This window comes from Paenibacillus sp. FSL K6-4396 (genome assembly GCF_038002525.1).
GTDB classification, from domain to species: domain Bacteria; phylum Bacillota; class Bacilli; order Paenibacillales; family Paenibacillaceae; genus Paenibacillus; species Paenibacillus amylolyticus_B.
In genome coordinates, this window is the sequence record NZ_JBBOCR010000001.1 from 6,228,530 (window position 1) to 7,151,275 (window position 922,746).

Sequence of the window (922,746 nt, forward strand, 5' to 3'; positions counted from 1 at the left end):
TTTTCCCTTATACGCTTTCCGATATCCTTCACTCATTTACATACAGATTACAAACGCGAACGGACAATGATTTCGCTTCGCGTAATAAGCACCTTCATCGAGCGAATTGTTGCTTCTTGGCATACCATTTTGTGAGTTGTTGAAAGATGTACCAGTCATGTTTAGTCATGTGCAGTCATCTTTCTTTATTGTTCAGATGATCTTTTAGTGGTGGATTTTCGTTCAATGAATGACCGCAATTTACAATGCACAAACACAAAAAAGATGGTTCTAATATTCAGAACCACCCTCCTGAAACATCAAAAAAGTCCTGATGACTTAGAGTCATCAGGACCATTATTTTGTTCATACTGTATTAGTTTACTGAATCTATTGATCAACCCGTTATCCATGTCATTTGGCAATAGTTCGTGTAGTTCCATACTTTTGTTAGTGGTTCTACACTTATTTATCACTAGACAATAAAGTAATTAATACAGAATCCCTTACCTTACTCAACCGTTACACTTTTCGCCAGGTTACGTGGTTTATCCACATCATGACCCAGTGCAAGGGAAGCATAGTATGCCAGCAATTGCAGCGCAACTACAGACAAAGCAGGGCTAAGCAGTGGTAGTGTCTTAGGAATCGCAAACGCTTGGTCTACGGATTTCAGCAATGGTGCTACGTGCTCTTCGTACGTAATTGCCAATACATCTGCGCCACGTGCTTTTACTTCCTTAATGTTGCTCACTGTTTTCTCAAGTACGTTCTCCTGCGTTGCCAGGGCAATAACAGGGATACCATCTTCGATCAATGCAAGCGTACCATGTTTCAACTCACCCGCAGCATACGCCTCAGAGTGAATATAAGAGATTTCTTTCAGTTTCAACGATCCTTCTTGAGCTACTGCATAGTCAAGACCACGACCGATGAAAAAGAGATGTTCATGTTTGGAGATTTGCTCTGCATATCCTTTGATTGCTTCCGCTTGCTCCAACATGGATTCCACTTGTTCAGGCAATGCTTGCATCGCTGCCAGCGTGTGTGCAATCTCTTCTGCAGATTGAGTACCACGAACTTGTGCAAGGTACAGACCAAGCAAGTTGAAAGCAATCAACTGCGAAGTATACGCTTTGGTAGAAGCTACTGCAATTTCAGGACCTGCCAATGTTGCGATAACATCATCTGCATCACGTGCAATGGAGCTGCCCACTACGTTTGTGATTGCCAGTACATGTGCACCATTGGATTGTGCTTCACGCAAAGCAGCAAGTGTATCGGCAGTTTCACCGGATTGGCTCACTACGATTACAAGTGTATCTTTGTGCACGATTGGGGAACGGTAACGGTACTCGGAAGCCACATCTGTTTCAACCGGAATACGTACCAATTGCTCAATCACTGTACGTCCAACCAGACCTGCATGGTACGCTGTACCACATGCAATGATTTGAACGTTACGGATATTTTTAATTTGTTCTTCAGTCATTTTCAACTCAGGAAGTTGAACTTTTTTGCCTTCATTATCGATGCGACCCAGCATTGTATCACGATATGCTTTTGGTTGCTCATGAATTTCTTTCAGCATGAAGTGCTCAAATCCGCCTTTTTCTGCGGTTACAGCATCCCAATCGACACGAATCATTTCCCGAGAAATAAAGTTGCCTTCAATCGTCATCAATTCGACAGCATCATGTGTCAACACAGCCATTTCACCATCATTCAGAATGTACACGTTACGTGTATGTTCCAGAATTGCAGGGATGTCGGAACCAATGAAGTTCTCGCCTTCACCAATACCAATAATCAATGGGCTTGCTTGACGCACAGCTACGAGTTTCTCAGGCTCATGCTCTGTCAATACACCCAGTGCAAATGCGCCACGCAACAACGTGATCACTTTTTGTACTGTTTTGACGATATCACCATTATATTCACGTGCGATCAGGTGAGAGATAACCTCAGTATCTGTCTCGGAAGTGAACGTGTGACCTTGAGCCATCAATTCGTCCTTCAGATCCAGATAGTTCTCAATAATACCATTATGCACAACAGAGAACTTCTGGCTTCCATCCGTGTGTGGATGAGAGTTCTCATCCGATGGTTTACCATGAGTTGCCCAACGTGTATGTCCGATTCCGGCATTACCTACCAGTGGTGCACCATCCAGCTTGGCTTCAAGGTTCGCAAGACGACCGAGAGCTTTTGTGATTTGCAGACCTTCCGGTGTGAATACCGCGATACCTGCAGAATCATAACCACGATACTCAAGTTTCTTCAATCCTTCGACCAATACCGATTGAGTGTTCTTATTACCAATATATCCAACAATACCGCACATAATTTATTTCCTCCGTTTGTATATGAATACTGTGTCACGAAGAGAAACAGGCAGAGGCGGCATATCGGAAAAATGAGTGATTGCCTAGCGTTTCATGAATACTTGGTACTTATTCAATTATCAATGATCAGAGCGACCTCTTGTCGCCCCGCTGTCATCATAAGCTGTTATGAATGCAATCATGAATGTACATCATTTTCCCGTCCGCGTACTGTTTACGCTCTTCACGCACATTCATTTGAATTTTAGTTTAACTCTTGCACCTGCACCGGCGCGTTGTGTGGACAGTCACCTATCCATTTTCCGCAATCCGGTTTACGGCTCTGGTGCTTCACCGGGAGGTCCCCGCCGAACAATCCGAACACCTCCACCTCGTCAGCTTGATTGCCGTTGATCTTAATCAGCCGTTCTTCAACCTAGAAGAAATCCTGATCAACATCATCCCGCGCAACTCCAAGCTCTGGCGCTTGTATAACTTTAACCTTACGTTCCTCACTTTCTGTGTCTGAATGACGACTCCACTCATTATATGCACGTCAGGTCCATTTTGCAATGGAGCAAAGTACCTGTGACAATTTTAGCATATTTACCTACAATCCCGACCGGATAAACGGACCTATGGTCTCATCAGGCCGGGAAGCAGGAATATCCATGCATAAGTCCTAAATCATGTTATATTAAGCCTCGTTCTACACAACAATCCCCTTAAGAAAACCGTATGCAGAAGGTATCTCTTACATCTTCCAGTCCTATACCAGCTCTTTTTGCACTACATCTGCGATTTGAGACACAAAATGTTCAAGTTCGTCTTTGTCTGGTCCTTCCGCCATAACACGGATCAGAGATTCAGTACCTGAAGCACGAACGAGTACACGTCCATTATCGCCGAGTTGTTGTTCAACTGTAGCGATAGCTTGCTCGATTGCAGCATTACCCTCGTATTTGCTCTTATCTTCAACACGCACATTCACCAATACTTGTGGGTACTGGGTCATGAGCGCTTTTAGTTCACTCAGTTTTTTACCGGAAGCCTTGAGCGTATCCACGAGTTGAATCGCAGTCAGCATACCGTCTCCAGTTGTATTGTAATCCAGGAAAATAACATGGCCAGATTGTTCTCCACCCAAGTTGTAACCGCCGCGACGCATTTCCTCCATCACATAACGATCACCTACTGCCGTTTTAGCTGTTTTCAGTGCAAGTTTCTCCGTTGCTTTGTAGAATCCGATGTTACTCATAACCGTTGATACAACGGTACTGTCCTTCAACTTGCCTGCACGATTCATCGCATCTCCACAGATACACAGAATGAAGTCTCCATCCACCTCAGCGCCTGTCTCATCAATAGCAATCAGTCGATCTGCATCCCCGTCAAAAGCAAGGCCCAGATCCGCTTTATGTTTGAGCACTTCTTGTTTCAGGTTCTCTGGATGAGTTGATCCGCATTGCTCATTAATATTCAGGCCGTTAGGCTCAGCGCCAATGGCAATGACTTCTGCACCTAGTTCACTGAACAATTTCGGTGCCAGTTCATAAGCTGCTCCGTTTGCACAGTCCAAAACAATTTTAAGTCCAGAGAACGATTCATTTACAGTCGTTTTCAGGAAATCAAGGTAACGATAACGGGATTCTTCATCTGTCGTTACAGTACCCAGCCCGCCACCAACTGGCCGTGGCAATTGATCTGTCTTCGCATCCATCAGTTCTTCAATCCGGTTCTCTGTTTCATCAGACAGCTTGAAGCCATCTCCACCAAAGAACTTGATTCCGTTATCCTCAACCGGATTGTGGGAAGCCGAGATCATCACGCCGGCGTCAGCTTTCAACAAACGTGCAATATACGCCACTCCCGGAGTGGATACCACGCCCAGACGGATCACATCAGCGCCAATGGACAACAGACCTGCAACCAGTGCGGATTCCAACATCAATCCCGAGATACGAGTATCCATGCCGATAACCACTTTTGGTCTTTCCACACCACCTGCAAGCACGTAACCACCACAACGTCCAATGCTGTAAGCCAGCTCTGCCGTTAACTCTTTATTGGCAACCCCTCTTACACCGTCTGTACCAAAATATTTCCCCATGATTTAACTCCTTCTATTCGCATCATATACGAGCACTATTATTATTTTTTGAGAATTTTAAAATTAGAACGTTTACGGATTAGCGCCACTTTTACTGCCAGTACCGCTGTTATTATTATTATTTAAATTACCTCGACTGCTTGTGCTCCCCTGTTGGCCCTGATCCTGAGTATCCGTATTCGATTCCGTTTCTTCTTCATCAGGAACAGGCTCTGTTTCCCCATTTTCAACCTCGGCTGGTGTTGGGTCAGGTACTACCGTTCCCTCGTCTGTCGGTTCTTCGCCAGGAGTGGTCGTAGTCTCTTCAGCCTTTTCGCTAATTTTGACCGTCGCACTCAATGCAGTGGATGATTCATCCAGTTTGGCATAACGGGGCAGGTCGGCTTCAAGCTTGATCTCATGCGTTCCGACCGCAAGTCCAGCAAGATCCCCGGTTAACGTGAGATCATCACTACTCAGACCCTCAAGCATACTTGCTGAGCCTGTAAGTGTGAGGTTCAGACCCCCGCTTCGAGGCGTAACCAGCGTCCCTTCCAGTCCATTCCCCGCACCGGTAAGTGTGATGGGGACGTTCGGAAAGACTTTGGTTGTCTCCTCTGCCTCGTCAAATGGTGATATGGTTACCTTGATCTGAATCGAACTAGGCTCGATTTTCTCAAAACCGGAAGGCGGCGTCAAGTCCACGTTAACTGTCGATGTACCCGACTGATCAAACTGTGTAAGATCAAGGGTTACTTGGTCGTAGGACTGTATACCCGCAAGCGCATCCTCTGATCCATAAACCGAGACTTCTTTCACGCTTGGCTCTACCGTGGAGAGTACCAGGCCTTCCGGAAGCTGTCCCGAATATTTGATTCTTAAGGGTACAGATGTATAGGGCTGATTGACCGGAACTCGTACTTCAACTGTTTGAGGCGTTATAATCGCATTTTCAAGGACCTTGCCCTCAGCATCGTATGCTTGAAGTTTCACTTTTTTCTGTATGACATCTTCCTTGGCATCTTTCACGCTCACACTGCCCTGGACCTTCGCTACAGCCTCGAGTTGCCCTTCGGGCAGAGTTACCTTAACCGGCGTCGAAGGTTCAGTTACGGGCGTTCCAGCACTGTATCCGGCCGATGGTTGCCCTTCGGGTACAATATTCACATTGAAGGATTTGGTGCCCAATTTTTCTACATTCACCGTAACCATGGAAGGTTCCATGCTGACTACTTCTACTCCGGAAGGCAAATCAGGTACAAGTGGCAGTGTATTGGACCCATCTTTCACCTGACTCAGATCAACCAGTACCTTGTAATCGTCATTTGTAAAAATCGATGTTAGCATCGAGCGCTGTCCTTTGATCTCCAGTCGGACCTCATCCGTACTTAATGAAGTAAGCACATAGCTGTTACTGTCTAATCCATAAGGTTGAACAGGCACCGTACGTTCCACAACCTTGTTGGTCGTCCCTGTTGTAATCGTAGGGGTGGTTGGTACTTCATCCAGATGAATCATGAACCAGAGCAGCAGGCTCACCGCAAGCGCAAGTATTTTGGCAAAGTTATTATTGTTAAACCACTTATCCATTGTTACGTCCTCCCTTCCGTTTCCAGAAGGTTGTCCAGCCATTCTTTTTCAGATTGGATGTAGGGCGCAACTCCTCATACAGTTTGGCAATCAGCGATTCTTCCTTAATATCACGAACGACCTGTCCATTCATTGCCAGTGACACTTGTCCTGTCTCCTCGGAGACAACCAGACAGATCGCATCTGCAACTTCGGTAATCCCGATTGCTGCACGGTGACGTGTTCCCAATTCCTTACTGATAAAAGGATTCTCTGATAATGGCAAATAACAAGCTGCCGCCGAAATCTGTTTTCCCTGTATAATAACGGCTCCATCATGGAGCGGTGTATTTGGAATAAAGATGTTAATCATCAGCTCCGAGCTGACCAGAGAGTGCATCTTAATGCCCGATTCCGTGTAATCGTTCAGACCCGTTTCACGTTCAAATACGACCAAAGCGCCAATTTTACGCCGTGACAAATAATTAACTGACTTGATAATCTCACCAATTAACACCGTTAATTCTTCATCACTCGCTGCCGCTGAACGTCCAAACAGCTTACCTCGTCCCAATTGCTCCAGACCACGACGCAGTTCAGGCTGAAAGATAATGAATACCGCAACAACACCAAACGTAAACATCTGGTTCATTAACCATTTGAGCGTATACAGGTTTAACCACGTACTTAATGCCCAGATCAATACAAGGAACAGAATCCCTTTTAGGAGCTGAACCGCACGTGTCCCCCGCACAAGCAAAATCAGTTTGTACATAATATAGGTAACGATCAATATATCGATAACGTCCTTAATGGACTCTGTCCACGTTAAGTCAGCAAAATAATTCATAAGCCAGCCCCCGCTATCCCCATTGATGAGTAAACCCTGATCTCATATTAACCCATTAGGATTTTATATAATCCTTTGTCTCCGCATTTTTGCATCATTTGATTTGTGCAAAATGCTTATCTATATGTAGTAGTATGTTCTCTTTAGTATCTAGGTTATAACGTTAACGTTCAGGTTGCAAGTTACGGCAGTCTCAAACTGCACATAAACATCACATTTACCATGAATTACAAAGTTTGCGTATAAAAAAAGAGTACCCCATGCAATCTGGAGGTACCCTGCTTGGTATATACCATTGAAGATTTTACCCTGTTCTAGCGATAAGCCACTTCATTTACCATATTGGTTATTTTGTACCAGAACCAGTCCAGCGCCTGATCAATACTTTTCACCTGACCTGAAATATGCGCCGTTGAAGCCTGAAACAGTTGTCCGTCGATAACCGTCAGATTGCCGTTCACATCACCATATACTTGTGCGGTTCCATTTTCTATCGTAAGATCGCCAGCAATTGACTTACCTTCAGGAACAATAACCGTGTTACCCTGAATCACGATCTGGTCCAGATTATTTCCCTTAACAACCATTTCGTTATTCTGATTCCAGAAATTCAAGGCGCTAAAGAGCATCACGACCAAAAAGAAGGCTGCCGCCGTCAGCGCGGGATGTCCTTTGACCCATTTGAGCCATGCTTGCTGTCTCTTGGGCTGGGGCAGAGCATTCATAATTCGATTGGTCAGCTCATCAGAGGCAGACGGTGAATAGTGTTTCATGGCAAAGAGTAACATTTCCGTCTGTTCCAACTCTTTAAAGCGCATGCGACAATCCGGACAGATCACAAGGTGACTTTTCAATTCAACCTTCTGGGCCGGGGACAACGACTCATCCAAACATTCATGCATTAAAGAGACGGCCGAGTTGCAATCCATATGAGAGCCAATCCTTTCTTAAATCACTTAGTCCATGTGCCATTAAAAAGCACGCATAAGACTTGCATACATTACATACGCATCCGTTTCGGATATGTTTCAAATAATTTCGCCCATATTTAAAGGCGTTTAATATTTATAACTTATACTCCAATTTTTTACGTAGAAAATCACGGCCCCGATGAACGCGTGTCTTGATCGTTGTTACGGGCATACCTGTCACGTCACTGATTTCCTGTAGCGACAAGTCCTGTAAATATCTCAGAATCATAACGGACTTATACTTGGCTGGCAAACTGTCAATGGCCTCACGAATGAGTGTCTGCGTTTCTGACAGGAGTGCTTCACTCTCCGGTGTACGATCATCACTCGGGAGCATCGCATAACCATCAGATCCTTCCTGGTCATTCAGTTCAGCATCCAAAGAGTATGAAGGTTTCTTTCTGCGCAGTCGGTCAATACACAGATTCGTTGCGATCCGGTAGATCCAGGTTGAGAACTTCTGGTTCGGATCGTACTTCTCCATATTACGAAACACACGCAAAAACGTCTCCTGCACAACGTCTTCAGCTTCATGACGATTGTTCAGCATCCGGTATGCCAAATGAAATAGCTTGTCCTTATATAGTTCAACGATTTCTGCGAAGGCTCTCTGGTCGCCCTTGAGCACCAGTTTCACAAGCCTGTTCTCCAAATTGTCCACCCTTATTCCCCCAGACATGCTGATGGGTCTTCCGTCTTCTGATACCCGTCCACACTTGTAATTCACCAATCAAATCGTAAATCAACTTTGGTCAAAAATCAAGACTGTATGACAAATATCCGCCAAAAACAGTAAAAACGGGAACTCCCGCAGGAGTCCCGTTTCATCTCTCACTCCGTAGAGCAGAGAATGGAGCTTTTATTCAACAAAGTAATGGGTACTTTGTTATATATAATTATTCAAAATGCAGCAGTTCAATCATCAACCTGTGTTACGGAGTCCTGCAGCAATGCCATTGATTGTCAGCAACACTTCTCTGAGCAGTTCCGTATCATCCTCACCACGTTCACGCATATCTCTGAGCTCGCTCAGAAGTTGAACCTGCATGTAGGACAACGGATCTACATAAGGGTTACGAAGACGAATGGATTCTTGAATAACCGGTACATCATCCAGAATTTCAGCTTCTCCGGTAATTTTAAGAATCAGCTCTTTTGTGAGCTTGAATTCGGCTTCGATCTGACCGTAGATGCGATCACGGGCTTCTTTGTTCGAAGTCATGGCTGAATATTCTTTAGCAATCACCAGATCTGCCTTGGCTACGGCCATCTGTACCGTATCAATTAATGTACGGAAGAATGGGAAGCTTGCATACATTTCTTTCAGGACAACCAGATTTTCCTCTTTATCCTGATAGTAACTTTGCAATCCTGTTCCTGCCGCATACCATGCCGGAAGCAGATAACGGCTTTGCGTCCATGCAAATACCCAAGGAATTGCTCTCAGATCTTCGAACTTGTCGCTACCTTTCCGCTTGGACGGACGTGAACCAATATTCAGTTCACCCACCTCTGGAAGCGGTGTGGATTCCTTGAAGAAGGTAAAGAAGTCCGGATCACGGAAAATCAGATCCTGATATTTCGTCAGGGATACTTCCGAAATCTCTTTGATGATGCTGTCCCAATGACGTTCGGATGCTGACTCTTGCGGCTCAAGCCCATTCAGTGCTGCTGTGATTAGAGCCGAAGTTGCCTGCTCCAGACTGCGGTATGCAATCCCCTGTAGAGAATAACGGGAAGAAATAACCTCTCCCTGCTCCGTAATCTTGATGCCCCCACCAATGGTATGCGGTGGTTGAGCAAGAATACTGCGGTTAAGCGGCATGCCGCCACGTCCAAGAGCCCCACCACGTCCATGGAAGAACTTCAGCTTAACGCCGTGTTCATTCCCTACAGCCGTAATAGCATTCATCGCTACACGCAGTTCCCAGTTGGCAGTAACCACGCCGCCATCCTTGTTACTGTCTGAATAACCAAGCATGATTTCATGAAGTTCATTCCGTCCTTTTACGCTTGCGCGGTATACAGGAAGGTTGAACAGCTTCTGCATAATGTCCGAAGCCGCATGTAGATCATCAATCGTTTCAAACAGTGGTACCGCTTGAAGTGTAGATACAACGTCACCGTTGTGACCTTTGGTGAATAAGCCCACTTCCTTGGCAAATACCATAACCTCCAGCAAGTCACTTGCGCCCTGCGTCATACTGATCAGGTAACTTGTGATACAGCCGGTCCCAAATTCGTTCTGGGCACGCTTAATGGTACGGAAGACATCCAGACACTCTTTGGTTCCCTCCGTGTATTGGTGATAAGGAGAAGTAAGAGGACGCGGATCATCCAGCAAACGAGCAAGCAGATCGATTTTACCGTCTTCAGTTAGACGCGCATAATCTTCTACAATGTTCATTTTCGCCAAAATCTCCGACATCGCATTTTCATGTTCCTGACTGTGCTGACGCACATCCAATGCTGCGGTATGGAAACCAAACAACTCGACTTGACGAATCATTTTGCGAATAGTTGTATCCGCTACGTAATCGGCAAAATGATGGCGCAGACTTCGATCAATAATCATCAGATCATCAATCAAATCCTGAGCACTATGATAACGGTCAGCCTGACCTAATTTGTTCTCATCCAGTACATTGTTCAACTTAGCAATCATATAGGCCAATTTGATGCGATATGGCTCTTTTTCATTTCGCCACATATCCACTTTTTTCAACGTTACACAACTACGGTCCTGCTCAATAGACTGCACCAGCTCATCCGATACGTGGATGATGTTCGTGCTGAAGCTGAGATGGCCCATAAGTTCAATCATAATCCGTTGGTATTCACGCAAAGCGAGCTTGCGTTGCATCAACAACGTCTGCCATGTTACATCTGAAGTTACCGAAGGATTTCCATCCCGGTCTCCACCGATCCAGGAACCGAACCGCAAATACGTCGGCACATGCCAGTCATGGTCAGGATAAAATTTGTTCAGGCAGCGTTCCAGCTCCTGATATACATCCGGAAGTACATGGAACAACGTTTCATGAAAGTAATACATCCCGTTCCGCACTTCATCGAGTACAGTCGGTTTGCGGTCGCGGAGTTCATCTGTCTGCCAAAGTGTAATAACCTCATTCAGCAGTTTCTCACGCAACTGTTCACGTTCACGCAACGTCAGCGTAGGATTATCAAGTAGCATGACATCTTCGGATATCCGTTTATGGATGTCCAGAATAACCCGGCGCATGGCTTCAGTTGGGTGAGCTGTCATAACGAGTTCCAACGACAAATCGTCGAGAATCTCTTCCACCTCTGTATGAGACAGTCCACGTTCCTTAAGATCCTGTACTGCTTTCTCAATCGATCCTGGCTGCACAGCGTCCCCAGCAGAACGTTCATAATCCCGTTTACGCCGGATCCGATGGTTTTGTTCAGCAATATTAACTAATTGAAAATAAATAGCGAAAGCCCGAATAACCTGGTGACGATTGTCCGAGTCTAATTCCTGGATCATCGTTTTGAACTCTGCATAGAGTTCTGGCAGAAATTCTGCACGCAACGATTTGCTCGTTTCCCGAATCTTCTCAACGATATCTAGAAGCTCCGTGCCGCCTTGATGGACAAGAACTTCTCCGAGTATATTGCCCAGGAACCGCACGTCTCGCCGAAGCAGGTTGTTGGATTGGCTTTTGCTGGCGGTTACCATAGTTTCAGTCATGCTTATCCTCCCATCTGATCGTTCCATTCGTACACGTAAATTTGACACCTTCATAACATCATACAATAAAATGGTACGAAAATCTTTATTTTTCTATTAGAAAAAATGGGGATTATCCCCGATTTACAGCACAAAAACACGCTTTTTTATTCATTTTCTTGTTCTGCTTCAATTAATGGTCATATACTGTCGCATGATACCTTTTTCACGTACTTTAGATAAATCAAAAGTCTCATACCTATTCTTAAAAACTCATAAATATACAGTTCTTTTAGATATGATCCCATGTACCTGATATTAAGGTTAAACTGCATAATTTCATTATTTGAGAACAGATGATATACAAAGAAACATGACCGGCAAAGCAAGCTTTTGTATACTTTACCACAGTGACGCAATAAATTAAAGATGTAATTATAAATTTCCTCCCACGACAAGTCTGCTTATTAGGGGAGGTTCTTATGTATGTACCTACCTACTGTAAACTTAGGGATATCTTAACAGACCATTTCTACATAATGTTCTTAGCTTTTTGGGCAGATTAATCTGTAGCTCTTACTAAAAAGGAGGAATCCAAATGATGAAAAAAGGTACAACAATTATTGCTTCCGTGCTTCTGGTGGCCGCGATGGCCGGCCCTGCTGCTGCTGATGGTCAAATGTCCAAAGGAATGGATACCAACACTAATGGATCACGTGTCCGGTCATATCAGGACACCAACTACATGGATCGCACAAACACTAATTCCAACATGAATATGAACATGGATGGAAACTACCGCAACAATGGTGACTATCGTACCAACAGTGTTCGTGCTAACGCCACAACAACCAACCGTGACAACGGCATGGATTGGGGCTGGCTTGGTTTGCTAGGGTTGCTTGGATTAGCGGGCATGCGTAAAAGAGTGACGGATCACAACGAACGTTAAATTGTACTCACGTCACTATACAATAGCTGCTATGTCTTAGAAGCAGCTCATCCACAGAGATAAACAGAAGAGCCAAGACCCCTTCAACATTGAAATAGGGAGGTCTTGGCTCCTTTTTTAAACAAACCTGTACTGTTTCTTACATAAAATATTATATAAAATAACTGCTAATTCTTACGTTAATAAAAATGAAAGAGCCTCTGCATCTGCAAAGGCTCTTTCATTGTATCCTGTAAGCGGGTGATGGGAATCGAACCCACGCTATTAGCTTGGAAGGCTAAAGTTCTACCATTGAACTACACCCGCATAAGCAAAAATCGGGATGACACGATTTGAACATGCGACCCCCTGGTCCCAAACCAGGTGCTCTACCAAGCTGAGCTACATCCCGATACTAAAAAAATAATGGCGCGCCCTGAGAGATTCGAACTCCCGGCCTTTTGATTCGTAGTCAAACGCTCTATCCAGCTGAGCTAAGGGCGCAAAATATTGGAGCGGAAGACGGGAATCGAACCCGCGACCCTCGCCTTGGCAAGGCGATGCTCTACCGCTGAGCCACTTCCGCAAATAAGGGATGCGCGTGGAGGGACTTGAACCCCCACGTCAAAGACGCTAGATCCTAAGTCTAGTGCGTCTGCCAATTCCGCCACACGCGCATATGATGGTGAGTCATGAAGGGCTCGAACCTTCGACACCCTGATTAAAAGTCAGGTGCTCTACCAACTGAGCTAATGACTCATACTAAAATGGCTGGGGATATAGGATTTGAACCTATGCATGACGGAGTCAAAGTCCGTTGCCTTACCGCTTGGCTAATCCCCAATAAAAAATATGGTGGAGGCTGAGGGGATCGAACCCCCGACCCTCTGCTTGTAAGGCAGATGCTCTCCCAGCTGAGCTAAGCCTCCAACTATATGACCCGTAGGGGATTCGAACCCCTGTTACCTCCGTGAAAGGGAGGTGTCTTAACCCCTTGACCAACGGGCCCCATTTCCAAAGCTCTCAACCGGGATCGAACCGGTGACCTCATCCTTACCATGGATGCACTCTACCTACTGAGCTATGAGAGCAAATGGCTCCCCGAACAGGGCTCGAACCTGTGACAACTCGATTAACAGTCGAGTGCTCTACCAACTGAGCTATCAGGGAATAATATGCATTTGCAGGGCAAATGCAATTCATCGTACAACGTCCACATGCAGAGCCTGTTTTCTATGTATGATGAAAGAGTTCGCTTGGCGGCGTCCTACTCTCCCAGGACCCTGCGGTCCAAGTACCATCGGCGCTAGAGGGCTTAACGGTCGTGTTCGGGATGGGTACGTGTGGAACCCCTCCGCCATCGCCACCAAACGCATAGCTGTGCTTACATTTCAGAGATCGTTCTCTGAAAACTAGATTCGAAACGAAACATGCGAATTATCACTTGCTATTGGATAAGCCCTCGACCGATTAGTACTGGTCAGCTCCATGCATTGCTGCACTTCCACCCCCAGCCTATCTACCTCGTCGTCTTCAAGGGGTCTTACATACTGGGAAATCTCATCTTGAGGGGGGCTTCACGCTTAGATGCTTTCAGCGTTTATCCCGTCCGTACATAGCTACCCAGCGGTGCTCCTGGCGGAACAACTGGTACACCAGCGGTACGTCCATCCCGGTCCTCTCGTACTAAGGACAGCTCCTCTCAAATTTCCTACGCCCACGACAGATAGGGACCGAACTGTCTCACGACGTTCTGAACCCAGCTCGCGTACCGCTTTAATGGGCGAACAGCCCAACCCTTGGGACCTACTTCAGCCCCAGGATGCGATGAGCCGACATCGAGGTGCCAAACCTCCCCGTCGATGTGGACTCTTGGGGGAGATAAGCCTGTTATCCCCAGGGTAGCTTTTATCCGTTGAGCGATGGCCCTTCCATGCGGTACCACCGGATCACTAAGCCCGACTTTCGTCCCTGCTCGACTTGTAGGTCTCGCAGTCAAGCTCCCTTATGCCTTTGCACTCTTCGAATGATTTCCAACCATTCTGAGGGAACCTTTGGGCGCCTCCGTTACTCTTTAGGAGGCGACCGCCCCAGTCAAACTGCCCACCTGACACTGTCCCCGCACCGGATTACGGTACCAGGTTAGAACCTAGATACGATCAGGGTGGTATCCCAACGTTGCCTCCACACAAGCTGGCGCTCATGCTTCAAAGGCTCCCACCTATCCTGTACAGATCGTACCCAAATTCAATATCAAGCTGCAGTAAAGCTCCATGGGGTCTTTCCGTCTTGTCGCGGGTAACCTGCATCTTCACAGGTATTAAAATTTCACCGGATCTCTCGTTGAGACAGCGCCCAAGTCGTTACGCCATTCGTGCGGGTCAGAATTTACCTGACAAGGAATTTCGCTACCTTAGGACCGTTATAGTTACGGCCGCCGTTTACTGGGGCTTCGGTTCACAGCTTCGGGATTACTCCCTAACCACTCCCCTTAACCTTCCAGCACCGGGCAGGCGTCAGCCCGTATACTTCGCCTTACGGCTTCGCACAGACCTGTGTTTTTGCTAAACAGTCGCTTGGGCCTTTTCACTGCGGCCCCCTCGTGCTATTCACACTACCGGGGCACCCCTTCTCCCGAAGTTACGGGGTCATTTTGCCGAGTTCCTTAACGAGAGTTCTTCCGCGCGCCTTAGAATACTCTTCTCGCCTACCTGTGTCGGTTTGCGGTACGGGCACCTTCACCTGGCTAGAGGCTTTTCTTGGCAGTGTGAGATCATGACCTTCGCTACTACAATTTTCGCTCCCCATCACAGCTCAGCCTTACAATGTGCGGATTTGCCTACACATCAGCCTTACTGCTTAGACGGACATCCATCAGTCCGCGTCACTACCCTACTGCGTCCCCCCATTGCTCATAACGGCTTACGGTGGTACAGGAATTTCGACCTGTTGTCCTTCGACTACGCCTTTCGGCCTCGCCTTAGGTCCCGACTTACCCTGAGCGGACGAGCCTTCCTCAGGAACCCTTAGGCTTTCGGCGGATCAGATTCTCACTGATCTTTTCGTTACTCATACCGGCATTCTCACTTGTATAATGTCCAGCGCTCCTTACGGTACACCTTCAACCCTTATACAACGCTCCCCTACCCCTGATGCAAAGCATCAAGCCATAGCTTCGGTGGTGTGTTTAGCCCCGTTACATTTTCGGCGCAGAGTCACTCGACCAGTGAGCTATTACGCACTCTTTCAATGGTGGCTGCTTCTAAGCCAACATCCTGGTTGTCTGTGCAACTCCACATCCTTTCCCACTTAACACACACTTGGGGACCTTAGCTGATGGTCTGGGCTGTTTCCCTTTTGACAATGGATCTTAGCACTCACTGTCTGACTCCCGGAAGTAAGTCTATGGCATTCGGAGTTTGACTGAGCTTGGTAACCCTTGCGGGCCCCGCACCCAATCAGTGCTCTACCTCCACGACTCTGTTTTCCGAGGCTAGCCCTAAAGCTATTTCGGGGAGAACCAGCTATCTCCGAGTTCGATTGGAATTTCTCCGCTACCCCCACCTCATCCCCGCATTTTTCAACATGCGTGGGTTCGGGCCTCCAGTGCGTGTTACCGCACCTTCACCCTGGACAGGGGTAGATCACCCGGTTTCGGGTCTACGTCCACGTACTAAGTCGCCCTATTCAGACTCGCTTTCGCTGCGGCTCCGGCTCTTCACCTTAACCTTGCACGGGAACGTAACTCGCCGGTTCATTCTACAAAAGGCACGCCATCACCCCTAAAACGGGCTCTGACTTTTTGTAAGCACACGGTTTCAGGTTCTATTTCACTCCCCTTCCGGGGTGCTTTTCACCTTTCCCTCACGGTACTGCTTCACTATCGGTCGCTAGGAAGTATTTAGCCTTGGCAGATGGTCCTGCCGGATTCATACGGGGTTTCACGTGCCCCGCACTACTCGGGATCCGTCTCGGAGGGAACAGACTTTCAATTACAGGGCTTTTACCTTCTTTGGCGGGCCTTTCCAGACCTCTTCGCTTAACCGGTTCCTTTGTAACTCCATGTGAGACGTCCCACAACCCCAAAGAGCAAGCTCCTTGGTTTGGGCTTCTCCGCGTTCGCTCGCCGCTACTGACGGAATCACTATTGTTTTCTCTTCCTCAGGGTACTTAGATGTTTCAGTTCCCCTGGTATGCCTCTGCACAACCTATGTATTCAGTTGTGAGTAACTGGAAATTACCCCAGCTGGGTTTCCCCATTCGGACACCCCCGGATCAAAGCTTGCTTACAGCTCCCCGAGGCAGTTTCGTTGTTCGCCACGTCCTTCATCGGCTCCTAGCGCCTAGGCATCCTCCGTGTGCTCTTAGTAGCTTAACCATTGCGCTTGTGTTCGAGCTGTCGCTTCCCTTGTTTTGGACTACGTCCAAAGCCAAAAGTCACTCCATTTCGATCACTCGCTCCAGCAATCTACCTTATAAACACTTCACTTGTTTACACAAGATCAGCTTAAAGGAATGTTCTAATTCGCGTTTGTTTCGTTTCGATATCTAGTTTTCAAAGAACAAACTTGTAATCATTTTTGGTGGAGCCAAGCGGGATCGAACCGCTGACCTCCTGCTTGCAAGGCAGGCGCTCTCCCAGCTGAGCTATGGCCCCATATAAAGTTTAAAGGTATAGATGGTGGGCCCTGGTGGACTCGAACCACCGGCCTCACCCTTATCAGAGGTGCGCTCTAACCAACTGAGCTAAGGGCCCACATTATATATACTATTTGAACCCAAAATGGGTTACGCTTGGCGGCGTTCTACTCTCCCAGGACCCTGCGGTCCAAGTACCATTGACGCTGAAGGGCTTAACGGTCGTGTTCGGGATGGGAACGTGTGGAACCCCTTCGCTATCGCCACCAAACGTTTGAGAGTTTGAGCTCTCAAAACTGAGCAACGAGTGAGTTGCTTGTGCTCTTCATTTCATCCACACCGAAGTGATGGACCAAAATGAATCGCTGTCGCAGGTTCTAAGAACCTGCTTATTTGAATGTTTCCGTTGCAGGAAACGATTCTCCATAGAAAGGAGGTGATCCAGCCGCACCTTCCGATACGGCTACCTTGTTACGACTTCACCCCAATCATCTATCCCACCTTCGGCGGCTGGCTCCTTGCGGTTACCCCACCGACTTCGGGTGTTATAAACTCTCGTGGTGTGACGGGCGGTGTGTACAAGACCCGGGAACGTATTCACCGCGGCATGCTGATCCGCGATTACTAGCAATTCCGACTTCATGCAGGCGAGTTGCAGCCTGCAATCCGAACTGAGACCGGCTTTGTTGGGATTGGCTCCATCTCGCGATTTCGCAGCCCGTTGTACCGGCCATTGTAGTACGTGTGTAGCCCAGGTCATAAGGGGCATGATGATTTGACGTCATCCCCACCTTCCTCCGGTTTGTCACCGGCAGTCTATCTAGAGTGCCCACCCGAAGTGCTGGCAACTAAATATAAGGGTTGCGCTCGTTGCGGGACTTAACCCAACATCTCACGACACGAGCTGACGACAACCATGCACCACCTGTCTCCTCTGTCCCGAAGGAAAGATACATCTCTGTATCGGTCAGAGGGATGTCAAGACCTGGTAAGGTTCTTCGCGTTGCTTCGAATTAAACCACATACTCCACTGCTTGTGCGGGTCCCCGTCAATTCCTTTGAGTTTCAGTCTTGCGACCGTACTCCCCAGGCGGAGTGCTTAATGTGTTAACTTCGGCACCAAGGGTATCGAAACCCCTAACACCTAGCACTCATCGTTTACGGCGTGGACTACCAGGGTATCTAATCCTGTTTGCTCCCCACGCTTTCGCGCCTCAGCGTCAGTTACAGCCCAGAGAGTCGCCTTCGCCACTGGTGTTCCTCCACATATCTACGCATTTCACCGCTACACGTGGAATTCCACTCTCCTCTTCTGCACTCAAGTCACCCAGTTTCCAGTGCGATCCGGGGTTGAGCCCCGGGATTAAACACCAGACTTAAATGACCGCCTGCGCGCGCTTTACGCCCAATAATTCCGGACAACGCTTGCCCCCTACGTATTACCGCGGCTGCTGGCACGTAGTTAGCCGGGGCTTTCTTCTCAGGTACCGTCACCTTGAGAGCAGTTACTCTCCCAAGCGTTCTTCCCTGGCAACAGAGCTTTACGATCCGAAAACCTTCATCACTCACGCGGCATTGCTCCGTCAGGCTTTCGCCCATTGCGGAAGATTCCCTACTGCTGCCTCCCGTAGGAGTCTGGGCCGTGTCTCAGTCCCAGTGTGGCCGATCACCCTCTCAGGTCGGCTACGCATCGTCGCCTTGGTGAGCCGTTACCTCACCAACTAGCTAATGCGCCGCAGGCCCATCCCCAAGTGACAGATTGCTCCGTCTTTCCAGTTCTCTTCAGGCGAAGAAAACAATTATTCGGTATTAGCTACCGTTTCCGGTAGTTGTCCCAAACTTGAGGGCAGGTTGCCTACGTGTTACTCACCCGTCCGCCGCTAACCATCAGAGAAGCAAGCTTCTCATCAAGTCCGCTCGACTTGCATGTATTAGGCATGCCGCCAGCGTTCGTCCTGAGCCAGGATCAAACTCTCCAATAAAGTATTGAAAAGAGCGATAAGCTCATTTTGAATCTGACGAGATTAAAAATCTCATTTGTGCTCCAGTCGATTTAAGCCAAGGCTTGTCTCAAACTTTCGCGTTCATTCTGCAAGCAGAATGTTTACTCACTCGTTGTTCAGTTTTCAAAGATCAAACATTCAATTTAGTGCTGTTTTTCATGTTGTCGTCGTTTCAGCGGCGACTTTTATAATATATCATGTTGAAGTTCTCTTTGCAAGCATTATTTTTTCGATTATTTTCAATCGCATTATTTTCATGCTCGTTTCGGTGAACCGCTCCTAAAAAAGGAACGAAAATTAATTTACCATATGAAATTAGAAAGGTCAACCCTTTTTCGACAAAAAGTATGATCCCCTTAACAATTTCACATTCGCATGGTTCAGAGGTACAGCACCCGATATTAAGAGCCGCACCTCACTTCCACTACTGTAAAACGAATATATGACCAGCTTCAGCATTATGGCTTCGACTTTTTCAGCTTCCCACCTCTTGCATACTTGGACAACTCTTTGGGCGGGGCAAAGCGTGCATACATGCGGAACACAGTCTTATATCGGCTCGCGATAGCATATTTGATCTCTTGGTCAAGACGATTATCACTCAGATCGAACAGCATTTCATCTAATTCTTTACGCAGCACATAGTCTAGTTCCTTGCATTCCTTCTCGTTAAACAACATACCCAGCATTAGAGTTCTCCTTTTTGTGCATAGCCTCTTTATCACACTTACACAAGTTTCATGCAACACCCCGTTCATTCGCTTTTGTGAGTGCTGCTGGAACCCGTTTTATTGTTATGGTCAACTTTCTGAAAATTTATGAATGCCAACCAGCACAAAATTTTATCCTCTCACCAGAGTATACGTAAGTGTGCTTTCGATGATGGCTGCAACAAGAAGCAAGATGACAACCCAGAAGGATGCCGTTAACGTCCTATTCATGAATGCTCTCCACCGGGTACCCATCGTATTTCTCTTATCACTTCCAAGTTGCCCAAGGCTTTTGATAACCAGACCACCAAACTTCAGTCCGAAGGCGCAAGCAATAATAATGACCGGAATCTCAATAATGCCATGCGGAAGTAAACCTTTAACCACAATGTCATAGAAGCTTGCTCCATAATTCATCGTGGTGTGCACAACAAATCCAAGGACCATCCCATTGATCAGCAGGAAGATGACAGGCAGGATTCCGAAGAATATACCGGCATAGATGACAAGTACACTTTTGATAGCATTATTGAAAAAGATAAACAGGAAGAAGTTCCACTGCACATTCCCCCCCTGTTCCAGCCGTTCACTGACTTCACGTAATCCTCCGATTTGGTTCAATAACAGTTCTTCCAGTGGCCCTGTACTCACCCATCCCGCCCCTATTCCTGCGGCAAACAAAACTATGGACCAGATTAATGCACTGCGAATGGCACCAAGATCTCTAAGAAATGTACTGAATTTTAACATAATAACCTCCTGTAGAATCTAAAATGATGGACAAACAAGGTTCCGTTACGAATAACTGGGCAGTACGAGCATACATTGGAGAGTAAACAAGCATTTCTTATGGGAGAGGGGCGCTTATTGAAATGAACTCGTTCTATGTATTTAGCGGCAAAAAGATTAAACGGTACCTGATTGTCCTCGTTGCTGCAATCTTTGCGATCGGTATTATCTATCTGGAGAGAGGCAATGTCTCCGTATTCTCGGAGGAAGCACCATCAGCCGTCTACAGCGTTCCAACCGAGAAGAAGGTAATCGCACTTACCTTTGACATTAGCTGGGGGGATAAACGGACAGAGCCGATTCTGAAAGTTCTTCAGGAGAATAAAGTGCAGAAGGCAACCTTTTTCCTTTCCTCCCCCTGGAGCAAGACACACCCCGAAATTGTTACTGCCATCAAAGAGGCAGGATATGAAATTGGTAGCCATGGTCATAGACATGAGAACTACAGCAGCCTGACTGAGGAAGAAATTCGCAAAGAAATTTCGACAGCTCATAGCATTTTAACCGATTTAACGGGAAAAGAACCGAAATTACTACGTCTGCCCAACGGGGACTTTGACAAGCGAGTGCTTCAGGTAGCCAATAGTCTGAATTATCAGGTTGTGCAGTGGGATACCGACTCCTTGGATTGGAAAAACCCTGGTGTACAGACCATTGTTGATCGTGTGGTAAGCAAGGCCCATCCAGGGGACATCGTACTGCTGCATGCAAGCGATTCTTCCAAACAAACGCATGAAGCACTCCCTGTCATTATCGACAAATTGAAAAACCAGGGCTATGAATTCGTAACTGTGTCTGAGTTGCTTAACCATTCCAGTGTGGAAGGTAAGGAAGTTCGTGATCAAGCCAGCGGTCAATAATTGATAGATTGCTTGGGCTACAGCTCAAATACGAGTGTAAAAGTTGAAAAGAGCTAACCAGGTTAGCTCTTTTTGGTATGTTTTTTATACAAAATGAATTCTATGCTCGGCTTTCTTTCAACTGTTCTGCCTTTCCACTTACATTCCGGTTCGTAGATACATCCACCAGCCTGTGCAATATCAGCATTTGGTATGCATTACATAGGAGCAAGGGAACCACAATAAATATGGTTGCCGCATTCACATCAATACGTAATACGCCGATCGTCTCCACTATGGTGACGGCAATCATGAAAAAGAGTGTAGGTACAAGCGCGGAGATATGAGTCAGCTTTACTTTAACGTAAGCGGTAACAATTGCAGCTGCCAAAATAATGATTCCCAACACAATATCCGATATACGCTCCCGGTCTCCCCCAACAAACAAACGTAAAAACATCACGTCAAGCAGGGCTAACACCGTCAGTACAATCTGCACGATCTGCCAACCGCGCTTTGGAAATACACCTTTACCCATATAATTCAATATCAGATATGCAAAGAAACCCATTTGTGAATACACGCTGATCATAACCCCTGATCCAAATAGGATCAAAAGATACAGAAGAAAATCATTCAATCCATTTGTTTTCTCCCCGTTCACCAGCATCATAATCAATCCTGTACCCAATGCTCCCGCGGCCCCAATAAGCAAGGCTGTCCAAAACAGGAAAAACCATCTACGTAAATTCAAAAGTTTTCCACCCCCGAGTGTTTATTTTACCAACCTTCTCAGCAAAAAACCATCATTGCTCAACATATTTCCCCCTTTCCCATCACATACTACATCCAGTATCTAATCAAGGAGGGATTGTACACATGAAACGGCCTTTGTGGCAGCTATGCTGTGTCGTACTGGGGCTATCCGTCATGCTTGCCGGCTGCGGTTCAGATCAGAGTTCTTCGCCTCCTCAGGGCAGTTATAAAGAGATGAAAACAATGGTTGTAGATATTTTGAAAAGTGACGAAGGCAAGAAAGCGGTGGAGGAAGCTCTTACAGGTCAAAGCTCATCCAGCGGAAGCAGCGGTTCTGAAGAAGGTGGCGGTTCGGGTGGTGCTTCGGGATCCATTGGTATGAAAATGTTAATGCCTGTGCAATCTTCGGAACAAATACGTATTGCAGTAAAAGATACCATCACAGCTCCCGAATATAAGAAGGAATTCGAAAAGATCATGACTGATCCGCAGTTTGCGGGTGAATTTGCCAAAGCGATCAACGCACAAAGTAAACAACTTCATATGCAATTGATTAAAGATCCCACATATCAAAAGTCTGTTGAAGACATCATGAAGTCACCTGAGGTATCCAAGATGTTCATGGATTTGACGAAGACTCCGGATTATCGCAAACAGACGATGACTGTCATGCAGGAAGTGATGCAAAATCCGTTGTTCCGCATGGAAGTACTCACTTTGCTCAAGAAGGTAGTGCAGGACGAATTGCAACCCAAAGTAGAAAGTGGCGGACAAAAAGGGCAAGAGCAAGGTGGACAGCAAGACGGTCAGGGCGAAGGTGGTGGTGGTGGTGATGGCGGAGATGGTGGAAGCAGTGGAGATTCGGGCGGCGGATCATAAACAGTAGGTGTTAATACGCACCAAAGATACTGAAAAGCCTGCATCCAAATGGACGCAGGCTTTTATTGTATTTATAACACTCATACCATTAGAATTTGGATTCAATGGACCGGGCAACTTCATCGTAGATAGCCCCTATACGGGAATCTGCTTTGTAAACCGAAGGTGAGAAATCAGGCTCGGAAGGATGATTATCCGGCGTGCCTAATGGAATCTGGGCAAGCAGGCTTGTATGCAGACTTTCCGCAAGTCTCCCCCCGCCACCACGACCAAAGACATAATCTTTCTCTCCGCAACTGCCACACTCATAATAAGCCATATTCTCAACAACACCGAGCAACTCATGATCGGTCTGAATGGCCATCGCACCCGCTCGGGCTGCGACAAAAGCTGCCGTTGCATGCGGCGTGGTAACGATGATTTCCTTACTCTGTGGCAACATCTGATGCACATCCAAAGCAACATCTCCCGTACCTGGTGGCAAATCCAGTAATACATAATCCAATTCGCCCCACTGGACATCCGTAAAGAATTGACGCAGCATCCGACCTAGCATGGGTCCACGCCAGATTACCGGGTTGTTCTCCCGAATAAAGAAGCCCATCGACATGACTTTGACGCCAAAACGTTCAACTGGTTGAATAACACCATCTTCAACGACCGGATATTCTTCAATCCCCATCATGTCGGGTACACTGAAGCCATAGATATCCGCATCAATTAAGCCTACTTTTTTACCTTGACGTGCCAAGGCTACAGCGAGATTAACGGTTACCGTTGATTTACCAACGCCACCTTTACCACTGGCCACAGCAATAAAACGAACACCTGATTCAGGACTTAACAGCTCATGTCCATCCAGACCCGCTGCGTGACCTTTTACGAGCACTTCGTCCCGATCTGGCTCATTATCGGGTTGTCCCATATTCAGGCTCTCACGATCATGCTCAGAAGCTGCACGTACACGAATATGTACATCCTTCATTCCGTGCTGGGACAACAGATTACGCGCTGCATCACTCAAGGCTGTTGTATCCTCAGGTCGATTTTCCAGTGTCACTATGGTCAGAGCCACATGATTTTCTTTCACCATAATATCTCGAACCCATTCCAGTTCGGTCAGACTTACTCCCAATTGCGGTTCTTGTAATGGCTGTAATAGTTCAAGTATCTGTTCTTTTGATAACATCAGACAGCACCTCAGCTTTATCTATTGGCATGTAATTAGGTATGCTGATCCAATTATATCATTACCTTTCTTGTTCTGACTAACTTTTAGGCCGTTCTCCTGAGGAATATCTGAGAATTCCATTATAGATTGAAGCAGCTACCTTGCGCTGATAAGCTTCGTCGGCAAGCATACGTGCCTCTTCCGGATGAGAAAGGAAACCCACTTCTACCAGCGCTGAAGGGATCTTCAGAGCCTGTAACAGATAAACCGTATTCACCGTTTTGGCGATTCGATCTGTATTCTCCAGATTACGAACCATCTCTTGTTGAAGCAGATTAGCCAAACCTTCGTTATCCGGATGGTTAGTTGTATAGAAAACCTGAGCTCCACTCCATCGGTTGGAAGGGACACTGTTCATGTGAATGCTAATAAAGAGATCTGCTTGCTTATCCTCTATCCGCCGTACTCTTTGTTTCAGATCTTCCGTCTTGCGTTTGGAGTACCCCTTGGTGTCCGATTCCGCCAAATCAGTGTCTATTTCTCGTGTCATCACCACTAAGGCCCCTGCCTGTTGCAAATAATCTCTCACATACAGGGCGATAGACAGGTTGATATCTTTTTCAATAACCCCCTGTTTACTTACCGCTCCTCCATCTGGACCTCCGTGTCCTGCATCAATGGCAATGACTTTACCCGCCATCGGCAAACTCCAATAACCTGAAGTCTTAGCGGACGGCAGTTCATAGGACATTACCGCCACTAACATGGCCAGCAGACAGAGACTCAGCATGACCCTTTTGATTGTTTTTAGCCTAACCCAGACTACAAAGTGTTTCCCCATATTTTTACGCATAAAAAAACCACCTCGTCCCTATAAATGACTCTAATCATCTATATGGGACAAGATGGACAAATATACCGCTAGGACCGGACTTGCTCCGCCATTCCTTCAATCAGCACCTCAGCTACTTCAGGACGTGTAAATTCAGGTGGAGGGCACTGGCCGTCACGGAGCAACCCGCGTACTTTGGTGCCGGAAAGCGCCATATGATGTTCTTTATCATGTGGGCAAGTTTTGCTGGATGCCATGTTTCCACATTTAGTACAGAAGAAACTATGTTCGAAGAACAACGGAGTGATCCCCAGTTCCTCTGCTGTAAAGTTAGTAAAGATCTCCTGTGCTTCATATGTTCCATAATAATCACCAACACCCGCATGGTCACGACCAACAATAAAGTGGGTACACCCATAATTTTTACGAACCATCGCATGAAAAATAGCTTCACGTGGACCGGCATACCGCATGGCTGCGGGGAACACACCAAGAAACGCACGATCAGCCGGGTAATAGTTCTCCAGTAATACCAGATAACTCTTCATCCGAACATCTGCGGGAACATCGTCCGACTTCGTCTCTCCAACAAGTGGATTCAGGAAGAGTGCGTCTACAATCTCCATAGCGCTCTTCTGGATGTACTCATGTGCCCGATGGACCGGATTACGTGTCTGAAAACCAACTACCGTCTTCCAACCCTTCTCCTGAAAAATCTTCCGGGTATCTGCAGGATCATAATAAAATTCTTCGAATTTCGCAGGTTTTGGACGGTTCAACACTTGGATTGGACCTCCTACGTATGTTGCAGGACGCTCCAACAGTTTTTTAACACCCGGGTGCTCGGGATCATCTGTTTTGAATACACGCCGGGCTTCTTCACCCTGATCCACCTGGTATATACTTTGGACTTCGAGCAGTCCATAAGTGACTCCATCTTGATCACCAACAAGTTTCACACGTTCACCAATTTGGAGGGATGCGGCTTGTTTATCGTCAACAGCAAGTGTGATTGGTATACTCCAGACTGTTCCATCCGCGAGACGCATGCGAGACACCACCGAAAGGTAATCTTCCTCATTCAAGAAACCTTCAAGTGGTGAGAACGCACCTACACCAATTAGATCCAAATCTGATATCGTCCAGGTATTAATAAGCAAAGTAGATAAGTTTTTACTGTCTTGCAGCAATTGCTCCCGTTCTTCTCCTTGTACGATACGCTGAACCAACGTACCTCCATGAGGCAGAATCGATGTCATCTTGTCAGCTCCTTGTATATCTATTATTTATGAAGGCCACATTCCGTTTTATCATTACCAGACCAGCGTCCGGCACGTGGGTCCTCTCCAGGCATAACTTGACGTGTGCAATGCTCACAACCAATACTTGGGTAGTTCTGATCATGAAGAGGGTTATATACAACGTTATTGTCACGAATATATTGCCATACATCCTCCGTCGTCCAGTGCGCAATTGGATTAAACTTCATCAGACCGAATTTAGAATCATATTCAACCTTTTTCGAGTTGGCACGAGTTGGTGCTTGATCTCTACGAATACCTGTAATCCATGCATCATACTGAGAAAGAATACGTGTTAACGGTTCGACTTTGCGAATGTTACAGCACCCGTTGGGATCAGACTTCCACAACTCTTCACCGTGTTGTGCTGCCTGTTCTTCCGGAGTAATCTTAGGTGACACGCGTACAAATTCAAGATTGTAGTTCTCCTGCATCTTATCACGTGTTTCGTATGTTTCTTTAAAGTGAAAATCTGTATCCAGATAAAAAATATCCGTGGATGGGCTGATCTTCTGCAACATATCTACAAGTACAACATCTTCTGCACCAAAGCTGCATGCAAAAGTGATATTTGGGAATGTTTCAATAGCATACCGAATAATATCCTCTGGACTCGCGTGTTCCAGTTCCTCTGCCTTCGTCCGTGCCAAATCTTCTTTCTCCAACAAGTTCATCTGTGAATTTCCCCCATTCTGCATTTCAATACACCTTAAAGCCGACTAATCTAATATGAATTATGTTTAGTATAAATCTTTCATTGCGGATGTCAATGCCTGCCATATGGTAAAATAAATCATTTTTTGATCATTTTTTATCGTCGCACTTACACAATATTTTGGTTCAATTTATCCATTCCTCTGTTAATGAGATAAAAACAATGATGTTGGCCCAGGTCATTAGGATGGTGAAAAAACATCTCTTAGCCTTGGAAACCTTTGCTGTTACTGTGTTTGGACAGCAAAGAACAGCATCAAAAAATCACTGGGCGACTGAAGATGAAGGAAGAAAAGCTAAAGTTTTAAGAGGAGCAGCATTGCGACTTTTAGCGGTTGATATGTAAGGGACTTTTATCGTTTCCATAAGAAATACTGATGAGACTTACAGTAAAGAATAAAGTGCAAAAACAGTAAGCCGAGTACATTCAAGAAATCCCGCGTGAGTTCGAAGCGATGATTTTATAGGAGCTGTTATAGAATGTGTGGTGAGCGATGGGTATGAGCATATTCAAAGATCTAAACGATCAGAGGGTTTCAGTATGATGTAGATGTATTAACGTACATATTATAGGACTGTATTGAGGGAAATTAAGAGAACATTGAAATGGCATTGAAGGAAATAAGCAAGCATGGGGAGAGACATCAGAGCTACCACACAAACTAATATAATATATGGCGTAATAGTCATGAATATATAAAAAAGCCTTTGACCGAGGCCAAAGGCTTTTAATATTAACGTTTGGAGAACTGAGGTGCGCGACGAGCCGCTTTAAGACCGTATTTTTTACGCTCTTTCATACGTGGGTCACGAGTCAGGAATCCTGCTTTTTTCAGGGATGCACGGTATTCCGGATCTGCTTTGAGCAAAGCGCGGGAGATACCATGACGGATTGCACCGGCTTGACCGGAGATTCCGCCACCATGAGCAATAACAAGAACGTCATAGTTGTTGAGCGTTTCTGTCAAGTTCAGTGGTTGTTTTACGATCAGTTTGAGTGTTTCCAAACCGAAGTATTCATTAATATCACGTTTATTGATGACAATGCGTCCTTCACCCGGTACAAGGCGAACACGTGCTACCGAATGTTTACGACGACCTGTCCCATAGTATTGTACTTGTGCCATGAAACTGTCCTCCTTTTAATTAACCGCGAAGTTCGTAAACTTCTGGTTTTTGTGCTGCATGTGGATGCTCAGTGCCTCTGTACGCTTTAAGTCTCAACTTCATTTTCTCGCCCATGCGAGTTTTAGGAAGCATACCGCGAACAGCCAATTCCAACATACGCTCAGGTTTGTTTTTAACCATCTCTTCAGCTGTAGTTACTTTCAAACCACCTGGGTGCATTGAGTGACGGTAGTATTTTTTACCTTGCATTTTCTTACCAGTCAATACGATTTTCTCAGCATTGATGATAACAACGAAATCGCCAGTGTCCACATGTGGAGTGAATTGTGGCTTGTGTTTGCCGCGAATCAAAGCTGCTGCTTCGCTCGCCAAACGTCCGAGGGTTTTGCCTTCAGCATCAATGATGTGCCATTGGCGCTCAACTTCGTTAGGCTTCGCCATGTACGTAGTACGCATGAAAAGTTCCTCCTTAAAATGTTCAAAATCATCATTTTCATTTATCTTCGTTCGTTAAGTTATAACTTTAGGTGTTGATGGATTGTAAATTTGATGTGAACCTCTTAATTGGGGCTGTGGGAAAGCCATTAAGAAAACACAACTTTTATATTACATGATAGGCGATTAAATCGCAAGTGTTAATTAAGCTTTTCACTCACCAAATTTAATCTTTTTTGTATTCAAGATCCCAGAGCATTAAACCGCAGCTAACTGCAGTAGGTCCTGCAGCAGATCGATTACATGCAGCAATCATATTTGGTACATCAGAGGCTTTCCGTTTGCCCTCTCCGATCTCCAGCAGTGTCCCTACAATGATACGAACCATATGCTGCAAGAAGCCGTTACCACTCACATAAATGTGAATGACACCCTGATCGCGCGGATGGTCTCTGCACATTGATCGGTCCACTTCCATCCATGCTTCATACACCGAACGGACATGATTCTCTTTCTGAGACTTGCGTGAAGCAAAAGAGGTGAAATCATACGTCCCTATGAAATGTCGTAAGCCCTCCTGCATTGCCATAATATCAAGCTTCGCATGATGATGATATTGCAGTCTTCTGTTGAATACATCCGGAAATTGATTCGCATTGACTGTATAACGATACGTTTTCTTTTTCGCTGCATAGCGAGAATGAAAATCAGCCGAAACTTCAATCGCATCAATAACAACAATATCGGAGGGTAATCTGGAGTTGAGTGCAATACACCAACGTTCAATCGGGATCTGGGACTCCGTAGGAAAATTGAAGATTTGTCTGCGGGCGTGAACACCTGCATCTGTTCGGCCTGAACCTGTAATTTTAACCTTCTCACCGGTTAAAGCACGAATCGCATCTTCAAGATGATCCTGAATGGTATTCCCACCCGGCTGTACTTGGAAGCCGAAATAGGCAGTGCCATCATAAGTTAATGTCATACATAAGTTCCGCATTATTACCACACCTTTGTTCCATACTATACATATCCCTATCCCGAACAGCAAAAGAAGCCCCTTACGGAGCTTCTATTACAGCACGAATTCCGAAATGAAGAGAAAAAAAGGGTTAATCCAGAATCGTTGATTCTGTCCCCTTTCCTCATCTCATCTGTTTTACGCGCGGTCTACCAGTTCCAAGTAAACCATTGGCGCTGCGTCACCACGACGAGGTCCCAGTTTCAAGATACGAGTGTATCCACCTGGACGCTCAGCGTAACGACCGGACAATTCGCTAAACAGTTTTTGGATTGCATCTTGCTCACCATCGATAGTTTCGCGGCGAACATAAGCTGCCACTTGGCGACGGGCATGAAGATCTCCCTTTTTCGCTTTAGTGATCAGTTTTTCAGCAATAGAGCGAACCTCTTTTGCTTTCGCTTCAGTTGTCTGAATGCGTTCGTATAAGAACAGGTCGGTTACCAGGTCACGGAACAAAGCTTTACGTGCGCTGGAATTACGGCCCAACTTTTGGTATGCCATTGTTTTCCCTCCTTCACTTCAAGCACTCGGCTGTCTATTCTTCTGTACGTAGTCCCAAACCAAGTTCCTCAAGCTTCTCTTGAACTTCTTCCAAAGACTTGCGTCCGAGGTTGCGGACTTTCATCATGTCTTCTTCCGTTTTCGTAGTCAGCTCTTGCACGGTATTAATACCAGCACGTTTGAGGCAGTTGTAGGAACGAACAGAGAGATCCAGCTCTTCGATCGTCATTTCGAGTACTTTTTCTTTTTTGTCTTCTTCTTTTTCGACCATGATCTCTGCATCTTTCGCTTCGTCTGTAAGACCCACGAAGAGCATCAAATGCTCAGTCAAAATTTTAGCGCCGAGGCTTACAGCCTCTTCAGGACGAATACTTCCATCAGTCCAAACTTCCAACGTGAGCTTGTCATAGTTGGTCACTTGACCGACACGCGTATTTTCCACAGCGTAGTTAACGCGACTGATCGGGGTGAAGATGGAATCGACTGGGATGACGCCGATCGGCTGGTCATCGCGTTTATTCCGATCTGCCTGGACGTAGCCGCGACCGCGATTGGCAAAAATACGCATGTGAAGTCTCGAACCTGGTCCGAGCGTAGCAATGTGCAAATCCGGATTAAGGATTTCAACATCGGAGTCAGCACGGATATCTCCAGCCGTAATTGCTCCTTCGCCTTCAGCATCAATCTCGAGCACTTTCTCCTCGTCTGAATGAATCTTAAGCGACAAAGCTTTCAGGTTAAGAATAACCTCCGTTACATCTTCCATTACGCCAGGAACTGTAGCAAATTCATGCAGAACGCCATCGATTTGAACCGAAGACACTGCCGCACCCGGCAGTGACGAGAGCAAGATTCGGCGAAGCGAGTTTCCAAGCGTCGTACCGTATCCGCGCTCAAGCGGTTCTACTACGAATTTCCCATAGGTGCCATCATCGTTGACGTCTACCGTCTCAATTTTCGGCTTTTCGATTTCAATCACTGCAATACCCCTCCTTCAAAACGTCGGTCCTCTATGAAACATTTACCTTCTCTTGCGAAAACATGTAGTAGTATGCCTAAACAACCATTATTAGCAGATTGTGCCGGAAATATACCACACGCAGGGGCAAATCTCATTAGACACGACGACGTTTTGGAGGACGGCATCCGTTATGCGGGACTGGAGTTACGTCTTTGATCAGGTTAACTTCAAGACCAGCAGCTTGCAAAGATCGGATCGCTGCTTCACGGCCTGCGCCTGGTCCTTTAACCATAACCTCAACGGCTTTCATCCCATGTTCCATTGCAGCTTTGGCAGCAGTCTCAGCAGCCATTTGTGCAGCAAACGGAGTCGATTTACGGGAACCTCTGAATCCGAGGCCGCCGGAGCTTGCCCACGAAATTGCATTACCGTGAGGATCCGTAATAGTAACGATAGTGTTATTGAAAGTGGAACGGATATGTGCCACGCCAGATTCAATATTCTTACGGTCACGACGTTTAGTACGTACGACTTTTTTCGGTTTAGCCATTTTCTCTTATCCCCCCTTATTATTTCTTCTTGTTCGCTACTGTACGACGAGGACCTTTACGAGTACGAGCATTCGTTTTCGTACGTTGTCCACGAACAGGCAGACCACGACGATGACGAACTCCACGGTAACAACCGATCTCCGTCAAACGTTTAATATTCAAAGAGATTTCTCGACGCAGGTCACCTTCTACTTTGACCTCTTTATCGATACTTTCACGCAATTTGCTGACTTCATCTTCCGTCAAATCACGAACACGAGTGTCCGGATTGATGCCTGTTGTGCTCAGAATTTTCTGGGAAGTCGTTTTACCGATTCCGAAAATATAAGTCAAGGCGATCTCAACGCGCTTATCACGTGGCAAATCCACACCAGATATACGTGCCATTTTACGCTACACCCCCTTCTTTAACCTTGTTTTTGTTTGTGTTTCGGATTTTCACAGATAACCATAACATTCCCTTTGCGGCGAATGACTTTGCACTTTTCGCAAATCGGCTTGACCGAAGGTCTTACCTTCATGTGAATTACCTCCTCAAAGTTTTGCTAAGCAAAACCCTCTTCGTAAGCATTGACCTTGTTCTACTATTGTAAAACCGGCTTCGAAGCTTTCGCAAGTTTTGCCGGGCAAAACCCGCTACATAAGCTTCACAGTTCATTGCAACTGTCTACTACTATTTACGGTAAGTTATGCGACCTTTTGTTAAATCATAAGGCGACAACTGAACAACTACTTTGTCTCCAGTCAGGATACGGATAAAGTGCATCCGCAGTTTTCCGGAAACGTGAGCGAGAATTTGATGACCGTTCTCAAGCTCAACCTTGAATGTTGCATTCGGTAGCGGTTCGAGAACCGTACCTTCCACTTCAATGACATCTTCCTTAGCCATTAGTCAGTCTCCTTTCTCTTCAGCTTGAATGTTGGTGGATTCCAGAAATGAATGAACCGCGTAACGGAGCTTTCCATTTGTCACCCGACCACTCTCGTTTAAACTGTTCACAACCTCGCTGCTAATCATGGGCTGGAGCTCAAGATGAAGAAGATTCTTCTTCTTTGGTTGATCAAACTTACGTTTGTCTCCATCCGCAATATATACGAACTTACCGTCCGCTATAGCAACAATTACTGCGGCTTGGTCCGCATTGCGGCCTTTACGGATCTTCACAAGTTGACCGAGCTGCGGATTAGACTGACTGTTCATGCCTCATCACCTACGCATTCAGTTTCGTGAAAATTTCCATACCATCTGGTGTAACTGCTACGGTGTGTTCAAAGTGTGCACATAACTTACCATCAACCGTGACGACAGTCCAGTTATCTTCCAACGTTTTCACATACCGTCTACCTACGTTAACCATCGGCTCTATGGCCAGCACCATGCCCGCTTTAAGCCGTGGTCCCCGATCGGGAAGACCATAGTTCGGAATCTGTGGTTCTTCGTGCAGATCTGCGCCTATGCCGTGACCGACATATTCACGAACTACGGAGAACCCTTCATCTTCAATATATTTCTGAATCGCATGAGATATTGTAAACAAGCGAACGTCCGGTTTTACCAGCGCCAGACCTGCGTATAACGAAGCCTCAGTAACGTCCAGAAGACGACGGGCTTCTTCGGAAATACGGCCGACTGGATAAGTCCAGGCGGAATCTCCATGATACTCCTGGTACTGCGCGCCAATGTCAAACGTAACGATATCGCCCTCGTTCAACTTGCGTTTGCCGGGAAATCCATGTACCAACTCTTCATTGACTGAAGCGCACACACTGGCAGGGAAACCGTTATAACCTTTGAAAGACGGCACAGCCCCTTGACTGCGGATATATTGATCAGCCATATGGTCAAGTTCTCCAGTCGTAATACCGGGAGCGATATGCTCTGCCAAGAGACGATGCGTTTCCGCAACAATTCTCCCTGCTTCCCTCATCAAGCCCAGTTCCGTTTCGGACTTACCAATGATCATCAATTAACCTCTCAGTAAGGACACGATTTCTTGAGAAACTTGATCGATATCCTGTTCTCCGTTCATTTGACGAAGAAGACCTTTAGTCTCATAGAACGTGAGGAGTGGTGCTGTTTTGTTGATATACTCGTCCAGTCGTGTACCTACACTCTCTTCATTATCATCAGAGCGTTGATACAACTCACCAGCGCATCTATCACAAATACCTTCCTGCTTAGGCGGATTGAATACCACATGATAAGTGGAACCACAGTTTTTACAAATTCGACGACCCGTCAAACGAGCGAGCAATTTGTTGCGATCCACTTTCAGGTTGATTACATGATCGAGACCTGAGTTCAATCGATCCAGAATGCCATCGAGCGCTTCTGCTTGGGAAAGGGTTCTTGGAAATCCGTCCAAGAGGAAACCTTCTCTGCAGTCAGGCTGCTGCAAACGTTCTTCAACGATGCCAATGGTTACATCATCTGGTACAAGCAATCCTTGATCCATATATTCCTTGGCTTTCATGCCAATGGGAGTTCCCTGTTTGATCGCGAGACGAAATGCATCGCCTGTTGAAATATGGGGAATACCGAACTCTTTCACGATGACGTCTGCTTGCGTTCCTTTTCCTGCCCCCGGAGGGCCCATGAATAGGATGTTCACGTTATGTCACTCCCTCCAAGACTACCCTACATCAACAAACAGCACAATAGGTGCCGGCAAGTAAATCTTCACTCGACCGGTACCTATTGCCTATTTATTGATAAAACCTTTGTAGTGGCGTTTGATCAATTGGCTTTCGATTTGCTTCATCGTATCTAGCGCAACACCGATAACGATCAGGAGGGATGTTCCTCCAATTTGCGCAGATTGAGGCAAACCAGAAAGTGCCCCTAAGAATACAGGCAGAACGGAAATGACTGCCAAGAAGATGGCTCCGGCCATTGTCAAACGAGTCATGACACGGGTCAGATATTTCTCGGTTGCTTTACCCGGGCGAATGCCTGGGATGTAACCGCCGTTCTTTTTCATATTGTCAGCCATCTGCTGTGGATTCATCTGTACAAAAGTATAGAAGAATGTGAAACCGAAAATCATCACGACATACAGCAACATACCAAGAGGTTTGTGTGTAGTCAGATTCTGTCCGATCCACTGTGCCCAGAGGCGATCTGCCCAGAAGTTGGCGATGATCGTTGGGAACATCAACAGCGATGAAGCAAAGATGACAGGGATAACACCTGCTGCATTAATTTTCAGCGGGATATGTGTATTCTGTCCACCGTACATTTTGTTACCTACGACACGTTTAGCGTACTGTACCGGAATCTTCCGAATTGCCTGCTGAATGTAAATGACCCCTATGATGATCAACACAATAACAATTGCGATGATAACACCTTTAAGAATATTCATAAACAGTTGGTCAGGTTGAATGAAGTCAGATTCGATCGTTTGTTTGATAATGTTAGGCACCGTAGATAGGATACCCGCAAAGATCAAGATCGAAATCCCGTTTCCTATGCCCTTCTCGGTGATCTGCTCACCAAGCCACATCAGGAATGAAGTACCGGCCGTAAGTACAATCGCAATCAAGATATAATCTGCAAATGTAGCGTTAGGCACCATCTCTGTATTGTACAAGCGGTTGAATCCGATCGACGTACCAAACGCTTGAATCAATGCCAGCCCGATGGTTAAATAACGTGTCAACTGTGCAGATTTCTTCTTACCTTGTTCACCTTGCTTTGCCCACTCCGCTAATTTAGGAATAACGTCCATGGAAAGCAACTGTACTATGATAGACGCAGTGATGTAAGGCACGATCCCGAGCGCAAATATCGAGAACTGGAAGAGCGCTCCACCCGAGAACGTATTGAGAAGTCCAAAAACTTCTTTACCCGCAGAATTTGTCGCTTCGAACACATCTTTGTTAACTCCCGGTACGGGGACAAAGGAGCCGATGCGGTAAATGATCAGTACAAAAAGGGTAAATAATACCCTTTTGCGCAGATCTTCAACCCGCCAGATATTCTTTAGGGTCTTGAACATTAAATCACCTCAGTTGTACCGCCGGCAGCTTCAATTTTCTCAATAGCAGATTGAGAAAACTTGTTAGCTTTAACAGTCAGCTTCACAGTGACATCACCGTTACCCAGGATTTTGATTCCGGATTTAGCGTTTTTAACTACGCCGTTCGTCATCAAGAATTCTGGAGTTACTTCAGTACCCGCAGCAAAACTGTTCAGGTCTTCAGTATTCACAACTGCATATTCTTTGCGAGTTGGGTTTACAAAACCACGTTTTGGCAAGCGACGATACAATGGATTTTGTCCACCTTCGAAGCCTGGACGTACTCCACCGCCAGAACGAGAATTTTGTCCTTTGTGACCGCGACCTGATGTTTTACCTGTACCACTACTTGGACCGCGACCAACACGTTTGCGTTCTTTGCGGGATCCAGGAGATGGTGAAAGCTCATGTAACTTCATCGTTCGTTGCACCTCCTTAAAGATTTGTGGGATTAACCCGTTATTAAGCTTCTACTTCTTTAACAGCAACCAAGTGGCTTACTTTGTTAATCATACCACGGATGGCAGGATTATCGTTTTGTACCACTTTGCTATTGATTTTGCGCAAACCCAATGTTTTCACAGTTGTTCTTTGCGTCTCCGGACGTCCGATCAAGCTGCGGACGAGGGTAATTTCTAATTTAGCCATGAGAATTCCCTCCTTAACCCAGAAGCTCTTCGACGGATTTTCCGCGCAGTTTAGCCACGTCTTCAGCACGCTTCAAACGGGACAAACCTTCCAAAGTCGCATTGACCATGTTCATGGAATTCGAAGAACCCAGAGATTTTGTCAAAATGTCACCTACACCAGCAAGTTCGAGAACCGCACGTACAGGACCACCAGCGATAACACCAGTACCTTCAGATGCTGGTTTCAACAGCACGCGTCCTGCGCCGAACTTACCTGTTACCAAGTGAGGAATCGATGTTCCTACGAGTGGAACGTGTACAAGGTTTTTCTTAGCGTCTTCAATACCTTTGCGAATTGCATCAGGTACTTCGCCCGCTTTACCGATACCAGCTCCAACCCAGCCGTTGCCGTCGCCGACTACAACCAGTGCGCTAAAGCTGAAACGGCGTCCGCCTTTTACTACTTTAGCTACGCGATTAATATTTACAACTCTTTCAGTCAGTTCCAAAGTATTCGGATCTACACGCAAGTCGTTAACCTCCTTTTGAAAAATATCTTAAAACTCAAGTCCTGCTTCACGAGCCGCTTCAGCCAATGCTGCGATACGACCATGGTACAGATAACCGCTACGGTCAAATACGATGTTGGAAACACCTTTGTCTTTAGCACGTTTAGCAACGAGTTCGCCAACTTTACGAGCTGATTCAACAGATGCACCATTTTTGATGTCAGTGCTCAATTCTTTGTCTACGGTAGACGCGGAAGCGATTGTTACACCAGCAACATCATCGATGATTTGAGCATACATATGTTTACCAGAACGGAATACGTTCAAACGAGGACGTGCTGCCGTTCCTTGGATTTTCTTACGAACACGAAGGTGTCTTTTCAGACGAGCCTTATTTTTATCTGGTTTCGTAATCATCTCAAAGATTCACTCCTTTCAGGTTACCTCGCTGGCTTCAAAGCAGAAGCCACGGGGTATATTAGAAACACACGAAGCAAGCAAGCCGAAAGCCGCGCAAAGGCGGTAAGAGAAATCTTATTTCTTCTTACCGGCTTTACCTTCCTTACGGATGATACGCTCGCCTTCATATTTAATACCTTTACCTTTGTACGGCTCAGGTTCACGTACGGAACGGATTTTAGCAGCGTAAGCACCTACACGCTCTTTGTCAATTCCGCGAACGATGATTTTTGTATTCGAAGGTACTTCGAATTCGATTCCCGCTTCCGGTGTAATTTCAACCGGGTGAGAGTAACCAACGTTCAGAACGATTTTATCTCCGGATTTGCTTGCACGATATCCGACCCCAACCAATTCCAGAGATTTCGCGAATCCTTCAGTAACGCCGCTCACCATATTGTTTACAACGCTACGCGTTGTGCCGTGCAAAGAACGGTGAGTTTTGTTATCGGAAGGACGCACAACTGTGATTTCGTTATTTTCAACTGTAACCTTCATGTCTTTATGAAGCTCACGAGTCAAAGTTCCTTTAGGTCCTTTTACCGTAATAACGGTGTTGTCCAGGGTGATGTCTACACCACTTGGTACTGTGATTGGTTTGCGACCAATACGAGACATATGTTGCACCTCCTATCTTGTGACGTTATATTACCAAACGTAGCAAACGACTTCTCCGCCGGATTTCGATTGACGAGCTTCTTTGTCCGTCATGATACCTTTAGATGTCGAGATGATCGCGATTCCCAGGCCACCAAGTACACGAGGTACTTCGTTGCTTTTCGTGTAAACACGAAGACCAGGTTTACTGATTCTTTTCAGACCAGTGATAACGCGCTCGTTATTTTGACCGTATTTCAGGAAAACACGGATAATCCCTTGTTTGTTATCATCGATAACTTCAGCGTCACGGATGAAACCTTCACGCTTCAGGATATCGGCGATTTGTTTTTTCATTGTCGAAGCAGGCATTTCTACCGTTTCGTGACGAACAGTGTTCGCGTTACGAATACGAGTAAGCATATCTGCAATTGGATCAGACATAGTCATTGTGAGTTAACCTCCTTCCCGTTCAGGACTTTTTACCAGCTTGCTTTTTTCACGCCAGGGATCTGGCCTTTATAAGCTAATTCACGGAAACAAATTCTGCAAATTTTGAACTTTTGCAGGACCGAATGTGGACGTCCGCAACGCTCACAGCGTGTATATGCACGTACTTTAAACTTAGGTGTACGTTGTTGTTTAACTTTCATCGAAGTTTTTGCCACTTAGCCTGACACCTCCTAAATAATTTCGGAGAAAAGGGAGTCTTTCCAGACACCCGGAAACGTTATGCCAACATTACTTAACGAAAGGCATTCCCATTTGCGTGAGCAATTCGCGGGACTCTTCGTCTGTTTTCGCCGTTGTTACGATGACAATATCCATACCGCGGACTTTATCAACTTTATCATACTCGATCTCTGGGAAGATCAGTTGCTCTTTCAGACCCAGTGTGTAGTTACCACGTCCATCGAAAGCTTTACTCGATACACCGCGGAAGTCGCGGACACGAGGAAGTGTTACGTTGAGCAATTTATCTAGGAAGTAGTACATACGCTCACCGCGTAATGTTACTTTCACACCGATAGGCATATTCTCACGCAGTTTGAAACCTGCGATAGATTTTTTAGCACGAGTGATTACAGGTTTTTGACCTGCGATCAGTTGCAAATCGCTTACTGCGGAATCCAACACTTTAGAGTTTTGGACAGCGTCGCCCACACCCATGTTGATAACGATTTTCTCGATTTTCGGCACTTGCATTACCGTTGTATAGTTAAACTTCTGCATCAAAGCAGGAGCGATTTCTTGCAGGTAACGTTCTTTCATTCTTGATGCCATGAATCATAGCCCTCCTTTCTCATTCGGTTCAATTAGTCGATAATTTCTCCGGAACGTTTAGCAACGCGCACTTTCTTACCGTTATCCAAAACTTTGTAACCTACACGGGTTACTTTTCCGCTCTTCGGATCGATGTGCATTACGTTGGAAACGTGAATCGGAGCTTCCTTCTCGATAATGCCGCCTTGCGGGTTTTGCTGGTTAGGTTTCTGGTGTTTTTTCACCATGTTAACACCTTCCACAAGGACGCGGTTCTCACGAGGATAAGCAGCGATGACACGGCCTTTTTTACCTTTGTCTTTACCGCTGATCACCATAACCGTATCTTCCTTTTTAACGTGAAGTTTGTTGTTATGGGATTCCAGAACTTTTTTCACTCTTGGCATTTCGTACACCTCCTGTTTCTAACATCACGAGATTAAGCTTTAGATAACTTCTGGAGCCAAGGAAACGATTTTCATGAAGTCTTTATCGCGAAGTTCGCGAGCAACTGGTCCGAAAATACGTGTTCCACGTGGGCTTCTGTCGTCTTTTACAACAACCGCTGCATTTTCATCAAAACCGATGTAGGAACCGTCTTTACGACGTACAGAACGTTTCGTACGAACGACAACCGCTCTAACTACATCACCTTTTTTGACAACGCCGCCTGGTGTTGCTTGTTTAACAGAACAAACGATCAGATCACCGATTTGAGCTGTACGACGTCCCGTACCGCCGAGTACGCGGATACACATCAGTTCCTTCGCACCGGAGTTGTCGGCCACAGTCAAACGTGTAAATGGTTGAATCATTTAGTATTCCTCCTTTCAGCAATGCTGCTGATGCATTAGATGATAACCGCTTTTTCTACGATTTCAGTAAGTCTCCAGCGTTTATCTTTCGAAAGCGGACGAGTCTCCATGATTTTCACCGTGTCACCGATTTTCGCAGTGTTTTCTTCGTCATGCGCTTTGAATTTTTTAGTAACCTTAATGCGTTTATGGTACAAGTTGTGTTTTTTGTAAGTTTCTACAGCAACAACAATCGTTTTGTCCATTTTATCGCTGACCACTTTACCAGTTTGCACTTTACGTGCGTTACGTTCTTCGCTCATTGTTGGCCTCCTTCCTGATTACGGACGGATTGTCCATCCTATCCCTAATTAACCGATTCCCAATTCTCTCTCACGGATAATGGTTTTAGCACGAGCTATTTCTTTCCGCACATCACGGATGCGAGTCGGGTTATCCAGCTGACCGGTAGCTAATTGAAAGCGGAGGTTAAAGAGTTCTTCTTTAAATCCGGCAATCTTTTGCTCGATTTCAGCAGAGGTTAGGTTGCGAAATTCACTAGCTTTCATTTGCTTCACCACCCAATTCTTCACGTTTCACGAACTTCGTTTTGATTGGCAGTTTGTGAGCGGCAAGACGCATTGCTTCGCGTGCAATTTCCTCCGGTACACCAGCAAGTTCAAACATGATCTTACCTGGTTTCACTACTGCAACCCATTTTTCTACGTTACCTTTACCGCTACCCATCCGAACCTCGAGAGGCTTTTGAGTGATTGGTTTGTCTGGGAAAATTTTGATCCAAACTTTACCACCACGTTTGATGTAACGAGTCATCGCAATACGAGCCGCTTCGATCTGACGGTTCGTAATCCAAGCCGGTTCCGTAGCTTGCAGACCGTATTCGCCAAAGTTCAGAGTCGTTCCGCCTTTAGCTTGGCCTTTCATATGTCCACGTTGTTGCTTACGGTGTTTTACGCGTTTTGGTACCAACATGATTAGTTGCCTCCTTCCTTAGCAGCTTGTTTCTTAGCCGTAGGAAGAACCTCTCCACGATAGATCCATACTTTTACGCCGATAAGTCCGTAAGTAGTATGAGCCTCTGCTGTACCATAGTCAATGTCAGCACGCAGTGTGTGCAGTGGAACAGTTCCTTCGCTGTAGCCTTCAGAACGTGCGATCTCAGCACCGCCAAGACGTCCGCCTACTTGAGTTTTGATACCTTTAGCACCGGAGCGCATAGTTCTTTGAATTGCTTGTTTCAGAGCACGACGGAAAGAAACACGACGTTCCAATTGTTGTGCAATGCTTTCAGCTACAAGAACAGCGTCCAAGTCTTGGTTCTTAATTTCAGAAATGTTGATGTGTACTTTTTTACCGCCAGCAATTTTCGTAATTTGGTTACGAAGATTTTCAACTTCCGAACCACCCTTACCAATAACCATACCTGGTTTAGCAGTGTGAATCGTTACGTTTACGCGGTTAGCCGCTCTCTCAATTTCTACACGAGATAAAGCGGAGTCTTTCAATTTATTTTTCAGGAATTCACGAATTCTCACGTCTTCCATCAAAAGATCACCGAAGTCTTTGCCTGCATACCACTTAGATTCCCAGTCACGGATAATTCCGACACGGAGTCCGACTGGATTTACCTTTTGGCCCACACATTTCCCCTCCTTCTACTTCTCAGATACCACCAAAGTAATGTGGCTAGTACGTTTGTTAATACGACTTGCACGTCCCATTGCACGAGGGCGGAAACGCTTCATAGTCGGTCCTTGGTTCACGTAAGCTTGCGAGATAACCAAGTTGTTAACATCCAAAGAATAGTTATGTTCCGCATTCGCAATAGCGGAGTTAAGCAACTTCTCAACGATTGGAGAAGCAGATTTCGGAGTGTGACGGAGAATGGCAACCGCCTCACCTACTTGCTTGCCGCGAATCAAGTCAACAACGAGTTGAGCTTTACGAGGAGCAATCCGGATAAACTTAGCATGTGCTTTTGCTTCCATTGTGTAACCTCCTTTCAAACATTAAAGATATTCATTTATCTTCTTGTTTTCTTATCATCAGCAGTATGGCCTTTGTACGTACGGGTTGGAGCGAACTCACCCAGTTTGTGTCCGACCATGTCCTCAGTTACATACACTGGCACGTGTTTACGACCATCGTAAACGCCAAATGTGTGTCCGATGAATTGCGGGAAAATTGTAGAACGACGGGACCAGGTTTTGATCACATTCTTCTTACCTGAAGCATCCATCTCTTCTACCTTTTTAAGCATGTAGCCATCAATGAATGGCCCTTTTTTCAAACTGCGACCCATGTGGAGATCCTCCCTTCAAACATAGCTATTATGCATCCGCAGATGCCTCACGAAGTTATGCACAGTGTGTATTACTTCGTGCGGCGGCGAATGATGTATTTATCAGAAGCTTTATTTTTCTTACGCGTTTTGTAACCAAGTGTAGGTTTACCCCATGGTGACATTGGCGATTTACGTCCGATTGGAGCACGACCTTCACCACCACCGTGTGGGTGATCGTTAGGGTTCATTACTACACCACGAACCTCAGGACGTTTACCCAACCAACGGCTACGACCGGCTTTACCGATTTTGATAAGCTCGTGGTCTTGGTTACCTACAGATCCGATTGTCGCGCGGCAAACTTTCAAAATACGACGAACTTCTCCGGAAGAGAGACGAACGGAAACGTATTTTTCTTCTTTACCAAGCAATTGAGCTTCTGTACCAGCAGCACGAACCAATTGTCCGCCTTTACCTGGTTTCAACTCAATGTTGTGGATAACGGTACCTACTGGAATGTTTTCGAGTGGCAGTGCGTTACCGATTTTGATGTCTGATTCAGGTCCGGAGAATACTTGATCTCCAACTTTCAAACCTTTAGGAGCGATGATATAACGCTTTTCACCATCAGCATAGTGAATCAGAGCGATGTTGGATGTACGGTTCGGGTCATACTCAATCGTAGCAACGCGGCCCGGTATTCCATCTTTAGTACGTTTGAAGTCAATGATACGGTATTTACGTTTGTGTCCACCACCATGGTGACGAACTGTAATTTTACCTTGGTTGTTGCGGCCTGCTTGTTTGCTCAACGGGGCCAACAACGATTTCTCCGGCTGATTTGTGGTGATTTCCTCAAATGTAGAAACGGACATGTTCCGTCTTGCCGGGGATGTTGGTTTATACTTTTTGATTGGCACTGGGTTTCCCTCCTTACTTCAAAAATTCAATTATACAGTTTCAAAGAACTCAAGCGTTTTGCTGTCTTTTGTCAACGTTACAAACGCTTTTTTCCATTCGCTAGTATATCCGGAATAACGTCCGTACCGTTTCGGCTTAGCTGGAACACGAAGCGTGTTCACGTTTTTCACTTTTACATTGAAAATAGCTTCTACTGCCTTTTTGATCTCGGTTTTGTTTGCACGGATATCGACTTCAAATACATATTTCAAGTCGTTCATCATGTCAGCAGTACGTTCCGTAATAATCGGACGTTTTACAATATCACGAGGATCCTTCATTACGCGAGCACCTCCTCTACCTTCTGAACTGCTTCTTTCGTAATGATCAATTTGTCGTGCGAGAGCACGTCAAGAACATTAATACCGTCAGCAGCTACGAATTTCACGCCTGGAATATTCCGTGCGGAAAGAGCTACATTATCATCATAGCTAGGAGCTACGATCAAAGCTTTACGTCCCACTTTGAGGTTACTCAAGATGGCTGCAAACTCTTTAGTTTTAGGCGTACTCAACGTGAGAGCGTCCAAAACGATAATGTCATTGTCAAGCACTTTGGATGAAAGGGCTGATTTGATCGCCAAGCGGCGAACTTTCTTAGGCAGTTTATACGCATAGCTCCGTGGTGTTGGACCAAATACGATACCGCCGCCTTTCCATTGTGGTGAACGAATTGAACCTTGACGAGCGCGACCTGTACCTTTTTGTTTCCAAGGCTTACGTCCACCGCCACGAACTTCAGAACGTCCTTTTACTTTGTGGGTACCTTGACGAAGGGAAGCGCGTTGCATAAGAACTGCATCGTACAGAACGTGTTGGTTCGGCTCAATTCCGAAAACCGCATCGTTCAATTCAACTTCGCCTACTTGGCTACCATCTACATTGTAAACTGATACTTTTGGCATTTTGTGTTCCTCCTTTCTTCAGTGGTTATTTTTTCACCGTTTCTTTAACTCTAATGAGACTGTTTTTCGGTCCAGGAATGGAACCTTTCACGAGCAATACGTTCCGCTCAGCGTCTACTTTAACTACTTCAAGACGTTGGATTGTAATAGTATCATGTCCCATGTGTCCTGGCAGGCGTTTGCCTTTAGGAACGCGGTTAGCTTGGATCGAACCCATTGAACCAGGGCCACGGTGGTAACGCGAACCGTGTGACATAGGTCCAGTGCTTTGTCCCCAACGTTTGATAACGCCGGCAAAACCTTTACCTTTAGAAATACCCGTTACGTCAACGAATTCGCCTTCAGCGAAAATGTCAGCTTTCAGTTCTTGGCCAACTTCATATTCTGCGATGTTGATACCGCGAACTTCACGAACGTAGCGCTTAGGGGCAGTGTTCGCTTTTTTAGCGTGACCTGCTTCTGGCTTGTTAGCATTTTTCTCTTTCTTATCGGAGTAACCGATTTGAATTGCTTCGTAGCCATCGTTCTCAATGTCTTTCTTTTGCAAAACAACACAAGGGCCTGCTTCGATAACCGTTACCGGAACGACGTTACCTTCAGGAGTAAATACTTGAGTCATTCCGAGTTTTTTTCCTAAGATTGCTTTCATGTTGACACCTCTTTTCCTTTATACATGGTCTTTGTTGTAGCTTGTATTACAATTTAATTTCGATATCTACACCGGACGGCAGATCCAAGCGCATCAAGGCATCCACAGTTTGTGGAGTCGGGTTAACGATGTCGATCAAACGTTTATGTGTACGTTGTTCGAATTGTTCCCGAGAATCCTTGTACTTGTGCACCGCACGAAGAATAGTAATGATTTGTTTTTCAGTAGGAAGCGGAATCGGACCGGATACACCAGCACCCGAACGTTTTGCTGTTTCAACAATTTTCTCCGCGGATTGATCAAGAATTCTGTGGTCGTAAGCTTTCAAACGAATACGAATTTTTTGCTTTGCCATTTTAGTCCCTCCTTCTATCGCCCAATTTTTTATCGGACATACTCCGTGAAAATTTTCTAGCCACTCTCCCATGGCAAAGGGGCCGGGTGTGCCAGTAACCTCTCACATCATCGCAACGTCACAGAACAACATTCATTATTATATAGAAAAGATAGGCGTATTGCAAGCATATTTAAGAAAAACATTTAAACTTATCTTTTCTGATGAAATGACTTCGTTTATTGCATTGTTAATCTTCAATATCCAGGCTGCCTTGCCAATCCTTCTAAACTCGTAAATGATGTTCATTTCGTATGACGCAGGTTCCGAACTTTAAACATAATAAAAGAGTTCTCTATCCGATGTCGGATAAAGAACTCTTCCGAAGCTTCGTTACAATACAATGTTACTCGTTCCAGTACACTGTTACATATGCTTTATTCAGCGTTAAGCCGAATTATTTTTGGATAGATGCTACGGAACCGGCACCTACTGTACGTCCGCCTTCACGAATGGAGAATTTAGTTCCTTCTTCAATCGCGATTGGGGAGATCAGGGAAACAGTAACAGTGATGTTATCACCAGGCATTACCATTTCAGTACCTTCAGGCAAGTTGATGATGCCTGTTACGTCAGTTGTACGGAAGTAGAACTGTGGACGGTAACCAGTGAAGAATGGTTTGTGACGTCCGCCCTCTTCTTTAGTCAGAACGTAGATTTGAGCTGTGAATTCTGTGTGTGGCTTAACAGAACCTGGTTTTGCAAGTACTTGACCACGCTCGATTTGAGTACGGTCAACACCACGCAACAATGCACCGATGTTGTCACCCGCTTGAGCGGAATCCAACAATTTACGGAACATCTCAACGCCTGTTACAACGGATTTTTTAGTTTCTTCAGTGATACCAACGATTTCAATCTCTTCGCCGACTTTAACCGTACCACGCTCCACACGGCCAGTAGCAACAGTACCACGACCAGTGATGGAGAATACGTCCTCGACAGGCATCAAGAAAGGCTTGTCAGTTTGACGCTCAGGCAGTGGGATGTAAGTGTCGATCTCTTTGAACATCTCAACGATTTTTTGAGCCCATTCGCCATCTGGGTTTGCCAGAGCTTCACGAGCGGATCCACGAGTGATTGGAGTATCGTCACCTGGGAACTCATATTCGTTAAGAAGGTCGCGAACTTCCATCTCAACCAATTCCAACAACTCTTCGTCTTCAACCATGTCACATTTGTTCAAGAATACAACAATGTAAGGTACGCCTACTTGACGAGAGAGCAAGATGTGCTCACGAGTTTGTGGCATTGGGCCGTCTGCTGCGGATACTACCAAGATAGCTCCATCCATTTGAGCCGCGCCAGTGATCATGTTTTTAACATAGTCGGCGTGACCTGGGCAGTCAACGTGAGCGTAGTGACGAGTGTCAGTTTCGTACTCAACGTGTGATGTAGAGATTGTGATACCGCGTTCGCGCTCTTCTGGAGCTTTGTCGATTTGATCGAATGCAATTGCAGCACCACCGTAAGTTTTGGACAATACAGTTGTGATTGCAGCAGTCAGAGTTGTTTTACCGTGATCGACGTGACCAATAGTACCGATGTTAACGTGGGGTTTATTACGTTCGTATTTAGCCTTTGCCATTTGAACGTGGCCTCCTTAAAATTATAATTTTATGTTTTCACTGAATGAAGTGCTCCGAATTGAATTCTTATGCACTTGCATCCAGTGTGAGAAAACTACTCGGTGCCTTTTGTTTTGGCAACGATTTCTTCAGCGATGCTCTTAGGAACTTCTTCATAGTGAGAGAGTTCCATGGAGAATACGCCGCGTCCTTGAGTACCGGAACGAAGAGTTGTAGAGTAACCAAACATTTCAGACAGAGGTACCTTAGCACGGATGATTTGAGCTCCACTACGGGAATCCATACCTTCGATGCGGCCACGACGGGAGTTCAACATACCCATTACGTCACCCATGTACTCTTCTGGAACAGTTACTTCTACTTTCATGATAGGCTCAAGCAGAACTGGTTTACACTTGTCTTTAGCCGCTTTAAGCGCCATAGATCCGGCAATTTTAAATGCCATCTCATTGGAATCGACATCATGGTAAGATCCGTCTACGATTGTAGCCTTAACGTCAACAAGCGGGAAGCCTGCAATAACGCCGTTTTTCATTTGCTCTTCAATCCCTGACAGTGCAGGTTGAATGTATTCTCTTGGTACGGAACCACCGACAACCTTACTTTCGAACTGGCTGCCTGTACCCGGCTCGAGAGGTTCGAATTCAACCCATACGTGACCGTATTGACCACGACCACCGGATTGACGTACGAATTTACCTTCAACGCGCGCTGGAGCACGGAATGTTTCACGGTAAGCTACTTGTGGTTTACCCACAGTAGTTTCAACCTTGAACTCACGACGCATACGGTCGATGATGATATCAAGGTGAAGCTCACCCATACCTGCCAAGATCGTTTGGCCTGTTTCTTCGTCAGTATGAGCACGAAGAGTTGGATCCTCTTCAGTCAACTTACCGAGAGCAACACCCAGTTTATCTTGGTCAGCTTTGGTTTTAGGTTCAACAGCGATTTCGATAACCGGATCAGGGAAGTTCATTGACTCCAGGATAACCGGATTTTTCTCATCACATAGTGTATCACCTGTACCTGTATCTTTCAAACCTACGGCAGCTGCAATATCACCGGAGTATACTACAGTGATCTCTTGACGGCTGTTCGCATGCATTTGAAGGATACGACCGATACGCTCACGTTTGTTTTTAGTGGCATTCAATACATATGATCCGGATTGAAGAACACCAGAGTATACGCGGAAGAATGTCAATTTACCAACGTAAGGGTCAGTCATAATTTTGAATGCCAATGCGGAGAATGGCTCTTCATCGGATGACTTACGAATTGCTTCAGTTCCATCTTCAAGATGTCCCGTGATCGATGCAACATCTGTTGGAGCTGGCAAGTAGTCGACAACAGCATCCAACATCAGTTGAACACCTTTGTTACGATATGAGGATCCACAGATAACTGGGAATATCTTAACATCTACAACACCTTTACGGAGTACGGTTTTGATCTCATCAATTGTGATCTCTTCGCCTTCCAGGTATTTCATTGTCAATTCTTCATCCAGTTCAGCAACGCGCTCAATCAACTCGTTGCGAAGTTCTTCAACTTGATCTGCAAATTCTGCAGGAATATCGGTTTCTTCGATATCTTGCCCGAGGTCATCTTTGTACATATGAGCTCTTTGTGCAACGATATCAATGATACCTTTGAAATCATTTTCAGCGCCGATTGGAAGTTGAATCGCAACAGCGTTCGCTTGAAGGCGATCACGCATGTCAGATACAACGTTCAGGAAGTCAGCACCGATGATATCCATTTTGTTTACATATGCGATACGAGGTACGCCGTACTTGTCAGCCTGTCTCCATACGGTTTCGGACTGAGGCTCAACGCCTTCTTTCGCACTGAATACACCAACTGCTCCGTCCAATACACGAAGGGAACGTTCAACTTCAACAGTGAAGTCAACGTGTCCCGGGGTATCAATAATATTAACGCGGTGGCCTTTCCAAGCAGCGGTAGTTGCAGCGGAAGTAATCGTAATTCCGCGCTCCTGTTCCTGTTCCATCCAGTCCATTGTCGCAGCGCCTTCGTGTACTTCACCGATTTTGTGCGTACGTCCTGTGTAAAACAGGATCCGCTCAGTTGTCGTGGTTTTACCCGCATCAATATGAGCCATGATCCCGATATTACGTGTATTTTTCAAGGAGAACTCTCTAGCCATGTAATGGGTCTCCCTTCAAAATTGAAGTTTTTTTTATTGTGAACTGAATCCTACCAACGGTAGTGAGCAAACGCTTTGTTCGCTTCAGCCATTTTGTGCGTATCTTCACGTTTTTTAACGGAAGCGCCTGTGTTGTTGGAAGCGTCGATGATCTCAGCCGCCAAACGCTCTTCCATTGTTTTCTCACCGCGGTTGCGGGAGTAGTTCACGAGCCAACGTAATCCCAGAGCAGTACGTCTCTCTGGTTTCACCTCGATTGGTACTTGGTAGTTGGCACCGCCGACACGGCGAGCTTTAACTTCCAGGACTGGCATGATGTTCTTGATTGCTGCTTCAAATACTTCCATAGGGTCATTACCCGTACGTTCTTGAATCAACTTGAACGCATTATACAGAATGCTTTGAGCAACACCGCGTTTTCCGCCGATCATAATGCGGTTGATTAAACGAGTAACCAACTTGCTGTTATATAACGGATCAGGCAGAACGTCTCTTTTCGTAACTGGACCTTTGCGTGGCATGGATATCCCCCTTTCTTTCTTGTTCAGCAGATCCTGTACCCTCCAGACTTAGACCAGAAGGTTTTCAGGCTATCTGCCTATAATAGTTTAGGCTTTTTTAGCTTTTGGACGTTTAGCGCCGTATTTCGAACGAGCTTGCATACGGTTGTTTACACCAGCAGTATCGAGAGCTCCACGAACGATGTGATAACGAACTCCTGCAAGGTCTTTAACTTTACCTCCGCGGATCAATACCACACTGTGCTCTTGAAGGTTATGTCCGATTCCCGGGATATAAGCAGTAACCTCGAGACGGTTCGTCAAACGAACACGGGCATACTTACGAAGTGCAGAGTTTGGTTTACGTGGAGTCATTGTACCTACACGAGTGCAGACACCACGTTTTTGTGGGGCACTGATGTTAGTAGATTCACGTTTCAAAGCGTTGAATCCTTTTTGCAAAGCTGGAGATTTTGACTTCTCAACTTTTGCTTGACGTCCTTTACGAACCAGTTGGTTAATAGTTGGCATGTGATTGCCACCCCCTTCCTCAAATATTCATGTTTCTTTATAAACCTCTTTGCACTAAGCCCACAGACCCAGGCGGTTCATAAAAAGACAAATGAAAAGTTTTTGCCTTGGAGAATCCTTAAAAGTTCTCGGACAAAAACGTTCCTTACCCTATGATTTTACGACAGCAGCCATAGCTGCTCCTACTCCAATCCCGCAAGCCTTGCCGAGATTTTTCATTGTATCCACTTTCGTGCATTTCACATTGTGTTGTTCACACAAAGCAATGATTTTGGAAGTAAGCTGCGGATCACTATCTTCTGCGACATAGACTTCAGAAGCCATACCTGTCTGCACCATCCGCATGGTCTGTTTGGTACCTATTTTGACATGAGCATCTTGCAAGGCTTTTTCATTAGACATTGTGTATTCCTCCGAATAGAACCATGTACAATCAGCTGCCCACGCACCTTTGATATATTAGCATCTAGCGCAAGCATTGTCAATGCTAATCCTAAAACATTTTTTAAAAGTTTACGTACATCAGGATTCGTCCGCCTGTATTATACAAACGTCCGTCTCCTGACGCACAAAACTTTCACTCTCCTCTAATAAGGAGAAATATATTTAATCAACCGAAACTGGCTCAAGTTCTTCTACTGAAGATTGGCCATCTTCTGGCTCAGCAAATTTGATGCTGCGGTAACGGTGCATACCTGTACCTGCAGGAATCAATTTACCGATAATTACATTTTCCTTCAGACCGAGCAACTGATCGACTTTACCTTTGATTGCTGCATCTGTCAATACACGTGTAGTTTCTTGGAACGAAGCCGCTGAGAGGAAGGAGTCTGTTTCCAGGGATGCTTTCGTAATACCGAGCAGGATTGGTTTAGCAACCGCCGGCTCTTTATCACTAAGAATCGCAATTTTGTTAGCTCTTTCGTACTCATGCATATCCACGAATGATCCTGGCAACAGCGTTGTATCTCCTGCATCTACGATACGGATTTTACGCAGCATTTGACGGATCATAACTTCAACGTGCTTATCGTTAATTTCTACGCCTTGGTTACGATATACGCGTTGTACTTCCTGCAGAATGTAGTTCTGTACACCACGTATGCCTTTAATCCGTAACATCTCTTTTGGATCAATGGAACCGTCTGTCAACTCGTCACCCGCTTCAACTTCCATGCCTTCGCTTACGCGTACACGGGAACCGTAGGTAACGGAGTAAACTTTGGATTCCGCCTCACCTTGAATTTCGATTTCACGACGATCTTTCGCTTCGCGAATCTCTTTAACTACACCATCAATCTCACTGATCGTTGCTTGACCCTTAGGATTACGAGCTTCAAACAACTCCTGGATACGCGGCAAACCTTGCGTAATATCGTCTCCGGCTACACCACCGGTATGGAACGTACGCATTGTAAGCTGTGTTCCTGGCTCACCAATGGACTGTGCTGCGATAATACCAACTGCTTCACCAATCTCCACGTGTTTACCAGTCGCGAGGTTGCGACCATAACACTTCTTGCAGACACCATGACTTGCACGGCAGCTGAGGACGGAGCGGATTTGCAATTTAGTAATACCTGCTTTGATAATCGCTTCTGCTTTATCGGAGTCAATCAATTCATTGCGACCTACAATGATTTCTTTCGTTTCCGGATGACGAAGAGTCTCGAAGCAGTATCTGCCTTCAATACGGTCGTAGAGGTCTTCGATAACCTCTTTACCATCCTGGATACGACTTACCGTAAAGCCTTTATCTGTACCACAATCATCATCACGCACGATTACGTCTTGGGCTACGTCTACGAGACGACGAGTCAGGTAACCTGAATCGGCTGTACGCAGGGCTGTATCCGCCAAACCTTTACGCGCTCCGTGAGTGGAGATAAAGTACTCGAGTACTGTCAGACCTTCACGGAAGTTAGATTTAATTGGGAGTTCGATAATTCGACCGGATGGGTTGGCCATCAGACCACGCATACCGCCCAATTGGGTGATTTGCGATTTGTTACCCCGTGCTTTGGAGTCTACCATCATCATGATCGAGTTGTAACGATCCATGGACTTCATCAGAATCTCAGTTATGTCATCTTTGGATTTTGACCAGATATCAATGATACGGTCATAGCGCTCTTCATTCGTAATCAGACCACGACGGTACTGATTCGTAACGATTTGTGCTTTTTCCTCAGATTGTCTAAGAATTTCAAACTTCTCAGGCGGAACGATAACATCAGATACCGCAACCGTAATACCGGCACGTGTAGAGTATGTGAAACCAAGTTGTTTGATTTTATCCAAAATAACGGCTGTTTCCGTTGTGTGATAAATTTCAAAACAACGTGCGATGATGGAGCCGAGGTATTCTTTACCGACACCGCCAGCCAGAGGAGCATTCATAATAGCTTCTCTGAGATCAGCACCTTTTTCATATACAAATGAGTGATCTGCAGTACCTTGGTAAAGGTTAGCACGAGTCGCATCATTGATATACGGGAAGCTTGCCGGGAAAATTTCATTGAAGATAATTTTACCGATAGTTGTCAGCAACATTCCTTCTTGCTGCTCTTCCGTGAAGCTTGTTTTACCAAGCGCCTTAACCGGAATAGCTACACGAGCATGCAGACCAGCAGTACCACGTTGGTATGCCGATACAGCTTCGTTAACTGTACGCAAGATCATACCTGTGCCCTTTTCTTCCTTGTTGTCCATAGTGAGGTAGTAAGAACCAAGCACCATATCCTGGGAAGGAGTAACAACCGGTTTACCGTCTTTCGGGTTCAAAATGTTACCCGATGCAAGCATCAGGATACGTGCTTCCGCTTGAGCTTCAGCGGACAACGGAACGTGCACGGCCATTTGGTCACCGTCAAAGTCGGCATTGTATGCCGTACATACGAGCGGGTGAAGACGAATTGCTTTACCTTCAACGAGAATCGGTTCAAATGCTTGAATACCGAGTCTGTGAAGCGTAGGGGCACGGTTCAACAGAACCGGATGCTCCTTGATTACTTCTTCAAGAACATCCCATACTTCAGGACTTACACGCTCAACTTTACGTTTTGCGCTCTTGATGTTGTGGGCAAGCCCTTTATTTACAAGCTCTTTCATAACAAAAGGCTTGAACAATTCAAGTGCCATATCTTTCGGCAGACCACACTGATACATTTTCAGGTAAGGTCCAACAACGATAACGGAACGACCAGAATAGTCAACCCGTTTACCGAGCAAGTTTTGACGGAAACGTCCTTGTTTACCTTTCAGCATGTGGCTGAGAGATTTCAATGGACGGTTACCAGGACCCGTTACCGGGCGTCCACGACGACCATTATCGATCAATGCGTCAACAGCTTCCTGCAACATCCGTTTTTCATTTTGCACGATAATATCTGGCGCGCCCAGATCAAGCAGACGTTTCAGACGGTTGTTCCGGTTGATTACACGGCGATACAAGTCATTCAAGTCAGACGTTGCAAAACGTCCACCATCCAACTGTACCATTGGACGAAGTTCCGGCGGGATAACAGGAAGTACATCCATGATCATCCACTCTGGCTTGTTGCCGGAGTTGCGGAATGCTTCGATAACTTCCAAACGTTTGATTGCACGATTACGACGTTGTCCTTGCGCAGTCCGGAGCTCTTCTTTCAGGAACTCGAGCTCTTTGTCTATGTCAAGATCTTGAAGCAATTTTTTAACCGCTTCTGCGCCCATGCCAGCATGGAAACCATAACCGTATTTTTCACGGTAGCTGCGGTATTCTTTCTCGGACAACAGCTGTTTTTTCTCCAGTGGAGTTTCTCCTGGATCAGTTACAACATATGATGCAAAATAAATAATCTCTTCAAGAGATCTTGGAGACATATCCAGAGCAAGACCCATACGGCTCGGAATACCTTTGAAGTACCAGATATGCGATACCGGAGCAGCGAGCTCAATATGGCCCATCCGTTCGCGGCGTACTTTCGCACGTGTTACTTCAACGCCACAACGATCACAGACAACGCCTTTATAACGGACGCGTTTGTATTTACCGCAATGACATTCCCAGTCTTTTGTAGGGCCAAAAATCTTTTCGCAGAATAGCCCTTCTTTTTCCGGTTTCAACGTACGATAGTTGATCGTTTCCGGTTTTTTCACTTCTCCGCGGGACCAAGAACGAATTTTCTCTGGGGAAGCAAGCCCGATCTTCATGTATTCGAAATTGTTGACGTCCAACAAGGAGCAACCCTCCTTAACCAATTCCTGTAATCTAGGTTACGCCCACTCCGGCCGAAGCCGGAGCAAGACGTGAGCCTGATGAAAAACGCCGGTCATCATGCGCTCGAAGCGGTTTATTCCGCTCCGACCTCTGTACCCTCAAGGTTGAGGCTGAGCTTATCGCTCGCAGCGTCATCTTCATCGTCCATTTCTCTCATTTCAATCTCTTGCTCATCTTCACTCAAAATCTTAACGTCCATACCCAAGCTTTGCAGCTCTTTGATCAATACTTTGAATGATTCAGGAACGCCTGGTTCCGGAACATTCTCACCTTTGACAATGGATTCATACGTTTTAACCCGACCAACAACGTCATCGGATTTAACAGTCAAGATTTCTTGCAGTGTATAAGCTGCACCGTATGCCTCAAGCGCCCATACTTCCATCTCCCCGAAACGCTGTCCACCAAATTGGGCTTTACCACCCAATGGCTGTTGCGTAACAAGTGAGTAAGGACCCGTGGAACGGGCATGGATTTTATCATCAACCATGTGTGCCAATTTGATCATGTGCATGACACCTACGGTAACTTCACGTTCAAACTCTTCACCTGTACGACCATCATACAGGACAGTTTTACCATTACGTTGCATACCTGCTTCTTCCATCGTATCGAAGACGTCATACTCCTTCGCTCCGTCGAATACAGGAGTTGCAACGTGAATACCCAGTTGCATCGCCGCCATACCCAAGTGAACCTCGAGTACTTGACCGATATTCATCCGGGAAGGTACGCCCAGTGGGTTAAGAACGATCTGAACCGGTGTACCGTCTGGCAGGAAAGGCATATCTTCTTCCGGCAAGATGCGGGCCACGACCCCTTTGTTACCGTGACGTCCGGCCATTTTATCACCCTCGGAAATTTTCCGTTTTTGAGCAATATATACACGAACGAGTTGGTTAACACCTGGAGGCAGCTCATCACCGTTTTCACGGGTAAATACTTTCACGTCTACTACGATACCGTCAGTACCATGTGGTACACGCAAGGAAGTATCACGTACTTCACGTGCTTTCTCACCAAAGATCGCATGCAAGAGACGTTCTTCTGCTGTCAGCTCTGTTACACCCTTAGGTGTTACTTTACCAACCAGAATGTCGCCAGCACTGATCTCAGCACCGATGCGGATAATACCGCGCTCATCCAAGTTACGCAACGCTTCTTCCCCAACGTTAGGGATGTCACGTGTGATCTCTTCAGGTCCGAGCTTGGTATCACGTGCTTCTGACTCATACTCCTCGATATGGATGGATGTGTATACATCTTCCTTAACGAGTTTTTCACTGAGCAAGATCGCATCCTCGTAGTTGTAACCTTCCCAAGTCATGAAGGCAACAACAACGTTACGTCCCAGAGCCAATTCACCCATTTCCGTTGAAGGACCATCAGCGAGGATATCACCAGCTTTGACAGCGGCACCTCTTTTGACAATCGGACGCTGGTTAATGCATGTTCCTTGGTTCGAACGCATAAATTTGTGTAATTTATATTTAACGATATCGCCTTTAACTTCCTGACCGTCCACTTCTTCAACACGACGGACCCAAATCTCGTTCGCAGAAGAACGTTCGATAATTCCGTCATAATCGGAGACAATACATACACCAGAATCTTTTGCAGCTTTGTGCTCCATACCTGTACCTACAAGTGGTGCTTTAGGGATCAAGAGTGGAACCGCCTGCCGCTGCATGTTAGATCCCATGAGTGCACGGTTGGAGTCATCGTTCTCAAGGAACGGGATCAGCGCTGTCGCGACGGATACAACCTGTTTAGGAGATACGTCCATGTAGTCAACTCGTTCACTCGGCATCGTAAGGATGTTATCCGACTGTTTGTTGTAACGTACAATGATCGCTTCTTCTTCAAATGTACCGTCTTCGTTCAACTTCGCATTCGCTTGCGCGATAACATAGTTGTCCTCTTCGTCCGCTGTCAGGTAATCAATTTGCTCGGTTACAATACCTGTCTTCGGATCAACCCAACGATATGGAGCTTCAATGAAGCCATATTCATTCACACGAGCGAATGTAGACAAGGAGTTGATCAAACCAATGTTTGGTCCCTCTGGAGTCTCGATTGGACACATACGGCCATAGTGGGATGGATGGACGTCACGCACTTCCATACCTGCGCGCTCACGCGTCAAACCACCGGGTCCGAGTGCGGACAAACGACGTTTATGTGTCAGCTCACCCAGCGGGTTTGTTTGATCCATAAACTGTGACAACTGAGAGCTACCAAAGAACTCTTTAATCGACGCAATAACAGGACGTATGTTAATCAAAGCCTGTGGTGTAATTACGTTAGCATCCTGAATGGACATTCTCTCACGAACCACACGCTCCATACGGGACAAACCGATACGGAACTGGTTCTGCAGGAGTTCACCCACCGAACGCAAACGACGGTTACCCAGATGATCGATATCATCCGTGCTACCAATTCCCTGCAGAAGGTTAAGGAAATAACTGATGGACGAAATGATATCCGCCGGTGTCACGTTTTTAACGGACTTGTCAATGTTTGCATTGGCAATCAGTTTGACCACTTTACCATCTTCAGTTGGTGAGAACACATCAATCGTTTGCATAGGGATATCATTGGCATCCAAAACGCCGTTACCCACGTGATACGTGCGGAATCCAACGCTTTTCTCCAGATACGGCATGATTTCATCCAACAAACGACGATCAACCATTTGACCTGCTTCAGCAATGATTTCACCAGTCTCAGCGTCAACAAGTGACTCAGCCAAGCGCTGGTTAAACAAACGGTTTTTGATGTGCAGTTTTTTATTCATTTTGTAACGACCTACATTAGCCAGGTCATAACGTTTTGGATCAAAGAAACGTGCTACGAGCAAGCTTTTCGCATTATCCAGCGTTGGCGGCTCGCCCGGACGAAGACGCTCATAGATCTCAATGAGTGCTTTCTCCGTGGAATCCGTGTTGTCTTTGTCCAGAGTGTTGCGGATATATTCGTCATTACCGAGCAGATCCAGAATCTCAGCATCTGTGCCAAAACCAAGTGAACGCAGGAGAACCGTAACCGGTATTTTACGTGTACGGTCGATCCGGACGTAAACAACATCCTTCGCGTCCATCTCCAGTTCCAACCAAGCGCCGCGGTTAGGAATAACTGTAGCGGTATACGTTTTTTTGGCGTTTTTATCTACTTTGGTACTGAAGTAAACGCTAGGAGAGCGAACCAACTGGCTGACAATAACCCGTTCCGCACCATTAATAATAAATGTGCCCGTGTTGGTCATCAGCGGGAAATCTCCCATGAATACTTCCTGCTCTTTGACTTCGCCGGTTTCCTTATTAATGAGCCGGACTTTGACCCGAAGCGGTGCTGCATACGTAACGTCACGCTCTTTCGCATCGTCTACTGTATACTTCGGTTCACCGAGACTATAATCGATAAATTCCAAAATCAAGTTACCTGTAAAATCCTGGATCGGCGAGATATCCTGGAACATTTCGCGCAACCCTTCCTCCAAAAACCAATCATAGGATTTTTGTTGGATTTCAATCAGGTTTGGAACTTCGAGTATCTCGTTAATTCGTGCATAACTGCGCCGAGTGCGTCGACCATATTGAACAAGATGTCCTGCCAACTTAAACTCACCCCTCAATGTCTACTCACTTTAAAAATTTCGTTGCGAACCTCTGTTTGTAACCTTATAATGGTACACATACAGAGCAAAGCAATGCATCCACAAATAAAGAAAAGCCCTTACTCGAAATGTCGTTCGAAAAAAGAGCAACTTTGATCGGCGGATGTCTTTCCAAATCATTCTTATCCCCAGTTTGCCCAAAATGTACATATTATACGCCAAACGTAGGCATAATAAGCCCGTTCGGCGTAAAAAAAGGTTGACATTTTCAGTTAGCTAAAGCCAAGTAGGGCATCTTAATACTGACATTTTACAACTATACCACGACCTAAATTTCAAGTCAATAGTCCTATTGCAAAAAAAATGATCCCCTGCTTACTTTACAAACTCGGATTCAGCTTATATAGATACCTCTTCCGTTTTCACCGCTTTGAAAATCCGATAGCCTTTATCCTTCGTCACTTCTTCCACTCTTCCAAACAAAGATTCCAATTTCGCTTTCGCTGATGGGGCCCCTTGTTTTTTCTGAATGACAATCCACAACGAACCGCCTACCTTCAGATGGCGATGTGCCTGTTCGAAAATAGTATGAACCGTCTCTTTCCCAGCCCGTATAGGCGGGTTGGTTAGGATAACGTCAAAATCTTGCTTTTTCACTTCAGCCAGTAGATTACTTTGCAATACCGTAACATTGTTAATTCCGTTCGCTTTTGCATTTTCCTTGGAAAGTTCAACAGCTCTCTCGTTGATATCGATCATGGTGACATGCCCATCCGGTACAAGTTTGGCTGCTGTAAGACCCATTGGCCCGTATCCACAGCCCACATCGAGAACATGAGCCCCAGATGGCAACTCTATCGCATCAATCAATACTCTGCTGCCATAATCGATTCCGTTTTTGGAAAAAACACCGGCATCCGTCGCGAATCGCAGACTGAATCCGCGAAGAACCGCTTCAGTTGCTCTGCGATCATGCGCCACTTGCGGTTTGTCCGAAAAATAATGATTGGACATGCCCTCACTCACTTTCCATTTACAATTACAGCAACAAACCCCTTGATATAAGTCAAGGGGTTTGTTGTTTTGTTCATTTAGCTTGTAATAGCTAAATTATTTAACTTCAACTGAAGCGCCTGCTTCTTCAAGCTTAGCTTTAACCGCTTCTGCTTCTTCTTTAGCAACTTTTTCTTTCAATGCTTTTGGAGCGTTGTCAACCAATTCTTTTGCTTCTTTCAGGCCAAGACCTGTGATTTCGCGAACTGCTTTGATAACGTTGATTTTGGAAGCACCAGCGCTAGTCAAGATTACGTCGAACTCGGATTGCTCAGCTTCAGCAGAAGCTACTGCACCTGCAGCAGCTACTGGAGCTGCAGCAGTTACGCCGAATTCTTCTTCGATTGCTTTAACAAGATCGTTCAATTCCAGTACAGTCATGCCTTTGATTGCTTCCAAGATTTGCTCTTTACTCATGAGTGAACCTCCATATATAATATTATTTTTTTAAATTCATTTGCCGCCTAAGCAGCATTCAGATCAAGTTGCTTACGCGCCTTGTTCTTCTTTTTCTGCAACTGCTTTAACCGCAAGCGCGAAGTTGCGCACTGGCGCTTGAAGCACGCTGAGGAGCATGGAGAGGAGTCCATCGCGGGATGGCAGTTCTGCCAATGCCTTAACTTCTTCTACTCCGATTACGCGACCTTCTACGACTGCACCTTTCAATTCCAGTGCATCGTTCTTTTTCGCGAAGTCGTTCAGAATTTTAGCTGGAGCCACAACGTCATTTACGCTGAATGCAATTGCAGTAGGACCTGTAAGAACACTATCGAGTTCTGTCAGTTCTGCTGCTGCAGCTGCACGGCGAAGCAACGAGTTTTTCAGCACTTGGAATTCGATGCCTGCTTCACGAAGTTGCTTACGCAACTCAGTTACTTGGGCAACGTTCAATCCGCGATAGTCAACAACAACAGTTGTAACGCTCTCGCGCAATTTAGCTGTTACTGCATCAACGGATTCTTGTTTTGCTTGAATCACTTTTGCGTTTGCCAATCTGTACACCTCCTGATCAAATTTATCCCATTAAGAAAAGCCTCCGTAGAATCACGAAGGCTTGATATATACTCATCATCGATTTACATCGTTCTAAGTTCTATAATCACACCTCGGCAGGAAATTAAGCCAAATGGCACCTACTGTCTACGGCAAGCATATTCAAATGTCAACGGTCAGTCACTCGGACTCACAACTTTTACATCTTATCAAAAACAGGACAAGCCTGTCAAGAGATATTATCTAAAAGCTGCTGCGTTCACGCGTGCGCCAGGTCCCATCGTGGAAGAAAGACTAACATTCTTCAGATAAACACCTTTTGCTGCCGCTGGTTTAGCACGATTCAGAGCTTCCATGAGAGCTTTGAAGTTCTCATTAAGTTGCTCAGAAGAGAAAGAAGCTTTACCAATCGGTGCATGAATTTGACCTGCACGATCCAGACGATATTCGATTTTACCGGCTTTAATTTCTTGAACAGCCTTAGTTACATCGAAAGTTACCGTTCCGGCTTTAGGGTTAGGCATCAGACCTTTACCGCCGAGCAGTCGGCCCAATTTACCTACTTCACTCATCATATCCGGTGTCGCTACGCAGACGTCGAATTCGAACCAGCCTTGTTGGATTTTGTTGATCATGTCTGCATCACCAACATAGTCCGCGCCAGCCGCTTCCGCTTCTTTCGCTTTGTCACCTTTTGCAAATACCAATACGCGTTGTGTTTTACCTGTGCCGTGTGGCAAGACAACAACACCACGTACAGCCTGGTCTTGCTTACGAGGGTCTACACCCAAACGAACTGCTGCTTCGATTGTTTCATCGAATTTTGCAGTAGCTGCCTTTTTCACAAGCTCTACAGCTTCTGAAGGCTCGTAAGTTGCTTCGCTGTCAATCAGCTTAGCAGCTTCCAGGTATTTTTTACCGTGTTTAGCCATGTTTTATTCCTCCTTTGTGGTGTTAGCGGATATACCTCCCACATCAACCGGTCGCGAATCGACCGGTTTTACGAAGCCATGTTTCTTATGAAAATTAGTCTTCGATGGTGATACCCATGCTGCGGGCAGTACCTTCGACCATACGCATTGCGGACTCAACGTCTGCTGCATTCAGGTCAGGCATTTTTGTTTCTGCGATTTGACGTACCGCATCACGTTTAACTGTAGCAACTTTTTTCTTGTTCGGTTCGCCGGATCCTTTTTCAACTTTAGCTGCCACTTTCAACAGAACTGCTGCTGGTGGAGTTTTAGTGATGAAAGTAAAGGAACGGTCCTCGAATACAGAAATTTCAACTGGAATAATCAATCCCGCTTGATCAGCTGTACGAGCGTTGAATTCTTTACAGAATGCCATGATGTTGACACCTGCTTGACCCAAAGCCGGACCTACTGGTGGTGCTGGGTTTGCTTTACCTGCTGGAATCTGCAGTTTTACCATTTTAATAACTTTTTTCGCCATGATTGACACCTCCTTGCAAAATAGTGGTTAACGGGTTTTTCAACCCTCCCACAAGAAACTTGAAGAGACTATATCTTCTCCACTTGTGTGTATTCCAACTCAAGCGGTGTTTCCCGTCCAAACATGTTCACGTGCACTTTCAACTTGCTTTTGTCTACCAAAATTTCTTCCACGGAGCCTACGAAATTCGCAAAAGGGCCGACTTTAATACGTACGGATTCCTTAATATCGAACTCAATTTTCGGCTTAGGTTCAACCATACCCATGTGCTTCAGAATTTGTTCCACTTCTTCAGGCAACAATGCAGTTGGTTTGGACCCAGAACCTGTCGAACCGACAAATCCTGTAACACCTGGTGTGTTGCGAACAACATACCAAGAATCATCCGTCTGTACCATTTCCACCAAGACATAACCGGGGTAAACTTTACGCATAACGGTTTTTTTCTTACCGTCCTTGTTTACCACTTCTTCTTCCATAGGAACAAGAACGCGGAATATCTTGTCTTCCATGCCCATAGACTCTACGCGTTTTTCCAAATTGGCTTTGACCTTGTTCTCATACCCTGAATAGGTATGAACGACGTACCATCTTTTTTCCATATCAAGCCACCGGAACCCTTCTTAAATAATCGCTTCGATCACAAAGGAGATGCCAATGTCAATGACCCAAAAAAACAGCGTCATAACCACAACAGTACCAAGTACGATCAATGTGTAGTTGGTCAGCTCTTTACGATTAGGCCAGCGAACTTTTTTAAGTTCAGCCCAGCTTTCTGAGAAAAAGGAAATCAGAGATTTGAAACTTCGTTTCACGCCGACACCTCCAAAAACTATCTGGTTTCGCGATGAGAAGTCTGCTCGTTACAAAACTTGCAAAATTTCTTCATCTCCATGCGGTCGGGGTGATTACGCTTGTTTTTTGTCGTAGTGTAATTTCTTTGTTTGCAGTTAGTACAAGCCAAAGTAATAATTACCCGCATGATGTACACCTCCCGAAGACTTCCACATTCAAGCAGAGTCTCTAAATTGATCCTGAAAAAAAGCCATAAATTTAGGCCTACCTAAAACACTTTATCACAAGGGTATAACCATGTCAATGAAAGAATAGCCTTTCATTCATTGGGTATTACTTCCGTACATCGTACATTCGTTTCTCATCTCTGTTTTTTCTCTTCTCCTGCATGGACCGAGCGATTACTAGTATAAACATTCTTAGATTTTATAAACTTGAGACACTAAAAAAAGACTCAAACACCGAGCCTTTTCCGTCAACGACAACATGTGTTTAATTATCTCGAACTTCCAGGTACTTTTCAAGTTTGCGCTTGACGCGCTGAAGTGCATTATCAATGGACTTCACATGTCTGTCCAAATCTACTGCAATCTCTTGATAAGATCTCCCGTCCAGATACAACATCAATACTTTACGTTCCAGATCACTCAGAATCTCGGACATTTTATCTTCCAGGCCCACAAACTCTTCCTGATTGATGATAAGTTCTTCCGGATCACTGACCTGGGTTCCACAAATCACATCGAGTAACGTACGATCAGACTCTTCGTCATAAATAGGCTTGTCCAGAGATACATAAGAATTAAGCGGAATATGCTTCTGACGTGTTGCTGTCTTAATCGCCGTGATGATCTGTCTTGTAATACACAGTTCGGCAAAAGCCTTGAACGAAGCCAGCTTGTCCCCTTTAAAATCTCGAATGGATTTGTAGAGGCCAATCATTCCTTCTTGAATAATATCTTCCCGGTCTGCCCCAATCAGAAAATAAGATCTTGCCTTGGCGCGTACAAAGTTACGATATTTGTTAATTAGAAACTCTAACGCTTCGCTTTCGCCTTCACGGAAAGCTTCGACAATGTCTTCGTCACTTTGGTAATCATACTTGGATAACATGATATCTTTGAGGTCGACACTCACAGACAATCCCTCCGGCTGCAACGCAAGGTACCCCGTTACTCTACTCTATGAAATATAGGATCAGTATATATGATGGTACCTCACACCGTCAACCACGCTCTGCCTAAAAAAGAACATCAATAACATAAATGTCAAGAGTTTCAATATTCTAAATTCTGTAAAAACGTGCTGTTATTCCCGGCGCCATCGCTCAAACTCTTTTAATACATCGGGACTCAACTTGCCACCGAGTGTGTTACGCGTGGTCCTCGCCTGATCTTCTTCCAGTCGTTTTTTTAAATCTTTTTCGTTCTGCTCAACTTCAATTAGCAACTCCCTCGCAGATACACGTAGCGCTCCCTGTCCAAATATAACATGTTGCTCTACCATATCGCTCGTAGCCACATAGATTTGGCGTCTTCGCATGCTTAGTTCCCGAACGAGTCTCTCAATGCATTCGTCTGCCGTCTCTTTTTCCTTTGTAAAATAGATCTGCACTTTGCTCTGAGTAAAGGATTTACCGAGTCCAGGCACGAGGTAGGCGTCAAACACAACAATGACTCGCCGGCCGGAGAAAGCCTGGTAGTCTGCTAGACGAAAGAGAAGCCTGTTACGTGCCTCTTCGAGCCCACTTTCCGCCAGTTTGGTTAATTCCGGCCAGTCGCCAATCATGTTGTACCCGTCTACAAGAAGCACATCACGGGAATCAGCCATACCTTCTATTCCTGCGCTTGACGCGAACGGAGCACTTCATACATGACAACCCCGGCTGCCACGGAAGCATTCAGGGAATTAATCTGACCTTGCATTGGTAATTTGATCAGCACATCGCATTTCTCACGAATAAGTCGTCCCATTCCCTTGTTCTCATTTCCGATTACCAATGCCACAGGGCCAGTAAAGACTCCATTACCAAAGACACCTTCATGAGCCGTGACATCTGTCCCTACAACCCATACACCTTCCTCTTTGAGGCGATCAATGGTCTGTCCAAGATTACTTACCCGAGCCACTGGCACGTACTCCACAGCGCCTGCTGATGTTTTGGATACTGTCACGGTTACCGCTGCCGAGCGACGTTTGGGTACAATGACGCCATGCGCACCCGTGCAATCTGCTGTCCGCAAAATTGACCCCAGGTTATGAGGATCTTCAATCTCATCCAGCAGAATCAGGAAAGGATGCTCATTCTTCGCTTTTGCTGCGGCAAGAATGTCTTCTACCTCCACATAAGCGTAAGGTGCCGCTTGAGCAACTACACCCTGATGCTGAATGCCTGGTACCGTTTGATCCAGCTTACGCTTGTCCACGTGTTGAATGACAATACCTAGCTTTTTAGCTTCCGAGATAATAGGTTGAGTCAGATGTTTCTGTGCTGTATCGGCAATCCATATTTTATTAATGGTCCGGCCTGAACGCAGCGCCTCCGTCACGGAGTGTTTACCGGCGATCCATTCTTCTTCCATCGTTGTTCGATCCTCTCTGTAATGCGTTGTTTTGTTGAAATTTCTATTTTTGTGTCGGTGATTGTTGCTCCGCGTGCTCAATGCCAAGCCCGATCAGTTCAATCATGCGGTCGTGATGACCACTGCTGTAGAGGTAACCAATGAGACATTCAAAAGCCGTGGCATGTCTGTATTCCAACACATCTGCATTTTTAGGTACACTACCCGACTTGGCATTCCGCCCTTGCCGGACGATATCACGTTCTTCCTCTGTCAGTTCAGCCTCAATCGTTGTAAGTATGCGGCTCTGTGCCTTCGCTGATACCAACCCGGTTGCACTACGGTGCAAATGATTGGGACGCATGTTGGCCTTCGACAACAGATATTGACGAACAGCTACCTCATATACCGCATCACCAATATAGGCCAGTGCAATAGGTGGAATCAACCTCGCAGGTCTGGAAGGAGGATATGGGAACCATCCTCCGTCTGTGACCTGCTCCTGTTGTTTTGGTGTATTTGGATGTCCTTCGCTCATTTGCGCCGCCATCTCATGCCCTGCGCCGTATCTTCAAGCAGAATGCCACGTGCAGACAATTCATCACGAATTTCATCCGCTCTTGCCCAGTTTTTCGACTTACGCGCTTCTACACGCTCTTCAATCAGACGTTCCACTTCCTCATCCAGAAGTTCCGGCTCTGCGTCAGTATAGATGCGCAGCACAGCATTCAATTCACTGAACAACTCGAGGAGCGCGCGAATGTCTGCCGCATTAACTACTTCTTGCTGCAACAGTTGGTTGGCTTCCCCTGCCCACTCAAACATCGCAGTAATTGCATCAGGAGTATTGAAATCATCCTGCATCTTCTCGTGATACTGCTGACGAATTTGGTCGAGTCTTGCCGCAAACTCTGCTGTGATATCCTGATCAACAGTTACTGCATTCAGACGATGGTTCAAGTTACCTACCGCATTCGCAATCCGGTCCACACTGTTCTGTGCCTGCTCCATCGTATCATCCGTGAAGTTCAATGGGTTACGATAGTGGGTAGACAACATGAAATAACGAATCGCTTCGCGTTTATATTGATTCCGCAAGTCTTTAACCAAAACACCATTACCGAGTGATTTTGACATCTTCTCGTTATCAATCCGGATGAATCCATTATGCATCCAGTAGTTCGCAAGTGGTTTACCTGTTAATACTTCGGATTGGGCGCATTCGCACTCATGGTGCGGGAACTGCAAATCCTGTCCACCCCCGTGAATGTCCAGTGTATCCCCAAGGTACTCCCTAGCCATGGCGGAGCACTCAATATGCCAGCCTGGTCGACCATCGCCCCAAGGACTGGACCAATAGATCTCACCTGGTTTGGCAGCCTTCCAGAGCACAAAATCTTCGGGATGCTCTTTGCGCTCATCCACACCCACACGGATTCCAAATTGCAGCTCCTGCAGGTTTTGTTTTGAAAGTTTGCCATATTCGCTGAATTTGTCTGTGCGATAATAGACGTCACCGCCATTTTCATACGCAAAGCCTTTTTCAACGAGCTCACGGATAAAATCAATGATCAGCGGCATGTTTTCCGTTACTCTCGGATTGCTGCTTGCCTTGGGAATACCCAGTCCCTCAAGGTCTTCATAATAGGCTGCAATAAATTTCTCAGCCACGTGAGGAACATCTGTTCCAAGTTGTTCTGCTTTGCGAATCAACTTATCGTCCACATCCGTGAAGTTCACCACATAGTTCACATCATGCCCTGTCTGTTCCAGGTATCCGCGAACTGTGTCGAAAAAGATAACCGGGCGTGCATTCCCGATATGAATGTAGTCATATACCGTTGGTCCGCAAACATACATTTTCACTTTCCCTGGCTCTTGGGGAACAAATTCCTCTTTGGTACGACTCATCGTATTATAAATCTGAAGCGTCATGGTCACTTATCCTTTCATCCTATACTGCCTTATTTTATTGTATCACGTATCACGCACAGTCTCATTTTCACGGGCATTCTGTAGTGTACGTACTTCTTTCTGCAATCGTTCAAGTTCTTTTTGCATACTGCGCAAGGAATCAACGACCGGATCGGGCAATTGCTGACTGAGGCGATCTACCCGTCGGCCATCCTGTTTAACAATTCTGCCCGGTATACCTACCACGGTGCTATTGGAAGGGACCTCCTTAAGCACAACGGAGTTTGCCCCAATGTTGCTTTGATCCCCCACGCTAAATGAACCCAGCACTTTGGCTCCGGATGAGATAACCACATTATTGCCAATGGTCGGATGTCTCTTTCCTTTTTCTTTCCCTGTTCCGCCGAGTGTAACCCCCTGATAGATAACAACATCATCGCCAATCTCACATGTTTCCCCAATAACGACGCCCATTCCATGGTCAATAAACAACCGATTTCCGATCGTAGCTCCAGGATGTATCTCAATTCCTGTCATGAATCGACTTACCTGTGAAATGAACCTGGCGAACGAGAACCATCTTCGTTTGTATAAAAAATGTGCAATCCGGTGTGCCCATATCGCGTGCAGCCCTGAGTAGGTAAATACCACTTCAAACCATCCCCGGGCTGCCGGATCGTTCTCAAACACCGCCTGGATATCTGATCTGATCTTCTTGAACATGCTCGTTCCCCTCTTGTTCAGGTTCCCGTCCTCCGGCTTACCGGACGGCGCGTTCCTTGGTAGTGTACTGCACACTCGCCTAAACAAAAAACGCCCCTGCAGCATTTAGCTGCAGAGGCGTTTATCGCGGTCCCACTCTGCTCGGTCCATTCTTAAATAGAATGAGCCCTCAAGCGGTTTGGTAACGGAAACCAATCGTCACAACCTATCCTAACGTTTTCCCATGTCATGATCGACAAAGGCGGGGCTGGATTCGGCTATGCAGCTCACGGGTGCATTTCGACTGATGGACAGTGGATGGCTCACAGCCACCGCAACCAAAGAAATCTTTCTTTGCCACGGGACCATCCTCTCTGAATCTGTCCGGGTCAGTCTACTTCTCCCAATCTTTGCTGTTCTATTAGATAAATCATATCAATTATTCGTTGTGTTGTTATTATAGCGAAAAGGCCTCAGACTGACAACAGCCTCCTACGTAATCTATACTTCATAGACTGCGTTCAGATTCCAAATAAATGGAATGTCCTCAACTAAGATTATTTTACTTGTGCAAGCAAACGTTCGATCACCGTATCCCGACCCAGAAGTACGATCGTTTGGTTCAGATCCCGTCCATGTGTCTGTCCAGTCAAGGCTACACGAATTGGCATAAAGAGCTGTTTGCCCTTAAAGCCGGTTTCTTTCTGTACTTCCTTGATCAATGCAGCCATTTTGCTCGGAGTAAACTCTTCGCTTGCCTGTACTTTATCCGCAAATGCCTTCAGTACGGTTGGCACCTGCTCCTCCGCAAGCACTGCTTCTCCTTCACTTTCAAGCTCCAGATTGGAACGGAAGAATACTTCCGACAATTCGACAATATCAGAGGCAGAATTCATTTGCTCCTGGTACAGGTGTACCAGAGTATAAGCCCATTCTTTTTGTTCAGCAGACAGCTCGGAAGAAATACGTCCAGCCTTTTGCAGATGCGGAATGGCCATTTCGGCAATCCGTTCCGGGTCAGCATGTTTGATATAGTGGTTGTTCAAGTGAGCCAGCTTGTGGGTATCAAATACCGCAGGGCTCTTGGACAGGCGTTTCGTATCAAAAATGGAGATCAGCTGCTCTTGCGAGAAGATCTCTTCTTCCCCTTCCGGCGACCAGCCAAGCAGGGAAATGAAGTTAAACATCGCTTCAGGCAAATAGCCGAGCTGATCATACTGCTCAATAAACTGAATAACGGATTCATCCCGTTTACTCAGCTTCTTGTGATTTTCATTCACGATCAGCGTCATATGGCCGAATTGCGGCGGCTCCCAGCCAAGCGCTTCATAGATCATCAGTTGACGCGGCGTGTTCGAGATGTGATCTTCCCCACGCAGGACGTGGGAGATCTTCATCAAGTGATCATCCACAGCAACGGCATAGTTGTATGTGGGAATGCCGTCTTTTTTCACAATGACGAAGTCACCGGATTCCTTGCTGTTGAACGAGATTGTGCCTTTAACCATATCATCAAACGTATATGTGCGCTCTTCCGGCACACGGAAACGAATACTCGCTACACGGCCTTCCGCTTCAAACGCACTAATTTGCTCTGGAGTCAGGTCACGGTGTTTGCCAGAATAACGCGGTGTTTCTCCACGTGCTGACTGTTCCTCGCGCTCTTGCTCCAATTCTTCTTCCGTGCAGAAGCAACGGTAAGCCAGACCTTTATCCAGCAATTCCTGCGTATATTTACGATAGAGGTCCAGACGTTCCGTTTGACGGTATGGTCCGTATTCTCCGCCCACGTCAATACTTTCGTCCCACTCAATTCCGAGCCATTTCAGGTATTTCAGTTGGCTTTCTTCACCACCGGCAATATTCCGTTTCACGTCCGTATCTTCAATACGAATAATGAATTTACCGTTATTATGTTTGGCATATAAATAGTTAAACAGCGCCGTACGGGCATTCCCGATATGCAGGTGTCCCGTTGGGCTCGGCGCGTAACGCACACGAATATCCGTGCTCATATGATCCCCTCCGTCACTAATTTATTGATGATATCACACACGTACAAGGCAAACAACGGACTGAGCGGCAATGCCCTCTCCCCGTCCAGGGAATCCCAGTTGCTCTGTTGTGGTTGCTTTCACGTTCACCTGTGTTACATCCGCTTCCAGTGCCTTGGCAATAACCTCAGCCATCTGTGGGATGTAAGGAGCCATCTTCGGCTTTTGGGCAATAATCGTTGAGTCAATATTCCCCAACTTATAACCGCGATCCTTCACAAGCTGCCATACATGCTCCAGCAATTTCAGGCTGTCGGCATCTTTGAATTCCGGATCGGTATCCGGGAAATGCTTGCCAATATCCCCGAGTGCCAGCGCACCCAAAATAGCATCACTAATCGCGTGCAACAGCACGTCTGCGTCCGAGTGACCCAGCAGTCCTTTTTCATAAGGAATCGTTACTCCGCCAATAATACACGGGCGTCCCTCTACCAGCTGATGTACATCAAATCCCTGTCCTACACGTATCATCGCTTCTTCTCTCCCCCCAGCAAAAACGCAGCATATTGCAAATCTTCCGGCGTTGTTAATTTGATATTGGTATAATTGCCTTCCACAACCTTGACCGACATTCCCTGACGTTCAGCCAGCATGGCATCATCTGTCCCCAGAAATCCGTCCTGCTCGGCTGATTCGTAGGCGGAGAGCAGGGAAGAAAGACGAAAAGCCTGCGGGGTTTGAATGCTCCACAGACTGCTGCGGTCTGGCGTCGCCGTAACGACTCCTTCCGCATTCACTTGTTTGATCGTATCCTTCACGGGAACCGCAAGTACAGCTGCTCCACCACCGGCTATGGCGGCCGCCATGCATCCCTTGATCTGCTCATGGTTTACAAAAGGACGTACCCCGTCGTGAACGAGAACCCAATCCGTCCCAAGTGCCTCAAGGCCTTTATGGACAGAATGTTGTCTCTCTTTCCCTCCCGGGATAACACGGACACGTGAATCCAGTTGGTATTCTTTTACCCAATCCTGGCAACGTTCAACATCTACGGTTCCTGTGACCAGCACCATCTCGCGGATCTCGTCCAGCGCAGCAAATACCTCAAGCGTATGTATGAAAACGGGCTTGTCCTGCAGCAACAGAAACTGTTTGCTCTCGGTCGTCCCCATCCGGGTTCCGCGACCTGCTGCCACAATGACAACGCCCCACCCTTTATCCATGCTGCAATCCCTGCCTTGTCTGTCAGTTTATCGTCCAAAGATATACAATATCATTCAACGATACACTACCCATCATACCGCTTTATTGGGCTTTTTCCAACAGTTTCGGCTTGGCAAAAATCATTCGTCCTGCTGAAGTCTGCAACACACTGGTCACCAGCACTTCCATCATCATGCCGATATACTCGCGTCCGCCTTCCACAACGATCATTGTGCCATCATCCAGATAAGCTACACCTTGACCATGCTCCTTGCCATCCTTGATGATCTGCACCATGATCTCCTCACCTGGCAGAACAACCGGCTTAACCGCATTGGCGAGATCATTAATGTTCAACACAGATACACCCTGGAGTTCGCACACTTTGTTCAGGTTAAAGTCATTGGTGACCACTTTTCCCTGAAGCACTTTTGCCAGTTTAACCAGTTTGCTGTCCACCTCGGAGATTTCCTCGAAATCCCCCTCGTAGATCAGGACTTTTACATCAAGTTCCTTCTGGATTTTGTTCAAAATGTCCAGTCCACGCCGTCCTCTGTTCCGCTTGAGCAGATCCGATGAATCAGCAATATGCTGTAACTCCTCCAGAACAAATTCCGGAATTACGATCGTGCCTTCAATAAATCCGGTTTTGCATATATCAGCGATACGCCCATCGATAATAACACTGGTATCCAGAATTTTATGTTCTTCCATCCGTCTGTCCTCGTCCACCTCGGGATGACCCCATCGTCCAGACATCCAGAAGGCCCCCAGATCGTCTTTCTTCGCCATGGCAAGGGTATAACCGGAATAAGCACTAATCACCGTCAGCGCCACTTGCAGCACTTCTCCTGCCGTCCCCATCCATCCCACAACAGGGTAAAGTAACAAGGCCACGAGCAATCCTGCAACTGTACCTGCGGCACCTGCAGCCAATTCGTTCATAGGTACTTTTGCCAATGAGTCAATTCCACTATGCAACCTGTCTGCCATCAATGTTCCACCAATATTACATACAGCCATAAACATTACAGCTCCCAGCAGCGTTGATATACCAGCTCCCAGTAATCCTGCTGACTGAATCCACTCCGCCATCCATGGGACCGATTTTCCTGCCAGATGATATGCCGTGTAGCCGAACCATGCACCGCACAATCCTGTAAAAGTTAAAATGCCTTTTTTCCACATTAGTCCCTGCACCTCCTTCAATGTATCTTGATCTTTATATCCAGTATGATCCAATTCCTGAATTGCTAATCCCATCTGGAAGAACTTTTTGGAAATGTTGCAATCGTCAGTTGAAAGTAGGTAAATTATTGGCATATAATGAATTCAATTCATATCCCGAGGTGAGTGGCAAAATGAGTACGCTAAGTTTACAGGCTTTCCAGGATCAAGTTTCTGAACTGTTGTTGCGTCATCGCAGCCTGATTGATGTACTGTCCAAAACGGGACAAGCCGGAGCGTCTGTTAACCGTGCCGTGTCCAAAGCCATTACCGAATGCGGCTGCATTGAGCTGCACGCCACCAAGCAGAAATATGCCCCGGAGAGCGATATCGCTCAAACCAAGGGCCTGCTGGAAACGCATGTGGAAGGTGAGTTGTGTGAGAACTGCAGAGAGGTCATCAGCTCTGAGCTAGGGCGGAACCTGTTCTACATGTCGGCTCTCTGCAATCTGCTGGACATTAACATGGAAGAGGTCGTAAATCACGAATCACAGAAGTGTTCAACGTTAGGGATGTTTAATCTGTCGTAAGAAGATATGTATGTCGTTCGCAAGGGTTTCTTTTACCGTAAATAGATCTGAATAAACAAAAAGCACGCATTCTCCAGTTCAGGAGAGTACGTGCTTTCTTTATATAGTGTCTGTCCCCGAGGCGACTTAACGATCGGAAGGACGGGAAGATTTCTCATCCTTGCGCTTTTTCGCCCGACTACGTGAGGCCGCTGTTCGCACATTATGCTTCATTCCATACAGGGCGTATAACACCAACGGAATAAAGATCAATTTGGATAACTGCTCCGGGAAAATAACGGCTACGGCTATGGCAAATAACACAACCCATGGTGCAATCCAGATTGCCTTTCGTGGCAAACCGACCTTTTTGAAATTGGGATATTTAAGCGAACTCACCATCAGATACGATAACAGCAATGTAGCAATCATCATGCTAACCGGGCCAATATCCTTATTGAACAAGGACAGTGTGGCCAGTACCCCGCCGGCTGCCGGTATCGGCAGACCTGTGAAGTATCCAGGAATACCCGGACGAACGTTAAACCGTGCAAGACGAATGGCTCCACAGATCGGAAAAGCCGCTGTTGCAATCCAGGCGAGGATCGGCATCGACTCTTGAAACGACACCATAAATATGATCAGAGCTGGTGCTGCACCAAAGGAAACCATGTCAGACAAGGAATCAAGTTCCTTACCGAATTCACTTTGGGCATTAAGTGCACGTGCCACTCGGCCATCCAGACCATCAAGCAGCATCGCTACAATGACCATAATGGCAGCCAAACTGTAATTTCCATCAATCGCAAGCAAAATTGCCATCATTCCAAGAAACAGATTACCCAGGGTAAAGAGATTCGGAATGAATCTGGTTAGCATCGTTGTTTCACCTCATCCATTTCAAGCCTTTATATAGGCAAACCCTTACATCTGTCTGTCGATAAACATTTGCTCCTGCAAACGTTTGAGGCCTTCCTTAATGGTCCGGGCACGAACTTCACCAATACCATCCACTTCGTCCAGTTCTTCAATTGTAGCCATAATAACATGAGGCAATTGTTCGAATTGATCCACCAGGTTATGGATAATGACATTGGGCAGGCGGGGGATCTTATTTAATACCCGGTATCCGCGAGGTGCAACCGAATCCTCTGAAGTGGCCGCCGATGAAGGATAACCGAGCAGACGGACAATATGATGTGCATCCAACAACTCATCGTCCGACAATCTTTTCAGTCCCACAATAATTTCACGGATTTTGTCATCACTGTCGTCACGGGCATAGTCTTTATACAATAACCAGGCTTCTTCTTCCGTTGTACCCACGAGCTCTTCCATTTGCATGGAGATGAGTCGTCCCTCATTCCCGAGTTCATGAATATATCGTTTGATCTCCGTTTTGATCCGCATCACCATTTCGGTACGCTGAATCACATTAACCACTTCAGGAATCGTCACCAGTTCCTCAAATTCAGAGGCACTCAGATTCGTAAGAGACTGTGTTAATACCGCTTTGTATTTCTCCAGGGTTTGAATCGCTTGATTCGCTTTGGTCAAAATAACCCCAATTTCCTTGAGGGAATAACGAAGTGTTCCCTGATACAAGGTAATGATATTCCGACGCTGTGATATGGATACGACCAATTTACCCGTTTGCTTTGCTACACGCTCTGCCGTCCGGTGACGAATCCCCGTCTCTGATGAAGAGATAGATGAATCCGGGATTAACTGGGTATTGGCGTAAAGAATACGCTTCAAATCTTCGCTAAGAATAATGGCACCATCCATCTTGGCGAGTTCGTACAGGTAGTTTGGGGAGAAATCACAGTTAATCGAGAATCCCCCGTCCACCACTTCCATGACTTCAGGGCTGTATCCTACAACAAGCAGTGCGCCCGTCTTGGCGCGCAGCACATTTTCCAGACCTTCGCGGAAAGGTGTACCTGGTGCGATCAGCCTTAACAACTCATTCATATTATCCAGTTGGCTCATATCTTTCATCTTGTTATGCCCCCTAATCTAAAGCAACCGCTAGTGCATCTGCCACGGTATTCACACCGATCAGTTGTATCCCGCGAGGATGTTTCCAGCCCTTTAAGCTTTTTTCCGGTAAAATGACTCGTTTGAAGCCCAACTTTGCGGCTTCCTTCACTCGTTGTTCGGCCCGTGATACGGCTCGAACTTCACCTGTCAGACCGATCTCGCCAAAGATGACGTCGTCCGGCTTGGTCGGTACATCTCTCAAACTGGATGCAATGCTGACGGCAACCGCCAAATCTACAGCGGGCTCATCCAATCGTACTCCACCAGCCACGTTCAGATACGCATCCTGGGTCTGTAAGAACATACCCATCCGTTTCTCCAGCACTGCGATGATCAGATTTAATCGATGCAGATCTACCCCTGTTGCCATACGGCGGGGAGAAGGGAAATGGGTGGTTGAGATCAACGCCTGCAATTCCACGAGCAGAGGGCGTGTACCCTCCATACTGGCAACTACCGTTGAACCTGCTACACCCAGTGGACGTTCTGACAAAAAGAGTTCGGACGGATTGCCCACCTCACGAAGTCCATCCTCACCCATTTCAAAAATACCAATCTCATTGGTGGAACCAAAACGGTTCTTCACCGCACGCAGCAGGCGATACGTATGATGCCGTTCTCCTTCAAAATAAAGCACGCAATCCACCATATGTTCTAACATACGTGGACCGGCAATGGCACCTTCTTTGGTAACATGCCCCACAAGAACCGTTGCAATGCCTCTGCCTTTAGCAATCCGCATGAACCTTGACGTACATTCCCTTACCTGTGCTACACTACCCGGCGCACTGGTAACTTCGGGAAGATATACCGTCTGAATGGAGTCGATGACCAGAAAATGCGGCTGGATCTGATCCACCGCTTCCTCTACGCGTTCCATATTGGTTTCACACAATACATACAACTCGGCAGAGAGTGCCCCGAGGCGGTCTGCCCGCAATTTAGTCTGCTTGACTGATTCCTCACCGGAAACATATAACACACGCAAACCCGAATGCGTCAAAGCATGGGACGTCTGCAACATCAACGTTGATTTACCGATACCCGGATCTCCGCCCACCAGAACGAGTGAACCCGGAACAATTCCGCCACCCAATACCCGGTTCAACTCTCCGATTCCAGTCTGTACACGCGGTTCCTGACCGCTATCTATATCTATGATAGGAAGCGGTTTATCTTTACTGTCAAACAGAGGAGAATTTCTCCCTTGTGTTTTGACCACCGTCTCTGTTTCTTCCACCATTGAATTCCATGACTGACAACCCGGACACTTACCGTACCACTTGGGGGCTTCATAGCCGCATTCCGTACATTGAAACTTGGTTTTAACTTTGGCCACTTCAGCACTCCTATAATTTAGTTTTATAACAGCATTTTGCATTATTCGACGAATTTCACCCAAACTCCCTGACGTGCAGGGTTACTAAAAGTTTACCATTGTTTGAGATTTTTCGTAAAGGATTATCGCAAACTTTACACATGTTCCTGACATAATCATGTCCGTCTTCTGTCCAAAGTGCAAAAAATCCTCCCCGGCCGAAGCCGAGAAGGATTTGATTATGGAATAAGGATTAATACAAGCTGAAGCTCACTCCAAAGCTTGATGTATATTATTTGGTTTCGATTTCCTCATTGGACGGAACGACCACGTCTTTTTTCGTAACAGACAGTGCACCGTTCTCTTCGTCGATGAGCAATGAATCCCCTTTGGTTACGTTACCTGTGAGCAACTCTTCGGACAATTTGTCCTCAATATGCTTTTGGATCGCCCGACGAAGCGGACGCGCACCGTAAGCTGGATCAAAGCCTGACTTCGCAAGGAAAGACTTGGCATTATCAGTGAGTTCGAAATCGACCTCATGTTCGAGCAGTCGTTTACGAAGTTCTTCACTCATAAGCGTAACAATTTCAGCGATGTGTTTTTCTTCGAGTGAGTGGAACACGATAATTTCATCAATCCGGTTAAGGAACTCTGGACGGAAGCTTTTCTTCAGCTCATCCATCACTTTCCCCTTCATGTTGTCATAATCCGCTCCTGCATCTACAACTGCAGTGAAGCCCAGTGTAGAGTTACGTTTGATCGCTTCGGCACCCACGTTGGATGTTAGAATGATCAGCGTATTGCGGAAGTCAACGACGCGACCTTTGGAATCCGTCAGTCGACCATCCTCAAGCACTTGTAACAAGATATTGAATACTTCTGGATGTGCTTTCTCGATTTCATCGAGCAGGACTACGGAATATGGTTTGCGACGAACTTTCTCTGTCAGCTGGCCACCTTCTTCGTACCCAACATATCCTGGAGGCGCTCCGACAAGTCGGGAAGTCGAGTGCTTCTCACCATACTCGGACATATCAATCCGGATTACTGCATTTTCATCGCCGAACATCGCTTCAGCCAGAGCACGAGCAAGTTCTGTTTTACCTACCCCTGTAGGACCGAGGAAAATGAATGAACCCATCGGACGTTTCGGATCTTTAAGTCCTGCACGAGCACGACGAACCGCACGGCTGACAGACTTCACTGCCTCATCCTGACCGATGACACGTTCATGTAGAATAGACTCCAGATTCATCAGACGCTGTGTCTCTTCTTCTTTCAGTTGGTTCACAGGGATTCCTGTCCAGCTGGCTACCACTTGTGCGATATCCTCAGGAGTAACCTCGGAATCGGTGCGACCTTGTTTCTCTTTCCACTGGTTCTTCGTTACATCCAGCTCTTCACGAATTTTTTGTTCCGTATCACGCAGAGCTGCTGCTTTTTCGAACTCCTGACTTTGAACTGCAGCGTCTTTTTCCTTACGGATATCTTCCAGACGGCTTTCCAGTTGTTTCAGGTTTGGTGGGATCGTGTAAGAGTTCAATCTTACTTTGGAACCCGCTTCATCAATCAGATCAATCGCTTTGTCTGGCAAGAAACGGTCTGTAATGTAACGGTCAGACAGTTTAACCGCCTGCACAATTGCTTCGTCCGTAATTTTCACACGGTGATGCGCCTCATAACGGTCACGCAAGCCATGTAAGATTTGAATCGCTTCTTCCGGAGAAGGCTGATCTACAGTAATCGGTTGGAATCGACGCTCAAGCGCTGCATCCTTCTCGATGTATTTACGATATTCATCCAGTGTTGTCGCACCGATACATTGCAATTCTCCACGAGCCAGAGCCGGTTTCAAAATGTTAGAAGCATCGATGGCACCTTCAGCTCCGCCTGCGCCAATCAAGGTATGCAATTCGTCGATAAACAGGACAATGTTACCTGCTTGGCGAATCTCATCCATGATTTTTTTCAGACGATCTTCGAACTCACCACGATATTTGGTTCCAGCGACTACAGAACCCATATCTAGGGTCATTACACGTTTGTCGCGCAATGTTTCCGGAATCTCATTTGCAATGATTTTTTGTGCAAGGCCTTCAGCAATCGCTGTTTTACCTACACCTGGCTCACCGATCAATACCGGGTTGTTCTTGGTACGACGGCTGAGCACCTGGATGACACGTTCAATTTCTTTACTACGCCCAATGACTGGGTCCAGGTTGTTCTCTCTCGCATAAGCCGTGAGGTCACGTGCCAGACTGTCTAGCGTTGGTGTGCTTACATTGGCAGGTGTGCCATTATGGCTGGATACAGCTTCACTGCTGCCAAGCAATTGCAGCACTTGTTGACGTGCTTTGTTCAGGCTAATTCCCAGGTTATTGAGCACACGTGCTGCAACACCCTCGCCTTCACGAATCAATCCGAGCAGGATATGCTCTGTGCCTACATAGGTATGGCCCAATTTTCGAGCTTCATCCATAGATAGTTCAATTACTTTTTTCGCACGTGGCGTATATGCAATGTTGGTAGGTTGCTCTTGGCCACGGCCAATCAGCGTTTCTACTTCATCCTGAATTTTTTCCAATCCGAGTCCCAGGCCGATCAGTGCTTTGGCTGCGATACCTTCGCCTTCACGAATGAGGCCGAGCAAAATATGCTCAGTACCGATGTTATTATGACCGAGACGGACAGCTTCTTCCTGCGCGAGTGCGAGCACCTTTTGGGCCCGTTCCGTAAATCTTCCAAACATCATATCTCCTGCACCTCCATGGTTTTGGATAAAACGAGGTCATGTAATGAAATAACCGTCGTATTCTTCATATCATTTTTGTTTGCAGCCGTGCTGCGAATAAAGTCATTTGGCATTTGTACATGCCTTATTATATAAAAGCCGCAATGCGGCATGAAACCATATTTCAATACAAAATCAGGCTAAACTAGGACTGCTTCGCTGCATTGATCGTATCACGAATCAACTGAGCTCGGTAGATATCTCGCTCATCTGTGCGCATATCTTCCCCGAATGTTTTCTGCAAAAATCCCGGCTGTGTCATCACATTCAACTCATTCATTACCGTGATGGACAGTCCATCCAACAAGCCGAGATCCACGCCAAGGCGTACATCCGATAAGCGCTGTGCAGCTTCCTTGGAATCAACAATAGCTGCATGAGACAATATGCCGTAAGAACGCATGACCCGATCCGTAATCCGAAGTCTGGAGTCGGTCATTAACCGTTCTCTGGCTGTACGCTCATGACCTATCATCTGTAACACAACACCATGCAGGTTCTCGATGACTTCCTGTTCGGTCTGTCCCAATGTAATCTGGTTCGAGATCTGGAACAGGTTACCCATCGCCTCGCTACCTTCACCGTATATCCCCCTTACAGTTAATCCTACTTGGGAAACTGCGGTTAAAATGCGGCCAATCTGCTGTGTCATCACCAGGGCAGGCAAGTGCATCATAACCGATGCTCTTACACCTGTACCTACATTAGTAGGACAGCTGGTTAAGTATCCTCTGCGGTCATCAAAAGCATAATCCACGTGCGCTTCAAAAGCATCATCTATTGCGGAAGCTTTCTCCCAGGCTTCCTTCACCTGGAACCCCGGATAGAGGCACTGGATACGAAGATGATCCTCTTCGTTAATCATAATACTGACAGACTCATCCTCACTGAGAATAACCGCACCATTCCTGGATTCATTCGCAAGACTTGGACTGATGAGGTGTTTCTCCACCAGCACCCGTTTGTCGAGTTCGTCAATATCGATCAGATCCAACGTATGAAAATCCCCAAAGGCATGAACGTCATCGTATTGAAGTACTTCGCTCAGCTTATTCAGCACCTCTTCCGATTGCTCATTGGAAGCCAGCATCGGAAACGGAACATGCTGAAGGTTGCGTGCAATCCGGACACGGCTGCTAATGACGATTTCGGAATCAGCCGCATCACTGCGCATCCAGTCGCTGAGCGCCTTCTCTGTAAAGCGCAGATTAGGCATTACGCATCCCTCCTACTCATGACAAACTTTACTCCTGAGCTATTCCTTTTTCAAGTCCTCTGATCTGGTCACGGATCTGGGCCGCCTCTTCAAATTCCTCTTGCGCGATACTCTCCTGGAGCTCCCGCTTCAGATCAGCGATTTGCCGTTTCACCTTGATGCGACCACCAGCTCGTGCAGGCACTTTGCCTACATGGGACGTATTACCGTGAACCCGCTTGAACAAAGGATCCAGACGGCTGTCAAAATATTTATAACATGAACTGCAGCCGAACCGGCCTATCTTGCTAAATTGTGCGTACGTCATACCACACTCTTCACATTGAAGTGCTTTTGCAGGTGGTGTTCCTGCCGATCCACTTTTGCTGGCTGGATCAAAATCAAGCAATCCGGACAACAAGTTGTGAATGGAAAACCCACCTGCTGTTCCAGGGATCATTTCCCCTTTTTCACGGGCACATGACTCACAAATATGGAATTCCGTCTTCTCCCCATTTACGATTTTCGTGAAATGAAGTGTCGCCGGACGTTTATTGCATTCTTGGCACAGCATATTGATGTACCTCCTTTGACCCCGATAGTTTTCATTTACCGAGCAAAGATATTAACATCGCCTTCAACATTCTGGCACGAATTTGATCCCGGTAAGGAAGTTTGACTAATATAACCTCTCTAGATACAGCAGCTCGCATCAACCCGGCTTCCCGCTTGCTCAAGAAGCGCGCTTCTTCCAATTGATAGATCAGACCTTCGGCAGCTGTCTGCCCGATCTCTTCACCAATACTATGGTGCAAATGATTATGCAGAGCTGATTGGGCCGGTAATTCAATACGCTGTATGCGAACATAACCACCACCGCCGCGTTTACTCTCTACCAGGTATCCCTTCTCGAGTGTAAAACGTGTGCTGATGACATAATTGATCTGGGAAGGTACACATGAGAATTGATCTGCCAGATCATTACGCTGAATTTCAACCATTCCTTCGGGACTTTCATGCAAAATACTCTTCAGATATCGTTCGATAATATCAGAGATATTACGCATCCAATCATCCTCCACTGTCTGAAACGTTAAGTCAATAAGGACCCACACGCCCCCACAGAGTACACCTTCTCTACCCATTTAACCAATCAGGGAAACAGCGAATCTTGCTTCCACAGGTGTCAATAGGAGAGCGAAGGAAGCACGAAGGTCCTTTAATATTCCCTTGATCCTCCGATGAGATGAATCCCGTATATTGGCGATCATGCATCAGATTGTAGAAAGAAAGCTACTTAAGTATTAAACCTTTAGTTGACTTTGACTTTCTTTGACTTTATAACCATTATAGCATATTTTGTGGTTTTGCCAAGTGGGGTCACTATTCATTTTTTACGATTTTACACGAAATATTCCCCAGACACAAAAAAACCTCCCCAAAATTGCTGGAGAAGTCCATTTGTCTTTCAATCACGCCGTATTTCTATATAAGCTAATCAAGTTAAATGGAGCAGTGGGAATAGTCATCAGAAGAAATCGAGCAAATAGGTTTCCCGTTCAGGAATCACTTGTTCCAAAGCCTTGATTGCTGCTTCTGGTCCGTGAATTCTTCCGATCCGTGCCATTTCCGTTGGTCTGCGATACCCCATCAGCACTGCGGTAAGGGATTGAATATCCACCTTAATGGTCTGATCATCAGTAATTGGTTCCGAAGTTTTCCATATGGACGCTGTTCCGTTCATTGCCACGTTTAATTGCCATACCCCTTCATTCCATGGAGCGTGTGCATCTTCTACCTGAAGAACAATCTGCAACGGTGAGTCCTGATTTGCAAAGGGATACTGGGATATAAACTGCTCCACACTAACGATACGCGCCATAAAATAAGGTACAATCTCCTGCTGAATCCTCGGGTTATCCAATTGGAAGGCAAGTGTATCACTGGCAGGTGCCTGCAACGTAACTTCCTCGATCATGGAATCATGGTTAGCAATGAAGGTCCACAGTCCTTGCCTAGCCTCTTCGTTCAGATAGATGATCTCTTTAATAGTAAACTTATTTTCCTTAACCTCATATAAAAGATAACCTTGTGCTGCATCAGCTTCATCGTAATATACAGCCTTCTGGCTGCTTCCATTAACCAGAACTGAATTCTCCCACCTTGCATCATCCCGAACCAGAGTTCCGTTATAACGCTCAGCATAAGCACTGTATACTTCCTTTAATATGCTGAGGCCCGGATCCCCACGCCGAATTGTTCCAGGTGTCGCTTTTTTCATAGGCAAATGAGCTGTAGGTACTTTATAACGTTTAAATTCAACATACGTCTCCCATCCATACTTCCGATAGAAACCAAAAGAGAATGGATGCAAGAATGATATGCTCTGTTTGTTGCGATTCATTTCTTCCAACGCATGCTTCAGTAGACCCGCTACCCAGCCTTTGCGTCTATACTCTGGCCAGGTGGCTACACCCGCAATACCGCCCATCTCGAACGCTCTGCCATGAATATAGGTGTGAAAAGGAATGATGTGAAGTTTGGCTCCTAGCTGCCCGTCCTCATATACACCCCATATATCTTGTGACGAAAACTGACTCCGCCGCTTTTCTTTTTGTTCATCATTCATTACCACCTGAAAAGCATATTCGGAGAGTGCCATCGCTGGTTCAAAATCATCTACCGTCAATTTCTGAATTTCCATGTTGTCCTACACCCCATTCGCTAGAGTTATTATCAATCCAAATCATAGCCTGATATGTGATATATGTACCCCTTAGAGTGTGTCAGAGGATTCTTACAAAGTCAAATAAGAGATGCTTTCGCATCCCCTTAAATAAACAAATAAAAACCACCACCGAATAACATCGGCAGTGGTTCTTCGCTTGGCGGCGTCCTACTCTCCCAGGACCCTGCGGTCCAAGTACCATCGGCGCTAGAGGGCTTAACGGTCGTGTTCGGGATGGGTACGTGTGGAACCCCTCCGCCATCGCCACCAAACGCGATTTGTCGAAGCATAGCTTCTTGAAATCAGATATGGAACTGAAAATCATACACACGTTCTGTGATGTACCCATTTTCATTTCAGAGATCATTCTCTGAAAACTAGATTCGAAACGAAACACGCGAATTATCACTTGCTATTGGATAAGCCCTCGACCGATTAGTACTGGTCAGCTCCATGCATTGCTGCACTTCCACCCCCAGCCTATCTACCTCGTCGTCTTCAAGGGGTCTTACATACTGGGAAATCTCATCTTGAGGGGGGCTTCACGCTTAGATGCTTTCAGCGTTTATCCCGTCCGTACATAGCTACCCAGCGGTGCTCCTGGCGGAACAACTGGTACACCAGCGGTACGTCCATCCCGGTCCTCTCGTACTAAGGACAGCTCCTCTCAAATTTCCTACGCCCACGACAGATAGGGACCGAACTGTCTCACGACGTTCTGAACCCAGCTCGCGTACCGCTTTAATGGGCGAACAGCCCAACCCTTGGGACCTACTTCAGCCCCAGGATGCGATGAGCCGACATCGAGGTGCCAAACCTCCCCGTCGATGTGGACTCTTGGGGGAGATAAGCCTGTTATCCCCAGGGTAGCTTTTATCCGTTGAGCGATGGCCCTTCCATGCGGTACCACCGGATCACTAAGCCCGACTTTCGTCCCTGCTCGACTTGTAGGTCTCGCAGTCAAGCTCCCTTATGCCTTTGCACTCTTCGAATGATTTCCAACCATTCTGAGGGAACCTTTGGGCGCCTCCGTTACTCTTTAGGAGGCGACCGCCCCAGTCAAACTGCCCACCTGACACTGTCCCCGCACCGGATTACGGTACCAGGTTAGAACCTAGATACGATCAGGGTGGTATCCCAACGTTGCCTCCACAGAAGCTTGCGCTCCTGCTTCAAAGGCTCCCACCTATCCTGTACAGATCGTACCCAAATTCAATATCAAGCTGCAGTAAAGCTCCATGGGGTCTTTCCGTCTTGTCGCGGGTAACCTGCATCTTCACAGGTATTAAAATTTCACCGGATCTCTCGTTGAGACAGCGCCCAAGTCGTTACGCCATTCGTGCGGGTCAGAATTTACCTGACAAGGAATTTCGCTACCTTAGGACCGTTATAGTTACGGCCGCCGTTTACTGGGGCTTCGGTTCACAGCTTCGGGATTACTCCCTAACCACTCCCCTTAACCTTCCAGCACCGGGCAGGCGTCAGCCCGTATACTTCGCCTTACGGCTTCGCACAGACCTGTGTTTTTGCTAAACAGTCGCTTGGGCCTTTTCACTGCGGCCCCCTCGTGCTATTCACACTACCGGGGCACCCCTTCTCCCGAAGTTACGGGGTCATTTTGCCGAGTTCCTTAACGAGAGTTCTTCCGCGCGCCTTAGAATACTCTTCTCGCCTACCTGTGTCGGTTTGCGGTACGGGCACCTTCACCTGGCTAGAGGCTTTTCTTGGCAGTGTGAGATCATGACCTTCGCTACTACAATTTTCGCTCCCCATCACAGCTCAGCCTTACAATGTGCGGATTTGCCTACACATCAGCCTTACTGCTTAGACGGACATCCATCAGTCCGCGTCACTACCCTACTGCGTCCCCCCATTGCTCATAACGGCTTACGGTGGTACAGGAATTTCGACCTGTTGTCCTTCGACTACGCCTTTCGGCCTCGCCTTAGGTCCCGACTTACCCTGAGCGGACGAGCCTTCCTCAGGAACCCTTAGGCTTTCGGCGGATCAGATTCTCACTGATCTTTTCGTTACTCATACCGGCATTCTCACTTGTATAATGTCCAGCGCTCCTTACGGTACACCTTCAACCCTTATACAACGCTCCCCTACCCCTGATGCATTGCATCAAGCCATAGCTTCGGTGGTGTGTTTAGCCCCGTTACATTTTCGGCGCAGAGTCACTCGACCAGTGAGCTATTACGCACTCTTTCAATGGTGGCTGCTTCTAAGCCAACATCCTGGTTGTCTGTGCAACTCCACATCCTTTCCCACTTAACACACACTTGGGGACCTTAGCTGATGGTCTGGGCTGTTTCCCTTTTGACAATGGATCTTAGCACTCACTGTCTGACTCCCGGAAGTAAGTCTATGGCATTCGGAGTTTGACTGAGCTTGGTAACCCTTGCGGGCCCCGCACCCAATCAGTGCTCTACCTCCACGACTCTGTTTTCCGAGGCTAGCCCTAAAGCTATTTCGGGGAGAACCAGCTATCTCCGAGTTCGATTGGAATTTCTCCGCTACCCCCACCTCATCCCCGCATTTTTCAACATGCGTGGGTTCGGGCCTCCAGTGCGTGTTACCGCACCTTCACCCTGGACAGGGGTAGATCACCCGGTTTCGGGTCTACGTCCACGTACTAAGTCGCCCTATTCAGACTCGCTTTCGCTGCGGCTCCGGCTCTTCACCTTAACCTTGCACGGGAACGTAACTCGCCGGTTCATTCTACAAAAGGCACGCCATCACCCCTAAAACGGGCTCTGACTTTTTGTAAGCACACGGTTTCAGGTTCTATTTCACTCCCCTTCCGGGGTGCTTTTCACCTTTCCCTCACGGTACTGCTTCACTATCGGTCGCTAGGAAGTATTTAGCCTTGGCAGATGGTCCTGCCGGATTCATACGGGGTTTCACGTGCCCCGCACTACTCGGGATCCGTCTCGGAGGGAACCAACTTTCAATTACAGGGCTTTTACCTTCTTTGGCGGGCCTTTCCAGACCTCTTCGCTTAACCGGTTCCTTTGTAACTCCATGTGAGACGTCCCACAACCCCAAAGAGCAAGCTCCTTGGTTTGGGCTTCTCCGCGTTCGCTCGCCGCTACTGACGGAATCACTATTGTTTTCTCTTCCTCAGGGTACTTAGATGTTTCAGTTCCCCTGGTATGCCTCTGCACAACCTATGTATTCAGTTGTGAGTAACTGGAAATTACCCCAGCTGGGTTTCCCCATTCGGACACCCCCGGATCAAAGCTTGCTTACAGCTCCCCGAGGCAGTTTCGTTGTTCGCCACGTCCTTCATCGGCTCCTAGCGCCTAGGCATCCTCCGTGTGCTCTTAGTAGCTTAACCAGTTTGCTCCGGTTTTGGCTGCTCGCTTCCCTTGTTTTGGACTACGTCCAAAGCCAAAAGTCACTCCCATCCAATACCATCGCAAAAGCAATTAAGTACCAATTTATTAAACTTGTTTAACACAAGTTCAGCTAAAAAGGAATGTTCTAATTCGCGTTTGTTTCGTTTCGATATCTAGTTTTCAAAGAACAAGCCAAATAGATGAAATTGTTTGGTGGAGCCAAGCGGGATCGAACCGCTGACCTCCTGCTTGCAAGGCAGGCGCTCTCCCAGCTGAGCTATGGCCCCTCAAATTCCATCAAAACTGAACAAATGGATAAGTAACTGTGTTGCTGGTGCAGGTTCTAAGAACCTGCGTATTTGAATGTTTCCGTTGCAGGAAACGATTCTCCATAGAAAGGAGGTGATCCAGCCGCACCTTCCGATACGGCTACCTTGTTACGACTTCACCCCAATCATCTATCCCACCTTCGGCGGCTGGCTCCTTGCGGTTACCCCACCGACTTCGGGTGTTATAAACTCTCGTGGTGTGACGGGCGGTGTGTACAAGACCCGGGAACGTATTCACCGCGGCATGCTGATCCGCGATTACTAGCAATTCCGACTTCATGCAGGCGAGTTGCAGCCTGCAATCCGAACTGAGACCGGCTTTGTTGGGATTGGCTCCATCTCGCGATTTCGCAGCCCGTTGTACCGGCCATTGTAGTACGTGTGTAGCCCAGGTCATAAGGGGCATGATGATTTGACGTCATCCCCACCTTCCTCCGGTTTGTCACCGGCAGTCTATCTAGAGTGCCCACCCGAAGTGCTGGCAACTAAATATAAGGGTTGCGCTCGTTGCGGGACTTAACCCAACATCTCACGACACGAGCTGACGACAACCATGCACCACCTGTCTCCTCTGTCCCGAAGGAAAGATACATCTCTGTATCGGTCAGAGGGATGTCAAGACCTGGTAAGGTTCTTCGCGTTGCTTCGAATTAAACCACATACTCCACTGCTTGTGCGGGTCCCCGTCAATTCCTTTGAGTTTCAGTCTTGCGACCGTACTCCCCAGGCGGAGTGCTTAATGTGTTAACTTCGGCACCAAGGGTATCGAAACCCCTAACACCTAGCACTCATCGTTTACGGCGTGGACTACCAGGGTATCTAATCCTGTTTGCTCCCCACGCTTTCGCGCCTCAGCGTCAGTTACAGCCCAGAGAGTCGCCTTCGCCACTGGTGTTCCTCCACATATCTACGCATTTCACCGCTACACGTGGAATTCCACTCTCCTCTTCTGCACTCAAGTCACCCAGTTTCCAGTGCGATCCGGGGTTGAGCCCCGGGATTAAACACCAGACTTAAATGACCGCCTGCGCGCGCTTTACGCCCAATAATTCCGGACAACGCTTGCCCCCTACGTATTACCGCGGCTGCTGGCACGTAGTTAGCCGGGGCTTTCTTCTCAGGTACCGTCACCTTGAGAGCAGTTACTCTCCCAAGCGTTCTTCCCTGGCAACAGAGCTTTACGATCCGAAAACCTTCATCACTCACGCGGCATTGCTCCGTCAGGCTTTCGCCCATTGCGGAAGATTCCCTACTGCTGCCTCCCGTAGGAGTCTGGGCCGTGTCTCAGTCCCAGTGTGGCCGATCACCCTCTCAGGTCGGCTACGCATCGTCGCCTTGGTGAGCCGTTACCTCACCAACTAGCTAATGCGCCGCAGGCCCATCCCCAAGTGACAGATTGCTCCGTCTTTCCAGTTCCCTTCAGGCGAAGAAAACAATTATTCGGTATTAGCTACCGTTTCCGGTAGTTGTCCCAAACTTGAGGGCAGGTTGCCTACGTGTTACTCACCCGTCCGCCGCTAACTATCAGAGAAGCAAGCTTCTCATCAAGTCCGCTCGACTTGCATGTATTAGGCATGCCGCCAGCGTTCGTCCTGAGCCAGGATCAAACTCTCCAATAAAGTATTGAAAAGAGCGATAAGCTCATTTTGAATCTGACGATTCATTGTGAATCAAAAGTTACTATCCATTTGTTCAGTTTTCAAGGAACTTGTATGTCCGTTTATGTTGATGTTTGTCAACCGGACAGGAATCTTATCATATCATGTTAACTAACTTACTGTCAACACTTTGTTTTCGTCATCTTTCAAATGATTATGACAATCATTCGTTTGAAGCGACAAGAAATAATATATCACGTAGTGATTTATTTAGCAAGCATTTTTAATCAACCTTTTGATATCATGATATCTTCATCTACGGTGTCTTGTCTCCAACCTGAATTCGACAGATTAGCACATTCTCTGAACCCAAGATGGGATAACGATCCCCTCCCTTCTGTTCGTTTGAAGAAAGTGATCCAAAAACTCTATAATAAGGTATATAGATATAGAGATAAGGTTAAGCAGTCACGTGTACTACTTTCATAAGTAGCCCATGAACAATCGTATAACCATCTCGCATTGCACCTTTACACAGATCACGTACTCCATTCACAGCTAGCTATTACATATTAAAGTTCTGAATAAACTCATTACTAACCTATATGGGGTGATCGCACTTGAAGCAATGGTTAAAGAACAGACGCAAAGGTTACGGCAAAAAGTTGGTTTCCATCCATGCTTGGAATGCCTGGATTGTTGTGATCCTTGCTATAACAGGTCTTATGCTGGTAGGCGGCTTTTGGCGCGAGATACTCGGAATTGGACGTGTCTGGTTAAAATGGCTACATATCATCGTTGGGCTAGCTATGCTGGCACCCGTAGTATATTACTTGATTTTGGCCGGAAAGCACTGGAAACAGCTTCGTAACAGACCATGGCAGAGGGTGAACACCATCTTTGTTCTTGCTCTGCTGGTAGGCTGGCTCCTCTCGGGTATTGTATTATGGCAGTTCAAGCTGGCTGGACCTCGATGGTCGAATGCTGCACTTTTGTTCCATGACCTGCTGACTTGGGTGGGCTTACCTTATATTATCTATCACTCCATCACTCGGACCAAATGGTTAAAGGACCCTGCACGTCGTGCGGTTAAAACCACTACAGCTTCAACACGAACTCAAAATACAGCTGATCCATCTGATTCAATATCGGATGAAAAAGAAACTCCAGCTGCTATATCTTCTTCCCAGTTTGATCGCAGTTCCGAGAGAGATCCCCTCAAATCTGTGGAGCGACCTCAACCGTTGTATACACGACGAGCTTTTATCCGCTCTGCTGTGGGGGTTGGTCTCGCCGTGACTCTTGGTCCTACTTTTATATCCTGGGTAGGACGAAATCTCAAGATCGATAATAGTATTGATAGCATGCTGGAGAACGATCCTAACCGTATGGTTCCTCTGCCACAACCGCTGTCCGCCTCTTCACCTCCCCTTGGAGGCGGGGCTGAAGGTCATTTCCGCGTATATACGGTTACGCCCATACCGTCCTTCTCCAATGCTAACTGGTCTTTCCGTATTGATGGATTGGTTGAACGGGCACAGGTCTGGAACTGGGAACAGTTCGTGAAGCTCGCGCGTACCGTACAGGTTAGTGATTTCCACTGTGTAACGGGCTGGTCTGTATATAAAAATACTTGGGAAGGCATTTCTCTTGCACAGCTTTTGAAACAAGCCGGGGTCAAACCGGAAGCTCATAGTGTGAAGTTTTATTCCGGTGATGGTGTATACACAGATGCGATTACGATGGATCAAGCACAAATGGAAGATATTATGGTCGCTGTCATGCATGATGGCAAACCCATCCCGGCTGATCTTGGCGGTCCGGTACGGCTCGTCATTCCTCAGATGTATGCCTATAAATCAGTAAAATGGCTAAATCGCATTGAACTCATCGACAGCGAACATATTGGTTACTGGGAAGAGCGAGGATATGATAAGGATGCATGGCTTACAGGCGCATCTCAGCGCATCCCTAACAATTTAAGTGGATCATGATCAGATAAGATTGATGAGCGTTCATTCGTTGTATCAAATAATTCAATAAACAGCAAAAGCCCCCGATCACATATTCGTGTCTTCGGGGGCCTTTTTCTTTTTCCTCATTATGAACTCTCTGATTACACTTTAACCCTGTGGGTTCAAAAGACGTACAAGTTCGTCCTCATCCTCAATCGTACGAATACCGAGATCATGGGCTTTGGTTAGTTTACTACCTGCCTTCTCTCCGGCAATAACCAAATCTGTCTTTTTCGACACACTGCCAGTCACCTTCGCTCCGAGCGCTTCCAGTCTTTGCGTTGCTTCTTCCCGCGTCAATTGGTGCAGCGTTCCGGTCAAGACGACCGTTTTACCACTGAAGAAGGAATCTTCCACAACAGCAACGGTTGGTGCCTCAGGTGCCTGTGCTTTCACACCCAAGTTAAGCATTTTCTCAATCGCAGCCTGTGTAAACGGATCTGCAAAGAAAGTTACGATGCTCTCTGCCACAATACCACCGACATCGGGTAGTTCAACCAGTTCTTCCACGGTTGCATTCATAATGGCGTGCAGATCTCGATAATGATCAGCGAGCATGCGCGTTGTCGATTTACCTGTGTTCGGAATACCCAGTGAGTATAAGAAGGAAGCCAAGTCTCTATCTTTACTAAGCTCCAGCGCAGCGATAAGGTTGTTCGCTTTCTTTTCCCCAAACCGCTCCAGCTTCACCAGATCATCAAACTGTAACGTATACAGGTCGGCAGGCTCACGTACGTTCAATTCATCATACAACTGAATCGCCGTTTTCTCACTGAACGTCTCGATGTCCATGGCATCACGGGAAGCAAAATGGGAAATACGTGCCACCGTTTGCGGTTTACACGCAAGTCTATTGTTACAGAACAGATGCGCTCCACGTTGCTCCAGTGGGAATCCACATGCAGGACACTGCTCAGGGAAGACGATCTCCTCGCCATCACTCTCCTCTGTCACTTTACCCAGAATTTCTGGAATGACATCATTGGAGCGACGGATAAAGACCCGAGTGCCCAGAGCAAACTTCAGATTTTTGCGCTCAATATCGCCGACATTGTTCAGCGTACAGTTCTGTACCGTTACCCCGGCAAGTTCAACCGGTTCTACGCGTGCCAGCGGAGTGACTTTGCCAGTACGGCCCACATTCCATACCACAGCGTTAAGAACCGTTGTGGTCTCTTCAGCCTCGAATTTATATGCCACCGCCCAGCGAGGGAATTTATCGGTATAACCCAGCACTTCGCGGGTGCGCATGTCCGTAATTTTGATAACAGCTCCATCGATCAGATAGTCCAGCTGACCCCGGTTCTCCTGAATCGCGGCCAGTTGTTCCATCACATCATCAAACTCATGGAAATAAGTAATCGACGGATTAACTTTGAAGCGGTTCTCACGCAGGAAGTCCATCATCTGCTGATGATTGGCAAACTGAATGTCATCCGAGTAACCTACATTATAAAAATAAGCATTCAGCCGACGCTCAGCCGTTGCCTTCGGATTAAGATTGCGCAGTGCTCCTGCTGCTGCATTACGCGCATTCTTGAGTGGTTCTGCCGCTGTCTCGTTGTATCGCTCCAGGACAGACAGGTTCATGATACCTTCACCCTGTACTTCAATCGTGCCGCTTGTGTAAGGAATTTTGAGCGGTACAGATCTGATCGTTCTCACCTGTGCCAAAATACCTTCGCCTACAGTACCGTTCCCTCGTGTGGAGGCTTGCACCAACTCACCGTTGGTGTACGTCAGGTTCAGCGTCAATCCGTCAAATTTCAACTCAATGACGTAACCTGGTTCCGGTAAAGGTGTATCGGGATTTTTGCTGTTATAGTCGTTGATCAGTTTCAGTACACGGGTATTCCAGCTGCGCAACTGCTCAATATTTTGCGCTTTGTCCAGACTCCATAATGAAGATAAATGGCGATGTGGGGTAAACCCTTTGAGCAGTTCGCCGCCCACACGCTGTGTTGGAGAATCAGGCAGAACCATGCCGCTTTCCTGTTCCAGCGTAACCAGTTCGTCGTACAGAAGATCATACTCCTTGTCGCTTATCTGTGGCTGATCCATCGTGTAGTACTGATAATTATGCTGGTTCAGCTCGGTAACGAGTTGCTCCATCCGGTGCATCGGGTCCATACAGGGCCATCCCTCCGTTAATTTGATCTATATATGTAAACGAACATTCCTCTTGCACTTAACCTCCGATAACAGAATAACTTTCCGATCGCTGTTATCCCCAGATTTCTTTTAATTCATTTTAAAAGGTAGACATCCGGGGATAAAGGCGAACGCTTTGCTTCTTCAAGTTATTTCTGTTCTCTCCGTTATCATGCAAAAGGAAGTTTCGTTCTTATTCTACTTTCGTAATTGGGGCAAAGCCGGCAAGCAAACGTTTCACACCCACCGGAGCCGGGAAGGCAATCTGCAGTTCGGTATCATTACCTGTCCCTTTGACCGCAACAATGGTGCCTGTCCCCCATTTGCCATGCTGTACTTTATCTCCTGCCTTGAATCCTGTTTCACCATCAGAAGCTACCGGCTTGGAAGCAGACGATGGCGTAGAGTATGTTGGGCGGTAGGTACTTGTGGTCACACGCGAAGTTGGCGTGGATGAGGTAGCAGATGAACCGCTCTTGCTTTGGTGATCAAAGAGCTTGGTGCCACCACCGAAGTTACTTCCTCCACTGGAACCTAGTCCACGTCCACCATATGAGCCGCCTCCGCTACTTCCGCGACGGTAACGATCACGAGCCATAGAGGTGTCTTCCTTCAGCTCATCAGGAATTTCATCCAGGAAGCGGGAAGGCGGGTTCGCTGTGGTACGTCCAAACAACGTCCGCATCTGTGCACAAGACAGGAAAAGTTGCTCTTCCGCACGGGTGATCCCTACATAAGCAAGTCGGCGTTCTTCCTCCAGCTCTTCATTGTCCATAAAGGCACGGCTATGCGGGAAGACTCCTTCCTCCATACCCACGATAAAGACAACCGGGAACTCCAGACCTTTGGCGCTATGCATGGTCATCAGGGTAACAGCGTCGCTCTGATCCTCCTCATCATCGTTCATGCTGTCGATGTCCGCAATCAATGCCAGATCGGTGAGGAACGAAACGAGAGTTTTGTCTTCATTATTTTTCTCAAATTCCATCGTTACCGACAGGAACTCTTCAATGTTCTCCAGCCGTGCACGAGATTCGAGTGTATTTTCATTTTGCATCTCAAGACGATATTGGCTCATCTCAAGGATCTTCTCGGTCAGTTCAGTTACAGACAGATATTCTACCATCTGATGCAGAGCAGCGATCATGTCATAGAACTCCACCAACGCATTACGCGTACGACCAGCAAAACCAAGATCATCCACGACCTGAAGTACTCGGAAAATGGAAATTCCACGCTCTCCTGCAGCAGCCGCTAGCTTCCCTACTGTTGTATCCCCGATGCTACGTTTCGGTACATTAATGATCCGGGTAAGGCTGATATCATCGTCGGGGTTGGATAACAGGCGCAGATACGCCAGAATGTCCTTGATCTCTTTGCGATCATAGAACTTGATGCCGCCGACAATCTGATACGGAATATCAGACTTGATCAGAATTTCCTCTATAACCCGGGACTGGGCATTGGTACGGTACAAAATGGCATGGTTCTGATAGGATTTGCCGTTCTTCACATTTTTACTAATCTCGGAGGTTACAAAATACCCCTCATCATGTTCGGAATCCGCACGGTACACCTTGATTTTTGAACCACCCTCTTTGTCCGTCCACAGTTTCTTCGGTTTACGCCCTGTATTCAGGCCGATCACTTCGTTCGCTGCATTCAGGATATTGGAAGTAGAACGGTAGTTCTGCTCCAGCAAAATCGTATTTGCTTCAGGGTAATCTTTCTCAAAGTTCAGGATATTACTGATATCCGCCCCACGCCAGCGATAGATCGACTGGTCACTATCCCCTACAACGCAGATGTGGTGGTGACTGTCCGCGAGCATGCGGCACAACATGTACTGTGCACGGTTCGTATCCTGATACTCGTCCACGTGAATGTACTGGAATTTCTTTTGGTAAAAGTCGAGGACTTCCGGCACTTCCTTGAACAGTTGAATGGTCTGCATAATGAGATCGTCGAAATCAAGTGAGTTGTTGGCTCTTAACCGTTTCTGGTACATCTTATATACCTTCGCCACAATACCTTCGAAATAATCTCCCGACTGCTTCTCATATTGCTCCGGACTGATCAGTTCATTCTTGGCCGTGCTCATCATCGATTGAACTGCTTTGGGCTCAAATTTCTTGGTATCAATATTCTGATCTTTCATACAGCTACGAATTACAGATAATTGGTCCGATGAGTCCAAAATACTGAAGTTGGAGGTAAAGCCAATACGTTCAATGTCACGGCGCAAAATACGCACACACATGGAGTGGAATGTGGATACCCAAATGTCGCGGCCCTGAGATCCACCTACGAGTTGGGATACACGATCTTGCATCTCACGCGCGGCTTTGTTCGTAAATGTAATCGCTAAAATGCCCCACGGGGGTGCCTTCCGTGTTGCAATGAGATAGGCAATCCGGTGTGTCAGCACCCGCGTCTTGCCAGAGCCCGCTCCGGCCATAATCAGCAGCGGGCCATCCGTCGCCTCGACGGCTTGCCGTTGAGGGGTGTTAAGCCGTGCAACGGCATCATGTATATTTACAGGTTGCATGCATGCATGCTCCTTTCGTTGGTTGGTCTATAAAGCAAAATTAATAGGTTACACTCGCCACTCCGATGACAGAATAATCTTCCGATCGCTGTTATTCCCGGATTTTTCGATCTACTTTTTCAAAGGTAACAATCCGGTAATAAAGGCGAACGCTCCGCTTCTCCAGCTTATTTCTGTCCTCTGCGTTCTCGTTCTCGTGTAAAAATTAGTTTAGCTTATATTTAAGGGTAGTTGAATTCACAAGAGAGAACACTTCGTTTCTTCAGATTGCTTCTGGGACTCTCCGTTTTTGTGGAAACATAGTTCCTGTATACGAATTGCTTAGTAAAAGAACAATATCGGATAATAAGAGATTGCTTAGAATTTAGCTTTTGTACAGAAAGCTTATAACGAATGCTTCGCTTCTCTAGCTTATTTCGATCCTATTCGTACTCGTGTAAACGACATTACGCTCATATAACTTCTTTACTTAGTAAGGGCAAAGTTCTATTTTAACAGATCATAAGGGGAAAATGGGGGAATGGTAAACTAAACCGATTAAATGGTTTCTTTTACGGCCAACACCGTCTCAAGTGCTTTGTTCAGATCACTATACACAATGTTGCCTACCACGATGGTATCTGCAACCTGGGCAGCTTGCGTGGCTTTCTCCAGATCATCAATTCCGCCGCCGTAGATGAGATGTGCCCGCTCCAATTGTCTGTGTGTCTCACCAACAAGCTCCATATCTCCGAACGTTCCGCTGTACTCCATGTATACAATTGGAAGATTGAGCAGACGCTCCGCAGCCTGGGCATATGCCACCGCAGCTCCTGTCGTCAGATCCGTATCTGCCCCAGTCAACCGCGCTACCGTGGAGTTTGCATTAAGCACAATATAACCCTCGGCAATCAGGAGATCCCAAGGGATAAGATAACCGTAACGCTCTATAGCTTGCTGGTGGTGCCCAATCACCCATTTGCTGTCCGTTGCATTCAGGACCATTGGGATCAGATATCCATCAAAGCCGGGAACAACAGCCTCCAGATCGGATACTTCAAGCACACATGGCAACTCATAACGACGCACACGGGACATCAGGTCTACCGTGTTCTCGTAAGTAATTCCCGAAGATCCACCGACGATAATTGCATCGGTCCCCGACATGCAGACCAGATCGAGTTCTTCGTCTGTAATCTCCCGGTCCGGGTCAAGCTTAAACACATGTCTCCACTGCTTAATCATGTCTATCAACGAACATTCCTCCAGAGGTTCTTCTGCATCCTAGAAAGCTTGTAAACTAAGTCTAAGTCAGCAGGCAGTGAGTGTCAATGTTCGTATAAAAAGGGGAACAGAAAATCACAGACATTTCCCGGTCCTGGTAGGGAAAAGCCTATGATTTGGAATTTGCATAATTATAATTACGACATTTTACGGTCTCCAGGCAAACCGTGTATTCATCTCATCCAACTCTTGCTCCGTCAGCACGTCTGAGTATACTCCGTACACGCCCCACTTCTCATAGTTAGCCACCTGTTCAGTATCGTTGATGGTATGCACGTAGGTGACTGAGCCTGCACTATTCAGCTTGGCGACGAAATTCTGGTTTACTTTATATTCCGGCATAGTCACGGCATCAATATCATTCTTTTGCACAAAATCAACGACCTGATCTTCTGTATCCTGTGTGGCATATAACGTATAGATAATGGAAGGGAATGCATAGACTTCTTTCACCGTTTCGAGCATCGGTTCGTTATAGATTTGTACAACCACTCGATCCAGCACGGATGGATCATGTTCTTTGGCTGCATCCACGAGGGACCTTAACACCTGCTGAATATCCTCATCCTTCTGTTCCTTGGTGTCGGTTACGATATACATATCCGGGTACTGAGCCAGTACATCTATAATGCCGTCGGCATCCATGGGTTGATACATGCCCAGAATGGGCGTATTCATGAACTCATCATGTGTCAGCGCCCCGGCTTGTTTTTCCTCGGGAAGCTCTTGGTCCTGTTCTAGCATTTTGCTCATATTAGCGGTCCATTCATGTCTGGCTACAGCTATGCGATCCGAGGTCAGCATAAAGTCGATCTCAAAGACACGTGTGCCTTTCTCGTAATTGGCAATCATCGCTTCATAGGCGTTGGTATATGGTTGATCCCTGATGCTGCCCATCGCATGGGCGATTAATCTATAAGCGGTAAATCCGTCCCGTTGTTCCTCACTCTCGCTTTCATAGGCGAAAAAGAGTGTGCCCACGGTGACGATCAGTAGTATTAACACGGCGGCAATGCGTTTCATATCACATTCACATCCTCAGTACCTTTTTGTTAGCTAACTACCCGAATTAATTAGGTGTAAAACAAAATAGCCGCCCGGAGGCGGCTGTTAAATGGTGGATAGACTTTTAGGATAAAGCGCGGACCATCAAGATGCTCAGTTCTTTTGCTGTACACTTAACTCTTTCAAAAATGCAATCAGCGCCTCACGCCAAGGTCTCAGAGGTTCCAGACCGTTCGTTCGAATCGCCATATGATCCATCACCGAGTATGCAGGACGAGGGGCTGGACGCGGAAACTGATCGGTTGTGCATGGTGTAAGTTCGGCTGTCGGCTCGAACCCACTCTGCTTACCGGCCTCCTCTCTTATTGCCTCTGCAAACTCGTACCATGTGCAAGTTCCTGAATTGGAAGCATGATAGATGCCATACTTTTCACTTACGGAAAGGAGATAGATGAATCGTGCAAGATCCACCGTATAGGTAGGCGAACCTTGTTGGTCATGAACAACTTGCAGTTGTGGACGCTTCGCCATAAGTTCCAGTATGGTTTTGACAAAATTACTGCCATGCACGCCAAACACCCATGATGTTCGAATGATGAACCATTGCGTACACAAACTTTGAACCAGCCTTTCCCCGGCAAGCTTCGACTTGCCATAAACACTCTGCGGATTCGTTACATCGTACTCTCGGTATGGTGCACTCCCGCTCCCATCAAATACATAATCGGTGCTGATATATACCAGTTTTGCTTTCACTTTCTCGGCGGCAACAGCGATATTTCTAGTACCTGATGCATTGATTGCGTATGCTGTATCTTCATCTACCTCAGCTTGATCGACCGCCGTGTAAGCAGCGCAGTGAATAATGATGTGAGGTCGGAACGTTGTAATCCTATCTGTGCACTGCTGTTGATCGGTAATATCCATCTGGTTCTTGTCACAGGCCAATACCTGATGACCCTCTGCTTCGAAGGTCTTCACCACATCATAACCCAGCTGTCCGGCTGCACCAGTCACCATAACTCTATATTTCATTTGGACGAATCACCCATCCGCTTACCGTACTGAAGCTGAACATAGTCCTGATATGTGCCTGATTGAATTCTCGTCCACCAATCTTGATGTTTCAGATACCATTGGATCGTCTCCTTGATCCCTGTCTCAAAATTGTGTGCAGGTTGCCAGCCAAGCTCTGTACGTATCTTGGTAGGATCTATACCGTAACGTCGGTCATGTCCCAACCGATCTTGTACATATTGTATCAAACTCGCTGGCTTACCCAGTTGCTCCAATACGCTCTCCACAATGTATATATTAGTACGTTCATTATTACCACCAATGTTGTATACCTCTCCAGATTGTCCATTATGAATCACCAGATCAATCGCGCTGCAGTGATCCTCGACATAAAGCCAGTCACGAATATTGAGCCCGTCACCATATACCGGGATGGCTTCATCATTCAATGCACGGGATATAATCAGCGGAATCAGTTTCTCCGGGAATTGAAAAGGCCCGTAGTTATTGGAGCAACGTGTAATATTTACGGGAAGTCCATAGGTTTCATGATAGGCTCTTACAAGCAGATCCCCGCCAGCTTTACTTGCAGAGTAAGGACTGTTTGGCATCAGAGGTGTATCTTCAGTAAATAAACCCGTTGTACCTAGAGATCCATATACCTCATCCGTCGATACCTGAACAAATTTGGTGACTTGATACTTCTTTGCCGCATCCAGCAGAACCTGAGTACCCATCACATTGGTACGTACAAAGATATCCGGGGACAGAATACTTCGATCCACATGAGACTCGGCAGCGAAATTCACAACCACATCGATGCCTTCGGAAAAAACAGCTTCCATCTGCTGTACATCTGCAATATCTGCTTGGATGAAGGTATATCGGGGATTGGACTCTACCGTATGCAAGTTCTCCAAGTTCCCCGCATACGTTAATGCATCCACATTGATAATCTCATAACTCGGATGTTCACGAAGCATATATAGCACAAAGTTGCTGCCTATAAATCCGGCCCCACCCGTAACCAGTAGTTTCATGCTGTCACTCTCCCTCTACCTCCAGATACAGAAGTATCTGAATAGTCTGATTAATTAGTCGAAGTTCAGTTCAGCATCTTTCAGTAAAGGATGCTTCTGATCCTTCTCCGATAATATAGGTTTCGTCACAGGCCAATCAATGGCGAGCGCCGGATCGTTCCACAGAATTCCACGGTCATGTTCAGGAGAATAATAGGCGTCTACCTTATAAGTTACCTGAGAATGAGGCACCAAGGTACAGAATCCATGAGCAAATCCTTGAGGAACAAGCAGCTGCCGCTGGTTATACTCACTTAGAATGACACTTTTCCATTGACCAAAAGTCGGGGATGAAGTGCGGACGTCCACGATCACATCATATATAGCCCCTGATATAACCCTCACCAATTTAGTCTGTGCTTTGGGGTGAAGCTGGTAATGAAGCCCACGCACAACACCTGCTTCAGCCGACAAGGATTGATTGTCCTGAATAAAGATGTGCTTTATCCCCTGTTCATGAAGAACCTGCTCATTATAACTCTCCATAAAATATCCACGGTGATCACCATAAACCTGGGGTTCCAAGATGGCAGCGCCATCCATAAACAGCGGAAGTACCTTCATGACATCCCTCCGTTTTGCTGTTGACATTATTTCTTCATATTGACTATGTATATGTAAAGTGTCGAGTATGTGTTTGTTCATTGGCCTGTATAACACTCATATTTACTCTTCCATAAAATAAATTAAAGCCCAGCCGCGATATCATTCTTCGGCTGGACTTCAAGGCATGCGAGAAACCATTTATTGATCCTTTACGACCTGTTCCAAATACTTTAAGAGATCTTTCCGTAGATCCGGGCGCTGCAATGCGTAGTGAATCGATGTCTCAATAAAACCCAACTTCTCACCAACATCATGACGCAATCCATCAAAGTGATAGGCGAGAATCTGACGTTGCTCATTCAATCGGGACAAGGCATCCGTAAGTTGAATTTCTCCTCCGACGCCAGCCGATTGCTGACCCAGGATCTCAAAGATATCCGGCGTAAGAATATAACGTCCCATAATGGCCAAGTTTGAAGGCGAATCCTCGGTCTTCGGTTTCTCAATTAAGCGGCGGGCACGAAAGACACGATCATCGGTAGGGGTCAGCAACTCTCCGTCCACAATCCCGTAGCGGTACACCTCGCTCCAATCAACAGGCTGTACACCAACGATTGGAGACTGCAGCTCATCGTAGACTTCGATCATCTGCTTCAGGCAGGGATGGTCCGCTTCCACAATATCATCCCCTAACAGGACGGCAAAAGGCTCATTACCGATAAACTTGCGTGCGCACCAGATGGCGTGACCAAGTCCCTTCGGTTCCTTTTGACGGATATAATGGATATCTGCCATCTCGGAGGGTTTGCGAACCTCATTCAGCAAGTCCCACTTCTGTTTATCCGCTAGATTCTGCTCCAGCTCAAAAGAGTAGTCGAAGTGATCTTCAATGGCGCGCTTCCCTTTACCTGTCACAATAATGATATCTTCAATTCCTGAAGCTACGGCTTCTTCAATAATGTACTGAATCGTTGGCTTGTCCACGATCGGCAGCATTTCCTTAGGCATTGCCTTGGTCGCAGGCAAAAACCGGGTACCCAGCCCCGCAGCTGGAATAATCGCTTTGCGAATACGCACACGAACCCACTCCTTTTGTTAAACAAGTTGAACTAAAGCATATTTACACTTACCACTCCGGGTGACAGAACAACCTTCCGATCGCTGTTATCCCCAGATTTTTAATTCACTTTTACAAAGGTGAAAATCTGGGGATAGCGTATGCTTCCGATGCAGCTTTCTTTCAGAAAGCTTTTAGGCGAGCGCTCCGCTTCTCCAGTTTTTTTCTGTCCTTTACGTTTCTCGTGTAAATGATTAGTCCAACTTGTATAGATTCATATATTTAATGATTCTTATTGCTACGATGCTTGGACTCCATTATACCATCAACAATTCGCGGATATCCTGTTCCGATAAGGTCGTTGATCCTCCGTCTCCCGGTTCGATCACTTCGGCAATCAAGTCCTTTTTCCTCTGCTGGAGTTCCAGAATCTTCTCTTCGATCGTACCTTCGGTAACCAAGCGAATGACTTGTACCACTTGTTTCTGTCCCATGCGATGGGCACGGCCAATCGCCTGTTCTTCCACCGCGGGATTCCACCACAGATCATATAATATAACGGTATCTGCCCCTGTTAAGTTGAGTCCGGTCCCGCCAGCTTTCAGGGAGATTAAGAACAGTTCAGCTTCACCTTCGTTAAATCTGTGGCACATCTCGACCCGGCTCTGTGCAGGGGTCTGACCATCGAGGTAAAACAGGTTTCTTCCCTTTGCCGCAAGGGTCTGACGAATCAGGTTCAACATGCTCGCAAATTGGGAGAAGATGAGAATTCGTTTGCCTGCAGCCAAACAATCCTCGACCGTTTCAAGCAACTGTTCCATTTTCCCGGAATCGCCTTGATATCCTTCGACAAAGAGGGCCGGATGACAACACAACTGACGCAAACGCGTGATGCCAGCCAGAATTTTGATACGATTCTTCTGGAATCCGTTATCCTCCATGTCCTTCGATGCTTCATCCTGAAGCTGGGAAAGGTATGCGGCGTACAGTTTCTTCTGTTCAACCGTAAGCTCTGAGCGCTGTACCGTTTCAATTCGATCAGGCAATTCTTCCAACACATCCTTCTTCAGGCGGCGCAGAATAAACGGACGCACCATCCGCGAGATCCGTTCCGGAGGAAGGTCGCGGAATCTTCTGTAACTTGGAAATAACCCAGGGAATACGGCTTCAAAAATGGACCACAATTCATCCAGCGAGTTCTCTACAGGCGTTCCTGTAAGTGCAAAACGACGCGGGGCCTGAATTTGTTTCACTGCCTGGGCGGTCTGGGAAGAAGCATTTTTGATTGCCTGAGCTTCATCCAGAATGAGCGTATGGAAGGTTCGGCCCAGGTAGGTGTCCAAATCCCGGCGCAACAGAGGATAAGACGTCACAATCACATCTGCCTCATCCATTCCAGAAAGCATGCTGGCTCGTTCTTCTTTCTGACCGGCTGCGATCAGGACTTTCAGATGCGGGGCGAACCGCGCAAACTCATTAGCCCAGTTGTAGGTCAGCGAGGCAGGCGCCACGACAAGTACCGGGGGATGAATGACCCTCGTTCGGATTGTCAGTCCATCCTGCTGCATCGTGGACCATAAACCATCCTTATTCTCTGAAGTCATCTTATTCAATGGGAGTCCAGTTTCTAGATCGATGTCGGAAGTCACCAGCGTTTCAACGTCCCATAATGATCCGCTCTCCCGGTATTTATCAACGCCCGTATGGTCGATGTTGTACTCGGGTTTCTCCTGAAGAACCGCTGTGATATAGGCGATGCTTTGCAACGTTTTGCCAAGTCCCATATCATCCGCGAGAATGCCGCCAAAACGATAATAAGCGAGGGTACGCAGCCACTGATATCCGCTGTTTTGATAATCCCGCAGGATGGGGGTCAATGCTTTTGGTAATGCAAAATCCATCCGTTCAGGATCGCGCAGATCATCAAGGAAACGTTTCAGGGAGCCTCCCCACTTCACATGACCGGAAACTTCATCCCTGCCCGGCAACTGTAACGCCCGAACAGCTGGCAGCCGGATATGGCTGCTCTTGATGTCATCTGCTCCAAGTCCAAGCGAATCAGCCATGTGAGCGAAGCTGTCTGCACCTTCATTTTCAAGCGAAAGAAAGACACCGCTCTTGAGACGGAAATATGGTTTCTTTTCCACAATGCGGCGCATGAGTTCCTGAAGTTCCTGCTCGTCCACACCTTCCATCTCAAATGAAATCTCCAGCCAGTCCAAACCCCTTCCCAAATCTGCTCGTACTTTCGGCGGTGTTGGATAGGATTGCACCATCGCCTTCACGGCGTTTGGCATATAAATATCTGCCTGTTTCTCAAGCTCAGGCAACAGATGATACATGACATCATAGATGGCATCTTCGCGTTCGCTCGCCCAAACACTACCGTCTCTTTCGAGAAAGGATCGATCAAGCCGTTCAATCAAGTTTCGCTCTTTGTATCGATCACGCACCAAAATAACCTTTTTCTCTTCTTCATCAATCAAGTACTCTGCCAGCGGATTAATAACCATGACCTCATAGTCGAATTCCAGACGTGCTGTAATGCGTTCACGATAGAAGTCGATGTATAGTTTCGGTGAAAGTTCCGGTTCCGCAATCTGTTCACGCACCTGCGAATCAATGGACAGATGTCCAAGCGTACGCAGTTCTGGCACCACATGTTGTACAAACTCGTCCACCTGCTGGGGCGAAATATCGATGCTTTCCTTGATTCCATATGAAGTGAGTGCACCACTCAAGTCCTCCAGACTTCGCATCTGCATCGGCTCCAACATATGCAACTGTCCTTCCACCACAGCGGCATCATAAGCAGGGAGAAGAATCAGTTCACGCAGTCCCGAAATTTCAAGCTGATACCCTTCATTCGTTCCCTGGGCAATCCGGTAAAACAAAGGCAATACTCCCTCACCGAGCGTGAGTGGTCCATTGGCAAATCCTGTACCCTCCATCCGACTGTCGGCCTGTAGTAGCAATTCCAGCAATGGCTTCCATACGAGCGGAGCAATCAGTATATCCCGTCCGTCCGACGCTCCCAAATAACCGGAGATGGATTCGCGGTATGCCTCTTCACTCTGTCTCATTCGAATAAGCATCGAGAGAATGGCCTGATCCTGCGGAGTGAAAACATGCATCAATGGATCATAGTGGAACAGCTTGGTAAATGACATTGGCTCGCCCTTCTCGATACAGTTCAGGAATTGTTTCACTTTCTGCACCACATACAGACGTTTGTTACCCACTTTCAATTCAAGAGCAAGTTTCCCACCACCCTTGTGAACCTGTGTCAGCTTACATATAAACTGAACCTGCAATTCTTCCCGCAGGAAGGAACGGCTGACAGGGGCAGTGTATTTACGATCATTTCCATGCAGCGGTCTCCGATCCTTGGCAAACATGGACAGAATCTGATCCGCCGTACGGTAAGAAGGTTTATCTGCCGAGCGGCCCCACCCCGAAGCTGAGCTTGGCCGACCTGCTTGGGCAAAATGAACCGGAGGACGCTCTGGAACATCATTCGGTTGCTCTCGTTGTGAATCAGACTGTGGTCGCTCCCACCTGCTCTCTTCCACTAACGTCCCGACCCTGGACTTGGAACCTATGCTGGAACTGGTACTGGCTCCTTGGCCTGTAGCAGGTTGAGGAGGCTTCCCAGAGGCAACTGTGGCATTCCGTTCCTGCTGCTCACCCCATTCATGAATAGCCAACAGGACAGCAGCAACATGTTTACAGTAGTCATAGTGTCTGCCGTCACCCGGACAACTGCAGCCTGCCACAACCTCTCCAGCTTCATCTATATCCACCGTCACCTGATAGCGCTCCGATCCACGCACCTGTGCTTCATAATGAAGCTGATCGTTACTGACCACCAGATTGGTCACCCTGCCAGATTGGTTATAATCTTCTCCGCGCTTGAATGCCGTGACCCCGCACAGCAATTTGATATCCATAATTGTGAATGGCGCCACGCTTCTTCGCCTCCTGTATCATGATGTAAAAAAACCCCAAGAGCTCCTTGAAGCAGAGATTGGGGTTCCTTCATACTTGTAACTGTTGTTGTACCATACAATCTAATTATTTCACCAATTGACCACGTGTAACGCCCAGTTGGTTCGTTGCTTTGAGTGTTTTCCACACTTGTGTACCACTGATCTCGCCGCGCAATGCACGGTTGTACAGATCAATGACTTCGCGTACCTGCTCCGTTGTCTCTTCCAGGAATTCCACACGGTAACGGGATACACCCAGATCCATGAAGTTGGTCAGATACTCGGCACCTGACTGCTCCACTGCGTTGTATACCGTATTACGGCAGCCTTCATCCACACGTACTGGGTGGGACATGCCGATCCGGTCTTGCAGTGATGCACGCTGTTCCTCACAAGGACGACCACAGTTCGTATAGTCCGTTCCTTCACTCATAAACGTACAATACACACAGTGCTCGGTGTGGAACATTGGCAGATGCTGATGGATAACCACTTCGGTCTGACTTGTACGGGAGTGGCCCAGCAAATCAACCATTTGTTGAATGTTCAGGTCATAGGATGGCGTAATCCAGTCACATCCGGCTTCCAGGAACAATTCAACGGCTTTGTGATTGGCGATGTTCAATGAGAAGTCGCCGATCAGTTCCGGGTGCGTTGCATCCGGGTTTTCCATCCGGTGGCGAAGGTAGAAGTACAGTGCGCCTGTATTACGTACCAATACCGCATCCGGCTTCAGACGCAGGATGTTGTTATGATATCCGTTCTCCCCAGGCATGTGAATACGCGGTGTTGCCAGCGCGATCTTGCGACCAGCGGCATGCACAGCTTCCACGGCTGCCGGGAACTGCTTGATAAACTCGAAGTCGGCATAGATCATGCCGATGCCCGCTTCAATCGCTGCCTCCACTTGTGGCAGGCTGCGACAGAGCGCAGTCAGCTCTGCTTGACCGCGAGCGACTGGCGATGCCGGTTTAACCGAATCGCCGTACACATCGACCGCCCGTTTCACGTAGACAGGTGGTTTAGGACGTTCGCCCGCAAGTTGTTCTACCGCCTGACGGCGAATGTTATTCAACTCGCGCATCGGGATGATGACGTCACCGTGAAGATTGACGTCCATTCCCTCCAACTGGAACACGGTGCCTCCCAGACGTCCGAACTGCTCTTCGAGCAATTCATGCGTCATTGGACGCTTCTGCGCAATGTCCAGTTCCATCTCGGAATCAATACGGACGGTTGTGCCCTTCTGCACGTCTGTCCACCATGTGCTAAGCGGCTGGCCTGGGCTGCCGATGACCTTCACCTTCACCGGGAATACACGGTACGGTTTCTCGGTTTCGAAGCTTTGACGCAGACGTTTGTCCAGCGCCGGATCATTCGTTTTCCACACTTTGTCGCCAACTTTCACGCGTCGCAGATCCACATCACTGCGGCCTGGTACGACATCAACGATCCAACCCTCTTCGGCTTCGCCTTCGAGTTTTACGCCTTTGCGACGTACATCGTATACACGTCCGCCCTCTTCCTTCTGAGTCGGGTCTCCGGCGTCAAATACAATTCCGTCTCCACGTTTCACGGGTGCATCCAGCTTCAGGACCACACCATCGCGCAACACTTGATCTACACGACCAAGGTAGACGCCACGGCTTTTCGGGAACGTTCCATCCACCAGTTCTTTGTTGTTCGTACCACTGAGGAATCCATGCGTGAATCCACGGGAGAAGCTTTGCTGCAATTCGCGAACTTCTTCCTTGCTTGGCGGTGTGTTATCTCCATCAAAATAACGGTCAATCGCTTTACGATATTTGCTTACCACGTTCGCTACGTATTCCGGCGTTTTGAGACGTCCTTCTATTTTGAAAGAAGTCACTCCTGCTTCGATCAGTTCCGGCATCAGATCAATCGCTGCCAGATCCTTCGGAGACAACAGATAGGCTACATCACCCATCGGTTTGTGCACTCCATCCACCATTAGATCGTATGGAAGACGACAAGCTTGTGCGCACTCCCCGCGGTTCGCCGAACGTCCTCCCCACATTTCAGAAGTCAGACACTGCCCCGAGTAGGATACACACAACGCACCGTGAACGAACACTTCCATTGGAAGCTTCGCCTGTTCACCGATCTTCTGGATCTGCTTCAGGTTGTTCTCCCGTCCCAGAACGACACGTTCCATATCAAACGGCTTCGTGAACTCGACCGCTTCCGGTGACGTAATCGTCATCTGTGTTGAACCGTGAATCGGGAAATCCGGCGAGATCTCGCGGATCATCTTCACCAAACCCAAATCCTGAACAATTACAGCGTCCACACCTGCATCGACACATGCATCAATCAGTTCTTTGGCATCCGTCAATTCATTTTCAAAAATCAATATATTAAAGGTCAAGAAACCTTTTACGCCATAACTGTGCAAAAACGCCATAATCTCCGGCAGCTCGTCCATGCGGAAATTGTTCGCTCGTGCCCGTGCATTAAACTTTTCGACTCCGAAGAAAATTGCATCTGCGCCATTGGCTACCGCCGAACGCATACAATCCCAGTCACCAGCAGGTGCCAGAAGTTCAACGTCTTCTCTTCGTATTGTTGCTGTTTTCATGTAGATCCTCCCCATAACCGGCTATCCGCCGGATTTCATCCCTATATCCTTAAACGCCTGAACATACCAAGCCTAAGACTGCACCTTATCGGGTACACCTGCATTGTCACGGTATTACAATATCTATCTATTATGTCTGTATTGCCTGAACTCCAAGCTTACAGTCATTCATATTCACCAGATCAGCAGTCATAACTCCTGAACTAGTATAGTGTACCACTTCTGCACCGACTCTTCTACGTTTTCCTGAAAAAACCGTTTACCATTTTCATTTCCAGCACAACGAAAAAACCGGAAGGTCCTCTGACCCTCCGGCATGCATCACTATTATTTAATAAATGTAAATGAGTTCACTGCTTTTTCCAAGGCTGCCGCCTGAACTTCTGTCTTGTTGGCATCATTCAACCCACTTGTGATCGTATAGGTTGTTCCATCCTTTTCAAACACGATCTGGCGACCCGCATATGGCACGCCTTTGTCCAGTTCATGATACGTAAAGGAAAATGCAGGCACACCCGCAAACGTCAGCTCCTCACTGCCAAGCAATTTGAAGTTCTTACGGGTTTTGGTGGCTTCGGCATAAGCTTCTCTCAGTTGGCTGACCGTCATTTCGATCGACTTGTCTTCACTCGCCGCAATGGAGAATTCTCCGCCGGTAAAGGTGTACACCACAGGTGAATATTCGAATCGATCACTGTAAGGTGTCCAGTAACGCGGAATATCTACACTGTATTTATAACGTTTGGACGTACGTGTAAGTGTCTTCGTTTTGTCTGTCAGATAAGGATCTTCATCCAGCTGACCGAAATTATCGGCAACCGTATCAAAATCAATCTCCACACTCTTCATAATCCGTTCAAACCATGCCCGATCTGCAATCTGCTCCTCAGGAAACGTATACTCTGCATAATATCGATACCCATTCTTCTGCAAAAGAACATCGAACTCCGTCTGCCAGCCTCCGCCAAAGTTATAACGGAATTCATTCACCTCAGCAGTCTCTCCCGAGATATCCATCGTATATGAACCAATTGGCTCGTAACTCTCTGGTGTAAATGTCTCACGCATCCACTTATCCAGTTGGCCGCTCCAGTCTTTTACCGTAGTACCTGCCTTCGCCGATGTGACACGCCATTGCAGATATGCACCATCCTTGGCTTCATAGATCATCTGATTGTTGTCAATCGACCAGCCGGCAGGAATCATCAACTCAATACCATAGTCATCGTTCCACGCGGAGCGCATGCCATGATCTACGGTAGACAGATCCTTGATCGTTCGATCCGATTCCGCATAGGTTGGCTGGAATGAATTGAGTAGAGCTGCACGTTTGCCCAGATCTTTATAATTCAATGCTTCGTAATCCGCGAGATACACATCATATTGACGACCTTCGCTCAGATACTGACGCATCTCCCATAACATACCGTCTACATCTTTCACGATAATCCGTGCATAAGGCGTTTTGCCTTTCGACACCGCTTCACGATCCAGCACCGTATCTCCCGATTGTTTGGCCTCCTGGACGAGTTGCTGCAACAAATCATCCGCATCCAGAGCCACATCCTGATCGCTGACGTACACCTCAAGATAATAACTGTTGTCTGCAGCGCCGAAAGTCATCATGCGCTCCTGCTCACCGGTCTGGAAAACCATAAGGTCTGCCGGGTAGTTAATGGACCAGCCGTAAAAACTGTTGCCGATTCTGGTTTTGCCTTCATCCGGATGAATGCCATCCTCGTCATCCACCGAATCATCGGTTTGCAACAGACGAATGACCATTTCTCCGGAGCTGGTTGGAGCTAGCGTCGCTCCGATACCGGCAGCAACCGGACGAAGTGGGACCATGAGTACGCCATTCACCATCTTGGGAGCGGCACCCATCTCATGTTTCACACCATCCACCCAGGCAATTGGACTTCCAATCGTTAGGGTAACCGTGTGCGGACCTTCCTTGATTTTGACGACATCATTTTTCTCCAGCCGGATTTCACTGCCAAATGCTTTCTTGAACACACCAACAGGCACCATCGTAACACCCTTGAATTTGTAAGGTTTGGCTATGGCCTGCTTATCACCGTTAATGTAGGCGCTCGTGCTACCCGCTTTGACCCGTAGTTCACTTGTCGTCAGATCAGATGCCCATACAGGCAATGCCGCGCCAATGGTCAGCATCCCGGTTAATACACCTGTGCTTAGCACACGTATCCATGACTTTTTCATTCCGTTCTTTCGTCCTCTCTCCATCCGGGCTGATCGCCGGGCTTTATTGTTCTTCATCTGCAAGGAACGCTTCATCTTCCTCGTCTACGATGTCTGCGCGATCAGCAAGCACCAACGTGCGGGTGACGATATCACCATCCGTTTGCATTAACAGCTTTACCTTTTGTCCAGGCAGATACTTTTTGAGTAACTCATTGATATCCACTACTGAAGAGACACGTGTGCCCGCGACACTGTAAAGGACATCGCCCTCTTTGATTTTGGCTTTCTTGGCTTCAGAAGACAGTACGCCCGTAATCGTTAAGGGATCATCTGTAGGCAGGCCCACAATCGCAGACCAACTTTCTTCCAGCTGTAGCCCCAAACTTGCACGTTTTATTTTGCCATATTTAAAAAACTGATCGATGATATATTGAACGGTATCCACCGGAATCGAAAACCCCAAACTCTCTACGCCTACCGCAGAGAATTTCATGGAATTGATACCAACCACTTCACCTTTCAGGTTGACCAGTGGTCCTCCGCTATTTCCTGGGTTAATGGCAGTGTCGGTCTGAATCAACCGGTAGGTCGCCTCAACACCACGATTCAAGCCGCTAATTACCCCTACCGTTGCCGAGTTGCGCAAAGAAAAGGAAATCGGCGTACCCAAGGCGATCACCGTTTCTCCAACAGTAGTTTGTGAGGCTTTGGCAAAGCTCGCCGGTTTGAGTGATTTGGCATTGATTTTGATTAGCGCCAGATCACTGAGTGCATCACTGTATGTTTTCGTAATTTTGTATGTATTGCCATCCGTCGTTACGACAACCGGATTCGTTAATCCGTCGACCACATGTGCATTTGTTACGATCCATCCGTTCGACCGGATAATGACACCTGTACCATGTGCAAGATTATAACGGTCGTCTGATGTTGCACCGTCCTGCACTTCGGTAGATTTCCCAATAATGCCTACGACCGAAGGAGATACCTTTTCGATCACTTTGGGAATGGCTTCACTTCCCTTGTACGTGTACGTTCCGGATTTTGCATCATATTGTCCACTTCCACCAACTGCCTTGAGCAAATCTTTAGTGTTCACATAGACTTGACCGTCTACCACTTTCGCTTGCATTGCCGCTTTGGATTCAGCTGCACCGGCCGTTGCCGCTACACTAATCGAGAGTACAGCAGCCATCAGTATGGCTATCCCCTTTTTACCCAACACGCTCATATTCTCACCTGACCCTCTCTATACATCCTTCTTGCGCGACTCGACATCGGATTCATCGCTGAATCTATTCGCTCTTTCTCTCATCTGCAATTCCGGTATCCCTCAATGTATCATACAGAATCTGGATATACAATTGTTTTAAGTCCTATTTTAGTAGAGAAGGTAGAATCTTGTTCAATCGTTTCAGTATAAATGAAAAAAACACCCTCCATGTCTCTCTGGAAAGTGTTCGTCTGTACCTCTTTTGGCTTAAATTCCATTCACTTCAGTGGCATTCCTACTGAGCAAACCAACCCGTTATCATCGCATAGTCTGTCATCAGAAATACCAGTAGGCTGACTACTGCAAATCCGATCGCAAACAGATTCTTTTTCGGTGCCCGAAGAAGCCGAACAACTCCGATGAAAATCAGGATCGTAAATAAGATGACAAAAATATCAAATGCATTAAAATTCGACGTACTCGCCGTGGCAGCTTCTGCAAACAGCATGGATAGACAGACCTCCTTACCATAGTTGAACAGCTAACGCATACCCTAATATCTTCCTCTATGTTATCTGTACCCTGCTTGTAATGCAAGCCCTATCATCCATAAAAATGAAAAAAATCCAATTTGGCCGAATATTCCTGTAACGCTCGTCATAATGCATATGTAAACACTTTCACGAAATAACCTTAGTCCGAAAGAAACACCGTGCATAATTCATAATGAAAAGCCCTTCTTCTCGGAAGCAGAGCACATCAGATCATAATCCAACGTCTCAACCTTTTCGAAAGGAAGGGCCTATATTGCCACTTCATATTGATATAACTACTGGTTTAGAGGATCTTAGTCCACTAATTGCAGTGCCTTGCTACGCTCGGTATCCCGCTCCAGAACCGGCTTCAAGTACTTGCCGGTATAGGAAGCTTCCACTTTAACGATATCCTCAGGTGTCCCGGTTGCAACAATGGTACCTCCACCGCTACCACCTTCTGGACCCAGATCAACAACATAGTCTGCCGTTTTGATCACATCCAGGTTATGCTCAATCACTAACACCGACTCCCCAGAATCAACCAGACGGTGTAATACGTTCAGCAAACGGTCGATATCATCGACATGCAAACCGGTAGTCGGCTCATCGAGGATGTAGATGGTCTTCCCTGTACTGCGGCGATACAGCTCGGAAGCAAGCTTCACACGCTGGGCTTCACCACCAGACAATGTGGTTGCAGGTTGTCCCAGATTGATATAACCCAGACCCACATCCATCAGTGTCTGCATTTTACGATGGATCTTCGGAATGTTCTCGAAGAATTGGGTAGCATCTTCAACCGTCATTTCCAGCACATCGGAAATATTTCTGTTTTTATATTTCACTTCAAGCGTTTCCCGGTTGTATCGTTTGCCTTTGCAGACTTCACAAGGAACATAAACGTCCGGCAAGAAGTGCATCTCGATTTTGATAATACCGTCTCCACGGCAGGCTTCACAACGTCCACCTTTGATATTAAAGCTGAACCGGCCTTTCTTGTATCCACGGACTTTGGCTTCATTCGTCTGAGCAAACAGATCCCGGATATCATCAAAGACTCCTGTATACGTAGCCGGGTTGGAACGTGGTGTCCGCCCGATCGGTGATTGGTCAATATCGATAACTTTATCGATATGCTCCAGACCACGAATTTCTTTATGCTGACCCGGACGTACCCGAGCACGGTTCAGATCACGAGCCAGCGTTTTGTACAGGATCTCATTGATCAATGTGGATTTACCTGATCCGGACACGCCCGTTACCGCAGTAAATACACCTACAGGGATCTTCACATTGAGATTCTTCAGGTTATTTTCTTTGGCTCCACGTACTTCCAACCAACGGTCTCCTACACTTCTACGTTCTGTACGAATCGGAATGAATTTTCGTCCACTCAGATATTGACCGGTTAAGGAGTTCTCATCGTTCATGATCTCCTCCGGTGTACCCTGTGACATGATGGTACCTCCGTGGATACCTGCACCTGGGCCAATATCAATAATATAGTCGGCAGCCATCATGGTATCCTCATCATGTTCAACCACGATCAACGTGTTACCAATATCTCGCATATGCGCAAGTGTTGAGATCAGACGGTCATTATCCCGTTGATGCAGACCGATACTCGGCTCATCCAGAATATACAGCACACCCATCAGGCTGGAACCGATCTGTGTAGCCAGTCTGATCCGCTGCGCTTCCCCACCGGACAATGTTCCGGCAGCACGACTCAGTGTAAGGTAATCCAGACCAACATTCACCAGGAAGCCGAGGCGGCTGTTGATTTCTTTCAAAATCAGTTTGGCAATCGTCTGCTCCTTCTCCGACAATTCCAATGTATCGAAGAACCGGCCAGCTTCACCAATGGACAAACTAGTCACATAGGCCATGTTGTGATCATTAATCGTAACCGCAAGACTCTCGCGTTTCAGACGCTGACCTTTGCATGTACCACAAGGCTTCGCACTCATGTAACCCTCAATAAATTCACGGATACCTTCAGATGCTGTATCACGATATCTACGCTCTAAGTTATTCACGATACCTTCAAAGGTAACCAGTGCTTCCTTACGTTGTCCAAAATCGTTCTCATAGCGGAAACGGATTTTCTCCGTACCTGTACCCTGCAACAACTTGTTCATCTGCTCAGCTGGCAGATCTTCGACAGGTACATTTTGCGGAATGTTGAAGTGCTCACATACTGACTTCAGGAACTGTGGATAATAGGTGGATGTGCCACCTGTCCAGGCATCAAAAGCTCCATCTTCGATGGTCTTAGTCCGATCCGGTACGAGCAGATCAGGGTCAACGATCATTTTGACACCTAACCCATCACAATCCGGGCAAGCGCCGAAGGGACTGTTAAATGAGAACATCCGTGGTGCAAGCTCTTCAATACTGAATCCACACACCGGGCAGGCAAAGTTGGAACTGAAGCGCAGCTCTTCTTCACCCATAATGTCCACCAGGAGTTGTCCACCGGACAAATTAAGTGCTGTTTCAATAGAGTCGGCCAGACGTGCCTGTACATCATCCTTAACAACGATCCGGTCAACAACGACTTCAATCGTATGCTTTTTATTTTTCTCCAGTTGAATATCTTCTGAGAGGTCACGAAGTTCCCCGTTCACCCGTACACGGACAAAGCCCTGCTTGGACACATCAGCAAACACACTCTTGTGCTCACCCTTACGACCCGAGATAATGGGTGCCAAAATCTGCAACCGGGTACGCTCTTGATATTGCATAATGCGGTCAACCATTTGTTCTACGGTCTGGGAGCTGATCTCCACGCCATGATCCGGACAATGCGGATGGCCCACACGTGCAAATAACAGACGCAGATAATCATAGATTTCGGTCACGGTTCCAACCGTGGAACGTGGGTTACGGCTTGTTGTTTTCTGATCTATTGAAATGGCAGGAGATAATCCTTCGATCGAATCCACATCGGGTTTCTCCATCTGTCCAAGAAACTGCCTTGCGTAAGCTGACAATGATTCTACATACCGGCGCTGTCCTTCGGCATAGATCGTGTCAAAAGCCAGCGAGGACTTGCCTGAGCCACTCAGGCCGGTCAATACAACAAAGCGGTCACGCGGGATGGTAATGTCGATATTTTTCAGGTTATGTGCTCGTGCGCCTTTAATGACAATGTTATCGCTCGCCAATAGTATTCATCCTCTCAAATTTACTATCCAACCTTTTAAAAGGCTTTTCGATCCCTCCCAAACCCTCCCTTCCAAGGGAGGGCCCCAGAGGGCGCAGCCCTCTGGACACCCGAAACAAGCGGTGCAACGGTGAGGGGTCGGGTCTTGCTATGTGAAGGGTTGTCGTGTGCCCGCGGTTTCTGATAAGGTTCCAGCCTATTGCCGGAACCTTATCAGACCACTCTACTGCGAGGGGACGCTCTCCGCTTCGCCTTGGTCGCGGCAAAGTCGCCATTGCCTTTGGCTCGGCTCCAAGGTCAAGAGCGGGACGCTCTCGGCTTCGCCTTGATCGCGACAAGGTCGCCATTGCCTTTGGCTCGGCTCCAAGATCAAGAGCGGGACGCTCTCGGCTTCGCCTTGGTCGCGACAAGGTCGTCATTGCCTTTGGCTCGGCTCCAAGATCAAGAGCGGGACGCTCTCGGCTTCGCCTTGGTCGCGACAGGTCGCCATTGCCTTTGGGCTCGGCTCCAAGGTCTACCAGGCGCTTCTTGGCTCTCAGGGGGACACGACTCCCAATTGCTTTCCTATAAACCTTTTAACCAATTTCAACATTTCTATCAGTATAGACTTGATTTCAAGATTTCAACATCTCTTATTATCGGTAGATATCAACGATTTCCTTACTCAACAAGAGAACGGCCAATTGGCCGTTCTCTTGTTACAGATCCATCTTTACTGGAGCATATGAATGAGCAGTATCTTATTCAGCGCGAAGTTCCAGCAACGCATCACGAAGCTCGGCGGCACGCTCGAACTGCAGGTTTTTGGCTGCATCTTTCATCTCTACCTCTAAGCGCTGAATAAGCGCCTGGCGATCTTTCTTCGACATCTTCTCGGCTGCGCCTGTGAGATAGTCTTTCTTGGATTCGGCAACTTTGGTTGCCTCAATCACATCACGCACTTTTTTGCGAATTGTCTGTGGTGTAATTCCATGCTTCTCGTTGTACTCGATCTGAATTGCACGACGGCGTTCTGTTTCCTTTATCGCCTTATCCATCGAATCCGTCACTTTGTCACCGTATAGAATAACACGACCCTCGCTGTTCCGTGCTGCACGACCAATCGTTTGGATCAGTGAGCGTTCGGAACGCAGGAATCCTTCCTTATCGGCATCCAATATGGCTACCAAGGATACTTCGGGCAAATCGAGACCTTCCCGGAGCAAGTTGATTCCGATCAGGACATGGAAAACGCCCAACCTTAAATCACGTAAAATCGCCATCCGTTCCAATGTTTTGATCTCGGAGTGCAGATAACGAACCTTGATTCCAACTTCCTTCAGATAATCCGTCAGGTCCTCAGACATCTTCTTCGTTAATGTTGTAATCAATACACGCTCGTCTTTGGCAATCCGGTCGTTAATCTCACCGATCAAGTCATCAATCTGCCCCTTGGTTGGACGCAGTTCAATAATTGGATCAAGCAGACCGGTTGGACGGATAATCTGTTGCACCATCGTATCGGTATGCTCAATCTCATACGGACCCGGTGTGGCTGATACATAAATAATCTGATCCATCTTGCCTTCGAACTCTTCGAATTTGAGCGGACGATTATCCAGCGCTGACGGCAGGCGGAAACCATGCTCAACCAATACCGTCTTCCGTGCTTGGTCACCATTGTACATCGCACGGATCTGTGGGAGTGTCACGTGAGACTCATCGACCACAATCAACATATCATCCGGGAAGTAATCCATCAGTGTATATGGGGTATCGCCGCGTTCGCGGAAAGTCAGCGGACCGGAATAGTTCTCAATTCCCGAACAGAATCCAACTTCCTTCATCATCTCGATATCGTACCGTGTGCGCTGCTCCAGTCGCTGAGCCTCCAGCAGTTTTCCCTGTTCACGCAACACTTCTAGACGCTCCTCCAGTTCACGCTCAATGTTCACCAGCGCAACCTTCATTGTCTCTTCTTGCGTTACGAAGTGAGACGCCGGGAAGATGGCAATATGTTCACGTTCGCCAATCAGTTCTCCGGTTAACACATCAATCTCCGTAATTTTCTCGATCTCATCACCGAACAATTCAACCCGAATTGCATGTTCACCCTTGGAAGCTGGGAAAATCTCAACAACATCCCCACGAACACGGAACGTCCCCCGCACAAAGTTAATATCGTTCCGCTGATACTGGATCTCTACCAGACGGGACAAAATCTGATTGCGGGGTTTCTCCATGCCTACCCGAAGTGACAGCAACATGCTTGAATACGAGTGCGGTGAACCCAAGCCATAAATGCAGGAAACACTCGCTACAATGATAACGTCCCTGCGCTCAAACAACGAACTTGTCGCTGCGTGCCGCAGTTTGTCGATCTCTTCATTAATACTTGAATCCTTCTCGATATACGTATCGGAGGACGGGATATATGCTTCTGGCTGAAAATAATCGTAATAACTGACGAAATACTCAACCATGTTATTCGGAAAAAAATCTTTGAACTCACTTGCAAGCTGCGCTGCCAACGTTTTGTTGTGTGCAATAATCAGCGTCGGACGTTGCAGTTGGGCTATCGTCTGGGCGATCGTAAACGTCTTACCCGTACCCGTTGCACCCAGCAGTGTCTGGTACCTCTTCCCCTCCTGAACACCCTTCACCAATTCTTTAATGGCTGCAGGCTGATCACCTTGGGGAGAAAACTCTGACTCGATTTCGAACGTTTTGTCGCTCATTATAATATCGCTCATTGCCGTATCTCACCCTATCGTCTAAAATAATAGTCACTATATATTGTCGAAGTTCCCCGAATTTTCATATGGGAAAACTTATAGTAATAGGAATATTTGTTCCCGTTTAATTATACCTCGTTCGTTTTAGTGATGCAAACGTGAAATGAAGATAGGAGTGGGTTAATTTATGGATATTGCGACACTTATCGGTATTATTGCCGGAATTGCCGCAGTCATTAGCGGTTTTTTGTGGGAAGGCGGTCAATTGTCTGGTCTCCTGCAAAAAACGGCTGCTTTAATTGTATTCGGTGGAACGATTGCTGCTGTGGTTGCCAGTTTCCCGGCGCATCGCCTTCGTACGATTCCAGCTGCCCTGCGTATGGCTTTTGGACGTAACAATAACGAATCAGGCTTGTGGGTTGAAGAATTGGTGGAGATGTCTTCTATCGCACGCCGCTCAGGTGTACTTGCATTGGAACGCAAGGTTATGGATCATCCGCATCCATTTTTGCAAGACGGTATTCAGATGGTTGTTGATGGTACCGATCAGGATGTGGTTCGCCAGATCCTGGAGATGGAGATTGATTCAATTGAACAAAAACATGAGGGCTACGCCAAAATATTCGAATCTGCTGGTGGTTACGCCCCAACCATGGGCATTATCGGAACCGTGATGGGACTTATTCAGGTACTTGGCAGTTTAACCGATCCAACCGGACTCGGACCTGCCATTGCTGTTGCCTTTACCGCAACCCTGTATGGGGTCGCCAGTGCCAATCTTATCTTTTTGCCCATTGCCTCCAAGATCAAATCCAGAGGTGCCGACGAAGTGCAGACCATGGAAATGCTTCTTGAAGGTGTACTTGCCATTCAGAACGGTGAGAATCCCCAGCTTGTACGCAAAAGACTGGAGTCCTTCACCCTTACGCATCGTCAGTCTATACGCCCCCTAGCAAAGGAGGGATTGGATGAGTCGGCGCAGTAAACGGCGCGGAAAACGTGAAACAATCGATCATCGGGATCGCTGGATGATTACTTATGCCGATCTCATAACGCTGCTTTTGATCTTTTTTGTCATCATGTATGCCATGAGCAATCTGGATTCCGGTAAATATGACGTCGTTACTCAATCGTTACAAAATACATTTAATGCGTCCGACTCTGTCCTTGAGCTTGGTGAGGGACTCGGTGAGAAACCCGGTCAAACGATTACAGAGACTCCACCATCCGAGGTGCAGGGTGAAGACTCCGGGACTGTAACACCAGATGATGACAACAAGCCCCTCACAGAACGGGAAGAACAGTTCAGATCGCAGGAGCAGGAATTGCAAAATCTGTTCAATGTGATTACCCAATATATCGAGGATAATAAACTGGAAAATCAGATTTTTGTTGCGGACAAGCCACAGGGCCTATCCATTACACTTAGTGACCGCTTCCTGTTTGACCAGGGACAGGCCGCTCTAAAGGACGGTGCAGCACCAACACTCAGTAAGCTTGCCAGCTTGTTCCGTGATCTAAATACCGTTGTCAGCATTGAGGGTCATACCGATAACGTTCCTGTCGGAGCAAACTCCGCCTATACCGATAACTGGCAGCTTTCTGGGGAACGTGCACTGTCTGTATTACGATTTTTTCTGGATACAGAGAAGCTTAACCCGGACGGCTTCCAGTATGCCGGATATGCGGATACTCGCCCAACGGGTGACAACACCACAGCGGCCGGAAGACAAAAGAACCGTCGGGTCGAAATAACTGTCTTGCGTCAACTCCAACCTTAATCTTCACTTCTTAAAATGGTCTAATGTTATCTCATCTTTTATAACTATCGAAAAAGCACGATCTCTGTTCCTCTTCGAACAAGACCGTGCTTTTCGTTATGATGTTACACTTCTCACCATAATCGGTGACTGTTTTCAATCTCATCCAACGTCACTTTCAATTTTTCTGCTTCCTTCTTAATTTCACGATCTTCTTGCTGTTTTAACTTCTCTTCAAACTTCAACATGGCATCTAAGATTACCAAACGTTTCTCTGCCAGAGATTCTTCGTATAAGCGTTCTCCACGCGCCACTAAATGCCGGTTTTCCATCCGCTCACGAGGATGTATTTTGATAGACTCCAACTCTTTGAAACGTTGGGCAATCTCTTCGTGGGACAAACCGCTTTCTTTCTCTTCTATGATCGCCACTTTCTTTTCACCCGTATCCACGGAAGACACTTCCACTTCCAAGATGCCATTAATATCGTAAGTAAAGCGAACATCTATAGCCTGTTCCCCCTCCGGTGCAGGTGGTACATTAATCGTCAGTTCACCAAGTTTAATATTGTTTTCGACCAGGCGACTTTCGCCTTGATACACATCAGCTGTAATTTTAGTTTGATTGTGCCTTAATGTACAGTAACGTTGAACCCTGCTTACCGGAACAACCGTATTCCGTTCGATGATTGGGTCAAAAATACCCGATTCATATCGACCTTCACCTAAAGGTTTCGAGATGGAAATCCCTAAAGTATATGGACATACATCTGTCAGAATAACTTCCTGCACATCCGCATGGCGAGCTTTCATAGCAGCTTGAATTCCCACGCCAATGGCGATGGCTTCATCCGGATGCAAGTAATTTGCTGGCAGTCTGCCAAATAATTTACCCGTAAACGAGTAGATTACAGGCATGCGGGTTGCTCCTCCAACAAGAATAACGGCATCCAATTCATCGAGTTGCACGGCAGCATCACGGAGCGCACGTTCCACAGGCTTTTGCAACCTGGCAAGCAGCGGCTTCGCTAACTGTTCAAATTGGGTGCGATCAATGCTCACCTCTTTCACACCATCTTCAAGTGTCAAGGTTATCGTTCCTTCACGCCCTTCGCTCAATGCCTGCTTGCATAGCTCTGCCTGTTTCCAAAGCGCCATCTGTGTCTTGTCAGACAGATCATTCTGCTGAATTTGGTGATGATTCAAAAACCAATGCGTAATCAGTTCGGTAAAATCCTCCCCTCCCAGAAAGTTATCCCCTGCTACTGACTTCACTTCCATAATTCCGTCAAACAATTCCAGGATGGATACATCAAAGGTTCCACCTCCAAGGTCAATAATGAGGAATTTTGTCTCTGGTTTCTGTTGATGCAGGCCATACGCAATCGCTGCGGCGGTTGGTTCACTGAGCAGTCGATCCACTTTAATTCCTGCCAGTTGTCCAGCACGTTTGGTCGATTTTCGCTGAGTATCATTGAAATATGCTGGCACACTGATAACAGCCTCTGTTACTTCAACACCTAAATAGGCTTCGGCATCCGCTTTCAAAGATTTCAAGACAAAGGAGGATAACTCTTCAGGCAAAAATTGATATGTACCCAAACTAAACGTTCTGTTTGTTCCCATGTATCTTTTAAATACAGATGCTGTTTTTTCTGGATGCGTGATTAATCGCTCTTTGGCAATCTCCCCTACTAAAATTTCCCCATTGTCGTCCACACTCACCACTGAAGGTGTCAAACGATTCCCAAGAGCATTCGGGATAATAACGGATTCCCCGTTGACCCAGCATGATACCAAACTATTTGTTGTTCCAAGATCTATTCCTATTATTGTCATAAAGCTTCTAACCCTCTTTCTGTTTAACATCTACACTTGCTATAGAAGAGACCACGCGCTGTTATGCGCCGACTGCAACATATCATACGTGACAGATCGTAACCTGTCTAGTTCAGCCCTACACAAATAATCTACCATAGATTTAAAGCAACAGAACATAGGTATAACTCCATACAATGAAGTACAAGTCTAGTGTATAAATAAATTCAGTCAAATCATCTGTTTCACTGAGCCCTTAATATAAAAGAACCGAATGCCCCCTTATGCATTCGGCTTCTTCAAAATTAGTATTTACCCTATGCCTCTACTCCTGGCTGGCTAGGGCGCAGAATCGCAGAGCCAACAGTCAGCAAAATGGCAGCCATGCCAAACAAAATCAATAGTGGCAATGTGATATCCGACAATGTACCACCAGCAGAGATCGTTTCCACCGCCCGAATTGCCCATTTCTGTGGAACAAAGTTGGCGAGCTTTTGCATATAATCCGGCATCAACGAGATCGGCCAGAAACAACCACCTATCATGCAAGTTGGCATAATGACAAGTGAATTCAGCATGTTGGCATTTTTGGGATTACGGATTAATCCGGCCACGGTACTTGCGATCCCCATGGAGACCAGCATGAATGCGGCCAAGATGATGAAATGAATGCCAAAAGGAATACCGGCATCATAATGCAGCAGCCACCTGCTGACTCCCAAAACCATAACAATCTGAATCATGCCAATGACAAAGCTTCCGAGGAAATTACCAAGCGCAATCTCATATGCACGGACGGGTGCCGTATATACTCTGGCCATCGTACGTTTCCTGCGATCTTCCATGATCACAGCCACTGCACTGGTCAGCAGTCCCATCATAAACATGATTGTAAATCCAGTCACATTGTTCAGGCCTGGCTTGGGATAGATCTGCAGATCGGTGACTTCACCAGCAACCTGATGTTCTCCTATCTCCTGTAAAAGCTGTTCAAAGGGCTTCTGTATACTCGATAGTATGTCAGTCTCACTTGAGACAGGACCTGCCGCCACCTTAACAGCTGAAGCAGATTGTAACAATCCGCTCGTCAAACCTTCAACTGCTGCTCGCAGTGTGTAGGAAGCTTCGCTTATCCGCAGCTCCACCAATTGGATCTCGGTTGGCTTTCCTTTTAACAGATCTTCCGTATAATGTGCCGGAATAATGATGCCAGAACTTCCTTTTTGCTGAGCGATGGATTCCTTCACTTCTGCTTCATTTGTCATCGGCTTGAGCAGGTACTGCTCGTTGCCAGCAAGTTCTTGAATCATCCATGCTCCTGCTACCCCTGTATCCTCATTGACGTAGGGAATGACCGTCCGTGTACTCTGCTCGCTTCCAAAGAGAGCAACCGCTCCTGTAACCACCAGGCAAGGCAGAAGCAGAAACGTAATGAAGCCCATTTTACGGCCAAGTGTACGTCTAATCATCAACCAGGCGATGTGTAGACTATTCATATCGGTATCCTGCCTTTCTATAGATCATTCCTGAGATAAGCAGTAATACAGCGCATACTGCGCCTAGCATTAGAATGTTATACACAATCTCTGCTACAGGTGCGGCCAGCATCATTCTCAGAAAACTTTGGAGCGCCCAGTGGTTAACCGTAAATTGGCTAAGCCGTTGTACAAAATCAATCGGAATAGGCATGAACCCACCGCTGATGAATGTCATGGCAACGATGATACCTTGTAAGGTTGCGCTGGCCGATGCCGTGCTTTTGCATACCAATGCCACGATTACGCCAAGAGTCATGGATGCCAATGTGATGCATACACAAGTCAGCACAATATACCAAGGATGGGTTCCCCAATCCACACCGTAGAGCCAATATGTCATAAGGATAATCGTTGTTGCTTGTAAAAAAGCGAGCAGACTATTGCCTGCAATTTTGCCAGCGAAAATGACTCCGTTACCTATCGGCGCAGCCTGAAGGCGGATTAACGTTCGGTTATCCCGTTCTCCAAAAAGGCTGGTGCTGGTTGTCATGCCTGAGTACAACATGAACATCGCCAGCATGGAAGCTGCATAGTATTGGGAGGCACTATACGCCGTACCTGTCTTACCGGGATTAGTGACAGTAATGGAGGTAGAATTCGCCGTACCAGACTCCGAAACAGAGGCCATGGCAGCAATGACTTGCGGACCGAACACTTTGGTAATCGCCATCTGTCGGTTCCATTCATCCGTAAAACGTGTAAACAAAGTTTCACCCAAGGTATTAAGTGTGTTGTCCTTTCCTCGTATCCACTGTAACCTGGCCTCTTTCCCCATCATCACGTTTTGCTCAAAATCCGAAGGAATCATTACAGCAAAGTCCAGCTTACCGGTACGCAGCGCATGAACGGCCTCTTCTTCAGTCGTAAAGTTCTGCACCTTGACCATCTCAGCCACTTCCGGGGATGCAACGAATGTATCTAGCGCTTGATTAACCGTACTTGATCCTCCACCAGATTCAGTGCTCAAATGGATGATTCCCACACGTACAGTATTCGGAATAACATCCTCCGCCGTACCCATCGTACTGGAAAGTGCCGTGCCCAATATAAAAATCAGTAACAACGGCAGAATGAACAGGTTCAACACTACAGATCGAATCTTAAGAATACGCCTTAATTCAAAGATGCAAATATGCCATATATTCATCTCTTGCTCCCCCCTAGTCCCGAAGCGTACGCCCGGTCAGATTGAGGAACAACGTTTCCAGATCCGGCTCTTCGACCTTGAGCGACTGAATGGATACTTCATGTTTGCTGCAAATGAAGAGCATATCCTGGAGATCCTGCTGTGCCGAAGGCAGCGTAATGGTCAGTGTATTCTCTGAAACGTCTACCATCCGCACACGGGGGTGAAGTTTCAGTTCTTCCACGACGTCGGGACCGATACCGGAAGTGGAGAGCACTACTTTTTCCTCCGATGCTACTCGTTCTCTCAGCTCTGCTTCAGTCCCACAGGCAATAATTCGCCCCTGATCCATAATCGCAACCCGGTGACTAATCGCCGCCACTTCCTCCATGTAATGACTTGTATATATGATCGTTGAACCCATCTTGTTAAGTGTCCGTACCGATTCAAGAATATGATTTCGAGATTGCGGATCAATGCCAACTGTCGGTTCATCCATGATAATGAGATCCGGGCGATGTGTAATCGCACATGCGATGTTTAACCTGCGTTTCATACCGCCAGAGAAGGTCGAGGGGGCATCCTTTGCTTTATCCTGCAACCCTACAAATTCAAGAGACTCCTGCACTCTTTCCTTAAGCAATTTTCCACGCAGTCCATACAGTCTGGCAAAAAAAGTCACATTCTCCGCAGCAGACATGGTTTCGTATAAAGCCAGATCCTGCGGAACGAGTCCGATCTTGCGCTTTACTTCAAGCGGTCGCTCCTTGACCGATATCCCATCTAATCTGATTTCACCCTGATCCATATTCAGGAGCCCTGCAATCATGCTGATGGTGGTACTTTTTCCTGCTCCATTGGGACCAAGCAATCCAAAAATTTCGCCTTTGCCAACACTAAGGTTCAAATGATCCACGGACAGCTTGCTGCCGTATCGTTTTACTACATGATCTACTTCAAGTATGCCCATCCCTTTTACGCCCCTTTTCCGTTTCGGCCTTCGCCGCTGGATTTCATAATTTTATTGTAACGGATCGCACTCTGTAGCGAAGGTACGAAAAGTCATGAATCGAAGGTGACTTAAGTCATCTCCTGATTCGAATGCTGCTTATGGTATAATCAAGGGCGCATTACCGAGAGATTTTCTAACTCCATTTTTTTATATAAAGGATGTCATTTACATATGCCAATGCGGTTTCTGCAATACGGATTAATTATCGTTCCAGCAGTACTGTACCTGTTGATGCTGCCCTTGGAAAACGAAGCCGTCTACACCCTGTATATCATCATCGCGCTTGGACTCTCCGTGTGGAAAGATTTCAACCGTTCAAGTACACAGCAATGGCTGTTGCTTCTGGCCAAAATACTCTGGAGCTGCTGGCTGATTGCTTCATATGGACCATTTATGTTTTTCCTCTCTCTCTCCGTGCTCTACGTGTATATATACAGACTGGAGGGAAATCGGAGATGGTTGATGTTTGCCATTCAGCTTGTCGCTAACAATGTCGCTTTGCATTGGCATTATTCTGACTCACAGGCGCCACAGCCAGGGTTAACCACACTAAATACAACCGACATTACCTTACTCTCCACAGAGACAACTGCGATGGTTCTTGGCAACCTGCTTCTACTTATCACAGCGGCTCTGTCCTGGCAGGGATCAAGAACGGCGAGCAGCCGCGGACAACTGGAACAAGTCTATGACGAACTTCGCAGCAAACATTACGAGCTCCAAGAAGCGCGTGCGCAGCTGCTGTTATTTACAAAGCAACTTGAAGGAGTGGCTCAGGCAGAGGAACGTACCCGTATCTCCAGACAGCTTCATGACGATATCGGGCATCGACTGATTCGCACCAAAATGATGTCGGATGCCGCCCTGCTGACCCTCCCTCTCGATATGGAACAAGGAACGGAAATGGTGAGACAGATTCGCGATCAATTGGCCGATAGTATGGATGATATGCGCAACACACTACACAAACTGCAACCGAATTCCTATGCATCCGAAGCCTACGCCCTGGATCGTCTTCTCGAGGAAGTGGGTAGAGATACTGGCGTGAAGACAAATTATGAAGTTCATGGCCCATCCCATGTGCTGTATCCCAGCATACAAATCGTTCTGTTCAAAAATGCCAAAGAAGCCTTGACCAATGCCCTGCGACACGGAAATGCTTCTTCGATCACTGTGGAGTTGGTATTCGGGGATCAGGAAGTCTGTATGAGTGTAAGTAATGATGGCAAAATCAATCCCCATTCTTCCAAGCGAAATGGCATAGGACAGGAAGGCATGCTTCTGCGCACACAAATGGTGGGAGGAGTCTTGGAGATTCAATATGCTTATCCGTATACAGTGATTACACGCATTCCATTAACGAACCAGATGGATATACTCTGAAAAAAGGAAGTGAATGTTCTCATGTCCGAACGTAATGATGTGAACAACAAGAATGATTCAGGCCAGCTCCCACTTATTCGGCTGATTCTCGCAGACGATGATTACTTCATTCGTGAGAGCCTGAAAGTGCTGCTCGGACTGGACTCCGGCATTCGCGTTACAGGTACAGCCTCAAATGGACAGGAAGCGTTGGAATTGCTTGAAGCAGGGACGCCTGCGGACGTGGTTTTAATGGATATTCGGATGCCGGAATGTGATGGAGTTGAAGGTACCAAACGCATCAAGTCACGTTTTCCTGAAATCCAGGTGCTCATGCTGACTACGTTTGACGACGATGAGTATATTATTCAGGCATTACAGGATGGAGCAAGCGGTTATTTGCTCAAAAATGTTCCACCCGAGCGGATCATTCAAGGCATCAAGACCGTACATAATGGTGATATGTTAATTCATCCAGATATTGCTCGCAAGCTAACAGGACTTCTTCGTCCTGCTACGACTCCCCTGACACAGAATCCAATCGAAGCCTATGGACTGACACGTATGGAGCTGGCGATTGCCGAAGCCATATCGGAGGGGCTATCCAATAAGGAAATTGCCGCCAAACTGTTTCTCAGTGAAGGCACGATCAAGAACTATGTCACGGATATTCTCGGTAAGCTGAGCTTGCGTGATCGGACTCAAATCGCCATCTTTATGCTAAAACAATAACAAAAAAGGTATTTCCCTTGCCTGCGACGGCGCTCGGAAATACCTTTTTCATTGCTTGATGTATGCAACATACTTCATCACGTATGCTTAGTTACATCTCTATGGATCCTTTATCACTGGCCACAGGGGCTGGCGGTAACGCCAATGGGGCTTCGTCCCTTTGTGGTTTTTTCAGACGGGCAAACAATTTGAGATTAATGACATGGAACAGCGTCAGTGGACGTAACCGAATCGCCCAGACCTCGTGATTGTCCGGTGCCATAATGACCCCAAGCTGATGATGCTCCCCTTCATAGATCGCTCGTTGCATGAACTTGCTTTCTCCTTGGTGATTGCGCACCTCAAGTTTGCAAAAAGCCGGGTTCATCCGCAGGGCACGATGTAACTCTTCTGGTGAATGAACCAACTTACCATTCACCTTGTACAATGTCTCTCCTGCTTCAATCCCCAAATCTGCAGCAGGACTTTCCGGAATAACAGCGAGTACCTTCAATCCATGCTGCGGATGGACAAATACCGGACTCCGGTTTTGCTCTTCAAACGCGCTGTACCATACCAGAAATTCATGTCCAATAAATGCAATTAGCGCAGCAACCACCATGAGTGGAGACCACCATGCAGCAAGCAAGCTGAACACGAGCAAAGTTGCCCCGTATATCATCAACCGCTTTGATGAGATCTGCACCTTTTGTCCCGGAAGCATACTCTGCGTTATCTCACCAAATCCGAGCATGATGGGCAATGCAACCAGCATATAACTATGTCCTGCATTCATCAGTGGATTCCATGCCAGCTCCGCGCCACCTCCTGTGACGGGAACAAGAATCAGTAGAGGAATGGCCCAGAACTGTTGCAGTTGATATCCACCAACCAGTTTCCCACGTTTCCCCTCGAAGAGAAGTGGTGATGCCATCGATACCCCCTGCATGCGTACCAACAGGGCTTCACCCATATGTAGAAGCGCCGCTAGGACAAGCAGTGCAGGCATATCCAGGGCACGAAGCGTTTCCGTGATAGTGCCCATCCAACCGGATGGTTGCCAGCCTGAAGCCAGATTCAAACCAAATTGCACCACACCCAGCAACCCGGCCGCGTAGGCAAAGCACAGATACCGGATACGGAACAAGGATAGAATTAATGTTGCAGCCCATATGCATATGAGACTTCCCAGTGTAAGATGTGCACCAAGGAATAGGGACAAGATCGAGACAATGGTACCGATGAGTATGCCTCCGAGCACCGCACGAATCGTCTGTGTTATCGAGCTTTGCAAACGGACATGAAACAATTTACGCTCCTGCAGTAACTGACGATGATAGATCAGCGCAATCAGGATCACCGCAATATAATAAAACGGCTGAATAAACAACTGCAACAAAGCTTCCCCTAATGTAGTTAACCACGGCCATACCCATTCCATTGTGGTCGGTCACCCCTCTCTTTCAGCCGGTTCAGAAAAAAAGAAGGCTGAAAATCAGCCTTCTTTATGGCTTCGACACAGCGGACGAAATATCCTTTGAGACATTTTCGATCGCGCGTTTCAGCTGTGCATCATATTGAGGATTGGCAATACGTTCAATCAGAGCCGCTTCCAGTGATTCAGCGGTTTTCTCGTCAATCTGGCCTGTAGCCTGAATGCCTTTTTGCTTCTGGAATGCCTTGACCGCTTCTTCTGTCTTCTGGTCGTAGTATCCATCCACACGATCCGGTTTGAAATCGAGTCCTCTCAGCATCGTCTGCGCACTTTTCACATCCGTGCTATTGCTGTCATATTTAAGTGGTAACTTCTCTTTGTTAATCGGTGCCACCGAGAAATAATCCGGCTGGTCTACCGCAATATCCGGTTTGATTCCTTTTTCATGAATCCAGTCTCCGTTCGGAGTGAGCCATTTGGCAATGGTGATCTTCAGCAAGCTGCCGTCACCCATTTGCTTGTCATAACTCGTCTGCACGGTTCCTTTACCAAAGGAGTTCTCACCAATCAACTTCGCACCTGCTGACTGTTGTAATGCACCGGCCAGAATCTCCGACGCGCTCGCGCTACCTTTGTTCATCAGGACTGTGACTGGATAAGCTTTAGCTGATCCATTGGATTTACTTTGTTCCTTTTTGCCGTTCTTGTCTTCAACTTGCACAATAACCTTGCCTTTAGGAACAAACTGTTCAGCAATATCAATAACGACTTGCAATACACCGCCTGGGTCATTCCGTACATCGATGACCAGACCTTTCATGTTCTGCTTCTCGAGCTTCGCCAACTCTTCCTTGAAGCGATCGCCTGTATTCAAAGAGAATTGAGTAATGGCAATAACGCCAATTCCGCCATCTTCCATGTGAGCATATACGGTTTCCAGATCAATGTCATCCCGTACAATCACAAATTCAATCAGCTCGGAAGATCCGGCACGTTTGACCTGTACCTTCGCTTCACTGCCCTTGGGACCTCTGATTTTGTTGACAGCCTTGTTCAGTTCCAAACCTTGCAGGGATTCGCCGTTGACTGACATAATCATGTCTTTGGCACGAATACCCGCTTTCTCGGCAGGTGATCCTTTGATTGGGGAAACAACAACAACGTTTCCATCCTGTGAGGATACCTCTGCACCAATACCGGTAAATGAACCTTCGATCGACTCTTCAAACTGAGCAGCCGTTTCCTGCCCCATATAGTTGGAGTACGGATCACCAAGCGATTCCATCATGCCGTTGATCGCACCGTCAATCAATTTGGTCTGATCCACGTCTTTATAATAGTTGCTTGAGATCAAATCCATCGCAGTTTCAATCTTTTTCAAATCGTTCTTCTGCTGTGTATTGCCGGTTACACTAGCCAGCAAACCTTCGCCAGCTGTGGTTTGGTTTGCTATTCCCGGGTAAGTCATTAGTACCAGGGTTAGCAAACTACCACCCAGGAGACCCACAATGACAAGCAGTAGCGCCGATCTTTTCTTCATCATCCGTTTGTCACCGCCTTTAGTTTTGAAGCGTGTCCGATTCCATTGTTGCCAGAATCCATTCCCTGAACATGCCAGCTTATTATATGTCTAGCTTGTACGGAATATGTTTTTTCCATTCGAACGATGGAGCAATAATTACAAATAGTTCATCGGATTTACAGCGGTACCGTTATCTCTCACTTCAAAGTGCAAGTGAGGTCCAGTAGAGTTCCCTGTATTTCCTGACTCAGCAATGGTATCCCCTTTGCTTACTGTGTCTCCCTTGCTGACTTTGAATCCACCTTCGCGCAAGTGACCATATAACGTCCATAGTCCACCGCCGTGGTCCACAATAACCGTATAGCCATAACCGCTATACCATTCAGCCATGATCACGATTCCGCCAGAAGCAGCGTGAACCGAAGTTCCCTGAGGAACAGCAAAATCGACACCTGCATGCATCTTACCCACTACGCCCGTAATTGGATGGGTACGGGGGCCGAATCCAGAAGAAATACGTCCTCCAGATACTGGTTTTGAGAAGATACCATTACCGGATGAATAGGTAACCTCACTGCTGCTATCCGAGCTTACTCTGGTTGGTGCCTTGGCTGCAGCTTTCGCCCGGGCAGCAGCTGCGGCTTTTGCTTTAGCCGCTGCGGCTGCCTGCTGTTCACGCAATTTATTTTTCTCTTGAAGAAGGGCCGAACGTTTGCTGGCAATCTGCATTAACACATCTTCCTGCTCTTGTGTCAGCTCTTCTGACTCTTCAATTTTAGCATCATATGAAGCGAGAAGCACTTGCTTTTCCGCTTCTTTTTCATTCAATTGGGACTTGCGCTGTTTCTTCTGTGCATACAGGCTCTTGGCTTCCGCATATTGCACATCCAATTCTGCCTTTTTGTCCACGACCAGTTGCTTGTCCGCTTTGTGCTCATCCAGCAGATGCTGATCCTGATCCACAATCGTTTTGAGTGAATCCGCACGGGTCAGGAAGTCAGTGAAGCTAGTAGAGGACAACAATACATCCAGATAGGATACAGCACCGTCCGTATACATCAGGCGCACGCGTGACTCCAACAATTTTTCCCTTGCAACAATGCGTTCTTCTGCCGCTTGCAGATCTTTTTTCGTTGTACGGAGATCTTCCTCCGTGTTCTCGATCTGCAAGGATACACTCGCCAGTTCATCACTAACGACATTGATCTGTTCCATGACAACCTTCAGATAAGCGTTGGTTTTGTTCTTGTAATGCTGTGCTTCCTTTTTGTTGGAAGCCGCTTTTTTTTGCTCCTGCTTGGCAGAAGCCGCCTTGCTCTCCAGTTGCTGAATCTGTTGGTCAATATCGCTGATGCTACTCTTGGCATATCCGTCAGAAGGTTGAAGCGTCAAACTGGCCAATAACGTAAAGGCCAGCAGCGAAGCGGTTTTTTTCAAAATGATGATCCCCCATCCTATGATTTCACAAGAAAGCAACCTGCACAGGTGGTGAACAGCATGTTCTTTGCTTTCTTCAATCTTAAAAGACTCCGTCTTTCCTACATATCGTCAAACAGCGTCCATTAATGAACCTGCTTTACCATTCTTTTCGACATATTCTGCAATTCGACCGTTGAAACAAAATTAAACATTGAGTGATTTCCGAATGGACAGTGTACTTCCCAAAATACCTACCAGCACACCGAGTCCAATCAACAGTGTTCCAAACAGCAACCAGATTTCGCCGAGCGGAATCAAGTTAAGCATCTGCATGAAGACATCCTGACCAATCGTCTTCATCAACTGGCTGTATCCAACAAACAGCACCCCAACCGTAATGACCGATCCAATAAATCCAATGAGTGCACCTTCAATAAAGAAAGGCCAGCGAATAAAGGTATTGGTTGCGCCAACAAGCTTCATAATTCCGATCTCCCGGCGACGTGCCAGAATCGTTACGCGAATCGTATTCGAGATCAGGAACATGGACATGAGACCCAGTCCCCCGACAAAAATAAATCCGATGTTACGAACAAGTTTCGTAAATTTGAACAACACTTCCACCGTTTCCTTGCCGTAGTTCACTTTCATGATCGGCTTCTCAGGGTGTTTTTCGTTCAAAGCTTCGATTTTTTGCGCCACAAAAGTGACGGTTTCCGGTTCAATGACCTCAACTTCAATGGTCTCCGGCAGTGGGTTGTTATCCACATCGAAACCGCTAAGCACGTTATCTGCACTCTCTCCAAGACGCTCACGGAACTCCTTGAGTCCTTCTTCCTTGGAAACAAAACGAATCTCACTTACTTCAGGCATCGCGCTGATTTCTTGCTCCAGTGTGTTACGCAGGTTCTCGTCCACATTCAGCTCGAGGAACGTGCTGATCTCCACTTGGCTATCAACCTGATTCGCCATGGAGTTCACATTGAGCACCAGTAGCATAAACACACCAAGAATCAATAGCGACACAATGATGGACATGATGGAGGCCACAGACATCCAGCCGTTGCGGAATACGTTTTTGAATCCCTCCCGCAGATGGCGCAAGAGAGTACTAAAATTCATAACCGTATTCCCCTCTCATCTGATCCCGTACAATCTGTCCACGTTCAATGGCGATTACCCGTTTACGCATCGTGTTTACGATATCTTTGTTGTGGGTCGCCATAACAATGGTTGTCCCACGGAAATTAATCTCATCCAGCAGTTGCATAATCCCCCATGACGTCTCCGGATCGAGGTTCCCTGTAGGCTCGTCCGCGATAATAACCGACGGGTTATTGACGATAGCCCGTGCAATGGCAATACGTTGCTGTTCTCCACCCGAGAGCTGTGAAGGTTCACGATTCGCCTTACTGCGCAGTCCCACCAAGTCGAGCACTTCCATCACCCGTTTTTTGATATGACGCTTCGGCGCTTCAATAACTTCCATCGCAAATGCCACATTCTCAAATGCTGTCATCCGTGGCAGCAGACGAAAATCCTGGAACACCACGCCGATGTTACGACGCACATAAGGAATCTTTCTTGGCTTCAACTTACCAATATTAAATCCGTTAATGGATATTTGTCCTTTTGTCGGAACTTCTTCTCTGTACATCAATTTCATAAATGTCGATTTACCTGCGCCGGACGGACCGACGATATAGACAAATTCATTGCGGTCGATCTTCACCGACACCCCTTGTAATGCGTGGGTCCCATTGGCGTAGGTCTTCCACACGTCCTGCATTTCTATCACATCATCACTTCCTGCTCGCATAGTTAGCCATTATCATTTCGACACAATCCCGGCATTTCCTTTAAAAAGACCTGAATTTCATCAGGGAAAAATCCACTTCGTTCCTGTTTCAATGGTGAAGCATGGATTCATATGAAGTTTATTGTAACAAATTTGTTACCTATTGAGTACCCGAAAGTTTTCCTGCATTGGATCATATATATAGAAAGTGTTACAAAGTCGGGAACAACCGAAGTATAAAGGAGCGTACGGTTATGAAAAAAATACATTTGACGGTCATTGTTCTATTCTCCATCCTCTTGATCGGCTCCGCGTCTTATGGATTGCTGTATATGTACGTGAATCAACCTGCCCTGCCCAAAGATGTCCATGTTGGCGGCATGCTGGTAGAGGGGAAGAATCGCAAGGACGTATTGCATGAATTGGATGAACAGATCCAAAAGCTGGAGGACTGGCCTGTCACCTTTGAAGTGACTGAACCCAACCCCCAGACGATGTCGTATACCGCAGCTCAGGTGGGGGTGAGTTACAACGTTAACAGCTTGGAGTCCGCAATACAGCAGCTGGAGGAAGGTAACCTGTGGGAACGCGCTTATGCACGTTATCATTTTCCGAAAGAGTTCTCTCTCGATATGACCTATAACTCAAGACCACTCCAAGAACATCTCAGCCCTGCCTGGGAAAAAGAAACCTTCGGTACACCTGCGGACGCTGTTCGCCGCATTACCACAAGTGACAAAGTCCAGTATATCCCGGAAAAGGGCGTCCGCCGGATTGATTGGAATACACTCACAAGTCTCATTCAGACGAAGCTGCACCGAGATTTCAGTGTACTCAACCCGGATGAGAAACCCGCCCCATTGCTGATCCAGGTACCACTTTACACACTGAAACCTGAAGTAACTCTTGATTCGCTGCGCCAGGAAGGCATTGACCGAAAGATCATCCAGTTCTCCACGGGTCTGGGCAATAGTAGTGAAGGCCGGATACATAATGTCAGCGCAGCGGCGGAAGCGATTAACGGCATGATTTTACCACCGGATGCTACATTCGATTATGAGAAGGTCGTCCGTCAAGCTGAAAAGGAGTATGGGTTTCGTGAGGCCCCGGTCATTGTTAATGGAAGACTCACCCCCGGAATTGGCGGGGGAATCTGCCAGGTATCCAGTACGGTGTATAATGCAGCACTGTTGACGGGTCTTGATATTATTGAGCGTCGCAACCATTCCCTGCCGGTCAAATATTTGCCCAAAGGACTGGATGCCACCTTTGCCTCGGGAGCCATCAATTTTCGCTTCAAGAACAATACAGGAAAATCCTTACTCATTCATGCAGAGGTGAAGAACCATCAATTGATGGTGAAATTTTTCGGCACATTCCCGGAGAATGTCAGCTATGCACTTGAATCTCGCACCATTGAAACATTAAGTGTTCCGGTAAAGTATGTGTCCAGTACTGTACTGCCTGATGGTGCACAGCAGGTGCTGCAAGACGGACAGCCTGGATATATTGTGGAGACGGTAAGAACCAAGAGGCTGGACGGCAAAGTGGTCGAATCCAAAACGATTACACGGGACACGTACAAAGCTCAGAATCGTCTAATTGCCCGCTCAGGTCATAGCAGCTTGCCAGATCCACAAGAACCTTCTGTGGTCGAGGACGGGATTAGCGATACGAAACAGCCTTAGGCTCCTTTTCTGAAGCAGCCAAAAGAGTTCAATCCGTAATTCATGCATTCTAGGATAAACTGATCCTACGAAAACAAAAAGACACACTTCCCGTCCCTTTTAAGGATACGCGAGAAGTGTGTCTTTTCATGGTTTAAGATATGTTATTCGAGTTTTACCAAGCTTCAGCTGTACTACCTTAACTTATAGTTAGTTTACTGCATTACGGTTTAGTGACCGCCGGTGTATTCGCCTTGCTCTTCGCCTACAACCATCTTCTCTTTTCCCATGAAGAAGGAAGCGACCAACGCGAGTGCAGCCGGAATTACAGCCCAGGCAAATAACTGCACGATGGAAGAGGACAGGGCATGTGTGATGGTATCCAGCACCTGAGGCGGAATCGCCTGTCTGAGTTCTGGTGAGAGCAGCGCATGTGGATCGGTCAGATCCACTCCCTGCGGCACGCCACCCGCAGAAGCACCGCCTGCTTCCGCAGCTGAACCAGCGAGAGCATCATTCATTTTACGCGTAAATACCTGGCTCTGTACGATACCAAAGATCGTAATGCCCATCGTCATACCGAGGGACCGCAAAAAGTTAAGTGTGGAGCTTGCTGCTCCGCGTCTTTGCGGTTCAAATGCGTTCATGGCTGCATTGCTAAGTACGGAGAACGAAGCACCGACACCCAGACCAACCATCACCATGTAGATACGTATCGTCCAAAGGGATGAATTCTCATCCAGTGTAGTCAACAATCCAAGTCCAATGACAAGCAAGGCTAACGTAGGAATCATGATATTACGATACTTGATTTTGGTCATCAACACCCCGCCTAGGGACGCCGTCACAACGGACCCAAGCATCATGGGCAGAAGCACAAGACCGGAGTTGGTCGCTTTACCACCGAGTACCCCCTGTATGAAGATCGGAATGTACACGGATGCTGTAATGAACGCCGCACCACTGAACATACCAATAACGTTACTGGACCAGTAGACCCGGTTGCGGAACATGCTGAAGGAGATGATTGGTTCTTTGGCTTTGGTTTCTGCAAAAAGGAAGAGCAGGGCTAATGCTACAAATCCGGCAAACAAGCCAAGAATCTGCCACGAACCCCAGGCAAATGTTTTGCCACCAAGTTCCAGACCAAAGATCAGGCACACAACAGCACCGATCAGTGTTACAGCACCCAGCCAGTCGATCTGTTGGGATTGATGCTGATGGGATTCTTTATAGAAGAACGCAATAAACACAAATGCAATCAAGCCTAGCGGCAGGTTGATATAGAATACCCATTCCCATGTCGCATACTGGGTAATGTAAGCACCGAGCAGAGGTCCGAATACGCTGGAGAGGCCAAAGACGGCTCCAAACAATCCACCCAATTTACCACGAGATTCTGGTGCAACGACATCAAACATGATCGTAAAAGCAATCGGCACCAGGGCCCCCGCTCCAATACCTTGAATCGCTCTGTACATCGTCAATTCCACAATAGACGTTGCCGTTCCGCACAGCGCTGAGCCAAGCATAAACACAATAATACCAAATACAAAAAACTTCTTCCGTCCATACATATCGGATAGCTTACCAAAGATCGGCATCCCTGCCATCTCAGCCACCATGTACGCGGAGGTAACCCAGACGAACTTGTCGAGCCCACCCAGCTTCCCGACAATATCCCCCATAGCTGTTGCCACGATGGTATTATCCATCGAAGCCATTAATATGCTGAGCAGTAACCCTGCCAGCACCAATCCAATACTGTTTTTACGTGCAACCATTGTACTCAATCTCTCCATTCACGCTCTATTCATATGACTGCATTAGTATATCCGAAAAGAAGTCTGCGTTAATCAGTCCAAGGACCGATTGCTTTGCAGCAAAACTTCCGATTGCGGATGAATTTGCAGAGATGAACGGTATTCCACTGTACCAATCCGGCAGCCAGGACCGTTTTTTATTTTATCGCCACGGACAATCTCGGCCTCCGTATTCTCTAATTCAATATCATCACCTTCGATAATCTGTGCCTTGAGAATTGATTTATTCCCCGTAAACAAGTCATTCAACCGGCCACTCTTCACCGAGATGATGGAACCACCCATTTCCTTGACCTCGGATGGACCCATGATTTTGAGCGTCATGTGTTCAGCGCTGAGCATCCCCGCTATCGTCAAACGCCCGTTCAGCTTGATATTTTCTGCCTGACAATCCCCTGACAGATGAAGTTCACCTACCACTTTTATATGCTCAGCTTTGGCATGCAGGCCAGATGCCTGGATTCCATCCTTAACATCGTTGCTGGCCTCTTGCTCTGCGAGAGTAAGGGTTCCGGTAATTTTAATATCTGTGGATTCAAGTGATCCGTATATGACCGATGTACCCGTACATTTGAATCGATCACAAGATAGATTGTCGTTAAAGGACGCGTCCCCTACAACCTTGATCTTGCCGTACACGCCACCAGAAGAACTGCCATCACCAACGATGCTGATATCCATTTTTTTGTCCAATGAACGCCCATGATTGTTATTCATGTCGATCCCATCCCTTTCTCTCCATATCCAAACTTTAAATTCGCTGACTGCTGCCCACCTTGGCATCCTGATCTACCTCAAGTTCACCTGAATACTCAACCAGTCTGATGTTACAGCCGCGACCGATAAAAATGTTACTCCCCCGAACAATGTCAGCTTCGGTATCTTCCAGCACAATCTCATCACCCTCAATTAAGGATGTCTTAAATGAAGGGGTCCCGCCCAGACCAATACTTTTCCAAAAGCCATTCTGTTGTTCCTTGCGACGAATATCGATACGCTCTCCGCCAATCTCTTTAGCCGAAGAAGATGTATGCAGCCTGATCTCCACTGTTCCCGCATTCAGTAAGCCGCTGATCTTAATATTGCCCCGTACATTCAGGGTCTCACATTGGACATCCCCTTCAATATCGATCACACCGCCAATATCAATTCGTTCCCCATCTACTCTTCCACGTACGGTACACTTTCCGTTCACTTCAAGTTCAGGGCTATGGAGATCTCCGTTAATCGTCGTCATGCCATCCACCCGGACACGAGAACTGGTCAGAGGTCCATTCAACGTGCACATGCCGTTAATCGCTACACTCTCGGAGGTCAAAGCGCCGTGCATCTTCAATGTTCCATTCACTTCCATAGAGGTGCAGTCCAGGTTGCCGTTCACCTTAGCCATGCCATCGATAGATACACGGTGAAAATTCCCGCCTGCCGTTTGACTTATGCCCGCCACATTCAGATCATTCCGCTTATTCCGCTCTTCCATAGATGATCCTCTCCTTATCCCAATTTGAGTTTTAATTCTTCCATAAATGTTCCCATCGGCTGCCTAAGAACCACTTTCACACCATTGTCAAAATAAAACTCCGTTCCTGCTGTTACCAGCATGAATGAAGGAACACCCATCTTACGAATAAGCACGAGTTCGCTGGGTTTGCCAGTAAAACGATAATAATGTTCGGACATCACTTCGATCAGCAACGCACCCTCTTGCCGAGTAATATCTCCGCTCATTAACAGCTTATCAAGGACGTAGAGCATCATAATCTGCTCCAAAGCATACAGCGGTTGTTCTCGACCTGCTTCTTTTAACAGATCCAGCGAGATCTGTGAAACAATGTTTCGCTCTAATAGTTGCTGTGCAGACATCTCTACTTCACCCAACGTAGGTGAAAACACGTCTGCCAGCTCATCCAGCGATAATCCGTCTTTCATATTGAGAATCTTGTCAATGCGCAGTAAAATCTGTTGTTTGGGAAAAAAGGTTTCTTGTCCGGTGTAGGACGACTTCCGAATGAACCATTCTTCCGGAATGAGATTTTTCCGCTTCCAACGGTATAACTGGCCGTATGAGATTCCTGTCAGGTCCAACAATTCTTTCTTGGAGATCAAATCATCCGTCATATATGGTCCCCCTTTTTATTGAAATGAGTGTAACATAACATTGTTACGTTGTAAACTATACTTAAAAATCGATGATCTGATTACATACTCCCATTTTAACCACTGGTGTGAAATTCTTTGTTTTCTACTGTAGATATTGTTATTGCAATGGAGGAGTAATGCGTATAACCTGTTACATATAAACACTTTGGAGGCTCAGGCATCCGATTTTCATCCCATCGTCTCATGTCAGAACACGTGGTTAACGAACTTATGAAAGGGGTTTCTTATACTCATGGCACTTATTAAATGTGATTTTTACTCGGATACGCTCGGGCTTAGCACCAGCATGCATGTCATTCTGCCGCAACAAACCCACAATCAGATCGGTATGGAGAATGTGACTGGCAAAGGACTGCACCCAACCCTGTACCTGTTGCACGGTCTGTCTGATGATGATTCCATCTGGCTGCGCCGGACTTCCATCGAACGTTATGTGGCCAACCTCGGGATCGCCGTTGTTATGCCACAGGTACACCGCAGCTTCTATACAGATATGGTAGAAGGCGGACGTTATTGGAGCTTTATCAGTGAAGAACTCCCGGCACTTGCTCGTTCTTTCTTCCCGCTCTCAGACCAACGGGAGGACAATTTCGTTGCCGGATTATCCATGGGTGGCTATGGGGCGTTCAAGCTGGCCCTTCGTAAACCAGATCAATATGCGGCTGCTGCCAGTTTGTCTGGAGCACTCGATATGTCTGCACATATGGATAGAAACGCGTCCTCAGCATTGCAACAGACGGAGTTACAACGTATTTTCGGACCACAGGTGGCAGGTACAGAGAACGATCTGATCCATCTGTTAAAAGAAAGCCAATCTAGCGAAAGTCCTCGACCTTTGCTCTACCAATGCTGCGGAACGGAAGATTTCCTGTATGAGGATAATCAAACCTTCCGTCAAGCCTGTGAACAGACGAACTTCGAACTGACGTACGAGGAAGAGCCTGGTGAACATGAGTGGGGCTACTGGGATGCCAAGATTCAGGATGTATTGAAATGGTTGCCTTTACAAAAGCGCGATTAGTGGAGAATTACAATGGAGCTACCGTGAGTAACTAAACTGGTACTACGATAGTAGAACAACCTACCTTCCGTTCGCGGTTGAGTTCAATATATCTAGAGCACATCGCTGTAAAACACAAAGAAGCAGGCCGTTGAGAACAAGTTCTCTGGCCTGCTTCTTTGTTGTACTGTTGTATCTGTAAGGGTACCTCTTATAGTAGGAGTGGTATTAACCGCGGTTCGTAATCCATTGCTCGGTGATCTCCAGTACCTTCTCACTGCGTCCAATCGCTTCAGCAACTTGACCCGAAGCTGTTCCGCCGTAAACATTACGAGCGTTCACAACCGCTTCCGGTTGCAGCACATCATAGATCCGGTCATCAAACAGTGGTGAGAACTGACGGAATTCATCAAGTGTCAGATCCAGCAAATACTTGCTGTTCTGGATGCAGTACAGCACCGTTTTACCAATCACTTCATGCGCCTGACGGAAAGGCAAGCCTTCGCCCACGAGGAAGTCAGCAATATCTGTAGCGTTGGAGAAATCCTGGTTGACCGCTTGACGCATCCGATCCTTGTTCACTGTCATTGTCGCGATCATTGGAGCAAACAGTTGCAGTGCACCCTCCAGCGTCGCTACTGTATCAAACATGCCTTCTTTGTCTTCCTGCATGTCTTTGTTGTATGCCAGTGGAAGAGATTTCAGTACCGTCAGTAAACCGATCAGGTTGCCGTACACACGTCCTGTTTTACCACGAACAAGTTCAGGAACGTCTGGGTTTTTCTTCTGAGGCATAATGCTGCTGCCTGTGCAGAACGCATCATCCAGCTCAACGAACCCAAACTCCGTGCTGCTCCACAGTACCAACTCTTCGCTCAGACGGGACAAGTGAGTCATGATCAGCGAAGCCGCCGCCAAGAACTCAACGATAAAGTCACGGTCACTTACTGCGTCCAGACTGTTCTCGTACACGCCATCAAAGCCCAGTTGTTCCGCGACAAAATGACGGTCAATCGGGAATGTTGTGCCCGCGAGCGCACCTGCGCCCAGTGGCAGGATGTTAATGCGTTTGTAGCTGTCCATCAGACGCTCCGCATCCCGTTGGAACATGGATACATATGCCATCAGGTGATGTGCGAACAGAATCGGCTGTGCCCGTTGAAGATGCGTATAACCCGGTACAATTGTATCGAGGTTATCTTTCGCTTGTCCGATCAGTGCTTCCTGCAAGGAATGCAGCATGCCTACAAATCCAACGACGCGCTCACGCAGGTACAAGTGCATATCCGTTGCAACTTGATCGTTCCGGCTACGGCCTGTATGTAATTTTCCGCCTACAGGGCCGATCGTTTCGATCAGGTTTTTCTCAATATTCATGTGGATGTCTTCGTCCGATACGGAGAATTCCACTTCGCCCGCACGGATTTTGTGCAGAACGGTGATCAGACCTTCTTTGATGGTCTCCACATCTTCCGCTGGCAGAATGCCGCATTTGCCCAGCATCGTTACATGAGCCAGACTTCCTTGAATATCTTCCTCAGCCAAAGCTTTGTCAAAATTGATCGATGCCGTATATTCCTCAACCAAATGATTGGTTTGTTTTGTAAAACGTCCTCCCCACAGCTTGCTCACGGTGAGTACTCCCCTTTCGCTCATGGACAAAGCCGCTCCTGCCAGATGTGCAAGAACGGCCTGCCTTGTCATTTATATTGATGTAGCTCTAGTATGCAGGTTGAAATTAGTTTTTGTTTTGCTCCACGCCGGAGTTTACTTTCAAACGAAGTGCATTCAGGCGGATAAAGCCTGTTGCATCACCTTGATCGTAGGCTTGCGTTGGATCAGCTTCCATCGTTGCGATGTCCGGATTGTAGAGACTGACAGGACTTTTAACACCTGCGCCGATGATGTTGCCTTTGTAGAGTTTCACACGAACTGTACCTGTAACGTTCTTCTGGCTTTCAGTCACCAGTGCTTGCAGCGCCAGACGTTCCGGTGCGAACCAGAAGCCGTTGTAAACGAGTGTGCTGTAACGTGTGATCAGGCTATCACGCAGGTTCATCACTTCACGGTCCATCGTGATGGATTCCATTTTGCGATGTGCTGTGAACAAGATTGTTCCACCTGGTGTTTCGTATACGCCACGGCTCTTCATACCAACAAAACGGTTTTCAACCATATCTACACGGCCAATACCATGTTTGCCACCCAGCTCGTTCAGTTGCTCCATCACTTGCAGCGGGCTCAGGCGCTCACCGTTCAGTGCAACACAGTCACCTTGTTCGAATTCCAGTTCAACATATTCCGCTTGATCTGGTGCATCTTCAGGTGCACTGCTCAGCAGGAACATGTCTTTGTTCTCGTCCGCGCTTGGATCGAACCAAGGATCTTCGAGCACACCGCTCTCATAGCTGATATGCAGCAAGTTACGGTCTGTGGAGTATGGTTTAGCCGCAGATGCGGTTACCGGAATGCCATGTTTTTCAGCGTAAGCAATCATCTCGGCGCGTCCCGGGAACTGGTTGCGGAATTCTTCCAGACGCCAAGGTGCAATGACGTTAATGTCGGGTGTCAGCGCAGCCGCGTTCAGCTCAAAACGAACTTGGTCATTTCCTTTACCCGTAGCGCCGTGAGCGATGGCTGTAGCGCCTTCTGCACGAGCGATATCCACCATACGTTTAGCGATCAGTGGACGAGCAATACTTGTGCCAAGCAGGTATTGTCCTTCATAGAGGGCACCTGCCTGGAACATCGGATAGATGAAATCTTTTGCGAATTCATCGCGTAGATCGTCAATGTATACTTTGGAAGCGCCTGTTGCCAGTGCTTTTTCCTCCAAGCCATCCAATTCATCCTTTTGTCCGATATCCGCAGTGAAAGCGATAATCTCAGCATCATATGTTTCTTTCAACCATTTCAAAATTACAGATGTGTCCAACCCGCCTGAATACGCGAGTACGATTTTTTCCTTAGCCATGTTCAATGGTCCTCCCCAAGATCAGTTAAGTTAAACAGAGCCTTCATACACTGAATCCTACGAACTTCTTGTTTAACTAACTTTTTAAAGTACATTATAGATGAATCTATCATCGCGAAATCTGCGCCTAAAATCAACCCATAAAGGCAAACAGCATCTATTCGCTCATTAACGCAGCCATTAACGCTTTCTGTGCATGCAAGCGATTCTCCGCCTGATCAAAGATCAGGGAGTTTGGCCCGTCAATTACACCGGCACTCACTTCTTCGCCGCGGTGTGCTGGCAGACAATGCAAGAACATGTAGTCCGGCTTCGCGCCTTTCATCAGTTCCTCGTCCACTTGATATGCCGCAAATGCCTGCTCACGAATCTTCTGCTCTTCCTCAAAGCCCATGCTAGCCCATACATCCGTATACACGATATCTGCATCTTTGGCTGCTTCTTGTGCACTGTAGGTTACAGTCACTTCAGAACCGCTCTCTTGTGCGATAATGCGTGCCTGCTCCACAACTGCGCTATCCGGCTCATAACCTTCTGGCGTTGCTACAGCAACATGCATACCCATCTTCGCTGCTCCGAGCATCAGGGAATGTGCCATGTTGTTGCCATCTCCGATGTAAGCCATTTTCAGACCTGCGAGCTTGCCTTTGTGTTCCAGCACCGTTTGGAAGTCTGCCAGAACCTGACAAGGATGCGCTGCATCGCTCAGGCCGTTAATAACCGGAACATCCGCATGCTCTGCCAGTTCAGTTACATTATGGTGTCCAAAGGTACGGATCATGATGCCGTCCAGGTAACGGGACAACACTTTGGCTGTATCATGTGTTGTTTCCCCGCGACCCAGCTGGATATCATTTTTGCTCAGGAAGAGTGCGTGTCCGCCCAATTGGAACATGCCCACTTCAAAGGATACACGCGTACGTGTGGATGATTTTTCAAAAATAAGTCCGATCGTTTTACCCTTCAACGGTTGAAAAGGTACACCGTTTTTTTGCTTGCCTTTAATCTCGATCGCGAGATCAAGCAGATAACGAATCTCCTCTGCCGTGTAGTCCGTGAATTCGATAAAATCCCGGCCTCTCAGATCAATCTTCTGAATCTTTTCCGTCTGTTGTGCTGTCATCTATAATGTCCTCCTTATTTCCGGTTCCCTGCACCCGCATGGGCAGAAGAGAGAGCAACATTGACACTTTGGCTTCGTGCTTCTCAAATGTATTCATTTCCACCTTCTGCGAGTTCACCGCGCGGCTACAGGGATTCATCATCTCGTTCTGCTTCGAGGCCGGTAATGGCCCCGAGACAGAAAGGTTCTCATTTTTATGTTAGGCTTTCGCCGCTACGTGCTCTTCGATCAATGTGGCTACCAGCGATACGGCCTCGTCGATCTCTTCTTTGCTCACATACAGGTTCGGAAGCAAACGGATCACATTCGGTCCTGCAGAGACAAACAAAATCCCGCGTTTTTGCCCAGCAAGTACAATATCACCTACCGACTCAGCACATTCGATGCCGACCAACAATCCCAAGCCACGAACTTCCTTCACAAAGGAATTACCCACCAAACGATTCCGCAGGGAGCTCATCAGGTATTCGCCCATCTCCGCTGCGCGCTCTGGCAAGCGATCTTCCAGCATTGTTTCGATTGTTGCTATCACAACGGATGAAGCAAGTGGTGTTCCGCCAAATGTTGTCGCATGGCTACCTGGCGTGAACGCATCCCGCAGGAAACCTTTACCCAGCATTGCGCCTACAGGGAAACCACTGCCGATACCTTTGGCAACGGTGAACACGTCTGGCTCAATGCCATAATGTTCGTGCGCAAACAGTTTCCCCGTACGTCCCATTCCTGTTTGTACTTCATCAACAATCAACAGCAACCCATGCTCGTCACACAATTTCCGTACATGTTGGACGAATTCAGGTTCGACCGGATATACACCACCCTCGGCCTGAACCATTTCCAGCATAATAGCTGCTGTGTTGGGTCCAATTGCCGCTTCAAGGGCAGGGATATCATGCAAAGGTACAGTTACAAATCCGGCTGGCAATGGCAAAAATCCTTCTTTCACCTTATCCTGTCCGGTTGCTGTCAGTGTAGCGAGTGTCCGTCCATGGAAGGACTGGGCAAATGTGATCACTTCATAGCGATCTGTACCCTTCACCTTTTGGTGATAACGACGTGCTACTTTAATAGCTGCTTCGTTCGCTTCGGCACCACTGTTACAGAAAAACACTGCGTCAGCACATGTATTGGCTGTCAGCAATGCTGCTGCCTTCTCCTGGCCTGGAATCTGGAACAGGTTGGATACATGCCACAGCTCATCAATCTGAGCTTTCAGCTTGGCTCCAACTTTCTCCGGTGCATGGCCCAGGCTAGTTACAGCGAGTCCGCACATAAAATCGAGATAACGGTTGCCCTGGTCATCCCACAACCAGCTGCCTTTACCTTTGACCAGACTGATTGGATAACGCGCATACGTTTGGAAAAGCGAGCTTTCCGTCTGTGCGGCTGCACCTGTTGCTGTTGCGCCCGCTACCGCTGTGCCAGAACCTGGCTGTTCGTTGCCTTTTGCCATGACCATATCACTCCTTATTGGTTGGTGCACGAGCAATTATATAAGAAACCTGATTTACACTAGACCACCCGATTGCAGAACTATCTTTCGAACGTATGCATACTTCCACTTCGATGACAGAACAACCTTCCGATCGCTGTTATCCCCGGATTTTTTTTATTCCCCTTCAATGGGGTAAATCCTGTGATAAAGGCGAGATGATGCTTACGAAGTAGCTTTCTTTCAGAAAGCTTTTAGCTCCGCTTCTTCAGGTTATTTCTGTCCTCTCCGTTATGCATTTTTATTCTTCAGATTGGTTCTGCACCCTACGATATGTGAGTGTAATATTAGATTTCTTATATTAAAAAGCCGTGCACATATTTTTTTATTTAAATAAGACTATTAAGACCCTAGCGTATCGAGCAAATTATTGCATACGGATGATTCTTGTTCCGATGATTTCTCCGCTGAGCACTCGGCTCAGGATTTGAGGTTCGCTGCCGTCTACGATGACGACCTCACGTACTTGGCCATGGATACATGCGATAGCTGCACGCACTTTGGGAATCATGCCGCCATAGATTTCTCCGGTCTGGATCATGTCCTCAATCTCTTGTACAGATACGGATGGCAATACTTTTTTCTCGCCGCCTACGTTCTTCATGATGCCTGGAACGTCGGTCACGACAATCATCCGACTTACGCCGAGATGAGACGCCACTGCACCCGCAGCTGTATCTGCGTTGATGTTGTAGCGTTGTCCAGTTGCATCTACGCCAACTGGTGCAATAACTGGCATGTAACCCATGTTCACGATGCCTTGGATAATCTCTGCGTTCACACCAGTGACATCGCCTACCCAACCGATCTCTGCGTGGTTCGATACGGACTTCGCCTGAATCAGACCTCCATCGACGCCGGACAAGCCTAGTGCACGGCCGCCCACACGTTGAATCAGACGCACGATCTGTTTGTTGATACTGCCTGCAAGCACCATCTCCACTACGTCCAGCACAGGTTCAGTCGTTTTGCGCAGGCCGTTAACAAATTCGGTTTCGATACCAAGCTTCGCCAGGTTATCTGAGATCGCAGGACCTCCACCATGCACGATTACCGGCTGTGTGCCCTGAGACTGCAAATCACGCAGATCCGCAAAGAAAGACTCGGGCAATGCCGCCAGCGTGCTACCTCCACATTTCATGACAAACATCTGTTTCTCTGTGCTCGCTTCCGTTGCGGTACTCTCGTTTGGCATTGTTGAATTCATGAGGGCAAGCTCCTTTCGTTCAAATATTCTAAAAGGCTTAACACTTATATTGAAGAGATATTCGGTGGCTGACCGTTTCGAATCCGGATCGTTCTTTTGATCGCTGTTGTCTCCAGGTTTTTTGATTCCCTTTATAAAGGGGAAACCCGGAGACAAAGGCGAACGCTTCGCTTCTACAGAATCGATTCCGTCTTCTCCACTGCCTTCGCCAGTTATCTCAAAGACCAAATAAAGTTCAATCCTTATAGATTTTCTATATATTTACCATACAGCTTCTCATAGGGAAGCTGTTAGCTTCAATAGAATAAATGCTAAGGCTTATTACGTTCGGTATGCGGCGTTAATTCGGACGTAGTCATACGTCAGGTCACAGCCCCAGGCTGTTGCTGTTCCTTCGCCGTGGTGCAGATCTACCACAATGCGAACTGTATCGGTCTGCAAATACGCTAATGCTGCTTCTTCGTCAAACACGACTGGGCGGGACTGCGCAAGTACCGAAATATCTCCCAAACGAATATCCACCGTATCCGGGTTCACTGGCTGTCCTGCACGCCCTACGGCTGCAATAATCCGTCCCCAGTTGGCGTCTGCGCCAAACATGGCTGATTTCACAAGACTCGAACCGATGACAGTTTTGGCGATTGCTTGCGCGGACTCATCACTTACTGCTCCTGTAACTTCTACCTCGACCAGTTTGGTTGCTCCTTCGCCATCGCGAGCAATGGCTTTGGCCAGTACTTGGCATACATAGGTGAATCCAGCTGCAAAAGCGTCCCAATCCGGGTGCTCTGTGGTCAGCTCTTCATTGCCTGCATATCCGCTGGACATAGCTACCAGCATGTCGTTTGTACTTGTATCGCCATCGACGGTAATCATGTTAAATGTGTGATTGGTTGCCTGGCGCAGCAGGCGCTGCAACGCTTCTGCACCAATGACCGCGTCAGAGGTCATAAAAGCGAGCATCGTCGCCATATTCGGATGAATCATCCCCGAGCCTTTGGCGGCACCCGCAATCGTAACCGTTTTGCCGTTAACCAGAACGGAGACGCAAGCTTCCTTTTTCACCAAATCCGTTGTCAGAATCGCTTGTGAAAATTGTTCCGCCTCATTCGACTCCTTGCCCATATGCGCTGGAAGTCCGGTGATGCCTGAATGTACAGCATCCATTTTGAGCAATTCCCCAATGACACCTGTGGAGGCCACTGCAACGTCCTCTTCTGCCACACCCAACTCACGCGCAGCGGCCGAGCGCATCGCATAAGCATCTTCTTCCCCTTGTTGCCCTGTACATGCATTTGCATTACCACTGTTAACGATAACAGCCTGAAGGCGTCCATTGCTCAAGCTTTCGCGCGTTACTTTGAGTGGTGCCGCCTGAAACACGTTCGTTGTGTATACAGCAGCAGCTGTAGCCGGTACATCACAGCGGATCGCTCCGATGTCATTGCGAGATGTCTTTTTCAATCCGCAGTGAAGTCCACCAGCAGTGAATCCCCCAGGGGTTACAATTGTTCCGTTCTCAACCACGGTAAAAGTCTGTTGCTCCACATTCGTTCCCATATCATATCCCCCGTATGCGTTCAGCTATATGCTGATGATTCCGCCTGCTTAACCCGATCCGTTCTCCCTAAGTGACTCCGAGAAAACACTTTACACTGAATGTCCCAGTGCTCCTCCTGAATTCCAATCCCTTATGGATATACCGGTGTCATGTTCAGCCCGAGGTTCTCCTCCCATCCCATCATCAGGTTCATATTTTGAATCGCTTGCCCGGAAGCACCCTTCACCAGGTTGTCGATAACCGAAATAATCGTCAAACGCCCTGTGCGAGGATCCACCGCAAATCCGATATCACAATAGTTGGATCCGTACACTTCTTTGGTAGAAGGCCAGATGCCCGGTTCACGTACACGTACGAAAGGTCGGTTCTCATAATATTTGCGGTACAAATCCACGATCTCCCGGTCGCTGTGTTCCCCAACGAGGTTTGCATACATCGTACTCATAATTCCACGTGTCATTGGCACCAGATGTGTTGTAAAGGTAACCGTTACAGGCGTTCCCGTTATACTGCCAAGCACTTGTTCGATCTCGGGAATATGTTGATGTTTATTCAGTTTATAGGCTTTGAGATTCTCATTCATCTCTGCATAATGATTTGTCAGACTTGTTCCGCGTCCTGCTCCAGATACGCCCGATTTGGCATCAATAATAATAGTTGAAGGATCAATCCAGCCTGCCTCTACTGCAGGGACCAGTCCAAGAAGTGTAGCCGTTGGATAACAACCTGGGTTGGATATAAAATTCTGTCCCTTCACTTCTTCGCCATACACCTCAGCCATGCCGTATACCGCTTGTTCCAGCAAATCAGCTGGAGGCGCCGGATGTTTGTACCACTCTTCGTACACTGTTCCATCCTTAAGTCTGAAATCGCCAGACAGGTCAATCACCTTAAGTCCTGCTGCCAGCAGGCTTGGTACGAGCTTAGCACTTACGCCGGACGGGGTCGCTGTGAATACCAGATCCGCACGACTCGCAATTTCAGCCGGATCTACACCGTCGAGTGGCCTGTGAATCACGCCTGTCAAATGCGGAAATCCATCTGCGATGGACTCACCACTGCTCGATGATGAGATCACCGATGTGATTTCAACCAAGGGATGGTTCTGGAAAAAACGAATCAGCTCCACCCCGCCGTAGCCGGTGGAACCGACGATTGCTACTTTTAATTTGTTATTCACTCTCGCTCCCCCAATCTCGATGTATGCGCTACTTGTGCTATGTCCTTGCCTGAAGGATACTTGAACACAGCAATTCCGTCGCTTATATGCATATTTGTGTATTATTATACGACTCTGGTTATATAAATACAACACTCTATCATCAATTTCACATGGATTTCCATCCAATCCGAACATATCTTTTTTAACATCCGAGACGAATAGGTATACATCTGTTAAAATACGTATTAGTAGGAAACATTACAATCAGGGTCTCATTCATAACTAACCTGCTAATCAAGGACATATGAATAGATTCATGATGGTCATAATGAGACGTGGGGGACTATAGTGCATATCGAATCCATTTTACTTATTGTACTCCTTGGCCTGAATATTATTTTTGCGGCAGCAGTCGTTTTCTTCGAACGGAAGGATGCCAGCGCTTCATGGGCTTGGCTGCTCGTCTTGAACTTTATTCCGGTGTTTGGGTTTGTACTTTATCTTTTAACCGGTCAGAACCTGACCCGATACCGGCTTTTCCAGTGGAAAGAACGTAAGAAGCTCGGGCTAGAGGAACGTATTGAAGCCCAGCTCACGCAGTTGCACGATAACCGCACACCTTTCCGGAACCAAGCAACCGAGACTAGCCAGGACATGATCTATATGAACCTGAAGCAGAACGGTGCTCTGGTGACGGAAGATAATGCGGTCGAGATCATTACGGATGGAACAGATAAATTCCAGCGGCTCTTGGATGACATCGAAGCGGCCAAGGATCACGTGCACGTACAATACTACATTTATAGAGGCGACCGTCTGGGCAAAAGAATTCGGGATGCACTTATCCGCAAAGCGCGGGAAGGCATCAAAGTTCGTTTGCTGTATGACGCGCTCGGATCGCGGCGGGTATCCAAACGCTTTTTCAAAGAATTGCGCGAAGCAGGCGGTTTGGTTGAAGTCTTTTTCCCCTCCAAATTCAGTCTGATCAACTTGCGTATGAACTACCGGAACCACCGTAAGATTGTCATCATTGATGGTAACCTGGGGTACACAGGCGGGTTTAACGTTGGAGATGAGTATCTTGGCTTGAACTCGAAATTCGGTTACTGGCGTGACACACATCTGCGTATTCAGGGGAATGCCGTTCATGCGTTGCAGACCCGGTTCCTCCTGGATTGGAATGAAGCGTCCAAACAACACGACACACCCTACGTTCCAGCGCATTTCCCTCATATTGAGGGCACAGGAAAGATTGCCATGCAGATTGTCTCCAGTGGACCTGATGCAGAGACCGAGCATATCAAGAACAGTTACCTTAAGATGATTAACGGGGCCAAACATTCGATTCTGATTCAAACTCCTTATTTTATCCCGGATGCCAGTGTATTCGAAGCTATTCGTCTCGCGTGTCTGTCCGGCATTGATGTTCGCATCATGATTCCAAATAAACCCGACCATGCCTTTGTATATTGGGCTACGTTATCTTATATTGGTGAGTTGTTGAAGGTGGGCGCCAAAGTATTTATATATGATAATGGCTTCATTCATGCCAAAACACTTATCATTGACAGTTTGGTTGCATCCGTGGGAACCGCCAATATTGACTACCGCAGTTTCCGGTTAAACTTTGAGGTTAACGCCTTTATGTATGATGAAGCGATTGCGACAGCACTTGTACAAACCTTTGAGCACGACCTGCATGTATCGCGGGAAATGACGCTCGATGAATACCAAAAACGCAGTTTCATTATCCGCTTCAAAGAAGCCATTTCCCGTCTGCTATCTCCGATTTTGTAGCGGTCAATATTTATAGTAAAAAAACAGGCACATCCTCTCCCGTCATTTCGGAGAAAAGATGTACCTGTTTTTTTCTTGTCTTGAACTTCCAAACGTATGAGCATACGCGGCTCACTCATTAGTTTTCAACCCGTTCACACATGTTCTCCCCGCTTAAAGCCTTCGCCGAGCACTTCGTGCGCGTTACTGATAATGACAAATGCTCCCGGGTCCACAGACCGGATCAACGCTTTAAGTCTTGGTACCTCATTCTGTCCAACCACGACCATCAGTACCGTTCGTTGATCATCGGTGTAACCGCCTTTGGCTTCCAGCTTTGTTAATCCGCGATCCAAGTCATCCAGAATCACTTTGCTAATCGCTTCCGTCTGGTTGGAGATAATATAAGCCACCTTTGAAAAGCCCAGCCCCATCTCAACAGCATCGATCACTTTACCAGTAACATACAACCCAATCAGCGCATAGAGGGACTGCTCCAACGACAATACAAAAGCAGCCATAATAATAACCGTAGCATCCATGATGACTACACACAGCGAGTAACTCAATCCACTGTATTTCTGTACGATTCTGGCAAGAATGCTCATGCCACCTGTTGATCCTCTACCTCGGTATACAATTCCAATCCCTAAACCAACACCAATCCCACCATACAGTGAACCAAGGAGTGGATTCGTTGTTGGAATGGCCCAATCCTTCGTGAGATAAACTAACAGTGGCAGGACAATACTGCCCAATACCGAGCGAACACCATACTGCTTGCCAATGAGCAGGAAACCCGCAATCAAAAGTGGGATATTAATTGCCCATTGGGTATATGCCGGCTCCCAATTAAGCCATTCCTTGCCCAGAATTGATAACCCGGACACCCCACCCGAAGCGATCTGATTTGGTAATAAAAATAAATTAAAGGCCACGGCAATTAAAAACGAACCTACAATGATAGATACCGTATCCACGACGTTTCTCCATGGACCATTGAGTGGAATGAGGCTAGTTATCCTCTTTTTGCGATTATTGTGAAGTTGTGATCGTTGTTGCATGTTCTCGTGCTCTCCTTTTATGTGACTGATCAGTTGTTCGCTCATTTTTTCTATCCTATAAAATTATTCAAAAAAAAGCTCCCGTATACACCAGCATACGCCTACACGTATGGGTCCATACAGGAACTTATATTAATCGGTTTCTACTTTAATCTGGCTACGCAAATAACCATCGATGAATGCATCGAGGTCGCCGTCCATTACTGCCCCTGTATTTCCAGTCTCTACGCTTGTACGGTGATCCTTTACCATACTATAGGGATGGAACACATAGGAGCGAATCTGGCTACCCCATGAAATATCCGACTGATCTCCTCGGATTTCATCCAGCTGTTGTTTTTGCTCTTCAATTTTACGCTCATACAATTTCGAACGAAGCATCTTCATCGCCCGCTCACGGTTCTTGATCTGTGAACGTTCATTCTGACACGTTACAACTACACCTGTCGGAAGGTGGGTAATCCGCACGGCTGAGTCGGTGGTATTGATATGCTGTCCACCCGCGCCACTCGCACGGTAGGTATCAATCTTGAGATCCTCTGTTCGAATGTCCAATTCAATCGTATCATCAATCTCAGGAACCACATCACATGATACGAAGGAAGTATGTCTACGGCCCGATGAGTCAAAAGGAGAGATCCGCACCAGTCGGTGTACACCCTTCTCGGCTTTCAGATAACCATAAGCATTGTGCCCCTTGATCGATAGCGTGACGCTCTTGATCCCCGCCTCATCTCCTGGCAGATAATCCAGCACCTCAACCTTGAAGCCACGCTTCTCGGACCAACGTGTGTACATCCGCAGTAACATTTGTCCCCAGTCCTGTGACTCGGTACCACCTGCGCCCGGATGAAGCTCTAGAATGGCATCCATCTTATCATACGGCTGGTTCAGGAGTAGCTGAAGTTCGAACTCTGCCACCTTGCTCACGATCGCTGTGACGCTTCTGCCGATCTCTGCAGCGAGGTCTTCGTCGCCTTCCTCGTCAGCCAGTTCTACCATCATCACCGCATCATCATAATCCTGTTGGAGTTTGGTGTATTGATCCACAGATCCCTTCACCGCATTTAGCTCAGCGATTACGGATTGCGCCTTGTCACTATCATCCCAGAAATCCGGGGCAGACATCTTCACTTCGAAGTTGCCGATCATCTCTTGCTTCAGATCTAAGTCAAAGAGACCCCCTAAGGTTTGTTAGTTTCTTGCCTATTTCACGCAGGTCATGCTTCACGTTTGGATCGATCATGTGCAATTCCTCTTTTCATTAAGATAAGCTCCCCGCATCCAGGGCATTCCTCCAGATCAAGTATCCGATGCGTTACCCTGGTGTTGAGACTACTGTTGTATCAGTATATCTCTTCCCCGTGATCATGGTCATATTATTATAACTATGCACCATTAATCGGTTTTGCATCCTTCACTTCATCCTATGGAATACCCGGCTGCAAGGAGCCGTTCATGTCATTCGTGTATAAATGAACCCTTTAACTACTCTTGACCGTGGCAGTGTTTGAACTTCTTGCCACTACCGCATGGGCATGGATCGTTACGTCCGATTTGGTCAGAAACCTTCACTGGACGTTTCTCAGCAGGTTCACCGCTTGTCGAGATCTGACTTTCCTCAACAACCGCTTGACGCTCCTGATTGCTCTCGATCTGTGCTCTCATCACATAAGTCGCTACTTCTTCCTGGATCGAAGCAATCATCTGATGGAACATCTCGAAGCCTTCGAACTGGTATTCACGCAGTGGATCTGTACCACCGTAGGCGCGAAGGTGGATACCTTGACGCAATTGATCCATTGCATCGATATGATCCATCCACTTGCTGTCTACTGCACGGAGCACAACCACTTTCTCGAACTCACGAACCATCTCTTCGCCAATTCGCTCTTCACGTGCATTGTACTTGTTCTGAACTTTCGTGAACAGGAACTCGATGATCTCTTCTGCTTCCTTACCCCACAGATCATCTTTAGTTATGGAACCATCGTCCAGCAGTTTGCTGTTCATGTAATCAGCAACTTCCTGAAGCTCCCAGTTTTCCGGGATATCGTCACTACAATGTGCTTCAACGATACGTTCAATGGAAGGCTTGATCATATCCATAACGATTTGTTTGATATTTTCGGACTCCAGTACCTCGCGGCGCTGTTTATATATAATTTCACGTTGTTGGTTCATTACATCATCATATTGGAGAACGACTTTACGCACGTCAAAGTTGTTACCTTCAACACGCTTCTGCGCTGATTCTACTGCACGGGTAATCATCCGGCTCTCGATCGGTTGGTCTTCTTCAAAACCAAGACGCTCCATCATGTTCAATACATTGTCTGCACCGAAACGTCTCATCAATTCATCACCCAGTGACAGGTAGAATTGTGTTGAACCCGGGTCACCTTGACGTCCCGCACGGCCACGTAGCTGATTATCAATCCGGCGTGATTCGTGACGCTCTGTACCGATGATATGAAGGCCGCCTACTTCAGCTACACCATCACCCAAGATAATATCTGTACCCCGTCCTGCCATGTTGGTTGCAATCGTTACTGCACCCGCTTGACCAGCTCCTGAGATGATCTCTGCTTCTTCCGCGTGGTACTTGGCGTTCAGTACCTGGTGTTTGACACCACGGCGTTTAAGCATGTCAGACAGGCGTTCAGAGTTCTCAATGGACACTGTACCTACCAGAATCGGTTGATTCTTACTGTGGCGTGCCACGATCTCTTCTACAACGGCATTGAACTTGCCATCGATGCTCTTATACACGACATCTGCCATGTCATCGCGTTTATTCGGACGGTTGGTTGGAATTTGCAGTACTTCGAGACCGTAGATTTTTTTGAACTCTTCTTCCTCGGTTTTCGCTGTACCCGTCATACCCGCAAGTTTACGGTACATCCGGAAATAGTTCTGGAAGGTAATCGTAGCAAGCGTCATGCTCTCGTTTTGTACTTCAATGCCTTCTTTGGCTTCAATCGCCTGGTGCAATCCATCACTGTAACGACGTCCGGACATCAGACGACCTGTGAATTCATCGACGATCATGACTTCCTCATCACTGACAACATAATCCACGTCACGACGCATGATTGCATTAGCTTTCAAGCCCTGTACAATGTGATGGTTGAGAGTTACATTGGCATGATCATACAAGTTCTCGATACCAAATGCTTTCTCTGCTTTTGCCACGCCCGCCTCAGTCAACGCTACGGATTTCACCTTAATGTCTACCGTAAAGTCTTCTTCCGGCACCAAACGTTTCACAAAACGATCTGCTGCATAGTACATATCCGTCGACTTCTGAGCTTGTCCAGAGATAATGAGTGGCGTACGCGCCTCATCGACCAGGATGGAGTCTACTTCATCAATGATACAGAAGAACAATGGACGTTGTACCATTTGCTCTTTGTAAAGCACCATGTTGTCACGCAGATAGTCAAAACCAAACTCATTGTTCGTTCCGTACGTAATATCACATGCATATGCATGTTGTTTCAACGCATGGTCCATACCGCTGAGGTTAACCCCAACCGTCATGCCCATGAACTCATAGATTTGTCCCATTTCCTGGCTATCCCGTTGTGCCAAATAGTCATTGACTGTGACCACGTGTACACCTTTGGACATTAACGCGTTCAGATATACTGGAAGTGTTCCTACCAGCGTTTTACCTTCACCCGTTTTCATCTCGGAAATACGGCCTTCATGCAGAGCGATACCGCCCAGCATCTGTACATCGTAGTGACGTTTGCCCAGTACACGACGTGATGCCTCACGTACGGTTGCAAATGCCTCTGGAAGAAGTTCATCTGTCGTTTCTCCCTTTTCAATACGAGCACGGTATTCGTCCGTTTTACCTTTCAGTTGTTCATCAGACAACGCCTGAAATTGTGGTTCAAGTTTATTGATCACATCGACCGTCTTCATCAGACGTTTAACATCACGTTCATTCATGTCGCCGAAGATCTTTTTGACAAGTCCTAGCATGGTATACCCCTTTCGTGCAAAACAGAATAGACCCCCTGTTGCCGCCACGCGACACCATCGGATGGATGTTGCATCCACTTGCCCGGGGGTGACAAACAATATAAAAAGTAATATAGATGAATCAACTCCAGGCTTGCCAAGGGTTCCTCATGAAGCTGATTCGGTATTCAAACGGGTTCGGTTATTAAAAACTAGCCGAAGCCCGAGCCTTGCGAATCATGTTCATGGTGCTGTGCCTGTCATTGATTGTGATTAGCGATCATTCGTTGACAATTCCTCATCAGGACAATGATTCTCTTTGCATAAATTGTAACAGTTTGTAAGGGCCGCCGCAACACGCCACGGCACACTTCTTTGAACTTATGAGACATATCAAATGGAGTTTAAGTGCAAAAAATCATAGTCGTTAGCGGAAGCGTCCGATTGTCATGTTTCGTTTTGCAGGCTAGACAGCTCTGTCAACGAATTTTGATGGTGAATTTGGATGGAAATCTCATATCCAGTTCTCGAATGTAGGCGTACGAATATTTTCGTAAACATCCGAATCTGGTGATAAACTTGTACCAATTATGATTATTCTTACTATCTATTAGACGCAGCAGCATAGGGAATAGTTTCACCATTTTATTTCCAAAGGTTATTTCCCAGCTCCTCTACGCACAAAAGAGCCCCATCCCTAAGGGATGGAAGCTCTTGTTAAGTCTAATCCAGGAAACTACAGTCCCTGTCTTCATTATTATTAGATATTCATATGCAAGTTCGATCCGATGATCCTGTACGTTAAGATTAACCTTGTTCGATCAATCCGTACTTACCATCGTTCCGTTTGTAAACAACGCTAACTTCTTCACTGTCAATGTTGGAGAATACGAAGAAATTGTGACCAACCATGTTCATTTGGAGGATGGCCTCTTCCACGTCCATTGGTTTCAACATAAAGCGTTTCGTCCGTACAACTTCCAGATCATCGTCATCCGTGTCCGCATCCAGTTCAGCTGTAGCTACAGTACCTGTTGGATCTTCAACGAAGAGTGTCTTCAGGCTGCCTTCCTGGCGGAACTTACGGTTAATTTTTGTTTTGTGTTTGCGGATCTGACGTTCCAGCTTGTCCACCACGGAGTCAATCGATGCGTACATATCGTCGCTCTCATCCTCGGCGCGGAGCACAATGCCTTTCAAAGGGATCGTCACCTCTACCGTATGCAAACCTCTCGTCGTGCTCAATGTAACAGCACCGTCAGAGTTAAGGGGTGCATCGAAATACTTCTCGAGTCTACTCAACTTTTTGTCGACATAATCCTTCAAAGCATCAGTAACCTCGATTTGTTGACCTCGAATACTTAAATTCATAGGGCACTCCTCCTTTTTCCTTTGCCACTTCATTATAACACGAATGTAAGCGCCATGTAAAAACTCCCGGTGACCGAATAATGACATCTGTTCAAGCCACATCTGCCAACGTAGGCATAACGCCATATTTCGCGATATTTCATCATATTCAGCCATAATCGAATATTTACTTGGTATGAATTATTAGGCGCTTGATGATGTATTTAACCGTTTTTGGGCCAGCTCAATCTAATATGTAAAATGAACTTCAATCTATCTTTTAAATCTATTAAATTCAATAGAAAAATGTTCCTCGGATGATTCTCAAATCTCTCATCTATTGAAACAAAAAAAGACCCCGGAAAGTACCGGAGTCTGATGCTAGCGATAATTCAATTTGGTAACCATCTAACCATATATGTAGGTCGGATTGTCCGGATGATTATAATTTGATTACGTTAGCTGCTTGCGGTCCACGCGCGCCTTCGACGATGTCGAATTCTACGGATTGACCTTCTTCCAAAGTTTTGAATCCTTCGGATTGAATTGCGGAGAAATGTACGAATACGTCGCCGCCATCTTCAGTCTCAATGAAACCGTAACCTTTTTCTGCGTTGAACCATTTTACTTTACCTTGCATGCACTAACATTCCCTTCGTCATCAAATGAAGTGAAGCTTTCGGCCTTAACCTCTGCCCACAATTCAGATAATACCATCCAAAGTTATCCATTGTCAATTGGAAAAGTAAATGTTTTCTTGGAATTTTTTGTAGATTAATTGGGGATTGTGTTGAAAGGTGGGATATCTTGAATATATCAGGTAAATGGCGGGTTGATAAGTCTATTTTTAGCCATTTTAAGATCAGATTGGTCTTTAATAGTTTCAATATATAACCGCACTCTTTGTGTCTCCGTTGAAATAATTTCTCCAAGATAGTAATGGTAAAGGATGTTTCAACATATCAACCAGACTACTAATCAAATTAGGAAAAGGTTGTTATTCATGAACTTTTACCCACTTTAAAAGCCTAAATTGGACTCCTATGTTATACCGTCAATCTTTTAATTTTGTGATTGGAGATTTACTCCAACCGATCATGTAGATGCTCAAGAGAATCAATTACCTGTAGGGGAACTGAAAGAAAAAGAAATTAGTTGGCTGTCATCCACACTTCGTTGTGGATACCAGACGCCAAATACGGTCTTTATTTTACTCAAGATGAAGAAAACCTTACACCATAGTATATGAAGACTACTGACAAACAACATGATCGCGCCGTTATTCCAGCATGTATTATACTTCACATTACAATTCATGACTATAAAACATTAATTTATCGTTTTTTTCTCAATTGTAGAATTAAATTAATTGTTTAATTTGGTTACAATCAATACGATTCATCCAAAAATCCTGATTGTCAGAAATAAAACCCTTCTGTGTAGTAAATGCACCATTGATACCGTTACTAATCAAGATCGAAGTTAACTGATTTCTCATATCATGAAAGTTCTTACCTCCACCGAATGGAGGTGTATACCAACGAGGTTCTATACCGATTGAATATAGCCATTTTTTACATGTATCAATTTCTTCTCGATAAAACGTCTGCGGATCGAGATTATATGGTAAATGTCGATTGCCGTGTATTCCAATTTCCATACCGGCATTATGCATTTCTTTAATTTCTGCAGCATTTAAATAAAAATCCTTAATAAACTCTTCCTTACTAAGAAAGTGAATATTAAATATATCTTTAAGAAACATTCCGACCTCTGTCTCAGATAATTTGAAATTAAGCATATATTTGTTATATCTACGAAGAATATTTTTTTCATAGCTGTAAATCTGACTTTCTCCTTCTACTCCTCGGGTATCGAACTTATTATTTATTCTTTCCCACATTTCTTCATCCGATATGAATGACAGAACTGAGTGAACAAGATGCACAAGCGGAATATCTTGACTTATTGCAGGCCCTGACATAACTGTAAAATATGCAGAAATCCCCTTGCGTTTTAAAATATCAAATGCGAATGTATATTGATCTTTTGTCCCATCATCAAATGTTAGTACGCACCATGGTTTGGTATGCTTCCTTCTAATATCATTTACAGAAATAATGTTATGAGTTCTACTTATATAATCGATTTGATCCTCAAAATGTTTAGGAGATAAAGGTACTATACCATTCCAATGATCCGGCTCACGAACATAATGATACATAACGGCCACATTATTCAAGCTTAGCACCTCTTTCAGGTAAGGGCCATATATTAGGCCGATCCATATCGCCATCCGATTTAACTAAATAAGTATCATTAATATCTATGGAATTCTCCGTGTCATTGTTACATTTCCAAACAAGATTAATAGGATTCACAAGATTTCTAAATGGCTGAAATAGTCCGGCTATCCCACACTCAGTTGGAGTATAATCAGCATTTTGTAATCGAAATCCTACTTTTAATAGTATATGTTCCAGTCGATTTGAGCTAAGTTGGTAATCAGCAGCCACACACCCCTTACCCTCAGCCCAAATTAATACTCCCTTTATCAATTTAATTAATTTTTCGTCAATATATCCATTCCACACAGTATTTAAAGAAGGAATTATTTCAATAACTCTCAATACTTTCAAATCATCCAGTTTTGGATTTTCAGGGGCATATACACTTTCTAAACGAGTTACAATAAGACCTTCCTGTGTAGGATCTCCAAACATGATATAGCTATATCCCTCATTTTCCAAGTATCTCCATTTCCAAAATAAAGCATCACGTACCTGAGATAAAGAAAATTTTTTTGCAATACTATTTAAATATAGATTTTCAAGCTCCTTCAGATCATTAAACTCATTGGGTTCGACCATTTCGGATTGGGTCAGAAGATTCTCCTGAATCCATTCATAAATGACTGAATTGTCTATTTTTTTCGGCAGCAGACTGACATAACCTTCAAGTTTAAGAGGGTACACATATCTATTTAAATTCGGAGAGTAAGAGTAGCCCATTCTTTGATACATAGGCGCTACTTGTAGATTACAACCCAAAGTCAGCGTTAATAAGCTGTTTTTCTCTACTTCCTTTAGTAATAAAATTCCTATACCGCTATTTCTATATTTTTCATCTACAATCCACATCGCAAGCCCTGCTCCATTAACGTAGCGTTGATTAACTGCATATAAACTTGGAATAACACCGAGGAATCCAACGATCATTCCATTATTCACAAGGAGTAATGATGATGATTCTTCAGTATTTCGAATTTTATATTGCCAATTAAATAACTCCTGATTGTATATAACATGTTTTTCTGACCAGTTCACCTTAAGAAAAGAAACCAATTTTTCATACCACGCATCGTTATAATTTATAATTTCCATTCCAGTCACTTCTTCCTTAAATTATAATTAGTCCTAGTCAGAATGATAATAAACACTTGTTACATGCTTATATAACACCTAATATTGCTTTTAAAGAATTAATATTTGCAATTTCCTCCATCGGTATTGACACTGCAAATTCTGCTTCTAATTCCATTATTAAATTCAATTGGTTCAAGGAGTCCCATTTTTCAAAATCTTCTTTTTTAGAATCTATATTTATTTCAGAAATAGGAACCTCCAGTATTTTGGAAACAATTTCACGTACACGATTAAATTTATCCATCTATATTTACTCCTTCTATTAATGCTATATAATTTGGCATTTTCAATTCGGCAAGTAACAATTTTTGTTCTTCTTCATTAATCTCTAGCCAATTAGAAATAAAAATGTTAAACGGTTGATTTTTAGGCGTTTCTATATAGTTTGCTATTATGTTTGAAGTGTTGAAGTACTTACAAATGTATGCCAACATTGCCTCTTCTATGTTTTTCCCCATCACTCTACAGCTCATTACAAAATCCTGAAGTTCCACTTTATTATAGGGTTGTAGTTTAACAGAGATAAGGCCTGTAGAGCCAGAACTTCCAAATTTATCATTCACATCAAAAATAAAAACAAAATTCCCAGGTATCAGACTCCAAGTCCAGAACTCTTTCTCAGAATACCTATGAGTTGCCATATTAAATTGGTTCGTTTTGTTTAACAGCTGAACCGCTCTTTTGAGTGATGTTTCATCAAGCTTATGAACGGTTAAATTGATTTCTAAGGAATGCAACCATTCATTCAAAGAATCTACTTTTAATCTATTTAAATCTCTTTCTTTTTCTTGGCCGTACCACTCAGTCCTAATGAGATCCTCCTTGGTGACCACTTGAGATTCGAAACAATCTAAACGTTGGATAAACTCTGGATAACGAGTGAATTCTATCGGAAGTTCAGGTACTAGCACCTCAGGGAAAATTTGCTTTATTCGTTCACGTTCTGTGGGATTATCATCCAGGAAAACAACCGATTGTAAGCCTAAATTGAGTTCCTTCACTATTTCTAAAATGTTTCCCGCCTTATCTTCCCAATTTATTTTCAGAGCTGCAAAGTCCTCTTTCCTAAGTATCATTTCAGGATGTGTCTCTATCATTTCCATAGCAATTTCCTGACTATTTTTGCTGCATATAGCCAAGATAATTCCACGTCTTTTTAAAAATAGTAATTCTTTTTGAAATAGTTGGAAGCTTTCTCCAACAGGGTCTATCCCTCCCAACTTAATGTTTGATATACCGTCGTCTCCTATTATCCCTCCCCATAGAGTATTATCCAAGTCACATATAATGAGCTTTCTAGATTGTCCGTATAAACCAGAAATAATACTACGAATTTCTTTTCCAGCCAATTCAAAGTAATCTCTAGAATAGCGAATTTTTCCTAAAGCATACATTTTAGCATCATAACTCTTTTTTTGAAGTGAGGCATACCAATATTGGGTATCTAATATGATGATATGATCACTATCACCCAATCTTTCTGCTAAACGTAAGTTCATTTGCATTAGTATATTGCTTAACCCTCTATTATGTTTACAAGTAAGTGTTTGGATCCATCTTAAATCCGGTAGAATGGACCAAGAGGAAATAAATATATGCTTATATTTGTTTTTCTGCTTCAAAACGAGCTCGCAAAAAAAATCTACCTCTTTTAAAATATCATTTATATTAAACTCACTTCTAAAATCAATTAATTTATTAAAAGAAGGAATTGCTTTTTCAGGAACGGTCCATAAAAATAACATGTTTGCAGGTTTATTCCAAACAGAATGAGATGTGTCCATGAGGGATTGGTAAACTTGATCATAGGGTCCTTCTGTCACTTCTAAAGACAAACCTTGGAAACTTCCTGATAAAAACCGAATAAGTGGATTTACGTTCGTATCAGAAAGTATAATCATATTCTGTTTATTCATGACTTTTCTCCCCTCCATCGAGCCTATGAATTATTTTACTATAACAGCACTACCACACAGGTCACTTATTGGTACGAATCTCGCCCCATTTTCTAGACAAAACTCTCTAACAGCTTGTTTAGCTCCAAAAAAACGAGTGCTGTTATAATCGTGTACAAATATATATCCACCCACTTCTAAACGTGGATAAAAATATTTTAACCCTTCTAGGATAGGCATGTATAAATCAACATCTATACTTACAAACACAAATTTTTCTTCAATACCAATTGCGGATTCAGGAAAGTATCCTTTCTTAAAGATACAATTCTCTTTTACTGTCATTTTTTTTAATATGATTTCAATGTCAGAGTTTATAAATTCACCAGTCTGGGAATTAGAAAACCCTTTAGTTTTTTCAACAACTATATCTCTCTCATCAAAACCACTAAATGTATCAAACAAAAAAAGCTTACGATCAGGAAAAGTTTTATTAATATATTTAGCAAACTCCCCTTGAAAAACACCAAGCTCCGCTACGTTTCCAGAAATGTTATTATAATAAATTTCATCCGCTACCTGCCGTAAAACGGCTAATCTTGAATCAAATATTTGATTATTATAATAATCTATGATCTTACTTGCTTTAACTCCCAAATCCATGGTCAGCTGTTCATAGATAGCATCACCATGAATATTAGCAATTATAATAAAATCATAGTCAATTTCCGATAATTTTTCCGGACTTAATACCGGTTTTCCTAGCAGAGTCTCTCCTTGTTTATTAGAGTCGTTATCCACAAAAGCTATAACTTCAAAATCCCCAATTAAGGAGTAGCTGACACGTAGGCCCCCATCTCCCGCTCCGAATAAAACAACTTTTTTCATCTCCATCAATGCCCCTCACTTCAAGTAAACTTTTTTTGTGCGTTTCAAAAGTTATTAAATTATTATCTCTTTTAATTGATCTATAACAAAGTGTTGATTTTCCTCTCCCATATTGGTATCTGAGGGCAGACAAATCCCATAGTTAAATAACATTTTACTCACATCTTCATTATCGTAATGACAATAATAATCGGTACCCTCAAAAATCGGCTGCAAATGAAGCGGCTTCCATACAGGACGGGACTCAATATTGTTTTTTTCCAAATGATTAATAAGTGACTCGATAATATCATTTTTTTTATGGTTACGGACTATAGCTGTTGTTAACCAACGAGTTGAGCTTCCATAACTAGCTTCTGGCATAAAATTAAAAGTACCAATATCAGAGAGTTCTCTAAAGTATCGGTCAAAAATTGCTCTTTTCTGTTCAATTCGCTCGTTTAGCACTTGAAGCTGCCCACGTCCAATACCTGCGAGCACATTGCTCAACCGATAATTGTAACCAATCAGACTGTGTTGATAATGCTTTGCTATGTCCCTTGCTTGAGTAGCATAAAATCTTGCTTTATTCAAGCTCTGAACATCATCTGAAACAAGCATGCCACCACCTGAGGTGGTTATGATTTTATTACCATTAAACGAGTACACACCAAACTTACCAATGGTTCCGCTCATTTGCCCCTTATATGTAGCACCAAGAGATTCCGCAGCATCTTCAATAATGGGTACTTCGTACTCATCGCATATTCTTTTCAGTGAATCATAGTCTGCGCTCTGCCCATACAAGTTCACTATAATGACCGCTTTAGGTTTCTGACCTTTGTATGCATAAGCCTTCATGGCACGCTCCAGAGCAAGTGGAGACATATTCCAGCTATCAGGTTCAGAATCAATAAATACAGGTTTTGCTTTTTGGTATAAGATTGGATTGGCACTAGCGATAAAGGTCAAAGAAGAACAAAAAACAATGTCTCCTGCTTGTACATCAAGTAGAACTAAAGCCAGGTGGATAGCAGCCGTTCCGGAACTTAAAGCAACGGCTCCTGCACTACCAACATAATCAGCCAGTTCCTGTTCAAAAGCATCTACGTTGGGTCCGAGCGGTGCAACCCAGTTACTCGTAAATGCTTCATTGATATATCGTTGTTCCAACCCGCTCATATGGGGAGAGGCCAAATAAATACGATTACGCTCTGACATGTGCTTTTCATCCCTTGCTTTTGAAATATTTATTGATTTTCGCTGGGCACCCTACAGCCAATACTTGCTCAGGAAGACTTTGAATAACAGCAGCTCCTGCACCCACAATAGTCCCTCTACCAACCTTAACTTGTGGAACTATACTCGCACCAACCCCAACATGAGCAGAATAACCGATCTCCACACCACCAGCCAGATGAACACCAGGTGACAAGTGGACGAAATCACCTATAAGACAATCGTGATCAACCGTAGCAGCCGTATTCACAATAACATGTCTACCTATGTGAGCATCAGCATTAATTACTGTATTAGCCATAATAACGGCTCCATCGCCTATGACAACATTAGATCCTATAATCGCAGTTGAGTGTATCGCTTTTCCAAATTGAACATTGCTCTGTTCAAAAATGTTAGCTAGTTTGACTCTTGTAGCATTATGCCCAATTGCTATGATATAGAGGCTTTGTGGATACTTAAGGTTAATCTTTTCTAGCCGGTCTAATCCACCGAGCAACGGGATTCCCCTCCAATCAGTCCCTCTCATATGATCATCCATAACTCCAATGATTTTTTCACCACATGAATGTAGGTTATCCAACACTACCTTTCCGTGACCACCCGCACCAAAGATAATATAGCCCAGAAAAAGACCTCCTTATTCATGCTAAAATACAAATACCACGGAGTGCCATTCACAATTAATACGTAATTGTTTTCTGAATCAGTTGTTCAGACCAACTAATATTCTTGAGAATATTGACGATGAGACTGCTTGTATTCTCTTTAGCATATACATTTTTTGTTTCAGAGATATCCTTCTGAAAGTCTGGTGATATTGCTTTTTCCAGTGCCATTTGAAGCTCAATATCGTCCTCTTGAATGTCAATCACGTTAGAAGAACGTTCTCTGTGCCCTTGTCGAACACCAATGTTAATAACTGGTTTATTAAATGAGGCGGCTTCAATGATTCCTGAGGATGAGTTCCCTACTAAAATCTCTGCATGCTTCAGCATCACCAGATAATCCAACGGCTCAAAATTGGTTATAAGATGCACACCAAGATTTCCAACAAACTGATTATAAATATCAACTAGTGCATCTGATCCTGCATCTGAGTTGGGCATAATACATATAATCTCGTATCCCTGGTTCAACAACACCTGCAGCATCCTAGCCAACATCTGCAAATTTGTTGATTGGGTAGTGACAGGATGATATGCAAATAAAACATATTTACTTTTTAGGTGAATATTGTATTTATTTGCGGTTTGCTCATAGTTAGGAAGTACAGTATTCATTATCGTTTCGATTCTGGGGGCGCCTACGACTTGAATTCTCCATGGATCCTCACCGAGTCTAATTAATCTTTCTTCACTCTTTTCGGTAGCGACCAGATGTATATGTGCCAATTTACTGATCGCGTGGCGAACGGATTCATCAATAGTGCCTGTCACTTCCCCCCCGTGCAGGTGGACGAGGGGAATATTAGTATGAGAAGCCACGATAGCTGCTGCAAGCATTTCTCCCCGATCTCCCAGCACTACAACCACATCTGGCTGAATGGTTTCCAACGCTTGAGTCATTCCGATAATAGCCAATCCTATAGAACGAGACATGTTGGCATGTGAGGAGCCTTGCAGCAGACAATCCACCTGTGCTGAGATTTGAAATCCATCTTGTCTTATCTGTTCCACGGTATTACCAAACTGTGGAGACAAATGCATGCCCGTTACTAAAAGATGCAGATCAAGGGTTTCTTCTGCATTAATCGCTTTTAAAACAGGATAATAAATGCCATAGTCGGCTCGAGTTCCGGTAACCACTACAATTTTTTTCATCGAAAATCTTCCCATGATAATAATTGATCTTCAACAATATCCCTGGTGAGTTTCTTACCAATAAATTCAGTATAAAATTTAGGTTCAATTCCTGTTCCAGGACGCTTAATATGAATATCTTTTTCTTGAAGTGTATCACCCGCTTGTAATGATCGGCCTGCAACAAGACTTTTCCTTGCAACTGCCTTAGTGTTTTCTTCAGATGGCATACAACGCTTAATTCCATTACCCAGTACCTTTTCCACTCTTCGAATGGCCTCGATCATAGTAGAGAACTCTGATGGTTCCAAAGATGCTAGGTGATCCGGGCCAGGAAGGCTACGATCCAATGTAAAGTGCTTTTCTATAATCTTTGCACCCATTGCTACAGCAGCAACAGCCACTTCAATACCATCTGTATGGTCGGAGTAACCAATGATTCTGCCAAATTCATCCGCCATTGCTTTCATTGCAAGTAGGTTAACGTCCTCTAAAGGAGCAGGGTAATCTGATGTACAATGGAGCAAAGAAACATTACTTTTTGTAAAAATTTTTATTGATTCCCTTATCTCATTCATATCAGACATACCAGTAGAAAGTATAATTGGTCGGCCATACTGATTAAGTTGCTGGAGAAAGGGAGTATTATTTAAATCGCCAGAGCTGACTTTAAAAGCATCCACTTCAATAGAATCTAAAAATTGAGCACTTTCCTCATCAAAAGGGGTTGAAAGAAAATCAATTCCTTTCTTGTCACAGTAATTTTTGATATCTATAAATTCGGAATGACTTAACTCCAATTTTTGTAGCATCTCCAATTGGCTGCCTGAAATCCCTGTGTTTTCAGCTTGGTATTCTGCCTTTTGAGCATGCCTAGTTACTAGTTTTTTGCTGTCAAACGTTTGGAACTTAACTGCGTCTGCCCCACATATCGCAGCTTGATCCACACACTGAAGCGCACGTTCCAAAGTTCCGTTGTGATTCACCCCTACTTCTGCAATAATATACACCGAACCAGCGTTAATTTTTGATAAATATTTGCCCATTCATGTATACTTCCTCTCTATCAAATTGATACATCGTTATATGAATTATATTACACTCGATTTTGCATAAGAAATTCTGCCCACTTTAAATCCATTTCATCATCAATATCTACAGATCGTTCTTTTGGCATGACATAGCCGATATTCTTTGGACCTATCATCAAGTTTTCAATCATCAGCAGATCTCTTTTAATTATATATATTGCTCCATTTAACATGTAAAGGTCAGGCAACTCCTGCCTTCTAAGGTTTTCGACTTGATCTTTCAAATAAGGTTGAATTATTCCCTGATTCCATTCCCTTAAAAGATAGGGATGGGTATCGGCTAACGTAACACTTTGTAATGAATCCGCCTTTTGGGTTATAAATAAATTATAGGCCTCACGGATATCGTAATCATTTCGTAACGGAGAGGTAGGCTGAAGCAACATAATATATTGGAAATGAAGATTCAGTTTAAGCTCATAAAAATGAACTGCATGTTGTAAAACATCAATACTCGCTGCTTGGTCAGTAGCCAGCTCTTCCGGACGAAGAAAAGGAACATCAGCCCCAGCCAACTTCGCTATGCTCGCTATTTCATTGTTATCTGTGGATACAACTACTCCATCCATACATCTGCTTTTAAGAGCAGCTTCAATGGTATATTTGATTAACGGATTTCCGCCAAGAATTCTTATATTTTTTCGAAGCAATCCTTTCGATCCCCCCCGTGCAGGGATCACTGCCAGACATTTAGCTGTTTTATTCATAGCACAACTTTTGAGAAACCTAGACCACTAGCTTCAATAAGTTCTCTAATTTCTGCTGTATAAATTTGTTTGGCTGTTTTGGAAGAATATTCTTGATGCTCTGCTTTTCTAAAACCTTCATAGTGATATTCGTTCGCCAGGAATAGAGACGGAATAATAAACATTTGTTCATTCTCTAAAGCTCTTTCCGATTCTTCCAGGGTCATAAGCTCTTCATATAATTTTTCTCCAGGTCGAATACCCGTTTCAATCATCTCACCGGAATAACTTAGAGTTCCCGCTTGTTCATATGAATCAATCAGACACTTTGCCAGATCCGTAATTTTAAGGATTGGCATTTTGAGTACAAATACCTCACCGCCTTGAGAATATTTTGCAGCATCGATGACCAATTGAGCAGCTTGTGGAATGGACATCATAAACCGCGTCATTTCCGCGTGCGTAACCGTTAGAGGTCTACCCTCAACAATCTGATTCCTGAACAAAGGAATCACCGACCCTCTCGAACCCATTACATTTCCAAAACGAACACATGCAAATATGGTTCGTTTGCTACCCTTGTAGAAACTCGCAGCCGAGATCAGTTTTTCAGACAATAGTTTGGTCGCACCCATTGTACTTGTCGGGTTTACAACTTTATCTGTACTTATAGCAATGACCTTCTCAACATTGTGCTCAATAGCTGTTTCGATTATATTTTGTACACCTATAACATTCGTTTTGATGGCTTCCATCGGATTATACTCACAAGAAGGAACATGTTTTAAGGCAGCTGCATGAAAAATAAGATCAACATCTTCCATCGCATACCCAAGCCTTTGTTTATCCCTAATATCACCAATTAAATATCTTATATTATCAAATTCTTTAAGCTCCTGTTGTAAGTCAAATTGCTTACTTTCATCTCTACTGAAAATCCGTATTGCTTTTGGACGATAGGTCAATAAACTCCGCACAATTTCGCTACCTATTGATCCAGTTCCCCCAGTAATTAATATTATTTTGTTATTAAACATACTATTAACCTCCAGTCCAATTCACATTCTATTCATCAATCTGTTTTTATGAATTTTGGTACTCATATATATTCCCACCACTTTTTAAGAATTCCTTTACTACAATTTTGAAGAAGTTCAATTATTAAATACTAAATATTAAATTTATAGATAAATCAACCTTTTAATATCTCCTAGGCTGATTCTCATATATTAAAGTGTTGTGAATATTCTAGTCTACACACAAACTTTTTTTCACAACAAGGGGCCCGACTTCGTATTATCAGATTAAATACTTTACTATCATATATCGGTTTAAAACAATCTTCTATGAATCCTTAGAGCAAAAAAACCCACTCAGTGTATAACTGAGTGGGTTTCTTTTAATAACATTTCTATCATTTTCTACGGTCCATAAGTATGCTACCCGGAGAGAGATTAGATTCATACGCACTACGTTGAGTTGCAGCTTGCCTACGATTGTACAACCATTCCTGAGCTTCAAGACGCAGTGAGTCCATTCTCCGCAGTATAACCGGATCCAATCCCAGTATTCTTTTAATCCTGTCTTTTTGATCGTCAGTGGAAACTTCTTTATTTTGCAATTCGAAATTAATCAAATCCACAATGGATTGTCTCTTTGTAATAAATTCTTCAAATTCCTCATAAGAACATGTCTTAATACTATCCATAAAGGAATTAGTTAACTCTTCTAATTGTTCGATATAATTATCCATTAGCAGTTTCCGTTTGACCTAATGCTATTTTATTAGCTTGGACCCAGGTCTCACGCAATTCAACTAGATAACTTAAAGCTTCTTCTATCTTTTGATCATCTTTACGCACATTAGCTTCGATAAGGAGATAGTTAGTATATTCATAAAGAGAATACAAATTCTTTGATATCTCATAATCAAAATTAAGCGTACCCATCAATTCACTGACAATAGATTGGGCCTTACCAAGATTTGTACTTGTCTTCTCATGATCATGTTGCTGTAGGCCTTGAAGCGCAGTTTTGATAAACCTTATTGCTCCATCATACAGCATAACAACAAGTTGGGCTGGAGTTGAAGTTTGGACTGCTGATTGCTTGTATTTATTGTAAGGAGAATTAATCAATTCGCTCACCTCTAACTATGAATTCAAGCCCAGACTTGATAACAAACTGGAAGACTGGGAATTTAATTTGCTCATGGCCTGTTCCATTGCAGTAAATTGTTTGTAGTATCTGTTTTCAGCAATAGTAAGATTTTTCAGCATTGTATCCATACGACTATCATATGATTTCAGTTCACGCCCCATAACACTTTCAGGTTTATAAGCTCCTGTGATTGAGCCGGAAAAACGGTCAGTACCCGCCCGGTCAGAAATCATGTTGATTGAATTACCAACTTTCTCAGCTAGCTTATCAAAAATTCCCGTAGAAGGAGAACTTGCCGACCCTTGAAATAAATCCAATATTTTTTGAGGATTATCAGAGATAGCACTCTTCAATTTAGACTCATCCAGTATAAGTTTACCTTCATCATAGTACTTACCTGTAGTTATCCCCATAGCACTAAGATCACTTAAATTTGCGGTGATAATCATCCGCATCTGCGAAACCGTGGATGTCAATATATCATCATTTTTCAATAAACCACTTTGTGATTTTTCTGTCCAGGCTTTAATATCCGCCTCTTTCATTTCCTTCTTTTGCTCATCTGTAAGTGGTGAAAAACTACGATATTTGGCTTCACTCGTTTTGGTATTCAATGTACTGAGTAAAGAATTATAATCTTCAATAAATCCCTTAATAGTTTCCAGAACATTATCGGGATTTCTTTGAGTTGTGATATTAACGGTCTCCCCAGGGGGGGTTGTTGAAAGTAAATTGAATGTAATTCCATTTAAAATAAAGTTGTTACTATCTTTCTCAACATCTACTCCGTTAATATTTAATTTTGCATTTTCACCAGATTTGAAATTTTGCTCTCCTTTAAATAAAGCCAGCAAGGTATTATCTCCTGTATCGGTTCCAAGTTTAATTGGATCTCCACTTTTGGAAGTGAAGACCAACCTACCAGTCTCCTTATCAAAACTTGCTGTTGTATTCGCACCTGCACGAGCTGACACCTCTGCTATAACATCATCAATAGAAGCAGAACCAGCGAAGCTAAAAGTTTCATTGTTAATCTTGAGAGAAAAAGGTTCAGCGGCCCCAGTAAGTGCAGACAACTTGGTACTTCCTAAAAAACCTGAACCTGTGCCGTTGGTCTCGATAACTGTTTTATCAGGTGTACCACCAAATAAATTAATAACAGAATTTGTACCAGTGTTCCCTCCGATATCTACCTTACCAGCAGGGCCACTTGTCTTAGAACGAATGATCAGCTGGCCTGTTAATTCGTCATAACTTGCATTGACATTCGCCTTGGTATTTGAGTTGATTGTAGAAATCATACTTGAAATTGATGTAAGACCATTGAACAATGGCTTACCACTATCATCTTTGAAACTTACACCATTGATGACTAGATCGAAGCCTTTATCAAGATAATCCTTACGGTCAGTTTCACTCATCCCCGCCAAATTAACACCATCAACTTCTGCAAGAGTAGAAGTACCTTTGTAAACCTTATCCGTACCTGTAGTTTGAACGGTAGCACTTGTTGCAAGTTTTGATATTTGAACTTTCATATCAATTCCATTAGCATCAGCAGTGGCATCTGCTTTAAGTGCATCCTTATTCCCCGTAATAATAGCTTTATTAGCATTTAATGCTGAATCTTTACCATACTTGTCCGTAAGTTTATTAAAACGGAAATCATAGAGCTTGCTATTTATCTCCCGATAGCTGTCACGCTTCCATTCTACCAATTGTTTATTTTGGGTAATTTTATCGTATGAAGCACGTTTTGCAGTCATCATACTTTTCACAAGACTATCTATATCCATACCTGAAAAACCATTAATACGAGTTACCATAATTACTTTGCCCCCTTAGATTCAGATTTTCTCATCAATAAGAATTCCAGCAATTTCCATCATTTTAGCTACTAAGTCTAGCGTTTTTTCAGGTGGGATCTCACGAATCAACTCTCCAGTTTCTCTGTTCAATACTTTCACCATAATATCATGCGTCTTTTCGTGAACACTAATTTCCAACGAAGTTTGTGGCCCTTCTAAAGACTTAATTGCCCGTTCTATTGTTTTAACAAGTTGTTCATTCACTACAGAATTCTGAACCACTGAGGTCTTCAATTCTTTAGGGTTAGAGACCAAAGGACTCGATTGTGCAGTCAACGAATGCTGATCGTTGTATTCAGAGTTATGCTGTCTGCTTATAGTAGTATTTGCCGTTAATGATAATTCTATATTCATGAATGCCCGCCTCCACAATAATTAATGTTATTATGTTTATCGGTATATTCTCAAAGTTACATTAGGTAATTTTTGTATACTCCCGTTTATTCAATCTCCAATTGGTTTTCTAACACTGTTATAATTTCCGAGAGAACAAGTAGGCTTGTTTTCACAAATTCGATTTGAATTTCCCTGTTCTTGCTTAAATTATCTGCTGATAAAAATTGCTCTATCTCAAACAATCTCCAAACACTAGTAATCAAAACGGCTTGTAAATTATGACGTAAGAGCCAGTTACTCATTAGCTCTCCAAAGAGAACATCGGTCTTTTCTAATATTTTTAACGACTTCAAAAGTTGAGATTGAGAACGTTGTTTGTGAATGACTAGTTGTTGGAGATTTCTAAGTTGTTTTTTTAATTTCATTTCTTTTTCTTTGAAATTTCCCAATTCTCCCTTTAGGCTATTTTTAATTTGGTTAATATCTACAGAATAATTATTAATTTTCTTTAACTCCTGAGAAACGTTCAATAAGTAAGAACTAGGGCCACAATATTGGTCATACACTTCTTTCAAACTCATCTGCGATGTATGATTGATCAAAGCCCCACCTTCTGTTGCATTAATAACATTTAGCTGTTTTTTATATATTTCTGCTTCGAACCAATTACGGAATGCATTCCATGTGTCAGTTGTCGCGACTTCGCCGCCACTATATCCTTTCGTATACACTCTCTTGGCCACATTATCAGCATTTATAGGTTTCTGATCATAGATAGTATTACTGGCATGAGTTTCCGCTAGAGTGTTACCATATGCAAGATCTTGTCCAACAAGAACAATAGGTGAAGCTCCTAAATGTTCAGCAAATCCAAAAGCAATATGAGCACAAGATAAACCAATGCTTATTGAATTATTTTGTGTTAGATTTAATATTTCTTTAAGCCAGTTATACTCTCCAACGTTTTCACGAATTGGAATAATAACTTCTCCTTGGAATTCTTCGAATATTTCCGGATAAACTAACAGGGGTGCCACTAATGTAACCTCAGATGGATACGACTTATCTTTATAAAAATAGGAATAGGTTAATTCTCCTCTTTCAATTGAGCAAATAAAATCTGGCACAATCCCTTCCTGACACAGCCTCTCAGCAATCGTATCCACTGCAATAATAACGGCTTTACCTTTAGTTTTTTTCAATTCTTTTATATTTTTATTAAGTGATGGGCCAGCTGCTACAACAATAGCAGGCAAGTCTTTAAACAAATCTCTTAATTGAGAAACATCCTTCGAACGTGCGACACTTTTAATGTTCAGCATATTCTGTCTGAACCCTATTAAACTATCGTCTACAGAGTTTCCATACAATGTTGTTTTATATTGAGCTACTTCTTTAATTTGTTTAACAACAGAAATACAAGAATCAACATCAAAATCCCGGTAATACGTGGTGAAATAGAATTTAATATTTTTAACGTAAAAAATCAGGTTAGTAGAGAACAAATGTTCCAAAAACATAGGCATATTGCTCAAATCATCAGCAAAAAGAATCACGTTCGAAGATCGGATAAAAGAAAGCTCTTCTTCATTCAGAACGTGATTAAAAAATGAGAAACTCGGTTCTATAATGATCAGAAAAGACTCTTTGCTCATACTTTGAATTAATTGCTTAAGTTCTGAAACTGAGTATAGACCTATGGCAAAAATGAGTTCTTTCTTCAACACATTAGGTAAAACAGTAGCATCATAGCTATTCTTCAAATATATGATTTGATTATTTACTTTAATTAAATCCCCCTTATCCGGATCCTTCTCATAGAGGCTAAACGAAATATCTTCGTTTTTGGGCTCACCAATCCAATGCAAAGTATTCATAGACAAAATATTAATATTCTCATCAATTAATTTCACTACATTTTCTCCTTAAATACATATTTAAAAAACTCATTGTAAATCAAACTATAAAAATAAAGCCCCACAGAAAGTGGGGCACATGTATTAAGCTTAAACAAATTATCTGAGCAGTTGAAGCACGCCTTGCGGTTGTTGGTTAGCTTGAGCCAACATAGCTTGGGAAGCCTGTGCCAGAATATTGTTTTTGGTTTGTTGCATCATTTCTTTAGCCATGTCAACGTCACGGATACGGGATTCAGCTGCTGTCAGGTTCTCAGAAGCAGTTCCCAAGTTGTTGATTGTATGCTCCAGACGGTTTTGAACAGCACCCAGTTTAGAACGTTCACTGGATACTTTTTGAGTAGCTACATCAATAACTTTGATTGCTACAGTCGCTTGGGATTGAGTGGAAATTTGCAGTCCTTTCACGCCCAGAGCGGAAGATCCCATATCTTCAATAGACAAGTTCATTGTTTGGCCTGTATTTGCACCAATTTGGAATGTTGCAGTTCCATCCGTACGGACATTAGCTGCAGCCGTTGTTTCGTTAAACGAGGACAATGCGTTAGTAGCAGATGTACGAATATTACCGCTAGAGTCTTTTACAGAAATTGTCAAACCATTGATTGCTCCTGTTGCTCCGTTATTAGCTGCGGTAACTAGAACATTGCCAGTAGAAACAGTGAGCGCCAAGTTAGCATCCGCACCACCACTTGATGTGTTAGCCAGACCAGTCAAAGCAGTTGTAGAAGTTACAGTGATTGTGTTAGTTACTGTAGTTCCATCTTTTACATAAGAAACAGTAATTTGGTCACCTTTGGTGATTCCAAGATTATTACCATTTTTATCTGTAGCACTAACCAAAGTTGTTGTCCCAGCAGTAAGTGCCGCACCAGTACTATTTTTCAAAGCATTGTTAGTATTAACATTCGCAACAGCAGTGTTAACAGCTTTACCCATAGAACCGTCAAGAAGGTTCTTGGTATTGAATTGCGTAGTAGATTGAATACGATCAATCTCTTCATTCAATTGGTTCATTTCATCTTGCAGGTTTTTACGGTCGCCAGCAGTATTCGTATCATTACCGGATTGAACTGCGAGTTCACGCATACGTTGCAGGATGGAGTGAGTTTCGTTTAATGCACCCTCAGCAGTTTGGATCAAAGAGATACCATCTTGCGAGTTACGGGATGCTTGATCCAAACCACGGATTTGACCGCGCATTTTTTCGGAAATTGCCAGACCTGCAGCATCGTCACCAGCACGGTTGATGCGAAGACCGGAAGACAGTTTCTCGATATTTTTGTTAGTGTTAGCAGTGTTTGCAGACAGTTGACGGTGAGTGTTCAACGCCGCGATATTGTGGTTAATAATCATTTGATATTTCCTCCCTGAAAATAAGTTAGTTCCACATCCTTGTGGTAAACGCCGCGACATTAAGGTCGGCCGCCCTGCCGAAGCAGCGTCTAAATAATATATCGACAGAAGAGGAGCAACTGTTTATAGCAAATTGGAATTTTTTTATTCTTTTTTAGTACTATCATTCCGCAAGCGTTCCATAAATGCTTCAACATTGGCTGCTATAGGTGTTGCAGACTCACGGTTTGCTTCCTGGATCGATGCATATATCTCCTGTCGAAATATATCAATATGCTTGGGTGCAGTGATACCTATTCGAACCGTATCACCTTCTACAGCAAGTACAGTCACCTCAATATGATCCTGAATGACGATGGACTCTCCCTTTTTTCGTGATAGTACCAGCATGTCAAACGCCACCTTTCTCTGATTTCGCTTCATCTTCTGCCCAGATAAGATGACGTGTATCGTAGCTGGTTTGATGGAGTATAACCTGCTTACCCATACGATTTTCGGGATTAAGGACAACAGGTGCAAGAAGGTTCATGGTAGATTTATTCGTTTGTGAATGAATCGTAACCATGGAGTACGCCGATACTTGGTCAATGATTCCCATCTCTTCCTTGTCTATCTCGCTCAGCTCAAAACTATAATCGGACACAAACGTAAATGGACTTACCAACAAGAACGATAAATTTGGCTCTCGTACAGACTGTAAATAAATAAACGGCGTTTCCTCCCATGGGATTAACGCAAACTCTGTCTCTTCTTCAAATCCAGGCAAACCTTTGGGAAACTTATAAACGTCTTCCCCACTAATCTCTAATTCTCCCCACGTACTTGTATGAATAATAATAACGAACGCCTCCTTGGCGAATAATAAATTATACAAAAAGAGCCATAGAGGGCTGCATCCGAGACCGTCTATAGCTCTACATTATAACTCACAACCCCACATCTATGGCAGGTGGGGTGTATTGAACTGATGCATATTGTTTCACATAGATATCCAACTTACCTCGTTGATACTCAATTTCTGGTTTATTCACAATAACATTCATTTCGGAGACAGCTGGTTCATAGCTAATGTCTGGCGGTCTCGTATCAATTTGAATATCTACGTTATCAAATGAAGCAGGAGTCCTTGTTTCTGGAAAAGTCTTTGGTTGCCAGTCCATACCAATAATATTAGCTATCGTATTGCTCGGTTTATGAATAGCAGCCAACTGATTTCCCTGTTGAACGCGTTCAGCCATGTTTTGCAAAAACTGTTGTTCAATGCCTGAGTAAATCCGGGCATTCATGTCAATCATATTGCCACCATTGTAGGCAGAGAATGCCTTGCTCTGATCTACATGAAGAGTGATTGGATGACTCTCCACTGTAAGCTTGGCAGGTCTGGTGTTTAGCTGAACTTCTGCCTTAGGCTGACGAATAGAGTACTGACCAGGACTAGTCTCCATATTTAGGATAGAAGGTGTAGTTCTAATCTGAACTACAGGAAGAGACCTCATGATTTAGATCCCCCTTTATCTAAGGAAATCCACCAAAGATGGAGAGATAATTTTTGCACCTGCAGACAAAGAAGCATTGTAGATATTTTCCTGAATTTTAGATTGAATGGATAACTCTGCATAATCTGCATCTTCCACCTTAGATTGAAGATCAGTTAAGTTAATGCCTAGATCATCCAATCTTCCCATCATCAGATCAACACGATTTGTCTTCGCACCAATCTCAGAGCGAATTGCCAGCATTTTGTCCATCCGACTGTCAATGTTGTCAAGTTGATTTGAAAGTTCCTTTTGGTCACCATCCGACAAGGCTTTCATAATTGTATTCATAATAACAAATAAATTGTCATCTTCTGTACCTGTACCAAACACTTCATTACCATCCACGTTAATTGGTAATTGTACACTCTCACCAACAATAAAATTAACCTTACCTTTATCCGTTACAACAGAAGCAGCATTGGTTGTGTCGAAAGAGCCATCTGGATTAGAAGGGAAATCATAAGGCTTAATATCATAGGTCTCGCCATTAAAAATATATTTTCCGTTCAGTTTACTGTTGGATATATCCACAAGCTGTTCCTTAAGTTGTTGTACTTCTTCATTGATACTATCCAATGCCGATTGAGGATTTGTTCCCGTCGAAGCTTGCACCGTTAACTCACGAAGACGTTGCATTACGTTTCCAGCCTGGTTCAAAACAGTGTCATTGAATTCCAGCCAAGAAACTGCACTGTCCACGTTTTTCTGATATTGCTCATTAGAGGACAATTCTGCACGATAGCGAAGGGAATAGGTGATCCCTACAGGGTCATCAGAAGGCTTGTTTATTTTCCTGCCTGTCGCTAACTGAGTCTGAGTATTATTCATCTGTTGCGCATTACGGTTCAAGTTCAAAAGCAGTTGCGAACTCAACATATTATTTGTAATTCTCATAATAGATGCTTACTCCTTCCTTAACTATCTGCCTACTACGCCAGTAGAGTTAATCAATTTATCAAGCAGTTGATCAAATGTGGTCATAAAACGCGCCGATGCACTATAGGCATGCTGGAACTTAATCATGTTCGCCATCTCTTCATCCAGCGATACACCACTCACGGATTGACGACGGGTGTCCACTTGCTCTACTAGGAACTCAGAGTTAGATGTCTGACGTGCTGCTTCTTGTGACTGAACTCCGAGTTGTCCCACAATAGCACTAAACTGTGCACCAATCGTTGCATTGCGAAGACCATCAGCGGACTTCATTGGTGTATCTTTCAAATTGGCAAGCAAAATGGCGAGTGTATTATTCCCTTTAATTACAGTCTCTGTACCAGAAGCATCCGAAGTACGAAGGGAAGTCGCAATCTTATTCGGATCAGCCAAAATCTCGGCATTCAATGAAATATTGCCAGCTGTAATGGCTGTTCCACCACCCGCTGCTGTAAAGAATGGGACTCCTCCAGAATTAGTTCCATCCATGCTGTATCCAAGCTGATGCAGTCCGTTCAGACCTTTGACCGTAACCTTGAGATCTGTAGCTAATGTCCGCGCTGCACCTGTGTATGTAACTCCATCCAGTACAGTATTATCTGGCAAGACAGAACCCGCAGGTAGGGTAATCTCAATATCACCGTTGGCAAGCGTGTTAGCTAAGTCGTCCATTTGCTTCTGATAATCAGTCACCAAAGTGTCTCTGGACTTAATCATGCCGTGGACCTCGCCGTTGGTGAGCGTGCCTGCTGTATATGCAGCATTCAGAAAAGCAGGATCAACCGCGACTTGTACCGCCCCGCCAGTGACGAGTGCCTGTCCATTCATCTGAACCTGGTATCCTTGCGGAGAATCCGTAACGGTAACATTCATGATTTTGGAAAGCTTGTCTGTCATCAGATCACGTTGGTCACGTAAATCGTTGGCATTGTCGCCAAGAGACTCGACTTTTACAATAGCGCTATTAAGGTTCGCAATGTTACCGAGGTAGCCCTGAATTTCATTGCTTTTCACAGCAATGTTACTATCAAGATCCTCGCTAAGTGCATCCAGTTGCCGGCTAATCTGATTCATCGCATCGGTCAGAGCCAACGTCGTTTCTTTTACGATCCGCCGTGCTGTGACATCCTCAGGATTTTTACTCAGATCTGACCATGATTTGTAGAAATTATCCATAACGGTTCGAAAACCAGTGTTTGATGGTTCATTTACAATAGCTTCAAGTTTCTCAAGAGTATCTCGTTGAATGGACCAACTCCCGAAGTTGGTATTTTCATTGCGATACTGGTCATCCAGAAATTTCTCACGCACACGTGTAATGGAGTCGAATTCTACCCCTGTACCGAGCTGTCCTGGTGTTGTACTATGCAGAAATGCGAACGGCTCCATCGGAATAGATGCCTGCATGTTTACCTTTTGGCGTGAGTAACCTTCCGTGTTGGCATTGGCTATGTTATGGCCTGTTGTGCTAAGAGCTGTCGTCTGTGTGAACAAACTGCGTTTAGCCGTTTCGATTGAATGAAATGTAGATGTCACCTGGTTTCCCCCTAATTAATCAGGCACGCGTGTCAAACAGACCGATTCGCCCTGGATTACCGTTCTTATCAGCAGGATGCTGATACGTGGCATCCTGTTCTGGTCGAGAAGCAAAGATGTCCATGGATAAGTCAATAAACATCAGCGATTGCTCGATCAACTTTTGATTCAGTTGATTAATTTCTTTTAACTCCTGCAGTGTTCCCGCCAGCTTCTTCTGGACTTCAAGCAATCGCAGTTTGTCAGCCGGATCAAAAATCAGCTTCGAGATCTCAGTAATATTCAAGTTCAGCATAGATTTGATTCCACGCTCCTGTAGCAGTTCGTGTACTGCACTCTGCCGTTCGATCTCCAATGGCTCCTGTTGTTTCATGAAACGAGATTCTTTGTTGAGGAGGGCAATGAGTTCATCTACATCATTTTTGACAATGACCTGTCTCTTGACCTCACTGAGTGCCAGCATATCGCGGTGACTTTGTTCCATTTGCTGCAAAACTGCAATCAATCTGTCCAGTGCTGCCATTACGTAATCACCTATTCCTTATCAAAAGACTTAAAATACGGTAGCAACTTGTCAGCAAGCTTGCTACTATCTACCTGATACGTTCCCGAACTCACCTGTTCTTTGAGTTCCTGTATCCGTTGTATGCGTCCTGCATCCTGTGTACGACTTTGTTCTTCAAGCATCTTCATCGCCTCCGGAGAAATGGATACCTCGTCCTTACGGCGGCTCTTCTTGGCATCAGCCTGCTGATTGGATTCAACGTTCCTTTGATATGAATTGATTGCTCCAATTCTACTCGGTTCATTGATTTTCATTTAAAATGCACTTCCTTCCATGATTAGGAATTTATGTTGATATACGTTTTTCTCACTTCAATCTTTATGTTTTCAAAATGATTAGGATAATAAAAAAAACCGATAATCTTTAATAAGTTTATCGGTACGTTTCAAAACATTTGTTATAGCAAAACATGTATTTGAGCCCTCGCTCCTATGAATCGCGTAGTTTGTCGACAGCATTGTAGGTTCGTCCGCCTAAATTGTTGTTATCCTTCTGACCTACTTCACGAGCAGCTCCTGCCAGGTCTTTCGTTAAACGATTACGGCAAGAGTCGCACATATGACCTTCACGAATCAATGTTCCGCATACTTCACAAGGATACATCATATTCGGGGCATTCTCGATGGAAATTCGTCCCTCACGGATGAACTTGGTAATGTTTTTTATTGAAACTTCCGTTGCATCGGATAGCTCCTGTATGTTGGTGCCCTTGTTTTCGCGTAAATAATCTACACAGATCTGATATTCCTTCTCTATTTCCTTAATACAGTTTGAACATACATCTCGAAAATTCAACGCATATAATTTACCACAGCGAGGACAATTACCTAGATTCATCGCTAAAACGCCCCTCTCAAACTTCCATTTCCGAATAGATAATAACTATACATTACCTTATTTTCTCTGATGAAGCCATAGTCTATTTGCAAAACAAAAGAGGGGAACAGGATGCACATATACGCAATCCTGCTCCCCATTATATATCACTAATTCAATGTTCTAATACTTAGTACAGAAGACCATGCACTTGTGTTCTGATCGTTGAATGCCCGAATACGATATTTATGCGAACTGGACGGTAACAGATCAGACTGAATAAACGTTGTGTCATTGACAGTCGCCACAATTTGCCCATCTGCTTCAATTTCGTAAGACGAAGCACCCATAGCCGCCTCCCATGTCAGAATAACATTTGTTTTGTCCGAAGTTCCCTTCAGCACAGGTGTAGTTAATTGAGTCATTCCCGTTATGATCTCACTCCAAGCTCCCGCACCAGAAGCATTTTTGGCACGAATCCGGAAAGTATGCTCCGTATTTGGTGCAAGTCCGCTCTTCGTATAAGCTACTCCACTCACGGCAACCACCGTACCATCAATCTCCAGATCATACCCGGTAGCTCCAGTTACAGCACTCCATCTCAGCGCAATAGCCGCTGTGGTTGCAGAGTTAATACTTAAACCGGAGACACTGGCAGGTAACGTAGTTTGCGACAATATTGCTGTCCATGCACTCACATTGGTGTCGGTCAGGGCACGAATACGATATTTATGAATGGTTCCACCAAGTACTCCATTATGGACATACAAGAGATCACTTACAGTAGCAACCACTATGCCATCTGCCTCAATCTCATATTTTGTTGCACCAACAACTTCATTCCATGTCAGCGTAACTGCGGTTTCTTCAGGTACAGCTTTCAGCGTTGTTGGTACATTTAATTGGGTCGAGGCGGTTACAATCTCACTCCAGCTACCAATGCCAGCAGCATTTTTGGCACGAATGCGGAAGGTATGCTCTGTATTGGCTAGAAGTGCTGTTTTGGTATAAGCCAAAGCGGTTACTGCGACTATTTTACCGTCAATTTCCAGATCATATCCTGTTGCTCCCGTAACTGCATTCCACTTCATAGCAATGGCTACTGTTGTTGCAGAATTCATACTCAATCCGGTCACACTGCCTGGTATAGTGCTTTGAGTCAAGACCGTAGACCAAGCGCTGCTGTTCTTATCCGTTAATGCACGCACACGATAGGTGTGCGATGTTCCTGCAAGCAAATCACTATGAACATATGAGGGATCGGTTACTTTAGAAACAATTGCTCCATCTGCCTCAATTTCATAACTGGTTGCATCTTTGATATCAAGCCAATTCAAAGTAATAGCTGTTTCCTCTGATGTTGCTTTCAGAGCAGGTGTGTTTAACTGGGTTGTAACATCTGTTACATCTCCCCAAGCCCCAGCCCCAGCAGTATTCTTGGAACGAATACGGAATGTATGATCCGTATTGGCGATAAGTCCCGTTTTGGTGTAAACCACTCCACTAACAGGTACCACCGTGCCATCAATTTCAAGGTCATATCCCGTCGCTCCTGAGACTGCGTTCCACTTCAGAGCAACAGCTGTGTTCGTTACACTTGTTACCGTTAGCCCGGTCACAGAACCAGGCAACGTATTTTGTGTCAAGACCGCAGTCCAAGCTCCAACATTGGTTTCGGTCAGAGCGCGTACGCGGTATTTATGTGCTGTTCCAGCTATCAGATTATTGTGAGTATAAGTAGGCACCTTAACAGTACCCACTAAGACTCCATCCGCTTCAATCTCATATTTGGTTGCATCTTTAACTTCAGGCCATGTCAAGGTGACCGCTTGTTCCTCAGAAGAAGCCTTTAGCACAGGTGTGTTAAGTAAAGTTGTGCCATCTACAATCTCACTCCATATACTTGCACCTGCTGTATTTTTAGAACGAATACGGAACGTGTGATCCGTATTTGTCACAAGCCCACTCTTCGTATAAGCTACTCCCGTTACTGGTACAACTGTACCATCGATCTCAAGATCATATCCTGTTGCTCCCGTTACTGCCGTCCATTTCAATGCAATGGCTACGTTCGTAGCCGAGCTAATACTTAAACCAGTAACTGAAGCAGGTATCGTACTTTGCGTCACCACTGCAGTCCAGGCACCTGTATTAGAGTCCGTCAGTGCACGTACACGATATTTATGCGCCGTTCCTGGAAGCAAACTAGTGTGCACATATTTCGGTTCGCTAATTGTACCAGTAACGACTCCATCTGCTTCAATCTCATACTTGGTTGCATCTGTTACATCTGCCCATGTCAATGTAATCGCAGTGTCTTCCGAGGAAGCTTTTAGAACAGGGGTATTTAATAATGTTGTACCACTTACCTCATCACTCCATGCTCCGGCACCTGCCGCATTTTTGGAGCGAACGCGAAACGTATGATCCGTATTAGCCGCAAGTCCGGTCTTGTTGTAGCTTAATCCAGTAGCAGCTACAACTGTGCCATCAATTTCAAGTTCATAACCTGTTGCTCCGGTTACAGCATTCCATTTCAAAGCCATTGTTGTGTTCGTTACAGAGGTAATGCCCAATCCAGTAACTGAACCTGGTAGTGTATTTTGATTTAAGACAGCAGTCCAAGCCCCGTTGTTTGTATCTGCCAGTGCTCGTACACGATACTTATGCGCTGTTCCTGGCTGAAGACTTGAATGCACATATTTCGGCTCATTAACTGTTGCAACAATTGAGCCATCTGCTTCAATCTCATACTTGATCGCATCTGATACATCTGCCCATGTTACTGTAATAGCAGTCTCTTCCGAGGAAGCTTTTAAAACAGGGGTATTCAACAATGTCGTACCGTCAATGATATCACTCCATACTCCGGCACCTGCCGTATTTTTGGAGCGAACCCGGAACGTATGATTCGTATTGGCTGCAAGACCTGTCTTGTTGTATGTTAATCCACTTACAGCTACTACCGTGCCATCAATCTCTAAGTCGTAACCCGTTGCTCCAATTACGGCATTCCACTTAAGCGCGATAGCGACATTGGTTGCAGAGGTTACACTCAATCCTGTGACTGAACCCGGTAAAGTATTCTGAGTGAGAAGTGCAGTCCAAGGGCTAACGTTCATCTCCGTCAGGGCTCGTACACGATACTTATGCGTTGTTCCTGGAGTCAAACTCTCGTGCGTATAGACTGGCGCCGTAACCGTAGCTACAACAATACCATCTGCCTCCACTTCATATTTGGTTGCATCAGTAACATCTGCCCAAGTTACTGTAATTGCATCTTCTTGGGAAGATGCTTTCAGAACAGGCGTATTGAGTTGAGTCATGCCACTTACTACGTCACTCCACACACCCACACCTGCAGTATTCTTGGAACGGATACGGAACGTATGGTCCGTATTCGCTGTAAGACCACTCTTCGTATATGTTAAACCAGTAACTGGAACTACCACTCCATCAATCTCCAAGTCATATCCAGAGCTACCGGTCACTGCACTCCATTTCAAGGCAATTGTGGTGTTTGTTGTGGATGTTAAACTGAGACCTGATACTATTGCAGGCAATGTACTCTGCGTCAGGATTGCTGTCCATGCACTTGTATTGGTATCCGTCAACGCACGAATGCGATACTTATGGGCTGTTCCTGGCAGCAATGCTGTATGGCTATAACTAGGTTCTTCTACTGTTGACACTACTGCTCCATCAGCCTCAATTTCATATTTCGTTGCGTCCGCTACATCATCCCATGTCAGATTGATTGCATTTTCTTCTGATGTTGCTTTCAAGATAGGTGTGTTCAACTGCGTTATTCCGCTGATCAGATCACTCCATGCCCCTGCACCAGCGGCATTCTTTGAGCGAATACGGAAGGTATGATCTGTATTTGCTGCGAGACCATTCTTCGTGTAGGTTACTCCTGTTACAGGGACAACTGTTCCATCGATCTCGAGATCATAACCTGTGGCTCCGGTTACTGCTGTCCATTTCACAGTTACAGCTGCATTGGTCGCTGCACTGACCACCAATCCATTAACGGAATCAGGCAACGTATTCTGTGATTTTACTGCCGACCATGCGCTAACGTTATTGTCACTTATAGCTCGTACACGATACTTATGGGCCGTTCCAGATTTGAGCCCTGTGTGCGTATAGATTGAATCTGATATATCTCCAACGACAACGCCATCTGCCTCAACTTCATATGACGTTGCACCATCAACTGGTGACCAGATGAGAACAACTTCTTCTTGTGAAGGGTTGGACTGAATAACGGGTGTACTCATCTGGGTGATTCCTGTAGTTACATCACTCCAGCTTCCTGCACCACCAGCATTTTTAGGTCTGATTCTAAAAGTGTACTCTGTATTAGCTACAAGGCCAGTTTTACTATAAGTGGTGCCTGTTACAGCAACATTAGTGCCATCAATCTCCAAATCATATCCTGTAGCACCCTTTACCGCAGTCCAAGCTACCGTTAATTTATTGAATGTGGCATCAGTAACCGTCAGCCCGTTGGTACGATCAGGTACTGTTAACTGACTCACCATTTTACTCCACGCACTCTCATTGTTAGCCGAGAAGGCTTTTAGCACATAGGTATGCGTTGAATTAGCTTCAAGCCCTTCATGTACATAGGAAGTTACGTTTCCTAATTCAAATGGTGTACCACCATCAATCTGCAACTGGTAGCGATCTGCAGACTCAACCGCCATCCACTGAATCGTATTCTTGCCTTCCTCTGGCGTTACGGCCAAAACAGGTTTCTCAAGCAAGGTTGTTATTGCAACCGGCTCACTCCACTCACTAGCTCCTAGTCTGTTAATTCCACGTACTCTATAGGTGTATGTAGTATTGGGTGTAAGTGAAGAACGTGTATAATTGATTCCGTAAAAAGGCCCTTTGACTACGCCATTCTCTTCAATCTCATATTGAACAGCTTGTGGAGCAGCAGACCAATTGAGATTAATAGCTACATCACTGGCATCAGCCGCCAAATTAGCTGGAACAGCAGGATTTGTAGTAATAGGCTGTGTTGTCCCCGGCTCTTTTACAAAACTGAATGATTCTGCTTTCCGTATGTAATACGGATTCAGGTTAGATACAAAATCTACTACCGCTCCTGTATCGGCATTAATCACAAGACTTAACTGTGTAGCCTCATAGCTTTGCACATATCTTGGCGTAGTCATTCCAAATTCATCAACGGAGGAATTATTCCATACTCCAACATTGGTTCCGGATTGTCTGTATTCCATAGTCGTGTAATACTCCCATACCTCAGCAAAGTCGATGATAAAGGCATTGGTAACTTTACCGGCATAAGTAGATGTATAGGAGCCAAATGAAATCTTGGTTATGTCCTCAACTGCTCCATTAATCGATTGGCTTCTCCTAAAAGAATATCCTGATGTTGAAATCTCATATGATCTCACCCAACCCAGCTTAACTGATTTTTGATTCACCTGTAATTGGCCGTTGTTGTTGGTCAACACATATTGGTAATCATTACTTGATGAGACTATCCCGCTTCCTACTGCTGCATGTGCCCGGTTCCCCCCGTACACGCCAAACTGTCCGAATACCAGCATGAATACTAGTAGACGGACGGTCCATAAGTAAAATCCATTTTTTCTTTTTCCTGCGACCACTTTTGTTCTCCCCTTCAACAGATATGTTGTGCCACTCCCTATGCTGTCACCTGTGGTGAACGGCAAAACTATCTATTCTGCGCGAGAAAACCAATTCCTCTTTTTTACATGTAAAAGATTTCTTATTACGCTTTCATTTATAATTTCATCAAACAACTATATTTCAAACGGAATAAATGGAATGGAGACACGCATTAACGTACCAATGATTAATAAAGGAACATATTTTCCTGTCTACTATTAATTATACAGTATAGATCACCCACCTAAAGTGGCTGAAGAATGTTGCACGTCATTTATTACTTGGATTTACTGTCTAGGATCTTGCCAGTGTCAGCGTGTAAACATTGACCGGAATCTCCATGTAGAAGCCAGCATTTAGAATAATCCGCCCACAAGCGTCCAAGGTGCTACCTGTTGTGTATATATCATCGATCAGCAGTAGCTGTATGGGTTTGGCATGCGATATGCCCATATATGTTGGCAGATTAGATGCCCTGTATAGCTCTTCAATTAACTTCATGCCATCCGGGTTGATGCTAAAAGCATTCTTCATCGTTTCGATACGCTCACCGCGTGATTTGAAGCTTTGTTTGGTGGTGTTGATCTGGCGCTGCAACAGATCAACGATAGGTAGGCGGCAGGCGGTGGCGAGCCCAGCAGCCAGCCGCTCCGCCTGATTGAAGCCACGCTCGGCCAGACGCTCGCTGCTCACCGGGACATAGGTGACCGCGTCAGGCCGCCATTGTGGCTTCATTTGTTGAGCATGTGTGGCGGAATGAGCCACGGGGGCTGGGGGTTCTTTTGCCAAAGTAGAATTTCGTTCTTCGCTCATCGCTTGAAAGGCTTGAATCAACAGCGCGGTTAAGAGCGGCGCGTATCTTTCATGGCCTCGAAATTTGTACATGCCTATCCATTCTTTCATAAGAGGGTTGTATTGTACGGCGCTGCGGTTGGAGATAAAAGAACGGTTTTGCATATGTGGACGAGCACAGTCCGGGCATCCAACACCCCGACCACAACGCAGGCAACGGATGGAACGGATCCATGGAATCTGCTTCACACAACGTGGGCATATGCCTGGATAGGTAGAAGACAGAATCGCTCGAGTCCCACATGTCAGACAAGTCGCTCCCGGCGGGGCGAGCAAGTGATGAAGACGCTGGGTCAGGTGCTGAGCATGATCGGTTATGTTGCTGAGCCAGTTGAGCATAGGGGGACACCTCCAGTATTGAGAATGTATTGTGATATGTGGATACGAACTGGGCAGATGACAATTATGTCTGGGATGGTAGATGCAGGTAGCCTTTGCGACGAGCGATGGTGTTCATTTTCCGAATCTGGGCAACGGCCTTCACCTGGGATCGTGTCCGACGAGATGATGCAAAAACCACTCTACCCGCCGGGTCATCCATGGAACGCCCTGCTCTACCCGCCATCTGGACCAGCGATGCCTCATCAAAGAGACCATTGTCTGCATCCAATATAAAAACATCACTGCGCGGAATGGTCACGCCACGCTCCAGAATTGTGGTGGTTACGAGCAAACGAATTTTACGTTCACGAAAGGCTATAACTTTGCTAGCGCGGTCTGGATCCTGAGATGAAGTTCCTTCGATATGGATTCCGGGAAAAGTACGACGCATTAGATTCACAAACGCCTCAATCTGGGCAATGCGTGTCACAAAGACAAATACCTGGGCGTCACGCTTCAATGAAATTTGGATGTTAGTCCTCAAGGCAGAAGGAAAATTTCGTTTCTTAATACATTCAGCAACGGTAACCATCTTGACCAATCTTGGCACGGGCAAAGGATGACGGTGGAAACGTACTGGAACTTTGGCATGATTAAGTTTCCCCCGTGCTGCTTCCCTCTGGAGCCGAGCAGGTGGTGTGGCAGATAGATAGACAAAATTCCCGTCCGACTTACAGGAGGATGCTGCCGCGTGAGCGAGCATGGGATCGTTGTGATAAGGGAAAGCATCTAGTTCGTCGATGATGACGAGATCAAACCCCTGGTAAAAACGCATCAGTTGATGTGTGGTCGCAAGCGTGAGCTGAGCGTCTTTCCAACGTTCATCACTGCCTCCGTAAAGGGTAGCGAGCGAGGTGTCCGGAAAAGCTTTGGCCAGACGCGGGGCTAGCTCCAGCACCACGTCCCTGCGCGGCGTAGCGACCAAAGCTCGTCCGCCACGATCCAATGTATGTTGGAGCAGGGGGAAAATCATCTCGGTCTTGCCGGCCCCGGTCACGGCCCACAGCAAGAACCGCCCCGGCCCATCCCCTGCGGGTGGCCGGGCCAAAAACGCAAGCGCCGCGGCTGCTGCCGCGCTCTGCGCTGCGCTAAGCCCCCACCGGGCGAGCCCGCCGCCGGTGGGGGCCAAGGCCGTGCCACGCGGTGCTTCGCCGCGTCGTGGCACGGCCCCTTGCGCTGCACTGCGTAGCAGCAGCGCACAAGCACGGCTGCGCCCCAGCGCGAGGCAAGCCTCGCAGTAGGCGCACGCCGCCAGGCCGCAGGCAGCGCAGGGCACGCGCTGCCTGGCTTCGCTGCCACAACGGTGGCAGCGGGGCGCGCTCCGCGCGCGTCCAAGCCACGCGTGCCGACGGCGCGTGGCAGGCCCTTCGAGGGCGGCTGTGATACTCAGCCGCCCGTGCAAGCGCGCGAGCTGCGCAGCCGCGCGCCACTCCCTTGGCGGCTGGGCGGTATCCGCCAGCAACGCCTCCGCCTCGGCCGCCAGTAATTGGCGGCCGCTGATCCGCTCAGCCAGCAGGGCCGCGTCCCGTTCCAGCTGAGCCCACTGCACGGCGGGATACGGCTCTGGCACCCCGCCTACCAACGCACCACGCACAGCGGAACTCCCCGCTTTGCCCGCTATACCTTTTCTGGCCTCTGTTTCCCCCGAGGCCAATTCATACACATCCAGCTTCCGCGCAAGATAGTTCTGCCATTCGCGCTGGCCCCACTGATCCATACCTCGCTCCATCTCATAATGTTCAACCAACCAGGATGCCTGACTTAACGGTAACGCCTTGTCTAACAGCAACCAGCGCAGCACATGTCGCCCACTTCCTCCCTCCAGCCACCAAGCCACATCCACTCGAATGTCGAGTGATAACATCATGTTCCACCCTTCCCCTACACGGCACATATACAAAGCAACCTTCATTTACTCTCCTCCCCCCATCGTACTTTCTCCTGAACGCAAAAAAAGCACATGCCAATCCGGCTGTTCGCCGGCGCATGTGCTTCATGTCCATATTATGATTAATCTACTTATTACTATACCAATTGAATCTTTACATCACAAGGTTAGTCACACAACATGATTCCATCATACAATTCTGCTAATAACCAGAATCTTTCTATAAAATTGCGAAACTTTTTCCAATCTGAATCGTCTATACTTTTAAATTAAGAGTTCTGACTTCGAAAAGTTTATTTTAATACTCATAAACTCGTCAAAACCCAGACAATAACCATAGATTGCATAAAAACCCATTTTTAATTTAAAAGCAGACTTGGCTACAATTACAAAAAAAGACTACAGCTTCTGCTGTAATCTTTTCACTGTAGATCTGCGAAATGTTAATCCCATTTCCGTTTACATGATGATTTATTGCTCTGACTCACGCAAATCAATCAGGCGAAACGTGTGATTGGTCTGTGCTACCCGTTCAATATCAGCAGGGACAGCAGGCAGATAAGATGTCTCCATTCCTTGCCTTTGCATAAGCTTTTCAATAATCGTAATCGTTTCCGCTTCAGTACGATCAGCAACAACGGTTAATCTGAAGCTCTTACCACGGTATAATAATTCCCGGCAAAGTTCTCTTACAATGCCTTCGATCCGCCCTGCCTGATTGGAAGGGATGAGCAGGATCTGCTCGAAACCTTCAGATTCCGGACGGGAAAGATGGCGCTGGTGCATGGCATGAACGGCCATTGCCGCCAGGAAGTATATGAGCAGAATCATAGTCAGATGAGCAACCATGGCAACTGCACCTCCTCGGAAGGTCATGCTCACCCATGGCGAACATCCCTGTATACAACAAGTATATGCTGTACTTCCTGAAGGGTTACACTTGCATTTCCTATCACTCATATTCCACGCTGATCGACACCGGACGAAGAAAGACAGGCCAGGTCATTCATTCACGCCTAAGCTTGAACATATGTTCCGCACAGCCTTACACTTTGCTCATTTGCAGTGATAAAGTCCATTAACCCGCAGACCAATCCAACATTCTGGAAAGGGCGCGAGTGAACACCAATCTATACTTCGTCTAGGTTGAATCAACCAATGGACTGACTTACCATAAGAATACTGCTTTACGAAAAACATAAGGTATTAGAGCGTAACCCAACCATATTTGATCGAATTGATAACAGCTTGAGTACGGTCGTCCACTTCCATCTTCTGCAGAATGCTGCTGACATGGTTTTTTACTGTTTTTTCACTGATGAACAGGAATTCACCAATCATTTTGTTGCTCTTACCTTCTGCCATCAAGCGAAGCACTTCAGCCTCACGTCGTGTGAGCGGGTTATTGTCGCCAGCAACAAATTTAACACCTGCTTCCTTCGAAGCTCCTTCACTCATTGCCCCTGTTTCATTAAGATACGTCATACGACGCAGCTGCATGATCAGTTTGCCTGTTACTTTCGGATGTATGAACGCATGTCCCTCATGCACGGAACGAATCGCATTGATCAGAGACTCTGCCTCCATATCCTTCAGCAAGTATCCGTTAGCCCCTTTACGAAGCGTCTCGAATACATAACTTTCATCATCATGAATGGACAAGATAATCACTTTGACATCAGGGAACAGCTCACGCAATTTCTCCGTTGCTTCAACCCCATTTTCGATTGGCATGTTGATATCCATCAATACGATATCAGGTTTATCCTGATTGCAGAATTCAAGCACTTGAATACCATCGCCGCATTCGCCGATGACCTCAATGTCGTCCTCCATATTTAAAATGCGTTTCAGTCCCTCACGGAACAGCTGATGATCATCAGCCAAAAGAACTTTAATCGATGCTTTACCAGTATCACGGTTTTCCATCATCCTGCTACTCCTTTCCCTTATCCACGTTTGTCGGGATATGAATCACTATTTTGGTTCCTTGATTTTCTCCGGATTCAATCTCTATTCTTCCTTCTAACAGTTCAACCCGTTCTCTCATCCCAATCAGACCGAAGTGGGTATGATCCTTGCTTTTCTTGGCAAGAAGCTCCGGTTTGAACCCAAGCCCATTGTCCTGAACGACAATTTTGACGAGCTGAGCCTGGTACGTAATTTCCACTACAACATATGTGGGATAAGCATGCTTTGCAGCATTCGACAGACCTTCCTGCACGAGGCGGTAGATTGCAGCCTCCATGGCTGAAGATAAACGATGTTCCTTACCTCTTGTTTCAAAAAGCGACCGGATTTTCGTTTTTACCTCAAAATCCTGCACATACTTCCGAAGCGTTGGAATCAGTCCCAGATCATCCAGTGCCATAGGACGCAGATTGAAAATAACTTTTCTCATTTCTTCAAGACTGGAACGAACCTGGCCTTTCAAATCTACTATTTCGGCCTGGACCATCTTAAAATCCTGCTTAATGAGCATTCTTTCTACAATTTCCGTCCTAAGCACTAGATTGGCGAGCATCTGCGCAGGCCCGTCATGAATCTCACGAGCAATACGTTTCCGCTCTTCTTCCTGGGCCAAAATTATTTTCAAACCAATCATTTGTCGATTTTTGGCAGATTCGATGATCCGGGTCACTTGACCCAGTTCACCTGACAGGTATTCGAGTACAACACCCATCTGCGAACCGATGGTCTCGGCACGCTCCACAGAAGCTTCCACATTTTTGGCACGCTTCTGCAGATCATCCCGACGGGCCTTCAGATACATTTCCTTCTCACGATAAATCATCAGATCCAGCTGCAGCTGTGTTGCTTTCTCATACGCCTGCTTGATATCATGCTCGGAATAACGGACAAAGTCGCGGCTAACCTCAGTCAGCCGGATCCGGGAACGGCGGTAGTTCAGCTCCAATTGATCTACTTTCTCGATCGTTTCCGCCGTTTCCTTCAGCACCGACTTTAACTCCTCGTTGAGTGTTTTCAGCTCATCGCGAGTTGCGTCCATAATTTCGAACATTTGATATTTGCTGTTTTCCATGACTTGTATGGCGTTTTTAATGACGCGGTCTATGGCATCGGCTTGTAAATCCACGTTTGTTCGACTCCATTTCTATCGTTTCCGGTATATATCATACCATATCACGATGAGATGGTAACGGTCTTCGTTTTCTGTTCCCATTTTACAGTCAGACCAAGTTGCTCGGAAACGAGTCTAAGTGGGACTAAAGTCCTACCACCCGTTACGTATGGTGCAACAGTTGCGCTCTGTCTTTTACCATTCAGAATGAATTCTTTCTGCCCTACAACCAGATCAATCAGCTTGCCACCACGTAATACCGTGATCCGCTGATTTTTGCTATCCCAGCTTGCCTGACCACCAAAAGCGTCCAAAACATGTTTGATTGGCACATACGTTGTACCATTTTTCAGGACCGGTGCTGCATCAATCACTTTTTTCGTTCCGTTCACCGTCATCGATTTCTGTCCAAGCACAAGCGAAGCTGTACCCGTAGGCAATCCGACTTCACTGGACTTGGAAGGCATCGTGAATGCGATATTGTCAAAAGCAACCGTACCTGATTTCGCACGCTCATCCTGACCTTCCTCCACGTTCACCACATAGACCCGCTTCAGCTTCGCCGGATAGGAGATGTTCAGTCCGTTCAGGTCCACACTCAGCTTCTTCCACCCGTTCCAGTCAATTGCCTTGGCGAGATCGGCATATACCGTTTTGCCATTGGCATCCGTAAATTCGGCACGTAACCAGTTCAGGCTTTTATCTCCCATAACATCCATTGACATCGATGTAGCTGCAGCAGATACCTCTCTACCGGTAGAGCCATTCAGTTGTGCATAAGCGTACATTTTGCCTGTTCCAGCAGTCATATCATAACCGAGTTGCAGTACATTGGAGCCGGCTTTTTCACCAGTTCCTGCTGTGACTGTTGCCGTACCAGTTACACCCGCTGCGTTCGTCGTGAAGTTAATCGGATAATTCACGTTTTCGAAGTTCTCCCAGATCGTTTCACTTGCAGAAGCCGAGAGTACTACGACTGTGCTGTAACCATCATAACGACCAATCGCATATCCTACTTGTGCACCAGAATTAACGGAAGATACCGTTAATTGGTCAGCAGTAACTTTACCTTTGAACCCGATAAATTCCCATGTCAGCGAGTCTGCCGGAACCGTAACACTTTGTCCGCTCTTCGTTGTTGCCGTTACAGGAATGGACATCGTTGTGCCTGCTTGGAGCGAACCGAGACCTGATCCTGCTGTCAGAGAAGCCAGTTCACTTCCACCCAGTACCGATACTTTAATCGAGGATGAAGCTCCATTGCTCGTTGCCGTCAGCGTTGCTGTGCCTGGCTTCACGCCTTTGATTGTACCGTTGCTGACACTCACGATGCTGTTGTTGCTGGACTTCCAGGACATGCTGATATCGCCTGTTGCGATCGGGTTGTAGTAGGTGTCATATCCTTTGGCTGTGTACTTGCCCTCTTGACCCACCAGCAACGTTTGGCTACCACTCACGGCAAAGCCCTTCAGTTTACCTACAGGAGCCGTAGAGAACACACCTAGCGTGTTTACAACCTGACGTTGCTCGGTGCCATACTCTGTGTTGAACGTCAGACCAGCGGTTTGCTCACCCAACGGACGTGTTACCATTGTTGTGGAGCCGCCTCCATCCAGGTTCATGCCTTTCCAGACACCCACACTGGTCATAAAGGATTGCAGTTCCGTCAGCGACATCCCGCTGCTGTTACTGTTTTTCTCCGCTGCGATGATGTAGACATACCGACCATCCTGGGAGTATCCTACTGCCGTTCTGGCACGAATGCCACCAATGCCGGAAGATGCGATATCACGGGAAAAGGAAGCTGCCTTTCCACCGTTCACCAAAATGGTATGACCGCCAATCATCATCTCCAGGTTACTAGGATCAACCGATTGCCCGGTTGTTTTGGCTTTTAGCTTGTAATCCGCATCCAAGGTTTGCCCAACGGATAGATGGCTCATGATCCATGTCGCCGCTGTTCCATGCGCACGCAAAATGTACCCATCCTTCGGCACCGTCATGTTTAGCGCTTTTTTATCCGAGATTTGGGTGATTACTCCGTTCTGCACGAGAACCTCTGTTGGAGTTGTGGAAGGATCATTTGGTCGTTTGCTCGATGTCCATGCCGGTGTATAAATATACATCGAGTTGGCATGACTATACTTCACCGCACCCGACTCTACCGTATAATCCTCTTTATTTATCCCACGCAAAGCAAAGGTTGAACCATCCTGTGCCTTCACAGTTCCGTCAAAAGAATACTCGTCGATCATCGGTTTGCCATCCTTGGTCACCGTGAGGGCATACATGCCTGACAGTTCGGAAGGTGTGGAGACCAGCACGCCATCGGAGACCTGTCCACCAATTGGCGAGAGTTCCCCGGATACATTGAAGTAATCGCCATTTACAGCAGCTACTGCACCGTTTTCCTTGGCCATGGCACCTGTGCTCTGTTTACTGTTCAGATTACCGCCCTTGCCTGTCATTACATCCAGCTTCACATACGGGTTCAGCAGATCCACCTGGACTACATCCGCCAGTACGTTGACCTTGGAACCGGAACGTGTTGTTGTATATCTGTATTTCATGAGCTTCGCACCCGAAGTCAGGATTTCTTCACTCAACTTGCTTGTATTTGTAGATGCTGCAGCGGCCACCGATTGCCACGAAGTGCCTGACCACATCTGCCCACCTGCGCTCATCACCGGTGCAATCCAGATCACACCCGCCAGCGTCACAATCGCCCATTTCTTCACCTTACTGCCCTTAACGTCTTCCAGCTGTTTCTCATGTTTCCCCAGCATGTCTGAAACGTCTCTCCCATCTTGTATATCAATCTTAGACATCACGAACACTGCCAAGTGGGCAGCCGATAGCGAGATCTCTAGTATACTCTTCTATTAATAGACTGCTTTTTGTGGAAAAAGTTACGCCCCCAGCTAACTTTGAGGGTATTCTTGGCAAAAAGAAACCCAGGCGCGGCATTAACTGCACACCTGAGTTCTAGAACAATATTGATTTATGTTGAATCCTATTATAATTCTGGAAAAAATATTTCAGGTAACTCTCTATTGGTTTCTTCATAGTTAGCATCAATGTTAAATTCATCACTATAATTCCAGTGCCCATTGGCATAATCAAGATAGATTAGTGCGTTATATTCAGAACTATGTTGCTCTATCTTCTCTGAAACACTACTCCATTGCATCGTAGCATGGACAACAGCTTGCTTCTCCCCAAGAAACACGACTCGTTCATTAGACATATGATACGTAGTGTCTCCATACTCAAAGGAAGCTCTTGTAATGTGCTCCCATGTTCTCCATTCATCAACTGCATTTGCGTTCATTCGTCCAATATCAAATGGCGAAGTGTATTTATACGTTAAATCAAAGTCTTTCTGATTAAACGCTCTATAATATTGCCTGAGGTCAGATAGGACATTTTGTTGCTTCTCATTAAAATTCTCTTTTATCGTATGTACAGATTTATCGATATCTTCTGGAAGCGTAGTATTACTGGAAAGATATCGATCCTGAAGTATTTTCCACATATTATTTTCTTTCTTAATTCTGAATACGATCTCATGCTGGTCGTCCATTACCTGATTATTATGAATATAAGTAACGTACAATAATGCCTGGTTCGCAGATTCATATGTAATGCTTGTGATATCGACATTGTAGATTCGATCAGGGATTTCGCTCACTTGGGGTGCTATCTTACTATCCGTCAAATAAGATCTCTGCATATGATCTGAAGCTAGTAGTTCTACAGTGAAAGCTCTATCATATGTTGTTATCAAATCAAGTATCTCTTTCTCTTGACCATACCCATACTGCACCATCCACGCCGTATTCGACTTTTTATCATACTTAACCGCATGCTTGGTTAACCAGGCGGCATAACGGATAGGTAAAAAGAATTTTCCATCAATCTGAATACCTGGCCTTTGTAATTCGTAGTAATCTCCCGATCCACTAATGTAACCATCGTCCGGTAGAAAGATAAATTTTGATTTCCCGATCTTAACTGAGATCTCTCGATCTACCACTGAGTAATCCGCTTGGTACCCCATTAGTTGAATAAACTCTCGAAACGGAACATACACCGTTCCTGATTTTGTCATCAGTTTAATATTTGTTGGCTTTTCATTTACGTACAGTTGTATGGATTCTTTATTATCTTGAGCATACGCCAGTGATGGTATAGATATTAACCCCAGAACGAGGACAAAAACTAGCATTTTTTAAAGCAAATTTACACCCTCTATCCATGAAATTTATGACTTTATAATATAAAGAAGCGAAACCAACCAGTTGAACTTATTCCCCTGATCGATTTCGCTTCATTAAGATAAAGAGCTAATTACTATTATAGATATCCTAATTTGTCCAAAACCCGCTTCAACATCACTGCTGCCTGTGCACGAGTTGCATTTCCCTGAGGTTCAAATGTTCTGGCTGTCATGCCTTGAATGATTCCCTCCTGCACAGCTTTGGCAACAGAATCCTTGGACTGGATTTTGTTGCTGTCCTTGAACTTGGATAGAGTGGTAGCAGCCGAAGATTGAAGAGAGACTGTTTTCCCACCGTAGTTCATCGCACGTACCATCATAAGTGCCATCTGCTCACGCGTAATGGGGCGATCTGGCTTAAACGTACCATCGGTATTTCCTGTAATGATTCCCGCTTCAGCAGCAGCACCGATATAGGCACTTGTCACACTACCGCTACGAACATCCTGGAAACGACTTGCTGCAGTAGGTTCTCCATTCAGTCCTAGACCTCTAGCGACCAATTCAGCAAATTCCGCACGTGTTATGTTCTCATTTGGTCGGTAGAAGGAACCACCCGGTGTGTTAATTATCCATTTGGCAGAGAGCTCCTTAATGACCTCACTAGCCCAGTGTGACGCCGTATCCGGATAACTAACGATGTTGTTAACAGGGACTACTGACTGATTGCCATTCAGCTGTCCTTGAACAACTACACCACCTGTCGTATTTTTAAAGGAACTAGGTACATTGGATAACCTAAACGTAACTGGATCGATATACGTAAATCCAGATGTTACACTTGGGGTATTGGCAGCCAATTGCATGGCCAGTTGGCTTTTGATATTCTGATCTACACGTTGATCGCTTGTTCCATTACCGGCATACAAATATACGTCCGTATAGTTGCCAAGCTTCTGCGCTCCTGCACCTGCAATCAAGCCTTCCATCGTCCCCGATGAAGAGACAGGTACCGTCTCTAACTGAACGTATAAGGATGGAACCGTTGCTCCTGTCGTTGTACTTGTGTTTGACGTTCCTACACTCCGACTCATAGCCGCCATATCTAAATTAGACAGCGGCACCGTCCAGAGAAGATCGCCATACTTCACACCAATAGTGCCTGTGCGATAACTTGCAGCAATCTGAGTCAGTGCATTTAATGGGAATCCAACATACGCAGCCGATTCACTGTCCGGAATCTCAAATACCACCGGCTGAGTCAATTTCCCGATTGCTCCAGCGTATTCAAAGGACTGAATCAACTTGGTTGCATCCACGTTGAATTGACGAGTCGGCCGATTATAGTGGGACATCGCAGATACAGCAGAAGCCGTAGTATTATTCATCACAAGTAAAGACTGACCATAGCTCGTTGCATCCAATTCCGACAACCAGGAAGGACGGTTTCCCGACTGATTATTGTTCGAACTATTATTCGTCTGTTGTAACGTAAGTGGACCAAATGCTGTTATCGTGACATTCGACGCATCCCGTAACGGCACTGCCCCAGGTACATAACTCACCGTTCCCGTCTGAGTAGCTGTCGATGTTACTGCTGAAGTATCCACTTTCAACGTCACCACAGAGCCAGAAGCTGAAGCAGACAATACAGTTGTGGTTGAATTACCAATCACTACACTGAACTGAGATGCTGTTAGTGCAGCCTGGGACTGGATTGAATCACGGAAATTAATCTGAACCGTGTCTCCCTGAAGCGTAGCCGAAAGGATTTTGCCATTTCCATATGTGTACGTTACTGGAGTCAGATTGAGATATCCTGCTGGGTTATTGTTCAGATCCGTTAATCGCAATGCCCCAGGTACATATGATAGAGATATATTTTGTGTATCCTTCACCGCTGAAGCCAGCGTTAACGTAACCAGATCATTTTCGATCTCGGAATCATTAACGAAGACTGGCTTACCATCGACCAGAACAGAATATTGGCTGTTGAGCGGTTTATTCGTCGTGTTCAGTGGTTCATTGTAACGCATCCATAACTTGTTACCACTCACCTCAGCACTCTTAAACTCAGGTGGTTTGGTATCAATTGAATTACGGACATAGAAGCCGCTGAATCCAGCAAGAGCCTGTCCACGTGTATCTTTTACAGGCCATGAACCTGGCGTGTATGCAACACGAACGACTTCACCATCTGTAACGGATCGACTGAGATTCAACGTCACAACCGAGCTATTGTTAACCGAGATGCTATTAATGCCTACAGCCGACTGATCCGCAGTTACACTGAATTGTCTTGCCGCATCACTTGAAGTGATATATACCGTCTCAGGGTAGTACAACGTCATTGTACTGTAATACACGTTACCTTCTCGCGGCTTGGACATGACAGAGTCTAAACCGTTCTCCACATCTCTTGCGCCAAAAGCAGCCGCAGCGTTGGAAGACTGGTCTGTAAGACGATTACCTGTAGTCCCCGGCGCATAAGTGATACGCACAATTTGTCCTACGGCTACACCCGTATCCAAGACAACATATACACTGTCGCCTGAGATATAAGTGGAGCTGACATTCCTCTTTTCACCATTTACAGTTACAGCATAAGTACTACTCAGCGAATTAGTGCTGTACAGCCACTCATCATAAGTCAGGCGAATGGTGTTATTGCTATGCATCTTAGCATTCTTCAACACAGGTGCAGTTGTATCTGCACTTAATGTTTTAAAGGCCCATGATGTAGACCCATTAAGGCCTGTAAATGTATTTCCTGCTTTATCACGAAACGTATTGGCTGGGATGTCTACCACATAATTCGTGTTGCTGTCCAATGCGTTCGCAGGTGTAATCAGCAATTGTCTATTATTTGAACTATTAATGGCTGTCTTGGATGCAACGGTTGCTCCATTTGATTTTTTGAGCGTTACATTCTGAATGTAATTCGGATCAAGTTCTTTGTTGAACGTAACTGTTAAATTTCCCGTTAATGGTGCATTGGTAGTACCGTTTGCTGGAGATACAGTAGATACCATGAGGGACGTCGGATCGGATATGATATTGAATCCCCAAACATTCCCACTAATTGCACTGATATCATTCTCATTGCTATCCCTCAAATAACCTTCTGGCATTACGATGTAATATGTAGTGTTGTTGTTCCAGTTATTCGTGGGAACGATCGTAATCGTATTGGTTCCAAAACCTGTAATTCGAGGTGTTCCTGCGTTTACTGGAATCTGCTCAAATACAGTACCACCAACTCTTCCCTGATAAATAATGAGATTCCCTCTACCTGCGGTTACGGGCTTATCGAATGTCATCACTACCTTAGTTGAAGGAGATACCATTGCTGCGTTATCAGGAACTCTACTCACAAGAGAAGTTGAGCCTAGCCCCAGAGCACTGAAGGTCCACTCTTTGTTAGTCAGTCCTGGAAATGGAGTATTGTCTGCGTAAACAAATGATTTATTATCTATCTCTACGTAGTATGTTGCTCCCGGTAAAGTCTTGCCCAGTGTAATCGTCACTCGTAGGCCAGTAGCTGGTACAGGTGTGTTGTCTCCCGCATCCGGTGTCGTAGGATCTGTAATCGGTGGTGTGGGATCAATCACGACTTGTTCACTGGATACCAGCACCGAACCCATCGTTGTATTGTCATCCAAACGTTTAATCAAGATTGAACTTTGTGTACCCGGTGCCTTCTGAACAGGTTTATCAAAATCAATAACGAATGGTACTGAACTATCGACATTCGTTCCTTTCACCGCAGGAACAGTATTCGTTATTCCATTTGCACTTAATGCGTGTGCAGCATATGCTTCCTGCTCGACTCCACTCCAACCCGTAAGCCATCCTTGAGCCGTCAGCATAACAATTAAGATTCCGAGCATGCCTTTTCTTGCAATTCTCTTCAATTCCACTGATCTTCCCCCTTATCTGCATTTCTTCTCCTGTCTGATGTACAGACCTCATTATGTATTTCGGTTAGAGAAGGGATTTCATTTAGTTATTTGGGGATTTATTCCATAATTTTTCCCTTTGTCCATGACAAGCAGTGAAATCGATGGAAGCACAAAAAAGCCCTTAATTCCTTAACGGAATCAAGGGCTCCATTACTATTGCACCTAACTTACAGACCTGCTTGAGTTTTCAAAAGGTCTACTTTATCCACTTGCTCCCAAGGTACATCCAGGTCTGTACGGCCGAAGTGACCGTAAGCAGCGGTTTGTTTGTAAATTGGGCGACGCAGATCCAGCATACGAATGATGCCAGCCGGACGAAGATCAAAGTTGTTGCGCACAAGCTCAACCAATTTCTCTTCGCTGACTTTGCCTGTTCCGTATGTATCCACATTGATCGATACCGGGTTGGCTACACCAATCGCGTAAGCGAGCTGGATTTCAACTTTGTCTGCAAGACCTGCAGCTACAAGGTTTTTCGCTACGTAACGTGCCGCATATGCTGCGGAGCGGTCTACTTTTGTTGGATCTTTACCAGAGAACGCACCACCGCCGTGACGTGCATAACCGCCATAGGTATCTACGATGATTTTACGTCCAGTAAGGCCTGCATCTCCCTGAGGTCCGCCAATAACGAAGCGTCCTGTTGGGTTGATGAAATATTTAGTCTGCTCATCCAGCAATCCAGCTGGAACAACAGGCAAGATTACATGTTCTTTGATATCTTTTTGGATCTGCTCCAGCGTAGTCTCTTCAGCATGCTGAGTAGACACAACGATTGTATCCACACGTACCGGTTTGTCACCGTCGTATTCAATCGTTACTTGCGTTTTACCATCCGGACGAAGATATTCCAATGTACCGTTCTTACGCACTTCCGCCAGACGACGCGCGATACGGTGGGACAGAGCGATTGGCAAAGGCATGAGTTCAGGTGTTTCGTTCGTTGCAAAACCGAACATCAAACCTTGGTCACCTGCACCAATGTTTTCTGTTTCACGAGCGACTTGTTCCGGGTCACGGTTCTCAAGCGCTGCGTTAACGCCTTGGGCAATATCAGCGGACTGCTCATTCAGAGAAGTCAGAACTGCACAAGTGTTATAATCAAAACCGAACTTGGCACGTGTGTAGCCTATATCCTTAATTGTATTACGAACGATGGACGGAATGTCCACGTATTCAGAAGCTGAACTGATTTCACCGATGACAAGCACTAAGCCTGTGGCTACGGAAACTTCGCAAGCTACGCGAGCATTGGGGTCGTTTGCAAGAAACGCGTCCAATACGGCGTCTGAGATCTGATCGCAGATTTTATCCGGATGTCCTTCAGTTACAGACTCCGATGTAAATAGATGCCGGCCTTTAACAGACATGAAGTTTCAACCTCCCATAACTAGTAGTATGGCGATTGCCCGAACAAAACATGACAGCGATTCGTTCACTGTACCCTCGAAGCTTTCCAAAATGGAATAAGGACGCAGGGTCCGCAGTACCGAAGATAAGGATTTTTCAGGTAATTGCCTCAAACGAAAATCAACCTTTCCCTAGTGGAAAAGGTTGCATACCTCAAGTGCCATCTTAACGTATTTGTCAAGACGTGTCAAACGAAACGGGGTAAGGAAAATGCCCTATAAGTGCTGTTCTGCCTGGCGAATTAGCCTTTTCGTGATCTCTCCACCAACCGATCCATTCTCGCGGGAAGTCAGATGTCCCCACCCTTTGTATTGCCCATAGGAGTGATCACTCACTTCACCCAGTTCAGATCCAAATTCTGTATCCGCACCAGCTAAACCTCTGCCACCATAACCTACATTGAGACCAAACTCTGCAGCAATCTCATACTTCATCTGATCCAGCATTTGACGACTTTCGGGTACCACTTTGCGATTGCTTCTAGCCATGATTCCTGCACCTCCATTAATTGATTGTCAACAGTTATAGAGTGAGCAGGAACAAGGCTGGCTAGCCGTATTAATGTTTGTTAGAACTGGGTAATCTGAGCAAATGAAATGTATAACTAATGAATAATTCCTTTAACAGCTACAAATCCTATTTCAGAGTATATCCACCACGAACCATTACAGTTAAGCTGTATTTGTTTCCTTCCAATACCGTGATCCCCCGTCCATCCCTTGGAAAAGAGAGCAGGTGATTGGTCGGCGCTGCCTGTCCATTCGTCAGGTCAATCCCGTCCGTCAGATCAGCTACACCATTCGTACCTTCACTGACGATCACAGCTTTGCCGCTCCGTACAATGAACTCCGCGCCAGACTTACCGATCAGCTGTTGACCGGGCTTCACCGTTACGATCTCAACGGCTTCAGAAGCGCCCGAGACCAGTGGAGGAAGAGATGTGTCTCCACCTGCGCTACCGGAGTTCCCGGTTCCTGTAGAGCCGGCGTTGTTACCATTTCCTGCATTGCTATCTGTTCCCGTATTGGTACTACCTCCTCCAGTCGGGATTTTACCACCCAAAGCCTGTTGGATCTGCTGATCTACATAACTCTTGGTTACAACCGGATCATCTGCTGTTCCTGGCTGGCTTGTACCTGCACCGATGGCTGTATTACTGTATACCGACCCAACCCAGACGCCAACACCAATGGCGAGCGCAGCGAGGGATACTTTCATATAAGGTTTCATGTGAATCATTTTCCTCCTCTGGTAATCTATTAACTTTAACTATAGAGAAAAAATAGACATGCGACAAGCAAAACCTCGCTTCCGTAGATATGGAAGCGAGGTCTTAGCTTTAAAATATCTTAATTTGCGTACAAATTACCGATTATTATTGGGATTATTAGAACCCTCTTCCGGGAACTCCGGGATGATCGGTTCTTCTTTAGGCAGTTTGGATACATCGTAACTATAGCCTTGTTCTGCAAGACGAATTCGTTGACCTTCGAAAACATCATACAAGGCTACGCGATATGAGCCACCACGTATTTTATCAAATACCGTATCATCAATACTCCAGTTCAGCGTCTGGTTAATGCCTGTTTTCAGATCAGTTCCTGGTGTGATCTCTTTATCAAACACTTTACCTGACCCATCGGTTAGAGACAGAATCAGCTTGTGTCCATACTCTCCACTATCCACAGCTTCCTCCTGTGTTAAGGAGTAGATCATCTCAATCTGTACTGCCGTTCCACCTGTAAGGTAAGCTTTAATATTGCTGCCCGAGAATTTGAACGGATACAAGTCGATATCATTCAGAGAAGATAGAACAGATAATGATTTCGGCTGTACTTCAAATGACATGGCATTAACATAAGCCGTTGCATCACCTTCACCGGTTACAAATTTGTTTTCAGCAACCCCTTCACCTACAATCAGACGCATATCAGATAATGTTTTCACACTCTTCGGCACTTTGGCCCAGAACGTAACGATACTCTTCTGACCTGGTCCCGGTACACGGTTTGCCTGCTTAGCTGTTGCTTTGTAGTATTGACCATCTGCTGTTTTGTAGTATCCTACCAACTTTGCAAGGCCACTCTGACGCAGAGACTTATTCGTCATCTCGAATTCAGTGTATACAATATCGGACGAAGATCCCGGATACACATATGTTCTGCGTATGCCCAGCTCTGTTTCTTTATCTGCAGTTCCTTGAGTATAGGTTTTCCCTTCGCCTACATAAGAGAGGGGCTGAATTAAACCGGACGTACTAAGAGTAATCCAATCGTTCTTTTCTTCCTCACTTACTTTCTCCTGCAAAGTTAATTCCAGACGGCTCATATTGAGTTCAGATGGAATCTTCGTCAGGAGATAAGCTTCGGTGACCATACCAGAACCTAGTAACTTGCCGCCTTCTGCACGAATCAGCTTCGTATCTCCATCAATACGTGCAGAATCGATTGTGAACATTGCCTCCAGTTCAGGCAATTGGACCGTTTTGGCCGATGCATTACGGATGGTGACCTTGGCAGCAATAATATCACTGTCTGTCCATGGGAGCCGTTGCAAGGAGCCTACAGATACACCGAATGTACCTTTACTATTCTTAATTACCGTTTCTGTCGTAAGTCCATCTCCACTTGTTACGGATTCAGGAATAGCATAGATGCCAACCGGATAGGAGAACTCAAAGCCACTCGTGCCTCCGCCAGACGTCTCCCCTTCTTTGCTCTCATCTTTGGTTGTAGGTGTCATCGCATATAATTTGATTTTGCTGGTATCCCCATTCCCTTGGATCGTAGAGTTCAGTTTGATCGTTTTAGTCGCACCTGGCTTCAACTTCAGATCATCCAGTGCCTTCGTCTCGATCGGATAGGAAGTACCATCTTCTGTACGGATCTCTAATGCGTATTTGGGAACCTTAACTTCTTTTTTCCCTTGGTTCTTAATGACCCACTGCATCGTTAGATCGAACTCTTCATCCTCGCCACGGACACGAGCAGATTCCAGAAGAGTCGATACAGGTTGTCCATCAATCGAGATAATGTTCGGTTGATTCGCTACTACGTTTACATTCGTTTGGCTAGCTTCAGGAAGCTGTAATGCAGCCACTGGCAGAGCAGTCTTCTCTTCACCTTGTTCTTCCACAAGAAGTAATTCGGACTTTTCCAGTTTCAATGCTGTAGGCAATGAAGCCATTAAATTTAACGTTTTGTTGGCCTGTGCCTGAATGTTGACACCTGTACTATCCTTATCCGGGGTCAACGGATAATTCGTACCACCTGGTGTACGTAGAATCCACTTGATGTTTGGATTATCCAACAGCTTGTAACTGATATTATTCAGGTTTACGCCGACTTTGACGTATTGCTTCTTATTCTCACCCGGATAAACTTTAATACCAGAGACTTTAACCTTGACGGCTGAATCACTCAAACGAACCGTCTTCGTTTTGCCTACAGGTGTAGTGATGCTATATGAAGCAGGAACATTGAATTTCCCCAACGTGCTTTCATAATTTGGTTTACTGAAATCCCACTTTACAATCAGGAAGTTCAGATCACTTAATTTCACTTCACGTCCAACCTTCATAACGTATGTGAGATCCACCGTGGAACCCGGTGATACCGTCTTTTTCTCCTGATCCTTAGCGATCAGCTTTGGAGAGAAGCTTGTTCCACCTTTTGTTTTCACTTTGCTCCAATAATCGAGCATCATCATCGGTGTGCTGTCATTATTTTTATACGTCAGTGTATACGTCACTGTATTCCCATCGTCTTGAGACAAAATATTGACGTCGGTTAATTTCACGGTACTCCGTGCGGTCACTTTAACCGCAGGTACCTTATCCAGGGTATGTACGACTTTGTTCGTGGTTGTTGTCTGTTGCTTCTTAGTTGTTGCGCTGTTATTTGTAGCAGGTTTACCTGAGTTAGCTGGTGTACTTGCTGCAGCTACTAAACCTCCACTTGAACTGATGAATAACATACTAGTTATCAAAGTCGTTATGACCTTTTTATGATCCACTTCCAAACCTCCCATAAGTTGCTTGTTGCTTTATAGTATAAACGTTTGGGAATGCGAGAAAGTTACGATGTTGTTGGATTTATTACAAAGCAATAGTTGCTTTTCTATTACTCTATTACCTGAACATTTCTAGTTGTTGTGAAGACTTCTGACTGTGAAGCTGGGATTCCATTGGCACGAATGAAACTAGAGTCCTTAACTTGAACCGCATATTCATCCGTGTAATCTGCTAAAAAAGTGACAATAATACTATTACCCTCAACTACTGTAGTGTAATCGATCATTGGAATTAATGTAGGAACGTTCACTTGAGACAGTTGCCTGATAATCAAGTCACTTGCATAAAACTCTTGATTAGTTGTATCAAGGTCTTGTGTAAATGGAATTTCGATCTGTTTGTTAATTTGGGGAATTTTCGTTCCAACTTCGAGACTTACTATAGGAGCCCATACATTAAAACCTTCTGCAATTGATTCATAATTGGGTGAAATCTTACTCACAAAATATGTTCTTGCCATGCCTTCAGAGTTCTTCAGGATTATATAATCATCGTTATTGATAATTAATGAATCACTCGATGCATTATCTGTATTCGCAGCAGCTGCAATTCCTCCACTTGAACTGATCAACGACATGCTTGCCAACAAAGTCATCATGACCTTTTTATGATCCACTTCCAAACCTCCCATAAGTTGCTTGTTGCTTTATAGTATAAACGTTTAAGAGGGAGAGAAGGTCACGATATTGTTAATTTCAAACAAAAAAAACACATCAGGAGAGGAATCTCTCCTGATGTGTTTTTTAACATAAGTTATTAGTTAGTAACAACTTTAGTAATAGTAACGAATTGACCTTTTGTATCTGTTGCTTTAACCGATACAGTTTTACCAACTACAGCTTCTTTGTTAACATTAATTGTCAATGTTTTATTGTCAGTACCAAGTTTTGCAACATCAGCTGCATATGGTTTACCATCAACAGTAACATTTTCAACTTTAGTAACATCATTGTTGAATACTACAACTACATTACCAACTGAATCAACGCCATCAGCCAGTTTGAAGTCACCTGTAGTAACAGCAGCAGTTCCATCTGCAGGAGCAACAAGTTTTACATCATAACCAAAGTCAGCATCAACGAGGAAATCAATAACATCTTGATTAGTTACAGTGTTATCTTTAACGAAGATAGAAGACCCGTTAATAACTACCTTGTTTGTTTGAGTAGGACGAACGTCGATTTTGAATTCAGTATCATTCGCTGCAGTACCTACGTTTTTAGCAGAGATCACCAATCCACCGACAGTATCTGTAGCAACCGCTCCTGGAGTAGTCGCAGTGTACTTCGCTGTAGAGATATCTACCGGTGTAGCGTTCTCCCAGTTGTTTGTAGATGTAGTGTAAGTGTCTGACTCAGCAGCAACTTTTTCAGCATCGCTGAAGGCACGGATGTAGCTAGGATCTTTTTTGATTTTGATTGAATACTCGTCGTTGTAATTTGTATTCAAGAATTTCACAAGAACTGTTCTACCAGAAGTGTCAGCTGTATCAACCACAGTAGTATAGTCTACTTTAGCAACCAACGGACTAGCAGCATTTTCTCCAATTCTTGTAACGATCAAATCACTTGCAATATCTCCCTCAATGTTAGCACCTTTGTATAGAGTAGCAAGTTTCACAGTGAAAGGAATTTTCACAGATTGATCAACTTGTGGAAGTGGTGCACTGTTACTTACTGCAACTTTTGGAGCAACAGCATTAGTAGTATTAGTGCTGAATTCAGTTGCGAGCACGTTCTCAGAGTAAGACTGAGCACGGTTAGCAAGTACTGTTACAGAAGTTCCTGTGGAGAACTCAGTAGTTGTTTTCAATGTAACTTTAGTTCCATCAATTGAAACTGAAGAAGGAATTGAGTTACCTACTCTGAAGTCAGAAGTAGTTGCATTTGCAACAACTTTATTGAACTCAACTTCGAAAGTTTTAGTATCTTTTTGTGTAACAGTTTTCACAGCAAGAGGGTTAACTACTGTTGCGAAATCTTGGATCGCTACATTTTGGCCATTTCTAGACTGTAATCCTGTAACAGTAACGCTGGATACAGAACCAGTTGATCCAAATGTAACTCTTGTTCCATCAATGAATTCAGGGAACAACAATGTAACTGATTTACCACCATTTACAGCATTTACTCTAACATCAGCTGGCAACGAACGTTGTTCAGTAACATTAGAACCTTCTTTAGTGAACTTGATGTAGTAGTTGTTAGCATTGTTCAATCTTGCAAGGTCCATATCTCTGTCAAAGTTCAGTGTTACTTTGCGGCTACTATTGTTAGCATCTACTTCACCTTTAAGTACAGGTGCATTGTAGTCACTAGCAATGAAAGTGCCATTGTATTCAACTACAGTATTTGCAAGAGCAGTAGTATCTTTAACTCCAGCTACTTTAATTGAGTATGTGCCGTATTCAAGGTTGTTGTAGAATTCCAGGTTGAAGATTTTACCATCAACATTTTCAATGGATCTTACTGGAATTGTGTCGTTACCTTTTTTAATTGTGAAGAATTCTCTGTCAGTTGATTTGATTTCAACAGCTTTATCAAAACGAACTGTCAGTTTGTTAGAAACACGGCTTCCGTATGCAACTTCAACTACTTGTGGACGAACCAAGTCAACAGTTGCGTTGATTTTGTGTTCTTTCACAGCATTAGCATTACCGGAATAGTCTTTTACTTCTACAAACAAAGTGGACTCATATCCAGGCAAGCGATTATCGGAAGTAAATTGAACTTCATAAACGTTAGAAGAAACTTGAGTTACTGTACCAGTTTTCTTAGTATCGCCAGACTTCCAGTAGAAGCTGTCGTTAGTTACGGAATCTGGATCAATTTCTTCGTCGAAAGTAACTGTTACTTTTTCCAATGTTGCAGAAACTTCAGTCACTTTAGGACCTTCAGTATCAGCTGCTACAGTGAAATCAGTTGTTGCAGACAGAGATTTCAAACCAGCAAAGTCTTCAACCAAAGAAGTAGTCAGTTTGTGTGCACCTTCAGAAATAGTTCCTGTGTAGTCACGCAAGATCACTTCACGTTGGTTAGCTCCCAAAGTTACAGCACCCACATAAGCTTTGTCATCCAATTGGAAGTTGCTGCTTGTCGGAGCTACGATTGGCTCAGAGAAAGTTACTTTGATAACTTTAGTTCCCAGAGCTTTTACTTCAGTTACTGTAGGCAGAGTGTTGTCAGCAGATGTGAAGGAAACTTCACCTTGTGGCAATACAGTACCAGTAGAAGATTTCACGTTTTTAACAACTACTTTGTAAGTAGTACCTTGCGTGAGTTTGCTGGATTCGTTCAACAACAGGCGTGCTGTTTTACCGTCAGCCAACAAAGTGATGGATTTGATTCCTTTAGAATTGCTGTCCACTGTGTAGTTGTTTTTGTCAGTTGCAGTAGCTTTGTCTACTTTACCGTCAAAAGCAACGTCTACTTCTTTCAGGTTAACAGAAGAAGCGGATTGTACTTTAGTTGCAGCTTCTACAACATAAGTAACTTTTTCAGTGAAAGATTTTTCTTTGTAAGTAAATTTCACTTCAGTTTCTTTGTTAGCTTCAAGAGCTTTATCCAAAGTAACTTTTACAGTTTCGCCGTCGCTGATTTTGAATTCAACAACTTTTCCACCTTCAGTTACTGTGTAAGAAGATACTTTCAAGCTTTGTGCTTCGTCAATTGCGTAAGCAGCGCCTACAAGCAATTCACGGGAAGCGTTAGCTGTGAAGTTAGTGTTTGCATCAACCAAACCAGCGTTGATTGCTGCTTGAACATAACCTTTAGCCCAAGCTGGAGCAGTGTTGTTTGTTTCAGCTGGGATTTCAAGATCCAATGCACGAGTCAGGATTGTAGCCATCTCGGACACAGTCACTTTACCGTTGAAGTCGAAGATTTTCTTCTCAACGTTTTTACCTTCCATGATACCAGCAGCAGTTACTGCTTCGATGTAAGGTACAGCCCAGTTTTTAGCTGTGTAGTTTTTGTCAGTGTAAGAAAGAGTTCCAGTGATCTCTTTCAGACCCAGCAATTTAGTGATAACTTTTGCAAACTCAGCGCGAGTCATGTCTTTGTCAAGACCTGCTGTACCATCCGGATAACCGTTAAAGATACCTTTTGCTTTCAATGCATCAAACTGTTGTTGCGGGGAAACTGCTGTGTCACCGAATGCTACAGATGCAAACATTGAGAATGCCATTGCTGTAGACAATGCTACGGATAAAATTTTCTTCATAACCTTTTTTTCTCCTCCTTGGGCGTTCATAACATTTGAATTTTCTTTTTTAATAGGGTCGCTCGTATTCCTCATATATTGTTGCACCCCCTTTCCAGAGTTGTGAGCAAGTTAATATAAATGATGTCTGTGAGCATATCACAGAAACTTGTAAACTAGTTTGTAAATCAGAATCACACGTAAATAGAGTAGTTTCCTAATCCTACCTTACGTATTATACAATGGGTCTCTCGTGCCGTAAAGCAATTTTTTCTAAAAAATAGACAAGATTCTTCACGAGGTCATTCTTGGTAACAGGCCCAATGTTTTCGACTCTACACTTTAAACGCAGTAGATTTCAAAAAGTTGCGGATTGCACAAAAAAAGTTTTGATTTTTTTTATGTATAGGTACAGTGCGGGTATTAAAGTCATTCAAAACCTTTTCAAACCGTTGATACAGCAGTGAATCTGGAATTGTGATCTCTGGTTTGTCTGTGCTACCAACGTTTATTTATACCCGCAACTTCAACCTATGAAGCGACAAAATTCACAAAAAATAAAATAAAAAAGCACCCCTAATGGGATGCTTCTGGTGCAGTTCTGGAAATATAAGTTATTTAATCTTCATCGCGAGTTCAATAATTTGAGCACGCATATTTGGATCGCTGTTCAATCTCAGATACATATCGTCAATTGGTTGTCTGTTCTCACGGTACGTTTTCTCATGCTTCATCGTTGTGTGAGACCATTCAATCAACTCATTCTCAGCCAGAACCAGATTGTTATACGCATCATGGAAGCCAGTGGACTGTACAAGCCCTTCCATAACTTCCTGAGAGATCTCCTGAGTCTTGCGTGTATCTTCCAACTTTTTCTCCAGAATGACTGCCTGCTTCTCAAACTGTGTCTTTGCCTTCATGTAGCCCAGCTGGGCTTTCGAATAAATCGGTTTCATTAGCTAACTTCACCCTCTAGATCATTGTGTATTTACCGTTATTGTATCTTAAACTCTAGCAAATTACAAAAATAGTTATTGGTAAAAATTCTGTTTCTTCTATTATAAAAGTACTCTATGTCAATTCATTGACATCCATGAAAAGGACCTGCCCCTTTAGAGTAAGGGACAGGTCCTTCCTAAATTGATTCGATATATCAAATGAACTAACTCAAGGTTTTAGGGAATAGACCTGTACTTTTCTTAAGTAGCTCTACAGCAATTTTAGCAGCTTCAGCACGAGTCATATTGCCTTTTGGATTGAATTGGAATTGTGCTTTCTTAGATCCAGCTACTGTAACCGGACTTCCATCCATAATTTTGGCTTTGGTTACGGCTTGTATAGCTGGTCGTGCATAATATTCGATTGAACCAGAATCCATAAATGACTTACCTAATGCTTGCGACAGTTTGTCGTCATTAGCAGCCAGTTTAGCATTCATGGCGCGGGCAATCATTACCGCCGCATCTTCTCTTGATATTGGTAACTGCGGCTGGAAGAAGCCGTCACTGCGTCCCGTAATGATACCTACACGTGCTGCAGTTTCAATAGCTTCATAGTTCCAAATCTCCGCTCCCGTACCTTTTCCTACATCACTGAAGGTCTGCTGTGTTGGCGTTGTAATTGGAATATTCATGCCTTTTACCAGCAACGTTGCGAACTCTCCACGAGTTATACGATCATCTGCACCGAATGAGTTACTTTTCAAAGGCTTCATCAGCCCTTTAGAGTACATCGCATTAAGATAGTTTCTTGCCCAAGGGTGATTAGTAATGTCCGCATAGCTTTTGCTCTGTTTCATTACTTTATAATATCCAAATTCATCGAATGGGACTGTAATGGTATGTTTCTTCGTATCAACCTTGCCGCCAATAGGAACCCATGTCCCTGTTTTGGTTCTATCGGAAAGACGGAATACCGTAATTGTAGCACCAACATCATCCACAATAGACGGATCATAGTTCAAAATTAATGATCCTCGACTAGACGGCGTGAGAATACGCTCAGGAGCGAATGTAGAGAAAATCCCTTCCATACTGTAAGGAGTGAGACCATCCGTCCCTGGTTTATAGCTGCTATCACTCTTGCTACCCTGTTCACCGACTCCACCGTTAATCCAGTAAATATCTGAGATTAGGGTAAAGTCACCTGTATCCAGTGAAGATGCGAAATTCCCTGAGACAGCAAGCGGTATTTCAATTTTCGGCTTATTCTCTCCACCAATCTCGGTGTCATAACCATAATCATTGATCTTCTCAACAATCCCTTTTTTCGGTTCCGCAATACCAAACAACAGTTTGTTATTTGGATAAAACTTTGTTACACCGATTGAGTTTTGAGACTGTAACACAGTGCCTTTCGGGAAAGACAACTGCAGGTTTTTATTAAACGCCGTATATTTATTGGCAACCTTCGGAGCCATATACTCCGAATTTGTCGTTACTGCACTAGTGTAGTAAATAGATATCGTATCATTAATTTTCCCGCCTGGACGGGTAATTTCAATCTTCACTTTATTCTCTTTATCCGCCTTCAAATCTACATAATCAAGCACAAAACGATTGTTTAAGTCTGTACGTTTCTCAGCTATGTCTTTACCAATCTTCACTTGAGTTGCGCCTTCTGCTTCAATATCGAAGCGGACAAAGTTTTTATTAACAACGATCTGATCACCCACTGTAGGTTGTGGAGCTAAAATCCGATAAGATGCTGGCTCACGTACAATCTCGATTCTTTGAGTAGAACGAGCCCCTGTGCTGTTAATTAACTCAAGTGTATACACTTGTGTTCCAGGCGCATCAAATTTCAAGCCGCGAATCCGGCCAATAAATGCATCTTGATTACCCGCAAAGTCTGACCCGGTATAATCAGCCGTATCGCCAGTATCTTTACTCTGAAGCACATTATCATTATTCAATGTTTGGCTGAAAATGACTTTTGATCCAAAGCTCAGATTTACATTCTGGGCCCCAGCACCTCTGAATACCAAGTCAAACTCTTTTTCACTCGTTACATATTTTTCATCTTTAAAGATAAAATCAGGAGTCACCGCAAAAATTCTGCTTAGCTTCTCTTGTGTGTAATTGCTAATTACCGAATTATCAAAAGACTCTCTGCTTGTTGGAATACGCGTTGGCATAAATGTAGATATGGTTGAATGATAAGTATCGATCACATTGATTTTCAGCAAGGTTGTAATTGTTTTGGGCCTTCCGCCCCCATCATCAACTACGGCACGAAGTTCAATCGTATTTTCTCCATAGTATATTGGACCATTCCGCTTGATCGGTAAGCTGAATTTGAATTTCTGAGTTTTTGGAAATTCGATTACAGGAATAGGTGTTGGAGGCTCAACATCTAAAGTAGGCCCCGTCACCAGTCCTGTGGCAGTCGTTGCAGTCAATTGACCATTCACAATCATCTCTGCTTTCAAAGCAGTCAGATCTTTGAAGCCAAGCAATTCTCCCTCTACATTAACGTATTGCTTCCCTGCAGAGGAGTCAAACTCATAAGTTTCTCCTGTTTGCAAGCTTCCAACATAGATCGAACTGATCGTTGCATAGGTAACTTCAACGAATTTAGACAACTCAGGCTCTGGTGTATCACTGAAGGAGAAGCGAAGTTGCTGCTTACCACTTGCAAGACCATTAATTTCATATACTTGTTGTTTATCAGTTAATCCTAAGACAGTCGTAACTTTTGTCATATCCACCGTCTTAAGCCCTGATGGCAGATAAGCCCCTTTGAGAACAGGCTCTGGCGTCTTATCAAGTGAGCTACTCGATTCTACGAGAATATACAGTTTATCCTCTTGTAATGTCGCGCCGTTAAGCGGTACTTTGGACGTAATTGCAGTTCCTGGTTTGAAGTTAGGCAGGTAGTACAGGTTCGTGATGTCTTGTGAACCAGGCGAGTATAAATAACTGGTTGTATATTCTGCACTGAATTCACCCTGAGCTACCTTTACAGTAAGAGATTGATTCTTGCCTGCAGTCAAATCGTATACATCATTAGACGTAAATGATACTATTCGATATTTTACAGTTCTTCCGTCAGGCCCTGTAATCAACTTTTCATCATTAGCATTAATAATAACGTTGTAGGTTTGTCCTTGAACGGTCACTACACCTTCATCAGCGAATTTACCACTGCCTTCGGCATAAGGAATTAACACTTGTCCAGACAACTTTGCTGTGGTTTGGTTCGCTTCCGTAAATGTCACCTTTTCGTTTCTACTCAGTACTGATTTTTTTTCAGTACCAATCTCTACCTGAAGATCTATAAATGGTTTTGTTTTATCAAAGTAATAAACGATCCGTTCTGTTTCAATGCCGTTAGGCTGACCTTCAATTTTAAACTTCAGGATGTTTTTGCCCGGCAGCAACTTAATTTGTGATGCAAAAAAACTGCCATCTGAAGTAACTGGTGGATCAACAGGCTCTGCACCATTCACTGAAAGCGAAACCTGTGTTGCATTTTTAACCGTTCCTTGGAAATCGACACGTTCGGTATCAACTACCGTCTCAGTTCCCTCATTCAAGTTGTAGCTTACACCACCACCTGGAACAGTTCGATCTGTATATAGCACAAAATTCTCAATATAAGGAGCTGGATCATACATCACATAGAAGCTATCGGAGCTTTCTACAGAACTGTTACCCTGTGTTCCAATAAACGTAATCTTGTTAAAACCTGAAAATAGCGCAACATTATCTGCAGTAAAGCGATTACTTCCACTATCAGTAATAGCCGTTATGACAGAACGTGTCTCGTCTGGAATCCACTTTTTAAGAGTTCCTACTTCGACTAATTTCAGCTGTTCGACCTTTACCTTGAGACTAGAGCCACTGACCATTGCAAATGTACCTGTAATTGTCAACGATGAGGTAGGACTCTTGTACACCAAATCTCGGGACAGGAAATTGGAATTATCCTTCGATGGATCAAAAGTTAGCGAGAGTCTGGAGCTCTCCCGAATGGTTTGGTCCGAAGGTGTGAAGTATGTGGAAAATGCGTCAGCTGCCGAAGCAACGGAACCACCGAATAGACCTTGTGGGAACAATGAGAACACCATGGTGACCAACATGATCCAGACCAACGGCCGTTTCTTTTGTTGCATTAAATATCATCTCTCCTCTTTTTAAGTCAGTTACCTTTATATATCGGCAAAAGGTTCCAATTATTTAGTAAAAATCTCAAAATAAACAAAAAACCTTATCCACAAGGGATAAGGTTGGGTCTGGAATAATATTCAAAAATAGCTGTAACCATTACATTTATCTATTTATGATTTCGAACGGGTCTCCGGATTCAGCTTGACGCGCATGCGCATCAGGAAGTTGATAACCGGTCTTCTCGTCTTGCTAACAAGCCCGATAACTTCTGCCCCCACCTGGAGGAAGAACATCATGATACAGATGACCACAAACGTTACCCAGTTCGCTTCGAACATGGCAGCGGAAGATTGGATAATGGCCAGAACTCCGAAGAATGCGGCAATTCCATAAATGATCAGTACCGTCTGACGGTGACTGAATCCAAGTTCACGCAAGCAGTGATGCAGGTGACCTTTGTCCGGTGCGAAAATCGGTTTCCGTTGTACCGCACGACGGATAATCGCGAAGAAGGTATCCGAGAGCGGCACACCGATAATGATCAGCGGGGTAATGAAGGACACGATTGCAATTTGTTTGAATCCGAGCATTGATAGCATCGCCAGAGAGAAACCAAGGAATAGCGATCCGGTATCCCCCATGAAGATCTTGGCTGGGTGGAAGTTGAAAAACAGGAATCCAATGATGCTACCCAACAACACGAGGCACATCAAGGCAATCATCATGTTACCCATCAGGAAGGACATCACGGCAATGGTACCAATTGCAATACCAGATACACCGGCTGCCAGACCATCCAGACCATCAATCAGGTTAATCGCATTGGTTACACCAACGATCCATAAGATCGTCAGCGGAATGGATACCCAAGCTTCGAGTGAAGAATAGGAATCCTGAAAAGGAATGTTAACGAAATCTACCCGGATATTAAATCCGAATACAACGACAGAAGCAGCAACGATCTGACCAAGCAACTTCACTTTGGCTGACAGTTCAAACCGATCATCGAGTGCTCCGATCAGCACAATAATTGTTCCACCAATCAGAAACGCGCTGACAAAACTCATATCCCGAGTTGTGAACCATGCCGATACAAACGGAAGCAATGCAGCAACTGTAATAATAAAGGCCAGGAATATCCCCAGACCACCAAGACGAGGCATGATCCGTGTGTGTACTTTACGTGCATTCGGCGTATCCATTGCGCCAATGCGGACTGCGAACTTTTTGACAAGTGGTGTCAGGGCAAGAGCCAGTCCCATTGACACGATAAATCCAATGATAAAGATCGCTACCATTTGAACATTCGACCCCCAATTATAATACCAGTACGAAATTATAAATCCCCTGATCTCTTTTTATATATAAAAAATTATTTGTTAGTCACTTTTGATGAAAAATTTTGTTACACGATAACGGAGAGTGCAAGGAAAACTAGAGAAGTGTAACGTTCGCATTTATCACCGGATTTCATCCTTTGGAAAAGGATAAAAGGAAATCTGGGGATAACGGCGATCGACAGGTTGCCTTGCAATCGTAGTGCCAAGTGTAACGCTTCTGTTTTCATGGAGTGGCACACATGTAATCCGGAATGAATTATACGCTCATCACACCCGAAAAGCCATCCTCAATTTCTAGCAAAAACACGCATTTATCTCGCAATTACCTGTTTTTAACGGACTTTCGTCACGTTTTCTTTGTCACGCATCACCTTAACAGCGAATTTCGGAAGCGCAAGCATCCGGCCAGCCCGGCTTGGTTCGCGCAATAAGCGATAGAACCACTCCAGTCTTAACTTTTGGAACAGCATAGGCGCACGTTTCGTTTTACCCGAAATCACATCAAAGCTGCCGCCAACGCCCATGGTTACGGGAACCTGCAGGGCATCTTTGTGTTTGTGAATCCACGGTTCTTGTGTGTCGGCCCCACGTGCTACAAACAACAGATCAGGTGCCGCTTCCCGAATGGAAGCGATGACCTGTTCATCCTCAGCCGGACCAAAATAACCGTCGCGATAACCCACAATTCGAATCGCCGGATATTGCTGTTGTAACCGAACTGCCGTTTCTTGAATCACCTCAGGGGTGGAACCAAGCAGATATACGCCCCATCGATAGTTTTCTCCAACACGCAGCAATTCATGTAAAAGCTCAAATCCCGGCACTCGCTCAGCTACAGGATCTCCACAATAATTCGCAGCCCATACGACACCTGTTCCATCAGGAACGATCAATTCCGCAGCTTGCATGACTTCCATAATTGCGGGATTTTCCAGTGCAGCCATAACCATAATGGGGTTAGCTGTAATGACCTGGTGTGGTTGCTTGGACAGCACAGCTTCCTGGAGAACCTTTACCGTTTCTTTCATCGTCAGTTTGGAAAAAGGAATGCCGTAGATCGAAACGGTAGGTATTGATCCGGTCTGACTCATCTTTATCTCATCCTTTGCGGCCTAAATAGTTAATAATCTGCTGTGCAGGCACTCTGGCTTCCTGCTTCAGTTGGGTGATGCCTTCTTCATGTTCCTTCAACCACTGTGAACGTTGATCCAGCAGTCCAACAACAGTCTTGGCGAGTTTGTCGCCATCGAGTGTATCCGTATTGCCTGCTGGTTCACTGTCCAGACGAAGCAGGAATTGATCAATTTTCGGATCATACGAGATACCCACCGGAGGCACATATTGCGAAGCTGCATAGATCAGACTGTGCAGGCGCATACCGATGACGAGATCACACTTGCTGACTTCCTCCAGCATAAGCTGTGGGTCGGTCAGATCTTCTGTGATGCTAATCTCGCTGCCTTTGCTGGTCACATCACCGAGCATTTCCATAAGAAATCGTGATGCCTGTTCATCAACCGGCAAATGAAATGGCAGAAAACGCAAGTGCACCGCTCTTTTGGAGCACAGTTTTTTCAATCCGGCGGCAATAGCCGTAAGTTCCTTCCGGTCTGACTCCCAGAAACGTACCGATACGCCGATCACAGGAAGCTTGGTATGTCCTCCAGTTGAAGGTTCCACTCGATTAGCTTGAGTAGCAGCATTTGCTGAGACAGCACCTGCGCCCCTCTCAACTTTTGTTTCAGGTAATGGCAAACCCATTACGGGGTCGGGTACAACATGGATCTGATTCCACTGTAACCCAAGCCCACGCAGGTAGTCTGCAGATTGTTCATCCCGAACGGATACATAGGTACAGGCCTTGAAGACCGATTTGATCATCGGATTAAAAATTTTACGATTCACAGGGCCAATCCCCTGTGCATAGATAAACGTTGGTTTTTTCAGCCACTGGGCCAGCTTGATTACACCCAGATAATAAGGAATGGATTTCAGTCCAGTTGCATCCTGCAATAGACTTCCTCCACCACTGATTAACCCATCGCTCTCCTTGAGTGCTTCACGGACTTCCTTCAATTTCATACGATGCACGGAGCGCACACCGTACATGGCGGTTGTCGACTCAGGATCACCCGAGAGAACTATAGGTTCAATCGTTATGTTCGACCTTTGGCTTTCCTCTTCCAGCGCTGTCAAAATCGACTTTAGCACCGCTTCGTCTCCGCTATTGCGGAATCCGTAATACCCCGAGATGACTAACTTTTGAGAAGTGGTGACCATTTTTTCCAACATCCTTCCGCTACTTGCCACACACCCACAGCAATGATACCGAAGATTAAGCCAAGTCCCAATCCCATCACTCCACGAATGAGTGACAATACAGCCGGCGTATGGATATGCGCGAACGTATCCACCATGGACAACTGTCCAATCGCTGCAATAATGAGCACAAAGATGACTTTACGATATTTTAAAGCGGCGAACACGCCAACGATAAATAGCGGGTGTCCCAGCATAAATTCTTTGAATCTCGGCCGCACACCGAACGTATCTTCCAACGTGGTACGAAGGAACATCTCGAATGGTGTTACTGAACCCGAGTTGCCTGTACGGCTCAAGTAATAGTACCCAACAACGGCAGCAACCAATGCCAAAACAACCATTAAAACATTAATTGGCATACGAAGCATTTCTTTAATTTTCTTAATAGAGAACGAACCCGAACCACGATAAAACACAATATAGATCGCTACCAGTGCCATAGGTGCAAAGTGCAACAGACTCACGCCACGGAACTGGTTAATCACCAGACTGTACGTAATGCTGTTAAGCAACGCGATAACAAAAGGTACGGCCAGGAACGACAGAATCGAAGTTCTTACATATAAAACTATAGTCTGTTTCAAACGACGACCCGCAGATGCGTCGGGTTGACGCTGTTGCTGATAGTTCACTGTACGAACGGCCAGCACCATCGCTATGGTCGGCGCGGCTATGGCCACAAGCAAGGCAATTCCTTGCTCTAGCAGCGTTGGTTTCAAGAGGAACAATCCTGCACTGCCCACCAAAGTAACCACAAATGCGATCAAGGTCAGTAGTGGGATAAAATAAGAAACCATAAGTGCAATCATGGCAATTGCACCAACAAGAGCAACCAGCTTGGCATAACGCTGAATCGAGGAATCCTTAACTGTGAATGCCTCAGCTTGTCCTAGCTCGAATCCATGCTTTGCCATGCGTTCTACGGCATGACCCGGCTCACCCAGGCTGTTGATCAGATTCTCAATTGGATCTGTAATCATGGCCTTTGCTGTATTCCGGCTTGGTGATGCATTCATATAGAGCATACGAATGTTGCGATCCTTAGTTGCGAGAACAAAACGGTCAGCGATCGTGTCTACGTCCAGATTGGCATCTCCATCACTAAGCGAGTACAGACGCGTAACGTTGTAATCCGTTTTATAAGCAAGGGTCTGGAACCCAGACTGCGGTTTCTTCAAGTTTTCAATGGCTGCAAGACCAATATTGTGCTTATTCAGCAACTGTGCGAATTGGTCGAGACTTTTCATCTCTGCATTATCATTGTACCCTTTCACAGCATCACCATCAAACAAGATGCGCTTTACGCCATTCTCCTCGAAGAAGGTAAGCAAGCGCTCCATCGATTCCTGGCTGTATGGCACACTGTCCGAGATCCGCGGCAAAATGTAGAAACCTTTATCACGCAGCATCTTCACAGCAACCGGATCGGGCTGCAAAGGCTGCATGTTGGCATTCTCCGGAGGAGTCTGCAATATTAAGCCGCTACGACCTTCATATTCCCATGGTTGCACCGGAATCTGCCGATCAGCGAACGTTTGTTCAATAATAGGGGTATACGTCTGTGCGTTTTCCTCCGATGTAAATAACACATACGTGTAATTTGCATTAGAAGGGATCACATCTTTAGTCAGGTTCGCGAGATCCTGGCCGTTATATACCATTAGTCGGCGTGTCTTTCTCAGCTCGTCCAATGTACTTTCGAACACAGCCATCGTTGTTACGCCTGCGTCTTTTAGACGAGTCAATTGTTCATTCATGAAATCTTGCGGATGTGCCTGATATGCGGAGATATCCAGCAATCCTCGATAGTTAAAGACAAGCTCCACCTTTTTGGCAGAAGATTCTGTCTGCACCCGATCACTGATTACAGGGATGGACGCGACCAGACCGATAATAACGACGAGCCACAACCACTTCCGAGAAGCGTTATTCCAATAAAGCCATTTTTGACGCACTACATGTACCTCCTCAAGTGTTGGAACCAAATGCACGTTCAGCTCAAGTAATTCGTTCATTTAACATTTATACAATAGGTTACAAACAGCTTGTGTCAACAAGCCCTCTAATATGCCATATAGATTGAACTAAAGCATTATTTACACTTGCCACTTCGATGACAGAACAACCTTCCGATCGCTGTTATCCCCGATTTTTTGATTAATTTTATGAAGGTGAAAATCTTGCGATAAAGGCGAACGTTCCACTTCTTCAGGTTATTTCTGTCCTCTACGTTCTCGTGTAAACGTTTAGTTCAATTTATATAGAGCCATCTGTAATATTATTTCAAAGAAAAACCCCTCCGCCAACCAACCTTACGGTGCGGAGAGGCCTTCTCATGTTCTTGCTCATTGTTGCATTCGTATTATTGTGCGTCTACACGCGACATCACTGTAGTCACCAGACGCTCGATCCGGCTTTCCGCATCTTCCAAATTCTCTCCACGAACAGCGAAGTATACTTTGATCTTCGGTTCAGTTCCTGAAGGGCGCAAGCAGAACCATGAACCGTCTGCCAAAATGAACTTCAGTACGTTCTCCTTCGGAAGACCGTCCAGACCAAGGGAGTAGTCCAGTACATCTTGTACAGCAATTCCCGCTACTTCTTGTGGCGGATTGGAACGCCAGTCCGTCATTTTGGCCTGAATCTGAGCTACGCCGTCTTTGCCTTTCAGCGTACGGGACTCCAGCTTCTCCAGGAAGTATCCAAATTGGTTGTACAGCTCTTGCAAGACATCATACAACGTCTTGCCTTGGCTCTTATAATACGCAGCTGCTTCAGCAATCAGCATCGAGGCAAGGACAGCATCCTTGTCACGGGCATAGTTACCTGAAAGGTAGCCATAACTCTCTTCATATCCGAACAAGAAAGTATGACTTCCTGTTGCTTCGAACTGGTTCATTTTTTCACCAATATATTTGAAGCCTGTCAGTGTGTTCATCACTTCTGCACCGTAATGTTCTGCAATGACAGCACCCATCTCACTTGTCACGATCGTTTTGACAACCGCACCGTTGCTTGGCAGTGTTCCGGTCTCTTGCAGACGACTCAGCAGATAATGTACCATAATGGCACCAGACTGGTTACCGGACAAGACGAAATATTTGCCATCGTTGTCTTTCACCACAGCACCCATACGGTCTGCATCCGGATCTGTTCCGATCAAAATGTCAGCGCCCACAGATTCCCCCAGCTTCATTGCAAGCGTAAACGCTTCGCGTTCTTCCGGGTTAGGGGATTTCACAGTAGAGAACTCAGCATCCGGCTGTTCCTGTTCAGCTACAATGTGCACTTGCTCGAATCCGATCTGCTCCAGCACTCGACGTACAGGGATGTTGCCCGTTCCGTGCAGCGGTGTGTAAACGATTTTAAAGTCACGGCCTATGCCGGATTGGATCAGTTCGCGGCTCAGACTGCGGCTTGCTACGGTATCCACAAACGCTTGGTCTTGGTTTTCACCCAACCAGATCAAGAGCCCCTGCGCTTCTGCTTCTTCTTGCGTCAGCTTTTTCACGTCAGCAAGGGAAGGCACTTCCTGGATGTACCGAATCACTTTTTCCGCTTCATCCGGTACCAATTGACCGCCCTCATGATTGTAGACTTTATATCCGTTATATTCCGGTGGGTTATGGCTCGCTGTTACAACGATCCCTCCAGTCGCCTTCTGATGACGCACTGCAAATGACAACTCAGGAGTTGAACGAAGGGATGGGAACAGCTTGGCTACAATGCCGTTTCCAGCCAGTACAAGCGCAGCATCCAGTGTGAATTCAGGTGAGAAATGACGGGAATCATGAGCAATGACAACAGAAGGTTTACCTTCTTGGTCACCATGTTGCTCAAGCAAATAACGCGCAAATCCTTGCGTTGCCCGACCTACGGTGTAACGGTTCATCCGGTTGCTTCCGGCACCAATGACTCCGCGCAATCCACCTGTACCAAACTCCAGGTTTCTGTAAAAACGTTCCTCCAGCTCTTTCGGCTGATCCTGCAAGTCACGAAGCTCCTGTTTCGTTGCTTCATCAATCGAAGCATCCTCCAACCATTGCTGCAACGTCTCTGCTGCTGCTGTGCTTAACTGTTCCATTCTGATAAACCCCTTCCGTCTATATAAATTCAGGTGTGCTGAGTTACTTCAGCATCTTGTATCATTCGGTCCGTCTACGTTCCTGCATGATGTAGATGCTCACGTATGTAATCAGCTTGGGTCAGACAGTGCAAACATGATCTCGCCTTCAGCGACCACTTTGTCGTTCACTCGGGCAGTTGCTTTACCTTTACCAATCGAACCCTTGAGACGTGTAATCTCCACTTCCAGAATCAACGTATCTCCGGGCACAACTTGTCCACGGAATCGGAAGTTGTCCAGTCCCGCCAAAAATCCGATTTTTCCTTTGTTGCCTTCCAAATTCAGAATGGCTACCGCACCAACTTGAGCTAGTGCTTCTGTAATCAGTACACCCGGCATTACTGGATACTCTGGGAAATGACCAATGAAGAAAGGTTCGTTAATGGTTACGTTTTTCAAACCAACGGCACGTTTGCCATCCTCAATCTCTAGAATCTTGTCCACCAGCAGAAACGGGGGGCGGTGCGGGATGATTTCTTGAATCTGTTTGATATCGAGCACAGTGTAATCTCCTCTCAGGATGTTTATATGAGCGTTCTTCATCATGGATTTTTCATGTGCGCATAGGTGACCGTTACGGTTACGGATCGTTCTTTCGATCGCTGTTGTTTCCTAATGTTTCTGAATTATTTTCAGATGGATAACATTAGGAAACAAAGGCGAGCGCTTCGCTTCTTTCGAACGATTCCGTTCCCTCCACTGACTTTAGTGCGAACATGGAAAACCTGATTATGATCAAGTCGAAGCTCATATAAATGGGTTTTTAATTTTAAATTTTTGTATGGAAAGCATATTTTCGGTTAACACTAGTTATATCCTTCATGACTGCAGTAGTGAAGGTTAAGATAAGGGGTCTCTCTTCGCGATGACGAATGTCTTTCGCAGGGGAGGCCTCTTTTGTGACGTCAAACGTCATCCATCATTATACTGTTTTCAACGTCAAAAAGAAAACTCCTGCCTGCGCAGGAGTTTTCGCTTTACTCGTTACATTATGGAGCGAACACCAGATTGTACACATGTTCCCATGTACTCCATTGCCATACGGAACCGATATCCTGTTTGCCCAGTACCACATATCCAGCTACCATTCCGCCAGCAAGGGCAAGAACAAGCAGGACCGGGACCAAGAACCATCTTGCGATGCGCCATCCACTCTTCTTCTTCTTGACTTCCTTTTTCTCTGGCTTACTGTTCTGCTGCTGTGTTTCTGTCATCACATTCACCTTTTACGCTCTCATATTGTTGGCAAGACCCAACATGGAATCACTTGAAGTTAGCGCCTTTGCCGCCAGTTGATATGTCCGCTGTCCTTGCATAAGCAAAGACATCTCCTGTGTCATATCCACATTGGATTGCTCCAGATATCCTGGACGAATCATGGCAACCGCTTGACGTGTAGCTGCATTAGCGCCAAATACATCATCCTCGGTTAATCCCGCATCCAAGCCAAAGAGGTTATCCGCATATTGTACCAGACCTTCAGGGCGTTCAATGTCTACCACTTGCAGTTGTGCCCCAATGGTTGCGTTCGCCCCATTACCACGTCGGATTAACAGGTTGCCATTTTCATCAAAAGCAACTTTGCTATTATTCGGTGCCGTAATACGATTACCTTGACGATCCAGGGCAAAGTGGCCTTCACCATTGACCATCACCATCATATCAGGTGAATTCGGAGTAGGCTTAGGTCTTGTATCAGGCACAAAATGAAATGCACCCTGACGTGTCCACATTTTCTCCCCGTTCGCTTCAACTGCAAACATGGCATTTCCTTCAATGGCCAGATCGGTCGGAAGGCCGGTCTCGTTCAAGGGGCCTTGAGACATATCCTTCGTCACATCCGCCAAACGAGCGCCAAAACCGAGGTTATATCCCATCGGTGTGGAGCGTCCATCCAGTTTGTACTTGTCCGGTTGTTGTTGCACCCGGGTCAGCACATCCTCGAAGGCCGCTTGCTTGCTCTTATAGCCTGCCGTATTCACGTTGGCAATATTATCGGCAATGACATCCAGTCGTTGCTGTATGGCAGTCATGGAAACCTTGGCACTAATCATGGAATTATTCATCGGTGGTTACCCTCCCGCTGCGCGGTTATATTTAAACGTCGGCGTTATACACGCCCGACTTCATTGACGGCTTTATCCAGACTGCGGTCGTAGAATTGTACGATCTTCTGGTTTGCTTCATACGCACGGAATGCGGCGTTCATATCAACCGTTGCCTGTGAGGCATCGACATTAGAGCCTTCCAGGTATCCCTGACGGATCTGCACATTATCACCGGCAGCCATCATCCGGGACGTTGCCCCGTTTGCATCACTAAGACTGAAATTGCCATCACCTTGACGAACCAGTTGATTCGGCTGGTCAATGACACTAATGCCGAGAGTAACCCCTGTCGGTGCACCCGTTGTTGCATCCACCAAACGGCCTTGCTCATCCACTTTAAATTGCTCTACGGAACCTGTCAACACTACAGGTTGTCCATTATTATCCAACACTTGTGAACCTGTTGAACTCAGCAATTGTCCCGTTCCAGTAATTTCGAAGTGACCATCGCGTGTATATCCGGTGTTACCTTCTGCATCCTGAACTGTAAAATACGCCTGAGGCTGGTAAGTCACCGTGCCGTCGGCCCGTACAAATTTGCCTGATGCGTCAAACGGGACAGGTTGTCCAGTCTGCGGATCATTGACAGTCATATTGGATGAAATGGAAAAATCATTTTTCTGCCCAGTCTCCATAATGGTCCCCTGCAAATTCATGGACAAACTCTCTTCCGCGAACACCCCCGTGTTCAGCTTGCCCAGCCGCTTTGTCGGGAGATTTGCATCTCCGCCTACCAAGGTAATGAGCATTTCCGGGAAGGAACGGCTTACGCTGTTCACCTGTTTGTATCCCGTGGTGTTCATATTTACGATATTCTGTGTTGCTGTGTCATGGCGGCGTTGTTGCGTAATCATTCCCGCAGTAGCGGTGTACAGACCTCTTAACATGAATTAACCCCTCTCCTCAAGCGCTTGACCTGCATCACAGGTTGGCTGCTTGTCCGTTCTGCTTTCCGAGCATGGCGAACCTTTGCTATTTATATCGGCAGATTAGAACTTTTTCTTAACCACCTGATCCAAATTATTAAGCATTATGCCTGTCCCCTTCACGACACAGTGCATTGGATCTTCCGCAACCCATACAGGTACATGCAATTCATTGGACAAAAGCTCGTCCAGTCCGTTCAGCAATGCACCTCCACCAGTCAATACAACACCACGGTCGATAATGTCCGCTGACAATTCAGGCGGTGTACGTTCCAATACCGACTTCGCTGCGACGATGATAGATTGCACGGAATCCCACAGCGCTTCCTGTACTTCTTTTCCCGATACCGTTACGGTAACTGGCAGACCGGATACCATATCGCGTCCGCGAATATCCATCTCCGTTTGGCCTCCATCCGGATGCACGGAACCAATCGCAATTTTGAGATCTTCAGCGGTCCGTTCACCGATCATGAGCTTGTACTTGGCTTTGATAAACTTGATAATGGCTTCGTCGAACTTGTCCCCTGCGACTTTAATAGAAGAGGCGGTGACCACGTCGCCCATAGACAGGACTGCAACGTCAGTCGTACCGCCGCCGATATCCACGACCATATTGCCGCTCGGCTGAAAAATATCCATTCCCGCACCAATCGCTGCCGCTTTCGGCTCTTCTTCCAGAAACACTTCTTTGGCACCGCTGCGTTCTGCCGCCTCACGGATGGCCTTCTGCTCCACGGAAGTAATGTTCGTTGGTGCACAGATCAAAATTCGTGGGTGGCTGTACCAGCTTCTTGCACCCACACGATTAATGAAATGTCTGAGCATCGCTTCTGTAATCTCGAAGTCCGCAATAACGCCGTCACGCAGCGGTCTAATGGCAACAATGTTACCTGGAGTACGCCCCACCATACGACGCGCTTCTTCCCCAACAGCAAGGACACGCTTCGTATCTCTTTCAATGGTCACGACGGAAGGTTCATCGAGGACAACCCCACTTCCTTTCACGTGAATAAGCACGTTGGCCGTGCCAAGATCAATACCGATATCCTTGCTAAACATAAAAGAGCCCCCAAAGTGATATTATTTGGTCAGCGTATCCTGTGAAAAAGAGTCCCTTATCACGTCACCGCTCGTTCGACAAAGTGCAACATATATATGTAAAAATCGGGCTGATAAGATGTCATAATTCGATCCTGTACCAGCATTTAACATATCATACTTCAGGGGAGGGATTCAATGCATGTGTGAGCTTTTTGGCCTACGTCTTTGTGAAGATGCTTACGATTTGGCGGAAGCCAACACCTCACGTTTCTTGCCACTCGTTTTTTTGTATTTAATTTTGGTCGCTTCACCGCCCCGCAAATGGCGGATGGACTTGTGATACTCCAAAATGTGTTTCACCTGGTCAGCAAGATCAGGGTTGATTTCCGGCAGACGCTCCGTCAGATCCTTATGCACAGTACTCTTTGACACGCCGAATTCTTTGGCTATGGTACGGACCGTATTCCTCGTCTCAACAATGCAGCGACCAATTTTGATGGTCCGTTCCTTGATGTAATCGTGCACGCTCCCGCCTCCCTACTGTGTGGATAGTTTGGTACATTATATGAGGAGCATGCCTATATATTCGCGGTTTAGAGGTGTGACAAGCTTCGAAGGTCCCATTATTTTCTGAAAAGCACAAAAAGAGCAGAGGTTCAACCCTCTGCCCATCATGTTGCTGCGGTAAAATTCATTTATTTTTCCGGAAGATATCCTTGCGGGTTAACTGGCTGTCCGTCTTCGTACACTTCAAAGTGAAGGTGATTGCCAAGCGTTTTACCCAATTCATTGACGCCAGCGGATGCAATCGCATCTCCCTGTTTCACTTCGTCGTCCTGTTTCACTTTGACGTCTGCCAAGCTTTGGTACACCGTCTTCAGGTTATCGCTGTGTGTGATTTCCACAACTTGACCTGTGAGCGGATTTTGCTCAACCCGGGTAACTTTACCGGCGAGTGCTGCTTTGACTTCAAACGTTTTGTTATCCCCACGTGCCAGATCCACACCCGTGTTCGGGATGAATGTATCATTGTACTGCACCATTGCCGCTTCATGTTCCTCGGTTGAAGCTTCGCTATCATAGAAAGGTTTTACTACCGAAATTTCGGACGGTACCGCTACCGGCCACACAAAATTCTCCGACTTTGCAACAACTTCCACACTTTCTTCTCCACCTACTGCTGTTCCTTCTGTACCCACCGATGCACCAGTTTCTACTGCTTCTTTAGCAGAGTCCGGGTTCATAGCTTTGTCGCCTGTTCCCTGATAGACCCACACTAAGGTTAGTATAATGCCTGCTGCTGCGATGTAGGCTGCCGGGAAGACCCAGCGTTTGGACATTGCTCTTTTCCATGAAGAGGGCTGACTAGCCGGTACTCCTTGAGTTGTTTTAGGAGTTTCTTCTTGGATTGATTTTTTGTTTTGTTCATTCATCTTAATCACCTCAGTAACAAGTGTTACCGGGTGCAACTCTTTTATACACGCGCGACTCTAATTATTTTCACGGAGGTTTCAGAGAGTGCTATATATATTGGAGATGAGTGTTAGTTCGTGCACCGCTTCGGGGCCAGAAACCCTTTCGACCGCTGGTTACTACCAGATTTCTTCTATCACCTTCTTCAAAGGTGAAATCCGGTAGTAAAGGCGGACGCTTTGCTTCTACAGGTCTTTTCTGCCCCCTGCGCTCTGCATACGCTAGCACTCTCCGCATATATAGCCAAGTCTTAAAACCTCCAGAAAGGGCGGTTGGTAAAAAGTGCGAATTGGCTTAATGACCAATCCTTCTCAGAAGTGAGTTTACTAGCAGAAAGCGAAATGATATAGGATGTGACTGGATACCGGCCGACTAAGGCTTTCCTGACGTCCTCATGCGTCAAAGCATTTATCTATCCATCGGTGTTCATCTCTCCTACTTCGATGCCAGCATCTTGGATGCCTGTCCGAATGAGATGCCTGTATAGTAGTGTTTGAGAATCTGGGTGGCCGTGTGTCCCTCCTGCGCCATGCCGTTTGCTCCCCATTGGCTCATGCCAACCCCATGCCCGTATCCATACGTTGTAATCTGGATTTCGTCACCTGTGGTCTTCCAACTGAACTGGCTGGATCTTAATCCGAGCAGTTTGCGAACTTCGGGTCCGCTGAATGTTTCACCTGCAATCTGCATTTCCTTAATCCGATGTCCTTTGGTTGTAGACAATACTTCCATCCACGATCCACCCTTCTGGGCGGTAACCGGAATGGCATCCAGATTCAACTTCTGTAGAATTTCGTTACGCTTCATAGTGACAGTCTGCTTGAATCCTGGTGCCAGGTTTTTGTCCCACGGACTGTCTACACTTTGCAGATACGGCACAGCGTTCCCCCATACATCCTCGGCATTCTCGGTATACCCATTACTTGTGGAAAAAAAGGATGCGGTGATCGCCTTACCCTGATATGTCATCACCGTATCTCGACTTTCGCGGACAGCCTGTTGCAGCTTCTCCCATTCCTTCGCCTTCCCTAGACGCGTCCAATCCGCTTTCACCTGATCTGGCGGAATAAACACCTGATGGCTGACCGTATCCGTCACATCCGCCGCACCCGATGGAACACCGCTTGTATCCCTCGCTGCTAACCTACGCACGATAAATGTACGAGCAGCGATTGCCTGCGCCTTTAACGCCTCCAGTCTGAATTCCGCCGGCATCTCAGCTGCCACAACCCCCGTAACATAGTCTTCCAATGGCAGATTCATCGTTGTGCCCGTTGCAGACAGGTATACGCGCACTTTAGGTTCAGGGTAGGTAACAGGAACTGCTGGCGCAGGAGCCGGGGTTCTTGTACTGCTTGAATCTGTTGGAGCAGGGATCGGTTTTGGTGATTCACTTGTCCGCGGCCATACCAGCATTACCGGAATCAGCAACGCCATTGCCAATAAGGCAGATACAGCGGCAGCGGGTTGCCATCGCTTCGTATTGCGTCCCCATCGGGGTTTTCGTCCAAATGTCCGCATTCGGCGACGCTTCACACGTCGGAACTGGTCCAGCTCAATAACGGGTATATGAATATGCTCGGTTGTCTTTCGGTTCAGTTCATCTGCCGACACCCGTCCTGGGTTTGATGATTTTGCAGACTGTGATGGAACAGTCCTCTGGTTCGATGGGGCAGGCTTGTCTTTTTCCACTCCAGAAACGGTATTCCCCTCCGGCTCTTGCATACCTGGACGAGGGACAAGGGGTACCTTTACCTGTACACGAGCTTCTTTCATTCGAATATAACCCTCCATTATCTATGGCCGGTCATGTGCCGGTCGTGTTGTTCAAATCCATAGTTTAGGTTATGAGCTGACTTGATCTGATAGAACCTGATTTGAGAGAAACGAGGCCCTTTTCGTTCTGTTCAATTTCCTGTTTTCTTTTGCTATGTACATCTTAGAAACGTTGATCTGTGGCTGAATACCGGTGTTTAATTGGAACCGACACCCTATATAAATTACACTCTTTCATTTGGTTCGGAATCGATACAGAATACGATGTTATGCTATACAAGGTTAGGACCAGCTATTAATAGAATCAGGTATCAAATATCTCGTTGTCTTCTTAAAAGTAAACACAAAAAAAGCCAAGCCAGATGGCTTAGCTTTATCATTTTTTACAATATACGTCCCTTCACATTCATAATCCACACAACTGTGTGACTCATCATAGGGGGATCATATTTTTTCTAATCAATCCAGTGTTAAGCCAAAGTTGGTTGCACCTTAAACATTGGTACTTCTTTCTCCACTTTTTCACTAGGTGCTTTGGTTGCTTCCAGCTTAGGCTCATCAACCGAGATCCGATAGATGTCAGCGCCAAGTCCATTAAGCTTCTCAGCGAGATGTACATAACCACGGTCTATGTGATGAGTACCGCCCACTTCCGTTGTACCTTCAGCAACAAGACCTGCAATAATGAGTGCGGCACCCGCACGCAAATCGGTAGCCGTTACTTTGGCACCCTTCAGTTTGGCATTACCTGTGATGATGGACGAACGTCCTTCAACTTTGATCTCCGCATTCATCAATTGGAATTCATCCACATGCATGAATCGGTTTTCAAAAACAGTCTCTGTCACCACACTTGTTCCTTCAGATGCAAGCAAGAGTGCCATCATCTGGGATTGCATATCTGTCGGGAATCCTGGGTAAGGTAGTGTTTTCACATCCACAGCCTTAAGAGGACGGTCTGCGATTACACGCACGCCATTCTCATCCGGTTGGATTGTTACACCCATCTCTTCAAGCTTCGCAATAACGGAGCCTAAATGATCAGAGATTGCACCTTCGATATACACGTCACCACCAGAAATTGCAGCAGCAGCCATATACGTACCAGCTTCCACGCGATCCGGAATAACGGTGTGTGTAACACCTGTCAGTTTCTCCACACCTTCAATGCGGATCACCCCAGTACCAGCACCACGTACGATGGCACCCATTCCATTCAGGAAGTTGGCAAGATCCACAATCTCAGGTTCTTTTGCCGCGTTCTCCAGAACAGTTACACCTTCAGCCAATGTTGCAGCCATCATAATATTTTGAGTGGCACCTACGGAAGCCACATCCAGATAAATTTTCGCGCCACGCAACCGTCCTTGGCTACGAGCTTCGATATAACCTTGGCCCAAGCTGATCTCTGCGCCCATGGCTTCAAAACCTTTCAAATGCTGATCAATAGGCCGTGTACCGATGGCACATCCACCAGGAAGTGAGATTCTTGTATGACCCATTCGAGTCAACAAAGGTCCCATGACCAAGAAAGACGCCCGCATTTTACTCACCCATTCATACGGGGCTTCACAGGAAGTAAGTTTCTCCGCATTTACGGTAATCACTTCGTCCCGGTATGTAACTCCCGCTCCCAGCGATTCCAACACCTTGTTAATCGTCATCACATCGTCTAGAGGAGGCGCGTCAATAATAACGCTTTGTCCTTCTTCCCCTAAGAGAGAGGCAGCGATGATCGGAAGAACAGAATTTTTAGCGCCGCTAACTTTGACACTTCCGGTCAACCTTTTGCCACCGCGGACGATAAATTTGCTCATCATGGTTCCCTCCGCGCTTTTATTCCCTTTTCTTCATTCCGGAATACGTAAGCCCCACTGTGTGTAGAAAGGACTGTTGCTGTGTGTGGAATTTCGACATATTCTGGCATATTGCCACAGATGTCTGTTCAGAAAAGAATTGGTTTTTATAATCAATATCAATGATACCATGTGCCGTGCATCTTGCTATTCAGCATGTAAAATTAGTGTCTTACAAGCCAGCAGAGCATCAGAACAGACAGAGTGGGATGGTTATTAGCCGGCATGAACCGGATATCCCGTTTATAACTACAAAATAAGTGAACAATTGTGAATTCCCTAACTTCCATCATAACATTGTTGAATTGTACGATACAAGCATTTTTACATAAAACATCTCAAATTCATCCAATTTTACGTCACATTTTTTTCTTAATTTCTTTACCGACAACTCATACTCTAATTGTTAACACAATTAATCGATGTTATTCGACAATGAACAGCTTGAAGAACCTAACAGATGATTAACCAACCATCTCAACATTAAAACAAATTACGCAACATTTGAGTCCAGGACAAGTAGTCAATGACAAAGCCAGCAACGGCATGCCCCAAAATGATGGCGAGCAACAAATGCAACAATCTTCCCTGAGCACCCCGTGGTTGCCTGATGATTAAATCCAGTTTGAGATTTGTCAAAGCCCACCAAGACAACGCAATACATAACAGGGAGACGATAATTGAGACCAAGCCATTGGTGCTTAGCGCCTGGTTCACCTGATTCGTCAGATCAGTATCCATATATTCATTACCTCCACATTTGTTGCAGCGATCAGCATATCATATGCCCAACACCCATAACTTGTTAGCATAGAATGTATTGAGGATAACATGCTGAGCGTACTGTCAGATTTACTCCTGCCAGGCAGGAATCTCCTGATGCCCAATCACCGAGCAGCAACAATGCGGCTGTGCATGACTATGGAATCTACTACGCAGCTTCCTGCTTCTGCTGACTCTATGGAATATAGGCTCTTTCATCATACATTGTCAATTACATTGATTTCCACTTCTAAAATATTTTAATTTTAAAATGCCGGGATTTTGTGACTAAAACGACATAAAAGAGCGCTATTTCGATATCGATTCTGTCATTTCCTCGGAAATAATTTAAATTTACTCATGAAAAAAATGGTTCTCTTAGTGGTAAATGCGCCCACTACTTTAGTCCTACATTCTATTCAAATCCTCATAATCGGTGAATATTTTGCTTAAAATACTTCTTATTACTGGAGGGATAAGATGGATTTGTGGTCAGCCATTTTGATATATTCGATAAAACAATTCTATCAAACAAACTCAAAAAAGCCCGGCAGACTAAGCCGCCAGGCTTCAAAGAATCGTTTATTTGCCGAACACATTAATCCGGTTAACCGCTTTTTGCAGCGCAATCTCTGCACGACGGTGATCAAAGTGGTCCTGATTGCTTTGGCTTGCAAGCCGACGTTCTGCCCGCTCTTTCGCCGCACGCGCACGATCCACATCAATGCTTTCCGGGAATTCAGCACTCTCTGCGAGTACAACAACCTTATCTTTACGTACTTCGATAAACCCGCCACCGATAGCAACTCGTTTATTTTCTTTTCCGTTATGGATATAGATCGGTGCAATCTGCAAAGGTGTAACCATAGGAATATGACCTGGCAGAATGCCCAGTTCCCCTTCAATACCACGAGCCGTAATGCTATTCACCTGTTCTGAATAGACCAAACGCTCAGGTGTTACGATTTCCAACAAAAAGGTGCTCAATTCCATCCCTCCTGAAATATCCGAAGGATAGCCCGCTTCATAAGGACAATCCTGGATTCAGACTAAACCAGTGTTTTGGCTTTCTCCACTGCCTCTTCAATTGTACCAACAAAGAGGAAAGCTGCTTCCGGAAGATCATCATACTTACCTTCGAGAATCTCTTTAAAGCTGCGCACCGTTTCTTTAACTGGAACGTATTTACCCGGAATACCGTTAAATGCTTCAGCAACGTGGAAAGGCTGGGACAAGAAACGTTGGATTTTACGAGCACGGTATACAAGCGCTCTGTCTTCTTCACTCAACTCGTCCATACCCAGGATTGCAATGATATCTTGCAATTCATTGTAACGTGCCAAGATACGTTTAACGCCTTGAGCTACGCTGTAGTGTTCTTCACCTACAACTTCAGGGGACAAGATCCGGGAGCTGGAAGCCAGTGGATCTACCGCAGGGTAGATACCCATCTCGGAAATTTTACGCTCCAGGTTCGTCGTTGCATCCAAGTGGGCAAACGTCGTTGCAGGAGCCGGGTCAGTGTAGTCATCCGCAGGCACGTAGATAGCCTGGATGGATGTTACAGAACCTTTTTTCGTTGATGTGATACGTTCTTGCAGTTGACCCATTTCTGTTGCCAGTGTAGGTTGGTAACCTACCGCGGAAGGCATACGTCCAAGCAAGGCAGATACTTCTGAACCCGCTTGGGTGAAACGGAAGATATTATCGATAAAGAGCAACACGTCACGGCCTTCTTCATCACGGAAGTATTCCGCCATCGTCAGACCTGTGAGGGCTACACGAAGACGTGCGCCTGGAGGCTCGTTCATTTGTCCGAAGACCATTGCTGTTTTGTTGATAACGCCAGAATCACTCATCTCGTGATACAAGTCATTACCTTCACGTGTACGCTCACCAACACCCGCGAATACGGAGATACCCCCGTGCTCTTGTGCGATGTTGTTGATCAATTCCTGAATGGTTACCGTCTTACCTACACCGGCACCACCGAAGAGACCGATTTTACCACCTTTAGCGTAAGGAGCAAGCAAGTCGATAACTTTGATTCCTGTCTCCAGCATCTCTGCTTGGGTAGTCAGTTCATCAAATGCAGGTGCTGAACGGTGAATCGGGTTCTTGTGCTCAGCAGCTACGGCACCGCCAGTATCAATTGCTTCGCCGAGTACGTTAAATACACGACCCAGTGTTGCTTCTCCAACGGGTACAGAGATTGGTGCTCCTGTATCTAAAGCTTCCATACCACGAACAAGTCCATCCGTGGAGGACATCGCAATACAACGTACTCGGTTGTCACCCAGATGTTTCGAAGCTTCGAGTGTAAGGTTTACACTAACGCCGCTCTCACTTACTGTAGTGATCGTAATGGCATTGAGGATTTCCGGCAGACCGCCGCGATCAAACTCGACGTCAACAACCGGACCCATGATGCTCACAACGCGTCCTTTGTTCATCTTAACGTTCCCCTCCTACAAGCCTGCTACTTTTGCAAAAATAATGTACCGTTCGTTTATCTTTGCTCTGCAAGCGTTCATTAATAAAAAAACGGTTAGCCTTGTGCTGCGTTGGCACCTGCCACAATTTCCGTAATCTCCTGCGTAATCGCCGCTTGACGGGCACGGTTGTATGTCAATGACAAGTCGTTAATGAGTTTGGATGCATTTTTGGTTGCATTACCCATTGCCGTCATTTTCGCGCCGAGCTCACTTGCCTTACCGTTCAGAAGTGCACCATAGATCAGCGTTTCCGCGTAACGCGGAAGCAGAACCTCCAGTACAGCCTCAGCAGACGGCTCGTATTCGTAGCTTGCCGTTGGTCCTTCCGCAGCAGTTACCTCAGGTGTTTCCATCGGAAGAAGTTTCTCTACCGTAGGAATCTGGGTCAACGCATTCACAAAGCGGTTATAACAAATGTACAATTCATCAAATTCAGCCAGTTCAAACCCATGAACAGCTTCGTGTGCGATGGATTTGATGTCTGCAAATGAAGGCGAATCCGACAGATCCGTTGTTGTGGATGCCATCGCAATTTCACGACGTCTGAAGTAATCGCGTCCTTTACGTCCAATGACGAACAATTCGTAATCATCCTGAGAGTTGTGGCGCTCTTTGAGCGTCTGGTTAACCTGACGCAAAACGTTCGCATTGTATCCACCTGCAAGACCACGGTCCGATGTAATGATCAGGTAAGCTGTCTTTTTGACCGGACGGCTCTCCAGCATCGGATGCTGTATACCTTGCGTGCTTGATGCAATACTAGCTACAACTTCTTTCAGTTTCTCCGAATAAGGACGGGCTGCTTCCGCTTTTTCCTGCGCTTTACGCAGTTTTGCAGCAGCTACCATCTCCATTGCTTTGGTGATCTGCTTGGTGCTTTGTACGCTTTTAATTTGCCGCTTAATTTCGCGCATGCCTTTTGCCATGATTTCACCACCTTAAAGTTTTGACAAAGTCAAAACTACATCGTAAGCACAACCCTACTTTGACGGAGTCAAAGTTACTTCGTAAGCATCACCACTAGTTTTGACAGAGTCAAAACTACATCGTAAGCATATCTTTTTTGACAGAGTCAAAGTATTACATGCAGACATGCGGAATCAGTTAGACAACTCCGCACCTGCAATCATTTATTTAGACAGAGACAGCAAAGCTCTTTCTGAACTTCTCAATTGCACCTTTCAGTGCATTTTCGTTGTCTGCAGTCAATTCTTTAGTATCACGGATGGATGCAAGAATCTCCGGATGGCTGCTCTCCATGAACGCGAGGAACTCACGCTCGAAACGAGTAACATCACCTGTTGGAATCTCATCCAGGAATCCTTTAACCGCAGTGTACAAGCTGACAACCTGTTGTTCAACAGGCAGAGGCTGGTTAACACCTTGCTTCAGGATTTCCATCATACGCGCACCACGATTCAGGCGGGCCTGAGTCGCTTTATCCAGATCGGAACCGAACTGGGAGAACGCTTGAAGCTCACGATATTGAGCGAGGTCGAGACGCAGTGAACCTGCAACCTTTTTCATCGCTTTGATCTGAGCAGAACCACCGACACGGGATACGGAAATACCTACGTTGATCGCCGGGCGTTGTCCAGCATTGAACAAGTCAGCTTCCAGGAAGATTTGTCCGTCCGTGATGGAGATTACGTTCGTTGGGATGTATGCAGATACGTCGGAAGCTTGTGTTTCAATAAACGGCAGTGCGGTTAAAGAACCACCACCAAGTTCATCATTCAGCTTCGCAGCACGCTCCAGCAAACGGGAGTGCAGGTAGAAGACGTCACCCGGATAAGCCTCACGGCCCGGTGGACGACGAAGCAACAAGGAAAGCTCACGATATGCAGAGGCTTGTTTGGTCAAGTCATCATAGATAACCAGAACGTGCTCGCCTTTGTACATGAAGTACTCACCCATCGAACAACCGGAATACGGTGCGATGTACAAGAGTGGTGATGGATCGGAAGCTGCTGCAGTTACAACGATTGTGTACTCCATTGCGCCTTTACGACGAAGAGTTTCCACAACTTGAGCAACCGTAGACTGCTTCTGACCAATAGCCACATAGATACACTTCATGCCGCTACCTTTTTGGTTCAGGATCGCATCAATCGCGATGGATGTTTTACCTGTTTGACGGTCACCGATGATCAACTCACGTTGTCCACGACCGATTGGAACCATTGCATCAATGGCTTTGATCCCTGTTTGCATCGGCTCATGAACCGATTTACGATCCATTACGCCTGGCGCTTTACCTTCAACCGGACGGAATTCCGTTGTAGCGATTGGCCCTTTGCCATCTACAGGAATACCGAGCGGGTTCACAACGCGTCCAATCAATGCTTCGCCTACAGGCACTTGCATGATTTGACCCGTACGTTTCACTTGGTCACCTTCACGAATATCGTAGTAAGGTCCCAGGATAACGACACCGACATTGCTTTCTTCGACGTTCATGGCGAGTCCCATAACACCGCTTGGGAATTCAACCAACTCGTTGGACATGACGTTCTCAAGTCCGTAAACACGAGCGATACCATCACCAACCTCGATTACCGTTCCGACTTCGACTACATCGATATCGGTCTTGTATTGTTCGATTTGGCTCTTAATTAATGTACTGATTTCTTCTGGTTTGATACTCAAGTGTCCTCACCCCAATCTACTGTACTCGTCTGTTAAAAGACTGCTCAAGACGTTCGAGCTTGCCAGCCAAGCTGCCGTCATAGATCGTATCGCCAATGGCGACTTTCAATCCGCCCAGCAGAGTCGGATCAACAATGTTCTCGATACGAATCTTTTTATTCACACGGCCACCGAATTCACGGGCTACCGCTTCTTTTTCTTCATCATTCAATGCATAAGTCGAGTAGACACGTGCATCAGCGATGCCCAGCGACTCACCTTGGATCTTCCGATAATCATTCAGCAAGTCTCCCAGCAATTCAACGCGTCCGCGCTCAATCAACAACAAGACTGTACGAAGGACTGAATCGGATACCTTGCCATCAAGACTTGAGTGAATTACGTTCTGCTTGGCTTCATCAGAAATATTAGGGGATACGATAAATTTCTCGATATCTGCATCTCCGGTCAATGCACTGACTACTGCAACCAGTTCCTGTTCAACCTCAAGCACCTGCTGTTGCTGAAGTGCAACTTCGAACAATGCTTTCGCATAACGTTTGGCAACAATCGTATCGCGGCTCATTGTCGGCCTCCTACCTCATTGAGGTATTGGTTCACAAGCTCTTCTTGTGCAGGACCGTTCTCAACTTCTTTTTTGATCAACTTGGATGCAATCTGAACGGAAGCTGTACCCAGTTCGCTGCGAAGTGCTGCGACTGCTTTGTTCTTCTCGCTCTCGATTTCGCGTACTGCATCGTCTTTCAGACGATTAGCTTCAGCTTTTGCATCAGCCAAAATCGATTCAGCTTGTTTGCCACCTGTTTGTTTGGACTGTTCAATGATGTCGTAAGCATCTTGACGTGCTTGCTCAAGAGCTTGTTTTTGTTCCTCCACATAGGCAATGGCCTGTTCCCGAGTCTGTGCAGCCTCATTCATCTGCGTCATCACGAGTTCACGACGTTTTTCCATAATGGAGAACAAAGGCCCGAAGGCATAACGGCTAAGCAGCCAATATAAAATTGCAAATGCTACAATCGCAAGAAGCGTATTTTCCCATATGAAACTCAATCTGTTCACTCCTTCCTGGAGGTATCCTTGAAACGTCATCCGTTAGAACGGACATCACCTAAAAAGAAGGCGCGGATGGCTATGGCCTTCCCCGCCAAACCTTTAAAATTTAATTAAGCCATACCGTAGAACATGAACGCGAGTACCACACCGATGATCGGCAATACCTCGATCAAACCTACACCGATAAACATTGTTGTTTGAAGAGTGGATTTTGCTTCCGGTTGACGGGCAATACCTTCCACCGTTTTGCTGATTACCATACCGTTACCAATACCTGCGCCAAACGCGCCCAGTCCTGCAACAATTGCTGCTGCGATTAATGCCATTGCTCCCATTTGTATATCCTCCTTAAAATGATAAATCGAATTTTTTATTGTTCAGCCTGTGAAGTAACCTTCGTAGGGCTTGAAACTTAATGCTCATCGTGCGTCTCGATGCTCTGTGAAATGTACACCATCATCAAGATAACAAATACAAATGCCTGGATCGCACCGATAAAGATACTAAAACCTTGCCACACCATGAGCAGCGGAATCGCTGCAATAGCACCAAACACTTTGAATGTGGTCAGTTTCAGGATCGTTGCGATCAGTACCTCACCTGCGAAGATATTCGCGAATAGACGCATACCATGTGTCAATAGCTTGGATGCCGTCTCAATCAAGTTGATTGGCAAGAACAAGGCGAATGGCTTAAGGTAATGCTGGAGATATCCTTTAGTATTACGGAACAATCCGAGTCCATGAGATACAAGGAACGCTACGAGAGCGAGTCCCATTGTTACAGACAGATCGGCTGTCGGTGATTTCCACCAAGCCAGTTCAACGTGAGGGTGAGCTTCCGGGTCCTTGGCATGCGCTTTATCAAACGCCTCCACCGCTGTAACTATCGGCTGACCGAATACCTGAGCCTGATTAACATCAGTTACTTCAGATACAGCCACGAGCGGAAGACCTAGCATATTCCCTACAAAAATGAACATAATCATGGAAAGAGCGAGAGAGATAAAATGTTTACCTTTCTTCATATCCATTGTACTGGAAATCAGATTGCGGACGAATTCTACTGCCCACTCCATAAAATTTTGCAGCTTGCCGGGGTTCTCAACGGATAATCTTCTTGTCGCTACTACAGCAAAAATAAAAACAATTGCACCTGTAACTACCAGCATCAACAGAACCGATAGATCGAGTCGAAATCCGCCAAGCATAATAATTGGAGCTTCATGCATATTTTTCTCACCCCTTTCTCGACTTGAAAGCTGCAGCCCTTAACATCATTCTGCTCTGCGGGAATAGACAATCCCTATAATCAATAAGGAATATTGTGCAATGACGAGACCGCCTGCAACCGCATATGTATTGAAGTACTGCGGAAAGCGCATCGATATGAATATACCGAGCACAGCGAATGCCGCTCTTGTCAAAAATCCCAAGTTGACACGCTTCAAGTTACCTTCTGCCGCATCATCAGACATTTTCCTTACTTTGTAGCCCAGGTAAAATGCATTGATCCAGCTAACTCCTGTACCCAGGGCCAGTCCCAAAGCAATTGTCTCCACACGTGGCATAAAGGCCGCTGCGAGAAAACAAATCATAAGAAAGTACATGACGAAAACAGTCATCGATCTGCGGTATCTGGTTAGTTCACTCATCACTTTCCCCCATGATTTTTTTCGCGATAAAGTAGATGCTTACACCGCCTGCCGCAAGAAAAAAGAGAACGCTTACGGCGATCCATATTCCGTTACCTCCGATGGTCTTGTCCAACCAGGAGCCAGCGTAATATCCGGCAACAGCGAGAATGGCAATCTCGATCCCAAAAGCTGTCACGAGTCCCATCGCTTTCCATACATTATCGTCATGGTTACGGGATGAATTTGGTTTGTTCGAATCGGCCATTTTCCACGCCACCCTTGCAATCCCAGTTAATTTTACTGAATGATGAGAGCCTTTGTCAATTGAATGATTTTAGCGTTTTAAAGGGGGAAACGACGGGAATACAGACCCTCAAAGCCCATAAACCCGCGTAAACCGTACAGTTTAACTGTATGCTTGCCCTTTATAAATCCGTCAGAAAAAATGTATTATTTTTTGAATTTTCTGTGAAATGATTCCGGACGCTCACTATTTACACCGAAATGATGCAAAATCGCATTGACAATTCTTTCCGAAGCATGTCCATCACCGTATGGATTGGCAGCCTGGCTCATGCTTGCATACAGGGTTTTGTCTGTAAGCAGAGCTTTGGTCCGTTCATACACACGTTCCTCTTCGGTACCTACCAATTCCAGCGTTCCGGCTTCAATACCTTCCGGGCGTTCTGTTGTATCGCGCAATACGAGCACAGGCACACCAAACGAAGGAGCTTCTTCCTGCAAACCGCCTGAATCGGTCAAAATCAAGTGAGTGTGCGGGTAAAAGTTATGCAAATCCACCACGTCTAGCGGATCAATTAATTGAATACGGGGATGATTCCCCAAAATCGCGTGAGCCGGCTCCTTCACAGCAGGACTTGGATGCACCGGGTACACGATGGCAATATCTTCGAATTCGTCGGCAATCCGTTTGACGGCCTGGAAAATGTTGCGGTGAGGCTCGCCCTGAGATTCACGGCGATGAGCTGTCATCAGCACAAGGCGTTTGCCTTGGGCCCAATCAAGTACCGGGTGTGTGTAGTCCTCCCGTACTGTATATTGAAACACATCTGTTACCGTGTTGCCTGTGACGTACGTACTAGACTCTGATTTATTTTCTTTGGCAAGATTGGAAGAAGACCAATCCGTAGGCGCAAAGTGTAGATCAGCCAGTACTCCTGTCAGCTGACGGTTCATCTCTTCCGGATATGGAGACAGCTTGTTCCACGTCCGCAGCCCCGCTTCTACATGCCCTACCTGAATCTGTTGCAAGAATGCTGCGTAGCTCGCTACAAAGGTAGTTAATGTATCCCCGTGAACCAGTACAATATCCGGCTTAGCTTCGGCTAACACTGGCTCCAGACCGCCAAGCACACGAATTGTAATCTCATTCAATGTCTGACGGTCTTTCATTACATCCAGATCATAATCGGGATGAATGTCGAAAACTTCAAGTACCTGATCCAACATCTGGCGATGCTGCGCAGTTACGCAAACAATAGATTCAATAGACTCAGGGTGTTTCTGCAATTCCAAAATAAGCGGAGCCATCTTGATGGCTTCCGGACGCACCCCGAAGATCGTCATGACTTTAATTTTGTTGGACATTCGAGCAAAGCCCCTTTTCTATAAGTTCCGATTACAAGCATGAGATATGCTTATTTAGTGCCGTATAGACGGTCTCCTGCATCTCCAAGCCCTGGAACGATATAACCATGATCATCCAGACGGTCGTCCAATGCTGCTACATAGATATCCACATCGGGATGTGCATCCTGCACAGCTTTTACGCCTTCCGGTGCTGCAACCAGGTTCATCATTTTGATTTGGGTACAGCCACGTTTTTTGAGCACATCAATAGCTGCAATCGCCGAACCGCCCGTTGCCAGCATCGGATCAATTACGATCAATTGACGCTCTGTCACGTCTGTAGGCAGTTTGGTGTAGTATTCTACCGGTTGCAGTGTCTCCGGGTCACGGAACAGACCAACATGTCCAACTTTTGCGGCTGGCAACAATTTTACAACGCCATCGAGCATTCCAAGTCCTGCACGCAGAATCGGCACCAGTCCGAGCATGCGTCCAGAGATGACTTTACCTTGTGTTGCAGCTACAGGTGTCTGTACATCAATCGTTTCCAGTTCAACATCTCTTGTAATCTCATAAGCCATCAACGTTGCTACTTCATCCACCAATTCACGAAAATCTTTCGTATTCGTACGCATGTCGCGTATAAACGTCAGTTTGTGTTGAATCAAAGGGTGATCACATATTACTAATTTTCCCATCTAATTTGTCCCTCCGGTAAGTTCTTCATGTTCAGCATTTCCAAATATACCTAGCCACCATTCATGGGCTCGATAAATCCTGTATATTATATCATCACCAACAACGAATTACACCATCAAAGGGCACCCAATCATTACAGATTACCGAATCCTATAAAAAACAGGACCGGAAAATGATCCATCCGGTCCTGTTTTGCTCCTGCTGTTATGTCGTTGAGTGGGAAAAATATGAATACAAGTGATGCTCCGCAAACAGATTGCACCTTCGATCGCTGTTATCCCTGATTTTTTTGATCTCCTATAAAAGGAGAAAATCAGGGGATAAAGGCGAGCGCTTCGCTTCTCCGGTTGCATTCTGCCAGCTTCGTCTTTTGTATTCCAATTTAAACAAACTCAAAAGAAAGCAGCATGAGCAAAGTTTTTTAGTATTTAAGGTCGGTATAGAGTGGGAATTGGTCTGTCAGTGCAGTCACTTCTGCACGAGCTTCATCCAGCCTCGCCGTATCTTTTGGATTTTTCAACGTTTTGGCAATGATCTTACCAATAGCAACCATCGCTTCTTCGTTCATGCCACGGGAAGTTGCAGCAGGCGTACCAATTCGAATACCACTCGTTACAAACGGGCTTGTAGGGTCGAATGGAATGGCATTTTTGTTCACAGTAATACCGATGGAATCGAGCACATGCTCAGCTTCCTTACCTGTGATGTTCACACTGCGTGTGTCGATCAGCATCAAGTGGTTATCTGTACCACCGGATACGATGTTCAATCCTTCAGCGATCAGTGTTTCAGCCAGAACCTGTGCGTTTTTCACGACGTTCTGTGCATATGTTTTGAACTCTGGTTGCAATGCTTCTCCGAATGCTACCGCTTTGGAAGCGATCACGTGCATCAGAGGGCCACCTTGGGAACCAGGGAATACCGCTTTATCAATCGCTGCTGCCCACGCTTTGCGGCACAGAATCATACCCCCACGAGGTCCACGCAGCGTTTTGTGTGTAGTTGTTGTTACGAAATGCGCATGTGGAACCGGGTTTGGATGCAAACCAGCAGCAACCAGTCCTGCGATGTGAGCCATGTCCACCATGAACAAAGCGCCTACATCATTGGCGATGGAAGCCAGCTTTTCAAAATCAATGGTACGCGGATATGCACTTGCACCTGCAACGATCAGACGAGGGCGGTGTTTGAAAGCCGCTTTGCGTACTTCATCATAATCAATCAGGAATGTATCTTCCTGTACGCCGTATGCTACGAAGTTGTACAGCAAACCGGATGCGTTAACCGGGCTACCGTGTGTGAGGTGTCCACCATGGGCAAGGTTCATACCGAGTACAGTATCACCAGGTTTCAACGCTGCAAGATATACTGCCATGTTCGCTTGTGCGCCGGAGTGAGGTTGAACATTCACGTGTTCTGCTCCGAACAATTCTTTGGCACGATCACGCGCGATGTCTTCAACGACGTCCACATGCTCACAACCACCATAGTAACGTTTGCCTGGATATCCTTCAGCATACTTGTTGGTCAGTACAGATCCCAATGCTTCGATTACTGCTTCACTTACGATGTTCTCGGATGCAATCAGTTCGATGTTGTTCTGTTGACGTTTCAGTTCAAGATTCATCGCTTCCAGTACTGCCGGGTCATTCTTGCGCAATTGTTCCATGATTAAATTCCTCCCAGGTATAAGTGAAGTTATAAAGCGAAACTACAGTGGTTACACTCCTGACTTCGATTGCATCACCATCTTCCGATCGCTGTTATCCCCGGATTTTTCTGAACTCCCTTATAATAAGGGGAAAATCCGGGGATAGCGTATGCTTCCGATGTAGCTTTCCGAAGGAAAGCTTTCAGGCGAACGCTTCGCTTCTTCAGATTGGGTGTTGCACTCTCCGTTTTCGTGTAAAGTCTAATTTAGCTTTATATTGGTTGAAGATATCAGTCACAAAATGTCGAATCTGGTTGTTCTTCCATACGATACACCGCGCGTTCGCCGCCAATCAACTTCGGACGGGTCAACGCTGTGGTTACACGAGCATCTCCAACATAGCGGAGCGCTGTACGATAGGGTACGGCTACATGCCGGAGATGCATCCCAATCATCGTCTCCCCAATGTCCAGTCCCGCATGGGCCTGCACATGTTCAGCCAGGCATGGATCGGTCAGCGAACGATATGCTGCGGATGCCATTGAACCTCCGGCCTTGGGCACGGGTATAGCACCAACCTCGGTCAATCCAAGACGAGTAAGCACAGAACGTTCCATTACCAGCGCACGGTTCAGATGCTCACAACATTGGAATACCGTGTCAAAACCGAATTCCTCCTGCACCTCGCGTATACCCGCAAGAAGCTGCTGTGCCACTTCAATGGCACCACTCGTACCAATCCGAGCGCCTGCGACTTCACTTGTGCTTGTACCGATCACAACGATCTGTCCAGGCCCAAGCTGTCCGGCAAGCGCCAGTTCATGCAGAATAGACGCGGTCTGTTCCTGCAATCCGGGTTGTTCCGAATCTAACTCTATAGTCATCCTATCATCGCCTCCCGATAAAATCATGCCCGCTGTCTCTTGGCTGTCCTTCGTATTCTTGAACGGCATCTCAGGTACTATTATAGCGAATAATCAGATGAAAGACGAAAAAAAGAGCAGTCTGCGGGTAACGCAGAATTGCTCTTTTGCCCAGGCGACCGGCCGTTTGTTCCGGTGCTCCATCGTGGTTATGCCCACTTCGTCGCCAGTTACACCGGATCCCTGTTTTCCCCTTCATCATAAAACATCACGCGTTTAAAATCAACGGTTAATTTACATCACGTGTCCTATTTCTATAACCTGCCCCGCAGGATCAGAATTATCCCAGCTTATCCAAAAGCCGGTCCAATGCAGTCCGAATCTCAGCTGCAGCTATATTGTAATCATCACGACTTCCCCCAAACGGATCGGAGATGTCGAAACTTGGAATTCGTTGTCTAATCTCAATGGCTCGCTCCCGCTCCGATGCCAGGATCTCTTGCCCAAGGGCACGTTTCATCTCAAGTGTTGCAAACAGGCTGTCCAACTCCTGAACATCACTTAATACCTGTTCATCATCCTCCACATATTCTTTCAATGTATAGGTTTTGTGGACTGCGTCGGGAAAAACCTGCATGACATGCTGCTTATGACTCCGTGTTAATGTAAGAACCAGATCGGCCCAACCTACCAGGTTAGAGCTAAGCTGTGTGGAATGAGGTGGACCTTCAACGTTATGATCTCTCAAAACCGCTTCAGCATGTCGGGAGATCGGCATCCCCGACGTTGCTGCCACACCTGCAGAGCGAACCTCTAACTGAATGCCGCGCTCCGATGCCAGTTTTCGCAAAAGCCCCTCTGCCATGGGGCTGCGGCACGTATTTCCAGTACATACGAATAAAATATGTTTCATTGTGTTAGCCTCCCCATTTTACATCTGATGCGAATGATATGATATCTCAAGTTTTATTCTAAAATATAAACAAAAGTCCAAACGCAAGCAAGATTGCGCCACCAATGGCCTCACCGTAATCCCCGAGATTCTGGCTCACCCGACGGCCTAATAGCAGACCCATAACCGACATCACCCCGCCACAAACACCAAAGGCAAGTACGGTCAAGATCAGATCACTGCTAAACATCCCTAAGGAAACGCCAACGGAGAACGAATCCACACTTACGCTGAGGGAGAACAAAATAACGCCGAGCAGGGAACGGTGGTCCACCAGCTTGGTATCCCCTTCACGGAATGCATTCAGAATCATATGAGCACCTAACAGAACAAGCAATCCACCTGCCGCATACGTCGTAATGTCACCGAGCAGGGAGCTGACGTATTTACCCATATACATGCCGATGAGCGGCATGATGATATGAAATAGCGCCGTTACAATACTGATTCGCAAAACATCCCGCAGCCGAATGCCCTTCATGCCAATTCCGATTCCGAGTGAGAACGCATCGAGGCCAAGCGCAACAGCCATGATCAAAATGGTTACCAACTGCCCTACATGGGCAGACACATCCCACATCCCCATACCCCCAAGTCACGTAAAGGTTCTTGTACACGATATGCGGACAAGGCCCTAAACATGACCGATGAGAGGCAAATGGCGACGGATTACTCCATCTCCATGACCCATAAGGCTGGATTGTGTGCAGGTGGATGAGATGTTTTAATTGATTTGTTTTGGAAAAGAGTACGTAGCTCTCCTGACTGTATGATCAGGAGAGGTTAAGAGGGTTGCTGGTCGCCAACTTGGATGAGTTGGTTACCCGCGGCCTTGAGCAGCCGATTCATGACGGCTGCTCCCAGCCCTTCGCGTGAGCAGGCTTCAGCCACAATATATGTGGCGCCTTGCTCATCGCAGCTACGCAGCGCGGCGTATAGCCGGCGCGCTGCTTCTTCCAGCTCGCTGGCGTCACCCAGCGAGAACACGGCATCGGCGCGGTACTGCTCCGCGTGCTCGGCGAACGCCAGCACGGCGGTGCGCTCTCCGCGCTGCGCCGCCTCTGCGAGGGCGCCGCTGATCCAGGCCGCCACCGCTGCGGGCGGCCCCTCTACCACGCACAGCGCCCCTGCGGGTGCGTAGTGCGTGTACTTCATGCCCGGCGAGCGCGGCGCCGGGCTGCCCACGCCATCGGCCCCCTCCGCGAGTAGCGCGGGGTCCGTGGCGACACGGGCGGCAACGGCGGACAGTTGTTCCGCCGTTATGCCGCCAGGGCGCAGGATGGTGACGGTACCGTCGTCACCGACCTGCACAACCGTGGACTCGACGCCCACCCCGGTGGGGCCGCCGTCCACAATGCCGCCGATGCGGCCATCCAGATCTTCGCGCACATGGGCTGCGAGTGTCGGGCTTGGCCGCCCGGAGCGGTTGGCGCTTGGCGCAGCCACAGGGCATGCCGCCGCCGCGATCAACTGCAAGGCCACCGGATGGTCCGGCATGCGCACGGCCACCGTATCCAGACCGGCGGTGACACGCGGGGACACCGCCCCCGCCCTAACCGGCAGCACCAGTGTCAGCGGTCCCGGCCAGAAGGCCGCCATCAGCGCTTCGGCTGTCTCGTTCACTTCCGTGACCAGAGCATCCAACTGGTCACGGTGCGCAATATGCACAATCAGTGGATTGTCGGAAGGTCGGCCTTTGGCGACAAATACAGCCTCCACGGCTGCCGTGCTACTCGCATCGGCACCCAAGCCATAGACCGTCTCGGTCGGAAAAGCCACCGTCTGACCTTGACGAATGCAGGCTGCGGCAGCCTGCAAGTCGGCGAGCGCCTGTTGATCGGCGCTCCCCTTTTTCACATCCAACAATTCAATATTACCCAATCCGTGATCATTTTCAGCGCTCACCAAGACACGTACATCCCACATCTCGGTGACCAGTTCTCCCGAAGCTTTCATATCACGGTTTTCTCTACCATCCCTCATCTCAGAGGTGTGTTGAACTGGTTCGTTTTCTCTGCTCATATATCATCATTCCTAAACTTCAAGTAGGTTAGTTCATATCCATATTCAATATAAGAGGTTGTTCAAAAAGTACACTTTTGATTACGATAGATGCCTAGCAGCATCATCAACGTCGAATATGAAATTCAGCCGAAATAAGCGGTAGGCTTACGAAGTATGTTTCCGAAGGAAACATTTTGGTTGCTCACGTAATTTCCCTACGCTCCGCTACTCCATTTCTAGCTTCATTCCATCTTCTTGGTACTGAAAACCAGACTTTTTGAACACGCACTATAAGTAATTATAACATACCTGTCCCACTCGGATGCCCTTCACACTTCACTCCATACATGAGTCTCACTATAAGCTCGCCACCGATTCATACCAAAAGAGCAGCTCCCTGAATCGAAGTTGCCCTTTACCATAGTATAAATACGTTGTTATGCGAATAATCCAGTTACCCAACTCCACAGTTTCACAGCCATATCCCACAGAAAGAATCTCGCTTCCGGTGTGTCTCCCTGCACAGATGCCTCGGCATCTCCTGGTTCAGCAACTGCGGCTGATACGGTTGAAGGTTTCGCCAGTGCATCCCCGGTCCCTGCATCAATGAAGCACAACGGCGGGAACAACACACACCACCAGTTCTGACCTTTTCCTTCGCCCAGCGTGATCCGAACCGCTTCATAATCTCCGGCAGGATAGACGGTACCCCCATATAGTTTGGTTGGGAACGGAACAGAACCCAACTCCACCTGATATGCATAATGCAAGCCACGACTCGCCAACTCTTCTCCTACTCTATTCTCAATCTCGGACAAATGCTCACGAATGACCTGGCGCGCTTCATCCAGACTTTGCGGATTCTCCAGTTCGGCTACCCACTCGCCCATCTGAGCAACGACAGCATCCCGAATCTCGCGTTTCACCAATTGATCTCCCGGTGCATCTGAATTTGCTAGAATACGCAAGCGAATAGATTGTTCCGGAATCGCTGTGGCCGCCACAGCTGCATCCGTTTTCTGACCTTCCCACATCATGATAATCATCATAAGACATACAATAATAAGTCCAATTTGCTTTACAATTCGTCTGCTCATTCCGTTCTCCCCCTCGGCTCTCTGATCACGCTACCTGCAACTCTCTCATGTCTATCAGTATGCCCGGGAGAGACGGAAGTAAACCTAGCATTTGCAATAAATCTACTAGAGTCTGTTTAAAAAACCGCTTTTGATTACGAAGGTTGTTTACGAAGGAAACATTTTGGTGGCTCACGTAGTTTATCCTACGCTCCACTACTCCATTTCTAGCTTTATCCCATCTTCTCGGTACTGAAAACCCACCTTTTTGAACACGTACTACTAGAATGTGTGTTTAAACCCGGGCAAGGTATACGATGACAAATGTCAGCGTCCAAAAAGCCTTGAAGTCTGTGCTGACTGACCCTGGCGAATGACTCTCACGAATGAACAGTCAATGTTCTAAGGAACCGAGAACGTCTTATTTGGCCTTCAGGGCTTTTTTTGAAATGGTAAGGAGCACGAGACACGTTATTTCCCAAAATCATCTGACCAACACGCTACAAAAGGCTGTTTATGCTGATATAACGTGTCTCAGATTCCTTAGCTTTCTCCGGGCACTTCAAATCCCGGATAAGATGCGTCAGGTTCGTTAGCTCCTAACTCTTAACTCCTAACCACCTAATAGCTGGCACCTGAAGCTCCACACCATGCTGACACTCTGTTCCCAACTCTTTCAGGTACATCTCTACTTACGGTAAGATTGAAGAAACCCTCTGCATTGATTCTCTCTTCTCTCATTCACACTTTCTCACCCATCATGTTAAAAAGGCTGATCTGCACCTGGTTACAGGGCAAATCAACCTCTTCATTCCTAAGAACGATTACGTTACACGCTCCACCGCTTTACTTTTCACTGCACCGACTCAATAGTTACACAGCACTTTTCTCTTTCTTGAGCATATTCCATAAACGTTCCGACAACCGGGGTTGCTGCTCCCCCATGAGAAGTTCATCCTCCTCTTCCTGTCCATACAACTTAATGCTCATCACCACCCCAATACAAGCCATATTAATGAGCAAAGAGGTTCCGCCGTAACTGATGAACGGTAACGTAATACCTGTGAGTGGCATCAGTCCAAGGAACGCCCCCACGTTCTCAAACACCTGATACAACAACATTCCGATAATACCTACAATGATGACGGGTCCCGCGCGATCTCTGCATGTCAGAGCAATCAGCACCATACGTTGAATCAGAATAAAGTACAACAGAATCAGTACGGATGCACCAACAAAGCCAAACTCCTCTGCGATCACGACAAAAATGGAATCAGAATACGTATAGGGGACACGTCCACTCTGAACGGATGTTCCTTGCAAATATCCTTTGCCGATGATGCCCCCTGAACCGATGGCTAAACCTGCATTTTTCGTATGCCAGGAAGCTTTGGAGGTAGCCTTCTCCGGTACAAGCCAGGGATCAATTCGCTCCGCCCAATGCTCACGTTTTATCTTTTCAAGAAAGGTGAACACTTCATCATGGTAGAAGGTATAGGCTTTAACAAAACCAAAGAACCCCACTCCCACAATCGCCAGCGCAATCAATGCGTGCTTCAGCCTCATATTCCCGATCCAGAATACCGCAGCCAGAATCACCACATACCCCAGCGCATTTCCCAAATCATTCTGAGCCATAACAAGGGCAAACGGAATAAACGCCCAGCAGCCAATCGGCACAATATCTCTCCAAAATTTCAGCGTGCCTTGTTGTCTCTTCACAATCAAATGGGCGAGGAACAGAATCAGAATCATCTTGAATAGCTCTGCCGGTTGAAAAGAAAAGTTCTCGCCCAGCTTCAGCCAACCGTTGGCGTTATTGATCGAACTTCCCAGGACATTGGCCAGGATCAGTAGTATAATTCCCAACCCATACAAATAAAACGCATATTTCACGTATAACTTGTAATTCACAAGCCCGATCACAAGCACCGCAATGAACCCGGCCACATAGAAATAAATCGTTTTGACATGGTGATTCGCCAGTTTGGCATCTGTCTGCGTTCCGCTGTAAATCGCAAATACACTAATAATCATAAGCAACAGCATTACGAAGAGAATCACGCCGTCCATCTTTTTCAACATTCTCACCATGATTCCGTCCATCCCCCTGAATCTATCATTCTATGATTTCCAATTGAACTCAATATTACCATTGTATATAATTGGATAATAAAATGGAAATCTGTATCGCTTCAGGGTCACAATTAAACCATTCAATGGCCTGACTCACACTCTAAAAACAATAAAAACCCCAAAACTTTCATCCCTAAGTGAATAGGGCTGAACTGTTCCAGGGTTCTATAGTTATATATAAGTTAAACTAAGGATTATTTACACTGACACTACGATGACAGAATAACCTTCCAATCGCTGTTATCCCCAGATTTTTTCGATTCCCTTTTTTCAAGGGAAAATCCGGTGATAAAGGCGAACGCTTTGCTTTTTCAGTTTTTTTCTGTCCTCTCCGTTATCGTGTAAAAGATTAGTTCAACTTATATAGCTTATATACATAAATCTTACGTGCCGCTTCAAGCTTGGATTCGAGAACGTTATTGCTCCTGCTGGGATGGCTTGCGTCTCAGCACTTTCATCACCAAATCGGTAATACTCGGTTGTTCCGAAGAGCCGAGGATATCCTCGTTTTCTTCCGTGTGAACCTTGATACTCATCACAATCCCCATACTGATCATGTTGAGCATAATGGAGGTACCACCCGAACTGATAAACGGCAGCGTAATCCCTGTCAATGGCATCAGACCAATGAAGGGGCCAATATTAACAAAGATCTGGTAGAGCAGCATCGCTATAATACCTACAATTAGATATGGCCCGGCACGATCCTTACACTCCAGTGCAATCAGCACCAGCCTGTGAATCAGGATAAAGTACAGCAGAAGCAATACCGAAGCACCGATGAAACCAAATTCTTCCCCAATCTGTACAAAGATTGAGTCAGCATAGGCCAGCGGCACCCGATTCGACTGAATCGTCGTGCCCTCCATATATCCTTTGCCCGTAATACCACCAGAACCAATCGCAAGCTTTGCATTATACGTCTGCCAGAGTACATCTCTTGAGGTCAGCTCCGGCACAAGCCAGGGGTCAAAACGATCCGCCCAGTGCGAACGTCCAATGTCATTCAGAAATTTAACAATCTCATCATGATAATGAATATATGCCTGTGTACCGCCGATAAAGGTAGCCACAGCAATAATAAAACCAATAAGGGCATGCGTAAATTTAATGTTGCCGATCCATAAAAGGCCCACAAGAATGACAACATAACTCAACGCATTTCCCAAGTCATTTTGAAGCAATACAAGTAGTAATGGCGGCAGAACACAGAGTGAGATCGGAATAACATCACGTCCAAAATAGAGTGGACGATTCTTCTTTCGGGCCAAAAAGGCCGATAAAAACACAATCAGGCATAACTTAAACAACTCAGCAGGCTGCAAACTGACCCCGAAGATGGACAGCCAACCTTTTGCACCGTAATACTCCTTACCAAAAAACATAACGAATATGAGCAGCAGCATACCCACGCCATAGATATATAAATAATTTTTGATTATGAATTTATAGTTGATCATCGACATCCCAAAAAAGGCTACGAATCCCAAAATATAAAAGATCACTGCACTTTTCGGGAGTCCCTCCAGCTTTGGACGACCAAACGTTGTACTGTAAATCGACAAAATACTGATAACCATCAGAATAACCAGTATAAACACAATAGAATAGTCTATCTTTTTAAATTTGTGCAGCATGTAATTATGTTCCCCCAAGCATTCAGAAATCTTCGGTATATCTCATTGTAGAGGATTTCACGGCAAAAAGAAAACCCGCGGAACCTTACATTTTCGTCACCTGTTCCGAAGTACGAACACCCAGGACATGCCGCTCGATTCCGGCAAGGTCCGGTACAATGATAATTTCCGGCCAATGTCCCGCCGTTTCAAGCAGAGCCGCGATGTCGCGGGCCTGCCCCTGGCCCAGCTCAAATCCAATGATCTGCGGCGACGCAGGCAGCAGCGCCAGTTGCTCCAGCATAGCGCGGTACGGTGCAAGCCCGTCCGGACCGCCATCCAGTGCCATGCGCGGCTCATGATCGCGCACCTCTTGCTGCAACCCGGCGATATCTGCCGCCGGGATGTATGGCGGGTTGGACACCAGGATGTCCAACCGAGCCCCGGCGAACGGGGCCAGCAGATCGCCTTCACGGAAGTCGATCTGTACCCCGTTCGCGGCCGCGTTCCGCGCGGCCACTTGCAGGGCAGCCGCCGAGAGATCCCCGGCGCCGACCTGCCAGCGCGGGCGCAGTGAAGCCATCGTCACCGCGATGGCACCACTGCCCGTGCCAATATCGACGGCGAGCGGAGCGCCGTCAGGAAACACGCGGTCGGCTTCGCGCAGCACAGCTTCGACCAACAGCTCGGTCTCCGGCCGCGGAATCAGCACGGCCGGCGTGACCTCGAACGGCAGCCCATAGAATTCCTGGCTGCCGATAATATATTGCGCCGGCTCACCCGCAGCCTTGCGCGTGACGGCGTCCTCCCAGCGGCTGCGATGCTCGCTGAGAAAAGGCTCCGGCTGCATCATGTAGTACGCGGCGCCATAGACGCCGAGTACATGTTCCAGCAGCAGCCGAGCATTGTTTTGCGGCTCGTACACGCCGCACTTTTCCAAAAAAGAGGAAGCCTCCACGAAGGCTTCCCGACAGCTCTGTTCCGGCGTCATGACAAACTGCGCGCGGGTCACAGATTATTCTCCTCTATCCATCATCTCAGTCTGCTGAGCAATGGTCAGTGCAGACAAAATATCTTCAATCTCTCCGTTCATCACCTGATCCAGCTTGTGCATTGTCAGGCCGATCCGGTGATCCGTCACACGGCTTTGTGGGAAGTTGTACGTACGAATCCGCTCACTGCGGTCACCCGTTCCCACTTTGCTCTTCCGCTCAACAGAGATCTTCGCTTCCTCTTCCATCCGTTTCATATCGAAGATACGCGTACGCAGAACCTGCAACGCTTTTTCCTTGTTGGAGTTCTGTGATTTTCCATCCTGACATGTCGCAACAATTCCCGTTGGAACGTGCGTTACCCGTACTGCGGATTTCGTGGTATTAACCGATTGTCCACCGGCACCACTGGAACAGAACGTATCCACACGGATGTCTTTATCATGAATTTCGATATCAAAATCTTCGGCTTCAGGCATAACCGCAACCGTTGAAGTTGACGTATGAATACGTCCGCCAGACTCAGTTGTTGGAATACGCTGCACACGGTGTGCGCCGCTTTCGTATTTCATTTTGCTGTATGCGCCACGTCCGTTGATCAGGAAAACAACCTCTTTGAATCCACCGAGATCATTTGTGTTAACGTCCATCAGCTCTACACGCCAGCCTTGTGCATCTGCATAACGCGTGTACATCCGATAAAGATCTGCTGCAAACAATGCTGCTTCATCTCCACCAGCTGCTCCACGAATCTCAACAATAACGTTCTTGTCGTCATTCGGATCTTTTGGTAGCATAAGCACACGAATCAATTCGTCCAGTTCCTTCTGACGAGTGCTCAGTTCGTCTATTTCCATTTTGACCATTTCGCGCATCTCATCATCCAGTTTCTCACCCTGCATTTCCTTTGCAGCTTCGAGATCCTGACTTACCTGCTTGTATTCATTGTACGCTTCATAAGTCGGTTGCAGATCGGATTGTTCTTTGGAGTATTCCCGCAACTTTTTGTTGTCACTTGCCACATCCGGGTCACACAAAAGCTCGCTCAACTTGTCATAACGGTCGGCTAACGCCTGTAATTTATCCAACATGTATAGTCACCTCACGCATTATTTTGTCCAAGCACATCACATTTTCAATAATTATTTCAATTCAACATTAATTACATTTATAATCTATATTCCACAACGCACAGGATTCTCACGAATCCCCTGACCGCAGCATGTATTCACATTCATGTATGATCGACGTATAACATCGCTACAACGTCATCAAATCCTTTACTTTTAAAGTTGATATCAAGAAATCGTGTACCCTGTATGAAACTCGCTTCAACTCATCTGTTACAGCGCGAATTTAACGTGGTATACGACTCTTAATTATAGCATATTCTTATGGTTCTGAATAGTAACTGTTCGGCGCGCAATACAAAAATAATTCTATTTACATATTTCGGATTGTGTCTTTTCCTTTTATTATATCCACTACGCGCGATCAATCCAGTGCTTGTACACAATATATAGCGATCAAAAACATAAAAAGCCCTGTTATCTTCCAAAGAAGATAACAGGGCTGCTATAACCATTTTTTAAACCATAGTGAACGGTTTAGGAATTATACGTTGAAACGGAAGTGCATAACGTCGCCGTCATTTACAACGTACTCTTTACCTTCAAGACGAAGTTGACCGCGCTCTTTGGCACCGTTCATGGAACCCGCTGCAACCAGATCGTCGTAGGAAACAACCTCTGCACGGATGAATCCACGTTCGAAGTCGGTGTGAATGACACCCGCTGCGCCAGGCGCTTTTGTACCTTTACGGATTGTCCAAGCTCGAACTTCCTGTACACCTGCTGTGAAGTATGTGTACAGACCGAGCAATTTGTAAGCCGCTTTGATCAACAGGTTCAGACCGGAATCCTCGATACCGAGTTCTTCCAGGAACATTTGTTTATCTTCGCCTTCCAGCTCAGAAATCTCTTCTTCAACCTTCGCACTGATTGGCACCACTTCTGCGTTTTCAGCAGCTGCGAATTCTCTTACTTTTTGCACGTAAGCATTGTTCGCCACATCGCCGATTTCGTCCTCAGCTACATTGGCTGCGTACAGAACAGGTTTCAGTGTAAGCAAGTGCAGATCGCGTACGATCAGAAGCTCATCATCCGTAAGTTCCATGCTGCGTGCCGGCTTGTCATCGTACAGAACAGCCTTCACTCTCTCCAATACTTCTACTTCTTGAGAGGCAGTTTTGTTGCCGCCCTTCATGTTTTTCTTGGAGCGATCGATTTTCTTCTCAACACTCTCGATATCGGCCAAGATCAGCTCCAGATTGATCGTCTGGATGTCACTTACCGGGTCAATTTTGCCATCGACGTGTGTGATGTTCTCATCTACAAAGCAACGTACCACGTGTACAATTGCATCTACTTCACGAATGTGGGCAAGGAACTTGTTACCAAGACCTTCGCCTTTGCTCGCACCACGAACAAGACCAGCGATATCTACAAACTCAAACGCCGTTGGCACTGTTTTCTTAGGTACAACGAGTTCTGTCAGTTTGTCCAAACGCTCATCGGGTACTTCAACGATCCCCACGTTAGGGTCAATTGTACAGAACGGATAGTTTGCCGATTCGGCACCTGCTTGTGTTATTGCGTTAAACAATGTAGATTTACCAACGTTAGGCAAACCCACGATTCCAGCTTTCAAAGCCATGTATATGACAACTCCTCATTGATTACTTGTTCGGTATGGATAATCCTATACATTATATATGACAAACCTCAAGGCATCAAGGAACTTCGCCAATTCGACCAGAGTCCCATCCGCTATTGGTTTACCCTTTGATTTCCTTGTACATGGTCAGATCCGTTACCTCATATCCCATCTTGCGATACAGGCTGCTCGCCCGCACATTATGTCCAAACACATGCAAACCAATGCGATCCACGCCAAGGCTCAAGGCCGTCTGTTCAAGCGCCTCCATCGTCTCTGTTCCATACCCTTTACCGCGGTGTGCTTCTTCAACCACAATGTCTAGCAAAAATGCATCTTTGCCACGACGATTATCCGTGATGTTAAACCAGATATACCCCACATTTCCGTCTACAGGATGCATCAGATTGTAGAGATACGCTCCGGGTGTGTTCAAGCCTTCTGGCAGATAACGTTCATAAGATTCCTCCGCCAGTTGCTGCGCCTCTTCCTCAGCCCAAGTGCCTGCTTCTACTTTTTCCTGTGCAAAATCCTTAATCGATCGAATGCAAAAACTCGCATAATCTTCCTGATTCATGGGAGAAAGTTCCATTTATTCCCCTCCTTATTTTGAGTGATCTTCATTATGTAGGATCCCTGTGAAGTCCTTTTTGCACTGCTAGTATCTTATTGTATCCTGTTCTCCCGCTTGGCGCATGAAGTAATTCTGACGATTTGAACTCCAATTTTCATATGTATCCATTTTATCTATAACTTTTGATCTCCTCCCGTCGTTTATACCTCATAGGAAAGGAGTGCATTATATTCAACACACGTCGCCGATTCTCCAAAAAGAAAATTATTATCTTGTCCGCTATCATACTCGGAATCGCCATCGTCGCTTTTATGAGCTTTCTGAATGCAATGGATCCCTTTCGCCACTTAAGGATCACAATCCATAATCAGTCCGACTATGACCTCACCAATATTCAAGCTAGCCTGGTCCAAGGCGACAACTCGTTAAACAACAATGAGAATGGCTCCACCTACGTAGTCGATAAGGATATTTCCAGCGGAGCAAAGATGAAATTCGCCCCACAGCTGAAACTCTCTGGGGAGGGGGCCGTATCCTTGGCGTTTACGGACAGCCGCGGAAAAACCTATAATAAAACGGTCTGCGGTTATACGGAATACTTGTCCGGCAATTCCTACGTTACTGTAACCAATGAGAATGTCACCGTGAAAGATGAATGTATGTAAAAGGGTATATCAGTCAATCATCAAAAAAACTGCAATCTCCCTCTTAAGAAGATTGCAGTTTTGGTTCTATTTTATTTCAACACATCGTTCACCACAGTTATAAGTTTGTAAAAAAGAACTGTAACGGGCCTTTTACTTCTTGCTATGCAATAGGTTATAGATTATCATTGCAGCCTCCTGTCGGGTTAGCTGCTTTTTAGGCATAAACTTCTGATCGGGATATCCTTTCATAACAGATTCTTGAGTTACAAGACTGATACTATTTCTAGCCCAATTGGAGATCATTTGGTTGTCATCGTAGAGTGTGAATGATGATAATACATACCCTTGTTTTTTCATTACGTTCTCAATCATACTTGATGCTTCTTCTCTTGTAACGTCCACATTCGGTCTAAGCGTACCATCATTGAATCCTTTAAGTATACCTTGTTGTAATGCAGGAGTTATCTCCGAATAATACCAAGAGTTAGATTGAACATCCTTAAATTCATTAATGTAAGGAACCACAGAATTATATCCAAGGGCCCGTTGTAAGAAAATTGCAAATTCGGCTCTCGTCACTTTTTGATGTCCACCAAACGAACCGTCTGAATAACCTTTAACAATTCCTTTCTGTGCCAAGTAGATAATAGCTTCCTTAGCATAACTACTTTCTATATCTCTAAAAGTAACACTTGCTGGATTTTTCACTTCTCCATTCGAAGCCACAACTTGAGTATCAATTGTAATGCTGTCGTTTTTCCCCGTAACCGTACTAGGGATAGGGGTATTATTAACATTATGGTAAGGAGGAACAGGATAACTATATCCATATACCGTTGCACCACTTCCATCTGCTGGAGTTGTTACAGCAACCGTCTGCTTGCCAATGACCTCTTCTGATCCATCAGGTCTGACACGAACAGCGATGACATTATACTCATAATATTTATTTCGTTCGACGCCCACTTCACTAAACTGCAACTTACCGTTCACAGCAGTCACCATACCCTCATCACGTGTTTCTCCAGTGGCAGTATTCAAATACGTCTTACGGTAAACACCGTTTCCTAGAGGTTCGTACTTCGTTTGTGGATTACGTTCAACGTAATGAACTGCTCCTTCAATAGGTTGATATTCAAAGGCAATCGTTGCGTTCGAGGCATTCATTGGAGCCACATTCATCGGTTGAGGTATGCCCGCCGTCTGCACTTCGATTGTACTAGATTCAACCTTTCCGTATTTGTTACTCGCTACAACCCGATAGGTATATGTTCTTCCTGGCTGGAGCGTGTACGCTATCATCGTATTTGAATGACCTGACCATACTTTACTCACTTGATCCTGGTAGATCTCATACTGGGTTGCTCCCTCCACCAGATTCCATTGTAGGTCCACTCTATTATCGTACACTCGATTGACTCTTATGTTAATTTGGCCTTTCGGTGCCTCGTCCTCAGTCACTTTAGGAATTTTCACACTTTTAACTGCGGCTGAACCTTCATTGTCTCCGTCCCTGCCAACCACTTTATAGATGTATGTGGTGTCAGGTGTTACATTTACATCCTCGTATGAGGTTGACTTAGTTACCGCTAGAGGCTGATCATTACGGGTGATCACATACTCTACTGCATAGTCTGCCTTGCTCCACGTAAGTCTAACTTTGGTGGAATCCAGTGCTTCAGCTCGGAAATCAGGTGGATATGGAATAAAATTTCTAATTCCGATTGTAAATTTCGCTTCTTCACTGTAAACATCGCCTTTGCGAGCTACTAATGTATACTTAGTGATCGAATTAAAATTCACACCTTCATGCACATATTCTAAAAGCGGACCCTCATATAGAATTTCAGAACCACGCTTGAGAATATATTGTTCAGCACCTTCCACTGCATGCCACTGCAACCGAATCGCATTATTACCCACAGCACTCGACTGGGAGTATCTAGGACTATCTAGTTTCGTGATCACAGGTTCCCCATCAGCTAGCGTCGGAATAACGTAAGGATCTTCAGAAGTCCCCTGTCCTTTAAATGCACCATCATACTTCAAGAAGGCTTTGTATTTGAAATTCTGTAACGCGCTGCCTGCTGGAACAAAGTTTATATGATTATTTGGGAATTCATCAGATCCAGTGGCTATCTCCGTAAAAACAGGCCCCTGATTCCCCGACTTTCCAAATGCATGCTTATATGTACTAGGATTAGCCAAAGCCAGGCTGGATATCATCTGATTCGGACGTTTAGGATCATACAAAACAATCCCTGTATATTTCTCTAGATCCTCCTTGGTAACGATCCCTACAGGAGTTGAATAACCATGAACGTACTCCCCATTATCAAACGCATTGACTGTCCACCATAACGTCTGAAAAGGAGATTGCTTATCTTCTTTTATTTTGTTTAATTCATAGCCCACACTATCCGTGAACTTGGAGTACTCGTCCACACTCCATTTAGCGCTGTCACCTTGTGTATCAATATATTTTGAAACTGTATTTTGAGAGATTAAGGTCTGATTATCCACCAGGTACCATTTGCCGTATTTCTTAAGATCAACGACGGCGCCAAATCCTGCCTTGGAATCTCCTAAAGTATAAGCATCCTGTGCAGGAGGCGTGATTATAAATTCTAATGAACGTTGAGTGGAGTCTGTAGGATTCGTCCAAGCTAACCTGATCACATTTTTCTCACCTGGTTTCAGATCATTAATGAAAGTACTCGAACTGGATTGGCTGTTCAGATCAGTATTTTTCACGTCATTGACGTACACCTCTGCCTGTACATTGGTATCTTGCTTGTAAAACAGACTGATCGCATTGCCATTCACAAGCCCCCAGTTTACATAATTGAAGCCATCATCAATTCGATCTAATTTCCCTGCGAGCTTTCCAGTAAAATCAATTCTACCCGCATCATCGTAAATTGGTGCAGGGTCTTTCAATCTAACGAAGAGTAACTCTTGTTCTCCATATTTTTCTCCGTCATGAGCGAGAACCGTGATCCTATATGTATACTCAGGTACCGCTCTTGTTATTGTATATGTTCTCAGTTCCCCCACATCTCTGCCATCTCGATTAACCGTGACGGCATATTTTACCGCTCCCGGAACTTCATCCCAAGACAACGTTATGGAGTTATCCGTTGTGGTTACCGTTACGTTAGGTTTCGGCAAATATGACGTAGTAATAGTGTCGCTTATTGTTTTAATTGATGTAGACGTACTAGTACTGTTGGAATTATACGAGTCTATGAAGTTATCATTCGACTTGGAAGACTTCGTAGTTATTCTATCTGTACGAGGCTCATAATTCGCATGAGCTACTTCTGTACCTCCTCCTGTAATCAATAGATTAACCAATAATAAATTAATAACTAGCATGAAAATTAATAGCCTCTTGAACTTCATGTTATGTATCACCTCTTAGAATTTGTGTAGTATGCCTTATATGTATGAGTTTAACAAATAATCTTAACAAACCTTCGTTATTACTTTGGCTATCTAAAACTTAAATATATACTTATACGTTCAAAGTGTTAACCTTTAGTCGTAAATCAATCCATCCTTCCCTTAATTATAAGTGAGTCTTTTTACCTAAAAAAGTCATTAAAAACCATTCCTTAAGACTCATCAATCATAATGTGTAATGTATTAACAAACAATAAAAAATTTTACTCTGAATTAAATCTTCATCTTGTTATACATGACAAAAAAGCATGCCGTTAATTATCGTCGACATGCTCAAAGTAATACACCAATATTAATTAATTGACTTACCGCAGTCCAAAGTTGATGTGCTAAGTTCATTCCCTCACAATCTAACGAACCTGAGAGACACTATTCAGCACTTTTCATACATATTGAAAATGTAACGAACTATAGACTCGTTAACTACTCTTTCTTTGGCGTCATCCGCTTTAAATCGCTGTTTTCTGGCCTCTTAGCGTGTGTGAGATTCGTCAGATTCCCAACTAACGCCTAAATCGCCAAATAAGGTGTTACAGGTTCGTTAGCGAACGTTGCTCCATCAGACCCAGCGAATACGCCGCTCACAAGTCAGACTGTTCAGCAAGATGCCATGTCTGGTTTATCTACCGCCGTTCCACCAGACGTGACGTCTGCTTCAAATCCTCGATCCGCCCAGCCCCAATGCCAAACATCACGGTACGCAGCTCGAATTCGACCTGTTCTAACCGCTCATCCAGCGCATCATCGGAAGCGACTGCGGATTCGAGCAGAGATCGACCGAAGCCGGCGAGATCTGCACCGAGAGCGAGGGCTTTGGCCGCATCCACGCCAGTGTACAGTCCACCGCTGCCAATCAGGGCCCCCGCTGGATTCAGCCCTCGTACTTCCTGAATACACTCCGCTGTCGGAGTGCCCCAGTCAGCAAAAGCTTCAGCTGCCGCCCGGCGTACCGGGTTATTGTTACGATACTTCTCTACCTGCACCCAGCTTGTACCACCAGCACCAGCTACATCGATAAACGCAACACCCGCTTCATATAGGCGTTGAGCTGTCACGCCATCGATGCCAAAACCGACTTCTTTTACGCCAACAGGTACATCTAGCTCACGACACAAGTTCTCAATCCGCTGAAATAATCCGCTGAAGTTCGTATTACCTTCTGGTTGGAAAACTTCCTGCAACGTGTTCAGATGAAGCACGAGCATGTCCGCACCCGCAATATCTACGGCACGCTGGAAATCAGCTGTTGTGAAACCATAGTTCAGCTGCACAGCGCCCAGGTTGGCAATGACCGGGATGTCCGGTGCCCAGCGCCGCACATCGAAGGTACTCGCAAGTTCCGGCTGTTCCACGGCAGCCCGGATCGAACCTACGCCGAGCGCCCAGCCTCTGGCGTTCGCTACTCGGGCGAGGCGCTCATTGATAGCGCCCGTTGTTTTGCTTCCACCCGTCATCGAACTGATGAGCAAGGGTGTACGTACTTTTTTGCCAATAAACGAAGTCTCCAGATGCACCTCTTCAAAATCCAGCTCCGGCAGTGGGTGATGGCGAAACGCATACCGCTCCATACCGCTGGTTACCCCTTCTCCTGCCACATTCTCCTCAAGACAGAGGCGCACGTGCTCTAGCTTCCGTTCTCCCGTAGCCACTTCGGGAAGCAGCCGTTCGCCGGCTCGCTCTTGTTCATTCATGATGAGACCTCCTATGTGAGAATCGTGCGGATCGACAGGATAACCTGCCCGTCCCTTACTTCTATGTATATACGTCTTTTGCAAAAGACAAAAACAATAATCCTATAAGCATTGCAGCTCAGCAGTTTAACTCTACCCAGTATAACGTTCCAAACCAGCTATTGAAAGAATGCCCCGACACCAAATGTCTCACTTAAATCCCGGAGCACCACTATTTCATGCCTACTTATCTCAAGATTTCCGATGCCAACTGCTCACCAACAAGCTGCCCGGATAAGGTCACAATCGGGGTTCCGCCGCCTGGATGTGTTGTACCGCCTACGTACCAAAGTCCTTGTACATCTTTGCTTCGGTTGCCCGGTCGCATGAAGGTCTGTTTTACCGAATTGGAGGAGATGCCGTAGATCGACCCTTGATGCGCCAACGTATCCCGTTCGATATCTCGCGGTGTGTACCGGATCAACACATCGGATTCATTCAACCCGGTAATTCCCCTCGCCGCCAACTGTTCCAGCACAAACGCTCCATAACGTTCCGTTTGTTCCTCCCAATTCCACGAATCAGACAAGTAGGGGGCATTGACGAGAATGAACAGATTGCTGGCTCCCGCCGGAGCCATGCCTGCTTCGGAATAACCGGAATAACAGATATAGATCGTAGGATCGTCTGGCATTTTACGGTCACGGAAAATATGGTCGAACTCCGGTTCATACTTCTCCGGGAAAAAGACGGTATGGTGCAGCAGTGCATCGTATTGCTTTCGCACACCTGCTAACGTCACAAATCCCGAAATGGATGGTTCATACTTCCGTATGCGGGCATCACTCATCTCTTTCCGATGTTCCGGTGCGAGCAGCAGTCGATTCACGCTAAGCACATCTCCATTGGCAACCACCTGATCGGCTTCGCGGAAGCCTTGATCCGTATCCACGCCTGCCACTTTGCCATCTCGGACAACAATCTGCCGGACCTCTATGCCCGTAATGATCTGTACACCTTTTTCCTGTGCCAATCGAGTCATGCCTTCAATCAGTTGATAGGTTCCGCCTTTGACCCCGTAGATGCCCAACTCTGCTTCCACATGACCCATCATGGCAAAGATCGAAGGAGACTGATACGGCGATGATCCCACATAGGTCGCGTACCGCCCGAACATAGCGAGTGTATGCGGATGCTGGAAATACGAACGCAGCAACTTATCCAGCTTCACCGTTGGCCGCACGCGGAGCAGACTGCGCAGCATCTGAAGATTGTATTTGTCAGAAGGAGACAGCAACAACTTACCGAGAAAATGACGATTGGCTTCCGCATACAGTGCGGCAGACTCATCCATAAATGCATCATAATGAGCCGCATCCACCGGACTGTACGCCGCGATCTGTTCCTTCATCCACCCGCGATTACCTGACAAATCGACCACTGTGCCATCTGCAAATACATTACGCGTGCGTGGCTCCAACTCATATAGCTGTACGTAATCTTCCATTGTTACACCTGCATAGTCGAAGACGGAACGAAAAGTGGATGGCATCGTGATTGTGCTCGGTCCCCGGTCAAAATGATACCCGTCCCGCTCAATCTGTTGCAGTTTGCCACCTACATGATCCTGTCGTTCCAGAATGGTCACCTGCACACCTTGTGAAGCCAATCGGATCGCACATGACAGACCTCCGAATCCTGCACCAATAATTGTGACGTTACCTCTCATGTGACCCTTCAATTATACCGCCTACCTTTCCATACATACCCCTTGCCGGAGCGGCCTGCCTGCCAGGAAGCAAGTCCGATGGCAATGACACAGGCCATGCTGACCGGTTGCAGAAGGGCAAGCCACCAGGGCTGTCCGCCAGCATGATCCGCTACTCTTTTCACAGCCATACCTAGTAATGTTCCTAACACTCCATACAGAATGGGCGTCGAACTACCTGAGATTAATCCTATAATCAAGCCCATGGGAGGCACAATATACATCAGCGTATACATTAACATCGTGCCAAGCAGCAGTACGTCTTTGCGCCCCATACCTTCGTACATGTTTTTCTTATATCCGTTCCATACTTCAACACCGTTCTGATACATGCGGGTATTCGTTACATCATGCACATCGGTCAGCATCACCGGGTGACCTGCACGCTTGACTGCTTTGGCGAGACTCATATCATCCACCAGATGTGCCTGAATGGCAGCATGACCGCCGGATGCTTCGTAACTGGAGCGATGAATCAGCAAAAAAGCCCCCGTAGCGGCCACAAACATCGGACTGGATGATCTGCGTATCATGAAAATGGGCAGATGACTGATGATGGTGAAGACCATCATGGGCACAACAAGCTTTTCCATCCATGTCTTTGTTACCTGATAAGGAAAACCGGTTATAAGCCCCCCGCTCTGCTCACACCCTGCCGCAAGCGTCTGCCGAATGGCACTTGGCTCGAGACGGACATCCGCATCCACAAACATAAACCATTCTCCCTTGGCCTCCTGAACCAGCCTGTGACACGCATGGGATTTCCCCATCCAGCCCTCGGGAAGATCGACACCATGCAACAGTCGCACACGTTCATCATGCTCCGCGATTGCCTGGACCATGGCGGCTGTCTCATCTTCGGAGCGATCATCCAGCACCAGCACTTCCATCCGGAATCCCGACGTATCACTCGCGAGCACACTTTCCAGACATCCTTCGATATGTAGTCTTTCATTTCTGGCCGGGATCAGTACCGAGACCATCAGGTCTGGGGGTTGTATCTTGTCTGACCGGAATGAACGTACTTTGGGCAGACAGGAGACGTTCCATAGAGCGAACAGCAACTGTATTCCCAATATGCTTGTAAGCACAATCCAGAAGATTTCAGATGTATTCATCCTAACGGTTCACCCGCTTTCGCGTGGCATCGTATTTTTCACTTGTCGAACGTCCATGACGAATCAGCGGAAGCGCATCTGGCAAACTTCCCTGCCCCAGCCGTACAAGCTCTGATCTGTGATTGTCTAACTGCCGTTCCAGCACATGACCAAGTCTGGTGGCAATCTCTTCACTCTTCCATGCCTTCCAGTCTTCCATCACAGGCGGGCCTACCTGCATCGAGATTTCCGGTAGATCATGCTGAACCATCCCATGGCACAAGGTTACCGGTACGGCAATGGCATTCGGAGAGCGACGAAGCAATAGTCCGATGCCTGGACGGAACTGAATCGGTCTGGCCTCCTGATGCAATATTTCTCCTTGCGGAAAAATCCAGACCCTTTTGCCCGAATTCAACAGCTCACTGGTGTACTGTAGAGAAGTCCGAATACCGGACGCACTCTCTTTATTGATCGAATACGCACCCAATTTACGGAAAAAAACATATTGCTGAAGCTGTTGCTCCTCCATCATCACATAATGATCACCCCGCGATGTCTGCCTGGCCGCATGATAGAGCAGCAGACCATCCCACCAGGAGCTGTGATTCATGAAATAGATCACCGGACGAGTCGGATCAATCGGGGAGTTGTCCCTGATGTCCACCTGCGGGTCCAGTGACCCCGTGAGCGTGAAGGAGCGGAAGCGCCGACGCAGCAGATAATAGTGACTGTATAAGGCAAAAATATGGTTAAACGGTTTTGATTTTACGGCGCGAATCATACAGCCAGCTCCCTTCCGCAAGAAGCACTCCTGCAATGGCGATGATAAAGCTGCCTGTAATTCCTTCCTTCAGGGCGAGTAGGCCGAATAGAAGAATAAAGAGCTGATACAACCATTTTGCACGCAGTAATGAGCTACGGTCACCAGGCATGGCCGGAAGGAACAGGGACAGGAATGCGCCCATGATAAACCAGCTTATGTAATTGGTCCACGGGACCCCGTAGAATCCACCTGGAGCCTGCCACTCCCAGAATCCTCTTGCATGCGCGACAGGATCGAGTACCAGATCAAGAACCACCGCCCAGAACCCGGTCTTCACGGCTCGAAGCAGTTTTCCAGTCCAGGTTGAACCCCCGCCACTTAACAGCGCCGAGTTACCCACCACTGCGATCCAGGCGAAACCCAGCGTAACAGGCACACTGAACAGATGAATCCCGAAAAAGTCAGAGTAAGCATACTCACCAAAGGGCCAATGCGTATGCACCCCTACCCACTCCACGCCCATACCACCCAACCAGATGATCACGGAAGCGATCCACAGCCCGGGTTTCAACCAGATGACTGACTGGTCGGACAGACCTGTCCGATTGCGCCCCTGGTAGATCAGATCCAGCACATACAATGCGTAGAAGATTAGAAATAATCCATTTGAAAAGGACAACACATCCGGCACGCCGATCGTCAGCATCAAGGTTGCTCCAATGACATACCAAGCCCAGTAAAGCCACTGGATCATTAGGATACCGCCGTTCGGGAGGCTTGATAGGCCAGCATCGGGTAACGTTTCACAATCGCACCCAGCATCTCCAGTTTCAATTCATCACTAACATATGCCCGTTTGGTATATACGTCATAGTCGTTGCGCTCAACCGCGTGTAGAATGGTGGAGTAAAAGGCTGCTGCCAGCTCAATCGAAAACGCACTTTCCGTTGGGTACGTATCCAGACGATCCATGCCAATACGGAACCAGTTCAATGCTGCCGCTTTTAATTCATGAACAATGGCAATAAAGCGTTCGTCCACGATTCCGTCTTCAAAGTCCTGTTCGGTGTAACCATGCTTCTCCATGATCTCCAGCGGAACATACCGGCGCACTCTGGCCCGATCTTCACCAACATCCCGAATAATATTGACGATCTGCATCCCTTTACCCAAAGCAATCCCGTTCACGGCTACTTCTGCGCCGTTATCATCCCGCAATACAGGCAACAACATCTCGCCTACGGTTCCGGCCACCAGATAACAATAATGCTCCAGTTCCTTCATCGTTGTATAATGCGTTACTTTAAGATCCGTGAGCTGCCCTTCCATCTGGCGGAAGAATGGCCTCTTATCCAGATGAGGAAAACTGCTGAACAACCATCTCAGTGCTGGCCAGATAAAATGTCCTTCCGCGTCGTCCAACTGACCAAATAAATCATGGATTTCGTGAATTGTATAGGGCGAATGCTCCGGCTCGTCTACACTGTCATCAATCATGCGGCAGAAGGCATAAATGACATATACCGCTTCCCGACGTGGACTTGGCAGCCCTCTAAAGGCCTGATAAAAAGAGGAAGAACCCTTTTGCATCAACTCTTCACACCTGCTCAAAATCGCTTCATTCATGTTCCCATCTCCTTCGTGAGTTGATTGACGGCCATACGTGCACTCTGCATCACAATCGGCACTCCCCCTCCAGGATGTACAGATGCTCCTGCGGCATATAACCCCTTGATATTAGGGAATGGTTTGGGTTGTGGTCGGTATACACCGGACTGGAACAACACTGGCGCAATACCGAAGCTTCCGCCTCCATATAGCCCGTCTCGCTCTGCGTCAGCGGGTGTACGCACCTTTTTCCACCTGATCGCTGCACGAAGTCCCGGGAATCCACGTTGCTCCGCTTCTTCCAATACACGTTCTGCCAATGCTTCGCTCTCCTGATCCCAGTCGACACCTTCGGCATCGGGCACGGGAATGAGGAAATACAATACACTCTGTCCTGAAGGCGCTGCTGTCTCATCCAATGCGACCGGATTAAATACGTAAAATGAGGACTTTGCCGGAATGCGTCGCTGATTGAAGACTTCCTGTAAACTACCTTCCAGACTCGGTGGCAGGAAGAACTGGTGCGTCGTTGCATCTTCCCAGGTTTTGTCCACGCCCACATAGAGCAATACACATCCGGAAGAGGGGAGATATGGCTTTCTTTTACGCGCTACCTCTGGTGCTTGACCAAGCAAACCCGAAAGATGGGGGAAATCGCCATTGTAGATAACTGCATCCACATTTTCTGCGCCTGCTACCGTTTCTATACCTTCACATACACCGTTTTTAATCGTGAGCCCGGTAACTTCCGCATTCAGCACAACACGTCCACCACGTGAGATCAGTTCCTGTTCCAGAATGGCCGGTAATGCTGCATACCCGCCCTTCACCATCCAGATACCATATTCATGCTCTGCGTAAGGCAAAAGGGAATAGATACCTGGCGTTCCAAACGGTGATCCACCGATGTATAGACTTTGCAGAGAGTATGCATCAAGCAATTCCTCATGCTCAAAATAATCGCCTACCGCTTTCCGAACACTTTTGTGTGCACGCAATCTGCCCATGAGGGACATGAGCGAAGGGGTGAAGAAATCCCTTTTGCGCGGAAAAGCCCTTTCCAGAAACGCTGCCCGGCCTGCTGGAAATAACGTGTCCATATCTTTCATGAATCGTGTGAATCCCCGGCTCTCTCCCGGGAATAAACGTTCAATCTCCGCCGTCTGCTCTTCACGTGACGTCATCTTGGTCATGACACGACCACTATGGTAATGCACTCTGTATAACGGATCACAGCGAAGCAGTTCAATCTTCGAACGATCTACGCCTGCCTCCTCCAGTATGCCAAGCAACATCTCAGGCAATAGCACAATCGTCGGCCCTTGATCGATCCGGTATTCCCCTTCCTGCTCATATCCAATGCGTCCGCCAACGCGAGAACCCCGTTCATAGACAGTGACATCCCAACCTTGACGGTTCAACAACAGCGCCGAAGTAAGTCCGCCAATCCCTGCGCCTACAATAGCGGCCCGCTTCATGAATGCCCTCTGGCTTCTGCCGTCTTCACATACGAGGATCGTTTGGAGCTTGTACGCGCGTCCTCTTCCTGAATCAGTCTGACACTGATCCGTGCCGATTCGAAGATCGTGGGCAACCCGCTGCCCGGATGTGTTCCGCCGCCTACCAGCCATACACTTTTCAACTCTTCAAACTGGTTATGGGGACGCAGGTACATCATCTGACCCAGATTATGCGCCATGTTAAACGTTGCTCCGCGGTACACATCCAGTTCATTCTCCCAATCGAGTGGAGTGAACAGCATACATTCTTCGATCCGGCTGCGAATATCTGCCAGCTCAGGAATACCTTCCATGCGCTTCAACATGGCCTCTTGCACATTTTCACGTTCTGCTTCCCAATCGATGCCTGCGGTAAGATTAGGCGTAGGCATGAGAACATATAAAGCGGATTTCCCTTCCGGTGCCAGCGTCGAATCGAGTCTGGAAGGGTTATGAATATATAGAGATGGATCGGCTGATAACATTTTGTGCTTTGTGATCTCATCCACGTTTAACCGGTAGTCCTCGGGAAAATAGATCGAGTGATGCGGCAGATCCACTCCACCATCCACACCCAGATACAGCATCGCTGTCGAGCAGGAGTACTTTTTGCGTTTCATTTTCTCCGGGGTATATTTCTTAAGTACGCCCGGTTCGAACAGATGGTTCACCGCATGTGCAAAGTCAGCGTTCACCACCACATGGTCCGCGTCGATGCGTTCACCGTTCTCAAGCAACACACCTTCTGCACGACCATTGCGAACGATGACCTGTTTCACCGGGGTGGAAGTATGTATGCGTCCTCCGTATTCTTCCACGACATCAGCCATGGCTTGGAAGATCCGATTCACGCCACCAATGGGGTGGAACAATCCGTAGTGATGCTCAATAAACGATAATATGGTAAAGGTGCCCGGACAATCCCAGGCAGACATACCAAGATATTTGGATTGGAATGTAAATGCCCAGCGTAGACGCTCATCTGTAAAATAGCGGGACAAGATCCCATAGACGGTGTTGTGGACATCAAGCTTAGGTAGAGCAGTTACCGCGTCTTTGCGTAGATAGTCAGTCAGCTTGCCAAACGGACGGCGCAGCAAAGGCATGACTTTGCCAAACTTCACTTCCTCTTCTTGCATGAACCGAAGGTAATTGTCTTCATTGCCCGGAAACAATTCCTTAATCTGTGCAGCTGTATCTTCCCGATTACGAGAAGGTGTGAACACCGTATCACCAAAGTTCAGTGCGTACAGCGGGGTTAGTTCTTTCATATGCACATAATCGGATAACTTGCGTCCCACGACGTCGAACATCTCTTCAATCAGCTGAGGCATCATCAAAAATGTTGCCCCCCGGTCGAATCGATACTCGCCCAGTTCCAATCTGGCAGAACGCCCCCCGATGACCGGCTGTTTCTCATACACATCTACTTCGTACCCCTGACCGGACAATAACATCGCTGCTGCAAGTCCACCCGGACCCGCGCCAATCACAGCTGCACGTTTGCGTTGTTGATTCGGTATCATGCCACTCACCTCTCTATGTAGGGAATTCCTATAGTTCTCTAGCCCCTAGCCTATTATTAAACCGCCCAAGAACACTTTAAGCGGTAACCAGCAAAAACATTATACAAATATAATACAAATATTATACGACCTTGTAAACCAAAAAATGACCCGTCGGTCAAAACACGTGAATACTCCATTCATAAACGCAAAAAAAACATCCCTTGATCACTTTCGTCAAAGGATGTCCTGTATACACTAGCTTATTCATTGAATAATAAGATATGTTTAATTATTCGCCTGTCCAAACCTCGCACCAGGTGGTCGATTTGCGAGATACTCACGTTCTATCCATGACTGCCAATCCGCTGAATCCTCTGGCATAATCCATTCCGGGTAACGAGCATGTTCTGCACGCTCATAGCCCTTTCCACCAAGTACAAAGCGAATATGTGGAAACTCGTTTTTAATTCGCTCTATAAGCTGATCACACCGTTCAAGAAGCCCTGGACTTGTGATCGAAAGGCAGACCAACTTGATCTTTTGCTCCCGAATAATCGGGAAGATGCCTTCTTCTGGCGTGTTCGCACCGAGATACAGTACTTCCGCTCCATTTTTACGCATAAAAAGAGAGAACAGCAGTAATCCAACCTGATGGTGCTCCCCTTCCGGACACAACGCCAGAACTTTGGGCAGATGCGGATAGATCGGGAACAGATGGAAAAACTGATAAAACCGCTGTGATATCAGCTGTGTCATGAAATGTTCCTGAGCCACCGAAGCCCTGCCTTGCTCCCATGCATCTCCAACCCGAACCAGTATGGGCACCAGCACATGATAGAACATCGAGTCATATCCATACATGGTGAAACCAAAATCAATCAGACCATTGGCACGTTCACCCTGAAAGTTGTAGAGCGAGTCATAGATCTGATCTGCCATGCGTGCGTAGGCTTCTTCCATCGTAGGCACCGGAGCCATGATCGGCGTGGGTATAGCTTCGGGCGGATTTAATTTGTTTACTTTCAGCATCCGTACCGCTTCCGAAATATTGGTCTGATGTAGCTCAACCTGTTCTTTCAACCAGCGCAGATCCGCAACATTCTCTTCGGTATACATTCGATAACCCGATTCCGTCCGCTCAGGGGTGACCGCACTATACCGATTCTCCCAAGCCCGGAGCGTCACCGTCGGGATACCGAGCATGGCAGCGACTTGTTTGATGGAATACACCTTATTACCCACTTTCTTTCCTAAATGTCCAGATTTCACAGGTTATATCATTGGTTCCCCGTCCTTGTCAGGCATATGAAAACCCTAACATTCTACAAAAATAATACACTCATTATACACAACGCTCAGACACCTGTCGATTGCATCCTGCCAATTTTGCCATATGCATTTTACCGCTACATTCGTTATGCTAGCGGGTTCTCCTGCGTCAACGTTATCATCCGTGTGGTAATAGAAGTCAGCAAGTATAGAAGGGGGAGTCCACCGTTGGTCTCATTACGCCGCCATACATCAGACCGCAAGTCTTCACGCGGCAAATTTCCATACATACGAACAGGAATCGTCCTATTGGTCCTATGGCTCATCGCCGTCATGCTCTATCAAACCTACAAACCATTACCAGCGGGCATTTCCTACGAAAGTCCGGAGTATCGGGTGGATCAAGTCGAGTTCCTGCATGACCTCACTTATCCTTCCTCCGACGGACAGATGCAGCACGAACAGCAGATTTTCCAGCGCATGATGCAAATTGTGGAGGAAGCAGAGCAATTTGTCCTGGTGGATATGTTCCTGTTCAATAATTATCAGCATAAGGGACAGAACTTTCCTCCCGTGAGTACTGAATTCACCGAAGCGCTGGTCGCCAAAAAAAATCAGCATCCTGATATGGACATCTGGTTTATTACTGATGAAGTAAATACCAACTATAACTCAGCACCTAATCCGTTGCTGGAACAAATGAAACAAGCAGGCATTCATGTGGTAATCACGGATGTGGACCCTTTGCGTGATTCAACTCCAGTATACTCTGCGGTCTGGCGGACCTTCTTCCAATGGTTTGGGCAATCTGGAGATGGCTGGATCAAAAACCTGATGGCCACGGATGGTCCGGATGTCACTGTGCGTTCCTATCTCAAGCTGCTCAATGTGAAGGCCAATCATCGCAAAGTTGTGGTTAGTGAGAAGACGGCGATTGTCTCTTCTGGCAATATCCATGATGCGAGTGCCTACCACTCGAATATTGCATTTGAAGTAACAGGTCCAATCATTGGCGATATTCTTCAGTCAGAGCAAGCTGTACTGGATATCTCAGGCGGAGGCCAGGTTCCAACCTACACGGACCCTTCCACGGATTCAAACACGGGAGACCTACGAATTCGCTATTTAACTGAAGGCAAGGTTAATGACGCCGTACTCCATGAGATCAATCAAGCTGGCAAAGGTGACACCTTATGGATGGGCATGTTCTATGTGGCCTCTCCGAAAGTGTTGGAAGCCCTGCTGGAAGCGGCAAAACGAGGAACCGAGATCCGGCTTGTACTGGATCCAAATGAAAATGCCTTTGGTCAGGAAAAGATCGGTATTCCGAACCGCCCTGTCGCTGCTGAATTGCATGATAAATCCGACGGTAAAATTCAGATCCGCTGGTATAACACCACCAAGGAGCAATACCACACCAAGATGATCTATCTTGCCAAAGCAACTGGTGATCATATTGTCCTCGGGGGTTCAACCAACTTCACACCTCGAAACCTGAATGACTACAATCTGGAAAATGATTTATGGATTGCTGCTCCTCCAGACAATAAGTTCACGCTTGATATCGCGAATTATTTCGAGCGTATTTGGAATAATAATGATGCCGAATTCACGTTAGACCTGGATGAGTTCCAGGAGAAGACTACGTTTTTGAAAGGTATCCTATATAAGTTGCAACTGATTCTGGGTTTTACAACCTTTTGATCAAAAACCACATTCATACCTGTTATATCCGCCTGTACTCTACTGTGCAGGCGGATATTTTCATCTTGACAGGGGATGTGAAGTGTGAAAATATAATTACCTAACGACCGTTAGGAAGGTGATCTGATGACTGCACAATCCATTCGGGATGCAGCCCTGTTCCATTTTGCCAGAGATGGCTATGAGGGGGCTTCTCTGAGAGCTATTGCTGATGAAGTCGGGATTAAAAAACCGTCCATATATGCACATTTCAGCTGCAAGGATGACTTGTTTTTACACACGCTATCGTTTGCTTTTCACGAAGTAACACGGCACACACTCGAATATTTCCGTGATCATGAGGATCTGCCATTGGAGCAGAGGCTGAAGGGCTTGCTGATCTGGTTCGAACAAGAATACAATGCCCATGCGTCAGCCCGCTTGATGCTGCGCAATTGTTTCTACCCACCCCTTTCTCTGTATGGCGAAGTGATGGATCAAGTGTATCCGTTTATCGATGGTATGGAACGTGCGCTGACTCGTTTGCTGCAACGGGCAATGCGTCATGGAGATATTCCGCCCATTCCTGCGGAACAGGCAGCCATTGCATTTATGACGTTCCTCGACGGGATTACCGTGGAGATTATCTATGGAAGTTCCCGTCGGTACAAGAGACGGTTGGAAGCATCCTGGCCTGTCTTTTGGCATGGCATTCATCATTTGAACGAAGAGGCACAAAGCGTTGTGCCGGAAGGAGATTTAACAACATGAACCGCAACTGGTTATATGTATTTATTGGTGGAATTATTGAGATTGTCTGGGTAAGCGGGCTGAAACATGCCTCGAATGCCTGGGAGTGGACTTTGACGGGGATTGCCATCGTGATCAGCTTTGGACTGATCATTGCCGCTTCCAAAAGGCTGCCTGTGGGTACGGTGTATGCCGTCTTTACGGGAATTGGTACGGCGGGCACCGTCCTTACGGAGATGGTACTGTTCGGTGAGCCGTTCCGGTTGGCCAAAGTATTGCTCATCGGGCTGCTGCTCTGCGGCGTAATCGGACTGAAGCTGGTTACGGATCAGCAAGAAGCCAAAGGAGGTGCAGTATAATGGCTTGGATGGCAATTGTAGGTGCAGGGATATGTGAAATTTTCGGCGTAATCGGTATTAATGGTGCTTCCACCAAGAAAGGATGGCCATATATCGTACTGATGCTGGTATCATTTGTGTTCAGCTTCTCGCTGCTGTCCTACGCCATGACGTCCATCCCGATGGGCACAGCGTATGCCGTGTGGACGGGGATCGGGACGGTCGGCAGTACGCTTACAGGCATGTTCCTGTTCGGTGAACGGAAAGAAGCGAAGCGTCTCCTGTTTATCGCGATGATTTTGGTGGCAGCCGTTGGTTTGAAACTGATCACATAATGGAACAACTGAATTACACTTTATAACTCCGATTCCAGTACCACTTTCTGATCGCTGTTATCCCCAGATTTCTTTGATTCCCTTTGAAGAGGGATAAATCCGGTGATAGCATATGCTTCCGAAGAAGCTTTCTTACAGAAAGCTTTAAGGCGAACACTTCGTTTCTTCAAGTCGGTTCTGCAATCTCCGGTATCGTGTACTTCTTAGCTTCCATTAGGATATCTATTAAATTTAGTAAAATAAAAAAGACGACTTCGATCAGGAAGTCGTCTTTTTTGGGATATGATATAGATAGGGAACCTCTTTATACTCTGCCACGTAAGAAAGGATGTTGTAATCATGAGAAAATTATTGGCACGCATGGGCTCTTATACAGGGTATGCCCTGCTGATCGGCATGGCCATCTTCTATCTCCTCGCGCTAGTCGCCATTATCATACTCGCCTTGTACGCCTTCACTGGAGGAGCCTAACTTAAACGTTCTTGATAGCAACACCCTATCGTACATACAGGCTACACTTTGTTACATGTTGTTGTTTTTCCCTTTGATCGTCCTCTTTCCTCCATATTAGTTTTCCAATTTACTCCCATTTGAATTCCTTCAACCAGATCGTTTATACTTGGTTTGACCTTAAAGTCAATTCAAGAACTCACAAGTTCCCTGATGAGGTGAATGCATCGTTAATGAACCCTATACATGAGATGAATGAGAAGAAAAAGCTCATCATTACTACAGCACTCAAGTTATTCTCATCCAAAGGCAGTGCTGCAACATCCATGCAAGAGATTGCCGAACTATGCGGGATGTCCAAAGGCAGCCTTTATATCATGTTCAAATCCAAAGAGGAATTAGAAGCCAGTACCCTGGAGTACTGCATGTACACACTAATGGACGAGATGACGCAGATTGAGCATGAAACCAGCCTCTCCTCGCGAGAACGCCTGCACAAGCAGATCGAAACACTGCTCATTCATGTAGCCGAATTCAAGGAATTTTTGCGGGTACAATTGCGAAGCATGATGATGGATGATGAACAGCAACGCAAGGAACAGTGCCATCCACAGCAAAGAGATCTGGAGATCCGTACCTTACATTGGTTTAAGGATAAGCTGGAAGAGCAGTATGGACGGGAGATTGAACCATATACGATTGATCTTATTTTGTTGACACACGGACTGTTCCTCTCCTATGTAAAAATCTGGTTTACAGAGATGCCATCTCTCACTGTTACCAAAATGGCAACAAACTTGCTGCAAATGATGGACTATGCCACACATGGATTTCTTAACCAGCGACCTGAGCCTTTGATTCCTCTGGAGGAATGGCCTGCCTGGATTACAGAGGCCCAACCAGATTCCACGGTGATGCGACATCCTATCCATATCATCAAACAAATGCAGGATATCGCCGTCTCCGATTTGCCCGCAGGGCAACCGAAGAATGATGCACTTGAAACCATTGCCATTCTCAGACAGGAGATGATGGAATTCACGCCGCGGCGTGCCATTATTCTAGGCATGATGCACAATCTGGAGAACGTAACTGCCATTCAACCCTTGCATTCCGAGCTTCAGCATATTTTGGATGCCATGTATAGCCGGTTCATCCCTGCTGACTCGTCACACACATAAACAGGAGAAACAGAGAGGAGAAGAAACCATCGTATGAAAGGTATTATTAATTTTTCCCTGAACAACAAGTTTGCGATCTGGATTCTGACAATCATCATCTCTTTCGCAGGTTTGTACAGCGGATTGACGATGAAGCAAGAGACCATTCCGAACATCAACGTACCGTTTCTGAATGTCACTGCCATTGATCCGGGGGCTGCACCGGAGGGAATTGTTGAAGATGTCACGAAGCCGCTGGAAGTAAAACTGCGGAATGTTGATGGCGTTAAGACGGTTACCTCCACTTCCATGGAGAATGCAGCATCCATCACACTCGAATTTGATTATGGAACAGATCTGACCAACGCGACGGCAACCGTTCGTGAGGCACTCAATGAAGTACAACTGCCTGACAGCGTACAGAAGCCGACCATTTCCAAGTTCAGCATTAACTCTTTCCCGGTTGTATCTCTAAGCCTGTCCGACAAGGACGGTGGTGACCTGGAACAATTGACACGACTGGTTGAATCGGATATTCAGCCTGCACTCGAAGACATTGACGGTGTAGCTCAGGTTCAGGTTTCCGGTCAATATGTAAAAGAAGTTCAATTGAAGTTTGATCAAGCCAAAATGGCCGAGCTGGGCCTAACGGAAGATACGGTAAACGGCATCGTTCAAGGTTCATCCATTCGTGTTCCCCTGGGACTGTTCGAACTGGATAAATCCCAGAAAGCCGTTGTCGTAGATGGCAACATCGTCAACATCGATGATCTGAAAAACCTTGCCATTCCAGTTGTACCCGGCGGTGCCGGCGCTTCTGCAGGCAATGGTTCAGGTGCAGCCCCACAAGGATCTGGAGCACCAACAGGTGAAGGCTCGGCTGGCGGAGCAGGTCAAGCTACCGCTCCTGGCTCTGCCCAAGGAACAGACCCGGCCGCAGGCCAAGCAGCTGGCGGTAATGCCAGTGCGGGTAGCCCTACAGGTGCTGCCAATGCGCCTGGTATTCCAACTGTAACACTAAGTGAAATTGCCAAGATCGAAGTCATCGGTCAAGCGGAATCCATTTCCCGGACAGACGGCAAGGAATCCATCGGTATTTCCGTTGTAAAATCCAATGACGCCAACACGGTTGATGTCGTGAATGCAGTCAAAGACAAAGCGGAAGAATTGCAGAAGCAGTTCAAAAATGCAGATCTGACTGTACTGCTTGACCAAGGTAAACCGATCCAGGACTCGGTGAACACGATGCTGGGCAAAGCTGTTTTTGGTGCTTTGTTTGCTATCCTGATCATCTTGCTGTTCCTGCGTAATATTCGTTCAACCATTATCTCCATAATCTCGATCCCGCTCTCCTTGCTCATGGCATTGACTGCGCTCAATATAATGGATATTACCTTGAACATGATGACACTGGGTGCCATGACGGTTGCCATCGGACGGGTTGTCGATGACTCCATCGTGGTTATCGAGAACATCTACCGCAGATTAACACTCAAAGGTGAGAAACTGAAAGGTCGTGAACTGGTTCGCGAAGCAACGCGCGAGATGTTTGTGCCAATCCTTTCTTCCACAATCGTAACGATTGCGGTATTCCTGCCACTGGCATTGGTAAGCGGTATGGTGGGCGAGCTGTTCCTGCCATTTGCATTGACCATGGTATTTGCCTTGCTGGCATCCCTGATCGTTGCCATTACCATCGTGCCGATGCTTGCACATTCCCTGTTCCGTAAAGGACTCAAGAACAAGCAGAATCACGAAGAAAAACCAGGCAAGATGGCGGAAGGTTACAAACGCCTGCTGAACTGGACACTATCACACAAACTCATCACAGTCAGTATTGCAGTGATCCTGCTGGTCGGCAGTTTGTTCCTGTACCCATTCATCGGTGCAAGCTTCTTGCCGGAACAACAGGATAAATATGTGACCATTACGTACAGTCCACAAACAGGAGCTTTGCGTGAAGATGTAGAAAAAGAAGCACTCGTTGCAGAGAAGTGGTTGCTGAAACAACCGGGTCTGGAGAAAATGCAATATTCCATCGGCGGAAGTAACCCACTGAGCAGCATGGGTGGCGGTGGTTCCAACTCGGCCCTCTTCTATATTGAATATAACGAAGATACAAAAGACTTTACAAAAGTGAAAGAACAACTAGTAGAAGGTCTGAAAAAAGAAGTTACCGTAGGAACCTGGAATGAGCTCGACATGTCCGGCGGTCTGGGTGGCAGTGGCCTGAGCCTATCCATCTATGGCGATAATGTAGAGCAACTCAAACCTGTATCGGACGAAATTCTGAAACTGGTTGAAGCGGATACGGATAATTTTGAAAAAGCAGATACGACTCTCGCTGACACCTACGGGCAGTATACGCTCGTGGCAGATCAGGAGAAATTAAGTTCCCTGGGCTTGACTGCAGGCCAACTGGCTATGGCACTGAGTCCGGCACGCGAACGTCCTGTGCTCACGGAAGTCGATATTGATAACAAAACGTATAAAGTATATGTAGAGACCGACGATAAAACATTCAACAGCATTAATGAGATTGAGGATGAAACCGTCACTTCACCGCTTGGCATCGAAGTACCGATTAAAGATGTTGCCAAAGTGGAAGAAGGCACATCCCCGAACTCCATCATGCAAATTGATGGTAAGGTGGTTGTACAAGTGACAGCCAACATCCTGGCTTCGGATGTAACGAAGGCTTCAAGTAGCTTACAGGCTGAGATCGACAAGTTGGATCTGCCTGACGGCGTTGAAGTGAAGTTCGGCGGTACAACTGAACAGATTAATGATACCTTTACTCAGCTTGGTCTCGCCATGCTGGCAGCCATCGCCATTGTGTACTTCGTGCTTGTTGTAACGTTCGGCGGCGGTTTGGCACCATTCGCCATCCTGTTCTCCCTGCCATTTACGGTGATTGGTATTATGGTAGGTCTGTTCATCGCTGGGGGTACACTTGACGTCTCCGCTATGATGGGTGGACTGATGCTTATCGGGATCGTGGTCACCAACGCCATCGTGTTGATCGACCGTGTTATTCACAAGGAAAAAGAGGGTATGCCTACCCGTGAAGCCTTGCTGGAAGCCGGTGCAACACGTCTGCGTCCAATTCTGATGACCGCTCTCGCAACCATCGGTGCCCTGTTGCCACTGGTTACGGGTCTCGAAGAGAGTGCGGGTATCATCTCCAAAGGATTGGGAATTACCGTAATCGGCGGTCTGATCAGTTCCACGCTGCTCACGCTGGTTATCGTACCGATTGTGTATGAGTTCCTGATGAAATTTAAAAAGAAAAGAATCGAAGATTAAGAAGTAGTTGATCGTGCTCATGTAACGGTTCGATTACATCTTAAATACAGACTATACGCTCTAACCTCTCGCCCCTTAGCACATATTGGAATGATTGAATTCCGATGTAATGCTAAGGGGCTTTTTTATGTAAATTCAAACGAGATATCGACTACTTCAGGAGCATATGCCTCGCTCTCATTGGAGTAGAGAATCCGTCACATAGACTGACATAGAAACACATCTTTTTAATCAAAATCACAAAAAGAAGAGACCTATTTGTCATTTAAAACAAATGAACGTGAGATTTTAGCCCACCGGCTGTAAATGGAATTATAATATGGATTAATTATGCAAGTTGACGGATTCCAGACTCCAGATAGATCACATGTTATTGGGGAAGGACGGTGGTTGTGTGGGGGAGACAACGCTTCATATTCAAGTCAGAGACATGTTAAAACGACCCGTGTTTCGTAAGGCAGAAATCTTGGCCAGTGATCGTGCGCTGGAGCGGTATGTTCGCTGGGTTCATATCATGGAGGTTCCTGAGGTAGGGGACTTGCTCAATGGCGGGGAATTGGTGCTGACGACAGGCATTGGCTGGCAGGAAGGTGAGCAGCATGGTCTGTCTTTTCTGCGTCAGTTAATTGCACGTGGGGCTGCCGGACTCTGCATGGAGCTGGGGGATCACACCAAATCGCAACTCGGTGCGATGAAAGAAATTGCAGTCGCCGCGGATTTCCCGCTGATCTGGTTCCACGAACAAGTCCGTTATATTGATATTACGCAAGACCTGCATTTCACCTTGATTCGTAGTCATCAGCGGATGATTGCGGAACTCGATAGTCTCACCACCTCCTTTAACCAACTTCTTCTGAATGGAGATGGCGTACAACCTCTTCTTCGATTATTGTCACGAACAACCGGATGTGCCGTGGCATTATATCCACTTGAAGGGGAAGCAAGTGCCGTTCCCTATCGCTCTCCAGAGCAGCTGGAGACTCGTCGGCAGGATTGGTTTTTGCAGCGGGAACATTTGGCGGGAGAAGTTATTCCGAATATAATGCGGCTGTCAGATAACACATTGCATGCACTCAGCATGCCTGTTCAGGCGTTAGACTACACCTTTGCCGACCTTGTGCTGATGTATCAAAAGCCGACGGATCAAGATTCAAGCATACCGATCAAACCATCGGATGAATTCGTCATTCAGGCACTGGAACGGTGCGCGGCCGCGATTGCCCAGGACTGGATGCGAACCAAATACATGGAAGAGAAACGCCGCTACAAAGAAGATATGTGGGTCATTGACTGGCTTAACGGACATCACTCCACGAAGGAAATCCATGAATATGTATCCACCGTTAATCCCCTTCTCGCAACGAGCAAAGCCACGATTATCTTATTTGACAGCAACCCCTCATATACAGACAGCCTCAAACTTCAGAAATTATTGATCCAACGCAACATCGTTGCCCGTTCCGTGTTCGCTCGGGAGAATTTCACACTCTACAGCACCGTTCTGAATCACCAGATCATTCTTATCATTCTCGACCCACTACCTGGATCTCAGCGCAAAAGCAGTCTCTGGCGCTGCATCGAACAGCTGCAGCAGCACGAGCAGGAACAGACCCACTATCTCTTCTCAGGCTTGATCGGTATCGGTCATAACTGCACAGACCTCTCCCGTCTCAAAGATAGTCTGGAATCCGCAAAGGAGACACTGCGAATTCAAAAGGACATCGGTGTGATGCAACAGCCCTTTTACAGTAATCTTCATTGTTACCGCATCATCGCCAGTATGAAGCAAAGCGGCAGTCTGGATGATTTCATTGAAGAATATCTGGGGCCGCTCATCCGTTACGATGTAGAGAAAGGAGGTCAGTTGCTGCGCACACTCAAACAATATTTGATCCTGTGCTGCTCTAAGCAAGAGACGGCCACCGCTCTATATATCGTCAGACAGACGCTGTATCACCGTTTGGACAAAATCGAAGCACTTTTGGGAGAAGACTACATCCTCCCCGAGAAAAGGGTCGCGATCGAACTTGCCATCTACGCCTATGAGTACGTTCATGGGCCAATCGCATGAGGAACTCCAGCATCGTCTAAGCTCCCCGCTGCTCCTGAAGCTGGCGAATCAGGATGTGACTGAACCACTTCCGTCCAGACGCCGTGCCCACGTATTGCTCTTGTTTCTCTTCGGGAAGATCCGGGTGCTCCCATATGACGTGAGCACCCTCCAGATGTTCCCGTACCGCATAGATCCGATAACCCTGTGCAACCATTCGCTCTATGGCGACCCTCTCGGCCTCAAACACATCATGATCCGACATCAGCTTCTCCCTCCATTCACTGCCGTCACAGGCTGTTTCATCGGTATGGGTGCACCTGAATCATACTTGTTGCGCTTCACATATTGTCCTGCCCCTGCTGTTCCGTCATACTGCCGATCTCGAATGACATACTCCCCGCGGCACAACACTGTCACCGGACAACCCTGTACCTGCATGCCTTCAAATGCACTGTAATCCACATTCATATGATGCGTATCTGCCGAGATCACCCTGTTTACAGAGGGGTCAAAAATAACGATATCCGCATCTGTCCCTACAGCCAGAGTCCCTTTCTGCGGAAATAATCCAAACAACTTGCTCGCTCTTGTTGAACATAGATCGACCCACTGATTGAGCGTAATCCGCCCCTTCACTACACCTTCCGAATACAGAATACTGAGGCGATCTTCGATGACAGGCCCACCGTTCGGAATTTTGCTGAAATCATCCTTGCCCAGGTCCTTCTGCCCTTTGAAATTAAACGAGCAATGATCAGAGCCAATCGTCTGCAACTGACCGCTTTTCAGTGCGTTCCAGAGTACTTCCTGATGCGCTGCTTCCCGTAGTGGTGGGGACCAGACATACTTTGCACCCTCGAAGTCCGGCTGATCCATGATCGACTGATCCAACGTCAAATACTGAGGACAGGTCTCCCCCCAGATTCGGTAACCCATTTCACGCATGCGCGCAATCTGCTCCACCGCTTCTGCACAGGTTACATGCACCACATACAACTGTGAATCCGCAAGTGCAGCCAACCGTGCCGCCCGACCTGTCGCTTCTCCCTCCAGCATGGATGGACGAGTCAGCGCATGATGAATCGGCTCCGTGCGCCCTTCGGCGAGCGCTTGTCGAACCAGCAGGTCAATAACATCTCCGTTTTCGGCATGCACCATGACGAGTGCGCCATACTCTTTTGCCTTTTGCAACGTCTGGAAGAGAATCCCGTCATCGGCCTGAAACTGGTTTTTATACGCCATGAACACCTTAAAGGATGACACACCCTCTTCTTCAATGATCTGCGGCAACTCTTCCAACACCTGATCATTCATCTCCCCGATCATCAGATGGAAACCATAGTCGATGACGGCTTTACCCTCGGCTTTGGCATGCCACTCCTGGAGGGATTCGATTAATGGACGGCCTTTTTGTGTCAGGCAGAAATCAATGATCGTTGTTGTACCACCAAAGGCTGCCGCTGTTGTTCCCGTCGCAAAATCATCTGCCGTTACCGTTCCACCAAATGGCATATCCAGATGCGTATGCGGGTCGATACCGCCAGGAATAACATAACAGCCTGAAGCGTCCACAACTTCCATATGTTCATCCGGGGTAAGCCCGATGCCAATCTGTGTGATTTTACCCTTTTCGATCAAAATATCTGCTTCAAAGGTATCTGACGCTGTCACCAACACACCGTTACGAATCAATTTGCGGGTACTCATGATATCGCCTCCTTGGTTGATTGATCTCTAACCGATTGCAGCATGGCAATTGCAGACTGACGTTCATTCCAGGTTACAGGTTCCTGCTCAGGCACAAGCTCCACCATCTCAATCGCCCCATCCACCGGGCAAACGATCGAACACAGATTACAGCCAACACAGTCCTCTTCCACCACTTCCAGATAGGAGCCAGACGGGTCGGTCAACATATCAATACACTGATGCGAGGTGTCCTCACAAGCAATATGGCATTTGTTGCAATTGATGCAGATATCGCGATTGATGCGGGCGACCACTTTGTAGTTCAGATCGAGATTGCCCCAATCCGAGTAACGCGGAACCGTCTGACCTACCAGTTCTGCTACGCTGCTCAGACCCTTTTCGTCCAAATAATCGTTCAAACCATCAATCATGTCCTCCACAATGCGGAATCCATGATGCATCGCTGCGGTACATACCTGGACCCCTGTAGCACCCATGAGCAAAAACTCTGCCGTATCCCGCCAGTCGGATATGCCACCAATCCCCGAGATCGGCACACCCACCTCCGGATTACGTGCGCACTCGGCAACCATGTTCAGTGCAATGGGCTTCACCGCTGGGCCGCAGTATCCGCCATGTGCTCCTTTGCCCCCTACATGCGGCACGGTATTCCACGAATCCAGATCCACACCTGCCAGGGAGTTAATGGTATTGATCAGAGAGATCGCATCCGCGCCTCCTCGTACAGCTGCCCGGGCGGTCGCCGTAATATCCGTGATATTCGGCGTGAGCTTCACAATCACCGGTGTGGTTGCCACTTCCTTCACCCACATCGTCTGTAGTTCGACCAAGTCAGGTTGCTGACCAGAGGCGGCTCCCATACCACGTTCAGCCATGCCATGCGGGCAGCCAAAATTCAGTTCCAGACCGTCGACGCCGACGGCTTCCACCTTTTTCACAATCTCATGCCACTTCTCCCGCGTAGGTTCCACCATCAGTGAAGCGACAACCGCGCGATCCGGGAAGCGCTTCTTGGTCTCGGCAATCTCCCTCAGATTCACTTCCAGCGGACGATCGGATATCAATTCAATATTGTTAAACCCCGCCACCCGCTGTCCACCGAAATGAACTGCCGCAAAACGCGAGGATGTATTGATAATCGGCTCACCCAGTGTCTTCCACACCGCGCCGCCCCAGCCCGCTTCGAACGCACGCTGAACCTGATACCCCGTATTGGTCGGTGGTGCAGAAGCCAACCAGAATGGATTGGGTGATCGAATACCTGCTAGATTAATGGATAAGTCAGCCATAACGATCCCTCCTTGGTGTTGTTTGAACTTATTAGTTACACTGGACACTCCGCTTCTTCAGATTGCTGCTGTCCTCTCCGTTTCGTGTAAAAATTTAGTTCAATTCATATCGTTAGCACTGGATATTTGGTCGCAGTCATGACTTCTGCGTAGTAACGGTGTTGCTGGATAGCACCTGTAATCTAACGAACCGTACACCTCTTATTTGACTCATATGCAGCAATTTCAAAATCTAACGAATCGTAGAAAGCTTATTGGGCTGTAATAGCTTATTTCGGCTTTATTTCGACGGTTTTTTATCAAAATAAGACGTGTGAGATTCGTTAGATTTTTCAATCCTCCATAATTGCCACTATAAGGTGTGCAGGGTTCGTTAGCGCGTCAGGGATGCGAGGATGCGAGGGTTCGATGCATACCAGACCTCTTGCTCAGATCTACACCTCATCTCTCTAGCCGTCCCTGGCGTCCTCCCACCCGTACTCTTTCCTCGCACCCTTTCATTGCACACTTTCCGTGCTCTTTACTTCCCTTTCCTTCCTCACCACTCACGCCGTCTCTTCCACCTGTCCGGGCAATGCCTTCATGACTGCGGCGGCGGCCAACTTACCTTGCTGTGCAGCCGAGACAACCATCGCCTCACCCTGGCCCTGACCAAAAATAACATCTCCTGCCGCATAGATCTGAGGATGCGAGGTACGGTACGTATGCGGCTCAATCTCGACGACGCCCCAGTGGTGACGCAGTCCAAACGCTTCGATTAATGGTAATAAACGATGCTGTCCAATCGCCCGAATGACCGTATCACATTCAATCATGAACTCCGATCCCTCCACGGACACAGGCAATGCACGCCCACCTCCAGGCGGAGTAATCAGTTCCATTTTCACACATTCTACAGCCTGAACCCGACCGTTCTCGTCTCCGATAATACGCTGCGGCATCGTAAACCAGCGGAATTCCACCCCCTCCTGCTTGGCAAACGTATATTCAAACGCATACGCCGTCATCTGGCTTTCCCCGCGCCGATATAACATCTGCACCCGCTCGGCACCCAGACGCACCGAACAGGTCGCTGCATCTACCGCCGTATTGCCCGCGCCAATCACGGCGACCTTCAGACCATTCAGTGCCGGCGGAACACCCTGCTTCGTAGACTCCACCAGTTCAATCGCATCATAGACACCTTCCAGTGTCTCTCCTTCAATGCCCAACATGGGCACCGATCCCATGCCGCAAGCCAGAATGACCGCTTCATGTTGCTCCAGCAACTGCGTAGCAGGAATATCTACACCAATGCGCACCCCGTAACGGATCTGCACACCCAGCGCTTCCACCTGCTCCACTTCCCATAACGCAACCGATTCGGGCAGACGGAAGGATACGATGCCGTACGTGTTTAGCCCACCGCCTTTGGGTTTGGCTTCATAGATCGTCACCTCACACCCTGCGCGCCCCAGTTCACGTGCCGCCGATAGTCCCGCTGGCCCCGCTCCCACAACAGCGACGGTTCTCCCATTGGCAGGTGCCGCCTGGAATAACGGCTCATTCTTCGCCCGCGCCCAGTCGGTGGCGTAACGCTGCAAGTCACCAATGCGAATCGGCTTCGACGATTCATTTAGCACACACGCGCCTTCACACAGTTCCTCTGTGGGGCACACGCGTGCGCAGCTGGCTCCCACCGGATTCGCATCCATGATGGTGCGGGCCGATCCTTTCAGGTGCCCTGTTGATATTTTGCTAATAAAAGAAGGGATATTAATGTCGGTTGGACAGGCCTTGATACAAGGTGCATCGTAACAGTACAGACAGCGGTTCGATTCCTCCATCGCTTCTTTTCCTGTCATGGCGGGTTTCATCTCGGCAAAACGACTCTCCCACCCATAATCGGATAACGTTGTTCCTGAGCTGTTCATCAATGTCGTGCACCTCCTGGAGAATGATCTACGCTATCTCAAACTCGAACAAACTTGCGTGCATTATACGTTCCACCCCGCTGACAGAATCACTTACCGATCACGTGTTGCCGCTTCCTACAGACTAACCAGATGTTCGTACGTTTCCGGCCTGCGATCGCGGTAGAACTGCCATACATTACGCACCTCACGAATCATCTCCGTATCCATCTCGCCAATGACGACCTCATCCTGATCCCGACTGCCGATCGCTACCATTCTGCCTCGTGGATCGACCAAGTACGACTGCCCATAAAATTCACCCATGTTCCACGGCGCTTCCACGCCGACCCGGTTGATGGCTGCCACATAATAGCCGTTAGCTACTGCGTGAGCGGGTTGTTCCAGTTTCCACAGATATTCCGATGTACCTGCAACCGTAGCGGACGGATTGAACACAATCTCCGCCCCTGCCAGCCCGAGCAATCGTGCCCCTTCCGGAAAATGACGATCATAACAAATGTACACACCCACTCTGGCGTAGGCCGTATCAAATACCGGAAACCCGAGGTTGCCTGGTTTGAAATAATACTTTTCCCAGAACCCATTCGTACCCTCACCTGCTTCCACATGCGGGATATGATGTTTGCGGTATTTGCCCAGATACGTACCATCTGCATCAATAACGGCTGCCGTATTGTAATACGAAGCAATGCCCTCCACCTCGTACACCGGCAAAATAATCACCACCGCAAGCTCCTTCGCCAGCTCCTGAAAAATCTTGGTAGTAGGTCCTTCCGGTACCGGTTCAGCGGATGCATACCATTTGGGATTCTGCTCTGTACAAAAGTACGGTCCATAGAATACTTCCTGCAACCCGATGATCTTGGCCCCTCTTGCAGCAGCTTCACGGACCAACGTGATGTGCTTCTGAACCGCAGCCTCTTTGTGAACTTCAACGGGAGCCGAACCTTCAATCTCATGTGAAGCCTGGATTAATCCGATGCTGATTTTGCCCATATTGTCACAACGCCTCCTCAGGTAAAATGGTTGGTTGGTTCACTCCACCGCACATCCTTCGAATGGTTCGATACAGCACTTCCGTGCCAAGTCCAATATCCTCCGGAGAGGAATATTCGCTGGGATGATGACTGATGCCGTCCTTGCTGCGGACAAAAATCATGCCATAATCACACACACGCGAAAGGGCCAACGCATCATGGAACGGACCACTCATCAGTTCTGGTAAAGTAATCCCGATCTCTTCCGCAGATGAACGAATTACTGACTTGATTAACTCTGCACAATACCTTGGCTCACTGTTCGTATCCTCGGTCAGCGAATACGTTAGACCATATCGGGAACTCACGTCATCCAAAATGTTCATCAATCGGACTTCCAGCCGGTTCCTGCGTTTCATCTCCATGTCTCGTAAATCCACCGTGAAGCTGACTTCCTCCGGGATGATATTACGCGAATCCGGAAACACCCTCAGACTTCCTACCGTACCTACAGTTGGAGCTTCCGGGTCTTCTCTCACCATATCGTCAAAAGCGGAAATAACTCTGGCGCTGCCTGCCAAAGCATCATGTCGCATGCTCATTGGAACGGAGCCGGCATGACCCGCCATACCTTTCATCGTAACCGTAAGCCACAGCGGGCCCGAGATGCCCGTCACCAGACCCACAGGAGCATTCAATGCTTCCAGTACCGGTCCCTGCTCAATGTGCAGCTCCAGATAACTGCCTATGGAACCTGGCGGATAGATCGCTTCTTCAAAATCCGAAGGAGAACAGCCGAAGGTTTCCAGCGCCTCCCGGCGGGTCACTCCGTTTTTATCCTGCCGCTCCAGTTCGCCTTCTTCCAACCGACCGGTTATACCACGTGAGCCGAACAGGCCTTTGTTAAAACGGGAACCCTCTTCATCGCAAAAGGCAATCACCTCAATCGGCATGCGGGGCTGAATGCCATATTCGATCAGGCATTGCACGGCTTCGAGTGCGCCTAGCACCCCAATCGCTCCATCATATCGACCGCCATACGGCTGAGAGTCGATGTGGGAACCAATCATGAGAATCGGCAGTGCCTGATCCGCACCTTCCAGACGACCAATCAGATTGCCGAAGGGGTCAAGTCGCGTCGTCAGACCGGCCTTTTCCATCCACAGACGAACCTGTATGATGCCGTCCATATCTTCCGGGGTCAGGGCAAGTCGACAGACGCCCGTGTCCGCTATTCGGCCAATACGTGACAACTGCTCAATTCGCTCATTCAGCCGCAGCTGATTAATGACTTTGCCTGTTGTGGTCTGCATCGTCCCTCACCTCCTTGCGAATAGTTATCACGTCATGTGTTGAAACACTTTATTTTGCTGCCAACACTTCTGTCGTACTTGTCGTACAGTGCGTTCTCATCCATATCCAGTTACTAACTCGCATCCAGACTTCGCAACGCAGCGAGCAAACTTCCTGCGATCAGGTCCAGTTCTTCCTCGGTGGTGACAAACGGCGGGGAGATCGTCAAAATATTCGCAAACCCTGGCACGGTATCTCCGTTCTTGCCGATCAGAATACCATCCCGCTTACAACTGGCGAGCACCTTCATCACTTTATCCGCTTCCGCAGGAGAACCATCCGCTTCAATCAACTCCACCCCGCAGGCGAATCCGAATGAACGGATGTCCCCCACCACGGACAACTCCAGCAATGGTTCAAGCTTCTCACGAAGCAGGTATCCCAGTTCCTCCGCACGGCTGACCAGATTCTCTCGTTCCAGGATTTCCAGATTCGCCAGCGCTACCCGACAGGACACCGGATTTCCACCAAATGTATTCACATGACGAAAATGCGCATCCGGTCCGGGTTCCCGGAACGTGTCATACAGATCGGCTCGCACCGCCGTTGCTGATAGCGGTGAATACGCACTGGTCATGCCTTTTGCCATCGTCACAATATCTGGCTGTACACCATAGTTCTGATGACCAAACTTCTGCCCCGAGCGGCCAAAACCACAGATGACCTCATCGACAATGAGCAGCACGCCATAGCGCTGACAGATCTCTTGCACGGTGCGCATATAATCCGGCGGAGGAACAATCATGCCACCCCCTGTGATCACCGGCTCCATAATCACTGCGGCAACCGTCTCAGGACCTTCCCAGCGAATCACCTCTTCATAGATGGTTGCACATTCGAGTCCACATCCATCTTTGTTTCGTCCAAACGGACAGCGGTAACAATAGGGTGGAGGAACATGAGAGAAACCTACACCGAGCGGCTCGTATTTGATCTTGCGGGCGGCTTGCCCGGTGGCGCCCAGTGCCCCCATAGAGTTACCGTGATAGGCACGGTGACGGGAGATGAATTTGTGCCGAGTAGGCTCACCATTCTGATGGTGATACTGACGGGCTATTTTGAAAGCCACCTCATTCGCATCTGAACCCGAGTTGGAGAAGAAGATTCGATACTCCCCCTCCAACCAGTCATTCAGCTTCTCTGCCAGCAAAATCGCCGGTTCGTGACTCTGCGTCATCGGTACATAAGCGAGTGCTTTCATCTGTTCGTAGGCACTTCTTGCAATTTCCTCACGGCCATGCCCCACATTCACACACCATAGTCCAGACATCGCATCCAGATAACGTGTACCATCCTGATCAGTGATCCAACTGCCCTCCCCACTTACCGCAATCATCGGATGATCGTTATGAGGCGAGATGTGATGCCATACGTATTTGCGATCCTTCTCCAGCCATTCTTCCTTCGTACCGCCAAGCGGCTGAGGTTGCTGATCCACAGAACTCATTCGTCATCCTCCTCCACACGCTTATTTCACTGCTTCTTCATAGATGCTTTTCTCCAGCGCTTCATCCAGGTTGGCGGCTTTTTTGATCAATCCATAATTCAGTGCAATATCCGCAGTTCGGGTAAATGACTCATCCACAAAGCTGCCGACTTGCTGCTCTGTAAATCCTTCCGGCCGAATCAGCTTTGCAATCTCTTCAAGCATCGTGACCTGATGTTCACGAGTGGTGCTGCCCTCCGTCACATTACTCATCACGATATCCACCGTCTCATTCTGATTATCGATGGCGTAATTCCAGCCTTTCAGAATGGCACGGGTCACTTTGACCGCAAGCTCACGGTTGTTGTCTACCCAATCTTTCTTGGCAATCAGCGTATCCTCCAGCATGCCAATACCAGCATCTTCAATATTGAACACATCCAGATCCGATTCTTTCATTCCACTTTCCAGCACCACGTGGTACTCGTTATAGATCGTTGCTGTCGCCACATCTACCTGGTCATTGAAAAACTGATCCATCGTGAACCCCTGCTTCACCAGTTCAATGTCTTTCTTCGGATCCAGGCCGTTCTTCTCCATGAACGCGAGCACCTGAAATTGCTGGCTGCCAAACCAGGTACTAACCTTCTTGCCTTTCATCTGAGCGGGATCGGTAATACCTAGCGACTTCTTGGCGATCAAGCGATAACTACTCTTCTGTGAGATCTGGGCAAGCGAGACAAGCGGCAGACCGTTATCCCGACTGACCAGCAAACTGTCTACACCCGTAATGCCCACATCGGCCGCGCCATTGACCACCTGCTGCTCAATCACGATATCCGGGCCACCCGGAATAATCTCGGCATCAATGCCTTCATCTGCAAAAAAACCTTTTTCCTTCGCTGCATAGATCCCGGCAAACTGCGCCTGCGGCACCCATTTCAGTTGAATTTTCACTTTGGTTAAGGGTTGATCTGCTTCTCCCGCCCCTCCTGAACTCGCAGCAACAGGCTCAGCCGCCGGCACAGACTTCGTAGAACATGCACCCAGCATCGTAACAACCAACAGGACCAATACCAGCAAACCCGGCTTCAACGTTTTGTACATGTACAGAACAACCCCCTGTTTATATACGATTTTTCAATCATCAGTCCGTGTTCAAAAAGTCTGGTTTTCAGTACCAAGAAGAGGGAATGAAGCTAGAAATGGAGTAGCACGTTAGTGATCTGTGCGTGCACGATTCCACGGAATGAGTCGCTTTTCTGCCAGGACAACCGCTTCATACAACACAATGCCGAGCGCGGCGGCGATGACAATGCAGGACCAGGCCAAAGGCATGTTTGCCAGTCGAATCTGATCCGAGAGCAAGTACCCCAGCCCCTGGGAAGCGATGAAAAATTCACCCACAATGGCCCCGATAATACTGGTCGACATGTTGATCTTCAGACCGGCGAAGAGGGAAGGCAGCGCATGAGGCAGTCTCAGTTTCCAAAAAAACTGCATCCTGCTCGCGGCAAGGCCACTCAGCAGATCACTGTACTGCGGCTGAATGGAAGTCAGCCCTTTGAACAGACTGACGGCCATAGCGGCCATTGTAATCACCGTGACAACAGCAATACGGGACCATATCCCGTCACCGAACCAATTATTCATAATCGGGGCAAGAGCCACGATCGGAACAGCGTTCAGTGCCGACAGAACCGTAACCGCTGCCCTGCCACTTGTGGGAAAGAATGATGCACCTGCTGCCGCCAGAGCGCCCAACAGGGAACCGAGCAGGAATCCCCCCAGCATTTCCGTTCCGCTGTACATTGCGTAACGAAAGAGCATATTGGCATTTTCCTGAATGGATATCGCAATCGCGGAAGGAACAGGCAGTTGGTAACTTTCCAGCGAGAATATCCAATGAAACATCCTGAGCTGCCAGAGAGCGAGAAACATCACCCCTGCACCCCAAGGAAGCATGTTCAGTACAATCGAGCGCCCACGAACGCTGGTATACAGTCTGGCCTTTCCGGCTTGTCCCGGATGTGCATGAATTTCCGTTCCGGGAGCAGATGTCATCTGTGAACCAGTGAGTGGTGCAGCCGCGCCATTGATCGCAGCAATTGCCACACCTTCGTCCTGCTTCCGATGCATAACTCTACCTTCACTCATGTGGCATTGCCTCCTTTGGCCCTGAATTCAGGCTGCCAGGGGGTCAGCCAACGTTCGGCCAAACTAATGACCAGATACGAGATCAGGCCAATGCCAATGCTAAGCATGATGGTGGCCCAGAACATGCCAACTTGGGCATGGCCGTAATATAACGAACTGACCATCAGGACGCCGAGTCCATCGGGAGCTCCCATCAATTCCACAACGATGGAGGAGGTCACCGCCAGCGGAGCAGCTATTTTCATACCAGAAAATAGTCCCGGCAGTGCTGAGGGCAGCAGGCATTTGATATATCGTGCAGTTAGTGAAGCTCCACAGGAACGCATCAGTTCCAGGTGCTCTGGTGCTGCACTTTTCAATCCTTTTAACGTATGGATGATGATCGGGAAGAAAGTTACGTACGCCGCCATAACAATCCGCGCCCATTCCGCGTTGTGGATGATGCCGTACACAATTGGTGCGAGACCAATAACCGGAACCATCTGTGAGGAGACTACATATGGCGATAACGTGCGCTCCAGCCAGACAGCCGCGCTCATGAGCAGCGCCAAACCCAGACCCAGCAACGTTCCCCCTGCAAAACCAATGGCTGCATTGCCAAACGTGACAGCCCCCTGCTCTGCGAGCGTACCCGAGTAACGAAACAACGCTGCAAGCACATCGTGCAGATATGGAAGGCGAGACACTGCCTGCTGGGGTGACAAGAACAGTTGGAGTATCCAGGCGATTCCTTCCCACAGCACCAATATGGCCATAATCCAGATGACGACCCAGGATCGATATCCCGGTCTAAAGAACTGCAGAGACATGAGATTCATCACGCTCCTCGTAGAAGCAGTTGCGGATGGTCGTAATCATGTGGTAGAAAGCTTCCGTTTCTCTCAGTTCACTATGACGTTCGGAAGGCAGATTGACGGAATGAATGGAATGTACTTGCCCCGGATGTGCCGAGAGTACGATAATCCGGTCGGACAGAAATACGGCTTCGGGGATGCTGTGTGTGACAAAGAGGAAGGTCTTGCCGGTTGAGCGCTTGATCTCAAGTAGCTCCAATTGAAGTTTCTCTTTTGTGAATTCGTCCAGGGCCGAGAAGGGTTCATCCATGAGCAGCAGTGGCGGATCAAGCGCAAGGGCACGGGCAATGGACACACGTTGCTGCATGCCTCCACTGAGCTGCCATGGATAATGGTCGGCGAAGCGGGTTAGTCCTACCATTTCAAGCAGTTCACCGCTAATGCGGCGGCACTCCTTCCGTGGGGTACCCAGCAGTTCCAAGGGCAATTCCACATTGTGACGAATGGTGCGCCAATCGAACAAGGCAGGTGTCTGGAAGACAATACCGAACTGTCGCTGTAGTCGAGCCCGCTCAGGCTCCTGACCTGCAATGCGAACAGTGCCTGAGGTGGGCTGAAGCAGATCACCCACTAACCGAAGCAAGGTCGACTTGCCACAGCCCGAAGGGCCCAGCAGAGAGACAAACTCATTGGACTGGATCTGGAATGTAACATCCGACAAAGCAGTGACTTGTTGTGTACCTGTGCCAAAGACAACGGACACATGATCTACATCAATATGGAAGGCTTCGGGGACTGTAGCTGAGGGTGCGGAGGACATGGGCATTCTCCTTTGTGGAAGTTATTTTCATTGCACACCAAGGCTGAATGGGAGGTTTATATACACGAACGTAACAGGTTTTGCTTGTTAGATAATACTATATCGCTTTGGGCGGGGATTACATTATACAGTGTGTTTTGAGTATGGGCCTGTTCATGTTACACAATGTAAAATGAGATGTATTCTCAGATATATCCATGTGAGTTTTCCTCGTATTTAGCTAACATACATTTCACTTAACAACAAACGCACGATCATTTGTATTTATTGAATAAATATTCGGAAAATATGACATATGCCCTCGTATTCTTGTCCATTTTCTTGTATAAAGATTGAATAGACGTACAAGGGCTCCCACCTCCACGTGAGTCAAGGCTCCTGAATGATGAAGGCGGTATCACTATTCCGGATCAATCACCACGCAGGCTGGCTTCCTTTGTCACATATCACTTTGAAAACCACATATATAGGTCTATCCAAAGATCAATAGAACGAAGCTTTCAAATCCAGAAATCGGGGTGGTCATGATGTTTGATTGGCTGGGATGGAGAAAAGGATTGCCGCTGTGGCAATCGTATCGGTTGAACGCACATATGAAGGAAGATGTGGAACAGATTTTTGAGGGAATTGCCGAAACGAGACGGCAGATTATGATGGACTGGGCAGATGAACAGTGGAATCACCTGGACCGTTTGCTTCAACAGATACAGTCGGTCCAATTACAGGATGTATTACAAGGTTCACAGCAACGAAGCAAACTAGATGCATGGTTTCAAGCCAGTTATATTCGAGCCGTTGATAGTACGGAGCTATTCATGATGAACGAACAGAATCAGGTGGTATTCTCTACATATAAGAAACATATTGGACAGATCTATGAGGATCACGAAGCTTTGATAGGACCAGGATTGAAGTACTCCAGAGCAGATCGACATGAAAAAAAATGCTTGTATGGTCCTTACTCTGATCCACTGACGCTGGATATTGGTCCACGCTCGTCCGCTTTTCACGATGATGTCACCTTGCTGTTTATCTCACCAATTCTGCAGGAAGGTCGCTATGTCGGTTCATTATGTAGCCGTGTACCCGGGGATGTACTGGGTGACCTGATCCAACGAGAATCAGGTCATATCTATCCCGATTCCGGTGACAATTACCTCTTTATGGCTGAGTCGATATTAAGGCCACATCTGCAACCCGGCACCGCCTTGTCCAGAAGCCGCTTCGAGGATCGTACTTTTACACATGGGGAAAATCTCAAAGATGGTGTCACCACCGAATGGGGTATCGTTTCCGTTAAGGAGCATACCGAACTGGAACTCATGTTCACTGATCCGTCGACCGGAGAACTACACCCCGGAGTAGCAAACACCATTCAGAATGGTTCCAATCTGTTCGTAGCTTTTCCCGGCTACTCGGATTATCGCCATATTTCTGTAATCGGCAAAGGCATCACCTTCCAGCTGCCACACTGTCCTGATCGCTGGGGCATGATGTGTGAAGGGGATCTGGAGGAAGTGTATCGGATACGAAGCATCGGCTGGCGCCAGTTCAAGCAGCACAGTCTCTTCACGCTTTTGTCAGGCATTGCAGGAGCAGCTCTTGTCTATGCCTTCACTGGTAGTGGTTGGAGCACGGCAGCAATGGCCGCTTTTAATGTGTTATTTGGATTCTTCACTGCATTACAGCTGCATCGTAGCCAATATGGACGAGTTCATGAAGACTTGCGTCGCATCAGCCGATTTATTCGAATTAACGCCGAAGGCAGAGGTGATCTGACCCAACGCCTGGACACGTCTGCTTTTGCCCAAGATGAATCAGGCGAACTGGCGAAGTGGATCAACAACATGATTGATTCTCTGGAAGGCATTATGCTGAAGGTACAACTTGCCACGGTAGACGTTATGGACAACCAGTATCAGATGCGAACTTCAACAGAGACAACCCAGGGCACGACTGAACGAGTGAACCAAAAGCTTGGTTCAATGATCCAGGCCATCCGCACCCAACTGGAAGATCTCGACCAGGCCAGAATTGCTGCCGATCACATGCGCATAACGCTGCAACAACTGGAGACCTCTGCAACCGAACAGATCGGCGTGGCCCAGCAGGAAGTGGAACGAATCGGCGATAAAATGACCCAAATCTCAGGAGCGGTATCCGATACTAATCGTACCATCCTGTCCTTCATAGATACGATGAAAGAGATTTACCACGCACTGGCTGTCATTGATGAAATTTCAGTTCAGACCAATCTGCTGGCTCTGAATGCTACCATTGAAGCTGCACGCGTGGGTGAACATGGTCAAGGCTTCTCGGTTGTGGCAGGGGAAATTCGTAAGCTGGCTGATTTATCCCGTTCTTCTACTGAAAATATTCATCAGATTCTGGACCGAATCTCAACTGCAGCAGGAGCTGCATCCCAATTAATCACAGAGGGTGATCAGGTACTTGCTGAAGGAACGACACTGGTTCAGGCCGCTTCGCAACTTCTGCAAAATGCTACCGCTGAAGAACCTGAGCGCACACAAGTCGTGGATCAAGTGGTCATGCTGATGGAAAATATCGCTGCAATCAGCCATCAGAATCGGGCTACTTCCGCTGAAGTGGAGGCCGAGATGATGGAGCTAATCCGTGATATGTTACAGGTTCAGCATTCTTCGCATAATGTGGAAGCCATTACGGTCTTTCTGCAACAAGTCGTGGGACAATTCCACCTGAACCACCCCGCCAAAAATGCTGTCATCTGACGTCATCGTTGACGCGGATTGGAGAAATAGCTAAAATTTGATGCAACTGTTCCTTTTGAAATTGTCGTATCATTTATAATAGAAGATTTCCAATCTGAACCGATGAAAGGGTGGTCTGCATGGAATTGCTTCAGGATTCATTTGGCCGGATACATGACTACATCCGTATTTCTGTTACGGACCGCTGTAATTTACGCTGTGTGTATTGCATGCCTGCAGAGGGCATGGAGTTTGCTCCACATGATGAGATTATGAGCTACGAAGAGATCGCACAGGTGCTGAAGGTGCTTGCTCCGATGGGCATGCGTAAAGTTCGGCTCACCGGGGGCGAACCGCTGGTGCGTAAGGATCTGCATAAGCTCGTCGGCATGATCTCGGCGATTGACGGTATTGACGATATTGCACTGACGACCAACGCTCTTCTACTGGATAAGCAAGCTCAGGCATTGAAAGACGCTGGATTGAACCGGATTAACATCAGTCTGGATTCCCTGCGCGCCGATCGCTTCTCCATGATTACCCGCGGCGGAGATGTGAACAAGGTGCTGAAAGGCATTGAAGCTGCAACAGCCGCTGGCCTTGCTCCGATCAAGCTAAATGTTGTGCTGATGAAGGGTATCAACGATGATGAGATCAAGGATTTTATTGCAATGACGATGGATCAACCTCTTCATGTGCGTTTTATTGAATATATGCCGATTGGACATGCTTCGGATTCATGGCGCAAATCTTATTTGCCGCTGGAAGCTGTGACAGATGTATGTGCTGAAGCAGGCTGGACGGTAGAAAATACAACAGGCCCTGCGGGCAATGGCCCATCACGCAATATGAAAATTGTGGGCTCCGAAGGCACATTCGGATTGATTCATCCCGTGAGCGATCATTTCTGTGACAATTGCAACCGACTTCGGCTGACCGCTGACGGACATATCAAAGCCTGCCTGTACTGGTCGGATGAGTATAATGTTCGCCGCTTCGTGGATGATCCGGATGCCATGGCGGCACTCTTCCTCAAAGCGCTGGGTACGAAACCGAAGAATCATGAGATGGCTCTGGCTTTGGAACAAAAAATGCAATCTCATACACCGACGGTACGCCGCATGTCCCAGATTGGCGGATAACAAAGCAGACGAGAACTTGATTGTTCTCGCCTGCTTTTTTGTCATGTTTTCATAAATTTCTGAAAATAATCAATTCTCCTGTTTCATTTGTTAAAAATTTAATTAATATATCTTATTGCCCTTGTTGGGTCTTCAAGATTCCCATAATTCTGACGATGTATATACAATACATCTAGATGATATGCACACATACACTATAGGAGCTGAACCTTATTGAACATTGTTGAAGCACTCGTTGCAGCGAGTCCGTATTTTAAAATTATGCTCAAGGAACACGATATCATGATTGCAGTAACGGATACCGAGAAGTTCTGGTATTATGTTCCCAGCAACGAGCTCGATCTGGGCATCAAGGCTGGAGACCCCGTTTCCCTCGATGACCCTACACTCCGCCGTGCACTTATACATGGGGAGACTTCAGCGAACCGAATTGATGCAAAATTCTATGGCACATCCATCAACTCGGCGGCCACCCCTCTTCGGGATGAGCAAGGAAATATCGTAGGCACACTTGCTATTGGTTTCTCTCTTCAGAATGAGGAGAAACTGGAGTACTTCACTGAACTGATCGGCGGGATCAGCGGCAGATTGACGGATATGGTACAGACGGTAGCCGCTCAATCCGAACAATTGACAGCCTCATCTACACAGATTTTGGATAATACTCGCATGGCTGTGCAGAACTCAGGCGAGGTTAACAAAGTCGCCGCATTCATCCGTGAAATCTCAGAACAGACCAATCTACTCGGCTTGAACGCGGCTATCGAAGCAGCCCGAGCAGGCGAAGCAGGCGCCGGATTCAGCGTCGTTGCATCTGAAGTGCGCAAACTTTCTACGGGTACCAAAGAAGCAACGGTGAATATCGAACGTTCCTTGAAAGATGTTCAGCATTCCATTCAGCAGATGGAGCAGGAGATCACATCGATCTCACAGTCTAGCAACCAACAGGCTGTGATGGTAACCGAGTTCAGCGAGGTCATTGATCAGTTGAACACTGTAAGCCGTGATTTGAAAGTGTTTATTGAATCCATGCTGTTGAAGGCAGAATAAATTCGATACGATGACCTTCACTCCAATGATTAACCATATATAAAAGACGCTACACCGAAGCGGTATCGAGCTCTACATGTTTCATCTCAATAACCAGATCACCAGGCTATGCTGATCACCAAATTCAGCATCTACATTGAACTCCCCGTGCGATTAACGTCACGGGGAGTTTTTTTTATTTTAACAAGATGGGCCCGCTACATCACGGTCATCTATGAATAGATGAGCTTCCACAGCATCATAACCGCCAGCCCAACCATGACTACAGCGGACAACCGATTAAACACCAGACTGATGCGTCCAGTTCGATCCGTTCTCCTAATCACCCTGCCCGCGCCTGCAAGTCCCAAGAACCATATCCAAGATACAACCGCGGCTGTCAGGGCAAAATACATGCGCTCTACGCCTTCATACTGAAGTGAACTGGTGCCAATCACGGCAACCGTATCCAGCAGAGCATGGGGATTGAGTAGAGATACTGATGCGGCAAACGCAATCTGACGCCCCGCGGACATTACCGCCTGTGAACCTTCGACTAATTCGGATGACCTCCAGATACTCCATGCCATATACAGCAAAAACAAACTTCCTGCTGCATACAACACATTCGCCAGCACTGGCCATTGCAGCAAAATAAGCGACACCCCTCCAACAGCTGCCCCGATCAACAACGTATCACTGACACCTGCCGTTATTACAGCAGGCATAGCATGTATATAACGTCTCTGGCTCATGCCCTGATTAAAAATAAACACATTCTGCACACCCAGTGGCAAGATCAAACCAAACGCCAGAATGACTGCATGAATAACAACCTCCATCGTTCTTCCCCCTTATCTCTGTATTCCATCGTAGGGCAGATAATGGCTGACGTAACCAACCACTTGGATGGCATCAGACCCAACCAAATGTTATAGTGTTGGTTAAAAAGACAAACAGAGGTGATCCTGCCTGTCATGGAACGTTCTGATTCTCGACTAAACATGGGTTGGAAGCCGAATCCTTCTCTCGACTTGCCCTTATATCGCCAGATTGAAGCCTATATCCGCAAGAAGATCACAACGGGCGAATGGTCAGCAGGATATCGTCTCCCCTCACAGCGAATATGGGCTGAGTCCATGGGGGTGAACCGCAGTACATTGGTCACTGCCCTGGATAACCTGACCGCCGCTGGTCTGATTAAAGGCAGACATGGCGGAGGAACTTTTATTACCGGCTCCGGTTGGCATGGTATGGCTCACGGAGCGATGCCCAACTGGAACGAAGCCATCGAGGAGGGTTGGTATTATCCCAACATGCCCGAGATCCAGCAGATTAACCAGGCTGAATTCCGGCCTGGCATCATACGTCTTGGTACAGGGGAGCTTGCCCCGGAACTGATGCCTCAGGATGCTTTTAACGACATTCTGTACTCCCTGTCCCAGCGTTCTCGTACCCTCAACTACCTGGAATCTCAAGGAAGCCTGGAGCTTCGTGAGGCTTTATCCGCCCATTTGCAGACGACTGGCATTCAGGCCTCTCCAGATTCCATACTGATTGTTTCCGGCTCTCTTCAGGCACTGCACTTGATATCGGTCGGACTGCTCCCTCGCGGATCAGCAGTTCTGCTGGAAAAACCATCGTACCTGTATTCCATTCACGCCTTTCAATCGGCAGGGTTGAAAATGAGCGGAATCCCGATGGACGATGAAGGACTGCACATTGCACGCCTGGAGAATGCCTCGCAGCATGTAAAAGATCAAGACCATATCTCGCTTCTCTATACGATACCGAGCTTTCACAATCCCACGGGCTCTGTGATGAGTGATCACCGCCGGGAAGAACTCATGACCACCGCTCGAACATTAGGCATCTCCATACTCGAGGATGCCGCCTACAGTGATCTGTGGCTGGATACACCTCCTCCGTCATCGCTGAAGGCGCGTGACCAGGAAGGACGGGTGCTGCATATGGGCACCTTGTCGAAGGCAGTCAGTCCCGGCTTACGCCTCGGATGGCTGGTGGGGCCAGAGCCGGTCATACGCCGGCTCACGGATATCAAGATGCAGACCGACTACGGTACCAGTTCACTCGCGCAGGAAGCCGCTGCCCTGTGGTTCGCCGAAGGGCATCATGCAGAACATATGGAGTGCCTTCGCCCTGAGCTACGCAGACGCAGAGACTTCATGCTGGATATGTTGCAACGTCACTTTCATGGCATAGCAAAGTGGAAAATACCTGCTGGCGGCTTTTATATCTGGCTGCAATTCACTGTATCCCCTCTCTCTATCCGCCAATTGTTCCATACCTGTCTGGAACAGAATGTACTTATCCACCCGGGCTACCTATATGACCGGCTGGATGCGAGTCATATCAGGCTCTCTTACGCCTATGCTTCTCCTGATGAGATGGAGCGTGGACTACAATGCCTCGTAGAAGCTGTACACAGGCTCATGGATTCTGGCTCATGATTTCAAATGCTGGTTCCTGATTTCACAACCAAAAAAAGCCTTGACCGAAAAGGACAATGTCCTTCAGATCAAGGCTTTTTGCGTTAGTTTTGTAAGTTTGATCGAATACCAAAAGCGGGTCGATACCAGTAGCGCTCCGGGATTCCATCGTATCATTCTGCTATTCGCTTACCCTTTGACCGCACCCTCCGCAATCCCCTCCATGATGAACTTCTGGAAGAAAGCATAGATCAGAATAACCGGAATCGCAGTCAGTACCAGAGAGGACAAAATCAACGGCCATTCCTTGTTATATTCACCAAACAACATGTTTGTGGACAGAATCAGCGTATAACGATTCACATCAGTCAACATGAGCAGTGGCAACAAGAAGTCATTCCAGATCCACAGGAAGTCCAGAATCGCGATGGTGACTGTGATCGGAAGCAAGAGCGGAAAGATAATCTGGAAAAAAGTCTGGAACTCATTACATCCGTCAATCTGAGCCGATTCCTCCAATTCACGCGGAATAGACTTCACAAACCCGTGATAGAGGAAGATCGCCATGTTCACACCAAGCCCGATATAGATCAGGGCCAATCCGTACGTGCTTCCCTGTACACCCATGCCTTTGGCTACCCGAGTCAACGGAATCATGATGGAGTGGAACGGCACCAGCATGGATGCAACAAACAGGAAGAAGATCAGGTTACTCAAGCGGCCAGAGGTACGTGAGAGTTTGTATCCCGCAAGTGAGGCACAGAAGACGATACCACCAATCCCCAGAAAGGATACAATCGCCGAGTTCATCGAACTGCCCAACAGATTGATTTTGTTAAATGCGTCCGAATAGTTCTCCCAGTGCAGCGTCGTCGGCAGCGCAATAAAGGACTGGAACATCTCTCCTTGTGTTTTGAAAGAGTTCACCACCGCCATGTAGATCGGCAGCATGGCCACGAGAGATCCCAAGATCAGCAGCAGGCGAATCAGATAACTGTTCAGTCGTTGCATCCTCATGCTTCCACCTCTTTCTTCTTCATGACGGTGATCTGGATGAGTGTAAAGATGAGTACGATGATGAACAGCACAACCGATTTGGCACTCGCATAGCCGTACCTGAAGTTGTTGGAGAACGCTTCTTCATAGATGTTCATTGTGATAACCTGTGTGGCCCGGCCCGGTCCACCACCCGTCAGTCCATACACCACTTCAAACACTTTGAATGCTCCGTTCAGCGTCAGGAAGAAACAGATGGTCACGGCATGAGTAATCATCGGCAACACCACATTGCGAAGTACCTGGAATGCATTGGCCCCATCAATAACAGCCGCTTCCTTGAGGCTTTTCGGCACACCCTGGAGAGCAGCCAGATAGATGATCATCATATACCCTACACCATTCCAGAGCGATACCATCAGAATGGAGTAAAATGAAAACTTCGGATCACCCAACCATTGCTGGTCGAGGAACGAAAAAGCCAGTTTCTCTGCGAGCTGTGGCAGCACCTGAGAGAAGATGAAGGTCCACATGAAAGCACTTATGATTGTACTGATCATGTTAGGCATGAAGAACAGCGTCCGGAAAAGCCCTTTGCTGCGCGTCCGTGACTCAATGAACACGGCGAGCAGCAAGGCAATTCCATTTTGCAGAATCAACATAAATATTACATATTTCATCGTGAACCACAGGGAGTTCAGAAAGTCGGGATCTTCTTTGAACAATTCCACAAAGTTGCCCAGACCGATAAAGCTGTAATCCCGATTGAGTCCGTTCCAATCCGTCAGACTATAGAACAGGCCACTAAACGTGGGATACAGCAGGAAAATCGCATAGATGACAAAGGCAGGCGCAGTGAACGCGAGCAGTGACAGATACTTCTTGAACACATTCGTAGCCATAGGTTCTCCCCCTTTTCACTCGAAGCGGATGATTGCAAAGGAGGGAACGAAGAACGTTCTGCCTGCCGTATCATCTGCTTGGAGACTGCGACGAAACAAAGTACCGCTAATTTGTTGACAAGCTCTCAAACCGTAGAGATTTGCCAACAAAAGCAAGCGGATACTCCATTCCTCGCAACTCCTTACTTGTTGACTTTGTTGTAGGATTTCCACGCCTTGTCGAGCGCATCGATAACCTGCTGTTGATTTAATTGCCCAGAGTAGTAGCCTTGTAACGCTTTGCCTGACTCGTCTTTCACCGCTTGAGGGAGGGATGGGTCCTCATAAGCTTTACCTTCACTCACATATTTCTGGGCATCGTCTACCCACGGGAAGCTCTTGAAGTCATGGATCTTGGCAATCGGATTAAATTTGAGCGCTTCGAAGAATGCACTTGAATCCTTGTCATCGAGAATGTAGTTCACGAAATCGAGTGCCACTTCTTTGTTTTTGCTAGATGACGATACTGCCAGCGAAGTGGAGGTGCTCAGATTGATTTTGGTATCATCCGGATTGTCATTGATCGGCATTGGTGCTACACCAAAGTTCAAGTCCGGGTTGGACTTCAGAATGGTTTCGGCAAACCATGGTCCCTGAATCCACATCGCGGCGCTTCCTGAAGCGAAGGCTGCTGAACCATCATCTCCGCCCACTTCCAGCGCTTTATCTGTACCATTCGCATTGACCAGATCGAAGATATCGAACAATGCTTTCATATCGGAGAAGGAACCCTGATCCTGATTCATCTTCTCCACGAAGTCTTTGTGCTCCGACTGAGTTAATGCACCCACGGTAAGTGGCAGGAATAATTGCGGAATCCAAGCTTCTTTGTAGGACAGTTCAAACGGTGTAATGTTGGCTGCCTTGAGTTTCTCCACGACCGCTTTCATTTCCGTTAACGTCGTTGGCACTTCCAGCCCTTGCTCTTTGAAAATATCTTTATTGTACAAATAGCCCCATGATACTGTTTCCAGTGGAACAGCTACGATTTTGCCCTCCGCATCCGTTATGGAAGGTTTAACCGAATCCAGCAGCTTATCGACAAAAGGTTGGCCCGACAGGTCTTCCAGATAACCAGCTTTGCTGAATGGTGGAATCTCATTAACTGCATGCAGAGCGAACACATCCGGTGCATCATTGGAGGCGAGACGTGTCTTCAGAATCTGAGGTGCATTGTCTGCTGGCGGCATCTCCAGTTGCACGTTCACCTCAATGTTTTTCTCTGCTTTTTCCTTGGCTTTGAACTGTTCTATATATTTATCGTAGTGTTCTTTCAGCCGAGGTTGTGCAACGAATACTTTGAGGGACACCGTGCTGCCTGATGCCGATTCTTCCTGCCCATTGTCCGTTCCTGCATTGGAACCGCAACCTGCGAGCAGAACACTGACCAGTACCGCACTTGCTACGCTTTTCCATACTTTCATCTCTTATGACCTCCCGGTGTGTGACTGGTTTGTCTTTCATAGGCTCATTATATATCAGAAAATGAAAGCGCTTCATTGGACAAAATTAGACTTGTGTATTGGATTATTTTAAACCTTAATCCTGCCGCAAATGCTTTCTCGAACAGCTCATTCCGTGCTACTGCCTGAATTGCCTGATATACGAGCCTGTCCCTTCCGCATCTCCCCCGGTGAAACTCCGAAATGTTTCTTGAATACCCGATAGAAGTAGGACACATCCTCATAACCCGCCATCTCGGCAATATGTTTGAACGGGATCTGATCATCCATCACCCATTCCTTCGCTCGTGTCATGCGTAACTGGACGACATAATCGGTCACATTCACCTCATACTCTTTCTTGAATACCTTGCTGAGATATTCCTTGCTGACAAAAAAGATCTGGGCGAGCTGCTCCAGGGTAATCATCTCCATACAGTGCTGCTCCATGTATTGCTTCACCTCATTCAGGTTCAGCTTATTCTTGAATTTACGCTGCGCAATGAGTTGCTCCAAAGCCTGGTAGTATGGAGTCGAAATCCATGCGATCGTGGATTCAATGGAAGCCAGCGCTGTTGAAGGAGGTAAAGCCGTTGCTTCGCGCCCCTCGTACAACCCATTGGAGACACACAGTTCATCCAGCAAAGCCTGTAGTTCATAGGCCACTCGTCCAAGCTGCCGGGGTCTGTTAATCTCGCTATGCTCCAGCTTCTGCTGCAGTTGCTGGAACCATTCTCGCAGACTTTGAATGTTCAGGTCGTTAAACCGCAAGCGAGCCTGCTGTTGAAACAAAGAGAAATCACCAGCAAAGGAAGGCGGATATGCTTCCCATGATTCCGGCGCAGATTCAACCTTTTCCAATTCTTTGGCACATTTGGCCAGTACACCATTCAGTTCATCCGGATTCACCGGTTTGAGCAGATAGTCAGCAGCCCGATGACGGATCGCGTGTTTGGCATAATTGAAATCATCATACCCGCTCACCACGATCACCTTGATCTGTGGGTATTGCCCGCTTAGCGTCTGTAGCAGTTCCACACCGTCTGTACCGGGCATACGCATGTCCGTAATGATAATGTGAGGCTGATGCTGCTTGACCAGTTGTATGGCCTGCTCACCATCCTCTGCCTCACCAGCAACGGTCATCCCTAGTTCCTTCCAATCCCCCAGGTTGCGCAAAATATCCCGGTTCCACGGTTCATCATCCACCAGCAATACTCTGTACAGTTCCTTGTTCACAAGGCTTCGCCTCCCGTATTGCAGGGGATTCGTACCGTAACACTCGTCCCCTGTCCGTATTCACTTTCCACACTCATCCCGTATTCAGGTCCAAAATGCATTATGATTCTTGAGGCGGCATTGACCAGTCCAATACTTGTACCAGAACTCCACACCCGATCGGACTGCCAGGTCAGACGCTCCAGTCTGGACTGCATCTCCGTTAGTTTCTCAGCATCCATACCCACACCGTTATCACGAATTCGAATCGTTACCTCTTTAGGTTCACAGACGACTTCAATGCCCAGCTTCCACTCACCCGGTTTCTTCTCCAGACCATGCAAAAATGCATTCTCCACAATGGGTTGCAAAGACAACTTGGGAATATAACATTCCCGAAGTTCTCCGGTAATCTCCAGTGTATATTCAAGTTTGCCGCCAAAACGCTGCTTCTGAATGAGCATATAATGTTCCAACTGATCGAGTTCAGACTGTAAAGGGACAAGTCCATCCGGCGCTCGCACAATATAACGAAACATCTCGCTCAAGGCTCGAATGACCTTATAACTGTCAGCAGGTTTTTGCGAATAGACCATACCGCCAATCATCTGCAACGTATTTTGCAGGAAATGCGGATGGATCTGGGATTGCAGTGCTTTGAGCTCCGCCGTCTGTTTCTCCAGATTCATCAGGTAGTTGTCGCGAATGTGTTCCCGGATACGGCTTGACATGCCATGCAGATTTTTCTCCAACAGACCAATCTCATCAACCCGGCCGCTTCGTACCACTTCTCTGTCCTTAATCAATTGAATACCCTTCATGGAATTGGCCAGTCGGACGATGGGCTTTGATGTGCGCCAGGCCACGAGCGCAGCTATTCCCACAGAAATGACGGTTGCCAGGCCACCTACAACCAGTCCGTATTTCATCGTTTCCAAGGCACTCTCGTTAATCACATGGGCAGGTACAATCTTGATCACACGCAGTCCTGACGGTTCGATGGAATGATAGAATACGTATTCCTTGGCTGTACGAATGAAACCGGAACTTTCTTTGGTACCTGCCAATCTCTCCAATGCTTCAGCGGACGGCTGGATGTCTTGATTCGGCTGATAGACCGGGCTGCCCACACTGTCGGCGATGTATACTGCATAATCCCCCCTGCTATCCAGCAGCTCCAAGGTCTGATTGAACTCAGCCCACTTGACCTCCAGACTGATGGCGCCGATCTGTGCCTGATCCTCGAAGCGGTTCATGCTGCGGGTCATGTGAAACTTTTGCGGATCGTCCGGATCATTGATAATCGTAAAATCTTTATGTTGTGCAAAAAGCTCATGATATCCTTCCGGTATTTCCGATACCGCTTTGATGCGAGAATCCATGGAATTGAAGGTGAACAGGGTGTCCAGTTCCTTCAGATACAGTTCAACGCCAAATACATAATTGCCAGCGGAATAGTATACACTGTTCAGCATATTGAACATGGCCTTCTGTTCGTCAAATCGGCTGGCTGTCGGCGCTTCCTGGTTTAACGCCAGATACTGATGCAATTCGTCACTGATCTGAATGGAATAGATAATATTGTTCATACGGGCGAACTGTTCACCCAGATAAATAGAGGCCCAGTTCATGTTCGCCCGGTTGGTCTCCATAATCTCCTCTTCCATGGAAGAGCGGGTATTTTCGGCTGCCATTGCGGTCATGACAATGACGGGCAGAACAGCCAGCAGCGTCATGGTAAGGATCAATTTATTGCGAATGCTGCGTTTGAAAGGATCTGTCAGCTTCCGATAACATTCGGTAAACACAGCGCATCCACTCCTGAGCTAAAATAGACAAACGCCCCAGCATGGAAGCCGAGGGCGCTTTGGTCTTGATATTCGTTTGGAAATGTTAAATATCCACGTTATACAATAAAATGAATGGTTACACGAGATCACTACGTGTTCAGAACAACCTTCTGATCGCTGTTATCACCGGATTTTTTTGATTCCCTTTCTAAGGAGAAAATCCGGTGATAAAGGCGAAGTATATGCTTCCGATGCAGCTTTCTTTCAGAAAGCTTTTAGCTCCGCTTCCTCAGGTTATTTCTGCCCTCTCCGTTAACGTGTACATGTTAAATTCAACTTATATACCTATATTTATTATTTCCTATTATTGTTCGATAATCCGTACGCCCCATGGTTCTAGTTCGATCTTCTCTCCCGCAGCAATCAGGGTTCCGGCCAGAAGTTCAGTCCCTTCTCCATAAGCATTCACGAAGGATGTTGCCTCATCTGCATAATTGAAATAGTAGCGAATCATGTTCCCCTGATCGTTCACACCGGTCTTCACTATGATCGGAAAAGCCAGCTCTTGATCAGTACCCCATACGCCAGCTTCCTTCATCACACGTTCCAACACCTTACGGATCACCGCAGAACTGGTATAACATCCGACATAGGTTGCTTTGCCTTTTCCATAGGCATTCTGGGTAATTGCCGCATATTCACCCCAATGCGGATGATCATACCAAGCGAGTACTTCAGCCGTTGTTGGTGTAATCAGCTCCATCCAGGTATGAATCTGGTTCTGTTCTTCACCAACTCCAAATGGATCATCGCGCAGCGAAACATGTTTTGGCTCTACAAAAAGGTTATAGCTGATCCCACATGCCTCACTGATCAGGCCGGGCTGGCGGGTAGAGCGTACCTTGATATGCTCATTTGCAAATCCGCTTTTGAACGAGTAGACGATATGTCCGCCATCCTGTACGAATTGATTCAATTTTTCCAGCAATGCATCCGAAGCAGCATACAGAGCAGGTACAACGAGCACGTCATATTCCGCATAACTCTCAACCGATGGGTCGATGAGGTCACAGCCAATGTTCATTTTATATAATTCATCGTACATCCAGCGCACCACATCATTATAATTCTTGTCACTGGTGAAATTAAAACCAAACCACTTGATTGATGTCAGGGCCTCATTGCTGAACAGCACCGCCACCCGATTTTTTTTCTTCAGATTAACGAGCTTTGGACTGAGACGGGCAAAATCCCTGCCAATGGTCTTGGCTTCGTTGTATACCGGATTCGGTTCAAAGTCATGACTGAGCAAACCTTTCCAGTACGTCTCAAACGAATTGTGTAACGAATGCCAGTGCCAGTAAGCGACCATGTTTGCTCCTGATGCCAGATGACTGAATGCCTGCAAACGCAGCTGTCCCGGATAGGGAACCCAATGCCAGAACGCCTGTGCTTCGGTCTCGAGTACCAGATAGTTCGATTGTTTGGTGGAACGTGCCACATCCCCGCCGAATGAAATCTCAATGCCGGTCAGATCATCCTGGGAAGGATGGTAGATGTCCACACTGGTGATGTCAAAAGGTTTCGATGCGGCAAAATGGTCCACATCCCCTTGAATGCCGTAGGAATATCCACGCCAATCAAAGTCAAAGTTCTGGGTAACAAACTGTCCTTCCTGTTTGTATTCATTCACAATCCCCACTTGCCAAGCCAAAAAGTTGGTTACCAGCTGCCGCTGGAACTTGGCAAATTCAGCTCCCAGACTACCGTTGATCGTTCCTACCACAGACGGGAAGTCTTCCCAGCTATTGATCCGATTACTCCAGTAGTCGAGGCCAAATTCCTTGTTCAACTCATCCAGGGAGCTGAACTTGTTACGCATATATTTGACGAATTGCAGTTGTACATTATCTCCTGCCGTATTGTAATGCTTCGTCTCGTTATCTGTCTGATAACCGATGACCGCCGGATGTGTGCTTACCCGAGAGATCAGCTTGCGGATGATCCGCTCGGCATAGAATAGATAGGTTGGATGGGTAATGTCCATGATCTGTCTTGCCCCATATTTGCCAGGTCCCTGTGAGGTAGTAGCCAGCACGTCCGGATGTTCCTTGACCATCCACGTTGGAACAGCATACGTTGGTGTTCCTACGATAACCTGAATCCCCGCCTCATGCATGGCATCCAGCACACGGTCTACGGAAGAGAAGTCAAATACGCCATTCTGTGGTTCATGAGTACTCCAGGTTGATTCTGCAATACGGACCACGTTGATCCCTGCATCCTTCATCATCTGAATGTCCTTGTCCAATCTTTCGTAAGGCATATATTCATCATAGTAAGCTACGCCATATAATAATTTCTCCATGATTTAATCTCCTTTTTAGGTGGAAAATATAATGATCTTGACGTGTGCAAGAGTTGACATATTCCAATCCATAATGGTAGCGTTTACATTATTATCGGTTGAAGAACTTGGGTTGTTCAGCAACCACTTCAAACGCTGATGCGTTCCATGGATTATCCATGCTTGCGTTAAACTGATTATAATGAAGTATACTACGGGTGCCGATTGTATAAGGCAAGTTGTTTTTACCCTTTTCCGAGGTGAATATGATGGATATGCGATCACAGCTCCGAGAAATGCCTCACCATACGCTGGCCCACTGGCTACCTATTATCGACTGTAACATCAAATTCTATGGTGCGCACAGCCAACAAGTCCCCTATGGATGGGCGATGCCGGAGGAATCACATCCAGGCTTTGAGATTATGTTGATCATCGAAGGTACGCAGGAGAGTGTGATTCATGGTTATACCTATACCGTGGAGGAAGGTTCCATTCTTCTCATTCCTCCCGGGTTCAAACATACGAATCAATGTGTATCCACGGAAGGCATGACTTATTTTAGCGCTCACTTTAATGTGGATGATCCGGTCTTCACCCTGAAGCTGATGTCACAGCATAGCCGAATCTACACAGCAGGTACGACTGATAATAGGAAGATGCGCGTTGTGCTGGAGAGTTGGATGGGGATGATTAACGTATCTGAGGCCTACACGTCCACTGACAAAATGATCATGCAGGCCCGCATGTTTGAACTGTTCGCCCTGTTGTCCCAAGCCGCTGACAATGAACCGGAGGCCACCACTTCCGTTGCTGCTTCACATGCACCAGCTCCAACAGCCATGCATTATGCGGGAGCTATAGCGGAGGCAATCAAGCAGGCATTCCATGCCCAGCTTCGAACCAAGGAAAGCAGTGTATCCACGGTCAAAGTAGAGCAAATTATATCCTCGTTTGGCATCAGCCCGGGATATGGTCTACAGGTCTTTCGCAAGGTGTACGGGCGATCGCCCAGGGCTTACCTGTCCAGCTTGAAGTTGCAGGAGGCCAAAGTGCTGATGGAACAGCCAGAGCTGTCACTCGGGGAAATTGCGTGGAAGCTCGGTTACACCCATCTGTCCCATTTCAGCAGACAATTCAAACGTTGGACAGGCCAAAGCCCGCTTCAATATCGCAATCATCATGCAGATGCATCAGGCGAACCTGTATCCTACAGATCGGAATCGAGTCCAGAATCTTGATTACGGATACGCTCGTACTCTTCCGGCGTGTTCATATTACTCATTTGCATTGCTACTTGATGAACGCCCACTCTCTTAAGCTCTTCCGTTTCGACATAGAGGCAACCGATCTCTTCAAGCCATCGCATAACTCGAAGATGATCCTGGTTCAGACGCTGCTCCAGATCAGGAAGCACTCGTTTGTGATAAGCCCCTGCAAGAGGGTGGACATGTCCATCCACGCGTGGAACGATAGCAGCATAAGAGTTATGTGATTCGACCAGTTTTTTTATTCCATTAAAGAAAGACGTTTGCAGGAGCGGCATATCGCAGGCGCATACCAGATTCCATTCTGTATCGGAAGCTTCCAGCGCCGCGTGAAGACCGGCGAGTGGCCCCTTCCCCGGATAGTGATCCTGAACGCAGTCGTAGCCCATTGCACCGTAGGTTGTCACATTGGGTCCGGCAGCCACGATGATACGGGATACTGCGGATCTCATGGCCTTCGTGACATGTTGCAGTACAAGGGAACCGTTTAGTTCCAGCATGGCCTTGTTGGTCCCCATGCGGCTGGATAAACCTCCTGCCAATATGATGCCTGTCCATTCCCTCGTGTTCATGTTGTTATCCTCCTTCAGATCACGATATGTGTTTGACTGCATCAATTTCAAAACGTTCGCTATGCATTGAATCCCCTTTCAACAAATGATACATTGAACAATATGCATTTGAAAGGAATGGCTTAATTGGACAGACCTGCACCTTCAAGAGGCAATCCCTCATTGTTTTCTCTGAAACTATATAACTTTTTCATATATGGAGCCATCTCGATCTTCGCCGGATTCTTGCAGCTTTACCTGCAAGAGATTGGCATGACCAAACTGGAGATTGGCAGTCTCATGGCGATTGGCCCCTTTGTATCCTTGTTTGCTAACCCGTTCTGGGGCTTCTGGAGCGATAAATCTCGCAACATTCGCATCATTCTGATGATTATGATGGGAGGCACATTTGTGCTCGCCCAGGGTGTATTCTATGCGCCCACTTATACATGGATCTATGTAGCCATGATTTTCTTTTATTTTTTTCAAAGTCCATTATTTGCTCAAACCAATAGCCTGATTCTTGGATATATCGATGGTACAAACCAAAAATTTGGGTCATTCCGGCTCTGGGGTTCACTCGGTTGGGCGCTGACTGCTGTCGCTGCCGGACCGCTCATTGACCGTTTTGGCATCGGCAGTGTATCCATTATATTTGCATGCATGATTGCCACAGCCTTTGTATTATCCGTATTTCTACCCAGACAACCAATCGCTTCGGATACACCCGTGGTTACTTTTCGGCGGTTTGGCAAAGTCATGTTCAATCCGTATTTTATGGCATTTATCGGCCTGGGTGTACTCGTATCAGTGCCTAATGCGATGAACAGTACTTTTATGTCACTATATATTGTAGAAATGGGTGGCGACAAACAAATGGTTGGCTGGGCCATCTTCACCTCATCCATTCTCGAAGTCGGCGTATTCCTGCTTCTCGACCGCTTGCTCAAACGCAAAATGAGCATGCTCCTGGCATCTCTCATTCTGATCAGTGTGCTGTTTGCACTGCGCTGGCAGCTCATGGCACTGGCTAACAACCCGCTGGAGATTGTATTCATTCAGTTGATGCACTCCATTACGTTTGGTGGGTACTTCTATGTAGGTACGCAGCTGACCATGCTATTTATTCCAAGACCTTACCGTTCCTCCGGTCAAGCGGTCTACACGATGGCCTGGGGAGGTCTCTCCGGCGTGATTGCCGGTCTGTTCGGCGGCTGGTTGTTCCAGAGTTTCGGTGCGGAAATCATGTATAGCATTGGTGTATTCTTCTCGCTCATTGGCGCTGTTGGATTTGGCATCATGTGGTTATCGAATCGACGTAACGGCTATCAGCCAGTTGTATTGACTGAGATGGGTAATATGGATGAGGACAGATAATATTTTGTTAGAAAGAATTGAAAGATTCCCACTTAAGCACTACGATGACAGAAGAATCTTTCGATCGCTGTTATCCCTGGATTTTTTGATTCCCTTTTCAAAGGGTAAAATCCAGGGATAAAGGCGAACGCTCCGCTTCTCCAGCTTTCTTCTGTCCTCTCCGTTATTGTGTAAATTAACGTTCAAACATTCAAACAAAAGATTACGGATAGTAGTAGTAAAGAAGAACAGAGAAAGGGGCGCTCTCGACTTAATGCCCCTCACCTTGTACAGTTCCAGACTGAACTGTACCCACTACAACTTAATAGTGGCAAGATACATTAGTAGTTCCTAGTTTGTACTCTGATTCAGTCCTCCCTGTATCTCAAACTAACTTTACAACAGCAATATAACTTATCCCGAACTTTATTCCGGTTCTCATAACTCTCCTGACTTTCATTTATAATCCCTCTTCTCTCAACACAGCACTGCTTTTAATGCTAACGAACCTTAGACGCCTTATTTGCATCAATTTCACGATATGTTAAAGCTAAGGAATCTCAGCCACCTTATTTCGCATAAAAGACACTAAAAATCCCAAAAAGACAGGCAAAGCGAGGAAATAAGGTGTCTACGATTCGTTACGTTGCTGGAATGCCGAAATACACTTGAATAGCGTGTCCTCGGTTCGTTAGATTTTTGCCTCATACGCACATCTAAGGCCTCAGCTCATGTTCATGTTCATGTTCATGTTCATGTTCATGTTCATGTTCATGTTCATGTTCATGTTCATGTTCATGTTCATGCAAAATTGTATTACTACGTCTAAAACTGGACCTGGCTAGATCCAGAAAAACAAAGGGCATCCTTCGCCATAATCATGGACGAAGGATGCCCTCCCTTTAACTTATAACTTGGCTGCTTACCAGCACTCTGACGAACAGGCCATAAATTTTATCCAACCACATTACGCCTTCGGCAGTTGGAACGAGCTTTTCAGGGATACGACCCGGTTAAATACCGGACGTCCTGGCTCGGAATGTTTCGGATCTACACTGAAGTAACCGTGACGGAAGAATTGGAATTTATCCTGAGCGTTCGCTTCCTTCATCTCTTGCTCCACAAACCCGTTAACAATCTCAAGGGAGTTCGGGTTCAGTTGATCCAGGAACGTTTTCTCCGGTTGCTCTTCCACAACCTCAGTTTCAGCCCCAGCTACTGCCACTTCCACCTCTGCCTCCGGTGCTTCATCCAGGATCAACGGCTCATATAGACGGAATTCAGCAGGTACCGCTTGAGTCGCTTCTACCCAGTGGATTGTTCCTTTGACTTTACGACCAGTGAAGCCACTGCCGCTCTTTGTCTCCACATCATAGGTACAATGAATCTCAGTCACATTGCCTTCTGCATCTTTGATCACATCGTTACATTTGATGAAGTATGCATGTTTCAGACGAACTTCGTTGCCAGGGAACAAACGGAAATATTTGTTCGGCGGATTTTCCATGAAATCGTCTTGTTCAATATAAATCTCACGGGAGAACGGAATTTGGCGATTACCCATCTCTGGATTCTCCACATTGTTCTCTGCTTCAAGCCATTCCACTTGCCCTTCAGGGTAGTTGGTAATAACCACTTTGAGCGGGTGCAGGACAGCCATCGTGCGTGGAGCTTTCAGTTTCAGGTCTTCACGGACAAAATGCTCCAGCGTTTGCAGGTCGATAACTCCATAGTTTTTGGAAATGCCTGTCTCATATACAAAATCACGAATAGCTTCCGGTGTATAACCCCGGCGGCGCAGACCCGAAATTGTTGGCATACGTGGATCATCCCATCCATCCACATGTCCTTCATCCACGAGCAGTTTCAGCTTCCGCTTGCTTGTTACCATCTGGGACAGATTCAGGCGACCAAATTCATATTGATGCGGTTTGTTCTCCATCTCACACTCGGCAATAACCCAATCGTAGAATGGACGTTGATCCTCAAACTCCAGGGAACAGAGAGAGTGCGTCACACCTTCAATTGCATCTTCGAGCGGGTGAGCAAAGGCGTACATTGGATAGATACACCATTTGTCACCCGTGTTATGATGGTGTGCATGTGAAATCCGGTAAATAACCGGATCGCGCAGATTGATGTTCGGTGCAGACATATCAATCTTGGCACGCAGCACTTTCTCTCCGTTCTTGAATTCGCCTGCACGCATACGTGTGAACAGGTCGAGATTCTCTTCCACCGAACGATCACGGTACGGGCTGTTCTTACCCGGCTCCGTCAGCGTTCCGCGCATTTCACGGATTTCGTCGGCGCTTTGGTCGTCGATGTAGGCTTTACCTTTTTTAATCAACAAGACAGCACGGTTGTACATCTCATCAAAATAATCCGAGGCAAAACGTTTCTCGTTCCACTCGTATCCGAGCCATTTCACGTCTTCCTGAATCGATTGAACGTACTCCACATCTTCCTTGACCGGATTCGTGTCATCAAAGCGCAGGTTCGTTTTACCGCCAAATTCGCCGCCCAGCGTAAAGTTAATCCAGATCGCCTTGGCATGGCCGATATGCAGATAACCGTTCGGTTCCGGAGGAAAACGGGTAATAACTTCCTGGACTTTCCCAGACCGGAGATCTTCGGTAATAATATTTTTGATAAAGTTAGGTGGGGTTGTACGATTGTCCACAGGTATCAAACCTTTCATGAATGGATTGGAGCCTTCGGGAATTGCTGCAATTCCGGCTATAATTCCTTAATAACGAAGTCATTTCCTGAAAAAATCTATTTTCTTGGAAAGTTTCGTACGCGTTTCATTTAAATATACCTTTAACGGGGGAGGAGTTCAATAAAGAACGGCACCAAAGTCAGGATCAACCGTGCATAAATAGGCCCTAAACCATTTTGACGGGTTCGCTCGAATCATGTAGCATGATAGTAAAACCAAATTAAAGGGAGGGTTTCCCATTCCATTGAACTCGCTTAAACTGACCAAAGAACAGCAGGATGAAGCCATTCGCACCATTCAGTCGTATTTCGAAGAGGAACGTGGCGAAGAACTTGGCGATCTGGCCGCTTGGGGTGTCCTCGACCTGTTCATGACACAGCTCGCTCCCTACATATATAATCAGGCACTCCGTGACGCACGCACAACGGTCAATCAACGCATGGCCTCAATGGAAGAAGACCTGTTTGCACTGGAGCAAAAGTTACCCAAGACTTCCCGTTAATCCACTACAAAATAAACCCATACTATACAAAGAAAGAAGGTTGCATTCATGTTTACCTATTCATTGGATGAATATACCGAACTCCGGCCACTCGCCATGGAACATACCAAACCGCTGTTCGAACTGACGGATCGTTCGCGGGATCAACTGAGACATTGGTTGCCGTGGGTGGATCATGTGACAGAAGTGGAACACACCTCGAACTTTATTACCAACGCGTTAAAACAAGGTGCCGAAAATGGCGGATTCACCGCCGGAGTATGGTCAAAAGGGGATCTAGCCGGCGTGATTGGATTCCACGAGATTAACTGGACCAACCGCTCGGTAAGCATCGGATACTGGCTTGGCAAAGGTTTTGAGGGTCAGGGCTTGATGACAAGCGCTTGTCGCGTTCTGGTTGATTATGCTCTGGTGACCCTGGATCTGAATCGCGTCGAGATTCGCTCGGCAACAAACAACAAACGGAGTCGCGCTATCCCTGAAAGACTTGGATTTGTTCTCGAGGGTGTAATTCGTCAGGCAGAGAAACTGCCTAAAGGTTACGTGAACCATGCGGTGTACGGCATGCTTCAGCATGAATGGGAACTCTTGCGCTAATTCGCCTACATAATGAATCGGAGTGATCTCTCCCAACATATCGGAATACAATAAATACCCTCTATCTCCACGGAATGTGGTGACAGAGGGTATTTTATTGTATTCATGACTTTTATAGGGCTCGGACCATGCCACCATCCACGATCAATGAGGTTCCGGTAATATACGTATTGGCCCCGGATAACAGGAAGACCACCGCTTTGGCAAACTCCTCCGGTTGACCGTAACGTCCTAGTGGAATCTCTTTACGGAATTGGTCAGATACCTCTTCCTCACTAATTCCGTTCTGCTCTGCCCGTGCTGCATCCAGCTCACGAATGCGGTCTGTTGCAATACGCCCCGGCGCTACCGTGTTGATCAAAATTCCGTATGGAGCCAGCTCTTGAGACAAGGTCTTCGCCAATCCAAACACGCCGGTACGGAACGTATTGGACAACACCAGACCCGGAATGGGCTGCTTCACCGAAGTTGAAGCGATATTGACAATGTGTCCTCCGCGTTCTTTCATATAAGGAAGTGCACCACGAATCAGCCTTACATAGCTGAGCACATTTAATTCAAATGCCCGTTCCCAATCTTCATCCGTCAGTGACTCAAATGAACCCGATGGCGGACCTCCCGAATTGTTCACCAGAATATCAATCTGCCCGAACAACTCCGCTGTCTTGCCAATCAGAGCCTCAATATCTTCCTTGCGTGTCACATCGGTTGCACAATATTCCACACGTCCCCCACCACCTAGCGCCAGAAGCTCCTGCTTCACTGCTGCGAGCTTTTCTTCACTCCGGCTGGCAAGCATGACGTCAGCACCTTCTGCTGCCAATTGAGCGGCTACCGCTTTGCCCAGTCCGCGACTGGAAGCCAGCACCAGTGCTTTTTTTCCTTGAAGTCCCATGTCCATCGTTGTTCCTCCTCCTCAGCTAGTTTCTATTTGGTCTGGATAAAATAACCCATAAAAATATCGTCCACATACTTGTCTCCGATATAAAACTCGGACACCAGCCTGCCTTCCGTCACAAATCCACACTGGGTATAAAACGTGATGGCTCCCGGATTGCTGGAAAGTACGCGCAGCCTGAGCTTGCGAATTCCTTGTTGGGCCGCATGCTGCTTGATGGCATCCATCAAAGCAGTAGCAATGCCACAACGTCGATCATGAGGATGAACCGCAATATGAATCTCGTAGACATGACGGTTGACCGGCATACCTGTGGCTGGCTGAAAGCCCACATAACCACATACCCGCTCTCCCTGCACTGCAATCAATTGACTGCCTGGCGGGCAATGCTGCAGATAGTGCTGTCTGGAACGCCAATGCATCGGTGCAGGAGAGGTGTATTTGTCCCATACCAGGGCATCCAACTCCATTAGCTGGGCTGCATCTTTAATCTCGGATGGACGAATCGTAAATGTATGGCTGGTAAGCATAATGATTCAACCTTTCGTGCTATAGTCGACAACGCTGTCATTACAACGTCGGGAAAGTTAAGAAATTTGAGAAACTTAGAAATACGTTATTCGTTTACTTCACTGTTTACATATATTCGCTCTATATATTGTAGCATAGCCTCAGCTTTGACTAAAATTCCACTCGATGATGAACGAAATTCGATCTTTACCATTCAAAAAAATGAAATAAACACTTAACCTTGCCGTAACGTCATAGTTTATACTGGTTCGATAAGGAGGGGATGCATGATGAATATCAAAGAGGCAGCAAGCAGGCTTGGTATATCGGCGAGAGCCATTCGTTTTTATGAAGAAAAAGGATTAATTCTACCTGCCAAACAGTCCAGTAACGGTTATCGCACATACACTGAGAATGATATCTGGCGGCTTCAGACCATTGCTGCGCTGCGTGAGATTGGCATGTCGCTACAGGATATTACACATGCGCTCGGAGAGATCGATCAAGGAAACCAGCAGCGGCTGGAAGAATATCTGGAACTGCAACAGGCCGTCATGTATGCCCAGTGGATTGAGCTCAAACGTATGATGGATACAACCCAGCGCATGATTGACCTGAATCGTCAGGACGGACCGCTGGATGTCAGCCATCTGCACGATCTCGCGGACAGTGCGCGGCGTCTGCGTGAAGCCCGGCAGAACTGGCATGATCGGTGGAATTATGATACCCTGGCAGCCATCCACGATCAGCGAGTGCAGGCAGAAGGCAGAGTCACTACTGGAAAAGGACAAACCAACCCAGTGGACAGACATCGTTCGGACAACGTCTCGCCCACAAACGATAAGAATGAAGTATCACATCCACACCATCATGCAGATCATTCCACGCCGAACGATTCCAATGACACGGTACATTCTTCCTTTTATCTGTATTACAACTATGACGAAGCGCTCGAACAGACAGCTCATTGGATCTCTCCCGCCCTTGGTGAGAAAGGACTCGATATTGGTACAGGCACAGGTAATTTGGCTGGGAAACTGCTACAACACGGCGCAGACATGACTGCAATCGACCAATCCCGGGAGATGCTGCGCAGATGCCGCACCAAATATCCCGAGATGCATGTGAAACTTGGTAATTTTCTGGCGCTGCCTTTTACCGATCATTCCTTCGACTTTGTCGTATCCAGCTTCGCCTTCCATCATTTGAGTCCAGACCAGCAACTACTGGCCTTACAGGAGATGCAGCGGGTATTAACCTCGCGCGGACGTATCGGTCTAACGGATCTAATGTTTGTTAATGCGACTCATCGTGAAAACTATATTCGCCAGGCTGAAACGACAGGACACGAGGAACAGCTGCGTGCCTTGCGCGAGCGTCACTTCCCTCTGCTGGATGAGCTATGCCGCTGGCTGGAACAACAGGGTTACGTCACAAAACATGTGCGACATAATGAGCTGCTGCACACGTTGCTGGCTGTTCCCCTGCGGTGAGCAACCATGAGCATATGCCAAAAAGGCCATCCCGCCTTGAATAAAGGAGGATGACCTTGGTGTATATCATGCTACGAAATTACATATAAATATCAACAATCGTACGCTCAGTTGCACTGCGTGCCTGTCTGAACTCATCCAGCGAGATGCAGACCCCGCCCTGACGGTAACGGTTCGCTGTACGCTCGGTGCGAATGTCCTTACCGTTCACCGCTACACGGCTCACAGCACCTTCATTCAAGTGATAGATAAACGTCACCGGCTCACCCGCATACTCAAATTCGAATTGCATGCCGTTCAGCTCAGCTGGCAATACCGGGTCAATGACCAGATCGCCGCCCTCTTGACGAATGCCAAGCGCGTTGGAGATCAGCTGGTTCATGTAGATTCCAGGGCCGCTGGAGTAGATTCTCCATCCGCCTTTCACTTGTACAGTCCCTTTACGAAGCTGGTCAAAATGCTCCTGTGCCTCGTAACGCGTATTAAACTTACCGTCCGAACTACTGAAGTATGAGTTCGCTTGGCGAATCTCCGCGTTAGGTACAACCTCGCCGATACCAACCGGGTTGATCATCGCGAGACCATTCCACACCTGATCTGTCTTACCCAGCTTCGCCATCGCTTCCACATAACGGATATGAGCATGAACATATTGCAAACCAATCTCACGCCCGAAGTTGGATGCTTGCTCTGCACGCTTGAAGTGTGTGCTAACTCCGCCAGCATATTGAGCCGGACGATTCATCAGACGCACGCCATCCGGGCACAGGAACTGCTCACGGATCAATGCGTAATGCGATTCTGCTTGCTCTGCATTCAGCAATTCACCGATCATGCTGCGCGTCATTGGCAACAAGCGATATTGAATGCCTGTCTCTGTGTCCGTTGGATGAAGCATCAGCTTCGCTTGGTCGGCTTCTTCCATGTACACAAAGCCTGGAATCACGTCTGTGCCCAGCATGTAACGGTTAAAGTCCTCACGAATGCCTTGAGCCAGCACGTCAAGCTCCTGTGCAAAGTCTGCATCCTTGAATTTCAGCGCTTGCGAGAGCACATTCACGGACTGATACGTCAATGCCACCGTCCAACTGCTCACCATGTATTGCTTCAGCTGTGCATTGGCTGGTTGGAGCGTATCATCCCAGTCGCCATCTCCGTAGGAAGACAGGAACGTATCATGCAGGAAGTGCGAACGGATATATTCGATCTCTTTTTTCGCGTGATCCAGTACCGTTGCCGTCTCTTCCGTGAACCCGAAGCTATGCTTGACGGTATAAGGTACTTTCTCATCCAGAATCGCATAATCGCGAGTCGCTGTCAGGTAATCCGCCAGCACTTTCAGCGGCCATACGATGATGTCGCCATGACTTTCTTCCTGTTGAATCGCAAAGTATTTATCAAACATGAACCATTGCGGCCAGTTGCCATCATCTTCGTATTGGTGGGTGTAGACCATTTTGATGATATCGCGAACTTGCTCATATTTTTGCGTTGCCATAAAGTACTCCACCGGACCTTGGCACACATCCCGTGTACCCCAAGCCGCGCCGCCGTACTGTTCCAAACCGTGAGGCACAGAGTAGTGAACCAGCATGTTGTGGGTGTACCACCAAGCCAGCGCATTTACTTTGAACAGATCCTCTGCACGCTGACCTTCTCCACGGGACAAACGGAACCCGTTCATCACACCTGCGAAGAACTCGCGGTATGCCTGCACTTCCTCTTCAAACGTCAGGCTTGAACCTGCTACCACTCCGCTGTCCGCTTGGCCTTCCAATACCCCTTGTACCTTCAGCGTCCATTCAGCACTTGCTTCCAGACTAAGCGTAACCAGTGATGCAGAACCACTGCGGATACCACTTGCCAGCAACGTTTCGTCCCCTACATTCACAGCTGCGCCGTCCACCGACATGCGGTATTGCAGATCTGGGTACGTTCCTGCACTAATCGCTTGTGGATCAGCCTTGAAGATCAAAGTATCGCCATCCTGCGTCATATGCAGCGGATACTCGTACTCATTGACATTCATCGTAATTTGGTTCGTTACCAGGTAACGGTATGCCGTACCACTTGTGGAGCGTACGTTCATGCTTACTTCCGTCGTATTAGCCCCTGTGTAATTGGTCACGATGATCGTGTCGGATTCGGTTTTGTAGATCCAGCGTGCATAGTTGAAGCCAATCTCGAACAGGGATGGCATTGTCAGCAGACGATATTGTCCGTCCATTTCCACATAGATGCGTTGTCCAGCCGTCTTCGGCACGTTCAAGGCATTGCGGGCATTACTGATCATTTTATTAAAATTGGTGTTCCCAATAACGAGTTGTGAGTTGAAAATACCGTACATATACGATGTCGTTGTAATAACCTGTGCCCCAAGTTGCACGTTGCCACCACTCATCAGAATATGACCGTGTGGACGCTCCACAAGCAGTTCTTTTGCTTTCAGAACGATATGCTCATAGCTGCCTGTGAAGAAGGATAACAATTCCTCGCCACTGCGCTCTTCCTGATGACGATCAGGGAACAGATCATGAATCTCATCTTGTGTCAGATCAAGTGTAACCAGAGGTTCACCCAGGAAGGAGGACAGTTTCACCTGTTCCAACGTGTCACCGTTTTCTATAGTCTTAGCCTGTACTTCATTCCAAGCTGCTGTAACTTCATCTCCGAATTCCAGGGCAGAGATTCCTTCGGCATGATTAGGCTTCGCCAGTCCGTAGAAGACCACCTGAGCCTCTCCGTTCAGATTCAGCAGTTCCGATTGCAAAGCGGTATAGGCAAATTCATACTGATACGTCTCATTCGCCAGCGTTGGGCGATTCAAGCTCTCTGGTTGATTCGTTTCCTTGTACGACAGACCGAAGAATTGGAATCCATCTGTGGAATAACCGACTGCTTTCGTCAGGGAACCTTGCTGCATATACGGAAATGCACCGCCCTGAGGCTGGTTTTGACGGGAACAAACGACATAACCTTTCGCTTCATCTTCAAAAACCGTATGGTCAATGTATTGTGACAGATAAGCTTCATTGCTGCGTACCGCACCTGGATCAGCAAGACCTACATCCTGTCCGTACACCACGTCTACGTTATGTTGTTGTCCTGTGAGCTTCACATCCCAGAACCAGACACCTTGTGGTGTTGCCGTAAATACGACCTGATAGCCAATGCCTTGTTCATTACCTTCCAGCTGGACTTTACCCTCCCAGATCAACTGGTTGCTGGATTGTGCCTTGCTTGTAATCAACTTGCTGTTCGAACGTACACCGAGCAACGGGAACGAGCTGATTTTCTCTCCCTCATGCACACGCAGGTACAGGTTGTTCAAAGATCCATCAATCTGGTTGCTGAGCAACTGGTTCAACATTGTTGTACCGGATGTAGCTTGGTACAGGTCTCCACTGTTCAAAAAGGTAAAGGATAACTCCCCGGCACTTAAGCGGATCGGTTCATTAATCATCGTTGTCATAAGGTTCACTCCTTGAATTAGTTAAAATCGAAACGTTTCGATAAATTTGAAAAAGAATAGGGGCCTCTTCAAACCGGCTTTTTACAGCCCGTCCGGACGATAACCCCATCATTAAACTTTTACTTCCAGCATACAGGCAGTTCTTTGTTGTTCAGACTCGGTCTAAACCGAACGTACAGAGCTGCGCTCGATCATATTAATCGTTAACGTATATGAAGGGTCAACCGCTTCGCCATTGAGCATCTGGAATAACAGATGTCCGGCGAGCGACCCGGCTTCATGCTTCGGCTGGCGTATCGTTGTCAGCGGTGGATGCACATATTCGGACAATTGAATATCGTCAAAACCGATCACGGAAATATCATTCGGTACCGATATACCACGCTCTTCCAATGCTTTCAGGCCACCAATCGCCATCTCATCGTTACCGTAAAATACCGCTGAGGGAAGCTCGCCCTGCATGATCATCATCTTGGTTGCACTGTATCCGCCCTCACGCACAAAGTTACCGTTCAGACGCCATTTGGACTTTTCTTCAAGTCCCGCTTCCCGCATCGCTCGCAGATACCCTTGGTAACGGAGCGCGTTGTCATACGAGTTGGATGGGCCACTGATATAAGCAATCTTCTGATGTCCAGCCTGGATGAGGTGGCGGGTTGCAAGGTAACCGCCCTGCTCTCCATCCACCAGCACGTTGACCAAATGGTCACTCGACAGCTGACGATCCATCACAATGATCGGAAAACGATGACCGGCAGATTCCACCAGAATATCATCATGGATGTTATGCGCCAGGATGATGGCTCCATCTACTCTTTTTTCACGTAAAAATCGCACTGCCGTTGAGTCCCGTCCACCCATGGAGCTGCACGCAATCAGGTCATACCCGTTCGCGAGGGCTACATCCTGTACACTACGGATCAACTCCGAGTAATACGGGCCCGACAGATCGGTCAGGATCAAAGCGATCGTGTTTGTCCGGCTCCGTTTCAGGTCCATGGCAAAGCCGTTCTTGCGGTAATTCAGTTCTCGTGCTGCCTCAAGCACTTTAGCCTTGGTCTTCGCACTAACCTTGCTATCCCCGCTCAGCGCATAGGAAGCAGTCGAGAGTGCTACACCTGCCAGCTTTGCCACATCCTTAATCGTTGCCATTCCACGTTCGCTCCTTCTAAACTAAGACAAATTCTAAGGTTATCTACATTTTATACGATACATGGTTAGAACAACCACTAAATCCTTCATTATCGTTTATTATCTTTGTACATATCATAGCGATGGATGTCAATCGAAACGTTTCGAGGTGTTCTCAAAAAAAATCCTCGTTCCCATCCTTATGGGACCACGGTTGAATGCGTCCCGTTCCAAACCATACCATTCGTGATGGTCATGACACGTCTTTCTATCTGACGCCCCCTGAACAGTTTGTGCCTAACACAATGAAACTGGCAGTAAACGCCAGATTGAAACGTTTCGACATTTTTATTATAGTCGGTGTTGATAGCGATTTCAACCTCTTTTTTTTCATTTTTTCACACGCACACGAATCTGACCCGATATTATCTGTGGCTTCACGTTGGATAAACAGTTACCAATTTATTTCTAACATACAAAAGTCCCCCGCTAGGGGAGCGTTTGAGATAATGATATCAATTATTACGCTTCTTATTTTCGTATATCTTTGATATCGTTACATATAAAATTAATAGGACAATTAAAACGATATATTTAGTTGGTGATTCCATGTTACTAAACCAAATAATAGTTATACATGTAATAATATAAATGACTGATAAGATTATTTTAAATGCATTCATGTACTCTAACCTCCTTGAATCACCAATGAATTCTAGTAGCACCGGCTCGCCCACTATGCTTTTATGCCATTATTACTCTGAGATGAAACAATGCAGGTTCAACATTAATCTTAACTTGATAATCTACTTTATTAATTATTGGTTCTGTTCGATTATACAACCTCTTATGAGCTTACGATCTATTGATTATTTACATCATATTAATTAATGTTAATCCAACCTTACATAAGGAGACCGTTATGTTATGAGCAATTCGAAACAACATGTCCATAAGCATCTCGCACCCCAGTCTTTGCCCTTGCAGGAAACTCGCTCTATTCCTCCGGCAATGTTTAGGCTGTGTCATCTGATTCGGTTCCACGATCGGGAATCCTTCTCTTATATAGATGAGCTATGGAGCAACAAGCACGTTCTCTATGTCATTACCTCGGGACAGGCAAGACTGATTAGTGTACATGGACCATTAACGGTGAGTACCGGCTCGGCTGCTGTGCGTCAGGCGGGGACCTGGCTTCATCATGAAAGCAAACGCGGTTCACTCTCTCCAGTTCAAGGCATTGCCATAATCTTTGACTTTGTTTTAGCCGATAACGCTGAACCCCTCTGGCCGTTTGGATCTCCCACGCCCATGACAAATCGTGCGATTTCCGAGATCGCATCTGAATTAATTCTGGCTTGTTCCAGAAGCGCAGAGGCAGGCCCATTCAAACCTCATGCGTTGTTCTATCAATTGTTGGATACATTACGTGATCACGCTATGCGCCTAGCTCATGAAGATCATTCATGGTTGGACTTTGTGATCGCACACATTCATGAGAGGGTTGCCCATCCCCTTACCCGGGAGCAATTAGCGAGGGAGGTTAATGTAAGCCCGGAGCATTTTTCAAGAGAATTCAAAAAGCACACCGGACTTACTTTCGTGGAGTACGTTACCAGGCTAAGGATCCGAATGGCTCAGGAACATCTACTGCTCGGGAACCCCACCATGCAGGAACTCGCGCAGGTGACGGGTTACAGAGACACCTTCTATCTGAGTCGCAAATTCAAACAAACGGTAGGTTGTGCACCAACACTTTACCGAAAAACACCAAAAAAAATCGCAAGCCTTACTTACAACTACACCGCATCCCTGCTTGCGCTCGGCCATATCCCTCATCTAGGTGCCGTGGCAGAATGGATGGAGCCGAAAGAGCTTGGACCTAGCTCATTCAAACAGTACTCTGAGCATGTACTTATTAATCATCTGGATCTGATTGCACACGCTCAGCCCGATGTCATTGTCGGGTATGCACCGCATCCCGCTTCTGACGAACTACGTCTGATTGCACCGACCATTCTGATGCCATTTGAGGAACTCGATTGGCAGGAGCAGCTTCTTCATCTGGGACGAATTACCGGGCTTGAGTCCAATGCACAGACGTTATTAGATCGTTATCATCAACTTGAGCAGGAAGCCAATCATACGTTGAATCAATGGATGGAAGGGACACGCGGGTCCGCCGTTTGTATGTTTATGATCGGAGAGGACGGCGCTTATATCTATGGTCATGGCTGGGGCAGAGCTTCTCATGTACTGTATCAATCGCTGGGCTTCACCCCACCTTCACGGATGGAGCAGGATGGGCAGTTACTTACGGGATACGTTCATGTTCCATTGTCTGAGATTCACTTGTATGCTGCAGATCACATGTTTATCGCCTTTCCTGAGGAACCTGCCGAACGAGAAATGTTGGATAACTTGCTGAATCAGGAATCCTGGGGCACCCTATCCGCCGTTCGTGAAGGACGTGTATACGAGATTGATGCCGACATGTTCTACGGATTTGATCCCTTGTCCGTTATGGAGCAATTGCAGCATATCATGCATCACCTGACATCATAATTATCCATGCGATAGTGATCATAGTTGTCCATGTACAAAACTCACATCTTCCTCTATGTTATTAATGAGAATAATAATCATTATTGATTATATATAGGGGGAACAAGGATATGTTTGCTGCAAAAAAACGCTTTTCCGGCTTGCTGCTTATGCTCGCCATCATTATGATTCTGGCTGCTTGTAGCAGCGGAACGGGCTCCACTGCCACCGAACAGACATCGGCAGCGGGAAGCGAAACGACAACAGCCTCTTCCGAGACGAAAACAGACACATCGTCCGGTTCGGACAATTCGAATGCTACGCGAATCTACAAGTCATTAAGCGGGGATGTTGAAATTCCGGCTGAACCCAAACGGATCGTGACGGATATGTACGTAAGTGATCTGCTTGCACTGGGTGTGAAACCTGTTGGTGCTGTTCAATATTATTTGGAAAACCCGTTCTATGCAGATCAGGTGGAGGGCATTGAAAGTATCGGTGATCGGGCAGCGGTATCGATGGAGAAGGTCATTGCCATGAACCCGGATCTGATCATTACCTACTCCGACCAGGCCAGCGAAATTGAGAGTTATCAAAAGATCGCACCTACCGTAGTGATTCCTTATGGTACATTCACCAATGTACATGACGAAATTCGGGGATTCGGAGAGCTGATGAACAAATCCGAAGCAGCCGAAGCCTGGCTGAAAACGTACGATGAACGGATTGAAGCCGCTCGTGCTAAGGTGAAAACCGTCATCAAACCGGAGGAAACCTTCTCCATCCTTGAAGTATCCGACAAGAGTTATTATGGATATGGAGACAATTTTGGTCGAGGAGGACAAGCGGTCTACAGTGCTTTGCAACTTGCCCCACTCGAAATCACCAAAAAAGAACTGATGGGTGATACCCAATGGAAAGAGATCTCGCGTGAAGTTGTTGGTGATTATGCAGGGGATCATATCTTCTTAACCGTTGGAGAGAACAATAAAAATTACCAAGGCGACTCCATCTGGCAATCCCTGCCCGCTGTGAAAAACAATCAGGTGTACGAATTACTGGAAGACCGTTACTGGTACTTTGACCCGATTGCGATTCAAGGTCAGGCTGAAGAATTCGCCGATATGATCGTAGAACGTGCCGAGCAAAATCGCAAATAACATAAGCATGAATACAGGTGTCCGGATAGGCTGATAAGCCTGCTCGGGCATTTGTGTCATATCGAGGAGGACTTACATATGCTTCGCCGTTTCATGTCTTATTATCGTCCTTACAAAAGGCTCTTTATGTTAGACTTCTCCTGTGCCATCGCCGCCGCGTTGCTGGAGCTGGCCTTTCCACTTGCCGTTAACCGGGTAGTCGATCAACTGCTTCCGGCTGGAAATTGGTCCATGATCTTGGCGGCATGTGTCGGGTTGCTCGGCATCTACCTGCTCAGTTCCTTTTTCCATTATGCAGTCACCTATTGGGGCCATAAGCTCGGTATTAACATCGAATCCGATATGCGGAGAGAACTGTTCACACGTGTGCAGAAACAGTCTTTCCGCTTCTTCGACAATAATAAGACCGGGCACCTGGTCTCCCGTATGACCAACGATCTGATGGATATTGGTGAGATCGCGCATCACGGACCCGAGGACTTATTCATTGCCTTCATGACACTCGCCGGAGCTTTCGGTATTATGCTGGGAATCAACTGGCAGCTCGCTGTGATGACGTTCATCATCGTTCCGCTGATGATCTACCTGTCGCTGTATTTCAGTCGCAAAATGTCCAAGGCGTTCAAGCGCATGTTTGCAGATATCGCCGATTATAATGCACGGGTAGAGAACAATGTGAGCGGCATTCGTGTGGTACAGGCTTTTGCCAATGAAAAGCATGAAGTAGGCCGTTTCGTTGAGAACAACGAACGTTTCAGACTCACCAAACTGATTACCTACCGCATTATGGCTTGGAACTCTTCACTTAGCTTCATTCTGATGAAATTTGTATCCCTGTTTGTACTGGTATGTGGAACATGGTTTGTCATTCAAGGAAGTATGACTTACGGGGAGTTCATCGCGTTTGTAATGCTGTCCAATGTATTCCTCGGACCGATCGAGAAGATTAACTCCGTCATTGAGACGTATCCCAAAGGCATCGCCGGTTTCAGACGTTATCTGGAGCTGCTTGAGGCAGTACCGGATGTAGAAGATACACCACAGGCAAAACCCATTTCGGATGTGAAAGGCGATATTGCCTTCCATAACGTCACCTTTTCTTATGGAGAACATAAACCCACGCTGTCTGAGGTCAACCTTAATATTCAGGCAGGCCAGACGGTTGCTTTGGTTGGACCTTCAGGCGGAGGTAAAACGACGCTATGTAGTCTGATCCCACGTTTCTACGATGTGGATGCGGGACATATCTCCATTGATGGCATTCCGGTGAAGGACATGACCCTGGAATCACTGCGCTCCCATATCGGGATTGTGCAGCAGGATATTTTCCTGTTTGACGGAACGATTCGTGAAAATATTGCATACGGCAAGCTAAATGCTTCCGATGAAGAAATCTGGCAAGCCATTCGCCGGGCCCAACTGGAAGAACTGGTACAATCCCAGCCAGATGGACTGGACACCATGATCGGTGAACGTGGCGTGAAACTCTCTGGCGGACAGAAGCAACGTCTATCCATCGCCAGAATGATCCTGAAGAACCCGCCTATCCTCATTCTGGATGAAGCCACCTCCGCACTCGACACCGAGACGGAAGCTGCCATTCAACTAGCCTTATCCGAGCTGGCTCAGGGACGTACAACATTGGTGATTGCCCATCGATTGGCGACCATCAGACACGCCGATCGCATCGTAGTGGTGGAGAACGGTAGCGTAGCCGAACAAGGAAGTCATGAAGAACTGCTCGCGCGTAAAGGCTCGTACAGCCGACTGCATCAAGCCCAGTTTGGTTAAGTAGCATGCCCTAATATAGCAACCATCGAAAAAAACAAATACGAAATAAAAACAACCTTCCCTCTGCAAACGAGGTGAAGGTTGTTTTGTTCATTTCAGATATCCTTTGGATTTCCAGAATCGCTTCGCAAATGATTCAGCAGCGTACGGTGGCTCTCCATTCAGTAGATCTTCATTTGCTTGAATGAGCACTTGGCGTCCACGTTCGAGCAATTGAACGGCATGTAGTAATTGAGAGCCGCCTATATAATGAAGTTCAAGCAACAACGGTTCTTCTTCCTCATCCTCGTCCGTCTGAGCCGAGTATTCAATCAACACACTTTCCGAGCCGTCCGCATGTTGGTGCAGGGTATAATAGTATTTCTCCACCTGCGTCTCCCCTTGAGCATCCACATACTCTCTTCCAATACGAAGCATGGCTGGCCGGGGAACACCATTAGACATCTGACCTGCTTGTCGAAATGCATAATATAACTCTCCAATCCACAGTCCGTGCCGATCATCATCATAATAATCGTCATATGGCTCCACAACAGGCAGTGCTAATAACTCATGGATCAGTTGGTGCGAAATTAAGGAACGGGCATATTGATAATTCGATACAGACTGCAACAAGGTGCTCCATCCTTGCTCGCTTAACTGTTGAATATCAGCAGGTGAGTTCTCCGAGAATACGTTCCATTCCGAATTCTCATTGTGCAGATAACGATATGCTCCTGAGATCATCCAGACAGGTTTACCCGATTGTACGATATGTTTATCAGGAGAGTTGGAACCTTGATCTGATGGCTCCAACTTAAGCAACAATGCACAATTGTGGTCATCCTGAAAATACAGACTGCGGAAATACCCCTCCGTATGCTCATCTCCATAGACCGATACTCGGCAAAATTGCTCGTCCAACCAAAATTCATAGCTGTTCAGTAGCTCATCCTCCTCTCTTACAGGCAACAAAGATGGATGAGTAAGACGCTCTATGTTCTCAGCGGTAACCCGATGATCTTCGAACCAATCCGGCACATCTGGCTCTGATTCATCAGCATGAATGTACTTTCGGTTGATTACAGGTTGTCCTTGCTGCAGCCTCCTTAACATTTCTTCTCGCCAAGGAAACGGATCTGTATCTTCATCAATCACACATTCAGGAACCAATAACGCCAACATGTCAGAGCCCCGCCATGGTCCGAGATCCTCCCATTCTGCAAGCTGACGCTTCACATTACGCTGTCCTTGAACCTGAATCGTATATTGCTCGGTACTTACCAGCAATCCACCTTCTACATTCCCTCTCACTGTCAATTCTCCATGGTTATAATCCCCCCAGAACATATCCTCCACATAGAGGTTACCTGTAATATATATTTCCTGCCCACCCACGATCATATAGGGCGTTATGAGATTCCCAAGTACAACCAGATTTGAACTGGCCGCGTCGGAACTTGTATTTCCAATATAACGATCCACTGTCAGATTCCCTTCAACCAAGATCAAAAAAGGTCCTTCATCCAACAACAGTTCGCTGATATGAAGATCACCAGAATGTAACCATACTTCCTCGGCTTCAAATTCACCGTTGTGGGCTTCATTCTGAGTGTACATCCAACTTTCCTGAGGCAACTTCTTTTGTATATCTGCAAAAGACACTTTGTGACCTATCTGATGTATGGACATGTCCTGACACTCCTCATCCATTAATATATGGATAGAATCTATCTAATCTACAGATAGGACGACTACCCATTTTCATTATACTAGAGGAAATATACACCATTCCATAACAAAAACCCTCACCCGAGTAGAATGAAGGTTGAGCTTGTGAACAACAACAGCCCCAAGCCCATTAAATACATATATGATCTAGTCCATTCTTATAACCTCCCATCCAAGATGGCATTCGCTCGCTCACGAAATTCCACCGCCGCTTGCTCAGGCGTAATTTTGCCAAACAGTAGAAGATCATATAACTCACGTAACACAGCAGTGACCTCTGGCGCACCTACGGGATCAGGCGGGTCCATCTGGCTGCTGTGATCCGCAACCCAATCTATATAGTCAAACACCTGCGCCAGCTCCGGTTCAACCACCAGCTTCATCCGCTCTTTGACACTGGACGAGACAGGCACCCCCCGCTCCCCTTTGAGCAGCAGATTGGCATCCAAATCATTCACAAAAAAGCTGATAAACTTGGCAGCCTCCTCCTTATGTCTGGAATTACCCGCCATGGAGAAAAACATGCCTGGCTTCAAGAACAATCCATCCTGGCTGTTTGGCCCAGGCATTGGGGAGATGGTTAAGGGTTTGCCATAACGCTGAGCGGTGCTGATAAATTGGTTGGAATACCCCCAGCTAAACAAAGCCTCTCCCAGATAAAACGGGTCGTTATCAGGCTGGCCAATATCTGATGTCCAGATATCCGGTGCAAAAATAAGCTTCTTCTCTGCGAGCTGCTGCATCCTGCCAAAGTACTCAATAAACAGCCCATCATCCTCATAACCCAACCTCTTGCCATCCTCCGCGTACAGCTTGGAACCATACTGTCTCAAGTAATACGCGAAAAACTGTTCCGGCGTGAAATAGGTTCCCAGATAGATGCCTTTCCCCAGCAATTGCTCGCCCATCCGGTCAAAATCCGCCCATGTCCACGTATCCGTTGGCAATTCTATATCATTGGCCTTTAACACTTCCGGATCATAGATGCTAAGCATGGCGTTAACCCCCAAACTGAGACCATAGGTTTTGCCATTCAGGCTTCCACTCTCCAGCTGTTCCTTCTCAATATCTGTCGTGTCAATCAGCCCGCTCTGCATGTATGGCGTCATATCCTCCAACAGTTGCAACGAACTGTACTGGGACAAATAGGAGATGTCCATCTGGATAATGTCGGGCAACGCATTGCCTGCCGCATGAGGGGCAAGTTTTCTCCAGTATTCGTTGAAACTGCTATATTCGTATTCGATGTTCACATGTGGGTTCAACTTCTCATACAGATCGATAACGGCGATCGTTGCATTGTTGCGAAACTCCCCACCCCACCAAGCGATGCGCAACGTTATCGGCTCTTCGTCAACGATCATGCCTGGCCTTTGATCCAGTTGGCTCACGCAGCCAGGAAGAGTCAGCAGAAGACAGATTACGCCTATGGTTCGCAATAATCTTCTCACGGCCTATCCTCCTTACCTGGTGATGGGGGTGGCAGCAGCACCGTTACTCTCGTTCCAAGCCCTGGCTTGCTCTCCAGTAGAACATCATATTCTTCGCCAAAAGCTAGACGTACCCGCTCCCTGATATTCAGCAAACCAATACCTGTTCCTCTGGTCTTCACTTCACCGCGCAGCACTTGTTCCACATATTCGGGTTCCATGCCGGGACCGTGATCCTCCACGATCAGGGCCAGCTTGCCACCTGATATCTCGGCATACACTCGAATCAGACATGATCCAACCTGTGGTTCCAATCCGTATTGAATGGCATTCTCCAGTAATGGCTGTAGGGTTAACTTGGGAATGGCACATTCCAGATAAGGAGCAGGCACATCCAAGCGGAAATCCAGCCGCTGCCGGAAACGGTAGGTCTGAATGGTGATGTAATGGCTGACGATCTCCAGCTCTTCGGCAAGGGTGATGATATTTTGTTTGAAGCTGATGGAGGAACGCAGCAAATACCCGAGTGACAGCACCATACTGGAGATTTGCTCCTGCCTGTTCTTTTTGGCAAGCCAATGGATTGAATCCAGCGCATTATACAGGAAGTGTGGATTGATCTGCGCCTGAAGCGCCTTAAACTCCGTTTCTTTAATGACCAGCTGACTTGCATAATTTTCTTTGATCAATGTATTGATATGTGTAATCATCATTCGATACGTACGCTGTAATAACCCCAGTTCATCCATGTGCTGGTGTGTTGGAATGGACAGATTGGCATCCATATTCTCCAGATCCCCATACTGAACCTCCTTCATCTGACTGATAAGCTGCCTGATCGGCCTTGTCAGACTGCGTGCGAACACCATACCAAGGGCGAGGACAACCAGAATGGCGATAAGATATACGACAATCAGACTATTTTTCAACCATATGATACGTTCAAAAATCTCATCATAAGAGGCCATATTATAATAAACCCAGCCGGTATAGGCGGATTTTTTCTGGGAAAGGAATATCTCCCTCCCATCCAGATTTTTGATCTCATATCCCCCACTGCCTGGAAGTGGATTGAGCCCCGCGGACACCGCTTCTGGAAGCTGACGATAAGGATAGACCACCTCACTGCCTGCTTTTAAAATAATGTCACTGTCCCGGCTATCCATGCCCGCATACTCCTCAACGAGTCGCTCGATATTAATACGCAGAAACAGTATGCCTACCGGTTCCAGGGTCATCGGTTCATAGGCACGCACTTGACGCACCATAACCAGCATCGGGTCATCGTCATCCGGGTATAACCAGCGCACTGCACCATTGGCCTGCTCCGCAGCCGCAATCATCCGATCATATTTTTCCTGGGATACGGTTAGTGTCTCGCCATATTTATTCACTCTTCCCCTGGAATCAATCAGATGAACGGACTGCACATAACGTGCAGCCCCACTGATATGCTCCCATAACCGATCCGTGATCTTCTTTCGTTCAATAAAGCTTGAATATGCGCTATCGTCATCCAACAACGACTTCAAGGCTCTTTGAATCTGCGTATCGGAGATCATGTTCAATGATAACGCTTCCAACTTCTGAAGTTCAACATCCACTGTAGACGAAGAAAGGTTCAGAAGTCGGGAAGACTTATCAAACAGCTGTTTGTCATACACCGAGTACGTATAATACAAGGAACCAAACGCCAAGATGATGATAAACGCCATCATGACCATGATCATCAGAAACATTTTCATTTTGATGCTGAGTTTGCGGTAGGCTTTCATGACCAAAGCGCTCCTTTGAACCACGTGATACTACTAGGTATATCACATGCAGGAAGGTTTTCCCAAAGTTTTAGCGCTCGATTTCTCACGGTTTATTTGGACTGATATCGGTCATAGGCCGCCTGATGAACCTCAATCGCCCGGTCAATGTCCATGCTCTTGATTGTTTCGGTCATCGTGTCAAATTCGGTGATTGGTTTCTGTCCGCTAATGATGGCTGTCATTGTCTCATTTAAATACGTATTCACCTGGCTCATGATGGACGTACTAGTGGTTACCTCTTCTGTAGACAAGCGAATTGGGGGAAGTGTTAAGGCCGAGCTTGCTTTCATCCATTCCGCATTCGCTGCACGCTGTCCATCGTCAAATAATAAGGCATCCAGGTAACGGCTATCCTGATTGATTGGACCGTCCATAATGGATAAGGCATAGGATGCCAGTGCCTGATCATACGTCAGACCGTTCGGATTATCAATGATGGTATCTGTGAATTTCACACCTTCTCCGTCCCGAACATAACTGTCATTTTCGATACCAAAGTTGAACAGATCACTACCCTCTTCGCTATAGTTGTAGTCCATCCACTGCACAATATATTTCAGTTTATCTTCGTCTGCAGAAGCCGTAATAGCCTCACCATAACTTAGGACCTTATTCTCCAGATTGAAGGTAGCATACGAAGTGCCATCCGGAGATACGGGCCACGGTACACCGGTTACGTTAAAGTTCGGATCGGTATCTCTCATCAGATTGAAGTATTTTCCCATACCACTGAACACACCGCCCTGATATGCGCCTGCCAGATTGCTGGTGACTTTATAGTCGAACGCTTTGCCGTCATTGGTCATGATCTCGGGATCAATCAACCCTTCCTTGTACCATTTGGCCATGGTCTCCAGAAAATCACGGTAACCCGGCTGAATCGGTCCAAACTCCACCTTGTCTCCATTCAACTGGAAGCCACCAATGACACCAAAGGCCGCCGCAAAATCATGGAGCTTGGTTAGGTTGCCCGGTCCCCAGTTGCCGGTGAATGGCAGCTCATCTGGCTTGCCATTGCCGTTAGGGTCCTGTTCCTTGAATGCCTTGAGTACCGTATACCACTCATCAATGTTGGTAGGTACCTTGAGATTCAGTTGATCGAGCCAATCCTGGCGCATAATCAAACCGGAAGTGGCATTCAGTTTCAATGCATCCAGCTTCAGCAGCGGAAACATATAGATCGTTCCATCGTCGAGTGCAATCTGCTTCTTCACATCCGGATCGGATTCAATGATCCGCTTCAAGTTCGGTGCATAACTGTCGATCAATTCATTTAATCGGATGATCCGGCCGTCCTTGATCATTTTTTCCGGTCCGCCAACCGCATCGGCCCAGTTATAATAAATAACGTCCGGCAGCTCCTTTGTGGAGATCAACAGATTGAATTGGTCACGCTGTTGTCCAAGCGGAGGATGTGTGAACTTCACTTGGATACCCGTCAACTTCTCCTTTTCCTTGTAAGCGGCCATATCGCCAAAATTGTTCAAGGAAGCTGTCAGTTTGGCGTCATTGGCGCGCCAGTAGTCAATGGTAAATGGCTCACTTGTAATCGGTAACGGTATCTCCGTCAACGCCTGAACCGCAGGTTCTGTTCCTTCTGCCGGCTCTGCGTTACCTGGTTCATTATCCCCCGTACAGCCCGCCAGTAAATACATGGTAAGTAGCGATGACAACAGGATGGACCCCATTCTTTTTTTCACGTAATTCGCCTCCATAGGATACATTTTTTATTGTTTCACAGCACCGATTAGAGCGCCCTGAACAAAATAACGTTGGATGAATGGATATACCAGCATAATCGGCAGCGTGGAGATAATAATGGTCGCATATTTGATGTTCTCCCCAATGGCAAAGCCGGTATCGGCGCCAGCACCCATGGCCTCCGTACTGCTGCTGATCAGAATATCACGCATAATAATCTGAATCGGATATAACTCCTGACTGCGTAGATAGAGCATTGGCCCGACATAATCATTCCAATGGTCAACCGCATAATACAGCATCATGACCGCCAGGATTGGCTTTGACAAAGGCAGTACGATTCGGAACAAAATCAGAAAGTCATTGGCGCCATCAAGCTTCGCCGATTCGATCAGACTGATCGGAATGCCTTCAAAGTTTGTTTTCATAATGAGGAAATAAAATGTGCTGATGGCACCCGGAATAATAAGCGCAAAACGGGTATCCACCATCCCGAGATTTTGAATCAGCAGAAAAGTCGGGATCATGCCCCCGCCGAAAAACATCGTGAACGTAATTAATTTCATCAACGTTTTTCTGCCCATCAGATCACTGCGTGATAACCCGTAAGCTGCCAGCGAAGTCATGAGCAGATTAATGGCAGTACCCACCACAACATAGAACAAGGTGTTCATATATCCCGTATAGATGCGAGTATCCTGAAATACCGACTTGTACGCTCCCAGCTGGAAACCTTCAGGAATGAGCATCAATGACCGGGAACGCAGCATCTGATCCGGATCGCTGATGGAAGAATTGAACACGTACAGCATCGGGTATAAGCATAAAATCATGATGACCAAGAGCAGCAGGGTATTAAATACATCAAAAAGTCGTTCCCCTATAGACTGTTTCATCGCTTCACCTTCCAATTACCAGAGACTGGTTGAGTTAAGCTTTCTGCTGATCGCGTTTGCGATAATGAGCAGCGCGAAATTAATGACGCCGTTAAATAGTCCGATGGCGGTTGAATAGGTATAGTTCCCCTCCAAAATACCGGAACGATAAACAAAGGTGGATATGACATCCGATGTCTCATAGGTCGGTGCCGTTTGCATCAGTAATATTTTCTGAAAATCCGCGTTCATGACCGCCCCCATACGCAGAATTAACATGATCACAATTGTGGGCATGATGCCCGGCAGTGTAATATGTAACAGCTGTCTCCAGCGGCCTGCGCCGTCAATTTTGGAAGCTTCATACAACTGAGGATCAATACCACTTAGTGCTGCCAAAAAGATAATCGAGGCCCAGCCTGCGCCCTGCCATATGTTGGACAGGATGTACATCGGACGGAACATATCTTTTTCCGCCAAAAACATAATCGGCTGCAGATCAAAAAAGTCACGAATGACGTTAAATAACCCACCGTCCAGAGATGAGAACGTTTTCAACATTCCAACCACGACGACAACCGAAATGAAATGCGGCATATAACTGATGGTCTGTACTGCACCTCTGAACCACTTCTTCCGGACTTCATTCAGTAGCAGTGCTAGTAGAATCGGAGCCGGGAAACCAAACACAATACTGTAAAAACTCAAAATCAGTGTGTTCTTAATCAGTCGCCAGAAATAATAACTTTCAAAAAACATGGTGAAGTTGTCAAATCCGACCCATTCGCCTGCCAAGATTCCTTTGATCGGGTTGTAGGATTCCTGAAATGCCATCAGTAGCCCGTACATTGGCCCATAGCTGAAAATCAGATAGTAGGCTACCACAGGAACGAGCATCAGATAAACGTATCTGTTGCGGACAAGTTCCTTTTTCACCGAACTCCATTTGCCAGCTGGCTTCAAACGCCCAGGTTCAATCCCCCGGCTTCGATTCAGCTCCATCCACTCAACCTCCACTCTCGATGTTCATTCACTAACATGACACTTCTAATGATAGAATCGAGCGCCTTTTCTTCCCATGCTCATTTCCGATAAATGCATGTTCAAAACCGAGTTCCGTCCGACAAAAAAAGACCCTGCTGCCGTTGAATGGCGTACAGGGCCTGATCATAAATCAGATGTGAGTCGGATGTGGATCGGATATAAAGGAAGCTATGTAGAAGCGACAGCAGCGCTGTCTAGGGTACTTTTTTATACTCGGAAGGGGAGAAGCCCGTATATTTCTTGAACATTTTGCTGAAATACGGCCAGTTGGCACCAAACCCCGTCTGCTCGGCAAGCGAGGATACCGTGCAGTTCCCGTCCTGCTCCAGAAGCTCCAACGCTTTGCGAATGCGGTAGCTTAACACATAGTTCGTAAATTTCTCACCAGTTTCTTTCTTGAACATTTTGCCAATGTAGTCTGGATTCATGTATATTTCCCCAGCGATGGACTGGAGTGTCAATGTCTCGTCCTGGTAGCGCTTCTCTACCAGCTGTTTCACACTACCTACCATCTGCGATTGTCTCGAGCGATGTTGTTCGTAGCGGCGCAGCGTGATTTCCTTGGCAACGGCAAGCAGAAACTGTTGAAAAGAATGCAGGGTGCTGGATTCAATCATGCCTGGCAACTGGTCCATATACCTTTTCATCTCGGCAGAGCCGCTGAGTCGAATCATCTCCATAAACATCTGAATAAGATAGGACTTTGTTTGGGATATATCGTATCGCAAGCTGGCAAGTATCTGAAACATCCGGTTCAGCTCTGATCCGACTTCCTGCCAGTGTCCCGCCTTGATTGCAGTAACCATCCGCTCCGGATCGTATTCGAACTCAGGAAGAATGCGCTCTCCGGGAGAGTAAATATCCCGCTCCATAATGAGACTGCCCTCACCGAGGTAAAAGCGGTAATTGAGATAAACTAGCGTCTGCATGTACAAATGGCGTGCCTGCGAAAGATCTCCTGGCTCGCTCAGGGCAATCGTGAGATCGTCATGATAATATCGGGTAAATGTGGCGCGAATCTCATCGATATTATGGAACAACTGCGTTTCAGACAACTTGTCCTCCATAATTAGTAGCACATGCCTTCCAACCGTGGCACTTAAGATGGGATTGTGAAAAATATCCTCGGCAATGTTCTTCACCGCGAACAAGTGCAAATACTCATGATCCCCCTCGATCTCTACCAGCAGCAACCGCACACGTTGATCCTGAAACTGTACATCGAATAATTCCTCGAAATACTTCCATTCCTTGACCCCATAGGTTCTGTTGGTCACCAATTCTTTCAGAAAATATTCCTTGGCATGTGGCAGTACACGCTCCAGATTATATTGGATCGACTGCACAAAACGCTCCTGATCGGTCAACTCTCGCTTCTCACTGACCAATTCACTAATAGCCTGTACAAGATGCTCTTCACTGCAGGGCTTGAGCAAGTAGTGCTTCACCCCATACTGCATGGCGGTCTTCGCATATTCAAACTCCGTAAAACCCGTGAGCATGATGAATGAGATATGCTGATACTTCTCTGCCACAGCTTCAACCAGCTGTAATCCATCCATTCCCGGCATGCGGATGTCCGAGATGATGATATCCGGGCGTTGCTGCTCGATTGAAGCAAGCGCTTCCAATCCATCTTGAGCAATACCAATCAGTTCTGTTCCTAATCGGGACCAGTTCACCACACTGGAGATCCCGTCCGAAATCATAAATTCATCATCGACCAACAAAACCTTGTACATCGTATGCATCCTCCTGCCTTTAACCAGTTCCATTCTATTATATGGGCATTATGCACAAATAGAGGGGAGGACGTTGAATGACATGGAATCGCACCCTAACAAGTCTGATTTCTGAACATTTGTATCACGTGTGATGTTATTGGCTACAGAATCATGGTTTGTGTTGGTCCTTTGATCAAACCAAACAACCTTCACCCTGCCACAGGGTGAAGTGTTTGCCGCTGCTATGCAAATACGGGCTATATAGGTGACCATACATGCCCGGATCGGTTTATTTTTTTACTGCGTGAATGAAATGTATCGTTTCAAATGCCCTTAGATGATCGATTCGATCCTGGAAAAACTGTTCCTGAATCGCCTCGGGAGTCAGATGCTCATAAATAAGCAGCCCTGCTTCATCAAGCAAGGCCTCCATCTCCACATATGCGTAGCCGGATTGCATCGGCTCACCACCCATTGCAGCCAATTTAATCATATTTTCAACCCGATTAAACATCCCTTTTTCCTCAAAAAGGTGCTCATCTGCATAATCCAGAACTATAGAGCTTCCGATTGGCAGGTTCGCAAACACATGACGAATCACGTTAAACAGATCATTTTTGGGCAAATAATACGAAACACCCAAGAGGCTAGCCAACGTCTTCCGTTTCTTCAACCCTTCAAGAGTCAAGCTGTCATTCGAAAGCTCGCGAGTAAAATCCATGGGTACAAAGTGAAGATTGTTGGGAATGGTCAGCTCGGCCTGATTCAGCCGCTCCTTCTTGAATTGCTGTGTAGCCGGATAATCCACTTCAATGATATCCAGCGTGTCCTCCAATTCCGGATGCCTCAAAGCAAACGTATCCATCCCGGCGCCAAGAATGACTACCTGCTTCAATCCCAACGCAACTTCATGCAAAAGTACATGCTCACAGTAAGCGGCCCGAGCCAGAGTTATTGGAGATAACTGTACCTGGGTAATCCATTTTAGAACCTTTTCCGGGTCGTCCTTGAGCTGGTGAGCCATATCCGGGTTGAAAAAATGAATGCCTCTAACCATGTTATTGCTGATATCTGAAAACTCTTGAGGAGAGATCAGCAATCTCGCCATAAAATCGTCAAAAATGAGGGGTCTGTCATGTTGGCTGTGATAGGCTCGGCCAAAAGTCGAAATCAATGATGTGATACTGGATTCATTTTGCTTCATACTTATTCCTCCCGTACAAACAAAAATAAGATTCCCCTGGCCAGGAGAATCTTATTATATACGGAATATTTTTATATGTAAATTATAGCATAAATATATTTTTTTGTCAACTGTAATTTACGGATGAGCAGACAGATTACAGTGGATTTACCGTCCACTTCAACGCGTTCTTCCTTCCGCATCCTATCCAACCCGATTATATCTATTAGGCGTCCATCCCATACTCCTTCACTTCACGATTACGGTTCAACACTGCATGCAGCACAAAACCAAGTACAGCAATAGCTGCTGTGCCTGTTGCCAGCCACGCTACAGGAATAAGTCCCTGTTTGTCATACATAACCCCCATCGCGTAGGGTCCGATAACCCGTCCAACAGCACCAATTCCACCCGATATCCCGATGTAAAAAGGGGCTGCCCTGCCCGCATGCTCGGAGATAAATGCTGGTGTTGCAGGGGAGATCAGCATCTCTCCAAACGTGGCGAGTACCATTGCGAGCACCATGCCCGGATAGCTGTACATGGTAATCATGACGATATAGGCCATGCCATAGAATACCGCACTCGCGGTCATCTGCGCAGTGGAGGTACGGGCCATGGTCCGTTTCACCCAACTGGTGAAAGGTTGGCCTACAAAGATCAGCACCCCGTTCAGGGTCCAGAGCAGACCATACATTCTTTTTTCCATACCCTCAGAAATGATATACGGGGACACACCTGTGTTCCAGATGGAATTGCCGAATAACAGGAAGAGCACGCCCAAGCTCATAAACAGATATAATCGGGTATTACCCAGCAATGCCCAGACGCCCGGCCCATCGGGAACGGTTTTGCGTTTCGTCAGATGTACTTCCCCCTGATCCGGTTCAACCCGAGACAGATAATACCAGAAGAAAATCGCAAACCCAGCTGAGGTTACCCCGTTCAGTACAAAGCTGAGATGATAGGAAAAGTCAGCCAGAAAACCACTGAGCGCCGTACCAATCGCTACCCCGATATTGTTCGCCACATAGATAACATTGAATAATTCACCGCGTCGCTCCGCAAATCGGAAGCCAATAAAGGCCTGGATCGCTGGCAGCGACAATGAACTAAATAGACCAATCCAGCCCATCGCACATATAAATACGACCCAATACGCACTAATCCAGGGCAACGCAAACAAACCTAACGCATTAAGCGCCAGTGAGCCAATAATCAGTTTCTTTACGCCTACTCTGTGGTACAACGAACCTCCGAGCAACTGTCCGAAGATGCCACCCAGGGACTGAATCAGGATCACAAAACCCGCGTTAGCCATCGTCCGTCCAAGCTCATCAAACACATACATGGTGGTCAGCGGCCACATCAGTGCACTGCCTGTTGCGTTAACCAGACTTGCTAATAAAAATATCTCACTTCTTTTGGATAGTTATCCAGCCATCTCATCATCGTTAATTCATTCTCCTTAGTACCTCTGCAACAAACAAATAGCCATACAAAATAGACCTTTGCCCTGACGGCATAACCATAACCAGCCAGAGCGAAGGTTTTATGAAGTGTTACATCTATTGCACTTTAATCCTGCTCAAATTCTAGCCTTTGTTCATCTTACCTCAAAAAAATCACGCTGCAAGCACACTCATTGACGCTTCACTTCAACAGTGGCCGAGAAAAAGGTCGCCCCGTTCCCCATGTCCGACAAGCGATTGGACGTCAGTGAATTCGCTCGCTGCTTCTTGCCGTCACCATCCCACCATAAACCTTGGCTGATGACGGTTCCCGGCAGCATGGCTTCACTCACCTTGGCGGTAAGTTCGATACGCCCACGATCATTCCATACGACTACTGCATCTCCATCCTCCACGTTTCTGCGGCTAGCGTCCTCAGGGTGCATTTGCAAAAGAGGCATCTTTTCCAAACGCTGGTGTTTCGCTGAATTGCCAAAGGTGGAGTTCAGGAAATTATGGTTCGGCGGCGATAGGAACATCAGCGGATAAGTATCGGCAGGTCCAGCCGGATTCTCCCCATCATATCCTTCAATCAGAGCGCTATAGGTAGGGAGCGGCGGAAGCCCTCGCTGTTCCATTGTCTCCGAATACAACTCGATTTTGCCTGAACGCGTAGGCAGCTGATCCAGAAATGCAGCATGTGGTGTCATATCCAGCTTCACGAATCGGTGTTCCTTCAGTCCTTCTAACGTAACTCCATTCATGTAAGGATTGCCTGTATCCTGGAGTGCATCCTTAATCATCTGCTCCGGTGTTTCTCCGAAGATTGCAGGATCGTACCCCATAGCCTGCCCAAGCAGTGAGAACAGTTCCACATTACTCTTGCTCTCCCCAATCGGTGCAATCACCGGCTCTTGCAGATGAACGTACTGATGCCAATAAGAGGTGTACAGGTCCGTCGCTTCAAATGAAGATGTGGCTGGCAATACAATATCTGCATATTTCGCGGTATCCGTTATGAACAGATCGTGTACAACCGTGAACAGATCTTCCCGTGCAAAACCTCGCTCCACCCGCTCGGTATCCGGTGCCACCACCAGTGGATTGCTGCAATAAACCATCATTGCCCGGATTGGCTGCTCTGCTTCCAGCAACGCTTCCCCAATCCGGTTCATGTTCACCACTCGCGGCTCCGGATTCTGCCGCAGCTCCGGACGTTCGAGCGCGTCGCTATTCGTGCTCGCGTAGCTGTTGGTGCGAACGGCACCGCCGCCTTGCTTCAGCCATTGCCCTGTAATAGCAGGCAGACATGCAACGCTACGCACGTTCATCCCCCCATTATCATGGTGCTGAAGGCCGTTGCCGATGTGAATATGGGCTGCCTGTGCGTTGCCATACAGTTCGGCCAGCTCCACAATGGTTTCCTCCGGCACGCCCGTAATACGTGCAACACGTTCAGGAGTGTAACTGCGGACATGATCACGCAGTGCCTCATGACCCACCGTATACTTTTGCATAAACGCTTCATCCGTTAGTCCCCGTTCGAACAACACATGCATCAATCCTAGCGCCAGTGCACTGTCCGTGCCCGGATACAGCGGAATAAACCAGTCGCTCCACTGTGCGGTACGATTGCGATGAACGTCGATTACGACGATCTTGGCGCCTTTCTTACGGGCTTTCTCCGCCAAAACGACTTGGTGCATATTTGTACTGACGATATTGCCACCCCACACCAGAATGAGATCCGCGTGTTCCGTATCTTCCGGCAACGTTCCCCGGTTGGCCCCCATCGTATATTTCCAGCCCGTATTTCCGGCGGCATTACAGATCGTCTGCTCCAGCACACTTGCACCTAGTGCATTGAAGAAACGCCGATCCATACCGTCTACGCCGAGAATGCCCATGTTACCGTAAAAGCTGTAGGGCAGGATGCTCTCCGGGCCGTAGGTTTCGGACAATGCAGTGAATTTGGTCGTAATCTCGCGAATCGCTTCATCCCAACTGATTCGTTCGAACTTGCCCTCACCTTTGGCTCCTACACGTTTCATCGGATATTGTAGACGCTCGGGATGGTACACCCGCTCGGTCATATTTCTGACTTTATTACAAATGGCACCCTTGGTGATCGGATGATCCGGATTGCCTGCCACCTTCACAATTTTTCCGTTCTCTTTATGTAATAACAGACCACAAGTGTCCGGACAGTCGAGCGGGCACACCGCCGCAAATACACCATTCTCCTGATCGATCATCGTAAGGCTCCCCCTCTTCAAAAGCTATCCCTATATCATATCTTCTTCGAGGTTATCGCGTAAAGAGAACAGTATGTTTTTGCTTCATATTTGCCGCTATAGCAGCTTTAAATTATTTTCAAAAAAATGTTTTTGAGTTTGATTCAACTTCAGAAATCAGGGGTAAATTAAAAATAAGGCATTAGGCTAGTGTTTCCCCACTTCCTCCTCATGCCATATCATGGACCACTCCCGAAATTCGCCATGAACAGGTTTCGTTCCCCCGAACCTTGTCATGGCGAATTTATTTTGCGTTAAACTCCAACAAAAAACCCCATACAAAAAAAACGATCCCGCCCTGCTCCATCACAGCATATTCGCCATGAACCGAGCAAGATCAGAATCGTCTTCACTTCTACATGAATGTTCCATTACGCGTGTATATAGCCCGCTACGCCTGCTTGCTCAACATCACTCTAGCCTCCGTCTCCACAGCTTCGATCAACGTTGCTGCCTCCGGTTTCACTTTCGGCTCAGCTTGGCGCAGGTACACCACCCAATAGGCTGCAGCTACAAACAGAGCACCACCAGTCAGATTCCCGAGCCATACCGGAATAAAATTCATCACATATTGGCCCCACGAATAATGCCCTTCGAAGATTGCCGCCGGGATGAGGAACATATTGGCCACAACGTGCTGGAATCCAATCGCCACAAATGCCATCGTTGGAAACCAAATGCCCAGTACCTTGCCACTCATCGTATCGGATGCATAAGATAGCCACACGGCCAGTGCCACCAGCCAGTTACAGCCGATGCCAGAGATGAAAGCTTGCAGGAAGCCGTCATGCAGCTTATGTCCAGCCATATCCACCACTTTCGCCAGATATACACCCTCTCCGGTCAGACCCAGCACATGTCCAAACGCGTACGCGACAAACAAAGCTCCAACAAAATTACCAATCGTCACTAAGGTTAGATTTTTCAACATGCTACCCACGGATAATTTTCTTGCAATCGTAGCAAGTGGAACTGCCATCATGTTGCCCGTCAGCAGCTCGCCACCACCTATGAGCACCATGATTAGTCCCACCGGGAACACTGCTGCACCAATCAGATTAACCAGGCTTCCCCACTCTGCCGGCGCGGATGCAATCACCCGGATATCCAGTAGAAAACCCAGCGCGATAAATGCACCTGCCATGAAACTAAGCACCAATACAGAAGACACCGGATATTGGGCCTTCTTCATGCCTGTTTGCGCCGTATATTGTGCAACCTCAAGAGGTGTTTTTGCTGCCATATCATCCATCCTCTCCTTCATTGTTCATCATTGGATAAAACCATCTGAAATTCATTAGTTATGCGTTGAATACCTTATCTCAATTGTATCTTGGTACTGCGTGAAACTTTGTGCAAATTATCACAATGTTATTTAAAAAGATACTTTAAGAGTGTCTTGGTATAGTTAAGTCAGCAAGAGTATATAAGGCCTTTTGTAGCTAAAAAACCACAAAAAAAGACTGACGTTTAATCGCCAGTCTTCTTTTTGCTTATAATCGTCCGCCTTGTTTCGTATTCCTGGCAGTTATTGTACACCTTATATTACAGATAAGCATGACTTATCTTTGTATGGCGTTTATCAAGATCGCTGTTAAACCATCTATTCTGCTTCCTTACACCATTGCTGGTGCTTTTACTTCTATTGGAGGCAGTGCTTGCAGACCCGCCGTGTTCAGGAAGTTCCATGGTTTGTTGTAATGTGGCTGGAAGAAAAAGTCGATGAAGGCCAGCTCATCTACGGTCATGTTATTTTGGATGCAGACCGAGATCGTATTAATCGATTGGGTCAGATCAACCTGAGACATCACCTGTGCTCCTACGATCCGGCGAGTAGCCTGCTCATATACTACTTTGAGCAACAGTTTCTCAGCCGTTGGCATGAACTCCGGGCGGTAGCTGTCTTCCAGTACGACAGATTCAACAATCAGACCTTCATCAGCAGCAGACGTTTCCGTCATCCCGGTACCCGCGATATTTTGCTCATAAATTTTGATACCCGATGTTCCTTGCGTACCCATATACGGTGTCGTAGGACGAACCAGGTTACGGGCTACCAGTGTACCCATCCGCACGGCGTTGGTTGCCAGTGGAATGTAAGATGCTTTGCCTGTTGGGTTGTAATGAATAGCACAACTGTCACCCGCAGCGAAGACGTCTTTTTGACTCGTTTGCATGTATTTATCTACGATGATTGCGCCGTTTGGCAACATATCCACTTGGCCTTTAAGCAGCTCTGTATTTGGACGGAAACCAATGCACAGAATAACCAGATCGGTTTCAAACTCTCCTTTGGACGTAATCACCTTAGTCACTTTGCCATTCTCTCCAGTAAACTTCTGTACTGTTTGACCAAGAGCCAGCTTGATGCCGCGTCCAGTCAACGTATCTTCAATCGCATCCGTGAATTCAGGGTCCAGGTATTTGTTCAAAATCCGGTCCACACTGTCGATTAGGGTAACTTCCTTGCCATTCATTTGAAAAGCTTCCACCAGCTCTACGCCGATATATCCTGCACCTACAACAGTAACACGTTTGGCATCTTTGGCTTTTTCAATAATCGTGTTGGAATGATTGTAGTTTTTACAAAGTAAGATGTTATCCATCTCGATGCCTTCAAGCTTTGGAACGACAGGCCATGACCCGGTTGTCACGATCAGTTTGTCAAACGTATCTTCAAATTCTTCCCCGGTTTGCAGGTTTTTAGCCTGAAGGGTATGGCCCTTGGCATCGACTGCTGTAACTTCATGAAGCATCTTGGTCTCAACACCAAGCTCTGCCAGCTGATTAGGCGAAGAATAGAACAAACCGTCAGGGTCTTTCACAACCCCACCTACGTAGAGCGCAATGCCACAAGATAGGAAGGAGATATTGTCATTGCGCTCATACACGGTGATGGTAGCATCCGGGTACAATTTGGCGGTATTTACGATGGCTGCGGTCCCTGCGTGTGTACATCCGATAACTGCGATTTTCATTAAAAGTTCCTCCTCGAAATATATAAATGAGTTTGAATATAATGTTATTGTGGTTGTGAAATATTTCACTTCTTATTCGAAACTGTCTATGTGATTTATTTCACTTTATACACTCATTATAATGTGATCTTTTTCACATTGCAATAGGTTGTGCAAAAAAAGTTTGTCGAAGGAGGTCATTTCCCTGTATTTAAGCCTTTCTTCCCTTCATTGTATTGATTTCATTGTCCCCGGATTTGGGTGGGTTTATGCTATGTAATGGCTTCCGTAATCCCTGCATCGGCGCATAAAGTTAGAGGTGTCTATGGAGCCAACGCCTCCTGTGAAGAGAATAAAGCCACGTATATAAAATAACCAAAGAAGCCCATCCTTGCTTATGCAAGAACAGGCTTCTCAAACGCTCATGGTTTAACCGAGCAATTTCTCGATATCTGCAATCATTGTCTCCGGAGATTCTTTCGGTTCAACACGACCTACCACTTCACCTTCACGGTTAACAAGGAACTTGGTGAAGTTCCATTGGATGTCGCTTGTTTCGCCTACGCCAGGTTGTTGCTCCTTCAGGTATTGGAACAGGGGATGAGTGTCCTCACCATTCACATCTACCTTGGCAAACACCGGGAAATTCACACCATAGTTAATCTGGCAAAATGATTCCGCTTCCTCACTTGTACCTGGCTCCTGCCCTCCAAACTGGTTACAAGGGAAACCCAGTACAACCAAGCCTTGATCGCGATAACGATCATAAAGCTTTTGCAATTCACCGTATTGCGGGGTCAGCCCACACTTGCTGGCTGTATTGGCAATGACCAATACCTTACCTTGATACAGATCCAGTGAGACTTCCTGGTTCGCGGTGGTTACCGCCTGATATGAATATACGGACATGACTGATTCCTCCCATGACATATGTTGGTTTGGGCTGTTGCGAGCACGTTGGCATAACCAATGAACTCACAGCCTGTCCTATTATTATAGACCTGATCCAATGCGATTACCAAATCCCGGGTCTATACGTTCCCTTTGCTCCCATGCGTTGCAAATTCCCCATGAATGCAAAAGAGCCGCCTGCGATAGCGCACAGCGGCTTCATTCTATAATGTAAGGACCACATATGGCCCAATTTATTAACTTCCTGTCGCTTGAACACGTGGTTCTGTCCGTCCTCCAGCATGAACCATCGCACTGTTCATGACCATCTGCTCTGGCGTCTTCGATTGCTGGCGTTCGCCTGCAAGAGCGTAAGGCAAGCAGAGCGGTACACCGGAACGCGGATCAATCACGATATCTGCTTCAATGTTGAATACTTCACGAAGCACATCCGAGTTCATGACTTCCACAGGTGAACCATGAGCAATGGCTTTACCTTTTTTGATACCAATCATGTGATGTGCGTAGCGGGAAGCATGATTCAAGTCATGCACAACCATAACAATGGTACGGTTGGCTGTGGCATTCAGTTGCTCCAGTAATTGCAATACTTCGAGCTGGTGAGCCATATCCAGGAACGTAGTCGGCTCGTCCAGGAAAAGGATATCTGTTTCTTGTGCAAGTGCCATGGCGATCCAGGCACGTTGACGCTGTCCACCGGACAGTTGATCAATCGGACGATCATGGAATTCAGTCATGGCTGTCACTTCGATAGCCCATTCAATCATACGTTTGTCTTCCGCACGCATGGAGCCAAATCCTTTTTGATAAGGAAAGCGACCATACGATACCAGTTCAGTAACGGTAAGACCTTCAGGGGCTGTTGGATTCTGTGGCAAAATCGCAAGTTGCTTGGCAACTTCACGCGTGGACTGTTTATGGATGGACTTCCCGTCGAGCAATACATTACCTGCTTTTGGAGCCATAATACGTGCCATCGTTTTCAGGATGGTTGACTTCCCTGAACCATTGGCTCCAACAAGTGCTGTAATTTTTCCTTGGGGAATCTGAATATTCAGATCCTCTACAATTAGTCTTTCCTCATAAGCGATATCCAGCTTGGTCGTCTCCAGACGAAACATGCGATCATCCCTCTCTCATTTATCCCGGTTATGTAATCCGGCTATGACAACAAAAACGAAATTGTAATTCTGTGTATTTCCGACGCAAATATCTTCTACACTAAAGATACTGATAATCATTATCATTTGTCAACATAAAAAACCAAATTTTCTTCTCTTTTCGTGCTTTATTTGGTCTTTCTCTAGCAGAAATCCCGCTCTTTTCCCAAGTACACATGAGATCTTTTATCATTCATTCCGCGCACTTTATCACTTCTGACTGTCTTTTAAACTCTTGAATCGCAAATTTTGTGTCTGAATTGTGAATGTGTGAGTTTTTTTCATGCAATGGCTGTATAAATTGAACTAAAGGATAGTTACACTAGCCACTCCGATGACAGAACAACCTTCTGATCGCTGTTATCCCCAGATTTTTTCATCCTTTTTTAGTGGGTACCATCCGGGGATAAAGGCGAACGTTTCACTTCTTCAGGGTATTTCTGCCCTCTCCGTTTTTGTGTAAATGTTAGTTCAATATATTCATCCGCCATATCAAATAAAAAAAGATGACCTTGAAATCTAAAGTTCAAGGTCATCTCACATACGTTCGTTTAATAAGGTATGAAGCCAGCATTTTTCCTTATTGGATCAAAAGACACTTAATGAATCTATGCAACACGCTCAAATAATATGATTTACAGCTTAATTAGGCTGCGGCATCAATTGGATCACTGTCATATTGCCCTGCGTACTCTTCACACTGACAATGCTCTCGGCATCCATATTCGCCGGAAGATCGATCTGCAATCCATACGGATAGAGACGATCTACCTCTCCAATAGACATCTGTGCAGGATTGTTCGCATCCGCATCCTGTTCATTGGATACAGATGTGTCAGGTGATGTGGAACCAGTAACTTGATCTGCATCCGTACCTTGATCCGTGTCTCCACTCGCAGCATTAGACGATCCATTCGTCCCTGTATCCGTTGTTGTATCGGTAGCAGGATCTGAAGTGGAATCACCAGATGTTGAAGGATCGGCCTGTTGATCGCCATCCTCCGTCTGCTCTGTGTTCCCCGCGTTTCCCGCTGATGAGCCATCCTTGCTCCCTTCGGAAGTACTTCCTGAACTACTATTGGAAGGAACTTGGTTATCTGGCTCCTCGTTCCGATTAAAACTCTCCCACTTTCCTGTAGTAACCAACTCCTGAGTACTATCATCCTTCATCGTCAACTGAAGTTTGCCTTGTTCAAACTCAGTGCTTCCCGTATCGTTCCTGAAACGGATCACCAGTTGAGCAGGTGATTGCGTACCCTCCTGTTCACTCGCAGGAATCATATAAGCAATCTGCTCCGAGAGCTGCACCTCAGGTTCAGCCGGTATGACAGGCTCCTGGGTAGATGGAGGGGATGCCGCTGGCGGCTCTACAGAATCTTTCATCCATGCATATGTACCGCCCGCAATACCAAGAACCAGCATCAAGAGGATTAATCCGAACAGATTTTTCCTTTTACCCGTTAGCATCCGCACCAGTGGAGAGGACAATTCCGTCTTCGCACGGTCATAGACCGGCTTCATTGTCTTGCTGGCTCTCACGTAATACGGTTTGAAAGCTGACTTCGACTTAAAAGCTTCACGGTCATGGGCTTTGAAATACGCCATGATCGCATCCGCATATCCTTTATGCACATTGGAACCCCGGACAAACATCCGATGATCTCCTGACCATTCGAAGAATGGATACAGTCCTTCAGCACGACTTGCATTGGTGCGGATGAATTCAATCAGGCCGGGATAATCCAACCGATTGCTGCCGCTTCCTCCCCGATAAAAAGCCATCGGTAAAGCTTCATATGCTGCGATCCCCGGATGAGCCTGCAGCTCTCCGGCAAGCCAGCGACGCGTCCAGCGTTGAAGTTCATTGCGTTCTGCCAGGGAAAGTGCCTCCAATGCCTCTTCTTCATTCCCCTCGCCACTAAGCCACACTCTCGCAGCCAGCATCATGTTCGTTCGAGCAGATACATCAGAACCTTGACGTGCCGCCCAATCCCGAACCTCATTACCATGCTGCAAAATATCAATGCTTAACAGCTGTTCACGGTTAACCCGTTCCAGATCCAGATCCTGAATCATAAACAGGTTAATGACATAAGCAAGCTTGTCTGCAAGGCGGGTTAACTCCTCCTGATACGCCGGATCTTGACTGGCAGACCGAGATCCCCCTTTGCGATTAGGGCGGGCTGTAGCTTCCGATTGACCAATTCGTGCCGTAATGCCTGTATCATAAGTGACATCAGCGGATACCCGATCCAGTATACTAACACGCTGGAGGGCTTCATTCGCAGACTGTACCGGATTAGGCGCAGAACATAACCGTTCACGCAGCTCATTGGCTGTCCGCTCCTGCAAGAAGCTGTAGTGGATCGCAGATGGATGGGACGTAACCCATCTTCGGATCACTTCAACAACGTTCGCTGCCGATTCCGTGCGTTTCAGCTGATTGTCCAGATAAGGCTCGAACAACAGCTTGGTAAGCGATTCATTGGCCAGCACTTTATCAAAGAAAGCTTGATTCAGCTGCGGATCCCGATCCAGCACAGCATACAATTCCTGCACAGCACGCATACGCTTCTGGGCGCGAGCATTATTCACACCGTAGATGAAATAGTCCACAATCCGGGATTGCACCACGGGCGCGGCAACACTGAAATACTCTCCAATGCGAGCTGCGACGTCTTCTTCGGGTACGTTCTCACGCTTCACGCTGTCCAGTTCCCTGCTGAGCAAGGTCAGGAACAGCTCGTTCAGACGGGAACGTTGCTGTAATCCACCATCCGGCTTCAAATAGGTCAGCAAGCCACTCAGGACATGACTTTTGTTATCCAAATACAGGTCTTCCATGCCTTGTTCAAGACCATAGAACACCGCAAGTTCGCCATACGCTTCAATGGAAAGTTCCCGACCAGGCTCCATGCCGGACAGCATCTCATCCGCAAATGTATAGAACGCATCCGCCGCACCAGGTTCCTGCAATAAAGCCCAGGCGAATTCCGCATAAGGTAACTTCGCCACAGATGCATCCGCATGTGTCACTCTGCCGGATACCAGATCAAAGGTGAAATCCTTCTCCGTATTCCGGTCTTTCGGACGTAACGTCCCCCGCTCTACAAACTGGACGTGAATGCCCTTCTTGGCCTGTGGCTCCTTGGCAAACGTCATGAATCCCAGTTGCCGCCGGAATGCGTATGGTAAAGCCGTGTACAGCAAACGTAGCAATCCTTTGGCCCCTGCGGTCACTTCCTCTGCGGGAAGGTCCAGCGCAATGTATACTTTTCTGCGTGTCGCTACAGACTGCATTACCGCATAGAGCAGGCGCTTGAACAGCACTTCGTTCATCTTCAAGGCGCTCAGCACTTGGATTGGTGATCCTACGCCAGCATCGGTCGCCCCACCCTGTCCGCTCCTAGATGATATAGGCAATTCAGCAAGTGCTGGCAGAACTGTACCTTGTTCGATGTCATAGGACGTGGCAAACACGGCATCCAGCCAGCCGCCTTGTTTCATCTGCTCTTCCGAGCGTTCGGGAGACAAGACGTAATTATGTGCAAAAAAGGCACTGCGCAGCCCGGTGAAATCCGCAGACTGGTACACATTTTGGCCAAGAATCGTCTCTCCACTCTCCAGATGAAGCAGGTGAATGGAAGCCGGAAACTTCGTCTCGTCCTTCTCGCTACGGCCTGTTAGCTCCGCTGGAGCGTCATAGACACAGTAGGGGTGAAGCACTTTTTTGATAAAAGAAGGGTCCAGTCCCGGCGATGCCGCAACCGTATCAAACCCCTCTGTTGTGCGAAACACCCCGCGCCGCTCTCGGGTATACAGCTGCTGTTCAATGGGCGGGGTTACGGAAGAACGCATCATCCCACTCTCCCCTCAATGTACTTCAGCTTGTACAATAGCCATAAGAAGGGTTCATCCACGCGAATCGGACTAACCACACCCTGCAATTTCATATCCACCGGATTGCTGCCCAGCGCAGAGACTGCGAAATAGGCTGTATCCTTGAAGTACACATCCATCGTGCCCTTGAACGGGCGGTCCACCTTCTCGATAAAGCGGCGGATCTCCCCATCGATATTCTCGAACTCGGTTAAGTCGAACCAATCGCGGTGAACCATGTTGCGGAAGACGTTACTGTTGGATTTGATATAATCCCCCTCTTCATCCTTGAGGGAATGCAGCATGTCGCTTTTGGTGAGCACAACAGCTGTGGGAATATTCGTTTTGGCTTTGTCCTGATACGCGATAAAATCTCCAAACATCGTCAGCACCACGTCGCGTGGCTCATCGTATCGTGGTGTCCACTCTCCCGGCTCGTTGCCCAGGTTAATGCGGATTTTGTCCCGAATCGAACGAATCTGAAGCGGGTCCACCATGAACAGGATACCTGCCGAGTTCTTGATGTGCTGCCCGTGAAGTCCGAGATAATCCTGCTCCACCATACCTTCACCCGCAACGTCAAAGAATACCAGTGTCAGCGGCGCTTTATCTTCGTCCTTGAACACAAACTGGAAGATAAACGGCTCCTGCAACTTTTCCTTCTGTGTGGAATCCAGCAGATCGCCCCGTTCAAACAACGGTTCTTCATAATCCGCACGGAACCGGCGGCTGATCTCCGCATTCAATGGCATGCAAGCCGCGTCAAAATGATCAGCCGTATAATGCTGCAATGTATGAATTAATGAAGTCATGTAGACGGATTTCCCCACCTGGGATGCACCGATAATGGAAATGATATTGCTGGGTGCTTTACCTGCCGTAACAGGTAGCTCGTTATGACATTGCGGACACAACCGGCGGCGTGTAACGACACCATACCGATCGTTCAGCCCCATCACGATGTTATCGGAATAAATACGGTGTTCCTCCGGTACATCATGCGGAGCCAATACGGCCTCCATATCAAATACCGTGTCAAGTCCGAACCTTTCGCGATACCGATTCAACTTTGCATCTTCCCCGAGTGCGTAGTCCTCATCATCATCGCGGTGATGGGCGGCGCGGAACACTACCTCTTCCGGTGAAAACTTACTGAAACAATAAGGGCACACAATATCATAAAACAGCGGACGTTCCTCCGGCTGTTGTCTCTTCAAAAACCGACTAAAAAAGCTCATAGCCACTCCCCTCCCCTGATCAGTCAGACTAAGGTGATTTACACTTGCACTACGATGACAGAGTAACATTCCAATCGCTAGTCCAACTATCTAGTCTGATATAAGCCGATAGGCGGCTCCATATTTCGGTCCGTCCGTGAAGAATAATCGCACATAATCATCCTTGGCAACTTCAACGGGCGGCATCTCATTTCTTCCGGGAGCAAAATCACTCACAAAAGGATACACCGTACCATCTTCCTTATTCAGCGGTACCCCGCCCTGCTTGCGAACATAACAGAGGGCTTCCTTCGGAACAGGCACCTCCGCTGTGACGGTGATCAATACACTTTTTCGTTTCTGAAAAAAGCCGCTCTTGTAGCGAATGGAAAAGCGAATATCCGCTTTCCCTGCGCTTGCAATCACCATGTTGTCTTCATCTCGTTGACGGATCAGCACAGGCCCGTCTTCCTGCATCTGACACACATACACCGTGTACTTGATGGCACCAAAACCTGTGATCCGATCCGTGTAACCATTGCTCGCCTTATATTCCTCTCTTGTGTACAGCTTCAGCTTGCCCTGTGCAAGCTCTTCCCTGGTACGATCATCGCTCATCATATCCAGCTCCAGCCGTTCCACATACACAGCTTCTACCCGTTCCGGCCAGAGCCAGCGAAGTGTACAACACCCTTCGTCCACCGCAAGTGTCAGTTTTCGAATCAAGGGTGTCGAAGGGTCTGCATCCGTAAACCGCATTCCATTGGCCTCCCGACGTTAGAATCCTTTGCTGCGTGTATCTCTTGGTCTTTGACCAAACCCTTCGGCAGAAGAAGTTCCGCCGCCAGCTTCACGACGACCCCGGCTCTTCCGCGGCGTGTTCTCCTTAATCGGAACAATCCAGGAGAAGAGGGTCAACACGCCAGACAAAATTAGTATCGCACCGAGTCGTACAAATGTATCACCCACGTTCGAGCCGTCGAGTCCCCATTCCAGCAGAAGCCCTGCCAGTAGACCCGACACCGCACCACCAATACCGAAGCTTAACGCAAGGTGACGGTTATCGAATACGAGTCCGAGTGATACACCTAGTGCCACTCCAATCAGCAGAACGGCTGCAACACGGAAAATCGCCAGATAAACGCTATGTTCCATCATACCTGTACGCTCCGTCACCAGCGTCCGTTCATCGATCGTATCGTAGATCTGCTGGAATGCCAGATTCAGACCACCGGAATCCGGTACATCATAGTACATGCCACCCGTTTGCTGGGCAATATTACGCAGCAGATCCGTACCCGATGGGTCCACCAGGCTTAGGCCCACCGTATTAATAGAAATCTGTTCATTGGTATATAGGGACAAAATATCTGCCGTATCCGCTTCACTGAAGCCATCGGATAACAAGATGACGACCGTACCACGTTTCGGGTCCTGTTTGCCCTGAATCTGTTCCATGCCTTCCCGCAGCACGGCATCAAAATTGGTGCCGCCCGAAGTTGTGACAATACCATCGATTTTGCTATAAACCTCATTCTTGGCCGCTTCACTATCCAGCGCAATAAACGGTTGCAATAACTGCGGCTGGTCATCAAACGTAATGACAGCTACCTGTTTGTCACTCTCCATTTGGCTGATCAGTGTCTTGGCTGCTTCAAAGCGTCCGTTATCCGGATCTGTCTCGCTCATGCTGCCCGAGTTGTCGATCATCAGTACGATGTCCTTCACTTGCTTCACACCGCCCGGATTGATCTGATACAACAATTGCAGAGCGAGTCCAACAACAAATAACAGAGCCAGCGTTGCCGGAACAAGCAATTTCCACGACAGTCCCAGATATCGAAGCTTCCATGATGCTCCATTCAGCTTGGGTGAGATCATCTCTGCGATCAAACAGAATAACCCCACACTCAGCGCCAGTACGCCAAAGTATAAGCCCATCAGCAACAGACGCGGCATTTCCCCAAGCCATTGACGCAGCATGATTTCCCCTGCCGCAAAGCCCACTGCCCCGCCAATCAGGCTGAACAGGACCAGGAGAAGATTGATTTTTCGCTGCATGTCCACATGCATCCTTTCCATACCAGCCGTAAGCAGGCTGAGTTAATACAAGATTGTAGCAGGGTGTCATGACACAGCCAGACATCTTAACGGATGGGTGACAACTTTTCCGCCAGACCTGCGGGGTGAAGTTCATATCCATTCTCCGTGTACGAGTCATAATATACCTTGCCGTTCCGATACACCATGAGATCCTCCAGATGGAAACCTCCCATCAGATTGAGCTTCTCCACACCACTGCTGCGTTCCTCGTACACCACACCCAGCTTGTAGATGCGTGACGTCTCTTCGGCATGCGCCGCGTAGTCCATGAAAGCACTATGATGGTCACCAAAGAAATACTTCTCTTCATACCGATGTTCCTGCGTATAATCGAATACCCGTACCCGAACAACTGCCTGATCCTCCAGCGTGTGGTATAACCTGCGGAACAGATCATCCCGGGTCAATACGTCTTTGTCTCCGTAGGCAATCGTTACATTGGCCCGCTGCAACAGCTCTTCTTCAAATGGCAATCGCAATGGCTCGGCCGTAAGTAGCAACGAGTGACATACCTCCATCAACCGTTTCAGCAGACGGTCATCGCCTTCCGTTGCAAGGCGGTTCATATCTCCCATATACCGGTCCTCAAACCATACGTCCCGTCCGCGCTTGGCTTCCAGGTCGGTGATTAGCTCTTCCGTCACTTTGCCGTAGTATTCCATCACGTTCTGGCCGATGTATTCATCCGCAGCGGCGATACTTTGGGCAGCCGTTTCTCGCAGTGTACGTTCCAACGCTTCAAGGGCTGCTGTCACGTGGCGACTATACCGGTGAAGCTCTTCCATCTCCGTATCGTAGATGCGCAGCAGATGTAATTCGTTTTCCAGTCGCAGCAAGTCTACCTTGGGTACATACACTCGCTCCAGCATGCAGTCAATCAGATTGCGTACATTCTGTTTATCACGGAACAACGTTCGTTTGAACGACTGATCTTCCACTCGCTCTTGCTGACGTTGTTCCAGCAGAGCACGTGCCGATTCAAGTTGCATCGATTTATCCCGAATCAGTCCAAGCAGCGCTTCACGTACACTGCCAGGCTCACCGTCACTCCAGGCTGCCCACTGGAAGTAACCAACCTCTGGATGCTCCGCGCGGGATTGTTCGGCCTGACGGCGCAGAGAGCCGGTAGAACTGCGCTCGCGCACACGCTCTTCAACAAGACGGACGACGTTATCACGGAAGTACGCTTCAGCGCCTTGTCCGAACAACGCTCTCTCCGCTTCACGAAGCGAGAGCGGCTTCAGATCGGAGAAACTGACGTTATGCGTCATGATGCCACTCATGCCACTAACCAGATCTTCACTCGGCAGCAGGCCTTCAACTTTACGTTCCACCGAGGCCGCGTCCAGTCCGAAGAAAGCGAGCTTGTCCTTGATGCTCCAATCCGGCTCCTGCCGCATGCGTGCGAGCAGATACCGATACATGTGATATAACACCGCCAGTGCTATCGGCTTGTTTGGCCGCCTGATCTCGGCAAAACCCGCACTTGCATAACCATGCTGATCAGAGGTGGTGCGAATATTGTTTTTGAAGGATGTATTGTTGTATGTGTTCGCTCCCGTGCTTGAAACGCTACCCGAGTGATTTGCATCCTGCTTCCGGTTCTTCAACAGGCAGATCCGGCAGATGATCTCGGCATTTTCGATCCAGCCACCGGGAACGCCGGTTCCACGCTCATTTTTGTCGGACAACAGATATACAAGATCATACAACGGGGACGCGTGATGTGTAACGGGAATGGAGATCCCATCCTCCGTCACCAGCAGATTACCGCTGAACGTGTAGTCCAGCGACTGCATATAATCCAGCTCCCGTAGAAAAGCAAGGCCTGCTGCGCTGGCATATCCAAAGGAATCCACCTGTTCCATCTCGCTGACCAATACATGCAGATCCGTTTGCACCGACTTGAAGGCTTGGGACAAAATGATCTCCGTCAGCTTGGTGAGCTCTGGCAACAATACATTCAGCGGATCATCCGCCCTGGTTACCACCGTAACGTAAATCCGATCAAATGACGAGTACAGCCGTCCATATTCGGCAATCCGGTTACTTACCCGACGAAGCGTACGATTCAGATCAAAGAGCGCCTGATCCGATTCGTGGAAACTGCGATGTACATCCTTACGCCGTGTTTTGGACGGTCGCTCCGTCTGCCCAGCGAACAGAGGCAAGCAGTGACGAGTCACCTGACCGTCATCGGACGAGCCACCAGTCCTCGTTTCACCCGAACCCGCTTCCTGATCTTCTGTCCCAATCTGAACGTAGACCACACCGTCTCCGTTATCCCATTTCAGCCGATTGATCTCCTGCACAGCAGACACGGCAGGTGCAACCAGATCACCCACGAAAAGGAACAAAGCCGGGTAATGGATACTGCTGCGTCCATCCCCCAGGCTGCCTTGACGCTCCTGCTCTATTGCATACTGTGCTGCATACTTCTCCAGATCTCGCTTCAGGGTATTGTTCGAATTGAACTCCATCCCGGTCACCATCTTACTTCAGCCTTCTGCGAATGTCGTTCAGCTTGGACGACATCGTTCTGTAGAACTGATAGATATCTTCTCCGTTAGCCAGTTCTACCCGCTCATATTCCAGACGATCACGTGATTCCATGAACAGCGCAGCCAGATCATCCAGCTTTGTCAGCAGTGGGGTGATATCCTCTGAAGCCGTGAGATCGTTATCGCGGCGGGAGGCTTTGCGCAGCAATGTACTACGATCCTTCTCCGCCAGACCGCGGAAGTTGCCAAACACTTCATACTCGGCAAAGTTACGGCTCTTCATCAGGTTTGCGAACGGCTCCCATGCGTCTTCTTCCGGGTCACGGTCATAGACGTAGAGCGCACCTTTTTTGACGATGGTGTCAGTATATAACGCTTCGATGAAGCGGTCATACCACTGCTCTTCGTCTTGGTACTGGGCAAGAATGCCTTCGAGTTCCGCAACTTTGGCCGAGATGGCATTCATCTTTGCCAGTTCCTCTCGTACACGTGTGATTAGCTGCGGGGAGCGTACCAGGTTTTCTTTGGCCATATCTTCATTAATACTTCCGAAAATATCCTTAACTCCTACACGTGGCAACCCTTCCGATTGCAGACGTTTCAGCTCAATCACCGCCCGCTTCACTTCGCCGAGGTTCGGCGTGGTGGACGTCAGACGCATGTCGTAGGCTCCCAGTTTGGCAGACAAATCAAACGCTTCTGTTGTCACAATCGCATACCGATTGCTTGTATTCTCATCAATGGATTTGGCTGTCACGATATTGTATCCGAGTGCCTGTACGAATTCGTTACGCACACGGGCGTTATACTGCTTCACACGGGCGTTCTCGTACACATCTCCCCATGATTTCTCCGGAATCGGAGACGGCAGATAGGTCCAGTTGTTTTTCTCCGTTTGCACCAAGTGACGACCAATGCCTTCTTTGTCCAAAATGGTACGTTCATAACTTTCCTCATATACTTTGAGCGGTGTATACACAAAGAGCGGTACCCCGTTTCGTGTGTTCAGCCAGAAGATCCGGTTACGCACTTCACTTTCCTTGACGGTAAAATGAGACTTGCCCACCGCATTGTTCTGATAATTACGAATCCCTTTCAGAATGCCCGGCGCCTGTGCCGGTACCGATACAAATCCCCATGAAGGGAAATGCAGACTGCCCGTACTGTTGCTCAGATTAAACACCGGAACAGCCTCGTCGTCCAGCTTGCCGGCAATAAAACGCTCCACGAATTTCTCGACCGACTCATCCTGACCGTATTTGATCACCAGGAAATCTTCCATGGAACGGGTAATCAGATCACCGAATTTCTCACTCAGGAAGTCGGAGATGGAACTGACGATATCAATCTCGTTCTCTTTCACCCACTGGCTGGAGTTTTCCAGCAATTCACGGGAGAAGTCGCGGATCAGATCATCTGTATCACGCTTATCCAACAGCCCGTCCACCACACTGACGATATCCGGTACACTTACAACGTTCCAGTAATATGTTTTGTTGCCTTTGTGATCGGCTTGTTCTTCGCCGCGTGTCAGCAGGTCACCGTTCTTGGCAAATATCGAGCTAAGGGCATTCAGCGTTTCGGTAAATACGTTATAAATGCGGCTGTTTTCCTGGTTCAGCAACTCATACAGATCTTCATAGAACTCGATCATCTGATCGTTACGTTCCACGTCGGCGTGCAGCCAGTACTCATGAATTTTTGCTTCAATATAAGCATTCTTTTTCTTCTCTTTGGAGACAAAAGCACTCTTTGCATCGCCCAACTTCTCTTCGGACTGCTCCTGAGCTGCTTCAATATCACGCGGAATGCGGAAGGCATTCTCACGCAGGGTTTCGATGTACGACTGAATCATCTTCAGTACACAGAATCCTTTTTCCGTATATATCAGACGAGATACATAGAACGGACCTTGTTCGGGATGCAAAAACATACGCCGGATCTGTTCGGTGAACTGACCGGCAATCTCACCCGGCAGCTGTTTCTTCGCCTTAATATATTCCTCGCGGGCACGCGCCAGGAAGTTCTGTTCCAGTTCGGTGTCCATATTCACAACCTGTGATTTCACCACGTTGCCATAGGATAAGCGCTCGCTGTTCTGGTAACCAGGCAGCGGCTCTGGCACGCGCGCTTCAAAGGACTTGACCACACTTTCGAGATCAATGCCCAGCTTGCGGGCAAACTTCTCGGTATCCTCCTGGTTCGGTGCTTTGGAGAACATGGTGTTCATTTTGTCGAACATGCGATATGCCAGATACGTGGTCATCTCTTCAATCGGCAGTACAGCCGAAGATGCACCAATGATGTTGTAATCATAGTTAGCCGGGTACACCTTGTTCATCTGTGCGATGTTGGTTCGAATGTTGCTGATATAGTCATGGATCGCGAACTCCTCACCCGACTGCTTCTCCTCACTTGCCATGAAGTTGGTAATGTTCTCGGCCGTGACGTTCATGCAGTAATCGTAGGCGTTCTCCAGCAGTTTGCCCTCGGTATTCGTCGCAGAGATCAGATGACACAGGTTAAATGGCGGCAGTGGTGAGTTAACGGTTAAAATATTGCCGTACTTCTGTGTAAACCGCTCACCGCGGCTATCCACGTTCATCCAGTAATCCAACTCTTTGAGCGCAGCATATCCGTTCTTGCGAATGTATTCGCGCGTGTGTTCGCTCAAGCTTTTGTTGGACAGGTTCACGTCTGGTGTGAACAGGTAGCCCAGCGTATTCACGCGGTCAATCCCGGCAGAGCCATGATCCCGTTCGATAATGCCGCGCACGATATAGGAAATATCGAGGAAACAGCCACTGCCTGTACCGCCGGACAGACCTGTCAGCAGGAACACCATCAGTTTTTTATTGGTGCCTACGGATAAGGTTTTAATCTTTTTGTCGATAGCCTGCACGACCTGATTAATTTTTGTGAACAAGAGCAGACGTCCAGCCTGACGCACACCTGCGGCGCCGTTCATGCCGTCCGTGATGCTCAGTTCGGGAGACAGCCAGTCCGTAATATACGGTTCCAGCACGCTGCGGTTCTGTAGAAGCCCGCCGATCTCGGCATTGGACAGCAAAACGAATTCATTGATCGGATCAAGTCCGATTCCTTTATACTTTTTGGCACGATCCTGTTCGTTTGTCTCAAAAGCCAGAAACTCCACATTGTCCGGCTTGTCCATTTTTTTCTTGGATACCGGGTCCTGTGGCAGCTTGAAACGACGGTTGATCTGATATTTGAGACGCAACAGTGCGTCAATTCCCGTTCCCCCCAGACCAATAATCAGAATGGGGTTATCAATTGTATCAACTCTGATCTTCTCACTGACAATACCTCCGCCAAGTGATACATCCAGTTGCTGAATATGTTCTCTAACAATCGGTTTCATTCCATGTCCTCCTTTGATTAACAAAGTTGGAACTACAACTTCATTACACTTGCCACTCCGATGACAGAATAACCTTCCGATCGCTGTTATCCCCAGATTTTTTCAATTCACTTTTACAAAGTGAAAATCCGGGGATAAAGGCGAACGCTTCCGCTTCTTCACGTTATTTCCGTCCTCTGCGTTCTCGTGTAAACAGTTGGTCCCAAATTTTATTGGCATTCCTTTTAAACCAAACAATCAATTTAAATCAAATAATCCTTCACACCAGATACTCAATTAAAATGGTCTTGTCCGCCTGTTGCAGCGGGATGCTCAGTCGGTCACCGTTCTTCAGTTCAACGCCTGAGCTTGCATCGACTGCACGACCGGATTTCTCCAGCGTACCGCCTGCGGTGTTACGAATTATAATTCGATCGCCATTGCTGGGCGTAAATACATATTTTTCGGTTTCCTTCAGCTCAGGGTCCAGCTGCAATAACTGGTGCAGATGGAATCGGCCCCGGAAGGATACCAGCTTTTTATATTGTGGATATGACTTGTCGCCCGTGTTCTCATCACGAATCTCAACGATCATCTGACCGACAAAGCCCCGGTTTTTGCGTTTCAGCCAACCCATCAGGAACCAGACACCAACACCGACCACAATCAGGGCTACAACACCCAGAATGACAGGTAACCAAGGGAACGGCTTGTCTTGTTCACCGCCTGGCGTGGTCGGTTGAGCACCGCTTCCGGTTGCTCCGCCTGCATTAATCGTGATTGGCGCACTTTCACGGTAGAAGCTGTCTTCTTCCGCACGGATGACCAATTCATAGTTATGTTTGTCCGGTACTTCAAACGTTCCGGCAAAACCAGAACCTGTATTGTCCAGGGGTTGTTCTTCACTCTTGCCTGTATCCACATCTTTCACGACCAGCGTGGCTTTCATATCTGCATACAGATCATTATCCTGAAGTGGCTGACCGCCATTCTCCAGTTTGGCCGCAAGATCAACCTTGTCCCCTTTGGTATAGGACTTGGTCTTAATTGGGTCCACAACGAGCTGAAGATCATAGTTGAACAACAGGTTGATATCGATGCTGTCTTTCGGAGCCCCTTTTACCCGAAGTTTCCAGTCTCCTTCTTGGGGTTTCAACAGCTTCACGAGTGAATAACTCTTCGACGTTGAGAGCTTGGCTGCGTCCGAGTTCAGGTCAACGGCTTGTCCGGAAGGGTCTGTCAATTGCACTTCCACCGGCTTCGAGGACATGATCGAAATATTTGCTTCCAGCACACTGTCATTTGGCACGTTCACGGTAACTTCCTGATAACTGCCGTTTCCTGTTACAGAGGGCAGCTTCACCACATTGAGTTTGGCATGGTCAGCGAAGATCTCACTCAGAATTTGTGGCAGATCATCCGGCGTATCGGTAATGAATGATTTACCTCCAGTCTGCTGAGCCAGGTCTGCGAGTGCATCCTTGTTCAGCTTGCCATCCGCGTTCAGTCCAATCGTATATACCGGGATACCCTGATCCTGTGCTTCCTTCACGGATTTCGCCAGATCAGCGTCGGATTGTGCCTGTGTACGGCCTTTGGTTTTGTTAAAGTCATTGTTGCCATCCGCCAGCAGCACGATCATCGGTGAGTGGGATGGGTCTGCACCATGATTCAGTATGTTGACGGCTTCGGCGACACCAACTGAGACATCGGTATATGGCCCCCGGCCGAGCTGATCAATAAAATCTTTTAGGCTGCTCTTGTCCGCATCGGACTGAATCTCCAGCATAGCCTTTTCCCGCTCCACCTGATCGGTATAAGCGACAATCCCTACCTTGTCACCCTGGACGGGCAGCATATCAATAAACATTTTCATGGCTTCATTACTGATCTTGTCACGGTCACTTGTATTCATCGAATTACTTACATCGGCTACAAGTACCGCATCGATTCCGCTCGTCTGTGCCTGAGCCGCTGCAGCTTGTGGCAGCAACGCTTGAGGTAGCAGTAGCGTTAGAATTGCCAGCAGAACCATCGTTCCGCTGAGCCAGCGTATTTTGCGTGTCCGCAGCATTGGGTGTACTCCTTCACGTTTGAGATTAAAATGGGAATAGTTTATTATAGGCGTCAAGCCTTAAGGAAATCTTAACAGTCTACTAACAAATTCTGAAAAGCACCCCTATCTTGAGTTACAGTTTTGTAATGACTGACAAAAATCGACGATTTCATGCCTTGAACTGGCACAAAAGTACCAACTATGGAAATATGATATAGTTATTGCCAGCAAACTGCAATATAACAGCGCTTGTTCACCAAGCCATAGAAGGGAACGAATTATGGTTACATACGGATGCCTCGCCATATTGTTTCTTTTTGTCATCATAAAGGTAATTACACTCCAGCTTCATCGGCGGAAACCGGTCTCCCGCGAAGACACGGATCGTACCCTCTACACTATTCTGAATGGTGAGCGTGATTCAGCATGAGTACTAAACTAGTTGTATCCATACGACCATTTCAACGAACGACATATGCCTATGAAAAGTTGCAAGTCTGCACCCGTTGTGGACAGTATACCTGCCTGTGGGAAGAGGAGTGCACGGCCTGTGGCCGGGGTACCCTGAATTCCGTTCAGGCGAAGGCGACTTCCCGTGTGAAACGTCGGATTGCACGCGACTTGTTCATTACGGTATTGTTCGGTGCAGCTGCTACCTATTTTGGTGAGACCATAGATCAGACCATGGCGGCAGCCAGCGTTTCCCTGCTGCTTCTGGCCTTACTGATCTTCATGCAGAAACGTTCATTCGAGGTAGAGCAGCAGCGCGAGTTGAAGCGCACGTTGCAACAGGATGAGGAACTCATCCGCCAGGGTATTAACCGCAACTGGGCTCTGGTCGCCGAAGCTCGAAAGCAGGATGAAGCACTTGCCTATGAGATGCTCCGCGAGATCGGCTCACTCGTCTACAATGACCGGATTCGACTGCAACAGGTTGCGCTGTTACAATCCTTTGTCCTACGCAGTGATATGGATCTGCAGCTCAAGCCCTTGCTGTTAAGCAGCTTCGAGCGGCTGCTGGCTGAATATATCGGTGAGATTGCTCGGCTTAAGCCGGATTTGATTCGTGAAGATGCGATTCGTTATATCGCAACCTATGAAGTGAACATTTTACAGCTCCACAATGGAATTCAGATTCTTACAGCCGTAGCTGCTGCTGCCGTGCGCAAGAGCAAATATATTGAGTTATTCCCTAGTCTTATTACCCGCTACGCCCGCTTTATGCCCAAGGATCGCTTCATGAGACTTTATCACACGATTGAACGCTATCCGAGCAAGGCACGAGGGGGATTGGCAGAGTCGGTAGGTCGGGTGTATAACGAGAAATATCGGGATCAATACGCAGATGTTCAGCTGTAGGGATGATATATTGAGAAAGAAAAACGTAGTTTAGTGCAAACTCACTCCCTGTATATAGACGAATGCAATTTCATCCACCCCTGCATGCAAGTCAGCACCAAAGATCGAAGGTTATGATTCTAATGATATAAGAATTAATCCAAAAACACCCCATCCTTAGGTCTAGGATGAGGTGTTTTGAATTTTATGGCAGTCTGCTAAGTGCTATGCGAAGTACACGGACAAAATGAAAAACTAGATGGGGAATACCCAATGGCATTTCCCATAAAATGAAGCAGGCGCGCAAACAGGCACTCGCAGATGACAAAAAGAATAAGCGGAAATGATCATCTGTCCTGGTGAAAAAAGGGCCGCGACGTGGTTCCGTCGCGACCCTTGATCTGACGGTTCGGTACATGTGTACCCGAACCCTCTCATATGTGCCATGCCAACGCTGTGGCATGGCATGGTGCCTGCGCAAGTGCGGCTATATCGCCGCTTGCGTCAAGGCTTTACCGTCCGCGACGAGAATCGCGACGGTCGCCCTTCGCCAGTCCGCGTCCTGCGGATTCCGGACGGCGAGAGCCTTCGCTGCTGCGCCCGGAGCTGCGCTTGTCGGCGCTACGTCCAGCCCAGCCGCTGCTAGCTGCACCGCGTCCGCCTTGACCCGCTGCACTGCGACTGCTGTCGCTGCTGCGCGCGGAACCACGACCTGCGCTGCGCTCGTCGCCACTGCGACCCGCACCGCGTCCACCTTGGCCTGCTGCACCGCGACTGCTGTCGCTGCTGCGGCCACCGCTACGACCACCACTGCGGCCGCCTTCACTGCGTCCACCTTCGCCACCGCGGGAACCACGCCCCCCACGTCCGCCATCTCTGCGATCGTTACGGCCTGCACCGCGACGGGCACTGCCAGTTCCGGAAGAGCGTCCGCCTGAACGTTCGTCATCCCCTTGACTGTTGATGGAACGTCTAGCTGCTCCAGTTGAAGCAATTGGACCTTCGTTCGTCCACTGGATCCGGGACAGCTTCTGGTCGATACCTTGTTCAATACGTGCAAGTTCCGGTCTGTCGTGCTCTGTTGCAAACGTTACAGCAAGACCTGTACCGCCTGCACGGCCCGTACGACCAATCCGGTGAATATAACTTTCCGCATCATGCGGCATATCGTAGTTAAATACATGCGTTACACCTTCAACATCAAGTCCACGTGCAGCTACATCTGTAGCAACGAGTACTTGCAGTTTGGCATCGCGGAACGCTTTCATTACGTTCTCACGCTTGGATTGGGACAGATCTCCATGAAGTTCATCACTTGCATAACCTGCTTCACGCAGATCTTGGTTAAGCTTGGATGCACGACGCTTGGTCCGGCAGAAAATAATCGCCAAGTATGGGCGATACGTATCAATCATGCCGCGAAGCGCTTCTAATTTACCGCGATCCGTACATTCCAGCACCTGCTGGCGAATCTGTTTGATCGGGATAACAGATTGGGAAGACACTTTTACATCTTCCGGATCTTTCATGTAGGTCTTCGCCAGGTTGCGAATGCCCTTAGGCATCGTTGCTGAGAACAGCATTGTCTGACGTTTATGTGGCAGCTCACTAAGAATCGTTTCCACATCGTCCAGGAAGCCCATGTGCAACATTTGGTCGGCTTCATCCAGCACCAGTTTTTTCACATTATCAAGCTTCAACGTGCCACGGCGCAGGTGATCCAGGAGACGACCTGGTGTACCAATAACGATCTGGGTACCGTTCTGCAATTTACGCAGTTGCTTGTCTACATCCTGCCCGCCGTATACAGCAAGCACGTGCAGTTTATCGTCGTTTGCCGTGAGCTTCTTCGCTTCTTCCGTAATTTGCAGCGCAAGCTCACGCGTAGGCGCAATAATTAGCGCTTGCGGAGAACGGTCGGATACGTTAATTTTCTGAATAATCGGCAGCAAAAATGCCAGCGTTTTCCCTGTTCCTGTCTGTGCCTCGGCGATAATATCGCGTCCACCCAGCAGTACCGGAATCGAACGCTCCTGTACCGGAGTCGGCACGGCGATGCCCTGATGTTTCAGGATCTCGCACCATTCCGGGCGAATGCCCAGTTGTTCAAAGTTTGCCAATCGTTACACCTCTGTATATTCATTTAGATAAGTCCATTTCATAATGACTCAGTATCAGTATCTGCCATCAAGACTAGTTTTCCTTAGTTCAATCATGATTATGAAATGAATTTTTTAAAAAGCAATCCACTCGTTGCTCTTCTTCTCCATACCCTGTAGTTTACACGTTAGTCAAGCAAAACAAAAGGGGATACAGCGTTACACCCCCAACTTGTAGCACAAAATTCCAAGATCAGCGTAACTTGTATCGACCAAGTGAGTTTGGGGATGGTTTTGCGAGAGAGTGTGAGGTTGGTTTTGAGAGTAACTATAGGAGCCCCTCTGAGAATGATGATGAGTGGAGTAAGCTAAAGCGCTAGCCCGAAGTATGACCCTGACTCTGTAGAATGGGGGTGAGGATTGAACTGCACATGGTCAGGCGGAGGTTATAGCGGGCTACAGTGTCTGATGGCACTCCTTGAGAAAGATGTATTGGATCGTTATGTTCATAATCCTTGGATAGTTTAGAGATTTCGTTGAGATTGAGATAGCTGCTATGATTCTATAAATTGTTGTGAAGGTCATCCTAAAAACAGATCAAAAGGAAGTGATTTTGCAAAAGTTTCAGGAATTGAAAGGTACCTCACATAACTCCGTACATTGAGATCAAGATTCAAGATTTCTCGTGGTTCAAAAATAGCTCTAACGCTGAACCTCAAACGTACCACTGATTCTAACGAATCCAGGGCACCCTATTACGCCAATTAAAGCCGTTTGGATTTTCTAACGAACTCCAGTCACTTAATTACTCGGAAATACCCGCGAAACGACATCAGTATAGGTGGAATCAGCAAAATAAGATGTCTGAGATTCGTTAAAATAACGAAAACATGAAATACTCCCATATAAGACGTGCCAGGTTCGTTAGAGTTTACACACACTGAAGGACACAAGCTTGAGCACAATAACATCAGCTAGAGAAATAACAACATTTACTAGAACCAGAACACCAACTACAATAACTAGAACTAGGAACAACAACAACAACAACCACCAAAAACAATCAACACTACCTATACTTTTACTTTTACTTTTACTTTTACTTTTACTCCAACTACAACTTCTACTAGAACTACTACTACTACTACTACTACTACTTCGCAGTACAGACCACATTCTCTTATAAAAAAACAACGACGCCCTCTCCCCGAACTTACATTGGGGAAAAGTGCGCCGCTGATAAAAAGTATCTTTTTATGTTATCTACTTCATAGGGCTGTCGCATGTCTGCTCACCACTACTTTAGGACAGTAGCCCTTCACTGCTTGTTTAGATCCTTAATTCCAGATTTACTAAACCGTTCATTTTTCACCTTGTCTGCGTAACTACGTTTCGACATTGCACCTTTGTAAAAACAACCTTCGTCCAACCAAATTACGAACCGTGTCCGCCCGCTGTAGCAAACCCACTCCGTTCAAGAATACGGGAGCTTTCCTCGTTTAACCCGCGCAGGTGCACGGTTTTGCCAAGCTTCGCGTATTTGAACTTCACTTTGCCAATAGCCACAACCGCGGTATTATCCCAGATATGTGAGCCTCCAAAATCAATCGTGATCTCCTTCGGATCGGCCTCTGCATCGAACTCATCCACGAAGCGGGAGGAAGAACCAAAGAAGAACGGTCCGTGAACCCGGTATACTTTCTGCCCTTGTTCCTGGCTCGCCTGTACGCGGATCTTGGTCTGTTTCCAGCCAAAATGCAGTACACTGAGTACAACGCCGACCATAACCCCGATCGACAGATCGTGGGTATAGACCACAATCGCTACCGTCACGATCATGACAAAGGCTTCCGCCCGCGGCACGCGAGCAATATTTTTGATGGAACTCCAGTCGAATGTTCCGATGCACACCATAAACATTACACCGACGAGCGCACCCATCGGTACCTGTTTCACCACACCGCTAAACAGCAACAACAGGATCGCGAGAAACGCACCCGCAGTAAACGTGGATAATCTTCCACGTCCACCAGACTTCACATTAATGACCGACTGCCCAATCATCGCACAGCCGCCCATGCCGCCAAACAAACCATTCACAAAATTTGCGATACCCTGACCACGCACCTCACGATTCTTGCTGCTCTTGGTCTCGGTCATCTCATCCACGATAGTTGCGGTCAGTAGAGATTCCAGCAAACCAACCAGTGCCATAGTGAATGAATAAGGCAGCAGAATCATCAGCGTGTCCCAAGTCCATGCAATATTCGGCAAATGGAACATCGGCAGAGTGCTCGTTATATTCCCCATATTGCCGACCGTTCTTACATCCAGATGAAACACCACGGTAATAATCGTCATCACGATGATCGCAATCAGTGGAGCTGGAACGCCTTTGAAAAACCGTGGCAAAATGTAAACGATCGCCAGCGTGCCCGCTACCATCGCATACATGATCCAGTTCGCTCCCGTGAAGTGGGTTAACTGCGCCATAAAGATCAGTATAGCCAGTGCATTCACGAATCCGGTCAGTACCGAATGAGGCACAAACGTAATAAACCGCCCAACCTTGAATATGCCCAGTAGAAACTGGATAATGCCCGTCAAAATCGTAGCCGCAAAAAGATATTCCACGCCATAATCCTTGACGAGTCCAACCATTAGTACCGCCATGGCACCTGTTGCCGCCGAGATCATACCTGGTCTTCCACCAGCAATCGAGATCACAATCGCAATCGTAATCGAAGCGTACAACCCGACCATCGGATCGACACCGGCAATGATGGAGAAAGCAATGGCTTCCGGAATTAACGCCAGCGCTACCGTAATGCCTGCCAGCACGTCTCCGCGAATGTTGCCAAACCATTGTTGTTTTAAAGTATTCATATGTTCTTGCCGTTCCTCCTACGTGTATTCCTTATAATGGACAATCCTGCTGAAGCGTAACGGAAGCCGTTCACACTAACCAACTACCCAGGACAGCACAAAACAACGGATTCCTCTACGCGTCATTCGTATGCTCTTGCCTGAGTTACATCATTCTTCACCATCCGTATAACCTTGACGGGTTAATGAGCACTCATGTCTTTTCCGTTCCAGTGTGTACAGCTGGTATTCCATTACTGGCTTCAGTTTGTCTTACTCCTGCGACATCAGGAGCTGATCCTGATTCCCATAGGTTTTCCCCTCTCAGAAAAACCGGGTCCGTTAATGTACTGACCTATTATTATAGTCATAGGACTGGATATGTACTAACACAGTTAAGGCGAAAAAATAGAACCTTTTCTTCTATTATCTTAATCTTTCTATGAATTACTCACCCATTCTTTATTCACAAAAAACAACCCGCAAAGATCCTTTGAAGAAAGTCTCTTTACGGGTATTCTCGCAATGCTATGCTAGAATCTTCCTGATTTGAATATCGAATAGAGCAGGAAAGCCACCATCAGTATCGCGACCAGGAAACCAATCTCAATGACCGGAATATCCCACAGCATCGTGGATTGATGACTAATCGAAGATCCGATAATCAGGCCCACCATGATAATACAAAAGGCAAGTAACACAATACTGAAGGACAACCGATTGCTGATCTGATCCATTCTGCGCATGAGTGCATCCAGTTCAGGGACACTGATCTCCAGCCTCAGCTTGCCTTTGCTAATAATGGATGATAATTGCCTTAACTGCCCTGGCAAACCGATGACACTCTCAGCCATATCAGCCGCACTGCGGAACAACCGATTCTTGATTCTTCCGGCGCTGAAACGTTCCTTGATCAGCTTCCGCCCAAAGGGTTCAGCCATATCTACAATGCTCAATGAAGGATCGAGATGTTCAATCACACCTTCCATCGTAAGCAACGATTTACCGAGCAGCAGAATATCCGCAGGCATGACAACCCGGTGCCTCTGAGCTACGCCGAACAAGTCATTCAACGCCTGACCCACACTGATCTTGGAAAAGGGAATATCGTAATATTTGCTACGCAACTTGTCCAAATCCACATGAAGACCACGCAGGTCCATGTCATCTGGCATCATGCCAAGCTTCTCAATCGCCCGGATCATACTGTCTGTATCTTTGCGCATTAACCCAATAATAAGCGAAGCGAGCTGCTGTTTCATCTCATCACTCAGACTGCCCACCATACCGAAGTCTATAAAGGCAAGACGTCCATCCTTTAATACCATCAGATTGCCCGGATGTGGGTCAGCGTGAAAGAATCCCTGAATAAAAATCTGATTTAATAATGAATCCACCAGCCGCTCGGCAATGTTATTCAGATCATGACCGCGTCTGACCAGTTCTTTACGATCATTGAGTTTGATACCTTCGATATACTCCATAGTGAGCACACGGGACGAAGTCTGATCCCAGTAAATTGTCGGGATTTTCACCTTGTTGTCCTGTTGGTATTGCTGTGCAATCTTTTCCGTATTACGGCCTTCGACCGTATAATCCAGCTCGGCCATCAGTGCCTGAGCATATTCTTCGACCATTTGCGGAATCTGATATTGCTTCACCCATTCCCAGCGCTTCTCGGCCATGGCTGTCAGTTCACGCAAGATATCCAGGTCACGCTGCACAATACGCGATATGCCCGGCCGCTGAATCTTGATGGCTACCAATTCACCGCTTTGAAGTTTGCCCAGATGCACCTGTCCAATGCTGGCCGCAGCTACAGGGGTATCCTCGAACCGGGAAAAGATCTCCTCCAGCGGTGTATCCAATTCCTGTTCCAAAATACCCCGTGCCGTCTCGGACGAGAACGGCGGGACCTGATCCTGCAACTTCACCAACTCACGAATGACAGACTCAGGCAACAGATCTGCCCTTGTGCTTGCGAGTTGCCCCAGCTTGACGAAAGCTGGCCCCAGCTCCTGCAGCACAAGCCTGATGCGTTCACTCAGCGTTTTGGTGGTGTGTGCTTCACGCGACATCCACCGTCTGGGCAGAGCCAGTAACTGGAACAAACCCAGCTCCTCGACCATATAACCGAAGCCATGACGCACGAGCGCCATGGCAATTTCACGGTATCTGCCGACATGTTTGATTCGCACTGCCATCTACTCGATCTCGTTTCCTTTGAGAGGAGGAGGAACTTCAAGTGGAGCTGGGGATTCATCAGGTTGAAGCTGTGGTGAGTGGCCCAGTTCGGCAAGTTTTTTCTCCAGAACGGCAACGCGCTGTTCCAGACTGGTTACATCACTTTCGGATGCCACACCAGCTTCCTGAAGCACGCGCTTGACCTGTTCTTGAATCATTCTCTTGAACTGGCCTTGCTCTTCATCGCCCCGTTCCAGCAGGCGTTCAACCAAAGCTTTGGATTCACCGGGCGCAAGTTCCCCGCGCTTGACCAAATCATCCACGGTTTTCTCAATTTTTTCTTTGCTTACGACAGTAAGACCAAGCCCTAACGAGATCGCCTTTTTGAACAAATCGCTCATTTTTGTCATCCTCCCCTTCGTTGATCTCTATATTATACCCCTTACACTCCGCATGCAAAAATGTCAGTCCGATCAGACGTAACGTGCAGCCCATTTGCCTGCTTGCAGCAGTAATTTTCGGTACGTTTCGTGTGCAAAAGACGGTACATGGTGACCTGGCATCAGATAAACAATACGTCCAACACCATATCGATGAGCCCAAACCGCAGGCTTTGGTCCATCTTCGGATTGATATTCCAGCAATATCTTCGTTTCGGCAAAAGAACCAAACTCGAACTGATACGGCTCTTCTTCCATTGTGAAATTCGAAATGCCCTCCGTCACGGGATGGCTTTCCGCCGTTACAGTGAATTCAAGCGGTGCATACGCCGGATGATGCAGGAACTTGGCACCGATCATCTGTTTGAGCTCATAACGATTTTGGAGCGAAATGCCGTTATGTATAATGACCAGTCCACCTCCATTACTTACATAGGACAACAAACCTGCTGTCTGCTGTGGAGAGACTTTACCCTTCCAATCGTCCATGTATGAGATACACACATCAAATCCGGTTATATTTTCTTGCAGCAGCATATTCCGGTTCTCACTGCACTGCACAGTCATAGTATCATGGAAAATTCGGCTAATCTCCGCATCCACCCCCTGAAGCGGGTGCCAATCCGGATGTGTATAATCACCAAGTAGTAATGCTTTTTTACGATGATCCATTCCATCAATCTCCTTTCTTGTTCACCTCACTGTATCAATCAACTACCAGGGGAGCTTCTCTCCCTTGTAGTCCACATATGCGGGCTGATCTCCTTTAAACTGTTCATGGCGGTCGATAAGTACTGCGATATGCTGTGCAGATTGCTCGGGCGTGAGATCCGCAGCAACATCCAATTCGCCCCTCATATAACTTTGTACCCAACCGGGATGCACAAGCATCACTTGTCCGCCTTCATTCTTCAGACCATTGTGCACAAGACGGGCCTGCATGTTCAAAGCAGCTTTGGACATACAATAGGCATACCACCCATCCCGACTGCATTGCTCTATACTTCCAGCCTCGGAAGAGATATCAACAATCAGCTTGACCTTTCCTTGAAGAAGGAGGGGTAACAGGGAATGAGTCACACGCAGTGTACCTAAGGTGTTCACATTAAATACTTCAGCCATCTCCGCCATATTCAACGGCCCGCGGATATGATCCGTAATACTTCCTAGTATAGCCGCATTATTGATCAGCATATCCAGATGATTCGTATCCAGCTTCAACGTCTCCGTGAACAGAGCTACCGACAGGTCGTCCGCGATATCCAGTTCGATGGCGCGCAGATGGTCAGGATATCCTTCTGCAAGCTTACGAATTCCCTCGGAATCTTCCACGTCCAGACCGGCCGCATACACAAGATACCCTCTCTTCAGCATCTGTGCCGTCAAAGCCAATCCCAATCCCCGGGCAGCTCCCGTTACACATACGGTTCTCATCATGATGTCCCTCCCTCGCATAATGATTCTATCTTTTATTCATTCCACATATTCATCTGAAAACCTTTAATTCAGAATCGGATCGCCAACTTCACGACCAAAGACTCATTAGGTAAAAGAAAGATTAGAGCCATTCTGCTTATTGAATTCAGCTATCTATTTGAGCTATAAAAAGCTGCTATTATCCCTACATATCTCGCTCCTGCCGATAGGCTAGACAGTGCTCCACCCATCTTCGAGCGGCTGCCGGATAAGAGCCCAGATGAACGTGCGTATACCCCGCCACAATGTTGCCTGCGGCATATCCCTCTTGCTTCAAGCCACGTAATCCCTTGGTCTCATACGCATAAGGGATCGTTTCTTCATCACGATAGGTCATTGTGGAATAATGAAATTCATGACCCCGAAGTACTTCACCCTTTTTCAGCAAAAAGGAATCCTGAACGCTACTGGCTTCACGGTATCCAAGCGCAGCCCGCTTCTTCTGCATCTGCACCTGTGCGGGGATAATCCCCGCCATGTGGAAGGTGGCACCCTCGCGGTCGGTCAACGTTTCTCCAAGCACCATGTAACCACCACACTCGGCAAATAAAGGCATGTTGGATTGTGCTGCCTGTCGAAGTCCTTCCAAGAACCCTTGGTTACCGGCAATCTCTGCTGCAAATTCCTCAGGAAATCCACCACCCAAATAGATGCCATCCACATCCGTTGGAATATCTTCACCAGCGAGCGGACTGAAGTATTGTAATCGGGCCCCGGCTGCTTCCAGCAATTCCAGATTATCGGGGTAATAGAAATTAAATGCTGCATCGCGCGCAACGGCAATAACAGGCCGTACCACATATGGTACATGTCGATTATTAACGTTGGTCACTGAATCGGAATGTGAATCGTAATTTGAGCCTGATTCAGCCTGATCTGAATCCGTGTGGGCAGTGGTTGAAGGGCTCATTTCTTCTACATTTAGCGGCGGGGCACTTGCTGCCAGATCCAGCAGAAGATCCAGATTGGTGCCTTCCATCAGCACATCGGCAGCACGTTGGAATAATGGTTCCAGTTCGCCGCGCTCAATGGCAGGCACCAGTCCCAGATGTCTCTCCGGGATAGACATGTCTTCGTCCCACTTCAGCCAACCAACCACCGGAATGCCACACATCTGCTCAATGGCTTTTTTCACTATGGTATAATGACCCGCACTTCCACAACGGTTGACAATCACTCCGGCAATATGTAATTCAGGCTCCAACTGTTGAAAACCTAGTACAATTGCAGCTGCACTGCGAGCCATGCTGCGTACATCCACGACCAGGATCACAGGGGTTTGCGTGACCAGAGCAATCTCTGCAGTTGAGCCTGTATTGCTGAGTGGATCTTTGCCATCGTAGAGGCCCATAACGCCCTCAATAATGGAAATATCGTGTCCCGCCGATGCCTTCCTGAACGTATCTCTCACATACTCAGGCGATGTCATCCATGCATCCAGATTACGTGACGGTCTGCCCGTGACGGCGGTATGGTATGTCGGATCAATATAGTCCGGGCCGCATTTGAACCCTTGTACACTCAAGCCACGCTGAGCTAGTGCTCTCATTAGCCCCAAAGTTACTGTCGTTTTCCCTGCACCACTTCCGGTGCCTGCAATGATCAGTCGGGGTCTGGCGTTACGATCTGCAATGGTCATCGTCATATTCACCTTTTCTTCGAGATAACAGAAACTTCTGATCGAAGCACTATCAAGGATGTACATTCGTGTTTTAGTTGTAACGTATACATTCTATAATCTAAACAAAACCGCATCATATAGCGATGCGGTTAAGCTTAATGCACACTTTTTATTCATGAAGCGACGCCAAAAGCTTTTTGTCGAACTGATCTAAAAGCAGGCCACTAATCTCTAATCTTGACTGCACGCCCTGCTGCAAAGTAACGTCCAAGCTCAACGATGAGTGCTCCCATCTTCTCTTCCTCCGGAATGACCAGTGCCTCAATGCCTTCTTCACGCATGGAGTTTGCGGTAACTTTACCTACAGACGCCGGAATTACACCTTGTCTGAAGGCTGCAAGCAACGGCTCAAGCTTGTCCTGGGAGGCCGCATATTGCGTCAGAAATCTGACCTGCGGCCCACTTGTGAACGCAACAGCATCTACTTCGAAATTTAGAATTTCATTCAATAACTGTTCCAGTTCTGCCTCTTCTGGCGGTACATGGCGGTAAGGAAGCACTTGTCTGACGATTGCACCTTGTTCTTCCAACCATGCAACGAGTTTGGGAGCTGTCTCCCCATGAAGCTGCAACATAACTTTTTTCCCTGCGAGATCATGTGGGGTGAATTCTCGAATGAGCCCGTCCGTACTACCGTCATCATCTCGTACCAGCGGTGTTAACTTGCGCTTTTTGAGCGCATTCACCGTCTTGTATCCCCTTGCCGCAATGGAGGATTCCGATAATACATCCAACAATTGGCCTGCCACTTCCATATCCTCAGCCATTTCAAATAATGCATCCAATCCCATACCCGTAGTTAATACCGCCCAGTCTGGCGGGTCTGAGATCCAGGATACCAGCCCATCCCTGATACTCCGATCATCCAGGAATACGGTCCCCTGTGCCGGTCGCACAAGCGGGATTCCACCCATTTTTTCAACCAGTACGGACATTTCTTTCGACTTTCGTGGTCCTGTCAATGCTACACGCACACCTGCCAAATGTTGAGCCATTCATGTTCCCCCCGTTAGTTCAGCCGAATGTTCATCAGTCTGACTACAGTATACAGGGTACTTCTGCGAAGGGAAACTGTGCTTTCCCTCTTTTTGCCCGTTCATCTATAAGGATTTTTGATGGAATGCATCAGGAAGGCTGGAGTTCTCCGCCATGAGAATCTTTCCGCCTTTTCTCTCCATCCTTCTCCGAATCAGCCGATTGTTGTTCCGGCTCATGTTTCTCTTTCTTGGACTGGTCTCCCGATCTCTGTTGGGTAGATTCTTTTTTATCCTTTTTGCGAGGACGAAGGAAAAGAAACAGCACAATAGGGAACAACACTTCAAAAACAATGGCGATCCATGTCCATTCCCGAGTGAAGCGATTGAGCTGAATGGCATTTCGGAAGAACCAGAATGCACAGACAAATCCGACGAGTGCAATCGGGCCTGTCAATACCTTTCCCGATACGTTCGAAATCATTCGCTTCAATCCCCAGCAGACAAAGTACAGGTCAAATGCAATCTTCGTGATCATGGTAGGCAAGGTTGCCGCTGCCAGCGCAAGGTCAAACCGATCCAAGAAGTCACTGATTTGCAATTGTCTTGCCAGTTCATAAGAGGGATACACTAACCTTGAAGCGATAGGAACTCCAATGGAGGTAATGGTCTCAACAAGGATTAGCATCATCAACAAGGCTGACAATATAATGCCTGACACAACCGACTTAAATCGAAAATCACTGCCCTTGATAACAAAAGGCAATGCAATCATCTCTCCGTAAAACGAAAATATGTACCAACTCCCCTTGCCAACTCCCGCAACATCAACGTGAAAATACGGCATCAGGTTATCCATATTGATCTGTTGAATGAGCATGAAAGGCACAATCACGGAGTTTAAGAGAAACAATGTCACATACAACTCCGACATACCGATCAAGGAGCCGAGCCCACCTCTGACGATAAAAACTCCCATAACGATCAGTGATAACGCAATGATGGAGATCGGTGTGGTCTCTAACAACGTTATGCTGATATAATCACCCGTTAACCGGATATCCCTCGCAAACACAAAGAAAAAAAATAGAATGTACATCAATCCTGCGAGCCTTCCCAAAAAGGGAAATCGCCCAGCAAGGGCTTGAAATAGATCCTGATCCGGAAATCTCCGCTGAACCCGACTTAACATCCACATGGATGCGAGCATCACCACGACTACAGGTATGTACGAGAGATAAGCGTGTTGTTCCGCATAGTAGATAGCTTGCGCGTGTGGCTGAATTAACGTACCTGAAATACTGAGCAGCAGTACGAGCAGGATCATTTGACGGTGTGTCACTCTCTGATTCATGAATTACCTCCTTTCCCTCTCGCGAATTCGCAAACCGAATGTTTGCTGTCCATAGCTTATGGCATTGGCAGTAAGCGCTGGATAACGTGGCTTATCCATACCGACACATATAAGGTTTTACTCAGATGGGTTACATAGAACCAAATGCCCGTCCCCAATAAAATCAGGCCATAAGATAGCCATCGATTAATGACAGCCGCTTGTTTCAAATGTCTGAAATCCATGATGATCACCACGATCGCCATGGCCAAGTAGGTATATAACAGCGGCTTAATCATGCACAATGTCCTCCTCCACTACGCCGATAGGTTTATTGCTCACCCCTACATTTTCGATAATGACATGGGGGGTAACCGTTACCTTGACTTCAGGATATATGTCATTCCATCGATCCTTCATTTTGTCCCACTCCGCTGGCAAATGTTGATGAATGGACCGCCCAACTCCAAGAATGTCGGCGTGGTATTTCTCCTGCACCAGACGGACACCTTCGTCGATGTCCGATTTGATTTTCTCGTGAATCGCTTCATTTAACTTCACAATCTCGTTCTCACGCCGATCACCATAATTGGATTCGTTATCTACAAGAACACCCTTTGCATATAGCTCAATGTTCACGACCACCTTGTCATCTTTGATATATGGATGTAGTGAGGCGTTGTTCTCGTTCAGCTTGATGAATATATTTCCTTCTCCGCCAGGGGCTTTGACCATAATTTCTGGCGCATTGGCCTCTCCCATAGCCAGAATCAATGCATCTGCTGGAGCCTTATCAATCATGCCAACCAGCTTGTCTTTTTTGAAAATGGCCAATCCATCCAACTTAATGTTTGATTTGGGGTCCTTCCAACCTTCTGGAACATTGCTCACTTTCGAAGCAACCGGCAGGAATGGATCCACACCATCACTAAGAATGGCATCAATAAATGTTTTAAGTGATCGTGGATTCCGCATGTTTAGGAAGCACAACTCGCGCACCATCTCGGATGGGAACTTCTCTATAGGGGCATCCGTATCCATGACTTTATATGCCGCGCCTTTCGTCACAACTGGTAATGCAGAGAATCGGTTGAGCGGGTAGCGCGTAAACAAATCAAGCATCGGAGCCACGCCGTCCCGGGCGAGATCCTCTCCAATAAGCATGGTACGGCGGTGTGCATAATAAATCTTTCGTGAGAGTGATTTTTGGCCTTCAAGTGTAGTCCCTCTGAGTGTCTTCGCGGTATTGGACAACATGAACCACGATTTATCCCCGCTTGTCCCCCCGCCACCTCCAGAACTCCCGGTAGAACCGGATTGTCCAGGCAGAGCAATCTGGAGACTGGATCTGTAATTGTCCTGCTCCTTATCAACAGCTATACCAATCACAAAGGCAATATCATTAATTTCCTTACGATCCCAACAGCCTGCTATGAAAATGGTACATAGCAGTAACATCAACACATTGCGGAATTTACGAATAAGAAACATGGGTTCACCATCCTTCCTCAGCTTCAGGCGAACCATTGATCTTGTCTTTCATCCGTTTCTGGTTATCCTGAACCGTAGAAGGACGATTGATCATTTTCCACCATGGCACACGAATAAGAATATCCTTGGTATCTGTCTTACTGTACGGGCTAAGACCTGACAGATAAGGTACACCAAACGAAGTCATCTGTGTCAGATGCACCGAGATCAGGACCAAGCCGATGACGATGCCATATAGTCCAAGCATACCCGCCAATAACATGATCGGAAATCGCAATAGGCGTACGGTAATCGCAAAGTTAAACCGCGGTATCGTAAAGGAAGCTATGCCTGTCATGGATACGATAATAACCATCGGTGCAGACACAATCCCCGCCTGAACTGCGGCCTGCCCGATCACGAGCGCACCGAGAATACTGACTGCTTGACCAACTGTTTTCGGTAACCTGACCCCCGCTTCACGGAGGGCTTCGAACGATAGCTCCATGATGAGGGCTTCCACCAAAGCCGGGAAAGGGATGGCTTCACGAGCCCCGGCAATACTGAGTATCAGTGTCGTAGGTAACATATCCTGATGAAATGTGGTAATGGCGATATACAGCGCTGGAAGGAAAAGTGCAATAGCTACGAACAGAAACCGTATCCAACGCAACAGATTACTGATGAAGAATCGTTCATAGTAATCCTCACTGGCCTGAAGCATCTGCCACATCGTGACTGGCGCAATTAACGCAAAGGGAGTACCGTCTACCAAAATGGAAAATCGTCCTTCCAACAAGTTACCTGCTACTGTATCCGGGCGCTCGGAATAGTGCATCTGTGGGAATGGAGAATACGGGTGGTCTTCAATCAGTTCCTCAATATAACCCGTCTCCAGAATGCCATCGATCTTTATTTTTTCCAGACGTTTCTTAACATCTTGAATCGTTTTTGGATCGGCAATACCTTCCAGGTAGGTCAGCACAATATCTGTCTTGGTGTCTGTTCCAAGAGTCATACTCACCATCTTGAGAGCAGGTGTTTTCAGCTTGAATCGCAATAAGGCCGTATTCACACGGAGCGTTTCAGTAAATCCCTCCCGCGGTCCCCGAATCACGGATTCCGTCTGCGGTTCCTCCACACCACGTCTGACGCCACCTTTGACATTGAACATCCAGGCTTTGTTACTTCCATCGACCACCAGAAGTGCGGAGGATGCCAGCACCCCTTCTGTCGCAGCAGCCCAAGTATCCACTCGCTTCACCTGTGTCAGCTCAACGGTTGTATCATCCAGTGGAACATCAGGTTCATCTGTACGCTGCTGCACCAGCCCTTGAATAATCGGCCGCAGCATGTGTTCCTGGATATCAGCCGAATTAACAATACCTTCGATGTAGACGAGAAGTCCTTTCACTTCAGGCGTAATCATGACGTTGCGAAAAACCACATCCGAGCATTCGGAGAAGATCTCCTTTACCGCCTGAATCTGAATTTCATGTACTGCACTAATCGGCTGCCGAAGAAAAGGCGGGGACGGCAGTCCTAAAGGAATATGTTTTTTTTCTTCTGAAGCTCGTCCCGGTTGTCGGGACTTGTGTTTCCCAGATGTTTTGTCCGCCATATGCCGCCCCTCCGTTCTTGTTTTTATACAAGGTAGCTTGTGCCAGACAGCTGGGAATTATGTGGTCTTTTTTGCAAAATTACGATTAAATTCTCTGAGTTCAGACAGCAAAAAGGCCTCTGTATTTAACAGAGACCTCTGGGATGTTCCAAGTTCTATAGGTACTTATAAGTTAATCCGCAAAATAATCTTCAGGCACATAACGAATCTCCGACTTCGCATAGATGCTTAGCGTATGACTCTCCCTGTCGTACACAACCCGCTCACCTTCTACGTAGTACCAGTGTTTCAAAAGGGGCTGGTCCTTACGTTGGACGAAACGAAATACGTTCAGTTCTTGTCTAAGCTCCATTATCTGTTCCACAATCTGCTCGTCCAGACCCGTAACGGTAAATATGAAGCCTGTACCTTCCTGTTGGAACCGATAGGACAGCGCATCTGTTTTGCTATTAGCTAATCCTCGCCCGGTCACCGCATGTTTAACCATAAACCATTCCTGTTGCGCCATACGTGTATACCCTCCTTCATCTTGGAGTTCATTTCATCAGCCATCTACGGCAAATCAATAATCATATAGAACGTATCTTCGTTTCCTTGCAGTTCGATTGAATCCCGCTGTTCCACACGAGCCGTGTCGCCTTCGTTCAACAGGTACTCTCCATCCAACCCCAGCTTGCCTTCGATGGAGAAAATGTACATCCGGCGGCCCGAATCCTGATTAAAGGTTAACGTTTTGTCTTTGGCTAATCGTCCAAGATAGATCGTCATATCCTGATGAATGGTCGCAACTCTTGGTCCCCCAACTGGGGATACAATCGGCACGAGTGCTCCTACCAATGCCGCTGGATCAAATGATGTGGTCTCATACGAGGGCTCCAATCCTTTTGTCTGTGGCATGAACCAGAGCTGAAGCAAACGTACTTCTTCGGTATCGGATGCATTATGTTCGGTATGAATCATGCCACTGCCTGCTGACATCCGCTGAATACCACCAAAGCCTGTAACGGCTACATTCCCCAGGTTATCTTCATGTCGCAACTTGCCGTTCAGTACGATGGATACAATCTCCATGTCACTATGTGGGTGAGCCCCAAAACCGCGACCAGGAGCAATCACATCATCGTTAGCTACCCGCATGGGTCCAAACGCCGTATTCTCCGGGTCCTGGTATTCTCCAAAGGAAAAGCTGTGACTGCCACGAAGCCAACCTCGATCGAAGCTGGAGCGGGAATCGGATGGAATGATGTTAATCATAAGATGCACCCTCCTTATTTTTTCTTAGTAGCATACTTATTCTCATTGTAACAAAACTCAGGCATGTCGTCCAAACGAAAAAAGCTCTCTACCGATCAGCCCGGTTCGCAAATCAATTCCCGAACCGGCCTGGCCAATAAAGAACCTCGTCACAGGACTAATCCTGCACTTCATTATTTTTTAGCAATCGTTAGTCAATTCAAGCACTCACATTCTGGCGAGCGTTCCCTTGTCTGGAGAACAGATAATCCACGGCCAGGAAACGGCTTCCGGTGAAGAGCAGTGTCAGGGAACCCGCCAGCAGCAGGTAATCTAACTCGGTACCACTCAGGAACGGCTCACCCACTTTGGCTGTAAACAGAACGCCAACCATCACGATGGCAAACAGGGCAGCAAACACACGTGTTCCCAGACCCAGAATCATCGCCGCACCACCTACCAACTCGATTATGGCTACAACGGATGCAAGAAATCCGGGAATACCAATACTTTCGAAAAAACCTACTGTACCGCTGATTCCACCTTCGAATTTACTCCAGCCGTGCAATACAAAGATCAAACCGATCATAATCCTGGAGAAAAGTAATCCAATCTCTACACTTTTATTATTCATGTTCATCTTCCTTTCTCATTATATTCGACTTCACTTTAGCCCAATTAATCTATCCGATGGACCAAACAAACAAGATAGACAGCAATAGAAAAACAGTAGCCGACATCAAAACAGCATAACGTGGCAATCTCAGCGTCACGTCCTGTTCGGGGTCCAGCAGACGTGAAATGCGGACATTCACCGACGTATCCGCAAATGAGGACTGAACGGTCAGTTCCTTTGCCCCCCTAGGTTCAGGACAAGCACGAAGCAGCTTGAGCAAAGCACTGCCAATGCCTGCCACATTGCCTGTACGTTCAATGGCCTCATTGTCTGCCAGAATTTCTCTAACGATATGATATTGCTTTGAAGTGTGCTTCAAAACGGGAATGTACGGCATCATGATTGCAAATACCGACAGCAACGTCGTCTTCAGAGGATCACGGTGCCACAGATGATGTACTTCATGATAGACAACCGCTACCTCCTCTTCCGCATCAAGCATGTCCAGCAGCCCAGTGGAAAGTACAATATAGGGTCTCCATAGACCAATGGTAAATGCCACGGGTGAAGGCTTGTCCACCACAATGAAACTTGGCTGTCCCAGATCATGATATGTGGACTCCAGTTCGCGGGATAGCGCCCGAATCTCCATAGAGCGGAGCTTGCGGATTGCTGCCCGTGTTTTCATCATGCGAACCGTAAGCAACCAGCCTGTTCCCGCAAATGTCAGCAAGACCAGTGCCAGCAAGAAATGTCCCACGGATAACCAGCCCAAGCGACTCATCCAATGATTGCAGAGCCAGAGCAGATTAAACGGGATATCCCAGCCAAAAATTTTGTACATCGCGTACATGAACATCTGCATGAACACGAGTAACGGAATGCCAAACCCGACGGTAAACAAAAGTTTCGAGCGGGTCTTCCACATCTTAATCGCTATCCTTTTTCCATTGTTTGATCTTCTGTTCCAAGCGTTCAATCAGACCCGCATCTGCTTCGTCCAGCGCATCCAGCATATGATTCAATGCCAAAGCTCCGAATTCATCCACCAACTCATGTGACAGTTCCTTGGATTGGTCGTTCATAAACTCCTCCTTGCTCTGTACCGGTTGGTACAAAGATGTTCTGCCCTTTTGTGACTTTCCGAGAAGTCCCTTGTCTACGAGCCGGTTCATCACGGTCATGACTGTATTAAAATTGACGTCTTTGTCTTGTTCAAGTGCAGTCTGCACTTCACGGATGCTACTGCCAGGACGAGCCCATAAAATGTCCATAATCTTGGCTTCCAGCGGACCGAAAAATCGGTTGAGCCCACGCTCACCCACTTTGAAATTCTGTATTCTCATGTTCTGACACCCCTCACACTACCCATTGTAGTGCCATCAAATGAGAAGTCAACCTCTATGTCAGCTATTTTATGTAAATGATTTGTAAATTTGTTTTCCATTTCAGTAAAAATGGCCAAAGACCGGGAGTTCCGCACGTTTGCGGTTCTGCCCGGTCTTCAACGAATATTAGTCCGTATGATGTTGTAGAACATGGTCAAAATGTGCTTTATTTTCCATCCTGTGACGGCATATGTGCAGAAATATCCACGCCGAGTCCATGAGCCAAACGTCCGCCAAGTTGCCCATCCGCCCGGAAGAAGTGGCATAGAGCACGCATTTGAATATCAACAGATACGCCCTTAAGGTCATTGATCAGATTATCAAGCAAATGCTGCTGCTCTACAGGAGTAAATGAACGGAAAAGCTCCCCTGCCTGTGTGTAATCATCCGTCTTCTCGATTTTCTCTCTTGTAACATGCCCTTGCAACGGAACCTGACTGTCCCGGTATGCCGGATCTTCTTGCGGGCTGTTTCCTGAACTGTTGGGTTCATAGTTCACCGGAGATGGGTCCTGATTCACATTCATGAGTCCATCACGCTGATGATTACGAACGGGTGCGTACGGGCAATTCACCGGAATTTGTAAATAGTTCGTTCCAAGCCGGTGACGCTGTGTATCTGGATAGGAGAATAGACGTCCTTGCAGCAATTTGTCTTCGGAAGGCTCAATTCCTGGTACAAGCGCACTAGGAGAAAAGGCCGCCTGCTCCACTTCAGCAAAGAAGTTTTGTGGATTCCGATTCAGGGTCATGGTGCCCACCGTATGGAATGGCAATATATCTTCAGGCCAAGTTTTGGTTGGGTCGAGTGGATCAAAAGAAAAATCATCCATTTGCTCAGGCTTCAGGAGCTGTACCTGAAGCTTCCACTGCGGGTATTGCCCGTTCTTGATATGTTCATGCAGATCCCGGGTAGCATGATTAAAGTCTTGCCCCTGTACCTCGGCAGCTTCCTGACGTGAAAAGCCGCGAACCCCTTGTGCAGACTCCCACTTATATTTTACATAGTGGACCTGCCCCTGTGCATTAATCCATTTGAAAGCATGTACGCCGAAACCATCCATCTCCCGATAACTTGCTGGTGTGCCCAGATCTGAGAACAACCAGGTCATCATATGTGTTGATTCAGGTGAGAGGGTCATAAAGTCCCAATAACGAGCAGGTTCCTGAATGTTTGTATCTGGAGCTGGCTTCAGGGAGTGAACCATGTCGGGGAACTTCAACGCATCACGAATGAAGAACACAGGCAGATGGTTGCCGACGAGATCATAGTTGCCTTCCCGTGTGTAGAATTTGACGGAAAATCCACGTGGATCTCGTGCAGTCTCTGGTGATCCCGTACCATGAATAACGGTTGAAAAACGAACCAGCACATCCGTCTCCGTACCCTGATTTTGCAGGAAGTCCGCTGTTGTATAAGCCTTCATACTTTGCTCTAGCGTGAATACGCCATGAGCACCTGCTCCTCTCGCATGTACGACTCTTTCGGGAATACGTTCACGGTCAAAGTGGGCTATTTTCTCAATGAGATGGTAGTCTTCAAGTAGTGTCGGCCCTCTTCTGCTTGCTGTGCGAGAATTCTGGTTATCACCTACAGGTGCTCCCTGATTCGTAGTCATACGTTCTGTCATCATATCGTCCTCCTCAAATGGGTCTCACGGCTGTTATATATCTACTATTAAAATCATATTCGGCATCGGTTTAAATATACATTTAGACTTGATCTAACTGTTAAATTGATTCTAACATGTCCTACTCCACTCTTGCATGAGGTTCACATGAGATTAAGATGAGGTTCTTCAACACTTCATGAATGAACCATGAACATGTTTTTAAGGGAATGATTCTGATCTGCCTATTTTTAGGGAGTACCCGAAAAAGCATGAAGTGAAAGATAAAATATGGGCAAAAAAAAAGCGGACTAATCCGCCAGGCGGTAGCCCACTCCTCTTACTGTTACAATATATTGCGGCGAAGACGCGTTATCGCCCAATTTTTTGCGCAAGCTTTTGATATGAACATCGACCACATTACTTCCACCCGTAAAATCCGTCTCCCAGATATCGCTGAGCATTTCCTCACGGGAAATGACTGCACCTTTGGCATCAATCAGCTTGAGTAAAAGATCATATTCGGTCTTGGTTAGATGAATCCGGTTATTATCGCGCTGCACACTCATCCGTTCACGATCAAGCCACAGATCTTTAAATCCGATACGGTGCCCTTCCTCAGGCAAAAACCCACGGTTGGGCAACGCAGGACTGTTGCCAATCATGCGCTGCACCCGGTATAGAGCTTCCTGCGGGCGTGCAGGCCAAACCAGCAATTCCTCTTGAAGCATCGGTCCACTCGCGCTACCAATCATCTTCTCACCAACCAGATACAGACAAGGGGTTGTATGCTCAGCCTCACGATTCAATCGGCTGCTAATGCCGGCAAATGCATCGATAGTTCCGGCCACAGACAGGTCATAGATCAACAGATCAAAGACAAGACGCTCATGCAGATCCGGTTCCCAGCGATGAAAAACCAGTACATCAAAGCAGCTATCCGTTAAGGCTTTTACCAGTTCATGAACCTGCCCCGGCATCGGGCTGATCAGAATAACACGCCGTGTAACAGGACAATTGTCCACAAGCGGTGCTGCATCGGACAAGGCTGGTTTAACCCTTAGGGGTAAACGGCGGCCAGGCAGTTTTATTTTTACTTGATCCGTTTGTTTCTGCATTCCCCGCAGACACCTCCAAAGACCACATGAGCATGATCGATTGCATATCCGGTTTCTTCAGCTACCTGTTTCATCCATTGTGGAGGAACCTCTGTCAGCACCTCGTCCACTTTGCCGCACACTTCACACATAATGTGCTGATGATCATCCATACGGGCATCGTACCTGCTTGCTGTCTCTCCGAGTTTAAGTTCCCGTATCAATTCTTTGTCCGTCAGATAACGAAGAGAATTATACACCGTACCATAGGCCAGATTATATCCTTGTTCCACGAGTCGATTCATGACATCAGCAGCTGTCGGGTGATCCTCTGAATGGCGCACCACATCATATACCGCTTGCCGTTGTATCGTCAAATTTAAAGTTCTCACAACCATTTCTCCTTTATTATTGATCCGTTTTATATAAAATCAGACACTGATCTTCTACTTATGATGGTCTTCCCAAAAAGAAGGAATACATTTTGATTTAGATTAAGTATAAATCTCATTGCATATTGAAGTCAATATCACTCTAACATCCTGTATATGCAAATAAAACATCTTTCCCAGCAATCCCCTCATAAATTTGGGATAATATGGTTCGCTACAGCACCAATTTTCAGATAAAATATAGGGATGTGCGTAAAAAGGGGGAATGTCGGTTGTTTAGCACTTTTTTCATTAATATCTGTGTCATGATTACGTTTATGTATGTGTCCGGGATCATCGCAAAGTTCTATAGTATCCGATTGCCTTTTCCCTCGTTACGTGTTCAGTTGATCGGCGGCTTATTATTCGGTATATATGGCACAGTACTCATGAACTATTCTTTCCCTCTGAACGAAACTACGATTGTAGATCTACGGCATCTGGCCATCGTTACGGCAGCGGTATATATGGGAGGATTGGCTTCGGTCGTTACGGGACTCATGATCTCGGTCCTTCGTATTCTGATGTTCGGCTTATCATCCTCTGCCATAGATGCAGGATTTGTCATGACTCTGATCGGACTGTCCGGTGTATACTTCGCCTATGCTCCCTGGTCCAGACTGACCAAAATAATTACAATGAATCTGCTTGGCATGACATTAATCTTTATCATCCTTATGTTGAATACAGACAGCATGAATTCATTAATGAAGATATATCCGTTACAAATGACAATTTCCTTTGCCGGTGGATTGTTTATCTATTTCATCGCAGAATTCATTAATAAATCCAATGAAATGTTATTTCTATTGGAAAAAAGAGCATCTACCGATCATCTTACCAACCTGAGCAATCGACGACAGTTCGAAAAATCACTTCAACTGGAACTCCAGCGTGCGAGGGATTACCAACAGAAGCTTTCCTTGCTTGCCATTGATATTGACCGATTCAAAAAGGTAAATGACACCTATGGTCATTCCGCCGGCGATGCAGTCCTGAAGCAACTTGGACAACTGCTCGTTGAGCATGCACGTTCTGCTGATATCGTGTCACGAAACGGTGGGGAAGAATTCGCCATTCTCTTGCTCGACTGTGGGCACCGTCAGGCCGTGGCTACCGCCGAATCTATCCGACAGGCTGTAGAGAAATACCATTTTGCTCTGCCCGACGGACACACGACACGTCTAACCATCTCCATTGGTGTAGCCGTGTATCCCGATGATTGTGATGATCATGACGATGACGATTTCTTCGAACAGGCCGACCGTGCTTTATATGAAGCCAAGAATACAGGGCGTAACCGTGTGTGTGCCTTAACTTTTCGCTCCTTACCTCTTACACTTTAAAGTAAGATCTAACCTTTCAACGTTCTCCAAAAAAGGGATGTCTCGTCCGCCTATTCAGGCGCACAGGACATCCCTTGCTTTATGGATTATTACATATCATCTCAGCTTGTGTACTGACAGGAGATCAAGCAAGGATGCTCTCAATCTCCTCCACAATGGCAGCATCCAGCTTCACGCCAGATGCAGCCGCGTTCTCTTTTACCTGCTCGGGACGACTCGCCCCTACAAGTGCACTGGATACATTGTTTTGGCGCAGAATCCAGGCCAGGGCCAGTTGGCCAACCTTCAGATCCAGCTTGTCCGCCACTTCAATCAGTTGACGAACTTTCCCGATACGATCCGCATTGATCTTTCCTTCGTCCCATCCTAACTTGGCAGCACGGCTATTCTCTGGGATATCGGAAACGGACGTATATTTCCCGGTCAATAGACCTTGAGCAAGCGGGGAGTATACAACTTGTCCGATGCCTTTACGCTCGCCGAGCGGGATAATTTCATTTTCGATATAACGGTCAAACATGTTGTACACCGGCTGATTGACCACGATACGATCCAGAAGCAGACGATCTGCTGTACCCAACGCAGCTTCCATCTGAGCCGCTGTCCACTGGCTGACGCCTACATATAACACTTTGCCTTGGCGTACCAGATCATCGAGCGCGCGGAGTGTTTCCTCAATTGGTGTTTCGGTATGATAACGATGGCAGTAATAGATATCCACATATTCAACGCCCAGGCGCTTCAAGCTGGCTTCACATTGCTCCTTGATATGTTTGCGAGACAACCCCTGGTCATTCGGACCATCGCCCATTTTGCCAAATACTTTGGTTGCAAGTACATAAGAGTCACGGGAGTACGCTTTGAGCGTCTGCCCCAGCAATTCTTCTGCTGCACCCCGTTCGTATACATTGGCAGTATCAAAAAAGTTAATGCCTTCATCAAATGCAGTTTCAATTGATTTCACCGCATTCTCACGTTCCACATATCCTCCGTACGTCAGCCAGCTTCCCAGGCTGATCTCGCTTACTTTCAGTCCGCTTCCACCTAATCTGCGATAATCCATTGATTGCATATCCTCCTCTGTTGGTTATAAAGATGAAGTTCACTTTCTATTGTAACGTAACCAGCTCGGAATAAAAGGGCTTTGGCTCAGAAAATGGAAAATGAAAAAAAGCGCACCTATAAGGTGCGCCGAATAAAGATCTATGATCATGATTTAAGGCAAAGTAATGCTCAATGCATTCAACAGATCAGCCTGTCTGACCGGCTTGGTCAGAACAGCATCAAAGGCTTCTGCTTCATGCAATTCAATATGCATCCCATAAGGAACAAGAACAATGACGGGCAGATTCTCCAGTCGCTGTTTCAGTTCATGTACAAAATCGACCGCGCCGCCTTCCAGTAATCCCACATCCACAACGGCTACATCAGGCATAAACCCTTCCTTGATCCAATCATGCGCTAATGTCACACCCGAGGTCATGTGTACATCCATCTCCCACCTGCGCATCAGGGAAGAGACGCCTTGCAAAATGTCAGGGTCCTTGGCAAGTAACACCTTTTTGCCTTTTAAACGCTGCTGAACACTTGCGAGTTGAGGTAACTCCCAGTATCTGCGCAATGGAAGGGAGATGTTGAATTCCGTCTCATTTTCCTTCACACTACTCACCTGAATACGGCCATGCATGAGAATGGCAAGATTCTGGCTTACAGCTAAACCCAGATTACTTCCAATCAGTTTTTGGATATTCAAATTTTCATCTTGGCTGTTAAAGGTTGGTGTCTTCTTGTCCGATAACATCTGACCCGTGTACTTCACCTTGAGCTGAAGTGTACCGGTCTCCTCCAATTCTTCTCCGTTCACCACTGCTGTGATCAGAACGGAACCTTCACGCGTTGAATCGAGAGCATACTGAATGACGTGTGCAAGCAACTGTCCAATCTTGACTTCATCACCAACAAACACTTGAGATACATTCAGTTCAAGATTTAATCCCAGCTCAATGTTCTTGCCCGTCGCAATCCCGGCATAGAGATACACGGTATTCTCAATGGTGCCTACCAGATCAAACGGATCATCATGTATAACCGTTTTACCTGCTTCATTAATGTTGAAATTCATCATATTATTCAGCAAGGAAAGCAAAATATTTCCGCTTGTCTCAATCATGTTCACATATTCGGACTGCTCCTCAGGCATATCCGGTGTGCGCATCAGATCTGTCAGTCCCAAAATACCGTTCAAGGGATTGCGAATCTCGTGACTCATTAGCTTCAACATCTGTGTTTTGGTCATAGCCTCAGATTCGGCACGTTCTTTCTCTGCCTGGAGCTGCTCTTGCATTTGTTCCGAATCACTCAATTTCCGCTCCTGAACATGCAACGTGCTTTCCAGATCAACAACATAACCCAGGAATACAGCCATCGCCTTCAGTGTCTTCATATCAGTTTCGCTGATGATATAACCAGGATCATCCATCAGACAGATGGTACCAAATGTTTCGCCCGATCTTCTCATAATAGGCACGCCCACGAAAAAGCGATTGCCTAGTCCGCTCGTAACGCCCATGGATCGTGTCATCGGATGTTCACATGTATCCTCGATCGTAAGAACGCTACCTTTGTCTTTTAAGACCAGGCTGCAATATGAATCCGTAAATGGAAGTGCACTGCCTTTAACAATTAGCTCTTCCGTACGATTAAAGGCTTCCAAAATGAAATTTGTCACCCCGTCATTCGTGGCAACAAAGATGGTATTGACCTTCAATATACCGCTTAATACATCTACGATATGGGCCGCAGCTTCCTTTATATCTTCATAGAAGCCTCTCGTAATGCCTTCTGCCGTCCCCATGATCCACCCCTTTTGTCTTAGCTGCACTTTCTAATCTGTATATCAGAATGTTTAATCACGTACAAGGGTTCATCAAGAATCCGAATAGCTGTCACAATCTATACTTATATGATTAACACCGTAGAAGTAAAAGAGAATCATTCTGCCTGCCGATAGCCCGTTGTCGGACAAAAGCAGGTCTTGAACTGATCGTTTAAAAACGGAAAATGTATTGCAAATCGCCTTTTCAGATTGATTAAAGTCCATCTTGTCCGACTTCGTATAATTATCCTTGCAGGCAACTAGCAATTATACGCTTCTACTCAGACTTTGGGAACCTTTATCCGCAGCAATTAAAGGAAAGTCCATTTTGTTCTGTAAGCTGTGTGATCATTATCACACCCAAAAAACCACATATAGTTTATAAATGGATAATACGAATCTACATATAGTATTTAACGTGAATTGAATGATACCAAAATCATTTTAGGAGGAACCTTACATGAACATGCTTGAGTATGCCACTCCACCGGCATCCGATCCATTATCCGACCTGGGAAGACGAATTATTGGCGCAGAAGACGCCGATACGCTGAGGGAAAATGCAAATCTGAACGGGGACTCCTTCAGCGGTAAGATGAGCAGGCTCGGTTCGGAGACCGCCAAGTGGCATGCTCTGCGTCATGTGTTGCCGGAAGAGCTTGCCCAAGCTGTGGAGAACGGAGATCTGTATGTACACGATCTGGATCAGTATGCACTTGGAACGACCAACTGCATCTTTATCCCGTTTGACCGTCTCCTTGCTTCAGGTTTCAATACAGGCAACGGATCCGTTCGCACACCTCAGACGATCATGTCTGCAATGGCCCTGGTTGCGATCATCTTCCAATCCCAGCAGAACAGTCAATATGGCGGTGTATCGGCCAATAAGATTGACTGGGATCTGGCCCCTTATGTACAACGATCATTCCGCAAACATTATCGCAAAGGACAACGGCTCTTTGGTGAAAATGTTCTGATCGGGGATGAACAGGTTCATCTGGATAGCATCGAAGCGAAGAATCAATGTCCACGGGCATATGCCTTCGCCTATGAAGAGACTGAATTGGAGACAGGACAAGCTGCTGAATCACTGATTCATAACCTGAATACGATGAGCAGCCGGGCAGGTGGGCAGATTCCATTTACTTCACTGAACTATGGATTATGTACGTCAGCAGAAGGCCGGTTGGTATCACGCTCATTGCTGGAAGCAACCATTCGTGGCCTGGGCAACGGGGAGACTCCCGTGTTCCCTCAACATATTTTCCAATGTAAACAGGGGATCAATCAGGCTCAAGGTGAGCCGAACTATGATTTGTTCCGGCTCGCAGTCACCTGTTCATCCCGGCGGATGTATCCTAACTTTGTCAATGTGGATGCCTCTTTCAATCTGCCTTTCTATCATCCGGAAGATCCGGATACGATCATCGCAACTATGGGATGCCGCACACGTACACTGGCTGACCGGTTTGGTCGCAATCGTCAAAGTGGTAAAGGTAACCTGTCCTTCAACACCATTAACCTCGTGAAGCTCGGCATCCGGTTTGGCATCTGCCAGGGCAACAGAGCGGTTGCTGATCGGGCGGGATTCTACACTGCACTGGAATCCGTGATGCAAAATGCTGCGCATGGTCTGTTGCATCGGTACCGTATCCAGACTGTTCAACCTGCTAAGGCGTCAGATTTCATGATGCGGGAGGGTGTATGGGAAGGCGGGGAGCAACTTGCTCCGAATGAACCCGTTGGGGATCTGCTCAAACATGGTACGTTATCCCTGGGTTTTATTGGCCTGGCAGAATGTATGACAGCTCTCTATGGACGCCATCATGGACAGGACCCTCATGTACACCGCGAAGCGCTCAACATTATTCGGACCATGAGAGAGTTCTGTGATCGGATGAGCGAGCAGCATAACTTGAATATCACCCTGTTTGCCACACCTGCTGAAGGGTTGTCCGGCAAATTCACGAAGATTGATAGAGAACGATACGGCCTCATTGCCGGGGTTAATGATCGTGAGTATTATACGAACTCATTCCATATCCCGGTATACCACACTCTTCCAGCTTATCGGAAGATTGAACTGGAGGCCCCATTCCACACTTTATGTAACGCGGGTGCGATCTCCTATGTGGAGCTTGACGGAAACGTTCGGGCCAACACCACAGCTTTCCTGCGAATTGTGCAGTATGCACTGGCGCAGGATATCGGTTATTTCTCCATTAATCATCCGATTGATCGCTGCCCTGCATGTGGATATGAAGGCGTCATTGGGGATGTATGCCCAGGCTGTGAAGCCCACGAGAACCATGTACACTTCCAGCGATTACGCCGCGTAACTGGCTATCTGACCGGAGATTACAAAGTACGCTTCAATGCTGCGAAGCAGGCCGAAGTGCGGGATCGGGTGAAACACCGGTGAATCTATATGGTTACATTCCGGAATCGGTGAATGAAGGGACGGGTCTGCGTGCCGTGTTGTTCATCAGCGGATGTCGTCACGCCTGTCCGGGTTGCTTCAGTCCGGATTCATGGAGCTTTCGAGCGGGTGAGCCCTTTACAGAGGAGCGGCAGCAGCAGATTCTGCATGAAGTGACGACCCATCCGTTGCTGGATGGCGTTACGTTGTGTGGTGGTGATCCCTTTTTCTCGGCAGCAGAATGTACGTCCTGGGTCCAGCAGCTCCGCGCTGCACGTCCTGATCTGACGGTATGGGCCTACACGGGATTTGAATATGAAGAATTGATCACCGACCCTGCGAGAGCAGAGCTTGCCCGGTTATGCGATGTGATTATTGACGGTCGATACGTTGAAGCGGAGCGTGATGTCTCTCTGCCCTTCCGCGGCAGTCGAAATCAACGATTGATTGATGTCAGTGCAACAATAGCCACTCAAACCATCGTTACAATGCAGCTCAGTATGCTGTAAACATTGGTTTTATTCCCCTCACCAACTAACAAGGCACGGGTCCCCAGCGGACTCGTGTCTTTTTGGCGTATAGCGGTCTGCTTTAAGAAATAGGATTTATCCATTCTCTCTATTTTCTTCTCTATTGCATGACGATATATTATATAGGTAGTTATTAAGTTAGCATTTAAAATTTAACCGTTTACATAAGGTAACCAGGGAGGAATCATCTTTTATATGGATATTGTTCAAGCATTGATTACATGTATGCCTTTCTTTCGAGATACGATTCGTCAGGATGTAACCCTCTCCGTTATTGATCATGAGAAATTCCTATATTTCTCAGCAGGGGAATCGTTAAAACAACTAAATTATCAACCCGGCGATCCTCTATTGGATGGAAATCGAAATTTTGCTGATCTCAACGGCGGTACAGTCAAACGATTCGATCACTACCCTAAAGATTTATTCGGGGTTCCTTTTGACGTGGCTTTTATCCCCATTAAAAATGAACAAGGTGAAGTCATCGCCCTGTTTAATCTGCTCTACAGTATGGATGACCAGGACCAGCTGCAACAACTCATGGATGTTACCGAAAATCTGACCAACCAGTTAATTGACAGTGTACAGCATGTAGCTGCCCACTCCGAGGAACTCAGTGCTACCACCGAAGAGATCCGGAACAACTCCAAACAAGCCGTACAGAAATCAGGAAATGTCACTCAGGTCGCCAGTTTCATACGTGAAATCTCCGAACAGACCAATCTGCTCGGCTTGAATGCAGCCATTGAAGCGGCTCGTGTAGGTGAAGCAGGTGCAGGTTTTGGCGTTGTTGCCAAAGAAATTCGCAAACTGTCTGTGGATACCAAGGAAGCCACTGCACGTATTGAAGATTCTCTTCTATCCGTTCGGCAATCCATTCAAGGCATGGAGAATGAACTGGGTGAGATCACTGCAAGCTCCCAAGAGCAGGCTGAACTCGTAAACAATTTCATGAGCACAATTGAGCAGCTGAATGAAACCAACAAACAATTGAAGCACTTTGTGCAAAAAATGATTACGTTTGACGGAAAATAAAATACGTGAGATAGCAAAGCATTTTGTATAATTCTAATGTTACCGCTCAGGATAAAAGAGTTGGACAGGAAGAAGCATCCTGATCCAACCAGCGTATAGACCAACAAAAGCCTCCGAATGCATTCGGAGGCTTTTTCATTAGCTATTCAACTTAACGAATCTCGAAGTGACTGATACGTACACCTGCCGACAGCACAATGTATACATCCTGCGCGCCTGATGCACCTGTGAGTTCTGCCTTCACGGTAGACCACTGCTGGGCTTCACCTTGTACCAGTTCCACACGTCCTGCGAGTGTACCATCCGGTGAGCCGAGTCGAACTTCCAACACAGCGCCTGCTTGTTCTGCGGAGACACGCGCTTCAATTGCTGCTGCCCCACTACCCAGATCGGCATCCTTGAAAGCAATCCATCCTTGCTCTCCAACTACACGGACAGCACTTCCGCCCTCTTTGCTCTCATCCAGATCAACACCCAGGTAAGCATCATAATTCTCAGCACGAGTAGCCACACCCAGATTACGGGCAGGGATCGTCTCTCCTTCTACCGTCAGGTCTGCAACCAGCTGGACATCAGAGGATGACTTGGCAACCATGATGGAGTAAGTTCCACTTTCCACGACATACCGATCACGAGTTACATCCCAGATTGCCAGTTCCTGAACAGGCAAGGTGAAGCTGACTTTAGCTGTACCTCCCGCTTCAATATGAAGACGACGGAATCCTTTTAACGTTTTGAGTGGACGTTTCACCCGGGATTTGCCTGCACGAACGTACAACTGTACAACCTCGTCACTGGCAATTGAACCGGTATTGGTTACATCTACAGTTACCGTAACGCTGCCCTCTGTACCCACTTGAGCTGGGCTAAGTTCCAAATTGCTGTATTTAAACGTTGCATACGTCAGACCATGTCCAAACGGATACAATACATTACCTTCAAAATATTGATATGTCCGACCGGATTGAATGATATCGTAATCCTTGATGTCGGTCAGTTGATCTGCGGATTGTACCCATGTCATGTTCAGACGGCCGGCCGGCGCATAATCGCCATACAATACGTCAGCTACTGCGTTACCCAGTTCCTGTCCTGCGTGTGAAGTGTACAATACTGCCGGGATGTTCTCCTGAACCCAATTCGATGTGAACGGATAACTACCCACGATAACGACTACCGTGTTCGGGTTTGCGGCATAGACCGCCTCAACCAGACGTTGCTGGGATTCGGCCAGATCCAGACTTGGACGATCAATCTCTTCTTTCCCGTTTACAAGCGGATTATTACCGACAAAGACAATCGCCGTTTCCGCAACCTTGGCAGCTGCTACCGCTTCCTCCAGTCCATTCACAACCACATCCTGCTTGAACGTCTCTGTGGCACCGAAGGTTTTCAGTTCTTCGGACACCGCAAATGCATCGTTTCCACCATTTGGTGCAGTCACCGTTTTGCCATTCCATGTGGTGAGGCCTACACTGCCATCCTCTTGTGGCAACAGGTGGAATACTTCCTTCACGAACCAGCCATACACTTCATCTGCGGAAGCCGTTACGGTCTCTTCATCAGTCGTTAAATATTTGCCGTTGCTTTCGGCCTGCAAGGTATAACTTCCGAAGCCCCAGTCGGACACCATGAACGTCTCCGCTTCTCCCGATGCAATAACAGGTGATTTCTCACCATCCGCCAGTCCAATCTTCTTCCCATTGGCTACGGAAGTTAACGTGATGCGATCATTTCCATCCTTGAACGATACTTTATCGCTGCCTACTTTGCCACGGATCGCCTCAAGCGGGGATACGTTATACGGCATGGTGCCTGCATACCAGTCACGATAGACCGTTCCACCCAATTGACCAATCACAGCCACTTTACCAGCTTTTGTTTTGTCCAGTGGGAGCGTGCCTTTGTCGTTTTTGAGCAATACTACTTGTTCTCTCGCGGCTCTGAGGGACAATTCTTTTGCTTTCTCCGTCATCATGGACTCTTCACCAATAGCAGCGTACGGGTTGCCTTCTTCCGGATCGAACTCACCCAGGCGGAAACGCACACGGAACGTATTAAACAACGCCTTGTCGATGTCATCCATCGTGAGTGTACCTTGTTCCAATCCTTCACGCAGGGCCAGTTTGGACAGATCAGCATCATCGGTGATGCTATCAATTCCTGCCTTCACAGACTCTACCGTACCTGGTGTGTGGGAATCATAGTATTTATGATCATTCTTGATGCCCATGACGTCGCCTGCATCACTGACAACGAAACCATCCATGCCCCATTCGCCTTTGACAATCTCGTTCACAAATGGATGCAACAACGCTGGCGTACCATTAATGGAGTTGTACGCAGTCATCATGGACTGTGCGCCGCCTTCCTTAAATGGCTTCTCGAACGCTTTAAGATAATATTCACGCATGTTGCGCGGATCAATGCTGGACGAACCGCTTCCACGATCCACTTCGTTATTATTCGCAAGGAAATGCTTCAAGGTAGCGACCGCTTTGTAATACTTCGGATGGTCGCCCTGAATTCCTTTGACCAATGCTGTTGTCAGCTCGGCTGTCAGTTCCGGATCTTCACCATACGCCTCTTCATTCCGTCCCCAGCGCGGGTCACGTTCCATATCCACTGTAGGTGCCCACAGCGTAAGACCGTTCACTGCCGGATTGCGTTTATAAAATACACGTGCCTCGTCTCCGAGCACGGAGCCAATCTCCTTCATCAGATCCGCATCCCACGTGCATGCAAGCCCCACTGGTTGCGGGAAAGATGTTGCTTCGCCAAGCCAGGCCAAGCCGTGTGCCGCTTCTGTTCCGTGTTTGTATGCAGGTACACCCAAGCGATCTACTGCTGGCTGATATTGCAGCATGGATTCAATTTTTTCATCTTCCGTCAAGCGGGATACAAGATCTTTCACGCGTAAGTCTAACTCTAGTACTGTATCTTGAAACGGATATTTCGTTTGGTTGGTCGTCATATGGAATCTCCTTTGGTTATCGGTAGTTAATTAAAATGATAGCGAATACATATCTAACAAAAAATCGGGGGTTAATTCTGATGAAATATTTCTTCTTCTGGATAGATTAACCCTTTTATAATCAACGTTTACAGGTGTAAAACTTGTTCTCCTTTTTAAAACCTAAAACGATTTCGGTAATCTTATCATAAAGCATGTTTAGCAAAAAAAACAGAGGCTCTGCGCAGGAAATTGTGAACATCCCCTCTGCAAAATCTGAACAGCACCGTTTTTTCCTGGCATAGTCTGGCAATCATGGATAAGAGTACAACGATGTGCACTGAACGATAAGCGAATCAACCGAATGGAGATAAATAAGGAGGAAGAAGAAAAATGAGCGACAATCAGCAGTCCAAGACGGGTCTGCCCCCGGTCCCCGAATCGCTGTGGCGTGCTACGCATCAATTCGATGCCTATCCAAAACTGACCGAAGATATCACCGCTGATGTAGCGATTATTGGTGCCGGTATTGCCGGCATTACTACAGCCTATTTGCTGGCGCAGACGGGTATGCGTGTGGTCGTACTAGAGGCTGGAAAAGTGTTGGATGGCACGACCGGTCACACCACGGCTAAGGTATCTGTACAACACGGCGTCATATTTGATGAGATTATGCATCACTTCGGACAAGAACAGGCTCGGATGTACTATGAAGGCAATGCCGATGCCGCGAAGTGGATGCGCAATCTGGTGAAGGAAAAACAGATTGATTGCCAGTGGGCAGAGGAAGATGCCTACGTCTACATTCAATCGGAGGAAAACATCAAAAAACTGGAGATCGAGCTGACCGCCTATAACAAACTCAATATCCCTGGTGAGTGGGTAGACCCACTCCCTATTCCAGTTCCCGCTAGGGCAGGTATTCGCATGCCAGGTCAGGCACGCTTTGATCCGTTGGCCTATCTGCACTACTTGCTCGATTCCGCTGTGAAACAAGGGGTACAGATCTACGAGCATACGACAGTTACGGATGTAGAGGAAGACGCTTCACTGCATGTACGAACCTACGGCGATGGACCATCTGTAACGGCTGAACATGTCGTCGTAGCTTCTCATTTTCCCGTCTACGATCCCGGATTTTATTTCACACGATTACACGCCGAACGATCCTACGCTGTATTAGTCGAACCGGAGAAACCCTATGCGGGCGGCATGTACATCTCGGACGATACACCGTACCGCTCCTTGCGTACCGTCTTACATGACGGTAAGGAACTTATCCTCTTTGGCGGCGAAAATCACAAAACAGGACAAGGCATCTGCACCTTCGGTCATTATGAACGCCTGGAGCAGTTTGCAGCGGAGACATTTGGTATCCGCAACATTCCTTTTCGCTGGTCAGCCCAGGATCTGATCTCCATTGACAAGGTGCCTTACATTGGACCGATTACCGGAAGACATGAAAATGTTTATGTCGCGACTGGATTTGCCAAATGGGGAATGACGACGGGTACAATGGCAGGACACCTTCTTGCGGATCGCATCACTGGACGTGACAACCCTCATGCTGCCATATTCGATCCGGCAAGATTCAAAGCTGATCCGGGCATGAAGCACTTTATTGTGGAGAATTTGAATGTAGCCAAGGAATTAATCTCCGGTAAAGTTGGCATTGTACACAAAAAGGTTAGCGATATTGGTGAAGATGAAGGAGCCGTCGTTCGTCATAATGGCAAACGTGCTGGCGCCTACAAGGACACCAGTGGCAAGCTGTTTCTGGTGGATACCACCTGCACCCATCTGGGTTGCGAAGTCGAATGGAACGAGGGCGAGCGTTCGTGGGATTGCCCATGCCATGGTTCCCGCTTCGATTATGCAGGCCATGTCATTGAGGGCCCTGCTGTGGAAGACCTTAAAGTTCTGGATGCACAAGAATAACCCACATTTAGTGATTAAACCTGTAAACCAAAGAAACAAAAGTTCATCTCACAGACCGGATCGGAATCCGCCTTCAGACGGAAGTAACCGATCCGGTTTTTGCGTATGCTGAATTATAGCTAAACAGGTAGCTTCAGCTAAGCATCCGTATTAAACGAACTTATTATCGATCAATCGTGATACGGAACTATTTTAAAGTCACTACCTTGCATTAAACAGTACTGGATGCTATGATGAATCCACCACTACTGAACAATATACAATAGCGATAAATGAAGCTACGAAGGAGGAACCTGTGTGAATGTGAACATCCAGTTCAAAAAAGGAGTATTAGAGCTGTGCGTCCTGGTATTAATTAACCGCCAGGATCGGTATGGCTACGAACTGGCTCAGGCGGTCTCCAAACATATCGAAGTTGCTGAAGGTGCACTGTATCCCTTGCTGCGCCGGCTTGTGAATGACGGTTACTGCACCACCTACCTGCAAGAATCAAGCGAAGGACCGCCGCGCAAGTATTACCGACTATCCGATACAGGTCGCGACTACATGACGGCACTGACGACAGAATGGAATGAATTTGTGCGCAATGTCGCAAATCTGATTGAGGAAGGAATCCCCAATGAATAGACAACAATTTATGAAAGCCATGGAAATTCATCTACGGCCGATGGACCCATTCGAACGGGCTGAGTTGCTCGCCGACTATGATCAACATTTCGAGCTTGGACTACGAGAAGGCAGGCTGGAAGAAGAGATCGCTCGGGAACTCGGACAGCCTGAAGAAATCGCCAAGGAAGCACTCGGTGATCGTTATGACATTCATACGCCGGGTTCAGATGCGTTCTATGCACCGACGTATCGCGAGATGCGGTCACCCAGAAACAACACCAGAGCCACTCGCAAATTTTTCACAGCCATCGGCCTGTTATTCCTGAATCTGATCCTTGGCATTCCTCTTGGTCTCATGATGTGGTCGGTATGGCTTGTTATTGCCAGCCTTTCCTTGCTGGTAGTGGCTCCTGTAGCAGCAGTTGTGGACTTTGTATTCCTGGGCCAACTCGATAAACCGGAGATTTTCGTTGCGATTGGCGCTTTCGGTGTCGGCATTTTGTTTGCCATCGCATCGAAGTATGTCTTTAGAACCTTCAAAATCGTTACTCTTCAATATATTAGATGGAATAAAAACACGATGAAAGGAGATGTTTCCGCATGAGCACTAAAAAATGGCTTGCGCTCGCCGTGATATGTATCGGAATAGGTTTACTCGGGACATCCATCTATGGCGTTCAGTTCGGGGATGAACGGGAGCATTATTCCAAACGATGGGATTTCAAAGCAGATGAATTGCAGAACATTATCATGAATGCTAATTTCAGTGCAGATATTGAATTTGTTGTAAGCCCGGATTCGAATGGTTATATCGAAGTGGATGGAAAATGGGACCCTGCTGTAGTCAAAAGCTTCGAACAGGCCACCTTATCCAACGACACATTCCAACTGGCGCAGACAGAACGTGAACGATTGCAATTTTTCACCTTGTACTGGAATGATCAAGACTCCACAATAACCGTTGCCTTGCCTGAAGGACACCAGTTAAATGAGGTTAAGCTGGACTCCTCTTCAAGTGACTGGGATCTGACAGGTCTAAATGCCAAACAGCTTGAGCTGAATAATACCTCAGGTTCCATACGTCTGGAAAACATCAAGGCGCCCAATATTGAATTGGTTCTAACTTCTGGCGACATTAACGCTTCCATGATTGATGGAGACATGACCGTGAAACAGACATCCGGAAGCTTCACGGCAGATCAGATTGCCGGTCAAGTAAACAGTAAGATTAAATCAGGAGATATTGAGATTACTGAATTAAACGGCGCAGCTGATGTTCAATTCACTTCGGGTAGCATTCATATTGAACAGTCCCATTCCGCCCCGATTAATGCGTCTGGAACATCAGGAGACATTTTCATTCAAGCTGCACCTGATTTTGACGGAATCTACGACGCTAAGGCTACCTCTGGAAGTGTCGATGTACCTGAATCGCCAATGGTAAGCCGGGAAATGATCAAGGCCCGTACCTCCTCTGGCAGCATCGAGATTACCAAATAGTGATGAAGCAAATTTCCGAACTGTGGGTAATATAGTATAATCAAATGCCAGTCCAATTCTAAGGAGGAATTATCCACATGGAACTTAAAAATAAAACAGCTATCATCACAGGTGCCGGTAAAGGCATCGGTCGTGCCATCGCTGAAGCACTTGCCAAAGAAGGAGTACACCTCGGCCTTATCGCTCGCACCGCTTCCGATCTTCAGGCTCTGCAGCAGTCTCTTAGTCAAGAATACGGTGTGAAAGTAACCAGTGCTGTGGCAGATATCTCGGATCGCACACAGGCGGAAGCCGCTGTAGCAGCCATTGAGATGGAACTCGGCGCGGTGGATATTCTCATCAATAATGCGGGTATCGGAAAGTTCGGGACATTCATGGAGATGGAGCCCGAAGAGTGGGAGCGCATCCTGCATGTTAACGTTATGGGTACATATTACGTTACACGCGCTGTCCTTCCAAGCATGATCAAGGAAAGTAGCGGCAGCATTATCAATATTGCTTCCACTGCAGGTGAACGCGGATTCGCTACAGGTTCGGCATACTGTGCATCCAAGTTTGCGCTACTCGGCATGACCGAATCTCTGATGCAGGAAGTGCGCAAGTCCAACATTCGTGTGACCGCACTGACCCCAAGCACCGTTAATACGGAGCTTGCGACCAATGCCGGACTGAAAATTGGCGACGAAGATCGCATGATGCAAGCGGAAGATGTAGCTGAACTTGCACTCGCAACGCTCAAGCTGTCCGACCGTGTCTTTGTCAAAGCAGCAGGCATCTGGACGACTAATCCACAATAGACAGTGTGCTTCTGATCTTTTCAGTTCGTTAGAAATATAAAAGGACGTTTCCCATTGTACATGTATGCAGGTTCGCATGTTCATGACTTGGGAGCCGTCCTTTTTTATTCTATAAATGATCCAAACCCAATTCTTTGGACACCGCAATGAGTACCACCGCAGGCTCCTCACCGATATTGGTCACTTCATGAGGCACTATTGCATTCCAGGTAAACGAATCACCCACTTCAAGAACTTCCACATCTTCGCATTGCTCCGCACGAATCTTGCCTTGCAACACCAGATGGCTTTCCTCCCCGGCATGTTTGCTTACCCCGGTCGATGCACCTGGCGGCAACTCCACAATGGACATACGCATCGCACCTTTGGCTGTAAGCTGCTGCACTTTGATCTGTCCGCTTCCGGCCGTTGTTTCTTTGCGCTCGTTCTTGCGTACCACGTTCATCCGTTGCTCTGGTGTCAGCAGCAAATAAGGAAGTGGCACTTCCAGATAATCCGCAATACTTTCAAGCGTAGCAATGGAAGGTGACGTTTTGTTATTTTCTACGTTGCTGATAAAACCTTTGGACAACCCCGTGCCCTCGCACATCTGCATGATCGTAATCTGTTTCTGTTTGCGGATCGTACGAATAGCCAAGCCAATATCCATATTGCGTCCCTCCCCTTCTATTGATCTATATAAGACACCAGACGTAAGCTTAGCTACTTCAGGTTGTCTATTCGGCGCTTGCCTCAACAAATATAATCCGATTACCAAACGGATCTGTCACGGTCATTTCTCTTGATTGCCAAGGGGTCTCCTCTATACCAGGTCTCGCATTTTTGTACTCTTTCTGACGAAGTGCACCATGGAATGTATCCAAGTTATCAGTTTCCACGCGCAAGGCAGCTCCAGGTGTACAATCTCCATGATGTTCGGATAAATGAATCACGATGGAATCGAGCGAAACCTGCATATATAAGGGCATATCCGGTTCAAAGCGATGTTCCCAATCCAATTGAAACCCTAGATATTCAAGGTAGAACTCTCTAGCTTTATTTTCATCAAATATTCTCAAAATAGGCACGATACTTTTTAACATCCTGATCACGTCCTTGGGAATAAAATATGAACCATGCGCAGCGGCTTATCTATTAACTGTTTTTAACTTTTTTTATAAACAACATATATTCATCATACAAAAAAAGTATTGACCCTACAATGAAACCATGATAAATTTTGTTCATAAATAAGAATATTTATTTTATATTGGTGAACTTTATTGTCAGAACGATATATTAACTCATTCCTCATCAGGTGGTGTTTTCAATGAATTCTCCTTATATACATGAAGTCCGATTACCGTCTCATTACAATCCAGATCAACGTTATCCTGTGATTTTCGCCTTACATGGCATGGGATCGGATGAACAGGATATGCTTCGTTTGATGGAGCCCCTTCAGTCTGATTTTATTATTGTCGCCATCCGTGGACCTATCGTTCAGGGTGGAGGTTATGCTTATTTTCAGATCAAAAGCATTGGAAATCCCATCCGTGAATTATATGATGCCTCCGTGCAGGGACTGCAACAGTTGATTGTTGATCTGTCTGCCCAATATGCGATTGATCCCACGCGGCGTTACATCGCCGGATTCAGCCAGGGCGCCATTATGGCAATGACCCTATCACTGATCATGGGAGATGCCATTAAAGGCATAGTAGCGATGAGTGGGTACATCCCGCAATTTGTGAAAGACGAGTACAAGCTGCAACCCGATTCGGAGCTGTCTGTGTTCATCTCACATGGGGATCAGGATCATCTATTCCCGCTGCAACTGGGCGAAGATAACGCCAATTTCTTCCGTCAACATACGAATCACGTCACATATGTACCTTACAACGGTGGGCATCAAGTGACCCCCGATCTATATCAACAATTCCAACAATGGCTTCGGACGGATGCAAATCTGACTACCGAAGACCCGAAAGGACTGAATTCAAAATGATGCCATCCCTGTTTGTTGCTCACGGTGCCCCATCACTGGCACTGGAGGAGAATGCGTACACCGAATTCTTGCAGAAACTTGGACGGGAACTGCCAAAACCCAAAGCAATCGTGTTGTTCTCTGCTCACTGGGAATCCACAACTCAGCTTGTATCCTCGGTAGCCAACTATGAGACCATTTATGATTTCGGCGGTTTCCAGCCCGAGCTGTATCAGATCAAGTATCCGGCTCAAGGACAGGCAGAGACCACAGCCGAGGTGGAGCGTTTATTTGCAGAAGCCGGGATTGCGGTACAGACCGATGACGTCCGTGGCCTGGATCATGGCGCATGGGTCGTTCTTCGCCTGCTCTACCCGGATGCGGATATTCCCGTAATTGCCTTGTCTGTAAATCGCTATCTGACAGGTGAGCAGCAATATCAGGTCGGACAGGCACTCGCTTCCTTGCGTGAGCAAGACATTCTCGTCATTGGCAGCGGCGGAACCGTCCACAATCTACGTCGATTGAACTGGGAAAGTAACGGCGTTGACCCGTGGGCATCGGAGTTCGACAACTGGCTGCATGACAAGCTGGTGAGTTGGGATACGGAGTCTCTCTTCTCCTATGATAAACTGGCACCTTCAGCTCAAGCGGCCGTGCCTACCCCGGAGCATTTTGTACCGCTGTTACTCGCCATGGGCGCAGGTGATCAGAACAAGCGGGCATCGCTCCTGTTCAAAGCCTATCAGTATGGCAACCTGAGCTTGTCCTGTTGGAAGTTTGATTAAAGAGGACTATGTGAAATGAAATAAGAATATTAACACTCGCTACTCCGATGACAGAACAACCTTCCGATCGCTGTTATCCCCAGATTTTTTTATTTACTTTATATAAAGGTGAAAATCTGGGGATAAGCGTATGCTTCCGATGTAGCTTTCTTGCAGAAAGCTTTTAGGCGAACACTTCGCTTCTTCAGGTTTTTTCTGTCCTCTACGTTTTCGTGTAAAAAGCTAGTTTCACTTATATAGTAGATAAATAATAAAGCTAGGGATACAGGGATTGCCCCTGTATCCCTAGCTTTATTTGTTTTTAGGAGCGACTTTCATGAAGGTTGTAGATGTTGATTGGGATGGAGCCGGGTGTACTGATTATGCAACAACCGCCTTAGAATAATGAGACCATTGTAGTATGTAAGCAAGGACTCCGGTTTCTTGTGTGCTTTTTCGGATTATAACTATAATATGAGGTGAAATCAGGCACAGTTTGCTCGCATAACAGTCACCATATTATCTGAATAGTTCATAGGGAGGGAATTGCATGCCAGAACAGCGTATATATGAATTGATGGATGAACTTGATGTTTTACTAGAAGAGAAGGTACAAGATGAGGAAAACCGGGAGCTTCTGGAGGCATATCGCCAGTTTGAAGGTGTGACGGATGAGCAGCTTGACGCATTCGAGCAGGAACATGGCATTCGTTTGCCTGCTGATTTCCGTGCATTTTATAAACGTAAAAATGGGAGCGGTTATGGCTTTCACGTCTTGTACCCAAGTCTTGAGGAAGGACGGGAATCCGAACCATTCTACCTGTTATCCCTGGAAAAGATTCAAAAGGAGCATTCCACACTGGTGGAGAACCGCATGGATGATTATTTTACCGAAGAAGAGATCGGAGAACTTGATCCCCGAATCAAACCCTACCTTTTTCAGAAAAAATGGGTTACGTTTGGCATGCTTGGAGGTGGATCACTGTATCTGATGTTCGACTTTGATCCGACAGAAGAAGGTTCGTACGGGCAGATTATTATGTACATACATGATCCGGACTTTGTATATTATGTCGCTGGGACGTTTACGGAACTATTGGAACAGTCCAATCGGAATTTACGTGCCTTGGAGGCTATCGAGTACTGAAATGCGCATGATGATATGGCCTTTTTTGCATAATGCTGGGATATGTCAAAGCGGTTATAATAACATTTAGTGGAAATGCACATGCTGTATAGATAAACTGCCTTTTCTACACCTAATACATTGATCTGGGAGGAACATACGAAGTGGCTGAACAACCGAAGTCTGAGAGCTTTATGTCTCTCGTCAAAAAAGGAAACACATCCTCCGCCGTAGCGATGGCTGGTAATGCTGTTCTTGCTGTGTGCAAAGGGGGAGCCTTCCTATTCAGTGGCAGTGGTGCCATGTTCGCTTCGGCGATGCATTCACTCGCTGATGCCATTAACCAAGGGTTTGTATTTGTCGGAAGTGTGTTGTCCGAGAAAAAACCTACACGCCGCTTCCCGACCGGATTCGGACGGGTCATTAACATTTTCTGCATGATCGCCGTGATTGTTGTTACCATTATGGCGTATGAAACGATCCATGAAGGCATCCATCTGTTGCAGCATCCTGTTGGTCATACCGGCGGTCTCTGGATTAATATCGGAGTACTTGTTCTGAACATTGTCATTGACGGGGCCATTCTGATCAAAGCGATGAAGGAAATCCTAAAAGAAGCACGGGCACCCAAAGCCGCCGGATTTGCCTTGGTCCCTGCTGCGATCAAAAATGTAGGCCGTGCTGCGCCGCCAACCCGTCTCGTATTCTACGAGGATGTTGTCGCTGTACTGGGTGCCACGCTCGCATTGATCTCTGTCGTGGTCATTGCCTTGACCAATTTTGCACTGTTTGATGGCATTGTAACCACGATTATTGGATGTTTGATGATCGCTGTAGCCTTCCGTGTCGGTTACGATAATATGATCGGATTGATCGGTGTTGCGGCTCCGCAGGATATTGAGGACAAAGTGTCCCAAACCATTCTGGCAGACACACACGTTGCCGATATTCAGATGATGCGTATCATTCAGGAAGGCCGTTATTATCATGTGGAAGGTCTGATTGAACTGACCAAAGGACTCAGCCTCGCCGATGCAGATGACATCAAGTTCCGTATTCAGGAGAAACTGATGACCAACCCCGACATCGCCGACGCTGCCATCTCCATTATTGAGGATGACGGCGTGAACAGCTGGGGCAAGAAACATTCGGATGTGGTGAAATAACAGGCTACGTTCAGGATAAAAAGAATGACAGAACCCACTCTCAACAGAGTGGGTTTTTAGCCTGTTCAACTATACTCTCATCTACAGAGAGGTATTTGCCCAAAATGCTTACCTAGACTTTGGTCTAGGTCAACTTTAACTCCAAAGACGGAGGATAGACTTTTCCACTTCATGGTATGCTGTGAGTAACGAAAGTAATTGCTCTACATACGACCGTTCGGAAATTGATCTTGTATTGAGAAGGAGAGATATTATGGCTAAACGTACGATCCTTGCGCCTGTTCTCATTTTGTTGGGCGTGTACCTGATTCTGAACCAGGGAGGTTCACTCGGTCCGGGTACGATCTTTGCGACCTTTTGGCCCACGTTATTCGTGATTCCACTCGGGCTGTTCTTCCACTGGCTCTACTTCTCCATGATTGGCAGAGGGGTTGGACTGCTGGTTCCCGGTGGATTGTTGCTCACTGTTGGTATTGTCTGTCAGATCGCCATGCTGTTTAACAACTGGGGTACGATGTGGCCGGGCTTCATTCTGGCTGTAGCTGTTGGTTTGTTCGAATTGTATTGGTTCGGTGGTCGGAACAAATGGTTGCTGATCCCCATCAACATTCTAACGGTGATATCGTTGCTGTTCTTCGCTGTGATGTCGATTGGCACGATGTTAAGTAGCTTGAGCTTTATCCAGCCTTTTGTAGCGATTGTGCTGATTATGGGTGGGGCGTGGATCATGGTGGGTCGCAAAAAGCGTATGTAACCCTTTATTCGTTTCCACTTGATCACTGCGGTGACAGAACAACTTCGGATCGCTGTTATCCCCGGATTTTTTTGAATCCCATCTGAAATGGGAAATCCGGTGATAAAGGCGAACGCTTTGCCTCCTTCGTTTGTTCTGTCCCCTCCGTTAACGTGTACACGAAAAAAAACATAACCTACGCTATTGCTCTGAAGTAGGTAATAAAAAAGGGTTGCTGCTCGTCATTTCAATGAATGACGAGCAGCAACCCTTTTTGTCTTTTTTACACATCTAACGAACTGTGCACACGTTATTGGCGGCTATTTGCTATGCATTTTAAACTCCAGGAACAGGTCGTTATAATGCGAGAGCATTTTTTTGCCCAGATTATCATAGACCTCCAGCTTGCCTGTCAGTGCCTCGTCTGGATAAAAGCGCTCATCCTCCGAGATGTCCTCTGGCAGCAGTTTAAGCGCCTCGGCGTTTGGCGTGGAATACCCGACATACTCCGCATTGCGAGCGGCATGATCCGGGTCCAGCATGAAGTTGATAAACTGATGTGCCCCTTCAATATTACTCGCCGTCTTCGGAATAACCATGTTATCGAACCAGAGGTTGGAACCTTCTTCCGGCACCATATAATCCAGCTTGTCGTTCTCATCCATAATCTCCGATGCATCCCCGGACCATACGAGCCCAACTGCCGCTTCCTCGTTCGCAAGCAGCATCTTGATCTCGTCACCAACAATTGCTCTGACGTTTGGTGTCAATGTAGACAGCTTTTTCAGCGCTTCTTGCAAATGATCTTCGTTGGTATCATTCAGAGAATACCCAAGACTATTTAATCCCATCCCAATGACTTCTCGTGCGCCATCAAGGAGCAGGATTTGATTTTTCAGACGCGGGTCCCACAGGTCATTCCAGCTATCAAATGTCAACCCATCCACCAGTTCGGGATTGTACACAACCCCCACCGTTCCCCAGAAATACGGGATGGAATACTTGTTGCCTTCATCAAAGGACAAGTCCATGAACCGCGGATCAATGTTATCCAGATGGGTTAATTTTCTATGATCGAGTGGAACGAGCAGGTCTTCTTCTTTCATTTTGCTAATCGCATATTCAGAAGGAATCGCCACATCAAACGTGGTTCCGCCCTGCTCAATTTTGGTCAGCATGGCTTCATTGGAATCAAACGTCTGATAGATAACCTTAATGCCTGTCTCGTCCTCAAACTCCTTGAGCAGATCCGGGTCGATATAATCGCCCCAGTTATAGATAGTCAGTGTGTTGCCGCCAGAATACCCCTGACTCTTGTTCAGATACGAAGCCAGAATCATCAGGGCAAACGCGGCCACAAAAACAAGCGCAAATGTCCGTACCAGTTGCTTCATGGTCGCAGCCCCTTTCCTCCGGGAGGTATCCGTGTTGCACGGCGGTTAATGAAGTAATATCCGACTACCAGCAGCACCGTGAGCAGGAATAACAGGGTAGACAAAGCATTGATGGATAACGAAACGCCCTGCCTTGCTCTGGAGTATATCTCTACCGAGAGTGTGGAGTATCCATTACCCGTGACAAAGAATGTTACTGCAAAATCATCGAGCGAGTACGTCAAGGCCATGAAAAATCCGGCAAAAATACCTGGTTTCACGTATGGCAGCACCACACGCGTCAGAATCTGCCATGAACCAGCGCCCAGATCGCGTGCCGCATCCATCAGTGTTGGACTCATCTCCTGCAGCTTTGGTAGCACCATGATCACGACAATGGGCACACTGAATGCAATATGAGACAGCAGCACCGAAGTGAAGCCCAGTTTGATACCAATCATGGTGAACAAAATCAGGAATGACGCACCAATGATGACATCCGGACTAACGATCAGCACGTTATTAAGTGACAGCAACGTGTTCTTGGTCCGTTTGCGACGCACATGGTAGATCGCCAGTGCTCCTGCTACACCGAGGATCGTTGAAATCGCTGATGACAGGAGCGCAATGATAAATGTATTCAGCACAATGATGAGGAGCCGTGTATCGGCGAACACCTCTCTGTACCATTCAAGTGTGAATCCTTCGAAGCTGCGCATGTGACCGCCGCTGTTGAAGGAATAGAAGATCAGATACGCAATCGGTGCGTACAGAATGGCGAATACAACGGCCAGATAGACGTTAGACAGCTTTCCGTTTCTTCCCATTACGCACCTCCTTCTTGCCTGATCCAGTCAGGAACATAATAATCGCCATCGCAATAATCAAAAAGACGGCAATCGTTGAACCCATCCCCCAGTCCTGGGTGACGAGAAAATGCTGTTCAATCGCTGTTCCCAGCGTAATTACACGGTTTCCCGCAATCAGGCGGGTAATCATGAACAGAGACAGCGCAGGAATAAATACAGCCTGACAGCCTGATTTCACACCGCTAATCGTCAGCGGAAAGATCACCCGGCGGAATGTTAGCCACGATGAGGCCCCCAGATCACGCGCCGCATAGATCAACGATGGGTTCATCTGTTCCAGCGCATTGAAGATTGGCAAAATCATGAATGGAATGAAGATGTACACCGAGACAAAGATAAAACTGAAGTCGGTGAACAAAATCTGCTGTGTACCAATACCCACGACTTCAAGCAGGGAGTTGGTCAGACCATACGTTCCGAACAGACCAATGAAGGCATACGCTTTTAGCAAAAGATTGATCCAGCTTGGCAGAATGATCAGCAGCAACCACAGCTGCTTGTGCTTCGTCCGGGTCAGCATATACGCCGTTGGATACGAGATGAGCAGTGAGAACGCCGTAATCAGAAATGCATACCAGAACGAACTGAGCGTCATCTGCAAGTACACCGGTGTAAAGAACCGGGCGTAGTTGCCAAACGTGAAGTTACCCTCCACATCGAAGAATGAATAATAGATGACCAGCAGAACCGGCGCCACAACAAACAACACCATCCATAATACATATGGAATCAGATACGCATTGCGTGTGCTGGCCTTAGTCTGCATGAGCGGCCTCTTGGTAGGCTTCGAGTCGTTTGTCGAACTCTTCTTCGGTCTCGTTAAAGCGCATGACGTGTACAGCTTCCGGGTCAAAATACAGTCCAATCCGTGCGCCGACAACGGCTTTCTTCGTGGAATGAACCAACCACTCATTGCCAGCATCATCGTACGTGGATATCTCGTAATGCACCCCGCGGAATAACTGGGAGTCCACATTAACCTTGAGCTTACCTTGGTCTTCGGTTGTAATCTCCAGATCCTCTGGGCGAATGACAATCTCTACCGGCTCGTCCGGCTGGAGACCCTGATCGACACACTCATGCTGTGCGCCAGCAAATTCCACCACAAAGTCCTGCTTCATTTTGCCCGATACAATGTTCGATTCACCGATAAAGTCCGCCACAAAGCGGTTAATCGGCTCATCATAGATATCATTCGGTGTACCGCTCTGTTGAATCACGCCGCCATTCAGGACAAAGATCTCATCCGACATTGCCAATGCCTCTTCCTGATCATGCGTAACAAAAATGAACGTGATACCCAGTCGCTGTTGCAGCTCCCGCAGCTCGTACTGCATTTCAGTCCGCAGCTTCAGATCGAGTGCCGAGAGCGGCTCGTCCAGTAGCAGAATTTCAGGTTCGTTCACAATGGCACGTGCAATCGCAACACGTTGTCGTTGTCCGCCGGACATTTCGCCAATTTCCCGGTTTTCATACCCGGACAGATTGACAAACTTGAGGGCTTCCAACACTTTGCTGCGAATTTCAGCCGTTTTCATCTTTTTGATCCGCAAACCAAAGGCTACGTTCTCAAATACATTCAAATGTGGAAATAACGCATAATCCTGAAATACGGTATTCACCTGCCGCTGATGGGCAGGCACTCGGTTGATGAGCGCACCGTTAAAATAAATACTGCCCTGTGTCGGCTCCGCAAAACCGGCAATCAGCCGCAATATCGTTGTTTTCCCGCAGCCCGATGGCCCGAGAAGCGTATAAAATTTACCCCGCTCAATCTCAAAGCTGACCGCCTTCAATACGGCTTCATCCTGATCGTATTGCTGAGTCACCGCTTCGAAGCGGATAATCGGTTGTTGTTCTGACATGCCTCACATCGCCCCCTTATACTTGAGGTACCTCTTCATTCTGTACACTTTCGTTCAAGCATCCTTATAGATAACCCATCTATTATATATGATTCAGGTATATCCGCAATGGTTTTGATGTAAACACCACGTGTCATTTCTTCTTATTTTCATAAATCCTGCATACATTACGGGTATATGTCGATATCTACGCATTCCTTTGGGAAGTGAAGCACGTTTGGGATTCCATTTTATGTGTGAAAGGAGTCTTGGCTCTTGGATATTCGTCGTAACCTGCCCTTGCTGATGACCATTTGTTTCCTGAGTCAGATGGGCGGATTCATGATCCTGCCTCTGTTCCCTTTGTTTATTGAGGAATTCGGCCTGTCCGGCTGGATGATGGGGGTTATTTTTGCTCTTTTTTATGTGGGGAAAGTGATTGGTGGCATTCCTGCTGCGGCAATTTATAGGAAACTCGGGGGTAAACGTGCTCTCATCCTCATGCTGTTACTGCTCGCTGTCTGCATGGGTGGCTTCGCTCTGTCTTCTGCTGCAGTGTTGTTCGGCCTGCTCCGACTGCTGCAAGGGCTCGCTTCCACCGGGCTTACCGTGGTCGTGCGTTCTATCATAGGAGATGGAGGCAATGTGGAGAACCGCGGACTGTACAATGGGTATATCAGCAGCAGTGAGGGTGGCGGTATGGTGCTCGGTCCGGTCATAAGTGGCTGGCTCGCGCTGCACTGGCCTCTGTCGGTTCCTTTTCTGCTTGTTACATTATGTTGTCTGATGGCTGTGGTCGCTGCGATGGGGATGAAGACGACGGCACCTCCTTTACCTTCAACAACTTCTGATGCACTGCATACGCAAGGTACGGATATCTCCCAATCCAATCAAGCTCCCGACTCGACAATGATTGGCCCAACTACAGAGCTCACTCAGCGTCAACAGCTTCTCGGCTACGGTACAGTACATTTTCTGGAGATGAGCGCCTATGCGGTATTTCTCACCTATTTTGCACTGTATGCAGCTCACATCATGCATTGGGACCCCTTTGCAACCAGTCTCGCCTTCACCGTATCCGGGATTTCTACGCTTGCCGCTGCTCCCTTTGTCGGTTATCTCTCTGACCGGTTAGGCGATCGTCTGTTACTATGTATGCTCGGCATGTTCCTGATTGGAATCGAAGTTGTTGTATTTCTAAGCACGTCCTCCCATCTATGGGTCTACGTTGGTATGCTGATTGGAGGGGTTGGCGGGGCATGTTACATGGATTCGTTCTTTGCTCATATCGGTGATCATATCCCCGATGAGAGTCGAAGCTCCGTCATAGGCAAAATTGTCTCTGCGGCTGAGATCGGCTCCATTATATCCCCACTGGTTGCAGCACTGCTTATGGAAGTTGGATCGCTTTACTCCGTGTTTGTGTTCAATCTGGTGCTGATTGCTGCTGCCATTGTAGTTCAGGCTGTGATGCGGAGTCAGTACAGGACAAGACGACTGTAAATGCAAAAGGGAGATGTCCCACAAGTCATGAACATGACGGAGGACACCCCTTCATTGGCATAATTATTTTCCTAACAATGTTGCGATGTGCACTGCATTTTCTTGGATTTTACTTTTTAGATAAGGGTCAGTCCTGTCAGGTAATTCGGTTGGTTTGTAAAACTTTGCTTCAAGAACTTCCACCCCATCTGGCTTCAATTCTCCCTCATACTCCGTGCAAACATAACCAATGACCACATTGTAGTATTCATGCCCGTTTCTTAATTTCGTATATAACTCTTTTCCTGAGAAGACGCCATACAGATGAAGTTTCTTAATCTCTATCCCAATCTCTTCTCTGACCTCTCGTATTGCAGACTCTTCCACCGATTCGCCGAGCTCCATAAATCCACCCGGTAGTCCCCAAGTGTCATCCAGATGTCGAACCAATAGAATCTCACCCGTCTTATTCAAGATCAAAATACTCGGTCTTACCAAAATAACAGGAGCATTACCAACCATTCCTCGCAACGTTTCAATGTAACCCATGGATTGTTCCCTCCCTTATATGAAGCCATGACTTCATTATAGGCATGTTATATATTTCCATATAGAGAAAGAATCTTCTTCGTTTTTTCCTATTTTTAAAGCTCTTCCTTTGAAAAAAAGATCACAAAAAATAACCCGTCTGCACAATTTAATGTGCAAACGGGCATTTCATCAATGCATCCCCGCCCTGTGGCTGGAGATGCTCTACCTGTGCATTCTGCTGCTCACTGCTTCGCAGCTCTGCGGCAGATGCCACGCCATCTTTCAGCGTATACGCCTGATCCTGATGGAAAAAGTTCGGCTTCACAATCTCATTGCGATAGGAGCTGTGGAAAATATGCGTTGTCGCCGGAGATACCGGCGGAATCAGCCACACCCAATCTCCGGTCAGCTCACGTCCAGCCTTCTCTTCCCGCTGTTCAAACATAGCAAATTGCGCTGCCGCCGTGTGGTGATCCACAATGCTCACACCTGCTTTTTTGAACGAATGCAGCACAGCGACATTCAACTCCACCAACGCCCGGTCCTTCCACAAAGTTGTTTCACTTGACGTATTCAACCCAAACGCTGCCGCCACCGCAGGCAGCTTGTTATACCGGAACGTGTCCGCCAGATTACGGGCACCGATCTCGGTACCCATATACCAACCATTAAACGGCGCTGCCGGGTAGGATATACCACCAATCTCCAGACGCATATCAGCGATCATCGGCACACCGTACCAGCGCATGCCAAGCTCCGCAATCTCTTCACGCTCCGGGTGTTCGATAAGAACTTCCACAATCTCTTCTTCGGGTATAACATACCACTCTGGCGCTTGTCCTTGTGCCTGAATTATGAGCGGTAACACATCATAAGAGCCACCTGCTCCCTGCCAGCCAAGGGACATGGCCGCCTTGGTCAGCTCCACGGAAGCAGGATCTCCAATAACGCCTTGCTCTGTCTCATATCCTGCATATCGAATAAGCTGATGATTCCAGAGACGTACCGGAGCTCCATTTGGTCCATCCGGCGGAAGGATCGTAATCATCGGAATGACCTTGCCTCCGTTGGATGCCACATGAATGTGGTTCAACACAGCCTCCGCTGCCGCTCCTGCTGTATCGGCATGACGAGCATCCACGATCCGCAGTTTATCCCAGAACAGCCGCCCGATGCAACGGTTGCTGTTCCGCCAGGCCATTTTGCAACCTTGCTCCAACTCTTCTGTGGTATGCACATATGTACCCGTTACTTCGATCTCACCCATAACGACAGCAAGCCGGGCCTGCGCGTCTTCACGCGAATGGCCCAGCTCTTCATAACATGTATATATAAACCGTTCAGCTTCTTCCTGCATTTGTTCCAGGCCTGACCGCATCATTCATTCCACCATTCTGTACATCTTGGATGCCATCATTATACGGCAAGCGCACCGGATTTGTAAGCGAACGGATACTTTGTTCACGGACTCTACATATCGTTGTCAGGATGAAGGGTGACTTTGCTTATTTGCCCAGAAATGCGTTTAACATCCAGACCTCTTTATCCAGCGCAGCGGTGAATCCAATTAGCATATCTTCCGTTGCGTTATCTTCTGCTTCTCCCGCTTCGTGGATACCTTGATGAATCACTTCCACCATCGTACGCAGATCAGCAACCACTGCCTCTACCATACGCTCAGCAGACAACTGGCCTGGTGCCTCTTCAATTGGAGACAGACGCAGTTGTTCAGCCATTGTAGCCACCGGACGTCCACCAATAGCCAGCAAACGTTCTGCAACTTCATCCATATTCGCCGTAGCCAAGTTGTACAACTCTTCGAATTTGGCATGCAGTGTGAAGAAATGAGGTCCTTGGACATACCAGTGGAAGTTATGCAGTTTCGTGTACAATATGGACCAACCTGCGATCTGACGGTTCAGGGCATCTTGAAGTGCTGTGGCATTGTTAGCAAAAGTGTTGTTTCTAGTTTGGATTGTGCTCATGGAATTTATCCCCTCTCGAATATAAAAATAGAATTTGAATGATTGTAAGGGCGTTGCTTTGATTCATCATTTTAATTTAGACTTAATCTAAATCTTGTTTTAATTATAACACTGCATATCCGGTTTGGGAAGGCTTTTGCACGGTCTTATAAATGAAGATTCCATGAAGTACAGCTTCATAGAAACGATGACACAGGCGTTAAACGAAATGAGAGGTGTAAACAAACTATTCCTCAACGATTGGAGCTATGATAGACTCATCTGATTGGGTTTCCATATTTTTTTGGAGTAGGATGATACCATCATAAGGAACGTTGCTATTGTAGGAAGTTAACTTAGTCACGATTGCGGAGGTAAACATGAGGATATTTCAATTTAAACGAGAGTCCGGGAAGAAGATTACCAAATTCGATTCTAATTTCGTCATGTCACGTATTACGCAGACCGACAAAACAGCTCATATCGGATGTATGCACTTACCTGAGGGTGGAGTAATCGGTTATCACCAAGCAGTGGTTCCGCAACTCCTTTTGATCGTTAATGGAGAAGGCTGGGTTAGAGGCGAAGCAAATGAATACATCAAAGTTCATTGTGGCGAAGCGGTTCTGTGGGATACACATGAATGGCACGAAACCAAAACAGAAACTGGACTCATGGCCATTGTAATTGAAAGCAAAGAGTTAGACACCTCATTATTAATGCCTTTATAGAAGGTATAACGTAAGAAATGAAGTCCTTCTTTAACACCAAAAAGCAGACCTGCACCTAAAACGGTAACAGGACTGCTCCTTTAAAACATAAATCTCCTTAAACACGGACATATTCAAAAGTCAGAATACGACTGATCTCTTCATAGCTTGATGCTACAAAATGAGGTTGATGATCGGACTCCGGCAGCGCCTCCCGATGGTTGAACCAGATAATTGTCCACCCCGCATCGACCGCACCTACCACATCATTACGCCACGAGTCTCCAATATAATAGCTGGAACGGGCATCTGTCCCGGACTGCTTACTCACATATTCGAACAACCTGCGATCCGGCTTCGCATAACCAGTCGTACCGGAAATGAAGATCAGATGCTCGTCCACGAGACTGAGCACATCCAGTGCTTCAAGTTTGCGCCGCTGATGCTCTCCTTCTCCATTGGTTATTAGACCAACGGTATGGCCTTCTGCCTGAAGCCTTCTAATCAACTCGTATGCTCCTTCAAAAGGCACAATCTCAAACTGTCTGCTCAGATACTGAGCTTGCAGTTCTTCAGCCTGTCCAGATTGTAGGGGGAGTCCAAACTCCTCCATCGTCAACTCAAACCTCCGACGGCGCATTCGCTCCACCGCATCCGGCTCCGGTACAGCAGACAGATCTTCTTGTGCAGACAGCCAGTCACTATAATAACGAAAACGGTGATAGGCATCAGCAAAAGGAAAATCATCCGATAGGCCGAGAACATCCTGCAACGCCCCGCGAAGCGGCTGTAAGTGATCATATAAAGTATCATCCACGTCGAAAAATATGGTCTTGGCATCATTTTTTATATTCATAGTTGTAACTGATCCTCCTGCTCCTGTCTCAAACATTCTCTTCTTATTACTATATATGTAATCCTATGCCTCGTCCAAAAGGGATTTGGTAAACGTGGACAATCCATGATTGCCACATCCCAGTTACTGGAATATAATTTATTAAAGATCACAACCAAAATCATGAAAAGGTGGAATGAACATATGAGTACTACAATAGAGAAATGCACCGATTGTGGAGGCACGTCCTTCGTACAGGCATCCGACTTCATCAATCTTCGTCCATTGGATAAGAAATTGTCGATGGGTTCAGAAAGAGTATATACCGTGTGTTTGGACTGCGGAGAAGTGGTCTCCATTAAGGTGAAGAATCCAGAGAAATTAAAATAAGCAGGGTTCGTATTTAATATAATTACAAGAACATGATAATACGAATATGAATCCGTGAAAAAGAAGCCCTGGCTCACCTGAGTGAACTGGGGCTTCTTTTTCTTATGGAGCAAACAAACGATATAACAACGAATCATCTAATGAATTATCGGAAGAAGACCACCAGATGTCTCTATCCACTTATACAATCAATGATACAACCTTACCTGCATTCACATCAATTAGGCCATGGTCCGTAATCTTCAAAGCGGGACTTACGGCAAGGGAGTGAGTACTTAGCGACATGATCGGGTTGTAATGTACATACCCAAGAGACAACATGGCTGCCCTCAGCTCCTTCACTTGATGGGAAACCACTGCCAGTGGTTCTTCCGTCAAAATGCCGCCTACGGGAAGTTCCAGATGGGACAACACCTTGCCGTCTTCCACCACACAGAAGCCGCCTTGGCTCGAAATTACGGTGTTAGCTGCCAATATCATATCTTCACGATTGCGTCCCACAACCAGCAGGTTGTGATTATCGTGTGAATATGTCGTAGCAATAGCACCACGCTTGATGGTGTCTCCACCGATCAGACCATGTGCGTGATTGCCGTTCACACCATAACGTTCAAAGGTTGCAATCTGTGCATATCCGCTTTCTTCCCAGCGCAATTCGCCATTCGAAGCCTGAACCGGTGCAATATGTTCTTCCACAAAAGTAGAACCATCCTTCACCATCATGACACGGCATTGGTACTCACCTTCACCAGCGAGATCAACACCTGATCCACTGACTTTTGGATCTGACAACTGAATTGCAAAATCAGCTACGCCCAGCTTCTCCAACTGTACACTCTTATAGAAGTGAGGTGGGAACTGCCCGGTAATCCGTTCCTGCTTATACGGTTCGTAATCGTCATAAGCTTTGCGGCCGTTTTTGTACACCTGATCAATAGAGAGATCATCCAAGTTGGATAACAAAACATAATCGGCCACTTTGCCTGGGGCAACACTGCCACGATCAGTCATTTTCATACGGGAAGCAGGGGTAGACGTTGCTGCGTAGATCGCATCTTCCGGACGCATCCCCATCTGAATCGCCTTGCGTACGATATGATCCAGATGACCACGCTCCACCAGTGAATCCGGCATCACATCATCCGTTACGAAGCAGAAATGCTGTGCCACATCATGTTGAATCAGATACTCCATGACCTCAGGCGTCATCGATTTCTCCTGGATTTCAATAAACATGCCTGCTGCAATCCGCGCCTGTAATCCCTCAATGCTCTGATGGGTATGATCGGAATCAATACCTGCGTAGATCAGTCGATGCAGATCGAGTCCAAGCAGTTTCGGTGTATGACCTTCAATCACCAGATCAGGATAGTTTTTGCGGATATGCTGTAAAATCTGGTTGGTCTTGCACTCCGGATCACGGATGACATCGACATAGTTCATGATCTCGCCCAGACAGATAATCTCGCCAGTGGCGAGCAGCACGTCCATATCTTCAATCTCGATCGAACCGCCTGTTGTCTCCATCGGGGTTGCCGGAACGGAACTTGGGATCGCATAGAACATATCCACGGTGGTGTCCCGACTCACAGCCATCATCTCCTGCACACCTTCCAGCCCGAACACATTTGCCATCTCATGCGGTTCTGCGACAATGGACGTTACCCCGCAGCCAATCAGACCATGAGAAAAGGTTTCCGGTGTCACCATCGTACTTTCGATATGCAGATGGATATCAATCAAGCCAGGAATCATGTATCTTCCTCGTGCATCAATGACTTCGTCTGCCTGAAACATCTCCGTTCCACCGGGTCCAACATATAGGAATCTGCCGTCCAACACAGCAACGTTATTCATCTCAAACCGTTTATAATAACTGTTATACACATGTACATTCACAATTAGTTGATCTGCACGCATGGGGCATAATCTCCTTCTTCACAAACATTTCACCGCGATCCGGACTGGACAATGAACCTGTACTTTAATCTGATGTACTGCACTTGATCGCGTACCACTGCCTCGTCCAGAAACATCGTATGAAATGTCTTCTTTACTGCTCTTATTTCTTCAAGCTATTCCTACATTTCACGGCTACTCCACCAGTACAAGCTTGTCCTGTGGGAAAATCAGGCTAACACGCTGTCCACTAAGGTACGGTGTTTCCATCTCCTGATTTGCTGTAAAGTCACCCAGTTCCGTCTCAATCACATACTGATAACTGCGTCCCAGATACGTGCTGACCTTGATAATCCCCGGCAAAGCATTCACCACTTCCGCAGAGGTATCTCCACTAACGATTAGATCATCCGGGCGAATCGCACCTTTACGTGCACCGGGACGTGCTGTTCCAGGATGCGCGGTTGCTGTAAATGTGCGTCCACCCGCATGTAATGTGATGAATTCACCTGCATCGCTGCGATCCGCGAATTCAATAAAATTATGGAAGCCGATAAATCGTGCGACAAACTCCGTTGCCGGATATTTAAAAATCGTTTCCGGGCGGTCGAGCTGCTCGACCACGCCTTTGTTCATAATCGCGACCTGATCCGAAATCGAGAAGCATTCTTCCTGGTCATGAGAGACATACAACGTTGTAATGCCCAGCTCCTGCTGAATCCGGCGAATCTCCACCCGCATGTTAAGACGCAGGTTAGCATCCAGGTTACTGAGTGGTTCGTCGAACAAGAGCAGGTCAGGCTCAATGACCAAGGCACGAGCAATGGCCACACGTTGACGCTGTCCACCGGACAGTTCTTGTGGAAAACGTTTCTCAAATCCGTTCAGGTTAACAACTTCCAGGATTCGCATTACACGTGAAGAGATATCCTTGTCTTTCACTTTACGCATCCGCAAGCCAAAGGCCACGTTGTCATAGACAGACAGATGTGGGAATAATGCATAACTCTGAAATACAAATCCGAAGTTCCGCTTGTTCGCCGGAACCTTCGTATAATCCTTGCCGCCGAACATAAACTTGCCCTGTGATGCTTCCAGAAATCCGGCGATGAGGCGCAGCGTAGTTGTTTTGCCGCAACCGCTCGGTCCGAGCAGGGAGAGCAGTTTACCTTTTTCCAGCTCCAACTGAAAATCCTTCAGGATTGTCTGCTTATCGTATGCCACGGATACGTGGTCTAATGTCAGCAATGCCATAGCGTTCTGCGCCTCCAATTAACGTTTAGTAAAGTATGAAAATCCGCCCATGATCCGTTCGATCACGAACATTAAAAGTCCGGTCAGTACCATCAATAGCATGGAAATCGCTGCAATCGTTGGGTCAAAGTAATTCTCCACATACGTCAGCATCTGAATTGGCAATGTACTTACCCCTGGTCCGGTCATGAACACCGAGATGTCCACATTGTTGAACGACTCCAGGAAGGCAATCAGCACCGCAGCGATAATTCCTGAGCGGATGTTGGGAAGCACAATTGTGAAGAACGTTCTCACCCGTCCCGCACCAAGACTCAGCGCAGCTTCTTCCACGGCAAAGTCAAAGCTCGATAGACTCGACGCGATAACCCGAATAATGAATGGAAGCATGATAATCGTATGACCAATCAACAGTCCAAGGTACATCGGCAGATGGTAGATTACGATCAGATATTTCATCAATGTAAAACCAAGCACGATTCCCGGGATCAGTACCGGGGACAGGAACAGTGCGTTCAGCACGGACTTGCCTTTAAAATCGTAACGACTGAGTGCATACGCAGCCGGAACTCCAAGCACCAGTGCCAACAGGTTCCCCAGCAAGGAAATGATGATGGACGTCTGGAACGTGCGGAGGAAACCGCCTGTGTTGAAAATATTCTCATACCAGCGGAAGGAGAACCCTTCCGGCGGAAATTTGAGTACCGTTCCCGGTTCAAATGAAGTGATCGATATGATCAGAAGCGGGCCCAGCAGAAAGATAAAGACCAGCAGACTGAACAGGCCCAGCCCGATATGTTTCTCCCGCATATGTCTACCCCTTCGGATTTAAAGTTTTGGCCATTTTGTTCATGACACCGACCACGACAAATGTAATCACAATCATAATCGCGGCAACAACCGAGGCCAGATACCAGTCGTTGAGGGTCATGGCGTTCTGATACAGGAACGTAGCAATCACGCGCTGCTTGCCTCCAAGGAGGGCAGGTGTGGTATACGCCGTCAGGCTTCCGACAAAGACAAGCACGGCTCCGATGACAAGTCCTGGCACAGCCAGCGGGAACACAACCCGGCGGAATGCCGTAATGCGCGATGCGCCCAGACTTTGCGCTGCCTTGAGCAGGTCACCGTCAATGTTCTCCAGCACGCCCACCAGAGAGATAATCATCAATGGCAGGAATAGATGCGTCAGACCGATCATCATCGCTGCCGGTGTGTACAGAATATCCAGCGGCTTGTCCACGATCCCCAGACCAACAAGGGTGTTATTAATCAGCCCTTTGCGTCCAAGAATGATCATCCAGCTAAACGAACGCACGACCGGGCTCGTCAGCAGTGGGAAGATCGCCAGTGCCAGCAAAATGCCTTTGCGGCGCGGCGCTTTCTGCGAAATATAATAAGCTGTCGGGAATCCGAGCACCACACAGACGATGGTGGTGACCACGCTGACTTGCAGCGTCGTAAGCAATATTTTCAAAAAGTATGGGTCTCTGAAAAAATGCATGTATCCTTCAAACGTGAAGGAGTTTTCTTGGAAAAACGTCGATCCGATCGTCAGGACAATCGGAATGATCATAAATGCCGCCAAAAACACGAATCCCGGCAGCAATAGCCAGTAGATTACTGATTTTTTCATCGCCATACTCCTGACTTGTAAATTTAATTCGAGATTGATACTTGAATACTCCGATTGCAGTACCGTCCTTCGATCCCTGTTATCCCCCGATTTATTGATTGATTTTCATAGGTGAAAATCGAGGGATAAAGGGGAACGCTTCGCTTCTCCAGATCGGTTCTGCACTCTCCGCAAGCGTATAAATATCTAATTGAGGCAGAGCAGCTACGCGTTTAACGCGTTGACAAATAGTTCAAGGAACGCTTCTGCGTCCACGGTTTCGCAGACGAGGGTGTTGGGCTGCTCGCCCAAACGGTTTTGGAAGTCGCATACCATCTGGCCATCGCACAGGCGGCTGGCGGTTTCGACATCCACATAATACGATTTGCGTCCTACCAGTTCAGGGGCAAGGGCTACGCCCACGGCTAGTGGATCATGTAAAGCGCAAGCGCGGACGCCGTTCATTTGTTCGTAACGGTTGATGTATATCTCCGTGCTCTGAGCGACGTATTCACGAATTACAGGATCTGTGAGACGCTCAATCGTTGCTTCATTCAGCAATGTTTGACGCGTTACATCCAATCCGACTTGGGTAAGCTTCTCGATGCCTGCGTGCAGTACAATGCGTGCCGCCTCTGGATCAGCGTATGTGTTGTACTCGGCGGTCGGTGTAATGTTGCCATGTCCGCGAACCACACCACCCATGAAGATGACTTCCTTCAATAAAGAAGGCAATTCAGGACACTTCATCAGCGCGAGTGCCAAGTTAGTTAAGGGTGCGGTCATGATCAGGGTCAGTTCGCCGGGATACAACTTGGCTTGCTCCACGATAAAGTCTGGCGCAAAACCTTCCTCGGCTTGCTTGGACACGGCCGGATCAGGCAGCGCACCGCCCAATCCGTCCTGTCCATGTACTCGGTGTTCATAATGCGACTTGCGAGTAAGGGGTCCTGCCGCTCCAGCAATCACCGGAATTTCAGGTGCACCCGCAAGTTCAAGGATTTTGCACGTATTCTCTGTTGCCTGCTGGAGTGATACGTTCCCACAGACTGTGGTGATACCGAGAATGTCCAGCTTCCGGCTTTTGACCGCCAGCAAAATTGCCAGTGCGTCGTCAATCCCCGTGTCCACATCCATAATGATGCGATTCCGCGATTCATTCATCCGTTCTCAACTCCTATATGGTGATTGGTTGCTTGCTGCAAATGATAAGTTGAACTAAAGAATATTTACACTTACCACTCCGATGACAGAATAACCTTCCGATCGCTGTTATCCCCAGATTTTTTTGAATCCCCTTCTTCAAAGGGAAAATCCGGGGATAGCGTATGCTTCCGAAGCAGCTTTCTTTCAGAAAGCTTTTAGGCGAACGCTTCGCTTCTTCACGTTATTTCTGCCCTCTCCGTTCTCGTGTAAAAAGTTTAGTTAAACTATATAGATCAAAGATAACTATTTAGTCGGTTACTTGTTTTTATTGTGCAATCTCACGGTTCCAGCGATCTGTCCAGCCTTTAACCTGTTGATTCACAAATTCCATATCCAGCTTGTTCAGCTTCTCAACAACTTCAGCGCCGTATGTTACGCCTTCTGCTTCTTCAGCAGTCAGTTCAACTTTTGTGTTAACCGGGGAATCGACTTTAGCTTTGGCAGATTTCGCTTGTACATCCTGGCTAAGCTGCCAGTTGATGAACTCTTCAGCGAGTTCTTTGTTTTTGCTGCCCTTCACGACATTGATTGTGTTCATCACGGCATATGCACCTTCGCTAGGTGTAACAAACTTTGCATTAGGCACGGCTGCTTTCAGATCTTTGAAATACATTTCCATGATCGGTCCGCCCGCAATCTCTTCTTGGGAGAACATGTTCACGAACTCGGAAGTTTGGCTGTAGAATTTCACCACATTGCCGCTCAGTTTTTTCAGTTCAGCAAATGCCGCATCTTCATTAAACGTATCGTTTCCGGCTACACGGGAAGCTGCATCCACAACCATTGGGCCTGCTGTTGCCGTAATATTCGGGATGGTCAGGTTACCTTCGAACGCCGGGTCCCACAGGTCACTCCATGAAGTCACTTCTTTGGATACGAGATCCGGATTATAAGCGATACCGAGCTGTCCAACCGTGTAGGCCGGGCCATAATCTTCACCAAGTGGTGCTTTGGCAATATCATAAATGTCATTTACATTTGGAATTTTGGAACGGTCGATTTTCTCAAACAGACCTTCATCGATACCTTGTTGTGCATAGTAGTCAGACAGGTAGATGACATCGACATTGGATGTACCCTGACGGATTTTGTTCAGACGTTCAGCGTTATTGCCGACTTCGAGCACGATGTCTACATTATGTTCTTTTTCAAAGGGACCAAATACCGATTCATTGAAGAAATCTTCCGAGAAGCCCCAAGTGGAGATAACCAGTTTGTTCGCTGCTGTTCCCCCACTGCCTGATCCGCCTGTCTCATCATCCGTGCTGCTGCCACAACCTGCAAGTAATACTGATGTCATTGCCACTGCTGCCAAACCGCTAATCCACTTTTTCATCATGATCCTGATTCCCCCTGATATATGTGATGTGTATGAAAAAACAAAAAGAAAAGCATTCTTGTATAAACAAGAACACTTTTCTTCGTAAACAAAGGAAAGCGACACCCGCTGCCGGTACATCATCGGTTTCTGCTTCAGAATCAATCCGAAGACAAACGCCATCATATGAAATTGTACGGAACCTGATCATGAATCCGGGTCATAACCTCCATATGCATCAACAAGAATCTATCCTGCCGATCCATCCTTAGGCCTGTTCCAGAATCACATTTGTGATAGCCCACTGAGTGGACGCATCATAATCCCGCAATATAGCTTCAATTGGCAAACCCATGTGTTGCTCGAGCTTCTCCCGGAATTTCTTCTTATATAAGACAGACATGCGGAAGTCCACTTCCAGCTTTAAGCCGGGGGCCTCCCCTTCCAGGGCGTCAGAGCGCGGTGAACGTCGGTGCTTCGCGTAGAAGGTCACAATGTTCTGGTCAATGGTCACTCTCAGGAGAGTGGTGCCAAATCCGAACAGTTCCTTCGAGATTTCGTTATAATACTGGCACATCTTCTTCTTACTCTCATTGCTGTCCAGTAGTTCCATGAACTCACCCACATCTCTTACTACCGTACATTCGACGTGTTAACACGATTGATTATACATAAATCTTCTGAAATGAGCAACCCAAAAGATATACTTAACATGTAAATCACACACAGAAGCGAACGATAAGACATTTACCTCCAAAAACAATTCGTCTTAAACCACAGTAAATTTACATTAATATGCCTGCATGTCAGTCCTATACTATTGTTACTTCTAAACTTCGTTTTAATACACCGTAATCGAGTCTTCGTTTCAACTTTCCCTATAAGGGTATTAATTCCTGCGAAACATAGACAAACTTCGTCAACAACCGTTAAAATGAGACACAATGTTGACATGTTTTTATTTTCTAGAAATTGGAGGCTTAACCCATGCAATGTCCAGTATGTAATCATGAAAATGGAGATGCCCAGTTTTGCGAGAGGTGCGGAACTAATCTAACGCAAACTACCTCTTCACCCTCACTTGTAAAGAACCCGGAATCTGCTGCTGCTTCAGAACCCGAATATACCCGCTGGTCCAGCACGCAGGCTACCTCTTCCCAGGCATCCGTTCCATCCAACACACCATCCGTCTCCATCCACAAGGAACAGGCGAGAGAATCAACAGGTACCAATGACCATGCTTCTGCGGGAGACAACAGCTCCAATCAGTGGAATAATATCGTGCAGAATGAGAAAGTTCAGCAAGCCAAAGAAGTAAGCAAACAGTACCTATCCTATTTCCTCAGTGTATTAGCCCGTCCTTATCAGACGATGAAAACCGTTGGTGACCAGCATTCACTAAACGGATGGCTAACAATGGTGCTGATTGCAGTCCTATCTTCTACATACTTCTTAATTACCTTTAGTCGTATAGGCATGGATGGCTTGTTCATTGGTGGATTTATCCGGCCGCTATTGTTCACCATCATTATCCTGATAGCCTCTATTGCACTGATGTACGCTATTCTGAAAATTGAAAAAATAACCTTCCGTCCCAAAACACTGGTTGCCCAGTTCGGTACATTGCTTGTTCCTGCTGTCGTATCCCTTGTTCTGGCGAATCTGTTTATTATCATCTCGTATTCCATCGCGATCGCCTTGCTTGTGGTCTCGTATATCATCATATTTGTCGCTCTAAACTCGGTGCTATTCCAATATCCATTGAATCGTACCAAAGCAGCCATCGACAGTATGTACAGTGTACTCATCGCCAATGTGGTCGTATTCTTTATTCTGTATCGTTTGTTGGGTGAGGTTATTATTGGACTGATTGGCATGATGCTTTCGCCGTTTGGCCGTCTGTAAACACTTGTTACTTCGATGACAGAACAACCTGCCGACCGCTGTCATCTCCAGATTTTTTTAATTCGCTTTTATAATGGTGAAAAGCTGGAGATAAAGGCGAAGCAGATGCTTCAATTCCAATAGATATAGATTCCTCTGACTCTTTAGAGTTATATTAAGGCGCTCCCTGCTCACGTGGGGGACGCCTTTTTTAGTTTCCCAAGGCAGCATTGCACTGTGCATGTATCATACACTATAATGTGTAGTGCAAGAGGTATGTTCTTATTTACGTAATAAACTAATCCAGCAACTCCCGTTACGTAATAAGAGGATTCATCTTTGCCATAAACACTACATGATGTAGTGTTAAATTCACTCATTTTACGAAGAAAGCAGAGGAACTCTCTATGGACATGACTCATATGAATCATATGCAAATGGAGCACGAGGCAAGTACATCCTACCTGTGGCTCATCGTAGGTGTAATCGTGGTGCTGTTCTCCATCGCCGCCTATATCTGGGCATCGCGCACACAGGGAAAAATCCTGGGCCACATGAAAAAGAAAGAGCGGGCGGACATCCAGAAAAAAAGTCGATCCCTTCGGCTGGCTGCACATGTAATGATGGCTGTGTCGATTATTACGTTTGGCCTGTTCTTCATGCAAGGAGCAGGTAAAACATATAATGTAGCCGATCTGGAATCCAACGCGACAATCGACGTGACTGACGATAAATATTATGGGGCTGACCATACGGAGGACCCCATTCAGTATGAGATGACAATTCCAACATCGGGGCCGCATAATCCGCATGATATCAAGTTTGGATTTTACACCGACTTCCCCGGCTATAATTACCTGGTACACAATCTGGAGCACGGGGATATCATCATCTATTATCGTGAGAACGCAAGCGAGGATTTGAAGGAACATCTGAAATACCTCGCTAAATTCCGCGAAGCCGGAGCAGGTATTCTGGCTGTACCAAACAAGGATATTCCCGAAGGCAGTGAAGTCGTGGTGACCGCATGGACCAAAACGATGGAACTCGACCAATTCGACGATGCCAAGGTTGGTACTTTTATCAATAAATATATTAATCAGGGACCTGAAAAGATTCCTGCCTCTGTTCGCCAGGGCGGCGGAACGATGTAATGACGTAATCACTCAATCATGTGAAGCCCCTCTAAGTAGTAACAATGGGGTGTGTCCCAATGATGGGCATGGTCAATATAGGATTGAAACGAAACTAGCTCCCGGATCAAATTGACTCGGGGGCTAATTCTTTATCGAACAGATGCCGATATTTCAAGTAGAAAACTGTATATTTGATATACAATACATACGAACCAAAGAAGAACGACAAGCACCAAGTAAAGAGACAAAGAGACGATTGATTCAACAGATCAAGGGGGAACACTTTTACCAATGAACAGTTTGTTTATGAGGATCTTTTTATTTTTTTCCTGTCTGATGCTGGCCGCGGGTGCGGTTCTTGGCATTACCATGTACCGTTCATCGGCTCAACTGGTCGAACAATCCATGGGGATGCAGGCACAGGCTGTGGCTGAACGGGCAGCTGCATTAATTGACACCTCTCTGTATGCACCACTCAGTACCGGACAGAACGAGACAGCGTATTACGGCACATTGCGTGAGCAGCTTAGTCAGCTGCGCGAGGCCAATGGACTCAAGTATCTGTACACCCTTGGTACACGCGAAGAAAATGGAACAAATACATATTTCTACGTTGTAGATGGGGCTGCTGCGGATGTGGCAGAGGATGACTTCTCCCCTTACGGCTCCGCAGAAGAGACCCATTATGAAGGAATGCTGCAAGCTTTTGAACAGAATGAGCCTATTCGGGGTGAACTCACACAGGATGAATATGGCGCTACCATTACTGCGTATGTGCCAATCCATGGAGATGACGGGAAAGTACTCGGATTGGTCGGTGCAGATCTGGACTCCACTGCGGTCTATGAACTGATGTCCCGCAACCGTATGACCATGATCTGGACAGCCTTGGCGATTGTTCTGCTGAGTGTCTTGTTGGTGTATGGATTCGCCCATTACTTGACCCGACCATTGGTGAAGTTGAAGAAGTTAATTACCCAGGTAGGAAAAGGCGACCTGACCGTCAACGTTGAACTTAGCCGCAAGGACGAGGTGGGCCAACTCGCCTCCGAGTTCAAACATCTGGTTACAGGTACCCGTGATGTCATGACGGGCATCCGTCAAAGCTCCGATTCTCTGCTACAGGCTGCAGAAGGTGTATCGAAACATTCACAGGCGACTGCCGAAGCCAGTCAGCGTATTGCCGAGCATACGAATCATACGGCCAGTGGAGCTGCCGAACAGGTGGCTCGTGCGGGCGAAGTTACGGTAGCCATGGAAGAGATCACGCGCAGCATGCAGCACATTGCGAATTCTTCTTCTATGGTCGCGGATGTATCACAGGAAACGACCAATAACGCGGTGCAAGGTCAAGCCAACATCAACACGGCGATGGACAGCATGGACAAAATTCATCAAGCAAATGTGCAGATGGTGGCCTCCACCTCTCAGCTGGAGCAGTACTCAGGTAAAATTGAGTCAGTGGCACACCTGATGAAAGGCATCGCTTCACAGACCAATCTGCTCGCACTTAATGCAAGTATTGAAGCGGCTCGGGCAGGAGAGTATGGCAGCGGGTTTGCGGTGGTTGCCTCAGAGGTTCGCAAGCTTGCGGGGGAATCAGAGCAATCGTCCCAGCATGTCACCGAACTGATCGCCGAGATGACACGCCAGACTGCCCTGTTGTCAGAGCATATGTCTGCCAGCACAGCAGCAGTCCAATCCGGTCTCGCTGTTGTTCAGGAGGCAGGCCGTTCATTCACATCCATTCATACCGGGATTGAGACGATGAATGAACGTCTGCACGAAGTATCCGCTGCATCTGAGCAGCTGTCTGCGAGTGCAGAAGAAGTGTCCGCTTCCGTGGAGGATATGGAACATATCTCACGCGAATCCTCTTCAAGTATCCAACAGGTGTCTCATGCTACCGGAAGCCAACTGCAATCCATGGATGAGATGAGTGCATCCGCTGAATCTCTGCGGGTACTGTCCAGTGAGCTGAACGGATTAATTAGTCGATTTAAAATATAACGTGCAGCTTAGATTGCTAGATATCAGCCCAAAACAAAAAGCCGCACGGCAGGGAAGGGATCATGGGGTTCAACCCCATACCCTGACCACTGCCTGCGGCTTTATTTTTGTACCTTTAATGTTGGCACGCCCTAAGGCTGCCTGAATTAATAGCGCTGCGGAGCAGCTTTTTTACCCAAATCCGTCATGTACGTAAAGAACGCTTCCGGATCGGTATCATACACCAGTTGTACTGGACGTCCGTCTGCTTGCTCCACCGTGCGGCCCTGGCTAGGACCTTCCGGGATAACAATACAGTTTACGGTTTTTTTCTTCACGATGTCCTCGCGTCCAACGGAAGCCGTTGTCAGCACATCCCACAGATAGTATGTGGAATTTGTCTCACTGTACACCAGTGGCGGACAACCTGCGTAACAGTTACCCAGGAAATCAACGCCTTCGAAGCGACGCTCTGCTGCCCAGCGGTTACGAACGGCTGGAGTCAGAGGTACTTTGTTCGTGCTTTCCAGTGCAACCAGATCGATCTGGATACCACTCTGCCATACACGGTAAGCCGCTTCCGGGTCCCAGAATACGTTCCACTCTGCTGTGCCATCATGCTCAGGCTCTTCTACGTTACCACGCTCGAATGTACCACCCATCCATACCAGCTTGTCGATTTTCTCTTCAATGTCTGGTGCTTCGTCCAGTGCACGCGCAAGGTCAGTCAGTGGGCCTGTGAATAGGAGCAATGTTTTGCCTTCGGTGTTGCGCACTTTCTCGATTAGATGCTGGTGTGCAGGAACTGCAGACAGTGGTGCTTCCATTTTGCCGGACTCGTTCAGTACAGGAAGTGCATCTACATAGAAGGAATGCAGTCTCCACGCCGCAGGAAATGGATTTTTCCCTCTGGAGTTGGATTTGGATACCTCTACGGAATATGTACCGAAACGATCGATGATTTTACGGCTGGCATCTGTTGCTGGCTCCAGATATCCGTCTGCCGGAATAACCGATACGCCGGTTACATGTACATTGTCCATTTGCAGAAGCATGAACAGCGATACGAGGTCATCCACGCCGCCGTCATGGTTAAAATACACATTAAGTTGGTTCGTCATGCTTGCTTTCATCCTTCCCCTGGTTGTCCCATTGATGTTGATCATCCGTCTGCCCCAAGGCCGACGCTCTCTCTATTATGTCCCATAACCCTTGGCTACGTAAACCTTCCCCATGCAAAGAAAACAAGGATCACGCCTCATCCTGCGGATATTTTACAGTTCCACCATTCCATCTCAGGAGGACAACTGGTAGAGGTCATTATCGTTCGGAAAATAAAGAAATGGACAGCAGGCTTGAAGCCCCGCCGTCCATCTCACCCCATCCATGCATTACATGGACTGGTTTTGTTTCTGTTTCTGTTTCTTCTCTTTCTTCTCAGCAATCGGGATATACTTGCCTGGCCAGAAGGCCCATTTGCCCAGCAATGTGGTAATTGCCGGAACCATGAACGGACGTACCAGGAATGTATCCAACAACACACCAACAGCCGTTATAATTCCGAATTGCACCAATACTTGAATCGGCAGAGTCGCAAGTACCGCAAAGGTTCCTGCCAGAATCAGGCCCGCAGAGGTAATAACGGAGCTCGTCTCACCGACGCCTTCCTTAATGGCTTGACGAAGCGGCATCGTTTTGCGTTTCTGCCAGATGCTTGAGATCATGAAAATGTTGTAGTCTTCACCCAATGCCACCAGGAATACGAAGGAATACAGCGGAATCGCGCCCTGTATGGCATCGGCGCCAAGTCCGTAGTGAATAATGATCCAACCCAAACCCAGTGCAGAGAAATACGACAGAACAACCGTTGCAATCAGATACGCCGTAGCTACAACAGAACGCAAGTATAATAGCAGCAATAGTGTAATCATGCCGATGACCACCGGAATTATGATCTTGGCATCCCGTTCTCCAGCCACTTCAATGTCATACTGTTCTGCTGTCTGACCATCGATCCAGACCTGACTGTCTACATTGCTTACTCCAGCATCTTGAAGCGCCTGTTCCGCAGTAGCCCGCAGATCCGGAATATGCTGCATTGCCTCCATGGAATATGGATTCAGATTAAATTCCACGTCATAAGCCGTAATGTTAGCATTCTCGGCACCCTGTTGGGCATCGCCTACTTTGCTAATGTAATCCAGCGATTCAAGCCGCTGCTTCAAATCGGTTTCTTTACCTTCGGCATCAACAATCACTTTCACTGGAGCCAGCTCGCCTTGAGAGAACTGTTCGCCGATGACGGTGAAACCTTCGCGGGAAGGTACATCCTCCGGGAAGGAAGACAACAGATCATACGTGAATTTAACCTGAGTAGAGAATGCCGCCAGTCCTCCCAGCAATACCAACGTAATTGCAAGAACGGTCCATGGCTTCGTTACTACAACACGGCCAATCCAGCTTTCCTTCACTTTGCGCGGGGCAGGAGCCGGTTTGCCTTTTTTCTTCGCACGTTCGACTTCCATCTCATGTGTACGTGGTACGAATGGGTAGAATGAACCCCGACCGAAGATCGCCAAGAGCGCCGGAACCAATGTCAGACTTGCAATAAACATAATAAAGATGGACAGACTGAACGGTACGGCAAAGCGATGATATGCACCGTATTCAGCCAGCAACAGCACGAGTAGTGCTGCAACAACCGTGAATCCACTCATGGCAATGGCGCCGGAAGATCCGGTAATGGCCTGGAAGATGGCTTTCTTTTTGTCCGGCTCATGATAGAGAATCTGGCGGTATCTGGAGATCATGAACAGGCAGTAATCCGTTCCTGCTCCGAATAACAATACAGTCATGATTGAGATTGACTGTGCGTCCACCGTAATCCAGCCTTGATCCGCCATGAATCCGAGAATCGGACTGGTCACCATATACGCGAATCCAACCGCAATAATTGGGATAATCGCTAGCACTGGCGAACGATAGATCAATAGCAGCAGAACCAATACCAGTACAACCGTAGCGATAAGCAAGGATACATCGGCGGAAGAGAATAGTCCGCTCGCATCAATGGATATCCCTACTGGCCCTGTTACACGAGCAATCAGTGTATTGGCATCATCTATAGCTACATCGAACGGGTTTGCCCCGAAGATGTCTTGTGTTTTTTGCTCAAGTGCTTCAATGCCTTGCTCTAATTGTTCTGCATCGGCACCTTCATTGAAGAAAAGCGGCATAACAAGGGTGCTTCCGTCTTCCGAAAGCTGGCCTTTCAACGCCTGTGGCGGCAATTGATAGAGTGGCACAACGGACTGTTGTTGTTCTACCGGATCTTGATCCAGTCGCTCCGTTAATGCCTGAATGTTCTGAATCTGCTCATCTGTCAGACCGCCTGCTTGACGCCATACGATTAACGCGGGCAGTCCTTCACCACCAGGGAATTCCTTCTCGGCAAGTGCAGCTGCCTGAACCGATGGTTTGGACTCACTTAGATCCTGCGCGTTATTAGTTTCACGATCACCAACAGCAGGCCATACCATGCCAAGCACAACGGCGATAATGATCCATACCAACAGTGTAATCCATTTGCTTCGTTTGCCAGCAACCCAGCGGCCATAACCCGAACCTTCTTGCATTGTCTCTTCATCTCCCTATTCTGTTTCTATGAAGCCCTATTTATGTGATGGTGTAGTAATGAACCATGGGTCATAGTATAATTGATTTAATTATATATACCGGAAGGTTAATTTTGCAATGCCTAATTTGTGAACATGCTTAGCCAGCGATTAAATACGTAAAGAGGTCAGTGATTATGAGCAAAAAAACAAACATCCCCCGGTCACCGGGCAGACCCAAAACGGGTGCCGATCAAGCATCTGTCCAAACCAACATATTGATGACAGCTTCACGTCTGTTTATGGAATATGGGTATGAACCCGTCTCTCTCCAACAGATTGCTTCATTATGCAATGTAACCAAAGCATCAATCTATTATCACTTCACCAGCAAAGCCGATCTGTTCACCGTTGCCATTACCCGCATAATGATGATGAGCATGCAGCAGACTTCGCTCCGCCTGGATGAACCCGGCACATTACAAGAGCGGCTGATCAAGGTTGCGCAAGCGAAGATGCAACACTCCCATATTGAGACGGAGAGCATGATGCGAGAAGCCGAGAAACATCTGAATACGGAGCAACTCAGCCAGATTCGAGAAGCTGAGGTTCAGATCTTCGAAGTGCTTGCGACCCACTTCAAGCAGGAGATGGACAATGGTTATTTGCGTGTTGCCAGTCCCATGCTGCTTGCCCATGCATTTACGTCACTGCTCATGCTCGCGAACCGCGAAGATGTGCGCAGCATGAATGGCGGCAGCATTGAGGAACTTGCACGGGAACTTGTGGCGCTATTTCTGGATGGAGCAGTTAAGCGGAACTAAAGACCCTACTATACATTTGTCTATGAGCAGCACAAGATGATGTCCGGAATGTTGACCCCTTATTCCATCACATTTTAGGAGGAACAACTTATGTCACATTCAAATCCTTCCCCACGCATCCCCCGTCTGCTGGAAACAAAGCGCATATACCTGCGTCCTTTCGAGATTACAGATGTGGAGGCTTACTTCCCCGGTCTGTTTGACGCCGAGATGCGCAGGCTGACGGGAACACAGAATAGTTTCACACGCGCTCAGGTTGAACGTTATGTTGAGAGTGCTGCACAAGATGACACCCGACTCATGCTACTTATTGCTTTACAGGAAAATGACCAGATCATCGGAGATGTCGTCCTGATGGACATGCATGCCAAGAATCGCAGTGCACACATCCGGGTTGCCATCGATCGGGTGGAGCATCAAGGAAAAGGCTACGGTAGCGAGGCATTACTGCTTATGCTGGACTACGGCTTCGGCATCTGTAACCTGCATCGAATCGAGCTTGAGGTGTACGCCTTCAACGAGCGAGCCATTCGCACGTATGAGAAACTCGGATTCCAGCGCGAGGGTGTGAAGCGGGATGTCTTGTTCTACAATCATCAATACCATGATGCCATTCAGATGAGCATGCTGGAGGATGAGTTCAGGCAACGTCATATGATAGATCAGGTAGGTAATAATTAAGTTTCCGTTCAGCCAAAATCAAACCAAAAAACCGGGGGATTTAATAACCCTCCCCGGTTAGAAACTTCAGATGACCCGTGAGCACCGACAGCTCGGCGGGTGTCTTCATATACAATTCGCCATCCGTGTCGGCTGACATTGGGGCATCTGTCTTCACTTTTAACGTAGATGTCTTGAAGTATGAAATGCTCTCACTCTGAGGCTGCCAATCTCCCTCCGGCTTGTGCGACAGAATCTCTCGCAGCAGCGGAATGCCTGTCTCATGAATAATGAGCACGTCCAGTTCGCCATCCTGCAACGCATCCGGTGCAAAGGGCAGGGCATTCGTTCCCAGAAAACGGCCATTGGCTGCGTAGATCATCACAGCTTCGCCTTCCATCTCTTTCCCATCCGCCTCCAGTTGGTATCGAAACGGCTCTGTATGACTAATTGTCTGTAACGTGCTGATGAAGTAACTAAGCTTACCCAGCGCGCCTTTCAGATTCTCGTTAATATTCTGCGAAGCATCACTGATCAAGCCAATGCCAAAAAAGTTCGTGAACACCCGATCATTAGCCCGTCCAACATCAATGGATACCACCCGACCTGCCAGCATTTCTTGTGCCGCAGTCTCTGCATCCGGTGAAATCCCGAGCGAACGCGCAAAGTCATTACACGTGCCTCCAGGCAATATACCAATCAACGGAGGATGTTGCAGATCGGCCAGTCCATTCACGCATTCATGCACCGTGCCATCCCCACCCAGGATAAACACCACATCGAATTGTTCCCCGCGCTCACGACACAGCTTCTCTCCTTCACCAGCTTCATCCGTACGCACAATGACAAGTTCATGGACAGCGGGAGCCAGCACACCAGCCACAAGGCCCACTGTATTCTCACGATTGGCCTTGCCCGAATGATGATGATGAATTAACAACGCTTTGTTAAATTCCATCCCTCTTCCTCCATTCCAATGCTTGTTAACCTTTACCCACAAAGGTTGAAGCCGTAAACAACAAGCCCTTCGCTAAGCACTCATCATGATTCCGAATATGTTTCCCAATAAGGTATGCATCCTAATCCTCATTCAATTCGTAATAGCTAGATGGCCCGTTTATCCATAAACCAATTCCTTTTTTAACCAGATTTATGCATGAGAATGAGGGTTTCTCCGCACCTTAATGTCATAAGGCTGCAAATTTTGCTGGTGAGAACCCATTCAAATCGAGTCAAAACGGTTATATCTATACCATATACGAATGGAGGGATTCCCTATGATTCCGGCAACGTTGGAACAATTGGAGCAAGTTCGCAAGGAATGCCGTACCATGGTTCGCAAAAGAGCTACCGCTTCCGCCGGTACAACACTCGTTCCGCTGCCCGGTACAGACGTACTGGCTGATGTGGGGATGCTGATGCAGTTGCTGCCTGCCATTAACAATAAATTCGGATTATCACAAAAACAGCTGGACGGCATGGACCCCGAGACCAAATCCATGATCTATGGATTCGTCATGTCCATCGGAAGCAAAGTCATCGGTCGTATGATCACCAAGGAATTGGTGGTACAGGTTCTGAAAAGAGTCGGCGTACGCGTAGCCACCAAATCGGTCGCCAAATTTGTTCCATTTGCAGGACAGGGACTGGCTGCCGCACTCAGCTTCACAGCCATGCGCTATGTTGGTAACAAACATGTGGATGACTGTTATGAGGTTGTGAAAGGTATGATTGAGCAGCGCGAATTAATTCCGGGTGAACCGGCTCCGTCTGCGCTGGAGGAAGCTAACAGCGACGACGTGAAGGTAGAAGTGAAGTCTGTCTCTAGCAACGACACTGATGAACCTGCGAAGGAGTCTAAGGATCAATAAATAAAACAATCCATATCCTAATGTCAACCCTCTGGATATACGACAAATAGCCGGGAGCACCCCTAGGGATGCTCTCGGCTATTCTTGTTAGTTGCATCTGTAATCAGATCGCCTGCGGTTGCTGCTCCGCAAACTGACTATTGTACAGATCCGCGTAGAAACCTTGACTCGCCATCAATTCATCATGATTGCCCTGTTCAATCACGTTACCATGATCCATAACCAGGATCAGATCAGCGCCGCGAATGGTAGACAAACGGTGTGCAATGACAAAGCTTGTGCGATCCTTCATCAGATCATTCATTGCTTTCTGGATAAATACTTCAGTCCGTGTATCCACGCTACTCGTCGCTTCATCCAGAATGAGGATGGCCGGGTTCGCCAGAATAGCTCTTGCGATGGTCAGCAACTGTTTCTGCCCTTGAGAGATGTTCGACGCCTCTTCATTCAGCACCGTATCATAACCATCAGGCAGTGTACGGATAAAGTGATCCGCATGTGCCGCAACGGCTGCCTTGATTACATCCTCTTCCGTAGAATCTTCTCGACCATAGGCGATGTTGTCCCGAATCGTTCCGTTGAACAACCAGGTATCCTGAAGCACCATGCCGAACAGACTGCGCAGCTTGCCCCGCTCCATGTCCTTAATGTCGGCACCGTCAATCGTAATCCGACCATCCTGAATTTCGTAGAAACGCATTAACAGGTTGATCAGAGTTGTTTTACCGGCTCCCGTTGGTCCAACAATGGCTACCGTCTGTCCCGGTTTTACATCAATATTCATGTTATGAATGAGCAGTTCATTTTCTTTATATCCAAAATTAACACCTTGGAATGTAACCGCACCTTTAGGCTGCTGTAGTTGCACGGGTTGTTTGGACTCCGGAACTTCTTCCTCTTCATCCAGCAGCTCAAATACCCGTTCTGCCGAAGCAATCGTTGATTGAATGATATTGGAGATATTAGCAATCTGGTTAATCGGTTGTGTGAATTGACGGGAGTACTGCGTGAAGGCCAGAATATCCCCGATGGAGATCGATCCGCGTGTAACGAAAATCCCACCAACCACACAGATCAGTACATAACCCAGGTTACCGACAAAACTCATGAGCGGCATAATAATACCGGAGATAAACTGGGCTTTCCAACCGGATTCATACAGTTCTTCATTGACTTTCTCGAATTGCTGTACCGATTGTTCTTCGCGTCCAAATGCTTTGACAACCTTGTGTCCCGTGTACATCTCTTCGACATGACCGTTCAGTTCCCCAAGGGATTTCTGTTGACCCGCAAAGTGCTTTTGCGAACGGGAAGCGACCAGCATGACAACAACCACACTGAGTGGCAACGTCAAAATCGTGATCAGTGTCATCCATGGACTAATCGTCAGCATCATGATAATTACGCCGACAATTGTGACGATGGACGTAATGAACTGTGCCAAACTTTGCTGAAGTGTATTACTGATATTGTCCACGTCATTCGTGGCACGGCTAAGTGTCTCCCCAGTTGTGCGGGAGTCAAAATATTTCAAAGGAAGACGTCCAACCTTCGCACTGATCTGCTCACGCATGTCATACACAACACGTTGGGCCACACCGGCCATCAGGTATTGTTGAACATACATAAATGCAGCACTGAACAGATAGAGTCCGCCCAGCAGGTATAATACTTTCATCAATGCAGGAAAATCAATCCCGGCTCCCTGTACACCCTGGAGGATGGCAATGGCGCCTTTACTGAGTATATCCGTTCCTTCTGCCATAACTTTTGGACTGATGATGCTGAATACGGTACTCAAAATGGCTGCAACCAGCACACCAAGTAGACGAGAACTATGGGGCTGGAGATAACGAATCAAGCGACGCAGTGTGCCTTTGAAATCTTTTGCTTTCTCAGCGGGAGGTCGCATGCCCATTCCGGGACCTGGACCCGGCCCACCATGGGGACGAGGCGACTTGCGTTCTGTACGTTCACTCATGCGATCTCCTCCTCTGTCAGCTGGGAGGATACAATCTCGCGATACACTTCATTGTGCTCCAGCAGCTCTTTATGTGTTCCTGAACCGACAATTCGGCCCTCATCCATAACCAAAATGCGATCGGCATCCATTACTGTACTTACGCGCTGCGCAACAATTAGCACAGCCGCTTCTGTCGTTTCGGACTTCAGCGCAGCACGAAGTTTAGCATCCGTTTTGAAATCAAGAGCAGAGAAACTGTCATCAAAGATATAAACTTCCGGACGGCGAACAAGTGCGCGAGCGATGGACAGACGTTGCTTTTGTCCACCAGATACGTTGTTACCACCTTGTGCGATAAGGCTGTCATATCCCTCTTTCATCTCGGTAATGAAGTTCTCCGCCTGAGCCGTACGGGCCGCATGAACAATTTCATCCATTGTGGCATCGTCTTTCCCGTGACGAATATTCTCCGTAATCGTACCCGTAAAGAGAACTGCCTTTTGTGGTACAAAGCCAATTTTGGCACGCAGATCTTCCTGCCGAATTTCACGCACATCCGTACCATTTACCCGAACACTGCCCTCGGTCACATCATAGAATCGTGGAATAAGACTGAGCAATGTCGATTTCCCAGAACCCGTACCGCCAATGATGGCTGTTGTCTCACCTGAGCGAGCTGTGAAGGAGATATCGGACAAAGCTGGATTCTCTGCACCTGGATAACGGAAAGTTACATTGTCAAACTCAATCATACCCTGCATGGATTTCATACCACGAGGCTGCTCGGGATTGCTAAGATCCGGCTGCATATCAAGCACTTCGTTGATCCGTTCTGCCGATGCTGAAGCTCTTGGAATCATGACAAAGATCATCGAAACCATAATCAGTGAGAACATGATTTGCATTGCATATTGGATGAAGGCAATCAATGCACCGATATTCATATTGCCGCTGTCGATCCGCATTCCACCAAAATAAAGGATGGCAATCATCGAAAAGTTCATAACCAGCATCATCACAGGCATGATGGTCGCCATGAGCACATTAACTTTGATCGATGAATCTCTCAGTTCTGTGTTGGCCCCGTTAAAGCGCACTTTCTCATGCTCCCCGCGGTTGAATGAACGTACAACCCGAATCCCTGTTAACTGCTCACGCAGCACCAGGTTGAGACGGTCCAGCTTTTTCTGAATGGTTTTGAACAAAGGTAAACCCTTGGCACCAATCAGCGCAATAGCTCCACCCAGTACCGGAAGCACGACCAGGAAAATCGTAGACAATTTGGCGTCCTGAGATACCGCCATGAAGATACCCCCGATACACATGAGCGGAGCCATAATCATCATTCGCAGCATCATTGTAAGTACATTCTGTACCTGAGTGATGTCATTCGTCGTACGCGTAATCAGTGAAGCAGTACCCATCTTATCGAACTCCTGGAGAGAGAAGTTCTCCACATGGCGAAATACTCTGCTCCGCAGTTGTTTGGCAAATCCACCCGCTGTTCGAGATGAGAGATAACTGGCAATCACCGAACACGCTGTTCCGCCAATCGCAATGACCAACATCCATCCACCAATCTGCCAGATATACGGGATATCCCCTTTAATGATGCCGTCATTCACAATATCTGCCATTAACGTAGGCAGGTACAATTCAGCAAGCGACTGAAACAGTACCAACACCAGAATGAAAATAATCGGAATTCGGTATGGCTTCAGCATGCTAAACAGTTTCATCATGGCGTATCATCTCCTCTTGTCGAATCATCCTTTTGCAAGGAAGTTAATGTATCAAAAAAGGTGTATACCTTTGTCAACAACTCAGCCAGCTGACTACTGTCTTGCTCACCCAAATGCTCAACTAACTTATTGAATATTTCCATGCGCTCTTGGTGAGCAGCCCGAATAATTTCACGACCTGCTTCAGTAATCGTGATGCGGACAGCACGGCGATCCTCCGGGTCCATCGTCCGTTTGACCAGCCCCTCATCTTCAAGGCCACGAATAACGGGTGTAATGGTCGGTGACTTCACTCGTAGCAATGCGCTGATTTCCGAGACTTTCATCCCGGGATGATTGGATTCGATCGTGTCATTGAAATCAGGCGGATTGTCCTGCCAGTTCAATTGTTCTCCCGGATGCATCCCGTGGAGTAAACAACCCAGCACCATAATTTCATTGTGATTGCGCCCATGAGGTTTATGTTGCCTCCATTTGCCTTTATTAAACTGCATAATGGAGTACAAAAGCTTCTGAGCGACCGGATCTATACCAGTCATAATGGGTCCCTCCTTCTTTCTTTATCATTCCATAGACATCCAACATCATAGGACATCTATTAAATAGCAGTACAATTAAATAGATGCACAATTAATTAGGTGTACTAAGTATATTATCGTAAGAAATGAATGTCAAACATCTAAAAATAACCAATATAAACCCATAATCAAGAGCATACACGCGCTTGATTATGGGTTTTGTCATTTTGCCGTCATTGGAGCCAGATATACTTATTTCAAAATGTAGTAACCAGAATTTAAGGAGATGAAGATTGAAGATGAACAGATTCAAAATAGGAAAAACAGGTATGTTATTGGCTTTGTTTGCAGTTTTATTAAGCGGATGTGTAACCAACAAAAGTTCCATTATAATACAATATCCCAATGATAAACCGAGCGAAGGTACTCAAGTATTCTTCAGGTATTCCAGTGGAGAAGTTGTACAGGTTCCAGATATCGGAGTTAACAGCAGTGTAGAAGCTATCATGGATATTAATAAAAAGATCGTTGGGGGATACGCTGAAACAGATGGAATAGCATGGGTTCCAGATAACAATATCCCTGATATATCTGGCAATCTAATTAATATTCTCAATATTCAAAGTAATAAACCAGCATCTGCCGCACATCATGTCCAGTTAATTGCGGCATCCCAGCCTTCTTCTTATTCGGGTTATCTAAATTATACGTTGGCTGTTTACGATGAGCAGGGGCAACCTGTTAACAACCGAACTGAAGTCTTCCTGCATGGAGACGATCCAAATTTAGAATTTCATAGTCTGAATGGATATGGTGACCAAACCGTAGCCAATGGATATTCCTACTATACACAGGGTGGACTTGTAACCTTTCCAATCAAATCGGGAACAATTACAAAGCCGATCAGCGTATACTCTGGCTCAAAATTGCTTAATGATAACTTACTATCCATCGTTACCAATGTGAAAATAACCACTCCGGACGATGTCTATTCTGTAGTCACTGGTGAGACGTTGGCTCTGAATGCTACAATCTCACCTTCTAACGCGATCAATCCTGCCGTGACTTGGTCTGTCTCGGATCAAACCGGAACAGCCACGATCGATCCGACTACAGGCGTACTTACCGCCGGAAACCCGGGAACCGTGTTGGCTCAGGCGGCTGCTACAGATGGTAGTGGCGTTGTCGAAAATGTGCAAGTCACCATTACGCCGACTCCTGTTCTCGTGAATTCCATTACCATCAGCGGGAGCGATTCTATGCAAACAGGTCAGTCCATTTCCCTGACGGCAAATGTCCTTCCAGCCGATGCCAAGAATCCTTCTGTAGTCTGGTCAGTACAGGACGGAACAGGCAAAGCGACCATTGATGCAAACGGAAAACTAACTGGAACTTCAGCAGGAACTGTTCTGGTTAAAGCCGAGGCCGCAGATCTATCAGGCGTATTCGGAACCAAAACCGTTGTGATTACCACAATCAACAACGGGAACAATGGAGGAAACACAGGTGGTAACTCTGGAGGAGGTTCAAGTGGCGGTGGATCAGGCTCACCCGCAGCACCTGCACCAGTTCCTACGCCTGTACCAACACCCGTGACACCATCTGAGCCGAGCCCTCAGCCAACACCCGGAACAGATGTAGTATCTGGACCTACATTCAACAACCAGGTTATCAATATGGATGCCTTCATGGCGAGCTTCACCCAGAAGATTAAAGCAGCACAGTCCAATCTTGCGTCAGTTCAATTAACCGATACAAGCACACACTGGGCAGATGCGACAATAAATAACTTCGTGAAGCTAGGGGTCGTAACAGGTTATGCCGACGGCTCCTTCCACCCGAACGCCAGTATCACCCGTGCCGAGTTCGCAACCCTGATCGCCAAAGTATTTGATCTGTCGAGCAACCAAGGCAATACAATAAGCGACGTATCAGGTCACTGGGCAGAGTCTTCCATTCGCTCTCTGCAAAGCAAGGGTGTGTTATCCGGTTACCCGGACGGTACATTCAGACCGAATCAAGAGATTAAACGTGCTGAGATCATCGCCATCATCTCGCGCATTATGGATCTGAGCAAAGTACCCACCGCAGAAGCACCTGCTTTCTCCGATCTGGAGCAAATCTGGAATAAAGATCAACTCCAGCAAGCGGCAGCAGCCGGGATTATTCAAGGAGATCGGAATGGAGAATTCCATCCTGCGAACTCCGCTTCCCGTGCAGAAGCATTGACTATTATTTTGCGAGTGCTACAGACCAATCCTGAATTTGCCGCACTTCTACAATCCCTATAATTAAGATGCAATAATTGAAGCCTTCCAAGCCTGTTTCCAGGCTTGGTGGGCTTTTTTAACAGATTCAACCTTCTATGGGGACTTCCTTTTTGATTTCAAAAATAAAAGTCATTACCCGCTCTCAAACACGTATGTTTTTAATCCTGATTCTGATAACATAGGAGGCATATCTTGCATGAATATATCTTAGATCGAGGCGGCCCATCCATGAACCCTAATATGTACTTATCTGCATTGCTGATGGCTGCGACCTGCTGCACATTAATGCTTGCTTACCTCTCCTATAAAAGAAGAAGCTCGCCCATTGCCGTCAGTTACGGGCTGGGGATGCTTGTCAGTTCTTTTTATACATTCGGCTATGGCTTCGAGATCATTAGTCAGCAACTGGACCATATTCGATTCTGGCTTCGAATCGAGTATGTTGGAATTCTGCTTGGGCCGGTGTTCTACTTCCTTATGGTACTGCATTATACAGGCCGTGAATCATGGGTGCGGACACGCAATGTGGTTCTATTGCTGATTGTGCCTGTTTTTACGTTTATCACACATAATACCAATGAGTGGCATCATCTCTTCTATACCAACATGACGATCGATACATCCTGGGGATTTCCACTCGTGTCTCTTGAGAGAGGACCTTTATTTTCTGTTCATGTCGTCTTTTCCTATGCACTGTTCTTTATTTCTGTGTTTTTCCTGATACAGATGTTGCTTCGTGCCGCACCCCCTTTGAAAAAACAAGTGGTGTTCATGATTATTGGCTCCTGTGGACCATTCATTTTCTCACTAATTTACCTAAGTAATATCTTTCATTCACCCCTTGATTTTTCTCCATTTGGATTTGTTATATCGGGCATCTTCTACACATGGGGAGTCTTCCAATTCAATCTACTTCGTCTGGCTCCGCTGGCATACCAAAAGGTATTCGAATCCATACAGGATGCTGTTATTGTGTTCGATCTGGACCATGTATTGACCAGCTACAACCGTTCTGCCCGGCGTATCATTGAGTCTCTTCATCCCAAAGGCTTGGGCCAACATGCCAGTCAGGTACTTGTACAATACCCACAGCTTCTAGCAAAGCTGCTTGAACAGGAACCGCTTAACGATGTCCGTAAAATTCAACTCTCCAACGACCCGAGTAGTAGAACCTATAACGTTCATCTTTCTCTTGTTCAGCATCAAAGTGGTAAACCCATTGGCAAGATGCTACTGCTTAATGATGTGACTGAAGCCGTGCAGGCCGAGAAGAAACTTCGCGACAACGCCCAACAGTTAAGTGAGCTCAACACGTTCAAAGACCGAATGTTCAATGTCGTGGCTCACGATATACGTGATCCAGTAGCCGTACTGGTTAATCTGATGGACTTGCTTGAGGAAGAAATACAAGGATCCAATGCTGATCATGAAGAGATTATCCATGAAATGAAGCACCAGATTCATAATACGTTTGCTCTGGTAGAAGGACTGCTCGAGTGGTTCCGCAGCCAAGGCGGAGGGCAGGTCTTCCATCCGGTAGAACGGGATCTGCACTATTCTGTGGAGGCAAGTATACGCTTGTTACGTGTTCGCAGCGAGAATAAGCAGATTCACATGGTATCGAATATTTCACCAGGAGTGTGCGTCTATGCGGATAAAGAAATGCTTGACCTGATTCTTCGAAACCTTTTATCCAACAGCATTAAATTCAGTAATCCGGGAGGACAGATCACGTTGAACGCCGAACGAAAGGATCAGCACATTGTGGTATCCGTCAGCGATACGGGAGAAGGGATTACGGATGAACAGGCCCGTTCCCTGCTTCAGGATGAGTATCCGGTATCGGCAACGGGAACAGCGGGAGAACGAGGCAGCGGGTTTGGTTTGAATCTCTGCCGAGAGTTCGTACGCCTGAATGGGGGCGAGATCTGGTTTGACAGCAGACCTTCGCAAGGCAGCACCTTCTACTTCTCTATACCCCTCCCACCCGAGACTACTGCAAGCGGGCCTCTTCCATACTCCGTGCAGGTGGGGGACAATACATGAAGGTCATTCTGGTAGACGATGAGAAGGCCATGCACCTGATTATGAAAAAGATGCTGGCAAAGATCGGGGAAGTGGAGGTCATGGGTGCATTTCTGAATACTAAGGCCGCATCATCATATCTTGACGATCACGAGGTAGATCTAATTTTTGTCGATATTAACATGCCCCGGGAAAGTGGACTGGAATTCGCAGAAGGACTGCGAAAGCAGGGAAAACAGACCCGGATTGTATTTATAACATCTCATGTAGAATATGCCTTATCTGCATTCGAGGTCTTTGCCTTTGATTATATGGTGAAACCAGTGAAACAGGATCGGCTCCTCCAAACGGTACACAGAGCGCTGGCAGAGTCGCGCAGCAAGTTACCTGAGGAAGAAGTCGTGGCAACGATTGAAGCGCAAGCGGTAGAGTTCAATGCTCTGGGCAGAATCGAGATTCACAGCGACCACGGAACCAAGACCAAATGGAAATCCAGCAAAAGTATTGAATTGTTTGCATATCTGCTTGTCCAGCAAGGACGGCTTGTATCCCGTACCCGTCTCATTGAAGATATTTTCGGAAACATGCCACAGAAGAATGCCGAAGTCTACCTCAACACAACAGTTTATCAGCTACGCAAGTTGCTTAATGGGTATGGACTGAAAAAAGTACTTCATACGTACAATAATTATTACGCTCTGAATTTATCCGATATTACGGTGGATTTTATCAGCTTCGAAGAAGGATGTAGGCGGCTATCCATCATTCAATCCGGAGCAGACATGGAACAAGCCCTATTGATTGAGCAAATGTATGTGGGTGATTTATTTGGAGAGTATGGATACACGTGGTCCTTAAGCGAGGTTGAACGACTGTCACTTATGTATAACGCATTGAACCAGCGGTTGTGTAATGCCCTACTGGAAGCCAAAGATACCAGTAATGCTATCCGCCTACTCAAAAAACTCCTGCATCGCAATGAATTGCACGAAGAATCGCTGATCCTGCTCATCCGAGCACTTTCCATGCAGAATAACAAGGAAGCCCTGATCAAACATTATGAACAATATTCAGCACATTTAATTCAGGAAATAGGTGCTGCTCCTTCTCAGGAGCTTGCTGCTCTATATGCACAATTATTATCGGAAACCCAATAGTGATAGGGTCAATGGATGTAATGGCTCGAATATAGCATACAAAAGAAGCTCCCATTCCTTACTCCAGTGGATGATGACCCGGGGTAAGAAATGGGAGCATTTTTATTACGTTTGAAAAGTAGAAACTAGAGAATCTTCTTATTGCATAACTTGCATGATTAGATGCGCTTGTTAATCATCAGGACTGTGAAGCAGAGACTGTTTTAGGAACTGAAGCAAACGGGAAATACTCTTTTGCATTGTTGTAGGCGATGCCCTGTACGATCTGACCAAGCAGCTCCATATCCTGCGGTGCCTCCCCTTGTTCGGCCCATTCACCGATAAGGTTGCAGACCAGACGACGGAAGTACTCATGCCGGGTGTAGGACAGGAAGCTGCGTGAATCGGTCAGCATGCCAACAAAACGGCTGAGCAGACCCACATTCGCCAGTGCCTTCATCTGAGCGATCATGCCATCCTTCGTATCATTGAACCACCATGCTGCACCAAGCTGGATTTTGCCCGGAATGCCCCCGCCCTGGAAGCTGCCGATGATCGCCGCGAGCACTTCATTGTCCCTTGGATTCAGAGAATACAGAATTGTTTTGGGCAGTGCTTGTTGCTGCTCCAACGCGTCGAGCAATCCAATCATCGCTGCGGAAAGCGGCGTATCATTGACGGCATCGTAACCGGTATCTGGCCCAAGCTGGGCAAACATCCGCGTATTGTTGTTACGGGCTGCATTAATGTGGAACTGCATCACCCAGCCCCGCTCTGCATACAGTTTGCCAAGGAATGTCAGCGTCACTGTCTTGTACTTGTCCTCTTCCTCACGACTTACCTTCTGACCCGCAAGTGCCTTGGCAAAGATGGAAGCTGCTTCCTCTCGCGTAGCTACACCGTAAGGGACATAATCGAGTGCATGGTCAGAGACTCTGCCGCCGACAGAATGGAAGAATTCCACACGTGACTCCAGCGCAGCAAGGAAGGATTCATAATCTGAAATGGCAGTGCCAGATGCCTGCGACAGCTTGCCCACCCATTCCACGAAGGTATCCCGGTTCAATTCCAAGCCTTTATCCGGGCGGAAAGAAGGTAATACCGCCGTGTCAAAGCCTTCGATTTCCTGAATCTTTAGATGATACTCCAGAGAATCTGTTGGGTCATCGGTTGTGCACACAACAGTGACATTGGATTTGGTAATCAGATCACGTGCACCGAATCCGTCACTGTTCAGTTTGGCATTTACTTTTTCCCAGATGGCCGGTGCGCTTGTCTCATTCAATACTTCGTAGACCCCGAAATATCGCTGTAATTCCAAGTGAGACCAGGCATACAGCGGATTACCGATCATCATAGGGACCGTTTTGGCGTAAGCCAGGAAACGATCGTAATCAGTCACTCCTTCGCCGCCGGTCACATATTGCTCTTCAATTCCGTTTGCGCGCATGAGCCGCCACTTATAGTGATCACCGTATAACCAAGCCTCTGTAAGATTGCCAAAGGTTTTGTTCTCGTAGATCTCCTGAGGACTGAGGTGGCAATGATAATCAATAATCGGCATGTCTTTGGCATAATCCTCATATAACTTGATCGCCGTTTCATTGTGCAGCAAAAATTGTTCATCCAGAAAAGATTTCATTCGCCTCGCACGCTCCCTTTAGGTGAGTTTACGTTCATATGGGTTCACTTCCCATCTTTACGCTACACTGTTTATCATCAAAGTTCAATATAAAATGATAGCGTTATCAAAAAAGGTTGATTTAGGCATACATTCGGGAACAGGGTATACTGGATTTAACGCAAGGATGCTGATCTGAAGATCACACAAGGAGATGAAATGAATTGAAAGTTACTTTTCTGGGCACAGGAGATATGTTCAGCGTGGAGCAACACCACAATAGTATGCTGGCTGAATTCGGAGACACGCATCTGGTCATTGATTTCCCAGAATCAAATGCTAAAGCACTCAAGGAATATGGATTCGCTATGACCGATATCCACAATGTGTTCATTACCCATTTGCATGAAGATCATATTAATGGTGTACAGATGCTGGGTTATTACGCACAGATCGTAGGCGACCGCAAACCCCGTCTGTTCATCCACGAACAATTGGTAGATCCGCTCTGGAACATTCTATCCCCCGGCATGCGCTACACAACGGATGGTGAACGTACCATGAGCGATTACTACGATGTCGTTCCTCTGCCAGATGGAGGCACATTTGAACTGGGCGGCGTGACGTTTGAGACGTTTCGGACCCAACATGTTCCCGGTATGGTCAGCAATGGGCTTCTCGCCAAGCCTTACTTCTATTACAGTGCAGACAGTACACTCGACCAGAAACGGGTGGAGAAAGTTGCCGCTGATGTGCAGCTAATTTTCCATGAATGTCATATGCATGATCTGGTGATCAAATCCCATACCTCATTGAAGGATCTGGAGCAGTTACCCGCGGAAGTGAGACAGAAAACCGTACTGATGCATTATCATGACGAGTACGCGGATGCTGACAAACGGGAACAATTCAACCGCGAGCATGATCTACGGATGGTTGGTACGTTGGAATCATTTGAACTGAAGTAGGTAAACGGAGAGAGGACATCGGATATTATCGTATTCGATCTATATTCTAATGGAGGTCATTGCTATGGAATATCGAATTGAACAAGGTTACTTTCTGATATATTCTCCTGCAAGAAGCACCAGTAGTGGAGACATCATGGTGGTTAAATTACTGGAAAGACCCTTTAAGGATAGAGTTGAATTCCTCATTAACAGCAAAAACTATGAGTGTACTACACACCATGAATACTTAAACTTTGAGCCAACTTCTCATCATAAACCTGAGAAGCCTGGAGCATTTTCAATGGAACGAAGTGAGTTCAATCAAATGTGGGATACGATGAATCAGTATTTTGAAGAGTAATAACCTTATCCTGCTGTTAAATCTAAGCTGATTCCTTTCTCATTTCATGTTTTCACTTACAGCAGTGATTCGTTTGCCTATGGCGGCGAGCCTTAACTCAGTTAAGCTAACGAATCTGAGAGGCCTTATTCGGCTGAAATCCGAGTTACCAGTATTCTAACGAATCTCAAATACGTTAATCTGATGATAGTGCTCCAATTGGCGCTATTTCAATCGTTTTTGAGAGTAATAAGGTTTCTGAGATTCGTTAGAATTCCAATATCGCTAATTCAGTGCAAATAAGGTGCCCTCGGTTCGTTAGGATGGAGTTTTAGTTGTACCTAGAAAAATGCAAAAAACCACCTGGACACAGGTATACTCGCTCTCCTGTTCAGATGGTTTAACGATCAATCTATATACTGTTTTCATATCAATCGGTGCACCTTTTCTTATCCTGCCTGGCACATGCCATTACTCAGCGTCAGCGCAGTCCTCATTCTGTTCGGGAAGGGCCCATACCGACACGCCCCCACCGCACACATGGAAGGTGGCCCAGCCGTCTTTCTCAATGGTAATCTGATCCTCACAGCTCTTCGTCAGATCCACCCAGACTTCACCAGCACGATGCTCGCCGATGAACATTCTCTTCTCACCGTCATCTCCGTTGGAGATGACCACCGCACAACCGGAACCTTCGATTTCCTCTACGCCACGACGAACCCAGCCAATCGTATTGGCGTGATCGAAGTAATCTTCCTGCTCTCCATACGCCTTGTTGCAACGGGCAGACAGAAGAATGTCCAGAATTTCTTTTTTGCCATCCACAGGTTCAGGTCCACCAATGCCATAATAATCCCCGTAAAATACAACGGGATAACCATCGCGACGTAATAACGTCAACGCATAAGCGCTCGGCTTAAACCAATCTCCAATCCATGATTCCAACGCTTCATGAGGTTGGGAGTCATGGTTATCTACAAAAGTTACCGCATGGGTAGGATGTGTCTGCACCAAGGTATCATCAAAAATTTTGGAGAGATCAAAGTCTCTACCTGCAAGCGAAGCCTCATGCAACTTGTAGTGAAGAGACACGTCAAACAGGTCGATCTGATAGTCTACCGTATCAAGGAATTCACGACATGCATCCAGGTTCGAATTCCAGAACTCACCTACGATGTAGAAATCCTGACCGCGTTTGCGGATCATCTCTGCTGCGAACTCCTTGATGAATTCGTGGTTGATATGCTTAATCGCATCCAGCCGGAACCCACCACACTGGAGGGTATCGATCAGCCATTTTCCCCAATCAATCATCTCGCGCCGAACATCCGGGTGGTTATAATCTATATTGGCGAACATCAGATAGTCATAGTTGCCAAACTCATCATCGACATTCTCATTCCATTTTTTATTCTCTCCTGCGATGCGGAATACACCTGTTCGTTCTCCCTTGGCGTCAAAGTCTGTACCGTTGAAATGTTCAGAGCTCCACTTAAAGGAGGAGTATTGATCTCCGCGACCCGGAAATGTGAATTTGGTCCAGCCCTCAATTTCGAACGGCTCGGAAATTTCCTTCGTTCGATCATTGGGATCAACCTCGATCACTTTGAACACTTCCGTCTCATCTGCTCCGGCCTTGTGATTCATAACCAGATCCACATAGACGGCAATGCCGTTCTTCTGACACTCAGCAATGGCCTCCACCAGTTCCTGCTTGGTGCCATATTTGGTCCGTACGGTACCCTTTTGATCAAATTCGCCCAGATCGTACAGATCATATACACCATAACCTGTATCTTCTGCTGACACTGCCTTGGTTACGGGTGGTACCCATACCGAGTCAATGCCTTTGGCTTTCAGTTCCGGGGCCATTTCAGCCAGTCGCTTCCAATGATCTCCGTCTGCAGCCAGGTGCCATTCAAAAAACTGCATCATGGTATGATTTCTCTTCATTATAACCGACCTCCTTGATTGCTTTCGAAGCGGACCGCGGAACGGATAGGGTAATCGCCGTTGTTCGTTCGTTGCTAACCAAGTTATAACCCTTTCACCCTACCCTTCAATCATATAAAGGAAAGAAATCTGAGAAAAATGTTAAACTTCTTGGTTCAGCATTTGCCTGATTCCATTGAAATTGCTGTGGAGATGCATCATATTCAAATTCGTTTATAGTCCCGCCACTCCTCAGGCAACAGGGAACGATACGGTTCTTGGATAAAACGATCGTCGACCAGCACCAGCACACCCCTGTCTTCCTCCGTCCGAATCAGCCGTCCACCCGCCTGCAGCACCTTGTTCATACCCGGGAAAATATAGGCGTAATTGAATCCGTTGCGTCCTGTCCGATCATAGTAATCACGTAATACGTTGTTCTCCAGACCAATCTGCGGCAGCCCCGCACCTACCACAACCACGCCATTCAAGCGGTCTCCCGGCAGATCGACACCCTCCGAGAATACGCCACCCATGACGGCAAATACCAAGCGTGTTCGTTCAGGATTCGGCTGAAATCCATCCAAAAACTGCTCCCGTTCCAGTTCGTTCATGCCTTGCTTTTGTATGGCCGTATCCGCTTCACTTGGAAGCTGTGCATAGGTCTCATATATCTCGCGCATATAAGGGTAGGAAGGGAAGAAGACCATCAGATTACTGCGCGGCCACTCACTTACCAGCTGTTGCAGCATCTCCGCAATGGGCCGCCGGGATTGCTCCCGATCCTTATAACGTACGGATAAGGGCAGGAGTCTCACATCCAATTGTTCGCGCTGAAATGGAGATGGAATCTGCAATGTATAATCCTCTTCCTCTGCACCCAGCATATCCCGATAATAGCGAAGAGGTGACAAGGTAGCCGAAAAATGAATGAGGGAGCGGAAGCCTTTGGCAGTCTGACGAAGCAGTACCGAAGGATCGAGACAAAATAACTTCACTCTCACTTCGCTTCGGACACACTCTGCATACGTAATAAAACGTTCATCATACAGCTTGGCAATGCGCAGGAAATTCTGTGCCGTGAAGTAGGCATCCAACAGCAGTTGATCCGTCTCGGCATTCCCCGAACCACCTTCAACAAGACATTGCTCCGCAACCATGACAAAAGGTTCCAGTCGTTCAATCAGTTCCTCCGGTGCTTCCTGCTGGATGATCTTTCCTTCTTCTCCACCGTTTTTCCGAAGGGTAATCAGATACTTATCAATGGCCCCGGTGTAGTCAACAATGGCTTTGGCAGCAGGCACACTGCTGTCCAGCGACTGGAACTCTCTTTTCACATCCAGAAATACTGCCTTCTCCAGCTCAGCGGAAAACATCATTCGGCCACGATCAACCAGATTATGAGCCTCGTCCACCAGTAACACCGTCTTGCGTTTCTGCTCCTCCAACATTCTTTTCAGAGAGATCCGCGGATCGAAAATATAGTTATAATCGCAGATCACCGCATCGGCTGCATACGCCGCGTCCAGGGAAAACTCAAACGGACACACCCGATGTTTGCGCGCATACTGCTCGATGACCGGACGTGTCATCAACGTCTCATGTTCCAGCATGTCCAGCACGGCCCCGTTAATACGGTCATAATACCCTTCACACATGCCGCACTGCCCCGTATCACAAGCTTCCTCTTCCTTAAAACATATCTTGTCCTTCGCGGTCAGACTGATCACATGCATCTTCAATCCTTCCGATTGCATCCGGGCAAAAGCTTCTTCTGCCGCCACCCGTGTCGTCGTCCTCGCAGTCAGATAGAACAATCGGCTCGCTTCGCCTTCGCCAATCGCTTTGACCGTGGGGAACAGTACGGACATCGTTTTACCGATGCCTGTTGGTGCTTTGGCCATCAATCCCTGACCCTCGCGGATCGTTTTGTATACAGCTCCTGCCAGTTTCCGCTGTCCCTCCCGGTATTTGCGAAAAGGAAACGGCAGCTCTTTCACACTGATATCCCGCTTTTCTTCATACGCAGCGATCATCTCTGCGTATGGCGCATAACCAGCAATCACTTCTGCCGCAAACTGCTCCAGTTCCTGCCGTTCTGCCATTCGGCGAAACCGTCTTTCTTCATGGGTTACCGAATGCACATACGTCAACTGCACTTGCATACGTGGTTCATCTTGCTGAACGGCGTACATATAGGCATACATCATGGCCTGCGCCCAGTGCACGGGAAGTCCTTCTCCCAGATCATCCAGATTGCCCGCAGTTGATTTGATCTCATCCACCGTCAACTGACCCTCCAACCGGATCAGGCCATCACATCGTCCCTCCACCACGTAGGTCAGATCCCCATGTTGAATCTCAGCTTCGAGCACAATTTCTTTCAGATCCTCTTCGGTGTACTCCTTCTGTACCCGCTGGTGAATTCGAGTCCCCTCTTGCATCGAGGCATTGGTCCGGAACCCTGGACGTATGCTGCCACTGCGGTACACATACTCCACCAAAGGTCTAACCGATATCCGAATTGTTGTTGTCATACGATCACCCGTTCTGTTTGTAGTGATTATACTTTATCATGAAAAGACGTACTCAAACCAGTTGACTCGCTGATTGGACTCGTACAATCCCATATGCTATCTTGAAATAGAATGTACTTAATGAGGAGGCAGCTTCTATGTATATCTATTTGGTTCCTTCACCGATTCCGGATGCACTTGCTGCGTACCCGCATCTAACTTTGCGAAGCGAAGAGCATGTGCGTCTGGCTATTGAATCCGCAGAACGCCTGATGAATATCGAGTCTGATGATAAAGTAGCCGCATATGAAGCTTTTGATGCCGCAGGCTCCTGGACTGGCGGTGGTTACGCTGTTCTGAACAATATCCCTGTCACAGAGGATGGTCGTAACGATTTCGAAGAACGGTTTAAGAACCGTGCCCGCAAGGTAGAAGACGAGCCTGGTTTTGTCGGTATTCGTGTGCTTCGCCCTCTCAAGGATGATACGTATGTTGTACTTACACTCTGGCAATCCGAAGAACATTTCAAAGGCTGGCAGGAATCCCAAGCCTATAGTCACGCTCACCGAAACCGCAGTACAAGCGAAGGGCTGACTGCACAGAAGCCCACCATGTTCCCCAGACCTTCTTACGTCACAACGTACACGATAGAATAACGGATTGGGTCACGCCTGGCTTTTATCGCAGTAGCGCCCATGTTTTTTCAAACCTCTTCCTGCATGGAAGAGGTTTTTTGCCGTCAATTATAGAAGGCTCTCATTTTTGACACAGCCATGTTGAGATAGGATAATACTTGTTAAATGAAACTTCGGAAGGGAAGGCGGTACCTTGTCACGCAGTTCACTCACCCGATTTCTAAGCGGACCTTTTATATTCTTTACCATTATCATGATGATCAAAAGTTCACTGGCCTGGATTGTTATCTTCGATGACATCCCTGTCTGGAAACCACTGCTGACCGAATTGCCGCTCATCTGGATCGGCTTCTGTCTAATTGAGTGGTTTGCTGCCAAGCGACGAATGTGGATGTACCTTGCCGTGGATCTGCTGCTTTCAGGGATTTTTTTTGCAGCCATCATGTACTACAAATACTATGGCGTAATCGTTAACTATCATGCGCTGGCACAGGTGAATCAGGTGACCTCAGTCAAGAGCAGTATGTTCTCTTTACTTGATCCCTATTATTTGTTTATTTTTGCAGACGTTCTGATCATTGGGGGGATACTCACTCGTCGTCGGATCAAGCTCGGGAGTACAGAACGCCCAAACCGTATTCCACTTGAACGACGTGCCAGAAGACGGGTCGCTTCGGTCATTCTGATCCTGTCCATGATCCTATGCATGCTTAACATCTATCCCAATCGGGCCAGCATGAGTGAGCTTACACAAGCAGAACAGATGGGCATCCTCGGTTACGAGGCGTATACCATCCTGGATCGACCTGATAAACCTGTGCCCATTGCTCAGATTGATCAGACTGACATCGACCAACTGAAGCAAACGACCGAACTTCCTGCAATTTTGGAGAAGGGTGCCGCGAGCGGACGCAATGTGATTATGCTCCAGTTGGAATCGTTTCAGAACTTTCTGATTGGATTAGAGGTAGATGGACAGGAGATCACGCCCAACCTGAATCAATTGGCTAGAAAGAGTCTGTATTTTCCGAACTTCTATCAGCAAGTGGGACAGGGAAATACATCGGATGCAGAATTTGTTGTGAACACATCGTTCTACACCCCACCGAACGGGGCAGCAACAACTGTATATGCAGATAAAGCTCTGCCGAGTCTACCCAAGTTGATGTCAGCAAACGGATATCAGACAGCCACATTCCATACAAATGATGTTCGTTTCTGGAATCGGGATCAGTTATACAAGGCACTAGGGTTCGACCAGTATTATGATATTGATTATTTCGGCACACAGGACTCTATCGCCTTTTCGGCCTCGGATGAAGTACTGTATTCCAAAACACTGGATAAGCTGGAATCCATGCAGTCTTCGGGCAATCCCTTCTATGCCCATATCATTTCTATGTCAGCTCACCACCCGTACACTTTGCCTAAAAACAAGGTAAAGCTGACGCTGCCAGAACGTTACAAGGATACGTTGCCCGGAAATTATCTGATATCACAGCATTATGCGGATCAGGCAGTTGGACAGTTGATTGCTGGATTGAAAGAACGGGGATTATGGGAAAATAGCTTGCTCGTCTTGTACGGGGATCACCTGGGGCTTCCCATCTACTCACTGGATCGGGATGACAAAGTCCTTATGAAAGAGTTGTATGGCCGGGAATACACATCAGCAGATATGATTAATATCCCACTCATGATCTCGGCTCCGGGCGTTACCCCGGGTGTACAACTGGAACAGATCGGAGGCCAGGTGGACATTCTGCCAACGATTGCGGGACTCACCGGAGTATCACTGAAGGACCAATTACACTTCGGACAGGATTTGCTTCGTGAAGGGGGAAATCTCCTACCCGAACGCTATTACCTTCCTTCCGGGTCGGTGCTAAACGATGCTTCTCTCTTCATTCCGGCAAAAGGATACGGGGACGGGACGCATTATTCCCTAGCTGATGCAGGCAGACAGGATGCTGGGCAACAACGGACAGGTGTTCCGTCAGACGAGACACCTCAGATTTCGGGAGATGAGGAATCTCCAACTATCGCCACACCCAATAACAGTGGGCTGTCTTCTTCACGGTTTATAACGAAGGATCAATATGATCGAGCATTGGATCTTGCACACTTGTCCAACAGTTATTTAAGCCAGTTACCGGACCGAAAGGCTGAACAATAATTGAATCTTTTCACTCGAACTCATCCATGCGGCGACCCTCCTCTTTAACATAGAGAGAACGGTCGCTATTTATTTTCAGAACCAGACTAGTGGCCTATCCATTCGTAAGCAGACCATCAAAGAGCCAGTTGCCTTCCTCAGAACGAATGAAATAGAAATCTAATGCACCGTTTCCATCAGACCATACTGTAGCCATATGTAAAATGACACGATCTGAATCCAGAGGATTAAATCCACGGTACTCCAAATTATTCAGGCTAACGTTTTGCAGAAAAGGGACTTCGTAATCCCCCTGTTCCAGTTTCGAAATAATGATATTGTTCTGCTGCGATATTTCTATGTTCGGAGAAGACACCGATTCAAGATATGTATAGTTATTGGATTGCATCGCCGCCATCAGTTTAAACGTTATGTTCAGCGTTTCTCTTAAACTTTCTATTTCTTCTTGCTCTGTTGCGTCTTTTTCATCTTTTCTCTTCTGGTTGTTACGTACCTGCTCCTTCAGCAGTTCATTTTCCTTTCGCATTTGTTCGGTATTTATGGCATCCTCACGTTCCCTCTCCTGTACATCTGGTAGTGAAGCATCGTCACTCGAACTGCAGGCTGTTAAAAATAAAGCGAGCATCCATATCAATAAGATTCTGCTTTTTCTCATCTAATCCCCTCCTTAATAAAAAGTGAATAATAGAAACACATGCCTTCCATATTTATGGTAACATATTCCAAACAAAAGAAAATACTATCGTGTTTATTCTGAAAAATAAACAAAAAAGACCCGAACCCTGTTAGTCCAGGCGCGGGTCTTTCATATGATTACAACGGCAGTAGCGCAACCGACTTGCGAGCAGTCAATTGTTCTACCATGGCAAGCCATTCTTGTGGTTTATTAGGAAGTACAGCATAATATCGATTCAGGAAATCAGCCACCAGACTTGCTGGCAGTTCACCAAGCGACTCATCACCTGGCATGAAGCACAGGTCCAATCCACCAACCGCTTCGCCATCCCCTTGCCAGGATGGATGAACATATGGGAAGTCCAGACGCTGGTATCCCAGATGGGACAATACTTCGCGACGCACATACGGGTCCATCGGCTTGATGCCGCCAAACTCGTGATCCTGACTCAGATAAGGGTTATAGATTTCGGCAAACATACCGAACAATTCTTTCCCGTTTGCTGCAGCCAGCTTTTGCAGATCACGCTTGCGGCGATTCGCCAGGAAACTGCCAATCCCCAGTCCTTCGCGCCCAATAATCGTAAAGTCCGTCATGGCTACGTTCCAGTCGTCGTAATAACGGTACTCCGTCGCGCCAACGACTTGTCCTTCATGTACAGCCACGAACACCCGAATACCCGGATCTTCCAGCGGTTCTTCCCACAGGGGGAAGTCGAGCACTTCCTCCCGCGGGAAAATTCCCTGCATTAGCTTGTGCATTTGGGCAAACAACGGATCTTTAATAGATGTAATACGCGTGAATTCCATAGATTAATGCCTCCTCGATCAATGATGTATTTCATTTGTTTTCTTTATCTGAACGGATTAAGCCACTCCATCAGGGCAGCATAATTACAGGATTCCTCATCGTCCAGATAGTCTGCGGTCACACCAACGGGCATGCGGCCACAGCGAAGCAGAAACGATATCACCGGGTCACGCCTCTCTCCTGCTGTTACCTGATCTAGATATTCCTGCGCAGACAGTTGGTCTGCAACCAGATGGTAACCGGGTATTCTACCAGCGCCTAGTAACCGATCCATACCCTGTGCAATCACAAGATGGTACATCGCCTGCATCATCAACTGAGCCAGTCCCCATTTGCGGTACTTTGGACGAACACAGAGATCAACAATATACAGCGTGTTGCCATCCGGCTGATGGTTACGAATATAACCGTCATCCGTTACTTCGGCCCAGGTATGACTTGCTGGATGTGCAGGGTCCCACTGCATCCGTAGCGAGGTCATTGAGCCAGCCAATTCTCCATCGACTTCAATACAGATGGCACCCTCCGGGTAATGCTGCACATGACTGGTGAGCTGCTCGTGACTCCAGAGCAGCTCTTCCGGATAAGGAGGAGGGAAACTCTCCGCCTGAATGCGAATGAGTTCCTCAAAGTCGGCTGCAATATAATTGCGAACGACTGCTTTTACCCTTTTACCATTCCGCTCCGGGTCGGTGATCAGCATTTCTTTCGTATACATGTTGCCGGTTCACTCCTTTCCACTGACAAATGAACTCCAAAACTCTGTTTTGCTTCGGTTTTAAACGTAGTTGCCTACGCCCAATCGGTATACAGATCGGTACGGCGGTCACGCCAGGTCGTTACCGATCCACGTTCGCGCACCTCATACAACAAGTCCAAATCCAGATCGGCGGTCACGATCATATCGTTGTTAATCTCACCCTCGGCCAGAATGCCACGTGGCGGGAATGGAATATCATTCGGCGTAATAATTGCAGCCTGTCCGTAGTTGGCCCGCATGAAATCAACGGTTGGCAAGTTACCCACTGTTCCTGTTAACACAACATACACCTGATTCTCCACCGCGCGGGCATGACTCGTATAACGCACACGGTAGAATCCGTGACGATCGTCCGTACAGGAAGGACAGAAAATCACATCAGCGCCTTTGGCTTTGGCCATCCGCACAATTTCCGGGAACTCAATATCGTAACAGGTCAGCATGGCAATGCGGCCTTTATCCGTGTCAAACACCTCAAGTCCATCTCCGGGAGCCATATTCCATTCCTGGACTTCGGTTGGTGTAATGTGAATCTTGTCCTGGCGAGCGATGCGACCATCTGGATAGAACATGTGGGCTGTATTATACAGCTTCCCTTCACGGCGAATGACGTGGGTTCCCCCGATGACGTGCATGCCATACTTGGCAGCAAGTGAAGTGAACAGTTGTTCATATTGTTCCGTATAGTTCGGCAGATCCTCAATCGTCAGTGCATTGCCTTGTTTGTCCCCAATGGACATTAACTGCGTTGTGAAAAATTCCGGGAACAGCACAAATTCGGTTCCGTATTCGCTTGCTGTCCGTATGTAATGCTCAGCCTGAGCGGCGAACTGCTCAAACGAGCTGATTGTGTGCAATTGGTATTGTACAGCGGATACCCGCAGTTTCATGTTCGTACACCTCCATCATGATTATGCTTCCATTGTAACAACGATCCGGGGTCAACAAAAGAGTATTTACACTGGGCACTACAATGACAGAATAACCTTCCGATCGCTTCCTTACTCACCCAGCATCGACTGTGTGAATCCAATCCACTCTCTCGTGGCAAAAGACAGATAACGATCCTTCCGCCAGATCATGCCGAGCTGCCATGGAATCACCGGTTCCACCACGGGTATAATACGTACGCGCATATGGTCCACCTCACGACAGATCGTCTCCGGCAGTAAGGCTACACCCAGATTGGCGGCAACCATCGCGCTGAGCAGATCCCACTGAGAGCTCTCATATACCACACGGGGCTGGAACCCCGCATGCTGGCAAGCCACAATAATCCGGTCATGCAATGCAAAATCCTCCCGGAACAGCACAAAGGCGTCGTTTTCCAGTTCATGCAGCGCGACCGACTCTTTCTCCGCAAGTGGATGTGAAGGGTGTACGAGCAGGTTCAGCTTCTCTTTCACAAACACAAAATGATCCAACAGTTCATCCACGGTTGGCAGTACGGCAACGCCAATATCCAGTGCACCGCTGATCACATCGGCCTCCACTTTTTTGGCGCCATCCTCAAACAGCTGAATGGTCACCTGCGGGTAGGCTTTGTGAAATTCACCAATGATCATGGGGAAAAAGCTTGATCCTACCATTGGCGGCAAGCCGATCCGCAGATGGCCTTTTTTCAAGTTCATCAGATCGTCCAATTCGGAGGACAGACTGCGGAATGATTTTTCAATCTCCAGTGCCTGCCGAAAAAAAACATGACCTGCATCGGTTAGTTCCACCTTTTTGCCATAACGATCCAGTAGCGTGATCCCCAATTCCTCTTCAAGACTCTTGACCGTCTTGCTGATCGTGGGCTGGGTGATATACAGGACTTCGGCGGCTTTTGTGAAGCTCTGCTGCCGGGCAACTTCCAGAAAATATTGCAAATGGCGGATATCCATCGGTTGATCCCCACCTCTCATAGATAAATGGAATAGTAAACATTCTTAATATGCATTTTACTCATGAAAGAATGCCATGTAAAATTTGTGATATCAAATGAAACATTTTCAAAAAAAATTAAACGATTACGTTGATTATATAAGGAGGGATTGAAGTGAAAAAATGGGGCCTTGGTATTGCACAGGTTGCGCTCTTAATGGTTTTTTCACTGCTTATGGACCTGCTGGCCCGTACTCTCCATCTTCCTGTACCCGGTTCAATACTCGGTATGGTTGTGTTATTCATTCTGCTTCAGACTCGTGTCGTGAAGCTGCGTTGGATTGAAGTTGGAGCTGCCTGGCTGCTCGGTGAACTATTGTTATTTTTTATCCCGTCAGCCGTTGGCATCATGAACTATATGCCCATGCTGGAGCATGACGGATTGCAGATTTTATTCATCGTACTGCTTAGTACATTCCTGGTCATGTCCTGCACAGGCCTGGTTGCTACACGAATTGCCAAACGAAAGGAGCGTCACACCGGATGATTGGATTTCTCTGCCTGCTGTTAACCGTCGGTATCTATGGGGTCGCCAAACGAATGTATCGTAATCTGCCGAAAGTGTACCTGTCTCCGTTGCTCATTACGCCACTGCTTGTCGTTGGCATATTACTTGCAACCGGAACGGATTATGCCACGTATAGCAGTGGCGGCAAATGGCTGAGTCTGCTTCTTCAACCGGCCACCGTGGCTTTTGCCGTTCCGCTCTATACCTTTTTCCATGTACTCAAAAAACATATTTCCGAGATTGTCTTCAGTGTCATGACCGGTTCAGTCGTTGCCGTACTCTCTTCTGCCCTGCTCGCCAAATGGTTGCGTCTGGATTCCGGTCTCATTCATAGTCTGATCCCAAGATCGATTACCACCCCAATTGCCATGAACGTATCCGCCACCATCGGTGGCATACCCGCAGTGACAGCTGTTTTTGTTATTATGACTGGTCTGCTCGGAGTGATTATGGGCCCTTCTATTGTCAAAATGCTGCGCATCGATGGGGAGATTGCACGAGGCACACTGTTTGGAACCGGTGCCCATGGCACAGGGACATCCAAGGCGTTTGAATTGAGTTCCCTGACCGGTACCATCTCCAGCATCTCCATGGTGCTCGCTGCATTGTTCACTTTAGCCGTTGCACCCGTCCTTTCCAAACTTATTTTTCCATAATAGATGGCATTATCCCACTTTTTTGAAATATTATTGTTGTATTAAAGCCCTTTCTTCCTTACAATAAGGACAGGTTTTTAATTGTGAATATTGCGGGGGAGATGCGATGAAAAGAACCGGAATGAAGAGATCTCTGGACCGTCTTGGACGAATTGTCCTTCCCAAAGAAATGCGGGATACGATGGAAATCCATATCGGCGATCCGCTTGAGTTTTTCATTGAAGGGAAAGAGTTGATTTTAAGAAAGTACAAATCAACATTATGTATTTTTTGCGGTGATGTAGATACGGAAATGTATTTCAAAGAACAATTCATCTGCCGGACTTGTGCAATTCAATTAAAACACCCGGATGACTCTCCCGACTGGTTCGTACCTCAGAACAAACAGGCTCCTGCACCCGTGGAGCGTCCTGCTTCCAAATCCGCCCCAGTCTCATCTCCCGCTAGGGAAGAAGGGACCACAGCTGACAACCAAGAATACCCGGACCTGCGGCCAAAGACGGCACGCATGCTGCAACAGATGAAAGAAATTGTTGAACAGAATCCCGGTTTGGCTCAACAGCAAATTGCGGAAAAGCTTGGCATCAGCCAAGGACGCGTCTCTCAATTAAAAAAGTTACTATAATCAAAATGGCATTCGATCATTTATAGTCAGAAGACCTTCCGATCAGGAAGTCCCGCTGCAAGAGAACCCGTTGTTTTTCGTGGGTTCTTCTTTTTTTATTCAACTTGTAATGGAAAGGAGTTCTATGGATAAAATTCTGTATTTATCACAATTCGACCTCATGTCCTCCTTATCCGAGGCAGACCTGATTGAAATGGATGGGATGACCTCTATCACGACCATACCCAAAAACAGACAGATCCAGACACCGGATACGTTTACAGAAGGTTTCTATTTTGTAAAACGGGGAAAGGTTCGTTTATATACATTAAATCCGGAGGGCAAACAGTTCACTCTCGATATGTTGACGGAAGGTAACGTGTTTGGAGAAATGAACGGAATCTCACTCGGAACACGCGCCGTTTATATCGAAACGATGGAGGAGTGTGATATTTGCCTGATGAACAAACAACGTTTTGAACAGTTTCTGATTGAACATCCACAATTTATGATGAGACTGATGAACGTACTAAGCGAGCGGATCAAGCAAATGAGTGAGTTGACACAGACGCTCGCACTAGGAAACCTGCATGAAAAGGTGCTACATAATCTCTTCCGCCTGGCTGAACAGATGGGATGGATCGAAGAAGATGAGTTCTGCAAGATTCAACTCGCACTTACCCATCAGGAGATTGCCTGGATGGCGGGGGCTACACGGGAATCGGTTACGATTGTCATGCAAGACTTGGCAAAAGCAGGTCGTATTCGTACCGGATTCAAATCAGTCTCCCTTCATCGTGACGAAATCGCTACCCTTCGGAAAATCACTGCCCACTTGTAAGATGCCTTACATCCCCTTTCTCCAGCAAGTTGTACTGTATAACTCATGATGCTATACATCTAAGGAGGAATATACTGTTGAATGCTAAGCCAGATCTATTTATCCCTGAAGACGTTTTTCTTCGCAAAGGTGCCCGTAGAGCAACGGAGATCCCTGAGCATATCCGCAATTGGCTGCAAGCAGGACATATCGAATCAGTCAATCTGACCGAATGGCTGGCTGTAGATCATGTTTCTCTTTTTCAGAAGGTTACCCATGAATGGGGAATGGATACCGAAACCAGAGCAATTACAGAGCAGTTAACACAGATGGATGAGCAGCGAATCATGAAAATCATCCCGGCCATAGCCATGCAATGGCTTGATCTGTTGAATCGTCTAACCATGAATGAACAAACGGATCTCTTTCGTTCCATTGCAGAGCATCGTTCAGACAGTGTTCGCTGCTGGGCGGCTTATATCATTGGGCTGAATTCTGGTCTGAACCTGACTGAAAAGTTGAAGCATATTCGGCCCTTTGGAGCAGATCATCACTTTGGTGTAAGAGAAATCGCCTGGATGGCTGTACGGGAGTCCATCTCTGCCGAATTATCCTTAGCCCTGCAGCAGTTAATCCCATGGAGCGTTGACCCTGATCCACTGATCCGTCGCTTTGCCATAGAATCAATCAGACCTCGTGGCGTCTGGACCAAGCATATTCAGGAGTTAAAAGAAAATCCGGCCATGGCCCTTCCCTTGCTTGACGCGGTGAAATCCGATGCCCATAAGTATGTACAGGATTCGGTAAGTAACTGGCTGAACGACGCCAGCAAGACCAATCCAGAGTGGGTGCGGCAGGTCTGTGCCACTTGGACTCAGCAGTCGGATACACAATATACGCGGCGAATCGTTAGACGTGCCACGCGAAGTCTTACATAAAAAAAGATGACCACCGCTTACTGGCAGTGGTCATCTTCTGCATAGGCATCCGCGTTTACATTCCTTTTGACAGGACTACCTTTTCCTCGGTAAATAGCCCCATAACGTTCCCTCTTATCTTTAACTTACGCCTGAATCGCGTCCATCTGGCCTTCTTCTTCCGCTTCCAATCTGCGCATGCCTACCACCAGAACAATGATGTTAGCTACCAACAACACAGCCGGGAACGGAACAGCAGCGTATTGTGCATAGATCAGATGACTTCCCACGGCCCCAATCAGAATGAATGTCAGTATGCCTGAAGCCAGGATGCGAGTACGTGGAATCAGCAATCCTACTGCACTAAGCAACTCCGCAGCCCCGAGCAAATACATCGTCCATGTCGGATAAGAGAAACTTTCGAATGTCTGAATCATCATGTCTGCCCCACTAATCTTGTTAAACCCTGTCATGACGAAAACACCTGCTAACACAACCAGAAAAACGTAACCCAAAATCTTGTTCATGTGTATATCCTCCTGCAAGAAATTATATGTTCCTACTATGTAATGATTATTTTTGCTGCACATTGTAAAAAAAGAATCTATGTAAAAGTTCCCAAAGGTCACTCTGTTTTCAACCGTTCTGCCCAGTTCAATTTTCAGAATAGTACGCGTTCATATTATACGTATTATTTATCACCAACTTACTTTTGTGAAGTTAGTATATAATAATAATATAATTTCTTCAAGTAATTTTTCACTGTATGATGTATAATACATACAAAAGGTATGTTACAGTATATTTTGTAGTAACCCTCATTTACTTGGATGTCCTATATTCTTAAAGCGGCAGAAACCATGTCCTTTCATATACAACCTGCGAAGAAAATAATCATGAATCGAGGTGAACACGTTGAAGCTAAAAAAAGTAAAAGCACCAAGTCCCTGTATGATCACTCAAGCCATAGACATCATAGGAAAGAAGTGGGTACTGTTAATCATGTACCAACTGTTGTCCGGACCCAAGCGGTTTACGGAGCTTGAAGCAGAGATGGCGATCAGTGGACGACTTTTATCGGAGCGATTGAAGGAAATGGAGACGGAAGGTATCGTAACCCGACACATGTTTCCCGAGATACCTCCCCGTGTAGAGTATGAATTAACACCTAAAGGCAGAGCCATTGAACCTGTCATTGATCAGATCTACAGCTGGTCTTCCGACTGGTTGAAACAGCAGAAATCCGAGTAGTTGAATTGCTGCTTAATAATCTCAACACAAATACGCCTGAATCAGGCTGATCTGCGGATCATTCCCTGATTCAGGCGTATTTATATTACGTTCAACTTTTATTAATGAGAGAGATGTTTTGAAGGCTGAAGCTGTACCGGCAGACCGGAATCTGCCGATGCCAAGGCCGCCGTTGTAATCTCCTGTGTACGGCAGGCATCCGCATAATCGGACAGAATTCGTGAACGGTCTCCCGTACGCAGGGCGTGAATGAACGCTTCATTCTCACGCTCGTATGGATTATGTCCTGCCGGAATCTCCAGACCTGCCATCGCATGTTTTGCCGCACTTGGCAGAAGCAAACGTTCTGGCGTCCAATCCCACACGCCTGCATCCGTGTAGAACTGGAGCCCTGCGCCGCCCTCTCCGTCTGGCAACAGACATGTATTGGCGATACTGGCAATCGCTCCACTTTCCAGCTTGAGCGTCACATTCGCCACATCTGCTACGGTCACATGCTCATGCTTCTCATGCATGCTTCGCTGAGCTGCTACAGCATATACCTCCGTAACTTCTCCTGCACAATACCGAAGCAAGTCTACAATATGTGTAGTCTGCTCTACGAATTGTCCTCCTGAACCGTCCTGACGCCGCCACCAGGCGACCCCTGGCATTCCGCCCATCCAGCGGCCAAGAGCCATGCCGACCGTCTGTTCTTTCATCGATTGCTGCAGGACCTGCGCGGCCTCCTGATAACGGAAATGGTATCCTACAGAGGTTAACAATCCGCTCTTTTGCACCTGATCCAATACCTGACGCGGAACATCCATTCCGGTGCTCAAAGGTTTCTCCACCAGGAATGGAATACCGCGGCGGATTAATTCGGACTCAATCGACCCGTGAGACATCGGAGGCACACAGATATACACCGCATCCAGCTTCTCACCATCCAGCATATGTTCAAGTTCCCCGTAACCAACTGCATCATAAACGGAGGCCATGGCCTCTGCCTTTTCGAGCGATGTTCCACAGACACTCGCAACACGAACACCTTCCATCCGTGCGAGAATATCCGCGTGTACCTTACTGAACCAGCCTGTTCCAATGATTCCGATCTGTAATGTCATGGATGTAATCCCCTCTCTATGTTACACGCTTACATGTTCCATTCGACTCTTGACCTTGAAATCCTGCCTTAGATTTTGCCGGATGCTTCCAGCAACAGCTGATCCAGTTCCTGTGTATGTTTAACCTCTTCCTCTTCCGACCAGTTCAAACGACCTGCCATATACGAGATAACCGCTGTTTTATAGCGACGAACTTCATCAATACGGAAGAATAAATCACCTGTTCTTCGTACCAAAAAGTCAGACGGGGTTACAGCCATCTCTTCATCAATCGCGTAAAGCAGCATCAGCAATAGCTCCTGTGGCATGCCATGAAGCTCGGACTTGGTGCGTGGATCGGGCATTCGCTCATACAGTGCCTCCACATTGGAACCATACGTGCGAACCAGCCGCTCCGCAGCAGGTCGGGCAAGCCCGAGGGCAACACCGTCCTTGATCTTGCGCTCCGCATACGATACAAATCCAGCCGATCCCCCTACATCACCGCCGGAGATGGGCATCTTCTTCGTTACACAAGGGCCTATGGAATGCCCACTCTCCTGCTCCATCTGGCGTGCGACCAGATCAACAACCATCTCGGCCATTTTACGGTATCCGGTTAACTTGCCCCCGGCAATCGTAATCAGATTGGAATCGGATACCCAGACTTCATCTTTACGTGAAATTTCGGAAGGATTCTTGCCTTCCTCATGAATGAGTGGACGTACACCCGCCCATCCGGATTCCACGTCCTCGGTACCAATGTGTACATCTGGAAACATGCCGTTGACTGCATCGATCACATAATCGCGATCTGAGTCAGAAATTTGCGGGTGTGCAGGATCATCCTGATATACAGTGTCGGTTGTTCCTACATAGGTTTTGCCATCACGTGGGACAGCGAATACCATTCGACCATCTGGTGTATCAAAATAGACAGCCTGCCTCAATGGGAATCGTTCACCATCAAAGACCAAATGAATGCCTTTGGTCATCTGTAGCGTTTTCCCCTTGCGCGAACCATCCAATTCCCGCAGCCCATCCACCCAGGGGCCGGAAGCGTTGATCACCTTGCTTGCTTTTAGCGTATATATCTGCCCATCGATCTGATCCCTAGCTTCAATACCTGTAATCTTGCCATTCTCCTTCAGGAAATCCTTCGCCTTGACGTAGTTCACTGCCTGTGCCCCACGTTTGACAGCTTCTTTCATAACTTCTATGGTGAGCCTGGCATCATCAGTCCGGTACTCCACATAGAGTCCACCACCCAACAACCCCTGTTTGCGTAATAAAGGTTCACTGTCTGACACCGCTCCAGCATTCAACATTTGGCGCCGTTCACTGCGCTTCACCCCGGCGAGCCGATCATACACCATCAGTCCAATGGATGTGCTGAAGCGGCCGAACGTGCCAGCCGTATAGATCGGTAACAACATCGGTTCCGGTGTGGTCACATGTGGCCCATTTTCATAAACTACAGCCCGCTCCCGTCCTACCTCAGCAACCATCTTCACTTCATATTGCTTCAAATATCGTAATCCGCCATGGACAAGCTTGGTCGAACGACTGGATGTACCTGCTGCAAAATCCTGCATTTCTACAAGCGCCGTCTTCAATCCACGGGAAGCTGCGTCCAATGCAATCCCTGCGCCTGTAATTCCACCACCAATAATTAATACGTCAAAATGTACATTCGCCATGTTTTGCAAATATTCGGTCCGGTATGCTGACGAGAACGTTTCTGTCATTCTTGAACCTCCTATTGATTTTCTCGATTTTTCCGTAAAGAAAACAAAAAAAGGACCACGTCATTCGCTCAGCAATTGCTGAGCGGCACGTGGTCCCTCCCGATCTCCAGACATCATTTTTTTAACTTGTGCCTTTATCCTATCACAGATTTTTCACGGCGTGAAGTCCTGAAATGACACATTATTCAAAAAAAATTCAAAAAGTTGTTCTGCCAAAGGATGGAATTTCAAATGAATCCACTAACCTTGTTTTTTTCCTTATAGTGGGTATACATTTTGCCTTCTCCAGGAAGAATAACCCTGTAAATCATGCATCATTTTCCACCAGTAAATATCATTTATAACATATGTTTAGTTAAAAAGTACAAATACCCACACCAAGAAATATTCATTTCATTTCTTTTATTTAAAAGCCATTGCTGCGTTCACTGCACGTTTCCAGCCTGCATACAGTTCTGTCCGTTGTTGCTCCGCCATAACAGGCTGGAAGACACGCTCCGTATTTTCATGATCCGTCAATTCATCCGCACTCGTCCAATATCCAACCGCCAATCCTGCCAGATAAGCCGCACCCAATGCAGTCGTTTCATTCACCGTTGGGCGTTCGACAGGAATGCCCAGAATATCACTCTGGAATTGCATGAGAAAATCATTCGCCGCCGCTCCTCCATCCACACGCAGAGCATGCACGGGAATACCCGAGTCGGATTCCATGGCCTCCAGTACATCTTTGGTCTGATACGCCAACGCCTCAAGCGTAGCACGGATAAAGTGTTCCTTCGTCGTACCTCGGGTCAGGCCAAACACCGCACCCTTAACCTCACTATCCCAATATGGACTGCCCAGTCCCACAAAGGCAGGTACCATATAAACGCCATCTGTGGAAGGCACACGTGAGGCGTAATCCTCGCTGTCTTTTGAAGAGCGAAGCATTCTTAATCCGTCACGCAGCCACTGAACCGCTGAACCTGCAACAAAAATGCTGCCTTCGAGCGCATATTCAACCTTGCCATTCATCCCCCAGGCAATCGTCGTAATCAGTCCGTGATTGGATTGTACCGGGTTCTCTCCCGTATTCATAAGCATGAAACAACCGGTACCATATGTATTTTTCATACTGCCCTTGGTGTAACAGCCCTGACCAAACATCGCTGCCTGTTGATCTCCTGCTGCTCCCGCGATCGGAATCCGATGACCGAAGAAATGATAATCTGTTGTGTGTGCATACACCTCGGATGAACCCCGTACCTCTGGCAGCATGGCCTTAGGAATGTCGAGGATAGCCAACAATTCGTCATCCCATTGCAGATCATAGATGTTATAGATCAAGGTACGTGAGGCATTGGATATATCCGTGACATGTGTACCCCCGCTCAGTTTCCAGATTAACCAGCTATCAATCGTGCCAAAGAGCAATTCACCCTTCTCGGCCCGCTCCCGGGCACCAGGGACATGATCCAGAATCCACTTCACCTTTGTTCCCGAGAAGTAGGGATCGATCAGTAATCCTGTTTTACGGCGGAAAAGGTCCCCGAGACCCTGCGTCTTCAATTCTTCACAGATACCTGCGGTCTGTCTGGATTGCCATACCACTGCATTATAGATGGGTCTGCCTGTTTCTTTGTCCCATACCACAACGGTCTCACGTTGATTCGTAATTCCAATTCCGGCAATCTGAACAGGTTTGATTCCGCTCTCTGCCAGACATGAAGCCATCACGGCAAGAATGGAACTCCAGATTTCGTTGGCATTCTGCTCTACCCAGCCCGGTTTGGGGAAATACTGGGGGAATTCCTGCTGTGCAATGTGCACAATCTCTCCGCCACGGTTAAACAGAATAGCTCGGGAGCTTGTCGTTCCCTGATCCAGAGCCAATATATATTTTTCCATACAGCCAACCTCCTGTTGTGGGTTATTTTTAATTTGTAAGCGATTTCTCAAAATGTCGGATCAGCTCTGCGTTGGATGTGGTCACTGCCGTAGCCCCGACGCCAAGCGCAAGTTCAACCTCTTCAGGTGAGCGGATCAATCCCCCCGCAATAATGGGTATCCCTGTACACACAGATACTTCCGCAATAATATGCGGAATGACGCCAGGTAATACTTCAATGTAATCAGGTTGGGTTTTGGCCAGCAACAGATAACTTTTCTCCAGTGCATGGGTATCCAGCAGAAACACACGCTGAATGGCTGTGATGCCTTTCTGCTTCGCCTTCTGGATGACACTTGCCCTAGTCGAAATCAGTCCTGCCGGGCGAATGTGCTGACACAGATACTCTGCCGCGTACTCATCGTTTTTTAATCCCTGTACCAGATCTGCATGCAAAAGTATCTTTTTGTCATACCGCCGCGCCTCATCCATTACACTCTGAAGCTGTGCAATATGCGTTTCCAGCATCACCCCATAGGTATAAGGGCCTTCAATGATCGCTTCAAACTGCTTCATGCTCTTCGCAGCCGGCAATATACGTTGTCCCTCAAATGGCACCTTGGTTCCTCCCGCATTCATCAGATGACTATATTGTATAATCCGCACTGTCGGAACGGCAAGCCATTCCATGAATCAGGGAAACCTGATCGCTACCCTGTCATCCATGCAAAAAAGCCGCTGTATACTTCTCCATAGCGGAGAGTAAAACAACGGCTAATCAGCTAATCGTATATGTTCAATGAATAAAGATTAAGCCTGCGCATGCGGAAGCAGCGTCTCTGCCCCAGCCCAGCCATCACTTTCCGCCAAGTGACCAGAACGGTTCACTTTCGTTTGCAGATATTTCTCGTTGAATGCAGAGCGATCTCCCCACAGTGGGACACGTCCGCCCACATTCAATCCTGCTTCCTGCAAAGCAGCCAGCTTCCGTGGATTGTTCGTGATCAATGTAACCGGTGCGGAGCGAAGTGCACGCAGCACAGAAATCGCATCGTCATAATTACGAGCATCGTCCGTGAATCCGAGCTGCAAGTTCGCATCTACCGTGTCCAGACCTTCTTCTTGCAAAATGTACGCCATGGCTTTGCTGAACAGACCGATGCCACGGCCTTCATGATTCGCAAGATAGAACAGTGCACCCGCTCCGTGAGCGGCGATCATTTTCATGGATTGCTCCAATTGGAAGCCACAATCACAACGCTTGCTGCCAAAGATGTCGCCTGTATGACAGATGCTATGCATCCGGATCAGCGCTTCTTGTGCTTCAGCAAAGTCACCGTACACCAGAACACTGGATTGTTGACGCTCTGCTAGTTCAGCCTCAGCAAGGGATTCGATTAACTCGCCGCTCTCCATCGCTTTGTCCGATTTCATCCAGCTGTACCACTGGAATGTCTTGGTCTCCCCATCGAGGTTAACCGGAAGCTTGATTGGTCCCACCAGGTATATAAACTCTTTTCCACTCGGAAAAGTCTGAATTTTAGGGGCAAGCAGTTGAATAATATGTGAATTGATCATTGTCGTTCCTCCTGTTTAGGCCAACTTGTATGTTGATTGATTCGCATCCAGCGTGAAATTGGATCACTTGGATGTTATATAGTACGCATCTATATTATTCTCATCATCATTAGTTACTTTATGTAAGTTAGTTTAGAATAAAAATTATAATGTGTCAAGTAACTTTTATTTTTAAAGTAACTACCCAATTTATGTTACGCAACGGACACAAATATGTGTTTCATTTCAGGAATATTGGGTATGAGTTTATAAACTGCTCATACACTAATGTTGTAGTCCAAAGCACTTCATGCCTCGAACTTAACGATGAGGGGGTAATGCACATGATCCGCCGGAAAAGAACATGCTGGACAGCCATACTGATGGTCTGCGTCCTGCTCATAAGCGGATGCTCCATCTGGCCCGGACAGGACGATTCAGCGAACAACAAAAAGGTAACGCTTACATTATGGTACTGGAACCGTTCCATCGATGATAAGTTGATTGCCAGGGCTAAGGAAAAGTTCCCCAACATTGAACTGACAGCTCAGAAAATCGGCGGTGATTTCAAAGCAAAGCTCAAAACAACACTCGCTGCACGCTCAGGTGAACCAGACATTGTGGCATTGAACGACTGGATCATGGAGCTATTCCCCAGTGAGGACCGTTTCTATAATCTGTATGATCTCGGTGCAGGCGATATTGAAGACCAGTATCTGCCGTGGAAATGGAAGCAAGGCGTTACGCCAAGCGGACAGATGATCGGGTTCCCGATGGATACGGGACCAACAGCTCTCTTCTATCGTGAAGATCTCTTCAAGGAGGCAGGATTGCCATCTGATCCCGAGGACGTTACACGTCAGATTAACAGCTGGGATGCATATGCCGCTGCCGGAGAACAGATCAAGGAGAAATTCGGAGGCAAGGTATTTCTGACCGATAACATTGGAAGCGTTTACAACCAAGTGTTGTCACAAGGCGCTGAACGTTATTTCCGTCCAGATGGTTCATTCATCGGCATGGATTCTGCTCTGGTGCGAACAAGCTGGGATACATCCATAGCTTTCAAAGAGAAGGGACTGCTTGCCAATGCAGACGGCTGGACTCCAGGCTGGAACGCAGCGATGAATAACGGTGAAGTCGCCTCGTTCGTGGGTGCTGTCTGGATGAAGCAAGTGCTTCAGGAAGCTGCACCGGATACATCCGGGAAGTGGCGGGTAGCTCGGGCTCCGGGAGGGGATGGCAACAACGGGGGATCATTCCTGTCTATCCTGAAGTCGAGTGAACATCCTCAGGAAGCCTTTGAACTGGTTCAATGGCTGCAAAGTCCCGAAAATCAGCTGGAGCAATACCAGACATTGAACCTGTTCCCTTCCGCACCAGGTGTGTTTGATGACCCTGCTATGAAAGAAAAAGAACCTTTCTTCGGCGGACAGGCGACGGGGCCTGTATTTGCCGAATCGGCACAGGAGGTGCCGGATGCTTTTTTTGGCGAAAGATACCCCTCCGTACACAACATTATCACCCGACGGCTGAATGATGTGGCGAAGCAAAATGCCGATCCACAGCAGGTCTGGACAGATACGGTACACCGCGTCGAGCGGGAATTGCAGCGTTAACCTGAAGAACGTGTGGTTTCGTTATCCGCAAAGGAGGAATTCATATGGCTGTAACTGAACCTCGTCTTACTCCCGATCCCGGAAATGCAAGACCTGATCTGGATCGGCAGAAGTCACTATGGGCGAGAATGTGGGAGCATCGTGCACTTTATGTTGCAATATCGCCGTTTTATATTCTGTTTGCGGTATTTGGCCTGTTCCCGATTGGATTCTCACTCTATCTGGCTTTTCATAAATGGGATGGCATCGGTGTCATGACGTACAACGGGTTCAACAACTTCAAATACATGCTGACCGATGCCGAGTTCTGGCAAGCCGTGGGCAACACGTTCATGATCTGGATCTATTCGACGATTCCGATGCTCTTCTTCGCCCTGATTATTGCCTTTCTGCTGCATGCACCCTTTGTGAAGTTCCGTACATTATTTCGGGTCGGTTATTTCCTGCCAAACGTCACGTCCATCGTAGCGGTAGCCATTATCTTCGGTGCTTTATTTGCCAACAATTATGGCTTTCTCAATTATCTGTTGCAGTCGGTCGGGCTACCTGTTGTGGAATGGCTTAATGCACCATGGGGCATCAAAGTTGCAATCTCCTCCATGGTGGTCTGGCGCTGGACCGGATATAACGCTGTCATCTATCTGGCCGGGCTACAAAGTATCCCGCAGACATTATACGAAGCGGCCAAGATTGACGGCGCATCAGCGATACAGTCCTTTTTCCGAATTACGATTCCGATGCTGCGCCCTGTAATCCTGTTTACGGTCATTACATCAACGATAGGCGGAATGCAGCTGTTCACCGAGCCGCAAGTATTGGTAGGTAATGATGGCGGCGCTGGTGCAGCAGGCATGACGATTGTATTGTACCTCTACCGTGAATCCTTCATTAACAATTACTTCGGCTATGGCGCTGCCGTTGGTTGGGGCATGTTCCTCATTATCGCCCTGTTCTCGATTGTGAACTGGAAGCTTGTTCAAGGCAAATCATCCTGATGTGATAAGGGGGAGCGCTCATGGCGACCAAACACCTCAAATCGCTGGTGTTGTATACCGGTCTTATCGGGGGCATGCTCATATCCATATTCCCGTTCTATTGGCTGATTGTAATGTCTACCCGGACAACGTCCGATATCTACAAGTTCCCACCGCAGCTCTGGTTCGGGGGTGAGCTATGGAATAATATTACGCGGGTATTGCAGCAAATTGATTTCTGGGGCGCCTTTCTGAATACGTTGTTTGTGTCGGGCCTCGTGACCATACTTGTACTGTTTTTTGACTCACTGGCGGGGTTTGCGTTTGCGAAGTTTGAATTTCCCGGCAAAAAATGGCTCTTCATCCTGCTGCTCGCGACCATGATGGTACCTTCCCAGCTGTCGCTGGTGCCTTCCTTCGTACTGATGGCAACGTTCGGTTGGGTCGGTTCCTTCAAAGCCCTCATTATTCCCGGCATGGTGAACGCCTTCGGCATCTTCTGGATTCGCCAGTATGCGACAGAGTCGATTCCAAACGATCTGCTGGATGCAGGCCGCATCGACGGCTGTAATTTCTTCCGGCTCTATTGGAACGTAGCGCTGCCAATTCTGCGACCTGCCTTTGCTTTCCTCGGCGCGTTCACTTTTATCGGCGTATGGAATGATTATCTGTGGCCTTTGATCGTCCTGACGGATGAACGCAAATATACGTTGCAGATTGCGTTGTCTCAATTGAACGGGTTGTATAACACAGACTATGCCATGGTTATCGCGGGTACGTTGCTTGCCGTCATTCCACTCATCGTTATGTTCCTGTTCATCAGCCGCCAGTTTATTTCGGATATTGCCGCAGGAGCGGTGAAGGATTAAGGATGATGTAATCGAGATCGACGTAATCTGCTCCATTTTGATCCATCCCTCAAGTCTGATATTCTTAACTATAGATGAAATAACAGATGTCATATAAGTTGGATGAATAGCGTCACGTGCACGAAGGGAACAGAAAGGGCCTGAAGAAATGGAATTAAAAGCTTTCTGAAGGAAAGCTACTTCGAAAGCATATACTTCGCATTTACGCGATCGGAAGGCTTTTTGTACCCGAAGTGTTAACGTGTAACAGCATTCTTTCACTTATATATTTAAGAAAGAGGGATGACAAAATGGCTTCTTCACCCTATATGATCGGCGTAGATATCGGCACGACCTCCACCAAGGCCGTCTTGTTCGAACAGAACGGAACCATTGTGGCTCAAGGCAGTGCCGATTATCCGCTGCACACCCCCACACCTGCGATTGCGGAGCAGGATGCGGAAGATATTTTCAAAGCAGTCATCGAATCCGTTAAACAGGCCACGTCCAAAGCGGGAGTGAAGCCAGAGGACATCCTGTTTGTATCCTTCAGTTCAGCCATGCACAGTATTCTGCCAGTCGATCAACACGGCAAACCGCTGATGCGAGCCATGACATGGGCAGATAATCGCAGTGCCGAGTGGACCGAAGCACTCAAATCCGAGATGAATGGCCACGAAATCTATCTGAGAACAGGTACGCCCATTCATCCGATGTCCCCACTCACCAAGATCATGTGGCTCACTCGGGATCAACCGGAACTGTTCAGACAGACGTACAAATTCATATCCATGAAAGAATATGTGTTCTATAAATTATTTTCTGAATACGTCATTGACCACTCGATGGCCTCCGCCACCGGACTCATGAATCTGGAGAAACTCGACTGGGATGCAGAAGCGCTGCATGTGGCGGGCATTACGCCGGAACACCTGTCCCAATTGGTCCCAACCACACATGTGCTGAAACATGGATTGAACCCGGAGTACGCCAAGGAGATGGGCATTGCGGTCACCACACCGTTTGTCATCGGGGCCAGTGATGGCGTACTCTCCAATCTGGGCGTTAACGCCATTGATCCGGGCGTCGTGGCCGTGACCATTGGTACCAGTGGAGCGATTCGCACAGTCGTAGATAAACCGGTGACCGATCCAAAAGGACGCTTCTTCTGTTATGCGCTCACGGAGGATGCCTGGGTCATTGGCGGACCAGTCAATAACGGCGGTGTTATTTTCCGCTGGATTCGGGACGAGTTTGCGGCTTCCGAGGTGGAGACTGCGAAAAGACTTGGTATCGATCCGTATGAGGTGCTCACTCGTGTTGCCGAAAATGTACCTCCGGGTTCGGAGGGTCTCTTGTTCCATCCGTACATGACAGGTGAGCGGGCTCCGCTCTGGAATCCGAACGCACGCGGCTCGTTTTTTGGCCTGACGCTGCATCATAAGAAAGAACATATGATTCGCGCTGCCCTCGAAGGTGTGTTGTTTAACCTGTACACGGTCATGCTGGCGATTGAAGAAAAGATCGGTCGTCCAAAAAAAATTCAGGCAACTGGCGGCTTCGCCCGCTCTGAGTTGTGGCGCCAGATGATGGCCGATATTTTCGATCAGGATGTCATCATCCCCGAAAGTATCGAAAGCTCCTGCCTCGGCGCAGCCGTACTGGGCTTGTATGCTCTGGGCCGCATCGATTCCCTAAGTGCCGTCTCCGGCATGATCGGATCAACGCACCGGCACCAGCCTGACCCGGACAGTGTCCGTGTTTATCGGGAGTTGCTGCCCATCTTCATCCGCATCTCCCGCAAATTCGAAGAAGAGTATGCGGATATCGCTGCTTTTCAGAATAAGACGATGCAGGGGTAGGGAAGGCGTGGGATGTTACACGTCGGAGATTCAAAACGTTGAACATGGAATACGCTAACGAATCGTAGACGTCTTATTTGAAACTTTTAGCATGTTTTCAAAATCTAACGAACCTGAGCCACCTAATATCGGATTACATGGGCACAAAACTGCAAAATATCTGAACATGTAGCCTTTTAACGTGTCTGTGTTTCGTTAGAATCTTGAATTCACGAAATACCTTCCAATAGCGTGCGTCTGGTCCGTTAAAAGTGACCAAACAACGTTAATACAAAGGAAATCACCATCTCCTAAGCTACATCCGGCTCAGATTAACATTCGACTCTAACGACTAGTTTTATACACGTTTACGAGGACCCTCCCGCCATGTTTTGGACATGCGGGAGGGTCTTTTTCATTTACAAATCAGATCTTCACAGACTGTTTTTGTGTACCAATTATCTTGAGGAAATTGCGCTATTCGATAAATGAATCCCCCCACCTCAGCGCCTTTCAAACTAGCTAAATATACACAAAAAAGCCACACAGCTTAAAGACTGTGGAGCTTCGTTTCTAACCATTTCAATTTCTCATATTTACACTCCGCTGTTACTGATTATACTTGCTGAACGCATTCTGGTCGGCCTGTACATTCTCCAGATACAAAATCTGGCCCGCATCATTTACACGCGCGATATCAATGCCTGCTTTGGCATATACCGTTCCGTCTGCCGCTTGTCCGCATACCGCCCAGTTGGTTTGGTAGCTGCCGTCAGGCTGTTCCACCCAACCGTCCCACATATGTTTTACGTCCTTATTGTATTCGTAGAAAGCTTTCAGGAAACCATCGAACCCTGATCTGCTGGTGCCGTTAAGCACAATCTCTGCGTCCGGTGTAAACAGAGACAATAAGTCCTGCATGGCGCGCTCGTCTGTACGTGAAGCATCAAATAAACGGAAATAGTTGTTCAACAGTGTAGTGGTACTTATAGTACTCATTTATATTCCTCCTAGAATAAAAAGCCATTTTCCAATCTTTCAGTTCGAACATTTTCGAACTAACTGAAAAGAAATGTAACATACTTCTTATACTGCCCGCAAGAGACAGTTCGATTTTTTTCAAACATTGAAAGAGGAAGCCGAATATGCTAACGTCAAGATATGAGAACTCCAACGATACCTATGGCTTCGGAATTGAAGCTGACCACGGTCTGCAATGCATTGGGCGATCCGATCCGTATGAAAATTGCACACTGTCTGGCCAGCTCTGGCGAGAAAAACTGTTCCGCCTTCGAAGTAGACCATATTTCCAAATCCACGTTGTCCCATCACATCAAGATTTTACGTGAAGCTGGCGTGATCCAGCCGCGCATTGAAGGTAAACAGCACTTTTACTCCCTACGAAAGGAAGAACTAAACGTACGTTTTCCAGGCCTCGTCGAGATGATTCTGAATACAACCGAGGAATACGTGACATTAAAGTAAGCAGGTCTGGGATAAACAAATGATGATCGCAATTCCCATAAAGGAGGCTAACCATATGGACAAAAAGGCAGCAAAGATACTGCTGAGTACCTTCTGGGGAGGTGGTGGCTGGAAAACAACCTCTCTACCCTTCTCTGGAGATGAATTTGAATATGCCAAAAGCAAAGGTGTTATGTTCGATCCACTCACGATCACGCATGACGAGATTGTCCAGCGTCTGTACGACATGCATCAGGATGACTCGTTTAAGGAACGGGTGATTTCGGCATTTCTACATAGTCTGTCCACCAAAAAAGTCTATCTACGCAGCGCATTATCCAGCTGGGCTTTAACATCGCACATGCCTTTACACACCTATGCGGAACGACCTGCCCTTCACCCTAACACCAGTGCCTGTGGGGATTGTAACTTCCTGCGTTTGCAGTCAGACAAGGAATATTCCAACGTCGACTTAAACGTCCTTAATTTTGAACGGATCAAGTGGGGCGGCGTGCGTCACGGTTGGCTTATCTATTGCCTGATGGATCTGGAATTACTGCGTAAGGACAACGATACAAGCTATGAAGTAACCCCTGAAGACCAAGCTATCCTTGTAAAGCTGCTTGAAGCAGCTCAGACGGAAGACCCCAAGGACAGTGCACGTTCACTGGAGAAAAAGTGGAAAGATATCTTGCCTTCCAGCAAACAGGAGCGGGATGCCCTGCTGGAAATCTGGGCGGCAGCCGGAATATTGGTTCCTGGAGATAAACCGAGAAAACGCAAGGGTGGTTCCAGCGATTTTGTTTTTGCAGCAACCTGGCAAGGTGATGATGGATATCAGGCAGAAGCCGTAAAACATTATTTTGGCTCCTATCTTCCTCAAATGTGATAAAACCTGAACTTTTGCTCACCTTTGCGTACGTCTGGTTACAATAATGACATCGACAGATTTCCTGTTTAACTCGTATAATAAGGGGAAATTGGTAGATGGGAGTGAAACAAGCGAGTTTATGGTATACATACTGGCTTTTATAGTGTCTTTTGCTGTCGTGGTTCTGCTTATTCCGCCGCTTGGTCGACTGGCTCACCGGCTCGATTTTGTGGACAAGCCTCGGGAAGATGTGGAGCGTAAGCTACACAGGCAACCTATCCCGCTCACGGCGAGTTACGCGATATTTACTGGATTTTTCCTGACATACATTGCTCTGACGAAAGAAATCACATGGGAAACAGCGGCACTGGTCGCTGGTGGTATGCTTTTGCTAACGATTGGTACCGTCGACGACTGGTACAAAACAAAAGGCAAAGATTTTCCTGCCCTGCCCAAAATGCTCGTACAGGTCTCTGCGGCAGTACTCGTATTTGCTTCTGGCATTGCGTTCACCGGATTTGTGAATCCCTTCAACGCGGAGTATGTCATGCTTCCAATCTGGCTGCAATTCATTCTCACGATCCTGTGGATCTTCGGGGTGACAACAGTCATCAACTTCTCGGACGGCATGGACGGACTGGCTGGCGGGTTATCGGCCATCTCGGCAATTACCCTGTTCATCGTGGCGCTTGCCAAAGGTCAAAGTGATTCCGCACTCATGTCGATCATTCTGGTCGGTGTAACGATTGGTTATCTGAAGTACAACAAAGCTCCTGCCAAAGTGTTCATGGGTGATGCAGGCGCTACGTTCCTTGGCTTCATTCTGGCGGTTATCGCTCTGGACGGTGCATTTAAACAAGCAACCATGTTGTCCATCTTCATTCCAATTCTGGCGCTGGGTGTACCGATCTTCGACAACATCTTTGTCGTTATCAAACGTTTCATTCAAGGTAAAGCGATCTACCAGGCCGATGCGAGTCAAGCCCATTATCGACTGCTGCGTGCAGGATTGAATCAAAATCAGGTGGTGGGTGTACTGTATCTAGTCAGCACATGTCTGTGTCTATCCTCCATTATTCTGATGTTAGTGGAGTTATAAAACCAAAATAACGTTGAAAATAATAGAAGCCACCTTCATTGCGTTGAGGGTGGCTTTCTTATGATGTTTTTTTGGAAAGCTGAGTGATTCTAACTTACGATTTAACAGCCCCTGCCATAGCACCTCCAACAATGAAACGTTGCAAAGCAACATACAGGACAACCAGTGGCAAGGTAACAATCAGAATGCCACAGGCGAGCAGCGGCCAGTTGTTCATGTACTGTCCATAAAATGTAAAGAGTCCTTTGGTTACCGGCTGATAATTCGGATCAGATAAATAAATGGTCGGCCCGATAATATCGTTCCATACACCAATCGCGGTAAGAATAATACCTGTTGCCAGGATCGGTTTCATTAACGGAACAAGGATAGTAAACAGATAACGTGTATATCCACTCCCGTCCATGGCCGCCGCCTCATCCAGTTCACGCGATATTGACTTGATATAACCCACAAACATGAGAAAGGCAATGCCCGTACCTGTCGTCTTCAATAAGATGTACCCGATTTGGGTGTTGTAGAGACCCAGATTATTGATCAGGGAAAACTGCGGAATGAGCGGGTTGGGAAGGTACATGGAAATCAGAAAGAAAATATAAATGAGTGTGCTGAATTTAACATATCTGCGTGCGAGCGGGAATGCAGCAAATATAGATAAAATCAACGTCAGCAGGGTGGACATCCCTGTATAGAGCACACTGTTCCACATATACTGAGAGAAGTTCCCTTTGTTCCATGCTTCGGAAAAGTTTTCAAGCCGGATCCCTTCGGTAAGAGCTACAGGATTGAGCAGATACTCTGTCTGTGTCTTCATGGATACATTGAACAGATAGAATAGAGGAAAAACGTACAACGCAAGCATGAGCAGAACGATGACGTAGCTGACCATTCTGGACGTTTGGCTCTGTTTCATTACGCTTCCACCTCTCTTCTGCGAAGGTAGAATAAAGCGACCATCGATATGGTAAATACAAAGAGGAACTGAATCATCGCGACAGCAGAAGCCAAACCGTAATCAGCCGTTCCTGTGCCAAATGCTGTAGCATAAACATCAAACGCAAGCGTCGTTGTATTGAACTTGCCGCCTGTAAGTACATAGATAATATCAAAGGTTTGCAATGCCCCTATGATAGACAAGAGCATGTTAACCGTGAATGCAGGAGCAATCATGGGGAATGTAATGTTCGTAAATGCTTTCCATCCCGAAGCACCATCCATGTAACCCGCCTCATACAGATCGCTCGGAATGGACTGCAGACCTGCAAGAAAAATCGTCATGGAGTAACCCATGTACATCCAGATTTGAACAAAAATAATCAGTTCAAAGGCGATATTATAATCGCCAAAAAAGTTGGAACTGGTACCAAAGAAATTCAGAAAGGATTGGGCTGGTCCGCCCAGCGGATTTGCAACGAGTTGCCAAATGAGTCCAGACACAGTAACCCCCAGCACCACTGGCAAAAAGAATACCGCGCGATATAATTTATCGCCTCTAAGCTTTTTATTGATCAAAATCGCTATAAACAAACCCACTGCATTTTGTATGATCACAACAGCAAACGCAAAGTATAAGGATCGCCCAATAGCATCCATTCGGTCTCCAGCATTGGATGCACCAAAAAATGTTTTATAGTTTTCAAAGCCGATAAAGCTCCATTCCTGGCCCCGAACACCAGTAGCATCTGTAAACGAAAACAGTATCGTTACAAGTGATGGACCGAAGCCAAACACGACATAAAGTAACAACGGAATGCTTAAATACAGATAAGGAATCAGTCTTGCCTTACCTTTCCCAAACGGATACATCGTCCTCACACCTTTCATGGGGTAAAACTAAGACATAAGAAAACCGGAATAACAGCCTTGTCTGGCCTGAGGGCTCAGACCCGAGCGCTATTCCGGCGCATACGGCCAACTTGTGCCATGAATATGAATGATTATGAACTACTTTGGAGCAGCAGCATCCCAGTCCGCTTGGGATTTACCTGCAAGCTCTCCCGGTGTTGCAATCGGTCCGGCTGGCTTGAGCATCTCTGCGTGAACGCTGGCCTCCGAAATGTACTGTCCTACATTCTGACGGTTAATGAACAACTGATCCCAAGAAAGTTTAAAGTCCTCCAGGTAAGGCTGAATGCCTTGGATAAACTCACTTGTCATCTCCACATCAGGCTGTGTGGGCAGGAAGCCGGCTGCATTCACAAATTCCGTGTAGTTCTCTTTCTCCGATAACATATCTAGCCATTTCATTGCGTAATCCTTGTTCGGTGAGTTATCCACCACCATCCAGGTCATATCGTATTTACCCGCCAGATTTTTGTTCTGGGCTGCATCATTGCTACCTGGAATTGGAAAATATCCAAACTTCAGATCAGGGTTGGCCGTTTGAATTGTTGTTGCATCCCAAGTGCCGTCAGCAATCATAGCCACCTTGCCTGTAGCGAACAAACTGGGCAATGTTCCGTAGTCAATACCCATGAAACCAGGCATTGCATTGTTCATCAGATCCTGGGATTTCTGCAAGACTTCAAGTTGAACCGGATCAGTCAGCTTGGTTTCACCAGTCCATAGACCTTTGATATAAGCAAGCTGATCTTCATGAATAGAGGCCTGGAGCCCTTGCACTGCAAGACCTATTGGCCATACATCTTTACCCGCCAGACCCAGCGCTTCGACACCATTGTCTTTGAACACTTTGATAACATGTTGCAATTCATCCCAGGTTGTAGGGATCTCCAGATTATATTTTGCGAAGAGTTCCTTATTGTAGAACAGTCCTGTGAATGCCACCTTGCCCATGTTTACACCGTACACCTTATCGTTATACGTCATTGCGTTCTGTACATCCGCTTCATTGTAGTTTTTGATAAAAGATTGATCTGACAGATCACTAATTAACCCGGCATCGATCCATTGCTTCCACATCGGATCAGCAGCACCACTGGACCATTCCTGCGGAGCGCCTACAAAGCTTGATTTGAGTGGAATGATATCTACGTCCCCATTACTTCCGGCGTTCATTCGTGTTTGCATCAACTGATCGTAAGTCGCGTCTGCCGGAACCGTAGTATATTCCACCTTTACGTCCGGATATTTCGCTTCAAATTTCGTATTAAACTCTTTGATGTAGTTGTTAATATTCTCTTGCTGCCAGTGAATGATCTTCAAGGTAACTTTTTTACTGCTGTCTGTAGCCTGAGTTCCTTCTGATTCCGAAGAGCTGTTACTACAAGCGGCGAGCACACATAATAAAGCGGTTACAAGTACAATGGCTAAAGTCATTTTCTTCATTTTCGTTGTCCCCCAAATTTTTGAATTAAATCTACGAAATCAGTTTCGTTAATTCCACCCTTATTATGACTTCAGATCTTTATTTTGTAAATAGTCATTTTGTTTTATTGATTCCCATACTCCAACCCGCTTGATAAAAGCTTTATTTATTGCTGTATACGTTGAAGTCAAGGTAACCTTTACAACAGTTACGAAAGTTACGAAACACAGCACATGACATGATTTCATGTACAGTCCCAGATAACCCGATATTCCTTTAAATGGACTCGAAATCTGTAAAACAATTAAGATTATGAGCTAAAATTAGCCTTTATTTTCGCAACAAACCTCTTTGATCGCTTCAAACCTATGGATGCATATTATTTCAAGTGTGATTCCCTCCTTTCTTCTGTTGACTCTCCGGTCTTTGTAGCATAGAATACTTGCAAGAAAGCAAAAAAACCGATACAGCCCCAGTTTACGAAACTAGTTTAGGAATCCGAGGGATGTTTATGAATATCAAAACGATAGCGAGTTTAGCCGGCGTGTCTGTAGCCACGGTGTCCAAGATTATCAATAACTATCCAGATATTAGCGAGGAAACGCGCCAGCGTGTGCTTAAAATTATGGAAGAGACAGGCTATCGTCCATCTTCTTCAGCCAAAACACTGGCAACCAAAAAATCCAGCCTCGTTGGCGTTGTGTTTGCAGGGAAGCTGAACGTGGATTTCAGCCACCCTTTCTTCGTACAGGTTATCAATGCGTTTAAGAAACAAATTGGCTTGCTTGGATACGATCTACTCTTCTTCTCAAATGAGAAGTTTCTGGATCAGGGTGAGGACTACTTGGCGAGATCCAAGTATTTTCAAGTGGATGGCTGTATTATTATTGCGGGGGATGAAGTCGAGAGCAGTATATTTGACCTGGATGCCAGCCCGATTCCTTGTATCGGAATAGATATCGAACTAACAGGACAAAGCTCCTGTTACATCATGTCCGATAACGATAAGATCTCAACCAAAGTTGTAGAACAATTTTATATGAACGGTTATCGAGAAGTTGGTTTTATCGGGCTGGAGCGCGCCTCTCTTGTGATGCAACAGAGAGAGATGGCTTTCAAACGTTCACTAAATCAGTTTAGTCTTGATGAAAAGCCCGAGTGGGTTGTATACAGCAAAGATTATGCCGCAGCGGATGGATACGAAGCGGCCAAGAAAATGCTTGCCTGCAAGACTCTGCCACGTGCCGTGTTTGCAGCCACAGATCTACTTGCCTTTGGAGCTATTCGCGCCTTTAAGGAAGTGGGGTTACGCATTCCAGAAGATATAGCTGTGGCAGGTTGTGACGACATCGAAGCCTGCCGTTATACCGATCCAGCGCTAACAACCGTCAAGCAGGATACGGATAAAATTGGACGCCTTGCTGCCATGATTCTGTTCGATCTGATGAACAAACAAATGGATAATCGTTGCATTAAAGTAGAGCCGGAACTGGTTGTGCGTCAATCCTGTGGCACAGCCATGCTGCTGGCACAGGAAATCTGAGCGTTACCAAGAAGCAAAAAGGGGATGTCCCATAGTCATGAATATGACAGGGGACATCCCGTGTTTGTGTTATTTTGTTTTAATAAACCTGAGACACACTATCCGCTCCCATTTGCGATGCTGAGTGAACGGACAGTCCCGACTCTGAGATCATGGTTATACCGGGAAAGTTCCTGCTATCTGGAAGCGGCAGTAGGCAGCTTGCCCTCTACTGTCTGCAAGTCAGACCATCCGGGTCGATCGAGTTCGATGAGACGGCGGTATCGCTCTTCTCCAGCCAGCAATTGTTCGTGAGAACCCTGCATGGCAATCTGTCCATTTTCCATAAAAATAAGTTCGTCCATCTGTTCCGCACCAATCAGGTGATGGGTGACCCAGATCATCGTTTTGCCTTGCAAGCTGTCCAGAATGGTCCGCATCAACTCGCGTTCCGTCACCGGATCAAGCCCTACGGTTGGTTCATCCAATATAATAACAGGTGTCTCCCGAAGCAGTACCCGGGCCAGAGCGATCCGTTGTCTTTCCCCACCGGAGAAACGCAAACCCGTCTCCAGCATTGGCGTATCATATCCCTGCGGCAAAGATTCGATCAGACCGGATAAACCTACCTGGGCGGCCACCTGACGAATCTCCTCATCCGTTGCATGTGGACGACCAATCCGAATATTATTGGCTACAGTGGTGTCGAACAGGTGTGGGCTCTGGTTCAGCACTGCGATGACATCAGTGACACTCTCACCCAAGGTCTGCACAGGCATATTATTGATCAGAACTTTCCCCGCAGACGGAAGTAATGCCCCCTGAATCAGCTTCAACAATGTCGATTTGCCACCGCCGCTTCGTCCAAGAATGGCTAATCGTTTGCCTTGTGGCAGATGAAGGGATACATCATGTACGGCGTAGGAATCATCCGCTGCATAACGGTAACTTACGCGATTAATCTCGATGTCTGCTCTGATTTTGGGTGGAATGCGTAGACGAATTCGTCTGTCCGAGTCGCCCGTTCCATCAACATCATTCGCTCCATTCTGCCCCGGAAGATACCCTTTCCCTTCGAGCTGCTTCAAGCGATCCAGTGATTCTCGATACTGTGGAAGATGCTCCACCGCATCCCCTACAGGCAGAAGTGTTTCCGTGAGCGGAAATAACACCAATACAAAAGCAGCAATCATCACGGCAGGTAATTGCCCGACAGAAGCGGCGTTTCCGGCCCATAACGTAACCGATACCACCAGCAGGCCAATGACGCACTGGGCCATCAGATCACGCCAGCGTGTCCAACGCCGCAACTTGCGACGAACCGCGTCGACCCGTTCCTCCGCTTCTTCCTGCTGCTGAACAAATTCGGCCGCTCGTCCACTTGCAAGCCAATCTCCCAGTCCAAGTACACCGTCGGTCAGACGGGTATACAACCTGCTGTTTTCCTTTTTCAGCCGTACACGCCATTTCCACGTCACTTTCAGGGTGATCGCAGGTAACACGGCAATGAGAAATAACATATACAAGCCCATCCACAGCGCAAATCCCAGATCAACACTGCCAAAAGCAATCACAGCCCCACCGTACATCACAAGTGCGGTAACGGCGGGGAAGACTGTACGCAGATAGATATCCTGCAGCCGCTCCACATCATCGGCGAGTGCTCCGAGTACATCTCCGGTCTGCATGCGAGAGCGCAGGAACAGGGCCTGTGGCTCCAGAATGCGATATAACTTCACCCGTTGATCGGCCAACACACGCAGTACGGCATCATGTCCTGCCAATCGCTCGATATATCGAAAGACGGCGCGAAATATCCCAAATGCACGTACACCGACAATAGGTACATACACCATCAGAATATTTTCAGGACGCAGCGCAGACTTGGAGATCAGAAATCCGGAGGTGAACAGCAGCAGTACCGCACACAAGGCAGCGCATGTACCCAGCGCAATGACTGCGATGAATCTCCAGCGGTACTGTGCCACATACGGAGCGATCCAGCTATTTTTTTCTTTTCCGTTACGGACGGTCTCCATATGTTCATATCCGGACTTCATTTTATATCGCCTCCATCTGAGCCTGAATCATCTGATAATATACACCTTGTCGTGCCAGCAATTCCTGATGTGTTCCCGTCTCTGCCACTGTGCCACCGTCCATGACAATAATTCGATCCATATGCGGCATCCAATGCAGACGATGGGTAGCCAAAAATACAAGTTTGCCTTCAAACAGTGGCAGCATGGTCTGTTTCAGTTCATACTCTGTCTCTACATCCAGATGAGCTGTCGGTTCATCGAGCAACAGGATGTTTCGTTGACTAAGCAAAGCTCTTGCCAGTGCCACCCGTTGCTCCTGCCCCCCACTGAGCTGTCTGCCACCAGCCCCAATGAGCTCATGTAGCCCACCGGATAATGAGAACAGCAGCTTGGTTAATCCAGCTGCGCTAATGGCCTTGGCCACCTCCGCATCCGAAGCCTCTGGCATGTAGAAACGAACGTTATCGGCCAGGCTTCCACTAAAGATATACGGATGCTGCGGGATAGCTGCCGTCTGTCTTCGCCAAGATTCGAGCATATCCGGTGTAACCGGCTGTCCGTTAGCCAGTACTTGACCCGAAGTAGGTAACTGGAAACCAGCCAATACATCGATTAATGTGGACTTGCCTGCTCCGCTGGCACCGATAATACCGATTTTTCCAAGACCTGTGATCTGAAATGTGACATCCTTTAGCGAATAAGGACCTTCATCATCATGTCGTACCTGTACATCGGTTAGAGCCAATCTGCTATTCTCATTCCAGGAGAACACTGAGGAAGCGGAAGAAACAAGCTCAGGAATAGTAGAAACAGAAGCAGGATCAGGAGCAAGATGTCCCGCAGCCGTTTTATCGTTCAACACGACACGTATGGTCGAAATGCCCGCTTTCCTTTTACCCCAAGATAACGATGATGCATGTCCCGTCCCATCCTCTGCCATGTCCGCGTGCGCAACAACGTTTGCATAAGCTTCTTTCTGTTTCCGTTCAGCAGCTTTCCCCCGTTCAATCACCTGATTAATGGCCGCTCCGGCTTCCTTACCGTCCAATGTGGCATGATAATCAGCGCCGAGCATACGTACAGGCAGGAAATATTCGGGTGCCAGAATCAGTACCGCCAACGCAGGGCCAAGCAGCATATGCCCTTCCGTCAGACGTAATCCCAGACCAACCGCCACCGAAGCAACGGACAGCATGGTGAAGAAATCGAGTGCAAATGAAGAAAGGAAGGCCATACGCAGGGTGGACATCGTCGCCTTCCGATACCGCTGACTGACCCGCCGAATGGAGCCTTCATGTGTTTTGCTCTGTCCCAATGTTTTTAGCGTCTCCAGCCCACGCAAGGTATCAACAAAATGGTTAGCGAGTGCTTTGTAGGATCGGAATTGTCCGTCTATCTTCCGCTGAGCTGCGAGGCCAATCAGAATCATGAACACGATCAGGATTGGTAGTGTCAGCATCAGAATAACCCCGGACATCATATCCAGCTTGAACACATACAGCAAAATGACGATGGGTGTGAATCCTATGCCCAGCATGCGAGGAATGAATAGTTCGAGATACGTCTTGTATTGAGCGGTTCCCTCACGTGCCAGTGTAACCAGATGCCCTGTGCCCTCGGTCTTGGCATAACGCGGCCCAAGTTTGAACCACTGCTCCACCATCTGTCTGCGCAGATCAGTCCCTGTCTTATCCGCATATCGTGAAGTCACAAGTTGTAACCAGAAGGATAGGGCGTAGCGGGCGGCAAAAGCAGCCAGGAACAACAGCAGTACCGGGTACTGCTCCGTTATGGATGAACCTTCAAACAATGCCGTGATGGCCTGTGCCAGCCATTTGGCTTGCATAATGATCGTCATCGCCTGTAACAGTACCAGCGCTGATGCCAGCGCGAGTACTGGCCGGATGCCCGGCAGCTTCAGCAGCCCCCGTCCCATATCAGTACTCCAGGTGGTGCTGCTCGTTCAGACGTTTGCGGAAGATATAATAACTCCAGATCTGATAGCCAAGAACAAACGGCAGCAATGTGCAAGCTACAATGGTCATTACTTTCAATGAATACGCACCGGATGCGGCGTTGTATACAGTCAGGTCATATGCCGCTCCAAAGGAACTCACCATCACTCTTGGGAACAGTCCAATAAAGACCGAGGCAAAGGCAATTGCAATCACTGCTCCAGTCATACCAAAAGCCCAGCCTTCACGCTTCTGACGAACAAAGTATGCCGCAAGTGCAAGCGCGACTGCGCCAAGTACAACCATGATCCAAAGAGCCCAGCCCCGTACGGCGAACACATCCGTCATGAAATACGTCATTAACGCGTAAACAGCGAGTAGTGCAGCCAGCGGCAGCATCAATTTTTGTGCTGTCTTCAAGGCACGCTCTCTTAGATCACCAACTGTTCGTAGTGATGCAAACAGCAATCCATGAACGAGACACAACAGCGTTACGCTCAAGCCACCAATCACGGTGTACGGATTAACAATATCGAGGAATCCTGCACGCAACTGCATCTCCCCATCAATGGGCAGACCCTTCATGAACGTGGCAAAGACTACGCCGAACAGGAAAGGCAGGAGAGCGCTGGATACCACAATGATGATATCCCATGTTTTGCGCCAGCGCTGCTGTTTCATTTTACTGCGGAATTCGAAGGCAACCCCGCGACCAATCAAGCCGAGTAACACGACCACAAGCGGCAGGTAGAAACCACTGAACATCGTGGCATACCAGTGCGGGAAGGCAGCAAACATTGCGCCCCCTGCTGTAATCAGCCATACTTCGTTACCATCCCAGAACGGACCAATCGAGTTGATCAGGGTCCGGCGTTCACGATCCGTTTTGGCAATAATGCCTGTAGACATCCCCACACCAAAATCAAAACCTTCCAAAAAGAAGAAACCAACAAACAATACGGCAATCAGCAAAAACCACAACTCACTTAGTGACAACGGAATAACCTCCATCCACGCCGAACGGATCGGCCGATTCATCGTGATCTTCCGGCTTATCGACCGCAAATGGTCCTGCCTTGATCTCACGTACGAACAGGTATACCATCACGATACCAAGAACCGTATACGCGGCTGTGAACGCAATCGTGGAGAACAGGATCATTCCTGCGGATACGTTCGGTGAGACCCCGGCCTCGGTGGTCATATAACCAAATACCGTCCATGGCTGTCTTCCAACCTCGGTCATGATCCAACCTGATGTATTGGCGATAAACGGCAGGGAGATGGCAAATACCATCAGACGCATAAACCACTTTCCAGCGACCTCCAGCTTCTTGCGCACAGCCAGAAACGTACCGTACAGAGCCAGCACAATCATCAAACCACCCGCTGCGATCATAATACGGAAACTCCAGAACGTTGTCCGTACCGGCGGGATGTAGTCCCCCGGTCCATACGTCTGCTGATACTCAGCATTCAGTTCCTTCATGCCTTTGACACTACCGGAGAACTTGCTGTAGGACAGGTAACTGAGCAATCCAGGGATTTTGATCTCACCCGTACTCTCCTGTTTATCCGGATCGATAAAAGCGACCACCGTCCATGGTGCCGGATCTTCTGTCGTTGTCCATGTGCCTTCACTGGCTGCCATCTTCATCGGCTGTGTCTCCACGAGATATTGAGCCTGGAAGTGTCCAGAGAAAGCTACACCAAATGAAGAAACAAGAGCGATAATGATCGCGATATTAAACGATTTGCGGAAGATCTCCACATCCTGCTTCTTCATTAATTTGTAGGCACTGATCCCGGTTACAACAAAGGCCCCTGTCATCAATGCCCCAAAAATCGTATGTGGGAACTCGACGAGCAACTGACCATTCGTGATGAGTGCAAAGAAATCATTCATCTCGGCTCGGCCGTTGTTAATCTCAAACCCGACCGGATGCTGCATAAATGAATTGGCTGCCAGAATCCACAGCGCGGACAGGAATGTGCCGACAAACACCAGCCAGATGCAGGCCAGGTGCACTTTTTTGGACAAACGATCCCATCCAAATATCCACAAACCAATAAATGTAGACTCCATAAAAAACGCCAGTAGCGCTTCAATAGCCAGTGGCGCACCGAACACGTCCCCGACAAATCGGGAGTACTCGGACCAGTTCATACCGAACTGAAACTCTTGCAAAATACCTGTGACTACCCCGACGGCAAAGTTAATCAGGAACAGCTTGCCCCAGAACTTCGCCATCGTTTTGTAGATTTCCTTACCCTTAACAACGTACAACGTCTCCATGATTGCAACCAACAGTACAAGACCGATGGATAGCGGGACAAAAAAGAAATGGAAAATCGTTGTAAGTGCATATTGGATACGCGATAACATAATCGGATCCATACCGTTACCCCTTCTTTCTGTTCACTTCGCAGTATGCGTATCTGGCATTGAAGCTGCACCTTCGCTGTCTGTCCGCCAAATACGTTGATGAACGTATTGTGCCAGATTCCCTATTTTATACATGTGATAATTATCACAATCTCCGTCTCCAGAGCAAAAAAAAGTGATCCTGGTCACACAAAAGATAAAAATCAGCCTATTGTAGTGCGAATTCAAATATCTTTTTTTCAGTATCGAGAACGTGGAATGAAGCCAAAATGGAGGATTGGAGCTTAGGGAAGCTCTATAATGGCTTGCCTACTTCATCTATTCATGGAAGATACTCATGTTTGGGACGGAATGCCCATATGTTAGTCTCAGGCATATCATGCGAAGTACCGTGAGGGCTTTACATATGAAGTGAAAGCATGAAGTACATGCAGAACGAATGACGCGCCATATTACAGTCAAGGTGAGGTGAACGATTCATGGAAAAACCTGCGCCATTACCAGGTGAAGACTCCGAAGTCAGCCTGAATAAGGCCAGTACAACACAGTCCCCGGTCCGATATGTTCTCTTCCCCCGCAAAGGGGGCTGGTCATCCTTTCCCTATCCCGATATTGCTGCACTGCTGTCGATCGAGGGAGAGGTCTACTACGTCAGCAGCCTGACGCAAACAGAAGATGTACCTCCAGCCATTACCGTCATCTCCCTCCCTGAAGCCGAGCAGCTATTGCTGAAACCTCGCACCGTAGCCGTAGTCGCCCATCCCTACTGGCTAATAGCTACGGCTTCGCTGGAGCCTGAGCTATGTATTGCCCTGCTCCCTGAGCCTGCTGGAAACGAAGCAGAATCTCCGCTATGGGAGAGCAGTATTTCCAAACTGGTCGGCATCGCCGATCTGGTCGGCACATCCTCCGAAACACGTTATATGAAGCTGCTTTTCCAAGGCGTACGTGCCATCTGGCTGGGCGGTGAAGACCCTGCACCTGCAGGTACGATGCAAAAAGATGATCTCGAAGTCCCTCTCCGGGACTACGAACTGTTCTTCCTGCATGCGCTGCGGCAGATCCTGTCAGGCACTCCGGATAGCGTCACCCTGCTTCAATGCAGTGTACGTGCCGACTTCTACCGACAGCTCCGAGCCAAAGCAGGTGCACATGAGACGATATCCTTTTTGCTGGCAGCCTATGAGTACTTGCTTGAAGATCCGCGGTCTATCAATTCACTTCAAGAGGCATTCTCCCATGCGGTATTGAATGGTCGCGGTGACTGTGTAGTCTCCCACTATAGATTCCTGTCTGCCATTCATGCCCGGGCCGGACAGTTGGAGGACGCCCTGCGGGTGTATGGAATTAGTGCAGCCGATGAACAAGAACGGCATCATTATGAACAGTTATGTCGCTGGCTTGAGGCGGGAGAAGATCAACTTGTACGAGCGGAAGTACTGCGTATGAACGATGATTACGGAAATGCCCTGCGTATCCTTGACGAACTTGGCGGAGAAACCGCGAGACATTGGAAATTCCGCATCTACCAGGAGACTGGACGCGTGGAAGAGGCACTGGCGCTGGTGCATGCAGTCGATATTCAGGATGATGCCAGTCGCCGGGACTATCAGCAATTATCCGGCAGTGCGCTGGCACTGCGAGGGGAACGACACGGGGCAGTCCGACATTTCCTTGAGACAGCACTGGAGGATGAAGATGCGCTGGCCCGGATTGTCGAGCTGGAGCTGTTGGATCATGCCGTACAGCAATTGCTTGGGGAGGTGCCATGATGCTGGACCCGAAGAAGCGCAGGCAACAGTTGAATGGACCGATGGTGCACAGGAATATCCGAACCGAAACTACTTACACGCCAACCGAAATAGTCGATCGAACACATACAGACGCATTGGAAAGTGGAGATCATCCCCCGGATCATGTACAACCAACGCAGGACATCCGAAGCCAAGTGCATCACTGGAATGATTCACAAGGTCAGGCAGAACAGAATGCTGCTGTATCACAAGAGGAAACGAGTGTATTCAAAGAACCCTTCTCCATTCGTCGGGTTCGCAAAAGCAAAGGTAACAAGCTCACCGCCATGCTCCAGGTTCGCAATGAACGTGGCCGATACCTGGAAGAAGTATTGCATGATCTGAGTGAGTTCGTGGATGAGATCGTCATTGTGGACGATGCCAGCACAGACGGAACACCGGATATATGTAAATCCTACCCTAAGGTGGTCCGTCTGGAAGTACTGGAGAAACCGCTGTTCGCTGAGGAATGGCGTCTTCGCAACACTTTGTGGCAAGCGGCTGCGGGAACATGTCCCGACTGGTTGCTCTCAGTTGATGCGGATGAGCTGTACAGCTCAGAAGCCAAGAAAGCCATCCGCACGCTGATTAATCAGGAGTATGCGGACTGGTTTGCATTCCGTTTCTACGACATGTGGGGTGGCCGGACCCACTACCGGGAAGATGATCTCTGGTCTCTGCACAAACGGCATACCGCTTCACTTGTACGATATATGCCTGGATATCCTTATTTCTATCCACAACAGAATCATCATGTTCCCCGCCTTCCCTTGTCCTGCACGGTATTGCCTGGGGTCAGCACGGAATTGAAGGTTCAGCATCTCGGATGGGCAGGCAGTCTGGAGGACCGGGTTCGTAAATATTTGCGTTACAAGCGCATTGATCCCAGCGGTGAGTGGGGCAATCTTGCACATTACGAGTCTATTCTCGATCCGGAACCTCGGCTGATTCCCTGGAAGGAGGGACCGTGAGATGGGCGTGGTGAGTATTCTGACACATAGTTTCACCGACGGGTACAACCGGGAATTCGGTCGTGTATTTGGTGGTGGACTGGAACGCTATATTCTGGAACTGTGCAGTGTCATCCGTGGACTCGGGCATATTCCCGAAGTTCATCAACTGTCCTATTTTGAAGCATTCCAGACTCGGACGGAGCAGATTGACGTATTTGGTTATTCGTATGACATGGATAATGTACCGGAAGCCTTTGACCGGATGGCAGCCGCAGCGCGCGGCCCAGTGATCTATGCCAGCTGTCTGTGGCAACCCATCACCTACAAACCCGGCAGTCTTGGCATCTGTCACGGCATTAACTGGGATCGTCCCGGACTGTCACTGGAGACCAAACAACAAGTCGCGGAACATATTCAACTGGCTCTGGATGGACTCGTGCGCATTGTATCCGTGGATTCTCATTTTCAGACCTTTTGCCGGGCTGCGTGCACCTATACCGATCCAAGACAGGTTGTCCTGATTCCCAACGCAGTGGATACGTCCTATTTCACACCAGCCCCGCCAACACGGACCTTTGAGCAGAAACAGGAAGACGAATGGCTTGTCGCATGGAAGAATGATCTGGCGAGTCATGGAGAAAATGTTGGTGCAGTTATATCAGGGATGAAAGCTGAGGAAAGCCAGGCTGGACCAAGTGGTGATGGAGCGTACAGTGCGAAGGCTAACGGAGATGGAGGTGGGGATACAGACGATCAAGAACGAGAGGAGAAGGGAGCGGTAGATCCCGATTTGGAATTATCAAAACTGGAAACAGCCGAGGTAAATGGCGAAACGTATAGGGTTGCTCGTAACCTCCGAAATGCAACGGATTGGGCTACAGATGTTCTAGCAGAAGCAGATGCTGAATATCAGGTTAATGGTTTGACTCAGGAACAGGTTGAACAGAAAACTATGGATGTCCGCTTGACCTCTCCCCGCCCAATTCGCATTATATATCCGCGTCGAATCAGCATGGAACGGGGTATTATTCCAATGATGCTGGCAGCAGATAAGCTGCTGGGGGCTTTTCCGGATCTGGAGATTGAATTTGCCGGGGAACTGGTTGAAGGAAGTACGGTCGGGAGAGCCTTTCGTTATTGGCATCGTACTCATCCACATGCGGAGCGAATTAACCAGCGCACGTATGATTTCCGGGATATTCGGGAGGCCTACCATCAGGCAGATATCGCCGTAATTCCAACAATATTCTCGGAGGGTACCTCCTATGCCTGTCTGGAAGCGATGAGCTGTGGACTCCCGGTAATTGCCTCCAATGTTGGCGGATTGAATGATCTCATTCAGGATGGTTTTAACGGGCTTTTGGTACCTCCCGGCGAGCAGGAACTAACCGCTGCTCTGGTTCGTCTCGTACAGAATCGGGCCGAGCGAGAACGACTGGGAATCTATGCGCGCGAGACTGCACTGTCCTATGATCTTGCCAGGTGGCGGAGCCGGTGGAGCACGGTGTTGGAATCATTTTTGGCAGAGACAGGATTAAAGGAGGGAATTCGGGGATGATGGATACGCCCAAGGCACCGGAATTCATGGAATCAAGATACATTAGGCAAAGTGACCCTAAAACGGACACATTGGTCTTCCCCCTGCATCCGGCATGGTGGAGCCGTCCCTACGAATATGAATGGGCCCGGCGGTTTGCACGTCCCGACGATGTGGTCCTTGATGCAGCCTGCGGCATCTCCCATCCGTTCAAATTCTGGCTTGCCGAACACTGCCGTGAGGTTCACGCCTGCGATTGGGATGAACGTATTTTGTCTGAAGAGGCGATAAGACTGGATATTGTTTCTGATTTTGGCGAGCAGGCCGCCCATGATCTGCCGGAATCAACTCTCGTCCGATTGCAGCGCGCAAAGGCTAATCTGGCCCAGCTTCCGTATGAGTCGGGTAAGTTTGATCGGGTGTTCTGTATCTCTGTACTGGAGCATCTGGATACAGGCACGATGCTGCGGGCGTTTCGTGAATTCGCTCGGGTGCTGAAACCAAACGGACAGTTAATCGCTACTTTCGATGTACCCGAGATGCGGCCTGATCTGCTGGAGACAATCATGGCTGTCACCGGATTAACCATTGAAGATAAGCTGAATGTGGTAGAGCCGGACGATGCCATCTGGTCTGACATGTACGGCACGCCTATCCGCTGTTTTCGAGCGGTGATATGCAAAGGTTGAAACGAATTGGGTTACGCTGATTTAAGTGCAAAGTGGAAAATTGAGGGCTTGAGGGCTTCACCCATTAGCAACGGAACCATGCACGGTTCGGGCAATGCTCCGATTACCGGTAGCTCCGTTGCTTTTGCAATTTCAATCGGATGGGCTATTGCGGGAATATGTGGGGATGTACAGGGGGGTTGGAGGTTGGGGACTAGAAATCAGAGATTAGTGATTAAAGATTAAAGATTAAAGATTAAAGATTAAAGGAAATTATAGGTGTACCAGTAACATGTTGCACTGGTTAGTGTATTCATCAGCAGAGGCTGCGCCGGGTGCTGTCAGGCGCAGCAGGGTTTGCAGGCCCGGCGGGATTGTCGTCGCCGGGCGACCTGTGGCGGCAGGTTGCCGTGCAGTGATTTGGGCAGATTCGGCCCATTCACGCGCCAGGTTCTGCCGCCCGGCGAGCAGCGCGAGCGTGCCCGCAAGGAGTGCGTGAGCGACGCGCTCCGGGGTGGGCACCACGTCCGCGTGGGGCTGCTGCGCGCCGTCAGGCGTGCCGCATAGCGCAAGCAGCCCTTCGCGGACGCTCGCGGGTGCGCGCAGCAGCCCGCAGCGTGCCGCAGGCGGAAGCGCTGCGAGCAACGCCAGCGCGCCGCGAGGCGCCAGGGCTTGCAGCAGGCGCAGCCATGCGGCCCAGGCGCCTACGCCGGCGAGCGCTTGCGCAGCGGCGAGCACGCCTATCGGCGCAGGCGCGGCCGAGCCGCCGGGCGTTGCATCGCCGGGCGGGCTAGACGCCATGCTGCTGCGAGCCCTGGCCCCGCGCTGCTGCAGCGCCTCGGCGGCGTGGGCCGCGGCGGGCAGCGCTGCCTGCTGGCGAGCCGCCGCTCGGGCGCTGCGCCTGCCGGGCTGCTTGTGGCCCAGCGCCCACAGCGCCAGGGCCGCCTCTGGCCCGTGCTGCGCATGCGCCGCCCAGAGCTGTAAAGCCGCCCGAGCCGCGGCGTCCTCGCCCAGCTGGGCCAGCGTAAGCCCGGCGGCAAGCGGCTGTGCACGCAACGGGGCAGCAAGCGCCGCCGCGTGGCGCAGCAGCCACTCCGGCCGATGCGCTGCAAGCGCGGCCGGGATCAGCGCTTGCCATGCCGCAGGCGGCAAGCTTACCCGAGCGGCAACGCTGGCGATGGAATGCGGCCGCCCTGTGGCTGCGGCCAGCAACAACAACCGCTGCCATGCAGGCAAGCTGCCGGGTTGTATACCCAGCGCCGCTATGTACGCGGCTTCTGCCTCTGCCCAGCGGCCAGCCCGCTCATATGCCATGCCTTCCAGCGTCAGGCTGCGATAGGTCCCGGCACCAGAGACTGATGTATACCTGCTGGCTGTGGAGGCAGCTGATTTAGCCTGATTTAACCAGTCTAAGGCCACATCCTCTCTCCCTTGATCCAGTTCGAGTACAGCACCAAGCTCCAACAAATCCGGAAAATCCTCATACACGGGCGCCCATGCTTCCACTACAGCAAGTGCCCGTTCCGTACTACCAATCTCTCGCCAGGCGTAAGCCGTTTTCAGCACCAAATCCGAGTGATATCCACACTCCGGCATAAGTTGTGCCAATAATGGCTGCAACAACCTGATTGCTTCATCATACTTCGCTTGCTGAAACCATTCGGCGGCCAGAGCATACAACAACTCCGGTTGATCTACCTCCTGATTCAACGAGGAACGTATCAACTGCATGTTGCGTGCACCTTTATTTTTGGCGGTAATCGCCTGCTCCAGATATCCGTAATGAATGACCTCAAGTCCAGAATGAAGCACACCTTGCGGAGCCAGTGCCATGATGGAAGAAGCAATCTCTTCATGAATTCTGCCCTGAAAGGCAATTCGGGGATCATTTCGGAACAATCGACATACCGCATCCGTCACACGTTCTTCACCGGACACACCCAGCAGACTCGTGACTTGTAGCCAATATCCCCATACATCGTCTCTGCTTGCCGCTAACAACTGCACGAGTTCTTCCTTCATCTGCGGAGTCTGTACCCATACTTCATCCGCATCAAGCACCAGAATCCACGGTTTCGTAGCAGCAGCCAGCGACAGATTACGGGCTTCACTGAAATCTCCGTTCCATTCCGTACGAATTACAACGGCACCATGAAGGCGGGCAATTTCGATTGTATTATCTACCGATCCGGTATCCACGATGATGATCTCATCCACAACATTCCTGACTGCATTCAAGCACCGCTGAAGTGATCCGGCTTCATCCTTCACGATCATACACAAGCTAATCCCTATGCCCATATTCATCACCACCCCTCACCAACGGAGTTCAGCCCCACCCATTAGCCCGCTGAATTAAGTTGAACTCCCGGACATGCCTGATCCCCTCTCAGATCTCAAACCCGTCCGCTCCCGGCAACTCCAGCCGAATATGCTGAACGACAGGCCAACAACGGTGCCGCTGTCCAGCTGCATGCTGAGCGAACACCTCCAGATGATGATCCGCAGCACTAACCAATCCTTTCACCAACCAACTGGTTCCCACCAGCGTATCCAAAGATCCAGGGAATGCTCCCATATCTTCTCCTTTTTCCCTATCCATATCCTTATCCTTCTCGCTCCTCTTCCCTTCCTCTTTCTCCTTCTCTCCCACTCGAACGCTCTCTCCCGCCGATAATCCTGCTCCCACCAATTGCTGTCGACACATCTGAATCAGGCCATGCAGCTCTTTCCATCTCCCTGACTGTACACATCCCTCCATCATCAGTCCAAGGGCCTGCCAGCCATCATACTCTGTTCCTGCAACCGTTCCGTCTATGCTGGAGCCCCTGTCCTTCTTCGTTGTTACTCTCAGACCCACCGTTCGCCCTGTCTGCACAGTAGATTCCTCATCATCAGTTACTGCTGCACCTCCCTCAGAACTACGCTTCAACCACAACGTCAATGGATCATCTCCGTTGACTTCCTTCCCCTCGATCCACTCCAAACGTTCGAGCCACCGGGCAGATGAAGTTGCGAGCAACCCTTTTTTGCGCTGCACAGGTTCCAGTTTCAGACGAGCCTTGTTCCATCTTCCCTGTTGGATTTGGAGCATCGCCTCCGCCACAGATAAACGCTCCCTCATCTCTGCGGAGGGTTGTGAGGATACACTCGGTAACAATTGCAGAGCCGCTTCATAACAACGACTTTGCTCCAAAATGCCCAATACTTTGTGTGTAGCCTCTTCCGAACCGATTGCAAAGCGCTCCCTCACCAGCTCAGGAATCTGATGTTCCTGCCCGGAGACTCGCATAATTCGGAATATCCGATAGAGCGGCGGTAACAGACTCGATTTGGCACGTACCGCTTCCACGTAAGCATCCACCGCACCCTCCAGATCTGCCCTTCCTTCCAGTAATCGTCCTAACATATACCACGTCTGATAGGTGCCGATGCCTTCTTCCGTATGATATATGGGTGGAGGTGGTCCCATACGGACAGCTTCACGCAGCGAATATTCTGCCCGATCTGCATCACCCAATGCGTCTGCACATACCCCGCGATGGTGCATCAGATCCGTGTACTCTGGAAAGAGTTCAAGCGCAGCATCAATGCGATCCAATGCCTCCTGCCAGCGATTCAGATGCTGGAGACAACGAACTTCATATTTGAACAGCAAATGCGCGTAACTGGTCACCGCAGGATCAATCCCCATCCGAGCCACACCAAACGTCTCCAAAGCCCGCTCCGCTTCCCCCACACGCAGATACTCGACACCCAGATTATAGTGATGGAACGGCTGATCCGGTTCTTCCTGCACTGCCTGTTGCAGCAGGCGAACATTACGGCTCACCTTATCTTTGCGCTCCACAATCGCGGTCTGATACCCATAATGATGGATAATCATGTCCGTCACATGAAAAGCAGCCTCTGGGTTCCTACGGCAAATCGCCGCCGCAATCTGCTCATGAATCCGACCTTCGAACCGATGCTCCGGGGCATTACGGAAGAGACGCAAAACCGGATTCACGGTAACCCCCTGCTGACCCGTACCTGTATAGTTATGAATGTTTAAAAACAATCCGTCACATCCGCTGACCGACGTCCAGCTCCTGATCTGCTCCCGCGCAGCCCTATCGAGTGCCTCGTCCGCATCAAGAAAAAGAATCCAGTCGCCGGAAGCGCGCTCCAGGCCAGCATTCCGTGCTGCGGCAAAATCTTCGCACCACTCAAATCGCACAACCACCGCTCCATATTGCTGCGCAATCTCCGCGCTGCGATCCGACGAACCGGTGTCCACTACAATCATTTCGTCCACCGCTCCCTGGACACTGGCAAGACAATGAGGCAGCAACTCTTCCTCATCCTTCACGATCATGCATAGGGAAATTCGTTCCGCTCGCAAGCTGATTCCTCCTTTCCTTTGCATGGAAAAGCGTACGCCATGGGATGCCTTCCGTCGTTCGCAGCCTTTGTTCCAATGCGGTATATTGTGCAGCGAGTACCCCTGAAGACGGAGATCGTACCAATTCCTGCTGAATCGCCTCCATTGCCAATCGCATGTAACATACAGCTACTCCAGCTCGGGCCTGCCACATATCAGGCTCCCGCTCCAGAGCCTGCTCGAACAGAGAGAGCGCTTGATCATTGTGACCTTTGGCATACAGCGTTTCACCCAGCCAGAATAAACCTTCGGCATCCAGTTCACTCTCGGTCATGCACTGAATCAGGATGTTCGCGGCTACCATGGTATACCCCTGACGATACAGCAGACTTGCAAACTCCCGTCGTAAAGTTATAGCCGTTCCCCAATGGTCACACATCATCATGGCCCGCAACTCATGCAGTTGCTCAGCAAGTGTAAGCTGTCCTGTCTTTATGGCTTGCCGCACAACCTTTTCTGCTACCATCTCTGAATGCGGACCCCATTGCATAAGCTTTTGTTCATGTGAAGCAAGTTTCATGCTTCGCGGCTCCTTGGTTAACTGATTCAGCAGTCGATCCATGACCTTCCAAACGTTCTTTTCTTGTGGAAGCGTAGTTGCGAGGAACGCCTCGGATAATGGTAATCCGTTGGTCCAACAAGCCAGTGCCCAATCCATTCTGTGCTCAGCCAGCAGATTGACTTCATTTACACACCCCACGCTCCAGTGTTCTTCTGCCAGTTGCAGTGCTTCGGAAACCCTATTCGCACATAACATCCAATGTATTCGATCCACAACATGGATACGAGCAGTACGCGCATCTGTATCCAGCATTTTCAATGCCTGCTCATATGCTCCACAGCCTGTTAGAACATAAATCACTTGCAACAGATGATCCTCATTTGTCATTGCATATGAATGGGGCATTTTACCACGAATCAAATCACCTTGATCTAACTCTCCGATTCCGCTACTTCTGGAAAGTAATGTTTCTGCTATGTTCTCATCGGTTTCACCGGATTGTTGCAGCACGTCTGCCAACCCGGCCCACGCCGGAGCATATGTGAACATACTGTCCAGAGCCAGCCCGTACAGATGTGCAGACTCATTCAGGAATCCCCGTTTCTGTGCAAGTCTTGCCATGGCAGTATAGGCTCTGTAACTGTTAGAACCCGCTTCCGTTACATATGACGCGTCTAACATGCTACCGCCATCACTCTGTCCAACACGGTTCGTTCTCTCCCAGCAGTCCGTTGCTCGGGCATACGATTGATATGCACGCTCCTCCAAACCTTGCTGCTCCAACGTCTCCCCATACAGCAGGTGCAGATCAGCATAGGATGGATAACGCTGTCTTTCCACAGCCAGAATTGCATGCGCCTCGTCGTAATGTTCCGATCCCACAAGGGTCTTTGCATAATCTCTAACCAGTGTTGGTCGATATGGCGCGAGTAACTCTGTCAGGTGTAATGATTCACGGAACGCTTCAATTGCCTGTTCGATCTGACCAAGCTGGCAATACGTTACTCCCAGATTGTACAGGTGAAAAGGCTGTGCAGGCTCATCTGCGAGTTCCCGCTCAATCAGCTTTAAATTACGTCTTGGTTTATGTTCCTTCGAAATCGTTGAGGCCAGATATCCATCATGAACCAGACATAGTGGAGCAAGCGGTTCTGTTTCGATCAACATATGTTCCTCACCTGTAAAGGTCTCGCTCTTATCCATATCACCAGCCTCTTCCTGGACAAGCTCGCTTGGGCCACTACGAACCAATTGCTCATGAATACGCCCCTTGTATCGATATCCCTGATGAGCACGGAACAGTCTCACTGGCTGAGAGATAACACTCTCTTCTACCCCTTCGCCGTATCGATTCTCTATGGTAATACGTAATCTCGAAATGCTTTTATGGACTTTAGGTAAAAAATTCAGCAGTTCTTCCAATCCCTGCGAAACGTATTCATCCGCATCCAAACACAGGACCCATTCCGTGCTCGCCAGAGGCAGACTGATATTTCGTGCATGGGCAAAGTCATCTTGCCAACAGGCGTGCAACACCGTTGCTCCGTACGTTCTGGCGATCTCGGGTGTACGGTCAGATGAGCCGGTATCGATAATAAAACATTCCGTGCTGATATGCTTCAAGCTGTCGAGACAGCGGGGCAGGTGATGTTCTTCATTTTGCACAATCATATGGATCCCAAGTAAACGGTTCTTCAATGCAAACACCTCCAATACAAAAAAAATACATGAAGTCCATCAAAGGAACTCCATGTACCTATATGACAAATAAATGGGTTATGTGCCTTGTCCATTGAAGAACACATCAATCGTGCTTGGTGCACCGATTAGGCTGGAGCGGTAGGAAAGACGCGTGTATTTGAGAAAACGCTGCGGAACCAATACATCGACTGACCCGGACAAAATGCCTGTTACCGTCGTTACATCCGTGTACCAGTTCGTTCCGTTGGCGCTGATCTCAACAAGAGCATCTACCCGGTTTACACCCGGCCCCCGGTTATATACAAAGAAAGAATACGTGCCAAATACACTGGTCGTAACCGCTGGGAGCGCTGTGAAGGTGTTTGCGGTCGGGGTGCTTATGAGTTGGGACTCCTGAAAACTCTTCTGTGAAATGGACGTCACACTGCTAAGTGTTCCCGCGGTAATTGTAGCACCTAGCACGCTGGTGATTGTACCATTCAGCAGGTTTGTCAACGTCCCTGCAGTCACGGTTGCGCCAAGTACGCTTGTGATGGTTCCGTTCAATAAGTTTGTCAGTGTTCCTGCGGTAATCGTTGCTCCCAATACACTCGTGATCGTACCATTCAGCAGGTTCGTCAGTGTTCCGGCGGTAATCGTCGCTCCCAATACACTTGTGATTGTACCATTCAGCAAGTTGGTCAGTGTTCCTGCGGTCACCGTGGCTCCCAATACACTTGTGATTGTACCATTCAGCAAGTTGGTCAGCGTTCCTGCGGTCACCGTGGCTCCAAGCACACTCGTGATCGTTCCTGCGGTAATCGTCGCTCCCAATACACTTGTGATTGTACCATTCAGCAAGTTGGTCAGCGTTCCTGCGGTCACCGTGGCTCCGAGCACACTCGTGATCGTTCCTGCGGTAATCGTTGCTCCCAATACACTCGTAATCGTACCATTCAGCAAGTTCGTTAGTGTTCCGGCTGTTACGGTTGCGCCGAGCACACTAGTGATCGTTCCCGCCGTGATCGTCGCTCCCAATACACTTGTGATTGTACCATTTAGCAAATTCGTTAATGTACCTGCGGTTACGGTGGCTCCCAGCACACTATTAATCGTACCTGCCGTGATGGTCGCTCCAAGTACACTCGTAATCGTTCCGTTCAGAATGTTGGTAATGGTTCCTGCGTTAATTGTAACGGTAGTCAGACCTGAGATATTACTAATGGTCCCGTCCAAAATAATGCCAACCACATTCCCGCTCGTATCCGTTCTGACAGGCTGGGCTGTCCCTGTACTATCCTGGCCGAAAATCAACGTTCTTAGATTATCCGGATTCGTATTAAACGTCGTAAAGTTAGGCATGTGCCTCGTCCTCCTCCCTGGTCAAATCTGTGAGATCATACTCCCCTACGGCATACGTTGTGCCTGAAAGTAAACATCAAGCCGGGTCGGTTGATCCGGTTCAACGGATCGAATGGCAAGCCGGGTATAGTGTAAAAATCGCAATGGTACCAGCGCTTTGGTCTGGCCTCCCGCGACCACCTCCTGGCTGTCCACAGCATAATCCACGGCATTTGGGCTGATCTGGATCTGTACAAGAGCCGGATGTTTTCCCCGATTCACAACGCCATAGGTATACATGCTGAGTGATGAGGTGTCTTGTGCCGGGAGTGAATCCATACTGCTACTGGTTTCGGCTCCGACATACGTATGCTCTGTAAAACAATGAATAGCACCAGGGAGTTTCGTACGTGAGGAAGCACCCTGCTTGAACCGGGGACGAGTAATCCGGGAACAAGGGGGTTTCAGCAATTTAGCGCGGCAGGAATGACGGGAACGGCGGCGACTGACATATTTAGTTGGTTGCTTCGTTCTCTTCTTGCTTTGCTTTGCTGTTCGACTCATCTCGATTTCCCCTTAAAAAATGTGCTTACGCATCGTATGCCCGGATCGGATTTACGGGCACGGCATCTGCCGTTATTTTGGAATTTGCAGTCCGTTCCCAAACGCTTTCTCTTGTTCTTACATACAATGCAAGTAATGAGGACATGCGAAACAAATAGTATCGCCAGACCATTTCCATCTATTCAGAGGGGGGGACAAGATGACAAACTCTAATGTATTCAACCAGTCTAATGGGCCCCTGTTCACTCAAATGACCAACACTTATGCAGCCCCGGGTATTGAAGCTTCAGTAGATACCGGTGCGGCTGCGGCAGGCAGTTTTTTTGCCCTGACGACCAATAATATAGCGATTCCTGCCAGTCAAAATCTTCTTCTTCAGATCCTGAATGCAACTGGAAGTGGCAGAACAGTACGTATTGCCAGCCTTTCGGGAGGTACAACTGCTGCAGCTACTCTGGTCGTTTATTCCGGCGGCACTGTAACCGTAGGAACTACACCTGTACCCGTTAATACGTTGCTTGGTAACGCCAACACCAGCATCGTTACCACCCGGCAAAATACCGGAACGCTTGGGGGGACTTTCACAAGCTTGCTCAGCATACCTCTCACTGCTGGAATGTACTCTTTGAATTTAAACGGTTCCATTCTTGTTCCACCGGGACAATCACTATCCATCAGTTTAGGAACTGGCAGTCAGACGGCAGCCATTAATCTCTTCTGGTGGGAATTCTGAACATGATTCTGATAAAAGGAGGTGCACACTGTGCCGAACAACAATGTATTTAATCCATTAAATCTGCCCGTCTATACGTCCAACACGAACACATATATTTCTCCCGGCATTGTTGCTCCTCCGGAGAATAATGCTGGCAGTACAGGCAATCTGTACAATGCAGGTTCCACCAACTCTACAACACTGGGGTTGCTGGGAGGAACGGTTATCGCCACCGTACAATTGGCCAATCCTGTAGGGAGCGGGAAAACCCTATACGTATCGCGGCTCTCTGGTGGAATTACGGTCTCACTTAATCTGTTATCTTCCTTCAGCGGTTCCATGAGTCTGAGCGCTAATGGAACACTGTCATCGCCCAACACACTAACATCGGTAAACAGCAATCTTTCCAGCAGCAATACCAGTGCAGCCATCGTACGATTCTCTTCTGCTGCACCTTCAGGAGCAACCCCATTGATGGCTATGCCCCTTCAAGCGGGACCGTTTCTATCCAATGAATTTGGCCGTTATGTGGTTCCTCCAGGTCAAGCTATTAACCTCTCTGTCAGTGGATCACTTTCGGTTGGTGGACTGCTGGCCTCTACTGCTTATTTCGCTTGGTGGGAAGTGTGATTCGCTTAATCGTGCTTAACTATGCAATGTGCAAACAGCCGCCTTCTGATGAGTACCGAAAGCGGCTGTTCGTTATATTGTAGATATAATGATGATTAAAATGTCCGGGCAAAGGCTGTCAGACCGATTCCTGCGGAATGATCTCTTTTGCTCCAGACACGAGAGGCTGCTTTCCCTCCCACAAGATTCGTTGCAGCAGTATGCCAGCAAGACCAATCGCCAGCGTAGCGAGACCGATATATTGAAAGGTGGGGCTCGGACCCGCAACTCGAATGAGCGCTCCACCTGCAAGTGGAGCTACGACCAGTACAACACTGGATAGTGAATTTTGAATGCCAAAGACGCGCCCTACATAGGCAGGAGGGGTTTCCTTTTGCAGCAAATAATTCAGTGTTACCATAAAGAGCCCATTGCCTACCCCAATGCATAACCCCCAGATTAAGACCCAATTTTCAGGTGTTTGTGGGCTAATCCACCCTAATGCAGCAATTCCGGCCCCGATGAACAGATATCCTCCACCTAGCCCCCACCCATACCCAATTCTCGGCAAGCGATTTAACAATAAAATGATGACGACTGCCCCGGCTCCTGCCGACGACCCCAACCAGCCGAGCAGTGATTCATTACCTGGCTTGATCTCCCGAAACAGGGTCGTAAACTGATAATCAATCATGAGAATGGCCATGAGTCCAAAACAGCCGAACAGAATCGTACTCAGCACGGTGCGACTGCTCTGTATAAAACGCCAGCCTTGCTGCCACTGGGTAAACAACGATTCCGAGATAACCTTTGCATCAGCAGTACTTCCGTCTGGTTCCACAGGCTCCGGCTTCTCCATCAATCGTCGCAAGGGCCATAACACTGCGCCCGACAACAGGCGGGTACAAGCATTGATTAATATACAGATCTGTGGTGAAAAAAAGGCTAGTATGACGGCTCCCAGAAGTGGCCCTGCGACCTTCGAACATTGGCTCACAAAACCATTTAGGGACGATGCCTGAAACAGATGCTCCTCTGCCACCACCTGGCGGGTTAGCGCCTGTTGGGCGGGAACGTGGAACACTCCCATCATGGCACGCAGAGCGAGCAGTGGAAGCAACCATGCCGGGCTTGGTGCGAATAAAATAGCAACGGTTAATCCCACGGTGATTACATCACACAAAATCATGATTTTCACTTTGTGCAGTCTATCAGCCAGAGCACCTGCAAAGGAGCCAAGCAGTATACCCGGGACAGCCATACATACAGGAATAAGTGCAATAATCAGCGGATCAGCACCCCAGCGGTAGGCCACCATCACCTGTATGGCAAGTGCATCGAACCAATCTCCAAACGTAGCTAGCGAGTATGCAATAAACATGCGGACAAACCGGAGGTTAGTCCATAAGCTTTTGGAAGATTGTGCAGATGAGGCGGGCGATTCGGTGGATTCATTGGATGTGGATTCAGTTGAAATGACAGTCATACATGTACTTCCTCCCTTGATTACAGCCGTTAGCGGTCTGTATGTTCCTTGGCTGTAATCATAAAGAAGTTATATCAGAGGAAGATCAGAGGATGGGGGGATAGGGGATAAAAAGTTACGTATTTCATCTACAATTTGCTGTCCATATGCGGGAACACCGTAACTTTTGCCGATCTCAGCATACACTTGTCGATACTTACTCCGAAGTCTGCCTTCAATTCGATGATGACCCAGGAATAGGAGAATCTGATATGCAGCATTCAGATATAGCGGTGCGTTCAGCGACATTTTCAATACATCCAGACCGTCATCCATTCTTAACTCTGCCTCACGAATCCGTCCCTGCCGAAGTAACCATAATCCTTCCATCACCTGAAAACGTCCGGTCTCTCGCAGATAGGGTTCATCCTTTAATCCTGACCGCAGAACTGCCATCTGGGCCTCAACAGCTTCACCGCTACCACCCCACAGTTCCACATACAACGCTGCAAGTGCCACAGGCAGTCTGAAATTCTTGAGCTCGTCAGTCTCTATTACACGATACGTTTCCTCCAGTTGTGCTTTGGCCCGTTGATATTGGCCCACCTCTACATAGACTTCAATGATGTTCAGAATGCGGAGTTCGCGAAGCTGATCGGCAGACAATGCCGATGAATTCAGCGCCTGTTCATACAACTGAATACTATCCGCCGGCTCGATCAGGGGGTGCACGAAAATTAGTAGCCAGTATAGTCGCTCCTCAAAGGGAATTTCCTTTGTTGTAATCAGCCATTCCAGATCTCCCTGTATAAAACGGATATACAACTGATAATAAGGGGCGATCTGAATGCCGAGTGCTTCCTGCTGTTGAACCAGGGTCTGTATGGCATTTCCCTGCCCAAACAAGTGATATTTACGAAGTAATCCGTGAATGACTTCCTGCATTTCTGGGTCCTGAGCAGAAGGGCTAGCGGGTAGAGCGGACTTTTTCTCATGCACAGCAAGCCGATATCCGTAGCCCCGTACTGTATCCAGACGGATCTCATCCCAGCGTTTCAGCTTCTTGCGCAGGCGATAGATATGATCGTCCACGGTGCGTTCAACCGGATATTCCAGTGGCCATACCCGATCCAGCAGTTGGCTGCGGGTGAAGGCTTTTTCCTTGTTTTCATACAGAAAATGCAGCAGTGCAAATTCCTTGGCGAGTAGACGAATGGATTCCGTTCGCCGTGTTACCGTATATGTCCCTTCATCCAATTGCAAAGACATGCCTGGTTCCCCCTACTATGTATAATTCGCTAATCCGAAATCGTATAGATTCATTCCATTTTTTCAACGTGTTCAACATACCATAAAAACCCTTTGCGAGAACGCAAAAGGTTTTTATCGTCTATCTTATAGATAGCTAGATTGTAGACGCTACGTATATGGTATTACCTTGCCTTAACCCAGCACGACACGATCATCCGCCATTTTTTTGCCGCTAATCCGTTCGAATTCACCAAGCAACTCAGGGACAGTCAACGTACGCTTGCGCTCTTCGCTGACATCCAGAATAATTCGGCCTTTGTCCATCATAATCAGACGGTTACCCAGACGAATGGCCTGCTCCATATTGTGCGTCACCATCAATGTAGTCAGTCTCATCTCACGCACAAGTGTCTCCGTTAGTTCCGTGATCAGTTCAGCACGTGAAGGGTCAAGTGCGGCCGTATGCTCATCCAGCAGTAGAATCTGCGGTTGGGTAAAGGTCGCCATCAATAGACTAAGTGCCTGCCGCTCCCCACCTGACAAGAGACCGACTTTCGCGTTAGGCCGCTTTTCCAGTCCGATTCCCAGCTTCTCCAATTGCGTGTTAAAAATCTCACGTCTGGCACGGGTAACTCCGAAGCCCAGTCCGCGTCCTTTGCCACGTTTGTATGCCATTGCCATATTTTCTTCAATGGACATATGTGGTGCTGTTCCTGCCATTGGGTCCTGAAACACCCGGCCAATCCAGCTGCTACGCTTATGCTCCGGCAGGTTTTTAATGGAGCGGTCATTGATCAGTACATCGCCCATATCCGGCTTCATCACACCCGAAATGATGTTCATCAGCGTGGATTTCCCGGCCCCGTTACTGCCAATCACCGTCACAAAATCTCCCGGATTCATCGTCAGATTCACGCCAACCAGCGCGGTCTTCTCGTCCGTTGTGCCTGGGTTGAACAGCTTGGTTACTTGCGTAATCTCCAGCATGCTCACATACCTCCCTTCGCCTGATGACCCCCGGATCGCATCAACTCTTCCGTTCGTTTGCGAGCCAGACTACGCTGCTTCATGGAGCGCTGCATCGTTGGGAATACAAGAGCAATAATGACAATCACCGCGGTGATCAACTTCAGATCAGATGTATCAAACCATTCGACCTGTAGGGCAAGGGCGACCACAATTCGATAAATGATTGAACCAACGATCGCTGCAAGTGTAGCCCAGAATACCGTTCTTGCTCCAAGAATGGCCTCACCGATAATCACTGAAGCCAGTCCGATGACGATCATACCAATACCCATCGTGATGTCTGCAAAGCCTGATTGCTGTGCAATGAATGCACCAGACAGGGCAACCAATCCATTGGATAAGCTGACCCCTACAATCGTAGTCACATCCGTATTTGCACCAAAGCTGCGAATCATGCGTTTGTTATCACCTGTCGCGCGGAGTGCCAGTCCAACATCTGTTTTCATGAACAGATCGAGCATGATTTTAAACACCAGCACCACGATGATAATTAGTACCATGACATGCTCACCTGAGAATGGATTATCCATACCCATAATGGATTTATTCGGTGCACCAAGAATACGCATATTAATGGAGTAGAGCGCGATCATCATCAAGATCCCGGATAACAATCCATTAATCTTGCCTTTGGTATGAAGCAGGCCCGTACAAGCTCCGGCTACCATACCGCCAGCCATTGCCGCCAGACAGGCGAGCCAAGGAGAAAAGTCATTGGAGATCATCACCGCCGCGATTGCGCCCCCTGTTGTAAAACTTCCGTCTACGGTAAGGTCAGGAAAATCGAGTATGCGAAACGTAATATATACACCAAGTGCCATCAGTGCATATAAAAGCCCCAGCTCGATCGCCCCTTCAATTGAATTCCAGCTTATACTCACACTACTTCCTCCCTGTCTATCGAAAAGAATGAGGCGAACCCGTTGCATGTTCGCCTCGCATCCATACTGCCGGATTTACACGCCGGTCAGATTATTGAATAATGTTGTTTTCCTGGTCTTTTACTTCCGCTTTCATCTCATCCGTAACCGTGATACCTTGGGCTTCAGCCGCTTTCAGATTCAGGATCAGATCCAGTTTGTCCGGAACGGTGACTTTCATATCACCAGGTTTTGTACCATTTTTCAGAATGTCCGCGGCCATCTCACCAACCTGATATCCATGGTCATAATATTTGAAGCCAACCGTTGCGAAAGCTCCTTTTTCAACGGTATCCCGATCACTGGAGAAGAACGGAATTTTATTACTGTTCGCCGTTTGGATGATCGTATCAACCGCACTCACGACAGAGTTATCAAGCGTGATGTAGAAAGCGTCTACTTTGCCAACAAGAGAATCCGTTGCCTGTTTTACTTCAGATGTATTTGTAACCGGTGCTTTCACCAGCTTGATATTATGTGTTGCGAGCGCTTTTTCTGCATTATCTGCCATAACCACCGCATTTGGTTCACCTTCGTTAATGACCAAGCCCACCGTTTTCACATCCGGCAGATTTTTAGCGATAAAGTCAGCCAATTGTACAATAGCTTCCGGATTCGTATCGGATGCACCTGTAACATTGCCACCCGGCTTGTCCATATCGGTCACCAGTTTGGCACCCAACGGGTCCGTTACCGCTGCGAACAGCAATGGCTTGTCCTTCACTTGTTGAGCCAGCGCCAGCGCAGATGGTGTTGCGATGCCGAGTACAAGATCATTTTTGGAATCACCCGAGATTTTCTGTGCAATGGACAGGTTGTTCGTCGAATCACCTTGCGCGTTATTGTAATCGATTTTGAGGTTCTTGTTCTCTTCAATGCCCGCTTCCTTCAGGGCTGCAATGAATCCTTCACGTGTAGCATCCAGAGATGGATGTTCAACAATCTGCGAGATGGCAATCTGGTATGATTTTTCCTCGCTTCCTCCACCTGTTGTGGTCCCTGATCCTTCGGATTCCGAGCCTGTACCGCTGTTATTTCCGCAACCTGCTGCAACGATCATTGAAGCAACCATCATCAGTGACATCCAAAATTTCTTTTTCATGTGTGAGAACCCCTCTCCATCTTATAAAATGTAGTTACCCTTATCGAGATTCCATTGACACGATAGGGCGGGACAAAACAAACGCTTCAACGCATTGTTGCTTTGATCGACAAAAGCAGACAAATATAGACTTTCCTCATGCGACTGAAGTCCATGACCCGTGTTGGTGTTTTATTGTTCCCCTAATATTAAGGGGCGTCCCGGTATCCGTCAATGGTTGAACCGCTTCCAATTTACTCTCATCGTATGATTGTGATAGAAAACATTACATAAGATCAAAAAAGGCAACCCACATGTTATGCGAGTAGCCTCATATAGATAGCTTATTTTTCTTCTTGAATTGCTTTTAGCTCAGCAGAGGTTAGTCCCGTCGCTTTGACAATGGTCTCATGATCAAGACCCAAGGTGAGCATATTCAATGCAATTTTCCGCTTGCTCTCAGCTTCACCTTCTTTAATTCCTTCTTTAATCCCTTCTTCGATTCCTTTTTGAATTCCTTCCTCCATGCCTTTCTTGAGACCCTCTTCTCGTGCGCCCTCAATCATGGAAGCTTCGTCCCATAGAAATTTCTGACGGTCAATATATCGTTGACGTGCTTGCTCATCCTGGCTCAGAAACTCCAATACACTCATGGCTTTTTTCAAAGCCGGTTCCGGTTCGTGCATCATTAACGCCTCCCAGCTTGATTTAGTCATTCCTTTCAGAAATAACAGCCAACGCACCAATCCATCCTTCATTTGAATATTTGCATCATTCAGCTTTGGTATTTCCATAAAATGAATCTCTATAACATCCGTCAACGGAATATTGGTATGGTCTTCTCTTAAATGAAATACGTTGTGGTACTGGTCATTAGCGAGCATTTTGAAATTAACAATGTTGATCGCGACACATTTTTTGAGCTGACTATATCTCTGTCCTTCAAGTAATTGTCCGGAATATTGTTTACCCCAATAGAACAAAGTCCTCTTCTCTAAATCATACTGATTAAACAACTGCATTTCAACATTAATTAGCTCACCTTGATCTGTTTTAGCCCGTATGTCCAGAATGGACTGTTTATCCCTCGGGGTATCCTTGTCCAGATAAGGATTGATTAATACAATCTCAGTCAGTAAAGATTCACCTGCATTTTTGAAGGTATGATTCAGAAAAGCCAGAAGAACATCCTTATTCTCTTCACTTCCAAAGATTCGTTTGAACACATAATCGTTCTTGGGATCAAGCAACTCTGTCATTATTATCCACTCCTAAGCGCAAAATGAACAGGATATATCTGCCGAAATATCAGCACATATAAGGATGCGAACATGCACTGGATGTTAGCTCCATTATAACACGCATCCCCATACCAGAATAGCGTATATACGTAATTTATTATCAAAAAGAGAGACTATCTCGACGAATCGTCGAAACAATCTCTCTTGTTTTTCTACTAGTTCCCCGATGCTTCGCGAATCTCATACTTGCACCTTTTGCCGCCATCGGCGTAACATTCGGTACGCTCCACCTCAGCTTGAAGTAGCGAGCGAAACAGTTCCAGTTCACAGCGGCAAGCCTGCTTGTATACACTCGCGACTTGTACAATCGGGCAGTTCATTTCCGTAATGACGTAGGTTCCATCTTCTTCTCTGGACGCATCCGCCATATATCCGTTGGCATTCTGAATTCGCGCGAGTTCCTCCACTCGTCCGGCCAGATCTTGGCCCTCCATCTGGGGCAATCCGCTGCGAAGCAGCTTGTCCCGGCGACTCTCGAACAATGCGTCCACCACACCGTTCCCGGCTGAGTCAGACAATTCTTCAAGCAGTTCCAGCGTAAGGGACGAATATGATTTTGGAAAAAAGCTGTCCCCGCGTACCGTCAGTTGGTACACCGAGGACGGACGTCCGGCCGTAGCCCGGGCCTCCCGAACCTCGATCCAGCCGTCCTGCTCCAGTGCCGTCAGATGACGGCGAATGGCCATGCCGGTCAGACCCAGATCAGCTGTCATTTCCCTCGCGGTCAATGTACCTTGCTGCTTCAGCATGAACAAAATCCGTTCACGCGTCGTTCGTTCCTCTTCGCGCTTCACGATCAGCACCTGCTCTCCTGCTTATGCGTGTACCGGTGCTGCCTCCCGGCAGGCATCCGAGCAAAAGCGGTTATGCGTCTCTTCGCAATCCTCACAGCTTACGTGCTGCAGGTTGCAGGTTGGACAATTAATATATCGGTCATGTGTCGTTCCACAGTGATAACAGCTGGCAATGACAATATCCTCGTCTGTCCGGTTAATCGGTACAGAGATCCGCTCGTCAAACACGTAACACTTGCCATCAAACAGATGTCCTTGTACTTCCGGATCTTTACCGTACGTGACAATACCGCCGTCTAATTGAGCTACGTCCTGGAATCCTTCATTAATCATGAACCCGGTCAGCTTCTCGCAGCGAATACCACCCGTGCAATAAGTAATGATCGTTTTGTCCTTCATGTCACCGAGGTTCTCGCGAATCCACTCCGGGAACTCGCGGAACGACTCAACATCTGGACGGATGGCGCCGCGGAAGTGACCAATTTCGTATTCGTAATCATTGCGGCCATCGATAACGATGACATCATCCCGTTGCAAATGCTCATGGAACTCTTTCGGAGAAAGGCGTTTGCCGCTGATCACATTCGGATCAAGATCTTCGTCTACGCGGAACGTAACCAGCTCTGCTTTATGACGAACAAAGATTTTTTTGAACGCATGCTCTTCCACATCATCAATCTTGAACACCATATCGCTGAACAGCGGATTAGCCAGCATGTCTTTCATATACTGTTCCGTCTGTTCAGGCGTTCCGGATACCGTACCGTTAATGCCTTCGGATGCGATCAGAATACGGCCTTTCACACCGAGGTCCTTGCAGTATTGCAGATGCTCTTGTGTAAACGTCTCGGGGTCTTCAATCTTCACGAACTTATAATATAAAAGCACGCGGTACGCGCTGTTACACATGTATATCACCTGTTCCTATTCCATGTTGTTATTAGCCGGATCATCCGGCAAGACGACTACATTGCACCCTTACTGTTAAAAAGAAAATAAACAGCCGCCCGAAACATCGTCTCGAACTGCTGCCTGACATTCGACTTTTATTCCTGCATTCTAGTTTATCGGAAGCGGAATAGCTTAGTCAATATAAATGTATAGAAAGGGATGAAAGTGGAACATATCTGTCCACAACAATCATCCTATTCCGAGATCGTAATGACCGAGGTCACAAAGTGATAGGACTCGTTCTCCAATACCGCCTGCGATAACAGGATTTTATTTCCTTCCGGGCTCCAGGCGAGAGGGTCAGAGGCGTTGTCCATATCCGCCGAGATCTGGAACTGTTCTGCCGACTCCGTGTTGGAGACAAACAGCCCTTTCTCATTGTCATTCTCGGAATTGATGGTGTATGCAATCTTGGAATCATCACCCGACCAGCTTGTGCCGAAAATCTGTGTGCCTCTGGCGAGTGTGGCTTTTTCATTACCTTCCAGATCGGTGAGTACGAGCGCCCGTTTGGTATCCGCCGTTCTTTTCACAATCGCAAGCCTTGTTCCATCATTGGAAGGGATGACCCATTCCACACTTTTCAGCACCTGTTTCACGTCACCCGTCTTCACGTCGTATGCATTCAACTGGCCGTCTTCGCCCGTAATATAATAGATGGTGCCATTCGAAACCTTGATGCTTCGAACATTGAAATTGCCTGTCTCCACCAGCACCTTCGTTGTACCATCCACACTTGCTGAGATGAGATCACCCTTCATATTGGGGAAAACGACATGTTCATTATCCAGCCATGCGCCCTCTTGGATAAATCCATCCTCCTTGCCAGCAGGGGTTGTCTCCCCATTATGCAGGTTCAGGAAGTAGCCTTTTCCCGTATTTTCCTCCGGCTCCCGGTAGAACAGGTACTGACTATCTGTTGACACCAACGGTGCACCCAGGCTAACTTCACTTTCCTTGAGCGGCGTGTCTGTACCTTTGGTTAGATCATACATATATAAGTTATGCGGATATCTTTCCTGGCCTTCAACGTTAACGGGTTTCAGGGATTTGTTCTCCTTGTCGGATACAATCCAGTCGTCACTTAGCCATGCAATTCCGCGCATATTCGGCAATTTATCGATTTTCTCCAGCTTAAAGCTCTGGTACACGGACGTGTTGGTATTATCTTTTACTGTAATGTCGGTGCCCGTTTTCCCACCTTGTGCGTTGCCCCCCGGCTCCGTTGTTCCCCCGCATGCCGCTGTCGTTAACAGGGCGATGGCTCCGAACGTGCCCAAAGCTGCTTGTTTCCAATTCATGATGGTCCCCCCTGGTTTCTCTTGCTATAGACCAAGCATACACATCGCATACTTCCAAAGTTATTCAGACTTGTTTCGAACTTGTAAACTTGAATCAGCCAAAGGGAACATGAGCTGGAACGTCACACCTTCCCCAGCTTCTGGATCGCCCGACAGCAGGGTGATTGTACCTCCCTGTTTTTCAACAAACTGCTTCACGAGAGATAGCCCCAGTCCGGTTCCACCGGTTTTTCTGGCTCTGTCTTTGTTTACGGTGTAAAAGGGTTCAAAAATCTTCTCCCGCGCCTCTGCCGGAATCGACGTACCCGAGTTGTAGATACGAATGATCGCTTGACGCTCCTGCATCCGTAGTTCGCTCTTCACCCGGATCACACCATCCGGAATGTTATATTTGATGGCATTATCCAGCATGTTGATGAAAATATGCATAAGACTCTCCCGGTCGCTACGGATCACCGCCGGTTCAAGATCCAGTTCCATGTTCAGCGCAAACTTCTCCGCTTTCCCACGCATCCGGCCACAGGCATCCTCCAGTAGAGCACTGACCTCTACATCTTCGGCCTGGTTCTCGAAGTCATACTTTTCCAAGGCAGATAAATGTAAGACTTTCTCCACCATCTCGTACAGCCGCTCCGTTTCTTTGCCAATGTTACTCGTCGCATCATCAAGAAGTTGCGGATCATCCTTATACATGTCGAGCAGCTCCACATAAGCTTTGATCGATGTCAGCGGTGTCTTGAACTCATGGCTAATGTTACCGATATATTGTTTCTGCTGCTGTTCCAGCGCCTGAAGTTTCTCAATCGCCAGTTGCAGCTTCTGCTGCTCCGCATGCATGGCTGTGATATTTTGCTGAATGGATGTACTCATATAATAGATGCCCTGCCCCAGCTCGCCCAACTCATCCTTGCGCTTTAAAGGAGACTCCGTAATGTAATTCCCTTCGCGAATGGAATCTGCAGACTTTTTCAGCCGGGTAATCGCGACAGCAAACCGATTGTAGAACAGATACCCCAGAATGAAGCTCAGCGCAACAACCGCAATCCCTGCCCACATAAATAGTTGAAGGATACGGGCATAAAAATCTTGGTAACTCTGGACCGGATACTGTATCCACACGGCACCCATCTGCCCATCCGGACCGTCCAATGGTGCAGCGTAGAGCAAGGTATCCCCTTGTTCATGATAGGCAATTTTATTTTGCAGTGCATAGTTGAGCGTATCCTGAACAATCGCACTCTCCCCGGAGCTGATCGATGAACCGACTTGTTGGCCTTTCATATCATAGAGTGCTATCGGCAAGCCGGTAGAGTTGGCCAGTTCCTGTGCAAGCCTGCGCCCGTTTTGATGTAAAAAGACTTCCTGTTCAAGATGAACGGACTCGGTGTAGTAGGACTGTCGCACATTCAGATTCACCAGCCGTGTCTGCTGTGATAGAATACCTTCAATCTGTGACTGCTGATTGCGTTCAATACCGCGCAGGACCAGTGAACTAAGCACCACCACGGTCAGGATAAGCAATGCCGCCAGAAAAACACTGAACTTCAGCTTGATGCTGACTCTCATATGGCCCCGCCTGGTTCAGGTGCAGATGCTTTGTAGCCGATCCCATATACGGTCTGCAATTTTTGCTGATCCGTATCTCCGATTTTTTTGCGCAAACGCTGAATGTGAATGTCCACGGTCCGTGTGCCACCTGCATATTCCATGCCCCAGACCCGATCCAGCAGATCATCTCTTGTGTACACCCGCTCAGGATTGGACATGAGAATGGTCAGCAGATCGAACTCTTTTGGTGTCAGATCCAGCTTCTCCTCATTCACGGTCACCGTGCGGTGAGCAACATGAATACGCAGTGTGCCATTCACGATGGCCTGATTCTTCGAATCGTCAGGCGGTGGACTGCTTTTCTCAACACGGCGCATGAGTGCTTTTACCCTTGCGAGCAGTTCACGGATCTCGAATGGTTTGGTCATGTAATCATCGGCACCCATTTCCAGGCCAACGATCTTGTCCACGATATCATTTTTGACGGTCAGCAAAATAATACCGATATCCTCGCGGTCCTCCAGCCTGCGGCATACGCCGTATCCATCAAGCCTTGGCATCATCACGTCCAGAATCATGACCTGTGGGTGAAACGATGCGACCTTAACCAAGGCCTCTTCACCGTCACTCGCAGTATCTACTTCATATCCTTCGCGCCGCAGCGCGTAAGCAATGGCACTGACGATGCTTGATTCGTCATCTACCACAAGCACTTTTTTATTCATGGGATTCATCCTCTACGTTACACGAAATATCTTCAAGTGCAGTACCGTCTTCCGATCGCTGTTATCCCCAGATTTTTTGAATCAATTCTCCTAAGAGAAAATCCGGGGATAAAGGGCGTAGCGTATGCTTCCGAAGTAGCTTTTTACAGAAAGCTTTGAACTTCGTTTCTTCAGACTGGCTCTGCACTCTTCGTTTTCGTGTAAAAATTCAGTTCTTTTTTATTTATGTTAGCAAGGTCTATGTTAATTGGCTATGGATGAGTTGCAATTTGTATGACAGGTGCATATCCTCTCAGCTTGGACTTCGCTTTACTTTCTTTATACCCCAAAGGCAACAAAAAGAGCCAACCCGCGATTGGATCAGCCCTTGGTCTATAGATTCCGATTCATGTTACGGTTTAAGCAACAACTTCTTGATCACCTCAGCATTTACTCCTCAAATGACAGATTCAGCGGCTCATCCGACATCTCATACTCTGTCTCCATATGTGTCAGCGGTGTGTTCAGATCAACCTCCTCGAAGCGGAAGCTGTCAACCCACACTTTTCCTTTACCGTTCAAAATAACCCCGAACGAAATGACCGCGCTGCCCTCCGGCACATCAAGCACAATACTATACTGGTTCCATGGCTGCGTACCCGTAATCGGCCGATCATGCATGTTATCAAATTGAAGTACATCATGGACATTATTATCCACACGCATCCATAATCCGCAGAACGCGTCCACACGCTCGGTCTTCACGAATCCCGATAATTTCATCCGCTTGCCTACATACTTGTCCGCTCTGAACTGTTGCATCATCGTTGCGAATTCGTTAGGCTCCATCGGCGTAACGGCCTTCAAATATCCTGAAGCTTTCCCCTGATGCACTTCGGCAGGGTCAATGCCCATCTCATAATTTTGCGGATGACTTCCCGTTAACATCCAACCTGTAATTGTTGACGTCTGATTCATCTGTAATTCTCCTCCTCTGGTTTTTCCTTCGAATAATTTCAGATCGAACAACTTGCGAAAACGTCCTGGTGGCATGCCATATAATTTGCGGAATGCACGGGTGAAGGCTTCCTGACTCTCAAAGCCACATGCCAGCGCGATGTCCAAAATACCCGCATCCGTCAATCGGAGGGTCGTGGACGCCAGACTCATCCGGCGATTGCGTATATAATCCACCACAGTCATACCCACTTCATTACGGAAAACCCGATGATAATGATAGGGTGACAACAACGCCTCGGATGCCACTTCTTCCAGCCCAATCTGCTCATGCAGATGAGTCTCAATATAAAACAAACTTTGCTGAATCATTGCACGGTAACGGCTCAACTGAGGTAAAGCCCCCTTCCATATCCTTACTATACGTGCTTCAGCATAAGGCGTTTTGATCATTTCTGCTACATATCGAGATAACCGTAATTGGAGAATTATTCTCTCATCGGAGTTGGTGTAACTAAGCGTTGGTTACAAGGGCATATATACGCCTCACAAAAACAAAAAAAGAGCCGATCCAGGGACAACATTGCCCCTTGACCGACTCTATACGAAAACTCAACAATCAGACAGCCGGTACCGGCTGTGCGCCAACCTCTTCGTCATCATGCTCCACCAGTTCATGTTTCTCCCAAGCTCTGCTCTTCCAGCGGAAGAACATAATGACCGCACGGGTCCACTCATCCGCCGCAATGGCAAGCCACACACCAGCAAGCCCCAGATGAAGCTGGAATATGAGCAGGTACCCCAGTGGCAGACTCATGCAGACCATGGAGATCAGACCCATGTATACCGGGAACTTCGCATCCCCTGCCGCACGCAGGGAACCAATGATCACAATATTGCAGGTACGCCCGGTTTCGAGCAAAAGACTGAGTAGAATCACTTGAGCCCCCAGCTTGATAATTTCCGGATTATCCGTAAAGATGCTCATCAGCGGCACACGGAAAAAAATGATGATTACATCAATGATGACTGTGGCCAGAAGCGCCCATTTTACACTGTCAAAAACACGTTTGTACGCATCATCTTTGCGTCGCGCACCCACAAGCCGACCTACAATGATCGATGTCCCCATACCAATCGCCATGCTGAACAAGTAGATATAGCTGGAGATGTTACCCGCATACTGCTTGGTTGCCATAGCTTCTGCGCCCAGATAGGTCACATACAGCGTGAACACGAGCTGGCAGGAATGATATACCATGGATTCCATCGCAGACGGAATGCCAATCCGCAGAATTTTGCCAATGAATTTCTTGGACAACTTAATGTAGTATTCGAAATCCACCCGTACCTCGCTCACACGATACAACAACCAGAAGAAGATCAGCAGGCAGATAAACCGACTCCCTACCGTAGAGATGGCTGCACCTTCCACCCCAAGCTTCGGCAGGCCGAAGTGACCAAAGATCAATGCATAGTTACCAACCACGTGAATCACGTTCATGAATACAGCGACGTACATTGTTTCTTTGGTGTAACCATGTGTACGAATCGTCGCAGCCAGGGCATTAATGAGTGCCTGGAGGAAGATCCCGCCACCGACGATATTTATATACGAACGGGCAAAATCATAAATTTCGCCTTGAATATTCAAGAGTGATAACAAATGTCCTCCGAATAGAAGAAAGATTCCGCTCAGGACCAGACCTACGATAAGGTTCAGCGTAATCGCATTACCTGTCACTTGTGCTGCTTCACTTAACTTTTTGGATCCAATATATTGTGCTACTACAATCGCAGCACCATGTCCAATGACTTCCAATACAAGGATAGCGATAGAAATAATCTGATTGGCTGCTCCAACGCCGGAGACCGCATTATCGGATACCGAGCTGAGCATGAGCGTATCCACGCTCCCCATCAACATAAATAAGAAGAGTTCCAGGAAAATAGGCCATGTCAGTCGAATCAGATTCAGATCCTTGGCATCAGAACGAAGGGACTCTTTGGTTGAGGATATTGCTGTCATTTTCTCACCTTTCCCATGTGGGCTTTAATTCTTAGGGTATGTTAGCACAGGTGGTTTGAAAATGCAGTAGTTTTGCGAAAAAAGTTGAAAGTTTTTTGTAATTCCATAAATAGGTATTTTCACTACTTTCATATAGCCTATCTTCCGTACGCTTACCAGAGATTTTAGAAGACAAAAAAGGCCCCTCCCAACTCGCCTTTTAAGCAAGTAATGGAAGGACCTTGGAACCTCAACCTGTTAACCTTTAACTGAACCCGCAGCAATGCCCTCCACGATTCGATTACTCAGGATGAGAAAAGCAATCAGAATCGGCATAATGCTGATCATCAGCGTGGCACCAATGGCTCCCCAATCCGTTGTATATTGACCGATAAAGTTCTGTACCCCCACGGTCAGGGTCTTGTATGAATCCGTACTGATGAACGTATTAACAAAGATGAACTCATTCCAGTTATAGATCATGTTGATGATTGCCGTTGTGGAGATAACCGAAGCTGTCATCGGCAAGATAATCCGAAAGAAAATTCGATGCACGGAGCAACCATCCATCACTGCGGCTTCTTCCACTTCCCGGGGAAGCGCGTAGTAGAATCCGAGTAGAATCATAATGGTAATTGGCATATTAAAGGCAATATAAGACAAGATGACTGACAAAGGATGATCTGTGAGATGAAGCTTCAGGAACAAGCTGAACAGCGGGATCAACGTGGAGTGTACAGGGATCATCAGACCCACCATGAATAGCCCCAGCACCAGCGAACGACCCTTCCAGCGCATACGTGTAATGGCAAAGGTCACCAGACTGGCAAACAGCACGGTGACCACCACCGAGACCACGGTAATCCATACACTGTTGAAGAAGTACAAGCTGATATTTCCCTCTGTCCATACCTTGACATAGTTTTCCCAACGCGGGGTAGCAGGAAGGGAAAAAGGCGCCATGTCGAATACTTCCTGATTATTTTTAAGCGAGAATAACAGCAGCCATACCAAGGGTAAAATTTGCAGCAAAGCTACCAGGGACAAGAGGAAATACAGCAGAACATATCCGAATCTCCTTAACCATGCCGAACCTCGGCTTGTCCCCGGGTAAGTTGGCAATCTAACGGCCGTATCCGTCTTCACCGGGATGGACCTCCTTTCATTTCACTAGGGCGTGTCTGGAAACTCCGAAGGTGGCAGATTTTGCCGAATTTTCGTTCCAAGCAAGGAAATTTTCCGCAGGCGTGCCGGGGCACGTCAAGGGAAAGTGACGCAGCAGGGGGCGAAAAGGCTGTAAAAGATGCACTTCAGCGAGTTTTCAGACACGAACTAGCGTCAGGAATACTGGATCGTATCTTTGGATGCCGTCGCTTTACGAAGCAGCCAGGTAACAAGCAGACAGATCAAGAGCAGGAAGAACCCTACAGCACTACCGTAACCAAAGTCGAAGCTACGGAACGCCTGACGATACATATAGGAGGCCATCACTTCGCTGGAGCCATTCGGTCCGCCATCGGTCATCACGTAGATGAGATCAAAATACTTGAGTGAGCCTACCACAGCCAGTACCACAGTCACCTTGATGACTTCAGTAATTAGCGGCAACTTGATTCGAAAAGCGATCTGCCAAGGGCTTGCCCCATCAATCCGGGCTGCTTCCACCAGAGATTCCGGAATATTTTTGAGGGCCGCATAATAGATCAAAATATAGAAGCCTGCATACTGCCATAGGATCGGTACGAACAGTGCATACAGCACCAGTGATGGCTCCGCCAGCCAAGCTGGCGGATTGCTGAAGCCGATCGCTTCCAGAAAGGTGTTCAGCACACCATTGCTGGGATGATAGATCTTCAGCCATAACTGAGCGATCGCGACCGAAGACAGCAGCATCGGGATCAAATATATTTTGCGGAACAGATTGGCACCCTTAATCTTGCCTGACAGCACCAAAGCAATCATCAGATAACCGATCAGACTCAGCGCAGAGAACAAAGCAAGCAAAAAAGTATGATTCGCACTCTGCCAGAATGTTCCGTCCTGAAGCAGTCTGGCGTAATTATCCAATCCAATAAAGGTCATTGCACCGATCCCGTCCCATTGCATCAACCCATAATACCCGGTGAGCACGATCGGGATGTATACCAAGACCAGCAGCAGAAGCAGTGCAGGAAGCACGTACAACGCAGCAACGAGACGGTTGGACATGACTTTGTCCATCACATTATCCTCCCTTCAAGCGTTCAAACGTGTGTACGTCAATTGCCTTTATCAATCGCAGCCTGATGATTCTTCACAAAGTCCTCCGGTGTAACCGCTTTGCCAAACAACGCCTGAATCATATCCAGATGTGCCTGAGCGGCTGCCGGTTTCATCTGTACGTCTGCAAAGAGCGTAAGGCTGCTGGCCTGATTCAATTCGTTCAGCAGGTCGATGTAGAGCTGTGGCAACTGTACTGCAGCCGTATCCACTTTGGTTGCCGGGATGACGCCTGCCTCAGTCACCGAACTCTCACCCCATTTTTCCACAAAGTATTGCACAAACTTCGCCGCTTCTTCCTTCACTTTGGAATTCTGGGCCACGAACAGCCCTACGCCTGGACCACCTACCCAGCTGTTAATATCGCTCTTGCCATCTTCCATCGTTGGGAATTTGAAAAATCCGATCTTGTCTTTGAATTCCTGTGGGATGTCCGGGTTAGTCGTGAAGTTTGGCAGTTCCCACGTACCCATCAGATACATGGCAGCCTTTTCGTTCATGAATTCGGATTTGCCCTCATCGTTGGACAACCCGTTGAAACCTTTGTTGAAGGCATTCATGTCCACCAGCTTTTGTACCTCGGCAGCAGCTTGAGTCAGAGCAGGATCGTCAAACTTGCCGGAGCCATTGATTGCCTTCTCCAGTGCATCTCCACCTAACCGATTTGCCAGATACATATACCAGAGTGAGCCAGTCCAGCGGTCTTTATTGCCCAGTGCGATCGGAACCTCACCGTTCTCGGTCAGTGTCTTCAGCACACTCAGGAATTCATCGTACGTTGCTGGCGGCTGCAAGTTATATTTCGCAAAAATGGCTTTGTTATAATAAATGGGGGAGATATTTAACTCGATAGGTAGGGCATATGTTTTGCCGTCAATCGCATAGGCTTCTGTTGTGCCAGCTATGAATTTCTCGCCCAGCGAGTCGCTCAGCAGATCATCGACCGGTGCGAACAGGTTCCCCTTCACATAAGGCTCCAGAAAACCAGCAGCCCAAGTTACACCCACATCGGGAAGTTCATTGGATGCAGACAGGATTTTCAATTTGTTCTTGTATTGTTCATTCTCCAGCACTTCCTGCTTGATGGTCACATTCGGATGATCCGTCTGGTACTGCTTGATGATATCGTTGACCAATTTATTTTGCTGTGCAGAACTTCCTGCTGGCCAGAGGTGCATGAATTTGAGGGTTACTTTCCCATCTGTGCCGTTGCTGCCCGTTTCACCCGCTTGATCCGAACTTGAACTGTTACATCCGGATAAAATTACGGCGAGAACCAGCGTCCATGACAGAAGAATGGCCATCGTCTTTTTGCTCATTATTCCAGACCCCCTTGGTTTTTTCGGTTAATGTAACCGCTTTAACCAAATTGTAGCACGGGCCTATTGCCGCTATAAGACCAGAACAATTTGGAAAAACTCCACTTTTTTGAGGTTATTTGTTATCTCGTTCAGATAGGGAATGCCGATATTTGCTTGGACTAAGCCCCTCAAGACTTTTAAATACCGTGATAAAATACTTATCCGTCTGATAACCCACCTGTTCCGCAATCTCCGAAATTGGCATCGTTGTCTGCACAAGCAATTCCTTCGCGCGCTGAATGCGTTTGCGGGTAAGGTATTCACTAAAATTGATGCCGATCTGTTCCTTAAACAAAACACTGAAGTAACTCGAATTGAGATGCAGCAAATCAGCGATTTCACGCATGGTCACATGTTCACCCAGGTGAGTATCCACATAGGTCAAAGCTTCACTGATCTGGCTATTTAGTCTCTGTTCCCCTCGCTCCTTAACATCCAGCAGCTTGGGGTCAACCATTTCTTGCATCGTTTGAATACGTCGCTGTTGTTCCTTGAACTTTAGGGCTTTTTCGACGGTCTGTAGCAATTGTTCCTTATCAATCGGTTTCAACATATACTCCACAACACCCAACTTAATGGCCTGCTGGGCGTATTGAAAATCGGCATGTCCCGACATAATCAGGACAACAGGTTTGTTTGCAAAATGCTGAATGGCTTCAATGAGGGACAAGCCAGAGAATTCCGGCATGCGAACATCCGTTATTAACAGATCTGCCGGCTTTTTCTTGAGCCATTCGACAGCCTCGACGCCACTTTCTGCAGTCTGAATGTGATTTCGTCCTGCTGACCATCCTTCCAATGTTTTACGAATACCCTCTCTTGTACGCGGCTCATCATCCACGATAAGAATCGTTTTGTCATGAATCATATGCACCCTCCGTTCCCATGGGAATCTCAAAGCCAATGACGGTCCCTTCCCCAACCTTACTTGTTAAGGAGAGCTTGCACCGTTCGCCAAGTTGGCTGCCAAAGTAGAGCTTCAGCCGTCGATGTACGTTGATTAGACCTACACCTGTCCCCTTCTTGGACACAGCCGGCCCGCCATGTAAAGCATGAATAACAGATTGAAGTCGTGATTCATCCATACCCGGGCCATCATCCCGAACCTCAATGCGAACCAGATTCTTGTCGGTCGAAGCATCCACATGGATGCTTATCTTTCCAGGTCCCAGTTTACTTTCAATGCCATGGAGGATCGCATTTTCCACCAAGGGCTGTATAAGCAGTTTCGGAATGGGGACCTTACGAACCGCATCGCTCAACTCAATCTCCCATTGCATTCGATCCCCCAACCGCATCTGCATAATGCGAAGATACCGCTCTGCGTGTTCCAACTCGTCGGCAATCGTAACCCACTCATCCTGCTGAGAGCTGGAGATAATGTAACGAAACAATCGGGACATCGCCACAACCATACGTGCCATCTCCTCGTCTCCCTTTTCCTCCAGGGACCAATAGAACGCCTCCAGTGTGTTAAATAGAAAGTGGGGGTTAATCTGAGACTGCAACGCCTTCAACTCCGCCCGGGACTGCATGACTTCCTTCTCATGAACCACACGGGTCAATTCGTTCTGTCTGTAGACCATCTGGTTATACACGTTGTTGAGTTCATTAATCTCCATCGTTGCGCTGACCATTAGATTAGGTCTCATGGCTCCCGGTTGTGCACTGCGCATGGCCCGCATCAGGCGTATAAGCGGACGTGTAATCATCGTGGAGAGAAAGAAGGACATGATCAGGAACAGAACAACACCAATGATTCCCGAAACGAGAAGCGCCGTCCTCAGGATGGATACCCCTTCCGTTGTCTCCTGCAGCGGAGTCAGCACAGCAAGTGTCCATCCCGTTAATTCAGACTTTTGCCGGACGACGATATAGGATTCCTCCCCGTTCTGCACGACGGATTCGCTGTCCAATATGGCTTTTGGATCGAGATTAATCTCCAGATCAGAAGTCACCACCTCGCCTGCACCATCCAAGAGCATGATCGAGTCCTGCGAACCATCTGCCCCATTCGAATCATTGAGTTGAAAGAAACTGCGTTGCATCCGCACCACAATATAGCCTCCATGCTCAAAGGAATGTTCCAGCAGGTTAATGCGCCGAATAGCCAGAAGCACACCCGGATCTTCAGGGTCAGCGCCTGCCCATACCAGTCTGCCTTTGCCTTCGTCCGCCAGGCTGATCCAGTTGCGCTCCACTCTGAGATCGAGGGATCGGTCATCCATGGGAAAGATGCGGTTATAACCCGTAGTGTATATCTCCATACTCTGCGCGCCATTGATGAAAGACTGATAGCTGCCCGCAATCTGCAAGAGAGCTTGACGCTGATTAAAGGTGGCCGGGTTGCCTTGTTTCTCATCGCTGAGCAGACGCTGCACGTATGAATCATCCGCCACCTGAGCGGTCAGCGAATTCACTTGTGCAATGAGTGCATCCAATCTGCCACTGGCCTGGACGGCAGTTTGATGAATATGTTTCTCTGCATTGCTTTTCAGCAAAGCAGCTACCCGATCATAGGCCGATATGCCTGCGAACAACAGAACAACAAGCATCACCATAACAAAACCAATAAAGATTTGATTCCGAAGAGAGTTAAAATGTCCTTTTTTCCCGTGCAACTGCCCCATTCTCCTCTCTTTTTTGGCATGTAAAAGAACCCACCACCTTACGCCCGTGCTCTTGAAGACTGGGTACAAACGATGCCGGATTTATCTACGTATTCAGTTTTTCTTATTAAAGCGCTTGCAAAAAAAGAAACCAGAATCCCCTCTTCTTATCGTCTTTGTTTATCGATTAAACTAACGACTAAAAAATAGCATAGTTTTACAGGTTAATCAATCCTTTTGACAGTTCCCAAACGTCAAATGACAAGGATCGAAAAAAAGAGAGGGGACTCTTAGAGTCCACTCTCTTGGTTCATATTCCTTCACACATAATCTTTTCTTTAGCACATCTTCGGTTATTTTACAGACCCTTGTGTAACCCCGTTGATGATCCACTTCTGTGCAAACAGGTAGATGATAATCATCGGCAGCAACGCGAGCAGGTAGGATGCAAACGCAAGGTTAAACTCGGTATTGAACTGCCCTTGGAATACATACTGTACAAGCGGCAATGTGTACTGTCCCGGATCACTGATAATAATGAGTGGCAGCAAGAAGTCGTTGTACGTGGACAGACAGGTCAGAATACCAACCGTGGCACTGATTGGCGCCATGAGCGGGAAAATGATTTTCCAGAATGTGCCCCAGGTTGTTGCCCCATCCACAAACGCCGCTTCCTCCAGCGCTACCGGAATGGACCGGATGTATCCAACGTACACAAATACGTTAAATGCCAGGCCATATACCGTGTGCAGCAGGATCAGACCTACCAGATTTGTCATCTCCAGCGATGCGGTCAGTTTAACAATCGGCAGCATGATGATCGGGAACGGAATGAACATCGCGCTGACGAAGTAATAATAGAGTCCTTTGAAAAACTTGCGCTTCTCCATATTTCTCGCAATCGCATAGGCCACCATAGAGTTACTAAGTAACGTCAAAAGCACGGTTGAGGCGGTAACGATCGCACTGTTACGGAACGATTGGAAGAAGTTTGTCATGTCGATGGCTCTTGCGAAATTCTCCCAGTGAAACGTTGTCGGAAGGGCAAAGACCGATTGGGCCATCTGCTCCGGATTTTTCAAAGCAATCGTAACTGTCATATACAAAGGGAACAGGATAAACAGGGTACCCAGCACCACGAGCAGCATAACGAGCCAATTGATTCGTGTACGGCTTCTCATTACAGATCCATCTCCCTTCTTTGCAGGAACCGGATTTGCAGAATTGAAATCACCGCAATAACGATGAAGTAAATAACCGAGTTCGCAGATTGATATGCATATTCGCCGCCTTCAAATCCTCCGGTGTAGATCAGATGGGAGATGGACTGCGTCGCCCGTCCGGGACCACCGTTGGTCAAGGCTACGATTTGGTCGAAGACCATAAGTGAATTTTTCATTGCCAGCACCATATTAATGGTGAAGAACGGGGCAATAAGCGGGAAGGTAATACTCCAGAATTCACGCCATTTGCCTGCACCGTCGAGGTTGGATGCCTCGTACAGTGTCGTTGGTATCGTTTGCAGACCAGCCAAATACAGAATCGTATTCAGGGCCACGGATTGCCATACGGCAACAATGACGATACCGATCCAAGCCAGACTCTCGCTGCCGAGTATGTTCGTGGATAGCGCGTTGATGCCCAGATTTTGTCCCCAGATCGGGAATACGTTGGAGAACAGGTAGTTAAATATGTAACCTACAATCAGTACACTCAGAATATTGGGCAGGAAGTAGATGCCGCGGAAAAAGTTACGGAACTTAATCTTGGCATTCAGCCCGAGTGCAATGAGCAGGCTCAGAATATTGGTCAGGATCGTCACCACGATCGCGAATTTGAACGTAAACCAGTAGGCGTTACCTACATTGTCGTCCTGGAACAAGTTGAAATAGTTTTTGAAGCCAACAAAATCATACTCTTTCCCGAATCCATTATAATTCGTAAATGAATAATAGATGCCCTGGAGGGCCGGCAGTGTCATAAATACAAAGAACAATATAACCGCCGGAACCGTCATCCAGTAATAAGGTGCGATACGCTTGTTCATACTCCATCCTCCTTCAGACAAGGCTTAGCGCCGATTGGCAACCTTGTCCCATTCTTTGTCGAGTGTATCTAGATAGTTGTCGATGTTTTGGTTCTGCAAAAAGGACTGTACGATGGAATTCAGCTGCACCGCAGCCGGAATATAGTGATCGGGAAAGTCAATAACCTTGCCCTGCTCGATATAAGGCATCAATTCCTGTACCGCAGGATCATCCTGCTTCACATCTTCGACCGCAGAGAACAGCGTCTGTTCGTCAATGTATCTTCCGATATTTTCAGGCTTCAGCAGAAAAGCAATAAACGTCTCTGCCTGCTCGCGATTAGGTGTGTCCGCTGCAATCGTAAATAGGGAGTCGATCCCGTTCACCAGCTTGATCTTGCTTGCATCATTGCCCGTTGGGAACGGGAAGAAACCGATCTCAATATTCGGGTTTGCTTTGCGAATCTCGGAGATGGCCCAGGTTCCCTGGATGTACATGAAGGCTTCACCGTTAGCGAAAGCACGGTTACCGTCTGAATAGGCTTTACCAAAGTTATCGCCGTGACCGTACTTCATGAGCTCCAGCTGCTTCTCAGCTACCTCGCGGTACTTCTCCTTGAACGTAACTTTGTTATCGCGCCGTTCCTGATAGAAATCAATGCCGACCAGGTTGGAGGCAAGTGCATTGAACGGCAGGCTTGTCTGCCAGTCATCCTTGTATGTGAAATAAAATGGAATTTCGCCCGCATCCTTAATCTTTTGGGCAGTCGCGATTAGTTCATCCCACGTCTTGGGCACGTCCAAGCCCATTTCCTTAAACAGCGTCTTGTTGTACATGATGCCGTTTGCATTCGTCGCGTAAGGAATACCCGTCACTTCGTCCATACCTGTGAGATCCTTAAGCATTTGTATGTAGTTTGGATCAATCGTCTGGAGCAGTGAACTGTCCGTCAGATTGGTGAAAATATCACTCTGGGCCAGAATGGAATAGGTGTCGGTTGCCCCCATGGCCATAATGTCCGGGATATCATTTTTGACAACACGTGTCTTCAATACGGTCTCCGCATCTGGCGGATTCACCTGTGTCACCTGAATATCGTCATGCTCGGCATTAAACGTTTTGATCAATTCGTCAAAGGTTGTTTTGGCTTCAGGCTTGTTCTGGAAAAATTCAATCTGCACTTTGCCATTCGCGCTATCTCCACTGGTACAGGAAGATAAAAGTACAGCCATCATTCCGCATAGCAACATTGTCCCGAGAGCCTTGGTAAGCGTTGTTCTCATGTTGTACCTCCCTCAGCTTTAAAAATTGAACTAATGTGATTTACACGGTGTCACTCCGATTGCAGTACCATCTTCCGATCGTTGTTATCCCCAGATTTTTTTGATTTCCTTCCTCAAAGGGAAAATCCGGTGATAAACACGCACGCTTCGCTTCTTCAGATTGGTTCTGCACTCTCCGTGTTCGTGTATATCTTAGTTTCACTTTATATACGTAAAGATTTACCCATTCAGGTGGTGAAATAACCATTTGGTTAATCCTTCCACAAACTCATACTATGAGCGTTGGCTATACAAGCCTTTATTATTCCTAAAACGATTTCGGTAAAAATGAATCAAGGCATTTCTTCCCACGATTCGAATTGGGCATAACAAAAAGGACATTGGAAGATATCCAATGTCCCTCATTTATTAAGCTTATATTCACCCACTGTAACGCTTTTATCCATGTTACGAACGTTCTGCTTTCGGCAAAGCATTGCGTAAACGTTTGGCCCGATAACTCTGATATGCACGAATCAACATGCCAATGATAATCATGACAACACCGATGTTAATTGCGACATCAGCGAGATTCAAAATCCCGCGTCCTGACGGAAATACGAGGAAATCCGTTACCCGGGCATAGATAAATCGATCGATCGCATTTCCTAAAGCCCCTCCGACCATAAAACCCGCGCCAGCTTGCATCCAGAAACCGCGAATCTCACCTTTACTCCGGTAATACAGCATGCCTGCTATGAACAGAACAGCAATCGCACCGAACAAACGCGCATTCCCCTGAAACATGCTGCCCGCCATTCCACTGTTCTCGTAATGCTGTAACTGCATGCCCGAGTTACCCAGTCTCATGACGTCGCCAACCTCCATATACATCCTCACTGCAATCTTGGTCCCCTGATCCACTAAAGTCACCAGCAGTGCTACAAAATAAAACAGCATCGTGCTTCTCCTCCTGCCTACTGAGCGCTAACTTATTTTAACTTTAAGAGTTTTGTATATTAGGTTACCTTCACTTTAACACAGCTGATGTACGGTCTCCAAATGAGCCATCCCCAGCCATACATATAGCGTCCAGTAACATGGTCCAGTCGCACTTGGAAGGTACTGTCCCCATTCATGTCGAATGTAGACATCAATCATATATGTAAAGGGGATGCCTGTAATTTGAACCTCACCATGATCGAAAAATTAAAGGAAATGAAACAGGAAGAATTAGAATTGGTATTTGCCACATTTGGTTCTGAAACGGCGCTTAACCTTGGCCTGCATCTGGTTGAAGAAGCGAAGCGTCGTTCACAGGCCGTGACCATCGACATTACCCTGAAGGGACATCGTCTCTTTTTGCATGCGATGGAAGGAACTCATCCCGACAACGAGGACTGGATTCGACGTAAAAACAACGTGGTGAATCATTTTTCCTCCAGTTCTTGGCATACCGCCCTGCGTTTGAGAAACGAGAACCAGACCCTTGAGCACAACTTCAATCTGCCTTCATCGGACTATGTACTGGCTGGTGGCGCTTTCCCGCTGATTCTCGAAAATGAGGGACAGGTCGGCACCATTACGGTATCGGGTCTGCCTGATGAGGAAGACCATGATCTGGTCACGACAGGAATTCGCTCGTTTTTGTTGCAGCAAGGGTAGATTAAGCGCGCCAAAAAATCCGCACCTGATAAGGTACGGATTTTCTTCTTTTTCCTGCAGTTTAATTACTGCGTTTATTGAATCGCTGAGAGAACATCGAGCAACATGGATTTGAACTTCGGCCGATCAATGGCTTCACAGACACGTACATTCGGCTCTTTGCCAAAACGTCCGTTGATATCAACCACACTGTATCCGCGTGTCAATTCTCCTGCCGCTTCTACATCCACATAATATTGACCCGACTTGGTCATGATGGATTCATCCGCGGCTACAGCCATCAGCAACGTATCGGGATGAGTGGTGCCATTGAGTTTATGTACCGACTTGTTGAACTGCATAACCACTTTGTTAATGGCTGTAAAGAAATCGGCACCCGATGTACCGAGAGCGGCAATCTCTGCATGGTCGTCATCATCCATCACTGAATATTGCGTGCACATCTCCCAGCCAACCATTGTGATCGGAATGGCCGCATGCAGTACAATTTTCGCTGCTTCCGGGTCTACGTAGAAGTTATACTCCGCCGCCGGGGTGATATTGCCCAGTGCATTATTCGTTCCGCCCATGATGTACAGGTGAGCAATCTCCGGAATAATCGTGGGGTCTTTCTGAATCGCCATGGCAATATTGGTCAGCGGTGCAATTGCCAGCAGTTCAATTTCACCTGGATGTGCGTGCACCTTCTCAATGATAAAATCAACCGCATGCCCGCTCTCGGGACGCTGGTCCGCCTTCGGGAAATGCGCGCCGCCCATACCGTCATCGCCATGCACGTCTTCCACTGTACGGTGCTGAGCTTTACCGTAGGCCATTAGCGGTCGCTCGCATCCTTTATACACAGGCACCTTGCCGCCATGTCCAGCAACCTGTACCGTGTACAAAGCATTTTCAACCTCTTGGTCGAATTGTACGTTACCGCCCGTAATGGTGATGCCTTCCACCTGAAAGTGATGCAATGCCGTCAGGATCGCAATCGTATCGTCTCCTGCTGTATCTGTATCGATGATGACTCTTCTCATGATGCCGCGCCCCTTCTTCCGTTTATATAGTACATTCTATAAAACACTATGTCTTATTTTACATTAAAAATGTACCGATGACGATGGAAACGCCGATGATAATTGAACGCAGCAGCTGCGCTACCGCCATATTTCCTCGTGCGATTTCATCGCAAACTCGCATTTTGGGCGTGAGGAAGTCAAATATAATATAGACCAGGCACAGCAAAATAATTCCAAACGCCGACCACAGCAGCATATCCAACCACGAATGCGTTGAGAAAGATACCATGCCCACAATAATACACAGTCCCAACAATTTGCTGCCCATGTACATGCCCGCCGCTTCGTTTCCTTTCGCGATCTCTTCACTATCGTTATACCGGGTCAATTTGCTAAAAGCGAAATATCCACATACCAATACCACTAGCAAAATGCCTATACCCACCACAACATTCAGCAAGTTCAATCCCAAGTTCTCCATTCCTTCTTCTCCTCCTCATCATTCATCCGTTCACGAACCGCAGCCGCGCAATAATAGGCCATATCTCCGGTTACTTTCTCCCCAACCCGTGGCAGCACTCCAGCCAAACGCCCACCGATAACAAATACCCCTGTAAGCAGATAACCGCTGTACGCTCCATTTTCCGTCTCAATCACGACCTGCTCCATCGGAACCAGCTGCTGATAGATTTTGGGCTGATTTTCGTAATAAGCTGTAATCTCTTCATCCTCGTCTGTTGTCGCAGTTGCACGATTGGATTCCAGCGTCTCGTTAAGAGGATGCTCCATATCCTGCTTTCCAAAGGCATTGTTCGTTCCTCCATCCAGCAAAAGAGTTCCTCTGCCTTCGCGCCCCCAATAGCTTTTGGCTACATATGGCATGGCGTTCAGATCGAAGGGTTCAGCTGAAAAATAGGTTGGCAGCAGATATCGGGAAATGACGTCCATCTCTGTATCATCAAAGAGGGTAAACCCGCAATATTCCGGGGTTTGCTCATTACGCTCGTAGAGCGACCAGATCGCTGCCATGAAGCCTTTGCTCTGCATCAGCACATGCTGAACGGGATTCATCAGGCCTAGCCGTCCTTCCCGTACAAGTTCAAGTAACGCAGCGCCAATGTCCACGCCTGTCGTCTCATCCCGATCATCGATCAGATATTCCAGTGGATAGAGGCGGTAGAGCAGATTAATCTCCCGACCTTTATGGTAAAGCGCCTCTCCCGGAACAATCTCCAGTTCATCAAGTGGAGCATAGAAAACCTCGTATCCCGCTTCCTGACATCGTCTCATCAGGTATTCCGTATTTGTTCGATCTTCGACATGTTCACCAAAAGAAGTGAACGTCACCGGACCCTGCAATCCTTGCTCTGCATAGAATTCCAGCCATATCTTGAAACACGCCTGAATACGTGCATCCATCTCGGCAGATGGTGCAGTCAACGCGGCAGGCTCAGCAAGACCGACCAGGATATTTTCCAATGCAGCAGCCTCCGGTATGCCCGTTGGAGTGTCCGTATTATTTTCAATACACTTGGGCCCAGCTTCTCCGATAATCCAGTCCTGACGGGTAATGCCTCCAGTCACCATCTCCATGCGTGCCGCCGGGATAATCCCGGGATGGATACCCAGCTGATGCTCCAAAAAGGAATCCGGCATATATTGCTGGATAAATCGCATCACTTTACAGTAAATGCCGTCTACCGCCTCGGCTGCGGTACGCAGCTCTTCTACCTCCGAGGGAGAATAGACCGTCAATGCAGGCACGCAATATTGCTTCCCGTACATTCGATGGTATGGAATCTGTTGTTCCGTTTCGCCCTGAAATACTTCTTCGTGACTAAACGGCAGTTGAACCACTTGTCTCATCCGGTTATCCTCCCGAACTGCGGAAGAAGCTACCGAAGCCGCTTGATTTGGACTTGGATTTGCTATAGGAGCTGTTACTGTCCTTGTTGCTTCGATACGACGACCCACCGTAGTAATAGTGTCCACTGCTGGAATCATATTCACATCCGGTATCATACTCCGGGTCACATTCATCATTGTTGCTGCCACAACCGGATAACACGGCAGGAACCGCCAGCATTAGGGAGAAAGCAACCAGCTTTGCTTTTGATCCGGGTTTCGATGCTTGCCCCCGCTCTTGGTCACTCATTACAGATCCACCTCTTTCATATAAAACAACACTTTCTTGCGATCCGCATCCAGCACGGAATACAGGAACTCATATGTCTTGCCACTGCGAACCATGTAATGGTCCAGCAGTTGCTCGGCAAGCTCCATCGTATAGGTGGATGACGCTGTGAGTTCCAACTCCTGAAACGAACTTCCATTCCACAGCATATACTCTGCACTATACATGGAAGACATTTTGCACATGGCCAGCGCAGCATCCGCAATGGCTGCACCGTACTCGTCCGGCATCTGTTGCTCATACGCCGTTACGTATACCGCATGTTCCCGCCCATCCTGGCATTCATTGGACAGATGCGCCCAGAGTTTATTTTTTACCAAGGTAGCATCCACCAGTTTGCGCATGAACAGTTCATCTCGTGTGACTGATGTCTGTTCCAGCACCCCCGTCTCCGCCTGTCGATCATCCGACCAAGTCCGATACGTCAATGAATAATAGATACCGATAACCTCCCTTTTTGCGAGCTCTTAGGTGAGCCGTTTCAATTCATACAAACGTATTTAACGCATGTGAAGGTAAAAAGTTCCACTAGTGAATCAATTTCACAATACCTTTAGCTGCTTCAATCAAGTTGACGATGCTACATTCGTGCTTTAACGCTCTCTTGGCTAACACAAAACGTATGGTATTTAACCCCGGTCAAAAAGGCCGGAAATGATTCTCCGACCTCGCTTGTTCCATCTTATGCTCATGCCATTCTGACTTATAACTCAGCCCACTGCGCCAATATATCATTATATTCAGCGGACAATTGCTCGCGATCATTCCAGATTTGTTCCAGTTCAACCGGATTGTTCTGCACCGTTTCCAGCTGTTGATCCAGTGCCTGAATCTGTGCCTCAAGACGAGCCAACGTCTGTTCCAGTTTCTCCGCAGACGGTTGGTTGCCACTACCACTTCTATGTTTCGATACAGTTGATGCCGAAGAGGACATCGCCTTACCTGATTCAGTAGAAGCTTCATGATCTCGACTTCCATCGGGAGCCGCAACAGTGGACCCGTTCAATGCCGAGGTTGCTTCTGATTCCTTCCCTGATCTGGCAGTTCCGCCGGGAGCAGACGTTAAACCTGACTTCATCTCTGACTTGGCGTTCCCACGAGAAGAAACTCCCACTCCTGCTGTAGCCTGAGTTGTCGCCGCCGCACGAGCTTGCAGTTCAAGCTTCTTCTCCCGATATGCCTCATAGTCTCCCAGATAAGCGGTCATCTGACCGTCCTCCAGTTCCCAGACACGGGAGGCGAGGCGATTGACGAAGTACCGATCATGTGAGATAGCAAGTACGGTTCCTTCAAAATCAACCAGCGACTCTTCCAGCGCTTCTCTGGATGCGATATCCAGATGGTTGGTTGGCTCATCGAGCAGCAGTACATTGGGTTTGCGTTGCACCAGCAGAGCCAAACGCAGGCGCGTCCATTCCCCGCCGGATAACTGTCCCACTGAGCGGAATACATCCGCTCCATAGAACAGGTATCGAGCCAGAATCCCGCGTGCTTCGCCTTCCTCCACGCCCGCTTCCAGACGGAAGTATTCAAGCACATTCAGCTTCGGATTCGTAGGTTCCTCCTGTTGAGCCAGATACCCTACATCCACGCGTGCACCCCACTCCAGCTTGCCCGTATTGGGTTGCTCGTCTCCAAGCAACAGCTTGAACAGGGTCGTCTTGCCGGAACCATTGCGGCCAATGAGTGCAATTTTATCCCCATATTCCAACAGACCCGAGATTCCGCGCAGGATTTCGCGCTCACCATAGCTCTTCTCGACCTGTTCCAATACCGCTACCCGTTTGCCCGTTCGATCCGTAGGACGAACATCGAACTCGGCATTGCGGCGCTCCAGCACAGGACGCTTCACCTGTTCCATCCGCTCGATTGCTTTACGCATCGAAGCCGCCCGTCTGAAGAACTTTTCATTCCCACCAATTCGGCCCCATTCCTCCAGTTGGCGGATCGTTTCTTTCATTTTTTTGATCACCTTCTGCTGCTCCTTGAACTCCTCGAATTGCTGCAACAGCCGTTGTTCCTTCACTTTCATATATTCCGTATAACCGCCAGCAGACGTTTCCGCTTCTCCATCCTCCAGCTCCAGTGTTCGATTCACTACCCGATCGAGAAAATACCGATCATGCGAGATCAGGACAATGGTGCCGGGATATTCACGTAAAAATCCTTCCAGCCACTCGACCCGCTCCAGATCAAGATGGTTCGTTGGCTCATCCAGCAATAACAGATCAGGTCTTACGATTAGCTGCGAGGCCAGCACCACCCGAGTCTGCTCCCCACCGGACAAGGAACCGAAGTGCCAACCATAGTGTGCCTTGGCGATATCCAAACCGTCCGCCACCTGATCGATCCGGGCATCCATTTCGTATCCACCCTCACGCTCGAACTGGTCTTGCAGTGCCGCATAACGTTTCAACAAGCGCTCCAATTGATTAGGGTCTGCTGCACATGCTGGATCGGACATCTGCTGCTCCATTTCCTTCATTTGCGTGCGACATATCATAAGCTCCTTGAATCCAAGACTCAGTACATCCAGTACGGTATGTTCATCCAATCCTTCTGGAACCTGAGCCACATATCCCATTCGTGTATCTTTCTTGATCATCAATTGCCCTTCATCCGGCTTGTTCAGTCTTGCCATCAGGCGCATAAGTGTGGTCTTGCCGCTTCCGTTACGGCCGATCAGGGCGACCTTGTCACCTTCCATAATTTCAAACGTAATGCCATCCAGCACCAGATGTGCTCCGTGGTATTGAGTCAGTTGTTGCGCGCTAATCATCATCATAATAAGGTTCCTCCTATGGTATGGAAGATCCTGACCGCAACACAAAAAGAGCCGCAGGAGGTTAGCTCCGCGGCCCTTCAGAATTCAAGCAATATCGCTTATCGTCCGAATGAGGTCAAGGCAGGCATCTTCTCGCAAATGTTAACTTCCGTATATTCAAAATTGGACAGACTTCTCCCGTTGGTCAGAAAAGTATGAACAATGCCAGCCATAGCAATCGGCAGCTGGCTAATACGGTTGTTAAGCATCTCGTGATTCACCTGTCTTCACCTCCCTTGTCATAATTAATGTCAATATATCACAGACGAATGCATTCCTGCAACCATCCCATCACCTGATTCAATCTTACTGTATAAAGGTTTCATTCTTCCGCTTAATTCCTGCCCCGTCGCCGAAGCACCACATCCCTGATCGCCACCGTAATGAGTGTTAACATTCCCGCGGTACCCAGCGATACGCCAAGCAGGGCATATCCGATGCCGTTCCACCCGCCAATATCGATGCTGATCATGATTACAACGGCACCGCTGAGCAAGGCCACACATGGCAATATATACTGAACCCATGTCATTCGCCGTCCTTGTAAACGGTAGATCAACCATTCAATCAGCAATAATGCGACCCAAACAAGGAGTGTCAATATAATAAGACCTTTCACTCATGCTCCCCTCCCTCACACATTCTCCCAATACATATTGACGCTGAGCATTCTGATACGTGTAGAGTTTATCACATAATGAAGCCCACCATTCACAAGAGATGAAGTTCGTGAATGGTAGGCTTCAAGGGGGCTCCGAGAGATGAAATGGGAGTCGTTCTTATGGTGACTTGCAACAGCGACCAGGTTTAGTAAAGGCTCACACTTTCAGCCTTACGCTGCTCATAACGCAGTCCTTTATACAAGTCTGCCTTGCCCACGGAATTGAACAGATTCATTTTATAACGAATGACGTTTTGAGCCTCAACAATGCAGTCTGGGTAAATGGCATTTGGGTCCCATAATTCCGTGGTGCTTAGAATTTCACGGGCCTTTTTGAAGTATGCATGTTTCATATCGCTGGAAATATTGATTTTACATATCCCCAACTGAACGGAGTCGGAGACCTCCTGATCAGGGTTTGCGGACCCCCCGTGCAGAACGAGAGGGATGTCTACCAATTGATTGATTTCTCTCAGAATATCCATTTGCAACTCCGGTTTAATATGTTTGGGATATATGCCATGGGCTGTACCGATGGCCACCGCCAATGTATCGATACCCGTACGTGCCACAAAATCTTCCGCCTGGGCCGGATTCGTGTAAGTTACTACGGATACACCGCCCTCGATAGAATTACCGGTCTGCCCAATCGTCCCCAATTCCCCCTCAACAGATACGCCGACGGAGTGTGCAAGCTCCACCGCCTGTTTAGTAATAGCCACATTGTCTTCATAAGGGAGCAGAGAACCGTCAATCATGACAGAAGTAAATCCACACTTGATCGCCCGGATGATATCAGCAATGGACCCACCATGATCAAGATGGATCACCAGTGGAACATGGCTGGCATGTGCACGCTGGCTGGCATATGCGAAAAATTCATCCGTCAAAAATTCAAGCTCCGTCGGGTGAATGGCGATGATTGCCGGGGAATTGGAATGCTCCGCCTCCTCAATCACAGCTCTCAAAAATGTACTGTCTGCCACGTTAAATGCTCCCACCGCGAATTGGTGTTCCTTGGCTACTTTAAGCAGCTCCTTCATCGTAATCAACATGAAACACATCTCCTTTAGATTGGTTTAATAAAATGTAAGCGCTATCTATATGGCGGGTATTACTCCACTTTGAACACAATGTCATCGAAGGTTACGCTTTCGTCTTCGGTATCGTCGAATTCTTCATCCATCGCCGTAACTGGCTTCTTTAATAAAGATAAGGTTACACCACAGATTCCGGTTCCAATGAGAAGAGACAACATAAACAGCCATGGATGGGTGAAGAGGGGTACAACGAATAATCCCCCATGTGGCACCGGAGCCTCAACGCCCCAGATCATAATCAATCCACCAGCTACCGCTGAGCCGATGACACAGGAAGTCACCACCCGGATCAGATCCCTTGCCGCAATCGGAATGACACCCTCCGTGACCATGCAGATTCCCATCGGGAATGCGGCCTTTAACGATTCTTTTTCTGCTGCCGTATATTTGTTTCTCGTCAGGAAATACGATAGGGTAATCCCTAATGGTGGAATAATGGAGCCGACAAACTTGACAGCCTCAGGCCCATAGATACCTTGGACTAACATCCCATCAGCAAACAGTGACATCGTTTTATTCACAGGTCCTCCGAAGTCAAAGGTGGCCATCAAGCCCAGAATGGCACCTAAAACAAATTTGGACCCCCCCTGCATCGATTCAAGCACCTGGGTAAGACTGTCCTGTAACCAGACAATTGGCTGACCAATGACAAGAAAGATACCTAAACCAGAGATCAATGTAGCCAGAAACGGAATAACGAGAACAGGCATTAATCCTTGCATGGACTTTGGCAGCTTCACATATTTACGGATACCGAGTACGACATAACCCACCAGAAATCCGCCCAGCAGCCCACCAATGAACCCCGCTTGAATCTGACTGCATATAAAACCAACAATTAATCCTGGAGCAATTCCGGGACGGTCCGAGATCGAATAAGCAATCGCTGCGCAAATTAAAGGGACAACCAGCCCCATGCCCCAACCGCCGATTTGGTTAATCATATACGGAATCGTACCTTCCGCCTTGCCCACATCGGCTCCTCCCAGAATTTGTCCCAGCGCGATACACAGCCCTGAAGCAACGATCAAAGGAATCATATAGGAAATACCTGTTAACAGATGACCTTTGATGACTGAACCTGCGTGATTGGATTTTGCGCTCATCGCCCTGCCTCCCTTGTTATGAGGATACCCCTAAAGACTGCTCCACCTTTTCAATGAATTTAATCGGGGCTTTAATGACCGTCTCGGTTTTGACTCGAATGATCCGTTTGCCTTTGAACCTTTCTTCTCCACCGATTTTGATATCTGCAGCCACAATGACAACATCAGCTGCCCCGATCTCTTCCCTGGAAAGCTCGTTTTCTGTTCCTATGGTGCCTTGGGTCTCTACTTTGATCTCATGACCACGCGCTTTTGCACCTTTGATCAATTTTTCCTTGGCAATATACGTGTGGGCAATACCAGCAGTGCACGCGGCTACGGCTACAATGTTCATCAGAATCCCTCCAAATGATGTATTGTGCTCCATATTAAAATCCTGAATTGCCATGTTCTACGATACGCTCTCTCTGCTAGCAAACAGCTCCATAATCTGGGCCGGGTCCGGCTCATGCATCAAACGTTCCAGTACCTCTTCATCAGCGAGCATACTCGCAACTTGGACCAACAGCTTCATGTGGGTTGTATTCCGGTCTACAAGCCTTACAGCAAACAAAATAACGACATGGACAGGTTTGCCGTCCAGGGTCTCCCATTCAAGCGGGTGCTCTGTTCGTCCGATGGTGAGGGAGGTCTTGAGGACCGCCGCCGATTTGCCATGAGGGATCGCAACGTGGTTCTCCAGGCCAGTCTGACCCTCTTCTTCTCTTAAATAGACGTCTTTGATAAACTCTTCTTTGGAGGAAAGGACACCTTCCTTTGCAAGCAAATCCGCCAATTCCTCGATGGCTTCATCCTTGGTTCGTGCTTTTAGATCCAGCTTAATCAACCGTTCGTTGATAATCTTGGTTATATCCATAATGGTCCTCCTCCTGATCGTGCTTGGACTGTAATATCTCGAAAAGCTCCTGTGGTGTAGTTACTCTCATGATCTGTTCATACATGCGCCTGCACATCAACAAGCTCTGTATTTCTATCAATAATTCAGTTAGTGGCCCATCCTGGAAGAAAGCGATTACAATTTCCAATTTGCAATTGGTCGGTTCGCCTTGAATGACATTAAAACCGACGATGGGATTGACGTTCACATCACTGCGGATCAGGAAAACCGACAAATGGTTATTCAGCTTAGCCTCGGCAAATGTCCGGTTCTCCAGATTAGCGCCTACGTGTTGGAGTATGGATGCAAACAGCTTCAGACGGGATGCTGTACCTTCTGTATATTGTTCCTTCGTATTCGTTTCAATCTGTACATAAGATGGGTGGAAGTACGCCCTGAGCAGTGGAAACGAAAACACCCTGTTTTGATGTTGATTCAACCTCGCCTCGTTAAACTTCGCCTTTATTAAGCTGACATCCGTGTCATTTAATAGCGCCGAGACATACACAACTGGCAAGTCATGATGCTCCAGTTTCACGGTTGATATAATCAGATCAATGTCCGTCCAATCCTCCATACGCTTGAACCAGCTTGTCGAAATGACATCAACGACTTCCCATTCGGGAAATGAACGATTGATCCGGTTTTTCAGCAAGTGAGATGTCCCTATTCCAGTGGAGCAGACCAGAATAACTCTTTTCTTTCTACTGCTTTTCTCAATGGATGCCTGAAAATAAAGGACCAGGTAACTTATCTCGTCATCACTAAACGAATTCAATCCGCAGGCTTGGGCCATGGGCAGCATCCCCAAACGGACCAGAGAGAATATCTCGGCATACGCCTCACGTATATCCTCCAGCAGAGGATTATTAATGGAAATGTTGTATTTCAGACGATTCAGCATCGGTTTGAAATGAATGATCAGACCCTTGTACAATTGTTCGTCTGTTGTGAGATCACGCCGGATCATCCCGGATACAGTCTGAATTAATTCCTTGACCATCACTTTAGACTCTGGACAAACCTTGTCCATCAGACCAGACAACTCAAGATTAAGGGACGGAACACTCATGCCTGATGAAATCAGATATTGATAGATGAAATAGATCTCTTCACTTGGTAATTCCAATCCGCATAGCTCACTGATTTGTTGGGCCATGGCTTTTGCGATGGAATGCACATGAGGGTCAGTTACGGGATGATCAGGAATGCCGTCAGCCAATCGAATGACCTTGCCACTCTTCAGTCTGCGGATACAAATTAGCAGGTGAGTCAGCAGGTTGATGTAATAGGGATCGCCTATGGTATATCCTAATTGCTGCTCGGTTTCTTCCAGAATACGTTGAATCCCTTGAACTGAATCGCAGCCAAAATGTTCTATCAACTCAACTAGTGTGTTACCATCAATCCGAGATTCATGCTCTTGTTCTCCCGCCCGTTCTTCACTCACAAGTTCATTAATGAGAGAAGCCATGGCTTTGCGAATGTTAATCTCTGAACCGATCAGACGGGTACCGAGCTGGCTTTTTTCCAGTCGGAGCTGAAAGGGTTCAATTCGTTCTTCAATGGCCTTGAGATCATTCACAATCGATGCCTTGCCGATAAAGTATTCTTCTGACAGCTTGTTAATCGAGGTTTCCTCAGGAGAATCATATAATAAATTCGTCAATATTTTGATTCTCCTCCCCTCTACGGAAAGGGTTGTCACCACCCTTTTTCCCGAAGCCCATTGCGTTCTTCTCAGCTCCATCGTCTGTTCCTGGGTTAAAGCCAGCGCAATACCTCTTCCCGGCTTCCGTTCGAGGCGAATGCCGCGAATATGCAAATTGTGTTCCAAGGCGTTTAGTTCCCTGTAAATCGTTTTTTCCGACCAGTTCATGTGACCGGCTATTTCTTTGACCGGAACGAAATCCCTACGCTCCAATAGAAAATGCAAAATCTGATATTCTCTCGGAGATAGCGCTTTCATTTGAGGATCACTCCTTCCTTACGCTCACAGCATAACACTCGTATTTTTTTTGTTAAATACTAAAATATGTCCATTTCATTCGGGTCAAAATAATATACCCCCCTGTTGATCGCTTTCAGAGCACCCGTTGATTTAGGTATAACGAAAAGGCTCCTGATCGGATTGCCTACCCGATTAGAAGCCTTTTCGTCTCTGTTTTCGATTCACCGACTGAATGTGTTATCGTTGCTCGTCCTACCCTTATTGCTCAAGTTGATTTACCGGAACCTCAAGCCGTTTATATCTGCATACATATGGCATCACTTCAACCAGTTAGCAAAAAATTCGCGGTACCCTTCTTTCATCTTCGTGCGCGAAAAAGCACCAAAGGCATACTCCCGGTTGTCTTCTGACACACTGCGCGGCGCAGCCGCAGCCATGTTCACCAGTTCAAACCAGTTATCCTCGTTGCCTGCAAAGGCATGCGTGGATCGAATGTGACCGTAGCAAGCATGCTCCGGTTTCACGACCATTTTGCCCATCGCCATCGCTTCCGTCAGCGGCATCGCAAACGTATCAAAGGCTGAACAGCTCCAATACACCTTGGCAGAGTTCATCAACGTAAATATCTCATCCTGCGTGAGCGCGAACTTCAGCTTCACGTTGGCAGGAATGTCGTACTTCTTCATGGTTTCCTTATAGCGAACACCGCCAAACACCATATATACTTCCTTGTCCGGGTTCTGCCGAGCATATTCCAGCACCAGATCCGGTCGACGATTCGCTTCATCCCTACCAATCCAGAGCACCCGATTATGCACGACCTGGCTCGGGTCATAGTGCCGGTTCGCCAGCTCTTCGCTAAAGCCAATCGGGATGACGTTCACGTCATGTACGCCGAAATTGCGACCAAGTTCTGTTTTCAAAAACTCCGTCTGTACAACCGCTTTATCCACCATCGTATAAAATGGCTTCATCATCTCATATCCCGTTAGCGCGGGATCGGGGAAACTGTGCGGGAACAGTACACTCTTTGGTAAGAACATCTTCAAAAACGTAAACCCGGATACGGTGTAGATGACATGCTCTATATTTTGGCTATGAATCTGGTCCAGCACGATATCGTAGTTCACCAGGTCACCTTTCTCATGCTCATAACCCGGCAACCAGTCGTATCCGCTGACATGACGCTCCGGCGAGATGAACACAATATCCACGCCCAGCTCCAGACCAATCTGCTTCAGTCGATCCGCAAATACGCGTGGCCCCTGTGCTTCCGTGAATTGAATTTTACGCATAACAAGTCCGACTTTACGCAAGCTTCTCACCCCTCATTTCTATTCCTCACCCATGTGCTTCATGCACTGTTCCAGCGTCGCTGCCGTCTCATGCCACTGGTTACGCAACTGTTCCTTCGGCCACACACATTCCTCACTTCTCAGGTCACCATCAATCAAACGCAGCATCCAGAGCGAAAATACAATAGCATAGGCGTTGTACCATCCTGCAAAAGAATCCCGTTCAATCTGCACGCCCAGGCTCTCTAGTTTGTCCAAATAAATGTCTATGACCCGCTCTCGCAAAGCAGGCGTAACCGTTCTGGGAAACAGCGGATGCGAGAGATCAACTAAGTGATGTATATCCCACAATGGCGTATTCATATGGGCATGCTCCCAGTCCAATATGACCAGTCTGCCGTCCACCTCCGCCATATTTCCGGGATGCAGGTCTCCGTGACACAGAACAGTAGGAAGCTCTTCTTCTGCCGTGAGGATCAACCTTGAGATCTTGTCCCAATCGGATGCGGATAGCTGCATACCCAATCTGGATAACAGTTCATCGGTAAATTGCCTATGCATTTGCAACTCATCCAGCATCGTGCGAATGGACGGTTTCTGGCCCACGCGAGGCAGCTCACTCCAATCCGTAACAGGCAATGCATGCCATGCTGCCATATGTGCCGCTGCATCAAGCATCGTCGCCTCTCGCGAATCATGCACCAGTTGCCCCAGATCCTCATAGATCATCCAGCTCTGTGCCGGTGCAATGGTAAGATCCGACGCTGCAATGAGTTGTGGATAAATCGGTGGTAGGCCAGACATCACACGCTCGTACATCCATCGTTCTCGTCCGTGCTGTGCAGGATTCGTCAGCGGTTTGAAAATATAACTTTCACCAGTAGGAACAGTGAATCGCTCCACATATCGTCCGTTCATTCCTTTATACAACTGTTCGCGGCTTGTTATATAGTGATCATTCAGCAATCCTTCGGGCGTCACCCAGCTATATGCATCCATCTCATCTTTCACGCAATCCACCATCCGTTTCGTTCTTCCTGCTGCTCCGATGTTGATTTCTATTCATCATACGTTGCCTCTCTCAAGCCTGCAAGCTTTGGTCGTAAGCGCTTATTCCATGTCTCCATTCAGAGTTTCAAAATTGCTTATTGCATTTTGGTTAGTAATCACTTACTATACAATCATGAAGAACAAATCTCATGTGGATAGCAAAAAGAAAGATATCCTACAAGCGGCGATGCGCTTGTTCGCAACCAAAGGCGTTGACGGCATATCCGTCAAAGAGATCGGTGACGCCGCCGGAGTAACCGATGCGGCGATCTACAAACATTTTAAAAACAAAGATGCCGTTGCCCTGGAAGCCTTCACCCAATACTGCGCGGACTATACTTCACTGATTGACGGGTATGTTCGCCAGGAAGGTCCCGTGTTGGAACGCTTCAAGCAACTGATTACCGAGGTTCTTCACCTGCATGATGAAGATCCCTACGGGCTGCTGCTGATTTCACAGAATCATGAAATATTCATTGAAGCTGGAAGCAGCGAGGATTACCGTCAACCATTGGATGCGTTGATGGATCTGATCGATCAGGGAATCATGCGGGGTGAACTGCCTCAACAGGATTCACGGCTCACAGCCGTTCTGGTGATCGGTGCGATTACACGTATGGCAGTCTCCAGTATGCAAGGTGAGCTACCGGAACTGTTGGTACCTTATACGGGTGAGACTGTTCATCGTCTTGCATCGATGTTGGGACACGTCCCTCAGGAATAACGAGGGCGATGGTCCGTCATTCTGATCATGCCGAACACCAAGTAAGGCTCAGTGCTACACGTTATAAAAAAAGAAATTTCAACCATACGATCAGATATACTGATCGATTACCGGGTCATACGTGACCTTTTCTTTTTGCACATGAGGTTAGTGTTCATTAACTAAAATAGTCAGGACGTGTCGTCATCATGAAGAAAATATTAATCATCCAAGGCAACCCCGTTTCCCCAAGTTACAATGGCGCAATTGCCGAAGCTTATCGTAAAGGCGCTGTGCAGGCAGGCGCCGAGGTCCGCGTGATCACCCTGAACGAGTTGGCATTCAACATGAATCTGGAGGGAGGCTATCGTAATAAACTGCCGCTTGAACCGGACTTGCTAGAAGCACAAGAGGCGATTAAATGGGCCGAACATCTCGTATGGGTATTCCCGATTTGGTGGGGAGGACCGCCTGCCCTGCTGAAAGGATTCGTTGACCGAATCTTCATGCCAGGTTACGCATTCAAGTACCAAAAAGGAAAACCTTTCCCGGATCAGCTGCTCAAAGGCCGCACCGCTCGCATGATCACCACGATGGATGGTCCTAGCTGGTACTTCAAATGGTTCCAAGGTGAGCCCGCACACAAAATGATGAAAATCTCCACCTTTGCGCTGACAGGCATCAAACCAGTTCGGATAACACCTGTAGATGTGGTGGGAAAACAGTCCGAGGAACAGAGAAAGAAATGGTTGGAGAAGATCGAGTTGCTTGGTCGGAAGATGGGGTAAAAGATTTCTGCAAGAAATCCTCATCGGAAGTATAGGTTTCTCTCCAGATGTTCACCTTATAAGTTAAATCAAAAATCTGGGGATAAGCGTAATTCAAAGGTAGTCCTGTAATTTGAGTGGTGTAAGTGTAATTTTAGTTTAACTTATATCAGAAAGCAGGAAATGTGCCTATTCCCAGGTACAAAAAAAGGGTTGTCCCCTACGTCTTGTTCAAGGCGTAGGGGACAACCCTTTTAGCATTCATTTTAATTATGGTCTAACGAATCTTACACACGTTAATAGCTCCATTTCCGACAAGTCTTCCGTTTAACGAATCGTAGAAGCGTTATTCTCCCAATCTGTATGTGCTTTCGCAGGTTTTGGCAGGTTTGCACCGGAATAACTTCACTGAGGTTCGTTACATTTTGCATTCCGCGCTAAATCGCCATTTAACGATCACTCGGTTCGTTAGCGACTTCGCATCCATAATGCAGTGGAGCAACCATGTTAAGCAACTCCAGCTAACAGCCATCTACAAATACAAACAACGCATTACCTAAACGAAATACGACCCGACGGATGCTCAGGCAAAATGGACGATACCAACTGCTGCACAGCTGGATGATCCGACTGCATTACCGAATCCCCGGCATCACCGCTATAGACAATCCTGCCCTGATCCATTACGGTAATACGGTCACAGATGGTCATGGCGGCCCGAATATCATGCGTGATAAAGAGGTACGACAACCCGTAGGACGCTCTTAACTCCGTCAGTAAGGATAAGATTTGTGTCTGGTGCACCATATCCAGGCTGCTAATCGATTCGTCCAGTACAATTAACTTCGGCTTGAGCGCGATGGCTCGTGCGATGTTGACCCGCTGTAATTGCCCACCGCTGAACTGGTGCGGAAGCTTGCTCCCATCCTCTGGTGTAAGTCCGACCTGCTCAAGCAGTTGTCCAACCACACGCAGTTGTTCTTTTGCCGACAAACGCTCGTAATTATCCAGCGGCTCACCGATAATCTGCGCGGCAGTCATAAGCGGATTCACAGCCGAATAACAGTCCTGGAACACGACTTGCAGATCACGTCGTAATTCCTTAAGCACGGGTTTGCTGGATCGATAGATATCCTGTCCTTGAAATAAAACCTGACCCTGTCTGGGCTTCTCCAGACCAAGAATGATTTTGCCCAAGGTACTTTTACCTGCCCCGCTCGTACCCAGCAGTCCCAGACATACACCTTTCTCAATCGTAAGTGAGATGTCTGCCAGCACAGGAGGACGTGCTCCCGAACGATCCAGCCAATTGCGTCTGCCATAGCTATGGCTTACTTCACGTACCTGAAGCATCAGGTCATCCTCCTCTCTTGTACTTGGCAGAAGCAATCATCTCCGAAGAAGACGAAATTACACATCATCACCATGTCCATTCTACTCCTACACTACCCACTCAAAATACAGTTCATACCGGCTCCACACATACACTCACTGAACGATTGAACTCACGAACTCACCTGTAATCGCTATCGTCCCAAAGACATACTGGGTCTAGCATTTAACAACATCCGGGTGTACTCATGCTGCGGCTGATCGAACAGTTGGTATACATCTGCCTGCTCTACAATTCGACCCTGCTGCATAACCGCGACTTCATCTGCCATTTGCGAGATCACACCCAGATCGTGGGAGATGAGCAAGATGGATGTGCCGTATTCGGTACGCAGCCGATCCAATTCCTGAAGCACCTTCAACTGATTCACAACATCCAGTGCCGTTGTTGGTTCGTCAGCAATTACCAGGGCGGGGCGCAGGCACATCGATATGGCAATCATCACCCGCTGCAACATCCCACCACTCAATTGGAAGGGATATCGCTTCATCAGCTTGGCCGGTTCGGGTAAGTTCATATCTGCCAAGGCAGCAATAGCCCGCTCTCGGGCCGCGGCTTTGGACATTCCCGCATGCGTACGCAAAGTTTCAATGAATTGAGATCCAATCGTATATACGGGTGTAAAAGCATTCATCGGATTCTGCATAATAAATCCGATGTCCTTGCCTCGGATGCGCCGCATCTCCTCGCCAGACAACGAGCCCAGCTCCCGTCCATTCAGACGGATGCTGCCCGATACCTCCATCCTGCGCGGATCAAGCAGGTGGAGCAGTGCGTTACATGTAACCGTCTTGCCGCTGCCGCTCTCGCCGACCAGACCGAAGACACGACCTTTTTTCAATTCGAAATCAATGGGCGCAAGTAACGGGACGGAACCCTCCGCTGTTCTAAGATTCACTTGCAGACCACGAACTTCGAGTACTTTCGCTGCATCATCCACCGTTACGTTCACCCCCCATATACCTTCAGTTCTGAACCACTACCTTTTTGCAATGCCATAACGCTCGGATAATGCTTCGCCCAAGATGTTGAACGTAATGACCACCAGTAGAATCAATGCACCCGGGTAGATCATTAACTCCGGATGACTGCGAATATAACCCGTTCCTTCATGAATCATGGCGCCCCACTCTGCATTGGGTGGTTGGATGCCAAGTCCCAAGAAGGACAGTGCGGATATATCCATAATCGCCCAGCCCATCTCCAACGTACCCATGACAACAATGGGACGCTGCACGTTGGGGATGATATGTTTACGAATAATCGTCCATGAAGAGGAACCACTAACTCGCGCCGCCGCGATAAAATTCCGTTCCTTCAGACTCACGACCATGTTCCGGCAGATGCGTGCATAATACACCCACTGTACCATCATGAGGGCTAGAAGCACCTGCATCAGACCTGGACCAAAAATCCCCACAATACCGAGCACCAGCACCAGATTCGGAAACGCCATAATGCCTTCACACAAGCGCATTAGCAAACTGTCCACCCAGCCACCAAGGTATCCGGAGATCGAACCCACAATGACACCAATGAGCAGAGAAGACAGAAAAATCAGAGTAGCAAATCCAAGCGACACCCGCGCACCATACATCAGCCTGGTGAGATTGTCGCGTCCGAGATGATCCGTTCCCAGCCAATGCTCAAGCGATGGACTCGCCAGCTTCTGCAACAAATTCACCTTCACCGGGTCATGAGGAGCAATCCATGGAGCTAATAACGCGACTATGAAGAAGAGCAATATGATCACAGAGCAGATCTGGATGGCTCTCTGTCCTTTAAATATCGCACGCCATTTGTTTATCAATGTTCTGCCCGTCCTTTCGCTGAAATCCGTGGGTCCATAACGAGCTGCACCAGATCAACGAGCAGATTGCATACGATGAACAGGCATGCCGCCAGGAAGACATAACATTGGATCACGGGAATATCCCGGTTAAATATCGCATCGACAAAATAACGCCCGAACCCCGGCCAGGAAAACACCTGCTCTACAATAATGGTGCCTGTGAGCAGCTTGCCCATACTCATCCCCATCCCCGTAATGAGGGGCGATATGGCGATTTTCAGGACATGTTTGAGCATAATCACTCTTTCGCGAATCCCGCGTGTTCTTGCATACTTTACATATGTCTCCTGCAATTGCTCCAGTACACTGGAACGTAACAATCGGGTGTAGACCGCAATCAGGATCATGGATAGTGTTACCGTAGGCAGAACCAGATTCTCCCACGATCCACGCCCCTCCACAGGCAGCCAGTCCAGCTTCACCGAGAAAAAGAAGATCAGCAGGTAACCGAGCCAGAATTGCGGAATAGATGCTCCAATATAGGAAATGGCCCGGCTGACCATGTCAATCCAGCTATTCTTGTACACTGCGGCCAGTATTCCCAAAGGAATACTTACCAGAGCCGATAACAACATACTCCAGAAGGCTAGTTCAGCCGTAGCCGGAAGCCTTAATTTCACTTCATCCCATACGGGTTTATTGGTGAGGTACGAGGTGCCGAAGTCGAGCTTGGCAATCTTCTGAATCGTATGCGCATATTGGGTTAACAAGGGCTGATCCAGACCGAATTCATGTCGCTTTTGCGCAAGCAGCTCCGGTGTTGGATAGATATGAGCTGCTGTCAGATAAGCCTCGGCCGGATCAACTGGTGAGATATGAATAAGTGCAAAGGTAACAAGTGTAGCGATAAAAACGATAGGAATGATCGCGATCATTCGTTTACCAATATAGCCGATCACCAAACGTTCCTCCCTTTCATCAAGCTACATGGCCTTACCAAGGACCATCCACTTCCCTAATTAAAGTACTTACTATTTATTGATTGCCCAGTTCAATGCCTACAAACGGATTTTCATCACGGTTCGCAGGGAAAATAAAGTTGGAGATTTTCTTCTGATATACAGCCGTTTTCTTAATATAAGAGATCGGTACGATCGCCGATTGCTCCTGAAGTGTTTTCAAGATGGAGCCATATAACTCCTGGCGTTTCGTCTCGTCTGTAGATGACAGGGCTGCATGCACCTGATCGTCCAGTTCCTTTTTCATCGGCAACGCACTCAAGGTCTCGGAAATCCCGAATCCAGGGCTTGCCACAACGTTAATGAAGGAATGAGGATCATACGGAGCGCCATAGTTATACCAGAAATACAGGTCAAAATCATTGGCTTTCAAACGTTTGATCTGTACCGTCAGTTCCAGTCCCGTGAGGTTTACTTTAACCCCCAGCTCGCTCCATTCTGCCTGAATGGTCTCCGCCATCGCTTTCTGAATCGGGTCCGTTTTATCAAAAATCATCTCGAAATCAAGCTGCTGACCGTCTTTCTCACGAACCGTACCACCAGCCGGTAACTTCCAGCCCACTTCATCCAGTAAAGCTTTGGATTTCTCAACGTCATACGTGATCGGTTCCAAGTCTACATTCGTGTACGGATAGTTTTTGGACAGTACGGTATCGGCTGGTTCTTCCAAACCGGAAGTAACACCTTCCACCATCGCCTGTTTATTAAACCCTTGCTGAAGCGCCATCCGTACTCTGACATCGGACAGCTTCGGATTGGAAGAGTTCAGCAGCAAGCTGCGAGTGCCTACCGGATCAGACAATTGGGTCACATATTCATCATTGTCACGCAGTTGTTGGAACGCATCCAGACTGATCACACCTTCACCATAGATCAGGTCGAGATCACCTTTTTCAAAAGCGAGTACACGGGTTTCACCGTCAGGAATGATTTTGACCGTAATCTGATCTACCTTCGGTGCTGTTCCCCAATAGTTCGGGTTACGCTTGAAGACGGCATATTCGTCCTGCTTGTATTCAGCCAGCATCCACGGACCAGTACCCACCGGCTCTTTGATGCCTTGGGATGTATCTCCGTCATCCGGGAATCCGGCTTCACCCAGGAAGCGAAAAGGACGAACTACCGACAAGTCCTGAAGAACAGGATAATACGGCTCTGTGAGTGTCAATCGGAAAGTCTGATCGTCCACAACCTCGGTCTTGTCGAGCACACCTACAATGCCCAACCAGCTATGTGTATCTTTATTTTTCATTACAGCGTCAAAATTCTTTTTCACAATCTCAGCATTAAATGGCGTACCATCTGAGAATTTCACACCTTGGCGAAGCTTGAATGTATATACTTTGCCGTCATCGGAGATGGTCCATGATTCTGCCAGAGCAGGTTCCAGTTTTCCGTCCTTCTGGTAACTGATCAGCGGCTCATAGAGCATGGATTGGGCAAATAATTGCGAAGGATTGTACGTATGCGGATTCATTGTACCGATATCACGTGGCCATGACATCGTAATCGACTTCGTTGATGTTTGATCCGAAACCGCAGATGAGGATTCATCTCCACTTCCTGTATTGCTGCAACCCACGATAACGAATAGCAACAAGAGCATAGTTGCCAGCGTGAGCGCCGAAGATTTGCGATGTTGTACAGACATGGATGTTGAACCCCTTTTCTCTATTTCATGATAATGATTCTCATATTCATCCATTAAGAATAGGCAGGAGTCCTCCTTTTGTCAACAAAATTCGACATGGTATGTGTTGTTACTAAAATAGCCAAAAAACCTTTCCTGTGGGAGGAAAGGCTTCTTGACCTGAATGAGAGTTACAACTGGAAAAATGAGCTCCACCATAATCTGCTATTCCTTGCTCACAGCATGGAAATCACGAAAGTACATATAGAGATATATCACTAAGATCATCTCACATACACCTTCTTGTTTCTCGTTTAAACTTCTACAGTGATGCCTTCATAGAACCGACGAATAATTTTCTCCGCAGGCTTACCATATACCCCGTATCCGTCGTTAATCAGTGCATCCCTCTCCGCGTGCAGATGTGCGCTCCAATCCCATAGACCGAACCCGCGCACCCAGTCACGCTGACTGACATGCCGGAACATGGCCTCATAGAAACGCTCCTGTTCCTCAGCACTCACTTCGCCTTCCAGTCCCCAATCGTTCGGTACCTGGGCTGATCCACTGCGGCTGGGACAGCCTGCTTCCGCGAAGAAAAAGGGTTTGCCATATGGAGCAATCACCTGTTCAATACGATCCAGCTGTGCCTCCCAATCTCCAATGGGATAATAGCCACTGGAAGAGATCACGTCCACAGCATCCCACCATTTCACATGACCTTCCTGATATTTGTCCGTGTTGTATGACACCAGTCCCGTGTACACATCACGCACACCAGCGATAACCTCTCGCCACTCTTGATCCCGACGCTCGGATTGCACCATCTCACAGCCTACAATGAACATCTCACACTTTTCCTGCTCTGCAATCGCTGCATAATGCTTCTGAAATGCCGTGTAGCTGCGGAACCAATCCTTCCACTTCGGCTCACAAGGCACATCGATATCAAAAAAGTTAATATGTGCACGCCATGTGCCATCGGTGCAGTTGACGGTTGGTTTCAGAATGACACGCAGCCCGAGTGTACGGGCATAACCAATCATGTCGACCAGTTCATCATCCTCGACCAGATGTTCACCCCGATACTTGACCTCTACCGCCTGCGGATGATCCTGATGTGCCGCCAGTGCAAAAATAACATGCGAACTGCCTGTACGTTCAGCCATCAGGCGCAAGGACTCCTTCGCTTCCGGCTTGCGGAAGTCTCCCCTGCCACTCATCCAGCCAAATGTAAATCCTTTGATGTACTCCATGTGCATTACTCCCCTGTGTTCCTGTTCACTTAATGTAAAAAGAATGGCCGAATGTATACACTTTCACTACGATTGCAGTACCATCTTCCGATCGCCGTTATCCCCAGATTTCTGTAGATCCCTTTTATACAAGGGAGAAATCCGGGAATAAATGCGACCACTTCGCTTCTTCAGATTGGTTCTGCACTTTCACTTCAATTACAGCTTGCCCTCTTCATGGTCTCCTGCAATGACTTCATCCGTCTCGATCACATAGTTTACGATCTCTTCTACGGTCGTGTAAGCCACGCCCACATACGTATCGGCAGCGCCGTAATAGATGGCGATACGTCCGGTCTCGGCATCATGCAATGTTGCACACGGGAAGATGACGTTATCAACGAAGCCTTGTTCTTCATACCATTTTTCTGGTGTCAGCACGAAGTTGGAGGAACGATATTTTACTTTGGATGGCTCATCCAGATCCAGAATGACCGCACCCATGCTATATACCAATCCGTTACAGGTCCCCGTGACGCCGTGGTAGAACATCAGCCAGCCTTCGGACGTTTCGATCGGAGCAGGACCGCCGCCAATTTTGACCGATTGCCACCAGCCCTGACCGCCTTTGCTCATCACATGACGGTGCTTGCCCCAGTACACGAGGTCCGGGCTTTCGCTCAGGAAAATATCCCCGAATGGCGTATGTCCACTGTCACTTGGTCTGGACAACATCACATAGTTATCCTTGATTTTCCGCGGGAACAATACGCCATTACGGTTGAATGGCAACATTGGATTTTCGAGGCGGACAAATGTTTTGAAGTCATCTGTTTTGGCCAGGCCCAGTGCTGCACCGTAGAAGTCTGTACACCAGATGATGTAATACGTGTCTTCGACTTTGACCAAACGTGGGTCGTAAGCATAGTTCGGCATAAACGGATCGCCATTTTCATCGACAAAGGCAATGCGTTCCTCTTCAATCGTCCACTCCAAACCGTCCTCACTCGCCCCCATGTGAAGATGCGGACGGCCATTAACGGTTTCAGTACGGAATACCCCAATGAATTTCCCTTCATACGGTACAACGGCACTGTTAAAAATGCGGGCAACGCCTTTAACTGGATTACGTGGGACGACCGGATTCGCCAAATGTCTCCATACCGGGCCTTCCGTTCCCTCCGGTTTGTTCTCCCACGGCATATTCGGCAAAGCATCCCCAACAATGTGTACGTTTTTCGTTTCAGCAACTGACATTTTTCATTTCTCCCTTCGGTTAGGCTTTATGAAATGAATACTTAAAATTGCACTAGACCACTTCGATGACAGAACAACCTTGCGATCGCCGTTATCCCCAGATTTTTTTGATCCCTTATAAAAGGGGAAAATCCGGTTATAGCATATGCTTACGAAGTGAGCTTTCTTTCAGAAAGCTTTTAGCGAACACTCCGTTTCTCCAGCTTTTTTCTGCCCTCTTCGTTCCTGTGCATTCTCAATATGCATTTCATATAACCTCTCGTTTTTTTATTTAACTGAGCCTTGCGCGAAGCCATTGTAGATGTATTTCTGTAACAACAGGAAGATGATCATGGTTGGAATGATGGCGATCATGATGCCGGCGCTGATGACTTCCCACTGCGATCCGAAAGGTCCCTTGAATTTGAACAAGGCGGTGGATATGACCTGTAGATCGGTCTTTGGCATGTACAGGAACGGTGTGTAGAAGTCGTTATAGATGTTCACACCCTTCACGATAATGACCGTTACAATGGCCGGTTTCAGTAGTGGCAGAATGATTTTCCAGTAGATCGTGAAGTACGAGGCACCGTCCAGCATGGCGGATTCATCCAATGCACTTGAGATGGAGCCCAGGAATTGCAGGAAAATATAAACCGCGATGATATCTGTACCCAGGTACATGACGATGGCGGCCCAGCGTGTGTTGAACAGGTCGAGCGCGTTGATGATCTGGAATGTGGCAACCTGCGTTGTCACACTTGGGATCAGGGTAGCGAGCAGGAATGCCGCGACCATGATTTTCTTGCCTTTGAATTTGAACCGATCCAGCACATATGCGATCATGGAGCCCGTTAAGGTCGCTCCTATAATAGAGATGACCAGGATAATAATTGTATTTTTGAAACCAACCAGCATGTTGCCATCCACAAAAGCCTTCGCATAGTTCGCAAAGTTCAGCCAGTTGGCTGGCGGGGCAAGCGGGCTGCTGGTAGCGTATTCCGCATTCGTTTTGAGAGATGCAAACAGGATCACCACGATGGGTAACAATGCGATAAACGCCGCAAGCACCAGGGAAGCATATTTAACCACGCTCGCAAGGGTGTATTTGAGTTGTGTCACGTTTATTCCTCCCCTTTCATGGTGACGCGCTGCACGAGTGTAACGAGAATAACGATCATGAGCAGCACCACAGCCATGGCGGATGCCAGTCCCAGCTTGCCATATTTAAAAGCCAAATGAACCGTCTGAATTACAAATGTCATACTGCCGTTGGAACCATCGGTCATGATATATGGAATATCGAACGCACTAATTGCGCCGCTAATCGCCAAGATCAGGTTGAGCTGCAGGATGCGTGTAATGCTTGGCAGGATGATGTGGCGGAATTGCTGCCAGCGATTGGCACCATCAATATCGGATGCTTCATACACATCCTTCGGAATGGAGGAGATTGCACCCAGGAAAATGATAAAGTTGAAGCCCATGTATCTCCATACCGATGCACCTGCGAGTGACACGTTGATAATATTGGGGTTACCGAGCCAGAGCTGCGTATATTGTCCCAGCCCTACAGCATGCATGAGCATATCGAGTGTACCATCCGGTTTGAAGAAAAAGAGGAAGATAAAACCGATAGCTACCCCATTCAGCAAATAAGGAAAAAACAGTATGCCTTTGAAGAAGTTTTTGCCTCGAACTTTGAAACTCAGAATGGTGGCAAAGTAAAGCGCCAAGCCCATCTGTAAGAACGTAGCCACGAAGTAGTACAAGCTGACAATAAATACTTTGAAGTATTCGGGATCACTGAATATGCGCGTATAGTTCTCAAACCCAACATAATCAAACCTTTTGCTATATCCGTTCCAATCGGTGAAACTGTATTTGAACATGTTGATGACCGGTAAGTATGCAAATGTGAACAGCAACGCCAGGGGAATAGTTGAGAAGGCACAGATGATAAATATGCGTTGCGCTGAGTAACCCCAATTCGAAACCTTTAAGTACTTCATGCTCTCCACACCTCCAAGCGGTTCTCCCGCCTATATATCGAAAGACTCCCGTCCAATGGAATCCTGGTGGAACACTGCCGGGGGAAGAGCATGGGTATCATGCTTTCAGACACCACATACTCCATGCTCCATTCATATATGGATTCCTATATCCCCGCAGTCCATTCATCACCTGATCCACTTACGTTAATCCCATTATTTCGTGAGTTCTGCTCTTGCTTTGACCCACTTGTCGTTCAGATCTTTCATGATGTCGTCATACGATTCTTTGCGGTTCCCAATACCTGCTTCGATAATGCGTTTCTTGAAGTCAGGCTGCCAGAGACCGATTTCACCTTCGTTATCAATCTTGTCAACGAGACCTTCCTGACCTTCTTTGGCAGGGGTAAGTGTGGAGAATTTAACGTCTTTATACTGATCCAAAATCGGTGGCAATTCAGCGTTTTTGTCGGCATCCATACCGCCGCCCTGTTCAACCGCGTAATTCGATTTCGCCAGGAACCAGTCAATCCAGGCTTTGGCAGCAGGTTTGTTCTCGCTGTTCACGTTCATGCCGATGTTATAGTCAGCGGAGAGCGGAACCACAACCTCACTTGCATTGGTTGGGAAAGGTAAGAAACCAATGTCGTCCGGGGTATCCGTCATGCCTTGGATCTGTGTGATCGCCCAAGAGCCCAGTGCCATCGTAGCAATTTTGCCTTTGGCGAGATCCGCTTTGGAGCTTTCCCAGTCGGTTGTCGTTGGATCTTTCTCGATTAAACCGTTCTTGGCTGCATCATAGAGCACTTTATATAGTTCATAGTGCGGCTGACCAGGCACAAAGTTTTCATCTGTATTCGGTTGATCCACGTTCACGTAGTCTACGCTGCCTGCAACCGTTGGCAGATCCGATTCCCATTGGGTTAATGCCCAGCCGGATGCATAGTTGGTATAGAGCGGAACAGCATCTGTATTGTCTTTGATCAACTGAAGCGCAGCCTGGAATTGCTCAGGTGTTTTTGGAACTTCCATAATGCCTGCGTCTTTGAAGACCTGTTTGTTATAAATGATTCCAGAGAACGTAATTACGGTAGGGATACCGTAGACCTGACCATCCACCATGCGTTCTTCAATGGCGGTGTATTTGTCTTTCAACTCATCGTACGTGCCAAGTGGCTCGAAGAAGTCCGGGATATCCGCGATCGGAACACTGGTCGGAATCATCAGTACATCACCATAATCCTTGGTGCTCATACGGATCTTCACTTGTCCTTCGTAGTCGGCCAGTGCCTGGAAGTTTACTTTCACATCGGGATATTCCTTGTTGAATTCTGCTGCGTAGTCTTTGAACACGGTATCCACAATATCTGTCCGTTGTGTAAGAACGGTAATTTCACCCTTGATATCTGCCGGATCTGTACTGATCTCCTCCCCTGCCTGCGAAGATCCACCTCCGGATGAACATGCAGCAAGTAGTGAAGTGATGAGCAGCATCGTCAGCAACATCATCCAACCTTTGTTTTTTCTCAATTGTTTCGACCCCTCTCTTAAGTTAATTAAGTTATCGTTAAGGTTACAAAATGAATTCTATTATGGTAACGCTTACCTGTCAATTCATTTATTTATAACCTAACAAGAAAAATTGCGAGGTAATTCGTTGACATCTGTTTTTCAGAGCACTAATATGTACTAATAAAGTTACCGATAACTTAACAAATTAGATTGATGCACTATTTTGAAGGAGCGCTCACTTATGAATACAAAAACATCCCAACTCCAATCGGAGATCAAGGAGCATTGGGAAAAGCAGATTTTACCCTTCTGGTCCAACCTTAAAGATACAACCCACGGTGGATTCTACGGCTGGGTTGACAATGATCTTCAGGTGAATCCACAGGCACCCAAAGGCGGGATCGCCACGGCACGGCAACTTTGGTCTTTTGCAGCAGCCTATCGGGTTACCGGAAACGAAAGATGGCGCGATCACGCGGAGCACGCCTATCGTTTTCTCGCTGACCATGTGATGGATAACGAATATGGCGGCATGTACTGGATGGTAGATTACAAAGGGGAAGCACTGGACACGAGCAAACATGTGTATACGCAATCATTCGGCGTGTATTCACTCAGTGAGTACTATCGTGCTACCGGGGATGCTTCTGCATTGGAACTTGCGAAAACGCTTTTTGCTCTCATCGAGGACAAAGGTCTGGATGCCGAACTACCTGCGTACAAGGAACAATTTGATCGTACATGGAAGGAACAGCCCAATGAAATGCTCAGCGAAAACGGGGTGATTGCGGATTACACCATGAATACGCATATCCATGTGCTGGAGGCCTATACCACGCTCTATCGCGTGTGGCCGGATCAGCAAGTGAAGGCGGCGCTGGAACGCCTGCTCAGAATTCTATATGAACGAGTGTATGACCAAGACACCAATTTTCTCGGGGTATTTTTCAACAAACAGTGGGAGTCCATCATCGATCTGCGCTCGTTCGGACATGACATTGAAGCCAGCTGGCTGATCGACGAAGCGCTGAAAGTTCTGGGGATGGAACAACATCCGGAGTATGCGGCGATGGTAACGGATATTGCCTATAACATCTCCAATGTGGCCGTGAATGCCGATGGTTCCCTGCTCAATGAACAAGAAGGTGAACATGTCGATGAGAAGCGAATCTGGTGGGTTCAGGCGGAGGCGATGGTCGGTTTCTATAACGCATATCAGCGCACAGGTGATCCACTGTTTCTGGAGAGAGTGGAACGCTTGTGGACCTATACAAAAGAAAACATCATTGATCAGCGCGCTGGTGGGGAATGGTACTGGTCGGTTGATGGGAACGGAACACCGGACCAGAGCGAAATTGCCGGACCGTGGAAATGCCCGTATCACAATAGCAGATTCTGTATTGAACTAATTGAGAGGATGGGATCAGAATGATACACCCGAAATACAAGGAGTTACTGGAGAAACAGGAGCAACTGCTTGCTCGCCCCAATGAGATCAATTCTTCCTTCTACAACGGCGTATATGATCGGTATCAATATCCGGTAATCACTCGCCATCATGTGCCGCTGCATTGGAGATTCGATCTGGATGAGACGACTAACCCGCATTTTATGGAACGCCTGGGCATTAACGCAACGCTGAATCCGGGAGCCATCTATTTTAATGGCAAATACATCATGGTCATCCGTACGGAAGGATTGGACCGTAAATCGATCTTTGCGCTCGCCGAAAGTGACAATGGAATTGATGGATTCCGTTTCACGGGTAAACCACTGGTCTGGGATGATATCGATGCGGATGAAACCAATCAGTATGATATGCGTCTCGTTCAACATGAAGACGGCTGGATCTATGGCATCTATTGCTCTGAACGCAAAGACCCGGAGGCTCCTGCATTTGATACGTCCAGCGCAGTTGCACAGGCAGGGCTGGTCCGTACACGGGATCTTACAAGCTGGGAACGGTTGCCCAACATCACCACCAATTCCCCTCAACAGCGCAATGTCGTATTGCACCCGGAATTCGTGGATGGAAAGTATGCCTTCTACACCCGTCCACAGGACGGATTCATCTCGACAGGCAGCGGCGGCGGAATCGCCTTTGGCCTGTGTGAGGATATCTTGAACCCGGTCATTCATGAAGAGACGGTTATTGATGAACGGCAATATCATACGGTCTACGAAGTCAAAAACGGTCAAGGCCCTGCTCCGCTCAAAACGGATCGTGGCTGGATTCACATTGCTCACGGGGTTCGGAACACCGCAGCAGGACTGCGCTATGTGTTATACACTTTCGCAACGGATCTGAATGATCCGACGCGTGTGATTGCCAAGCCCGGCGGCCATTTCATTGCCCCTTATGACGACGAGCGTGTAGGCGATGTATCCAATGTTATTTTCTGCAATGGTGCTGTGGTGAATGAGAAGGAAGAAGTCTTTATCTATTACGCATCCAGTGATACCCGCTGTCATGTGGCAACTACCACTCTGGAGAAACTGGTTGATTATACGTTTAACACACCGGCAGATCCATACCGCTCCCTGGACTGTGCCAGCCAGCGGGGTCAGCTGATTGAACAGAATGAGAAGCTTTTGCAGAAACAATTAACGTAACATCGGTAGAGCGTCCTCTCAGGGAAACCTGCAATGTGCTGAAAATTAGCGAAACAACAGCTAGAATGGCTTTATTCCAAGTGGGTAACGATGTATACTGATATGGATTGTTATTATGTTGGAGGAAAGCACTCATCATAGTGACAGCACATTGTGCCTATACCGGCTTGAAGGAGGCGACCATACTGAAGAACAATATCACCATGCGGGATATCGCCGACAGGCTCGGGGTCAGCAGTGTGACCGTCTCGAAAGCGTTGAATGATAAAGATGGCGTGAGTGGCGAATTAAAAGAAAAAATTAAAGTGCTTGCTATTGAAATGGGCTATCGGTATAATGCCGCTGCCCGTTCGATGAAGGAAGGCTTAACTCATAATATTGGCGTAATTATCCCGGAGCGTTTTACCGGACCTACGCAGTCGTTCTATGTACGCGTGTTCCAGCGCATTACGAAACATCTGGAGGAACAGGGCTACTACGGCATTCTGCACATTCTGAATGTGGAGGATGAAGAAGAATTAACACTGCCCAAGCTGTACAGCGACAACAAGGTCGATGGTTTCATTGTGCTCGGACAGATCAGCAAAGAGTATATTGAACTGGTGCGATCAATGGAAGTTCCCAAAATGTTTCTCGACTTCTACGATGAACATTCGGACATTGATTCCGTCGTTACCGATAACTTCTACGCTGCCTATGAGCTGACGAACTATCTGGTTCAGCAGGGCCACCGTAACATTGCCTATGTGGGGAACCTATATTCCACGAGCAGCATCCAGGACCGATTCCTCGGGTATTACAAATCCTTGCTGGAACATCGGTTGCCGATGAATCCAAATCTAATTCTGAATGATCGGGATGAACGCGGTACGTTTATTGAGATTGATCTGCCTAAACAACTGCCAACGGCCTTTGTATGCAACTGTGATCAGGTCGCTCATCTGCTCGTTCAAAAACTGAATTCGATGGATATTCAGGTGCCTGTCCAATGCTCTGTTGTTGGTTTTGATAATGATATCTATGCCATGCTCTCCGATCCCAAGCTGACAACTGTCGAAGTGGATGTGGAACAGATGGCGCGGACGGCGGTCCAGTCGATGCTCAAAAAGGTCGACAACCCCAACCGTAGTTTCGGCCGTGTACACGTGAAAGGCAATATCATCTATCGTGACTCGGTGAGTGCTGCGTCTGCCTCATCAGATACAAATGGATAGCTAAATAAAAGAATTAAAAACGAACACAGATGACTGGCCTCTATCTTACTGGCCAGTCTTTTCTGATGCTCCGGGGATTAATAACGGCGGCGATCTGTTGAATCCATCAAAAATGTAGTTGTTCTCCAAATCGAGAGAATGAGAATCAGTTCATATACATTGGTAAAAGCCCCACTCTCCACGGGCAGGGAGATTAACTGCCCTGCAAACAATAATGCAGTCCCAACAAACAGCCATACCCATTTATGTCTGAAAAGCACAATCAAACTAACAAACAAGAGTACAAGCCCCACGATGATAACCATCATCGGCGGACCTCCATGACCCTCTGCCATATATCGCAGTACTCCATACTCTTCTATAGCAGTGAGATTTTTAACCTCGGATAAAGTAAAGCCTACAATCTGGTAGATAACCAAACCTAAAGTTATCAGCCATGCAGCCACATTCGTTATACTTCTATTTGCAAACTTGGCACCTGAGCTACGCAAGATATGGTAGCCAACAAGAATAAGGGTAGGCGTAGCGAAGGCATGTAGCCAAAATCGAAGGCTACTAAGAACGGTTAACAATTCCCCTTCTCCGACCAGGTTACCTACAGCAATAATTCCATTATCATATGCCAAGCTAAACGCTACGAATAGCTGAAAACTGGAATATGTGAGCCATTGTTTCCTTTGGGTTAAAACGACGACCATCCGAAAAGCAAGTATCAAATAAACAAGAGTCAGTGCGGAGTATATCCATACATCCAAGCTGCTTCACCATCCTTATTGGTCAATTCTAATAAATTATACTTACCGGTAAGTATAATTACAAGGCGTACTTGTATAAATGGTTAATTTGTCATAAATTACTCACTGGGGTAATGAAGATAAATATCAATTTACAACGTTTACCCGGGAGACCAACACATGCTGTAGCTGGAGATGATACACCCTTACAAGGAATCATTCTTCTATAGACCACCAAACAGTTTATGGAGCTAAATTATATAAAAAGAGCACTCCCGGCTATCGTAGCCGCAGGAGCACTCTTTTCTTAGTTTAAAGAATGAAAAAGCAACAGGTTACTCTGATATCAATAACTTGTCTTCAACCAATTGTCCTTGGACCAGGTCAGTTTACCTGAACCCGCGCCATTGGAAGCAATGAGGCGTGCATTCAACGTAGATGGATCATCCGTGGTATAACTGTAAGGAAGTGTCGAGAAACCGTTCCAGGAGAACGATTTCACCACGGCCGGGATTGGCGCCAGTGGACTACCAGACGTATCACTGCTGCCACGGAATGAGCTTCCATCCAAAGAATACATGGTATCAGTCACTCTGATTTTGCCGGTATAGGTTGGGTCTGCCGGATCGGTCTGATTGTTGCGAACAGGATACAGAACGTCCTTGATGACTGATTTCTCAACCAATACGGCTCCGCTCTCTGTGGAGATTGCCCCATTGCCAATGATATCGAACTTATAACCTTTGGACGCAATCGCTGTTGCCATCGCCGTTGTAATTTTGGCTTTAGCGGCACGTGCCCCTGTCGAATCCATCACGATGTTGTAAGCATGTGCGTTGCCTCCACGCAGGCGTGGCATCCGGTCCTGAATATCTTTGTACAGATTATGGTGAAGCGTCATGGACAGGTTCGCGTTAGCTGATTCCAAGCTGGTCGAACCGACCAGATGTCCTTTCTTTTGGGGTCCCGAGATGGCGATAATATCGGCTTTGCTAAGACCTACCGCACTGCTGCGCAGGTAGTTATACATGGGATAGGAAGCCTTGTTTGCTTCCAATTCGTTAATCTGCTGGGTAACCCAGCTGTTCGAGCTACCGTCATCCCCTTTGAAGAGGGACCAGGAGATGGTCACGCCGCTGGTTCCTTTTTTCGAATCGACGAGTCCGTCATAGGCTTTATTAAATGTGCAGTGATCAATCCATACGTTGCTGTTCTCCTCCAGGGTGATGTAATCCCAGTCATTCTTGTCGTAATCACCTTTGGTGGATTCATCCCATTCCCATAACTCATCAAACTCCAGATTACGGATGATGACATTCGAGCTTCGTTTCACGCTGATCGCTGCGTGTTTGATTTTGGAACCATTGGCGGAGAAAATCGTGAGTCCATTGAAACCGTCAATCGTGAGCTTGCTGACACCGGTCTGTTTTAATACGGGATGCGTCAGCGCATCATTATGCTTGGCAAAAGGAGAAGTCTGCGCTGCACTCGGAATTTCATTCCATCCCAGATTCAGATCGTTCATGATCTCAACGACTTTGACACCGGAGTTCTTTTTCAGTGCCAATGCCAGATCGGTCGCATTATACACTTTCTTATACGTGGCCGTGTTTGATTCGCTAATGATGCCGCCGCCCGCGTTCCCTTGGGAGAAGCCTGTAAGATTGTAATCTGCGTTACCCGCTGCCTGCACACTTGCCGGTCCGGACAATAAAGTTAACCCCAACGTTAGAGCCAGGGCTGTGCTGCATAAGCTACGAAATTTAGTTTTCATCGATTCCATTCCTCCCAATATATGATGATGACATTCGTCCATCGCTGCCATGCCAAGTTACGAAGGACATGTTCTCAATGTAAGCGTTGAAAGCGATTACAACAATAATCCCTATCTCACATGTGGTTAGGAAAGGCTGGTATGGTAAGGGTTTGTACTGTAAGCAACCTTGAATCGTACAGAGTTAACTTGGGAAGTGAGGTTTCAGGGATACATCGTGGTAACAAGAACATTCCAGATGGGATGAAATTAAAAAAGCAGGACTGCATCTGCCGCAGACCTGCTCGATTTTACTTTTTAATGGAACGTGTCCAGAAGCCGCCATGGAACTGTTTGGGCTCCACGGTAATGACAAATGCTTTGGGGTCCAGACTGAGAATCGTCTGATAGAGCAGTTTCTGGTTTTTTCGTTTCGCCAGAATCTCCATCACAAGCCGATCTCCGTCACGTCCACTACCCACCCACGCAGTAACACCGTAACCTTTGTCCCGCAGGGCATTCGCAACGTTGCTTCCCATCTGGTTACAAATTACTTTAACGGTAACGTAACCGAGGGCAATCTTCTCTTCGATCCAGGCCCCGAGTAATACACCGAGTCCATAACCTACCGCGTAGACGATCAGGGCAGATGGTTGGGTTAAATACTTGAGTACCAGATTCAGACCGAGCACATAGATCACTATCTCACCCATGCTGATCAGTGCGGCGATATATTTCTGGCCTTTAAGTGTCAGAATCATCCGTAATGTATAAGCCGATACATATACAATCTGGATCAAAAAGATAAATACCAATATTTTAAACAATCACAATCCCTCTTTCCTGGCCTTCACAACGGAATTGGCCCTTTGCTGCATATCCTCGACGATTTCGTTTCATCTATGCTTCCTGTATGTTCGCTCTATCTCCATCATTGGACGTTATACCCTCATTCTAAACGGTTGGATGTAAATCCGTAGGCATTTTCTGCTCTCTGGCATGCCGGAACTGCAATTATAGAACCGTTTGTACCGATTATCAACCCGGCGGAGGTCCCAGGGTCGAAAACGGGGGTCTTTGAATATGCTGTATCATCATAAAGTCAAGCACGCTGGCACAGGATATCAGGTCAAAACCAGGATGGATGGGTCAAAACAAAAAGGGGGTGCCGTCATGCAACTATGGCAGGAGATGGAGCGGGAAGGCATGGAGGAACTCATTTTTTGCCATGATGCAGATAGTGGATTGAGGGCGGTCATTGCCATTCATAACACGGTCCTTGGACCTGCGCTCGGCGGATGCCGCTACTGGACGTATGCATCCGAGGAAGAAGCTGTTCGGGATGCTGTGAAGCTTGCCAAAGGCATGACGTACAAAAATGCAATCTCCGGACTGCCGTATGGTGGCGGGAAAGTGGTCATGTGGGATGTACCTTTTGCGAAGAATACAAAACCGGATGAGGATGGTTGCAGATCTCAGAGTGTTGAGCAGGTCGCTGGAGATCTAAGGGTAGAGCAGCAAAAGAGCGCTGCCACGGAACGAGAAGTCGTCACCGATCAAGTTGCTGATCGTATAGATAAAAGCCTGAATACTGACGTATCCAGGCGGGCGCAGCGCTTTCGCGCACTGGGACGTTGTCTGGAGCGGCTGAACGGACGGTACGTGACCGGTCTTGATCTGGGTACCACGGCGACAGACATGGACCAGATCCGGCTGGAAACCGCACATGTGACGGACACCACGGGTTCGCTTGGGGCGCAGGATGACTTCACTGCCGAGATGACCGCCTACGGCGTACACATCGGCATTGTGACCTCGCTGCGCCAGCAAGGCATTGCATCTTTGCAGGGCATTCCCGTTGCCGTCCAGGGACTGGGCAAGGTCGGGTATGCCCTGTGCCGTTACCTGCATGCAGCCGGGGCACGGCTCATTGTGGCAGACGTTGTACCGGAGCGTGTACAACGTGCCCTTGTGCAGTTCAGCGGCGCCATCTCGGCCGATCCGGCCCATATCCACGCCGCTGACTGCAAGGTCTTCGCCCCCTGTGCCCTAGGGGGCGTACTGACCCCGGCAACGGCGGAGGAGCTGCGCTGCTCCATCGTTGCCGGGGCGGCCAACAACCAGCTGAGTGAACGACAGCTGGTTGCAGGCCGCATGCAGGCGCGCGGGATTTTGTACGCGCCTGATTATGTGCTCAACGCAGGCGGAATCATCTCCACCGCCTACGAGCTGGAAGGCGCCGGGCCTGACCTGATCCGCCAAAAGGTGGCGGGGATTGCAGGCACGCTGAGCAAGGTATACGCAGAAGCTGCGCAATCTGCAATCTCCACAGCGGATGCAGCCGATCGGCTGGCGGAATCCATCCTCCGATCAGGCCATACAAGATAAGGTGCCCCCTCCTGGAGAACCTCCACTGCTTTACTTCATTCTAAAGAACCTGATTCATGCTATTTGCCCCTTTTAGCATGGATCTAATATCTAACGAATCTCAGACACGTTATTGTGCCTAGTTTGGTCCTTTTTCAAGCTAAACAACTACTTTTCCGAAGGATAGCGTTCCTGAGGTTCGTTAGAATTTATATTTCAGATTTTTGCCCCGAATAGGTTTTCTCAGGTTCGTTAGCTCTGCGGCCGAAGATTTCTTTGGGGTAGTATCACCTATCAAAAAGAGCTAACCCCGACATCCGTGTCCAGGTTAGCTCTTTTACCCTCTCTTATTGTTTAGCCCTCTTACTCTCCTTCTCTACTACTCTATTCTCAAACTGCAACCGACCTCTTCTCCGCTGTCTTCTTCTCTCGAAACAGCAGCGTCCACAGCAACACATTCGCTACAATCAGTAGCGCACCATATATCCATACGCCCCCTGCCACCGAACGGAAGAAGACATGGACTCCCCATAACATGGCAAGCACAGGAAGTGCGGCGAATACATACCAACCATCACTTTGCTGTGCCATACTGAAAGATTGGGAGAACGGCGGCTTACGCAGCAACAATTTGCCTGCCAGTGGCACAAGTGCCGTAGCTGTTAGCATAATTATCGCAATATCCGGCAGTATCCGTAATCCAAATGTCCAGGTGAACAGAATAGCATTTGCCAGAAATATAGGCAGGAACATGTTGCACAGGAACGCCTTCAGAGCACCTTTATATAACGCGCTATCATTCGCCATCGGTGTAGCGCGAAAGGTCCAGAACGCCTTGTATTGTCCCGAAAATTTCAGCATGACTACCACCGTTACAACCAGAATCAGCACGATGTAAAAGGTGTATACAAACGAACTTTGCCTAAACTCCGCCCAGGTGGAGGATTGCAATTGGGTATACCAAAATATATAAGGCAAAACAAAGGATAAACCAAGCGATGGATACACCTTCAGCTTGAATTCCCGTTCGTTACGCATCATGCTGGCGGACAGACGGAAGCAAGCCTGCTCCTCTCTGGAACGACTGACCACCTTGGAGATCAAACGATCCCATGTTCCGCGTCTGCGTCCAGATGACTGACCCGAGTGTGCCATTTTCTCCAGATACATTTCAAAGGAAGGCATCAGCTTCACATATACGATCAGACTCACCACAGGAACCAAGACTGCCAGTGCTGTGAACGTATAGAGCCACACATTCCCTCCCCCTGCAAATAACCATTCATAGGCAGCCGCATACCATAACGGGGGCAACAGCAACTGCCACCAAGCCGGTGTAAATACCATACCAAAGTCAAACATGCTGAACGAACGAATGACCAGCTGATAACCGATCGCAATCCCCACCGAGAGAAGAATCTGTACCATATTGATCATATCCTTCAGCTTCTCGCCATCCAGAAACTTCATCATGAGAAGATAAATCAGGGATGTGGTCACCAGAATCAGCATATTGATCAGAATCAGTTCTACAAGGAAAATCAGAAAGAATCCGATCCCATGCGTCACCAACGCGGCAATTAGCGGTATACCGGTTAATGAACCCGTCAGCAATAGCAGATATACGCCCGCATGGATGGCTCCGGCCATCCCCACCGTTCGTCCATTAACGGGCTTCGTCATGATAATATTGCGATCCCGGATGTCCAGCAGCACGGAGGAAAAATCAGAGATCATGGACGTCATGATCATAAACATTAAGATGCCAAACACAAGACCCATCTGAAGCATGAAATGCCCCGTATCCCAGACGATGAAGGGAACCATCATCAATCCCATTAATCCATACAACCACAGGGAACGAAGAAACTGATTACCTTCCTTGCGCTCCTTTTTCCCTGAATTGTTGGATAAAATGGTAGGTACTCTACGTTGATCCATCTGGAACTTCACTCGCAAAATCAGGCGCAGCACATCATAATCCGCCCCTGTTCTGGCGATGATTGGCCGAAAGCGATCCAGAATTTTCAGCGTGCGGAAGTCGGAGGTTTCCTCCATATCAGTACACCTCCTGCACAATCGATACGAATCGCTCAGCAATGGCTTTGTGCTCATTGAAACCCGTCAATTGATTGAATACTTCCTCCAACGTGCCTTCCATGGATTGCTGTTGGAGCTGCTTAAACGTACCGTCTGCCACGACGCGTCCTTCAGCGATCAGTACAATTCGACTGCTGATCTTCTCCACCACATCCATGATGTGTGACGAATAGAAGATCGTTGTGCCTTTGGCTGACAATTGTGACAAAATCTCTTTGACCACCATCACACTATTGGCATCCAATCCGCTGAGCGGTTCATCCAGGAACAACAGATCCGGGTCATGCAGCAGCGCAGAGATCAACAGCACTTTCTGACGCATACCTTTGGAAAAGGATGCAATGCGGGAATGATATGATTTTTCCAGTCCAAAACAATCCATCAATAGCTTGGCTTTGTAATCCGCATCTTCATAGGACATACCGTATAACTCTCCCGTAAAAGTCAGATACTCCGCAGGCGTTAATTGTTCGTACAATTCCGCCACCTCCGGAACATAGCCGATTCTGCGTTTATACTCCACATCGCCATCCGCAATATCTTTACCAAAGATTCGCACCGTGCCTACATACCCTTCAACCAGCCCGAGTAAAATCTTAACCGTCGTACTTTTGCCAGCCCCATTTGGACCAATATATCCAATCATCTCACCGCGATTCACTTCCAGATCGATGCCGTTCAGCACATAACGTCCGTTGTATCTCATACGCAAGCTTTCAATTGATAGCACTTGTTGTTCACTCACTTCGTTATCCAGCTCCTGTCTCTATCTTTTTCTACAATTCTACTAGTTTACCACAGATTGGGATGGTAATGATCGGAAATAGGTCACGATATGAGCCATCAGCTGGATATCCCCTTCGAGTAAGAGCATCACATAACATGCGTGAATACATCACAAAGCCCCTGTCCCACCTTATGGTAAGAGACAAGGGCTTCCACTTTATGTTGAACTTTATTTTATAATATCTAAAACGTCTTACTGCACTTTAACAATCTGAAAATGCTGATTCGTACCGCCATTATCCGTCCACTGGATGGCCGCAGCCCCATCTGCCAGGGATTGACTAGAGATATCAAAAACCTTTCCTGTACTGCGGTTCTTCAGTTTATAATAACCACCACCTACATGGACGAGCTGCCATTGCTGGCTGGCCCAGCCCCCGTCATTCCACTGTTCAATGACAGCCCCATCGGTCGTGGAACCATTCTCCACACCGATCAATTTGCCGCTGGAACGGTTGATAATTTTGACATAGCCCCCACCCGCATCGGTAATCTGCCACTGTTGACTTGTTGTTCCCCCATCTGCTCGCTGCTCCACATCCGCACCGTTGGCAGAAGAACCCCCGATGACATTCAGTAATTTATTGCTTTTACGGCTAATCAGCTGATATGAAGCATTCGAGTCCCAGACATCCGGTGTATTCACTCCAATCACATTCCCTGTTGCTGTATCAATCGTAATACTGCTGGCCCAGTTCATCGCCAGACTAGTTGCGCTAGGGAACGATAGGGATAGCCAAACATACTTGGAATCCTGCACAGGTCCGCTCCATGCACCAGCCCAGCGGTCACCCATGTAAAGATAGGATGTGGTCTGTGAACCTTCTACAGGAACGACATAGGTGGATTGGGAACCATACGTTGTGCTGTCTCCAAAATTGCTAAGGCCGCTCCATGTGCCTGTAATGCTGGAGGCTGTCGCATATTTGGCCTGATTTGGATTCCAGCCGGTCGCACCCGAGGTGATCAGGAAGTAAACGCCGTCTTTTTTGAATAGGGCTGGTGCTTCACGATATTGTCCGGGCCACAGCGTTGTGACAAGCGATTCCACACCCAGGAAATCAGGGGTCAGCTTATATATATTCAGATCGGCATTCACTCGGGTTGCGGAGATCAGATAAGCGGTTCCGTTATCGTTGTACACCGTCATATCTCTGGAATCATATCCAAGGGGACGATAGCTGCCCACATACGTGTAGTTGCCATCAACCGTATTCGAAGTAGCTACGGCCACTCTGGCCTCGCCATAATCCAGACCATTCTCCTTGTGCATCCAAAGTACATATTTTCCAGTTGAACTATTGTAGATAACTTTCGGGCGTTCAATGTTGGAGATATTTAATTCGGCTGCCGAGCTGCTGGTCAGCACATCATTGCGATATTCCCAGTTTTTCAGATCCGATGAACGATACACAGATACCGCCTTGAACGTTCCATTTGGGTTGCGATTCTCCCCAAACCAGTAATAATACCCATTTGCCTTGATCATCCCGCCCCCATGGGCATGAACGACATTGCCATTGGTATCCTTGAACTGTATCCCGTTCGTAACACTAAGCGGAGCAGCTGAAGCATCCGGTCCGGGTGCAAGCAGCATACCTATGGATTGCAGCGCCAAAACCAAAGCAAGCAGATAGCTCAAGCGGCGGGTAAAGCGACGTGAATGTGTATTCTTTTTCAACCATCTATCGTTCATAGCCATATCGTAATGCACCTCCACGTTTTTTATGAAGCGCTTACATAAAATTAAAATCGATATGTCTTATCTGCCTCCGATCGATGATGCATTTCAGCATTAGAATTCCTGGCAATACTGGCTGGGCGTTCACCTCCTTGATTCCGATTGTAGCCGCCACGTTCCTGCTCGAATAGTGAACAATCCGGTGGAACATGTACAATTATATACTCCGCTCTCTCCATCAACAGCAAAAAGACGCTTCCCCCGAAGCGTCCTCTGCTATACCTGCCCTGCCCCTCCATGATGTAACGATCTCTAGCTGTGTGCGGCTGTTCATGGGCAGGTTCGTTAAATGATGTTTTATCGGCATTTTCTCGCCCTTATTGCTTAATCTTGGTCGTCAAAATCCTGGTCAAACGATAACACTTTACCTGTGTTGGCATCGATATCTACATCTGCTTCACCTTGAGCAGTTCTTAGTTCGATCTCATACACATAGCGACCATCATCATGATCCAGCTCGACCTTGGTTACTTTACCACCCGTAACTTGTTTCAAAGCAATGTTTGAAGCTTGGGATGCTGTCAATTTGACCTGCTTAGAGGCAGAGCTGTTGGATGTATTGCCTGTAACAGTGCCTTGATAGTCATCGTCATCATCGTAGTCTTCATCATCCACGACTGCCAAGATTTTGCCTGTGTACGCATCCAGACGAACGACAACATCATTTTTGCCTTTTCGATCAATCTCGATTTCATAGAACGTTTGGCCGTTTCTACGCTCCAGATCCACGTCATCCACTTTACCATCGGCTGCTTTTAAAGCCAACGCTTTCGCTTGTGATGCATTCAGCATTTTACCTGTGCTGTTCTGATTCTGTGTTACAGATTGGGTTGTTGACGTTGGTGTAGTTTGCACCGATTGTCCGTTCACATTCCCGCTAGCCGCTACGGCCGATCCACCAAGTAATACTGCTGCTGACAAGCTACCAATCCAAAGTTTATGTTTGTTCATCATCATTCATCTCCTCGTTGTTGTTTTCGTTCTCGTCTACATTTATAGAATAACCTGCAGGAATGAGAGATCAGCGAGAGTTAGATTAGAATTTGATGAGAAAATGAGGAGAGTGCTCATTTAACAGGTATCCATGTCCATCTAATTGAAAAAGATGACCCCTAAACTAGAAATCATCTCTTTGAAGCGATTTTACCCTGTATTCAAAAGGTTTTCTTCTGAACTTTAACTTTTAATCATCGTCCTCATCCCAAGTCACCGAACGAATCGCTCCCGAGATGGCATTCACCTGCACAATAGCCTCCCGGCCATCCGCCAGATCAATTTCAACCAGATAATACGGATTCCCGCTATTGGTTCCACGCAGTTCAATGTCGTCCACTTCCCCCGGGACCTCCGCAAGTGCCTTCTGCTTGGCTTGTTTCTCGCTCAGAAACTGAGGTTTGGGATCATCCTTGGTTGGTTCAGTTGTCGGGGCTGTTATTGTTTTGGAAGATATCGTCTCTCCCGTATATGGATCAATCGTGAGTTCTTCACGGCTGTTATCCTTTGCCTTCACTACCGCAGTGTATACCGGACTGCCTTGCTGCTCTACAAGTTCAAGCGAGACCAATTGGTTATCTGTTTGTTGTTTTAACAACGCCGTCTTGATCTGCTCGCGGCTCCATAACGTCTTCTCTTCCGCTTGCGGGTTCGACTCCAGCCGTTTAATGGAATTCACAGCAGCTGTAACAGCATCCACTTGCACATCATATAGGCCGGTCTCCGAACGGAGCTGCATGATATACGTCCCGTCCTTCAACGTGGAATTCACAATCTCCCCTGGATATTGATCCAGTACGGATTGAGCTGCCGCATTTGCCGTAAGTACCGCACCCGTCGATTGCCACGGCTTCCACCACACCACAGCTGCCACAATCAGCACAACGAGAAGCCCCGCACCCCACCAGAGTGACCTTCGCGATTTCGCCCATCCACTGTTCCCCTGTTCATGCCGTTTCATCTCCGGTGGTCGCTGCTCATGCTCTGTCATCACGTTTCCCCCTTATAGCTCTCCCCATAGCCCAAGTTCAAATGCTATATATTCGGTCTGAGTTTAGTTTCCAATGGCTACTACATAAAATGAACTAATCTTTTACACAGTACGGAGAGGACAGAAAAAACCTGAAAAGCGAAGCGTTCGCCTTTATCCCCGGATTTTCCCCTTTGAGAAAAGAGAATCCAAAAAATCTGGGGATAACAGCGATTGGAAGGTTGTTCTGTCATCGTAGTGTCAGTGTGAACAATCTTTAGTTCAGTTTATATAGTATATAAGAGAAGAATGAGAATTTCATGAGAGCGGCCCGTTCTGAACGGATATTGGCAAAATAATCGAAGCCTCGGTGCCTTCACCCTCAGTGCTGGTCAGTTCGATTCGTGCTCCAACTGCTCCTGCAAGCTCTTTGGCAAGTGACAACCCCAGACCCGAACCGCTTGCGCCCAAGCTGCGTGTTCTGGCCGGATCAACCCGGTAGAATCGGTCAAATACCCTCTTCAGCTCGACCTCCCGTATACCAATCCCGGTATCCACAATCCGAATTCGGCACTCTTGTCCCTCGGCTTCCAGCCTGACTTCAATTGCATCTTCACTATACTTCCGGGCATTATCCAGCAAAATAAACAACAGTTGCTTCAGCTTGCTCTCATCGCTGATTGCCCAGATTGGACCTGGATCGACACACCGGACTTCGCGGTGGTAGGCTTCGCGAAACGCACGTGTGGATTCTGTTGCCAGTCTCGTGATATCCACTCGCTCCAACTGTACATTCCATTGCTCTGGCTGCTTCGCAAGCAGTAAAAGTTGCTCGGTCATCTCCCGCATACGAACCGATTCGGACAGAATCGCTTCTACCGCTTCATCAAATACCTCAGGTCGCTCTTTTCCTCGCCGCTGTAGCAGACTAGCGTAGCTCTCAATAATGGTCAGCGGCGTTTTGAGTTCATGAGATGCATCCGATACAAATCGTTCCTGACGTTCAAAGTTGGATTCGAGCAGATCCATCATCCGGTTAAACGTCTGTCCCATCGTTTTCAGTTCATCCTTCGACCCTTCCTCCAGTGGAAGACGCTTGAATTGGCCGCTGGACTGTATATCAGTCATCGTACGTGTCATCTGCTGAATCGGTCTGGTCATCCGGTTCGCGAGAATTCGGCTGGAGATAATGGCTGGAATGAGAGCAATAATCGTGACTGCCACAAGCACGGTACGCAGTACAGACAGTCGATTCTCCGTTTCTGCTATGCTCTCGGTGACCTGTACATTCACCACCTCACCATCAGGCCAGATGACCGGAACAGAAACCCACACATAGCCAATCTGTTCCACTTGGGTATACTCCGATTTCTTCTCACTTTCGTACTTATAAGGCAGCTTGCTCAGCTGCTCGGAAGCTGCTGTTGTCGTCACCGGGGAACTGGTGCCGTCTTCATTAACAATCCGAAGCATGCCGTTCACAGGCGCGTAGGCCCGCAGCAAGTCATCCGGCGGAATGGAGCCGGCAGACTGACGTACTCCTTTGACAATAGACTCCGCTTCCGCTTCCACCCGATTAACCTCGTTATCAATCGACATTCGTTCAAACACGATATAGACGGACAGGTTCACCGCGAATAACAGCACAGCAAATAATACAGACGAATATCCGTAGATTTTACTGCGCAGACTCATGACTGTTCCTTCAGGACATAACCTACGCCCCGTACGGTATGTATTAAGGGCGGTGTGAATCCGTTATCCACCTTTTTGCGCACATAACGGATGTACACATCCACCACATTGGTATCTCCATAATAATCGTATCCCCACACGGCCTGCACAATCTGGTCACGACTGAGCACCTGACGTTGATTCTGCAGCAGATACACGAGCAAGTCGAACTCACGTGGAGTAAGCTCAATGGCTACACCATCTCGAGATACCTCTCGCGTTCCTTCATTTAGTTTCAACCCGGCTGCCGTCAACCAGCCCGCCTCAGCTTCATCCTGATGCCCAGAAGAGTCATTCCCCATATCAGCAGTTGTAGACGAAGAAGCAGAAGAAACAACAGACGCCACTGCACTAAGCCGTAAAGCCGCCCGAACTCGGGCAAGCAGCTCTTCAATCTGGAACGGCTTGGTGATGTAGTCATTGGCTCCGAGATCCAGACCGGATACTTTGTCTTCCACGGAATCTTTGGCGGTGAGCATGATGATCGGAACCGTAGCATCTTTGGCCCGAATTCGCCGCAACACTTCAATTCCACTCAGACCAGGCAACATCACATCAAGCAGAATCAGATCCCACTGTCCTTCTGCATACTTCTCCAGTCCTTCTGTTCCACTACCCGCCTTGCCTACCTGATATCCCTCATACTGTAATTCCAGTTCCAGCAGACGTGCTATTTTGGGCTCATCCTCTATGACCAGCACGGCTTCGTTCATGCAGCGCTCCCCCTCATCCCCATCATTTCATTCTCCCGTTATCTTACAATAACATCTACAATTTGCCCAAGGCATCTTCAACCGGATGCTCCCCGGCAATCAGATCAAAGGCCATTCGGTACGTCTTCTCTTCCTGCAAAGAAGCCACAATTACACGGGCCACATCTTCACGCGGGATACTTCCCGGCTCCAGATCGGTTCCTACTGCAATCTTGCCCGTACCCGGTTCATTCTTCAGACCACCTGGGCGAATAATCGTGTAATTGAGATCACTTGCAAACAATGCACGATCCGCGTAATGCTTAGCCACGTAATATGGCTTGATGGACTCTGACCATTTCTCCCGTTGATCTGCGCCATACGCACTGACCAGAATATATCTGGAGATTCCTTGCTGCTCTGCGGCTTCCATCGTTTTCACCGCACCGTCGAGATCAATCAGCAGTGTTTTGTCCTGACCGGTAGATCCGCCAGAACCTGCAGTAAACACAATGGCATTATGATCCTTCATGGCTTCAGCCAAGTCCTCCACACTACCTTCCAGGTCACCGATTATCACATCTGCACCGAGTTCCTTCAGTGCATCCGCCTGCTCCGGTTTACGGATCATGGCCGTTACTTTATGTTTGCCTTCCTGTGCCAGCTGCTCCACCACCAACTTGCCGATTTGTCCATTTGCTCCTATAACTAAAACGTTCATACGTCATTTCTCCTCTCAGTTGAACGGATGGCTTGATGCGGCTCCCCCGTTCCTTTTATTTAAAGATGCTCATCCTATAATTTAAACGAAAGCCGGCGCTTCTAAGCGCCGGCTTCATGTTCATGCCCGTTCAGTACATCTATGAAATATGTGTCATTCGTTGTCCCCATTAATATGCCATATCCCCTAGGTGGTTTATACGCGACCTCACATTGACCGCTTCTGCCATACCTTTTTCACATCTGAATATCTGTGATTCCTTGCCATCGGGACAACTAAAAAAGACGCCCAAAAGGGCGCCCTTGAATAGCATTTAAGATTAGTAAGCCAGTGCGAACAAACCGTGAATATGAGCCAGGTAACGGATGTTACTTGCTTCTTTCATCATGGTTGCAGGCAGACCTTTCAGACGAGTCTGGTTGCCACCGATCATGCCGACAGCATCTTTACGACCCAGACTTCCCAGCGTACCGGAGAATACTGGTGTGAAGGATTCCATTGCGCCACCTTTGAACATAACGCCCAAGTTGTGACCAATAGTCTCACCCATTTGCCAAGCCAATTGTGCTGTTGGAGGGTATGGGCGAGCGCCTTCGCTAGGGAAGACCACTGCGCTGTCACCAGCAACAAACACGTCTTTGTGAGAAGTAGATTGCAGAACTTCCGTAACTTTCGCACGGCCACGATCCACTTCAATTCCGCTGTTAGCAACAACAGCGTTGCCTTGTACGCCACCTGTCCATACGAGTGTGTTCGTAGGGATGGAGCTGCCGTCTTTCAGCAGAACTTCGTTTTCTTTCATCTCGGTAATCGCTACGCCAACGATGAAGTTAACGCCACGTTTCTCAAGACTTGCTTTCGCACGGTCAACCAGCTCTGGCGGGAATCCTGCCAGGATGGAAGGACCTGCTTCAACGGTGTACAGGGATACTTCTTTGAAGTCGATGCCTTTTTCTTGACATACTGCAGGAAGCAGGTCAGCGAATTCGCCAACAAGCTCAATACCTGTCAAGCCGCCGCCACCAATAACAAACGTAGCGTCTGCTTTGTTGCCGGACTGTTTGTAAGCATCAAGACGTGCTTCAACGTGTGCACGAATACGGTTTGCATCGCTAACCGATTTGAGCGTGAAGCTGTACTCTTGCAATCCCGGAATTCCGAAGAATGCCGTTTCGCTGCCCAAGGCAACAACAAGTGCATCGTAAGAGTATGTGGAGCCGCTGGTCATCAGAACTTTTTTCTCGTCCGGCTTGATTGTATCCACCGTATCGATTTTCAAGTTCACGTTTTTGCCACGCAGCAATTTTTCAAGTGGAAGAGCAACAGCTTGTTCAGCAATGCTTCCCGCTGCAAGACGGTGCAGTTCCGTGATAATTTGGTGTGTAGGGTAACGGTTAACGACAGTAATTGTCGCTTCTTCCGGAGACAAGTATTGACGTGCAGTCAATGCAGTCAACAGACCGCCGTATCCTCCACCCAAGATCAAAATTTGCTTCGACATATCCATCCTCCGTTCTTCTAAGTCTTAACGTTTCGGTTGTTGACGCTCGTTCAGGATGCTCAGGAAAGATTGAGCAAAACGAAGCGATTGTTGTACGTTTGGATCTTTAAGCATTTTCAGCATAGCGAACAAGCCAACTGAAGTTTGCTCTGTTTGCGCACGGTCATTGGCTTCGATGGCAGCAGAAGCTACCCCTTTAGCTTTGTCTACAACAGGCTTAGCGAACTCGCCCATTGCGCTCATTGTGTCGCTGATCAGAACCTTGTCTGTTGCTACACTTTGTGCAAAGTCATAAGCTTTCGTCATAGCAGTAACCATTTCAGCCAATTTAGGCAGGTTCTCCACCAGAACGGTTAAAGACTCCTGTACCTCAGGCTTCATCAGTTGATCCAGAACGTCCAAGGACTGGCGCTCGGAAACGTTGGCACCTTCTGTAACTGGCACCTCTTGTTGAGTAGGCGATTGTGACATAAGAGAAAGTCCTCCTTTACTTTGGGATAGAAGTCCGCGACTTTCATGATGCCTGTCAAGCAGAGCCGAACCACAAAATACATCGAATACATCTAAATGTACCAAATTTCACACAATAGGATGAGCGTAGCTCAGGGCCACTCCCATATCATGCATTGTATCTTGGATCTATTGCGGACAACATGTGTTGACGCACAAAACGACAAGCAGGCCGAAACCGAACTCTATACCCCTATATTACACCTCTTACACATGAACATGAAAAAGAAATTTTTTACACTTGTGAAGATATTGTGAACATTGTAACAAAATCGATCTTTTTGTCAACCCATGAAGACAGACTAAATCCGCCGATCCTCCTGTCCAAGATCCGTATTCCTACCACATGTGGTATTAAGACAAGATCACATATGACCAGATGTGCGATATGTACACAAGGAAGGATTCGTTTATCCAAAATTTCAGGAATTGTTTTCCAATATCTCGATAATCATGCAACGAAATTGGTCACTGTCGTTATTATGCAGCGATGAGCGCAGCCTTATTCCATCATGGAGACATCTTTTCTATTTCAAGTATGAACCTCTTGCGTCACGAATGCAAAAAAGACAGAAAGAAGGCCTGACGTATCGCCCTGCCTCCTGATATTTGTTTCCGCTGTTTGCCCAATCTGATCGTTACAATTAGGTCACACCATAACTATTTCTGGGGAATGCTGATCCATTCCTTCAAGCAACGCTTTTATTACAACGACAGCGGCTCGCTCCAATTCCTCCACTTCCAGAAGTATCGAGATAGCCTGATCAGCATGAAGCTTCTCATTAGGTAGTCCTCCATCTGGAAAAGGAAATAATTCCACGAGTGTATTTAACTTTTGGGACATGTTTCGATATAACTCTTCTGCCTGAAGACAGAATGGAATTAAACTGGAATAGCAGGCATTCGAAGCCCACTTTAGAGAAACTTCTTTGAAAAACTCACTTGCATAACGTCTTGCATCCCACAAAACCGCAATGTTATAGGCGTGACCGTTTGGTTCTACCCTTCTGTATTCTAGGGCTTCTCTCCAGACTGCATAGGCAGCCACACCACTGACTGTGTTCGGCAAGGTATACGGGTCCTCTCCACGATAATGAGCCAACACAGCTGTCAGTGCCCCGTGCAAGTTCATTTCTCGTATCATGCCATCCGATTCCGCTGCCAGTACAAATACTTCCTGATTCACACCCCGGCCTACATGATCATAGGGAATTGTTCCTGATTTAATGAAATCGGTACCGTATAGGGTCCGGGCTGCATCATCATAACCATAGATCAACCCGAATTCGGGAATATTCAGGTCCCACACAACGGCCGGAATTCCCCGATGAATCGCGTAACGTATCAGGGAGAGGGCCTGGACAAGTCTTGGATTAAGCAACCTTTTCCCTTTCGCTTTCTCCTCTAGCATCAAAGGATCGACCAGATTGGCATTGAGACCCGCTTCGCTCGCCAAAGCCTCAACTGCATGGGAACGATAACCCATATGTTGCAATCCTCTTGTAAGCACCTCTTTGAAGTTATAGGCGGTAGGTCCAGCGATATGTATGTCCTGAGGCAGGATGGTCAGACGAAAAGAAAGTCCACTCATCCCCATAACCATGGGGAGAGATGGAGATGGACCGATATAACCTAACATCTCGTGAATGGACGCTGCTGCCGAGTTCCAGGTTTGGGGAGCACGAAACGAAAGGGGTTCCTCCAGAGTCACTCGGTTTTGCCCGAGTGAATTCCACTCTGCCAGCATTTCCTCTACAGATAAATGAATATGAAGCTGAGACACTTTTTTACGTGAACGGGACAGAATTTGATACACATTGGCAATTGTCAGATTGAATTTGCAGGCCATTTCTTGCGCTGACAGCTGCTCCATCCAATATGATGTGAAGACCTGTTGTTCTCTTTCATTCAGACAAGCCAACAGCCTGTGGAGATTGTTCCTCATTTCCTGCTGAGCAACAGCTTGATACGGATCATAGCCTGTCTCCTGCGATGTCCGATTCGAGTCATTCAAAAGATGATTCAGCGTGATGTCGAGCGAGTCTTGATCGCTCCATGAGGCATCATCGGCTCCAAATCCAAATGCAAAGAATGAAGAAAAATGTTCTTCCCGCAGCTGCTTTTGGCGCTGCATATGTGAGTATGCCTGATTACGCACAATGCGCTGCATCCAGGCCATAAAACGCTCAGCATTCTGAAGCTGTCCCATATGAATGAACGCACGAATAAGCCCATCTTGTAAAATGTCTTCTGCGAGATAAGAATCATACGTAAGTGCTCGCACATAACGAAACAATTGCCCACGGTAACGGTAAATCAACTCTCCAAAGGCCTCTGTATCCCCCGTTTGGGCTCGTTGGATAAGCGCGATATCCGGCTCCTTTTGCCGATCCTCTAATATCTCATCTTCCCCTGGCCTGATATGGCGATTGTTAGTTAATCCATCCATGTATATCTCCCTTTCTTATAGCGCCGCTTCACTTTCATTACTCCATCTTCAAAATAGAAGCTTCGATCATGGCTTCCGTCTCCGCGAGTGCCACCATGATTGTCGCAGCAGCCTCCCAGTTCCGAGAGACAAGACGGGATTGGCATTCCCCGAATTGGCGGGATTGTGCGTATTTCAAAGCAGAAAGGTCAGGATGGATTGTTTTAAAAAACAAACCATAATCATGGGCACGACGTGCGCCTACTGGCAGAGCAAAATACACATAATGAGCCCACTCATTACCATCGATTGCTCCAGTACGAACCTGTTCCGCCTTATGCAGAATGGCTGAAGCTCCGGTTCGTCCTTCCTGTGCAGCAATATCATGGGTCTGTTCTGTAAGGATTGATTTGAACCAAGTAAAAGCCCGGCGGTTAATCTCCTCCAGATCAGGATGTTCAATGCGTTCAGGACTCCACCATCGTCGATACACACCACTACTCCATGGGAATTCAGACTTCCATGCTTCCTCAAGTTTATCCAGTGTCAGGAGTACATTGGGGAATCCCGCTGGGTCATGCAGGCATATTTCATCGCCCCTCATATTGAGCGCAACTACATAATGATCGCTACCACCCAGGTTGGGAGAGTTGGGATTGTAAACGAGTTTGCCCATATCCAGCGGACCCATCATTACAGGGCCCTGCTTCAAAGCCTCTCTTAGCTCGTCTACAGGCATCTCTGTACCCCGTGCTTGCACACTTTCGCACACCCTAAATCCCAGAATGCTCATCGCCTTGCTGATGGCCAGATCAGGACTGGATGTACAGTTATCAAAAAAAAGCATATCTTCCTGCGTTCGAAAGGCCCCTAGTGAAAAGCCACCGATGGTTTCGAGCAGACCGGGATCTATCTTTTCTCCAACGGACGACAGCAGCATTGAAGCTGAATTGGCGTAGCAATACGCACCATTTCCAATATAATTGCTCATATCATAACATCCTCTCATTCCTTTAATGAAGCACGCGATTAAGCAATGCCTATACTTATACTGACTCTTCGTACAGATCATTTCTGACAGAATATCCAGAACAAATTTCTGACCGCCCTGAAATAATGAACGTTTAGAATCCGGACATCCCGGTTAATAAGGACTACACCAGACAACGAAGGAGATGTTCGATATGAGTAATTCAACTGGCGATAAAATCAAAGCAGGCGTAAACAAGGCCAAAGGCGAAGTGAAGGATCAGATCGGTAATGCAACCAATAACAGATCCCTTCAGGCTGAGGGTAAAAAAGACAAAGCCAAAGGTGCTGTACAGGATAAAATTGCCGACATTAAAAAAGATCACTAGATCCTTTTGATGTAAAACTCAGAAAGCACGAAGATTTCGTGCAATAGATCGTTTTAAAATAGCCTGACCGTCCGTGTTCGGAAGCTATCCGAAAATGAGACGGAGGCGCAAAAAAGCCAAGGAAGGTGTTACTCAATACACCCTTCCCTGGCTTTTTTTGTGCATTTTATACTGCTGGAACTGCGTATCTTGCCATATCGATAATGAAACTGCGCGTTTCCCTTGTTGTATGGTATTCACGGCTGAACTGTCTGACCCATTCGGGATGTTCCCGATACCAACGGAAAGTTTTTTCCAATCCCTTTTCCAACGTGGTTTGCGGTAACCATCCCAATTCCGCTCGCAATCTGCCTGAGTGCACGACCAGACTCGACCCTCTGGACTGGGTTGGTTCTTGCTCCCGGATCTCTACAGCAGCTACGGATCGATCCATTGGTTTCAATATCTCCCCGATCTCCTGCATGGTTGTTCCAAGCCCTGTCGATATGTTGTAGACCTGTCCGTCTTTGCCTTTCAGCATAATCTGTTCAATGGCCCGGAGGGCATCATCCACATACAAGAAATCACGCACTGCCGATCCCTGAATATCCAGAGGCAGTCCGTCCAACATCCGACCAAAATTTCGGGGAATAATACGGTCTGGTAATTGCCAGGGTCCATAGAGGTTGGTCAAACGAAAGAGTTTGACTGGAAGCTGGTAACATTGAGCGTAGGAGTGAGCCAGCATTTCACAGGCAACTTTGGATGCGGAATAAGGAGAGACGGGTGCATACGGATCTGATTCATGATAGACTCTGCCCCAATCACCGCCATACACTTCAACGGATGAAGCCAGCAAGACTGGAATGTGATGTTCCGTAGCATATTGCAGGATGGCCTGTGTGCTGAGTGTATTATTGCGGAAAACTTCCCCTGGCTGATGATACGAATAATCCACGTGTGGCATGGCCGCCAGATGAATGATGTAATCTGTTCCTGGAGGTAGATGAATCCGGTCCGATGCAAGGTTACAACAGATGAACGGCATCTCATGCAGAGGAGAGATATGAACCAGCCTCTGACAATAATCATCCCGATCCAGAAGGGTAATTCGATGCCCCTTTTGCGCCAAATACTGTGAAAGATTAAATCCCACAAATCCAGAAGCCCCTGTAATAACAATGTTCACACACGATTCCCCCTTGCGATTTATACAACGAGTGCATTGAAGAGAGTTTATGTACTGAGTATAACCTTAAAATGATACATTTTGTATCATTTTACAATTGTTTTTTGTTCGTCCTTGAGGTTATCGGGTAATTTATAGTGAGGTGATGTGAGATGAATGAACGAAAAAAGGACATAGAGACGTTATTCCTTCAGGATGACGGTGTAATTCCCAATCATCCGACCCTGCCTGTGCTTTTGTATAAAAACGTATGGGCTGAAGAGGCTTTTCATGCAGAATCGTTGCTGAACCGTCATGGATGGGGAAATAGCTGGTTGAATGGTGTGTTCAATTATCATCATTATCATAGTAATGCTCATGAAGCTCTTGCTGTGGTGAGTGGATTCGTGAAACTGATTCTAGGCGGAGGACATGGGCAGAAAGTTTATCTTCAAACAGGCGACGTTGTCGTGCTTCCTGCCGGGACAGGGCATAAACGTCTGGAGGCCAGTACTGATTTTCGTATTGCCGGTGCTTACCCGGGCGGCATGAGTTACAACACACGCACAGGTGAGGAAAACGATCGTGCCAAGGCTCTTCAGGAAATCCGAGAGGTTCCGATCCCGGATACCGATCCTGTCTATGGTCAGGATGGGCCACTCATGGAAATTTGGAATGGGAAGAATTCATAACCGATATGAAGAAAATGAAGAAAAGAATACTATTGGACCATGCACAGTTGAAGTTGGTTCAGTTTTTAACGAGAAACAAATAGACTGTTCCCCGGAAATGTAGGAGTTATCCACCGGTGGAACAGTCTATTTAAGTGGGAATTATAAACATCTGGTATCGGAGAAACTTCGTGATAACCTTCCTGATTGCGGAAGGAAATGCCCAGATCTTTTTTCAAACTATTCGATCACGTATCTTGATTTCTATCCGTACGTTTCAGCCTTAGGCCTTTCAGCGTTCGGCAGGCCGAACACTGTAATACCTCATTGCAAGTGGCTTTCCATCCATCTCAAGTCGGCCTTTCAGCACCAGTTGTCGTAGACGGTACTCCACGAACGCATCACCTATATGCTGGCTGCTCGTCCCAATCACTTCGCCCACAATACGAGCTGCTCGGATATACTTTCCTGGCTCCCAGTTCGGTGCCAGTTCCCTTACCTTCTGCATAATGTACTCGTCCAACGCATCTTCAGGTAGACTTCGAATCTCACCATTCTCCATCATACGCAATAGTCCGGGCTGTACCGAAAGTTCCAGCCAATCCTGTTCCAGTTGGAGGCGTTCTTGCTTGGACAGCGGCTCTTGCCCAGAGCAGACTTGCCACATCGCCAGAAGCTTTTCCGGAAGAATCTCGCCTGTGTGGAGCACATCATATTGAACATCAGGTCTATTGAATAATTGCTGATATAAGCCGCTCGTTTCGATCAGATATATTGGACTCTTACTGCTGCGCAATAGATGCATCGCATAGAGCAGTCCCGTCTTCTCACGTGCATTATTCGAATACCAGATGATGATTGACGTCTTGGAATCAATAGACTGCATTGTGGAGTTAAGCTCATATATTGATTCAAGCTCATGCATGGCATAAGCCTCGCGGTCACTGAGACACATTCGTTCGGTCAGCCAAAGATGCCTGCGCTGCAAATCTGCACGATGGGCCAGATCACCTAACGGACCCACAGCATAATCATCATCCATAGAGAAAAAGCTCCGCTTTTCCTGATTAGGTAACGTGCTCATTCCCATTTTCAGACTACTCAGAGGTGATTCTCCAAACGTAATATGAATTTCATTTGGCTTGTCGACCTCGGCGAGAGCTTGTTGTTCCAGACGCCCCAAATCAAACGGGGTATCCATATTCCTAAACAGTGACTGTACCGCGTCCGCAAAATCCACCTTTTCGCCTTGCTCTTCCTGCCGCTTGACCACCTGTGCTGATTTCATATAAAGCACACGCAGTGCTGAACGAAGTTCATTCTCATTCATGCGATTCAACCATCGACTGAAAGCAAAGATATCATCAATCATGCTGATCCTCCTTCAAGCTAACGTCAATATTGACAGAAACTATATCTGAACACTGATATTCCTTTGTTTATGAGGAAATCGATTTTCCCGCTGGTTGATTCAGATCATGTAGATCTTCACTATCTAACGATGACCGGGTAAAATGTCGCTCCAGTTTGCGGCTTGCCCACAGAGATACCGCAATGAACAGTAATACACCTACCCAGCGTACAGGGTGCTCCAGAAATTGTTCCACATTGGAACCGATATACGTCACAGAGAAAATCATGATCGCTTTACCACAGCCCACTGCCAGCAGGAAGGATAACAATCGCATTCGCGCGATACCTGCCGCCACATTAATAATGACAAATGGACCTACCGGGAAGATACTCAGCAGAAAAACATAACTGAATGCATTCCTTCGAATCCACACCATGCTGCGTTGCACACGAGGTTTGCGTGCCCATCGTTCCACAAAAGCGGATTTCCCAATCTCCCGTACGATCAGGAATGTAACAGTGCAACCGAGGACCATGCCGATCCATGAATATAAAAACCCTGCCCACAGACCGTATACCGCGCCGTTTACACCCACAATCAACAGCGTTGGAAGCGGCGGTACAAATGATTTCATAAACGTAAGCAAAATTCCCGGTAACGGGCCCAGGGAGCGAAACTTCTCCAGCCAGAAACGAATATTTTCTTCCGTAATATATGACATAATATCCAATGCTGCTGGGGTCATCTGCATCCATCCAATCTATACAGTCTATGTTCTTAGGCTTGATGTTCACTATACATTTCATCATTCAACTGAATGATGAAGCTTCTTACGTAACTCCCTCCCAGTATAACGTACATCTTCGATGAACACCGTTGTCAATTTGAAGAAATTTATTGCACAGTGAACTGACTTCCCACCAAAATCTAAATGAAATCCAAAAAGCACACCCCGACCCTCTTGTGGTCTTGGTGTGCTCTTCATATTAAAACCCGATTTCATCTTCGGGAGTATATCATCCTCATTCCAGCTGCGCTTCCTGCATTGCGAGTTCAATCAATTCTGCCTGATGGGCAGCATTCCATTCGGGAATCCCGGAACGCATGAACTCTTCAGCATCCATTGCCGCTTTGGACTGGTTGCAGAGATTGCAGGCGCAGACACAGTTAAGCGGGGTGGTATGTCCACCTTTGGCACGCGGCAGCAGATGGTCGATTGTATCCCCATACGATCCACAGAAGTAACAAGTGTAGTGATCCCGCGTCAGAATATACCGCTTGAAATCCTTGTTGCTGAACAATCGGCGAATCGTGTACCGATTGACCACCACAGCAGCTTTTTCCTTCACCAGTGTGACCGCGAGTTCCATGTCCACTTCCTGATGCCAGCGACGTCCCTTGTCCGTTTTGCCACGCATCCGTACCATGCCTTGTCGGTTGGTCCGGAGCGAAGCCGGATCTTCCGGGTCGATGGCTACCGGAGCCGACGGGGTCTGGCGGCGGGGACGGCCATCCGTGCCAGCGCCGTGGCTGCGGCTGGCATGCGCGGGTCGCTGCCCGGATGCACCGCGGGCAGCGTCTTCGCCGTTCGCCTTGGGCGCACGCTCCTTGCGCGCCTGGCGCGGCTTGGACCCTGGCGAGCCAGGCTGGCGCACGGGCGCAGGAGGCCCTGCCTCCGTAGCAGCCCCCGGCGCTTGCCCAGGCTCGCGCCCGGTGGCGGCAGGCTGTGCCTCCGCCGCCGTAGGTGCAACGACCGTGGTGGCATCGCCACGGTCGCTCAGTGCCGGCGCATGGGCCTCAGCAGCTACGCTGCGGGCCTGCCCTGCGCCGGGCGCGAGCGCGCCAGCACGCTTGCGGCGCCGCTTGCGCTTGCGTTTGGCTGCGGTCGGTTGATCCGCAGCCATGGGCTCTGCTGCCGGGCCTTGCGGCTCAGCAGGCAGCAGAGCTTGGTGGGCCGCCGCAGCTTGTTCGGCTGCCTGCACTGCAGCGGCTGCGCGCGCGCCAGCCCGCTGTGCAGTGCCTTTTTCATTCGCAGCAGCATGCCCCTGCGAATGCCCTTCTTCCCCACGCCAGTGCTCACCTGGCTGTGGCTCATCTCCTACCTCACCCGCCGAGCCATCCTGCTCCAGACTCGTCTCTCTCAGTTCATTTCCCGTTATGCTCTCCGATCGGTTGCTCTTCCTCCGTCTTCTCCTCTTCTTCCGTATACCCGAAGAAGAGGGGGGCGAAGTCACCAATTCAGCGCGTTCATCGTCATTCGAAGAACTTGAGTCTACTGACGATTGAGACACCAGACTTCTGTCAGACTGAGACACCGTAGCAGCTCCATGCTCCATACCGTGGGAGGTACGACCTGCCTCATTTCTCGCAGATGCAGAGGGTCTGGCAGTAACAGCACGTGTCTCTAAGCCATCCCGTTGACGCTCCATCCGTTCATTCGTTCGTCCGACGCTTGAACCTGACTCGTGATCAGCAGCCTGTCCACCAAGCTGGCGACAGCTGCGGCAGGCTCCCCGCCTGGCTCCGGGACCTGCCCGCTTTCCGGTTCTGCGCCGGAATTCGGACATCGGCCGCTGTTGTCCGCAATACATACACGTTTTGCTCAGTCGCGCTTCTTGTTCCGTCTTTCCTTGCCGGAAAGGGGCTGGACCCGTCTCCATGTTGTCACCTCGGTTCCGTATGAATCCGGTTTCTTTCTATTGTATCACATCTGCTCGCGAACACCCTCATGGCCAAAGGCCTGATAATCTTTCGAGTTGTACTCCTGTATCTGTTCACTGCATTCGTGAAGAATGTGTTCCACATATTCCAATATATCCTGCATCGGTCTCCCGCATTTTTCGCATGTTGTCATGTTATTCACCTTAATCCTGTTATCCATAATGTATTATCGTTCCGCCTTATGATTACCCATCAACCATGAAAAAGAAACACTCGTTCCCCACATTACACATATCTGCATACATCAAAAAAACCGCTTCCTGATCTCCCCTAAGGTCGACCAAGAAACGGTTTATTATTCCTGTGTTGGAAATACATCTTATCAAACGTCCAGTTGGCCCGAGTTCTGTTGTGGGACCAGTCGCGGTTTCGGTTTTGGCAGATTGCCAAAGATGACCCATGCATAGGGAACGAACCTTGCCGTCAATCCAACGACAATCCACGAAGCGATCAGAGCTACACCGAATCCTCCCGCATACCACAGATGCACTAACCAGGAGACTCCTGTTTGCGGTGGAAATTCACGATACACCAGCAGGAAGAAGGGGTGAATCAGATAGATGCCAAAAGACAATGCCCCAAGCCGATTCAGCGGCTTGACGATGAGTGACGGCCCTTTGCGATAGAGCAGATAGGCAATCTGGATAAGCACCAGCGCACAAGCAAAGGTATGCACATTCCAGAAGAATTCATACCACAGTGTGTTATACGTTGCGATCTTCAGACGCAGCAGATAATAGATATACACATGGCCAAGTCCGGCAATGATCCACACCGCCCAGAGCAGAATCCATGAAGCTACGCGCCCTTTGGTTGCATTGGCCCGACTGATGACAAACCATTGCTTGATTTTAGGGAAATACACCCCGATAAAAGCACCCAGCATGAAATAGGAAAAATACGAGAAAGCCCAGCTTCCCTTGTTGGGTACCTGGAATCCATATTTATTACTTACGATGAATGCCCATTGAATCAATAGTCCAATCGGAACAGACCATTTCACCACAGAAGGATATTTCTTAAGCAACCATAACACCAATGGGAATAACAGATAAAATTGCATGTTAATAAACACAAAGTACAGATGTGTATAGGCCTTACCTGTAAACAATTTCGTGATAAAACTTACTGCCGATTCGCCGAAAGGTCGGCCCTGATAATGCGTGAAATGCAGCAACACAAAATACATTAATGAAAACAGGAAATACGGAAGCAATATATACACGAATCTTTTCTTGTAAAAATTACTTACGAGTTTCTTATCCAGCGGACGGGAATAATAGTTATAGAACAGTACAAAACTGCTCATAAAAATAAAGGTTGGCGTACCATATTTCATAAAGATATTAATAAAGTTGTACAGCCAGTAGTAGCCTGAACCCGTCATGTCCACCGTGGCATAGGACGTGGAATGCACGCACAGTACGCCGATAATTGCCATGGCACGCACCAGATTAAGCTCTGGGATTCGCTCTCTTTTCATTGTTTCACTCATGTTTACGTTTCTCCTTAATGTGTTCGTCAATATGTCAGATATGACTTAATACAATAAAGCTCTCTATCTATTAAAAGCCATAATGCTTAAGATGGATAGTCCATTTTCTTAACAATTACTAAATTTCCAACACATTTCACACTATTTTCATGTCTATATATGTAAAAAAGACCGCGAGTACGCGGTCTGTGGAACATCCTGCTCTCAACCAAATGAATATTGGATCAACCGGATGAGAATGGTAAATTTGGGTTGGGACATGATCACGCCCCTGACTGAGTCTACTTCCCACGACTCGCCAGAATCTGTTTGTACACCTCAATTGCTGCCTGTCTTGATGCCTTTAGATCCACAATGGCATCCTTGCGCGGCTGATGAATGTCTTTGCTGTGCAAGTCTTTCAATTCAGGCAACCACTTGCGAATATAATCGCCTTGCGGATCATATTTCTCGGACTGCGTTACCGGGTTGTTCACCCGAAAATACGGAGCCGCATTCTCCCCAAGCGAGGCACACCATAGCCAGTTACCACGGTTCTGAATGTTATCATAGTCACTCAGCTTGCGCCTGAAATAGGCTTCACCCAAGGTAAACGGACATTGCAGGTTTTTGGTGAGAAACATCGCCGTGAGAATCCGCAACCGGTTTGGCATATGTCCGGTTTCATTCAGTTCCGTCATAGCTGCATCAATAATTGGAATGCCTGTCTCCGCCTTGCACCACCGTTCAAAATGATCGTCATGGAGGGACGAGAGATCGTACACCTTTTCATATGTAAAATAGTGACTCTCATAGACCGCCCGATACAGATAGAAGTCGCGGAAACACAGCTGCCTGATCCACTCTCCAGCTTCCGCCGTGCGATTCGCGGCATCGTACATTTTGCGGATAGACACGGCTCCAACCGCTACATACGAACTGAGATGACTCGGCTCGTAAGCCTCATATTCATCTCGATGATCCCCATATTCAGCAATTCGATCCGATAAGAATTCATCCAACAGCAGATGCGGGTCCTCGTCATTCGAACCACTGCCCTCCAGCAACTCTGAAGGTACCCTCATCGCATCCGGCCATTCAATCGGACGATCACTCACCTTCAACTCGGCAACGGTTGTTGCCGAAGGAGGATTGGGATGTTCATTCATGAATTCCACCCACCGCCGATGGAAAGCCGCAAATACCTTATAAGGCTCCGACTTGCCCGTGAAATTCGCGAATCCATTCAGATCCATCAGCAGATGATCTGTCAGTTGTGTGAACGAAACCTCGCGTGCCTCACTGACTTTGCGTATGGCCCTATCCCGCTCGATTGCATATGGCGTCATGTCCCGATGGACCACAATCTCGTCAATCTCACCTTTGAATTCGTTCAGGATGAATTCAACCACTTCAGCCGGTTTGCCGTAAGCAACATGCAGTTTTCGTTTGGCTTCAAGATACTGCCTGCCTAATTCCGCTGCGTGCTGCCTGAAATTCACACCGCTGTGTTCCTTCTCTCGGCCTTGCCGCAGGAGGAATGAATCATAGATGAGAATATGCACACTCTCTTCTTGGTGTTCCCGCAAATAGTCGAATGCGGCCAGATCATCCGTACGCAAGTCTTTGCGGTGTATGAATAGCTTCATGCCCCACCCTCCTGTCTGATCTTACGTCTATTTATCCGTCAGGCTCTGATATAACCTGCTTGTTTCCGGCTCTGGCTGATGTCCCAGATCCTCATTTAATGTCAATGTAAATGAATGATACAAACGAAGTATGCCTTGCTGATCATCCATGGATGCATACACTTCCATCATGAGTCGGCAGATCTCTTCCGAATAAGGCTCCCGTTCCTGTAATATCGTTAATTGCTCAATCGCTTCCTTGCCACGCCCATGCTCCATGTCCCATCTCGCGATATCCATAACCAGCGCTGTATACTTGCGTCTGAGTTCCCTTGCTTTGGCCTGTGCCCAACGATAATCATGCTCTTCCAGATAATCGCCACGATAAAGCGGAATCATATGCTTCAAGTCACCAATATTGTCTGATGTGATGACGTTGTAGACCATGGCTTTTTCAAATTGATCCACATCACTTACCAGATTGCCTGATAACAGACGATAACGGTTCATATTGTACTCCAGCTTGCCTGTCATGTTCCATTCCTTAAAAAGCTTTCGAATCTGGTACACGGAAGTATGTAGATGGGTTAATCCCTTTTCCTGGGAAACATCACCCCATAGCTTATCCAGCAGAATCTCCTTGCTTACCCATTCTTCCCTGTGATGAAACAAAAAAGCAAACAATTCCTGTGATTTGGTTGTGCGCCACTTATGTTTCTTGGCACCCTGATCCAAACTTCTGTAGATATCCAGATGTTTGAACGTTAGCAGCCCCGGAACTTCAGTATCCAACTCCACAGGTACGGGTTCCGATCCCTGTACCTCGGCGGTGGCTGCAACTTGGGAATGATGCGACATTATGCCCGCGATTCGATCAACGGTTTTGGACAATCGGGTCGAGCTTACCGGTTTCAGTACATAATCCAGTGCATGCAGTTCAAATGCTTCCACTGCATGGTCCGCATAAGCCGTAACAAAGATAATACGAATACTCTGATCCAATTGCTGTATATATTCAGCCGCTTCCAGGCCATTCATCTCCGGCATTCCAATGTCCAAAAATACAACATCTACACGTTCCTTTGCCAGAAAATGCAGACCATCACGAGCTGTCGAAAAACATTGCACGGGTGTAATTCGTCCGTCCGTTCGTAGTAGTCGCTCCAGATGAAGCTGCGCTGGCTTCTCATCATCGATCACAATGGCTCTCACCGTTCTTTCAGCCTCCTGCCATGAAAGATTCAATTAGAATGCCGATTTTATCGGCATCCGCTTATTAGGGCGTGTCTCAAAACTCGCTGAAGTGCATCTTTTACCGCCTTTTCGCCCCCTGCTGCGTCACTTTCCCTTGACGTGCCCCGGCACGCCTGCGTAAAACTTCCTGGCTTGGAACGAAAATTCGGCAAAATCTGCTTCCTTCGGAGTTTTCAGACACCCCCTAGTCTGTTAACCATAATTGCTTAACTCGGCACACTATTTGGCATAATCCACCTTTTGCACAGGGATGCGGAACCGAATCTGTGTGCCTTTACCCACATGGCTATGAATCTCCATTCCTTGACCATAGAGAGACATCAGGCGACGGTTTATATTTTGCAGCCCGACACCTCCAGGACCTTCGGTGTTCCCAGACTTGACCTGAGCCATACGCTCGGGAGGGATACCCACACCATCATCCTGAACCTGTACGACCACATGCTCACTCTCTTTGAAAATCCTAAGATGAACTGTCCCGCCGGCTGCCCGCTCCATCACGCCGTGTCGAATGGCATTCTCCACAAGTGGCTGGATACTTAGAGGTGGCAGATAGAGCTGCACATCCGGTTCCACCTCATATTCAACCACCAGTCTTTCCTCAAATCTGGCCTGTTCCAGATGCACATACGATTCCACCAATTCCAGCTCTTTGGTCAAAGGAACAAGCTGCTCCCTGTTCTGGAAGTCAAAACTTCCGCGCAGGTAATGACTGAGTTCAATCAGCAGATCGGTTGCTTTGTCCGGATTCACTGCACAGGTCGCGATAATGACATTGAGTGCATTATATAGGAAGTGAGGCTTGATCTGGGCCTGCAAAAAGGCCATTTCGGTCCGGATAGCTTCCTGTACCGAACTCCGCATTTCAATTAACGTCCGAACTCTGGCTCGCAATTCACCAGCATCCACCGGTTTGCTCAGAAAGTCATTGGCTCCCGCCTGAAATCCGTGTTTGATATCCTCAGGCAACCCTCGGGCAGTGAGCATCAGAATCGGCAACTCAGACAAGGAACTGTGCTCGCGCAGCTTGCGACATAACTCAAGCCCGGACATCTTAGGCATCATCCAGTCCGTAATAACAAGATCAATGGACGGGAATTCTTCACGGAGTTTCAATGCAGTGGACCCGCTGTCCGCTGCAATCACACGATACCGTTCCGTCGATAACAGGTTAAGCAAAACCTGTCGATTGACGGGATCATCGTCTACAATCAGAATCGTGTGCTCGGATTCTGCAAGATCTTCCTGCTCATCTGACTCTCTTGTCACAAACTCCTTTGCTCCCGCCCCCTGTGCAGCAACATATCGTGCCACAGTTGGTTTCGAATGAGATTGCAGCAGAGGCAACTTCATCACAGGCAGGGTGAAATGAAAGATCGAACCTTGCCCCGGCTCCGATTCAACCCAGATCTCACCACCGCCAAGTTCAACGAGTTTTCGCGTAATACTCAGACCCAGTCCGGTTCCATGATTCAATCGCTCAATCGTGCCGTTACTCTGCTCATACGCCTGGAAGATATCCTCCTGTTTGTCCAAGGCAATACCCACCCCTGTATCAGCGACTGATACCTTCACCCAATCCCCTTCAACACTAGCGTACAATCGAATCTCACCCTGCTCAGTATACTTATAGGCGTTACCCAGCAAGTTATACAGAACTTGCCTTAGGCGATCTTCGTCTGTCTCAACAAGTGGCAAGGACTGGGGCCATTGTTGAATCAATATAACCGGCTTGTCTTCAAACGTGAAACCCGAGACTTCAACCACAGTACGAGCAACGGATTCCAGATCAACAGCTACCCGTTTCAACTCAATTTCACTATTTTTTAATTTGGCAAAATCCAAAATGTCGTTAACCAGCAGTGACAGGCGCTTGCCGGTTGAAGTAATCATGGACAGATTTTTGGCTTGCTTGGGCGTAACTGCTCCGGCAGCTCCTTCCAGCATCGATTGCGCAATATTAATAATGCCGTGCAGGGGAGTTCGCAGCTCATGCGACGTGTTCGCCATGAACTCGTCCTTGAGGCTGTCAATGGCAAGTAATCGCTCCGACAGGGCTTCCACGTCCCGGAAAGATTGTGCGAAACGGATTGCGGTCACAATCATCTGGGCAATTACAAATAATAAAAGTTCAATCAGCGCGAAGAATGCTGTGTCTACGGCAGTAAACGCACCAATCGTGTGTAGCACAACAACCATGAGTATGCTCATCATGCTCACCAGTGCAAAATGGCTGTCATTGTTACGTCCTTTTAACCAATAGAACATGGCTCGCAGTGAATAGAACATGACAACAAGCGAGATCAGCAGCATAGGAATCTCAAAAGTCGAGAAAAGCGTCGGAGGAAGCGTTAGACCCACAATGGTTTGGGCAACGATTAGCACGACAGCCAATCGAACAAACCACTGATGAACCGCTCCCGGTACACGGGCATCCATATACCGAAGTAAAAAGTAATACGCAAAGGCTGAACTAAGGAGTTGAATCCGAAGCATCTCATTATTGGTCAGGAACGGTACAAACGTTCCCAGTAACTTCTCCCCATGGGTCAGAGCGTATACCGCACCAGAAAGGCTGAATAATCCGAGGAAACGAAGCTCCCTCTCCGTACGCCTTAATCTGAACAGAAGTAGAAAAAAGGCGGCTGGCAAGATAAAACCAAATAAGGTCATCAGATCCTTGAGCCAATCTTGTTGCTGGCTTTTCAGAATACTATGCTCGTCTCCAAACAAAATGGGCGCCACAATGCCCCCAGAAGAATAACTATAGTTCGATACCTGAATGATAATGTCAGCCGTGTTGCCCTCAATGGACGTGAATCCTGTAAAGGGCAGATTTAATTGTAAATCTGTTCCCGGTGTCATTCCTGGCAGGCCTTTGCCGCCAATCTCTTTACCATCAATAAATACCCGGTGTGCCATGCGTATATTCCGCGTGCGTATACCATAATCGTTTTTCGTCGTTCGGGGTGTAAGCTGGACTTGCAAATGATAGGTCCCATACCCATGCGCTTGCCCCAGAGATTGGTTCCATCGGGCCGGAACCTGAGTACCAGACGAAGCAGGCAATGGCTTACGGCCAGATACACTCGCTTCAATATCTGCCGGGCTCAGCAACTGACCGGGGTAGAAATCCCAGTCTCCCTTTAAAGACGCTGCACCCATACGATCAAAGTTCCATTGGGTCAGGTCAATTTTTCCATCCATAGCCTGGGGATTACCACGCTCGTTAATTAACGTCTGGGCAATCCAGCCTAGCGGAAATATGACAATGCATATAAAACTTATGGTCAGCATAATCCAGTGTTTTCTCATCTATGTATTCCTTCCATCCACAATGGCGAGAGACGTCTAATTTTGTCGATTTATCACTAAAATTCATGTTACACGTTTCTGGTGCTCACGGAAATAGTTTCCGTATCATAATCGGTCAAATTCGTTATAATTTGAAGGATCTCTATCTGTTTTCGCCAGCTCTTGGTAAACCAAGAAACCCCAGGCCGAATTTCACCGGAATGAACGGGCGAAATGGCCTGGGGTTGATTGAATGAAGATTTATTTAACAACTTGGGCAAGCTTCTGAACGATTCCGGCCCATCCCTGTTCCATACGTTCGCGTACGATGGCGTGGGCCTGTCCAAACTCAGTCAGTTTATCCGCATCCCAACCGCTGTGAATCAGTGTGAAATCCGTACCTTCGGGCTGTTCATTCAGTTGGAACGTCAACGTCCAGTCCTTACCCCAGCGGAATGACAGCTTGTGCAGCGGAAGAACTTCCGTCACCTGACATGGTGATTGGCCGAAGGGGCCTGCTTCCAATATAAACTCATGACCCTCCACAGGTTCCAGATTGCCCGGCATGAACCAGGTTTTCAGTCCCTGCTCGGTCGAGACCATCTCCCACACCTTCTCTACAGGTGCATGGAGCACAAGTTCCTGCCGGATATCTGGCAGTGCACTTGATGAACTTGATGATGAATCCATTCGAATCACCTCCTTATACATTTCATTTCGTATAACTACCCGAATAGAAGTTGACCTCCGCTTTATCCCCACCCTATAATTGGAACATATTACATAAAAGGTGCGTGATTCCTATGATAGTCTGCTCTGAAAAATCCAATTCCAACCGTTGCCGGAAGGGATTATTTTAACGTATTCCCTTCCCCTTTTGCAATTCATTACATCAAAATGTGGGGGATACTTACACGATGTCTTTCAGTTATTATGGTCCATTGTGCACTGCCGTTTATGATCTAACCAAACCCGTGGGATACTCCTGGGGAGGAGACATCGAATTCTATCGTCACTATCTTCAGCGCTGCAAAGGACGGATCCTTGAAGCCATGTCGGGATCAGGCCGAGTGCTCATTCCTTTGCTTGAGGCAGGCCTGAAGGTGGATGGACTTGATTATTCAACCGATATGATTGACTCTTGCCGTTCTCGTTGCACCGAGCGGGCATTACCTATGCCTGAGCTGTTCGTTGCCGATCTGGAGGAGCTTGACCTTCCATATCGATACGAGGCAATTATCATTCCCGGAGGTTCTCTGCTCCTCATCCAAGACAGACAGGCGTCGATTAACGTATTACGTAATCTATTTCAGCATTTAGAACCTGGCGGCAGGCTTGTGTTTGATCTGTTTCTGCCCGATGTGACACAACCCTCTTCTGTGGAAACATCAACCGTTTCATTACCCGATGGCGATACAATCACGGTAGAAGTGAAAAACATTGAAGTGAACCTTCTTCAACAGTACAAAGTGAGTCTGATCCGCTACGAACAATGGCATCAGGGTTCTCTTGTTGCTACGGAGCTGCAACAACTCACTCTACGTTGGTACGGCATAGAAGAGTTACGCCTCATTCTCGAAAACATTGGTTTCTCTGACATTAAAGTGTACGCCGATTTCAACCCGAATCAGCCACCTACACAGTCGAATCAAAAATTCGTCTATGAAGCAACTCGAAGAACGCAGTCATCCGTAATTTAGTATACATGCTTCTCATCATACAAATCAGGCCACAGCATGAGTTTTAACCCATGCTGTGGCCTGATTTACTATATAAGATTTGCAATAACATTTACACGAGAACGCAGAGGACAGAAATAGCCTGAAGAAGCGACGCTACAAGCTTTCTGCAAGAAAGCTGCATCGAAAGCATACACTTCGCCTTTACTCAGATTTGCACCTTTGAAAAAGTGAATCAAAAAATCTGAGGATAACAGCGATCGGAAGGTTATTCTGTCATCGGAGTGGCAAGTGTAACTGTTAGTGCAAATTAGTATCCACGAGAATATTGCTCCGCAATGGCAGCTTGATCCTTGCTGACACCCAGTTCCAGAGCGGCATGGTTCGCCCAGTACGGATCACGCAGCATGCCTCTGCCCACGGCAACCAGATCCGCGTCGCCGTTTCCAATCACCGCCTGAGCCAATGCTGCATCCTCCAGCATACCCACTGCGATGACAGGAACGTTAAGTTCTTCACGGAAGCGACGGGCAAATGGTACCTGATACCCCGGATAGTTCCCCGGTTTCCGCTGTCCCGAAGGTCCTTCGCCACCTGAACTGATATGGAACATGTCCACGCCTGCGTCTTGGTAAGCACGAGCGATATTGATCGTATGGTCGATATCATACCCGCCATCCGCGTATTCGACAGCCGAAATCCGCATAATTAGCGGCATATCTGCTGGCATTTCTTTTTTCACTGCCCGAATGACTTCAACGCCGAAACGGGACAGATCCTGCCCATATACATCCTCACGATGGTTCATCAGCGGGGAATGGAACTGGTGGATCAGGTATCCATGGGCACCGTGCAACTCAATGGTATCGACTCCAGCCTGGACTGCGCGGCGAACACCGTCTGCGAACTTCTGCACCATAGCTTCTACCTCTTCCGTACTTAATGCACGAGGTTCCTTGTACTTTTCTCCCGGGAATGTAACTACCGATGGAGCAACCGGCTGCGCTGCATCCTCTGCTTTTCGTCCTGCATGTGCGATCTGAATAGCTACTTTGGAGCCGTAGGCATGAATTCCATCTACAAGTTTGGTGAAGGCAGGCACATGCTCATCTGACCATATACCCAAGTCATTATCCGTAATACGTCCATCCGGATCTACATCGGTCATCTCGATTACAATCAGTCCTGTTCCTCCAACCGCACGGCTCACATAGTGAACCTGATGCCAATCGTTCGGAATGCCGTCCTTCGCAGTGACAGAATATTGGCACATTGGTGCCATGACGACACGGTTATTTAATTGCAGACTCTTGAATTGATAAGGGGAAAATAATTGTTCAGTCATTAATTCTACATCTCCTGTTCCATGATCATGATATATATGAAGCCTTACTTATTTGTCTAAGTCCGAAAACAGTTTTCCGTTCTTGCCGTAATTGTCCTTCTCCAAATCCTCAATGAAGATAAAGACTTTGCTCGGATCAACATCCAGTGTCTCACAAGCCACCTGAGTCATACGTTCAATCAACTGACGTTTCTGCTCAACCGACTTGCCTTCCAGTACCTTAACCGTGATAAATGGCATGTCTAGAACCCATCCTTTCTTCATCATTTATTATGAACCTGACGTATGGAAACACAAGTACGTACATTTTTGTGCCTTGGTACCCTTTTTGATACCTAGTCATCCTCCTATTTCCGATCTACCCCATTCTGGAAATGACTGCAAAACATGATATGATAACCGTAGAGAACCACAATAATTACTATACCCAATTTACATAAGTTGTGACTAACGGTTACACGATAACGGAGAGGGCAGAAATAACCTGTAGAAGCGGAGCGTTCGCCTTTATCCTCAGATTTTCACCTTTGTAAAAGTGGATCAAAAAATCTGGGGATAACAGCGATCAGAAGGTTATTCTGGCCTCATAGTGGATCAGTGTAAAAACAAGTAGCTCAACTTAAATACTACTCAAGCTAGGGAGAGGTTATTATATGAAAGATATATTAATTCAAAGACTGAGTACTTATGTTCAGATGGATACCCAATCCGATGAAAATAGCGAGACATGCCCTTCCACACACGGCCAACTGGCCTTGGGCAAACTGCTCGTTGAAGAATGTACCTCCATTGGTCTGCAAGATGTGACGATGGATGAGAATGGTTATGTCATGGCTACACTGCCATCCAATACCGACAAGGATGTTCCCGTAATTGGTTTCCTGGCTCACCTCGATACAGCGACCGACTTTACTGGCAAAAATGTTAAACCACAGGTTATCGATAACTACGACGGTGCTGACATTGTGCTGAACTCGGAACTGGATGTAGTGCTGTCCAACAAGGATTTCCCGGAACTGCACGAGTATAAAGGCCACACCCTGATCACAACCGATGGTACAACGTTGCTTGGTGCAGATAATAAGGCAGGCATTGCCGAGATCATGACGGCGATGGCCTATCTGATTGAGCACCCGGAAGTGAAACACGGTAAGATTCGGGTTGCTTTTACCCCGGATGAAGAGATTGGCCGTGGACCGCACAAGTTTGATGTAGCTGCTTTTGGAGCCAAATATGCGTACACAGTCGATGGCGGACCACTTGGTGAACTGGAATACGAGAGCTTTAACGCAGCTGCCGCTAAAATCACCGTACGAGGCACCAATGTGCATCCCGGAACAGCGAAGGATAAGATGGTGAACTCCCTGAAAATTGCGATGGAATTGAATCGACGCCTGCCTGTGGAGGAAGCTCCTGAATTCACGGACGGTTATGATGGTTTCTACCATCTGTTGTCTCTGGAGGGTGACGTTGAACTGACAAAGATGAGCTACATCATCCGTGATTTCGACCGGGAGAAGTTTGAAGAGCGCAAAACAAATCTATTGAATATCGCGAACGAACTGAAGACCAAGTATGGAGAGAAAAGCATCACGGTTGAATTGAATGACCAGTACTATAACATGCGTGAGAAAATTGAACCCGTACGCCAGATCGTGGACATTGCCCATGAAGCCATGACACGATTGGACATCGAACCTGTTATTCGCCCCATCCGGGGAGGAACAGACGGTTCCCAACTATCCTATATGGGCATGCCTACACCAAATATCTTCACTGGTGGTGAGAACTACCACGGCAAATTTGAATATGTATCGGTAGACAATATGGTGAAGGCCACCCGTGTCATTGTAGAGATCGCTCAATTGTTCGAGCAGCGCGGAGATATCTAATCCACTTGACGTGCAGTGCACAAAGAATACAAAGAGTACCCCTTCGTATATTCGGGAGGGTGCTCTTTGTTATGCCATATTGTATTTTGTTGTACCGCGTCATGTCGTACAGATATGCTGGCTTGATCTTTATTTTAGATGCCATTACTCATATATATTGCCCCCCGCGATGGCACGCAACTGTTCCAGATCACAGATCAGAAGCTTACGCTGCACTTTGCGAATAATATTTCGATTACACAGATCTTGAACAACTCTATTAAGATGTCTATAGCTGGTGCCCAGCATATCGGCCAGTTCGGTGAGCTTGGAAGTCTGGATCTCTTCCGAAGAAGACTCGTCCTGGCCCATTGTGGACAACAGATAGCTGGCAAATCGACTCTCGACCGGATATAACATATTCAGACTCGACAGGTTGGAAAAGGTATACAATTTGTGCGTAACTTGGCTCAGCATAAAGTGGAGAAACTTAGGGTTCTCTGCATAGGTATTCTGGAGAGCGCGATAGCTGATACCCAGCAGCAGGCTTTTACTCACAGACTCTACCGTATTCATAGCCTCCTTGCCATTTACCAGTTCCAAATCTCCCACAAGCGCAAGTGGTGTACTGAAACGAAGCAACAGAGACTTTCCGTTAGGCAGGGTGGTATAGATCTTGAGCTTGCCCTGCACGAGAAAATACAATCGCTCGGGTCGCTCACCTTTGGCACAGATCATCTCGCCCTTCGCAGCCTCAAGTAGTCGCAACTCAGCGAGTGAAGGCTCGTCCAGCACCTGATCCAACCCATTCTCACGGGCGAGTTGCCGCACAAGTCCAAAGTCCATGATTTCTTTCATTCCGACTTCCCCTCCGTTGTCGTATATAACCTATGTAAAAGGACATATGTCCTATATTTGATATACATCCGTACAAATATCTTGATATAAAAATAGTTACAACTAACACTTATATCCAATAAATCATTTCAAATGGTAAATACCTTAAAATTTAATCATAAAATGTTCATTCTTTCATGCAAAATGCCGTTCACGAAAAGTCATTTCCGTCCGATGAAAGATAGAGCATTCCATAGATCGTTAAAAATAATACATTCAAATATTGAAAGGATGGTCCTCTTCCATGAACGTTGTAGATGCCCTGCTTAAAGTAATGCCTTATATCAGCAAGATCCTTAGAGAACCAGCTAGTTTAACTGTATATGATCACGAAAAGGTATTGGAGGTTATTACCACCGACAAGTTTGACCTTGGTTTTGAAAAAGGAATGCCACTCTTGGAATCGTATCAAAACTTTTCCATCTTAAAAAACGGAAGAGAAGCTACTCTCGCTACTCTCTCCAAGGATGTTTATGGTATCGAACTGGATATTCTGAACATTCCGATCTTTGATGATCACCAGAAAGTTGTTGCTGTTTTCTGTGTATCTTACGACCAATCTAACCAGAACCAACTTGAGGATATTATACAAGAAAATCAAACCATCAATGGTAACCTCGTTGATATGGTGCAGCATGTCGCTGCTCATGCCGAAGAATTGCAAGCAACCAGTGAACAGATCTTGCAGAACACAAGACTTGCTGTTCAGAACTCTTCCCAAATCAACAAAGTAGCCGGGTTCATTCGTGAAATCTCTGAGCAAACCAACTTGCTTGGCCTGAATGCCGCTATTGAAGCCGCTCGTGTTGGTGAAGCTGGTGCCGGCTTCGGTGTGGTTGCTTCCGAAGTACGCAAACTCTCTGTGGATGCCAAACAAGCTACAAGTGATATCGATACCAGTCTGAGAGATGTACAACAGGTCATCAAACAAATGGAAGTTGAAGTCTCCCAGATTGCAGCCTCTTCACAGGAACAAGCAACGCTTGTATCCTCCTTTACGGATGTGATTGAGCAGCTTAATGAAACAGGGGAGCGAATGAAAGCTCTGTCCGAACAACTGATCAGCTATTCCGTTAAAAAGTAATGCAACAAACAGGACTCGGGTTGCCCATGATGGATAATCCAAGTCCTGTTGTTTGTTGTGTCCATTTTATATAACCAACCACGTTCAGATAAAATCTTAATTGGCTACATGTATTGATTTATCTCCAATAACCTCTTCTTCCGACTGCCAGCATTCAACTTCACCCGGAATATGAATCCGGTCCCGGGTAAAGACGGGATCACGTCCTTCAGCCTTCTGTTTCTTGTAGTCCTTCAGCGCTTCAAAGGTTACCTTGGACAGCATCAGGATGGCAATCAGGTTCACCACCACCATCAGCCCCATGAACAGGTCAGCCAAATCCCACACTAGCTGAACTTTGGCAACTGCGCCAAACACCACCATCGCGATGACGCAAATACGGTATACCCACAGCCAAACTTTGTTGGATTTGATAAACTCAATGTTGGTTTCTCCGTAGTAATAATTTCCGATTAGTGTACTGAAGGCAAACAGGAACACCATAACCGCCAGGAATCCCGATGCCCATGAACCAATATGTACACTTAATGCTGCCTGAGTTAATTCAATGCCACCCAGATCGGAACCTTTGTATACCCCGGATAACAAAATAATCATGGCAGTGCTTGTACATATCACTAACGTATCTGTCAGCACACCAAACGCCTGAATAAGTCCCTGTTTCACCGGATGTGTTGTATCCGCTGTTGCAGCAGCATTCGGGGCACTACCCATGCCTGCCTCATTGGAGAACAATCCGCGTTTCACACCGTTCATCAGTGCAGCGCCCAACGTTCCGCCAGCCACCTGTTCGATGCCGAAGGCACTTTTCACAATTAACGCAATCATGGCCGGAAGCTGGGTAATGTTCGCCAGCACCACAAAAGCCGCTACCCCAATGTACAATACGGCCAGTACAACGACGATGTATTCCGACGCTTTTGCAATCCGTTTGACACCGCCCATAATAATTCCTGCAAATATCACAGCCATAATGATACCCACCGTTAACCGATCCGTACCAAATGAGTTCTCAAATGCAACGGTAATCGTGTTAGACTGCACCGCATTAAAGACCAATCCAAATGAAAGCGTAATGAGAACGGCAAATAAAATCCCCATCCAGCGTTTGCCCAACCCACGTTCCATATAATATGCCGGACCCCCACGGAATCCACCTTTATCCTTCACTTTATAGATCTGGGCCAACGTACTCTCCACAAAACTGGAGGCTGATCCGATAATTGCAATGATCCACATCCAGAATATAGCACCAGGTCCCCCCAGTGCGATAGCCAGTGCAATACCGGTAATATTCCCTGTACCTACACGGGCCGCCATACTAATACAGAACGCCTGAAAAGGTGAAATTTTGCCTGGTTCCTTGCTTTTCGGCTCTAGAAGCACCTTCACCATATCTCCAATCATGCGGAATTGCATGAACCGGGTCTTGGTGGTGAAGTATATACCACATACTACCAATAGTATAATTAACACTTTGGACCATAGAAAATCATTGAAAATGACGACAATATCTTGTATTGTTTGCTCCATCGGTATGCCCCTTTTTATGGTGTATTTCAAGCACAGAGATGGACACGTGAAAAGTTTGTACCATTCTGCACAACACTAGCCCCAGACTTTGGGATGTTACTTATACTACAAGGGCATCTACGGAAATCGACAAATACCTACATGCAATTTATACATTTATTTTAAAAATGGGCTTTGACCGCCCAATCATTGTCATTTAACCTGACATGTCAGGTTCTATGCAAGAAGGAAAGGAACGATTACACTGGAACGAGAGTTCATCGCGGCGTTAACCGCCTTTACCATAGATTTATCAATCACACCATTCACAGAGAAAGGGAATGACTGACATGCGTTATTTTATCGTGGATGATGATCCTGGCGTTCGTTCCATGTTGATGGATATTATTGAGGATGAAGGCCTTGGCGATATTGCCGGGGAAGCTGAGGACGGAGCACATATTCACGCGGAACTGTTGGAACTGCATAAGGTGGATGTCCTGCTGATTGATCTGCTGATGCCCCAACGAGACGGGATTCAGACTGTGCGAGCGCTTGAAGGAAGGTTTGAGGGCAAGATCGTCATGATCTCCCAGATCGAGTCGAAAAATATGATCGGTGAAGCCTATTCACTAGGCATTGAATATTATATTACGAAGCCGATTAACCGGCTGGAGATTCTATCTGTTCTGCGGCTGGTGAGCGAAAGGCTGCGGATGCAGCAATCCATCGCAGATATCCAACGGACATTACAGGGATTGTCCGGTTTGAATTCTACCGAACGTGCTGCGGCTCCGGTTCCGGACAAAACAATCACGACTGCAGGACATTTCCTGCTGTCCGAGATGGGCATGATCGGTGAAGCGGGCAGCAGGGATCTGCTGGACATGCTGGAATATCTGGAGCAGGTAGAGACAGATGAGCATAAGCTGTCCCCCTATACGTTCCCATCTCTCAAAGACATCTTTCAGAACGTAGCGATACGCAAGCTGGGAGAGAACGCCACACTTGCAGAGATTAACAAGGAGATCAAGGCATCGGAACAACGTGTTCGCAGGGCCATCTTCCAGACGTTGAGCCATGTGGTTTCTCTGGGATTAACTGATTATACACATCCCAAGTTCGAGAACTATGCATCCAAATTTTTCGATTTTACCGAAATTCGCAAGAAAATGCTGGAGCTGCAAAACAATGTGGAGCCTTCCTTGTCCCAGACACGCATTAATACAAAAAAGTTCGTACAGGTATTATATTTGGAAGCCAAACGGTTGCTGCATTAAACAGATGCATGATGGATACGATGCAAAAACAAACGGGCATGAATATGACGCCGGTAGGATACCGCCTCTTCAACTGAGGCTGTCCATACCGGCTATATTCATGCCCGTCTGTACGATCAAGCGTTACAATCTATGTGATTTGTTCCATGTATAAAATTAAAATCGCTTTGGGTTCAGGCCCGTGAATGGTTTCGGCTAATTCGGTTATACTCATTAATCAATTCGTCCAATGCCATGGACTGCCGAATCACATCGGGATGCCCAAGACCACCCTTGTTATGCTCTACCAGCATATGAAGGTTATGTCTGGCCTTTTCTATTTTAATTTTCAAATCCAAACTCATAACCATGACCCCTGATACCTCCTTATTCTGTGAACCATTTTAGTTTTTCCTGTCAATCTATAGTTGGATTAACATATGGCATAGGAGACAAGGATGTTTTGTATTCTTCTCCAAATTTTGATAAAGATTATTTTATCACACAAGAGCTTATCCGAAAATGGCTGATATGACGCAATTTTAGTGGTATTATCGAGGGTTGGATTCTAACGTCCGGCCTCATCATTCACGGCCAGAACGGATTGTGTCGTAAATGTGTATATTGAAAAAACAAAAAGTCTATTGGTTCAAAAGGTAATAAAATCCCTTTCCATAATGGGGTCATTCAGGTACAATAGGGCGATGTGTGTGTCCGGACCCGGCGGATACAAATGATGTAATTTAGAGGACGGCCAACGACGGCCATTGATCCTGATTTGATATTATTGGAGGCTTATCATCACCATGCAGACCGATTCACAGACTAAAGTCAAAATTGTTAACGCCGATCCCAGCGCAATGGGATTATTTGGGTTGGCTATCGTAACCCTGGTCGCTTCTTCCCAAAAGCTTGGCATCACAGATGGACTTAGCTACGCTATTCCTTGGGCGATCTTCCTGGGTGCTTTTGCCCAGCTATTCGCATGTATTCAAGATTCCAAACGCAACAATACTTTTGGCACAACAGCTTTTGGTGCGTACGCATTCTTCTGGTTTGCCATGGCGGCCAACTGGATGATCAAAATGGGCGTATTTGGCTCCACTCTCGCTGAACAGGCCGATGGAAAGCAGCTCGGATTTGCTTTTGCCGGATACCTCGTATTCACCCTGTTCATGACGATCGGTGCGATTGAAGCGAATAAAGTATTGCTTATCATCTTCATTCTGATCGACTTCTTGTTCCTTGGCTTGACGTTTGACGCTTTCGGCGTAGCTCCTCACATTTTCCACACCATTGCAGCATACGCTGAAATGGCGATCGGAATTGTGTCCCTGTATGGTACAGGTGCTTCCGTACTGAACGCTCACTTCGGCTATGCGTTCTTGCCGATCGGCAAACCGTCCGGCATTTTCAAGCCCAAGGCTTAATATACAGCAGTAAACCGCCAGCGCGCCGGTCCGCGCCTGGCGGTTTTTTTGCAGTCCAAACTTCATTTGAATATGGTTCTGACCGACACCTATACTTAAAGATACTATATAAGTCAAACTAAACATTTACATAGAACGAAGAGGAGAGAAATAACTTGAAGAAGCGGAGCGATCGCCTCAAAGCTTTCTGAAAGAAAGCTGCATCGGAAGCATACGCTATCCCCGGATTTTCACTCTATAAAAAGGAATAATAAAAATCTGGGGATAACAGCGATCGGAGGGTTATTCTATCATCGGAGTGGCCGATGTAAATAATCTTTAGTTGAACTTATGTCACAGCAGCCATACTGTAAGGAGGAAAAAAGCATGAGAGAGATACCGAAACCAACGGAGATGGATCAGTTGGAGAAAAAATATGTACGCGAAACACGTTGTTTCAAGACGGCAAGGGTGTTCCCAACCGATGTCAACAATCATAATACGCTATTCGGCGGGAAGCTGATGTCCTACATCGATGATATTGCATCCATCGCCGCTTCCAAGCTATGCCGGGTCAATACCGTAACGGCTTCAACCGACTCCGTCGATTTCCTGTACCCGATTAACCCAACGGACTCGGTTACGCTTGAATCGTTCGCGTCCTGGACAGGACGAAGTTCCATGGAGATTTTTGTGAAGGTGATTCGAGAGGATCTGAAGACCGGAGAGAAGAAAATTGCGGCGACTGCATTTCTGACCTTTGTAGCCCTGGACGAAAATAATCGCAAACTGATCGTACCTCGTATTATCCCGGAGACCGAAGAAGAAAAGAAACTATACGAGACCGCTCCGGATCGAGCGGCCATGCGGAAAATGCGGCGGGAAGAGAGCAAGAAATTTGCTGACTTCCTGACCGTTACTTATCCTTGGGAGTAAGAATACGCTAAATATGCACAAGCTTAAACAACGATTTATCGGGACGATGCCGGATAGATGGACACCGCTCTGTTATCCGGCAGTTCGCCACCCATCGAGACACACCACTGTTGATAGATGCGATACGCTGCACCACTCTCCAGCAACCCCTGACAAGTGTATATGCCCTCTTCGATGGAATTGACACGCCCCGCCGCATACAAGCGGAATCCTCCATTTAACAAGACCTGATTCACAAAAGCAATATGACCATCGCCACATAATACACTTTCCGCCACTTCGAGCTGCTTGGCAGCCGTCCATACCAGTTCCGGCACAGGCATATCCAGTTCATAAGCTGCGGGGTCAATCAGTTCCAGCTTCATATCTCCGTCTTCTACTGCGTATACGCGGGTTGGCCGATCAATATACAGATCCTCAGAACCTTCCATTCCCTGTACAACATACGCACGGCGATAGTTAAACCGGGTGAGCAGCTTCGCGATCCGATCCAGAAAGGTATTATGAAACACACCAAACACCAAATACGGTGAATGGTTATAATCAATCAGTTTCTCTGCTGTGTTAAACACCGTACGGAATCCCAGCTCTTCCCGTAACGGACGAAGCTTGCGAAGAGGCTCACACCACTCCTCGGCGGATACGTACATGACACCCGAACGCAATGCAGCGCTCCGGGCAGCTTCCCGATCCATCTTGTGTGTATCAATACCCACTTCCTTCAAAAGTACCGACAACGTGACGCCCCACTTGGGTGGTAAAGGATCACTCCCGTGCAAAGTCACCGGCAACCCGGCCGCCGCGAGTACAAATGCAACCGGAAACGTGGCCATGAACGACTTTGTCCGTCCATCATAAGGACCGGCGCAGTCCAATCCATCCTGAAATATGGAGAAACGTTCCGCACTGTTACGACATGCATGAACAAAAGCTTCCAGTTCCTCAACGTTTTCCATTTTCATTCGTTCAGCCATGAGAAACGCAGCCGTCTGGGCAGGGGAAACCTCCTGTTTCAGGATTTTCTCTGCAACGGTCAGTGCTTCTGTATAATTCAGATCACGCGAGCCTCGTTTTCCACGTCCGACCTCTCGAAGTATGTGAGACATATCCATGGAGAATTCTCCTTCCAAATTAAGACTGGAGCAGTTGATGTGCCTTCACAATTGCCGTAGCTACATCGACCATCCGTTTGCGTTCATCCATCGCTTTCTTACGTAACAGGTCATAGGCTTCGGCCTCAGAGATCTGCTTCAGATCACTAAGAATGGCCTTCGCCATATCAATCCACTTTCGATCCTCCAGCCTGGATTGCAACTGCTTCCGTTCTTGCTCCCACTGTTTACGTTCCATGTAGCGCCGAGCTGCAAAGTGAAGCGTCCAGTGGATCTCGGGCCCGGTCATGGATGGTGTAAGTATCCCATCAAATGAAGTTTCGACCTCGCAGGATTCTGCGGAGGAAGAGGCCGTATCTGGCCCGCACCACCAGAGCAGCGGGGAATCAGCCTTCCCCTTTCCCAGGCAGTTCACCCAGTACTCCACATCAGCCAGCGACAGATGCAAGATGGACGCTTCCGCCTCACGGGCGAGCTTCAACGCTTCCGCTTCACTGCCTGCCACCTGTACATGGTACCCGTTCGCCCCCAGCAGTCTCTCCGGTGTCAGAGGGATTGCATCGGACGAATCAGCTATCGTCGACTGTATACGAATGACCAATAAAGATCGCATGATGGAGCAATCCCTCCCTAATTACGTATAATTAGAATCACATTATTTAAAGCGTTAACACAAGAAAGCGCTATATATGTTATATTACCTGACAAAAAAAATCAATCTGATTTTATAACTGATTTCGAGATAATAAATACAACAATCATGACGGATCGTCCTAGTAGCCCAAAAGAGTGAAACACTAATTATGATACGTTTTCTATGCTTTTTGTAGTGCCCAGTGCACTATATTTCACCAAAACATTCATTTTCATGAATATATATCCTTAAAACCTCTTCGATCATTCGTGTTCCAATAAATTCATGTAAACATAATTAACTTTAAATTTCAAATACTTTTTTATGTTAACTATCTTGACATGAATGGATCAATCTTTTATAGTTAAGCCATAACAACTCCATATTTGAATCGATCACAGTTACAACGGCGTAGCTGGTTGAAACGGCAATGAAGCCTGTTTTGCAATCTCGGAGCAAGGGATGCGTATGTATATGCGCAGTCCTCCGAGGCATAACAGGCTTTTTCGATTTTAGAGACAAGGTTTTGAGGCAGTTTGCAGAATGGACCTAAGGGGGCTAATCATAATGAGTACAACGAAAAAACTGGTGCTGGTCGGCAATGGCATGGCGGGAATCCGCACAATCGAACATATCCTTAAGCTTGCTCCACACGCTTATGAAATTACAGTCTTCGGCGCAGAGCCGCATCCCAACTACAACCGGATCATGTTATCTTCTGTACTGGCTGGCGGAACATCCATCGAAGATATCGTAATCAATGAGTGGAGCTGGTACGAAGATAACGGCATTCGGGTGTACCCGGGTGACCCGGTCGTTCAGATCGATCCCAAGCACAAAGAAGTTGTATCTCAAAATGGTGTACGCGCAACCTATGATGAGCTGATTATGGCAACCGGTTCACAAGCGTTCATCCTCCCTCTTCCCGGCGCTAACAAGGAAGGCGTTATCGGATTCCGCGATATTAAAGACTGCGAGACCATGATGGCAGCATCACAAAAGTATCGCAAAGCTGCCGTTATTGGAGGCGGATTGCTAGGACTGGAAGCAGCGCGGGGGCTGCTCAATCTGGGCATGGATGTCACGGTCATCCATATTAACGGTCATCTGATGGACCGGAACCTGGATCTCCCGGCAGGACTGATGCTCCAGCGTGAGCTTGAAGAGCAAGGTATGAAGTTCCTTTTGAACAAACATACCGAAGAAATCACAGGCAAACATCGAGTAAAAGCCATTCGTTTCACTGATCAAACGGTACTTGAAGCGGATTTGGTTGTCATGGCTGTCGGGATTCGCCCTCAGATTGAACTGGCTCGCAATACCGGCCTCGATGTGAATCGTGGAGTCATTGTAGATGATTATATGCATACCAGCATCCCTGGTATATCTGCCGTCGGCGAATGTGCAGAACACCGCGGTATTGCCTACGGACTGGTTGCTCCATTATATGAACAAGGTATGGTGCTCGCAAAACGCCTGGCTGGTGCGGCAACCGAAGGATACGCAGGTTCGGTCACGTCCACGAAGCTCAAAGTATCTGGTGTGGACGTATTCTCTGCCGGACAATTCAAAGACGCTGCAGACACTCGCAGCATTCGCATTCAGGATGACGTTGATGGTGTGTACAAAAAGATGGTGATTAAGGATGGGCAGCTGATTGGGGCCGTACTGTTCGGGGATACCACAGATGGCGCTTCTCTGTTTTCCCTCATTAAGAGTGGAGAGAACATCAGCGGTCGGGAGAAAGAAATTTTGCTCGGTGTACCTTCCGGTGGTTCAGGCTCGGGTCCATCTGTCGCAGAACGCATGGCAAGTATGCCAGATGACGAGATCGTCTGTGGGTGTAACGGTGTTACCAAAGCTTCCATCGGGGACGCTGTTCTGAATAAAGGCTGTAATACACTCGGTGCAATCAAATCCTGTACCAAAGCTTCCGCTTCTTGCGGTGGATGTAAACCGCTTATCGAAAACCTGCTCACGTATTATGCCGGTGATAATGTAGGTGAACAGACCAAAGAAGGCATATGTGGTTGTACATCCTATGATCGGGATGAGATTGTTGCACAGATCAAGGAAATGGGACTCAAAAGCGTGAAGGAAGTGATGAACGTTCTCGGTTGGAATGAGCCGGAAGGTTGCTCCAAGTGTCGTCCGTCCCTGAATTATTATCTCGGTATGATCTGGCCGGCTGAATACAGAGATGAGCGTGTATCCAAATTCACCAATGAACGTTATCACGCCAACATTCAGAAGGACGGTACCTACTCCGTTATTCCACGGATCTATGGTGGTGTTACTTCTCCAGCGGAATTGATCAAAATTGCAACTGTCGCGGAGAAATACGATGTACCGATGGTGAAGTTTACAGGCGGACAACGGCTCGATCTGCTCGGAGTACAGAAAGAGAACCTGCCGAAGATCTGGGAAGAGCTCGATATGCCTTCCGGTTTCGGTTATGGCAAGGCGCTGCGTACGGTGAAGACTTGTGTAGGTAACACATTCTGCCGATTCGGAACACAGGACTCCATCGAGATGGGGATTCGACTGGAGAAAAAACTCGACAAAATGGTTGCTCCGGCAAAAGTGAAACTTGCTGTATCTGGATGTCCGCGGAACTGTGCTGAAGCAACCATCAAGGATCTGGGTGTTGTCGCCATCGATGGTGCATGGGAGATTCATGTTGGTGGTAACGCCGGAGTTAAAGTTCGCACAGCTGAGTTGCTCTGTACGGTGAAAACTGATGCGGAAGTGGAAGAGTGGACCTACTCTTACTTGCAATATTATAGAGAGAACGCAAAATGGAATGAGAGAACAGCGGCATGGATTGAACGGGTAGGACTGGATCATGTGAAGGAAGCATTGGCAGATCGGGATGTACGTCTCGCTCTGATCGAACGTTTGGAAGTTACATTGGGTCACACGGTCGATCCTTGGAAAGAAATCCTTGAAGACGATAAGTTGCGTAAGAACTTCACCCCACTGTCCGGTGCCGAGCCGGTAACTCATTAGAAGAGGAGGAACAGCGATGAACAAATTCCGGATTGGACACCTGGCGGATATTGATGAGAAGGGTGCACGGACCTTCCTGATACAGGATACCGAAATTGCAGTCTTCAAACTGAGCGACGGGAGTCTGCACGCTGTCGAGAATCGCTGCCCTCACAAGGGCGGCAAGCTGTCAGAAGGCATGGTATGCGGGACAGCCGTTCATTGTCCTTTGCATGATTGGAAGATTGATCTGCGTAACGGTAAGGTACATGAGCCGGATGAGGGCTGCTTGAATACCTACAAAACAGAAGTAGATGGCAACAGTGGAGAAATCTATATCACAATTGCGGGTTAAAGGCTAGAGATACCCTGACATCAAGGAGGCGTGCGCTATGGATTTTGTTAAACCTGCAGAAGTGCTGCAATCGATGGTCGAAGCTGGTGAGAGCAAAGCCAGAATGAATCGGGTACAGATGCTGATCCGCGGTTTTCTGGCAGGGGCTATTCTCGCCTTTGCAACCACAATGGCATATACCGCTGTATCTCAAACTTCCGTTGGTTTGGCTGGTGCACTGATATTCCCGGCGGGGTTCGTCATTATTATTCTGCTGGGCCTTGAATTGGTGACAGGAAACTTTGCGATGCTTCCACTCGCAATCATGAAACGCAGAATTACATGGATGGATATGCTCCGTAATTATTTCTGGGTGATCACAGGTCATCTGCTTGGATGTGCATTCTATGCTCTTTTATACGGACTGACCATTACCAAGATGGGTACGGATATGAGCAACCCACTCATTCAAACGCTGATTCAGACCAGTGAAGCTAAAACATTAGGATATCAGCATTTGGGCGGAGCAGGTATTGTTCTGGTGATCATCAAGGCCATTCTATGTAACTGGATGGTCACACTCGGAGCAGTGATGGCGATGACATCCACATCAACCTTGGGTAAAATCATAGCCATGTGGCTGCCTATTACGATATTTTTCGCTCAAGGTTTTGAGCATGCTGTAGTTAATATGTTTGTCATTCCGGCAGGCATGATGCTCGGCGCACAGGTGAGTGTCGCTGACTGGTGGCTGTGGAATCAGATCCCGGTGTTGGTGGGTAACCTCATTGGCGGAGCTATATTCACAGGCCTCGGTTTATATGCTGCCCACCACTGGGGAAATCCGGTAAAGCTCTCGTCCAAACTGGCAGCCATTCAGGGTGGTCGTTCAGGATTGGCAAGTTCTGATGCTGCACCGAAATTGGGGACACGATCATGAGCCGGGGCCTGGTTAGTATTGTTGGCGCTGGTCCTGGAGACCCGGATCTGATTACGGTAAAAGCCCTGAAACGTATTCAGTCGGCAGATGTCATTATGTATGATCGGCTTGTGAATGATCAATTGCTCGCTGAGGCTCGCGAAGGAGCAATCCGCATCTACTGCGGCAAAGCCCCAGGGCTTCACTCCATGAGTCAGGAGATGATTGGACGGATGCTGGCTGCACATGCAGCAGAAGGCAAACAAGTTGTACGACTCAAGGGAGGCGATCCGTTTATCTTTGGCCGTGGTGGTGAAGAAGCGCTTGTGCTGGCGGAAGCAGGGATTGCATTTGAGATTATTCCTGGCATCACTTCGGCTGTTGGCACGTCCGCTTCCTCCCTTATTCCGTTAACCCATCGCGGAATCGCTTCATCCTTCGCATGTGTCACGGGAACTGGCAGTGACGGAAGTGTATCATCGGTTCGCTGGGACCTACTCGCCCATAGTGTAGATACGTTGGTCATCTACATGGGCATTAGCCAACTGCCCCAGATCCAACATGAATTGCTTCACCATGGCAAAAGTGGACACACCCCTGCGGCTCTAATCGAACGGGGAACCACTTCGGAGGAACGCATTATTACCGGCACACTTGCCGAACTCCATTCCCTCGCCCTGTCACATCAAGTGAATAACCCGGCATTAATTATGGTCGGAGAGTCCGTCCTGATCCGCGAACAACTGCTTCAGATGCAACAGGCCGCTAATGCCTCCATGACCGGATAATCCGGTACTTTAATCCAACAGCATACGCTCGTGAATAGTCCGACCCTTCTGCCCTGGTTCAATCAGCAGACGGGTCGGTTTGATGTTAATCAGCGCCGTAAGTTGCTCTCCCATATAATGCGCAGAATATTTGAACCCAATCTCCGCCCAATGCATGATTACGCCTACAGTTGCAGATACCAGATAACTTAACATGATGTCGTAATTAATAGTCCACTCACTATCCTCGGTCACCAATACAAAATCTTCGGTTAGATACGTTCTAAACATATTGCACAGCCGGGAACCCATATCCGAATGCATTGTTATTAATGCACGAAAGATATCCTGATGGGCTTCAATATATTCGAATACAGGCATCGTGGATGGCAGCAACACAGTCATGTCCACTTCCTTAAGCTGTGCGTATGGTTCTGCATAAGCTCGCCCCACTCCCTGCATGAAATCATCCAGAATGAACTGCAACAACTCCGGTTTGCCGGGAAAATGTAAATAGAAGGTTCCACGGTTGTAATCCGCCCGCTCCGTAATATCCCGGATGGTGAGGGCATCCGCTCCCTTCTCCAATATCAAAGAAACCGCCGCAGCGATGATCGCATCCTGTGTTCTTCGTGCTCTCCGGTCCTGAGGATGTTCAATAATCAACATTTTCGCCTCCTTTGTTCATTATTGTAATATAAATAAACACCGCTTACACCTCTGTCCGATAGCTGACATATGCGCTGTCAATGATTATTGTCACATTGCTATGTATATCTTAACATTGAGACAGGAAAGATAGACGACAGGTTGAAACTTTTTTTGAGAAATACCTGCCAATAATGAATAAGGAGCGAATATATCATGAGTACAACGTATACACATACAGCCGTAATTACAGGAGCAGCCGGAGGCATTGGTAAAGAATTGGCACGCCGCCTTGCAGAGCGCAAAATCAACTTGGTTCTGGTGGACCTGAATGAAGAAGCCATCCAACAGACGATTACTGATCTGAACCTCGACAAAGAGCACGTCATCGCCGTAAAAGCAAACGTATCCCAGGAAGCAGACGTGAAAAACTATGTGCAAAAAGCACTGGATGCATTTGGCCGAATCGATTATTTTGCCAACAATGCCGGAATTGAAGGTCCAACAGGGCTGATCGAAGACCTGAGTGTTGAAGCACTCGACACTGTATATAACGTCAACATTCGTGGCGTATTCCTGGGTCTGCAAAATGTCATTCCAGTGATGAAAAAACAAAAATCCGGTGCGATTCTAAATACCTCTTCCCTTGCGGGTCTGATGGGCGCACCTGCCGTATCTCCATATATTATGTCCAAACATGCCGTAGTTGGTCTCACGCGTACCGCTGCAAATGAATTGGCACCTTACAATATCCGGGTTAACGCCGTATTGCCAGGCACAATCAACACACGTATGATGCGCCAGATCGAAGCCAATTCCGGCAACGTGGAAGATTATCAATCTGCTACGGTATCTGCCATTCCAATGGGCCGTTACGGTGAACCGGAAGAAGTCGCTGCGGTGATGAACTTCCTGTTGTCCGAAGAAGCATCCTATGTAACAGCTTCCCTCTACACTGTAGATGGCGGTATGATGGGTCAATAAGAAGCTGTAAACTGAGAGTTACACCGACAAGTATCCCCCAAGGGATGCCTGGTCACTACAATCTAAAAAAGGCCTCAACACCACAGAACGTGGAGTTGAGGTCTTTTTTACAGTACGATACTTAGACTTAGCATGCTGAAGGCTGCACATATAAAATGTTACTTTTGAAACAGCCATTAACGCCTCGTTGCACATTGTGATCACTCTAACGAACCTAGGACACCTTATAGCAGCTAATAGAGCTTAGTTCCCGAACTAACGAATCTCCAATCGAGCGAGAAATACCCGAATAAGGCGTGTCAGGTTCGTTAAACTTTGCTTACGCTGAACTTAATCGACGTATCCCGCGTGACCCTTGTCCATCAAGTAGTCCATCTCAGCATCCAAAATGCTTTCCACGGTCAGCTCATCCAGCTTCACATCTTTGCGACTAAGGATGTAGTCAGCCAGATCATCGCCGTCAATATCCACATCGTTACCTTTGGCATTTTCGTGCGCCTTGTTGATGTACGCTTGCTCATGCTTCAGCACAAGAGCGATGTTCGCTTGGCTTGCCTTCGTTTTATCTGCAATATACTGCATCATTTCTTGTTCATTAATTGCGTTTGCTTCTGCCACGTTCAGTTCATCTCCTTGATTCATACATACTGTTGCCATTGTAGCATAGGTTAACCCAATACAGGCAGAACTTATGCCTGAAGAACGGTTTTGGAACAGAGTTGTAATCCTTCAATCCCGCTCCATACACTAACGCTTCATCCAACTCTGTGCCTGCGCTACTCACCCTACGACAACCGTACGTAAAATGTGGCAGCTTCTCCGACCACACTTCGGGCGTATAGCTCTCCTTTGTGCTGATCCACAATAGAACGAGCAATCGCCAGCCCCAGACCATGCCCACCATGTTTGCGGGCTCTTGAAGAATCCGTACGATAGAATCGATCAAAGATCCGATCCAGATGTTCCGGTGCAATGCCCTCACCCGTGTTGGACACGGCCAGCATGACATCATTATTCTGTTTCTGGAGCGTAACGTTTACCGACCCTTTGGGACCGGAATACTTCACCGCATTATCGAGCAGGATCAGAATGACCTGTTTGATCTGTTCACTGTTCCCATGAACCGTAAGATTCGGCTCAATGTTGTAAACGAGGGAGATGTTTTTCTCAAAAATAACAGCTTCCATTGGCAAAATAATACTTTCTACCGCATCGCTCATATTAAACTTCGCATGAATCATCGTTGAGCGTGAATCGTCCATCTGTGTCAGATAGAGCAGATCATTCGTAAGTCCGGTCATGCGCTCGGTTTCCGACTTGATATAGTGAAGCCACTTCGCCTGGTTCGCTATGGTATCCTCCTGATTCGCCAGTAGCACGTCAGCATTGGTATTAATGATCGCCAGAGGGGTCTTCAACTCATGTGAAGCATCACCGATGAATTGTTTTTGTTTCTCAAATGCTTCTCTAACCGGTGCAATGGAGCGATTCGCAAAATAACGGCTCAGGAAGTAGATCACAATCAACATGATTAATCCAACAACAGCAAAAGTATAGATCAGATTCGTAAGAATGCCCTGTTGTGCCGTCACATCAATGAATACGATCATATGCCCGTCACCGGTCGGATCAACTACATAGGCCCAGTCCGTTCCATCCAGCACAAATTGTCCAGTCTGCCGTTCCGAATCACCAACTTTATCCCGATCCACTTTTTGCAGCGCCTCGGTGTAGAAGGTTTCGTCCATATCAAAACGGGAATGGGTATCCGTGATTTGCCACTGGTTATCCGTCTTGATCATAAACGAAACGGAACGTGCCGGTGGTGAGTTGGGGTCACCTCCCGGTCCTCCATTATCACCACCCATGGCATTGGAAGGTAGCGAATCTGAACCGGAACCTGAAGCACCTGTACTAGCGCCTGATCCAGAGCCCGTCCCCGTCCCCCCACCTTCCCCACGCGGCATCTTGGATGAATTATAAGGACTATGATAGAAATCAGATACCTTGTATAACTCCATATTTGTCTCACGTTGCACATTCTGATACGTAATCGTATAGATCGTCGCAAATGCCACCAGCATCATAATCGATATGGACACCAGATTCACGATCAGGAATCGATTCCGAAGTTTCTTGAACATCAGGACGTCACCTCAAGCACATACCCCACACCCCGAATCGTGTTAATGCGGACAGCCGAATTCAGAAAGGTTAATTTTTTGCGCAAAAACGAGATGTACACCTCCACATTGTTATACTCCACTTCCGAATCGAATCCCCATAACTTCTCAATAATCTGCTCTTTGGAAGTAATCGCCTGCTTGCGCGTAATCAACAGCTCCAGCAGTTCATTCTCCTTCAGATTCAGCTTGATCTCCTTGCCCTGAACGCTCAGCTTCAACTGAGTTGTGTTCAGTTCCATGTCGCCAAACTTCAGTCCATCCTCCGGAACCACTTCGCCCTTCCGCCTTAAGGCTGCACGAATTCGGGCCAGCAATTCCTCTGTAGCGAAGGGCTTGGCGATATAATCATCGGCACCATAATCGAGGCCTGTGACTTTGTCCGATAATTCACCTTTGGCCGTAAGCAGAATGACTGGCGTATGATTGCCTTCACTGCGAAGTTTCTTCAGGACGGTGATTCCGTCCATCTCTGGCATCATGATGTCGAGCAGTAACAGGTCGTAGATGCCGCTCTGCGCATAATCGAGTCCTGATCTTCCGTCGTGGACCATGTCCACGGAGTAGTTGTTTTTTTTCAAAATCTGCGATACAGCCTCTGCCAAATGAACCTCATCTTCCGCAATTAATATTCTCATGCTCTATTCATTCCTCTGCTTGAATTATTCGTCTTCATGAACGCTGTATGGTATCACCCATTCTATCAATTAAACCTTGAATCAATCTTAATATTTTTTGGGGATGCGAACTATTATAGGAAGGTACAGAAATGTTAACGCAATGTAAAACCATTTAAGATTCATTCAAGGTTGGCCCTCTAAGATACAGACATGGAAGCAATACACGATGCATCAAAACATACAACCCACCAACGAAAGGACTGAATCCCACATGGCAATTGAAGTATTCAACCGATATGAGAGCAAATACCTTCTGACGGATGAACAGTACGCCCATTTCTACAACGACCTGCTGAAATACATGGAACTGGATGCCTACAACAAGAAACATGAGTACTACTCCATCAGTAACCTGTATTTCGATACTCCACAGGATTCCCTAATTCGCGCCAGTCTCTCCAAACCAAAATACAAGGAGAAGCTAAGACTGCGGGCGTATGGAATACCTGAAGAGAATGCCAAAGTGTATCTGGAGATCAAAAAGAAAGTCTTTGGCCTGGTGAACAAGCGCAGAACCGCCTTGAAGCTGGATGAAGCGTACGAATTCGTTCGTTCAGGACAGGCACCGGAGCTGGCAGACTACATGAACAAACAGGTTGTGGAAGAGATCAAATACTTCCTTCGCCTCTACGATCTTGAACCGAAAGTGTATCTGGCGTATGAACGCAAAGCACTCTTTGACAAGAACAGCCGGGATCTCCGCATTACCTTTGACACCAACATTCGCAGCCGCAGATACGATCTGAAGCTGGAACAGGGAAATTACGGTGAACCGCTCGTGAAGGACGGAAGGTGGCTGATGGAAGTAAAAGCCGAGAAAACCGTTCCGCTGTGGCTTTCGCAACTGCTCTGTGAGCATGGTCTCTATCGCACCGGATTTTCGAAATACGGCAACGAGTTCAGACATCTGGTGAGAACAACCAACCTGAATTACCAGTCGGAGCGCATTCTTGTACCAGGCACCGATTTCAACCCATCCATAGAACAAGAACAAGATAAAACGATTATAGAAAGAGAGCGTGTCCTATATGCTTGATTCACTATTCAGTTCCGCCCTTACCGATACCAACCTGACGTTTAACAACGCAGTCATCACCATTGGTCTTGCCATCATTCTGGGGTTAATCATCAGCCTTACCTATATGAAGACAAACCAAGCCACATACTCCCAGAGCTTCACCCTAACGATGGTGGTCCTGCCCGTCATTGTCGCCATCATCATCCTGCTCATCGGCAGCAACATTGCTCGAGCATTCAGCTTGGCAGGTGCCTTCTCGATCATTCGTTTCCGCAGTGCACCTGGTGATCCAAAGGATATTGCTTATGTATTGTTCACGATGGCTTCCGGTCTTGCCTGTGGTGTAGGCGCTTTTGGATACGCCGTGCTGTTCACGATTATCCTGTGTGTGCTGATGTTTGTCCTGAGTCGCTTCAACTTTGGCGGCAAGAAGAGTCAGTTGAAAACGCTGAAAGTCACCATTCCCGAGAACTTGAGCTATGAAGAAGCCCTTAATGAAGTGTTCCATACATTTAATGTACCTTTTGACCTGAAAAAGATCAGAACGACCGAGCTCGGCAGTCTGTATGAGCTGGTCTACAGTGTAACCATTCACGAAAGTGTTAGCCAAAAGGAATTCCTTGATGCCATCCGCACACGGAACGGCAACCTGGATATCTCGTTAACCATGAGTCCAACAACGGAATATTAATTCTTAATTCGAAGGGAACGATCTATATGAAGAAAAACATGATAACAGGCAGCAAACTGTGGTCCATCGCCATGATTACCAGCCTACTCGCTGCATGCAGTTCACCAGCAACGACAAGTACAACCGCCAATGCCGCAACGTCAACGACAGGAACAACCAAAACGGTATCGGTCAGTGAGCAAACTTCTGTGAAGTACGCAGATCTGGTCTCTCTGGATGCTGACGATACCAACATTAGCTGGAGCGAGGCAGATTCCACAGCGATTAAGTTGAACGGTACAACTGCAACGGTAACCGGTTCGGGAGCCAAAGCAGCCAATGGCTCAGTAACAATTACGGAAGCAGGTACTTATGTACTTAGCGGTGAGCTAACCAACGGTCAGATCGTGGTCAACGTTGCCGATAAGGGCACCGTACATCTCGTATTAAACGGAGCTACGATCCATGATAATGACAGTGCAGCGATCTATATTCAAAAGGCCGGTAAAGCGGTGATTACACTCGAAAAAGGAACCAAAAATACCGTTTCCGATGGTAAAACGTATGTGTACGCTGACGCCACAACAGACGAGCCGGATGCTGCAATCTTCAGCAAAACGGATCTTACGTTCAACGGTGCAGGTCAATTGACCATCACGGGTAACTATAATGAAGGTATTACGAGCAAGGATGATCTGAAGATCATTAGCGGGAACATCAGTGTCAAAGCAGCCGATGACGGTATTAAAGGGAAGGATATGGTCGCCATCCAAGCGGGTACGATTACCATTGAAGCCGAAGGCGACGGTATTAAATCAACCAATGACACGGATACCACCAAAGGTTTCGTTGCCATCGCAGGAGGTACCTTAGATATTCAAAGTGGTAACGACGGTATTCAAGCCGAAACCGCACTTGTTACGGATGGCGGCACATACAACATTGTGACTGCTGGCGGTAGCGCCAATGCACCAGCCAAAGTCGAAGAAGGTCCATTTGGCGGCGGTGGCGGTGGATGGGGTGGCGGAACACCTCCAACCGATATGGGCACACCACCAGATGGCGAACCTCCTGCAGATATGCCGGAAATACCTAATAACAGTGGTACCAATGCAGGTGCCAATACAAACGGTGCAGCAGCATCCAGCTCTACCAACACAACAGCAACAACAAATACGGATACCAATGCCGATGCGGACACAGCTGCAACAGCAACCGAGTCCACAAGTGCCAAAGCACTCAAAGCAGGTACAGACCTTACGGTGAATGGCGGTACGTATACCATCGATTCCATGGATGATTCCCTGCACAGCAACAATAACGTGACAGTCAACGATGGAACATTCAACATTGAATCCGGTGATGACGGCATTCATGCCGATCAGGAACTGACAATTAACGGTGGAACCATCACAATCGCGAAGAGTTATGAAGGACTTGAAGGTGCAACCATCACCCTGAACGATGGGGATGTGGATGTAACAGCATCCGATGATGGCGTCAATGCTGCAGGTGGCGAGACGGAAACAACTGCGAATACAGCGGCAAGTACAGATAGCGCTACTACAGCAACCGATGCAACAACGACATCGAACATCTCTGTAACCGAAACGACAGGCACAACATCGACTACCGATCAGACATCCCAAGGTACAGATGCTAATCAGCAAGGACGTGGACCGGGCGGAATGGGAGCAGCGAGTAATAACGAGTTCCACATTAACGGCGGTACACTTACCGTGAACGCAGGTGGTGACGGACTGGATTCCAATGGTTCCATTACCATGACTGGTGGTACGGTTATTGTGAATGGACCAACGGATAACGGTAACGGAGCATTGGATTATGACGGCACATTTGAAATCAGCGGTGGATACCTCGTGGCTGCCGGAAGCTCTGGTATGGCACAAGGAACCTCCGATGCGTCCACGCAAAATACCATTGTAATGACGTTCCCTGCAACGCAAAAAGCTGGAACACTTGTAAATGTACAAGATAGCGAAGGCAATAACATCCTGACCTTTGCTCCGGCAAAAGATTATCAAACTGTGGTTGTCAGCTCCCCGGATCTGAAAAAAGATGGCTCCTATGTGATCTACTCCGGTGGTAAGTCTACAGGTAAATCGGTGGATGGACTCTACACAGACGGTACCTACAGTGGCGGAACCAAGGTGGTTGCATTCCAATCTACAAGCAATGTGACTTGGGTGAATGAATCTGGTGTGACCACAGCCAACACAGGTATGGGCGGTCCTGGCGGAGGTCGTGGCCAAGGCGGATTCGGAGGCGGCAGAAATCGGACGCAATCCGGTACAACATCCGACAGCACAGGCACTACCGATTCTGCAAAATAATCATGATATCCTGAGGCGTAGCATATAACTGGCTTCTCAGGCGCAGGCGAAACAAAAAAAGGCTCCGAATTCACGTTATGTGAGTTCGGAGCTTTCTTTCGTTATTCTTCTGGAAACAGGATTACCGCACTCTGCTCAAGGGCAAGTCCAAGTACTCCTTTTCCTCAAAAGCTATATACATACACCTTGGTACGCAGGGCATCTCGACATGTTATTATGCGTAGTGGTTCCTTGCCCGGGAGCGCAAAACAGACACTAATCACCTTGGCGCCCGGCGGAAGCTCCCGACTGAACTTGTCCAGAAGCCGGGTCATCGCTCCCGGAAACAGATAACAGATTACGCAGTCTGCATGTTCATAGGAACTGGTGTAGATATCCCCGTGTATGAACCTCAGTCTACCCTTGAGAGAGTGCCTCTTTCCCTTGGCACGACGTAAGCGAACACTGAGATACGCAATTAATTGGGAAGACCATAAGGGAATTCTCGAATTCTCAATCCCAGTCAGCCTTTTACCAGGACAGTGCCTTACAACATCCAGTCCCAGTGTACCCCATCCGGAACCTGCTTCAAGCACATCCCCGTACCCGGGAATCCGGTTCACCTCTTGAATGACCACCTGCCTGACGCGGCCAGATGTGGGCATCGGAGAAATCCCGTTTTTCCAACTAACAAGTACGATGGATATGACACCTATCAATGTCACCACGGCAATCAGCCATGGAATCAGGTAAATGATGAACATGAACTCATCCCTTTGTTATGAATCATTCATTCCGGCACATGAGACTTCATATATACACCCTTTTTATAAACGGACTTGATGGTAAAGTGTACACCCAGCTTGCGATTCGTCCGATAGATCAGCGAGTTAATCTCGTCGATCCCTACCGCTTCACTCTCCAGCATGCTCCGCTCCGGCCACACCTGAGCCACAATCTGCTCTCGGGTCACAAAATGGTCCAGTTGACTATACAGCAGCTTGAACAGCTGATACTCCTTTTTGGACAGCGGAATCTCCACTTCACCGATCTGCACGGTCTGCAAGTGATCCTGCAAGCGTACACCCTCACCCAACAGATCCGAAACACGATATTCCCTCGTCTCTCCAAGATCCCCTTCAGCGCGAAGCTGAATCAAGCCGTTGACGAGCGTCAGGCTGTCTCCTTCGCCAAACGGATATTTCTCATAGGGAACGAGGCGCTGCCCGTTCAGTTCGGTTCCATTTTTGCTATCCAGATCCTCGATCCATAACTGTTGCTGTACATCATAATGAATGCGGCAATGCCGCTTCGATATCATCTGATTATAAACAGACAAGTCCAATTCACTACCGCCTGTGTAACGTCCCACCGTAATGGAGCGACCCTGACTTACATAAGCGAATGAGCCGTCACTTTCCTGCCCTGGCGTACGAATGACGATTTTTGCCGTCTCCCGCATATTATTCTCCCACCTTCAACGATCACTCGATCTCTATATACATCTCGTTAACAATAATGATAAATTCATCAGATTTGTTCCATTGTTTGCACCGCTATAGTTCAATATAGTGGTATACAGGAACGATTTATATTTGGTTCTACTAACTCTACTATACCAGACGTTGTGCTTTTTTTCTCATGACGGCCGGATATCTACTTTAGATCATTCAACAAGAGAGGTACCTTCCCATGAACAAAAAAAACATTTTCATATACGTATTGCTCGCCTTTGCCCTGTCCATGACATTAACCGTGCTCTCCCGTATGAACGATGATGGCGGAGAATCACTGAAAGGCACATCAGCTGCCGAAACCTCGTGGTTACAAATGAAGATCCAGCCCTAAGTCTACTCTATTATAACGCGATCTCCACGCAAAACGTTTCACGAATGTCATATTAGGCAATGGTATCGAATTCAAATTAAAACAGATCAATAAGGCCCCAGATTGCTGGTCACAGCAGCCCGGAGCCTCATTTTGGATTGAAAAACAAAACCGAAAGTAGATGTTTGCATTATCTCAATCATAAACAGCCCGGCACAGATGGATTTTAGCAACACTGAATTAAAACACTCTGAAATCCACAAAAATATCCCGCTTAAAAATGAAGAACACAAAAACAAGAATGCCCACTATGAATCAGTACGGCCATTCTTATTTTTTGTACACACTAAATGAATCCAGATTGCGCCGGAGCTCACAATTTGTGCACATATATGAGATACTGCACATTTCAGGTTAGGCTATTGTATAGTTTCAAACCTCATCCCAATTAACTTCTCTCAAAATATTAAATGCTTTTCTTTGCTCTTTTTCGCTTCATTTTTAGAAATATTGCATGGATTTCCAACATATCCTCGCTGTATTTTTTTCCTAATGCTTTGCTGACCAATTTTGAACAATTATTAAGTTCATTTGTTGGCAATGAGTAGAAAAATCTGGATACGTTACTCACTTCACTTCTTGAAATAATTATTATTAAATGATTAGACTTAACTATAATGTTGTGAATATACAGCAGTTAATTACAATATACAACAACAAAAACACCTTCTGGAGATTGTACTGTGAGAGTACCTACTCTGAAGGTGTTTTGTAGAAAAATAGAAAAATTTCTTAATCTTTTTTATTCCTGATAAACATCCACTTTTATATCAGGTTTATGATCTGATGGCATACTAGCTGTAAAAACAACATTATGCCCTATATTAGATACATCCCATCCAATAATAGCTTTCCCGAATGCAGATCTAATTCTATCGGCTACTCCGTCTAATGTTACTGTTCCTGATAAATTCACATGTTTCACAACTTCATGTATACCATCTTGAAAAACAATTTTTATGATTCCTGAAGGGATTGTACCAGAATCAATTTTTAGGGTTACAACTTGTTTAACACCTGCATAAAACTCAGAACCTGGGGTAGTAATTGAGCTTGAGATCAAGCCTACCCCAGCAGTGGATTCCTCTATTGTAACGGATAAATTAGGATTGTTATTTGAAGCCACTTTAGCTATGAACTTTACAGTGTTATCTATGCTCGAAACGTTCCAATCAGTTAAAGTCATATCAAATACATTTGCTATCTTTGAGGCTACTTCCTCGGCAGACTCCGTCCCTACTAAACTGACGTCCTTCAAAATTGTCACGGCACCGTCTGTATATTTAACCTTAATTTCCCCTATGGCAGTTGCCCCTGAATCAATGACTAAAGTGACCACTTGTTGAACACCTTCAGGACGTACAGCTCCTGTTGTGGTAATTTTACTATCCGCCATACCGATTCCTGTGTTTAAACCAGAAAGTCTCGCCAGCGCTTTGCTATTGTTCTCTGCAGGAAGTTTAGCTGTAAAAATCACCTTTGTGCCATTAGCAGATACATTCCAATCAGGAATGGTTGATCCAAATGCTGTTGCTATCTTGTCAGCAAGCTCACTTCCACTTTCAGGGCTTCCCAACATATTCACATGCACTGTCCATGCAGATACTCCATCTGTAAACTTAACTCCTATTGGTCCACCGTCACTCTCTGAATTAGGCAAGCTCAATGTCACGATCTGGGGCGTATTCGTATTAGGGTTTCCAGGAACCGTAAGTTCACTTGAAGGCGCCCCAACCCCTGATGCCTCCAATGTATATACCCGAATATTTTCATTATTCGTACCTGGCTGTTGGGATGTAAAATACACCTTCTCTCCATCAGATGCCACACTCCATCCTGCAATGGATGTCCCAAATGCTTCCGCTATATTTGATGCTACTTCGACCGCACTTTCTGTGCCTGTAATAGAGATGCTTCTGGAAATAGGGGCTCCGCCATCTGTAAAAAAGATATAGTGTGAACCCGGTGCTGTCGCTCCATTTTCTACTGCTAGCGTTACTACTTGGGCTATATCTGGTGTTGGTTCTGTTTCTACTGTAGTAATTTTACTATCCGCCATACCGATTCCTGTGTTTAAACCAGAAAGTCTCGCCAGCGCTTTGCTATTGTTCTCTGCAGGAAGTTTAGCTGTAAAAATCACCTTTGTGCCATTAGCAGATACATTCCAATCAGGAATGGTTGATCCAAATGCTGTTGCTATCTTGTCAGCAAGCTCACTTCCACTTTCAGGGCTTCCCAACATATTCACATGCACTGTCCATGCAGATACTCCATCTGTGAACTTAACTCCTATTGGTCCACCGTCACTCTCCGAATTAGGCAAGCTCAATGTCACGATCTGGGACGTATTCGTATTAGCGTTTCCAGGAACCGTAAGTTCACTTGAAGGCGCCCCAACCCCTGATGCCTCCAGTGTATATACCCGAATATTTTCATTATTCGTACCTGGCTGTTGGGATGTAAAATGTACCTTTTCTCCATCAGATGCCACACTCCATCCTGCAATGGATGTCCCAAATGCTTCCGCTATATTTGATGCTACTTCGACCGCACTTTCTGTGCCTGTAATAGAGATGCTTCTGGAAATAGGGGCTCCGCCATCTGTAAAAAAGATATAGTGTGAACCCGGTGCTGTCGCTCCATTTTCTATTACTAAGGTTACTACTTGTGCTGTGCCAGTATTGTTCTCAACGCTTCCTGGGACAGTGATTGTACTTCCTCTTGAAACCACACCTGTCATTATGCTCTCCACCGTTGCTTTAACATTATCGTTATTAATGGAAGGGTTTGCTGCCGTGAAAAGTATACTTGCATTCTGTGTATCCACGTTCCAGGATAATAATTTATTTTCAAAAGCTCTGGCCACTTTAGAAGCTATCTCAACTTTTGATTCATTTCCGTCCAGTTCGACATATACAGCTACTGGATTAACTCCATCTGTAAAAGTTGCACGTAGAAAACCTGGTGTAATTACATCGTTCGTTATTGTCAAAGTAATTACTTGCTCTCTTCCTTGAATTGCTTTGGCTCCTTTAGTAGTAATTATTGCGGACGTCCTTAAACCTGTACCAGGCGAATAGGAGCCAGACCCACCAGGATAACTGGCTGAACTAAAATTACTAGTAGAAGATGTCGGAGGCAATGAAATGACTGGGTGATTATCATCCTGAATTTCTATTTTTTGATTCTTAATTGAAGAAAATGCCTTATCCAGTATTACAATAGCCTCAGCTCTTGTAATTGGTGATGCTGGTTTGAATGTCCCATTGGTGTAGCCCGTAATGATATTCTTGGAGAATACAGCACCTATGGCTCCCTTACTCCAGAATAAAAACTCTGACGAATCTTTAAACGATATAACTGCTTTTTCATTACTAGGTAATTTGAGCAAACTAGCTACTATGACTGCTACTTCTTGACGTGTTATCAGATTAGAACTACGAATCGTTTGGTCTTTATAACCTTGTATGTACCCTGCTTTTACTGCTTTTTGAGCTTCTATATACGTCCATTCTGAGGCAGACAAATCAGTAAAATGTACTTCCGCTAGTTGCTTAAATTGAAATTGACGATTAACTAACGCCATAAATTCTCCACGACTAATTACATTATTAGGCCTGAACAAACCGTCGGAGTAGCCTTTGATTAATCCTTTTGAATGCCAATTAATAATGGTAGATTGAGCCCAATGCCCCTCAATATCTGAAGACATATCCTGACCATAGGCAACTTCAACTGACACGAATAACATACTCATAACTAAGATGATTATGTTTATTTTTAGAGTTATTCTTTTAAACATATCCTTCCTCCTATTTTTAATAGATACCACTCAATAATTTATTTTATTATACAAACCTACCTTCACGTCCTTTCTCTTAACGGTGAATATAGAACGAAGACTTACTTGAAATGATCGTTCTAGCCCATTCTTATAAATGTAGTATAACATTTTATAGGAGATATCATTATCATTAATGTAAAGCGAACCCTTTGTAAAGGACATTTCGAAAAAAACTAGCAACTTGTTGAAGCTGCAGTCTGTATTTTACAGGCGGCAGATTTTTCAAATTCCATTGCCCTCGATAGTGAATGTAGTACGTCATATAACTCCTAATTCTTCGTTTTATTTCTTCTAATGTATCGCATTCTTTGATATTCGTTTCAAAATGCCCAAAGAACGATTCTTGAGGAGCATTATCCCAACAGTTTCCCAGGCGCGGCATGGATTATCTTAGTTCCCATGTTCTTCACTACGGATTGAGATTGGGAGCTCGTATAGTGAAAACCTTGATCGGAATGAATTAAGACATCTTTTTTTAATGGCGATGCTCTGTAACTTATGAAGCGTGTTTAGTGCAATTTCTATACTTAAAAAAGAAGAAACTTCATTCGCTAAAATTTCTTTGTCAGTACGTCTTGAATCGTCGATAAATACGCCCGTTTATTGCCTTTGTACTTTAAATATGTAATATCCGTTAATAACACCTTTCCCGCCTCGCTTGCCTGGTTTAAAATTGCGCTATAATACGTTTGGACATGTGCGATCTCTTTCGATGCTTATGCCATTCTACGAGCTGGATTAGTTTTTCGAATGGGACAGATGATTTCAAAATTCTTCATAATACAGGCGGATAAGCTTTAAGTTGTCGTCATCATGTTTGATTCTCCAGTGTCACTTTGATAATACCCTTTACAATCTCATCTATTTTGGCTTTAGCTACACGCTTTTGCACTGATTTTTCAGAGAAATAATTTTAGGCTCCAGAACGTGATACTTCAATGACGTCACATAAATAGCGAACCAACCGCTTCAATTTGTACGTTTTAATTGTAAGATGAATGAATTCAAACTTCAGTTCTTCACGATACGAAGCACGCCAACGTTTTCCAGAAGAACGAACACGCTCCAAACCAATATATTCAACATCTAAGCCCGCTTCTTCCAAAATGTCTCGGGGCCGTTTTAGCAGTTCTTGTTCTTTCTTTGTTAGTAATCATTTCGTCATAACATTTCTGCTCCAACTTCTTTTTTTAAGGGGAGGATCAGTAGTCTGACCCGTAATTATAGCTTAATTGCGGAGGTGTGTGAGTATGCTTGATTAAAGAGGGATTCAAATAAAAGAGAGGATATATCGTTGCACAGCCCGTAGAGAATGACCCGGAGACAGTTGCAGTAACTATAACCCCTGATGGCATAGACTACTATGAGCAAGGATATCTTCATGGAAAAGCAAACGGCTTTCAAATCGTCGAAGAGATTAAGAACAAGGATTAAATTGAGGAAGGACTCCGGATTTGAAATACTTCCGGAGTCCTTTCATATAGTTCAAATAAAAATATACATCAGTAAGAACAGTAGTTTAAGCCTCTCCTTACAGGGTGCCCCCCCTCCTCGTAATACATTGATAACATATCATGGGCTGAAAGTAGAATCATTATATCAATCTTGTTCGTCGTCAAGCTTCACTGTCTCTCTGGACTGTATTTCCTCCATCCGACTCGACACCTTCTGATACAGGTAAGAGATGCCCAGCAGCAACACACCGAAGCTGAAGTAGGCAAAGATTTTGCTGCCCGAGGTTAGCATCCCCACATCATAGAACACCATCTTACCCGTAGCGAACAACGTTAGGCCAAGGCCCAGACGCCGAATCATGACATATTTTCTACGGAATCCATAGGCAATATAGAGAATCGCGAGCAGCAGATAGATTAGGCTGAACATCAGCCCCACATCACCCCACTGGAACTGGATCGTCAGGAATACGGTGATGACCCCTAGCAGATATACCCCTGCGATAACCGGGTACCATTCAATGCTCTTGAACTGCCCGCGGATGCCTGCAATCAGCAGATCCCTTCCTGCAAAGAATACCCCTACGTTAAAGATAATTAGCACCAGCAAACCAACAATCTCTGCCGCTGTATGCTGCTGAACTTCCGGCTGAAGCGCTGGCATGGTTAAGGTGACAGCCAGTGCAATACAGCAACCAATGGCATGCAGGAAAGTGGTATACATCTGTACGTATTGATCACGCAACAACTTCACTTTGCTCAATCCATAGGCCAATGCAATGGTCAGCGCTGCAAACATGAGCAGCTTGTAGAACATGTATAACAGGAACGTCCCATCCACAGCTCTGGTATACAATTCATTCGATTCATACAGCACGTATAACCACAGATTGGCGAGTGTCACATACTTGAATCCGTTCAGGAAGCCCAGCTCCAGCGGGCTGTAGTTGAATCTCTCCCTGGCAGATGAGCTGCTGTGAACTGCCCAGGCATAATACAGTGTAATAAGCAGGGTACCCAGCGTAATGCTGGAGTATTTTAACATGAAGTAAGAACGTTCCCCGATGAAGAATAGCGCCAGCAGGTCATAGTACACGAAAGTGATTAGACATAGAAGCACAATACCCCATCCGGCACGTTCCACCGACTTGAGCCGTTTCAGATGTCCAAGCGTAACCAGCAGAACCCCTTCAATTAACCAGCCCATCGATAACCACTTGGCCCCGAACTGGAACAGAATAATCAGAATGGCAAAGGTCAGGGAAGTGATATAGAAGAGCAGAATGGTCTGTTTCTCCTGAGCCATATTGCGCTGAACGAATCGTGCGAGACCCAGATATACCACGCAGAAGATTAACGCCAACAAGCCTTGAGCATCATTCCAATTCGCCACATCAAATAACACGTATAACATCAGGCAACTGATGGTCGTATTCATAGCCAGCAGAGCGAAATCCCACCAGGTTAACTTCATCCGATGTTTGAACGGATATGCCAGTGTAATGCCCAGATATAATGCAAACGTCACAATGGAATACAACATGCCAATCTTCTCACTTGGCGACAGCCACAAGAGGATAAGCATGGATGGTGTGTTGAACAGGAAACTGATATAGTGCACTACCGGCCACCGTTTGCCAAACGAAATGAACACAATAATGCCGTTTAAGAGCAGCAGATAGATCATGGCTACATAGACAGCAGGGCCCTCAAGTCCGAACGAGAACATATAGGAGAATAGCGGAAGATATCCGCCTACCAGACCCAATGAACATATGGTCTTCGACTGATACCTTAGGGACAACAATACGGAGATTGCCGATACCAATACAGACAGGGCAAGTCCCGTATATAACCCGATAATATGCAGCAAAAAGTAACTATAGAAGATGGAGCCGAACAAGACGGAGATCCCACCGCCAAGCAGGCCCGTCGCAAACGTCTGCTTTTTACGGCGGAACAGCCACTCTCCTCCAGCAAGCATCAGAGCACCAAGCAGGAAAAAGGCTCCGCTCTTCATCTCGTCATTAAACCAGGTCGAGTACGAGTATCGGAACGCTGCTCCAACCCCCAGAATGAGGAGCAGGATGGCTACTTTGTTGATCCAGCTGAGTCCAATCTTCATCTCCATGCGATTCTGCTTGATCCGGCGTTGAATAGTCTCTTCGCTTAATCCCTCCTCCGCCATCTGCTCATATCCACGCTCCATGTGCCCACGCAGAGCCTCTTCTCTCTCCTGTACGGCCCGCTTGTGCGATTCAATACGCTCATTCACCTCTGCCGCAAGGTAAGCAATCCTTTCCTTCACCTCGTGTGAATCCTCTTGCAACTCCTGTGCTGCCTGGTTGTACAGCGCGTTCAGGCTGGATTTGGTTCGATGTTCATGAGATGCAATTCGATCGTTATGTACCGCTGTTTTTCCTTGAAAATACGTCTCCATCTTCTCCCGCGATACCCGGATCAGATTAAGCTTCTCATCCAACATCTGTTCAGATAACGCCATGCGAAGACGTGCATTCTCTTCTTCCATCTTGCGCGAGCGAAGTTCGAGCTGTTGCAGCTTGAGTTTGTGAGCTTCATACTGTTCCTGTAACTGTTCATTCTGAACGATCAGATCATCGGATTGGTATTCCTGGAGCAGGGCATGATACTCCTTCGCCAGCTGTTTCTGCTGCTCCTGAACCTGCCCAAGCCGTTCCTTAAACTCCTTCATGAGCTTCCTCCGTTGGTTGATGTTTAATCTTTTCCCTATATTTTACTATATGTATGCCATAAAAAGAGGTTTAAACATTAGATATATCTGTGCAATATTTCAATCGAAGGATCTCAAACGCAAAAAAAGCCGGGAAGCAACCGCTTCTCCCGACTTATATTCATATGAGCATTTTGCACAAGAATGGATCTTAGGCCGCATCACTCGTCTCCGATTGGTCGACTGACTCGGGCTCAATTATCTCAGTCGCATCCGGGTCCAGCCAACTGGCGATCATGCCACGCACATACTGCAGATCGTCCTCCGACAGATCGTAGTACCATGTGCCACTGCGCGTTGCCCCCTCACCCTTCAGCATGTAATTGCTGATCGTTGGTATGCTATCTTTCATATATAAGGACTCGGCAAATTTCACGATAAAGTCCGAGGTCATGTTGGTTGTAAAATTCGATCCGGCAATCTGGATGACGTCCGGGATCTTGGTCAGATTTTTGACCTCCAGCGCACGATTCATGAAGGCACTTAGGAAAATCCGGTGACGCATCGTACGATTGAAATCTGAATCTTCCCGGTAACGCACATAACCAAGCGCTTCTTCGCCGTTATAGATCGGTTTATTCGCTTCAACAAACAGCTTCTCATGAATTTTGAGCTTGTTCTCAATATTTTTTTTGATCGGCAGTTCAACGCCACCCACCGCATCAACAATATCCTTGAGCCCGTTAAAATTAATCGCGGCATAGAAATCCACTTTGTTCCCCAGCAAATTCTCCACCGTATCCATCGCCATCTTGGCTTCACCGTGGGCATATGCTGAGTTGATCTTCGACTTCACATCTCGGCCAACAATCTCGGTATAGGAATCACGTGGAATGGACAGCAGCAGCACTTTATTGTCTTCTGGACGCACGACGGAATAGATGATGGTATCCGAACGGCTTGGTTCGTTATCCCGTTGGTCAATCCCTAGCAGCAACAGCGAGAATGGGTCGGTATGTTCCACGACAGGGGCATCCTTATCGCCAGCTGGTACAAAGGAGTCATCCAAGGCTTCCTTCACCGTAGCTGAAGCGAACAAATTAAAGGCAAACACGACGAGTTGCTTTTGATAGATAAATCCGAGTCCTCCGAGCACAAACAGCACACTTAGGGTGATGATCAATGGCTTCTTCCATTTCTTCTTCGGTTTCTTCGGCTTCCGTCTTGTTAAATGTGCGGCACTGTTTTCCATCATATCTCCTTTAATAACGGGTTCTTAGAATCATTTAACTATATTAATAACACGTTTTCAATAGATTACGTTATAATCTGCTATACATAAACAAGCATAAAGGGAGCGATAAAGGATGGAGTATCGACGTTTGGGCAATAGTGGTTTGCGTGTGTCGGCACTGGGGCTCGGCACCAATGCGTTTGGTAAACGCGCGGATGAAGCAGCTTCTACCCGCATTATTCATGCAGCGATGGATCAGGGCATCAACTTTATCGATACCGCCAATATCTACGCAGGTACGGAATCAGAACGCATCATTGGACAGGCTCTCACAGGTCGTCGGGAAAACGCGGTGCTTGCGACCAAAGCCGGACTTCCCCGGCATGACGGTCCCCATGGGCGGGGTTCCTCCCGCTACCACCTGCAACAAGAGCTGGAACATAGCCTGCGGCGCCTGCAAACGGATTATGTGGATCTGTACCAGATCCATACTTTTGATCCGCATACACCGCTGGATGAGACACTGCGCACACTGGATGATATGGTCACTTCCGGCAAAGTCCGTTACATCGGAGCCTCCAACTACGCAGCCTGGGAGCTGATGAAAGCTTTAGGCATCAGTGAACAGAAAGGTTATGTGCGCTACATCTCCACCCAAACCAGCTACTCTCTGGCAGACCGTACACCTGAGCTGGAACTGGTACCAATGTGTCTCGATCAGGGTGTGGGTATTATCCCGTATTTCCCGCTGGCAGGTGGTATTCTGACCGGTAAATATAACGGACAGACTAGTGTGCCTTCTGGTTCCAGAGCAGACACCGATCCGTCCTTCAACCGTTTCCTGCTGGAGCATAATATCGAACTGAGTGAACAAGTGAGTGCTAAAGCTGCCTCATATGGGTGCTCCCCGAGTGTTCTGTCGCTCGCATGGCTACTGGCACGTCCAGCCGTATCTACAGTGATTGTGGGCGCTACACGCACCGAACAGCTGGAACATAATCTGGCTAGTCTGGACATGTCACTGCCCGATGAGCTGTTGGCCGATCTAGACCAGATCAGTGACTCTTTCCGTCGCCGCGAGCCGTTTGCGTCCTATCGAATCGATTGAGCAACCAAAATAGACCTCCCGACAAGATGAAGTCAGGAGGTCTATTTGTATTTTACAGAGGTGCTATAATTATTAATAATCAGAAAATTTTCCAGTTCCACTACATTCTGTAGTTTAATACATTAAAAAAAAGATATATTACGGATCAACTCTCTGTTTTTTGGCGAAGAAACTCTTGCATAATCTCCAAATACTCTCCCTTACGTTCATCCAAAGTTTCGAAGAATGCCTTGTCCGATTCCTCGACCAGATGAATTCCCTCCACAGCCAATCGGGTTCCCTCTTCCGTTGTTGTGATAATATTGGCACGCGTATCTGTCTGATGACGAGCGCGGGTAATTAATCCCCTTTTTTCAAGCGCACGTAGAACCTGAGAAGTCACGTTAACATCCACCTTGGCAAACTGAGCAATTTGAACCTGAGTAACTCCTTTGCCTTCCTCATCGTGTTCATTGAGCCACAAACAGGCGTGCAATAATACAAATTGAGGTTGTGTCAGTTCGAGGGGCTCCAGCACCCTGCGTACTTCCTTTTGCCACATGGCTGTAACCTGCCATAACAGATATCCCGGGCTTTCTTGTGCGTTTTTATACCGTGAGCTTGTCATCTCATACCTCCATGATGTGCGACCTTATGCAACAGAATATGTATCCGTCAGTCAATGAAGTAAATCCATTATTCATATAACGATGATGGAAACATATCCGTTGCAACTCTGTGTGTTCTTTCTCAAAAAAATGATTAGCGCGCAGGGATAAACTGCTTCACCCATTGTCCGAATCCTTGCGGATTGCGGCTCTGTATAAGAATGGTTCCTTCTCCACGGAACCGGCATACCAATCCTTCTCCACTTGTAACACTGGATAACCAGCCCTGTGAAGCTTTCTCTATCCGGTAATCTACATAATGAGGCCATGCCACCAAATGGGCGTTATCCACGATCATTTCTTCACCTGCTGCCAGATTAATCGCATGGATGGCACCATAGGAAGACAGAAATACGGTTCCACGTCCGCTGATCTCAATAATGAAGAAACCTTCTCCCGAAAAGAGACCTTTTTTCAGGTTTTGCATTTTGGTATTCACCTGGATGCCCTCGGTTCCTGCCAGAAATCCGTCTTTCTGCACATAGAGTGAATAGGAACCATCCAATTCAACAGCTTCTACATCGCCCATACTGGAAGGTGAGAGCAGAATCTCTGCCGACCCGCCCGCAGCCGTCAACTCCTGAAAGAAAAACTTCTCCCCGCTCAGCATCCGACCGAACCCGGCAAACATCCCACCTTCTGCTGAACCCTTTAGTTCAACCGTAGGCGTCATGGATACCATCGCACCACTCTCGGCCTTGAACCGCTCTCCCCGCTGCAAATGTACCTTGAGCATCGCAAAAGCACCATCATATAAAATCTCATAGTTCACGGTTGCACCAGCTCCCTATTGTCAGAGTTAAAATCATTGAGTCCATTGTCTTCCAGAACTGCTGATTTGTCTCCGTATTCCTTCACAATATGTTGATCTCCCCAATTACAGAGCGCATTGAGAATTGGTTCAAGACTTCTCCCGTAATCACTCAATTCGTATTCTACTTTGGGAGGGACCTGATTATATACGATTCGGTTTACGATTCCGTCGTTTTCAAGCTCTCTCAGTTGCTGTGTTAACATTTTCTGTGTAATTGCGGGCATAATACGCTTGAGATCACTGGTTCGTCTTTTCCCATGTGTCAGATGACAGAGAATCACGCATTTCCACTTGCCACCGATCACTTCTAGGGTAGCTTCAACCGAGATGTTATATTTTTTTCTAACCATAACTTGCTTCCTCCCTGATGAATTGGATTACATCCGTCGCATGCTGTATAGGCACTAAAAAGTACGTAGGGTACTAAAAAGTACGTACTATTCAATCTATACCGAATAACTCATAATAGCATTTGCCGGTACGTAAATCTACATTCGGGGGAGTTGAGCAAGAAATGTTACAAGATTCAAAGCGTAGCACGTGGGCACTGCTAGCACTGGCCATTAGTGCATTCGCGATCGGTACCACAGAATTTATCAGCGTTGGGCTACTGCCCCTCATTGCAGATGACCTGGGCATTTCCGTAACTTCAGCGGGACTGACCGTTACTTTATATGCATTAGGCGTTACCTTTGGAGCTCCTGTTCTGACTTCACTGACGTCTACCATATCACGCAAAACGCTATTGCTTGCCATCATGATTGTATTCATTGCGGGTAACACGATGGCTGCACTATCGACAGGCATCACCATGTTACTCATTGCACGAGTAGTATCCGCTCTGGCACACGGGGTGTTCATGTCCATTGGCTCCACGATTGCAGCCGATCTGGTGCCTGCCAACCGTAGGGCGAGTGCTATTGCCATCATGTTCTCCGGTCTTACCATTGCCACAGTAACCGGTGTACCTCTCGGTACACTCATTGGCCAACATTGGGGCTGGCGCGCTGCCTTTATCCTAATTGTTGTGGTTGGCATCATTGCAATGATCGGAAACCTGATACTCGTGCCATCCACGTTGAAGCGAGGAACACGGACGGCATTTCGGGATCAGCTGAAGCTTGTTACAGGTGGACGCTTGCTGCTTGCTTTTGCCATCACTGCTGTTGGGTACGGAGGAACATTTGTCGTGTTTACGTATCTGTCCCCGTTGTTGCATGATATTAGCGGTTATTCCGAGAAAACAGTAGCGTTCATTCTGTTGTTGTACGGAATAGCCATCGCTGTTGGCAACATCATCGGCGGCAGAGCAGCCAATCGCAACCCACTCAAGGCGCTCTTCTACATGTTCATCATTCAGACCATCATTCTGGGCATCATGTACTTTACGGTCCCATTCAAGTTGGCAGCACTACTTACCATTATGGGTATGGGTCTGCTCGCCTTCATGAATGTGCCTGGTCTTCAGATGTACGTTGTAACCTTGGCTGAACGATATGCACCACAGGCCAAGGATGTAGCCTCAGCCTTTAACATCGCCGCATTTAATGCAGGGATCGCTATAGGTGCCTATTTGGGTGGCGTGATCAATGACTCCATTGGTTTGATTCACACGACATGGGTCGGAGCCTTGATGGTTCTCGTAGCTGTAATTCTGACCGCATGGGCTAAAATGCTGGAAAGCAAGGATCAACATGCATCAGTCGAAATGGAGAAAGCTTCGTTCTAATTCCTATCCAACCATAGGTCCACTCTATATTTATCAGTTCCAGCCTTCAAGGGGAACCGGTTTCACATGGTATTTTATTATACTATAATACGTTGAACCCAATTTGATCTACTATGATTTAATTTTGTATGATAAAACAACAAAAATTCAGCTTAATATGACTGATTTTTACACAAATTTAAGGAGGAAATCTCATGACAACAGCTCAAACTGCACAACATCTACAATCCACAGTAACTCTGCATAACGGTGTTTCTATGCCTTGGTTCGGACTTGGTGTATTTAAGGTAGAAGAAGGATCTGAATTGATTGATGCTGTGAAAAATGCAATTAAACATGGCTACCGCAGTATCGATACTGCTGCAATATACGGCAATGAAGCTGGTGTTGGACAAGCGATTGCAGAAGCTTTGCAAGAAAACAACCTGAACCGCGAAGAACTGTTCGTTACATCTAAAGTATGGAATGCAGACCTCGGATATGAAGAGACACTTGCAGCTTTTGATACCACACTGAACAAACTGGGATTGGAATACCTGGATCTGTATCTGATTCATTGGCCTAAGGCAGGAAAATACAAAGCAGCCTGGAAAGCCATGGAGGAACTGTACGCAGCCGGCCGCATTAAGGCTATTGGCGTAAGCAACTTCCAGATTCATCATCTCGAAGACCTGATGCAGGATGCCAAAGTGAAACCGATGATCAATCAGGTAGAGTACCACCCTCGCCTGACTCAGGTTGAACTCAAGGATTTCTGCGAAAAGCATGGTATCCAGCTCGAAGCATGGTCACCTCTAATGCAAGGTCAGCTGTTGGACAATCCAGTACTCACGGCGATTGCTTCAGCCAAAGGCAAATCTGTTGCACAAGTAATCCTGCGTTGGGATCTGCAAAATGGAGTCATTACTATTCCAAAGTCCACTAAGGAACAGCGGATTATCGAGAACTCCTCCATCTTCGATTTTGAACTTTCCAATGAAGAGATGGATCAGATCAATGCTCTGAACGAAGATGTACGCGTTGGACCTGATCCGGACAACTTCGATTTCTAAATTGAAGTTGTCCACATGATTCAGGGTTGATTTACAGCAAAAATAAGTAGGGCAAAACCTCCATCTCTTATTATGTACGAGAGTTGGAGGTTTTTTGACGTGGATTCACATCAAAACCGATATTTCTATAAAGTCTGTTCTAAGCACATGCACTTTTGAATCATGTACTCCACTCCCTGTGCCTTGGATCAGAACAACGACAACTTCATCTTCCCCATCTGCATCTAAATCAACGACCGATATTTGAGGATAAAAGGAGGGATTTGCTACATTGCCCATTTGAAGGTTTTCGTTTCACCATTTATTACGATCTGCTGAATTTTAGCTGCCTCGCCAAAGGTTAACGTCAGTAAATTACATCCATTATAGCGAATGATGTTCGTTCTCCTATCCTTAGATTCGATGGGCTTGTAACGATTATCAGCAATTATGTTTATGTTAATATAGAGACAGTCGCCCCATTCACTACCTCGGCTGCGAGTGGGTATGCCGCGCCAGGGGCAAGTGGAGCAAACAAGCTGTGCTTCTTATGGACACGTTTACGCAGAGGAGGAGAGTTGCAATGTATCGCATATGGATTGTGGAGGACGATCCGAATTTGGCTTCGCTTTTACAGGCTTGTCTGGAAAAGTACAACTTAACAGCGCAGTACGCGGACGATTTTGAAGATATAATGGCGCAGTTTCAGCATTACGAGCCCCATCTTGTACTGCTGGATGTCAATCTGCCGAGTTACGACGGGTATTACTGGTGCCGGCAGATCCGCAAAGTGTCTACCTGTCCGATCATCTTCATCAGCGCCCGCTCAGGCGATATGGATCAGGTAATGGCGCTGGAGTACGGAGCCGATGACTATATGACCAAGCCGTTTCACCATGAGTTGGTCATTGCCAAGGTGCGCAGCCAGTTGCGGCGGGTGTATGGTGAATATGCGGGGGATGCGCGGGAAAAAATGGTCGAGCAAGGCGGGCTCGCCCTCTATCCGGAGCGGCTGGAGCTGAAGTGGCGGGACGCGACTGTTGCATTGGCGCGCAAGGAGGCGGATCTGCTGGAACTGCTGCTTCTACGCTACCCGCTGGTCGTTACCCGCGAAGCACTGCTGGATAGGCTGTGGGACGACCAGCAGTTCGTGGACGAGAACACACTGAACGTGAACATCGCGCGTGCCCGCAAGAAACTTCAGGAGATCGCGGTTGCGGGCAGTATCGAGACGGTGCGCGGATCCGGATACAAGCTAGTGCTGGAAACGGACGAATTGGGTGAACCCAAATGAAGCTGCTAATCCGTGAGCATTGGCCCTTGTTTGTTATGCATCTTGTTCAGTTGACGCTGGTTGTGGCGATCTACTGGCTTGACGGCTATCGCAACGTGTACACCGCCCTCTATTCGATATTTCTTGGCATGGTCACCTTGCTAGTTTATACTGGTTGGCGCTATATCAGCCATCGCAAGATGTACGATCGGCTTGCGGAGCCGCTAAATGAGCTGGATAAGTCTGCGGCTGGTTCCGGCAGCAGTGCCCCCATCGCGCAGGCAGTCGACCAACTGCTGCAGGCGCAGTATGCACTGTACATGACTCGTATCACAGAGATGGAGCGGCGCCGCCGTGAGCATTCGACATTCATTACCCAATGGGTCCACCAGATGAAAACTCCACTTTCGGTTATCCACCTGCTGACCGAAAACGAGAGCGACCGGCGGCAGGTCGACATCCGCGACGAAGCAGACCGAATCCAGTGGGGGCTAGAGACAGTACTGCACGCGACCCGGTTGGAGACGTTTGAGGAGGATTTCCAAGCGGCGCATGTGCCACTTAAGCGTGTTGTGCGAAAAACAGTCAATGAACACAAGCGGTTATTCATTGTCAATAATCTATACCCTCAAGTTCAGATGGACGATGAACTGACGGTGCCGACCGACGAGAAGTGGATCGGGTTCGTATTGACCCAATTGCTGTCGAACGCGATCAAATACTCTGCTGGCTGCGGCCGGACCGTCGCCATTCGCGCCTGGCGGCAAGGCGCGAAGACGGTGCTGGAGGTGGCAGACGAAGGCATCGGTATTCCGCTAGCCGACTTAAAGCGGGTGACTCGGCCGTTCTACACTGGTGAGAGCGGCCGCAAGTTCAGGGAGTCGACGGGAATGGGGCTGCATCTGGCGCAAGAAGTTTGCAACCGACTGGGCCACGAGCTGGAGATCGATTCTACCGTTGACGTTGGCACTCGGGTGCGGGTTTATTTCTTGACTGCGGTCAAGCTTACATCGATGTAAGCTAAATGTAATCTTCGTCGATTGGTTTGCTCGGCGAGCCCACCGTATACTTGAGGTGGAGAACAAGAAATCACCAGCTACATGAAGGAGCGAGGATATGGAACTTCTGCGAACAACTCATCTGGGCAAGATTTACAGCGGCCAGATCGTGCACCGGGCACTCGGCGATATATCGTTCAGCGTCGAGAAGGGCGAGTTTGTCGGCATTATGGGGCCATCGGGCAGCGGCAAGACGACGCTACTACAGTTGATCGCGACGATCGACAATCCGACTTCCGGTGAAGTGCTCATCGACGGTCAGAACCCACACCAATTGGGCCACAACGCGCTCGCCCGGTTCCGCCGACAACAGCTTGGATTTATTTTTCAAGACTACAATCTGCTTAACACACTGACAATTTTAGAAAATATCGTGCTGCCGCTGACGCTGGAAGGTGAGAAGGTGCGCACGATGGAGGAAAAGGCGCATAGAATCGCTGACAGGCTTGGGATCGACTCCATTCTGAACAAATGGCCCTACGAAGTATCCGGCGGACAGGCGCAGAGGACGGCCATCGCCCGGGCGATCATTCACGAGCCGAAGCTGCTACTGGCTGATGAACCGACAGGTAACCTCGACTCCAAATCATCTCGGGACGTTATGGAAACACTGACGGCGATCAACCGGGCGGACAGGGCGACAATGCTGCTTGTCACGCATGACGCGCTGGCGGCCAGCTACTGTCACCGTGTGCTGTTCATCAAGGACGGTGAACTGTACAACGAGATTCACCGCGGGGACAGCCAGCAGGCGTTCTTCCAAAAAATCATCGATGTGCTGTCACTGCTTGGAGGGAATGCGCATGACCTTTCAACAATTCGCGTTTAATAACGTCATGCGTAACAAACGCCTGTACATAGCGTATTTTCTCAGCAGTGCATTTGCGGTGATGGTGTTTTTCGTCTATGGCGTTTTCGCCTTTCATCCGGGGCTGGCAACGAGAGAAATCGGCAGTCCGGTAACGATCGGATTACTAGTGGCGCAGATGCTCATCTACCTATTCTCATTCTTCTTTGTCCTTTATTCGATGAGCGCTTTTATCAAGTCGCGCAGCCGAGAGTTCGGATTGCTGGTCATGTTCGGCATCACCAATATGCAGCTCCGGAGGCTCGTATTTATCGAAAATATTGTGATTGGCTTCGGCGCCACGCTGACTGGCGTCGCGTCCGGGCTGGTGCTATCCAAGATATTGTTGCTTGCGGCGGAGTCGCTGATTGGGATGGAGGAAGAGCTCCCCTTCTACATGCCGTACCAAGCGCTCGTTCTGACCTTTTCCGCGTTCATGCTGCTTTTTCTGGGCATCTCGCTTTTCACGGTGCTGTTCTTTCGCGGCAACAAGCTGATTGACCTACTCAAAGGATCCACCAAGCCCCGGCCTGAGCCCCGCGCTTCGATCTGGCTGTCACTCGCGTCGCTCGCACTGATCGGTTGTGGATATGGTGTGTCGCTGGTCGTCGAAGGCTTGATGGTCGTGTATGCATTGCTGCCAGTGACAGTGGCGGTCGTCGTCGGGACGTACTTTTTGTTCACTCAATTGAGCGTATATACGATCCGCGGTTTGAAGCACAACCGGAGGATATTCTGGCGACGAACGAACTTGTTGTTTTTCAACGATCTTGCTTATCGGATGAAGGACAATGCCCGCACTTTTTTCCTTGTGACGATCCTGTCGACTGTCGCTTTCTCAGCAATCGGTGCCCTAGTCGGGTTCAAGACGATCCTTACTGAGTCGATTGAAAAACCGTTTGCCTTTGAATATATCTCGTATGCAGGGAACTCTCCGGAACAGGCCGCCTCGGCGGTGGATGTGATCGAACATAAACTTTTCGTGGAGGGAATTCCCTTCACGAAGCTGCAGGCCGAGCTGCGCTCTTACAAACGAGCCGAGAGCAACGAAACGGTGATGATCATCAGCGAGTCAATGTACAACACATTTGCCGCTGTCGCCGGGGATCAGAAGTTGAAACTAGGGGCGAACGAAGCGGCTATCGTCCAATACAACTCAACAGACGGACGAGGAGAATCCTTCGACGAGCAGGAGCTGGCAGTGGAAGGCAGCGGGAAACCACTGTTGATCACACAGAGCGCCTCCTTCTTAATGTCGGAGTACATGTTGAAGTACAACAAGTACTATGTCTTGAATGATGACCGCTACGAGCAGCTGCCGGAGCCGCAATCGTCCGAGGGCTACTATGTGTTCGCGGTCAGTGACTGGGAGGCAACAGAAGCAGTCGGCCAGCAGCTGGACGGCGAGATTGGTCTTTCCAAGAATGATAGCTTCTTCTCACTGGCGTTCCACATCAAGCAGTTGCTTCAGAGCTATAGCGCAGTGATGTTCGTTGGGTTGTTCATTGGCGTGGTGTTCTTTGTGGCTTCCGGCAGCTTCCTCTATTTCCGACTGTACACGGATCTGGATGATGACAAGGCGAAGTACGCTTCAATCATGAAGCTCGGGCTGACCAGCCATGAGCTGTCGAAGATCGTCACTCGCCAGATGGCTATCCTGTTCTTCCTGCCGATTGCCATCGCGATCATTCACGGTGCAGTGGCACTGACGGCACTGCAGGGCATGTTCAATTTTTCGCTCATCAAAGAGTCGATAATCGTGTTGAGTGCATTCGCGATCATTCAAATTGTGTACTTCCTGGTTATCCGCAGCGGCTATTTGCGGCAGCTTCGGTCCGGTGGAACCGGATAATCTCGTATTAAAGAATGGTTACAAGGGGACTATTTGTACGACCTGTTCGCGCAAAGAGACAAAAGAGTATAGCAGATTGCTGATAGAGGACGCCCTGTAAACGTATTATCGTAATGCTTATGTTCCTGTTTTCGGGGATTACGTCATGGTGCGTCATCTAACAGCTAATAATCGGCATTATGTTGGGTGAAGTTAGCTGTTTCTATTGTCGGCCCCGACGATGTTTATTACATCATGTGCAAAAAAACTAACTGCGTGTAAACCATTATTTTTACAGTTGTGTTTAAGATGGGGAATATAGTATCGGCAAACTATGACTATAAAGCGATTTTTCCATGGTCAGTCGTGCATTTGATTGTGGAGTTCCTGCATACCCTTCGTTCTATTCCTACGTGTTGCTTTATGTTGCTGCTGTTAGGACTAGTGGCAACAATAGCCTACTTCGAAAAAAATGGATAATCACTGAAGTAGGCTGGTTGGAGTTCTCCATTGTAAGTGGGAAATTCAGATGGAGGTGGGATTTTGTTTCAATGGGATATTGATATGTTTCGGACGATTAACGATCTGGGCAAACAGTTTGCTTTTCTGAATCCCGCTGCTGTCTTTGTGGCGGAGTATATGCTGTATGTACTCGCACTAGCAATGCTTGTTTATTGGTTCACCCGCAGCAACCGGAATCGGATGATGGTTATCCAGGCAGGGCTTGCTTTTGTTCTGGCAGAGATCATCGGTAAATTGGCAGGCAAGTTTTATGAGCATTATCAGCCGTTCGCGGTATTGCCACATGTCAACAAACTCCTAAACCATGATATAGATAATTCTTTTCCGAGCGATCATACGATTTTGTTTTTTTCCATCTCTGTCTCCTTCTGGCTTGTCCGGAGAAAGGGTGGGTGGCTCTGGCTGGCGCTTGCTTGCTGTGGTGCTGTCTCCCGCGTCTGGGTTGGAGTTCATTATCCAATAGATATCGCAGTGGGAGCGTTGATTGGCATCATTTCAGCTTTGTTCATCTATTGGTTGGCACCAAAGCTTGGGATTATCAGGCGGTTTCTGGCTTTATATGAAAAAATGGAACAGCGCGTATTACCTGTCCAACGTAAGTCTGGTAGTATGTAAATTCCCGCCAGTACCAGGTTTGTTACGATATGTCGAAACAATTGCTATGTATCTGGTCTTAAACAAGAATGCGCAAAACGTACACTGTGTAATTAAATCCAGTAAACTCATCGATTTCCATACACTAAGGAACGCAGCACAAAGCCAATTATATGGTATTTCTTCTTGTTATTCAGGCCAAACCAACTAAGGAGAAATAAGCAGATATTATCTTTAGTGGTTTGTAGCGCACAATAAAAAGCGGTAGCATGTCTAAAACTTCTTGGTTCCTAGATTGGCTACTTCTTTTTTAACGAGTCTGTAATAAGTGGATTTATAATTTTGATCCCTATATTTTGCCGAATAATTGTCCCTTCCAGCATAGAGTACAAAAAAAACCTAGTTATTGGTATTATCCCCTTTAAGTAGACACTTAAAAAAAACTTCATGTTATCATGAGGGTTCAAGTGACACTTGGAGGGGATATTTTTATGAAAAAAAAAGGACAAACATTTCAGACGTATACCGAAGAATTTAAATTGAATGCGGTTAGATCCTATGTCGAAGATTCTTCAAGTTACAAGGTGGTCGCTGATCGCGAAGGAATTCGAAACTGCTCACAACTGAAGGTGTGGGTAAAAAATGGAAAAACGGGGAAGCGTTCGATGAGCGAAAAAACAATGTTCCAAATCCAATGAAAGGACGTCCTCGTACTGCCTTTAGCAGTGTAGAAGAAGAACGGGACTACCTTAAAGCACAGGTGGATTATTTAAAAAAGCGGTATCTAAATCTAGTAAAGGAGAAGCGCTGAGCCAACGGGAGAACTACGATATCATAGACGAATTGCGCTGCTCGCATGGCATTACACGCCTATTATCGATTACAGGAATACCCCGTTCCAGTTACTACAAATGGCGAGCAACACAGCCCCAGCGAGACGCAAGACAAGACCGTGAGCGTGACATCAAAGAACACATGATGGCTATTCATATTGCAAACCGAGAGTTTGGTTATCCTCGCATGACAACGGCGTTGTGGGAGGCGGGTCTGAACGTTAATCACAAGAAAGTATGGTGAATCATGCGGGAACTATCGATCCAATCGGTAATTTCGTAAGAAGAGGAAGAAGTCCAGCTACACGCTATCTGTGATTTATCCGAATCGCCTGAAGCGCAAATTTCATGCCACAGCACCCCAGCAAAAAATGGTGACGGATATTACGTATATTTTTCGGATGGAAACACATTCGTTTACCTGTCTGTGATTCAAGACTTGTTCAACAACGAGATTGTAGCTTGGCAATTATCAAAGCGGAACGATGTTCAGCTCGTATTAGATACGGTGGAACAATGGACAAAAAAAGAGACGTTTCGGAAGCCGTGCTCCATTCGGAGCAGGGCTTCCAATACACGATTAGAAGCATTCGGCGTGAAGGGCAGCCACTCTCGCAAAGCAACCTGCCTGGATAACGCATCCATCGAATCCTTCTTTTCGCATCTCAAAACAGAGAAGCTGTACCTTAATCAGTGTAATTCAGAAGTAGAGATTCGACAAGCCGTGGAAGATTATATGTACAATTAATATCGTTTTCAAATGTCTCCCTCCTCAATGTATTTGTGCAGCTTAATTTTGTTTAATTCAACAAGAAAATCCTTTATATTTCCGATTGTAATAAACGTTACAACATCTTATCTAAAAAATAAAAAGAGCCCATGGTCTAATCCGTGTAGAATAAAGTCACAAACAACTACATTCACACAGGAGAATAAGTCCATGAGATCCTCACATCTACTTGATTGAAACCCGCCATATAAAAACAGTTATGAACTCATTTCTTGATAGTAATATTGATAATAGCTTGAAGTATGTAACAACTGATTGTGATTTCCTACATCACAAACCCTTCCATTCTCCAAGACAATAATCATGTCACTGTTCATCACCGTCGATAACCGATGGGCAATTACAATTCGTGTGCATTTAATACTTGATAAATATGCATCTACTCGAGCCTCAGTTATATGATCCAATGCACTCGTTGCTTCATCTAGTACAAGTATTGATGGGTTATTTAAAATTGCCTTGGCTAAGGCGATTCTTTGTCGTTGTCCTCCTGAAATATTTCTACCCATTTCAGCTAAAACTGTCTGATATTGCATCGGCATCGACATAATTTCATCGTGAATATTTGCTGCTTTTGCTGCCCGCACTACTTCATTCATAGTTACACCATCCTGGTGCATGACAATATTATCATAAACACTACGATTGAATAATGATATATCCTGCGGAACTATCCCCATCTGTTTACGAACGTATTGCATATCCAAATCCGAAGTTTCATATCCATCATAGTATACCTCACCAGATAACGGGGCAAATAACCCAATTATCAAATGAGCTAAAGTAGATTTTCCAGAGCCAGATTGTCCAATAATAGCTATCTTCTGTCCTGGTTTGATGTGTAATGAGATGTCACTTATCACGATCGGACTATACTTTGAATAGGAATAGCTAACATGTGATAGTCTGATGTCACCTAGTACTTTTACTTGCAGTTTACCTTCATTTTGTTCAGATGGAGCCTCCAACACGTCATGAATCCGTTTCAAAATAGTAGTCGTAAGAATATATGAATTTATCGTATTCATAAGGTTTGATGATGTAGTAAAAAGAAGAGTCGCAATCGCTTGAAATGAGACAACCATACCAACCGTCATAGAACTGTATTCCTCAGTAATTAATAGAACGCCGATACTTAGCACAATGAGTGGTGACATAAACTGCAATCCATTGCTAGTTGTTGTAATGTAGCTATTCAAATTTTCCTTACGGCGGTATACTTGCAATAAATGTTTGAATTTATTAAGCCATTGGGAGTAAACTTGTTGTTCTGTCCCTGATATTTTCACACCCATAATACCGTACAGCATTTCTGTCTGCACAGCTTGTACTTCTGTTGTAGCCGCCACTTGTTGCTGATTAATCTCGGCTACATATTGTTTAGTGAAAATTACTAACAAAATATTTATACTCACAAATAAAAATACAATCATTGCAAGCAATGGAGATATGAACAACATGTAACCAGACAATACAAATAGCATGAAGCTATCCAATATACCTGTAATCAGAGCGCCTGACAACTGATTTCGGATTGTGACCATGCTATTCATTCTAAAAAGCATATCCCCATACGAGCGCAGTAAGAAGAATGGAAATGGTAATTTCAATAAATGTGAAAAAAAGTGGGTCTGCATCTCATAGTCCAAAGCATTGTGTAATCGAATCAAAACACGACTACGTACGAATGTAATTACCATGTACGCAAGTAGAAAACTGACTACAGATATAAAAATGGTTATAGATAAACTGGAGTTTTTAGGAATCATAACCTCGTCAATAACATGCTTCAAGAATAACGGCATACCTATAACGATGACTTGCAAAGCTAGTGTAATAAGAAATACATATATAAATAGATTTTTATGTGTTTTTACATGGACTAAAACATCTAACCAAATATTTGGGCTTTTCTCGATGTCGATTTGTTCGGTTAACCCCACTGTCATTAAAAATCCAGAAAATTGCTCGCTGAAATTCTTTAATGACAGCTTAATTCTCCCAAATCGTGGGTCAACAATACGGGCATAATTATTATCTATCTTTTCCAAAACTACAAAATGACCTTGGTTCCAATGCAGAATGGCTGGTAAAGAAACTTGCTGTAATTGAAATTGATCAATATGTTCAATGCGATAAGCTTTTACATCATAGCCTAAGCTCACAGCAATTTTCTTTAGTTGCAACAGTGTTGTACCATCTCGTCCAACGTCTGCCCGTTCACGTAGGCGAGATAATGAAATCTCTTTCTTATAGTATGCAGATATCATTGCAAGGCAACAAAGTCCACACTCTGACTGATGCATCTGCTCGACATAGGGTACACGCCGACGAGCCATTACATTCTCTCCCTTCTACTTTGATTTAAGATCACACAGTTAGCCTTGAGATGGAAGGGAAGAATTTATCATTTTCCAGATTTAAAATGTTAGGAACTCTTTCTGGAAATGCCTGTTTTAATAGCCCAAATCCAATACCCGAAAGACCACCCATTAATCCTTTAATATCAAATGCACGATGGACACCTGTGTTATTCCATGGTTGATCATTTAGAAGTCTGAGCAGATACGCTCTGACTATATTAATAGTATCCTCATTACGCTCCAAAACTGAATTAGCATAAAGTAATATTTCCAATTGTCCAAAATCACCATGACAATAGACAGGTTCTGTCCCAAAGCCTAATTTAAGAGTTGTTTCAAGCGCAATATTAATCTCTTGATCAATATGTGCATCCCAATACCCATTTTCCAACAATCGTAGTCGAGATAATAATATACCCGGTGCACCATGACACCATGTTACCCTTGCGGTATCATTAGGAGTAATCCAATTTTTCAATTCATCACTATAGTTTGCACGCTCATACTGTAATCCTTTTTCAATATATTCAATGTACTTTGTATGTTGAGTGACCCTATATAACGATGATAATGAAGCAATAATTCCAGATACGCCATGGGAATACCCTACATAAGGCTTACTATTTGGTGTTGTCAGCCAAATCATACTACCATCTGGCAAGGTTTGAGCATTCTGAAGCAAATGTTCAGCGCATTTCTCTGCACCTTGTAGCGCCTGTTTCCATCCGGTTCCATGATATACATGTAAAAGCACATCAATAGCTCCAGCTGCACCACCGATATAATCGAATGAGGTATCTTTATCTATGAGGTTACAGTAATAAGGAAGAAATTCTTTAACAGTTTGTAGTAAATCTTCATCATTCCATAAGCGTGATAATTGATAGGTAGTAAATACGCCACCACCAATGCTACCAACTTCAAATACCCCAACGTTTAACGATACATCATTTGATTGGTACGTATTTCTCATAATTTCAATCAACGGCTGCAACGCTTTTCGGGCCATATCTTTATAATTGTTATCTGTAGTTAGTTCAGATAAATAACCCAAAAATAAAGCAATTCCGCCATTCCCATTATAAAGATCATTTCCTACAGGAACGAGTCTCAGTTTCCTTTCATCCTCGCTATTGGCTACTAAGCCAATCCATGTTATATCATCAGCTGCTGGACTTGAAGATATAACTGCTGATTGAACTAAACTTTCTCCAATTGAAATAGCTAACTGAACATACTCGTCTTTCCAATTAGACCCTAATACGTCGTTTGATTTTATAAATTGAATTTCAGGAAAACAATAAGTATAAAGATCAGGCTTAGATGACAAAACAGACATATTTAATAACTGTAACTGTTCTTTTAGGTCCTTCTCGCCCATTTTATCGATTTTGTTTATTACAACCTCTATACCTGATTGTTCAAATAACTGAGGGATTCGTTCATTATTAGATGACCAAACATCTCTTTCGGACGGAGAAGTGTAAAAGATAGGGATATCCCCGTCTTCAATATCACGCATCTCGTGGGAAACAAATTTTAAATGTTTAGGATCAGCTAAGCATTGTAACCATAATCGATGCAAAACAACTTTACGATCTAATTCATCTCGTAATAAGTCAGGATGATATAGAGTACGCATTAATTCACCATACGCTCTAGTATCTCGCACGATTACTCTAACTCTAACGCCATCAAACTCTCGGATCATTTCTTTGAGTCTGTGCTTGTTTTCCATCATAATCCTGTAAGCTTGAGCAAACCCTTGTTCAATGTTGTCAATATAACGATAACTATCTACAACTTCATTATTATAATATGGAAGATTATAGGTCTTACTAGATTCTCCCTCCCCTTTTTCTAATCTCATTCGGTCTGTACCTCTGTGAGTGAGATTCAGTACATTTGGTACTTTTTTTCCACCGTATCCGAAAATGCCACTGATGTCTATGCCGGAGTACGTATCTGACTTAAAAATGTACTGTGGTAACATGCCAGAAGACATCACAGATTGAGATATAATTTCATAGGCATGGCCACTGGCGTTATGTTCAAATTTCTTCGTACTTATATGTCTATGAAATAAGGATTCTAGATCAATTACAACAGGGCTAGATCCATGCGCAATAATATTCTCATAATGGAAATCTGTGGCGTTAAACATATACATTATAGCCAAATTTACGCCCATGTTTTTGTAAAATTCACTGATTTCCTCAGTGGAATTGCACTCAGAATGCTCTACAAACTCTGTCCAGCCATAACTTCCACAATCTAAATTTTTTATTATTTTTGTGTGAGGAACACCACAATGCTGCATCCAAGACAAAATTTTGTAATATTCTTTATCAACTCTTAATGAACGAGGTTTATATACTAATTTGCCTCCTGTGGTAAACTCTAGAATCGTTACACTTCGTCCATCATGAGTATCACCTGCCCCAATATGTAACTGGACAAGCTTACCGAACTGGTTGACCTCAGGCATATGTGAAACTATTTTTGGATAGTCAGCCTTGAACCTATCTAACACTTCACTAACATGGGCTGTCCATTTTTCAGTTATACGAAGCAATGAACGTATTAACACTGGGTATTCATTGGCCAATTGTCTTAAATACTTTTTATCATGTAGCAAATTTTCAAAGTACTGATACCTCTGTTCTGGAGTTTCTCCTTGCAAAAGTCCCTGATTACTTAATACATTCAATTCCAATATTAAAGTTTTGTAACTGCAATCCATGATTCTTTCGAATAAAGAAGAAAGTAGCCTTTTAAAAAAAGAACTACTTGTATGTAAAATACGAGAATCTGAATCACTGATGTTTTCTTCCAATTTATTGATAGCAAGTAAGAGGAAACGTTCAGTAAATCCCCAAAATTCAGGCGGAGTAGCTGGAATATATTCATCCATTGAGTCAATTAGCAACAAATTTTCCCATTTCAATTCCCATGATGATTCATTTTTTTTTATATTTGAAATAGTATCGACTTCTAAATTCGACACCTCTTTGAGACTTTTTTCCAAATATTCCTCTTTATCATAGAAAAATTTTGCCCAATATTTTGTCTTTTCACTAGTATTTATCACTGTATATTAACAACCTTTCGATAATTTAGAAGAAACAGATAATTGATATACTTACATGGATAAGAGGGCATTTCTAGCTGTATACTCGGCAGCATCATTTATAATGCTCCGAAAATATCAGCAGAATGCCCTCCTTATAAAATCCATGTCAAACCTAAATGCATTATCATTCTGTTACTACCGTGTATCAACTAGCCCAATGATTGCAATAACATTTAAATTTCAGCTGTTTATTAACATACCCATGTCCATCCTGGGGTACAATCAGCCGTAATGCTCTTAACACAATTACCATCTGTAAAGCCTTGTGCTTGAGCACCACCAGCCACTGTATCCATCTCAGTGTCTGTCAATTCAGATAGCACACTTCCTACTGGATTATATGTAGCTGTATTAGTATTTTCCATTTGATTTTTCAATTTCATAGTTTTCACCTCCTTTCATAACTTATCCTGCTCAGCAGGGTATTCATTGTTCAATATGATAATAGTTTTCCAATTGGTGTTTAAGAACCAAATCCTTATATGGGCAATATTACCATATTGTTGTATGGAAGTAAATAGATTTAATAGATATATTTAAAAATATTTAGATATAATAAGTTTATTTGGAGATTAATATACATTCATATCGAAATTTAGGAGTTATACACTTTAATTTTTTTTAACTTCATCAAGCTAATTAAAAGACTGATCCTAAAGAAACTAAAATCAATCACGTAAAATTCTTTGAATACGAGAAATCTCAGAATGAGCAAAGGATTTAGCGAAGTAGAGCAACTTTCTGTAAACCTCTATGTGAAATCTGTATCGACCAAGGGAATAGCATGTACGGACGAATTCAAACAACTCTTATTGCATCGAATCAATAAGGAAAGCTGCCCAGAGAAACTTTTGAGTCTTGTGGATTCGATGTTCAGATCATAGACATGACCCGGATTAAAGCCGCAGCCGACCGATGGAGAGCAAGTTACTAGGAACAAGGAGAACAGGAACTCACTACACTTATCCAGATTTTCAGAAGACAGTGAAACCTATGGAGCTTGGTCCATCGATGTCCAGACGAGGGAACTGCTGGGATACCGCACCGCAGGAGAAGTTCTTTGATCATTTTAAGAATGAAATCTCATTAAAGAACTGCGCCAAACTGGATGAAGCCAAACAAGAAGTTAAAGCCTATATGTCTACTACAACCACTGGACTAAAGATCTCTAGTATTGGCTTGTTGGCCTCAGCCTACCTTTTGCCGGATGCTAACTACAGCGAGTGTTTCATTTATATGAGCAAAAAAACCACCAATCAAAGATCGGTGGTTATTCTTGTCTACTGCACGTTTCAATTCAAAATGTTGTAATCCATTTTTTAACTATTGAACCTGCCACAATGCAGGGACATTGGATGGTTCCCACCCAGGCAAGGAAGTGTGGGCCTGCAAACATTTATATGTCTTGCCGCTATACGTGACCAGCTGTCCGACGGAATAGGCTGTATTCGCCTGCCAGGCGGAAACGCCCGGATTTGTCGTTCCTGCTGTTGTTTTCACGGTCACCGCGTTGCTCGCAGCAGAACCATTCCCCGCCGCATCCTTTGCTTTCACCGTAAAAGTATACGAGGTATCCGCAGCAAGCCCGCTGATCGTTGCTGTCGTTCCGGTCACGGATGTCGCAAGTGTCGTTCCATTGTACACATCATAACCCGTTACACCCACGTTATCCGTGGATGCCGCCCAGCTCAGCGTTATGCTGGATGTTGTTTGCGCTGTCGATGCCAGGTTCGTTGGCGCAGTTGGCGCCTGCGTATCTCCACCCGGCGAAGTGGCAGTGCTTACGGTTACAGCATTACTGGCTGCAGACAGATTGCCTGCCGCATCTTTTGCCTTTACCGTGAAAGTATAAGAAGTACCTACTGACAGGCCGCTGATTGTTGCAGTCGTTCCGTTGACGGAGGCAGCAAAATTGGCACCATTGTAGACGTTATAACCGGTAACCCCTACATTATCCGTTGAAGCATTCCAAGCCAGCGTCACCGAGGTAGCCGTCACACCTGTGGAGCGGGCATTTCCTGGTACGCTTGGCGCCGTCGTATCTGCTGGAGGGACCGTACCTCCGGTAGGCAGGTCGGCTTTCAGTTTATTTTGGAGTGTTTTGTTCCGGTCACCGCTAAGCTCCCAGAACATCGCACCGCCAAGTCCTTTGCTCTTGATATAAGCGGTTTTATATCCAACAGACTCCACATCATCATAGCTAATAAAACGCTTGTTGGTCGCATTATAGAGATATGGCACCTTGGCCGTGTCATTCCAGTAACGCGTATACCCGTTTTTGTTAATGTAGTTGGTCTCCAGATCGTAGAAATCAAAGGAGCCTGCTTCCCATGTTCCAACGGAAGAACCTCCCGCACAGGTCTGATACTGGCCATTGCTCGCCTGTGCGCATCCATCCCAGCCGCGGCCATAGAATGGAACACCAAGCACAAGTTTGGCGGCTGGTACCCCGGCATTCAAATGCCCTTGTGCTCCGGCAGCCACATTAAATGTATTGGCATCCGGTACCCCAGCAACTGATGCCGCAGGGTCATAGTTCAACGGCGCGTTATGCGCGCTGACTTTTTGCCAAGCCCCGTTAAAATCGTATGTCATAATGTTAATCCAATCGACGATGGAAGCTATGTTGGCAAGCTCTGTATTCGCAGCATAGGTGGTCGATGCACCGCTTGCAATCGTAAGCAGATACTTCTTGCCGTCCACAGCTCCGGCAGCATCCAGCTTCTCACGGATTTTGCTCAGAAGCAGCGTGTAATTTTGCTTATCCTCCGGACGTTTGCTGTTACCATCAAGTCCCCCTGATACCGGGTACTCCCAATCCAGATCCACCCCGTCAAAATTGTATTTGCGCAGGAAGTCGACGGCAGAGTTCGCAAATACCTCCCGTGTTGCAGCAGTCGCAGCCACATCAGAGAAGCGATTGGACCATGTCCATCCTCCGACGGAGATGATCGTCTTCAGATTAGGATTGATCTGTTTCAGCTTGTTCAGCTGATTGATATTGCCTGCAATGGGCTGATCCCACGTATCCCCTGCAAATGTCTTGCCGGTATCAATCCATGGATCGCCAAGCACGATCGTGCCATTCGGTACATTGATTGTCTGGCTCTTCTCATTCTGACACGTCCAGGTCACCGGGTTAGGGCCCGAAGGGTCCGGATTTCCATGAACACCATTCCAGCAAATATCGGCAAAAGCATAGTTGATATGCGTGACTTTGGTTGGGTCGATATCCGTTACATTATAGTTTCTCCCATACGCAGCCCATGACGGGTAGTAACCAACAATTTTATAAGAATCTGCAGCTGCTGCCGTAGCGGGTTGGAGTACAAAAGAAGGAATAATAACAGATAAGAGCAGGGATAGACCCAGGAGAAACTTTGCGGTTTTCTTGAAAGCAGTGTGTTTATTTAAATGTATCATCTAATACACAACCTCCTTTGTCGTTTGCGTACTCAGCCCGTTCAGGAACGGACGATGTGCGCTCGAAAACTGGTTATTCGTATATGCGTCCCAGTTGATTGACCAGGTCATAATCCCTTTTATCCCCGCATAACCCGCAGGCTGGCGCAAAGTATAGGAACCGCCGTACGACACACCTTTGATTAGGTAGTTCAGCGCCTTCTGCAGTTCGGCTGCCGTGGTATACCCGCCCCCGGCAGCCTGTTGGGAGGCCGGTACGCCGATCGCAATCTGGTCCGGTCGCAAGGCACTAAAGAAAGTGCCTGTGCTGCCGCCTACATGAAAGCCTTGAAGCAGCATCTCCGCCATGGCCACATGGAAATCAGCTGTTCCTTGCGCGTAAGAGCGTCCATCCAGCCCCACCATGGAGCCCGTGTTATAGTGCTGCACATGAAGCAGGGTCAGGTCATTACGCAAGGCATGGATGACTGGCAGGTAAGCTCCCCAAGGGCCACCGTAGCTCAGATATCCACCCTGTACATAGGCCGTCTCCGGCGCAGCCGTCAGGATGAAATTGGCGCCGAAGTGTGACTTAACCGCTTTCACGCCTTGGATGAGGTTAACAATTTTTGGTGTAGTTGGACTACGGAAATCGGTATCCCCTGCATTCAGAGACAGGGAGCTTCCTTCCAGATCGATATCCAGACCATTGAAACCATACGTAGAAATGATTGATTTTAATGAATCTTCGAATTGCTGTCTCTTGGTCGCGTCGGTGAGCTCAATGGTACCGTTGGCTCCCCCCATGGATAGCAGTACTTTTTTCCCTTGGCTTTGCAGATAGGCAATATCAGATTTGAATTCGGCTACCGTCACATTGTATGGAGTAAAAGCAAGCGTTCCACTGCCATGTGAAATCGGTTCGGCAAAGGAGACATTAATGACGTCATAGGCTGTTGATACATTACGAAGTCTGATATTCGTTGAACCATTATCGAAGTTGTGCCAGTAGCCGATCAGCCATTTGCTGCTGATTGGCCCAGGATTGGAAGATCCGTTGGAAGTTGTTACACTGAGGGAGGTGCTCGCAGCGGATATATTGCCTGCGGCATCTTTGGCTTTTACCGTAAAAGCATAAGTCGTGCTGGCTGTCAGTCCAGTGACTACAGCTGTTGTAGTTGAAGTACTTGTCACAAGAACGCCGTTCCGGTACACCTCATACCCCGCTACGCCCACATTATCCGTGGATGCATTCCAGGAAAGACTCACGGAGGTGTTCGTGATGGAGGATGAAGTCAGACCCGCTGGAACAGAAGGTGGTGCCGTATCTGGCGTTGGCGTTTCCCCTCCCGAACCTTCCCTGACGTATTTCCACAACGCGGGCACAACAGAGGGCTCCCATCCGGTCAACGCCGTGTGGGCTAGAATACACTCATAATCTTTATTTTGATATGTTACGAGGTCTCCATTCTGGTATGCAGTGCCTGCCTGCCACTGGGCGGCGGCATCGGCTCTCGGTGCAAACCACGTAATAAGTAGAAGAAATGCCAAAGCAAATGTAATGACTGGGCGGAATCGAACAGCTTGATTCAAGCAAAATCCCTCCTGTACTAAGGATACGTTCACCTTGCAAACAAAACTTCAATAGTCCACCTGCATCTGATCTGTGATCGATTAGAGCCAGCCTCATTCAGCCATCTGATGTTGCGTGTCACTTCACTCCCTTCCCTTACCAAAATGGACCTTCCCTCTCGTGTTCTTTTTTTGCAGGTACCATCCAAATTTTACAGGGAATTTACAGATCCTCACCCTGTATTTAATCAGTAAAATGCAAAAGAGATAAGGGATAAAATAGTTCTATTGGGGGCGAAAAATGTAATATAGCGCACAAAAAAGGTTTTCGTTCAACTCCTTAGGAGAATTGAAAGAAAACCCTTGTTAGATATTGCGCAGAGAAGAGGGCGTATCTTACTGCCGCTGCTCCCCTCTCCCTTAAAAAGGCTGCCATCCATCCACGCCGGACAGAATCAGAGGTACAGTGTACTCGGCCGCTTCCTGTTCGGTCAGCATCTTGGCCCAAGTCACACGATCAGCAGCACGTCCGGCACCAGGCCCGGCACTGTTATATTCCGCATACTGAACGGTCTGCTCTGCATCTGTCTTGTTCCAGTTATGCCATCCCTCCCGCTTCACATGAGCGCCGATCCAGCAGTTCAGAAAACAGACTTTGGCATGATGACGCCACGGTCTGCCCAGATACACCGACTGCGGCGGAGCATTGCTTGTCAGATCACAGTCCAGAAACACATAGCCGTAACGCACATCCTCTGGCGTAGATGCTGCGGTAATCCAGCCGTTCACTTGCCCATCCGCAGCCTCCGCTTCAGTCAGGCGATTCTTCGTAAAGATCTCGCACCCCTTAAATACCACCGTAGCCGAGCCAAAAATAAAATCGATATCGCCTTCGATGTAACAGTCCTCGAAATACTGCCGCAGTTTACGCCGCTCGGCACCATCACGTGGCCCGCCAAAGTAACTGCGATCCATGGGCTGCTCCGGCAGCGGGCCGGTGAAAATCGTATCCTGGTGACCAATCAAACGACAGCGACGAAAGGCCGCCCGGTCTCCATCTACGTAAACGGCCAGCGCCTGACCAACCTCCTTGCCCGGCCCGGCAGCATTTACGAAGGAAATCCCCTCTGCCGTGAAATCATCGGCACCAATGAAAGCTGTATAGGAATGAAACGTATGATATGGCGACCCGTCCGGGAACTTCTTAAGTGCATAATCATCATACGTAATGATTGTCTGCTCCGCCCCGTCACCAATCAGATGGATGCCCGGCTTCTCCATATGCAGCTTCTCATGATAGACACCAGCCTTCACGCGAATTGGAACGGTTCCGATGCCATTCTCCGGCAGCGCATCGACTGCAGCCTGAATCGTCACATAATCCCCCGTCCCGTCTGAAGCAACAGTCAGACAGGGAGTCGATGATTCCAATGCTGTATTCGGCAATCTCTGCTGTGTCATGGCAATCGCTCCATTTCCAGTGCTGCCAGCAGAAGCGGAGCCACACCCATAAAGGAATCGCTTACAACCGCTTCGCTTACATAGTAGTTGTACGAGCCATCCCGATCCAGGCTTAGTCCTGCGCCATGACAGATCCCGTTTAACCGAACGCCGTCAGCCGTCTCCTCCACCAATCTGGAGGACAGTCCTTGCCATCCCTTCTCGGCCGCAGCTCTGAAATGCGGCTCCAGATACCTTAGCCGCACACCCTTCGCAAGTGCATATACAAACATGCTTGACCCGGATGCTTCCAGATAGTTGCCTTTGCGGAAGCCCTGATCCAGTACCTGGAACCATAACCCACTCTCCTGCTCCTGCACGCGCACCAAAGCATGACACATCCGTTCGAAGATACCGATGATGGTTCCGCGCTTTGGATGATTCACGGGAAAATGTTCCACGCTGTCCACAATCGCCATGGCATACCAGCCCATCGCCCGGCTCCAGAAGTGTGGCGAGCACCCTGTCGATGAATCGGCCCAGACCTGCTCCTTTGATTCATCCCAACCATGATAGAGCAGTCCGGTCCGGGGATCACGGGTCTGGCGTTCGATCAGCAGAATCTGGTGTGCCACTTCATCCCATAACTCGGGGTGATGAAATGTCTTCGCATACTCGGATAGAAAGGGAGATGACATATACAGGCCGTCCAGCCACATCTGGAATGGATAGATTTTTTTGTGCCAGAAGCCACCCTCCGATGTTCGAGGTTGCCCTGCAAGCTGTGCGGCCAAGAGATGTGCCGCTTCTGCGTAACGCTGATCTTCTGCACCATCCAGTAATGCAAACAGGTTTTTCCCCTGATTAATCTGATCCAGATTATATTCTTCCAAAGTATACGTGCCAATAGAGCCGTCGGGCTGGATATACAGGTCCATATGTTTTTTCATAAAATCAACATACTCTTGCTTGCCATAATACTGCCCGGTTCGTGCCATTGCCATCAAGGTCATGCCTTCCACGTATGCCCATCGTCCCGAAGGGAACGCATGATAACCGTCCCCGTCACATTGCTGGATGATCGTTGCTGCAATTCGCTCAGACCAGGATAACTGCGTCTGTACCTGCATAAGCAATTCCTCCTTGAATGTTGTATCCACCTAATACATGTATGACTAACGGACCGCTTCACTCTTCAAAGGTCGCTGTCCTTATTGCCGGCACATTGCCGTTGAACTGCGAAGGTTCAGCTTAGGCTGAATGACTACCGGAACATCGACCTGTTCATCACGGATTAACGATACAATCAGCTCGGCTGCCTGCACGGCCAGTTCATCCAGAGACGGGCCAATCGTCGTCAAGGCCACTTCGGCATACTGCATATCCGGCAGATCATCATACCCGATTAACGAGATATCGCGCGGAACGCTGAACCCTGCCTCAAGCAAAGCCCGGAGCGCACCTCGGGTGACCAGGTTGTTAAGTCCAATAAACGCTGTTGGCGACTCCGACCCAAACGCATGATTCCGTATGGCAAAATATCCGTCTTCCCAGGAGGAATACGCTGGCAGCACATGATCTTCGTTAAAAGCCAGACCCGTACGCTGCAACGCTTCCCGGTATCCCTCCAGTTTAATATTCTGCGAGTTGCCGATGAATCCGATTCGGCTGTGCCCCAGCGATTTTAGATGCTCGACTGCTCTAAACAGTCCTTCTTTGCGATCAATCTTGATGTATGGAGAGTTCGGCGCTTCATCTGTACCTAGCACAAAACACGGCATGTTAAGTGTCGCGAACTTTTTCCAGAACATCTCCCGATTGTCCAGTGCGTAGTCCCACAGAATACATCCGTCCACACGCAGCTGGCTGAAGACATCTACCCCATCATCCGCCACAACCAGGATCATCTGATATCCCCGCTTCTTCAGCTCGTTGTGCAGACGGCCGGAGATGTTCGAGAATAACGGATTGCTCAGTTCATCCAGCACAAAACCGATGATGTTGCTCCTGCCCGTGGAAAGCTGCCGAGCCAACATATTTTTCCGATATTGATGTTTCTCCGCGACCGCAAGCACCTTCTGCTTTGTTGCCGGTTTGATTCGGGGATCATCATTCAGCGCCTTCGATACCGTGCTATAGCTCACCCCCGCCAGTTTTGCAATGTCTTTAATGGTTATCAAAATCAATCAACACCTCTCATACGCCTAAAACCCTATTTCTTATTTCTGTGCAGATTTATAACGATCATATTGTGCCTGTCTGCCCGAAATAACCTGCTCTATGTTCATCTTCTTCAACGTCTCAATATAACTGTCAAACTGGTCCAGACTGGCATCACCGCTAATAAACTTGAAATTCATCTCTTCCACATAGGTGGTGATGTCAGGCATCGCCATGCTCTCCACGCTCGCTTCATCCGGCAGGGCATAGACAAACGGGAACGGTTCACGGACATATGGCTCCAGTTCCTTATCCATCTTTGCATGCCAAGGGGCCACGACGGAATCGGCAGAATCGGTCGATTGGATATTCGGCAGATTCACCGGACCGATGCCGAGCTTCTGAATGTATTCATTGTCCTTGCCTTTGTCCGTAAATGTCTTCACGCCATTCTCTTCCGTATACGTGTCATCCTTGATGCCCCACGTATAATACGTCTGTGCCTCTTCACTTACCGCATAATCCAGGAAGCGGAAAGCCAGCTCCGGATTTTTGCTATCCCGCGTGATACCGAAGATGCCGCTAACCGGGGTACGACCGATGTAGAACTGATCGCCATGCGGTCCTTTCAGTGGCAGAATGCCTTTGATGATTGGCTCTTCCGGATTGTAATCCTTGAACAGCGGGCTGTAGACCATCGACATGTACCAGCTGAAATTAAATGTGGCTCCTGTCACATCCTGAGAGATACGCGATGTGACCTGATCACTCGTAGTACTCGCATAATCCACCCCAAGCAGACCTTCCTTGTACAGTCCATTCAGATAGGTCAGGTATTCCTTGTACGCTGGCTCATAATAACTGAAATGCACCTTGCCCTGATCGTCTGCATAAAACTGGTTGGACAGATCGAGACCAAACGCGGGGCCAAAGGCCATTGACACAAATTTTGCTTCCATGGACAGCGGAATCTCATCGGCTTTTCCGTTGCCGTTCGGGTCGTCTGTCTTGAACTTGCGCAGCATCGCCGTAAATTCATCCAGCGTGGTTGGCTCGCTTAATCCCAGCTTATCAAGCCAGCGCACATTAACCATAAATACCGGCATGTAGTTGCGGGTTAACGTCTGCTGCGGGATATAATACATTTTACCATCTGGTGTTGTTAAACTGGCTTTGACCGAAGGCGACTTTTCATATATTTTTTTGAGATTCACGCCGTACTTCTCCACCAGATCATTAATTGGAATGAACAGACCGCTGTTAATGTACTTCATCAGCTGATCCTGATCCGGCAGGTACACGATATCGGGCAAGCCGGTACCGGCAGCCAGCCTCGGATTGACGGCATCCGCATAATTCTGCGGCGGAATCAGATCCCAATCCACCGTCACACCGGCATTGCTCTCAATTTTCTTCACAATGGCGGCGGTAGACAGATCCACATTGGTCGTCCATGCGTTGGTTCCGAGAACAGACAACTTGGCATCCGTCTGATCCGTTACCGGTCCTGCTCCGGTATAATTGAAGGCTGGCTCCGAAGTGGACGGGGTACTCCCCGCATCGGTTCCCGCCCCTGTTCCGCCGCTACATCCCGCCAGGCTGATTGCCAGTATCGCTGCGATTACACTTTTTCTTCCTGCCCCTTTAAATCTCATCCATCATTCCTCCTTGGTATGAACCATTCTGAACTCCCTTGAATGACATGACACTTAAGCAATAAAAGCTATCCTTTCACGGCTCCGAGGGTGATCCCCTTAACGAAGTACCGTTGGATAAACGGGTAGATCGTAACAATAGGCAGAATGCTGACCACAATGGATACATAACGAACCTGAAGGGAGGAGACCGCCAGCGCACCAGATGTCATCGTACCGCCCATCTTCTGCATCACTTCCGGCGAAGCCATGATCAGCACCCTTCGCAGGAACATCTGTAAGGGCTGCATATCCTGTTTGCCCAGATATAATAGGGCCGTGAAAAAGTTGTTCCAGTGGAATACCGCATAGTACAGCGTAAGCACAGCCAGTGTTGGCTTGATGATCGGAACCGCCAGACGATACAGCATTGTCATCTCATTGGCCCCGTCTATACTGGCACTTTCAAAAATCTCATTCGGAATGCCTTCAAAGGCCGAGCGGCAGATCATGACGTTAAACGTAATCACCAGCACAGGCAGCACCATGACCCAGCGGGTATTGTACAGCCCAAGCGAGGTAATCAGCATGTAGACCGGAATGAGTCCACCCGAGAAATACATGGTGAAAGCGATGAAAAAGTTCAGCTTGCGACGCAAGAAAAACTGCTGTCTGGATAACGGAAACGCGGCAAGACATGTTGCCACAATATTCAACAGTGTACCTACAACGGTGTACCAGAGGGTGTTGTAGAACGATACCCATAACTCCTTGTATTGCAGTACCATTTGGTAACCTGACAGGGTAAAGCCGACGGGCCACAATACAACTTTTTGTTTGTCGATGGCATCCACCGAGCTGAATGAAATGCTGATGACGTACAGAAAGGGATACAACGTGACAACAACCGCCAGTATGGTCAGCAGGTAGACACATCCGTAGAACAAACGGTCACTTTTCGATTTTTGCATACAGGTCTCCTTTGGTCCGGGTTATAGTCTTACCAGAGTGACATCTTGGTCAGGCGGCGGGTCATGGAATTGGCAGCAAACACAAGCACAAAAGTGATAATGGAATTAAACAGGCCGACCGCTGTGGCGAAGCCGTAATTCTGGCCCTCAATCCCCATCCGGTATACATAGGTGGACAGGACATCAGCCGTTTCGTAGGTGGCTCCGTTGTAGAGCAGATATACTTTCTCGAAGCCTACGCTCATAATGCCGCCAAGCGACAGAAGCAGAAGAATGACAATGGTTGGTTTGATACTGGGAAGGGTCAGGTGCCATAGCTCCTGGAATTTGTTGACGCCGTCGATTTTGCCGGAATCGTACATTTCGGGATCAATGCCCATAATGGCTGCAATGTAGATGATGGAGCTGAAGCCAAAGCTCTGCCAGATGTCGGAACTTGTGAAGATGGTGCGGAACCAGCTGGCATCCATCATGAAGTTCACTTTTTCCATGCCCAGACTCGCGATGAGGGTGTTCACGATACCGTCTGTTGGTGAAAGGAAGTTAATAATCATACCGGCTACAACAACAGTGGAGATGAAGTGAGGAAGGTACGTAACCGTCTGGGCAAATCGCTTGAATGTCCGGTTCTTGATCTCTACAATGCAGACAGCGAATAAAATCGGAATGGAGAAGCCGAACAGGAGTGGCAGAAATGCAAGCAAGAATGTGTTGCGCAGCAGCCGCCAGAAGTAAATGGAATTCACGAACTGTTCGAACCAGCGCAGTCCCACCCACTCCCCGCTGAGCATGCCCTGCCCCGGCAAGAAATTACGAAATGCCAATAGCACGCCAGGCATCGGAAGGTACATGAAGATGAGGTAATACAGAAAAATAGGCGAAAACATCAGTAGCAAATATTTATCCCGTCTGATCAGGCTGAACAGGGTGGACATGCGTTTTTTCAACGTGAAACACTCCCCTTCGCTACATAATTACAACGTTTGAATTTTTAAATAAAAAAGAATTGTCATTTCACTGATGTATTTATTATTATTTCATTCACATTTTGTAACAACCTATATTATTCTGCATAATAACAAGATATTAGCTTGGATTGGTCCTCCTCACACCGTATTTCTTTCTTTTTAAGACTTGCCATAAACATAATTACAACGTTGTAATTTTAATCTAAATGTATACGCTTACATAAACTTTTTCCCATCTTAGCAAAGTCTCCATCGTTTGGCAACAACAAAAATCAGTGTCATGCTGTAACGTACTAAATACAGTCTCGCATACGCGAGACTGCCCATTAAAATCTACACCTGATTCCGATATTGCATCGGTGTCATAACATACACTCGCTGAAAGGCTCTATATAACTGGCTGACGCTGGAGAATCCCAGATCATAACTGATGGTGGTTACCGAATCCGTCGTATGGCGGAGCCTCCTGGACGCTTCTTCTACGCGCAAATTCAGCAGATATTGATACGGTGTTGTTCCCGTAAGAGCCTTGAAAGAACGCATAAAATGATGCCGACTCTGATGCGCAACCATCGCCATCGAATCAATATCCATTGGACCTGTATAGGCACTGTGAATGTACTCCAGCACCCGGCGGAGATGAGGGTCCATACATGTAGGATTATCTACAATCGCTTTTCCATTTTCCTGCCCCATCAACATGCGCCTTAGATACATCTCGACCGCCAGTTCTGTTTCCTGTACTTGGAGCGAATCCGGCATGTCATCTACCAAAATGGAGTTCCAACCTCGGAACAGACTACTGATCTCCGTTGGATCAAAAGTATGGGTGGGTCGAAACTCAGCTTGTCCGCTACTAATCTCCCCACTCGCGTAACTGCCTAATGGCGGTTTACGGAACTTGATCACGATGACAGCCGAATCCGAACCTATTTCAAAATAATGCTCAGTCTGAGGATGGGCAATAATCCCCATGCCTGCTTTCAGAGGATAATCATACCGTTCCTGCACCAGATAACATTTACCTCTGACCGGCAACGTTAGCTGATACCAGTCATCATGCACATGCGGTTCATTCGCGAACCCTCCGGTAGCTTTCCATAATTCCAACCCATTTAACGTCATGTTTAATTCCATCGTTTCCTCACCTGCTGACATTATAGCAAATCGTGCTCACTTTCCAAGCACTTTTCACAAAGACATGATCTGCCCCCATCTTTTATCATAGAAAAAAATAATTCGAGGTGATCTCCCATGGCTCAGGCCACTTTAAGCAAAATGCAAATCAACTCCTCCGCCAATTGGGCACTCGCCGGAGTCAGCTTCGCCCATCTGCTGAATGATGCGATGCAGACCGTGGTTCCGTCTGCTTTCCCGTTATTCCAGCAGACCATGCAGCTCAGTTTCGCCCAGATGGGCTGGATTGCCTTCACCCTGAATATTACCGCATCCGTCCTTCAGCCCCTGGTCGGTTATATGTCAGATCGCAAACCCATGCCGATTCTGCTTCCCGGAGGCATGTTATTCTCCCTGATCGGTGTGCTCGGCTTAGCCTTGTCTTCCGAGTTATGGATGCTGCTTGTGTCTGCAGCACTGATTGGCATAGGCTCATCCATCCTACACCCCGAGTCCTCACGCGTGGCTCATATGGCAGCAGGCCGTGGACGTGGAATGGCGCAATCCATCTTCCAGGTGGGAGGCAACACGGGACAGGCTATTGCTCCATTACTGGTCGCCTTCATCCTGCTGCCGCATGGGCAGCGTAGTTTTCTATGGCTGATGGGCTTTGCCCTGATCGGCATCTTCATTCAATCTATTGTCAGTCGTTGGTACAGAGACAAGCTTGCCGAGACTCGCATTCGTCAGCAACAACCTTTAAAATCAAGCGGCGCAGAACCAATAGCTCGACCTATGAGCAGGGGATTCATCGCTTTTACAATGGGAATTCTCATCCTGCTGTTATTCTCCAAATTCGTATATATTGCTGGCATGACCGGATATTACGCCTTCTATTACGCGGATGCATATGACTTGCCTCTCTCCCAGGCACAGATCTGTCTGTTTATCCTGCAATTTGCAGGTATGGTCGGAACCTTACTCGGCGGCCCACTCGCTGATCGTTATGGGCGTAAACCGATGATCTGGTTCTCCATTGCAGGCACTGCACCGTTTTCGCTCTTGTTGCCCTATGCAGGACCTGTCTTGTCCATGGTATTGTGCGGAATGATTGGACTAATCCTGATGTCCGGCTTCAGCGTCATCATTGTTTATGCACAGGAGCTGCTTCCTCGTCATATTGGAACGGTATCCGGGTTATTTTTTGGCCTGTCATTCGGAATGGCTGGACTTGGCTCGGTTGTGCTGGGTTCCTTAATTGACGTGACCAGCATTTCGTTTGTTATCAAGTTATGTTCGTTTCTGCCACTGCTTGGTGTGTGTGCTGTATTTCTGCGCAAGGACCAACCAAGAACAGCATGATAACCGTTGAAACCTTTTTCGTTTTGTGACTACAATACACCTAGGAGAATTGAGGATAACAGAAGGAAGGAATAACGCATGATTATTGATGTACAGCATGTCACTTGGAAAAGGGGACCTCTTACCCTGCTGAACGATGTAAGCTGGCAGGTTAATGACGGTGAACACTGGGCGTTGCTTGGCCTGAATGGCTCTGGCAAAACAACACTCCTGAACATGATCACCGGGTATCTCTGGCCAACTGAAGGCAAGATATCCGTGCTGGGCCATGAATATGGCGATGTGGATCTGAGGCAGCTCCGCAAATCCATCGGCTGGGTCAGTTCGTCTCTGCAAGAGAAATTGTACGGCACGGATCGCACACAATATGTCGTAATCAGCGGCAAACATGCCACCATTGGCTTGTATGACAAGCTATCGGATGATGATCTGGATGAGGCACAGGGATTGATGCAAACGCTGGGCTGTCAGCACCTGTGGGATCGCGAATATCGTACCTGTTCTCAAGGTGAGAAACAGAAACTTCTTATTGCCCGAGCACTCATGGCCAATCCGCGCGTACTCATTCTGGACGAGCCTTGCAATGGACTGGATCTGTTCTCAAGAGAGCGATTGCTGGACAGCATTCGTGAACTATCACAGCGTCCAGATACCCCTTCACTCATCTATGTCACCCATCATACCGAAGAAATATTGCCCGTGTTTAGTCACAGTCTCTTGCTTCGTAGGGGTGAAATCGTGAATAGCGGACTAACGAGCGAGCTGATGAACACCGAAGTGCTGAGCAACTTCTTCGAGGCACCTGTGGAAGTTGATCGGCACGGGGAACGTGTGTATGTTAGAGCTGCGGCGGATTCATAATTACGTGGTTATACACAGCACACGCAGCATAGGTGCAGTAACTTAACAGTAAAAGCCCAATATCTTATCCACATGTGGATAGATTTTGGGCTTTTTAATGCTATATCTAGTGTTATCCACCGTTTTCTGTGTAGAACTTTCTACTTTTTGAGTATAACTCAGCTATTCCATCTGTTTCTTCTCCGCAATCTATTTCCGGGCAGCCAGGAACAGAAACAATGGAATGCGCTGCCTGCGCAGATAGGTTTCCTCGTTTACAAAATAAGCACGTTGTGGTGCTGACTCGCGCAAATGTTCTACACGGAACCCTGCCCGCTGCAATGCCATAAAGTAGGATTCAATGGAACGATGCATCTTTTTTACAGAACCGCCCAGCCACTGTTGCTCACGAAATCCTTCCACAAAATACTGATCAACTACCCAGTCCGTTCGTGTCCCGGAAGGTTGCAGTGTGGACGTGATCACAGGATGTTCTACCGAGAACACAAATGTCCCGTTCTCTTTCAACGTATTGTATATGTTCCGGAACAGGCTCTCCACATCCTCAATATAGTGAACAGCCAGTCTCGATATCACCAGATCGTACACTTCGGCCGGGTATGTCCAATCTTCCATGAACGCTTGCTCAATCCGGGCATTCCATCCTTTTACGGATTCGTTAGCTGCCTGAATCATATTCACCGAACCCTCAATTCCCGTATACGTCGCACCTTCGCGCTCCCTGCTCAGCAATTCTGCGGCGAACCTTGCATCTCCACAACCGAGGTCCAGTATATTCTTGCCAGAAACATCTCCGATCAACTCCAGCATCACCGGCTTCTCCAGTGTATCATTGGCGTTCTCCTGCCACTTGCGACGTTCCATATACTTCTCAAAGTTCGCCTGATCATCGTAAAAATCCGATCCTCTGTCCTTCATTCGGTGACCCTCCATTTCGGATAAGCATGATCCTCTTTACAGCCTGTATGAGTATACAGAATATGGATGTGCGTGGCTATAACAAAAAAAGCTGTTGTCTGGAGTTATCCAGCAAACAGCCTTGCTGCCTTACACTTCTACAATTTTCGCCGCTTAGCCAAAACGTTCTGTTTTGTACCATTTGCTCTCGCGTTTCCGAATCTTGTCCATAATCAAGGAGTAGAATGCCTTGATCGAGATCAGGATGAACAGCTGTGCATACGTGAAGTAGGACACGCAGGCATAGATGAAATTACGAGTATTGCTCTGTCCAATATCTGCGGCAAGTGCCAGATTGATCTGTAACACGTAAATAAAGTACATGAGTGCCCAACCAATGACAAGGAAGACATACGCATCGCCGGCAAACTGGAACGGTGAACTTACCTCTGGTTTAAATATAGCAATGACCTGATAGACCAGATTCACGAGAAATATAATATCCGATACAATAATCGCAAGCATAAACCAGAAATAACTGACGGCATAATAGATAACCAACAACTTATTACGCCAACTGGAGCGGTTAAACAGGTTATGGATATTATCCAGTACCACCTGGTAGTTCCCCTTGGCCCATCGTTCGCGCTGCTTCATGTATACACTAAGCTGTTCCGGCTCCTGCTGATAGGCTTCCGCTTGCGGCGCCAGTGCCACAAACTGTCCGCGATTCAAAATCTCGAATGATAGTGCCGTATCTTCTGTGATGGCTGTCACATCCCAGCCGCCAATTTCCCGAATCAACTCGGTTTTGATAATGTAATTCGTTCCCGGAATGGAACCCAGCTGGAACAATTCCCACAGGCCCGTGTGATACACACGTTGCGAAGTAATAATCTCCAGATTGATGCATTTGGAGAGGAAATTCTGCCCTCTGTTGCGTGCTTTGTTTCTGCCAAAAACCACGCCATATTGTTCAGGGTTCTCAAGCGATTTTTGGGTCAAAAACATTAATGAATTCCGTTCAGGTGCGGCATCTGCATCAAAGATACAGATCCAATCACCCGTGGCAATTTCCAATCCGTCATTTAAAGCCCCGGACTTGCCACCTGTTCCTTTACGCTCCATTACTGTCACATTGCGATGCATATAACTAGTCTGACTGAGAAATGATCTCAGCTTCTCTGCGGTATCATCTGTACAGTTATCCGCTATAACGATGACCTGTACCTTGTCCTCCGGATAATTCAACCGCAGGATGTGCTCTACCGTCGCAACAATGACCAGACCCTCGTTGTGCGCAGGAACCATGACCGTAACGGTTGGATAATGGTCCATATCTTCAGGGATCTGAATCCCTTTTTTGTCCTGTTTATTAATAAAGCGAATTGCACCTGCCATAATAACAATCGACTCGAATACGGCAATCCAGATACTGAATATGGATAATATTAATATAAAATCAGCCACTTACCTTCCTCCGATCATACTTGCGAATAACTCTCGATCGAAAGCGAAGGGTTGCAATCGTTAACCAAATCGTAAATACCGCAAATATACCACTGACGGCGATACAGATCGGGATGAACCAGGACATATAGTCCACTGTGTATTCTCCTTCCCTTTATATATACTCTCCGATAAGATCGGTCTCCGTGTTTCGTTCTAGAGCTGCAATCACCGCATCAATGTCATCGTATTTGCTGAATTGCTCCTTCTGAAATACCAGAGCACCGGAGCGTATCACTGTTTGCAGCTCATTTCCCTTTTTATCAATAATTTGAAGATCCATGATGGCTTTTTTGATCCGCTGTGTCAGAAGTGGAAGATATTCCACATTCACCATTGGACATATGATGACAAAACGCCCACGATCCACGAAAAATTTGTAATCCTCATACCGAATCTGCTTCTGGATCGTACCCGAGATTTCAAGCAGAAACTGTGCATACCGGACTGAACCGAGAGATTCCATCACCAATGGCAAGAATTCAATCTTGAACATGGCAATGCTGAATCCATACTTTTCGGAGTATCGACGCGCAAGGTTACTATGTTTGATTAACGTATCTGCCAGAGCTCCTTTATTCCCAAGCGAGGTATCCAGATCGATTTCAGGGTTACGATCCTGCATATCCTGGAGACGCTCCACTACACGCGCACTGCGCAGCAGACTTGCCTTGATGAACGCAGCCACGGCAACGTTGGCCGGGATGAGCAACCACCAAGAGAATACAAGCACATTTGCATCAGCGTAAGTAACAAGCCACACAAAATATGAGACCAGATATACAAACCCCGCCACGACGGATACGCCAACAGGCAGAAAAAGACCAAAAACCAAGGCACCCAGCGACACCATACTAAAAATCATATCCCCTGTAGTGTAGCTCTGATCCATGTACACTTTAAGATAAATCATCAGTTGCTGCATGAGGGCTAGTCCAATTAAAAGGGCATATCCCCACGCAATACGACGGGTAGGTGCTTTATTCCTCATAGTTCCTTCTCTCCGTTGAAGTTTTAGAACTCTCGTTCAAACGCACTTCTCTTAAATTGCAACAATTTATGACATGATTAGACAAAACTATGCTAACACATTGAAGAATTTATTAAATGACAAAATCATTACTTTTTAATGCTTTTCTGTAAATTAATTTCTCCCAACAAAGGAAACAGATTATCAAACAGATGTGTGTTGCCGTCAAATACATATCCACCTGAATAACGAGAGTCCTGACTACGCAATGTAATCATATGGTTATACAGCTGTTTGGCCCACTTTGGATCACCTGAACGTACAGCCAGTAAGATGGCCAGGCCGTATACCGATGAAGATTCATACGAGACGGCAGGTGTGTGTGATTTTCGCTTATACTGTCCGGGCAGCTGATGCCGGGTGCTGAACTCCTTTTTCAAAAAAGAAATGAGCTTGTCCGGTTTGCGGTCGGTCACCGTTAGATGATTCGCCACGATTAACTGGTCGATCAGATTCACCGTATCATCATAAGTATATTCTTTACGGACCACATCGTAGGTCTTCGGATAGAACAATTCATCCTCAGGCATCTTCATCAGTATTGCTTCGTATTTCGCGTAGGTTCCGGGCTCCACCACTTGATGTTTTTCCATCGTCTGAAGAGACGGGAGATCAACATAAACCAGGCTTAACGTATCTGTGGAATGACCACTTGCAAAATCGTGGAAATCCACCAAATATCCTCGCTGCTGAGCCGACTGTGTTAAGGCACGGGAAATGGCGGCTGCGGTCGTAAGCTTCGTCTCTCTCCCTTGCTCCCACTGATCTGCAGCCTGCAATAGGGCACCAATGATACGAAGATCATCGCCAAGTGCATTGGTCGTTACATGGGATTCACCTTTGGCATCCAGCTTCCAGGCTATATAAGGATCTGGCGGCGTGAGAAAATAGGTCTTCAATTGCTCGTAGCTCTGCTCAAACAATACCTGATTATCACTATCTACGGCATACTGCATCCACAAGCCAAGGGACTCGGACAATGCCTCTCTGCCTGCAACAGTATCTGCCTTCTCTGATGTTGCATCCTGCAAATACGTTGCCAGCGTACCGTTCGGGTTGGTCATATGATCTTCAATAAAAGAAACTGTCGGGGATACTCCATTCATCAGGAAGCGCTCCCTTAGTAACAATATGCTTGCCACTGTAACAGTAATCAGCAGCAACACCAGCCATGTTCGTTTTTTTCGGAATATCATCCTAACGCCATTCCTCCTGCTTGTGTACGACAAAGAAACAACAACGCCCCTGGTTGAGGATTTCAACCTATCTAAAGTGTGCACTTATTCTTCACTATCCATGTACGATCTTCGTCCACCCTTTTTGACAAATTTCCAGTCCACTTCAATATTATGACGCATCCGTCTAAGAAGATGGATGGCTGTCTCGATCTCTTTCTCGGTCAGACCATCCAGAGTCACCTGATCCGAATGTACGCCCTCTTTACGAATGAATTCCCATGCTTCAAGCCCAGCTTCGGTTGGAAACAACACTTTATTCTTTTTATTACCCATTGCCGGCTGTTTAATAATGAATCCATCGGATTCGAGTTTGCTAATGGCTCTGGCCGCCGTTGTACGATCCACTTTGATCAGTTCAGCAAGCTGATTCGGAATGATGCCCGGATTCTCACAGATTCGATACAGATAAAGATATTGTCCACGGGACAGGTTCAGATGCTGAAACTCGACATTACTGATTGAATCCAGACAGCGGGCAATCATACCAATTTCACGCAGCACTTCTTTTTTCTCAGTCAACACGTTCACGCCCCTATAAAATTGTTGCATTCGCAACATAAATGATGGTATAACTACAGTTGAAATTGATTTCAATTTTAAACATATATCTCAAACCGTATACATGGAACGAAAATCGTTCCACATTCCTGTTATGTACCAGTTTATCACGTCAGGATAACATTACGATCACCCAAAGGAGAAACATTCATGAATACAAGGATTGTTGAAGTTAATAATCAGGAATTGCTCGATGCCTGCTTCGCCATCCGTACCGCTATTTTCGTCGAAGAACAAGGCGTGCCCGCAACGGATGAATTCGATGCTTATGATACATTAGACGCGGAGGCGCGCCACATTCTGCTCTACGTGGACGGTGTGCCTGCTGCTTCCTCCAGACTGCGCATTGTGGAACAGGTCGCCAAATTGGAACGGATCTGTGTCATGTTTGATTACCGCAAACACGGCCTGGGCCGCGTGCTGATCGACAAGCTGGAGCAGATGGCTGTTGCTGATGGTCTTGAGAAAGCAAAGCTGCACGCACAGGTACAAGCTTCCGGTTTCTACGAACGTCTCGGATATGCACCAGCGTCGGAAGTATTTATGGAAGACGGCATTCCCCATCTGCTAATGACCAAAAAACTTAAATAATGACGCTCCAAAAAACGCCTCCGTCATCACTTCTCAGTGATATACAGAGGCGTTTTGCATTCAGGCAACACATTCATTAGTGAATCAACAACGATAAATGGCACGTACAAAGTAAAGGCACTAATTATAACAACCAAGTATCCTAACTTCCTTGCCAGATCCGCATTGTTTCTTATCCCAGTGCCAGACGGCCTGGCTCGGATTCGGCAGCGCTGTTCTTCATTTGTTTACTGCGCAACTGTCCGCAAGCAGCATCGATATCGGTACCATGTTCCATACGTACAGTGGAGTTGATGTTGTTCTTTTTGAGCGTATCATAGAAGCCCAGAATTGATTCTTCTGTACTCCGTTGATACTGACTGTGCTCATCCACCGGGTTGTATGGGATCAGATTCACACTGACCATACTTCTGCGACTGGACAACAGTTCAGCGAGCTCCGCGGCATGCTCACGTTGATCGTTAACATCACGTAGCAAGATGTACTCAAACATGATGCGTTTGTTGGTTTTAGCCAGATAATAATCCACCGCATCCATCAATTGCTCAATCGGGAAAGCCCGGTTGATCTTCATGATGTGTGTACGCAGTTCATTATTAGGTGCATGCAGAGAGATCGCCAGGTTGACCTGCAGACTGCTGTCTGCAAATTCCTTGATTTTGTCCGGAAGGCCGCTCGTGGATACAGTAATCCGTTTGGCGGCAAGTGCCAGCCCTTTGCGATCCTTGATGACTTCGATGAAATCACTCATGTGCTGGAAGTTATCGAATGGTTCACCAATACCCATCACTACCACGTTGGTTACCCGCTCGTCTTGACCCGCTGCATCCAGATGTCGCTGCACATGCATAATCTGCTCCACAATCTCTCCAGCTGTCAGGTCACGGCTCTTCTTGATCAGACCGCTCGCACAGAAGCTACAGCCAATATTACAGCCCACTTGTGTGGTCACACAGACAGTAAGTCCGTATTTTTGCCGCATCAATACCGTCTCAATCAGGTTGCCGTCCTGCATCCGAAGCAGAAATTTCACGGTACCATCTGCCGATTCCTGCTTCACATGTTCGCTCAGCGAGTTCATTGTGAAATGCTCAGAGAGAACGTCCAGACATTCCTGACGGACATCGGACATCGCGGGAAAATCGTGTACACGCTCTTGATATAACCATTCCCAGATCCGGGATGCACGGGATTTTTTCTGCCCATGCTCCGGTAGCCAGGAACGTAATTGCTCTAATGTTAATCCATATATGGATGATTTGTTCATTGTATAATCCTCTTTTCGCAAGAAAGCATATGGCTTATCGGTCCTACCCAAAAAACCTCTACTCCGTATTGTCCCAAAATTGACGAGGGAAAACAAGGGCTTTTGCATTTCTTCCAAGAGGTTTTATCCATGTTAAATCTGCACAATAGACCATATTTCACCCTATCGGGCCTTCACCATTAGAAGTGAATGATGCCGGATGTGTGCAGTAGAACCAGCAGAACCAGGATCGGAGCTACATAACGCAGCATGAACAGCCACACCCGGAACCATCCGGAACGCAGGCCGGAAGCTTCAGCAGCCGTTTTCCAGAAGTATCCGGCAAAAATCGTCACAAGCAGTCCACCTACAGGCAGCAGGATGTTAGATGCTACAAAGTCCATCCAGTCGAACACACTCTTCGATCCAATCGTCCATTCAGGCAGCAAGCCAATCGACAATACCGAAGGGAGTCCCACGATGAAGACCGCTAGTGAAATAACCCATACCGCACGACTGCGGCTCCAGGACAAACGTTCCATGAAATATTTCACCGGAACTTCCAGCAAGGATACTGCTGACGTCAAAGCCGCAATAGCCAGCAGTATGAAGAACAATCCGCCAAACAGGAATCCAAGAGGCATAGCTGAGAAGGCTGCCGGAAGAGCCACAAAGATCAGTGACGGTCCTTGGTCCGGTGCAATACCAAACGAGAATGTTGTTGGGAAGATGATCAGACCCGCAATGAATGCATAGATCAGGTCACCTGCACCAACGGCGACGGTTGCCGCACCGAGAGATTGATTTTTATCCACATACGAACCGTAGGTTACCAGAATACCCATCCCGAGTGACAGGGAGAAGAAGGCATGTCCAAGCGCTACCAGTGCGGATTCTGTTGTAAGCTGCGAGAAGTCCGGATTCAGGAAGAAGGATACCCCAGCACCTGCACCCGGCAATGTAACTGCACGAATCATCAGGATAATAAGCAGTACAAGCATAGCTGGAATCAGAACTTTGTTGAATTTCTCGATTCCGTTGGATACCCCTTTGGCTACAATCCAGCCTGTAATTAGGACCGCGACCAGTTGCCATACAATCGGCATATAGCCACCTATAAAGGAGTCGAACTGACCGGCATAATCCGGATTGTCAAACAACGTGCCGCTGAAAGACGTAATCGCATATTGCAATGTCCAGCCAGCAATAATGACATAAAAGGACAGGATGATAAATGGCGTTAATACTTGCAGCAATCCGGCTGCGAGCCAACCTTTATGTCCACCTGCTTTGATAAAAGCAGTAGCTGCACTACCTCTGCCACTGCGACCAATCGCAAGTTCAGCCAGGAGCACTGGCAGACCGATGAGTAACAAACAGACGATGAAGAGCAGGAAAAACGCTGCTCCTCCGTTCTCACCCGTAATGTACGGGAATTTCCACATGTTGCCCAGACCAACCGAACTACCAATGGCTGCAAGGATAAATCCAGCTTGGGAGAAGCGTTCTCCTTTGCCAGCGTTGTCTTGATTTAGATTAGGCTTACTAAAATTCATCGTATCTACTCCATCACTTTAAAGTTTTCCCGTAATTATATACTACTCACCTTGTCAGGTCATTCGAAATTCGAAATTTGTCGAAATGTTATTTTTTTACATAAAAAACATACGGAAATCTTCATCTCATAAGTTCCTTAAACACAGTATGTGATAAAGTCCGTTAGTCCAACCGTATGAAGTTTCAACAAATCCTTATTCCCAACCGTTCAAAGCCCAATAGAATTAAAAAGAGGTGTCCCCTCAGCCACTTGGATGACTGGGAGCACCTCTCTTTTTAAATTACACTTTAATTTGAAGTAACTCGTACTTGATAACGCCCATCGGAGCATTGACATGAATGACACTGCCCACTTCTTTGCCCATTATCTCTTTGCCCAGCGGGCTCTCGTACGAAATTTTATTATTCGCAACATCCGCCTCGGCAGGGCCAACCACTTTATATTCAATCTTCTCGGCGAACTCAATGTCATTAAGCAACACCGTCGATCCAATGCTCACTTTGTTGGAGTCTATATTGTCTGAAGAGATGACTCTTGCTTTTGTCAGCATCTTCTCCAAGATCAAAATTCGGGTCTCCATAAAGGCCTGATCATCTTTGGCTGAATGATACTCACTATTTTCCTTCAGGTCACCGTAACTGATCGCGAGTTTCAGACGAGCTGCCAATTCCTTACGCTTCACCGTCTTCAAATCCTTCAGTTCGTCCTCCAGCTTTTCCAAGCCTTCCTGTGTCAAAATCACTTCATCATTAGCCATTTTTCCATCTCCTAATCCTGCTATCTATCTATATTCTAACCTATATCCACTCCAAAGGGTTAGCATACCCCGGAAAAAGAAATAGCCCAACCATATATTGTATTTCAATGAAATCAGAACCATGTCCATCTCTTGAGATGAATTTCAAGGCTTTGTTCAATAATTGTACCGTTACAATTGGCTCAATTGATTATGTTGTTTTCATCCGTTCACTTTTACAATGAACTCAGGGCAGCAGAAGTTTATAAAGATTTGGGCTGCAGCCCACTATATGACGTGAGGTGATCTGTATGAATGAACTATTGAATACAGCTGAAATACAGGCCTATCTGAAACGGATCGGCATAGATGATATAAAGGAACCTACACTGGAATTCTTATTTGAACTCCAGCGAGCACATGTACAATATTTATCTTGGCAAACGGTCGATATTTTTGCAGGTCGTCCTGCGGGAATCAGTCTTCCAGATTCAACTCAGCTTATATTACAGGGACGCAGCGGCTACTGCTTTCATCTAAATGGTGCATTTAGTGTTCTTCTCCGATCACTGGGTTATACGGTTGATTGGCATCGCGGTGGAGTACAGCCTCATGGGGAACAACCCCGTGTGAACTCATTCCATCTCGGTCTTTCTGTGCTTCTGCCGGATGCTGACCCGACAGTTGAACGCTGGATTGTAGATGTAGGTCTCGGCGGAATGCCCTTTGAACCTCTGCCACTTCGTTATGGAGCCTATGGTTCAGCTCCGTTCACGTACCAATTGATGCCATCATCTGTTGTGGCGGGGGGATGGCGGCTTGAGTACGAGCCGAATGGGCCAAGTGAAGGTGTGGACTATGCTCCTGAAGCAATTACCAGCCTAGAAGAGTTCATTCCCAAACATGAATTCTACAGTCGGGCGGCCGAATCACCTTGGCATAACGCATTTTTGCTTCGTCAGCGAGATGAGATCCGCAGTCATGAACTACGTGGATGTATGCTTCGAACACATGATATCGAAGGAATCCGGAAAACGGAGATCCAGAGTTATACCGAATGGCGTAACGTATTAACTGAAATATTCCATGAACCATTGGTGAACTACAGCGAACTGGAATGCCAGGACATGTGGGAACGAGTTCAGGCTGCGCATACGGAATGGAAACGAGTACAGGAAGCATGAAGAGGAAGATGCAGAATCTGAGGCCTTAACATGAAAAGCGACACAACCGGCTTGCTTATTAGGGGCATCCGTATAGTGATGATTTGGGAGGAAGAGTTGAGGGTCCGTTCCATATAAAGGAAAGTTATTGATCCACGCCGAATACGTACTCAGGTGATAAATGATGATAACTATTTGTGTGCTCCAAGTTCCAGAAGTATTGCCCGAGGCGAACTGGAACCAATTGCTGTCGCAAGTTTCTGGCGAGCGACGTGCCCAGGCTTCGCGTTTTTTGCGTCAGGCTGACGCGTATCGCTCCGTGCTGGGAGAGATATTGACTCGTGTGACTTTGAGCAAGTTGACTGGACTGAGACATGCTGAGCTTTCTTTTACCCATAACTCCTATGGCAAACCTTCGCTCATTCACCATTCGGATGTACCATTCAACGTCTCCCATTCTGGTGATTGGATTGCGCTAATCTCTGGCGGTACAGATGAACTGGGCGTAGATGTGGAAAAAATAGCTCCAATTGACATGCAGATTGCTGAGCGTTTCTTCTCTCCTAAGGAGAGCCAGTTCTTGGCTGCCGAGCCTGACGACCGGCGGCTGGAGACCTTCTACCGTCTATGGACGCTGAAGGAAAGTTATATCAAGGCAGTCGGTATGGGCTTGTCCATACCGCTGGACTCCTTCGCCATCCTACCTAATGAACGGAAGGAATGGCATTGCAAACAGGCCGGGACATATCTCTTTCTCAGTCAGCGACTGGATGATGGACATATGCTTGCGGCATGTTCTGCTGGGGGAGAGCTGCCGAGCAAGACGGAGATTGTAACCTTGGAGGATCTGTATAAAGAGTTAGTATAGAGTGGTGCTGGGCCTCAACGAGTTTGGATCAGCTGAGTTTTGTAAGAGGTTAACATCGAACATGCCCTGGCTAATGTTAATCAAAAAAGCTAACGACGTGAGTATCACGCGTTAGCTTTTTAGCTTTAAATCCACACTCCGTTTACGTCTCTGACGTATGGATAGAACTAGTCCCGGCTCCGCAATTTTCCAAGCAGACGGATGATCTCAATGTACAACCATACCAGTGTAACCATCAATCCAAATGCACCGTACCACTCCATGTACTTGGGTGCCCCACGTTCAGCACCACCCTCGATGAAATCGAAATCAAGGACCAGATTGAGGGCAGCCACAATGACGATAACGACCGAAATACCAATGCCGATCAAGCTGTTATCATGCAGATAAGGAATCGAAATTCCGAAGAAACTCAGTACAAAGCTCAGCAGATACATGATCATGATACCGCCGGTTGCAGCCACTACCCCAAGCTTGAAGTTCTCCGTAGCTTTGATCAATCTGGTTTTGTATGCCACCAGCAGAGCGATGAATACAGCCATGGTCAGCAGGGCCGCCTGCAAGGTAATTCCGTTATACAGGGACTCATAGGTTGCAGAGAGTGCTCCAAGGAACAGGCCTTCTGCCACGGCATAGACAGGTACGAGATAAGGTGCCGCTACGGGTTTGAACGAAATCACAAGTGCCAGAATGAAACCAACAATTAATCCGCCATAAGCAAGCGGCATTACTTGTTGTCCGTTAAAGAACATCATCCAGGTTGCAAATGCACTGCCCAGTAGAATCACAAGCGTAATAAACGCTTTGTTCACCGTGCCGTTGATCGTCATGTAATTCTGATACCGATCTTCTCCATATCCTCTGTTTTCAAACGTGCTGTCTTTAAGTGTAGGGTTACCGCTACGACCGATCAACACAATCACCTCTTCATATGTATTTGGTATATCTGTGATACTAAGTTTGGGTTTACTACGTTTCAAATTCTACAAGCTACTCCCTCAAAAAGATCGGGAGGCACCAGAAGGAATCGGATGCAATCCTTCGATTACATCCTTACCTACTGGCGCAACACTTAGGACATATGTCCCAGACATTGCATGTTCATGTGCTTTTTAAGCGTCTTATTTGTACAAGACTTTATCTACATTGTATTTCGCACGCATCGTGTTGATGATATACGTCTCATAAATTTCACGATCTACCGGATCTTCAACCAGGCATACTTCAATCTTAGTTACTTCTTCGCGGTGATTCTTCATTGGTGATACCGTGTCTTCAAAATGCTTTTTGATACGTGGTCTTAATTTACGTGCTTTCCCGACGAATAACAACTCTCCAGCGGCATTGTAAAACATGAAAATCCCGCCTAGTTCCCGGGTAATCAGGTGAAAATCAGTAAATCCATAAATGTGGCTAAGCTGTGGATCAACCTGCTTTGTAATGGTTACATCCGGTGTTGGCACGGTAATATTAATCAATAGGCTCACTTCCTCATTATCTATAGGTTTACATCCTATCACATATTATAAACGGACACCATTTCATTCTATATGAAGTACAATTCACGCAATTTTCGCTATTACGACAAATATTTCAAAAAAAAGGTTAACTTCCCTGATTCAAAGTGGTACTATAGGGGTATGAGGAAGAAATTGGGCACTGAGACATACGTCTTTATATCTACCTCCGTCTATTGTACCCTATGATTGAAACTCTTTTTCATGCTGAATTCTGTTACGTGATCACGACAAGAGTACAGTTAGCAAGAACCCTAGCTTATAGATTGTAGATTCATCATCTAATCGACCCTTGCAGCAAGCAAACCTAGAAAGACCTAGATTCATGATTCACTGTAGATTTTAAGTATCACCTAGAAAGCCTGCAATTATAGTCGTACTGAAGTTAATAGACACACGTAGAAGGTCAGATAGCTATCGATCCTAGAGAGACTAGTCATGCAATACAACTGTAGAAATTATAGCAGCAGTACTATAGAAAATGGATCAAGTTTCACCACCAGGCCCCGGCATACTGCCAGGGCTTTTTTGCGTTTGTGCGAACACCCAACCACACGCTCAGGGAAACAGAGGTATCGTGGTTCTTTCTGCTGGGTTTATAATATGGCAAGATACCAATAGAGGGAGTGATGGGATGTATTCCGATCTGCAACTGACGGAGGACCGCCCTGTATATATACAAGTCAAAGATTATATGAAGCGATTGATGCTCAAAGGCGGCCTGCAAGCCAAACAAAAGCTGCCCTCGACCCGTGAACTCAGTACACTCATGAAGGTTAGTCGCAGCACGGTCCTGCTCGCTTATGCCGAGCTTGAAGATGAAGGTCTGATCTATGCAGTCAAAGGCAAGGGCAATTACGTCAGTGCCTCCATCGAAACACCTGAGGCAGCAGCGAACTGGGAACTGGACTGGACGACAGAGGTAAGCGAGTATGCCATTCAGGCAGAGCAGTACGATCTGATGAAGCATGGCTCCGGTGCAGAGCGCGGTGAGATATCGTTTACCAGCATAGCACCGGATGAAAAGCTGTTTGATCTGCACAACGTAAAGCGGGCTTTTCTGGATCGCATGTCACTTGAAGGCGAAGTACTGTTGAATTACGGATATGCGCAGGGGTACAGACCGCTGATGAACTATTTACTACGTTATATGGAGAACAAAGGTGTCGATCTCCGTGGCAAGGACATCCTGATTACTAACGGATTCACGGAAGGTTTCGATCTGGTGCTTGGAGCGTTGCGCAAAAAAAGCGGAAAAGCGCTCTGTGAGAATCCAACGCACCACACGGCGATTAAAAATCTAAAATTGCACCAGTTTCAACTGACCGGTGTGAATATGGAGCCGGATGGCCTGGACTTGAAACAACTGGAACATGAACTCGAGACAAGTCCATATGATCTGGCGTATCTCGTGCCATCCTATCACAATCCAACCGGGATTGTGACGTCCCCTGCAAAACGGGTAGAGATCATCCGGTTGATGAACAAGTATCAGGTACCCATCATTGAGGATGGATTCAACGAAGAATTACGCTATTCCGGTTCCCACGTATCTCCCCTGATTGCCAGCATGGGCAAAGGCAATGGACTGGTGTATCTGGGCAGCTTCTCCAAAGTCCTGTTCCCAGGCCTGCGGGTAGGTTGGATTATTGCGGATGCGGCGCTGATTGATTATCTGGAGAGTATGAAACGGGCACGCAGCATCCATACCTCCACGCTGGACCAATCGTTATTGTATCAATATCTGAGCAACGGTAATTTCGAGAAATATTTGAAGCGTGCTCGCACAGAGTATAAGCGAAAATATGAATTGGTTGTGCGTTGCCTGAAGCAGCATCTGCCAATGTGCCGGATTTCCGGTGCGGGTGGTCTGCATCTGTTCGTGCAGTTCCCTTCCCAATACAGAACCCGTGATCTGCTGGCGGCCTGTAAAGGAAAAGGTGTAACGTTCACACCAGGGGATACCTTCTATCTGGAACCCGGTCAGGGTGTAAACACGATGCGTCTGGGTTTCTCCAGAGTGAGCGATGAGAATATACGTAAAGGCATTCGCATCATTGGCGAGACAGCAGCTCAAATGAGATAAGGAGGATTTCACATGAAAGTTGGCGTGATTATGGGCGGTACATCTTCAGAGCGGGATATTTCCCTGCTCACCGGACAGGAGATGATTGCAAACCTGAATAGAGACAAATACGAGGTTATACCCATTGAGCTGAATACCAAGCGTGATCTAATCGACAAGTCAGCGGGGATCGATGTGGCACTGCTTGCCCTGCATGGCAAATACGGCGAAGACGGTACTGTCCAGGGCACATTAGAATCTCTGGGTATTCCCTACACAGGCTGTGGTGTGCTGGCAAGCAGTGTATGCATGGATAAAGACATGTCCAAACAGCTCATGCAGCATGCGGGTGTACTTACTGGAGAATGGCTGCGAGTGAGCCATATGGAGGAACTATCCTCTATTGCTGTTCAACAATTAACGTACCCCGTGGTGGTCAAACCCAATTCAGGTGGTTCCAGCATTGGTACCCAAGTGGTTAAGGAGGCATCCACCCTACCCGCCGCTGTAGAGGCTGCCCTCGTCTGGGATGATACGGTGATGATTGAACAGTATATCGAGGGTGAGGAGATCACCTGTGCCATTCTGGATGGTAAGATGCTGCCGGTGATCTCCATCCGTTCAAACGCTGCGTTTTTCGACTATGCTTCCAAATACGATGACCACGGGGCCGATGAGCAGGTTGTACAATTGCCTTTGGACCTTCACAATCGCGTCGAAGCAGCGGCCTTAGCCTGTTATCAGGTGCTCAAATGCAGCGTCTACGCTCGTGTGGATATGATGATTCGGGAAGGCATGCCGTATGTCCTTGAAGTGAACACGCTGCCGGGTCTTACCCGTAACAGTCTGCTGCCCAAAAGTGCAGCAGCTGCAGGCATTTCTTTTGCAGAGCTGCTGGATACCATTATTGAACTTTCATTGAAGGAAAGACCCAAGGAGGATACAACATTATGAGCCTGGATGTGACGATTAGACATAGTTCCACTACCGATCTGCAGGATATGGTCATTCTGATGGACCAACTTGGTTATCCCACCACGTACGCCGAGATGGAAGAGCGCTATACCCATATCTCTGCGGACGCAAACTTTACTACACTGGTTGCTGAAGCACGAGGCCGCGTAGTTGGACTGATCGGATTACAGACGTCTTATCTATATGAAAAGAACGGAAGACACTGCCGTATCTTGGCATTGGTTGTACACGACCAGTTCAGGGGCTCAGGCATCGGCCGTCAGCTCATTCTTGAAGCCGAACAATGGGCAGCCACACATAACGTGGATTCCTTGTCTCTGAACAGTGGCAATCGCCCAGAACGTGAAGCTGCACATGAATTCTATCGCCAGATGGGCTTTATAGCCGGGAGTACCGGGTTTAGCAAAAAGCCACAAATTCTACAGCACACTTAACCTGCGGGATACGTGATACGCCCCCTTGAATATCAAACCAAAAAAAGAACGCCCCAATCCGCACATTGGCGAAAAAGGGCGTTCTTCAGTATATATCTATGCTGCATCGATGTGCTGTTGATGATTATGGGATCAATATTTGGCTGACTGCGCACCATCAATCGGAATAATGGCTCCATTGATGAATGGTGCTTCGCCAGACAGCAAGAAAGCAACGAGGCGCCCTACTTCCTTCGGTTCACCCAAGCGCTTCGCCGGGTTGTCCTTCACGAACTCTTTGGATGCTGACTCCCAGTCATTCGGATTGATCTGTTTGAACGAACCGATGACCATATCTGTCAGAATGGCTCCAGGTGCAATTGCATTAACGCTGATTCCATGCTCGGCGTATTCAATCGCTGCATCTTTGGTCATGCCGGCTACGGCATGTTTGCTCGCTCCGTAGGCAACCAGGTTTGGCACGGCGCGAATCCCACCAACAGAGGATGCGTTCACGATGTAGCCTTCTCCCTGTTTTTTCATCACAGGTAGAACGTGCTTCAACCCAAAAAATACACCCTTCAGGTTGATGTCGATAACTTTATTGAACATCTCCGTCTCGTAGTTCTCGATCAGGTTCTGCTTGCCTTCAATGCCTGCATTGTTGAAAAATGCATCGATACGCCCAAATTCATTGACCGTATCACTAACATACTTCTTTACAGCTTCTTCGTCCGATACGTCACCTTCAATTAGCAGAAATTCGGCATGCTGTACCTCTTCCGAGATCACACGCTTGGTCTCTTCCAGCGCCTTCATGTTCACATCCACCAGGGCAAGCTTAGCCCCTTCACGTGCAACTTCCACAGCAGCTGATCGTCCAAGACCGGAGCCACCGCCTGTAATCAGGACCACTTTACCCGCAAATCGTTCAGTCATAATCTATAGACCTCCCTTTGCTGTTCTGACATCCTCCATACGTAAATACCCATTTCTTTATTTGCTCTAATCTAACGGGGAACAGTTACAGCCATCATCTCAACCAGATTAGTATGCTTCCGTATGTGCCCTGGCATTCCTCTGTCCGGGGACGACATGACAAAGAGGAGCACCTCTAATAGAGGCACTCCCCATGCATTTCATTATTTTAAGTCATAAAAAATTAAGGACGGTCAATGTAAATCCAGCCTGTTTCTTGTTCCTTATCTACAGTAGCTCCAAGGGATTCAGCCACAAAGCGCAGCGGCACATACGTCTTGCCGTCCTTGCCTACATAAGCGGATTCCACCATGGTTACTTCTTTACCAGCAACGGTTGCCTTCTTGGAACCTACGGTCAGGACAATCTCATCACCAGTGATGTCGTCAATGACAACGATTTGGTTCGAGCCTTTGGTCCATTTCACTTCAGCATCCAATTCTTCAGACACGTAGCGAAGCGGAACAAATGTTGTGTTCTTAACGGTGATCGCCCCGGCGTATTCATCATCCGGGAAGAGCACTACACTTTTACTCGTGATTCCAGCTTCATCTTTCAGCAATTGGTATGCCAGTGAATTGGAATCAAAATTGCGCAGCATCTGTCCAGGCGTAATATCATCCTTCATCAGATCCATAACACCGCGGGATACATCCACTTCATCAACTGCAACTGTGCCACCGATATTCCACTGTTCACTGTTTCCACTCACGGTTACAGAGTTCACCGGCAGATCTTCGGAAGCTGGCAGCGCTACTTTCAGTTCAAAGTTTTGCTTGCGAATATCCAGCTTGCTGTCGAGATAAAAATCCATTTTCAGTTTGGTTTCTGTGCCAAATACCGTTTTGAATTCAGGGGTATCATTCAACAGGTTGGTCAGCTCCTGATCATAATTGACCAGCATAGTGTCCAGTCCCACTTTGATCATGGCATACAGTGAGGCCACGGCTTCATCTTTCGATTCAGGAACGATCGAATTCAGCGTGTCGTCTCCCCCACCTTCTACCTCATTCACTGCTTCCAGTACAGGGTAGAACACATCGTACAGATCGCCAATCAGGTCTTTCAGTCCTTGCTCATCCTTCGAAATACTCGTCAGGAACGGTTTAACCATGGCAAGCATCTCTTCACCACTAACTTCCAGATGCAGCTTGGAGAGGCTAAGTGCTTCGCCATTCACGGATTCCTGTACCGGTGTAACGGAGATGTTCTTCGGATTGGACAGATGCTTCAGGACAAAAGAGAACAGTTTCGGGGAAAGTTCCTCGAGTTGTTTCTCCAGAGGCTTCGTATCTACCATTGGAAGCGCCTGTGCATCCTGGAACGTATCCAGAGACATGTACAGCGGTTTCTGGGCTCCGTCCAGATCAATGACCAATTGGGACTCATTCATGGACAGGTGGAAAGGTAACTTCGTTCCCTCCATGCTCAGTGTACCTTTGATCGATGCTGTCTTCGCATCTTTCATTTTGGCTTGATCAATATCCAGGGATATGGAATTAATGAGTTCGATCATTTCAAGGTCTTTTTCTGTAGCAAATTCCTTAGCCGGTTCTATGTTTATATTCATGGATTGTCTGGATTCACCGGACTTGATACTCGCGCCATTGGCCATTGCTTTGCCAACGTCTACTCCACCCACAGCCTGACATCCTGTAAGAACAACCATTAAGAGTACTAGTGGCACTGCCATCCATTGGACTAACTTCCGATTCGTAATATGAACTCCTCCTTAGAAAAATATGGTTCATTTCCATTATGAAGGTATAGGTAATTCTTGTAAACGGATACGCAAAAAAATAAACCAAAAGGCCGGAACATGTCCGACCTCTGGTCTATCTATATTTCAGCATATCGTATGTTTCGATAAAACATCCTGCTTCATTATGCAATGCTGGGAGTTATTCTTGCTCCTGATCTTCTGCGAGTTTCTCATCCGTTTCTTCATCTTCCGCAGTTGCGGGAGTCTCGAATTGATCCGGCTCGTCCTCTTGAATCGCTTTGTTCTCTTCGTTCTGATCCTGTGTCATATCGCATTCCCTCTCTTCTACCGGATTGTCATGTCATCAAGGCCTGAGCCTTGTGTCTATCAATAACCCGAATAGGCACAGTTCAAACCTGCCTCAGTGTCGGCCATAGAATTCCCCTCATAATTTTAGTGCTCATTTAGAAAACATAAAAGATGATCCCGTTCCCACTTGCAGCCGTGGCCTGAAACAAGGCCTGAATATCATCCACGGTCTGAACGATCTCCTGAAATGTCTCTTCCGCGTCCCAATCTTCCATAACTGGATAGACACCTTCAGCGATCATTTGGTCCAGACTATACCGCTCCTTTAATTCTTCCGGTGTGAGCTGCTCCAATGCCATATAGGCTTCCAGCACCTGCTCGTTACTAAGCAAAAATAGATCCATATCCGAATAGTTTCCCACGTATTGCTCACCTGCGAGAGGCACCACATATCCCAGGGGAGGCTCCCCTTCTACCAAGTTACCGTTCAGCGTGAACTGCAGCATCTGCCACGTTTTATCGATATCCAGATCCACTGCACAATCATGCACACTGATCTCACCTGACTTGATGGATTCAACTAGCTCCTTTGTTACCACAAGATATCTGCCGGACATTCCCATACCGCTACCCCTCCTGTGTAATTCCTTCTATTGTTCCCCATTAACCGTGCTTGTTGATTCAGAATCGGGGTAATCCCTATCAAGGAGGGTGTATACATGAAAAAATTTGATTACAGTCTCAATTATGATGAGTTGGATCTGCGCAAACATCCTGAGTTGTACACCGTAGGCCGGGGCGAGCAGGGTGTTCTGATGGTAGAGCCGTACAAAGGCGAGATTCTGCCACACTGGCGATTCAAAACACCCGAGATTGCGACAGAGTCATCGGAGAAGATCTATGAGCTATTTGTGGAGTATAAGAAAAAGGGAGATTTCGTGGGTATGGATATGGCTCGCAAATTTCTCCAGATGGGTTATACACGGGCCAGACGGTATACAAATCACAAAGGAGGACGCAAATACTCGAAGGAGGATGGCTCGATCCTGCCCTATCAGAATGATAAGGTGAAGGCAGAAGCCGCGGCCATATTCAAAGCACAATGGGAGATTGCGAAGACGGATCCAGACTATGTGAAAATGAAGAAGGAGCATCGGGAAAAGTACGAGTCTGATGAGGCGTAGGAACAACGGTGAAAAGATTGACTTATGGAAACATTTGTCTCAGAATCGATCTTATTACTGTACATTTTCAACCATTATATTGGAGAAGAGAGGCGCATCCGATTATGACAGATTCGTTCATCCATTTAAACACAGGCCAGAATATCAGTATCAACGAATCCACCCAACTTCAGGTAACCATTCAATGTACATCATCTCCTTCTCCCTTGGATGTTAGCTGCTTTATGGTGAACGAAGAGGGAAAAGTCCCATCCGACGACTATTTTGTTTTCTATAATCAGAAGGCCGATCCCCATCAAAGTGTGCTTTTGCAACAGGCAGAGGAACTGAAATCCTCTTTTGTACTGGATACAAATCAATTACAGCAGGCCCCTGTGGAAAAATGTGTGTTTACGGCTACTCTGGATGCGGGAGGCACCTTCGCCGATGTTCAGGCATGTCAGGCGATTGTACAAGCGGGTTCCCAGCAGATCACCTATGAGATCACACAGGTCACTGCGGAAACAGCACTTATTCTCATTGAAATCTATAAGTATCGTGACGGGTTCAAAGTTCGTGCGATTGGGCGAGGTTTCTTTGGTGGATTGCAGCCGCTGGCGGAGTCATTCGGTGTTGAAATTGAGAGTAACGACACCTCGGAAGCCGAACAGGTTCTTCTCACCGCACAAGCTGAAGTAGCAGCGACCTCTCCAGAAGTCTTGGCACCTGTTGCTGCACCAAACACGATTCATCCGCCCCTTAACCTGACCAAGATCGATCTCCTCAAGCGTAAAGTAACCCTGTCTCTGCAAAAGAAAAAGATCGAACCTATACAGGCACGTGTTGCCGTTGTATTTGATGCATCAGGCTCCATGTACCATCTGTATCGCAAAGGCATCGTGCAAGAAGCCTTCGAGCGTATCCTGGCGATTGCATCAGCGTTTGATGATAACGGAGAGTTGGACGTCTGGTTCTTCGCCAAAGACTTCTTGCGTGCACCTAGCGTCACCGCCAGGGATTTCGAGAATTATATTGAACGCACATATACGCTGGGAAGCAAAGGCGGTACCAATAACGAACCTCCTGTGATGCAGGATGTCATTCGCAAATACACGATCGAGGAACCCGATGTGAAGATGCCAACGTATATTATCTTTTTTAGCGATGGCGGGGTCAGTCAAAAAGGGAAAATTATGCGGCTTATTACCGAAAGCTCAACCAAAAACCTGTTCTGGCAATTTGTTGGCCTAGGCCAAGCCAATTACGGCATTCTCGAGAAACTCGATGACATGACAGGACGTTTCATCGATAATGCTGACTTTTTTGCTCTCGACGATATCTCCAAGATCAGCGATGAAGAATTGTACGATCGTCTCCTCACTGAATTTCCAGGTTGGATAAAGGAAGCTCGGGCCAAAGGTATTTTGGCCTAAAGCTTTTAATCTATACCCCTAATCAGGCTTGTACTTTTTCTGCTTTACCATCCTTGGAACGTGGACGGAGCATACTTCCTACGATTCGCAACATCAACTTGCGTGACACGAGGCGGGTGAACTGCGCTGTCCAGTAATTACCGGCCCCCGGCACAGCATAAGGTTTGCCTGACTCGAGTGCTCTCATGGCCACCGCCACGACATGCTCAGGTGTATCACGTTTACCCACCGAGGCTTCATCAGCGCCCACCACATCAAAGAACGAAGTCTCGGTTGAGCCTGGGCATAATGCCAAAAACTGAACGCCACGCTTCCTGTTTTCTTCGTATAATGCCTCTGTAAAAGAAAGTACAAATGCCTTCGTCGCTCCATACACAGCCATATACGGATCAGGTTGAAAGGCAGCCGTAGACGATACATTAATGACAGCACCATTTTTCTTTTGTAACATGCCTGGCAAGAAAAGATGCGTCAGGTTTGTCAAGGCGAGCACGTTCAACATAATTTCCTCCTGCTGCCGGGAACCATCCACCTGTTCAAATAATCCATGGGTAGCAAATCCCGCATTGTTGATCAGCATATCGATGTGTATTCCCCGATTCTGACATTCCTCATATACCCTCTGAGGTGCATCGACTTGAGACAAATCCGATACGATTACCTCCGCCCTTACTTGATATGCACGTTCTATACGTTCTGCCAATTGATTCAGTTTGGATTCTGTTCTGGCCACCAGCACAATATTTTTACCCTTGGAAGCCATTTCGAGTGCAAAAACTTCCCCAATACCTGAAGAAGCACCTGTAATAAGTACCCATTGACGCTGTTCCTTTATCATCTCTCATCCATCCTCTACGTATAATTAGAACACTCGTTTTCAATAAGAAACGTTGTTTCTTTATAGAATCATCGTAACCAGAATTCATGACGCTGTCAAATACATTTGTTAAATTTGAATCTAGAACGGGTTCTTACTTATTAAATTCGGATTAAATTGACGTCATCCGGCGTAAAACAGTAGAATGACCATAAAAGGAAACGTAGTTTCTGTTCAACAACAATACGGTTACGAGGATGAAATCAATGAAGGATCTTAATTCAGGTTCCACAGAATCTGCACATACGGTAACAACCTTTCAGGAAGCCAGACTCCAGCACTCGGATAATCTGCGGCAAAATATTGTGCATGCTGCTGCTGCTTTACTGCAAGAGCATGGACCGGAAGCCGTCACGGTACGCCGTGTAGCTGAGCGCATGGAGTGCTCCACCAAAATCATATATAACCTCTTCGGCAAAAAAGAAGGGTTAGCCAAACATCTGTATTTAGAGGGATGCTCCCTCATGGCCCAGCGTTTTGAAGCTATGCCCCGGCAGGCATCGTTCGAACAATATTTCCGTGATCTGGCCTACGTCTACTGGGACTTCGGCATTTCTCAATCCAGCTTCTATCAGCTGATGTTTGGAGGATCTTTTTCCGAGTTCAAACCAGATGGAGAGACCTTACAAGGAACAGCGACTGCACTGAAGCAAGTGTCTGCTTTGGTGGAGATAGCGATTAAACAGGGAATGCTTCAGGTGCAGGATCCCCTGCTTGCGGTACGAATGATCTGGGCCCCCTTACACGGTGTTATTCATCTGTACCTGGGAGGCCATATTGAGAGCGAAGAAGCTGCCAAAACCCTCTATGATCATACGTTGTCTATGGTTATACACTCCCTTGTAAGTGCATCCGCGAATGGATAAGCATTAAATCTGTGCTGTTTTAGATACTTTTAGAAGATAAACGAAAAAGGAGCAGACCCATTGGCGTAATAAGCCTAGGGCATGCTCCTTTATTTGGTTGACTTTATCTAATTCCGTAACAATAACAGTCGATTAACGGGCCTCTTCGTTCTCAGCTTCCCAACGTGCAATTTCCTTACGCACGATTGGAGCAACTTCTTTACCAAGCAGTTCGATCGCTCTCATGACCTCGTTGTGAGGCATGGTTCCGAGTGGGGTGTGTAACATGAAGCGTGTAATCCCGACTTCTTTACGCAGATAAATAATTTTCTGAGCTACAGTATCCACATCACCTACATACAATGCACCTTCCAGACTGCGCGCCGCATCAAATGTCGCACGGCCGTAGTGTCCCCATCCACGTTCACGACCTAGTATGTTCATGACTGCTTGAGCTGGCGGGAAGAATTTCTCCACAGCTTCGTCTGTTGTATCGGCAATAAAGCCGTGAGAGTGAGAAGCAACAGTCAGCTTGGAAGCATCATGTCCCGCATGTGCAGCTGCTTTCTTGTACAGCTCCACCAGTGGTGCGAATTGCACCGGACGACCACCGATAATGGCAAGCACCAGCGGCAAACCGAGCAGCCCTGCACGAACAACCGATTCCTGATTACCGCCACTGCCAATCCATACCGGAAGTTTTTCCTGTACCGGGCGCGGGTAGATGCCCAGATTGTTAAAGGAAGGACGGTGTTTTCCTTCCCAGGTTACTTTTTCAGAATCACGCAGCTTGAGCAGCAAATCCAGTTTCTCGTCAAATAGTTCATCATAATCATTCAAATCATAGCCGAACAACGGGAAGGATTCGATAAATGATCCACGCCCTGCCATAATCTCTGCACGTCCGTTCGAAATGCCATCTAATGTCGCGAAATCTTGATATACCCGTACCGGATCATGCGATGACAGCACCGTTACCGCACTCGTCAAGCGAATATTCTTGGTCTGTGAAGCTGCCGCGGCCAGAATGACAGCTGGTGATGAAGCAGCGTAGTCAGCACGATGATGTTCTCCCACGCCGTATACATCCAGACCCACCTGATCTGCCAAAACAATCTCTTCAACAACATCCCGAATACGCTGCGCATGACTGATAAGTTCTCCTGTTTTTACATCCGGGTTTGTCTCCACAAATGTACTAATTCCGATTTCCATTGTCTGTTCCTCCCTGGTATGAAGCGATCCGTTGTTCATCTAACCTATTGTAAGTAGATCACCTTTTGTTATATATCTTAATATTGAACTATTTTGATGAAAAACACAAGTACCCTCTGTTTCCAGAGGGCACATTTATGTTTATTTCTATAATTATGGCTTATCTATACTTAGTTCCATCAGGTTGGCATTAATTACAACACCGGTCTGTTTCATAAAATTAAATCCCAGAATTCCGTCAATCTCTAAACCATAATCCATATTTCCTATTTCAACTTGAAAATCATTAATCGTTGTTCCATCTACAGTTATAGAATCGAGTGACTTGGTATAAACATACTCTATACCGCCTACACCTCTTATAATATCAACGAGATCATCCTCTTCAGGAACCATTCCTACTTCCCGAACTGCATCTGCATTCAGCAATGTACTAGCTGATCCGGTATCCAAAAGGACTTTTTCTAATTGTAGTACTTCTCCTCTAAATTCAAGTTTTATGCTTATGAAGGGTAGACCATAAATCTCTGAAATTTTCATCGAGGACCTCTCATGCCAACATACCGTTCTCTTGCCACAACTTCTGGACGTGAAGTGTGAAAAAAGCAGTATTCCCGTCTGGGATCTTCTTGATGCAATTCACCATAACGTTTTAGTGCCTTTGTAGAATCATCAAATGAATCAATCACTGCCATCTCTTCAATGTAACGCTGGCCTTCTCTAGAGTACGCCTTGGTTGCCTCAAAAACGACCCATTCATTAGGGAATCGCTCCTGAACTTCCTTCCATTGCATAGTGACACCTCCAGACCATAAGATAGAAATATTATATCATGTGGAAACAGTATTCCACGGGCTGACATTCTAAAATACATAGATTTTTAGAGCATTGCCTGTAAATCTATTATTTCTTCCTCCCGATGTACAGCAAATGAGACGAGATTCCCAATATAGAAGGGTCCTTAGCAGCATTTATCATATATTGCATGAGTTCATCATACTCGCCACGCTCTTTCCAGTATCGCTGCTGCTCGTCCGTGAGCATCGCTCTAAGGCTGGATGAACCAATCAAATCAATGGTTTCAAATCCATGTTGCTCCATGAAGGGCGTAACGTCCTGAATATTAAAATAGTATGCTCCCGTAAATCGTCCTTGATCCTGATGATCGAAAATACCTTTTTCCACAAAAGAAGAGATGGCTGCCATATTATCATTCGGCTTCCAATGCTGCGGGGATTGCAGTGAATTGATACTCATGCGCATTCGGCTCTGCATGGCTACAAACACCACGCCCCCTCGCTTGGTCACACGGTACAACTCCCTTACAGCAGCCGTGCGCTCTTCGTCTGTCTGCAGATGATACAAAGGCCCCAGCATGAGGGACGCATCGTACGTCTCGTCAGCCACACCCGAGAGAGAAGTGGCATCGAGAACATGGAACCCATCGAATTGCTGTGCCAAACCAAACTCCTGAGCCTTTTGCCTCGCAGTATCCACGGAGGAAGGTGTCAGATCCGATAAAGTGACCTGATACCCCAGCTTCGCAAGCTCCATGGCATACTTTCCTGGTCCTGCGCCATTATCCAGAATACAACCAGTAGCGGGGAGATGTTCCCTGATGTAATGCATGTTAATGATGAATTCAATTGGTTCCCGCTCCAGCCTGCCCCACTCATCAAACCCGGAATAATATTCAATAATATGATCTCTCTTCATCGCTCTGACACCTGCCTTTTCTTATATGTAGACTACTCCTCCATGTTCAAAAAATTAAATTCCAACCAGTATATATCCACTAAATATTTCCTGTCAAACAAAAAACGTTCAATTCCCGTTGAATGCGGAACTGAACGTTTCTCAATCATATCTTATATCTTTTTCACAAACTCAGACTTCAACTTCATTGCACCCAAGCTGTCGATCTTGCAATCAATATCATGATCCCCATCAATCAGGCGGATATTCTTCACCTTGGTGCCCTGTTTGACCACAAGCGAACTACCTTTTACCTTCAGATCTTTAATGACCGTAACGGTATCCCCATCACTTAGCACATTTCCGTTGGCATCACGGATTACTTTTGCATCCTCAGCGTTATCATTGTCTGCTTCCAAAGACCATTCATGCGCGCACTCCGGGCAAACCAACAGGTTACCATCCTCGTACGTGTACTCTGAATTACATTTGGGGCAGTTAGGCAAATTAGACATATGTATTAAACTCTCCATTCTACGATTGGCATTCCCGCAAGTATACGGGATTTTGACGGTATATTCCATACGCTTGGTCACTGCATAGATGGATTTAAACCAAATTTAAGGTTCATGCATCCCTCACTTTAAGGGTAACTACTTATGATGTAACTAATAGATACGCACTACACATAGATGAATTTTAATGTCTCTATGAATTGTTATTATATTTAATACCAAAGGAGTTCCTACTCATGTCCTCATATGTTTTCCCTGTGCAAACGGCTTTTTTTATATTTGTCGTCGCGGCCATGTTTTTGCTGGTGCCGTGGTTAATCTATGGGTATCGTAAAGACGGCTTCTTTAGCTGGTCGCGGTTTGGCGTCAGCTTTTCCTTTATCTTTTATATTCTGGCTGCCTATTGCCTTGTCATTCTCCCTTTTCCGACCACGCGAGATACCTGTGCACAGCAAGCTGCTGACACGATCTACTACAATCTGGTTCCATTCACTTTTGTCAAAGACATCATGAAGGAAACACCCATTGTATGGTCTCAGCCTTCCAGCTATCTGAGCATGATTCAGGGCAGAGCCTTTCTGCAAGTTCTATTTAACGTCCTGCTTCTCATGCCGCTAGGTGTATATATCCGTTATTTTTTTCAAAAGAGATCATTCTGGAAGTACGCCCTGCTTGGTGGATTAGGGCTTTCCCTATTCTTCGAGATCACTCAAATCACCGGATTCTACGGGTATTACAATTGTCCTTACCGCCTGTTCGATGTAGATGATCTGTTATTGAACACTTCGGGAGCAGTCATTGGATTCTTCACAGCGCCCATCCTGCTTGCTTTATTCCCATCACGTGCAAGCATTCAGGCGAAGAGTGAACAGATCGTGGAGCAAAACCGAGTGTATGCTATGCCTCAATTGCTCGCGTTAATTATTGATGGAATCATTGTTGTCTTCCTTTCGAATCTAATCTCCATCTTTACAGCGTCTGATGTGATCAGTGATGCGCTAAGTACATCCATTGCTATGGTCATTGTGCTGTTCTTCATACCTTGGGTGCGAAATGGGGTAACTCCAGGCTCGGCCATCTTGCGATTCCGCTATGTGAATCGTCAGACCGGCACACCTACCAGTGAATCGTTATTCAAAAGATTTGCCGCACTTTACACGCCTTGGTTCGTGATTACAATCATCGGCTGGGTCAATGATTATGCCTTCACCAGTAATGAGGATGTTATGCTCCGGCCTTATCAAATATTGCTTTCCCTAGGAACAGTCGGTGTCTATATGTTGGTCTATGCCGTGCTCTTTATTCATATTTTGATCGTGCTTTTCTCCCGTGGAAAACGTTCCTTCTACTTCGATGAGGTGTCCCGCACACGTGCCTCTCGTAAATAATATTGGAGGATAACAAGGTATAATGTACCTCTAATTCGTGCTTACGTTCTGCTTACTTCGTTAGTCAGATTACAAAAAGAGGACGTTCATTCTGAGAATGAACGTCCTCTTTTGATTAGGCGCATAGCAGATATTCAGAGTATTCAGACACAACAATCAACCTGGATTATAACCCTAACAGCTCTCGCTTGGCTGCATCCGGATCATGTACAACCTCAATCTCATGGTTGAAAATTAGTGTCGCACGATCCTGCTCATATTCAGGCCAGTTCACACCTGCAACTTCAGGTTGGCCATTCTTGGCAAAGGAAATCCAGGCATCCTGTACCTTGAGAGCAAGTGCCGCCGCAGCTTCATCCGGCTCCGCATTCATGAATTTGAGGACATGTAGTGTATTAAACACAAAGAACATTTCAATGCTGTGAATCGCTCTTTTTAACAAGGGATGTTCCGGCATCACCCAATCAAATCGATACATCCACACCGGAGCATATTTCTGTTGTGCAGCAGCATATTGTAGCGCTGACCGCCAGAAGAACATATCGGTCATCACTTGGGCTTGTCCATCTGCCGTTTTTGGATAACTATCCGCGATGGCTACCCGGTTCTCCAGATCTGGCGTCATAAAGTCTACGCCCTGAACCATATCGATTTCTTTTGAAAAAGGTACATGTGGCTGGATGAACAGTGCACCCTCGTGTAATGTCGTACCAATCAACACTGGAATATCCTGCGCTGATCCTTCGCTCACTGCCTCAAGTGGCATCTGTGGTAGTGTCTGCCCATCCAATACAGGTTGGAACAATAATGCCATACCTGCCCCGCTCTGCTGTTTGACCGTTTCACCGGCTGCAATAATCTGCTCTACAGGAATTGTATTTAACTTCTGCAGGTTGTCCCGGTCCACCCCAAGAATCTTTAACATCCCTTCCCGCAACGCTGAAGCTTGCTCTGCCGGCATGAACTGGGATGCACCACTCTCCATAATGGCACGTTGGAACAGTCCTTTGGCCGCTGGCATCGCCATCAGTGCTGCAATGCTCATACTTCCCGCTGATTCGCCGAACACCGTAACTTGATCCGGGTTACCACCAAAAGCAGAGATATTATCCTTCACCCACTGTAATGCCGCAACCTGATCCAGCAGACCTGCATTGGATACATATGAATCACCTAATGGAGCCATATGCAGGAAACCTAAAGGTCCTAATCGGTAGTTGATCGTCACAACGATGACGCCCCCCCGAACCGCTAACTGTGTACCATCATACATCGGCTGGCTACCCGAACCTGACACGAAGGAACCGCCGTGAATCCATACCATAACCGGCAGCGGTGTTGCTCCTTTTTCCTTAGGTGCCCAGATGTTCAGATATAAACTATCTTCTGACTCATTCGGAATTTCTGTCTGGCCTTCTGGTTGATGATTTCGTGGTTGTATATTCTCAGGTCCAAATTGAGTGGCCTGTCTGATTCCATCCCATGACTCGGGCTGTACCGGAGTCTTGAAACGCAGCTCACCTACCGGGGGTTTCGCATAGGGAATGCCTTTCCATACGCTTGCATCGTGCAAAAGTTCGCCTTGAACGGTACCATATGTCGTTTGAACCTGAAGTTCTCTCATGCCGCTTCTACTTCCTCTCCGTGAATAGGTTAATTAACGAGTAAGTGCATATCATGTGTACTTATTTGAGTATAGTTTGTTGTCATACCTATTTACAACTTTACCCAACTCTAGCCTCCCCTGCTACGTTTCACGTGGAACTTTATGGGGTGGATGATCTGATACATACCTTTAAGATGGACACCAAAAAGGCCACCCATTGAGTAATATCATCAAGTCTAACTTATCTTAATGACATTGACCCTTAGCATGACCCTTTCCCGTTAACTATCCAAATAACTACCCTTTTACAGGATAACGCACCGTAAACTCAATACCCTCAATCCATTCACCCGCGACAAAGTCCCGTCCCTTCACAACAACTCGATCCTTATAAACCTCCACATGAAGTCCTTCACTGCCCTCCAGATGCTCATCCTGATCTGTCCAGAGATAACCTACAGACGAAGCGTTAAACATGGTTGGCATGTGGCCCGCACCATCGTACATCGTATGCTGCGCCTCCAGTTGCCAATGAGTGTGACCCGAGAAGAGGATCGCTTGCGGATATTTGGCCAGAACAGCCTTCAGTTCTGCATCCTGATTCACACCATACCAGCCTTGTTCCTTCAACGATCCAGCTACTGTATCCATGAGTGGTTGGTGCAAGAACAAAAAGATGGGATGATCTGGCGTTGCATGCTCAGACAATTTGGCATCCAGCCACTCCAATTGTTCAGCCGACATATCGCAATCCTTCGGATGAGGTTGCTCGGTGCCCAGGAAAATATAATGATACCCATCAATCCAGTGATCGTGGTATGCACCCTTCATACCTGTTGTCCCTTCAAAATCACTTAATCGACGCTGCCATAACCCTGCGACTGTAATGGGGTCCACTCCTGAAGAGATCCGTCCCCCATCCTGACCCTCCTGCTCCGAAGGTGCAGCAGACAACGTATAGGTTCCGCCGGATAGTTTCTCAATTAGAGCAGCTGATTCAGCAGCGGTTTGTTTAGTGACCCATTCCATATCTACTTCTTGCTCCAACAACTCGGCTACTTCATCTTCTTTCATCTCAAGCAAAACGATCGGCGGTTCTTGCCATACCACGGCTCCAATATCATGATTACCTACCGTGTACCAAATGTCCGGCAAGCTCTCCGCATGTTGCTTCCATATGCGCTGCAACTCACGATATTCGCTCGGCAGCCCCCGATCCGTCACATCACCCACATGCATAATCCCGCTGCTCCCCTGACTGAATGTAGCTATGTCGGCTAACGCTTGGTCCAGATGCCGGTTATGAATATGGTCTGCCTCATCTCGCACATGTGTGTCCGTAATAACCTGGAAGCTGGCAATAGGTTGCTCCGGTGTATGTTCATTTCCCATCAAGAATCACTCCATTTCAGTCCAATAATGCCAATCAGAATAAATCCGATCCAGACCATCGACGTGAGCCGCAGACGTTCACCAAAAAAGTAATGCCCCACAACGCCAATGAGCGTAATGCCCACGCCAGACCAGATCGCATAGGCTACAGCCAGCGGCATATACTTCACTGCAAAATTAAGAAAGGTAAAACTTGCGCCATAACAGACAAACATCAACACCGAAGGCCATAACCGCGAGAATCCATCCGATACTTTTAGCAAAATGGTAGCACTCAGCTCCAGCCCGATGGCCAGTGCCAACAGTACCCAGCCCAGGTAGGCATGACTGTTCGTCATCGATTCAGCCCACCATTCAGCAATTCATGGAAGGATTGAATCGTTCTGCCCGCCAAGCGGATTCTTCCCGGTTCTCCAATCCCAATCCGGTATCCTGCACCAGCGGCTCGTGCCATCTCCATATCTCCGTCCGTATCTCCAATGACCACCGTATTCTGCACGGATACACCCAACCGTTCACAGGCAAGCAGAAGCATATCGGGAAATGGTTTGCCCCGCTCCACCAGATCCGTACCAATCACCACGTCAAAGAAGGAGTCCAGCCCCATCCACTGCAAATGTTTAACCGCACTTGGTGTATCATCTGCCGTCACTACACCCATAATCACGCCCTTGGTACGGCACTGTTCAAGGAATTCTCGAACACCCGGTAACGGATGTGCCGGACGATGCTGCTCCATCTCTTCCTCCGCTCGCGCCAAACACTCCCGGACCATAATCTTGGATTCCGCCCAGCTGAGACCCGCACGATATCCATGCCAAGTCAGTACGGCATACATTTCATCCATCGTGCCCATCGCAAGTGGCCCACGCACATCATACCCATTCATTCGGCCTTGGTCATCGTGGAATGTACCCCATATCTGTGGGAATTCATCTGTGTCGATACGGAGTCCTTTGGTCGCTAACTGTTCTCTGAAATCGTTCAACACACAATCGGTCCAGAATCCCCACATGCCTGTAAAATCCAGCAACGTCCCGTCCTTGTCGAACAAAACGGCCTTAATCGGATTTAGTAATTCATCCATATACGATTCATCTTGCATCGGTTAAACTCCTTGTCTGCGATCTTTATGAACGGAAAGGACGGTACAGCATATGTACCGCCCTTTTCGCATGAGTTACTTATAGCAATACGTTTTGCTTGTTAGTCGAGCTGCTTCTCGACCAAATCACGTGGAAACCGTTCATCACTATCATTATTTCGTTACACGATCCAGTTCTTTCTGGGCTTTTTCCTTCGCTTCCTTCAGCGCCTGCTCCGCTGTCATATTATTGATCTGCACCTGATCAGCTGCATCTTTCAATGCATCATTGATCTTGCCACCCGTTGGATCCTGGAATGGAGCCGAAGCGTGAGCTGCCTGTTGCAATGGTACAGTGATCTGTGGATTCTCCTCACTGAATTTCATGAACTCTGGATCTTGTTGAGCCGATTGACGAACTGCAATATATCCGGTGTTCATGGACCATGAAGCTGTGTTTGAAGTCTCAGAGAAATACGTAAGCCATTGGTATGCTGCCTGTTGTTGTTCAGGCGTTGCAGCTGACGGAATACCTGCCGAAATGGCACTTGCTACCGGTTTTCCTTCACCAATACCTTCCCAGCCTGGTTGTTGCATTGCAGCGACTACGCTGAAGTCCAAGTCACCTTGGTCACCACTAGATCCCGTGTAACCTGCTGCTTTATTTTTCATCACATCATCAATCGTTTTGTACCAATACTCCCAGCCCTGACCTCCATAATGAATGCCCATAATCTTGTCTTCGTTAATCCATTTACGGAACAGTTCCCATGTCTCGATCCATTCCGGGGAATCAATCATGACGGTTTTGCCATCGGCGCTAAGAATCTGTCCGCCCTTACCCAGCACGGCATCAATCATATTGTCGCTACCCCACATCGGTTCCCAACCATAGAAGGTGGTCTTGCCATTCTCTTGCTTGCTCATCTTCGAAGCTGCCTCAGCCAGCTTCTCCCATGTCGTCAAACTTGCTGGGTCGATCCCATTCTCCTTGAACGTATCCATGCGGTAATACATGATCTGAGTTGTACCGTACATTGGCAAAAAGTATTGCTTTCCATCCACCTGTCCCTGGTTCAGGAATGTCTGAATGAAATCGTCTTTCTTAAAATTCGGATCAGCGGCAATCATCTCATCCATGGGTGCATAATATCCTTTGCGTGCCCAGTCTATATTGGAGCTGAGTACAGCGGCTGGAACCTTTTTGGAAGCAATTGCTGCTTGCAGCTTCTGTTCCGTTTCCGTGTAATCTGCTTGTACAATCCCTTTTACAACGACTTCATTCTGTGAGGCGTTGAACGCATCAATCGTCTTTTTCATGTTATCGCCCAGATTACCACCCAGACCATACCAAAACTCAATCTCCACCGGATCTTTCGCCTGCGCTTCGGTTCCACTGGCAGCAGCCGTCGTGCCGCCTGATTCTGCGGGTGCTTGTGTTCCACAAGCGGTCAGCAGTGCAAAGCTGGTCGCGAGTACCAGCGACATGCCACTCTTCCAGTTCAACCTCAATCTCTTTTTCCATGTCACGCTTGCCTGACTCCAATTCATTGTTGTTCCTCCCGTTTTAGGTGAATGGTAATTCATATCAGTTCTTGTTCACACCCGCCGTAATATTCACGCTCTGCATGATGGTCTTCTGGGTGAACAGGAAGAGAATAAGTAGGGGGGCGATGGTAAAGGCACTCGCAGCCATAATCTGTGGCCAAGCAAGTCCATATGCCCCACCTTCTACAAAGAAACTGCGCAGACCCGCCGATACCAGCTGCAAGTCAGGGTCTTTGGTGATGAGCATAGGCCAGAAATAGTTGTTGTACTGTTCAATAAACGTAATCAGAACCATCACGGCAAAACTTGAGCGAACAAGCGGCGTGATAATTGTCCAGAGAATCCGGAAGTGGGAAGCACCGTCGAGCTGTCCAGCTTCCACCAATTCGTGAGATACCTGCATAAACGCCTGCCGGATCAGGAAGATCGAGAACACGCTGACACAGTTGGATACAATCAAGCCTGTATAGGAATCCAGCAAGTTAAGTTCACTAAGTACCAGGTAACTAGGCAGATACACGGCTGTGCTCGGTATCATATAACCCACCAGAATCAGGGATGTCAGTACACCTTTGAGACGGAATTTCATATGTGTCAGGGCGTACGCCATCATACTGGAGTTGACGATCTGAAATAGACAGATGGCCAAGGCTACCCCGGTACTGTTCAGGATGTAACGGGCAAATGGTGCCGCATTCCAGGCATCCACATAGTTGCTCCACAGGAACGTCTCCGGCCAGAAGGTCGGCGGGAACTGCCAGATCTCATCATTGGTTTTGAATCCGCTAATGACCATCCAATAGAAGGGAAAGGCTGTACCCAACGCGATAATGGCTAACAGAAGGTAGCGAATCAATTTACTTATTTTAAAATTCGGTTGTGACACGTTCTGCAACTCCTTGCGCTTCATCCGTTTAGACTTTTTGTTGGGCAATGTCATTGTCATTAGTAGTGCACCAGACGTCTGCCAAGCAGGAAGGATACTCCCGACAGCAGCACGCAGATCAGAATAATCACAACGGCGATGGACGAAGCTTCACCTACGTTAAAGGATTCGAATGCAGACTGGTAATACATGTACAGCAACGTTCTCGTTGATCCCGCCGGTCCACCCTGCGTCATGACATTGATCTGGTCATAGGCTTGCAAGGACTGGATGGTTAGAATAATTGAGAGGAAAAATGTCGTTGGTGAGATCAGCGGCAGTGTGATACTTCTGAACTTGTCCCAACCGTTTGCCCCATCAATTGAAGCTGCTTCGGGCAGATCCGAAGGTAGATTTCGTAGCGCAACGAGATAAAATACCATTGCCCACCCAATCGACTTCCAGAGCGTGACGATCAGAACGGCAACCAGTGCCCAGTCCGCGTCACGCAACCATCCGATCGGAGATACGCCTACCCAGCCCAGCATAAGATTAGCGAGCCCCACTTCGGGCTCGAAGATCCAGGACCACGCAATGGACACCGCAACTGTAGGGGTGACCCAAGGTGAGAAGAGTAACGTCCGGAAGATGCCGGATGATTTGATCTTGCTATTCATGAGCATCGCAAGTGCCAATCCGCCCACAATGGTTGGGATTACACTTCCAAGTCCGAATAACAAGGTGACTTTCAATGACCGATAGAATTCAGAGTTTGTCAGCAGATAACTGTAATTGTCCAACCCAACGAACAGCTTGTCCGGGCTCATGAAGTCCCAATCGGTGAAACTGAGATAAACGATATATCCCAGAGGTCCCAGCCAGAAGATCAGCAACGGGATTAGAGCTGGCAGCGTAAATAGGACCGCCTCAGACTCCCTCCATAGTTTTAAACGCAAATCCCCCACTCCTTACTGTCCAATTTTTCTTTAATGATTGGGAATTTTTGAGTATAATCAGCTTTATATTTATTCTGTACAAAATTGATTGTACACTCGTATTGAAAATTCTAATTCCGGCTTATGTTAAAATTGGAGCAAGTCATGTAAAATATGAGGCAGCTAGTGGGAACGCTATCATAAACCAGAGGTGACATTGTGGGAAAAGAAACCGCCGGGAACCCGAATCATTCTTCGTTACCTGATCGGCATGCGCTGAGGGAGAGAGTTATTGAGGCCATCGCCAATACGATGGATCTATATGGGGTTAATCATACGTTTGGCAAATTGTACGGCATCATGTATTTTGAGGATCGACCGATGACACTTGAAGAGATGAAGACCTCGATGAATATGAGCAAGAGTAACATGAGCTATGCGGTTCGTTCGCTTACAGAATCACAGATGATCTATAAACTGGAGGAAAAGAAGGATCGCCAGGATCAGTATCTGGCTGAGACTGACTTTTATCGCACATTCCAGAATTTCTTCGGAGCCAAGCTCCAACGGGAAGTAGATGTCATGTTAGAAGGCATTCATGAGGTCATTCCTGACCTGTCGGCAATGATCCTTTCGGAACATACCTCTTCTGAAGATCGAGACGATGCACTGCGTGATCTGCACAAACTCCAACATGCGGAGCAATACTACGTCTGGCTACAAGGATTTGTGGATCAGTTGCGGGACGGTAAGTTTTACGAGAATGCTGCACACACGCCCGATAAAGAGTAGTACAACTGCGTAAACAGAATAACTAATGGGTGACCCAGGCGCTAACGAACCTAGACGATCTGACGTACCAATGTTGAGTCACACTAAACCGCAAAAAGGAGCTGTTCCTAGCCAATGCATGGCTTTTGGAACAGCTCTTTTTTTTATTCTATCTATTGTATTGTCATATCCTATCCGTCATTAGGGGTTCTTTTTTTCTATGCTACTGCGTTAATGCCCCCTTTTTTTCTTTTAAAAATATTACTTTTGCGCTGCAGCTTCGATATCTGCATATGCCCAGTGTGTAGCTGGTACATCACTGAACGTTGGCGTAACTGCGCCAGTTAGGGGTGTGCGGTTGAACAATACATTCAGCACTTTCACCGCTTCAGCACGGGTCAGCTTACTGTCCGGTTTGAATGTACCATCGTTGTAACCAACCATCAGGCCAGCAGATTGCACGTATGCAATCGCATCTGCTGCCCACAGGGCTGCGGATACATCTGTGAAGGAAACTACTGTTCCATTCACGGTTGTTGAATTCGCTTGTTGCTGCATCCAGCGATACGCAATGGTAGCCATCTGTGCACGGGTGATCGAACCTTCCGGTGCAAATTGAGTGTTGCTCATGCCATTCATGATGCCAGCGGATTGCGCTTTTTGAATCTCACTTGTTGCCCAGTGTGTCGCAGATACATCCTTGTAGCTCACACCATTAGTAGAACCTGCTGCCGGTTCAGTTGGAAGATTGCGAGCCAGCATAGCTGCCATCTGTGCACGGGTTACGAATGCATCTGGACGGAAGTCAGTACCGAAACCTTGGATGTACGGTTGATGTGTACTTTGTGAAGCTTTCAGTCCATCCACAACCACGAGGGTGAACGTACTGAATTTGGTTACGGTAAATTCGATGCCTTCGCTGTTATTCGCGAGTTGCACCAATTTGCCTTGAATCAATTCTTTTGTGCCGTCACTGTGTTCGATATAGATCGCCAGGTTGTCCAATGCTTGCTGACGAGCAGCCGGATCAGTTGGCAGACTGTCACGCAGTGGCAACGTAAGTGTCACTTCGCGGCTCTGCATATTCGTGTCGATCTCTACTGGACGAGCCAGTACGCGTACATTCGTGTTTGGAGCAACCTGTTGGATCAATTGCTCTTTCTTCGCACGTTCTTCGACTTCTTTGCGCTCCGATTCCTTTTTCAAAGGTACAACGCGGAAGTACAAGTCTTGATCGAATCCAGCGATGGAACTCGTCGGAACGGAAATCACTACATTTTCAGTAGAGATTTCAAGTTTCAGCGAACCCTCATTCAGTTCTTTCACCGCTGCCTTGGGTACTTCAATACGTGTCTCGGACACGGCATCTTTGGTGTCTGGAATCACGATGCGTGCGGTGTTCATATTCAATTGTTTTGCTTTTTCCACCGATTCCTTGGCAATCGCTTCGGTCATTTTCACCAAGTCCTTGATCGTGCCGTTGGTTTCGGTTGTACGGGTAATTGGTGTCTTTGTCAGGTTGATGCCGTTTGTTCCATTAACGTCAACCACGATCTGCTCTTGTTTCGTTGTTGGTGCGGGTGTAGAGGTTACTGGTGTGGTCGTGGACGATCCGCCACCTGTGCTACCACCCGGGTTAGGCGTTGGAGTATTGCCATTATCTGTGCTGCTATCACCATTCTGTGTAAAGACAAACTTCACAGCGCGGCCTGGCAGTTCATCGCTGATTGCTTTGTAACGAACCCATACCGTTTTGTTGCCGCTAAGGTCCATTTTTTGAATGAAGGCAACATCAATCCAGTGCAGCTTATTGTCAAAGGATATCTCCATCGTGCTGTCCAAGCCCATTAGGGTGTTATTGATATCATTGCCCTTCACATCTGGAGCCGTAAAGAATCGGTTAAATACATATTGCAGATTCCCAACATCCTCGTAACTGTCTTGTTCATTTAGGACCCATTCAGCCAATTCCTTCTGGCCTTCAGGACTGAGTTCTGCCCTTTTGGATAAATCAAGAGCGCCTCTAAGATTAAATTTGTATTTGCTGAAGAATGCTTCACCTTTAATCTGATTTTTCATTGCTACATCAAGCCACTGATCCATTCGTGGTATAGAGGTAGCTTGCTCAAATGAATCGATAGGCATAGAGAGGAGATTCAGGACAATATCAGGATCAACAATATCCCCTTTAGACACTCCTTCCAACCTTTCGAATGCAACTAGATGCAAGTAATTATATGCCAGTACACCTTTATCTACTTTGCTACGTTCCAAATGTTGTTGTCCAAGGCTGCGTAACACATATGTCTGTTGGTCATTAAAGTGATTAGGTCCATTTACTAATTGCTGAGCGAGCAGATCCAGCTTATTCCTAAGAACACTGAGTTCCCTCTGCTCCCAAACAGATTGTGCCAATACACCAAGTTCAATCATATATTGGACCTGTTCTTTGTTTTTATAATCTTTATTTACATAGTCGATCAGGAATCCCGCAATGAAATCTCTAACCTGTAAGGATAAAGCTCCGTATCCGTTAGGCAGAGTAATACCCAGATCAGGATCTTCCATAGCCATTCGCATTGCTTCTATATTACTGTTGCTCTTTGCAGTATTTAAGACAGTTAATGGATCTTCATTATCATCAGGGAAAAATTTATTAAATGCAGTCTGAATTGCTTCGAAACTTGCATATCCACCAAGTGGTCTTTCGGTAAGCATATGGTCTGCCAATTGTTTTTGCTCTTCGGAAGTGAGATTATCCAATTTGCTGACATCCAAAGGGAATGTTCCAAGTGGAATCTCCACGTCTTCATCCGAATTATACCTCTCAATATCTCCCTGAATTTCTAACATATTTATTAACTTTTTCAACATTTCTTCTGATGTTTCTACTTTGTTAATAAAAGGGGTTTCATCCAGTGCTGATTGCGTATAATTCAGTATCTCCGAGATATCGAGTTTTTTTGTGAGTTTACGCTCATATCTAAAAGCTGCCATACGTCTTTCAACTTCGGAGGAATCGAGATAATAGTGAATAAGTTCATAGTATTCATCATCTGCTTCTATATCATTGAATTGTTGCTGTATTCGTTCGGCTTGCTTATTAAAAAATGCATCAAGGATTTCTCTGGAGTCAGTTCCTCCAATTTTGTGAGGAAGCTCCATGGCTTGCAAGGCTAACTGCACTACATATTGGACTTGTTCCTTACTCTTATACCTACTAGATGCTGGCGGACTTGATTCCTCCAACATATACTTTGCAATTTCAGATTGTTCTTCTTCAGATAATGATTCAAAATCCGGAGTAGCAATGAAATTTTTGTTACTAAGCAGCTCTATTACTTCTGGGATGAAATCGGTAATAGGATCCTGATCTTTTTTCTCTTTGATATCGTTAAATTGCTCCAACAAGGCTGAACTATTGGGTTCGAAAAACGCATCAAATTCTTTCTGAACTTCGGATACCGTTTCATAACCGTTTTGCGGCTTATGATCAATCATCCATTGAGCCAGTTCTTCTCTCTTTTGATCATTTTCTTCAATGGCCTCCATTTTCTCCATCTGAACTGGAAAAGGGACTATACTGGAGTCCATGGTACTCATCATTCTGGTCATTCGATTATGTTTCATCATGGAGTTTAGTGCTTCGTCCATATCCGATACATTGTTAGGAGTATTAATTGGTCGATATTCATCGATTAATGTTTTCATAAAATTAAGCTGTGAACCGTAAGGTACAGAATCTTGTGATCTGTTTATGGAAGCCCCAAACATAGCAATATTCATATACATTGGTTTATCGACACCGCTCAACATGTTATAGACAACGCTTGCCTCAACCATTGGCTGTGCTTCGTCATACGGTAGAAAACCTCCCGCCTGACTATACAATCCATATACCTCATCCAAAAGATATTCTGCATTATTTGAATTCATCACTTTAGGCATTTTTAACAAGTTATATAGGAGTGCAAAAACATACTCAACTTGGCTTTGACTCTCATAATCTACCTCCCGTGGTAGCAAAAGAATTATTCCTCGAGTCAGTTCTTTCTTTTGCTCATCATTCAGCAGGTTATAGGTGGTGGAAATATCGGTCATATCTATCAAACTGCCGCTCTCCAACATACCCTGAACTTCTGGAATAGCTACTTCAATATCCTTATCTGAACTTCTGATTTGGTTAAGTTGGTCCAACGGAGTAAATGGGTCAGCACTTGCAATCCCACCAACACTAACCACCTGTAATAACAAAACAGCAATTAAAAGGTAGCTTATAAGCTTTTTGTAAACCATGTAATCTGTTCCTCCCTATCTCATGTTTTTTTACATATAAATTCAATCTATCTGATACGTAAGGCCTATTGTAGTGCACTGCAATAAACAGAATCTAAACAAAAAAAGTAAATAAAAGGAAAAAGATCCACCCTGTAGTGCAAAAACAGGATAGATCTCAATTTTTTTCGCCAAAATTCATCATTTTATTTTTAAAAAAAGTATTCTTTTGGACCTATATAACTCTGGCTCTTAAATCAGGGTGTACCCGCCATCCACATACAATGGAACTTCACAGCAAAAAAACGAGAGACAGATCACCTGATATCAGGCATATCTGCATCCCGTCTTTGTCACATCACATTCCAATCTGACCCCATACGATCTCAATGGTCGCCTACCTAAGAAAGTAGACCCAGCCTCAGTACTCTTGCAATATTCTCGATGGTACGTTCCACATTCTCCGGGCCTTCTCGCAATAGTCGATCCAGATCTGCTGCCCCAGGCACAATACCAAATATGGCATCGATGCCTTCCGCGTAGAGGGTGTCGATCCCTTCGCCCACATAGCCTGCAAGAGCAATCACAGGTTTACCCGCTTCCTTGGCTGCCCGAGCAACACCATAGGGGGTTTTGCCAAATTTCGTTTGGAAGTCGATACCGCCTTCGCCCGTAAATACCACATCCGCAGCAATCAACTTTTCACGCAACTCAGTATATTCAATGACAATCTCAATCCCTTTACGTAATACAGCCTGTGTAAAAATCAAGAGTCCTGCGCCCAATCCACCCGCCGCTCCCGCTCCTTGTACATCTCGGATATCTTTGTGTAGCTGCTGTTTCACCACATCTGCATAATGGGACAGATTCACATCCAGCTGTTCAACCATCTCTGGAGTTGCCCCTTTTTGTGGTCCAAACACCCTTGATGCGCCATGCTCCCCACATAGGGGATTGGTCACATCACAGGCCACAATGAACTCCACTTCCTGCAAACGCTCATCCAGACCGGATACATCAATCTGAGCCAGTTGATCCAGAGCCCCGCCACCACGCGCAAGCGGCTGACCCTGTGCATTCAGAAACTTCGCACCAAGTGCTTCAGCCATGCCAGCCCCACCATCGTTGGTCGCGCTACCACCAATGCCAATGATGATCTTGCGTATGCCAAGGTCTAGACATGCGCGAATCAACTCGCCTGTTCCATAGGTTGTCGTCCGGAGCGGGTCCCGGGTGTCCTTGGCAACCAAGTGGATGCCGCTGGCCGACGCCATTTCGATGGCCGCCATGGTTCCGCCACCCAGAATGCCATACTGCGCAGTGACTGTCTGACCCAATGGTCCGCTCACCTCGTGCTGGTGAAGGACCCCGCCGGAAGCGTCCACAAGGGACTGCACCGTACCTTCCCCACCATCTGCCATAGGTACATGAATATAGCTTGCCGTCGGGTATATTTTACGCAACCCTTTTTCCATCGCAATACATACTTCTTTCGCTGTCATGCTTTCTTTGAACGAATCCGGTGCCAGAACAAATGTCTTCTCTCTAGTCTCTCTCATATCCTAAAGGAGAACACGGTTTTCCATAATATTTTTCATGCTGATATGGGATTTGGAGGGTCCCAGCTTCACCAGTGAATCCTGAAATCCGGCAAGTTCTTCAATGGACGCCGTCTGCACTTTGATCAGATAGTTATACTCACCGCTAATCCGATAGACATCCGTGACTTCGATAGCCTGTTCACAGAACTGGACCAACTCGTCGCAATGCTCTGTTTTGAGCAAAATAAACGTCGTGGTTCCACGGTTTAATTGGGCTAAATTATAGATGGTTGAATATCCTGTTATCACACCTCTCTCCTCCAGTTTCAGGATTCTTTCCTTAACCGAAGGTTGGGACATGTTAATTTCTTTGCTTATCTGTGCAACGGGAATACGTGCATGATGTTGCAGCAAGCGCATAATCTGCTGATCGATTTCATCTATCATGTGTTCCATTTGTAAACCTCCGAATCGTTGGCTTATTTAATAAGGTTTTCCTGATAAATTAGCTAAAAATAGTTAGATTTCATCTCATTATATCCTTTGATATTGTATGGTTCCAATGCGATATCAACCCTATACTTTAGAATACAATCTGAAGAAGGAGCGATGTAATGTGAGTGTTATTGGACTTGCACATGTAGCCATTCAGGCTCGTAATTACGAAGATACTCTGGCGTTTTATACAAAAGTATTGGGATTCAAGGTAGGTCACTCCTGGAGCTTGCCTTCCTTCCACATTACCGAGGCATGTATGCTGATCTCTCCGGATCAGCGTACATGTATTGAGGTATTTGATCCAAAAGCAGTCATTCCCGCCGAGGGTGAACCTGCCACCTCTCCCGAAGCGGTCCGGCACGGCGCACTGTTACATTTCGCCTTTTACGTGCATGATGTAGAAGATATCTATGAGCGAGCGCTCGCCCATGGAGCCAAGTCCTATGTTGAACCGGATTGGATATCGCTTGGCGAACCTGCACTTCAGGTTAGAAATGCGCTTGTTCACAGCCCCAATGGTGAAGTGATCGAATTCCTTGAAGAGATTAATTTCGACAGATCCTCATCCTCACCATCATCCATATGAAGTACACAAACAGCCTGTTGCCTCGTCATCCGTGGCAGCAGGCTATTTCATGGTTGAGTTTCCTTGGAGCATCAGCATACGCACCTACCCTACTCCTGCTCTGTATTCCCCAGTGTATACTCGCTCAATTTCCCTTCATAGACCAGTTGCAATCGTTCACTCTGGCGAAAATCATCCGGTGTCACCAGCGCAGGCAGCTTGTTCCACAGCTTGATGCCTGAACGCTGTAGAATCTCGGCTACAAATTGGGAGCAGAAGTAGGAGTTGCTGAACTCCACCGGCTCCTTGAGCGTAATACCAATCACGCCGAGCAGATTGTACATATATTTCTGGCGGCTGCGGATGAAGATGTGCAGCACGCGTTTCATCTTTTCCACTTCACGATCCGTCACCTGAAGCTTGTATATGACACATGTGGTATTGGGATACTTGCTGTATGTACCTGTCTGAATATTTTCCTTCACAAACCCGCCATTCAGCGGATTACTCGGATGCTTGCGGCCGAAGCTGTACAGCTCGGTTAACTCCCGGTCAAATGAGATCGATGCGTGATTATATGGCGCTCGGGTATAGCTCTGAATAACCTTGGTAAACAGCGTTCCTGTATTCGTAAGCAGGATATAGATGGAGCGTTCATCTGTCATAGCAAAATTTCCCCTTATCAAGTTGGCACTATTCCTTCATAATAACATAGGTACCCTATAATGGAATCTTACTTTGAATAAGCAGGTGATCGGTACGTGAGCAGTTCACTCTTTACACTAACGTTAATCTTCACAGCTTTACTTGTGATACATATCGTGTACAAAATTATTGCAAAGCTTCAGCCAAGCAAAGACTATTCAGGCATCGGCCAAAAAATCAAAACCTGGTGGGGTATGTTTGTGATCTTCTGCCTCGCCACCCTTTTTAACCCCATCGTGTCCCTCATCTCCCTCATGGTGCTTGCATTCTTCTCACTCAAAGAATACTTCTCCATGATTCGCAGTACACGCAAAGCCGACCGCAGACTGTTCCTGTGGGCATATCTGGCGATTCCGGTTCAGTTCTACTGGATCTATATTGGATGGTATGGCATGTTTATCGTGTTTATTCCCCTATATGTGTTCCTGGTGTTGCCCTTGCCACGTCTGATTAACAAAGGTACGGTCGGTTTCCTGCGCAGTGTCAGCTCCACACAATGGGGACTAATGCTGATGGTGTTTGGACTGAGCCACCTGGCCTATTTTCCATTTGCCACACCGGAGTACGGGTCCAAGCTGGTGTTGTTCTTGGTCGTGTTAACACAGCTTAATGATGTGGTGCACTATCTGGTCTCTCTCTATCTGGGCAAACGAAAAGTGGTGCCTACCGCCAATCCTTTTGTCACCTGGGAAGGGTTCGCGTGTGCGTTCATTGTAACGACAGCATCGTCTTATTTCATCCATCCCTACCTGACGCCATTTGATTGGAAATTCTCGCTATTCATCGGGGTGTTGATCAGTCTGGCCGGATTCTTCGGCAGTCTGACGGTGTCTGTACTGAAGCGCGATCTGTTAATCGGGGATGACAACAAGTTTGATTCGCTCAAAAAAAGCTACCTGAGCCGGGTCGACAGCCTGACCTATACCTCTCCGGTTATGTTCCACGTGGTCCGTTATTTCTTTGACTTTATGTAGCAACAGATAGATCGGCGATCTTGTAATTAAGTATGTCAAAAAAAGCAGCCACTTAGGCTGCTTTTCCTGTTCAACAGGCCCTAGACGGAGCCTTCATGATGTGCCTGCTACTTCAACGTAATTTCTTTTTCGGACATGATTTCGTTCCCCTCATCATTTGTGAAGACAAATGTGGCTTTGCCCCGCTCGCCCTTCATCTCATCCGAGTAGATAAAGCCGGAAAATTGTCCATTGCCGCTAAAGTAAAACCCCTCTTCACCATTCCCACCATGTTCAATGGCTTCCTGTAGTGAATTCACAATCGTCACCGTGTTAGACGTCCATCGCATCTCCGTTAGTGCATAACCCTTCGGAACCTGTTTAATTCCAAAATCAAAACTGTTACCCTCGCTCGGTTTCTCCGACTGGTCAATAACGATATCAATCTGTTCAGACGGTTCAGTGGATTCCGATTGAGCCGTAGGCTTGCCCTCATCACCACTGGCACTGCCTTGGCTATTGTTATTCTTCGCATCCGCATTCGGAACAGAGTTTTCTCCGGCTTCCTCTACAGGTTGCTTCGATTGCGGATAGGCGTGCTCCTGAACAGATTCATTATTATTCTTGGCGCCACAGGCACTGACGAATAGCGAAATACAGAGCACAGACATGCAAAGTACAGATTTCTTTATATTCATGATCATCATCTCATTCTCCCTTCATCCATTTACAGCACATATATCTATGTCAGTTGAACTAATCATTTACACGATAACGGAGAGGACAGAAAAAACCTGAAAAAGCGAAGCGTTCGCCTTTATCCCCGGATTTTCCCTTTAAGAAAGGGGAATCAAAAAATCTGGGGATAACAGCGATTGGAAGGTTATTCTGTCATCGTAGTGTCAGTGTAAATATTCTTTAGTTCAACTTATATAGCACACCACTTACTAATCACTACACCATATCGTCCCACATGAAGCTCCATTATATGTAAATGATTAATAAATTCAATATGTAACTGCACCTCGATGAGTAAAAAAAGAACTCTATTCATGACGTCATGCACCGTTTATTTTATCGATCAAACCCAGGCAAGACCAACACTTGTCCAATCTGAATGGCGTTATGCTCAATTTTGTTCACTTTCTTGATAGCTTCTACATACACACGAGTGTCCATCTGCTGAGGTTTATGTGCCAATGAAATGCCCCACAGTGTATCTCCCTGAGATACAACGATCTGGTCCCCCGACAGTAATTGCTCATCTCCGGCAAATGCAGTGAATACAGCACTACACCCTATGATTATAATTAGAGTTATAGTGACGATCTTCATTAGCCAGGTTGGCGTCTTCACACGCTGCATGAATTGATCTTTAACATACACGGTGGGAGACTCGGACGTTTTGGTATAAACGGATTCATAAATACTTTTGTACGTAGAATATCTCATTCTAGTCGACCTCCAGACTTTCATTCCGCTAATCTTTAATTTCATGTTTACCTATGTATTTTTCCTATAACAATGAATGATCAATAATTAACTCTTTCACTATATAGGTATCTTTGCCTAAGTGTCCCTAGCCTGATAGGTCTATACTACCAGTTCACTCTAAACAAATTCTGAACAACCGAATTTCAATGTTATATCCGATTTAATCTATCCAATATTCATGCCTGATTTTCGGCGATGCTTGCTGCAACGTTTTTCTATAATAGGTATAGACAAAGATTCTAATGAGTAAGGACGTGCCCCCATGATTTCTGCTGATCTAAAGGAACAATATTACGAGGCACTTGTGGCCAAGGATTCGGAATACGAGGGTTTATTCTATGTTGGAGTCCGAACCACGGGTGTGTTCTGTCGTCCCACATGTCCTGCGCGAAAGCCAAAATTTGAAAACTGCGAATTCTATGAGACGGCTCAGCAGGCACTTCTGGCCTCTTATCGCCCTTGCCAGCGCTGTCGCCCGCTCTCTCACCCTAACCAAGTATCCGATGTCGTTCGCATATTAGTGGAAGCTGTGGAGAAAAATCCGGAGAAACGCTGGAAAGGACAGGATTTCAAGGCCCTCTCCATCGACGAATCCACTGCTCGCCGTCAGTTTAAGAAGCGGTTCGGCATGACCTTTGTTGAATATGCTCGCGCTCGCCGCATGGGACTTGCCCTGAAAAATATTCGCTCCGGCCGCACCGTGATTGATAGCCAATTATCTACCGGATATGAATCAAGCAGTGGCTTCCGCGATGCCTTTTCACGGATCATGGGAGCCGCCCCTACACAAGTCGATGAAGGACATATCCTGAAAGCGTCCTGGATTGACACCCGCCTCGGCCCGATGATGGCCATTGCTGATGAGGAGTCGCTATATTTACTGGAATTTGTAGACCGCAGAGGTCTGGAACGCGAAGTTGAGCGTCTGCGTAAACGAACCAAATCAGCGATTGTGCCCGGCACTACAGCTCCCATCCAGTCCATTGAGCGTGAACTAAACGAGTACTTTCAAGGTATTCGGACAGCATTCGACACACCGTTGTTCTGTTTAGGAACACTATTCCAAAAACTTGTGTGGGAACAGCTGACGGCCATTCCGGCTGGTGAAACGAGGTCATATCAAGAGATAGCAAATGCACTGGGAAAACCGACTGCGTGCCGAGCTGTAGCACAGGCAAATGGGGCCAATCAGCTTGCGATTGTGATTCCATGTCACCGTGTAATCAATGCCAGTGGTGAGCTGGGCGGATACGGCGGAGGATTAACTCGCAAAAACTGGCTGTTGACTCACGAGAAACAAAAAAAGGGTAGCTGAAAAACAGAATAAAGTAATGAAGTACGCATCAAATATCCAAAGAAATGCATGATATAACAAAGGAGAGTCAACATAATATGAGTAACTTAGAAGAAAAAGCAGCGTTGTTCCAACAATACCATGTGAAAGGAAAACCACTTGTTCTGGTCAATGTGTGGGATGCCGGAAGTGCGCAAGCCATTCAATCCGCTGGAGCAACGGCCATTGCTACCGGAAGCTGGTCCGTTGCTGCGGCCCACGGTGAACGCGATGGTGAAGCCATGCCATTCCATCTGGTGCTTGCCAATCTTGCACGGATTACAGCAAGCGTGGATCTGCCTGTAACGATCGATATAGAGGGAGGGTATGGGAGGTCTGTGTCAGAAGTGAAGCAAAATATCCTGCAAGTCATCGATCATGGTGCTGTAGGAATCAACATGGAAGATCAACTTCCCGCTGGCTTGGGATTGTACACTGTGGAGGAGCAATGCCCGAGATTGTCCGCCGCCCGGGAATCTGCGGAGCAGGCAGGCATCCCGTTGTTCATTAACGCCCGCACAGATATTTTCCTGCAACATGCACCTGAACACCATAACCACTCTCTCCTGGAGGAAGCACTTATACGTTCGAGCCATTATGCAGATGCAGGAGCCAGTGGTCTGTTTGTACCCGGTTTGCAGGATCACCAACTGATTCAGGAATTGTGTGAGCGTTCACCGCTGCCAATTAACGTCATGGTTACGTCTCCTGAGCCTTCACCAAAACAGCTTGCCACACTGGGTGTAGCACGTGTAAGCTATGGGCCATATCCCTATCTGCAAGTTATGGAACACCTGAAAGAACTGGGGAGAAACATTTTATCGGGAAATTAACAGGAGGGCATGTTATAATCACCTCTATTGAACATTTACAGGAGGCAATTATGCTTAACGTGGAACAAAAGCTTGAAGTGCTACAATCGTATCCCCAACTACAACGCAAAGATGTTTCTCTCGGTCGTGTTAATTTCCACTACGAGGATAGTGCGTATGATAAAAAGATTGTTGCTCTCCATATTCATCCTAACGGTAACGGTTATATCTATGCAGGACTACTAACTAACTATGAGACCGATGCTAAAGGATTCGTCAATATTCGTGATTACTCCGAAACAGATCTGCGCACATTGTTAGATGAAACGATCCAAGCGATGTCTCACAATCCCAACGCAGTTGAATTTAAAGAACCAGAACAAGTAAAAGCTGCTGCTCCTGCATTGTCTACAACCTCTACGAGTGGCGGAACGTGGATCGATGAAGATGGACATACACTGACTTTAAAATACGAAGATGACATGTGGTATGTGTATTCCGGTGATAATCTGGATATGGCATTTGAAACGCGTAGCGAAGCTGGCGAGTACCTCAAAGACGAAGGATTCAAACCGCAGGCTCAGGCTTAGCGCATACAGATTCATTTTGGATTGCAGAAAAAACACGAGGCGTGTTCGCACTCGTGTTTTTTGTATTACAGGAAGTTTCGCTTAGATTCCTTACCCAGTTCCTTTATAACTGTTTCCTGTCAGTCTTTTTTGGATTTCATGGTAAGCGGTGCATTCTTCATCATCGGGTACGTAGACAGAAGTAGCGCACCGCCAATGCATCCCAGAACGGTGAACAATGTCATGCGATTGATCCTAGCAATCCACAACATAAACTCACCAAGATCGCCCAATGTAATGATCAGCGTAAAGACCAAGCCAACCCCAAAGAACATAATGAAGAAGTTACGCATCCCCAAGCGCATCCAACAAACCGTTGGGAAGAATGAGATTCCCAGTACGAGAAAGCCGCACATCAGATCGATCCACAGATAGGATAAGAAATGATATTCACTTGAATACAACATGCCCGGTTGATAAAGGGTTACGCCAACAATTCCTTTTTCCTGAAGCAGGTGTATGAGGAAATACGCCACATGCAGAATGACCATGGTGCCTGCAACCATCCATACCGAGTTCATATAGAAAGATTTCATGAATTGAATTCGTGTACTGCCCATACCGATCGCAACCGGAAACAGTGTAATAATTCCCCCGATTGCAAATGTACATATCCCTCCGTACATTGGACCAAACAGTTGCGTAGCATACGAGACATCAAATATGAAGCCAATGGCCAGATATACAACGGCGAGCATCAGAGCGATGGATGAAAATATGCTCAGATACAAACGCATATCATCGCGAATCAGTCGGTTCGTACCTTTTACTGCGTTCATGGTTTAACCCCCTCTTGATTACGGGTCCTGTTAACCAAATAATCTTGTAATGTCGCTTTCTCAATGGAAAGCCCCTGCGAATGAGCGATATCCTTCCACATTTTCGAGTAGGGCTCATCAATCATCACTTTCACAGTCGATCCCATCTGGGAAGACTCTATAACTTTAACACCTGCTGTGACTCGGTTGATATCGTTAATTGCCCCTGTTAGAAGAACTCCTTTTTCGCGCATCTCTTCCATCGGTTGATTTAACAACACCTCTCCAGCTTGCAAAACGATAATGGACTCACATAAAGGCTGAATCTCCTCAATATGATGGCTGGATATCAGAATCAGACGCGGGTTATCTTCATAACTTTCCAGTAGCGCATTGTAGAAGAACTTACGCTTCTCAGCATCGAGCCCATTGGTGGGTTCATCCAGAATGGTTATCTTTGCATTACTGGCAAGACCTAATATAATCTGGGTGGCAGTCTTCATGCCTTTCGAAAATTTAATGATTTTCTTCTTCTCCGGTAGTTCGAACACATTGATTAAACGTTCCGCCAAATCCTGATTCCACTGCGGATGAAAATATTGCCCCATTTGGACCATGTCACTAACCGTCCAGTTTTTTCCCAGGGGATGATTCTCCTGGATGTAGCACAGATGCTCTTGGGCAGCCAGATTATTATAGGGGTCTTGACCCATGATCTGAACGGTTCCACTGTCCGGGCGGTTATGCCCTGCCAGTAAACTCATCATGGTTGTTTTGCCCGCTCCATTTCTTCCCCAGATTGCACCAATGATTGGCTCACTCTCATGTAGCGTAACCTGGTTCAGAACGGGCGTCTTCTGGTAGCTGTAGTTGACCTGCTCCATATGAATCATAACTCACTCTCCTTATCCTTCTTGCCGCGAATCAGATCAATAATCATGTCTTCATTCATGTGAATCCGTCTGGCTTCTTCAAGTAAAGGCTTGATGTATTCTTCATAAAAATCTTGCTTCCGTTCAACGAGCAATGCTTCTCTTGCTCCCTTTGCAACAAACATTCCAACACCTCGCTGTTTGTATATAATCCCCTTGTCCACGAGTTCCTGCAGTCCTTTGCGGGCTGTAGCCGGATTGATATTGTAGAAGCGCGACAGTTCATTGGTTGAGGGAACCTGTTCTTCCACCTTCAATCTGCCTTCCACAATATCGTCCATAATCATCGTAGCAATCTGATGAAAAATAGGCTGAGATTCATCCAAAGTCGATTTCATGTGCCTCCAACTTTCATACGTATTCATTAGTGAGTTAGTCGGTTAGTTACTCATGTGACTAACTATAGTATACAAAGACGCAAATGTAAATAGGCGAACTTAATTCATCGCCTTTCCTACCTTGACTCTATTGTATTGATTAATAAGCCTGTCCAGGACTACGGATTGCTGGATCACTTCCGGATGAAGCAGACTACCGTATTCCATATGCATGCGATATAACAACTGTCTGGCATCTTCGATCCGTGATATCAAATCCAGGCGATCCATAGTATCCCTCCTTTTTGTCATATTTTAGTGTATTATGCCAATCATAAGCGCATGTGAGATACGACATACTTATTCTTCCACTTTGATACACAAAAAAAGAACGCTTCTGATTTATTCAGAAGCGTTCTTTACTTTTATTAAGTTCCAAATCCATGATCAGCGGGTCTCATAATTTCGGGGTTCGGGATTTCCTTGCCTGGGACAGGTTCCGTAGCAGGGGCTACGATGGATACAACGATACTACAGGTAGCTATCAGCAAAGCCAACTTTCTCTTCATTGAGTTTCTGCACCTCACTAATTATCATTTTGTATTGCTGTTTCGCCGTCTCAGATGCAAATTCCCGATATTGCTCGAACAGTCCGACACCTCTAAGCATACCTCGTCCACTGCTAATTTCAATAGAAAATTTTAAACTATCCAGCACAAATTCTATCCCTAAATGATACTCGTCTTTCTTTAGATAATATGCACCCAAATCTGCTAAAAGTCTTAAATATCGATCATCCGTAACCTGACTGCTCACTTTGCCAATTCGGTTACTCTGTTCCTGATAAGTGAAGTACGATTCATACTGTTTGAGAACATGATCAATATCCTTATCATAACGATTAGCCGCTGTTACAATATCACACAGCGCTGGGAATATTTCATTTTCCTTCGTCGAGATATACGCCAGATAATCAGGTAACACCTCAAAATGACCACCCATTAAATGATATATATATCGATTCGCTTCAGCCCATTCCTGAAACTGATTCATAACAACGATTTCATCTTTATCCGGGTTCCTCACCCAGCGATTATCCGAATATAAAGAAACATATTTAAGTGCCCCAGTGTAGTCCTTCAATTGATAACAGGCACTTCCTGCAGCTAGATCGGAGTATAGAATATAGAAAACAATTGGTCTTTTTGTCTCTTCTTGTTTCCGTCGGCCATTCATCTCATAGTGGATGGACGCTTTTATTTTCAATTTTTCAGATAACTCCTGAACCTTGTCCCATCTATGCAATGCTCCAAAAGCATTAATCAGTTCGTTAAGCGCATCCAACTGGAAGCGTTCATCCAGCCGATCCACATAATATTCGAACCGAGATGCAATAATCAGATTCCGGTGCTGATCATTGCTCAGTCCCAACCTGAACAGTCGGTACTGACAGAGTGCAAGCCGCTCGGAATGTTGCATTTTCTCGCTTTCAGCAATGTTTTCATATAGAAGAATGGCTGGTTTGAATTTACCCGCTTGGTAGAATTCTTCAGCCACATCAAATAACAAAGGAATATAGGATAGATTATCCATCATCAGACGAATAACCTCTTCAATACAGTCCAACTTGTCCAACTCGGCACAGCGATGAAGGAAGGGTCCCAGTCTTCGCCAGTCCGGGGTCGCGTGTACAAAACACTCGTCTATGTATAACTCATAGAAGTAACCTTCTTCCAGTCTCATGGCAGAAGTGATGCGATCCAACTGCTGCATGGCAATAGGCCGATTTTTATTCAAAATATTGCTGAGCGTACCCGAATTAATCCCTGACGTTTCCGAAAAATGACTAATGGACATCTGTTCACGCTTCAGATAACTTTCCAAGTGATCGCGTATCGTGGTTGTCGACTCCAAACGAACACCACCCTCCAAAATAAAAAACATAAACGGGATTATCGGTATGCAAAAGTAATTATATGTAATTAGAAAGTATCGGTCAATATAATAATTTCAACTAATTTGTATTAAAACCATTTTAATCCTTTTATAAAACGGACAATCCTATCCTTATTTTATATCGGAAACGTGCCTGACATCAAACCTGAAAATAGGCAAAAAACACGAGCCATTCACGGGCTCGTGTCCTCAACTGACTCAGCAGTCAGCATGCTCACTATAACTTGGATTTAAGGCAGTATATTGCCTGCTGCACGGTAAATTTCATACCACTCTGGACGAGTGAGATGAACATCTCCTGCTTTTACACAGTCTTGCAGACGTTCAATATTCATCGTGCCTGTCACAGGTTGCATCTGCGCAGGGTGACGAAGCAACCATGCGATTGCAATCGTTGTATTGCTCACGTCATATTTCGCAGCAATCTCGTCAATCTTTGCATTCAATTCCGGGAACTTGTCGCTACCCAGAAATACACCTTCGAAGAATCCGTACTGGAACGGGGACCACGGCTGAATGGTGATATCATGCAGACGACAATAATCAAGGATACTGCCGTCACGGTTAACCGCAGCTTCGTTCTCCATGTTCACGTTGATTCCACTGTCAATCATCGTGGTATTGGTAATACTCATCTGCAACTGGTTGGCTACCAGTGGCTGTTTCACGTATTTTTTCAACAATTCGATCTGGTTCGGATTCTGGTTGGATACCCCGAAGTGACGCACTTTACCTTCGCGCTCCAGTTGATCAAAGGCTTCAGCCACTTCCTCCGGCTCAACCAATGCATCAGGACGATGCAGAAGCAGAACATCAAGATATTCCGTTTTCAGACGTTGCAGGATGCCATCGACTGAATTCAGGATGTGCTCTTTGGAGAAATCAAACATGCCTTTGCGGATACCGCATTTGGATTGAAGAATCATATTTTCACGAACTTGGGGATTCATCTGTACCGCTTCGGCGAAGATTTCCTCACATGTTCCTGTACCATAAATGTCGGCATGGTCAAAGAAATTCGCGCCAACCTCCATTGCAGAACGAACAAAATGTTCGGCTTCCTTACCGTCTAGTGAATTAATACGCATGCAACCCACCGCGACTACAGGTACTTCTAGTGCACTGCTGCCCAATTTAATCGTTCTCAAGATGTTTTCCCTCCATATTCGAATATTATCGTGTATCTTACCTTTGATTTTGACATATATCTGCAATCGGTTTCAATAGCTTTATCCTACATTCATATGGAGAAATGATAGGTTCTTCATTCCAGCCTATATATCCAAAAGAATAAGTTATACTTCTTCCGGTATGATAACCTCAATGTGCCTTGGCAGGACACCGATATGAATCGGCAGGGCAGGACCTTCTTCCCCATCTACATTGGTGCGAATGGCTTCGTCTGAGCGAACATGAACTTCTTTGGCTGTAAAATAGTCCACGTCCTTATGGTCTTTCAGACTACCAAAGAAAAGGGAAGTGCCAAGGGTCAGACTGTTGAACACACTGATATTACGAACAACAAAACAATGTATCAAACCATCGTCCACCTCTGCATCCGGGGACAACTTCTCGAATCCTCCGACCGAGTTGGTCAGCGCCGCCAGAAAAAGTGGCGATTCCCCCTCCCAGAACTGTCCGTCATATTCGATGGTTAGATGATTGGCTGGTGTATTCACCAGGTCTTTCAAGCCTTCTTTGAGATATGCGAATGATCCCAACTTCGACTTCTCTTCCGAGGATACGGAGAACAAAGCTTCTGCCAAAGAACCCGCAGCCACAACGTTGGCAAACAGGCGATCATTGATTTTCCCCAAATCCACGATATGGGTCTGATTCGAACGTAACTGCCTAATGGCTTCTTCCGGGTCAAGCGAGATATTCAGCGCACGTGCAAAATCATTCACCGTACCTAGCGGTACCACGCCCAGTCGGGGACGGTGATCCTGATCCATCATGCCGTTAATCGTCTCATGTAGTGTACCGTCGCCTCCGATGGAGATGACCAGATCACAGCCGTCTTTGCAGGCACTCAGACAGTAGTTGGTCGCATCACCTTCCCCAGCCGTCTCATTAACAACCACCTCATACTGCTGTGACTCCAGAACTTCTCTGACTTGGGACACATACTGCTCGGCCTCTTCCTTACCTGACGATGGATTACTAATGATCATGGCTTGGCGCATACTCACATCTTCCCCTCCAAAATGGCATCTTTACTTTATCTTTACCCGTTTCAAGGGTGGGTTGAATAGGGTCTGCGGGGGATGTTCCATTTTTTTTGATAAACATGTCTCTGAAGAGTGCAGAGCAGGGTTTGTTTCATATAGAATAGAAGTAGACAAATACCCATTACGAAATTTCTTGTTCCTTTTCCCTGTTGACGGGTTAATAACTATAGATGTGCTTTGAGCCGAACCTACATATGTTAAACTCTTCAATTCACACTGAACACTCCGTGGGCAGAATAACCTTTCGGTCGCTGTTATCGTGTAACTACTATACTTATCTAACTCAATCTGTTCGGATTATTTTATAATTCTAAAAAATTGGAGGGAATGCATGCAATGAGAAGAATGACGCTACTATTTCTAGTATTCATCCTGAGTCTCGGGGCATCGGGGCAAGCCATGGCTTACACCACTACAGACTTGGGCGAGGGAATCATTGAAGATCCAGCTTTGGAGGAAGGACTGAAGTTAATCCTGAACAAACCTCTGGATGTGCCATTAACTTCAACGGATCTGGAGCAGCTTGAGGTGGTGGATCTGAGCAATGCAGGTATTCACAGCCTCTCCGGTCTCGAATATGCAACCAATCTGACTCACCTCCGATTATATGGAAATGAGATTGAGGATCTCACACCGCTGGAGCACCTAACCCAGCTTCGGGAAATCGATGTTCGCAATAATTACATTACATCCATAGACGCACTTACTGAATTGAAAGACTTGGGACGGCTGTATATCAGCAACAATTCCATTTCTTCCATAGAGGTTGTACGTGAGTTCAACCGATTACATACGTTCCACGCCAGCGGTAACCAGATTGCCAGTCTTGCGGCCCTCTCGGATGCGGATGCACTGAAGTGGCTCGAGATCTCGAACAATACCATTAGCAATCTGACACCGCTCATGGGTAAAACTCGGCTCCAACAACTCAATGTATCGAATAACCAGATTCAAACGCTGGACGTACTGGCTGAATTGCCAAATACACTGCGGAATCTGAATGTGGCAGGCAACCAAATCACGGATCTGACACCACTGGAGCACATGACACGCCTTCGGACACTTGATATCTCTGGTAACCAAGTACAGCATCTCAAGGGGCTTGAGGGGCTGACTGGGCTGACGGAGCTGAATGCAGAGTCCAATCAGATCTATGATCTGGAACCTTTACGGCAGCTTTCCAGCCTGGACGTATTAAAATTATCCAACAACCGGGTGTGGGATCTGACACCAATCGCAGGTTTTACGTTTACCCGTGATCAGTCAGCGACAAATGCTATACAGGATATATCGGCGTCTACCTCGTTATCCTCCGGTATTCAGACTTCTGTATCAGAGGTTGAGCCTGCCGGACTCACGGTGCAGAACAATTATCTGGATGTTGTGAGTGGCAGTCATACGATGCAGCTTCTGAACCGGATGAATGTGCGGGAGCAGAAACGAACGCCGCAAGGCAGCTTCCAGCGTCTGATTGAAGGGTCAACCACCGCCTATGTCGGGGACCGTGCTTATGCACTGGATGCTGCACCTTTTATCGATGAGGGCCGGACCTATGTGCCTCTGCGTTTTGTCTCCGAGCAGTTAAATGCCCGTGTGAACTGGAACAGCGGTACGCGCGAAGCTGTGATCACACAGAATGATAAGACCATCCGCTGGAGCGTGGGCAACAAACAAGTTGTTGTGGATGATACGCTTGCGATCAATGATGCTCCTCTTCTGATGAAAAATGGTAAAGCTTTTGTACCGGTACGCTTCATCTCGGAGCAATTCAATACGACGGTTGGTTACATCGGAAGCAGCAAAACGATTCTGATTTTTGAAAATAAACAGCTTGGTGAGAGTGTGCAGCCTTAAATAGTGTCTCACGTTCATTTCCAGCCATAAGAGAATATGAGAAACAAGCAAAGTCCCCGTCTGAACGATCAGCGGGGATTTTGTTGTGTCATGACAGTTGTATTATGACATTGGATAATGGTATATGGATATCGCCGATCACAAACAAATACAGCATATAATCTGTCTATTCGGATACGAACTCGTGATACTCCATCTTCGATTAGGGTAAATTTCACACGGTTTAGCATATCTTCTTTTGCCGCAAGAGTTGTTATACTGAACGTAATATCTATGACAGCTGGAGTTCAAGCGAGGAGGAAATTCATATGACATTCACGTTCACTGGTTATTCAACAACCCAAGATAGCCCATGGAAAAAGTTATCTTTTGTGCCTACTAATGAAAGCGCTAACTTAAAACTGACGGGTGAACAGTACCAACTTGTGGAAGGGTTTGGTGGCTGTTTTAACGAGCTTGGTTATATGGCTCTGTCCCACTTGAATGAGGAGCAGCGCCATGAGGTATTTCACTCTCTCTTCCATCCAGAGGGCGAGCACAAGTTTAACATCTGTCGCCTGCCGATCGGCGCAAGTGATTATGCAGAGCAATGGTACAGCCACAACGAAGTGGACGGCGACGTGGCCATGGAACATTTTTCGATCAAACGTGATTTCAAATATCTGATTCCTTACATCAAGGAAGCTCTGAGTTATAACCCGAACCTGCAATTCTTCGCCTCGCCATGGAGCCCGCCAACGTGGATGAAGTCGCCCAAAGCCTATAACTATGGGACACTGCGCTGGGAGAAAGATATTCTGGAGGCCTACGCCCTGTATTTTGTGAAATTTGTACAGGCTTACCGTGACGCAGGCATTACCATCCATCAGGTGCATGTGCAGAACGAAGTGATTGCAGATCAGAAATTTCCTTCTTGCATGTGGACAGGCGAGCAGCTTCGTGAGTTCATCGCCGATTATCTGGGCCCGGCTTTTGACAAACACGGTCTGGATACGGAAATCTGGCTCGGAACGATCAACGCCCCTGATCCATGGGAGGAATTGATTAAGAAAAAAACAAATGACTTCGATGAGTACGCAGGGCTTGTCCTAAGTGATCCGAAGGCCTATTCCTATATCAAGGGTGTTGGATATCAGTGGGCAGGCAAAAATGCCATTCAACGTACCTCGGCAAGTTATCCGGAGCTGCGTTATATGCAGACCGAGAACGAATGCGGTGATGGCAACAACTCATGGAATTACGCCAAATATGTATATAACCTCTACCAGCATTACTTCAGCAACGGCGTGAACGCGTACATCTACTGGAACATGGTTCTGGAACCCAAAGGCCGCAGCACATGGGGCTGGGAGCAAAACTCCATGATCACCGTAGATCCGGACAATAAGGAGGTTACTCGGAACCCGGAGTATTATGTGATGAAACACTTCGCTCATCATATTGTTCCTGGTGCTCGAAAAGTCGGTCTGTCAGGCGCCTGGAGCGGGAAATCCGTCGCTTTCCGCAACCCGGATAACAGTCTCGTCATTGTCATCAACAACCCATTCCAGGACCGTCGTGACCTGTATCTAACCCTTGAAGAAGGACAGACCCTACACATGAAGTTGGAAGCCGATTCGTTCAACAGCATGGTTATTCAACCGAAGTAACTAATCCAATACCTCGTTAAAAACGCGGACATCAATAGCGTCAGGCCCCAAAGATTCCCCGGGCCGGCGCTATTTTTTATGGGCCAGACCAGGCTTATTTTCACCATTATTACTCCTGTGAAACACAAGCCGAAGGCAACTTAAAGATATGACGTTCAAGCTTTTATATTTACAAATCTATAAATCTAGATATAATGTAATCCAGAGCTTACTCTCATGTCCATCACATTATAGGAGTTATAGGAGGCAAGGCAGGTTCATTTCGACATAATACATCTATTTTTCTGTATATCTAAATTCACTGGAGGTACGCTTTACATGAAATCACAACAGGTCAACCCGCTGCTTATCCTGATTCTGGCACTGGGTGTATTCGGGATCATTACAACAGAAATGGGGATTGTGGGGGTGCTGCCTCAGGTTGCGCACAAATTCAACATTACGGCTGCACAGGCAGGTTGGCTGGTCAGTATATTTGCGCTGGTCGTAGCCATCGCGGGTCCTTTTCTCACCTTGCTGGCGTCTGGAATTAATCGCAAAATCATCCTTTTAGCCGCTGTGCTGATGTTTGCCATTTCGAACGTCGTCTATGCCTACGCCACAACATTTGATACCATGCTTATCTTCCGTATCATTCCCGCGTTATTCCATCCCGTCTTCTTTTCCGTAGCCCTGGTCACCAGTGCCCAACTCGTTCCGGCAGAGAAAAGCAGTCAGGCCGTCGCCAAAGTATTCACCGGAGTTACCGCGGGCTTTGCCTTTGGCGTGCCACTGACATCGTATCTTGCTGAACGCCTATCCCTCGAAATCGCCTTCCTGTTTGGAGCGATGGTCAGTGTGGTCGCTTTGATCGGCATATGGATCTGGTTACCCTCGATGCCCGTGAAGGAAAAGATGTCCTATGGCAAGCAACTCGGTATTCTGCGCAAACCTGGATTATGGCTGAATGTTGTCGCAGTCATTTTTATATTCGCCGCCATGTTCTCCGTATACAGCTATTTCGCCGAGTATCTTGGACAGGTCACCCAAATGAGCGGATCATGGATCAGTGTCATGCTGACTGTCTTTGGTGTCGTCATGATCATCGGAAATTTGGGGTTTGGACAGTTTCTGCGTAAGAGCGTGGTCCGAACTGTCCTCATGTTCCCCCTGCTGTATGTAGCAGCTTACGCACTCGTCTATTGGGCCGGTCCCCACTTCATGTGGATGGTTATTGTAGTCATCCTCTGGGCATCCGTGCATTCAGGAGGATTAATTGTAAGCCAAACCTGGTTAACCGCTGAAGCGCAAGATGCGCCTGAATTCGGCAACAGCTTGTATGTATCCTTTTCCAACCTCGGTATTACCCTGGGTACTGCTATCGGCGGCTGGTTCATCGCAAACCTGGGAGTACATCAACTGGTCTGGAGCGGAATGATCTTTGCACTGATCGCTTTTGTATTGATATGGATTAAAATCAAATGCTTCTCCTCACGCTCGGTTGCTTAAAGTTCAGAACGACCATCATTCGGATTCTTGACTCCTCGCACCAGTGGTTGATCAAACAGGGAGACAAAATATTCGCACATCAAAAAGCGCCATGTCCCCATACTCATCATGTGGGACAGGCGCTTTTTGATGTGATATCATTATCGAATTTCTACGAGATGCTCAGCCACATCAATACGTAAACTTAAGGATTGTTTGCCAGGTAATTTCTCAGCCATTGCATAGCCGGACGTTCTGTACCGTTGCTATTGACCAAGTGGGAGCCAGCCTGCCAGGTTTGATTCTGGTTGTAACCCCACAGCGTCACACCTTTAACAGCAGAGTGTTTCCACAGCACAGGGAATTTCTGCTGATAACGTTGCAATTGTGTATTATCGTCACCTGTCATATCCAGCTCGGATACATAGATTGGCAACCCTGTTGCTGCAAGCTTGTTCAATACCGTGTTCATCGTGCTCACAGAAACGTTGTCCATATTGAAGTAATGCGCCTGGATTCCAATACCATCAACTAGACCTCTGTTTTTCAAAAGGTTGATAATCTGGATATATTGGTCCGCTTTAGCAGGATCACCGATAATACCATATTCATTAATTAACAGTTTGGAGTTAGGGAAGGCTTGTCTCGCCTGTTGGAATGACCAGATAACCCAATCCCAACCCGTTGCCCCATCTCCACCAATGGCATTGCGATAGGATGGTTTCGCATGCAGAGGTTCATTCACCACATCAACGAAGGCAGACTTCGAATACCGCTGTCCTGCAGCTTTAATCCATTGTGTCACTTCAGCCTTCTGATCTGCGGCTGAGAGACTGTTAATCCAATTTGGCTGTTGATTTCCCCATACGAGCGTATGGAATTTGAACGGAAATCCGTTGTTGTTAGCATAGTTGTAGGCCATATCCGCCTGGCCCCAATTCATTACGTTGCGTGTGCCTTCAATAGCATCCCACTTGGTTGAGTTCTCCGGAGTTACCTGATTCCAATATGGGCTAAAATTCGAAGGAACCTGGTTGGCAATAATATTGCCCAGAAATTTGCTACCTTTCGCCAAACCAGCACTCACACTACCAACCGCAACAGAAGCAGCGAGAATCCCTACCAATGCCAGTGAGCCGACTGTTTTAAACCACTTAGACTTAATCAATGATTTTCCTCCTTAGTATTCATTTTTTGTAAAGCGCTTACAAAAACCATTTTACTGGATAATTTTGGTTTTTAACACCTGTCAAATTATAGTATTTTATTGTAAAAAAATAGAATTTAGTGGTTTTTCTGAGGCTAATTATCGATTCAATCTCTTAAATCCAACATAACTCTTACATTGGAGTTTACATTCACTAGATGTTTATCTAGTATGAAATGATACATATCTTTACACACACTAGATAACAAGGGAGATTACAACATGCGCAAAATTTCAACGAAACGCTTCGCCGGATGGCCTTTATCTTTCCTCTTATGTGCCTCCATTTTGTTCGCCCCTTTTGCTTCCACTCCGGTTCAGGCTGCTGAGGCAGACAAGGAGACCAAGATCACGTTGCTGGGTACATCGGATATACATGGTCGATTCATGCCGTGGGACTATGCTTTGGATGGTCCAAACCCAACCGGAAGCATGACACAGCTCTACACCATTGTAAAAAAAGTGCGTGCGGAGAATCCCAATACGATCCTACTGGATGCAGGAGACATGATTCAGGATAACTCGGCTGAGTTGTTCAATGATCAACCCCAATCTCCCATGATGGTTGCAATGAACGAAATGAAATATGACGCATGGGTTATGGGTAACCATGAGTTTAACTTCGGACTGGACGTACTGGAGAAGATCTCTTCCCAATTCAATGGACAGCCTCTCGTGGGTAACATTTTCAAAGAAAACGGCGACCGCTACATGCCTGCCTATACGATTATTGAGAAAGACGGCATCAAAGTCGGTGTTATTGGAATGAACACACCTATGATTACCGAGTTTGAGAAAGGTACGGATCACCTGGACGGCATCATCGTCAAAGATCCTGTGGAAGAGACCAAGAAGGCCATTGCTGAGCTAAAAGGCAAAGTCGATGTCATGGTTGGACTCATGCATATGGGATTGGACAACGAGAACGGTAATCCGGGAACCGGAGTGACGGATATCGCCAATGCCAACCCGGAGCTGGCTGCCATTTTTGCCGGACACATGCATACTTTGATTGAATCCCAAACGGTTAACGGCGTATTGATCTCCGAACCGAATAAATATGGCTCGCATATCTCTCGAATTGACCTTACATTTGAAAAAGATGGCGACAAAGTTGTGCTGAAAAGCAAGGAAGCTCAAGCTCTCGCTGTGAAAGCAGCAGACGGAACATATGAAGTCTCCGATCCTGCGCTGGAAGAGACTTTGCACCCATTCCACGAGTTCGCTCGTGCCGATGCCAACATTGAAGTGGCTGAACTGAAAGGAACGAACCTGGTCCCTGCTGATGAGATTAAGGGTATCCCTGCGGTGCAGATCCAGGAAACACCTTTGTCTGATTTCTTCACAGAAGTGATGTTGCATTACAGTGATGCCGATGTGGTCGCGCACCAGATTGATAACGACAAGGCCAAGCTGGATGTAGGCCCGATCAAGAAAAAGGATATTGCGTTCAACTACCAATACACCTTTGGTGAAGTGACCGTATATGAAGTAACCGGACGCGATCTGATGGATTATATGGAGTGGTCTGCGGGATACTTCAACTCCACACGCCCTGGTGATGTGACCGTCAGCTTTGATCCGAAACGACGCGCTTCCAAATACAGCACCGATGATTTCTTCGGCGGCGTAACGTATGAGATTGACCTGACCAAGCCATACGGTAGTCGGATTAAAAATCTCAAGTACAGCGATGGGTCAGTGGTCAAAGAAGACGATACGCTGAAGCTCGGTATGAATGCCTACCGGATGGAAGCGCTGATTGCCAAAGGTGGCGCCATGGAAGGTCGCAAGTTCAAGCAGCTCTGGTCCTCCAAGGATGCCTCGGCATTTGGTGAGATTCAAGGCACAATTCGCAACCTGTCCATCGCCTATCTGAAAGATGTTATGAAAGGTGTCTACGAACCGAAGATTCAACATAACTGGAAAATCACCGGCGTAGACCTGACTGCACCGGAACGTGCAGATGTAGTGGAGTTAATTAACGACGGCATCATGTCTGTCCCAACAACGGAAGATGGCAAGTACACCAACATTGCCTCCATTAACATTTTGGATACGGTGACTCAGGAAGAGATTGATACGTTATCTGCCAAAGCAGATGTGAGTGCGGTACAATTCGCAGGCGTGAAAACCAAGGGAGCGTTCTATCAACAGCTGAACAAAACTCGCAAAGCAGTAGGTAGTGGTGAGGGAGCAACTACTCCTACACCTGAGAAGCCAACAACGCCAACAGTACCTAAACCAACACCAACTCCAGGCACATCGAAACCTGGTAAACCATCAACACCAAGCACTGGTAAACCAGGAACTGTCACCAAAGGCCAACAAGCCAAGGTCACTGCAGCTTACCTGAACGTACGCGCTGGCGCTTCATCCAAGGCCAAAGTTGTTGCTGCAGTACCAAAGGGCACTGTGCTTGAGGTGATCAGTACAGACAAGTATGGCTGGGTAAAAGTGAAGCTGGATGGACGTGTAGCATTTGTATACGGGAAATATGTGAGTATTTTGAAATAGGTACAATCGTGACGTACCACGCTTAACGAAAAAGAAAAAGGGCGATCCCTCCCATGGATATCATGGAAGGGATCGCCCTTTTTTATGTTAAAGAACATTTATAATAATTGCTATAACTGCTCTATGGAAAAAAGTCATTTAGCGTTGTGGCAGGTTCTTGATTTTATCCATAAAAGCGTCCAGTTGTATACCATTCGTTTGTTCCGTAAAGTAACGTGATTCCTCCGATTCACCCTCATAGGTGGCAAGTACGTAGTCACCATCAACAATATAGTACGTGCCGTAGCGGGTGAACGAATATCCTCCCAGCTGTTCTCCAGTCGTCCCCTTTTTGACTACAGCGATAATCTTCATACCTGGTTTAAGTTCAGGCTCCACACCTGCAAAGTCAGCGTTGTAAAATAAAAAAGTGTCCTCGGGCACATCATCTCCTGTTACCACTTCATGTACCCTCACCCCATAGGAGATGAATTCAGGTTGATAGGGTGTCGTTCCAGTAGCCCGATCCTTATCAGCCATCTTTCGCTCAGGCGTGCCCGGCTCAGTAGTCAACTCCACACGAAAACTCGGCAAAACATTCATAACCTCTGCCACAACGACCCCATCCCCATATGTCATGATCTCTCTGAAGCTCACTTCTCTCATGTTAATCGTCGCGGGAACGCCAGTGGATAGCGGATATTCCTTGCGGAGTTCATTCATTCGCTTTTGGGAGAGCACGTTCTCCGCACGATCATCTGAATTGACAAACAGAGTTGTACATCCCGTTAGACTAACCAGCAATGCAATACCTGTTAGCCAGCATATTAGTCGGATTCGTGCCATACATCCACCCCTCACCTGGTATGGTTGCTATATATACCTTCAATACTCAACCTCTCTTTACATCCCAGTTCGCAAGCATGCCTCTCGCCATCTCCATGTCCGACTCCTTTCCTGTAATCAGTGCAAACTTGGCAACAATTGCAGGATAGGCTGCCCACTGCTCTCGAATATGCTCCATCATCCGGGGCCATGTTCTTCCCCCTGCCTTCTCATAACGTCTCAACAGTTCACGCAGTCCTTCCTCCTGAAAGAGTGCATAGTAAATGACGAAGTCCTTACCCGGATCTGCAATCTCAGCTTCCGTCCAATCAATAAGTCCAGTTACTCGCTGGGCATCATCGACAATTATATGTGGTGGATGCAGATCACCATGGATGAACGCCGAGTGCTGAGGCCAATAGCTACTTATAGAAAGCCATACCGTCCAGCGTTCAACCAACTCGGTTGGCACCGTAAAATTCTGCTTAACCTCTTCTATATTGGCTGCAAATTCTTTGCGAGCTTCCATAGGTGTCTTGGTCCGCACTCCACCTTTCTTCGCCTTGTCGGGATCGATGTTATGCAGCGTGGCGAGAGTCGTAGCCAGTGAATCCAGGAATGTATCCGATAAGCTCTCCTGAGGGAATCTCCATACATACCCTCCCCCTGCGGGATCCACAACTGCGATCGGATCACCCTCAAGTAAAGGATAAGCGATCAACCCTGGCGTGCAGATCCGCCAATCTGGTACCTGTGCATGTATATTTCCTCGGACCACATTCAGCACCTTTCTCTCATTCTCGGCTCGCTCCCAGACATCTTTGCGTCGCGGCTGGCGCAGAACCCATCTTCGGCCTTCTTCATCCGTGGCGAATGCTACACGAAAGTCCATACCCGACTCGTTGATCTCCAAGGATTCCTCAACGATAAGGAGTCCATTCTGATTTGCTAAAGATAATAATTCCTTTCGAATTGCCAAATGCTCATTCATGTTCGCTTTTGTCATATCAGGTACTCCCCTTTTCCTGGATAAACTAAAAAACACAGACATGTTCGCCTGTGCAATTCATCTCGGAAGTTGGCATACCTGAATGCTCACAAAAAATAGTAGTACATCAAAGAACCACCTCACAGAATGATTCTTTCACGACTAGCGGCATACGTGTAACATGGCAAACCAATCCCGATGAGCTGCACACAGGCAGAAAACAGCAAGCATAAACAAACATCTCGCCATATTATCTCAATCGGGAAAAATTTAGCACACGTATCCCTCCGTTCAATAAGTTACCCATATGCTAACATATTCCAAATCCCAGTTCCAGACTGAATGGAATTTTTTTGGTTCTTTTTATTGATATACAGGAACTTGGGCGTCTCAGGTAACGTCCATAGTTTGTAGATGTAATTAAAAAGAATGAGAGGTGAGCACCCCAATGTCCATTGTACGAAAGTTATCCTTATTACCAGTCATCATGCTCTTGTTAACTCTTGGATGCACAGAGAAGTCCGTAGAACAAGTGAAAGAGAAGCCACATGTGCGAGGAATGATTACGGATTTTGAGGAAGAAAGAGGTCAGGTACTCATAGAGAATAAAGAAGATGGAGGTGTTGAATCAGGACCGATTTGGATTTCGCTCAGCAAGAACGCCGAACTCATCATCGAAGGACAGACTGTCACCGTCTCTTTGGATGAGACACTCGTTGGTCGAAGTGCAGAAGTATGGATTGGTGGAATAATCGCTCAATCTTACCCTCCCCAAACCCAGGCTGTAAAAATGGTCATTCATTAACACACAGCAATATTCACCGATACATTTCGTTTCACGTGGAACGTTATGATACACCTACGCACAGCAACAGGCGGTTCCTCCTCATATCGGAGTTGATAAAAACATTTTAACCACTTGATGCATTTACTCCGTTAGCCTGCCTGCATATAGAGTATAATGAAGAGGTATACGATAAATGTACGGTGCAATAATTGTACAAAAACTAACGCAAAAGAGGTAAACGATGAGCGAGCAACAATTTAAAGATTATGGACTAGGTGAAGAGATCGTAAAAGCACTAGACAGTCTGGGCTACGAGACACCAACCGAGGTTCAAACGAAAGTTATTCCGGTAGCACTAGAGAACCAGGATCTTGTGGTCAAATCACAGACAGGTAGCGGTAAAACAGCCGCCTACGGCATTCCGCTTTGCGAGCTGGTGGATTGGAATGAAAATAAGCCACAGGCTTTGATTCTTACACCAACCCGGGAACTGGCTTTGCAGGTTAACGAAGATATTACAAATATCGGCCGCTTTAAGCGTATTAAAGCAACCGCACTATACGGACAGTCCCCTTTTCATATCCAAAAAGCCGAGTTAAAACAAAGAACACATGTCGCTGTAGGTACGCCAGGTCGGGTACTGGATCATATCGAACGCGGCACGCTGCCACTCGAACGGATTGCTTACCTTGTCATTGACGAGGCCGATGAGATGTTAAATATGGGCTTCATCGAGACGGTACAAGCGATTATTCAGAAGTTGCCGCAGGAGCGAGTAACGATGTTGTTCTCCGCTACGTTCCCTGAAGATGTAGCCAAGCTATCACGCAAATACATGAACAAGCCGGTGGAAATCGAGATCAAAGCAAGTGGACTGACAACAGCCACTATTGAACACGCTGTAATTCATGTGCCAGAAGTGAACAAAACCGCGCTGCTTCAGGACTTGTTCATTGTGGAAAATCCGGATAGCTGCATCGTGTTCTGCCGTACGCAGGAGAATGTAGATAAACTGTTCCGGGTCATGGCTGACCTTGACTATCCAGCAGACCGTATCCATGGTGGCATGGAGCAGGATGAGCGGATCGAAGTCATGAACGCCTTCAGACGGGGACAATTCCGTTATTTGATCGCAACGGATGTAGCCGCACGTGGTATTGATATCACCAATATTACTCATGTCATCAACTACGATATTCCTTTGGAAAAAGAGGGATATGTTCACCGCACCGGCCGTACGGGTCGCGCAGGCAAAACAGGTAAAGCCATTACGTTGATTACACCGAAAGATGGCAGACGTCTTGCGGAGATTGAATCCTATATCGGTTTCGAAATCCCTATTGTGAAAGCTCCTTCCGAGGAAGCTGTAGATCGCCGCAGAGAAGATTTTGAGAAACGATTGAAGATCGTTCCTGAACGCAAAAAGGACAAGCGTGAACAGTTGAATCAGCAGATCATGAAGTTGAACTTCAACGGAGGCAAGAAGAAGAAACTTCGTGCTGTTGACTTTGTAGGTACCATCGCCAAGCTTGAAGGCGTTACGGCTGACGACATCGGGATCATTACCATTCAGGACAATGTAACGGATGTGGAGATCCTGAATGGCAAAGGCCCACTCGTGCTGGAGCTTATGCAGAATATAACGATCAAAAAGATGCAGCTCAAGGTTCGTAAAGGTCATAAATAGTTTGGTAAACACGGTCAAATAAATAGAAATTTAAACAGGGATAGTGGACTCTTTTCTAAGTCTACCATCCCTGTTTTCATTACCTCTTCTTTTTCCGCACTGTACCCCCTTCCACCGTATACCGAAATAACGCATCCTCCGCGCCCCCTGTATCATCCGTAACTTGAAACGTCGCTGCGTCCCCCGACTTATATACACTTCCCGTCACAAAGCTGAACACCACACGGTCATCTTTGCCCCAATATTCATTCAGCATGACAAATGTACTGCCGTTCACACCCTTTACCGTGCGTTTGCCATTGGCATTATATAGACTATTCTGGTCCATTGCCCAACTCTGGGGATCAGCATCGAATAGATGTGTAAAGGTGGCTCGATCGATATTTTTGTTCGGTTTCCCCCATAGATACACACGCTTGGCATCCACCGCCCAACTACCGGAAGGTGTTATTAACTCAAACGTTGCTGCATCTGCCCCCTTGATCATCTGAAGCACATCGTCCGGTTGACCGAAAGGCTGACTTGTCCGAACAACCTCGGCACGATACACATGTTGTTGATCCTTGGAAAGTCCAAGATGCTCCGTCCTAGCAAACGCTACAAATTGCCGAGCATCTGCCTCGTCGACACGGTAACCGTTGTAATACACATGTTTGTCATCACGACCGAACGGTCCGCCTAGCGGTTTAAACGTATCCGGGTCTGCTCCTTTTATAGTGCGCCACTGAAAATAAACACGTTCCCGGTCCCGTGCAAACTGCTCATCTAGCGGTTCAAAGGTAGACCTATTCACATCCCGAACGAGATTGTACACTTCCTTCGCCTCCCGATGAGCCGTACCGCCCCATTCGGTTTTATAAAAAATGGACGACGCAGTCTCATACCAATTGCCTGTGATCTGCGTAGCGCCTTCTGCACTGTGGGCATAATGATCACTCCACCAGCCAGATACGTCGGGTTGATGTTCTTGCAGCCATGCTCTCACCTCATCCTTTTCCCCATTTGCATAACGAAGAGAGCTGGACAGATGGAATAAGTGGTCCTTGTCAGTACAATAATCGTGATGAGCAATCACAGCATTCGTATCGATATCCTCAAATAGATGAAAATGCGTGCTGCTCTTCACATATAAATAACGTTGGTCCCGAGCGAAGTAGGGTGTATCCGGCAGCAGCCGAAAGCTGGGCGGATCGGAGTCAGGCACAGCCTGATCTTCCAGATAGACATATTGAGAATCACAACAGTAATCTTCATCGATTACACGGAAAGCTTCCGTATCCTGGCTGAATAAACTTGCCTTGTTCTTACGAGCATTGGACCACCATATTCCCTGATGATCACGCAGATAGGCGAACGTCAGCCACCCTTTTGGATAAGTCGAGATAACTTCAAAATCCAGTGCGGTAATGCCTCCCTTAATGGGAGTACTGGTTCCATCTTCTTCATTTTGCAATATCACTTGAAGGTCTTCATCTACAATAAATTTGTCCATGACGGTTCCCCCTCCAATTATGTTGTAAAAATGAGTCTAGCCTTATTTTAACGTGTGCACCTGATCCTCTCTACATCATCGTACATGACATTTAGGAACATTTCCTCCGCTCTCACCGCTCAACCCCGAAGAGATGAAGATATGTTCAGCAATGGATGGATTGTTCACTTGAAAAAGAGTCTAGTCCAACTAAAATATAAATGAAAACATTATATTTTAGTTACATATCTTACGGGAGGTGTATGTCATGGGTAACAGAAAAGCGGTCTGGTTACTGGTCTTTGCACTCACGTTCACCCTGTTTGGACTTCATCCTGAACGAACAAGCGCTGCAAGTGTCACGATCACCAATGGCACCGATTGGCTCGACACCGCGGGCAATCCCATCCATGCGAACAGCGGCAACATACTGCAGGTAGGCTCGACGTATTATCTGTACGGTGAACATGCGGTGGGCGGCAAGTTCGACAGTGTGAACGTCTACACCTCGACCGATCTGAAGAACTGGACTTTCAGCAATGCCATTCTGACGAAAGATTCCGCAACCGAGCTGGCTTCCAGCAAGATTGAGCGCCCCAAAGTCATCTATAACGCCTACACCAACCAGTATGTGCTCTGGGCACACTATGAGAATGGAACGGACTACAACCTTGGGCGTGTAGCGGTCGCAACAAGTAATACCCCGAATGGAAAATTCACCTATGAGGGCAGCTTCCGACCGCTGAATTATGAATCCCGTGACATGACCGTCTTTGTTGATACCGATGGCACGGGTTATCTGGTTACGGCTTCACGCAAGAATGGCGGCGCCAATGATACAATGGCTGTTTTCAAAATGAATGCAAGTTACACCGGAATACAATCCTTCGAGGGTTGGCTGTTCGAGAATGCTTATCGTGAAGCGCCTGCTGTTGTGAAAAAAGGAAACCGTTACTACCTCTTCACCTCCCAAGCCGCTGGCTGGTATCCGAATCAGGGTGCTTATGCTACAGCAACTTCCATGACGGGTCCATGGACTGCGCTTACGCCATATGGTAATCCATCTGCCTTTGGTTCGCAGATTCATGATATTGCCACGATTACAGGCAGCAACACCACATCCTACATCTACATGGGAGATCGCTGGAATCCGATGAATCTCGGAGAGCACAAGCATATTTGGCTGCCGCTAACCTTGAATGATTCCAACGGAACAGCATCACTGGAGTGGTATACAACGTGGAACATCGATGCAGCAACAGGTGCGGTAACACCGCCTGCTCTCGTCAATCATGCCCAAGGCAAAACAACTACCGCCAGCTCTACAGCCTCCAGCTCGTCCGCATCCAATGTCAATGATGGCAACTACCAGACTTCATGGGTCGCTTCCTCCAATAGCTGGCCTGCCTGGTGGCAGGTGGACTTTGGCGCACCAAAGACGATCACGGAGATCGACACCTCCTGGTTTATGTATAAAGGTTCCGAAGGATACTACAAATACAAAATCGAGATTAGCAACGATGGTGTCAATTACTCTACCTTGGATCGCACCAACAATCTGACCTATGGCTATACGACGGATGCTGTGCATTTCACAGCTCGTTATGTACGGATCAATATGGTAAACGCGGTCTTGTGGAATAATCCGGGTAACTGGTACACCCCAACCCTGCACGAGGTCAAAATGTTGGGTCCTGCAACACCGGAAGCCACAGGTTACAGCCGGTTCAGTTCACACAACGTTCCGGATCGATACATCCGTCATGCCAACTACACTGCTCGCGTGGATGCCAACGTCTCACCTGTTCTGGATTCACAGTTCCGCGTCGTGCCGGGTCTTGCCAGCTCCATGGGAATATCACTGGAGTCCATCAACTTCCCGGGCTACTTCCTGAAGCGCAACACCAGCAATAAAATTGTACTTGAAGCTTATGCCGACACCTCCGCATATAAGGGAGATGCTACGTTCCTAAGCAGTCCTGGTTGGGCTGACAGCACCAAAGTATCCCTTCAATCGTACAGTCAGCCCGGATATTACATCCGGCATTATGATTACGTGTTACAGCTCGATGCCATCAACGCATCCAGCAACTCGACAGTGAAGAGTGATGCCACGTTTGGGCGAACCAATTTCTAAGCAAAATAATTGGAGATGAGGATTAGCCAGGTTTGGTGGGTTGTGCGAAGCAATGCGGGTGCATAACGTGCCGGAGACACAAACGCTGCATGAATTACAGTGAATTATGGAATATATTCAAAAAAAGCCTACTCCGATGGGAGTAGGCTCTTCTGCCAGTCTGATCTATCAAGGTTATTTGAAATTAGGATCAAACTTCATCATGTTCATTTTACCTTGTTCCTTATAACTCACATAGATGTTATCGGTGCTGTCTATGGTGATGTCTAGCTGAAGAACATCACCAGTGGAGAACCCGGCAGATCCTACGGGTCTCCAGTCCATATTCTCATATTTCATCACAGTCACCCTGTTGCCATCTGCAGCATCTCGATATGCAACGTAAGGCGTGCCTTGGCTGTCAAAGGCCATATCCATGCTTACTTCTTGAGATGAACCCACCGAGAATCCGGGAGTGCTCACCTTTTCCCATGCTGTATCTTCTGATGGAGTGGAGTGCGGATATTTCCACATTTCAACACCATTGGAACTGCTGAGATAGATCATATAAGGTACGCCAGATGGATCAAGCGCGGATGCAGCATCCATATTCGGAGTTATTTGATATGGATATAATTTAGGATCTAATTGTTTCCATGACCCATCTGCCAGACTATATCCTGTTGCCACAGGGGTACTAGATGACCTGAATGGAGCAAATAAATACATGCCGTTGTTTGGTAATGGTGCGAGGAAGGCTCTTAGACCTGCGAATGCCTGTATTCTCGCTTCTTGTATCCGTCCCCTATCGCTATAATACCTCCATGACATGAGCATTGACGGTTCCGCAGCATTACCGACCAAAGCACCTCTAAACATCAGAAAAGGATTATCATCCTTATCAAAGGTAATGAAGAAGCTGTCTTGAACTGTATCCACTTTTCTGCTCGTCTTACCATCATTCCAACTGAAGTCAGAGACAGTAGATACTGCTCTCCACCACTTATGTTCATCATTATAATTCTTAAAGCTTACTTTACCTGAGCTATTCTTATAAGCAACATAAAGCTTGTCCTTACTGTCTATTCCAAGCGATATAGCTGAGCTCCCCAATCCTCCCGCTTTTTCAAGATCGCTTTGATTGCCGAAGGACTGCCACTTGCCTCCCTTATATTGCATTACAAATACTTCGTAATTGTCCTTTATATAAGCCATGTAAGGCATCCCTTGACTGTCGAAGACGATATTGGACTTGCTATTCAATTCCAGCTCGTCACCCACCTGCAGCCAAGATGTCATCGTCCACTTCGCGAAAAGCGTGATGTCTGCCGTCACCGGCGTACCGAAGTCGTAGACGCTCTCCAGATCACGATCGCTGTACCAACCTTCAAATCGATATCCTGCCCACTTCGGCGCAGCAGGTGCCACAGCTTGGTTGCCAGTAACCACCGTCTGACTACCTACTGCTGCCCCACCGTTACTGTCAAAGTCCACCGTGCGGCTGTTAAATGTCCACTTCGCGTACAGCGTGAGGTTACCCGTCACCGATGTCGTGAAGCTGTAGGCTTCATTCAGTCCGGCGTCGCTGTACCAACCGTTGAACGTGTAACCATCCCTTGTCGGTACGGCAGGCTCCGTAGCATTACCGCCGGTTTGCATATTCTGGTCAGCCACCAGTGATCCGCCGTTACTGTTGAAGGTGACCGTATATATAGCCGTCCACTTCGCGTACAATGTGAGGTTATTCATCACAGGTGTCGTGAAGCCGTAAGATTCATTCAGACCAGCATCACTATACCAGCCTTCAAATACATGCCCTGCACGTGTCGGTGCTTCAGGAATCGTTGCCATTTCACCTTCACTCACAGACTGATTACTCACCGATGATCCATTGTTACTGCTGAAGCTCACTGTGTAGCTATTCTTCGTCCACTTCGCGTACAGCATTACATTCGCCGTTACACCTTCCGTGAAACCATAAGGTATCATCAATTCGCTATCGCTATACCAGCCATCGAACGTATACCCTTCCAGCATCGGAGCGCCAGGAGCAGTAGCCACGGCACCTTCATTCACACTCTGTTCTGTGACTACCGATCCGCCATTACTCTCGAAAGTTACGGTATAAGTATTCGGTACATAAACCGTCCACTTCGCGTACAACGTGAGGTCTCCCGTTACCACCATAGCCGTGAAATCGTAGGCGTTCATTAGCTCGCTATCGCTGTACCAGCCGCTAAACACATAGCCGTCTTTCGTCGGAGGGGCAGGAGCCATAGCCTTGACGCCTTCATTCACTGTTTGGGCATCTACTACCGACCCTTCATTACTCTCGAAGCTTATCGTGTAAGGGATCAGCCACTTCGCATACAGTGTGAGATCCGCCGTCACCGCAGCAGCGAAGTCGTAAGCATTCGTCAACGTGTTATCACGATACCAGCCGCCGAATACATAACCATCTTTCGTCGGTTCAGTCGGCGTACTAATCGTAGCGCCAAACCCTACAGTCTGAGCCGGCACTTCTTCGGACCCACCGTTACTGTCGAAATTTACGGTGTAGTCGTTAATTGCCCACTGTGCGGTAAACTGGACATCCTCGGCAGGCATCGTGGTCGGAGGTGTTGGCGACCAACCCGTAAAGCTATATCCCTGCCATGTCGGAGTGCCCAGACGCAACAGCATCGTTGCTCCGAAAGGAACATTATCCGTTTTATTTGCTGCTCCAGAACCATTATAATCAACCGTCATTTGGTATACATCACGCTTATAATATACCTTCAGCGTCGTTTTACCGTTGCTCGTGATTAGATCCTTCAGTACCGAAATGCTGTCGTCCCGCACGAAGCCATCATAGGATCTCGGCTTGACGTCCGCCAAACTCGCCTCGGTACCCGTAACTCCACGATACGATTCCGTATCTGCAACCGTATAGGTGTCACTTCCGATATTTTGCAGCAAGTACACGACCTGATAAGGCGTACCCTCTCTCCCCATCCACTTCGCTGTATACGTAGTATCCTCAATCGGCATCGTACTTGGAACTTCTGGCGACCAACCGGCAAACGTATATCCCTGCCTTGTCGGTACAGGTATACGAGTAGCGATGTTCTTGCCAACGGCTTCTGTTAGCGAGATTTGGGGCGCACCAGCATAACCCCCAGCGAAAGTCATCTTTCGATTCTCCGGATAGTAATTAACTCTTACGACTGTCGAGCCGTCGCCCTTGATTAATACGCCGCTTACCGTTCCGGTCGCATAGCCTTGCTCCTTAAACCTGTCGGAGCTGATTCGAATCTCCGTGTCCGTTGTTCCAGTCCTCTTTTCCGTATCCACAGGCGGAGCCTGTATCCTGCTGTTCGGGTCTAGCACATAATACTCAACGGTATACGGCGTATTCTTATTCGCAATCCAGTGCGCGTACAGTTTCCGATCCTCCGCAGCCATTCGGCTCGGAATCGTGATCTTCGTGCCGCCGGAAGCGGCCGTATACCAGCCGTCAAAGGTGTATCCTGGATATACCGGGGTGACCACGCTGATTGGCGCGTTATACGGAGCCGCCACTACCTGGGTCACTCCGCCGTTCTGCGGATCTAGCTGAAGGTTGTAGTCACCCACTCTGGCAAGCCAGCTTAAATGAATCGTACGCTTGAGTGGATCGGACGTGAACGACCCCGGCGACCCCTTCCAGGTGATAACCAGATTGCCCTCACTCACCTGAATCTTCTTGTCCACCACTTCAATCATACCGTTCACTGCGTCATACTTGAAGTTCGGATTGTCCACCTGAATATCGAAATTCGAGCGATCATAAGCCCGTGTATCCGTAGCGCCTGTCTTCAAATCAAAGGTATTCATTGTGACCCACAACTCCGGTACAACGATGGATGACGCAGAACCCGCCATGTTCACTTTGAGCGACTTATCCTGTGGATAGGCGAAGTCGTAGACGTTCTGTTCTTCTCCAATCGTATACAGTGGCCACTCTTCATCGACTAGCTCTACGCCGCCGGAAAGCGCGCCATCTCCTAATTGAGCGCCGAGTTCGACCTCCAAATAGATGCCAATCTCAACGAACAGAGCGCCTAGAGACTTCGTACTCTCCACCCCGCTAATATTTTTCAATTGATAGTAGAAGTAGCCCCAGAGATTCACATACACACCGGGTTCTACAGCAAGCCCGATACTATTCAACTTGACGCTTCCAATCCCCGCTTTGACCTCCATATGAATACCAGCTCGTAAACCGATCGTCCCCATCACATAGAAGGTAAATTGGTAATCTCCGTCTCCCGGCAAGCTGACCGTATTGCTCGAACCACTGAAACTCAATACGCGCAAGCTAACCGAGTAGCGCTTGGCCATCTTATAGTAGAAATCTGCCCCCACCGTCAGGTTCACCTGGGCGCTGACCACAAACTCCGCTTCAAATTTGACTTCCACAATACCTAAAGCCACGCGTACGCTCTTTTCAAAGAGCTCCTTCTTGATTAACGGAACCCATTCCGTGTCTTGCTCCAACATCTCTTGATACTTTTCCTTCAACGATTCGGCATCTACGGCAGTATCCTGCACGCCCGCCATTACCGCTTTAATCTGTGTCGCAATGTCCTGAACCTTTCCCAACCTGCCAGCGTTCTTCTCGCCCACCCAGTCATTCAGTGCATCATTTAACTTATCGTGTTCAACGAGAGCTATCTCTGCCGTGATGTTCATCCCGGTATAGCTATAAGCATCCAGATTCGCCGTAATTACATAATCATCAATGCTGTACCAGTAAGGAATTCCCCACTTTTTCAGCCAATGCCCTTGCATATCCCCATTAATACCGAGATCCAAGCTCATCTCCTGAACGAATGTACCCGTCATATGGATAACAAGATCGCTGTCTTCATTGATATTGACAACAATATCGGCACCCACTTGTAATGTAGCGCTTACGCCTGAGGTTCGGCCGTCAATATTCTTCAGCCTCGTGCCGAGTGAAGCAACAACGGTCAGATTCTCCACACTTACCCGGCTCCCTTTACCGGACGCCAGGGAAGACTGAGCCTTGATCTCCTGAATTTCCTTCGTCTCCATGGCGATGTCAGACAGATAATCCGCGGCTTCATTGACGAATCCGCTGTCCCTCGCTTGCTGCTCAATTTGCTCTTCGAGCTGTGCAATCTGTTCTTCCGACAACAGATCGTCGCCGTTAATGGCTTGCTTCTGATAGATGTTGAAGACATTCTCAATATCTTCAATCGTGGCATCAGTATATTCGATGATGTCCATCTCTGCTATAGGCGTAATCGAAGTGATACGTCCATAACTGACAATTCGAGAACCTTCTTCAGCAAAGATGCCCTCATAAAAACCGATAAAGTCACCCACATCCACCGTGGTTAACTCATCCAAGCCGAAAGGCTCATATAGGCTGTCGCTGTAATTCATTTGGATATGCTCAACTGTGATGGATTTGTTATTCGGATTTCCATCTGTGTCTGCTTCCACACTCACCGGCAGAACATCCGGCTTGAGCAACACTTGATTGGTATCTGCATGGTCATAGGTATAGGTGATTCCGTCTACCTCTGTGATCTGGACATAGGCAACATCGCCATCGTCTTCACCCGTTGTTGCTAATGTACGCAGATCAGGGCGAACCCCTTGATATATGGCGACTGTATTGCCGACTTGAATCACGGTGCTGCCGGAATACACGAACGTTCCACTGCTCGCGTTCGCCTCGGCAAGCGCATTTTCGCTACCGCCCACCGTCGTGGAAACTACCGAAATCGCTGGTGAACCCACAGCTTCGCCATTCAATATCATATCCGTGACATCCGTAAATGGAAGGTAGATCATGTTAGGGTTCAGCGGAATGTCCAGAACCTCTTGCTTAGCGACACTAAAAACATAAATACTCGTTGTCGCATCTTGGCCTTGGAAGGATAAACTGTCATCCGTCAACGTAAGTTGATACGTATTGCCTTCAACGAATTTTCCGTCTTCAGCTGCGGACGCTACCGTGAAAGCACCGTTCCCACCAGTGACGGTAACTCCAGCAAAGTCGGGGTTCGCCGTGTCTGTGAACGTCATGCCCGCTTGAACCTCGGATACTGTCAGGTTACCTGATGCATCGTGTACCGCGATCGTGAAGTCTGGTGCCACATCCAGCACCGAATAGCTTGGTGTGCTCTGTACGGCATTATCTATGCTATCCGTATACTTCGCATACAACTTCGTATCCGCAGTCAAGGTAGTGCCACTTGCGAAGATGAGTGAAAGGTCACTATCCGCAAACCACCCTTGAAATATATATCCTTCTTTTGTTGGAGCCGGCAGGTTATTTAGCGCTTGGCCTTTCCGCACTTTCTGCGCGTCAACTGGCGTACCTCCGTTGCTCTCGAAAATGAGTGTGTATGTAGCCTCACCGGTGTTACCGCCTCCGTTGTCTCCAGGCGTTCCACCACCATTATTACCGCCTGGTGTCGGCGTTGGGTTCACTGTTGGAGTTCCCGGTTGGGTCGGTTGAGTTGATGTCGGTGTGGGAGTAGGTGTAACCGGCGTTTGATTCTGATTTTTCCACGCCTCTACAACCGCGTTGTTGCGCATGAAGAGAACCGCTGCTTCCGCGCGAGTCGCTTGCGCACGCGGATTGAAGTTCCCCTTTTCATCCCCGGTGAACACACCGGCTTGCCACAGCTTGATGACCGCTTCAGCCGCCCAAGGTGATACATCCCCGAGATCGCCCGGCTCTGTCGTGACCAGATTCTCGGTCTGATAAGGGATCTGTTCGCTTTCGAAATACCGCAACGTCATCGTCGCCATTTGCTCCCGAGATACGGTAGCATCCGGCGAATATTTCCGATCCCCCGTGCCATCGGTAATTCCCTTCTTAACCGCCCATTCGACATATGGCGCATACCAGCTGCCCGCCTGTACATCAGCAAAGCTCGATGTGGAGTACGCCCCCGCATCGACTCCGGCCATCCGTCCAAGTGCCGTTACATACATGGCACGTGTCATTGTCCCCTTAGGAGAGAAGCTACTCGCGTTCGTTCCGCTGAATATGCCCTTCTCCTGCACATGGACGACTGCATCATAGAACCAGTCGGTGGGACTCACATCCTGGAATCCAGTGGATGTGGTTACTTTTGTCTTCTGCATCGGCAGTTCAGCCGCTACTGCCGATTGCGCTGGTAATAGGGGCACGGCAGAAACTATTAAGCTGATCACCAGCATCCACATCAGGATCTGCCGGCTCACCTTCCATCCCTGTATTACTTTCTTCACTTGTATTCATCCCTTCTATGTATAGATCAAACTAAAAAAACTATCCAAAATTGGTTTCTAACCAAGCTAATCACCAAAGCCAGACTAATAGCGGAAACCACTGACCCAGATCGGGATCATTGGTCTCCTGCGAGTCAGTTCGCTCGGCACGTGGAGATCAAGCGAGGAAAAAAATTAACATACAGAAATGGCGTTGTCCTAGCTGCGGCGTTCAGCACGGTACGATAATGCCAAATTTACAGATTGAATTCGTTCACCGACCTTTCTGATCAGTCGCAGTCGAATTGTGACACCGACACAGCAAATTATGTCGTTTTTTCTTCCGTATTTTATCATGCGAGATAGGGGCGCTTGTGAATTATAAAGAAAACTTTAAGTAAGCAACTACTCGCAAGCGAGAACATCAATGACATCAAAAAATAGTGGCGTAGGGAAGGTAACTCCCACACCACTATTTTTCATGAATTCTTTAGCTAATCTGCAATCCATTCCAGATGATTCTCTTCTCAACGATTCATCTGCCAGAATCGACTATAACGAACTGCTCTTCCCCCAACGCAGTCTTGGAGGAAGCGAAAAAACACTAATATGCCTCTTGGGTTTCAATGAGATAAAAGGCTCCTGCTGATTCTTCGCCACATTGTGGGCGATATGCCTGAAGCGCAGTCCGCTTTCGAACTCGGGATTAAGCGCAATCGGAATGCCCTTATGTACGGAACGTATAATTTGTACATCGGCATGGATCACGCCAATCACACCAATATTGAGAATATCGATAATATCCTGCATCTTTACCGTTGCCGAACGGGCTTCCTGTCCGTCGGCCATATTAATGATGAGCTGTGGCGGAGCCTGAATCATATCTTCTAATAATCCGATCACGCGATCCGCGTCCTGAAGCGATGTACGATGAGGCGTAGTAACGACAATAGCCTCATCTGCTGCCAAAGCCGCATTCCAAAATCCATTTTCAATGCCTGCCGGCGAATCAATCAGCACATAATCATAGCTCTGGGCTATTTGCTGTACAACCTCGCCAAAAACTTGCGGATCATCGTGATGCACCGCGTCGTTACTACAGGAGATAAAGGACAAGGTACTGATTCGCTTATCTTTGACGATCACTTGATGTAAAGCACATTGACCCGTCAGAAAATCAGAAATATGATACCCTACCCTATTACTCAAACCAAGCGGAATATCCAGATTTCTCAATCCAAAATCAGCGTCGATCAAGCAAACGCTGCTCCCCGATAAGGCGAGGGCAGTCCCGAGATTAGCCGTGACCGTTGTCTTGCCAACTCCGCCTTTCCCTGATGTGATACATATAACTCGTGCCATCGGAGCCACTTCCTTCTCTTCAAGTACTAATGCGGGACAGCAAGACAACCATTTCTTCACGTATTATCGTTTGATCCGGCTTGAATGTAACGTCCTCGTAGCTAATAATCAGTTGCAATTTGATGAAATATGTCGTTATATCGACCACAGTGATTTTATCATGATGGATTAACCTACTTGAGAAACCTAAAGAAAACTTTAAATCCGTGCGTATTGGATCGTTTAATTCTTCGGAGAGATGGCACATCATTTTGACGAGGATGGAAAAGCGCAGACTGGTGTTGAGGGATTCAATATCTTGAGTCGGTTACAAAGCTAGTGGAAAGAACAAAAAATGGGCCAATAGCGTCAGGTACTGCTCCAACGCCATTTTCCCATTTATAATAGACTACCACCCTTACTGCTATATTCATGCTTGTGACGTACTATTAGAAACCAGCATATATCCGCTCCCCCGAACCGTAATAATTCGCTCAGGGTCGGCAGGGTCAGACTCAATTTTTTTGCGTAAATTACTGATATGTACAGCAACCGTTCTTGTATCCTCCAGACTTTCCATTCCCCAGATGATTTGAAACAACGTATCGACACTGACGACACGATTCACGTTTTGTGCCATATAGGACAGCAGACTGAATTCTTTTTTCGATAAAGAGATAGGTATACTCCCCATGTTGACGGACTGCGTGTAGAAATCCAGTGTCAAACCCGGTAACTCCAGCAGTTGTTCCCTTCTACCCGTCGACACTCTGCGAAGGTGAGCCTTGATCTTGGCCATGAGCACTCCCGGACTGAACGGTTTGGTCACATAATCGTCCCCGCCATAGGATAATGCGCTAATTTTTATTTCGTCTTCCTCTTGACTGCTCAGAAACACAATCGGCGCACTGGTGAGATTACGCGCATTCCTGCACCAGTCAATACCGTTTTCATTAGCCAGTAATATATCCAGTATAATTAAATCCGGCTCAAACGATGCAAGCAGCTCCATCGCTTCTGACCCGCTATGACTGCAGGTGGAGACAAATCCCTCCCTATCACAATACACCTGCACAATCTCGCATATATGAGGATCATCATCAACGATCATGATTTTGTGCGTGTCCATCTCATCACCCCTTTCCTTCAATCACCGTACAAGGAAACGTTATATAGAATGTCGCCCCCATCTTGCCGTCGCTCTCCGCTCGAACCATGCCTCCGTGCGATTGTACGATTTCCCTGCAAATTGCCAGCCCCAGTCCACTGCCCTCTATGCCCATTCCCGGCCGATCGTATCTGTAATTACGTTCAAAGATTTGCTCAAGCTGATCCGGAGGAATCCCCATACCAGAATCCTCTATGCTAATAACTGCATGAGGAGCATGATTCACCATTTCCACAACTAGTGCAATACGCACCACCCCCCCGCTGGAGGTGAACTTCATGGCGTTAGATACTAGATTAAATAAGGCCTGCTCTATTCTTTTCGCATCCATCTCGACAACTGGCAAAATAGATCGTCTATCCTCGGTATCTCCGATATCCAGTAAGAAGTCTAATCCTGCGTCACGCACTACCAACTCATATTGTTCAAAAAAACCATGCAAGAAAGGAATCATCTGAATCGGCTCCATTCGGTACGAGACCTGTCCGGTCTCCAAATGGGACAAGAAGGACAACTCCTCGATCATGCGGTTAATCCTTATCGTGTTCTCCCGGATGTACTTCAGATATTGTTCATTGCGTTCCGGCTTGACCCTGTCCTGTATAGCTTCTACATATCCGAGCATACTGGACAACGGCATACGCAGATCATGCGTAATATAAGCAAGAAGCTTCTTCCTCCCTTGCTCGGAGTGAAGCAGTTGGTCATACGAGGATTGGAGATCATCATACACTGTAGATAAGGCCTGTGTTCGCTCCTGAACGGTCTGTTCCAGATTCATATTCATTTCAATCAGCTTGTCATTAACGTCCTGTAATTCACGTGTAATTCTCTCTTCGTTCGATGCCGTCCTCGTAGATCGCGAAGACAGCAGAATCAACTGCGCAATCGTAAATATCAATAACCCAAGCGGAGATGTATTTCCAATCGGCGACCATCCGTTAAAATATAAAAAATCGTTGACAACCGTGACCAACGTAACCACCGACACCAGCAGGAAGATCAACGCTCCCTCCATACGTCGCACAGCCGCCTGAACCAGTCCGATCATCAGATAAATCATATGTAGAACTACCATCACACCGATCATCAGCATAAATTTTGAATATATAAGTGCAGGAGTTACCACCACAAGGACACAGAATACGCCGGTTGTGATCAAGCTAAAAAGACGAAACCATCGTGATATGTAATTGGGAAAAATGCTATCAAAATACATGCTGATGATATAACCACTGACACAAAGAATCAGATATTCAATCTTGAACTGCAATTCCCAAGGAAACTGAGGCAACCATTGTGTAAAGATAAGCTCCCCGTTGAACAAGGATCGAATACCAAGCAGTACAGTAAACAGGCCAAAATATAACGGAGCTCTATCCTTACGTCGCAGCATGAACAACAGCAGATTATACAAGCCGATCACTAGTAAACTTGCCGTGATGAACATATCCCTGGCAAGATTCAGATTGGTCTTGGAAGTTAGTACGTCACTACCACCCAGCTCGATATCCTTGGTAATGCCGCCACGCTTATGATTGAAGTTGGCTACTTGCATAACCAGCTCTATCGTATCGTTTTTAGGCTGAAAATACACCAGTTTCGTCTCCAGATGCGGGGTCACGCGGCTCTTGTCCTGACCCACCTCACCAACTTCTTCTAGAAGTTCGCCATTCACCCATAATTTGTACGCATGAAAAATGCTCGGCAACCGCAGAGTAAGCTGCTCGTTTCGATCGTTCTCGCTTAGTTGTATGACCAGTCGAAAGGTTGCATAGCCTGTACCACTCAGCCGCTGACCTTCTAACGGATAGCCAAGCCAGGAGCTTGGGATGCTGATCCAGTGGTCCTGATTTCCTTCCCTTGCCGAACGAACCCGTATGTCCTCAGGCGACAGTAGCTCTTGCCAGTAGAACGACCACTCCCCTGTTAACTTTTGCGGATTCGTACTGAGCTGAACCTGCCTTAAATCCAGAATACCTTTTTCACTTTGGAACTTAGGAGAGTCCTGCTCAGAGAGGACGACATAGCCTGCAACCAAGCCAACAATAACGGCAACAACGATATAAAACCACACCTTACGAGAACCGACTCGGAGAATTCCCCTCATGATGAATCCAACCCCAATCTCTACAAGCGCAATAAGTAAGTTTATTTATCCAAATGATATCATCATTACAGGAGAATGTACCCTGCAAATTTCTAGGAAGAGACAAGAACAATCATCACGATGAAGCCCTTTTGACGACGCACGCTTAGCTGTACACACCCACAAAAAAATACGCACTTTGAAGTGCGTACTTAATATGAAAGAGCTTATTCGTACTGGTTAATTCGAGCACAATCTGCATGTGCCAGATTCACAGACACTTCATGAACTATAGAGAACTATTGATAATGTCCGCGAATGCATCCCTGTTATACGTATCATCCTGAATGCGCCATTCTCCCTGATCCTGCAAAAAGGTGATATCGCCCGATAACGGAATGGACTTGAACTCTTTGCCATCCTTATCCGTAAATTTCAAATCGAGCGTGTATTCCACAAGAATCCAATCACTCTTGCTATCTTTGATCTTGGTTTGTATATTTTCAGGATGCAGCAGAGCCTTCTCTTTGTCTGCTACACGTAAAGGAATCTTGTTAAATCGCGCATCTATATTGGATTCGAAATTCCTTTCTGTCAAAAATGGTCTGATTACTTCTGCTCTAGCCAGCAGACCCTCTACAGTTAACGTATCTTCATAGTCCTTATAATCAACAGTCAGTTCGGTTGTTTTATAATCCAGCGACATTTCGAGGGCCTGCTGCTCATCTATGGCTGACGCCTTCTGATTGCTCACAATACTCGGCTGATTCGTCGCTGGTGGAATGGTCTCTTTAACGTTCTCGGCTGACTCAGATGGGATGCACCCCATTATCATGACAGATGAAAGAAACAACGTACTCATCATATAAGCTAACTTACGCGAGGTGATCAACTCCTTTCTCTCCTTATTACTCTCAATTATCCCTTCAATAGGATATAATGTCCAGTTACTGGGCACATCTGAACAGACATCCAGTGAATTACATCCATTGAGTGTCATCTTCATCATAGATTGTGTTATAGTCATCGGGAAGTGAACCAACTCTTGAAGGATAGCGCCTGCGGGTCCAATAACTGCGTGTTTCCTTCAAAAATGAAGGTGTGAAAGCTATGTCAACTTATCAAGTCATTCCCATGGTCTATAACTCCAAGGAACAGATTGATGCTATTTTTTTGCTCGAACAACAATGTAAACAACTGGATTCCGTCCATCTAAAGGCAGACCTTGACCATATCAGCAAAAAAGACGGAGACCATGCGCTCCTCTGTTATCGCCACGGTGATCTGGTAGGACTCCTCAGTTGGTATCCATCCGATGGCGTAACCGGGAATATTAATGCCATCGTACACCCAGATTTTCGTCGCCAAGGTGTGTTCAGCAGCCTACTGAAAAGGGCCATCCTGGATATGAAACCACAGGGAATCAACCAACTCAGTTATCGCGTTCCTCAGGGCTTATCTCCGGGCCTTCTTACTGCCCAATCCCTCGGAGCCATTTATGATCGTGCGGAGTACTCGATGCAACTTGTGAATGAGGTGCTTTCGGTTGTGGAGCCACCTGAACTAACGTTGTCCGTGGCAGAAGCCGAGGATATGGAGTTTATGGTCACTTGCTCCTCCCAAGCCTTTGGAGATTCGGAGGACTGGACACGCGAGTACTTTATGCAAACAAATGAACCCAGCCGAGTCACCTATATTGCATGGCAGGACCAACAGCCTGTTGGGCTGATACGGGTTAACTCCATTAATGCAACTACCGCATTTATTCATAACTTCTGTATCTTACCTGCTTATCAGGGACGGAAAATAGGACGCACCGTGCTTCATATTCTGGTGAATCTCCTAAGGAAGCAACATTACACAGATATCCGTCTATCCGTTGTTACCGAGAACAAACGCGCTTTGAATCTGTACCGCAGTGTTGGTTTTGAAGTGAATTCAGAGTATCACTATTTCAGCGGTAGTTTATAAAAGGCAGTGGAAAGAGATCGTTTCCCTCAAAGGGAGACGGTCTTTCTCTTTATATATTGGAGAATTGGAAAATCAATTTATAGCCATCAAACGTATGCCCGTACATTTCCCGATAGTTACCTTCGGTATACTTATTCACTGTTTTCCGCCAGAAAGATTGGCCAATCTTATTTTTCTCCGATGGATTGGTGAACAACTCCCAGTTTCCTTTAAACATTCCGAAGATCGTGGATGCCGCGTGTTCAGCAACGCCTACACCTCGAAACGGCTGCATCAGAAAGAAGTCATGTACAAAGAAATTGGTGCCTTGTGAACAATGTGGCGGAGTAGCTATGAACGCAAAACCTGCCGGTATGCCATCCACAATCATGAGGAACGGATAAAGACACTCCGGTTTTTCCCACCATATGTTCTGGACGTTATACTGATCCTGCAAAGTTATATAATCAGGACTTGGCTCATAAATGCCATGTTCGTTCGGGGTATGCTCTCCACCCAGACCATAATGTCCGGATAGATCATGAAGGTATAGCGGGTACATATTTTTAATCACATACGCCTCGTCTTTATTCGTTAATTTCACTTCTATATTCATATTATTCATATTCACCAACCTTACCAGATGATTTAAGGAGTTACTTCATGAACTCTCACCGCATAACCTTGTACCGTCAAATGAATTGTACGCGTAATTAACAACCTCGAATATGTAAAAAAGCTTTAATAACCATTCTTTACTCTTACAGGAAAAAGCCACATTCGATTGCTCGAACATGGCTTCTATAGTTTCATCCCTTTTTGCGATACACAATTTTCTTGATGCTATCGATGGATAAACAGTACTGGTCCGCAAGCTGATCAATGGTTGTTCCCGCAGCAAAAAGCTGGCGGATCTCGTCGTTCCGCTCCCGGACAATCCTTCTGCCGCCCGAGTTCTCGCCCCATTTCTTATAGGCATCCTTGGGCCTCGGAATATAGATCAGGCCTCCGGGGATATGACGCTGTATTTCTTCAAGCAATTCTTTCGGGAAGATTGTATCCGCATTAATATATTTCACGTTGCTCCACTCCTTAAAAGTTAAAATCTTTAAGGCAGCAGAGTCGTACAATGAACACATTGGATATGCACTACAATGATATGGCGGAAAAGAATTTCAAGCTCTATGCAAACAACCGCCGTTGTTCATCACATGGACTCTGCATAGAGCGGGTCGTTAAATTTATTATGAATCGAATCATGGTAGCCCCCCATTCAGTTAATCTTATTCGTGCTGAAGAACTTTTAACTATCCATTCCATAATAAGGTTTACTTTCCCAAATGGCAAAATCTACACGTCAAATCTGTAATATACCCCTGTTAATTCTTCTGACACGCTCCATAGCTTGTTTGAAATGTTAGCGTCATATAATTTTTCGATGATCTTAGTGCTCTTGGGATAGCCCTTAGTGCCGCCCATACCGCCAGGAGCTATATACTCTCCTCCCATAATCGTCGGATCTGTTGCAGCGTACAAGGTGGGTAATGCCCCCATGTGTGCAGGTTGACTAATGATTTTCAGAAGACTCCGCATGAATATATTCGCCTGTTTCCCCGAACCGAAGGAGAACAGATTGGTATTCGAAATTCCTGGATGAGCGGCGATACTCATAGAATCCATATGGGCGGAATTAAACTTATTCTGCAGTTCTCTTGCAAACATCAGATTAGCTAGCTTGCTTTGACTGTAGAACTTCATGGGATTATATCCTTTGGAGCCATCTAAATTATTAAAATCAATTGCACCATTACCAGCTGCCAAACTGCTTAGAGTAACCACTCTCGATTGCGGAGTAGAAATTAATCGAGGCAATAGCAGGCCCGTAAGTGCAAAATGCCCTAGATGATTGCTACCAAACTGCAACTCAAAGCCATCCTTCGTTAACTGGAACGGAGGGTTCATAATTCCTGCATTATTAACTAGAATGGACAAAGAATCATATTGCTCAAGAAAAGCGGCTGCGAACTTACGGATACTAGCTAAATCGCTGAGGTCGAGCTGCATAACGATTACCTCTCCAGCTACATGCACAGATTTTATTTTATTAGCTGCCTTTTCACCTTTTTCCAGATTACGAACTGCAAGGATAACTTTTGCGCCTTTTCCAGCTAACGCTAATGCCGTCTCATACCCTAATCCGCCGTTCGAACCTGTCACAATCACTACTTTATCGGATACAGTCGGGATGATGTCTTTAGTCCAAACTTCGCTCATTTGTCTACACACCTTTCTTATCTCTTCCTTGATACCCTAATATCCAGCGTTTGAAAGCTCTTATCCCCCACCATACTGACTTAAACTCCGTTCCAGCATTCCTCTAACCTGCTGTTGCAGTTCGAGCGGAGACACCACCTTCACTTCCGGCCCATAGGAGAGTAACTTTCGCGCTGTAAAAGAGAACTCCTCAGGCGGAACAAGTCCGCGCCACTCATGGCCTTCAACCGACTTGAACAACACATCTGACGCAGCAATCCTTGCTCCAAATTCCGTGAATTGCAGCACCACTTCTACGCTTGCTCTGTCTTCTTTGGCATCTAGCCACGCCTTCAGGCTCGGAACAGATGCATCCACTGATTCCATAACCGTCAACTGCTGCATGCGATCCACCCGATACAATAATACGCGGTCCTTATTACGGGCTGGCATGTACCAATGTCCCTGCTCATAGTAGATGCCATAGGGGAAGACCTTGACTTGTTTACGCCCACTGCGGGCATGATACATAAATTGGATTTCTCTCTTTTCTACCGCTGCACCCAATATCGCTGTTGTTAAAGGCTCGGCATGCCCACCGGGGTGCTGGACAAAGGTGATATGCTCTCTCATTCGCATAATTAGATCCTGTACATCCTCAGGCAAAGTAGAGAAATACTGCTCAGCCAGATGCTCACGCATCGATCCATACGGAAAATCCGGGACTTGCTGTAGATATTCCAGCATCATAAACAGCCCTAATGCCTCCTGCTGCGTGAATTGAAGAGGTGGCAAAATTCGATTGGGCAACACCCGGTATCCACCGTTCACGCCAACTTCTGTGTACAAAGGAAAGCCCAGCGCCTGCAATGCATCCAGATCCCGCTGGATCGTACGAACCGAGACGTCAAAACGTTCTGCCAGTTCCCGAGCAGTGAACTTCTGTCTGGAATCCATCAGACGCATGATAGCCAGTTTCCGATGATTCATGAATTCAACATCCTAACTACGTCAACTTTTGTCATAGTTAAAGTGTATCATACATTGTAGAAGGGAGCGATGAACATGTCTGATAACAAAACAATTTTGTACATTGCTATGAGTTTGGATGGATATATCGCAAGACTGGATGGTTCAGTCGATTGGTTATTTGATGTGGAAGGTAATGGTGGAGACAACGGGTATGCTGCCTTTTATAAAACGATCGGTAGCGTTGTTATGGGACGTTATACGTATGAAGAGGTGCTCACACTTTCCGAAGATTTCCCCTATGCGGATCGGCCAACATATGTGCTTTCTCGCTCGGAACAGCCGCCCTCTCCACATGTACAGTTTACAACCGAGACAGTAGATACGCTCATTCCCCGGTTAAAGCAAACTTCTGATGGAGACGTGTGGGTTGTGGGTGGCGGAATACTGGTTCAAGCTGTGTTAGCAAAAAAATTGCTGGATGAGATTGAAGTCGCCATCATTCCCAAAATTCTTGGTGAAGGCATTCCCTTATTCCCGACAGGCACTGTGCCAAGCCAATTCAAAATGATCCGAACCCAGACGCTGGGACAGATCATTTCAATTCGTTATGAGGTACAGAACAGCGGCACAACGGACACACCCTCGAATGTCTAGATAAGTAGAAAAGGAAAAAGACCATTCTTATGATGAAGGGACCTCATAAAGTTAGACACCATCTAACTATTGGGGTACATTTCATGAAAGAGTGGTCTTTCCATTACTATATTTCAAGTTATCCTATCATTCCTCGTACATATTCCGCTAACACCTCTGCCGTCCTACGGTGAGATAACTCGCCTGGATGGGTGCGTGCCCCTACCGTCTCTTCGGTTGTATCAGGAAGCTGGATAATCATAACCTTACGATCTCCTGTCCCCTTTGTATACGCATCAATCGCACGGTAGATGGCGGGCATCATGGGAAAACCAAGCATGCCATAAGCCCATACGAGATGTGCCGCCGGATTGTTTTTCCGAAGTTTGGACAGGAACTGTTCCACCGCTTTCTCAAAAGCAGCCAGATCCTCTTCATGATACGTACCGTCTTCGTTCAAACGTTGCTTGTACACCTTGCCCGTGTCGGGGTCTTTCCACTCAGGTGACTGAAATGCACCCCCATCATTGCTGCCCAGGTTCACGACTACCACATCCGGCTGCCAGGAACCAAAATCATGCTGATCTCCTGCGCCTAGCGCATCGTTACGTTCACCAGTAAGCAAGCCACAGACCTGTTCGTAATACTCGGGGATGTTCCCTTTTGGATTGTTATCCCAACTTGTCAGCACACCCCAGCCACTTTGCGAGATGACCCGATACTCCGCATTCAGCGCTTCTGCTGTCATAAACGTATAATTATGTATGGCGCTGAGCCACATCGGAATCCAATCTTCCTCCGCTTTTGCTCCAATCGCACCTTCGCCAGATGTAATACTGTCACCAATGAACTCGATCTTGTACGGTTTTTCCTGCACAGGCAGGAACGCTCCATCGGATTTCACCGCATGAATCTGCAAGGCACAACCCGGGTCACCACTCATCGCTTGAACATCCTTTACGATCCGTACATTCTTCACCAGATCTGCGTTCATGCCCCGGAATACACAGACCCAGTACCTTCCCACCGTTAACATCTGTCTGCTCACCGGAACACCGTTGATCAGAATGCTGATCCATGACTCATACATGTCATACTGTGACTCTACTTCAACCCATAGTTCGGAGCCCTGTACATTGAGTTCGACTGCACTCCCCGTCCAAAATAACGTCAACGGCGATCGCTCTTGAGTCGTTCTACCATGCACTTTAAGATTTCCGATCTTAGGCAGAGCATATACCTTTAAATTCTCATTAGATATCACGGTGCAAACCTCCTACGTTTGGCTCAAATTATAAGCTGGCTCTCTACATGTCTCGGATGTACGCTTAGCTGATATTATGCAACTTTTGAAGCGCTTCCTTTTTGTTTTTCAAAAAGAAAACATGCTTGCCATTGTTGCACTCATAGATGAAATCTCTCAAGCTCTTGCTGTTATGTTCTTCGAAATCTCCCACAATAGCAAGCTTAACATGATAGTTCACGTACTTCTGCAAAATCTCGCCTGCAAGTTTGGTTCTCAGTTCGAAGAACTCTTCCGTGATGTTCGATTTGTCGATAATGAGTTTATCAGCATCATCGGTATACCTTACCGAAGCCATCAAATCCAGTGCATCTTGAGCATTGTTGATGACGATGCCATCACTTTCAATAATGGCGACCTTGGAATTGCCTTGTTGATCAATAGTTATGTTCATTTCACTTTCTCCTTTGGACATCGTCTTAGGGAATTCGGCTTTTGGATATGAGATACCATATCTCAGTTATTCATCTTTTCAATCGTCTCCATATAGAACACATGCAGCACACTCCGGCTTACCACATCATCATCCACGATCATGATAGAAAGTGTCATCGACATCGGCCCCCTTGATCAGATTCATTTTGGGAATAGCTATAACAAATGTTGTCCCTGTCTCTCCCGAAGACGCCGACTCTACCTTAATTTGTCCCGCCAACGACTGGACGATATCACGCACATGGGACAGGCCAATGCCCGTCGCGGCAATGCCAACTTCATTGAACTTGGTTGTGTAGCCCGGTTCGAAGATGACATCCCGTTTGGCTTCAGGTACACCTTTTCCAGAATCCATCACGACGAATTGTACTTTTTCTTCCTGCTCATACACACGAATTCGGACCGCCCCGTCATGCTCAATCGCTTCTACCGCATTGGCAATCAGGTTATTCATTACCGTGAGAAGAGGAATGTAATACGGAGACTCACAATCATACTGTTGCTCAATATCGATCTCGACCTGCTTATGCAGCATTTCGCTATATTTTCGATTTGCTTTGCTGGCAAAGTTCAGTACTTCAGACAGGCTCATGTTAACCGCTTTTTCGTTATCATACAGCTTCAGCAGACCCGCGAGAATACGTTGTGAATCCTTCTTCACTTCATGAATCTGTTGAGCGATGCCCAGGGTACGCTGACTGTATTGATTCATGTCCTGCTCCCGGAGATCGCGATATAGATCATAGCTGTCTGCCGTAATGCCTTCGATCGTATTCATCGCTTTCTTCAGGTAAAAGACCTCGCTATACAGACCCGAGTTCACACTCAGCATCTGCTCCATCCGCTTCTCCTGCTCTGCATGTAAAAGCCGCATCTGCCTCACCGCAATGCTGTTATATAGCCCAATCACAAAGTAACTTCGCAGACCACCTACCACAAGCAGATACAACCATTCCTTCATATAAAAGATATTGGTCCCGCTTAACATTCCGCGAAAAAGAAGCTCAACAAGATTAGAGGAGAAATCGATACATGTGATTAACCCGCCGAGCAGAAGAGGCTGCATCTCATGGAATCGATGCTTGAACTTGCTAAGTCCATAGGCAAAGACCACATAATACACACCTGCCCCCAGATTGTCCCTCATGCTTTCCAGTATGGAGACGGTCTGCACATGATTGATGAGATCTGCTGACTGAAATAGCAAATTCGCGATACCTGTCAGGATCCCTGTCTTCACATAAGACAAGTGTGGCATGATCATCAGCAGAAATAAAAGGATGCTAACCCCCAGCCCGATTCGGAAGTAATCTTCCCGGAACGGATTTATCTTGAATTGCGCCCCTACCGCTGTGGCAAAGGCAATGGCCGTCATCTGTACATTTTCATTTTTGACCCAATTGCGCATCGATCTCTTCACCCACTATAACAACGTTTAGCGCCTACTGCCGGAGCCCGCGCTTCTAATGTTAAACATACTAACATATGAAAGATGCATTAGAAATAATTAAAAATAGGGACTGGATGCGCAAGCAAAACAAAAGGCCGGAAGTCTTCACTTCTGCGGCCTTTTCCTTATATCTTATCCGGAATATCAAATGATACCATCGTGCCCTCACCCGGCTCACTTACGATCGACAATCCCCGACCATACCGTTGCAGCAATCTGCGGTTTGTATTCACAATGCCTATTCCGCCTTTTCCACCTGGCGTAGCATGTAGCAGTTCTGCAACCTTCTCCGGTTCCATACCTTTGCCATTATCCTTCACCTCAATACGGGTATAACCCTCATGACGAGTGATGGATAGGCATAACGTACCGCCTACATTGCGGCTTAATAGACCGTGTCTGACGGCATTTTCAATCAAAGGCTGAATTGATAACGGCGGGAGAAGCAACGGAAGGTCCGGCTCTACGTTTAATACCACCGACAATCGATCTTCGAATCGTGTTTTTTCAATATAAAGATAGGCTTCAACGAGTTCCAGCTCATATGATAATTTCACCAGTTCCCCTGTGTTGAGATAGTTGAAGCTGATCCGTAAATAAGATGAAAAAGCTTCACCAAGCTTCCGCATATGCTCTGTATCAATATCACTTAAGACCATAAGTGAATTCAGCGTATTGAACAGGAAGTGAGGCTGAATCTGAGCCTGCAAATAAGCGGCCTCCATGCGCAGGCGCTCTTGGATAGACTGATTTAACAAGGTCAATGCACGTATCCGATATTTCAGTTCTACCGCATCTACAGGCTTCGTGACATAATCATTTGCCCCCGATGCAAACCCCGTGTAGATATCTGGCGGCTGACTTCGTGCCGTCAACAGCAGCACAGGAAGCTCAGACATCGAGAACTGTTCCCTCACCTTCTGGGTTAACTCATAGCCAGACATATTGGGCATCATCACATCTGTAATGAGCAGATCCCACTGACGTGTGCCGAGCAACTCCATCGCTTCCTGACCCGAACCTGCTGTAGTTATATCATATGGTTCCGTCGAAAGAATGCTGACCAACACATCCAGATTCACCGGATCATCATCCACAGCCAGAATGGTAGCTCTCCCCTCTTTTAACAACGGAGCCATCTCTGCCGTCGCCAAGGCTTCCGCGTCCCCCATACCTTGGCGGGGTAACAGGAATCCGCCAGGTGCATCTTCCATCATCTCGGCGGCCTGTTCCCATATCAGGGGAAGTTGTGACTGAGCCTGATTGGCGGCTTCATCCGCGAGTGGCAGATCGAAGCTGAATACCGAGCCCGTTCCGAGTTCCGAGCGAACCGTAAGTGCCCCGCCGTGCAGTTCTACGAGCTCTTTGCAGATGTTCAGTCCAAGCCCGATGCCTTGTCCGTCACTGATTCCATACGACCCTTGTTCATATGGAAGGAAAATACGCATCCGTGTATCCTCATCCATGCCAATGCCTGTATCCGTCACATGAATCAGAGCATGTCCTTCACAAATTTCGGCACTTACGGTTATCGTTCCTTCCTCTGTATGTTTAAGCGCGTTATGCAGCAGATTATACAAAATCTGAACGAGCCTTTCTTCATCAGCCATGACCAGTGGGAACGATTCCGGAATCTCCATATGAAGGTGGACTGGTTTCCGTTCTGCCATGAATTGCAGCATGGCGATAATGCCAGGCACAACCGACTGTATGGAAAGAGGACTCTGACGCAACACAATGCGGTGCTCCTTCAGTCGGACTACATCCAGTAGATCACCAAGGAGATGCGACATCCGTCGACCGATCGTAACCAGCAACTCCATATCCTCCAGGCTCCGTTCATCCAACCGGTTTTTCTCTCGGGTGACCACGTTGTGAGCGATGTTAATGATCCCGTGCAGTGGGGTCCGCAGTTCATGTGATGTATTCGCCAAGAATTGATCTTTAATTTTGTCACCCTTCTGCAGTTCTGTATTCAGCTTCATATTCTCTTTGGCATTCCTGAAGTATTTCTTGAACCAATAGGCGGAGAAGCCGGTAATGGCAAAGATGATGTCAATAGGGTAATAGACTGTTGTCACATCTCTGGCTGTCTCGGCCACACTCCATAACAGGTTGGATGTAATGCCTCCTGCAGTAAGCAGCAGAAAAACAATATCCCGGTCTGCCTGTTTCCTGAAGATCATCGTTCCCACGATATATAGAAACCAGATCAGGGATACAAGAAAGAAAAGGTTAATGAAGTTGTAATGGATCATGGTATATGTAATATGAATGGGCACAACCACAATCACGGCCGTATAGATCAAGGTCATGACAACATGCCACTGTAGCCATGCCTTTCGTAGATGAACCATCGTTAATCTCTGGAATAACAGCAGGATACAAGCATTTTGCAGCAATAATGAGATCAATCGAATTTTAATGCCCCAGGTATAATTGATCGGAAGCCATAACATCAAAATATTATCATGACCCATCGTAACCGTGATGCCAACAGTTAAAGTTAATACGGCTCCAACCAGCAAGGATCGTTCCTGCCGATTAAATGCGTAAAGAATACAGGCATACATGCCGTGAAGGAGCAAAATCAGAAAGATGACCAGCTGAAAACCAATGGAGTACCACCGCGAGTAATCAACAGCTGCCTGTGAGCCAAAGCGAACAGGTTTGCTAATTCCACCCATATATGGGCTGTCGTAATTGGCTACGCGAATCAGTAGTTCAATGGAGGTTGTTCCTTCCTGATCGTAGGTCACTGTATATGAAGTACTCCCGGGTATATATGTAATGCTATCCGAGGAGACCTCACCTGTGCCCCCGTTGGCGTCTCCGTTCAACTCAATCTCGGATGAACTTCGAATCCCCTTGAACCAGAAGGTAACGGGCGTCTGAAGTGGGTCTGTCAAAATACGCAATCGATACGTTCCATAACCGTACGAACTCTCATGTTCCTGATTCTGTGCACTCCCCCAGTCTCCTGGGACCTGAACACTCTTCGCACCGCCATCCCTCTTGGAAATATTTTGCAGGGTCAGTAATTCGTCCGGGTAAAGTTCCCATTCCCCGTTCAAGTACATAACAGGGGACTGATCCAGATCCACATCTCTCAGATCAAGCACCCCGTTAACGGCGCGATGTTCATCTACTGTGTTGAATAACTCTGACCATACCGAGCGCATGCCAAGTAACACTCCAAAAATGATTAGCATGATGATCAAATATTTGTAACGGTCCATACGTTTTGTTTGAAGTAATTTCATTAATTATTTTTTCATGACTTTGGTTAAACCGAGCTTCCAGTCCTGATACCATTCGGTAATGTCCTCACTGATCGGTATCTCCAAATCTTGCTCCATTCTGGTGGTTAAGAGACGATACTGCTCCTCTACACCGAGATCGTTGTGCATTTCATCATATAACTTCATTAGCATATAATAACTTTCTTCTTCATCCGGAAGCATATGCTGGATACGTTGTGTACTCTCGATCACTTTTTCCACCAGCCCATGCTGCTGGTAATACAAACTTAGTTGTCTCATATGATACAGCCACAGATAGCGTAATCTTTCCCGCTCAGGTTCAGCCCACATGTATTCATAATTGCCAAGATAGGTACCCTTATATAGATGAAGCGCTTGCTCATAGGCATGAACGGTACTTGCGTCTACAACTTTCCATTGCCTGATTTCCCGTTCCCACTGCTCACTATCCAACTGAGCCTCACCCAATTCGAGTCGATAGCCTGCCTCCAGGTGTCCACTCTGAATCTTGATCATATCCATATTGCAAGTTTTCAGGGTTTGGCGGACATGATAAATCGCAGTGTAGAGTTGGTGTGCCGTCTTTTCCTCTTCCATTCCCGGCCACAGAAGCTCCAGCAGAACACTTCGATGGACGACCTGGTTCCGGTGGTGAAGCAAGTATGCAAACAGCTCCTGCGCCTTGCTTGTACGCCATTTAGCAACCTGGATATCCTTTCCTGGAAGCTTAAACTGAATCTGATTAAAACAGCAAATTAAAGGTACGTTTGTATCCTTTGAATGCTGCTCCCGTTTTACGCTCAGTTTCTCTCTTACGCGGCTTACCGTCTGCTTCAATCGATCCTTTTGGATGGGCTTCATCACATAATCCAAAGCCTGTAATTCGAAAGCATGCACCGCATATTGATCGTAACTGGTCACAAATATAATTTCGGTGCCCGGTGTTGCCGTCTGAATCTGTCTTCCCAGATCCATACCATCCATCTCCGGCATATGAATATCCAGAAATACAACATCAGGACGGTGCTCCACAATACCCGCCACAGCCTCTGTTGGATTCATATATGTAGCAATAATTTCAATGCCGCTTACTTCTTTTTCTAGTGATTTTTGAAGGCCTATCAACGCTAGACGTTCGTCGTCAACCAATATCACTTTCACAGGAGCTTCCTCCTCGACCCTGAGGCCTTGAGATGTATTTTTTCACTATTATATCATAGGCATTTTAAGTATTTAGCGTTCTTAGTTATCCATTTTTAATTTTTAGCAATTTAATTGTATAATACTAAATAGAAGACAGGTTATCAGATCCGGTCTTGGAAGAGAGGAAGGTACCATATGTCAGATGTTAATCAAAGCTTTGCGCAAGCCCTTGTCAAATCATTAGTAGGGGAACGTGGCCACATCCGCATCGCCCGTGCTCTACCCGACATCGATGTCACACTTGCTGCTCGTACGCACGATGCCATGCCATATACGATCTATCAGTTGGTGAAGCACATGCATTATTGGCAGCAATTTATGCTCGACCACTTGGAAGGACGCAAGCCACAGCTCCCTGCTAACGTGAGTGAGAGCTGGCCTGAGGAGAAGGGCCCACAGGATGAAGCCACGTGGAAGGCAGATATTCAGGCATTCTTGGATGGGGTTGATCAAGCCGTAGCCATTGCAGAAACTGCACAATTGGATGATCCACTGCTCTATTTCCCGGGTGAAACTAAAGCAGGACTTCTGCGCAATATCGCCTCCCATAACTCGTACCATCTGGGTGAGATTGTTCTGCTGCGTCGCTTCTACGGCGCATGGCCGCCTCCAGGTGGCGGATATCCGGCGTAAACCATCTCCACAACAGATCTATTGAACGAATATACAGACACATCTAAGCTGTGAAAGGACGATTGTTCCTTTTACAGCTTCTTGTGGTTATAGGCAAGTACCATCCATTGAAGTGCCAATTATAATGCTCATGTCCTGCTCCAGGCTCATATATTACTTCAAAGTACGTATATGACTTTGAGGTGCGTACTTCTCATCCTTCTTTTTCTGACCCACAATATGAACAGAAGAAGAGAGGAGCATGTCCATTGAAACCCGAACAATCCGTTACCCGTTACACCGCACTTGTCATTGGTGCTGGAGGCGTCATTGGAAGAAACCTTATGGATTATCTGATGACACTTCCCCAGTGGAATGTCATTGGTGTATCTCGCCGCGGAGGGGAAGATGCCCCTAGGTTGCGTTATATATCAGCTGATTTACTGAACGAAGCAGACACACAAGACAAACTGAGCCATTTAACGACCGTTACGCATATTTTCTACGCCGCGTATCAGGATCGTCCAACCTGGGCCGAATTGGTACAGCCCAACTTGGCCATGCTCGTCAATGTGGTGAATACGATTGAACCGATTGCTCCAAATCTCCAACATATTAGCCTAATGCAAGGTTATAAAGTGTACGGTGCACATCTCGGGCCATTCAAAACACCTGCCAAAGAAACGGACGCATATCATATGCCCCCCGAATTCAATGTCGATCAGCAACGGTTTCTCGAAGATCGGCAACCCGGAAGCAGCTGGACCTGGTCAGCCCTGCGCCCTTCGGTGGTATGTGGCTTCGCTCTGGGTAATCCAATGAACCTTGCCATGGTTATTGGCGTATATGCGGCTATCTCCAAGGAGCTTGGCTTACCACTTCGATTCCCTGGGAAACCAGGAGCGTATCATTCGCTGCTTGAAATGACTGATGCCACATTGCTGGCTCATGCAACCGTATGGGCAGCAACCGAACCTCGCTGTGCCAATCAGGCATTTAATATCACCAATGGCGATCTGTTTCGCTGGAATGAGCTCTGGCCCAAAATTGCTGCATTTTTCAAATTGGAAACCGCACCGCCACTCACCCTCTCACTTGCAACTGTGATGGCAGATAAAGAAGATCTTTGGGATTCCATGATTGAAAAGTATGGTTTGGTAAACACCCCTTATGATGATGTCTCTTCCTGGGCATTTGGTGACTTTGTCTTCTCGTGGGATTACGATTTCTTCGCAGATGGTTCCAAAGCTCGCCGCTTCGGATTTCATGATTTTATTGACACTGAGGCTATGTTTATGGATATTTTCAGAAATCTACGTGATCGCAAGATCCTTCCGTAACTTAGATAAATGCAGAATAAGCCGATTCCTGAATTCCAGAATCGGCTTATATAAGTCACTCAACGTCAGTAGTCGTTGGCGGCTTAAACAGAATTTTTCCTCGATCACCATAAACATTCTCCACGTGTATATCGCCCCATCTACACATTAGATGAAGAATCTCTTTAAGACTCCACCCATACGCTGTTAACTCATACTCCACTTTAGGCGGAACCTGGTGATGGGAAATTCGGACAATAACCCCCGCCTCCGTTAGTTCACCAAGTTGCTGCGTCAGCACTTTCTGGGTGATCGCAGGGATCAGTTTCATCAGCTCACCATTACGTTTCTTGCCAAAGGTAAGATGGAATAGAATAACAGGCTTCCACTTTCCCCCGATTACCTCAAGAAAAGCTTCAACTGCGGTGTTATATACTTTGAGCGGTTCCTCCATATCACCTTCGGTCTCCCTTCGAGTCTATTGCTCAATCTTCCCGATTCATCTTCTCAAAAATATGGACTAGTTGCGCTCGATCCTCTTCGTTTAATTTCTGGAATAAATTCTTACGCAGCTTCTGGCCCTCCAATATTGCTCTTCCGAGGACTTCGGTCCCTTTATCCGTAATGTTCAAATAAATAATGCGGCGGTCCGCTTCATCTACCATTCTGACGACTAGTTCCTTGGCTACCATCTTGTCCGATAAATAACTGAGTGTAGGCGGCGTGAACCCTAACATTTTTGCAATATCCGAAGGTCGGCTTTTTCCATTTTGATGGAGATGGCTGAGTACAAGCACATGAGAGACACCGAGGTCCTCATTGAATGATTTGTTCCATTGTATGATCAATTTATTAGTGAAATTATCCATGTTGTGTATAAGCTCAAAAATGTTCTGTTCTTCCATTAGATCCTCCTCGAAAAAATAAACAACAGCCCTCATTTAACTTAAGGGCTGTCATCATTTTACACGCTATTGGGCTGAGTAGCCACCATCGATCACCAGTTCAGATCCGGTAATGTACGAAGAATCATCCGACGCCAGGAACAACGCGGCTTTGGCAATATCAATAGCCTGGCCCAGACGCTGCAAAGGCGTTGCCTGAATTAACCGTTCAAGCAGTTCCTTTGAGGTGTTCAAGGATTGGGTCATTGGTGTTTCGATGATCCCAGGAAAAAGAGCATTCACACGAATACCTTGACGTCCGAAGGTGGTCGCAGCAGCTTTGGATAATGCACGTACCGCGCCTTTGGACGCCGAGTAATGGTTAAAGCCTTGTCCAATCAAAGCGGTATATGATGAGATATTGACGATAGAACCTTTTTTCTGGGCTGCCATATAAGGAGTGACATGTTTCATGCCAGCGAATGGGCCGTAACCGTTAATGGAAAGCATTTTCCCCCAATCCTGTGCATTGATTTCCTCAAATGGCTTCTCGGAAGAAATGCCCGCATTATTGACCAGAATATCAATTTTCCCAAATCGTTCATTCACTACTTTCGCCAGTGCCTGCCAATCTTCATCCGAAGATACATTCAACTTCATTCCGTACACATTCTCTTTTTGGCTTACTCTCTCCAGTGCTTCCTCATTAATGTCTGCAGCAATGACGATGGCGCCTTCCTGTGCAAAAAGATCTACCATGCCCTCTCCGATTCCCGAGGCTCCGCCAGTAATAATAGCTACTTTATTATCTAATTTTCCCATGTGAATTGCTCCTAACGTATTTTATTTATTTGTAAGTAACAAGGGCTACTTTGTTTTTCTTTCTTAACATGATGCGTAGCCCTTTCTTGAAGAAACCAAGGTATTTAGATATATAATATTTAGATGACTAAATATTATATATCTAAATACTAGCAAAGTAACTGCCTTAATGCAACGAGTACAGCTCTATATACTTATTTTGGATATCTTGGCGAAGCTAACGCAGTTAGTAAAAGCTCGGTTTGGGTGACATTTCCGACTTATCGCGCATAACTAGGCAACAAAAAGACTGCATCCGTCATGACGGATGCAGTCTTTTCAACGTTTTGTATAAAAAGAAGCCCATACCTTTACTTACAATGCACCTTTAAGGTTTGCAGGTTGATTTTCCTCATTTACCAGACCTTGAATAAAGATTTCAAAATTGGGTGCAAGCCACGTAATCTTGTAGCTTTCTTTTTTATCCACATGAACAACCTCGGGCTCACCAGCATTGCCGGATTCACGATAATCCAGCATCACCACCTCCGAATCGGAAGGGCACTCACAGATGACAACACCGATTTCGGGGTAACCCCCCTGCTCGATAATAAACCGGCTGCCAGTTTCACCACCTAACGAATGTGCTTTCTCACGTCCAATTCCCAGTATCCCCTTGACCTCAACGCGGACTTTCTTGGCAGCCTCTGCTTGGCTAACCGGAAAATGCCTATAGTGGGGGACACCGCCATTATGTAATTTCATCATGTTAATATAGGATGTTGGCAGCTTAAACACCAACTGCTCCTCCACTGACTCGACCTGTTCATCGGTAGGCGGGGCCAACACATATTGATCCACGGCTTCAGCACTGTCATTCCAAAAACCTGTTGGTTCCAGATGGCTAACACTAACAGGTACGGTTGAGATCTCAGTAATAGATGGGAAGGTATCCACCGATTCGTCTACGGATTCCTCTGAGGGTTCCTCCTCCATTTTACTTCGAATCCATTCCAGAAACTCCAGCGTATCTTCATCCTCAGGGTCCAATTCATCCGCTCTTTCGAACGCTTGTAGCGCATGCGCATATTGCTCGAGATAATAATAAGCCAGTCCAATCCGATAATGCCAGAGTGGGTCACCTGTGCCCTCTTTAGCAACCGTCAGGAATTGTTCAACCGCTTCTTCATACCGTTCCAGGTTATTCAGCGCTCGGCCCAGATGGTTAACCAGCTCATAATCCCTTTCTTCCACAGGAATCGCTTGAATTGCATCCACAATTTCCTGAAACTCATCTTCTTCATGCCACTCTTGCAATTGAACCAACAGATCGTCTCTCATTCTCTTTTCCTCCCCGTTCATTCACTCATGATTACGTATTGAAAATTATACCACTATCCGGATCACCATCTCCAGCAAAGCAAGATCCTTAGTGATATCATGAATTGATATCTTTTCATTTCCGATGACAAAGCTAAAAGAGGTAACCTGAACCCTGTTAAGAAAACCAGGCAGGTTACCTCTTTTATTCCTTCCACGATATTGCATTCTTAATTCAATTCAGTAACTCCACACAATCGTAAACCCATCCTGCACTTAACCAGTTCCCCAAATCACTGGAACCACTGATCGGCGTAATCTTGATAGTATTGGAACCATTCACGAAGTAAGATGCCGGGACATTCCAGCTGAACGTTGTGTTGTTGCCACGATAGGTACCAATCGTGAAGCTACGAGAATTGGGCTGTGAAGATGCAGCAGGATTGGTTAAAGCATGTCCATTAACCGTTACGCTAGGTCTGCCATTATTGTAAGCTGCGGTAATACCGATGTTGAGCGTATGAGAAGATGCCGCTTGAGATGCATTCAAATTAAACGTTATTGTGGTTGGAGAATTCTGACCACGGAACTGGATTGCCGGGAATCGATTGGTCGCGCTACCGGTGGCATAGGTGACAGGTCCCCAGCTTGGGTTGCGACTATCGGACGGGTGACGGATCGGAATGGTCTGTCCATTCAGGAACTCCCGTGGTGTACCATCCCAGTTGCCGATTCGCCAGATGTTGGAGGCTTGACTCGGATCATTGTTGATCGTACGTGTATTCAGAGTCGTCGTTTGGCCTGCCGTGACATTAACCGTTTCCGTATATACCGCCAGTTCTCCCTTATAGGCTGTCATGGTGTATGTCCCTGGGATCATGCTATATTTGGCGGCTGCCCCACTTGAAGAGGTACCCACCCAATACTGAGCATTACTATTGGCGAACCCAATTGTATATGCATAACCCGTATCCATTCCGGAGAGACCATTAAGCACTACGTTCCCTCGACTGGAAACCCAACCCTGCAAGTTCAGACCAGACATCCAGCTGAAGTCGGGTACACTTGGGGTACCACCTGTGGTGAAGATCAAAGCGTACGGCCCATGCAGACCCAGGCGCCAATTTTCCGTCTGTGCATGTCCCGAGTTCATATAATTATAGACTTCCGTCTCTGTTCCACTTTGGAACTGAATGTCACGGAAGAATGGGCCGCCAGAGCTTTTTTCCCGATTGCCGTAGGCCATAAATACACCGACGCCATTCCCCGTCACCCCACGAACAGATAAGTCTTTGGCCTGATCATTACCATAATATTTGGAGGCCGACTGTCCATTTGCAAACCCGAACACATCCTGACTTTCAATTGCTCCAGTGTTACCCCGGTTATTAGAATTCGCCGGAACACCTGTCAACACACTACCATTACCACGGAAAATGTACCGTAACTCTCCAATCGAAGGTTGAGCCGTGATATGCGTTGCCATGTATATGATGTTCTCGCCACCACGCGAAGCATAATAGTGAGTTAATGTGCTTGTAGATACCGTAATTAACACGGTCGATCCAGAAGGAGAGGTATTCCAAGTCACATTGGCGGATGAACCCAAACCTGACCCGATGTGCGACCCTCTGTTGCTGTTCAGCTCCGTACCGTTCATTTTGGCCGATATAATATCGCCATTGGTTTTATTCACCACATAGACTAATCCTGATCCGGTGTTTACTTCGATTCTTGTGCCGTTATCGGTCACATTTATGGTTGCCGCGTGTCCGGTAGATGCAGGGTATACAGCAGCTGTTGCAATCATGACGACAATTAAAAACAAACCAAGCGCCTTTCTCACTATACTTTTGGTCATGAGTAAATCCCTCCTTGGAAATCATTGAATAAAGCGCTTACATTACAATGTATAATAACTGACACTTCCGTCTCATATCTCTATGTCTGCTATGTGAGCCTGTCCATGATCAATGGAATGTTATGTCTACGTGCGTATAGAATAGAGTCATCACTTCATGTAAACCTGATCTCGCCACCCCCTTTTTTAAATCACTCTTCTACATAAAAGTATTCTTACAATTCCAATAAAATAATACCATTATATTACATATGTTCGCAATGAAAACGGCCCGTATATCTGATAGCAAATTCTAAAAACAAAAAAACGCAGCTTCAAAAAGCTGCGCCCGCAAATATCAAACTAGAGACGTATCATCTCTTCCGAATAGGTATCCATATCTCACTTCTATATTGCTCTACAGTAACATCCTTGTGCTCATTCCATAGCATTTCCGGACCCTCACTCAGCTCATAGTCCGATGAAGGAAACCATTCCGCGTAGATCCGGCCCCACACCTCCTGAAGCGTACCAGGAAACGGACCGACGACAGCAAATACAGCCCATGTCGAAGCAGGAACCTCCAGGTGTTCCAGTCCTTCAGGCGTCTCTTTTGTCGTAGCTGCACCAATGTAATGATCCAGTTCTCCCTGTTCCGCCATACGTCCCTCACTGAAATGGGATGAAGCACTGATTAAGCCCATAGGTTGGACGTTCGATGCCCCCTTAATCCTATCGATCAATTCCGGTGTAAGACTCTGGTACATCGCAGCGATCTCCGGATTAACCCCGTTGAATACGATTGGCACCCTTTTACGAATACCCACGATTCGAAACGCCTCTTTATCTTCAATGCGGTAGTTCATTTCGCTTCCTCCTTGAATGGTCAGTTGAAATGTCATTCGTGGGAAGGCTTTAAGGGATGGACCATGGTTTCGTGCTTCGGAGGGCGTAGTGCCATGCATGCTTTGAAAAGCACGCGAGAAAGAATCCGGCGATGTATACCCGTATTTTAGTGCAATATCAATGATTTTGCTGTCACTGTGGCTTAACTCCATAGCTGCAAGTGTCAACCGGCGACGTCGAATATATTCCGAGAGCGTTACACCACTAAGAAAAGAGAACATGCGTGTAAAATGATATTCCGAGCAGCAGGCAATCCGGGAAATCTCCTTCATGTCCATGACATCCATCAGATGCTCCTCAATATAATTCAAGGCTTCATTTAACCGCCTCAGCGTATCCATATCATCCCTCCCACGTTAATTTAAGCTTAGCAAAGTCATTCTCTTTGCATCCGACATTACCTGCACCATTCTGTAGGCTCTTTGCATCTAAACAGAAAAAAAGAGCAGCATCAGCTGCTCTTTTCCAACCTTGATACTCACATAACGCCAGTATTTAAGTCAAACAGGTCAAACCAGATACTCCGCCATAATTTGCTCGATATCGTACGGTGTAACGCCTTGATCCACCGAATAGATTGTATCCGCCTGATCTATTGTATCCACCAGTTCTCCTCTAGCTTTGGCATGGAGCATGAACAAGTCATGCAGATCGGGTTTGCGTAAAGTCGTTAGTGCTTTACCCATCAGCACGATACCTTTCTGATTCCCCTCTACGTTATTGTGGTAGTCCGGATATCTGGTCAGTGCCAGGTCTGTCCAGATGACGGTGCGTTCGACCAGATCCATAATGACAGGGATCGCAATCTGCGTATCCGCTGTAATATCGATTTTGTTCGCTACGGTAGACGGTTCGAAAATCTCGCCAGACCCCGGCTTCTTCCTCATCATCCAGCCCACAAAACATTCGGGCAGATCACAATACGGATGACTTGTAAACGAAAGCAGTGTCGCCACCACATATCGTCCACCAAAAGCCACGATGGATGGAATATGCAGATCAATAAACTCACTTGCTCCGTTAGGTGCAGTCACGATATCTCCGCTATGGACAGCCTTATAGTTAGAGGATCGCAGATTCGTATAGGAAATATGCTCCACATAGTTCCAGTCCTTATCATACATCACCGCAGACAAGTCAATGTCCACGCGCCCTGTAGACTTTCCATCCACGTCCCCCTCTTTCCACCAGTTGAAGAAACGAATGGTATCACCCTCTGCCATCGGCACACGGCTTCCACGAACGATGGTATGCAGAGCCTTGCTCGCTGATCTCTGGGAAAAGGGTACCAGATAATCATGAAGCTGTGGATCGACATAGGTCTTCCCAAGCGGGGAAAGGTTTGCGAATCGCTCTACCAGCGCCTGCTCGCATAATTGCACGACATCTTGACACGTGCCTTCATCGATCTCTGGCAGCTCATTCGGAACAGCAAAAGCTTTGGCTACATTGCCTTTCGGGAAGAAGACACGCAGATCCTGCCGTTCATTACGCTGCGCAAAATGCTGTCTCACCTGCAATAACACTGGGGTAGAGACTTGCTCCAATACCTCACCAAAGGCCAGCAGGACATACGCTTCATCTTCGGTCATACGCAACATGTGATCCAGTCTTCTCGCGAATTCACCTGGACGCTGTGACAACAGATCGATCAGACTCCAGACATTCCGATATTGGAAGGCAAGCTCCACACTTCCGTTGAAGGTCGAATACGGTTTATTATTACGCAAAATATCAAAAGCCTCTTCGCATCGTGGATACCGAAGCTTATATTCCGAAGGATGCAGAATTTCGCCGAGACGAATCCAGCGATCTTTATAACGCAGCATATCCTCCGTGATGGAGCCACATTGCTCCAATAATCCGAGCAAAAGGCGTCTCTCACGGCGTTTAAATTTTCGGAAGGGAGAAGCCGCAGCGAGGCTGACATCACCATTCGACCAGGCAACAGCCAGACGCAGGACATCACTTGCCGTTTTGAAATACGGACCGATTCGGTCGATGTTCGCCTTTTCATGCTTCAACAGCGAGGCAACCACAAAGCCTACATTTTCTTTGAACGGAATCTCAGCGGGTAATAGCGCATCCACGTCTTCCGGGTCTGCGTGCTCCAATACCGTGTCGATATCCGCCTTGTCTGTTTCAGAGATGGAACCTTTTGCTTCAATGATCTGACGGATTAGCGCCTGGAATGCTTGTTTGTTTCCCAAACCAATGACTTTCAAGTCCGTCTTCTCCAGCAAAGGCATTCGCTCCACAGATGGTTGATCCGAATAGACCACAGTCAGGTTGGTCAGATAATGAATAATTGCATTAAGGTATAACTCCGCTTCATCCGCTTGCATCACCTGCATTGGGAATCCTGCATACATCGGTGTGTACTTCACATGTGCGCCGACCATGACTCTCAGATCCGCCACAAGTTGATGATATACTGCTTCAAACTGTTCCATGGACAGCTGTCTCATCGCCTGCATTAGCTCATCCGAGAAGGTGTATCCGAGTGCTTCAATATTTTTGAGGGCAGTCGCCAGGTGTGTCTTCGGCAACTGTTGTTTCCCTTCGTTTGATTCAATAATGAGTTTGTTCGCTCTGCGCAAATAAATCGTATTGTCCATGATAAAAGAGTCCAGGAAAGCCACATCCCTATATAACGTGAAAGGTTAGGGTTAGAAGGAAGGAATATGATAGCCTGGACGCCTCCTCTCTGATAATGAAATCTTCAGGAGAGCTGCGACCCTATGATCTCCAATGATGTAGAAGGAAGGATCGCAATAGCCTGAAGGCCAGCGATTCGAAGTTCGTCACCCGAACCTCTGGTGAACCCATCATCTCAGATTCCACGATATGCCAACAGGGCGAAAGTATTACGACACCCCATTGAAATTCTTTTTTATATCCACCAAAAGATATATGTGGTTTATGATCTTTCCCAAATCCAGGGGGAGTGCTCAAAATTGTGTCGAATATAACGAAGAAGAACCCTAGAGAATGATGCAGAAACGAGGTTAGGACGATGGAACTTCAAAAATTATATTCTGATTATATACGGCTCAAATTCAATTGTGGAGTTAAGCCTGCGCCTTCGTGCACAGATTATATGGAGTATGGTTTGTATGAGGATAATAGTGCCGAACTGTTTATGGTATCCCACCCAGATGAGACATTTACAAGCTGGATGTCGAGACTGCGTCCGAAAGATCCCTATTATGGATCAAGGCCAGACTGGAAGCCGACTCTCTCAGAACCATTTGAACAGCTCGATGTTTATGACGAAATGATTATGTATTATCTGTTATTTACCATCAACACCACGCTGTCGATCAACACGTATAACACCTACAGTGCCATGAATGAATTTATGAAAGGCTATAGCTTCTTCCAATTGTCTCAGCTAAGCGAAATTCCCCAATTCAGCGAGGAACAAAAGCATCTGTTACGTGACTTTTTCTTCTTTTTTTACCTCTATGCACACCCGGTTAATGAAGATACATTATATGCCTGCTCATTCAGCGAACAACACCTTGTACATACGAAGACCGACATTTCATTGGAGGATTATTTTTCGGCATACCATGATCACTACACCTTACTTCGAAATGAATACAGGGAACAAATCGTAATCACTGCTGAAGAGATCCAAGCCTGCAAACGCCTGACGCTGGAACTGCTATATACCATTGAAGGCCGATCTCCCAAGTTAAACATGCCTTCAGAGGAAGGTTTGGAACCAATCATCATGTTAATCAACAACGTGAGTCAGATGTTACAGTTGTATACAGAGGAACCGGAGGCATTATTCCAGATCATGCGGGATTTCCTTATTCAAGCTGAAGGTCACTCCAGTACATACGCTAACCACTGTTTCAAGACACTGCTTCAGAACTATGCTTCATATATCCTGTTTTTCCGATTTGATGAGGTTCAATTGCTGGTAGATGCTTTCAGGCATACCCCGGCTTGGTGCGAAATAATTGTTAGTAAACTGTTCAACGACTCCATCTTCCTTGAAAAGATCATGAGACTACAGCAGGTCAATCTTGACGCTTATCCAGACGTCACTATGTTCTTTAATGAAGAGGCACGAAAGATGATTTTGTAGCAACGATCTGGCCCTACAAAAAAATGCCTAAAAAAGCCTTTGCCGACCCCCAATGTCAGCAAAGGCTTTTCGTTTTAAATTGTTTATTGATCAATCAAGTTGGTTACTTTCAACATTCTTGCAATCAATGCAGTGACCTCAGCACGGGTCATCGTAGTCTTCGGACTCAGAACCTCTGGTCCATTACCTTGGATGATTCCGGCTGCAATCAACTGGGCTACATCTTCTTTCGCCCAATTCGATACATCCGCTGCATCACTATAACGTTCCAGTTCAGCGTTCATCTGATCCGGGCTAATTGCCGCTTCCGGTTCAATCAGACGATACGCACGAGCAACCATGGCAAATCCTTGCTCACGTGTGATCTCCTGATTACCGTAGAAGTTCCCATTATCGTAACCGCGAACGATACCGAATTCATTCGCAAGGGCTACCGCGGAGCGGAACCATGCGGAATCGTTAACGTCAGGGAATAGATTCTGTGGTGCATCCTGACGCATTAAGCCCAGTCCAAGCACAACAATTTCGGCAAACTCGGAACGAGTAACCTGACGGTTCGGTGAGAAGGTGTTATCTCCGTTACCTTGCAGATCTAATCTCGCAGCGATGTTGTTCACATCCGTTTTGCCCCAGTGGGATCTGGCATCTTCAAAATCCTGCGGATTCCAGATGACCGAGTAACTTCCGCTGCTGCGCAAGTCATTAATGAGTGCATAGTAACGACTATCGATCTTCGTGACAACCGTTGGTACATGGAAGATGCTACCGTCCGGGTTAATGATCACGCCTGTGGTAATCCGGTTCGGATCGATACCTTCTGGAAGTGCAATATACTTCGGTGCATAACCGTTCAACTGGCCGGATCTAACTGTCTGTCCATCTTTCGTAAATGTCAGATCCAGATCGACCGGATCCACCAGAAGCTCATACCCTTCGGTTGCAGCCTTGTTTTTCACGCTGCTGATCAAGGCATCCGAAGAACGTGCAATGTCGACATGTACAGCAATATCTTTCATTGCAACGTTGCCCAGTTGCTTGGACACACCGTTCAGGTCCATTTTGCCACCAGGTACCGGATAGATCGCCAACGGATTGCTAATGTTCAATTTGGAACCTTGATCTACTAATTGTTTCAATGTTTCGAGGGTTAAACCATCCACCTTCATATCCCCATCATTCGGCGAATGAATGGCGAACTGCTGACCTGTGCCTTGTGACATGGCAACATTCAACTTGGCTGGATCAACTTGAACCAATGTTTCTTTGTTGTCAGATGGTTTGGATGTAGCAAATGGTTGATGGCTACCATCCCGAGTTGTTTCCAAATTATCCTTCACGGGTGCCGTTGGTGTTGGTACTGGCGCAGGGGCAGGTGTGCTTCCACCGTTACCTCCCGTATTTCCACCGCCATTGTTCCCGCCGCCGTTGTTGCCTCCACCATTGTTACCATTGTCACTGGACGCTCTGGTGATAACCGTAGTGTACTCCGTCTGCAAACCATTCGTATCTGTAACTCTAATGACAATTGTGTTTGAACCTACCTTAAGTGCAAGATCATCACTACTACTGCCGCTCTCCACTTCCTTCCAGATTCCATCATGCAAAATCTCAATTTTGTCTGTAGAATCAGGAGCAGTTGGGTAAATACGTAGATTGTACACATCATTGGTTACCGTTGCTGCGTAGTTGAATTGGTTTGGATCAAATGCTTGGTTCAACGCAATATTTTTCCCAAATGAATCGGTCAGACTCAGCTGTGTCAGTGCTTCTTTTACAATAGTAAATGTTTTCGTTTTCGTAACGGAACGTCCTCCATCCACTGCTGTTACCTCAACGGTATAAGTGCCGGGTGCCAGATCTTCATCCAGATGATAGGACCAGTTTGGATCCCCAGCATTCCAGATCAAACTTCCTGCAACATCAACTACATTTCCATCCGCATCTTTCAACACTGCACTCAGCGTATCTGTATCCGTATGGACCGTACCCGAAACCGTTGGCTTCTTATCTGAAGTACTCCCTGCTGGTTCAGTAATCTTCAGCGCGCTCGCGAATGGGTCTTCCAAATCGAATTGGAAATCATGAACCAATGTCCCTTCTGCTCCCTGGCCTTTTAGATAGCCAGATGTTCCATTGTAAGCAACGTTAACCTTCTCATCACTTGATAATTTAACCGATTCGGGCAAGGTCAAAATCAATTTTGTAGGATCAGATCCGTCGATGACAGCTCCGACAACTTCTACGGTTTGCCCACCTACCGTAACTGTAAATGCACTACTTAGATCCACTTCAGAAACTACTTCGATACTTTTATCAAAATGAATGGATATCGTGCTTTCGCCCTCGATGAAGCTGCCGCTGTCCGCTTTGGGTTGATTCTTGACCAATCCATCGATTGCGTTATCCAATAATCTTAACAGGTCATTTACCTGAGTCTGTGTTACCAAAGGATTGCTCAAAAGTGTCTGTGCCTCTTGGACTTTGGTTTGCAATGCATTCCATGAATCTGTCGTGTAATCACCATTCGATAAAGCTAAGGCTTCTTTCACTTTTTTCGCTAATGACATTGTATTGACTGCGTGAAGAGCCTGATCGAATTCATCAACCTTGAGTCCGGTTAACGCGTCTCTCAACGTGCCACTACCGTCATAGTTAATTGTAATTTCTTCTCCCGATTCAAGCTGAGCTTCCGTCAGAGGGATGGAAATCGTAGATCCATTAGCTATAAATTGACTAAGATTATCATACACGGTACCTCCAACTGTGACGGTGAAACCCTTCAAATCATCCGATTTCACGTCACGATTGAAGGTAAGATTTAGAATTCCATCGTCGTTTACTTGCGATGTTTGCAAATGGGCACCCTTAGGTTCCGGATATGCAGCTGCAAACGTGAAGTAAGAACCGTCCGCAAAGTTGGAACTGTTTAATGTAACCTTTCCATCCGTTACTGGATAAAAGATATCATTATTGTCAAAAGAGTCATCTTGGCTAAGAATGATGTAGCTTGGTGTTACACCTTCAGCATCATCCACTTGAAGTGTGATATCTTGATCATTCCAGTTCGTTTTGTCCACCTGATATGAACGATCCATGATCTTTACACGAAAGCCATCTTTCACGATGGATGCACTTACATAAGATACGGTATCGTTCACGCTCTTGTCTGCAAACATAAAGAAGGAGTTGTTATCCATCGTATTCTCATTGTCGGCATTATCTGAATGAATCGTATCTCCAAGAGCAATGGCTACATTTGAGCCGACTCCTTGTGACTTGGATTGTTTCTGGTCCTGGGCACCCAAGTCATCACGTCCGATCCCGGTAATGCGATTCTTGTAATCTGCCTGGTTCGACGAATTCCAGAAAACCGTACCTTCTTCTCCGTTCCAATCACTGGCAACATAGTTGTCTGCCAGAGTGATTCCGTATTTTAACCCCAAGTAACTGTACACTTTAGTTCTTTCAACGTCCTGTAACTCGCGATTATATAATATCGTTTCCGATATTAGTCCATTAAACCTTCGATTATGCCCTGCTCCGAAGTAGTAACCCGTAGCACTCGTGGCACTATTAAAGTTCGCTGTTCCTGCAGTTGTTTTATCGATTAACTTCGTACTATTTAAATACATCCCAAAATAATTCTCAGTGCGAAGTACATTGAAAATATCTGCTTGCCCTAACTGATACGGGTTACCTGCATTATTTCGAATCAATTCGTCGTTCCCTGCATTGCCAAATGAAGATCTGATTACACTTGTACTGTACGTGTCGGTACTTCCTTGGCCGCCAAAATGCCAAGGGAAACCGCTCGCAGCAGCTCCTTGAATGGAAAATGCCTCACGAGCGACATCCGTTGTATGGAAAGGCTCCCTGACATAGTATCCTTTGTTGCCATCAATTAATATACCGCTGTTAAAGTTAATGGCACCTGTAACTAAGGTGTTAGGATTTACGATACTCCACACATTATCATGTTCTACATTGGGGTCCAGATCTACCAGATCGGTCAAAGAAGTGATTTTACTGCCGTCAGCTGCCAGATTCATACTTTGCTCAACGTCAATCCATGATATGAGTCCATCGCTTACACCACCCGGATATCCCCCTGCGGTAATCGCGGTACTGTTGGATACAGGATTTTCAGTATCTGCATGAGCTTCTATGGCTGGAAACAAAATTGGTGTAGGCAATATACTCGCAACCATCACCAAAGAAAGCACCCTTGACCATACTCTTGTCATTTTGCTGTTGTGCAAATTCTTATTGTTCTTCAAACACTTGTCACACCTTTCGACTAATATCTAATTTTAGCTAAATCATTCTTCTCATAATCCCTTTCAGGATGCTGATTTACTAGATTGTGTTAATTTTGAAATACTTCATTGCTTATTCTACACTGAGCCTCTTACCAAACTCTTACCAAGCTATACGATAATGAATACAAACGATAGCAAGGAGGATATGAGGGTGGATAACCTTTTATCATATCCTCTAGCAGGAGACACATAGAGTTCAGCGGCTCCAACGTCAGTTCAAAAAATAAAAAGCCTTTGCCGACCCCCAATGTCAGCAAAGGCTTTTCGTTTTAAATTGTGTTTATTGATCAATCAGGTTTGTTACTTTCAACATTCTTGCAATCAATGCAGTGACCTCAGCACGGGTCATCGTAGTCTTCGGACTCAGAACCTCTGGTCCATTACCTTGGATGATTCCGGCTGCAATCAACTGGGCTACATCTTCTTTCGCCCAATTCGATACATCCGCTGCATCACTGTAACGTTCCAGTTCAGCGTTCATCTGATCCGGGCTAATTGCCGCTTCCGGTTCAATCAGACGATACGCACGAGCAACCATGGCAAATCCTTGCTCACGTGTGATCTCCTGATTACCGTAGAAGTTCCCATTATCGTAACCGCGAACGATACCGAATTCATTCGCAAGGGCTACCGCGGAGCGGAACCATGCGGAATCGTTAACGTCAGGGAATAGATTCTGTGGTGCATCCTGACGCATTAAGCCCAGTCCAAGCACAACAATCTCGGCAAACTCGGAACGAGTAACCTGACGGTTCGGTGAGAAGGTGTTATCTCCGTTACCTTGCAGATCTAATCTCGCAGCGATGTTGTTCACATCCGTTTTGCCCCAGTGGGATCTGGCATCTTCAAAATCCTGCGGATTCCAGATGACCGAGTAACTTCCGCTGCTGCGCAAGTCATTAATGAGTGCATAGTAACGACTATCGATCTTCGTGACAACCGTTGGTACATGGAAGATGCTACCGTCCGGGTTAATGATCACGCCTGTGGTAATCCGGTTCGGATCGATACCTTCTGGAAGTGCAATATACTTCGGTGCATAGCCGTTCAACTGGCCAGATCTAACTGTCTGTCCATCTTTCGTAAATGTCAGATCCAGATCAACCGGTGTGACAAGTAGCTCGTATCCTTGGGATGCGGCTCTTGTCTCGGCGCTGTCAATCAAAGCATCCGAGGAACGTGCGATATCAACATGGACATCAATATCATTCAACGCTGCATTACCAAGCTGTCTGGACACACCATTCACGTCCATTTTACCGCCAGGTACCGGATAGATTGCCAGCGGATTGCTAATGTTTAGTTTGGAACCTTGATCCACCAATTGTTTCAATGTTTCGAGGGTTAAACCGTCCACCTTCATATCACCATCATTCGGTGAATGAATGGCAAACTGCTGTCCTGTGCCTTGTGACATGGCAACATTCAGCTTGGCTGGATCAACTTGAACCAACGTTTCTTTGTTGTTAGATGGTTTGGATGTAGCAAATGGTTGATGGCTACCATCCCAAGTTGTTTCCAAATTATCCTTCACGGGTGCCGGAGTAGGCGTTGGTACTGGCGCAGGTGTAGGTGCTGGTGTGCTTCCACTGTTACCGCCCGTATTTTCACCGCCGCCATTGTTGCCTCCACCATTGTTACCATTGTCACTGGATGCTCTAGACACGTTAATTTTATACTCCGTAACATGGCCAAGTGAATCCGTTACTCTAACAACGATCTTATTTCCACCAACTTGGAGCGGTAAATTCTCACTTACAGTACCACTTGAAACCTCGTTCCATTCTCCATCTCCAACAGCTATTTCAATCTTGGCAAGTGGATCAAGTGCCGTTGGCGTTAGCTGAAATTGATATACGCTATTTGGCACAGAGATGGTGTAGGTATCTTTAGCCGGATCAAAGGCCGGAGACAAGCCTCCCACGGAAGGGACCAGTGTTTGCAAGGTAGATGTATCCGTACCAATCACTTTGGTAAGTCCTGTTCTAGCGTTAGTCAGATCTTGAAGTGCCTTATCTACCTGCGCTTGAGTTGCTGTCAGATCATTAAGCACTCGATTTGCTTCATTCATCGCATTATCCAGTGCTGTCCAGCTTGCTGGTGTGTAGGCTGACTCTTCCAGGCTTTCACCTGTAATTTCAGTTACTTTCGCTTGCAAAGCTGATTTATCTACAACGGGTACAGATGTTGTAGGGATTAGGCCCGTTCTTGCATCTGTCAGATCCTGAAGCGCTTTGTCTACCTGCGCTTGGGTCGCTGTCGGATCATTCAACACTCGCTCTGCTTCATTCATCGCATTATCCAGTGCTGTCCAGCTCGCTGGCGTATACGCTGATTCTTCCAGGTTTTCACCTGTAATTTCAGTTACTTTCGCTTGCAAAGCTGATTTATCTACAACGGGCACAGATGTTGTAGGGATTAGGCCCGTTCTTGCATCTGTCAGATCCTGAAGCGCTTTGTCTACCTGCGCTTGGGTCGCTGTCGGATCATTCAACACTCGCTCTGCTTCATTCATCGCATTATCCAGTGCTGTCCAGCTCGCTGGCGTATACGCTGATTCTTCCAGGTTTTCACCTGTAATTTCAGTTACTTTCGCTTGCAAAGCTGATTTATCTACAACGGGCACAGATGTTGTAGGGATTAGGCCCGTTCTTGCATCTGTCAGATCCTGAAGCGCTTTGTCTACCTGCGCTTGGGTCGCTGTCAGATCATTAAGCACTCGATTTGCTTCATTCATCGCATTATCCAGTGCTGTCCAGCTTGCTGGTGTGTAGGCTGACTCTTCCAGGCTTTCACCTGTAATTTCAGTTACTTTCGCTTGCAAAGCTGATTTATCTACAACGGGTACAGATGTTGTAGGGATTAGGCCCGTTCTTGCTTCTGTCAGATCCTGAAGTGCCTTGTCTACCTGCGCTTGAGTTGCTGTCGGATCATTCAACACTCGCTCTGCTTCGTTCATCGCATTATCCAGTGCTGTCCAGCTCGCTGGTGTATACTCCTCTTCGTCCAGCTCGCCTGTTTCGATCTTATCTTTAATATCATCGAATTTGGCTTTCAACTTCGCCTTATCAATAGCAACAACATAATTTTTTGAATTCGACTCTTCTGAATCTGAATAGGCTGGATTGTTCGTCTTCGCTGTTACTGTCACTTTGTAGGTGCCAACTTCTAGCGTTGGTACCAATTGCGACAGGTTAAGCGCCGTTCCGGTTACTTCCTCCGTCCGCTTCGTGCCGTCTCCCAGTTCAATCGTTACTTCATATTTATCTGCATGTGCAACTGCTTCCCATGTCAACTCATCGTCGGTCAGTGTGACGTCCGGTACCGTCAAAGGAGTAGCAGCAGTTGCAATGGTAAAGTACGAGTTCGGACCAAAACTAGAGGTACTCAGGGTTACTTGGCCGTTCTCAATCAAATGTAATGAGTTTGGATTACCAAATTGAGTATTATCGCTGATCACAACATACCGAGGCAACGCCGGGTTACCTCCCGTTTCGTCTACCTGAAGTGTAATCTGTGATTCAGTCCAGTTTGCTTTCTGTACCTTGAAGATACGCTCCATCCCAAGTAGTTTTTTCCCATCTTTCGTAATTGGTGTTTTGAATTCAGTACTTGCTCCATTGTCACCAAACGTAAAGAAAGAAGAATCCTTTAAGAATTCATTTTTATTTGCAGAATTGGTATCCTCAACACTGTTGCCCAATGCAATCGTCAACGTAGATCCCAGTTCCTGCGCTTTGGCTTGTTTCTGCATCAATCCGCTCTGATCATCTCGACCGATGCTTGTAATGCGATGGGTATAGACTGCGTTCTCCTGGGCATCCCAGATAGTTGCCATGTTTGAATCGACATATGAATTGGCTGTCGTCTGATCCAGCGTATAGCCGTATTTGATCGCCAAATATGTGCTGACTTTTTGGCGTTCTGCGTCCGTCAGAGCATGGTCAAATACGATGATTTCTTCAATCGTACCCTGCCAATGTTCAATGCCCGTTGCTGCTGGGATCAGCTTGCCGACTACTGCTCCGCCAGAGTTACCAGTATCCCATAGCTTCACATTATCTTTTCCCCAGTCATTTAGTTGCTGTACCTGCTTCATTTTACTGTACAATCTAGCTATGTTGGGTTCAGTTTCCCCGCCTGTCCAAGTAACAAATTGCTCGTTCGGGAATGTCGTGCCCAAGAATCCTTCAGGGGTGTATAATGTTTGGTTCCTGTCACTGTTAAATGTCGTCAAGCCGCCCCTTGTATTATTCTGAAGCATCCCCATACCCGTATAAGCACCCGGTGTTTGTACTCCCCATGAAATAATATAATTGAGGCCTCCAGTTTTATTGGTTCTACTAACGGTAATGATCGATCTGGGGCTCTTCCCTTGAGGAAGCTTACTTACATCCAGATTCATAAAACTACTCGTGCCGTTATATTCCAATACCGGATTGAAATTGATATTATGATTTTTATCATCCCAATAGGTCGGTTGGTTAGCTTCCGTACTTTGGGTTGCATTGTTTATTTTACTGCCTTGATCTTCCCAAGTACTCACCTTTTGGCCACTGGCAACTCCCATCCCCAGATCTGATCGTAGCCACAGTGCAGAGGCACCAATTCCACCTGGACCAACAGGAGTCTCGTTAGTCGCCTCCGCTTGAACCAAACTCATGGGCAACGTTCCAATCACCAGAATAAAGGAAAGAACCAGCATGGACATTCTTTGCCATGGTTTCTTCCGGATTTCTGCTGTGTACATAATTTCCTCCTACTTAATATGTTATTTTTGGACTGCTTACTGACTCAAAACATCATATCTACCCTCATCTTGCTTATTCTACACATGGCCTCTTACCAAACTCTTACCAAACCTTTCACTAGCAAATACGACAAAAAAAACAACCTCGCAAACGAAGCTGCAAGGCTGTGTATTTCAATCAAATATTCGAATTTTTCCATTGTTGGTACCATAACTCAACTTCCAGGCCAGGACGTATACCTGCCTCTTGTTCTAACGTAGTGACCAACTGATTATATTGAGCGATCACAGGATCTTTATTACCTAATCGATCATAGGTCTTCATTAAGGCCAATCCGACTTCCTCCAATGATGGCTCGAATTGCTGTACCCGGTGATATAGCGTGAGTGCTTCCGTATTCTGTCCCAGCTCGATGTAATATTGTGCGAGTTGCATGGCGTGGTTACGCCAGAGTGCATGCAATCGCTGGCGCTCCAACTCAGCCCAGACATAATCGTCCTCTCCATAATATTTGCCTTCATATTGATCTGAGGTCTGCCGATGTTCAGCTATTGTAGACGAAGATAATAGAGGCAATCGGTTAAGACGGCTCTCCCATTCTTCCACGTCAATCCTGAATTCACCCGTCTCCAATAGATAACCAAACTGTTGATAACGAATGACCATCTTGTCCTCACCCATGAATTCGTTCATCATGCTGCGTAAGCGATGGATGCCACTGTGCAGATTGGATATACCTCTCCGCTCATCCAACTCTGGCCACAACAGTTCAAGTAGCTTATCCCGCTTAATCGGTTTGTTCCGATGGTGGAGCAAATAGGCAAATAACTCTCTAATCTTGGTTGTTCTGAACTTCATATGTTTTGGCGTCTCATTTGGGTGCACTTGGACTTGGAGCATCCCCAGACAACGGATCAACATGGATGGCCCTTCTGCTATATTCAGACTTGCTGACACCGTTCGGCGTTGATACATCTTCATCGTTTTTTCCAAACGGTCACGCGTTACAGGCTTCATAATATAGTCCAGCACTTCAAGCCCATAGGCCGTCAGTGCATGTTCGTTATATGCGGTTGTGAAAATAACTTCTGTTCCAGGAGAAACCTCATGGATACGTTCGGTTGCCTCGATCCCGTTCATCCCCGGCATTTGAACGTCCATGAAGACGATTTCCGGCAGATGAAGTTTGATCTGATCTATGGCTTCCTGTGCCGTCAGAAAAGAGCCGATAACTTCGCAATCCTCTCTCTCTTGCAACAGTTTGTTCAACCTGCTCAGAGCGAGATATTCATCATCTACCAAAATCACTCTCATATGCACAACTCCTCTGGCTCACTGATCACCCTTTAATCTATAATTTTACCATAAATCCTGACGTGGGACCGCTATCATTTATATATAGAATCTATGTTCCGGTATTCAAAAAAATGTTCATCTTTGGAAGAGGACATGCAGGAATTTGAAATAAACTGTCGAAAACTAAAGTCTGCCATGAAACCTATAACCTATAAAAAGACACCCCGATATGTATTGCTGTCGATTCTATTCCTGACTATTTTGCTTGGCTTTCGCTGGATATGGTCTGAGACTTTCACTATACCCGCACATCCTGAACCCATTGAAGGCTTGTTAGACCTTCGAGGCTGGGACCTCGCCAACACTTCACCCATATCCCTGGATGGAGAATGGGAGTTTTATCCCCAGACGTTAATCTCTACTCGTGACGCGAAAATAACGGATAACCCATCCTCATGGATTCAAGTTCCTGATGACTGGCGTAATGCATTACCACAATCCTCATCATCGTTCGGATATGGGACGTACCGTCTTCGCATACTTTTAGATCCATCTGTGGAGGAAGTCTCTCTCTGGGCTCAGAAAATCCAGGCATCTTCGATCATCGAGATGAACGGGACCATTGTTGCCGAATTCGGCCAACCTGCCACTCATGCCGAAGCCTATCGACCAGAAAGGACTGCATTTACAACTTCCTATGTGCTTGACGGCGCCAGTGAACTTAATCTTTTGGTGCAGACAGCCAATTTTGACGATCCATATAGCGGTGGGATCACACGCTCTCTCTATTTTGGTTCTCCAGAAGCCATTGGAAGTGAACGAGGATTATCCATTGACCTGCAAAAGATTACATTCGCCATACTGATTTTGCACAGCCTATACGCTTTTGTTATGTTTCTGTTTATCCGGAAGGAACGAGCTCTGCTGACGTTCTCAATGCTAACACTGGTTGCTGCCCTAACGGTCGTCTCCGACCATGACAGTCTGTTATTAAGTTGGATTCCACTCAACTTCACTTGGATCGTTAAGGCCAAAGCGTTATCCTATCCGTTGTTCGCATTCTTTCTTTTACAGATGGCTAGAAGCTTCTCCCATAGTCTACAAGGACGTAGATTATTCCGAGCCTATGCCAGCATGCTTGGTATCTACTTTGTATTTCTATTGATTGCACCGGTGACCCTTGTCTACCATGTGCTGGAGACAGGACTTTCTAATTTCCTGTACCTATTTGCTATCGGCTGGTCTGTGTACCTGTTCTTCCGCATGGCTGCCGAGAAGCGAAGGGACGCCAGCTTTTTGTTATTTGCGGCAACCAGCAGCTTATCCAGCGTACTATGGGGAATTGTGAACTCACATAGCGAAATTACCAATGTATATTATCCAATAGATGTTATTGCGGCCATATTCGGCTTTGCCGCGTATTGGTTCAGGAAATACTTCCGTAATTCAAGCGAAATTGAGAAGTTGTACGAGCAGCTCAAAGAGGAGGATCGCCAGAAGGATCAGTTTCTTGTGAATACGGCTCATGAATTGCGTACACCGCTGCACGGGATCATCAATATCGCCGAGAGCATCGCGGTCCGTGAACGGCGTAAATCAGGTGGGCAACAGGCAGAAGACATGAAGCTGTTAGTTACCATCGGCCGACGCATGTCCCAACTGGTTGATGACCTCCTTGATGTCATTCGTTTGAAGGAAAAACGTATTACACTTCAGAAGAAACCTTTATCTCTTGCCTCGGTCATTCCAGGCGTGATCGGTATGTTCCGATTCATGGCAGAGGGCAAGCCCATCCATATGCAGGTGGATATTCCAGACTCACTGCCGTTGATTCAGGCCGATGAGAGAAGACTTGTTCAGGTGCTCTACAACCTGTTGCATAATGCACTCAAATTTACCGATGAGGGTACAATTACCGTGTCCGTTCGGGAACATGGAGAGTACGTCTTGATTCAAATTTCAGATACAGGTGTTGGTATGAGTGAGGAGATACAACAGCGAATATTCGAGGCGTATGAACAAGGGACTCCAGAGGCCCGTTTAAGCGGAGGAATCGGCCTCGGTCTCAATATCAGTAGGCAGCTTACCGAACTCCATGGCGGCCAACTCACCGTGCAATCCGTACCTGGGCAAGGATCGACCTTCCAGATCTCGCTTCCACGGGAAGACACTGCATCGCTATCGGACCAGACTGAGCAGCAATGGGACGCTCACAGCTTCGATGAAATTGCGATTGCAGAGCCGCAGCAGCAGACCGTCTCTCATGATAAGACTGCCGCAAGAATTCTTGCCGTCGATGATGATCCTGTTAACCTGCGAGTACTGATCTCCATGCTTGCGAATGAACCTTACCATATTCAACCTGCAGCCTCGGCGCTTGAGGCACTTGAATTGTTGGATAAGGAGCCTTGGGACTTACTGATTGCCGATGTCATGATGCCCCATATATCCGGTTATGAATTGACCGAGAAAGTACGCAAGCGTTATTCGGTATCCGAGCTTCCCATCCTGTTGCTGACGGCCCGTAACGAACCAGCGGATGTATACGCCGGATTCATGGCCGGTGCTACGGACTATGTCACCAAGCCCGTGGATGCCGTTGAATTAAGGCATCGCATCGGGTCTCTAATTGTACTGAAACAATCCATTGATGAGCGACTGCGCATGGAGGCTGCTTACTTACAAGCACAGATTCAGCCCCATTTTCTTTTTAATACGCTCAATTCAATCATGGTTCTTAGTGAGATGGACACGGAGCGAATGCAGAAACTGGGCGATGCTTTTATCGAGTACCTTCAGACCAGCTTTCATTTTGTTAATTCGGAGAAAATGGTTGAGGTCACTCATGAGTTGGATCTCTCCCGCGCCTATCTCTACATTGAGAAAGAACGATTCATGCATCGGTTGAACGTCATCTGGGATATTCCCGATGATCTCGATCTATCCCTGCCGCCACTCACCATTCAACCGCTCATTGAGAATGCTGTTCGACATGGTATTCTCAGCAAAGTTGAGGGTGGAACCGTGCATATCCGAATTATCAACCAAACAGCGTCCACCTTGATTGAGATCGAGGATGACGGTGTGGGGATGCAGCCCGAGCAGATCGAACGGGCACTGGCATGGCCCAAGAAAGGTCCCGGCGGAACTGGAGGCATTGGATTAACCAACACACATCGCCGGTTGACCCAGATGTACGGACAAGGTTTGACCATCGTCAGCTCGCCGGGCCAAGGTACGAAAGTTTCCTTTGTCATCCCTTTGGACCACAGCATAAGAGCCTGAGCGATAAGATCGTTCTAATGACTCTACAGCCGCATACTGTACGATCGGTATCCGTATACTTTGTGTAAAAGGTCTAAGGGGAACGCGATGATAGCGGACATGTTCAAGTTCAATTCCAAGCTCAAGTTCAGGTTCTGACATACCAAATAAACCAAAAGAGAGCTAAGCCGGGACGAAACCCGTGCTTAGCTCTCTTTTCTATGGCTTCATTATGATCTAACACGATAAGCTAAACGTTATACGTGCAGGACTTGTTTTTCATCCGATAATCCCAGCGCTTTGGCTGTTGAAGAATGAACCTCTTTGAGGAGATCCAGATTCTCCACAAGGGATATGCCGTAGGAAGGAATCATTTCCTTGATCTTTGGCTCCCATGCCTCCATATGCTGCGGGAAGCACCGCTGAAGAATCTCAAGCATGACCTGAACCGCGGTGGATGCACCCGGTGATGCACCTAACAAAGCCGCAATTGTTCCATCTGCAGATGTGACCACTTCCGTACCGAATTGGAGCGTTCCTTTGCCACCTTGGACGGTATCCTTGATGACCTGAACACGCTGCCCTGCCAGAACCATATCCCAATCCTCGCTCTTCGCACCCGGAACAAAATCACGCAATTCTGCCATACGTTGTTCTTTGGATAACATCAGTTGTTGGATCAGATATTTGGTCAAAGAAATTTCTTTGACACCTGCTGCAAGCATCGTAAGCAGATTATGCATCTTAACCGACGTGATTAAGTCAGCATTGGAACCCGTCTTCAAGAACTTCGGCGAGAACCCGGCAAACGGTCCGAATAACAGCGACTTCTTATTGTCGATAAACCGGGTATCCAGATGTGGAACGGACATAGGCGGAGCCCCTACCGAAGCCTTACCATATACCTTGGCATGATGCTGTTCCACGACTTTTTGATTTTTGCACACCATAAAGATGCCACTGACCGGGAATCCGCCGATATGTTTACCTTCCGGAATGCCCGTCTTCTGGAGCAAATGCAGACTTCCGCCGCCCGCACCAATGAAGACGAATTTCGCCTTATGGCGTTCGACTGCACCGCTCTTCAGGTTTTTCACGGACAGTTCCCATTGTCCATCGCTGGTGCGTTTCATATTCTTCACGCTATGTTGGTAGTGGATGCCCACGTGTTGTTCCTTCAAATGTTTGATTAGCATACGCGTTAAAGCACCAAAGTTAACGTCCGTACCGGAGTCAATTTTGGTTGCTGCAACAGGCTCATTACTTGTACGATCTTTCATCATTAGCGGCATCCATTTCGCCAGTTCTTTCTTGTTATCCGAGAATTCCATGCCTGCGAACAACGGGTGATTCGACAAGGAGTCATAACGTCTTTTCAAAAACTGGACATTGCTCTCTCCATGTACATAACTCAAATGAGGAATCGGCATAATGAAGTCCCGCGGATTACGAATCAGACGGCTATTGACGAGATAGGACCAAAATTGCTTTGAGATCTGAAATTGTTCATTCACTTTAATCGCTTTGCTAATATCTACGGTTCCGTCTGGTCGTTCAACGGTATAGTTAAGTTCGCACAATGCAGCATGCCCGGTTCCGGCATTATTCCATTCATTGGAGCTTTCCTCTCCTGCAGTGGCTAGCTTTTCGAAAACCTTAATATTCCAGTCTGGTGCCAATTCTTTTAGCAAAGTTCCCAAAGTTGCACTCATAATTCCGGCACCAATCAAGATAACATCTGTACTCGTTTGTCCCTGGCTCATGTCTACCGTCCTTATATCCTATATTTGCCAAAAGGATGTAAGCGTTATCGATTTGGCATTTGCAGCAAGCCCATTCTTGAACGGGGTCGCACCTTCTCTGAATGATTATAACCTTGATCTAGTGTATCAATAATATAGAGCAATTTAAATATGCAATTTCAAGATATTTGCTATTCCATCAGTATACGCTAGTTTACATCGGAACGTTAGCCCGGTTATAGGCCTGAAAGATTTATTTGTTCAAAACAAAGAAAGGAGCCCGGCTTTAGGGGGACTTGGCACATGAAAGGTTGTATAGCCTTATTTAGTCGTGAAAATGGATGCACGAAGAGCCACTCTCGAATGTTTCGCTAAGCGGCTCTTTATTGTTTTAAATGACTATCACAGCCAACGGCGTTTCGGGGAGTACTCAGAAAATTGAAATCAGTTCCTTCGTGTACGGATGGCGTTCTTCAGCGAACAACGCATCTGCGCCAAAGCGGTCAACGATCTGACCTTCTCGCATAACGATGATGCGCTGGCTCATGCGATGTACTGCAGCCAGATCATGCGAGATGAACACGTATGAAAGACCAAGTGATTTGCGGAGATCCGTAAGCAATTGCAAAACTGCACCTTGCGAGATCACGTCCAGGCTGGCCGTCGGTTCATCCAGAACAACAACGTCCGGCTCAATGCCAATAGCACGTGCGATCGTGACGCGCTGACGCTGTCCACCACTTAGTTCATGGGGGTATCGTCCAGCCAAATCGCTTGGAAGCTCGACCGCTTCAAGCAGCTTTTGGACGTAAGCATCCTTCGATGTGTAAGTAAAGTGGGACAGTTCGGCGTTCCGTCCAAGTTGTTCGTACGGATCGATTAGCGAGTCGGCAATCTTGAGCTTGGGATTCAGTGCTGCCATTGGATTCTGGAAAACAATCTGTATCTTCCGGCGATGAGGTCGCAACTGTCGGCCGCTCAGCCGTGCGATATCCTGTCCGCCCAGTGTAATCGAGCCCTTATCCGCATCTTCGATCCGTAGCAGACAGCGGGCTAGCGTACTCTTGCCACAGCCGCTCTCGCCAACCAGGCCTAGACACTCACCGCGGTTCAGGGCAAAGGATATATCATTCACAGCCGGTCGGTCTGCACCTGCATACGTTCGACCGAGATGTTCCACGTGAAGCACGGGATGACTAAGGATGCTGGGCGAGGAAGCAGTCTTTGCAACGGCGGTATCTATAACGGTATCTGTATGTGGATGATCTGTATCTGTAGCAGTTATGACTGCCTGATCTGTATCCACAGTATCTATGACCACATTGTCTGTATTTGCATGTTTTGCGCCTGTAGCAAGGTCATGGCTTCGATCAACCGATTCTTCGGACTTCACAAGTTCATCGCGTTCTTCTTCTGTGTTCTTCATTCCGTTCCCACCTCCTTCAATCCCGACTTCAGCGAGCGACTCAGAACGGGAGCCGCCTCGATCAGTTGGCGTGTGTATTCATGCTGGGGATGATCGAGAATACGATGCTTGCCGCCCGATTCGACGATCTGCCCTTCCTTCATCACAGCCAAGCGGCTGGCATAGCGACGTACATGACGCCAGTCGTGTGTAATAAACAGAATCGCACAGCCCGTCTCCGCTTGTTTGCGTGCCAGCAATTCCAACACGCGATGCCCAGACACACTGTCCAGTGCCGTTGTTGCTTCGTCAGCAATCAGCAGACGAGGGGAGAGCATCAGCGATGTGGCAATAGATGCCCGCTGAAGCTGTCCACCGCTCAACTGGAACGGATAGCGACGCAGCAATTCAGCGCCAAGGCCAACCGATTCCAATGCTTCCTCCGCCCGTTTCTTACGGATGGCAGAAGACTTCTCCCCATGAACCTTCTGGTATTCATCAAAGTGTCCACCAATGCTACGAAATGGCGTAAATGCTCCCTGATAGTCTTGGAAAATATATGAGATGCGGCTTCCCCGCAGGGCGCGCATCTCCTTTGGATTCCGTTCCAGCAGGTTGCTGCCTTCGAACATCACTCGTCCTGACGCATGCAAGTTGGGCGGCAGCAGACGCCCGATTGCTTGCGAGAGCAAGCTTTTGCCGCTACCGCTCTGTCCAACGAGTGCCATGAATTCACCTTCGCGAACAGCTAGAGAGACTTGATCTACAATCGTACGATCCCGGCTGGAGATGCTCAGTTCCTCAATGGAGAGAATCACGGCTGCACCTCCTTCTTCACATCAAAGCGGTCTCGCAGATAGTCGCCCAGCATGTTGGCAAGCAGGACTACCGAGACAATAGCGAGACCCGGGTAGATCATCAGCTCCGGCCGAGACTGGAAGTAAGGCCGCGAGTCGTTCAGCATCGCACCCCATTCAGGTGTTGGCGGCTGTGCGCCTAGGCCGATGTAGGATAATGATGAGATGAGCAGGATGATTTTGCCCAGATCGAGACTGGCTAGCACGAGCACATGGCCTGCGATATGTGGAAGCAGATGTTTTCTCATGATGCGACCGTCGGATAGTCCGTTGGTCCGGGCGATGCGAATGTAATCCTTTTGGGACTCCGATAAAACCGTACTTCGAACGAGACGCGCATAACTAACCCACTTCACGATCACGATCGCCAACACCAGATTGCCGATTCCCGCCCCCAGCAGGCCACTTAGTACAATTGCGACAATGGTATCGGGAAAAGCAAGAAAGGCATCCGCGATCCGCATGAACAGTTTATCAACCCAGCCACGTTTGTAACCCGCGATCAAACCAAATGGAATACCGATCAGCAGTGCAGCACCGAGTGCCAGTAAGCTATAACCTAGCGTTTGGCCGCCGCCAAGCAGCAGACGTGTCATTACATCGCGTCCCAGATGGTCGGTACCGAACGGATGGAGAGCACTCGCACCCTGCAATCGTCCACGCAGATCGGTTAAGGTGTGGTCATGTTTTAAGTATAAAAAGGCATATACGGAGGCCGCGATGACCAGCAGTGCAAACAGCAGACCAACGATCGCCTGCCAGCTATGTTTTTTAGATTTTGCAGTTGGAATGGGCAGGGGTATGGTTTTCATCGGTGGGCCTCCTTTTCCTTGAGTTTCATTTCAGGATTCAAATAACGATAAGATAGGTCAACCGCCGTATTCACGAGGAATACTACGATGGCCATGATCAGGATGTAACCCTGAATCAGTGGATAATCACGCTGGCGGATGGCGTCAACGACGAGCTTGCCGATCCCCGGATAAGCGAACAACACTTCAATCACGACAACTCCACCAATCAGGCTGCCAAGACTGACGCCAAATACCGTAATCACAGGAGGCAGACTGTGCCGAAACGCGTGAAGCATGAAGATCCGGCCTTCGGATAACCCTCTTGCCCGGGCGGACCGAACGAACTCCTGACTAAGAGAATCTAGTAGGCTGGAACGCAAAAGACGCACATAAACGCTGGAGATGGCAAGTCCCAGCGTCAGAGATGGCAGAATAAGCGAGGTGAATCCATCCCGCCCCATAGTCGGCAGATTGCCAAAGCGTACGCCGAACATGTCGATCAGGATCAGACCCAGCCAGAAGCTTGGCACCGCCGCACCCACAATGGACAACATCCGGCTGCCCCGGTCAATCCAACTGCCGCGATGGAGCGCTGACAGCGAGCCGAGCGGGATCGCTATCACGAGCATAACCAGCAGAGCGCCTATCGTCAGCTCGGCCGTGGCTGGCAGTGCACGCATCAGGGTCTGCATGACGGGCTGACCTGTCGAATACGATACACCGAAGTCGAGTCGAACGAAATCGAGCAACCATTTGCCAAATTGGACAGGAAGCGAATCGTTGAAGCCCATCTCCTCGCGTACAGCTTCGACCTGCTCCTGACTAACAGACAGTTCGTCCACGTTCAGGATCGTCAGTACCGGGTCACCGGGAGCCAGACGAATGAACAGGAAACTCACAAACATAATGAACAACAGAAAGATAAATACCTCAAGGAACTTCCGAAGCAAAATGCGAAACATTACATCACATCCAGCTTATTGGTAATCATGTAATATTCACTGCGAGTGGTAACCCAATTTTTGATCTTCTTGCCGTTATAGGCAACGATTGTACCTGGATGCAGCACAAATGAGTTCAGCACGTTGTCATGCACGTAGTTGGCTGCCTTTTCGGCAAGCACTGCGCGCTTCTCCGGTTCAACTGTGAGATTCAGTTCGTCGATGATCTTGGTCAGTTCTGGATCTTCCGATCCACTGAAGTTAAGCGCACCCTTCGGATGGTACGTTGCATTCAGGTAATAGCCTGCATCCCCACGAGGAGCCGTCAAATTACTGTACGTCGCAATATCCCAGTCGCGGTTGGATGCCATATAGTCTTCCGGCGTGTCAATCTGGCGAATCTGGACGTCGATCCCGATCTTCTTCGCATCAGATTGGAACACTTGAGCGATCAGCGGCAGATCGGCACGGGCTGAATATGTCAGCAGCGTCAGCTGCAATGGTTTGCCATCCTTGGTCATCACGCCGTTTTGCTGCGTGTACCCAGCTTCATTGAGATATTTTACAGCGACATCAGCTCCGGATTCCGTTGTTGTATCCGTATAGGTTGGTGCAAATGGCAACGATGGCAGGAACGGGCCGATGGCTCCTTCACCGTAACCAAGCAGGATTGTGTCCACGATACCCTGACGGTCAATCAGCGCGTCCAGTGCACGACGAACATTGAAGTCCTTCATACTCTCCCGCTGCATGTTCATGGTCAGCTGATGCACGCGGAACGTCGATGTAGACTCCACCTTCATGCCGTCTATCGCTTTGAGCGATTCGAGACTCTCGACCTCCGGACGGTATACGATATCTACCTGCCCAGATTTGAGCGCTAGTGTGCGAGCGTTGGCATCTTCATTGAATGAGAACGTGATGGAATCCAGAGGCGATGCTCCGTCCCAATATTCATCATAGCGATCCAGATCCAGCTTGCTGCCTGGGGTAAAAGAGGTCAGCTTGAACGGGCCCGTGCCAATGGGCTTGTTCACAACGTCCGGCTCACTCACGTCGATAATCGCCGTGTTGGGATTCACCAGTTCCGAAGCGAACTCCGGGAACGGCTGAGTTGTGGTGATCTCCAGCTTATCGCCCTCGGCTTCAATCGTATCGATCTTCAGCGCGTTCTGGATCGCTACATTCTCTTCCAGCGCCCGCTCAAGCGATGCCTTAACGGATTCACCCGTCATCGGCTTGCCGTTCTGGAAGGTCACATCATCTCGCAGATCGATCGTCCAGTGCTGTCCGTCCTCGCTCTCCCAGCTCTCGGCGAGCCATGGAGCAACCGTCAGGTTCTCTTCATCGAGACGCACCAAAGTCTCCGTAATGCCCGCGCGCAGCGGCACATAGCTGGAATCCACATGCGGATCTAGCGAACTGGTCGAGAAGTTATATAGGAAGTGAACATTTTTATTATCCGTGGATGACTGCGCAGCGGGACTGGACTCAGATGATCCGCAGGCGCTCAACAGTCCAGCGCTCAAGGCCAAGGAGACCAGCGCTAACAGTGGCGTCTTTTTATTCAAGGTAATGCCCCTCTCTCTTAATCGTAATCATTATGATCTAAACAATGAGTATTATCATATCGTAATGATTACGTTTTGACAAGAGTTATGTTGGTGTTGGAACGAGAAAAAATCCGACTCTCGGATGAGAGCGGATTCTTCATGTTTTTTGTTACATATGAGGGCTTATCTTGTTAACGATTTGCTTTCTAGCTCAATATTGTTTAGAAAGGCTCTACTGCAGTATACTTCGGCACTCTTCTTTTATATTCATCTACCTCTTCAAATGAAATCATACTTAAGCGTTCAGGTACTTTCGTTCGAGAAATGTGGACTCCTTGAAGACAAGAATTACACCATATATCTAAAAAACCTACTCTTGAACGTGTATCTCCCACATACTGATAATTAACTTTAGTCTCTTGGCAGTTAGGACATTTAATAGTAGATATATTTGGGTGGCTCTCAATGATCTCTGTGTTTACCTTGATCCAATCTTTAAATTTAGAGTTCGTCATAGTTATCTTTCCCTTCGCTGATAATACTCCCACCAAGAGCTCTCTGAGCCATAGGCTCCTTTCTCATACTCAAGCAATGTTTCGGGATCTTGAGGCTTACCAAAGACCTTAGTCTGATATATGTGAATCCTCTCATGCCCTAGGGTCTTAACTAGATTCTCTTTACTGCTAAATGCATCCGGATAGAGAACTATCCTGTTACCTTTCGGATCAGCCCATCCATATAAATCCTTCCCTACTAGTTCAGCATCCCGGACTATTTCTATCTTTACCCCTTTGAGTCCTATTCCTGCATCCCCCGCTACCTTATCAACATGTCTTAATTGCATAGGCTCAGATAATTCCTTAAAGGCTCCCGTATTTGAAGTTCTACGATATAAGTCATTGCCACTCTTACTGCTTATATCTGCCTTTTGTTCAGCCTTTTTTATATTATTCTGAATCTTAGATGTCAAACCAGATGACGACGTTTTAAATAATCCTGAACGTCCCGGCATACTCCCGCGAACCATCTGAATGGCCATGAATATCTGACTAAACTTCAGAGAGGTCACCATCATCTGAGCATACTTATCAGATACAGGCTCTCCTGTCGTAGGATGAATCCCCATCTCAAACGCCTTGATCTGTAACGCAAAAATATCTTCCCCAGGCGGTTCAACGTTCACAGCTTGCATACGATTCAAGTCCAGATGTCCCTGATCCCTCTCATAAGCCTGAAGGGCAGCCTGATCCGTAACACCTTTCTCATTCACAGGCATCATTTTACCAAGCATCGCGTTATACGCCATCCTATAGCCCTTATCACCCGAACTTGAATCACCTGTTGATTTGGTCATCATAGCTGCGGCACCGACTGCTCCAAACGCACCACCCAGACTTCCCTTCTGAGCATCTGCATCTTGGAAACGCGTGGCGATATCCTTCAATTCCTTGGATGTATTCACCATACTCTCTAGCGCTTTATCCAGTATAGGTCGTGACTGCTCGAACTCATAGTAAAATCGCTCCTGCGTCGCACCCATCCACATCATCTGAACGAACATGATCTGTCTCGTCAGATCACTTCGTATACTCTCCAACTGTTGTCTGGCTTGATCCACCTGATTTGATACGTGATGTAGTTGTTCAGGGGTAACTTTGATTGTACTCATACGTTTCTCCGCTCATTTGAAATAGGATTATCCTATGTTAGCAGAAGTGTAATATGTAAACTATCCGGCTAACATCCTGATTTCACCATGGTAAAAACACAAGCTGTGCTCCTAATCGGTGCTATGGTCCTATATGCATATACCCACTTCATATCTAAGATACTTAAAAGACGTGTAACCATTAAATTACCACTGGCCTTACTATCTAAACTTTTGAACCTTTATATTAATAGCCTCTGCATTTATGGGCAGAGGCTGGTTTCGTTCTATAAATATGAATATCCAAAGTCATGACTATAATCGGTCGTATCATTTCCTGTAATTGTAATCTCTTCTGCTACACTTTTAAATGCCTCGAGCATTCCTGTTGATAAGTTATTCCAATCTTTAAAATAAGGTTTTAGTAACTTTGTAGCAGCTTTATCATCATACTTAGTGAGGAAATCTCTAGTTGTATTCAATGAGATTATTAATATTATATAATCACCTTCTGGTATTCCACTGATTTTGTAATCACCTTTGCCATTCACTTTTGTGTAATATATACCAACTGAATTAGCTTTTATCTTTTTGTCAGAAATATCAATCATCTGTTGTGTAGTAATTGAAGCTTTCTTTTGTTTTTTTGGAATTAAGTAAACTACTGCTCCAACATCCGCTTTAGTTCCAATAAACTTATTATATTGATAGGTAACTGCCCCCTCTAATTTACCGACTACTGGTTTTTTAGTAGTCTTTGTGGCTGCATCAACACCTGTTGAAAATAATGTAGTTAACATAAAGACTGTGATTACAAGTAACATAACTTTACGCATGCTAAACCCCCGTTAATTTTATTTGACTTTATTATTTACTCAACTTAGCTTCGCCAAGAACAATATCGATTTGTTCCCCTTTATTCAAAGCTGCTTCAAAGACAATTTGGAGTTTTAGCACACCTGTAACATCAACGTTAATTTTTTCAGGTACGTCCCCGCCCTTCATTTCATCTTTTCTAAATAATTCTTCGCCATCGCCTTTTATCACTAATGATCCTAAATTTTTAGAATTACGTGTGTAATCATCAATTCCGATAAATCCAGTTAGCTTTTTATATCCACCATTTAAGTTATAATCTACAGATACTATTTCATCATCGTTGTAGAACGAATAACTATCTAGTATAGCACCAATCCCATGTAAATATTTTTGATTAGCTATAGTAAATTTCAACCCATCAGGATGCTTCCAATTCTTAAAATATACATTATCTACTCTACCATCAATCCTAGCATAAGAAACTTCGTCCAAATACTTAAATGTTCCAGCTTTAGTACCGAAAGAGGCTGTCTTACTTTTCCCGTCATACGTGAAGGATTCCCCCATAGTTTGAGCTGCTGTTTTAGCTGGTACGTACAAATTACCGTTATACACGATTGATTGGGTTGTGCTCTTATGTACTCCGTTGAACATCATCTTAACGTTCTCCATAACTACACTAATCTTAGTATTAGTTCCTGCAAAAGCTGTTGCTCCTGTTAATAATGAACCTATTAATACACCTATAACTAAACCTTTAACTTTGTCTTTCATGTCTTTTCTCCTTTTTGGGTATATTGAATTCTTGATAAGCATTCCAATAATACCCAAAAAGGAGGCCGTTGTATATAGTATTGTTGTTAGATGAGACACTAGCTTTATTCGTTAATCTACTTCATTTCCTCCAACATCACCCGATACCGTCCAATCTGCTCCGCTGTCGCCTCTTCCCGCAATGATTCCAACAATGCCATACACCTTATAAAAAACCGATCCAACCCAAGCTTATCCGCTAACCGAATCGCCTGCAAAATGCACTCCACGGCCACCTGTGGCCTTCCCATCCACTGTTCATACAAAGCCCGCTGATAACAGTAATGGTACATATCATCATTGTTTGAAGAATTCATTTCTGTGCCATCGTCCAGTATCTGATCCTCGAACACATGTAAAAGCCGATCAATCTGCCATCTATGCCGCACTGCTGCTTCCGTAATCACTTTTAGACCCACCAACCATTCCTCCGGATGCTCAAGCAAAAAGTTCACAAACTCCTCCAGCAGCTCCAACTGCCCGGCTTCAATCTCAAGAGCATACCGATTCACCTGTGCCTTATGCTTAAACTCCTGCACCGCCTGCATGCCTACCTCATCCAAATCCTCCATCCAGCCTAGTTCTGCATATTGATCGATACATGCCCGCGCCTGATCTACCTGTCCCATCTTTTGGTGAGCCATACCCCGCATTAAGTGACTGAACCCGTAATAGTAGACCAAGGGCCTCTCGATGTGTATATGTGGTGCAGGCACTCCCTTTGACTGATACTCCTGCCGCTCTTCATGGATAGACTGAACACATTGATATAACATGTCCGCCCTCTCCATCACCTTGTTCCAATTTTCAAAAGCCACAGCCATGTCCAACATTTCAACAATGATGTCCGGTTTGAGTGATTTTAGGATAGATTTGCGCAAAGAGAAGTCCTCCTTAATTATCCATTTTTTTATAATTGTATAAATAAATCAAAAGAAGATCAATATAAATTGTACTTATAAGTACTTTTATTCAAGATAACACTTTGTACATATTAGTCTGTAAGGATGCTATAACCTCTTCTAACCTTAAGTGGAGGTGATCAAATGAGTTTACCAGAGGACGTAGGAAACCGAATACGTGAGTTAAGAAAGGCAAAAGGCTGGACTCAGGAACAACTGGCGGAAGCAGCAGGTCTTCATTACAGCTATATTGGTGGAGTTGAACGAGGTGATCGTAACATTTCTTTGGAAACTCTTGAGAAAATAATGAATGGATTGCAGGTCACTGCTGAAGAAATCTTTAAATTCAAAGAAGACTCTGAGTACAAAAGAGCCTTGGATGAACATATAACTTTAATAAGTGGTAAAAGTACAGATACCATCGTATCATTGACCAAAATTAGCAAAGAAGTTTTAAATGCTATCGAAAAATCACATAAAGATTCCGATTAATTATATCTGCAGCAGTATCATTCGCTAACACCAAAAAGAGTGGAGTAACGCCTCCACTCTTTTTTTATCTCTCTTTTCAAATAACTTCCCGCTCAAACTCCGCAAACTCCACTCTGTTCCGCCCATTCTGCTTCGCCTGATACAAGGCCTTATCCACCGCAGCGAACAGCTGAGTCAAATACCCCTCCGGATTCTCCGGCACATGCTCCATTTCAAAGTCCTCAAAGGAAAGAATCCCAATACTAATCGTAATCGACACCTGCATAATCTCGTGATCCACCTCAATGTGATTAGACTCCACAGCTGTTCTCACGCGCTCCGCGATCTGGTTCGCCAAGTCATGCTCCGTATGCGGAAGATAGATCATGAACTCTTCCCCGCCATAACGCGTCAGGATATCGGTACTGCGAATGGATTGTTTGACCGCCTCCGCCGTACGAACAAGCACCTCATCCCCAATGACATGCCCATAGCGATCATTGATCGCTTTGAAGTAGTCGATATCGAGCAACAGGAGTGAAAATGGTGTTTTGTATTGAATATTGGTAATGACCTCATGATTCAGGTGTTGGGTCAGATAACGTCGGTTGTAACAGTTGGTTAAACTGTCCGTCAGGGCGAGTTCTTCCAGTTTGCGATTGGCCTCGGATAACTCCTGACGTATCAAGTCTAGCGCCTGATTTCGCTCCTGAAGCGTTACGTTCTGGCGATTCATCTCTTTTACATAGAAGCGCTCCTGTGAGACATCCTGGAACGTAAGGATATGACCGATCGGCACAAGAGCCGAATCCACAATCGGAGACGATTGCAGAATATAGTGCCGAATGTTGCTGTCCCGCTCCACGATCACTTCAATATGAGAGAGGGTATTTTCTTTTTTCTTATAATGATTCACGAACTCCCGACAGCTGCCCACGACTTGAACAGACTCCAGAAAGGCTTCCATATCAAAAGAATCCCCCACATGCAGATCCATAAAGGATCGTGAGGCTTTGTTCGCTTCAACAATGACTTCATTCTCATCCAGTACCAGGATGCCATATGGAATCGTATTGATCACGTCCTCATGCGCGATGGAGACCAGATCGAACACATTGTATCTTTTGATCACATAGACGAAGAACAGGTCCGACAGAAAGATCCCCAGCGATGTCATGCCAGGAATGATCGGCAACCAGCGGGCTAGAACGACATTCAGAATCGCATCGATTGTTGCAAAAACAGCCAACACCAAGATACCCCACAGGGTGATCCGTACCTGTTTTTTGATCATGGCAGACGTCTGCGATGAATACACCGCCCGGAACAGAACGACGAGGGAAGCCAAGAAATAGCTCACCAGAATAACCATCACAACCCAGAACCAAGGGCCGTAAGCCCGCTCGATGTACCCGCCCTCCAGGGGAATGACGAACTCGTTCCATGGATTTGCGACTACACCTATAGCCCCGATCACCGCAGGGACAAATAGCAGGAAAGTGCCTTTTGCACTCAACCGCTCCGCGTAACCGGTAATAAAGATCGTCAGTAGAAGCCACCCGCTCCCAAGCAGAGAGACTGCAACGAAAGACAACGTAACATAGAACAACTGCAGACCAGAATCATCCGTAAGCGTACTGGCAAATTGACAGAAAGGCCAGAGCATCATCAACCCGTGAAACAAAAAGTACACCTTATGTAAGTTCGTAATTCTAACCGTAGCAAACACATATACACCTACACCGAACAATAGGACGAATAAAAAGAGATCATACCATACTAATGGGTTCACGAATCTTCTCCTTCTTAGATGCTACAATGACAACGTGATTGCTCATAATTCTATGTGATACCTATATAAAACTTCAATAAACACCTATACAATACCGCTACGACAAACATTGGTTAATTTAACCATATCTTATCACAGCACCATAAGGGTGAGTAGCCCATACACTGGAAGTCCGACCAACCTCTGATCGAAATCCTGATCTATTTTGCGTTTTTATGAAGGAATCTGACTGTTCCACAAAAAAAACCGCCCATATCCAACGGAGCGGCCAGCCAGCAATTGGTTTGATTCAAATAACCCATATCATTCGCGGAGTTTATCTCTCCGGCAGTAGTACTTAACCTTCTGATCAGGAACATCTACTCTTCCCGTACTTTGGCTATGATTTGCTCATGACCAAGTCAACGTTCGCCTTCAACCACCTGCTTCTCAGCGATCAACAGCTCCAATTGTTGCTTATAACGTGTCTCGTTTCTGAGATATGCTTCATGACTCATCCCGACCAGATCAGATTCATATTTAGGGGAATAAAAGGGTTCGTTGTCTGAGAATAAGTCTGGGTTATCCTTCAGCAACTCCGTGATTATCTCTGACGTCTTAGTCGCATCACACACTCTAACAACCGCATCACCGAGCTGTCCTTTACGCATCGCACCTTCGCGAACCAATACCTCGTCTACTTTCCAGAAATGCTCCGACCATGGCAACCCACAATGTCTGCGGGACGGTACTGAAATCTGACTTCCATCCGGTAAAACCGTATATAACATCTCATGCTCGTCCGTCATTCTGCCAGGGATGTCCACCCACTCTTCGACGCCATGGATAAATGTGTTCCGCTTCAAGTCAACGCCCACTAACAAGATTGTCGCTTTCCGATCCAACAGTTTCCCCCATGCGGAACCTCTCGCACACGGTGTATCGAAGAGATGATCGTCCTTCGTAAATGCCTCTGCATCCCTCCCCAGTGCCGCTACCGAGTGTGTAGGATGCCACGAACGAACCACTCCCGGACGTTTACGGAAAAGCTCAGGCAGAATCCCTACGCAGCATACAGAATTTTCCACGTGGAACATTGGGTTATCCGCATTGATGGTAGACCACGTATGAGTGGGAAGCACCAACAATCCGTCTTTCATATAATCGCTGCAGGCATCCAGCACCGTATTTGCTCCACCTTCAACCTCGCCCAAACTCTTCATTGAAGAGTGCATAAGCAACGTACCTTGGCGATCCAAACCGAGCTGCTCCAGTTGCTGCATCAAGCTTTCTTTTGTGTACATATCCTTTCCTTACCTCCTACATTTCTTATCTCTTTTCGATGGAAAAGCAAATTCTTGCTCAGCTTCACATCATGCTTCTCAGCATAACAAACAAAGGGCCGAGGGTTAACCCCCGGCCACAGAGAAAAAATCGTATAAGTTCAGGCAGTCAGCTGCCAATCCACTTTTACTTAATAATAACGTACTCCAGATTCACCAGCTTCGCATATGTCACGATCTGATCTGTCGTCAGGTTCAAGGATACAACCGTATGGTGACCGCCACCATTTTCGATCCATGCTTTTACCCCGTCCTGGAAGTTCGGCTTCACGCTCCACAATACACGCGCTACCGGCAGATTAGGTGCTGGAACGGTAGGCTCGAATGCAGATACTTCATTGATCAGCAATTTGTAATGTGTACCGAAGTCTGCCATGGAAACCACGACACCTTCGCCTGCCTTGCCATCGAATACAAGACGCGCCGGATCTTCACGATCGCCAATACCCAGTGGGGACACGATGATTCTTGGTTTTGTACTAGCCAGTGTAGGATCTACTTCAAGCATATGGGATTGCAGGATCGCTTCCTGTCCAGCAGCCATCTCGTAGGTGTAATCTTCCATGAAGCCGGTGTTCTCGTTATGGGCCATGATTTTCAGCAAACGATCCAGTGCAGCTGTTTTCCAGTCACCCTCACCGGCAAATCCGTACCCTTGCGCCATCAGGCGTTGCACAGCCAGACCCGGAAGCTGTTTCATGCCATGCAGATCTTCGAAGTTTGTCGTAAAGGCACTGTAACCACCTTCGTCCAGGAAACGCTTGATCGCAATCTCATAGCTTGCTTGCACACGTACGCTGGCTTCCCAAGCTTCCTTGCTGTTCGTGCCATAGTCGAATTCGTACAGGTCTTTATATTGAGCGATCAGATCGTCGATTTCCTGCTCCGTTACGGCGTTCACGTATTGCACGAGGTCGCCAATGCCGAAGTAATCAACCGTCCATCCGAATTGGATTTGTGCCTCTACTTTATCACCTTCGGTCACGCCAACGTTGCGCATGTTATCTCCGAAGCGAGCAACTTTGAGGTTGAAACCTTCGTTAAAGGCAACCGCTACGTCCATCCAGTCTGCAACCTGCTGTTGCACTTCCGGGCGCTCCCAGTAGCCAACAACGATTTTATTTTGTTTTCTCAGACGGGCATTAATGAAGCCATATTCGCGGTCACCATGCGCCGCTTGGTTCAGGTTCATGAAATCCATATCGATGGTTGCCCAAGGAATGCTTTCGTTGAATTGAGTCGCCAAGTGCAGCAAAGGTTTTTGCAGCAATTTTGTACCACGAATCCACATTTTCGCCGGGGAGAAGGTATGCATCCATGTGATGACACCCGCTACTTCGTCGCGGTAGTTAACTTCCTTCATAATGCTCGTGATTTTATCTGCGGTTACCGCCAGATCCTGCAATACGAGCGGGTACGGCAGTACGCCACTTGCATTAAGGGCATCCGTGATTTTCTGTGCGTTGGCCTTTACTTCGCCCAGTGCTTCTTCTCCGTACAAGTGCTGTGAACCAACCACAAACCAGAATTCTTTTGCTGCTGTTGCTGACATATAATCATCCTCATTTCATTATTTTATAGTTGAACAATATGGGTTTACACTTTGCCACTCCGATTGCAGTACCATCTTCCGATCGCTGGTTATCCCCGGATTTCTTTGATCAATTTTAATAAGGATGATATCCGGTTATAAAGGCGAGCGCTTCGCTTCTTCAGATTGGTTCTGCACTCTCCGTTATCGTGTAAAAAGTATAGTTGAAGAAATGGGTTACACTGGACCACTGCGCAGCCAGAATAATCTTCCGATCACTGTTATCCCCAGATTTTTTTTGGTTCCCTTTTCTAAAGGGAAAATCCGGGGATAAAGGTGAACGCTCCGCTTCTCCAGCTTTCTTCTGTCTTCTCCGTTATCGTGTAAAAGTTTTATACAACTTCGTTGGCAGTAGTAGCACAAGACCTATTCGATTGGATTAGTGTCATCCGATCGATACGCAAACTAATCACTTTTGTCCGTAATACGCGTCTTTTCCGTGTTTACGCAGATAGTGTTTATCCAAAATGCCTTGTGGCAGTTCTTTTGCGAAGTTATTCAACTGCCGCGCGTACAGGTTCATTTTGCATACTTCCTCCAGCACGACACTGTTCACCACCGCTGACTTGGCATCTTTCCCCCACGTAAACGGTGCATGACCATGGAGCAGTACTGCCGGAACCGCCATCACATCAATTCCGCGCTGTTCGAACGTTTCAATAATGACACGTCCTGTCTCCGCTTCGTATCCGCGATCCACCTCGTCCTGGTTCAGGAAACGTGCGCAAGGCACAGCCCCATAGAACGTATCCGCATGTGTGGTTCCCATTACAGGAACATCCAGTCCGGCTTGCGCCCAGATGGTTGCCCATGTGGAGTGTGTGTGCACGATGCCGCCAATCTCCGAGTAATGCTTATATAGTACGGCATGTGTTGCGGTGTCCGAGGAAGGTCTCATCTCACCCTCCACCACGTTACCGTCCAGATCAACCACAACCATGTCGCTTGCTTTCATCACATCGTAGCTGACGCCACTTGGTTTGATTACGAACAGACCGCTTTCCCGATCAATTGCGCTGACGTTACCCCAAGTGAATTTTACAAGTCCGTGCTTGGGCAGTTCCAGATTCGCCTGAAATACCTCTTCTTTCAGTTGTTCTAACATGTTATTCCCTCCCGTTCTCTACCAGATGATCTACAGCTGATTGCTCAATCGCAAGTCCACTCCGATAGCGTTCGATAAATGCTTCAAATCCCTTCACATCCGATGCATCTGGCGCCACTTCGACTCCCTCAACATCGTTAAAGACTTTCTGCTCCAGGAACACATCCAGGCTCTCCTCTTGATCCTTGTTGATCATGTACGAAGCCAGAAGCGCCATGCCCCATGCGCCGCCTTCACCAGCGGTAGACATGACCGACACCGGTACATTCATCGCAGCAGCTACAATCCGTTGTCCGACGACAGGGGTCTTGAACAGGCCACCGTGAGCCAAAATGCTATCAATGGCTACATTCTCTTCCTCCGTCAGGATGTCCATACCCAGCTTAAGTGCACCGAAGGCACTAAACAGATGTGTCCGCATGAAGTTTGCCAGATTAAAGTTGCTTTCCGGGGAGCGGACGAACAATGGACGGCCTTTCTCAAGTCCTGTAATGTTCTCGCCTGAGTAGTAACCGTAGCTGAGCAAGCCACCACCATCTGGGTCTGCCTCCAAAGCTTTGTTAAACAACACGCTGAACAACTTGCCGTTATCCACTTCATATCCCATCGCTTGAGAAAACTCACGGAACAGTCCCACCCATGCGTTGATATCACTGGAACAGTTGTTGGCATGCACCATCCCTACTGGGCTACCATCCGGTGTGGTGACCATATCGATCTCCGGATACACTTTGGATAGTTCCTTCTCCAGCACGATCATGGCAAATACCGAGGTGCCGACCGAGATGTTCCCCGTACGTTTTCTCACGCTATTCGTTGCTACCATACCCGTTCCGGCATCGCCCTCTGGCGGGCAGAGCGGAATGCCTGCTTGCAGATCTTGCGAAGGGTCGAGCAACTTGGCTCCCGCTTCTGTCAATGCACCTGCGTTCTCACCAGCGAGATATACTTTCGGAAGAAGATCCTCAACCTTCCACGGATAACCTTTGCCTGCGATCCGTTCATCGAACTGTTGGATCATGGATGGGTGGTAATTATGTGTAGACTCGTCAATTGGGAAAATGCCTGACGCATCGCCGATGCCAATCGCCTTATTGCCCGTCAGCAACCAGTGGATGTATCCAGCCAAAGTTGTCAGATGATCGATCTGAGGTACGTGTACCTCTTCGTTTAAGATGGCTTGGTACAAGTGAGCAATGCTCCAGCGTTCAGGAATATTGAATTGCAGAAGTTCCGTCAGCTCCCTTGCAGCTGCTCCCGTCGTCGCGTTACGCCAGGTGCGGAAAGGTACCAGCAGTTCGCCCGCGCTATCCAATGCCACATATCCGTGCATCATGGCCGAGAATCCGATCGAACCGACCGTTCGCAGCGTAATTCCGTATTTCTGTTCCACATCTTGCTTCATCTCACGATAAGCCGTCTGCAGACCTGTGATGATATCTTCCTGGTTGTACGTCCAATATCCGTCTTTCAGAAGGTTCTCCCATTCATAACTGCCTGACGCGATGGTCTCAAAACGCTCGTCAATCAACACCGCCTTAATCCGCGTTGATCCAAATTCAATTCCGAGCGAAGTAGCGCCCTTGGTAATGGCTTCTTTCAAGTCCAATTGACTCATAATCACGTGTATCCCCTCTCCGGTTGTGATTCCTCATCCCTAAGGATGCATATATAAGGTGAAGCTTCTACTTATGCAGTAACTACTCATGAATTTTGTATAAGAGGTTGTTCAAAAATCTGTGTTTTCAAAGAATGCGCTTTCCTTTTCTGACAGCCTTAGTATATTTTTTGTACGTACATTTGTCAATCATATATAATAGTTATACTTACAAAGGACACATATTGTACTCTAACTGACCATTCAAAGGTCTTATACGGCTATAAAGTGGCTATGCTGTAAGGTACACCTCTCTGCAAAAAGGCTGGATATGTACGGTTCATTTCGAAAAATATGCTGTTTTATATGCATTCAAACTGAATCATGCTAAAATATGTACGTACAACTATTTGAACAATAAGGTTGATATAGATGAGTAACGATGAAAGAAGTGGACTACGTGAAGCCAAAATACCAGGTCATCATTGATGATATAAAGAGTCATATCCTCTCGGGGGCATATAGCATAGGCGAACAGATTCCAACCGAGTTGGCATTACAGGAGAGCTACAATGTAAGTCGCCAGACGGTGCGGAAGGCTATTTTGGAGTTATCGAACGAAGGATTTTTACGAAGCGAAAAGGGTTCCGGAACTTACGTTAGCAATCAGTATCGATCACGATCAGGCGGCAATACGTCAAAAAAAACCATTGGCGTGATTACAACATACATCTCGGATTACATCTTTCCTTCCATTATCCGCGGTATTGAGAGTCGTCTGAATGAGGACAACTACTCGTTACTGCTCGCCAGCACCAATAATGATGTGGCACAGGAGAAAAAAGCACTCGAAATGATGCTCTCCTACGGTGTGGATGGCCTGATTGTGGAACCGACCAAAAGTAATCTGTATAATCCCAATATTGCATACTACCTGTCATTCAAGGAGCAGGATGTACCGTTTACGATGATTAATGCCTTTTATGAAGAGCTGGAGGTTCCTTTCTTCTGTCTGGATGACGTGCAATCCAGTTATCTCGCCACACGTGAATTGATCGCCAAAGGCCATACCCAGATCGGCATTATTGCGAAAATGGATGATTTGCAGGGTAAGTACAGGATGAAAGGGTACATCAAAGCACTTGGTGAAGCGAAGTTACGGTTCCATCCTGATCAAGTGCTTTCCTTTGATACCGCATCGAAACCGGAGTTATCCTCTAATGTAGCAACGTATCTGGATGAAAACAGGGATTCGCTCACCGCAATCGTCTGTTACAACGATGAAGTAGGACTTGAAGTCGTGCACGCCTGTAGGCAACTGGGTATCTCGATCCCGGATGAGTTATCCATCATTGGACAGGACAATTCATACATCGCCAAGAACGCCAACATCCGGCTTACCACGCTGACTCATCCCCAAGAACAAATGGGCCGTGATTCTGCCGATTGGGTAATCAAGAATCTGCAAGGCAAAAAGGATCTGCCAACGAAAACCTACTATCAGCCGGTGCTGGTTGAGGGGGAGACGGTGAAGGAGATCGAAGTGGAATAATATTGGTGCGGAAACGGAAAAGCGAGAAAGTTGTTACCGAGCGTTCCTGTCCAACACACTTAAAGAAGGCCGTCAGAATCATCTGCGGCCTTCTTTGTTCTTGTTCCATATAATGAGGGATTAACCTTTTCCGATATAAATAATTTAATCTGCTTTAGCCGAAACAGACACCACTTACTGCGCCTGATCCGCTTCTTCGCTTACCAAGCTTACAACGATGCCTTTCTTCTTCAGGTTCTCTACTACCTGCTCAGCACGATCATTCAAAGGATTGTTCGCCAGATATACCTCTGTCAGATGTGGGATGGTTTCGAGCACTGCAATATCCTCAATGAGGTTATCTTCTACATATAGATACTCCAAGGTCGGATGATTTTTTAAAGGTGTCAGATCCTGAATTTTATTATCATTCATAATGATCCATTCCAGCTTTAACTTCTGAAGAGGACTTAGATCAGTCACCTGATTCCCACTGGCGAGCAGACTGGTCAGCTTACGCATATTTTTTAATGGAGCCAAGCTTTTGATTTTGTTATCATCCATAACCAGATTTTGCAGATTAGCCAGACCTGATAATGGCGAGATATCTGTAATCTGATTGCCCTCAACCGCTAAGAACGTCAATTTCTTTAACTTGTTGAGTGGTTTAATATTTTTTATATTTTGGCCAGGCAAGAATAAATCCGTCATATTAACGGCATGTTCAAGACCTTGCAAGTTGGAAATCTTACTTTTCGTTTCCATAGCATATATGGATTTTAATTTTTTCAAATCGGCAGCCTTTAGTTCCTTCTTAGCAGGCAGCTTCAAATCTGCTCGAATAACTTTGGCCAAGACCGGGTCTTTGATAAGCGATGCAGCCGAGATAATAGTGGTCGGTAATAGTACAAAAACCAAACATAAAACGATCATACTTTTGATGAATTGATTACGCATATAGATTCTCCTTTTAAGCATCTTAATTAGTGGCTCCGTTTCAAGGAGTTGAGGTCAGCCGTAACGATTTTACCTGTATTTCCAAAGACGTACACTTTCCCTTTAAACTCCACCGCATCGTACCAATCGTCTACCGTCAAGACATCCTGCTTGGTCCATTTCTCAGCGTCATCGGAAAGGAAGATGGAACCTTCACTGCCGACAGCAATAAAGAGATTGCCCACGTATGAGATGCCAAAGAATCCAGTGTTCATTCCACGAGCATATAATTCGTCACGGAACTCTGTCCTCGCCCATTTCTTACCGTCCTCTGAAGTCAAAATAACCGCACTCTGTGCATTCCCATAGTGACTAGCAGTGGTCACGACAAATTTCCCGTCACCCCATACCACATCGAAATTATGTCCAGGGAACCGTGCCGGGATTTCGTTCCACTTCAGACCATCCTCGGAGACGAGCAAAAGCCCTTTTTCTCCAACGGCTACCAGTGTTGTGCCGTTTGATGCCATCGCATTGATTTTTCTCTTTACATTAGTGTTCAATGTTCTCCACGTCTTCCGATCCTTGGAAGAAAGAATCGTGCCGGCCTCCCCTGGCACGTAATACGTATTATTGGCATATAACACACTCGTAAGTGATTGAGTTGTCGGTGATTTAATGACTGTCCACTTTACCCCATCAACAGAGGACATCATCTTCCCGTTATCTCCTACCGCAAAAAAGTCCTTCCCTGACCATACAACTCCCCGAAGTGGATACGCTTGATCCACATAAGAAGATTGCCATTTGCCAGCCGTGTTCATCTTTGCAGAACCCTGCGAGCTGACGGAAAGGAAGTTAAGCTGGCTACGGTACCCACCCACCAGCACCAGCCTATCCTTGCTCACTGCTGCTTCATATACGTTACTTGGAAGCACAAAAGAATATCGCTTTGTCAGCTTCCATTTGCGCCCATCCGCAGATGTTTGAATACCAGCATTCGTAATCGTTATATACTGTTTGCCGTTGTGAATGGTAAACAACGGGTTCTGCTTAGGGCTAGTTGCAAACCCAGCATCGCTCCAGCTCTTACCATCCTTGGATGTCCAGTTGACCTCCTTCAGGACATGATTAGCTTTATTCACATATTCAAAACCAAAAATATAAAACCTGTCCTTTGCCCAGTACACCTTGGACCAAAAGGCTTTGGACGATACGTATGTCCATTTCTGTCCATCCTTCGAGGTCATGATCGTTGCATCCCCTACAGCAACAAAGGCTCCACCGCCATAGGTCATATCCCAAACTTGCTCATAATTAGGCTGATTGGTCTTCACCTTTTTCCAGGTAATTCCGTCTTTGGATACCGCTACGACTCCACCTTCATAACCTTGAGCCACGAAGGTATTATTGCCCCATGCTACTGCTGTAAAATTGGTGGAGATCCCTGTTTTTCGCTCGGTCCACGTTAATCCATCCTCTGAAGAGAAAATCTTTCCTTCATATGTTGTTCCACCAACTGCAATATATCGTTTCCCGTTCCATACGGCGTCTTTTAAAAATCTTATATGTATTGAATTATTTAACTTCTCCCATGACAGACCATCAGTGGATGTCCATACGGTTACGATATCTGCTTCCTCACGAAAACCCATGAATTCTGACTTTCCACGAATAATCAAACTAAAATCTACTGGATTGCCGGTATAGATTGTCTTCCATGTAACTCCGTCCTTAGAGGTTTTCACATAGCCTCCAGCAGCTGGCATCATATAAATCCCTCCACCATAGGCAATGGAATAAGAAAATCCACTATTTAACTCATCGAACGAAGACCAATTAAGGTTCAACTGACTTTTTACTACAGTATCCTCAATGTTCGCAACTTCACCCTCTGCCTGGGCAGGATGTACAGAAATTAGGGAAAACAGCAGAATCGTAGTTAACAGCAGAGGTATTACTTTTAGTGAAAAAACTAGTGTGCGACTCATAGTTATCTCCTTACATTATTTAATACTAGAAATATACCATGATCTGGAATGAAACACATGGATATTATCTTCATCCTAATTTAATAGAAACCCTCCCGCTCTCATCCTATAACTGTTCCGTTAAGAACGGATAATGGACTACTTCATCCAGGAATGTAACCCTAATATAATATAGGCGTTTATAATTTTTTCATTGACACTGCCTTTAATAAAAAGATATATTCATTGATGTTGATAATCATTATCAGTTATATAAAGGTTTTATATATCTACTTGTTCACATCCCCATGGATGGGATGGATCAACCCGGATATTCAGCACCACCAAATATAATTTAAGATTCAGGAAGGGGAAACACATGAACACGAAGAGAAAGCTGCCCAATGTTCATTAGGCGGTTTGCTACTTCATGATAATTCGGAATCACTCTTTTTATTGGGAGACTTCTCCCTGCGTATGATGGGGTTACTCCCGCTACCTATAACGGCAAGGTCATGTGCCCGGGCAACCGCACTAACACGATTATGTACCTCAAGTTTCGAGAATATATGTCTTACATGAACCTTGACTGTACTCAAGCTGATCTGTAGCTGTTCGGCTATTTCTTCATTAGTCGATCCGGCTGCAATGCCCTGTAGCACTTCTCTCTCTCGCGATGTCAGTAGTGCGACCAGCGCCGGTGCTTCCACCACATATGATGTATTGGATATAGACTCGTCTTCATTGGCTGCATGGTTACCAGCCCATCCCTCAATTGACTCATCCGACGATATACTGCGTTTATTCATTGCTCTTGTGATCGTCTGAGCCAGCCGAATTCTAGAAATTGGCTTGACCATATAGTCTAATGGATAAACGTCATAGGCATTCAGCGCAAATTCTGCGTGGGAGGTTGTAAACACAATATCAAGTTCAGCACGAATTGAGCGCAAGTTGCGAGCCAACTCTAATCCATTGTCCCCAGCGATCATGATGTCCAAAATAGCTAGATCCACGTTGCTGCCCCGGACAAAGTCCAGTGCCTCTGCCGCATCTCGGAAGCTTCCGACAAGATTAACGCCTTCCATATTCGACAGCATTCGCTTCATAGCGAGCAGCATCGCGAACTCATCGTCCACGATAAGAACTTTCATCTCCTGTTCCGCCTCTCATGGTGAAGTGAAACACACTTCCTTCGCCTAATTTACTATCCGCCCACAAGACTCCGCCGCTTCGCTGGGCGAATTGTCGGCTCACGATCAGTCCAAGTCCTGTACCTTTCTCGCCCAAGGTGCCCGGCAATGAACCCAGCCGCATTTCTCCGAATAATTGCCGAACGTACTCCTCTTCCATACCGATCCCATTATCGCGGATAGAAACAGTTACCTTTTCTCCCGATAGATGAGCGGATACATGGATGGAGCCGCCAACCCCAGTAAATTTAATAGCATTGGATAACAGATTGCGAATAATTAATCCAAGTGCTTCTCGATCTACATACGCACAAGTGCCTGGAGCAATACTGTAATTCACCCTAATCTGTTTTACCTCACTTTGAATATGCAGCATATGAAAGCATTCCTCCACAACTTCAGTTAACTCCAATAACTGTGGACGAAGCACCATGTCTTCACTCTGACTGCGGAACCATTCTAACAAATTATTAGTCATTCCCAGTGTAGTGCGAGTCTGGTTCCCCAACTGCTCAATGATTTCCCGATGATCTGGCCTGAAGCTTTCTCTATCTTCCTCCAACAATTCAACGAGTTGAAACTGCACCGCCAGCGGAGTACGAATATCGTGTGATACGATTGTAACCAGTTGATCCTTCAATTGGCTGAGTTGAGCAATTTGATCCAAATGCTGCTGTTTCTCCGTAATATCGAAAATCAGAGAGATAACCCCTTGTCTCTGCTTACGCTGCGTATGCAGCGGATATATGTTAATACTGTACATCTTTCTTTCGCCATCCAACCAAACTTCAATCTCGACATTGCCCGGTTGCATAGACTCGCACAACGTGTACCAACTGGGCCATCTTGCAAGCAAATTCGTAATATTCTGACCAGAAATGGAGGGATGACCCAGCTTCGAGAACCACTCGGAGGCTTGTTTGTTGTTGTCGATGATCTTGCCCGAAGCATTCGCAATTAGAATACTCTCCTGTAGTGTATCAAGCACCATGTTCCTTGCAAATGGAACGATAGAGAAAAACTTGAATCGCAACACAATCACGAGCATGATCATACCTATAAAACTGCAGTAAACCGTAAACGAAAGGAGCCACGAGGACCATGCAGGGTGCACGAATCTAATAATCTCAAAAACAACAGAAAAAGAGGCGAAAAACAGAACCCACATGATCGGTTTTCGCAAATCACCGCGAATATTTCGAATATAATGAAATAACAAATAAAAAGATATAGCTACAATACTATAACAAATCATAGAGAACATAATGGAATATCCCGTTTTGACTGTGACCAAATGACCATCATGAAGTTCTAATGATCGATAGATCATATGTAACTCTGAATTGAACCACATGAGCAGTGACCAGAGTGCGAATATGATGAAAAGCCCAATCTTCCAGCGGGGTCTAAGAAACTTGTCTCGGCCGATTAATTCGAGGGTGAACAATAAGAAGAAAGGCACCATTAAACTAAGAGCCGTTTGATGTACATTGCGAAAAATCAGCTTGTCTCCTAATTCATAGCTGCTTCTCTCCAGAATGACACCGATGGAGTAAGTAATTCGGCATACAATGACACCGAGAAGATACTTTACACCACGCTCTTTTCTGAACCCGTATACCGAGATAAGAATGATGCAGGTCATCATTACCGAAGCAATCATAACAACAAGCTCTATTGTGGAATTCATGAGGGAGGTCCTTTATGGATGAATTAGAATAATAATATATAAAAAAACCTATATAACAGGAGTTTCTCTCCACATTATATAGGTCTCTCTAATACAAGACAACAAATTGCAGTAAGTTCTATCTCACCTTGAGATTAGTACAGTGACTTCCAGAGTCTGAGCATTACGACGGCTGCTTCCGCTCTGGTTGTCACTCCATCCGGTACGAATTGGTTGTCTCCCCGACCTTGCAGGAGTCCATTTTCGTGTGCAGCTTTCACATAAGATTGTGCCCAAGCTGGAATGCTTGCACGGTCAGAGAAGTTTAGATCAGACTCGATATCTGTCTCCCACTTCAGCGCTTTTGCAAGCATTACTGCCATTTCTGCCCGATCGATCTCCTGCTGCGGGCGAAATGTTCCATCTGGGTATCCGTTGAGAATTCCCTCGATTGCTCCCGTGTGAATGGCCAATTGCGCCCATTCGGGTGTACTGTACTTATCACTGAAGGGATTGGCAACTGATTGTTGCACGCTTGGAATCTGGAGTGTTCGCAGCAACATGACGGCAAACTCTGCCCGTGTTACGGTTCTATCAGGAGCAAAGCTATTTGTATTCACCCCTTCAACGATCTGCAATCTCGCTGCTTCACAAATATCCGTCTTTGCCCAGTGAGCCTGAATGTCTGTAAAAGCACATTCGGGACTCGCAGATGTGTTTTCGTTATCGTCAAGACGTGTAACCGTAATGGTGTAGACCTTGCGGGTTCCATTTTCCGCTTGAACGGTAATCTTAATCGTCTGAGTTCCCATTACTAAAGGAATGCTTGTCGTATCAATTACAGGCTTACTCAGCAGCTTAACGACTGCCTTCGAATCAGCAGCAACCCAGTGAAGCACCAGTTGTTCACCAGATGTCTCCATGGTATACTCCGTAATCTCTGGAGCAAATTGAGGCGTTAGTTCCTCTGTGGAACCTCCAACACGAAGAGTTAATTGAGCCAGATTTGCGTTAGGAGATTGCTCTACGCTGGATGATCCCGATCCTCCTGCTCCTGCTCCTGCTCCTGATCCTGATCCTCCTCCTGATCCTCCACCGGAGCTTACGACATCTACTGTTCGAAGCACGGACGCGGCTGCATTTCCAGAGCTATCCTGCAATTTGTAAGTAAGTACATAGCTTCCCGCTCGATTCACATTTACCGTTCCGGTCACCTTGATCTGCGAGGTCAAATCACCATCAACCGCATCTTGCGCTTTTGCGCCAGGATCTGTGTAGGCACTGCCTATCTTAATTTGCATGGACGGACTTCCAATCAACGTAATGATCGGCGGCGTCACATCCACTGTGAACGTATGTATCGCTGAATCCGGGCCCACATTGCCCGCTACGTCGCTTGCCCTCGTCTTCACCATATGCGTGCCTTCTGGCAATGGCGATTCTACCGCCCACGCCCAGCTTCCGTTACTCCCTGCCGTTGCCGTTCCCGCAACAGTTCCGTCCAGTACAACCGTGACCGTAGCTCCCGCTTCCGACGTGCCGCTAACCGTTGGCGTCGCATTATTCGTCATGTGTCCGTTGCTCGGAATCGTTATGATCGGTGCCGCTGGAGGTGTCTTATCCTCTACCCCAAACGTTAAGGATTGCAACTGCTCATGCGCTGGAACCGAATCGCTTGCTGTTATTTTTATCGTATAGGTTCCCGGTGTGTAGGTGCTCTCGTCGATCGTGACCGGAAAGTTAAAGGTTTGATTGCTACTTGTAGCGTTAATTGCATATACATCTTGAGTTACAGTACCATTCGAAGCATTCTTGATCGTATAGCTAACTTCCAGAGGCTCACCAATGCTACCATCCCGGACATAACCGGAGATCATGAACTGGTTATCCCCTAGTTCCGTGGAATACGTCGCTGATGAGAGCGGATCCACCCTCAACACGGGAGAGAAAGACTTCAAGTAGGGGTGGCTCATGTCTTCTTGAATTCCCCAAATCGCGGAATCCCACCCTATATAAGTGACCCACTCTTTCATTGCGTCCAGACTCATTGCTCCGTCTATTCCCGATTGGTTGCCTGTCGTATTGAGCCCGGGATTGTCGCTCAAGTTCCAATAAGAGTTGGCGATGGACATACCGCTGCCAATGATGATGTTGTTATCTCCGACCAAACCACCAGCTAAGCCGTTGTCACGCGTGACAGTCCCCGTTGCATAACTATCCTCAACAGTTCCAGAATTCCCTGCACCTATTAACCCGCCGATAGCCGCATTACCAACGCCCGTCACATGACCCGTTGCATAACTGTTACGAATATTGCTACTGCCACTATAATAACCAACTAACCCGCCAGCATTTCTGTCGCTTGAAACGTCACCTGTTGCGTAACTCTTTTCGATAATACTATTACCGTTATACCCCACTAATCCCCCTACATGAGTATTGCCAACCGAATATATGCGGACGTGCGCATCGCTATTCACTAGAGCAATTAATGAAGTTTGTCCGACTAGGCCGCCAGTTGAAAAACCATTACTATGTATCTCACCGGTTACTGAAATACGGTCTAACATAAGGTATGTACTCGAAGCAGAGGCTAAACCAACAAGTCCACCGACTTGGCCGTTTGCATTAGAAGATGTAATATTCACATTCTCCAATCGCACATTGTAAATCGTTGCAGGCTCGCGCACATAACCGAACAGACCGATGATATCAGCAGAAGAGACGATAGTCATTCCACTAATCGTGTAACCAGCTCCATCCAATTGACCTTCAAACGCATTGGCTGATGAGGTGCCGATTGGCTGCCAGTAGCCATAGGAGGTTAAATCAATGTCCGATTGGAGCTTATAACTTGCCTTCAAGTCATCTCGAACATGATCCAAATCCTCTGCTGTACGTATGATATACGGATCGATTGGACTGCCATTTCCCCCTCCGCTGAAGACATGTGCCGCCTGAACAGGCAACGGCCCCAATCCCATCCAAGGCCCAATCGCCAGCAAAACAACGATAACAACCATCCATTTTCTTTTCATTATGTATTCCCCACTCCTTTTTCCGCTTTCACAATCCGTCTCTCACCTCAACGCTTTTGTAAGCATCATCGGTCATTCATATTAAAGTCCTACTATACATTGTATTGCCCATCCTATCTATTGACCGAAAGGAGTAGAAAAAGGGGACAAGGAAATGCGACAGGATAATTCGTGCGAATTGCTTGCGCAATACCACGAGATGGAATGGACGAATTACTCCTAACATGGCAAGGCCTTCATTAGCAAACAGTTAAGAGAAATAAACAAGCCAACTCCGGTGACTGGAATTAGCTTGTTTATTTCTCAACTACCAGAGTAGCTGCTTAGTTTAGAAAGAGGCAGATGCTAGCTACGCGTAGCATTTTGCCTCCTTTCCTCCATCCAGCATCATGAATGACTTGACCAGAACAAAATCATCTATATCCTACGTCAACGTAAGAACGATCTGATCCCCGGAACGGGTGATTTTGTAGATACCTTCCTGCATGTCGATGCCATAATGTTTTTTCAGCAACCACTTGGCATTGAAATCCGTCTCGACGACCACCAGATAATCGTAGCCGCTCAGAAGGTTGTCCATATTATCCTCATAGAACAACACGATCCCGTCCACATGTGGAGCATATAAGAAATACTTCCCTACATATTGCATGTAATAGTTCGTGACCTGCTGGTCCCTGTCTGAGGCGTAGAAGAGATATCTATTATTATCCTCCTGCCCACCTGGGTACCACCGATCACCGGTAACCGCATGAATCTTGTAAGGGAGCGTTGTATCGTAGGTCTTGGCAATCGAGACGATCCCGTTGTATTCCGATAAAAGGATGGTCGCCGCAACCGCCATACAGCCGATAATCCCTTTTTGATAATGACCCTTCGTCTTGACCGTCTTAAAGGATTGATAATCAGGCACTTCACCGATCCGATAGTGGAATGAACGCTCCAGATCGATCGCAGCGCACAATACCAGCCCACCGGCGAACAGGACCACGATACTCGATGCATAACGCTCAAAGCCTGCCAGGACAATGGCTTCATCCAGTGGCATGGAGAAGAGATATAACGCCAGGATGCCTGCATAGTACAGTAACACTACAACGTCCAAAGCAATTAATGCTTTCCATAAGTTCCACTTCTTCTTGAGCACAACAATGGCAAATATCGAAGCGCCAATCGCGACAAGCTGGAAAAGTACAATGCCAAGCACTGGCCTGGACGTGATATCCATGCTTGATTTCAGGAAGAGCATCAGAATCTCCCATTTCTGTTCCCCCGTCTTGCCCGCTTTGATCACCGAGGCTGTGCCCTCGAACTTGTTATCAATCCCTTGGAATACCGTCGCCATTCGCCAGCTCCAGCCGAAATACGGAAGTAATGAACCACCAATGGTACCCAGCACAGCCAGTCCGACTTTCCAGTTCGAGCGTTGCCCATTTCTCAACCATGTATACACCAGGAAGATTAGGCCGATCGCGGCAAAAATAATCCCTGTGCTTTTGATAATGGTTAGCAATCCGGCAAGCGGAAGAACAACAATACATGCCTTTTTGATCTCATGACGATATTGGTAAATAACCGCCAGGATCGCGAGCGCGTAGATCGGAAGCAAGAAATCCACGAGTAAATTGGTAATCCGAATCGTAAGATTGAAAAAGGAAAGCGTCGATAAACCGAGTCCGAGAAAAGCGTACAAAAGAAAGCGTTTCTTCTCCGAAACGATGCCAAACATGGCATAAAAACAGGAAAAGATCAGCAGACCTTGTGCCAAAAGCATCACGGACTGGGAATGCCCCATGAAGCGACAGACATAATAAATAAATGACGAAGTCCCAAGCGGATAGTTTTTAAAATCAATCAGGTTGGAGTCTGGCGTCGGAAAGGCATTTGTACTCAACATCTGCTTCAAAACGATAGCCCAGTGCGAGAAATTATCGTAGTGTGTCAGTTCATTTTGGAACAGAATCAGCAAAAAGATGAACGTTCCGCCCAGAAAAGAAAGCTGAAATAACGAGAACAATACATTTGGTTTGGTCCCTTGTAGGACAGCTCGAACCAGCGTACCTCTAACAAACACCAAGCCTAGTATCAACACAATGATACTTCCTATAAAGAGCTGACCTGCCAAGCCAGCGAAATATACGATGCAGGCAATCGAGGAAAACACAAATACAGGGATAAATTCCCACCGTAGTGCAAGTGTCTTCCGAACAAACTGCATGTAACCAACAAAGGAGATTATTAATAAAACTCCCATCACAAAATGAAGCACAATGAGCATCTTGGTCTCTCCTAACCCTCTCTGGTGGAACGATCGGAATGTGGCTGAATCAAATCAGTCAGCAATTGGTCGATCAGGCCCTTCTCTACAATATCATCGATATTCTCCACCGAGAGAAGCACTTCGCGCTCACGGGCTGTCGTTTTTCCCGTATGTTGCAGAATGACTTCAATATTACTCTTCGTATAAAAAGTAACCACCGCTCCCGAAGCAATATCCCCGTGGAAACCCGTCGCGGAGAAGAAACGATAATTGAAGCTTCGCAGTGTACAGCTAGCATCATTGGTGAAATGAACTGGAAGCTGAAGGGAAAGCCGCGGCATTTTTCGCTGATCCGATCTGGGTTGAACAATACGTTTTTTCACATTACGTAACATATCGTCATAAGCCGTATCCCACAGATTCATCTGCTCTGGCAAGGAGTGTTTACGGTCGTAGATGATTTGCATATATTGGCGGTTATCATGCTCATCGACTGGCTGAACCGTTGCGGAGTAACGCCAGCCCTCTCCATCCTGTTTCACATAAACGATGACTGCATCGAGGTTGGCCTCATATCGCTCGGTTTTGACGACCAGAGAGATGATCTTCTGCTCAGCCAAATAAATGGGATAAGGGACATAGAAGGCAATCCCTTGTTCAGATACATCCACCGTTTTGGCCTGATACCGCAGATTGTTGGCTTGATCGTGGATCATGACATCTTCCTGCGCCCGAATCCGTTCTGTCTCCCGATACGCACGACGGCCAATCATGAAGAACAGGGCGTAACATAGCGCGATCATGTTATGAACCAGCCAGAAAATAATGATACTGCTGAAGAACAGCGCGATCCCGTACTTGCCGTTGACATACCGAATCACGGCCGCAATGGAAAGCAACAGCAGGAAAATATGCGGAAGTGCATATAACAGAGCAGACATCCATTGTCGACCGTTCGCTCTGCTTTTGTTGGTAACTTTGAACTTTTTCTCACGAATGCCCACCGTCTCCAGGAGAACCGGCCAGATCAGATAAGGCATAAATATCGTATCGATAACCTGACTCCATCGCTGATTCCGAATATTGCTGGACAGATATCGCATGGATAGACTATAGAAGAAATAGGATGGAAGCCAGAATATTAAGATTTGCCAGAAGGTTGTATTTACAATCTGGAAGTCGAATAACGCAAACAAAATAGGCGCCAAAATGAATATCAAGCGGTTAAAGAAGGACCACCAGTATAAGAAACTGCTCAAGTAGGTTACTCTCGTCCAGAAAGGAAGCTTCCCCGATATAGGTGCACGCGTATTCTGCAGGCTCTGAATGATACCCCTTGCCCAGCGAATCCGTTGCTTAATCATGCTCTTAACTGTGGTTGTCGTCTGCCCGGCAGCTTGAACTTCCTGAGTAGCATAGGTAATATAACCTTCCTGCTGCAAGCGGATGCTTGTCTCAAAGTCCTCGGTGATCGTATTAAGCGGAAAACCTCCGATGTCTTCCATGCCCTGCCGGGAAATGATCGTATTACTTCCTGTATAGGCTACCGCATTGGAGGCATTACGCAGGATGTTCACTTCTCTGGAGAAGAAATCCTGTTCATTCGGAATACCTTGCTCTGCATACAGGTTAAACTGGAATAGATCCGGATTGTAGAAGCTTTGCGGGGTCTGTACCAGACCAAGCTTGAACTTAGGGTCCATCTCGTCCTCTCGGCGAGGACGCCATACCTCATTCTCCTTAATAAACGTGGAGAGCATGAAATAGGGTACCGTTTTCATCAAAAAGGTGTGCTGTGGAATCATATCCGCATCAAACGTTGCAATGAGCGGCGAAGAGCTTTTGCTCAGTGCATTGTTCAGATTACCAGACTTGGCATCCTTGTTTCCGGGGAACCCCAGATATCCCACGCCAAACTGTCTGGCAAGCTCCTCCACCTCTGGTCTCGCTCCATCGTCACAGAGATAGATATGAACCTTCTGCTTGTCCGGGTAATCCATGAACGTACAGGCATTAACCGTTTTATATAACAGATCAACAGGCTCATTATGCGTAGCAATAAATACATCCACATCCGGATAATATTCCGGTGGCACAATTGGAAAGTCGAGCTGTGTACGTTCTTTTTGCATCTTTTGAAAGAATAATTCAAAGGTTGTCAGTACGGTGACCGTTTCAGCGACAATCAACAGCATACCAAAAATGACGTTCAGAACGCCTTCACCCCATGGCAACGTAAAGAACGTACGCCATACCAAATAAATCGACATCAGGATCATCGTGATGACAAAAAAGATATTCTGCCTTTTTTCGTTTTGCACTACAACTGCTTCCTCCTTGCTGCAAATACCCATCTTCGCTGCAATTGGAAACTGAGCAGGAACAGCAAGGCATCACAGACGAATTTCGCCAATTTCTCATCTACGAAGAGAACGGTATGGAATATATATACACCGGTACTGGAAAGCAAAATCACTACTCCACATAACGTTAGATAGCGCCATAAACTTCCCTGGCTATCCTCCTTGCGGAATACAAAATGTCTGTTCAGTACATAGTTGACTACAATGGAAATAACTCTCGCAATCACGGTTGCAAGCAGAATTCTTAAATAGTGCTGCTCACCCAACACGGGCCGCAACGCGTCTATTAAAAACCAGGCAATGCCCAAATCCACAACAGAACTAGCCACCGATGATGAGATGAACCGCAGGAAATTGGAGAACAACACCCCCATGACCCGAGCACTATCCTGGATCGCTTTAAAATGAGTGCCCGCATTGCCATTCTCATAGATGACTTGGATTGGCATGGTATGAATCGGTATCCCAGACTGAATGCACGAGATAAGCATCTGCAGCTCATATTCAAATCGAGTGCCGCGAACATCCTGCATAAACGCAAGTAACCCTGGACCGAAGGCACGAAGCCCAGTCTGGGTATCTGACAGTTTTTTACCATAGAGCATGGCAAAAATAAAGGAGGTCATCCGATTGCCTAACAGGGACTTTGGGGGGATATTCCCCTCGCTGAAGTTCCTTACCCCGAGCACCAACGAATCCGGATGAAGCCTTGTTTCTTGGGCTATGCGGTATACATCCTCAGCTGCGTGTTGTCCGTCTGAATCTGCGGTTACGACGAAAGAAGATGCGTCGAATTGCTTCCCAATATACTCAAATCCGGTCTTGAGTGCAGCACCTTTGCCCTGATTTTCCGCATGTGTCAGCAGAGCACAACCGTTCTCACGAAGCTCCTCGAAAATCGACTGGTAGGCCTCACCAGATCCGTCGTCCACAATAACAATATTAGTAAATCCATACTCTCGCAATTGCCGTACATAGGCTGGAAGTCTCTCATCCGGTTCAAGCGATGGAATGAGGATGATCGTTTCGCCGTTTTGTCTATCTATAATCATCCCGATAAGCCTCAATTCGACATATTTTCACAAATTCTTTTTTGAATATTGTGAGTATAACATCGAAAAGGCATACAGTAAACGAATAACTTGTATATATATTGGTAAAAAAGTTGCACCCTTTTATAAGCTAGTTTATAGGCGGAAAATACTAGTTGAGGGTTGGTCTAGCACCACTCGAACAATTGCACATTTGGCTCTCGTTTCAGCACATGTACAAGCATAGCATGCAGTTGTCCACGGTGGTGATAGAAGTGCGCCTGCGTATCCAGAAGCCACTCGAAGCGTGAATGAACGCCTCCCCAGAATACAGTCTTTTCTCGTAATAGTTCATCTTCTGTCTCCATCGACCAATTGGACATGCTTCGACTTACAAATCTAGACGGATGGCCACTTATGCGGATCACGAATTTGAATTAGAATGACCGTAGACGATTGAAAAAGGCTGTGATTCCAATGTTATTCGAAAGAGACAAATGGTTGCAGTATGGCATTCTGCGCGATGAGCCTTCTCTCGCTGAACGATTGCCAGAAACACAGTTGCTTGAGAAGGAAACGCTAACGAAGATGCTTCTTCAATATCCCAGCGTTGTACTGAAGCCTCGCAATGGGAGTTACGGAAGGGATATCCTGTTCATTAGACGAGACGGCGCAAATGCTTATCGTATTCAAAATGAAAATAACACGGTCACCATGAGAGACAACGAGCAGTTACTCGAATGGCTCGAACAAACAAACAAAACTGATGAATATATTGTCCAAAAGCGTCTGCAGCTTGCTCAAATTAAACACAGGCCGTTCGACATTCGGATCATGGTTCAGCGCAAAAAAAGCCCCTCGTCCACTTGGAAGGTGACAGGTTCCTATGCTAAAGTTGCAGCACAAGGATATCAAGTCACCAATGTGAATAACCGCCCCATTCCAGTGCTTAAGGCACTGAAATTAGCTCGAATTGGGGATCGGCGCTTGCTTGTTAGAGCGGAACAAGTTGCACGATTAGCCGCTAATCGATTGGGAGAGCATTACCCCATGCTTAGACAAGTCGGGTTCGATATAGCCGTCGACAAGAAACGGCGAATTTGGATCATCGAAGGAAATTATCAACCGGATTTGCGCCCTTTCCGACGTATGAAAGACTCCTCGATGTACCGCAGAATATTATGGTACAAGAAACATTAAAACGAAAAAAGGCGACCTGCCTGCTAGCCCGGGCAAGTCGTCTCTTCATATTTCGTACCTAATCTCAATACTAACCCTCTTCGGTTATTTCCGGCATTTTCTAATCGCACTTGTAACACGTGTCACTCGGAACTGATTTACCCCTACCTGTATAATGGCGAACTGGCTGTACGACGTACCTGAAGAGGTATATGGCTCGGCTTCAATATTCCCACTCGGTGTTCTAACCGTCGCGGTGATTCTAGTTACCAGGCACACACCACGGTCGGAAGATCTCCAAGTCTCGTCACGCTGAACACTATATCTATCGTTGCTACAAAAGATGGATGCATACTCCACTACCCCACTTGCATTAAACGAAGTAGAGTTATAGATCTGAACAGGGTCATAACCACCTCTAGGTGCTCCAGGTCTTCTATTTCCCATTCTCAAAACCTCCTTTTTTATTGATAGTCTATTAAATGCAATTGAATGGTTTTGGTAAGGTATAAATGTGGACAAGGTAGAAAAAGTGTGTTTGTACAGTGGTCGCAAACACGAAAAAAGCCACCCTTTACTGTACAAAGGTGGTTCGCGAATTATAGAACACTGCCACTATCATCTTATTGGCCAATTGAGTCGAAATGGTACATCATAGACGGTCAAAACTCCCCACATGCAGATACTTCTATTCTGCCGCCTCCACCAACCATGCTTGCATAGCCGGAGATTCCGCCCGATTTAAACGTAAGGCGATTTCAGTATTGATCTCATCTGGCGGCATGACTTCAACAAGGACACATACGGACTCTCGCGTTTGATTTAAGGCAAATATGCCTTCATCATCGAGCATTTTCATCGCCAGCTCCATGGCGTTCAGCCTCACATCCAATTCACGATTCCAATCATCATTCTCCAGTTCCGCAATGAAAGGACGCTCGTTATATCGTTGTTTGACACCGTCAAAGTGATCATCCCCAAAACAACAATAGGGCGAATCCGCATACGACCATTTGATGAGATCCGCAATCGTGGATACCGGCGTATCACTTTCCTCTGCTTGCCTAGCCGATTCCAACGCCAAAGCTTCCCACGACCAAGCGGAGATGCTTGGGGCATGTCCCTCGCCAGTAGTGTACAACGTACAATAATAGTAACGTTCACCATTTTCAAAAAGGGTGCAAAATGACGTTCTGGCGGCAGCGGCGATCTCTATGGCCAGTGTCTCTATTTCTTGCATTGGCTTCACAATTAGAGTTCTCCTTTCCATTCGTTGATCATTTGCCCCTTCGATATGAATTGGCTATTTGGACTAGATACCAGACACCTGCACCCACAATGGCAGCAAACACCAGATTAATGCAACCGAACACGATGAGTGACTTTGCTTGGCCTGGACCGATCCGGAAAGCGGTAGCTAGCTGGAAGACAGCCGGTAGCAAAAATGCCAGCCAGGAGATGGTTATAAGCTTTTCTGTTCTGAAACTCCACCATACTGCTGAACATGAGGCAAATAGCAGTACCCAGGTACAGATAAGCTTTAGGGCGAACATCATTTCGTCCCCCTCCTATTTGCCATGAATCACAAGTCCATATTTACTGAATATCCACGATTGGCTCAAGTCGTGCATTGCATCATGGCTTATACGCACAGAGGGCTTTTGCTCCTTCATCGCATCTGCATCATAGGCTGAGAAGCGAAGGGGTTTAGTCATTTTTTTGATAGAGTCTCTTATTTCATCGAAAAGCGCATAGGTCAGCGGCTTATGGTCCCGGATATCCTCATAAACATAGTACTTTCCTTTTTCATCTTCCAAATTAACTTGAAAACCTTTCGGAAATGAAAGCAAGATACACGGCAGTTCATCCTCTGCCCATTGTCCGTGGTATGGAAAAGAAACCCCTTCATTTCTTACAAAAAATCCTGAACTTTCTTGATCTGATGCAATAGAAATAGAGTAAACAAAGAAGGGATGGATGTCATCTCTCTTTTCTCCTGCCACAAAATACTGATAGAACGTCTGATACTCCTCGTACACCTGATTATAATCATGCTCTGTTCGGGCAGCATTGGTACGATAGAATTGCGCTTGCCGATGCTCCAAAAGCTGTAAAAGGCTTTTAAACTCTTCAGGAGTGATGAAGAATCTCAGTTTATAGAATCCGCTATGCTTTAATTTGTCCATTTCTTTTCGCTCACCGCCCTGTTTAGAAATGTTATGCCAATGACCTTAGCGGTTCAGGTTCATCTATATATGTATCTTATTTCCATTATAGTGATTACCTTTCCTGAGTCTACCTACTTTACACCTGAATTTGCGAATGAACTTTGAAAAGGTAGCCAAATATAATGATCATTACGCTTGTACGGGAGCAAAAGACATACGTGAGGTAAATTCCAGACTACCCGCCTTGTGAGGATGGGAGCACGCCAACATCTCGTAATCAGCACAAATTAGCCGTACGGATGATCACCCGTACGGCTAATTTTGAATTATTCAGCTTTGCGAATTTGGAATTGTTAAGGTTTAACTACAGAGAGAAGAGACTCATTTCCCTCAGAGATCACCGTCACATCTGGTGCAAACTTAGCATCACTTACATGTATCGTTTCTCCAAGTTCCATAGTACTAATGTCAAATTCAATCGACGTTGGCAAGTGTCTCGGCAATGCCTCAACTTCAATAGAAGATAATTGAACTTGCACGACTCCGCCCTGTTTTGTGCCAATCGGTGTGCCGTTGAACTTGACAGGAATTTTAGTACGCATGATCTCATTGGTCTGCACCTGTTGAAAATCCACATGAATCAAATCTCGTGTAACCGAATCCCGTTGAAGGTCTTCCAATAATACGGTCAATGAGCCTTTCTCTTCAAACTGCAATTCAATAAAACCAGACGCTCCATGCTTCAACCACTTTTGAAATTCTATTGTTGGAATATGAATCATCTCATTCTCCGTATTTTTTCCAAACACAATACCTGGCAAGCGCCCGGATTTACGTAGATCCTTAAGTCGAGAAGAATTTAATGGAATGCGGGTCTCCGCCTGAAAACTAGTAGTCATGCTATGTTCGCTCCTCTTTATTAAATGATATTTTCACATTTTTCATACTCATCCAACCATCCCCTGTTGGGGCTAAAGAGAGAAACATAGCATCACCACCTCCATATACGATCCAATTGATTTTAAAATACATTTAATGTAAGCACCCATAATATACATGAAGGCACTCTACTCCGAAGAGTAGAATGCCTATGGGATGCTTCAACCCTATCATAGAAACATCGATTTGTCGATTTAACCCGCCATATCCCATTTTGACGACTGGAACAGGCCTTCATGTCCTCATCTCAAATGTATACATCCTCAATACTCGTTGGATTCGTCAGAATTTATCGACCTGCGTAATTCCTCAAGCCACATGTCCATGAGCACCTTATTTCGGGGACAATAAAAATCGCGTCCTCTAAGGAGAGAACGCGAAATAAAGCAGATTGATTTTGTGTTTCAGCATCGTCAATTAACGCTTTCGGGCCACCACCGCTAGCCTACCGTTTTCGGTCGAATACTCGCATGTGGACAGTACAATAAGCTTGTCACCATACTGTGCTGTTACGCCTGTGTCATAAAGAGAGAGTTGTTTGATATTCTGAACATATGAATCGAACTCGGCGGGCGTATTTACATTCTCAATCTGGTAGTATTTAAACACGTCGTCCGATTTGCGATAAACTTTTGACAGAATAACGGCAACAATCTCATACTCTTCCTTTTTGTAAAGCGTGCTGAACTGGAACGTCGCATGCTCTTGATAAAAGCTTTCACCCTTGTACTTCATTAAATCTTTAAACATCCAACCACTTTTCATGTGATGACCATGAATCAGCAAAATGTCTGAATTGTTGGTCGTACTAGACTCGTCCAAAAAAGGAAGACCGCCTTGATTTTCATTTTTATCAAAATCATGATTGAGATAGTACTCCGAATCCTGTGGGCTCTGCATGACTGGGTACTCAATTCGGGTACCATCAATCTTCAGCCAGCCGACGATGTCTGAGTTCCTCTCGTAAAGATCTCGAAATTCGGGAAGCATAACCGGCTCATTGCCTTTATTGAACAAAAGGGAGGGGATTGCATCCCCTCCACCTTGTTCTGATCCTTCTTTCCAAACCTTTGTTAACTCTTCGATTTTCTGCTTCTCGGCATAGTCTCGCAAGAAAGTCCTCGCAAGACTAACAAGTGAAAATACCAACACAAGCAAGGAAACAGCGATAAGAATTTTTTTAGTTTTGCTCATTTTCTTACCGCCTTCCCTTCCATTACTGGATGTGCTTTTTTTTCTTGTGCCCGAGCAGACAGAACCCGATCGTCATTAAGGACATTAGCGCCAAAACCATATACAAGAATGGCGATACGCTGTTATCTCCAGTTTTCGGAGCATCGTCCAACGCGTTGCTATCGTTCTTAAGCTGATCGTTACCATTGTCCGGATCTGGCGTTACGATGCCTGGTTCAGGCGTTACCGTGCCTGGTTCAGGCGTTACCGTGCCTGGTTCAGGCGTTACCGTGCCTGGATCTGGCGTTACGGTGCCTGGATCTGGCGTTACCGTGCCCGGATCTGGCGTTACGGTGCCCGGGTCTGGCATTACCGTGCCTGGATCTGGCGTTACGGTGCCCGGATCTGGCGTTACGGTGCCCGGATCTGGCGTTACGGTGCCCGGATCTGGCGTTACGGTGCCTGGATCTGGCGTTACGGTGCCTGGACCAGGCGTTACGGTGCCGCCTCCGTTGTTACCATTGCCGCCAGTGCCACCACCAGAACGAATTGGCTTCATTGGCACATCGTACCTGACAATGTCAAAATCGACTGAAATCGTACCACTTGTATGCGTTTCGTATCCGTCCTTCGTTACGATCAGATAGTAATCCGCTTCAGGAAACACCATGTACGCATAGAAGCCATTTGCATCACTATTCTGCTCCGGGCTCTCGTTGTCGTACGGCGGGAAATTTGGAACCTTTGGAAGCGTTACTTTCGTGCCCGGAGTGCGGCCGTTATCTCTATTCCGCTGCGTATCCGCATAATACAGTGTAACTTTGGCTCCATCAATTTTCTTGCCAGTGACGGCATCTCCTGTCGTTTCATCATAGACCGTACCGTAAGGGTCGACTAACTCCTCTGAAATATTCAGCTCTCCGTTAGCTTTAACGTCAAGTTGCGCTACTTTGAGGAGCAATTCCTCGCCTGTCTCAGCTTGATAGCGAACTTCCATTGTGTACTTCTGCTCGCTTAGCCCTTCCACAGAGAAAGTTCCATTCGAAGCCATAGGAAATGCTTTAGGTTGGCCGTTTTCCTTAACATAAATGCCATCCTTGTCTTTCAAATAGATATGCATCTGACTAGTCAACAAATCGTTGAATAGCACTGTTGTTCCATCCAGTTGTTTGAACAGAATGATCCCCACGGCCGTAATGTCCGCTGGAACAGTCTCGTCCGTTACACTGCTGTTCACATTTGCTTTTTGCGTAAACTCAACAGGTACATCCTTACCGCCTACCCGATACATCTTCGTATATCTGATCGTATAATCGGTATCCGCTACGGCTGGAATTGAATATTCACCCTTCTCATTCGTCTGCGTCTGAATCTCTTCGCCTGTCTTCAGATCGGTTACCGTAATCGGTGCATTCGGAATGACTTCTCCTGTGTTATTGTTACGCAACACGCCTTCCAGATACGGTCTTGTATTGTCAAAATGTGCTTCAGACAACTTTTTCTCTGGAATAGTGCCAATGTGAATGAGACTCTCTGGATCAGTCACATAGCCATCTTGCGCATAATCATCTTGGGTCACTTTGTACTGAAGATTGGTTGGAAGCCCTTGGACAATGAGCGTCTGGCCATCTGTAAGCTCAAAGCTCTCACCGCTCTTGATCATGCCCTTGCTGCCGTCTGACTTCTCATAGACGTAGGATTCGTCCGATCCCTCGCCAGTGAAGGCAACCGTGTACTTAAACAGCTTCTTCTTGTCTTCATCTTTGCCTTTAACTGTGTTGCTAATTAATAGGCCGCCCTTCAAGACTCGCACGTTCGTGAATGGGGTATCATCATCAATGCCTTTCATGACTCCGGTATAATACCGTTCCTCAGGAGTAGTCATGTATTCATCGGTTGTGTAATCTTGTTGGGTAACGGTGTATTTCAGATTCTTAGGCAGGCCCAAAATATCCAGTGTCTCTCCATCCTTGAGGCGGAAAGTACCGCCGGACTTGATCGTACCTGTGCTGCCGTCCGTCTTCAAGTAAGAGTAACTTGCCTCTTTGCCTGTATCCTCAAAGTTGACGGTGTACTCGAACTCCTTCGTTTTATCACCACCGTTGCCCATGACCGTATTGCTGATGGTCAGCTTGTTAACGGTCCGTTCATTGATGAAGTCCGCCTTGTGATCACCTTTATTCACGATTGAGCCAGACAGCTCTCTCGTACCCGGTATCGTCGTATAACCGTCAACGGTTGTATAATCAGCCTCGGTTACGGTATAGACCAGATCCGCAGGCAAGGCTGGGAACGTCACAGATTCCCCGTGCTTGAGGACAATCTTGTCTCCGCTCTTGATCGTGTCAAACGTATCATCCGACTTCTTATAGGTATACTCTCTGTCCTTACCTTCGCCTGTGATGGTCACGGTGTACTCGAACCCTTTGTCCGGATCACTGCCGTTACCTTCCACCTTATTGGTAATGGTCAGCTTGCCTTGGGCCGGTGTAGGCACGATCAGTGGATTATCAGAGGTTAATTTCACCCCGTCTACCCAGATGGGCTTCCCTGGCGTATTCCCTACATATACTTGGTATACTCTTGTAGTTGGCAGCCAAGTATTGGTGTCAATATAAGTTTCTTTCAGCTCATAATACCCTGGATCAGGGAATAGCAGATTAAGTTTCCCTCCGCTATCGGTTTTTCCTTTGGTGATTATAGTTCCGCCGTCTTTCTTATAGAGTGTAAACTCTACGTCTTTTAGCGGATTGCCATTGGGATCTACCTTTTTCAGAGGCAATAGGGCATTGGAACTTGAACTGCCCGCCACGTCCGAACTGTCCAGCGTGCTTTCACTTCTGGCACTGACAGATTTCAGATTGTCATCGCCCTCCAGTTTTACCTCGTTGCCCATTGTGTCTCCAGCTTTCGCTGTAGATGGATCAACTTCTGTTTGGTAAACAAACTGGTAAAGTTGATTAGGGTCGTCCATTTTAAATGTTAGAACCGTAGTGCCACCTGCGCCTGGTACAGCTTCTACTTGAACTTCAGCATTCGGGTCGCTGAGGTCCAGTGCTGCGCCCTCTCGTTCAAGAGTGCCGCTTGCGGTCAATTTAGCAGGATAGACTGCCATACTAGGTGATGTCAGCACAAGATTTCCGTTTTCTTCATAACGCAAATTCATGCCTGCACCCAGGGTATCCTGCAAATAAACACCCTGCTTCATGTTAAATGGCGGGGTATAGTTCACCGTCCATTCCAGCACTCCTGGAACTGGCTTAGTTACCGACTTTCCAAGGGACTGAATTGGTACAATAACTTTGCGCTGTTCGGTGACAACCTTCTCCACTCCACCCCATGTCATATAAAGGTCGGCTTTGTTATACAGCACCTGTTTGTCTGTACCGTTGATGGTGTATTCCTCTAAATACTTCTGCAGAGCATCATTGGAAGGTCTTGCCTTCACCAGAATGATATAAGGACTTTCCAACTTGGAGAAGGTGAAAGTACCCTCGTTTCCAATGTGTGAGAAATGGACTACATGAGAACTAGTACCTGGTTCAATTAGAGTTCTAGCATCGTTTCTAACACCATATTCTGTTCCTCCGCCATTGTCCGAAAATCCTTTCCAAAGCTCGAAATCCTTAGTTTCAGAGAAAGGAACGAATTCCCAGCCTTCGGGAAGTGTATCCACTAGCTTAACATTACTAATGACTCGATTACCGCCATCCTTAGCCATTTCTTCTGTGTTATATCCAGGCATATTTACCCCTAAACGGAATGTGACCGTTTTGGTTGTTCTGTCATAGCCAGAAATCGTCCATGCTTCATTATTATCATTTCTAATGTAACTGCTAACGTTATTCGGCGTCACATTTTCAAATGTACCATCTACTTTTAATGGCCTCGAAGCAAAGAGCATATCCTTGTTCAACATACGCAGGTGCAAGTTGGCGCTGTTATTTGCTTGTTTTACGCTTTCGCCATCAATGAGCAAAGCCCGATTCGAGCTTATTTTCCCTGCGTTAATGTCCTGTCTGAAGAGAATGTTTGGGTTGGTCTCAAGTGCACGGAAGCTGAAGGATGCAGCTTCTTCGGTGTATCCGGTCACCTTGATCAAATCGGCCACTACTTTACCGTCTACGGTTAATGGAATAGCTTTCATCGTCAAACCGGTTGCATTCGACTTCAGAGTTCCCGCTTTGTACTGCTTCCAAAGCTGCGCAGAAGTGATATTTGCTTTAATTTTCGCAATTGTCTCCGCACTCACCTCGCTGGTTTCATCTACAGCGTTGTCCAAGACGTTTAAGTCACCGCCATGCACAAGGACATCGTATATTGCCGCGTTAGGTAAGGCGTACTGTGGTGTTAGATTAACGGTCCACGTGATACTACCCAAGTTATAATCCTCGGTTGATACTGCGCCTGTTTTTGTAAACGTGTGTGCGCCAATGCTGACGATTGCCTCATCCGTCACGGCAATAGGTCTTTTACCCGTCATTACATCGTTGTTCTGTATCCCCCCTGGTGTATCCAAATTCCAGTTGGCACGAGGGTCAATTTGGAAGCTGGAACCACTTATCGCCTTGCTTTTGATCAACAATTCGACTTTTCCGTTAATATCCCCGAAGGAATAAACGCCGTTGGAATCTGGTGTAATTGGCGTTTCTTCAGATACAGCGCCATCTACCCATGTCTGCCATGCAGCTGATTCAAATTCCAGCCCAGCCGGTAATACATTTGTGATGGTAAAGTCCTTTAACCCTTTTTTGTTATATTGGTTAACCGCGATCTTCCATGTAATGGTTTCATTTGCATGATCATACGAAGCGCTGGCTTGAATCCAATCGGGAGCAAAGGCAATCTCCAAACCTGACTGCACCAACATATTATTGTCTTTTCTCAGTTCCACTTTGCCATTCATATCCCGGTGGCTGCGACCGAGATTGGCTGGCGGATTCCGATACTCGTAATAATAAGCTTCCTTTGAAATCCATGTTTTATATTCAACCTTTGGATCCAGACCTGTTCCCTGTGGAAAAATGTAAGTCAGCGATCCGTCTGGACCAACGACTGGAGTTACATTTTGGTCATTTACTTTAAATGAATCCTCCATATAGGTGCCGCGGACATTTCCAGAGCTGGTATTATACGTTGAGGGATTCGTATAAAAGGTCTTTCCGTCTAGTGGCAATTTGATTGTTTTATCAAACTGATCAAACGCAGATACAGTTGACTGCCAGGTAACAGCTCCCTCAACAAATTGTGCTGGTTGAATTCCGCGATAGCTATACTGATCCCATCTGATCATTCCAGGCGAGCTTAAAGTAATGTTATACTCTGCTGTAACATCTGGGTTCTCTAGCTGATATGCACCACCAAAGATGTTGATCGGCTTTTTATCCCCATACGCCAATCCCGTTATATCTGCATTGGCAGTAGATTCAAAGCTGAAGGCAATGCCTCGTCCAACACCATTGAAAAAATAATCATCACCGTTAAATACAATCTTGATGCTATTTGGAGTAAAATGGGCAGTACCCAGCTGTTTTGTACCTGATTCCGTCTGTGCATTCAAGGTTTTAGTAGCTGTTGGCAGCATCACTTCCTTGAAGTAATCTTCTCTTTTCAGCTCAATCCAGTCACCCTTTTGGATGTATTTCTCAGGATCTGCATTAGTTGGATTTGAGTCATCACCATTCACTGGTACCTTGAGCCCTTCCGATTTGAGCGTAAAGGGCTGTCTACCCTGAATAATACCGTTTGGATTAATAACAGCATTCCCCTGTGTCACTTCCAGCGGGAAGGTTGAATTAGATTCCATAAATACCGCTGTTTTGTCCGTTGGGACTGCCGCCATCGCTACGAAATTGTTCGGCGCATCGTACATTGCCTCAGGTACCGGAAGCGGTTCCTCTTGCACTGCCACAGGTTCCGAAAGCGGTTCGTCGTTCACTGCCTCAGGTACCGAAAGTGGTTCGTCGGCACTCGGTGAGTCAGATTCAATGACGGCTTCCATTCCGGAATCGGTTGGCACACTCTCCGCATATGCGGCGGTGGAGTATATCACTGTCTGCAAGACGAGCAACATTGCCAGAAATAAAGACAATAACGGTTTACCTATATTGCGTTTTTGTTTCAAACGAAAATCTCCTCCACTTCTAAAATTATTGCAGCAACCAGAAACTTTTTCCCTTTCCTTTGGCCATTCCATCCTTACAACAGAAACTGATAAAATTCATCAAGTTCATATGGCTTGCCTTACCATTTTACTTTAGAGCCCTTACCAAATTCTGAACACTAAGCGGTAACCAGAGCATAGAGCCAATTCTGACATGGATTTCTCCATAGAATCGTGGGTTTTAAGCATAAAAAAAACATCCTAAATTGGAATATGGCATTCTCCTGGATAAACCCTTTTCACCAATTAAAGAACTACTTGATGAGAGGATTTATCCGTAGAGGAATGCTCATTCTCCCGATAGGATGTGTTTCTCTGTTTTAATATAAAGTTTGAATAAGTTCTACATTATGAAGCTTTTGCTGCAACAGCTTTTTCAATCAATGCTTTTGCATCGTTAGTAATCAGACCTTGTTTAGGTTGAAGTGATTTTTTATCTGTTCCAGCAAAAATACCTTTGTCAATCAGTTTTGCCATAGGTTTAATTGCATAAGCAGACACGGATTTACCATCTTCAAAACTAGCAATAATCGTAGCAGCATCTTTATCAGTCGCTTGATCTTTTACCAATTTAGCAAGAATGGTAGCAGCTTCTTCACGCGTGATATCCCGATCAGGATAGAAGTTTCCACCATAACCTTGAATGAATCCAGCATGCGTAGCTTCAGCAATCGCATCTGCATATGCAGCATTAGCGGCAACATCCTTGAATGCAGGTGCTGTAGCTACTTCGTTAAGTTTCAACATGTCGACCAGAGCACTTACAAATTCAGCACGAGAAATAACTTCTGTGGTTATAGGTGTTTCTGTCGGCTCGGTAGATGCAACCAGGTTTGTGATACGTCCTTCATTTTTAGCTACGATGCTACCGCCTTTATACGTGTCTACGATGTATTGGTAGAATACATCCAGATCGATAGGACCTGCCAGAGATGATTTAGCATCCAGCAGCACTTTATAGTTATCTCCACCTGCAGCCATAAAGTTGTTAACTACAGCCGTATATGTTTTTGCAGGATCAATCGTTGTTCCATCTTCCAGACTGAGACCAGTAACGCGTTCTGCGACCGGCTTATTGAAATCTGCAGTGTATTTTAAACCAGAGATTTGGAGTGTTTTGGTATTAGGTGTACCGTCAGCATTGGTACCCCATTGCTGCTGCAACAAGGTTTTAACCTGTTCGCCAGTCAGCTCCAGTTTTACTAGAGTATTACCAAACGGTTGGATTTTGGCAAGATCAGCAAAGGTTACATCGCCTTGTGGCAGATCCGCACGAATACCACCTGGATTCATAAATGCAAAGTCAGCAGCACTTGCCTTATCTCCAAAGTCTGCTTTACGCATTGCATCTGCAATCAGGTTGCCTAGAGGCGCTTCATTATTGTAGGCATCTGTACGCAAAACAGAACCATCTGTTGTACCCACTGGCTTCGTCAGTTCAGGGTGCTTGTCCAATGATTTCTTGATAATTGCCAATGTTTCAGAGTCTTCTTTTACACCCTCTTGGAGAGTCGTTGTAACAGTCGCTGATTTTTCAGTTACATCCCCGGTAGCAGGGTCAATCATCAACTTGATATCTTCAAACGCCGTACCATAGGAATAAGCTTGAACGATCAACTTTCCATTCACTTCACCGTTAGCCAAAGCATGATTGTCACCTGCAACGATAACATCAACAGGGGAATCTGCTGGTAAAGCTTTTGCCAGATCAGCTGCTTCTCCAGTCGTTACGCCTTCTTTGGTGGTTGCTGGATCATGTGCCAACACGATGATCGTTTCTACACCTTTATCTTGTAATTCTTTTGCATATTTATTAACGGCTTCAACTTCTTCTTCTGGACTTAAGAAACGTACGCCAGCTGTCCCCGATGGAGATACTTTAGCAGGTGTGGATTTCGTCACTAGTCCGATGAATCCAATTTTGACTCCGCCTACTTCTTTGATTACATAAGGCTTGATCAGTGTTTTTCCGGTAGCGGTTTCAATGACGTTTGCATTAACGTAATCAAATTTTGCACCGGCATGCGTTACCTTACCTTCTTTTGGATCAAGGCCACCAAAGATCTGTGCCTTTAAAGCAGCGACACCTTGGTCGAATTCATGATTCCCTAAGGACCCTACATCAAAGCCCATCATATTCATCCATTCCATGGTAGGCTCGTCACGATCCAAAGATGAGGCTGGAGCAGATGCACCAACAGAGTCCCCATTATGGAAGAGTAGGGAGTGTTCATATTTGGCTTGAGCTTCTTTGAGATAGGTTGCTAGAATTGGAGCCGTTCCTGCTTTCTTATCACCCACGATTGATGTTGTATCTAGCTGACCGTGGAAATCATTGATTCCAATCAAGTGTACTTCTACATCGTTACCTGCGGCAGAGACAGAACCCGCTGCGCCCAATAGTTGCGTGAGTAATAGTGCGGCAGTAGCTACACGCAGTGTGCTTTTGCCCAAAACTTTTTTCCAAAACATGAATGAAAAAACCCCTCTCCAATTATCGATCCTGAGATATTTTACCATAGTTCAATTCAGAAAAGTCATAGAAACTATCAAATGGTTGTAAAAATATTTGGGAGATTGATAGAGAAGAGGTATGTTTACTACTGGCTAAACATAAAGACACCCCGCAGGGTGCCCTTATTACCTTCATATAACGGCTCATAAACTAGCTCAACACGTTCAACAACAAGAGTATCTTTCATCCAAGTTTACTTTCAACTCTATAGAGATTGAGATATTGCTCAGTTAACTACGATTCCTTTATGCTCTAACATGTTCATTAATAGAACGACGGCCTCTGCTCTGGTGGTTGGTGATTTAGGTATAAAATTGTTGTTTCCCATTCCTTCGACAAGGCCAAGTTCCTTCAACGCTGCCACAGAGGTTTTTGCCCATACAGGAATAGATTTTTCATCTGAAAAAAATATTGTAGCATTGCCTGTTGTAGGTACCTTGAGCGCTTTCGCAACCATCACTACCATCTCGGCACGTGTGATATTGGCGTTCGGCCGGATCGTGTCGTCTGGATAACCGCTAATAATGCCTTCTTGCACGGCTTGCGAGACTGCCATTTTGGCCCAAGTTCCGATCTCGGTTTTATCTGAGAATACCAATTCCACTTCTGCTTTTTGTGAATTCAACGCACCCATCAGCATGACTGAGAACTCGGCACGTGTGACGTTCTTCCCCGGATTGAACGTTCCATCCGGATAACCGGTAATTATACCCTTGCTTAAAGCTTGTTGAATTCTTGCTTCAGCCCAATGTCCCGAGATATCGCTAAAGCCAGATTCCGCCGTCGGTTCAACTGGACTATTCAAGATGGGCTTTCCACTAGTTTGATCAACAACAAGGACAGCATACTTCGTGAAGTGATTGACCTCGACTGCGATTTGATTCCCTTGAATAATACCGCCATCCACTTTCTCCCATGCCTTGTTCACTTCATCATAATAAAAAACAGCTGCCGAATGATGACGCTCAAGACCTGTTGAATCAAATGTAAATGTCATTTTTACCGGCTTGAGAAAGTTCTCCGTAAAATTCTTTAGAAGCTCAAATACTGGGCTGGCCAGAATCTCTTTATGTGTTAGCAAAGGTTCCGTATTGGAAACTTTATCAATGGATAATGTCAGCTCGCGAGATGATGCCCCTGCTGGAATTGAGATTTCAATCTCTTTGCCCAGGCTGACCAACCCTGACTTACCAATTGGCACGGTTATTTTACCCGTTGTTGATTTGACTGTATTGTCTATCGGGGCATTTGGTGCAGAAGGACTGCTCGGACTTGTTGTTTGTACCGGCTGTACAGTAAAAACAGAGTACGGATTCGACTCCGTTATTCCCTCTCCTGCGTTACCTGCACCATTGGACACTCCCGTATTTTGAAGGGTGATGACATTGACCGATTTGCTCACATTCGCTTGTGGGGTTAAAGTTGCTGTCCACGTCACTCCCCCATCGGTTGAACGGACAGTAGTCAGTGTACCGCTTGCAATCGTCAGATCTGCGTTATCAAAACCTGACACTGCCTCAGAGAATGTGATTGTTATCAAGGATGTTTTGCCAAGAGTAAGCGTTCCATCAGCTACAACAATCGTTGCCGTTGGTCGGGAGGTATAGACCGCGTAATTATTCGAAGCAGTCGTTCCCGTGCCTGCGTTGCCTGCCATATCGCTAATACCCGAATTATCAAGCGTGATGACATTGGTTCCATCATCAATACCTACAGTTGGTATCAATGTCGCAGTCCATGTAATCCCCTCATCAGATGTACGCACAGCACTCAGCGTGCCGTTTGCAACGGTCAGGTCCTCATTGGTAAAGCCTGTAATTGCTTCCGAAAACGTAAAGGTGACCTCTGATGTCTTGCCGGCAGTCAGGATCATATCGGCGACGTTAATCGTTGCTGTCGGTCTGACCGTATCAATGGCGAAGTTATTGGAATCCGTTGTACCTGTACCTGTTATGCCGCTTTGATTCATTACACCCGTATTATGGAGTGTAATCTTGTTCGTTCCCGCAGTGATGCCGGCGGTAGGGGTAAATTTTGCTGTATACGTAATATTGTCATTCGTAGCCAGATTGGTAATGGTTCCATTCGTCACCACAAGGTCGGCTAGTGTAAAACCGGTCACTGCTTCAGAGAAGGTGAAGGTCACATCAGACGTCTTGCCAATATTCAACGTTGTATCGGCTACGACAATCGTTGCCGTTGGCCGGGCGGTATAGATCTCATAATTATTCGAAGGCGTTGCCCCCGTGCCCGTATTGCCCGCAATATCACGAATGCCTGTATTATCAAGCGTGATAATATTGGTTGCATCGGTGATACCAAAAGCTGGCGTTAGTGTCGCGGTCCATGTTATACCTCCATTGGAGGAACTAAGGCCACTCACCGTACCATTCTCAACTATTAGGTCGTCAACGCTAAAGCCGGTCACTGCTTCGGAAAATGTGATGGTGATCAGTGATGTCTCCCCAGCGGTAAGGACCGTATCGGCTACGACAATGGTTGCTGTCGGTCTTAATGTATCAATAGTATAATTACTCGAAGTGGACGTGCCCACACCTACAATACCGCCTAGATTCATCACACCTTCGTTGTTCAGGGTTATGACGTTGGTTGCATCTGTAATATCTGGTTTAGGTGTGAGAGTTGCGGTCCACGTATAACCTCCATCCGAAGAGACCGGTGCAGTCAGTGTGCCGCTTTCCGGAACAGTTAAGTCTCCATTGTCCAACCCTTGTACCGGTTCCGAGAACGTAAAGAATACCTTTGCGGTGGTGCCAATTCCCAGCAGCGCATATTCCATCGAAATTGTTGATGTTGGAGCCGCAGCATACACCTTATCTGATGCTTTGAGGCACAACAATCCTGCCATTAGGGATACCACGAGAACAATAATTCCAATCTTCTTCCTTAAATACATATGCTCCTCCTCTTAACGCTCTCTGGACTATTCAATAAAATCAATTCCCTCTTAAATACTTCAAATTTAATCTAATCAATTCGACACATACGTCCGAATTCCTATACCCACAAATAAAAATAAATCCTTTCCTAAGCTGAAATTACGAAATGTAAGTCGAGATCGAAACTAGTAGCATTATTCATTGATGTCTTCCTCTATCGAACAGTTAGAGTTTCGTAGAAAATAATGTATTTTATCTTTTTAGTTGCTATAATGGAATAAAAAGTAATATACCCATTTACATATAGTGCATTGAAGCAACTAATTTTGTCTATTAAAGGAGGTGAACCGGAGAGCACTGTATATCTGATTTCCCTTTAATTATCATTGGGGGATGTGTTGATTGCTCTTTCACCACTCCTAACCGAACACTGCGTCGCCATATGCATTATCTGTAAGGGTTTATGGTATTAGGTATGAAGCCTCAACCATTCTAAGGAATATAGGAGTGTGTCCAATGAATAATCTATTTTTCCCCAAATCTTTTCGAGTTGTTTTGGCTTGCTTGTTGATTCTTGCATTTGCCGTACCAGCGACCGCTTCTGCCGGCTATCTTGGAGATAAGCTCACGATCGGCCAAAGTATGGCTAAGGGAGACTATCTCACTTCGCAAGATGGCAGATTTTCAGCCATATGGCAGAATGACGGGAATTTTGTCATCTATCAGAATGGTTCTTCTCTTTGGAGTAGCGGTACCAGTAACAGTGGGGCTCTTTCGTTCAAGTTTGAACCACAATACGGGAAACCTGTCATGTATAAATATGGAATGAAATATCAAGATGTGTACCAATATGGCTATCGCTATGGTTTCAACCCGGCTACAGGAAAATTCGAATATTACACCGGCTGGGGATGGGATAAAGTTTTGATGATTGATACTTCTGTACAGGTAGCTGCTTGGTCTCCCAATACCACCTCATGGATTCCAGGTCATCACGGGAGCAGCTTACCAGCTAACACAACGGGTGACACACTAGTCATGCAAAGTGATGGGAATTTAGTTCTCTATAACACAACTCTGACCAATGACTATTATCCAAATAGTTGGATTCCTGTCTGGGCTTCGAATACGGGCGGGCGCTAAAAGAGAAGAGAACTGGAACGGAATGAACTAAAGTACGATGGAGAGCTGCGTGATAAGCGGCTCTTTTTTTGTTTTCCGAGGAAGTTGATAGACCCATCACTTAACAAAAAGAGGCCACCCAGTAAAAACGGCTGACCTCTATACATAACGTCGTATGAACTATCCCGATCTCTATATTTCGGGGAATTATAAAAGGCTAGAGATTCTATTACTTTGCCGCCTGAGCCTTTTTCAATTTATCAGCAACGGCTTGAGTGTTGGATTGGATAGCAGCAGTTGCTTTGTCCAATGTTTTCTTCCCGTTTGCTACCTGTGTCAATTCTTTCAATACAATTGACCGAAATCTCAATTCAAAATTTGGTGACTTGTTCATGAGAACATAACTTGTTATCGATGAATCCAGATTAGGTTTTAATTTGTAGAATGCATCCAACTTGTAACCGGAGTACTCTTTAATCATGCGAGATAGAGGAGCACCGATACTATTATTCGAGTTCTTGGGTTTATAGTATTCATTAGCGTATTCTTCTCCATTGAAATATTTGATGAAATCCCAAGCGGCATCAACATGAGATGCGCCTGCTGGAATCGCGAATATCTCATGAATATATACGTTGCCTGTTAATTTTCGATCCTTAGCCGCAGGGCCGGCAGCAATACCAAGTGTAAAAGGTTTGTAATTCTTCACACTATTTTTTGCTGCTTGCAGGGACTGCAACTGACTAATAGAGGCTACTTTCATAGCAGATCGTCCCATAATGAACGAATTACTTTCCAAGTAACTTTTGCCGGACAGACTGATCAGCTCGTCAAGTACTCCAGACTTCGTTGCCTCACTCGATAGACGATAAGCATTTTTCCATGCAGTTGTATTTGCAGTAGCCTTTAGGGTGTTTGGATCCAAGTACGTTAATCCTTCTGTTCTGGCGATATCCATTACCAAATTGCTGGATCCAAAGGAGCTTAGGCCCCAAATTCGGGAGTTCTTATCTCCCTTGGTTGGGAATTTCTTAGCAAGATTCAATATCTCTTCCCATGTCATCCCATCCGTTGGTGTTTTAACATTGTACTTTTTAAATAAATCAGCATTATACAGAAGAGCGTACGAATCCGCTTTTGGGCTTAACCCATAAAGTTTGCCACCGCCCTGTTCCTTCAATTCATCAAGCAAGCCGGGGTATAACGTTGTCGTGTCATACGTATCTCGTTTAATTAAAGGTTCTAAATCGACCAGTTTTTTATCTTTAGACATTTGTTGGTATTGGTAAGGGGGTAGCATCACAAGATCCGGTGAATACTTTTGGATGGCCCCGTTGTAATCCCTAATCGCTTCCATACCTCCAGGTGTAACTACTTCAATATTTACATTCGGGTACTTCTGACTAAACAGATCTCCATATGTCATTTTGAAATCATCTTCATTCCAGTACAATACTTTTAAAGTACGTGTCGAATCTGCCTCGTTGTCCGAATTTGCAAAAACTTGCTTGCCTGTGCTGAAAACGGTTGAAATACCGATTAACATAACACTTAGACTAACGAGCATGGCCTTCTGTAATACCTTATGCTTCAAAAATAAAACCTCCACTCATGTATTGTTCAAACGATTATTCGCTTGTGTTGTACTCAGTATAGAAGTGAAAGCTTATCATCTCACTACCGAACTTCTTATCATTTCCTTAAATCATCCTGACGTTATTCAATGCATAAGAAATATCGCTTATAATTATCGTGCTACTCTTCAATTTAAGGAAGATACAGGAATCAAGGGAGGATCTATGGCGGAAAGCACAATTCTAATGGTGGATGATGAAGCGGAAATTATCCAATTAATGAGTATTTATTTCAATAACGAAGGTTACAAGCTTCTGCAAGCAGCGAATGGGATGGAGGCGCTGAAGATTCTGCAGACCAAGCAAGTTGATCTAATTGTACTGGATCTAATGATGCCCAAGATGGATGGTTTGCAGGCGTGTATGAAAATACGAGAGACGAATCCAATTCCCATCATTATGCTGTCCGCTAAAAGCCAAGATATCGATAAAATATCAGGCCTCAGCATCGGCGCTGACGACTATGTAACCAAACCATTCAACCCGCTCGAGCTGATCGCACGGATCAAGTCGCAGCTTCGAAGAATGAACCAGTTCAACTCCGTTTTGGGCAATGCGAACGAAATACATATCGAAAACGTAGTGATTAATAATGCATCCCACACGGTAACGGTCGATCAGCAGGAAATCAAATTGACTCCCCGCGAGTTCGCGCTCCTTCATATGCTGGCTGTCAATAGAGGGATGGTGCTGAGTATGGATCGCATCTACGAAGAAGTCTGGAACGAGCCTTTTATGGAGTCGAAGAATAGCGTCATGGTTCATATCCGTAAGCTCCGTGAGAAGATAGAATCCAATCCACGTGAACCGCGGATCATTAAAACCGTGTGGGGGATTGGATACAAAATCGAAAGCGATTTAAAAGCAAGGGGTGAGTAGGATCCAACCACAGTGGCTGTATACGATTCGGTGGAGATTAATGCTGATCATGGTTGCAAGCCTGGTTTTAACAGGCGCAGCTATTTTTTTGGCGTATGTCATGGCGGGAGCGCTGCAAAAAATTGAATATGTGGCTGTCCCGATTAATTGGCTCATTGAGTATGCCGGGTCCGTTCGCGTGATGATCATAACCGGTATCGTTCTATTCCCCATTACTTTCTTCCTTGCCAGCCTCCGTTTGATTCGGGATTTACATGAAATTAACACCGGATTGCAGGAAATATCGGCAGGGCGGTTCGGGCAAGTTGTAAGGGTTAAGGGTAAGGATGAGTTAAGCGTCATCGCGGAGAGTATGAATCAATTGAGCAGCGAATGGGATCATTATCTTGCGGAAATCACAGCTAGTCTGGGGGAGATTGCGAGCGGGCAGTTTGACCATCAAATCCCGGAAATTGCCGATCATCAACTGGGAGAGGTAGCACTCAGCATCAACCGTATGAGTATGCAGTTGAAGCACTCGATTGCAGAGGAACGCAAGACGGAAAAGACCAAAAATGATCTGATCACCGGTGTATCTCATGACCTGCGAACTCCACTGACCTCGATTCTCGGTTTTCTCGAAGTCATTGAGAACGATCGTTATCAGGATGAGGTGGAGATGCGTTATTACGTCAACATTGCATATGAGAAATCTTTGGCGCTTCAGCGATTGATCGACGAATTATTCGAATATACACGGGTCAACAACGGCATGCCTCTGGAACTCAGCGAGCTTAATATGACCGGGTTAATTGGCCAGCTTGCCGAAGAATTCGTACCGATTACCGAGAGTGCAGGCATGGAAATTAGGCTGAACGTCCAAGAGGGAGACTTCAAAATTCAAGCGGACGGGGCATTGTTGGTACGGGCTTACGAGAATATACTCGCCAATGCCATCCAGTACGGGCGGACGGGCAAATATATCGATATTGATATTGCACAAGATGGAGATATGCTAGTTGTGCGAATCCAAAACTATGGAGTCCCCATTCCCGAGCGGGATTTACCCTTTATTTTCGATCGTTTCTACCGCGTAGACAGCTCCAGGTCGAAGCAGACCGGAGGTACAGGTCTCGGTCTCGCCATAACAAAAAGTATTGTCGAGGTGCACGGAGGAGGCATCACTGCGCACAGCAGCAAAAAGGCAACCTGGTTTGAAACACGGTTATCGAGGTTCGGACCTAATCAGACGCAAGTGGCTGTTGCGGAAGAAGTTCAAAACGAAATCAATCGGTTGCCGACCGTGCTTCCGGAACAAAACCTTTTACCAAAACAAAGAATATTTCCTTGGCTTCGACACCTGTCTCTCTCCAGGATAGCTGCTGTACCCATGATCTTGCTGCTCGTCTGTGCAGTGGTACTATTCAGTATGAAGAATTCATTTACCTCTAATCTCGTGGTGAAGTTACCTTCCGTCTTCTCTGAAAATGAAGATTCAACGTTGACGTCAACAAGCGGAAATAACGAGATGGCTTTAATAACAGGCAAGACAGACAAAGGCTATACACTTCTCATTCATGATTACCTTTTCGACGGTCAGAGCCTGAGTATCCAATACTCAATGAAGCATTCTAACCAGATATCGGAGTTGCAGTGGGTGAAAAAAAAATCGGTCAAGCCAACTTTTACTTTGGATGCTTCAACGATAAAGGCGGTTCCCGGCATCGCCACGGATTCAGGTGTAGTTTTGGCCAAAAACGGAACTATCCGATTTCACTTTACTGGGAGCTCGCCACCTCCAGACCAGTTCCTGTTGAGGATCAACGTAAACCAGTTAATCCTATCCGATGGCCCGGGTCAGCAGGATCTGCTCTCCGGAGACTGGAGCTTCGAAATTCCTGTGAAGAAAAATTATGAACGAAAAGCTAATGGTCAAAGCGCACCCTTACAGGATTCAACTGATTTTTGAAATTAATATTACATTTCAGTACCACTGAATTACAATAAGAGTATCGCCGGACAGACCTAGTAAAGGAAATCAGTATCGGTATGTTTAACCCTACAATATTAAGCCAGGAAGAAATTATATTCTTATTCATTCGATACCACAGCTCCTTTTCCTTTACTAAAGCACTGTTCATAATAATCCAGCTTTCGTCTTCTTGGGAAAATCATAGTACTGAACGGCAGACAGATCTTACGATAAACGTAGGTTAGAAAGGAAACCCCATGAATAGTTCCTTAAAGCAACTCATGAAATCACCCGCATTTCCCGGTGGAATCATAACCATTCTGATATTTTATCTGGATTACTTTCAATTCGAACTTGTTGAAAAATTTCTACTGTTTGCGGCTTTCGTCATTGTGCCTCTTGTGATTTCGCTTTTGAACCATGACGAAAAGAATACACATCAACGAGTGATTTATGCTGCTATGAAATGGCTTCAATTTCCCGCTGCGCTTTTTACTCTAGCTTCGGTAATGAGTAATAAGATGTGGGGGTTAGAAAGTACGGCAATCCCAGGAACTCTATCCCTTGGGTGGCTACTGTTCACCCTACTGCTTGGCATCTATGGCTTGGCCACGATTGTGAGCTCTAAAGGAAGAGCAGCAGAAGTAGCGATTGGCGCGGGGCTCGTTTATTTTTTTATCGGGGGCATATGGTTTACCTTATATCAATATCAATTGGACCTCTTCCAAGCTAATCCTGCAACGCACGCGTTAAGCTCGGTTCACTTTCATTTCTCATCTGCTATTGTTCCCATTTTTATTGGTGCACTGGGACGCATCATGACGAAAAAAAGCTGGTATCCCTGGGTCGTTGCCATCGATATCATCGGACCAATCTTGATTGCTATTGGTATGATTTTCTCCAAACCGATTGAATACGTCGGTGTTACTTTGTTCGCCTGTAATATTGTGGTTTACACCGCTTATCTCCTTGCTTACTTAAGAAAAAACACTTTGGATATTAAGGCGGCCTTCTTCTTAGGCCTTTCTTGCCTAGCCTTTTACACGGTTGTTGTCATTTCCATCTTCTATCCGTTACTGAAAAATATGTACTCCTTAACCATACTCGACTTCATTCCCATTTACGGATCTCTGCATGCGTTTGGCTTTGTCTTATGTGGACTAATTGGTTGGGTGTTTATGGTGGACTTCATTAAGGAAAAAGCTAACCAATCGGCTTCATAGGAGTAGTTTAGTCAGGTTCGTGCTATAATAGTGATCACATAAATAACATTCATCATTCTGCCGAGATGGCGATGATTAAGGAGATTGAATTTTGACGAACAACCATGATATTGGAGCAGTTAACGAACTACCGGAGAACTTTGAAGAGCTCAAACGAGCGGCTAATCGGACGTCAAGCTGGAGAGACAGACTGAATGCGGTGAACGAATTGGGGAACTGGAATACAGAACCTACCATTAAGTTGCTGCAGCATGTTTTGAAAAATGATCAAGTGTTTCAAGTGCGCGAAGCCGCATATCTCAAGCTGAACCAGTTGGATGAAGATGTACAAATGCCTGCCAAAAACAAAGGTGAGCTGTTTAAAGGGACTAACAAAATTTTGCTGCGGATCAAAAAAAGCCTTCCTGAAGGTCACACATTTGAGGAATTTAAGGAAAAACTGCAAAAGACACGTCTGGATCTCTATGATACTTACGAGGGCGACAAAGATGCTGAGTTCGACTCCTGGCTCCATGGAATTTGGGAGACACTAGGTAGAAGATAGCCGCGGTTCACCGTGTAATAGCTGAATACAAAGCCACTCCAAAAATGGAGTGGCTTCTTTATTTCTTCTGTGTCATCTCCATCAGATATGGTTTTTTTCTCTGAAAAAAGTCACCACTGACAAACTGATCTGACAAAAAAACGCCCTGTCTACTGATTCGTAAAAATCAGTAAACAAAGCGCAAAGTTAGAGCCTTTTTGAACAACCTCTATACCATTTATTCTGGTATATAAGGAAGATCCAGTGTCTTCGGAACGTTGATGACATGTTTTTCTGTATACGTGCGGATCCCTTCTGCGCCGTATTCACGGCCAATTCCCGATTGCTTGAAGCCACCGAAAGGGAACCGAACGTCGAGCCCCTGCACAGCAGCGGTATTGATCATGGTCGTTCCAGCTTCGAGTTGACGTGCGACGGAGATAGCATCCTCTTCTTTCCCCCACACAGAACTCGTCAATCCATATATGCTTTCATTGTGTAGATGAATAACCTGCTCTTCATCGTCAAATGGCAGAATCGGAACCGTAGGGCCAAACTGTTCCTCTACGACAATCGGATCATGAACATCGCAACCCAAAACAAGCGTAGGTTGTAGGTAGTAACCTTGGTCAAACAGCTTCTGATCCAGAATTTGCCCGAGAGGGATGACCTTAGCCCCGCGCTTTTGCGCATCTTCAACCAAACCAAGCACAACATTTTTCTGCTTCAGGTTATTAACCGGACCTACCGTCGTATTTGAATCGAATGGATCACCAATTCGAATCCAGCGATTCGCCGCCTCTATATATTTTTCCACAAACTCATCATAAATAGAACGGTGTACATACACACGTTTGGCGATCATACAGATCTGTCCTGTTGTTAAGAAATTAGAAATGACAATCCGTCGCATGGCTCGCTCATCATGAACATCAAAACTTTCCAAGAAGATCGCCGCATCATTGCCACCAAGCTCAAGCGTCATATCCTTAATCGTTTCCGAAGCTGCTTTGATAATATGCTTAGCGGTTGCGGTTCCACCTGTGAAGGCGATCTTCGTAACATGAGGATTGGTAGTCAGTTCAACGCCCACATCCGCATCACCATGAACGACATTGATTACACCAGCCGGGAACTCACTCGCAATAATCTCGGCCACTTTCGCTGCAGCCAGTGGCGCAAATGGACTAGGTTTAAGTACAATCGTGTTGCCCGCAAGTAAGGCAGGAGCAATCTTAATCGTAGATAAGGCAATGGGGTAGTTCCATGGACTAATCGCTGCAACCACACCCATTGGATCATAGGAAAGAATGGTTTTACCATTCTCATGCGTTTTGATCTCTTCCTGTAGAGCCGATGTAACTTCATTACAAGCAAACTCCATCCACATTAGCGAAACATAAATTTCGCCGTGTGCATCATAAAGGGGCTTGCCATGCTCTCTAGACAGCAAATGTACAATTTCATTCTCAGCTGCTCTAATCTTCTCGATCGCCTTGCGCATCATAATAATGCGTTCGTCAATCGAGGTCTGCTTCCATGTTTTAAAAGCCCCTGCCGCCGCTTCAATCGCTTCAACGGCTTGTTCTTTCGTAGTGACAGGGAAATAGCCTACGATCTCAGTTGGGTTGGCCGGATTCTCTTTTGCTACCTGCGAAAGGGATTTTACATTCTGACCATTAATGAACGCTTCAACTATAATTGTCTCTTGGTCTGCTTGAATTGTCATTTTACATCCCCTCCGTTATTTAAATGGATTAATTCCAAACTTCTTCTGCAATTTCCTTAACGTAACGAAGTTTACGCCATTGTTGTTCTTCCGTTAAAATATTGCCTTCTTCTGTAGACGAAAAACCACATTGCGGGCTCAAACATAGTTGCTCAAGTGGTACATAGGTTGCCGCCTCTGCAATCCGAGCTTTAATTTGTTCTTTATCCTCTAACTCGCCTGTTTTTGATGTGAGTAAACCAAGCACAATTTTCAAATCTGTTCGATTCACATATTGTAATGGCTCGAAGCCACCTGAGCGCTCATCATCAAATTCCAAGAATAATCCATCTACGTTTAAGCCTCCAAAGATAACTTCAGAAGCGTACTCGTAACCACCGGTTGAGAAATAGTTTGATTTATAGTTACCTCGACAAATATGCATCGTCACAACTAAATCTGCCGGTTTATGAGCCAAAGTTTCGTTAATCATTCGCTGCATCGTTTTCAACTCTTCTGCCGGTTCCAGACCTTTAGCACGTAGCTTATCGTGACCAGCTTCTGAGAATAGGTCTGCCCAAGCGGTATCATCTAATTGCAGGTATCTACATCCTGCATCATAGAAGGCTTGAATGGCTTTTTGATACGCCGCAATTGTATCCTGAAGGAATTGTTCTCGGTCCGTATAGACATTGGCGCCATTTTCCAATCGATATAGAAGCATGTTTGGACTTGGAATGGTCTGTTTCGCCACTGCGTCACCTGCATGCTTTTTCAAAAACTCAAAATCCTTAACAAAGGGATGACTCGAGAAATCAACTTTACCAACAACACGAATCCCGCCCTTGCGAGTTTGCATATTATGGAATTTTGGTCCGTCTATTTGCTCATACAACTCTACGCCATCCAAGCCACTCAGAAAATCAAAATGCCACCAGCTTCTGCGGAATTCACCATCCGTAACGGCCAATACGCCATTTTCCTTTTGCTTTTCAATAATTCGAATAATCTCTTTATCTTCTATAGCTCTTAATTCTTCATATGTGATGTTGCCTGATTTATATTGTTCACGTGCCTGACTTAAGTTTGCAGGGCGTAGAAAGCTACCTACATGATCATTACGAAATGGTATCATAACTATTTCTCCTTCTAACTTTTTGGTTCACTGAGTATAGCATGATTGGAAAAATAGTATGTTATATGAAAAATGCATGGCTGGTTATAGCTTTTAATAATAGCTAAAAGACTTTAATACGCAAAAATCCACAACCTTCTATGGTAGTGGATTTATAGGTTGGAGCGAAGTGCAGTGGTCATTCGTTTCACTTGAATCTTACTAGGAGGCTTTAACATGACGACAGAGCGCAACCAACGAGGATGGAACAAACTAATGGAAGTAGGCGGAGGCGGAAAGCAGTCTTAGGCATATTTATATAAATCAACAAAGCTTATGACTGAGACAAAATTCCTTTAACAAACAATGAGACACTGTGTTTGTAGAACTCTTCCTCGGTGACGAGTTGGAACTGATATTGCTGGTGAATCAGCTCGCTCATCTGAAATCCGTAACACATCGAGAGAAAAGACATAGCGGTAAGACGTTCATCCTGTCTAGCTATAACTTTTTTCTTCTGCAGGCGTTCAAAATATTCAACCAGCAAGGAGTGCAGCTTCACTGGCGGATCGGCCAGCACTCTGTCCAATTCGGGAAGCATTCCTTTGTCACGGATGCCAATCAAAATGATGTCCGCATTTTTATGGAAAAACAAACGGTACTGCTGGCTTACATTCAGTAGATCGACTTCCGGATTATCGGTCGCGTCCTCTTTTAACAGCTTCTCAAATTGCGGGATATCTGCATGCCTTTCAACGATGGCTTCCAATATGCCTTGCTTGCTTCCAAATTGCCGAAAAATCGTAGATTCATTGACTTTAGCTTCCGTTGCAATGGCTTTGGTGCTTACTCCCCGATAGCCCTTCTTTTTGATGAGCCGCGTCGCGGCTTCAATGATTCTGTCTGAAGTATTCATTGTATTTCTCCTTTTTGCATATGTTAAGCCTATTCTACTACAAGTTTTGCATATGCAGCAGGGTCGGGGTTAGTCTTTCAAAGACGTTGATTTAAGGAAAATCGCTTCTTTTTTCCCAGCGGCTTGGTTCCGTAATCTTGACATGTTCAGGCACAAATTGCGTCAGCGTTCCTAATTTATCGAATGTAATCTGGATTCGGTCAGAGGGCAACAACCATTGTTCGGTCTCGATTGCGCAGCAATCTGGTATCGTCCCCATACCTATAATCGTGCCCGGGAGCGGCGTGAAAACTTTGAGAACCTCCTCCATCACTTTCCCAGGGTGTGCAGAATACTCGGAAGTGCTTCCCTTCCAGTGCAGTCTCTCTCCGATGCGTACATCCACATCTAGTGCCAGCGGGTTGTCGATTTCATCCGGCGTAACCAGAAATGGTCCTATTCCTTTGCTGCGATCAAAATCTTTGCAGCGCGTCGGTCCGGTCAATGCCTGGAAATCCGGCCACTGCACATCACGGACAGTACTGTCGTTAAAAATAACATAACCTGCGATGCAATTCCCCTTCCCTGTAACAAAGGCCAGTTCCGGCTCGATATCCAGGTATGAAGAGTATGATGGCCAATGAATGGTATCGCCATCGCCAATTAAAGCATTATGGTTACACTTGTAATAACTGAAATTCACTTTATTCGGATCTTGCTGGAATTTTTCGGCGATTTTTTGTTTAAGCTCTTCTCTTTCCGGCCCTGTATATTCTCTTTGCAGCAGATTTACGCCAGCATTTCTTAGATGTCTTGGCGTCAGCCCGAAATCGATAAGCGCAGCCAGATTCGGAACCGGCGGCAGCAGTTTTACCGCTGCAATCGGACAGATTTCATTTTCATTGAATTGATGCGACTGTTCGACAGCATATTGCATCAATTCCTTAGCGGCAGCATAACTTGCCGGTAAATAATGAAGATAGCTGTCCATACTTTCAAGACTGTCAGAGAATGTTCCCTGCTTTTTCATGATTGCAGCAAAAGAAACGACAAAGTTCTCGTTAATTACGACCCCAAACAAAGGTACCTGGGATGTCTTGGTTTGAAAGGTTACTAGCTTCATGTTGCATTGCCTCCATCCATGTAGTGTGATGTTGTTCTGTTACGATCATAAATCATAGAGTAAATGCATGCAAGCACTCGCTTGCATTTATGTTTTCCATTCTCTATACTACAGACATAGTCAGTATGCCTTATCCCAAAAACATATACCTAAAGGAGAATTTTCATGAAGTATGGACGTATTATCCAAAAACCTCGCGTTAAATTTTTTGAAGTCGCAGATGGCGTCTTTGCCGGTATTTCGCCGTATCGCGGCATCAGTTGGGCCAATGCCGGGTTCATCAACAAGGGTGAAGGGCTGGTGTACGACACGTTTTTCGATTTGTTCCATGCGCGGGAAATGCGGGAGGCTTTTAAGGAAGTAAGCAACGGCGGCTCTCCCGCATATGTGGTGAACTCGCACTATAACAGCGACCATGCCTGGGGAAACAAAGTGTTTGAAGATGCTTGCATTATTATGCACAAGGAAGCATCCAGAGAGCGTCTCACCGAAAATATCACCTGGATGGACAACGTCATCAGAAGAGGAAAGGATTCTAAGGAATCGACTTCGGGAGAGCGGTTTTTTGCAGCGGAATTTGAAGGATTCAACCTGGAAGGCGTAGAATGGGTACACCCGAATATTGAGATAAAGGACGATATCAGCATCCGTCTAGACGATACGGAAGTCTTGATTTACAACGTAGCTCCGGCCCACTCCGACAGTGACTTGCTGCTGTGGATGCCAAAAGAAAAAGTACTGTTCGCCGGCGATGTCGTGTTTAACGGTTGTACGGCATACAGCGAAGAGGGAACCCTCAATTGGGTTAAGGTGCTTGATCGCATTATTGATGAAATTAAACCCAAAATCGTTGTTCCAGGACATGGCGCCATCTGCGGCCTGGACTTCGTGAAGGAGCAGAGGGAATACCTCCTGAACCTTATCAGCGAGTTCAACAAGCATTACAATGACGAAATTGATTCCTTGTCCCTGACCAAGCAAATTGATATTTCCCGCTTCCTTCATTGGATTCAGCCAGAACGCTTGTATGTTACAGTGGATATCCTATTGAAAAGCAAACGAGGGTTATCACCCCTTCCAACTTGGAACGAGGTGCCTGCTAAGCTGGAAGACATGAAAGCTTTTTTGGCCGGAAAATATGGCAATCAGATCAAGCCATGGGACCCTATGAGCGTTTGGCAAGAATAGCAATTCGAAGCTAGCGTACGAACAACAAAAAACGGCCCTGTCGCAAACGATGCGAACAGCGGCCGTTTTTTTCAATTGTTCCACGGAAATAGAATCGACGCTTAGAACCAATTATGAAGATAAAATGGATATGGCTGATTGATTCCTTGGTTTACGCAATCAAATGCTTTTATTCCCAAATTTTCGCTGTCACTTATAGTATGGTTCACCGTGATGTATCTAAGCACAAAGTACAGTTTGACCACAACATATAGAGTATATTTCTAACATATTTCATTCTAACTCTGAAACTGATTCGCCACTAATTATCGTACCGTTATTCTTACCTTCACAAATTTCTTTCATCGAGCCTGGTTTATCGAAGTTAAACACATGCATTGGCAGATTGTAGTCTCTTGCTAAAATGAAAGCTGATTGGTCCATTACCTTTAAGTTGTGTTTTAAAACGTCATTGTAATGAAGCGAATGAAATTTCCTTGCATCTTTATCAAATTTAGGGTCTGCATTGAGGACACCATCAACACCTTGCTTAGCAACTAATAAAGCGTCACAATTAACCTCGATGGCTCTTTGTACTGAAGGATAGTCTGTTGTAACGTAAGGTTGACCGTTCCCCCCTGCAAAAATTACAATATAGCCTTTTTCTAGATGGTGGATTGCTCTTAGACGGATGTATGGTTCTGCAACTGAAGTAATAGGTATTGCCGTCATTACTCGTACTTCCTTTTTGGTCTTGGCTTTAAGAACTCCACGAAGCATTAAACTATTTACTACAGTCGCAAGCGTCCCAATGTTATCAGCTTCTGCCCTTTCTATCCCCCAGCTTTCCGCCATATTACCTCTGAAAATGTTACCCCCACCTATAACTAACGATACTTCAACGCCTAAATTTACTACTGACATAATTTCATCCGCAATATGGTCTAACCTTTCTGGCTCAAATCCAAACTCGGTATTACCAGCTACTGCACCACCACTTAGTTTAATAAGAACTCTTTTGTACCTTATCAACTTTTACACCATAGGCTCAAACTGGAGAACAACGCGGGGAGCGAATTCCGTTTGGGCAGGCACCTTTCGTGGGATGTGACGAGGATGCTCCACTCAAAAAGCAATTGCCCTGGGTACTTTTTCAGCATATATACAAACCCAAGCCCCACAAAGAATTCCACAAAAGGACTTGCCCGCGTTTGTGGTATGGTTCCCCGCGTTTGATCTTCAACTCTCCTGCCCGTTCGTATTATGAGATCAACCAGTTCTTTCTGGTTGATCCTTTTTCATTTGCATAGAGGATTAAAGTAGCCTGGTCGAACGTACCTGCCCGTGGGACTTGATCCCGAGAGCTATAATGTTCACCCCTACTTGTCATGACCATGATTGAGGCTGGTTGGGACGTAAGATCCCGTATAACAAGCGATGCTATGGAGCGACAAGAGATCAACCTTAGGGGATGCCGGTGAATCTACACTTACAAGGGGAGATGAAATGAATCCAATTATCGGTCTAGATATTTCTAAGAAGAAATCCATGGACAAGCCTTTCTAGAGCGCGGAAAGCCATTCCAAGGGATATTCCACTTCGAGCACACTCGAGATGGTTTAGCAAATTTCCTTCAAGCTTTAACAGAAGTTGAATTTGCATCTCAACAACGTCCTTTGCTTATTCTAGAAGCAACCGGTCATTATCAAAGTCCCGTAGTTCAGTTCCTAGAGGAACATCATTATATTTATATTGTTATTAATCCGCTCATCTCAAATCGGCTTAGGAAGTCTTAACTTAGCGATTTGATTTGTGCCTCGCATTTAAAACGTTCTGACTTTTGATGAGAATTAAACCCTAATTGATTGAGAAATACAGTAGCTCCTCTCTCCTAAAGATCAGGGAAACAATAGACCCAGATTTATGCAGTACCAAAAATCCTTTTAACAATTCTTTTGTTATTTATATTTCCTCATTCTGTAATATTTTTTTTGCAATGTTGAAATTTTAGCCCCTCTTCAGATGAAGCGATCAATATTCCAAGCCTTCTTAAGCGTGTTTCTTCTTTCTTGGCGCTCATTACCCACCAGATAGAATCTCTTTTATAGGATGGTGATAAATTAGTGAAGAATAGCCAGGCTGTTTGATTTGCCTTGATTTGTTCTTCATATTCTTTGGCAAGTTCCACGTTTCTTTGTTCAGAGGAATAGCCTTGTGCATCGGTTCTGTTGTTAAAGACGTGGATTCCTTCTGGTCTCATCTTTCCAAGCTGTATTAGTGCTTTTACCTTCTTTACGTTCACAGCACTCCATACACTATTTACTTTGCGCGGAGTAAAGCGAATCTTATAGCTTTGTTTATCAATGGTTTTTCGTATACCGTCAATCCACCCAAAACAAAGAGCGGCATCTACTGATGCAGACCAAGTAAGGCTTGCACGCCCTGTACTTATCCCAAAATAGCCCACCCAAATTTCACTAGCTTCAGCATGATGTTCTTCTAACCAATCATTAAACTCTTCTTGGTTGTTGAAAAACACTACATCTCCCATTGTTCCAGCCATTTTAAAATCGCTTGGTTTGTTTCTTCCGGCTTTTCTTCCTGGATCCAATGACCGCAATCCAGATTGACCACTTCCACATTGGGCACGAACTTTGTCAGGTTTTCAGACTTCGCAACCACATCCCGGTCGCCGTAGATCATGAGGGTCGGCTGCTGGATGATTGGGTTCACTTTCGCCAATAAGCGCCAGTTGCGGTCAAGGTTCCTGTACCAATTTATGCTGCCCGTGAACCCTGATGTTTCAAAAGCGGAGACGTAAACGGCCAGCTCGCTTTCGCTCAATATGGGCTCACCGAGCGGTGTTTCTGCTCTGGCGAGATTGATCAACGCCATACCTGGCTCAGGTGCTCTGAGAGGCTCGTTCTTCCGGTACAGGTTGCGAAGGAACCTGTATGTATTGTCTTCGAATACGGCGTCCGCGACGCCTGGCTGTCGATTGAAGTGGACGAAATAGAAATCTCCGCCAAGTATTTCTTCCATGAACTCGATCCAGGGTTTTTCTCCGCGCTCTTGATAAGGCAAGCTCAGATTTATCACTTTATTGACGCGGTTTGGATGCAACAAGGTCAGTCCCCAAACGACGAATGCACCCCAGTCATGACCGACAAAGGTAGCATCCTCGTATCCATAGTGATCGAGAAGCGCGATGAGATCACCCGACAAGTGTTCAATGTCATAGTCTGTTACTTCGGTTGGACGGGATGAGTTGCCGTAACCCCTCTGGTTGGGAACGATGACATGGTAGCCTGCTGCGGCAAGTGCGTCCATCTGATGGCGCCAAGAATAGGCATGCTCTGGCCAGCCGTGGCAGAGTACAATAGGTTTTCCAGCGTTTTCTCGGCCTGCTTCAAACACTTCGAGTTCCACACTGTTGACTGAAATAAGGCTGGGCTTGGGAAAATCGGTTGGATTAAACATTGAATTAAAACCTCCTTCTTGTGATACATGTAGTATAATGGATAAAAGGTGACACCTTAGTGTCACCTTTATAAAATCATGTAAAAAAAGAGGGCAATTATGAATAAAGTGGAGAGACTCATTTCGATTATCATGATATTGCTGAGGAAAGAGATTGTTTCTACAACGGAATTCTCACAACTATTCAATGTCTCCAAAAGAACGATCCTTCGCGATATGGAAACATTGAGCTTATCGAACATCCCAATCTACTCTGTCAATGGCGTCAAAGGCGGCTACGGCATAATGGACGAATACAAGGTCGATAAACGCCTTCTAAGCAGCACCGATTTACAGAATATATTGGCTGCGCTCGGCGGATTGGAACAACTCCTCCTTACTGAAGAAGTGGAAAGAACGATAAAAAAAATAGAGGCAATGGTTAGTCCATTGTCTCTGAATCGTTCCATTCAACTGTCGTTTTATGTTTGGGAAGGTCGGTCCGAGATTCTTGAAACCTTAAAGATATGTCAAGAATCCATTTCTAAAAAAAGGCTGGTTTCGTTTGATTATACAGATAAAGACGGGGCTGTAACGAATAGAATGGTCGAGCCCTATGAGCTGCATTTCAACGAATCAAGTTGGTACTTGAAAGGATTCTGTTTACATCGACAGGGATATCGAACATTCAAGTTATCGCGGATCGATCATATTACGATGGATGAACGTACGTTTCATCCTAGAGACGATTGGTCAGAGCAAGGTCGCGTTGCAAGTTATCTACCGCAATTCGTCACGATTAAGGCATGGATATCGCCTAGCATAAAAGATCAAATCATCGAAAGGTATGGTCGAAGAAGTATTGAAGACCATAATGGTGGATCTTTATTAGCAACTATTTATGTCCCACAAAATCATATGGGATTTCAATTGTTAGCAAGCTTCGGCACTCATCTAAAAATTGTAGAGCCCAAGTCCTATGTTGAAGACTTTCGAAATTATTTATATCAAATGATGGAGAACTATTCCTGATATATTTAGCATTAAAGCTTCAACCTTCAACTCAACTTTTCGCCCTACTTGTGGTACGGTTCACCCCGATTTATCTTCACCGCGCGATAAATCTGCTCCACCAGCACCAGCCGCATAAGCTGATGCGGCAGGGTCATGCGCCCGAAGCTCAAGCGCTGCTTCGCGCGGCGCAACACCTCATCGGAGAGCCCATGGCTTCCTCCGATGACAAACACGACATGGCTCGTCCCATACGTGCCGAGCTTGTCGATCTCCAATGCCAGCTCCTCAGAACTCCAGAGCTGGCCATCCAATGCGAGCGCAACAACATGCGCCTCGCTCTTCACATGCGCGAGGATACGTTCGCCCTCGCGCTCTTTTACCGCCCGAACCTCAGCTTCGCTCAGGGTATCGGGCGCCTTTTCGTCTGCGACCTCGATCATCTGAAACTTGATGTACGGGGCGAGCCGCTTGGTATATTCCTGAATGCCCAGCGTCAAATATTTTTCCTTCAATTTGCCTACGCCAATAATCTGAATAAACATAACAATCCATTCCTCCTAAATTGTCTTACGAGATATTCTATAAGTAAGATGCTTCATCGCACCGTTCGTTCCAACTGTATTGTACCTATACTACACATTTCTCCAAATTCTAACGAACCCCACACCTTAATCAGCCCCATTTCGGCTTCTTTAAAATCTAACGAATCTGAAACACGCTATTCCGCACCCACCGAGCTCTCCCCACCACTTTCGAGGCCATTTCAGCAATATAACGTGTCTACGATTCGTTAGATTTCAACCAGGCGGTATTTGCCCCGAATAAGATCCGTCAGGTTCTTTAGAGTTACTCCGCCCCGCCACACCCACGTCCCTACCCACATCGCCGTCACCCTACGTCACTTTCCCCATGCCCCAGCGGCTTCCATTTTTATACCTACAACTTGCAAATTTACTACAACCTAGTTCAATCCCAACTCGGGACTCGGCACCTACCTACCTTAAGCTTCTTCTACTCTCGCCTACTCCCACGTTAACCCCTACTACCCTTGCCAAGCTCCACACAGCCTACCAACTACACTAATACCCCCACAAACACAAAAAGAGCGCTCATCACGCTCTCTTTGGCTTCTTGCTGTGATGTTCATACCGGATGGAAAGTCAGCCCGAAGTGCCACATTAAGCACGCCTCCAGCCGTCTAAGTCCTACAGTACGCTAAACGACGAGAAATTCCGCATGCTGTTCGCACTCTGCGCATTTCGCAGGCGGGTCCCAATCGGCAAATTCCGTCTCCTTCAGATCAACGATATCTGGAGCGTCCTCATACTCATCGACAAACATGTCGATGGCAATGTCCACGTGTTCTTTGCATACAACGTACATCCGTTAAGCATCCTTTCTGTAACCAGCTATGTTCCCGATTCACAACCGCTTATCCCATTACAGGATAGCCACTTCTCAGTTCTATCACACCTGCCACCGAAAAGAAACCCCCTGCCCTAATTTATCGTACCCAACATCTCCCAAACCCCTCCGTACGCCGTAAAAGAACACAAAAAGCATTCTTCCTGATACCTCCACGGTACCGAAAAGAATGCTCCTGTAACAGCAACAATCACTCAACATAGCGAATGAATCCTGCTCCTGTGCCTGAATTACGAAAACAGAGTTACTTGTCCCCTGTTCCATTCCATGAATTGTCTCTATTCCACGCTCTTTAATTCAATCCCGACTGTGCCTTCGTCAACAGCTTCCCGCCTTGAAAAGCAATAACAGCATTGGCACCATTGCCAGCTGTGCCTTTATAGTTGTAAACCACCATATTCTCCGCTTCACTCAGCGCTTCACCTTCGCCGCCGAGGATCTCGATGACATCTCCCACCGACATGCCAACCTCAAGCTTCTCATACTGGGCAAACGTAATCAGCACCCCATCGCCTTTACCGGCCGATCCGTTGTTTCCCGATGTTACAGGCGTTTGACCACCAGCCTGACCTACCGCAATCACATTTGTACTTAGCTCATTTAACTTGGCCTCAAGCTCTGCGATCTTTTGTTCCTGCTCACTGTTCTTGGCCCCCTGTTCCACCAGTTTCTTCTCTAAGCCAGTAATCTTCTCTTGCAGAGCACTTGTATCTACAGATGCTCCTGTCGTAGCTACCTCAGATCCACAGGCAGACAGCATAAACAGGGACAGCGCCAAGCTCGTTCCCCCAAGCATCTTTTTCTTCAAATGTTTCATCAAAAATACCCCTTCCATTCGGAAATAAAATTAGATCGACAAACAGATGTTATTGCATCAGCGACCGTCTCCAACATATTGACAACAGTTTACCACAGCCCTAGTCTTATGTATCTGCTCCTTTGGCTCCGGGTCTAACTGATCATGAGAACATAAAAATGGTTAATCTACTCATTTACTGTCGAATGCATACGTTCATCCATAATAACTAAAAAAGAGTGGTCAGTAGATCTGATCACTCTTCTAGCATTGCCCTATTTCAATCCACGCAACAGTAAAGGTTTCGTTGAACTTCCCTTATTCCGGTTTATCCGTCAGCTTCACCGATACTTTCTCCGCTTTGCCATCCCGGTAGAAGGTCACTTCAATCGTATCCCCAATCTTCTTCTCATCGTACAGATATTTCCGCAGATCCAGCGTGGAGCTAATTTTTTGCCCGTCAAATTCCGTAATGACGTCATTCAGCTTCATACCTGCATCAGATGCCGGACCGGATGCTTCCAGCACAACCACACCGCTGTCCACATGAGATGGCAGCTTCAGATCCTTACGCTGCTCGTCATCCAGTGGTGCATAAGGGTTGCTCAGATCAACCGTGTACACGCCCAGGTATGGACGAGATACTTTGCCGTTCAGTAGCAGGGAATCTACCGTTTTCATCACTTCGTTCATCGGAATCGCGAAGCCGAGTCCTTCAACCCCCGTATCCGAGATCTTCATGGTATTAATTCCTACGACTTTGCCGTTTAGATCAACCAAAGCACCGCCGCTATTGCCTTCATTAATCGCCGCATCCGTCTGGATCACGTTTTGCTCCCAGTCGTACACGCCGTCCTGATTAATCGATACAGGCAGAATACGATCCGTGTAACTGACAATTCCGGATGTCAGCGTACCGCCAAGACCGAGCGGGTTCCCGATCGCCAGCACCGTTTGACCGCGCTGAAGTTTGCTGGAATCACCGATCTCCGCCACTGCACCCAGCCCTTTATCTTCTGCGGATAGTACCGCAATGTCACTTACCCGGTCTTTACCAACCAGCTTCGCTTTGTGTGTCTCCCCATCTACGGTCACAATCTCCAGATCACTCGCACCCTCCACGACGTGGTGGTTGGTCATGATGTAGGCCTTGCCATCTTCCTTCTTGAAAATGACCCCTGAGCCCAGCGCCGAATCTTCCATCGATAGACTGCTACCCGTTTTATGGTTCACAATGCTCACCACGGAAGGACGAACATGGGCTGCTGCCTGGATAATCCGGTCGTATGGATCAGCTGCCTGCGCTGTCTGTGCACCGCCTCCACCACCGTTGCCTGTAGCATTCGCCAGCGGTAACGATGTGGGCTGTGTGATGAAGCTAAACAGCATGACGGTCACGATGGAGCTGATCACCGAGCTAATCACAGCTACCTTCACTGTGGAACTGATTCCCGTACGCGATCTGCGCGGATTGCTCCAGCGGTCACGTCCACGTGCTCTGCCCCCAGGGCGGATGATCTGAAGTTTGCCTTTCTGTTCAGGTTCGGCGCGTCTTGATACTTTGGTTGAATAAAAATCGTCTCCAAACAATCCCATCGTGATCCTCTCCCCTTCGTTGTCACGCATCAAGACCCTGACTGCCGCCTAAGTTGTCGCATGGATCAACGATGGAGTTCTCACATACACCACTCCGCCAACAGACGAACCTTCCGATCGCAGTTACTCACAAATTTTTTTGCTCCCCTCTTCCAAGGTAAAAATTTGTTCCTAAAGGCGAACACTTTGTTTCTTCAGGTTTCTTCTGTCGTCTTCGTTACGTGAAGACTCCAACGGTTTCCCATGCTTTTTTGCAATTTTATAAAATGGTCTTGCATATCGCCGCATCCCGGCATCAAATCAAGATACAGCGTCTATGTACAACAGAACGGACACGCCATTCTGTCAGTGACTCTATCAATCATGCTCTCGCATTCTATGACATGCCATTTCACACGCAAAACAGCCAAAATCACAATGCTCCTCATATACTAAACACGTCAAATCACAAAAAGTTGCATATTTACGAAAATTAAAGCAAATTTCCGCTATAACGCGCTTAACAATAAAGGTCCATAGTATCTATCACCACAAAATCCGGTCCGCTAAGCGCCATTTTGGTTAAATTTGAAGAACTTTTTCACCCCTGCATCGTCACAGGTTCAGCATACACGTCTCATCACACAAATGTTAGCGGCAAAAAGAGGAATGTTTTCCATCAAGCCTGACTACAATAATAGTAAAAGACAATTCGAAGCTTCATAGAGGAGGATATATATGGATCGCACACGTACACTCACAGCCATGGATGAAGTTCATATGGCGGCCAAGCTGGCCGATCTCAAGGAAGAACACTATCGCAATACCCTTGCACTCAGTACCATCATTGAACTGCTTATTGATAAAGGCATCCTGACCCGCGAGGAAGTTGAGCGCAAAGCCGCCGAACTGGACAGCTTTATGGCTCACCCACCCTATCCCATGGCGTAGGACGGTCGTAATACGTATCACAGAGTTTGAACTCATGATCCCGGTAAAAACATCCACGGCTCTCCATCGCGTCGCGCACCGACATTTTCGCCAAGTCCATCATATTATGATCTCGGCTAAGATGTGCCAGATACGTGCGCTTGATGCGTCCGTTCATCAGTTCACTAAGCGCTGCTCCTGCTGCTTCGTTCGACAAATGCCCAATATCGCTCAAAATTCGGCGCTTGGTGTTCCACGGATAACGCCCCATACGCAGCAATTCGACATCATGATTCGCTTCCAGCACCAGTACGTCAGAATCAGAGATGGCATCGCGAACCTTGTCGCTCATGTACCCAAGATCTGTTGCAACAGACAGCTTCTCCGTACCATCATCGAACGTATACCCTACCGGCTCAGCTGCATCATGCGATATCCCGAAGGATTCCACGCGCAGTGACCCAAAATCATGCTTTTCACCCGTCTCAAATACCCTCCGGTTTTCCTCTGGAATCGCCCCAACCGACTTCTCCAGTGCCGCCCACGTATTCAGATTCGCGTAGATTGGTAAATTATATTTCCGAGACATCGCGCCTAGTCCTTTAATGTGATCGGAATGTTCATGTGTAACCAGAATCCCGTCCAATTCTGCCCCAGAAATCTCCCTTTCCTGAAACAGTGCATCCAATCGCTTCGCACTAAGACCCGCATCAATCATGAGAGAGGTACCCCCATGCTGTATGACTGTGGCATTACCTGTCGAACCGCTGGATAACACGGTAAAATATATCCCCATAACGCATTACTCCCCTGGTTTGTCTGTCTTGGGACTGAATACATCCCCACTGATGCCCTGCACGTACAACACTTCGCCACTTTCCAGCACGAACCGCCATGCCGGCATCGCTACCTGTATATCTGAATTGAACAACTGGCCGTAATAGCCCAGCTGAATATCTTTGACAATTGCATCATTTGGCAAAAAGTTCTCGATCAGCGTTCCCAGCGCCTTCGACGCCGGAAGCACCTGCTGATCGCTCTCCTCTGCGGTTGTAATCCGCACTGGAGTTTGACGGTAACCTGTTATTTTCTGGTCGCTGTAGAACAGCTCCAGACTCACATTGAAGAGCGGCCATTTGCCATCCACCAGTGGGTGAAGTACAAAAGCTCCATCCTCGGCCATCAGCTGATCCAGCCGGTATGTGCCGATCTGTGGAATCTCTCGCTGTAAAGCATCTTCCAGCTCACTCTGCGAGAAGATCAATTTGCTATCTACAGGCTGTTCCAGCTCCATATCCACACCAGCCTTGTCCTCTTCAATGAACTCATAGGACAACTTCGGCAGCTTCGGCGTTTCATTCGGAATCGGAGCCAGCACCTGGATGCCCTTCTCTTCCATCGCCTGCTGTGTATTATCTGCCAGTGAGGTGAAGTCCAGATTGGCTCCGGCCGTCTCTCGTGCATCCATCCAGATCTGGTAACCCAGCACCAGATTGAGCAGCAGAAAGGCATAGATCAACACATTTTTCGCCCGTCCCCAATCCATAACATTCACCCCCTAAACTAGCTGCTTGCAATACTTTCTCAAGTTGCCTACACCTTCCACCGGAACTGGCCGTTTATAGCCTTTGAACTTAAAGCTATACGATAACGGAGAGGGCAGAAATAACCTGAAGAAGCGGAGCGTTCGCCTTTACCACCAGATTTCTCCCGTGTTAAAAGGGAATTCAAGAAATCTGGGGGTAACAGCGATCGAAAGGTTATTCTGCACGCGTAGTGATAAAGTACAGCTACTCTTTGGTTTAAAGACTATAACCTATCAAGATACGGTAGTCTCTTCACCGTTTCCAAAACGGATCACCCATACCGGGATCAGCTTTAATCCGTCCTCAATCGAAGAAGGACGATAAGCCGGGTATACGTCCACAACCTGACGATTCTCACCTGCTACCTTTTTAATAAGAGCCTTCAGCTTGTCTCCGCCAGGCAACTTGACCGATTTCTTCGTCTCTGCACCTTCGTTCAGGTATTCCAGCGATCGTTCATAGCTGGATACCGTCTCCTGCTGCATCTCCATGCTGATCGTTCCAAAGCGGAACTGCATGGAATCCATAATCGGATAACTGCCGTAATACTGCTGGAATTCAAGCCGTGTCTTGTTTTCCACGGTCCCCAGCATCATCCGCGAACGGCCTTTCCAGCCCCCGTGCTGATTCACAAAATCAACCGCAGACAACGCATCCTTCGCAGGATCAATCTGTCCTGCTGGCGGTGCTGCCGGATCAGTATAACTGATCCAGCGCTGTTCCTGTTTTACCTGCAGACTACGTTTACTGTCCGTGTAGATCTCCGATCCATCTTTTTCCCGGATATTCCGGGTCATACTTGGATCGAAGAACAGACTGCGCTGCATCTGCTCAACCGTGAACTGACCTGTTGGTACATCCGCCTCAATCGTCTCCAACGCTTCCGCAGGGATATAATACCCGCCATCCATCAAGGTATATGGCGTCCAGTTCGTACCGAAGTCAACATGCTGCTGTATGTCTTGTACTGTCAGATCCGCCTGCGTTGCTTCGTATACCACGTCTCCCTTGGCGCTGAAGAACAGCGCATGGGCCTTCGTTTCATTTTTGGACGTATAGATCGAGATTCGGTTAATGGTCTCCCCTTGGAATAAGGAATCCGTCCCGAGCCTCATCACTCGCTGTAACAATGCTACTGGAATACCTTCTTTGAACGATAGTTCAAACCCAGGGTTCTCCTTGCGAATCTGATCCCAGTTCACCGATTGCACACTGCGGCGCTGAAAATCATCGAACGCTCGCCCCTGTAGCCGTGAATAGATCAACTGATAGAACGTATTGCCAGGGTAAAACACCGTATGTTTATCCTGACCCAGATGAATAATCATCTGATCGGGGAAGATCAATTCTTCAATATTGCGTTCCTGACCCATATTTTCCGTCTTCACATAGTTCGTCTCTGACGTCACGATGGAATCACCGCCTCCGGGCAAACGGTAGATCAGAAAATAACTCTGAACCAGACTGGCTACAACAAGGGCAGCAAGCACCAAGGATTTAATCCGTTCCTTCACGGTGCTCACCCCCTTTCTCACGCATCGGCAAAGTGAACGTTACTGTCGTTCCCACGTCTACCTCAGACTCCAGAGAGATACTGCCATCATGTGCCTTCACAATTTCCCGGGCAATGGACAGTCCTAGCCCTGTGCCTCCCATACTGCGGGAACGAGCCTTGTCCACCCGATAAAACCGCTCAAAAATGCGATCCAAATCGCGCTGTGGGATACCCATTCCGGTATCCGATACCGAGATGGCAAGTGTGTGTTCATCACTGCGTCTAGCCGCAATCGTAATAGTGCCGCCTTCCAATGTATATTTCAGCGCGTTGGACACGACATTATCGAGCACCTGATCAATCTGGTCACGATCCAGTGGAACAGCCGGAATATCATTCTCCACAGATAGTACAGGCTGAATATCCTTCTGATGCATCTGGAATGAGAAGCGATCCGTCACTTCCTCCAACATTTCCAGAATGTCAGTTGGTTGTTTCCGCAGCAAAGCCTCTTTGGAATCCAGCCGCGATAAATGTAGCAGATCCGTAACCAGTCGTATCATTCGCTCAGTCTCGTTCTGTATAACACCAACGAAACGACCGGCAAGCTGCGGATCTTCCAGTGCACCGTCATCCAGTGCTTCCGCGTAACTCTTGATCGTAGTCAGTGGGGTACGCAGTTCATGGGATACATTGGCCACGAATTCACGCCGGGATGCCTCAAGCTCTTCCTGCTCGGTAACATCCTGAAGTACGGCAATCGTTCCCGTGATCCCCCGTTCACGCCGATGAACTGGTGTGAACGTCATCCGAATAACCACGGGCTCTTCTTGTCCAGCGGGTGCAATCTGCAGCAAAGTTGAACCTGTGAAACCACTCGCGAGGGCTTCCGCATCCTCCGGATCAATGCCGAGTAATATGGCGAAGTGTCTTCCTTCAATATCCGCAGGATGCATACCCAGAATGCTGCTGGCACGACGGTTTACGAGAATGACTTTACCGTACTCATCCGTAGCCACCACACCATCACTCATATTGGTCAGAATGGAAGTCAACTTCTCCTTCTCCTCTTCATTCAGTGAAAGTGCATCCCTAAGTCGGCTGGTCATATAGTTAAAAGCCCGACTGAGTTGACCGATCTCATCCGTGCCAAATACAGGTGTCTGCTGATCAAAGTTACCTTCTGCGACCGCTGTCGCTCTCCGAGTCACTTCTTTAATCGGCTGCGTGATCGTATGAGATAGGATCACGCCAAGCACCGCCGTTAACACCAAGGCAATCAGAATGCCGGAGATGAATATTTTGTTGATTCCCTCCATCGTGGAATACAGCTCGTTCATGGATGCCGCGATGTAGACCGCGCCAATGATCTTGCCGCCGGACAGCACCGGCTTGGCGACGACTTTTTTGCGAACATTATCCTCGTCCACGATATATTCCTCATTGTCCCGAATGCCTTGCAGTGCACGGCTGACAACGGTCTGGGTGTTTTTGCGCCCCACATAGTCTGAATGTGAACTTAGCGAGGTCGTCAGTACCTTTCCGCTGGCATCCAGCACCTGAATCTCGGCACCGTTAATGTTGAACAGGTTGTTCACCAGCACACGCAGATTTTCCGTTTTGTCCTCGCCAGCCTCTGCTTCTCCGCCCGCCATCGTTTCCCCCACGAGAACCGACAGCATTTCCGCACGCGCCTGCAGGTCTTCCGTAAAGTTGCTCGTCAGTGAGTTCTTCATCGCGCTCACAAAATAAACGCCGATTAATTGCATCGCAATCAGAATCAGCAGTACATAGATAATGATCAATTTCGCCTGAATCGTTCGGAAGAACGAGAATCGCGCGAATCGGCCCATTATATCCCCACGCTTTTGGCACTGCGCACGAGATAACCGAGCCCGCGGCGTGTCAGAATCGTTTCCGGTTTGCTTGGATTCTCCTCAATCTTCTCACGCAGACGACGAATCGTAACATCCACGGTGCGTACATCACCGAAATATTCGTATCCCCACACCGCTTGCAGCAGATGTTCTCGTGTCATAACCTTGCCAGAATGCTTCGCCATATAATAGAGAAGTTCGTACTCACGATGGGTCAGATCGAGCGGTTCCCCGCCTTTGTAAGCCGTGTACATGTCCATATCAAACGCCAGATCGAATAGCCGCATGACCTGCTTTTCCTCATCTTCCGGCGCTTCAGCCGTAATCGCGAGCTTTTGCCGTCTGCGCATCTGTGCCTTCACCCGTGCAAGCAACTCACGCGTACTGAACGGCTTGGTCACGTAATCATCCGCACCCAATTCCAACCCGAGTACCTTGTCGATCTCGCCATCCTTGGCGGTAAGCATAATAATCGGCATCTCCAGATGAGCGCGCACCTCACGACATACATCCATACCATCCTTGCCCGGGAGCATCAGATCCAGCAGCATCAGATCAGGTTTCTCGGATAACGCCAGTTCAACCGCACGAATGCCATCAAATGCACAGATGACCTCGTACCCCTCTTTTTCCAAATTAAACTTCAGAATGTCTGCGATGGGCTGTTCATCGTCCACCACCAAAATCTTCCCCTGCATCGGCTAAGTTCACCCCTATATCCTGCTTAATCCGCGTTAGCGTTTATATCTCTCTTCTATGTTTAGCTTGTACCAAGCCTGCTTGATTTGTTTCTCTAGTTTGTTGTATATACTCTCTAGTTTAACATACCTGAAGCACCGTCACATCCCGATCAAGGGCTTGGAAGGTCTTTCATCTGAAAATTTTTTACAGCAGCAAAAAACAAGGCCAGCATTATAGCCAACCTTGCCTCCTTAAGCTCTATATTAGTTCAGATACGTTAACGGATTTTCTACTGTTCCATTCTTAATAATCTCAAAATGCAGATGTGTTCCGGTAGAACGACCCGTGTTGCCCATAACGCCGATACTCTCGCCTTTTTCAACCACTTGTCCAACCTTAACGCCAATGCTGTTCAGATGTCCATACAATGTTTCGTATCCGTTACGGTGGTTAATAATGATGACATTACCATAACCACTTTTCTGTCCTGCAAAAGTAATTACACCCTCATCAGACGCTTTCACATCGCGGTTACCTACCAGATCGACACCTTTGTGTTGGCGACCCCAACGTTGGCCAAAGCTGCTGCTCATCGTTGCATTGGATACCGGCCAAGCAAATTCACCTGTGCCCTCACCAACAACTTTTGTTCCGCTAAGGACCACTTCAGTTACAGCTGCTTTAATCACTTCCTGACCAAGCCACTCTTCCTGAACAACTTCACCATTTTCTTTGGTTATACGGTACTGCATGCTTTTCAATCCACTTTGTCCTGGGCGCACAACTTTTGTGATACCCGCTTTCAACTCAGCACTTTTGCGTACTTCCACTTGCGGTTTAATCTCAATCTGTTCAACAACCTGCTCAACTGATTTAACGGTTACCGCTGGTTTCGGAACGGTCAAGGTCAGTTCGTCACCGATTTGAAGCGATGTTTCCTTGATGCCCGGGTTATGCTGGCGAATCTCGCTTTGTGTAATTTCATACTTGGCAGCAATCGAAGAGATTGTATCTCCTTCATGAACCACATAAGTTACAGGCGCGTCTTTACCAACGGTTAATGCTTTAACCGCCTCGGACACATCCCATATTTTGTTTGGATCAGCCTTCACCACATCCGTCGCTACATCTTCCTTGATGACTACCGACTTCAGGGTTGTACTTGGTCCCTCGTTTTTCTTCGAGGAATTAGCCGATACCGACTTCGTCTTAAGCGAACTTCGCACAGCCGATGCCGATATGTATTTGCTCTGTACTTGTTCCAGGATTGCATCTGCTGTTGCCTGATCTTTCACAATACCAATGACTTCACCGTCTACCTTGAGCTCCACACCTTTGGCGTAGGCTGTCAGCATGTCACCCAGTTTGTCCAGCGTCTCGTCACTGTTCACTTCGGGTTTGTACGCTCTTGCCGTTTCGGTTGTGATGCCATCCGTGTTCAGCACCATTTCTGCATCCGGATATTTATTTTGATATTCCTCAGTTTTGTTTGTAAATAGTTGTTGTAATTGTGCTTCATCTGCAATGGTACCAATCTCGCTACCTTTAACCATTACTTTATAATACGGCACGGTGTTTGCAGTAACATATTGTTTGCCTGCGAACCCGAGCAATGCTGCGATGAATACACCACATGCTGCTGTAATGATCCATTTGCGCGAGGCCAGAACGCGCTTCTTATTCACACTGAAAGTGGACATGCTCATGTTGTTTTTGTCTTCGGCCGTCCGGTGTTCCCCGGATTGTTCGTGTACCCGGTCTTTGCCCGGTTGGCGTATGCCTCTGAAACCTTTCATGATTCTCTCCTTTTCAGCACTTCTCAGTTCGCATTTCTGTCAAGACATCACCCATCGTGTCTGTCCCATGCTCGTTGATAATTGTATTGGGTGTCCGCAAAATCAGGACTTTAACTGCGCTCGTAAAAGTGTCAAAATTTTAACCTTTTATCACACCCGTATACTTTAACACAGGTTTTACACTCATTTCAACTCTACACGTCACACCGCAAAGCCACGCCCCGCTTGGTTTCCCTGTATTATCCATAAGATCGTACGGCTGATCCATCACCCATTATGCCTCAACATCCGCTGTACTATGTACTTTTACTCACAATTTAAGACTAGGTTCTAAGACCCAGTGAAATATGCTTTATTTTTCATAAAAATACAAATAAAATCCCTCACCAGATCAACTCTGATAAGGGATTACGTAAACAACTTGATTGTGGTTTATCTTAGACTGGATTTCATCTCATGCCACAATAGAAATTAACTTTTATGTCCTATTCTTTGACTGCAAGAATTACAAATCGCTTCTGCTGTACTTCCCAGAATCCATTTTGCTCCATCTCCGTATAAATATCCATTAATGGCTGACGGAACCGTTCCACTTTGAAATCAGGTACTTGCCACGGGATGGTCTTTAGATAATATACCAGTGCGCCTATATCATAGAAACGTTGCGCAGGGGTTGCTTCACGTTGCTCCAGAATCCGGAATCCACACTGCTCCAGCTGAAGAACAGCACGATCCAGTTCCCATCCAGCGTAATCCGCTGGCATAGGAATGCCGAGCCGATCATTGATCTCCCTGCAATCTGACCAACCAACCTGTTGAGTCAGAAACAGTCCTCCTGCGGATAGAATCCTCCTAACTTCCTGCTCATCATACGACTCATGCCGATTAAGAATCAGATCAAATTCTCCGTCTGTGAAAGGAAGTTGCGAATCATCAGTCACCGGAAGTACCTTCACACCTAACGGCTGTAAACGTTCCTCTGCAATCGGTATATTCGGGAGATAACCTTCGGTCGCACATGTGTATGGAGGAAGTGGAAGGAGTCTGGAAAGCATTTCTCCTCCACCAGTCCCCATGTCGAGCATTCGTTCTGTCTGATTCAACAATCGGCGCGCCATCGTTCCAAAGGACCAAGGCAACATTCCACTCTGAAGTCGCTCACTCCCTGTTACATAGCTAAAATCCCAACCAATAAACGGCTGATTCGCCTCTTGCAACCCTTGCTCGAATCGATCACTCGTCGCCTCGGTGGACTTTTTTACTGACAGTTCTGAATTAGTATGATAAAAGTTCATGTTTAATAAAACCTCCAATTCGTGTATTCATAAACACAAGTCCATCGGTTCTCTTGAATGCACATATGAACGGAGGTCCACGAATTGGACTGGAGGTTTCTGCAATATTGCCTGAACGTTTTTATATGTTGTGTTCTTTACCTTTATATTTCATACACTGTTCCCTCCTACAGGCATTTTCCAGTATTTATTTAAATCGATTATATTCAATCATCCTCGACAAGTCCATTACATTATGAATCAGGCGATACGTCTATAAGTACGCCTGTCTTCCCTGCCTATCATCCTATTCCGTTTGCAGTACTTCCATCAGGTTGTCGTACTCTTCACTGGTCAGGTACTTCGAGATCACCTGTTCAATCTCACGTAATTCCTGTTCCGTTAGGCCACCTTCCATGGCACCTGAGATCTGCTGCATTTCTTTCTGTGGCAGCTTGTTCATGAGCAGGCTGAAGATTTTTTCCTTCTCCTCTGCTGGCAGCTTGTCCTTCGCTCCTGTAATGTCATCCGGTGATACAACAATGGCATCATTGCCTGAAGAAGCACCGCCGCTGGCCGCTCCGGTTCCATTGCCTGAAGCTGAACCACTACCCTGATCTGTTCCTGAGTCATTACCCATGCCCGTATCCGTCCCATTGCCTGCACTTGTGCCTGAGTTTGATCCTGCGGTCGTATCTGTACCTGAACCTTCCCCTGTGCCCTCGTTTGAGCCGCTCCCTTGGGACGCATTATTGCCCGCATCTACACCAGATTGACCGCTCTCTGTCCCATTCCCCATAACTGAAACAGCATCTTCCGGAACCTGCTCTTCGTCCGCTCCTGTCGGCTGATCTGTCGTCCCATTTCCTGATTTGTTCCCCTCGTTGGTTTTACCGCCCAAGGCACCTTGGAACATGGCGGTTAACCCCATGGGTTGACCTTCCCACTGAATATTGAAACTCGCGAGTAGCGACTTCGCATATGACTGTACAATTAATCCGGTCGTGAGCAGTGTCAGTGAACTGACCAGCAATACGGTTAGCACGATTTTGACAAACCACACAAGCAACTTCATTCCGTTCTCTCCCTCCAATTATCCCACCCGTCTAACATGCACATGTCCGGGTCTGTGACTCTACTGTTAACCAGTATTGACGGAAATCTCGGGATTATATCCGAAAAACATACAAAAAACCTCCAGTCATCGCTATAAAAGCAACAACTGGAGGCTCTACTGCCCGAATCGGCAAAGTATTCTATTTTATAATTCAAGAAACAATCTCTCTATTTCTTCGATTACTCGTAGATTGGAAGAACTTGATTTGTTTGCTCACGGTTACGACCAACGGAGAAGATGGCAATTGGAATGCCTGTCAGTTCGGAAACACGTTTTACATAATTCTGTGTGTTCACTGGCAGGTCTTCGAGTTTCTTCGCTCCAGTGATATCTTCGCTCCAGCCTGGCATCTCTTCGTATACCGCTTCACATTCTGCCAGCATTTTAAGGCTTGCCGGATAGTGTGTGATGACCTCGCCGCGGAATTTGTATCCTGTGCAGATTTTTACGGTCTCAAGACCTGTCATTACGTCCAGAGAGTTCAGGGACAGACCTGTGATTCCACTGACACGACGCGCGTGGCGAACAACAACACTATCAAACCAACCTACACGACGTGGACGTCCAGTTACCGTACCGTACTCATGTCCAGTCTCACGGATTTGGTCACCGATTGCATCATGCAATTCCGTAGGGAATGGGCCATCTCCTACACGGGTTGTGTAAGCTTTCGCTACCCCAATGACTTGCTGAATACGAGCCGGGCCTACGCCAGAACCGATACATACGCCACCTGCGGACGGATTGGATGATGTAACAAATGGATAAGTTCCTTGATCAAGGTCCAACATAACGCCTTGTGCGCCTTCAAACAATACTTTTTTGTCCTCATCAATATATTCGTTCAGAACAACGGATGTATCACGTACGTAAGGACGAAGAATTTCGGCATATCCGAGGTAATCTTGCAGAATCTCCTCAACATCAACAGGCTGGCCGCCGTAGACTTGCTCGATGACACGGTTCTTTTCTTTGACCAGATGACGCAGTTTCAGTTCGAAATCTTCAGCATCCATCAGGTCAACCATCCGAATACCAATACGAGCTGATTTATCCATGTAACATGGGCCAATTCCTTTGCCAGTCGTACCAATTTTGTTCGGACCTTTGCTCTCTTCTTCCAGTGCATCCAATACCATGTGATATGGCAGGATGATATGTGCACGCTCACTGATGGACAGGTTCTTCGTTGTGAAATCATTGTCATGAATATAGTTAATTTCTTCGATGAGTGCCTTCGGGTTGATAACCATTCCGTTACCAATAACACACGCTTTATCCGTGTAGAAAATCCCTGATGGAATCATCGTCAGTTTATATTTTTTGTTATCAATCAGAATTGTATGACCCGCATTGTTACCACCTTGGTAACGAGCCACCACATCAGCGCTCTCCGCCAAATAATCCGTGATTTTACCTTTTCCTTCGTCTCCCCATTGCGTTCCCACTACAACTACCGTTGACATAGTTAACATTCCTCCGTGGGTGCCTTGCGCACCTTTGTATTGGTCTGTCCGTCCTCTATCCCGGCAGGCATGTTACGCAATAAACCGACTGAGAAGCGTGCTAACGGACAGTAAAAATGTCCTTCCGTTACATTCAAGGGAAGGTTTGCGCTGCTTTAACGCAGCAGTATTAGTGTACCAGTACCCTTTTTCAAAGTCAAATCAAATGGCGAACAATTAGATATAGTACAACCGTAATGTTCGGAATTTACCCATTATTTCAACACAAAAAACCGGAGACTTCAGTCCAAGCTTGCTTGACTGCTATCACCGGTTCAAGGATACCCATTTCAATGTCAATCTATATCTGGTATTTATAACACATGTTTGAGTTCAGTTGCTCTAATGGTTGATCTTCGGGACAGACGATTTTGGCTTCTTGATCGAAGCCGTCAGCACCTGCCCATTACATCGCGAAGGCATCATTGTGTGCCCTCTCGTAATTGACGAATTTATTAAAGTTTTTCAGGAAGACCAGTTCTACCGTACCTACCGGACCGTTACGCTGTTTAGCGATAATGATCTCAATAATATTTTTCTTCTCGGTCTCCTGGTTATAGTAGTCATCCCGGTACAGGAACGCTACGATGTCGGCATCTTGCTCGATCGAACCCGATTCCCGCAAGTCACTCATCATCGGACGTTTGTCCTGACGTTGCTCTACACCCCGGCTCAGCTGGGACAAGGCAATAACCGGAACTTCCAGTTCCCGGCCAATCTGTTTCAGTGTACGTGAGATCTCGGATACCTCTTGTTGACGGTTCTCCCCTGCTTTACCACGTCCACTAATCAGTTGAAGATAGTCGATCAGGATCATGCCAAGGCCTTTCTCTTTCTTCAGACGACGGCATTTGGCACGAATATCCGCTACGGTAATCCCTGGCGTATCATCTATGAAGATGTTGGCTTCTGACAAAGCTGCAATACCCATCGTCAGCTTCTGCCAATCTTCATCGCCCTTGAAGTCACCCATACGCATCACGCTGGCATCCAGATTGGCTTCCGCACAGATCATACGTTGCACCAGCTGGGCGGCTGACATCTCCAGACTGAAGATGGCTACCGTCTCCTGTGCCCGAATGGCCACGTTCTGAGCGATATTCAGGGCAAAGGCCGTCTTACCTACGGAAGGACGGGCCGCTACAATGATTAAGTCACTGCGCTGGAATCCGGCAGTCATTTTGTCCAAATCGATGAACCCGGACGGAATACCTGTCGTTGTACCCTTATTCTGATGAAGTGTTTCCACACGATCGAATACTTCCATCAGTACGTCCTGAATGGCTATAAAACCACTACTGGAGCGACGGTTGGAGATCTCCAGAATGCGACGTTCAGCTTCTCCAAGCATCGCTGCAACATCTTCGCCACCTGTATATCCTTCGCTCACGATCTGTGTTGCCGTACGAATCAGGCGACGCAGCATCGATTTCTCTTCGATAATCTGAGCATAATAGTCTACGTTTGCGGCTGTAGGTACACCATGGGCTAGCTTAGCCAGATAACTAACGCCCCCGATGTCCTCCAACTCACCTTTATCCTTCAGAAGCGAAGTCAGTGTCACGAGGTCAATCGGTTGATTTCCCTCACCAAGCTGGATCATCGCTTCAAAGATTAATTGATGGGGTTTATCATAGAAATCCTCGGTTTGCACCCGTTCCATCGCTGTAATCAGGGCCTCGCCCTGCAACAGGATTGCACCCAGCACGGCCTGTTCGGCTTCCAGGTTCTGCGGGGGAATCCGGTCGAATAACATTTCTCCGCCCATCTTACTCTTCCGTTACCTGTACCTTCAAGGTTGCCTTCACTTCAGGGTGAACCTTGACAGTTACTTGTGTTACGCCGAGTGTACGAATAGGCTCGTCCAGCTCAATTTTACGTTTGTCTACTTTCAGACCTTTTTTAGACAAAGCTTCTGCGATCTGTTTGCTGGTAATGGCGCCGAACAGACGACCGCCTTCGCCGGACTTCGCTTTCAGTTCAGTCACTTCTGCTTCCAGCTTTTTCGCAAGTGCTTCCGCTTCCGCTTTCTCTTCCTGTTTGAGTCTTTCTTCAGCCGCCTTCTGGTTGTCCAGTGTCTTCATGTTGCCGTCTGTTGCCAGACGTGCGATTCCCCGTGGCAATAGGAAGTTCTGTGCGTAACCCTCAGATACTTCTTTCACTTGCCCTTTCTTGCCTTGACCCTTCATATCTTTTATAAAAATGACTTTCATTCGAACAGCCCCTCTTCCTTTTCGATTTCAGCCAGTACGTTCGTCAGCCGTTTTTCTGCCTCTCCAAGCGTTCCTTCAAGCTGCACGGCAGCATTTGTCAAATGCCCGCCACCGCCCAGTCGTTCCATGACAACCTGAACATTCATGCGCCCCAGCGATCTCGCGCTGATGCCAATCAGTCCATCCGGACGCTCACTAATTACAAATGAAGCGACCACGTCAGTCATGTTCAGCAATGTGTCCGCCACCTGGGCGATCATCATCTGTGAAATCTTGCTGCCAGGGTCTGTGACCGCCAGCGCAATGTTTCCATATACCATTTTAGCATGCTTTATGATTTCTGCCTTAGCAATATATTCTGACAGATCCTCTTTCATCAACCGCTGGATCATAATGGTGTCTGCACCGCTACGGCGCAAGAAGCCTGCCGCTTCAAACGTTCTGGACCCCGTGTGCAGTGCAAAATGCTTCGTATCTACCGTAATCCCGGCAAGTAGAGCCGTAGCTTCCAGAGGAGTGAATTGTACCTTGTCATGAATGTATTGCAAGAGTTCGGTTACCAGTTCGGCAGCAGAAGACGCATAAGGTTCCAGATAGATCAACACTGCGTCATTGATGAACTCTTCACCCCTGCGATGGTGATCCACAACTACGACACGGGTAGCAGACTGTACCAGTTTCGGTTCCATGGTCATGGAGGCCTTATGCGTATCCACCACCACCAGCAACGTGTGCTCGGTCATCATCTGGGTTGCCTGTTCCGGTGATACAAATGCCTTGGACAACTTCTCGTCCTTGTTTACTTGCTCCATCATGCGTTCAATCGATGGATTAATTCCATCCAGAACAATCCGTGCTTCCACATTGTACAGACTGGCCGCTTTCCACACTCCGATGGATGCGCCGATCGCGTCCATATCCGGAATTTTGTGCCCCATGATGAGCACCCGATCGCTCTCCTGCATCAGATCACGCAGCGCGTGCGCAATAACGCGGGCTCTTACCCGTGTCCGTTTCTCCACTGCGTTAGACTTACCGCCGTAGAAGGACAGGCGTTGTCCGGACTTCACAGCAGCCTGATCACCACCACGTCCAAGTGCCATGTCCAGACTGGACTGTGCCAGTTCTCCCATCTCGCTGATGCTATCCGATCCAAACGCCAGTCCGACACTGAGTGTCATTGGCACTTTGAGGTCAGCAGTCATCTCCCGAACCTCATCCAAAATGACAAATCGGCTCTGCTCCAGTTCCTGCAAAGACTTATGATTCAGCATCAACAGATAACGATCAGAAGACAAACGGCGCAGGTACACTTCATACCGCTTGGCCCATGACGTAATTTCGCTAGTCACACGGGCAATCAGCGCTGTACGTTGCTGATCGTCCATACCTTGGGCAGCCTCGTCCAGATTATCCAGAACAAGAATCCCCAAGGCAAGGCGTTCATTTTCATATTTATCACGAAGAATGGCTAACTCCGTAATCTCGTATACATATACATACCGCTCCTGCGGGTTATGAATAACTCCATAATGCCGATCATCCAACTGGAATTCGTCATGGAACTCCTTGGATGAATGTTCCTTCGTCCCATCCTTCTTCTCTTTAGGCTGAGGAAGTTTGGGAAACAAATTAAGTAGCGGATTACCCACCATTGTCTTCTCCTGGAACATCTCCGCGACAAAGCGGTTATGCCACTCTACCGTACGATCTTCGCTGTACAGCACAATTCCGAATGGAAGCATGCTGACCGCTTCCCCCTCCATCCGTTTGATCCGAATAGATAGGCCATTAATGTAGTCGTTAAGCTCACGGCGGAACGCGAGCTCCGCCTTAATCATGACGATTCCCAGCGCCGAAGCCAGTATCAGACTAATCAAACCAAGCGTCCAGTTATAAATGGTAACGAACATAACGAGCAACAGCAGCAGTATGAACGCCCATACGGTATAGTAGCCGTGCCAGCGTTTCTTCAGAAATTTAGGCATGACTCATCACCCTATCGTTTTGATTTCGATATTGCCTCACGAAGCGGGAACGCCAGATCGATAATTCCGATAATCCGAAGCGGACCAATGAAGAAGACCGCAGCCGCCAGGAAATATGGTATAACCGGATTCCATTTCTTTGTATGTGAGAGAAAGAAGAAGAAACCGATCGCTTGAATCATGAAGCCCAGATTAATTAACGGGGACAGGTTCATGGCAATCATGGTCCAGTATGTTCCATCACTTTGTCTGGAGATCACTTCGATCAACAATGCGAGGAAATAATACCAGATCAACGCACGCGGCATACGCCATTCTCTCGCTGGTGGAAGTTTCGATACCACCACACCCATCACGTTCAGAATCGGACGAGCAATGGCGTGCGTAATAAAGGCCATTACCATCGACGTGACAACGAGAGCAAACGGAATCATAAGCTGTGTTTGTTTGGCAACATCCTCGGTCATCTCAGGTGTCCATGCAAAACCGTTAATCATCTGATTCGATGTATTGGTTAACGGTTCAATGGTCAATTTGACCACATCTTCAATATAACTGGACAGGTCGAATTGGAAAATGACACTGCCGACCAAGAGCAACAACAAGTATTCTGCCAACATCATGCCACTTCCCGCCATCAGCGCGAACAGGGCTGATTTGCGTGTTTTATACGCGTGACCCATAACGATCGCAGGCAGGGTAAAGACGAGCAATAGTAACAGATAGATGGGGTGGAATACGACTAAAATAACGGCTACGGGCACGAGATGCCATATAAATGATTTTAAAGATAATGAAGCATACAAAATAACTCCCGGAATCATCATAAAAAATATGGCAAGTACCGATAAAGGAGTTAACAGCGAAAGTAGCAAGAGCAGATAGACTGCGCTCCAAACAGCTGATTTAAAGCTAAATTTCAACAAATTCACCTCTTACGCATATGATCTTCTAGCGCGGAAATATCTTGGTACCAGTCTTCAAGCTGGTGACCTTCCTGTTTATGCTTTTTCAACTTCTCAACTAGCAGTGCATCCAGATCCTTGAAAGGAATACCGAGCCTGCGGCCCAATATGTAACTACTCATAATCAAACTGGCAAGACTGTCCCCGATTCGAGTTGTACTGCCTTCCCATAACGCCTTGAATAATCGGGATACCTGATCAAGCACTTCGGTTTTCAGCCATTCAATCACTTTAGCGCGTTTGGCTACATCCAGTTCTTTAGGCATATTGGCGAAAGTCACTCTCCCCCGAAAAAGCTTTATTCTCGATTATAGCATAAAAAGAGGGCCCGCAAAATTACCCCAAAAAACGGAGAAGTTCTCCGAAACTGATGTCAGGTACTTATGCGGAGTCCTCCGTACATCCTATCGACCTATATATTTGTAAAAAACTTCGAATGCGCCCTTGGTTCAGGACTTCTTAAGTTTAACATGATACCGGACGGCTGTGATTATCCATCATGACACAATAATATTTAAATTCGGTACAGCCTTACTTAGCCTTGATCGATTCTTTGGCTACAATGCCCTCGCAGTACTCAATTATCTGACTCCGTCTGACAATACCAATGAACCGATCCATATCATCGACCACAGGAACAAAGTTCTGAACTTTAGCCAGATTAATCAGGTCCTCCATGTTGGCATTAATGGATACGGGTTTAATATCCAAGCGAAGTGGAACGTCCTTGAGCAAGAACTTTGAAGCGTTTTCAAATGAAATTTTTCCCTCGGCATTCTTCATATACCACAGTAAGTCGCCTTCGGTAACCGTACCAATATATTTGCCCTCTTTATTCAAAATGGGTACCGCCGTAAAACGATGATATTCCATCCGTTCCAACGTTTGCCGCAGCGTAGAATCCGACGTCACGCACGTAACCTCTTGTTTGGGTAGCAAAAAAAATGCGATGTTCATACCCTTGTGTATCCTCCTTGTGAATTTCTTCGTTCAACTTATCTCGCTCAACTTATATTATACGGATCAGAACGCAGGATGTTCCAAAAGGATAATAGTTCTCAATACAAAGAAAAAAAACAGCAGCCCGCGAATAAACGTACTGCTGATTGTGGTCTACAACACATCATTGGTATGGAATTGGTTATTCAATCTTTTGCCGGTCAGGGATCATTACTTCACCGGCTGGGGTCGATTGATCCATCCAGTTGTTAATCAGCTCTTTGGCATATTGGACATCTTTCTCGTCAGCCTGACCATAATAGATACCGTCTTTTTTCATTCCCTCACCCAGGATGGTGAAGCTTGAAATCTGCGGTTTCTCCTGAGTAAGCACTTGTTTGGCCAGATCAATAATGAAAGATGCTCGCATATCCGTCTGGAAACTGTCACCCATGATCTGAATCAATTCCGGAATTTTGGCGATTTGATTCAAATTCAGCATCTCATTCGCCATCGCGTTCAGGAAAATCTGCTGCCGCTTGGTACGATTAAAATCGCTATCCTCACGGTATCTTACATAATACAGTGCTTCCTGCCCGTCATAGATCGGCTTACCACCTTCAATCGTGAATTGCACATGATCCGGATTCTTGTTCACAATGTCCTCATCAATTGGCAGTTTTACACCACCAAGTGCATCAACCACTTTTTTGATTCCGTCGAAGTTGATCGTTGCATAATAACCCACATCAGCATCAAGAAATTTCTCCACGGTATTGATGGACATATTCTCCCCACCAAAAGCATAGGCATGCGCCAGCTTATCATAATCATCTTCGCCGTCCTTGTTGGCATCCCGTCCTACAATCTGCACATACGTATCACGTGGAATGGATACCAGAAGCACACGGGATTCCTTGGGACGTACTACAGCATAGATGACGGTATCGGAACGTCCACGCGTTTTCTCATAGGCGCGTTTGTCCGAACCGAGCAGTAATACGGAGAAAGGTTCCTTACGGTATACCGTTGGATCAGGCGTGTTGTTGCCTTCTTGCGGTACATAAGAACGGGATAACTGATCTTCTACCGAACCGGCGAGAAACAGATCAAATGCTGCTACAGCCAGCTGCTGACGGAACAAATAACCTCCGATTAACAAAACAACAAGTGAAACGAGCGTTATATATAGGCCTTTTCTTCTTTTCTTCTTATCTTTAGTTCTGCTTTTCATCCATTGATTCCTTCTTCACTATCAAAATGATACTGCCTGATATATAAGTTTCATCTAATATTTACACTAAAAACGGAGAGGTCAGAAAAAACCTGAAGAAGCGTAGCTAAAAGCTTTCTGAAAGAAAGCTGCATCGAAAGCATACGCTTCGCCTTTATCACCGGATTTTTACCTTTGGAATAAAGAAATCAAAAAATCTGGGGATAACAGCGATCCGAAGGTTATTCTGAACTCGCAGTGATGAAGTGTAACGATTCGTTCAACTTATATAATACCAATTAAACGTCTGGGATGTCTTGTGACTCGGTGTTCACTGAAGTTTTCTCTCTCTTGAATCAAGACACCGCTTACGCTCGTTCTATTGTAATCATTGCGAGAGCAAGAAAAGTTACAATCCGGTTAAATTGAAAAGAACAGCGACTCCTTTTTAGCTACAAAAGGTGCACTGTTCTCTTCATTTTCACATGCGATCCTATCCGTTCGTGGATATACTTTCCACGTGTTGGCTCTTCTCTTTTTGACGCAGACGTCCCGTTATAAGCGCAGCTACCAGCGTAAGCACACTGAATACCACCGCAGACCAGAAAAGGCCATTATAACCCTGCCCTGTCGTTTGATGCACTGCCTGGAGCAACACATCACGGATACCTGCATCAGGAATCTGGGACAGGCCCTCTGTCAGACTGGATACATCACTCCCTGCTGCTCCACCCGAGGCATATTGCTCCAGCATTTCAGGCGGCACCTGAATTCCTTTGTCAGCGAATCCTGCCTGAATGTTGGACCCCAGATTAATGAAAGAACGTGCCAGGAATCCAGCGAAAATCGTAGGTGCAATAGCCATCGCCATCTGGCGGAATAACGAACTGGTCGCTACCGCGATGCCTTTGTTGTTCTCCCCCGCCTGTTCCGTGACAAGTACGTTAACTGGCGCACCAAGCATCATGCCGAAACCGATACCTACGAGTGTACTCGCGATGACAAATTGCCAGATATGCTCCACCCATAGCGGGAACAACAGGAATCCAATGGCAGATAACAGCCCCGCAACCGATAACGTCCAGATCGGCCCTTTGCGGTCAACGAGGTATCCACCTCCACCTGCCCCGATGCCGGATGCCAGCGCGAGTGGAGTAAACCAGTACCCGGAAGCTGTATTGGATACGCCGAGATATTGCTCAACAAATCCGGGAATAAAGATCACTGAGGCCAGAATGGCTCCCGAGAAAAAGGCAATTAGCAACGTCCAGCGAAAGGACGCAATGCCCAGAAGCTGTGTCGATACAACAGGTTCACGTTCAGATCCTTCCAGCCTTTTTTCCATGAAGTAAAAGAGCACCAGAATGATCACACCTGCCAAGAAAAAGCCGTAGAACATCGGTGATCCCAGGCTTTGAAGCATGTTCACACCGTCCAGATTGCTGAAGCTATACATTAAACTGAGTACACCCAACGTTAGGACAGCAATGCCGCTCCAGTCCACTGCTGCACGATTCAGTTCCTGCTCTTCCTGAATAAATCGAATACCTGCTATGAATAGCAGAATGGCGATAGGCACGTTAATCAGGAATAACCAATGCCAGTTGCCAGTCAGATCCAGTATAAAAGCACCGACATTGGGTCCCAAAATAGCGGCAACACCATTCATCCCTCCCAGCAGACCCAAGGCTGTACCTTGTCGCTCCGCCGGGAACTTGCTTAATACGTATGAGCTGGCAATGATAAAAATCCCACCACCGCCCAAAGCTTGAATGACACGAGCAATCAGGAAAAAGGTAAACGATGTGCTCAGCGCAACGAGCAGGGACCCGATCCCAAACAACGCCACTTCAATCAAAAATAGTTTCTTGCGACCATAACGGTCCGAAAGTTTGCCCGCAATAGGTACACTCACCGCAAGCCCAAGCGTGTAAAGCGTAATCGTCCATGCTCCCCATGTTGGCGACACACCAAATGATGCATTTAAGGTGGTCAGTGAAGAGGTGATGATCCCGTTATCCAGCGCAGCCATAAATACCCCTATGGCAAACAAGACTAGCGGCCATTTCATTTGTTTTTGCATCACATGTTACCTCCCGATCAGATCGTAAATTCAGTATCGTACAATTGGTGGTTTGGTACATATATATTAAACCGAGTTGAATAATAATGACTCACTGGTCATTTTAAAACAAAAGAAAACCATATGTCAATTTAATAATATGGTTATATGGATCAATTTACCTCCGATTCGATAAAATAGAGCTACCACATGTTCAGTCGAACCTGCGGACAGCCCTCATATCTTATCTAACGTACTAACGCTTGCGTAATGCTTCAATAATCTGGTCTGACTCGGTTTCCCGAAAACCCATAGTTGAACAACTTCCGAGTCTCCACAAAACGCCCTTCACGAGTATCTGTTCCAAATACAACTGATATCAGTCTTTTGCCATCACGTTCAGCTGTCCCCACAAAATGATATCCGGAATCTTCATCATACCCGGTCTTTAATCCGTCATTCCCATCGTAAGCATACGGCCCACCAATAGAGGACAACATCCAGTTCGTGTTACTCATGTACATCCCTTTTTGATGCATTGATACTTGCATTTGACTGGATATTCTTAAAATCTCGGGATGGTTATTCAGCAAATATCGCGCAAGCTTGCATGCATCTATAGCCGTCATTAAGGTCTGCCCTTGTATATCCATCGGACGGTTAGGACCAAGCAGCTTTTCACTGAGGCCCGTTGAATTCGTGAATTGTGTATCCTCCGACAGCCCAATCTGAATTGCTTTCTGATTCATCTGTTGCACAAACTTCTGCTCTGTACCACTGATGTGTTCAGCCAGAGCAACAGTTGCATCATTGGCTGAATAGACAGCTACGATCTCGAACAACTCCTGAACGGTGAACTGCTCTCCCTGTTTCAGGGTCAGTTGACTGCCCCCCACGGAGCTGGCATACAGACTCACATTAACAAGATCATTCCACCCTATATCCCCATTGATCACGGCCTCCATCACTAACAGTTCTGTCATCAACTTACTGACGCCTGCCGGAGCAATCTCTTCGGAGCCGTTAAAATCCATTAAGATCTGTTCAGAGTTCATATCCATTAATACCGCAGATTCAGCTTTAATTCCCGGTTTGCCTACCAGCATGTCCGGTTTCACACCTAAATATATAATAAGCAAGAGAGCTAGCAGCATACCTGCCCGTTTCCACCATTTTTTCATAAGATGATCACCTCTTACCTATATAGACGAAGTAAAGAGGCATTTTGTCTGCACTTTTTTGAAAAAAAGTTAAATTTTTTTTATTTTTTGGTTACAAAAAAAAACATGAACCCCACACACCCATGCCAGAGTGTACAGAATCCATGTTTTAAAGACACTTTTTATTCATTTTCCCAGGAGAATTCTTCATTAATAATCTAGCAACCGGCTTCTTAAAGGACCCCAATCCTTACAGCTGCTAATTTAAGAATGTTTTACTGAGCTACAACTGCTTTGTCTGCATTAACTTGCAGGTCGCTCAGGTAAACGCCTGTTCCATCACCAATCGCATAGTTCATTACACGTTTGTTAACGGGTGCTACAACTGCACGATACAGTGTAGGGAATACAGGAACTTCATCTACCATGTATTGTTGCCATTGATTGTAGATCTCTTTACGCTTGTCTACATCGAATGCTTCAGCAGAGATACCTTGTGCCAGCAATTTGTCATTCTCTTCGCTGGAGAATCTGGAGAAGTTGTAGAGTGCATCGCGGCCATACAGACCAGATGGATCTACGTCAATACCAACGCCCCATGCTGCTTGATACACATCAATGTTTGGATCATCTTTACCTGTGTTACCTACACGGTCATAGAAGCTGTTGAACTCAACCATTTCCAGGTTTACTTTCAAACCAATAGCTGCCCATGATTGAACATAATAACGAGCCAAAGGTTCAGCTGTGTCGCCACCAGTCATGGATACAAAGTTGATTTCGAGTGGTGTTCCATCCGGATTTGTACGGAATTCACCATCCAGTTTGTAACCAGCTTCGTCGAGCAATGCTTTCGCTGCTTCTGGATCATATGCTACACCCGGATTGTTGGAATCATGGAATTCTGGGTGAGACGGTGGAATCAGGGTTGTTGCATTCCAACGCAGACCATTATAGAAACGTTTACCAACTTGATCGTTATCTACAGCCATCCACATGGCTTTACGCAAGTTTTTGTCGCCCATTTTTGCTTCGGCATTGCTTACAACTTTTCCGTTCTCTTCATCCCACGTACCCAGTTTGAAACCGATGTACGTATAAGCACGATCGATTGTGCCCAGGAATTCTACGTTGGACAGGTTAGCATTGTCTTTGTATTGATCTGTCGGGAATGCATCCACGAGATCTACCCCGCCAGATTTCAGTTCTTGAACAACCGTTGTCGGGTTGATAACTTTCAGAGTTACACCATCCAGTTTTGGAGCTCCACGCCAGTAGTCATCGTTTTTAACAAAAGTTACAGACTCACCTGGAGTGATCACATCCACTTTAAATGGACCAAAACCAATTGGTTTTTCACGTACTTCTTTGGAAGAAGACATTTTTGCTACATCCATATCACCGAAGATATGTTTAGCCAGAGGATACGTCCATACGCCACCTGTCAGCAGGGACGGAGTAGATTCTTTATACGTAATGCTGATTTGTTTGTCGCTCAGCACTTTAATACCAGAAATTGTTTTTGCTTTTCCAGCATGATACTCGTCCATACCTACTACACTAGTGAAGTTGGAGTCGTAACGTGGACCATCATACGCTTTGTTACCAATAACTTCATAAGCAAACTGCAGATCTTCAGCCGTTACCGGCTTGCCATCATGCCAGTTTACATTGTCGCGAATGGTTAGTGTGAACGTTTTGCCATCTTCGGAAGTCTCATATGTTGCAGCACCATCATTGGTGTACACATAGTCTTTATCCCAAGTCAGCAAGCCTTCATCAAACCATTGAAGAACCTGTGCATCCGGGTTACCGGAATAGAAGTTAAAGTTCAGTGTACCTTCAAAAGCAGTATCCGATACAAGTCCGAATGTAATCGATCCACCCTCGATCGCAGTACCCTCATTCGTTTTGACATTGTTGAAGTCATCAATGGAGTAAACGCCCTCTTCATTAGCAGGTTTTTCCTCCGTTTTCCCCTCTTCTGTGTTGGAAGCTGGAGCTGGAGTAGCCGCTTCTTTCTCAGAGCACGCTGCGAGCACCAATACAAAGACCAACATCATCGTGAAAAATAGTCCCCGTGAAAATAATCCCTTTTTCATGAACCTTTCCTCCCTTTTTTTAACCTCTTCTTTGTCTTGCATCAGTCGCACGCTTTAGGGCTTGACCGACATTATTTATACTCAACATCAATACCAGAATCAGTACCGATGCGGGTAGCCATATCCACCATCTGGATTCCAGGGTTTGCGGATTACGTGCATAACTTACGAGTGTTCCAAGACTAGGCGTACTTTCGGGAAAACCAAACCCAAGGAAAGACAGCCCGGATTCGAGGCCAATGTTGGCAGCGAGATTCAATGTCATCGTTACGATGATAATGGAGCTCAGATTCGGAAGAACCTGTGAGAGCATAATCTTCAGATGAGAAGAGCCCAATGTTTTTGAAGCTTTTACATAATCCAGTTCCCGTTCCTGTAATGCTTTGGAGCGAATCAACCTGGCGATACCCATCCAGAGAAATGCCGTCATGATTAGAGAGAACGAGATGATATTGTATTTCGGTACTGCCGTAACAAACGCGATAACAATCATCAACATCGGAAGGATCATGAAGAAATCAACAACACGCATAAACAGGTTGTCTATCATTCCACCGAAATAACCGGATAAAAGGCCAATTAAGATACCTATGAAGCCAGTCATTAACGTTACGATAATTCCAATGGTCAGGGAGTTACGTGTACCGATGACCAGTTGGCCAAATACATCACGACCTCCATAGTCCGTTCCAAGCCAATATTTCGCGGATGGTGGTTCATATAAGGCAAACAGATCCACGCGTACGATATCATCCTGATTCAGAATGAGAGACGTGCCATATACCAGCAACATGACCAAGCCCAAGAAAATGAGCGAGATTAGTGCCACCTTATCTCTGACAAGCTCCCTCCATAAAATACTCAAGCTGGAGGGGCTTTTATCAACCTTTTGTGAAGTTACAACTACCTCGTTGGCCTTGCTCATCTTGTTTTCACCCCGAAATCTTCAAGTTCTTACTTGATCCGTATACGTGGATCTACAATTCCCAGAATTATGTCAGACAGCAATGCCCCGAGAATGGAAGCTACGCCATACAACAATACGAGTGCAGTCACAACGCTGAAGTCACGCAATGAGATGGAACTCAGGAACAACTGCCCCATACCTGGATAACTGAATATACTTTCGATAAATACCGTGCCTCCGATAAGTCCTGTGATCTCATATCCAAAGAACGCGGCGATAGGTAATAGTGAATTCCTCAAGATATGCCTGTTGTAGATCCGAGATTCCGAGGCACCTTTGGCTCTGGCAGTAATAACGAATTCCTTATGCTTGATATCAATGATTTCACTACGTAAATATTGAACCGTAGATACCGTTGTAATCAGTGCCATGGATAGTGCCGGCAATAATAGATGATAGAACTTACTCATTACGTAGCTGAATGTGCCTGGTGTAAGTCCTGGCGCAACGCTACCTCCTGTCGGGAACCAGCCGAAGTGGAATCCGAAGATCCATACCATCACCAGTGCGAAGATGAACAATGGTGCGGCAAACCCCAGATAGGTGTATCCCGTGATCAACCGATCAGACCAGGTATCGTTGTAACGACCGCTGATGATACCCAGTGGAATAGCGATCAGGTAAGTCAGTACAAGTGTCGCCAGTGCGAGCCAGAATGTATTTGCTACACGCTGACCGATCAAGTCGGTAACCGGCATTTTGAAACGGAAGGATTGCCCAAAATCACCTTGGATGGCGTTTTTGATCCAGTCCCAATATTGCACATACCAAGGATTATTCAATCCCAATCTCTCTCGCTGGGCTTCCAATGCTTTGGGATCAACGCTTGGATCAAGCAATCCCGTTAGTGCATCGCCCGGCATGGCCTTGGCCATCAGAAAGACCAAAAGACTAAGTAAAAAGATCTGAGGGATCATTATGATAATTCTGCGTACTATCGTTTTCCACATATGGCCTTCAACCTTTCTGAGGTAGAGCTACTCGGTGAGTATCGGAAATGGATTTGAGCGAGTATGCAAGCCCTTCCTCATCAAAGAAATTTCGGTATGAATGTTCATACTCGGATTTGACCTGTTGACGGAAGGCTACCATTTCCTCTCGTTTGGTTGGGTCCATATCCGGAATGGCTGCAATGAGACGTTTGGTATAGATGTGTTGCGGATTCTCAAAAATATCATTTGTTGTGCCCTGTTCCACATATCGACCTTTATACATAATTCCAATCTGATCACACATATGACGGATGATGCCGAGATCGTGACTGATGAACAGATAGGTCAGATTTAGTTCTTTTTGAATCTCCTGCATGAAGTTGAGTACCTGAGCCTGTACCGACACATCGAGTGCAGATACAGGTTCATCCGCGATAATTAGCTTCGGCTTCAGTGCAATAGCCCGTGCAATGCCGATCCGTTGACGCTGTCCGCCGGAGAATTCATGCGGATATTTGTAGATTGATTCCGGACTCAGGCCAACCTTTTCAAGTAATTCTCTTACTTGTCTTTTTTCCTCGGTAGCTGTCAGACGCTCATAGTTACGGAACGGCTCAGCGATAATATCGATAACCCGCTTCTTTGGATTCAGTGATGAATATGGGTCTTGAAAAATCATTTGTACATCCCGCTGGAGCTGCCTGTTCTTACGTCGCTCCGTAGCCAGATTTTTGCCGTTAAACAGGATCTTTCCGTCAGTGACATGGTTTAGCCCAATAATGGCTCTGCCTGTTGTTGTTTTTCCTGAACCTGATTCGCCAACCAGACCATAGGTCTGTCCTTCTTCAATGGAGAAGCTAACATCATCAACAGCCTTTACACTGCCAATTTCCCGTTTAAGCAATCCACCGCGAATCGGAAAGTGTATCTTAAGCCCTTCTACTTCGAGTAATGCCATTATGTTATTCCTCCTCAGCTTTGGTCAGGGAAATGAAAGTGCTGGTAACAGGTACACCGTACAAAGTGACCTGGTGCAATTTCATGCATCTGTGGGTTCTCTTCATGAGCCGATTCACTAATCCATGGAATTCGGGCTTTGAATCTGCACCCTTTGCGAGGAAGATTTTTGAGTGATGGTACGATGCCTTGGATGACATGTAATTTGGATCTTTCTTCAGACAGGGTGGGAATAGAGTTCAACAATGAGCGGGTATATGGATGCTTCGCATCGTTCATCAATGTGAAGATATCTGCGATTTCAACAATTTCACCTGCATACATAACTGCTACGCGATCAGCCATCTCAGCAACGACACCCAGATCATGTGTAATCAGAATAATGCCTGCGTTAATTTCACTCTTCAGATCACGGATCAGCTCCAGAATCTGTAGTTGAATCGTAACGTCAAGCGCCGTCGTTGGTTCATCGGCTATGAGTAATTCCGGTTTGTTGGCAATCGCAATGGCAATAACAATTCTCTGTCTCATACCACCAGATAGTTCGTGGGGATACTGCTTGTATATTTGTTCGGGACGTGGAATCCCTACCTGATTCAATAAGTGAATGACCTTTTCTCTCTTCTCTCTGGAAGACAGCTTGGACTGATGAAGTGTGAGAATCTCTTCAATCTGTTCACCAATAATCATTAGAGGATTTAGTGCGGACAATGGGTCCTGAAAAATCATGCCCATTTCTTTGCCGCGTAGCTTGTTTAACTTGCTTGGGGAGATGTTGGCAATATCTTGTCCTTTATAGAGAATCTGGCCTTCGATCTTTGCTTTGTTATGCAAACCCATAAGAGAGAATGCAAAAGCACTTTTACCTGACCCGGATTCACCTACAATCGCCAATACTTCATTTTTCTTCACCGTAAGGTTAACGTGATCCACTGCTGCATAATAGTCATCTTCAATTCTGAATGATGTTGTTAGATTTCTGACTTCCAATAGCTCTGTATTCAAATCAATCACCCTAACCCCATAATTTCCGTAGATTGTATTCGTGTGTAGAAATGCATCCACTGTATATTTCCAAGTTCTTGAAGATAACGAACAATAGCTTATACAAAATACCAAATTGTTAGGAGAAACAAGTTTAAGAGACTTATATTTAGACCATTGGTCAATTAATGTTGATAATTCCTAGCGGAATTATATATCAAAATAATTAATGTAATCATACGTGTAATTTTAGCTAACGTCAATGCTTATTTTGAGATTTTTGGTATAAATGTTTTTTATACTACAGATTTGGATATTAGTAATACTATAAAGGCTTATAGCAGGGAATTTGAGAGGCGTTATCTTGTTTTTGGCTGTGAGGTATACATAGGCAATTGGTCAAAATAACATATACATAACATACTAGTTACATCTAGTGTATGTGTATGCTTTGTATTAAGTAGACAATCTTAATTTTGCGTGAGGTAAATGTTACATATATGAGTGATGATTATATCTCGATCTATAGCTAAATTTTATTTAATCAGAGCCGTTATGCTTACAATTGAAATAATATGTGCGATCAAAGTAAAAAATCTAGTTAATCTAGTATAGTTTTATTTATTTGCTAATGTAAAGACCAAATTGTCATCTTTTATCATTTATTTTACAAAAGAAAGAAAAAAGCCCTGCATAATGCAGAGCTTATCTAATAATTATTCATTTAAGTGTATATATAACACCTTTTACTGAGAGTCAGGAGGTCTTTTACCACGTTTTAACTCATTAATACTCAAACCAAAATCCATCTGCAAGTGAGGATAGTCCGGAAAGTTTGCCCAATCTCCACCCCAAGTGAAACCTAACTCTTTGGCGAGGTCCACAACTTCCATCCAGTCTGCCTTGCCATTGCCGTTATCATCCCGTTCCATATCCCACACCACATCACCCTCAGGCGTCCTCAATGCAAAATCAATTGCTAATCCGTAGTTATGATATGACTCACCACCACGCGCATTAGTAACGATATTGCCTGCGCTTGAGCGTCCTTGGTTGAATAGTGCATCTTGCTCCTCGGAACTTCGGTAGCCGTGGGTGATCACAATCTCTATTCCACGTCTGGCTGCCTTACGTACCAATAACTTCTCATTCTCTGCTACCACAGGATGTAAGCCGATGATTGGCACAGCTTCTTGGATTGTTGTCCCGGGCCACATGTTATCTATATCGCCTTTTTGCTGTAACCACACATATATAATGGAAAGTAAAAGAGTAGCTATAATCCAGTTTTTCAGACTCTTTTTTCTCTGTTTGCCTTTACGTTTTGATGTATTCATATCCACTCCTGGTGTTTATTCTGAAACAAACAGCTATTCCTGCTGCCTGAACCTTTTCAGTAGATTAGACTCTATTATAATTCATTTGAGCCTTGAATGCTTCTATCACCACAGTATTGAATTTTTCCGTTTGTTAGATTGGATCGTTATTTCTAATACTTCTATTGATATATACAAAAAAGCAGCCGGCTATAAGCCGACTGCTTCGTATGCAAGCTGAGTAAAGACTACTCAGTTGTGTATGGCAATAATGCGATTTGACGGGAGCGTTTGATTGCAATCGTCAGCATGCGTTGGTATTTAGCGCTAGTACCTGTTACACGGCGTGGCAAAATTTTTCCACGTTCGCTGATAAATTTACGAAGCAAGTCCGTATCTTTATAATCGATGTGAGTAATTTTGTTAGCTGTGAAGAAGCACACTTTACGACGTTTATTACGGCCGCCACGACGTGCCGGTCTTTTATCGTTGTCTCCGCCTTCTCTTTGCTTGAAGCCCATGCTTTTCAGTCCTTTCCTATCATGTAACCCATATCTCCTAAGAGTATCAGCTCATGTTAAAATGGCAAATCATCATCCGATATATCAATCGGTTTTCCGTCATCGGAAAAAGGATCCTGATTGTTGCTACGCGAATTATTGTTATTGTTCGCGCGTCCGCCGCCTCCATAAGAAGGCTCTTCACGCATTGGTTGCCCACCGCCGCCACCGCTGTTATCACGGTTAGCTGACTCCAAGAAACGGACATTATCGGCAATAACTTCGGTCACGTATACACGTTTTCCTTCGTTATTCTCGTAGTTCCGTACTTGAATGCGTCCTTCGACTGCAGCCAAGCGTCCTTTGCGCAAGTAGTTCGCACAAGTCTCGGCAAGCTGTCTCCAGGTTACGACCGGAATGAAATCGGCTTCCTTTTCTCCCCCTTGGCTTGTAAACGGTCTGTCCACTGCCAAAGTAAATTGCGTAACTGCTACTCCTGCTGGAGTGTAACGCAACTCAGGATCCCGGGTTAACCGTCCGATCAGAATGACACGGTTCAACAATGTAATCCCCTCCTTCAGAGCGTATTGGTGCGTTAATCACGAGTTGTCTTAAGCAGACTTAACGTCATTGGTAATGAGATAACGAATTACTTCGTCAGAAATCTTCATGAGACGCTCAAGTTCAGTTACAACTGCTGGTTCAGCAGTGAAATGTACCAGAACATAAAAACCATCACGGAATTTCTTGATCTCATACGCAAGACGGCGTTTACCCATAACGTCGTGAGCTGTAACTTCACCACCGCCGTTGGAGATGATGCCTTGGAATTTATCGACTGTAGCTTGAACAACTTCTTGCTCAATGTCAGGACGAATAATGTACATCACTTCATATTTGCGCATAATTTTCACCTCCTTATGGACTCTGGCCCTCAATCTAGGTTGAGAGCAAGGAACGAGCACAAACTCGAACTATATTAATATAACAAATACCGAGTCAAAGTGCAAGCAAACGTTCCCTGTACATATTGGCACATGATCAGCCCGGCTATGGAGCACACTACAGAAGCAACAAAGTAACATAATCTGCAGAGGAGGTTTTATCATGGGTGAAAAAACCGAGTTTGAACCAGGAGACAAAGCCCCAAACGATGGAGAGTACACGGAAGTTGGGGAAAAAAGCTTTGTCACGGAAATTCAAAACCCGAAGCGGGTAACGCTGCAAAAAGGTGAAGCTTTTCCTGAAACAAGCAATCATAATCGCAAGTGGAAGAAGCTGACCAAAGCCCGCGTCCATTAATCGCAATACTTTTTTTACGATCCATGTATATAAAACGGAATAAAGCACATAATACAATCAGGCGGTGCACGAGAGAGGTGTGGTTCCGTTGGACAACGAAGCCGATCATTCGCTGTTGGAGATTCATCACGTAATTTAAGAAGCAAGTGGTTATGTGTAGTAAGGCCCTTCGTCTGAAGCACGCGTATTGCTTCGTGCAGTACACCAAGTGTCTGATTGTTACGACCGATTGTTTCCTAACAAACAAATGCACCGCCGGATAAAGAGCCCTTCGGGGCTCTTTATTTTTCGTTCGAGTCATTAATGATGAATCTGATATGGATACATGTTCAATACATGTTCAATACATGTTCAATACATGTTCAATAAAACGTTATACAAAGAAGACTTTCCTAATGGAAAGTCTTCTTATCGATCTTTTTATTAAACTCAATGTGTATTGAGTAAGTTACAATTGAAGTGGCGGAAAGGGTGGGATTCGAACCCACGCACGCTGTGACACGCCTAACTGATTTCGAGTCAGCCCCCTTGGGCCTCTTGGGTACCTTTCCGCAGCATTATTGATTATAGCATGATCATTTACAGAACGCAACACTCATACGGAGCCTGCATGTAAACGTTATTACGCACACTGCATACCGAATTGTTGCAAGCTCAGGATTCAGTGAAATCTTCGGCTGAACGCAGTACCTTCTTCATGTTTTTCTCAAATTTCGCTCTTGGAATCAACACACTGTGTTTACATCCGACACACTTGATCCGAATGTCCATACCCATACGAATGATCTCCATCTCATTGCTACCACAGGGATGCTGCTTCTTCATCTGCACGATATCCCCAAGCTGGAAACTTTTACGCTCCACCTGTGCCATCCCCCTCATCTTTCTCCAAAGCTACTGCCTGTTCCAATACGGCTTGATTGCTCATCTCATGATACTCCAGCGTTTTTTTCACATCGCCCTGAATCTGACGTTCCACCGAAGCACGAGAGTTAGGCATACATTCAGCCACAATTCGCACCACATACTCAGATGTAGACATCGACTGTATACCGAGCACATCCGGCACCTTCACAATATTTAGATCACGCTCTTCAATCCCAACCAAAGACTTTTTCACCAAATGTACTGACTCATCGAGACTTAAGTCCGCCTTCATCGGAATATCCACTACCGCCAGCGAATTCGACATGGAGTAGTTCGTTACACTTGCAATCGCCCCGTTTGGGATAATGTGTACCTCACCTTGCCAGCTGACCAGTTTTGTTGTTCTAAGTCCGATCACTTCAACCGTTCCCTTGTAGGTTCCCGTCTGAATAACATCCCCCACAGCGAACTGATCCTCCAATATAATGAAGAAACCGGTAATAACATCCTTGACCAGACCCTGTGCACCAAAACCAATGGCAAGCCCGAGCACACCCGCACTCGCGAGTAGTGGTCCAACTTGGATATTGATCTCAGATAACAGTAGCAGAATCATAATAAAATTACATGTTATGGAGGTCGCATTTTTCAACAGTTCCCCTACGGTTACGAACCTGCGCGGATTCACGCGAATCTTGCCTTCCTGCTTGCGTTCCATGGAACGATCTATGATTCGATAGACCACCTTAATGACAATACGGGTGATGATAAAAATAATGATGATCCGGATTGAGCTGAACATTATGTTAAGCCACATATCGGGATCTGCAATTTTGTTCCATACTTTATCCGTCCAACGAAGGGCTTCACCAACGGCGGTTGCGGTACCACTAACTGTAGTCCCTTGAGCAAACTGAAATGGCAACATCCATCATGCCTCCTCTACATCGGTATGTTATCATAGCTGTCTTCTGTTTTGAAATAGAGGCCTCGGATCTCTACGAACTCGTTACGAATGATCTTTTGCACTCGCTCCAGATCCTCCTTTGGAAACTGAATACATAACGCACACCCTGCTGTAATTTCTTTTGGTGTAGGGAACAAATCAATCTCTATCTCAGCAAACTCCAGCAGCATTTCAGCACGCAGTGCCTGCTGGGTTGAATCAAACGCAATCAGCATCCAATCGTTAATCCATTCGTCCATGTTCGGCTCCTTTCGCCATACGTCCAACCCTAGAGAAAAAGCTTGTCCTCGTGAAGTATAAAACGCTCTACCTTTCCATATACTGTTACTACTATTCCAAGGGAAAGGATAGATCCTATGAATCCTACTTCGCGTTCCTTTTCATCACAAGACATGACCAGTTTGAAAATCCCCCATACCGATCCAGGTATTCACTCAGCCATTACCCATCGTTTAATGTTCCATCTCTATAAAGCCCATTCTCTGCAAAATGTAGTGATTGTCTGCATCGGCACAGATCGCTCAACAGGCGACTGCCTTGGTCCTCTGGTCGGATCAGCCCTTTCCAAGTGGGACAGCCCTTTATTCCATCTATATGGTACCTTGGATGAACCAGTCCATGCGATGAACCTGCAAGATACACTCCACAACATACAGAAAACACACCATAACCCTTATGTGATTGGCATCGACGCCTGTCTTGGGCAGTCATCCAGTGTGGGATGCATTCAAGTTGTGAATGGTCCACTCAAGCCGGGTGCGGGGGTAAATAAAGAATTACCGCCGGTCGGCGATATCCATCTGACAGGTATCGTTAACGTCGGCGGCTTTATGGAATACTTTGTTTTACAGAACACACGGCTCAGTCTTGTTATGCGCATGTCCGAGATTATTTCCAGCAGTCTGTACTCGGCCATTCGGGAATGGCATACACGTTCTACTCTGCTTGCTGTGCCAGAGTAATAGCTTCCTTTTCCTCTGGGGACAGAGTATACGTGGACTCTCCCCCTTTAAGAGGTTTGGCATATACATAAGAACCGTCGCGGTTATATATCCCCGTAAGAATCATGCCATCCTGGCTATCGTTAATCATGGCCATGGAGAAGCTCAGATCACTGCCACGCTCTCCATATGCATTGTACCTTTTCACGCCAACTTTACCTTGAATGCGGGTCAGCTTTTGCATGACAACTTGCAGCTGATTCGTTTGCAGTTTGTGTTCATCCTCAATGCTGTCCATCTGAATTTTCAGATTAACCAGCAACGATTCCAGGTCCTCTACTCCACTGCCAGCCATCATGGCTTCATATTTACGTTTAAACTTTCGTAACTTCGCCCCTTGAACAATACTCACAATCAGCAAGATCACCGTAAGTAATGCCATTCCGCCAATAATCCATAACAGCTGTTCCAGAATCAGCTCGTTTAATTCAGCCATGTAATTGCAACTACCCCTCTATATTTTTGATCAGATTAACGTCTGTCCTGTAATATTATCATTCATTATAAATCAACCCGATATCCATAAGCTTAATCAAGCAGCCCTGTATCCAATGAGTTCATCATTTCAACTCTAATCTAGTCTGCTCCAGTCAATTCCAGCACTGCCTTAACGAGTGCATCCACATGCTCTCTAGTTGAATTGTATCCCACACTGGCCCTTACTGCTCCGGTAGCAGTTGTACCAGCAGATTCATGTGCAAGCGGTGTGCAATGAAAACCGGAGCGAACCGCAATCCCATAATTCCGATCTAATCGGAAAGCGAGTTGTGCCGAATCATACCCATCTACAGTAAAAGATACTAATCCGGTGCGTGGCTGTCCAATCTCTGGACCAAGCATTCGAATGCCCTTAACGGATGACAGCCCATCCATCATATGTTGGGTCAGTTCCCACTCATGTTGGTAGATGACCGCTGGTGTCATCTCAAGTACATGCTTCACACCCGCATTCAGCCCTGCGATCCCGACTGTATTCGGCGTCCCCGCTTCATACCGATCAGGACGCACCTTTGGCTGCTCCAGAGCTTCTGACTGACTTCCTGTTCCTCCATGAAGTAAAGGCTCTATATCGAGCCCTGGTGCAATGTACAAGCCCCCTGTACCCTGAGGACCAAGCAGTCCTTTGTGCCCTGGAAAAGCCAACATATCAATGCCCAATTGTTGTACATTCACAGGCATAACCCCAGCACTCTGCGCTGCATCTACCAATAAGATCGCCTGATGTTTACGACATAGGAGCGAAATTTCTCCAATTGGAAGAATACTGCCAAGTAGATTGGAACTATGTGTACATACCACCAATCTGGTATTGGAACAAAACATACGTTCCATTTGCATCAGATCAATGGCTCCCGCAGCATCAACAGGTACATAATCAATCTCCACATTTCGGAGTCTGCGCATATACTCTAGTGGTCGTCTGACTGAGTTATGTTCAGCCATGGTGGCAATCACATGGTCGCCCTCTCTGAGTGAGCCTTGAATCGCCAGATTCAGTGCTTCTGTCGTATTTGATCCGAATGCAATATCATTCGCATTTTTGATTCCAAAGATATTGGATATGGATTTTCTCGTCTCGAACAATACACGACTTGCCTGAACAGCCATCCGGTGACTTCCTCTGCCAGGATTTGCTCCGGCAATCTCCAATGCACTCAACATCGCATCACCGACAGCAGGTGGTTTGGGCCAAGATGTTGCTGCATGATCTAGATAGATAACTCCCTCCACCTCACAACCACCTCTGTCCCATAAATTAATAATTCCCCTGCACGTAGTGCACATAACCCTATAAACAAAGAATGACATATCGTTTCTCCATGGTACAGAGGCGATATGTCATGACATGAGTAAGCCCCGCATGTTGTTAATGAATCATAGAACCGACTGTTATTGTAACAATTCCAATAGCCGTTCCAGATCCTGTTGACTGTAGTAGTTGAGCTCAATTTTACCTTTATCTTTATTGTGCTTGATTTTCACTGTTGTTTTGAAACGTTCACGCAGAGATTCTTCCAATGTATCAATGAATGGATCTTTCTTTTTCAACTTCGATTTGGCTTTAGCCTCACCTGTTTTGGAGCGATCCAATTGTTGAACAGCTTCCTCCAACTCACGTACACTCCATTGCTGATCAATGGTTTGTTTGGCAAGTTGCTTCACCACAACCTCGTCTTTCACACCAACGATCGCACGTGCATGTCCCATAGATAATGTTCCACGTGAAACATGGTCTTTTACTTCTTCAGGCAACGATAACAGACGCAAGAAGTTAGCAATGTGAGAACGTGATTTACCTACTTTTACAGACAACTCTTCCTGAGTCAACGCGAATTGATCCATTAACCCCTGATAAGCAACTGCAACTTCCATGGCGTTCAGATTCTCCCGTTGCAGGTTCTCGATCAACGCAATCTCCATTACCTGCTGATCACTGAAGTTGCGGACTACAGCCGGTACCGTGGCATTACCACAATATTGCGAAGCTCTGAACCGTCGTTCTCCGGCAATAATCTCATAACCTCGCAATACAGGACGAACAATAATGGGTTGTATGACACCATGCTGACGAATGGACTCAGCCAGTTCATGTATTGCGCCCTCATCAAATACTTTACGTGGTTGATAGGGGTTAGCCCGCAGTTGACTAATCGGGATTTCTACGACTTTATCATCGTCATTAATTGAAAGCGAAGGAATGAGGGCATCAAGACCTTTTCCAAGCCGCTTACTCATAAGAAATCACTTCCTTTGCGAGCTCTAAATACACTTCCGCCCCTCTTGAACGAGGGTCATACGTGATAATGGATTGACCATGAGATGGTGCTTCACTAAGCCGTACGTTACGCGGAATAATTGTTTGATATACTTTTTGTTGAAAATACTTTTTCACTTCTTCAATAACCTGAATCCCCAGATTGGTCCGTGCATCAAACATCGTCAGCAATACCCCTTCAATCTGCAGGGATGTATTCAGATGTTTCTGTACCAGACGAACCGTATTGAGCAACTGACTTAATCCTTCAAGTGCATAATACTCACACTGAATCGGAATGATCACCGAATCGGAAGCAGTCAACGAATTGATCGTTAACATACCAAGGGATGGTGGACAATCGATCAGTATGTAATCATAGTTTTTTTTCACCATGGCGAGTGATTTTTTCAGGCGAACTTCCCGTGATATCGTGGACACCAATTCGATCTCGGCTCCGGCAAGCTGAATCGTTGCAGGTATGATATGAAGGCCTTCAATCTGAGTCTCCACAATCGCTTCTTGAGGAGGAACCTCATTAATAATGACATCATATATACAATTAGCCACATCTGCTTTATTGATTCCGACTCCGCTGGTTGTATTCCCCTGAGGGTCAATATCGACAAGCAATACTCTTTTCCCGAGTGAAGCCAGTCCTGCACCCAAGTTAACAGATGTCGTCGTTTTCCCCACACCGCCCTTTTGATTTGCTACGGCCATAATCTTAGACAATTACTTCACCTCAAATAAAATAGGAGTCTTTTCTGTAGGTTGTGAGATATTGTTAACAAAAAGCAGGCGACTATCGTCCACACAAACAACAACTACCGTTCCATCAATATACCGACCGTTCTTTATAAATGTCAGACCTAACTTGCTTTATAGACATAAAAAGCGGCCCATTGCCGCCATAAGCTTCAATTATTTGCGTTTTGGAATATGGATAACGATCTCATAATGATCCTCATGGTCTGCTTCTTTGGTTTTGATGTCCAGACCAGAACCAGTTACCATATCAATGGATTGGCGAATTGTATTAAGTGCAAGCCTTACATCCTTGGTAAAGGAAACACGTCTAGATTTTTTAATCTTAGAAGATTCCTTGTAGAAGGCAACACGTGCCTCTGTCTGTTTCACATTTAATTCTTTTTCAATAATTTCACCGAGCAACTTCATCTGCAGTTCTTCCGTATCCAGAGAAAGTAATGCTCTTGCATGCCGTTCAGAAATTTTGCGTTCCATCAATGCGGCCTTAATGCCCTCCGGAAGCTGTAACAACCGAATTTTGTTTGCGATGGTTGACTGGCTTTTGCCGAGTCGTTGTGCCAGACTTTCCTGTGTCAATTGATGCAAGTCGATCAGCTTCTGATAAGCGACAGCTTCCTCAATGGAAGTCAATCCTTCCCGCTGCAAGTTCTCAATCAGTGCAATGGATGCGGCCTGAGAGTCGTTGAATTCACGCACAATAGCCGGAATCGTATCCAAACCCAATTTTCGAACTGCACGCCAGCGACGTTCCCCGGCAATAATCTCATATGATCCATTTCGCACGCGAACGACAATAGGCTGAATTACACCATGTGTTTTGATCGTCTGCAACAACTCATCAATTTTATCATCATCAAAAATAGTACGGGGTTGATATGGGCTGCTCACAATTTCATTAACCGGAATCTGTTTGATCTCATCTCCGTTATTGCGCTCCGCCAAACCAAACAACTTCGAAAATTGTTCTTTCATTCCGCAGATTACCACCTAGTTTCGTAATAGCTCCCACAGTCTTTGCAGGTGCTTCTTATTCAATAAGCGACCTTTCACATGCATCGTTCTTGGAATAAGTTTTGCCTTTCGTAACGCTTCCTGTCATGCAACATCGAACGCATATCCATCTATCTATACATATAATCTATGATCGCTGTGACCCAGGATCGGATACTTCTATTCTATCATCTTTTCTATCATAATCCTATGCTTACCTATTCTTTAAACTCTGCTAATTTTCCTGCTTTTTCTTTGTGAATATTGGAAATATGACGACTTGCACACATTCAATTAATGAAATTGTTCATGAGTTACTGTGCGTGAAATTCATCATTACAATTTCTTTAAGGGATATGTAATACGAAGTATTTGTAATGTTGATCCAGTCCTCCATTTCAGAAAACAAAAAAAGAGAATGTTTCACGTGAAACATCCTCTTTATCTATGTCTATAATTCTATTTCGTTTTGACTCACTTCAAAACCATCAGGCAACTATATCAGCGGAGTCTTCATTGGAGTGCCTGGTTTGCGCGGATACTTATATGGTGTCTTATCAAATTTCTGAATCAGAATGATGTGACGCTCTGATTCTTCAACCGGCAGCTGGAATGGATGAACGGCCTTAACCCGTCCTTTCAGCTGATTGAAGCTGAACTCCGCTTCCTTCATTTCTTCACGCGGATCTCCACCCTTCATGGCAGCGAATATTCCACTTTTACGAACAAAAGGAAGACAGAATTCATTTAGCACAGCCAGCTTGGCTACTGCACGCGCCGTAACGAGATCGTAGCTGTCACGATACCCTTCCTTGCGTGCAATCTCTTCAGCACGTCCATGGACCAATTCCACATCAGTCAGGCCAAGGATATCTACCACATGCTGTAGAAAGCCAATACGTTTATTTAATGAATCAATGATCGTCAGCTTAATATGCGGGAAACAGATTTTCAGTGGCAATCCCGGAAAACCTGCTCCTGATCCAATATCAGCAAGCTTATTCACTTTGGTCATGTCTGTATAAAAGGCCAACGATACCGAATCATAGAAATGTTTTGTATACACTTGCTCCCGATCCGTTATGCCCGTCAGATTCATCTTTTCATTCCAGGATACCAGTTCCTGATAATACAGTTCGAATTGCTCCAACTGGAGTTCGCCCAGCTCTAATCCATGTTTCTTTAAGCGCCGCTGCAGTTGCTGTTGAATATCGTCCATTATTGTCCCCTTGCTGCGGTTACACGGTTATAATGCTCCAGGTAGACCAGCAGAATGGAGATGTCGGCAGGAGTAACTCCAGCAATACGAGAAGCCTGACCAATCGAGATTGGACGAATCATAGTGAGCTTCTGTTTGGCTTCCATAGCAAGACCATGAATCTCATCATATACGATAGTGTCCGGAATTTTCTTTTTCTCCATCTTTTGCAAACGTTCCACGTGGATCAACTGTTTCTCAATATAACCCGCATATTTAATTTGTATTTCCACTTGTTCTTTCATATCTGCTGTCAGTTCTACCTCAGATGGTGAGAGCTGTTCAATCAGTTCATACCCCAGCTCCGGGCGGCGCAGCAAGGTAAGCAACGTACTGCCATCCTGAATAGGTGTAGATCCGTACTCTTCCAGCTTGGCATTCACTTCAACCGGGCGAGCTTTAGCCACTTTCAGACGTGCGACTTCTTGCTCGACTTTCGCCTTTTTATCCAGGAATTTCGCATAACGCTCTTCAGGGATCAGGCCAATGTCATGTCCGATTTCCGTCAAACGCATATCTGCATTATCATGGCGAAGCAACAGACGATACTCAGCGCGTGAAGTCAACAGACGATACGGTTCATTTGTACCCTTTGTCACCAGATCATCAATCAGCACGCCAATATAACCTTGGGAACGATCCAGTATTACCGGCTCTTTCCCCTGTACTTTGAGTGCAGCGTTGATTCCAGCCATAACACCTTGTCCTGCTGCTTCTTCATAACCGGAGGTACCATTAATCTGACCCGCCGTAAACAGACCTGGTAAACGTTTAGTTTCCAGTGAAGGCCACAATTGTGTAGGCACCATCGCATCGTATTCAATCGCATAACCATTACGCATCATTTCCACTTTTTCCATACCTGGAATTGAACGCAGCATAGCCAGTTGAACGTCTTCTGGCATACTCGTAGACAACCCCTGTACGTAATACTCGGATGTGTTCTTGCCTTCCGGCTCAAGGAATATCTGATGTTTCGGCTTGTCACTGAAACGAACAATTTTATCTTCAATGGAAGGGCAATAACGTGGTCCGGTTCCTTCAATAAGCCCCGAGAACATCGGAGCACGATGCAGATTATCATTAATAATCTGATGTGTATCCACAGATGTATACGTCAACCAGCAAGGCAACTGCTCATTATCGGAAGATTCTGTTTCATAGGAAAAGAACTTCGGCTTGTCATCACCAGGCTGAATTTCGGTTTTGCTAAAATCAATCGTATCCTTATGCACGCGTGGTGGTGTACCCGTTTTGAAACGAACCAGATCAAAGCCCAGTTCACGCAGATTCTCTGACAATTTAAGAGAGGGTTGTTGATTATTTGGTCCACTCTCATACATCAACTCGCCCATAATCACTTTGCCGCGCAAATATGTGCCTGTCGTTAGAACGACTGCTTTAGCCCGATACTCTGTTCCGGTCTGAGTCACAACGCCTACACATTTTCCATCTTCAACGATTAGTCGATCAACCATACCCTGACGCATCGTCAGATTACGTTCATTCTCCATCGTTTCCTTCATTTTATGCTGGTAGGAGAATTTATCTGCCTGAGCACGAAGCGCGTGAACAGCAGGCCCTTTGCCCGTGTTAAGCATTCGCATCTGAATAAAGGTTTTATCGATATTCCGTCCCATTTCTCCACCAAGTGCATCAATCTCGCGTACAACATGTCCTTTGGCCGGTCCCCCAATAGATGGGTTACAAGGCATAAAGGCCACCATGTCCAGATTGATCGTAATCATTAGTGTTTTGGACCCCATACGAGCTGCGGCCAGCGCGGATTCTACACCAGCATGTCCTGCACCAACGACGATTACATCATAACTGCCGCCATCAAAAGCCATTCCCGTTTACCTCCTTATTCCGCTGCATTTGATGTAACTCACACAGACGGATCATGTTCTACAATAATGAGACTACTTCTAACCGTTAATCGGAACTTGCATTCCTATCTATATGAAACCAACACGTAATGGCTACAATATCATTCTATCCTTTGACAACAGGCAGAAATTGTACCTTTCTATCATACACCACGATTTAAGTCAATCGGCAGTATATTTTTTTACTTTCCTAGACAGAACTGGGAGAAAATCTGATCAATTAATGCATCATGTGCTGTATCCCCAACAATCTCGCCCAAATGCTCCCACGCCAAACGAACATCAATCTGTATCATATCGATTGGAATGAACTGCTCTGCTGCTTCATAGGCATCCACCAGGGATTGCTTCGCTTTTTTGAGCAAAGCAATATGACGCACATTACTGACATAGGTCAGGTCTGCGGACTCCAGTTTACCACTGAAGAATAGCGTAGAGATGGCATCTTCCAGTCGATCCACACCCAGATCATCTTTCACCGACATCGGTACAAGCCGTTCTTCCGGAATGTAACGAAGCAACACGTCACGTTCCACCTGTGGCGTTAAGTCCATTTTATTCATAATGATTATCGATTGTCTACCGCGGATTTGTTCCAATAATTCAATCTCATCGGGATGAAGTGGCTCCGCAGCATTCACAACCATTAAGATCAGATCGGCTTCACTTACCGCAGAGCGAGAGCGTTCTACCCCGATCTTCTCTACAACGTCCATTGTTTCCCGGATTCCTGCCGTATCCAGCAACTTCAGTGGGATATTATTGATCGTAATGAATTCCTCGATCACATCACGAGTTGTTCCTGGAATGTCCGTGACGATAGCCCGATTATCTTGAGCGAGTGTGTTCATTAATGAGGATTTACCTACGTTAGGTCGTCCAACGATAGCCGTCGTGATACCTTCTCGCAGGATCTTTCCTTGCTCTGCTGTAGTCAGCAATTTATCAATTTCAGTCATAACGTGACTGGACTTTTCTTTAATAAAATCAGACGTTAACGACTCCACATCATGCTCGGGATAATCGATATTCACTTCAATATGAGCCAGTGTTTCCACCAGTGTATATCGTAGATCACGCAATTTGGAGGATAGTTTGCCTTCAACCTGTTTCAATGCAACCGAGAAAGCTCTGTCCGATTTGGAACGAATAAGATCCATGACACCTTCAGCCTGAGACAGGTCAATCCGCCCATTAAGGAAAGCACGCTTTGTGAATTCACCGGGTTCAGCCAGACGAATATCAAGCTGCAACAACAGGTCCATGACCCGTTTTACAGACACTACACCGCCATGCGCACTGATCTCCACGACATCTTCTGTTGTGAACGAGCGTGGTGCTCGCATGACCGTAACCAATACTTCCTCAATCTTTTCCCCATTAACGGGATCTATGATATGACCATAATGAACCGTGTGAGATGCTGCCTGAGTTAAAGGGGTTTTGCTGCGAAAAATCTTTTCCGTCTCCGACACTGCTTCCGGGCCGCTGACCCGGATCACGGCGATACCCGCCTCTCCGACAGCCGTTGATATCGCTGTGATCGTATCACTGATCATGGTTATCTCTCCTTGCTCTATTTTAAAATTGCCATCCCTTTAAGGACGCCATATCCATTTTCAAATCTATTAATGATATATCATATGACATGCTGCTTATCGTATTAAGTTCACTCTTTACTTGTTCTACGCACCTTATCAAATTGCTTCTGTACGAAAAAAGCAATGGCTTCTGCACCGGGCAGGAAGCCATTGCGTCTTCAATTTCGTGTTATTTCGTCGTAATAACCACACGCCGATTAGGCTCCTCGCCCTTACTTAACGTCTTAATCTGCGGGTGATTTTGCAGTTTTGCATGGATGACTTTTCGTTCGAGCGGAGGCATTGGCTCCAGTACAACTTCCTTACCGGTACGGATTGCTTGCCCAGCCAACCGTTCAGCCAGATCCTCCAGTGTCTTCCGCCGACGTTGACGGAAATTCTCCGCGTCGAGCACAATTCGAACGAAGCTTTCCGAATATCGGTTCGCTACAATGTTCGTTAGATACTGAAGCGCATCCAGCGTCTGTCCACGTCTGCCAATAATCATGCCCAGATCTTCGCCGGCAATATTGAAGATATGTCCATCCCGCTGTTTTTTGATATGCACTTCAACATCCAGTCCCATACCTGCTGCGACCTCTTTCAAGAAAGCAGCCGCTTCTTCATAGGGATTTTTAGCTGCAACATCCTCAAGTAATGCATCTACCTCAGATTTGTATGCAGCTGGCTTGATCGGCTGTGGAACAACTTCCGGTACAGGCAACAATTTCACTTCAACTTTGGCCGCCCTCACCCCGAACAAACCCAGGAATCCTTTTGACGGCTGCTCTAACACTTGTATCTCGACCTTGTCCCGACTTACGCCAAGCTCGGTCAATCCTTGGTTTACAGCATCTTCAACGGTTTTTCCTGACGTAATGACTTTGGTCATTTCGATTTTTTGGCCCCTTTCGACCCTTTTCCAGAGACGGTCGCTTTGCCACCGTTTTTGCGTTTAGCTCCATTTTTGGAAGAGCTATTCTGCTTCACGTTGACCTCAGCCACGATTTTATCATTATTCCGGTAAAGGAAATAGTTTTGTACGATCGTGTAGATGTTACTGTAGAACCAGTACAGCGGAAGTGCTGACGGGAACTGATAAGACATCACGAAGATCAAAATCGGGTATACCCACAGCATAAACTGCATCGGACCCACTTGCTGTGCAGGGTTCATACGCATCATCATCCATGTTTGAATGAATGTTGTGATGGCAGCCAGCACTGGCAAAATAAACAGGTGATCGGGTGATCCGAGCTGGAGCCACAAGAAATCATGCGTTCTCAGACTGGAGTTTCCGTAAATTGAGTTATAAAGTGCGATGTAAATCGGCATCTGAATGATAAGCGGCAGACAACCGGCCATCGGATTAACTTTGTTCTCCTGGAACAACTTCATTGTTTCTTGCTGAACTTTCTCAGGTGTATCTTTAAACTTCGCTTGAATCTCCTTCAGCTGCGGCTGAATCGCCTGCATAGCTTTGGAGCTACGGACTTGTTTCATTGTTAATGGTAAAATCAATGTCCGTACAATAAGCACCATCACGAGGACGGCCAGTCCATATTCACCGTTGAACCAGTTGGCGAAAGTATCGAGCGCTAGTGAAAACCAATATACAACATTACTTTGCCAGAATGAGCCACTGTTCTTTAGATCTTCCGTAGTAACCCCGGCTCCTTGTGGAGTACATCCGGCGAGTACGGTGACCATTGCAATGACTGCAATGAGGAGAATCCACTTCCCCTTTGATGTCTTCAATCGCGACACTTCATAACCCCTCTCTTAACCAATCCATTCCATCGTAAAATCATACCATAATTAGGAGGACAAATAAACCGAAGCTTACCGCTTGCCCGACTTCAAAAGAGAGCCCTTACGCAGCGCATGCAGCAGGCTTTTTTCCATTTCCTTATAGGGCATGTCCAGTGCACCTTTTCTGACGATAAAAATCAGATCCATCTGCGTGACGATCTCATGCTCATGATGACGAATAATTTCCTTAATCATGCGTCTCATCCGGTTGCGTACGACAGCGTTTCCGATTTTCTTGCTGCATGATACGCCGACCCGAAATTGTTCCGTATCTTTACGGCGACAACCATACACCACGAATTGATGATTGGCAAACGATTTCCCATACCGGTATACGCGGCTAAAGTCCGCCCGGTTTCGTAGACGCAGTCTTTTATACACGGCGCTTCTCCTTGCTGTTCTCCACCAATGTTATTGACGGAGGCCTCATTACTGATTTAGTATAGGCTTTCTTGAATGACGGTAAACCGTCTTGGCGACAACTTCATTTGGGATGATGGTTGAACGGCCATATGAGCCACACAAGCATTCATCCGGGATGATAGTAGATCGGACATTTAACCGAACCAACATTCATCTCTATATAAGGTAAGTTTTCGAAAATGGAAAACTCACTCAACATACATAGATGTATATTCAGAGCTTTTTCGCAGACCATTCAGACCTGATCTGTACCAGCATCCAGTCTGAAATGATCCAAATTAAGAAAAAAAAGACCACCTCGGTGGTCTTCAATGCATTAAGCACTCAGGTTTTTACGGCCTTTAAGGCGACGTGCGGCCAAAATTTTACGGCCGTTGCTCGTGCTCATTCTTTTCCGGAAACCATGAACTTTTTTACGTTTGCTAACGTTCGGTTTGAATGTAGGTCTCAATGTATTGCACCTCCTCACAAGGAAATACTTATGTGATGAATCACTTTCATCTTCACAGAAAACACCTTTATATATTTAACCATGATCACCTGGAAAAGTCAACTGCATGGCGCAAGGCTTCTCCCTCTTTTATATACACTCTCCATCCCACCCAAAGCAATGACCACAGTCCGTTCACTTCAATACCATTATCAAGCCCCGAAGACAGTCCTGAAAGTTATCCCCAGACCCTGATAAAGATCACCATTTTTCAGCGTTTACAGTTATCCACACCCTCCAATACCTGCTATCTCCTTTATGACATCCTGTTTGAAGTTATTCACATGTGGATAATGATTATAGGCTATAAATATCGTCGAATTCTAATCCGGTTGTATCCGCTTCAATTAAGGTTTACAAGCTTTTGAGAAAGGTGTAGGATAAAAATCACATCTTGTATACAAGTAGTCCTTTGAAAAAAACAATTAGCCGTTAGCTTGTAGCTACAGACTATGGATTGAACTGAATGTCCAGTCCGCAAAATAGTTATGCTATGATCAGTAATGAACTGATTACTTATTAATAGGAGCGTTAGCCATATGTTATTTCCTTCTTCCTGGCTTCAAGGGGCTTCCCGTGGTGAAGCCATTGCCTGCGAATTAAGGCTGCGGATCATCAGCGGTACCCTTCGACCTGGAGAGATTTTGTCGGAAAACCGAATTGCGGCTGATTTTGACAGCAGTCGTTCACCTGTCCGTGAAGCATTACGAACTTTGTCTAATGAAGGACTGATTCGACTTGAACGTATGGGTGTTGTTGTCATCGGACTACGAATCAAGGATGTCGAAGAATTGTATGATGTCCGTTTCCTGATTGAAAGTTTTGTGCAGCAGCGACTTGCTGGTGATGTCCCAGAATCATTAATCACCCAGCTACGTAACGTGATTGACAAAATGCAACTTGCGGGACGGCATCAGGACGCCGTCGAATTTGCCTATCAGGATCTCGTTTTTCACGAGACCATCATTGAAGCTGCTCAGCATTCCCGTATTTCACATCTATGGAAGAGCATTCGATATGTTGTGATGACCGTGATGCTGCTCACAACGCGCAGAGTTTTTGTTCAAGGCGAGCAGAAAGTAAGCGCTGTAATTGAAAAGCATCGTTTGCTCGTTGAAGCACTTGAATCAGGTGACAAGATGCTCATTCAGGCTGGCGTCCGCACGTATTTTCAAGATTCTGGAAAAACCCTGCACGAAAGCTTTGATTCTTAATCGATGCAAGGCGTTTGCAATCATATCCGTCGTGAATGATTGCGGCTTAACTTGTCGACAAGTATACAAAATGCGATTTTGTTTCAAATTCGGGCATGATAAAACTGATAATTTCACTTGTAAGCGTTCTATATCAGAAATAAAGGAGCACACACATCATGAGCACTCTTTTTGGACTATCCCATAACGCAACATTATTGGTTTGGACGTTAATTGCGATCATTTTTCTGATCGTTTTGATTTCCAAGTATAAATGGAATCCCTTTATCACCCTGCTGTTGTCCGCATTAATGCTCGGTTTGCTTACAGGCATGAAACCTGCCGACGTGATCTCTTCCATTACAGGGGGACTTGGCGGCACACTTGGAACCATCGCAATTGTTATTGCTCTCGGTACAATGCTTGGTAAGATGATGGCCGAATCAGGCGGTGCCGAGCGCATTGCAACTACATTGGTTGATCGGTTTGGTGTGAAACGTGTGCACTGGGCCATGATGATTGTTGGATTTATTGTTGGTATTCCTGTTTTCTTCGAAGTCGGCGTGATTTTGATGATCCCCATCATTTTCACCGTTGCACGTAAAACCAACATGTCTTTGCTGCAGATTGGTATTCCCATTTTGGCGGGTCTGTCAACTGTACACGGTTTGGTTCCACCCCACCCAGCACCAATGATAGCGATTGAAGCCTACAGCGCGGATCTGGGTAAAACCATTTTGTACTCCCTGATTGTTGGTATTCCTACAGCGATTATTGCAGGTCCTTTGTTTGGTAAATTCATTGGAAAAAGAATACACACCGAACCGCCAGCTGAACTGGCTGAACAATTCGCAACAAAAACAAATAGCAACATGCCTGGGTTTGGTATTACCCTGTTTACCATATTGCTGCCGGTTATTTTGATGCTGATTGGTTCCATAGCAAGCATCATTGACCCAAACGCCACGAGCGGTTTCACCGTTTTCAGTGAATTTATCGGTCATGAGATCATTGCTCTGCTCATTTCAGTTGTATTTGCCCTCTTTTCACTCGGCTTTGCACGTGGGTTCACCAAACACGATATTTCCCGCTTCACCAGTGAATGTCTGGCGCCTACGGCGACCATCATTCTCATTATTGGCGGAGGCGGTGCTTTCAAACAGGTATTGATTAACAGTGGTGTAGGTAACGCCATTGCTGAAGTGGCCACCCATGCCAACATTAATGTAATCTTCTTCGCTTGGCTTGTCGCTGCACTTATTCGTGTAGCTACCGGTTCAGCAACCGTAGCCATGACCACAGCTGCTGGCATCGTCGCTCCGGTGCTTGCACTCACACCAGGTGCCAATATTGAGCTGGTTGTACTCGCCACAGGTGCAGGGTCACTCATCTTGTCCCATGTGAACGATGCCGGATTCTGGATGATCAAAGAATTCTTTAATATGAGCGTTGCCCAAACATTGAAAACGTGGACCGTTATGGAAACACTATTATCCGTGGTTGGACTGATCTTTATTTTGCTCCTGAGTACAGTCGTATAAAGGGACTCTCTATAGTAGAAAGAAATTAAAATCTCATCGCTTTCTGAAGAAAGAAGGATTAAATATATGAACAACTACATGATTGGGATCGATATTGGTACCACCAGTACCAAATCCGTATTATTTACCGAGCAAGGCTCCGTCATCAGCACCTCAACACAGGAATACCCTTTGTATACCCCTGCACCCGATGTTGCCGAACAGGACCCTGAAGAGATTGTACAAGCGGTCCTCCGCTCTGTCCGTGGAGTCATGGATCAGAGCGGTGTTGCTGCCGAGCAGATCCTGTTTGTATCTTGCAGCTCGGCTATGCATAGTGTCATTGCCATGGGACAGGATAACAAACCCTTAACCCGTTGCATCACCTGGGCGGATAATCGAAGTGCAGCTTGGTCTGCCCAGCTGCAAGAGAATGGATTGGGCCATCGCATCTACCTGCGCACAGGTACACCGATCCATCCCATGTCACCGCTGACCAAATTAATGTGGCTACGCCACGATGAAACTGAACTTTTTGGGCGTACCGCAAAATTTATTTCGATTAAAGAATATCTGTTCTTCCGTCTATTCGGACAATATGTCGTCGACCATTCCATCGCTTCCTGCACAGGCTTGCTCAATCTGGAACAACTGGACTGGGACGCAGATGCCCTTGAGATTGCAGGCATTACACCCGACCATCTCTCGAAGCTCGTGCCTACAACATATATATTAGAAGGAATGAATCACGAATCGGCTG

762 protein-coding genes, 15 tRNA genes, 7 rRNA genes, 2 pseudogenes, 1 riboswitch and 1 other annotated feature (1 of these 788 running past the window's edge) are annotated in these 922,746 nt (G+C 46.7%); of the genes and pseudogenes, 171 read left to right on the top strand and 615 right to left on the bottom strand.

Annotation, left to right across the window (positions count from 1 at the left end):
• Positions 1-490 precede the first annotated feature (490 nt).
• From glmS to ppc, 7 genes are all read right to left on the bottom strand, one after another.
• Complete coding sequence (gene glmS, locus MHB85_RS27235; protein WP_076217241.1) at positions 491-2,323, bottom strand: glutamine--fructose-6-phosphate transaminase (isomerizing); 1,833 nt, start codon at positions 2,321-2,323, stop codon at positions 491-493.
• Between the two features lie 749 nt (positions 2,324-3,072).
• Positions 3,073-4,413 (bottom strand): phosphoglucosamine mutase, encoded by a 1,341-nt coding sequence (gene glmM / locus MHB85_RS27240; protein WP_192135686.1) that lies wholly within the window; start codon positions 4,411-4,413, stop codon positions 3,073-3,075.
• A gap of 72 nt (positions 4,414-4,485) precedes the next feature.
• Positions 4,486-5,982: a CdaR family protein gene (locus MHB85_RS27245; protein ID WP_341074000.1), complete on the bottom strand. Its 1,497-nt coding sequence runs from the start codon at positions 5,980-5,982 to the stop codon at positions 4,486-4,488.
• A complete protein-coding gene (cdaA, locus tag MHB85_RS27250) occupies positions 5,975-6,811 on the bottom strand; it encodes a diadenylate cyclase CdaA (RefSeq protein WP_017692119.1) in 837 nt (278 codons plus the stop codon). The genes MHB85_RS27245 and cdaA overlap by 8 nt, the downstream gene beginning before the upstream one ends.
• Before the next feature lie 314 nt (positions 6,812-7,125).
• Positions 7,126-7,740, bottom strand: a complete 615-nt coding sequence (locus MHB85_RS27255) for a zf-HC2 domain-containing protein (protein WP_036614042.1) — start codon at positions 7,738-7,740, stop codon at positions 7,126-7,128.
• 136 nt (positions 7,741-7,876) lie between these two features.
• Positions 7,877-8,443 carry an RNA polymerase sigma factor SigW gene (gene sigW / locus MHB85_RS27260; protein ID WP_017692117.1) on the bottom strand — a complete coding sequence of 189 codons (567 nt, stop codon included), beginning with the start codon at positions 8,441-8,443 and terminating at the stop codon, positions 7,877-7,879.
• 261 nt (positions 8,444-8,704) lie between these two features.
• On the bottom strand, positions 8,705-11,497 hold the full coding sequence (gene ppc / locus MHB85_RS27265) for a phosphoenolpyruvate carboxylase (RefSeq protein WP_192135684.1): 2,793 nt from the start codon (positions 11,495-11,497) through the stop codon (positions 8,705-8,707).
• Between the two features lie 577 nt (positions 11,498-12,074).
• Between ppc and MHB85_RS27270 the strand changes: the two genes are divergently transcribed.
• Positions 12,075-12,428: a WGxxGxxG family protein gene (locus tag MHB85_RS27270; RefSeq protein ID WP_091019107.1), complete on the top strand. Its 354-nt coding sequence runs from the start codon at positions 12,075-12,077 to the stop codon at positions 12,426-12,428.
• A gap of 235 nt (positions 12,429-12,663) precedes the next feature.
• On the opposite strand, the gene MHB85_RS27275 is transcribed toward MHB85_RS27270, so the two are convergent.
• The 19 genes from MHB85_RS27275 to MHB85_RS27365 form a co-directional block, all read right to left on the bottom strand.
• Positions 12,664-12,734: transfer RNA gene (locus tag MHB85_RS27275), tRNA-Gly, on the bottom strand.
• An 11-nt stretch (positions 12,735-12,745) separates the two neighbouring features.
• Positions 12,746-12,819 (bottom strand) — tRNA-Pro (locus tag MHB85_RS27280).
• Positions 12,820-12,834: 15 nt separating this feature from the next.
• A tRNA-Arg gene (locus MHB85_RS27285) sits at positions 12,835-12,911 on the bottom strand.
• Between the two features lie 7 nt (positions 12,912-12,918).
• Positions 12,919-12,993 (bottom strand) — tRNA-Gly (locus tag MHB85_RS27290).
• Positions 12,994-13,003: 10 nt separating this feature from the next.
• A tRNA-Leu gene (locus MHB85_RS27295) sits at positions 13,004-13,084 on the bottom strand.
• A gap of 6 nt (positions 13,085-13,090) precedes the next feature.
• Positions 13,091-13,166: transfer RNA gene (locus MHB85_RS27300), tRNA-Lys, on the bottom strand.
• A 9-nt stretch (positions 13,167-13,175) separates the two neighbouring features.
• Positions 13,176-13,250: transfer RNA gene (locus tag MHB85_RS27305), tRNA-Gln, on the bottom strand.
• A 10-nt stretch (positions 13,251-13,260) separates the two neighbouring features.
• Positions 13,261-13,336, bottom strand: a tRNA-Val gene (locus MHB85_RS27310).
• A gap of 7 nt (positions 13,337-13,343) precedes the next feature.
• Positions 13,344-13,415: transfer RNA gene (locus MHB85_RS27315), tRNA-Glu, on the bottom strand.
• 10 nt (positions 13,416-13,425) lie between these two features.
• Positions 13,426-13,498, bottom strand: a tRNA-Thr gene (locus MHB85_RS27320).
• Positions 13,499-13,501: 3 nt separating this feature from the next.
• Positions 13,502-13,577: transfer RNA gene (locus tag MHB85_RS27325), tRNA-Asn, on the bottom strand.
• Between the two features lie 84 nt (positions 13,578-13,661).
• A 5S ribosomal RNA gene (gene rrf / locus MHB85_RS27330) occupies positions 13,662-13,778 on the bottom strand.
• Between the two features lie 79 nt (positions 13,779-13,857).
• Positions 13,858-16,785, bottom strand: a 23S ribosomal RNA gene (locus tag MHB85_RS27335).
• 203 nt (positions 16,786-16,988) lie between these two features.
• Positions 16,989-17,064: transfer RNA gene (locus MHB85_RS27340), tRNA-Ala, on the bottom strand.
• Positions 17,065-17,086: 22 nt separating this feature from the next.
• Positions 17,087-17,163, bottom strand: a tRNA-Ile gene (locus MHB85_RS27345).
• A gap of 36 nt (positions 17,164-17,199) precedes the next feature.
• Positions 17,200-17,316 (bottom strand): 5S ribosomal RNA (rrf, locus tag MHB85_RS27350).
• Between the two features lie 158 nt (positions 17,317-17,474).
• Positions 17,475-19,027 (bottom strand): 16S ribosomal RNA (locus tag MHB85_RS27355).
• The 16S, 23S and 5S rRNA genes sit together here with 13 tRNA genes alongside, the layout of an rRNA operon.
• Before the next feature lie 479 nt (positions 19,028-19,506).
• Positions 19,507-19,737, bottom strand: coding sequence for a hypothetical protein (locus MHB85_RS27360; protein WP_017692114.1), 231 nt, complete (start codon positions 19,735-19,737; stop codon positions 19,507-19,509).
• 153 nt (positions 19,738-19,890) lie between these two features.
• Entirely contained in the window at positions 19,891-20,508 is a 618-nt protein-coding gene (locus tag MHB85_RS27365) for a stage II sporulation protein M (RefSeq protein ID WP_105602461.1), read from the bottom strand.
• Between the two features lie 122 nt (positions 20,509-20,630).
• On the opposite strand from MHB85_RS27365, the gene pdaB reads away from it, so the two are divergent.
• Positions 20,631-21,407 (top strand): polysaccharide deacetylase family sporulation protein PdaB, encoded by a 777-nt coding sequence (gene pdaB / locus MHB85_RS27370; RefSeq protein ID WP_036607219.1) that lies wholly within the window; start codon positions 20,631-20,633, stop codon positions 21,405-21,407.
• A gap of 100 nt (positions 21,408-21,507) precedes the next feature.
• Here the strand turns inward: pdaB and MHB85_RS27375 are convergent, their stop codons facing one another.
• On the bottom strand, positions 21,508-22,140 hold the full coding sequence (locus tag MHB85_RS27375; RefSeq protein ID WP_091020551.1) for a KinB-signaling pathway activation protein: 633 nt from the start codon (positions 22,138-22,140) through the stop codon (positions 21,508-21,510).
• A 125-nt stretch (positions 22,141-22,265) separates the two neighbouring features.
• Here MHB85_RS27375 and gerD point away from each other — a divergent pair, with 125 nt between their 5' ends.
• The gene (gene gerD / locus MHB85_RS27380; RefSeq protein WP_091020549.1) at positions 22,266-23,021 is read left to right on the top strand and encodes a spore germination lipoprotein GerD; all 756 of its coding nucleotides are present in this window, start codon (positions 22,266-22,268) and stop codon (positions 23,019-23,021) included.
• A gap of 88 nt (positions 23,022-23,109) precedes the next feature.
• Here the strand turns inward: gerD and MHB85_RS27385 are convergent, their stop codons facing one another.
• The 4 genes from MHB85_RS27385 to MHB85_RS27400 all read right to left on the bottom strand — a co-directional run bounded on the left by MHB85_RS27385 (position 23,110) and on the right by MHB85_RS27400 (position 26,999).
• Complete coding sequence (locus tag MHB85_RS27385; RefSeq protein ID WP_091020547.1) at positions 23,110-24,210, bottom strand: Mrp/NBP35 family ATP-binding protein; 1,101 nt, start codon at positions 24,208-24,210, stop codon at positions 23,110-23,112.
• 79 nt (positions 24,211-24,289) lie between these two features.
• Positions 24,290-25,045 (bottom strand): N-acetylmuramoyl-L-alanine amidase CwlD, encoded by a 756-nt coding sequence (gene cwlD, locus MHB85_RS27390; RefSeq protein WP_105602464.1) that lies wholly within the window; start codon positions 25,043-25,045, stop codon positions 24,290-24,292.
• 68 nt (positions 25,046-25,113) lie between these two features.
• Positions 25,114-26,283 (bottom strand): sulfate adenylyltransferase, encoded by a 1,170-nt coding sequence (gene sat, locus MHB85_RS27395; protein WP_091020544.1) that lies wholly within the window; start codon positions 26,281-26,283, stop codon positions 25,114-25,116.
• 23 nt (positions 26,284-26,306) lie between these two features.
• A complete protein-coding gene (locus tag MHB85_RS27400) occupies positions 26,307-26,999 on the bottom strand; it encodes a phosphoadenylyl-sulfate reductase (RefSeq protein ID WP_047841119.1) in 693 nt (230 codons plus the stop codon).
• 203 nt (positions 27,000-27,202) lie between these two features.
• On the opposite strand from MHB85_RS27400, the gene MHB85_RS27405 reads away from it, so the two are divergent.
• Positions 27,203-27,385 carry a hypothetical protein gene (locus MHB85_RS27405; RefSeq protein ID WP_105602465.1) on the top strand — a complete coding sequence of 61 codons (183 nt, stop codon included), beginning with the start codon at positions 27,203-27,205 and terminating at the stop codon, positions 27,383-27,385.
• A gap of 388 nt (positions 27,386-27,773) precedes the next feature.
• Here MHB85_RS27405 and rpsI read toward each other — a convergent pair whose 3' ends face one another.
• The 59 genes from rpsI to MHB85_RS27700 all read right to left on the bottom strand — a co-directional run bounded on the left by rpsI (position 27,774) and on the right by MHB85_RS27700 (position 71,652).
• Positions 27,774-28,166, bottom strand: a complete 393-nt coding sequence (rpsI, locus tag MHB85_RS27410) for a 30S ribosomal protein S9 (protein WP_017692105.1) — start codon at positions 28,164-28,166, stop codon at positions 27,774-27,776.
• A 19-nt stretch (positions 28,167-28,185) separates the two neighbouring features.
• Entirely contained in the window at positions 28,186-28,623 is a 438-nt protein-coding gene (gene rplM, locus MHB85_RS27415) for a 50S ribosomal protein L13 (RefSeq protein ID WP_024633564.1), read from the bottom strand.
• 205 nt (positions 28,624-28,828) lie between these two features.
• Positions 28,829-29,602, bottom strand: coding sequence for a tRNA pseudouridine(38-40) synthase TruA (truA, locus tag MHB85_RS27420; protein WP_017692103.1), 774 nt, complete (start codon positions 29,600-29,602; stop codon positions 28,829-28,831).
• A gap of 159 nt (positions 29,603-29,761) precedes the next feature.
• Entirely contained in the window at positions 29,762-30,127 is a 366-nt protein-coding gene (rplQ, locus tag MHB85_RS27425; RefSeq protein WP_017692102.1) for a 50S ribosomal protein L17, read from the bottom strand.
• A 34-nt stretch (positions 30,128-30,161) separates the two neighbouring features.
• On the bottom strand, positions 30,162-31,106 hold the full coding sequence (locus tag MHB85_RS27430; protein ID WP_017692101.1) for a DNA-directed RNA polymerase subunit alpha: 945 nt from the start codon (positions 31,104-31,106) through the stop codon (positions 30,162-30,164).
• 136 nt (positions 31,107-31,242) lie between these two features.
• Positions 31,243-31,638 (bottom strand): 30S ribosomal protein S11, encoded by a 396-nt coding sequence (gene rpsK / locus MHB85_RS27435; protein ID WP_017692100.1) that lies wholly within the window; start codon positions 31,636-31,638, stop codon positions 31,243-31,245.
• A gap of 19 nt (positions 31,639-31,657) precedes the next feature.
• Positions 31,658-32,026 (bottom strand): 30S ribosomal protein S13, encoded by a 369-nt coding sequence (rpsM, locus tag MHB85_RS27440; protein ID WP_036607200.1) that lies wholly within the window; start codon positions 32,024-32,026, stop codon positions 31,658-31,660.
• Positions 32,027-32,046: 20 nt separating this feature from the next.
• On the bottom strand, positions 32,047-32,160 hold the full coding sequence (rpmJ, locus tag MHB85_RS27445; protein WP_003333770.1) for a 50S ribosomal protein L36: 114 nt from the start codon (positions 32,158-32,160) through the stop codon (positions 32,047-32,049).
• A 152-nt stretch (positions 32,161-32,312) separates the two neighbouring features.
• On the bottom strand, positions 32,313-32,528 hold the full coding sequence (gene infA, locus MHB85_RS27450) for a translation initiation factor IF-1 (protein ID WP_017692098.1): 216 nt from the start codon (positions 32,526-32,528) through the stop codon (positions 32,313-32,315).
• Between the two features lie 3 nt (positions 32,529-32,531).
• Positions 32,532-32,840, bottom strand: a complete 309-nt coding sequence (locus tag MHB85_RS27455; protein ID WP_036607194.1) for a KOW domain-containing RNA-binding protein — start codon at positions 32,838-32,840, stop codon at positions 32,532-32,534.
• Positions 32,841-32,850: 10 nt separating this feature from the next.
• Complete coding sequence (gene map, locus MHB85_RS27460; protein WP_341074002.1) at positions 32,851-33,603, bottom strand: type I methionyl aminopeptidase; 753 nt, start codon at positions 33,601-33,603, stop codon at positions 32,851-32,853.
• Between the two features lie 3 nt (positions 33,604-33,606).
• The gene (locus MHB85_RS27465; protein ID WP_017692095.1) at positions 33,607-34,251 is read right to left on the bottom strand and encodes an adenylate kinase; all 645 of its coding nucleotides are present in this window, start codon (positions 34,249-34,251) and stop codon (positions 33,607-33,609) included.
• Between the two features lie 90 nt (positions 34,252-34,341).
• Complete coding sequence (gene secY, locus MHB85_RS27470; protein ID WP_047841120.1) at positions 34,342-35,640, bottom strand: preprotein translocase subunit SecY; 1,299 nt, start codon at positions 35,638-35,640, stop codon at positions 34,342-34,344.
• Entirely contained in the window at positions 35,640-36,080 is a 441-nt protein-coding gene (rplO, locus tag MHB85_RS27475; protein ID WP_091020538.1) for a 50S ribosomal protein L15, read from the bottom strand. Before rplO ends, secY begins: the two co-directional genes overlap by 1 nt.
• 43 nt (positions 36,081-36,123) lie before the next feature.
• Positions 36,124-36,309: a 50S ribosomal protein L30 gene (gene rpmD, locus MHB85_RS27480; protein WP_017692092.1), complete on the bottom strand. Its 186-nt coding sequence runs from the start codon at positions 36,307-36,309 to the stop codon at positions 36,124-36,126.
• Between the two features lie 13 nt (positions 36,310-36,322).
• Positions 36,323-36,820, bottom strand: coding sequence for a 30S ribosomal protein S5 (gene rpsE, locus MHB85_RS27485; RefSeq protein ID WP_017692091.1), 498 nt, complete (start codon positions 36,818-36,820; stop codon positions 36,323-36,325).
• A gap of 27 nt (positions 36,821-36,847) precedes the next feature.
• Positions 36,848-37,216: a 50S ribosomal protein L18 gene (gene rplR, locus MHB85_RS27490; protein WP_017692090.1), complete on the bottom strand. Its 369-nt coding sequence runs from the start codon at positions 37,214-37,216 to the stop codon at positions 36,848-36,850.
• 117 nt (positions 37,217-37,333) lie between these two features.
• Positions 37,334-37,876, bottom strand: coding sequence for a 50S ribosomal protein L6 (rplF, locus tag MHB85_RS27495; RefSeq protein WP_017692089.1), 543 nt, complete (start codon positions 37,874-37,876; stop codon positions 37,334-37,336).
• A gap of 30 nt (positions 37,877-37,906) precedes the next feature.
• Positions 37,907-38,305 carry a 30S ribosomal protein S8 gene (gene rpsH / locus MHB85_RS27500; protein WP_017692088.1) on the bottom strand — a complete coding sequence of 133 codons (399 nt, stop codon included), beginning with the start codon at positions 38,303-38,305 and terminating at the stop codon, positions 37,907-37,909.
• Positions 38,306-38,337: 32 nt separating this feature from the next.
• Positions 38,338-38,523 carry a type Z 30S ribosomal protein S14 gene (locus MHB85_RS27505; RefSeq protein ID WP_013312154.1) on the bottom strand — a complete coding sequence of 62 codons (186 nt, stop codon included), beginning with the start codon at positions 38,521-38,523 and terminating at the stop codon, positions 38,338-38,340.
• 73 nt (positions 38,524-38,596) lie between these two features.
• On the bottom strand, positions 38,597-39,139 hold the full coding sequence (rplE, locus tag MHB85_RS27510) for a 50S ribosomal protein L5 (protein ID WP_076216859.1): 543 nt from the start codon (positions 39,137-39,139) through the stop codon (positions 38,597-38,599).
• Positions 39,140-39,171: 32 nt separating this feature from the next.
• Entirely contained in the window at positions 39,172-39,525 is a 354-nt protein-coding gene (gene rplX, locus MHB85_RS27515; RefSeq protein ID WP_017692086.1) for a 50S ribosomal protein L24, read from the bottom strand.
• A 39-nt stretch (positions 39,526-39,564) separates the two neighbouring features.
• On the bottom strand, positions 39,565-39,933 hold the full coding sequence (gene rplN, locus MHB85_RS27520; protein WP_017692085.1) for a 50S ribosomal protein L14: 369 nt from the start codon (positions 39,931-39,933) through the stop codon (positions 39,565-39,567).
• Between the two features lie 35 nt (positions 39,934-39,968).
• Positions 39,969-40,235: a 30S ribosomal protein S17 gene (gene rpsQ, locus MHB85_RS27525; protein WP_017692084.1), complete on the bottom strand. Its 267-nt coding sequence runs from the start codon at positions 40,233-40,235 to the stop codon at positions 39,969-39,971.
• 48 nt (positions 40,236-40,283) lie between these two features.
• Positions 40,284-40,481 (bottom strand): 50S ribosomal protein L29, encoded by a 198-nt coding sequence (gene rpmC / locus MHB85_RS27530; protein ID WP_017692083.1) that lies wholly within the window; start codon positions 40,479-40,481, stop codon positions 40,284-40,286.
• Entirely contained in the window at positions 40,471-40,905 is a 435-nt protein-coding gene (rplP, locus tag MHB85_RS27535; protein WP_017692082.1) for a 50S ribosomal protein L16, read from the bottom strand. Before rplP ends, rpmC begins: the two co-directional genes overlap by 11 nt.
• Positions 40,906-40,907: 2 nt before the next feature.
• Positions 40,908-41,573 carry a 30S ribosomal protein S3 gene (gene rpsC / locus MHB85_RS27540; RefSeq protein ID WP_036607182.1) on the bottom strand — a complete coding sequence of 222 codons (666 nt, stop codon included), beginning with the start codon at positions 41,571-41,573 and terminating at the stop codon, positions 40,908-40,910.
• 15 nt (positions 41,574-41,588) lie between these two features.
• Positions 41,589-41,921: a 50S ribosomal protein L22 gene (gene rplV, locus MHB85_RS27545; RefSeq protein WP_017692080.1), complete on the bottom strand. Its 333-nt coding sequence runs from the start codon at positions 41,919-41,921 to the stop codon at positions 41,589-41,591.
• 35 nt (positions 41,922-41,956) lie between these two features.
• Entirely contained in the window at positions 41,957-42,235 is a 279-nt protein-coding gene (gene rpsS, locus MHB85_RS27550) for a 30S ribosomal protein S19 (RefSeq protein WP_192136408.1), read from the bottom strand.
• Between the two features lie 71 nt (positions 42,236-42,306).
• Positions 42,307-43,137 carry a 50S ribosomal protein L2 gene (gene rplB, locus MHB85_RS27555; protein ID WP_017692078.1) on the bottom strand — a complete coding sequence of 277 codons (831 nt, stop codon included), beginning with the start codon at positions 43,135-43,137 and terminating at the stop codon, positions 42,307-42,309.
• Between the two features lie 30 nt (positions 43,138-43,167).
• Positions 43,168-43,458, bottom strand: a complete 291-nt coding sequence (gene rplW, locus MHB85_RS27560) for a 50S ribosomal protein L23 (RefSeq protein ID WP_017692077.1) — start codon at positions 43,456-43,458, stop codon at positions 43,168-43,170.
• On the bottom strand, positions 43,458-44,081 hold the full coding sequence (gene rplD / locus MHB85_RS27565; RefSeq protein ID WP_017692076.1) for a 50S ribosomal protein L4: 624 nt from the start codon (positions 44,079-44,081) through the stop codon (positions 43,458-43,460). The genes rplW and rplD overlap by 1 nt, the downstream gene beginning before the upstream one ends.
• 25 nt (positions 44,082-44,106) lie before the next feature.
• The gene (gene rplC, locus MHB85_RS27570) at positions 44,107-44,730 is read right to left on the bottom strand and encodes a 50S ribosomal protein L3 (protein WP_017692075.1); all 624 of its coding nucleotides are present in this window, start codon (positions 44,728-44,730) and stop codon (positions 44,107-44,109) included.
• 46 nt (positions 44,731-44,776) lie between these two features.
• Positions 44,777-45,085 carry a 30S ribosomal protein S10 gene (rpsJ, locus tag MHB85_RS27575; RefSeq protein ID WP_017692074.1) on the bottom strand — a complete coding sequence of 103 codons (309 nt, stop codon included), beginning with the start codon at positions 45,083-45,085 and terminating at the stop codon, positions 44,777-44,779.
• Positions 45,086-45,521: 436 nt separating this feature from the next.
• Positions 45,522-46,712, bottom strand: coding sequence for an elongation factor Tu (tuf, locus tag MHB85_RS27580; protein ID WP_017692073.1), 1,191 nt, complete (start codon positions 46,710-46,712; stop codon positions 45,522-45,524).
• 95 nt (positions 46,713-46,807) lie between these two features.
• The gene (gene fusA, locus MHB85_RS27585; protein ID WP_047841122.1) at positions 46,808-48,886 is read right to left on the bottom strand and encodes an elongation factor G; all 2,079 of its coding nucleotides are present in this window, start codon (positions 48,884-48,886) and stop codon (positions 46,808-46,810) included.
• A gap of 50 nt (positions 48,887-48,936) precedes the next feature.
• Entirely contained in the window at positions 48,937-49,407 is a 471-nt protein-coding gene (gene rpsG, locus MHB85_RS27590; RefSeq protein ID WP_017692071.1) for a 30S ribosomal protein S7, read from the bottom strand.
• An 87-nt stretch (positions 49,408-49,494) separates the two neighbouring features.
• The gene (gene rpsL / locus MHB85_RS27595) at positions 49,495-49,917 is read right to left on the bottom strand and encodes a 30S ribosomal protein S12 (RefSeq protein WP_017692070.1); all 423 of its coding nucleotides are present in this window, start codon (positions 49,915-49,917) and stop codon (positions 49,495-49,497) included.
• A 150-nt stretch (positions 49,918-50,067) separates the two neighbouring features.
• The gene (locus MHB85_RS27600) at positions 50,068-50,319 is read right to left on the bottom strand and encodes a ribosomal L7Ae/L30e/S12e/Gadd45 family protein (RefSeq protein ID WP_036607175.1); all 252 of its coding nucleotides are present in this window, start codon (positions 50,317-50,319) and stop codon (positions 50,068-50,070) included.
• Positions 50,320-50,523: 204 nt separating this feature from the next.
• Positions 50,524-54,138, bottom strand: a complete 3,615-nt coding sequence (gene rpoC, locus MHB85_RS27605) for a DNA-directed RNA polymerase subunit beta' (RefSeq protein ID WP_091020536.1) — start codon at positions 54,136-54,138, stop codon at positions 50,524-50,526.
• Between the two features lie 113 nt (positions 54,139-54,251).
• A complete protein-coding gene (rpoB, locus tag MHB85_RS27610) occupies positions 54,252-57,797 on the bottom strand; it encodes a DNA-directed RNA polymerase subunit beta (RefSeq protein WP_091020534.1) in 3,546 nt (1,181 codons plus the stop codon).
• Between the two features lie 399 nt (positions 57,798-58,196).
• A complete protein-coding gene (locus tag MHB85_RS27615) occupies positions 58,197-58,811 on the bottom strand; it encodes a class I SAM-dependent methyltransferase (RefSeq protein WP_341074282.1) in 615 nt (204 codons plus the stop codon).
• A gap of 96 nt (positions 58,812-58,907) precedes the next feature.
• A complete protein-coding gene (gene rplL, locus MHB85_RS27620) occupies positions 58,908-59,267 on the bottom strand; it encodes a 50S ribosomal protein L7/L12 (RefSeq protein ID WP_017692065.1) in 360 nt (119 codons plus the stop codon).
• Positions 59,268-59,339: 72 nt separating this feature from the next.
• Complete coding sequence (gene rplJ / locus MHB85_RS27625; protein WP_091020530.1) at positions 59,340-59,843, bottom strand: 50S ribosomal protein L10; 504 nt, start codon at positions 59,841-59,843, stop codon at positions 59,340-59,342.
• A gap of 24 nt (positions 59,844-59,867) precedes the next feature.
• Positions 59,868-60,014 (bottom strand) — a sequence feature (ribosomal protein L10 leader region).
• Positions 60,015-60,082: 68 nt separating this feature from the next.
• Positions 60,083-60,775: a 50S ribosomal protein L1 gene (gene rplA / locus MHB85_RS27630; RefSeq protein WP_017692063.1), complete on the bottom strand. Its 693-nt coding sequence runs from the start codon at positions 60,773-60,775 to the stop codon at positions 60,083-60,085.
• Between the two features lie 94 nt (positions 60,776-60,869).
• Positions 60,870-61,295, bottom strand: a complete 426-nt coding sequence (gene rplK, locus MHB85_RS27635) for a 50S ribosomal protein L11 (protein ID WP_017692062.1) — start codon at positions 61,293-61,295, stop codon at positions 60,870-60,872.
• A gap of 68 nt (positions 61,296-61,363) precedes the next feature.
• Positions 61,364-61,897 (bottom strand): transcription termination/antitermination protein NusG, encoded by a 534-nt coding sequence (gene nusG, locus MHB85_RS27640; protein WP_024633599.1) that lies wholly within the window; start codon positions 61,895-61,897, stop codon positions 61,364-61,366.
• A 21-nt stretch (positions 61,898-61,918) separates the two neighbouring features.
• Positions 61,919-62,110, bottom strand: a complete 192-nt coding sequence (gene secE / locus MHB85_RS27645; RefSeq protein ID WP_017692060.1) for a preprotein translocase subunit SecE — start codon at positions 62,108-62,110, stop codon at positions 61,919-61,921.
• A 17-nt stretch (positions 62,111-62,127) separates the two neighbouring features.
• Complete coding sequence (gene rpmG, locus MHB85_RS27650; RefSeq protein ID WP_072735843.1) at positions 62,128-62,277, bottom strand: 50S ribosomal protein L33; 150 nt, start codon at positions 62,275-62,277, stop codon at positions 62,128-62,130.
• Between the two features lie 305 nt (positions 62,278-62,582).
• Positions 62,583-63,227: an RNA polymerase sporulation sigma factor SigH gene (gene sigH / locus MHB85_RS27655; protein WP_017692059.1), complete on the bottom strand. Its 645-nt coding sequence runs from the start codon at positions 63,225-63,227 to the stop codon at positions 62,583-62,585.
• Between the two features lie 171 nt (positions 63,228-63,398).
• Positions 63,399-63,920 carry an NYN domain-containing protein gene (locus MHB85_RS27660; protein ID WP_091020528.1) on the bottom strand — a complete coding sequence of 174 codons (522 nt, stop codon included), beginning with the start codon at positions 63,918-63,920 and terminating at the stop codon, positions 63,399-63,401.
• A gap of 5 nt (positions 63,921-63,925) precedes the next feature.
• The gene (gene rlmB / locus MHB85_RS27665) at positions 63,926-64,672 is read right to left on the bottom strand and encodes a 23S rRNA (guanosine(2251)-2'-O)-methyltransferase RlmB (protein ID WP_017692057.1); all 747 of its coding nucleotides are present in this window, start codon (positions 64,670-64,672) and stop codon (positions 63,926-63,928) included.
• Between the two features lie 43 nt (positions 64,673-64,715).
• Positions 64,716-65,189, bottom strand: a complete 474-nt coding sequence (locus tag MHB85_RS27670) for a Mini-ribonuclease 3 (protein WP_105602470.1) — start codon at positions 65,187-65,189, stop codon at positions 64,716-64,718.
• Positions 65,186-66,586 carry a cysteine--tRNA ligase gene (gene cysS, locus MHB85_RS27675; protein ID WP_341074003.1) on the bottom strand — a complete coding sequence of 467 codons (1,401 nt, stop codon included), beginning with the start codon at positions 66,584-66,586 and terminating at the stop codon, positions 65,186-65,188. The genes MHB85_RS27670 and cysS overlap by 4 nt, the downstream gene beginning before the upstream one ends.
• A 42-nt stretch (positions 66,587-66,628) precedes the next feature.
• On the bottom strand, positions 66,629-67,288 hold the full coding sequence (gene cysE / locus MHB85_RS27680; RefSeq protein ID WP_091020522.1) for a serine O-acetyltransferase: 660 nt from the start codon (positions 67,286-67,288) through the stop codon (positions 66,629-66,631).
• A gap of 536 nt (positions 67,289-67,824) precedes the next feature.
• Complete coding sequence (gltX, locus tag MHB85_RS27685) at positions 67,825-69,282, bottom strand: glutamate--tRNA ligase (RefSeq protein ID WP_036607153.1); 1,458 nt, start codon at positions 69,280-69,282, stop codon at positions 67,825-67,827.
• 33 nt (positions 69,283-69,315) lie between these two features.
• Positions 69,316-69,792 (bottom strand): 2-C-methyl-D-erythritol 2,4-cyclodiphosphate synthase, encoded by a 477-nt coding sequence (gene ispF, locus MHB85_RS27690; RefSeq protein WP_017692052.1) that lies wholly within the window; start codon positions 69,790-69,792, stop codon positions 69,316-69,318.
• Positions 69,789-70,484, bottom strand: coding sequence for a 2-C-methyl-D-erythritol 4-phosphate cytidylyltransferase (ispD, locus tag MHB85_RS27695; RefSeq protein ID WP_105602474.1), 696 nt, complete (start codon positions 70,482-70,484; stop codon positions 69,789-69,791). Before ispD ends, ispF begins: the two co-directional genes overlap by 4 nt.
• A gap of 82 nt (positions 70,485-70,566) precedes the next feature.
• Positions 70,567-71,652 (bottom strand): PIN/TRAM domain-containing protein, encoded by a 1,086-nt coding sequence (locus tag MHB85_RS27700; RefSeq protein WP_047841132.1) that lies wholly within the window; start codon positions 71,650-71,652, stop codon positions 70,567-70,569.
• A gap of 173 nt (positions 71,653-71,825) precedes the next feature.
• Between MHB85_RS27700 and MHB85_RS27705 the strand changes: the two genes are divergently transcribed.
• Positions 71,826-72,221: a hypothetical protein gene (locus tag MHB85_RS27705; RefSeq protein WP_017692049.1), complete on the top strand. Its 396-nt coding sequence runs from the start codon at positions 71,826-71,828 to the stop codon at positions 72,219-72,221.
• A 126-nt stretch (positions 72,222-72,347) separates the two neighbouring features.
• Here MHB85_RS27705 and pssA read toward each other — a convergent pair whose 3' ends face one another.
• The 12 genes from pssA to MHB85_RS27765 all read right to left on the bottom strand — a co-directional run bounded on the left by pssA (position 72,348) and on the right by MHB85_RS27765 (position 87,570).
• On the bottom strand, positions 72,348-73,079 hold the full coding sequence (gene pssA / locus MHB85_RS27710; RefSeq protein WP_091020519.1) for a CDP-diacylglycerol--serine O-phosphatidyltransferase: 732 nt from the start codon (positions 73,077-73,079) through the stop codon (positions 72,348-72,350).
• A 45-nt stretch (positions 73,080-73,124) separates the two neighbouring features.
• Complete coding sequence (gene disA / locus MHB85_RS27715) at positions 73,125-74,201, bottom strand: DNA integrity scanning diadenylate cyclase DisA (protein ID WP_091020517.1); 1,077 nt, start codon at positions 74,199-74,201, stop codon at positions 73,125-73,127.
• A gap of 13 nt (positions 74,202-74,214) precedes the next feature.
• A complete protein-coding gene (gene radA, locus MHB85_RS27720; RefSeq protein ID WP_036671578.1) occupies positions 74,215-75,582 on the bottom strand; it encodes a DNA repair protein RadA in 1,368 nt (455 codons plus the stop codon).
• A 271-nt stretch (positions 75,583-75,853) separates the two neighbouring features.
• A complete protein-coding gene (locus MHB85_RS27725; protein ID WP_036607223.1) occupies positions 75,854-78,316 on the bottom strand; it encodes an ATP-dependent Clp protease ATP-binding subunit in 2,463 nt (820 codons plus the stop codon).
• Between the two features lie 184 nt (positions 78,317-78,500).
• A complete protein-coding gene (locus MHB85_RS27730) occupies positions 78,501-79,571 on the bottom strand; it encodes a protein arginine kinase (RefSeq protein WP_017692043.1) in 1,071 nt (356 codons plus the stop codon).
• Positions 79,572-79,599: 28 nt separating this feature from the next.
• Positions 79,600-80,124 (bottom strand): UvrB/UvrC motif-containing protein, encoded by a 525-nt coding sequence (locus MHB85_RS27735; protein WP_105602475.1) that lies wholly within the window; start codon positions 80,122-80,124, stop codon positions 79,600-79,602.
• 31 nt (positions 80,125-80,155) lie between these two features.
• Positions 80,156-80,617, bottom strand: coding sequence for a CtsR family transcriptional regulator (locus MHB85_RS27740; protein WP_036607135.1), 462 nt, complete (start codon positions 80,615-80,617; stop codon positions 80,156-80,158).
• A 461-nt stretch (positions 80,618-81,078) separates the two neighbouring features.
• The gene (locus tag MHB85_RS27745; RefSeq protein WP_105602477.1) at positions 81,079-82,254 is read right to left on the bottom strand and encodes a GNAT family N-acetyltransferase; all 1,176 of its coding nucleotides are present in this window, start codon (positions 82,252-82,254) and stop codon (positions 81,079-81,081) included.
• Positions 82,255-82,433: 179 nt separating this feature from the next.
• A 5S ribosomal RNA gene (gene rrf / locus MHB85_RS27750) occupies positions 82,434-82,550 on the bottom strand.
• A 143-nt stretch (positions 82,551-82,693) separates the two neighbouring features.
• Positions 82,694-85,621: ribosomal RNA gene (locus MHB85_RS27755) — 23S ribosomal RNA — on the bottom strand.
• Positions 85,622-85,833: 212 nt separating this feature from the next.
• Positions 85,834-85,909, bottom strand: a tRNA-Ala gene (locus MHB85_RS27760).
• A 108-nt stretch (positions 85,910-86,017) separates the two neighbouring features.
• A 16S ribosomal RNA gene (locus MHB85_RS27765) occupies positions 86,018-87,570 on the bottom strand.
• A gap of 599 nt (positions 87,571-88,169) precedes the next feature.
• On the opposite strand from MHB85_RS27765, the gene MHB85_RS27770 reads away from it, so the two are divergent.
• The gene (locus MHB85_RS27770; protein ID WP_192135120.1) at positions 88,170-89,543 is read left to right on the top strand and encodes a molybdopterin-dependent oxidoreductase; all 1,374 of its coding nucleotides are present in this window, start codon (positions 88,170-88,172) and stop codon (positions 89,541-89,543) included.
• A gap of 129 nt (positions 89,544-89,672) precedes the next feature.
• Here the strand turns inward: MHB85_RS27770 and ligA are convergent, their stop codons facing one another.
• The 15 genes from ligA to uvrB form a co-directional block, all read right to left on the bottom strand.
• Entirely contained in the window at positions 89,673-91,694 is a 2,022-nt protein-coding gene (gene ligA / locus MHB85_RS27775; protein ID WP_192135118.1) for an NAD-dependent DNA ligase LigA, read from the bottom strand.
• A 214-nt stretch (positions 91,695-91,908) separates the two neighbouring features.
• Positions 91,909-94,263, bottom strand: a complete 2,355-nt coding sequence (pcrA, locus tag MHB85_RS27780) for a DNA helicase PcrA (RefSeq protein WP_192135115.1) — start codon at positions 94,261-94,263, stop codon at positions 91,909-91,911.
• A gap of 537 nt (positions 94,264-94,800) precedes the next feature.
• On the bottom strand, positions 94,801-95,487 hold the full coding sequence (locus MHB85_RS27785; RefSeq protein ID WP_374954415.1) for a heptaprenylglyceryl phosphate synthase: 687 nt from the start codon (positions 95,485-95,487) through the stop codon (positions 94,801-94,803).
• Positions 95,488-95,673: 186 nt separating this feature from the next.
• Positions 95,674-96,549 (bottom strand): phosphatidylinositol-specific phospholipase C/glycerophosphodiester phosphodiesterase family protein, encoded by an 876-nt coding sequence (locus tag MHB85_RS27790; protein ID WP_105600048.1) that lies wholly within the window; start codon positions 96,547-96,549, stop codon positions 95,674-95,676.
• A gap of 135 nt (positions 96,550-96,684) precedes the next feature.
• Positions 96,685-97,566: a dTDP-4-dehydrorhamnose reductase gene (rfbD, locus tag MHB85_RS27795; protein WP_105600049.1), complete on the bottom strand. Its 882-nt coding sequence runs from the start codon at positions 97,564-97,566 to the stop codon at positions 96,685-96,687.
• Entirely contained in the window at positions 97,563-98,588 is a 1,026-nt protein-coding gene (rfbB, locus tag MHB85_RS27800) for a dTDP-glucose 4,6-dehydratase (RefSeq protein ID WP_105600051.1), read from the bottom strand. Before rfbB ends, rfbD begins: the two co-directional genes overlap by 4 nt.
• Positions 98,589-98,642: 54 nt before the next feature.
• Positions 98,643-99,191 (bottom strand): dTDP-4-dehydrorhamnose 3,5-epimerase, encoded by a 549-nt coding sequence (gene rfbC, locus MHB85_RS27805; protein ID WP_105600052.1) that lies wholly within the window; start codon positions 99,189-99,191, stop codon positions 98,643-98,645.
• Between the two features lie 180 nt (positions 99,192-99,371).
• Positions 99,372-100,250, bottom strand: coding sequence for a UTP--glucose-1-phosphate uridylyltransferase GalU (galU, locus tag MHB85_RS27810; RefSeq protein ID WP_105600054.1), 879 nt, complete (start codon positions 100,248-100,250; stop codon positions 99,372-99,374).
• A 297-nt stretch (positions 100,251-100,547) separates the two neighbouring features.
• A complete protein-coding gene (locus MHB85_RS27815) occupies positions 100,548-104,198 on the bottom strand; it encodes a DEAD/DEAH box helicase (RefSeq protein WP_105600056.1) in 3,651 nt (1,216 codons plus the stop codon).
• 106 nt (positions 104,199-104,304) lie between these two features.
• Positions 104,305-106,818, bottom strand: coding sequence for a U32 family peptidase (locus tag MHB85_RS27820; protein WP_105600057.1), 2,514 nt, complete (start codon positions 106,816-106,818; stop codon positions 104,305-104,307).
• 327 nt (positions 106,819-107,145) lie between these two features.
• Positions 107,146-109,098, bottom strand: coding sequence for a stalk domain-containing protein (locus MHB85_RS27825; protein WP_341074004.1), 1,953 nt, complete (start codon positions 109,096-109,098; stop codon positions 107,146-107,148).
• Complete coding sequence (locus MHB85_RS27830; protein ID WP_244661079.1) at positions 109,085-110,254, bottom strand: S1C family serine protease; 1,170 nt, start codon at positions 110,252-110,254, stop codon at positions 109,085-109,087. The genes MHB85_RS27825 and MHB85_RS27830 overlap by 14 nt, the downstream gene beginning before the upstream one ends.
• Before the next feature lie 277 nt (positions 110,255-110,531).
• On the bottom strand, positions 110,532-110,744 hold the full coding sequence (locus tag MHB85_RS27835) for a hypothetical protein (protein ID WP_017692026.1): 213 nt from the start codon (positions 110,742-110,744) through the stop codon (positions 110,532-110,534).
• 339 nt (positions 110,745-111,083) lie between these two features.
• Positions 111,084-113,942, bottom strand: coding sequence for an excinuclease ABC subunit UvrA (gene uvrA / locus MHB85_RS27840; protein WP_192135101.1), 2,859 nt, complete (start codon positions 113,940-113,942; stop codon positions 111,084-111,086).
• A gap of 739 nt (positions 113,943-114,681) precedes the next feature.
• Positions 114,682-116,673 (bottom strand): excinuclease ABC subunit UvrB, encoded by a 1,992-nt coding sequence (gene uvrB, locus MHB85_RS27845; RefSeq protein ID WP_091013102.1) that lies wholly within the window; start codon positions 116,671-116,673, stop codon positions 114,682-114,684.
• 169 nt (positions 116,674-116,842) lie between these two features.
• On the opposite strand from uvrB, the gene MHB85_RS27850 reads away from it, so the two are divergent.
• Complete coding sequence (locus MHB85_RS27850) at positions 116,843-117,640, top strand: flagellar motor protein (RefSeq protein WP_091013100.1); 798 nt, start codon at positions 116,843-116,845, stop codon at positions 117,638-117,640.
• The gene (locus MHB85_RS27855; RefSeq protein WP_192135099.1) at positions 117,624-118,436 is read left to right on the top strand and encodes a flagellar motor protein MotB; all 813 of its coding nucleotides are present in this window, start codon (positions 117,624-117,626) and stop codon (positions 118,434-118,436) included. Before MHB85_RS27850 ends, MHB85_RS27855 begins: the two co-directional genes overlap by 17 nt.
• A 113-nt stretch (positions 118,437-118,549) precedes the next feature.
• Here MHB85_RS27855 and MHB85_RS27860 read toward each other — a convergent pair whose 3' ends face one another.
• The 4 genes from MHB85_RS27860 to MHB85_RS27875 form a co-directional block, all read right to left on the bottom strand.
• Positions 118,550-120,253 carry a molecular chaperone HscC gene (locus MHB85_RS27860; RefSeq protein WP_192135096.1) on the bottom strand — a complete coding sequence of 568 codons (1,704 nt, stop codon included), beginning with the start codon at positions 120,251-120,253 and terminating at the stop codon, positions 118,550-118,552.
• Between the two features lie 296 nt (positions 120,254-120,549).
• Positions 120,550-121,728, bottom strand: a complete 1,179-nt coding sequence (locus MHB85_RS27865; RefSeq protein ID WP_192135094.1) for an ABC transporter permease — start codon at positions 121,726-121,728, stop codon at positions 120,550-120,552.
• Positions 121,721-122,917, bottom strand: coding sequence for an ABC transporter permease (locus MHB85_RS27870; RefSeq protein ID WP_192135092.1), 1,197 nt, complete (start codon positions 122,915-122,917; stop codon positions 121,721-121,723). The genes MHB85_RS27865 and MHB85_RS27870 overlap by 8 nt, the downstream gene beginning before the upstream one ends.
• Before the next feature lie 13 nt (positions 122,918-122,930).
• A complete protein-coding gene (locus MHB85_RS27875) occupies positions 122,931-123,866 on the bottom strand; it encodes an ABC transporter ATP-binding protein (protein ID WP_197997881.1) in 936 nt (311 codons plus the stop codon).
• Positions 123,867-124,079: 213 nt separating this feature from the next.
• On the opposite strand from MHB85_RS27875, the gene MHB85_RS27880 reads away from it, so the two are divergent.
• Together MHB85_RS27880 and MHB85_RS27885 are read left to right on the top strand one after the other, a co-directional pair.
• Positions 124,080-125,291 carry a sensor histidine kinase gene (locus MHB85_RS27880; RefSeq protein WP_341074006.1) on the top strand — a complete coding sequence of 404 codons (1,212 nt, stop codon included), beginning with the start codon at positions 124,080-124,082 and terminating at the stop codon, positions 125,289-125,291.
• A 21-nt stretch (positions 125,292-125,312) separates the two neighbouring features.
• Positions 125,313-126,002 carry a response regulator transcription factor gene (locus MHB85_RS27885; protein WP_341074007.1) on the top strand — a complete coding sequence of 230 codons (690 nt, stop codon included), beginning with the start codon at positions 125,313-125,315 and terminating at the stop codon, positions 126,000-126,002.
• Between the two features lie 91 nt (positions 126,003-126,093).
• Here MHB85_RS27885 and MHB85_RS27890 read toward each other — a convergent pair whose 3' ends face one another.
• From MHB85_RS27890 to ftsE, 5 genes are all read right to left on the bottom strand, one after another.
• The gene (locus MHB85_RS27890; RefSeq protein WP_210109186.1) at positions 126,094-127,422 is read right to left on the bottom strand and encodes a PDZ domain-containing protein; all 1,329 of its coding nucleotides are present in this window, start codon (positions 127,420-127,422) and stop codon (positions 126,094-126,096) included.
• Positions 127,423-127,486: 64 nt separating this feature from the next.
• Entirely contained in the window at positions 127,487-128,959 is a 1,473-nt protein-coding gene (locus MHB85_RS27895; RefSeq protein ID WP_074096593.1) for a S41 family peptidase, read from the bottom strand.
• Between the two features lie 135 nt (positions 128,960-129,094).
• Positions 129,095-130,375 (bottom strand): murein hydrolase activator EnvC family protein, encoded by a 1,281-nt coding sequence (locus tag MHB85_RS27900; RefSeq protein ID WP_091013080.1) that lies wholly within the window; start codon positions 130,373-130,375, stop codon positions 129,095-129,097.
• Between the two features lie 186 nt (positions 130,376-130,561).
• Positions 130,562-131,479, bottom strand: coding sequence for a permease-like cell division protein FtsX (gene ftsX / locus MHB85_RS27905; RefSeq protein ID WP_091013078.1), 918 nt, complete (start codon positions 131,477-131,479; stop codon positions 130,562-130,564).
• Positions 131,469-132,155: a cell division ATP-binding protein FtsE gene (gene ftsE, locus MHB85_RS27910; protein WP_024631580.1), complete on the bottom strand. Its 687-nt coding sequence runs from the start codon at positions 132,153-132,155 to the stop codon at positions 131,469-131,471. Before ftsE ends, ftsX begins: the two co-directional genes overlap by 11 nt.
• A 254-nt stretch (positions 132,156-132,409) precedes the next feature.
• On the opposite strand from ftsE, the gene MHB85_RS27915 reads away from it, so the two are divergent.
• The gene (locus tag MHB85_RS27915) at positions 132,410-133,843 is read left to right on the top strand and encodes a VanW family protein (protein WP_341074008.1); all 1,434 of its coding nucleotides are present in this window, start codon (positions 132,410-132,412) and stop codon (positions 133,841-133,843) included.
• A 209-nt stretch (positions 133,844-134,052) separates the two neighbouring features.
• Here the strand turns inward: MHB85_RS27915 and MHB85_RS27920 are convergent, their stop codons facing one another.
• The 4 genes from MHB85_RS27920 to MHB85_RS27935 all read right to left on the bottom strand — a co-directional run bounded on the left by MHB85_RS27920 (position 134,053) and on the right by MHB85_RS27935 (position 137,763).
• Complete coding sequence (locus tag MHB85_RS27920) at positions 134,053-135,606, bottom strand: MDR family MFS transporter (RefSeq protein ID WP_338588675.1); 1,554 nt, start codon at positions 135,604-135,606, stop codon at positions 134,053-134,055.
• 72 nt (positions 135,607-135,678) lie between these two features.
• Positions 135,679-136,362 (bottom strand): hypothetical protein, encoded by a 684-nt coding sequence (locus MHB85_RS27925; RefSeq protein WP_341074009.1) that lies wholly within the window; start codon positions 136,360-136,362, stop codon positions 135,679-135,681.
• Positions 136,363-136,396: 34 nt separating this feature from the next.
• Positions 136,397-137,125 (bottom strand): polymer-forming cytoskeletal protein, encoded by a 729-nt coding sequence (locus MHB85_RS27930; protein ID WP_341074010.1) that lies wholly within the window; start codon positions 137,123-137,125, stop codon positions 136,397-136,399.
• Between the two features lie 14 nt (positions 137,126-137,139).
• A complete protein-coding gene (locus MHB85_RS27935) occupies positions 137,140-137,763 on the bottom strand; it encodes a YhbD family protein (RefSeq protein WP_036612427.1) in 624 nt (207 codons plus the stop codon).
• A 274-nt stretch (positions 137,764-138,037) separates the two neighbouring features.
• On the opposite strand from MHB85_RS27935, the gene MHB85_RS27940 reads away from it, so the two are divergent.
• On the top strand, positions 138,038-138,826 hold the full coding sequence (locus MHB85_RS27940) for an alpha/beta hydrolase (RefSeq protein ID WP_341074011.1): 789 nt from the start codon (positions 138,038-138,040) through the stop codon (positions 138,824-138,826).
• Between the two features lie 207 nt (positions 138,827-139,033).
• On the opposite strand, the gene argH is transcribed toward MHB85_RS27940, so the two are convergent.
• The 8 genes from argH to argC all read right to left on the bottom strand — a co-directional run bounded on the left by argH (position 139,034) and on the right by argC (position 148,342).
• A complete protein-coding gene (gene argH, locus MHB85_RS27945; RefSeq protein WP_253509308.1) occupies positions 139,034-140,437 on the bottom strand; it encodes an argininosuccinate lyase in 1,404 nt (467 codons plus the stop codon).
• Between the two features lie 106 nt (positions 140,438-140,543).
• Positions 140,544-141,779 (bottom strand): argininosuccinate synthase, encoded by a 1,236-nt coding sequence (locus MHB85_RS27950; RefSeq protein ID WP_017692004.1) that lies wholly within the window; start codon positions 141,777-141,779, stop codon positions 140,544-140,546.
• A 157-nt stretch (positions 141,780-141,936) separates the two neighbouring features.
• Positions 141,937-142,902, bottom strand: coding sequence for an ornithine carbamoyltransferase (gene argF / locus MHB85_RS27955; RefSeq protein ID WP_091013055.1), 966 nt, complete (start codon positions 142,900-142,902; stop codon positions 141,937-141,939).
• Entirely contained in the window at positions 142,865-143,020 is a 156-nt protein-coding gene (locus MHB85_RS27960) for a hypothetical protein (protein WP_192135073.1), read from the bottom strand. Before MHB85_RS27960 ends, argF begins: the two co-directional genes overlap by 38 nt.
• Before the next feature lie 81 nt (positions 143,021-143,101).
• Positions 143,102-144,355, bottom strand: a complete 1,254-nt coding sequence (locus MHB85_RS27965; RefSeq protein WP_341074013.1) for an aspartate aminotransferase family protein — start codon at positions 144,353-144,355, stop codon at positions 143,102-143,104.
• 406 nt (positions 144,356-144,761) lie between these two features.
• Complete coding sequence (gene argB / locus MHB85_RS27970) at positions 144,762-145,601, bottom strand: acetylglutamate kinase (protein ID WP_341074014.1); 840 nt, start codon at positions 145,599-145,601, stop codon at positions 144,762-144,764.
• A gap of 321 nt (positions 145,602-145,922) precedes the next feature.
• Positions 145,923-147,161 (bottom strand): bifunctional glutamate N-acetyltransferase/amino-acid acetyltransferase ArgJ, encoded by a 1,239-nt coding sequence (gene argJ, locus MHB85_RS27975; protein ID WP_341074016.1) that lies wholly within the window; start codon positions 147,159-147,161, stop codon positions 145,923-145,925.
• Between the two features lie 131 nt (positions 147,162-147,292).
• Positions 147,293-148,342 (bottom strand): N-acetyl-gamma-glutamyl-phosphate reductase, encoded by a 1,050-nt coding sequence (gene argC, locus MHB85_RS27980; RefSeq protein ID WP_341074017.1) that lies wholly within the window; start codon positions 148,340-148,342, stop codon positions 147,293-147,295.
• Positions 148,343-148,672: 330 nt separating this feature from the next.
• On the opposite strand from argC, the gene cls reads away from it, so the two are divergent.
• A complete protein-coding gene (cls, locus tag MHB85_RS27985) occupies positions 148,673-150,121 on the top strand; it encodes a cardiolipin synthase (protein WP_340031273.1) in 1,449 nt (482 codons plus the stop codon).
• Between the two features lie 134 nt (positions 150,122-150,255).
• On the opposite strand, the gene MHB85_RS27990 is transcribed toward cls, so the two are convergent.
• From MHB85_RS27990 to MHB85_RS28415, 86 genes are all read right to left on the bottom strand, one after another.
• Positions 150,256-151,164, bottom strand: coding sequence for a YitT family protein (locus tag MHB85_RS27990; protein WP_036612451.1), 909 nt, complete (start codon positions 151,162-151,164; stop codon positions 150,256-150,258).
• Between the two features lie 132 nt (positions 151,165-151,296).
• A protein-coding gene (gene prfB, locus MHB85_RS27995; protein WP_101313559.1) for a peptide chain release factor 2 occupies positions 151,297-152,410 on the bottom strand; the annotation gives its coding sequence in 2 pieces (ribosomal slippage) (positions 151,297-152,337 and positions 152,339-152,410; 1,113 coding nt in all).
• Positions 152,411-152,652: 242 nt separating this feature from the next.
• Positions 152,653-155,157: a preprotein translocase subunit SecA gene (gene secA / locus MHB85_RS28000; protein ID WP_036667733.1), complete on the bottom strand. Its 2,505-nt coding sequence runs from the start codon at positions 155,155-155,157 to the stop codon at positions 152,653-152,655.
• A 786-nt stretch (positions 155,158-155,943) separates the two neighbouring features.
• A complete protein-coding gene (gene hpf, locus MHB85_RS28005) occupies positions 155,944-156,507 on the bottom strand; it encodes a ribosome hibernation-promoting factor, HPF/YfiA family (RefSeq protein ID WP_047840659.1) in 564 nt (187 codons plus the stop codon).
• Between the two features lie 421 nt (positions 156,508-156,928).
• Complete coding sequence (locus MHB85_RS28010; RefSeq protein WP_024631599.1) at positions 156,929-157,126, bottom strand: cold shock domain-containing protein; 198 nt, start codon at positions 157,124-157,126, stop codon at positions 156,929-156,931.
• Between the two features lie 720 nt (positions 157,127-157,846).
• Positions 157,847-158,719, bottom strand: a complete 873-nt coding sequence (locus MHB85_RS28015) for a polysaccharide deacetylase family protein (protein ID WP_261313691.1) — start codon at positions 158,717-158,719, stop codon at positions 157,847-157,849.
• Between the two features lies 1 nt (position 158,720).
• Positions 158,721-159,869: a GNAT family N-acetyltransferase gene (locus MHB85_RS28020; RefSeq protein ID WP_192135059.1), complete on the bottom strand. Its 1,149-nt coding sequence runs from the start codon at positions 159,867-159,869 to the stop codon at positions 158,721-158,723.
• Positions 159,870-159,936: 67 nt separating this feature from the next.
• Entirely contained in the window at positions 159,937-160,155 is a 219-nt protein-coding gene (locus MHB85_RS28025; protein WP_192135057.1) for an acyl carrier protein, read from the bottom strand.
• Positions 160,148-161,827 carry an HAD-IIIC family phosphatase gene (locus MHB85_RS28030; protein ID WP_192135054.1) on the bottom strand — a complete coding sequence of 560 codons (1,680 nt, stop codon included), beginning with the start codon at positions 161,825-161,827 and terminating at the stop codon, positions 160,148-160,150. The genes MHB85_RS28025 and MHB85_RS28030 overlap by 8 nt, the downstream gene beginning before the upstream one ends.
• 30 nt (positions 161,828-161,857) lie before the next feature.
• Positions 161,858-162,694 carry a TylF/MycF/NovP-related O-methyltransferase gene (locus MHB85_RS28035; protein ID WP_261313518.1) on the bottom strand — a complete coding sequence of 279 codons (837 nt, stop codon included), beginning with the start codon at positions 162,692-162,694 and terminating at the stop codon, positions 161,858-161,860.
• Positions 162,695-162,748: 54 nt separating this feature from the next.
• Positions 162,749-163,894, bottom strand: coding sequence for a DegT/DnrJ/EryC1/StrS family aminotransferase (locus MHB85_RS28040; RefSeq protein WP_192135050.1), 1,146 nt, complete (start codon positions 163,892-163,894; stop codon positions 162,749-162,751).
• A 7-nt stretch (positions 163,895-163,901) separates the two neighbouring features.
• On the bottom strand, positions 163,902-164,540 hold the full coding sequence (locus tag MHB85_RS28045) for an acetyltransferase (protein ID WP_192135138.1): 639 nt from the start codon (positions 164,538-164,540) through the stop codon (positions 163,902-163,904).
• Between the two features lie 55 nt (positions 164,541-164,595).
• On the bottom strand, positions 164,596-165,735 hold the full coding sequence (gene neuC / locus MHB85_RS28050) for a UDP-N-acetylglucosamine 2-epimerase (RefSeq protein WP_192135048.1): 1,140 nt from the start codon (positions 165,733-165,735) through the stop codon (positions 164,596-164,598).
• Positions 165,732-166,760, bottom strand: coding sequence for an N-acetylneuraminate synthase (neuB, locus tag MHB85_RS28055; protein ID WP_192135046.1), 1,029 nt, complete (start codon positions 166,758-166,760; stop codon positions 165,732-165,734). The genes neuC and neuB overlap by 4 nt, the downstream gene beginning before the upstream one ends.
• Before the next feature lie 50 nt (positions 166,761-166,810).
• Positions 166,811-167,512 carry an acylneuraminate cytidylyltransferase family protein gene (locus MHB85_RS28060; protein WP_192135044.1) on the bottom strand — a complete coding sequence of 234 codons (702 nt, stop codon included), beginning with the start codon at positions 167,510-167,512 and terminating at the stop codon, positions 166,811-166,813.
• A complete protein-coding gene (locus tag MHB85_RS28065) occupies positions 167,509-168,528 on the bottom strand; it encodes a UDP-N-acetylglucosamine 4,6-dehydratase family protein (protein ID WP_192135042.1) in 1,020 nt (339 codons plus the stop codon). The genes MHB85_RS28060 and MHB85_RS28065 overlap by 4 nt, the downstream gene beginning before the upstream one ends.
• Before the next feature lie 377 nt (positions 168,529-168,905).
• Complete coding sequence (locus MHB85_RS28070) at positions 168,906-169,244, bottom strand: hypothetical protein (protein WP_192135040.1); 339 nt, start codon at positions 169,242-169,244, stop codon at positions 168,906-168,908.
• The gene (gene fliS / locus MHB85_RS28075) at positions 169,237-169,638 is read right to left on the bottom strand and encodes a flagellar export chaperone FliS (protein ID WP_397376320.1); all 402 of its coding nucleotides are present in this window, start codon (positions 169,636-169,638) and stop codon (positions 169,237-169,239) included. The genes MHB85_RS28070 and fliS overlap by 8 nt, the downstream gene beginning before the upstream one ends.
• A 6-nt stretch (positions 169,639-169,644) precedes the next feature.
• Positions 169,645-171,477, bottom strand: coding sequence for a flagellar filament capping protein FliD (gene fliD, locus MHB85_RS28080; protein ID WP_192135038.1), 1,833 nt, complete (start codon positions 171,475-171,477; stop codon positions 169,645-169,647).
• Positions 171,478-171,498: 21 nt separating this feature from the next.
• Positions 171,499-171,873, bottom strand: a complete 375-nt coding sequence (locus MHB85_RS28085) for a flagellar protein FlaG (RefSeq protein ID WP_192135036.1) — start codon at positions 171,871-171,873, stop codon at positions 171,499-171,501.
• Between the two features lie 86 nt (positions 171,874-171,959).
• Positions 171,960-173,768 carry a 6-hydroxymethylpterin diphosphokinase MptE-like protein gene (locus MHB85_RS28090; protein ID WP_192135034.1) on the bottom strand — a complete coding sequence of 603 codons (1,809 nt, stop codon included), beginning with the start codon at positions 173,766-173,768 and terminating at the stop codon, positions 171,960-171,962.
• A gap of 102 nt (positions 173,769-173,870) precedes the next feature.
• Positions 173,871-175,127, bottom strand: a complete 1,257-nt coding sequence (locus MHB85_RS28095) for a flagellin N-terminal helical domain-containing protein (RefSeq protein WP_222215823.1) — start codon at positions 175,125-175,127, stop codon at positions 173,871-173,873.
• A gap of 144 nt (positions 175,128-175,271) precedes the next feature.
• Complete coding sequence (gene csrA / locus MHB85_RS28100) at positions 175,272-175,517, bottom strand: carbon storage regulator CsrA (RefSeq protein WP_192135029.1); 246 nt, start codon at positions 175,515-175,517, stop codon at positions 175,272-175,274.
• Between the two features lies 1 nt (position 175,518).
• The gene (locus MHB85_RS28105) at positions 175,519-176,001 is read right to left on the bottom strand and encodes a flagellar assembly protein FliW (protein ID WP_341074019.1); all 483 of its coding nucleotides are present in this window, start codon (positions 175,999-176,001) and stop codon (positions 175,519-175,521) included.
• A gap of 52 nt (positions 176,002-176,053) precedes the next feature.
• Positions 176,054-176,623 (bottom strand): DUF6470 family protein, encoded by a 570-nt coding sequence (locus MHB85_RS28110; protein ID WP_192135027.1) that lies wholly within the window; start codon positions 176,621-176,623, stop codon positions 176,054-176,056.
• Positions 176,624-176,638: 15 nt separating this feature from the next.
• Complete coding sequence (gene flgL, locus MHB85_RS28115) at positions 176,639-177,559, bottom strand: flagellar hook-associated protein FlgL (RefSeq protein WP_192135025.1); 921 nt, start codon at positions 177,557-177,559, stop codon at positions 176,639-176,641.
• A 24-nt stretch (positions 177,560-177,583) separates the two neighbouring features.
• Positions 177,584-179,137, bottom strand: coding sequence for a flagellar hook-associated protein FlgK (flgK, locus tag MHB85_RS28120; RefSeq protein ID WP_341074020.1), 1,554 nt, complete (start codon positions 179,135-179,137; stop codon positions 177,584-177,586).
• Between the two features lie 19 nt (positions 179,138-179,156).
• Positions 179,157-179,660, bottom strand: coding sequence for a flagellar protein FlgN (locus tag MHB85_RS28125; protein WP_289390496.1), 504 nt, complete (start codon positions 179,658-179,660; stop codon positions 179,157-179,159).
• An 11-nt stretch (positions 179,661-179,671) separates the two neighbouring features.
• Positions 179,672-179,956 carry a flagellar biosynthesis anti-sigma factor FlgM gene (gene flgM, locus MHB85_RS28130; protein ID WP_047840678.1) on the bottom strand — a complete coding sequence of 95 codons (285 nt, stop codon included), beginning with the start codon at positions 179,954-179,956 and terminating at the stop codon, positions 179,672-179,674.
• A gap of 175 nt (positions 179,957-180,131) precedes the next feature.
• The gene (locus MHB85_RS28135) at positions 180,132-180,539 is read right to left on the bottom strand and encodes a TIGR03826 family flagellar region protein (protein WP_017691972.1); all 408 of its coding nucleotides are present in this window, start codon (positions 180,537-180,539) and stop codon (positions 180,132-180,134) included.
• A gap of 149 nt (positions 180,540-180,688) precedes the next feature.
• Positions 180,689-186,232, bottom strand: coding sequence for a fibronectin type III domain-containing protein (locus tag MHB85_RS28140; RefSeq protein WP_192135021.1), 5,544 nt, complete (start codon positions 186,230-186,232; stop codon positions 180,689-180,691).
• Positions 186,233-186,482: 250 nt separating this feature from the next.
• The gene (locus MHB85_RS28145; RefSeq protein ID WP_341074023.1) at positions 186,483-186,953 is read right to left on the bottom strand and encodes a ComF family protein; all 471 of its coding nucleotides are present in this window, start codon (positions 186,951-186,953) and stop codon (positions 186,483-186,485) included.
• A 490-nt stretch (positions 186,954-187,443) separates the two neighbouring features.
• Positions 187,444-189,333 carry a helicase-related protein gene (locus MHB85_RS31250; protein ID WP_445739044.1) on the bottom strand — a complete coding sequence of 630 codons (1,890 nt, stop codon included), beginning with the start codon at positions 189,331-189,333 and terminating at the stop codon, positions 187,444-187,446.
• Positions 189,334-189,780: 447 nt separating this feature from the next.
• Entirely contained in the window at positions 189,781-190,158 is a 378-nt protein-coding gene (locus MHB85_RS28155) for a hypothetical protein (RefSeq protein WP_341074026.1), read from the bottom strand.
• A gap of 357 nt (positions 190,159-190,515) precedes the next feature.
• Positions 190,516-191,238: a response regulator transcription factor gene (locus MHB85_RS28160; RefSeq protein ID WP_026081439.1), complete on the bottom strand. Its 723-nt coding sequence runs from the start codon at positions 191,236-191,238 to the stop codon at positions 190,516-190,518.
• Positions 191,239-191,245: 7 nt separating this feature from the next.
• Positions 191,246-192,406 (bottom strand): sensor histidine kinase, encoded by a 1,161-nt coding sequence (locus tag MHB85_RS28165; RefSeq protein WP_074092506.1) that lies wholly within the window; start codon positions 192,404-192,406, stop codon positions 191,246-191,248.
• A gap of 47 nt (positions 192,407-192,453) precedes the next feature.
• The gene (locus MHB85_RS28170) at positions 192,454-195,177 is read right to left on the bottom strand and encodes a stalk domain-containing protein (protein WP_341074027.1); all 2,724 of its coding nucleotides are present in this window, start codon (positions 195,175-195,177) and stop codon (positions 192,454-192,456) included.
• A 230-nt stretch (positions 195,178-195,407) separates the two neighbouring features.
• Complete coding sequence (locus tag MHB85_RS28175) at positions 195,408-196,619, bottom strand: stalk domain-containing protein (RefSeq protein WP_341074029.1); 1,212 nt, start codon at positions 196,617-196,619, stop codon at positions 195,408-195,410.
• 128 nt (positions 196,620-196,747) lie between these two features.
• Positions 196,748-200,530 (bottom strand): S-layer homology domain-containing protein, encoded by a 3,783-nt coding sequence (locus MHB85_RS28180; RefSeq protein ID WP_341074030.1) that lies wholly within the window; start codon positions 200,528-200,530, stop codon positions 196,748-196,750.
• A gap of 209 nt (positions 200,531-200,739) precedes the next feature.
• Complete coding sequence (gene metK / locus MHB85_RS28185) at positions 200,740-201,942, bottom strand: methionine adenosyltransferase (RefSeq protein WP_036612510.1); 1,203 nt, start codon at positions 201,940-201,942, stop codon at positions 200,740-200,742.
• A gap of 255 nt (positions 201,943-202,197) precedes the next feature.
• Positions 202,198-202,470, bottom strand: coding sequence for an alpha/beta-type small acid-soluble spore protein (locus MHB85_RS28190; protein WP_017691962.1), 273 nt, complete (start codon positions 202,468-202,470; stop codon positions 202,198-202,200).
• Positions 202,471-202,618: 148 nt separating this feature from the next.
• On the bottom strand, positions 202,619-203,212 hold the full coding sequence (locus MHB85_RS28195; RefSeq protein WP_341074031.1) for a hypothetical protein: 594 nt from the start codon (positions 203,210-203,212) through the stop codon (positions 202,619-202,621).
• Between the two features lie 135 nt (positions 203,213-203,347).
• Positions 203,348-205,996 (bottom strand): hypothetical protein, encoded by a 2,649-nt coding sequence (locus tag MHB85_RS28200; protein WP_341074032.1) that lies wholly within the window; start codon positions 205,994-205,996, stop codon positions 203,348-203,350.
• A 107-nt stretch (positions 205,997-206,103) separates the two neighbouring features.
• Positions 206,104-206,670 carry a hypothetical protein gene (locus tag MHB85_RS28205; RefSeq protein WP_341074033.1) on the bottom strand — a complete coding sequence of 189 codons (567 nt, stop codon included), beginning with the start codon at positions 206,668-206,670 and terminating at the stop codon, positions 206,104-206,106.
• 140 nt (positions 206,671-206,810) lie between these two features.
• A complete protein-coding gene (locus MHB85_RS28210; RefSeq protein WP_341074034.1) occupies positions 206,811-210,350 on the bottom strand; it encodes an S-layer homology domain-containing protein in 3,540 nt (1,179 codons plus the stop codon).
• Positions 210,351-210,868: 518 nt separating this feature from the next.
• Positions 210,869-211,210, bottom strand: coding sequence for a hypothetical protein (locus MHB85_RS28215; RefSeq protein ID WP_036612519.1), 342 nt, complete (start codon positions 211,208-211,210; stop codon positions 210,869-210,871).
• A 206-nt stretch (positions 211,211-211,416) separates the two neighbouring features.
• Positions 211,417-215,370, bottom strand: a complete 3,954-nt coding sequence (locus tag MHB85_RS28220) for an S-layer homology domain-containing protein (RefSeq protein ID WP_341074035.1) — start codon at positions 215,368-215,370, stop codon at positions 211,417-211,419.
• Positions 215,371-215,535: 165 nt separating this feature from the next.
• Positions 215,536-216,663, bottom strand: a complete 1,128-nt coding sequence (locus MHB85_RS28225; RefSeq protein WP_036612523.1) for a glycosyltransferase family 4 protein — start codon at positions 216,661-216,663, stop codon at positions 215,536-215,538.
• A gap of 374 nt (positions 216,664-217,037) precedes the next feature.
• On the bottom strand, positions 217,038-217,796 hold the full coding sequence (locus MHB85_RS28230) for a WecB/TagA/CpsF family glycosyltransferase (protein ID WP_307541757.1): 759 nt from the start codon (positions 217,794-217,796) through the stop codon (positions 217,038-217,040).
• Positions 217,797-217,803: 7 nt separating this feature from the next.
• A complete protein-coding gene (csaB, locus tag MHB85_RS28235) occupies positions 217,804-218,985 on the bottom strand; it encodes a polysaccharide pyruvyl transferase CsaB (protein ID WP_237177412.1) in 1,182 nt (393 codons plus the stop codon).
• Positions 218,961-220,982 carry a DUF5693 family protein gene (locus MHB85_RS28240; protein ID WP_105600125.1) on the bottom strand — a complete coding sequence of 674 codons (2,022 nt, stop codon included), beginning with the start codon at positions 220,980-220,982 and terminating at the stop codon, positions 218,961-218,963. Before MHB85_RS28240 ends, csaB begins: the two co-directional genes overlap by 25 nt.
• Positions 220,983-221,389: 407 nt before the next feature.
• Entirely contained in the window at positions 221,390-223,111 is a 1,722-nt protein-coding gene (locus tag MHB85_RS28245; RefSeq protein WP_210109215.1) for a phospho-sugar mutase, read from the bottom strand.
• 111 nt (positions 223,112-223,222) lie between these two features.
• Positions 223,223-223,654 (bottom strand): 3-hydroxyacyl-ACP dehydratase FabZ, encoded by a 432-nt coding sequence (fabZ, locus tag MHB85_RS28250; protein ID WP_036613058.1) that lies wholly within the window; start codon positions 223,652-223,654, stop codon positions 223,223-223,225.
• 488 nt (positions 223,655-224,142) lie between these two features.
• A complete protein-coding gene (locus MHB85_RS28255; protein WP_017691949.1) occupies positions 224,143-224,367 on the bottom strand; it encodes a DNA-directed RNA polymerase subunit beta in 225 nt (74 codons plus the stop codon).
• A gap of 12 nt (positions 224,368-224,379) precedes the next feature.
• Positions 224,380-225,219, bottom strand: a complete 840-nt coding sequence (locus tag MHB85_RS28260; protein WP_091012963.1) for a flagellar hook-basal body protein — start codon at positions 225,217-225,219, stop codon at positions 224,380-224,382.
• A 44-nt stretch (positions 225,220-225,263) separates the two neighbouring features.
• Complete coding sequence (locus MHB85_RS28265; RefSeq protein WP_341074038.1) at positions 225,264-226,148, bottom strand: flagellar hook-basal body protein; 885 nt, start codon at positions 226,146-226,148, stop codon at positions 225,264-225,266.
• A 102-nt stretch (positions 226,149-226,250) separates the two neighbouring features.
• The gene (locus MHB85_RS28270; protein ID WP_076209800.1) at positions 226,251-227,249 is read right to left on the bottom strand and encodes a rod shape-determining protein; all 999 of its coding nucleotides are present in this window, start codon (positions 227,247-227,249) and stop codon (positions 226,251-226,253) included.
• Positions 227,250-227,468: 219 nt separating this feature from the next.
• A complete protein-coding gene (spoIIID, locus tag MHB85_RS28275; protein WP_024632710.1) occupies positions 227,469-227,756 on the bottom strand; it encodes a sporulation transcriptional regulator SpoIIID in 288 nt (95 codons plus the stop codon).
• A 170-nt stretch (positions 227,757-227,926) separates the two neighbouring features.
• Positions 227,927-228,664 (bottom strand): M23 family metallopeptidase, encoded by a 738-nt coding sequence (locus MHB85_RS28280; RefSeq protein WP_341074040.1) that lies wholly within the window; start codon positions 228,662-228,664, stop codon positions 227,927-227,929.
• Between the two features lie 475 nt (positions 228,665-229,139).
• Positions 229,140-230,480, bottom strand: coding sequence for a stage II sporulation protein D (gene spoIID / locus MHB85_RS28285; protein ID WP_105600132.1), 1,341 nt, complete (start codon positions 230,478-230,480; stop codon positions 229,140-229,142).
• A gap of 470 nt (positions 230,481-230,950) precedes the next feature.
• On the bottom strand, positions 230,951-232,297 hold the full coding sequence (gene murA, locus MHB85_RS28290; RefSeq protein WP_179198408.1) for a UDP-N-acetylglucosamine 1-carboxyvinyltransferase: 1,347 nt from the start codon (positions 232,295-232,297) through the stop codon (positions 230,951-230,953).
• Positions 232,298-232,819: 522 nt separating this feature from the next.
• On the bottom strand, positions 232,820-233,077 hold the full coding sequence (locus MHB85_RS28295) for a DUF1146 family protein (RefSeq protein ID WP_017691941.1): 258 nt from the start codon (positions 233,075-233,077) through the stop codon (positions 232,820-232,822).
• Positions 233,078-233,680: 603 nt separating this feature from the next.
• Positions 233,681-234,085, bottom strand: a complete 405-nt coding sequence (locus tag MHB85_RS28300) for a F0F1 ATP synthase subunit epsilon (RefSeq protein WP_036612555.1) — start codon at positions 234,083-234,085, stop codon at positions 233,681-233,683.
• 62 nt (positions 234,086-234,147) lie between these two features.
• On the bottom strand, positions 234,148-235,551 hold the full coding sequence (gene atpD, locus MHB85_RS28305; RefSeq protein WP_047840699.1) for a F0F1 ATP synthase subunit beta: 1,404 nt from the start codon (positions 235,549-235,551) through the stop codon (positions 234,148-234,150).
• A 95-nt stretch (positions 235,552-235,646) separates the two neighbouring features.
• Complete coding sequence (gene atpG / locus MHB85_RS28310) at positions 235,647-236,519, bottom strand: ATP synthase F1 subunit gamma (protein ID WP_036612560.1); 873 nt, start codon at positions 236,517-236,519, stop codon at positions 235,647-235,649.
• 208 nt (positions 236,520-236,727) lie between these two features.
• Complete coding sequence (gene atpA / locus MHB85_RS28315; RefSeq protein WP_047840700.1) at positions 236,728-238,242, bottom strand: F0F1 ATP synthase subunit alpha; 1,515 nt, start codon at positions 238,240-238,242, stop codon at positions 236,728-236,730.
• A gap of 16 nt (positions 238,243-238,258) precedes the next feature.
• Positions 238,259-238,807 carry a F0F1 ATP synthase subunit delta gene (locus MHB85_RS28320; RefSeq protein ID WP_036612565.1) on the bottom strand — a complete coding sequence of 183 codons (549 nt, stop codon included), beginning with the start codon at positions 238,805-238,807 and terminating at the stop codon, positions 238,259-238,261.
• Complete coding sequence (gene atpF, locus MHB85_RS28325) at positions 238,804-239,292, bottom strand: F0F1 ATP synthase subunit B (RefSeq protein ID WP_036612568.1); 489 nt, start codon at positions 239,290-239,292, stop codon at positions 238,804-238,806. The genes MHB85_RS28320 and atpF overlap by 4 nt, the downstream gene beginning before the upstream one ends.
• A 113-nt stretch (positions 239,293-239,405) precedes the next feature.
• Positions 239,406-239,630, bottom strand: coding sequence for a F0F1 ATP synthase subunit C (atpE, locus tag MHB85_RS28330; RefSeq protein ID WP_017691934.1), 225 nt, complete (start codon positions 239,628-239,630; stop codon positions 239,406-239,408).
• Positions 239,631-239,707: 77 nt separating this feature from the next.
• Positions 239,708-240,526, bottom strand: coding sequence for a F0F1 ATP synthase subunit A (atpB, locus tag MHB85_RS28335; protein WP_091012950.1), 819 nt, complete (start codon positions 240,524-240,526; stop codon positions 239,708-239,710).
• A 45-nt stretch (positions 240,527-240,571) separates the two neighbouring features.
• Entirely contained in the window at positions 240,572-240,949 is a 378-nt protein-coding gene (locus MHB85_RS28340; protein ID WP_017691932.1) for an ATP synthase subunit I, read from the bottom strand.
• Positions 240,942-241,196 (bottom strand): AtpZ/AtpI family protein, encoded by a 255-nt coding sequence (locus tag MHB85_RS28345; protein WP_017691931.1) that lies wholly within the window; start codon positions 241,194-241,196, stop codon positions 240,942-240,944. Before MHB85_RS28345 ends, MHB85_RS28340 begins: the two co-directional genes overlap by 8 nt.
• 185 nt (positions 241,197-241,381) lie before the next feature.
• Complete coding sequence (gene wecB / locus MHB85_RS28350) at positions 241,382-242,539, bottom strand: non-hydrolyzing UDP-N-acetylglucosamine 2-epimerase (RefSeq protein ID WP_036667768.1); 1,158 nt, start codon at positions 242,537-242,539, stop codon at positions 241,382-241,384.
• Positions 242,540-242,589: 50 nt separating this feature from the next.
• A complete protein-coding gene (gene upp / locus MHB85_RS28355; protein ID WP_017691929.1) occupies positions 242,590-243,219 on the bottom strand; it encodes a uracil phosphoribosyltransferase in 630 nt (209 codons plus the stop codon).
• A gap of 422 nt (positions 243,220-243,641) precedes the next feature.
• The gene (gene glyA, locus MHB85_RS28360) at positions 243,642-244,889 is read right to left on the bottom strand and encodes a serine hydroxymethyltransferase (protein ID WP_341074041.1); all 1,248 of its coding nucleotides are present in this window, start codon (positions 244,887-244,889) and stop codon (positions 243,642-243,644) included.
• 272 nt (positions 244,890-245,161) lie between these two features.
• Complete coding sequence (locus MHB85_RS28365) at positions 245,162-245,755, bottom strand: TIGR01440 family protein (RefSeq protein ID WP_047840701.1); 594 nt, start codon at positions 245,753-245,755, stop codon at positions 245,162-245,164.
• Between the two features lie 141 nt (positions 245,756-245,896).
• A riboswitch (ZMP/ZTP riboswitch) is annotated at positions 245,897-245,978 on the bottom strand.
• A gap of 96 nt (positions 245,979-246,074) precedes the next feature.
• Complete coding sequence (locus tag MHB85_RS28370; RefSeq protein WP_091012945.1) at positions 246,075-246,647, bottom strand: low molecular weight protein arginine phosphatase; 573 nt, start codon at positions 246,645-246,647, stop codon at positions 246,075-246,077.
• Positions 246,648-246,705: 58 nt separating this feature from the next.
• A complete protein-coding gene (locus tag MHB85_RS28375; protein ID WP_210109221.1) occupies positions 246,706-247,266 on the bottom strand; it encodes a manganese efflux pump MntP in 561 nt (186 codons plus the stop codon).
• A 203-nt stretch (positions 247,267-247,469) separates the two neighbouring features.
• Positions 247,470-248,642, bottom strand: coding sequence for an L-threonylcarbamoyladenylate synthase (locus MHB85_RS28380; protein WP_341074043.1), 1,173 nt, complete (start codon positions 248,640-248,642; stop codon positions 247,470-247,472).
• Between the two features lie 485 nt (positions 248,643-249,127).
• Positions 249,128-249,787, bottom strand: coding sequence for a stage II sporulation protein R (gene spoIIR / locus MHB85_RS28385; protein ID WP_341074044.1), 660 nt, complete (start codon positions 249,785-249,787; stop codon positions 249,128-249,130).
• Positions 249,788-250,639: 852 nt separating this feature from the next.
• Positions 250,640-251,860 (bottom strand): FtsW/RodA/SpoVE family cell cycle protein, encoded by a 1,221-nt coding sequence (locus MHB85_RS28390; RefSeq protein WP_341074046.1) that lies wholly within the window; start codon positions 251,858-251,860, stop codon positions 250,640-250,642.
• A 458-nt stretch (positions 251,861-252,318) separates the two neighbouring features.
• A complete protein-coding gene (locus tag MHB85_RS28395; RefSeq protein ID WP_341074048.1) occupies positions 252,319-253,539 on the bottom strand; it encodes an FtsW/RodA/SpoVE family cell cycle protein in 1,221 nt (406 codons plus the stop codon).
• Positions 253,540-253,624: 85 nt separating this feature from the next.
• Positions 253,625-254,509 (bottom strand): peptide chain release factor N(5)-glutamine methyltransferase, encoded by an 885-nt coding sequence (gene prmC, locus MHB85_RS28400; RefSeq protein ID WP_341074284.1) that lies wholly within the window; start codon positions 254,507-254,509, stop codon positions 253,625-253,627.
• A 24-nt stretch (positions 254,510-254,533) separates the two neighbouring features.
• Complete coding sequence (gene prfA / locus MHB85_RS28405) at positions 254,534-255,601, bottom strand: peptide chain release factor 1 (RefSeq protein ID WP_091036276.1); 1,068 nt, start codon at positions 255,599-255,601, stop codon at positions 254,534-254,536.
• Positions 255,602-256,124: 523 nt separating this feature from the next.
• Positions 256,125-257,225: a redox-regulated ATPase YchF gene (gene ychF / locus MHB85_RS28410; protein WP_017691917.1), complete on the bottom strand. Its 1,101-nt coding sequence runs from the start codon at positions 257,223-257,225 to the stop codon at positions 256,125-256,127.
• Positions 257,226-257,346: 121 nt separating this feature from the next.
• Positions 257,347-257,802, bottom strand: a complete 456-nt coding sequence (locus tag MHB85_RS28415; RefSeq protein WP_341074050.1) for a GNAT family N-acetyltransferase — start codon at positions 257,800-257,802, stop codon at positions 257,347-257,349.
• A gap of 269 nt (positions 257,803-258,071) precedes the next feature.
• On the opposite strand from MHB85_RS28415, the gene MHB85_RS28420 reads away from it, so the two are divergent.
• Positions 258,072-258,464, top strand: coding sequence for a hypothetical protein (locus tag MHB85_RS28420; protein ID WP_192134979.1), 393 nt, complete (start codon positions 258,072-258,074; stop codon positions 258,462-258,464).
• A 132-nt stretch (positions 258,465-258,596) separates the two neighbouring features.
• Here MHB85_RS28420 and MHB85_RS28425 read toward each other — a convergent pair whose 3' ends face one another.
• From MHB85_RS28425 to MHB85_RS28470, 10 genes are all read right to left on the bottom strand, one after another.
• Positions 258,597-261,824 (bottom strand): S-layer homology domain-containing protein, encoded by a 3,228-nt coding sequence (locus MHB85_RS28425; protein ID WP_341074051.1) that lies wholly within the window; start codon positions 261,822-261,824, stop codon positions 258,597-258,599.
• A gap of 710 nt (positions 261,825-262,534) precedes the next feature.
• Complete coding sequence (gene fni, locus MHB85_RS28430; protein WP_192134975.1) at positions 262,535-263,602, bottom strand: type 2 isopentenyl-diphosphate Delta-isomerase; 1,068 nt, start codon at positions 263,600-263,602, stop codon at positions 262,535-262,537.
• Between the two features lie 226 nt (positions 263,603-263,828).
• Positions 263,829-265,310, bottom strand: coding sequence for a phytoene desaturase family protein (locus tag MHB85_RS28435; RefSeq protein ID WP_341074052.1), 1,482 nt, complete (start codon positions 265,308-265,310; stop codon positions 263,829-263,831).
• Positions 265,311-265,318: 8 nt separating this feature from the next.
• Positions 265,319-266,467, bottom strand: a complete 1,149-nt coding sequence (locus tag MHB85_RS28440) for a glycosyltransferase (RefSeq protein WP_192134971.1) — start codon at positions 266,465-266,467, stop codon at positions 265,319-265,321.
• Position 266,468: 1 nt separating this feature from the next.
• Entirely contained in the window at positions 266,469-267,230 is a 762-nt protein-coding gene (locus tag MHB85_RS28445) for a lysophospholipid acyltransferase family protein (protein WP_192134969.1), read from the bottom strand.
• Positions 267,199-267,966 (bottom strand): carotenoid biosynthesis protein, encoded by a 768-nt coding sequence (locus MHB85_RS28450; protein ID WP_091012919.1) that lies wholly within the window; start codon positions 267,964-267,966, stop codon positions 267,199-267,201. The genes MHB85_RS28445 and MHB85_RS28450 overlap by 32 nt, the downstream gene beginning before the upstream one ends.
• Positions 267,966-268,838, bottom strand: a complete 873-nt coding sequence (locus MHB85_RS28455; RefSeq protein ID WP_192134967.1) for a phytoene/squalene synthase family protein — start codon at positions 268,836-268,838, stop codon at positions 267,966-267,968. Before MHB85_RS28455 ends, MHB85_RS28450 begins: the two co-directional genes overlap by 1 nt.
• Positions 268,835-270,298, bottom strand: a complete 1,464-nt coding sequence (locus tag MHB85_RS28460; protein ID WP_192134964.1) for a phytoene desaturase family protein — start codon at positions 270,296-270,298, stop codon at positions 268,835-268,837. Before MHB85_RS28460 ends, MHB85_RS28455 begins: the two co-directional genes overlap by 4 nt.
• Positions 270,295-271,845: a phytoene desaturase family protein gene (locus MHB85_RS28465; protein ID WP_192134962.1), complete on the bottom strand. Its 1,551-nt coding sequence runs from the start codon at positions 271,843-271,845 to the stop codon at positions 270,295-270,297. Before MHB85_RS28465 ends, MHB85_RS28460 begins: the two co-directional genes overlap by 4 nt.
• Positions 271,846-272,112: 267 nt before the next feature.
• The gene (locus MHB85_RS28470; RefSeq protein ID WP_341074053.1) at positions 272,113-273,096 is read right to left on the bottom strand and encodes a MerR family transcriptional regulator; all 984 of its coding nucleotides are present in this window, start codon (positions 273,094-273,096) and stop codon (positions 272,113-272,115) included.
• A gap of 228 nt (positions 273,097-273,324) precedes the next feature.
• Between MHB85_RS28470 and MHB85_RS28475 the strand changes: the two genes are divergently transcribed.
• The 8 genes from MHB85_RS28475 to MHB85_RS28510 all read left to right on the top strand — a co-directional run bounded on the left by MHB85_RS28475 (position 273,325) and on the right by MHB85_RS28510 (position 283,189).
• On the top strand, positions 273,325-274,800 hold the full coding sequence (locus tag MHB85_RS28475) for a phospholipase D family protein (RefSeq protein WP_192134960.1): 1,476 nt from the start codon (positions 273,325-273,327) through the stop codon (positions 274,798-274,800).
• 126 nt (positions 274,801-274,926) lie between these two features.
• On the top strand, positions 274,927-275,550 hold the full coding sequence (locus MHB85_RS28480) for a TetR/AcrR family transcriptional regulator (RefSeq protein ID WP_091012907.1): 624 nt from the start codon (positions 274,927-274,929) through the stop codon (positions 275,548-275,550).
• Positions 275,547-275,888, top strand: coding sequence for a DMT family transporter (locus tag MHB85_RS28485; RefSeq protein WP_017691902.1), 342 nt, complete (start codon positions 275,547-275,549; stop codon positions 275,886-275,888). The genes MHB85_RS28480 and MHB85_RS28485 overlap by 4 nt, the downstream gene beginning before the upstream one ends.
• The gene (locus MHB85_RS28490) at positions 275,888-276,202 is read left to right on the top strand and encodes a DMT family transporter (RefSeq protein WP_091012904.1); all 315 of its coding nucleotides are present in this window, start codon (positions 275,888-275,890) and stop codon (positions 276,200-276,202) included. Before MHB85_RS28485 ends, MHB85_RS28490 begins: the two co-directional genes overlap by 1 nt.
• A gap of 339 nt (positions 276,203-276,541) precedes the next feature.
• Positions 276,542-276,673, top strand: coding sequence for a hypothetical protein (locus MHB85_RS28495; protein ID WP_261313519.1), 132 nt, complete (start codon positions 276,542-276,544; stop codon positions 276,671-276,673).
• Positions 276,674-276,885: 212 nt separating this feature from the next.
• The gene (locus MHB85_RS28500) at positions 276,886-277,833 is read left to right on the top strand and encodes a TetR/AcrR family transcriptional regulator (protein WP_206759583.1); all 948 of its coding nucleotides are present in this window, start codon (positions 276,886-276,888) and stop codon (positions 277,831-277,833) included.
• A 33-nt stretch (positions 277,834-277,866) separates the two neighbouring features.
• Positions 277,867-281,118 carry an efflux RND transporter permease subunit gene (locus tag MHB85_RS28505; protein WP_192134956.1) on the top strand — a complete coding sequence of 1,084 codons (3,252 nt, stop codon included), beginning with the start codon at positions 277,867-277,869 and terminating at the stop codon, positions 281,116-281,118.
• 367 nt (positions 281,119-281,485) lie between these two features.
• Positions 281,486-283,189 carry a PucR family transcriptional regulator gene (locus tag MHB85_RS28510; protein ID WP_192134954.1) on the top strand — a complete coding sequence of 568 codons (1,704 nt, stop codon included), beginning with the start codon at positions 281,486-281,488 and terminating at the stop codon, positions 283,187-283,189.
• A gap of 16 nt (positions 283,190-283,205) precedes the next feature.
• Here the strand turns inward: MHB85_RS28510 and MHB85_RS28515 are convergent, their stop codons facing one another.
• The 11 genes from MHB85_RS28515 to MHB85_RS28565 form a co-directional block, all read right to left on the bottom strand.
• The gene (locus MHB85_RS28515) at positions 283,206-283,433 is read right to left on the bottom strand and encodes a hypothetical protein (RefSeq protein WP_192134952.1); all 228 of its coding nucleotides are present in this window, start codon (positions 283,431-283,433) and stop codon (positions 283,206-283,208) included.
• The gene (hydA, locus tag MHB85_RS28520; protein WP_192134951.1) at positions 283,433-284,878 is read right to left on the bottom strand and encodes a dihydropyrimidinase; all 1,446 of its coding nucleotides are present in this window, start codon (positions 284,876-284,878) and stop codon (positions 283,433-283,435) included. Before hydA ends, MHB85_RS28515 begins: the two co-directional genes overlap by 1 nt.
• Complete coding sequence (gene preA / locus MHB85_RS28525) at positions 284,875-286,170, bottom strand: NAD-dependent dihydropyrimidine dehydrogenase subunit PreA (RefSeq protein WP_192134950.1); 1,296 nt, start codon at positions 286,168-286,170, stop codon at positions 284,875-284,877. Before preA ends, hydA begins: the two co-directional genes overlap by 4 nt.
• Before the next feature lie 545 nt (positions 286,171-286,715).
• Entirely contained in the window at positions 286,716-288,083 is a 1,368-nt protein-coding gene (locus MHB85_RS28530) for an NAD(P)-dependent oxidoreductase (protein WP_192135130.1), read from the bottom strand.
• A 117-nt stretch (positions 288,084-288,200) separates the two neighbouring features.
• On the bottom strand, positions 288,201-289,082 hold the full coding sequence (locus MHB85_RS28535) for a nitrilase-related carbon-nitrogen hydrolase (RefSeq protein ID WP_341074054.1): 882 nt from the start codon (positions 289,080-289,082) through the stop codon (positions 288,201-288,203).
• A gap of 4 nt (positions 289,083-289,086) precedes the next feature.
• Positions 289,087-290,376 (bottom strand): M20 family metallo-hydrolase, encoded by a 1,290-nt coding sequence (locus MHB85_RS28540; protein WP_192134948.1) that lies wholly within the window; start codon positions 290,374-290,376, stop codon positions 289,087-289,089.
• A gap of 113 nt (positions 290,377-290,489) precedes the next feature.
• Complete coding sequence (locus MHB85_RS28545) at positions 290,490-291,863, bottom strand: aspartate aminotransferase family protein (protein ID WP_192134947.1); 1,374 nt, start codon at positions 291,861-291,863, stop codon at positions 290,490-290,492.
• Positions 291,864-291,884: 21 nt separating this feature from the next.
• Positions 291,885-292,949, bottom strand: coding sequence for an ABC transporter substrate-binding protein (locus MHB85_RS28550; protein ID WP_192134946.1), 1,065 nt, complete (start codon positions 292,947-292,949; stop codon positions 291,885-291,887).
• 111 nt (positions 292,950-293,060) lie between these two features.
• Positions 293,061-293,999 carry an ABC transporter permease gene (locus MHB85_RS28555; protein WP_244661076.1) on the bottom strand — a complete coding sequence of 313 codons (939 nt, stop codon included), beginning with the start codon at positions 293,997-293,999 and terminating at the stop codon, positions 293,061-293,063.
• On the bottom strand, positions 293,996-294,808 hold the full coding sequence (locus tag MHB85_RS28560; protein ID WP_192134944.1) for an ABC transporter permease: 813 nt from the start codon (positions 294,806-294,808) through the stop codon (positions 293,996-293,998). Before MHB85_RS28560 ends, MHB85_RS28555 begins: the two co-directional genes overlap by 4 nt.
• Complete coding sequence (locus tag MHB85_RS28565) at positions 294,789-295,613, bottom strand: ABC transporter ATP-binding protein (protein ID WP_192134942.1); 825 nt, start codon at positions 295,611-295,613, stop codon at positions 294,789-294,791. Before MHB85_RS28565 ends, MHB85_RS28560 begins: the two co-directional genes overlap by 20 nt.
• A 524-nt stretch (positions 295,614-296,137) precedes the next feature.
• Here MHB85_RS28565 and MHB85_RS28570 point away from each other — a divergent pair.
• The 3 genes from MHB85_RS28570 to MHB85_RS28580 all read left to right on the top strand — a co-directional run bounded on the left by MHB85_RS28570 (position 296,138) and on the right by MHB85_RS28580 (position 300,534).
• Entirely contained in the window at positions 296,138-298,363 is a 2,226-nt protein-coding gene (locus tag MHB85_RS28570) for a methyl-accepting chemotaxis protein (protein ID WP_341074056.1), read from the top strand.
• Positions 298,364-298,482: 119 nt separating this feature from the next.
• Positions 298,483-299,484, top strand: a complete 1,002-nt coding sequence (moaA, locus tag MHB85_RS28575) for a GTP 3',8-cyclase MoaA (RefSeq protein WP_192134940.1) — start codon at positions 298,483-298,485, stop codon at positions 299,482-299,484.
• A 213-nt stretch (positions 299,485-299,697) separates the two neighbouring features.
• A complete protein-coding gene (locus tag MHB85_RS28580; RefSeq protein ID WP_192134938.1) occupies positions 299,698-300,534 on the top strand; it encodes a methyl-accepting chemotaxis protein in 837 nt (278 codons plus the stop codon).
• Positions 300,535-300,746: 212 nt separating this feature from the next.
• Here the strand turns inward: MHB85_RS28580 and MHB85_RS28585 are convergent, their stop codons facing one another.
• The gene (locus MHB85_RS28585) at positions 300,747-301,355 is read right to left on the bottom strand and encodes a LysE/ArgO family amino acid transporter (RefSeq protein ID WP_192134936.1); all 609 of its coding nucleotides are present in this window, start codon (positions 301,353-301,355) and stop codon (positions 300,747-300,749) included.
• A 135-nt stretch (positions 301,356-301,490) separates the two neighbouring features.
• Here MHB85_RS28585 and MHB85_RS28590 point away from each other — a divergent pair, with 135 nt between their 5' ends.
• A complete protein-coding gene (locus tag MHB85_RS28590) occupies positions 301,491-302,984 on the top strand; it encodes an aminotransferase-like domain-containing protein (RefSeq protein ID WP_192134934.1) in 1,494 nt (497 codons plus the stop codon).
• A gap of 168 nt (positions 302,985-303,152) precedes the next feature.
• Here the strand turns inward: MHB85_RS28590 and MHB85_RS28595 are convergent, their stop codons facing one another.
• The 6 genes from MHB85_RS28595 to MHB85_RS28620 form a co-directional block, all read right to left on the bottom strand.
• Positions 303,153-303,980, bottom strand: a complete 828-nt coding sequence (locus tag MHB85_RS28595; protein ID WP_062836914.1) for a carbohydrate ABC transporter permease — start codon at positions 303,978-303,980, stop codon at positions 303,153-303,155.
• Positions 303,977-304,861, bottom strand: a complete 885-nt coding sequence (locus tag MHB85_RS28600) for a carbohydrate ABC transporter permease (protein WP_091012865.1) — start codon at positions 304,859-304,861, stop codon at positions 303,977-303,979. The genes MHB85_RS28595 and MHB85_RS28600 overlap by 4 nt, the downstream gene beginning before the upstream one ends.
• Positions 304,862-305,043: 182 nt before the next feature.
• Complete coding sequence (locus MHB85_RS28605; protein ID WP_105600177.1) at positions 305,044-306,324, bottom strand: ABC transporter substrate-binding protein; 1,281 nt, start codon at positions 306,322-306,324, stop codon at positions 305,044-305,046.
• A 147-nt stretch (positions 306,325-306,471) separates the two neighbouring features.
• Complete coding sequence (locus MHB85_RS28610) at positions 306,472-307,581, bottom strand: response regulator (protein WP_223199793.1); 1,110 nt, start codon at positions 307,579-307,581, stop codon at positions 306,472-306,474.
• Complete coding sequence (locus tag MHB85_RS28615) at positions 307,578-309,368, bottom strand: histidine kinase (RefSeq protein WP_192134931.1); 1,791 nt, start codon at positions 309,366-309,368, stop codon at positions 307,578-307,580. The genes MHB85_RS28610 and MHB85_RS28615 overlap by 4 nt, the downstream gene beginning before the upstream one ends.
• A gap of 346 nt (positions 309,369-309,714) precedes the next feature.
• Entirely contained in the window at positions 309,715-311,718 is a 2,004-nt protein-coding gene (locus MHB85_RS28620; RefSeq protein ID WP_192134929.1) for a beta-galactosidase, read from the bottom strand.
• A gap of 275 nt (positions 311,719-311,993) precedes the next feature.
• On the opposite strand from MHB85_RS28620, the gene MHB85_RS28625 reads away from it, so the two are divergent.
• On the top strand, positions 311,994-312,938 hold the full coding sequence (locus tag MHB85_RS28625) for an AraC family transcriptional regulator (RefSeq protein ID WP_341074058.1): 945 nt from the start codon (positions 311,994-311,996) through the stop codon (positions 312,936-312,938).
• Here the strand turns inward: MHB85_RS28625 and mobA are convergent.
• Positions 312,908-313,537, bottom strand: a complete 630-nt coding sequence (mobA, locus tag MHB85_RS28630) for a molybdenum cofactor guanylyltransferase (RefSeq protein ID WP_192134925.1) — start codon at positions 313,535-313,537, stop codon at positions 312,908-312,910. The two genes, MHB85_RS28625 and mobA, sit on opposite strands and share 31 nt — an antisense overlap.
• 162 nt (positions 313,538-313,699) lie before the next feature.
• On the opposite strand from mobA, the gene MHB85_RS28635 reads away from it, so the two are divergent.
• Entirely contained in the window at positions 313,700-314,893 is a 1,194-nt protein-coding gene (locus MHB85_RS28635; RefSeq protein WP_091012853.1) for an MFS transporter, read from the top strand.
• A gap of 946 nt (positions 314,894-315,839) precedes the next feature.
• Here the strand turns inward: MHB85_RS28635 and MHB85_RS28640 are convergent.
• Positions 315,840-317,573 carry a glutamine--tRNA ligase/YqeY domain fusion protein gene (locus MHB85_RS28640; RefSeq protein WP_192134923.1) on the bottom strand — a complete coding sequence of 578 codons (1,734 nt, stop codon included), beginning with the start codon at positions 317,571-317,573 and terminating at the stop codon, positions 315,840-315,842.
• A gap of 265 nt (positions 317,574-317,838) precedes the next feature.
• Here MHB85_RS28640 and MHB85_RS28645 point away from each other — a divergent pair, with 265 nt between their 5' ends.
• Both MHB85_RS28645 and MHB85_RS28650 read left to right on the top strand, forming a co-directional pair.
• Positions 317,839-318,096: a DUF2164 domain-containing protein gene (locus tag MHB85_RS28645; protein ID WP_091012850.1), complete on the top strand. Its 258-nt coding sequence runs from the start codon at positions 317,839-317,841 to the stop codon at positions 318,094-318,096.
• A gap of 48 nt (positions 318,097-318,144) precedes the next feature.
• Entirely contained in the window at positions 318,145-318,693 is a 549-nt protein-coding gene (locus tag MHB85_RS28650; RefSeq protein ID WP_036612698.1) for a GNAT family N-acetyltransferase, read from the top strand.
• 112 nt (positions 318,694-318,805) lie between these two features.
• Here MHB85_RS28650 and MHB85_RS28655 read toward each other — a convergent pair whose 3' ends face one another.
• Together MHB85_RS28655 and MHB85_RS28660 are read right to left on the bottom strand one after the other, a co-directional pair.
• The gene (locus MHB85_RS28655; protein WP_091012847.1) at positions 318,806-319,594 is read right to left on the bottom strand and encodes an SDR family oxidoreductase; all 789 of its coding nucleotides are present in this window, start codon (positions 319,592-319,594) and stop codon (positions 318,806-318,808) included.
• A 26-nt stretch (positions 319,595-319,620) separates the two neighbouring features.
• On the bottom strand, positions 319,621-320,121 hold the full coding sequence (locus MHB85_RS28660) for a GNAT family N-acetyltransferase (protein WP_192134921.1): 501 nt from the start codon (positions 320,119-320,121) through the stop codon (positions 319,621-319,623).
• A 267-nt stretch (positions 320,122-320,388) separates the two neighbouring features.
• On the opposite strand from MHB85_RS28660, the gene MHB85_RS28665 reads away from it, so the two are divergent.
• The gene (locus MHB85_RS28665) at positions 320,389-321,594 is read left to right on the top strand and encodes a methyltransferase domain-containing protein (RefSeq protein ID WP_192134919.1); all 1,206 of its coding nucleotides are present in this window, start codon (positions 320,389-320,391) and stop codon (positions 321,592-321,594) included.
• Between the two features lie 79 nt (positions 321,595-321,673).
• Here the strand turns inward: MHB85_RS28665 and MHB85_RS28670 are convergent, their stop codons facing one another.
• Both MHB85_RS28670 and MHB85_RS28675 read right to left on the bottom strand, forming a co-directional pair.
• Positions 321,674-325,066: a GH36-type glycosyl hydrolase domain-containing protein gene (locus MHB85_RS28670; RefSeq protein ID WP_192134917.1), complete on the bottom strand. Its 3,393-nt coding sequence runs from the start codon at positions 325,064-325,066 to the stop codon at positions 321,674-321,676.
• A gap of 162 nt (positions 325,067-325,228) precedes the next feature.
• Positions 325,229-326,218 (bottom strand): LacI family DNA-binding transcriptional regulator, encoded by a 990-nt coding sequence (locus tag MHB85_RS28675; RefSeq protein WP_091012843.1) that lies wholly within the window; start codon positions 326,216-326,218, stop codon positions 325,229-325,231.
• Between the two features lie 906 nt (positions 326,219-327,124).
• On the opposite strand from MHB85_RS28675, the gene MHB85_RS28680 reads away from it, so the two are divergent.
• The 3 genes from MHB85_RS28680 (at position 327,125) to MHB85_RS28690 (ending at position 331,692) form a co-directional block, all read left to right on the top strand.
• Positions 327,125-328,762: an ABC transporter substrate-binding protein gene (locus tag MHB85_RS28680; RefSeq protein WP_341074059.1), complete on the top strand. Its 1,638-nt coding sequence runs from the start codon at positions 327,125-327,127 to the stop codon at positions 328,760-328,762.
• Between the two features lie 110 nt (positions 328,763-328,872).
• Positions 328,873-329,901 (top strand): ABC transporter substrate-binding protein, encoded by a 1,029-nt coding sequence (locus MHB85_RS28685; RefSeq protein ID WP_341074060.1) that lies wholly within the window; start codon positions 328,873-328,875, stop codon positions 329,899-329,901.
• Positions 329,902-329,979: 78 nt separating this feature from the next.
• On the top strand, positions 329,980-331,692 hold the full coding sequence (locus tag MHB85_RS28690; protein WP_341074061.1) for an ABC transporter ATP-binding protein: 1,713 nt from the start codon (positions 329,980-329,982) through the stop codon (positions 331,690-331,692).
• 90 nt (positions 331,693-331,782) lie between these two features.
• Here the strand turns inward: MHB85_RS28690 and MHB85_RS28695 are convergent, their stop codons facing one another.
• The 21 genes and pseudogenes from MHB85_RS28695 to MHB85_RS28795 form a co-directional block, all read right to left on the bottom strand.
• Positions 331,783-333,363, bottom strand: a complete 1,581-nt coding sequence (locus MHB85_RS28695) for a hypothetical protein (RefSeq protein ID WP_341074062.1) — start codon at positions 333,361-333,363, stop codon at positions 331,783-331,785.
• A gap of 197 nt (positions 333,364-333,560) precedes the next feature.
• The gene (locus MHB85_RS28700) at positions 333,561-334,853 is read right to left on the bottom strand and encodes an ABC transporter substrate-binding protein (protein ID WP_341074063.1); all 1,293 of its coding nucleotides are present in this window, start codon (positions 334,851-334,853) and stop codon (positions 333,561-333,563) included.
• Positions 334,850-336,607, bottom strand: a complete 1,758-nt coding sequence (locus MHB85_RS28705; RefSeq protein ID WP_341074064.1) for a sensor histidine kinase — start codon at positions 336,605-336,607, stop codon at positions 334,850-334,852. Before MHB85_RS28705 ends, MHB85_RS28700 begins: the two co-directional genes overlap by 4 nt.
• A 92-nt stretch (positions 336,608-336,699) precedes the next feature.
• On the bottom strand, positions 336,700-338,349 hold the full coding sequence (locus MHB85_RS28710) for an ABC transporter substrate-binding protein (protein WP_341074065.1): 1,650 nt from the start codon (positions 338,347-338,349) through the stop codon (positions 336,700-336,702).
• A gap of 27 nt (positions 338,350-338,376) precedes the next feature.
• Entirely contained in the window at positions 338,377-339,246 is an 870-nt protein-coding gene (locus MHB85_RS28715; protein ID WP_341074066.1) for a carbohydrate ABC transporter permease, read from the bottom strand.
• Positions 339,247-339,261: 15 nt separating this feature from the next.
• Entirely contained in the window at positions 339,262-340,122 is an 861-nt protein-coding gene (locus tag MHB85_RS28720) for an ABC transporter permease (protein ID WP_235193717.1), read from the bottom strand.
• 341 nt (positions 340,123-340,463) lie between these two features.
• Positions 340,464-342,011 (bottom strand): response regulator, encoded by a 1,548-nt coding sequence (locus MHB85_RS28725; protein ID WP_222215836.1) that lies wholly within the window; start codon positions 342,009-342,011, stop codon positions 340,464-340,466.
• A gap of 271 nt (positions 342,012-342,282) precedes the next feature.
• Positions 342,283-343,197, bottom strand: coding sequence for a class I SAM-dependent methyltransferase (locus tag MHB85_RS28730; RefSeq protein ID WP_091012826.1), 915 nt, complete (start codon positions 343,195-343,197; stop codon positions 342,283-342,285).
• Positions 343,198-343,402: 205 nt separating this feature from the next.
• Positions 343,403-344,625 (bottom strand): annotated as a pseudogene (locus MHB85_RS28735) (MFS transporter).
• 193 nt (positions 344,626-344,818) lie between these two features.
• Positions 344,819-346,882, bottom strand: coding sequence for a molybdopterin-containing oxidoreductase family protein (locus MHB85_RS28740; RefSeq protein WP_341074067.1), 2,064 nt, complete (start codon positions 346,880-346,882; stop codon positions 344,819-344,821).
• A 430-nt stretch (positions 346,883-347,312) separates the two neighbouring features.
• Positions 347,313-348,164 (bottom strand): formate/nitrite transporter family protein, encoded by an 852-nt coding sequence (locus tag MHB85_RS28745; protein WP_105600206.1) that lies wholly within the window; start codon positions 348,162-348,164, stop codon positions 347,313-347,315.
• Positions 348,165-348,537: 373 nt separating this feature from the next.
• A complete protein-coding gene (locus tag MHB85_RS28750; protein ID WP_091012820.1) occupies positions 348,538-349,899 on the bottom strand; it encodes an FAD-dependent oxidoreductase in 1,362 nt (453 codons plus the stop codon).
• A 408-nt stretch (positions 349,900-350,307) separates the two neighbouring features.
• Positions 350,308-350,787, bottom strand: coding sequence for a glutathione peroxidase (locus tag MHB85_RS28755; protein WP_047840764.1), 480 nt, complete (start codon positions 350,785-350,787; stop codon positions 350,308-350,310).
• Positions 350,788-351,026: 239 nt separating this feature from the next.
• Positions 351,027-351,911 carry an ABC transporter ATP-binding protein gene (locus MHB85_RS28760; protein ID WP_091012819.1) on the bottom strand — a complete coding sequence of 295 codons (885 nt, stop codon included), beginning with the start codon at positions 351,909-351,911 and terminating at the stop codon, positions 351,027-351,029.
• Between the two features lie 681 nt (positions 351,912-352,592).
• On the bottom strand, positions 352,593-355,811 hold the full coding sequence (locus tag MHB85_RS28765; RefSeq protein WP_341074069.1) for a GAP1-N2 domain-containing protein: 3,219 nt from the start codon (positions 355,809-355,811) through the stop codon (positions 352,593-352,595).
• Positions 355,808-357,067, bottom strand: a complete 1,260-nt coding sequence (locus tag MHB85_RS28770; RefSeq protein ID WP_024632789.1) for a TRAFAC clade GTPase domain-containing protein — start codon at positions 357,065-357,067, stop codon at positions 355,808-355,810. Before MHB85_RS28770 ends, MHB85_RS28765 begins: the two co-directional genes overlap by 4 nt.
• 90 nt (positions 357,068-357,157) lie before the next feature.
• The gene (locus tag MHB85_RS28775; RefSeq protein WP_341074072.1) at positions 357,158-357,805 is read right to left on the bottom strand and encodes a beta-mannanase; all 648 of its coding nucleotides are present in this window, start codon (positions 357,803-357,805) and stop codon (positions 357,158-357,160) included.
• 18 nt (positions 357,806-357,823) lie between these two features.
• The gene (locus MHB85_RS28780; RefSeq protein WP_192134900.1) at positions 357,824-359,107 is read right to left on the bottom strand and encodes a vWA domain-containing protein; all 1,284 of its coding nucleotides are present in this window, start codon (positions 359,105-359,107) and stop codon (positions 357,824-357,826) included.
• A gap of 86 nt (positions 359,108-359,193) precedes the next feature.
• A complete protein-coding gene (locus MHB85_RS28785; RefSeq protein ID WP_341074073.1) occupies positions 359,194-361,641 on the bottom strand; it encodes a transcription initiation factor TFIID in 2,448 nt (815 codons plus the stop codon).
• Between the two features lies 1 nt (position 361,642).
• Positions 361,643-365,032, bottom strand: coding sequence for a tubulin-like doman-containing protein (locus tag MHB85_RS28790; protein ID WP_341074074.1), 3,390 nt, complete (start codon positions 365,030-365,032; stop codon positions 361,643-361,645).
• A 259-nt stretch (positions 365,033-365,291) separates the two neighbouring features.
• Entirely contained in the window at positions 365,292-367,085 is a 1,794-nt protein-coding gene (locus MHB85_RS28795; RefSeq protein WP_341074075.1) for a vWA domain-containing protein, read from the bottom strand.
• A 408-nt stretch (positions 367,086-367,493) separates the two neighbouring features.
• Between MHB85_RS28795 and MHB85_RS28800 the strand changes: the two genes are divergently transcribed.
• On the top strand, positions 367,494-368,426 hold the full coding sequence (locus tag MHB85_RS28800; protein ID WP_341074077.1) for a hypothetical protein: 933 nt from the start codon (positions 367,494-367,496) through the stop codon (positions 368,424-368,426).
• Between the two features lie 491 nt (positions 368,427-368,917).
• Here MHB85_RS28800 and MHB85_RS28805 read toward each other — a convergent pair whose 3' ends face one another.
• From MHB85_RS28805 to MHB85_RS28900, 20 genes are all read right to left on the bottom strand, one after another.
• The gene (locus tag MHB85_RS28805; RefSeq protein ID WP_341074078.1) at positions 368,918-370,525 is read right to left on the bottom strand and encodes a DEAD/DEAH box helicase; all 1,608 of its coding nucleotides are present in this window, start codon (positions 370,523-370,525) and stop codon (positions 368,918-368,920) included.
• Positions 370,526-371,938: 1,413 nt separating this feature from the next.
• On the bottom strand, positions 371,939-373,390 hold the full coding sequence (locus MHB85_RS28810; protein WP_341074079.1) for a SulP family inorganic anion transporter: 1,452 nt from the start codon (positions 373,388-373,390) through the stop codon (positions 371,939-371,941).
• Between the two features lie 512 nt (positions 373,391-373,902).
• On the bottom strand, positions 373,903-375,573 hold the full coding sequence (locus tag MHB85_RS28815) for an ABC1 kinase family protein (protein WP_091012788.1): 1,671 nt from the start codon (positions 375,571-375,573) through the stop codon (positions 373,903-373,905).
• Positions 375,574-375,954 (bottom strand): phasin family protein, encoded by a 381-nt coding sequence (locus MHB85_RS28820; RefSeq protein WP_091012767.1) that lies wholly within the window; start codon positions 375,952-375,954, stop codon positions 375,574-375,576.
• Positions 375,955-376,026: 72 nt separating this feature from the next.
• The gene (locus tag MHB85_RS28825) at positions 376,027-376,665 is read right to left on the bottom strand and encodes a ThuA domain-containing protein (protein ID WP_074092596.1); all 639 of its coding nucleotides are present in this window, start codon (positions 376,663-376,665) and stop codon (positions 376,027-376,029) included.
• A 42-nt stretch (positions 376,666-376,707) separates the two neighbouring features.
• Positions 376,708-377,430: an SDR family oxidoreductase gene (locus MHB85_RS28830; RefSeq protein ID WP_341074080.1), complete on the bottom strand. Its 723-nt coding sequence runs from the start codon at positions 377,428-377,430 to the stop codon at positions 376,708-376,710.
• A gap of 184 nt (positions 377,431-377,614) precedes the next feature.
• A complete protein-coding gene (locus tag MHB85_RS28835; RefSeq protein WP_256974921.1) occupies positions 377,615-379,108 on the bottom strand; it encodes a cobyrinate a,c-diamide synthase in 1,494 nt (497 codons plus the stop codon).
• A gap of 206 nt (positions 379,109-379,314) precedes the next feature.
• Positions 379,315-380,145: a uroporphyrinogen-III synthase gene (locus MHB85_RS28840; RefSeq protein ID WP_091012762.1), complete on the bottom strand. Its 831-nt coding sequence runs from the start codon at positions 380,143-380,145 to the stop codon at positions 379,315-379,317.
• Positions 380,146-380,275: 130 nt separating this feature from the next.
• Positions 380,276-381,478: a GerAB/ArcD/ProY family transporter gene (locus MHB85_RS28845; protein ID WP_091012760.1), complete on the bottom strand. Its 1,203-nt coding sequence runs from the start codon at positions 381,476-381,478 to the stop codon at positions 380,276-380,278.
• A gap of 56 nt (positions 381,479-381,534) precedes the next feature.
• On the bottom strand, positions 381,535-381,756 hold the full coding sequence (locus MHB85_RS28850; RefSeq protein WP_091012758.1) for a hypothetical protein: 222 nt from the start codon (positions 381,754-381,756) through the stop codon (positions 381,535-381,537).
• Complete coding sequence (locus MHB85_RS28855) at positions 381,749-382,948, bottom strand: Ger(x)C family spore germination protein (RefSeq protein WP_179198397.1); 1,200 nt, start codon at positions 382,946-382,948, stop codon at positions 381,749-381,751. Before MHB85_RS28855 ends, MHB85_RS28850 begins: the two co-directional genes overlap by 8 nt.
• A gap of 4 nt (positions 382,949-382,952) precedes the next feature.
• Positions 382,953-384,548: a spore germination protein gene (locus MHB85_RS28860; RefSeq protein ID WP_091012755.1), complete on the bottom strand. Its 1,596-nt coding sequence runs from the start codon at positions 384,546-384,548 to the stop codon at positions 382,953-382,955.
• Between the two features lie 172 nt (positions 384,549-384,720).
• On the bottom strand, positions 384,721-385,056 hold the full coding sequence (locus MHB85_RS28865) for a hypothetical protein (RefSeq protein ID WP_091012754.1): 336 nt from the start codon (positions 385,054-385,056) through the stop codon (positions 384,721-384,723).
• A gap of 44 nt (positions 385,057-385,100) precedes the next feature.
• Positions 385,101-385,802, bottom strand: a complete 702-nt coding sequence (locus tag MHB85_RS28870) for a pirin family protein (protein ID WP_091012752.1) — start codon at positions 385,800-385,802, stop codon at positions 385,101-385,103.
• Between the two features lie 199 nt (positions 385,803-386,001).
• The gene (locus MHB85_RS28875; RefSeq protein ID WP_076209884.1) at positions 386,002-386,415 is read right to left on the bottom strand and encodes a DoxX family protein; all 414 of its coding nucleotides are present in this window, start codon (positions 386,413-386,415) and stop codon (positions 386,002-386,004) included.
• Positions 386,416-386,464: 49 nt separating this feature from the next.
• The gene (locus tag MHB85_RS28880; protein WP_341074081.1) at positions 386,465-387,301 is read right to left on the bottom strand and encodes a M56 family metallopeptidase; all 837 of its coding nucleotides are present in this window, start codon (positions 387,299-387,301) and stop codon (positions 386,465-386,467) included.
• Between the two features lie 25 nt (positions 387,302-387,326).
• Positions 387,327-387,743 carry a BlaI/MecI/CopY family transcriptional regulator gene (locus tag MHB85_RS28885; RefSeq protein ID WP_091012749.1) on the bottom strand — a complete coding sequence of 139 codons (417 nt, stop codon included), beginning with the start codon at positions 387,741-387,743 and terminating at the stop codon, positions 387,327-387,329.
• A 208-nt stretch (positions 387,744-387,951) separates the two neighbouring features.
• On the bottom strand, positions 387,952-389,415 hold the full coding sequence (locus MHB85_RS28890; RefSeq protein WP_341074082.1) for a catalase: 1,464 nt from the start codon (positions 389,413-389,415) through the stop codon (positions 387,952-387,954).
• Positions 389,416-389,705: 290 nt separating this feature from the next.
• The gene (locus MHB85_RS28895; protein WP_091012746.1) at positions 389,706-390,512 is read right to left on the bottom strand and encodes a winged helix-turn-helix transcriptional regulator; all 807 of its coding nucleotides are present in this window, start codon (positions 390,510-390,512) and stop codon (positions 389,706-389,708) included.
• On the bottom strand, positions 390,488-390,883 hold the full coding sequence (locus MHB85_RS28900) for a Fur family transcriptional regulator (protein WP_091012745.1): 396 nt from the start codon (positions 390,881-390,883) through the stop codon (positions 390,488-390,490). Before MHB85_RS28900 ends, MHB85_RS28895 begins: the two co-directional genes overlap by 25 nt.
• 272 nt (positions 390,884-391,155) lie before the next feature.
• Between MHB85_RS28900 and MHB85_RS28905 the strand changes: the two genes are divergently transcribed.
• Entirely contained in the window at positions 391,156-392,268 is a 1,113-nt protein-coding gene (locus MHB85_RS28905; protein ID WP_091012743.1) for a GGDEF domain-containing protein, read from the top strand.
• Between the two features lie 124 nt (positions 392,269-392,392).
• Here MHB85_RS28905 and MHB85_RS28910 read toward each other — a convergent pair whose 3' ends face one another.
• Together MHB85_RS28910 and MHB85_RS28915 are read right to left on the bottom strand one after the other, a co-directional pair.
• Positions 392,393-393,331 (bottom strand): aldo/keto reductase family protein, encoded by a 939-nt coding sequence (locus tag MHB85_RS28910; protein ID WP_047840782.1) that lies wholly within the window; start codon positions 393,329-393,331, stop codon positions 392,393-392,395.
• A gap of 153 nt (positions 393,332-393,484) precedes the next feature.
• Positions 393,485-395,122 carry a hybrid sensor histidine kinase/response regulator gene (locus tag MHB85_RS28915; RefSeq protein ID WP_091012741.1) on the bottom strand — a complete coding sequence of 546 codons (1,638 nt, stop codon included), beginning with the start codon at positions 395,120-395,122 and terminating at the stop codon, positions 393,485-393,487.
• A 481-nt stretch (positions 395,123-395,603) separates the two neighbouring features.
• Between MHB85_RS28915 and MHB85_RS28920 the strand changes: the two genes are divergently transcribed.
• The 3 genes from MHB85_RS28920 (at position 395,604) to MHB85_RS28930 (ending at position 399,127) form a co-directional block, all read left to right on the top strand.
• Positions 395,604-397,565 (top strand): anaerobic ribonucleoside triphosphate reductase, encoded by a 1,962-nt coding sequence (locus MHB85_RS28920; RefSeq protein WP_091012739.1) that lies wholly within the window; start codon positions 395,604-395,606, stop codon positions 397,563-397,565.
• Entirely contained in the window at positions 397,562-398,071 is a 510-nt protein-coding gene (gene nrdG / locus MHB85_RS28925; protein WP_091012737.1) for an anaerobic ribonucleoside-triphosphate reductase activating protein, read from the top strand. Before MHB85_RS28920 ends, nrdG begins: the two co-directional genes overlap by 4 nt.
• 216 nt (positions 398,072-398,287) lie before the next feature.
• On the top strand, positions 398,288-399,127 hold the full coding sequence (locus MHB85_RS28930; protein ID WP_091012735.1) for a methyl-accepting chemotaxis protein: 840 nt from the start codon (positions 398,288-398,290) through the stop codon (positions 399,125-399,127).
• A gap of 151 nt (positions 399,128-399,278) precedes the next feature.
• Here the strand turns inward: MHB85_RS28930 and MHB85_RS28935 are convergent, their stop codons facing one another.
• Complete coding sequence (locus tag MHB85_RS28935; RefSeq protein ID WP_091012734.1) at positions 399,279-402,101, bottom strand: glycoside hydrolase family 3 C-terminal domain-containing protein; 2,823 nt, start codon at positions 402,099-402,101, stop codon at positions 399,279-399,281.
• Between the two features lie 372 nt (positions 402,102-402,473).
• Here MHB85_RS28935 and MHB85_RS28940 point away from each other — a divergent pair, with 372 nt between their 5' ends.
• From MHB85_RS28940 to MHB85_RS28960, 5 genes are all read left to right on the top strand, one after another.
• Positions 402,474-404,018 carry an FAD-dependent oxidoreductase gene (locus tag MHB85_RS28940; RefSeq protein ID WP_091012733.1) on the top strand — a complete coding sequence of 515 codons (1,545 nt, stop codon included), beginning with the start codon at positions 402,474-402,476 and terminating at the stop codon, positions 404,016-404,018.
• A gap of 297 nt (positions 404,019-404,315) precedes the next feature.
• Positions 404,316-404,645, top strand: coding sequence for a PadR family transcriptional regulator (locus MHB85_RS28945; RefSeq protein WP_036667851.1), 330 nt, complete (start codon positions 404,316-404,318; stop codon positions 404,643-404,645).
• The gene (locus MHB85_RS28950) at positions 404,638-405,231 is read left to right on the top strand and encodes an HAAS signaling domain-containing protein (protein ID WP_091012730.1); all 594 of its coding nucleotides are present in this window, start codon (positions 404,638-404,640) and stop codon (positions 405,229-405,231) included. The genes MHB85_RS28945 and MHB85_RS28950 overlap by 8 nt, the downstream gene beginning before the upstream one ends.
• Positions 405,228-406,127, top strand: a complete 900-nt coding sequence (locus tag MHB85_RS28955; RefSeq protein WP_091012727.1) for a DUF4097 family beta strand repeat-containing protein — start codon at positions 405,228-405,230, stop codon at positions 406,125-406,127. The genes MHB85_RS28950 and MHB85_RS28955 overlap by 4 nt, the downstream gene beginning before the upstream one ends.
• Before the next feature lie 77 nt (positions 406,128-406,204).
• Entirely contained in the window at positions 406,205-406,924 is a 720-nt protein-coding gene (locus MHB85_RS28960) for a 3-ketoacyl-ACP reductase (RefSeq protein WP_017691809.1), read from the top strand.
• 109 nt (positions 406,925-407,033) lie between these two features.
• Here the strand turns inward: MHB85_RS28960 and MHB85_RS28965 are convergent, their stop codons facing one another.
• Together MHB85_RS28965 and MHB85_RS28970 are read right to left on the bottom strand one after the other, a co-directional pair.
• The gene (locus tag MHB85_RS28965) at positions 407,034-407,573 is read right to left on the bottom strand and encodes a helix-turn-helix domain-containing protein (RefSeq protein WP_017691808.1); all 540 of its coding nucleotides are present in this window, start codon (positions 407,571-407,573) and stop codon (positions 407,034-407,036) included.
• A gap of 67 nt (positions 407,574-407,640) precedes the next feature.
• A complete protein-coding gene (locus MHB85_RS28970) occupies positions 407,641-408,006 on the bottom strand; it encodes a glyoxalase superfamily protein (protein WP_091012725.1) in 366 nt (121 codons plus the stop codon).
• Positions 408,007-408,233: 227 nt separating this feature from the next.
• Between MHB85_RS28970 and MHB85_RS28975 the strand changes: the two genes are divergently transcribed.
• The 5 genes from MHB85_RS28975 to MHB85_RS28995 all read left to right on the top strand — a co-directional run bounded on the left by MHB85_RS28975 (position 408,234) and on the right by MHB85_RS28995 (position 412,703).
• Entirely contained in the window at positions 408,234-408,911 is a 678-nt protein-coding gene (locus tag MHB85_RS28975) for an alpha/beta hydrolase (protein WP_091012723.1), read from the top strand.
• On the top strand, positions 408,908-409,678 hold the full coding sequence (locus MHB85_RS28980; RefSeq protein WP_341074083.1) for a DODA-type extradiol aromatic ring-opening family dioxygenase: 771 nt from the start codon (positions 408,908-408,910) through the stop codon (positions 409,676-409,678). Before MHB85_RS28975 ends, MHB85_RS28980 begins: the two co-directional genes overlap by 4 nt.
• 529 nt (positions 409,679-410,207) lie before the next feature.
• Positions 410,208-410,804, top strand: coding sequence for an SMI1/KNR4 family protein (locus MHB85_RS28985; RefSeq protein ID WP_341074084.1), 597 nt, complete (start codon positions 410,208-410,210; stop codon positions 410,802-410,804).
• Positions 410,805-410,947: 143 nt separating this feature from the next.
• The gene (locus tag MHB85_RS28990; RefSeq protein WP_341074085.1) at positions 410,948-411,949 is read left to right on the top strand and encodes a cation diffusion facilitator family transporter; all 1,002 of its coding nucleotides are present in this window, start codon (positions 410,948-410,950) and stop codon (positions 411,947-411,949) included.
• Between the two features lie 253 nt (positions 411,950-412,202).
• Positions 412,203-412,703: a hypothetical protein gene (locus tag MHB85_RS28995; RefSeq protein ID WP_017691802.1), complete on the top strand. Its 501-nt coding sequence runs from the start codon at positions 412,203-412,205 to the stop codon at positions 412,701-412,703.
• A 299-nt stretch (positions 412,704-413,002) separates the two neighbouring features.
• Here the strand turns inward: MHB85_RS28995 and MHB85_RS29000 are convergent, their stop codons facing one another.
• Genes MHB85_RS29000 through MHB85_RS29015 form a run of 4 tightly spaced genes read right to left on the bottom strand, consistent with a single transcriptional unit; the run spans position 413,003 to position 416,789 of the window.
• Positions 413,003-414,076 (bottom strand): ABC transporter substrate-binding protein, encoded by a 1,074-nt coding sequence (locus tag MHB85_RS29000; protein ID WP_091012716.1) that lies wholly within the window; start codon positions 414,074-414,076, stop codon positions 413,003-413,005.
• Entirely contained in the window at positions 414,073-414,882 is an 810-nt protein-coding gene (locus tag MHB85_RS29005) for an ABC transporter permease (RefSeq protein ID WP_062836831.1), read from the bottom strand. Before MHB85_RS29005 ends, MHB85_RS29000 begins: the two co-directional genes overlap by 4 nt.
• The gene (locus tag MHB85_RS29010) at positions 414,857-415,690 is read right to left on the bottom strand and encodes an ABC transporter permease (protein WP_091012714.1); all 834 of its coding nucleotides are present in this window, start codon (positions 415,688-415,690) and stop codon (positions 414,857-414,859) included. The genes MHB85_RS29005 and MHB85_RS29010 overlap by 26 nt, the downstream gene beginning before the upstream one ends.
• Positions 415,680-416,789 (bottom strand): ABC transporter ATP-binding protein, encoded by a 1,110-nt coding sequence (locus MHB85_RS29015; protein ID WP_076332432.1) that lies wholly within the window; start codon positions 416,787-416,789, stop codon positions 415,680-415,682. The genes MHB85_RS29010 and MHB85_RS29015 overlap by 11 nt, the downstream gene beginning before the upstream one ends.
• 255 nt (positions 416,790-417,044) lie before the next feature.
• Here MHB85_RS29015 and MHB85_RS29020 point away from each other — a divergent pair, with 255 nt between their 5' ends.
• Positions 417,045-418,271, top strand: coding sequence for an MFS transporter (locus tag MHB85_RS29020; protein WP_091012712.1), 1,227 nt, complete (start codon positions 417,045-417,047; stop codon positions 418,269-418,271).
• Between the two features lie 63 nt (positions 418,272-418,334).
• On the opposite strand, the gene MHB85_RS29025 is transcribed toward MHB85_RS29020, so the two are convergent.
• The 3 genes from MHB85_RS29025 to MHB85_RS29035 form a co-directional block, all read right to left on the bottom strand.
• Entirely contained in the window at positions 418,335-418,799 is a 465-nt protein-coding gene (locus MHB85_RS29025; protein WP_091012711.1) for an NUDIX hydrolase, read from the bottom strand.
• Positions 418,800-418,947: 148 nt separating this feature from the next.
• Positions 418,948-420,159 (bottom strand): nitric oxide synthase oxygenase, encoded by a 1,212-nt coding sequence (locus tag MHB85_RS29030; RefSeq protein ID WP_192135124.1) that lies wholly within the window; start codon positions 420,157-420,159, stop codon positions 418,948-418,950.
• A 127-nt stretch (positions 420,160-420,286) separates the two neighbouring features.
• Positions 420,287-420,766 carry a Dps family protein gene (locus MHB85_RS29035; protein ID WP_192134859.1) on the bottom strand — a complete coding sequence of 160 codons (480 nt, stop codon included), beginning with the start codon at positions 420,764-420,766 and terminating at the stop codon, positions 420,287-420,289.
• A 359-nt stretch (positions 420,767-421,125) separates the two neighbouring features.
• On the opposite strand from MHB85_RS29035, the gene MHB85_RS29040 reads away from it, so the two are divergent.
• Positions 421,126-421,476, top strand: coding sequence for a cupin (locus MHB85_RS29040; protein WP_192134858.1), 351 nt, complete (start codon positions 421,126-421,128; stop codon positions 421,474-421,476).
• 97 nt (positions 421,477-421,573) lie between these two features.
• Here the strand turns inward: MHB85_RS29040 and MHB85_RS29045 are convergent, their stop codons facing one another.
• Positions 421,574-422,311 (bottom strand): HAD family hydrolase, encoded by a 738-nt coding sequence (locus MHB85_RS29045; RefSeq protein ID WP_192134857.1) that lies wholly within the window; start codon positions 422,309-422,311, stop codon positions 421,574-421,576.
• Between the two features lie 183 nt (positions 422,312-422,494).
• On the opposite strand from MHB85_RS29045, the gene MHB85_RS29050 reads away from it, so the two are divergent.
• Positions 422,495-422,680 carry a hypothetical protein gene (locus MHB85_RS29050; RefSeq protein ID WP_149846837.1) on the top strand — a complete coding sequence of 62 codons (186 nt, stop codon included), beginning with the start codon at positions 422,495-422,497 and terminating at the stop codon, positions 422,678-422,680.
• Between the two features lie 180 nt (positions 422,681-422,860).
• On the opposite strand, the gene MHB85_RS29055 is transcribed toward MHB85_RS29050, so the two are convergent.
• The 7 genes from MHB85_RS29055 to MHB85_RS29085 all read right to left on the bottom strand — a co-directional run bounded on the left by MHB85_RS29055 (position 422,861) and on the right by MHB85_RS29085 (position 430,585).
• A complete protein-coding gene (locus MHB85_RS29055; RefSeq protein WP_192134856.1) occupies positions 422,861-424,600 on the bottom strand; it encodes an adenine deaminase in 1,740 nt (579 codons plus the stop codon).
• Between the two features lie 174 nt (positions 424,601-424,774).
• Positions 424,775-425,833, bottom strand: a complete 1,059-nt coding sequence (locus tag MHB85_RS29060) for an ABC transporter ATP-binding protein (RefSeq protein WP_192134855.1) — start codon at positions 425,831-425,833, stop codon at positions 424,775-424,777.
• Positions 425,834-425,851: 18 nt separating this feature from the next.
• Positions 425,852-426,643 carry an ABC transporter permease gene (locus MHB85_RS29065; protein WP_124116640.1) on the bottom strand — a complete coding sequence of 264 codons (792 nt, stop codon included), beginning with the start codon at positions 426,641-426,643 and terminating at the stop codon, positions 425,852-425,854.
• Positions 426,644-426,647: 4 nt separating this feature from the next.
• Positions 426,648-427,469 carry an ABC transporter permease gene (locus MHB85_RS29070; RefSeq protein WP_036612869.1) on the bottom strand — a complete coding sequence of 274 codons (822 nt, stop codon included), beginning with the start codon at positions 427,467-427,469 and terminating at the stop codon, positions 426,648-426,650.
• Positions 427,470-427,673: 204 nt separating this feature from the next.
• Positions 427,674-428,612: a nucleoside hydrolase gene (locus MHB85_RS29075; RefSeq protein ID WP_149846839.1), complete on the bottom strand. Its 939-nt coding sequence runs from the start codon at positions 428,610-428,612 to the stop codon at positions 427,674-427,676.
• Between the two features lie 307 nt (positions 428,613-428,919).
• Complete coding sequence (locus tag MHB85_RS29080) at positions 428,920-429,990, bottom strand: ABC transporter substrate-binding protein (RefSeq protein WP_341074286.1); 1,071 nt, start codon at positions 429,988-429,990, stop codon at positions 428,920-428,922.
• A gap of 250 nt (positions 429,991-430,240) precedes the next feature.
• Positions 430,241-430,585 (bottom strand): Na-translocating system protein MpsC family protein, encoded by a 345-nt coding sequence (locus tag MHB85_RS29085; protein WP_017691786.1) that lies wholly within the window; start codon positions 430,583-430,585, stop codon positions 430,241-430,243.
• A 374-nt stretch (positions 430,586-430,959) separates the two neighbouring features.
• Here MHB85_RS29085 and MHB85_RS29090 point away from each other — a divergent pair, with 374 nt between their 5' ends.
• From MHB85_RS29090 to MHB85_RS29100, 3 genes are all read left to right on the top strand, one after another.
• On the top strand, positions 430,960-431,877 hold the full coding sequence (locus MHB85_RS29090) for a zinc ribbon domain-containing protein (protein WP_341074086.1): 918 nt from the start codon (positions 430,960-430,962) through the stop codon (positions 431,875-431,877).
• A 401-nt stretch (positions 431,878-432,278) separates the two neighbouring features.
• On the top strand, positions 432,279-433,010 hold the full coding sequence (locus tag MHB85_RS29095) for a DUF3105 domain-containing protein (protein WP_341074087.1): 732 nt from the start codon (positions 432,279-432,281) through the stop codon (positions 433,008-433,010).
• A gap of 273 nt (positions 433,011-433,283) precedes the next feature.
• The gene (locus MHB85_RS29100) at positions 433,284-435,002 is read left to right on the top strand and encodes a methyl-accepting chemotaxis protein (RefSeq protein ID WP_341074088.1); all 1,719 of its coding nucleotides are present in this window, start codon (positions 433,284-433,286) and stop codon (positions 435,000-435,002) included.
• Positions 435,003-435,148: 146 nt separating this feature from the next.
• On the opposite strand, the gene MHB85_RS29105 is transcribed toward MHB85_RS29100, so the two are convergent.
• Positions 435,149-436,102, bottom strand: a complete 954-nt coding sequence (locus MHB85_RS29105; RefSeq protein WP_091012689.1) for a nucleoside hydrolase — start codon at positions 436,100-436,102, stop codon at positions 435,149-435,151.
• 270 nt (positions 436,103-436,372) lie between these two features.
• Positions 436,373-438,616: an MMPL family transporter gene (locus MHB85_RS29110; RefSeq protein WP_341074089.1), complete on the bottom strand. Its 2,244-nt coding sequence runs from the start codon at positions 438,614-438,616 to the stop codon at positions 436,373-436,375.
• Between the two features lie 176 nt (positions 438,617-438,792).
• Here MHB85_RS29110 and MHB85_RS29115 point away from each other — a divergent pair, with 176 nt between their 5' ends.
• Both MHB85_RS29115 and MHB85_RS29120 read left to right on the top strand, forming a co-directional pair.
• A complete protein-coding gene (locus MHB85_RS29115) occupies positions 438,793-439,419 on the top strand; it encodes a TetR/AcrR family transcriptional regulator (protein ID WP_192134850.1) in 627 nt (208 codons plus the stop codon).
• 90 nt (positions 439,420-439,509) lie between these two features.
• Positions 439,510-440,100, top strand: a complete 591-nt coding sequence (locus MHB85_RS29120) for a GNAT family N-acetyltransferase (RefSeq protein ID WP_192134847.1) — start codon at positions 439,510-439,512, stop codon at positions 440,098-440,100.
• Between the two features lie 40 nt (positions 440,101-440,140).
• Here MHB85_RS29120 and MHB85_RS29125 read toward each other — a convergent pair whose 3' ends face one another.
• On the bottom strand, positions 440,141-441,037 hold the full coding sequence (locus MHB85_RS29125) for a diacylglycerol/lipid kinase family protein (RefSeq protein WP_091012681.1): 897 nt from the start codon (positions 441,035-441,037) through the stop codon (positions 440,141-440,143).
• A gap of 319 nt (positions 441,038-441,356) precedes the next feature.
• Between MHB85_RS29125 and MHB85_RS29130 the strand changes: the two genes are divergently transcribed.
• Complete coding sequence (locus MHB85_RS29130; RefSeq protein ID WP_192134845.1) at positions 441,357-441,950, top strand: hypothetical protein; 594 nt, start codon at positions 441,357-441,359, stop codon at positions 441,948-441,950.
• A gap of 103 nt (positions 441,951-442,053) precedes the next feature.
• Here the strand turns inward: MHB85_RS29130 and MHB85_RS29135 are convergent, their stop codons facing one another.
• The 3 genes from MHB85_RS29135 to MHB85_RS29145 are packed head-to-tail and all read right to left on the bottom strand — an operon-like array spanning position 442,054 to position 446,194.
• On the bottom strand, positions 442,054-443,931 hold the full coding sequence (locus MHB85_RS29135; protein ID WP_091012677.1) for an ABC transporter ATP-binding protein: 1,878 nt from the start codon (positions 443,929-443,931) through the stop codon (positions 442,054-442,056).
• Complete coding sequence (locus MHB85_RS29140) at positions 443,928-445,655, bottom strand: ABC transporter ATP-binding protein (RefSeq protein WP_341074090.1); 1,728 nt, start codon at positions 445,653-445,655, stop codon at positions 443,928-443,930. The genes MHB85_RS29135 and MHB85_RS29140 overlap by 4 nt, the downstream gene beginning before the upstream one ends.
• The gene (locus MHB85_RS29145; RefSeq protein WP_341074091.1) at positions 445,652-446,194 is read right to left on the bottom strand and encodes a MarR family winged helix-turn-helix transcriptional regulator; all 543 of its coding nucleotides are present in this window, start codon (positions 446,192-446,194) and stop codon (positions 445,652-445,654) included. The genes MHB85_RS29140 and MHB85_RS29145 overlap by 4 nt, the downstream gene beginning before the upstream one ends.
• Positions 446,195-446,472: 278 nt before the next feature.
• Between MHB85_RS29145 and MHB85_RS29150 the strand changes: the two genes are divergently transcribed.
• The 3 genes from MHB85_RS29150 (at position 446,473) to MHB85_RS29160 (ending at position 451,625) form a co-directional block, all read left to right on the top strand.
• A complete protein-coding gene (locus tag MHB85_RS29150) occupies positions 446,473-448,464 on the top strand; it encodes an S-layer homology domain-containing protein (protein ID WP_105600260.1) in 1,992 nt (663 codons plus the stop codon).
• 171 nt (positions 448,465-448,635) lie between these two features.
• Positions 448,636-450,489, top strand: coding sequence for a sensor histidine kinase (locus tag MHB85_RS29155; RefSeq protein ID WP_192134841.1), 1,854 nt, complete (start codon positions 448,636-448,638; stop codon positions 450,487-450,489).
• Positions 450,486-451,625: a response regulator gene (locus tag MHB85_RS29160; RefSeq protein WP_192134839.1), complete on the top strand. Its 1,140-nt coding sequence runs from the start codon at positions 450,486-450,488 to the stop codon at positions 451,623-451,625. The genes MHB85_RS29155 and MHB85_RS29160 overlap by 4 nt, the downstream gene beginning before the upstream one ends.
• 178 nt (positions 451,626-451,803) lie before the next feature.
• On the opposite strand, the gene uxaC is transcribed toward MHB85_RS29160, so the two are convergent.
• Positions 451,804-453,246 (bottom strand): glucuronate isomerase, encoded by a 1,443-nt coding sequence (gene uxaC / locus MHB85_RS29165; RefSeq protein ID WP_091012673.1) that lies wholly within the window; start codon positions 453,244-453,246, stop codon positions 451,804-451,806.
• A 203-nt stretch (positions 453,247-453,449) separates the two neighbouring features.
• On the opposite strand from uxaC, the gene MHB85_RS29170 reads away from it, so the two are divergent.
• Positions 453,450-454,193, top strand: coding sequence for an MBL fold metallo-hydrolase (locus MHB85_RS29170; protein ID WP_091012671.1), 744 nt, complete (start codon positions 453,450-453,452; stop codon positions 454,191-454,193).
• 64 nt (positions 454,194-454,257) lie between these two features.
• The gene (locus MHB85_RS29175; protein WP_091012669.1) at positions 454,258-454,536 is read left to right on the top strand and encodes a hypothetical protein; all 279 of its coding nucleotides are present in this window, start codon (positions 454,258-454,260) and stop codon (positions 454,534-454,536) included.
• A 450-nt stretch (positions 454,537-454,986) separates the two neighbouring features.
• On the opposite strand, the gene MHB85_RS29180 is transcribed toward MHB85_RS29175, so the two are convergent.
• Complete coding sequence (locus tag MHB85_RS29180; RefSeq protein ID WP_341074092.1) at positions 454,987-456,468, bottom strand: alpha-amylase; 1,482 nt, start codon at positions 456,466-456,468, stop codon at positions 454,987-454,989.
• A gap of 203 nt (positions 456,469-456,671) precedes the next feature.
• Positions 456,672-458,984 (bottom strand): ATP-dependent DNA helicase, encoded by a 2,313-nt coding sequence (locus MHB85_RS29185; RefSeq protein ID WP_091012666.1) that lies wholly within the window; start codon positions 458,982-458,984, stop codon positions 456,672-456,674.
• A 137-nt stretch (positions 458,985-459,121) separates the two neighbouring features.
• Between MHB85_RS29185 and MHB85_RS29190 the strand changes: the two genes are divergently transcribed.
• On the top strand, positions 459,122-459,619 hold the full coding sequence (locus tag MHB85_RS29190) for an antibiotic biosynthesis monooxygenase family protein (protein ID WP_036612926.1): 498 nt from the start codon (positions 459,122-459,124) through the stop codon (positions 459,617-459,619).
• Positions 459,620-459,851: 232 nt separating this feature from the next.
• Positions 459,852-461,774, top strand: a complete 1,923-nt coding sequence (locus tag MHB85_RS29195) for an LTA synthase family protein (protein WP_091013257.1) — start codon at positions 459,852-459,854, stop codon at positions 461,772-461,774.
• Between the two features lie 94 nt (positions 461,775-461,868).
• On the opposite strand, the gene MHB85_RS29200 is transcribed toward MHB85_RS29195, so the two are convergent.
• The 5 genes from MHB85_RS29200 to cidR all read right to left on the bottom strand — a co-directional run bounded on the left by MHB85_RS29200 (position 461,869) and on the right by cidR (position 465,906).
• On the bottom strand, positions 461,869-462,429 hold the full coding sequence (locus MHB85_RS29200) for a hypothetical protein (protein WP_091012664.1): 561 nt from the start codon (positions 462,427-462,429) through the stop codon (positions 461,869-461,871).
• A gap of 158 nt (positions 462,430-462,587) precedes the next feature.
• Complete coding sequence (locus MHB85_RS29205; protein ID WP_091012662.1) at positions 462,588-463,259, bottom strand: GNAT family acetyltransferase; 672 nt, start codon at positions 463,257-463,259, stop codon at positions 462,588-462,590.
• 44 nt (positions 463,260-463,303) lie between these two features.
• Positions 463,304-463,978 carry a GNAT family N-acetyltransferase gene (locus MHB85_RS29210; protein WP_091012660.1) on the bottom strand — a complete coding sequence of 225 codons (675 nt, stop codon included), beginning with the start codon at positions 463,976-463,978 and terminating at the stop codon, positions 463,304-463,306.
• A 74-nt stretch (positions 463,979-464,052) separates the two neighbouring features.
• Positions 464,053-464,910: a carbon-nitrogen hydrolase family protein gene (locus tag MHB85_RS29215; protein ID WP_091012659.1), complete on the bottom strand. Its 858-nt coding sequence runs from the start codon at positions 464,908-464,910 to the stop codon at positions 464,053-464,055.
• A gap of 111 nt (positions 464,911-465,021) precedes the next feature.
• On the bottom strand, positions 465,022-465,906 hold the full coding sequence (cidR, locus tag MHB85_RS29220; protein WP_076251770.1) for a cidABC operon transcriptional activator CidR: 885 nt from the start codon (positions 465,904-465,906) through the stop codon (positions 465,022-465,024).
• 155 nt (positions 465,907-466,061) lie between these two features.
• Here cidR and MHB85_RS29225 point away from each other — a divergent pair, with 155 nt between their 5' ends.
• The 5 genes from MHB85_RS29225 to MHB85_RS29245 all read left to right on the top strand — a co-directional run bounded on the left by MHB85_RS29225 (position 466,062) and on the right by MHB85_RS29245 (position 469,472).
• Complete coding sequence (locus MHB85_RS29225) at positions 466,062-466,433, top strand: CidA/LrgA family protein (protein ID WP_017691758.1); 372 nt, start codon at positions 466,062-466,064, stop codon at positions 466,431-466,433.
• Positions 466,430-467,110, top strand: coding sequence for an LrgB family protein (locus tag MHB85_RS29230; protein WP_047840819.1), 681 nt, complete (start codon positions 466,430-466,432; stop codon positions 467,108-467,110). The genes MHB85_RS29225 and MHB85_RS29230 overlap by 4 nt, the downstream gene beginning before the upstream one ends.
• A 106-nt stretch (positions 467,111-467,216) precedes the next feature.
• A complete protein-coding gene (locus tag MHB85_RS29235) occupies positions 467,217-467,735 on the top strand; it encodes an AbrB/MazE/SpoVT family DNA-binding domain-containing protein (RefSeq protein WP_047840820.1) in 519 nt (172 codons plus the stop codon).
• 124 nt (positions 467,736-467,859) lie between these two features.
• Complete coding sequence (locus MHB85_RS29240; protein WP_091012657.1) at positions 467,860-468,555, top strand: Crp/Fnr family transcriptional regulator; 696 nt, start codon at positions 467,860-467,862, stop codon at positions 468,553-468,555.
• A 77-nt stretch (positions 468,556-468,632) separates the two neighbouring features.
• Entirely contained in the window at positions 468,633-469,472 is an 840-nt protein-coding gene (locus tag MHB85_RS29245) for a DNA alkylation repair protein (protein ID WP_091012655.1), read from the top strand.
• Positions 469,473-469,597: 125 nt separating this feature from the next.
• Here MHB85_RS29245 and MHB85_RS29250 read toward each other — a convergent pair whose 3' ends face one another.
• Positions 469,598-469,978, bottom strand: coding sequence for a DoxX family protein (locus MHB85_RS29250; RefSeq protein WP_051447288.1), 381 nt, complete (start codon positions 469,976-469,978; stop codon positions 469,598-469,600).
• A 424-nt stretch (positions 469,979-470,402) separates the two neighbouring features.
• Between MHB85_RS29250 and MHB85_RS29255 the strand changes: the two genes are divergently transcribed.
• Positions 470,403-470,702, top strand: coding sequence for a winged helix-turn-helix transcriptional regulator (locus MHB85_RS29255; RefSeq protein WP_026081419.1), 300 nt, complete (start codon positions 470,403-470,405; stop codon positions 470,700-470,702).
• Positions 470,703-470,803: 101 nt separating this feature from the next.
• On the opposite strand, the gene MHB85_RS29260 is transcribed toward MHB85_RS29255, so the two are convergent.
• The 5 genes from MHB85_RS29260 to MHB85_RS29280 form a co-directional block, all read right to left on the bottom strand.
• Positions 470,804-471,808, bottom strand: coding sequence for a Gfo/Idh/MocA family protein (locus MHB85_RS29260; RefSeq protein ID WP_047840822.1), 1,005 nt, complete (start codon positions 471,806-471,808; stop codon positions 470,804-470,806).
• Positions 471,809-471,876: 68 nt separating this feature from the next.
• Positions 471,877-473,535, bottom strand: a complete 1,659-nt coding sequence (locus MHB85_RS29265; RefSeq protein WP_445739045.1) for a glycerol-3-phosphate dehydrogenase/oxidase — start codon at positions 473,533-473,535, stop codon at positions 471,877-471,879.
• Between the two features lie 402 nt (positions 473,536-473,937).
• Positions 473,938-475,425 (bottom strand): glycerol kinase GlpK, encoded by a 1,488-nt coding sequence (gene glpK / locus MHB85_RS29270; protein ID WP_210109313.1) that lies wholly within the window; start codon positions 475,423-475,425, stop codon positions 473,938-473,940.
• 28 nt (positions 475,426-475,453) lie between these two features.
• Positions 475,454-476,023, bottom strand: coding sequence for a glycerol-3-phosphate responsive antiterminator (locus MHB85_RS29275; protein ID WP_341074291.1), 570 nt, complete (start codon positions 476,021-476,023; stop codon positions 475,454-475,456).
• 192 nt (positions 476,024-476,215) lie between these two features.
• The gene (locus tag MHB85_RS29280; protein WP_149846859.1) at positions 476,216-476,983 is read right to left on the bottom strand and encodes a GTP cyclohydrolase II; all 768 of its coding nucleotides are present in this window, start codon (positions 476,981-476,983) and stop codon (positions 476,216-476,218) included.
• A gap of 323 nt (positions 476,984-477,306) precedes the next feature.
• On the opposite strand from MHB85_RS29280, the gene MHB85_RS29285 reads away from it, so the two are divergent.
• The 4 genes from MHB85_RS29285 (at position 477,307) to gntK (MHB85_RS29300) (ending at position 482,265) form a co-directional block, all read left to right on the top strand.
• Positions 477,307-478,581 (top strand): ABC transporter substrate-binding protein, encoded by a 1,275-nt coding sequence (locus MHB85_RS29285; protein WP_091012648.1) that lies wholly within the window; start codon positions 477,307-477,309, stop codon positions 478,579-478,581.
• A gap of 128 nt (positions 478,582-478,709) precedes the next feature.
• Positions 478,710-479,576, top strand: a complete 867-nt coding sequence (locus MHB85_RS29290) for a carbohydrate ABC transporter permease (RefSeq protein ID WP_091013252.1) — start codon at positions 478,710-478,712, stop codon at positions 479,574-479,576.
• 20 nt (positions 479,577-479,596) lie between these two features.
• Complete coding sequence (locus MHB85_RS29295) at positions 479,597-480,424, top strand: carbohydrate ABC transporter permease (protein WP_341074093.1); 828 nt, start codon at positions 479,597-479,599, stop codon at positions 480,422-480,424.
• A gap of 290 nt (positions 480,425-480,714) precedes the next feature.
• Entirely contained in the window at positions 480,715-482,265 is a 1,551-nt protein-coding gene (gntK, locus tag MHB85_RS29300) for a gluconokinase (protein ID WP_341074094.1), read from the top strand.
• Between the two features lie 588 nt (positions 482,266-482,853).
• Here gntK (MHB85_RS29300) and MHB85_RS29305 read toward each other — a convergent pair.
• Complete coding sequence (locus tag MHB85_RS29305) at positions 482,854-483,243, bottom strand: nuclear transport factor 2 family protein (RefSeq protein WP_091012644.1); 390 nt, start codon at positions 483,241-483,243, stop codon at positions 482,854-482,856.
• Between the two features lie 162 nt (positions 483,244-483,405).
• Between MHB85_RS29305 and MHB85_RS29310 the strand changes: the two genes are divergently transcribed.
• The 3 genes from MHB85_RS29310 (at position 483,406) to MHB85_RS29320 (ending at position 485,678) form a co-directional block, all read left to right on the top strand.
• Positions 483,406-483,729, top strand: coding sequence for an ArsR/SmtB family transcription factor (locus MHB85_RS29310; RefSeq protein ID WP_244661071.1), 324 nt, complete (start codon positions 483,406-483,408; stop codon positions 483,727-483,729).
• 55 nt (positions 483,730-483,784) lie between these two features.
• Positions 483,785-484,597 (top strand): hypothetical protein, encoded by an 813-nt coding sequence (locus tag MHB85_RS29315; RefSeq protein WP_091012641.1) that lies wholly within the window; start codon positions 483,785-483,787, stop codon positions 484,595-484,597.
• Positions 484,598-484,718: 121 nt separating this feature from the next.
• Positions 484,719-485,678: an MraY family glycosyltransferase gene (locus MHB85_RS29320; protein WP_036613004.1), complete on the top strand. Its 960-nt coding sequence runs from the start codon at positions 484,719-484,721 to the stop codon at positions 485,676-485,678.
• 94 nt (positions 485,679-485,772) lie between these two features.
• On the opposite strand, the gene MHB85_RS29325 is transcribed toward MHB85_RS29320, so the two are convergent.
• The 3 genes from MHB85_RS29325 to MHB85_RS29335 form a co-directional block, all read right to left on the bottom strand.
• Positions 485,773-486,591 (bottom strand): carbohydrate ABC transporter permease, encoded by an 819-nt coding sequence (locus tag MHB85_RS29325; protein ID WP_091012639.1) that lies wholly within the window; start codon positions 486,589-486,591, stop codon positions 485,773-485,775.
• Entirely contained in the window at positions 486,591-487,484 is an 894-nt protein-coding gene (locus MHB85_RS29330) for a carbohydrate ABC transporter permease (protein WP_076320327.1), read from the bottom strand. The genes MHB85_RS29325 and MHB85_RS29330 overlap by 1 nt, the downstream gene beginning before the upstream one ends.
• A gap of 138 nt (positions 487,485-487,622) precedes the next feature.
• Positions 487,623-488,966, bottom strand: coding sequence for an ABC transporter substrate-binding protein (locus MHB85_RS29335; protein WP_341074095.1), 1,344 nt, complete (start codon positions 488,964-488,966; stop codon positions 487,623-487,625).
• A 491-nt stretch (positions 488,967-489,457) separates the two neighbouring features.
• On the opposite strand from MHB85_RS29335, the gene MHB85_RS29340 reads away from it, so the two are divergent.
• Entirely contained in the window at positions 489,458-490,489 is a 1,032-nt protein-coding gene (locus MHB85_RS29340) for a LacI family DNA-binding transcriptional regulator (protein ID WP_105600660.1), read from the top strand.
• A 176-nt stretch (positions 490,490-490,665) separates the two neighbouring features.
• Here the strand turns inward: MHB85_RS29340 and cydC are convergent, their stop codons facing one another.
• The 4 genes from cydC to MHB85_RS29360 are packed head-to-tail and all read right to left on the bottom strand — an operon-like array spanning position 490,666 to position 496,863.
• Entirely contained in the window at positions 490,666-492,528 is a 1,863-nt protein-coding gene (gene cydC, locus MHB85_RS29345; RefSeq protein WP_341074096.1) for a thiol reductant ABC exporter subunit CydC, read from the bottom strand.
• Between the two features lies 1 nt (position 492,529).
• Positions 492,530-494,446: a thiol reductant ABC exporter subunit CydD gene (gene cydD, locus MHB85_RS29350; RefSeq protein ID WP_091012631.1), complete on the bottom strand. Its 1,917-nt coding sequence runs from the start codon at positions 494,444-494,446 to the stop codon at positions 492,530-492,532.
• Between the two features lies 1 nt (position 494,447).
• Positions 494,448-495,503, bottom strand: a complete 1,056-nt coding sequence (gene cydB, locus MHB85_RS29355) for a cytochrome d ubiquinol oxidase subunit II (RefSeq protein ID WP_256974918.1) — start codon at positions 495,501-495,503, stop codon at positions 494,448-494,450.
• A complete protein-coding gene (locus tag MHB85_RS29360) occupies positions 495,448-496,863 on the bottom strand; it encodes a cytochrome ubiquinol oxidase subunit I (RefSeq protein ID WP_091012627.1) in 1,416 nt (471 codons plus the stop codon). Before MHB85_RS29360 ends, cydB begins: the two co-directional genes overlap by 56 nt.
• Before the next feature lie 467 nt (positions 496,864-497,330).
• Between MHB85_RS29360 and MHB85_RS29365 the strand changes: the two genes are divergently transcribed.
• From MHB85_RS29365 to MHB85_RS29380, 4 genes are read left to right on the top strand one after another with little or no spacing between them, the layout of a single operon-like run.
• Positions 497,331-498,623, top strand: a complete 1,293-nt coding sequence (locus MHB85_RS29365) for a tetratricopeptide repeat protein (protein ID WP_091012626.1) — start codon at positions 497,331-497,333, stop codon at positions 498,621-498,623.
• Positions 498,623-499,615: a glycosyltransferase gene (locus MHB85_RS29370; protein WP_091012624.1), complete on the top strand. Its 993-nt coding sequence runs from the start codon at positions 498,623-498,625 to the stop codon at positions 499,613-499,615. The genes MHB85_RS29365 and MHB85_RS29370 overlap by 1 nt, the downstream gene beginning before the upstream one ends.
• A 1-nt stretch (position 499,616) precedes the next feature.
• Positions 499,617-501,155: a glycosyltransferase family 4 protein gene (locus MHB85_RS29375; protein WP_244661070.1), complete on the top strand. Its 1,539-nt coding sequence runs from the start codon at positions 499,617-499,619 to the stop codon at positions 501,153-501,155.
• Complete coding sequence (locus MHB85_RS29380; protein ID WP_091012623.1) at positions 501,152-501,823, top strand: class I SAM-dependent methyltransferase; 672 nt, start codon at positions 501,152-501,154, stop codon at positions 501,821-501,823. Before MHB85_RS29375 ends, MHB85_RS29380 begins: the two co-directional genes overlap by 4 nt.
• A gap of 252 nt (positions 501,824-502,075) precedes the next feature.
• On the opposite strand, the gene MHB85_RS29385 is transcribed toward MHB85_RS29380, so the two are convergent.
• The 5 genes from MHB85_RS29385 to MHB85_RS29405 form a co-directional block, all read right to left on the bottom strand.
• Positions 502,076-504,079 (bottom strand): glycosyltransferase family 2 protein, encoded by a 2,004-nt coding sequence (locus MHB85_RS29385; RefSeq protein WP_341074097.1) that lies wholly within the window; start codon positions 504,077-504,079, stop codon positions 502,076-502,078.
• A gap of 112 nt (positions 504,080-504,191) precedes the next feature.
• Entirely contained in the window at positions 504,192-506,186 is a 1,995-nt protein-coding gene (locus MHB85_RS29390) for a tetratricopeptide repeat-containing glycosyltransferase family 2 protein (RefSeq protein WP_341074098.1), read from the bottom strand.
• Positions 506,143-508,425 carry a glycosyltransferase gene (locus MHB85_RS29395; RefSeq protein ID WP_341074099.1) on the bottom strand — a complete coding sequence of 761 codons (2,283 nt, stop codon included), beginning with the start codon at positions 508,423-508,425 and terminating at the stop codon, positions 506,143-506,145. The genes MHB85_RS29390 and MHB85_RS29395 overlap by 44 nt, the downstream gene beginning before the upstream one ends.
• A gap of 78 nt (positions 508,426-508,503) precedes the next feature.
• Complete coding sequence (locus tag MHB85_RS29400; protein ID WP_341074100.1) at positions 508,504-509,769, bottom strand: DUF6385 domain-containing protein; 1,266 nt, start codon at positions 509,767-509,769, stop codon at positions 508,504-508,506.
• A gap of 45 nt (positions 509,770-509,814) precedes the next feature.
• Positions 509,815-510,312, bottom strand: a complete 498-nt coding sequence (locus MHB85_RS29405) for a DUF6385 domain-containing protein (protein ID WP_091012617.1) — start codon at positions 510,310-510,312, stop codon at positions 509,815-509,817.
• Positions 510,313-510,511: 199 nt separating this feature from the next.
• Here MHB85_RS29405 and MHB85_RS29410 point away from each other — a divergent pair, with 199 nt between their 5' ends.
• Positions 510,512-511,045, top strand: a complete 534-nt coding sequence (locus MHB85_RS29410) for a hypothetical protein (protein WP_091012615.1) — start codon at positions 510,512-510,514, stop codon at positions 511,043-511,045.
• 30 nt (positions 511,046-511,075) lie between these two features.
• Positions 511,076-511,657 (top strand): hypothetical protein, encoded by a 582-nt coding sequence (locus tag MHB85_RS29415; protein WP_091012614.1) that lies wholly within the window; start codon positions 511,076-511,078, stop codon positions 511,655-511,657.
• 118 nt (positions 511,658-511,775) lie between these two features.
• Here MHB85_RS29415 and MHB85_RS29420 read toward each other — a convergent pair whose 3' ends face one another.
• The 22 genes from MHB85_RS29420 to lspA all read right to left on the bottom strand — a co-directional run bounded on the left by MHB85_RS29420 (position 511,776) and on the right by lspA (position 537,424).
• Complete coding sequence (locus MHB85_RS29420; RefSeq protein ID WP_341074101.1) at positions 511,776-513,122, bottom strand: MFS transporter; 1,347 nt, start codon at positions 513,120-513,122, stop codon at positions 511,776-511,778.
• A 69-nt stretch (positions 513,123-513,191) separates the two neighbouring features.
• Entirely contained in the window at positions 513,192-514,370 is a 1,179-nt protein-coding gene (locus MHB85_RS29425) for a winged helix-turn-helix domain-containing protein (RefSeq protein ID WP_341074102.1), read from the bottom strand.
• A 174-nt stretch (positions 514,371-514,544) separates the two neighbouring features.
• Positions 514,545-515,339, bottom strand: a complete 795-nt coding sequence (locus tag MHB85_RS29430; RefSeq protein ID WP_036606660.1) for an ABC transporter ATP-binding protein — start codon at positions 515,337-515,339, stop codon at positions 514,545-514,547.
• A 2-nt stretch (positions 515,340-515,341) separates the two neighbouring features.
• The gene (locus MHB85_RS29435; RefSeq protein WP_051154091.1) at positions 515,342-516,202 is read right to left on the bottom strand and encodes an ABC transporter permease; all 861 of its coding nucleotides are present in this window, start codon (positions 516,200-516,202) and stop codon (positions 515,342-515,344) included.
• A gap of 151 nt (positions 516,203-516,353) precedes the next feature.
• Positions 516,354-517,403 (bottom strand): ABC transporter substrate-binding protein, encoded by a 1,050-nt coding sequence (locus MHB85_RS29440; RefSeq protein WP_047840843.1) that lies wholly within the window; start codon positions 517,401-517,403, stop codon positions 516,354-516,356.
• Between the two features lie 323 nt (positions 517,404-517,726).
• A complete protein-coding gene (locus MHB85_RS29445; RefSeq protein ID WP_341074103.1) occupies positions 517,727-518,641 on the bottom strand; it encodes an Rpn family recombination-promoting nuclease/putative transposase in 915 nt (304 codons plus the stop codon).
• A gap of 197 nt (positions 518,642-518,838) precedes the next feature.
• Complete coding sequence (locus MHB85_RS29450) at positions 518,839-519,486, bottom strand: helix-turn-helix transcriptional regulator (protein ID WP_124116690.1); 648 nt, start codon at positions 519,484-519,486, stop codon at positions 518,839-518,841.
• A 12-nt stretch (positions 519,487-519,498) separates the two neighbouring features.
• Positions 519,499-520,386, bottom strand: coding sequence for an oxygen-dependent tRNA uridine(34) hydroxylase TrhO (gene trhO, locus MHB85_RS29455; RefSeq protein WP_076216798.1), 888 nt, complete (start codon positions 520,384-520,386; stop codon positions 519,499-519,501).
• A 236-nt stretch (positions 520,387-520,622) separates the two neighbouring features.
• A complete protein-coding gene (locus MHB85_RS29460; RefSeq protein WP_341074104.1) occupies positions 520,623-521,729 on the bottom strand; it encodes a TolB family protein in 1,107 nt (368 codons plus the stop codon).
• A gap of 60 nt (positions 521,730-521,789) precedes the next feature.
• Positions 521,790-523,295, bottom strand: coding sequence for a sensor histidine kinase (locus tag MHB85_RS29465; protein WP_341074105.1), 1,506 nt, complete (start codon positions 523,293-523,295; stop codon positions 521,790-521,792).
• Positions 523,292-524,002 carry a response regulator transcription factor gene (locus MHB85_RS29470; RefSeq protein ID WP_076216802.1) on the bottom strand — a complete coding sequence of 237 codons (711 nt, stop codon included), beginning with the start codon at positions 524,000-524,002 and terminating at the stop codon, positions 523,292-523,294. Before MHB85_RS29470 ends, MHB85_RS29465 begins: the two co-directional genes overlap by 4 nt.
• 429 nt (positions 524,003-524,431) lie before the next feature.
• Entirely contained in the window at positions 524,432-525,328 is an 897-nt protein-coding gene (locus MHB85_RS29475; RefSeq protein ID WP_341074106.1) for a helix-turn-helix transcriptional regulator, read from the bottom strand.
• Positions 525,329-525,557: 229 nt separating this feature from the next.
• A complete protein-coding gene (locus MHB85_RS29480) occupies positions 525,558-526,967 on the bottom strand; it encodes an MATE family efflux transporter (RefSeq protein ID WP_091012600.1) in 1,410 nt (469 codons plus the stop codon).
• Between the two features lie 237 nt (positions 526,968-527,204).
• Complete coding sequence (locus tag MHB85_RS29485) at positions 527,205-528,068, bottom strand: carbohydrate ABC transporter permease (RefSeq protein ID WP_210109477.1); 864 nt, start codon at positions 528,066-528,068, stop codon at positions 527,205-527,207.
• Positions 528,069-528,284: 216 nt separating this feature from the next.
• The gene (locus MHB85_RS29490; RefSeq protein WP_036606643.1) at positions 528,285-529,166 is read right to left on the bottom strand and encodes a carbohydrate ABC transporter permease; all 882 of its coding nucleotides are present in this window, start codon (positions 529,164-529,166) and stop codon (positions 528,285-528,287) included.
• A 38-nt stretch (positions 529,167-529,204) separates the two neighbouring features.
• Complete coding sequence (locus tag MHB85_RS29495; RefSeq protein ID WP_341074107.1) at positions 529,205-530,524, bottom strand: extracellular solute-binding protein; 1,320 nt, start codon at positions 530,522-530,524, stop codon at positions 529,205-529,207.
• A 115-nt stretch (positions 530,525-530,639) separates the two neighbouring features.
• A complete protein-coding gene (locus MHB85_RS29500; RefSeq protein WP_341074109.1) occupies positions 530,640-531,434 on the bottom strand; it encodes a response regulator transcription factor in 795 nt (264 codons plus the stop codon).
• Positions 531,424-533,187, bottom strand: coding sequence for a cache domain-containing sensor histidine kinase (locus MHB85_RS29505; RefSeq protein ID WP_105600347.1), 1,764 nt, complete (start codon positions 533,185-533,187; stop codon positions 531,424-531,426). Before MHB85_RS29505 ends, MHB85_RS29500 begins: the two co-directional genes overlap by 11 nt.
• A gap of 341 nt (positions 533,188-533,528) precedes the next feature.
• Positions 533,529-534,356 carry a carbohydrate ABC transporter permease gene (locus MHB85_RS29510; protein WP_210109338.1) on the bottom strand — a complete coding sequence of 276 codons (828 nt, stop codon included), beginning with the start codon at positions 534,354-534,356 and terminating at the stop codon, positions 533,529-533,531.
• Positions 534,356-535,222: a carbohydrate ABC transporter permease gene (locus MHB85_RS29515; protein ID WP_091012591.1), complete on the bottom strand. Its 867-nt coding sequence runs from the start codon at positions 535,220-535,222 to the stop codon at positions 534,356-534,358. The genes MHB85_RS29510 and MHB85_RS29515 overlap by 1 nt, the downstream gene beginning before the upstream one ends.
• Before the next feature lie 24 nt (positions 535,223-535,246).
• Positions 535,247-536,437, bottom strand: coding sequence for an ABC transporter substrate-binding protein (locus MHB85_RS29520; protein WP_374954418.1), 1,191 nt, complete (start codon positions 536,435-536,437; stop codon positions 535,247-535,249).
• Between the two features lie 495 nt (positions 536,438-536,932).
• Positions 536,933-537,424 carry a signal peptidase II gene (gene lspA, locus MHB85_RS29525; protein WP_091012590.1) on the bottom strand — a complete coding sequence of 164 codons (492 nt, stop codon included), beginning with the start codon at positions 537,422-537,424 and terminating at the stop codon, positions 536,933-536,935.
• 237 nt (positions 537,425-537,661) lie between these two features.
• Here lspA and MHB85_RS29530 point away from each other — a divergent pair, with 237 nt between their 5' ends.
• On the top strand, positions 537,662-538,129 hold the full coding sequence (locus tag MHB85_RS29530) for a heme-degrading domain-containing protein (protein WP_105600665.1): 468 nt from the start codon (positions 537,662-537,664) through the stop codon (positions 538,127-538,129).
• A 74-nt stretch (positions 538,130-538,203) separates the two neighbouring features.
• Here MHB85_RS29530 and MHB85_RS29535 read toward each other — a convergent pair whose 3' ends face one another.
• From MHB85_RS29535 to MHB85_RS29605, 15 genes are all read right to left on the bottom strand, one after another.
• The gene (locus MHB85_RS29535; RefSeq protein ID WP_341074111.1) at positions 538,204-539,151 is read right to left on the bottom strand and encodes a nucleoside hydrolase; all 948 of its coding nucleotides are present in this window, start codon (positions 539,149-539,151) and stop codon (positions 538,204-538,206) included.
• Between the two features lie 58 nt (positions 539,152-539,209).
• Positions 539,210-539,614, bottom strand: coding sequence for a DUF350 domain-containing protein (locus MHB85_RS29540; protein ID WP_091012588.1), 405 nt, complete (start codon positions 539,612-539,614; stop codon positions 539,210-539,212).
• Positions 539,596-540,999, bottom strand: coding sequence for a glutathionylspermidine synthase family protein (locus MHB85_RS29545; protein ID WP_192135168.1), 1,404 nt, complete (start codon positions 540,997-540,999; stop codon positions 539,596-539,598). The genes MHB85_RS29540 and MHB85_RS29545 overlap by 19 nt, the downstream gene beginning before the upstream one ends.
• A 4-nt stretch (positions 541,000-541,003) precedes the next feature.
• Positions 541,004-541,288 carry a hypothetical protein gene (locus tag MHB85_RS29550; protein ID WP_036671603.1) on the bottom strand — a complete coding sequence of 95 codons (285 nt, stop codon included), beginning with the start codon at positions 541,286-541,288 and terminating at the stop codon, positions 541,004-541,006.
• Positions 541,288-541,755, bottom strand: coding sequence for a hypothetical protein (locus tag MHB85_RS29555; RefSeq protein ID WP_091012585.1), 468 nt, complete (start codon positions 541,753-541,755; stop codon positions 541,288-541,290). The genes MHB85_RS29550 and MHB85_RS29555 overlap by 1 nt, the downstream gene beginning before the upstream one ends.
• A gap of 275 nt (positions 541,756-542,030) precedes the next feature.
• Positions 542,031-544,112 carry a ribosomal protection-like ABC-F family protein gene (gene abc-f / locus MHB85_RS29560; protein ID WP_341074112.1) on the bottom strand — a complete coding sequence of 694 codons (2,082 nt, stop codon included), beginning with the start codon at positions 544,110-544,112 and terminating at the stop codon, positions 542,031-542,033.
• 98 nt (positions 544,113-544,210) lie between these two features.
• A complete protein-coding gene (locus MHB85_RS29565) occupies positions 544,211-544,372 on the bottom strand; it encodes a hypothetical protein (RefSeq protein ID WP_017691697.1) in 162 nt (53 codons plus the stop codon).
• A gap of 113 nt (positions 544,373-544,485) precedes the next feature.
• Complete coding sequence (locus MHB85_RS29570; RefSeq protein ID WP_274599295.1) at positions 544,486-544,752, bottom strand: YesK family protein; 267 nt, start codon at positions 544,750-544,752, stop codon at positions 544,486-544,488.
• 206 nt (positions 544,753-544,958) lie between these two features.
• The gene (locus MHB85_RS29575) at positions 544,959-545,867 is read right to left on the bottom strand and encodes a ketose-bisphosphate aldolase (RefSeq protein ID WP_192135178.1); all 909 of its coding nucleotides are present in this window, start codon (positions 545,865-545,867) and stop codon (positions 544,959-544,961) included.
• Positions 545,868-545,926: 59 nt separating this feature from the next.
• Positions 545,927-547,018 (bottom strand): PTS fructose transporter subunit IIC, encoded by a 1,092-nt coding sequence (locus tag MHB85_RS29580; protein WP_192135181.1) that lies wholly within the window; start codon positions 547,016-547,018, stop codon positions 545,927-545,929.
• Between the two features lie 16 nt (positions 547,019-547,034).
• A complete protein-coding gene (locus MHB85_RS29585) occupies positions 547,035-547,352 on the bottom strand; it encodes a PTS fructose transporter subunit IIB (RefSeq protein WP_124116715.1) in 318 nt (105 codons plus the stop codon).
• A gap of 57 nt (positions 547,353-547,409) precedes the next feature.
• Positions 547,410-547,874 (bottom strand): PTS sugar transporter subunit IIA, encoded by a 465-nt coding sequence (locus MHB85_RS29590; protein ID WP_192135183.1) that lies wholly within the window; start codon positions 547,872-547,874, stop codon positions 547,410-547,412.
• Entirely contained in the window at positions 547,837-549,864 is a 2,028-nt protein-coding gene (locus tag MHB85_RS29595; RefSeq protein WP_192135185.1) for a BglG family transcription antiterminator, read from the bottom strand. The genes MHB85_RS29590 and MHB85_RS29595 overlap by 38 nt, the downstream gene beginning before the upstream one ends.
• A gap of 299 nt (positions 549,865-550,163) precedes the next feature.
• Positions 550,164-551,162, bottom strand: coding sequence for a glycosyltransferase (locus MHB85_RS29600; protein ID WP_192135187.1), 999 nt, complete (start codon positions 551,160-551,162; stop codon positions 550,164-550,166).
• Between the two features lie 18 nt (positions 551,163-551,180).
• Positions 551,181-552,164 (bottom strand): aminoglycoside phosphotransferase family protein, encoded by a 984-nt coding sequence (locus MHB85_RS29605; protein WP_341074114.1) that lies wholly within the window; start codon positions 552,162-552,164, stop codon positions 551,181-551,183.
• A 160-nt stretch (positions 552,165-552,324) separates the two neighbouring features.
• On the opposite strand from MHB85_RS29605, the gene MHB85_RS29610 reads away from it, so the two are divergent.
• The gene (locus MHB85_RS29610) at positions 552,325-552,915 is read left to right on the top strand and encodes a TetR/AcrR family transcriptional regulator (RefSeq protein ID WP_341074116.1); all 591 of its coding nucleotides are present in this window, start codon (positions 552,325-552,327) and stop codon (positions 552,913-552,915) included.
• A gap of 185 nt (positions 552,916-553,100) precedes the next feature.
• The gene (locus tag MHB85_RS29615; protein ID WP_341074292.1) at positions 553,101-553,682 is read left to right on the top strand and encodes an NAD(P)H-dependent oxidoreductase; all 582 of its coding nucleotides are present in this window, start codon (positions 553,101-553,103) and stop codon (positions 553,680-553,682) included.
• Between the two features lie 531 nt (positions 553,683-554,213).
• Here the strand turns inward: MHB85_RS29615 and nikE are convergent.
• The 10 genes from nikE to MHB85_RS29665 form a co-directional block, all read right to left on the bottom strand.
• Positions 554,214-555,014 carry a nickel import ATP-binding protein NikE gene (gene nikE / locus MHB85_RS29620; protein ID WP_341074117.1) on the bottom strand — a complete coding sequence of 267 codons (801 nt, stop codon included), beginning with the start codon at positions 555,012-555,014 and terminating at the stop codon, positions 554,214-554,216.
• Between the two features lie 173 nt (positions 555,015-555,187).
• Positions 555,188-555,994 (bottom strand): nickel import ATP-binding protein NikD, encoded by an 807-nt coding sequence (gene nikD, locus MHB85_RS29625; RefSeq protein WP_341074294.1) that lies wholly within the window; start codon positions 555,992-555,994, stop codon positions 555,188-555,190.
• Between the two features lie 39 nt (positions 555,995-556,033).
• Complete coding sequence (gene nikC, locus MHB85_RS29630; protein WP_341074118.1) at positions 556,034-556,864, bottom strand: nickel ABC transporter permease subunit NikC; 831 nt, start codon at positions 556,862-556,864, stop codon at positions 556,034-556,036.
• The gene (gene nikB, locus MHB85_RS29635; RefSeq protein WP_210109358.1) at positions 556,861-557,805 is read right to left on the bottom strand and encodes a nickel ABC transporter permease subunit NikB; all 945 of its coding nucleotides are present in this window, start codon (positions 557,803-557,805) and stop codon (positions 556,861-556,863) included. Before nikB (MHB85_RS29635) ends, nikC (MHB85_RS29630) begins: the two co-directional genes overlap by 4 nt.
• A gap of 76 nt (positions 557,806-557,881) precedes the next feature.
• Entirely contained in the window at positions 557,882-559,516 is a 1,635-nt protein-coding gene (gene nikA, locus MHB85_RS29640; protein WP_341074119.1) for a nickel ABC transporter substrate-binding protein, read from the bottom strand.
• Between the two features lie 293 nt (positions 559,517-559,809).
• A complete protein-coding gene (locus MHB85_RS29645) occupies positions 559,810-560,751 on the bottom strand; it encodes a glycoside hydrolase family 113 (protein ID WP_341074121.1) in 942 nt (313 codons plus the stop codon).
• Positions 560,752-560,949: 198 nt separating this feature from the next.
• Positions 560,950-561,987, bottom strand: coding sequence for a glycoside hydrolase family 130 protein (locus MHB85_RS29650; protein ID WP_341074123.1), 1,038 nt, complete (start codon positions 561,985-561,987; stop codon positions 560,950-560,952).
• Positions 561,988-562,254: 267 nt separating this feature from the next.
• The gene (locus MHB85_RS29655) at positions 562,255-563,088 is read right to left on the bottom strand and encodes a carbohydrate ABC transporter permease (protein ID WP_091012558.1); all 834 of its coding nucleotides are present in this window, start codon (positions 563,086-563,088) and stop codon (positions 562,255-562,257) included.
• 2 nt (positions 563,089-563,090) lie between these two features.
• Entirely contained in the window at positions 563,091-563,978 is an 888-nt protein-coding gene (locus MHB85_RS29660) for a carbohydrate ABC transporter permease (RefSeq protein WP_341074126.1), read from the bottom strand.
• A gap of 195 nt (positions 563,979-564,173) precedes the next feature.
• Entirely contained in the window at positions 564,174-565,487 is a 1,314-nt protein-coding gene (locus MHB85_RS29665) for an ABC transporter substrate-binding protein (protein WP_341074128.1), read from the bottom strand.
• Positions 565,488-565,710: 223 nt separating this feature from the next.
• On the opposite strand from MHB85_RS29665, the gene MHB85_RS29670 reads away from it, so the two are divergent.
• The 3 genes from MHB85_RS29670 (at position 565,711) to MHB85_RS29680 (ending at position 569,296) form a co-directional block, all read left to right on the top strand.
• Positions 565,711-566,901: an AGE family epimerase/isomerase gene (locus MHB85_RS29670; protein ID WP_341074130.1), complete on the top strand. Its 1,191-nt coding sequence runs from the start codon at positions 565,711-565,713 to the stop codon at positions 566,899-566,901.
• A complete protein-coding gene (locus MHB85_RS29675; RefSeq protein WP_105600381.1) occupies positions 566,898-568,082 on the top strand; it encodes a glycoside hydrolase family 130 protein in 1,185 nt (394 codons plus the stop codon). The genes MHB85_RS29670 and MHB85_RS29675 overlap by 4 nt, the downstream gene beginning before the upstream one ends.
• 203 nt (positions 568,083-568,285) lie before the next feature.
• Positions 568,286-569,296 carry a substrate-binding domain-containing protein gene (locus MHB85_RS29680; RefSeq protein ID WP_341074132.1) on the top strand — a complete coding sequence of 337 codons (1,011 nt, stop codon included), beginning with the start codon at positions 568,286-568,288 and terminating at the stop codon, positions 569,294-569,296.
• Between the two features lie 77 nt (positions 569,297-569,373).
• Here MHB85_RS29680 and MHB85_RS29685 read toward each other — a convergent pair whose 3' ends face one another.
• From MHB85_RS29685 to MHB85_RS29695, 3 genes are all read right to left on the bottom strand, one after another.
• On the bottom strand, positions 569,374-570,051 hold the full coding sequence (locus MHB85_RS29685; protein WP_341074133.1) for a hypothetical protein: 678 nt from the start codon (positions 570,049-570,051) through the stop codon (positions 569,374-569,376).
• Positions 570,052-570,376: 325 nt separating this feature from the next.
• Positions 570,377-571,804: a pectate lyase family protein gene (locus MHB85_RS29690; protein WP_310339163.1), complete on the bottom strand. Its 1,428-nt coding sequence runs from the start codon at positions 571,802-571,804 to the stop codon at positions 570,377-570,379.
• Positions 571,805-572,094: 290 nt separating this feature from the next.
• Complete coding sequence (locus MHB85_RS29695; protein WP_091012544.1) at positions 572,095-572,610, bottom strand: DUF2179 domain-containing protein; 516 nt, start codon at positions 572,608-572,610, stop codon at positions 572,095-572,097.
• Between the two features lie 346 nt (positions 572,611-572,956).
• On the opposite strand from MHB85_RS29695, the gene MHB85_RS29700 reads away from it, so the two are divergent.
• Positions 572,957-574,171 carry a Leu/Phe/Val dehydrogenase gene (locus tag MHB85_RS29700; protein WP_341074134.1) on the top strand — a complete coding sequence of 405 codons (1,215 nt, stop codon included), beginning with the start codon at positions 572,957-572,959 and terminating at the stop codon, positions 574,169-574,171.
• 369 nt (positions 574,172-574,540) lie between these two features.
• Here the strand turns inward: MHB85_RS29700 and MHB85_RS29705 are convergent, their stop codons facing one another.
• The 12 genes from MHB85_RS29705 to MHB85_RS29760 form a co-directional block, all read right to left on the bottom strand.
• Positions 574,541-576,208 (bottom strand): hypothetical protein, encoded by a 1,668-nt coding sequence (locus MHB85_RS29705; protein ID WP_341074136.1) that lies wholly within the window; start codon positions 576,206-576,208, stop codon positions 574,541-574,543.
• 1 nt (position 576,209) lies between these two features.
• Positions 576,210-576,995, bottom strand: a complete 786-nt coding sequence (locus MHB85_RS29710; RefSeq protein ID WP_047840868.1) for an ABC transporter ATP-binding protein — start codon at positions 576,993-576,995, stop codon at positions 576,210-576,212.
• Between the two features lie 234 nt (positions 576,996-577,229).
• Entirely contained in the window at positions 577,230-578,738 is a 1,509-nt protein-coding gene (locus MHB85_RS29715; RefSeq protein ID WP_341074138.1) for an RICIN domain-containing protein, read from the bottom strand.
• A 363-nt stretch (positions 578,739-579,101) separates the two neighbouring features.
• Positions 579,102-579,728, bottom strand: coding sequence for a PepSY domain-containing protein (locus MHB85_RS29720; RefSeq protein WP_210109369.1), 627 nt, complete (start codon positions 579,726-579,728; stop codon positions 579,102-579,104).
• A 232-nt stretch (positions 579,729-579,960) separates the two neighbouring features.
• Positions 579,961-580,761, bottom strand: a complete 801-nt coding sequence (locus MHB85_RS29725; protein WP_210109370.1) for a PepSY domain-containing protein — start codon at positions 580,759-580,761, stop codon at positions 579,961-579,963.
• Positions 580,762-581,058: 297 nt separating this feature from the next.
• Entirely contained in the window at positions 581,059-582,435 is a 1,377-nt protein-coding gene (locus tag MHB85_RS29730; protein WP_210109371.1) for a sensor histidine kinase, read from the bottom strand.
• Positions 582,432-583,187 carry a response regulator transcription factor gene (locus tag MHB85_RS29735; RefSeq protein WP_210109372.1) on the bottom strand — a complete coding sequence of 252 codons (756 nt, stop codon included), beginning with the start codon at positions 583,185-583,187 and terminating at the stop codon, positions 582,432-582,434. The genes MHB85_RS29730 and MHB85_RS29735 overlap by 4 nt, the downstream gene beginning before the upstream one ends.
• A gap of 55 nt (positions 583,188-583,242) precedes the next feature.
• Positions 583,243-583,887, bottom strand: coding sequence for an SDR family oxidoreductase (locus tag MHB85_RS29740; RefSeq protein ID WP_105600395.1), 645 nt, complete (start codon positions 583,885-583,887; stop codon positions 583,243-583,245).
• 319 nt (positions 583,888-584,206) lie between these two features.
• Positions 584,207-585,388 carry an NAD(P)/FAD-dependent oxidoreductase gene (locus MHB85_RS29745; protein ID WP_091012527.1) on the bottom strand — a complete coding sequence of 394 codons (1,182 nt, stop codon included), beginning with the start codon at positions 585,386-585,388 and terminating at the stop codon, positions 584,207-584,209.
• 24 nt (positions 585,389-585,412) lie between these two features.
• Complete coding sequence (locus MHB85_RS29750) at positions 585,413-585,859, bottom strand: DUF1641 domain-containing protein (protein WP_017691658.1); 447 nt, start codon at positions 585,857-585,859, stop codon at positions 585,413-585,415.
• Positions 585,860-586,547: 688 nt separating this feature from the next.
• Positions 586,548-588,347, bottom strand: a complete 1,800-nt coding sequence (locus MHB85_RS29755; protein ID WP_341074140.1) for an RNA polymerase sigma factor — start codon at positions 588,345-588,347, stop codon at positions 586,548-586,550.
• A gap of 37 nt (positions 588,348-588,384) precedes the next feature.
• Positions 588,385-589,317 carry a hypothetical protein gene (locus MHB85_RS29760; protein WP_091012522.1) on the bottom strand — a complete coding sequence of 311 codons (933 nt, stop codon included), beginning with the start codon at positions 589,315-589,317 and terminating at the stop codon, positions 588,385-588,387.
• A gap of 193 nt (positions 589,318-589,510) precedes the next feature.
• Here MHB85_RS29760 and MHB85_RS29765 point away from each other — a divergent pair, with 193 nt between their 5' ends.
• Entirely contained in the window at positions 589,511-589,684 is a 174-nt protein-coding gene (locus tag MHB85_RS29765) for a CsbD family protein (RefSeq protein WP_091012520.1), read from the top strand.
• 166 nt (positions 589,685-589,850) lie between these two features.
• Here MHB85_RS29765 and MHB85_RS29770 read toward each other — a convergent pair whose 3' ends face one another.
• Positions 589,851-590,852 (bottom strand): NAD-dependent epimerase/dehydratase family protein, encoded by a 1,002-nt coding sequence (locus MHB85_RS29770; protein WP_192135223.1) that lies wholly within the window; start codon positions 590,850-590,852, stop codon positions 589,851-589,853.
• A gap of 152 nt (positions 590,853-591,004) precedes the next feature.
• Between MHB85_RS29770 and MHB85_RS29775 the strand changes: the two genes are divergently transcribed.
• Positions 591,005-591,523 (top strand): cupin domain-containing protein, encoded by a 519-nt coding sequence (locus MHB85_RS29775; RefSeq protein WP_341074141.1) that lies wholly within the window; start codon positions 591,005-591,007, stop codon positions 591,521-591,523.
• A 271-nt stretch (positions 591,524-591,794) separates the two neighbouring features.
• On the opposite strand, the gene MHB85_RS29780 is transcribed toward MHB85_RS29775, so the two are convergent.
• The 9 genes from MHB85_RS29780 to MHB85_RS29820 all read right to left on the bottom strand — a co-directional run bounded on the left by MHB85_RS29780 (position 591,795) and on the right by MHB85_RS29820 (position 603,917).
• Complete coding sequence (locus MHB85_RS29780) at positions 591,795-592,874, bottom strand: DUF1835 domain-containing protein (protein ID WP_341074142.1); 1,080 nt, start codon at positions 592,872-592,874, stop codon at positions 591,795-591,797.
• Positions 592,875-592,941: 67 nt separating this feature from the next.
• Entirely contained in the window at positions 592,942-593,577 is a 636-nt protein-coding gene (locus MHB85_RS29785; protein WP_341074145.1) for a TVP38/TMEM64 family protein, read from the bottom strand.
• Positions 593,578-593,878: 301 nt separating this feature from the next.
• Positions 593,879-595,516 (bottom strand): HNH endonuclease, encoded by a 1,638-nt coding sequence (locus MHB85_RS31255; RefSeq protein ID WP_445739046.1) that lies wholly within the window; start codon positions 595,514-595,516, stop codon positions 593,879-593,881.
• Positions 595,517-595,560: 44 nt separating this feature from the next.
• Complete coding sequence (locus MHB85_RS29795; RefSeq protein WP_179198391.1) at positions 595,561-595,710, bottom strand: hypothetical protein; 150 nt, start codon at positions 595,708-595,710, stop codon at positions 595,561-595,563.
• Between the two features lie 189 nt (positions 595,711-595,899).
• Positions 595,900-597,072 carry an acyltransferase gene (locus MHB85_RS29800; RefSeq protein ID WP_341074146.1) on the bottom strand — a complete coding sequence of 391 codons (1,173 nt, stop codon included), beginning with the start codon at positions 597,070-597,072 and terminating at the stop codon, positions 595,900-595,902.
• A gap of 281 nt (positions 597,073-597,353) precedes the next feature.
• Positions 597,354-598,700 carry a cryptochrome/photolyase family protein gene (locus MHB85_RS29805; protein ID WP_105600408.1) on the bottom strand — a complete coding sequence of 449 codons (1,347 nt, stop codon included), beginning with the start codon at positions 598,698-598,700 and terminating at the stop codon, positions 597,354-597,356.
• A 27-nt stretch (positions 598,701-598,727) separates the two neighbouring features.
• On the bottom strand, positions 598,728-599,891 hold the full coding sequence (locus MHB85_RS29810; protein ID WP_341074148.1) for a response regulator: 1,164 nt from the start codon (positions 599,889-599,891) through the stop codon (positions 598,728-598,730).
• Positions 599,892-600,152: 261 nt separating this feature from the next.
• Positions 600,153-603,230 (bottom strand): ATP-binding protein, encoded by a 3,078-nt coding sequence (locus tag MHB85_RS29815; protein ID WP_341074150.1) that lies wholly within the window; start codon positions 603,228-603,230, stop codon positions 600,153-600,155.
• A gap of 258 nt (positions 603,231-603,488) precedes the next feature.
• Positions 603,489-603,917 carry an SRPBCC family protein gene (locus tag MHB85_RS29820; RefSeq protein WP_341074153.1) on the bottom strand — a complete coding sequence of 143 codons (429 nt, stop codon included), beginning with the start codon at positions 603,915-603,917 and terminating at the stop codon, positions 603,489-603,491.
• 227 nt (positions 603,918-604,144) lie between these two features.
• Here MHB85_RS29820 and MHB85_RS29825 point away from each other — a divergent pair, with 227 nt between their 5' ends.
• Complete coding sequence (locus MHB85_RS29825) at positions 604,145-604,927, top strand: class I SAM-dependent methyltransferase (RefSeq protein ID WP_341074154.1); 783 nt, start codon at positions 604,145-604,147, stop codon at positions 604,925-604,927.
• Positions 604,928-605,216: 289 nt separating this feature from the next.
• On the opposite strand, the gene MHB85_RS29830 is transcribed toward MHB85_RS29825, so the two are convergent.
• Complete coding sequence (locus MHB85_RS29830) at positions 605,217-606,251, bottom strand: NADH:flavin oxidoreductase/NADH oxidase (protein WP_210109384.1); 1,035 nt, start codon at positions 606,249-606,251, stop codon at positions 605,217-605,219.
• Positions 606,252-606,299: 48 nt separating this feature from the next.
• The gene (locus MHB85_RS29835) at positions 606,300-606,491 is read right to left on the bottom strand and encodes a tautomerase family protein (protein ID WP_017691642.1); all 192 of its coding nucleotides are present in this window, start codon (positions 606,489-606,491) and stop codon (positions 606,300-606,302) included.
• A gap of 413 nt (positions 606,492-606,904) precedes the next feature.
• On the opposite strand from MHB85_RS29835, the gene pepT reads away from it, so the two are divergent.
• On the top strand, positions 606,905-608,143 hold the full coding sequence (gene pepT / locus MHB85_RS29840; protein WP_091012501.1) for a peptidase T: 1,239 nt from the start codon (positions 606,905-606,907) through the stop codon (positions 608,141-608,143).
• Positions 608,144-608,287: 144 nt separating this feature from the next.
• Here pepT and MHB85_RS29845 read toward each other — a convergent pair whose 3' ends face one another.
• Entirely contained in the window at positions 608,288-608,980 is a 693-nt protein-coding gene (locus tag MHB85_RS29845; RefSeq protein ID WP_091012499.1) for a Crp/Fnr family transcriptional regulator, read from the bottom strand.
• A 664-nt stretch (positions 608,981-609,644) separates the two neighbouring features.
• Between MHB85_RS29845 and MHB85_RS31260 the strand changes: the two genes are divergently transcribed.
• On the top strand, positions 609,645-610,103 hold the full coding sequence (locus MHB85_RS31260; protein WP_244661104.1) for a methyl-accepting chemotaxis protein: 459 nt from the start codon (positions 609,645-609,647) through the stop codon (positions 610,101-610,103).
• 96 nt (positions 610,104-610,199) lie between these two features.
• On the opposite strand, the gene MHB85_RS29855 is transcribed toward MHB85_RS31260, so the two are convergent.
• Entirely contained in the window at positions 610,200-611,636 is a 1,437-nt protein-coding gene (locus MHB85_RS29855) for an alanine/glycine:cation symporter family protein (protein WP_192135241.1), read from the bottom strand.
• A gap of 329 nt (positions 611,637-611,965) precedes the next feature.
• On the opposite strand from MHB85_RS29855, the gene MHB85_RS29860 reads away from it, so the two are divergent.
• Positions 611,966-612,895 (top strand): response regulator, encoded by a 930-nt coding sequence (locus MHB85_RS29860; RefSeq protein ID WP_091012493.1) that lies wholly within the window; start codon positions 611,966-611,968, stop codon positions 612,893-612,895.
• Positions 612,896-613,068: 173 nt separating this feature from the next.
• Here MHB85_RS29860 and MHB85_RS29865 read toward each other — a convergent pair whose 3' ends face one another.
• Positions 613,069-613,245, bottom strand: coding sequence for an aspartyl-phosphate phosphatase Spo0E family protein (locus tag MHB85_RS29865; protein WP_091012492.1), 177 nt, complete (start codon positions 613,243-613,245; stop codon positions 613,069-613,071).
• A gap of 435 nt (positions 613,246-613,680) precedes the next feature.
• Between MHB85_RS29865 and MHB85_RS29870 the strand changes: the two genes are divergently transcribed.
• Positions 613,681-614,304 carry an acetate uptake transporter gene (locus tag MHB85_RS29870; protein ID WP_091012490.1) on the top strand — a complete coding sequence of 208 codons (624 nt, stop codon included), beginning with the start codon at positions 613,681-613,683 and terminating at the stop codon, positions 614,302-614,304.
• Positions 614,305-614,706: 402 nt separating this feature from the next.
• On the top strand, positions 614,707-615,219 hold the full coding sequence (locus MHB85_RS29875; RefSeq protein ID WP_091013218.1) for an acyl-CoA thioesterase: 513 nt from the start codon (positions 614,707-614,709) through the stop codon (positions 615,217-615,219).
• Positions 615,220-615,254: 35 nt separating this feature from the next.
• Here the strand turns inward: MHB85_RS29875 and MHB85_RS29880 are convergent, their stop codons facing one another.
• Together MHB85_RS29880 and MHB85_RS29885 are read right to left on the bottom strand one after the other, a co-directional pair.
• Positions 615,255-616,331, bottom strand: coding sequence for an anthranilate phosphoribosyltransferase (locus MHB85_RS29880; RefSeq protein ID WP_341074155.1), 1,077 nt, complete (start codon positions 616,329-616,331; stop codon positions 615,255-615,257).
• Positions 616,332-616,350: 19 nt separating this feature from the next.
• The gene (locus MHB85_RS29885; protein ID WP_091012487.1) at positions 616,351-616,944 is read right to left on the bottom strand and encodes an ANTAR domain-containing response regulator; all 594 of its coding nucleotides are present in this window, start codon (positions 616,942-616,944) and stop codon (positions 616,351-616,353) included.
• Between the two features lie 588 nt (positions 616,945-617,532).
• Between MHB85_RS29885 and nirB the strand changes: the two genes are divergently transcribed.
• From nirB to cobA, 4 genes are read left to right on the top strand one after another with little or no spacing between them, the layout of a single operon-like run.
• The gene (gene nirB, locus MHB85_RS29890; protein WP_341074157.1) at positions 617,533-619,974 is read left to right on the top strand and encodes a nitrite reductase large subunit NirB; all 2,442 of its coding nucleotides are present in this window, start codon (positions 617,533-617,535) and stop codon (positions 619,972-619,974) included.
• A 16-nt stretch (positions 619,975-619,990) separates the two neighbouring features.
• Complete coding sequence (gene nirD / locus MHB85_RS29895) at positions 619,991-620,308, top strand: nitrite reductase small subunit NirD (protein WP_074092734.1); 318 nt, start codon at positions 619,991-619,993, stop codon at positions 620,306-620,308.
• A gap of 37 nt (positions 620,309-620,345) precedes the next feature.
• Positions 620,346-621,227 (top strand): formate/nitrite transporter family protein, encoded by an 882-nt coding sequence (locus MHB85_RS29900; RefSeq protein ID WP_341074158.1) that lies wholly within the window; start codon positions 620,346-620,348, stop codon positions 621,225-621,227.
• A complete protein-coding gene (cobA, locus tag MHB85_RS29905) occupies positions 621,224-621,994 on the top strand; it encodes a uroporphyrinogen-III C-methyltransferase (RefSeq protein ID WP_341074159.1) in 771 nt (256 codons plus the stop codon). The genes MHB85_RS29900 and cobA overlap by 4 nt, the downstream gene beginning before the upstream one ends.
• 9 nt (positions 621,995-622,003) lie before the next feature.
• Here cobA and MHB85_RS29910 read toward each other — a convergent pair whose 3' ends face one another.
• Entirely contained in the window at positions 622,004-622,639 is a 636-nt protein-coding gene (locus tag MHB85_RS29910; RefSeq protein ID WP_181155513.1) for a TetR/AcrR family transcriptional regulator, read from the bottom strand.
• A 198-nt stretch (positions 622,640-622,837) separates the two neighbouring features.
• Here MHB85_RS29910 and MHB85_RS29915 point away from each other — a divergent pair, with 198 nt between their 5' ends.
• Positions 622,838-623,605 (top strand): SDR family NAD(P)-dependent oxidoreductase, encoded by a 768-nt coding sequence (locus tag MHB85_RS29915; RefSeq protein ID WP_091012476.1) that lies wholly within the window; start codon positions 622,838-622,840, stop codon positions 623,603-623,605.
• A 330-nt stretch (positions 623,606-623,935) separates the two neighbouring features.
• On the opposite strand, the gene MHB85_RS29920 is transcribed toward MHB85_RS29915, so the two are convergent.
• The 3 genes from MHB85_RS29920 to MHB85_RS29930 form a co-directional block, all read right to left on the bottom strand.
• Positions 623,936-624,190: a hypothetical protein gene (locus MHB85_RS29920; RefSeq protein ID WP_124116914.1), complete on the bottom strand. Its 255-nt coding sequence runs from the start codon at positions 624,188-624,190 to the stop codon at positions 623,936-623,938.
• Between the two features lie 200 nt (positions 624,191-624,390).
• Positions 624,391-625,749, bottom strand: a complete 1,359-nt coding sequence (locus MHB85_RS29925) for a sensor histidine kinase (protein ID WP_341074160.1) — start codon at positions 625,747-625,749, stop codon at positions 624,391-624,393.
• Positions 625,749-626,426 carry a response regulator transcription factor gene (locus MHB85_RS29930; protein ID WP_253442924.1) on the bottom strand — a complete coding sequence of 226 codons (678 nt, stop codon included), beginning with the start codon at positions 626,424-626,426 and terminating at the stop codon, positions 625,749-625,751. The genes MHB85_RS29925 and MHB85_RS29930 overlap by 1 nt, the downstream gene beginning before the upstream one ends.
• 253 nt (positions 626,427-626,679) lie before the next feature.
• On the opposite strand from MHB85_RS29930, the gene MHB85_RS29935 reads away from it, so the two are divergent.
• The 3 genes from MHB85_RS29935 to MHB85_RS29945 are packed head-to-tail and all read left to right on the top strand — an operon-like array spanning position 626,680 to position 630,510.
• Positions 626,680-627,504: a polyphosphate polymerase domain-containing protein gene (locus tag MHB85_RS29935; protein WP_341074162.1), complete on the top strand. Its 825-nt coding sequence runs from the start codon at positions 626,680-626,682 to the stop codon at positions 627,502-627,504.
• A complete protein-coding gene (locus tag MHB85_RS29940) occupies positions 627,497-628,177 on the top strand; it encodes a DUF4956 domain-containing protein (protein WP_091012463.1) in 681 nt (226 codons plus the stop codon). Before MHB85_RS29935 ends, MHB85_RS29940 begins: the two co-directional genes overlap by 8 nt.
• Positions 628,178-628,203: 26 nt before the next feature.
• Positions 628,204-630,510 carry a carbohydrate-binding domain-containing protein gene (locus tag MHB85_RS29945; RefSeq protein ID WP_341074163.1) on the top strand — a complete coding sequence of 769 codons (2,307 nt, stop codon included), beginning with the start codon at positions 628,204-628,206 and terminating at the stop codon, positions 630,508-630,510.
• 164 nt (positions 630,511-630,674) lie between these two features.
• Here MHB85_RS29945 and MHB85_RS29950 read toward each other — a convergent pair whose 3' ends face one another.
• Both MHB85_RS29950 and MHB85_RS29955 read right to left on the bottom strand, forming a co-directional pair.
• Positions 630,675-631,253: a class I SAM-dependent methyltransferase gene (locus tag MHB85_RS29950; protein ID WP_341074164.1), complete on the bottom strand. Its 579-nt coding sequence runs from the start codon at positions 631,251-631,253 to the stop codon at positions 630,675-630,677.
• Positions 631,254-631,279: 26 nt separating this feature from the next.
• The gene (locus MHB85_RS29955; RefSeq protein WP_062836698.1) at positions 631,280-631,951 is read right to left on the bottom strand and encodes an FHA domain-containing protein; all 672 of its coding nucleotides are present in this window, start codon (positions 631,949-631,951) and stop codon (positions 631,280-631,282) included.
• A gap of 230 nt (positions 631,952-632,181) precedes the next feature.
• Between MHB85_RS29955 and MHB85_RS29960 the strand changes: the two genes are divergently transcribed.
• Entirely contained in the window at positions 632,182-632,337 is a 156-nt protein-coding gene (locus MHB85_RS29960) for a hypothetical protein (protein WP_017691624.1), read from the top strand.
• 781 nt (positions 632,338-633,118) lie between these two features.
• Here the strand turns inward: MHB85_RS29960 and MHB85_RS29965 are convergent.
• The 5 genes from MHB85_RS29965 to MHB85_RS29980 all read right to left on the bottom strand — a co-directional run bounded on the left by MHB85_RS29965 (position 633,119) and on the right by MHB85_RS29980 (position 641,621).
• The gene (locus MHB85_RS29965) at positions 633,119-636,178 is read right to left on the bottom strand and encodes an S-layer homology domain-containing protein (RefSeq protein ID WP_341074165.1); all 3,060 of its coding nucleotides are present in this window, start codon (positions 636,176-636,178) and stop codon (positions 633,119-633,121) included.
• A gap of 172 nt (positions 636,179-636,350) precedes the next feature.
• Entirely contained in the window at positions 636,351-636,602 is a 252-nt protein-coding gene (locus MHB85_RS31265) for an IS3 family transposase (RefSeq protein WP_445739047.1), read from the bottom strand.
• 531 nt (positions 636,603-637,133) lie between these two features.
• Positions 637,134-637,325, bottom strand: coding sequence for a hypothetical protein (locus tag MHB85_RS31270; protein ID WP_445739048.1), 192 nt, complete (start codon positions 637,323-637,325; stop codon positions 637,134-637,136).
• 494 nt (positions 637,326-637,819) lie between these two features.
• Positions 637,820-640,387, bottom strand: coding sequence for a DUF2339 domain-containing protein (locus MHB85_RS29975; RefSeq protein ID WP_341074167.1), 2,568 nt, complete (start codon positions 640,385-640,387; stop codon positions 637,820-637,822).
• Between the two features lie 190 nt (positions 640,388-640,577).
• A complete protein-coding gene (locus MHB85_RS29980; RefSeq protein WP_341074169.1) occupies positions 640,578-641,621 on the bottom strand; it encodes an LCP family protein in 1,044 nt (347 codons plus the stop codon).
• Positions 641,622-641,733: 112 nt separating this feature from the next.
• Between MHB85_RS29980 and MHB85_RS29985 the strand changes: the two genes are divergently transcribed.
• Positions 641,734-642,708 (top strand): aldo/keto reductase, encoded by a 975-nt coding sequence (locus tag MHB85_RS29985; RefSeq protein ID WP_192135263.1) that lies wholly within the window; start codon positions 641,734-641,736, stop codon positions 642,706-642,708.
• Positions 642,709-642,853: 145 nt separating this feature from the next.
• Here the strand turns inward: MHB85_RS29985 and MHB85_RS29990 are convergent, their stop codons facing one another.
• The 3 genes from MHB85_RS29990 to MHB85_RS30000 form a co-directional block, all read right to left on the bottom strand.
• Complete coding sequence (locus MHB85_RS29990; RefSeq protein WP_036612197.1) at positions 642,854-643,315, bottom strand: MarR family winged helix-turn-helix transcriptional regulator; 462 nt, start codon at positions 643,313-643,315, stop codon at positions 642,854-642,856.
• Between the two features lie 134 nt (positions 643,316-643,449).
• Positions 643,450-644,127 (bottom strand): TIGR00266 family protein, encoded by a 678-nt coding sequence (locus MHB85_RS29995; protein ID WP_017691614.1) that lies wholly within the window; start codon positions 644,125-644,127, stop codon positions 643,450-643,452.
• Positions 644,124-644,519 carry a winged helix-turn-helix transcriptional regulator gene (locus MHB85_RS30000; RefSeq protein ID WP_017691613.1) on the bottom strand — a complete coding sequence of 132 codons (396 nt, stop codon included), beginning with the start codon at positions 644,517-644,519 and terminating at the stop codon, positions 644,124-644,126. The genes MHB85_RS29995 and MHB85_RS30000 overlap by 4 nt, the downstream gene beginning before the upstream one ends.
• A gap of 164 nt (positions 644,520-644,683) precedes the next feature.
• Between MHB85_RS30000 and MHB85_RS30005 the strand changes: the two genes are divergently transcribed.
• Together MHB85_RS30005 and MHB85_RS30010 are read left to right on the top strand one after the other, a co-directional pair.
• Positions 644,684-645,898: an MFS transporter gene (locus MHB85_RS30005; RefSeq protein WP_192135267.1), complete on the top strand. Its 1,215-nt coding sequence runs from the start codon at positions 644,684-644,686 to the stop codon at positions 645,896-645,898.
• A 194-nt stretch (positions 645,899-646,092) separates the two neighbouring features.
• On the top strand, positions 646,093-646,950 hold the full coding sequence (locus MHB85_RS30010; protein ID WP_192135269.1) for an aldo/keto reductase: 858 nt from the start codon (positions 646,093-646,095) through the stop codon (positions 646,948-646,950).
• Between the two features lie 105 nt (positions 646,951-647,055).
• On the opposite strand, the gene MHB85_RS30015 is transcribed toward MHB85_RS30010, so the two are convergent.
• The gene (locus tag MHB85_RS30015; protein ID WP_341074170.1) at positions 647,056-647,229 is read right to left on the bottom strand and encodes a hypothetical protein; all 174 of its coding nucleotides are present in this window, start codon (positions 647,227-647,229) and stop codon (positions 647,056-647,058) included.
• 283 nt (positions 647,230-647,512) lie between these two features.
• On the opposite strand from MHB85_RS30015, the gene MHB85_RS30020 reads away from it, so the two are divergent.
• The 8 genes from MHB85_RS30020 (at position 647,513) to MHB85_RS30055 (ending at position 654,635) form a co-directional block, all read left to right on the top strand.
• Positions 647,513-648,223 (top strand): response regulator transcription factor, encoded by a 711-nt coding sequence (locus MHB85_RS30020; RefSeq protein WP_192135271.1) that lies wholly within the window; start codon positions 647,513-647,515, stop codon positions 648,221-648,223.
• On the top strand, positions 648,220-649,221 hold the full coding sequence (locus MHB85_RS30025; RefSeq protein ID WP_192135273.1) for a sensor histidine kinase: 1,002 nt from the start codon (positions 648,220-648,222) through the stop codon (positions 649,219-649,221). The genes MHB85_RS30020 and MHB85_RS30025 overlap by 4 nt, the downstream gene beginning before the upstream one ends.
• A 97-nt stretch (positions 649,222-649,318) precedes the next feature.
• Positions 649,319-650,089, top strand: coding sequence for an ABC transporter ATP-binding protein (locus tag MHB85_RS30030; protein ID WP_192135275.1), 771 nt, complete (start codon positions 649,319-649,321; stop codon positions 650,087-650,089).
• On the top strand, positions 650,064-651,959 hold the full coding sequence (locus tag MHB85_RS30035; RefSeq protein ID WP_192135277.1) for an FtsX-like permease family protein: 1,896 nt from the start codon (positions 650,064-650,066) through the stop codon (positions 651,957-651,959). Before MHB85_RS30030 ends, MHB85_RS30035 begins: the two co-directional genes overlap by 26 nt.
• Positions 651,960-652,502: 543 nt before the next feature.
• On the top strand, positions 652,503-653,075 hold the full coding sequence (locus MHB85_RS30040; protein WP_197997910.1) for an undecaprenyl-diphosphatase: 573 nt from the start codon (positions 652,503-652,505) through the stop codon (positions 653,073-653,075).
• Between the two features lie 470 nt (positions 653,076-653,545).
• Entirely contained in the window at positions 653,546-653,752 is a 207-nt protein-coding gene (locus MHB85_RS30045) for a transposase (protein WP_192135279.1), read from the top strand.
• 145 nt (positions 653,753-653,897) lie between these two features.
• On the top strand, positions 653,898-654,131 hold the full coding sequence (locus MHB85_RS30050; RefSeq protein WP_192135282.1) for an IS3 family transposase: 234 nt from the start codon (positions 653,898-653,900) through the stop codon (positions 654,129-654,131).
• A 264-nt stretch (positions 654,132-654,395) separates the two neighbouring features.
• Positions 654,396-654,635 carry an IS3 family transposase gene (locus tag MHB85_RS30055; protein WP_341074297.1) on the top strand — a complete coding sequence of 80 codons (240 nt, stop codon included), beginning with the start codon at positions 654,396-654,398 and terminating at the stop codon, positions 654,633-654,635.
• Between the two features lie 239 nt (positions 654,636-654,874).
• On the opposite strand, the gene MHB85_RS30060 is transcribed toward MHB85_RS30055, so the two are convergent.
• The 3 genes from MHB85_RS30060 to MHB85_RS30070 all read right to left on the bottom strand — a co-directional run bounded on the left by MHB85_RS30060 (position 654,875) and on the right by MHB85_RS30070 (position 660,556).
• The gene (locus MHB85_RS30060) at positions 654,875-657,016 is read right to left on the bottom strand and encodes a peptidase domain-containing ABC transporter (protein WP_192135284.1); all 2,142 of its coding nucleotides are present in this window, start codon (positions 657,014-657,016) and stop codon (positions 654,875-654,877) included.
• 31 nt (positions 657,017-657,047) lie between these two features.
• A complete protein-coding gene (locus tag MHB85_RS30065; RefSeq protein ID WP_192135286.1) occupies positions 657,048-660,131 on the bottom strand; it encodes a type 2 lanthipeptide synthetase LanM in 3,084 nt (1,027 codons plus the stop codon).
• Between the two features lie 233 nt (positions 660,132-660,364).
• Positions 660,365-660,556: a hypothetical protein gene (locus MHB85_RS30070; protein WP_192135288.1), complete on the bottom strand. Its 192-nt coding sequence runs from the start codon at positions 660,554-660,556 to the stop codon at positions 660,365-660,367.
• 628 nt (positions 660,557-661,184) lie between these two features.
• On the opposite strand from MHB85_RS30070, the gene MHB85_RS31275 reads away from it, so the two are divergent.
• Positions 661,185-661,484 carry a hypothetical protein gene (locus MHB85_RS31275; RefSeq protein WP_192135290.1) on the top strand — a complete coding sequence of 100 codons (300 nt, stop codon included), beginning with the start codon at positions 661,185-661,187 and terminating at the stop codon, positions 661,482-661,484.
• A gap of 12 nt (positions 661,485-661,496) precedes the next feature.
• Here the strand turns inward: MHB85_RS31275 and MHB85_RS30080 are convergent, their stop codons facing one another.
• From MHB85_RS30080 to MHB85_RS30120, 9 genes are all read right to left on the bottom strand, one after another.
• Complete coding sequence (locus tag MHB85_RS30080) at positions 661,497-663,596, bottom strand: glycosyl hydrolase family 18 protein (RefSeq protein WP_341074172.1); 2,100 nt, start codon at positions 663,594-663,596, stop codon at positions 661,497-661,499.
• The gene (locus MHB85_RS30085) at positions 663,597-665,168 is read right to left on the bottom strand and encodes a chitinase (RefSeq protein WP_105600444.1); all 1,572 of its coding nucleotides are present in this window, start codon (positions 665,166-665,168) and stop codon (positions 663,597-663,599) included.
• A 399-nt stretch (positions 665,169-665,567) separates the two neighbouring features.
• On the bottom strand, positions 665,568-666,608 hold the full coding sequence (locus MHB85_RS30090) for a pectinesterase family protein (RefSeq protein WP_105600446.1): 1,041 nt from the start codon (positions 666,606-666,608) through the stop codon (positions 665,568-665,570).
• The gene (locus tag MHB85_RS30095; RefSeq protein ID WP_105600447.1) at positions 666,605-667,717 is read right to left on the bottom strand and encodes a glycoside hydrolase family 88/105 protein; all 1,113 of its coding nucleotides are present in this window, start codon (positions 667,715-667,717) and stop codon (positions 666,605-666,607) included. Before MHB85_RS30095 ends, MHB85_RS30090 begins: the two co-directional genes overlap by 4 nt.
• 81 nt (positions 667,718-667,798) lie before the next feature.
• Complete coding sequence (locus MHB85_RS30100; protein ID WP_181155514.1) at positions 667,799-668,767, bottom strand: LacI family DNA-binding transcriptional regulator; 969 nt, start codon at positions 668,765-668,767, stop codon at positions 667,799-667,801.
• A gap of 39 nt (positions 668,768-668,806) precedes the next feature.
• Entirely contained in the window at positions 668,807-670,402 is a 1,596-nt protein-coding gene (locus tag MHB85_RS30105; protein WP_105600450.1) for an extracellular solute-binding protein, read from the bottom strand.
• 68 nt (positions 670,403-670,470) lie between these two features.
• Positions 670,471-671,352 (bottom strand): carbohydrate ABC transporter permease, encoded by an 882-nt coding sequence (locus MHB85_RS30110; protein WP_076213874.1) that lies wholly within the window; start codon positions 671,350-671,352, stop codon positions 670,471-670,473.
• A 29-nt stretch (positions 671,353-671,381) separates the two neighbouring features.
• A complete protein-coding gene (locus MHB85_RS30115; protein WP_036612224.1) occupies positions 671,382-672,299 on the bottom strand; it encodes an ABC transporter permease in 918 nt (305 codons plus the stop codon).
• 354 nt (positions 672,300-672,653) lie between these two features.
• Positions 672,654-673,457: a helix-turn-helix domain-containing protein gene (locus MHB85_RS30120; RefSeq protein WP_181155515.1), complete on the bottom strand. Its 804-nt coding sequence runs from the start codon at positions 673,455-673,457 to the stop codon at positions 672,654-672,656.
• A gap of 117 nt (positions 673,458-673,574) precedes the next feature.
• On the opposite strand from MHB85_RS30120, the gene MHB85_RS30125 reads away from it, so the two are divergent.
• Together MHB85_RS30125 and MHB85_RS30130 are read left to right on the top strand one after the other, a co-directional pair.
• Positions 673,575-674,798, top strand: a complete 1,224-nt coding sequence (locus MHB85_RS30125) for an MFS transporter (protein ID WP_105600453.1) — start codon at positions 673,575-673,577, stop codon at positions 674,796-674,798.
• Between the two features lie 78 nt (positions 674,799-674,876).
• Entirely contained in the window at positions 674,877-675,659 is a 783-nt protein-coding gene (locus MHB85_RS30130; RefSeq protein WP_105600455.1) for an ABC transporter ATP-binding protein, read from the top strand.
• 189 nt (positions 675,660-675,848) lie between these two features.
• Here the strand turns inward: MHB85_RS30130 and MHB85_RS30135 are convergent, their stop codons facing one another.
• The 6 genes from MHB85_RS30135 to MHB85_RS30160 all read right to left on the bottom strand — a co-directional run bounded on the left by MHB85_RS30135 (position 675,849) and on the right by MHB85_RS30160 (position 680,816).
• The gene (locus MHB85_RS30135; RefSeq protein WP_105600457.1) at positions 675,849-676,577 is read right to left on the bottom strand and encodes a class I SAM-dependent DNA methyltransferase; all 729 of its coding nucleotides are present in this window, start codon (positions 676,575-676,577) and stop codon (positions 675,849-675,851) included.
• A 153-nt stretch (positions 676,578-676,730) separates the two neighbouring features.
• Positions 676,731-678,026: a glycosyltransferase family 2 protein gene (locus MHB85_RS30140; protein ID WP_091012428.1), complete on the bottom strand. Its 1,296-nt coding sequence runs from the start codon at positions 678,024-678,026 to the stop codon at positions 676,731-676,733.
• Positions 678,019-678,162: a hypothetical protein gene (locus MHB85_RS30145; RefSeq protein WP_181155516.1), complete on the bottom strand. Its 144-nt coding sequence runs from the start codon at positions 678,160-678,162 to the stop codon at positions 678,019-678,021. The genes MHB85_RS30140 and MHB85_RS30145 overlap by 8 nt, the downstream gene beginning before the upstream one ends.
• A gap of 18 nt (positions 678,163-678,180) precedes the next feature.
• Positions 678,181-679,056 carry a diguanylate cyclase domain-containing protein gene (locus MHB85_RS30150; protein WP_105600460.1) on the bottom strand — a complete coding sequence of 292 codons (876 nt, stop codon included), beginning with the start codon at positions 679,054-679,056 and terminating at the stop codon, positions 678,181-678,183.
• A gap of 128 nt (positions 679,057-679,184) precedes the next feature.
• Positions 679,185-680,291, bottom strand: coding sequence for a glycosyl hydrolase family 8 (locus tag MHB85_RS30155; RefSeq protein WP_105600462.1), 1,107 nt, complete (start codon positions 680,289-680,291; stop codon positions 679,185-679,187).
• Positions 680,292-680,375: 84 nt separating this feature from the next.
• A complete protein-coding gene (locus MHB85_RS30160; RefSeq protein ID WP_223200024.1) occupies positions 680,376-680,816 on the bottom strand; it encodes a MarR family winged helix-turn-helix transcriptional regulator in 441 nt (146 codons plus the stop codon).
• A gap of 225 nt (positions 680,817-681,041) precedes the next feature.
• On the opposite strand from MHB85_RS30160, the gene MHB85_RS30165 reads away from it, so the two are divergent.
• Positions 681,042-681,482, top strand: a complete 441-nt coding sequence (locus MHB85_RS30165) for a GNAT family N-acetyltransferase (protein ID WP_105600463.1) — start codon at positions 681,042-681,044, stop codon at positions 681,480-681,482.
• A gap of 172 nt (positions 681,483-681,654) precedes the next feature.
• Here the strand turns inward: MHB85_RS30165 and rlmN are convergent, their stop codons facing one another.
• The 3 genes from rlmN to greA all read right to left on the bottom strand — a co-directional run bounded on the left by rlmN (position 681,655) and on the right by greA (position 685,043).
• Positions 681,655-682,749, bottom strand: coding sequence for a 23S rRNA (adenine(2503)-C(2))-methyltransferase RlmN (gene rlmN, locus MHB85_RS30170; RefSeq protein WP_105600465.1), 1,095 nt, complete (start codon positions 682,747-682,749; stop codon positions 681,655-681,657).
• 179 nt (positions 682,750-682,928) lie between these two features.
• Positions 682,929-684,284, bottom strand: a complete 1,356-nt coding sequence (locus MHB85_RS30175; protein WP_105600467.1) for a sodium-dependent transporter — start codon at positions 684,282-684,284, stop codon at positions 682,929-682,931.
• Positions 684,285-684,566: 282 nt separating this feature from the next.
• Positions 684,567-685,043, bottom strand: a complete 477-nt coding sequence (gene greA / locus MHB85_RS30180; RefSeq protein WP_047840913.1) for a transcription elongation factor GreA — start codon at positions 685,041-685,043, stop codon at positions 684,567-684,569.
• A 290-nt stretch (positions 685,044-685,333) separates the two neighbouring features.
• On the opposite strand from greA, the gene MHB85_RS30185 reads away from it, so the two are divergent.
• Positions 685,334-686,206 carry an arylamine N-acetyltransferase family protein gene (locus MHB85_RS30185; protein WP_105600469.1) on the top strand — a complete coding sequence of 291 codons (873 nt, stop codon included), beginning with the start codon at positions 685,334-685,336 and terminating at the stop codon, positions 686,204-686,206.
• Positions 686,207-686,366: 160 nt separating this feature from the next.
• The gene (locus MHB85_RS30190; protein WP_105600470.1) at positions 686,367-687,053 is read left to right on the top strand and encodes a 4'-phosphopantetheinyl transferase family protein; all 687 of its coding nucleotides are present in this window, start codon (positions 686,367-686,369) and stop codon (positions 687,051-687,053) included.
• A 167-nt stretch (positions 687,054-687,220) separates the two neighbouring features.
• Here the strand turns inward: MHB85_RS30190 and MHB85_RS30195 are convergent, their stop codons facing one another.
• Positions 687,221-687,967: a Bax inhibitor-1/YccA family protein gene (locus MHB85_RS30195; RefSeq protein ID WP_091012415.1), complete on the bottom strand. Its 747-nt coding sequence runs from the start codon at positions 687,965-687,967 to the stop codon at positions 687,221-687,223.
• 207 nt (positions 687,968-688,174) lie between these two features.
• Entirely contained in the window at positions 688,175-688,531 is a 357-nt protein-coding gene (locus MHB85_RS30200; RefSeq protein WP_017691590.1) for a nucleotide excision repair endonuclease, read from the bottom strand.
• Positions 688,532-689,204: 673 nt separating this feature from the next.
• Here MHB85_RS30200 and pdxR point away from each other — a divergent pair.
• From pdxR to MHB85_RS30215, 3 genes are read left to right on the top strand one after another with little or no spacing between them, the layout of a single operon-like run.
• A complete protein-coding gene (gene pdxR, locus MHB85_RS30205; RefSeq protein ID WP_105600472.1) occupies positions 689,205-690,656 on the top strand; it encodes a MocR-like pyridoxine biosynthesis transcription factor PdxR in 1,452 nt (483 codons plus the stop codon).
• Between the two features lie 12 nt (positions 690,657-690,668).
• Positions 690,669-691,589, top strand: coding sequence for a D-alanine--D-alanine ligase (locus tag MHB85_RS30210; RefSeq protein WP_105600474.1), 921 nt, complete (start codon positions 690,669-690,671; stop codon positions 691,587-691,589).
• Complete coding sequence (locus tag MHB85_RS30215; protein WP_074092765.1) at positions 691,586-692,044, top strand: GNAT family N-acetyltransferase; 459 nt, start codon at positions 691,586-691,588, stop codon at positions 692,042-692,044. The genes MHB85_RS30210 and MHB85_RS30215 overlap by 4 nt, the downstream gene beginning before the upstream one ends.
• A gap of 132 nt (positions 692,045-692,176) precedes the next feature.
• Here MHB85_RS30215 and MHB85_RS30220 read toward each other — a convergent pair whose 3' ends face one another.
• From MHB85_RS30220 to MHB85_RS30235, 4 genes are all read right to left on the bottom strand, one after another.
• Positions 692,177-692,962 carry a glucose 1-dehydrogenase gene (locus MHB85_RS30220; RefSeq protein WP_076251972.1) on the bottom strand — a complete coding sequence of 262 codons (786 nt, stop codon included), beginning with the start codon at positions 692,960-692,962 and terminating at the stop codon, positions 692,177-692,179.
• A 223-nt stretch (positions 692,963-693,185) separates the two neighbouring features.
• Entirely contained in the window at positions 693,186-694,694 is a 1,509-nt protein-coding gene (locus MHB85_RS30225) for a copper amine oxidase N-terminal domain-containing protein (protein WP_105600475.1), read from the bottom strand.
• A 208-nt stretch (positions 694,695-694,902) separates the two neighbouring features.
• Positions 694,903-695,031 carry a hypothetical protein gene (locus tag MHB85_RS30230; RefSeq protein ID WP_017691584.1) on the bottom strand — a complete coding sequence of 43 codons (129 nt, stop codon included), beginning with the start codon at positions 695,029-695,031 and terminating at the stop codon, positions 694,903-694,905.
• A gap of 136 nt (positions 695,032-695,167) precedes the next feature.
• The gene (locus MHB85_RS30235; RefSeq protein ID WP_105600477.1) at positions 695,168-695,635 is read right to left on the bottom strand and encodes a YfbM family protein; all 468 of its coding nucleotides are present in this window, start codon (positions 695,633-695,635) and stop codon (positions 695,168-695,170) included.
• Positions 695,636-695,731: 96 nt separating this feature from the next.
• Here MHB85_RS30235 and MHB85_RS30240 point away from each other — a divergent pair, with 96 nt between their 5' ends.
• Together MHB85_RS30240 and MHB85_RS30245 are read left to right on the top strand one after the other, a co-directional pair.
• Positions 695,732-696,196, top strand: coding sequence for a DUF4385 domain-containing protein (locus MHB85_RS30240; RefSeq protein ID WP_105600479.1), 465 nt, complete (start codon positions 695,732-695,734; stop codon positions 696,194-696,196).
• A gap of 104 nt (positions 696,197-696,300) precedes the next feature.
• On the top strand, positions 696,301-697,608 hold the full coding sequence (locus MHB85_RS30245) for a VWA domain-containing protein (protein WP_105600480.1): 1,308 nt from the start codon (positions 696,301-696,303) through the stop codon (positions 697,606-697,608).
• Between the two features lie 22 nt (positions 697,609-697,630).
• Here MHB85_RS30245 and MHB85_RS30250 read toward each other — a convergent pair whose 3' ends face one another.
• On the bottom strand, positions 697,631-698,446 hold the full coding sequence (locus tag MHB85_RS30250; protein WP_105600482.1) for an SDR family NAD(P)-dependent oxidoreductase: 816 nt from the start codon (positions 698,444-698,446) through the stop codon (positions 697,631-697,633).
• 245 nt (positions 698,447-698,691) lie between these two features.
• Here MHB85_RS30250 and MHB85_RS30255 point away from each other — a divergent pair, with 245 nt between their 5' ends.
• Entirely contained in the window at positions 698,692-699,351 is a 660-nt protein-coding gene (locus MHB85_RS30255; RefSeq protein ID WP_105600483.1) for a TetR/AcrR family transcriptional regulator, read from the top strand.
• A 132-nt stretch (positions 699,352-699,483) separates the two neighbouring features.
• On the opposite strand, the gene MHB85_RS30260 is transcribed toward MHB85_RS30255, so the two are convergent.
• The 5 genes from MHB85_RS30260 to MHB85_RS30280 form a co-directional block, all read right to left on the bottom strand.
• Positions 699,484-700,545 (bottom strand): LLM class flavin-dependent oxidoreductase, encoded by a 1,062-nt coding sequence (locus tag MHB85_RS30260; RefSeq protein ID WP_105600485.1) that lies wholly within the window; start codon positions 700,543-700,545, stop codon positions 699,484-699,486.
• 153 nt (positions 700,546-700,698) lie between these two features.
• Positions 700,699-701,085 (bottom strand): retropepsin-like aspartic protease, encoded by a 387-nt coding sequence (locus MHB85_RS30265; protein WP_105600486.1) that lies wholly within the window; start codon positions 701,083-701,085, stop codon positions 700,699-700,701.
• Entirely contained in the window at positions 701,082-701,339 is a 258-nt protein-coding gene (locus MHB85_RS30270) for a hypothetical protein (protein WP_074092774.1), read from the bottom strand. Before MHB85_RS30270 ends, MHB85_RS30265 begins: the two co-directional genes overlap by 4 nt.
• Before the next feature lie 109 nt (positions 701,340-701,448).
• The gene (locus MHB85_RS30275) at positions 701,449-702,261 is read right to left on the bottom strand and encodes a class I SAM-dependent methyltransferase (RefSeq protein WP_105600488.1); all 813 of its coding nucleotides are present in this window, start codon (positions 702,259-702,261) and stop codon (positions 701,449-701,451) included.
• A gap of 152 nt (positions 702,262-702,413) precedes the next feature.
• Positions 702,414-702,755 carry a zinc ribbon domain-containing protein YjdM gene (locus MHB85_RS30280; protein ID WP_017691576.1) on the bottom strand — a complete coding sequence of 114 codons (342 nt, stop codon included), beginning with the start codon at positions 702,753-702,755 and terminating at the stop codon, positions 702,414-702,416.
• A gap of 236 nt (positions 702,756-702,991) precedes the next feature.
• Here MHB85_RS30280 and MHB85_RS30285 point away from each other — a divergent pair, with 236 nt between their 5' ends.
• Positions 702,992-704,143 (top strand): VanZ family protein, encoded by a 1,152-nt coding sequence (locus tag MHB85_RS30285; protein ID WP_105600489.1) that lies wholly within the window; start codon positions 702,992-702,994, stop codon positions 704,141-704,143.
• Between the two features lie 166 nt (positions 704,144-704,309).
• On the opposite strand, the gene MHB85_RS30290 is transcribed toward MHB85_RS30285, so the two are convergent.
• The 7 genes from MHB85_RS30290 to MHB85_RS30320 all read right to left on the bottom strand — a co-directional run bounded on the left by MHB85_RS30290 (position 704,310) and on the right by MHB85_RS30320 (position 711,594).
• Positions 704,310-705,767 (bottom strand): carboxylesterase/lipase family protein, encoded by a 1,458-nt coding sequence (locus MHB85_RS30290; RefSeq protein ID WP_105600491.1) that lies wholly within the window; start codon positions 705,765-705,767, stop codon positions 704,310-704,312.
• A gap of 279 nt (positions 705,768-706,046) precedes the next feature.
• Complete coding sequence (locus MHB85_RS30295; RefSeq protein WP_105600492.1) at positions 706,047-707,141, bottom strand: metallophosphoesterase family protein; 1,095 nt, start codon at positions 707,139-707,141, stop codon at positions 706,047-706,049.
• On the bottom strand, positions 707,141-707,479 hold the full coding sequence (locus tag MHB85_RS30300; RefSeq protein WP_083684565.1) for a DMT family transporter: 339 nt from the start codon (positions 707,477-707,479) through the stop codon (positions 707,141-707,143). The genes MHB85_RS30295 and MHB85_RS30300 overlap by 1 nt, the downstream gene beginning before the upstream one ends.
• Positions 707,476-708,246, bottom strand: a complete 771-nt coding sequence (locus MHB85_RS30305) for an HAD family hydrolase (protein ID WP_223199814.1) — start codon at positions 708,244-708,246, stop codon at positions 707,476-707,478. Before MHB85_RS30305 ends, MHB85_RS30300 begins: the two co-directional genes overlap by 4 nt.
• A gap of 153 nt (positions 708,247-708,399) precedes the next feature.
• A complete protein-coding gene (locus MHB85_RS30310; protein ID WP_105600494.1) occupies positions 708,400-709,776 on the bottom strand; it encodes an ABC transporter substrate-binding protein in 1,377 nt (458 codons plus the stop codon).
• Positions 709,777-709,813: 37 nt separating this feature from the next.
• Positions 709,814-710,659: a carbohydrate ABC transporter permease gene (locus MHB85_RS30315; protein WP_223199815.1), complete on the bottom strand. Its 846-nt coding sequence runs from the start codon at positions 710,657-710,659 to the stop codon at positions 709,814-709,816.
• A 59-nt stretch (positions 710,660-710,718) separates the two neighbouring features.
• A complete protein-coding gene (locus MHB85_RS30320; protein WP_341074174.1) occupies positions 710,719-711,594 on the bottom strand; it encodes a carbohydrate ABC transporter permease in 876 nt (291 codons plus the stop codon).
• A 198-nt stretch (positions 711,595-711,792) separates the two neighbouring features.
• Here MHB85_RS30320 and MHB85_RS30325 point away from each other — a divergent pair, with 198 nt between their 5' ends.
• Positions 711,793-712,365 carry a GbsR/MarR family transcriptional regulator gene (locus MHB85_RS30325; RefSeq protein WP_091012392.1) on the top strand — a complete coding sequence of 191 codons (573 nt, stop codon included), beginning with the start codon at positions 711,793-711,795 and terminating at the stop codon, positions 712,363-712,365.
• A 240-nt stretch (positions 712,366-712,605) separates the two neighbouring features.
• Here the strand turns inward: MHB85_RS30325 and MHB85_RS30330 are convergent, their stop codons facing one another.
• From MHB85_RS30330 to MHB85_RS30340, 3 genes are all read right to left on the bottom strand, one after another.
• Positions 712,606-716,640 carry an S-layer homology domain-containing protein gene (locus MHB85_RS30330; protein WP_149846873.1) on the bottom strand — a complete coding sequence of 1,345 codons (4,035 nt, stop codon included), beginning with the start codon at positions 716,638-716,640 and terminating at the stop codon, positions 712,606-712,608.
• Between the two features lie 380 nt (positions 716,641-717,020).
• Complete coding sequence (locus MHB85_RS30335) at positions 717,021-718,178, bottom strand: glycerate kinase family protein (RefSeq protein WP_105600497.1); 1,158 nt, start codon at positions 718,176-718,178, stop codon at positions 717,021-717,023.
• A gap of 3 nt (positions 718,179-718,181) precedes the next feature.
• A complete protein-coding gene (locus MHB85_RS30340) occupies positions 718,182-718,616 on the bottom strand; it encodes an Lrp/AsnC family transcriptional regulator (RefSeq protein WP_091012387.1) in 435 nt (144 codons plus the stop codon).
• 160 nt (positions 718,617-718,776) lie between these two features.
• On the opposite strand from MHB85_RS30340, the gene MHB85_RS30345 reads away from it, so the two are divergent.
• Positions 718,777-719,244 (top strand): VOC family protein, encoded by a 468-nt coding sequence (locus MHB85_RS30345; RefSeq protein ID WP_105600498.1) that lies wholly within the window; start codon positions 718,777-718,779, stop codon positions 719,242-719,244.
• 89 nt (positions 719,245-719,333) lie between these two features.
• Here the strand turns inward: MHB85_RS30345 and MHB85_RS30350 are convergent, their stop codons facing one another.
• Entirely contained in the window at positions 719,334-719,888 is a 555-nt protein-coding gene (locus tag MHB85_RS30350; RefSeq protein ID WP_036671746.1) for a hypothetical protein, read from the bottom strand.
• Between the two features lie 96 nt (positions 719,889-719,984).
• Between MHB85_RS30350 and MHB85_RS30355 the strand changes: the two genes are divergently transcribed.
• On the top strand, positions 719,985-720,902 hold the full coding sequence (locus MHB85_RS30355; protein ID WP_105600500.1) for a phosphatidate cytidylyltransferase: 918 nt from the start codon (positions 719,985-719,987) through the stop codon (positions 720,900-720,902).
• A 107-nt stretch (positions 720,903-721,009) separates the two neighbouring features.
• On the opposite strand, the gene MHB85_RS30360 is transcribed toward MHB85_RS30355, so the two are convergent.
• Together MHB85_RS30360 and MHB85_RS30365 are read right to left on the bottom strand one after the other, a co-directional pair.
• Positions 721,010-721,579, bottom strand: coding sequence for a hypothetical protein (locus MHB85_RS30360; protein ID WP_146118065.1), 570 nt, complete (start codon positions 721,577-721,579; stop codon positions 721,010-721,012).
• Positions 721,580-721,955: 376 nt separating this feature from the next.
• Positions 721,956-722,333, bottom strand: a complete 378-nt coding sequence (locus MHB85_RS30365; RefSeq protein WP_179198387.1) for a LysM peptidoglycan-binding domain-containing protein — start codon at positions 722,331-722,333, stop codon at positions 721,956-721,958.
• 304 nt (positions 722,334-722,637) lie between these two features.
• On the opposite strand from MHB85_RS30365, the gene MHB85_RS30370 reads away from it, so the two are divergent.
• The 3 genes from MHB85_RS30370 to MHB85_RS30380 all read left to right on the top strand — a co-directional run bounded on the left by MHB85_RS30370 (position 722,638) and on the right by MHB85_RS30380 (position 725,110).
• The gene (locus tag MHB85_RS30370; RefSeq protein ID WP_105600505.1) at positions 722,638-723,690 is read left to right on the top strand and encodes a bifunctional transcriptional activator/DNA repair enzyme AdaA; all 1,053 of its coding nucleotides are present in this window, start codon (positions 722,638-722,640) and stop codon (positions 723,688-723,690) included.
• Between the two features lie 77 nt (positions 723,691-723,767).
• Positions 723,768-724,541 carry an isocitrate lyase/PEP mutase family protein gene (locus tag MHB85_RS30375; RefSeq protein WP_091012377.1) on the top strand — a complete coding sequence of 258 codons (774 nt, stop codon included), beginning with the start codon at positions 723,768-723,770 and terminating at the stop codon, positions 724,539-724,541.
• 50 nt (positions 724,542-724,591) lie between these two features.
• Positions 724,592-725,110 carry a hypothetical protein gene (locus MHB85_RS30380; RefSeq protein ID WP_091012376.1) on the top strand — a complete coding sequence of 173 codons (519 nt, stop codon included), beginning with the start codon at positions 724,592-724,594 and terminating at the stop codon, positions 725,108-725,110.
• A 119-nt stretch (positions 725,111-725,229) separates the two neighbouring features.
• On the opposite strand, the gene MHB85_RS30385 is transcribed toward MHB85_RS30380, so the two are convergent.
• The 7 genes from MHB85_RS30385 to MHB85_RS30415 form a co-directional block, all read right to left on the bottom strand.
• Positions 725,230-725,928 (bottom strand): hypothetical protein, encoded by a 699-nt coding sequence (locus MHB85_RS30385; RefSeq protein WP_105600507.1) that lies wholly within the window; start codon positions 725,926-725,928, stop codon positions 725,230-725,232.
• Entirely contained in the window at positions 725,925-726,800 is an 876-nt protein-coding gene (locus tag MHB85_RS30390) for an ATP-binding cassette domain-containing protein (protein WP_105600508.1), read from the bottom strand. Before MHB85_RS30390 ends, MHB85_RS30385 begins: the two co-directional genes overlap by 4 nt.
• Complete coding sequence (locus MHB85_RS30395; RefSeq protein ID WP_036611682.1) at positions 726,797-727,177, bottom strand: GntR family transcriptional regulator; 381 nt, start codon at positions 727,175-727,177, stop codon at positions 726,797-726,799. Before MHB85_RS30395 ends, MHB85_RS30390 begins: the two co-directional genes overlap by 4 nt.
• A 99-nt stretch (positions 727,178-727,276) precedes the next feature.
• Positions 727,277-727,447: an aspartyl-phosphate phosphatase Spo0E family protein gene (locus tag MHB85_RS30400; protein WP_091012370.1), complete on the bottom strand. Its 171-nt coding sequence runs from the start codon at positions 727,445-727,447 to the stop codon at positions 727,277-727,279.
• A 240-nt stretch (positions 727,448-727,687) separates the two neighbouring features.
• Positions 727,688-729,070, bottom strand: coding sequence for a transcriptional regulator (locus MHB85_RS30405; RefSeq protein ID WP_105600510.1), 1,383 nt, complete (start codon positions 729,068-729,070; stop codon positions 727,688-727,690).
• 272 nt (positions 729,071-729,342) lie between these two features.
• The gene (locus tag MHB85_RS30410) at positions 729,343-730,260 is read right to left on the bottom strand and encodes an aldo/keto reductase (RefSeq protein ID WP_105600512.1); all 918 of its coding nucleotides are present in this window, start codon (positions 730,258-730,260) and stop codon (positions 729,343-729,345) included.
• A gap of 147 nt (positions 730,261-730,407) precedes the next feature.
• Positions 730,408-731,298 carry a diacylglycerol/lipid kinase family protein gene (locus MHB85_RS30415; RefSeq protein ID WP_105600514.1) on the bottom strand — a complete coding sequence of 297 codons (891 nt, stop codon included), beginning with the start codon at positions 731,296-731,298 and terminating at the stop codon, positions 730,408-730,410.
• A 381-nt stretch (positions 731,299-731,679) separates the two neighbouring features.
• On the opposite strand from MHB85_RS30415, the gene MHB85_RS30420 reads away from it, so the two are divergent.
• The 3 genes from MHB85_RS30420 (at position 731,680) to MHB85_RS30430 (ending at position 736,334) form a co-directional block, all read left to right on the top strand.
• Positions 731,680-733,197 carry a leucine-rich repeat domain-containing protein gene (locus MHB85_RS30420; RefSeq protein WP_181155517.1) on the top strand — a complete coding sequence of 506 codons (1,518 nt, stop codon included), beginning with the start codon at positions 731,680-731,682 and terminating at the stop codon, positions 733,195-733,197.
• Between the two features lie 308 nt (positions 733,198-733,505).
• Entirely contained in the window at positions 733,506-734,846 is a 1,341-nt protein-coding gene (locus MHB85_RS30425) for a glycoside hydrolase family 30 protein (RefSeq protein ID WP_105600517.1), read from the top strand.
• 318 nt (positions 734,847-735,164) lie between these two features.
• The gene (locus MHB85_RS30430; protein WP_105600518.1) at positions 735,165-736,334 is read left to right on the top strand and encodes an MFS transporter; all 1,170 of its coding nucleotides are present in this window, start codon (positions 735,165-735,167) and stop codon (positions 736,332-736,334) included.
• A gap of 184 nt (positions 736,335-736,518) precedes the next feature.
• On the opposite strand, the gene MHB85_RS30435 is transcribed toward MHB85_RS30430, so the two are convergent.
• On the bottom strand, positions 736,519-737,481 hold the full coding sequence (locus MHB85_RS30435) for an endo-1,4-beta-xylanase (RefSeq protein ID WP_091012361.1): 963 nt from the start codon (positions 737,479-737,481) through the stop codon (positions 736,519-736,521).
• A gap of 426 nt (positions 737,482-737,907) precedes the next feature.
• Here MHB85_RS30435 and MHB85_RS30440 point away from each other — a divergent pair, with 426 nt between their 5' ends.
• Positions 737,908-740,037: a 5'-nucleotidase C-terminal domain-containing protein gene (locus MHB85_RS30440; RefSeq protein ID WP_374954419.1), complete on the top strand. Its 2,130-nt coding sequence runs from the start codon at positions 737,908-737,910 to the stop codon at positions 740,035-740,037.
• A gap of 138 nt (positions 740,038-740,175) precedes the next feature.
• On the opposite strand, the gene MHB85_RS30445 is transcribed toward MHB85_RS30440, so the two are convergent.
• Both MHB85_RS30445 and MHB85_RS30450 read right to left on the bottom strand, forming a co-directional pair.
• On the bottom strand, positions 740,176-740,862 hold the full coding sequence (locus MHB85_RS30445; protein WP_091012358.1) for a hypothetical protein: 687 nt from the start codon (positions 740,860-740,862) through the stop codon (positions 740,176-740,178).
• 46 nt (positions 740,863-740,908) lie between these two features.
• On the bottom strand, positions 740,909-741,847 hold the full coding sequence (locus tag MHB85_RS30450) for a macrolide 2'-phosphotransferase (RefSeq protein ID WP_105600521.1): 939 nt from the start codon (positions 741,845-741,847) through the stop codon (positions 740,909-740,911).
• A gap of 430 nt (positions 741,848-742,277) precedes the next feature.
• On the opposite strand from MHB85_RS30450, the gene MHB85_RS30455 reads away from it, so the two are divergent.
• Together MHB85_RS30455 and MHB85_RS30460 are read left to right on the top strand one after the other, a co-directional pair.
• Entirely contained in the window at positions 742,278-742,634 is a 357-nt protein-coding gene (locus MHB85_RS30455) for a hypothetical protein (protein WP_105600523.1), read from the top strand.
• A 223-nt stretch (positions 742,635-742,857) separates the two neighbouring features.
• On the top strand, positions 742,858-744,303 hold the full coding sequence (locus MHB85_RS30460) for a DEAD/DEAH box helicase (RefSeq protein WP_105600524.1): 1,446 nt from the start codon (positions 742,858-742,860) through the stop codon (positions 744,301-744,303).
• 79 nt (positions 744,304-744,382) lie between these two features.
• On the opposite strand, the gene MHB85_RS30465 is transcribed toward MHB85_RS30460, so the two are convergent.
• The gene (locus tag MHB85_RS30465; protein ID WP_105600526.1) at positions 744,383-745,795 is read right to left on the bottom strand and encodes a DKNYY domain-containing protein; all 1,413 of its coding nucleotides are present in this window, start codon (positions 745,793-745,795) and stop codon (positions 744,383-744,385) included.
• Positions 745,796-746,042: 247 nt separating this feature from the next.
• On the opposite strand from MHB85_RS30465, the gene MHB85_RS30470 reads away from it, so the two are divergent.
• Positions 746,043-747,911, top strand: a complete 1,869-nt coding sequence (locus MHB85_RS30470; RefSeq protein WP_105600528.1) for an AbfB domain-containing protein — start codon at positions 746,043-746,045, stop codon at positions 747,909-747,911.
• 174 nt (positions 747,912-748,085) lie between these two features.
• Here MHB85_RS30470 and MHB85_RS30475 read toward each other — a convergent pair whose 3' ends face one another.
• A complete protein-coding gene (locus tag MHB85_RS30475) occupies positions 748,086-755,168 on the bottom strand; it encodes an InlB B-repeat-containing protein (protein ID WP_341074176.1) in 7,083 nt (2,360 codons plus the stop codon).
• Positions 755,169-755,699: 531 nt separating this feature from the next.
• Positions 755,700-756,509, bottom strand: a complete 810-nt coding sequence (gene minD / locus MHB85_RS30480; RefSeq protein ID WP_105600531.1) for a septum site-determining protein MinD — start codon at positions 756,507-756,509, stop codon at positions 755,700-755,702.
• On the opposite strand from minD, the gene MHB85_RS30485 reads away from it, so the two are divergent.
• Positions 756,487-756,681, top strand: coding sequence for a hypothetical protein (locus MHB85_RS30485; RefSeq protein ID WP_143786451.1), 195 nt, complete (start codon positions 756,487-756,489; stop codon positions 756,679-756,681). The two genes, minD and MHB85_RS30485, sit on opposite strands and share 23 nt — an antisense overlap.
• A gap of 237 nt (positions 756,682-756,918) precedes the next feature.
• On the opposite strand, the gene MHB85_RS30490 is transcribed toward MHB85_RS30485, so the two are convergent.
• The 3 genes from MHB85_RS30490 to MHB85_RS30500 form a co-directional block, all read right to left on the bottom strand.
• The gene (locus tag MHB85_RS30490; RefSeq protein ID WP_091012342.1) at positions 756,919-757,617 is read right to left on the bottom strand and encodes a response regulator transcription factor; all 699 of its coding nucleotides are present in this window, start codon (positions 757,615-757,617) and stop codon (positions 756,919-756,921) included.
• Between the two features lie 4 nt (positions 757,618-757,621).
• Positions 757,622-759,766, bottom strand: a complete 2,145-nt coding sequence (locus MHB85_RS30495) for a sensor histidine kinase (RefSeq protein ID WP_105600532.1) — start codon at positions 759,764-759,766, stop codon at positions 757,622-757,624.
• Positions 759,767-760,034: 268 nt separating this feature from the next.
• Entirely contained in the window at positions 760,035-760,610 is a 576-nt protein-coding gene (locus tag MHB85_RS30500) for a hypothetical protein (RefSeq protein ID WP_146117110.1), read from the bottom strand.
• Positions 760,611-760,855: 245 nt separating this feature from the next.
• Between MHB85_RS30500 and MHB85_RS30505 the strand changes: the two genes are divergently transcribed.
• Positions 760,856-761,716 carry a GNAT family N-acetyltransferase gene (locus MHB85_RS30505; protein WP_105600535.1) on the top strand — a complete coding sequence of 287 codons (861 nt, stop codon included), beginning with the start codon at positions 760,856-760,858 and terminating at the stop codon, positions 761,714-761,716.
• 49 nt (positions 761,717-761,765) lie between these two features.
• Here MHB85_RS30505 and MHB85_RS30510 read toward each other — a convergent pair whose 3' ends face one another.
• The 4 genes from MHB85_RS30510 to MHB85_RS30525 all read right to left on the bottom strand — a co-directional run bounded on the left by MHB85_RS30510 (position 761,766) and on the right by MHB85_RS30525 (position 764,938).
• On the bottom strand, positions 761,766-762,311 hold the full coding sequence (locus MHB85_RS30510; protein WP_105600686.1) for a hypothetical protein: 546 nt from the start codon (positions 762,309-762,311) through the stop codon (positions 761,766-761,768).
• Between the two features lie 193 nt (positions 762,312-762,504).
• Positions 762,505-762,774 (bottom strand): CD3324 family protein, encoded by a 270-nt coding sequence (locus MHB85_RS30515; RefSeq protein ID WP_091012335.1) that lies wholly within the window; start codon positions 762,772-762,774, stop codon positions 762,505-762,507.
• Positions 762,775-763,045: 271 nt separating this feature from the next.
• The gene (locus MHB85_RS30520) at positions 763,046-763,969 is read right to left on the bottom strand and encodes an oxidoreductase (RefSeq protein WP_105600537.1); all 924 of its coding nucleotides are present in this window, start codon (positions 763,967-763,969) and stop codon (positions 763,046-763,048) included.
• Between the two features lie 60 nt (positions 763,970-764,029).
• On the bottom strand, positions 764,030-764,938 hold the full coding sequence (locus MHB85_RS30525) for a helix-turn-helix transcriptional regulator (protein WP_105600539.1): 909 nt from the start codon (positions 764,936-764,938) through the stop codon (positions 764,030-764,032).
• Positions 764,939-765,007: 69 nt separating this feature from the next.
• On the opposite strand from MHB85_RS30525, the gene MHB85_RS30530 reads away from it, so the two are divergent.
• A complete protein-coding gene (locus MHB85_RS30530; RefSeq protein ID WP_105600540.1) occupies positions 765,008-765,574 on the top strand; it encodes a dihydrofolate reductase family protein in 567 nt (188 codons plus the stop codon).
• 118 nt (positions 765,575-765,692) lie between these two features.
• On the opposite strand, the gene MHB85_RS30535 is transcribed toward MHB85_RS30530, so the two are convergent.
• The 5 genes from MHB85_RS30535 to MHB85_RS30555 all read right to left on the bottom strand — a co-directional run bounded on the left by MHB85_RS30535 (position 765,693) and on the right by MHB85_RS30555 (position 773,165).
• On the bottom strand, positions 765,693-766,817 hold the full coding sequence (locus tag MHB85_RS30535) for an SGNH/GDSL hydrolase family protein (protein WP_105600542.1): 1,125 nt from the start codon (positions 766,815-766,817) through the stop codon (positions 765,693-765,695).
• Positions 766,818-766,881: 64 nt separating this feature from the next.
• On the bottom strand, positions 766,882-767,250 hold the full coding sequence (locus MHB85_RS30540; RefSeq protein WP_105600543.1) for a DUF4180 domain-containing protein: 369 nt from the start codon (positions 767,248-767,250) through the stop codon (positions 766,882-766,884).
• Between the two features lie 129 nt (positions 767,251-767,379).
• Entirely contained in the window at positions 767,380-768,711 is a 1,332-nt protein-coding gene (locus MHB85_RS30545; RefSeq protein ID WP_223199816.1) for an ATP-binding protein, read from the bottom strand.
• Between the two features lie 155 nt (positions 768,712-768,866).
• Positions 768,867-772,004: a hybrid sensor histidine kinase/response regulator gene (locus MHB85_RS30550; protein WP_105600546.1), complete on the bottom strand. Its 3,138-nt coding sequence runs from the start codon at positions 772,002-772,004 to the stop codon at positions 768,867-768,869.
• 3 nt (positions 772,005-772,007) lie between these two features.
• Positions 772,008-773,165 (bottom strand): response regulator, encoded by a 1,158-nt coding sequence (locus tag MHB85_RS30555; protein ID WP_105600548.1) that lies wholly within the window; start codon positions 773,163-773,165, stop codon positions 772,008-772,010.
• Positions 773,166-773,342: 177 nt separating this feature from the next.
• Here MHB85_RS30555 and MHB85_RS30560 point away from each other — a divergent pair, with 177 nt between their 5' ends.
• Entirely contained in the window at positions 773,343-773,840 is a 498-nt protein-coding gene (locus MHB85_RS30560; RefSeq protein WP_091012319.1) for a DinB family protein, read from the top strand.
• 248 nt (positions 773,841-774,088) lie between these two features.
• Positions 774,089-775,159 (top strand): SDR family oxidoreductase, encoded by a 1,071-nt coding sequence (locus MHB85_RS30565; protein WP_105600550.1) that lies wholly within the window; start codon positions 774,089-774,091, stop codon positions 775,157-775,159.
• 55 nt (positions 775,160-775,214) lie between these two features.
• Here the strand turns inward: MHB85_RS30565 and MHB85_RS30570 are convergent, their stop codons facing one another.
• The 7 genes from MHB85_RS30570 to MHB85_RS30600 form a co-directional block, all read right to left on the bottom strand.
• Positions 775,215-775,592: a winged helix-turn-helix transcriptional regulator gene (locus MHB85_RS30570; protein ID WP_091012315.1), complete on the bottom strand. Its 378-nt coding sequence runs from the start codon at positions 775,590-775,592 to the stop codon at positions 775,215-775,217.
• Between the two features lie 31 nt (positions 775,593-775,623).
• Positions 775,624-776,043 (bottom strand): MarR family winged helix-turn-helix transcriptional regulator, encoded by a 420-nt coding sequence (locus MHB85_RS30575; RefSeq protein ID WP_105600551.1) that lies wholly within the window; start codon positions 776,041-776,043, stop codon positions 775,624-775,626.
• 66 nt (positions 776,044-776,109) lie between these two features.
• Positions 776,110-776,844 carry an SDR family NAD(P)-dependent oxidoreductase gene (locus MHB85_RS30580; RefSeq protein ID WP_105600553.1) on the bottom strand — a complete coding sequence of 245 codons (735 nt, stop codon included), beginning with the start codon at positions 776,842-776,844 and terminating at the stop codon, positions 776,110-776,112.
• A gap of 354 nt (positions 776,845-777,198) precedes the next feature.
• Positions 777,199-778,164 (bottom strand): SMI1/KNR4 family protein, encoded by a 966-nt coding sequence (locus MHB85_RS30585; protein WP_105600554.1) that lies wholly within the window; start codon positions 778,162-778,164, stop codon positions 777,199-777,201.
• 214 nt (positions 778,165-778,378) lie between these two features.
• Positions 778,379-780,004 carry a rhamnogalacturonan lyase B N-terminal domain-containing protein gene (locus MHB85_RS30590; protein WP_105600556.1) on the bottom strand — a complete coding sequence of 542 codons (1,626 nt, stop codon included), beginning with the start codon at positions 780,002-780,004 and terminating at the stop codon, positions 778,379-778,381.
• Between the two features lie 353 nt (positions 780,005-780,357).
• The gene (locus MHB85_RS30595; protein WP_105600557.1) at positions 780,358-781,230 is read right to left on the bottom strand and encodes an AraC family transcriptional regulator; all 873 of its coding nucleotides are present in this window, start codon (positions 781,228-781,230) and stop codon (positions 780,358-780,360) included.
• 168 nt (positions 781,231-781,398) lie between these two features.
• On the bottom strand, positions 781,399-783,507 hold the full coding sequence (locus tag MHB85_RS30600) for a TerD family protein (RefSeq protein WP_181155519.1): 2,109 nt from the start codon (positions 783,505-783,507) through the stop codon (positions 781,399-781,401).
• 398 nt (positions 783,508-783,905) lie between these two features.
• On the opposite strand from MHB85_RS30600, the gene MHB85_RS30605 reads away from it, so the two are divergent.
• Complete coding sequence (locus MHB85_RS30605) at positions 783,906-784,991, top strand: hypothetical protein (RefSeq protein ID WP_105600559.1); 1,086 nt, start codon at positions 783,906-783,908, stop codon at positions 784,989-784,991.
• A gap of 83 nt (positions 784,992-785,074) precedes the next feature.
• Here MHB85_RS30605 and MHB85_RS30610 read toward each other — a convergent pair whose 3' ends face one another.
• The 3 genes from MHB85_RS30610 to MHB85_RS30620 all read right to left on the bottom strand — a co-directional run bounded on the left by MHB85_RS30610 (position 785,075) and on the right by MHB85_RS30620 (position 795,375).
• Positions 785,075-789,235 (bottom strand): S-layer homology domain-containing protein, encoded by a 4,161-nt coding sequence (locus tag MHB85_RS30610; protein WP_146118066.1) that lies wholly within the window; start codon positions 789,233-789,235, stop codon positions 785,075-785,077.
• Between the two features lie 355 nt (positions 789,236-789,590).
• Complete coding sequence (locus MHB85_RS30615) at positions 789,591-794,060, bottom strand: S-layer homology domain-containing protein (RefSeq protein WP_149846875.1); 4,470 nt, start codon at positions 794,058-794,060, stop codon at positions 789,591-789,593.
• 178 nt (positions 794,061-794,238) lie between these two features.
• Positions 794,239-795,375 carry a response regulator gene (locus MHB85_RS30620; RefSeq protein WP_091012297.1) on the bottom strand — a complete coding sequence of 379 codons (1,137 nt, stop codon included), beginning with the start codon at positions 795,373-795,375 and terminating at the stop codon, positions 794,239-794,241.
• A gap of 177 nt (positions 795,376-795,552) precedes the next feature.
• On the opposite strand from MHB85_RS30620, the gene MHB85_RS30625 reads away from it, so the two are divergent.
• Positions 795,553-798,642: a hybrid sensor histidine kinase/response regulator gene (locus MHB85_RS30625; protein WP_223199817.1), complete on the top strand. Its 3,090-nt coding sequence runs from the start codon at positions 795,553-795,555 to the stop codon at positions 798,640-798,642.
• A gap of 236 nt (positions 798,643-798,878) precedes the next feature.
• On the opposite strand, the gene MHB85_RS30630 is transcribed toward MHB85_RS30625, so the two are convergent.
• From MHB85_RS30630 to MHB85_RS30675, 10 genes are all read right to left on the bottom strand, one after another.
• Positions 798,879-800,384 (bottom strand): malate:quinone oxidoreductase, encoded by a 1,506-nt coding sequence (locus MHB85_RS30630; RefSeq protein ID WP_105600565.1) that lies wholly within the window; start codon positions 800,382-800,384, stop codon positions 798,879-798,881.
• 409 nt (positions 800,385-800,793) lie between these two features.
• Positions 800,794-801,789 (bottom strand): ABC transporter ATP-binding protein, encoded by a 996-nt coding sequence (locus tag MHB85_RS30635; RefSeq protein WP_192136317.1) that lies wholly within the window; start codon positions 801,787-801,789, stop codon positions 800,794-800,796.
• Positions 801,786-802,586: an ATP-binding cassette domain-containing protein gene (locus tag MHB85_RS30640; RefSeq protein ID WP_192136318.1), complete on the bottom strand. Its 801-nt coding sequence runs from the start codon at positions 802,584-802,586 to the stop codon at positions 801,786-801,788. Before MHB85_RS30640 ends, MHB85_RS30635 begins: the two co-directional genes overlap by 4 nt.
• The gene (nikC, locus tag MHB85_RS30645; RefSeq protein WP_192136319.1) at positions 802,583-803,437 is read right to left on the bottom strand and encodes a nickel transporter permease; all 855 of its coding nucleotides are present in this window, start codon (positions 803,435-803,437) and stop codon (positions 802,583-802,585) included. Before nikC (MHB85_RS30645) ends, MHB85_RS30640 begins: the two co-directional genes overlap by 4 nt.
• On the bottom strand, positions 803,434-804,381 hold the full coding sequence (nikB, locus tag MHB85_RS30650) for a nickel ABC transporter permease (RefSeq protein ID WP_192136320.1): 948 nt from the start codon (positions 804,379-804,381) through the stop codon (positions 803,434-803,436). Before nikB (MHB85_RS30650) ends, nikC (MHB85_RS30645) begins: the two co-directional genes overlap by 4 nt.
• Complete coding sequence (gene nikA / locus MHB85_RS30655; protein ID WP_192136321.1) at positions 804,381-805,931, bottom strand: nickel ABC transporter substrate-binding protein; 1,551 nt, start codon at positions 805,929-805,931, stop codon at positions 804,381-804,383. Before nikA (MHB85_RS30655) ends, nikB (MHB85_RS30650) begins: the two co-directional genes overlap by 1 nt.
• A 499-nt stretch (positions 805,932-806,430) precedes the next feature.
• The gene (locus MHB85_RS30660) at positions 806,431-807,582 is read right to left on the bottom strand and encodes a WXG100 family type VII secretion target (protein ID WP_192136322.1); all 1,152 of its coding nucleotides are present in this window, start codon (positions 807,580-807,582) and stop codon (positions 806,431-806,433) included.
• A gap of 266 nt (positions 807,583-807,848) precedes the next feature.
• A complete protein-coding gene (locus tag MHB85_RS30665; RefSeq protein ID WP_192136323.1) occupies positions 807,849-808,397 on the bottom strand; it encodes a hypothetical protein in 549 nt (182 codons plus the stop codon).
• A 31-nt stretch (positions 808,398-808,428) separates the two neighbouring features.
• Positions 808,429-809,154, bottom strand: coding sequence for an NPCBM/NEW2 domain-containing protein (locus tag MHB85_RS30670; RefSeq protein WP_341074177.1), 726 nt, complete (start codon positions 809,152-809,154; stop codon positions 808,429-808,431).
• Between the two features lie 116 nt (positions 809,155-809,270).
• Positions 809,271-810,074, bottom strand: coding sequence for a DNA-binding protein (locus tag MHB85_RS30675; RefSeq protein WP_341074178.1), 804 nt, complete (start codon positions 810,072-810,074; stop codon positions 809,271-809,273).
• Positions 810,075-810,239: 165 nt separating this feature from the next.
• On the opposite strand from MHB85_RS30675, the gene MHB85_RS30680 reads away from it, so the two are divergent.
• Entirely contained in the window at positions 810,240-810,587 is a 348-nt protein-coding gene (locus MHB85_RS30680; RefSeq protein ID WP_105600577.1) for a helix-turn-helix domain-containing protein, read from the top strand.
• 76 nt (positions 810,588-810,663) lie between these two features.
• Here the strand turns inward: MHB85_RS30680 and MHB85_RS30685 are convergent, their stop codons facing one another.
• The 5 genes from MHB85_RS30685 to MHB85_RS30705 form a co-directional block, all read right to left on the bottom strand.
• Positions 810,664-812,358: a histidine kinase N-terminal 7TM domain-containing diguanylate cyclase gene (locus MHB85_RS30685; protein WP_341074179.1), complete on the bottom strand. Its 1,695-nt coding sequence runs from the start codon at positions 812,356-812,358 to the stop codon at positions 810,664-810,666.
• Positions 812,359-812,759: 401 nt separating this feature from the next.
• On the bottom strand, positions 812,760-813,641 hold the full coding sequence (locus MHB85_RS30690; protein ID WP_192136327.1) for an AAC(3) family N-acetyltransferase: 882 nt from the start codon (positions 813,639-813,641) through the stop codon (positions 812,760-812,762).
• A gap of 166 nt (positions 813,642-813,807) precedes the next feature.
• Positions 813,808-815,232, bottom strand: a complete 1,425-nt coding sequence (araA, locus tag MHB85_RS30695; RefSeq protein ID WP_091012271.1) for an L-arabinose isomerase — start codon at positions 815,230-815,232, stop codon at positions 813,808-813,810.
• A gap of 448 nt (positions 815,233-815,680) precedes the next feature.
• The gene (locus MHB85_RS30700; RefSeq protein ID WP_047840995.1) at positions 815,681-816,376 is read right to left on the bottom strand and encodes an L-ribulose-5-phosphate 4-epimerase; all 696 of its coding nucleotides are present in this window, start codon (positions 816,374-816,376) and stop codon (positions 815,681-815,683) included.
• 1 nt (position 816,377) lies between these two features.
• A complete protein-coding gene (locus MHB85_RS30705; RefSeq protein WP_192136328.1) occupies positions 816,378-817,994 on the bottom strand; it encodes a xylulokinase in 1,617 nt (538 codons plus the stop codon).
• Positions 817,995-818,433: 439 nt separating this feature from the next.
• On the opposite strand from MHB85_RS30705, the gene MHB85_RS30710 reads away from it, so the two are divergent.
• Positions 818,434-819,525: a GntR family transcriptional regulator gene (locus tag MHB85_RS30710; protein WP_091013196.1), complete on the top strand. Its 1,092-nt coding sequence runs from the start codon at positions 818,434-818,436 to the stop codon at positions 819,523-819,525.
• A gap of 174 nt (positions 819,526-819,699) precedes the next feature.
• On the opposite strand, the gene MHB85_RS30715 is transcribed toward MHB85_RS30710, so the two are convergent.
• The 9 genes from MHB85_RS30715 to MHB85_RS30755 all read right to left on the bottom strand — a co-directional run bounded on the left by MHB85_RS30715 (position 819,700) and on the right by MHB85_RS30755 (position 834,347).
• Positions 819,700-820,461 carry a leucine-rich repeat domain-containing protein gene (locus MHB85_RS30715; protein WP_192136329.1) on the bottom strand — a complete coding sequence of 254 codons (762 nt, stop codon included), beginning with the start codon at positions 820,459-820,461 and terminating at the stop codon, positions 819,700-819,702.
• A 26-nt stretch (positions 820,462-820,487) separates the two neighbouring features.
• Positions 820,488-822,431, bottom strand: a complete 1,944-nt coding sequence (locus tag MHB85_RS30720; protein ID WP_341074181.1) for a hypothetical protein — start codon at positions 822,429-822,431, stop codon at positions 820,488-820,490.
• Positions 822,432-822,838: 407 nt separating this feature from the next.
• Positions 822,839-823,564, bottom strand: coding sequence for a response regulator transcription factor (locus MHB85_RS30725; RefSeq protein WP_105600588.1), 726 nt, complete (start codon positions 823,562-823,564; stop codon positions 822,839-822,841).
• Positions 823,539-825,293, bottom strand: coding sequence for a sensor histidine kinase (locus tag MHB85_RS30730; RefSeq protein WP_105600590.1), 1,755 nt, complete (start codon positions 825,291-825,293; stop codon positions 823,539-823,541). The genes MHB85_RS30725 and MHB85_RS30730 overlap by 26 nt, the downstream gene beginning before the upstream one ends.
• 134 nt (positions 825,294-825,427) lie before the next feature.
• On the bottom strand, positions 825,428-828,310 hold the full coding sequence (locus MHB85_RS30735) for an S-layer homology domain-containing protein (protein WP_105600592.1): 2,883 nt from the start codon (positions 828,308-828,310) through the stop codon (positions 825,428-825,430).
• Positions 828,311-828,734: 424 nt separating this feature from the next.
• A complete protein-coding gene (locus MHB85_RS30740) occupies positions 828,735-830,588 on the bottom strand; it encodes a hypothetical protein (RefSeq protein WP_105600594.1) in 1,854 nt (617 codons plus the stop codon).
• A gap of 11 nt (positions 830,589-830,599) precedes the next feature.
• Complete coding sequence (locus MHB85_RS30745) at positions 830,600-832,891, bottom strand: glycosyltransferase family 2 protein (protein ID WP_181155520.1); 2,292 nt, start codon at positions 832,889-832,891, stop codon at positions 830,600-830,602.
• The gene (locus MHB85_RS30750; protein ID WP_091012257.1) at positions 832,891-833,985 is read right to left on the bottom strand and encodes a bifunctional glycosyltransferase family 2/GtrA family protein; all 1,095 of its coding nucleotides are present in this window, start codon (positions 833,983-833,985) and stop codon (positions 832,891-832,893) included. Before MHB85_RS30750 ends, MHB85_RS30745 begins: the two co-directional genes overlap by 1 nt.
• A gap of 167 nt (positions 833,986-834,152) precedes the next feature.
• The gene (locus tag MHB85_RS30755; RefSeq protein WP_091012255.1) at positions 834,153-834,347 is read right to left on the bottom strand and encodes a hypothetical protein; all 195 of its coding nucleotides are present in this window, start codon (positions 834,345-834,347) and stop codon (positions 834,153-834,155) included.
• A 94-nt stretch (positions 834,348-834,441) separates the two neighbouring features.
• On the opposite strand from MHB85_RS30755, the gene MHB85_RS30760 reads away from it, so the two are divergent.
• Positions 834,442-835,164 (top strand): YheC/YheD family protein, encoded by a 723-nt coding sequence (locus tag MHB85_RS30760; protein WP_105600596.1) that lies wholly within the window; start codon positions 834,442-834,444, stop codon positions 835,162-835,164.
• Positions 835,165-835,248: 84 nt separating this feature from the next.
• Here the strand turns inward: MHB85_RS30760 and MHB85_RS30765 are convergent, their stop codons facing one another.
• The 6 genes from MHB85_RS30765 to srtB form a co-directional block, all read right to left on the bottom strand.
• Positions 835,249-835,590 (bottom strand): hypothetical protein, encoded by a 342-nt coding sequence (locus tag MHB85_RS30765; protein ID WP_047841001.1) that lies wholly within the window; start codon positions 835,588-835,590, stop codon positions 835,249-835,251.
• Positions 835,591-835,831: 241 nt separating this feature from the next.
• Positions 835,832-836,383: a DUF4303 domain-containing protein gene (locus tag MHB85_RS30770; protein ID WP_223200025.1), complete on the bottom strand. Its 552-nt coding sequence runs from the start codon at positions 836,381-836,383 to the stop codon at positions 835,832-835,834.
• Positions 836,384-836,420: 37 nt separating this feature from the next.
• Positions 836,421-836,699, bottom strand: a complete 279-nt coding sequence (locus MHB85_RS30775; RefSeq protein ID WP_105600598.1) for a hypothetical protein — start codon at positions 836,697-836,699, stop codon at positions 836,421-836,423.
• 12 nt (positions 836,700-836,711) lie between these two features.
• The gene (locus MHB85_RS30780; RefSeq protein ID WP_105600599.1) at positions 836,712-837,329 is read right to left on the bottom strand and encodes a hypothetical protein; all 618 of its coding nucleotides are present in this window, start codon (positions 837,327-837,329) and stop codon (positions 836,712-836,714) included.
• 335 nt (positions 837,330-837,664) lie between these two features.
• Positions 837,665-838,210, bottom strand: a complete 546-nt coding sequence (locus MHB85_RS30785; protein WP_105600601.1) for a 50S ribosomal protein L25 — start codon at positions 838,208-838,210, stop codon at positions 837,665-837,667.
• A 457-nt stretch (positions 838,211-838,667) separates the two neighbouring features.
• Positions 838,668-839,444, bottom strand: coding sequence for a class B sortase (srtB, locus tag MHB85_RS30790; RefSeq protein ID WP_105600602.1), 777 nt, complete (start codon positions 839,442-839,444; stop codon positions 838,668-838,670).
• Between the two features lie 206 nt (positions 839,445-839,650).
• Between srtB and MHB85_RS31280 the strand changes: the two genes are divergently transcribed.
• Positions 839,651-840,070, top strand: coding sequence for a hypothetical protein (locus tag MHB85_RS31280; RefSeq protein WP_445739062.1), 420 nt, complete (start codon positions 839,651-839,653; stop codon positions 840,068-840,070).
• A 602-nt stretch (positions 840,071-840,672) separates the two neighbouring features.
• Here the strand turns inward: MHB85_RS31280 and MHB85_RS30795 are convergent.
• From MHB85_RS30795 to MHB85_RS30805, 3 genes and pseudogenes are all read right to left on the bottom strand, one after another.
• Positions 840,673-845,619: pseudogene (locus MHB85_RS30795) on the bottom strand (DUF7601 domain-containing protein); the annotation flags it as partial.
• Between the two features lie 315 nt (positions 845,620-845,934).
• On the bottom strand, positions 845,935-848,058 hold the full coding sequence (locus MHB85_RS30800) for a 5'-nucleotidase C-terminal domain-containing protein (protein ID WP_192136339.1): 2,124 nt from the start codon (positions 848,056-848,058) through the stop codon (positions 845,935-845,937).
• A 269-nt stretch (positions 848,059-848,327) separates the two neighbouring features.
• Positions 848,328-851,018, bottom strand: coding sequence for an Ig-like domain-containing protein (locus MHB85_RS30805; RefSeq protein WP_192136340.1), 2,691 nt, complete (start codon positions 851,016-851,018; stop codon positions 848,328-848,330).
• 499 nt (positions 851,019-851,517) lie between these two features.
• On the opposite strand from MHB85_RS30805, the gene MHB85_RS30810 reads away from it, so the two are divergent.
• Positions 851,518-852,144: a hypothetical protein gene (locus MHB85_RS30810; protein WP_192136341.1), complete on the top strand. Its 627-nt coding sequence runs from the start codon at positions 851,518-851,520 to the stop codon at positions 852,142-852,144.
• 208 nt (positions 852,145-852,352) lie between these two features.
• Here the strand turns inward: MHB85_RS30810 and MHB85_RS30815 are convergent, their stop codons facing one another.
• Positions 852,353-853,669, bottom strand: coding sequence for an extracellular solute-binding protein (locus MHB85_RS30815; RefSeq protein WP_192136342.1), 1,317 nt, complete (start codon positions 853,667-853,669; stop codon positions 852,353-852,355).
• Between the two features lie 253 nt (positions 853,670-853,922).
• On the opposite strand from MHB85_RS30815, the gene MHB85_RS30820 reads away from it, so the two are divergent.
• From MHB85_RS30820 to MHB85_RS30835, 4 genes are all read left to right on the top strand, one after another.
• Entirely contained in the window at positions 853,923-854,636 is a 714-nt protein-coding gene (locus tag MHB85_RS30820; protein ID WP_105600608.1) for a response regulator transcription factor, read from the top strand.
• Positions 854,629-856,584, top strand: a complete 1,956-nt coding sequence (locus tag MHB85_RS30825; protein WP_341074184.1) for an ATP-binding protein — start codon at positions 854,629-854,631, stop codon at positions 856,582-856,584. Before MHB85_RS30820 ends, MHB85_RS30825 begins: the two co-directional genes overlap by 8 nt.
• Positions 856,585-856,844: 260 nt before the next feature.
• Entirely contained in the window at positions 856,845-857,810 is a 966-nt protein-coding gene (locus MHB85_RS30830) for a YndJ family transporter (RefSeq protein ID WP_192136343.1), read from the top strand.
• Between the two features lie 91 nt (positions 857,811-857,901).
• Entirely contained in the window at positions 857,902-858,354 is a 453-nt protein-coding gene (locus MHB85_RS30835; protein WP_091012234.1) for a HEAT repeat domain-containing protein, read from the top strand.
• 217 nt (positions 858,355-858,571) lie between these two features.
• Here MHB85_RS30835 and MHB85_RS30840 read toward each other — a convergent pair whose 3' ends face one another.
• The 4 genes from MHB85_RS30840 to MHB85_RS30855 form a co-directional block, all read right to left on the bottom strand.
• Positions 858,572-860,062: an aldehyde dehydrogenase family protein gene (locus MHB85_RS30840; RefSeq protein WP_192136344.1), complete on the bottom strand. Its 1,491-nt coding sequence runs from the start codon at positions 860,060-860,062 to the stop codon at positions 858,572-858,574.
• Positions 860,063-860,090: 28 nt separating this feature from the next.
• Entirely contained in the window at positions 860,091-861,176 is a 1,086-nt protein-coding gene (locus MHB85_RS30845) for a 5-methyltetrahydropteroyltriglutamate--homocysteine S-methyltransferase (RefSeq protein ID WP_192136345.1), read from the bottom strand.
• A 313-nt stretch (positions 861,177-861,489) separates the two neighbouring features.
• Complete coding sequence (locus MHB85_RS30850) at positions 861,490-862,071, bottom strand: TetR/AcrR family transcriptional regulator (RefSeq protein WP_192136346.1); 582 nt, start codon at positions 862,069-862,071, stop codon at positions 861,490-861,492.
• Between the two features lie 91 nt (positions 862,072-862,162).
• Positions 862,163-863,173: a fumarylacetoacetate hydrolase family protein gene (locus tag MHB85_RS30855; RefSeq protein ID WP_192136347.1), complete on the bottom strand. Its 1,011-nt coding sequence runs from the start codon at positions 863,171-863,173 to the stop codon at positions 862,163-862,165.
• Positions 863,174-863,338: 165 nt separating this feature from the next.
• Here MHB85_RS30855 and MHB85_RS30860 point away from each other — a divergent pair, with 165 nt between their 5' ends.
• Positions 863,339-864,361: an MBL fold metallo-hydrolase gene (locus MHB85_RS30860; RefSeq protein ID WP_192136348.1), complete on the top strand. Its 1,023-nt coding sequence runs from the start codon at positions 863,339-863,341 to the stop codon at positions 864,359-864,361.
• Positions 864,362-864,634: 273 nt separating this feature from the next.
• Here the strand turns inward: MHB85_RS30860 and pyrH are convergent, their stop codons facing one another.
• Complete coding sequence (gene pyrH, locus MHB85_RS30865) at positions 864,635-865,372, bottom strand: UMP kinase (protein WP_192136349.1); 738 nt, start codon at positions 865,370-865,372, stop codon at positions 864,635-864,637.
• 557 nt (positions 865,373-865,929) lie between these two features.
• Here pyrH and MHB85_RS30870 point away from each other — a divergent pair.
• Positions 865,930-866,136 (top strand): IS110 family transposase, encoded by a 207-nt coding sequence (locus MHB85_RS30870; RefSeq protein ID WP_341074295.1) that lies wholly within the window; start codon positions 865,930-865,932, stop codon positions 866,134-866,136.
• Between the two features lie 176 nt (positions 866,137-866,312).
• On the opposite strand, the gene MHB85_RS30875 is transcribed toward MHB85_RS30870, so the two are convergent.
• A complete protein-coding gene (locus tag MHB85_RS30875; RefSeq protein ID WP_244661172.1) occupies positions 866,313-866,903 on the bottom strand; it encodes a YdeI/OmpD-associated family protein in 591 nt (196 codons plus the stop codon).
• Positions 866,879-867,820: an alpha/beta fold hydrolase gene (locus MHB85_RS30880; protein ID WP_192136350.1), complete on the bottom strand. Its 942-nt coding sequence runs from the start codon at positions 867,818-867,820 to the stop codon at positions 866,879-866,881. Before MHB85_RS30880 ends, MHB85_RS30875 begins: the two co-directional genes overlap by 25 nt.
• Before the next feature lie 99 nt (positions 867,821-867,919).
• On the opposite strand from MHB85_RS30880, the gene MHB85_RS30885 reads away from it, so the two are divergent.
• Complete coding sequence (locus tag MHB85_RS30885) at positions 867,920-868,831, top strand: helix-turn-helix transcriptional regulator (RefSeq protein WP_091012225.1); 912 nt, start codon at positions 867,920-867,922, stop codon at positions 868,829-868,831.
• 44 nt (positions 868,832-868,875) lie between these two features.
• Here the strand turns inward: MHB85_RS30885 and rlmH are convergent, their stop codons facing one another.
• From rlmH to MHB85_RS30905, 4 genes are all read right to left on the bottom strand, one after another.
• Positions 868,876-869,355 (bottom strand): 23S rRNA (pseudouridine(1915)-N(3))-methyltransferase RlmH, encoded by a 480-nt coding sequence (gene rlmH, locus MHB85_RS30890; RefSeq protein ID WP_091012223.1) that lies wholly within the window; start codon positions 869,353-869,355, stop codon positions 868,876-868,878.
• A 673-nt stretch (positions 869,356-870,028) separates the two neighbouring features.
• Positions 870,029-870,196 (bottom strand): CxxH/CxxC protein, encoded by a 168-nt coding sequence (locus tag MHB85_RS30895; RefSeq protein WP_017691462.1) that lies wholly within the window; start codon positions 870,194-870,196, stop codon positions 870,029-870,031.
• A gap of 334 nt (positions 870,197-870,530) precedes the next feature.
• Complete coding sequence (locus MHB85_RS30900) at positions 870,531-871,055, bottom strand: hypothetical protein (RefSeq protein ID WP_244661173.1); 525 nt, start codon at positions 871,053-871,055, stop codon at positions 870,531-870,533.
• 297 nt (positions 871,056-871,352) lie between these two features.
• Positions 871,353-872,630, bottom strand: coding sequence for a S1C family serine protease (locus tag MHB85_RS30905; RefSeq protein WP_192136351.1), 1,278 nt, complete (start codon positions 872,628-872,630; stop codon positions 871,353-871,355).
• 717 nt (positions 872,631-873,347) lie between these two features.
• Here MHB85_RS30905 and MHB85_RS30910 point away from each other — a divergent pair.
• Positions 873,348-873,560: a hypothetical protein gene (locus MHB85_RS30910; RefSeq protein ID WP_036611899.1), complete on the top strand. Its 213-nt coding sequence runs from the start codon at positions 873,348-873,350 to the stop codon at positions 873,558-873,560.
• On the opposite strand, the gene MHB85_RS30915 is transcribed toward MHB85_RS30910, so the two are convergent.
• The 27 genes from MHB85_RS30915 to rpsF form a co-directional block, all read right to left on the bottom strand.
• The gene (locus tag MHB85_RS30915; RefSeq protein ID WP_036671861.1) at positions 873,529-874,335 is read right to left on the bottom strand and encodes an MBL fold metallo-hydrolase; all 807 of its coding nucleotides are present in this window, start codon (positions 874,333-874,335) and stop codon (positions 873,529-873,531) included. The genes MHB85_RS30910 and MHB85_RS30915 overlap by 32 nt on opposite strands.
• Positions 874,336-874,341: 6 nt before the next feature.
• Positions 874,342-875,085, bottom strand: a complete 744-nt coding sequence (gene yycI, locus MHB85_RS30920; RefSeq protein ID WP_017691456.1) for a two-component system regulatory protein YycI — start codon at positions 875,083-875,085, stop codon at positions 874,342-874,344.
• A gap of 273 nt (positions 875,086-875,358) precedes the next feature.
• On the bottom strand, positions 875,359-876,639 hold the full coding sequence (locus MHB85_RS30925) for a two-component system activity regulator YycH (protein WP_192136352.1): 1,281 nt from the start codon (positions 876,637-876,639) through the stop codon (positions 875,359-875,361).
• Entirely contained in the window at positions 876,623-878,473 is a 1,851-nt protein-coding gene (walK, locus tag MHB85_RS30930; protein WP_076216658.1) for a cell wall metabolism sensor histidine kinase WalK, read from the bottom strand. Before walK ends, MHB85_RS30925 begins: the two co-directional genes overlap by 17 nt.
• Positions 878,473-879,195: a response regulator YycF gene (gene yycF / locus MHB85_RS30935; RefSeq protein ID WP_074092884.1), complete on the bottom strand. Its 723-nt coding sequence runs from the start codon at positions 879,193-879,195 to the stop codon at positions 878,473-878,475. Before yycF ends, walK begins: the two co-directional genes overlap by 1 nt.
• Positions 879,196-879,441: 246 nt before the next feature.
• Complete coding sequence (locus MHB85_RS30940; protein ID WP_192136353.1) at positions 879,442-880,974, bottom strand: M23 family metallopeptidase; 1,533 nt, start codon at positions 880,972-880,974, stop codon at positions 879,442-879,444.
• A gap of 485 nt (positions 880,975-881,459) precedes the next feature.
• Positions 881,460-882,269, bottom strand: a complete 810-nt coding sequence (locus MHB85_RS30945) for a class I SAM-dependent methyltransferase (protein ID WP_244661174.1) — start codon at positions 882,267-882,269, stop codon at positions 881,460-881,462.
• 286 nt (positions 882,270-882,555) lie between these two features.
• Entirely contained in the window at positions 882,556-883,323 is a 768-nt protein-coding gene (locus MHB85_RS30950; RefSeq protein WP_192136354.1) for a hypothetical protein, read from the bottom strand.
• Positions 883,324-883,544: 221 nt separating this feature from the next.
• Positions 883,545-884,831 (bottom strand): adenylosuccinate synthase, encoded by a 1,287-nt coding sequence (locus tag MHB85_RS30955; RefSeq protein ID WP_091012210.1) that lies wholly within the window; start codon positions 884,829-884,831, stop codon positions 883,545-883,547.
• Between the two features lie 445 nt (positions 884,832-885,276).
• The gene (dnaB, locus tag MHB85_RS30960; RefSeq protein ID WP_036611922.1) at positions 885,277-886,638 is read right to left on the bottom strand and encodes a replicative DNA helicase; all 1,362 of its coding nucleotides are present in this window, start codon (positions 886,636-886,638) and stop codon (positions 885,277-885,279) included.
• Between the two features lies 1 nt (position 886,639).
• Positions 886,640-887,083, bottom strand: a complete 444-nt coding sequence (gene rplI / locus MHB85_RS30965; protein ID WP_036611925.1) for a 50S ribosomal protein L9 — start codon at positions 887,081-887,083, stop codon at positions 886,640-886,642.
• Positions 887,080-889,071 carry a DHH family phosphoesterase gene (locus MHB85_RS30970; RefSeq protein ID WP_036611927.1) on the bottom strand — a complete coding sequence of 664 codons (1,992 nt, stop codon included), beginning with the start codon at positions 889,069-889,071 and terminating at the stop codon, positions 887,080-887,082. The genes rplI and MHB85_RS30970 overlap by 4 nt, the downstream gene beginning before the upstream one ends.
• A gap of 11 nt (positions 889,072-889,082) precedes the next feature.
• Positions 889,083-889,994: a DUF2232 domain-containing protein gene (locus MHB85_RS30975; protein ID WP_091013184.1), complete on the bottom strand. Its 912-nt coding sequence runs from the start codon at positions 889,992-889,994 to the stop codon at positions 889,083-889,085.
• Between the two features lie 5 nt (positions 889,995-889,999).
• On the bottom strand, positions 890,000-890,302 hold the full coding sequence (locus MHB85_RS30980; protein WP_017691445.1) for a MazG-like family protein: 303 nt from the start codon (positions 890,300-890,302) through the stop codon (positions 890,000-890,002).
• Between the two features lie 265 nt (positions 890,303-890,567).
• Positions 890,568-890,993, bottom strand: coding sequence for a CBS domain-containing protein (locus MHB85_RS30985; protein ID WP_017691444.1), 426 nt, complete (start codon positions 890,991-890,993; stop codon positions 890,568-890,570).
• Between the two features lie 184 nt (positions 890,994-891,177).
• The gene (locus MHB85_RS30990) at positions 891,178-892,209 is read right to left on the bottom strand and encodes an LCP family protein (RefSeq protein WP_091012208.1); all 1,032 of its coding nucleotides are present in this window, start codon (positions 892,207-892,209) and stop codon (positions 891,178-891,180) included.
• Between the two features lie 472 nt (positions 892,210-892,681).
• Entirely contained in the window at positions 892,682-894,271 is a 1,590-nt protein-coding gene (locus tag MHB85_RS30995; protein WP_341074186.1) for an MFS transporter, read from the bottom strand.
• A gap of 254 nt (positions 894,272-894,525) precedes the next feature.
• Positions 894,526-895,431, bottom strand: a complete 906-nt coding sequence (locus MHB85_RS31000; protein WP_047841025.1) for a D-alanyl-D-alanine carboxypeptidase family protein — start codon at positions 895,429-895,431, stop codon at positions 894,526-894,528.
• 254 nt (positions 895,432-895,685) lie between these two features.
• Positions 895,686-897,512 (bottom strand): oligopeptide ABC transporter substrate-binding protein, encoded by a 1,827-nt coding sequence (locus MHB85_RS31005; RefSeq protein ID WP_047841026.1) that lies wholly within the window; start codon positions 897,510-897,512, stop codon positions 895,686-895,688.
• A gap of 19 nt (positions 897,513-897,531) precedes the next feature.
• Positions 897,532-898,437 (bottom strand): ABC transporter permease, encoded by a 906-nt coding sequence (locus MHB85_RS31010; protein WP_036611941.1) that lies wholly within the window; start codon positions 898,435-898,437, stop codon positions 897,532-897,534.
• 29 nt (positions 898,438-898,466) lie between these two features.
• Positions 898,467-899,429 carry an oligopeptide ABC transporter permease gene (gene opp4B / locus MHB85_RS31015; protein WP_036611942.1) on the bottom strand — a complete coding sequence of 321 codons (963 nt, stop codon included), beginning with the start codon at positions 899,427-899,429 and terminating at the stop codon, positions 898,467-898,469.
• A 7-nt stretch (positions 899,430-899,436) separates the two neighbouring features.
• Complete coding sequence (locus tag MHB85_RS31020) at positions 899,437-900,369, bottom strand: ABC transporter ATP-binding protein (protein WP_047841027.1); 933 nt, start codon at positions 900,367-900,369, stop codon at positions 899,437-899,439.
• Between the two features lie 14 nt (positions 900,370-900,383).
• Complete coding sequence (locus tag MHB85_RS31025; protein WP_036612047.1) at positions 900,384-901,373, bottom strand: ABC transporter ATP-binding protein; 990 nt, start codon at positions 901,371-901,373, stop codon at positions 900,384-900,386.
• A gap of 725 nt (positions 901,374-902,098) precedes the next feature.
• Positions 902,099-902,689, bottom strand: a complete 591-nt coding sequence (locus MHB85_RS31030) for a M15 family metallopeptidase (protein ID WP_192136357.1) — start codon at positions 902,687-902,689, stop codon at positions 902,099-902,101.
• Between the two features lie 227 nt (positions 902,690-902,916).
• Entirely contained in the window at positions 902,917-903,189 is a 273-nt protein-coding gene (gene rpsR / locus MHB85_RS31035; RefSeq protein WP_017691433.1) for a 30S ribosomal protein S18, read from the bottom strand.
• A gap of 56 nt (positions 903,190-903,245) precedes the next feature.
• A complete protein-coding gene (gene ssb / locus MHB85_RS31040) occupies positions 903,246-903,731 on the bottom strand; it encodes a single-stranded DNA-binding protein (RefSeq protein WP_017691432.1) in 486 nt (161 codons plus the stop codon).
• 48 nt (positions 903,732-903,779) lie between these two features.
• Positions 903,780-904,073: a 30S ribosomal protein S6 gene (gene rpsF / locus MHB85_RS31045; RefSeq protein ID WP_036611944.1), complete on the bottom strand. Its 294-nt coding sequence runs from the start codon at positions 904,071-904,073 to the stop codon at positions 903,780-903,782.
• A 202-nt stretch (positions 904,074-904,275) separates the two neighbouring features.
• On the opposite strand from rpsF, the gene MHB85_RS31050 reads away from it, so the two are divergent.
• Entirely contained in the window at positions 904,276-904,470 is a 195-nt protein-coding gene (locus MHB85_RS31050; protein ID WP_036671877.1) for a YjzC family protein, read from the top strand.
• A 460-nt stretch (positions 904,471-904,930) separates the two neighbouring features.
• Here MHB85_RS31050 and MHB85_RS31055 read toward each other — a convergent pair.
• The 4 genes from MHB85_RS31055 to MHB85_RS31070 all read right to left on the bottom strand — a co-directional run bounded on the left by MHB85_RS31055 (position 904,931) and on the right by MHB85_RS31070 (position 906,543).
• Positions 904,931-905,021: transfer RNA gene (locus MHB85_RS31055), tRNA-Ser, on the bottom strand.
• 103 nt (positions 905,022-905,124) lie between these two features.
• On the bottom strand, positions 905,125-905,334 hold the full coding sequence (locus MHB85_RS31060) for a DUF951 domain-containing protein (RefSeq protein ID WP_105600632.1): 210 nt from the start codon (positions 905,332-905,334) through the stop codon (positions 905,125-905,127).
• Entirely contained in the window at positions 905,324-906,265 is a 942-nt protein-coding gene (locus MHB85_RS31065) for a mechanosensitive ion channel family protein (RefSeq protein WP_192136358.1), read from the bottom strand. Before MHB85_RS31065 ends, MHB85_RS31060 begins: the two co-directional genes overlap by 11 nt.
• Positions 906,266-906,279: 14 nt before the next feature.
• Positions 906,280-906,543, bottom strand: a complete 264-nt coding sequence (locus tag MHB85_RS31070) for a DUF3343 domain-containing protein (RefSeq protein ID WP_017691427.1) — start codon at positions 906,541-906,543, stop codon at positions 906,280-906,282.
• Between the two features lie 117 nt (positions 906,544-906,660).
• Here MHB85_RS31070 and yyaC point away from each other — a divergent pair, with 117 nt between their 5' ends.
• Positions 906,661-907,266 (top strand): spore protease YyaC, encoded by a 606-nt coding sequence (yyaC, locus tag MHB85_RS31075; RefSeq protein ID WP_036611957.1) that lies wholly within the window; start codon positions 906,661-906,663, stop codon positions 907,264-907,266.
• Here the strand turns inward: yyaC and MHB85_RS31080 are convergent.
• From MHB85_RS31080 to rpmH, 12 genes are all read right to left on the bottom strand, one after another.
• The gene (locus tag MHB85_RS31080; RefSeq protein WP_036611960.1) at positions 907,241-907,741 is read right to left on the bottom strand and encodes a DUF4446 family protein; all 501 of its coding nucleotides are present in this window, start codon (positions 907,739-907,741) and stop codon (positions 907,241-907,243) included. The genes yyaC and MHB85_RS31080 overlap by 26 nt on opposite strands.
• 140 nt (positions 907,742-907,881) lie before the next feature.
• A complete protein-coding gene (locus MHB85_RS31085) occupies positions 907,882-909,036 on the bottom strand; it encodes an aminotransferase class V-fold PLP-dependent enzyme (RefSeq protein WP_192136359.1) in 1,155 nt (384 codons plus the stop codon).
• A 159-nt stretch (positions 909,037-909,195) separates the two neighbouring features.
• On the bottom strand, positions 909,196-910,041 hold the full coding sequence (locus MHB85_RS31090; RefSeq protein WP_017691423.1) for a ParB/RepB/Spo0J family partition protein: 846 nt from the start codon (positions 910,039-910,041) through the stop codon (positions 909,196-909,198).
• Complete coding sequence (locus MHB85_RS31095) at positions 910,034-910,795, bottom strand: ParA family protein (RefSeq protein ID WP_024629525.1); 762 nt, start codon at positions 910,793-910,795, stop codon at positions 910,034-910,036. Before MHB85_RS31095 ends, MHB85_RS31090 begins: the two co-directional genes overlap by 8 nt.
• Positions 910,796-910,984: 189 nt before the next feature.
• Entirely contained in the window at positions 910,985-911,803 is an 819-nt protein-coding gene (gene noc, locus MHB85_RS31100; RefSeq protein ID WP_091012196.1) for a nucleoid occlusion protein, read from the bottom strand.
• A gap of 514 nt (positions 911,804-912,317) precedes the next feature.
• Positions 912,318-913,040, bottom strand: coding sequence for a 16S rRNA (guanine(527)-N(7))-methyltransferase RsmG (rsmG, locus tag MHB85_RS31105; protein WP_074092898.1), 723 nt, complete (start codon positions 913,038-913,040; stop codon positions 912,318-912,320).
• The gene (mnmG, locus tag MHB85_RS31110) at positions 913,040-914,929 is read right to left on the bottom strand and encodes a tRNA uridine-5-carboxymethylaminomethyl(34) synthesis enzyme MnmG (RefSeq protein ID WP_091012194.1); all 1,890 of its coding nucleotides are present in this window, start codon (positions 914,927-914,929) and stop codon (positions 913,040-913,042) included. Before mnmG ends, rsmG begins: the two co-directional genes overlap by 1 nt.
• Positions 914,930-915,150: 221 nt before the next feature.
• Positions 915,151-916,527, bottom strand: coding sequence for a tRNA uridine-5-carboxymethylaminomethyl(34) synthesis GTPase MnmE (gene mnmE / locus MHB85_RS31115; protein ID WP_192136360.1), 1,377 nt, complete (start codon positions 916,525-916,527; stop codon positions 915,151-915,153).
• A 211-nt stretch (positions 916,528-916,738) separates the two neighbouring features.
• On the bottom strand, positions 916,739-917,440 hold the full coding sequence (gene jag, locus MHB85_RS31120) for an RNA-binding cell elongation regulator Jag/EloR (protein WP_036611977.1): 702 nt from the start codon (positions 917,438-917,440) through the stop codon (positions 916,739-916,741).
• The gene (locus tag MHB85_RS31125) at positions 917,437-918,315 is read right to left on the bottom strand and encodes a YidC/Oxa1 family membrane protein insertase (RefSeq protein WP_036671883.1); all 879 of its coding nucleotides are present in this window, start codon (positions 918,313-918,315) and stop codon (positions 917,437-917,439) included. The genes jag and MHB85_RS31125 overlap by 4 nt, the downstream gene beginning before the upstream one ends.
• Before the next feature lie 75 nt (positions 918,316-918,390).
• A complete protein-coding gene (rnpA, locus tag MHB85_RS31130; RefSeq protein WP_091012193.1) occupies positions 918,391-918,741 on the bottom strand; it encodes a ribonuclease P protein component in 351 nt (116 codons plus the stop codon).
• A 358-nt stretch (positions 918,742-919,099) separates the two neighbouring features.
• Complete coding sequence (rpmH, locus tag MHB85_RS31135) at positions 919,100-919,234, bottom strand: 50S ribosomal protein L34 (RefSeq protein WP_017691413.1); 135 nt, start codon at positions 919,232-919,234, stop codon at positions 919,100-919,102.
• A 578-nt stretch (positions 919,235-919,812) separates the two neighbouring features.
• Between rpmH and MHB85_RS31140 the strand changes: the two genes are divergently transcribed.
• The 3 genes from MHB85_RS31140 to gntK (MHB85_RS31150) all read left to right on the top strand — a co-directional run.
• Positions 919,813-920,487: a GntR family transcriptional regulator gene (locus MHB85_RS31140; RefSeq protein WP_017691412.1), complete on the top strand. Its 675-nt coding sequence runs from the start codon at positions 919,813-919,815 to the stop codon at positions 920,485-920,487.
• Between the two features lie 158 nt (positions 920,488-920,645).
• Positions 920,646-922,007, top strand: a complete 1,362-nt coding sequence (locus MHB85_RS31145; protein WP_192136361.1) for a GntT/GntP/DsdX family permease — start codon at positions 920,646-920,648, stop codon at positions 922,005-922,007.
• 66 nt (positions 922,008-922,073) lie between these two features.
• Positions 922,074-922,746: the 5' end (the start) of a gluconokinase gene (gene gntK, locus MHB85_RS31150; RefSeq protein WP_192136362.1), read on the top strand. Its footprint extends 875 nt past the window's final position; 673 of the gene's 1,548 nt are visible here — the first part of the coding sequence; it begins with the start codon at positions 922,074-922,076; its stop codon lies beyond the right edge, outside the window.

What these genes read in the sequence shown, in the direction of transcription:
- MHB85_RS30095 (WP_105600447.1), bottom strand. Translation starts at nt 667,717, where the DNA reads ATGCAGGTACAGACGCAGTTATCCTGGTCTGAGCGAATTGCAGCAACG.
- MHB85_RS27745 (WP_105602477.1), bottom strand. Translation starts at nt 82,254, where the DNA reads ATGGAAATTCAGAAATTGACGGTAGATGATTTTGAACCAGCGATGGCA.
- MHB85_RS28605 (WP_105600177.1), bottom strand. Translation starts at nt 306,324, where the DNA reads ATGAAAGTATGGAAAAGCGTAGCAAGTGCGGTACTGGTCAGTGTTCTG.
- MHB85_RS28370 (WP_091012945.1), bottom strand. Translation starts at nt 246,647, where the DNA reads ATGAAACATATTTTATTCGTATGTACTGGAAATACGTGCCGCAGCCCC.
- atpD (WP_047840699.1), bottom strand. Translation starts at nt 235,551, where the DNA reads ATGAACAAAGGACGCGTTGTGAGCATCATGGGTCCGGTTGTTGACGTC.
- MHB85_RS28765 (WP_341074069.1), bottom strand. Translation starts at nt 355,811, where the DNA reads ATGATGCGTTCTTCCGTAACCCCGCCCATTGAACAGCAGCTGTATACC.
- MHB85_RS28815 (WP_091012788.1), bottom strand. Translation starts at nt 375,573, where the DNA reads ATGGCAGTGCGAATCAAACATGTCGGCAGATACCGTGAAATTGCCATG.
- MHB85_RS29530 (WP_105600665.1), top strand. Translation starts at nt 537,662, where the DNA reads ATGATCGAAAAATTAAAGGAAATGAAACAGGAAGAATTAGAATTGGTA.
- MHB85_RS29095 (WP_341074087.1), top strand. Translation starts at nt 432,279, where the DNA reads ATGAATCATATGCAAATGGAGCACGAGGCAAGTACATCCTACCTGTGG.
- MHB85_RS30335 (WP_105600497.1), bottom strand. Translation starts at nt 718,178, where the DNA reads ATGAGAGAGACTAGAGAGAAGACATTTGTTCTGGCACCGGATTCGTTC.
- MHB85_RS29140 (WP_341074090.1), bottom strand. Translation starts at nt 445,655, where the DNA reads ATGATGAAACTGTTTAGCATGCTGAAGCCATACCGAATTCCGATTATT.
- MHB85_RS29820 (WP_341074153.1), bottom strand. Translation starts at nt 603,917, where the DNA reads ATGGATTCATCATCAAGTTCATCAAGTGCACTGCCAGATATCCGGCAG.
- MHB85_RS28705 (WP_341074064.1), bottom strand. Translation starts at nt 336,607, where the DNA reads ATGAAAGCCTACCGCAAACTCAGCATCAAAATGAAAATGTTTCTGATG.
- rpsH (WP_017692088.1), bottom strand. Translation starts at nt 38,305, where the DNA reads ATGACTATGTCTGATCCAATTGCAGATATGCTTACTCGTATTCGTAAC.
- MHB85_RS28565 (WP_192134942.1), bottom strand. Translation starts at nt 295,613, where the DNA reads ATGTCCTCCGCACCCTCAGCTACAGTCCCCGAAGCCTTCCATATTGAT.
- MHB85_RS29445 (WP_341074103.1), bottom strand. Translation starts at nt 518,641, where the DNA reads ATGACAGAGTTGCTTGATCCCAAGAACGATTATGTGTTCAAACGAATC.
- MHB85_RS29110 (WP_341074089.1), bottom strand. Translation starts at nt 438,616, where the DNA reads ATGCAAGAAGGTTCGGGTTATGGCCGCTGGGTTGCTGGCAAACGAAGC.
- MHB85_RS28030 (WP_192135054.1), bottom strand. Translation starts at nt 161,827, where the DNA reads ATGAATAAACAGAATATGATTATACTTTCTGATACGAACGTAAATCCA.
- MHB85_RS31280 (WP_445739062.1), top strand. Translation starts at nt 839,651, where the DNA reads ATGCCTGGTTCAGGCGTTACCGTGCCTGGTTCAGGCGTTACCGTGCCT.
- MHB85_RS30940 (WP_192136353.1), bottom strand. Translation starts at nt 880,974, where the DNA reads ATGAAAGGTTTCAGAGGCATACGCCAACCGGGCAAAGACCGGGTACAC.
- nusG (WP_024633599.1), bottom strand. Translation starts at nt 61,897, where the DNA reads ATGGAAAAAAGATGGTACGTCGTTCATACCTATTCAGGGTATGAGAAC.
- MHB85_RS30375 (WP_091012377.1), top strand. Translation starts at nt 723,768, where the DNA reads ATGAGTAACTTAGAAGAAAAAGCAGCGTTGTTCCAACAATACCATGTG.
- MHB85_RS29385 (WP_341074097.1), bottom strand. Translation starts at nt 504,079, where the DNA reads ATGATCGTGAAGGATGAAGCCGGATCACTTCAGCGGTGCTTGAATGCA.
- MHB85_RS28620 (WP_192134929.1), bottom strand. Translation starts at nt 311,718, where the DNA reads ATGGAGAAATTATTATATGGCGTAGCTTACTATGATGAATATATGCCT.
- MHB85_RS28960 (WP_017691809.1), top strand. Translation starts at nt 406,205, where the DNA reads ATGGAACTTAAAAATAAAACAGCTATCATCACAGGTGCCGGTAAAGGC.
- MHB85_RS29800 (WP_341074146.1), bottom strand. Translation starts at nt 597,072, where the DNA reads ATGAGTGAAACAATGAAAAGAGAGCGAATCCCAGAGCTTAATCTGGTG.
- MHB85_RS27700 (WP_047841132.1), bottom strand. Translation starts at nt 71,652, where the DNA reads ATGTGGAAAAAAGGCATTTTAACTTTTACAGGATTGTGCGGTGCATGG.
- MHB85_RS29900 (WP_341074158.1), top strand. Translation starts at nt 620,346, where the DNA reads ATGGATTTTGTTAAACCTGCAGAAGTGCTGCAATCGATGGTCGAAGCT.
- MHB85_RS30680 (WP_105600577.1), top strand. Translation starts at nt 810,240, where the DNA reads ATGAGTTTACCAGAGGACGTAGGAAACCGAATACGTGAGTTAAGAAAG.
- MHB85_RS30330 (WP_149846873.1), bottom strand. Translation starts at nt 716,640, where the DNA reads ATGGTTTACAAAAAGCTTATAAGCTACCTTTTAATTGCTGTTTTGTTA.
- MHB85_RS28415 (WP_341074050.1), bottom strand. Translation starts at nt 257,802, where the DNA reads ATGAATCAGGAAGATTATGCGAGTTTTTGCATTCGATCGATTAAGGAT.
- MHB85_RS27860 (WP_192135096.1), bottom strand. Translation starts at nt 120,253, where the DNA reads ATGACAATAATAGGAATAGATCTTGGAACAACAAATAGTTTGGTATCA.
- MHB85_RS28935 (WP_091012734.1), bottom strand. Translation starts at nt 402,101, where the DNA reads ATGACGACCAACCAAACGAAATATCCGTTTCAAGATACAGTACTAGAG.
- MHB85_RS28850 (WP_091012758.1), bottom strand. Translation starts at nt 381,756, where the DNA reads ATGATTAAGCCGCTGTTATATACCTACTTGGCCATGGCGATCGTGGTG.
- MHB85_RS29045 (WP_192134857.1), bottom strand. Translation starts at nt 422,311, where the DNA reads ATGAATATAAAAAATGATGCCAAGACCATATTTTTCGACGTGGATGAT.
- prfA (WP_091036276.1), bottom strand. Translation starts at nt 255,601, where the DNA reads ATGTTGGATAAATTACAGGCGTTAGCCGACCGTTATGACAAGTTGAGC.
- MHB85_RS29235 (WP_047840820.1), top strand. Translation starts at nt 467,217, where the DNA reads ATGAAAAGAACCGGAATGAAGAGATCTCTGGACCGTCTTGGACGAATT.
- MHB85_RS30310 (WP_105600494.1), bottom strand. Translation starts at nt 709,776, where the DNA reads ATGAATTGGAGTCAGGCAAGCGTGACATGGAAAAAGAGATTGAGGTTG.
- MHB85_RS29050 (WP_149846837.1), top strand. Translation starts at nt 422,495, where the DNA reads ATGAGTACTACAATAGAGAAATGCACCGATTGTGGAGGCACGTCCTTC.
- MHB85_RS30250 (WP_105600482.1), bottom strand. Translation starts at nt 698,446, where the DNA reads ATGATAAAGGAACAGCGTCAATGGGTACTTATTACAGGTGCTTCTTCA.
- MHB85_RS30265 (WP_105600486.1), bottom strand. Translation starts at nt 701,085, where the DNA reads ATGAAAATTTCAGAGATTTATGGTCTACCCTTCATAAGCATAAAACTT.
- MHB85_RS28655 (WP_091012847.1), bottom strand. Translation starts at nt 319,594, where the DNA reads ATGGACATGGGACTTCAAGGAAAAAAAGCACTGGTGCTGGCTTCCAGT.
- MHB85_RS28830 (WP_341074080.1), bottom strand. Translation starts at nt 377,430, where the DNA reads ATGATGAGAACCGTATGTGTAACGGGAGCTGCCCGGGGATTGGGATTG.
- MHB85_RS30460 (WP_105600524.1), top strand. Translation starts at nt 742,858, where the DNA reads ATGAGCGAGCAACAATTTAAAGATTATGGACTAGGTGAAGAGATCGTA.
- MHB85_RS27830 (WP_244661079.1), bottom strand. Translation starts at nt 110,254, where the DNA reads ATGAGCGTGTTGGGTAAAAAGGGGATAGCCATACTGATGGCTGCTGTA.
- MHB85_RS27850 (WP_091013100.1), top strand. Translation starts at nt 116,843, where the DNA reads ATGGATATTGCGACACTTATCGGTATTATTGCCGGAATTGCCGCAGTC.
- MHB85_RS28320 (WP_036612565.1), bottom strand. Translation starts at nt 238,807, where the DNA reads ATGAGCCGCGATACGATTGTTGCCAAACGTTATGCGAAAGCATTGTTC.
- MHB85_RS28270 (WP_076209800.1), bottom strand. Translation starts at nt 227,249, where the DNA reads ATGTTTAGCAAGGATATCGGTATTGATCTTGGCACGGCCAACGTGCTT.
- opp4B (WP_036611942.1), bottom strand. Translation starts at nt 899,429, where the DNA reads ATGTGGAAAACGATAGTACGCAGAATTATCATAATGATCCCTCAGATC.
- rplE (WP_076216859.1), bottom strand. Translation starts at nt 39,139, where the DNA reads ATGGCATCAAGAATGAAAGAACGTTACCTGCAAGAAATCGCTCCTGCT.
- MHB85_RS29035 (WP_192134859.1), bottom strand. Translation starts at nt 420,766, where the DNA reads ATGAGCACAATCCAAACTAGAAACAACACTTTTGCTAACAATGCCACA.
- minD (WP_105600531.1), bottom strand. Translation starts at nt 756,509, where the DNA reads ATGGCACGAGTTATATGTATCACATCAGGGAAAGGCGGAGTTGGCAAG.
- rpmD (WP_017692092.1), bottom strand. Translation starts at nt 36,309, where the DNA reads ATGGCTAAATTAGAAATTACCCTCGTCCGCAGCTTGATCGGACGTCCG.
- MHB85_RS30755 (WP_091012255.1), bottom strand. Translation starts at nt 834,347, where the DNA reads ATGTCCAATTGGTCGATGGAGACAGAAGATGAACTATTACGAGAAAAG.
- MHB85_RS30135 (WP_105600457.1), bottom strand. Translation starts at nt 676,577, where the DNA reads ATGAAGGACAGAGGATCGGATTTTTACGATGATCAGGCGAACTTTGAG.
- MHB85_RS27895 (WP_074096593.1), bottom strand. Translation starts at nt 128,959, where the DNA reads ATGATGAAGAAAAGATCGGCGCTACTGCTTGTCATTGTGGGTCTCCTG.
- MHB85_RS27790 (WP_105600048.1), bottom strand. Translation starts at nt 96,549, where the DNA reads ATGAAACGCATTGCCGCCGTGTTAATACTACTGATCGTCACCGTGGGC.
- MHB85_RS28245 (WP_210109215.1), bottom strand. Translation starts at nt 223,111, where the DNA reads ATGGAACAGTTAAGCACAGCAGCAGCAGAGACGTTGCAGCAATGGTTG.
- MHB85_RS28965 (WP_017691808.1), bottom strand. Translation starts at nt 407,573, where the DNA reads ATGGATATTGGCTTGGCTATTCGTACGATCCGCAAACAGAAACAGATT.
- MHB85_RS31020 (WP_047841027.1), bottom strand. Translation starts at nt 900,369, where the DNA reads ATGGCATTACTCGAAGTAGAAGGGCTTAAGATACACTTTCCGATTCGC.
- nikA (WP_341074119.1), bottom strand. Translation starts at nt 559,516, where the DNA reads ATGTCTGTACAACATCGCAAATCTTCGGCGCTCACGCTGGCAACTATG.
- MHB85_RS30185 (WP_105600469.1), top strand. Translation starts at nt 685,334, where the DNA reads ATGAATGAACTATTGAATACAGCTGAAATACAGGCCTATCTGAAACGG.
- MHB85_RS27725 (WP_036607223.1), bottom strand. Translation starts at nt 78,316, where the DNA reads ATGATGTTTGGAAGATTTACGGAACGGGCCCAAAAGGTGCTCGCACTC.
- MHB85_RS29075 (WP_149846839.1), bottom strand. Translation starts at nt 428,612, where the DNA reads ATGAATGAATCGCGGAATCGCATCATTATGGATGTGGACACGGGGATT.
- MHB85_RS29370 (WP_091012624.1), top strand. Translation starts at nt 498,623, where the DNA reads ATGCTGGACCCGAAGAAGCGCAGGCAACAGTTGAATGGACCGATGGTG.
- MHB85_RS28440 (WP_192134971.1), bottom strand. Translation starts at nt 266,467, where the DNA reads ATGAATACATCTGAAATCTTCTGGATTGTGCTTACAAGCATATTGGGA.
- MHB85_RS29545 (WP_192135168.1), bottom strand. Translation starts at nt 540,999, where the DNA reads ATGAGACAAGTGGTTCAACTGCCGTTTAGTCACGAAGAAGTATTTCAG.
- MHB85_RS28025 (WP_192135057.1), bottom strand. Translation starts at nt 160,155, where the DNA reads ATGGATAAATTTAATCGTGTACGTGAAATTGTTTCCAAAATACTGGAG.
- MHB85_RS27385 (WP_091020547.1), bottom strand. Translation starts at nt 24,210, where the DNA reads ATGTTATCAAAAGAACAGATACTTGAACTATTACAGCCATTACAAGAA.
- MHB85_RS28230 (WP_307541757.1), bottom strand. Translation starts at nt 217,796, where the DNA reads ATGAGTCAGACCGGATCAATACCTACCGTTTCGATCTACGGCATTCCT.
- MHB85_RS30615 (WP_149846875.1), bottom strand. Translation starts at nt 794,060, where the DNA reads ATGTACACAGCAGAAATCCGGAAGAAACCATGGCAAAGAATGTCCATG.
- sat (WP_091020544.1), bottom strand. Translation starts at nt 26,283, where the DNA reads ATGACATCGATTCTGCCTCATGGAGGTACGTTGGTTCAGCGTATCGTA.
- MHB85_RS29340 (WP_105600660.1), top strand. Translation starts at nt 489,458, where the DNA reads ATGAATATCAAAACGATAGCGAGTTTAGCCGGCGTGTCTGTAGCCACG.
- MHB85_RS29845 (WP_091012499.1), bottom strand. Translation starts at nt 608,980, where the DNA reads ATGAAAGAAATCATGGACTTTGGACTTGTGCGGCAACTCGCCCGTGAG.
- MHB85_RS27870 (WP_192135092.1), bottom strand. Translation starts at nt 122,917, where the DNA reads ATGAATATATGGCATATTTGCATCTTTGAATTAAGGCGTATTCTTAAG.
- MHB85_RS30400 (WP_091012370.1), bottom strand. Translation starts at nt 727,447, where the DNA reads ATGGATCGCCTGGATTTGATATCACGGATCGAAGATGCCAGACAGTTG.
- MHB85_RS30510 (WP_105600686.1), bottom strand. Translation starts at nt 762,311, where the DNA reads ATGAATATAGAAGTGAAATTAACGAATAAAGACGAGGCGTATGTGATT.
- MHB85_RS28870 (WP_091012752.1), bottom strand. Translation starts at nt 385,802, where the DNA reads ATGATTAACATCATTCCATCCGATTCCCGCTCCAGCTTCGATCGAGGT.
- MHB85_RS27940 (WP_341074011.1), top strand. Translation starts at nt 138,038, where the DNA reads ATGGCACTTATTAAATGTGATTTTTACTCGGATACGCTCGGGCTTAGC.
- MHB85_RS29105 (WP_091012689.1), bottom strand. Translation starts at nt 436,102, where the DNA reads ATGACGAACCAACTTAATGTGTATTTTAACCATGACGGCGGCGTGGAT.
- MHB85_RS28950 (WP_091012730.1), top strand. Translation starts at nt 404,638, where the DNA reads ATGAATAGACAACAATTTATGAAAGCCATGGAAATTCATCTACGGCCG.
- MHB85_RS28840 (WP_091012762.1), bottom strand. Translation starts at nt 380,145, where the DNA reads ATGGCTCAACATTTGGCAGGTGTGCGTGTAGCATTGACAGGACCACGA.
- MHB85_RS27730 (WP_017692043.1), bottom strand. Translation starts at nt 79,571, where the DNA reads ATGCCTAATCTGCGCTTTACAGAGAAGGCGCTCAGCGACTGGATGCGC.
- MHB85_RS30010 (WP_192135269.1), top strand. Translation starts at nt 646,093, where the DNA reads ATGACAACAGCTCAAACTGCACAACATCTACAATCCACAGTAACTCTG.
- MHB85_RS31090 (WP_017691423.1), bottom strand. Translation starts at nt 910,041, where the DNA reads ATGAGTAAGCGGCTTGGAAAAGGTCTTGATGCCCTCATTCCTTCGCTT.
- MHB85_RS28875 (WP_076209884.1), bottom strand. Translation starts at nt 386,415, where the DNA reads ATGAATAATAAAAGTGTAGAGATTGGATTACTTTTCTCCAGGATTATG.
- MHB85_RS29500 (WP_341074109.1), bottom strand. Translation starts at nt 531,434, where the DNA reads ATGATTCATGACAAAACGATTCTTATCGTGGATGATGAGCCGCGTACA.
- rfbC (WP_105600052.1), bottom strand. Translation starts at nt 99,191, where the DNA reads ATGAAGGTACTTCCGCTGTTTATGGATGGCGCTGCCATCTTGGAACCC.
- MHB85_RS28380 (WP_341074043.1), bottom strand. Translation starts at nt 248,642, where the DNA reads ATGAAAGCTTCGGGAGAACTGGTCACCGAGATGTGGGATGTACGTGTC.
- cidR (WP_076251770.1), bottom strand. Translation starts at nt 465,906, where the DNA reads ATGGATATCCGCCATTTGCAATATTTTCTGGAAGTTGCCCGGCAGCAG.
- MHB85_RS30030 (WP_192135275.1), top strand. Translation starts at nt 649,319, where the DNA reads ATGGAACTTCTGCGAACAACTCATCTGGGCAAGATTTACAGCGGCCAG.
- MHB85_RS29715 (WP_341074138.1), bottom strand. Translation starts at nt 578,738, where the DNA reads ATGGCTATGAACGATAGATGGTTGAAAAAGAATACACATTCACGTCGC.
- MHB85_RS29360 (WP_091012627.1), bottom strand. Translation starts at nt 496,863, where the DNA reads ATGGATCCGATTATGTTATCGCGTATCCAATATGCACTTACAACGATT.
- rsmG (WP_074092898.1), bottom strand. Translation starts at nt 913,040, where the DNA reads ATGGACGATATTCAACAGCAACTGCAGCGGCGCTTAAAGAAACATGGA.
- MHB85_RS31010 (WP_036611941.1), bottom strand. Translation starts at nt 898,437, where the DNA reads ATGAGCAAGGCCAACGAGGTAGTTGTAACTTCACAAAAGGTTGATAAA.
- MHB85_RS29420 (WP_341074101.1), bottom strand. Translation starts at nt 513,122, where the DNA reads ATGACTGTCATTTCAACTGAATCCACATCCAATGAATCCACCGAATCG.
- MHB85_RS29670 (WP_341074130.1), top strand. Translation starts at nt 565,711, where the DNA reads ATGAATACAAAAACATCCCAACTCCAATCGGAGATCAAGGAGCATTGG.
- MHB85_RS28860 (WP_091012755.1), bottom strand. Translation starts at nt 384,548, where the DNA reads ATGGCGGACAAAACATCTGGGAAACACAAGTCCCGACAACCGGGACGA.
- rplL (WP_017692065.1), bottom strand. Translation starts at nt 59,267, where the DNA reads ATGAGTAAAGAGCAAATCTTGGAAGCAATCAAAGGCATGACTGTACTG.
- gerD (WP_091020549.1), top strand. Translation starts at nt 22,266, where the DNA reads ATGAAACGGCCTTTGTGGCAGCTATGCTGTGTCGTACTGGGGCTATCC.
- MHB85_RS30700 (WP_047840995.1), bottom strand. Translation starts at nt 816,376, where the DNA reads ATGTTAGAACAACTGAAAGAAGAGGTATTTCAGGCGAATCTGGAACTG.
- MHB85_RS29830 (WP_210109384.1), bottom strand. Translation starts at nt 606,251, where the DNA reads ATGACTGAACAATTATTTTCCCCTTATCAATTCAAGAGTCTGCAATTA.
- MHB85_RS28675 (WP_091012843.1), bottom strand. Translation starts at nt 326,218, where the DNA reads ATGGCAACGATTAAGGATGTGGCAAAGCTGGCAGGTGTAGCACTCTCG.
- MHB85_RS28485 (WP_017691902.1), top strand. Translation starts at nt 275,547, where the DNA reads ATGAACCGCAACTGGTTATATGTATTTATTGGTGGAATTATTGAGATT.
- MHB85_RS29605 (WP_341074114.1), bottom strand. Translation starts at nt 552,164, where the DNA reads ATGGTGGATTGCGTGAAAGATGAGATGGATGCATATAGCTGGGTGACG.
- MHB85_RS28540 (WP_192134948.1), bottom strand. Translation starts at nt 290,376, where the DNA reads ATGCAGACCACAACAGGCAAAGTCATTAATCAGCTGCGGCTGAATGAG.
- yycI (WP_017691456.1), bottom strand. Translation starts at nt 875,085, where the DNA reads ATGGATTGGGGACGGGCGAAAAATGTGTTGATCTATGCCTTTCTGCTG.
- cysS (WP_341074003.1), bottom strand. Translation starts at nt 66,586, where the DNA reads ATGACGCTTCAGATTTATAATACGATGAGTCGTACCAAAGAGGAATTT.
- MHB85_RS30275 (WP_105600488.1), bottom strand. Translation starts at nt 702,261, where the DNA reads ATGAAGAGAGATCATATTATTGAATATTATTCCGGGTTTGATGAGTGG.
- MHB85_RS28930 (WP_091012735.1), top strand. Translation starts at nt 398,288, where the DNA reads ATGGATATTGTTCAAGCATTGATTACATGTATGCCTTTCTTTCGAGAT.
- rplK (WP_017692062.1), bottom strand. Translation starts at nt 61,295, where the DNA reads ATGGCGAAAAAAGTTATTAAAATGGTAAAACTGCAGATTCCAGCAGGT.
- greA (WP_047840913.1), bottom strand. Translation starts at nt 685,043, where the DNA reads ATGGCTAATGATGAAGTGATTTTGACACAGGAAGGCTTGGAAAAGCTG.
- cydD (WP_091012631.1), bottom strand. Translation starts at nt 494,446, where the DNA reads ATGGGACGGGGGCTGCTGAAGCTGCCGGGCATCCGGCCAGTACTCGCG.
- MHB85_RS30945 (WP_244661174.1), bottom strand. Translation starts at nt 882,269, where the DNA reads ATGAACTTTTATCATACTAATTCAGAACTGTCAGTAAAAAAGTCCACC.
- MHB85_RS27950 (WP_017692004.1), bottom strand. Translation starts at nt 141,779, where the DNA reads ATGGCTAAGGAAAAAATCGTACTCGCGTATTCAGGCGGGTTGGACACA.
- MHB85_RS28915 (WP_091012741.1), bottom strand. Translation starts at nt 395,122, where the DNA reads ATGGGGACGGCAGAAGGCATTACGAGAGGCTTCTATGAAGATATAAAG.
- MHB85_RS28110 (WP_192135027.1), bottom strand. Translation starts at nt 176,623, where the DNA reads ATGAGGTCTCTTCCTGTAGTTCAGATTAGAACTACACCTTCTATCCTA.
- MHB85_RS29705 (WP_341074136.1), bottom strand. Translation starts at nt 576,208, where the DNA reads ATGGAGGAAACCTCCGACTTCCGCACGCTGAAAATTCTGGATCGCTTT.
- MHB85_RS30550 (WP_105600546.1), bottom strand. Translation starts at nt 772,004, where the DNA reads ATGAAATTACTTCAAACAAAACGTATGGACCGTTACAAATATTTGATC.
- MHB85_RS30885 (WP_091012225.1), top strand. Translation starts at nt 867,920, where the DNA reads ATGAATAAAGTGGAGAGACTCATTTCGATTATCATGATATTGCTGAGG.
- MHB85_RS28755 (WP_047840764.1), bottom strand. Translation starts at nt 350,787, where the DNA reads ATGTCCGTATATTCATATCAGGCGGTAACCACCGCGAACCAGGAAGTC.
- MHB85_RS30340 (WP_091012387.1), bottom strand. Translation starts at nt 718,616, where the DNA reads ATGGAACACATGATAGATGAAATCGATCAGCAGATTATGCGCTTGCTG.
- MHB85_RS30580 (WP_105600553.1), bottom strand. Translation starts at nt 776,844, where the DNA reads ATGGGAAAATTAGATAATAAAGTAGCTATTATTACTGGCGGAGCCTCG.
- MHB85_RS29880 (WP_341074155.1), bottom strand. Translation starts at nt 616,331, where the DNA reads ATGGATATGTCTCACATACTTCGAGAGGTCGGACGTGGAAAACGAGGC.
- MHB85_RS28460 (WP_192134964.1), bottom strand. Translation starts at nt 270,298, where the DNA reads ATGAAGCGGGCCGCTATTGTAGGCGCAGGGATTGGCGGACTTACTTCG.
- MHB85_RS29690 (WP_310339163.1), bottom strand. Translation starts at nt 571,804, where the DNA reads ATGAAAACTAAATTTCGTAGCTTATGCAGCACAGCCCTGGCTCTAACG.
- MHB85_RS29015 (WP_076332432.1), bottom strand. Translation starts at nt 416,789, where the DNA reads ATGTCAGAACAACAACCGATTATCCGCTTCGAAGCGGTGACTCAGCAA.
- MHB85_RS29070 (WP_036612869.1), bottom strand. Translation starts at nt 427,469, where the DNA reads ATGAAAAAATCAGTAATCTACTGGCTATTGCTGCCGGGATTCGTGTTT.
- MHB85_RS29490 (WP_036606643.1), bottom strand. Translation starts at nt 529,166, where the DNA reads ATGGACAAAGTCATGTCCAACCGTCTCGTTGCTGCGTTGTACGTGCTT.
- pepT (WP_091012501.1), top strand. Translation starts at nt 606,905, where the DNA reads ATGAAAGATATATTAATTCAAAGACTGAGTACTTATGTTCAGATGGAT.
- fusA (WP_047841122.1), bottom strand. Translation starts at nt 48,886, where the DNA reads ATGGCTAGAGAGTTCTCCTTGAAAAATACACGTAATATCGGGATCATG.
- MHB85_RS30765 (WP_047841001.1), bottom strand. Translation starts at nt 835,590, where the DNA reads ATGGGAAATAGAAGACCTGGAGCACCTAGAGGTGGTTATGACCCTGTT.
- MHB85_RS29175 (WP_091012669.1), top strand. Translation starts at nt 454,258, where the DNA reads ATGGAATATCGAATTGAACAAGGTTACTTTCTGATATATTCTCCTGCA.
- MHB85_RS28750 (WP_091012820.1), bottom strand. Translation starts at nt 349,899, where the DNA reads ATGAAAATCGCAGTTATCGGATGTACACACGCAGGGACCGCAGCCATC.
- MHB85_RS27735 (WP_105602475.1), bottom strand. Translation starts at nt 80,124, where the DNA reads ATGCTGTGCCAAGAATGCAATAAACGTCCGGCGACACTTCATTTCACG.
- MHB85_RS28600 (WP_091012865.1), bottom strand. Translation starts at nt 304,861, where the DNA reads ATGGCTACGAATGTGTTCAAGAAGTATCTGTCACTGCTCGCGTTCACT.
- MHB85_RS28550 (WP_192134946.1), bottom strand. Translation starts at nt 292,949, where the DNA reads ATGTACAAAACGTTGAAGCCGGGTTTGCTGGTATTGGTCCTGTTGGTT.
- MHB85_RS30380 (WP_091012376.1), top strand. Translation starts at nt 724,592, where the DNA reads ATGCTTAACGTGGAACAAAAGCTTGAAGTGCTACAATCGTATCCCCAA.
- MHB85_RS29265 (WP_445739045.1), bottom strand. Translation starts at nt 473,535, where the DNA reads ATGACAGAAACGTTCTCGTCAGCATACCGGACCGAATATTTGCAAAAC.
- MHB85_RS28255 (WP_017691949.1), bottom strand. Translation starts at nt 224,367, where the DNA reads ATGACAGAAACACAGCAGCAGAACAGTAAGCCAGAGAAAAAGGAAGTC.
- MHB85_RS29960 (WP_017691624.1), top strand. Translation starts at nt 632,182, where the DNA reads ATGAACAAAAAAAACATTTTCATATACGTATTGCTCGCCTTTGCCCTG.
- MHB85_RS30810 (WP_192136341.1), top strand. Translation starts at nt 851,518, where the DNA reads ATGAATAATCTATTTTTCCCCAAATCTTTTCGAGTTGTTTTGGCTTGC.
- MHB85_RS30525 (WP_105600539.1), bottom strand. Translation starts at nt 764,938, where the DNA reads ATGAATCATCGGAAACTGGCTATCATGCGTCTGATGGATTCCAGACAG.
- MHB85_RS28505 (WP_192134956.1), top strand. Translation starts at nt 277,867, where the DNA reads ATGAAAGGTATTATTAATTTTTCCCTGAACAACAAGTTTGCGATCTGG.
- MHB85_RS30220 (WP_076251972.1), bottom strand. Translation starts at nt 692,962, where the DNA reads ATGACTGAACGATTTGCGGGTAAAGTGGTCCTGATTACAGGCGGTGGC.
- MHB85_RS29460 (WP_341074104.1), bottom strand. Translation starts at nt 521,729, where the DNA reads ATGAATTGGAAACAAGCAGCTTTGGGCACGTTCGGAGCCATCGCCCTG.
- MHB85_RS27875 (WP_197997881.1), bottom strand. Translation starts at nt 123,866, where the DNA reads ATGGGCATACTTGAAGTAGATCATGTAGTAAAACGATACGGCAGCAAG.
- MHB85_RS28825 (WP_074092596.1), bottom strand. Translation starts at nt 376,665, where the DNA reads ATGGATCATCGTAAAAAAGCATTACTACTTGGTGATTATACACATCCG.
- MHB85_RS27740 (WP_036607135.1), bottom strand. Translation starts at nt 80,617, where the DNA reads ATGCGTAATATCTCTGATATTATCGAACGATATCTGAAGAGTATTTTG.
- MHB85_RS30395 (WP_036611682.1), bottom strand. Translation starts at nt 727,177, where the DNA reads ATGAAATCGACTTTGGATGAATCTCAGCCTATTTTTCATCAGATTGCT.
- MHB85_RS29365 (WP_091012626.1), top strand. Translation starts at nt 497,331, where the DNA reads ATGGAAAAACCTGCGCCATTACCAGGTGAAGACTCCGAAGTCAGCCTG.
- rpsI (WP_017692105.1), bottom strand. Translation starts at nt 28,166, where the DNA reads ATGGCACAAGTACAATACTATGGGACAGGTCGTCGTAAACATTCGGTA.
- MHB85_RS27935 (WP_036612427.1), bottom strand. Translation starts at nt 137,763, where the DNA reads ATGACGGATGATTTGATCTCCAAGAAAGAATTGTTGGACCTGACAGGA.
- MHB85_RS28040 (WP_192135050.1), bottom strand. Translation starts at nt 163,894, where the DNA reads ATGTCAGAGCGTAATCGTATTTATTTGGCCTCTCCCCATATGAGCGGG.
- MHB85_RS28695 (WP_341074062.1), bottom strand. Translation starts at nt 333,363, where the DNA reads ATGTCCATACATCAGATAGGTCACAAAGTGTCTTTTGCAGATATACAA.
- MHB85_RS28225 (WP_036612523.1), bottom strand. Translation starts at nt 216,663, where the DNA reads ATGGTAGCGATCTTTATCATTGGATTTATCGTGTCAATGGGACTGGCT.
- MHB85_RS30530 (WP_105600540.1), top strand. Translation starts at nt 765,008, where the DNA reads ATGAACATGTCTGATAACAAAACAATTTTGTACATTGCTATGAGTTTG.
- MHB85_RS30740 (WP_105600594.1), bottom strand. Translation starts at nt 830,588, where the DNA reads ATGCTCATTGTGCTTCATTTTGTGATGGGAGTTTTATTAATAATCTCC.
- MHB85_RS28480 (WP_091012907.1), top strand. Translation starts at nt 274,927, where the DNA reads ATGACTGCACAATCCATTCGGGATGCAGCCCTGTTCCATTTTGCCAGA.
- MHB85_RS29575 (WP_192135178.1), bottom strand. Translation starts at nt 545,867, where the DNA reads ATGTTGATTACGATGAAGGAGCTGCTTAAAGTAGCCAAGGAACACCAA.
- MHB85_RS30990 (WP_091012208.1), bottom strand. Translation starts at nt 892,209, where the DNA reads ATGAAAAGCAGAACTAAAGATAAGAAGAAAAGAAGAAAAGGCCTATAT.
- MHB85_RS30875 (WP_244661172.1), bottom strand. Translation starts at nt 866,903, where the DNA reads ATGGCTGGAACAATGGGAGATGTAGTGTTTTTCAACAACCAAGAAGAG.
- MHB85_RS29520 (WP_374954418.1), bottom strand. Translation starts at nt 536,437, where the DNA reads ATGATGGCTGTACTTTTATCTTCCTGTACCAGTGGAGATAGCGCGAAT.
- MHB85_RS29720 (WP_210109369.1), bottom strand. Translation starts at nt 579,728, where the DNA reads ATGAACAAACATAAACTTTGGATTGGTAGCTTGTCAGCAGCAGTATTA.
- MHB85_RS28920 (WP_091012739.1), top strand. Translation starts at nt 395,604, where the DNA reads ATGAACATGCTTGAGTATGCCACTCCACCGGCATCCGATCCATTATCC.
- MHB85_RS29535 (WP_341074111.1), bottom strand. Translation starts at nt 539,151, where the DNA reads ATGAGAAGAGTCATCATCGATACAGATACAGCAGGAGACGATACGATT.
- MHB85_RS29280 (WP_149846859.1), bottom strand. Translation starts at nt 476,983, where the DNA reads ATGATCAATTCACATATTATTCAACTGCTTGCCCCTAAAATTCAGACT.
- MHB85_RS30415 (WP_105600514.1), bottom strand. Translation starts at nt 731,298, where the DNA reads ATGCGCCAAGCCATGATCATTAGTAATCCATCGTCAGGTAAGGAAGAG.
- rplV (WP_017692080.1), bottom strand. Translation starts at nt 41,921, where the DNA reads ATGGAAGCAAAAGCACATGCTAAGTTTATCCGGATTGCTCCTCGTAAA.
- spoIIR (WP_341074044.1), bottom strand. Translation starts at nt 249,787, where the DNA reads ATGAGCAGACGAATTGTAAAGCAAATTGGACTTATTATTGTATGTCTT.
- MHB85_RS30025 (WP_192135273.1), top strand. Translation starts at nt 648,220, where the DNA reads ATGAAGCTGCTAATCCGTGAGCATTGGCCCTTGTTTGTTATGCATCTT.
- MHB85_RS29480 (WP_091012600.1), bottom strand. Translation starts at nt 526,967, where the DNA reads ATGACAGCAATATCCTCAACCAAAGAGTCCCTTCGTTCTGATGCCAAG.
- MHB85_RS30590 (WP_105600556.1), bottom strand. Translation starts at nt 780,004, where the DNA reads ATGACCAAAAGTATAGTGAGAAAGGCGCTTGGTTTGTTTTTAATTGTC.
- MHB85_RS27360 (WP_017692114.1), bottom strand. Translation starts at nt 19,737, where the DNA reads ATGCTGGGTATGTTGTTTAACGAGAAGGAATGCAAGGAACTAGACTAT.
- MHB85_RS29410 (WP_091012615.1), top strand. Translation starts at nt 510,512, where the DNA reads ATGACAAACTCTAATGTATTCAACCAGTCTAATGGGCCCCTGTTCACT.
- MHB85_RS28770 (WP_024632789.1), bottom strand. Translation starts at nt 357,067, where the DNA reads ATGAGCTTTTTTAGTCGGTTTTTGAAGAGACAACAGCCGGAGGAACGT.
- upp (WP_017691929.1), bottom strand. Translation starts at nt 243,219, where the DNA reads ATGGGAAAATTAGTAATATGTGATCACCCTTTGATTCAACACAAACTG.
- flgM (WP_047840678.1), bottom strand. Translation starts at nt 179,956, where the DNA reads ATGAAAATCAATGAACCGAGTAGAATTGGAGCAATCAATTCATATCAA.
- MHB85_RS29595 (WP_192135185.1), bottom strand. Translation starts at nt 549,864, where the DNA reads ATGAAAGCGCTATCTCCGAGAGAATATCAGATTTTGCATTTTCTATTG.
- MHB85_RS30060 (WP_192135284.1), bottom strand. Translation starts at nt 657,016, where the DNA reads ATGGCTCGTCGGCGTGTACCCTATGTCGAGCAGATGCATCAGTCAGAG.
- MHB85_RS28125 (WP_289390496.1), bottom strand. Translation starts at nt 179,660, where the DNA reads ATGGCAGCACTGGACAGATTGATTGCAGTTTTGCAGCAAATGGAACAA.
- MHB85_RS30120 (WP_181155515.1), bottom strand. Translation starts at nt 673,457, where the DNA reads ATGGAATTAAACATGACGTTAAATGGGTTGGAATTATGGAAAGCTACC.
- MHB85_RS28010 (WP_024631599.1), bottom strand. Translation starts at nt 157,126, where the DNA reads ATGCAAGGTAAAGTAAAATGGTTCAACGCAGAAAAAGGTTACGGTTTC.
- MHB85_RS30160 (WP_223200024.1), bottom strand. Translation starts at nt 680,816, where the DNA reads ATGATTGCCCGCTGTCTGGATTCAATCAGTAATGTCGAGTTTCAGCAT.
- uvrB (WP_091013102.1), bottom strand. Translation starts at nt 116,673, where the DNA reads ATGAGCGATATTATAATGAGCGACAAAACGTTCGAAATCGAGTCAGAG.
- MHB85_RS30690 (WP_192136327.1), bottom strand. Translation starts at nt 813,641, where the DNA reads ATGTACACAAAAGAAAGCTTGATGCAGCAACTGGAGCAGCTCGGTTTG.
- MHB85_RS29055 (WP_192134856.1), bottom strand. Translation starts at nt 424,600, where the DNA reads ATGCGTGCAGATCAACTAATTGTGAATGTACATGTGTATAACAGTTAT.
- tuf (WP_017692073.1), bottom strand. Translation starts at nt 46,712, where the DNA reads ATGGCAAAGGCTAAATACGAACGTAATAAACCCCACGTTAACATCGGT.
- rpmC (WP_017692083.1), bottom strand. Translation starts at nt 40,481, where the DNA reads ATGAAAGCTAGTGAATTTCGCAACCTAACCTCTGCTGAAATCGAGCAA.
- MHB85_RS30190 (WP_105600470.1), top strand. Translation starts at nt 686,367, where the DNA reads ATGATGATAACTATTTGTGTGCTCCAAGTTCCAGAAGTATTGCCCGAG.
- MHB85_RS30360 (WP_146118065.1), bottom strand. Translation starts at nt 721,579, where the DNA reads ATGAATATAAAGAAATCTGTACTTTGCATGTCTGTGCTCTGTATTTCG.
- MHB85_RS29260 (WP_047840822.1), bottom strand. Translation starts at nt 471,808, where the DNA reads ATGACATTACAGATCGGAATCATTGGAACAGGCTGGTTCAGTAAGGTA.
- MHB85_RS29180 (WP_341074092.1), bottom strand. Translation starts at nt 456,468, where the DNA reads ATGAAGAGAAATCATACCATGATGCAGTTTTTTGAATGGCACCTGGCT.
- MHB85_RS30385 (WP_105600507.1), bottom strand. Translation starts at nt 725,928, where the DNA reads ATGAACGCAGTAAAAGGTACGAACCGACTGATTCGCGATGATATGCGT.
- MHB85_RS30995 (WP_341074186.1), bottom strand. Translation starts at nt 894,271, where the DNA reads ATGCAAAAACAAATGAAATGGCCGCTAGTCTTGTTTGCCATAGGGGTA.
- MHB85_RS30720 (WP_341074181.1), bottom strand. Translation starts at nt 822,431, where the DNA reads ATGAGTCGCACACTAGTTTTTTCACTAAAAGTAATACCTCTGCTGTTA.
- MHB85_RS28155 (WP_341074026.1), bottom strand. Translation starts at nt 190,158, where the DNA reads ATGGTTGCTCATCTGACTATGATTCTGCTCATATACTTCCTGGCGGCA.
- rplQ (WP_017692102.1), bottom strand. Translation starts at nt 30,127, where the DNA reads ATGGCATACCAAAAGTTGGGCCGTAATTCCAGCGCACGTAAAGCTTTG.
- MHB85_RS30255 (WP_105600483.1), top strand. Translation starts at nt 698,692, where the DNA reads ATGAAGGATCTTAATTCAGGTTCCACAGAATCTGCACATACGGTAACA.
- MHB85_RS28395 (WP_341074048.1), bottom strand. Translation starts at nt 253,539, where the DNA reads ATGCTGCACAAATTTAAAAAGATAGACTATTCTATTGTGTTTATACTG.
- MHB85_RS28265 (WP_341074038.1), bottom strand. Translation starts at nt 226,148, where the DNA reads ATGTTAAGAGGTCTGTACACCGCTACTGCGGGAATGATTACGCAACAA.
- MHB85_RS28160 (WP_026081439.1), bottom strand. Translation starts at nt 191,238, where the DNA reads ATGGAAAACCGTGATACTGGTAAAGCATCGATTAAAGTTCTTTTGGCT.
- argJ (WP_341074016.1), bottom strand. Translation starts at nt 147,161, where the DNA reads ATGGGAACGAATGTGGAGCAACAGACTTTTACCGTGGTTGAGAACGGA.
- MHB85_RS29100 (WP_341074088.1), top strand. Translation starts at nt 433,284, where the DNA reads ATGAACAGTTTGTTTATGAGGATCTTTTTATTTTTTTCCTGTCTGATG.
- MHB85_RS30560 (WP_091012319.1), top strand. Translation starts at nt 773,343, where the DNA reads ATGTCAGATGTTAATCAAAGCTTTGCGCAAGCCCTTGTCAAATCATTA.
- MHB85_RS27835 (WP_017692026.1), bottom strand. Translation starts at nt 110,744, where the DNA reads ATGCTGTTTGCAGAAGCTGCCACGGCGAGTACGTCGAATTTTAATGCA.
- MHB85_RS29190 (WP_036612926.1), top strand. Translation starts at nt 459,122, where the DNA reads ATGTATATCTATTTGGTTCCTTCACCGATTCCGGATGCACTTGCTGCG.
- MHB85_RS30000 (WP_017691613.1), bottom strand. Translation starts at nt 644,519, where the DNA reads ATGGTTAGAAAAAAATATAACATCTCGGTTGAAGCTACCCTAGAAGTG.
- MHB85_RS27820 (WP_105600057.1), bottom strand. Translation starts at nt 106,818, where the DNA reads ATGAAAACAGCAACAATACGAAGAGAAGACGTTGAACTTCTGGCACCT.
- MHB85_RS28680 (WP_341074059.1), top strand. Translation starts at nt 327,125, where the DNA reads ATGAGCAATTCGAAACAACATGTCCATAAGCATCTCGCACCCCAGTCT.
- MHB85_RS29255 (WP_026081419.1), top strand. Translation starts at nt 470,403, where the DNA reads ATGATCACTCAAGCCATAGACATCATAGGAAAGAAGTGGGTACTGTTA.
- MHB85_RS29750 (WP_017691658.1), bottom strand. Translation starts at nt 585,859, where the DNA reads ATGTCACAATCGCCTACTCAACAAGAGGTGCCAGTTACAGAAGGTGCC.
- MHB85_RS28365 (WP_047840701.1), bottom strand. Translation starts at nt 245,755, where the DNA reads ATGACTATAGAGTTAGATTCGGAACAACCCGGATTGCAGGAACAGACC.
- MHB85_RS30165 (WP_105600463.1), top strand. Translation starts at nt 681,042, where the DNA reads ATGAATACAAGGATTGTTGAAGTTAATAATCAGGAATTGCTCGATGCC.
- rpsJ (WP_017692074.1), bottom strand. Translation starts at nt 45,085, where the DNA reads ATGGCAAAGCAAAAAATTCGTATTCGTTTGAAAGCTTACGACCACAGA.
- MHB85_RS29150 (WP_105600260.1), top strand. Translation starts at nt 446,473, where the DNA reads ATGAACAGATTCAAAATAGGAAAAACAGGTATGTTATTGGCTTTGTTT.
- MHB85_RS29580 (WP_192135181.1), bottom strand. Translation starts at nt 547,018, where the DNA reads ATGAGCGCAAAATCCAATCACGCAGGTTCAGTCATCAAAGGTCATCTG.
- MHB85_RS29730 (WP_210109371.1), bottom strand. Translation starts at nt 582,435, where the DNA reads ATGAGTCTGCGCAGTAAAATCTACGGATATTCGTCTGTATTATTTGCT.
- MHB85_RS30035 (WP_192135277.1), top strand. Translation starts at nt 650,064, where the DNA reads ATGACCTTTCAACAATTCGCGTTTAATAACGTCATGCGTAACAAACGC.
- MHB85_RS29200 (WP_091012664.1), bottom strand. Translation starts at nt 462,429, where the DNA reads ATGAGAAAAAGCAGAATCTTATTGATATGGATGCTCGCTTTATTTTTA.
- MHB85_RS29945 (WP_341074163.1), top strand. Translation starts at nt 628,204, where the DNA reads ATGAAGAAAAACATGATAACAGGCAGCAAACTGTGGTCCATCGCCATG.
- glmS (WP_076217241.1), bottom strand. Translation starts at nt 2,323, where the DNA reads ATGTGCGGTATTGTTGGATATATTGGTAATAAGAACACTCAATCGGTA.
- MHB85_RS29335 (WP_341074095.1), bottom strand. Translation starts at nt 488,966, where the DNA reads ATGAAGAAAATGACTTTAGCCATTGTACTTGTAACCGCTTTATTATGT.
- MHB85_RS30610 (WP_146118066.1), bottom strand. Translation starts at nt 789,235, where the DNA reads ATGACAAGAGTATGGTCAAGGGTGCTTTCTTTGGTGATGGTTGCGAGT.
- MHB85_RS27930 (WP_341074010.1), bottom strand. Translation starts at nt 137,125, where the DNA reads ATGGAAGAGCGGAATAAGCGGAATGATCTGAATGTGGCGGGCATAAGT.
- neuB (WP_192135046.1), bottom strand. Translation starts at nt 166,760, where the DNA reads ATGGGCAAATATTTATCAAAAATTAACGCTGGTTCGGTGTATATTATT.
- MHB85_RS30290 (WP_105600491.1), bottom strand. Translation starts at nt 705,767, where the DNA reads ATGAGAGAACTTCAGGTTCAAACGACATATGGTACCGTTCAAGGCGAA.
- MHB85_RS29825 (WP_341074154.1), top strand. Translation starts at nt 604,145, where the DNA reads ATGTCTTTCAGTTATTATGGTCCATTGTGCACTGCCGTTTATGATCTA.
- MHB85_RS30895 (WP_017691462.1), bottom strand. Translation starts at nt 870,196, where the DNA reads ATGTACGTTGTATGCAAAGAACACGTGGACATTGCCATCGACATGTTT.
- MHB85_RS28660 (WP_192134921.1), bottom strand. Translation starts at nt 320,121, where the DNA reads ATGCTTACCAGCCATACATTTACGATTCGTCCATCCGAGATTAAAGAT.
- MHB85_RS28885 (WP_091012749.1), bottom strand. Translation starts at nt 387,743, where the DNA reads ATGAGAATACAGAATTTCAAAGTGGGTGAGCGTGGGCTCAACCGATTT.
- MHB85_RS30620 (WP_091012297.1), bottom strand. Translation starts at nt 795,375, where the DNA reads ATGAGAGTGATTTTGGTAGATGATGAATATCTCGCTCTGAGCAGGTTG.
- yycF (WP_074092884.1), bottom strand. Translation starts at nt 879,195, where the DNA reads ATGCAGGGGAAGATTTTGGTGGTGGACGATGAACAGCCCATCGCAGAC.
- MHB85_RS31000 (WP_047841025.1), bottom strand. Translation starts at nt 895,431, where the DNA reads ATGAAAAAATGGTGGAAACGGGCAGGTATGCTGCTAGCTCTCTTGCTT.
- MHB85_RS29550 (WP_036671603.1), bottom strand. Translation starts at nt 541,288, where the DNA reads ATGAGTGACCAAGAGCGGGGGCAAGCATCGAAACCCGGATCAAAAGCA.
- MHB85_RS30230 (WP_017691584.1), bottom strand. Translation starts at nt 695,031, where the DNA reads ATGACACAGGATCAGAACGAAGAGAACAAAGCGATTCAAGAGGACGAG.
- MHB85_RS28135 (WP_017691972.1), bottom strand. Translation starts at nt 180,539, where the DNA reads ATGAATCTAGGTAATTGTCCTCGCTGTGGTAAATTATATGCGTTGAAT.
- MHB85_RS27885 (WP_341074007.1), top strand. Translation starts at nt 125,313, where the DNA reads ATGTCCGAACGTAATGATGTGAACAACAAGAATGATTCAGGCCAGCTC.
- noc (WP_091012196.1), bottom strand. Translation starts at nt 911,803, where the DNA reads ATGAAAGAACAATTTTCGAAGTTGTTTGGTTTGGCGGAGCGCAATAAC.
- MHB85_RS29865 (WP_091012492.1), bottom strand. Translation starts at nt 613,245, where the DNA reads ATGGTTATGAGTTTGGATTTGAAAATTAAAATAGAAAAGGCCAGACAT.
- MHB85_RS28685 (WP_341074060.1), top strand. Translation starts at nt 328,873, where the DNA reads ATGTTTGCTGCAAAAAAACGCTTTTCCGGCTTGCTGCTTATGCTCGCC.
- metK (WP_036612510.1), bottom strand. Translation starts at nt 201,942, where the DNA reads ATGTCTGTTAAAGGCCGGCATCTATTTACATCGGAGTCTGTAACTGAA.
- MHB85_RS31005 (WP_047841026.1), bottom strand. Translation starts at nt 897,512, where the DNA reads ATGAAAAAGGGATTATTTTCACGGGGACTATTTTTCACGATGATGTTG.
- MHB85_RS30015 (WP_341074170.1), bottom strand. Translation starts at nt 647,229, where the DNA reads ATGGGCAATGTAGCAAATCCCTCCTTTTATCCTCAAATATCGGTCGTT.
- rplR (WP_017692090.1), bottom strand. Translation starts at nt 37,216, where the DNA reads ATGATTACGAAACCAGATAAAAATAAGGCTCGTCTGAAAAGACACCTT.
- MHB85_RS29515 (WP_091012591.1), bottom strand. Translation starts at nt 535,222, where the DNA reads ATGAACAAGCGTATCGCACCTTATTACTGGATGACGGTTCCGGCGGTT.
- MHB85_RS28490 (WP_091012904.1), top strand. Translation starts at nt 275,888, where the DNA reads ATGGCTTGGATGGCAATTGTAGGTGCAGGGATATGTGAAATTTTCGGC.
- MHB85_RS28820 (WP_091012767.1), bottom strand. Translation starts at nt 375,954, where the DNA reads ATGAGCGATTTGTTCAAAAAGGCGATCTCGTTAGGGCTTGGTCTTACT.
- MHB85_RS30125 (WP_105600453.1), top strand. Translation starts at nt 673,575, where the DNA reads ATGGCTCAGGCCACTTTAAGCAAAATGCAAATCAACTCCTCCGCCAAT.
- MHB85_RS28810 (WP_341074079.1), bottom strand. Translation starts at nt 373,390, where the DNA reads ATGAATACTTTAAAACAACAATGGTTTGGCAACATTCGCGGAGACGTG.
- atpB (WP_091012950.1), bottom strand. Translation starts at nt 240,526, where the DNA reads ATGCATGAAGCTCCAATTATTATGCTTGGCGGATTTCGACTCGATCTA.
- glmM (WP_192135686.1), bottom strand. Translation starts at nt 4,413, where the DNA reads ATGGGGAAATATTTTGGTACAGACGGTGTAAGAGGGGTTGCCAATAAA.
- MHB85_RS29950 (WP_341074164.1), bottom strand. Translation starts at nt 631,253, where the DNA reads ATGTTCATCATTTACCTGATTCCATGGCTGATTGCCGTGGTGACATTG.
- MHB85_RS28375 (WP_210109221.1), bottom strand. Translation starts at nt 247,266, where the DNA reads ATGTGGGATGTGTCTGCCCATGTAGGGCAGTTGGTAACCATTTTGATC.
- MHB85_RS30450 (WP_105600521.1), bottom strand. Translation starts at nt 741,847, where the DNA reads ATGACAAAAGCGAACATGAATGAGCATTTGGCAATTCGAAAGGAATTA.
- MHB85_RS28450 (WP_091012919.1), bottom strand. Translation starts at nt 267,966, where the DNA reads ATGATCCAGTGGCTTTACTGGGCTTGGTATGTCATTGGAGCAACCTTG.
- atpG (WP_036612560.1), bottom strand. Translation starts at nt 236,519, where the DNA reads ATGGCAAAAGGCATGCGCGAAATTAAGCGGCAAATTAAAAGCGTACAA.
- MHB85_RS30465 (WP_105600526.1), bottom strand. Translation starts at nt 745,795, where the DNA reads ATGGACAAATTTATTGTAGATGAAGACCTTCAAGTGATATTGCAAAAT.
- MHB85_RS27455 (WP_036607194.1), bottom strand. Translation starts at nt 32,840, where the DNA reads ATGAACAGTCAGTCTAATCCGCAGCTCGGTCAACTTGTGAAGATCCGT.
- argB (WP_341074014.1), bottom strand. Translation starts at nt 145,601, where the DNA reads ATGAATTCAACAATGCCAAACGAGAGTACCGCAACGGAAGCGAGCACA.
- MHB85_RS28070 (WP_192135040.1), bottom strand. Translation starts at nt 169,244, where the DNA reads ATGGATAATTATATCGAACAATTAGAAGAGTTAACTAATTCCTTTATG.
- MHB85_RS29040 (WP_192134858.1), top strand. Translation starts at nt 421,126, where the DNA reads ATGAGGATATTTCAATTTAAACGAGAGTCCGGGAAGAAGATTACCAAA.
- MHB85_RS29285 (WP_091012648.1), top strand. Translation starts at nt 477,307, where the DNA reads ATGATCCGCCGGAAAAGAACATGCTGGACAGCCATACTGATGGTCTGC.
- MHB85_RS29585 (WP_124116715.1), bottom strand. Translation starts at nt 547,352, where the DNA reads ATGAACATTGTAGCCGTAGCCGCGTGCACTGCTGGTATTGCCCACACG.
- MHB85_RS30805 (WP_192136340.1), bottom strand. Translation starts at nt 851,018, where the DNA reads ATGTATTTAAGGAAGAAGATTGGAATTATTGTTCTCGTGGTATCCCTA.
- MHB85_RS28690 (WP_341074061.1), top strand. Translation starts at nt 329,980, where the DNA reads ATGCTTCGCCGTTTCATGTCTTATTATCGTCCTTACAAAAGGCTCTTT.
- MHB85_RS29195 (WP_091013257.1), top strand. Translation starts at nt 459,852, where the DNA reads ATGATGATCAAAAGTTCACTGGCCTGGATTGTTATCTTCGATGACATC.
- rpsL (WP_017692070.1), bottom strand. Translation starts at nt 49,917, where the DNA reads ATGCCAACTATTAACCAACTGGTTCGTAAAGGACGTCAAGCAAAAGTT.
- walK (WP_076216658.1), bottom strand. Translation starts at nt 878,473, where the DNA reads ATGGGCCGATTCGCGCGATTCTCGTTCTTCCGAACGATTCAGGCGAAA.
- MHB85_RS29310 (WP_244661071.1), top strand. Translation starts at nt 483,406, where the DNA reads ATGAGAACTCCAACGATACCTATGGCTTCGGAATTGAAGCTGACCACG.
- MHB85_RS30285 (WP_105600489.1), top strand. Translation starts at nt 702,992, where the DNA reads ATGTCCTCATATGTTTTCCCTGTGCAAACGGCTTTTTTTATATTTGTC.
- MHB85_RS29080 (WP_341074286.1), bottom strand. Translation starts at nt 429,990, where the DNA reads ATGAAAAAGTGGATTAGCGGTTTGGCAGCAGTGGCAATGACATCAGTA.
- MHB85_RS28585 (WP_192134936.1), bottom strand. Translation starts at nt 301,355, where the DNA reads ATGGAGGTTGTTATTCATGCAGTCATTCTGGCGTTTGGTTTGATCTTG.
- MHB85_RS30445 (WP_091012358.1), bottom strand. Translation starts at nt 740,862, where the DNA reads ATGGCACGAATCCGACTAATATGCTGGCTAACAGGTATTGCATTGCTG.
- MHB85_RS30980 (WP_017691445.1), bottom strand. Translation starts at nt 890,302, where the DNA reads ATGCCTAAAGAACTGGATGTAGCCAAACGCGCTAAAGTGATTGAATGG.
- MHB85_RS29760 (WP_091012522.1), bottom strand. Translation starts at nt 589,317, where the DNA reads ATGAGCAATTATATTGGAAATGGTGCGTATTGCTACGCCAATTCAGCT.
- MHB85_RS29925 (WP_341074160.1), bottom strand. Translation starts at nt 625,749, where the DNA reads ATGTTCAAGAAACTTCGGAATCGATTCCTGATCGTGAATCTGGTGTCC.
- MHB85_RS28995 (WP_017691802.1), top strand. Translation starts at nt 412,203, where the DNA reads ATGGCTAAACGTACGATCCTTGCGCCTGTTCTCATTTTGTTGGGCGTG.
- MHB85_RS29135 (WP_091012677.1), bottom strand. Translation starts at nt 443,931, where the DNA reads ATGAGTGAACGTACAGAACGCAAGTCGCCTCGTCCCCATGGTGGGCCG.
- rplW (WP_017692077.1), bottom strand. Translation starts at nt 43,458, where the DNA reads ATGAAGGATCCTCGTGATATTGTAAAACGTCCGATTATTACGGAACGT.
- MHB85_RS30860 (WP_192136348.1), top strand. Translation starts at nt 863,339, where the DNA reads ATGAAGTATGGACGTATTATCCAAAAACCTCGCGTTAAATTTTTTGAA.
- rfbD (WP_105600049.1), bottom strand. Translation starts at nt 97,566, where the DNA reads ATGAAATATAGAGTTATGGTGACTGGTGCAGCCGGACAGCTGGGTTAT.
- MHB85_RS29065 (WP_124116640.1), bottom strand. Translation starts at nt 426,643, where the DNA reads ATGCGGGAGAAACATATCGGGCTGGGCCTGTTCAGTCTGCTGGTCTTT.
- MHB85_RS30130 (WP_105600455.1), top strand. Translation starts at nt 674,877, where the DNA reads ATGATTATTGATGTACAGCATGTCACTTGGAAAAGGGGACCTCTTACC.
- fni (WP_192134975.1), bottom strand. Translation starts at nt 263,602, where the DNA reads ATGAATGAACAAGAGCGAGCCGGCGAACGGCTGCTTCCCGAAGTGGCT.
- MHB85_RS28890 (WP_341074082.1), bottom strand. Translation starts at nt 389,415, where the DNA reads ATGACAGAACGTATGACTACGAATCAGGGAGCACCTGTAGGTGATAAC.
- MHB85_RS28555 (WP_244661076.1), bottom strand. Translation starts at nt 293,999, where the DNA reads ATGAGTGAAGGTAGAGTTATGCATCGGAAGCAGGACGAAGGTGTGGCA.
- moaA (WP_192134940.1), top strand. Translation starts at nt 298,483, where the DNA reads ATGGAATTGCTTCAGGATTCATTTGGCCGGATACATGACTACATCCGT.
- MHB85_RS30490 (WP_091012342.1), bottom strand. Translation starts at nt 757,617, where the DNA reads ATGGACACGCACAAAATCATGATCGTTGATGATGATCCTCATATATGC.
- MHB85_RS31140 (WP_017691412.1), top strand. Translation starts at nt 919,813, where the DNA reads ATGTTATTTCCTTCTTCCTGGCTTCAAGGGGCTTCCCGTGGTGAAGCC.
- MHB85_RS31065 (WP_192136358.1), bottom strand. Translation starts at nt 906,265, where the DNA reads ATGTTGCCATTTCAGTTTGCTCAAGGGACTACAGTTAGTGGTACCGCA.
- mobA (WP_192134925.1), bottom strand. Translation starts at nt 313,537, where the DNA reads ATGAACACGAGGGAATGGACAGGCATCATATTGGCAGGAGGTTTATCC.
- MHB85_RS30665 (WP_192136323.1), bottom strand. Translation starts at nt 808,397, where the DNA reads ATGCGTAAAGTTATGTTACTTGTAATCACAGTCTTTATGTTAACTACA.
- MHB85_RS29330 (WP_076320327.1), bottom strand. Translation starts at nt 487,484, where the DNA reads ATGTATCCGTTTGGGAAAGGTAAGGCAAGACTGATTCCTTATCTGTAT.
- MHB85_RS28590 (WP_192134934.1), top strand. Translation starts at nt 301,491, where the DNA reads ATGGAACGTTCTGATTCTCGACTAAACATGGGTTGGAAGCCGAATCCT.
- MHB85_RS27270 (WP_091019107.1), top strand. Translation starts at nt 12,075, where the DNA reads ATGATGAAAAAAGGTACAACAATTATTGCTTCCGTGCTTCTGGTGGCC.
- atpE (WP_017691934.1), bottom strand. Translation starts at nt 239,630, where the DNA reads ATGGGAGCAATGGCATTAATCGCAGCAGCAATTGTTGCAGGACTGGGC.
- MHB85_RS30245 (WP_105600480.1), top strand. Translation starts at nt 696,301, where the DNA reads ATGACAGATTCGTTCATCCATTTAAACACAGGCCAGAATATCAGTATC.
- MHB85_RS29870 (WP_091012490.1), top strand. Translation starts at nt 613,681, where the DNA reads ATGCAGACCGATTCACAGACTAAAGTCAAAATTGTTAACGCCGATCCC.
- MHB85_RS29240 (WP_091012657.1), top strand. Translation starts at nt 467,860, where the DNA reads ATGGATAAAATTCTGTATTTATCACAATTCGACCTCATGTCCTCCTTA.
- MHB85_RS30440 (WP_374954419.1), top strand. Translation starts at nt 737,908, where the DNA reads ATGCCGTGGGACTATGCTTTGGATGGTCCAAACCCAACCGGAAGCATG.
- pdaB (WP_036607219.1), top strand. Translation starts at nt 20,631, where the DNA reads ATGAACTCGTTCTATGTATTTAGCGGCAAAAAGATTAAACGGTACCTG.
- MHB85_RS28465 (WP_192134962.1), bottom strand. Translation starts at nt 271,845, where the DNA reads ATGATACCGAATCAACAACGCAAACGTGCAGCTGTGATTGGCGCGGGT.
- MHB85_RS29160 (WP_192134839.1), top strand. Translation starts at nt 450,486, where the DNA reads ATGAAGGTCATTCTGGTAGACGATGAGAAGGCCATGCACCTGATTATG.
- rplF (WP_017692089.1), bottom strand. Translation starts at nt 37,876, where the DNA reads ATGTCTCGTATTGGTCGCAAACCAATCACAGTACCAAGTGGTGTAGAC.
- cdaA (WP_017692119.1), bottom strand. Translation starts at nt 6,811, where the DNA reads ATGAATTATTTTGCTGACTTAACGTGGACAGAGTCCATTAAGGACGTT.
- MHB85_RS28220 (WP_341074035.1), bottom strand. Translation starts at nt 215,370, where the DNA reads ATGCAACAAAAGAAACGGCCGTTGGTCTGGATCATGTTGGTCACCATG.
- disA (WP_091020517.1), bottom strand. Translation starts at nt 74,201, where the DNA reads ATGAAAGATATGAGCCAACTGGATAATATGAATGAGTTGTTAAGGCTG.
- MHB85_RS29085 (WP_017691786.1), bottom strand. Translation starts at nt 430,585, where the DNA reads ATGGAACTACTGGACAGCAATGAGAGTAAGAAGAAGATGTGCCAGTAT.
- MHB85_RS30955 (WP_091012210.1), bottom strand. Translation starts at nt 884,831, where the DNA reads ATGTCAACGGTAGTTGTAGTGGGAACGCAATGGGGAGACGAAGGAAAA.
- rplA (WP_017692063.1), bottom strand. Translation starts at nt 60,775, where the DNA reads ATGGCTAAACACGGTAAAAAATACCTGGAAGCTGCTAAGCTGATTGAC.
- araA (WP_091012271.1), bottom strand. Translation starts at nt 815,232, where the DNA reads ATGTCAGCAACAGCAGCAAAAGAATTCTGGTTTGTGGTTGGTTCACAG.
- MHB85_RS30850 (WP_192136346.1), bottom strand. Translation starts at nt 862,071, where the DNA reads ATGAATACTTCAGACAGAATCATTGAAGCCGCGACGCGGCTCATCAAA.
- MHB85_RS30425 (WP_105600517.1), top strand. Translation starts at nt 733,506, where the DNA reads ATGACATTCACGTTCACTGGTTATTCAACAACCCAAGATAGCCCATGG.
- MHB85_RS30090 (WP_105600446.1), bottom strand. Translation starts at nt 666,608, where the DNA reads ATGACACAGCAGAGATTGCCGAATACAGCATTGGAATCATCGACTCCC.
- MHB85_RS30775 (WP_105600598.1), bottom strand. Translation starts at nt 836,699, where the DNA reads ATGATGTTCGCCCTAAAGCTTATCTGTACCTGGGTACTGCTATTTGCC.
- MHB85_RS29755 (WP_341074140.1), bottom strand. Translation starts at nt 588,347, where the DNA reads ATGGATGGATTAACTAACAATCGCCATATCAGGCCAGGGGAAGATGAG.
- MHB85_RS29650 (WP_341074123.1), bottom strand. Translation starts at nt 561,987, where the DNA reads ATGTCAGTTGCTGAAACGAAAAACGTACACATTGTTGGGGATGCTTTG.
- prmC (WP_341074284.1), bottom strand. Translation starts at nt 254,509, where the DNA reads ATGACGCCGGAACAGAGCTGTCGGGAAGCCTTCGTGGAGGCTTCCTCT.
- rplI (WP_036611925.1), bottom strand. Translation starts at nt 887,083, where the DNA reads ATGAAAGTCATTTTTATAAAAGATATGAAGGGTCAAGGCAAGAAAGGG.
- pdxR (WP_105600472.1), top strand. Translation starts at nt 689,205, where the DNA reads ATGTATTCCGATCTGCAACTGACGGAGGACCGCCCTGTATATATACAA.
- MHB85_RS27865 (WP_192135094.1), bottom strand. Translation starts at nt 121,728, where the DNA reads ATGAATAGTCTACACATCGCCTGGTTGATGATTAGACGTACACTTGGC.
- MHB85_RS29145 (WP_341074091.1), bottom strand. Translation starts at nt 446,194, where the DNA reads ATGACTGGTATAGATCCGGTCGCTCAGAAGCTTTTGTACTCCATTATG.
- MHB85_RS30020 (WP_192135271.1), top strand. Translation starts at nt 647,513, where the DNA reads ATGTATCGCATATGGATTGTGGAGGACGATCCGAATTTGGCTTCGCTT.
- MHB85_RS30585 (WP_105600554.1), bottom strand. Translation starts at nt 778,164, where the DNA reads ATGAGAGACGATCTGTTGGTTCAATTGCAAGAGTGGCATGAAGAAGAT.
- rfbB (WP_105600051.1), bottom strand. Translation starts at nt 98,588, where the DNA reads ATGAAACTACTGGTTACGGGTGGGGCCGGATTTATAGGCAGCAACTTT.
- MHB85_RS31050 (WP_036671877.1), top strand. Translation starts at nt 904,276, where the DNA reads ATGGGTGAAAAAACCGAGTTTGAACCAGGAGACAAAGCCCCAAACGAT.
- MHB85_RS28760 (WP_091012819.1), bottom strand. Translation starts at nt 351,911, where the DNA reads ATGTTTCGTCTGGAGACGACCAAGCTGGATATCGCTTATGAGGAAAGA.
- MHB85_RS28730 (WP_091012826.1), bottom strand. Translation starts at nt 343,197, where the DNA reads ATGAAGCAAAATGAATCCAGTATCACATCATTGATTTCGACTTTTGGC.
- cobA (WP_341074159.1), top strand. Translation starts at nt 621,224, where the DNA reads ATGAGCCGGGGCCTGGTTAGTATTGTTGGCGCTGGTCCTGGAGACCCG.
- MHB85_RS30280 (WP_017691576.1), bottom strand. Translation starts at nt 702,755, where the DNA reads ATGTCTAATTTGCCTAACTGCCCCAAATGTAATTCAGAGTACACGTAC.
- MHB85_RS29030 (WP_192135124.1), bottom strand. Translation starts at nt 420,159, where the DNA reads ATGCGGTCAGGCCTGGAACAAATGCAGGAAGAAGCTGAACGGTTTATA.
- MHB85_RS30495 (WP_105600532.1), bottom strand. Translation starts at nt 759,766, where the DNA reads ATGAGGGGAATTCTCCGAGTCGGTTCTCGTAAGGTGTGGTTTTATATC.
- secY (WP_047841120.1), bottom strand. Translation starts at nt 35,640, where the DNA reads ATGTTCAAGACCCTAAAGAATATCTGGCGGGTTGAAGATCTGCGCAAA.
- pssA (WP_091020519.1), bottom strand. Translation starts at nt 73,079, where the DNA reads ATGCTAACCAGATTCATTCCGAATCTCTTTACCCTGGGTAATCTGTTT.
- MHB85_RS30070 (WP_192135288.1), bottom strand. Translation starts at nt 660,556, where the DNA reads ATGAAATTGAAAAATCAAATGGAAAATACTAATACAGCTACATATAAT.
- rlmB (WP_017692057.1), bottom strand. Translation starts at nt 64,672, where the DNA reads ATGGAAGAAGAATGGATCGCCGGTAAACACTCCGTGACGGAGGCGCTG.
- MHB85_RS28795 (WP_341074075.1), bottom strand. Translation starts at nt 367,085, where the DNA reads ATGCTGCGGACACGCAAAATACGCTGGCTCAGCGGAACGATGGTTCTG.
- MHB85_RS29005 (WP_062836831.1), bottom strand. Translation starts at nt 414,882, where the DNA reads ATGGGAAGAAACGGAAAGCTGTCTAACGTCTATCTGGCCGTTGTATTC.
- trhO (WP_076216798.1), bottom strand. Translation starts at nt 520,386, where the DNA reads ATGTGTAACAGCGCGTACCGCGTGCTTTTATATTATAAGTTCGTGAAG.
- MHB85_RS30110 (WP_076213874.1), bottom strand. Translation starts at nt 671,352, where the DNA reads ATGCAAAAATCGAAAAGTGACCGTTTGTTCTACGGATGTGTCTACCTG.
- MHB85_RS30155 (WP_105600462.1), bottom strand. Translation starts at nt 680,291, where the DNA reads ATGATATTCCGAAAAAAACGAACATGGCTGGTGTTGCTGCTGATTACT.
- nikE (WP_341074117.1), bottom strand. Translation starts at nt 555,014, where the DNA reads ATGCTTCAGGTACGTGAAGTAAGCCATAGCTATGGCAGACGCAATTGG.
- MHB85_RS28530 (WP_192135130.1), bottom strand. Translation starts at nt 288,083, where the DNA reads ATGAACAGCTCAGGAACAACGTTATCCGATTATGGGTGGGAGAGTCGT.
- MHB85_RS29855 (WP_192135241.1), bottom strand. Translation starts at nt 611,636, where the DNA reads ATGGAGCAAACAATACAAGATATTGTCGTCATTTTCAATGATTTTCTA.
- MHB85_RS30420 (WP_181155517.1), top strand. Translation starts at nt 731,680, where the DNA reads ATGAGAAGAATGACGCTACTATTTCTAGTATTCATCCTGAGTCTCGGG.
- MHB85_RS30175 (WP_105600467.1), bottom strand. Translation starts at nt 684,284, where the DNA reads ATGAATTTTAGTAAGCCTAATCTAAATCAAGACAACGCTGGCAAAGGA.
- MHB85_RS27785 (WP_374954415.1), bottom strand. Translation starts at nt 95,487, where the DNA reads ATGATTAAGCAGTGGAGACATGTGTTTAAGCTTGACCCGGACCGGGAG.
- rpsM (WP_036607200.1), bottom strand. Translation starts at nt 32,026, where the DNA reads ATGGCACGTATATCTGGTGTGGATTTGCCACGTGATAAGCGCGTTGAG.
- mnmE (WP_192136360.1), bottom strand. Translation starts at nt 916,527, where the DNA reads ATGATCAGTGATACGATCACAGCGATATCAACGGCTGTCGGAGAGGCG.
- MHB85_RS29745 (WP_091012527.1), bottom strand. Translation starts at nt 585,388, where the DNA reads ATGTCGAAGCAAATTTTGATCTTGGGTGGAGGATACGGCGGTCTGTTG.
- MHB85_RS30985 (WP_017691444.1), bottom strand. Translation starts at nt 890,993, where the DNA reads ATGAACATCGCATTTTTTTTGCTACCCAAACAAGAGGTTACGTGCGTG.
- MHB85_RS29125 (WP_091012681.1), bottom strand. Translation starts at nt 441,037, where the DNA reads ATGGAATTTAACAAAGCGTTGTTAATTCATCATCATCATTCGGGCAAG.
- MHB85_RS28210 (WP_341074034.1), bottom strand. Translation starts at nt 210,350, where the DNA reads ATGAGGAATACGAGCGACCCTATTAAAAAAGAAAATTCAAATGTTATG.
- ispF (WP_017692052.1), bottom strand. Translation starts at nt 69,792, where the DNA reads ATGATACGTGTAGGACAGGGATTTGATGTACATCAGCTGGTAGAGGGA.
- MHB85_RS30390 (WP_105600508.1), bottom strand. Translation starts at nt 726,800, where the DNA reads ATGATTCATATGGAGCAGGTCAACTACAGCTACCAGAAGACGCCCGTT.
- MHB85_RS30915 (WP_036671861.1), bottom strand. Translation starts at nt 874,335, where the DNA reads ATGGGGATATATTTTACCGTGTTATCCAGCGGTTCGACAGGTAATGCC.
- glpK (WP_210109313.1), bottom strand. Translation starts at nt 475,425, where the DNA reads ATGGAAAAATATATATTGGCTCTGGATCAGGGAACGACAAGCTCCCGA.
- MHB85_RS31030 (WP_192136357.1), bottom strand. Translation starts at nt 902,689, where the DNA reads ATGAATACATCAAAACGTAAAGGCAAACAGAGAAAAAAGAGTCTGAAA.
- MHB85_RS30295 (WP_105600492.1), bottom strand. Translation starts at nt 707,141, where the DNA reads ATGGGAAATGAACATACACCGGAGCAACCTATTGCCAGCTTCCAGGTT.
- MHB85_RS29495 (WP_341074107.1), bottom strand. Translation starts at nt 530,524, where the DNA reads ATGAGCAAAAAGACGATGGCCATTCTTCTGTCATGGACGCTGGTTCTC.
- MHB85_RS30500 (WP_146117110.1), bottom strand. Translation starts at nt 760,610, where the DNA reads ATGATGAGTACGTTGTTTCTTTCATCTGTCATGATAATGGGGTGCATC.
- MHB85_RS28740 (WP_341074067.1), bottom strand. Translation starts at nt 346,882, where the DNA reads ATGATCGATCAGGAGAATGGTGTATTTGCGGCGGTGTGCCCGCTCGAC.
- MHB85_RS30505 (WP_105600535.1), top strand. Translation starts at nt 760,856, where the DNA reads ATGTCAACTTATCAAGTCATTCCCATGGTCTATAACTCCAAGGAACAG.
- MHB85_RS29955 (WP_062836698.1), bottom strand. Translation starts at nt 631,951, where the DNA reads ATGCGGGAGACGGCAAAAATCGTCATTCGTACGCCAGGGCAGGAAAGT.
- MHB85_RS30735 (WP_105600592.1), bottom strand. Translation starts at nt 828,310, where the DNA reads ATGAAAAGAAAATGGATGGTTGTTATCGTTGTTTTGCTGGCGATTGGG.
- rplO (WP_091020538.1), bottom strand. Translation starts at nt 36,080, where the DNA reads ATGAAGTTACATGAGCTTTCACCATCTCCTGGATCCCGCAAAGAACGC.
- MHB85_RS28595 (WP_062836914.1), bottom strand. Translation starts at nt 303,980, where the DNA reads ATGAGGATGCAACGACTGAACAGTTATCTGATTCGCCTGCTGCTGATC.
- MHB85_RS29990 (WP_036612197.1), bottom strand. Translation starts at nt 643,315, where the DNA reads ATGACAAGCTCACGGTATAAAAACGCACAAGAAAGCCCGGGATATCTG.
- MHB85_RS30905 (WP_192136351.1), bottom strand. Translation starts at nt 872,630, where the DNA reads ATGGGATTGTTTGGAGACGATTTTTATTCAACCAAAGTATCAAGACGC.
- cydB (WP_256974918.1), bottom strand. Translation starts at nt 495,503, where the DNA reads ATGAATCGGCCGATCCGTTCGGCGTGGATGGAGGTTATTCCGTTGTCA.
- MHB85_RS29290 (WP_091013252.1), top strand. Translation starts at nt 478,710, where the DNA reads ATGTGGGAGCATCGTGCACTTTATGTTGCAATATCGCCGTTTTATATT.
- MHB85_RS29985 (WP_192135263.1), top strand. Translation starts at nt 641,734, where the DNA reads ATGGAGTATCGACGTTTGGGCAATAGTGGTTTGCGTGTGTCGGCACTG.
- cysE (WP_091020522.1), bottom strand. Translation starts at nt 67,288, where the DNA reads ATGTTCAAGAAGATCAGATCAGATATCCAGGCGGTGTTTGAGAACGAT.
- MHB85_RS27255 (WP_036614042.1), bottom strand. Translation starts at nt 7,740, where the DNA reads ATGGATTGCAACTCGGCCGTCTCTTTAATGCATGAATGTTTGGATGAG.
- MHB85_RS30260 (WP_105600485.1), bottom strand. Translation starts at nt 700,545, where the DNA reads ATGGAAATCGGAATTAGTACATTTGTGGAGACAAACCCGGATGTAAAA.
- spoIID (WP_105600132.1), bottom strand. Translation starts at nt 230,480, where the DNA reads ATGAAAGAAGCTCGTGTACAGGTAAAGGTACCCCTTGTCCCTCGTCCA.
- wecB (WP_036667768.1), bottom strand. Translation starts at nt 242,539, where the DNA reads ATGTCCAACAAAATTAAAGTCATGACGATCTTCGGGGTGCGTCCGGAA.
- MHB85_RS30605 (WP_105600559.1), top strand. Translation starts at nt 783,906, where the DNA reads ATGGAACTTCAAAAATTATATTCTGATTATATACGGCTCAAATTCAAT.
- MHB85_RS28340 (WP_017691932.1), bottom strand. Translation starts at nt 240,949, where the DNA reads ATGAGTGAACTAACCAGATACCGCAGATCGATGACTGTTTTCGTCATG.
- MHB85_RS30910 (WP_036611899.1), top strand. Translation starts at nt 873,348, where the DNA reads ATGGATCGCACACGTACACTCACAGCCATGGATGAAGTTCATATGGCG.
- MHB85_RS31260 (WP_244661104.1), top strand. Translation starts at nt 609,645, where the DNA reads ATGGTGCAGCATGTCGCTGCTCATGCCGAAGAATTGCAAGCAACCAGT.
- MHB85_RS30595 (WP_105600557.1), bottom strand. Translation starts at nt 781,230, where the DNA reads ATGGATACGCTGAGGCGGTTAAATGAAGCCTTGAATTATATTGAGGAG.
- MHB85_RS30950 (WP_192136354.1), bottom strand. Translation starts at nt 883,323, where the DNA reads ATGAAGTTGCTTGTGTGGTTTGTCAAAATCGTGCTAACCGTATTGCTG.
- MHB85_RS29740 (WP_105600395.1), bottom strand. Translation starts at nt 583,887, where the DNA reads ATGAACGTTTTAGTTATAGGAGCAAATGGACAAATCGGCAAGTTGGTG.
- rplM (WP_024633564.1), bottom strand. Translation starts at nt 28,623, where the DNA reads ATGCGTACTACGTACATGGCGAAGCCTAACGAAGTTGAGCGCCAATGG.
- MHB85_RS29775 (WP_341074141.1), top strand. Translation starts at nt 591,005, where the DNA reads ATGAATGAACGAAAAAAGGACATAGAGACGTTATTCCTTCAGGATGAC.
- MHB85_RS28455 (WP_192134967.1), bottom strand. Translation starts at nt 268,838, where the DNA reads ATGAATGAAGCGATTTTGAGCAGGTGTGAAGAGTTGATGCAAAAGGGT.
- MHB85_RS28495 (WP_261313519.1), top strand. Translation starts at nt 276,542, where the DNA reads ATGAGAAAATTATTGGCACGCATGGGCTCTTATACAGGGTATGCCCTG.
- map (WP_341074002.1), bottom strand. Translation starts at nt 33,603, where the DNA reads ATGATCATTGGTAAGTCCGAAACGGAACTGGGCTTGATGAGGGAAGCA.
- MHB85_RS29645 (WP_341074121.1), bottom strand. Translation starts at nt 560,751, where the DNA reads ATGGAGTACATCAAAGGATTTACATTTGGCTGGATGAGTGGCAGGGGA.
- MHB85_RS29700 (WP_341074134.1), top strand. Translation starts at nt 572,957, where the DNA reads ATGCAACTATGGCAGGAGATGGAGCGGGAAGGCATGGAGGAACTCATT.
- MHB85_RS30800 (WP_192136339.1), bottom strand. Translation starts at nt 848,058, where the DNA reads ATGTTTTGGAAAAAAGTTTTGGGCAAAAGCACACTGCGTGTAGCTACT.
- MHB85_RS28940 (WP_091012733.1), top strand. Translation starts at nt 402,474, where the DNA reads ATGAGCGACAATCAGCAGTCCAAGACGGGTCTGCCCCCGGTCCCCGAA.
- MHB85_RS29965 (WP_341074165.1), bottom strand. Translation starts at nt 636,178, where the DNA reads ATGTTTAAAAGAATAACTCTAAAAATAAACATAATCATCTTAGTTATG.
- csrA (WP_192135029.1), bottom strand. Translation starts at nt 175,517, where the DNA reads ATGCTGGTACTATCACGAAAAAAGGGAGAGTCCATCGTCATTCAGGAT.
- MHB85_RS30570 (WP_091012315.1), bottom strand. Translation starts at nt 775,592, where the DNA reads ATGGAGGAACCGCTCAAAGTATATAACACCGCAGTTGAAGCTTTTCTT.
- hpf (WP_047840659.1), bottom strand. Translation starts at nt 156,507, where the DNA reads ATGAATTTAAGTATTCGAGGTCAACAAATCGAGGTTACTGATGCTTTG.
- MHB85_RS27400 (WP_047841119.1), bottom strand. Translation starts at nt 26,999, where the DNA reads ATGAACTTGTTGGAGAAAGAAGATTTGGCACGGACGAAGGCAGAGGAA.
- MHB85_RS29375 (WP_244661070.1), top strand. Translation starts at nt 499,617, where the DNA reads ATGGGCGTGGTGAGTATTCTGACACATAGTTTCACCGACGGGTACAAC.
- cydC (WP_341074096.1), bottom strand. Translation starts at nt 492,528, where the DNA reads ATGAAGTCCGGATATGAACATATGGAGACCGTCCGTAACGGAAAAGAA.
- MHB85_RS28570 (WP_341074056.1), top strand. Translation starts at nt 296,138, where the DNA reads ATGATGTTTGATTGGCTGGGATGGAGAAAAGGATTGCCGCTGTGGCAA.
- MHB85_RS30785 (WP_105600601.1), bottom strand. Translation starts at nt 838,210, where the DNA reads ATGACTACTAGTTTTCAGGCGGAGACCCGCATTCCATTAAATTCTTCT.
- MHB85_RS28175 (WP_341074029.1), bottom strand. Translation starts at nt 196,619, where the DNA reads ATGCTAGTTTTTGTCCTCGTTCTGGGGTTAATATCTATACCATCACTG.
- MHB85_RS30750 (WP_091012257.1), bottom strand. Translation starts at nt 833,985, where the DNA reads ATGATTATAGATAGACAAAACGGCGAAACGATCATCCTCATTCCATCG.
- MHB85_RS28170 (WP_341074027.1), bottom strand. Translation starts at nt 195,177, where the DNA reads ATGCTGGGGAAACATGAGAAACAGCTGGAAGACGTTAAGGGCAGTAAG.
- MHB85_RS29025 (WP_091012711.1), bottom strand. Translation starts at nt 418,799, where the DNA reads ATGGGTTACATTGAAACGTTGCGAGGAATGGTTGGTAATGCTCCTGTT.
- glyA (WP_341074041.1), bottom strand. Translation starts at nt 244,889, where the DNA reads ATGGAACAATTGCGCAAGAATGACCCGGCAGTACTGGAAGCGATGAAT.
- MHB85_RS29780 (WP_341074142.1), bottom strand. Translation starts at nt 592,874, where the DNA reads ATGATTGATGATATCTTTGCTTTCAGTCGATGGTTGAATCGCATGAAT.
- MHB85_RS30670 (WP_341074177.1), bottom strand. Translation starts at nt 809,154, where the DNA reads ATGAAAGACAAAGTTAAAGGTTTAGTTATAGGTGTATTAATAGGTTCA.
- argF (WP_091013055.1), bottom strand. Translation starts at nt 142,902, where the DNA reads ATGACAGCACAACAGACGGAAAAGATTCAGAAGATTGATCTGAGAGGC.
- murA (WP_179198408.1), bottom strand. Translation starts at nt 232,297, where the DNA reads ATGAGCAAATTTATCGTCCGCGGTGGCAAAAGGTTGACCGGAAGTGTC.
- MHB85_RS27660 (WP_091020528.1), bottom strand. Translation starts at nt 63,920, where the DNA reads ATGGCTGATTCCCGTGATGTGCTTCTTGTAGACGGGTACAACATGATT.
- MHB85_RS28970 (WP_091012725.1), bottom strand. Translation starts at nt 408,006, where the DNA reads ATGTTAAAAAGTATCGTGCCTATTTTGAGAATATTTGATGAAAATAAA.
- jag (WP_036611977.1), bottom strand. Translation starts at nt 917,440, where the DNA reads ATGACCAAAGTCATTACGTCAGGAAAAACCGTTGAAGATGCTGTAAAC.
- MHB85_RS29090 (WP_341074086.1), top strand. Translation starts at nt 430,960, where the DNA reads ATGCAATGTCCAGTATGTAATCATGAAAATGGAGATGCCCAGTTTTGC.
- MHB85_RS28020 (WP_192135059.1), bottom strand. Translation starts at nt 159,869, where the DNA reads ATGGAAATTATAAATTATAACGATGCGTGGTATGAAAAATTGGTTTCT.
- MHB85_RS29130 (WP_192134845.1), top strand. Translation starts at nt 441,357, where the DNA reads ATGATTCCGGCAACGTTGGAACAATTGGAGCAAGTTCGCAAGGAATGC.
- MHB85_RS28345 (WP_017691931.1), bottom strand. Translation starts at nt 241,196, where the DNA reads ATGGCCGATTCGAACAAACCAAATTCATCCCGTAACCATGACGATAAT.
- MHB85_RS30235 (WP_105600477.1), bottom strand. Translation starts at nt 695,635, where the DNA reads ATGGGAATGTCCGGCAGATATCTTGTGGTAACAAAGGAGCTAGTTGAA.
- MHB85_RS29380 (WP_091012623.1), top strand. Translation starts at nt 501,152, where the DNA reads ATGATGGATACGCCCAAGGCACCGGAATTCATGGAATCAAGATACATT.
- rlmH (WP_091012223.1), bottom strand. Translation starts at nt 869,355, where the DNA reads ATGTTTATTCAGATTATTGGCGTAGGCAAATTGAAGGAAAAATATTTG.
- MHB85_RS27705 (WP_017692049.1), top strand. Translation starts at nt 71,826, where the DNA reads ATGAGTACGCTAAGTTTACAGGCTTTCCAGGATCAAGTTTCTGAACTG.
- cwlD (WP_105602464.1), bottom strand. Translation starts at nt 25,045, where the DNA reads ATGCGTAAAAATATGGGGAAACACTTTGTAGTCTGGGTTAGGCTAAAA.
- MHB85_RS28775 (WP_341074072.1), bottom strand. Translation starts at nt 357,805, where the DNA reads ATGCGGTTTACGGATGCAGACCCTTCGACACCCTTGATTCGAAAACTG.
- MHB85_RS29660 (WP_341074126.1), bottom strand. Translation starts at nt 563,978, where the DNA reads ATGAAGTACTTAAAGGTTTCGAATTGGGGTTACTCAGCGCAACGCATA.
- MHB85_RS30455 (WP_105600523.1), top strand. Translation starts at nt 742,278, where the DNA reads ATGTCCATTGTACGAAAGTTATCCTTATTACCAGTCATCATGCTCTTG.
- ychF (WP_017691917.1), bottom strand. Translation starts at nt 257,225, where the DNA reads ATGGCTTTGAAAGCTGGAATCGTGGGTTTGCCTAACGTTGGTAAATCT.
- MHB85_RS28445 (WP_192134969.1), bottom strand. Translation starts at nt 267,230, where the DNA reads ATGATTCGCGCCGTAAAATCAAAACCGTTTAACCATATTTTTGCCTTA.
- pcrA (WP_192135115.1), bottom strand. Translation starts at nt 94,263, where the DNA reads ATGCAACCTGTAAATATACATGATGCCGTTGCACGGCTTAACACCCCT.
- MHB85_RS29215 (WP_091012659.1), bottom strand. Translation starts at nt 464,910, where the DNA reads ATGAAACTGCGGGTATCCGCTGTACAATACCAATTGCACACAATCAGC.
- MHB85_RS27615 (WP_341074282.1), bottom strand. Translation starts at nt 58,811, where the DNA reads ATGTCCAATCATTATTTTTCGGACAAACCGCAAGTGGCGCATGATCGC.
- MHB85_RS30080 (WP_341074172.1), bottom strand. Translation starts at nt 663,596, where the DNA reads ATGATACATTTAAATAAACACACTGCTTTCAAGAAAACCGCAAAGTTT.
- MHB85_RS28725 (WP_222215836.1), bottom strand. Translation starts at nt 342,011, where the DNA reads ATGTACAAGGTTTTGTTGGTCGATGATGAATTTATGATTTCGGACGGG.
- MHB85_RS28625 (WP_341074058.1), top strand. Translation starts at nt 311,994, where the DNA reads ATGCCTCACCATACGCTGGCCCACTGGCTACCTATTATCGACTGTAAC.
- MHB85_RS28545 (WP_192134947.1), bottom strand. Translation starts at nt 291,863, where the DNA reads ATGAGTTCTGTGGATCAGCAACCTCAGCCGCTTGGCGGTACGAAGGAA.
- MHB85_RS27855 (WP_192135099.1), top strand. Translation starts at nt 117,624, where the DNA reads ATGAGTCGGCGCAGTAAACGGCGCGGAAAACGTGAAACAATCGATCAT.
- MHB85_RS29060 (WP_192134855.1), bottom strand. Translation starts at nt 425,833, where the DNA reads ATGGCATTGCTGACATTAGACCACGTATCCGTGGCATACGATAAGCAG.
- MHB85_RS29885 (WP_091012487.1), bottom strand. Translation starts at nt 616,944, where the DNA reads ATGCGATCTTTATTGGTCATTCGTATACAGTCGACGATAGCTGATTCG.
- MHB85_RS31070 (WP_017691427.1), bottom strand. Translation starts at nt 906,543, where the DNA reads ATGGACGAATGGATTAACGATTGGATGCTGATTGCGTTTGATTCAACC.
- MHB85_RS27990 (WP_036612451.1), bottom strand. Translation starts at nt 151,164, where the DNA reads ATGCAACAACGATCACAACTTCACAATAATCGCAAAAAGAGGATAACT.
- MHB85_RS29435 (WP_051154091.1), bottom strand. Translation starts at nt 516,202, where the DNA reads ATGGCACTTGGTGTATATATTACGTTTCGCATACTCGATTTTCCTGAC.
- MHB85_RS28955 (WP_091012727.1), top strand. Translation starts at nt 405,228, where the DNA reads ATGAGCACTAAAAAATGGCTTGCGCTCGCCGTGATATGTATCGGAATA.
- csaB (WP_237177412.1), bottom strand. Translation starts at nt 218,985, where the DNA reads ATGGTCACCACTTCTCAAAAGTTAGTCATCTCGGGGTATTACGGATTC.
- MHB85_RS28640 (WP_192134923.1), bottom strand. Translation starts at nt 317,573, where the DNA reads ATGAAAGGTTTGATACCTGTGGACAATCGTACAACCCCACCTAACTTT.
- MHB85_RS28190 (WP_017691962.1), bottom strand. Translation starts at nt 202,470, where the DNA reads ATGGCTAGAAGCAATCGCAAAGTGGTACCCGAAAGTCGTCAAATGCTG.
- MHB85_RS30820 (WP_105600608.1), top strand. Translation starts at nt 853,923, where the DNA reads ATGGCGGAAAGCACAATTCTAATGGTGGATGATGAAGCGGAAATTATC.
- MHB85_RS28425 (WP_341074051.1), bottom strand. Translation starts at nt 261,824, where the DNA reads ATGCTAGTTATTAATTTATTATTGGTTAATCTATTGATTACAGGAGGA.
- MHB85_RS30845 (WP_192136345.1), bottom strand. Translation starts at nt 861,176, where the DNA reads ATGATACCATTTCGTAATGATCATGTAGGTAGCTTTCTACGCCCTGCA.
- abc-f (WP_341074112.1), bottom strand. Translation starts at nt 544,112, where the DNA reads ATGATGATGATTAGCGCGCAACAACTGACTCAATACCACGGAGCACAT.
- gltX (WP_036607153.1), bottom strand. Translation starts at nt 69,282, where the DNA reads ATGAGCACGGATATTCGTGTGCGTTACGCGCCGAGCCCAACGGGACAC.
- MHB85_RS30350 (WP_036671746.1), bottom strand. Translation starts at nt 719,888, where the DNA reads ATGACAGATGAACGCTCCATCTATATCCTGCTTACGAATACAGGAACG.
- MHB85_RS30635 (WP_192136317.1), bottom strand. Translation starts at nt 801,789, where the DNA reads ATGAAGAACACAGAAGAAGAACGCGATGAACTTGTGAAGTCCGAAGAA.
- MHB85_RS30370 (WP_105600505.1), top strand. Translation starts at nt 722,638, where the DNA reads ATGATTTCTGCTGATCTAAAGGAACAATATTACGAGGCACTTGTGGCC.
- MHB85_RS29440 (WP_047840843.1), bottom strand. Translation starts at nt 517,403, where the DNA reads ATGAAAAAGAAATTTTGGATGTCACTGATGATGGTTGCTTCAATGATC.
- MHB85_RS30625 (WP_223199817.1), top strand. Translation starts at nt 795,553, where the DNA reads ATGAAACCTATAACCTATAAAAAGACACCCCGATATGTATTGCTGTCG.
- MHB85_RS28060 (WP_192135044.1), bottom strand. Translation starts at nt 167,512, where the DNA reads ATGAATAAAACAGCTAAATGTCTGGCAGTGATCCCTGCACGGGGGGGA.
- MHB85_RS28910 (WP_047840782.1), bottom strand. Translation starts at nt 393,331, where the DNA reads ATGGATTATCGCAGATTAGGTGGAAGCGGACTGAAAGTAAGCGAGATC.
- MHB85_RS31080 (WP_036611960.1), bottom strand. Translation starts at nt 907,741, where the DNA reads ATGGCTGAATTAAACGAGCTGATTCTGGAACAGCTGTTATGGATTATT.
- ligA (WP_192135118.1), bottom strand. Translation starts at nt 91,694, where the DNA reads ATGGACCCGATGCACCGGATGGAGCAACTCGTTACCGAGCTGAACCAG.
- MHB85_RS30045 (WP_192135279.1), top strand. Translation starts at nt 653,546, where the DNA reads ATGAAAAAAAAAGGACAAACATTTCAGACGTATACCGAAGAATTTAAA.
- MHB85_RS28835 (WP_256974921.1), bottom strand. Translation starts at nt 379,108, where the DNA reads ATGACCATTGCAGATCGTAACGCCAGACCCCGACTGATCATTGCAGGC.
- nirB (WP_341074157.1), top strand. Translation starts at nt 617,533, where the DNA reads ATGAGTACAACGAAAAAACTGGTGCTGGTCGGCAATGGCATGGCGGGA.
- rpsS (WP_192136408.1), bottom strand. Translation starts at nt 42,235, where the DNA reads ATGGGTCGCAGTTTGAAAAAAGGGCCATTCATTGATGGCTACATGCTT.
- MHB85_RS28035 (WP_261313518.1), bottom strand. Translation starts at nt 162,694, where the DNA reads ATGAAAAAAGTTGTTTTATTCGGAGCGGGAGATGGGGGCCTACGTGTC.
- MHB85_RS27600 (WP_036607175.1), bottom strand. Translation starts at nt 50,319, where the DNA reads ATGTCTAATGAAAAAGCCTTGCAAGATGCTCATGTCAAAATAGGTACC.
- MHB85_RS28215 (WP_036612519.1), bottom strand. Translation starts at nt 211,210, where the DNA reads ATGAAACCGATTTATTCGAAAGCCCAGCTGGGCTACATGAAGGCAAAG.
- MHB85_RS29675 (WP_105600381.1), top strand. Translation starts at nt 566,898, where the DNA reads ATGATACACCCGAAATACAAGGAGTTACTGGAGAAACAGGAGCAACTG.
- MHB85_RS28855 (WP_179198397.1), bottom strand. Translation starts at nt 382,948, where the DNA reads ATGTTTCTTATTCGTAAATTCCGCAATGTGTTGATGTTACTGCTATGT.
- MHB85_RS27920 (WP_338588675.1), bottom strand. Translation starts at nt 135,606, where the DNA reads ATGGTTGCACGTAAAAACAGTATTGGATTGGTGCTGGCAGGGTTACTG.
- MHB85_RS28785 (WP_341074073.1), bottom strand. Translation starts at nt 361,641, where the DNA reads ATGGTGACCGGGATGGAGTTCAATTCGAACAATACCCTGAAGCGAGAT.
- MHB85_RS28780 (WP_192134900.1), bottom strand. Translation starts at nt 359,107, where the DNA reads ATGCAGCGAAAAATCAATCTTCTCCTGGTCCTGTTCAGCCTGATTGGC.
- MHB85_RS29610 (WP_341074116.1), top strand. Translation starts at nt 552,325, where the DNA reads ATGAAGAACAAATCTCATGTGGATAGCAAAAAGAAAGATATCCTACAA.
- rpsG (WP_017692071.1), bottom strand. Translation starts at nt 49,407, where the DNA reads ATGCCACGCAAAGGTCCAGTTACGAAAAGAGACGTTCTGCCTGATCCG.
- MHB85_RS30725 (WP_105600588.1), bottom strand. Translation starts at nt 823,564, where the DNA reads ATGAAAGTTCTTATCGTGGACGATGAGTTCGCGATGCTGCTCGCTATG.
- MHB85_RS29010 (WP_091012714.1), bottom strand. Translation starts at nt 415,690, where the DNA reads ATGCAGACTAAGGCCAGCACACGCAATGCGTATCTGATTCCATATGTA.
- MHB85_RS30150 (WP_105600460.1), bottom strand. Translation starts at nt 679,056, where the DNA reads ATGAGGAATAAAGCACCTACCCGTCGTATTGCGTGGGGATATGCCCTT.
- MHB85_RS27405 (WP_105602465.1), top strand. Translation starts at nt 27,203, where the DNA reads ATGATGTTGGCCCAGGTCATTAGGATGGTGAAAAAACATCTCTTAGCC.
- rplC (WP_017692075.1), bottom strand. Translation starts at nt 44,730, where the DNA reads ATGAAAGCAATCTTAGGAAAAAAACTCGGAATGACTCAAGTATTTACT.
- secA (WP_036667733.1), bottom strand. Translation starts at nt 155,157, where the DNA reads ATGCTAGGACTTGTCAAAAAGATCTTCGGCGACATGAATGAACGTGAT.
- nikB (WP_192136320.1), bottom strand. Translation starts at nt 804,381, where the DNA reads ATGTTTCGCATTTTGCTTCGGAAGTTCCTTGAGGTATTTATCTTTCTG.
- MHB85_RS28435 (WP_341074052.1), bottom strand. Translation starts at nt 265,310, where the DNA reads ATGAGAGGTAACGTCACAATTATTGGTGCAGGATTCGGAGGTCTGTCA.
- MHB85_RS29815 (WP_341074150.1), bottom strand. Translation starts at nt 603,230, where the DNA reads ATGCTGACCATAAGTTTTATATGCATTGTCATATTTCCGCTAGGCTGG.
- ftsX (WP_091013078.1), bottom strand. Translation starts at nt 131,479, where the DNA reads ATGAATTTTAGTACTCTCTTGCGCCATCTGCGGGAGGGATTCAAAAAC.
- MHB85_RS30900 (WP_244661173.1), bottom strand. Translation starts at nt 871,055, where the DNA reads ATGAAACATTTGAAGAAAAAGATGCTTGGGGGAACGAGCTTGGCGCTG.
- MHB85_RS30210 (WP_105600474.1), top strand. Translation starts at nt 690,669, where the DNA reads ATGAAAGTTGGCGTGATTATGGGCGGTACATCTTCAGAGCGGGATATT.
- MHB85_RS27245 (WP_341074000.1), bottom strand. Translation starts at nt 5,982, where the DNA reads ATGGATAAGTGGTTTAACAATAATAACTTTGCCAAAATACTTGCGCTT.
- MHB85_RS31275 (WP_192135290.1), top strand. Translation starts at nt 661,185, where the DNA reads ATGTCCAGACGAGGGAACTGCTGGGATACCGCACCGCAGGAGAAGTTC.
- MHB85_RS27670 (WP_105602470.1), bottom strand. Translation starts at nt 65,189, where the DNA reads ATGAGCGAAGGACATCCAAATACACCAAAACAACAGGAGCAGGTCACA.
- MHB85_RS30770 (WP_223200025.1), bottom strand. Translation starts at nt 836,383, where the DNA reads ATGCAAGAAATAGAGACACTGGCCATAGAGATCGCCGCTGCCGCCAGA.
- MHB85_RS29510 (WP_210109338.1), bottom strand. Translation starts at nt 534,356, where the DNA reads ATGAGAAGCCGTACACGAATCAATTGGCTCGTTATGCTGCTCGTGGTG.
- MHB85_RS28715 (WP_341074066.1), bottom strand. Translation starts at nt 339,246, where the DNA reads ATGAAACAGTCTATAGGGGAACGACTTTTTGATGTATTTAATACCCTG.
- MHB85_RS29295 (WP_341074093.1), top strand. Translation starts at nt 479,597, where the DNA reads ATGGCGACCAAACACCTCAAATCGCTGGTGTTGTATACCGGTCTTATC.
- MHB85_RS29735 (WP_210109372.1), bottom strand. Translation starts at nt 583,187, where the DNA reads ATGAACGAAGCCGTGCTGGTCATAGAGGATGAGCCCAAAATAGCACGT.
- MHB85_RS30365 (WP_179198387.1), bottom strand. Translation starts at nt 722,333, where the DNA reads ATGAGATATTCTACGTACAAAAGTATTTATGAATCCGTTTATACCAAA.
- MHB85_RS29930 (WP_253442924.1), bottom strand. Translation starts at nt 626,426, where the DNA reads ATGAGAATATTAATTGCGGAAGATGAGGTTCATTTGGCAGAGGCTGTA.
- MHB85_RS29765 (WP_091012520.1), top strand. Translation starts at nt 589,511, where the DNA reads ATGAGTAATTCAACTGGCGATAAAATCAAAGCAGGCGTAAACAAGGCC.
- MHB85_RS28895 (WP_091012746.1), bottom strand. Translation starts at nt 390,512, where the DNA reads ATGCAGAAACAAACGGATCAAGTAAAAATAAAACTGCCTGGCCGCCGT.
- MHB85_RS29185 (WP_091012666.1), bottom strand. Translation starts at nt 458,984, where the DNA reads ATGACAACAACAATTCGGATATCGGTTAGACCTTTGGTGGAGTATGTG.
- MHB85_RS29305 (WP_091012644.1), bottom strand. Translation starts at nt 483,243, where the DNA reads ATGAGTACTATAAGTACCACTACACTGTTGAACAACTATTTCCGTTTA.
- rplX (WP_017692086.1), bottom strand. Translation starts at nt 39,525, where the DNA reads ATGCCAAGAGTGAAAAAAGTTCTGGAATCCCATAACAACAAACTTCAC.
- MHB85_RS30880 (WP_192136350.1), bottom strand. Translation starts at nt 867,820, where the DNA reads ATGTTTAATCCAACCGATTTTCCCAAGCCCAGCCTTATTTCAGTCAAC.
- MHB85_RS29400 (WP_341074100.1), bottom strand. Translation starts at nt 509,769, where the DNA reads ATGCCTAACTTTACGACGTTTAATACGAATCCGGATAATCTAAGAACG.
- MHB85_RS30540 (WP_105600543.1), bottom strand. Translation starts at nt 767,250, where the DNA reads ATGAACATAACTATTGATCAACAAGGCAATTCCAAGGTCGCCATTATT.
- MHB85_RS29725 (WP_210109370.1), bottom strand. Translation starts at nt 580,761, where the DNA reads ATGACAGAGCATGAGCAGCGACCACCGGAGATGAAACGGCATGAACAG.
- MHB85_RS29405 (WP_091012617.1), bottom strand. Translation starts at nt 510,312, where the DNA reads ATGAGTCGAACAGCAAAGCAAAGCAAGAAGAGAACGAAGCAACCAACT.
- ispD (WP_105602474.1), bottom strand. Translation starts at nt 70,484, where the DNA reads ATGGATAAAGGGTGGGGCGTTGTCATTGTGGCAGCAGGTCGCGGAACC.
- MHB85_RS29470 (WP_076216802.1), bottom strand. Translation starts at nt 524,002, where the DNA reads ATGAATAAAAAAGTGCTTGTGGTAGATGACGAATCAAGCATCGTCAGT.
- MHB85_RS28515 (WP_192134952.1), bottom strand. Translation starts at nt 283,433, where the DNA reads ATGTCGGATCATGATGTGTTTGAGGCCGAGAGGGTCGCCATAGAGCGA.
- MHB85_RS29115 (WP_192134850.1), top strand. Translation starts at nt 438,793, where the DNA reads ATGAGCAAAAAAACAAACATCCCCCGGTCACCGGGCAGACCCAAAACG.
- MHB85_RS30830 (WP_192136343.1), top strand. Translation starts at nt 856,845, where the DNA reads ATGAATAGTTCCTTAAAGCAACTCATGAAATCACCCGCATTTCCCGGT.
- MHB85_RS29795 (WP_179198391.1), bottom strand. Translation starts at nt 595,710, where the DNA reads ATGACAACATGCGAAAAATGCGGGAGACCGATGCAGGATATATTGGAA.
- MHB85_RS30470 (WP_105600528.1), top strand. Translation starts at nt 746,043, where the DNA reads ATGGGTAACAGAAAAGCGGTCTGGTTACTGGTCTTTGCACTCACGTTC.
- MHB85_RS27915 (WP_341074008.1), top strand. Translation starts at nt 132,410, where the DNA reads ATGAAAAAAATACATTTGACGGTCATTGTTCTATTCTCCATCCTCTTG.
- lspA (WP_091012590.1), bottom strand. Translation starts at nt 537,424, where the DNA reads ATGCTGTTTTATTTTGTAGCACTGCTGGTGACTTTAGTGGATCAGGGG.
- MHB85_RS29320 (WP_036613004.1), top strand. Translation starts at nt 484,719, where the DNA reads ATGGTATACATACTGGCTTTTATAGTGTCTTTTGCTGTCGTGGTTCTG.
- MHB85_RS31145 (WP_192136361.1), top strand. Translation starts at nt 920,646, where the DNA reads ATGAGCACTCTTTTTGGACTATCCCATAACGCAACATTATTGGTTTGG.
- MHB85_RS31250 (WP_445739044.1), bottom strand. Translation starts at nt 189,333, where the DNA reads ATGAAGGTTGCTTTGTATATGTGCCGTGTAGGGGAAGGGTGGAACATG.
- gntK (WP_341074094.1), top strand. Translation starts at nt 480,715, where the DNA reads ATGGCTTCTTCACCCTATATGATCGGCGTAGATATCGGCACGACCTCC.
- MHB85_RS28510 (WP_192134954.1), top strand. Translation starts at nt 281,486, where the DNA reads ATGTTATTGGGGAAGGACGGTGGTTGTGTGGGGGAGACAACGCTTCAT.
- MHB85_RS29980 (WP_341074169.1), bottom strand. Translation starts at nt 641,621, where the DNA reads ATGATGGAAAACAGTGCCGCACATTTAACAAGACGGAAGCCGAAGAAA.
- MHB85_RS29465 (WP_341074105.1), bottom strand. Translation starts at nt 523,295, where the DNA reads ATGAGAGTCAGCATCAAGCTGAAGTTCAGTGTTTTTCTGGCGGCATTG.
- truA (WP_017692103.1), bottom strand. Translation starts at nt 29,602, where the DNA reads ATGCGGAACTTATGTATGACATTAACTTATGATGGCACTGCCTATTTC.
- MHB85_RS28500 (WP_206759583.1), top strand. Translation starts at nt 276,886, where the DNA reads ATGAACCCTATACATGAGATGAATGAGAAGAAAAAGCTCATCATTACT.
- MHB85_RS29425 (WP_341074102.1), bottom strand. Translation starts at nt 514,370, where the DNA reads ATGTCTTTGCAATTGGATGAAGGGACATATACGGTAACACGGCGAACG.
- MHB85_RS30730 (WP_105600590.1), bottom strand. Translation starts at nt 825,293, where the DNA reads ATGAATTCCACAATAGAGCTTGTTGTTATGATTGCTTCGGTAATGATG.
- MHB85_RS28535 (WP_341074054.1), bottom strand. Translation starts at nt 289,082, where the DNA reads ATGGGCAAAATCAGCATCGGATTAATCCAGGCTTCACATGAGATTGAA.
- MHB85_RS30040 (WP_197997910.1), top strand. Translation starts at nt 652,503, where the DNA reads ATGTTTCGGACGATTAACGATCTGGGCAAACAGTTTGCTTTTCTGAAT.
- MHB85_RS30215 (WP_074092765.1), top strand. Translation starts at nt 691,586, where the DNA reads ATGAGCCTGGATGTGACGATTAGACATAGTTCCACTACCGATCTGCAG.
- MHB85_RS28865 (WP_091012754.1), bottom strand. Translation starts at nt 385,056, where the DNA reads ATGGCGCAACAGGAATGGTTTATGGTTAAACATGCGGTGACCGGGCGA.
- MHB85_RS30855 (WP_192136347.1), bottom strand. Translation starts at nt 863,173, where the DNA reads ATGAAGCTAGTAACCTTTCAAACCAAGACATCCCAGGTACCTTTGTTT.
- MHB85_RS30305 (WP_223199814.1), bottom strand. Translation starts at nt 708,246, where the DNA reads ATGCAAGATGAATCGTATATGGATGAATTACTAAATCCGATTAAGGCC.
- MHB85_RS28085 (WP_192135036.1), bottom strand. Translation starts at nt 171,873, where the DNA reads ATGAATATAGAATTATCATTAACGGCAAATACTACTATAAGCAGACAG.
- rpmJ (WP_003333770.1), bottom strand. Translation starts at nt 32,160, where the DNA reads ATGAAGGTAAGACCTTCGGTCAAGCCGATTTGCGAAAAGTGCAAAGTC.
- flgL (WP_192135025.1), bottom strand. Translation starts at nt 177,559, where the DNA reads ATGAGAATTACAAATAATATGTTGAGTTCGCAACTGCTTTTGAACTTG.
- preA (WP_192134950.1), bottom strand. Translation starts at nt 286,170, where the DNA reads ATGGCTGACTTATCCATTAATCTAGCAGGTATTCGATCACCCAATCCA.
- rpsK (WP_017692100.1), bottom strand. Translation starts at nt 31,638, where the DNA reads ATGGCTAAACCGAAAAAAGTCGTACGTACTAAACGTCGTGACCGTAAG.
- MHB85_RS30840 (WP_192136344.1), bottom strand. Translation starts at nt 860,062, where the DNA reads ATGACAATTCAAGCAGACCAAGAGACAATTATAGTTGAAGCGTTCATT.
- MHB85_RS29120 (WP_192134847.1), top strand. Translation starts at nt 439,510, where the DNA reads ATGTCACATTCAAATCCTTCCCCACGCATCCCCCGTCTGCTGGAAACA.
- fliD (WP_192135038.1), bottom strand. Translation starts at nt 171,477, where the DNA reads ATGGTAACTCGTATTAATGGTTTTTCAGGTATGGATATAGATAGTCTT.
- MHB85_RS29920 (WP_124116914.1), bottom strand. Translation starts at nt 624,190, where the DNA reads ATGATGCAGTATATTGCAGATAAAACGAAGGCAAGCCAAGCGAACATC.
- MHB85_RS30815 (WP_192136342.1), bottom strand. Translation starts at nt 853,669, where the DNA reads ATGTTAATCGGTATTTCAACCGTTTTCAGCACAGGCAAGCAAGTTTTT.
- MHB85_RS30240 (WP_105600479.1), top strand. Translation starts at nt 695,732, where the DNA reads ATGAAAAAATTTGATTACAGTCTCAATTATGATGAGTTGGATCTGCGC.
- MHB85_RS31255 (WP_445739046.1), bottom strand. Translation starts at nt 595,516, where the DNA reads ATGGAGACGGGTCCAGCCCCTTTCCGGCAAGGAAAGACGGAACAAGAA.
- MHB85_RS29680 (WP_341074132.1), top strand. Translation starts at nt 568,286, where the DNA reads ATGCGGGATATCGCCGACAGGCTCGGGGTCAGCAGTGTGACCGTCTCG.
- MHB85_RS29590 (WP_192135183.1), bottom strand. Translation starts at nt 547,874, where the DNA reads ATGGATATAACCAAGATTATCAACGAACGGTTGATTAAGCTGGATCTA.
- MHB85_RS29785 (WP_341074145.1), bottom strand. Translation starts at nt 593,577, where the DNA reads ATGTCATATATTACGGAAGAAAATATTCGTTTCTGGCTGGAGAAGTTT.
- MHB85_RS29935 (WP_341074162.1), top strand. Translation starts at nt 626,680, where the DNA reads ATGGCAATTGAAGTATTCAACCGATATGAGAGCAAATACCTTCTGACG.
- uxaC (WP_091012673.1), bottom strand. Translation starts at nt 453,246, where the DNA reads ATGAAATCTTTTCTGGATGAACAATTTTTGCTGCACAATGAAACGGCG.
- MHB85_RS28845 (WP_091012760.1), bottom strand. Translation starts at nt 381,478, where the DNA reads ATGAATCAGAGAGTGACACACCGTCAAATGATCCTGCTCGTACTGCTG.
- nirD (WP_074092734.1), top strand. Translation starts at nt 619,991, where the DNA reads ATGAACAAATTCCGGATTGGACACCTGGCGGATATTGATGAGAAGGGT.
- MHB85_RS29430 (WP_036606660.1), bottom strand. Translation starts at nt 515,339, where the DNA reads ATGCTGGAGATTACGCAAGTAACCAAGCTGTTCAACCCAGGCACAACG.
- MHB85_RS29205 (WP_091012662.1), bottom strand. Translation starts at nt 463,259, where the DNA reads ATGGAATTCACGCGTATTACATCTATTAAAGATCCGTTGTTTGCCCAA.
- MHB85_RS29315 (WP_091012641.1), top strand. Translation starts at nt 483,785, where the DNA reads ATGGACAAAAAGGCAGCAAAGATACTGCTGAGTACCTTCTGGGGAGGT.
- MHB85_RS30300 (WP_083684565.1), bottom strand. Translation starts at nt 707,479, where the DNA reads ATGACGAACAGTCATGCCTACCTGGGCTGGGTACTGTTGGCACTGGCC.
- MHB85_RS30705 (WP_192136328.1), bottom strand. Translation starts at nt 817,994, where the DNA reads ATGAGTCAATTGGACTTGAAAGAAGCCATTACCAAGGGCGCTACTTCG.
- MHB85_RS30575 (WP_105600551.1), bottom strand. Translation starts at nt 776,043, where the DNA reads ATGGAAGAACAGAACATTTTTGAGCTTATACACAACATGGATAATTTC.
- MHB85_RS29325 (WP_091012639.1), bottom strand. Translation starts at nt 486,591, where the DNA reads ATGAAACAGAGCCAAACGTCCAGAATGGTCAGCTACGTCATCGTTCTG.
- MHB85_RS28670 (WP_192134917.1), bottom strand. Translation starts at nt 325,066, where the DNA reads ATGACAACGATGATTAATGAACCGATCCGCTTAAGTGCCGGGGAGTTA.
- MHB85_RS27890 (WP_210109186.1), bottom strand. Translation starts at nt 127,422, where the DNA reads ATGGAATGGGTATGGCCGTGGTTAACTACATTAGGGGAAGCTTTGTTG.
- rpsQ (WP_017692084.1), bottom strand. Translation starts at nt 40,235, where the DNA reads ATGAGCGAAGAACGTAACGCACGTAAAGTGCAAACTGGTAAAGTGGTC.
- MHB85_RS29915 (WP_091012476.1), top strand. Translation starts at nt 622,838, where the DNA reads ATGAGTACAACGTATACACATACAGCCGTAATTACAGGAGCAGCCGGA.
- MHB85_RS28560 (WP_192134944.1), bottom strand. Translation starts at nt 294,808, where the DNA reads ATGTCTCTGCAGTTCTTTAGACCGGGATATCGATCCTGGGTCGTCATC.
- MHB85_RS29230 (WP_047840819.1), top strand. Translation starts at nt 466,430, where the DNA reads ATGATTGGATTTCTCTGCCTGCTGTTAACCGTCGGTATCTATGGGGTC.
- rlmN (WP_105600465.1), bottom strand. Translation starts at nt 682,749, where the DNA reads ATGAACAAATCATCCATATATGGATTAACATTAGAGCAATTACGTTCC.
- MHB85_RS30005 (WP_192135267.1), top strand. Translation starts at nt 644,684, where the DNA reads ATGTTACAAGATTCAAAGCGTAGCACGTGGGCACTGCTAGCACTGGCC.
- MHB85_RS30780 (WP_105600599.1), bottom strand. Translation starts at nt 837,329, where the DNA reads ATGGACAAATTAAAGCATAGCGGATTCTATAAACTGAGATTCTTCATC.
- rplD (WP_017692076.1), bottom strand. Translation starts at nt 44,081, where the DNA reads ATGCCAAAAGTATCAGTTTACAATGTAGATGGTAGCCAAGTAGGCGAA.
- MHB85_RS30715 (WP_192136329.1), bottom strand. Translation starts at nt 820,461, where the DNA reads ATGCGTAATCAATTCATCAAAAGTATGATCGTTTTATGTTTGGTTTTT.
- MHB85_RS27880 (WP_341074006.1), top strand. Translation starts at nt 124,080, where the DNA reads ATGCCAATGCGGTTTCTGCAATACGGATTAATTATCGTTCCAGCAGTA.
- MHB85_RS29250 (WP_051447288.1), bottom strand. Translation starts at nt 469,978, where the DNA reads ATGAACAAGATTTTGGGTTACGTTTTTCTGGTTGTGTTAGCAGGTGTT.
- MHB85_RS28295 (WP_017691941.1), bottom strand. Translation starts at nt 233,077, where the DNA reads ATGGATACTGATCTGACGAATCAGGTGAACCAGGCGCTAAGCACCAAT.
- yyaC (WP_036611957.1), top strand. Translation starts at nt 906,661, where the DNA reads ATGAATCCTACTTCGCGTTCCTTTTCATCACAAGACATGACCAGTTTG.
- MHB85_RS28745 (WP_105600206.1), bottom strand. Translation starts at nt 348,164, where the DNA reads ATGGCAGCAAAAACACCTCTTGAGGTTGCACAATATACGGCGCAAACA.
- mnmG (WP_091012194.1), bottom strand. Translation starts at nt 914,929, where the DNA reads ATGGCTTTTGATGGCGGCAGTTATGATGTAATCGTCGTTGGTGCAGGA.
- MHB85_RS27825 (WP_341074004.1), bottom strand. Translation starts at nt 109,098, where the DNA reads ATGAAGAACAATAAAGCCCGGCGATCAGCCCGGATGGAGAGAGGACGA.
- rpsF (WP_036611944.1), bottom strand. Translation starts at nt 904,073, where the DNA reads ATGCGCAAATATGAAGTGATGTACATTATTCGTCCTGACATTGAGCAA.
- MHB85_RS30105 (WP_105600450.1), bottom strand. Translation starts at nt 670,402, where the DNA reads ATGAGATTTAAAGGGGCAGGAAGAAAAAGTGTAATCGCAGCGATACTG.
- MHB85_RS28065 (WP_192135042.1), bottom strand. Translation starts at nt 168,528, where the DNA reads ATGTTTAATAACAAAATAATATTAATTACTGGGGGAACTGGATCAATA.
- nikC (WP_192136319.1), bottom strand. Translation starts at nt 803,437, where the DNA reads ATGAAAACCATACCCCTGCCCATTCCAACTGCAAAATCTAAAAAACAT.
- rpmG (WP_072735843.1), bottom strand. Translation starts at nt 62,277, where the DNA reads ATGCGGGTAATTATTACTTTGGCTTGTACTAACTGCAAACAAAGAAAT.
- MHB85_RS30430 (WP_105600518.1), top strand. Translation starts at nt 735,165, where the DNA reads ATGAAATCACAACAGGTCAACCCGCTGCTTATCCTGATTCTGGCACTG.
- MHB85_RS28800 (WP_341074077.1), top strand. Translation starts at nt 367,494, where the DNA reads ATGAGTACTAAACTAGTTGTATCCATACGACCATTTCAACGAACGACA.
- MHB85_RS28980 (WP_341074083.1), top strand. Translation starts at nt 408,908, where the DNA reads ATGATGCCATCCCTGTTTGTTGCTCACGGTGCCCCATCACTGGCACTG.
- MHB85_RS27965 (WP_341074013.1), bottom strand. Translation starts at nt 144,355, where the DNA reads ATGGCAAAAGGCAACGAACAGCCAGGTTCTGGCACAGCGGTAGCGGGC.
- MHB85_RS30520 (WP_105600537.1), bottom strand. Translation starts at nt 763,969, where the DNA reads ATGAGCGAAGTTTGGACTAAAGACATCATCCCGACTGTATCCGATAAA.
- MHB85_RS28260 (WP_091012963.1), bottom strand. Translation starts at nt 225,219, where the DNA reads ATGAATAATTCCATGATTAGTGCCAAGGTTTCCATGACTGCCATACAG.
- MHB85_RS30270 (WP_074092774.1), bottom strand. Translation starts at nt 701,339, where the DNA reads ATGCAATGGAAGGAAGTTCAGGAGCGATTCCCTAATGAATGGGTCGTT.
- MHB85_RS29210 (WP_091012660.1), bottom strand. Translation starts at nt 463,978, where the DNA reads ATGTATACGAAAGAAATGCTGATCACCGACCCGGAGCGGAATGGTAAA.
- MHB85_RS30660 (WP_192136322.1), bottom strand. Translation starts at nt 807,582, where the DNA reads ATGAGTACAATCAAAGTTACCCCTGAACAACTACATCACGTATCAAAT.
- MHB85_RS27365 (WP_105602461.1), bottom strand. Translation starts at nt 20,508, where the DNA reads ATGTTAAAATTCAGTACATTTCTTAGAGATCTTGGTGCCATTCGCAGT.
- MHB85_RS28280 (WP_341074040.1), bottom strand. Translation starts at nt 228,664, where the DNA reads ATGAATGAACAAAACAAAAAATCAATCCAAGAAGAAACTCCTAAAACA.
- MHB85_RS29000 (WP_091012716.1), bottom strand. Translation starts at nt 414,076, where the DNA reads ATGAAGCAACTGGTACGGACATTTGCGCTTGTTTTTGTGGCCGCGTTT.
- MHB85_RS28095 (WP_222215823.1), bottom strand. Translation starts at nt 175,127, where the DNA reads ATGATTATTAACCACAATATCGCGGCGTTGAACACTCACCGTCAACTG.
- hydA (WP_192134951.1), bottom strand. Translation starts at nt 284,878, where the DNA reads ATGAGTACCCGCAAATTGATTCGTAACGGTGTGTTGGTGACAGCGTCA.
- MHB85_RS28195 (WP_341074031.1), bottom strand. Translation starts at nt 203,212, where the DNA reads ATGAAACCTTATATGAAAGTATCCCTCGCTGCGCTCGCCATTGGTGTT.
- MHB85_RS28975 (WP_091012723.1), top strand. Translation starts at nt 408,234, where the DNA reads ATGAATTCTCCTTATATACATGAAGTCCGATTACCGTCTCATTACAAT.
- MHB85_RS30970 (WP_036611927.1), bottom strand. Translation starts at nt 889,071, where the DNA reads ATGCCTAAATTTCTGAAGAAACGCTGGCACGGCTACTATACCGTATGG.
- MHB85_RS28720 (WP_235193717.1), bottom strand. Translation starts at nt 340,122, where the DNA reads ATGCTCGTTCCTGTGGTAGCCTACTATCTGATTTTCAGCTATGGGCCA.
- MHB85_RS31265 (WP_445739047.1), bottom strand. Translation starts at nt 636,602, where the DNA reads ATGCCGCGCCTGGGAAACTGTTGGGATAATGCTCCTCAAGAATCGTTC.
- MHB85_RS30760 (WP_105600596.1), top strand. Translation starts at nt 834,442, where the DNA reads ATGTTATTCGAAAGAGACAAATGGTTGCAGTATGGCATTCTGCGCGAT.
- infA (WP_017692098.1), bottom strand. Translation starts at nt 32,528, where the DNA reads ATGGCTAAGGAAGATGTCATTGAAGTGGAAGGTACGGTTCTCGAACCG.
- neuC (WP_192135048.1), bottom strand. Translation starts at nt 165,735, where the DNA reads ATGAAAAAAATTGTAGTGGTTACCGGAACTCGAGCCGACTATGGCATT.
- rpsR (WP_017691433.1), bottom strand. Translation starts at nt 903,189, where the DNA reads ATGGGCTTCAAGCAAAGAGAAGGCGGAGACAACGATAAAAGACCGGCA.
- MHB85_RS28650 (WP_036612698.1), top strand. Translation starts at nt 318,145, where the DNA reads ATGTTTACCTATTCATTGGATGAATATACCGAACTCCGGCCACTCGCC.
- MHB85_RS29860 (WP_091012493.1), top strand. Translation starts at nt 611,966, where the DNA reads ATGCGTTATTTTATCGTGGATGATGATCCTGGCGTTCGTTCCATGTTG.
- rplP (WP_017692082.1), bottom strand. Translation starts at nt 40,905, where the DNA reads ATGTTGGTACCAAAACGCGTAAAACACCGTAAGCAACAACGTGGACAT.
- MHB85_RS29975 (WP_341074167.1), bottom strand. Translation starts at nt 640,387, where the DNA reads ATGAAGGAGTTTAAGGAACGGCTTGGGCAGGTTCAGGAGCAGCAGAAA.
- MHB85_RS30600 (WP_181155519.1), bottom strand. Translation starts at nt 783,507, where the DNA reads ATGGACAATACGATTTATTTGCGCAGAGCGAACAAACTCATTATTGAA.
- srtB (WP_105600602.1), bottom strand. Translation starts at nt 839,444, where the DNA reads ATGAGCAAAACTAAAAAAATTCTTATCGCTGTTTCCTTGCTTGTGTTG.
- MHB85_RS29940 (WP_091012463.1), top strand. Translation starts at nt 627,497, where the DNA reads ATGCTTGATTCACTATTCAGTTCCGCCCTTACCGATACCAACCTGACG.
- MHB85_RS28665 (WP_192134919.1), top strand. Translation starts at nt 320,389, where the DNA reads ATGATGAATATCAAAGAGGCAGCAAGCAGGCTTGGTATATCGGCGAGA.
- MHB85_RS30225 (WP_105600475.1), bottom strand. Translation starts at nt 694,694, where the DNA reads ATGGCAGTGCCACTAGTACTCTTAATGGTTGTTCTTACAGGATGTCAG.
- MHB85_RS29540 (WP_091012588.1), bottom strand. Translation starts at nt 539,614, where the DNA reads ATGGAGAACTTGGGATTGAACTTGCTGAATGTTGTGGTGGGTATAGGC.
- MHB85_RS29805 (WP_105600408.1), bottom strand. Translation starts at nt 598,700, where the DNA reads ATGAAGCTATTCATACACCGCAAAGACTTGCGTACGGATGATCTGGCC.
- dnaB (WP_036611922.1), bottom strand. Translation starts at nt 886,638, where the DNA reads ATGGGCGGAGAAATGTTATTCGACCGGATTCCCCCGCAGAACCTGGAA.
- MHB85_RS30630 (WP_105600565.1), bottom strand. Translation starts at nt 800,384, where the DNA reads ATGAGCCAGGGACAAACGAGTACAGATGTTATCTTGATTGGTGCCGGA.
- MHB85_RS28985 (WP_341074084.1), top strand. Translation starts at nt 410,208, where the DNA reads ATGCCAGAACAGCGTATATATGAATTGATGGATGAACTTGATGTTTTA.
- MHB85_RS27925 (WP_341074009.1), bottom strand. Translation starts at nt 136,362, where the DNA reads ATGAATAACAATCATGGGCGTTCATTGGACAAAAAAATGGATATCAGC.
- MHB85_RS28390 (WP_341074046.1), bottom strand. Translation starts at nt 251,860, where the DNA reads ATGGTGAGAATGTTGAAAAAGATGGACGGCGTGATTCTCTTCGTAATG.
- rplN (WP_017692085.1), bottom strand. Translation starts at nt 39,933, where the DNA reads ATGATTCAACCATTTACACGTTTGACTGTGGCCGACAACTCCGGTGCG.
- ppc (WP_192135684.1), bottom strand. Translation starts at nt 11,497, where the DNA reads ATGACTGAAACTATGGTAACCGCCAGCAAAAGCCAATCCAACAACCTG.
- MHB85_RS28790 (WP_341074074.1), bottom strand. Translation starts at nt 365,032, where the DNA reads ATGAAACCGATTGTTAGAGAACATATTCAGCAACTGGATGTATCACTT.
- MHB85_RS29835 (WP_017691642.1), bottom strand. Translation starts at nt 606,491, where the DNA reads ATGCCATTTATCACGGTTAAGGTACTGGAAGGCAAGTCGGTTGAGCAG.